The organism is Campylobacter concisus, from assembly GCF_015679985.1.
GTDB classification, from domain to species: domain Bacteria; phylum Campylobacterota; class Campylobacteria; order Campylobacterales; family Campylobacteraceae; genus Campylobacter_A; species Campylobacter_A concisus_AC.
In genome coordinates this window covers 57,672-980,417 of record NZ_CP049239.1, presented here as the reverse complement: position 1 = coordinate 980,417, position 922,746 = coordinate 57,672, and the positions used below count along the sequence as shown (strand labels likewise).

Below are 922,746 nucleotides of genomic sequence, written 5' to 3'. Positions count from 1 at the left end.
TTGCTTGGCGCCCATAGATAAAGCCACATCTGAAACGAGCTTAGAAGTGAAGTGATAAATAAAATGAGTAAAATTTTTGGTTTAAGCTTTATCTTTAAAAGCATAAATTTAAAATTTCTTTGCTGTCTTAATAGAAAAATGGCTGCGATCACGATAGGCAAAGTAAATATCATGCGGTAACCAAAAAGAGCTTGCGTGCTAATTGGATTCATAAGCACTGACATGTAGTAAATGCAGTTAAATAAAACTGATGCTAAAAGTGAGTAAAAAATGCCTTGAATCATGAAAAATTTATGCTCTTTTTTGTAGAAATTTAAACTAGCGATTTTATGAAATTTAACTTTAATAGCCTATTAATGGCTTTTATTTTTTAAGTTTGCCGTGATATAATCAGCGTTTAATTTAAGGCAAAAAAGATAGGAAAATAAATGACTTGGAACCGCGATAGCTGGAGAGAATTTAGTATCTTGCAACAACCAAAATACCCAGATTTAAAAGAGCTTAAAGAGGTCGAGGAAAAATTAAAATCGCTTCCTCCTTTGGTCTTTGCTGGCGAGGCTAGAAGCTTAAAAGAAGAACTTGCAAAAGTTTGTAATGGTGAGGCGTTTTTGCTTCAAGGTGGCGACTGCGCTGAGAGCTTTACAAATTTTAATGCAAATAACATCAGAGATATGTTTAAGGTTTTACTTCAAATGGCGATAGTTTTAACCTTTGCTGGTGGCTACCCAGTGGTCAAAGTGGGCCGCGTGGCAGGGCAGTTTGCAAAGCCTAGAAGTAGCGATTTTGAAGAGGTAAATGGCGTTAAGCTTCCAAGCTATAGAGGCGACATCATAAATGGCTTTGAATTTGACGAAAAGGCAAGAGTGCCTGATCCAAAACGCATGATCGAGGCGTATTATCAAAGCGCATCTACGATGAACTTACTTAGGGCCTTTTCAAGAGGCGGTTTGGCCGACCTACATCAAGTGCATAAGTGGAATTTAGGCTTTGTTAAAAAACCAGAGATCGGCGAGAAATACGCAAAACTAGCTGATGAGCTAACAAAGACGCTTTCATTTATGGCAGCTTGTGGCATCACTTCAGCAAATACGCCAGTCATAAATCAAACCGCGGTTTATACATCTCACGAGGCGCTTTTGCTACCTTATGAGGAGGCTTTAACTAGGGTCGATAGCCTTAGCGGTGAGTGGTATGACTGCTCGGCTCATATGCTTTGGATAGGCGAAAGAACGCGTGGCATAAACGACGCTCACGTACATTTTTTAAGTGGTGTGAAAAATCCTATCGGTGTAAAGATCGGACCAAGTGCAAAGGCTGAGGATGTCGTCGCTCTTGCAAATAAACTAAATCCAGAAAATGAAGCTGGAAGGCTAAATGTGATAATCAGAATGGGTGCAGATAAAATCGGCGAAAATTTACCAAAAATTTTAAGAGAGCTAAAGCGAGAAGGGCTAAATATCGTTTATAGTATCGATCCGATGCATGGCAATACTGTAAAAACATCAAATAACTACAAAACCAGAGAATTTGACAAGATAATAAGTGAGGTTAGAAGCTTTTTTGAAATTCACAAAGCTGAGGGCACAAGAGCTGGTGGTGTACATCTTGAGATGACAGGCCAAGACGTGACTGAGTGCACGGGTGGGGCATTAAATATCACTGAAAGTTCGCTTGAGCAAAGATATGAAACACAATGTGATCCAAGGTTAAATGCTGATCAGGCACTTGAGCTTGCATTTTTGATGGCTGATCTAGTTAAAAAAGCTTAAAATTTATAAAATTTGGAGAAAAAGATGGTAAATGTTTATGATCTAATCGTTGTTGGTGGCGGACCTTGTGGAATTGCTAGCGTAGTTGAGGCAAAAAGAAATGGCTTAAACAATGTTTTGCTTCTTGAAAAAGGTGATAATCACAGCCAAACGATAAGAAAATTTTATAAAGATAATAAACGCGTAGATAAAGAGTATAAAGGGCAAGATAGCACGATACATGGTGTAGTTTCGTTTGAGGATGGTACGAAAGAGAGCACGCTTGATTATTTTGACAAGCTGCTTGATACTGAAAAGATTGAAGCTTTTTTTAATTCTGAAGTAGAGAGTGTGAAAAAAGATGGAGAAATTTTTAAAGTAACTACCTCAAAAGCCGTCTATGAAGCTAAAAATGTGATGATCTCAATTGGCAAAATGGGACGACCAAATAAGCCTGATTATAAAATCCCGCCTTCACTAAACTCAGTTGTAAATTTTAACCTTGATAGCTGTACAAACGGCGAAAAGGTGCTTGTTGTAGGTGGCGGAAACTCAGCAGTTGAGTATGCGATCGAGCTTTGCCAATACAATAAAACCACAATCGCTTATAGAAAAGATAATTTTAGCCGTGTAAATGAGACAAATTTAAGCGCACTTTGGGAGCTAGAAAAGCACGGTAAGATAAAAGTTAGGCTAAATCACGATATAAAAGAGATAGATAACGAATCAGGCAAAGTTAGAGTGCATTACAAAAATGGCAAAATTCGCGTTTATGACAGAGTTGTCTATGCAATAGGCGGCTCAAGTCCGGTTGATTTTTTACAAAAATGTCAGATAAAAATTGATGAAAAAGGCACTCCAATAGTTGATAGCAACTACCAAAGTAGCGTGCCAGGACTTTATGTGGGCGGTGACATCGTGCTAAAAAATGGCGGCTCAATAGTCGTTGCTCTAAATCACGCTCATCACGTCATAAAAGATATTTTAAAGGGCAAGGCATAAGCTTGATAAATAAAATTTTACTAGCTATTTTTTGTTTGATAGTTGGCTTTTGCCTATCGTTTTTTAAATCTCCAAAAGAAGATGAGTCACCAAAAGATACTAATCAAACGATTTATTCTATAAATTTTGACAATTTGCCAGAAGAAGAGAGACAAAAATATATCAGCAAAGACGATCTTTACGAATATGGTGGATATATAACTCCAAAAAGCTATATCCAAAATTTTACTGAAACGAACGATCAAAATTTATCAAATGATGTAAACGAACTTCAAGAACAAGTTCGTGAGCTAAGTAAAAAAAATAAAATTTTAGCTACTGATAATGTTGATATTAGCGAGAAAAATTTAGACTTTATAAGCAAAATTTCAGAGATGAAAAAAAATATCGAAAATGAAAAAAATGAGATAGTTGAGAAAAATCAAAAGACGCTAGGCGAGCTTGAAGCACAGCACTTTGAAAATATACAAACTCTCACAAAACGGCTAAATGAAGCTCAAGCTGATATGATTGAGAGCTCAAAAGCCTATGAAAAAAAGATAATAGACCTTGAAAATGCGATAAATGAGGCAAAAAATGGCGATGAAAGTAAGGTAAAAGACATCGAAGCAAATTTTGCTAAATTTAAAGAGGCAGCTGAGGCAAATTACACAGCTTTAAAAGAGCAAAATATAGAGCTAAATACGACACTGGCTCAAAAAGACGCGCTAATAAAAGAGTATGAAAATACTCAAAATGAAAAAGATAAAAACGAAAAAAGAGAAATTTTGCTTTTAAAAGAGGAGATCGAGCGAGCAAAGAGTGATGCTAAGACACAAAAATTTAGCTACGAAAAAGAGATAAATGCACTAACTGATGGCTTTGAAACGCAAAAGGGTGTTATGGAGGATGAGCTTTCAAAAAAGGCAAATAAGATAATTGATCTTGAGGAGGCTCTTGAGTCAAGCAAGACTGCCTTAAAAGATAGAATTTATGAGCTTGATGAGATAAAGAAAAATTTAAACTCAAAAGATTTAGCAGTTGAAAACTATAATGGTAAAAATTTAGAGCTAAACGCCTCTCTTGCGGCACTTCATAAAAGTTTTAATGATCTAAAAGAAAAAAATCTTAAAAGCGAGCAGGAAAATAAACTCGCAAATGAAAATATAAATTCGCTTAAAAAAGAGCTTGAACGGGTAAATTTGATAAATAAAAAGCTAGAGAAGCAAAATTTAGATGCAAATACAAGTTTAAATGAGCTAAATAAAAAGCTAAATTTAAGTGAAGAGAGCCTTAAAAATGCAAGAGATGAGCTAAAGACGCTTGATACAAAGACAAATAAATTTTTAAAAACTTTGTTTGAGCAAAATCAAACTATCTCTTTGCAGACTCAAAAGCTTGGTTTAAATGACAGTGAGCTGAAAAATTTAAATACAAAGATAAACTCAAAAGATGAAAAGATAAAAGAGCTGGAAAATAATCTCACGCAAACAAGTCAAATGCTAGTAGCAAAGCAAAGTGAGCTAGAAGCTCAAAAAAGAACGCTAAAGATCGATATGCAAAACTATGAAATTTTACGCCAGCAAATAAATATTTTGCAAAAAAAGATAGCCGATACGTCGGCTCTTTTTGCTGATAGTAATAAAAGTGGTGATAAAAATTTACTAAGCTTGCAAAATGAGCTTGAAAGTGCAAAACATAAGTTAAACGAGAGCAATAAGACGATTGAGAGGTTAAATTCTAAAATAAATGAACTTAGCTCATCTAGCGCAAAAGGAAGTCCAGTAAATGCCAAGATCATCGAACTTCAAAAAGATATCGAGCAAAATTTAAACAGACAAGATGAACTTGAAAATGAAAATGTGAATTTAAAAAATATCTTGCAGGCGACAACTAAGCCAGAGACGCCAACAAAGCTGGTTTTGATCTCTAGCCTTGAGTGTGATGACATGGATGCAAAAGATAAGATTAGCGTGATGTGTAAGAATAGAGTGAGCGAATTTTTGCAAAGATTTAACTCAAACTACCTTTATGAGATAATTCCGATCGTAGATAAGAAAAATTTTGTCATCCCATCAAATGTGGCGCAAAGCATCAAAAAAGATGATCTTGGCAGGCTAAATAACTATGTAAATTATGGCGTTGGTAAAGAGCGCGCAAAGGCAGCAGCCGAGCTTATAAAAGAAGAATTTGGCGATTTTGCAAGGATCAGCTTTAGCTCCGAAGTGATCGTAAAAGATGTCACGCGTGGCTTTATCATCAAGGTTTATAGATGATCTTGGCTCAGCTAAAAAGTGGCTATCGCTACAACAGCGATACGCTGGTACTTTATGATTTTATAAGCTCAAGTTTGAAAAATTTTTCAGGCAGAATTTTAGACGTTGGCGCAGGGTGCGGGATACTTGGGCTTTTGCTTAAACGCGACTTTAGAAATTCCAGCCTAAGCTTGCTTGATATTTTGCAAATAAATGGTGAAATTTCTAAATTTAATGCCAGTAAGAATGGCTTGGAGGCAGAAACTATAAATACTAATTTTGCAGATTTTAAAGATAGTGAGAAATTTGACCTCATCGTATCAAATCCACCATTTTATCACGAGGGTGCAAAACAAAGCGAAGATGAGCATATAAAGGCTAGTAGATACACAAGCTCTTTGGGTCTAAAAGACTTTATAAAAGGTATAAGCGTAAATTTAAAGCCTCACAAAAGGGCGTTTTTTTGCTATGCACCTGATGATCTTAGTCAGATTGTAGCGTGTCTAAAAGAGTTTAAGTTAAATTTAGTAAGCCTAAAATTTATTCATACAAAGGCTGATAAACCAGCAAATTTAGCCTTATTTGAGGTAAGAAATAATTCAAACTCAAAGCTAAAAATTTTGCCACCTTTGGTAATGAGCGAAAATGGCTCGCATACAAAAGATGCGATTGAAATTTTTAAAAAAGCTGATACAAAGAGCGTTGATTATCAGGAGCTAACGTGAGGGTGCAAGGCTTTAACTATGAGTTTGATGCCAGCTTTTGCGAGAGCTGTGGCGGTAAGTGTTGCGCGGGAGAGAGCGGATATATCTGGATAAATGAAGAAGAAATTTCAAAATTTTGTACTGCATTTCATATGAGTAAAGATGAGTTTGAAAAGCAGTTTTTAATAAGAGTTGGGCTAAGGTGTAGCATAAAAGAGAAGCCTTATGAAGATGGCTTTGCTTGTATATTTTTTGATGAAAAAAATAAAAACTGCTCAGTCTATGAGCTAAGGCCACAGCAGTGTAGGACTTTTCCGTTTTGGAATTATTTTAAAAAAAATTTAAAGGAGCTAAAAGCAGAATGTATTGGCGTAAAATTTTAGTATTTTTTATGAGCGTATTTTTTAACTCGCAGCTACTTTTGGCTGACGATAATAAAAGTATAAATTTACGTCTAATGCAGGCTTTATTGTTTCAAGATAGCGGAGATGTGAATGCTAGCATTCAAGCTTACTCAAACATTTTTAAAGATACAAATCAAAAAGCTTATTTAAAAGAGGCGATCAAACTTGCCTTTGCTACAAAAAATGAAAATTTAGACACTTTGATAAGTGAAGGCGAAAAAAGCTTAAAAGACGATAGCGATTTTATCCGTATAAAGGTGGCAAATTTAGTAAATCTTTCAAAGCTAAATGAGGCTAAAAGTTTAATGCAAGAGCTTGCCACAAAAGAGCCAAATGCCCAAAATTTACTCATGCTTGGCACTATTTGTATGATGCAAAATGAAACAACGACTGCGCTAAAATACTTTGAAGAGGCATACTCGCTAAAGCAAGAAGAAGAAAACTTGCTCCGTATTGTTGATATTTTGATAAATCGCATGGATAAGATAAAAGACGCTACAAAATATCTTGAAAAATTTAGAGATGAACAAGGCTGCACGCTAAAGACTTGCGAGCTTTTGGCTGAAATTTACTCCCAGCAAAGAAATTTCCCAAAGGTGATCGAACTCTTTGAAGAGCTTTATGAGCTAAATCACGACACTTCGTATATTGATAAGATTGTGCAGTTTTTTATCTATGATAAAAATTACAAAGCAGCAATTGAAATTTTAAAAAAATATAGCTACAACGATATAGCGCTTATGGATCTTTATGCGGCGACTAGTAATTTTGGTGATGCATACATACTTGCTGTTAAAATTTATAACGATAGCAGGGATTTAAATTTTTTAGCAAAAGCCGCGATTTACGAATACGAGATGAATAAAGATAACTTGAACGAACAAAAAATGTCTGAAATTTTAGACAAATTTGAAGCTAGCGTGCCAAAGCTAGAAAATGATATGTTTTTTAACTATTATGGCTACTTGCTGATAGATCATGATATTGACCCTAGAAAGGGTATAGAGCTTGTGCAAAAGGCGCTTGCTATCTCGCCTGAGTCGCCTTATTATGAGGATTCGCTAGCGTGGGGATATTTTAAGCTTGGTGAGTGCAAAAAGGCAAAGGGCATTATGCAGCATGCAATGAAAGATGTTGATTTTAGGACTTCAAAAGAGGCAAAAGAGCATTTGCACCTAATAGAGCGCTGTATAATAAATCTAAACAAAAGGCTTAAAAAATGATACTTGATGAGATAATAAAAAAAACTAAAGATGATCTTGAAAAAAGAAAAGCAGACTTCCCTGAGGAGTGGCTTGGCCGCTCGCTCGCGTACAATCCATACGTGCCAAGAGATGTTTTAAATGCTCTTAGAGCAAGTCAAAATGAGCCTATAAAAATCATAGCCGAGATCAAAAAAGCAAGCCCAAGTAAGGGCGTGATAAGAGAGGATTTTGAACCTATAAAGATCGCTCAGGAATACGAGCCATACGCAAATGCCTTTAGTATCTTGACTGAACCACATTGGTTTAAAGGCGATATCGAGTACATCACGCAGGTTCGTCGCTACGCATCAAGGCCGATCCTTAGAAAAGACTTTATTATTGATAAGTATCAAATTCTTGAAGCTCTTGTTTATGGGGCAGACTTTATCTTGCTCATCGCAAAAGCACTAACTCAAAATGAGCTAAAAGAGCTTTTAGGCTATGCTCATCATTTAGGGCTTGAAGTTTTGGTTGAAACTCACGACGCGAGTGATGTGAAAAAGGCTATCTTTGCAGGAGCAAATATAATAGGTATAAATCATAGAAATTTAGATGATTTTACGATGGATATGAGCCTTTGTGAGAAGCTCATACCACTTTTGCCAAATGGCAAGATAATAGTCGCTGAAAGCGGTCTTTACGAGCATGAACAGCTTAGGCAGCTAAGCAAAATAGGCGTTGATGCCTTCTTGATAGGAGAGCATTTTATGAGACAAGATGATATAAAAAATGCCGTCAAAAAGATAAAGGAGGGCGAGTAATGCAGCACCTTTGTGCCCCTTGGAGAAGCGAATACTTTAGCGCTAAAAAAGATAGCTGTGTTTTTTGTGACGTTATAAACTCAGATGATGATGATAAAAATGGTGTGCTTTTTCGAGCTAAATATTGTTTTGGGATTATGAATTTATATCCGTATTCTCCAGGTCATTTTATGATAATACCAAATCAGCATACCGACAAGATTGAAGAGCTTGATGAGCAGACTTGGTTTGAGATGAGTAAATTTGTAAGGCTTGGAGTTGAAATTTTAAAAAAAGAGCTTTATGCTAATGGCGTAAATATAGGTATGAATTTAGGCAAGGCAGCGGGAGCTGGGATAGCTGAGCATGTGCATTATCACCTTGTGCCAAGGTGGAGCGGAGATACAAATTTTATAACCACCATCTCTGATGTGAGAGTAAATGGCACGCCATTTCATCCACTTTTTGAGAAACTAAAAAAGGCATTTAGTGCCGTTATTTGAGCTTGATGCAGAGCAGTGGCTAGAGAAAAGAAGCTCTTTTGAAATTTTAATAGACGCAAGATCACCACATGAATTTTTATATTCTCACATAAAAGATGCTATAAATTTATACGCTTTAAATGACATAGAACATAAAGAGGTAGGCACGATCTATAAAAGCGATAGATCCCTAGCAAAGAGTCTTGGTGCAAAGTATATCTGCAAAAATTTACAAAATATCATTGATGAGGTTTATAAAAGAGCCAAGGTTGGTTCAGCTATTGGTATCTACTGTGCTAAAGGTGGGCTTAGATCAAATTCTGTTGGCTATGTTCTAAGCATGATAGGATATAGAGTTTTTAGGCTTAGTGGTGGCTATAAAGCTTATAGAAATCACGTTTTAGAATTTCTAAATCGACCTTTGAGCACAAAATTTATCACTCTTTTTGGAAATACTGGTTGCTACAAAAGTAAGCTCATAAGGGCTCTAAGCCCGTCAATAGACCTTGAAGCTATGGCAAATCATTTAGGCTCTGTCTTTGGAGCGATAAACGGCGCGCAGCCAAGCCAAAAAAGCTTTGAAGATGCGTTATTTGAAAAGCTCATAACGCTAGAAGATAAAATTTGCTTTATTGAGGGTGAGAGCAGAAGGATGGGCTCGTTAAGTTTGCCAAAAAGTCTTTATGAGGCGATGCGTAGTGGCATAAATGTCGAAGTGAGCGCAAGTTTAGAAAAAAGAATTTCTTGTATAGTAGATGACTATAAAAGCGTGGATAAAGCTTTTTTTGACGAGTGTATGAAGAAAATTTCGCCATTTATCGATAAAAAAGCTAGAGATGAATCTGTGGCTAAATTTAATGAAAATGACATTGCTAAAGTAGCTGAAATTTTACTCACAAAATACTACGATAAAGTCTATAAGAAAAATGAAAATATTAATGTTTTCATAAATTCTGATGACTTTGACGAAGCCGTTAAAAAGCTAAATGATATAAAAAATGAAGCAAAATTTTAGGCTTATTTTAATTAAAAAATTAAGCCTAAAATTTATACAAATGAGTTTTAGCTCTTAAAATTTTATAGTCTTTGCTCACTTAAATTTATCAATTTCACTAAAAATAATATGTTTAATTTTATGTAAAATATTTTGTATTATTCTTCTAAACTAGTTAAAAATTTTTCAAGAAAATCAAAGCGATACCTAAAATTCGCTAGAAAGTTAAAATGGATTTAAAATGCTTTGGGATATAATCTGCGATAAATTTATCAAAAGGCTAAAGTGATGATAAAACAGATTTCTGGTTCACAGATGATAAGCGAGGCCTTGCACGAGGAGGGCGTTGAGATAGTTTTTGGCTATCCTGGCGGTGCAGCTTTAAATATCTACGACGAAACATACAAGCAGACTTATTTTAAACACGTTTTGGTTCGCCACGAGCAAGCAGCCGTTCACGCGGCCGATGGATACGCTAGAGTTAGTGGTAAAGTTGGCGTTGCTTTTGTGACAAGTGGTCCTGGCTTTACAAATGCTGTCACTGGCCTTGCAACAGCTTATAGCGATAGTATTCCAATCGTGCTTATAAGTGGTCAAGTACCAACATTTATGATCGGCACAGATGCTTTTCAAGAGATCGATGCGGTCGGCATTTCACGCCCCTGTGTTAAGCATAACTTTTTAGTTAATAGCGTTGAAGAGCTACCTCGTATCATAAAAGAGGCCTTTTACATCGCAAGATCAGGCCGTCCAGGACCAGTTCATATCGATATCCCAAAAAATATCACATCAAGACTTGGTGACTTTGTCTATCCAAAAGAAATTTCTATTCCAAGTTACAAACCGACCTATAAGGGTAACTCAAAACAGATAAAAAAAGCAGCAGTTGCGATAAATGAAGCTAAAAGGCCGCTTCTATACATCGGTGGTGGTGCGATCGCATCTGGAGCTAGTGATATTATCCGTAAATTTATGCAAAAAACTGGCATCCCAGCGGTTGAGACACTGATGGCTCTTGGTGTGCTTGATGCAAAAGATGAGCTAAATTTAGGCATGGCAGGCATGCATGGTAGCTACGCTTCAAATATGGCTTTAAGCGAGTGCGACCTTCTTATATCACTTGGAGCTAGGTTTTGTGACAGGATTACTGGCAGGACGGACGAGTTTGCCAAACATGCAAAGATAATCCACATCGACATCGATCCAAGCTCTATCTCAAAGATCATAAACGCTCACTATCCGATCGTTGGCGATCTTACAAACGTGCTAACTGAGCTTTACGAAGAAGTCAATACAAAGCCTGAAAACTACGCACCTTGGAGAGAAATTTTAGATAGATATTCTAAACTAAATCCACTTGGCTACACAGATAGCGACAAGTTCTTAAAACCGCAATGGGTCATCGAAGAGACCGCGAAGATAGCAGGAGCTGATGCGATAATCTCAACAGATGTCGGTCAGCACCAAATGTGGGTGGCGCAGTTTTATCCGTTTAACAGAGCAAGACAGCTTGTCACAAGTGGTGGACTTGGCACAATGGGATTTGGCCTCCCTGCAGCGATTGGCGCAAAATGTGCAAAACCAGACAATCTTGTTATAAATTTTACAGGCGATGGCTCAATACTTATGAATATCCAAGAGTTAATGACTGCTCATGAGATAAATATGCCCGTTATAAACATCATTTTAAATAACAATTTCTTGGGCATGGTGCGCCAGTGGCAGACATTTTTTTATGAAAAACGCTACTCATCGACTGATCTTAGCTTGCAGCCTGATTTTGTAAAGATCGCTGAAGGATTTGGCGGAGTTGGCTTTGTTTGCAAGAGTAAGGATGAGTTTAGAAAGGCTTTAAAAGAAGCGATCGATAGCAAGAAATCAGCGATGATCGACGTTAGGATCGACCGCTTTGAGGATGTGCTTCCTATGGTTCCAGCTGGAGCTGCGATTTATAATATGATATTAAAGAGCAAGGAAGAAAAATGAGTATCAGAAGAACGATTTCGGTTATAGTTTTAAATGAACACGGCGTTTTGGCTAGAATTTCTGGGCTTTTTGCAGGCAGGGGCTACAACATCGATACGCTCACCGTTGCTCCAATACCTGAGAGCAACTTCTCAAGACTGAGCATCGTAACTAGTGGTGACGAGAGAGTTTTAGAGCAGATCGTAAAACAGCTTCACAAGCTCATACCAACGTATAAAGTCATAGAAAGTGGCGAATTTGTCGAAAAAGAGATGGCGCTCGTAAAAATTCCGCTTGGTGAAAATTTTGCCGGTCTTGAGGCGATACTAAAGTCGTACAATGGTATCGTTACAAATACAAATGAAAACTACATCGTTGTCATGGTGGCTGACGATGCGAGTAGGATAGAGAACTTTTTAAAATCGATAAAGAAATTTAACCCAGTTGACGTCGTACGTGGCGGATCTGTGATAATGGATATATGATGAAACTAAGTGAAATAGCCTTAAAAGTAAATGCTACTTTTAGTGGAGAAGATATAGAAATTTTTGCCTTAAATTCTTTAAAAAATGCAAATAAAGCTGAGCTAACATACTGCGATGGCGAGAAGAATGCAAAATTTATAAGCGCTTCAAACGCTGGAGCCATCTTGGTGACAAAATCGCTTTTAGACTTGGTGCCAGCTGGTATGGTCGCACTTGTGTGTGACAACCCGCACCTTGCATTTGCCTTGCTTAGTAAAGATTATGCTAAGCCACTTTTTTGCGAGCCAAAGCCATCAAATATCGCCAAGAGTGCAAAGATAATGCCAAATGTCTACATAGGCTCAAATGTGAGCATTGGTGAAAATACGATAGTCATGGCTGGAGCATTTTTGGGCGATAATGTGACTATTGGCAAAAACTGCATCATCCACCCAAACGTGGTCATTTATAACGACTGCGTCATCGGTAACGAGTGTCATCTGCTGGCAAACTGCGTTATAGGCAGCGACGGCTTTGGCTATGCACATACAAAAACTGGCGAGCATGTAAAAATTTATCACAATGGCAACGTAGTTTTAGGCGATTTTGTCGAGATCGGCGCTTGCACGACGATAGATCGTGGTGTTTTTGAAAGCACGATGATCGCAAACTACACAAAGATAGACAATCTCGTTCAAATAGGCCATAACTGTGAGCTTGGAAATGGCTGCCTAATCGTCTCACAAACTGGCCTTGCTGGCTCAACAGTGCTAGGCAGAAACGTTGTAATGGGCGGACAAAGCGGCTCAGCTGGTCATGTAAAAGTGGGTGACTTCGCGCAGATCGCTGCACGTGGAGGCGTTAGCAAAGACCTGCCTGGCGGCAAAAAATACGCCGGAGCTTATCCAATAATGGAGCTTTCAGATCAGTTTAAACTCCAAGCAAAAATTTTGAGATTTTTTAAGAAAAATTGATTGCAAGCTTTTGCGAGCTTAAAATCGCAAAAGCTTTTTATCTCGTAGCCTAAAAATGCTAATTCTATTTTAAAACGAGCTAGACTTAAAATTTATATGTTGAGTTTGGCAAAACACAAATTAATCATTTTATTTTAAACATCTATTTATTTGGCTTTGTTCTCTTTTATTACTCTAGCCGTTTCTATCGCGATTTCTAGCTCTTCGTTTGTTGGGATGATGAGCGTTTTTATCTTAGCGTCATCCCCGTCTATACATCTCTCGCCTCGCATGTCTTGGAAATTTAGATCGTGATTTATGTGAATGCCAAGATGCTTTAGTTCATCACAAATTTTTTGCCTTGTATTTGGTGCATTTTCGCCGATACCGCCAGTAAATATAAGTGCATCAACGCGTCCTAAAATGGCGTAATATGAGCCAATATATTTTTTTACTCGGTAGCAAAACATCTCAAATGCAAGCTTTGCTCGCTCATCATTTTGCATTTTAGCCACAACCTCTCTCATATCACTTGAGCCACAAATTCCAAAAAGTCCGCTTTTTTTGTTTAAAAAGTTATCTATCTCGTTCCATTTTAAAACGCCGATATTTAGCAAGTAGATGACCACAGCTGGGTCCATATCGCCGCTTCTTGTACCCATTATGAGTCCTTCAAGTGGGCTAAGCCCCATTGAGGTATCGATACTTTTGCCATTTTGTACTGCACAGGCTGAAGCGCCATTTCCTAGATGAAGCGAGATAGCGTTAAATTTATCAAATTCTATGCCAAGCATTTTGGCCGCTTGTTTGCAGACGTATCTATGCGAAGTACCGTGAAAGCCGTATTTTCTGATATGATGAGCCTTGCAAACGTCGTAGGGTAGGGCGTAGCGGTAGGCATACTCTGGCATACTTTGATGAAATACCGTGTCAAAAACGACCACGTGAGGTACGTTTTTGCTCTCTTTCATCGCATTTTTGATGCCAGCAAGGTGCCCTGGATTGTGAAGAGGGGCAAGCGGACTTATCTCCTCGATCTTTTTGATGACGCTCTCATCAACGATCATCGAGCTAAAAAAGCTCTCGCCACCGTGAACTATCCTGTGTCCGATACCATCAAGCTCGCTTAGATCGTGCAATGTGTGTGATGTAACAAAGAGCTCGTTCATCGCCTCAAGTCCGTCATGGTGGTCTTTTATGAAGCGTTTTATCTCGTAGGTTTTGCCATTTGCTTTTAGTACCGCTCTTGAGCTATTGCTGCCGATTTGCTCGACTAGACCGCTTGCTAGACTGGTTTTGGTATCCATTGCAAAAAGTTGAAATTTTATTGAGCTACTACCCGAGTTTAAAACCAAAATTCTCATATTATTCTCCTGCTTGTATGGCGCTGATTAAGATAGTATTTACCACGTCTTCAACGAGGCAACCGCGGCTTAGGTCATTAACTGGCTTTTTTAGCCCTTGAAGTATCGGACCCACAGCTAGAGCGTTTGCGCTTCGCTGAACTGCTTTATAGCAGATGTTTCCGCAGTTTAAATTTGGAAAGATAAATACATTTGCATCCCCTGCGACATCGGAATTTGGCATCTTTTTGCTAGCCACACTTAGATCAACGGCTGCGTCAAACTGAATGGGCGCTGCAATTTTTAAATTCGCATCAAGATCGCTCGCCTTTTTAGCAGCTTCTTTTACAAAATCCACATCAGCCCCACTGCCACTATCAGCCGTAGAGTAGCTCAGCATAGCGATCTTTGGGTTAAGACCAAAGGCACTTGCTGTTTGAGCACTACTTAGCGTGATACTAGCTAGCTCATCTGTGCTTGGATTTGGCGTGACGGCGCAGTCGGCAAAGAGCAAAATTTCTTCTTCAAGCGCCATGAAAAATGCCCCACTTACCACGCTTACATTTGGCTTCGTTTTTATTATTTGTAAGGCTGGGCGGATTGTATCAGCCGTGCTCATCGTAGCGCCACTTACCAAGGCATCGGCTAAGCCTTCATGAATTAGCATCGTAGCAAAGTAAATTTTATCTTTAGCAAGTGCGTTTGCCTTGACTTCGTCCACGCCTTTATGCTTTCTAAGTTCATAAATTTTCTTTGCAAACTCATCTGTCAGCTCGTTTTGTTCTGGGTTGATCACTTTGGCTTTGCTTAAATTTAGCCCCAAAGCGGCCGCTTTTTTTGAAATTTCATTTTCAAGTCCTAGCAAGATGATATTTGCTGCGTCTTTTTCTAGTACGATATGAGCCGCTTTTAAAATTCTCTCATCGTCACTCTCTGGTAAAACAACGGTTTTGTTTGCAGCTTTGGCCCTTTTTAGAAGCAAGCTTTGAAATTTAAATGGTGTGATGATGTCAGCTTTGTAGCTCAAAATTTCATCAAATTTATCGGTGATTAGAAGCTTTGAGTTTGGATTTAGCGCTTTTAGCTCGCTTGCATTTTTGTCAAAAACTGGCGTGTTTAAATTTCTTGCTAGCTTTAAATTTAGCTCGCTTTTGCCAAAGACACTAAAACTCTCACAGCCAAGAACTATGACAAAGTCGCTTTTGGCTTTTAGCTCCTCAAATTTATCTATAAATTTTAGAAAAAATTCTTTTTCATTTGAATTTATTAAGTTATTTTTATCGTTTTCATTTGGGATTATCTTAAAAATCTCAACTTTTTTGAATTTTGTAGCTATAATTTCTTGCAGATGTGCTAAATTTTTGTCTATAAAAACGTAACAACTTTTCATTTGCGACCTTTTTAGGAACTTAAATTGCTTAATTTTAGCACAAAGATACTTATTTTAAGGCATTTTTTATGAACCATAAAACGATTTGGCTCGTCTTATCTGCGGGCATTATTTGCACTGGCTGCACACCAAGCGCTGATCCTCATATCAATATGAAACCCCCAGTTTATGTCGAGCAACTCCCTTCAAAAGATAGTGGAACCGGACAAAGCAACGCTGGCAGCCTCTTTGGTAAGGGCGAAAATCCGCTATTTTCAGATAGAAAAGCGATGAATGTAAATGACATCGTGACTATCGTCATCTCAGAAAATGCAAGCCAAACTTCAACTGGTAGCAAAAGTACCAACAAAGATAGCACCATCTCGCTTGGTGGCGGTGTTTTTACAGCTGGGGCTGCACCGCTTTCAACTGTGGCTGATAATCTAAACAAATACGGCGATATCGGCTTTAAAGCAGGTGGTGGCAATAAATTTACAGGAAGTGGCACGAGCAACAGAAGCGAGAAATTTACTGCAACCATTTCAGCCAGGATCATAAAAATACTAAATAACGGCAATTACTTTATCGAGGGTAGCCGCGAGCTACTTATAAATGGCGAAAAGCAGATCATGCAAGTAAGCGGCGTTATCAGACCTTACGACATCTCACAAAACAATGAAATCGACTCAAAATATATAGCTGATGCTAAAATTTTATATAAAACAGAGGGTGAGCTAGACAAATCTACCAAAAAACCTTGGGGCACAAGGCTCATGGAAGCTATCTGGCCATTTTAATGCAACTTTAAAAGCCTAAAATTTAATCAATTTGGGCTTTTAAAAATTTATATCTCAAAAAATTCTCTCGCCTTAAATATGCTAAATTTTTAAAAATCATTAAAAATTATAGTTGATATTTACTTTCAGAATAATATGCTTAAAATATTGAAAATTCATCAAATTAAAATCAAATTTCTCAAAATATTATTTTTTATATTTTAAAAATATATCGCAAAAAATGGATTTCAAATTTTTTAGTTAAAATTTATTTAATTATAAATATTAATTTTATAAAATAATTTTTTACTTCTTTAAACAAAGATATTATTAACAAAAGTAAAATTTTCAAGCAAAGGAGCTTATATGAATAATGACTTGCGTCAAAAGATAGATAGACGCTTAAGTGAGCTTAGTGCGTTGCCTAAGATGAAAAGCGACTCGAGTATTGCGCAGCTTTTAAAAGAGAAGGGCTTTACGAGGCGTGATTTTATGAAGTGGGCTGGTGCGATGACAGCTTTTATGGCTCTACCAAGTGTGATGACACCGATGGTTGCTCGTGCTGCTGAGCTTAGCGATAGGCTTCCTGTGATATGGCTTCATATGGCAGAATGCACAGGCTGTAGTGAGAGCTTACTAAGAACCGATGCTCCAAGCATAGATAGTCTTATATTTGACTACATAAGCCTTGAATATCACGAAACTATCATGGCAGCCTCTGGTTGGCAGGCTGAAGAAAATTTAGAGAGCGCGATCGAAAAATACAAAGGCAGATACATTTTGCTAGTTGAGGGAGGTATTCCAACTGGTGCGACTGAAAATTTCTTAACTGTTGGACCTCATGGCACAACAGGTAAAACTCATGCTGTAAATGCTTCAAAAGACGCAGCTGCTATCTTTGCGATCGGCACCTGTTCTAGCTTTGGTGGCATTCAAGCTGCAAGGCCAAACCCATCAAATTCAGTCGGACTTTCAAAGGTAACTGATAAGCCAGTTATTAATGTTGCGGGCTGTCCACCAAGTGAGAAAAATATCGTTGGCAACGTGCTTCACTTCTTACTTTTTGGCACACTTCCAGCGCTTGATGTTTACAATAGGCCAAAATGGGCTTATGGCTTAAGAATTCACGATCTTTGCGAAAGACGTGGTCACTTTGACGCTGGCGAGTTTGTCCAAAACTTCGGCGATGAAGGCGCAAAAAATGGCTACTGCTTATATAAAGTAGGTTGCAAAGGTCCATATACTTTTAATAACTGCTCACGCGAGAGATTTAACCAGCACACATCGTGGCCAGTTCAAGCAGGTCACGGCTGTATAGGCTGCTCAGAGCCAGACTTCTGGGATACGATGGGACCATTTGAAGAGCCTATGGCAGATAGACTCTTTGATACTGTTTTGGGTCTTGGAGCTGATAATGTCAGCGATAAAGTTGGCATTGGAATTTTAGCTCTTACAGGCATTGGCATAGCAGCTCACGCTGTTATAGCTTCTATGAGTAAAGATAAAGAATAAGGCGAAAAAATGAGTGAAAAAAGAATAGTAATAGACCCTATAACACGTATCGAGGGACACTTAAGAATAGAAGTTGTCGTAGATGAAAATAATATTGTAAAAGAGGCGTATTCTGGCTCAACTCTTTGGCGTGGTTTAGAGCAGATCGTAAAAGGTAGAGATCCAAGAGATGCTGGCTTTTTCATGCAAAGAATTTGTGGTGTTTGCACATATTCACACTACCGAGCAGGCATCATCGCGGTTGAAAATGCCCTTGGCATCAAGCCTCCACTAAATGCAGAGCTAACTAGAACGCTTATGAACGCAGCTTTATATCTTCATGATCACATCGTGCACTTTTATCAACTTCACGGCATGGACTGGGCAGATGTGGTCTCTGCACTAAGCGCAGATGTGCATAAAGCTAGCGAAGAGGCGTTTAAATATACTGATCTTCCGTTTGCCACGGGAGCTGACAAGCTAAAAGAGGTAAAAGAGAGGGTTGAAGCCTTTGTTAAAAAGGGCAATCTTGGACCATTTGCCAACGCATACTGGGGACATAGCACATATAAATTTACGCCAGAGCAAAATTTAATCGTCCTCTCACACTACTTAGAGTGCCTTAGAATTCAAAGAACAGCAGCTCAGATGATGGCGATCTTTGGCGCGAAAAACCCACATCCACAAAGCCTAACAGTTGGCGGCGTGACTTGCGTGATGGATCTTATGGATCCAGCTAGAATGGGCGAATATATGAGCAAATTTGCTGAGATCAAAGAATTTGTCGATAGAGCTTACTATCCAGACATTTTGATGGCGGCTAAGGCTTATGCAAACGAGCCAAGCGTTCTAAACGATGCTGGTGTGGCAAATTTACTCTGCTACGATGAGTTTTTGATCGGCAAAAATGATCATCTATTTAAAGGTGGCTACATCTTAAATGGCGATCTTAACAAGGTTTATGATATTGATGAAAATAAAATCACTGAAGAAGCTACTAGGTCTTGGTATAAAAACGACAAAGCGCTTCATCCATATGACGGCGAGACTGAGGCAAACTACACAGGTCTTATTGACGGTGAGAGCATAGATGCCGAGGGTAAACTAGCTCATAGTAAGCTTTTTGATACAAAAGGCAAATATAGCTGGATCAAAGCACCAAGATATGATGGCTTGCCTATGCAAGTGGGTCCAATAGCAAGTATCGTTATAAACTATGCTAGAGGCAACGAGAGAGTTAAAAAAGTAGTTGACGAATTTTTAGCAAAGAGTGGCTTGCCATTAAGTGCAGTTTTCTCAACTCTAGGCAGAACCGCTACTCGTATGCTCGAGGCAAAAGTAGTAGCAGAGCATACAATGGATGCATTTAATGCTTTGATCGAAAATTTAAAATCAGATCAAGAGACTTGCACAAAATATGTAATCGATAACAAAAAAGAGTACAAAGGAAATTTCCAAGGCAATGCTCCAAGAGGTGCGCTTAGCCACTGGTGCCGCATAAAAGATGGTGTTATCACAAACTGGCAAGCAGTCGTGCCAAGCACTTGGAACGCCTCTCCAAAAGACGCACAAAATCAAATGGGAAGCTACGAAGCGTGCTTAGTTGGTTTAAAGATCGCTGATCTTTCAAAACCACTTGAGATAATACGAAAAATTCACTCTTACGATCCTTGCATCGCGTGTGCTGTGCATGTTATGGATACAAAGGGAAATGATTTGAGTACTTATAAGATAAATCCAAATTTGTAAGGAGAGAATATGTCACATAAAAATGCTGATAGAATCAGCGAATACGAATTCTCCATCGGTGTTAGGCTGACACACTGGATTAGATTTGCAGCGATCACACTTTTAGTTGTGAGCGGCTACTATATCTCGTACGTTTTTGTGAGTCCAGAGATCACGAGCGAGCCTACAAATTTTATGCAAGCAAAGTGGCGTATGGCTCACCAGATCGCTGGTTTTGTGCTAATAGCAGCGTTTATCTTTAAATTTTATCTATTTGTCTTTGATAAACACAGCAAAAAAGAGTGGATGAGTGTGGTTGATTTTCTAAATCCAAAAATTTGGATCGCACAGATCAAATACTATCTTTTTATGGGGCCACATCCGCATTTAAGGGGCGTTTATAATCCTTTGCAGTTTGCCTCATACTTTTTCTTTTATCTTATTTTGACTCTTATTTGCCTAAGCGGTCTTGTGCTTTATGTTCATGTTTATCATGAGGGACTTGGCGGAGCGCTTTATGAGCCAGCTAGGTTTTTTGAAGAGCTTATGGGCGGACTAGCAAATGTTAGAACGATACATAGAATTTGTATGTGGGTCATTATGATTTTTGTGCCTATTCATGTTTATATGGCGGTATTTAACGCTGTTAAAGGCAAAAATGGAGCAATGGACGCTATCGTTAGTGGCTATAAATTTGTAAAAGAACACTGATGAGAGTGCTGGTTCTTGGTATCGGCAACGTGATGTTTGCCGATGAGGGCATAGGTGTTCATTTTGTAAATTTGATGGCTAAAAACTATAACTTTACAAGTTCTAAAAACGAGCTTACTCTAATGGACGGGGGCACTTTAGCCCTCGCTCTAACTCACATAATAAGCGAATTTGACTATCTTATCGTCGTTGATTGCATTAGCGCAAATGGCGCAAGCGTGGGCGATGTTTATTTTTTCGACTTTCTAAACGTGCCAAATTTTATCAGTTGGGACGGCTCGGCTCACGAGATCGAGATGCTTCAAACCCTTCATCTAATGGAGCTTGCAGGCGACAGGCCGACAACCAAAATCTTAGGCATCGTGCCTAGCCGCATAGAATCATCAAATTTTAGCCTCTCAGATGAAGTGATAAAAGCTTCTAACATCCTAGAAAAAACGCTGCTTGATCACTTAAAAGAGCTTGATTTTAAGTGCGAAAAGGTGGCAAATTTTACCCTAAATGATATAGTTGATGAATACGCTAAAAAAGGTTTAAAATGATACTTGCTTTTAAATTTACTTGCCACAAGAACGCTTCGTTTCTGGTGCCATTTTTACGCTTGCTTGCTGGCGATCTAGCTCATAGTCTAAAGTGCAAAGATGATGAAATTTGTCTAAAGGTAAGTGGTAATGCCAGTGAGCTTGAGAGCGTGGCAAATAAAGCAAGCGCACTCTTGCCTTTTAGTCTTTTTATAAAGCACAGTGAGGTCTTGGCTGCAAGTGAGCTTGATGAAGATAGCAAGATAAGTGAGATAAAATTTAGTGGCTTAACTCCAACTCAAGCGAGTGCCTTTTTGGCTAGTGAAAAGGCTATTTTAAATGAAAGTGGCGTGCTATGTGAGAGTAAATTTGAGGGCGAGATAACGCTTGGTAATTTTAATGAAAAGCTCAAAGCTTGCCTAAATTTATTAAAAAACGGCAAGGGCGTTTGCGTAGAGCAAGATAAAAATTTATATGAAATTTCTCTTGGCGTAAATTTTGATGTAAATTTCTTGATGCCTGTAAATTTAAAGCAGCTACCAAAAATTTTTATCGCCGATGATAGAGCTTTGACATTTTTAGCTAGCTTTGAAAAGCCACTTTTGGCACTAAAGACAACAGCTATTTATAGGCAAAATCACGAGGATGCACCGCTATTTTTTGACGTGATGGCACCAAATGATCTTTTTCTTTACGCCATTTGCGAGCAGCTAAATAAAGAAAATTTTAGCTTTTTAAGCGTTAAAGTAAAGGAGCAAAAAAACGCTCTTTCAAGGCTTGCTTTGCTTGAAAACAGCGCAGTTTTAAGCCCATTTTTCTATACAAAAGATGAGAAATTTGAGCTTGAGAGTTTAAGCGATATAGCTTTGGGACTAAAATTTAGCAAATTTAGTGATGACGAAATTTGCCTGCTTTCAAAATCAAGCAAAACGCAGCTTCTATTTTTGCCAAAATTTAGTAGCTTTGAAGAAATTTATGAGTTCATAAGAGCCGAGGAGGGCGGCGAAAGGCTACTTGAAAACTTCAGTAAAGAGCACACCTTGCCAAGCGGTAAATTTAGCTCAAACGCTAGCTTTTTCTCGCTGTTTTGCATAGCCGGACGCTTGCTTGGTTTAAGTGATGACTTTAAAAAAGCAGGGGAGAATTTGCTTCTTATGGCAGCTGATTTTAGCGGTCAAAAGGGCGTTAGGATCGATTATAAGATGAAAGATGACTTTGGTTTAGACGGGGTTAAGTTTGTAAAAAGTATCATTTCATTCATCCTTGCTGGTGCTGGAGAGAAGAACATCAGCTTTGGTTGCACCGAGTCTTTGGCACATTTTTTGAGCGATTTTAGCTATGAAAAACGAGATAAATTTAATATCAAAAATATTATTTTAAGCGGGGATTTATTTTATAATAAGGTAGTTAGCAACTTGATAAAAAAGCACCTAAACCCAAATATAAAAACAAATTTTGACCCCGGATTTGGCGTTGAGATCAAGCTTTAGATATGAGATCAAAGGCTTAGTTCAAGGCGTTGGCTTTAGACCTTTTGTCTATACTTTAGCGCATAATCTTAAGCTAGTTGGTGAAATTTACAATGACGATGAGGGTGTGAAGCTAAATTTTAGCGGCGAAGAGGCTAGCTTTTTGGCTTTTGAAAAAGAGCTTTATGAGAAGCTGCCAGCCCTGGCTAGGATCGATGAACTGCATAAATTTAAGATAGATAAAATTTATGAAAAGCTTGAGATCATCGCCTCAAAGTCAGCAACTAAGCAAGCGCCTATTTTGCCTGATTACGCACTTTGTGACGACTGTTTGCGCGAGTTTTATGACCCCGCAAATCCACGCTACAAATACCCATTTATAAACTGCACCAACTGCGGACCGAGATTTTCCATCATCAAAGCATTGCCTTATGACAGGGTAAATACGACGATGAACGAGTTTAAGATGTGTAAATTTTGTGAGAGCGAGTACAAAGACCCGCTTAATCGCCGCTACCACGCAGAGCCGATCTCTTGCCCAAACTGCGGACCAAAACTCTATCTAAAAGATAAATTTGGTAAAGTCTTGGCTAGCGAGAACGAAGCAGCCAAAGAGGCGGCTAAGCTCATAAACGAGGGTAAAATTTTAGCCATTAAGGGGCTTGGTGGCTTTCATCTAGTTTGCGACGCGACAAATGAAGCTGCAGTTTGCGAGCTAAGAGCCAGAAAGCACCGCCCAAGCAAGCCCTTTGCTCTGATGAGTAAAAATTTACAAAACGCTAGAAAAATAGCGCAAATTTCAGAAGCAGAGGCGAAGCTTCTTAGCTCAAATTTAAAGCCGATCGTCTTGCTTGAAGCAAAAAATGGCTCAAATATCGCAAAAAGTGTCGCTCCAAATTTAAACAAGCTTGGCGTTATGCTTGCATTTAGTGGCATACATCTTTTGCTATTTGACTATCTTTTGCACGACATCATTGCAACTAGCGCAAACATATCAGGTGAAGTTGTGATAAAAGACGATAGCGAGCTAAGAGAAAAGCTAGGTGACGTCATAGACTTTTACCTTGATCACGACCGAGAAATTTACTCGCCAAGTGACGATAGTATCGCATTTTGTGCTGGTGATGAGACGATTTTTACAAGGACAAGCCGTGGGCTAAATCCAAATTTCATCCATACAAATTTTAAGCAAAAAGGGACATTTTTAGCCCTTGGAGCCGAGCTAAAAAGCTCATTTTGTATATACAAAGACGGACTTTTGATGATTAGCCCGTATATCGGCGATCTAAAAAACGTAGCGACTTTTGATAGATTTAAGGATATTTTTACCCTTTTTGAAACGACTTATGATCTAAAAATAGACAAAGTTATAGCCGATCTGCATCCAAATTTTTTAAATACAAAATGGGCGAAGGATCAGGGCTTTGAGCTAGTTTATTTGCAGCACCACTACGCGCATCTGCTAAGCGTGATCTTTGAAAACGATCTAGCAGATAAAAAGTACCTTGGCTTTTGTTTTGACGGCACTGGATACGGGGAAGATGGCAAAATTTGGGGTAGCGAGGTCTTTAGGCTAGATAGCAAGAGCTTTGAGCGCGTTTATCACTTTGATAAATTTAGCCTATTTGGGGGCGAAAACAGCATCAAAAATATTTATCTAATCGCATATTCTATTATTTTAAAATACTCTCTTGAGGACGAAGCTGGTAAATTTTTAGTAAATTTTGATGAAAAAATGCTTGCAAATTTTAAAAAAATGGAGCAAAAAGGATTAAACTTAATAAAGACTAGCTCGGTTGGTAGGATATTTGACGCATTTGGAGCGATTATTTGTGGGCTTTTTCACTCAAGTTTTGAAGGTGAGAGTGGCATGAGGCTTGAAGCACTTTATGATAAAAATTTAGATGTGTGTTATAAATTTAGTCTAGATAATGGAGTTATAGGCTTTAAAGAAGCTTTTAAAAGTGCTTTAAAAGATGAGCCAAGAGTGGCTGCGACGGCATTTATAAATGGCTTGGCTGATATTATTTTTGAAATTTCAAAAAAAGAAAAAATGGAAATTTTGCTAAGCGGTGGAGTTTTTCAAAATAAGACTTTACTTGAACTTATTTACAAAAAATTTACTAAAGCAAATTTGAAATTTTATATCAATAAGAAATTCTGTAGTAACGATTCTAACGTAAATTTAGGGCAAATTTATTATTATTTATCCACATTTTCTAATAAGTGATGTATAATGATTATAAACGGTAATCAAACAAGAAAGGAGCAAAAAATGGATAGTGTTATACGTTTTAGTGTTTCTTTGCCTAGTCAATTACTAGACGAACTAGATAGAAAAGTTAGCGAACAAGGCTACGCTTCTAGGAGTGAATTTACAAGGGATTTGATCCGTGAAAAGATCGTAAGTGATAGCTGGAAGGACGCTAGTGAGGAGTTGATCGGGGTTTTGACGCTCATTTATATGCATCATCACAACGATTTGGTGAATAAAAAGATGGATATAGAGCATAGCTCTGATGTGAAAATCATCTGCACAAACCATGTTCATGTCGATCATCATAACTGCTTAGAAACGATTTCAATAAGAGGCGAGGCTGGCAAAATTGAACGCTTTGCTGAAAGGATCGCCGGCTTAAAGGGTGTAAAATTTTCTAAACTCACAAGGGCAGCTATTCCTAGGTTTTAGTTTTTTAAGGGTCTTTATGGGTTTTAGGAATTTTTGGGATTTTTTTATAGGTGAAGCTAGCGGTGGTATCTTTCTTATCGCTGTTGCTTTAGTGACATTTATCTTTGAAAATGTTTTTTTAAGCAGTTTTTATAACTCATTTTTACAAATCGATACAAGGCTAAATTTTGGTAAATCGCCGATACAAAAGCCCCTTATCCTTTTGGTAAATGATAGTTTGATGGCCGTTTTTTTCTTTTTACTTGGGTTTAGACTTAAGCGAGAAATTTTTAAAGCAAAGCTTAGGAGCCTGGCCCAAGCTACCTTGCTAAAAATTTTTATTATCGGCAGCATTTTAGCTTCTGTATTTTTTTATATTTTAAATCACAATTATATTTTTTAAGGCAGTGTCAATGGACATAAATACGGCATTTAAGACACTGGCTAGAAATTTGGTTTTTGTATATCTTATAAAAGAGAGTGTGAATAATGAACTTTTTAAATAGAATTTTTCTAACAAAAGAGCTGGATCGGTGGCAAAGTGACGGCATAGTCGATAAAGAGACCGCTATAAAAATAGCAAATTTATACGACATCGACCCTGATGCCCATAGTGACAAGATAAGTTTTGTCCTAAAGCTCGTAGCATATCTCTTTTTTGCGCTAGCCTTTTTTACGCTCGTTGGTGCAAACTGGGAAGAGATACCAAGACTAGGACGTTTAGCACTTGTGTTGTTTGTACTTGGGCTTGTAAATTTTGGTGGAATTTACTATCTTGCAAAGGGAAAGGAAAATCTATCAACGGCGATGTTTTTTCTTGGAAATTTCTGCTTTGGTGCGGCGATTGCTCTTATTGCTCAAATTTATAACATTAGCGATGAGCCAAGTGGCGGTATCTTGCTTTGGAGTATCGGAGCGTTTGCGGTTTCTTTTGCTAGTAAAAAAGGTGTGTTGGTAGCCCAAAGCCTTATCTTTGCGACAGTTTGGTTTTTTATGATAGCTTATCAGGGCGACTTTGGTTTTGGCTTTATCATTTTTATAGTACTTGGCGCATATACGCTTTACAAAGACGACTCAAAATGGCTTGCTTTTGTGCTTTTTATAGATATTTTTATATACATCATTTCATTTTGCGGCTACATTAGTGGTTTTAGGGCGATATTTGATTATGGATTTTTGTTTGGACTTCCGATGGTTGCGATCGTATCGCTATCTTATGCACTTTTACTTATTAGTATTTCGCCGCTACTAGATAAATTTAGAGTAGGGCTTGGCGCATTTACGAAAGAATTTGGTAAAAATTTTGGCGTTTTTGTGTTGTTGCTTTGTCTGCTTTTATTTGAAGAAAGAAATTTATTTGAGGTTGGAGATGAAGAGCTTTGGTTTGTGAAGTCGTTTTTTAAAAGCAATTTTGGCTTTGTCTTTATCCTATTTAGTGTTGCTTATTTTGCACTATTTTTTAAAGAAAAAAATAAGAGTGGTTTGCTGCTTGGGGCACTGCTCGTGTCGTTGCCATTTATCTTTAGCTACGGTCCTGGCTACGCAAATATATTTTTTTCGCTCGCAAATATCATAACAGCTGCGGTTCTTATCAAAAAGGGTGAGTTAAAACTTGGTCTTTGTATGATATTTTTGGTTGCAGCCGCGAGGTATTTCCAACTCATAGGCGATTATATTGGTGCTACGGCGCTATTTATGGTGTTTGCTTTCATAGTACTAGTTGTCGCTAGAAAAGGACGTAAAAAATGAAGATAAAAGTATTAATAGTAGCTGTAGTTTTTCAAATTTTGCTTATTGGCATTATGCTTGGCTACGCACTTATGCCACTTTATTTTGGGCAAGAGGCAAGAGTAAGGGTAAATCTTTACGACCCAAGAGATCTTTTTCGTGGAAACTATGTTGATTTAAACTATGAATTTTCAAATTTTCATTCAAGAAATTTTGACGAAAATGATGAGTATAACCGCTATATCGACCAATACGATGATAGAGTAAGAGACGGGGCTAGAGTTTATGCTATTTTAAAGCCAGATGTTAATGGAACTTACGGCTTTGCTAAATTTAGTGCAAGCAAGCCAGAGAATGGAGTGTTTTTAGCTGGTAGATATGATGGCTACTCGCTCGTAAAATACGGCATAGAGCACTTTTATATGTCGCCTGATAGTGCAGCTAATACTGAAGATGAAATGAGAGAAGAGGATGTTGAAGCGTATGCTGTTTTGATGGTAATGGATAATGGCAAAGCTAGACTAAAGGATCTAATAATCCAAAAGAATGCCCAAAAAAATAGTAAAAAACTACTTGGTGATGAAAATTTTGATAAGTTGGATGAGATTAGGCAAAAAGAGTAAAGTAAATTTAGTCAAAATTCTTTTGCAAATTTCATTTATATTTTTAAATTTAAATAAAAATTTAAATAAATTAATTAATTTTGATCTATTTGCAAAAACTCCTAAATTTTAATTTTATTTTTAAATTTAAGAGTTAAAATCTCCATAAATTAATAAAAAAGGATGAAAAAATGTGTAAAGATTGCGGTTGTTCAATGGGTAATCACGCCCACGTTCACACTCATGCTGATGGTACTACTCACTCGCACTCGCACACTCATGATGGGCATACAGATCACGCTCATGACGCGCACGAACATAGCCACGAGGCTCACGCACACCCTGTGCTAAACGAGAGCAAAACCATAGATGTGATAGAGAAAATTCTCTCTGAAAATGACAAAGAGGCCGCTCACAACAGAGCCCATCTTGATGAGAAAAAGATACTTTGCGTAAATTTAATGAGTAGCCCAGGTGCTGGTAAGACGACGCTTTTAGAGGCTACGATAAAGTCTAGTAAGTTTAAAGTAGGTGTTGTTGAGGGCGATTTGGAGACAAATCAAGATGCTGATCGCATAGTAAAAGCTGGCGCAAAGGCTCATCAGATAAGCACAGGTCAGACCTGTCACTTGGACGCATTTATGGTGCATGAAGGGCTTCATCATTTGCCGCTAAACGATCTCGATCTAGTCTTTATAGAAAATGTTGGAAATTTAGTCTGTCCTGCAAGCTACGATGTTGGCTCACATTTTAACGCTGTGCTTCTTTCAGTGCCAGAGGGCGATGACAAGGTGAGCAAATATCCAGTGATGTTTAGGGCTGCTGATGTGCTTCTCATCACAAAAGCTTCGCTTGCACCGCATTTTGACTTTGATATCGAGCGCGTGAAAAACGACGCTAGAAAACTAAATCCAAAGGTTGATATCTTTGTGATAGATAGCAAAACAGGCGAAGGTATCGATAAATGGATAAGTTATTTGGAATTTAAAAAAGAGCTAAGATAATGTGCCTCTCAATCCCTTCAAAAGTAATAGAAATAGATGAAAATAACGTTGCTACTGTCGAGACCTTGGGTGTTACTAGAAAGGTAAGCCTAGATCTCATCTCTGAAGAGGTAAAAGTTGGCGAATATGTGCTAATTCACGTAGGTTACGCTATGCAAAAGATCGATACGCAGTTTGCGCTTGAGAGCTTGGAGGTCTATCAAAAGATCGCCGAGGATATGGACGCGGGGAAAATTTGATGGATCTTATAAATGGCTTTCGCGATAAAAATTTAATCCTAGCCCTTTCAAAACTCATACAAAAAGAGAGCACAAAGCCCCTAAATATCATGGAAATTTGCGGTGGTCACACGCATAGCATTATGAAATTTGCACTGCCAAACTTAGTTGGAGAGCATATAAATTTCGTCCATGGCCCAGGCTGTCCGGTCTGTGTGATGCCAAAGAGCCGCATAGACGAAGCCTGTAAGCTTGCTAGCATGGAGAATGTGATCTTTTGTACGCTAGCTGATATGCTAAGAGTGCCTGGCTCAAAGACAAGCTTGCAAAAGCTTCGCGGCGAGGGGCACGACATAAGGGCGCTTTACACGCCACTTGATGCGCTAAATATCGCTAAGCAAAATCCAGACAAAAAGGTCATATTTTTTGCCATTGGCTTTGAGACGACGACTCCGATGAGCGCAAATTTAGTTGAAAAAGTGGTGCAAGAGGGCATTAAAAATTTATATTTTCATATAAATCACGTAACCGTCCCAGCTCCAGTTAGAGCTATAATGAGCGACGAAAACGTGAGGATAGACGCATTTTTGGGCCCAAGCCACGTGAGCGTCATCACGGGTAGCAAAATTTACAAAGAGTTAGCGAGCGAATTTAAAAGACCTATCGCCATTAGCGGTTTTGAGCCGCTTGACATCATGGCAAGTGTGCTAAATTTAGTCCGTCAGCAAAACGCAGGCACTTATGAAGTCTATAACGAGTACGCAAGGGCGGTTAAAGAAGAGGGCAACGTCAAGGCAAAAGAGCTCATAGCTAAATACTTTGAGCCGTGCGACTTTGTCTGGAGAGGCCTTGGCGAGATAGCGCAAAGTGGCATGAAGCTAAAAGATGAATTTGCCTACCTTGACGCCGGAGTGCAGTTTGACTGCAGTGTAGAGAGTGCTAGCGAGAGCAAGGCATGCATTTGTGGGCAAATTTTAAGAGGGTTAGCAAAACCGACAGAGTGCAAAGTCTTTGGCAAGGTCTGCAACCCGCAAAATCCGATAGGATCGTGCATGGTCTCAAGCGAGGGCGCTTGTGCGGCATATTTTAAATACGCAAGAGTTGGTTAAGGAATTTAATGAAAAAGATAATGCTAAGTCACGGCGGCGGCGGCGAGGAGATGAACTCGCTTATAAACGAGACGATATTTAAAATTTTTGATAACGAAATTTTAAGACAGAGTAACGACTCAGCGATATTAAATTTAAACGGCAAGATCGCTTTTAGCTCCGATAGCTTTGTGGTAACTCCCATTTTTTTTAACGGTGGCGACATCGGTAAGATCGCGGCTTGCGGCACGATAAACGACCTAGCGATGGTTGGTGCAAGCGCTAAATACCTAAGCTGCTCTCTCATCATCGAAGAAGGGCTTAGTATAGAAGAGCTTGAGCGCGTGCTTGGCTCGCTTGCTAAAACTTGCAAAGAGAGCGGTGTAAGCGTGGTTTGCGGCGATACGAAGGTCGTGCCAAAGGGCAAATGCGATAAAATTTTTATAAACACAGCAGGCATCGGCGAGATAGTTTGCGAGGGTGTGGAGCTTAAAAATTTAAAGGCAGGGGCTAAAATTTTAATCTCTGGAGATGTTGGCAGACACGGCGGCGTGGTGCTAGCAGCAAGAGAAGAATTTGAACTTGGGCTTGATCTAAAAAGTGACTGCAAGAGCTTAAAAGAGGTTGCTTTAAAGCTACTTAGCTCTGGCATAAAACCGCAAACCATGCGTGATGCGACCAGGGGCGGACTAAGCGCAGTGCTAAACGAGTGGACTAAATTTAACAAATTTGACATCTTAGTCTTTGAAGAAAATATCAAGGTCGCAGACGAAGTGATGGGCATTTGTGAGCTATTTGGATTTGAGCCTTATGAACTTGCAAATGAGGGCACTTTTGTGATGGCAGTTGATGAGAGCCAGGCTGAGGACGCGCTTAAAATTTTAAGAGAATTTGATCAAAACGCGATGATAATAGGCGAAGTAATGGAAGCAAAAAACGAGCGTGTCATCATCGAAAACGCCTATAAATCAAGAAGATTCCTCGAGCCACCAAAGGGCGAGTTACTACCAAGGATCTGCTAATGCACGAGCTTAGTATCGTTCAAAATTTAGTTAGCCTTTGCGAGAAAAATGCCGCCAAAGAAAACACAAAAGAGATAAGCAAGATCGAGATAAAGGTTGGCCGTTTAAGCGGAGTGGAGCCTCATTATTTGCAGAGTGCATTTGACGTTTATAAGACTGGTACGATCTGTGAAAACGCTGAGCTTGTCATAAATTTACAAGGCATTGTTGTAGAGTGTTTGGATTGCGGATTTGGCGGTGAGCTTAGCGAAAATGACTTCACCTGTCCAAAGTGCAAGAGCCAAAATTTAAAGGTAACTGACGGCGAGGATATGTATCTGATGCGCCTTGAGATGAAGTAAATTTTTATGAGATTTTTGTTTTTATAATAGAGGCCGTATAAATATTGAATTTTTAAAAAATATTACAGAGTCTTTTAAAAATATTTCATCTTTTTTTGCTTTTTTATTTATTTACCTTATTATAAGAGATATTATTGAGATCATCAATTTTGGTTTTGATATATGTGATGTAAAATATTTTTTGTCTTTTAATCAATTAATGTATATTAGTGTAATAATATCAGGCTTTTTCCTTCTAATATACACGCTTGGAAATAAATCCGTATTAAATTTTTTGTTATCTTGTTTTTTAGCATTTGCTGTTTGATTTTTTTGAGTACTGAATTAAACAGAGATACGATTATTGCTATTATGATTATTGTCGTTATATTTGTTTTTCATGAAAAAATTTTTGATTTGTTCAATGATACTCAAAAGCATCAAGCTATATTCTTTCTTATTTTAATTTTTATTTTTTGTCCTTTTATTTTTTTAAAAACAAAAGAATTTAATCAAATTGTAAAAGATAGCAATAATCAACCAGAATTTATATTTCGCAAGAATATCATAGGCAGAATATTTGATCCCAAGTTTTTTAGCCCTGCGCAACTTGAAAAAAATTATGATTTTATAGATTTTCAAGGAAGCAAACTTGCATTAAATGAATTAGGCGGAATAATGTTTAATGATAAGCTTCCTTATTATGGTTTTAATAGCCAATTTTGGGTTTGGTATATGCAAAATAATGATACTTATACAGTTTTCTTTGTTTTAAAAGATTATGATTTAACAGTAATAATTACAAAAAAACTTTCAAATGAGAAATTTCAAATCATTAAATTTTTATCAAAAAGATTAAAATAACGTTATCTAAAGCACCAAATAAACTTTAATAAAATACTTTTTTATTAAAGTTTATATTAAATTTTAAATAACTCATGGTGATCTAAAAATTATATACTTATACAATTATCAAAATCAGTAATTTTTACTCAAATATCAAAAACGGAGCCTGAATCACGTTTCTTATTATCTTTAGTGGCGAAAGCAGAGCGTCTTGCAGGATCTGCGTCGAGTATTCAGGCTTATCGGTAGTGCCTCGTATGGCGATGACTGTTGAGAGCGAGCGGTCCTTGCCAAGGATTATTTGATTTACCAGTGGAATTTTATCAATGATACTGCTAGCGTCTTTTAGTAACTTTAGCTCAAGGTCGATGTTTATCTTTTTACTCTTTAGATCGATCGTACCACGTCCGCCGATATCAGCGCTTGTGCCTATCATTTCAATCGCCAAAAACTCGATCATATCGCCATTTCTAGTGAGTAAAATTTTACCATTTTTAACAGTAAAGCCCTTGTCGTTAAAGTCAGGCGTTTTAAAGCTAAGAAGAGATGGAACTGAGTTTAAAAAGCTAAGTAGCCTTTGATAAAAGATATAATCCTTTAAAAAAGTATCAAAAAATCTCACCTCTGCCTTGAAATTCTTAGAGTTTTCTCCAAGCATTTTTAGGCGAAATTTACCACCCTCAAAGCTCTTGATGCCAAAAAGGTCGTTTATAAATTCTCCGCTTATGTCGGTTGCGTCTAAATTTATACTCTTTTCATCGTTAAAATAGCCAACTCTTCCTTGTTTTGCTAGCCCATTTAGCGAGGTGCTTTTGCCCTTTTTCTCGGCGCTAAAGCTAGCAAATGGCAAGGTCTTGTTTAGATCCCTTAAAATGATATCGCCATTTTTTGCTAAAAGCTCAAGCGGTGTGCTTTGCTCGCTGGTTTTGTTATCGTCAAGCACTAGCAAATTTAGATCTTTGGTTTTTACGTTTATGGCTTTTTCTTTTATATCTAGGCTTAGCTTTTTGCTTGAGCTATCTACCTTTACGCCAGCTTTTGAGACTAAAATTTTTAGATCATCGTTTTCATATTTTGAGCCATTTTTATCTAAAAACGGCAAGTCAAAGTTTACCTCTTTGGCAAAAATCTCAAGATCAGTAAAATCCTTACTTTTTATACTAAGTTCATCAAAACCACGCACGCCGTTTTGCTTTAAAGCAGGCGAGCTCTCTATGAAAAATTTACTATTTTTTGTTGCTATTTTGCTTTCACTGCCAAAGCTCATATCAAGCCCAAATGGCTCTATCTTAAGCAAAGTTTCACCAGCCTTGCTAAAGTCTAAAAATGCGCTAAACGGCTCATTTTTAAAAGTTAAAATTTCATCATTTTTCTCTTTTAGATCAAAGCTTTCTATCACGCCTTTTATCTCGCCAGTACTTTTTTGTAAATTTATATCAGCCTTGGCATTTGCTTTAAAAAACTCAAGCCCAAAGCCAGTAGCATCGATGTTTAAATTCATCGTATTTATGAGCTTTACGAGAGTATTTTTGGTATTAAATTTACTTCCAGCTATTTCTAAAACCGCATCACTTAGCTTAAATTCTCCATTTGCAATGACGCTTTTTTCATCAAAATTTTCTAAGCTTTTCTCGTCTAGTTTTATCAAAATTTTTAAGCTAGCATCCATTTTTCCGCTAAGCTGTTTTACTGGCACGACGATCTTATAGGCTTTTAATATCTCATTTATAGCTTCATCATAAATTGATTTTGTCTTTATAAAAAGCTCTAAATTTGCGCTTTTTTCATCAAAGATATTATTTATCACAACGCTTGAGCCATCAAGCTTTTTACCCTTGTAAATAGGCGAAATAAGATCAAATTTAAGCTTTGAGTTTTTAAGCGTGATATTTGCCTCACCTACATTTACGGCTGGCAAGTCTTTTTCAAATTTAACGAGCAAATTTTTAGTATTTGCGGTGGCATTTAGATCATTTAGATAAAAGTTATTTTTAGCTAGATCAGCCTTGCCATTTATCTCTTTTAGCTCGTAATCATCAGCAACGATGTATCCATATATCCAGTTTTTAACTTCACTATTTAGCTCTATGCGTCTATCAAGCTCATCAATGAAGTTTTTAATACTTCCAGCCTCGACATCGTAAGCTTTGTAAGTTAAAAATGTATCTTTTAGAGCAAAATTTAGCTTACCGCGCAGCTCATGAGAGGTGAAATTTCCTTCAAATTTATAGTCATTTTTATCAAAATCTGCACTTCCTTCGCCACTAATGCTTACGTTAAAATCCTTAAAGCTTAAATTTCTAACGCTAAAAAGATCTATTCCGTCTTGCTGTTCGTTTTGGAATTTTATATCCACGTTTAAATAAGGGCTATCAACAAAAAATATATCATCTAAAAATAGAATTTTTAGTTTAAAATCATCTCCTATTTGCACATTTTCAAGTGAAATTTCTTGAAAAATCGTATCTATAAAATCTACGCTTTTACTAAGGTTTAAAAGGCGCTCGTCGCTGCTTTTTTGCTTGCTCTCTTTCTTAAAATTTGGAAGCCTTATCTGCTTTGCTCTTGCAATTATTTTTTTATCTAATTTTATATATAATTGCTCCAATTTTACGCCGTAAAACTCGAAATCGTTAATTTTTATGCCGTATTTTAAAAGTAAGATAAATGAAAGAATCAAGATGATAAAAAATTTTATTAAAAAGCCATATTTAGACATTTTTTTTGATATCGTAGCCATCATTTTCCTAAGTATTTTTGTCTATTTGGCACGCCCTATAAACACAAGCAAGGTCGTTTTTATACCAAAGGGAAGTGTGGGCGAGATTATATCTTATTTAGCTAATCGCAACTTTAACTTAAGCGTGATAGACAAGTACGCCATACTTTTTATCGGCTCTCCGCAATCTGGCTGGATAGAGATCGGCCAAGATAAAATTTCAAGGGTTGATTTTTTAAAAAAACTTGCAAAATCAAAAGCAGCTTTAACCGAGATAACGCTAATACCAGGTGAAACGACTATCGTTTTTTTAAACCAGATCGCCGCCCAGCTAGGACTTGATCCAGTTAAGCTAAATAACGAATATAACGCCCTTGCTCCAGTGAGTGATGGCTTTTTGATGCCAAATACATATAAAATCCCAATAGGCATCAGCGAAAGGCACCTTGCTTTTTATCTTGTAAATTCATCAAAAAAGGCTCAAAGCGAGATCAGCAATAAAATTTTTGGCGAATACAACGAGAAAAAATGGTTTAAAATTTTAACGATTGCTTCGATCATCCAAAAAGAAGCGGCAAATGATGCCGAGATGCCACTTGTCGCCTCAGTCATTTATAACCGCCTAAATAAGGGCATGAGGCTGCAGATGGACGGCACACTAAACTATGGAATTTATTCACACGATGTGATCACGGCTGAGCGCATAAGAAGCGATATGAGCGAGTTTAATACTTATCTAAACGACGGCATTCCGCCAAGTCCAGTCTGCTCGGTCTCAATAAGCGCGATCAAAGCAGCGATAAACCCTACAAAGAGCGATTACTTATACTTTGTGCTTGACAAAAAGGCAAAAAAACACATTTTTTCAAAAACCTTAAGCGAGCACAACCAAAATATAGGAAAATAGAGCTAGAATTTGCAGCAAATGCCTAAAATACAACGAGATTTAATAAAGAAAGTGATAAATTTTAAAAAACTAAAAGGGCTAAAATGAGTGACATTATCTGGACCAAAACTGACGAAGCACCACTTTTCGCAAGCTACTCTCTTTTTCCTATCGTAAAGAGCTTTTTATCACGCGCTGACATTAGCATAACTAGGGCCGATATTAGCCTAGCTGGGAGAATTTTATCTCTTTTCAGTAAGGAGCTTGGACTAAATAAGGCCGATGAGCTGGAGCTTTTGGGTGAGCTGACCGCCCACAAAGAGGCAAATATTATAAAGTTGCCAAACATCTCAGCCACGCTTGTTCAGCTAAAAGCAGCGATAGAGGAGCTTAGAAGCAAGGGAATAAATGTACCTTTTTATCCAGATGAGATCATCACAGACTACGATGAAGAGGTTGCTAAAAAATACCAAAAAGTGCTAGGAAGTGCAGTAAATCCAGTGCTTAGGCAAGGAAACTCAGATAGAAGAGTCTTGCCACCGGTTAAAGAATTTGCCAAAAAGTATCCTCACAGCAATGGCGACTGGGATAAGACAAATAAGACAAAAATTTGCTACATGCAAGAGGGCGATTTTTATGAGAATGAGCGCTCAATTATCGCTAGTAAAGATGAGAAATTTTATATAAATTTTGTGAGCACGGATGGCAAAAAAGAGCTTTTAAAAGAGCTTGCCATCCAAAGCGGCGAAATAGTTGATGTCACATATTTAAGTGTAGATGAGCTTGATAAATTTTATGAAAGCTGTTTTGAAGAGGCAAAAAAAGAGAATTTGACCTTGAGTCTGCACCTAAAATGCACGATGATGAAAGTTAGCGATCCAGTCATCTTTGCTCACGCGATAAAGAGCTATTTTAAAGAGGTTTTTGAGCTGTTTGACAATGAGTTTAAAACTCACGGCGTGGAGGCAAAAAATGGCCTAAAAGATATGTTTTCTAAAATTTTAACTCTTAAAAATAAAGATGAAATTTTGGCTAAATTTGATGAAATTTTGAGCAAAAAAGCAAAAATTTGGGCACTAAATGAAAATGCCAGCAACTTTGACGTGCCAAATGACGTCATCATCGACGCCTCCGTGCCAGCACTCATTAGAAACTCTGGCAAGGTAAAAGATAGAAGCGGCGAGCTAAATTTCTCGCTTTGTATGATCCCAGATAGAACATACGCTAGGGTTTATGAGGCTTGCGTGGCGGACTTTAAAGAGCATGGTGCGCTTGATGTAAGTAGCATTGGTAGCGTAGCAAATGTGGGACTAATGGCCAAAAAGGCCGAAGAATACGGCAGTCACGATAAGACTTTCATCGCAAAAGAAGACGGAGAATTTGTAGTTTTTGATGAGGCAGGCGAGAACGTTTTTAAATTTAGCGTCAAAAAGGGCGACATTTTTAGGATGACTCAGACTAAAGAAGATGCGATAAATGCGTGGTTTGAGCTTGCTTTAAAAAGAGGTGAAATCTCAAAAGATGAGCTTATTTTTTGGCTAGATAGTAGCCGTGCTCATGATAGAAATTTGATAGCTAAATTTGAAAAATTCAAAGAGAAATTTACTAGCGCTGGCGTAAAATTTGAAATTTTAAACTACGAGCAAGCGACTGCAAAAACGCTTAGCTTGATAAGAGCTGGCAAAGATGTCATAGGCGTCACTGGTAACGTTTTAAGAGATTATCTAACCGATCTTTTCCCGATCTTTGAGCTAGGTGGCAGCTCAAAAATGCTTTCAGTTGTGCCGCTACTTGCTGGTGGAGCGATGTTTGAAACGGGTGCTGGCGGAACGGCTCCAACGCTTGTAAAAGAGCTAAAAGAGAAAAATCATTTACTTTGGGATAGTCTCGGCGAGTTTTTAGCGCTTAGTGCTTCGCTTGAACATCTAGCGTTTGCTAAGCAAAAAAAAGAGGCAAAAGAGCTAAGTGATGCGCTAAATAAGGCAGTTGCTAGCTATCTAGATAAAAATAAAACGCCAAATGCTACTCTTGATACTAGGGAGTCACACTTCTATCTAGCGCTATTTTGGGCAAGAGAGATGGCAAAAAGTGGCGGAATTTTAAGCAAAATTTTTGAAAATTTAGCAGACGAGCTAGAGAAAAATGAGAATGAGATTCTAAAAGAGTTAAGACAAAATGATGGTGCAAGCGTGGAATTTGGCGGATATTATTTGCCAGATGAAGTGAGGGCAAATGAGGTCATGAGACCAAGTAAAATTTTAAATCAAATAATAGGATGAGAAAATGAAAATAAGTATAGTTGGATCAGGAAACGTCGGTGCAAGCATAGCTTATGCGCTTTGTATGAGGGAAGTTTGCGATGAGATCGCGCTTGTGGATATATTTGGTGACGTGGCACGTGCAAAGGCTATCGATCTAGCACAGTCAAGTTGCGTTTTTAATGCTAAAACTATCGTTTGTGGTGGCGATGATTTTATGCTAATAGAGGGCAGTGATATCGTAGTGGTAACTGCTGGAAGCCCAAGGAAAGAGGGTCAAACAAGAGAGGACTTACTTCTTAAAAATGCCGTCGTTGTAAAGCAAACAGCTCAAAATATCGCAAAATTTGCACCAAATGCGGTGATAATCGTCGTGACAAATCCGCTTGATGTGATGGTCTGGACGGCTCATAAATTTAGCGGTTTTAGCAAAAATAAAGTGATCGGCATGGCTGGTGAGCTTGATGGTGCAAGATGCAGATATGAGCTAGCACTTCTAAAAGATAAAGATGCAAAAGGGCTAAAGACAAAGATAATTGGCGCTCACAACGACGAGATGATCGTATCTGCTAGTAATATCAGCGAAAATTTAAACGAAAATGAGCTAGCAACTCTTAAAAAAGAGACAAGCACAGGTGGCGCAAAGATCGTTAAGCTTCTTGGCACTTCAGCTTACTATGCACCAGCAGCTGCTGTTGTGAAGATGTGTGAAGCGATCATGGGCAAGAGTGATGAAATTTTAAGCGCTAGCGTGCTTCTTGATAATGAGCTAAGTTGCGGCAGGCTAGTAAGGCTTGGACGCGAGGGCTTAAAAGAAATTTTAGAGCTAAATATAAATGAAAGTGAGCAAGAGCAGCTAAGTAAAAGCGAAGCTGATATTAGAAAAAACATTAAATTTTTAAAAGAAAATTTGGATTAGGAATATAGATGATAATAAAAGAAAATGTACCTGTTTGGGTCGATGAGAGCAGGTGTAAGGCCTGCGACGTCTGTGTGAGCTACTGTCCAGCAGGCGTGCTAGCGATGAGGCTTGAGCCAAAAGCAGTGCTTGGTAAGATGATAGAGGTCGTCTATGCTGACTCATGCATAGGCTGTCGCGACTGCGAGCTTCATTGCCCTGATTTTGCCATTTATGTGGCTGAAAAAGGCTTTAAATTTGCAAAGCTAACGCCTGAGAGCAAAGAGCGAGCTACTGCCGTAAAGGCAAATAAATTTGCAAAGCTTGGAGAGAGCGCATGAGAGAGCTAGTATCAACTGGAAATGCCCTAGTAGCAAGGGCTGCTGTCGAGTGTGGCTGTAACTTCTTTGGCGGATATCCGATCACTCCAAGTAGCGAGATCGCCCACGAGCTAAGCGTGCTTTTGCCAAAACATGGCGGCACATTTATACAAATGGAAGATGAGATAGCTGGGATTTCAGTTTCTCTTGGCGCAAGTGCGAGTGGTGCTAAGGCGATGACTGCTAGCTCAGGACCTGGAATTTCACTAAAGGCTGAGCAAATAGGCCTTGGCTTTATAGCTGAGATACCACTTGTCATCGTAAACGTTATGCGCGGTGGCCCATCAACTGGCTTGCCAACCCGCGTCGCACAAGGCGATATCTTGCAGGCTAAAAACCCAACTCACGGCGATGTAAATATGATAGTTTTGGCCCCTAGTAGCCTAGAGGAGTGCTATACGCAGACAGTTCGAGCGTTTAACCTCGCAGCTAGGTTTATGACGCCAGTTATGCTACTACTTGATGAGACGATAGGACACATGCAAGCAAGGGTGCGTTTGCCTGAGATTAGCGAGCTAGAAATTTATAAAAGAAGAGAATTTAGCGGTGAGCCAAAAGGGTATAAACCTTACGAGGCCGCACCAGATGAGCCAGCCACGCTAAATCCTTTCTTTAAAGGCTACCACTACCATATCACTGGGCTTCATCACGGAGCAACTGGCTTTCCAACAGAAGATGGAAAAATCGTTGAATACTCGATGAATAGGCTGCTTAATAAGATAAATTTACACACTGATGAGTGCGAGAAATTTGAAGAGTTTATGCTAAATGACGCTGAAATTTGCATCATCGCCTTTGGTAGCGTGGCGCTTTCAGCCAAACAAGCGATATTAAATTTACGTGAAAAAGGGCTAAAAGTAGGGCTATTTAAGCCACTCACACTTTTTCCAGCTCCAGCTAAAAAGCTAAAAGAGATATCAAATAAATTTAATAAAATTTTAGTCTGCGAGCTAAATTTAGGCCAGTATAGTGGCGAAATTTCAAAGATCATCTTAAGAGATGACTTTGCAAAACTGCTAAAAGCAAACGGCAGACCGATAAGCCCAAGCGAGATCGAGGCAAAGATAGGAGAAATTTATGGCTTTTAATTATGATAAATATTTACGAACAGATAAAATGCCTACTCTTTGGTGCTGGGGCTGTGGCGACGGCGTCATACTAAAGGCGCTCATCCGAGCTATCGACACCATGGGCTGGGACATGAACGATGTTTGTGTGGTCTCAGGCATAGGCTGCTCTGGCCGCTTTAGTGGATACCTCGACTGCAACACCATCCACACAACTCACGGCAGAGCCGTAGCCTACGCCACTGGCGTAAAGATGGCAAATCCAGACAAGCACGTCATTGTTGTAACTGGCGATGGCGACGGACTAGCGATAGGAGGCAACCACACGATACATGGATGCCGCCGAAATATCGGGCTAAATCACATCCTTGTAAACAACTTCATCTACGCGCTAACAAACTCGCAAACCAGCCCAACCACGCCAAAGGGCATGTGGACGGTCACAGCGCAGTATGGCAACATCGATCCTAGCTTTGATGCCTGTAAGCTTGCAACCGCCGCAGGTGCTAGCTTTGTCGCGCGTGGAAGTGTCATCGAGCCAGAGAAGCTTACAAAGCTCTTTGTAGAGGGCTTTAGCCACGATGGATACAGCTTTTTTGATGTATTTTCAAACTGCCATATAAATTTAGGTCGCAAGAACAAAATGGGCGAGGCGGTGAAAAATTTAGAGTGGATAAAAGGCCGCACGACTAGCAAGGTCAAATTTGACATGCTAAGTGACGAGGAGAAAGAGGGCATTTTCCCACTTGGCGTGCTTCATAAAGATGAAGAAAAGATCGAATACACCAAGGCTTACGACATGGTAAGAAGGGCTGCTATGAGCGGTGAGGCGATAGATTTTAAGGAGCTAGCATGAAGTCACAGCTAAGATTTGTCGGCGTTGGCGGACAGGGCGTCATACTAGCAGGCGAGATCCTCTCAGCTGCCAAAATAAAGGCAGGCGGATACGGCATCAAGGCCTCTACCTACACATCTCAGGTGCGTGGCGGCCCAACAAAGGTCGATATCATACTTGATGAGAAGGAAATTTTATACCCTTATGCAAACGAGGGCGAGATAGAATTTATGCTAGCAACTGCGCAGATAAGCTACAACGCCTTTAAAAGCGGCGTGAAAGAGGGCGGTGCAATCGTGGTTGAGCCAAATTTAGTAAAGGTGAGCGATGAAGACAAAAAGCGCTGGAAAATTTATGAAATTCCTATCATCTCTATCGCAAAAGACGAGGTCGGAAATGTCATCACTCAAAGTGTCGTCGCCCTTGGCGTAGCAGTGGCAATGAGTAAATGCATGGATGAAAATTTAGTGCGTGAAGAGATGCTAGCAAGCGTGCCAGCTAAGGTCAAAGAGGCAAACGCAAAAGCTTACGAGCTAGGTCTAAAATACGCAAAAGTGCTTTTAAAATAAATTTTGGCTAATTTTTAGCCAAAATTCTACTATAAACAAAAAATCAGCATTTATTATATTTTTATCAATTATTACTTTTCTTAAAATTTTAAGCATCACTTATCGATATAAAAGATTATATTTATAGTATTTATTTATCTTATCAAAGCTATGAAATTTTTAAAAGTTGTTCTCATAATGCCTTATTTTAGCTTTATTAAATAAAATGTATTTTTAAATATTTAATAAATTAATAAATTATATTTAAGATTTGTTTTAGTAACATTTCAGACGTAAAATTTTTATAAAAGGAGTAAAAATTGAGTTACAAAATCTCGGTTGCAACATGTGCTGCACTTTTGATGTGCAGTGGTTTTTTAAGTCAAGTTTTTGCTGTGCAAACGACAAAGCTTGAGGGTATCGAAGTAAATTCAGTCGGTGACAACATCAGCGAAAGTGGCATCGATGAGGGAATTTTAAACAAAAGAGTAGCCGCTGGTCCTTTGGCTGACAAAAAAGTTATAGATATGCCTTATCAAGTAAATACGATCTCAAAAGAGGTTCTTGTTAATCAAGGCGTTCAAGGTTTTGAAGATGCAGTTAGGTACTTCCCCTCAGCACAAATTCAATATCGTGGCGGTGGCGATGTTGGTCGTCCGCAAACTCGTGGCTTTCAAGGCTCAGTCGTAGGTAACGTCCTTTGGGATGGTTTTTATGCTTCATCAACCACAGCTATACCTATGGCTATGTTTGAGAGCTTGCAAATCCAAAACGGACTTGCTGGCTCGCTTTATGGTGGTGCTACACCTTCTGGATATTTTCTCTACTCTCGTAAGCGACCAGTCCCACTTCAAAATATCATCTGGACTGATTACAGCTCAAGGTCAAATTTAGGTGTAGGACTTGATACTTCAAATAAATTTGAAAAAGTTGGATATAGGGGTGTATTTTACTACTCAGGTGGAGAAAAGAACGCTAAAGATAGTAAATTCTCTCGTCGCTTAGCCTCACTTGGACTTGATTTTTATCTTACAGAGAATTTAACACTTGAGACAAACTTTAGTCACTATGAGCATAAAAACTCAGGTATGCCAGGTGGATTTAGTATGCCATTAACAAACGGAGTTGCAGACTTTGACGTACCAAGCCCTGTAAAAGATACCAAACGCGGACTTGAGCAGTCTTTTGGTGGCAATCACCTTAAAACAACGACAGCTAGTGTAAAACTAAAATACGCCCCAACAGAGAACTGGTATTTTGAAGGTGGCTATCAGTGGCAAAAGGCTATCCGTGATATGTATGGCACCGATGGAAAATTCTTAAATCAAAATGGAGATTATGAAGTTACTAAAAGTGGTGGCAGTGGTCCATCTGGCAGATTTGATGTAGACAGCTGGTTTTTAAAAGGTTTGACAAATTTTGAAACAGGTCCTTTATCGCATAATTTTGCCGTAGCTACAAATGGATACCGCTGGACTATTTATAGTGCTAGAAATAGTGGCGGTAGAGCAAATCTTGGCACGTCAAATTTGTATAACCCAAGAATCTTTAACGATCCACATGTAGCAAAAGGAAGTGGTAGATATAAAAGTAGTAGTAGCGATATGAAAAATATTTCTGTTGTTGATGATATTAAATTTAATGACTACTTCAGCACTATCTTATCAGTTTCAAGAAGCTGGTTTACAAGCTATAAGCTAGATCCATCTAAAGAGAAAAACTATGATAAAAGTGGCTTTAACTACGGTGTAAGCCTTGTCTATAAGCCAGTTGAAAACGTAAGCCTTTATACTACTTATGCAGATAGTATCTCAAATGAACAATCAACTTATACTTTTAGAAGAGGACCTAGAGCAGGTGAGACTTTAACAGTAGAGCCTATTAGAAGCAAACAATATGAGATCGGTGCGAAAGCAAGACTAGGTGAGCTTGATCTATCAGCTGCGATCTTTGAGATCAAACGCCCGGTAGCATATCTAGTCGGTAGCGGAGCAAGTGCAGAGTATAAAATTCAAGGCACACAAAGAAACCGCGGCTTTGAGCTAACTACTGGCGGAAAGCTTGTTGACACATTAAGTATGTATGGTGGCTTTACACTTCTTGATGCTAAGATAAAAAATGCTAAAGATGGCGTGTCTGAAGGCAAAACAGTTATCGGTGAGCCAAAATTTCAAACAAATGTCTTGTTTGACTACGCTGTGCCAAACACAAACAAACTTGCATTTACAACAAATTTCCACTACACAGGCAAACGCTACATCGACAATGCTAATGCTCATAGCGTAAATGGCTACTTCACAACCGATATTGGAGCTAGATACACTACAAAAGCTTGGCTGGGCAAAGAGACAACTATAAGATTTGACATAAATAACCTCTTTGATAAAAAATACTGGGCAGGAATGTTCCCATCTGATGTAGATGGAGCGATTGCTGGACGCGGAACCTCGCTTTTCTTAGGACAAAGCAGAACCTTCATGCTTTCAGCTCAGGTTAAATTCTAAAACCAAAACTAAAGCCAAATTTATTTTGGCTTTAGGCTCTTTAAATTTGTCCTTTTTGTAGGGCAGATTTAAATAACCAAAGGGAGAGAGATGCAAGGGCTGGTTGATTATCAAGCGATTTTGGAGCGAATGTTTTTGCCTACTTTACAAAAAGTAAAGGGCAAAGATGGCGGCGTAAACTGGGATGATTACGCAGATATGTATAATGAGATGACCGGCATGGAGACGGCCTCTACACTAAATTTACTCTCAAACCTGCCTATCACAAAAGATGACAGCGTGCTTGACGTGGGGTGTGGTCCAGCAAGGCTTAGCTTGCCACTTGCAAAGCTAGCAAAGAGCGTTAGTGCGCTAGATCCGTTTGCAAAAATGCTTGAATACGCCAAGAAAAATGCAAAAGAGGCTGGAGTAAAAAATATAAATTTCATCCAAAAAGACTGGAGTGATGAGGCGAGCATAAAGGGCTTGCCAAAACATGACATCGTGCTAGCATCACGCTCGGTTGGTCTTTTTGATATAAAAAAGCTTTGCAGATTTGCTAAAAAATATGTCGTGATGACCTCGTTTTTACCAGATCATCCAAGCCTAAAAGATATCTGGCAAGACTTCTTAAAAGGGATAAAAGATGAAAAAGAGGCAGCTCTTAGCGATAGGAGATTTGGCTACAACTTTATCTTTAACATCGCCTATGACATGGGGGCAAATCCAAATTTAAAGATAATCGACACCATTTATGAGAGGGATTTTGCTAGCCTTGAAGAGGCGTTTTCTTATTTTAGATTTGTCGGTGAGATCGCGCCTGAAAAAGAAGAAATTTACAAAGAAAATGTAAAAAGCTACCTCACAAAGACCAAAAGCGGCTTTAAATTTAAAAGAGAGACGAGGAGCTATCTTATCTGGTGGGACGTGCGGGAGATGAAATTTGAGTAGCAAAAAGATCATTTTCGCATTATTTGCGCTTCTTTTGCTGGTGCTCTTTTTTTCGCTAGGTATCGGACGCTACGAGATAAGCTACGCTCAAATTTTTGAGTTTATAAGATCAGCCATTTTAAACGAGCAACCAAGCGACGAGCAAGGCTACACGGTTTTTACGCTCATTCGTTTGCCAAGGGTGCTTTTTGCCGTCCTTGTTGGAGCAGCGCTTGCTAGCTCTGGAGCTGTCTATCAAGGTCTTTTTAAAAATCCTTTAGTCTCGCCTGACATCCTTGGTGTCTCAAGTGGTGCAGCTGTGGGAGCTAGCGTGGCTATCATCTTAAATTTTAACTACATAGGCGTGCAGCTTAGCGCTTTTGCTTGCGGTCTTTTTGCCGTTTTCGCCGTCGTTTTTATAAGCAGTGTCATCGCAAAGGGCAGGCTAAATTTACTCGTGATGGTACTAACTGGCATCGTCATCTCATCTCTTTTTGGAGCGCTTAGCTCGCTCATAAAATTTCTAGCTGACAGCGAGGATAAGCTACCAGAAGTTACTTTTTGGCTGATGGGAAGCCTAGCAAGAAGCGGCGGATATAAAAATTTAGCTCTACTTTTTTGCGTAGTCATGATCTGCCTTGTGCCACTTTTCATGCTTCGCTACAAGCTAAATACGCTTAGTTTTGGCGAAGAAGAGGCTAGGGCGATGGGGCTAAATGTAAAATTTTACAACATCATAATCATCATCGCTTCAACGCTTCTAACCGCTACTTGTGTCTCATTTTGCGGTATCGTGGGCTGGGTGGGGCTTGTCATCCCTCACATCATGCGCTTTGTCGTGGGGGCAAATTTCATCACGCTCTTTCCAGCTTCACTGCTTGGTGGAGGGCTATTTTTACTGATAGTTGATACCACTTCACGCAGTCTAATGGTAAGCGAGATCCCACTTGGCGTCATCACTTCGCTAGTTGGCGCGCCTCTTTTTGTCTATCTACTCTATAAGAGCAAAAAGGGTTTTGCGTGAAATTTGAGATAAAAAATTTAAGCTGCGGCTACGACAAAAAGGTCGTTATAGAAAATTTCAATGCAAATTTACAAGATGGCGACATCTTTTGCCTGCTTGGTAGCAATGGCGTTGGCAAAACGACGACGTTTAAGACTATACTTGGCTTTTTAAAGCCACTTGGGGGCGAAATTTTAATAGACAGCAAAGATGCGCTAAAAATGAGCGAAAAAGAGCGAGCAAGCTTTATAAGCTACGTCCCGCAAGCTCACACGCCGCCATTTGCTTTTAACGTTTTTGACGTGGTGATGATGAGTGCAAATGCCAGACTTGGTATATTTGAGCGCCCTAGCAAAGAGGATGAGAAGATAGCGCTAGATGCGTTAAAGACGCTAAATTTAGAGAGCTTTAAAGATAAAATTTACACCGATCTAAGCGGTGGCGAGCGGCAAATGGTGCTGATAGCTAGGGCTTTAGCGCAACGCTCAAAGGTTATGCTACTTGACGAGCCAACGACAAATTTAGACTTTGGTAATCAAATGCGAGTTTTAAAAGAGATAAAAAAGCTCGCAAAGCAAGGCTACATCATTATCCTCACCTCGCATCAGCCAGAGCAGGTCTTTTATCTAAATGCAAAGGTTGCGATGCTTGGGCGTGATAAAAACTACATCTACGGCGAGGCTAGCGAGGTGATGAATGGCGAAAATTTAAAGAAAATTTACGGCGTAGATATACGAGTGGTGAAAAATATCGTCGATGAGCGCGAGCATTACTCTTGCGTGATGGTGGATTGAAAGGAGAATATATGTTTAAGAAAATTTTGCTTTTGGCTTTTTTGCTTGTTAGTTTGCAAGCAAGAGTGGTGCTTGATGGCGACGATAAAAAGGTAGAAGTGCCTGATGTGATCGAGCGTGCGACGCCTTTGATAGGGGCTTTTGTGCAAGTCTCTGCGATGCTTGGTAACGAGGATCATATAATTAGCGGTGCGCCAAAACTGCCTGCGCTCATGTCAAAAATTTTTCCAAAAATAAAGAGCAACGATAACAAAAGTGGCATGCTAAGTAGCAGCGTCGAGACTATCATCGCGTCAAAAACGCAAGTTGTTTTTGGGCCAGTTGGTATGATGTTTGATGAAAATAGCAAGGCTCAGCTTGAGAGCGCTGGCATCGCAGTTGTGAAGATAGATAAATTTCAAAGCATCAAAGAGATACAAGATAGCTTTAGCAAGATCGCTGAAATTTGGGGCGAAAAGAGCGTAAAAAGGGCGCGTGAGTTTAATGACTATTTTAACGACAACATAAAATTTGTAAGCCAAAAAACAGCAAATTTAACGCCAAAAAAGAGAGTTTTGGTGCTTAACTATAGCTCAGGAAACTTTAACACCATCAGCTCAAAAGATATCGGCGCTGAGTATATTAGCGTGGCTGGTGGTATAAATTTAAGCTCAGAGCTAAGCGATGGGGATTTTAAAATTTCAAAAGCGATAAACGAAGAGCAAGTCATCATCTTTAACCCAGACATAATCATCACAAATTCACAAAAAAGTGCCGATGCTATCGCTAAAAATGCATCATTTGCTAAGCTAAAAGCTGTGCAAAATGGAGAAATTTTTGTAGTGCCAAGTGGCGTTTATCTTTGGAGCGTAAGAAGCGCTGAAGGTGCGTTATATCCGCTTTGGCTGGCTAAGACATTTTACCCAGAGCAGTTTAGCGACCTAAATTTAGAGCAAAAAACAAGAGAGTTTTACGAGAGATTTTATAACTACAAGCTAAGTGATAGCGAGCTAAAAGAAATTTTGCACCCAAAGGGTGAATTCTGATAATAGGACAAAAATAATGTTATTTATTATATTTAATATATTTATTTAAGTATAAAAGCAAATTTATCTTTCTAATATCCTAAAAAAGAGCTTCTAAAGCTTAAAAACTCAAAAATAAAAATAAACTTCAAATTGGTAGAAATTTTTATATATCTTATAAATTTTTCTACCATTAAATTTATATAAATTACCTTTAAAAGCCTATTTTATCCTTTTTGATTTTAATATTAGCTCTCATTTCTTAATCTAAAATAAATCTTTATGTTTCTTTTAAGTAAATTTAATGTAATCTTTTATTATTAATTATTTAATTAATATAGTTGTTTTAAAAAATATTAAGAAATGAACTGGCGGTGCGTTTTAAACGCTAAAAATTTACTAAGATAGGAAGTTATCAATGAGTGAAAAATTTACCAGAAGAGAATTTCTACAAAGTGCCTGTATCAGCGTAGGTGCGCTAGCTACAACAGCTGGTACGACCAATGTTTTTGCTGGTGAGTTGCCAAAAGGCAATGAAAGTGGCTTACCATCTGTTGATGTGCTAATAATCGGCTCTGGCGGTGCTGGACTTCGTGCAGCAACAGCCGTTCGCAAGCAATATCCAAACTCAACCGTCGTTGTTGCTACAAAGATGATGCCATCACGTAATGCGACCTGTATGGCGGAGGGCGGAATAAACGGCGTTACTGACTTTAGTAATGGCGATAGCTTCAAGCTTCACGCTTATGACACAGTTAAAGGTGCGGCTTATCTTGCCGATCAAGATGCAGTTGTGAAATTTTGCGAGGCAGCAGGCGCAGTTATCCACGAGCTAGACCACAATGGCATGCTCTTTTCTCGTATAGATAATGGTGACGTGTCCCGTAAAGATAATGGTGATGTTGCGTTTCGCTTCATGGGTGGCGCTAGCAAAAAACGCTGTAACTACGCAGCTGATAAAACTGGTCACGTTTTGATGCACGCCTGTCTTGACGATGCTATCACAGCTGGCGTTAAATTTCTAATGGATCATGAGCTACTTGAGATCGGTCTTGAGGATGGCAAGGTTGAAGGCGTCGTTCTTCGCAACATCCAAGATGGTCAAATTTACCCAGTTCTTTGCAAATCTCTAGTCATCGCAACTGGCGGATACACTAGAATTTTTTATAACCGCACATCAGTTCCATTTATAGCAACTGGTGATGGCATCGCTGCTGCGCTTAAAGCAGGTCTTGGTTTTGAAGACCCTGAGATGCTTCAGTTTCACCCAACTGGCGTTCAAAATGGTGGCACATTAATCACTGAAGCAGCCCGCGGCGAGGGCGGATACTTGTTAAACAACAAGGGCGAGCGCTTTATGAAAAACTATCATGAAAAGATGGAACTAGCTCCTCGTGACGTCGTCGCTCGTGCGATCGAGACAGAAATTCGCGAGGGTAGAGGCTTTGGCGAGGGCATGAGCGCTTACGTGCTTTGTGACGTTCGCCACCTTGGCAAAGATACTATTATGAAAAAGCTTCCAAAAATTCGCCACACTGCTATGCTTTTCCAAAATATCGATCTAATCGAGCAACCAGTGCCTATCCGTCCAACAGCTCACTACTCAATGGGTGGTATAGAGGTAGCTAAATTTGATGATATGAGCACAAAAATCCCTGGAATTTATGTAGGTGGTGAGGCTTCATGTGTATCTATCCACGGTGCAAACCGCCTTGGTGGAAACAGCCTAACTGACGCAGTTGTAACTGGCGATCTAGCTGGCAAGGGTGCTGGCGCTTACGCTCAAAATGCAAAATTTGCAAGCGGAAAGAAAACTTCTGAGCTAGTAAAAATGTGGCAAGATAAATTTAAATCTATCGCAACAGGCGAGGGCGGAGTGAACGATATGTACGCGCTTCGTGAAGAGCTTGGTAAAAACAACTGGGATCTAATGGGTATCTTTAGAACAGGCGACAAGCTAGATCAGCTCTCTAAAAATTTAGAAGCTATCCAAGCAAAATATGACGCCATCAAAGTGCCAAATAAAAATCCAGTCATGAATACAGCATTTACCGACTATGTCGAGCTTGGCAACCTTATACTTCTTTCTCGTGCAGCATGCCTTGCAGCGCAAAATCGTCTTGAGAGCCGTGGCGCTCACACAAGAGAGGACTATCCAAAAAGAGATGATGTAAATTTCTTAAAACACAGCATAGTCACACTAAAAGACGGCAAGCTCGAACTTAGCTACAAAGACGTTGTGACAGGCATATTTTCACTTGACGGCAAGAAGCCAGAGTAAGGAGCTAGGATGAAAATTATTATCGACCGCTTTGACGGAACTAAAAAATATGAATCAACTTATGAGCTAACAAATGAAGAGATCAAAGGCAAAACTCTTTTAACAGTGCTTCTTGATATCAAACAAAAAAAGGATGCGACGTTAAATTTCACAGCATCTTGCCGTTCAGCGATATGTGGAGCGTGCGCTGTTAGAGTAAATGGACACTCATATCTAGCCTGTGATACAAAGATGAATGAGCTTTTGGCTGAGTATGACAATCCAGAGAGCATAAGAATTTCTCCACTTGGAAATTTCAGGGTCATCTCTGATCTTATGGTGGACTGGGAACCAAGTATCGAAAATTTACGCAAGATAAAGCCTAGCATTACTGCTAAGTCAGAATTTAGCGCAGAAAAAGGCTGTAAGCAAAGTCAAAAAGAGTATGAAAAAGTAGCGCTTGAATGGGACTGCATACTTTGCGGAGCGTGCGCTAGTGAGTGTAATAAACTTGAAGCTGATGCGAGCGATTATATGCAGCCATTTGTATTTGTGCATGCTTATAGAGCTGCCTTTGACTCACGCAGCAAAGATCCTATGCCGCACCTAAAACCAGCTATCGATAATGGTCTTTGGATGTGCGTAAAGTGCCAAGAGTGTGCTGATCGCTGTCCAAAAGGCATAAGCGCATGTAAAGACATAACTGATCTTCGCATCATGGCTATACAAAAAGGCTTTGATGATGGTATGGGACCAGATCACGCTGAAGCATTCTTAACTGATCTAGTTGATGGCTCAGGCAGACTAAATGAGATCAAGCTTGCGCTTCGCTCTGAGGGAGTGTTTAGAAATATGGGCAAAATGGATATCGCTGCAAATTTAATGCTTGCAGGTAAGATGAATCCACTTCATATTTTCGGCGAAGAGGACATAGAAAGACATGATGATCTAGTAAAAATGATAAATGCGGCTCGCAAAGCTGCTAGTAAGGAGTAATTATGCAAAACGAATTCGCTTTTTTTCCAGGATGCGTACTCTCTCAAGCAGCTAAAGAGGCTAAGATGTCGCTTGAGGCTATCGCTCCGATACTTGGCTGGAAGCTTCACGAGATAAAGGGCTGGAGCTGCTGTGGTGCCCAACAAGCACAAGACGTCGATCCTATCGCTACGCTTGTGGCAAATGCTAGAAATATAGCGCTTGCTGAACAGATGAATATGCCTATGCTTACGACATGCTCAACTTGCATGCTAACTCTAACAAGAGCTAAAACTACGCTTGATAAGGGTGCAAAGGACCGCATAAATACTTTCTTGGCTGAGGGTAATATGAAATACAATGGCTCAATTGAGATCACAAGCCTTCTTTGGGTGCTTTATCAAAACGTAGAAACGCTAAGAGCAAAGGTTGTTAAACCACTTAGCGGGCTAAAAGTAGCGCTATTTTACGGCTGCCACAGCCTAAGACCTGAAAAAGATCTACATAATAGAGAAAGCTCAGTCAATCCAAAGAGCTTTGAAACCGTTGTAGGCGCACTTGGTGCTACTATTGTGCCATTTGAGAAAAGACTTGACTGCTGCGGATTCCACGCTAGCTACCCAGCTGGCACATCTGTAAGAAAAATGTCAAGCCAGATCGTAAATAACGCCGATGAAAACGGCGCTGACGTAGTTGTCACACCATGCCCGCTTTGTCAAATGCAACTTGACATCTACCAAGAGAGATATCAAGATGAAAACCACTCAAACGTGAGAAAGCCAATCATTCACCTGTCTCAGCTTGTAGGTCTTGCACTTGGTCTATCTGTTGAAGATCTTGGACTTGATCTAAACATCATCGACGCTACCAAGATAGCTTAAATTTATCCCACGTCTTTTGGCGTGGGAAATTCTTAAAATTTATTTTTCTATTACAAACAAAGCAAATTTGGCATTTTATAAAAATTTTTAATATAAAAATGGATCAAAAATAATAAAATTTATTATGTAAATTCTTTTATTTATATAAAATATTTTTTAGCTATAATCGCGTGAAATTTTAAATGGATTGATTATTAAATTTAAAGGACTAAATATGCAAAACGTTGGTATAGTCGCAAAAATAAGTGGAAAAGTATTTGTAAAACGCAATGGAAAGTTGATCGCACTAAAACAGGGAGATGAGATATTTTTAGGCGACGAGATCATAACACAAAGCAGCGGTGATACAGTCGTTATAAATTTCTATCACGCTTCGCCTATTGCGCTACTTGAGCCCCAAACTATCGTCATCACAAAAGAGCTATCAAAAGCAAATTTTAATACGCAAGGCAGCGAAGCCCAGATAGAAGAAGATAAGAGAAATTTTCTTGTTGAGAATGAAGAAACAAAAAACAAAGGCGAAGACGACAGCTCTCATAACGCAAGTCATAGTTCTCATGGCTCAAACCACGGTAGTAGCTTTGCAAGCATAAATGGTTTAAATTTTGATACACAAGGTCATATCTCAAATATTATTAGTGTTGATGGTGGTGCGGTTGTACTGCCAGTCATATTAAAAGAGTCGGCATTGGCACATAGGTCTATTAGCGGTGCGGTAGCAGCGGTAGAGCAAAAAGAGAGCGCTCCGGTTATTGTGGCACCAAGTGTTAGAATTTTAAAAGACATTGATGGCGACGGCTATATAAATATTGTAGAAGCAGATGGTGATCCAAATTATACAAGTATAGCGGTTGCCTTTAATAATGACTTTAAGCCAAACGACAAAGTGACATTGGAAGTCGTAAATAACGGTGTAAAGACCATGCTTGTTTATAAGGTTGATCAAGCTGGTACAAGCGTGATAAATATAAATAATCCAAATGAAATTTTACCTATTTCGTCAAATGCTACAAACCCAGAGCAAAAAGAATTTATCATTCCAAGTGTCGCTATCACTCCAAATGCTACATTTAGTGTAAATTCTAGTATCACTCTGGCAAATGGTACTAACTCATCTGTGGCAAATATAGCCACAAGTGTTGACACTATCACTCCAGCTCTTGCTTTTAAAAAGGTAGTTTTGGGTAAAGATTTAAACCGAGATGGCGTCATAGATGCAAGCGAAAATAGCTTTAATCCAGCAATTAGCACACCAAGTGATAATGCAAAGGTCATCTTATCGCCAAATATGAAAATAGGTGACAAGATAAAACTAACTACCACTGATCCTGACGGAACCTTGTATGAAAAGGTACTGGTTAAAACATCACAAAACACGCTTACAGATAAAGAGAGTGGCGAGAGCTATCCGCTCACAAGTGAAAGTGGTGGAAATGTCGGTTTTAACGTAGCAAATGCGGTTAAAATTTCATCTTCAACTCCAACAAATGTAAATATCCAAATGATAAGTAAGTCGGGCAATCCAGGTGCAACTGAAACCATAACCATAGCAAATAACAATGACCCAATCGCTGTTTTTACACTTGATGAGAATAAAGATGGCATGATAAATTTAGCCGAGCTCGCAAAAAGTGGTAGCGCAGCCTTAATGATAGATATTTATGTGCCAAACAATGCTACAGCTGGCGACAAGATCCGTATAAAAGTTGATGATCCAGCTAGTACACCAACAAGCATAACAAAGACATATACCATCTCATCTGACGGACTTACCGCTACGCTTGATGGTGGCACAGAAATTATCCCTATAGAAAATGGCAAGATTACAATTGCTGATCCAACAAACTCGAGCGATCCAAGCATAAAAAGGCTAAGTACGACGATCATTGATGGCACGACTGGCACCCCCAAAGCTTCAAGCGTGAGTGAAATTTCAAGCGACATGGTTGCACCTATTAAGTCCCCACATGTACAGTTTGCAAAAGATAACGATAAAGATGGTGTTCTAACCAGCAAAGAGAGTGGCTTTAGCCCTGATGGCGTAAAGACACCGATAAAGATAAAAATTCCAAACGATGCAAAAGATGGTGATAAATTTGAGATAGATATCACAGGAAGTGATGGTGAAACAGATAAAATCACTATTAAAATTTCTCAAAACACGTCTGGTGTGTATAGTGCCACGAGAGATGATGGTGTACCTATTAGTGTAAATAATGGTACTATAGAGACCACCACAAGGCTTTATGGGCTTACGACAAATTTTACAACTACATTTACTGACAAAGCCGGCAATAAAGCAGCCCCAGTCACAGACAAGATAACTCTAGATAATAGCATAAAGGTGCAGTTTGCAAGAGACAATGATGGTGATGGACTGATAGATAGTATCACAACTCCTTCTGGCTCGTCATCAACTCAAAGCGATCTTGATATCTACCTGCCTAATAATACAAAACCAGGAAGCAGCATAAACGTCACGATATCAACTCCTACCATACCATCTGTTACAACAACTGTCAAATATACCATAAGCGACGATGGATTAACAGCTATACCAAGTGATGGTTCGGCACCGCTTCCAATAGCTGGTGGTAAATTTAGCATACCAGACGTTCCTATTTCTATGGATCATTCTACGCCGGTTAGAGCGACTATCACAACACCTGGCGAGGCTACGACGACTGATGGTGTCCGTGGTAGATTATTTGACTTTGGAATTTTAGAGTATATTGACGATGTAAAGCTTGCTACGCAGATAGATGGAGGAGTTATAAATATCGCAAAATACTTAAGAGCAGGAGATAATGAAAAAGTTATTCAGAAAAATAACTTTGATAATGAGAGCAAAACTATAAAAGAGTACAATATTTCGCTTACTAACGATGAGCAGCCAAATATAGTCTTTGGTGTAGACCGTGCTCCTGGAACCAAGCTTCGTTTAGCTCTTGAAGATGATCATGGTGATGCTAAAATTTTACCAAACGGACAAAACTATATAGACCTAGTTGTAGGTGCGGACAAGCGTGTAAATATGGATTTTGAAGCGCTTGGGATAAAGCTAGATAAAAGATACTCAAATATTAGAGCGACTGTTTTAAAAAGTGATGAAACAAAAGATGATGATCTCTTGGTTCGAGTCGATCTTGATGCTACTCCAGATGCGATAGGCACACCAAATGCTACGTCTAATGTTACTAGTGTAGATATTTCAGGTAGTATCGGAACCGACTCAAATGGCAACAACACTCTTAATAAAAATACCATAAATAAAGTCGATCTTTATGATTTGCTAAATTCTGTTCACAAAAGCTCGTCTCTTGATAATACACATAGCTATTCTGAAAATTTTGCCCTATCAGCCAATAGCACTGGGGCAAATTTTATGATAAAAAATTCTGACGTCGCAGGAAACGTATCTATTAGCACTGTTACATTTATTGGCAACAGTGGTCTTGATGCTGATATGTGGTTTTACAACTACGTAGATCCGTCATGGAGAGCTAGAGTTGGTAACAATTCTGGTGTTTATAGTACGCGAGGAGGTAAGTCTATTTATAAAGACTATATGGAAATTTATTCCCCAAGTGCCTCTACTACCTATGATGTTATGCAGTTTGCTTCAGGAACACACTATAAGACTTTGTCTAATCAAGGAAATATGCATGCAGAGGATTTAGCTAGAGTTGGTAGACATGGAGATAGTGCCTTATACGATGCGTCTAATCCATATGCACCAAAGAAATTTAGAAATGGTGTCGATACTGCTGCTGGCACTGGTGATAACATAGGCTTTGCAAATGGTGTTTTAAAAGGTAGACCCGGCAATTATACCCTTGGTGAGTCAAATCCTGTTGGATCTGATCTTGTTATGAAGATGAATGGCTGGATATATGTAAGTGCACCTGGAATATACTCTGTAAGAGCAGCAGACTTGCATAACTATGCAGAGCTTACTATAAATGGAACGACACAAAAATTTGGAAGTCCAACAACGTATATAAACCCAGCTACGGAAGCATCGTATGGTAAAAATGGTCAGTGGTGGAGTAGGGATTTTACATTTGATAAAGCTGGTTTTTATAAACTTGATATGGAGTATATGGACGGAACTGGTGAGATGAACTTATCTTTATATATGCTTCCAAAAAGTGTAGCAAACACTTATGGCCCTCAAGATCCATATCCTTCATCTATGCTAGTTGGAGCACAAGGCAGCGGCACGCATCTCTTTAGTAATAATTACGTTGAAGCACTTATTCAAAATGGACATCTAAAAAAGATAGGGACTACAAATTCTTACGAGCTAAGTGACGCTAGTAAATACGGCGAATCAAATTTTGGCGATCTAGTATATCTAAGACAAGAGGGCGATATAAAAGGTGGTAACCTAGACGATGCCTTTGTTTATAGTAAAGGTAGAGTGATAGATGGCAGAGGTGGTGTGGATACTCTGATAGTCGTTGATGATATAGATTTTTCAAATTTAGATAACGTTAAAAAGATAAATAACTTTGAAAAGATCCAGCTAGGAAGTGCCGATCAAGCGGTATCTATAAAATTTAGCCCAGATGGTGTCTTTGATATTGTTGATAGCAGAAACACAAGGGATGCAAGCAATAGTGTAGCTAGTGAGAGCGTAAATACAGTGCTAAAGGTAATAGGCGACAGCAAAGACCTAGTACAGCTCACACATGACTTTGTAAAAGCTACAAAAGCTGATGTTGCTACGCTAAATAGAAAACATAGCGTTGTCGGTGACATATACAACAAAGTAGATGTCACAAGCGAGGGTGACGCAGTAAATCAAGTATATAAAGCGACATTTAATCGCCAAGAAACCATCAATGGAAATACAATAAACACAAGACACACTGTTTTTCTTGAGATCCAAGATGGTGTACAGGTCGATTTATTATAAGAAATTTAAATTTATAGAAGTAGATTAAAGCCCAAAATTTCTCTTGGGCTTTATAAATTTAGATAGCTTTTATCATCACTTTTGTTAGAAGTTCTGAAAATTTGGCAGGATTTTCTAGGCTCATGCCCTCATTTAGCCTTGCCATATTAAGAAGCAAAGGCGCTATGTCATAAACCATCGCCTCATTTTTCTCGAGTTTTGCAAAAATTTCATGATCAGCATTGATCTCCAAGATCGGTTTAACTTTTGGAGCGTTTGCACCTTGTCCCATTTGTTTTAACATCTCTTGCATAGCGTAATCAGGATCGTTTTTATCATAAATTAGCACCGCAGCGGAGCTTGAGAGTCTTGAGCTAAGCCTTACATCTTTGACTTCATCTTTTAAAATTTCTTTCATTTTAACAAGCGTATTTGCAACCTTGCTCTCATCAACCTTCTCATCGCTTTTTATCTCGTCATTTATGTCAGCGTGTGAGACTGATTTTAGAGGTGTTTTGTCAAATTCATTAACCATTGGCATTACGATCGTGTCGATCTCCTCGTCCATAATAAGTACTTCGATGTCGTTTTTCTTAAAGCTTTCTAGAAGTGGAGAATTTTTTAGCATATTTTCGTTGTTGCCGCTGATGTAGTAGATCGACTTTTGATCCTCTTTCATTGCCTCTTTGTATTCTTTTAGGCTGATAAGCCCATCTCTTTTTGAGCTTTTAAATAGGCAAAGATCTAAAATTTGTTCTTTTTCAGCATTAAAGCCGTAAAGTCCCTCTTTTAAAACCTTGCCAAACAGTTTGTAAAATTTTATGTATTTTTCTCGGTCGTTATCTTTTAACTTTGCAAGCTCGCTTAAAATTTTCTTCACGCTTTGCTCTTTGACACTTCTCATGATCGCATTCTCTTGTAAAATTTCACGGCTAACGTTTAGCGGCAAGTCTTCAACATCGATTACGCCTTTGATGAATCTTAAATATGGCGGCAAAAGCTCTTTTGCATCATCAGTTATGAAAACCCTTTTTACATAAAGCTTTACGCCACTTTGATAATCGACTCTAAATAGATCAAATGGCTCGGTGCTTGGCACATAAAATAGAGTTGAGTACTCGATCTTGCCCTCAGCCTTTGTGTGGATATAAAGGAGTGGATCGCTACTGTCGTGAGAAATTTGCTTATAAAAGTCGTTATAATCTTGCTCTTTAAGGCTAGCTTTATTTAGCCTCCAAAGCGCATTTGCCTTGTTTATTTGCTCGTTTTTAGTCTCATAAGTGCCCTCTTTTTCGCCTTCTTTTGGAGCGACATAGCTTTGTTTATCCATAAATATAGGATAAGGAATGTGATTTGAATACTTCTTGACTATCTCTTCGATACGCCAAGAATTTGCAAACTCATCATCGTTTAAATGCAAGATGATGTCCGTTCCAAAGCTATCTTTTTTAGCATCTTCGATCTCATAGCTTTTTGCATCAGATGTCCATTTATAGGCTTTGTCGCTAAGTGCTCGTTTGCTTATGACCTCGATCTTGTTTGCCACCATAAATGCTGAGTAAAAGCCAACACCAAACTGACCGATCAGCGAGCTATCCTTTTTTGCATCGCCGCTTAAATTTTTCATAAAACCTTTTGTGCCACTTCTTGCGATGGTACCTAAATTTGCGATGAGCTCGTCCTTATCCATGCCGATACCATTGTCGCTGATGGTTAAAGTCTTAGCTTTCTCATCTACTTTGATGTCGATCCTCGGAGTGTAGCTTAAGTTTTTATATTTTTCATCGGTCAAGCATAAGTAGTTTAGCTTGTCAAGAGCGTCATTTGAGTTTGAGATGAGCTCTCTTAAAAATATCTCTTTATTTGAGTAAAGAGAGTGGATCATTAAATTTAAAAGGTCATTGACCTCGGTTTGAAATTCAAATTTATCTGCCATTTTTCTTTTCCTTGTTTTAAAATTTTTGGCAGATTATAACACAAAGTGATAAAAATATACTTAACCTTGATAGTATTACTATCAAGGTTTTTAAATTAATTTTTTAAAATGATTTCAAAAAAGTTATAGTTTATGAATAAAATAATAATGATAATTTATTAATTATTATTAATTATGCATTCTTGTATAAAGTTTATTTAAAATGGTGCTATAATCAAGGCGAAAATTTTTAGAAAAAGGAGACAAAATGAATTTACGAAGCATTTTGGTAAAAGTTTCAGCAACGATTGCTACGGTTTTGGCGGTATCTATGATATGTTTTGTCGTGTATACATCAAATATTTTAGAGCGTGAGATAAAAGATGGTGTGCTTACTACAGTAGAGCAAAATGTAGAGCTTGCTATGAATACGGTTAAATTATTTGAAAAAGATAATGTAAGTAGTGCAGAGCTAATAATGAGTGTTTTCAAAGAGATGATTGGAAAAATTTCAACTAATCACCAGATGAGCAAGACTGGTAAATACGAAGCGATAGAACTAATATCTCAAAATGGTATTTTAAACAATAACTACGATATTCTAGATAAATTTAATAACGCTACAAAAGGCGGAATTTCAACCATTTTTGCAAAATCGGGTGATAATTTTTTAAGAGTTAGTACATCGGTGACGAAGGCTGATGGTAGTAGAGCTGTTGGTACGATGATTGACAAAAACGGTCAAGCCTATAAAAATATCATGAATAAAGAGAAGTATATAGGCGTTGTAAATTTATTTGGACGCAACTATATGAGTATTTATGATCCTATTATTGAAAATAACGAGGTAATAGGAATTTTATTTGTTGGTTATGATCCTACCGAGGGATTAAACAATATGAAAAAGACTTTTTCTGAGATGAAACTTGGTAAGCATGGATATTTTTCTCTTTACAATACTAAAACTGGTAAATTTGACTTCCATCCAACTAAGGCAGATCAAGAGCTAAATAGCGAATTAAAAACTACTATGGATAATATTGTTAAAAAAGGAAAGGGTATTGAGCCTATTATAATTGATGGGGTTGACTGCATAGTTGCTTTTGAGTCATTTGATAAACTAGACTGGATGGTTTTAGGTTCAGCTGTTACTGATGATTTTTTAACACCACTAAAAGTAGTTAGTAAAAATTTCATCATAGCAAGCATCATAGTTACCTTACTTTTGATAGCTGTTTCGATGTTCTTGCTTAAGAAGATGGTTGCAAATCCTATCGATAGACTAGGAGCAAATTTAAATGCGATAACATCTGATTTTACAATTAAAATTCCTATTTATGGTAAAGATGAGATAGCTAAAATAAGTAGAGATATAAATGATTTTATTGAAAGAATAAGAATATTAATAAGTGATACAAAGCACCTTTCAAGCGAAAATAGCTCCGTTGCAAATGAGCTTAGTTCTACATCTCTACAAACAGGCAAACGTGTAGAAAAATCAACTGAAATAGTAGAAGAGACAAATCAAAGATGTAAAGTAATGCAAGAAAATATGAAAGAATCTTTAGCGGTAGCTCAAGCTGGCAAAGACGATCTTCAAAAAGCAAGCACACATATAAAAACGGCAACTGAAGCTATAAGATCGCTATCGGCGCAGATTATTGATTCTGCTAATGTAGAAAATCAAATGGCTGATAAGATCGATCAGCTTAGCCGTGATGCCGAGCAGGTAAAATCAGTTCTTGTTGTTATCAATGATATAGCTGATCAAACAAATTTACTTGCACTTAACGCAGCTATTGAGGCTGCAAGAGCAGGTGAACATGGACGTGGCTTTGCCGTTGTTGCTGATGAAGTTAGACAGCTAGCTGAGAGGACTCAAAAGAGTTTAACTGAGATAAATGCAACTATCAATGTCATCGTTCAAGCGATCAATGATAGCAGTGAGCAAATGGGTATCAACTCTAAACAGATCCAAGAGCTAACTCACGTGGCAAGCGACGTTGAAAAAACTATAAATGTTATGAGTGAGACAATGAATAATGCCATAGTAATGTCTGATAAGACTATGCAAGACTACATTGTAACTGGCAAAAATGTAAATGAAATCATGGAAGGCATCTCAAATATCAACCAAATTTCATCTGAAAATGCTAGAAGTGTCGAAGAGATAGCTTCAGCAGCAGAACATCTAAACAAGATGACAGATGCATTAAATTCAAAACTTAGTGTCTTTAGAACTTAAGAACTTATCTGCAAAACTAATATTTTTAGGTCTAGCTCTTGCTAGACCTTTTTAAATTTATTGATAAAAATTTCTAGTATATAAAATCAAATTTTTATAGATAATGATATAGAAGGGGGGGCTTTGTAAATTTGCAAAACTAAATTTATTTTCTATTTTCGTCTAGGACTTTTTGCATACTCTCTCTAGTTGCCTCTAGCCAGTTTTCTTTTGAAGTATCGACTAAATCAAGGCAAAAGAGCTTGATATCTGCTTTTTTAAAGCTAAATTCTTTCACTTTCATAGCATCGCTTCCTACTATAACGATAGGTTGAACTTTTAAATTCAGCTTTTCAACTAATAGTTTTGCACCACCTTTAAAAGGCAAAAGTTTATTGGTCTGAGATCTAGTTCCTTCGGGAAATATCGCTAAAACACGACCATTTTCAACCCTATCTTTTGCTTCGCTTAAAAGCTTTATAAGAGAGTGTTTATTTTCACGCTCAACCGCTATCATTTTTGGCAAGCTTAAAATTTTACCAATTATAGGAATTTTGCCGATCTGTGCCTTTGCGATCCAGCATACATTTTTTGGGTGAAGCTCTTCGATGACGATGATATCAAGCATGCTTTGGTGGTTTATGAGCAAGATATTTGCTTCATCACTAAAATTGCCTATCACTTCAAGTTTATAGCCACCAAAAAACCTTTGTGATCTTCCCCAAAATTTTCTTATGGCTCTATTTTTGTCATTAAATAGCCACATAAAAAAGACGACTAGAACAACGCTGATAACAAACTCAATAGCAAAAAATAAAGCTCTAATTTTTGACAAGATTATCCTTTTTTACCCAGCCAATCTTACCATCAGTAAATAAAATTTTTGAGTAGTCACCTTTGGTGTCTAAAATTTCTACATTCTCATTTTTACGAGATGTGTAAAAGATGGTTGAGTTTTTTGTAGGCAATATCGAAACGCTAATATCTGGTTTTAGAACAGCCTTACCAAAAGGGTTGTAGGTATAAATTCCAAGTGCTATAAAAATGGCTGCTACGAAAAAGTAGCTAAGCCTTCTGCGCCAAATAGCTAATAATATAAAAATTACCGCACAAGAGTAGATCGTGACATCTTTATAGGTGCTAAACTCACTTTGTTTTGGGTTTAGTCCGATTTGTGTGCTGACATCGTCATCTTCGACACTCACTGGTAAAGAAAAGCTTTCAAATTTGGCCTTTCTTAGGTTGTAATAATTAAAGTCAAGCGATTTTTTATTTGGCTTAAATACTGCAAAATAATATGCACTTTGTGAGTTAAAGTCGCCATTTATCGTATCTACGCCTTGCTTTAATATCGTTTTATTTTCAATATTAAAGGCGCTTAGATCTACGTTGTTGCCGTAAATTTCAACGACCATAATATTATTTATATCATCAAATTTTGTTGTCTTAAATTTCTTAACTTCAAGATTATCGGCCACGATATGGTTGTAGTTCTCATCGCTTCTAAGCTCTTTTAGCTTTGGCAAGAAGATATTTATGCTAGAGTTTTGATAGTTCTCGCCATTTCTTTTTAGGATTAAACTAACTTTTAAAGTCTTTGCGTCAATGCTTGTTGCCTCAAGATAAAAAGTACCTACATATTTGTTGTCTTCGCTTTTTACCCATTGAAAATTTTTCTTATTTAGCCATTTGATATTTGTTTCATCAAGCTGTGTCTCAAACTCAAACTCAAAGTCATTTTGTGTATCAGCCACTATCTCAATACTAAAAATTTCTCCTATAACAACATTTTTTGGTACATTTGTGGCTTTTAAAAGAAGCTCTTTTACTTTGATCTTGTCATATACTTGATTGTCTGGGACGCTAATATCTGGCTCGTTTGTTGGCACGATGTTTCGCATCTGCTCTGGAGTGATACGCTCTGGCTGTGGTGATACAAATTTTCTTGAAAAATCTTGTTCTTTTGGCGGTTTTTGAGTTTTTGGATTTGAAGTAGGGCTATTTACAAATTTATCCTCCCTAGCTTCGTCCATCATGTCAAAAACGCTGACTTCATCGGTATTTGCAGCAAATAAATTTAGTACGAGTAGGGAGATAAAAAGAAAATGTTTTACCAAACTAGGCCTTTTAGCATCTTTATACCATCATCTGTACCTAAAATGTTCTCACAAGCGCGCTCTGGGTGAGGCATAAGACCAAAAATCTTTTTGCTCTCATCACAAATTCCTGCTATGCTATCGACTGAGCCGTTTGGATTTATTTCGTTGCCTTTAGCATCACAGTATTTTAGTAGTACTTGATCGTTGTCGTAAAGGCCTTTTAGAGTGTTTTCGTCAGTATAATAGTTGCCCTCGCCATGAGCAATAGGGATATTAACTACTTCGTTTTTGGCTAAATTTACTAAGAATTTATTGTTATTTGAGATTACCTTTAGGTGGTGATATTTTGAAACGAAATTTAAATTTTCATTTCTTCTCATTGCACCCTTTAAGAGCCCAAGCTCAAGCAGCATCTGAAAACCATTGCAAATTCCTAAGATATAGCCGCCTTTTTTTGCATGCTCTTTTACAGCCTGCATCGCTGGGCTAAATTTGGCTATTGCAGCTGTTCTTAGATAATCTCCATAGCTAAAACCGCCTGGAAGTACGACTAGATCAGCATCAATCTTATCTTCTTTGTGCCAAATGATCTGTGTTTGGCATCCAAGTAATTTAAATGCGTGAGCTGTGTCTTCTTCGCAGTTTGTGCCAGGAAAAAGTATTATCGCTACTTTCATAGCACGATCTCATAGTCTTCGATGACGGTATTTGCTAAAAGCTCTTCGCACATCACTTTTAGCTGCTCATTCGCTTTAGCTTTATCACTCTCATCGATATCTAAAACAATTTGTTTGCCTATCCTGACATTTGATACACCACTAAATCCGAGAGAATTTAAAGCGTGCTCTACTGCTTTGCCAGCAGGGTCAAGGACCCCACTTCTTAATGCTATATTTACAACAGCTTTCATCTTTGTCCTTATGATAAAATTCTTCTTAAAACTTCTTCATAAGCAACTTTTACGCTACCAAGATCTTGTCTAAATCTATCTTTGTCAAGTTTTTCATTAGTTTTAGCATCCCAGAATCTACAACTATCAGGGCTTATCTCATCAGCTAAAATGATATTGCCATCTTTGTCGATACCAAATTCTATTTTAAAATCAACTAGTTTTAGATCTCTTTCGGCAAAAAATTTAAATAATATAGAGTTGATCTCTCTTGCTGTGTGTCTTAGAGTTTGAAGATCTTTTTCACTCTTTACTAATCCCATAATGATACAGTGCTCATCGGTTACTAATGGATCGTGCAAATCATCGTTTTTGTAGTAAAACTCAACAAGCGTAAAAGGTAAAACCGTGCCTTCTTTTATGCCAAGTCTTTTACTTAGTGAACCAGTTGCAATGTTTCTAACAACAACTTCAAGAGGAATAATCTCGCATTTTTTGACTACTTGCTCAGTGTCGCTGATAGTCTCAACTAGGTCAGTCACGATGCTTTTACTCTCCAAAAGCTTAAAAAGCTGTGTTGAAATTTTATTATTTAATGCGCCTTTACCAGCTTCGTTGCCTCTTTTTTGAGCATCAAATGCTGTTAGATCGTCTTTAAATTCAGCCACAAGCAGATTTGCATCGTCTGTGGCATACATTTTTTTACCTTTTCCCTCGTAAATAAGCTCTCTTTTTTGCATGGAGATCTCCTTCTAATTTATTGTTTTATTTTTAAAATTTTGATCGTATCAATTGCTGTTTTTAATTGAATATCTTCATCAACTTTTTTTTGCGTGATTATCTTTTTATCATCTTTTGCTTCAGTTTTATTGCCCTCGCTTGTAGGATTTATCTTATTTAGCTCGCTTTTTAGGTGTGCTTTTAGCTCGCTCTCTTTGATGCTAAATGCACTATCGTCACTTTGCGGCACTTTGCCAGGATGCACGACTACATCAGGTGTTACGCCAACTGCTTGGATAGTTCTACCACTTGGCAAGTAGTATCTTGCGATGGTTAGTCTTAGTGCTTCGGTGTCGTCTATTGGTAGGATCACTTGGACGCTTCCTTTGCCAAAGGTATTTTCGCCGATTATTACAGCACGTTTATGATCTTGAAGTGAGCCACTTACGATCTCGCTAGCACTAGCACTTCCGCCATTTACTAGTGCAACAAGCGGTAGTTTTGAAAGAGTTTTACTAGCACTTGCTTTATACTCTACATTTTCAGATGCGTCGCGACCTTTTTGAGAGACGATGACGCCGTTATCTACAAAAAGATCAACTAGATCAACAGCTTGATTTAAAAGTCCGCCAGGGTTATTCCTAAGATCAAGTATGATGCCACTTGCTTTTGGATATTCTTTGATCGCTTCTTTTACCTTTGTAACAACATTTTTGTCAAAATTTGTGACACGCACATAAAGAATGTTGTCATTTTCTATCATTTTTGCATAGACAGACTCAACTTTTATAAGATCTCTTATGATCTTTACGTCAAATGGTTTTTGCTCACCTTTTCGCAAAATTGTGATAGTTATTGGAGTTTTTGGCTTGCCGCGCATTTTATTTACTGCCTCATCTATCGTTGTACCAATAGTTGAGTTCCCATCTATCCTTAAGATAATGTCGCCCGATTTTATACCTGCTTTATCAGCTGGGGTATCTTCTATCGGTGAGATAACGGTTAATGCGCTATCTTTAATGCCTACTGTTATGCCAAGGCCACCAAATTCTCCACTTGTTTGCACCTGCATATCTTTGTAAGCTTTTTCATTTAAAAAGCTTGAGTGAGCATCTAAATTTTGCATTAAACCAGCAATGGCTTTATCGATGATCTCTTTAAATTTAATGTCATCAACATAGTATTTTTCAACGGTTGAAATTGTTTTTGTAAGCTTTGAAAGTGCTTCAAGCTTCGCATTTGCTTCGTCTTCACTCTTTGCAAAAAGTGCATTTACTGCTACGCTTGATATAAACAAGGCACCTGTGATTTTTAGTGCAAAAAATCTACTAAATTTATTCAAAATTTCTCCTATAATTTTTGGTTCAATTCTATTAGCTTTTGGCTAAAAAAAGTATAAATTTAAGCTTATATTTTTGCTTTTGGATAGTTTTTGATACAAATTTATAACAGCAAATTTTAGCAATTAAATAAAAAGAGTGACAAGCATTATAAAAATACTTGACAATATAAGACTAAAGTTATATAATGGCAACCATATAAAATAACCCAAGGAGATTTAATGGCTGATATAACAGAAAATTTAACAGCTCAGATGCAAGAAACTCTTGAAAAAGGTATTAGTTTAGCGATATTTTCTAAAAATCCGCAAGTTGTTCCACTTCATATTTTTTGGGCTTTGCTTGCAGATAGCAATTCCATTTTAAACCAAGTGTTTAATAAAATGAATGTAAGTAAAGACGCTGTCGAGCTTGAAGTAAAAAGTAAAATTTCTTCACTTCCAAGTAGCTCAAACGTTACAAAAGATAACGTTTCAGTTTCAAGAGAACTTATAAATTCTCTTGAAAATGCAAAAGCTTTGATGGTAAGCATGGGCGATAGCTACATAGCTGTTGATACATGGATCATCTCATCTCTTGAGCTTAGTGAGATCAAACAAATTTTAAGCAAATTTTGTGACATCTTAGAGATCAAAAAGAACCTTGAGAGCATAAGAGGCGGTAAAAAGATAGATAGCCAAACTGGTGATGATACTCTTGATAGCTTAGAGAAATTTGGTATCGATCTCACGCAAAAAGCGCTAAATAAAGAGCTTGATCCAGTCATCGGCCGCGATGAAGAGATCACTAGGATGATGCAAATTTTAATAAGAAAGAGCAAAAACAACCCTATATTATTAGGTGAGCCAGGCGTTGGTAAAACAGCCATCGTTGAGGGCTTGGCTCAAAAGATAGTCGCTCGTGATGTGCCAACAAGCCTTGCAAACAAGCGTGTCATCGCGCTTGATATGAGTGCAGTCGTAGCTGGTGCAAAGTATAGAGGCGAGTTTGAAGATAGATTAAAAGCTGTCATCGACGAGGTCAAAAAAGCTGGCAACATCATACTTTTTATAGATGAAATTCACACCATAGTTGGAGCTGGTGCGAGCGAGGGTGGAATGGATGCTGCAAATATCCTAAAACCAGCTCTTGCACGTGGCGAGCTTCACGCTGTTGGTGCGACGACATTAAAAGAGTATAGAAAATACTTTGAAAAAGATGCGGCACTTCAAAGACGTTTTCAACCAATAGACGTTAAAGAGCCAAGCGTAAATGAGGCACTTCAAATTTTACGTGGCATAAAAGAGCGTCTTGAAGTTCACCACGGCATCACGATAACAGATAGCGCGCTAGTTGCCGCAGCAAGGTTAAGTGACCGCTACATTGCAAACCGCTTCTTACCAGATAAAGCGATCGACCTTATAGACGAGGCAGCAGCTGAGCTTAAGATGCAAATAGAAAGCGAACCATACGAGCTTTCAAAGATAAAACGCGAGATCGTAACGCTTCAAGTAGAAAAAGAAGCTCTAAAGATGGAGGATGCTGATAAAAATAAAGAAAGACTTGGCGAGATCGAAAAAGAGATAGCTGACCTGAACGAGAAAAAGCTAGCGCTTGATACTAAATTTGAAAACGAAAAGGCCGTTTTTGGCGGAATTTCAAAAGCAACAAAAGAGATCGATAGCTTAAAATCACAAGCTGAGATAGCAAAAAGAAATGGGGATCTTCAAAAGGCTGCCGAGATAGAATACGGCAAGATAGCTGACGCCAAAAAGCACAAACACGAGCTTGAAGAAAAATGGGAGAGCATGAAAAAAGAGGGCGTGCTTCTTAAAAATCAAGTCGATGAAGAGCTTGTGGCTGAAATTTTAAGCAAATGGACTGGAATTTCAGTTAAGAAGATGCTAACAAGCGAAAAAGAGAAGTATCTGCGCATCGAAGAGCATCTAAGAGAGAGCGTTGTTGGTCAAGATGATGCACTACACGCACTTGCACGTGCTGTTAAGAGAAACAAAGCAGGGCTAAATGAGGGTCAAAGGCCGATTGGTTCATTTTTATTTCTTGGACCAACAGGCGTTGGTAAAACTCAGTCAGCTAAGGCTTTGGCTAAGTTCTTGTTTGACGATGAGAAGGCGCTTATCCGCTTTGATATGAGCGAATATATGGAAAAACATAGCGTGAGCAGGCTTCTTGGTGCGCCTCCAGGATATGTAGGCTACGATGAGGGTGGTCAGCTAACAGAGGCAGTTCGCAGAAGACCATACTCAGTCATACTTTTTGACGAGGTTGAAAAGGCTCACAAGGATGTATTTAACATACTTCTTGGCATACTTGATGATGGACGCGCGACTGATAACAAAGGCGTAACGGTTGATTTTAAAAACACTATCATCATTTTAACTTCAAACATCGCTTCAAATTTCATAATGGAGCTAAAGGGCGAAGACCGTGACGTGGCTGTTAAAAACGAGCTTAAAAACTACTTTAAACCTGAGTTTTTAAATAGACTTGATGATACTATCATATTTAATCCTCTAAACGAGCAAGGTTTGATATCTATCGTTGAGATCATGTTTAAAGAGCTTGAAAAAACTCTTCACAACCGCGGTATCAAGGCAATTTTGAGCGAAGAGGCTAAGAAATTTATCGCAAAAGCTGGCTTTGACATAGTTTATGGCGCAAGACCTCTTAGAAGAGCACTTTACGAGCTAGTTGAAGACAAGATCGCTGATATGATCTTAAAAGATGAGCTTGAAAGCGGCGATGAGATCACCATCGATAGCGATGGTGAGAAGATCATCATTAAGAAAAAATAACTTCAAATTTACTTGGCAGGTTGAATCAACTTGCCAAGCCTTCATATAAATTTTATACAAAAATTATCTAAAAAATAGGGCGGTTTAGCTATTTAAAAATATGACTAAACGCCTAAAAATTTAGCAAGGGCAAAATAAAATATAGCTGATGAGATAGCAGCTGCTGGAAGCGTGATGAGCCAAGCAAGAATGATTGGTCTTACCATTTTCCAGTTTGCATTTTTATTTACGATACCGATACCTAAAACTGCACCTATTAGAATATGAGTCGAGCTAACTGGTATGCCAAGCTTTGTAGCTAGAAGTATGACGATACTTGAGGCAAGCTCAGCACTAAAGCCAGTTGTCGGTAAAATTTCAGCTAGTTTTGAGCCGATGGTGGTGATCACCTCTTTGCCTAAAAACCAAAGTCCAACGACAAGCGAGATACCAAAGGTTACCATTGCGATGCTTGGTATGGGCGAGCTTTCGTTTATAGAGCCAGTTTTTAGCACGTCAAGTACGGCTGCAAATGGTCCAACTGCGTTTGCGATGTCGTTTGCGCCGTGTGAAAATGCAAAAGATGAAGCGGTAAAAATTTGAAACCATGAGAAAATTCTATTAATACTCTTTTCGCTATCGTTTTTGCTCATGACGTTTATGATAGCAAGGCTTGCAAGATATGCTAGTGCTCCGATAACAAAGATGATCCAGATAGTTTGGATGATGCTAAAGGCTAAATTTATGTGTTCAAGCCCTTTAAAAAGCATCATTGATGAGATGACCATTGCGGCAAATCCAGCGATGATCGGGATGTGCTTTTTCATCGCTTTAAAGGTATCTATCTCTTTTTCGCTATCTTTCATGATGCGAATTTTTGAGCGATATTCGCTGTATTCAGTGGTTTCGATCTCGTCCTCATCGATAACTGCGATCTTTGAAAGAGTGGCTATTTGCTCCTCAGCTGGCTTTGTTTTTAGTGCTTTTATGAAGCTTTCTTTATATGCTTTTCGCTCAGCTTTTAGAGCTTTTAGATTCATTTTAAGTTCATGTGTTGGCTCGATAATTTTACTTTTTACATAGCCAAATATAATGTAAGACATCACGCCGCCAAGCAGTGGCGAAATGACCCAACTTACGGCGATTCTACCGATCTCGCTCCATGAGACCATGCTAAATGGCTCTGGATCTTTTATCATAAAACCCATAGCAAGTCCTGCACCAACGATGCCGCCAACGATCGAGTGGGTGGTTGAGACCGGCAGACCTTTTTTGGATGCGTAAAATAGCCAAAGCCCAGAGCTAAGAAGGGCTGAGATCATAATGATGACAAATTTCATTGGGTTTAGATCGCTTGGAAATTTCACGATCTCGTTTCTAATCGTATTTGTAACCTCTGATCCTGCAAATATCGCACCGCTAAGCTCAAAAATAGCTGCGATGATGAGAGCTTGCTTAAGTGTTAGCGTCTTAGCACCAACGCTTGTGCCAAAGCTATTTGCAACGTCATTTCCACCGATATTAAAGGCCATAAAAAGACCAAACATGCCAGCGATCAAGAATAAAAAGTAGTTATTTGTCGGAATGTATTGATAGCCCCAAACGAAAAATCCAACGCTACAAATTGCAAAAATAACAAATGCCAATAAGTTATCTCGAAGCAATCAAGCCCCCTTATAAGGTTTTTGATAGGGATTATATCTTGAAAAATATTAAAGTTTTTAGAATTTTTCAACTTTAAATGATACTAAATTATCATATGTTAGAATCTACAAAAATTTTTAAGGATAAATTTTGGTTATAGCGATCGATCTTGGCTCAAACACATTTCGCGTAGCGCTTGTCAAAAAAGAACAAAATGGCTTTAGTAATGAGCAAATTTATGAAAAGATAGTTGGAGCTGCTAGAGGGCTAAATGAAAGTGGCAAGATAGCAGATGAGTCTAAAAATAGGCTCTTTGAAGCGATATCGGAGGCTAAAAGTAAATTTGATTTTGATAAATTTACATGCGTAGCAGTCGCAACTGAGGCTTTTAGGGTGGCGTCAAATAGTGAGGAAATTTTTAGCGAGATAAGAGAGAAATTTGGCATAAATTTTCATATCATCAGCGGTAAAGCAGAAGCAAAACTTACATTTTTGGGTGTTCAAAATGCTTTTAAAAAGCTTGGAATAAATGAAAATTTTAGCGTCATTGACATCGGTGGGGCAAGCTCAGAGATCGGCAAAGATGGAAATTTTATGAGCTTTAAATTTGGCATTATTACATTTTTTGAGAAATTTAAAACGCTTGATTTAATGCAAGAAAACGCAAAAATTTATACAAAAGATGCAAGAGAATTTTTAAATAGCTTAAAAAATAAATTTATCGTGCTGACTTCTGGCGTACCAACTACTATCGCAGCGCTACGACTAGGACTTAACTACGAAAACTATAATCCAAAAAAAGTAAGCGGATATGAGCTTAAAAATGACGATCTTGCTTGGTTTATGGATGAGCTTTTAAAGATGGACGATAAGAGTGCTGACACAGCGGTTGGAAGAAGTAGAAAGTATCCGCTCATCGCTGGAACCTTGCTTTTAGAGGAGCTTTTAAGTGGGCAAGAAGCAAAATTTTTAGTTATTGACGATGGGCTTAGAGAGGGTGTTGGGGTGGCCTATATGCAAGGAAAATTTCAAGAAATTATCACAAATTTTTAGTTAATATTTTAAAAATTTAAAGGAGAGGAAATGAGTATAAGAGAGCAAATTTTAGCTGATATAAAAGAGGCTATGAAGGCAAAAGATGAGTTTAAAAGAGATACTTTAAGAACGCTAAATGCAGCACTTAAACAAGTTGAAGTCGATCAAAGGATCGAAATGACTGATGAAGTGGTACTCCCACTGCTTCAAAAGGAGATCAAAAAGAGGGCTGACTCGGTTGAGCTTTATATAAAAGGTGCTAGAGAGGATTTGGCTAAAAAAGAGCAGGGCGAGATTGAGCTTATTAAGGCATATTTGCCAGCACAGCTAAGTGATGAAGAGCTTAAAGAAAAAATAAAAAAGATTATTGAAAGAGCTGGCAAAAATTTAGGTGCTGTAATGAAAATGGCAAAAGATGAGATCGGAGCAAGTGCTGAAGCAAAACGCATAAGTATGATCGCAAAAGAGCTTTTGGCTTAAAATCTACAATCTTATAAAACTTCTAATTTTTGAAAACTTACTTCTAAATGTTGTAAGTTTTCAAAAAATCAAATACGACTTTCATTTTAAAAAGATAATTTTAAAAGCATAATACTACTTATATGAATATGTTAAAAGGTAAAATACAAGCTTTTTTATATATTTGTATTGAAAACTATAATTTTCAAATTGTTATTTTAATTTTTTTATTTTTTCTTTTATATGAATTTAAATGTTGATTTATAGGTTTATTTTGGATTTTATCTTTTGTATGATTATAATTTATCCATTAAATTTGACATAAAAATATTTGTAAGAAAATTAGTTAAATTTTACACTTTTCAAAAAATGTGAAATTTGTATTTATCTTATATATAACTTAAAATTTGATCTACCCTATTTTGAAAAAGTGAGCAAGAGCTATCTTTGGAGTTTATGGTTCTTGCTTTTAAGCGCGGAGCACTAACCTTGCAAAAACTGCAATAAATGTACATAAAGCGCTCGCTCAAGAATTAAATTTTATCGTCAAAAAGTGTGCGGATATCCAGTGTGTAGTTTTTAGGCATAAAGATCGGTGAGTCTAAAATTTCAAGCAAGCCATCATCAAATGAGAGAAATTCCACTACTCTTTTGCGCCTATTATCAGTTTTTATGCTCACATCGGCTAGGTGCACTACCTTTACGATCTGCATTTTATCTGCCGTCCATTCAGAAAAAGCTAGAAATTTAGAGTCCTCTGAAAACAAAAAGCAAGCAGTCGCTCTTTCGCTAAGTAAAATTTGGTGGGTGATGTCATCTTTGACTAAATTTTGATCCAAATTTGATAGTCTTTTTTCGTGGTTTGAAGGCTCATTTTTTAATTTTAGACAGTGCTTGCTATTTATAAAAAGTCGTAGCTTGCCCAAGGGTTGGAGCGCCCATAGCGACCTCACAGCCTTCAAATTTGGCGCTAAATTTGCCATCACTGCTACATGCATTTGCCTCATAGTCCCAAGCCGAGCTTATAAATTTACCTATTAAATTTGCCAGCCATAGCTTTGTAGATATTTAGCTCGTCTTGTAAAAGCGTGTATTTTGCTTTTAATAGCCCTATTTTGGCTTCTAGCTCACTATTTTTTGCCTCTAAAAATTCTTTTAGTTCTACCTTACCGTAGGAATATTTTAGCTCGTAAATTTTTGAAATTTCCTCATAGTTTTTTATCTGCTCTTGATAGTTTATAAGCAGCGCTTCGTCGTTTAGGTAGCCTTTATAAAATGCGTCTATCTCGTTTAATGCGCTATTTAGAGTGCTTATGTAGTTTAGCTTTGCAAGCTCAAAATTTACCTCGCTAACCTTTAAATTTGACTTTAGCTTGTGATAGTTTAAAAATGGTAAATTCAGAGCTATGTTGCCATTTAGAAATTTAAGGCTAAAGGCTTCCTCTTTTTTGTCGGTGCTGCTTTTAAGGCTGGCTCCTAGCGTGATGCTTGGATAGAACTCCTTTTGGCTCACTTTGTAGTTTAAGATGCCCTCTTCTATGCGGTAAATGGCTGCTCTTAGATCAGGGCGGTTTACTATGGTGCTTGTTGGCACATCTAGATCAACGCCCACTCTTTTAACGGGACTTAGTATAAGGTCTTCAAATTTAAGCTCAAATTCTGGCCTCTCATTTAGCAAAATCCTAAGCGTTTTTTTAGCACTCACAAGCTCTTTTTTGGCGCTTTCTATCTTATTTTGAGCGCTTAAAAGCTGTGAGTTTATCTGTTTTGAGCTTAGCGCCTCCTCTTTGCCAAGCTCAAATTTAAGCCCAACTATCTTATTTAGTTCATTATAAATTTCTAAAATTTGCTCATAAGTTTTAATGCTCTCATTTAGATATAAAATCTGAAAATAGGCGTCTGTTACGGAGTTTATCACGCTTAGTTTGCTAGCTTCCAGATCAAATTTAGTCGCTCTTGCCTCAAACATCGCTGCGTCTTTGCTATTTGCTAGCTTTTGCCAAAGATCAAGCTCATAGCTAAGCCCTATGCTTGAACCAAAACTTCTACTAGAAGCGCCGCCCTCTTTTATATTTTTGCTACTTTCCGCCTCGATGCCAGCGCTAAAGCTTGGAATCAAATTTGCTTCTAAAACGCCAGCTTGAGCGAGCGCTTTATTTACATTTATCGCAGCTTTTGCAAGGTCGGTGTTGTTTTTAAGCGCAAGCTCTACAAGCTCATCAAGGTAGCTTTGATGATACTCTTTCCACCAAGAAGTATCCACACCAAGCTCTTTACTGGCGTTATCTTCAAGTAAAATTTGCTTGTAGTTTTCATCTATATTTTTAACAGCGCAGCCACTTAAAACAAGTACTAAAGCTAAGCTTAGAAATTTCATATTACTCCCTTGAAAGCGCATCTATTGGATTTAGTTTTGAGGCATTTTTGGCGGGCATGTAGCCAAAGATGATGCCAATGGACATCGATGTAACAAGCGCAAGCACGACCGAGCCATTTGAAAAGATCATGCTAAAACCATCTAAAAAGTTGTTGAAAATGTAGCCGATCGCGTAGGACAAGACGATGCCGATGGCTCCGCCGATAAGGCAAAGTAGTACCGCCTCTATCAAAAACTGCTGCATGATGTTGTTCTGCCTGGCTCCGATCGCCATTTTTATGCCTATCTCTTTGGTGCGCTCAGTGACTGAGACTAGCATGATGTTCATCACTCCTATGCCACCAACCACGAGCGAGATGACGGCGATGCTTGAGATGAGAAGGCTCATGGTTGAGACGGTCTCTTCGATCGTTTGCTTGATGCTGTCTGAGTTTCTTGTAAAAAAGTCTTTTTTGCCGTGCTTTATCTCTAAAAGCTCGGTTAGTGTTTTTTCGGCGATTTGTGCATTGACGCCCTCATTTACTTTGGCTGTGACCGAGCTTATAAATTTATCTCCAGTGACCTTGTTTAGCACAGTCGTGTAAGGGGCGTAAATTTTAAGCGTGCTTGAGTCGCCCATCTTAAAATCATCCTTTTGCAAAACGCCAATAATGCGCAGTGGCTTTTTGTTAAAAAGAATAATCTTGCCGATAGGATCTTCGCTTTTAAAGATGCTATTTTTAGTGTTTTGATCGATTAGTGTAACTGAATCAGAGTTTAAAACCTCGTCCTCATCGTAAATTCTTCCTTTTTCCAGCTTTAGTCCATTTACATCAAAGCTCCCTACTCCACCACCTTTTAATGTCGCTGTTAAGGAGATATTTTCATACGTTAGTACGCCTGAAGTACTTGTATTTGGAGTGACTGAGTCAAGAAACGACTGTTTTGAGAGCATATTTGCGTCACTTATAGAGAGCGTTTTTACCCTGCCTGAAAGCATATCGCCAAAGCCTTTCCCCGGCATGATGTCGATCGTGTTTGTGCCGATCTTTCTGATGCCAGCTAAAATTTGCTCCTGCGAGCCTTTGCCAAGGGCTACGACACTAACGACTGCGGTGATGCCAATTATAATACCAAGCATAGTTAAAAGTGATCTTAGCTTGTGAGTTAGCATCGCATTTACTGACATTTTAAAGCTCTCGATTAGCTGGTCTTTATAGTAGGTAAATTTACTCTTTTCCGGTTGTGTTTGCTTTGTGGCCTCGTAAATTTCGCTATTTTTTACATTGTCACTTACGATGTTGCCATCTTTTATCTCTATCACCCTACTCGCATACTCTGCGATTTTTGGGTCGTGCGTGACGATGATGATGGTGTGACCTTTTTTATAAAGATCAACTAAAATTTCCATCACCCTTAGACCACTTTTGCTATCAAGTGCGCCTGTAGGCTCGTCTGCTAAAATGATCTCGCCACCATTCATCAGCGCTCTTGCTATGGAGACCCTTTGCTGCTGTCCGCCTGAAAGTTTATTTGGTAAATTTTTCGCTTTTTCGCTAAGTCCAAGTGAGTCAAGAAGCTCATAAGCTCTTTTCTCTCGCTCGCTCTTGTTTGCCCCTGCGTAGATGCTTGGCAGTACTACGTTTTCAAGGGCATTCATCGTGCTAAGCAGGTTATATCTTTGAAAGATAAAGCCAAATTTATCCCTTCTAAGCTTAGCAAGTGCATCGCTATCAAATTTTGATATATCTTTGCCATCTAGCAAGTACCGTCCGCCACTTGGGCTATCTAAGCAGCCAAGGATGTTCATCAGGGTTGATTTGCCAGAGCCAGACTGACCGATGATAGCTATAAACTCGCCCTTTTTTATCTCTAAATTTATACCATGCAAGATCTCTATATCATTATCGCCTAGCTTAAAGCTTTTGGTGATGTTTTTTAGGTTTATCACCTAAAATCTCCTTTGTTCTTTTTCGATCATCTTAGCGATCTCGCTTGCTGAGCCTTGTGATGTGATGATCTCGTCGCCCTCGTTCACACCGCTAATGATCTGCGTATCTAGGTTGTCTTTTATGCCAGTTTTGACCGCTGTTTTTACCGCTTTGCCATCTTTTAGAACATAGACAAATGTGCCGTTTTCATCTCTTTTGATACCGATGCTTGGTACGATGATAGCGTCCTTTACATTTGCTATTAAAAGCTCATTTTGCGTGGTCATGCCTATTCTTAAAATTTTATCTTTATTTTCAACTATGCTTTGAGCATAATAATAAACAGCTGAGTTGCTTGAAGTGCTTGAGCTTGTGGATTTGCTACTACTGCTAGAGCCATAGCTACCATCGCTTAATGTCGTTAAGCCAGGGTCGATTGAGCTAACCGTTGTTTGAAATTTTTTCGTTGGCTCAGAGAGGATCGAGTATTCAACTGGCGTACCAACTTTTATCTTTGTGATGTCGCCCTCGGCTATTTGCATCTTCATCTTGACATAGCTAAGATCTGCGATCTTTACGATAGTTGGTGTAGTTTGGTTGGCATTTACAGTCTGTCCCTCTTCGACCTGTACGCTTACTATTATGCCATCTCTTGGGGCGGTAATCTTTGTGTAGCCTAAATTTATCTTAGCAGTACTTAGCTCGATATTTGTCTGCTTGATCTGAGCCTCGAGCTCCTTTATCTTGGCACTATTTGCGCTATAAGTATTTTTTGCACTTTCAAATTCTTGTTTTGAAGTGGCGTTTTTAGAAAAGAGTGCATTTTCTCTATCAAACTGCGTTTTAGCGATATTTAGAGCCACTTTTGCACTCTCTAGCTGAGCTTTGTAGATAGCAAGCTGTGCCTCTTTATTATCGATGCTATTTTGCTGTGTCGAGCTATCGATACTTGCGATCATATCGCCCTTTTTTACCTGATCTCCAAGCTTAACGTATAGCTTTTTTATCTGGCCGCTCACCTGCGCACCCACATCAACTAGCTCAGTAGCGAAAATTTCTCCAGTCGCATCGACCTTTTTGCTAAATGAGCCCTTTTTTGCCTTTTTGGTGATAAACTCCACCTTTTCATCTTTTATATTAAAAAATTTATCATAGATAAAATATCCACCGATGCCTAAAATAAGTAGAATTATTAAAATTTTAGATTTTTTCATTGCTTCTCTTTGTAAAAAATTAGTCAATTTTACTTAATAAGATTAAAATTCTCTTTAAACTTCCTCTTTTGCCATGCCAGCCTCTATCAAAAACCTACTTGGCTGATAATTCACCTTCTTTATCTTGTCGTATTTTGCATAGCTAAGATATAGCTCGTCTTTTGCTCTGGTCACTGCCACGTAAAAGAGCCGTCTTTCTTCTTCTAGACTACCGCCCATACTCATTAGCTTTAAATTTGGAAAGCGGTTTTGCGCGAGATCGACGATGAAAACTTGATCAAATTCAAGCCCTTTACTCGCATGCACACTAAGCAAGCTAACGCCCTGCCCTTCGCTCATCTCGTTGCTTCCAAGGGCTAAGAAGTTGTAAAATTTACTGATATCTTGATATTTTTTAGCTAGCTCGCTTAGCACCACACTCTTTGCCATTATGCGCTCTTTAACCTCTTCTTTAAGTGCCAGATCGACGTTACCGTTTTTTAGAGTTGCCCTTTTTGTGCTGAGATTTTCAACGATGAGAGAGTAAATTTTGCTAGTTTTTATCTCGTTTATCATCGTGGCTGGCTTTGAGATATTTCTCATGCCTCTTAAAAAGTTGTAAATTTCATATAAAAACTGCGCCCCACTCTCGCTTAGCTTTTGTAGTTTTAGCACTGGATGGCCTAGGAATTTATCACTAAAGCCAAGCTTAGAAAACCTTGAAACTTCGGCAAATTCGTCAAGATCGTCAAAAAGGCCAAGCTGGTAGTTTCGCCTTTTGTTTGATGAGATATTTACGCTCTCATCTGGCTCAACTATCCCTTTTATCAAATTTCCATGCCCAAGCTTAAGCAGCGCGTCAAAAATTTCTTTGCTAACTGCGCTTCCAACGCCTTTTGCGTATTCGCAGATGTGGATAAATGCCATTATATCTTTTGGATTGACATAAATTCCCATGATGTCGATGAGCGCCTTGATCTCACGGCTCTCAAAGAAGCTCACCCCGCCCTTTCGCTTTGAGCCAATACCTCGCTCTTTTAGTGCGACCTCGATGCCATCAGCTGATGAGTTATTTCTAAAAATTATGGCGATATTTTCTCTATTAAATGGCGAGAGCGAGATGATATCAGCGATGTTTTGATACTGATCAAAAAGCTCATTATAGACAAGCAGCCTTGGGGGCTTGAAATTTCCCTCGCGACTAACTGTGAGGTGCTTTTCATAAAGCCTTGGGTTGTTATTTATGACCTTATTTGCAAGGGCAAGTATGCTCGAGCTTGAGCGGTAATTTACATTTAAAGCGTAGATATTTGCGTTTGGAAAGCGGTCTTTAAATGAGCCTATTATCTCGATATTTGCGCCGTTAAATGCGTAGATACTCTGGTCAAAATCGCCCACGCAAAAGAGGCTCTTTGTCTTAAATGCGTCTATTAGGCTGCCTTGAAGCGTGTTTGTATCTTGATACTCGTCGATCAAAATTTCATCATAAGCTAAATTTGCCCCTTTTTTTAGCTCGTCGCGCATTTTTATGAGAAGGTCGTTAAAGTCAGCGTAGGCAAATTTAGCCTTTTCAGCCTCAAACTCCTCTAAAACATCTTCATAAATTTCAGCATAAACGCCCTGCTCTTCGCTCTTCTCACTTATCCATTTGCCAAATGTTGTGCCTTGTTCGCTGTTTTGAAAGAGCGAGTAAAGATCGTATAGATAGGCTCCGCCGTAAGGTTTGACGTCGCTTAAATGGTAAAATTTACGCCTCTCAACAAGACTTTTTAAAAGCGTCTTTAGCTCGCTTGGCTGCTTTAGCGTGACGCCTTTATCAAGGCTTTTTAAAAGCGAAAATGAGACCGAGTGGAAGGTGCCTGCGGTGATTTTAGAGGTGATTTGTTTGTCAAAATACCTATTTAAGCGCTCTATCATTTCGCTCGCTGCTTTGTTGGTAAATGTAAGAAGCAAAATTTTCTCTGGCTTTACGCCTAAATTTAAAAGATGAGCGATGCGAGCGACAATCGTGCTAGTCTTGCCAGTGCCAGCTGAAGCGATGATGAGATTGTGTCCAAATGGCGCAGTTGCGGCGGTGTATTGTTCTTTGTTTAACCTAGATAAGGGCATTGTTTCCTCTTTTTTAAAAAGGTCTAATTATAGCTACTTAAACTTTAACAGCTATAATCACGCGGATGAAAAAGTTTAAATTTCTAAAATTCCTTGCCTTATTTTTGGCTCTATTGGTTGCTATTTTTTTGATATTAGATCAAATTTATCCACTAAATTTAGATGCACTTAAAAAAGACGAAGCCAAAATTTTACTTGATAGAAATGGCAACATTATAAATATGAAGCTTAGCAGCGACGGAATTTGGAGATTTCACGAACAAAGCTTCCCAAGCTCACTAAAACAATGCGTCGTGCTCTTTGAAGATAGGTACTTTTACTACCATTTTGGAGTAAATTTTGCCTCCATTTTTAGAGCATTTTTCCACAACCTAAGAAGCGATAACCGCATAGGGGCTAGCACTATAACGATGCAAGTAGCTAGGATGCTTGAGCCAAGTGATAGGAGCTATAAAAATAAGATAAGAGAAATTTTTAGAGCATTTCAGCTCGAGCTTCATTTTAGCAAGGATGAAATTTTAAATTTTTATCTAAATTTAGCCCCATACGGCGGCAATATCGAGGGAGCAAAGGCGGCTAGCTTTTTTTACTTTGGCAAGGAACTAAACGAGCTTAGCTACGCTCAGGCTGCACTTTTAAGCACGATCCCTAAAAATCCAAACAAAAATAGACTAGACCGCGTTTCAAACATAAACGCCCTAAAAAACAGGGTCATAAAGATGCTTTACAAAGCAAAGCTAATAGATCTTAGTGCTTTTAAAAGAGCGCAGGCTGAGCCATTTAAAAATGTAAGAGCAAAAGCTATCGTAACCGCGGAAGATTATGCAAATGTCGCTTTTAAAAACCAAATTTCAAAGGCTAGTTTGGATCTAAATTTACAAAAAGATATGCTTAAAATTTTAAAAGATACGATGTTTTCGCTAAAGGCTAAAAATGCAAACAACGCAGCAGCCGTGGTCATTGATAATAAAAAAATGAGTGTTGTTGCCTTCATCGGCTCGCATGATGAGCATGCGCGTGACGGTAAAAACTCAGCCCTAAATATGAAGCGAAATACCGGCAGCACGCTAAAGCCTTTTATCTACTCGCTTGCGCTTGATAGCGGGCTTATCACGCCAAATTCGCAGTTAATTGATACGCAAATTTATATAAAAGAGTATGCCCCAAAGAATTTTAGTAATGATTTTTTAGGTATCGTAAGCGCGAAAGATGCTCTAAATTTCAGCCTAAATATTCCGGTTATAAATTTAAACTTAAAACTAAAAGACAATTCGCTTTACGAACTACTTGAAAAGGTAAATTTAGTAGATGAAGATAAAGAGTATTATGGAGCTTCTATAACGCTTGGAAGTGCTGAAATGAGCCTGCTTGATCTTGCTCATCTTTATACTATTTATGCAAATGACGGCATTTATAGGCCGCTTGAGTTTGCTGGCAAAAACTACAAAAATGAGGAGAAAAATGTAACTCTCATCTCGCCTCAAAGTGCCTATTTGACTGCTAAAATGCTAAGTGAAGCCTCAAGATCGTATCTAAAAAATGCTTGGCAGTACGCCCAAAATACGCCAAAGATTGCTTTTAAAACTGGCACAAGCGCAAACTCACGCGATCTTTACGCCATAGGCGTTGATGAAAATTACACAATTGCTATTTGGATTGGAAATTTTAATGCCAGCAAAACTGATAAATTAACAGGACTAAATGACGTATCAAAGAGCCTTTTTGATATGTTTAAGATAATTGCTCAAAAAGAGAAGTTAAGATTTATGAGTGAGCCAGATGGCATAGAAAAGCTGCCAACCTGCCTTGATGCCTTTAACTATAAAAAGTGTAAAAAAATGGCACTTGATGATAGGATAAAGGGTGTAGATTTAAAGGATAAGTGCGAAAGTTTAAGAGGCGAAGAGCTTGATTTTTTGGTTAAAAATGAGCTTTTGGATAAAGATGAGATACAAAAAAGTCCTTGTGCTGAAATTTTTAAAGATAAAAGGCCAGTTTTTGCCTATCCGTATGACAATGAAGAGATAGTAACAGATGAAAATATTACACAAGTTATGGTAAAATGCTACGCGTTTTTAGGCGATGAAATTTACCTAAAAATAGATGATTTGAACTTTTCTAAGATAGAAAATGCAAGCGAGAAAAAGTTTGGTCTAACTCTTGGCGAGCACAGCATAAAATGCCTTGATCAAAACTCAAATCAAAGTGAAATAACAATAAAAATAAGGAGATAAAATGTGGCAAAAAGTAGCGCTTCTAGCACTTTTGGGAATGACAAATTTATATGCTTTGAGCCTAAATGGTACAGCACTGATAAAATCGCCCCTAAGCGTAGAGTTTGGGCTAGAAGATAAAGTCGATAAAAATTTTGTTGGTATGCTAAGCGATAAAAAGCTACTTTTGTGCCAACCAGCGTTAAATGGTACGGTTAGATTTAATAGTCAAAGCTTGCTACTTTTTACAAAAGATATGCACGCTGGTTTGGATTATAGCTGCAAGCTTGAAAACGGAAGTACTGCTAGTTTTACCACGAAAGAATTTGAGCTAACAAAGATAGAAAAAATAAGTGATAGCAAATATATAGTTAAATTTAATGATGAAGTAAATATTGAAGCTATCAAAAATATTGCCGTAAAAGATGCGAAATTTAAAGCAATTGAGCTTTCTAATAATAGCTTTGAGCTTAATCTTGATAAAAATTTAAGCAATCCGGTTTTTGATTTTGGTGAAAAATTTGAGAGCAAATTTGGCGCAACGCTTTCAGGTGAAACGATAGTAAATTTTGCCGATGAAATAAGCGAAGAAAGCGTAAATATAAATGATAATGCAAAGAGTCTTGAGATACCAGAAATTTATCCAGTAAGCCTTGATAATGGCATCTTGGGCTTTAGAATTTATCTAAAAAATTGGCTTGATGACGACATTAACTTAAAAAAATTTATAAACATTAAAGGTGTAAAAAACTTTAGCATTAGTGACGTTAAATATAGTGACAACTATGAAGAAAACTCAGAACTTAGCGAGTATTATTACTACATTGATATTACAAGTGATGATTTTAAGCCACAAAATAGTTATGAAATCACCATTAAGCCCGGTTTTGGCGATGATAGAAATGTAGTAAGAGAAGAAAGTAGCTATGAAGTAGTAGCTGGCAATCTCACTCCATTTGCAAATTTTATAAATAATGAGCCATATATCTCAAGCGTCGGTGAGATCGGTATCAGAAGTGCAAATTTGCCTGAGTTAAATGTAAGCATTGAAAAGCTAAGCGATCAAAATTTTAGATATTTTTTAAATTTTAATGACAATAACGAAGAGTTAAGCAACTTCAGCACAAAAGTGGCAAGCAAAAGTTATAAGCTTGATGGCGCATTAAATGAAATTTCGCTAAATAAAATCAAACTTGACTTTGCTGGAGCTGGAGACGGCGTTTATAAAATAAATTTAAACTACGGCAAGGATAAGAGCGTCTCAAAAGTAGTCTATCTAAGTGATATCGCCGTAAATGCAAAGCTTGGCAAGGATGAAATTTTCGTATTTGCAAATCGTCTTGGCGAAAATACAATGCTTCCAAACGCAAATGTGAAAATTTATGGCAAAAAGAACGAAGAAATCGCAGTTGGTGCGACAAATGATATAGGCGTTTTTAAATTTAACAAAAGAGATATTTACAAAGATATCTCTTCGGTGGTTGTCTCTCTTGGAAAAGAGCAAAATTTTCTTATTTTAAAAGAAGACGAAGCGTTAAATGAAGCGAAATTTATGAGTCAAAATGCCAGTGAGAGTATCGATGCGTACGTTCATTTTGCTTCAAATATCATAAGACCAAATGAGAGTTTAAAGGGTGCAATCTATCTAAGAGATAGAGATTTTAATCCTTTAAAAAATATGCCTATAAAGATAAAATTTTTCGATCCACAAGGCAAAAGTAGTGCTGAAATTTCAAAAAATACAAATGACGTTGGCTTGGTAAATTTTGAAAAAGAGATATTAAGCGATCTAAGCGGTAGATTTAATATGCAAGTAATTTACGCAAGCAAAGTGATCTCAAATGTGCCATTTTTTGTTGAGAGTTTTATGCCAAATAGGATAAAAAATGAGATAACGCTTGAGAGAGATAAATTTTTCGCAAATGAGCTTGTTAGAGCCAATCTAGCCAGCAACTATCTCTTTGGTGGCGCTGCTAGCGAGCTTGATGGCAGCATGCAGGTGAGCTTTTTTGATGATGAATATAAAAATAGTGAGTTTAAAGAGTATAAATTTAAAAACAATACGCTAAAACCAAGTGCTTATCCATCTTTTGAAAATGATCTCACTCTTTCAAAAGATGGCAAATCAAGCCAAATGATAGATCTTAGCTTTAGCACTAAAAATGCCTCTTCTATCATAACAGGCGTGATAAATTTCAATGTAAATGATGACGGCAAAAACGTAAGCGATACAAAAAGCTTTACGCTCTATCCTTATAAAGATATGGTTGGTATCGCAGCAAGCACGACATTTGCTGAGCCAAACGAAGATGTAAAAATAAGAACGGTTGTAGTAGATATGTCAAGTCAAAAGGCCGTAAAATCAAATTTAAAATTTGATATAAAACGCGTTACTTGGCAATACCAAAGAGATGCAAATGGCTATATAAAGTGGTTTCAAACGCTAGAAGATGTGGATAATTTTTATAAAGACAATGGCGAGTTTAGCTATAAATTTACACAAAGTGGCTCATATGTGATCATCGCTACAAATCTAGTAAGTGGAGCAAGCACAAGCCTTGATATGGACGTAAGTGGCTACAACTACTCAACTCTAGCACCAACAAAAGAGCTTAGCAAATCTCAAATCAAACTAAATAAAAATATCTACAAAAAAGGCGATGAACTAAGTGCTGATATAAGCTCAGCTATAAAAGAAGGTATCGCCCTTGTTACACTTGAAGATGGTGGCGTGAAAGCTTACAAGGTCGTTAAGATAAAAAACAACTCAGCAAATGTGAAATTTAAACTTGATTTTGATTTTAGCGGACTTTACGTGAGTGCAAATATCTACCGCATGACAGATGGCGGATTAACTCCGTTTAGGGCTTACGGTAAGGTTTATGCTAAAGCTGATAAGTCATCAAGGATACTTGATCTAAGTCTTGATGCACCAAATACGGCAAAAAGCGATGAAAACATAAAAATTTCACTAAAAACAAAGCCAAAAGCTTATGTGAATTTATTTATCACAGATGTTGGCGTGCTTGATATCACCTCACAAAAGCCGGCCGATCCACTTAAATTTTTTGACAAAATTTTACCAGATGGCGTCTTTGACTATGACATTTATAATATGCTCACAAACTATAAGGTCGAGGGCAAAACTTTAAGCTTTGGTGGCGATATGGCTGCACTTGCCATGGAGGCAAAAATGGCAAAACATGCTAGTCCAGTCGATAGCAAAAAAGTAAAAACATATGCAAATTTAGTAAGCCTTCAAGCTGACGATAATGGTGAAATTTCATACGAGTTTAAAACGCCAAATGGCTTTAACTCTGCCATTAGAGTAGATGTTGTGGCAAATAATGAAAATAGCATGAATGCGGTAAATAAAGAAATTTTAGTAAAAGATGATGTGATTATTAAGCCAAGTGCGTTAGTTTATCTGTTAAAAGGCGATGAGCTAAATGCGAACTTAAGACTCATAAACACAACAAATGAGGATAAAAATTTAACAATAAAAGTGGCTAGCAGTAAAAATTTAAACATCAAAACAAAAGAAAATACGAATTTAAAGCCGCTTGAGAATAAAGCCTTTACATTTAAAATTTCAGCTCTTGAAGCTGGAGCTGGCGAATACAATATAACAATAAGCGACAAAAATAGCTCAAAAACTGCTCAAAATTTACTTGATGTAGTTAATCCTTATACGATTAGCACCTATGCAAAAAGTAGCGTCTTTGACAAAGAGAGCATGATCTCTCTTCCAAAAGGCTTTCACAATGTTAGTATAGATGCGTCAAGCTCGGTCTCAAGCGTGCTATTAGCAGCTTCTAAAAATTTAGTCGAGTATCCTTACGGATGTGCAGAGCAAAGGAGCTCTAGACTGCTTGCGCTTTTAAATTTAAAGCCAAAAGATGAGCTTGAAAAAAATGATCAAAAGAGATTTATTGCAAGCGGTATGAGTGAGCTAATTAAGATGCAAAAACCAGATGGTAGCTTTGGCTACTGGAGCGATCTAGGTAGTACAAATGCATTTGCTTCGATCTATGCAACTGATGTGCTGCTTGATCTTGAAGAGGCTGGATATGAGCTAAATAAAAATGTAAAGCAAAGAGCATTAAATTCGCTCTTAAAATATACAAACACAGACATTGAAGCCCTATATGCTATTTATGTAAGCTCCCGCGCAAATGTTGCTGATAAATCAGTGCTAAATAAAATTTATGACCACAAAGCTTACAATACGACTGCACTTAATAAATATCTAATGGCAGCAGCTTTGAAACTAAATGGCTTAAATGACGAAGCAAAGGTGGTGCTAAAAGATATTAAAAAAGCTCAGATAGCTGATTACAGCAGGGATTATTCTAGCTTTGGCTCAAAGATGAGAGACAATGCATTTATCTTGTATCTACACGCAAAATATTTTGAGAAAAACGACTACTCAGATGATCTTGCAAATTTCTTGATCACAAATTTAAATGAGCTTAGCTCAACGCAAGAGCGCGCTTTTACACTTAGAGCGCTAAATGCCTACTTTGGCAAAGATGTTGGCGAGAAAAATAATAAATTTAAACTTAGCTACAACGGCGAAAGTAAAGAATTTGACGGCCTTTTAAGCGTATCATTTACAGCAAAAGATGGAAATTTTACCATCACTCCACTTGGTGAAAACAAGCTATATGCCTCCATCTTAAGCTACGCTTATGTGCCACTTGAGATTAAGCATAAAATAGAGCCAAAAGAGCTTGATATTTATAGAACGTTTGTCGATGAAAAAGGCAAAGAGCTAGGTCTTGACAGCCTAAGAGTAAATGATGTTGTCTATTCAAAAATAGTGATAAATTCTAAAGCTATGGTTAAAAATGGTGTAATAAACGAGATAGTAAGTAGCTGCTTTGAGCCAATAAATGAAAATCTAAGTGGCTTTAATAAGAGTCTTAAAGATAGCATTGAGCTTGAATATCAGAGCATAAAAGATGATCGCGTTTTAAGTTTTTATACATTAGATAGCGATAAGAGAGAGGCTGTGCTTTACACACCTTATCGTGTAAGACTTGGCGGCAAATGCTCGCTTGGTGCAGTCACAACTGAAAATATGTATAACGAAAGACAAAACGACTACGACCTAGCTCAGCGAAGCTTTACTGTCAAATAAGCCATATAAATTTTGGGGCGTTTAACCGCCCCAAGCCCATATTTCCCCACTTTTGCAAAGATTTTTTTAAACAAATTTTAGATAACATTAAGCATTTTTTAAACGAAAGAGGACACAAAAGTGGCAGAATTTTACAATGCAAAAGAGATAGAAGATAAATTTTATAAAATTTGGGAAGAACGCGGATACTTCGAGATAGACGCGAACAAAGATATTCAAAAAGATGGACGTAAATTTTGCATTATGATGCCACCTCCAAATGTGACTGGCTCGCTTCACATCGGACACGCCCTAACCTTTACACTCCAAGATATTATGACTCGTTACAAGAGAATGGACGGCTATAAGACACTTTGGCAACCAGGCCTCGACCACGCTGGCATCGCTACTCAAAACGTAGTTGAAAAGCAGCTTTTAGCTCAAGGCATCAAAAAAGAAGAGCTTGGACGTGAGAAATTTGTAGAAAAAGTGTGGGAGTGGAAGGAGAAAAGCGGCGGCATGATCGTCCATCAAATGCGCAAACTTGGTATAACTCCGGCTTGGTCTCGTCAAAGATTTACTATGGATGAGGGTTTAAGAAAAGCTGTAAAAAAAGCCTTTGTAAATTTATACGACAAAGGACTGATCGTTCAGAAAAACTATATGATAAACTGGTGTACGCATGATGGGGCGCTTTCTGACATCGAGGTTGAGCACAAAGAAAACAAAGGCAAACTTTATCATTTGAGATATTATTTTGCAGATAAGCCAAGTGAATTTGTTGTTGTTGCGACTACTCGTCCAGAGACCTACTTTGGTGACACCGCTGTAATGGTAAATCCAAACGACGAGCGCTATAAAAATTTAATCGGCAAAAAGGTGGTGCTACCTATCATAAATAGAGAGATCGAGATCATCGCAGACGAGCATGTTGATATGGAATTTGGAACAGGCCTTGTTAAGGTCACGCCTGCACACGATCAAAATGACTACGAGGTTGGCAAAAGGCACGATCTTGAGTTTATTACTGTCTTTGATGAAAAGGGTATTTTAAACGACAGGTGCGACAAATTTGCAGGACTTGAGAGGCTTGAGGCTAGAGACATCGTCATGGCCGAGCTTGAAAAACTTGGCAATGTCGAAAAGATAGAAGACTACGAAAATCAAGTAGGCTACTGTTACCGCTGCAAAAATGTCGTCGAACCATACATCTCAAAGCAGTGGTTTGTCAAAAAAGAGATCGCAGACGAAGCGATACAAAAGGTCTCTGAAGGCCTTACCAAATTTTATCCGCCGCACTGGATAAACAGCTTTAACGCGTGGATGAGAGAACTAAGAGACTGGTGTATCTCACGCCAGCTTTGGTGGGGACACCAAATTCCAGTATTTTACTGCGATGATTGCGGTCATATGTGGGCTGACGAAGGCGAGCCGTGTGAGTGCAAAAAATGTAAAAGTAAAAACATCCACCAAGACCCAGATGTGCTAGATACGTGGTTTAGCTCCGGTCTTTGGCCATTTAGCACGCTTGGCTGGGGAAATGAAAATGAACTAAAAAATGAAAAATGGTTTGAAGGCGACCTTGCCGAGTTTTATCCAAACAACCTTCTCATAACTGGCTTTGATATATTATTTTTCTGGGTTGCTAGGATGATGTTTCAGGGTGAAAATGCCCTTGGTAAGCTGCCATTTGACGATATCTATCTGCACGCGCTTGTAAAGGATGAATTCGGCAGAAAGATGAGCAAGAGTCTTGGTAACGTCATCGATCCGCTTGATAGCATAAATGAATATAGCGCCGATATATTGCGCTTTACGCTAACACTTCTAGCCGTTCAAGGACGTGACATCAAGCTAAGTGATGCCAAGATGAAGCAGGTAAGAAATTTCACAAACAAGCTTTATAACGCAAGCAAATATCTCATGCTAAATGAGAGCAAATTTGAAAATTTAGAAGACATCAAGCTTCAAACAAAGCTTGGAATTTATATGAATAGCCGCTTTAACGAGTGTGTAAGAGAGGTACGCGAAAATATCGACGCCTACCGATTCAATGACGCAGCAAACACACTTTATAAATTCCTTTGGGATGAGTTTTGCGACTGGGGCATCGAGCTTAGCAAGGCTGATAAAGCGAGCGTAAAAGAGCTTGGAAGTATATTTAAAGAGGCGATGAAGCTGCTAAATCCTTTCATACCGTTTCTTTCAGAGTACCTATTTCAGGAGCTTAGCGGTACACAGCTTGAAAATGCAAAATCGATAATGGTGATGAGCTACCCAGAAGTAAAAGAGCGAAATTTAGATGTTGAGAAGAAATTTGAGCTAGTTATCGAAGCGATCGTGGCTATTCGCCGTGCAAAAGCGACCATAGATCTTGGCAACTCAAAGATAGCAAAAGCTTTTGTTAAATTTAATGAAAAAATAGATCTTGACGAGGTTAAAGAGTATATCAAGCTGCTTGCAAAATGCGAAGAGATTGGCTTTGTAGATGAGAAAATCGAAAATTCAATAAGAGACGTGAGTGAAAATTTAGAGTCATTTGTCCCGCTTGAAGGGCTTGATATGAGCGGTATCATCACAAGGCTAAGGTCTCAAAAGACAAAGCTTGAAAAAGAGATAGCCAAACTCTCAGGCATGCTAAATAATCAAAATTTCGTAGCAAACGCACCAAAAGAGGTCATAGAGACAAACAAAGAGGCGCTAGAGAGCGCTGAGGCTAAATTTAAAAAAGTATGCGAAGAGCTAGAAGCTCTTGGCGAGTAGGTTTTGCGGCAAAAGTTGAAGGGTAGCGTTTTATCTTTGGCAGCTTGTAGTTGCCACGCTACCATTGGCGCTAATACATTGTCTTATTAAAGTGAAATTTATCGCCCTGCACTACCTTGCATGTAAATTTAAAGGATAAAAAATGAGTGAAAAAATAAAAATAGCAGTTTTAGGATATGGAAATTTAGGTCGTGGCGTCGAGCTTTCGGTGCGAAATAGCAAGGATTTGGAGCTAACAGCAGTCTTTAGCCGCAGAGATCCAAGTAAGGTAAAAACGTGTGGCGCGCCAGTATTTAGCGCGGATGAAATTTTATCGCACAAGGGCAAATTTGATGTTTTAGTGCTTTGCGGTGGCAGCGCAACCGACCTTCCAACGCAGACGCCAGAGTTTGCAAAAGAGTTTAATGTCGTCGATAGCTTTGACACGCACGCTAAAATACCAGAGCATTTTGCCGCAGTGGACGCAGCTGCTAAAAAAGGTGGCAATGTAGGCGTCATCGCTGTTGGCTGGGACCCGGGGCTATTTTCACTAAATAGACTATTTGGCGAGAGTGTGCTTGAAAACGGCAGCAGTTACACATTTTGGGGCAAAGGCGTGAGTCAAGGCCACTCAGACGCTATCCGCAGGATAAAAGGCGTCGTGGACGCTCGTCAATACACGGTGCCCATAGATAGCGCACTAGAGCGAGTACGCGCTGGGGAAAATCCAAATTTAACCACAAGAGAAAAACACTTGCGCGATTGCTACGTCGTGGCAGAGGACGGCGCTGATAAGGCACGCATCGAGCATGAGATAAAAACGATGCCAAACTATTTTGCCGACTACGACACAAGCGTGCATTTTATAGATATTGAAACGCTTAAAAAAGAGCATAGCGGTATCCCACATGGGGGATTTGTGCTGCGAAGTGGAGTGAGCGGAGAGCATGGCGAGAACAAACACTTGATCGAGTTTTCGCTAAAACTTGACTCAAATCCAGAATTTACAGCAAGCGTACTTGTAGCCTATTCCCGTGCGGCATATCGCTTGGCACAAAGAGGCGAGCGCGGCGCATTTAGCGTATTTGACATAGCTCCAGCACTTCTTTCACCAAAGAGTGCAGATGAGCTAAGGCGCGAAATTTTATAAGATGACGCACTTTTAAAAATAAGGAAAATTTAGTGATAAAAATAGAAAATTTAACCAAATTTTATGGTGATACACAGATCCTTTTTGATATAAATTTAGAGGTTAAAAAGGGTGAAATTTTTGCTATCGTGGGACACAGCGGTGCTGGCAAATCAACGCTTTTAAGATGCATAAACGGGCTTGAGAGCTATCAAGGTGGCAGCCTAAAAGTCTTTGATAAAGAGATAAAAAATTTAGATGAGACGCAGCAGAGACATTTAAGGCGAGATGTTGGGATGATATTTCAGCATTTTGCTTTGATGGCTAGAAAAAACGTCTTTGAAAACGTGGCTACTCCGCTTAAATTTTGGGGTTACAAAAGCTTTGAGACCGAAAAAAGAGTGAGAGAGCTTTTAAATTTAGTCGGTCTTGAAAATAAGGCAAAAAGCTATCCAAGCGAGCTAAGTGGCGGTCAAAAACAGCGTGTGGCGATCGCTAGAGCGCTTGCTTTAAATCCTAAAATTTTACTAAGCGACGAGGCGACTTCGGCTCTTGATCCAAACACGACAAATCAAATTTTAGAGCTGCTTGAAAAGATAAACAAAGAGCTAGATATCAGCGTCGTAATCGTCACGCACGAGATGGAGGTTGTAAAATCGATCGCAAAACGTGCGATACTACTAGAAAGTGGCAAGATCATAGGCTCTGGAAGTATTGAAGAGTTATTTTTAAAGCCAGACGAGAAGATGAAAGAGTTTTTGGGTGAAGTTGAAATTTTGCCAAGCACTGGCACAAATATCAGGCTATTTTTCCCAAAAGAAGTGGCTCAAAACAGCGTGATCACACACATGGCAAGAAGCCTAAATATCGACTTTAACATAGTCTGGGGCAAACTTGAGAAGCTAAACGAAAATGTTCTTGGCTCGCTTGTCATAAACATAGATGAAAAAGATAAAGAAAACGTACTTAACTACATCAAGCAAAGTGGCGTTTTATGGGAGGTTGCTTGATGTTTGGTATTGATTTTTCTAAATTTCCAGATGTATTTTCTAGGATACTTTTGCCAGCTATCGGCGAGACGTTATATATGAGCATAGTCTCCACCCTACTCGCCTTTGCCATAGGCCTAATACCTGCGGTTTTGCTCATACTTTCAGATAAAGATGGACTAAAGCCAAACAAACAACTTTATTTTGTGCTAGATATCATTATAAACGTGCTTAGAAGCTTTCCGTTTATTATTTTAATTATCGTGCTCTTTCCAGTTACGAAAATGATCGTAGGCACAAGTATCGGCACTACGGCTGCGATCGTTCCGCTAACTATTGGCGCGGCTCCGTTTGTAGCAAGGCTCATTGAAAATGCTCTAAAAGAGGTTGATAAAGGCATTATTGAAGCTGCTCAAAGCTTTGGAAGCTCGAAATTTCAGATCATATTTCGAGTCATGTTTGTAGAAGCACTTCCTGGCATTATCTCGGCATTTACGCTAACGCTTATTGTAAATATCGGCTTTTCAGCGATGGCTGGTGCGGTTGGCGGTGGCGGACTAGGATCTGTCGCTATAAACTACGGATATCAAAGATTTCGCCCAGATATCATGCTTTACACCGTGGTTATTCTTATTATTATGGTTCAAATTTTTCAAGTTTTAGGTAACTACTTATATAAAATTTCTAAAAAATAGGCCTTTGTTTTTATCTGATTTTAAGCTTTTTTCCTTAAAATTGCCCGAATTAATTTTTAGCTGAAAGGATAAAAGATGAAATCAGATATGTGCCACATGTGCCGCCTATTAAAAAACGCGTCGTCGAAAGACTAATCTCTAAGCACAGAATTTCTTTTTAAGTGCTTAGAACTAGCTTAAGCGCTTAAAAAGAAATTTAACCCTCTAGCTTAAATTTATCCTTTTTTGGTGCTTGGCAAATTTTAAAAGGATAATAAATGAAAAAACTACTTCTTACTTCTTTAGTTGCTCTTGGTCTTAGTGTAAGTGCAAATGCAGCTGATAAATCAAAAACAATAATCGTTGGTGCTACACCTATCCCTCATGCTGAAATTTTAGAGGTTGTAAAGCCTATTTTGGCAAAAGATGGCTATACGCTTGAGATCAAAGAATTTAACGACTACACTACGCCAAACCTTGCAACAGAAGATGGCGATTTAGATGCAAATTTCTTTCAGCACCTTCCATATCTTGAAGAATTTAACAAAAACAAAGGCACTCATCTTATAAAAACAGTTGGCGTTCATCTTGAGCCAATGGGAGTTTATTCTAAAAAGATAAAAGACATCAAAGATCTAAAAGATGGTTCGACCGTATCTATCCCAAATGATCCGACAAATGAAAGCCGTGCTTTAGATATCCTTGCAAATGCTGGACTTATTAAGCTAAACGATAATCCACTAAAAACTCCGCTTGATATAGTTGATAACCCTAAAAAGTTTAAGTTTGAAGAGATAGAGACTGCTCAAGTACCAAGAACACTTGATGACGTTACTATCGCGGTTATTAACACAAACTATGCTCTAAATGCTAATCTTAATCCGGTAAAAGACGCACTTGTGCTTGAAAGCAAAAATAGCCCGTATGTAAACTACGTTGTAGTAAAGTCTGGTAACGAAAATAGCCCTAAAATAAAGGCTCTTGATAAAGCAATAAACTCATCAGAAGTTAAAAAATTTATCGAGATAAAATACAACGGTGCTATCCTTCCAGCGTTTTAATTAAAAATTTAAATAAGCGACGTAAAAGCTTTTACCTTTTTAGCGTCGCTTAAACCAAACAAAAAAGGAAAAACAATGAAATTTATCAAACTTTTAACCGCATCTTTAGTTGCTCTAAGCCTTAACGCAGCCGACAAAGACCACACTATCGTAGTCGGCGTCTCACCAGTACCACACGCTGAAATTTTAGAATTTGTAAAGCCAAAGCTAAAAGATAAAGGCTACGACCTTGTTATCTCTGAAATTTCAGACTACTCTATCCCAAATGTCGCCACAGAAGATGGCAGCTTGGATGCAAATTTCTTTCAGCATTTACCATATCTTGAGGAGCAAAACAAGGCTAGAGGCTTGCATCTTGTAAGTGTTGCAAATGTCCATGTCGAGCCACTTGGCTTTTACTCTAAAAAGATAAAAAACATAAAAGAGTTAAAAGATGGTGCAAAAGTTGCGATCGCTTATGATCCATCAAATGGTAATAGAGCACTTAGAATTTTAGAAAAAGCTGGTCTTATTGAGATCGATAAAAACGTAAAAGTTGCAACTATAAATGACATAACTAAAAATTCTAAAAATTTACAGTTTGTAGAGCTTGAGGGTGCTCAGATACCAAGAACGCTTGATGATGTCGATATCGCTGCCATTAGTACAAATTTTGTCCTTGATCTTGGTATGAGCGTGGCAAAAGACGCACTTTTGCTTGAGGATGCCAACAGTCCTTACGCTAACATCATCGTCACAAAGGCTGGCAACGAAAATAACCCTAAAATCAAAGCTTTGATTGATGCAGTGCTTAGCCCCGATACTAAAAATTTCATCATCACTCGCTATAAAGGCGAAGTCATACCTGCATTTTAAAAATGGGGCGAGCTTTCGCCCTATTTTGCTTCTACTTTCATCTGGTTTTAATAAGCTACAAACTCTCTTTATTTTTGTCAAAAAGCTTAAGCTATGCTTTGCTAAAATGGCTCACTTTAAAATTTTTCAGGAATTTAAATGCTGCATGATGTTATTGATTTTATAGTTGCGAGCGTAAGTAGCTGGGGTTATGCTGGCATATTTATCATGATGTTTTTAGAAAGCTCATTTTTTCCATTTCCAAGCGAGGTCGCAATGATACCTGCTGGCTATTTGGCACATAAAGGTGAAATGAGTTTAATTTTGGCCTTTCTTGCAGGTACGCTTGGAAGCCTGCTTGGAGCTATTTTTAACTACTATCTTTGCTATTTTTTTGGTCGCGAGATCGTTTTAAAATACGGCAAATTTGTGGGAATCACTCACGAAAAAATGGATAAATTTGAAGCATTTTTCAATAAACACGGCGAAATTTCTACATTTAACTCACGTCTGATTCCTGGCATTCGTCAATACATAAGCCTGCCAGCCGGACTTGCTAAGATGAACATTTTTAGATTTTGCCTATTTACCACGCTTGGCGCTGGGATTTGGTGTGCTGTTTTGCTTGGAGTTGGCTATTTTTTAGGTTCAAATCCTGACAAACAGACACTTTTTTTAATCACGATCACTCTTTTAGCTGTAGTTGCAGTAATAAGCGTGGTCTATATAATAAAGCAAAGAAAAGGCTAAATACATATAAAAGTATGTAAAATTTAATGTATTTTCTAAAATTTGGCTCAAGGTTTTAGCTAAATTTAGTCTAGTAAATCTCTCTCATCTTCTCTAATCTAGCTAAATTTCTTGAAATTTTATCTAGCTCAAATTTACTGAATACTTCATCACCAGAATAGAAAAATCTAACTTTTGGGGCTTGATCTAAAGTAGAAATTTTTAGTCCAAGCTCACTTATGAGTCGGTTTATTGTCCCTTCGTTGCCATCAATTATGCTTATATTTGATGGCAAAATTTCTCTTAGGCTATCTTTAAAATAGTTAAAGTGCGTGCAGCCAAGCACCAAAAAGCCAAATTTGCTTAGAACAAATTTGTCTAACTCTTCTTTTAGATATGATTTCACATTCTCGGTGTCAAATTCCCCATTTTCAGCAAAATTTACAAGGCGTGGTAGAGCGAGCAGCTCAGTCTTATCTTTTGCGTGTAAATTTGCGATCAGCTCTTTTAATTTTGCACCATTTACGGTGACCGGAGTGGCTATGACAAGCGTCTTTAAGGCATCATTATGGCTTAAGTCATGAGCTTTTTTTACAGCTGGCTCCATGCCGATTATGGGTACATTTAAATTTGCTCTAAGCTCTTTTATCGCCACGCTTGTTGCCGTATTACAAGCTACTACAACGGCGTTTGCGCCATTTTCTATGAGAAATTTCACCGCATCAAAGCTAAATTTTAAGATCTCATCCCTACTCTTTTGTCCGTATGGGACATTTTTCACGTCTGCGTAATATAAAAATTCATGCTCACTAAGCTTGCTTAAAGCTTCATTTAAGACGCTCAGCCCGCCAAGTCCTGAGTCAAATATACCTATCTTCATGCCCTTCCTTAAAGCCTGCAATTATAGCAAATAATATCTTTGTAAGCCGTTTTTTATTATACTTTGGCACTTTTTAAACTTGGAGTTAAATTTTGGCAGTTGATAAGATCATTTTCTATCTTTGTTCGACTTTGATCGCTATAAGTATTATTTTTTCACTATCTTTGCCAGTTTTTACGGTTTTATTTTTTAATTACGACGAATTTCACTTTTTCATCCGCCAGTTCATTGTTGGTTGTATTGGAATTTTCATTATGTGGTGGCTTTCTAGGCTCAATCCTGAAAAGACGCTTGTTTGGATAGGGTTTGGCCTTCTTATATCTTGCGGTATCGCCATGGGGCTAATGCATGCATTGCCAGCTTCTATGGTGACTGATGCTGGTGGTGCTAGGCGTTGGATCAGGCTACCTGGTTTTTCACTAGCTCCAGTTGAGTTTTTTAAAATCGGTTTTGTCTACTTCTTGGCTTGGAGTTTTACTAGAAAATTTAGTGAAGGCAAAAGGACCTTGCTAGATGAGGTTAAGATACTTATGCCTTATATTATTCTTTTTGGTGTTGCTATCTTTCTTATCGCTGTTATGCAAAATGACCTTGGTCAAGTGGTCGTACTGGCGCTTACATTTGTGACGATGGCACTTTTTGCAGGAGCAAGTGCGAGACTTTTTAGCATCGGTATCTTAGGAGCTGCTTTTGTTATGACAGTAGCGATAATCAGCTCTGAGCATAGAATTTTACGTATAAAGTCATGGTGGGGCACGATACAAAATATGGTGCTTTCTTTCTTGCCTGATAGCGTTGCAGATGTATTAAGAGTGGCTGATGCGCCAGAGCCATATCAAATTTCTCACTCGTTAAACGCTATAAAGCATGGCGAATTTTTCGGCGAAGGGCTTGGCGCTGGTATCTTTAAACTTGGCTTTTTAAGTGAGGTTCATACTGACTTTGTACTAGCTGGTATCGCTGAAGAGGTTGGTGTATTTGGTATTTTGTGTATCGTAGCTATATTTATAACGCTACTTTATAGAATTTTTAGAATTTCAGCTAGAAGCGAAAATAAGGTCTATCATTTATTTACGCTTGGTGTCGGGCTTATATTATCGTTTTCATTTTTAATGAATAGCTATGGCATCACATCGATCACGCCTATCAAAGGTATTGCTGTGCCATTTCTTAGTTACGGCGGTAGCTCTGTGCTTGCGATTTGTATCGGTATCGGCATGGTTTTGATGGTTAGTAAAAGGGCAAAATTATGATTGTTATTTGCGGTGGAGGTACTGGTGGGCATTTAGCGATCGCAAGAAGCTTTTGCGAGGAGCTAAATAGACGAGATATTAAGCCTATATTTATCGGCTCAACTAGTGGGCAAGATAAATTTTGGTTTGAAAATGACGAGAATTTTTTACAAAAATTTTTCTTACCAAGTAGTGGCGTAGTAAATAAAAGAGGCTTTGCTAAGCTAAAATCACTAACAAATATCGTAAATCTTGCCTTAAAATGTAGAAAAATTTTTAAGCAAAATGACGTTAAGGCAGTCATTAGCGTTGGTGGCTATTCAGCAGCTCCAGCGGCCATTGCGGCAATCATCTCAAAAGTGCCACTTTTTATCCACGAACAAAATGCTGTAATGGGTAAATTAAATAAAATTTTAAAGCCTTATGCGAAAGACTTTTTTAGCTCTTATGATGAAGCTTTGCCCTACCCTTACCCAGTGGCAAAGAAATTTTTCGATAGTGCAAGAGTGAGAGAGGAGCTAAAGACTATTTTGTTTTTAGGAGGCTCGCAAGGTGCAAAAGCGATAAACGAGCTAGCTATAAATTTAGCTCCATATCTTAAAGAAAAAGGCATAAATATAATTCATCAATGTGGTAAAAACGGCTTTGATGAACTTAAAAAAAGATATGATGAACTTGGCTTTAATGAAACGAATTTAGAAATTTTTGAATTTAGTAAAGAGATAGAAAATAAGATGAGCAAGGCTGACCTTGCCATATCAAGAGCAGGAGCTAGCTCGCTTTGGGAGCTTTGTGCAAATGCTTTGCCATCTATCTTTGTGCCGTTTCCTTATGCTGCTGGTAATCATCAATACTACAATGCAAATTTTTTAAAAGATAAAGGCATTGCTGAAATTTGCTTGCAAAATGGAGAAAATTTAGACAAAGATGAAGTTATAAGAATGATAGAAAATTTTGATCTAAACAAAAGCAGTAAAGCTCTAAAAGAGATCCTTCTGCCAAATGGAGCAAAAGAGATAATTGATAAAATTTTAAACTAGCTCCTCGCCTATCGCACAAGCTTTTAGTTCTTTTAGCTCAAAGATTAAGTAGTGATAAATAAGCTCATTTGTGTTTAAAATTTTTGCACTAAAGACTGGTTTTATCATAGTTATTATCTTGTCAGTTATACCCGCGATCTCCACCAGTAAAAGCTCATCTTTGCGTTGCTTTGCAGCCTTAATACAATTATAAAAGAACGTATAAATTATCTTAAAATTTTGCAAAATAACATTTGAAACTATCCTAGAATGAATATGCAAAACATTATGTATGCGCTCTTGTAGAGTATTTAGCTCCGCAAGTATTGATTTTATTTGAGTAGTATCTGTTGTCCTAGAAAAGAGATTTTTCGCTTTATTTTTGTTTTGTATTTGATACTCTGCTACCAAAATTTCTATTATATTTAAAATGGCGACATAGCTTTCTTGTAAATTTTCATTTGCCTTAAAGCTCACACCGTTTTTCTCAATTTTATAATTTAAGCTTCTCTTTATCTGCTCCAAATAAGTACTAATGTTTTCATAATAGTCCTCTGTATTGAAGACACTTTTAAAGAAATCGCTTTCACCTTTTAAATTTGCAAGCTTTTTTTTAAGTTCATCAGCGTTTTTATTAAACTCAACAACCCCAACTGCCAACCCGATCTCGTGCTCACTATTTTGTTCTAATGCTGTCAAACTTTCTTTTAGTACCAAAATTTGTTTTTGAATATTTTGAAAATCCATTTTTTCTCTTTTAATTTTTTTGCTTATTTTACTATAAAAATTATGAAGTTTGTCATTAAGAATTAAAAAGATGGTGCGCCCGAGAGAATTCGAATCTCTGACCTTTTGAACCGCAATCAAATGCTCTATCCAGCTGAGCTACGAGCGCACAAGAAAGTTAAGTCGAGATATTAGCTAAACTTTCCTTAAAGAAAAATTGTATTCATTTTAATTTTATAACTGTTTTAGTAAAATCCGATAAAAATAAAAGGAGCAAAAATGAATGATTTTTTCGATAGTTTAAAAGAGATAAAAAAAGAACTTACTAAAGAGCAAGGTGAGATCAAAAAAACTCAAAAAGAAGCCGTTTCTCATACAAAAGAAGAGGCGATCTTGTATAAAGAAAATAAACTAAAAAACGAATTTGCAGAGTACATTAAAGGTCAAAATATAAGAAAAATATAAATTTGGAATGCTTATTGCTAAAACATGTAATATTTTATGTGGAGTAGGCAATGAAAGTTACGCAAACATTAGAATCTCTAAGCATTTTAACTGATAATGACACTTTGTTTCGTGAGCTTAGAGATATGATAAGCAGAAATTTTACAAAAATTTTATCTAATAAAAATAAGGTTATTTCGTTTTATGAAGAGAGCGAAATCCCACAACGCAAGTGCTTTTTAAAATTTATAAAAAAACTTTATGAAAAGCAAAGTGATGATAAGCTTGATATTCGTTTTGCAAACTATAAAACCATAAAGCTTGGCTTTGTTCAAAAAAATACCCTAACTCCAGTCATTAGTCTAAACGTAAATTTTGTAAAAAATGAAGTCAAATTTGAACTAAAAGATGCACTTTGCAGAGACTTTGCTAGCTATATCAGCGAGAGTCTGGCAAAAAGCAATATTGCTTTTAGCAAAAATGATGATTTTTTAAACATCACCATCTCAAATGACAACGACATAAACACATTAAACAAACTACTCTACAAAAGAAACTATCCAAAATTTAGCGTAAATTTTATCTATGATGAAAAAGACTACAAAGCCTTTAAACAAGGCATAAAAATAAAAAGCTCATCTAAATTTGTAAGCAGATTTTCTGTGCTTGCAAATTTACTTGAGGAAAATTTTGAGATTTTAGGTTGCAAAAAAGATGATGACTTTGAAACTATCAGGCAAAGCTATCTTTCACTCGTAAATATCTATCACCCAGACAGGCACGCCAACAAAAATCCTCTCATACAAGAAGAATACGCAAAGAAATTTAAAAATATTCAATCTGCTTATGAGAGCCTAAAACCATACTTTAAAAATCAAGAAAATTTTGTGATGGTTGGCTAGAGCACGGCTTACCACAATGGCTATTAAAAAGAGCGAAAATGAATGGTGAAATGTTTAATATATGCGCCATTATTGTTGCCGTAAAGCAGGCCATAAAGTCAAATTCTCCTATCCTATATAATGGCACTAGCTACGAAAATAGTATAAATTTTCACTTTCTCTCAGATCATAGGGCAAATGGCGTAAATGAGTGGTTTGAGCATGCATTAAAGCTTGGATTGAGAGATGTAAGACTTACTGCAAATTTAACTGGCTCATCAGATGAACGTTTATTGCTTAGCTTTTCAAACTCTACCGCAAAATCGATCATTTGCATTTTTAAAGAGCACATAAGCTGCTTCGTGCCCTACTGGAAATACAACAAAGATCAAAGAGACTGGAACATAGTATATAAAGAAATTGGTCTTGAAAAAGATGTTAATTTAGAAAATTTTAGCGACAACACAGAAGCTTTTATGGCCATACTTACCAAGATAGCAGCCTTTGCAGATGAGATAGAGTGTGAGAATTTTGGTGAGTGTTTTCGCAGGGCATTAAAATCACTTAGATCTTCAAGCAATGATGATCAAAAGATATTTAATGCACCGCTTATGCCAAAGAAAAATTTAGCTCTTTTTGCTGCGGCAAGCTTGGCTGATGTCTTTGGCGGTATGGGCTCTTGGAACGACGATGCAGCGGGCATGGCACAATATAAAAAACGTGGCAAAGAGTACGAAGAGCTTAGTAGCGAACTTTTTGCACAGATGCGCAAGGCCATACTTTTTGCTGTAAATGAGTGGTAGTTAGCCGTTTATCTGATAGACTCTTTTTCGCTGGCTTGAGCTTCCGATATTTAGGATTTTGCGGTATTTTGTGATGGTTCGGCGAACGATTTGGATGTTAAATTTAGCTTGTATGAGCTCTTGGATTTTTAGATCAGAAAGTGGCTTTTTGTGGTCTTCATTTTTGATAAGCTCTAGCAAAAATTCCTTTATCGCAGCGTTTGAGGTCTCATCGTCAAAGCCAGTTGAAAAGAAATTTTTAAGTGCGACCGTACCTCTTGAACAGCTTAGATATTTGTTTGCGATCGCTCTTGATATGGTTGAAGGGTTGCGCCCAAGCTCGTCTGCTAGGTCTTTTAGCTTCATGGGCTTTATGTCGCCGCCCAAGAAGTAGTCATACTGGTACTCAACTATCATAAGCCCTATCTTATAAAGCGTCGCTTTTCTCATCTCAAGTGCGTCTATGAGCTCGCTTGCCTCTTTTATGCGCGAGCTTACAAAAGCCTCTTTCTCGTCTAATCCCTCGGTATCAACCAAAATTTCTGGATAGTACTCATCATTTATCTGCACACTTATGCCACTGCTTGTGCTTAGCACGAAGATATCAGGCACCGCCTCTTTTTCATCTTCGAGATACTCAATGGCCGGGGGATTTTTAAATTTTTTTATAATCTTTAGCGCATCGTCGTAAAATTTAAGTTTTCTAAGCTTTTCTATATTTTCAAAATTTAAGATAATCTTTTTCGCACACTCTATGATCTCATCACTTGCCTCTACCTCGCTTAGCTGAAACAAAAAGCTATCTTTCACATCTTTTGCGCCCACTCCACATGGCTCAAGGTAGGCAAATCTCGCCCTAACTCGCTCCACCTCGCTCTCGCAAAAATCAGCAAAAATTTCATTATCATAGGAAAAATAGCCCTCATCGTCTAAGCACTCGATGATCTTATATGCGATATCTTGAGACTTTTGCGTGGGGAAAAGTGGCGGATTTATCTGGCTAACGAGCTTTTCATAGAGGCTTTCTTTATAGATGCTTAAAGCCTCGATGCTCTCGCTAACCGAGTTTTTGCTAACCTGCTCGAAAAAATTTCGCTTTTTCTCGCTTTTTTCTAAATTTTTATGCTCAATTGTGGCAAATGGATTGTCTTTTATAAAAGGCTCAAGCGTCTCTTTTAGCTCATCAAGCCCGCTTTGAAGTATAGGAAGCCAACTTCGTAGCGTTTGGTTTAGCTTAATCTTTGGCGCTAAAGTTTGCTTTTGCCTTAGCATCATCTACTCAAGCAGCTTAAATTCTTCGCCAAGATAGTGCGTTCTAACGAGCTTGTTGTTTGCCACTTCGCTCGCACTGCCGCTTGCTAGTAGCGAGCCATCTTTGATGACGTAGGCTCTGTCACAAATAGCTAGCGTCTCACGAACGTTGTGGTCGGTTATCAAAACGCCGATACCTAGCTTTTTAAGGTCTCTAACAATACTTTGGATGTCGCTAACTGCGATAGGATCGACGCCTGCAAATGGCTCATCAAGCAGCAAAAATTTTGGCTTTATGATGAGGCTTCTAGCTATCTCACAGCGTCTACGCTCGCCACCACTTAGGCTAACACCCTTTCTTAGGCGAATAGGCTCGATATTTAGCATATTTAGCATCTCATTTACTCTTTTTGCTATCTCTTCTTCGCTTTGATTTAAAATTTCAGCCCCAAGAAGTAAATTTTCTTCGACACTTAGCTCTTTAAATATGCTTGACTCTTGCGGCAAATAGCCAATACCAAGGTGCGCTCTTTTGTGAAGTGGCACGTTTGTGATCTTTTCGTCATTTAAAAAAACATCTCCGCTAGTTGGCGAGATGAGTCCGCAAATCATATAAAAAGTAGTCGTCTTTCCAGCACCATTTGGCCCAAGAAGCCCCACCACTTCGCCGCTATTTACCTCTAAAGATATACCTTTTATGATCTCACTTTTCTTTATCGTCTTTTTTAGATCTTTTACTTCTAGTTTATGCACTTATAACCTCGTATTTTCTGCCATTTTTGCTAGGAGAAATTTTTACTAACGTATAGCTCTCGCCGTTTTTCTTTAAAGCTTTTTCTAAATTTTCATCGCTCCACTCTACTAGATGAAGCCCCTCTTCAAACAAATTTTCAAAAAGGCCGTTTTTTGCCATCCCGTCAAATCCGATCTGATAAATGTCGTAGTGGTAGATATCTTTACCATAAATTTGCATCAAAGAAAACGTAGGCGACGTCACGCTCTCATCTATGCCATGAGCCTTGATGATCGCCTTTACAAGCGTCGTTTTGCCACTTGCTAGATCGCCACTTAGTAGCACCACGCCACTTTTTGGTAGCACCTGCACAAGCCGGTCTAGCTCATTTTCTAAAAGCTCAAAAACCATCAAAGCTCTTTTATATATTCGCTTTGAGTGCTTTTTGGTATGCTTTTTGTAGTTGGGATCGCTAGCACCTCGTATCTCGCCTCACGCGTTAGAAATTTGATGCTAACCACATCGCCAACCTTAACATCTTTTGCCGCTTTTGCCTGCACGCCGTTGATACTCACAACGCCGCTTTTGCACATATCTTCGCTAACGGCACGCCTTTTGGTGATATTTACTACGTTTAAAAATTTATCTACTCTCATGCGGCGGATTTTAACAAAAATAGCCTTAAATTTTTAATCCTTTAGATATTTTAAAAGCTCTTTTAAATTTAGAGGTATGACGCTGCCATGGGTTTCATTTTTAAAAAGCTCAAAGTGAGAATTTACGCCGCTTTGCTTTAAAATTTGGGCTAGATCGCTCGCCTTTAAAATGCCAGCTTTGTCTGTTTTGCCCTTTCTCTTTTCAAGCTCACCAACGCTAAGAAAGACAAATTTGGCCTTTAGCTTCTCTTTAAATTTATCCTCACTCACGTTTTGCTTTAAAATTTCAGATTCACCCCACCAAAGAGATGGCGAAGCGATAAAGAAATTTGAAAATACGCCCTCATTTTTTAGTAAGGCATAGAGCGTAAAAAGACCGCCAAAAGAGTGACCATAAAGACTTTTTTGACTATCTTGCACGTTAAATTTCTCATCGATTAGCGGCACTAAATTTTTAGTTAAAAAGTGGTAAAACGCATCTGCGCCACCACCTTTACTAAACTCCTCACCCTCTGCCTTTGGCGTGAGGTCTCTTGTGCGTTTTTCTACTTCATAGCTTTTGTCTGTGTCATATCCTATGCCTATTATTAGCGGTGCAGCCTTGCCATCAAATTCATTTAAGAGCATGTTAAACTGGGCGTTTGCGTCAAGCAAGAAAAGCACATTTTTAAACTCATTTTGCCCTTTCAGCTTGGCTGTGAAAATTTTATAAATTTCATTATTTGCGCTCATTTTAAAGGTTGAAATTTCAAATTTACTAGCGGCTTTTTGGCTTAATGACTCAGGCGTTTGACTAGGTCCTGCGTGCAAAGTCTGTGCCACACCAAGCGTAAAAAGCAAAAATTTAAACGCTCTTACCATTTTGCAGCGACCTTAAACCAAAATCTCCTACCCTCTTGCGGATACCAGTAGTAGTTGCCGTCGTCTGCTAGCGCCTCATCGTATCTTACTTTATCAAAGATATTGTAGGCATTTAGGCTAAGTGTTAGGTGTTTATTTGCATCCCAGCTTACACCTGTATCAAATGTGAGTAAATTTTTGTCATTTTCACTCACTTTATTGCCAGGGCCAAATTTCACACTAGTAAGCTTGCTCTCATAGTTTGTGGTGAAGAATGTTTTTACACTCTTAATTGGTTTATAAGCAAGTGTTGCATGAAATGCATGCTCTGGGGTTGCTGTTAGGCTTTTTGCATCAAGTCTGCCAAGATTTGTCTCACTAAATTTCATAGGGCCTCTTGGCGTATTTATCGTTGGGTTGCCAGTTTTTATCTTTGACTTATTATAGGTGTAGTTTGAGGTTAGATTTAGATTTGAAAGGATGTCGTAGTCACCACTTAGCTCCACTCCCCAAACGGTCGCACCCTCAATGTTAAAGTAAGTTCCCCAGCCAGGGCAAGTAACGTCTGGTGCATTTGTGCAAGTACCAAAAGCTGGAATTCTATTTACATTACTGCCGTCAGTATCTAGGATCTTGTCTTTAAATTCATTTTTAAAAAACATTACCGAGCCTCTAAAATCAGCCTGATTGTCATAATATGCACCAACTTCGTAAGTTATACTTTTTTCTGGCTTTAGATCTTTGTTTCCAAAATCAACTATTTTCCAAGCATTTTGAATAGTGCCTACTTCTGGGGAGATTTGATTGACATTTGGCGTTTTATAGCCAGTTGCTACGCCACCTTTTAAGCTTAGCGTATCTGTGGCATTATAGACTAGGTAGGCTCTTGGCGAGAGGTGGTTGCCAAAGAATTCGTTGTGCGTGAGTCTTGTGCCAAGTGTTAAAAATAGCTTCTCATCTAAAATTTGCCACTCATCTTCGATAAATCCCGCATGCTCACTCATCGAGTAGCTTTTTGGACTTTCGAGGCCATTTTTTGAGGCGTTTGAGACGATGAAGGTCGTGCCGACATTTTGTTTGCTAAAGTCATAGCCAAAAGTTAGTGCGTGAGCACCAAGAAAGGTTGTAAATTTTGAATTAAAGTTGTAATTTTTAGCTTTTGCAGGTATGAATTTATCAAAAAGGCTCGTTCTTTGCGTCTGATCATAGATGTAGCTAAGATCGACATTTAGGTTATCAAATTCGCCAAGATAGCCCACGCCATAGCTCTTTTTCTCATAGTCATAGGCGTTTAGAAGTCTATTTGTTCTAGTAGTGGCTGACTTTCCAACAGTTCTTGAGTAATCATGCCTTTCATTTGAGCCAAGGATGAAAAATTTATTGTGTTCATCTGGTGTGATCCAAAGTTTTGCGCTTAAATTTCTCTTATCGCTCTTTTGATATCCGCCTTTATAGTTGTCCTCATCTCTTAGTTTTTTATAGCCCCAAAGCTGAAGCGCTAAAAACTCTTTATAAAGTGGCAAATTCAGATAAAAGTCCCCCTGTCTACCATCACCTATGCCTTTGTGCGTGTTTATCGTGGTTGAGATGCCGACGTTGCCGTTAAATTTTGAAAAATCTTTTTTAGTGATGATATTTATCACGCCACCAACTGCGTCGCTACCATAAAGCGAGCTCATAGGTCCGCGGATGATCTCTATGCGCTCGATCGCTTCAGCTGGTGGGATGAAATTTGAGTTCATATCCCCTGCTCCGCCCTTTGGATTTGCGCTGCTTGAATTTACCCTTTTGCCATCAATTAAAACTAGTGTTTGTGAGCTTTCCATGCCACGTATTGAGATACCACTAGCTGGACCGTCCTCACCGCCAACGACATTTACGCCTGGCACTTTTTGGGCGATAGAGTGGAGCGAAGTAAAGCTATCTTTTGTAAGCTCATCGCCACTTATCACGCTTATGCTCGCAGGAGCCTCTTTGATCTGCTGCGAAAAGCCACTCGCACTTACTACAACACCATCAAGCCTTGTTTCGTTATTGTCTTTATGCTCTGCTCCAAAGAGTGAATTTGCCACACAAACACTAAGGCAGATGGCAATAAATTTTGTTTTTCTCACGACTATCCTTTTAAAAATTTAATTTGAAAAAGTTTGAAATTTAACAAAGTATCTTTTAAAACAATATTAATTATCATAATTTTAAATACTAATCTTTTTTATAAAATTTTCTAAGAAAAAACTTACATTATTTATTAAATTAGTTTATTAAAAATTAATCAATTTAGGCTAAAATACGACCATTTTAACAAAAGGAAGAGCTATGAAAAAAGGCGTAAAAAAAGTGGTTTTAGCATACTCTGGCGGACTTGACACAAGTATCATTTTAAAATGGCTTCAAGATGAATATAACTGCGAAGTAGTCACATTTACAGCTGACATTGGCCAAGGCGAAGAGCTAGAGCCTGCACGCAAAAAAGCCTTAGCACTTGGTGTAAAGCCTGAAAATATTTTTATAGAAGATTTAAGAGAAGAATTTGTACGTGATTATGTGTTTCCAATGTTTAGAGCAAATGCAGTCTACGAGGGCGAGTATCTGCTTGGCACTTCAATAGCGCGCCCACTAATAGCAAAACGCCAAAGTGAGATCGCAAGACTTGTTGGCGCTGATGGCGTGAGCCACGGAGCAACAGGCAAAGGCAACGACCAAGTTCGCTTTGAGCTTGGATACTACGCGCTTGGCGACAACCTAACTATTATAGCTCCATGGCGCGAGTGGGATCTAAATAGTCGTGAAAAACTTTTGGCATACGCTGAGAAAAACGGCATAGATATCACCAAAAAACCAGGCAAAAGCCCATACTCAATGGACGCAAATTTACTTCACATAAGCTATGAAGGTCTAGTGCTTGAAGACCCAAGTCACGCACCAGAAGATGATATGTGGAGATGGACAGTAAACCCAAAAGATGCTCCAGATAAAAGCGAGATCATTGAGATCGGCTATGAAAAAGGCGATCCAGTAAGCATAAACGGCAAAAAAATGAGCCCAGCTGAAATTTTAACCGAGCTAAACCGCCTTGGCGCAAAACACGGTATAGGCAGACTTGACATCGTAGAAAACCGCTCTGTTGGTATGAAGAGTCGCGGATGCTACGAAACTCCTGGCGGCACGATAATGCTAAAAGCTCATAGAGCGATCGAGAGCATCACGCTTGACCGCGGCGCAGCTCACTTAAAAGATGAGATCATGCCAAAATACGCCGAGCTAATTTACAACGGCTACTGGTGGTCACCTGAGCGAAATATGCTCCAAGCACTCATCGACAAGAGCCAAGAGCACGTAAATGGCTCTGTAAAAGTTGAGCTTTATAAAGGCAACGTGACTATCCTTGGCAGAAGTAGTAAAGATGATAATCTATTTAGTGAGGCATACTGCACATTTGAAGAAGACAGCGTTTATGATCAAAAAGATGCAGAGGGATTTATCAAGCTAAATGCACTTCGCTTCATCATCGCACGCAAAAATGGGCGAAAATTTGACTAAGAAATAAAAATTTAAAAGGACAAAAATGAAAGTATTATTAATAAAAGACGTAAAAGGACTTGGAAAAGCTGGCGAGATAAAAGAGGTAAAAGACGGCTATGGCAACAACTTCTTAATCGGCAAAGGCTTTGCAAAAGCAGCTACTCCAGACGTTCTTCGCCAATATGAAGCAGCCCAAAAAAGAAAGGCCGAAGAGCTAAAATATGAGATCACAAATTTAGAAAAGCTTAAAGAAGAGCTTGAAAAAGTGACAGTTGTCATCAAAAAAACTCTTGGTGCAAATGGCTCGCTTTTTGGCTCAGTTTCAAAAGAAGAGATCGCAGCAGAGCTTGAAAAAACGCATCATTTAGTTGTCGAGAAAAAAGCGATCGACATGGACACTCACTTAAAAGCAGTCGGCCTTTATGACGTTCATGTAAAGCTAGGACACTCGATAAATGCGAGCTTGAAGGTTGATGTGCAAGGAGAGTAGATGTTTCATGCGACAACCATCTTAGCCTACAAAGGCAAAAATAAAGCGGTCATCGGTGGCGACGGACAGGTGAGCTTTGGCAACACCGTCTTAAAAGGCAATGCCGTAAAAATCCGCAAAATTCACAACGGCAAAGTCCTAGCTGGCTTTGCTGGTAGCACTGCTGACGCGTTTAATCTTTTTGATATGTTTGAGAAAAATTTAGAGCATACAAAGGGCGATTTGCTAAAGGCGGTTATAGAATTTAGCAAAGAGTGGCGCAAAGACAAGTATCTAAGAAAGCTTGAGGCGATGATGCTTGTGCTTGATAGGGATAAAATTTTCTTACTTAGTGGCACTGGAGATGTTGTAGAGCCAGAAGATGGCAAGATAGCAGCTATCGGAAGCGGCGGTAACTACGCTCTCTCAGCGGCCCGTGCTTTAGATAAATTTGCTGATATCGACGAAGAAGAGCTAGTCAAAGAGAGCCTTAAGATCGCTGGCGAAATTTGCATCTATACAAATACAAACATCAAAACTTATGTTTTAGAATAAGAGAGAAAATGAACTTAACACCAAGAGAAATTGTTAAATTTTTAGATGACTATGTGATCGGTCAAAAGGACGCCAAAAAGATCATAGCGATCGCGCTTCGCAACAGATATCGCCGTATGAAGCTTGAAAAGAGCTTGCAAGATGACATCATGCCAAAAAATATCTTGATGATCGGCTCAACTGGCGTTGGTAAAACTGAGATCGCAAGGCGTCTTTCAAAGATGATGGGACTACCTTTTATCAAGGTCGAGGCTAGCAAATATACCGAGGTTGGCTTTGTTGGTCGTGACGTTGAGAGCATGGTAAGAGACCTTGCTATGGCATCATATAATCTCGTAAAAAACGAGCAAAGCGAGAAAAATCAAGATAAAATCAACGCCTACATCGAAGAAAAGATCGTCTCAAAACTGCTTCCACCACTGCCAAAAGGTGCGAGTGAGGAGAAGCAAGCAGAGTATGCTAAGAGCTATGACAAGATGCTAAATAGGCTAAGAAACGGCGAGCTTGACGAGCTAAGTATCGAGATAGAGGTGCAGCAAAACCCGCTTGAAGCTGGCTCAAACGTGCCACCTGATATGGCGCAGATGCAAGAGAGTTTTATAAAGATAATTGGTATCGGCGGCAAAAATATCAAAAAAGAGATGAAGGTAAAAGACGCCAAAAAAGCCCTTCAAAGCGAGGCAAATGATAAAATTTTAGACCTTGAGAGCGTAAAAACTGAGGCTTTAAGAAGAGCTGAAAACGAGGGCATCATCTTTATAGACGAGATCGATAAGGTTGCCGTTGGCTCAGGTAGTTCAAACAGGCAAGACCCTAGCAAAGAAGGCGTGCAAAGAGACTTGTTGCCGATAGTTGAGGGCTCAAATGTAAATACTAAATTTGGAAATTTAAAGACAGATCACATTTTATTTATCGCAGCTGGCGCCTTTCACATAAGCAAGCCAAGCGATCTCATCCCAGAGCTTCAAGGCCGTTTTCCATTAAGGGTCGAGCTTGATAGCCTTGATGAGGACGCGCTTTATCAAATTTTAACTCAGCCAAAAAATTCGCTTTTAAAACAATACATCGCCCTACTCTCAACCGAAAATATTGAGCTAGAATTTGACGATGAAGCGATAAAAGAGATAGCTAGGATCGCTCACGCAGCAAATGAAAAGATGGAAGACATCGGTGCTAGACGCCTTCATACGGTAATCGAGCGCGTGATAGAAGATATCAGCTTTGAGGCTAGCGAAAAGAGCGGCGAGAAGATAAATGTGACAAAAGAGCTTGTAAAAGAGCGCCTAAAAGACGTGGTCGAGGATCAAGACCTAGCGAGGTATATACTTTGAAATCAGGCTTTGTTAGCATCATAGGACGCACAAATGCTGGCAAAAGCTCGTTTTTAAATGCCTTATTGAACGAAAAGATCGCCATCGTCTCGCATAAACAAAATGCAACTCGCAGAAAGATAAATGGCATCGTGATGAATGGTGAAGATCAGATCATCTTCACCGATACGCCTGGACTTCACGAGAGCAACAAGGCGATAAATCAACTACTAATCAGCCAAGCGATAAAATCGATGGGAGACTGTGATCTCATCGTATTCTTAGCGCCTATTCATGATGATACAAGCGACTATGAGAAATTTCTAGCTCTAAATCCAGAAAAACCACACATATTAGTGCTAACAAAAGTTGATGAAAGCTCAAATGCTAAAGTCTTAGAAAAGATCACCCAGTATCAAAAATTTCAAGATAAATTTGCATCTTTGCTTACTTTTAGCACCAAGCAGCCTACCTATAAAAAGCCGCTTCTTGATGAAATTTGTAAGCTTTTGCCAGAGCATGAGTACTTTTACGATCCAGAATTTCTTACTTCAACAAATGAAAAGGAAATTTTTAGAGAATTTATACTTGAAGCGATCTATGAAAATTTAAGCGATGAGATCCCATATCTTAGCGATGCGATCATAAAAAGCGTAAAAGAAAAACCTGGCATTACTGAAATTTTTGCAAGCATCATCACTGAGCGCGAAATTCACAAAAGTATGATCATCGGTAAGAATGGTGAAACGATAAAACGAATAGGAATTTTTGCAAGAAAGTTAATACAAAATTTAACCGGATCAAAGGTCTTTCTAAAGCTCGATGTAGTCGTTAAGAAGGGCTGGAGTAAAGAAGAAAAGAGCCTTAATAAAATAATTGGTTATTGATTTTTTATTGTAAAAATATTAAAATACAGCCCAATTAGAGCATTATGAGGTAAATTTTTATGTTAAAGCTTAGAAAAATTAACGATAATCCAATCGTTACGCTAGATCCTTATGAATATGAAGGTTTTAGATTTTCTAATAGCAATGTCGATACGCTAAGTCTTTCAAAGAATATTCTAAAGTGAGACTTTTTTATATCTTATATCGAGTACAAAGATATAATAACAGCTACCATAAACATCTCAAGAACCATAAGCTTAACCGAGGCCTTTAGGCAAACTGGGCTTTATGAGGGTATGCTTATACAAATGATAGGTGCTGGCGAACAAAGTGGTAGCTTAGATGACATGACACAAAAAGTTACTGATTATTATAGAGTGAAATTTAATGATATTATTGATAATATTTCAAACTATATTGAGCCGATACTACTAATATTTATCGCAGCTATGGTGCTTTTGCTCGCCCTTGGTATATTTATGCCAATGTGGGATATGGCAAAAGCTGTTAAAAATTAAATCAACATTTAAAGGAGTAAAATGCCTATAGAAAGAGAATATGGCGTTGATGAGAACGCATTTTTAGTTTCAAAAACAGATACAAAAGGAAGGATCACTTATTGCAACGAGCCTTTTTTAAATATCGTAGGAGTAAAACAAGGCGATCTCTTGGGAAAACCGCACAATATAATAAGACACACTGATATGCCAAGAGTTATTTTCAAGCTACTTTGGGAACGCATACAAAATAAAGAGGAAATTTTTGCCTTTATTAAAAATAAAACTCTCAATGGTGGATTTTACTGGGTATTTGGCAATATCACAGCCTCGCTTGATCAGCAAGATAATATCGTTGGCTACTATTCTGTTAGACGTAAGCCAAATGCAAAAGCGATAGAGATCATAAAACCACTTTATGCAAAATTACTTGAGCTAGAACGAGATGGCGGTATTGAAGCATCTAAAAAATATTTATTAAAATTTTTGGAAGAAAAATCAACAAGCTATGATGAATTTATAAACAACTTGCAAAGGTTCTAGATATGTTTAAGAAAAAATCAAATGCAATAAATGAGATTTTAAGTGTTGTCAAATCGGCAAGCAATGGCATACTAGAGCCTCGCATTGTAAATGTTGGAGAAAAGGACGAGATGTATGAAGTCGCCCTTGGCATAAATGATTTGCTAGATCAAGTTGAGGCGCTTCAACGTGAAATTTCAACCTCAGTCCAAGCTGCACAAAACTCAAAAACATATAGAAATATATTTGTAGAAGGGTTTAGGGGTTTATTTAAACGAAATGCCATATCTATGAGCAATGGAGTCATTGGTATAAAAGACGGCCAAAAAAGCAAGGTTAGAGGTCTTCTATCAAGCGAGCTTGACAAACTTGGAAACGGCATAAATGGTATAAATTATGTAAGAGATGATCTAAATGAAAGTATCAAAAATTTAAGCCAAACAGCAACAGATGCTAGACAAACTGCACAAATAGCAAGAGAAAATATGTCAAACATCGTCGAGCTTAGTCAAAACATGGGAGAGCTTGATGGTCTAGTACAAAGCTGCTCAAATGCTACTGGCATGCTAAGCACTAGGGCTTCTGAAATAAGCTCTGTTTTAAATTTAATAAAAGATATTGCCGATCAGACAAATCTGCTTGCTCTTAATGCCGCCATTGAAGCTGCTCGTGCAGGAGAGCACGGACGTGGTTTTGCGGTAGTTGCTGATGAGGTAAGAAAGCTAGCTGAAAACACACAAAAAGCCGCAAGCGACATAGAAGTCAATATAAAAACACTTCAGCAAGAGGTAAATGATATCGATGAAAATTCTAAAAAAATCGATGAAATTTCTAAACTAACAACACAAAATGTAGAAAATTTCAAAAAGGTATTGAGCGAGTTTAATGCGAACGCACAAAATACTGCTCAAACATCAAAATATGTCGAAAATAAAACCTTTGCTATAATCGCAAAAATTTCACAAATCGCTTACAAAACCAAAGTGTACTCCGATCTTATAAACGAGCAAGGATACAGCGAGGAAATACGTGATTTAGCGCAAAGTCTGCTAGATTGGTATGAGAACGAAAGTATAAGCGAACACAAGCAAAATAAAAATTTTGATAAGTCAAAAGAGCTTACAGCGTCGCTAAATAATGAAATCAAACTCTTGCTCGAGAAGTCAGCCTCCGGCTATAACGAACAAAATTTAAATTATTTTGTTGATAAGTCTAAAAAAATAGAAGATCTAAGCGAGCAAATTTTTACTTCATATAACGAAATTTTTGAAGATAAAAACTAAAGTGTTAAATTATCTTTGATGTTTTTTGGGGTGGTCAAAAAATAACGCTTTTGCACCACCCTCTTTTAACTCACTAAATTTACATCCAAACTCAACGCAAAATATTCCAGAAGTTGGGATATTGTCTATTGATGAATCACTTAAATACTCGCAAATTTCAGTTATGCTTGGATTGTGTGTGATGATAAAAATTTCATCCAAACCCTCATCTATATTTTTGACAAATTTTAAAAGATCTTCAAAGCTTATATCATAAAGCTCATCTATAAGATCGATTTCCTCTTTAAATTTTAAAGTTTTAGCGATAATCTTTGCCGTTTGCTCGCACCTTTTAGCGCTGCTTGAAAAGATAGCCTCTGGCATCACATCATACATTTTTAGTCTATTTGCCATAAATTTAGCGTCTTCTTTGCCTTTTTGACTAAGCTCCCTTAAGGCATCTTTGGCTCCATCCTTATTCTCATCAACCGCTTTTGAATGTCTTATGAAATAAATTTTACTCACTATCTCTCCTTTGAGAAATTCTTTATCAAGCAAAGCTCTTCTTTGCTAAATCCAGCTTTTAAGCGATCTTGCTCATTGATCTCTCTAACATTTTTAAATGAATTTGGATACAAACTTAAGATAATGTCAAAGTAGCTATTTTCGTAAATGCCCTCTTTTTTACAGGCAAATTTAAACCACTTATCGCCCTTATAAACGTGAGAAACTTCCTCTTTTAATATGACTTTTAGGCACTCTATTAGCTCTTCTTGCCCGCCCTCGCCTTCAAGCCTTTTTATGATATGAGCATTTGCATCAAGCCCATTTGCCTCCATATATCTTGGCAGTAGCGCCATACGGCTAGTTAGACTATCTGAAGTCTTTTGAAGTGCGATAAAAAGCCCATCATGCACACTTAGCTCGCCGTATCTACCGCCCTGCTTTAAGAGCAAATTTTCTATCATGCAAAAGTGTCTGATCTCATCTTCAGCTACTTCTAGCCAGTCTTCATAAAATTCTCTTGGCAAATTTCTAAATCTATAACAAGCATCAAGCGCAATGTCAATAGCACTAAATTCAATATGAGCTACCGAGTGGATAAAATTTAAATTTTTATCCTTTGGCTTTACTTTTTTGTTTAGCTCTTTCATGCTAACTACTTCACAAAATTTTGCATAGCTAGGCGTTATTAGCTCATTTGATTTAGAGCTTTCACAAAAATTTATATTAAAATCTCGTTTAAATTTCTCATAAAATAGCTCAAATTTTAAAAATTTAAGCCCAATCTCGCCTTCATTTAAAATTTCCCAAATTTCATCAAAAAAATTCATATTTTCTCTTTATATAAATCTGTATTTACGAGTGTAAATTTATATAAATAATGCTTAAAATTTGAGCCTAGTATTTGTTTTAAAAGGTTTTTAGTAAAAATTTCTGATTTATTTTGCTTTGCCATATCCAGCAAATCTATTTGCTGCCAAGCAACTTGAGTTTGAACACCTTACAAGGTAGCTATTTATTTCTTGATTTCCTTTTAGATGCACATTTTTTTGTTTTAGATTCATATAGCTATGAATTATCTTTCCGCCAGAATTATGTATAAATTTTACCGTCTCATCGCCAAGAACAGCTGTAACTATGCCAACATGAGTGATATTTTTCTTATCTTTATTTTTCTGAACACCCTTGCCAAGAGTATTTGAGAAAAATACAAGATCGCCTATTTTTGGATTTTTATGAGTAATTAAATTTTTACTTTCATAAAAATTATAGATCGCTTTTGACTTTCTACCGCCATTATCGTAGTAGTGATTTATTGTCTTTTCATCAAAATACATATTTTGATACTTTGCATTTACGATAGAAACAAAGCCAGAACAATCACCACCCGCTCTTGTATTTAGATATTTTTTAAAAAAAGAACCAAATTTTTTATCTTCTCTATCATCATCTTCATCTATGATTTCGCCAATCATTTGCTCACTAAAATCAACACTTGAAGTTACGGTTTGATTTGTTTCATTTTGCGGAGTTGTCGGTTGGTTAGAGGTAAAAGAACAACCTGTAAAAAATATAATGCTAAGTATAAAAAAGATTTTTTTATTTATTGAATTTGACATATTTATATCCAAAATTTTAGTATTTGCAATTTTAACTTTTAAACGTAAATGAACCGGAAATAGTGCTTTGCTTTCTTTATTCTAAGTTAAAAAGCAATATAATATCGGCAAAAAACATATTTTCTTAAGGCAAAAAACAATGATGCACTATTTAAAGATAAAAGGAAATGCCAAATTAAGTGGCGAAGTAAAAATAAGCGGTGCTAAAAATGCTGCTCTACCTATTATCGCCCTAACCTTACTCGCAAAAAAAAGTGTAAATTTAACAAATATCCCAAATGTTGCTGATATAAAAACGCTTTGCCAACTGCTAACTAATCTAGGAGCAAAGTGCGAATTTAAAGATAAAAATTCACTAAGCATAGACACAAGCAGTGTAAGCTCGACGACTGCAAACTATGACATCGTTAGAAAGATGAGAGCATCAATCTTAACGCTTGGACCGCTTCTTGCACGTTTTGGCCACTGCGAAGTGAGCCTTCCTGGAGGCTGTGCGATCGGACAAAGACCAATAGACCTGCACCTAAGTGCACTTGAGAAAATGGGCGCAAATATCGAAATAAAGCAAGGCTACGTCGTCGCAACAGCACCAAATGGCCTAAAAGGCGCAAAGATTGTTTTTGATAAGATCACCGTAACTGGCAGCGAAAATATCATCATGGCTGCAGCTCTAGCGCACGGTACGACAGAGCTTTTTAACGTAGCGCTTGAGCCTGAAGTGGTGCAAATTTGTGAAATTTTGGCTAAGAGTGGCGTTAAAATAGAAGGCATCGGCACAAGTGAACTAAAGATAACTGGAAGCGGCCAAAAATTGCTTGAAATTTGCGATATCGAGGTCATCCCTGATAGGATTGAGGCTGGCACATACCTTTGTGCTGGAGCTATAACAAATAGCAAAATTTCAGTCACAAAGGCAAATGCATCCCATATGACGGCTATTTTAAATAAATTTGAAGAGATGGGCTTTGGTATCGAAGTAGACGGCGATAAGATCACGATATTGCCAGCAAAAGAGATAAAACCAGTAGAGATAAGAACCACTGAGTATCCGGGCTTTCCAACAGATATGCAAGCTCAATTTATGGCGCTTTGTCTTGCAGCAAATGGCGTTAGCACGATAGATGAGAGGCTTTTTGAAAACCGCTTTATGCACGTTAGTGAGCTTGCTAGAATGGGAGCGGATATTAAATTAAATGGGCATATTGCAAGCGTTTATGCACCAGCTAAGCTAAATGCAGCCGATGTAATGGCGACAGATCTTAGAGCCAGCTCAGCGCTGATACTAGCCGCTCTTATAGCAAATGGCGAAAGCTTGGTACATAGAATTTATCACCTTGATAGAGGATATGAAAATTTAGAAGAGAAATTTCAAGGCCTTGGTGCAAATATTACTAGGCTTGAGGAGTAAAAATGCTGCTAAATGACGCATTAAATGCGCTTAAATCCAAATTTAAACTAAAAACAGATAGTGAAATTTTACCTATCAGCATGGCTCTTGGTAAAACATTGGCAAATGATGTAGCGGCGGTAAAAGACTTGCCATGTTTTGATAACTCTGCGCTTGATGGCTTTGCTGTGAAATTTGAAGATAAAGATAAGCCATATAAAATAGTTGCAAGTGCCTTTGCAGGCGATAAAGAGCAGCTAAGCATCGGCAAAAATGAGTGCGTTAAGATAATGACTGGTGCGAAGATGCCAAAGGGTGCTGATACTATCATAAAGATTGAAGACTGCGTAGTTGATGGAAATTTTATAAAAGCACCAAATAATCTTAAAAAAGGTGATGGATATCGCTTTAAAGGCGAAGAGGTAAAAATTGGTAAAATTTTGCTAAAAAGTGGCGAGGTCTTAAACACTAGAGGCATAATGATGCTAGCAGCACAGGGCATAAGTTTTATAAATGTAAAAAAACAGCCTAGCGTTGGAATTTATTCAAGTGGAAACGAGATCATCGAGCCTTGGCAAAGATCAAGCGAGGATGAAATTTACAATGCAAATGCCTTTGGTATCGCTGCACTTTTAAGCTCCATAGGGCAAGATAGCTCATATCTTGGCATCATAAAAGATGAGCTAAGTGCTGTAAAACAAGCATTTTTAAATGCTACAAATTACGACATTATTATCTGCTCTGGCGGAGCAAGCGCTGGTGAGGCTGACTTTATGAAAATAGCTCTAAGCGAGCTTGGATACAATGAAATTTTTTCGCATATTGATATAAGACCTGGTAAACCTTGCAAGGCTTATGAAAAAGATGGCAAACTTATTTTTGTGCTCCCTGGAAATCCAATGGCAGCTTATGTTTGCATGATGATGCTTGTTTTGCCTCTTTTAAAAGAGGATTGCTTTGTGATGCAAAATGCTACAAATGCGCAAAATTTAAAAGTAAAATCAGGTAGGATCAATGCCATTTTTGGAAATATTGAAAATGATAAATTTATAGCAACAAATGGTGGAAAATACGGCTCTGGCATGATAGATCATATTTTAAAAAGCACTTTTATGTTTTTAACTAGCCCAGATCAAAGCGAAATTTTGCAAAATAGTGAAATTTCTCTTATAAAACTTCCATAAAATCTTGACAAATGAAAAACAATCTGATAGAATGCGGACTTTATTTTGACTGCGGGAATAGCTCAGGGGTAGAGCACAACCTTGCCAAGGTTGGGGTCGCGAGTTCGAATCTCGTTTCCCGCTCCATTTTTTTTATACTCATTTTTTTACTTTCCACAAAACTTTTTGCAAATGAAGTCAGCATCTATCCAATGTATTGCGTTCTAAATGATCAAATTTCGCTTAGTACTTTTGGCTTTGATGGCGAAGACAATGAAATTTTAAACCTAGAGGGCAAAAGAGCAGCCAAGATAGATAGCAAAAAACTCTATGAAATTCTAACAGCAAATTTTAAAACATATAATGACAAAAGCGGTGGAAGCATAGCTTTTGTGAAAAACTGCTCTATTATGGATGAGATTCAAATGCAATTTTTAAGATCAATTAGCGATGAATATCCCGGTATCAGCATAAGTGATCTTAGCATCAGTCCACAAAATAAGCTTCCAGCAAATTTTAAAGAGCTCGTCCTAAAAAATATCTTTTTAGGTGATCAAAATAGTCAAAAAGGTACATTTAGAGCATCATTTGAGGATGTTGATCTGAGTCTAAAAAGTATCTATTTTAAATTTAGCTTTAATGCTAAGATGCCAGCCTTCATAGCAATAAATTCAATGAATACAAACCATATTTTAAGCCTGCTTGACTATCAGCCAACGATGATTGAGTTTGGCAAATGGCCAAAAGATGCACTTTCTAGCTCAAATAGCTTAGCTCTTATAACAAAAGTGCAGATAAAAAGCGGTGAGATTTTAACCAAGCGTCAGTTTAACGCCATAAGCTTAGTAAAAAAAGGTCAAATGCTAAATGCGGTTTTAAGCGAGGATGGCGTTAAGATAATAGCTGAAGTAAAGGCACTTGAGGATGGAAATTTAGGTGATATGATAAAGATAAGAACAAAAGATAATAAAATTTTACAGGCCACAGTTTCAGGCAAAGATGAGGCAGTGATAAGATGAAAAAGATAGTATTTGCAGCCACTGGAGCAAGCGGGGCTGGACTCTTTTTAAAGCTTGTCAAGGTTGCCAAAGATAGTTGCGAGGCGCACGTCATAGTTAGTAAAAACGCCATGAAAGTTTTAGAGGCTGAAGAAAATTTGAAGCTAAATTTAAATGATCTTGGCGTGAAAATTTATGATGATCAAGACCTTAGCGCAGGCCCAGCGTCAGGCTCGTTTGGCACGAATGCTATGATCATAGCGCCCTGCTCTACCAACACACTAGCAAAAGTCGCAAACGGCATAAGCGATACGCTCATCACAAGAGCCGCAAGTGTCGCGCTAAAGGAGAGACAAAGGCTGGTTTTAGGTGTTAGAGAGATGCCATTTTCTGCGATCGCGCTCTCTCAGATGCAGCTTCTCTCATCTCTTGGAGCCATAATCGCTCCGCCAGTTTTAGGATACTACGCAGGCATAAAGAGCCTTCTTGATATGGAAAATTTCATCATCGGCAAGTGGCTTGATACTTTAAAAATTGAAAATAATCTTTACAAAAGGTGGCAAATTTGAAAAAATCTTGCATCTATCCAGGGACTTTTGATCCGATCACAAACGGCCATTTAGACGTCATCATAAGAGCTACAAAAATTTTTGACAAGGTAATCGTTGCAGTCGCAAAAAGTGACAGCAAACAGCCGATGTTTACACACGAAAAGCGTATCGAAATGGCAAAAGAGGCAGTTTGCGAGCTAAAAAACGTAAGCGTTCTTGGCTTTGATAACTTGCTTGTTGATTTTGCTAAATCACACGGTATAAACACCGTCATCAGGGGGCTTCGAGCGGTCAGTGACTTCGAGTATGAGCTACAAATCGGCTACGCAAACGCTGCACTTTGGGACGAATTTGAGACGGTTTATCTTATGCCAAGCTTAAATAACGCCTTTATCTCAAGCTCGATCGTCCGCTCAGTCTTGCGCCACGACGGCAACGTGAGCAACCTAGTGCCAGCAAAAATTCTTAAAAATTTAAAGGCGTAAAATGTATGTTTTATTTGAAGGCATTGACGGCGTTGGCAAGAGCACGCAGATAGAAATTTTAGCTTCTAAATTTAGTGATGCCATCGTCACAAAAGAGCCAGGTGGCACGCAGCTTGGTGAAAATTTACGAGAAATTTTACTAAGCTCGAGCATAAAAATCGGCAAAAGGACTGAAATTTTACTCTTTTTGGCTGACAGGGCTGAGCATTTTGAAAAGCTAATAAAGCCAAATTTAGGTAGGCTCATTTTAAGCGACAGAGGCTTTATCTCGGGCATCGCCTACGCTTTAGCAAATGATGAAAACTTAGATGAAAGCGTACTTTTAGAGCTTAATAAATTTGCACTAAATGATAAATTTGCAGACAAGATAGTCTTTTTTGAAGCAAGCCATGAGCTTATAAGCACGCGCTTAAAAGCAAGAGGCACAAGCGATAAGATCGAGGCTCGTGGGCTAGAGTATCTTTTAAAAGTGCAAAGTTTGATGAAGCAAATTCTTATCAAAAATGGCTTTAAAACGCTTTTTATAGACGCGTCTAAAAGCATAGAGCTAATTTCAAAAGAGATAGAAAATTTTATAAATTTTAAGTAAAATCACAAAAAAATAAAAAGGATAATGCGATGATAACGGCACTTCGTGGCATGAAAGATATGCTTCCAGCTCGTGCAAAACTTTACGCACAGATAATCAAAACCTGCGAGGAAGTCGCAAAAAACTACGGATATGAGCAAATTTTGACCCCGCACCTCGAGGAGACAGCACTTTTTAAAAGAAGTGTCGGCGAGAGCAGTGACATCGTGGGCAAGGAGATGTATCAGTTTGAAGACAAAGGCGGCAATGACGTTTGCTTGCGTCCTGAGGGCACGGCTGGCGTGGTTAGAGCCTTTATCGAGGCAAAACTTGATAGGGCAAACGTGACAAAACGCTGCTTTTATCATGGCTCGATGTTTCGCTACGAGCGCCCACAAAAAGGCCGCTTGAGAGAGTTTCACCAGTTTGGCTGTGAGTGCTTTGGCGAGGGCAGCGTCTATGAGGATGCGAGCATTATCTTGATGGTGAGCGAAATTTTTAACAGACTAAATATAAAAACAACCCTAAAAATAAACTCCCTTGGCGACGAGAGCTCGATGAAGTCTTACAAAGCAAAGCTTGTTAAATTTCTAGATGAAAATGACGACAGAATTTGCGAAGACTGCAAAAGACGCAAGCTTTTAAACCCTATCCGCGTGCTTGACTGCAAGATTGAGAACTGCCAAGAAATTTATAAAAATGCCCCAGTTATCACTGATAGCTTAAGCGATGAGGCGCAGGCTGACTTTGCAAAACTGCAAGAAATTTTAACGGCAAATGGCGTTAAATTTGAGATAGATACAAAGCTCGTTCGTGGGCTAGACTACTACTGCAAGACGGCGTTTGAGTTTATCAGCAACGAGATCGGCTCACAAAGTGCGGTTGCTGGTGGGGGCAGATACGACAGGCTTGTTGAATATCTTGGCGGTAGAGCAAGTTATGGCGTTGGCTTTGCGATGGGTGTTGAGAGGATAATGGAAATTTTAGGTGAAGCTGAGGATGAGCGAGCTGGGATTTATCTTTGCGCGCTTGATACACCAAATTTAGACTTTGTCTATGCGCTTGGTACAAAACTTCGCAAAAAATATCAGGTTGAAATTTCTTATGAAGCTAAAAAGCTTCAAAAACATCTGCAAAATGCCGACAATAAAAATGCAAAAATTTTCCTTTGCGTGGGCGAAAACGAGATGAAAGAGAATAAAATTTGGTATAAAAATTTAGAAACAAAAGATGAAAAAACGATACATTTAGATGATCTTGAAAAGGAGCTGGGATGAATGATTTTGGACTTAGCATTTGGGGCAATTCAAATTTTGTTATAGAAGATGGCAAAGTCTGTATAAATGCAGCCAGCAAACCAGCGATCATCGACATCGTAAAAGAGATAAGAGACGATGGATATAGAGGGCCGCTACTGCTTCGCTTTCCGCACCTTATCCAAAAGCAGATCGAGCAGATCCACGCAAGCTTTGCAAAGGCAAAGAAAGAGTTTGCCTACAAAGGTAGCTTTAATGCCGTTTTCCCGCTTAAGGTCAATCAATATCCTGGCTTTGTAAAAAACCTAGTGCGTCTTGGCAAGCCCTATAACTACGGCCTTGAAGCTGGCAGTAAGGCTGAGCTACTTTTAACAATGGCTTACAATAACGAAAAAGCTCCCATAACCGTAAATGGTTTTAAAGATAAAGAGATGATAAATATAGGCTTCATTGCCGCTGAAATGGGACACAACATTACGCTAACGATCGAGGGCTTAAACGAGCTTGAAGCGATAATCGCCATCGCAAAAGAGCGCTTCAAACCAAAACCAAAGATCGGACTTAGAGTAAGACTACACTCTACAGGATCGGGTCTTTGGGCAAAGAGTGGCGGCATACACTCTAAATTTGGCCTAACATCAACAGAGCTAATAGAAGCTGTAAAGATGCTAAAAAAAGCAAATTTACTTGAAAATTTCACAATGATACACTTTCACATCGGCTCTCAAATAAGTGAGATCCATCCGCTCAAAAAAGCACTCATCGAGGCTGGCAATATCTACGCTGAGCTTAGAAAAATGGGTGCCTCAAATTTAAAAGCTATAAATTTAGGTGGCGGACTTGCGATCGAGTACTCGCAGTTTAAAGAAGAAAGCAGCAGAAACTATACGCTAAACGAATATGCAAACGACGTTGTTTATATGCTTAAAACCATAAGCGAGCAAAAAAAGGAGATCGAACCAGATATTTTCATAGAGTCAGGTCGCTATATCGCCGCTTCTCACGCGCTTTTGGTCGCTCCTGTGCTTGAGCTATTTTCTCAAGAATACACCGAAGAGAAGCTAAATTTAAAGAAAAACAATCCAAATTTAATAACCGAGCTAGTCGATCTTTATAAATCAATCAAGCCTTCAAACGCCCTAGAATACCTACACGACGCTATCCATCACACAGAAAGCGTTTTAACACTCTTTGACCTTGGATATGTTGATCTTCAAGATAGATCAAACGCCGAGGTGCTTTTAAGGCTAATTAGCAAAAAAGCTGTCGTGATGCTTGGCAATAAGAGCAACTCAAGCGATCTAACTAAAATTCAAAAAGAGGTTCAAGAGAGATACCTGCTAAATTTCTCGATCTTTCAAAGCTTGCCTGACTTTTGGGGGCTAAAGCAAAATTTCCCTATCATGCCACTTGACAGGCTCGATGAGCGCCCTACTTTGCCAGCTTCGATCTGGGATATCACTTGCGATAGCGACGGCGAGATCAGCTATGATGACGAGAAAAACCCGCTACTTTTGCACGACGTGGATGTGGAGAAGGAGGATTATTTCTTGGGATTTTTCCTAGTTGGCGCATATCAAGAGGTGATCGGCATGAAGCACAACCTCTTTACTCATCCAACAGAAGCTACGATAGAGATAACAAGCGATGGCTACAAGATCACAAATTTACTAGAGAGCCAGTCGATCCTTGATATCATGGAGGACATGGACTACGATATCTACGAGATCCAAGACATTCTAAATGAGCGCTTAGAGAAATCAACTCTGATAAACGAAACACAAAAGAAGCAAATTTTGGGCGAACTTTATCTATTTTTAAATGACAATAGCTACTTAAAGACAATCAACTAAAAAGGACGAAAATGCAACTAGCAAACAGAATGCAAACATTAAGCGAGTCAATCACAATCGCGATCAGCACAAAGGCCAAAGAGATGAAGGCTGCTGGCATCGATGTGATCTCACTTTCAGCTGGCGAGCCTGACTTTATGACTCCAAAAAAGATAAGAGAAACTGTAAAAAACGCACTTGATAACGATAGTAAAAGCGGCAAATACACGCCAGTACCAGGTTTGCCTGAGGTCATAGAGGCCATTAGAGCAAAGCTAAAAAGAGATAACGGACTTGACTACAAAGCAAATCAAATCGTCACAAACATCGGCGCAAAACACTCACTTTTTAATGTATTTCAAGCGCTTATCAACCCAGGTGATGAAGTCATCATCCCATCTCCATACTGGGTGAGCTACCCAGAGATCGTTAAATTTTGTGGCGGCGTGCCTGTCTTTATCGAGGCGCACGAGAGCACAAATTTCAAAGTCACAGCCGAACAACTAAAAAAAGCGATCACACCAAAAACAAAAGTATTTTCACTAAATCACCCGACAAACCCAACTGGAGCTGTCTATACAAAAGGGGAGATTGCTGCATTTGGCGAGGTTTTAAAGGGCACTGACATCATTATCACAAGCGATGAAATTTATGAAAAAGTGATCTACGGCAAAGAATTTCACGCCGTAGCCTCAGTGAGCGAGTATCTTTTCAAAAGAACGGTCACGATAAATGGCCTAAGCAAGTGCGGCGCGATGCCTGGCTGGAGATTTGGCTACATAGCAAGCTCGATGGACTGGCTAATAGCTGGTATCAAAAAGCTTCAAAGCCAAAGCACAAGCAACATCAGCTCGATCGTGCAAATAGGCGCTATCCCGTCGCTTCTTGGCGAAACTGACGAAGATATCGAAAACATGAGAAAAGAGTATGAAAAAAGACGCGACGTGGCAGTTGAGATGATAAATGCTATCCCTGGGCTAAGCGTAGTTAAGCCTGATGGCGCGTTTTATCTATTTGTAAAATGTAAAGAGGTAGATGGCGACTCACTTAGGTTTTGCAAAAAGATGCTTGAAGAGGTAAATGTAGCGACCGTGCCAGGTGTGGGCTTTGGTATGGATGGATATTTTAGAATTTCTTTTGCGACAGACATCGAGAGCATAAAAAAAGCGATCGAGAGGATCGCAAATTTTGTAAAAAGCTACAAAATTTAATGATCAAATTTAGAGTAAATGGCAAAAACTTCGAGCTTGAAAACGATATAAATGTTTATGATTTTTTAGCTCAAAATGGCTATGAGCTTAAATTTATAGCCCTTGAGCGAGACGGAGAAATTTTGCCAAAAAAGCTTTGGCGTGAGCGCTTCATGAGCGAGGGCAAAGCTTATGAGATCGTCACTTTAGTTGGCGGTGGATGAGGAGAAAATGATAGAGATAGTTTTAAACGGCGCGAAATTTAAGGTGCCAGTAAAAAGCCTTAGCGAGCTAAAAGAGCTTGCGCTTGGCGATAAAGAGAGTGAAATTTATAAATTTTTAGAGAAATTTAACGCGACAAAGCCTGACATTTTTATCGTTGATGGCTTTGCTATAAAAGAAGATAGCGAGCTAAAAGATAGCTCAAATGTCGTATTTATAAGGCGTGGCGTGATGCCTGAGCGTGAAGTTTTACGCGCAATGATCGCTTCACGAAACAGCCCTGAGCTAAATTTAGCCCTAAGTAAAGCGGTGATCGGCGTGGCTGGACTTGGCGGTCTTGGCTCAAATATCGCACTAAGCCTTGCAAGAGTTGGCGTAAAAAAGCTAGTGCTTGCCGACTTTGACGTCGTTGAGCCAAGCAATCTAAACCGTCAGCAGTATTTTGTCCACCACATCGGTATGAAAAAGACCCAAGCGCTTAAAGAGCTGATAAATGACGTAAATCCCTTTGTCGAGGTCGAAACTCACGATATATTTTTGGACGAAAAAAACGTGGCTAGCATCTTTAGCGAGTGTGAAATTTTATGCGAGGCCTTTGACAACGTCGCTGGCAAGGCGATGATACTAAACGAAGCTGGTGCTAGCCTAAAAGATAAAAAGATCATCGGTGCCTCTGGTATGGCTGGACACTTTAGCTCAAATCTCATAAAAACCATAAAATTTGCCAAAAATGTCTATCTTTGTGGCGACCTCACAAACGAGGCGAAGATCGGTCAAGGGCTCATGGCACCGCGCGTTGCGATCTGCGCAAACCACGAGGCAAATTTAGCCATTAGGCTACTTATGGGCTTGGAGGCGTAAGTTGCAAAATAATAGCTTGATCCTTGGCGGCAAGGAGTTTCAAAGCCGCTTCATCCTTGGCTCTGGCAAGTACTCGCACGAGCTCATCGACTCAGCCATAAACGAGGCTGGAGCGCAGATCCTAACCCTTGCTCTTAGGCGCATAAACGAGAGCAAAGAGCGAAATATACTCGACTTTATCCCAAAAGGTGTGACGCTTTTGCCAAACACAAGTGGTGCTAGAAACGCTAAAGAGGCTGTTCGTATCGCCCAGCTCGCACGTGAGCTTGGGTGTGGAGAGCTTGTTAAGATAGAGATCATCACTGACTCTAAATTTCTCTTTCCAGACAACGCTGAGACGATAAAAGCGTGCGAGGCGCTGGCAAATGACGGCTTTGTGCCGATGCCATATATGTTTCCAGATCTAAATGCCGCAAGAGCGATGCTAAGTGCGGGAGCAAGCTGCATAATGCCTCTAGCTGCGCCCATTGGCTCAAACCAAGGGCTAGTTTTTAAAGATATTATTGAGATTTTGATAAACGAGCTTGATACGCAGATCATCGTTGATGCTGGCATAGGCAGGCCTTCACAAGCGTGCGAAGCTATGGAGATGGGAGCGGCTGCTATCATGGCAAACACCGCCATCGCCTCATCTAAAAATATCCCGCTCATGGCAAGAGCCTTCAAAGAGGCGATCATCGCTGGTCGCAACGCCTATCTAGCAGGCCTTGGCGCAAAGAGCAAAAGCGCAAATGCCTCATCTCCGCTCACTGGATTTTTAGACTGATGAATTTTACTAAAACTGATCACATGCAGCTACTACCTCACATGCAGGACGTTGGTAGCGACATTATGGATGAGATTTTAAAAGAGCGTGCGAGCTACAAACCTGAAATTTACACCGAGGCTGACGTAAAAGCAGCTCTTAACGCAAAGCACTGCTCACTTGAAAATTTAAAAGCCCTACTCTCGCCTGCTGCAGCGCCATTTTTAGAGCCAATAGCCCAGCTAGCTCAGGCTAAGACAAGGGCAAATTTTGGCTCAAATATCACGCTTTTTACACCGCTTTACATAGCAAACTACTGCGATAATCTCTGCGTTTATTGCGGTTTTAACGCTAAAAATAATATAAAAAGAGCAAAGCTAAGCGACGAGGAGATCACAAGGGAGTTAAGAGAAATTTCAAAGAGCGGTTTAGAAGAAATTTTGATCCTAACTGGCGAGAGTGAGACAAACTCAAGTGTCACTTACATCGCAAATGCCTGCGCTTTGGCAAAGAAATTTTTTAAAGTCGTTGGGGTTGAAATTTATCCACTAAACTCTGAGGACTACGCCCTACTTCACAAAAGTGGCGCAGACTACGTGACCGTCTTTCAAGAGACCTACAATCCCACAAAATACGAAAAAATCCACCTTGGCGGCAATAAAAGGATCTTCCCATACCGCTTAAATGCACAAGAGCGAGCGCTTCTTGGAGGCATGAGAGGAGTTGGCTTTGCGGCACTTCTTGGCATAGATGACTTTAGACTTGACGCCTTTGCTACGGCACTTCACGCAAGCTTGGTTCAAAAGAAGTATCCGCATGCTGAGATCGCGTTTTCATGCCCAAGACTTCGCCCTATCATCAACAACGACCGCATCAATCCGCGTGACGTGGGCGAGCGCGAGCTTTTGCAAGTGATCTGCGCTTATAGAATTTTCATGCCAACAGCCAGCATAACGATCTCAACCAGAGAAAAGGCGAAATTTCGCGACAACGCCGTAAAGATCGCTGCAAACAAGATAAGCGCTGGCGTAAAAGTAAGCATCGGCGCTCACGGCGAAGAGAAAAAGGGCGACGAGCAGTTTGAGATAAGCGACGACAGAAGCGTGGATGAGATAAAAGCAATGATAAAAGCAAACGGCCTAGAGCCCTTGATGAGCGAGTATGTCTATGTTTAAAATTCTCTGCGTGGCTGACTTTGAAAGCTATGATGGCGATGATTTTTTAAAGAGGATTCAGCTACTTTGTAAGGCTGGTGTGGATGAAATTTTGCTTCGCGCAAAGGGGCTAAGCGAGGCTCATTTTTATGATCTTGCTAGGGTTGTGGCTCAAATTTGTGAAAACTACCGCAAGAAATTTATCATTAATCACTTTTTTGACGTAGCTTGCAAGCTAAAGAGCGACTTTTGGCTCACTTCGGCGCAGCTTGATTTTTTTAAAAATCACGGCGTTTTTTTAGAAGAATTTAGAAAAACAGCTAAAATTTACGCCCCAGCTCACAACCTAGAGCAGGCTAAAATTTCAGCCACTATCGCTGATGTCCTCGTAGCTTCTCATATATTTGCCACCTCTTGCAAGGCGGGTTTAGAGCCAAAAGGGCTAAATTTTATAAGCGAGCTAAAGAGCTTTGATAAAGAAATTTTCGCACTTGGCGGACTAGACAGCGGGAACTACAAAGAGGCCATAAAGGCAGGCGCAAATGGCATTTGCTTCATGAGCCTAGCAATGAACGGCGATATAAACGAGATAAAAGATATAGTAAAAAATAAAAATATATAAAATTTTTCGTATAATAATACATATAATTTTATATATTTTGTTAGATCAGCTATCTATGAACATAAAAATTTTTAAGTAAAGATCAACAAAAGTAAAAAATCAGCTATAACTTATAAAATTTCTAATAATCAATAAAACAAGTCAAGAGCCTTTAGCGTAAGCCCTAGAACAAGCTAAATTTATGAAATTTTCTTTGATTTTGGACGAAAGGCTTTCATCACACTTTCATCGGTTTCTATAAATGCACCACCTATTAGATCGATACAGTATGGCACCGCTGGAAATACCGGCTCCAAGCACTCTTTTATCGCCTTTGGCTGTCCTGGTAAATTTATGATGAGCGCGTGGCCTCTTATGCCTGCTGTTTGGCGTGACAGGATCGCTGTTGGGACGTATTTTAAGCTCGCAGCTCTCATTAGCTCGCCAAAGCCTGGCATCATCTTCTCACAAACTGCCTCTGTTGCCTCTGGGGTAACATCTCTAAGAGCTGGTCCAGTACCACCGGTCGTTAGCACAAGATCGCAATCAAGCACATCTACCATGTGTATGAGCTTCTCTTTTATTAGCTCAAACTCATCTGGTATAACTTCGCAAAAATACTCTTTTTCGCTCACTATCCAGCTATCAAGCACTTCACGTATGGCTGGACCAGACTTATCTTCATAGATGCCACCACTTGCACGATCTGATAATGTTAAAATTCCTATCTTTGCTTTCATCTTTTACCTTTTAATAGTTTTCATTTAAAATTTTCGCCAGCGTCTCTTTATCTACGCTCTCGTATGCTAGCAGATATGAGCTAATCTTTGCGATTTGCTCATTTGTGCCTTTTAAAAAGGATGCGATCTCCTCTTTTGCTTGCTTTAAAATTTCTTCTACATCGTTTGGATTTGGCACAAAAGAGCTTCCCATACCATATTCATAAACCATCTTTGAAGCGATCTCTTTGGCTAAATTTAGATCACTACTTGAGTTTGAAAAGATGTCATTTTCATCTATCTCAAGCTTGCACATACCAGCGATGAGCACCTTGATACGAGATATCATCTGCGACTTTGACTCGATCTCTTGCTCTGTAGCCATAAACCTATCTTCTATAAGAGAAATTTTTTCAAATTTCACATCAAACCAGTAAGCACTTAGTGCCTTTGCTCCTTGATAGATGGCCTGTATCTTCTTCTCGTTTTCGCTATAGCTTAGCACCTTTTTCTTGCCGAGCAAGACCTTATTTAAAACAGCCTCAAAGTCCCTCATCTTAAGCACACTCTCGCCGTTTCTTAGGGCATTTATCGCAGCTTCATTTACAAGCGTACTGAGTGCCGCACCTGAAAAGCCAACGCTCATTTTAGCGATATCCTCAGCCGCCACTTCGCAGTTTTTATCTTTTAGATATGTGTTTAAGATCGCCACTCTGTCGTTAAAATCAGGCATAGAAAGAAAAATTCTCCTATCAAAACGCCCTGATCTAAGTAGCGCCTCATCGATCATCTCGATCCTATTTGTAGCAGCTATGACGATGACACCAGAGTTATCTTCAAAGCCATCCATCTCGGTTAGTAGCTGATTTAGCGTAGCTTCTCGCTCGTCGTTTCTAGTCCCACCCCTGCTCTTACCAACAGCGTCTATCTCGTCGATAAAGATGATTGAGGGCGCATAGGACTTGGCTCTACTAAAAAGCTCTCGTACTCTCTTTGCGCCCATGCCGACATAAATTTGCACAAAGCTTGCACCGTTTTGATAAAAAAATGGCACATTTGCCTCGCCAGCAACTGCCTTTGCCACAAGCGTCTTACCAACGCCTGGAGGGCCGATCATTAGCACGCCTTTTGGCATTTTGATACCAAAATTTCTATATTTTTGTGGATTTTTTAGAAAATCAACTATCTCGCTAAGCTCGCTTTTAACCTCACTAATGCCTGCCACATCGCTAAATCTCACATTTGAGATGACTGGCATAGTGTTTTGATTTAGCACGCTTTCTATCTCAAATACACCCTCTTTTTTGCTAAGCAAGCTCTCCTCTTTTTTCCTAATACTTCTAAAGATATAAGCATACCAAAGCACAAAGCAGACAAAGATGATAAATCCCCAGATCATGCCAGGAGTGATATATTGCTTAGTCTTTTCAACAGGCACTTTTTTAATAAGCTCTTTTAGATCGATGCCCTCTTTTATGATTGAAAAACGATTGTTTTGTGCATAAAGCACGACTTCATCATCATCGATTACAGCGCGGTCTATAAAATTTCCATCCATTAGCTGCATATATTGCAAATATGTGATATTTCGTGGCTCTTTACTAACGGCAAATAACAGCACACTGATTAATGCGATAGCTGCGATTATTAGGATATTTTTTTTATTAAATTTAAATTTTTGCATAATTGGCATCTGGCTTAACTTCATATTCGCTTACCTCCACCCACTCTTTTGTTATATCTTTTTGGCTTAAAATTTTAGCTTTGTTGTAAAACTGATCAAAGCCCTCGTAAAACTCACCATTTTTTTGCTCGACTAAAATTTTCAAAGCTCCGTTATGTTTTTTTCTAAAATTTTCATTATTTTGCAAAGCTATGCTTTCTAAAATTTTTAGCCTACTTTTTGCCACATCACCGCTAACATCGCTTTTTAGCGTAGCTGAGTGCGTATCACGCCTTGGCGAATAGACAAAAGCGTGCAGATGTGTGATAGGAAATTTCTTAAAATTTTCCACAGCCTCTACCCAAATTTCCTCACTCTCACCAGGATGACCCACGATATAGTCCGTGCCAAGGGCAAAGCCAAGAGAGCTAAGCTCATTAAAAAGTTCCAAATCACTAAATGCATTATTTCGTCTTCGCATGATCTTTAGCATCGCCTGACTCGTGTGCTGAAGTGCGATGTGCAGATGACGCTCCAGCCACTCTTCTTTTAAAATTTCTCTAAAGCTCTCATCTATCTGGCTTGGCTCGATACTTCCAAGCCTAATGCGTCTAATGCCAGAAATTTTACCCAAGTTTGCTAAAAGCTTACCAAGAGAGCTATTTGTATCTTTGCCGTAACTGCCTATATTTGTGCCAGTTAAGACAAGCTCATTATAGCCGTTTTGGGCTAAAATTCTTGCCTCTTTTAATATCATAGCCTCATCCATGCTTCTAGCCTTGCCGCGAACCGAAGGGATGATGCAGTAGCTGCAGCTAAAGTTGCAGCCTTCTTGAATTTTTATAAAAGCCTTTGTGTGATTTTCGTAATTTGTAACTATATTTTTATCAACTGAGTTTAAATTCCCAAGCTCAAAAAATGGCTTTTCTTGCTTTAAAAGCTCATTTAGATCGCTCTTTTTACTAGCTCCAAGTACGCCAAATATACCGCTATTAAATAGCTCTTTACCCTTACTAACCGCGCCACATCCAGTCAGCACTACCTTCGCTCCACGCCTTTTTACGCCGTTTATGTAGTTTCTGACACCGCTATCGGCAGAATTTGTAACAGTGCACGAGTTTATGACCACGATATCTGCGCTCTCTTCGTCGTTTGTGATCTCGTAGTCCTTGATGTAGCTTTTTAAAAGCTCGGTATCGTAGATATTTGTGCGACATCCAAATGTTTTAAAAAATATCTTTTGCATTAAGAATTTTCACTCTCTTGCTCGCTATGAGCGGTATGATCGCTTGGATTTTCTTTTTTACCTATAAACATGGTTTGTGTTGGATAAGCGATCTTTATATCATCTTGAGCTAAAAATGCTTCTATTATCTCTGCGCTAATAGTACTTCTAAGAGCCAAAGTCGCATAAGAATTTGCCATATACCAGCATGAGACATTTATACCATAAGGCTCAAAAAATGTATAAATTCTTGGCTCGACGTTTGGGTTTTTGATACTGTATTGGCTTCTTAGTTTATTCATCTGGCGTTTTGCGATATCAGTGTAGCCTTTTGAGTATTTTTTAACGACATTTCTTGCTAGATACACAGCTTTTTTATGATTACTATCAAAGCTAATAACGATATCTATACCATCCCAAACGGTCTTCATGCCATAATGAGCATAGTTTGCGATGAGATCGGTAAAGATATAGTTATTTGGCACAAAGATAATTCTACCTGCACGGCGGTTTGTCTTATAAGTAGAGTAGCTAACATCCTCAAAAACAGTCAGCCTAAGTAAAGAGATATCGATCACATCGCCCACAAATTCGCTACCATCATGAAGCACTCTGATCCTGTCACCCACATGTATAGAGCCGCCAAACATGATCACCATCCAGCCAAGCATACTCATAAACATATCTTTCATTGCAATGGCGATACCAGCCGAAGCAAAACCTAGCACGGTTACTAAATATGTGACGTTTTCGATATACGAAAAAAGTAAGATTATGATGATAACGGTGATATTTAAAACGTTTAAAAATTTATTGACCGTGTAAAATCTCTCATTATCAGTAATCGTTCTTTTAACGATAAATTTAGCGATAAATGTTAGCCCGATCGTCAAAAGAATGATGATAGCTGTATAACCCATGCTTAAAAACTGAGCTTTTATATCAGAGGTGGTTAAATTTATAGCCTCATCAGCCCTTTTTTCATAGACATTATAAGTTGTATCAGCGATCTGTTTTGCCGCTTTAAAGTCGCCTATTTCTTGTTTTACCAAGTTTAGGCTTTCCCTATTTTGCTCATTTTCTTCGATCAAATTTAGTCTATTTAGTAAATTTTCTTTTGTTTCAAGCTTTTCCAAAAGCGTATCAAGCTCTTTTATATGCCTTTGATACTCGATCTTATCACTCTTTATCTTTTTGATATACGAAAAGCCAGATATAAGTGCAACAGGACTTGTTATCCTTGGTGGAGTATCCATTTCAGGGGCTGCTAGCATATTTGAAAATGGCGTTTTTTCATACTCTTTTAGTAAATTTATCTGCTCTTTTAGAGTTTGGATTCTCTTTATGATATCGCTGCCTCTTCTTGAGCTTTTGTCCAGTTTCTTTAGTTCATTTTCATTTTTTTCAAGCTCATCAATAAGCCTTTGATAAGTGTTATAGTTAGCATACCTTGTGATCCAGATATTGTTTTTTAAGGAGTTATCTAGATTTGAAATATCTTTAATAAGCTCGTTATTTTGTAAATTTTGTGAGACATTTTGCTCAAGCGTAACGTTTTCTTCGGCATAAAGGGTAAAGCAAAAAAGTATTAAAAATAGGATCTTTTTCATTTAAATTCTCTTAAAATTTTTAAAACGTCTTCTTTTTTGACGTCATTTTTGATGATCGCACTGCCGATTTTATCTGCAATGATGAAATTTATCTTATCATCTTTTGTCTTTTTATCCATAAAAAATGCCTCATAAAATGCATTTTCGTTTTGTATTTTATAACTTACCGGAAGATCAAATTTTACTAAAACCTGCTTGATCTCTTCAGTCTCTGCCTCGCTCATGAGTCCTAGTTTTACGCTTAAGCGATTTGCCATATTCATACCTATCGCCACTGCTTCGCCATGTAAAAATTCTTTATAATTTGTCTCATTTTCTATAACGTGAGCAAAGGTATGTCCGTAGTTTAGGATGGCTCTTAGCCCTTTTTCTTTCTCATCTTGTTCAACCACTTTTGCTTTTAAAATTACCGACTTTTCAACCAGCTTAGCTAAGTTTTCATCATCTAAATTTACGCTTTTTAGCCAATCAAACATCTCTTTATCAAAGGTTATCGCCATCTTTAAAGCCTCAGCCACGCCAGCTGCAAATTCTCTCTTTGGCAATGTCTTTAAGAAATTTATATCGCAAAAAACTGCCTTTGGCTGATAAAAAGAGCCTATTAAATTTTTGCCAAATTTATTATTCACACCAGTCTTTCCGCCCACACTCGCATCAACTTGCGCTAGAAGCGTAGTTGGGATATTTATGAAATTTATTCCTCTTTCATAGATGCTCGCCGCAAAGCCAGTCATATCGCTTATGACGCCACCACCAAAGGCGATTAGCGTAGATGAGCGATCAAATTTACTCACAAAAAGATGCTCTAAAATTTGCTCTACCGTTTCAAGGTTTTTATACTCTTCGCCGTCAGGCACACTTATGATAAATTTCTCATCACACTTCAAAACACTAAGTAGCTTTTCAAGATGAAGCCCCGCTACTTTAGCGTTTGTAACGATGCCAACCTTGCCTTTTAGCTCTAGTCTCTCAAGCTCATTTATATAAATTTTATAGCTTGATGCTTTTTCTTTAAGATTTAAATTTATCTGCATTTTTACTCACTTACTGGCACAAAAAGCTGTGCATTTTGGCTTAGCTTCTTATAAAGCCTATTTAAATTTGTTGATAAAAAGGCAAATGCCCCACCATTTGCCACGCTTTTAGTAAACATCACAAAATGAAGCAGATCTTTTGTATTTTTTAGTTTTACAAGTGGATTTTTAAGATTGTGATTTTCTATCTTTATACGCTTAGAAAATAGCGCGCTAATGCTCTCAAAATGCTCTCTTAACGCCTCATCATCGCTATGCTTATTATCAAAATAGTAAAATTTCATCTCCAAATCAAGCTGTGCACAGCAGTCTGTTATCACGGCTGATTGATTCTCCACTTCTTGACTTTGATCGCCTAGTATAACGCCCTCTTTTATATTTGAGAGCAAAATTTTACCCGTTTTTAGCACTGGAAGTTTTAGCTCATAAAATAGCTTTTTAAATTTAAAAAAGTATTTATCATCGCTTAAGATTAGGCCGATGTCGTGCTTTAAAACATCATATTTTATAGATTTGTTATCACTATTAAAATAATCCATCAAAACAATGATATTTTTCTCTTTTATTGCTTTTAAAGTATCTAAATTTTCACCTAAAGTTGGATTTATCACTCTAAAAAAAAGGCGTTTATTATTTAGCTTTGAATGCAAATACAAGCTATCCTTTATGAGCTTGCTAACACGTTCTTTATCCATTGAGATCATGTCGATCAGCACATAGATATTGCTACCAAATGGACTTGGAAACTGTCCACTTTCACGCTTGATCGAGCGGTAAACATTTTGAAGCACATTTGGATCACCAACGATTAGCAGTATATCGCTTGGCTGTATCATTACATTTGGCTTTGGCAAGATGATCTCGCTGCCTCGATATATGAGAGCTATTCGCCATTTTTTTTGAGCTACTGAGCTGATGTGACGATACATATAAGAGCTACCTATTGGCACCTTAACTTCCATGATCTCACCCTCGCTAAGCCCGATATTATCGGCTAAAACCGGCAGATCTGGTAAATAGTCCATAAGCCTTGATGCTGCAATATCTCTGATATCAACCACGCTTAAGTGTTTATCGCTTGCAAATATTTCTTTGCATTTTTCATCAAGCTCCCATGAGCTCATAAAAACAGTCTCGGTCTTTGTGCTGATCTGTCTTAAATTTTCATAAACAGCAACTGCCTCATTTTTATCATCGCAAACTATACAAAACTGACTAAAATAGCCATCGCTTACGCTTTTTAGCTTTGAAAGACTAGTTGGGTCAAACTGGTAAAATGTAAAATTTTCATAATTTGATTTTTGACTGTAATCCTCACTTGAAACAACGATATAGTGATGCAAATTTGATTTTGTTTCAAGCAGTCTGTTTAAAAAATTTCTTGCGAAAGTTCCATCTGCGATTATTAAAATTTTCTTCATCAATTCTCCGTATTTTAAAGCTCACATTATAACAAAAGGTCTTTAAAATAAGCTATTTTGGCTATAAATTTAAAATTTACAGCCAAGAAAATTTAAGAGATTATTTCAGAGATTAGCGTATCGATTGCTAAATTTGTAGCCTTATTTATCGTATCAAAAATAGTACTTGAGCTTGGATCTGGACAAAGAATTTCTTTCGTGATCATGCCAGATTTTAGCGAAGTGTTTGCATTAAACAGCTCATAAGCTAGTGAAACTTCGGCCTTGTCGCCTCTTATCTGAAGTGAGATGATGCTAACTTTTAGCCTAAGATCTTTTGCATTTGGCGAAAATATCGGCTTTGCAGCGCAGTTTGAATAAAGCCCTTTTACAAGCGATTTATAGACCATTTCGCTTGGCTCAGATACAAATTTAGCGTCGCTTAGATATCTGATTTTATTATTCTCAGCCACAATCAAAATTTTTCTAGTATCGACCATATCAAGAGCGCTTACATTTTCGATGAAGACATTTTTTAGCTCTTTTTGCTTATTTTCAGCTGAACAAGCCTTATTTGAATAGTGAATTTCATACATCGTTGCAACTGGCACGTCCGTCTTTAGCGAGCAGCCAAGAAAGAAAAAAGTAGCCGCTATACATATCAAATTTCTCATTTCTTATCTCCTTTGTCGTTTGGCACTGGATTTGTGAAGAAAAACTCGTAAGGATTATCTTCAAGCCTTTGAAGCGCACCTCTAAATTCACGAAGTGTCTTGTCAAATCCATTCAAAAAATCACTCGCTTCTCTTAATAACGGTCCAACCGTATTTCTAAGGTCGTATTCGCCGTCTTTAGCCTTTTTAGCGATGAGCTCTTGCAGCGAATTATATCCGGTGATAGCCGAATTTGCCGATACAAAAACTTGGTTTGCATTTGAAATTAGTCTATTTAAATTTTTAGCAAGTTCTTTTGTGTCGGTTTTGTTTAAAGTATCTGTAAAATTTTTTACATTTTTAACGATACTATCAACCTCACTTAGCCCCTCTTCATCTGTTAAAACTTGTGTAAATTTATCAATATTTTTAAGGACTGACTCTACGTGAGCGATATTTTCAGGCGAGAAAAAGTTATCGACTTTATCAAGTGTTTGATTTATCTTTAAGGTGATGTTTTCAGCGTTATTTCCAAGCTTTGAAAAGAGGCTCTCTTCAAGCTGCAAGATAGGCTTTTGACCTGACGCAAAGTCTTTTGTGCCACGGCTTATATTTACACTAGCCACACCGCTGATGGCCTGAACTTCTATACTTGCCACGCTATCGGCCTTTATCGGCAGATCTTCTCTAATTTTCATTGTGATGTTTATAAGAGCATTTTTGTTATCGACAAAATTTATATCACTAACACTTCCGGCTGGCACACCGATAAATTTAACCGTAGAATCGACCTTTAATCCACTTGGCAGCTCAGTCGTGTGGATGTAGTACTCTTTAAAATCAACCTTTGTATTATTTTTACTAGTCATCCACCAGATAAATATCGCAAATGCTGTAAGGCAAGCCATAAAAAACATGCCAACAATGGTATAAGAATTTCTATTTTCCATCTACTTTTTCCTCATTTTAAATAGCTCTTCAAGTGGGTTGTTTTTAAGATATTCAAGCTCTTTTATATTTCCCTCAAAGGCTATTTTTTTGTTATCTATTATCAAAAATCTATCCAAAATATCAAAAATACTATCAGCATCATGAGTCACCATGACAACAGTCACGCCGATGCTATCACGAAGCTCTTTTATGAGTGCATCCATCTGGCGTGAGCTAACAGGATCGAGGCCACTATTTGGCTCATCTAAAAATAGCACCCTTGGGCTTAGTACCAAAGCTCTTGCTAGCGCAGCACGCTTTTTCATACCGCCACTTAGCTCGCTTGGATAGAGCATTGAAACCTCTTTTTTAAGCCCCACCTTTTGTATCCAAAACATCGCTATCTCATCGATCTGGCGCTTGTTAAATTTAGAGTACTCATGAAGCAAAACACCCACATTATCAAGGATTGTCATCGAGCTATAAAGTGCGCCAAATTGAAACATTGTCCCAATTTTTAGTTTGATCTCTTGCTGCTCCTCTTGACTACTTTTCCACATATTGACGCCATCAAAAAATATATCGCCCTCGCTTGGCTTTTTTAGATATATCATCGTCTTCATAAGAGTCGTTTTACCAGCGCCACTGCCACCTAAAAAGCCGTAAATTTCAGCCTCTTTAACGCTCCAGCTCACATTATCGTGCATTATCTTATCGCCATAACTTGTCGTTATGTTTTTTCCAACTATTATTTCATTCATATCTTTAGCCACATAAAAATTATCGCGAAAAATGCATCAAGCGCAATGACCCAAAATATCGCATTTACGACGCTAACTGTTGTCATTGCTCCAAGGCTTTGGGCGTTTTGACTAACACCAAATCCCCTCATGCAGCCAATGATCGCTATCACCGCACCAAAAAATGGAGCCTTTATCATACCAACAGCAAAGTGCCTAAGCTCGACCATCTCGCGAAATCTATTTAAATAGTCGCTAAAGCTGATATCAAGTATCGTTTGGCAAATAATCATCTGCCCTAAGATACTTATCGCGTCAGCTATAAAGATAATGACAGGCACGCAAAGTACCATGGCAATGATGCGTGGCAGCACCAAGAAGTTAAATGGCTCAAAGCCCATCGTCTTCATCGCGTCTATCTCTTCGGTTAGCTTCATAGCGCCAATTTGAGCAGTAAAACTAGAGGCTGATCTACCCGCGATGACGATAGCAGCGATGAGTGGGGCCACCTCTCTAAGCGTTAGCATACCCATGATCTCTACTATAAATATACTTGCCCCAAAGCTTGCAAGCATCGCACTGCCAAGATAGGCAAGCACAACACCTATCAAAAAAGCGGTGAGGGATACGATAAAAACGGCATTTACGCCGCCATCTTTTATATAGTTACTAAATTCCCTAAATCTAAGACTGGCTGGATTAAATAAAATTTTTACGCTTTTTATTAAAAATTCGCCCAAGAACGTGCCAAACTCAGCTAAATTCACAAAACCTTCACAAATTTTTTCACCGAGTCGTGAGAAGAAATTTAGACTATTGTGCGGCGGCATATAGTTAAAATCAATCTTTTCATCATTTAAAAGATCACCCATCGCCTTTATCTTCTCATCATTTGTAATGATCTCAAATTTCTTACCATTTAGTGCATTTCTTAAAAGTATCAAAACAGCGTAATCAATGCTCTTTAGCTCACTAAAATCAAATTTAATATTGCCGTTAAGTTTTTGGATTTTTTTAAAAATGCTTTGTAAATTTTTTGCGTCTTTATAGCTAAACTCACCTATAAATTTTATAGTCTGAGCGCCATTTGCCACTACAAAAATGACATCATTTTTATTTTGCAAAAAGTTCCTTTGCCTTAAAATTTCTAGATTATATTATAAATTTTGTTAAAATAAAAAATCAGAAAATAAGGGATAACAATGAAATTTGAAGTTATAAAAAAAGATGGAAACGCAAGGCGTGGTATCCTAACAACTGCCCATAGCGTGATACAAACGCCAGTTTTCATGCCAGTTGGCACGGTTGGTGCGGTTAAAAGCTTAGACGCCTTTGATATGAGTGAAATTTTAGACGCAAAGATAATCTTAGCGAACACCTACCACATGTATCTGCGCCCCGGAAGCAAGGTCGTGCGCGAGTTTGGCGGGCTTCATGGATTTTCTAAATTTGAGCGCTCATTTTTAACAGATAGCGGTGGGTTTCAGGCATTCTCGCTTAGATCAAACACCAAAAACGATGATGGTGGGATAAAATTTAAAAGCCACATCGACGGCAGCACGCACTATTTTACGCCAAAGTCCGTTCTTGATACGCAATACGATCTAGGTAGCGACATTATGATGATACTTGATGATTTGGTTGCCCTACCTGCTGAGCCAAAGAGGATCGATCTAAGCATAAAGCGAACGATAAAATGGGCAAAAGAGGCGATTGATTATCATAAATTTATGCAAAGTAAAGGCGTTGGCTTAGAGCAAAACATCTTTGGCATCGTTCAAGGAGGTACTGATTATGATGCGCGTAAATTTTGCGCCGAAGCTTTAAATGAGTTGCCATTTGATGGCCTTGCGATAGGAGGTCTTAGTGTTGGCGAGAGTAATGAGGCGATGTATGACACTGTTGAGGCGGTTATGCCATTTATGGATGAGCTAAGACCGCGTTATCTAATGGGCGTTGGCACGCCAGAGGATCTCGTAGAAAACGTGGAGCGAGGCGTTGATATGTTTGACTGCGTCATGCCAACAAGAAACGCAAGAAACGGCACGCTCTTTACTAGCTTTGGCAAGATAAATATAAAATCAGCTAAATTTATAAACGACCACGCGCCAATTGACCCGCAGTGTCAGTGCTATACCTGCAAACGCTACCCCAGAGGCTATCTAAATCACCTTTTTAAGGCAAGAGAGCTCACATTTTTTAGGCTAGCAAGCCTTCACAACCTGCACTACTATCTAAATTTGATGAAAGAGATGAGAGAGGCAATAGAAAGAGGCGAATTTGCCAAATTTAAGAGAAATTTTTATGCTAAAAGGGTAAAAAATGAGCTATAAAAGTTCAGTTTGTGGATATTTTTATGGCGATGAATACGACTATATTTTGCTTGTTTCTTTCACGCAAAAACAAAGCTATAAATTTTTATTTAAAAATGGCAAAATTTATAAAGAAGACTTTGATCACGAATGTGATAAAAACGAGTTTGAAACAGCCCTTAAAAAGCTATGTAATGAATATGCAAATAAAATTTTAGAGCATCAAGAAGAACTAAACGAGTATGAAAAAATTTACGCTAGTCGAAAAAACTTTAACAAATTTATCAAAAGACACCACTTCTTAAAATACGAGATTAGAAAATTTCAAAACAAGATATCTCACTTTTATGAGACACTTTCGATTTGTCAAAGTGAGCAACAAAATTTAAAAAAAGAGCTTAAAAATAGTACTCATGAGGCAAATGTTTTTAGAACAATGGCCAATGAATATGCATGCAGAATCGATGATATTTATACATTTATACAAAGTATAAAAAACGACAAAATCAATCAAAATATTTATATTTTGACAATGATATCAGCTGTAATGCTGCCATTAAATCTTATAACTGGCTTTTTTGGTATGAATACACAAGGCTTACCATTTAATGAAACTAAAAATGCTACTATGATAGTTGTATCAATAATGCTTGGAGTAATTCTTTGTTGTGTTATTTTTTTATTTTGGTATACAAATAAGAAGAAGTAGAAAATAAATAAATTTAGTATATAAGGTATCTGAAACTTTGTATATATTTTAAATTTTTATAGCCTAGCGGTAAAAACAATAAAAATAAATAGATTTTTTAATATTAAAAACAAAAAAATATTTAAAAAAATTAAATTTAAAAAGAAGATTAAAAGTCCTGAATAGACTTCAGGACAGATAGTAAGATTATTTTCTAAGTTCGCGGATTTTAGCAGCTTTACCACGAAGGTCACGTAGATAGAATAATTTAGCTCTTCTAACACGACCTTTTCTAAGAACTTTTATCTCTTCGATAGAATCACTAAAAATTGGAAAAATTCTCTCAACGCCAACACTATTAGCACCAATTTTTCTAATGATAAATGTTTCACCGGTACCGCTACCACGTCTAGCTATACAAATGCCTTCAAAATTTTGAATTCTAGTTTTATCGCCTTCGTGAATACGAGTAGCAACACGCAATGTATCTCCTGCACGGAAGTCAGGAATATTTTTACTAGCAATTTGAGCATTTTCAAATGCTTCAATGTATTTATTTCTCATGTTTTTCCTTATTTATGTGGCTTAAGCTTTTGATATAAATCAGGGCGAAAGAACCTTGTTTTGCAGTGAGCCATCTTATTTTTTAAAGTGTGGATTTTAGCATGGTTACCCTTTAAAAACTCTGAAACCACAAAGATTGATCTAAAATTATCAGGCTTTGTAAAAGATGGGGCTTCAAGTAAATTATCCTCAAAACTCTCAACTTCAAGGCTCATATCGTTTCCTAAAACTCCAGGTATATTTCTTGATATTGCATCACTCATACAAAGCGCAGGAAGCTCTCCGCCAGTTAAAATAAAATCACCTATACAAAAAACTTCATCTGCCCAAAGCTCAACAACTCGTTCATCAAGACCTTCATATCTACTACAAACAAAACAAATGTGATCTTTTTTAGAAAGCCTCTTTGCATCATTTTGATTAAATTTTTTACCAGCTGGCGTTAAAAATATCACATGAGCATTTTTATCTTTTTCTTTTAGAAATTTGATCGACTCATCCAAAGGCTGTGGAAACATCAAAAGTCCTGCTCCGCCTCCAATCATATAATCATCAACTTTATTATGTTTATCTTCAGTAAAATTTCTTGGATTCATAAAATCAATTTCAATAAATTTATTACCAATTGCACGTTTTAAAATAGAATCACAAAAATAAGGTTTAACTAAATTTTCAAAAAGTGTAATAAACGTAAATTTCATGAATTTTCTAAAATGGCTCTAGCACCTTTTACCAAAATCTCTTCATTGTCTAAATTTACACTTATAATAAAATGCTCTAAATATGGAATGTAAAAATTCTTTGGTTTACCACCTAAGGTAAGCTCTTCATCAGTTTTTATGTATAAAAGTGAATTTGCAAAATTATCTTGGATATCTTCTACAATACCCAAAATTTCACCATTTTCTATAATTTTTAAGCCAATAATATCAAACTGAAAAAATTCATTTTTTTTTAATTTGCAGTTTTTTCTAGTGAGCTCTTTTGTGGTATATATAGTTCTATTTACAAGCGTTTTAGCAAGATCTAAGTCATCAAAATTTTCAAATAAAACCAGCTCTTTTTGTCTATTATAGTCTTTTATGGTCAGCTGATCATTGTTTTTGTCAAAAAAGGTTGCACCTTTTTTAAACTGTTCTGGGAAGTCGCTCTTATTGTGAAGCTTTAAGTAGCCCTTTAAACCAACACACCTTCCAATGGTAGCGACTTCAACAATATCACTATTCAATAGCTTTTACCGTTACCCTATAACTTGTATTATCTTTGGCTTTACAACCAATAATAACGGTCTTTATAGCGTTTATCATTTTGCCATCTTTGCCGATAAGTTTTCCCGTATCAACCTTATCAGCACTTATGATTATCTCAGCAAAATTTTCACCAAGTTCCTTGCGATCAACACTTACTTTATCAGGAAAATCGGCAATCAACTTGGCATATTCGTATAAAAAATTTTTAACCATTATTTTGTAATTTGTACAACTCTATCGCTAAGTTTAGCACCAACGCTTTTCCAGTAATCTAATCTCTCTTTGTTGAAATTTATAACATTTGGCTCAACCATAGGATTGTAATAGCCAATACTTTCTATCCAGCCACTATCACGTCTTTTTCTGCTATCTGTAACAACTATACGATAAAAAGGTCTTTTCTTACGTCCCATTCTTGTTAGTCTTACTACTGTTGCCATATTATATTTCTCCTCTTGTTTTTAAATAAAGCTTAAATTTAGATAACAAATATCCAAATTTAAACCCTTTTATCAAACAGGTCTTTTTAAATTTGCTTGAGAAAGCATATTTGCAAGTCCTTTTGCTCCACCTTTTCCTGAAAATTTCTTAGCAAGTTTTGAGGCATTTTCAAACTGCTTTAAAAAACGATTTACTTCTACCTGAGAAAGTCCAGAACCAGTCGCTAAACGTCTTTTTCTACTATTATTTAAAAGGTCTGGGTTTTCACGCTCTTTTTGTGTCATAGAGTTTATCATAGCCTTAATATGCAAAATTTCTTTTGAATTATCAAGATCTATATCTTTTATCTGATTTGCAATATTTGAAAGACCAGGTATCATCCCCATTAAAGACTTCATACTACCAAGCTTTTTAACGCTTTCCATTTGATCTAAAAAGTCATTAAAGTTAAACTGACCTTTTTTTATCTTTTGATTTAGACGTTTTGCCTCTTTTTCATCAATAATTGTCGATGTTTTCTCAACCAAAGTGGCCAAGTCACCCTCACCCATTATACGACTTACAATACGATCTGGTATAAAACTCTCAATATCAGCTACTTTCTCGCCAGTACCGACAAATCTAAGTGGAATATTTAGCTGTTTTGCAATACTAATAGCTACGCCACCCTTCGAGTCAGAATCAAATTTAGAAAGGATAACTCCAGAAATTCCTAAAATTTCATTAAAACTTGTAGCTGTTTTTACAGCATCTTGACCACTCATAGCATCAGCTACGTAAAAAATTTCATGTGGATTTATAGCATTTTTTACATCTTTTATCTCTTGCATCAACTTTTCATCAATCGCAAGACGACCAGCGGTATCCACTAAAAGCACATCGTAAAGACCAATTTTTGCTTTTTCTAATGCTTCTTTTGCTACTTTTATTGGGTTATGTTCATTTTCTATAAAGAAAAGATCAATCTCATTTGCAACGCAGAGCTGTCTTAGCTGCTCAACTGCCGCCAATCTTTGCAAATCACAAGCCGCAACTAAAACTTTTTTCTTTCTTAACTTTAGATAGTTTGCAAGCTTAATAGTTGTCGTTGTTTTACCGCTACCTTGTAAGCCAGCCATCAAAACAATAGTTGGTGCAACTGGCGCATAGACAAAGCCTTGGTTACCAGGAGCTGTTAAAATGGTCGTCAAATTTGATTTGATCGCATCTAGGAAATTCTTTTGACCAACGCCAGTTTGCTTTAACTCGCTTTCGATAGACGCGAGTAGATCTTTGGTGACTTTATGGTGAACATCAGCTTTTAAAAGAGCTTTTTTGAGCACGTCAAGTGCGTTTTTTAGAGCTTTTTCGTCATCTACAAAACGTATCTTGCTAACAGCTAATCTAAAAGACTCGCTAATTTGTTCGAACACTAATCACCTTTCTAAGTTGTTATTAAAAGGCGTATATTACTAAATAATTTCTTTATTGCTCTTTAAATTTCAAATTTATTAGATAGCTCAAATCCAAGAGAGTTAAATTCTCTTGAGATTGGCGCTTTAAATTTATAATTTAAAAGAGCAATAGAATAAGCATGCAAAAACATTCTGTTTGACCTATTTTTGCCGTATTTCTCATCGCCAACGATAGGTAAATTTAAGCTAGCTAGATGTACTCTTATTTGGTGTGTCCTACCTGTTTTTATGGCAACTTTTACAAGCGTTTTTTTACCTACAACCATTAGTGGTGAAATTTCGCTGATCGCCTCTTTGCCATCTTTTGATATCTTCGAAAAAGCGCCATTTTTATTTTTTATCGTTAAGATCGGCTCATTTACAACCACTTCTTCGCTCATGATACCCCTAACTGCGGCCACATAAATTTTCTCAACCTTCATCTTTTTAAACTCGTTTATCGCAAGTGCTGCGAATTCGTCATTTTTTACAAGAAGTAGCACGCCACTCGTGTCTTTATCGAGTCTATGAAGGAGTGGAAATTTATAAATTTGGCTGATTTTTTCGCTAGTTATGGCAGCAGGCTTGTTTATAGCTATTAAATTTTCATCTTCAAAGATAATGCTTGGTTTTGGCATCTCTTCGACGCTAAATTTAGTATTTTCACTCATCAAGGCACGAGCAATCATCACCTTTTGCCCCTTAGCATAGACTAGACCGCTATCTATTAGCTCCTTTGCCTCGTTATTTGAGATATTTTTTTGTTTAGCTAAAATTTTATACGCTTTTTCTTCACTCATAAAGTGCTCCTTATATCTTCTATGATCGCATCAGAGCTTGCTTGCACAGTGATCTTGCTCTTTTTGGCATCACTATCTATTATACCGCCAATCTCGCTGGCTTTTGCGATGTAGATGTTTTCAACTAGGCTAAATAACGCCTTTTGGTTAAATATAAACTCACCGCTTATTATTACTGGGTTAAATTGTGCGCACTCGATTGGATTATGCCCACCGATATTTGGTACAAAACTGCCTCCAAGCACTACTATATCGCTAATAGCATAGACATTTACAAGCTCGCCTAAAGTGTCAAGCAAATTTACTTTAGCTTCAAATTTATACGTTTGACTAAATTTCGCAAAGCTAAAATCATGCTTTTTAGCGTAGTCGCCTGCTATCTTCTCAACCTCTGTAAACCTCTCAGGATGGCGTGGAGCGATGATCAAGAGATCGTTTTCTTTTAAATTTAAATTTTGCAAAATCATCTCTTCTTCGCCTGTATGCGTGCTTGCTAGCACGATCACTCTAGCTTTTGGCTTTTCATAAATTTTACTCACGCTTGGCAAAAATGCGGCTTTTATGTTACCAACGACCTCTGTTTCACCTGCACCAAGTGACTTTAGCCGCTCTTTATCAAGCTCACTTTGAGCGTAAATCTTATCTATAAATTTAAAAAGATACCTATAAAAAAAGCCAAATTTCAAGTAGCTTTTGTAGCTTCTGTCTGAAATTCTCGCATTTATTAATATCACACGGCTGCCTTTTAGCTTTGCCATGAAAACTAGCATAAGCCAAAGCTCAGCCTCAAAAATAACTAAAATTTTGCTCTTTTTTAGCCAAAATGGCAAAAAAATTTCAAATGGCAAAAATCTCGCGTTAGAGCAAATTTTACTTGCCGCTTCAAAGCCAGTATTTGTCACCACACTTATGGCTTTGCTATCAAATTTTTGCATCAAAGGTTTAAGTGCTTGCACTTCACCAAACGAACAAGCGTGAAAATGCACATCTGCATCTTGAAATTTAGGATTATTAAAGAGGAAAAAACGTGCTGGAATCGACTTATGATACTTTTTTTTAAAACTTAAGATGAGTAGAAAGATAGCCCCAAATAGATAGAGTATTGAGGCTAGAAAGTAATATATTATTATCACGAAATGTGTTATTGCTCTTGTTTATACAAAATTCTGCCACAATGCGGACATGTAACGATATCTTCGCCCTTGATAACAGCAGAAAAAGTTTTGTCATTTATCTGCATAAAGCAACCATAACAAGCTTGTTTTTTTACAGGAACAACAGCTGTGTTATGAGCCCATTTTCTAATTTTTTCATAAAATGCGAGAATTTTTTGATTCATAGTGGCGATAAGCTTGTCTTTTTTGGCATAAACTTCTTCACGTTCTTTCCCAATATTTTCAAGCTCAGATGAAGTTTTACTTTTTATATTTTTTAAATTCTCTTCAAGTTCAGCTTTTTTTGCACCAAGCTCATCTTTTTGACTATTTTTACTATCTATTAGCTTCTCAAGTCTAGCAATCTCTTCATTTGCAGCCTCAAGTTGCTCTTTTGCAATATCCTCTTCAAGACTTAAGGCTTTTGACTCTTTTTCATTTTTTACATTTGATCTTTTTTTAACAACATCTTTTATCTTCGCACTAAACTCGGCAATATGAGCATTTGTGCCTGATTTTTGAGATTTTAAGTCACTTACCTCTTCATCTAGTCTTTCTATATTAACCGTTATGGTTTCGCACTCTTCTTCTATATTTTTATAAGCCTTTTCTATGTCTTGAATGCGTGGTATAAAGCCATCTATTTGTTTATCAAGGTCAGATAATTCAACTAATTGTTGTAAGTATTTATTCATAATGTTTCCTTTTTTTGTTAGCAATATGTAAATGGATTTTTAGAATTGCGTATTATAACTTCAATTTTCAGATTTTGCAAATATTTTGCTAAAAAATCACCAAAACAACGTTCACTTTCATAGTGATTTATATCGATTAAATTTAGCCCATTTTCCTTTGCATAAAGGGCTTGGTGATATTTTAGATCACCCGTTAAAAAGACGTCTGCTTTTACATCTTGGATGAGATCTGCGCCACTTCCGGTGCAGATACAAATTTTAGAAATTTCATCTTTTGCATGAACCACTCTTAAATTTTCTAGCCCAAGTTTTTCTTTTACAAATTTGCAAAGCTCACTACATTTCATCTTCACATCAGCGTAGATCAAAAAACCCTCTTTGCTTGAAATTTCAAGCCCCAAAACCTGCGTTACAAATTTTTCATTTAAAAATGCAAGGTCAGCATTTGTGTGAAGCGAGATGAGCGAGATATTTTTTATCATCATCTCTCTTATGAGTGAGCTTGGATAAAGGCTGTAGTCTAGGTTCTTTAGCCCCTTAAAAATGAGCGGATGATGAGTGATAATAAGCGAATTTGGCAATACACTTTGCAAAAGTTTGCTATCTAAATCAAGACTTAGATAAATTCGCTCAAATTCGCTATCAAATGAGCCAACTTGAAGGCCACTATTATCCCAAGACTCTTGGCTCGCAAACGGACAAATTTCATCTAAAATTTTATAAATTTCAGCTATTTTCATAAAATTTTACTTTTGCTCTAGGCTCTCTTTATAAGTTAGCGCACACTCTTTTGCAAGCTCTCTAATTTTTAGGATGTAGTCTTGCCTTTGCGTAACGCTGATCGCTCCGCGCGCGTCAAGGACATTAAAAGTATGCGCTGCTAGCATACAATAATCATACGCTGGTAGTGAAATTTTAGCCTCTAAGCAGCGTTTGCACTCGTTAAATGCGTTTTCAAACTGGTTAAAAAGCATATCTACGTTTGCTACTTCAAAGTTATATTTACTCCACTCGTACTCGCCTTGCTTATGCACATCGGCGTATGTTACGATATTACCATTCCTGTCGTCCCAAACGATGTCGTAGACGCTATTTACATCTTGTAGATACATAGCCAAACGCTCAAGGCCGTATGTTATCTCACCAGAAATCAGCTCGCATGCGATGCCGCCAACTTGTTGAAAATAAGTAAACTGCGTCACTTCCATGCCGTCTAGCCAGACCTCCCAGCCAAGCCCCCAAGCACCAAGTGTAGGGCTCTCCCAGTTGTCTTCGACAAAGCGGATGTCGTGATTTTTCAAATTTAGACCAAGCCTTTCAAGGCTTTTTAGATAAAGCTCTTGGATATTTTCTGGGCTTGGTTTTATGAGTACTTGAAACTGATAATAAGCGCCTAGGCGGTTTGGGTTTTCGCCGTATCTGCCATCAGTAGGACGGCGGCTTGGAGCTACGTATGCAGTCGCCCAGGGCTTTGGCCCAAGGCTTCTTAAAAATGTCGCTTGGTGATATGTGCCCGCACCAGCTGGCATGTCGTATGGCTGAAGTATAACGCAACCTTGCTCTTGCCAATAGTTTTGAAGGGTTAATATTATTTGTGAAAATGTCATTGCTTTCCTTTTAAAATTTTACTTTACATAGTGTATAACTGCACCAGGTCCTAGCGGTAGATCAAAAATGTACCAAAACGACATTAGCGCTGTCCAAGAAATTAAAAATGCAACCGTATAAGGAAGCATAATAGAAACAACTGATCCGATTTTTAACTCTTTATTGTATTTTTGCATAAAAGCTACTATCAAAACAAAAAATGGCATCAAAGGCGTTATGATATTTGTAGTGGAGTCGCCTATTCTAAAAGCAGCCTGTGTAAGCTCTGGTGAGAGTCCAAGATTCATAAACATTGGTACAAAAATCGGAGCCATCATCGCCCACTTTGCAGAATCAACAGCTATAAATAAATTTATAAAAGCGATCAAGAAAATAAAAACCATGATAAGACTAAGTCCAGTTAATCCGACCTCTTTTAGAAAAATAGAACCTTTTATAGAAAGCACTAGCCCAATATTTGAGGTATTAAAAAGATATGTAAACTGGGCTGCAAAAAATATCAAAACCAAAAATCCTGATAGCTCAGAAATAGATTGCTCCATAAATTTTATGGCATCATTACTGTTTTTTATGGTCCTAGCGCCTACACCGTAAGCTACGCCTACCACTATAAAAAGCAACATCATAAAAACAACAATAGAATGCATAAAAGTAGACTTCATAAAGCTTTCATTGCCTTTTGCTCCAAATAAAGAGCCTAAAGGTAAAATAGCCACAAGCAATAAAATTACAAAAACAATCAACGCTATTAGCGAAAATTTTAAGCCACGTTTTTGCTCTGCACTTATCTCGCTATGCTCTTGTAAGCTAAAATCACCCAAAAAATCAAATTTTCCAAGCCTAGGCTCTACGATTTTATCTGTCACAAACCAGCCAACAAATACGATCAAAAATGTCGAAGCGATCATAAAATACCAATTTGCAGTTGCTAGTACCACATAATCCGGATTTAACACGCTAGCTGCTTGCATAGAAAATGCCGCAAACATAGGGTCATTTGTACCGATTAATAAATTTGCCGACCAGCCACCGCTAACACCAGCAAAAGCAGCAGCTAGTCCAGCAATTGGATGGCGACCAAATCCAGCAAATAAAATAGCTCCAAGCGGAATTAGCACGACATAGCCAACCGAGGAAGCAACATTTGACATTACGCCAAGAAAAATAACGATTGGGGTTACCCATATTTTGGAAGATTTTAAGGCAATCTTTGTCATAAGTGCTGATAAAAGTCCGGACTTGTCTGCGATACCAATACCTAGAATAATTGCAAAGACTACTCCCAAAGGATAAAAACTAGTAAAATTTTTAAGTACAGACGAAACAAAAGATCTAAGACTATCAGCAGAAAGCAAATTTATAACATTTGCATTAAGCTGTGATATTTGTCCGTCTTTGATAGCCTGATAGCTTACACCAACGCCCATCTTTTCTAATACAAACGATATTATTATCGTAATAATCGAAAGATAGATAAAAAGCATAGTTGGATTTGGCAATTTGTTACCAAAATTTTCGATAAAACTTAAGATTGAACTATTATTTTTTTTATTCATTTTTTCTAACCTAAAATAGATATAAAAGTTTTTATCTCGTCGCTGCTGTAAAGCTCAAAATCTGTTTCATAGGCTCTTTTTAGCTCACTACTTTCAAAATATTTCCAAATTTCACCCCAAAATTTTGCAACATTTTGTGGCTCATTTGCAAAACTAAAAACGGCATATTTGCCACTTTTTATCTCTAAAATTTCATCACTTTTGTGGCTTAATCTTGTGCCGATGAAGTTATCGTAATGTCCGTTAAGATCGCTTTCATAGTTGCAGTAAACGCTATAAATTTCACTTTTGCCATCATAGTACTCATTCATAAATTTAGACCATAAAGCTGGAATTTTACTCTTGCCGCCTATCTCATCTTCATTTTTAGTGCGAGTTTTTACTCCGTAAATTTCAAAGCTATCATCTAAATTTATAATCTTCATAAACTACTTTTGTCCGTTAAAATTTTCAACCGCTTGGTTCCACATGAGTTTGTATTTTCGTTTTAGAAATTCAACTTCATCTTGTGAAATTTTAAGCTGTTTTGTAAGCGTCTCGACCGTTTTTCTATCTTCATCATAGAGCTCTTGCATCGAAATGAGCGCCTCTTTTAAAAATTTATTCTCATTTCTTAAGGTTTCAAGCGTCTCATCTTTTGCGTCAAGCACCTTTTCGTGTAAATTTAATATCGTTCCAATCGTCTTTTCAACAAAGCTGATACCATCTTGGCCTTGCGGTTGCATAGATAAATTTTGCGAAACACTAGGCACCACGCTCATCGTTCCTTCGCTCGCTTCTATCAAAATTTCTCCATTTTCCTCTTTGGTTTTCAAAACGCCACGATTTATCATATCTTCGATAACTTCACGCTCCAAGTGCACAAGTTTGCAAAATTCATCAACACCAAGATAAGTCTGCACCGCTTCTCCTTTTTACAGTATCACTTCAACCTTTGAAGAATCTTCCTCTAAAGCCTTTATCTTCGCCTCTCTGTCAGCTTTTAGAGCACTTGCTAGACTATCATCTTCAAGGGCTAAAATTTGCACCGCCAAATAGGCTGCATTTATCGCTCCAGCTTTTCCGATAGCTAAGGTCGCCACTGGCATACCACTTGGCATTTGCACAGTTGAGTAAAGTGCGTCAACACCGCTTAGAGCCGAACCTGCCATTGGTATGCCGATCACTGGTTTTGTAGTATTTGCAGCGATCGCTCCAGCTAGGTGAGCCGCCATACCAGCAGCTGCGATAAAGACTTTTGCGCCTTTTTTTTCTGCATTTGCGACGTACTCGCTAGTTCTTTTTGGACTTCTGTGAGCTGAGCTGATTATTAGTTCATATTTTACACCAAATTTTTCAAGAGTTTTTGCCGCCTCGCTAACGATATCATAGTCACTCTTACTTCCCATTATAATAGAAACAAATTTCATATTTTCTCCCTCAAAAAGCTAAATTTTGGCAGCTTAACACCAAGACTTATTTCGTTTTCATTGCCGCTATGAATTTCGCTCATAACCTTGCCTTTTTTGGTGATGAGCTGCTTAAATTTGATAAATTTCTTGCCATCTTGTGAATAGACCTTTGAAATTTCATTTTCACTATCTTCTATAACCGATCCAGTAGGAGCCACGATCTCGTAGCTATTGCCTGGAAAAATTTTATATTTACACTTAAAAAACTCGCCATCTTCACTTATTGCATTTACCTGATGTGTGCCCTCTTCTAGGCTACTAAGGTGATTTTGCGTATCGGTTCGTTCATAAGGTCTATGCACTAAGTATCCATCTGTAAAGCCACGATTTTTCAACGTATTTATCTCATTCTCATAAATTTGTGCGTTAAATTTATCATCCATGGCATCATCTATCGCCATTTTATATGCTCTTGCTGTGCAAGCTGCGTAATACTCGCTCTTTGTGCGACCTTCTATTTTTAGGCTATCTATTACGCCGCTATCAACGATCTCTTTGATGTGAGAGATGAGGCAAAGATCTTTTGAGTTCATAATATGAGTGCCTTTTTCATCCTCTTCTAAGCGGAAAAGCACACCACTCTCTTCGTTTTTGGCATAGAGTTCATACTTAAACCTGCAGTCGTTGGCACAGCTACCGCGATTTGACATACGTCCGCTTTGCACTGAGCTCACCAAACACCTACCAGAGTAAGCAAAGCACATCGAGCCATGGACGAAAATTTCGATATCAAGAGTTGGAATTTCTTCTTTTATCTTTATGACATCTTTTAAGTTCATCTCGCGTGCTACGACGATACGTTTTGCACCCATATCGTGATAAATTTTTGCATCAAGCACATTCATAACGTTTGCCTGAGTTGAGAGATGTATCTCGATATCAGGAGCGATGACTTTTGCTAGACTCATAACGCCTGGAGTTGCGATGATAAAGGCATCTGGCTTCATCGCCGAGATAGTTTGCAAGTGCCTTTTTAATGGCTCGATCTGCGAATTAAAAGGAAAGGCATTTATGGTCGCATAAAATTTCTTTCCCTTTGCATGTGTGTAGTCTATCGCCTCTTTGAATGTTTCAAGGTTAAACTCCCTTGCTGATCTAGTCCTTAGTGAAAAGCTAGCCACCGAGCCATAAACAGCATCAGCTCCATACTCAAGGGCGATTTTAAGTTTTGTTAAATTCCCAGCTGGAGATAAAAGCTCAGGCCTTTTTAGCACTATTTTTTACCCAAACTTTCTATCAAGGCTTCGATATCGTCGTTGCTGACAAGATTTTCGGTTGTTGTATCACCAGCGATGTGAACAGCGGAACTAACACGCTTATCATCGTCGATTTTACCTTCAAACAAGGTATTCATATATTTACTTAGCGCCCTCATAACGTTGATAACACGCTCGATCTTTTGCCTATGGATGTCTTGATACTGCATCATATCCATAGCCATCATGATCTCATCTTGTCCCATTTGTAAATTTCCGATGATATTATCGATCGTGCCAAGAAGCGAGTTATTTTTCTCCAAAGCCTCACTAAATGCAGCGATATTTGGAAATTTCTCACTTAGCGTCGTAAATAGCTCAATGTTTGAATTTATTGTGTCTTTTAGGCTATTTGAGTCGCTCTCAGCGTCCATAAAAAAGTTATTTATCGTCTCAAGCTTATCAAACATCTGAGTAGCTTTTTCTTCGCTATCTCTTGTTACGTCATCAAGCTGATGAACCATTTTGTGATCTTCCGTTGGTGGTGGTGGTGGCCAAACGCCATCTGCACTAACTCTATAATTTTTTGCATTCTTTGAATTACTTTCTGATTTTGACTGTGGCTCATCTTTAGTATCGATTGCTTCTGCAACTTCTGTTACCTCGTCCGTATCCCCTTTGACGTCCGCAACCTCTTGGCCAGCATCTTCTTTAGTATTATCTAACTCATCATCTAGCCCACCTGCCATAAGTGCGTCAAGTTCCTCTTGGGTCATAAAAGCTCCTAATAAAATTTGGCTTGATTATATAGGATTTAAATAAAAAGTAAGTTTAAAGGCAATGCCTTTATCTTTAAATTTATAAATTTTTAGATAGCATTTTTAAAAATAAACGACCTTAAAAGGCATAAAATGACCGTCGATCTTCACAACCATACGCCACTTTGCAAGCACGCAGTTGGCAAGCCAAGAGAGTATGTACAAAACGCAATAAAAGCTGGCACAAAATACTTTGGCTTTAGCGATCACGCACCGATGAACTACGATGAAGCTTACAGAATGAGCTTTGATGAAATGCAAGGCTATGAAGATGAAATTTTACGTTTAAGAGATGAATTTAGCGGTGAGATAGAAATTTTACTTGGCTATGAGATGGACTTTTTAGATGGATTTATGGATGAGCGAGTTTTTGCTAGAAAAGTTGATTATCTGATAGGCTCTGTGCATTTTTTTAATGGCTGGGCATTTGACAATCCAGAATTTATCGGTGGCTACGAGGGCAAAGACTTGGATCAGATTTGGCAAGAGTATTTTGATCATGTAGAAAGATCGGCTAAGCTTGGCAAATTTGACATTATGGGGCACATTGATCTTTTAAAACTTTTTAAATTTTTGCCAAAAAAGGATGTTAGGATTTTGGCTAAAAATGCAGTAAATGCGATAAAAGAAGCAGATTTAGTTGTTGAGATAAATGCTGCTGGCTTTAGAAAGCCTATCGGCGAGCAATATCCAAGCGTAAATTTACTAGAGCTTATAGCCGAAAAAGATATAACCATCACCTTTGGCTCAGATGCTCACGCAAAAGAAGATATCGGTAAAAATGGTGAAATTTGCGAGCAAATAGCTAGAGATTTAGGTTATTCAAAATGTGCTATTTTTAAAAATAGAGATAGAGAATTGGTAAAATTTTAGCTTGGGTTCAAATAAAATATAAATTTAATCTTAAATATTAGGTTTTATGATAGAATACGAAAAATTTAAAAACTAGAAGGAGAAAAAAGTGGGAAAATTCGTCCAAAATATAGATCATTTTTTTGATTTTTGTAAAGAAAATGAAGTCAAATTTGTAGATTTTAGATTTACTGATTTAGGTGGTGCTTGGCATAGCATTAGCTACAATATAAAAGCTGTTACGAAAGAAAATTTCACAAATGGTATCCCAATGGACGCTAGCTCTATGCATGGCTGGCAACCAATTGATAAGAGCGATATGATAATGAAGCCAGAAGCTACAACTGCATTTTTAGACCCATTTACTTCTGATATTACAGTTGTTGTTTTTTGCGATATTTACGACATTTACAAAGGTCAAATTTATGAAAAATGCCCTCGCTCAATAGCCAAAAGAGCAATGCAGTACGTAAAAGATAGCGGTCTTGGTGACGAGGCATACTTTGGCCCTGAGAATGAATTTTTTGTCTTTGACAACGTCAAAATCATCGATAGCCCAAACTGCGCGATGTATCAAGTAGATAGTGAAGAAGGCGAGTGGAACGATGCTACTGACTTCAAAGATAGCTACAACACAGGTCATCGCCCACGCAGAAAAGGCGGCTACTTGATGACTCAGCCAATCGACAGCATGGTAGATCTAAGAGCCGAGATGATGCAAGTTCTAGAGCAAGTTGGTCTTGAAGTCTTTTTAGGACACCACGAAGTCGCACAAGGTCAAGGCGAGATCGGCGTGAAATTTGGCAACTTAGTCGAGGCTGCTGACAACGTTCAAATTTACAAATACGTCGTTCGCATGGTCGCTCACCTAAACGGCAAGACAGTTACATTTATGCCAAAACCGCTTTATGGCGACAACGGCAGCGGCATGCACGTGCATCAATCAGTCTGGAAAGATGGCAAAAATTTATTCTACAAAGAGGGCAACTACGCAAATTTAAGTGACTTTGCAAGGCACTACATCGGCGGCGTTTTAAAACACGCAAGAAGCGTTGCAGCCTTCACAAACCCAAGCACAAACAGCTACAAACGCCTAATCCCAGGCTTTGAAGCGCCATCTATCCTAACCTACTCGAGCCAAAACCGCTCAGCGAGCATCCGCATACCTTACGGCGCTGGCGAGAAGTCAGTTAGGGCTGAGATGAGATTTCCAGATAGCACAGCAAACCCTTATCTAGCCTTCTCAGCGATGCTAATGGCTGGCCTTGACGGCGTTAAAAACAAATACGAGCCAGTTGGTCCGATGGATGAAAATTTATTTAAACTTCATCTTGATGAGATCAGAGAGCGCGGCATAGAACAGCTTCCACACACACTTCGTGGCAGCCTTGAAGCGCTAATTCGCGATAATGAATACTTAAAACCAATAATGACCGATCTTTTCATAGACACCTATCAACATTTCAAATTTGAAACTCAAGTTTGGCCTTACGAAGCGCGCCCAACCGCTTATGAGTTTAAAACTTGCTTCTCTTGCTAAAACGCAATCTCCAAGCTCATTTTGGGCTTGGAGACTTTTTTAATCAAATTTAAAACATAAAATCTCCGTCGTACATATCAATGCATCTTACATTAATAATATGTAAATTTTTAATACATATAAAAATACAAAATATTTAGCGTAAAATTTTATGTATCTTATCTATACTTTAGTAAAAAGTAAACTAAAAGCGATTAGAAGCATAATAATTCCAACAAAAATTTCTAAAATTTTCCATGAAAATTCTTTTGCAAAAACTGGAGCGAGAACTCTTGCTCCATATCCTAAAGAAAAGAAGAAAAATAGCGATGCAAGACTAGCACCGATGCCAAAAATTATATTTTCATCTCCAAATTTTGTTGAAATAGATCCTATTAAAAGCATCGTATCAAGATAGACGTGAGGATTTAGCCAAGTAAAAGCAAGCGTCAAAAGCATTATTTTGCTAAATTTTGACTCGTGTTGCGCACTAGGAAGAAGGCTTTTGGGATTTTTAAATGCACCATACAAACTCTTTAGACTATAGACAAATAAAAAGATAAAGCCACCATATATGGCAACCTGTTTAAAAAACTCAAATTTTTGTAGCACTTTTGCAAAACCAAAAACTCCAGCAAATATAAGCAAGGCATCACTAAATGCGCATATTAAGCAAACTGCGAAAACATGTTCCTTTTTTATACCCTGCTTCAAAACAAATGCATTTTGCGCGCCGATAGCCAATATTAAAGATAAACTTATAAAAAATCCACTCCAAAATGCAGACATTTTCATCCTTTTTAAATTACCAATTATCTAAAATTTAACTAAAAGCAATCTAAAAGATCGAAAATTTTAACTATATGAAAAGGATAAATAATCATAAATTTATGCCTTTTTTTATAAAATCCTTGAACTTTATAAAAAGGATACCGCATTGCAAGCACTAGCTTTAAAATATCGCCCTAAAAATTTTGACGAGCTCATAGGTCAAGAAGCAGTTAGTAAAAGCCTAATACACGCACTTGACGAAGGTCGAATCAGTCATGCATATCTATTTTCAGGGCTTAGAGGAAGCGGTAAAACTTCAAGTGCCAGGATATTTTCAAAAGCACTAGTGTGCGAAAAAGGACCTACTTCAAAGCCATGTGAAGTATGTCCACAATGCATAATGGCAAATGAGTCAAGGCATATGGACATCATTGAAATGGACGCTGCTAGCCACAGAAAGATAGATGATATAAGAGAGCTAATAGAGCAAACAAAATATGCTCCAGCAATGGCAAGATATAAAATTTTTATAATCGACGAAGTGCATATGCTAACCAAAGAGGCATTTAATGCTCTTTTAAAAACGCTTGAAGAGCCACCAAGCTATGTAAAATTTATCCTAGCGACGACTGATCCATTAAAACTCCCAACAACGGTGCTTTCAAGAACGCAGCATTTCAGATTTAAACAGATAAGCAGATACAGCATCATTAAACATCTTGAGTTTATTTTAAGCAAAGAAGGCATTAGCTACGAAAAAGAGGCGCTTGAAATTTTAGCAAGAAGTGGCGGAGGATCGTTAAGAGATACTTTGACGCTTCTTGATCAAGCTATTATTTACGGGGCAAATAATGTCACGGCAAATGGCGTAGCATCAATGTTAGGACTTCTTGATCCAGAAAAGATCGAAGAGATAATAGCTCATGTTTTAAATCACGATAAAAATGCTATCAGAGTGCTTGTAAGCGAACTTGAAAGCTACGATCCAGAGATGATAATAGATGAAATTTTGGCAAATTTAAAGCAAAAATTTATAGAAAACGACTCAAAAATTTCACTACTTGTTTATGAGAGATTTTTTAGGATTTTGGCACAAGCTAAAGGTATGCTAAATGTAAGTAGCGATAATGGCTTTGTGCTAATGCTAATGCTTTTTATGATGATAGAAGCGCTAAATTTACAAGATATCGATGACGCTATAAATGAAGTGATCTCAAAAAATAGCGAAAATTCCACTCAAATCACAGAAGTCATCACTCAAAAAAGCCAAGTAGCTCCTGCTAAAATGCAAGGTCCATATGAACTCTTCTTAACAAAAATTTATGATAGAAATTACGATCTTGGCGAGTTTTTTAAAGAATTTGTAGAATTTAGCTTCTTTAATAACAATGAGCTTGGACTGATAGTAAATGCAAAAGATGAAAATCTAGAGTATTTTAAGAAAAATTGGAAAATTTTAAACGAGATATTGCGTACGCTTTTTGGACAAAATGCGAAGATAGTAAATGCAAAGAGCGATGAGCAAAAAGCACAAACTAAGACACCTAAAGCCTCTTTAGAAAACAATGAAAAAAGCGAATTAGACGAGCTTGATGAGGAAATTTCAAGACTAAATGCAAATAACGTTGAAACTAAAAATGAGCCAAAAACCGAAATAAAAAGCGAACTGCAAAACGAGAAAAATAACTTTACTTTGATGCTAAATAAAGAGCCAAAAACGCCAGAAGAGCTTCAAAGGCAAAGAGAACAAGGGGTTCTAAAAGAGGCAAATAGACTCTTTGGCGAGCCAACTATCGAGAGCTAGCCTTATCTTTACTGCTAGCCTCTAGCCTCTTTTTTAGCGCTTCTTTTTTGCGAAGCTCTAACTCATAAGCTTCATTTAGTGCCTCTTCATCGTCCAAATTTGCTCCGTCTAAAAATTTTCGGTAGTCCTCAAATTGCTTATTTTTTATCCCCCAAAGCACGCCAAAAAGCAAAAATGCTCCCATTAAAACTGAGATAAAAACTAGCATCGCAAGTGTCGCGCTATCCATTATTTCTCCTTAAATTTTCTAACAATATAAAGCGAGTTTAAGATAACACTTAGCGAGCTAAGCGACATAAAAAGCGCAGCAAATAGCGGAATGACGTAGCCACATACGGCAAATGGCAGAGCAAGAACATTATAAAGAAGACAAAAGAGCAAATTTTGTTTTATCGTTTTGTAAGTAAATTTTGAGATTTTTATGGCCTTCGCTAGACTTTTTAAACTATCATCAAGTAGCACTACATCGCTTCTTTCTAAGCTTATTGCCGCCCCGCTTCCCATACAAATAGCAACATGAGCAAGGCTAAGTGCTGCTGCGTCGTTTATGCCATCTCCTACCATTAGCACCCTTTTGCCCTGATCTTTTAGTTCGCTTATAAATTTAGCTTTCGTTTCAGGCAACATCTCTGCTCTAAACTCGCTCACGCCAAGCTCATCTGCCACGTTTTTTACCACTTTTTGCACATCGCCACTTAAGATACACACTTTCATACCAGCGCTCTTTAGCTCGTCTATCAAGGCCTTTGCCTCGGGCTTTACACTATCTTTTAGGTAAAATTTCGCCACTAACTCACCATTAAGCCCCACAAAAAAGCTCACATTTTCTTCAGCTTCATCAAAGCTAATACCATTTTCAACTAAAAATCGCTTGCTTCCTGCATAAAATTTCTTACCTGAAATTTCAGCCTCAACACCCTTTGCCACACTTAAATTTGTATTTTTAAGCTCTATTTTCCTTGCGCCTTTTTGCTTTAAAAATTTAGCCACTGCCACGCTTATTTGATGATTTGATATAAGAGCTAGCGAATAAATTTCATCTAAGCTTATGCTCTCTTTTATGAAAAAATCACTAACTTCAAATTCCGCCTTTGTGAGCGTGCCAGTCTTGTCAAATACTGCTACATCGCACTTTGCAAGGCTTTCAAAAAATTTAGCCTCTTTAAAAAGTACTCTATTTTTAAAGGCCACACCAAGGGCACAGACACTACTAACTGGCGTGGCAAGCGCAAGCGCGCAAGGGCAAGCGATCACGATGACGCTAACAGCCGTGACAATAGCTTCTGAAAAGTCAAATTTAAAGTACCAAAACCAAAATGTAAAAAATGCTAACGTCAGCACGCTAAGAGAAAATTTAGAAGCGATTTTATTAACCATTAGCTCGATATTTGGCTTTTTTAGCTCTGCAGTTTGGAGCAAATTTATAAGCTGATTTAGATAAGAATTTTTAAAAATTTCCTTTGCTTCATAGATGATTTGTCCATTTTGGCAAATGATGCCACTTTTTACCTCTTGCCCCACTCCCAAGGTCACAGGCAGGCTCTCTCCCGTTAGACTTGAGCTATCCACGCTTGCCTCACCACTAAGCATCACTCCATCAAGTAGCGCCCTCTCGCCAGATCTTAGCACGATCTTTTCGCCCAAATTTACATCTCTTGGCTCTTTTAAAACATCCTTACCATCTTCTAAAATACATACCTTTGTAAGCAGCATATCATTTAAGAAATTTGAAGTCTCAAGTGCCTTTTTCTTACCCAAAATTTCTAAAAATTTACCGATAAAAACAAAGGTGATAATCATTGTAACCGAGTCAAAATAGCTCTCGCCACTCCTCGTAAACATCGCAAAAATAGAGTAGATATAGGTTATGCTAGCTCCGGTGATAACGAGCAAATCCATATTTGGCGAAGCGTTTTTTATGGCTATCTTTGCCCCTTTGAAAAACTCGCTACCAGTATAAAAAAGCACAGGCGTTGCTAATACAAACTGCGCAAAGCTTAAAATATCTTTTATATCGCCTCTTATACCACTAAAATACCCACTATACTGAGCAATAGCTAGCCACATAATATTCATCGTAGCAAAGATACCAACTAGTGCTTTTGTGTAAAATTTTCTTCTTTTCTTAGCTAGCTCGTCCTCTTTTTGACTCGTAGCATATGGCTTTGGGACGTAGCCAACGGAATAAATTTTTTCAATTATCTGCTCTATTAAAAGCTCTTGCTCATCAAAAACAATGACCGCTTTTTGATTAAGCGAGTTGATATTTACCTCCAAGACGCCAGGTAAGCTAAAAAGTGCCTTTTCAAGTAGCCAGATGCAAGCTGAGCAAGTGATACCATCGATTAAAAATGAAATTTGACTAAAGTCGCCCTCTTTTGTCACAAGCTCACTAAAATTTGCCGCTAAATTTTTGATATTTGCACCGTTGCTTGCCGGTGTAAGTGTATTTTTACCAAGACGTTCATAAAACTCACTAAGCCCATTTTCATTTAAAATTTCATAAACACCTTTGCAACCAACACAGCAAAATTTAAGTCCGCTTTCATTTGATATCATCACGTTTTCATCAAATTTTAATCTACAATGAGCACATCTACTTTGTGGCATTTTTACTTTCTTTTATCTAAAATTTTTACCAATATTGTTGCATCGCATGCCTATTACGCACCATATAAATTTATGGTAGGCAAACTACAAAAATAGGCACAAATTTCTTCTTTTGTTATCGTTATAAAATGGAGAGATTATAGCAAATCAACCATTTTTGAGCAAAAATTTTATTTTATGCCATTTCTTGACAACAAAGTTTTATTTTTATAAAATGCCAAAACTTTCAAAAACTTCTTTTTGAAACCTAGAAATTCTGCAAAATTATCCCCGCATTTAAAGAGGAAATATGGAAAATAACCAAACCCAAACCGAGCAAAGTGCTGCTCAAAACACAAAAACTACAAAAAAGCATCAAGCATCAAGAACACACATACCAGTAGACGGACACAAGATCGAAGAACTAAGAACGCTTAGCTTAGATGAGCTAGTACAGATCGCAAATAGCGTCGGTGTCGAAAATCCACGCGAATTTCGTAGGCAGGATTTGATATTTGAGATACTAAAAACCCAGACAAAACAAGGCGGCTTTATACTATTTACTGGAATTTTGGAGATCACAAATGAAGGTTATGGCTTTTTAAGAGCTGTTGATGCGAATTTAAGTGACAGTTCAAACGATGCATACGTCTCAAACTCACAGATCCGCAAATTTGCACTTCGCGTGGGCGACATCATCACCGGCCAAGTAAGAGAGCCAAAAGATCAAGAAAAATACTACGCTCTTTTAAAGATCGAAGCGGTAAATTACATGCCTCTAGCAGACGCAAAAGAGAGGCCACTCTTTGACAACCTAACCCCACTTTTCCCAACTGAAAAGCTAAATTTAGAGTATGATCCTATGAAGCTAACGGGCCGTGTGCTTGACCTTTTCACACCTATTGGCAAGGGTCAGCGTGGTCTCATCGTCGCACCTCCAAGAAGTGGTAAAACTGAACTTATGAAAGAGTTAGCTCACGGCATCGCTAAAAATCACCCAGAAGCCCAGCTAATGGTGCTTTTGGTTGACGAGAGACCAGAAGAAGTTACCGACATGCAGCGCTGCGTAAAAGGCGAGGTATTTAGCTCGACATTTGACCTGCCAGCGCTTAATCATGTCCGCGTAGCAGAGCTAGTCATCGAAAAGGCAAAACGTCTAGTTGAGATGGGTAAAGACGTCATCATCTTGCTTGATAGCATAACCCGTCTAGCACGTGCCTACAACACAGTGACACCGCCAAGTGGCAAGGTGCTAACAGGCGGCGTGGACGCAAACGCACTTCACAAACCAAAACGCTTCTTTGGCGCAGCTAGAAACATCGAGCACGGCGGCTCACTAACCATCATCGCAACAGCACTTATCGACACTGGCTCACGCATGGACGAAGTGATATTTGAAGAGTTTAAAGGCACTGGAAACAGCGAGATCGTGCTTGATCGCAACATCTCAGACCGCAGAATTTACCCAGCTATCAACGTGCTAAAATCAGGCACCAGAAAAGAAGAGCTACTTCAAAAGCCTGATGAGCTTCAAAAAATTTGGGCTATCCGCTCTGCGATCGCCACAATGGACGATGTCGAAGCGCTTAAATTCTTATACGCAAAAATGCTAAAAACAAAAGATAATAAAGAGCTTCTCTCTATCCTAAACGAGTAAATTCAACTGAGCTTGAAGCCCTTGCTTTGAGCTCAAGTCACTTCATTTAAAATATATAACTCCGGCTTTCTAGCCAAAAATATCTTAGAAATTTTGAATTTTCTAGCTCTTGCTATTATAAAAGAGATTACGATTTTTAAACGATTATTTACTAAATTTTTCTATGTCTTGATTGATTAAATTTTCATATTCACAAAGCTCGTTGCAAGTCTTTTTGCTCTGTTCGATAAGCTCGTCAAATTTAAATCCAAGCATCACGATACGATAAAGGTTTGGCTTGTGTTTTCGCCAGTTGTAAAGCGTTGCGACATCAACGTCTAAATGATAAGCCATATCACGTTTTGTCATCTTAGCCACTTTACACTCCTTCTTTTTGAGTGATTTTATAAATTTTATTCTGATAAGAAAACAATTGAATTATTTTATGTTTTTTATTAATTTCATTGAATATTTAAACTTTATTTAATATAAGAAAATTTAAAATAGCCACGTAACATTTTTTAAATAAGGAGTAAAAATGAAAAATGTAGTTTTAAAAGTTGCTTTAGGTTTAAGCCTAGCTAGTGCCGCTGCTTTAGCGCAAGGAGCGTTTGTAGGATTTGAAGGGGACTACTCTTTTGGTTCAAATTTAACAGCAAAAAGCGACAATGGCACATCAAAAGTCAAAAAAGCACAACCAGGTCTTGGTCTAAAAGCTGGTTATGACTTTGACGTAGCTAGAGTTTATGGAGCTTACATATATGACTTTCAAGCCAAAAAGTCACTTGGTGACGAAGATGGCACAATAATAAAATGGAAAACTCATAAATTTATAGTTGGAGCTGACTATACTCCAAGCGTAGCAAAAGATCTAAAACTAGTTCTTGGCGGTTACACTGGTTTTTCAAAACTTAAAATGGATGTATTTGACACACATGATGGCTCTGAAAAAGGCAACGCAACTGGCTGGATACTAGGTGCAAGAGTTGGTGCTGAGTACTCTATAAATGAAAACAATGCAGTTGAGTTTGGTTTAAAAGCTGATAGAACAAAATATCGCTCTATAGCAAAATATGATAATGCAAAAACAAAAGAGACAAACGTCGGTCTTTATATGGGATATACATATAAATTCTAATTACTCGCAAGCTCAAATTTCAAAGCAAATTTGAGCTTTTAGCCAACTGCCCTACTTTTAAAATAAGCTATAAATTTACCAGCTTTTCTAAATTTTCGCCGTCTAAGCGGTAGGTTCTCCACTCAAGAGATTGATTATTAGCGCCCATGCTCTCATAAAATTTGATGCTTGGCTCATTCCAGTTTAGGCAGCACCACTCAAGCCTTTTTAAATTTTCATCCTTGCAAATTTGAGCTAGAAATTTAAAAAATGTCTTACCGATGCCTTGATTTCTAAACTCTTTTTTGACATAGATGTCCTCAAGGTACATCCCGCCAAGCCCTAAAAATGTAGAAAATGTGTAAAAATAGATAGCATAGCCAATAGCCCTGCCCTCGCTTTCGCAGACAAGGGCTTTTGCGTGATTTTTATTAAAGATGGAGTCTGCAAAAACTTCATTTGTAAAAGTGACTTGATCACTCATCTTTTCATAGCTCGCAAGCTCTCTTACAAGCTCGCAGATCACGTCTATATCGCCCTCAGTCGCTTTTCTTATTTGAAATTTCATTAGTTGTCACCAAAGAGTGCTTTTAGATCTTTAACCATTTCGCCATTTTCGCCGCTGCTGCTAGTTTTTGAGCCAAGCTCGTTTAGTTCGATCTCATAGCCAGTTAGCATGCTTGCAAGGCGGATATTTATGCCATTTTTACCGATCGCCTTACTCTTTTGCTCGCTCGCAAGTGTCACGATCGCCTTGTTTTCTTCGATCTTTACAGATGTGATGATCGCAGGTGCCATAGCGCGAGCTACTAAGATCGCTGGCTCAGTGGTGTACTCGATCGCATCGATGCTCTCACCATGAAGCTCTTTGCTTACGGCATTTATCCTAACGCCCTTTGTGCCGACAGTTGCGCCGACTGGATCGATGTTTGGAGTGGTTGAGATGAGCGCTACTTTTGCTCTTTCGCCAGGGATCCTTGCACTTCCTTGGATGATGATGCCGCCATCTTTTATCTCAGGCACCTCTGAAGTTAGCAGCGCTTCAAGAAATTTAGGCGAAGTCCTTGAAAGTTCGACCTTTATGCCTAAATTTTTATCTGTAAAAACTTTTCTAATGACCGCTTTTACCACGTCGCCTACTTTAAATTTCTCGCCTTTTATGCGGTTTTTACGTGGCAAGATGGCACGAAGCTCGTCTATCTCGATAAATGTGTTTTCATCGTTATCGACTCTGACAACTGGGCCAAAGACCATGTGACCGCTCATCTCGTTATATTTTTGTAAAATTTTCTCTTCGACTAGGCGCTGGATGTGATACTCAAGCTCCTTGTGAAGCGTTTGAGCTGCGGTTCTGCCAAGGTTATCAAGGCTTAGTTCGTAAGTGAGCTCATCGCCGATCTCTACGCCACTATCTATCTTTTTAGCCTCTTTTAAGCTTAAAAAGTGCTCATTGTCTTCAGCAAGCCTCTCATCGTCGTTTGCTACGATTGAAATTTTTTGATAAAGCTTTAAATTTTTATTAGCATCGATGTTCACGTCATACTCATAATTTTCGCCATAAACCCTTTTTGCAGTGTTTATCAAGGCTCTTATGACGCGCTCTTTTACATCTTCTATCTCTAAATTTTTCTCATTTGCAATTGACTCGATGATATCTGAAATTCTTTCCATTTTTTCTCCATTGTGACGATAAATTTCGGGGATTTTTCGTGAAGTTTTGAAATTATACATAAGCCATACTTTTAATAACATTAAGCTTGTTATTAACTTTTATTTAATCCTTTTTTTATGATGATTTGGGTATATTGACCGATTAAAATTTAAGATTTTGAAAGGATTAAAAATGGAGCTAAAACTTGCAAGAGCCGAATTAGACGCAAAACCAAAAACGATTTCACTAGAAAAGATAGAGGCAGCTGTCGAAAAAGAGGGTCAGAAAATTTTCTATTTTGATAAAGAAAACACGCACAAACAACTAATCGCTTTAGTCGAGCACTTTGAAGAAAAAGGGCTAAGCGTTTATCACAGAACCGTGAAATACGGGCTTGATGATAGCGATTATATGTATGAAGTGCATATACTTTAATGAGTAAAAAACTCTTTATCCAAACTCTAGGTTGTGCTATGAATGTTCGTGACAGCGAGCATATCATAGCCGAGCTCTCACAAAAAGAAGACTACTCCTTAACACAAAACATCGAAGAAGCTGATTTAATCCTTATAAATACCTGCTCAGTTCGTGAAAAGCCAGTTCACAAGCTCTTTAGCGAGGTCGGAGCCTTTGAAAAAGCCAAAAAAAGAGGTGCTAAAATAGGCGTTTGTGGCTGCACTGCAAGCCATTTGGGTAGTGAAATTTTCAAGCGCGCTCCTTACGTTGACTTCGTCCTTGGCGCAAGAAATGTCAGCAAGATCACAAAAGCGGTAAATACGCCTAAATTTATCTCAACAGACATCAACCACGACGAGAGCGAATACGCATTTGGCGAATTTAGAGGCTCACCGTACAAAAGCCACATCAACATCTCTATCGGCTGCGACAAAAAATGCACCTACTGCATCGTCCCACACACCAGAGGCGATGAAATTTCTATCCCCTCAAGCCTCATCTTAAAAGAGGTAGAAAAGGCGGCAAAAAGCGGTGCAAAAGAGATATTTTTACTAGGGCAAAATGTCAATAACTACGGCAAAAGATTTTCAGGCGTGCAAGAAAATATCGATTTTAGCGACCTTTTAGTAAAGATAAGCGAGATAGATGGCGTTGAGAGGATAAGATTTACAAGTCCTCACCCACTTCACATGGATGATAAATTTCTTGAAATTTTCACAAATAACCCAAAAATTTGCAAGTCTATGCACATGCCACTTCAAAGCGGAAACACCAAAGTTTTGCGTGAAATGAAGCGTGGATACACAAAAGAGTGGTTTTTAGACCGCGCGCTAAGACTTAGAAAGATGTGCCCAGATGTGAGCATCTCAACTGATATCATCGTCGCATTTCCAGGCGAGAGTGATAGTGAATTTGAAGATACGATGGACGTGCTTGAGCAAGTTAGGTTTGAGCAAATTTTTAGCTTTAAGTATTCGCCTCGTCCGCTTACAAAGGCAGCTACTTTTACAAATCAAATAGATGACAAAACCGCTTCAGAAAGGCTAACTCGCCTGCAAAATCGCCACAGCGAAATTTTAGACGAGATCGTGGCGGCGCAAAAAGATAAAATTTTTGATGTATATTTTGAAGAGCTAAGGTCAAATGGTGGCGTTGCTGGGCGAAGTTTTAACAACTTTTTAGTTCAAGTTGATGGCAGTGAAGAGCTTCTTGGCACTACGCAAAAAGTAAAGATCACAAACCCAAAACGAATGGTTTTGTATGGTGAGCTGCAAATTTAAAAACACCCTTGAAAAGCTCGCCCTAAATGTTGGCGTCTTTTTCATCTACATTTTGATGTGGCTCATTTTTCTAACCTGCAAAAAGAGCTACACTCCAAATTTCTTACCACAAAATGGCTGCGTCGTCGTCTTTTGGCACGGCAGGCTTAGCTTTATGAGCTTTGCTTACAGGCGTTGGTGGAGCAGTCAAAACAGAAAACAAGGCAAGGTGATAATAAGCGACCACAAAGATGGCGAGCTAATCACCAGAATAATCAATTTTTTTGGCATCGGTACCATTAGAGGCAGTAGCTCAAAAGGCGGTGCAAGGGCGCTTATAGAGGCTCTAAAAGAGATAAAACAAGGTCACGACGTCATCATCACGCCAGATGGCCCACGCGGACCAAGACACAGCGTCGCAGACGGGGCTGCGGTGATAGCGCAAAAGTCATATTGCGAAATTTATGCTCTAAATTTCGAAGCAAACTCGTTTTGGGAGTTTAAAAGTTGGGATAAGATGATACTTCCAAAGCCATTTTCAACTATAAATTTTAGCCTCTCAGCACCTTTTAGCGTGGCAAATTTAGATCAAAAAGAGGCAAAAGAGAAGATACAAAACGAGCTTTGGCAAGCTTCACAAAATGACGGCGGCAAGAGCGCAGAACAAAACAAAGAGGACTTTAGGTCAAATTTAAAAATTTGGTGGAAAAAAAATGCGCATAAAAATCCGCAAATAAGTGGCGAAATAAGAGAAATTTTGGACGAAATTTATGAAAAATAAAATTTCTATCTTTATAGCCATTTTTATAATAGCTTTCTTTGGGCTCTTTTTTTACAGCGACAACTCCTACAAGCTCGCCCTTGAAGCGAAATTTTACTACGAGAGTAAAGAGTATGAAAAGGCTATAAATTTAAGCCAAAAAGCCCTTGATCTTGACGTATACAACAAGATGGCCGCCACCACGCTTAATCAAAGCAAGGCAGCTATGAAATTTAGCTCATACATAAAAAACGGCAAAGAGTATCTTGAACGCATCAAAAAAATGAGCCAAAATGGCGTCAGTAAGGCTGATAATGAGCGCATCAAAATGATGTGTGATGTGATGATAGAGGACTTTGAAAGCTTAAGAAATTCTGCTTTGCTTGATGATGAGCTAAAAAGTGAGGCTCTGCAGATGAAAGAGGCATTTGCAAAACTAAAAAACGAGCTGTTTTAAACTTATTTAATCCCTTTTTAGCTAACATACCAAAAATAATGCACTAAATTTAGGAGAGTTATGTCTTTTAGCATCAAAAAGCTTTTTTCAAACCTTTTCTTAAGCGCCGTGATCGAGGGCAATGAGTGCGTTTTTTACGGTCAGGTCTTTAGAAATGGCAAGCTTATAAAAACCATGAACGCTAAATTTACAGATATAAATATCGATAATATCGATGAAAAAATCATAAAATACATAGAAGAGCAAGAAAAAGCATATTTTGGCGTATATGTCTCAGTTTTTTTTAACGACGACTCGCAAGGCGCGCTTCCTAGCACTAGCTTTGATGAATATAAAAAATTTAATATAAATACTAAAAATCTTACAAGCCTTATCGTGCAGGATAGCTGGAGTATTTATGCAAATTTAAATTCTATAAAAAAATATAAAAATTTATTTGGACAAGATAGCGTGGATCTCATCTACTCACCTATCGCCCTACTCTTTCACGAGCTTTTAAAACGCGGAATTTCTCCAAAAACTACGCTTTATCTTTATATCCATGCACACTCGTTTACACTTGCGATCTTTAAAGATAAACAAATGAAGTTATCCACTTTTTTAAATATGTCTGGCATTGAGGAAGCCAATCAGGAAGCTGAAAGCCTAAAAGAAGAAGATATAACAGATATTGATAACTTAATCATTAAAGAAGAAAATGACGCAACATCGCTTGATGATTTTAAAAGTTTAGATGATTTTTTAAGTGATGATAAGCCAAAAGAATTTGAAGATCTAAACTATGAACTAAATATGCCAGTTTCTACAAATGTAGAAAAATCGGTTGCTATTTTTGGATATGACATGAAGATGTTTGATTACATCGTAAAGGCTGTAAAAGAATTTTACGAAAATCCTCTCTACGGCGGCGATTTTATTGAACAGATAGTTGTTTTTGAAAATACAAAAACAAGTGCAACCTTTTTACAATATCTGCAATCCGAGCTTTTAGTGGAGACTTCAGTGTATCCAGTGAATACAAATCATATTATGAATGAAATCATGCAAGAAGAGATAATATTATGAAATTTAGCTTTATTGCTCCGGAACCAAGACCACTTATATCTATCTTTAGCAAAATTTGGCTAAGCCTTATAAGCTTTGTGTTTGTAGTTCTTTTGGCAACAAATTTCTTTATACTTTACAAAAACTATTCAATTGAAAAAAATATAAATTTTTTATCAAATGAGCAAAAAGAACTTAGTCAAAAAATAGTCACAACAGATGAAATTTCAGCTAAACTCGCCGTACAAATAGAATCTGCAAATGATATTTTCACATCAAATTCTATTCTCAAGCAAAGCTTGCACAATCTTTTTGATCTAGTGCCTGACAGTATAACGCTTGAAGAGGTTTTTATGGATAAAAACTCACTCATCATTCGTGGTATAACGCCGACAAAAGATGTATTTAATCAGCTTCTAGCTTCACCTTTAAGATCTATTTTTACAACTTCAAATACTAGCTTTTATCAAAGTAAAAACGGCTGGTATGGCTTTATAAGTACAAATAAAATTGATAATTCTGAGGGATATAATGAGTAAAAAAGATACGAGCTTAGAAAAAATAGATCCTGTCAAGCTTTTACTTTTTATATTTGCTTTTATTGTAGTTTGCTTCATTATGATATTTGGTTTTATCGTGCCAAATATAAAAGAATTTAAAAGCTTAACTAGACAAAATTATTCACAGACCTCATCTTATACAAAAGTAAAAAATGAATTTGAAGCCAAATTTAAAAACCTTGAAGCAACCAAACAAAAAGATGGAGCTATCATTTCAGCTTTTGAGAATAAATTTGATAAAGATAAATTTATAGAATTTGCCTCCAAATTTTTCAGTGAAGTGAGCCTTAGCAAAATAGAAGAAAGTGATAATAACGCTAGTGAGAAATTTTTTAGATTTCGCCTAAATGTAACTAGCTCTCTAAGGACACCACAAAAATTTTATGACTTTTTAGATGCGCTTAGCAGCTATGACAGTATCGTAAAGACCGAATTTCCTATCGTCATGAAAGGCGAAAAGGATAAAATTCATACTACTTTTAATATAAAAGTTTTTGGATTGAAGTGAAATTTTAGATTTTATTTAAAAAAGCCACAAATAGATAACATTTCTCTAAAGTTCTTAGTTATAGAAATTATATTTTTATAGACATAAATTTATGTATTTCATCGGTATTGATATAAGCTCAACATCTACAAAAGTAGTGATACTAGATGATCAAGATAATTTTTGTAATCTATTTTGTTATCAAGTAGTTTTAGTGCCATAAAAATAGTACGCGATATAAAAGAAATTTTAGAACAAAAAGGCTATCAGTATGCCTCAATCACAGCCACTGGGTATGGAAGAGTAAGTGTAGAAGTGGATGTAGTAGTTTTTGAAAACTGTATAGGAACTAAAAATTTAAAAATAATATGAGTACATAAGGCGACCTTGTAGAAAATATCGCCAAACGTTACTTAAATATATCCTGTTCTGTAATATACAAAAACGACGCAATATCTGACGTTATTAAAAAATTTGTAGATGAATATAAAGCAGATGATGTAATAGACATCGTTTTAAGTGGCTGTCACACTTATGTAATAGAAACAAACAAGATAAAAGAAGCCAGCAAAGAAGCTAGCGTAAGCTATATGAGTCTTGAAACTGACTACTCCAAACAAGATGTATGTTGGCCAGATACGCACACGTTTGAAGGTATTTTTAGAATTTCTCGAACAAAACATCAAATTTTAAAAGGCTCAAAAAAGAGCCTTTGTTGATTTGTTACGAATTTTTAGAACAGTGTTTTGACTAGTATTACTTTTTATCCACACATTTGCCAAGCTGACAAGCTCTTTTGTAAAGTGCCTCTGCCTTTGTTTCATCTCCGCTTAGCTTTGCAAGTAAAAAGCACGACTGAGCATACTCAAGCTCGCAGCTCTTTGCCAAAAGCCTTATCACTCTAGCCTCAGCCTTGTTTCTATCTATCTTATGAGTTTTTAAATTTTCGCTTTCGATGTAAGACTTTAGCCCCATAGCCTCGTTATAGCAGCCAACGCCATCGCCGCTATCGCAAGCTAATTTATAAAGCTTTAGAGCCTTTTGGATATCTTTTTGCTCATCAACAAGCCCTTGCTCATAAATTTGACCCAAATTTGAGCAAGCTGTAGCAAGCCCAGCATTGCAAGCCTTTTCATAGTAGCCTTTTGCCTTTACGAAGTCTTTTTCGTTGCTAAAATTTACAGCTAGGTTGTTGCAGTCGATACTATTTCCACTATCGCAGTTTTGCATCATCTTCTCTTTTTCAAGCTCAAGACGCTCTGTCCTAGCCTCTTCATCACTTTGCCAAAAGCCAAAGCTTACCATCTTTTGCCACGACCAGCAACCACTAAGCATAAAGCCCATAGCCAAAATAAGACCAAAATTTAAGACCTTTTTCACTTACATTCCCAGCTTTGTGCCTAGTCTTTTCATTTGTGGGCATGCCTTGCTTAGCCCACGAAAGCAAGCGACTTTATAAATTCCATAAGCCCTTTTTTCATCTTTATTGACACCAAGACCAAGCTCATACATCGCACCGATATTAGCACAACTTGGTAAGTCGCCAGCATTGCATGCATTCGTATAAGCTTGCATTGCTAAGTAATAATCTCGCTTAACGATCTCACCTTTTCTGTAAGCATTGCCTAAATGATAGCAAGCTTGCATGCCTCCGCCATTGCAACTTTCTTTATAAATTGAAATTGCTTTTTTTGGATTTTTTTTAACTCCGAGTCCAAGCTCATAAAGAGTGCCCAAATTTGCACAACCGACTTGTACCTTAGCATCGCAAGCTTTTTGATAATTTGTTAAAGCATTTTCATATTCTTTTAAAAGCTCGTAATTTACACCCAAATCATTGCAAGCTTCCGCATCGCCTTCTTCGCATTTTGGTATTAAAATTTCGATTGCATTTCTTGAAATTTGCTCTTTATTTTGCACTATTTTTTCATCCTTTGGTTGCTGCCACGAATCATCTTGTTTTTGTCCTACACCAATCACATTTAAGCAGCCAGTGAAAAATAAAGCCGATAAAAGCAATAAATATTTTTTCATTCTTTTCCTTTTAAAATTGTCCAAATAAGTCATTTAGTGCTTCACTGATACTTGGGTGAGTGAAAATTTGATTTTTAAAGCAATTTGCGTTTGCTTTTAAATTCATCGCAATTGCAATTTCATTTATCAGCTCATTTGCATAGATGCAGTGAAAGCTAGCACCTAAAATTTCGCCGCTTTGTGCATCAACGATAGCTTTTAACATACCTACATCGTGATTTAGTACTTTTGCACCTGGCACTGCCGCCATGCTAAGCTTTAGCTCTTTGAAATTTAACCCAAGCTTACTAGCTTCTTTTGCATTCACTCCTACTCTTGCTAGTGGAGTGTCGGTAAATAGCACATTTGCATGAATACTTCTATTTTTGGTATTTCTCTTTTTATCACCAAAAATTTGTGAATAAACTATCCTAAAATCATCTAAGCTCGTATAAGTAAAAAGCTCTCCGCCACGCACGTCGCCTACCGCATAGATATTTGGCACATTTGTTTGAAGGTTTTCATTTGTCTTTATAAAGCCTTTTTCATTTAGCTCAACTCCAGCAGCTTTTAAATTTAAATCATCCACATTTGCTACTCTGCCGAGTGCGATCAAAAATGCATCGGCTCTAAGGCATCTTTGCTCGCCATTTTGCTTGAAATTTAATACATTTTCTTTAATGCACTCTATCTCGCAACCCTCTAAAATTTCAACGCCTTGGACTCTAAGAGCCTCTTTTACGCTATTAGCTATATCATCTTCTTCGTTTTTAAGTAGTTTTGAACGTCCTACGATAGTCACTTTTGAGCCAAAATTTGCAAACATTGATGCAAACTCTATGCCGATAAAACCACTACCGATAATGACAAAATGCTTTGGTAAATTTTTTAGATCAAGCAAAGTTTGGCTTGAAAATATATTTGAGTTTACAACCTCAAAAGGAGTATCTGCCTCTTTTGAGCCACTATTGATGATGATAAAATCGCCCTCTATTATCTTTTTCTCACCACTTGGCGTTGTTACAAGGAGACTATTTTCACTAGCAAATGAGCCAACACCATCGATCACATCTATATTTTCTTTATCATTTAGCATTGCATAGTTTTTAGCATTCAAAGCTGAGATTAGCTTATTCTTATTTTCCACACTAAGTGTGTAATATTCGCTTTCAACACTATTATTTACAAATTTTGCCTCTTTAGCGGCTGTTATTAGACGCTTGGTTGGTATGCAGCCAACATTTATGCAAGTGCCTCCATACATCTTTGGCGATCTCTCTACAAGAGCCACTTTTTTGCCAAGTGCAGCAGCCTTAACCGCTAGCGTTTTGCCAGCCTTTCCAAAACCAATAATTACAATATCATATTTCATTTTCAGTCCCTTATCTTTCCCATTACATAGTAAGTTGTTTCATTTATCTTTTTTAGCTCCATTTTATATTTATTAGCCCAGTTTTTTATAATCTCATCAACTCGCTCTTTTATTTCATTAACGGTAGCTACATTTTTTATCTTTAGTCTATCTTCACTTCCACTCATCGCCACAAAACAAAGGTGTGGCTTTAAATGATCGTTTAGTTCAATTATGCTCTTTGGCAAAAGACCATCAGTATTGTTTAAAATTCTACACATTTGAGCAGTGGTCGTTTCATTGACGTTATAGCCAAGCTGGATTAAAAGTGCATTATGATCCATATCGTTCCTTTTGCTTAAAATTTGCGGGCATTATAAGATAAAATTGGATAAAATCGCCTAAATTTTCAAGGACAAATATGAAAAAATTTATCATTTTTGTGTTTAGTGTTTTGCTATTTTGGGGATGTTCGTTAGATCAAATTTCACAAAATTTTGGCCTTAGTGAGCCACCACTTGATCCAGAGGTCGAGCAAATAGCAGACGCCATCTATCTATACAATGAAGGCAACTATCCAAAGGCTTGTAAAAGATTTTATGATTATGCAAAAGATGGAAATGTTCTAGCCATGCAGCAAACTGGCATTTGTTTTCGTGATGGCAAAGGCTTTAGCAAAGATATCTTAAGAGCACTTTTTTGGTTTGAAACAGCTGGCAGATACGGCAATATAGACGGACTAAGAAGTGCTGGATATATCTACGAGTACGGCCTTGGGGTCAATAAAAATTTAGAAAAAGCAATATATTTTTACGAAAAAGCCACAAGCCTTGGCTCAAGCGAGGCCAGCTACGATCTGGGGCTTATCTATCTGGGCAAAAATGACTATAAAAAAGCGAGAATTTATCTTGATGAAGCTTGCTTTAAAGGTAAAGAAGAAGCTTGCACAAAGCTAAAAGAGATGAAATTTTAGCTCTCATCTCTTTTTATAAATTTATTACGCCTCAGCCTTTTGAGCGATCAAAACGCCTTCTATCATCTTTTTGATATCCCCATCAAGTATCGCGTCAGTTTGTGAGTATGCCTCGCCACTGCGGTTATCTTTTACCTGCTGATACGGGAAAAGTACGTATGATCTTATCTGATGACCCCAGCCGATTTCGCTTTTTTCTACGCTGTTACTAGCTTCTTGTTGTTTCATCAGCTCAAGCTCGTAAAGACGAGACTTTAGCATTTTCATCGCTGTAGCTCTGTTTTTGTGCTGACTGCGGTCGTTTTGGCACTGCACGACGATGCCAGTTGGTATATGCGTGATGCGGATGGCTGATTCAGTTTTATTTACGTGCTGACCGCCTGCACCACTGGCTCTATAAGTGTCTATCTTTAGATCTTTCTCTTCGATCTCGATCTCTATGTCATCATCTATTTCAGGGCTTACCATGACACTTGAAAAGCTCGTATGACGGCGCCCTGCACTATCAAATGGACTTGTGCGAACGAGCCTGTGGATGCCATTTTCTGCTTTGAAGTAGCCATAAGCGTTTTCACCTTTTACTATAAAGCTCACGTCCTTTAGCCCAGCCTCATCGCCCTCTTGAAAGTCAAGAGTCTCGACCTTAAAGCCCTCGCGCTCGCAAAATCTAAGATACATCCTATAAAGCATGCTAGCCCAGTCGTTACTCTCAGTGCCGCCAGCTCCAGGATGGATCGATACGATCGCGTTTTTGCCATCATCTTCGCCACTTAAAAGCATAGAAATTTCAAGATTTACTATCTTTTCATCTAAATTTTTAGCGTCATCAAAAAGAGAATTTATAGTCTCTTCGTCATTTTCAGAATTTGCTAGCTCAAAAAGCTCCTTTGCATCACTTACTGCCTGATTAGCGTCGTTAAATTTTGCAAGCATATTTGAAATTTTTGTCTTTTCTTTATTTAGCGCCCCAGCTCTTGCGATATCTTGCCAAAAATCAGGATCTTGCTCAGTAGCCTCGATCTCTTTTAGTCTAGCCTTGATCTCTTCAGGCTTTACGATAGAGCCTATGTTTTCAACTTTTGTTTGTAGCTTCTTTAAAAGCTCGTTGTATTCGTAACTATCCAAGTTTTTCTCCAAAAATTTTTGCCGATTTTAGCCAAAAGTTGCTTACATTTTTAAATTTACGCCCTTTTAATCCTTTTTTGTTACAATGCCAAGTTAAAATTTCAAACAAAAAGAGTCAAAATGCAAATCATAAGAACTATAAAAGAACTTCAAAATTTCGTCTCTAGCACAAGCGCAAAGATCGGTTTTGTGCCAACCATGGGCGCACTTCATGACGGACATGTTAGTCTTATCAAAAAATGCGTGAGCGAAAATGAGATAAGTATCGTCTCAACATTCGTTAATCCAACTCAATTTTTACCAGGCGAAGATCTAGATAAATACCCAAGAAACGAGCAAAACGACATTAAAATTTGCGAGCAAAATGGCGTTAGTACTATTTTTATCCCAGATGCTAATGAGCTTTACTTTGAAGATGAGCCTCTAATCGTAGCTCCAAAGAAATTTTCAGCTATCTTAGAGGGCAAAACTAGGCCAGGCCACTTTGATGGCGTCTTAAGAGTGCTAAATAAGCTATTTCGACTAACTCGTGCAAATAGCGTCTATATGGGCAAAAAAGATACGCAACAACTAATCATCGTGCAAAACATGATAAATACATTTTTTCTTAATACCAGCCTAGTGGCTTGCGATATCGTTAGAGAGCCAGACGGCTTAGCGCTTTCAAGTAGAAACGTCTATATCTGTGACGAAGATAAATGTAATGCTCTAAGACTTTCAAGATCGCTAAATAAAGCACAAAATTTGATCCAAAATGGCGAAGAGGACGCAAGTGAGATCAAAACAAAGATGCTTGAAGTGCTAGAGCCGTTAAAGGTTGATTATGTCGCCATTACGGACAGAAATTTAAATGAAATTTCCAAAATAGAAAAAAATAATACCATCATTTTAGTAGCAGCTTATGTCGGCAAAACTAGACTAATAGATAACATCTGGATATAAAAATGCCAAAACTTCACTTAATTTCACTTGGCTGTAACAAAAATTTAGTTGATTCAGAAATAATGCTTGGTAGACTGCAAAACTACGATATCACAGACGATATCAGCGACGCTGACGTCATCATCGTAAATACCTGTGGCTTTATCAAATCCGCCAAAGAAGAGAGCATACAAACCATACTTGAGATGCACGAAGCTCGTAAAAATGGCTCTTTGCTAGTAGTAACTGGCTGTCTTATGCAGCGATATAAAGATGAGCTTATGAAAGAGCTACCAGAGGTTGATCTCTTTACCGGCGTGGCTGACTATGACAAGATCGATGAGATCATCTTGAAAAAGCAAAATTTATTTAGCCCGCAAACTTATCTGCAAGCAAATGAAGAGCGTGTGATAACTGGCTCAAACTACCACGCCTACATCAAAATTTCAGAGGGCTGTAACCAAAAATGTAGTTTTTGTGCCATTCCAACTTTTAAAGGCAAACTAAAATCACGCTCGCTTGAAAACATCGTAAACGAGGTCAAAAATCTAGTCAAAAAAGGCTACTACGACTTTAGCTTTTTATCTCAAGACTCAAGCTCATATATGCGCGATCACAGCGTTAGCGACGGGCTTATAAATTTAATAGACGAGATAGAAAAGATAAAGGGCATAAGAAGCGCTAGGATACTTTATCTCTATCCAAGCACGACCAGCAAGGAGCTAATTGAACGTATCGTCGCCTCGCCTGCCTTTCACAACTACTTTGACATGCCGATCCAACACATCAGCGAAGACATGCTAAAGATAATGAAGCGTGGAAGTGGCGCTAAAAAAATCAAAGAGCTTTTAAATTTAATGAGAAATGCCGAGAATTCATTCTTACGAACTGGTGTCATCGTGGGTCATCCAGGAGAGAGCGAGGAGGATTTTGAGGAACTTTGCAAATTTTTAGAAGAGTTTAAATTTGATAGAATTTCAGCCTTTGCCTACTCGAAAGAAGAAGATACTGCCTCTTTTGAAATGGAGCAAATCCCAGCCAAGATCATCTCAAAAAGACTAAATAAGATAGAAAAAATCACTAAAAAATCGATAAATGAGAGCTTGCAAAAAGAGATTGGCAAGCAAATTTATGCTTCTCTTGAGGGCGAAAGTAGTGAGGGGGAGATGTTTTACGCAGCCAAAAAAGATATCTGGGATAAAGATATAGACGGCGAAATTTTAATAAACGAAAGCGATGTAAAAGAGCTTGAGATCGGCTCACTCTATCTTTGTGAGGTCTCTGACGTGGTCGATCAAAAACTAATCGCTAAAATCATCAAAAAAGCAAAATGATAAGCCAAAATGTGCGAGAAAAGCTAAACTCAGGTGCAAACCTACTAGCCTTCTCGCACGGCATAGACAGCACCGCACTTTTTTACATTTTAGAAGATGCTGGGATCAAATTTGATCTAGCGATGGTTGATTACAATGTGCGAGAGCAAAGTAAAAGCGAGATAAAAAGTGCAAAAGAGCTCGCAGATAAATTTGGTAAAAGAATTTATACTAAAAGCGTTTTTTTAGATAAGTCAAATTTTGAAAAAAACGCGCGCGAGGCAAGATATGAGTTTTTTGGTGAGATTTGTCAAAAATTTGGCTATAAAAATTTGATCCTAGCGCATCAGTTTGACGATAAATTTGAGTGGTTTTTGATGCAGCTTAGTAAGGGTGCTGGACTAAAAGAGCTCTTTGGCATGAGCGAGCTTGAAAAGAGAAAGCACTTTTGGCTAGTTAGACCGCTTTTAAATTTACGCAAAAAAGAGCTTCAAAACTATCTTGACGAGAGAAATTTACACTATTTTATCGATGATACAAATTTAAAAGGCGAGTTTAAAAGAAGCTTCATGAGGCTAAATTTTAGTGAGCCATTTTTGGATAGATATTTTAGTGGCGTGCAAAAGAGCTTTGAGTTTTTAGAAGCCGATAGACAAATTTTAATGCCAAATATCACAAAAATAAGTGATGAAATTTTTATCATAAAAAATGATAGTAATGCGATACGAGGCGTTGATATGGCGGCAAAAGAGCTAAACGTGCTCCTAAGCAAAGCTCAAAAAGATGAACTAGATAAAAATTTAAATAAGCAAACAAACGTGGTTCTAAGTGGCAAGATCGCTATTGGCTACGCTGGCGAGCGCATCCTAGTGACGCCATTTTACAAAGCCGTAATGCCAAAAATTTTTAAAGAGAAGGCTAGAATTTTTAAAATTCCAGCTATAAATAGAGGCTATCTTTTTGCTACAAATTTTGATCTATCAGAGTTAAAATTTTAATCAAGTAGTTCTAAAAACAATAGATAAAGAAGTTTTGGCTTTTGCCTGAAACACTCAAAGCAAAAGCCAAGATTAATTAAAATAAGCTATTTACGCTTTCATTGTGATATACACGGCGTATCACTTCGCCAAATAAAGAAGCTGCACTTAACACTTTTATACAAGGAAGCTCCTCTGCTAAAGGTATCGTATCAGTAACAACTAGCTCATCTAAAAAGCCTAGTCTTAGCCTATCATAAGCTGGTCCACTAAGGACTGGATGCGTACAAAATGCCATAACACTAGTTGCACCACGCTCTTTAAAAATTTCAGCTGCTTTTACGATCGTGCCAGCTGTATCGATCATATCATCAACTAAAATCACATCTTTGCCATTTACGTCGCCGATTATATTCATCACTTCGCTCTCGTTTGCTTTTTCGCGGCGCTTATCTACGATAACCATGTCAAGATTTAGATTTTTAGCTAAGGCTCTAGCACGAGCAACGCCGCCTACATCAGGGCTTGCAACGATTGGATTTGGTAAATTTTTAGCTCTTACGTAGTCATTAAAAATGATACTTCCATAAAGGTTATCAACCGGAATATCAAAAAATCCTTGAATTTGTCCTGCGTGAAGATCCATAGTGACGACTCTATCGATACCTGCTGTTTGCATCATGTTTGCCACTAGTTTTGCAGTGATCGGCACTCTAGGAGCTGCTTTTCTATCTTGTCTAGCGTAGCCAAAATACGGCACAATCGCTGTTATAGAGCTTGCACTGCTACGTCTTAAAGCGTCAGTTAAAATAAGTAGCTCCATTAAATTTGTATTTGTCGGTGCACATGTTGGCTGAATGACAAAAACATCTTTTCCGCGCACGCTCTCGCCGATTTGCACGCTGATCTCTCCATCGCTAAATCTTTTTATACTTGCCTCGCTAAGAGGAAGTGAAAGATATTGCGAAATTTTCTTTGAAAGCTCAATATTAGCCGTTCCTGAGAAAATTTTATAGCCTCTCATAATGATAACCCTTTTAGTAATTTTTATGTTGTGATTTTATCGAAACGAGCTTTAATTTAAATTTATTCTTTTTAGGACTTTTTCTAGCCCTAGTTTAATTCTTATCGCCACAATCAAAAATTTGAGCTTTGATTTTACAAACCTTAAATTTTAAACAAGTATAAAAAATATAAGATAACTAAGAATATTTTTTTATTTATAAACATTATAGGATTACAATCACAACATGTTTAAAGCTTATAGAATTTATGATTTTATCAAAGATGATAGTTTGGATATGAAGGCGGCTTTTGTTGATAGACTCTATCCAAGAGGCATAAGAAAAGAGATATTTTCAAATTTCCTTTGGTTAAAAGATATCACACCAAGCACTACTTTAAGAGAGTGGTTTCATGAAGATAGAGAAGCTAGATTTGATGAGTTTTGTGAGGAATTTGAGCTTGAGCTTGATAATGAAACAGCGCAATCTTGCTTTAAAATGCTAAAAAAACTAGAAAAAGAGCATGGCGATATAGCACTTCTAACAGCTAGCAAAGATATAAATCTTTGCCATATCGTTGTGTTATTAAAAATTTTAAATAAGTAGTTTGCCCGCCTATTTTGCAAGAGTGCCAAGCACCTTTTCAAACTGCACACCATACCATGCACGACTCTTATCTTTTAGCGTGACTTTAATGCTACTAAGCACAAAATTTGCTGCCTTTTTGATAGAATTTTGCATGCTTTCGCCATTTATGAGTGAACCAAAAAGCACAGAAGCAAATATATCTCCAGTCCCACTCGTGTGAAATGGCAAAAATTCGTGAAAATACTCTACCTTCTCTTTTGTCTTTGCGTCGTAAGCTATGATGCCACATTCATTTTGTTTGTATCTAATGCCCTTTAGCACGATCTTTCTAGCTCCAAAGCTAGCCAAACCTTCAAGCAACTCTAAAATATAATCTTGCGTATAGTCACTGCCTAAAAACGGCATCCCGCACATAAAGCTTGCTTCAGTTATATTTGGCGTGATGACGTGAGCCTTTGTGCAAAGTTCGCGCATTTTCATAACAAATTTTTCATCAAATCCGTGATAGAGCTTGCCATTGTCGCCCATACAAGGGTCTACAAGTATTAGTGGAGCAGAGTCATTAAACTCATTAAAAATTTTCTCTATCAGCTCAAGCTGGCTAAAGCTACCTAAAAATCCGGTATAAATTCCATCAAATGCGATATTTTCTTTGTGCCAAACCTGTGTTATCTCGTCAAATTCATCAGTTAGATCACGAAAAGTGAAATTTTTAAAGCCAGTATGAGTCGAAAGTAACGCAGTAGGCAATATACATGCTTCGATGCCTTGAGCGCTAATTATCGGAAGTGCAACAGTAAGGGAACATTTGCCAACGCACGAGATATCTTGTATTGTAAGGATTCTTTTCATTTATGCTCTTAGTTTGTAAAATTTTACTCCAGCAACATCGGCTAGATAAACCACATCTTGTTGCAAGAGCTTGTTTAGAATTTGCCTTGAGTGTTCTGAGAAATTTTCTTCAACATTTGCGATAGTTTGCGGACGACGCCTTAGCATTTCTAAAATTTCTTCCTCACTAAAGTTATACTTTTGCTCTATTTTGTGAGCTTTAGCTATATTAACCGGTACGCCACTTATCTGCTTGGCTAGCTCCTCTAGTTTTTTGGCGTCTACACCCTTTACATTATAAGCTGGTGGGCGATCTATCGTGCCAATATCCACTCGGTGCGGAGCTATCTCATTTATCGCTGCATTTAGAGCTATAAATTCCTCTTCTTTGTCGTTAAATCCAGTCACAACCAAAATTTCAAGCACAAGCTTGCCAGTAAATTCCTTACGAAATTTAGCCATCGCTTTTATGAGCTCGCTAACTTCTATGCCGCTTTTGTTGCGGTCTATCTTTTTAAAAGTACTTTGTACTGCACTATCCAGGCTAAATTTCACTATATCAAGCCCATGTAGCGCTTCACAAATTTTTGGATCACACACGCCTGAGCCATTACTCAAAATAAGTGTTTTTGCGCTACCTTTTAGCTCATTTACTTTTACTATCAGCTCTTTTAAGTGTGGGTAAAGAGTTGGTTCGCCATTTGCTGTAAGCGTGATGACGTCGATATTTTGATAAGCTTTTAAAGCTTCTTTTAGATCGCTTATGATCTCGTCAACACTTGGCGGATTTTCTATCGCATTGACTGTTTTTGCGCCACTTAGCTCGCAATAAACACAGTCAAAATTACATGATTTTTGATTAGGGCTTAGATCGATGCCAAGGCTCATGCCAAAACGGCGAGAATTTATCGGTCCAAAGACGATGCAAGGCTTATTACCTTGCACTTTTTGTCTGTACCTGTTTTATAAAATATTTTGCATTCTCAACTGGCACATCAGGCAAAATTCCATGACCAAGATTGAAAATATGAGGCACGTCTTTCATAGTGCTTAAAATTTTATCCACGCCTTCATCTATCGCCTTTTTGCTATAAAGCCTTGTTGGCTCCATATTGCCTTGAAGGACATATCTTGAGCTAAGTTTTTCTTTTGCTAGCTCGATCGGCGTGCTCCAATCAACGCCAAAAACGTCAAATTTTCCTGAAATTTTATCCAGATAGCCACTTATTCCTTTTGGAAAAACGATGACTGGAATTTCTGGAAATTCAGCCTTAACGCTATCAACTATTTTATTAATGTAGTTAAATCCAAACTCAAAATAAGCCTGCTCTTCAAGCGCAGCCGCCCAGCTGTCAAAAATTTGCACCGCATTTACGCCTGCTCTTATCTGCTCTTTGACGTAAAGGATGAGTGCTTGCGTCACTTTTTCTAAAATTTGATGTAAAAATTCTGGATTTTGATAGAGCATTTTTTTGCAGATCGCATAAGTTTTACTGCCACCACCCTCGATCATATATGTAGCTATCGTCCAAGGTGCGCCGCAAAAGCCAATGAGCGCCTTATCTTTGGCTAAATTTTCTCTTGTAAGCTTGATCGTGTCATAGACGTATGCTAAATTTTTAGTCGATTTTTCGATACTTAGTGCGTCAAGTGCGGCTTTATCACGCAAAGGATCTGTAAAAACTGGCCCTTCACCCTTTTCAAAACGTAGATCCATACCCATTTCAAGAGGCACAACGAGAATGTCGCTAAATAAAATCGCCGCATCAACGCCTAGAATTTCAACTGGTTGAAGCGTGACTTCGCTAGCCTTTTTGTAGTCCTTGCAAAGAAATAAAAAATCCCCTGCTTGCGCGCGTACTCGCATATACTCTGGTAGATATCTACCGGCTTGGCGCATCATCCAAACAGGCGTATAAGGGGTAGGTTTTTTAAGGCAAGCGTCTATGAAAATCATCAAATTTCCTTTAAATTTTTAAATGGATATTATCCAAAAATAGCTAAAGAAAAGATGTAGGAGAAATTTTAAGCGTAAAAACGCTTAAAATTTTAGTGATCTCCCTTGTGAAGGAAGTAAAGTCCAAGGCAAAGTGCTAGGATAGAAGCCGCAAGATAGGCCATCTCAAGCGGTGTTGTAAAGTTTGCGTGAAGCACCCTTTGGAAGAAATTTACGATTAAGACCATGACGATCACTTTGCCAAGCTTATCTTTTAGCTCATCAAGAGAGTGAACCTCTAAGACTTTGCTCTGCTTTGACTGCTTTAGCTGTGTGATCTCTGAGATGAAAAGCTCGTAAATTCCGAAGCTAAATATATAAAGAACAAGCGCCATCAAGTATAGATCGATCGCTCCAACGATCTCGCCAACGACTTCTGAGTGAAAATTTTCAACGTGAAAATCTGCGGCAAAAAAATATTTATAAACCTCTAAAAGTACTTTGCCGACGTCGTAACTTGCGATGATAAAAAGTACGATCGCACCTAAAAGTCCAAAAATTACTGGAAAAAGTGTAAAGCTGTTGCTTGCAAGCAAAATTTTTTCAAATATCTTACGCAATAAAAATCCTTTTTATTTACTCTTGCATCGCGATCCACTTTTGTGCGATCCTGACAGCATTTGTAGCAGCCCCTACGCGGATCTGATCGGCACTGCACCAAAGGTGAAGCACACTAGGTCTGTAATTATCGACTCTGATCCTACCGACATAAGTCTCATTTGTATCGCTTGAAATGATAGGCATCGGATACTCTTTATTTGCTGGATTATCGACTACAACGACGCTTGGAGCTTTGCTTAAAATTTCTCTTGCTGCATCCGCACTTACATCCTTATCAAAGTGGATAGTGATAGCCTCTGAGTGACTTCTAAGTACTGGTACGCGCACACAGGTAGCGCTAACTTCTATATCTTTGTGAAGAATTTTTTGCGTCTCATTGACCATTTTCATCTCTTCTTTTGTGTAGTCATTGTCCAAAAAGACGTCGATGTGAGGGATCACATTTAGTGCTAGGCGGTGCGCAAATACCTTTGGCTCGCACTCATCAAGCTTAAATTCAAAAAACTTTTGCATCTGAATGACAAGCTCTTCCATGCCCTCTTTGCCAGCACCGCTTGCTGCTTGGTAAGTAGAGACATCAACTCTGTTGATACTAAAAGCGTCGTTTAGTGGTTTTAAAATTTGCACCATTTGGATGGTTGAGCAGTTTGGATTTGCGATGATACCGCGATTTTTCCACATAGCTATATCACTTGGATTACACTCTGGCACAACAAGGGGGATGTCTTTATCCATCCTAAAATGGCTGGTGTTATCGATAACTACTGCGCCACTATCAGCTGCAAATTTGGCAAATTTCTCTGAGACTGAGCCACCAGCACTAAAAAATGCGATATCGATCTCGTGCTCGCTAAAAACCTTTTCGGTTAGCTCTTTTACCTTGTAATATTTGCCATTAAATTCGATCTCACTGCCAGCGCTTTTTGCGCTAGCAAGCGGCAAAAGCTCTCCAACTGGAAACTCAACCTCCTCCATCACTCTAAAAAGCTCTTCGCCGACCGCTCCAGTAGCGCCAACGACTGCTACGTTAAATTTTCTCATCTGCTCTCCTTATCTTTTTTTAATTTTCGTAATTTTACTTAAATTTATGGCTATTTTTTGCTTCTGGCTTGTAAAAATAGATCATTTGGCAAAATTTCATCACCCTCGCTTAGTATCGCTGCACGCTGCACGACTGAAATGAGCTCTCTTATGTTGCCTGGATAGTCATAGCTCAAAAGCTCCTCTTTTGCCGCTTTTGAGAAATTTTTAGCCTCAAAGCCATACTCTTTGCAACATTTTTCCAAAGCATCCTGCGCGATAGGTAAAATTTCATCCTTTCGCTCGCGAAGTGGTGGGATGAAAAGCGGGATCGTGTTTAGGCGGTAGAAAAGGTCCTCTCTAAACCTACCCTCTTTCATAGCAAGCTCTAAATTTGCATTTGTAGCGCAGATGATGCGAACGTCTATCTTTTCACTCTTTGTAGCGCCAAGCCTTGTTATCTCGCGCTCTTGTAAGGCACGAAGCAATTTTGGCTGTAAATTTATAGGCATCTCGCCGATCTCATCTAAAAATAGCGTTCCGCCATTTGCCAGCTCAAACTGCCCTTTTTTGGTAGTGGCTGCGTCTGTAAAGGCGCCTTTTTCAAAGCCAAAAAGCTCACTTTCTATCAAATTTTCAGGTATCGCAGCCATATTTAGAGCGATAAATGCCGCATCTTTTCTTGGTGAGTTTGCGTGGATAAATTTAGCAAAGACCTCTTTGCCAACGCCGCTTTCTCCAATAAGCATTATTGAAGCGTCTGTTCTTGCAGCTTTTAGCGCGATATTTAGCATCGCTTCAAGTGCTTTTGAAGTGGCTAAAAAGCCGTTATTTTCGCTTTTAGTTTCAACTTTTTTTATGCTTTTTGGGGTTTTTTGTTTTAGCGCCTCTACCCTTTTTATCGCTTCATATAGCGTTGAGACGTCAAATGGCTTTGTTAAAAAGTCCTTCACGCCAAGCCTAACGCTCTCAATCGCCTTGTTAAGTGTCGCGTTACCAGTCATTATGATGACGTCAAATTTACCGTTTAACTCTTTAATGAACTCAAGTCCGTCCATCTTTGGCATGTTTATGTCGGTGATGATTAGATCAGTGTCGTCGCTTAGCTTTTTTAGAGCTTCAACTGCGCTCTTGTAACTCTTGATGTTTAGCTCTTCATACTCGCCAAGTGCGATCTCAAGCGACTTTCGCATATTGATGTCATCTTCTACTATGACGATATTCATTTGATCTCTTTTTTATTGAAGTGTGCCGATGATAGCGGATTTTGGCTTAAATTCCACCATAAATCTAACTGGCAAAATTTTCAAATTTGAAGCGTTTGTGACCTGTGCATTTTTGACATTAAGCTCATTTTTTATCATCACTTTTTTTAAGGCAAAGCAGTCAAAAATTTCATCTTTGTGTAAATTTAAAAAGCCAAGAGTTGTGGTATTTTCATCTTTAAAAGCGTCTATCTGACAAAGAAATTTTGGTTTTGGATTGGGTGTTAAAGTCATCGCCTTTGAAAAAGAAATTTCCTCATGCGCAATGATATGATTTGTCGTATCGACCTTCGCCCAGAAGATAAACTCCTCCAGGCAAAAGGCGAAATTTAAAAGTATCGTTAGTAAGAAAAGACTTCTCGCCACTTATCTTCGTCTATCTTAAGCTCCATATTTACCTTATAAAGCCCATCTTTGAAATTTTCATTCACGATCCTTGCGTTTTTGACAAGACCTTGAACCTTTGAAGTGATAGATGAATCATTTAGCATCGCGTCTCTTACGGTGTCTTCAGCGTTGATCTTTACGCCATAAAGCTTGCCAGCAAGCTGCGAATAAGCATCAGCCATCGCCGCTCTTTTTGCAAGAGTGACTGACTGAGCGTATGAGAGCGAATTTAGCGGAGCTATGCCCTCACCTGTGGCTCTAAAAGTGGTCTCTCTTGGAGCACTATCATATATCATCTTCTCTTTTTTCATCACCTCTCTAAGATCGTCTTTATCGACCTTTTGGATGACTACATTGCGGTTTGATGTGCTAGTTGGCTCGCCCATAAAGCCGTTAAATGAGCAGCCGCCAAATAAAGCTACCATCAAAGCAAAAGATAAAATTTTAACCTTCATAAACAACCTTTTTTATGCTTTTATTTAAAATTTAATAGCAAAATTTATTCCAAAAGCCCCATATCTTCGCTTGGTGCTTCATCCTCATCTTCGCCATCATCTGCCTTAGGGCATCTTGCGATACTTACGACATCATCGCCATCTACATTTACGACAATCACGCCGCTTGTGTTACGTCCTGCTTTGCGGATGCTTTGCATATCAACTCTTATCATCTTGCCGCTTGATGTTAGAGTCATCAGGTCTTGCTCTTCATCAACCATCACAACGCCCACTAGATCGCCTGTTCTGCTTGTTAGCTTCATGCAGATGACACCTTTGCCGCCGCGATTTGTCAAGCGGTACTCATCAGCAGTTGTGCGCTTGCCGATACCTTTTTGAGATATGCTTAAAATTTCTTGATCGTTACTTTCGATGACTGCTGCGCCTACAACCTCGTCGCCTGGCTCTTTAAATTTAATGCCAGTTACGCCGCGTGCAGTTCTTCCCATTTGGCGAACCTTGCTGATCTTAAATTTAAGGCACATGCCCTTTTTAGTAACGACAAATAGCATTGTCTCATCGCCTGAGTTTGCGTCCTCTTCGGCATTTACACTATCTTCATCGATCTCGTTTTGAAGCTCTTCAACTTCAAGCACCTCTGTCTCTACGCTTAGCTCATTTTCTGGGTCAGTGACTGGCATATCATCGTATGTTTGAGCGATGAGCGCAGTTACTAGCTCGTCGTTCTCATCAAGGCTTATCGCTCTTACGCCAACTGAGCGAATGTTTTTAAATTCGCTTAAATTTGTGCGTTTTACGATGCCGTTTTTAGTAAAGAATGCTAGAGATTTACTCTCGTCAAAGTCAGTCGTTGGGATGATCGCTTTGATCTTCTCATCAGGCTGCAACTGGATCAAATTTACAACCGCTTTGCCCTTTGCTGTGCGGCTTCCCTCTGGGATCTTATAGACTTTTAGCCAGTATAGCTGTCCGCGGTCAGTCACAAACATAAGCGTATCGTGGGTATTTGAAGTAAAGAAACTCTCTATAAAATCATCATCGTATGTAGTGACCGCTACTTTGCCCTTGCCACCGCGTTTTTGCTTCTCGTACTGCTTGCTTGGCACACGCTTGATGTAGCCGCGATGAGTTATGGTTACGACCATATTTTCATTTGGTATGAGATCTTCGATATCGATGTCATCGTAGTCATCAACAATCTCGGTCACTCTTGGTACTTTAAATTTATTTTTGATCTCAAGAAGCTCTTCTTTGATCAAATTTTCAAGCAATGTCTCACTCTTTAAAATTTCATCAAGTCTTGCGATCTCAGCCATAAGCTCGGCTAGCTCAGCCTCTAGTTTTTCTCTCTCTAGGCCTGTAAGCTTGCTTAGACGCATATCAAGGATAGCGTTTGCTTGAAGCTCTGAGAGGTTAAATTTACTCATCAAGCCTTCTCTAGCAACCGCTGTATCAGCACTATTTCTAATAAGCTCTATCACCTCGTCGATATTATCAAGTGCGATCTTTAGACCCTCTAAAATATGGGCTCTTGCGCGCGCTTTTTCAAGCTCAAATATCGTTCTTCTAATGATGACCGTTTTTCTGTGATTTAGAAATAGCTTAAGTAGTTCGATAAGGTTAAATACTTTTGGCTCTTTGTTATTAATAGCAAGCATAATAACACCAAAAGTGCTTTCCATTGTAGTTGATTTAAATAGGTTGTTTAGCACGATATCGCTCATAGCGTCGCGTTTTAGCTCGATGACTACGCGGATGCCGTCTTTGTCAGACTCATCTCTAACCTCGCTGATGCCATCTATCTGCTTATCTTTTACAAGCTCAGCGATCTGCTCGATAAGCCTTGCTTTGTTTGTTTGATATGGTAGCTCGTCGATAACGATGACGTCTTTGTTTGGCTTTTTTTCTATATGAGTTTTGGCTCTTAGTTTGACCCTGCCACGACCTGTGCGGTAGGCTTCTATGATGCCTTTTTTACCAAAGATGATACCGCCAGTTGGGAAGTCTGGACCTTTTATAAATTCCATCACCTCTTCAAGTGTCGCCTCTTTGTTTTCAAGAAGTAGCAAAAGACCGTCTATTAGCTCATCAAGGCTGTGTGGTGGGATATTTGTCGCCATACCAACCGCGATACCGCTTGATCCGTTTAATAATAAATTTGGCACACGGCTTGGAAGTACATCTGGCTCGACCTCTCTATCGTCATAGTTTGGTACAAAATCAACCGTGTCTTTGTCAATATCTTTTAAAAGCTCTTCAGTAAGCATGGTCATTCTAGCTTCGGTATAACGCATCGCAGCCGCACTGTCGCCATCAATCGAGCCAAAGTTTCCTTGTCCATCAACGACTGGATAACGCATAGAAAATTTCTGAGCCATACGAACAAGTGCGTCATAAACCGCTGTGTCGCCGTGTGGGTGGTACTTACCGATGACTTCACCGACGATACGAGCTGACTTCATATAGGCACTTCTGCTGCCAACGCCGAGGTTATCCATAGCGTATAAAATTCTTCTGTGAACTGGCTTTAATCCGTCTCTAGCATCAGGCAAAGCACGTCCGACGATGACGCTCATGGAGTAGTCAAGATAGCTAGTTTTTATAGACTCTTCGATATCAACAGATGCGATATCTTGGGTTAATTCAAGTAGATTGTCTTTCATTTTTTTCCTTAAATTTAGCTTGGCTGATTTTAGCTTAAAATTAATAAAAACTTGCTAAATAGCAAATCAGCGACTTTGGCAATAGTGCTATGAAAATTTTAGTCTAAAATTCTTGCTATCTGCTCTTTTTTAAGAATAAAATCATAGCTAAATGCATCTACAACGACTCCAGCGTAGCTGCTCTCTTTTAGCATCGCAAGATACTCTTTTAGACCTATCTCAATGCTCTCTTGCTCACTATCGTTTCGCCAAAGCTTCATCGCTTCTTTGCTTGTAAATGCTGGAAAATAGCTAAGCTTCTCGCCCTCATCTTCAAGCAGGATAAATTTGATATTTGAGCCTTCTTCTTCATAAACAACGCCACCATCAGGCTTTGCAAGCGCTTGATTCAAAAGCACTGGAGCGAAAAAGGTAGCTTTTTTTAAAGCTGCTATCAAATTTATCTCGTTTTGCTGGTTAGGATCACTTAAAAATTTATCCATCGCTTCTTGCATTTTAGCCCCTAAAAGCCTCATCTATAGCTTGGCAGATCGTGTGGATAAAAAAGATGTGCGACTCTTGAATTCTTGCTGTATCGCTTGAGCTAACGACTAAATTTAGATTGCAACCTTCATTCATCGCACCACCGCCTTTGCCGCTAAGTCCAAGCACTGATGCGCCCATTTTCTTGGCACTTTTTATAGCTTCAAGGACATTTTTGCTGTTGCCACTTGTTGAGATCGCCACGAGCAAGTCGCCTGGCTGAGCCAAAGCCTCAAACTGGCGTGAAAAAACATAGTCAAAGCCGTAGTCGTTGCCAATGGCTGTAAGTGCCGAAGTATCAGTGGTTAGCGCGATGCCAGGAAGTGGTTGGCGCTCACTTTTATATCTGCCAGTTAGCTCAGCTGCAAAGTGCTGAGCATCCGCCGCAGAGCCGCCGTTGCCGCATATTAGCACCTTTTTGCCATTTTTTAGCGTATCAGCTACCATCTGGCAAGCGCGCTCTAGGCTACCTAGCAAATTTACATGCTCACTAAAGGTCTTTTGGTGAGCCTCGAGCTCATTTTTTATCATTGTTTTTAGCATCTTTTATCCTTTTTATTATCCCTGTTGTGCTTTTGCCCTCGACAAAGTCAATCAGTCTGACCTCTTTTACGATATCGCTGCCAATGACCTCTTTGCCTTTATAGTCAGCCCCTTTTACAAGCACGTCAGGCTTTATCTTTGTTATCAAATTTAAAGGCGTATCCTCATCAAAAATCACGACATAATCAACAAATCCAAGCCCGCTTAGCACGCAGGCTCTATCATCTTGCGAATTTATAGGCCTCGCCTCTCCTTTTAGCCTCTTAACTGAAGCGTCCGAGTTTAGCCCAACAACCAAAAGATCGCCAAGCTCTCTTGCGCGCGCTAGGTATTTTACATGTCCAGCGTGCAGGATATCAAAGCAGCCATTTGTGAAAACGACCTTTTTCTTGCCCTTTTGGCTCAAAATTTCCTCTAGCTCATCAAGGCTCTTTAGCTTGTGCTCGAAATTTGCCCCAAATGAGCTATTTAGTAACTGCTCGATCTCGCTAAAGCTAGCCGTTGCGCTACCTATCTTAGCCACGACAACGGCTGCTGCGAGGTTTGCTATCTTGATCGCCTCTTTTATGTCAGCCCCATTTGCCAGCATATAGCCAAGTGTGGCAAGCACCGTATCTCCGGCACCAGTGACATCAAAGACCTCTTTTGCTTTAGCAGCAAAAATGTGCAACCTGTCATCATATAGCGCAATGCCCTCTTCCGAGATCGTGATGAGCGAATAGGTCAAATTTAGATCGTCTTTTAGCTGTTTTATTGCCTTTTCAAGCTCGGCCTTGTCTTTTATCTTTAAATTTGTAGCCTCGCTCGCCTCTTTTTTATTTGGAGTTAGAAGGGTTGCGTTTTTATATTTTGAGTAGTCGCTGCCTTTTGGGTCGATAAGTACTGGGATATTTAGCCTCACGCACTCGTTTATGATCTCTTGGCAGACCTTCTCACTAAGCACGCCTTTGCCGTAGTCGCTTAGTAAGACAGCCTTAAAATTTGCAAGATTTTCTTTTACTTTTAAGACGAGCTCATTTTCTAAATTTATCTTAACAACGCTCTCTTTATCGATCCTGACAACTTGCTGGTGCGATGCCATAATACGGCTTTTTATCGAGCTTTCGCGTCCTTTTTCGGTGAGTATGAGCTCATCTTTTACGTTTAGCTCAGCGAGCCTCTCTTTTATCTTTTTGCCAGCCTCATCATCTCCTAAGACGCTAGCCACGCTCACGTTTGCACCAAGGGAAAGCAAATTTCTCACCACATTGCCAGCGCCACCAAGCGTGTAGGTTTCGTTATTTATCTTTACAACCTGCACTGGCGCTTCAGGAGAGATGCGGTCGCAGCTGCCCCAGATATAGTGGTCCAGCATGAGATCGCCGACGACTAAAATTTTAACTCTCTTAGCCATTTATCTCTTCCTTGTAAATTCTCTTTATTTCTGGCAAGTAGTCTTTTATTGCCTCTTCCAAGCTCCAAGTCGCGCTAAAACCAAATGCCTCGCGAGCTGGAGCTACGTCGGCCTCTGTATGAAACTGATATGAGCCAATAAATGGATTTTTGATATATTCGTTGCCTAAATTTACGCCGATCTCGCGTTGCAAGATATCAGCGATATCTTGAAAGCTTCTAGCCTTGCCAGTAGCTGCGTTATAGACGCCGCTTGGCGCGTCAAGTGCTTTTATGTTTGCGTCAATGATATCTTTTATATAGACAAAGTCGCGTTTGATCTGGTCGCTGCCCTCAAAGAGCCTTGGGGTCTTGCCAGCTAAAATTTGCAAGCCAAACTGAAGCACCATCGAGGCGGTTTTATTTTTGAAAAACTCGCCCTTGCCAAAGACGTTAAAATACCTCAGTCCAACCACACTCACGCCGCGTTTTGCGTAAATTTTATTGATATTATCCATGCTTAGCTTGCTAAAGCCATAGACGTTATTTGGCGCTTCGCACTCGCCAACGGTTTGTGGGCTCTTTGCGTTGCCATAAGTCGCCCCTGAGCTAGCGTAGATCATCTTTGCGCCCAAACTCTCGCAGATATCAAGCAAATTTACAAAGGCATTTACATTTGTTTTTATTAGCTCGTCTTGCTCTTTTACGGTCGTATCAGAGATCGCTGCTTCGTGGTAGATGACGTCTGGGCGAAAGCTTTTTATCTTCTCAAGCGTGCTAGGGTCGTTGATATCGCCAGCGTAAATTTCGCCCTTAAAGCCAAGTAAATTTTTAAAATGGCCAAAGCTTTTTAGGTTGCCATTGCTAAATGTCTCGTCGTTTCTAAATTTATCCACGACAAGCACGTGAGCATCTTTGTAGTTTTCATCAAAATAGTGCGCCAAAGCTGAGCCGATAAAGCCAGCGCCGCCAGTTATAACTATCTTTTTTTCGTTTAAATTCATAGTGATTTTTCCTTTTTTAGCTTATCTAAAACATCTCTTACATCTTTAAAATTTATGCCATCAAGCAAGAAATTTCTACCAACACCAGCCCTTTTGCCAGCCTCGACGTCGCTTGGTTTATCGCCTATCATTAGCGAGTTTTCAAGGTCTATATCAAACTCTTTGCAAGCATCAAGTATCATTTTTGGATTTGGTTTTCTGCAGGTGCATTTTTGCTCTGGAGCGTGCGGACAAAAATAGACTTTGGTGATAAAAATCTGCTCTTTTCTAAAGCTTTCAAGCATAAATTTGTTTAGAGCGTCAAACTGCTCCTGCGTGTAGTAGCCCCTGCCGATGCCTGATTGATTTGTCACGACAAAGAGCTTGTAGCCGGCCTTAGCAAATTCTCTTAACGCATCAAAAATGCCATCAATAAATTTAAAGTCTTTGATCTCGCAAACATATCCAGCATCTTCGTTTATTACGCCGTCTCTATCTAGAAAAAGTGCTTTAATAGGCTCATTTTTATTCATTTGGTGATTATAGCCAAAATATTTTAACTAGCTTCTTGCGAATTTACCTTTTTGTACTATAATGCACAAACTTTTTTACAAAGGATGAAAAATGAAAAAATTACTAATTGTTTCTAGCGTTGCGGCTCTACTTTCAACTGCTGCCTTTGCTGCAGATGGTGCTGCTATCTACAAAAAATGCATCGCCTGTCATGGCGCAAAAGCTGAAAAAGTGTTTAATAATAAAGTTCCAGCTTTAACATCTCTTGATGCAGCAGCTATCGAAGAGGCACTAAAAGGTTATAAAACAGGAGCAAATAAATTTGGTCTTGGCGCTATGATGAAACCAATCGCTACTCCAATGAGCGACGAAGATGCAAAAGCAGTAGCTGAATACATCCAAACTTTAAAATAATAATTAGGGGCATTCGCCCCTCCTGCATTTTTAAATTTATACTAATAATCCATAAAACAATACTAGGTGGGAATTTCTCTTTTTATATTTAAAAGTTATGAAACCTATTTTTACTAATCTTTCTTTTTACATATTAAAACAAAACTATTCTAGTCTTCAAAGCCATAAAACAACGCTTAGAAATAGCTAAGAGCGTAAGTAAAATAGAGGCTCGCAAACTCTTTACTGAAACAAGAGACGACCAAGTGCTTCGTATGGCTTACTACTGGATATCTCAAGGGGCTTATGATAACTGCAAAGATCTACCTTAAATAAATGCCCTATAACTCATCTAAACCACGATACAGCAAATCGTATGTGGTGGGCTGTAAGAAACCATCTAGGATATAAGGGAGAAAACAACACTCACGGACTATACGTATTACGCCATACAGTGGCTTCTAGGTTAGTGAGTTTGAAGGGATTTAATGCTCATAAACTGATGGCTTTTATGGGTCATACGGACATTAAGAGCAGCTTACACTACGTTCATCTCAATGTTGATGATATACGTGATGGTGTGGGGGTTGGTGCTTAGTTAAAAGATGGTAAAAGTAATGGGCATTTGGTTGCGGAGGACGGATTTGAACCGCCGACCTTCGGGTTATGAGCCCGACGAGCTACCACTGCTCTACTCCGCGATAAGTATTATTTTGGATTTAAAAAGTGGATGGGGTAAGAGGATTCGAACCTCTGAATGACTGGACCAAAACCAGTTGCCTTACCGCTTGGCGATACCCCAATGTTTTTAAGAGTTGTAATTATATAGATTTTAATGTGCTTTGTCAAGACTTTTTAGAATTTTAATAAAAATTAAAATTCTAAAATTAAAGCAATTTATGACTTTAGCTATAAAATTTCTCTTTGTCCTTTTGCATTCACTGGGCTTAAAACACCCATTTTCTCCATTTGTTCGATTATATTTGCAGCTTTGTTATAACCTATCTTTAGGCGTCTTTGCAGATAGCTTATTGACGTTTTTTGCTCACTTAAAATGATCTCTTTGGCCTCTTCATAAAGCTCATCAAGTTCATCTTCTCCTAGAGTACCAGCAGCCACACTTCCGCTTGTGCCTTCTTCTATTAAGAATTTCTCATCATAAACTACATCTTGTTGCTCTTTTAAGAAATTTACAACCGTTTCTATCTCTTTTTCGCTAGCAAATGGTGCGTGAAGCCTTATCACACCAGGGCTTCCTGGAGGCGTAAATAACATATCTCCTCGCCCAAGCAAGCTCTCAGCTCCCATTTGATCCAAGATAACCTTGCTGTCGATCCTTTGCCCTACTCTATAGCTTATCCTACTTGGCAAATTTGCCTTTATAAGGCCAGTCACGACATCAACACTTGGGCGCTGGGTTGCCACTATCAAGTGTATGCCGCTAGCTCTTGCCATCTGTGCTAGACGGCCGATATAAAGCTCCACATCCTTGCCACTAGTCATCATCAGATCAGCTAGCTCATCGATGATCACAACGATATACGGGAACTGCTCGCCGCCCTCCTCTTTCATCTTTTCATTGTAACTCTCTATATTTTTCGTACGAGTTTGGCTCATTATCTTATATCTTCGCTCCATCTCAGCAACCATATTTGCAAGCGCTGTGATCGCCTTTTTGGCCTCTGTGATAACTGGAGTTAGAAGATGTGGAATATCGTTATATATGCTAAATTCAAGCATTTTTGGATCGATCATCATTAGACGCAAAGTTTGTGGGCTATTTCTATAAAGCAAGCTTAAAAGCATCGCGTTTATACCCACACTTTTGCCAGATCCTGTAGTTCCAGCGATCAGCAAATGAGGTAGTTTTTTAAGGTCTGTCACAAAAGGAGCACCTACGATATCTTTACCAAGTGCCATAGTTAGCGGGCTACTTGCATTTTTAAAGACTTCGCTCTCTAAAATTTCTTTTAGATAGATTGTCTCTAAATTTTGATTTGGTACCTCGATGCCTACGACATCTTTGCCAGGGATCGGCGCTTGGATGCGGATCGTTTGAGCCTTTAGTGCCATCGCTAGGTCATCTTGAAGTGTTAAAATTTTACTTACCTTGATATGCGGAGCTGGGCGAAACTCAAATGTCGTGACGATAGGTCCAGTATAAGTTCTAACCACATCGCCGTCTATTTTAAACTTACGGAGTTTATCAAGCAAATTAGAAATTTGCTGATCGATTTCAGTTTCATTGACACTGTGCGAGCGTTTTGGCGGATCGTTTAAAAATTTAAGCGGTGGCAAGACAAAATTCTTTGGCTTTTCGACATTGCCTCGCTCTATTTGATCAAGCAACTTCTTGTTTTCAGCCACTTCGTTTAAAATTTCAACTCCGTTTATAGTTGAGGCCCTGCTCTCTTTTTCTGACTCAGGCTCTAGCTCTTCATCTAAATTCTGCTCATCATCATTTAGCACCTGAGCTTCGATAAGCTCTTCTTCTTTTACATCATTATTCTTTTGTCTTTTGCGTTCGATTTTTGGAAGTTGCTTTTGTTTTATCTCTTTTAAATTTCTCTCTTCATGGACTTTTATCTCTTTATCTACAAAAGCCTTTCTTAAAACAATGATAAAATTTTCCCTAAAAGCAAGCCCAAGTGAAATAATAAACATCATAAGTATAGCAACCGCAGTGCCGATAGAGCCGATCACCTCTTTTAAGGCACTAACTATAAAATTTCCAATTATACCGCCATTTATGCTCGAAGCACTCAAGGCTTGAAACATTAAAAAAGCTATAAAAAAGAGAAAAATTCCTACCAAAAACTGAGCAAAATCAAAGTCAAATTTCTTAAAATTTTTATAGACAAAATAGCCCAAAATGATCAATAAAAATGGATAAACATACGCTATAAGTCCAAAATATTTGATATTTAAAATACCAAGGCTTTGTCCAAGCAAGCCAACAAAATCAGCAGTTGGAGCAGCTGTAGCGATACCAAAATATATAAAAATGCAAACAAAAATTGTAAATAAGATATGTCGTAAAATTTTAGATCCTTTATAAAAAAGGCTTATTATAGCACGCTTGAGTTTAATTTTAAAAAATTAGCAAGCTGGGCGACCTGCTGATTTAAATTTTAATTTAAATAATTTAGCAAGCTTAGTTGATTTATCTTTGCACTTGCTTGTAGAGTTGCTTGATAAGACAGTGAAAGCTGCGTAAATTTCAGATATGACTCCGCATAGTCTGCGTCAATTACATCATTTTTAACAGTTTGCACATTCACTTTCATTACTTCGGCTCGCTCTTTTGTAGCAGTTAAAAGTCTTGATTGAGAGCCGATCTTTGTAAGTTCTTTATTTGCATGATCTATTAAATGATCAAGCCTTTGTAATGCACCTTGCATACCAGTATTTCGTGGATCATTACTATTTGCATCAGCTCTATAATATCCCTTTCTAACAGCTTCGATCATATTATCAAGATCTTGAAAAACGCTCGTACTTGGCTCATCAATAGTTAAGGCATTATTTTCATTAAAGCTAAAGACAGAGCCTTTTCCTTGAGGGTGGCCAGTATTACCAGCTGTATCTCTACCAGTACTATCGCCATCAAATTTATCGCTATTTTTTGCATCATGCATAGTTACTTCTATGTTTGTTACTGATTTTGTCTTATCAGTTAAAACCATTCTGCCTTTATCATCTAAAGTTGTCTCTACTGCGCCCTTTGTTTTTGACAAAGCCTCTTTATAGGCATTATAGTTTTGATCTCTTTTTACTTTTTCTATATCTGTATCAAAATTTGCATTTTCTGCATGTGGAGGATTTGGGATATTATCACTTGCTGCCATTGCAACGATATCCATGAGCTGCCTATAAGTAAAATCGCTAGCGTAAGTTCTGTAACTTCCAAACTCATCTGAGTTATAGACTGTTAAAGTTCTAGGTGCAGAAGGCGTGCCACCTGGTGGTGTAGATGTTATTTCAAATTGCACTGGAGTATTTGTGCCCCCTGCTGTGCCCATTTTTACCTTTATGTCATATTTTGTACCAGTTATTGATTTTACTTGTAAATTTATCTCTTGGTTATCGATATTAAAAAGCTCTCTCTTTCTAGCATCGACATCTTTTGGATATAAATTTCTATCGTAGCTCTCTTTTGTACCAGAGACTTCGCTTAGCTTTGTCTGATCTGTTGCATATTCGCCCGCTCTTCTGGCTACTTGAGGTAAATTTGCGATTAGCTCATTATCCTTTCTTTCAAATCTAACCTTATCATAGTCAAATGCATTTGTCGCGTTTCCATCTTTATCGGTATATTTGCTCTTTACAAACTCAGTTACATGAACTGTTTTTGGAACGTTATTTGCCATAGTTTCAAGATCTTCAAGAGAATTTACCGCATCAAGCGCGTTGTTTTGAGCGATTGCACCGCGATTTGGTGCTACTGATGTGGCTGCAACCATATGAAAGTCAATAGTTTGGTTGCCTTTAGTAAGATCTTTTATATTAAATTGTCCATCGTTATTTATGCTTACATCAACAACTTTTGTTGTTTTTGTATTGCCAAATTCCATGCCGATTTTTTCCATAAGCCCAGCCATTGTTGTATTTGCACTCATCTTAAATTTACTAGTAAATGTCGTGCCATCTGGCTTTTTGCCTTGTATGAAAAAATATGTATCCGGAAAATTTACATTTGAATTATCTAAAAAATCATAATCCGGATTTATTGTGCCATTATAAGAGCCATCACTTCTAACCACTGAATCACTAGCGTAATTTAGTCCGATCATATTTTTTATCTTGCTGTTATCGTTTAGAAATTTTGGCGCATAAGAGATGTCTGTTCTAGTTTGATCAGCCAAACGAACATTTGTTGTCAAAATTTTACTGTAATCACCATCTTTTCCTAAAAATAGATCATATCCTGGGATATTATAAGGAAGCTCAACCTGAGCACCAGCTGATGTTTTCATATAATCACGGTTGCCTTGATATTTTCCTGCACCATCTATTGGCTTTGTATCAACAGCGCTTCCAGAAAACAAAAACTGCCCATTAACCGAAGTGTTTGCAATATTCACAAGGTGATTTTTTATGCCTTGAAGGTCATTTGCCAAAGCCTCTAGCGATGTCTTACTATGCACACTGCTAGCTGCTTGGACTACTTTTGTCTTAAAATTTTCAAGCTGTTTTTCAAACTCTTGCAATGCATTATCTGTATTTTTTGAGAAATTTACAGATTTACCAGTGGCATCAACCACTTGAGTGAGAGTAGTTGCTTCATAATCAAGCCTCATTGCATCATTATAAGTCGCAGCGCCATCGTATGGATCTTGAATTTTCAAACCATTTGAGAGCTGCTTGTAGCTTTTATTTACACCAGTCATATTTTTTTGGTAGTCATGCAAAGTCTGACTAAAACGTAGTTGGTTTGTTATTCTCATAATTTTTTCCTAAATTTTTATTCACTCTAAGCAAAAATGATTCCGCTTGTTTTTATATCGGTAAAAATTTGATTTTTTTTAGCACAAAAAGTTTATTGTATAATCCAATAAAAATTTACATATAAAATAGGTAAGAACAATGGCATTAAAAATTCTCTTTTCTCCAAGCGAAAGTAAAATTTCTCTAAATACAAATAATAAATTTAATGGTAAGGATTTGATATTTCCAGAACTTTTTGACAAAAGAGTTGAAATTTTAAACAGATATGATGAGTTTTTAAAAAACGCAAATTTAGACGATATAAAAAAGCTTTTTGGGCTAAAAGAGCTTGAAGAGAGTAAGCAGCTGCGAGAAAGCCTATCTCAAAAAGGTAGCATAAAAGCTATTTTAAGGTATGATGGAGTGGCTTATAAACATCTAAACTATCGTGGTTTAGACAATGAGGCACAAAAATATATAGATAATAATGTTTTAATATTTTCAAATTTATTTGGACCTATCTTGGCAAAAGATGAGATACCAGAGTACAAACTAAAACAAGGTGAAAAGCTAGATGGCTTTGAAATTTCAAAATTTTATGAAAAAAATTTTAGTAAAGCGGTTGATGAGTTTTTAAAAGATGACGATATTTTGGATCTCAGAGCTAAATTTTACGAAAAATTTTACACTGTAAAAAAAGAATACATAACTTTTTGTTTTGTAAAAAATAAAAAAATAGTGAGTCATCACGCAAAAGCATATAGAGGCGAAGTCTTGCGCCAGATAGCAAATAAGCTTGTAAAAAATAAAGATGAGTTATTGAGCTTAAATTTTAAAAATTTAAGGCTTATTGATATAAAAAAGATTGGTCTAAAGACCGAGCTTATGTTTGAAATTTGCGAGTAAATTTTTTAAAAATCGCATTTTTTATTAAAAAATGTAAAAAAAGAGCTAAATTTAGGGAGAAAGTATTGTATTTTTTTTTAAAAGAGTGTAATATAGCCACATAACTTCTTAAAAGGATGGTTCATGAAAAAAGCTGAATTTATTCAAGCTGTTGCCGATAAGGCTGGTCTTTCAAAAAAAGATACTCTAAAAGTTGTTGATGCTACTTTGGAGACAATCCAAGCAGTTCTTGAAAAAGGCGATACAATTAGCTTTATAGGCTTTGGTACTTTCGGTACTGCTGACAGAGCTGCAAGAAAAGCTAGAGTTCCTGGAACTAAAAAAGTTATCGATGTTCCTGCTAGCAAAGCAGTTAAATTCAAAGTTGGCAAAAAACTTAAAGAAGCGGTTGCTGCTGGTGCTGCTAAAAAAGGTAAAAAGAAATAATTTCTTTTTCGGGGAGCAACTCTCCCCTTTTTCCTCTCACACAAAAATTAACTTTCAATCTTACTTTAGCCCGAGTGGTGAAACTGGTAGACGCGCCAGACTCAAAATCTGGTAAGGGCAACCTTGTGTCGGTTCGAGTCCGACCTCGGGCACCATAACACTAAATCTTAAGACTTCCCAAAAACATCCAAAAGTATAAAAATTCCCGATATAGACGGATTTTAAAGATATTTTTGCGTATATTTTAAAATACCAAAGGATATAAAAATATATTTGCAAATAATCATTTTTTACTAAATAATAATGGAGTAAAATAAAAAAGCACAAAAGGACTCCGTAAAAAAATGCCAAAGATACACACACCGCTAACGGATAGAGAGATCAGGATACTAAAAGCCGAAGGATAAGATTTGTAAGAAATGCGACGGCAGAGGTTTATATATTTTCGTGGATCCTTGCGGTCGTAAATATTTTGCTCTCGAATACAAAAGCCCGGCCGATAATAAAATCAAAAGGCTAAATTTAGGAGACCCCTCCCGAGTTTAGTTTGGCCATGGTACGCAAGGAGAGATTTAAGCTAGAGCAAAAGGTAAGAGACAGCATCGACGTCAAACGTGAGAGCTAGATAAACGAGTAGGCTAATTTTAAAAAGCTCGCGCAAAGATAGCTTGAAATAAAAGCCGCTAGCGTAGAGCCAAATACCCTATATAGAGATAAAAGGCTGCTTGAGATGATGAAGCGGTCTATTCGCTTTTAAATCAAATTTGGCAATCAGCCTACTATATCGCGCCGCATTCGTGCTCCTTAACCTCTCCGAACTCTTTTCAAGAGCTTAACTGCGTTTTGAAGTTTCATTTTTCGTCCTTTTTGATATAATTGCTTAATTAATATTTGAATTATACTAAATTTTTATGAGTATATCAAGATAAATTTAGTATTTTACTAATTATTTTTAGTATTAGAGAAAGGGGTAAAATGGACGCTTTTGATGGGCAAATGCAAGAATTATATGATTATTACGGTGTTGCAAACGATAATCAGCTATCTAAAAAACTTGCGTTAAGTAGCAATTCGGCAATAGCGGCTTGGAGAAAAGATAGAAAAATACCCACAAAATACTTATTAAAAATTAGTATAGAAAAAAACAGTAGTCATCAAAATTTGGATGATGCCGATCTCTACTTCATCCGTAAAACGACATCCGTTAAAGCAAGCGCCGGTGGCGGCAACGAGCTGGAAGGCGTAAGGAGCTACCAAACGGGTGAGCTAATGCCGATTGCCAAGGCCTTCTTTAAAGTCCCACCCGGTAAAAACCTGGGCAGCATGGAGATAGAGGGCGAGAGCATGACGCCGATGCTAAGGAGCGGGGATTGGGTTATTTTTCGCGAGGACGGCGCATTTACCGGAGACGGGCTTTACGTGGTAAATTTTAGCGATCAGCTCATGGTAAAAATCCTGCAACTCACGCCGCGCGGCATGCTTAAAATCGTTTCGGTTAATCCGAATTTTAAAAGCTACGAGATCAATCTAAACGAGACCCAGGAGCATTTTAAAATCGTGGGTAAAGTGGCAAAGAGTATAGTTTAAATTTTATGACATAAACGCGAAAAGCGGTTATATTATGATATAATTTCATAAAATTATATATAGGGATTAAAAATGATAGCTAGTTTTGAAGTTTGCGGATATGCATCCATATCTCAAAACATTAAGATAAACTTCACTGCAAAACAAAATCAAAGACTAAAAAACACAAAATACGAAAGTAATTACTTTTCGGATACTAGATTAGCTAAAAGCGCGGTTTTATTCGGCAAGAACGCTACAGGCAAAACGAATATATTAAAAGCCTTAGAAAGCATACTTCGCATAATAGAAAACGGATTAAACATAGAAAAAGAATCTCAGTTTATAAATTCCGACATAGGTTATACCGAATACAAGATAACTATTACGGACAATAAAAAAGACAGTTACGTGTATGAGATTAAGTTTGATAAAGAGCGGATAATAAGCGAAAATTTAACAAAAAACGAAGTTTTGATTTATCGATTCAATAAGGACAGTTTAACATTTCCGATAGCTACCGAATATGAAAAGATACTATCCGTCGTTTCGCGAGATACCGTCTTAAACAAAATAAAAGACAACAACGTCAAAGAGCTACGCGGTTTTCAGGGTGCAGTAAAGGTATATGGATATAATAAAAATATAAACACGTTCGATATTATAGCTAGTCAAGATAGGGTGATTCCTTTTGATCTATTTGAGAAAGATTTTTTTACAGAACATAAAGATACCGTATTAAATATATTAGAGATCGTAGACGATAGCATTACTGATTTTGATTTTATAGATATAAAAGACGATAGATTTTCTTTGATTTTAAAAAGAGATCATAAAAGCTTCGCGTTTGAAAAAGAGAGCTCGGGCGTAAAAAAAATAATAGAGCTTATGATGGGGCTGGTATATGCGATAGATAGCGTAGACTCCGTGCCAGAGTCGGTTATGATAATAGACGAGCTAGATAGCTCTATTAGCACCATCTCTCTAATTAGGCTATTAAACGGGGTAATTAACTCATCGTCAAATACTAAAGGACAATTTATATTAAGCTCTCATAATCCGCTAATCTTTGATACCGATATGCTTGCTCCGTCTCAAATTTACATAGTAGGCAAAGAAAATACCGCCACAACGTTAAAAGCGTTAAGCGAATTTGAGCTAAGAAATGATAAGAAAAAAGCATACATGGACTATTTAAGAGGCGATTATGAATAAACGAAAGATAGTTATAAAATTCATCGTCGAAGGTCAAACGGAGGAGTATTATTTAAAACATTTTAGAAGCGAGCACTTAGGCGACGAGTTCGTTTTTAACATAACAAACGTTAAAAATGGAAACTATAAGAGTTTTATAAAAATAATAGAGCAATATAGGGGAACTCCTATTCCTATTTTTGTAGTAGCCGATTTAGACAGAGCCACCGACGATAAAACAGAGTTGGGGCATTTAAAAAAGCTATGCACTAGCCTTAGCTATGTAAATAAATATAGTAATATATTTTTAACATATAAAGATTTTGAGACATTTTTATCGGCTCATTTTAAAAATAACGCCGATGTATGTAGTGTTTTGGGCGTCAATAGATGCAATATAAAAAATAATCAAAATATATACGAATCCATAAAAAACAAAGGCGGCTCATATGAAAATACGACCACAAATTTAAGTAAAAACAATATTTGCTACCATAAATCAAATTTTATATTTCCAAAAGAACTAAATACTGCTAAAATTGCTGCTAAACAATCGTCTTTAATATGTTTAAAAGAATATTGCGAATTCATAAAAAAACATAGATAATTACCGTAAATATTATTAAACACACTAATCCCCAAAACTATACCTGTTATCACTCACAGCCTGCGCTACGACTTGCGGAGTAGCTTGCGAGCCGTATAAATTTATGTCGATCTTTTTATTATCGGTTATTTGATTTTGGCTCATTTGCGACCTCATCTCGCGGCGATCTTGTGCAACTTTATCTACAGATCCAGCCGTAGTTTGCTCGCCGATAGCGCTGGAGCCGTTTTTTGCCTGCACTTATGCCTATTTTTGCTTATCCATTTTCTTGGCTTAGAGTCGGCTATGAAATTAGATATATCTTTTATCACGCCTATTATCCACTGAAGCGGCTTAGTTACGAAATCTATAACCGCCTTTCCTACAGTCCGACCGGCATCGGCGAAACCTGCTAAGTCCTACTTAGTAGCTTCGCTTTGAGAGAAGAATAAGCTAAAGCTTACATATTAATCCGACCTCGGGCACCATTATACGCCTAAATACTTTCTAAATTTATCCGATATTATCTGCAACATCTTTAAAAAGGATTTTAGATGAATATTGCACCTTTAAAATATAACTTTATAAATTTAAAAGATTTAGAAAATCCTACAGAAATGCTCCATACCTTTAAGGATAAACAAGGTTTAGAGATAAATAACGAACAAATTTCAAGTCTAAAAGAAAGTATAAAGGCAAGCAAAGTTATAAATATAACTGATGCCGAGATCAAAGAGCAAAATAGACACAAAATCCTACAAAAAGTAGAAGAAATTTTAAATAACTACTCAAAAAATCTCATCTACAGCAACAACAAAATCTACTCCGATGAGCTTTCCAAAGGCCATCATTTTAGTGAAAATGCCTACTTTAAAAATATAAAAGCTTCAGATAGCAACAGCATGCTATCTACACTAAAAAGTGGATACTTAGAAAATACAAAATTTAAAAATTTAAACGATTACGCTTATTCAAACACTTTAAAAACAAAATATGGCGAAGTAGAAGTATTTTTAGATATTTACGGTGACAACGATAAACTTGGCACTACAAAATTAGAAAATAATAGCTATCTTTTTAGCTTTGATAGCAACAATGACGGCGTGCTAGACCAAAAAGATATACTCTTTGATAAGCTAAAAGTAAGAGGTTATGACAAAGACGGAAATGAAAAAATAGCAAATTTAAGCGATGTAATGCCAAGGGTCGATCTTAGGCAGTTTATCAGCACAAATGTCATAAATCACAACCAAATAAAAAGAGAAGAGCTAAATCGTAAAGCAACGATCACAAATAATCCCGATCTTTACGTGGATACAAAAGATATTGATTATAGGCACTCTTACTACGCCTCAGATCCAAATACTTTGTTCGCCGCAGAAAACAGATATGAAAAGATAGAGAAAAATGATATAAATAATTTCTTTAAAAAATATGCCCAAAATGACGGCTGGGTCGATCTAAGACACAATAATATCTTTGGCAAAGATAGCTCTTTTAAAAATTTTGCCTATCTTAAAGTGGGTTTTGATGATACTGCAAGGCTAAGCGAGTTTAATCCGATCATTGAGCCAAGCAAAGATTACAAAAAAGATGAAAATTTCTCATATACAAAATTTCAAAAAGATAGTTTTATGAAATTTTACAAAGATTATAACGCTGAGTTTGACGCATACAACAAGATGATAGAAAATCTTGACAATAATTTAAAGAAATTTGAAGAAAATGCGGATGCTTATATATCAAAGCTTGAGAAGACAAAATCAGCCAAAATGATCGCGATGGAAAATGAATTTAAACAAGCAACTGGACTTGAGTTTAGTATCTCAAATTTAAAAAAAGTAAAAAAGGCTTTTATAACAAATGAAGCCACAGCTGCCGCATCTTTGCAAGATAGCGATAGCGTCATAGCTATGAAGCTAAACAAAGATGGCACCATAAGGCTAAAATTTGATAGTGGTAGAGAGATAGACGTAAAAGAGCTTTATAACGATACTGGCAAGCTAAATACATCAAGTGAGCTAAAAACTAGCACAAATTTAGAGGCAAAAGAGATGAATAATGTGCAGCTAAATAGCTTGGATTTTAAAGATATTGGCTTCATGCAAGATGATAAAATCGTAAGTCTAAAAGATGCCGGAGCGATCGCCATTGCCAATCTATCTAATAAATTTGAGAGTAAATTTTTAATCAGTCTAAATAATGGCAAAAGCATATCTACAAGAGAAATTTATAATATCAGCTATCTTGAGAATGATTTAAAGAGTAAAGAAAAGATAGATGAGAGAGATAAATTTTATAAAAAAGTTGATATTAAGGCATAAATTTTGAGAGCAAATTTTAAAAAAGGTTTATTGTAATTTAATCTTATGGGTCCTATAATCAATTTTCCGTAAAAATTTAGATTTATAAAGAGAATGCTATGAACTTTACTCCACTTTTTGCAATTTTTTTCATAATCGCAACTGGTTTTTTTGCTAAAAAAGTCGGCATTGTTGAGCAAAAGCACTCAATCCCATTTGTGGATTTTGTCCTTTGTTTTGCAATGCCTGCGCTAATCTTTGACAAAATTTACCACGTCAATGTTGATGTTTCACTCATAAACACCATTTTAATCGGCTTTGGCTCAACAGCTATCAGTGCTGTCATGGCTTTAGTGATTGGCAAGCTCTTTAAATTTACCAAAGTAACGACTGTCAGCATGGTCATGCTAAGCCTTTTTGGCAACACACTATTTGTCGGTATGCCTGTCATTCAGGGATTCTTTGGCGATGCGATGGTAAATGAGGTCATCTTTTACGATCAAATAGCTACTGGCATCCCACTTTCGATCCTTGGGCCACTTATTCTCTCTTTTGCTGCACCAGAGAAGGTTTCATTATTTCAAAATACGATGAAAATTTTAAAATTTCCGCCATTTATCGCGCTTATTATGGCTCTTATCTTAAAAGAAGTCCCTTTGCCTGAGTTTATCTTTGCTCCACTTAGGATGTTTGAAGGTAGCGTTACTCCGGTGGCGCTTTTTGCGATTGGTGTTGGTCTTAACTTTAGCAGTATCACAAGCTCCTATAAAGGCGTTAGCGTTGTGCTTTTGTGTAAGATGATCTTGCCAGCTATCGTATTTTTCATCATATTAAAATTTTCAGGTATCCAGATGAACAAAACTTGGGTCGTTGGTCTCTTTCAATGTGCAATGCCAACATCAGCCCTTGCAAGTGCGATGGTCATAAAAGCTGGGCTTGATAGCTCGCTAGCCATCTCATCAGTGGCCATAGGCGTGCTTTTTTCATTTATCACGCTTCCAGTTATATATTTTGTATTTGCGTAAATTCACACTCACTTAACACTAAAGAGATAGTATTTCATCATATTTCATTTAAAGGAGACGTTATGAAGAAATTACTACTAGTTGCACTTGGTGCTATGTTTATGCTTGGTGGTCTTGCAAATGCTACTGAAATGATGAAAAAAGATGACATGGGCAAAGACGAGATGATGAAGAAAGAGCAGATGATGAAAGATGACATGGCTAAAAAACCCATGGTAAAAAAAGATGAGATGAAAAAAGACGACATGGGCATGAAAGATGAAATGAAGAAAGACGACATGGGTATGAAAAAAGACGAAATGAAAAAAGGTATGTAAAGGTGCTTGATGGTTAGAATTTTGCTCGTTGAAGATGATGAAATTTTACTTGATCTTATCAGTGAGTATCTAAGCGAAAATGGCTACGATGTCACCACTTCAAACAACGCAAAAGATGCACTTAATCTCGCCTACGAGCAAAATTTCGACCTTTTGATCCTTGATGTCAAGCTCCCAAAAGGGGACGGCTTTTCACTTCTTTCTTCCTTAAGAGAGCTAGGTGTTAGCGCACCTAGCATCTTTACCACCTCGCTAAATACCATAGACGATCTTGAAAAAGGCTACAAAAGTGGCTGCGACGACTATCTAAAAAAGCCATTTGAGCTAAAAGAACTACTCATACGTATACAAGCACTTCTAAAGAGAAATTTCTCACATCACAGTGGAGATGCGATCAAAATTTCAAGCGAATTTAGCTTTCATCCACAGAGCAAAACACTAAGCAAAGATGGTAAAAATGTAAATATCTCTAGTAAAGAGAGCGACCTACTCGCGCTATTTTTGCAAAACAAAGGCAAAATTTTAACCAAAGATGAAATTTTTAATAAAATTTGGAAATTTGACGAGGAGCCAAGCGAGCTTAGCCTTCGTGTCTATATCAAAAATTTACGCCAAATTTTAGGCAAAGATGCCATTTTAAACAGGCGTGGGGACGGCTATGTCTATGTCTGAAAAGACGCAAATTTTATTTAAAATTTTATCCCTTTATCTTGTTAGCACTGTGCTATTTTTAGGATATTTTTTCATACACGACTATAAAAACAAAAAAGAAACGCTCATTTTAAACGAGGTGAAGTCTTTAAAAGAGATAAAAATGGGCATTTACATGAAAGCAAGAATGAATGGACTTGACTCAATTTCAAGTCTAACAAAAGAAAAAGGCGTGCATGCTTGCATTGTGCTAAAAAATGGTGAGAAAATTTATAAAGACTTTGACTGTCAAAAGATCGACAAAAGCAAAAATGTAAATTTGATCGGCGGCAAGGTCGCGATATTTGAAAAGATCCAGTACATGGACGACAACACCACAGACGAACTCTCGCACGCAGATATTTTTCTAGTTGGCAAAGATATCAAGGCTGAAATTTTATCTTTACAAATTTCAACCACGCTAAAGTCACTCTTTTTCTTTTTTGCCCTGCTCTTTGTCGCCTTTTACCTAGCAACACTAAGTCTAAGACCGCTTTATGAAAAGATAGATACACTAAACCGCTTTATAAAAGACTCAACACACGAGATAAACACACCTCTAAGCGTCATCTCGATGAGCATAGAAACAGCCGATCTTGACAACCTAAATGAGCGAAATTTAAAGCGTTTTAATAATATCAGCCTTGCCGCAAAGAGCCTAAATAACATTTATGACGCGCTCGTTCATCTAAGCTTTAACCTAGATAAGCCTAGCAAAAAAGAGCTCATAGACCTAAATTTGCTAACCACACAAAGACTTAGCTACTTCTCGCCATTTTTTGTTAAACGAGGACTTAAGATAGATGCTAGTTTAAAGCCAAGCTTCATAAACGCAGATCTTGAGGATGTGAGCAAAATTTTAGACAACCTTCTTAGCAACGCCTCAAAATATGCAGCGCCAAATTCAAAAGTACGCATCACTTTAGAGCCAAATTTCTTTAGCATAAGCAATCTTGGGCTTGGTATCAGCAAAGAGCAACAACTACAAATTTTTGATCGTTATACGAGATTTAACGACGATCAAGGCGGCTTTGGCATAGGGCTAAATTTAGTTAAAGAGTGCTGCAAGAAAAATGATATCGTCGTAAAATGCCAAAGCAAACTTGATGGCGAGACTACGTTTTTACTCTCTTGGCAGAGTTAAATTTTAAAATAATCCTACTCTAAACAATAAAATTTATTAAAAAAGAGAATTTATGTCCAAAATTTATTTTTGATAAATTTTATTAATATTATAATCCTTTTACAAAATCTTAATCAAGGAGAAAAGTATGAAACTACTAGAAAAATATGGGCTTTTCATAAATGGTGAGTGGCGCGACGCAAAAGACGGCGCTACACTTGATGTAAAAAATCCAGCAAATGGCGAGCACCTTGCAAAGATCGCTGATGCTACCGAAGAAGATGTAAATGACGCTGTACGTGCTGCACGCGAGGCTTTTAAGAAATTTAAACACACTACAATTAGCGAGCGTGCAAAGCTTTTAAACAAGATCGCTGACATCATCGATGAAAACAAAGAGCACTTGGCAAAAGTCGAGAGCATGGATAATGGCAAGCCGATCCGCGAGACGCTAAATGTCGATATCCCTTTTGCGGCAGAGCATTTTAGGTACTTTGCTGGCGTTATCATGGGCGAAGAAGGCAGCGCAAACGTGCTTGACGAGAAGCAACTCTCTATCGTTTTACGCGAGCCAATAGGTGTTGTGGGTCAGATCGTGCCTTGGAATTTTCCATTTTTGATGGCAGCTTGGAAGCTAGCTCCAGTGATCGCAGCAGGCGATGCTAGCGTATTTAAGCCTTCAAGCGAGACAAGCCTAAGCGTGCTTGAGCTATTTAGGCTGATAGATAAAATTTTGCCAAAAGGTTTAATAAACATCGTAACTGGCAGAGGTAGCAAGAGTGGCGAGTGGATCAAAAACCACCCAGGCCTTGACAAGCTAGCATTTACTGGCTCAACCGAGATCGGCCGCGATATCGCCATAGCTGCGGCTCGTCGTATCATCCCAGCCACACTTGAGCTTGGCGGCAAGAGCGCAAATATCTTCTTTAGTGATACAAATTTAGACAAAGCGCTTGACGGCCTTCAGCTTGGAATTTTGTTTAACCAAGGTCAAGTTTGCTGCGCAGGTTCAAGAATTTTCGTAGAAGAGAGCTTTTACGACAAATTTATAGAGGCTGCGGTGAAGAAATTTAGTACTATAAAAGTTGGCGATCCGTTAGATCCTAGCACTCAAATGGGCTCACAAATCAATAAAAAACAAGCTGAGCAAATCTTAAACTACGTCGAGATCGGCAAAAAAGAAGGCGCAAAAGTGGCAGTCGGTGGCAAAGCCTACACCGCAAATGGTTGCGACAAGGGCGCATTTGTCGAGCCAACACTGTTAGTTGATGTAACAAACGATATGAGAGTGGCTCAAGAAGAAATTTTTGGTCCAGTTGGCGTTGTGATCAAATTTAAAGATGAGGCCGAGCTTATCAAAATGGTAAATGATAGTGAATATGGCCTTGGTGGCGGAATTTTCACACAAGATATCACAAAAGCACTTCGCGTTGCAAGGTCTATGGAGACTGGCAGAGTCTGGATCAACACCTACAACCAAATCCCAGCAGGCAGCCCATTTGGCGGATACAAAAACTCAGGTATCGGCCGCGAAACTCACAAGATCATCCTTGAGCACTACACTCAAATGAAAAACATCATGATCGACCTAACCGGTAAGGTCAGCGGCTTTTACGCACAATGATTTTAGGGAGCTTAGGCTCCCTTCTACTTTAAATTCCTTAAATTTTAAATATCTTTTACTAGGTTTTAACTTTATATATCGCTAGCATTACGCCAATATAGTACAGCTATACAAAAGTGTTTTCTTAACACTACATTTTTAAGTTTAATAGACTAAAATTTGGCACAAAGGAGAAAAATTGAGCAAGCAAATTTATATCATAGGCGATGTGCACGGCTGTTTTAATACACTTTTAGAACTTATCAAGCAGTTTCCAGACAAAGAAAAATCACAAATTTGCTTTGTCGGAGATGTGATAGATCGGGGGCTTTTTAGTTGCGATGTAGTCGAGCTTATCATACAAAATAACTATAAAATGGTAATGGGAAACCACGAAAGAAGGTTGCTAAGCAATAAATATGAATTTTTAAACAACCAAGCACCATTTGACACGAGTTGGTTTTTCAACAATGGTGGCGTGGCGACATATGGATCATACCTGGCTCAAAGCCTAAATTTTAAACAAAGACACATAGAATTTTTAGAGAGTAGCCCAGTATATTTAGAGTTTAAAGACCACAAAAACCAAAATGGCGAGCATTTGGTCGTTTCGCACTCGGCTGTTGGCAAATTTTGGACTTTAAGAGATGATGATAGCTCAAGAGATGAGTTTAGAAGGCATGTACTATCAGGCAGAGGCGATATGATGCAAGTTGAAGGCATATTTAATGTCTATGGCCACACGCCAGTGCGTGAGGCTAAACTCTATACAAATAGCGCCAATATCGATACAGGATGTGTTTTTAACGAAGAAAGATATGATAAGCTAAGTGCCTTAGAATTTCCATCGATGAAAATTTATACGCAAAAAAATGTTGAAAAATTTAATAAACAAGGATAAAAAATGTGGTTTTCTAAAAAGAGCTCTAGCTTTGCAAGCAGAGTTGATAAATTTTGGAGCGAGTTTGGCAAAAATTTAGACGCCATCAAACAAAATTTAGAAGATAAAAATTTTGAAGCTGCAAGCAAAATGACCGAAGAGGCGCTAAATTTATGTTTAGTCGATCCAACTTTTATGATAGGCCTTATTGATGGAAAGATCGATCTAGTACTCACTCCAGAAGGACTTAAACATAGGCTTTTGTGGCTTAAATTTATCAAATCGCGCATGCCAAAAGAGTATGAAGCAAAGCTTACTTGCACACTTGGCAAGCCACGTGCACCACGAAACGTCGCTACTATACAAATGTATGGCGTAAGCGTTGATGCAAATGAAGTCATGGTCTATGCAAATTTTAACGACAAAAGCGTGGATATGTGCCTATATAACGAGACTCTAAGTAAGCTTAAAAGCGAAGATGAAAATAAGGCATATACATTATCGCTCATACTTTGTGATAACGTAGTTGGCGAGATGATCATGATAAATATGCTTGGAGAGTTTGAGATAATAGACGAGCCAAGAGAAAAAGGCGTACCACTGATCGACTTTGCCGATCTTATAGATGAGAAATTTGGTAAAGAAGCCTCAAACGAGCCGCTTAAGAATTTTATGGTCTATGAGCTAGAGCCTCGTTCAAATGAGTTACGTGACGACATCTTTACAGGATTTACATCTCTTAGCGAGCTACTAAACGAATACTACGACGGCGCAAGCGATACTTATAACGAAGCTTTTGAGCTTGGCATAAATTTTTGCTTTTTAGCCATATCTCACGGTGGCGACATACAGTTTGGCGTTGATAGCAAAAACAAAATTTCAGATACGCTAAAAGAGAGTGAAATTTGTGAGATCATAGGTGAAGCAAATGGCGAGATGCGATCTTACATAGATCTTATCTGCTTTGATAAAGACGAGCTAGAGAAAAAGACTAAAGAATTTAGCAAAGAACTTGGCGTAAAGATAGAAATTTGCGAGTTTAAACGCTGATACTACATAATATTTTACATAAAATAATACAAATCACACTAGCTGGTAAATTTATAAAAATATATTGCCAGCTGGTACTAACTATTAAATTTATCTTTTAAATTTGGAGCTATTTGAAAGATAAGCACAAAGCTTTAGCCCATATAAAAAGATGATCCACGATATATAGATCCAGACAAAAAAGAAAAGCACTGCTGAAAACGAGCCATAAACGCTTAGATAGGTTTTATTATAAAGGACATAATAGACAAAGGCTGACTTGCCAAGATACCAGACGAGCGAGGCGGCAAATGAGCTAAAAAACGCACTTTTAAACTTTATCTCGTCATTTACTGAGATGAGATATGTGATGCAAAATATCGCCCAAATGATGAGATATGGGAATATGCTTAAAAAATTTATCGAGTTTGTGATCACGTTTGAGTTTAGCATCTCTTGAATGAGGCTTGAAAGATAAAAGCTACCAGCAAGACCAAGTGGAGCAAGCGTGATAAGCGTCCAATACGAGCTAAGTGCTGACCAAAATCCTCTAGCTCTACTTGCACGTGTCACTTTTAAAACTACATACTCGTAGTCACTAAAAAACATAGCCGATGTAAATATCATCGCTACAAAGCCAACTATGCCTAAATTTCCGCTATTTTGTAAGAAATTTTGCAAATAGTTCGAGATGATCTCTTGGTTGCTTGGCAAAAGAGCCGAAAATATAAAGTCCTGAATCTTGGCGTAATAATCCTCAAAACTAGGCAGTTTTGTAAAGATAGAAAACGATATAAGAAGTATCGGAATGATCGATAAAATCGTATGAAAACTAAGGCTTGAGGCATAGTGAAAGAGTTCTTTGTCCTTAAGCGTTGGGAGCAAATTTAAAAACTCTTTTAAGCTTTGCTTACTTAAGGACAAACGGCTCATTTATCAGTTATCTTCTTCAAAAAGTTTTTCGTAGTGAGCGTCGTAGTTGTTGATGTGCTCGCTATTTAGCTTCCAAAAGACGGTGTCTATGTCGCTAACTCTTGTATAAAATGGCAGCTGATAGTACTCAACCTCACCACTTTTAAATTCTTTTAGCACTTTAAAGCTTTGGCAATCAGCAAAAACGCTTCTGCCATCCATCGCTACGAAAATTAAACCAGCTGCACTTTGAGCGCACATTTTTCTAAAGTCATCTCTGCTTGGATTTGGCTTGTATTCGTAGCTTAGATACGCTCCTATAATATCTGGGTGAATAAATATCATATTTGGAAACGCAGATGTGATCTCTTCGTAAATTTCTTTATTTGGTACGATGATTAATGAGCGGTTATAAAGATAGTTTAGCACGACCATATCGCCATTTGCAGGTGCAATGCCTGGAAGTGGGAGCGCCTTTTGCTCAAGCAGATCAAACACCTCAAATCTAATCTTAGCAAAGCCAGAATTTTTTGAGATAACACTAACTCTTGCGATGATAGAGCTATCAGTGTCAAATTTATGAAGCACAACGCCACTTGAGCCGATTAAAATTTCTGGACTATCAACTATCGTCGCTGTGCCATCACTATCGACGCTAATTATAGGAGTTCTATACTCATTTAAAGAAAAATCAGCCCCAAAAGCAAAGCCAAAAACTAGCGATAAAATCACAAATATACGTTTCAAAAATATCTCCTAGGTTTAAATTTTTAGAGCGATTATAGCCTAAAATGCTTTATCTTTTGCAAAATTAAAGCAAGTTTTAGTTAAAATCCCACCAGCTTTTTAAAAGGACATTAATGCCTCGTATTTTTATAATTTTTGCAATATTATCTATAAATTTATACGCTATAAAGCCAAGTGTCGACGAGCTTAGCTGGCCAAATGGAAGTAACTTCTTAAATTTCTTAGAGACAAACAAAATCCCACTTTCACTTTACTATAACTTAGCAACCGAAGATCAAGAGCTAACAGAAGAGATCATCGCTGGCACAAAGTATCAAATTTATAAAGACGACAACGGCAACACCAAACAAGTGCTAATCCCTGTTAGCGACGAGCTTCAAATGCATATTTTTAGAGATGACAATGATAAATTTAAGCTCGAATTTCTTCCTATCTCTTATCAAAGTGAGGATAAATTTTTAGCTTTAAAGGTGGACAAATCAGTCTCTGAGGACATTTTTGACTACACCGGCTCTGGTACATTAGCCCTTGGCTTTAAAGAAATTTTTAAAGGAAGTGGCATTGATTTTAAAAAGATAAACAAAGGCGATACCATTGCTATCGTTTATAATCAAAAAATACGTATGGGTCGCTCTTTTGGCACTCCTGAAATTTATGCCGCGATGATAGAGACCAAAAATAAACGATACGTCATGTATAAATTTGAAGATAAATTTTATGATAAAAACGGCAAGAAAAATGATAAATTTTTATTAGTCCGCCCTCTTTCAAACGCCAGAATCACATCAGCTTTTACATTAAAAAGATGGCATCCGATCCTCCAAAGATACAGGGCTCATCTTGGCGTTGACTACGGTGCTCCAAAAGGCACACCTATCAAGGCAGCAGGCGATGGTACGGTTAAATTTGTCGGACAAAAAAGTGGATATGGTAGAACTGTCATCATCTCTCACGCTGGTGGCTATGAGACACTTTACGCTCACCTAAATGGCTTTGCTAAAGGCATGAAAGGTGGTTTAAAAGTCAAGCAAGGTACACTTATAGCCTACATTGGCACAAGTGGTATGAGTACAGGACCGCACCTTCACTTTGGTCTTTACAGAGATAATAAACCTATCAATCCAGAAAGTGCAATAAAGGTTGTTAAAAGCCTAGAAGACAAGAAAGAATCAGCTAAATTTAAAGCAGTTGTCAGCAAAAATGACGAGCTAATAAAAAATGCTTTAAGCAATGAAAAAGAGTATCATAAAGTGGAATTTTTTCCTAATGTAATAGAATTTTAAGGGTAAAACTTGAGCCAAGAACTAGAAGAAGCAAAAGAGCTGATAGATCAGCATTTAGATGAAAATTTAGAAGATAACGAACTCTCACCTTATGAGCTAGCCCAACACCTAAAAACGCTAAAGAAACACGATGAGGAGCTTTTTGCTCAGTATCTTGAAAAGCTAGACCCTGAAATTTTAGGTGATGTTGCTATCGAGCTACCTGATCACATGCTAAAAGACGTGATCGACACACTACCAGCTGAAAAGATAGTAGAGGCACTTGAAGAGTTAGAGAGTGATGATGCGACTGACTTGCTTCAATACATCGAGGACATTGACGAGGATAAAGCTAGAGAACTCTTTAATGAGCTTGATAGAGAAAACCAAAATGAAATTTTAAGACTTAGAAGTTACGAAGAAGATAGAGCCGGTGCTCACATGCAAACAGAGCTTTTCTCGGCTCACCTTGAAGAAAAGCTTGGCAGTGCAGTAGCAAGGCTTAGACGTGAAAAGCAAGAAGGCAAGCTAGAAAATATCTCACAGCTTTTCATTATAGATAAAGACGGTGTTTTGCAATATGCTATCCCACTTGAGGATCTTATACTATTTGACTTCACAAAAACACTGAAGCAAAACATAGAAACTACGCAGATCGATCGCTACAAACCACACGTGGCAAATGATATGGACCTTATGCAAAATGTTGCCGATATGTTTCAAGAGTACGATTTAAATGTTATCGCAGTTACAAGTAGCACTGGAATTTTGCTTGGTCGTATCACATCTGATGATATTCACGACTACATCCAAGAGAGTGCAACTGAGCAAATTTATAACCTAGCCGGCGTTGATGACGAGTCAGAAGAGGACGATACTCTATTTAAAGCGGGTCGTGGTCGTGCGGTTTGGCTTGGCGTAAATTTACTAACAGCTCTTTTTAGCTCATCTATAATCGGACTTTTTGACGAGACAATCGCAGCCTACGTCGCTCTTGCTGTTTTAATGCCAATAGTTGCATCAATGGGTGGAAATACCGGCACACAAGCGCTTGCCGTTACGGTTCGCCGTTTGGCACTTGGCGAGATAGAGTTTAAAGATGCCAAAAATGTCTTAAAACGCGAGGTTAGTATTTCACTCATAAATGGACTAATCTTTGGTGTGGTAATGGGCATAATCGCCTCTGTTTGGTTTGACAAAGGTATGCTTGGCGTTGTTATCGGGCTTAGCATGGTTACGAATTTATTCTTTGCTGGCTTTTTTGGCACGATCATACCTTTAACGCTAAGGCGCTTTAACATAGATCCTGCAGTCGGCTCAGCCGTCATTCTTACTACTTTTACTGATGCGATAGGATTTTTTAGCTTTTTAGGACTTGCAAAATGGATACTACTATAACTAATTTAGAAATTCTGCCTCTTGGTGAGTCAAAATATCTAAAGCCATTTAAGATGAAATTTATGCAAAATGGTGTCCAAAGAGATTGGGACTGCGTAAAAGTGATGAATAGTGTTAGTATTTTTTTATATCACGAGCAAAAAGATGCCTTTTTATTTGTAAAGCAGTTTCGACCGGCTGTTTGGTACTCGCAAGAAAAAGAAGGCATCAAAACAGATGAGCAAGGCTTTACTTACGAGCTTTGCGCAGGACTTATGGATAAAGGACTTAGCGAAGAGCAAACAGCTAGAGAAGAAGCGATCGAAGAAGTGGGCTATGAGCTAAAAGAGATAGAGCGTATCACGATGACATACGGTGCTTTTGGCTTTGGAGGCAATATGCAAACGATGTTTTACGCAAAGATCGATGAGAGCATGAAGGTAAATTCTGGCGGCGGCGTCGATGGCGAAGATATCGAGCTTGTTTTCATAAAACGAGAAGATATGATGAAATTTGCCTTTGACGAGAGCAAAGTCAAGGGCTTTGGGCTCATATTTGCTTATTTGTGGTGGGAGAAATTTAAAAGCTAAAACGATATCTTTTTAATAAGCGCAAAAACAACGACTGCCACTAAAAAGATACCAACTAATATCACATAATCAGACATAACAAGCCTTTAAATTTAAGTTTTGGCTTATTGTAACCAAAATTTTAAATAAAGTAAGAACTTTATAACCGCACATATCATAAAATAACTCAAAAACGCACAAGGAGAAGATGATGAGCGAAAATGAAACTCTTTTTATAAACCGAGAATTAAGCTGGCTACGCTTTAATTCAAGGGTGCTCGCTCAGTGTGAAAAGGAAATTCCTTTACTTGAAAAGCTAAAATTTATAGCCATTTATATGACAAATCTAGACGAGTTTTATATGATCAGAGTTGCTGGCTTAAAGCAGCTTTTCGCAGCTGGAGCTACTACGAGCAGTGGCGATGGCATGAGCCCACTTGATCAGCTAAGAGAGATTAGAAAATATCTACAAAATGAGCAAAATTTAGTAGAAGATCACTATAAAAAAACAGTAAATGCTCTTAGCAAAGAGGGGCTTTTTATAAAAAATTATGACGAGCTTGATGATAGTTTGAAGCAAAAATGCGACGAATACTTTTTCTCAAATATCTTGCCAGTCATCGTGCCTATCGCTGTCGATGCGACTCATCCATTTCCGCACCTAAACAACCTTAGCTTCTCTCTTGCCGTTAAGCTTGCTGATATCGAACATCCAGAAATTTTAAAATACGGCATGATAAGAATTTCAAGAGTCTTGCCACGCTTTACACAGCCAAGTAGCAATGTTTTTGTGCCGATTGAAACGATCGTGCATCGCCATGCAGAAGAAATTTTTCCAGGGTATAAGCTGCTTAGTTCGGCTGCTTTTAGAGTGACGAGAAACGCTGATATCGTCATCGAAGAAGAAGAAGCGGATGATTTTATGATGATACTTGAGCAAGGACTAAAGCTTCGAAGAAAAGGGGCTTTTGTTCGTATGCAAATCGATAAAAACGTAGATACTGACATCTTGGACTTCTTAAATTTTCATATGAAAATTTTTCATAAAGATGTCTATTTTTCAAGCATTCCGCTCACTCTTAGCTCACTTTGGGAGATAGCTGGAAGCAAAAATTTTACCCACCTGGCAAATGCACCTTATGTTCCAAAAACGCTACCACCATTTGGCAATGGTATATCTGTATTTGACGCCATAGATAAAGAAGATGTGCTGCTAGTGCATCCATTTGAGAGCTTTGATCCAGTTGTAAGCTTTATCAAAGAAGCTAGCAAAGATCCAAAAGTCATATCTATTCGAATGACACTTTATAGAGTCGATAAAAGCTCGCCAATAATTCAAAGTCTAATAGACGCCGCAAGTGATGGCAAGCAAGTAACTGCGATGGTTGAGCTAAAAGCAAGGTTTGATGAAGAAAATAACCTACACTGGGCAAAGGCGCTTGAAGACGCTGGGGCGCACGTGATATATGGCATCACAGGTTTTAAGGTGCATGCAAAAGTTAGCCAGGTCATCCGCCAAATCGGCGATAAGCTTAAATTTTATATGCACTTTGGCACAGGCAACTACAACGGCAGTTCGGCTAAAATTTATACTGACGTTAGTCTATTTACGAGCAAAGAAGAATTTAGCCAAGATACGACTTCGTTTTTTCACATCCTCTCAGGATATAATAAAAATCGCCGTCTAAACGCTCTTAGCATGTCGCCTTTTCAGATAAAAGAGCGTATCATCGAAAAGATAAGAGTAGAGGCAAGCAAAGGCAGCGAGGGTAGGATCATCGCCAAAATGAATGCACTAATCGATGAAGATGTGATAAATGAGCTTAGCCGCGCATCAAACGCAGGTGTGAAGATCGATCTTATAGTTCGTGGTGTGTGCGGACTAAGGCCTGGCATAAAAGGCAAAAGCGAAAATATAAAAGTTCGCTCAATAATCGGCAAATACTTAGAGCACGCTAGAATTTTATATTTCAAGCACGCCAATCCAAAAATTTACATCTCAAGTGCTGACTGGATGCCAAGAAATCTAGAGCGTCGCTTGGAGCTTATGACACCTATTTTTGAGCCAAGACTTCAAGAGAGACTACTTGAAATTTTAGAGCTTCAGCTAAGCGATAATGACCTAGCTTTTGAGCTACAAAATAGCGGCGAATACGTAAAAGTAGCAAGAAGTGAAAATGAAAAAGTAATATCTTGCCACGAAGTTTTGGAAAATTATATATCTAAAATTTACAAATCCGTAAAAAAAGATACAGATAAAGCAAAAGCCGATATGCTCGCAAGCAAGCTCTTAAAAGAGAGCTAAAAATAAATTAAGCTTTTAGACCTAGTCTAAAAGCTATTCACTAGCATTTGATTAAGCAAGTCTTATTAAAAATTTCAAATCCGCAGCAAAAAGCAAAATTTATAAATTTACTTGAGCCCCTCAAAGCTAGCCAAATATTTCAAATTTTTTAAATAACTCTGGCTCGTCTTTTACTATGCCGCGTTTAATTAGATCAACAACTACTTCGCGGTCACAATCCGTTTGTAGCGGCCAGCCTCTAGTATATCCTTCGCGCTCATCTTTGCTAGTGGCATCTACGCAGAAATTTTCACCATCTATGAAAATATCACGTAAAGCATCGATATTATTTGTCACACGCCAAAGTAGCATATATGGGTTTTCAAGGTGATTTTGCATATCCACAACGATAAGGAGTTTGAAAAATTCTCTAAATGTCAAAAGCTTGTCAAAAAGCTCTTTTACCACACAATCTTTTTCAAATTTCACCACACAAATAGGCGTTTTAGTATCCGTTTTAAACTGCTTAAGCTCTTTTACATTTGGCGATATACTTTGAAACTTAGCCAAAAGCTCGCTGTCGCTTAAAACCATAGGGTTAAATTTACAAAAGTCCTGCGTTGCATCTACGCCGAGTTTGCCACCAAAACACGAATTTGGACTAGCATGATCAAGCTGATCGCACACGCCTTGGCTTATTAGCACACTCTGGCTACCAAAACGATTTAAAACAAAGCTAGTAAATTCATCATAATCTTTAAGCTCAGGCGCATCGGCTCCAACAAAAATAGCATGTTTTACAAAGCTCATCTGCCCAACACCCCAAAATGCGTGCATGGCCTGCTTGGCGTGCGCGGGATAGAGCGTATTTATCTTGGCTAAGATTAGGTTGTGAAAGACGCCATTTTCAGGCATATTGTAGTCCAGTAATTCAGGCACGGTCGTTCGCAAAAGTGGCAAAAAAACCCGCTCAGTCGCCCAGCCCATATACTTATCCTCAAGTGGTGGCTTCCCAACCACAGTCGCATGAAATATAGGCTCACACTTGCTAGTTATCGCCGTTACATCCATTACCGGAAAAGGCTCGATAGGAGTATAAAAGCCAGTATGATCACCAAACGGCCCCTCAAGCTCACACTTAGCCGTATCCACAAAGCCCTCTATTACGTAGTCTGCATCGTGCGGGACGTAAATTTCATTCGTTAAGGATTTTACAAGTTTGGCTGGCTCTTTACGGATAAAACCATAAAGCAAAAGTTCAAAAATTCCCTTTGGAAGTGGTGCTTGCCCACACCAGATGTAGAGTGGATCGCCACCAATAGCTACAGAGACTGGCATTTTTTTGCCTGCACGCTTGTACTCGTGAAAGAAATTTGCGCCGTCTTTGTGGATCTGCCAGTGCATGCCAAGGTGATTTTTATCATAAATTTGCAGTCTATACATGCCTAAATTTTGCAAATTTCCATCCAAGCTTTGCGTATAAACCTGTCCCATTGTAATAAAAGCACCGCCATCATACGGCCATGTCTTTAGTGCTGGAAGCGATAGCAAATCAGCATCCTCACCTATAAGTTTCACCTGCTGGCACTCACCCTCACCTTTTAATCTCTTAGTAAAAATTTTTCTCATGCTAAAAAGATAGGCTAAAAAATCAAGCTTTTCTTTGAAATTCTCTGGCTTTTTAGGCTTTAAAAGCTTTTCTATCTCTTCTGCGATCTCATCAGGCTTTAGCCCAAAGATAAGCTCAAGCGCACGTTTTGAGCCATAGATATTTGTAAGCACTGGGGCAAATTTACGCCCAGTTTTTTTGCAAACTGGGTTTTTAAAAAGTAGCGCTTGCGAACCCTCGCGCTTGACCTCGATATAGCTTGTGTGCGCGATCTCAAGATCAATATCTGTTGGCTCGTCGATGACGCGAAGTAGATTATTTTCTTTTAAAAGCTTGATGTAGTCCATATTTCGCCTTTTTGATTTTTGGGCGATTTTAGCCAAAAATAGCTGAAAAAGGCGAAGCAAAGCGGATGGCTATTATTTACCGCACGCACCGATAGCTATCAGAGTATCAATCGCTGTTTTGGACGCAGTCTTTACGATGTTGCTCGCCGTTTAAATAGACGCAAGCACTAAGTTATACTCCATTGTCATAACGTCCGCAAACTTGCGCTCAACACACAGCCGCACATGGCCGGCATACTTACGTCTTTTCAAAGTAATTCATTGCAAATTTTTTGTTAGGTTAAACACTGATGCCATCGCAGTTTTGAAAACGGCAGTAATTTTTTTAATTACTTCGATATGCTACATTTTAGTAGTTCGCCAAATATCTCTTTGCAGTATTTCATAAAGCGCTCATTAAGCTTTACACCCTCGACATCTACGCAAATAAGACTATCTTGCACCTCAAAAATGATACTCTTATCAGTGATCTTCACCCGATTGCAAGCGTTGTAGCAAATGTCGCCATTGCACTCGGCGTATAGGCCGTTTATCTCGGCGTTTTCGTCGTCGCCCTTTTTTAGTTTGATCGGTCTTTGAAAGATTATGTAGTTTTTGTAGTCATATTTGTCGTCTGCAAGACCGATCATATAGTAGTTGTCTTTGCTATTTTTTGTAGCACTTATGGCTTTTGCTTTAAAATTTAGCAAAAACACGCTTACGCCATCTCTTCAGCGCGCTTTAAAAGCTCTCTCGCCCCTTTTTCTATAAATTTATGCGCTAGCTCTTTGCCGATGCTTTGAAATTTATCTTTGCTAGTCTTTAAGCTATCTTTTATATACTCGCTTCCATCAGGCAGGCCAACGATCGCATCGATAGAAATTTCATCACCTTTTAGCCTTGCACTTATGCCTATTGGCACCTGACAGCCACCCTCTAAAACGCTTACAAAATCACGCTCGATAGTCGTTTCTATAACTGCATTTTCGTCGTTTAGAAAAGAGATCTCATCTAAAATTTGCTTCTCATCTCTAGCCTCGACACCAAGAGCACCCTGACCCATCGCAGGTATCATCTCGTCAAAGCCAAATGTGTAGATGTGCGCCACTTCAGCCTTTAAATTTAGGCGGTTTATGCCAGCCATCGCCAAAATGATCGCGTCAAATTCGCCCTCTTTTAGCTTTCTAAGTCTAGTTTGCACGTTTCCTCGAAGCGAGATGATCTCAAGATCAGGCCTCATGATAAGCAGCTGCATCCTGCGGCGCAGGCTCGTTGTACCAACCTTTGCACCGTGCGGTAGGTCGCTAAATTTAGCAAATTTCTCACTTATCATCGCATCTTTAGTATCCTCACGTGAGCAAATCGCTGCAAGTCTAAGCCCTTCTGGAAAGACTACTGGCACGTCTTTTAGGCTATGCACTGCGATGTCAGTCTCGCCTTTTAGCATGCTATCTTCAAGCTCTTTTGTAAAAAGCCCCTTACCGCCGATCTTCGCAAGTGGCGTATCAAGGATCACATCGCCCTTTGTCTTCATGCCAATAAGCTCAACTTTTATATCGTTATGTTTTGATTCTATTCTAGCTTTGATATGCTCGCTTTGCCAAAGAGCTAAGATACTCTTTCTAGTTGCTATTTTTATCTCTTTCATCATCTCTCCTAATTTACTCTTTCTGGCTCTTCTATGACCTCAACATCGATGATCTCGCCATCATCTTTTTTACTGCCCTGCTCACTAAAATTTTGGAATTTAAACTCCTGATAGCTCTCATTTTTCGCTGCATTTTTTTTAAAGACTAAAGAAAAAACGACTACGGCGATACCAAAAATATCTGTCAAAATCCCTGGTAAAAAGAGCAGCGCTCCGCCAAAACTAAATCCTAACTGACTAAATAGATTTCCGCCAAGAAAGCTCTTAAACGCCACTTGAGGCGAATTTAAGCTAGAAGATCCAGCATTTAAAAGAAGTGCAATGCCTACAAATCCAGAGACTAGCACCTCGAGAAAATAGTTTAAAAAGCCAAATTTATCAACAAAAAGATAGATAAATACCGCTTCTATCAAAAAAAATAAAAATGCGAAAAATCTCATAAGCTTTCTTTTATTTTTTGAAAAGCCTCGTTTGCGCCGATCGTTTCTTTGTTTAAACCATCTCTTGTTATAAACTCAACCTTGCCATTTGCAAATTCTTTACCCACAAGTAACGCAAAAGGGAAGCCGATAAGCTCAAAATCATTCATCTTAACGCCAAATCTCTCGTTTCTATCATCGATGATAACACTAACGCCAGCTTTTTTAAGGCTCTCATAAAGCTCAAATGCAAATTTTGCGCCCTCTTCATCTTTTAAATTTGAAATGATGATCTCGACATCAAACGGCGCGCACTCTTTTTTCCAGATGCAGCCCTTCTCGTCGTGGCTAGCCTCTATCATTACGGCTATTAGTCTACTGATGCCAATACCGTAGCAGCCCATCAAAAATGGCTTAGCTTTACCATTTTCATCAAGATATGTCGCGTTCATCGCAGCTGAATATTTATCGCCTAGTTGAAAGATATGACCAACTTCTATACCCTTGCTAAGTTTTAAATTTCCGCCACACTCTGGGCATTTATCGCCCTCTTTTACCTTTACAAGGTCTTTAAATCTCTCTTCGTTAAATCCGCTAACACTAACGCCAACAAAGTGGTAATCCTTTTCGTTGGCACCACATATCATATTATTTGCGCCTTTTAGCTCGTTGTCTATGTAAAATTTCACATCTTTTAGCCCAACTGGCCCGCAAAATCCAGCCACAAGCCCAGCTTTTATAATCTCTTCTTCGCTAGCATCGACAAGCTCAAGTGCCTTGCAAGCATTTTGTGCCTTTGTCTCTTGAAGCTCGTCATCGCCCCTTACGAAAAAGACCACAACTTCTTCTTTGTCTTCATAAATAGCTTTTTTAACAACAGCTTTTATGCAGTAAAACTCGCTAACTTTGAAAAATTCTGCCACACCTTTTATAGTCTTTGTATCTGGTGTCTTAAATTTAGCCGCGTCAGCCTCTGGTGCTTCAGCATCGGTTGTTCTAGCTTTTCTTCTAGCAGCCTCTATATTTGCAGCGTATTTGCAAGCCTCACAGCAAAGGATGTCATCTTCGCCATTACTTGCAAGCACCATAAATTCTTTACTACCACTGCCACCGATAGCTCCACTATCAGCCTCAACGGCTCTAAAATTTAGCCCCAAACGAGTGAAAATTTTACTATAAGTTGCCTCCATAAGGTCAAACTCACGCTTTAGATCCTCTTTGCTTGAGTGAAAGCTATAAGCATCTTTCATCGTAAATTCTCGTCCTCTTAGCAAGCCAAAGCGTGGCCTTGCTTCGTCACGAAATTTAGTATTTATCTGGTATAAATTTAGCGGCAACTGCTTATAGCTAGTCACCTTGCCACGTACCAAAGCAACGGCTGCCTCTTCGTTTGTAGGGCTTATAACAAAGTCATTTTCTTTTCTATCTTTAAAGCGCAAAAGCTCCTTACCAAAGACGTTGTAGCGACCACTTTGCTTCCAAAGCTCGCCTGAAGTAACCACGCTAAAGCTCACCTCTAGCGCACCAGCCTCATCCATCTCCTCTCGCACGATACGAGAAATTTTCTCATGCATGATCTTTCCAAGCGGTAGATAGTTATAAAGACCTGAGCCTATCTGCTCGACAAAGCCACCTCTTATTAAAAATTTATGACTTGGCAAAGAGGCGTCTTTTGGCGCTTCTTTGGTCGTTGGTGCATAAAATTTACTAAATCTCATCTATATCTCCCACTTGAAAATTTTGCTCTTCTTTTATATCAAATAAAAATCTAACTCCATTTGAAAGCTCGCTAGATCTCTCCTCGTCCGCAAGGCTTTTTAGCTTCATCGTTGGCTGGTGCAAAAAGGCTTTAAAAACTTGATGAATGAGCTTTTGTGCCTCCTCATAATCACTATGCTTTAAATATCCTTTTTTTATCGCTTTTTCTAGCTCGTTTTTAGCACAAATTTCAGCTTGTTTGCGGATCGATTTTATGAGTGGCACACTCATATCTTCTTTTAAAATTTTTAAAAATTCGCTTGTGCCTTGACCTACGATCGAATAAGCTTTTTGTGCTTGCTCCTCTCTTAGGGCTAAATTTTTCCTTACTATCTCCTCTAAACTATCAACCGTATAGACACTAATAAATTCTGTATTTATAAGATCAATATCCCTTGGCACGGCAATATCAAAAAAGTATCTGTGAAATTCTCTTGGTTCGATTATGGCGTTTGTGATGATAGCGTGCGGGGCCGCGGTGCTTGAAAATATCAGATCGTAATTATTTACATACTCTTTTAATTTTAAAATGCTATCCCAGCTAGCGTTATCACCCAGGCTATCAACTAGCTGCTCAACACGATCCGAGCTTCTGTTTATGATGATCACCTCTGCGCCACTTGAGATTAGGTGTTTTGCTGCTAGCTCGCCCATTTCGCCAGCTCCTACGACGATAGCGGTTTTGCCTTCAAGCGTGCCAAAAATTTCTTTTGCTTTTGCCACAGCAACGCTTGAAACAGAGATAGGGTTTTTAGAAATTTGAGTTTCATTTCTAACTTTAGCAGCACATTTACATGCATAGTGGATGATTTTACTGATTTGTTCGCCGCAAGCTGAGCTATCGTAAGCAAATTTAAAAGCATTTTTTAACTGCCCAACGATCTGCGTCTCGCCGACGACTAGGCTATCAAGCGAGCTTGCCACGGCAAAGAGGTGGTGCACAGCTCCGCTATCTTCATAAATATCAGCCCTCTCATAAAGCTCATCTTCAAAAACACCTGAAAATACAGACATGCATCTAAACGCATGCGTCGTTGCACTTTCTAGATCACTAACGCTTGCAATTATCTCAACGCGGTTGCATGTGTTTAAAACCATACATTCGTTTATACTTTTGTTTGATCTTAGTAGTTTTAAAATTTGCTCTTTTTTCTCATCGCTATCAAATGCAAGCTTTTCTCTAACTGAAATATCAGTATTTTTATATGTAAAACTTATATCTAAATAGTGCATTAAAATTCCCTATCTATCATGCTTTTTATGATCCCTTCAAGCTCGGCGTTTTTATACTCTTTTATCGATTCTATCGCTTCATTTCCAAGCCTTTTTGCTTCATTTACTGCTTTTTGAAGCGAATTTGTCTTAACAAATTCCTCTTTTAGCCATGAAATTTCGCCCGCGTTTAGCTTCTTTGACCAAAGCGATTTAAGCTTTGTCTTACCAGCTTCGTCTAAGCTCTTATAAAGATAAATGTAAGGAAGTGTCGTTTTGCCTTCGACAAAGTCATTGAGTGCTGGCTTGCCAAGCGTTTTCTCATCTTGAATTATGTCTAATATGTCATCAACGATCTGAAACGCAAGGCCTAAATTTTTGCCATAAATTCCAAATTTCTCGCTATCTTTGCCAGCTAGCTTTGCTCCGCAAATAGCCGTGGCTTCTATCAAAACAGCTGTTTTATAGTAGATCATTTTTAAATATTCTTGCTCGTTTTCATTAAAATTTTCAGCCATTTTCACATCCATCATCTCGCCGATACTTAGCTTGCTGACTGCATCTGAGATGATAGCTGCGATGCTTGAATCAAATTTTGTAAGCTCAAAATAAGCCTTTGAGTAGAGGATGTCGCCCAACATAACCGAGTTTTTACTACCAAAAAGCGCGTTTATGCTTGGCTTGCCGCGTCTTATATTTGCCTCGTCTATGACGTCGTCGTGTAGTAAGCTTGCAAGGTGGATGAGCTCGATGATAGCGCAAAGCTTAAGAGAAATTTCACTCTCGCCCGCTATTTTTAAAAGAAGTTTTGAGCGCAGCTTCTTGCCTGAGCTTATCTTTAAAAACATCTCAAACGCCCCTTTGTAGCCAAGCTCGCTTATAAATTTACCCATTATTTCATCGATTTTATCCATTTTTATCCTTCTATTTAGCCTCATCTGGATCTCTAAAACCCACATCCACACGCTTGCTCTCATCTAGCAGAGCCACCCTAAAATGCGCCTTTTTATCCTTAAAATCAATAAATGATATATAAAGGCTTACGCTCTCATTTGGCGGCATCGTAAAATCAGGCAAAACTCGCTGCATATAGGTGTTTTGTCCTTGTCTTAGCGAAAAGACCATCTGCCTTGGATAGCGCCTAAAAAAGCTTTGCACAGTGATATTTGTACTATCAAATAGCGTCCAACGAAAGTCAAACGTTTCAACCCTTTGGGTTCGCTTTTCAGTTATAAAGACCCTAGCCCACTCATCTTTTTTAAGCTCAAATGTATGCACCGAACTTGGGTCAAAATTTGGCTCTTTTGCAAAAGCAATGGAGGCAAGCAAAGCAATGAGCGCGAAAATCTTACTCATTTTGGCTTAAAATTTCTCCGCTAAGCTCGATATATAGGTCATTTACTCCGTTATAAATTTTATCTTGCTCTGAGACTATAAAATTTCTGATCTCGCCCTCGCTAATGCCATGCTTTTCGCAAAGCTCGCTCATAGCCACAAATTTTTCAAAAATTTTATCTATCTCGTTTTTAACCAAAACGGCATTTGCGTTAAACAAAATGTCATAAAATTTATCCCTCGCACTGCCCTCAAACATATCTATCATCGCTGTTTCTTTGAAAATTTCTTAAGATTATAGCCAATTAAAACTAAGTTAGAAATTTAATATTATCTCCCACGCCTCGCTAACATTTTTGGCGTTATACGTGGCTGTTTTGCTCTCCTCGCCAAATCCCCAGCAAACTTGCACATAAGGCATATTTGCATTTTTGGCCGCCAGCTCGTCTTTTAGGCTATCTCCTACAAAGATCGCCTTGCTGGCTCCTGTTTTACTAACAGCTAGGTGAAGCATCGCAGGATCAGGCTTTTGCGGTATCTCTTTGCTAGCGCCTATGACCTCGTCAAATAGCTCATAAATTTCATTTTTCTTTAAAATTTTCTCTAGCGTATCGTGTGGTGCATTGCTTGCCAAAACGACTTTAAAGTGAGCCTCTTTGCACTTTTGTAAAAGCTCTTTTACGCCCTCATATGTAGTCGCACACTCATCGTAAAATTTCTTAAATTTCTCTTCAAAACCCTCTTTTAAGCTCCTACTTGGCGTTTCGATGCCGTAAAACTCAAGGGGCAAATTTCTACCTGGCTCGTTGATCGCTTTTATGATAAATTCTTTTTCAAGTGGCGATAAATTTAGCTCATCTCTTACTTCATTTACTGTTTTATATATCGCCTCGCCGCTATCGATCACCGTGCCATCCATATCAAAAATAACTACTTTCAATCCTCATCCTTAAATTTATTTTTATGTTTTTCTTTTTTATATGTCTTTTGATTTTTTAGCTTATCAAGTAGATTTGCCGCCTTTAAAAGCTCATCTTTTGGGGCATTTTTGATAAGCAAATTTATAAAATTTTCTAGTGCCTTTGAGTATGGCTGATCAAGATAGACAGCCTCGACTTTTTCGATGATCTTTGCGTTTTTCTCCACTCTTTGGCGAAATTCAGCCTCGTCAAAATCATCTCTTTTTAGCCCGTTTATCGCTGATTTTGCAAATTTTTCTAGCGCACGAAGATATTTTACACGTTTAAATTTGTCCGTGACTTGGTTCAAATTTTTCCTTTTTTTGGCAAATTATATCAAAAATTGATTTTATCCCCTAAATTTTGGCTTTGCTAATGTATAATTTACGCCAAAATTACTTAAACAAGGAGCAAAAATGAGGCAAGAAACCGCTGCGATCCACGTAGGCTACGACACAAACGAGGGCTTTGGCACGATGGCTGTGCCTATTTTTCAAAGCACGGCTTACGACTTTGGAAGCGCCGAGACCGCGGCTGCTAGGTTTGATCTAAAAGATGGCGGCCACATCTACACAAGACTTGGCAATCCAACGACAGATATCTTTGAAAAAAGGGTCGCCGCACTTGAGGACGGAGCCGCTGCGATAGCGACTGCGAGCGGTCAGTCAGCTTTGTTTTACAGCATCATAAATTTAGCCCAAGCAGGTGATAATATCATCATCGCTAAGAAAATTTATGGCGGCACGACGGTGCTTTTTACACACACGCTAAAAAGATTTGGCATAGAGGCTAGAGTCTTTGACAGCGACACTGCTGATGATCTGGAGGCTTTGATAGATGAAAAAACTAGGGCTATATTTTTTGAAACGCTTTCAAATCCGCAAATTTCTATCCCAAATATCGAGAAAATCGTAGAAATTTCAAACAAATATGGCATCATCAGCATCACCGATAACACCGTGCCAACGCCTATCATCTTTCAGCCACTTCGCCACGGCATCGATGTTTGCGTGCATAGTGCTAGCAAATATATGAGCGGTCAGGGCCTTAGCCTAGCAGGTGTGGTCGTAAGTGCAAATCACCTAAACGAAAAGCTAAAAGGCAACAAGAGATATGAACATTTTAACGTGCCAGATGCGAGCTATCACGACATCGTTTATGCTGATATGACGGATCGTTTTGATATCTATACGCTAAGAATGAGGCTTGCTATCGTGCGCGACATCGGCGCTGTGATCTCTCCATTTAACTCTTGGCAGCTTATACAAGGCCTTGAAACGCTTGCTGTTAGAGTTGAGAGACACTCGCAAAACGCGCTAAAAGTAGCTAAATTTCTAAACTCTCACAAGCATATAAAAAGCGTAGCATATCCTGGACTTGCCGATAACGTAGATCACGCAAAGGCGCAAAAATACTTTAAAGATGGCATGGCAAATGGACTATTTTGTTTTGAAACTGATAGCTTTGAGCGTGCAAAAAAGATGCTAGAGCGCGTAAAACTCTTTAAGATCGTGGTAAATATCGGCGATACAAAGTCGCTCATCACACACCCAGCCTCAACGACTCACCAACAGCTAAGCAGTGAAGAGCTTATAAAAGCTGGTATCACAAAAGAGCTGATAAGAGTTAGCATAGGCCTTGAAAACGCCGAGGATCTGATAGCTGATCTGGCTCAAGCCCTAGAATAAAGAAATTTCTAGCTCATTTGGGCTAGAAATTTAAATTTTACTCAAGCTTGCCACATATCCTCTCGCACTCTTTTGCTTGTCTTATAAATTTTATAACGATGTAGATGACAAGTAGCGGCATGCTTATATACCAAAAGGCAAAAAAGGCAAGCAGAAAAAACATAAATAAGAATGTTGCAAAATATACCAAGACCGCAAGGATGATACTATCAAGCATTTTACCTCCCATTTTGCTAGTGTTTTAGTGATTTTAAAAAAGCAAAATAAAATGAGACTGAACGGATTTATTTTCGGCTCTAAAATTTGAGCTAAATGGTAAGCGAAGCCAAATTTTTAGTAGGTAATTTTACATATATGAAGCTCAGGCAAATTTTAAAATTTCATGAACGAGTAATTTCGACTCTGATTTTAGTGGCAAGCTTTGCGAGGCCTAAAATCAGTAGTTAATTCTTGCGAGTGAATGAAAGTTTTAAAATTTGCTTTGAGGTGTAAATTTATCAAAAGGGAGACAAGGGGACTCAAGTTACGGTCTGCTTGCAGTTGCGAGCTTGCGAAGCAAAGCCGTCCCCTTATCCCCCTTTTTAAATCCCCCAAACCCCTCACACGTTAGAGGTGCATGCTTTAGTGCTTCGCACTGCATGCAGTTTTATTTTTTAAAATTTATCGTGCGTTATAAATTTATAAAATCAAAATTCAGCATCAAACGATGACAAAACTTAAAAAATTAATACGTTAAATACTTAATAGTATCTTGGTAAAGCACTTGATTTTCACATTGTATCAGCAGCAAGTCATTTTCTTCAAATATTGTTGAGCCAGTCGGCTTTTGATACTCGTTTTTACGCTTTATTAGGATTATTAAAAACTCAGTTGGAAGCTCAAGCTGAGCCAAATCTTTGCCAATTAGTTTTGAGCCATAGTGGATGGTATGCTGGCGAAGTGTGTAGCTTAAGATCGGCGAGTTTTCTACTAGCTTAACATCCTCTTGCTCGCTCTCTTTGACCTTAAATTTATCAGCCGCAAAGCCAAGCGACATGCCCTGTATCAAAATAGAAATCAAAACCATAAAAAATATAATGTTAAAAATCATATCCGCGTCACGAACGCCATCGACATAAACATAGGTAGCTAGCACAACTGGCACAACGCCTCTTAGCCCAACCCATGAGATAAAAATTTGCTCATTTATCTTAAATTTTGAAAATGCAAGCGATGCAAAAACACCAAGTGGCCTTGCAAAAAACATAAGCCATAAGGCCAAAACAAGCGCCATTAGTGCCGTTGCTGGAAGCTCGGAAGGATTTACCAAAAGACCAAGCGTCAAAAAGACAACTATCTGCATTGTCCAAGCGATACCATCGTGAAAACCGACTAAATTTTTCTTATGAGAAAACTCTTTTTTATTTATAAAAATTCCAGCTATATAGACAGCCAAGTAGCCATTGCCACCAACCTTAAAACAAAGTGTGTATAAAAGTAATATCCAAGCGATAGAAAAAACTGGATAAAGGCCCCAGCTTTTTAGGCGAAGTCTATTAAAAATGGCCGGCAAAGCAACGCCAAATAAATAGCCCATAGCGATACCTATGCCAAACTGCTTAACCAGTGTAATCGCCCACTCTGACGCACTTGGAGTGCTATTTAGTGAGATCATTTGAATGATCGTCACAGTTAAAAATATCGCCATTGGATCGTTTGAGCCAGATTCAAGTTCAAGCAATGGCGCAATGCTATTTTTAAGTGAAATTTTCTTAGCTCTTAGTATGGCAAATACCGCTGCTGCATCTGTTGAAGAGATGATAGAACCTAGCAAAAAGGCCTCCGCCCAGGTAAAATCAAGCAGATATTTTGCAACAGGAGCAATAGCTAGCGCGGTTAAGAAAACACCAAGTGTAGCAAGTGCTAAACCTCTAGCAAAAATAGGTTTAATCGCTGCAAAATCAGTATCTAGCCCACCAGCGTAAAGTATAAAAATAAGTGCTAGCATACCGACATTTTGAGCAATCACTTGATCATCAAAATTTACACCCAGCAAGCCGTCCGAGCCAGCTAGCATACCAACGCCTAAAAATATTATTAAAGATGGAATTCCGAATTTATCAGAGATCTTACTTAAAAGAATGCTAGTTATAAGCAAAACTGCAAAAAATAGTAGTAAATTCTCCAAACAAACTCCACAAAATTATATTAAATCATGCTTTCAAAAGCTTCAAATTTTTCTTGATTTGAAAGCATTTCAAGCAATACGCCATAATTATCTTTTATCTCATCTTGAAGCTTAGTAGTAAGCTCTTTAGCGTTTCTTCCGTCTTTTGGATAGCTTACTATCAAATCAATTGGCTCAGTGTTTAAAAACTCTTGAATACCCGATAATAGCTCGCTAGCTCCTCTTTCATTTGTTCCATGAAGCACGACCACATAATGCTCGTTCTCTCTTACAACAACATCAGTTTGTCTTAAAAATTTTTCAAAAAGCTCACTATACTCTTTAGTGCCTGGCAAAGAAAAATATATCAAAGATAAATTTTTTGCATAATCTTTTACATTTTTATAACGATTTATAAAAGCTATTTCAAGATCTATTATTGATAAGATATCAACTGGTGAGAAAATTTTTGCTGCCATTTTTAGCTCTCTTTTGTTTATTATGTTTTATTTAAGTCACTATTATATCTTGTAAATTTTCAAAAACAAAGACATTCATTCCGTTTTTATATTCGTATCTAAATTTGAGTCCATGAGCATCAAGTATATTGCTAACTATATATAAACCTAGTCCAAAACTTTTTTGCGCATCCTCTCCTTTAATAAATGGCTGGATATAAAAGTCAAGATCATTTTTTAGCTTCTCGCCTTGGGTTATAAATTTCATATGATCCTTGCTAACAACGATATTTACGTGCTTATCAGTTGAGTACTTTATGCCATTATCTATCATATTTTTTATAGCAACTGAAAATAGCTTGAAATCAACAAGCACCCTAATCTCATCAAGCTCACTGACACCAACACACTCTTTTTCGACCATGGCTATATCGATGGCCTCATCGATGAGATCCCTCATAAAACATGGCGTTTTATTGCTAAGTCCTATTTTTGAAGTTATCTGCTCTATCGCTGCAAGTTCGTTTATTAAATTTTCAAGCTTGTGAAAGACAGAGATTAGCCTTTCTTGATTTTTACTTTTTTCTATCATTTGAGCGGCTATTAGGCCTTTTGTGATAGGAGTTTTTAGCTCATGCATTATGTTTCTTAAGAAAAGATGCCTTGAGTCATTAAGCGCCTTAATCTGACAAACTGCCTCATAAAATGCTTCAGAAACTTCAGAAATTTCATCCTTGCCATTGCCGACATTTTGTACGCCGTCAAGCTCACCATTTGCAAATTTCACAATCTGACGCTTTAGCTTTCTAAGCGGCTTTATTTTATAGATGACAAAAATGTAAGCACCTAGCAAAATGACCGCAACCACCAGAAAAACAGCCTTTATCACCTCATATCTGTAAGGCTGAAATTCTTTATCCATTAAAAGTTTTAGCTCATCTAAATGCTCAATCCTTAAGTAATGGTGCTTGTCATAAAGCAAGATCGCACTAGATCCTAGATCGCTTGAAATTTCTTCTAAAACGGTAGCTTGTTTTAAAATTTCATCTTTTCTCTTCTCGTCTTTGATCTCTGGCATATCGATGTTTGAAAGCTGGCGATCGTACTGAGCTTTATTTATAATGCCACCCATATAAAACAAATTTGTCCTAGCGACGTTTGAGTATTTGTTATTTAGCTCTCTTGTATAGTTTTGCTTATCAAAGCCCATGAGCCACAAAAAGGCTAGAAATATCGAAACAAGTGCAAGGGCAAAGATAAAAGTTATGGTTATAAAAATAGACGATCTTGGCATCAAAGAACCAATTTATAGCCGATACCACGGATAGCGTGGATGTATTTTGGCTCTTTTGGATTTTCATTTAATTTTTGGCGAATCCTGCCGATGATGACGTCAATACTTTTGTTTGAGCTATCTTCATTTATGCTCTCGCAGTTATAGATGAGCTCCTCTCTAGTAACCGCTCCGCCCTCTTTTAAAAGTAGATATTTTAAGATGTCGTATTCTGCGGCAGTTAAATTTAGTACGTTTCCTTTAAATAAAATTTCATGTTCAAATTCTTTTAAAACCAGATCTTTATTTAAATTTCTCGCTTCATTTGCTGGGGTGATACTCTGCCTTCTTAGATGACTTTTGATACGAGCCAAAAGCTCTTGTGGGTCATATGGCTTTGGCAAATAATCATCCGCTCCGTTATCAAGAGCATTTACCTTATCTGTTATATCATGCCTTGCACTTGATATGATAATAGGAATATTGTGATTTTTCCTGATCTCTTTACAAACTTCTAATCCATCCATGCCAGGCAATGTAAGATCTAGTATCACTAGGTCAAATTTACTTGTATTTAGCGTAGATAGTCCGATATATGGCTCTTCGGCAGTCACTACTTCAATATCGTAGTTTTCTAGATATTCGGTTAAAATTTCAGCAAGCTCCATATCATCTTCTATCATTAAAATTCTAGTCATGATCTTTCCTGTTGTAAATTTAATTTTTAAGGATTATAGCAGATTAAGGTTTTAAAAATTTAAAAGGGTTAAGAGCTGAAATTTCAGCTCTTAGATGATTATTTTATAACAAGGCCTTGTATGATACCACCGCGATTTATCCACACTAGTGTCTTTTTACCTTTTGTATTTTTGATTGTATTTGCAAATGTTTGAAGATCTTTTATGCTCTCCTCGCCAACTTGTACGATCACATCGCCTCTTTCAAAGCCAAAGTCTTCAGCTTTTGAGCCTGATTTCACATCAGTTACTAGCACGCCTTGAGTATCTGGGCTGATTTTGTATTTATATCTTATCTCATCACTTAGATTGCTAACGCTAAGTCCTTCGATGATAATGCTTTTTGCTATGTCTTTTGAATTGTGATCAGCGTTTGCAAGCTTGATTTTTGCATTCATTATTTTATTTGATCGCTCGTAAGTTATATCAACGCTGCTATTTGGAGTTAGTGAACCGATGAAATTTTTAAGATCATTTGCATTTTTGATAGCTTTATCATTAGCTAATATAACCAAATCGCCTCTTTTTAGTCCAGCTTCATCTGCTGGCATGCCTTGCTCTACGCCACTTATTAAAGCACCTTCTTTATTTGTGTAAAGCTCTTTTTGCTCATCAGTTAAATTTGCAATCGTAACGCCGATAAAGCCACGCTCGATCTTTCCGTCAGTTATCAGCTTTTTAGCGATATCTTTTACCATATTTGATGGGATCGCAAAGCCAATGCCGTTATTGCCACCACTTTTTGAAAGTATGGCTGAGTTTATTCCGACCAAATAGCCCCTGCTATCAACCAAAGCTCCACCTGAATTTCCTGGGTTTATCGAAGCATCTGTTTGGATAAAATTTTCATATTGATTAAGGCCGATATTATCTTTATTTAGCCCTGAAATTATACCTTGAGTAATACTTTCACCAACGCCAAATGGATTACCTATTGCAAATACGACATCTGCATCGAGCAGCTTTGATGAGTCTGCAAAAGTGATCGCGTTTAACCCGTTTGCTTCTATCTTTACGACGGCTAGATCGGTTTTTGGATCACTTCCTATTAGCTTTGCTTTAAATTCTTTGCCGCCATTTGCAAGAGTTACGACTATTTGATCGCTATCTTCTATAACGTGGTTATTTGTAACGATGTAGCCATCATTTGAGATAATAACGCCAGAGCCAAGCGAAGTAGTTTTTTCTTTTTCTTTTGGTTTTGCAAAGTTAAATCCAAAAAATTCATTGAAGAAAGGGTCATTAAACATCTGCTCAATACCAGCGTTATTTACCGTTTTTGTAGTTGAGATATTTACAACTGAAAGCTTTGCCTGAGCGATCGAGTCATAATAAGAAAGTACGCTATTTTTATCGCTAAGTGGCGAGACTCTCGTGATATTAGAGTTAGCTTCATTAAATTTAATATCAGCCCCCACTAAAAAAGAAGCTGCTACTAATGAAATTAGCACAATCTTTTTCATTTTTGTCCTTTAAACTAAAAATTTTTGCAAATTATAAATATAGTGAAAAAATAAAATCTTAACACTTTTTCTTGTTATTAAACAAAAATAAACTTGACTTGCATAGACTAAAGCTTTGTGATATAATCCGTATCAAAAAAATATAAGGAGAATATATGAGTGAAAGCTTATATGAGACTTTAGGGGTTTCAAAGGGTGCCTCAAGCGACGAGATAAAAAAAGCTTATAGAAAACTTGCCAGAAAATATCACCCAGACATCAACAAAGACCCTGGAGCAGAAGATAAATTTAAAGAGATAAATGCCGCTTATGAAATTTTAAGCGACGATAAAAAACGAGCTCAATATGACCAGTACGGCGATACTATGTTTGGCGGTCAAAATTTCCACGACTTTGCTAGCAGCTCAGCCGATATGGGCGATCTAAATGAAATTTTAAAGAATATCTTCTCAGGTGGCTTTGGCGGCGGTGGAGCTAAATTTAGCAGCGGATTTGGTAGTAATTTTGGTGGATTTGACGGATTTAGTAGTGGTGGATTTGGCTTTGGCGGAGCTGATCTAGACGTAAATGCAAAAATTTCTATACCATTTGATGTAGCTGTAACTGGTGGCGAACATAAGATAAATTTTAATGGCGAAAGCATTAAGATAAAAATTCCAAGCGGCATAGAAGGCGGCGAGAAGCTTCGTGTCAAAGGCAAAGGCAAGAGTGCTGGTGGTCAAAAAGGCGATCTTATACTTGCTATTAGCGTTGAGCCAAGCGACGAATATGAAAGAGTCGGGGACGATCTTTATAAAGATATAGAAATTCCACTAAAAACTATGCTTTTTGGCGGAAAAGTCGATGTGCATACTTATAAAAAAGATGTCACGATTAAGATCGCTGAGAACTCAAAAACAGGCACAAAGATCCGCTTAAAAGGATATGGTGTGCAAAATAGAAAGAGCGGAATTTATGGGGATCTTTACTTAAAAGCCAGGGTAAAACTTCCAAATATTAGTGAGCTTGATGAAGGCTTAGTAAAAGAGTTAAAAGAAAAATTACCGGAGTAAAAAATGCAAAATTATGAAGAACCACTTTTTTTAATAAGCGTTGTTGCAAAGGTTTTAAGCATACATCCACAAACTTTAAGACAATATGAAAGAGAGGGACTTATCGAGCCATCAAGAACAGATGGCAAGATGAGGCTCTACTCACAAAAAGACGTTGATCGCGTAAAAACTATACTAAATTTAACCCGTGAGCTTGGCGTAAATTTAGCCGGCGTTGATGTGATACTTCAGTTGAAAGAAAAAATTGACGATTTAGAATCAACTATTGATGAGCTAAATAAAAAATTGCACGAAGCTACTAGTCAAACTAGCACAAAAAGATCGCTTGTAAAGAGAAAAAATAGCTTTGATCTAGTCTTTTATGAAGGTAAAAAATAATTTATGGAACAAATTTTAGAAGGTTTCTTGCTTGTTGCGGCGATCTCAGTCGCATTAAATGTCATTTTTAAAAAATTTCAGATACCAACCATCATCGGCTACATCGTAACAGGTACGCTTATATCAGAATTTTTTAACCTAAAAAGCAATGATGAAATTTCTCATATCGCGGAATTTGGTATCGCGTTTTTGATGTTTACCATTGGACTTGAGTTTAGCTTTAAGCACTTAATGGGCATGAAAAAAGAGGTCTTTTTAAACGGCGGCTTACAGGTTTGTTTAAGTGGCTTTATAATGGGTGTGATGCTTTATTACGCCCTTCACTTAAAAGACGAAACGGCACTTATTGCAGGTCTTGCGCTTGCACTCTCATCAACTGCGATCGTGCTAAAGACGCTAAACGATAGTGGCGATGTGAGTAAAATTTACGGCAGAAAAGCACTTGGAATTTTACTATTTCAAGATATAGCTGTCATTCCTATTTTACTTATGATAGATATGTTTAGCTCGCAAGATGCTTCAATAAATGAGCTTTTGCTAAAGACATTTACAAGTGCGATTATTCTTATTGTTGTGCTATTTTTACTTGGTAAATATGTCATCAACTGGATATTTTATAAAGTTATTCAAACAAATTCGCAAGAGGTTTTTATAGCTACGATTTTATTTATGGTCGTTGGCTCTAGCACTTTGGCTCACTTCTTTGGCTTCTCATACTCTTTGGGTGCATTTTTAGCCGGTATGATGATGGCTGAGACGCAATATAAACACCAAATCGAAGTTGATCTCATTCCTTTTAGAGATCTACTTCTTGGACTATTTTTTATAACCGTTGGTATGCAGATAAATTTTGCTGTCGTCATCTCAAACATCTGGCTTGTTCTTGGCTTAGTATTTAGTGTCATGGTGATAAAAGCAGTTGTCGTTTTTGCTATCTTAAACATCTACTTAAAGCGAAGAGTTGCTGCAAAAACTGCGCTTAGTGTTTGTCAAATAGGCGAATTTGCACTAGCTGTTTTTGGACTAATGACTACTAGAAATTTACTTGATATACAAACTGCTCAAATTTTTATCGCAGCCTCTGTTGTATCGATGTTTGCTACGCCTTTTATACTCAAAAAACTAGACGCAATAGCAGACCTCATAGAACGTGAGATCGTTGTTGAACCAAATGAAACTCTAAAGCCGCAAAAAATCAAAAATCACATCGTAGTCTTTGGCTATGAGAGACTTGGACAAGAGGTCGTTTTAAGGCTAAAAGAGACAAAGCTTTTATATCTTGTGCTTGATAATGATATTAGTCTAGTTGAGCTTGGTAGGAGCCGCGGGGAAAATGTATTTTTAGGTAACGTTCTTCAAAGCCACACACTTGAAAATGCCTGCCTAAGCGATGCAGCTGCTGTTATTATAACCGTTAACAATGAGCAAAGAGTGGAACTCATCGCGCAAAAGATAAAAGACTACGGCGTAAATACCCAAACTATAATAAAAATAAATGGCGAAGGTAATAAAGATATCTTTGGTGAGTTAGGTAAAAATTTCCACCTAATAAACGAAGAGCGCGTCATGGCAAAAACACTCGTACACGAGGCTCTTCAATGCAAAATCGATCATGATATAAGAGCGTAAAATTATAAATTTATTCTAGAATTTTACGAGTTTATGCCAGTTTTAAAATAATCTTTTAAAAATAAATTTTACAAGCAATGAGCAAGCCTAAGCCTTTAGGCTCTACTCATTTCTTAAAGTTTGAAGCACATTTACTTCTGTGGCTTTTTTAGCTGGATAATAAGACGATATAGCCACGATAAATACAGCTCCAACTACAATAAGCACAAGATCGATGGTTGAAAGCTCTAGTGGTAGTTTGCTTGAGCCATAAACGTCAGCCGGCAAGTCTATAATATTGAAATTTCCAAGCAAAAATAGTCCTAAAAAGCCAAGCACTAAGCCAAATATAATGCCGCCTCCGCCTATTACTAGCCCTTGATAAAAAAAGCTTCTTTTTATCTCGCCTTTACTAGCTCCAAGTGCAAGAAGCAAGGCAATCTCCTGCCTGCGGTTCATCACTGTCATTAGCAGCGAGCTTATGATATTTAGCGAAGCCACAAGGATAATAAGCATCAAAACGATAAAAAGTGCTCGTTTTTCAAGTGCGAGCGCTGAGAAAAAGTTGCCATTTTGCTCCCACCAACCAATGGCAACAGTACCAGCTGGAAGCCCTTCACGCACTCTTTTTATATCATCAAATGGCTTACTTGAAAAGATATGAATTCCATCATAAACGCCTTTTGGATAGTCTAAAATTTTCCTCAAAGCATCAACTGAAGTATATGAAAACGCCTTATCGTAGGCGATTAGCCCAGATGTAAATGAGCCACCGATATCAAAGCGCTTCATCTTTGGCGTTAGAGAAAAGCCAGCAGGATCAGCCTTTGTAAAGATAAGCGTTAGTTTTTCATCGTTTCTTAGTCTAAACTCACTCGTTATGCCACTTCCCACAAGTATCTCAAAACCATCTAGCTCTTTATCTTTTAAAGCTTCATTTACGACTGAGTTTATCTGTTTTTCATCTTTAAAATTTACGCCATAAACCAGTCCGCCCTCAAGAGCATTTGCCGAGCGGTAAATGACCTGTGTGCTTATAAATGGACTAAATTTTAGGTCGCTAAATCTAACCTTGAGCTCATCAACAAAATCATCATCAATAGAGCCTTTAAAGGCACTTTGAACGGTTATTGGATAGTTCATCGTAAAAAGTTTGCGCTCAAATTCTTTGTCAAAACCATTCATAATCGCCATCGCAACGATCAAAACCATAAGCCCTATGCTAACACCAAGAAAGGCGAGCAAGGCACTTAGAGTGATAAATGGCTGAGTTTTATCAAATCTTAAATATTTAAAAAGTAGGTACTTTGGTAAGCTTGTCATCAAATAGCCTTTAAAAGATTAAGGCGCTTTTGGCGCCTTAAAAGTAGAAATTTTAAGCAAATATGCCTTTTTTAGGGCCACTTTTTCCGTGGCAATCTTTATATTTTTTACCGCTTCCACAAGGGCATGGAGCGTTTCTTGGTATCTTTTTTTCTGGTGTGAAATTTTCATCTCCGCCTTGGTTGTTGTAGCTTAAATTTTCATTTTCAGCATTTTGACTAGCTTCTAGCATCATTTTAGCTTGCTCTTCTTGCTCTTCACGGCTCTTAAATCTTACAACCTGAAGCGTCTTAACACTCTCACTTTTTAGCCTGCTAACTAGCTCCATAAAGAGGTTATAGCTCTCTTTTTTGTATTCAACAAGCGGATCTTTTTGATTATACCCTCTAAGGCCGATACCAGTTTTTAGGATATCCATTTGATAGAGGTGCTCTCTCCACGCATTATCAAGCACCTGAAGGTATAAAATTTTCTCTATCTCTTTTCTTTGATCTTCATTTAGCACGCTCATTTTTTCGTTATATCTTACTTCAAAAATTTGTGCAAGCTTTTCTATTAGCTCATCATACTCTAGGCCTTTTAGCTCGCTCTCGTCTATCTCTTCGCCACAATCTGCAAGGATAATAGAACATAAATTTTTAATATCAAAGTCATCTTTCAAGCCGCCATGGAAAATTTCAGCTGTATCAAGTAAATTTGCAGCGTACTCTTTTCTATTTTGAGCTATCTTTTCGCTCATATCATAGTTTTTATCAAGTAGCTCGTCGCGGTATTTGTAGATGGTTTTTCTTTGCTCATTTGCCACGTCGTCATACTCAAGCAAGTGCTTTCTAGCCTCAAAGTGCAAGCTCTCGACTTTCTTTTGAGCATTTTCAACAGCTCTTGTCACCATGCGACTCTCGATACTCTCGCCCTCGTCGATACCAAGCCTATCCATGATCGCCTTTATGCGGTCGCTACCAAAAATTCTTAAAAGATTATCTTCAAGACTTAGGTAAAATCTACTCATGCCAGGATCGCCCTGACGTCCAGCACGACCACGAAGCTGATTGTCTATCCTTCTACTCTCGTGCCTTTCGGTGCCTATGATATATAGACCGCCTAAATTTCTAACCTCATCATCGATCCTGATATCAACACCACGACCAGCCATGTTTGTAGCGATAGTTACAGCGCCTTTTACACCAGCTTGTGCGATGATCTCGGCCTCTTTTTCGTGGTTTTTAGCATTTAAGACAGAGTGTGGGATGCCAGCCTTTTTAAGCATCTCGTGAAGCACTTCACTGCGCTCAATACTTGCAGTTCCCACAAGCACTGGCTGACCTTTCTCGTGAGCTTTTTTAACCTCATCAATAACTGCTTTAAATTTCTCATTTTGAGTTTTGTAGATAAGGTCGTTTTGATCGATTCTTTTAACTGGTAAATTTGTAGGGATCGAGATAACTTCAAGGTTGTAAATTTGAGAAAACTCAGTAGCCTCTGTCTGAGCCGTACCAGTCATACCTGCAAGCTTTTTATACATCCTAAAGTAGTTTTGATATGTTGTATCGGCTAGCGTTTGGCTCTCTTCTTGGATTTTCACGCCCTCTTTTGCTTCAAGCGCTTGGTGAAGTCCCTCGCTAAAGCGTCTGCCTTCGCTTAGACGTCCAGTAAATTCATCAACAATGACTACCTCGCCATCTTTTACGACATAATGAACGTCTTTTTCAAAGAGGTTGTGAGCTTTTAGAGCTTGATCTAAGTGGTGGCTTAGTATGGCATTTTCAAGGTTATATAAATTTTCAACACCAAATAATTTTTCAGCCTTGCTGATGCCAGCTTCTGTGATCATTATCGTTCTATTTTTTTCATCGACTATGAAGTCCCCTGTTGGCTTTGAGCCTGGCACATTTGGATCAGCTGGAGTGCCTCTAGTAAGCCGTTTTGCGACCTGATCAGCTCTTATGTAGCCATCAAGTGTGCGATTTGTTGGACCTGATATTATAAGCGGTGTTCTTGCTTCATCTATCAAGATACTATCGACCTCGTCTACGATAACGAAGTTATGACCTCTTTGCACCTTTTGACCAGCTTCAAATTTCATATTATCACGAAGATAGTCAAAGCCAAATTCTGAGTTTGTGCCGTATGTTATGTCCGCGTTATACGCAGCTTGTCTTACTTCATCATCGTATCCACCGCTTAGTATCACATCTACGCTTAAGCCTAAAAAGTTATAAAGCTCGCCCATTTGCGTAGCGTCACGCTTTGCAAGGTAGTCGTTCACGGTCACTACGTGCACACCTTTGCCACTCATCGCGTTTAATATAACTGGTAAAGTCGCCACCAAGGTCTTACCCTCGCCCGTTTTCATCTCAGCGATCCTGCCCTCGTTTAGCACCATGCCGCCTATTAGCTGCACGTCAAAATGGCGCATCTTAAGCACCCTTTTGCTAGCTTCTCTAACGATCGCAAAAACATCATTTAAAATTTCATCTAAAGTGACTTTTTCTTCGACGACTTGGGATTTAAGCTCGTTAAATTTTATCTTAAGCTCATCGTCGCTCATCTTTTCATAAGTTGGTTCTAGCGCGTTTATCTGCGCCACACGTTTTATATATTTTTTGACTTCTCTATCGTTTTTGGTGCCAAAAATCTTTCTAAATACCGATGAAATCATTATTTTACCTTCCTAAATTTTTAAACTTTGGATCTTAGCATAGTTTAACTATTTATTTAATTAAACTGGGCTAGAATACGCCAAAAAAGGATAAAAAATGAGAAAATTTCTAGTTGCATCTCTCATCGCAGTTTGCTCATTTGGTGCTGGCTTAAATTTCAAAAGCCTGCAAAGTGACTTTACGCAAACTGTTTTTAGCGAAGGCAAAAGCATAAATTACAAGGGTAGATTTTACGCAAAAAATGACAATACTGCACTTTGGATATATGAAAGTCCAACACCAAAGAGAATTTATTTTAACAAAGAACGTGTGATCGTGATTGAGGACGAGCTTGAGCAAGCCATCATTTCAAAGCTTGATGATACGCCAAATTTGACGCAAATTTTAGCTCATGCGGAGCAAATTCAACCAACACTTTACAAAGCAATATATGACGGAGTTGAATACTTTATAACTATTAAAAACACGCTTCCAACGACGATTGACTATAAAGATAAACTTTCAAATAAGATAAAAATAACTCTAAGCAACCCAGTAAAAGACGCGCTCATACCACAAGAGACGCTAACTCCTGTCATTCCTCAAGGTTACGACATCGTAAATCAATAAATTTGGCTAACTTTAGCCAAATTTATTCACTTCTCTCAAAAATCTTTTCCAAATTCTTGAACGTTATTTAGATCGATAGGCTTTTGAACTACATCATTTGGATCTGGCGAGATGATGATCTCATTGCCCTTTTTCTTCTTTTCTGGTTTTGTTACAATCTCTTCATTAACACTTGGATCGGAGCATAAATTTTGGCTTTTTATTGCTTTTATGATCTCGCTTAGTTCAAGATTATTTATCACTTTTATATTTAAGATAAGCACATCATCGATATCAAGAGAGTGCTTTTTGGCTGCGTATTTTATGAAAAGCTCTTTAAATTTCTCTTTTCCCATTGAGGTTAAAATATCTTCCACGTAAAAGCTACCAACTATTATGTTTAAAGCATCAAGCACATACGCTTCATTTTCTTCAACATCACGTCCGACAACTTCAAGATTCATATTTATCTTTTTTGTTAAATTTTGTCCAGCTTTTGAGTAGATATCTGTTTGAAAATCTCTTACTTTTAGCACGTCTGCAAATGCAAAAATACAAAAAGCAAGGCTTAAAAATAGCTTTTTCATAAATTCTCCTTAATATGCAAAAATACGCTTTCTTGGTAAAATTTCTTAACTTCGTCGTCAATTTTAACCACTTTTCTTAAATGCTGCCTAAAATCACTTTTTTTATCATAAAAAAGTTTTAAATTTTTAGGACTTACTGCACGAGAAAGTGCGACGTAGAGTTGTCCTTTGGCAAAAATATGGTTGATATTACAAATGAGCGAGTTTATGCTCATTCCTTGAGATTTGTGGATGGTTAGCGCATAGGCAAGTTTAAATGGAAACTGGTAGAGCGATGCTTGTACATTTTCTTCGATCTCATCTTCGTTTAAATTTAACGAACTAAATATATAAGCTGCTTTTTCTATCTCACAAATTTCGCCGCTATCTTTTTTCACGATCACGCTTGAAATGACGCCATTTTCTTTTAAAATTTGCATGATCTTGCCTTGCTCGCCGTTATAGTACTCGCCCCACTTATTTGACGTAAAGATGATCTTAGCGCCTATCTTCATCTCCAAATCTCTTGAGATATTTAGCGTATTTGCCCATTTTTCAAACTCTTTTTTATCTAAATTTTCATCCAAAATGCTCACATCTGAGTTTGAAATTTCAAGTGGCGTCCTAAGCTCTGAGAGCCTTTTTTGATTCAGTATTTCAGCCTCGGCGTTTCTGCCAAAAAGCACGCTCGTATCATCATCTGGCTCTATCTTGGTCACTCTTAAACTCTCTATATAGCTCATTATCTCATCATCTAGCTCACCAACTCTAAGACGAGAGAGAATCTCATAAAATTTAAGATCGCTTGTACGCTTTGAGACCAGTAGCTCGACATTTGTAAATTTCATATCCTCCCACGCACTGGAGTTAAAAGCGTATAAAAAATTAAAAAGCCTATTTTCGTTTTGCACCTTTTGCACTGGCGGAAGCTGATAAAAATCGCCCACTATAAGCACCCTACCTTTAAATTTGGAAGTAAGTAGTCGATATCTTATCATCTCCATTAAATCTGAGCTCACCATTGAAATTTCATCAATTACAAGCAGATCACAAGCATCTAGCATATTTCTTAGCTTGCTTAGTTTGTCTTTTTGATGATAGTCAAAGCGCCTTAGCTCCTCATAGTCCTTGCAGTAGCCAAATTTAAAAAAGCTATGCAAGCTAACTCCTCCAAGGCTAACAGCACTTATGCCAGTTGAGCCAAGGATTATGACGTTTTTAAAATTTTCTTTGTAGTGTCTGATGATGGAGGCCGTTAGATAGCTCTTGCCAACACCTCCGCCACCTGTTAAAAAGACGTTTGAGCGAGATAAAATTTCTAAAATTTGCTCTTTCATCTACTCAAACATCTCTGGGCGATACTCAAAGTGCATCGTATCAAAGTGCTTCCAGCGTCCACCCCAGATAAATTTATGTTTTTCAAAAACACACACTATCTTTTCAGGAATGAGATTTTGATAGCCCTTGCTCCACTGCCAATAGTGGCTCTTTTTCACATTTATATCGATCGCGATGCCGTAGCTGTGCGGACTCAAACGGTTTGTGCCAGCGATGATGCGCCATTTAAATGTCCCACCTGGATCTTTTAAATACTCAAGCAAGCTCGCATCACTTTTTACCATATCGTTTAGCTCATTGCTTATGTCTTGTAAGGCGGCTGCAGCTCCATTTTTAGAGTTAAATTTTAAAGGCAAATTTAAAAAGTCCTTTAGCCAGATGACATTTACTAAATTTGCTTTTACCGCACTCTCGCTTGAGCCATAAATTTTGCCTAAAAATTCATAATTTCTACATCTGCCAGCATCGCTTAGTGCGGTGCTAAGCGGCGAAAATGCAGCGTAATCAAGCGCATTCATATCCTCTATATCAGCACCGATACTACACTCATCATCTTTTTGTTTAAAGTCATCATAGACTAAACTCGTGCCATCGCTAAATTTGACTAAATTTTCCTCCACTTTAACCCCATAAGCACGCTCAAGGGCAGAAATTTTCCTTGCTTTGTCGCTTATGAAATTTTCAGGTTTTATGACGTTTATAGAGTCCACCTTTGAAATGAGTAAATTTGAGTTTTGTATATCGCTTCTGTTTTGTCCGATGTTTAACGTAGTTACTGCCGTAGCACCGATTAACGCTCTGCCGTTATTTTCGGTTTTTAGTCCCCAAGCATCATGCACTACATATATATCATCGCCCTTGTATCCAGCATAAAGCATGATATGCCCTGGCAGATGCACAAGCGTAAGATATGGCACACCTTTTTCTTTTATCTCTTTTGTCTTAGCGGCGTTACTAAGTCCTTTTAGATCAAATTTTTGTCCCATATTTGCTTGAGCTCTTGAGTTTCTGGGCAACCACACGCCAAAACTTGCTAGCAAATCTTTAGTAAAAAGAGAGCAATCCCTTAGCTTATCGACCCCACCCCAACCATAAGGCTGAGTAAGAAGAGAGCTAATAAGTGTTTTTAGATTTGAGTCATTAAATTTAAGAGGAAAAAGAGCGCCAACAGACTTTGGTAGCACAAATTCTCTCAAGAGATTTCTTACATAAATTTTTCCGTAGTAGTTTTTACTATCCTGTGCCAAAACAGGCAGTATCGCTCCAACTCTTGAATAAAACAAGAAATTTCCGACCTTATCATAAACTGGCATTTTATCCGTTTTTATAGTCACAAAACTTGACTTTTGATAGGCATTTGCCTCATCATCGCTTATAAATTTAATATCCTCGACCTTTACCCAGCCCCAAACCGCATCATCGCTAACAAACGCCCATGCCTTATCTTTAGAAAGATGTGAGACAAAAAGTGGATGAGCAATGCTTAGTGTTGATTCTTGCAGATAGTCAAACGGATAGCCCTCTCCTGGAGTTTGTGGATTTAAAAATATCGGCTCATCGGTTGGAAAATTTCTTAAAGCTGTGTTTGCCGAAGTTAGAGCATAAGCAGAGATGCTTGAAAGAGCTGAAAAATTTGCATTGTCCTTTTGTGCGTCAAACCAGCTTTGAGGTATCTGTCTAAAATTTGAGCCAAAATACTTTCTCTTTTCGCTTGGCTTATATATATTAAATGCCCAAAAGACATCGTTTGGATTAAATTTTACACCCTTTAATGTAAAAACCTTAAACCTTCTTTTTAAAATTTCTTCTTGGTCAAAGCTTGCACTTTGCACATTTTGCGGTAGCGACGAGGCATCTTGCTTCATTTCAAAATCAAGCAAACTAATGCGTTCATTTGGCTTATATACATTTTCATCTGGTAAAGAATTTTGCACACTTGGCTTTGGTTGGGTCTGCGAACATCCCAAAAACAAAGCAACACTAAATGCTAAAAATATACCCTTTTTCAACTTTTTTCCTTATTCTTAAAAATAGCTTCTACAATCAAAACAAAAATATAAAACATCTTTTCATCGTTGTTTTTGCAAATTTGCTTCATAGTCTCATTCTCGCTTTTTACTTTTATATCGTTTGAGCTTAAAAATTTCTACAATATCAGAGCCAAATTTCTTTGAAAGCTCACCCACTTTTACATCATTGAGAGCATCTACAAAACCTTGCCACGACATACTTAAAGATCACCTCAAGCATAATGTTGTCTTTTGGTTTATCAAACATCAAGCCCTGCTATCTCATCTTCACTAAAAACTAAAATTTTATTTTCTTTTAGTAGTTTTGCTGTGATGCCATCGCCTAAAATAAGCCTCTTGCTAAAGCTTCCATCATAAATTTGCCCACTTCCACAACTTGGACTTTTTGATTTTAAAATAGCCTTTTTGCAACCATTTAGTTTGGCTATCTTTAGGCAAATTTCTGCTCCTTTTTTAAAATTTTCACTCACATCTTTACCTGAAAATTTACAAATAACTGCACCATTTTTCATCTCAGCTGGCTCTCTTGGCGTGCTAAGCCCACCAAAAACCTCTGGACAAACAAAAAGCAGATGATATCTCTTTGAAATTTCATCTAAAACATCTTTATTTAAAAGATTATTTTCGCCGTTAAATTTACAATTTATGCCGACTAGGCAAGCACTTATTAAGATTTTTTCTCTCAAAGTCCAGCTTCTTTTAAAAGTTCACTAGCATAAATTTCACGAAGTTCGCTTGAAATTTCTCCTACTTTTGCACCATTTATCGCCTTGCCATCAGCATAAACGACTGGCAAGAGTATAAGCGTAGCAGCCGAGATAAAGACTTCATCGGCATTATAAACTTCATCCATGCTAAATTTTCGCTCCTCTATCTTAAGGCCAATATCTTTAGCGATCTTTAAAAGTCTCATACGGCGAATTCCTGGCAAAATTTCATTTGAAAGCGGTTTTGTGATTAAAGTTTTATCCTTGATGATAAAAGCACTTGAGCTACAGCCCTCTGTCACAAAGCCATTTTCCACCATAAAGCCCTCGTCTGCGCCTTTTTTGTGAGCTTCATTTTTAGCGTAGCACTGAGCCAGAAGTGAGATAGACTTGATGTCGCGCCTTTTCCACCTGATATCCTCGACACTTACCACTTTTATGCCAGTTTTTGCAGCAGGATTGTTTAAAATTTCACTCTCGTAGCAAAAGATAAAGACACTTGGTGTTAGATTTTCCATAAAATAGAAATTTCTAAACGCCACACCTCTTGTTACTTGCATGTAAATTCCGCCCTCTTTCAAGGCGTTTTTAGCGATTATATCGTTTAAAATCGCTTCAAATTTTTCCTTTTCGTAGGGCAAACTTATATCTATTTCATTTAAGCTTCTTTCAAATCTCGCCCAAAATCCATCTTTATCAACCATTTTTGAATTTATCACAGGTACAACCTCATAAATTCCATCACCAAATATAAATCCTCTATCAAAAGCACTAACTTTTGCCTCGTCTTTTTGCAAAAATTCTCCATTTAAAAAGACGGTTTGTAAAGCTTGATCTGCCATTTTTAGCTCCTTAAATTTTGGGCAAATTGTATCTAATTTTGTTTGAATTTATAGATTCTTGGATATAATGAGCCAAAATTTCAAAGGTAAAAAGTCTATAAAAAATGCAAGAAACTTTAAAAGATAGAATCATAAAAAACGTTTTTTTTGTTTCAAAACAGCCAGTTTTATTTAGGGATCTACTTGAAGCAAATGCCCTTTTTAACGAAGGTATGCTAATAGATGGAGCAAAGCTAAATTTTAGATTTAACCACATCAAGCTCTATCAGATTTACGCACTTATCTGTTTTGTCATTTTATTTCCATTGTTAATCATCACGCATCATTTTTTAGCAAAAACTGACGCACACATATCGATAATAGCGACTGCTGTCGTTACTTCGGCCGTTTTCATTGGCTTTGATATGTTTAAAGTTTGGGCAAGAAGAGAGATAAGTCACGATCTTATCAAGAAAGCCTGGAGTGTGCATTTTCCCTATTTTGGCTATGAAAAATACTCAAGCAAGGTCGAAGAAATTTATAATACTGCTATAAAAAATGACATATCAAAAAAAGATTTAGAACAATATATATATGAAAAGCTAATCTCTCAAAAAGAGAGTAATTAAAGTAATTAATTAGTAAGTTAAGCTAGGCTTTGTTTGTTGAGTTAACTTTATTTTTGTGCAGTTGCATACAAAATGGCTATATTATTTGCAGATATAATTTAACCATCAAAATTTAGTTTAAATATTTAGTTATTTCCATTGACGCTCTTGCATATTGTTTAAAATTTGATTTTTATAACGTAAATTTTCAAGCTTTATATTAAGAGCTCTATTTTCCTCTAAAAGCATATCTCGTTTACCACTGATATCAGCTATATCTCTACTTATATAATAAATTTGATTTGCTATGTAAATTTTTGGCAAAAATATAGCTAGAGCTATAAAAACAGCTAAATAGACCATCACTAATGTCTTAAAGCTTAAATTTACCTCACGTTTTTGCTCCTCGTCGTGAAGCGTTAGTAGCTCTTCTTTTTCTTGCATCTTTATCCCTTTATCTTAAAAACCCGTAGTTTTGCGCTCTTGCTTCGTGAGTTTTGCGCTAGTTCATTTTGGCTTGCCGTTAGTGGCTTTTTGGTCAAAATTTCGCCTAGTTCGTGGTTATTTCCGCACTCACATTTATAAACACCAGGTAGGCAGATACAGCTATTTGCCCATTTTTTAAAGCGCTCCTTTACGATCCTGTCTTCAAGCGAGTGAAATGTAATAATTGCCACAAGGCAATCCCTAAACCCACCTTTTTCTATACTATCAAGCAAATTTGTTAACTCGTCTAGCTCACCATTTACCTCTATCCTGATCGCTTGAAAGGCAAGTATCGCAGGGCTAACTCCGCGCCCTTTTATCTGGGCTGTACCTATTAGATTTGCAAGCTCTTTTGCACTCGTTATCTTGCCTAAATTTCTAGCATTTATAATCTTGTTTGTAATCCCAACAGCATTTTTTAGCTCGCCATAATCTCTAAAAATTCTAACCAACTCATCAAAAGAGTATCCATTCACAACGTCAAACGCACTAAAATTTCGCTCTTTATCCATGCGCATATCAAGCGTGCTTGAGCCAAGACTAAAGCCCCTATCGTCTTTATCTATCTGAAGTGAGCTAACACCGATGTCAGCCAAAATTCCTCTAACATTTAAAATTTCTTCTTGACTTAGCTTGCTAGTCAATTCAGAGAAGTTACTTTTATAAATTTTAACCCTACTACCAAATGGCTCAAGTTTTTTTAGTGAAAAATTTATAGCTTCATTATCTCTATCACAGGCAATTAAATTTAAATTTTCATTTTGAGACAAAATGGCACTAGAATGTCCGGCATATCCAAGCGTGCAATCTATAAAATTTCCATTTAAATTTTTAAAAAAAGATAGAACTTCATCAAGTAAAACACTGATATGTGGACTTTGCAACACTGCCTCTTTATAGTAAATAGTGTGGAAAATTTATCGAAATTTTACTTAAAAAGCTATCATTACACAAAATTTTACATAAATTTTAAGATAGCTTAAATATAATCGCTTAAACGTAGGAGAAAAAATGGAGCTAGAACACTCAATAAATGAGATAAAAACAATATCACTTTCTATGTTTAGAAAGAATTTTTTTGGCGTCTTTCACGGCTCGATTTCGGCAAGAGTCGAAAAAAATCAATTTATAATCAATAAGCAAAATGCTATTTTTGATAATTTAAAAGATGATGACTTAACACTTCTTTCATCAAAAAAAGATTATCGTTGGAATGAAGCTAGTCTTGATGCTGATATACACTTAAATATTTATAAAAATATAAATGAGGCGAGATTTGTTTGCTACGCGATGCCACCATACGCAACTGCCTACGCAATGAAACATGAAAAAATCGTACCGAAAGATTATTTTGGGTATATGAGATTTGATAAAATTTCTGTTTATGATCCAAAACAATATGATGACTGGTATGAACGTGCAGAAACTGAAATTTATAGATATATGCTAGAAAAAAATACAAATATTATTATTGTTAGAGGATATGGCATTTATGCCTACAGTAGAAGCCCTCAGCTTCTTGCAAAAGAGATAGCTCTACTAGAAAATAGCTGCAAATTACTTCATTTAACTAGTGGTTATAGCGATTATAGTATTTAAAAATTTTGCTAACAATACTAAAAAATTGTTAGTAAAATCCTCCACAAAGGCATTTTTAAAGCCCCTATTTTAAGCTTATTTAAGGCAATTTTATATAATATATCATACAAATTTCGTTAGTCTTTTAAAGGAAAATTTAATGTTGTCTTGGATGCAAAAACATAAAAAATACCTAGTTGTTACCATCTGGGTAAGTACAATAGCCTTTGTTGGAGCAGGCTTTGTAGGCTGGGGAGCATATGATTTAAATAGCAATCGAGCCACTTCAGTAGCAAAAGTAGGACACAGAAATATAAGCATTCAAGAACTGCAACAAAAATACGATAATTTGTATCAATACTACAATAATCTTTTTGATGGTAAATTAACGCAAGAAAAGGCCAATGAGTTAGGCTTACAAAATGCCGCACTTCAGGCTACAATTCAAGAGAATTTACTGTTAAATTTTGCAGACGATATAGGTCTTAGTGTTAGCAAAGATGATATTTTAAAATATATAATCGCTGATCCAACATTTCAAAAAGATGGTGCTTTTGATAAAAATTTATACTACGATATTTTAAGAAGGGCCAGAATAAATCCAACCGATTTTGAAGAAAATTTAAAACTAACAATACTACTTGATAAACTTAGAACTATTTTAAATTTACCAGCCAGCAAAGAAGACATTGCAATGATGGAAGCAAGCTTTTTTATGCAAGACAAATTAGCAATACAGATAATAAATGCTAATCAAAGTAATATAAAAATAGATGAAAAAGAGCTAAAGGATCTTTGGGAGATAAACAAAAACAACTATATGACGAAGACGATATATGGTCTTGAAACATACTTTATAGAGTCAAACAAAAATGATGTAAATCAAACTACTTTGAGTGACTACTACAACGAAAACAAGGAGAGATACAAAGGCTCTGATGATAAAATCAAATCATTTGACGAAGTAAAGACTGAAGTTATCAAAGACTACAATATCGAGAAAAGCAAGACTGATGCTTTAAAAAAATATACCTCTATCAAAAAAGCTGAGCTTGCAACAAATAAATTTATTAGTATAAATGAAGATAATGCGACATTCTCACTTGATGAAATAAAAGGGGCAAAAGTTGGTGAGGTTATAAAACCATTTACATATAAAGATGGATATTTGATAGTTAGGATAAAAAGCATAACTCCTCCACAACCTATGAGTTTTGAACAAGCAAGAGCAATGGTACTTGAAATTTACAAAGATAAAAAGAAAAAAGAAAACTTAACAACTATAGCAAAAGAGTCTTTACAAAATTTCAAAGGAACTGATATAGGCTTTATTAGTAGAGATATAAATAGCTCTATCTTAGGACTAAATGAAAGTGAGACTAGAGCTTTTGTTTCTCAACTTTTTGAAACTAACAATAAAAAAGGTTATGTTATATTAGAGGACAAGGCCGTTATATACGATATTTTGGAACAAAGGTTGCTTGTAGATAATATAGATAATAACTATAAGCAAATAATACAGCAGAACGTTACAATGCTTAAAAATAATGAGCTAATAAAAGATTTAACAAACAAACTTAAAAAATACTATGAAATTAAAGAATATATCAAAAGGTAATTTATCTTGAGTACAAAAATTTTAGGTATAGATATCGGCTCTTTCCAGATTTGTGCAGTAATAGCACAACATGACGAAAATGGTATTAAGATAATTGGAATTGGAACTGAAAAAACGCAGGGAATAAGGAAAGGCGTTATAACCAATATTGAGCAAGCTGCAAAGTCTATAAAAAATGCATTAATAGAAGCACAAAGGGTTGCAGGAACACGCTATGAAAAAGTCATAGTTTCTATTTCTGGTGCGTATACAAAAAGCGTTGACAGTAGCGGTGTAGTAAATATACCAAATCATGAAATAGGCATAAAAGAGATTGAGCGTGCTATGCAAATGGCCGATCATACAGCTGATATACCTCATGAGTATGAAAAATTACATGTTCTTCCTTATAATTTTAAAGTAGATGGACAAGAACATATTGAAGATCCAATAGGTATGAACGGTAGTAGGCTAGAAGTGCAAACACATATTGTTACAGTACAAAAGTCATCTATTAGTAATCTAAGAAAAGCCGTAAATTTAGCAGGTGTTCAACTAGACAACATAGTCCTTTCGGGATATGCTTCTGCGATAGCAACATTAACAAAAGATGAGAAAGAGCTTGGCGCCGCACTTGTTGATATGGGTGGTGCTACTTGTAATCTTGTAGTACATTCTGGAAATTCTATAAGATACAATGAATTTTTACCTGTTGGCTCAGCAAACATTACAAATGATCTTTCTATGGCTCTGCATACACCTCTTCCAAAGGCAGAAGAGATAAAATTAGGCTATGGTGCTTTAATAAATAAGTCAGTTGATCTAATAGAACTTCCGATCCTTGGAGATGAAACAAAAAGCCACGAAGTTTCACTGGACATAATATCAAATGTTATATATGCCAGAGCAGAAGAAACCCTTATGGTACTTGCTAAGATGCTAGAAGATAGCGGCTATAAAGATAGCATTGGTGCTGGAATAATACTTACTGGTGGCATGACTAAGCTAGAAGGTATTAGAGATCTTGCATCTGCGATATTTGACAAAATGCCAGTTCGTATAGCAAAACCAAAAGAAATGGATGGATTATTTGAAATTTTAAGAGATCCAGCAAATTCTTGTGCTATAGGACTTTGTTTATATGGTGCTGGCAACTTTAGCCCATACGAGATTGATTCTGAGAAAAAAATGAGATACCAAGGGGAAATAGCCTCAAAACCAAAAGCAAATTTTAGAAATGTTTTTATAGAAGAAGAAAATGTACAAAATTTTGGACAAGAGGTGCAGGATCCAAATGAAAAAGAGGATAGTTTTTCTGATAAAGATTTTGAATTAGAGATAGCAAATAAATCAAAAAACAAAGAAGAACTTGCCAATATTGCAGATATTAGCAAACAAGAAAAAAAGCCAAATGCTTTTGCAAAATTTTGGTATAGTATTACACAATTATTTTAAGGAGAATTTCAAAAATGAGTAGCTTCACAGTAGAAGAAAATAAAAGCATCTATGGTGCAAAGATAAAGGTCGTAGGTGTAGGTGGAGGTGGTGGCAATATGGTCAACCACATAATAAGAGTTAATCCAAATTTAAACATAGATCTTATTGTTGCCAATACAGATGCTAAGGCTCTTGAAAATTCTCTTGCACATACAAAAATACAGCTTGGAGAAAAGACAACAAAAGGTCTAGGTGCAGGCATGAGACCTGAAATAGGAAAAGCTGCTGCTGAAGAGAGCTACGATGAAGTAAAAAGTGCACTTGAGACATCAGATATAGTTTTTATCGGTACAGGACTTGGTGGTGGAACTGGTACAGGCGCAGCTCCAGTAGTTGCTCAAGCTGCAAAAGATATTGGTGCACTAACAGTTGCAGTTGTTACTATGCCTTTTATGTTTGAAGGAAAAAAACGTAGAAAATTGGCTGATTGTGGCCTTGAAGAGCTCAGGAAAGAAAGCGATTCTATTGTTGTCATTCCAAACGATAAACTCCTAACATTAATTGATAAAAATGCTGGCATAAAAGAAAGCTTTGAAATGGTTGATGAAGTGCTTGCAAGAGCCGTCAATGGCATGAGTACGATCGTGCTTGATTCAGGAAAAAGCGACATAAACCTAGACTTTGCAGATGTTAGAACGATTATGAGCCATAGAGGACTGGCTTTAATGGGTGTCGGCGAAGCAAGTGGCGAAGATGCAGCACAAGAAGCTATAAAAAATGCTATACAATCACCGCTTCTTGATAACATGACAATAAATGGTGCATTTGGTATTTTAGTTCATTTTAGAATAAGCCCTAGTTGCCCACTAGCTGATATCAATAATGCAATGAGTATTATTCATGAGGCAGCAGATGAAGATGCTGAAATTATATTTGGTACAACAACTGATGATAAAATAGAAGACAATAAAGTTGAAGTTACAATAATAGCCACAGGTTTTCAAAGCTCACAAAAAGAAGCTGAGAAAAAAGATGAAGTACAAACTTCTAATGCAAACGATATCATAAAAAAAGAGCGTATATTAAGACTTAAAAAAGTTAGTGGTGGATATGACGAAGACTATATGTCACAGCTTGATGTGCCATCATTTATGCGCCATCAAATGGACTAATAAAAAACAAACTCCTTAAAATTTCTAGAGAGCTTTTGCTCTCTAGCTTATTAAAAATTTACAAACTTTCAAATCTAAAAACTTAAAATTTAAACTCCAAGTTGTGCTTTTACAAAATCGCTTGCCATTTGTATATTCCACTCAGGCTCCCAGACAAGATCGATCTCACACTCTTTGACACCTTCTATATCAAGCACGGCAGTTTCTACCCAGCTAAGTATCATTTCGTGCAGTGGGCAAGATTTGGTTGAAAGCGTCATAGTAACTTTTGCTTTGCCATTCTCATCGCAGCTCGCATCATATATAAGTCCGAGCGAAACGATATCAAAGCCAACTTCTGGATCAACGATATTTGACAGTGCGTTATAAATTTTTTCTTTCATTTTTTATCCTTTAAAACCAGTAAATCTAAAAATATTTATTATATTTATCGATAGCAAAACTATACTAAGAGCTATAAAAATCATACCTGCTTGCACTAAAATTTCTAGTTCAAAGCAAGTTGAGAGAAGATAGCAAAGAAGCGAGATAGCATTAAAAGCTATACCAAAATAAGCTATCTTTTTTAGTATCATGGCATCAAGAAGTGGCACTTTTACCTTTCCGACAAAAGGTGCTACGTAGTGATACCATATGAGAAATGGTGCGATCTTGTAAAGATGGGCTACTATAAAAGCAAATAAAAAGCCATATATTAAAAAATATGCAGCTAAATTTAATTTGCCTAAGGCTATAAAAATAGCAGCACCAAGTAAAGCCACCAGTGAAAGTACGATATTTACATTCCAGTAATCATACGCCTTTCTAACGCGTTTTTTTAAAATATAAAGTGCTTGAGCTATAAAAAGTAAAGCTGCCACACATATTGACAAAATAGACAAATTTTCATTAAAAGCTAGTAAGATGCCACCCAAAATATAGCATGCTAGTGAGGCCTTGCTAAGTGTAAATTTTAGATCGTGAGCTAGTGCAAACATAGGTAGGAGTACGCTAGCAGCTCCAAGTATCACAAGAAACACAAATCCTAGCACAAAATAGACGTGAAATTTTAGTGTCATCTCAAAATCAAGCATCAGCGTGCCACTAAGTATCATAAGCAAGCAAAAACCAAGCGTTATTCCAATTACCAAAAAGATAGCTGAAACAAAAAGTGCAAAGGCCGCAAAGCTCTTTTTTTCATTATCCATAAAGCTTAATGCGTAAGTCGTTGCAAAAAAAGCGAGTGAGCAAAAAAGCAAAACTCCACTAATTTGTAAAATTTTAGCCTCAGCAAATAACATCCCGTAGCACATGCCCAGCAACGATAGACAAAAAATAGCCAAATTTAAAATAGCACCTTTTGCAGTAAAAAACGGCTTTTCTAAGATGACTGAGGTTAGCTGATAGAGCGCTCCGATGATAATGCTCATAACAAAGCCAACAAAAAATATATGCAAAAAACCAGCTGTATTTAGTGAGCTGATAGCATCAAAATCTGCATAAAAGAATGCCGGCACACTTAATGCTAAAAAGAAAATTCCAGCAATAAAATATCCACCGACTAACTTAAATGGTGGTGCGTAAGTATTTAAAAGCATCTTAGTGGCAAAGACTCGTATCTACGTCTTCTATGTTTGCACCGTCTTTTAGGCTAAAAATCATCTTTACAGCCCCACCATCTATATCTTCACGCTCTATATCAAAGCTCTTATCTATCTTTGGTATAAGACCAGCTGGAAATTTATGATTTAGCATCATAATTTTTGTGTTTTTATCAGCAAATTTAATAGCGATTAATGCATTGACCATTGGCTCTGGCGGCACGCAAGGACGTGAGTCAAAGCCAACAAAATTTACACCATTTTCATTAAATTTATAAAATGGCACGGTTGCACCATCGACATTAAACTGCTCCGCATTTTTAAAAAAATCACTCATTTTTTCTCCTTTTAATTTTGGAGAATTATACTCTGATTAAACTTTTTAAACTATTGATTTGCTTCAACAAAAGCTATTTTACATAAGGTATAAATTCCTCGTATCCCAGCCTTGCCATATCTTCAAGCGGTATAAATTTAAGGCTCGCACCGTTTATGCAATATCTTAGCCCGCCCTTATCGCTTGGTCCGTCATCAAAGACATGACCAAGGTGCGCGTCGCTGTTTTGTGACCTCACCTCAACCCTTTTCATCATAAACGAGTTGTCCTCCTTATATGAAAGAGCTGTTGTCGTTATAGGCTTTGTAAAGCTTGGCCAGCCACATCCTGCATCAAATTTATCTGCACTTGAGAAAAGTGGCTTTCCACTCGTTATATCTACATAAATGCCTTTTTGATCAAATTTATCATACTCACTGCTAAATGGCCTCTCAGTTGCAGCTTCTTGCGTCACGGCATACTGCTCGCTACTTAAATTTTTCTTTAGCTCATCTTTACTAAGCGGCTTAAATTTCGCCTCATCGTAAAGCGGTTTATCGGCTAAACCTAGGTCAATGTGACAATATCCAAAAGGATTTTTATCAAGATAATCTTGATGATACTCCTCACCTAAGACGAAATTTTTAAGTGGCGTCACCTCAACCACGATCTTATCTTTAAATTTCTTTTGCTCTATTTTCATAAAGCTCTCTATCGTTGGTAGATCACTTTCGCTCACATAGTAAATTCCGCTTCTATACTGCCTACCGACGTCATTGCCTTGTTTATTTAGCGATGTCGGGTCGATCACTCTAAAAAAGTGAGCCAAAATTTCAGCCAAAGCGACTCTATTTTCGTCGTATTTTACATAAAGCGTTTCAGCATGATCGCTCTCATGAAGCTCGCGGTAGCTAGTATTTTCGCTTTTGCCATTTGCGTAGCCTACCTTTGTATCCACTACGCCAAATATCTTTTTAAAATATCCCTGCATACCCCAAAAGCAACCACCTGCTAGATAAATTTCTTTTAAATTTTGCCCTGCCATCGTCTGCTCCTTTATAAGCTCGTCTTTTGCCACCAAATTTAGACCAAAAAACACTGCCGCCATTAAGATAAATTTTAAGATATTTTTCATTCTATCTCCTTTCGTTTTTGAAAGATTATACGAAAATTAAAGTTATAAAGTGTGAAGAAAGGGGCAAGTGCCCCTAAATTTTAGTGTAAAAAGTGTCTAACGCCAGTAAAGTATAGCGACATGCCATGCTCATCGGCAGCCTCTATCACCTCATCATCTCTAATGCTGCCACCTGGCTCGATGACACATTTTACGCCGACCTTACTAGCGATATCGATACTATCTCTAAACGGAAAGAACGCCTCACTTGCAAGTACGCAACCGCTTAGATCGATCTTTAGTTCTTTTGCCTTTGCTACGGCTGCACGAGCAGCATCAACGCGGCTTGTCATACCCATGCCAATAGCTACCATTGCGCCATCTTTTACATAAACTACGCAGTTGCTCTTCGTTAGCGCAGCCACTTTCCACGCGATCTGAGCATCCTTTAGCTCGCTACCAGTTGCAAATTTCTTGCTCATTTGCTTCATATTTTCAAGCTCTTCGTCTTTTACATAGTCTCTTTCTTGAAATACAAATCCACCATCAACGTGCTTAAAGTCAAATTTATCATTTGAGCGAACTAAAAATTTATTGTCTTGAGTGAAAATTTTGATGCGTTTTTTACTCTCAAAGACCTTAAGCGCGGCTTCATCAACATTTGCAGCAATTATTACCTCAACATAAATTTCATTTATCTTTTTAGCTAGCTTCTCATCAAGTGTGCCATTTATTGCAACCACACCGCCGTAAGCTGAGATCGGATCGCATTTTAGTGCAGCTTCGTAGCTCTCAAGCAAATTATCTTTTACCGCAAAACCGCAAGGATTAGCGTGCTTGATGATAGCCACAGCTGGCGCGTCATCAAAGCTAGTTGCAAGCATCAATGCGCCATTTATATCGGTCATATTATTGAAACTTGCCTCGCCTTTTAGGGCTCTAAAGTTGTTTGTGAAGAAATAATCAAACTCATAAAGTGCGCCTTTTTGGTGTGGATTTTCGCCATATCTGGTGTCAAAAACCTTGCTTCCCACGATAAATCTAGCATCGCCAAAACCGCCATTAAATCTATCATTCATATAGTTTGCGATCATGCTATCATAAGCCGCTGTGTGTTCATATGCCTTTATCATCAGCGATCTTCTAAACTCAAAATCATCACTTTTTTCTCTTAGGCGCTTTAAAATTTCATCATAATCAAGCACGCTTGTAACGATAAGCACGTCTTTAAAATTTTTAGCTGCACTTCTTACCATGGCTGGGCCACCGATATCGATATTTTCGATGATCTCGGCAAAGTCATCAGTCCTGATGGTAGTCTCTTTAAAAGGATATAAATTTACGCAAACTAGGTCGATACCCTCGATGCCATGCTCTTTTGCCTGAGCCACGTGCGTAGCATCGTCACGTTTGTGCAAGATGCCGCCATGTATCTTTGGATGAAGCGTCTTTACCCTGCCCTCGAACATCTCAGGCGATGCCGTAAATTCGCTAACTTCAGTTGCTTTGACACCATTTTCTTTTAAAAGCTTAAATGTGCCACCAGTTGAAAGTATCTGCCAGCCAAGCTCTTCTAGCCCCTTTGCAAACTCTACAATGCCCTCTTTATCGCTAACACTAAGCAACGCTCTCATTTTTTCTCCTTTATTAAATTTTTATCTTTTTGTTAAACACATACCTTTTACAAGCAGAAGCTGCCCCATTTTTATATCCTTTGCGATATTCTTTATCGATAAGGCTTCTAGCGTAACCATAACATTTGCAGCTGCATCTATATAATAGTCTTTTCTCTCTACAAAGTTTTCACGCTTTTGACCAACAATATCAACGCTAAAGGCATAGCTTGAAATTTGATTGCCATCAAAATATCTCGCATCTAATACGCTTAAATTTACAGGCTCCTCTTTCTCAAGCGCCTCGCATATCTGCTTTTTCGAGCTAAATTTCATCACCTTTATACCGCGATCATACGAAAATATATACTCACTAATTTCATTTAATTTTTTTGCTTGAACTGACATAATGTCGCTCTTGTTGCCATCTTTGTCGACAAATATTATTCTCACATTACTATCTTTAACATCGTAGTTGCTGATAACTAACCTTTGATCTCGATAAAGCTCACTTTGTGTAAGCTTAAATTTTATCTCTTTTCCATCGACATTTACCACTTTAAAATCATTACAAAAGCCAGCCACCGCTAGCAGCAAAATAATAAATTTCTTCATCTAAACTCCAAATTGCTCTTTTAATCGTCCATAAGCCTCGTTTATCTCCTGAAGCTTTTTAGTTGAGCGCTCGATCACCTCTTTACTCTCTCCCCTGCCCATTAAAATGTCGGGATGATACTGTCTTACAAGCTCTTTGTAACGAGCTTTTATCTCTTCAAGACTTGCATTTTTACTAAGTCCTAAAATCTCAAAAGCATCTTTTTCTTGGACCATTTCATCGGGATTTGTATCAAATCTTGAGCCATAAAAGCTATCAAATTTTGAGATGATCTCATCAAGCGTTTCTTTATCAATGCCAAATCCATAAGCGATATTTCTTATAACATCTTGTTCGCTTTTGTTAAATTCTCTATCGATATAGGCTAAATTTAGAAAAAATGTGAGCCTAGCGACGCATATATCGTAGTTTAGATTAAAAGCACTCTTGTAGTTTCTAGCGGTTTCATAGGCGTTATCTATATTTTCTTTTTGCTTGTTAAAGACCTTTTTTAGCTCATCTCTTAGCTCTTTACCGCCTTTTGTAATAGCAATCAAATCATCAAGCGTTTGGCTAACAAGCCTTGCCTCAAGCTCACTGACTCTGCCATCACTTTTAGCTACTTTTGCAAGCAATGCCACAAGAAATTTAGCCTCACCAAAGGCTAAATTTTCTCTTTTTCCTTGTGAAGCATTGCCGCTTTTATAGACAGAAAAAAGCAAATAAAAAGCGACAAAAAGAACAATGTAAAAGATAAAATTCATAAATTACCACAAGTGATAGATAGTATTTTTTATTTTGCCATTTACTAGCTCGTTTTTACGCCAAGAGCTCTCGTCATTCATCACATTCCAGCGACGCTCTTCGGGACGGTAAAACCAGTCCTTGTCTATCTGATAGTAAATTTGCTTGCCATTTGTTTCAATGATATTTGCGATATTGTTATCATGGTAGCTATTTTCATCATAGTCAGTAAAAGCTCGCTGACCCATCTCAGAGTAAAGTAGCGTTAGCTCCTGAAGCATTTCATTTAGATCATCATCCATCTTTTTTACATGAAGGCCGATCTCGTACGCCTCTCTAAAGAGAATTGGATATTCATGAGCTGGATAGTCGCCATTTAGCCTTTCAGAAATTTCTGCGATCTTTTTATCGTCCTCGATATGATACCTAAGAAGCTCGGTGCAAATCTTAAGCGATAGCGAGCTAGCACGGTCAACCGCACCAAAAACTAGCGGATGAATATACTCATAAAGTGAGTTATAGGGGTTTGTGTCGTTTGGTCTATCTTTATCTTGCTCTTTCCAAAGCTTGACCACACGACTAAGTTCGTCCATCGAAACGCTCACAAGCTCATTGCCTTTATTTGTCGGACTAAGCTCGTGTTTGAGTGAGGTATCAACAGGCGTTAGATAGGCAAGTGGTCCCATGACGATCTCATTTGCGCCAAGTGCCATCATGGTAGCAGCCGAGGCGCAGTTTGCAGGTATTAGGGCTATTAAATTTTTGCAGTAATTTCTAAGTGTAGTGATAATCCTAAGAGCGGCGATACCGCTTCCGCCGTCACTTTTTATAAAAAGATAAGCAGTATTTATCTTTTTGCCCTTTAAAATTTCATACATAGCACTCGCGTCATTGCCGCAAACGCTACCAGCGTTAGAATTATAGTAAGTTATCAAAGTAGCGTTTAGTCTTTTTTCGATCGATTTTATTAAATTTTGTGTCTTACTAAAAAGCACCGGCGGTTTTGCTACGCCTCGCTTTTCAACTTGTTCTGTTTCCTTTTGCTCATTTTCAGCCTCAGCGACCTTACTCTTTTTTAAAGCCATTTCTTAATCCTCTTTTCTAACGATTTTTGCAAACTCATTTAGATAAATTTCTCTTATCTCATCCACACTCCCATCGATATCATTTAGTTTAAATCTTCTGCCACCACTAACGCCGATCTTTTCAAATTTCACACCAAATTTAGCCGCAAGCGCTTCAAATTTAGTCTCGTCTTTCACTCCTACGACTGCTCTTGAAAAGCTCTCATCAAAGATGAAATTTGGCTCTTTAAATTTAACTTCACATTTTACACCGATGTTTGAGATGCTAGCCATTTTTGCCAGCGTGATAGCAAGACCGCCTACGCCTACGCTATTTGCAAACTCTAAAATTTGCTCTTTATTTGCCTCTATCACTAGCTCCCAAAGGGCTCGCTCAGCTTTATAATCAACCTCTTTTAACTTACCGCCAACCACGTTATATAGCGCCTTTGCGTAAAGCGAAGCTGCAAATTCTCCGCTTGTCTCGCCAAGCAAGTAAATCGCCCTACCCTCGCTTAAAAATGTGCTTTTTAGGTTTAAATTTGCATCTTCATTTACACCAACCGTGACGATGGCCGGCGTTGGATAGACGCTAACGCCGTCAGTGTCGTTATAAAGGCTCACATTACCGCTCACAACTGGCGTATTTAGCTCACGGCAAGCCTCTTTTATGCCCTCGCAGCCCTCTTTGAACTGCCACATAACCTCTGGATTTTGCGGGTTGCCGTAGTTTAAGCAGTCAGTTATCGCAAGTGGCACAGCACCGCTCATCGCTACCTTTCTACCAGCTGCAGCAACTGCTCTTGCAGCGCCAACTTTTGGATCAACGAAATTTGCTCTAGGATCGCACTGAGCAGCCATAGAGACGGCCTTTTTAGTGCCTTTTACTCTGATACTTGCAGCGCCCAAGCAACCTGGCTGTTTTATCGTATTTGTCTGGATATTTGCGTCGTATTGGTCATAGATAAAGCTTTTATTTAGCACCTCTGGCTCTTTTAAAAGCTTGAAAAATGCGGTTTTGTTATCAACATTATTTGGAATTTGTAAATTTGCTATCTCATCAAGGTATTTTGGACGTGCGACTGGACGATCAAGCACTGGAGCTGCCTCGCTCAGTGGGCCGATAGGGATTTCACCTGCAAGCTCACCATGCCAGTAAAGCTGCATCACGCCGCTACTTGTGACCTCGCCGATGATCTCAGCGTCAAGGTCCCACTTTCTAAAAATTTCAAGTACCTTTTGCTCATAGCCTTTTTTGGCGCATATTAGCATACGCTCTTGAGACTCGCTTAGCATTAGCTCATAAGGCGTCATACCAACTTCGCGCATCGGCACGCGCTCTAAATACATCTTCATACCACTGCCGCTTCTGCCAGCCATCTCAAAGCTAGAGCTTGTAAGTCCTGCTGCACCCATATCTTGGATGCCGATGATGTAGTCTTTTTTAAAGAGCTCCAAGCAAGCTTCCATAAGTAGCTTCTCAGCAAATGGGTCGCCTACTTGCACCGTTGGGCGAAGTGATTTATTTTCATCGTTAAAGCTATCGCTCGCCATAACAGCACCGCCAAGTCCGTCTCTGCCAGTCTTTGAGCCCACGTAAATGACTGGATTGCCCACGCCTTCAGCCTTGCCATAGAAAATTTCATCACTTTTACAAAGTCCAAGCGCGAAAGCGTTGATTAGGATATTGCCATTAAAGCTAGGATCAAATGTAGTTTCGCCGCCGATCGTTGGGATACCCATGCAGTTGCCATAGTGTCCGATGCCAGCGACACTTCCTTTTAGCAGATATCTATGCTTTTTAGCTAGCTCGCCCTCGCCTCTTATCTCGCCAAAACGAAGTGAGTTCATGTTCGCAACAACTCTTGCGCCCATCGTAAAGACATCTCTTAAAATTCCACCAACGCCAGTTGCAGCGCCCTGAAACGGCTCGATAAAGCTTGGGTGGTTGTGACTCTCCATCTTAAACACAGCTGCAACCCCGTCGCCAACGTCGATGACGCCAGCATTTTCACCAGGTCCTTGGATGACCCAAGGAGCTTTTGTAGGAAAGCCGTTTAGGTATTTTTTACTTGATTTATAGCTGCAGTGCTCACTCCACATCGCTGAAAATATGCCAAGCTCTAGTAAATTTGGCTCACGTCCTAAAATTTTTAAGATCTCTTCATACTCTTCGTCGCTGATTTTATGTGCTTGTATGGTAGCTTTATCCATTGATGTAACCTTTTAAGAATTTTAAGCCATTTTACAATCTTGCTTATAAAAAGTTACTAAAAAGCCTTTTGAAATTTAGCAGAATAAAGCATTATTGAGAGAAATTTGCCTACTTTGATAAGGCCTTTTTATATTAGCATTTTTAAAATTTATACCAGTGCTTTATTTTTGCTAGCATAGTAATAAAAAGTGGCAAAATTTTCAAAACTAGCTCGTAGCTATTTTATTGCCACTTTTATTTATATTTGCGGTTTTGTTTCTAATTTAAATTTCTATTTTGTATTTTTAAAAACTTTTTCAAGATGCGCTTCATACTCTTTTAGATCTCTTGGCACATCTGGCATCTTGATGACATCGTAGCAGACAAAATATGGAAGCGGCTTCATGCCCAAAAACTCATTTGCCTTTCTAAAATGAAAGTAAACCCCATCGATCCCGCGCGCATCAAAAAACTCATTTGGATCGCTAAATGCCTCAGCTGGGGCATTCCAAGTAAGGCTTAGCATAAATTTCTTCTCATTTAGTAAGCCGCCCTTGCCGTAGTTTTTATAGTTGGATCGACCCTGTGTCTGCCATCGCTAGTATAAAGCTTGCCATGACCTGCAGTAAAGACCTCGTCGATATATTTTTTCGCTATCCAAGGCTCACCCATCCACCAAGCTGGCATCTGCCAAACTACTGCGTCCATCCATAGAAATTTCTCGACTTCAGCCTCTATATCATAGCCATGATCTATTGCGGTTTGCTTTATCTCGTGACCCATTTTTGCGAGTTTTTCGCTTGCAAGATCGTGAAGTGTTTGATTGAGCCTGCCATCTGAATGGGCAAATTTTTTACCACCATTTATAAGTAAAATTTTCATTGTATCTCCTTTAGAAAACGAAAATTTTAACCAAAAAAACTATCATTTTCCTAAACAAAAATGGCTAAACATCTCGTCTAAAATTTCACTTCTCTCAAATGGCTTTGTGATGCTTGCAAGCGCCTTTATCGCACTATTTAGCTCATAAGCAAAAATTTCTAGCTCCTCTTCACTAAGCCTCAAAAACGCTCTTTTTAAAGCCTCGCTCGCCTCTTTGCAGCTTAAAATTTGGCGGTTTGAGCTTAGCATGATCTCGTCGGTGTCTTGCGTCTTGAGATATTCCTCAAGCTCTTTTAAAACTACACTCGTATCATTTTTTGCTGAAATTTTGATAGCACCCTCTAGCTCTATGTCAAATTTAAACGCCAGATCGCTTTTGTTTAAGATAAAAAAGGCTTTTTTGTTTGAGCTAGAAACGAGCCTAATTATATCTTTGTCTTGCTCATCGCTTGGGTTTGAGCCATCAAAGACAGCCAGGATAATGTCAGCTTCGTTTATGGCAGAAATAGAATAGTTTATACCGATTTGCTCGATCTTCCCAGCATCTTTTCTGATGCCAGCGGTATCTATTATACGAACTAGATGTGAGCCGATCTTAAAATTTTCTTCTATCCTGTCCCTAGTAGTGCCAGCTTCGTCACTAACGATCGCCCTCTCGTATGCCAAAAATGAGTTTAAGGTAGAGCTTTTGCCAACATTTGGCTTACCAACGATAGCGATCTTAAAGCCATCTATCAGTCCTCTTCTTTGCTCGCTAAGTGTGGCTATGCGCTCTAGCTTCTCGCTATTTTTTAAAAGCATCTGCTTGATCTGCTCTAGCAAATTTGTAGGCAGATCATCATCAGCATAATCAATCATTGTCTCAACAAAGGCAAGAGTTTTTACAACTTCGCTTCTGATCTCTCCTACAAATTTACTAAGATCGCCTTGCATCTGGCGAGTCAAAATTTTAGCAGCGATCTCGCTTTTTGAAGTGATGAGCCCTTGCATAGCCTCAGCCTTAGCTAGATCCATCTTGCCATTTAAAAATGCTCGCTTACTAAACTCGCCTGGCATAGCAAGCCTCGCACCAGCCTTTATTAACTCGTTTAAAATTCTCTCGCTCACCATCACGCCACCATGAGTTTGAAATTCGACGATATCCTCGCCTGTAAAGCTTGCTGGAGCTTTAAAATATATAACGATGCCTTCGTCTAAAATTTCATCATCAAGGGAGTATATTTTGGCTAGTTTTGCGTATCTTGGCTCTAAATTTGAAAGTTTAAGGAGTTTTAAAGAGATAGCTAGGGCGTCCTTGCCGCTAAGCCTTACGATAGAAACTGAGCCGATGCCATAAGCTGTGGCAAGGGCTACGATAGTTTCACTCATTTTTTGAAAAAGTCATTTACAACGACAAATTTGCCGTCATTGCCACTTTTTATGCCGACATATTTATCTGGAAATTTTTCGCGGAGCTTCTCAAGTGCGATCTTGACCAAAACCCCGTCAAGTGGCTTTGTTTGAGCTCTGCCACTATTTTGCACACGCTCGATCACGCCATTTAGATATTGATCCATCATCGCTTCTTGATTTTGCAAAAATTGCGCGATTTCAAGGCGGATAGCAAGGTTGTATTTTGAGTTTAGCCAGTTATAAAGCATGTAAGATATCGCTTTATACCTATAACCTTCTTTACCTATAAGTAGAGCCGCATCAGCTCCATCAAGCTCTATAAGCACCGTTTCATCGTCAAATTTGCTAACTTCAATTTTACTAATATCAAAACAACTTGCCTTAAAAAGACGGTTCATGCCATCTTTTATCTCAGGTAAAATTTTATCAAAGTCGATTACAACTTTCTCTTTTTTCTCTTTTGGTAAAGCTTGAGGTGCGCTCTCTTCATCAGTTTGGTTGAAATTTTCGATGATTGAAGTATCTAGGATATTTTTAGGAGCACTTTTACTAGCTTGTGGCTCTTTTGCCACTTTAGTCTCTTTTTGCTCTTTTTGCTCATCAAGTCTTTTTATGACATATCCCGGCTCTTCAGCCTCTTTTTCACCCTTTTCAGCAAAGGCATCTTTAGCAAGAGCTGAGTTTTTCTCGCTTAAATTTGGCTTTTCATTTTTATGCTCTTTTTGCTCAGACTTAGCCTCATTTTTCTCATCTTTATGCTTTTTAGGATTTCGCTTTTTATCATTATGATCGTGTTTTTGGCTCTGTTTTTTCTCTTCTTTTGCAGGCTCGTTTTCATCACTTTTTTTAGCAAAATTTCTATCATTTTTTGGTTTATGTTGTGGTTTTGGCTGATTTTCTAAATTTGCTTCAATGATCGCACTTCTTTTAAAAAATCCCAAAAAACCACTGCTCGGATGCTGTAAAACTTTTATATCAAGCTGAGTTACTGAGCAGTTAAGCTGCTCGGCTGCCTTTTGAAATGCCTCTTGAAGTGTATTTGCTTCTATTTTCATTAAGCCTTTACCTCCGTAGCTTTTTTATGTTTTTCAAAAAGTTTGTTTACAAATACTTGCTGAATAACCGAGCAAACGTTATTTACAAACCAGTAAAGTGTAAGACCTGCTGGGAATGTCACGAAGAAAAATGTAAATATAAGAGGTAAAAATTTCATTACCTTTTCTTGCATAGGATCAGTAAATGTCGTTGGTGTAAGTTTTTGTTGTAAAAACATCGTTAGCCCCATCAAAATAGGTAACACAAAATATGGATCCATTACCGAAAGATCGTGTATCCAAAGTATCCAAGGAGCACCTTTTAGCTCGATCGCATTTAATAAGACGCGGTAAATTGCAAAAAATACTGGGATTTGAAGCAAGATCGGCAAGCATCCACCCATCGGATTTGCACCATGCTTTTTATAAAGCTCCATCATATGAACTTGCATTTTTTGCTTATCATCTTTATATTTTGTCTGAAGCTCTTTTACCTTTGGAGCAAGCTCTTTAAGCTTATTCATAGATAGCATACCCTTGTATGTAAGCGGGAATAAAACTATCCTTATAACAAGTGTTAGCACAACTATCGCCCAACCCCAGTTGCCAATGTAGTTATGTAAGAAATTCAAAAATGCAAACATCGGTTTTGCTATAAATGTAAACCAGCCATACTCAATAACATCATTTAGTCTCTCATCCATTGAGCTTAAAATTTTATGCTCTTTTGGCCCGATATATGCACCTAATTTTAAATTATCATTTGCCTTTACAAAAAGAATAGGATTATTACTAGCATCTTTGTCTACGGCTACTTCAAATGGCTTTTCAAATGAGTAAAATAGAGTTGTATAGTATCTATCAGATGCGGCCGCTATTGTGGTATTTGCATAGTTTTTAACCTCTTTAGCGTCACCATCTTCTATGATGTTTAGGCCATCATCCGTGTTTCTAAGCATCACGCCGTGAACTGTATAGCTATCTACTGCGATGTTTGGCCTAAAGCCAGGAGTGATGAAATAATCAACATTTTTACTTAAATTTACTTCAACTTCATATCTACCATTTGGGTAAAATTTGATATTTTTTGTGACTATAACTCCATCTAAATTTTGAGTAAGTTTTATCATTTTAGGCTCGCTGCTAGCATCTATCTCGCTAGCGTCACTACTATATGCAACCTTAAAAGCATCGGCATTTAGCGTACTATCGTTAAATCTAAGCTCAAGTGGCAATGGATTTTGCGAAACAAGCTCGATTTTGTTGCCATCTTCTGTTTTATACTTATCTTCAGTTAGATAGAATTTTGAAATTCTTCCTAGCTTATCTACCTTTGCTTCGTAGCTATGACCTTTGATAGTAGCGATTATCTCATTTGAAGCCAAATTTTCATTTGATTTTGGTGTATTTTGATTTATATTTGGAGCTTTATTTTGATCTATTGTTTGAGACATTGTAGTTTGGTTTTGCTCAGGTATCACCCTCTTTGGCATAAAAAAATCATACACTATAAAAAAAACAATAGATAAAAGTGCTGCAAGAAGCAACCTTTTTTGCATAGATATCTGTTCCATTTTAATTTTTTTCCTTTAATTTATCTAATACTTTTACGACATAAAATTTACTATTCTGACAAGGGACAAACCAAAAATTTATATTTCTAGTGTCACTTTTTTGAGATATAAAACATAAGTTAAATTTTTTGTAGATGATTGGGTAGTTGATACCGCCTTTAAAAAGCTGATTACATTTTAAAATTCGCATGAAGGTTGCAAAAAAAGCAGAAAAAAAACTATTTGTTTGAAATTCCCAAATCGCGTATTGTGAACAAGTCGGATAATAGCGACAGCTTTTTGGTAGAAGTATGGAAATATATTTTTGATAAAAAGCGATAGCTTTAATCGCAATTTTTTTCATTTTAAACATCCCATTTTTTTTGTAGACCAACTTAAATTTTTACAAATTTTTTCAAATGAAATTTCTGTAATTCCATTTTTTGCGATCATAATATATGTGCCATCTTTTAATTCACTAGAAATGTTAAAAAAAGCGGCTCTCAAAAGTCTTTTAGCTCTATTTCTAACTACCGCTTTTCCTACTTTTTTACTAGCAACTACTGCTATTTTTTTTTCATTTGTTGGTTTATAAAAAACAATGCAAGCATCACAATGCCACTTGCTAGCCTCTTTATAAACTTGAGAGAATTCTTTTGAGCCGCTTAACGACTCAAAACCAGCTAAGCAGCCAATCTTTTTCTACCTTTGGCACGTCTAGCGTTTATTACCTTTCGGCCATTTTTAGTTTTCATTCTTAAGCGAAAGCCGTGAGTGCGTTTTTTAGGGGTTTTATGAGGTTGATAAGTCCTTTTCATTTCTATCCTTAAAGTTAATGTAAAAAGTGGGATTTTATCAAAGCAATACTTAAATTCCTTTGAATAACTTAGCTTAAAAAGCCACAACTCAAACTTTAAGCAAATCAAGTTATAATCCAAAAATGAATTTTAATAAAGACAATAGGCTTTTAAAAAAATTATTTTTCTTAAAACTAATTGGTTATAAGTTTATTGATAAAAATTTTCTTAGTCTAAGCAATTATCATGATTACAACAATATTGATGAGCTAAACCGCGAAGTAAAAAAATGTTCTCTTTGCTCTTTGCGAAATAGCTCAAAAGGCGTAACAGCTGGCATCGGTAATGAAAATAGCAAAATTATGTTTATATTATTTTCTAAAAAAAGTGATTCTTATGAAAATAACAGTAAAAAATTTTTAGAAAATGCCATAAAAAATAGTTTAAATTTAGATATAAAAGAAATTTATATAAGTTCTCTACTTCGGTGTGAAATTTCACAAAGTGATGATAAAAGTCCGATTTTAAGCCGTTTTATTGAGCTTTGTCGTCCTTATTTGTTTGAAGAGATTAGGCTGATAAAGCCAAAGATAATTGTGACTTTAGGAGAGAAAGCTTTTATGCATTTATATCCAAATTTATTGTTAAAAGGCGGATTTTCAAGTATAAGAGGTAGTATTTTAAAAAATGAAAACAGTCTTATTTTACCAACGTTTTCACCAGAGTGGATAAGCAAAAATCCTAGTTTTGAAAATATTTTTATAGATGATTTAAGAAAGATCAAAGGAGTGATATGAGAAAAATTTTACTTTTTTTAGCCATTTTTTCAACTATTTTTGCATCGCAAGATGAGATAAATTTTGAGAGTAACGTTACAAAAAACCAAAGTCTATCAAGCATACCTCCAGCAAAGATTACTTATATAAATTTAGAACCAGAATTTTGTGATAATACCTGCTTAAATGAGCTTATCAAGGCTGATTTACTGGCCAGCTTTATGGCGAGATTTGAACCAACAAAAATAGATGATGACGCTCTTTTGGAACTTTATATCTCTCTTGGTGGTGAAGCTATTTTAAAAGTTAATAAAAGCGGCAAAATCGCTGTAATCATTCCACAAAAGATTATAAAATCTTATGCAAATGTTGTATCAAATGCAGTCTTAAGCTATGTTTTAAAGCAGGACGCAGATATTGAAATCAAATTTATAAATAGCAACGATGAAAGCCCACAAAGTCTTACAAATGCTATGCAAACGGCTAGAGTCCAAGGCTTTAATTATTTTATCGCAGCCCTTACATCAAATGGTGCAAACATTATAAATTCGCTAGTTCTATCAAATGAGCTTATCTACATTCCAAGTGTTCATAGCTCTTTTATCATAAATCCAAAGCCAAATTTGATCTTTGGTGGCATTGATTATAAAGAGCAAATTTCAGCTTTGCTAGCTTACTCGAATGAAAAGATAGTTGCATTTGATGATGGCAGTTCATTAGGGCAAAAGCTAAATGAATATGTCCGCATGCAAAGTAGTGATTATCACGAGGCCTCTATCGTAGGCAAAGATATAAATTTAAACGACACTTTAAGTAAAAAATCCAAGTTTGATGATGCAAGTATATTTTTAAACATCCCAATCGTCAAAGCTTCTCTTGTAGCAACGCAGATGAGGGGCTTTGAGATAAAACCATACGCACTTTTAAGTACGCAGATAAATTTTTTACCAAATATCTTTAATGCCATCGCGCAAAGAGATAGACAAAATCTTTTCATTGCAAACTCACTAAATCCTATTAACGACTTATTTTTGGGACTTGGTGATCTTTTTGATGTAGATTTTAGATATTCGCAAATCGGCTATTCAAGTGCTTTTGGTGCCGAGTACATATACACAAATTTTATAGATAAAAGTGCTGATAGAATTTTTACCGAAAGAGTTGAAAACTCTCAAGTCTTATATGGAGTTAAAATTTATAACGCAAAGGGCGACCACTTTGACGAAACAAATCAAGAAATTTTGCTAGATCAAAACAGCTCGATGTAAAAGCACAAAGTGGCTACAGCTAAATTTATAAACTTAGCCACGATCTAAAATTTAGAATTCTCCAGAAATTTCTTTATCTCGTCATTTATCTTAGCAAGCTTCTCTTCTTTCATGAAAGCTAAAGTAATTGTTGCTCTAAAAAGTAGTTTTTCCGCATTTTTATCATCAAATTTATAAATTTCTTGCTCTAAAACAATACTTGCTTTTTTAATCTCCAATACCTTGCTTCGAACAAAAATTTCATCTCCAAGTACAGCAGAGGCGATAAATTTAGCCTCAAGCGACGAAACTACAAAGTATCCGCCCTCTTTTGTGAAATTTAATCCAGCCTGAAAAAATGCTTCACTTCTAGCTCGCTCGCAAAATTTAATATAGTTTGTATGATAGACTATGCCACCAGCATCGGTATCTTCGTAGTAGATTCTTATTTTCACGGTATTTCCTTAGACTTTTACATTAAGCCCAATTTTACTAAATTTTCTTAAAAGCCCCATTATATCCGCCTCTTTTTCCTCATGCGTCTTTAGACTTTGCCCATGAGTGCTACTAAAATCATAATTTACGTTTGCGTTAAATCCGTTTATGCCGCTTACCATATTAATCCTTTTAAGCCTTTATATCCACGCTCTTAGCGTTAAATTTCATTATCGCCTCAAGTTCTTCTAAATTTTTTCTAGTATTTTGCTCTAGCTCTTTGTCGTATTTTCTGTTTTTACCCAACATCTTTTGCGTTCGCTTTTCTTGCTCTATTAGCTTTTCTAGGCGTTTTTGCGCCTCTTTCATATCCTCTTGCATTATTTCAAAGAGGCTTTTTGATTCTTTGCCGTCGGAAGTTATGTTAGAGTTGCCGCTTAAGGCAGTGCTACCGGGTAAAAGCGACTCTTGCATTTTTTGAAACGTTAGTACATATTCTTGGTAATCCTTGCTAAGCCCGTCAAGCTCGCTTCCTTTGATGCTGTAGATGTTGCGCGAATCAATAAAGGCGTCCAGCTTTTGTCTGTATTCTTTGCCGCTTATGCTTTTGTCATAACCTTGCATCTTGCCCCAAACCGTAGTTTCGCCCTCTCGTACATCTAAATTTGAGTTTATTACGGCTGCTAACAAGCCTCCTTTGGTTATACTACCGTCAGGGTTAGTGTATCTTTCGCCGTGAGGATTTATAAACACGCTCACGTTTTCGCTCTCTTTGCCGCCGTTATTGTTATCAAAGATATTGGTTGACGGCTTATATTGCGGCGTCGTTGTTAACGCATGATATGAGCTATTAAAAAATAGCGTTTCCATGTTGGTTTCCCAGACTTATCGTCAAAGGCGCTACGTGCCGACGCATAGTCGTAGATGTTTTTATTTACTTTAGTTACTTTTTAGACTTGATTTCTCATACTCGTATCCTTGAGGAAATTTGGTGATGTCTTCTTTGTTAAAACTTTCTTTGGAATTTAAAACGTCCATGCCGACTACTTGGGATAAAATTTTATATGCATTGCCGACTGTTTTTGCTATGTCGATTTTTGAAAACATTTTATTAAATGCGATCGCTTTATCATTTACGTTCACGAGAGATTTTAAGGTATCTGAGTGGATTTTGTAGTCCTTCGGTATACCTGCGGCTTCATTAAATTCGGACGTAAAATATCCGTCCGCACCTACTTTATATCCTAAAACTTCGTTAAATTTGTGCTCGACTGTGTCAGGCTGCGAGATTTCATTTTTATATATGATTTGACTCTTTATGCTATGTTTTTCATTTAGCTGAAAATTTTTAGCGACGCTAGAAAATCCGCCGATACCGCTTAACATCATAAATCCTTTTGAAATTTGGTTTTAAGCTAGATCGGCAAAATTGAAAAAATATCTAGTAAAAATAATAAAAACTATCAAAAAGCCATACAAAATTTCTATGCCGAAAGTTAAAATTACTCGCGCATCTTTCTCGTCGCCAGATCGCACTTGGCGCCGCGGGTAATCATCAAGGACTGATCGTAAAATAAAATAAGCACCACCGAAACCCCGACGCCTAGAGCTAGCGAGACAGTCGTAGTCGTGATCGCGTTATCGAAAAATATGATTAAGTATTCGTTTTTCTTAGCGATATCAGACTCGTTTAGAAACGAAAATAGCGCCAAAATGCCCTTGTACGCGTAGACTCCTGGCACCATCGGCAAAAGCGCCGGAAATGCGATGATCTCGGCGGGCACTTTGAGCCGTTTGGCAAAGAGCATACCTAAAATCCCGCTTAAAAATGAGACGACAAGAGTGGCGACGCTGATCTTAAAAAATCCCATTTGCATGATCCAAAAGCGACTAGCGTGCGCAAACGCCGCAAGTAGCGCGCAAAATGCGAGAGTCCTTTTTGGCGGCGAGCTAGCGTAAGCAAAGCCAAGCCCCGCCACCGCGGCAAAAGCGCCGTCTATAAGAGTCGCGGTCAAAAGCTCAAACATGTAAAATCTCCGCATTGCTAAGCGAGAGCGTAATATATACGCCAACCGCGATGCAAAGTATCAAAATGCCCGTACTCACGGCTCTACTGATGCCTACAAGCGTGTTGTCGTTTAGGATGTCAAAGACCGAGTTTATGAGAAAAACGCCCGGCATCAAAAATAGTATCGACGAGCCGATCGCCACGTCGCTAGTGTGCGTAAAGCCGTAAAATACGCCAAGATAGGCGATAAACGAGACCACGAACGAGACCAAAACGTACTGGATTTTTAAATTTACGCCCATTTTAGAAAGCGCAAATCTAAGGCTATAGCCCACGAGCGTCGCAAAAAATACGCAAGCCACCGAGCCAGCATCGCCGCCGAAAAGCTTGCAAAACGCCGCATTTGCAAGGCTAATCAAAATAAGCGAGCTTGTAAATTTATTTGCCCCGATGCGCATGACACCCTCAAACTGCTCTTTTGCCTCCTCTAAGCTTAAATTTTCATCCAAAATCCGCCAGCTAAGCGACGAAAGCTCGGAAATACGGTTAAAACTCACATGACCAAACGGGATCTTTTTCACGTAGGTTCGGCGCAGAGAGTTGTCGGCCGAGTCCATGACGCTAATAGTAAAATACTTCACGAAAATCGTCACGCTAATGTCGTGGCCGTAGTGTTTAGCTATGCGGTCTACGCACTTTTCTACGCGTGCGGTGTAGGTGCCAGCACTCACCATCGCCATCGTGTATTCGGCTAAAAAATTTGTTAAAACTTGAATATCAGGCTTTGCGTTCATTTTGGATAATCTTAAATTTCACAAAAAATAAAATGATTTGTAAAACAAGCATGATTTTCATCACATATTCACTCGCGCTATGCATTTTGGCAAATTTAGCCGTCTGTGTCGCATCGACCCCCAAATTTTGAGCATAAACTATAAAAGGCGTAAAGAAAAATACAAAGCTCAAAGCTAAAGCCAAATTTAAAAAAGCAAGCATTAACATGCTAAATTTTAGTGAAAGAATAAGCTTTTTTCTAAGATCAAATAGCTCACTAATCATTATAACTATGCTTATAAAAAGCAAAATATAATTAAATTTCAAAAATATCTTTGTCATCATTTGTCCACTCATAAAATGCGTAAGTACGCCATCTCCTATGATGCTTTGTGGGAAAAATATGACTGGTGCTACCAAAATACCAAGCGTTAGCTCAGCTCCTATAAGTACTGCCAAAAGTAAAAAATAAACTCCTCTCAAACTCTCTCCTTTATATTTTTAACTTCGCGCAAAAGCCTCTATCAAAGCCAGCCAAATCCTTGTAAAAGCTATATTCAAAACTATTGGCCTCTAAAAATTTTTGTATACTTGCTTTTTGATCGTATCCCATCTCACAAGCAACGTTTTTGATATTGCGATCTTTGGCTATGAGAATAATGTCTTTTAAGATTTCATCTCCTACTTCGCCTCCAAAGAGTGCACTTTCTGGCTCATTTAGTACAAACTTACTAAGTTTATAGCCTTTTGCAATATATGGTGGATTTGAAACCAAAATATCAATATTTTCTAAAATTTCATCCACATAAGAGCAGTTTAAAAATTTGATCCTCCCACCTACATCAAATTTATCTGCATTTTTTTTAGCAAGCATCAAAGCTTTCTCGTTGATGTCTGTCGCTACGATATTTGCCTTTGTTTTTAGAGCTAGCATGATACTAATAATGCCGCTTCCTGTGCCTATTTCTGCGATCTTTGGTTCATTATATTCGCGTGAAATTTCTATTACTTTATCCACTAAAATTTCTGTTTCAGGTCTTGGGATAAGCACTCCGCTTTCCACGTAAAAATCAAACCCATAAAAGCTAGCTTTACCAGTTATATATTCAAGAGGCTCGTAGTTTTCATACCTTTTAACTAGAGCAAAATAGCCGCTCTCATCAAATTCATTTTTTTGATTTAAAAATATCCATTCAATGCTTACATCAAGATAGTTCATAAGCAAAATTTTAGCCACTCTACTTGGATTTTGACAAAGTGAGCCTAGCCTTAAACTAGCCTCTTTAAGAGCTTCTTCAATTTTCATTTTCTAGCTCGTTTATACGCTCAAAGAGGCTTGGGTGCGAGTGATAGACGAACGCATAGAGCGGATGAGCCTTAGGGAAGGCCTTGTTTTCGCTGCCTAGTTTTTTTAGCGCGCTTATCATGTCGGCTTTGTTTGAGACGTCGCCTGCGAATTTATCGGCGCCAAATTCGTTCGCGCGGCTAAAATACGAGCTCACCGGCGAAAATAAAAATCCGAAAATCGGCGAAAAAAGTAGCAAAAACACGATCGTTCCGCCGCCTCCGCTATGAAGCCCAAGCGCTTGATACGCCGCGTCTGGGATATTGCCGAATATCAAAAACATAGCAAAAAGCATAACCGCGCTTAGAGCTATCATTTTTAGGATATCTTTGTGCTTAAAATGCCCCAGTTCATGCCCCAAAACGGAGATTATCTCCTCTAAACTTAGTTTTTTAACGAGCGTGTCGAAAAGCACCACGCGTTTAGTCACGCCAAGGCCGCCAAAATAGGCGTTTAGACGGTTGTCGCGCTTGCTGGCGTCTATCGTAAAAACGCCGCTACTTTTAAACCCGCACTGCGCTAAAAGCCCTTCTATACGGCTTTTTAGCTCTCCCTCTTCCAGCGGCTGCATTTTGTTAAAAATAGGCGCGATGAGCGTCGGATAGATGAGATTTATCAAGAGCGCGACCGAGAAGCTAAGTAAAAACGCCCAAAACCACCAAAAATCGCCCAAAAATCTAATGCAAAGCAGCACCAGCCACACAAATAGCGTGCCAAAAACCAGCGTTAGCGCGAGCGTTTTAAGCAGATCTAGCGCGAAAATTTTAGGCGTTACGTTTGAAAAGCCGAGCTTTTTATCTTTGACGAAGGTTTCGTAGATATTTAGCGGCAGTTCTAGCAGCGACGAAACGAGCAAAAATACCATAACCATAAAGACGTTGTCGCCTATATCTCCCGTTTTATAGGCATGCCCCGATATCGCACCAAGCCCCCAGCAAGCCCACATCATAAATATCGCGGCGTGATAGAGAAGGCTAATTAGCTCGAATTTTTGATTGCTTATCGCTGCGGCGACGGCAGTTTCGTATTCGCTCTGCGATAAAACGACGGCAGGCTTTTTAGCCTCCGCGCGGATAAAGCCTATCTGCAAAATCGCCAGCCACGCCTTTGCGGCAACGTAAAAAAAATAAATACCTAGTAAAAAATAAAACATATTTTTACGCCCTATTTTAAAAAATTATCGTAAAACGAGCTGATAAAAAGCACCAAAATGATAAACGGTACGACGAATTTGATATACCAAAACCAGACATTTATTAGTTTTGCATGTTTTTCACTACCTTGCAAAATTTCTTTTTTTGCATCATCTTTTAGCACCCAACCTACGAATATTGCACACCCAAATGAAGTAAATACAAAAAATATCGTTGCGCTTATTGCATCATATGCATCAAAAATATTCTTACCAAAAATGTTTACGTGACTTAGTATGTTTGTAGCCATCAGCGAAGGCAAATTTCCTAAAACAAATATACCTCCAAGGACTAAAAATATTGCTTTCTTGCGTTTTATCTTAAATTTTTCTTGAAGTGTCGTGATTATTACTTCATATATTGGTAGCGATGTTGTAAGTGCAGCGATCATTAATAGTGCAAAAAAAGCAACCGCGAAAAAACCACCAAATGGCATGTGAGAAAAAACAATTGGTAGTGATTTAAATACCAAACTTGGGCCACTATCTGGCGATACGCCGTAGCTAAAAAGAGAAGGAAATATCATAAAGCCTGCAAGCACAGCAATTACCGTATTTAAAATGCCTGTAATAATAGAAATTTTAACCAAACCCTCATCCTTTTTCACAAAGCTAGAAAGCGTGATCATCACACCAAAACCAAGCGAAAGAGCAAAGAAGACCTGCCCCAAAACATCGACAAAAAGCTTTAAATTTATCTTTGAGAAATTAGGCGTTAAGTAAAATTTCACACCTTCTATTGCACCATCTAGCGTGATATTTTTAGCGATCATAATAAGCATTAAAATAAAAAGTAGTGGCATTAAAAATTTCGCTGATCGCTCGATACCACCGACCGCACCTTGCACCAAAATAGCGTAATTAACCAGCACAAAAACAAGCGTCGCAAAGCTGATAGCAAGTGGATTGCTTACGATATTTTGCTCATAAAACGCACTTGTCTCCTCAAAACTAACCACATGCGAGAGATCAAGCAAACCAAATGAAATTTGGGCGATGTAGTTTAGCACCCATCCGCCAATGACCATATAGTAAGCCATAATGCCAAATGCACCAACAAGCCCCATCCAGCCAACAATCTGCCACTTTTTGCTGATCTTTTTACCATTTATCGATCCACCAAAAGCATCCACAGCATTGCATTTTAGGCGTCTGCCGATCGCGTTTTCAACTAAAATCATAGGAATCCCTATAACAATCATTGCTATGCAAAATATCAAAACATAAGCACCGCCGCCGTTTTGCCCGACCAAATACGGAAAACGCCACGTCGCACCAAAGCCGACCGTAGCTCCTGCAACAGCTAAAATGTATGTGAGCCTTGAACTCCAAGATTTTCTATCCATCTTTTTGCCTTTGTGAAAAATAGGGATTATATAAAAAAATTGATTAAATTTTGCTAGCAGCAAGCGGCGTTAGGATGCAAGCTCAGTTTTTTATTAATTTTAAGAATTTTTACGAATAAATTTTCTTTCACGTTTTGTTTTTATGGACAAATTTAGACAACTGCTTAAAAATAAATTTATTAGTACAAAACACCAAATTCCACATATCCCTCCATCGCAATGAATAATATCCAGCCCTCCTTGGGACTACAAAAATAGTGATGTTCTGGGATATTTTCAACTATAAATTTTAAAAAATCATAAAAATACTCAGACGTAAATTTAACCTCTATGCTTGTTATATTGTCGCCAATGTAGGTTATCTCGCCACTTAAAATTTTACTTTTGATGCTTGGATCTGAGCTGAGAAATTTTTCAATGTCGGTAAAATTTTTATATTCAGCCGTTTTGTAACCTTTTAAATTTTGCAAAACTGGCTTTGAGCCGATAAAGGTCAAATTTTGTTCTATAAACTCCGCTCCATCATTACTCACGCACCAATTTTCACCAAAATTTGACAAAAAAGTGAGCATATCATCGCCAGCTGAGATAAAATTTGAAACTAAATTTTTCTGGCTCATTTGCCTCCTTTTTTGTAAAATTTAGCAAACTGCCCATAAGCTTTTAAAAAAGATCAAATTTAGTAATTTTATATTTATTGTAGAGAATTTTTATTGTTAATTCACACACAAAACCGGCTCAGGTTTTAGCTTCATGCTTGGAGCTGTTTTGCTAAAGCTTATGAGATCCTCTGTCGTTTGTATACTAAAAGGCAGGCGAGTTAAGCAGACTTTAAAGATTTCAGCTGCTGCTATCGCGTCATTTAGAGCTCTGTGATGGGTGTTGTTTATGCCAAGAAGCTCCTTTAGCGAGCCAAGTCCGTATTTTTGCGAAGCGATAGTGCGACGACTAAGATCGATGGTACAAAGCTTTCTATTTAGCAACATGCCAAGGCCGATCTCATTTAGGCTGTGAGAGATAAAGCCATAGTCAAAATTTACGTTATGAGCGATAAAGACGCTAGTTCCTAGAAAAATTTTAAACCGCTCAAGCACATTTAATAAATTTGGCGCACCAACTAGATCGCTCGCCTTTATACCGGTTAGCTCGGTGATATTTTCAGGCACCACAGGAGCTGCCACAAAGCTTTCAAAACGCCCTATCTCAACGCCATTTTTCATTTTTATTGCACCGATTTCAATGATCTGTCCGCTCGTCGTACCACCAGTCGTTTCGATATCAACCACGCAAAATTCCTGCTCGCTAATATCTCTAAATCTCGTGCCAAGCTCGATCTCATTCTCTTCATTTCTAGTGATATCAAGCCCAAGAGTTCGCCACATATCAAGATCGCGCACGTCAATGAGTGATGAAATTTCTTCAATATCGCTAAATCTTAAAATAAACTCATGATAGCTTAAATTTTGCCTAGCTAAAATTTCAATGCTATTTTCTAAACGCTGTTTTTTTGGTTTCAAAACTCAAGCTTTATGGCGCGAATGGCTTGTTCGTAAGAATTTGATGAGAATATGTAGTTGCCAGCCACCAAGATATCAGCTCCAGCCTCTTCAAGATCAGGAGCATTTAGTCCGTTTACGCCGCCATCTACTTCGATCAGGCACTTAGCGTTTTTTCGTTCTATCAGCTCTCGTAGCGCCCTTGTTTTTTCAAGCACGACTGGCATAAATTTCTGACCACCAAAGCCAGGATTTACGCTCATTAAAAGCACCATATCAACCTCATCGATGATATGCTCGATCGCACTAACTGGCGTATGCGGATTTAGCACGATGCCAGGGCCAACGCCATTTTTTCTGATGTGATCGATGAGCCTTAATGGATGCTTCTCTTCTTCAATGTGAAAGGTTAGAAATTTTGGCTTTAGCGGCAAGAAAAGATCAGTAAAAAATGAGTTATTCTCAACCATTAAATGTATATCAAGTGGCTTTGTAGCTGCTTTTGCAACGGCATTTACCACGACTGGTCCGATAGTTAAATTTGGCACAAAATGCCCATCCATAACATCAACATGCACCAGATCACACCCAGCCTCGCAAATGGCTCTTATCTCAGCTGCCAAATTTCCAAAATCAGCCGATAAAATACTAGGTGCAACGTACATTTCTTCTCCTTACTTGGTTACAAATACAAAGCCTATTTCGTCATCTTTTACATCTAGTCTATTCATGATGCCTACACTATTGTGATCGAAAAAAACATCATCGGATAAAATTTTAGGCAAACTAACTTTTACTTTTATGCCTTTTTGCCAAAGATGAGTCAAAAATTTATCTGTAATGATACTAAAAATTTGAGAATATCCACTTAAATAATCATTTGAATCATCGCCTTCAGGCATAAAAATAGAGCAAATTTTGTCTAATTTATCTTTTTTTACTCCAAATAGCACTCTTGCGTAAATATCACCATAATACTGAACACAAATACGCAAGTAATCGCACTCATCCTCTATGTCAAGCGCACTAACCTTGGTATCAACACACAAAATTTCTTCTTCTGCTAACTGTGAGATAATTTTGCTCGCAATTTGCGTCACATAAGATGAAATTTGAGCAACGCTCTTGTTGATATCTACTGGCTCTGCATCAAAGTTTCTTTTTTTAAGATAAAAAATAGTGTCGTCTTTGTAAAAGTCATTTAAATTTTTATAGATAAATATATTTGCATCTTTAAGGTACGTTACTAATTCGATAGATAAATTTGCTTCGTTTATGCCACAAAGCGAAATAAATGCACCTGATCTTTTGCTAATGTTAGCAAGCTTGATTAGAAATTTTGCGCCTCTTATATTTAAAGCACCAGAAATATTTACCCATAAAATAAAAAATTTATATCCGATTTTTAGCATAATATCATGAGCTGACATATCAAAATCTTCAATAAAATCTGAATCCATAAAACTTTTTATGGCATAAACAACGACACCATCTTTTATAAAAGTATCTATCTGATTTTGCTTTAATCTCACATGATTTAGCTGCGATACTGCATAATTATATAAATTCTTTTTTTTATTAAACTCGGTTGCATCTCTAGCCTCAACCACATCAAATGAGCGATTTTTGAGATAATTAGCTAAATAGTGCTTGTACTGCTCAGTTGAGTTATAAATGAAAACTTTATCTGCGTTATTTAGAAATTTATTTAAAAACAAGCTTGCAATGTTTTTACTTTCAAACATCGAAATATTTGAAATATTCTTAACTGTTTTCATCATCAATTCATAAAAAATTTCATTGTAATCGCAAATCGCAAATAATACGCCAAGCTTTTGCGCTTCTTCGCTTAAATTTTCAATTACTCTACCAAGCCAAATAGGACTAAAAAATGTAACATTTTTTAGTGAAAGCAGTATAGCGCTGATATCACGCGATGAAATTTGGTTTATATATTTTTCACTTAATTTTAATGGAACATTCTCTGCTTCCAAAAAACCAAAAGGCCTTATAATTGCCATAGAACCATTAAAAGTTAATTTCATTTTTGTAGAGCTTTTTTAATAAATATAATGGTTTGCATCTCTGGATAAACATTGATATCTAAAATTTTATCAACTCCAAAATCATAAAATTCAGGCCTGCTGGACTCATAAGAGAGCAAAATCTCAAAAAAGCAAAGCATCTCTTTATCAATCTTGCTTAATGATTGTTTATTCATATTCATTGCTTTTAAAAAAATATCCCAAAGACTAAAGCCATATTTTTTTTGCAAAATTTTATTATAGCTTACATCAGAATACAAAATAACATCTGACATGTAAGATGGAAATTTCGAAAATAAATTCTCACACACTATAATACAGGCTATAGAATACGGAGCAAGCGATAAATAGTTATAGTGCTTTTCTTTAAAAGAATTTAATATCTTTAGCCAATCTGATAAAATTTTAGCATTAAGCTCGATTAAATCGACAATTTTAAAATTAAATACCTTATAAATTTTTGGGGATTTTAAAAATATAAAATAAGAAAGCACTATCGCTCTAAAAGTATCAATGCCAAGCATATTTGCTATTACTACCAAATCGTTGCCATCATAAGGAATATCAAATTTTACACGTTTAAAAATGGAGCTAAAATAAGTTTTAAAAGATGCTATATTTTGTAAAGTAGCAACTGCCTCAGTTACATTACCAGCTAACAAAAAGCGCTCGACCTTTTCAAAAAGAGTTGGCATCTGTAAAACAAAATCAACATTTTTTTCGATCAACTCTTTACTAAGCATTTTGTATCACTCAAGATTTCTAAATATTTTTTGCTATTTATAATTTATAGACAAAGGCGTTATTTTATCTAGATTATTAATAAAAATCAATTCTTTTAAAAAAGAATCTATTTAAGCATTACTTTTGTTTGTTTTAGATAAAATCAGCAGAAATTTTTGTTTATAAGGAAAAAAAATGTCAAAAAGATGTGCGATAACAGGCAAAGGACCGATGATAGGCAACAATGTGAGCCACGCTAACAATAAAACTAAAAGAAGATTCTTGCCAAATCTTAGAACGATTCGTGTTACACTAGAAGATGGTACTACAAGAAAGATAAAAGTTGCTGCTTCTACTCTAAGAACAATGAAAAAACAATCAAACTAAGAATATAAAATGAAGAGGAATTTATGTCTTTTCTCTCAAGACTTTTAAAATTCCTCAACTGGTCAAACTCTACAAAACCAGAAATAAGCCTAGATACTGAGCTTTACGAACAATTAAAACCTTTTAGATTTCCACTAATTTCAGTCGTATTACTGTTACTTTTTGGAACATTAGGTTATGTCTTAATAGATAATTTCTCGCTAATAGATGCCTTTTACCAAGCTGGTATGACTTTTACAACAGTTGGTTTTACCGAAGTTGCTCCAATAACTCCAAAGGGCAGAATTTTTACTATCACATTTATACTTATTGGTTTTATTATATTTACACTATCGATTGGTATTGTGGTTGAGGTTTTAAAAAGAGGCACATTAATTAGCATTTTAAAGGAACGACGCATGCTTTATAGGATCGCAAGACTAAAAAATCACTTCGTTATTTGTTATCACAATCTATACACAATCGAACTTAGTGCTCAATTTCGCGAAAATCATATACCTTTTGTAGTGGTCGATGATAGAGAAGATATCGCAGAGCTAGCTCAAATTTATAAATACCCATATTTCATAAAAGCTCAGCCACACACACAAATTGCCTTTTTAAAAACACATCTATCAAGCGCAAAAGGACTTATAACTCTTAGCTCAAATATTGCTGATAACATCGCCCTTATAGCATCTGTAAGACTTTATGAAAAAGAGATAGGTCGCAGAAAGCCTTATCATATCATCACAAATGCAGAGACAGAAGACGATACGCAAAGATTAAAAAAATTAGGCGCTGACAATGTGGTAAGTCCATCTCGCTTAGTCGCGCAGCGGTTAAGTGCTATGAGCGTAAGGCCGGATATGGAAAATTTATTAGAGCAGTTTTTGTATACAAAAAATTCACCTATCGATATAGAAGAAATTCTTGTGCCTGATTACTCTTGGATAAGATTTAAAAGATTAAAAGAAACTCATCTACGAAACATAACAAATGCGGACATAGTAGGCATTAGAGATATAAATAATAATTTTGTACCAATGCCAAATGGCGACACATTAGTAGGAACGGGATCAAAGCTTTTAGTCATCGGTACCGTTGATGGAATACGTCTAACCAAGCGTGTTGTAAAAAGCAAACACAAACCTGAAGAATTTAAATACGTATAAAATAAATTTTTCTACTCACTCTTTTTAAAAATTTAAGCAATAGCTTGGCACCTTTTTTATATCCAAGCATTTACAAAGTCTTGATAAAATTTCTCAAAATTTTATAGGAGCCGATATGTTACATGAATATACATACCTTATAAATGAGCTAAAGAAAACCGATGCTCGTTTTGCTGCTCTTTGCAAAAAACATGATGAGCTAAATAAAAAAATAGACGACAATCTAGCAAAACCATCTGAAATTGATAATTTAAAAAAAGAGAAGTTAAAACTAAAAGACGAAATTTATGCTCAAATTTTAAAGCATAAAAAGTAAGAATAAATTTATCTAATCTTTAAGGTTAGATAATAAACTCTGGTTCAAATTTTGTCCCATTTACTCGAACTATTCTTGCTGGTATACCAACGACTGTCGCGTTTGCTGGGACATTTTTTAGCACGACCGAGTTTGCGCCGATCTTGGCATTTTCGCCGATCGTTATGGCACCTAGTATCTTTGAGCCAGCTGCGATAGTCACACCATTTTTTACAGTCGGATGCCTTTTGCCACACTCTTTTCCAGTGCCTCCAAGTGTTACTTGATGATACATCATTACATCATCACCTATCTCAGCTGTCTCACCGATAACCACACCCATACCATGATCTATGAAAAATCTCCTGCCGATCTTTGCTCCAGGATGGATCTCGATGCCTGTTAAAAATCTTGCAATTTGCGAGATGAGTCTAGCTAGAAAAAAATGCTCTTTTTTATATAAAAAATGAGAAATTTTATGAAACAAAACCGCATGGATGCCAGGAGTATTTATAAGTATTGCCAAAAAGCAACACTTATGTACCGATGGGTCTTTTTCACGAACAGTTTGAACTAGCTCCTTTAGACTCTCCCACATATTTTATACTCCGTAAAGCTCTGTGCTTAAGTATCTTTCGCCATTATCTGGAGCTATGAAAAGTACTTTTTTGCCAGCGCCAAGTCTTTTAGCTACTCTTTTTGCAGCCACATAAGCAGCACCACCACTTATACCTATCATGAGTCCATCACTTTTTGCAATTGCTCTAGCTGCGTTTAGTGCGTCATCGTTGCTTACTTTTTCTACCTCGCTAACTAAGCTCATATTCATAGTATTTGGTAAAAATCCTGCTCCGATGCCTTGAATTTTATGTGGTCCTGGGTTACCACCACTTAAAACCGGCGATGCTTCAGGCTCAACTGCGATAATCTTAGTATCATAGCCCTTTTCTTTTAAAATCTTTGCTACACCACTTATTGTACCACCTGTGCCAACACCAGCTACAAATGCATCAAGCTTACTAAAATCAGCCACAATTTCAGCTGCTGTTGTTAGTTCGTGAGCTTGTGGGTTATACTTGTTTTCAAACTGGCTTAGCATTACGTGATTTGGCTGAGCTGCTAGCTCTGTAGCTCTTGCGATCGCTGCTTTCATGCCACCAGACGCTGGAGTAAGCTCAAGCTGTGCACCATAAGCAGCTACGATCTTACGTCTTTCGATACTCATGCTCTCTGGCATGCAAAGTATCACTTTAAAACCAAGTGCAGCACCGCACATCGCTACACCAATGCCAGTATTTCCGCTCGTTGGCTCAACGATAGTATCGCCATGTTTTAGCGTACCGTCAGCTAGCATTTTGGTTATCATATTAAACGCGATCCTATCTTTTACAGAGCCACCTGGGTTAAAAAACTCTAGTTTTACGTAAATTTCGGCTTCATCAGCACCTGTTTTTATCTTTACAATAGGTGTATTACCAATCGTTTTAACGATGTTATCGTAAATCATCACTCCTCCTAAATTAAATAAGATAAATTTTGTGTAAATTTAGCACAGAATTTTAAAATAGATTATAAAAAGCCCCGATATTTGGCAAATTTATAAATAGTTGTTACATATTAGTAGTTTAATTTTTAATGCTGCTTAATATTTTTTGACCATTTTGGCTTAAGATTTTACCTTTGAAATTTTCCTTGCAAAACTCCAAAATAAGAGCGTGATAGAGTTTTAAAATTTCAATCTCATCAAATTTCTCGCTATCAAGAATTTTATAAATTTCATCATAATCAAGCGAGCTAAACCACTCAGCCGCCTCATCGTAGCTCTCAAAAATATAGTCAAAATATGCCATTATCCTAAGCGCATAAGCATCAACAACCATATATGGCTTACCGCAAGCATAAGCAAGTATTGCATCACAAGTCTCGGCTCCAACACCTTTTACGCTTATGAGCCACTCACGACTTACATTTTCTTTGAAATTTTCAAAGTCGTCAAACTCGTTTCTTATGGCTTGGCAAAGCGTCTTTAGCCGTTTAGCCTTTGTGTTATAAAAGCCACTTGGCTTTATGAGCGTAGCAAGCTCGCTGTTTTCAAGCTCGCAAATGCCTTGTAGGCTATCTTTGTTTGCTTTTTTTAGATTATCTAGCGCTTTTTCTACGTTTTTCCAGTTGGTATTTTGCACTAAAATAGCACCTAAAATGACCCCAAAAGTACCCTCATCTGGCCATTTTAACTCGTCTAAATTTTTGTTTTTGTGATTAAACAAGGTTAAAAATAGATCGGTTGAAGTCATTTTAAATTTTCTTTAAAAGTAAGATAAAACTGCTTTGCTGTCCTACCACTTCTGCTAGCTCTTAGCGTGGCGAAATTTTTAGCAAGTGCGTAAAGCTCATCTTTGTCGCCTATGTAATCCTTAAAGTAAAAATCAACCATTTTTAGATACTCGTCGTAGTTGCCTTGATAAAAGCTGATCCAAAGGCCAAAGCGATCTGAGAGCGAAATTTTCTCCTGAACTGCGTCGCTGTAGTGGATTTCTCCGTCTATTAGCTCTGAGTTTTCATTTTCGCTTTTAAACTCGCTTATTAGATGTCTGCGGTTTGATGTGGCATATAAAAGGACGTTTTTTGGCGGCTTTTGGATAGAGCCATCCATGATAGGCTTTAGAAATTTATACTCATTGCTGCCATTTTCAAAGCTTAGATCATCGCAGAAAATGATAAATTTAAACTCGCTCTTTCTGATCTCATCGATGATGTCGCCAAGGTATTTTAGATCCTCGCAGCCGATCTCGATGATGCGAAGTCCCTCTTTATAAAATTTAGTAAAAACAGCCCTTACAAGGCTTGACTTGCCACATCCTCTCTCACCCCAAAGAAGCACATGATTTGCCTCGTCGCCAGCTATAAAATTTCTAGTATTTTTTAGCAAAATTTCTTTTTGTTTCTCTAGTCCATAAAGTGAGTCGATATCGACAAAATCGATATCCTCAACCGGCTTTAACATCCCTTTTGTGCTCTTATAAATCGCTGCGTACTTCACGCCCCAATCTATCATTTCTTATCCTTTCTTAGATAGACCAAAATTTCAGCCAAAACATCGTCGTCGTCCTTGCTACGTGACTTTAGCCTGATCTTCTCGTCATCATTTTTTGTTATTAGTATGTTTTGCTCGCTATTTGAGATAGTCTTTATGCCAGCTTTTAGAGCTAAAATTTTGATGATGATAAGGTCTAAAAACTGCTTTGTAAATGTATCTATCTTGCCAAATCTATCCTCAAGCTCGCTTTGTATCTCATAGACCTCGGCTACCTCTTTACACTTGCTAAGGCGCCTATAAATTTCAAGCCTTAGCCTATCTTCTCTTATAAATTCTTGATTTAAAAAGGCGCTCACACTAAGCTTTAGATCGATCTTGTCTAGCTTTGCGGAGTCTTGATTAAGAAGCTTGTTTATCTCATCTTCTAGCATTTTTAGATATAGCGAGTAGCCGATAGCCTCGATGTGGCCGCTTTGTGCCTCACCGATGATGTTGCCACCACCTCTTATCTCAAGGTCATGATATGCTAACACCGAGCCAGCGCCCAAAAATGAGTTGCCTTCAAGTGCCACAAGACGTTTTAGCGCGTCTTTACTAATGGCATCTTTATCCTCAACCAAAAAGTAGCAATAAGCCTGCTTGTCGCTTCTGCCAACTCGTCCACGCAGCTGATGCAGGTCAGCCATGCCAAATTTATTAGCATTTTCTACGATTATGGTGTTTGCATTTGGCAAGTGGATGCCGCTTTCAACGATGCTGGTGCAAAGCAGCAAGTCATACTCGCCTCGCTCAAATTTCATCATCTCATCTTCAGCTATTTTTGCATTTACCTTTGAGTGAAGTATCAAAATCCTAAGCTTTGGCAAAATTTTTCTTAGATCATTTGCTGTTTGCTCGATATCTGCGATGTGGTTGTGGACGTAAAAGGTCTGCCCACCGCGTCTTAGCTCACGCATGATCGCCTCTTTGACAACCTTTTCGTCCCACTCTCTCACACTTGTTCTAACATCCAGCCTTGAGCTTGGCGGAGTGGCTAAAATGCTATATGTTTTTATCTTGCTAAGCGCCATATTTAGGCTTCTTGGTATAGGAGTGGCGCTCATACTTAAGATGTGTGAGTGCTGAGAAATTTCTTTTAGCTGCTCTTTTTGTTTAACGCCAAATTTATGCTCTTCATCAACAACGATCAGACCTAAATTTTCAGCCTTTACGCCAAGAAGCGCATGCGTTCCCACGCAAACTATGGGCTCATTTTCTTTTAGCGCTTTTTGCAGGCTTGCCTTCTCTTTGGCACTTGAGAAGCGATCCAGTCTAAAGACCTTTATGTCAAATTTACTAAATCTCTGGCTTAGCGTCTTGTAGTGCTGCGAGCTAAGAAGCGTCGTTGGCACGAAGAAAAACGCGCTAAAGCCTGATTTTATGCAGGTAAATATAGCATTCATCGCAACTTCGGTCTTGCCAAAACCCACGTCGCCACTAAGTAGCCTATCCATCACCTTGCCGCTTTTTAGCTCATCTTTTATATCATTTACTGCTTTTTGCTGATCGCTCGTGTATGAAAAGCCAGCATCTTGGACGAAATTTAGATAAGAGATATCCTCTTTTTGTAAAATTTTGCCTGCGATTAGCTCTCTTTTTGCCGCCATCGCCACGATCTTTGAGGCGATCGCGAAGAGTTTTTCTCTAACCTTCTCTTTTATCTTTGCAAAATTTGCCTTGCCTAAGCGATCAAGCACCGCCATAGAGCCATTTTGAGCGATGTAGCGGTCTATCAAATTTAGATGTTCAACCGGTAAAAGAAGCTTGTCATCATTTTGATAAGCAATGACCACAAATTCTTTCGTCGCACCCAAAACTTTAATCTTTTTAAGCCCCAAAAACCTGCCTATACCATAATCTTCATGCACGACATAGTCATTTACTTTTAGCTCATCCACCACGAGACTTGAGCGTTTAACTCTCCTTTTTTTCTCAAATTTATTTAGTGAGACTACGATCTTGTCGCTTGAGGTTATATTTACCACAAGTGGCGAAATTTCAAGCTTTACATTTGCAAAGCCATCAAGCTCATAGCCTTTAAAAAGCCCTTCATTTCTTGAAAGAACGGTTATGCTTTTGCTCTTATTTAGCTCAAAAAAGTCAAAATTTAAAGTAACCTCTAGATCTTTATAAACCTTTGGCTCAGGCAAAATTTCAATGCCCTTAAATTTCTCCTTGGGCACATCATAAATTTCAAAATCGATTTTTTTAACAAGTTTTGAGTCAAATTCTTTTAAATAGTCACTAAAGCTATCTATCGCCCAAAATCCAAGCGAATTTAGATCGCTCACCAAGGTATCGCTTTGCATATCCTCGATCTTTTGGCTAACTTTTTCAAACTCATCTTTGCTCAAATTTGCGATAAATGGTACGATCTCGGCTTCGCTTAACTCAGCTTTGTTGCTAATTTGTGTGGCGGTGTTGTAGTTTCTAATGCTCTCCACCTCATCGCCAAAGAGTAAAATTCTAACTGGATCGTCCATATTTACGCCGTAAATGTCGATCACTTCGCCACGAATGCTAAACTCGCCAACGCTCTCAACGATATCGACGCACTCATAGCCAAATCGTATGAGCAAGTCGGCAAATTCGCTTAAATTTAGATTATCTTTTAGCTTGATCGTTGAGCTCTCTAAATTTTTTTGCGTTGGAAGTGGGTTTAAAAGCGTGCTAAATGGGCTTACGATGATCTTTTTGCCATCAAATTTATAGTATTTGCTAAGAACGGATGAAATTTCAAAGAGCTCTTCGTTAAAGCTTCTTAGATCATCACCCTTTTTAGCTCTGAAATCAGGTAGTTTAAATGCGTTAAAGCCAGCAAAACTAGCCGCATCAGCGCAAAGTGCCGCCTCTTTATCATCTTCACAGATAAGAATTTGTGGGGCGTGCGTTAAAAGATACTCATAGACCCTTGCTTGCATAGTACTCTTTTAAAAATGCATCAACTAGATGAAATGAGCCAAAGGCTAGATAAATTTTGCTGTTTTTTGCCTCTTTTATATCGTTCATATCGCTTGGCTCAAACTCTCTATGTGAAATTTCAAGCTCGTTTAACGCTTTATTTATAAGCTCTCCGCCAAGCTCCCTACCCTCGCAGTGATAGTGGTATAGCAGTACGTCATTAATGACCGGCCTAAGTGCTGTTAAAACAGCTTTAAAATCTTTATCTAAGAACGAATTATAGACCAAGGTAAGCTTCTTGTCGCTAGACTCTTCCTGGCTAAATTTCTTAGCCACAGCCTTTGCGCCAAGCTCGTTGTGACCGACATCAACGTATAAATTTGAAGCGATCTTTTCGCATCTACCTCGAAGCGTAAGAGCACCAAGCTTTTTTATGTCTATGCTGCTATCTAAAATTTTAGCCGCAGCGTAGGCTAGAGTTAAATTTGATCGTAAAAACTCTGGCAGATTAAATTTATCTGCATAATTTGCGATCTCGTTTAAATTTTCTTTGGTTAAAATTTCTCTTGGGAAGCTTAAAGTGGAGCCTTTTTCACTTGCGATCTCTTTTGCGATAGCAACGCTTATCTCGTTCATCTCATCATTTAAAATAGCTCTTTTACCCATAGCTTCAAATTTCGTACGTGAGATTTCTTCTAGGCTATTTCCAAGAACTGCCGTGTGATCAAGCCCAATAGGCGTAAAAATGCTTAACTCTTTTTCAAAAACATTTGTCGCATCAAGCACACCACCCATACCAGCCTCGCAGACAAAGTAGTCGCAACCCTCAAAAAGTACAGCTGAAAGCAATGTCATATACTCAAAATAACTTGTTTTTATCTTGTATTCATCGCTTAGAAGTCCTTGCAGGCGCTCGTGAGCTGCTTCTAAAATTTCATCACTAGCGACTTCGCCATTTAACCAAAATCGCTCGTTAAATTTAAATATATGAGGGCTCGTGTAATGCCCTACTTTTGCGCCATTTTGGCTTAAAATTTGCGCTAAAAAGCGGCCGGTGCTGCCTTTGCCATTTGTGCCTATTATGTGAATAATCTTAAATGGCTTTATATGTTCTTTTATAGTCGCATACGCTCTAATAATCCTACCATAATCAATCTCTTTGTAATAAAGCGGCTTGCCATCAAGAAATTTAGCTAGGCTCATTTTTCCTCGATTATCTTTGGCATTACTTGATTTCTACCATTTTCTTTTGAGAGATAAAGCATCTTATCAGCAGCCTCAAGTGTCATCGTCTCACTTAAATTTGCACTTCTTGTCGCTATACCAGAGCTGATAGTAACCTTAATACGCTCGTTTTTATAGATAAATTTGAAATTTTCTATCATACTTCTTAGCTTATCCCCAAATTTAACACTATCTTTTAAGCCAGTACTTGGAAGTAAGATTACAAATTCTTCACCGCCATACCTACCGACAAAATCAACCTTTCTGGCATTTTTCTTAAGCACTTGAGCTACCGCTGAAAGAATAACATCTCCAGCCTCATGCCCATAAGTATCGTTTATGCTTTTGAAATAATCAATATCAACAAAGCATATAGAATAATCGGTCCCATAGCGTTTATACGCTTCTTCGATGCGTTGAATCTCGTTCATCAAAGCACGCTTAGTAGATACCTTTGTCAAAAAGTCTTCTTTGCTCTCCAGCTTAGCTTCCTCAAGCTCTTTTTCAAGACTATTCACTCTGTTTTGAAGCTCTAAAATAGTAGCTTGCCTATTGTGCATCTCGATACCAAGCTCTTTGCTCTCGATCTCCAAAGCACCAGCGATCTCAATAAGCATGCTTCTTACTTGATCAATGCTATTTGTATTTAAATTTACATTTTTAAGATCATTTTTAATGCTTTTTACTTTATCAGAACTACTTTGCGAGCTAACTGCAATATCAGAAATTCTCTCGCTTATATTTTGCAAGACATTATTTAGCGAACCAACTTTTTCTATGATTTCTGTTCTATCTTCTTCTATTCTGCGATCAACAAATGCCTTTACCTTTTCTTGAAATTCTTTGCTATTTAAGGTTTTAGGATTTTGCTTCAAAGTACTTCTTATCGTGCTAAGCTCTTCATCAAGATCCTTTGTAATAGAAGGCTCAAGAGTAAGGCTTAAAAGCTGAATCAAAACATCCTCTTCACCATCTTCATCTTTTTGTGTAAGAAATTTTTCAAGTTCAGAACTCATTGTCTTTAAATCATCAAAATTTCTAACACCATAATATTTCAAAAATTCTAAAAATTCAGTGTCATAAGAGCTAACAAAGTCAAACCATCTAAGGCACATTTCTTCAAGATTTTTCTCATCATATCTTCTAGCGAGCAGTTGCATACTTTGCTCTGCTAAGCTTTTTGCATCTTTATTGTGAAGCATTGAGATAGCTTGGAGAATTCTTCTAGCAAATGCGTTTAGTGATTGTAGTTTTTTATCATCGGCCACAAGACCCGCCCCTTGTTGAGCACCTCTAGAGAGCCTAGCAGTCATAAAAGCAACAAACTCATCGACCGTCTTTATATGAAGGCTCAAGGCTTGATTTTTATATTCATCACCAAGCCTTGAGATATATTTTTCTATCTTTTTACTCTCTTCTGTTGTAAAGCCGTATTTTTTAGAAATTTCATTATATACTTCAGTGTAATTCTCTGGCGTTAGCATCAAATGGCGATCTTTGATCTCATTTAAGGCTTCCTTGACTATTTGACTAACGGTTACTGCTGCCATTTCTATATCCTTTTACCGCTAAACTTGCGATATACTCATCAAAGGCCTCTTTTGATGCCTCTTTGATAGCTTCGTATTTTTGAGTATCACTAAGAATGCTGTCAGCAAATCTTACATCTTTTTGACGTCTTGCGACACTAAAGTCATACTCGCCAGTGGCTGGAATATCAACTACGCTGCCATCTTTAAATTTAGTCTTATAATTTAAGCTAAGATGTGCTTTGTATGACGTAATGTAGCCAAATTCATCATAAATAATTGCTTCGTAATTTAAATCTTTTACCGAAATAATTATCGAAGTATCAGCACTCTCTTTACTTGATAAATCTTTATTTAGCCTTGCGACCATGCCCTCTTTTACAGCATCCTTTATCCAAACACTATTTTTTGGCTCTTCTTTACTAATAATCACATCAACGTAAATTTTATAGCCCACTAGATCATGTGTGATCTTTGAAACTGGTTTATACCCACACCCGCAGATAAAAAACGCAATAAAAAACGCTAAAAAATATCTCAAAATTTATCCTTTAATGACAAAATTTACTAATTTGCCTTTTATATAAATCTCTTTTAAAATTTCTTTTCCCTCAAGCCATTTAGCCACATTTTGCTTAGCTAGCTTTAAAATTTCACTCTCACTCTCGCTTGCTGCCACTTCAAACTCAGCCCTTTTTTTGCCATTTACTGTAACTGCAAGAGCGATGCTATCTTTTACAAAAACCTCTTCTTTTACGGCTATCTTTGTGAAATTTTTCCTACCAAAAAGCTCTTCACTAAGCTCATTTGCGATGTGCGGTACGATAGGTTCTAGTAAATTTAAGATGATAAAAAAGCCTTCAGCATTTACATCGTCGTTATCTTGTGCATTTATGGCGTTTAGTGCCTCCATGCAAGCAGCGATTAGTGTGTTAAAAGCAAATGTGTCGCCAAAAACCTCGGTTGATTTTTTAAGCGCTTCATAAATTTTTAGCCTTGCAAATTTCTCATCTTTGTTTAGACTTTCATGATCTATCTCAGGTAGTTTATCTATCTTTTTGATAGTCTGAGCTTTTTCCCAAAGTCTATTCAAAAACCTAAATGCGCCCTCAACTGCGCTGTCATTCCACTCAAGCTCTTTTTGAGGAGGTGCTGCAAAAAGGATAAATAGCCTTGCCGTATCGGCGCCATATTTATTAATAATATCGTCAGGATCTACGACGTTGCCCTTACTTTTGCTCATCTTTTTGCCATCTTTTAAGACCATGCCTTGAGTTAGTAAATTTTCAAATGGCTCGTCATCTCTTAGATAGCCTAGATCTCTTAAGACCTTTTGGAAAAATCTAGCGTATAAAAGGTGCAAGATCGCATGCTCGATGCCACCGATATACTGATCTACATTCATCCAGTAATTCACGCTCTTTTCATCAAGCGCTTTTTGTTCCCAAGTCTTCTCATCGCTTGCAAATCTAGCAAAATACCAGCTACTCTCCACAAACGTATCCATCGTATCAGTCTCTCTGATCGCATCTTGTCCGCATTTTGGACACTTTGTAAATTTCCAAGTTGGATGTTTATCTAAAGGATTGCCCTCGCCTGTGATCTCGACATCTTCAGGTAGCGCGATAGGTAAATTTTCCTCTTTTTCAGGCACTACGCCGCAGCATTTGCAGTGAACTACTGGTATTGGTGCACCCCAATATCTTTGACGAGAAATTCCCCAGTCTCTTAGTTTGTAGTTTGTGATCCTTTTGCCTAAACCATCTTTTTCAAATTTTTCTATTATGAAATTTTTAGCTTCTTCTGAAGCAAGTCCATTTATAAGCTCAGAATTTATAGAAATTCCATACTCAGAGTATGCTTTAGAACCGTCGCTCTCGCCCTCAAGCGGCTTTACGACTGGCTTTATAGGAAGATTAAATTTACTTGCAAACTCGAAGTCTCTTTGATCATGTGCAGGGACAGCCATAATAGCGCCACTGCCGTAGTCAGCTAAGATAAAATTTGCAACCCAAACTGGGATTTTTTCATTGGTAAGTGGATGAACGACATAAATTCCTAAAAATTCTCCGTCTTTTTCGCTAGCTTGACGCTCTCTTGGACTTTGATTTAGGATTGCTTTTATTTTTGCCTTTTTGCTTTCATCAATTTTATCACTCTCAAGCAACGCTTTTACAATAGGATGCTCAGGTGCAAGAGCTGTGTAGCTAACGCCGTAAATTGTATCGGCCCTTGTAGTAAAAACCTCAAAGCCATCAAATTTACCACCTAAAGCCTCTTTTGAAGCTTCATCAAGATAAAATTTAAACTCCAAGCCGTAGCTTCTGCCGATCCAGTTTTCTTGCATTGTAATTACTTGATTTGGCCATTTGCCTTCAAGAAGCTTTAGATCATCAAGTAGCTCGCTAGCATATTTTGTGATGTTGAAGTAATATCCCGGAAACTCTTTTTGCACCACTTCATTACCACATCTCCAGCATTTGCCATCCTCCACCTGCTCATTTGCAAGCACAGTTTGATCGTATTCACACCAATTTATAATTGCGTTTTTTCTATAAACAAGCCCTTTTTCAAACATCTTTATAAAAAAGCTTTGCTCCCACTTAGTGTAAAGTGGATCAGATGTGGCTAAAATTCTCTTTTTAGAAAATGAAAAGCCAAGACTTGCAAGCTCTTTTTTCATATAGTCGATGTTTTCATAAGTCCAAATTTTAGGGTGAATTTTATGTTTTATGGCTGCGTTTTCAGCTGGCATGCCAAAGCTATCAAAGCCAATAGGATGAAGCACGTTATATCCGCTTTTTCTATATGATCTAGCAAGTGCATCACCGATAGAGTAGTTTCTTACATGCCCCATATGTATGCGTCCGCTTGGATAAGGAAACATACTTAGGATATATTTTTTTGGCAAGCTTAAATCGTCTTTTGGTTCAAAATCTTCATTTTTATCCCAAATTTCTTGCCATTTTTTTTCTATCTTCAAAGGCTCATATTTTCTCTTTTCAGCCATTTTTTCTCCTAAAATTCTTCTTGAGCTTTACTTGATTCTATTAAAACCAAGGCTAGTGAAAATATATTTGCAATGACTGCGCCAATAGCTAGTGAATAGCTAAGTGTTATATTTTCAGAGACTTGCAAAATAACAAAAGCTGGTATAAGGTGCAAATCAGCAACCAGCGAGCTTGCAAAAAGCTCAGCTGAGAGTAAATTTTTAACACCGATCTTAAGTAGCGTTGAAACCAAATTTATACTAGCCGCCACAAAGAGCGCAATCTCATTTTTATCATATAAAAATTCTGCCGTAGTCGTAAGACTCATCAGCGCAAAAAATATGTAGATAACTTTTCCCCAGTTCATTATCCCTCCTTACACAACGCCTTTCTCAAACATAGCACGCTCTTTCTCGCGCTCTTTTTTTATCTTTTGTTTTTCAGTCTCTCTGCTTCTAAAATGCTCGATGCTAAATTTAAACCAGATAAGAAACGGCGAAGAGATGTAGATCGAGCTGATCGTTCCTATGACAATACCAACGATAAGAATAAATGAAAATCCATGTATCATATCTCCACCAAATAAAAATAACACAAGAACTGTCATCATCGTAGTTGCTGAAGTTAAGATAGTTCTTGAAAGCGTGGCTGAGACCGACTCGTTGATAACGCCCTCGATGTCAGTTCTCTTACTCTCTTTAATGCCTTCTCTTATCCTATCAAAGATAATAATCGTATCATTTAGAGAGTAGCCAAGCACCGTTAATACAGCCGCTAGCGTGTCCAAATTTACATCAATATTAAATAGTGAAATAGCACCAACAGTTATAACTATATCGTGAATTTCAGTTGCGATCGCAGCAAGCGCAAATCGCCATTCAAATCTAAATGTGATATATATCAATATGCCAATTAGTGAAATTCCAAGAGCCATTAGACCTTTTTCTCTAAGCTCGTCACCAACTTTTGGACCAACGATATCAACACGTCTTACTTCAAAATTTCCAGTATCTTTTAAAATTTGCTTTATCTCAGTGCCGATGTCACCAGTTAAATTTGAACTTGATCCTGAAAATCTAATAATAGCCTCATCTTCGCTTCCAAACTCAGTAACAGAGGCGTTTTTAAGCACTTCATTTGTGCCAAAAGCGTCGCGAATTTTATCAAGTGGCGCTTTGGTGTCGTATTTTAGCTGAATAAGCGTACCGCCAGAGAAATCGATGCCGTAGTTTAGCCCCTTTGTAGCAAGTAAAACGATAGAGCCAATAAATAAAAATATAGAAAATGCTAGTGAAGCAAATCTAAAACGCATAAAATCATAAACTTTTGCTTTAGTAAAAATTTGCATCATTAGCTCCTTTTATAACCAAACCAAAGTCTGGTATTTCCACTTTTTTCTATCTTATCCATAGCGGCATCAAACATACCATGAGTGCCAAGTATAGCTGTTAGCATCGAAGCCATGATACCTATTGCCATTGTTACTGCAAAGCCTTTAACTGGACCAGTACCATAAGCGTAAAGCACCGCAACTGTGATGATAGTAGTTAAATTTGAGTCAATAATCGCGCTCATGGCGTGCTCATAACCCTTTTGCACAGCTGTTCTTATCGCCACACCCTCACGCAAAAGCTCACGTATACGTTCATTTATGATGACATTTGCATCAACAGCCATACCAATCGTTAGCACGATACCAGCCATACCAGGTAAGGTAAGTGTCGCTCCAAAAAGCGCCATGACAGCGACTAATATAACGACGTCTGCAACTAGTGCGATATTTGCAAAAATTCCAGAAATTCCATAATAAACTAGCATAAATAGCACTACTAAAATAGATCCAGCAGCAAGCGCTACCATGCTTTGATTGATACTCTCTTGACCTAAAGATGGACCGACACTTCTTTTTTCTAGCATCTTAACAGGTGCTAAAAGTGCGCCACTTCTAAGCGCGATCGCTACGTCGTGAGCCTCATCAAGAGTAAAGCCACCACTTATCTGGCCACTACCACCCCCTATTCTTTCATTTATAACTGGAGCTGAATAAACCTTGCCATCAAGCACAATAGCAAGCCTTTTGCCAACATTTGCGCCAGTAAAATCACCAAAAATTCTAGCGCCTTCTGAGTTAAGAGTGAAATTTATAATAGGCAAGTTATTTTGTTGAGAAAATGCAACCTTTGCATCAGTTAGCATCGAGCCATCAAGCACTGGAATATTTTTAACGACATATTTTACGCGGTCATTTTTAGCATCTTTAAAGATCACGTCACCATAGCTTTCAGCCTCGGCCTCGCTCATGGTATTAGCCTGATCTTGTCTTTTATCATCAACTGTCATAAGCTGCAAGTGAGCAGCCTTTGCGATAAGATCTCTCGCTCTTTGCTCATCCTCTTCGGTTTTTATGCCAGGAAGCTCGACTAGGATATTATCTTTGCCTTGTCTAGCGACTGTTGGCTCAGCTAAACCAAACTGATCAAGTCTGTTTCTAATAGTCTCAACAGCTTGTGAGATCGCATATTCGATCGTATCAAGCCTCTCTTGCTCTGTTAGAGTGATATGATAGTTTAGACCATCTTTTTTGATATCAAGCCCTTTTATCTCAGCAAGCGCCTTATCAACCTTTGGAGCCTCGTCACTATCAAGTAGTGCAAAATCAACGCTATCTTCTTTTATCTTAAATTTATCAATGAGCACATCTTCTTTTTTAGCATAATAATTTATACTTCCGGCTATTGATTTTATTTTTGAGTGAATAGCTTCGCTCGTTTCAACACCAAGTAGCATATGAAGGCCGCCTTGAAGATCAAGGCCAAGTGAAATTTTAGCCCCATTTTGAGTTTGAAAAAAAGATGGCACCGAAAAGCCAAAACCAAAAATCAAGGCTAATATTAAGATAATTAGCCTATATGTGACTCTTGCGTTACGCATTATTTATCTTCGATCTTTTTAGCTACAAACTCGCGTGCTATGCGAACGATTACATCATCGTTAAGTTTAACTTTGATAAAATCATTTTCGGCTTTAATCACTTCGCAGATAAGTCCGCCATTAGTTATTATCTTATCACCTTTATCAAGAGCTGCGAGCATTGCTGCATGGGCTTTTTGTTGTTTTTGTTGAGGTCTAATAACCAAAAAGTAAAATATGGCGAAAAGCACAACAAGAGGTAGTAATGATGTTAAAAAATCAGCGTTTTGCATGGATTTCCTTATTTGTAAGATTTTTAAATGGGCATTTTAGCACTAAAATTATAATAAAAGCCTTTGTCGGTGCTTTTTTGCTCTCCAACTTTATTTTTTTAAGCCTCTTCGAGAATTTGCTCTTAAATTTCATCTCACCGTTTCTAACTTTGACTGGAATTTACATCATCATAAATTTAAGCAGAGCTGGCTTTTTCGCAGCCGGATTTTTCACAGGAATTTTGTGGTTTTATTGGATCAGCTTTAGTTTTATCTACTACGATCTGATCTGGCTTATACCATTTGTCATTCTCTTTGTAGCCATTGTTTACGGATTTATGTTTTGGATAGCCTCTTTTCCTAGTTTTGTCGTGCTAAGAGCTGTTTTACTATTTTTAGTAAGCTACGTTCATCCATTTGGCTTTAACTGGTTTAATCTTAAAGCGACACTTGTTTTAGGAGCTTTTGAGCCAAGCACTAGGGGGCTTATATTTATATTTTTAGCAGCCATTTCTTTGAGTTTAAAAGGTAAAATTTTAAAATTTATCCTAGCTTTTATCTGCCTCATCGCTGCCTTGCAGTTTAAAAGTGGTGAGGCAAAGACTTTGCCATTTGACGTGGAGCTAATAAACACCGATGTCGCTCAAAGGGTGCGCTGGGATAAAAGCTTACGCATGAAATTTACAAATGAAAATTTAGACACGATAAATAGCGCTATCGCCAAGCAAAAACGTCTCATCGTGCTTCCAGAGAGTGCGTTTCCATTATTTATGACAAATGAGCCGCTACTTGCCGATGAGCTAAAGGAGCTTTCAAAAAAGATAACCATCGTAGCTGGCGCGCTTGCTTATGAAAATAAGCAAATTTATAACTCTGCCTTTTTATTTCAAGATGGCAATCTTAGACGAATGGATAAGAAATTTTTAGTACCATTTGGCGAAGAAATTCCTTTGCCAAAATTTATGCAAGATGCAGTAAATAAGCTATTTTTTGGCGGAGCTAGCGACTTTAAAAAGGCTGAAAATTTTAGTGACTATGAGATAGATGGAGTTAAAATCAGAAACGCCATCTGCTATGAAGCGACAAGAGAGGAGCTTTATAAGGGCGAATTTGACGTGGTTGTAGCTATCACAAACAACGGCTGGTTTGTACCAAGTAGCGAACCTGTGCTTCAAAGGCTACTAATAAAACACCTTGCTACAAAATACAATAAAGTCGTCTATCACAGCGTAAATGGCTCAAAAAGTGAGATCATTTTGCCCAAAAAAGTATTTTGGGATGAGTTCTAAAAGAGAAATTTAAAGTGGCTTTTAGATAAAGCCACTTTGATATAATTATTTTTTCAGTAAAGCCTTGAAAGTATCGACTGCATCAAGTTTTTCCCAAGGGTATTTTGCATTTCCCACTTGACCTTTTGCAGCTACTTTTGCGTATAAAAACGTATCTTTGCTTGGTTTATCAAGTCCAAATTTATTTGTTATCCAGCGAGGCGTTAGAGCGAAATGCTCGCTTACAAAATTTGAAAGCATATCGTCATTTACGCCGATTGCGTGAGTTCCCATGGTATCAACGCTAACTGAAGTTGGCTTTGCAACACCGATCGCGTAGCTTATTTGGACGATACATTTTTTAGCAAGGCCAGCTGCGACGATATTTTTAGCTATCCAGCGAGCTGCATAAAGTCCGCTGCGATCAACCTTTGTGTAGTCCTTGCTTGACTGAGCACCGCCGCCTATCGGGCTATATCCGCCAAAGCTATCAACTATAAGCTTTCTACCTGTTAGGCCGCTATCGTGAAGTGAGCTGTGATTTACATATCTGCCTGTTGGGTTTATATAGATGATCGTTTTTTCTTTATTATATAGCTCTTTTGGAAGTCCAGTTTCATCTATTAAATTTTGAATTAGTGCGCGAAGCTCTTCTATCTTAATGCTCTCCACGCAAGGGGCAGAGACGACGATAGTATGGATGCTTTGAGGTTTGCAGTTTTCAAAGTTGTCTTTGCTACCGTAATCAATCGTAACTTGCGTTTTTATATCAACGCCAAGCTTATCAGGGTTTGCTTTGGCAAATTTATATACTTTTTCGCAAAGCATTCTTGCGTAAGTTATGGCTGCTGGCATAAACTCTTTCGCTTCGCAGCTTGCAAAACCAAACATGATGCCTTGATCGCCTGCTCCGATCTCACCACTACTTTGATCAACGCCTTGATTTATATCTGGACTTTGTTGATTTAGGCAGACTTTGACCTCGATATCATCTGGGTGCAAGCACTGCTCTTTTGTAAAATTACTCTTTCCATCATATCCGATATGCGCAAGAGCGTCCTTTACGATCTTTTCGTAGTCTTTATATGAGAGTTTTACCTTTGAGTTTATCTCTCCGCCTATTACTATGTTTTTTCCAGCCACAAAAACTTCGCTTGCGACACGACCATTTGGATCTTGTGTTAAAATAGTATCCACTATGCTATCAGCGATTATATCAGCACATTTATCTGGATGACCCGGACTTACAACTTCAGAGGTAAATAGATACATTTTTATCCTTTTATTAACTAAAATTTTGTGTAATTGTAACAAATCCATATAAAAAGCGAATTAATCTTTTTAAATTTCTTTATATTTAAAAATCATTTAGCTAGAATCAACAAAAAACTAATTTATTAAGGTGTCAAATGAATATGTTAAGAAACATAGCAAGAAGATACGCCGATGGAAATTTGATAGTTCAAATTTTAGTTGGTATCATTCTAGGTGCCCTAGTTGGCTTTTACACACACTACGAAGCAGCTCCTTACAACAATATCTCGGCTAAAATTCAAACTATTCAAAACGAGAGTGGTTTGAGCGTAGATGAAGTTATAAAAACTCGCCTTAGTCAGTATGAAGCCAAGCAGCTAAATGAAGCCAAAGAAAAAGCTAGCTCAGCCTATTCTATCGCTGCTTCAGCTTCAGTTTTAGGCGATTTATTCAAAGGTGCTTTAAAAGCTATCGCACCAATTCTTGTCTTTGTTTTAGTAGCGACATCCATCATTTTAAGAGATTTTGGTCATACAAAAGGTATGCAAAAGATCATTACACTCTATCTAATTGGTACATTTTTAGCAGCCGTTATTGCAGTTGTTGCTAGTTTCTTATTCCCAGTGGAGCTTTCTTTAAAAGGTCTTGCAAGTGCTGATATGTCAGCGCCTCAAGGAATTACCAATGTTTTAAAAGATCTCATTTATAAAATGGTCGAAAATCCAATAAACGCCCTTGCAAATGGCAACTATATAGGCATCATTACCTGGGCAGTAGGCAGTGGTATAGCACTTAGAAATTCCACAGCTGAGACCAAAAAAGTATTTAAAGACATAAGCGATGGTGTAACTCATATTGTTAAATTTATCATTAGACTAGCTCCATTTGGCATCTTTGGTATGGTTACTATCAGCATTCATGAAACTGGGTTTGAAGTACTTGCAGGATATCTAAAACTAATTTTAGTTCTTGTTGGAGCAATGCTTGTTGTCGCATTTATCATCTATCCAGCCATGGTTTTTGTATTAACTAGAAAAAATCCTTATCCACTTGTGATGATCTGCCTAAAAGAGAGCGCTATCTCAGCATTTTTTACAAGGAGCTCAGCTGCAAACATCCCTGTAAATATGGCACTTTGCAAAAAGCTTGGTCTAAAAGAGGAGCTTTACTCGATCTCTATCCCACTTGGTGCTACTATAAACATGGGCGGAGCGGCAGTTACTATTAGTATCCTAGCGCTTACTGCGGTAAATTCTATCCCATCTATCACAGTTACATTTGGCGATGCACTACTTCTTTGCTTTATCTCAGCTCTTGGTGCTTGTGGCGCTTCAGGCGTGGCTGGAGGCTCACTTCTTTTAGTGCCATTAGCGTGCGGTCTTTTTGGTATCAGCAATGACATCGCTATGCAGTTTGTAACAGTTGGCTTTACCATTGGTGTCATCCAAGACTCAGTTGAAACTGCGTTAAATAGCTCATCTGATGTACTTTTTACAGCAGTAGCTTCAGAGACTTCAAACTAATCTTCATAAAATTTCAGCTAAATTTTGGCTGAAATTTTACTTTTATCCATTTTTTTGTAAAATGTCCCAAAAATTTAAAGGATAAATATGCAAATTTGGGATCTAAAAGCACTTTTTGCAAACGAAAAAGAGTGCGAGCAAAACGCACTAAATTTACAAAAAGAGTGCGAGAAATTTAAAGATAAATACCTTGAAAGTTATGAAAATTTAAAAACAGACGAGTTTTTAAAGGCATTTAGCGAATATGAAAATTTAATAGCTAAAATTTCAAAAGTAATGACTTATGCTTTTTTAAATTTTGCCAAAGATACAAGCAAGGGTGCATTTTACGCAAAGATCGATGAGATAGCAACAAAAGCAAATGAAAATTTGATATTTTTTGAGATCAAATTTAATGAGTTTAGCCCTAAAAAACAAGAAGAAATTATCAAAAGCTCTAAAAAATATGGCTACTATCTAAGCAATCTCGCTAAAGCAAAACCACACCAACTAAGCGTTGCCGAAGAAAGAGTCTTGCTTCGCACTGCAAGCACTGGGGCTGAGGGCTTTTCGAGGCTTTTTGATGAGAGCATGAGCAAGATGAGGTTTAAATTTAAAGGTGAGCTTTTAAATGAAGAGGAAATTTTAGCCAAGCTTCATGACAACGATCAAAGCGTGCGAAAACTAGCCGCTAAGAGCCTTTCAAACGAACTTAGCAAGCACCAGCACCTTCTTGGCTACATATACAATATGATAAAAACTGATCTAAAAATAAGCTGCGAGCTACGAAATTTCAAGCTCCCTGAAGAGCCAAGACACCTTGAAAATCAAATCAGTAAAAAAAGCGTTGATTCGCTAATTGCTGTAACTGAGAAAAATTTTGACCTAGTCTCTAAATTTTACGAGCGAAAAAGAGAAATTTTAGGTCTTAAAAAGCTTTATGATTACGATAGATACGCGCCTCTTAGCAGTGAGGGCGAGTATAAATTTGATGAGTGCAAAAAGATAGTTTTAAAGGCGTTTGGGACATTTTCACCTAAATTTGGCGATATAGCCAAAAGCGCCTTTAGTGACGGCTGGATCGACGTTTATCCAGCTCCGAACAAGCGAGGTGGCGCGTTTTCTCACTCTGGATCAAGCGACACGCACCCTTATATTTTGCTAAATCACACAAACCAGCGAAGAGACCTTTTCACGCTAGCTCACGAGCTTGGCCACGCCGTGCATCAAAAGCTCTCTTATAATGTAAGCTACCTAAACTCAGACACTCCGCTAACCACGGCTGAGACGGCTTCAGTCTTTTGTGAGATGCTAGTTTTTGACCACGTAAAAGACGGCCTTAGCAAAAAAGAGAAAATTTCACTGCTCGCTGGCAAGATCGAGGATATATTTGCCACGCTTTACCGCCAGATAAATTTCACCACCTTTGAAAGGGCTGTGCACGCACACGAAGGCGAGATCAGCCTAGATGAGCTAAATAAAATTTGGCTAAGAGAGAGCAAAAAGATGTTTGGCAAAAGTGTCACGCTAAATGACTACTACAAAATTTGGTGGAGCTACATCCCGCACTTCATCCACACGCCATTTTACTGCTACGCTTACTCTTACGCGCAGCTTCTTGTACTTGCACTTTTTGGGCTTTATAAAAGCGGTAAATGTAAAAATTTTGTCGAAATTTACACCGAGTTTTTGAACCTTGGCGGGAGTCTTAGCCCAAGGGAGCTTGTGGGTAAATTTGGCTTTGATATAGATGATAAAAATTTCTGGCAGATAGGCATAAACGAGGTCAAAAAACTAGTAGATGAGTTTTTAGAAATTTCAAAGGATTAAGATGTTAGACGAAATTTTAGACGATGAGAAATTTGCGCTTTTGATGAAGATGCACGTCTATGAGTGCATTGATTTTTTGCTTGAAAAGGGGCTAAATTTCTCAGTTATGGCAAATTTACCACTAGTTAGCTTTGAGCCAAGCTTGCCAGATGAGATAAGTAGAAGCTTTAATATGCCAGTCATTATGTTTTCACTTGGTGGCTATACGCTTGAGAGTGCGAAACTAACGCAAGATGAGCTTAGCTTTGAGGCCGGCTTTGGTAGTGAAAATTTTGCCTCTGTGGTCTCCTTTCCGCTCGGTGCAGTGGTTCAAATTTTGGTTGAAAATAGCCCGATCCTTGTAAATTTTTCTATTCATAAGCCAAAAGAGAAGCAAGCAGACCACACAAAAAAATCGGTTTCAGTCTTTTTACAAAATCCTAAAAATAAAGATATATTTAAGAAAAAATAGTAATTTTAAGCATTTTTGGTTAAAATCAAAAGAAAATTTAAAAAGCAAAAAATGGAAAAATTACTATCAAATTTAAACGAAGCCCAGCGTGAAGCAGCTACTCATATAGATGGTCCGATGCTCATACTTGCAGGAGCTGGTAGCGGCAAGACAAAGACGATCACAACTAGGCTTGCTTACCTCATCGGCGAGGTCGGTATAGACGCGGCAAATACACTAACTCTTACTTTTACAAACAAAGCCGCCAACGAGATGCGCAGTAGAGCCATGGCGATGCTAAGCCAAAGTGGCAAAAATTACTCGCCACTACTTTGTACATTTCACAAATTTGGACTTTTGTTTTTAAAGCTATATATTGAAAAGCTTGGCAGAAAAAATAATTTCGTAATAATCGACACAGATGATAAAAAACGCATCATCAAAAGCTTTGAAAGTCCAGTTGCCACGGCGATTTTGTCAAGTGAAATTTCAAATTATAAAAACTCACTTTTAAGCGTCGAAGAGGTCTATAAAAATGCAAATTTCTCGTCTTTCGATAAAAGCAAAGATAATTTTTACAAACAAGCTGCTCAAATTTATGAAAAATATGAAGACTATTTAAAAACAAATAATCTTGTTGATTTTGACGATTTATTGGGTCTTACATATAAAATTTTAGACGAGAACGAAGATCTTGCGAGAGAAATTTCAAACCGATACAAATACATAATGGTCGATGAGTATCAAGACACAAACGACCTTCAATATAAACTGCTAAAAAAGCTCTGTCTATGCCACGAAAACATCTGCGTGGTGGGCGATGATGATCAAAGTATCTACGGCTGGCGCGGCGCGAAAATAGATAATATCTTAAATTTCAAAGATCAATTTAAAGATGTAAAGATTATCAGGCTTGAGAAAAACTACCGCTCGAGCGAGGCGATACTAAAAGCTGCAAACGAGTTAATAGATCATAACCGCAACCGACTTGGCAAGAAGCTTGTGGGCACAAAAGGCGAAGGCGAGGCTGTAAATTTGATAGAGAGCTTTGATGAGAGCGTTGAGGCTGGTAAGATCGCAAAATGTATAAAAGAGCTTTTAAGCAAAGGCGTGCAAGCAAAAGATATCGCGATCTTATACCGCATAAACGCGCTCTCTCGCTCACTTGAAGATGGACTAAACAAAGAGCAGATCGCCTATAAAATGGTCGGTGGTGTAAAATTTTACGAAAGAGCCGAGATCAAAGATATCATAAGCTACCTAAGGCTGATAAATAATCCAAACGATGATTTTTCAATAAGGCGCATCATAAACCGTCCAAAGCGCGGCCTTGGTAAAGTAAGCCTTGATAAGCTTGAAAAAATGGCATTTGAGGGCAAAATTTCCATTTACGAGGCGATCTCAAACATCTCTGATAACGATGAAGCCTTTAGTAAAAAGGTGAAATCGGCACTTGTTGAGTTTGCGAACAGCCTAAAAGAGCTTCAAGAAAGCAGCTCGGTTTTTGACCTAATAGATAAATTTGAAGCTAAATTTGGTGTGAAAAAATACTACGAGAGCTTGCCAGATGGTGCTGAAAGAGCGGCGAACATCGACGAGTTTTACGCTGTTTTAAAAGATCAGATCAAGCAAAATCCAAGCTTTGATCTAGAGGAATTTCTAAACGAGATCACGCTAACAAGCGAGCAAGACGGCATCAGTGACGAGGCTATTAGCATTATGAGCGTGCATGCGAGCAAGGGGCTTGAATTTGAGCACCTTTTTGTTATCGGTCTTGAAGAGGGATTTTTTCCACTCATCGGCGATGGCAGCGACATCGAAGAAGAACGCAGACTTGCATACGTGGCGATCACAAGAGCTAAAAAGACACTTAGTCTAAGCTTTGCAAATTCGCGCTTTTACAAGGGTCAGCGCACGAGGCTAAATAAGAGTAGATTTTTAAGTGAGAGCGGTATCACGCATGGCTCGCTAGTCATCGAAAAGAGTAATGAATTTAAAAAAGGCGACTTGGTTAAGCATAAAATTTTTGGTATCGGTAGGGTGAGTGCGGTTAGTAAGATCAAAAAAGAGTTTAAGCTCACTATAAATTTTGGTGGCAACGTAAGAGAGATCATGTCAAGCTTCGTGGAAAAGGCCGTATGAACGCCATCTTCGTGGCAAATAAGCCAGCTGGCATGAGCTCAAACCACTTTTTAGGGCGATTAAAGAGAAAATACGGCGTTAAAAAAGCTGGATTTTCAGGTACACTTGATCCATTTGCTAGTGGCTGCCTAATAGTCGCTTTTGGCTCGTATACGAAATTTTTTAGATTTTTAGACAAAAGCCCAAAAGTCTATAAAGCAACGATCTGGCTTGGGGCTAGCAGTCCCAGCATGGACAATGAAAATATCACTGAAATTTCAAATGTAAAAGAGATAAATTTAGAAAAACTAGAAGCCATAAGAAGTGAGCTGACTGGCAAGATAAGCTACATCCCGCCAAAATTTAGCGCCAAGCATGTAAATGGTACAAGAGCCTACAAGCTAGCTAGAAACGGCGAAGAATTTGAGCTAAAGACAGAAACGATGGAAATTTTTGATAGCCAAATTTTAAACTATTCGCACCCATTTTTAACTATCCGTCTAAGCGTAAGCGAAGGAAGTTATATCCGTTCGTATGCAGAAATTTTTGGGAAAAAGCTTGGTTATAATGTAACTTTAAGCTCATTAAAAAGGACAAGTGAAGGCAAATTTTGCTACGAAAATGAAAAATTTTTGAATATTTGTGATTTTTTAAACATTCAGAAAAATACATATCTTGGGGATATAAACGATATTCTTGATGGTAAGAAATTAAAAATTAACGATTTTGAAACACAAAAGCAAGGAATTTATTTGCTAAATTATGATAAATTTATGAGCGTAATCCAAATCACGGATGATACTATAAATTACACTCTAAATAAGGTTGAAAAATGTTAATCCTAGCAAGAAAAGAAAATGAAGAAATTTTAATAGGAAATGACATAAAAGTTGTCATAGTAAATATTTCAAAAAATACCGTTAAACTCGGTATCGAAGCGCCACGAAATACAATGATACTAAGAAGCGAATTAGCAAATGATATCAAAAATGAAAATATCCATGCCACAAAAACTGCAAGTGAAGCCGATATCCACGAGCTAGCCAAAAAAATCGAGAAATGAAAAGCTTTGCAAAGATAAATATATTTTTAAAGATAGTTGGCACTAGAGGCAGCTACCACGAAATTTTATCGCGCTTTATCCTCTGTGAGCAGCTTTTTGATGAAATTTATTTTAAGAAATCAGATTCGTTTGCTATAGAATGCAACAACCGCGATATAAAAGATAACATCATCCAAAAAGCGGTAGATGAGCTAAAAAGAGCTGGCTTTTCAAACGAGCTTGACGAGTTTTTTAGCTCCCATAAAATCATCATTAACAAAAATATCCCAATTGGTGCGGGTCTTGGCGGAGGTAGTTCAAACGCCGCCACCTTTTTGCTAATGGTAAATGACGAGCTAAATTTAAATATAAAACATGAAAATTTGATGCAAATAGCGTCTAAAATCGGTGCAGATGTAGCTTTTTTCGTAAGTGGCTACAAGGCAGCAAATGTAAGAGGTATAGGTGAGATCATAGAAGAATTTGATGATGAAGTGCCAGATTTAAATATCTTCACACCAAATGTTTTTTGCTCCACACCGGCGGTTTATCAAGATTTTAGAAGCAATTTCTTACAATACATAGACGTTAATGCTGCAAAAAAGATGCAAAATTTAAAAAGCAAAGAGCTACTTGAAATTTATAAAAATAGGGAGCTAAACGATCTTTTTGCCCCATGCTTTAAGCTCTATCCACAGATGAACGAGTTTAAAGATAAATTTCTAAGTGGTAGCGGCAGTAGCGTATTTAGCGTAAAATAAAAGGTAAAATTTTGATAAAAGATCTAGCAAAAAACAAAAAAGCTTTGCATGACTTTAGCATACTTGAAACCTTTGAGGCTGGCATCGTTTTAAAAGGCAGCGAAGTCAAAGCTCTAAGGGCTGGTAGAGCAAATTTAAAAGATAGCTTTGTGCGCGTCATAAAAGGTGAGCTTTTTTTACTAAACGCCCATATCAGCTATCTCGAGACTGCACATAGCACATTTCGTCCAAATGAGCGAGCAGCCAGAAAACTTTTGATGCACAGAAAACAGATCGATAAAATTTTTGGTCAAGTCTCACAAGATGGGCTTGCTCTAGTCGTTTTGGCGCTTTATCTAAGCGATAAAAACATCGTAAAAGCAAGACTAGCCCTTGCAAAAGGTAAAAATTTACACGACAAGCGCGAGACTTTAAAAAGACGTGAGGCAGACAAAGAGGCAAGAGCTGCCATAAAAAGATATGTTTAAGGGATAAGATGAAAAATTTACTCGTTTTAATAATCACTTTATTTGCTTTTTTTGGTTGTAGCGATGATGAAAGCAGCAGTGCAAATTTTAAAGAATTTAGCCCAAATGAAGAAGTTAAACTTGTAGATGTGAGCGGCAAGGAGCTTACTTTAGTTCGAAAAGACCGCGGCTTTGCTATCAAAAATGATGAAAATAAGGTTTTAATGATCGATATTTTTGGTACATTTTGCCCGCCTTGTCAAAAAGAGGCAGCTGAGCTTACAAAATACCAGCTTGAAAACAAAGATAAATTTATACTAATTGGACTAACTCATTTTGAAAATGTCACAAATGAGTATGTTTTACACGAATTTATGCAAAAATTTAATGCCTATTATTTCATAACAAACGATCAAAAGATAAATGATAGACTTGCCGAGCAGATCGTAAGAGACATCGAATATAAACACGAGATCGCACTACCTTTCAAGGTCGTGATAAAAAATGGCGAATATCAAATTTTAACAGACGTAGATAGCGGACAATACGGGGTAAAATACTATCTTGGTGGTATAAAAGTCACAAAAATGAAAGAAGATCTGTCAAAAATTTATGAGACAAAATAAATTTGCTCTATATTTGGAACATCGTTTGCTTATAAAAATGTGAAATTTCATAAGGATTTTAAATGTTTGTTTTAGATAAATCAAAATCTAGCCCTCTTGTTGAATCAGCTCTTGCAGGCAGAGAACTACGCCAAAAACTAATCTCTGGCAATCTTGCAAATGTTGATACACCATTTTATAAAGCTAGAGATATAAGATTTGAAGATGTTTTAAAAGAAAAAGCAAATGAAATTTATAACGTTTCAGAAAGCAAAAAACTAAATTTAGCTAAAACAAACGAAGCGCACATGGCTGCGGTTGATTTCCCAAAAAGCGATACAGCTCAAATTTTCTTGCGTGACGGTCACATGGCTAGAAATGACGCAAACACGGTTGATCTTGATGTTGAGACAACAGAAATGGGTAAAAATACAGTTATGATAAACGCCCTTGATAGCGCCTACAAGGCTCAGGGTAATATCTTTAAAAGCGTAATAGACGCAAGTGCTAAGAACTAGGAGAGATGATGTCATACTTAAACGATTTTGATATTAGTGGATACGGACTAAGCGCGCAACGCTTCAGGATGAACGTCATCAGCTCAAACATAGCAAATGCTCAAACTACAAGAACGGCTGAAGGTGGGCCTTATAGAAGACAAGAGGTGATCTTTAAAGAGATGAATTTTGATAAAATTTTAAACGATCAGCTTAAAAGCTCACAAAGTCTACTCGAGTATGAAAATCCGCTTGACGATCCAAGCTCACCAAGAAACGCTCACCCTGCCCTAACTAGTGTGATCGTAGATAAAGTGGTGCGCGACGATAAGGACTTTCAGCTAAAATATGACCCGAGCCATCCAGACGCAAATGCAAATGGCTACGTCGCATTTCCAAATATAAACCCAGTCATTGAGATGTCTGACCTACTTGAAGCAACAAGGGCATATCAAGCAAACGTGGCAGCCTTTCAAAATGCAAAAACAATAGCACAAAGTGCGATATCACTTATTTCAGGACAAGCATAATGATAAATAGTATAAATTTAGACAAAATAAATAAAAATGAAAATTCAAATAAAATAGCAAAAGCAGGCGAAGAAGGCGGCTTTGAAAATGCCCTAAATGACTCTTTAAAAGAGCTAAATAAAGTCCAAATCAACGCTGATAAAGCCATAGCCGATCTTGCAACTGGCGAGGTAAAAGATCTTCACCAAGCTGCTATTGCGATAGGCAAAGCAGAGACTAGCATGAAGCTTATGCTAGAAATTCGCAACAAAGCACTAAGTGCTTATAAAGAAATTTCTAGAACACAAATTTAAGTCATTAATGAATTCCAGAAAATCAAAAATAACCATACTTTTTTTATTAATTACTTTTGGAATTTCAATATTTGTGCTTGTCATATTTTATAGAGCAAGTATAGAGCGAAAGCTTCCTAGGCTTCAAACAAGCGATATAAACACAGCAATTCGTGGTAATATAATCACAAAAGATGGCTTTAGCATCTCTTCAAGTCAAAAACTCTACAAAGTAATGCTTGACGCTAGAAATATTGATCCTAATAAAAAAGAGATGTTTATCAAGCTATATTCGCTTTACAGCGGCGACGATCCAAACAAAGTAAGAAAGATTATAAATGGCACAAAAGGTATCGTTACGCTCTCATATAGCATTGATGCAAAGGGTGCTACCTACCTTCAAGAGCTCTCAAGAAAGCTAAATCGCAAGAGCATTTTGGTTTCATACCTTGATCCAAAAACAGGACTTGCTTCATTTCAGGGCATGAGAGTAATGGAGAGCGGCCAAAATCGTAAATTTATGTCAAAAGACGCCCTCACACCAGCTATTGGCTACGTGAGCAAAACTGAAAGTGACGCACTTACAAAAAGTAAAGGCGTAAAAGGTCTTGAGAGATATTATGAAGATTATTTAGCTCCGATACAAAATGCAAAAATTTTAGGGCCTCGTGATATTGGAAACAATATCATTTTAACAAGTGACTCAAATTTAGCAACAAGAGTAGATGGCTACAATGCGGTGCTTTCTATACCGCTTAAATTTCAAACTAAACTAGAGCAAATTTTAGATGAAAAGCGTGAATTTCTAGATGCAAAAGAGTTAGTCATCTGCATAATGAATAGCAAAAATGGAGAAATTTTAGCCCTAGCTTCTAGCTCAAGATATGATCCTTCAAACATAAGAAAGCAAGATTATAGCGCTCTAAATTCGACCGTTAGTGAATATGCTTATGAAGTTGGCTCAGTTTTTAAGCCATTTATATTTTCTATCTTACTTCAGGAGAAGAAAGTAAATCCATTTGAGCTTGTAAATACCTATAATGGCCGATATCAACTTGGCAAAAGGATAATCAAAGATACCCATCCAGAGCCTTTTATGAGTGCTGAAGATATAATCGTACATAGCTCAAACATCGGTATGATTCAACTTGTTGAACGTTTAAATGGTCCACAAATTTATCAAGGACTTTTAAATTTTGGCTTTTCAAGAAAAACTGGCATAGATCTACCTTACGAGCAAGTAGGCATGATGCCAACAGTTACAAAGCTAAACTCATCGACATATAAGGCGACTGTGAGCTACGGATACGGCTTGCAAGCTACATTTATGCAGCTTTTAAAAGCCTATAATACATTTAACAATAAAGGCATTGAAGTTACTCCTCACATGGTTGCCTACTTAGAGAGAAATGGAAAAAGATATGATTTGCCAAAGTCCGAGCCAGCTCAAGTTATATCACAAGAGACCGCAAAGATAATGAAGAGAATTTTAATAAAAACGGTTGAGAAAGGTACTGGACTAAAAGCCTTTACGCCAGGACTTGAGATAGGTGGCAAGACTGGAACTGCACACATTGCCTCAGGTAGTGGTGGATACAGCAATACCTACAATGGCTCATTTTTTGGCTTTGTAAATGATACAAGAGGCAATAGCTACACAATAGGCGTTTTAGCAAGGGATCCTAAAAGACCTTACTACTACTTCGGTGCTCAAAGTGCCTTGCCTATGTTTAAAAAAGCAGTTGATCTGATGGTTGAGGATGGATATTTATTTCCTGATGTAAATGTAATAGCTGAGTTTGAAGCCAAAAAAGATAAGCTTAAAAACGATAAGACAAAACAAAAGCCTGCTTTGGACTAAAATTTTAAAGATAAAAAGGACCTAAAAACCAAGCAAAAGCTAAATATAAAAATTTCTCTTGCTTTTTTGGCATTTTCTCTAATTGCAAAACCTTTAATGCTCTTAAAATACTTTTACTTTCTAATAGCAATTAAATTATAAATAGAAAATCTAAACTGATCAAAAAGATTAGATAAATAAGTGGTGTAACATAATTAAATCTTAAGAATAGCGCTACGATACAATGAAAAAAGCCGTAGTTGTATCTGATACAAACATAAAAACCATAAATTATATAGGCCATCATTAGAATCAAAAAAGCATAGAATACAAAGCTTAAACCAGCATAATCTGAAATATTTAAAAAGCTGCAAACAAAAATAAAAGCACTTACCAAAGCAGGCAATATAATGATTGGAAAAATTAGATGAAGTCCGACTAGATCAAATTTACTCGCATAAACCTTTATGTTATATCTACCTGCAGGAATTATCAAAAATATAGGCAATACGATTGAAAAGAGAATAAGAAATATCACATACATAGAATCAATATCATAAGAACTCATTTTTTATCCCAAGCTTGATTTTAAGATATTTTAACTACACTTTTTTGAATAAATTTATCTACGATTTTTGCGATTTTCTATGCCGATTTTTTCACTCTCTTCTATTTCGACAATGTAGCTTGGGTTTTTCTTTTTAGCTTCTTTGTCTAAAAAACTAATGAGCTTTGCATCAGAATTTTTATGAGAGCAGATTAAAATTATAAAATTTATATAGTTATTTGCCTCTTTTGGCATGACTTGGTTATTTTTAGCTGGTATACTAAAATTTCCTACAAAGATTTGAATAAGTTCGAAAAGCTCGTTTTTGCTTAAACTATTATCACCTGCAAGCTTTTCAAGCTTTTCGATCGTTATCTCTTCTTTTTCTAATACAAGCTCCTTTGTTTCGGTGCTATAATCCCTATTTCTTAAAAGTAAATAGATTAGTGCACAAATTGCAATTAATAGCAGTACAATAAAGAAAACTATTAGACCTTTTATTAGCATCTAAAGCCTTGAACAAAGTGATCGCTTTGTAAATGCCAAAACACTCATAAGCACCATTATCACAATACTAATCCAGACAAAATCAGGCACTGGCAATGGATCGCCAGCTGCATATGAGTGCATGCCAGCTAAATAAAAATTTACACCAAAATAAGTCATAATAATCGACCAATAAGCAAAGAACGAAGCAACTGCAAACGCATATTGATTGTTTAGCTTTGGAATAAATCTTATATGAAGAACTGCGGCATAAACAAGTATCGAAACTAATGCCCAAGTCTCCTTGCTGTCCCAGCCCCAATATCTGCCCCAACTCTCGTTTGCCCAAACACCGCCTAGGAAATTTCCAAGAGTAAGCAAGCTAAGTCCTAGTATCATAGCCATCTCATTTATGCGGGTAGCTTCGAGGATGTTGCGAGAAATTTCTGGATTTGGCTTTTTCTTATTTTGCAAAATAATAAGCAATAGTGTAAAGCCACCAAGTAACGCACAAAGCCCTAAAAATCCATAACTTGCAGTAATGACAGAGACATGTATTGTTAGCCAGTAGCTTTGAAGCACTGGCACAAGTGTAGTGATCTGTGGATCCATCCAGTTAAGGTGCGCAACAAACAATGTAACACCAGCCAATATGGACGTAAGAGCAAGAGCGATAGGACTACGTTTTGCAAAGACGATACCAGAAAATCCTAAAGCCCAAGCGATATAGACCATCGATTCATAAGCGTTACTCCAAGGCGCATGTTCAGCAATGTACCAACGAAGTCCAAGTCCGACAGTATGAGCAAGAAAAGCTAGTAAATTTATAATGTATACAACTCTTACAATACCATTTATCTGAACTTTTGGAGCTAGCATTTTAACAAAAACAAAAAATAAAAGCGCAAGTCCAGCCAAAAGATAAACCGGCGTCAATCGCTCAAAAATTTGAATTTTATTAAACAAAATTTCTATATTTATCTTTTTTTCACTTGGCATTACAGCAGAGCCATACTTTTGCTGATAGGCTGAAATTTTATCAAGTGCGGCATCAGCCTTACTCCAATCATTATCTTTTGTTGCTGCATCAACTGCTGCAAAATACTCTCTCATCATATTAATGACTAGATCGGCCTCTTTAGGCGGAAAGTACATCATTGCACTAGCAGGCGAATACCAAGAGTTTGACGGATCATCTTGTTTTGGAAAAATTTTAAAAATTTCACCAATAAATATCATATAAAAAACATTCAATCTCTCGTCGATCTTTATCACATCTTTGTCAAATGTATTGCGTGATCCAGGATGCTTACGATTAGCAATTTCAGCAAATTTTGTGAGTTTATATTCACTTCCGCCATCTTTTGTGGCTCTAAAAAAATCATTAAAACTTGCATATTTTGCATTTTCATCTATGCCAAGCTCTTTTTTTAGCTCCTTGCTTTGTCCAAGTGAGATAATTTTTTCACTTCGCCAAAAATCAGGCGTTACCATTATTGAAAGCATGGCTTGATTCGAGTTTAGGCTATTTATATTCTCGCTTCTATGTATTTTATTTAAAATTTCTTTGCTAAGAGTATCAAATGGCTTCATTCTACCATCTGAGCTTTGCACAATAAGTCTAGAAAGCTTTTGTGTGTGCTCTTTGCTGATATTAGGCAAAAAGTCTTCAGCCTTTAATGAGCTAAAATTTAAACTTAAAAGCATAATGGCAATGATAGCAACAACCTTTTTACCGCCTTTTGTTGATTCATTATCGATTAACTTAGCTAGCTTTCTAAAACGACTACCAGGATTTAAAACATTTAACACAAAGCCAAGTCCAAGTAGAAAGTAGCCAATATAAGTTGGTATCTTGCCTGGATCTTTATTGATAGAGAGAATGGTTCCCTTTTCATCTGTATCGTATGAACTTTGGAAAAATCTATACCCATCATAGTCAAGCACATGATTCATATAAATTTTATAGTCAAGCCCCGATATGTTTGTATCATCTTTTACAATAACTTCACTTGAATAGCTCATAGGCGAATTTGAACCAGGATATCTTTTAAGCTCAAAGTCTTTTAAGTATAAGCTAAACGGAAGTTTAACCTGCTGTGCGCCCCATGAAGCGTTAAATTTTTGTCCAGCCACAGCCAAGCGTGAAGGTTCTGTTAGGTTGTAAAAAATATGCATCTCTTTACTCTCGCCTTTATAATTTAATTCAGCTATCAAGGCGTTAAATTCGCTATCTTTTGTACTAACTAGCTTCCTTGAAGCATGAACTGAAACTAATCTTGGAGCAAAATTTATATTTGAAATAGTATAAAGACTACCCATGCCAAAATCATTTACACTACCAGCTTTTAACTCAGTTTTTGAACTATCACTCATTGTAAATTTTGAAAGATCAGTATTTGAAGTAACTGTGAAATTTCCATCCACTAATTTAAAAAGCACATATTTTTTACTCTCATCCGGCTTAGCATTAAAGATAAAACTAATATCTGCAACTCTTGCTTCCTCTTCTTCTAACAAGAAGATTTCTTCACTTTCACTCTCGTTTGAAACCACAAATTCCACTACTGGTTGCCCATTTTTATCATCCACAAACTTATAACTTGCATTTGGCACAAATTCTTTAAATTTTAAATTAGCTTCAATATCTGCTATTTTTAGCTTTAGATCAAAACCTTTTTTTGCATCAGAAAGTCCTAACGGCAAAGCAGCATTTATCTCTTCTCCATTATCGTTTAATGCGGTTAAATTTAAATAGGATATTTTTGTCGTAACGATATTTGACTGAGTTTTTTCTCTTATATGCATATCAGCCTCAAAGCCAATGTATCTTGTTATACCAGCACCGATTAAGATAACGATAAAACCAAGATGGAATATAAGCGAAGGGAGTTTTTTTGGATCGATTAAGTTATATCTAAAGATATTATAGGTCAAATTTATACCAAGAAGTAGTTGAATGAGCGCAAACCAGCTGGCACCGTAAACATAGTACCATGCAGCTTCTGTGCTAGTTTTACTTTCTATTATCGTAGCGGCTCCGCTAGCTATGGCAAAGATTATCATCAAAACAATAGCTGAGCCCATACTTAAAAATAATGATTTTGGATTTAACATCTGCTTCCTTTTATTTATATTATGACAAAGCTATCAAAGTGAAAATTATCTTAAATAACTACCTTGCTTTGTTTGAGTAGAGACTGGTTTGTTTTCATTTGCGTCTTGTTCAGCAAATGCATCTTTGCCTTTTAGATAGGCAAGAATCGCACCAAGGTCATTATTTGAAAGAATTTTAGCTTGGTTTTGCATTACATTTTTACCGCTTCCACCGAAACTTGAGTCACTTCTATAAGAGATGATGCTATCTTCAATATCCTTAGCATCTATATTTTTTAGAGGCGTTGAACCAAATGGCCTTTTATCAGCATTCTCGCCATGACAGCTAGCACATTGCTTTTCATAAAGCTCCTTACCCAAAGAAACACTATATCTGCCCTTTCTATCAACGCCTAATTTTAAAATTCTATTATCTTTATAACGTCTTGGATCTTCATCAACATAGACATTTACTTTTTCATTTCTATCATTAGCCTGCTTTTTTGCCATTTCAGCAAGTTCTTTACCAAACTCACCACGAGCTTCTATATAGTAGACTTGTGAAGCTGCAAAGGCATTTGCCACCAAAAAACACGCCAAAAAAGAAATTTTAATACTTTTCATAATTTTCCTTGAAATTTTGCTCTAAATTTAAAAATCCCGGATCAGATTACTCCGACCCGGGATTATATCATAAGTTGATTAATGAGCTATGAATTAGAATGAGTATTTAGCTTCAAATCTGAATTTATCTTCTTTCTTTTTCTCATCATTATCTAATTTATGTGTTTGGAAAGAGTAGAATGAACTAAATTTCAACTTTTTGCTGTATTGATAAGCAAATCTTGGAACAAATTCTTCAACTTTATCTTTTGCATCTGGATTACCAGCACCAGCTGATGTTTTTTGAGTACCTTTTACATAGTCTAAACCAGCTGTAAATTTATCAAATGTATAAGCACCTGTTACGTAGAAGAAGTTACCTTTGCCTTCTGCATATGTCCAGTCAAATATATCTTCACCTGCGTCAATCAAGCTTCCTTGGTCTTCAAATGAAAATGCTGATATACCTTTATCTTTAGATTTCCAACCGATATAACCACCAGCTAAATCAAAACCAAATAGTGAAGTTGAAAGTTCTCCAGCATAGAAGTTACCATCGTTATATCCTAGTTTGCTTTTTGCACTAGCATCAACTGTGCTATTTACATAGTTAAGTCTTGCACCCAAAGAAACATCATTAGTAATAGCAAAATTTGCTGAAACATCAGCAGCAAGTAGGTCAGCTAGGTTTGTTAAACTAGCATACCATAGTTGGAAATTTACTGGATCATATGAGCCAGCTATGCCAGCTGCATATAGATTACCAACATCATAACTGTCTAAAGAACCTGTTGCCTTCTTGTATAAATCACCATCAGCCCATTCACTAGAGATAGCATCAAATGCTAAAGCTGTAAGCGTAAGACCTTCGATGTCTTCATTTACTACTCTTACACCTGTACCAACTGCATCATCAGTAAAGTATGAACCAATGGCTTGTTTACCGGCTGTGATAGTTGTACCGCCAATTTTATAGCCAAGATAGAATTGATGAACAGCAAATGTCTTTGTTGTATCTGTTTTATCTGTACCATCTGTATTATCTGTTTTAGCGTTATCACCTGAGCCATCAACAGAGTTATATCTTAAACCAATAACTCCAAAGAAGTTATCATCAATAGCGGCTTTAAAGTTTGTAACCATTCTAAATTGATGATTAGCTTCGCTTTTTTTTGTAACATCACTTTGCTCTGTATCTTTATTGTGAGTATTTGTATATCTATATCTTGCAAATCCTGAAAGATCTACATTTTTTATAGCTTCTTCAAGTGGAGTAGCACTTGCTACGCTTGAAAACGCACCTAAAGCAACCAAAGTGGCTAAACTAATTTTTGTTAGTTTCATTTTTTCTCCTTTTAAGGTTTTGTGACAACGATTATAATCTATAAATTTTAATTTAAAGCTTAAAAAATCATAAAATTTTTAATTTTTGTTACCAATCGTTTACTGATTTTAACCAAAAAAGTATATTTTTGATAATTTTAACCTCAAAAACAGCATTTTTGGAAAAGGGAATAAAAAGAAAAAGGGGCTGTTGCTTTGCCCCTTAAAAGGAGTTCTAGTTTTGATTGCTGTTGAAATTATATAAGCAAGCAGTAAATCAACGGTAATTAAAAAGAAATTTTTTCCTCTTTTGGCACTTCTATATTTGTTTTTACATTTTTTCTTTTAATAATCACTTCATTTTGTGGCTTTTTTATACCATTATATAAGCCACTAGAGCCGCCCTCTTTTATAAGAAGCATATCTATAAGTTTATCTGCATAAAAAGTCGCATAGACTAAGTCACCTTTATCATAATAGTATCTATTTGCACAAAAATTTGCTTTATTAAGTTTGTGGTTTTTTGTATCGCTCGCCACTATTTCATAGCAGTATTTTGAATCTTTATAAGTAACCTCTTTTATAAAACCTTTGATCGAGCTTTTTGCTGGTGTATTTTGCATGACCTGTCTTGGCTGTTTTCGTACTGGTGGATTGTCTTCAAAAAATGAGCAACCCAAAAACATGATAGCAGTTGTCAGTGGAAGTAAAATTTTAGCTTTCATCTCTTCTCCTTAGTGTAAAACGGCAAAGTATAACTTTTAAGATTAAATAAATTTTGCGGGAAATTAAAGGCTCGTATCTAAATTTATATGCACAATCATATAAATTTATCTTAGGCGAGCCTGCCTAAGATAGTTAAGCTGAAACATTTAAAACGTTACCGCCAAGCTCGGCGATCTTTTTATCAAGTGTCTCAAGGGTCTTTTTAATGGTCTTTTGAGAAATTTCAGGGAGCTCACCTCCCCAAATTTTCTTCGCATCCTCAAACCCCTTTGCCACACCTTCTCTACCAGCTTTTAGTTTTTCTATGTCATAGCCTGCACCATTTAACACAAAACTAGCTATCCTATCAACCGTATTTGCGATACCAAAAAATCCATTCTCGCTAATAAGATCATTTGTCTCGTCACTACTTAGCTCATTTAAGGATTTACCGTTATAGCCGATACTTGCAAGATCAAGTCCTGATAAAATTTCTGATAAATTTTTAGGCGCATTAAAGCTTAAGCCGCTTTGGGCTAATAAATTTGAACTACTACTTTTAACGATCTCTTTTTGATACTGCAAAAAGTAGCTATTTGAAATGTCTTTGGCTGTTAAATTTATAATTTCAGACTCTTTTTTAGAGATATCTTTTTCATCTTTATGAAGTGAAATTTCTGATTTTACATTTTCTTTTAGACCTAAATTATTATATGAGTTTGCAATTTGAGAAATCTTCATTTTGGCTCCTTAGAATTTATAAAATCAATATCGCCAAAAAGTAGAATTTATTTAGATAGAGCGGGAAAACTCCCGCTAGTAGTTATTTGCTAAGTGTTGCGTTTAGCATCCAGATGGCTTTTTCAAATTTTGCGATTTGATCTTGTGCATACATTTGAGTTGTTGTATCGCCTTCTGCAAGCTCGTCAAGCTTTTTAAACTCACCCAAGAGGTGTTTATAATCAGCCAAGACAATCTCTAAAACCTCAGTTGGAGTGTAAATTTCTTTTGGTTCGTGTTTGATATGAGTAACTTTTGCTAGCTCCTCAGCCTTGACGATAGGTCTGCCACCAAGCATAAGAGCTCTCTCAGCTGCATCGTCAAATATCTCACTCATATCTTCGTAGGCCTTTTCTGTGTATTCATGAACGCTAAAAAATTGAATACCTTTTACATTCCAGTGAAGGTCGTGAAATTTAATATAAAGTGCATTTGCATCAGCCTGAATAACATTTAATTGTAAAATAACTTTTGACATTTTGTCTCCTTCTTTATTATAAATATGATGAAATTATATATAGCTAGAGTTAATCGGTGGTTAATCAAATAATAAATTTTATTATTTGATATAAAATTTGACTACAAAATAAAATTATCTTGTAGTCAAATGTAGAATCATAAATTTTTCTATTTTTTATATGGTGTAGTTTTGTAGCCTTGCTCGATCAAACTGCTCATACCTCCATCCAAATTTATTATCTTAAGATCTGAGCTATCTATCGATGTAGCTGCTGCCGTACTTCTTCTGCCGCTTCTGCAAACAAGAGCAATAGGTTTTTTGATATCAACTGCCTTTGAAAGCTCCTCCAAAAATGCACTCTTATCGTTTGGATTAAAAGTTATAGTCTTTGCACCTGCGATAACGCCAGTCTCTTGCCACTCAGATGGAGTTCTTATATCGATAATCTGATCATATTTTTTGATCTCATCTGGGCTTATATTAACGGTTTTAACATCAGCTGACAACATACAACAAACAGCTCCTAAAAGTAAAATTTTTTTCATCTACTCTCCTTAAATAAATTTTTGAAATATTAGCACGGATTATTAAATATATAAAAATTTTTGTTGATAAAATTTATTAGTTTAGATAAAAATTAATAATATAACGCGTTGATAAAAAAGCTAAACCCACTACGAATGCATATATAGATAAACCGACTAGATTGATGAAAATATAGTCATTTACCATTATGCTTTTTATAAAATTTTCTTTGATATTAGTGATCTTGTTTGCATATAACTTATGATCTTTTTTATAAGGTCCATTCTTTGTATTTTCTCTTTTACTCTATTTGCTGATCAGCATAAGAGCATTTTTATAAATTGCTATATCTTATTATACGTTTTAGTATATTTTAAAAACACTTGTTTGAGCACTTTGTATTTTACAAAAATGATTGCATGATGGATGGTGTCCCCAACAGGGTTCGAACCTGTGGCCTTAGAATTAGGAATTCTACGCTCTATCCAGCTGAGCTATGAGGACAATTCATATATTTTGTAGATAGATTTTATCATAATAAATAATTTTTGAAGGACAGATTACTCTGCCCTTCTTTGGTTAATTAGCCATTTCTCTTTTTAATGATCTCATCGCTTACGTTTTTAGGAACTTCTTCGTAGTGATCAAATTCCATTGAATAAGTTGCACGGCCTTGAGTCATTGAGCGAAGATCTGTTGAATAGCCAAACATTTGAGCTAATGGACAATAAGCTGCAATGATCTTCACACCATTTCTATCATCCATTGAATTTACTTGGCCACGGCGTTTATTAAGGTCGCCTATAACATCACCCATATACTCTTCTGGAGTTTCTACTTCAACTTTCATCATAGGCTCAAGAATAACAGCACCTGCTTTTCTAGCACCTTCCTTAAAGCCCATTGAAGCAGCAAGTTTAAATGCCATTTCAGACGAGTCAACTTCATGGTAGCTACCATCAAATAGTGTAACTTTAACATCTTCGACTGGATAACCAGCAAGAACACCACTTTGAAGTGCCTCTTTACAACCTTTTTCAACAGCTGGAATATATTCTTTTGGAACAACACCACCTTTGATATCATTAACAAACTCAAATCCACTAGCAGCTGGGAGCGGCTCAATACGTAAAAATACGTGACCATATTGACCACGACCGCCTGATTGTTTAGCATACTTATATTCCTGCTCAACTGTCTTACGAATAGTTTCGCGATAAGCAACTTGTGGTTGTCCAACTTCAGCATCTACCTTAAATTCACGAAGCATACGATCAACTATGATCTCCAAGTGAAGCTCACCCATACCGCTAATAATAGTTTGACCACTCTCTTCGTCTGTACTAACTCTAAAACTTGGATCTTCTTGAGCTAGTTTTTGAAGTGCTATTGCCATTTTTTCCTGGTCTGCCTTTGTTTTTGGTTCAACTGCAACACTAATAACTGGCTCAGGGAAGTCCATTCTTTCAAGGATAACTTTATCTTTCTCGCTAGCTAGAGTATCACCTGTTAGAGTATTTTTTAGACCAACAACAGCACCGATCTCACCAGCAAAAAGCTCAGTAATCTCTTCACGTTTATTTGAGTGCATTTTTAGCAAGCGACCGATTCTCTCTTTGCAGTCTTGAACTGTGTTGTAAGCATAGCTACCACTTTCAAGGCTTCCTCTATAAACACGAATAAATGTTAGCTGTCCAACAAATGGATCGGTCATGATCTTAAATGCAAGAGCTGCAAATTCACCATTGTCAGTACTTTCAACGGTTACTTCAGTACCATCTTCATATACGCCTTTAATAGCTTCAATTTCATCTGGAGCTGGCAAGTAATCAACAACAGCATCAAGTAGAGGTTGAATACCCTTGTTTTTAAACGCAGTTCCACAAAGCATAGGCGTGATAGTCATTCTCAAGCAGCCTGCTTTTATGCCTTTTTTAATTTCTTCTTCACTTAGCTCTTCGCCAGCAAAAAATTTCTCCATCAAGCTATCATCTGTCTCTGAAACAGCTTCGATTAGTTTCGCGCGATATTCTTCTGCTTTATCTTTAACTTCAGCTGGAATTTCTTCTTCAACATAGTCAGTTGGTTTTTTCTCATCATTCCAAACGTAAGCTTTCATTCTTACAAGGTCAACCACACCTCTAAAGTTATCCTCAGCACCTATAGGAATTTGAATAGGAATTGGGTTTGCTTTTAGTCTTTCCCTAATCTGCTCTTCAACTCTAAAGAAATTTGCACCTATTCTATCCATTTTATTAACAAAAACGATTCTTGGTACGTGATATTTATTTGCTTGTCTCCAAACAGTTTCCGATTGTGGTTGAACACCACCAACAGAACAAAATACTGAAACAGCACCGTCAAGAACACGCATAGAACGCTCAACTTCGATAGTAAAGTCAACGTGTCCCGGAGTGTCGATTAGGTTTATTTGATAACCCTTCCAAAATGCCGTAGTCGCAGCTGAAGTAATAGTAATACCACGCTCTTTTTCTTGTTCCATCCAGTCCATGGTAGCAGCACCATCATGAACCTCACCTATTTTATGGCTCATGCCAGTAAAGAATAAAATTCTCTCACTAGTAGTTGTCTTTCCAGCATCAATGTGAGCCGCAATACCGATATTTCTTACCTTATGTAAAGGCGTTTTTCTCTCTGCCATACTAATTCTTTCTTACCAGCGGTAGTGAGCAAATGCTTTATTAGCCTCTGCCATCTTGTAAGTATCTTCCTTCTTCTTGAAAGATGCACCTTTTGAGTTTGCCGCATCTAAGAGCTCATTCGCTAGTTTATCTATCATAGTTCTTTCGCTTCTTTTTCTAGCGTAAGTTATAAGCCAGCGGATAGCAAGAGCTTGTTGGCGAGCTGGGCGAACCTCAACTGGTACTTGATAAGTAGCACCACCAACACGGCGTGATTTAACTTCTAAAATAGGTTTTACATTTTCAATAGCATCGTTAAAAACGTCGATGCCTTTAACCTCAGCATTTTTCTTTTCTATGGCTTTAATAGCACCATACATTATCTCAGTAGCGACGCTTTTTTTGCCATCATACATAAGAGAATTAATAAATTTAGTGATTATTTTATTTCCGTAAATCGGATCAGGTAAGACTTCCCTTACAGGGGCTTTTCTTCTTCTCATTTTGATCTTTCCTTCAAATTTTTATGAAATTTTACTCAAACGTTTGCAAATTTTAGCAACGTCTGCGAACCTAAATTTTTACTTTTTTGTTGCAGCTGCAGCGCCAGCTTTAGGGCGTTTAGCACCATATTTAGAACGAGAAACTGTTCTTTTTGCAACACCAGCAGTATCAAGTGCACCACGAACGATGTGATATTTAACACCTGGTAAGTCTTTAACCCTACCGCCGCGAACTAAAACGATACTGTGTTCTTGTAGGTTATGACCTTCACCGCCGATATAGCTGATGACTTCAAAACCACTTGTTAGCCTAACTTTGGCAACTTTCCTCAAAGCTGAGTTTGGTTTTTTAGGAGTTGTAGTATAAACCCTAGTGCAAACTCCTCTTCTTTGAGGGCACTCTTTTAACGCTGGAGATTTTGACTTAACGGTCACTTTCTTGCGTTCTTTTCTGACCAATTGATTTATGGTTGGCACAATAATTCCTTTCAACTAAATTTATTAAAAAGACTTAATTTTATTTAAAATAAACTTAAATAACGGTTAATAAGTTAGACTTACTCACCTAATTCTTGATTTTATAAAAATTCTGCTGTCTTTATTTTGCATTAGTCTTGTTTGACAGCATATTTGCCACTACCTGTCAAAAGAATACAAAGTGAAATAGCAATATAAAGGTAAATAAGTTCTGATTTAAAACCATTAACTTCATTTAATGCAAATAAATTTGTAAATCCATAGTACGAGTATAAAATAGTAATACTAGTGCCTAAAACTAGGATAGCACCTACTCTTGAATAAAAACCAATAATTAACATAATGGGCGCTAAGACCTCTCCAAGGTAAGAAAAATATGCCAAAAATCCAGGCAAACCAGCATTTACTAATATACCTTTTACCCCACTAAGTCCATGTAAAATTTTACCAAAACCATGCATAAAAAGGCAGATACCAAGTCCTAAACGTATAAATAAAAGTCCAAGATCAATGTTTTTCATAAATTCTCCATGATGTGATTTAAAGATAAGGATTTTATTAGGTGATAGTTAATAGCTTGTAAATTTTTAATTGACTTAATTTTATAAAGAGGTTAAGCCCCAAAATAGGGGCTTGAAGTATTAGTTTTCTTTGATTTTTACTTTTTTATCCTTATAAAAACCAGTTCCAACCGGAATCATACGTCCTAGGATAACGTTCTCTTTTAGATCTTCAAGATAGTCAAATTTAGCAGCGATAGATGCTTCTGTTAAGACTTTAGTTGTCTCTTGGAACGATGCAGCAGAGATCACACTATCACTTCCGATAGCCGCTCTTGTAACACCAAGAAGGATCGGCTCAGCAATAGCTGGCTCACCACCCATGTTCATGATACGCTCGTTCTCTTCTTTAAATTTATTTCTTGAGACCATATCGCCAACTATGAAATTTGTATTTCCGCTATCGACGATTTTGACTTGGCGAAGCATTTGAGAGACGATGATCTCGATATGTTTATCTGCAATCGCAACACCTTGGCGACGATAAACTTGTTGAATCTCGCTAATCAAATAATAATGAAGCGCTTTTTCACCAAGAATTCTTAAAATATCGTGGCTTGAGATTAGCCCATCAGTTAGTTTCTCGCCAGCATGGACAAATTCCCCGTCTCTTACTTGTATCTGACGACTTTTCTCGATCAAATACTCAGCAGTTGTGCCATCTTCAGCTTGGATGATTATGCGCTCTTTTGAGCGAAGTGGCTTATCAAATCTAACCACACCATCAATCTCTGCAACGATAGCTGTATTTTTAGGGCGTCTTGCTTCAAATAGCTCACTAACTCTTGGAAGACCGCCGGTAATATCTTTTGACTTAGCAACAGCTTTTGGGGTCTTGGCCAAAATATCAGCCTGAGCTACTTCATCACCACTTGAGACAAAGATCGCAGTTTTTGGATCAAGCGGATACTTGATTAAATTTCCTTTTTTAGTAGCGATAATAATCGCAGGTTTTACACCGCTTGGCAAATACTCGTTGATAACAAGACGTCTTTGTCCAGTCGCCTCATCTGCTTGCTCAGTAGCGCTGTATCCTGGCTCAATATCCTCAAAACTAACCACACCGGCTTCTTCAGCAATAGTTGGAGTTGAGTATGGATCCCACTCAGCAATAATCAACTTATCATCTTTTTCAGGTAACGAAACTACTGTCGCTCTCTCAACTGCATCATTATCAGAAACTTGGATGATAGAATTTCTTGGGATATAATGGCGAACCGCCTCACGTCCATCTTTATCAGAAACAACTACAAAGAAACCTTTTTCAGTTACTTTGTGACCTTTTTTGATATCTTTAACCCTATCAAGATAATCACCTTTTAATATGAAAAATTTAACTACACCATTTGCGTCAGCTAAAATTTTACGAGTTACCGGATCTCCGTCTGAAATTTTAAGTTCACTAGCGTATGGGATACGATTTGGGATATTCCAACCCTCTTTTATAATCTCAACGATACTTTCATTCTCTTTTACTTTATCGCCACTTACATAAGGTATATACATCTTTCCTTCGATCTTTCCGCTAACACCAGCTAATTCATTTGGCTTAGCAAGATCATTTCTTCTAATTGTATATTTAACCTCTTCTTTTTTACCTTTTATCACGATATTTACATCTTCGTGGGCATATTCGATCTCTATTTTGCCGTCAATCGTTGATTTAATCTTTGGCTCAACAAGTAGTACAGCCGCGCTTCTTCTATTTGCAACGATCTTCTTATCGCCGTTATCATAAGTATTAAGGTTGTAATATCTGATAAAACCTTCTTTTTGGGCGATTACTTGACGATCTTGTTGCTCAGTAGAAGCCGTACCACCGATGTGGAATGTTCTTAGCGTTAGCTGTGTACCTGGCTCACCGATAGACTGAGCTGAGATAATGCCAACTGCTTCACCTGGTTTTACAAGTTTGCCCTCGCCCAAGTTTAAGCCGTAGCATTTTGCACAAACACCTTTTGGTGCCTTGCACGTAATAGGCGTTCTAATGCTCACTGATTTTATGCCAGCTTCTGTTATAGCTCTAGCTTTTTCTTCATCAAGTAATGTGCCTTCGCTAAATAAAATTTCATTAGTTATAGGATCGATCACATCATCTGCTAAAACACGGCCTAATACTCTTTCTTCAAGGCTCTCTATTAGCTCGCCACTCTCTGTGATGTCTGTGATCTCAACGCCCTCGTGCGTACCGCAGTCGTGCATTGTGACTTTAACGTTTTGAGCAACGTCGATTAGCTTCCTTGTTAGGTAACCAGCGTTGGCGGTTTTTAGCGCTGTATCTGCAAGACCTTTTCTAGCTCCGTGGGTTGAGTTAAAGTACTCCATTATATTTAGACCTTCACGGAAGTTTGAAATGATCGGCGTTTCAATGATCGAACCGTCAGGTTTTGCCATAAGACCACGCATACCAGCTAGCTGACGAATTTGTGCTGCACTACCTCTCGCACCTGAGTCCGCCATCATATAAATTGAGTTAAATCCACCTTTATCGTTTTGGATAAGCTTCATCATCTCGCTTGCAACGCTGTTGTTTGTGTCTGTCCAGATATCAATGATCTTGTTATATCTCTCACTATCTGTTAAAAGACCAGCGCCGTATTGTTTTTGAATTTCGCGAACTTTTTTCTTAGCTTCGTCAATATATTTTTGCTTGCTATCTGGCACGATGATATCAGCAATAGAAATAGAAATTCCTGCTTTTGTCGCATATCTAAAGCCTAAATTTTTAAGCTTATCAAGAAAGTCAGCCGTTACTTCAAGACCGCCATTTCTATAAACATAATCAACCAAATTTGCAATGTCTTTTTTCTTCATGATCTTATTCCACATATTTTCAGGAACAAAATCAGGAAGTATAGCTCTTAAAATCAAGCGACCAGCCGTCGTAAAGATGATCTTATTATCAACCATAGTCTTGATTTTAGCATGAAGACCAAGAGTATTAGCCTCTTCAGCGATCATTACTTCATCAACGCTTGAGAAAATTTTATTTGCGCCTTTTTCGTCATTTCTCTCTAGGCTTAAATAGTAAATTCCTAAAACCATATCTTGTGAAGGAACTGTGATAGCCTTACCGCTTGCAGGAAGCAAGATGTTCATTGAGCTAAGCATTAAAATTTTGCACTCAGCGATAGCCTCTTGTGATAGTGGCACATGAACAGCCATTTGGTCACCGTCAAAGTCTGCGTTGAACGCCGCACAAACTAGTGGGTGAAGTTGGATAGCCTTGCCCTCAACAAGCACTGGGTGAAATGCCTGGATAGAAAGCTTGTGAAGTGTTGGAGCACGGTTTAGCATAACTGGATAGTCTTTAACGACCTCTTCTAGGCACTCCCAAACCTCATTTGTCTTATCTTCTATCATCTTTTTAGCTTGCTTAACGGTTGTCGCATAGCCCTTTTCTTCAAGGCGAGCAAGTAAATGTGGCTTAAATAGTTCTAGAGCCATTTTCTTTGGAAGACCGCACTGATCCATCTTTAGCTTTGGACCAACGACGATAACAGAACGTCCAGAGAAGTCAACACGCTTACCTAGCAAATTCTGACGGAAGCGACCTTGCTTACCTTTGATGATCTCACTTAGTGATTTTAGTGGGCGCTTATTTGCACCTTTTACTGCATTTGCTCTGCGGCCATTATCAAATAGCGCATCAACAGCTTCTTGAAGCATTCTCTTTTCATTTCTAATAATGATCTCAGGTGCATCAAGCTCAAGCAGACGTTTTAGACGGCTATTTCTGTTTATTACACGGCGATATAGGTCATTTACGTCTGAAACAGCAAATTTACCACCATCAAGGCTGACTAGCGGTCTAAGATCAGGTGGAAGAACTGGTAAATTTGTTATCATCATCCACTCTGGGCGGTTACCTGAATTTAAAAAACTCTCGATAACTTTTAGGCGTTTTACGATAGTCTTTTTCTTGGCCTCAGAATTTGTAGACTCCATCTCTTCTTTTAGCTGATTTAAAATTTCCATCAAATCAAGCTCAGCTAGCATGTCATAGATGACCTCGCCACCCATTCTAGCTGTAAAACCAGTCTCTTCGTATCTTGAAGCTAGGCTTTGATATTGCTCTTCATTTAAAACGTCGTATTTCTCAACTTTTTTAGAATTTTCATTGTCGTAATAAGCTTCGCCAGCATTATCAACAATGTATGCCTCATAGTAAAGTACACGCTCAAGGTCTTTCATCTTAATACCAAGAAGTGCACCAATACGGCTTGGTAAGAAATTTACATACCAGATGTGAGCCACTGGAGTTACAAGCTCGATATGACCCATGCGAGAGCGGCGAACTTTAGATGTTGTTACTTCAACACCGCACTTTTCGCACTTGATGCCTTTATAACGCATCTTTTTATATTTGCCACAAAGGCACTCGTAATCACGGATCGGTCCAAAAATTTTCGCACAAAACAAGCCGTCACGCTCAGGTTTTAGTGTGCGGTAGTTGATAGTTTCTGGTTTTTTAACTTCGCCATAACTCCAAGATTTTATCTTCTCAGGACTTGCTAAACGAAGTTGAAAAGCTTCAAAATCACGAGGTCTATGCTCTTCTTTTATCTCAACTGGTTTTAAATTAGTTAGTTTCATTTGTCTCATCCTCATCATATACTTCTACATCAAGAGCTAGTGATTTTAGCTCGTTTGTTAGAACAAAGAACGTCTCAGGGATACCAGTCTCAGGAACGTTTTCACCTCTTGTTAAAGCTTTGTAAGCAGAAAGTCTTCCCTCAACATCATCTGATTTTACAGTTAGCATCTCTCTTAGTGTATGAGCGGCACCATAAGCCTCAAGTGCCCAAACCTCCATCTCACCAAACCTTTGACCACCAAATAGCGCCTTACCGCCGACAGGTTGCTGTGTAACAAGGCTATATGGTCCAGTGCTTCTTGCGTGAACTTTTTCATCAACCAAGTGGTGAAGTTTTAGCATATACATACAACCAACATTAACACGTTCTCTTATCTTTGAGCCTGTGCGTCCATCGTATAGCTCAGTTTTACCATCGCTATCTATCTTTGCCATCTCAAATAGTTTTGCAAATTCGTCAGCCTTAACGCCTTCAAAAATCGGAGTTGCAAATCTTACGCCATTACTCCAATCTTTTGCATATTCAAGAAGCTTCTCATCGCTCATCTTACCAAGAGCTTTTTTAGCGTCCATTAGCTTAGCAACACCTGCTATCTCTATCATCTTAGCTCTTAGCTCTTTTATCCACTCGCCTTTTTTAGTTTCAAAAATTTCATTGATTTGTTCGCCCAAGCGGTAACCAACAAGACCAAGATGGCTCTCTAAAATTTGACCAATATTCATACGGCTTGGAACACCAAGTGGGTTTAACACGATGTCTACGATTTGACCACTTGGAAGATACGGCATATCAACTTCTCTTACTATATTTGAAACAATGCCTTTGTTACCGTGACGTCCAGCCATCTTATCGCCGACTTTTAGTTTGCGTTTTGTAGCTATGTAAACTTTTACAAGTTTAACAACACCGCTTGGTAAAATGTCATCTTTTTCTAAAATTTCTATCTTAGCATCGTGCTCTTCTTTGAGCTTTTTCTTTTCATTTTGGAAGTAATTCTTTAGCTCGTCATATTTCTTTTGGATATCTTTTGAAAAGCTTTTAACGATAGCATTTAGGGTAAATCTATTTATATTTTCAAGATCAGCCTTATTGATCTTTGAGCCTTTCTTATACTCTTTTTTATTTACCTCTTGATCACTTGCTAGTGGATTTTTAGAAAGAAGTGCTGTAACTTTTAGCATCTCTTCGCGGTCTAGCATAAGTAGTCTATCATGATGTTCTTTTTCTAAAAGAGTCTTCTCTTCTTCGTAAGCTTTGTTCGTTCTGCTATCTTTTTCATATCCTTTTTTGGTGAAAATTTTAACATCAACAACCACGCCTTCCATCGAAGCTGAAGCGTAGAGCGATTTATTTACAACGTGACCAGCCTTTTCACCAAAAATCGCACGTAGCAATCTTTCTTCTGGAGTTGGCTTAACTTCGCCTTTTGGAGATACTTTACCAACAAGGATCATGCCAGGCTTGATCTCTGTACCAATTTTGACAATACCACTCTCATCAAGGTGCATAAGCTCCTCTTCTTTGACGTTTGGTATATCTTTTGTTATCTCCTCAACGCCGTCTTTTAACTCACGAGCTTCGATCTCTTTTTCATAGATATGAACACTCGTAAAGGCGTCTTCACGTATCATTTTTTCACTAATGACGATCGCGTCTTCGTAGTTGTAGCCATTCCAAGGCATAAATGCTATTAGTGCGTTTTTACCAATGGCTAGCTCGCCTTTTTCCATACTTGGACCGTCAGCAATTATTTGACCGGCAACAATCTCATCACCTTTTTTAACTATCGGATGTTGAGAAAAAGTCGTATTTTGGTTTGTTCTTAAATTTTTCTCTAAAGAGTAATGATCGATATATGGACCAGCTTCGTCTTCGCCTAAAATGAATATATTTTTATTATCGACCTTTTCAACCACACCACTACGTTTTGCTTTTACACTTTCCCATGCATCTCTTGCGATAACGCTCTCCATACCTGTTCCAACAATAGGAGCAGTTGAGCGAAGTAGTGGCACTGCCTGGCGTTGCATGTTTGAGCCCATGAGAGCACGGTTAGCATCATCATGCTCTAGGAATGGAATAAGTGAAGCCGCAACACCAGCTATCATACCAGAACAAAGGTCTATCAAAGCAACATCTTCTCTACGCGCAAGCATCATCTCGCCATCTTTTCTAACCTCAATCAAGTCCTCAACGATGTGTCCATTTTCATCAAGTTTAGTTGATGCTGGAGCTATAACATTGCCCTCTTCTTGAGTTGCAGTTAAATAAACTATCTCATCAGTCACTTTGCCATCTACAACTTTTTTGTAAGGTGCTTCAACAAAGCCAAGATCATTCACTTTTGCATAGGTTGAAAGCGTATTGATAAGGCCAATATTTTGACCTTCTGGAGTCTCAACTGGACAAATTCTACCGTAATGAGTTGGGTGAACGTCACGCACCTCAAATCCAGCACGCTCTTTTACTAAACCACCCTCGCCAAGCGCAGATAGACGGCGTTTGTGAGTAACTTCGCTAAGTGGGTTTGTCTGATCCATAAACTGGCTTAGCTGTCCACCTGTGAAAAATTCCATAATTGTTGCAGTAATCATTTTTGGATTAATGAGGTCGTATGGCATAATCTCTTCGGTATTATTACTTAAGCTTGTAAATTTATCGCGGATAGCCTTTTGCATCTTTACAAAACCGAGGTGAAGTTCGCTAGCAAGTAGCTCACCGATTGACCTTATACGGCGGTTGCCAAGGTGATCTCGGTCATCAATGTGACCTTGTCCGTTTTTAACTTTTATAAGATATTTCGCAGTTTTTATGATATCTTCGCTTGTTAGTAAAGTAACGTATTCTGGCACATCAAGAGAGAGCTTATGATTCATTTTCATACGACCAACTTTTGTTAAATCGTATCTCTCAGGGTTAAATAGCATATCATTTACAAAACTCTTTGCAGCCTCTTTAACAACTGGCTCTCCTGGTCTCATGACCTTATAAATTCTAATAGCCGCAAGATCATTTTCATCATCCACACCCTCAGTTTGTTTTAAAACCTTAAGCATATCGTTGTCAGCTATAAAAGAATTTATAATCGCATCATCAACACCAGCAGCAGAGTTATTTATAATCTCAATACTTTCATGTTCAGCTAAGATTTTCGTAAGTTTATTCTCGTCAAGAGCAGATAGTGTATCATATAAAATTTCTCCACTCTCTGTATTTATTACAGGATTTGCCAAATATCTACCAATAAGTGCTTCAACTGGGTATTCAACAAATTTTACGCCATCTTCAATCAACTTATCAGCTTTTTTCTTGGTTAGACGTTTGCCTGCTTGATGAAGAATTTCTCCATCTTCGTTTTTTATATCATATTCAACTCTTCCCAAATAATCTTCAGGATTAAAAAGAGTTAAGAATTTGTTATTTTTAATAATTAAATTTTGTATTGGATAAAACAACTTAATAATGTCTTGTTTTTTATATCCAAGCGCCCTAAATAATATAGTTACTGGCACTTTTCTACGTTTATTTATCCTAACATATAAAATATCTTTTGTGTCATATTCGAAATGTAGCCAAGAGCCACGATCAGGTATTATTTGAGCTGTATAAATTAATTTATTTGCAACAGTCGCGCTCTCTTCTTGTTTAAAAATAACACCTGGACTTCTATGGAGTTGATTTACAACAACACGCTCAACACCATTTATAATAAATGAAATTCTATCAGTCATTAGTGGAATTTCACGTATAAAAATTTCTTGTTCTTTTATATCTTTAACACCAACTTTATCACCTGTCTTATCATCTTTCTCATGAACAATAAGACGTATTTTCATCTTTAAATTTACAGAGTATGTAAGACCTCTTTCTATACACTCTCTGATTGTATATTTTGGTTTTCCAATTTCTGAGCCAACATATTCTAAAGTCAAACGATTTTGCGGATCATGTATTGGAAAGATTGATTTAAAAACTTTTTCTATACCGCTTTCTGCTTGATTGTTATTTAGATTTAAAAAATTATCAAAGCTCTTTTTTTGTAGTTGTAGTAGGTTCGGAACGTCTATCTCCTTAACGACATTAGAGAAGTCAACCCTAAGACGATTTCCTGAGTATAAGCTATTTAACATTGCATCTACCTCGTGGTAATTTTGAAAGAAAAGTATAGCCTTTTAACAAGGCATCTAAAATTTAAAAAAGAGAGAGACTGTGCCCTCTCTTGAAATATTAAGCTCAAATAATAAAAAATTATTTAAGTTCAACCTTAGCACCAGCTTCTTCAAGCTCTTTTTTAGCTGCCTCAGCCTCATCTTTGCTAACGCCTTCTTTAAGAACAGATGGTGTTCCCTCAACTGCATCTTTAGCTTCTTTAAGACCAAGACCAGTAAGCGCTCTAACAACTTTAATAACGTTGATTTTCTTATCACCAGAATCAACCAAAACAATGTTAAATTCTGTTTTTTCCTCTGCTGCAGCTGCTGCACCACCTGCCGCAACAGCGCCACCAGCTACCATTACAGGAGCAGCGCTAACACCAAATTTCTCTTCGAACTCTTTTACAAGTTCACTAAGCTCAAGTACAGAAAGATTAGATATAAACTCTAATACATCTTCTTTAGTAATTGCCATTTTTAATCCTTATTATTTTTTAATTTTAATTAAGCTGATTGTTCTTTTTTCTCTTTAAGCGCATTCAAACCAATTGTGAAATTTTGAATCGGCGCATTCCAAACTTGTAAAAGCATCGCAATAAGCTCATCACGGCTAGGCATTTTAGATAGAGCTTTAACTTTATCAACGCTAGCAACTTCGCCATCAATATAAGCTGTTTTTATTTTGAAAAGATCAGCATTAGACTCTTCAAATTTTGCGGCTACTTTAGTTACTGCTAATTGATCTTCGCTCCAAAGATAGATATTTGTATCTTTGAGTTCCATTCCGACTTTATCAGAATTTTTAAGAGCAATATTTGCAAGAGTATTTTTAATAACCTGAACTTTTACATTTTGTTCTTTAGCGGAATTTCTTAAAACTTCAAGTTTCTTTACCGAAAGGCCACGATAGTCACAAACTACAATAGCTTCAGCAGTTTTAAATTCACTCTCTAATTTTGCAACAACTTCAGTTTTTTCGTTACGTGTCACTTTTTCTCCTTTCCGACCGGTAATTTCAAGCAGAGCGGGTCGAATCAATTAAGCCCAATGGCCTCGGCTATCTCCAATCTAAGATATAAATTTTAATTTTTAGTTTTATTTTAAGTCCATAACTTCTTGAGTATCAAGAGCTATAGATGGGCTCATTGTCAAAGACAACGAAGCATTTTTAACATATCTACCCTTTGCAGTTGCAGGCTTATGCTTATTGATCGCTTTAATAAATGTTGAAATATTTTCATTTAATTGTTCTTTAGTAAAATTAACTTTACCAAGGCCTGCATGTATATTTCCTTGCTTATCAACACGGAAATTTACTTGACCACTTTTTGCATTATTAACTGCTTGTGCAACATCCATTGTAACTGTACCAGTTTTTGGATTTGGCATTAATCCTTTTGGTCCTAAAATTCTACCGACCTTACCTACAAGGCCCATTAAATTTGGAGTAGCTATAAGAACATCAAAATTCATTATACCTTTTTGAATATCTTCGACCAAATCATCTGCACCAACAATATCAGCACCAGCTGCTTTAGCCTCATCAGCTTTAGCATCTTTTGCAATAACAGCAACTCTTACAGTTTTACCTGTACCAGCTGGCAAAACTACTGAACCACGAACCATTTGATCAGCATGTCTTGGATCAACATTTAATTTTAATGCAATCTCAACTGTTTCATTAAATTTAGCAGAAGCTAGAGTTTTGACCGTATCAATAGCCTCACTAAGATTATAAATTTTATCTTGCTCTACTTTTTTGAGCAATTCTTGAAATCTCTTGCTAGTTTTTCCCATAAATTTCTCCGCATATATATTGCTTCCGTCTTTTGCTAATCAACCTGACGGTAAAGGCTTTAGTCTACTACTTCGACACCCATTGAGCGAGCTGAACCAGCAATAATCTTGGCTGCTTGCTCTTTATCATTTGTATTCAAATCAACAAGTTTTTTCTCAACTATTTCTAGAACTTGAGCTTTTGTTAATTTGCCTACTTTATTTTTTAAAGGATTATCAGTTCCTTTTGTTATACCTGCAGCCTTTTTAATAAGATCTGTAGCAGGAGGCTGTTTTGTGATAAATGTAAAACTTTTATCAGCATAAACAGTTATAACAACTGGAATATTAAACCCAACCATATCTTTTGTTCTTTCATTAAAGGCTTTACAAAATTCCATAATATTAACACCTTTTTGTCCAAGAGCTGGACCAACTGGTGGACTAGGATTTGCTTTTGTTGCAGCAATTTGTAATTTTATTTCACCTATAACTTTTTTAGCCATTTCTTGCTCCTTAAATTATCTTCTCAACTTGTGAATACAAAATATCAACAGGGGTACTTCTACCAAAAATAGAAACATTAAGTCTAAGTTTGCCATGTATCATGTCATATTCTTCAACAATACCTGTAAAGTTAGCAAAAGGACCTTCTGTTATACGAACACTCTCACCATCCTCAAAGAATATCTTAGGTTTTGGTGCAGCCCTTTTTTGAACTTTTTCCAAAATAGTATTTATATCTTTTTCAGATAATGGCGTAGGTTTTTTGGCCTCACCAATAAAACGTCCAACCTTTGGTAAAGATTGAATCCTGTGCCAAAGAGCCGTATCAAGATCTAAGCACGCAAAAGCATAACCTGGGTAAAGAGTTCTTTCGTTGATTTTTTGCTTACCATTTTTTATTTCTATTACGTCTTCTGTAGGAACTATAATTTCTTTTAGTTGATCTTCTATTCCATGATCTTTTACTAAATTTTCAATTCCTCTTTTTACTGCCATTTCGCTTCCAGCGTAAGTCTGTATAGCATACCATTTATGTGACATTACTTCTTCCCTTATATCATATAACTTTAGATAAAACAAAGGACATAATAACATCAACAAGAGCTAAAAAAAGTGATACAACAGCAACTACGATAAAAACTGCAAAAAAAGCATTCCTAATTTGTTCTTTTGTAGGATAGATAACCTTCATTATTTCCAATTTAGAAAGCCTAATATAATTTATAATTTTTTCCATAATCTTAACCTTAGTCGTGGCAGGGCAAGAGGGATTCGAACCCCCAACCATTGGATTTGGAATCCAGCGCTCTACCGTTGGAGCTATTGCCCTAATAGCTTCTTAATTAACTTTTTAATTTAACTTCTTTATGAATAGTATGTTTTTTTAATCTTGGGCAATACTTTTTAAGTTCAACTTTATCCGTAGTAGTTTTACTATTTTTAGTTGTTGTATAATTTATATCACCACTTTCGGAGCATTTTAAACCAATTTTAATTCTCATATAAGTCCTTATTAAGATATCAAAGGGATATCCTCCCTTTGATAAAATTTTATAAATTAACCAAGTATTTTTGAAACAACACCTGAACCAACAGTCCTACCACCTTCACGGATAGCGAAACGAGTCCCTTCCTCAAGTGCTACTGGAGCAATCAATTCAACAGAAATTCTTACATTATCACCTGGCATAACCATCTCAGTTCCCTCTGGAAGTGTAATTGAACCAGTAACATCAGTTGTTCTTACATAGAATTGTGGTCTATAGTTATTAAAGAAAGGAGTATGGCGACCACCTTCTTCTTTTGTCAAGATATAGACTTCGCCTTCAAATTTTGTATGAGGGGTAATTGATTTAGGCTTGCAAAGAACCATACCACGCTCAACATCCTCTTTCTTAGTACCACGGAGAAGAACGCCAACATTATCACCAGCTTCGCCTTGATCCATCTCTTTTCTAAACATTTCAACACCAGTAACTGTTGTTGTTTGAGTTGGCTTAATACCAACAATCTCAATTGTGTCACCAACTTTTATAACACCTTTTTCGATTCTACCAGTTACAACTGTACCACGACCTGAAATCGAAAAAACATCTTCTATTGGCATAAGAAGGTCTTTATCTGTTGCACGAACTGGAGTTGGAATATAGCTATCAACTGCATCCATTAATTCCATAATTTTTGCCGACCATTCACCATCTTGACCAGCTTTTGCCTCTTCAAGAGCTTTAAGTGCTGAACCAGAAACAATAGGTGTATCATCGCCTGGAAAATTATACTCATTAAGTAATTCGCGGATTTCCATTTCAACCAATTCAAGTAACTCAGCATCATCAACCATATCGGCCTTGTTCATGAAAACAACAATGTATGGAACACCAACTTGGCGTGATAGCAAAATGTGCTCTCTAGTTTGTGGCATTGGACCATCAGCCGCAGAAACAACCAGAATAGCTCCATCCATTTGTGCAGCACCTGTAATCATATTTTTTACATAGTCGGCGTGACCAGGGCAGTCAACGTGAGCATAGTGGCGTTTCTCTGTCTCGTACTCAATATGTGAAGTAGCAATTGTAATACCACGCTCTTTTTCTTCTGGAGCATTATCAATATTATCATAATCTTTTAGCTCAGCAAGTCCCTTGCGTGAAAGAACTGCAGATATTGCAGCTGTTAATGTAGTTTTACCATGATCTACGTGACCAATAGTACCTATGTTTACGTGCGGCTTGTTACGTGAAAATTTTTCTTTAGCCATCTTTTCCTCCGTATGTGATATATGTCTTTTTTTCTTACCAAATTTGTATAATCATAATAAAATCATATTAACCAGTGGAGCTCATAGCGGGACTTGAACCCGCGACCTCTTCCTTACCAAGGAAGTGCTCTACCTCTGAGCCATATGAGCGAAAAACGCTTGGCAGAGATGATTCCAATTAAATAATACAAACAACTAAAAATTTTGAAAATAAAGTAAGGAATAACTGTGTTTAGTAAAATCTAGATACAGCTCCCAGTTTATTTTCCCAAATTTTGGAGCGGGAAACGGGGCTCGAACCCGCGACCCTCAGCTTGGAAGGCTGACGCTCTAGCCAACTGAGCTACTCCCGCATAACAATGGTGGTGAGACGTGGATTCGAACCACGGAAGACATAGTCAGCAGATTTACAGTCTGCCCTCGTTGGCCGCTTGAGTATCTCACCTTAAACATTAATAAACTATTTTGGTATTTTCTGGTCAAACACTGTTACAAAAATGGAGCTGGTGAACGGACTTGAACCGCCGACCCACTGCTTACAAGGCAGTAGCTCTACCAACTGAGCTACACCAGCACCTGTTTTGTGAAGTGGCAATTATATATCAAAACAAGGTAAAAGTCAAGGGAAATTTAAAAAATTATTCGTAAAAATTAAAATCATAAAATATAGCCATTTAAGAATACAAATTTTTATTAGATTTAAATCCATAATACATCATTAAGCATTTATGAAAAATGTATAATTTTTATAGTTTTATTTTTTTTAAAAGCTAAAATTTCTATAATTACAAAAAAATATATAAGGACTTAATATGCAATTTTTACCTTGGGCAATAATTTTATTACTAATTTACGTAATTTATTTTCTAATGATACGTTATGAGAAAAGAATATCAACTCTTAGCAAATTAATTGAACAAAATAGTGATGGCATTAAAGAAAATAGGGATTTGATTGGACAAAATAGATCACTTATTGAAAAAAATAAACACGATATCGAAAAAAATACAAAAGACATCATAACAAATGTTGAAAAAGTAGATATCGATTTGGAAGACTAAAGTTTCTGGTTTCTTATCTCGGCTATTGATAAATTTGCTAGAATTTTTTTATTTAAGATTTTAGCAAATCTTTTTTTATTTCAAATTTTATATTTATTGTATTCTTCAGCTAGTAAAAGTTATGTATGTATTTCTTATGGGCGCATGTATAAAAATTTATAGTTTTTGAAGAAGGGTCTTAAATTTATCACAAAAATAAATCAAGACTTTATGCGTCAAGCTGCTTCATCAAAAGCACAAGCCCTATTCTATCCTTTACATTTAGCTTACTATAAATCGAGCTTGTATGTGCTTTAACTGTTCTTAGTGTAATACCTGTTTTTTCTGAAATTTCATTATTTGTTAGACCCTGATAGATTAAATCTGCAATTTCTCTTTCCCTTGAACTAAGCTCAGAGAGGTCGGTCTTTTTGTCTACCTTTTCACTTTCGCTATTAATATATGAGCCGGTTAGCTCACTAATCATTGCCTGAACAAATTCTTGGTAAAGCCATATATTTCCATTGAAAATAGTTTCAAAAGCATCTTCAAAGTGAGTCTTTCTCATGTGAGAATTTGCATAGCCCTTGATTCCAAGCGTAAGCAGATGCTTGCCTTCGTTTATCGTTGGCCTATTTGAGAGTATGAGTATTTTTATATTTGGGGAATTTTCAATTATATTTTTTATAACATCATCAATATTATCTTTAAAAATATCAATATCAATGCCTATAATATCAACATCATCATTTATATGAGAAAAAAACTCTTTCCTATTATGTATAAATTTTACATCGCTATTGCCAGTAAAATAGCTTCTCCAAATATTGTTTAATGCACTATTTTGTGTAAATAAAATAACTTGCATTACCTTTCCTTGGATTATTTATATAATTCTTTCATAATTTTTTTATTATTTATAAAAAATTCTACATAACGACTTTCGCCGTTTTTGTGTATCTTGTAATCTATTGATGAGAAAAATTTAGTAACCACAGAAGATTTTTCTTCTAAAAAAATAGTCATTTCAAAAAAATCTTGTGATATAGCATATTTATAAGGTGTATTTAAATTTAAAATTCCAGGATCAAAGTCAAATTTATCCAAACTCTGGTCATAGCCTTTTATTAAAATTTTAATGCTTCTTACTATATCATCTTGAATTTTTATATTTTCAAATAGTTTTTTATGTCTACTGGCAACATCTACTAATTGTAAAAATTCTATTTCACAATCACTAAATTTAAATCTTTCAATTTCATCATTAACTATATCGCAGCAATGATCATCTTTTATGAGATAGAAATTTTGTAAAGTTTGAAATTTTTCAATCTCATATTCACCGAATTTCTTATCATAAAAAGCGATCTTACCCATTACCTCTCCGTTAAAGCATTTTGTTTTGCCTTTAAAATAGGCTTTAATAAATAATCAAGTATTGTCTTTTTACCGGTAATGATATCAGCTGAGACTATCATACCAACTTTTATTCTAAGCGGTTTTTCTTCGCTACCAAGATAATTTTTCTCAGTTTCTATCCTGACCAAATAATAGCTCTCGCCAGTTTTTTCATTAGTCTCCGTATCGGCACTAATCTGCGTTACTTTGCCTTTTAAACCACCGTAAATACTAAAATCATAGGCCGTAAATTTAACCATCGTATCAAGCCCAGGCCTCAAAAATGCAACATCAGCTGGCTTTACTTTTACTTCAGCAACCAATTTATCCTCAAGAGGAACGATCTCGGCAATATTTTCACCAGGCTTGATAACTCCTGATACGGTATGAACCATCATTTTGCTGACAATACCATTTACTGGAGATCTTACATATGTTCTTTCTACTCTATCGCTTAGACTGATTTGTGATTCATTTATCCTTGCGATCTCTGCTGAAACTTCATTTAGCTCTTTTTTTGCATTATTTTTAAATGCAAGTTTTGCTTCTTCGATCTTATTTTTTGCCTCTTTTATAGTCGATTCGACCCTTGGCACGGCAAGCACAGATGCGTCAAGCTCGCCTTTTAGGTCATTTACGCGTCTTTGAAGCTGGATATACTCGACCTCGCTAACAAGACCTTTTTTAAAGATAGGCTCCATGATAGCTTTTTCTTTTAAAACAAGGTTGTAGCTATTTTGAGTTTGAGAAATTTTATTTCTAAGCTCATTTAGCTCACTTTGGCGTTGATGGATCTGCTCTGTTAGAATTCCTATTTGCTCATTTAAGTGATCGATGTTTGAGTTGTGCAAGCTTATCTCGTATCTTACGGCCTTGCTATTGTTGGCATCTCTTGTTTCGTTATAGTCAAATTCTTTATCATTGGCTTCAGCGTCAAGCCTCATAAATTTAGCCTGAAGCTCATCAAGCCTTAGCTTTGACTCGCCGTAGCTACTTGTAAAGTTTTTATTATCAAGCCTGATTAGAATTTGATCTTTTTTAACCTCATCGCCCTCTTTTACAAAAATTTGATCCACGATACCACCCTCAAGGTTTTGTATCGCTTGGTTTTTACCTGAAGGGATGATCTTGCCACTACCTCTCGTTATCTCATCTATCTGCGCCCACGAAGCCCAGATAAGAAGCCAAAATACAGTTATACTAACTGTATAAAGTATCTTTTTTGAAGTCGATGGAGCCTTTGCCAAAACCGCTTCTGAAAGGCTTGACATAAATTTCAAATCATAAGCATCATAATTTTTTGTTTGAAGATTAGACTTTATGTCATCTACACTATTTAAAATTTTATTACTAGCTTCCTCTTGTTCTTTTATGTTATTTTCAGAAATTAATCTTTTTTCAGTTTTTGGATTTTCATTTTGTTTATTCTTGATATCTTCTTGCATGATCACTTCCCACTAAGTCTTGCTAAAACTTCATCTCTTGGTCCGTCCAATAAAATTTTGCCATTGTCCATAACTATAAGTCTATCAACAAGATCTAGCATCGACGTCCTATGTGTAACAAGCAGCATCGTTTTATTTGCTGTATTTGTCTTTAAATTTATTTTTAACTTATTTTCAACTGTATTATCAAGAGAATTTGTTGGCTCATCAAGTAAAATAATAGGACTATCCAATAAAAATGCCCTAGCCACAGCTATGCTTTGACGCTGCCCACCACTTATGCCATCACCTCTTTCAAAGACTGGCATGTCAAATCCAAGTGGATGAGCATTTACATATTCATCAACTCCGCTTACTTTAGCTGCTTTTATAATCTGAATATCATCAACATATGGCGCTTTTTGAACAATATTTTCTCTAACCGTTCCTTTAAAAAGCACAACATCTTGCGGAACGTAGCCGATGTTTCGCCTAAGATCGGCTGGATCGATTTGATTAATATCAATACCATCGATTAGCACTGAGCCTTCAGTTGGTGAGTAAAGTCCTAAAATGAGCTTTTGTAAAGTAGTTTTTCCAGAGCCATTTTTGCCTATAATGCCAACTTTTTCACCTGGCTGAATGACAAAATTTATCCTATCAAGCGAACCTTTTGTGGTATCTGGATATGTAAAGCTTACATTTTTAAACTCAATCTTTCCATCAAAAGAATTTCTTCTAACAAATTTTTTACCCTCTGGCCTTTCAACAGGCATTTGCATAATCTTACTAAGACTTTGATAGGCTGTTTTTGTCTGCTCAAAATTTGCAGCTAGTGAAGCTACCTGCCCCATAGGAGCGATAGCACGAGAGCTAAGCATAACCGCAGCGATAAGACCACCCATTGTAAGATGCGTATCTTGTATCATATAGACGCCAAGAACGATGATGGCAATAGTATTTAATTGCACTAAAAAAGATGTAACAGTCGTTATCGAAGTTGTAATAATTTTTGATTTAATGCTTCTATTTGCTATCTCACCAGTTGCCTCTTCCCAGTTCCATTGTATATGGCCACTAGCACCAAGAGTTTTGATAGTCTCAAGACTACTAAGGCTCTCTATTAAAATTCCATTTTTTATAGCCGAAGCCTCAAATGTACTTTTAATAGCATTTTGAAGTGGATCTTTTATAAAAAATGTATAGCATAAAATAGCTATCATGATAATAATTGGCACTAGTACGATATAGCTTCCTATAAAATAAGTAACTATCAAAAAAATGATCGCAAATGGAAGATCGACAATGGCTGCCAATGAGGCTGATGAGAAGAAATTTCTAACCGTATCAAACTCTTTTAGATTACTAGCAAACGAACCAACAGATTTTGGTTTATTGCTAAACTTCATATCCATAACGCGCTCAAATAAAATAGAACTCATTATGATATCGCTCTTTTTACCAGCGATCTCAAGAAAATATGATCTTACAAATTTTAAAAAAAGATCTATGCCATAAACTACACTTACACCAAGCGCCAAGACCCAAAGTGTCTCAACCGCATTATTTGGCACGACACGGTCATATACGTTCATCGTAAAAAGCGGACTAGCAAGAACAAATAAATTTATAATAAAACTTGCAAGAACAACATCAAAATAAATCTTTTTTGAACGTTTTAGAGTTCCCCAAAACCAGTGGTCATTTCCAGCATCAATTAGCTTTGTTGAGCTAGTATCCTCTGGAACAAACTCGCGCTTTAGATAGTATGCATAGCCTAAATATTCTTCTTTTAATTTACTTATTTCTATCGTGCTAGTACCAGTTGAAAGTTCTGGAGTTATGATATTTGCTGTCTTTTTATCTTTACTAAAAGATTGCAAGATGCAAGCTTTTTTACCTCTAAGCATTAAAATGCAAGGTAAAACTAAAGGAGAGATTTGCTCAAGATCTTTTCTTACGAGGGTAGAAGCAAAGCCAGCCCGAGAAGCAGCACGAGAAAATAAAGACCTTGAGCTTTTAAGTGAAAAAAGCTCAATCTCATCGCCATCTTTTACTGGCAAGCCAATAGTTAAAGCATCGGCACTGTATGGATTATTATGAAGCTTGGTAAAAATAACCAAACATTGAAGTAGTTCATCTTTTATCTTATCACTATGCATCTATCATCCAATGTTCTTGATTTCATCTATATAAATTCCTTGCATATTTTTAATGCCAAGATCGATTAACTTTTTCTTCTGCTCTTCGCCTTCAACACCGATTGCGATCAAAATAATGTCTTTTGAGCTTAAAACAACATCAAGTGATTGTTTTGTATTTACTCCTGACTTATCACTTAAGAAGTCAATCAAGACATTTGACTGAATTTTTACATAATCAGGGTTAAATTCTTTTAGTTTCTCGATACCTTTTGCGTTAAGCTCGAAGTGGTCAAAACCAAATCCAAAGCCAAGTTCTTTTAATTTTTTAGTAAGCTTAACTATACTTTCTATGCTAATATCGTCTTTATTTGGAATTTCTATATAGTTTTTATATTTCGAAATCTGACTTATCTTTTTAAGTGTAGCTTCAAGTTTTGAAAAATTTTCATCTGAGTTTAATATCTCTTTTCCCAAATTTATGGCTAAATTGCCACTTGGTAAGATATTCTCCGGTAAAATTCTAGCTACTCTATTTAAGATATGAAGATCAAGCATCGCACCTAAATTTAGCTCATTTACCATCGGCATGAAATATGAGGCCATACGCCATACGCCATCTTTATCAACAAGCCTCAAATAAAGCTCATACTGCTCAAAATTTGAATTAAGATCAATCACCTTTTGAGCTGCGAATTTAAATTCATCTTCTTTTATTGAGTCAAAAATAAGCTCTTTATACTTCTCTTTACCAATCACTAAAGTATTTTGATTTTCATTAAATACCTTATATGTAAAGCTTCCAGCAAGTCTTGAGCTAGCCAATGTAACGTCAGCCGAAGTAAGAAGTGTCTTGATATCAGTATTTGGTGAATACTCAACTATCGCAGCATTTACTGGATACTCGCTATCATTTAGTGCAAAATTTGCATAAAGCTTTTTAAACTCGTTCATAATTTCATCGCATAGAGCTAAGAAATTTGATGAATTTCTACCATACGAAAGCACAATAAAATCATTATCGTTAAGTCTTGCAACAATCGCATTTTTATCATTATGAATTGATTTTTCTTGTAAAATTTGAGCTATTTTCATTACAACGCTTTGCCATTTTTCAAAACCAAGCGTACTTTTTAAATTTATTAGATCTTTAAAACTAACAAGCAAAGCAACACCACTTGAATATTCTTCACTTGCTAGATACTCACTAAATTTAGTTTGAAAAAATCTTCTGTTATTAGCACCACTCATTGTATCTTTATATAAAAGTTCTTGATACTTACTAAGTGTGGCTGCCTCTCTCTCAAAAATGTCTTTTACTTTACTAACCATAGAGTTCATAGCTAGAACCATTTTTTTAAGATCGGCTGTAAATGGAATTCTTTTTTGAATGATAAATTTATTATCAAGTATGGCCTCAGCCTGATCTTGAACCTTCATAAGCGGCCTAAAAATAACTTTTAGAGCGAAATATGCCACCACAAGAGTGACAATTATCATTAGAAGAAGAAAATTAAAAATATTTTTTGAGTTGGTATAAAGCTCATTGTAGGCAAGTGCAGTACTGCCTTGAACATAAAGAGTGCCAAATTTTGCCCAGCCAGTCATAATCTCGCTATCTGCTATTGGTGCTTCAAACTTGGCTATTTTGTAAAACCACTCAGGGATATCTTTAACAACAGTTTGTTGAGAATTTTCAATAAGAACCTTGCCATCAACATCTTCAAGCTTGATAAGCTTGTATCTGCCGCTGTCAAACATAGAATTTATCATTGTTTGAGCCAAGGACATGTCATCTGGATCGATAATAGGCTTTAAAGCAAGTCCAAGCGAATTTGCTGTATGCCTTGCGTTTTCACCAAGCTGGTCATTAATATATCCATTTAGGCTCTTAAAATTTAAGTAGCCAACAGCCATAAAAATCATGATACCAAAAGTTATCACGGCGATCATAATTTGTTTAAATAGCGTCATAAATCCTCTTTTCCTATCCTATCTATTAGTTCCATCCACTTAGGATTTTGTTTTTTATTTCCACCTGGTATTGCTTGACCAAGACCTTCTTGTTTTGCCAAGTATAGCGAATCACCATTAAAACTATAAACTGGAACAAGGTCTGTTCTTTGAGTTGCGATTTTTATTTTACCATTTATGTTGTCTAAAATTAATGGAATAGATTTTGGTGTATCGTAGTATGCTAAAACCATATGAGCTTGATTGTATCTTAGGGCTTTAACATATGTGAAGTATAATTTTTGAGTTGGAATTCCTAGTTGCTTTAGTGTAAAATATTTTGCAATAACGTAGTCTTCGCAGTCACCAGCACCTTTTCCTATAAATTCCATTCTAGTAGCCCAATAATCCTTTTTGTGCCAAAGCTGCATATCATCAACCCATCTAAAAGAGTTAAAAAAGTCATTTACTTTTATTAATTTCTCTTGTTCAGTTGCATCTTGCAATGAAGTCATTAAAGAATTTAGAGCAGAAGCTCTTCTTCTTGCATCTTCTCCATAAATTTTAGCTACCTTTGCTATAGTTGTTGATTTTATAAAATCTCCAATAGCACTTGCTAATAATAAAAAAAGGACGCTTACTATAAGCGTCCAAAAATTTGTCTTGACCCTCATGGTCATTACTTTTTACATTTTTATCTTAAATCGTTTTGAATGCTGCAAGCACCTTGAATGTATCTCTTAGCAAAACCTGGTTCAAAGCTATCTGAGATCATTCCCATATTATCTAACAGTCTGTATTTTGCATAAGATAGTGCTGTCTCAGTTGTAGCAATCTCTTTTAACGCAGAGTTATATTCATTTTCAGCATCAAGCAAGTTTATAAGATCGCGACGACCGATTCTAAATTCATCCTGATAAGCATCAAGTGTAGCTTTAGCATATTCAACATGTTGATTTAGATATCCCATTTTTTCTTGGTTAAGAACATAATTTTGCCATGAAAATTCCAAAGATTCTTTAAGTTCTCTTACAAGATTATCCAATGTTTGTTGCTCTTGTTGAACGGCAAGTTGGCTTTTTTCTTTATCTAGTTTATCATTGCCTTTATTATAAAGGTTATAGTTTAGTCTCAAAAGTGCGTCAAATGTTTGTTCTTCATAATTATCATATAAAACATTTGAATGATCATATGCACCAGATACAACAAGATCTAGCTTTGGCAAGAATGGCGCATTTTTCTCTTTCACAACTGACTCTGCCATAGCAATATTTGATTTTTGAACTAAAAGTGATGGGTTGCAAAGAATTGCTTTGTTATAAACAGCCTCTTTTGTGCTAGGCAAAGGAAGGCTAAACTCAGGCATTAGTAAATTTTTAGCTGCAACTTTTTTTCCATATAATTTCTCAAATGTAGAAAGTGCATCTTCATAGTTATTTTTAGCGGCTGTATAGTTTGATTGAGCTAGAGTATAGCGTGATCCAGCTTGTCTCTCTTCAGAAGCTACGCCATAACCTGACCTTGCTCTATCTTTAATTTGGCTATAAATTTCCTCATGACTCTTTACATTTTCTTCTTCAATGTCTAAAATTCTCTTAGTTTGAAGAACTTGCAAGTAAGCATTTGTAGCATTTAATGTAAGTCTATCTGCAGCTTGTGCTACTGAATAAGCAGCTGAATCAAGCCTTGCACTTTGAGAATTTATTCTATTTTTATCAGCACCACCATTGTATAAATTTTCAACCAAGGTTAGAGATGTGCCAGAAATTCTTCCATCTCCTCTTCTTGTAGAAACTCCATCATCAAGGCGTTTTTTCTCATATCCCACTCTAGCAGCAGCGTCAAGTGTTGGATAATAGGCATTTTTTGCTATTTTTAGATCTTTGCCAACTTGTAGATAGTTAAATTCTGTAGCTTTTAAGCTTGGATTTTCATTTAAAATAGTCTTTATAACTTGATCTAAAGTCAAAACTCCATCATCAACTTGTGCTACTGGTTTTTCTTCAGTTGATATAGCTTGTTCTATATTAGATTTTTTTGTTATTTGAGCATCAGCTACAGGTGCTTTTGCTCTCATTAAAGCATCCTTATAGCCTGATTCGTTTTGAACTTTAACTAATAGGCTATTAGCTTCATCCTCAGAGACTGGAGTTGTGTCAACATATAAAAATTTTCGTCCTCCAACCTCATAGATACCTGTGGTTAGCCTACTATCAGAAATTTTACTATTAACTTTATTAATAGCACTGTCGATTCTAGCCTGATTATCATCTTGTGCAAATGAAGCCAGAAAAATCCTATAAGGAACATCTTGAGCTGACAGCACAGTTGCTGCCAAAGCACTAATTGCTAACATCTTTTTCATAACTAAGATCCTTTTACCTTTTTTATTATTAAGTCTATACTCAAAATTTTAATGCGAATTATACATCAAGAAATATTAAACGTATTTTAAATATCTTATGACAAAAAAATAATTTTTATATAGTTTTAGAAAAACGCCTTAAATTCTCTGGAATTTTCTTTAAATATTCATCAAAACACATTGCAATATTTCGTATTATCAGTGTTCCAGTTTCATTTACGCTGATTTTATCTGCTGTAACATTGACAAATTCACTTAAATTTTTAAGCTCCTCAAGCTCATCCTTAAAGTGTTCAAAGAAATTTATATGGAATTCATTCTCGATGGCTTTGATATCAAGCCCAAAATTACTCATTAAGTTCATAATCACACTCTTTCTAAGCAAATCTTCATCACTTAGATAAATTCCTTTTGCGTACGGCAATCTTCCACTATCAATCGCCTTTTCATACTCGTCCATGTCTTTATGATTTTGCGCGTAGTGTCTTTTGCACTCACCGATACTTGTCACGCCTATACCGATAAGATCAGCGCCACCCTTTGTCGTATAACCTTGAAAATTTCTATGCAAAGTACCATTTGCAAGAGCACCAAAAAGCTCATCATTTGGCTTTGCAAAATGATCCATGCCTATCATTTTGTAGCCATTTTTAGTTAAAAACTCAGCCGTAAATTTTAAAATTTCAAGCTTAACTTCTGGATTTGGCAATGTGGTTTCATCAAATTTACGCATTGATTTTTTTATCCATGGCACATGAGCGTAGTTAAATACTGCAAGTCTGTCTGGATCAAGTGTAAGAGCAAGCTCAAGTGTCTTTTTAAAACTATCTAGACTTTGATACGGCAGACCGTAGATTAGGTCCATATTTATCGACTTTATGCCCTTTTGCCTAGCCATTTTTACAGCATTTTGAGTGATCTCATAGGGCTGAATTCTGTGAATTTCTTTTTGCACCTTTTCGTCAAAATCTTGCACGCCGTAGCTTATGCGGTTAAATCCATGAGAAACAAGTACATCAAGCTGCTCTCTTGTTAAAAATCTTGGATCTATCTCGCAACTTATCTCAGCCTCTTTTGAGAAATTTTTAAATTTAGATTTGATTAATTTAATTATCCCATCAAGCTGGGCAGCGTTATAAAATGTCGGAGTGCCCCCGCCAAAGTGCATCTGCAAGACCTCGGCACCGGTGTCCAGGTGGTGAGCTAAAATTTCAAGCTCTTTTTCTATATATCTTATATATTTCTCTTTGCGGTCCTCTTTGCTAGTGTAAATGACATTACAGCCACAAAAATAACAAGCACTTCTGCAAAATGGCAAGTGTAAATAAAGCGAAAGCGGTCGATTCAGATCACGATTTTCAAGCTCTTTTATATAAGCTTCATAGCTAAATTTATCACTAAACTCTGGTGCTGTCGGATAGCTCGTATATCTTGGCCCTGGCCTTGAATACTTCACATAAGCACTAAAATCAATCATCTGCCCTACTCCTTGCCATTTGAATCACCTCTTTTATATCTACAAATAAATTTGGGTGTTCTTTTTTGATATTTTTTACTAGTTTGTCAAGATCAATATTAAATTGTCTGCTTTTTTTATCGCTTGCGATCTTTTTTATCTCATCCATAGCAACCACCCAAACATCGCTAAAATCAACTGGAATGTTTTGCCAGATCGTCTTTTCAAGCCTTAGATCAAAATTTTCTTTTTGAGACTCTTTTAAGGCCTCGATCAAAGCCGAAAGCGATTTTACAGAGATTACCGTGTGTAAATTTTGATTTTCATCAATACCAAACCACGGCTCTTTTGAGTCCCAAGAGCCACTTTTTAAATTTAAAATATGCTCATTTGGATTTTTGGTTGAAACTATCTCAAAGATCGTCTTTTCAGGGCTACTCAGCCCAAGGTTATTGCCGATCTCATCTATCTCATCATATATATTTTTCTCTTTGCTCATCTTCTTCTCTCATCCAGCCAGACCATCACGCCTTTTTGGGCATGAAGTCTGTTTTCAGCCTCGCTAAAAATTTCATCTGCGTGCTTCTCAAAAACTGCCTCGCTCACCTCGTAGCCCCTGTAAGCTGGCAAGCAGTGCAAAAATATCGCGTCTTTTTTAGCTAAGCTCATCAAATTTTCATCCACACAGTATCCAGCAAAGTCTTTTAGCCTCTTTTCTTTCTCGGCCTCTTGCCCCATTGATACCCAAGTGTCTGTAGTCACTACATCGGCACCATTTACCGCTTCTTTTATATCATTTGTGATAAAAATTTTCGCACCTGAAATTTTTGCGTTTTCATTAGCCATCTTTAAAATTTCAGCGTCTACCTCATAGCCTTTTGGCGTGGCGACTCTTAGCTCAAGGCCAAGCTTGCTAACTAGCATGAGCCACGAGTGAGTCATGTTGTTGCCGTCCCCTACGTATGCGACCTTCTCGCCTGCACTAAATTCAAGCATCGTTAGATAGTCCGCCATGAGCTGCACTGGGTGAAATTTATCACTTAAGCCGTTTATCACTGGCACGCTTGAAAATTTAGCAAATTCTTCTAGCGTCTCATGCTTATCGACCCTTAGCATAGCCATGTCACACATCCTGCTTATAACTCTAGCGGTGTCACGTATAGGCTCGCCGCGTCCTATTTGTATATCATTTTTGCTTAAAAATAGCGCATATCCGCCAAGCTCATGCATGCCCACATCAAAGCTCACTCTAGTTCTAGTTGAGCTTTTTTCAAATATCATAGCAAGCTTTTGATCTTTTAGATATGGCTTAAATTCCCTAGCCTTCGCCTCTTTTTTGATCTTGCGGGCTAAATTTATTATCTGCTCGATCTCATCTTTACTAAAGTCGTTTAGCGTCAAAAAGTGCCTCATCTTAGCCCCTTAAAATTTTGGCTGCTTCTTTTGCGTGATATGAAATGATCAAATTTGCCCCTGCTCTTTTAAAGCCGATTAATGTCTCCATCATGACGCGCTCGTAGTCGATGATGCCAGCTTTTGCGCCAGCTTTTAGCAGTGCGTACTCGCCGCTTACGTTATAGACGCAAAGTGGCAGAAGTGTCAAATTTCTAAGCTCTCTAACGATGTCAAGATAGGCAAGCGCTGGCTTTACCATCAAGATATCAGCACCTTGCGCCTCGTCTTGCAAGCTCTCGTTGATCGCCTCCAAGCGGTTTGCGCTGTCCATTTGGTAGCTCTTTCTATCGCCAAAGCTTGGTGCACTTTGCGCCACATCACGAAATGGTCCGTAGTAGGCTGAGGCAAATTTAGTCGAGTATGCCATCACTGGTAAATTCTCAAAGCCATTGTTATCAAGTGCCTCTCTTAGCGTTGCGATGATGCCGTCCATCATACCGCTTGGTGCGATCATATCAGCGCCATTTTTAGCGTGTATCAAGGCTTGTTTGGCTGAAATTTCAAGAGTTGCATCGTTGTCGATGGTGTTGTGTACGTGATCGATTATACCGCAGTGACCGTGGTTTGTGTACTCACAAAAGCAAAGATCAGTGACAACTACTAAATTTGGAAATTTATCTTTTATGGCTCTAAGCGCAGTTGCGATAATGCCGTCATTACTTAGTGCGTCACTACCAACGCTATCTTTTAGACTTGGTATGCCAAATAAAATGATCGATTTTATGCCTAAATTTACTATCTCTTCGCACTCTTTTAAAATTTCATCGATACTCATTTGATAAACGCCCGGCATCGAAGCGATCTCGTTTTTAACGCCTTTACCCTCGACTACAAAGAGTGGATAGATGAAGTCATTTACGCTAAGGCTAGTCTCTCTTACCATGTCTCTTAGGGCTGGATTTATTCTTAATCTTCTAAAACGTTTAAACATATTTTTGCCTTTTCTTTGTTAAAATGCGTGATTTTTAGCTAGTTTAGCACAGTTGGAGTAAATTTAAAATGAAAATAGAAATTTCAAACACGGCAAATCTACCATCAAGATTTGGCACTTATAATGTTCAAGCCTTCAAAGAAGGGGCAAAAGAGCACCTCGTGATCTACAAAGAGCCTTTAAGCGAGGTGGTAAATCTTAGAATTCACTCCGAATGCCTAACTGGCGATGCGATCGGGAGCCTAAAGTGCGACTGCCGCGACCAGCTTGAAGCGAGCCTAAAATATATCGAAGAAAATGGCGGCATGGTCATCTACTTACGTCAAGAAGGCAGAAATATCGGACTTTTAAACAAGATAAACGCTTACAGCCTGCAAGATAAGGGCTTTGATACCATTGAGGCCAATCACCAGCTAGGTTTTAAGGCTGATGAGAGGACTTATGAGGTGGTTGATTTTATCCTAAATCACTACGGCATAAAAGAGATAAATTTACTCACAAATAACCCATTAAAACTTCACGGACTAAGCTCTGTAAAGATCGTAAAACGCGTGCCTATCGTCATAAAACCAAATAAATTTAACGAAGGCTATTTGAAAGTAAAAAAAGAGCAAATGGGGCACATCTTGTGATGAAAAATGAGCTTTGCTTGCCGGCAGAATTTGACGAAAAAGTAAAGGCTTACGCTCAAATTTTTGCTAAATTTAACAAGGTTCATAGCTTAAGCAATTATAAAGACATAAGCGAGCAAGTGCTTGATAGCATTAGACCGCTTGAAATTTTTGAGCTAAGTGCCAAAACGGCGATCGATGTGGGCAGTGGGGCTGGCTTTCCGGCGATATTTTTAGCCCTTGCGATGCCGCGCACTAAGTGGCACCTTTTTGAGCCGATAGCCAAAAAGTCATCATTTCTAAGCTATGCTAAGATCGAGCTTGGCTTGCAAAATTTAGAAGTTCATAGCCAAAAGATCGAGCTTGCAGATAAATTTACGGCTGATCTCATCACCTCAAGGGCGCTTAGCAAGACAAAAGAGCTTATAAAAATTTGCGAGGGGTTTTACGATGAAAATACTAAATTTCTCATCTATAAAGGCTCTAGTGTCATGGATGAAATTTCAGGCATAGATGCGCAAATTTATAATGATAAAAATAGAAACTACATATATTTTAATCTCAAAAACCAAGAGGAGATACGTTGAAATACTTGCTTTTTGTAGCGATTTTGGTTGCGATTTACATCATATTTTTTAAAAATAGAAAAAAAAGCGACAAGATAAGCACCAGCAACTTCGAGGAGTGCAGCAAATGCGGTGTCTTTAGCGACATCGACCAAATGGTGCTAAGGGACGGAAAATACATCTGTAAAGAGTGCATAAAGGGTAAGAGATGAAAATTTTGGGTGATGAGCTGATAAAATTTGAGCTGCTATTTCTTTGCAAAAGCGAAGATGAAATTTCAAACGGCAGGCAAAATCTCTTTAAATTTGATAGAAATTTGATAAAAAAAGCGCTAGAAGCTGGAGCAAACTTTAGCATCATCACAAATGACATAAACGAAGCTATCATTGCAAACGCGGCTGGAGCAAAATTTATTATCGCAGATATTGACACTGCAAAAGATTTAGCAAAGATAGCTGAGAGTTATCTATTTGACGCACTTATAGCTGTTTTGATAAAAGATGAAAGCGAGCTAGCACAGCTTGCAAAATTTAACATAGACGCCGCAATCTTGCCAAATGCTATAAAAGAATAAGGACAAAGATGGAAATTTTTAAAACTGCTTTTTTAATGGTTACTTTAATGCTGATTTTTATCGCTGTTGGCGGATATATTGGCGGTGAGCATGGCATGATGATCGCCCTTTTGATAGCAACTGGCACAAATATCTTTTCATATTTTTTTAGTGGTACTCTGGTGCTTAAAAGATATAACGCTATCCCAGTCGATGAGAGTAACGCTCACGGGCTTTATGAGATCGTATCTCGTCTCACACAAAAGGCAAATTTGCCTATGCCAAAAATTTACATCATACCAGAAGAGGTACCAAATGCCTTTGCCACGGGCAGAAACCCAAGCCATGCAGCCGTTGCAGTAACCGAGGGGCTTTTAAAAATTTTAAATGAAAACGAGATCGAGGGTGTGCTAGCTCACGAGCTAAGCCACGTAAGGCATTACGACATCCTAACTGGCTCAATCGCTGCCATACTAGCTGGCGCTATCGCAATGCTTGCAAATTTTGCTAAGATTGGTGGTATTGCTGGGCAAAGCAGCGGTTCAAGAAGAGGTGGCGGTAATGCCATCGTTATGCTAGCACTTGCTATACTCATGCCAATAGCTGCCACAATCATCCAAATGGCGATCTCAAGGGAGCGCGAGTACAAGGCGGACAAAGGCGCAGCCTATCTAACAGGACACCCAGAGTGGCTTGCAAGCGCTCTAAGAAAGCTTGAGAGCTACTCAAATTCTTACGTTATGCAAAACGCAAGCGAGCAAAGTGCTCATATGTTTATCGTAAATCCATTTGGCTCGCTAACTAACAAGCTTGGCGTACTTTTTAGAACGCATCCAAGCACTAGCGATAGGATTGCTGAGCTTGAAAGACTTGAACAAGAGATAAAAAGAGGCATGTAAAAATTTAGTCCTTAGTTAAATTTGGGCTAAATTTCTTCTTTTTACCATCTTTTTTGGCTTTAAATTTAGACATTTACAAGAAATTTTAAATTTTATGAGCGAGTAATTTCGGATCTAAAATTTGAGACAATCAGCAAGCGAAATCAAATTTTAGTAGTCGATTCTTGTGAGTAAATAGAATTTTAAAATTGTAAAGGATCAAATTTGTAACCAAAAAACCGAAATTTAACTCCAAATTTCACTGCAATTTCTTGCAGTCGCGATCTTCTATAGTGTACTCAAAGATCAGCTCACCATTTTCTGAATAAAAAAGCTCGTCCAAGGTAACACCTATACTCAGCATATTTAAGATCTCTTTATCTTTGCAAGCAGTTCGTAAATTCTCTTTTTTGATAGCTTCGATAAATTCTAAAAGCTCTTTCTCTTCAAGCCTTTTGATCTCTTGCTTTCTTGCGTGTTTGATGGCATATCTATAAACGAGCGTATCGCCGACATTTAGGATATCGTTAAGCATAAGTGTTGGTGTGCAGATAAATGGAAGCTTTTTTTTGTAGTAAGTTGCGTGATTTTTTGCTGCCATATCTGGCGTAATAGCCAAAGCAAGCGAGCAAAAAAATAGTAAAAAAAGTGCTACTCGCAACTACTTTTATCCAAATTTATATCAAAAAAATGCCTGCCCTCAAAGCCATAACTACCACTTAGTGTGATACCACGATTTAGCACAGCTCTAGCCATGCCTGAGTTACAAAGCGCATCTTTTCCATTTTTATAAAACTCATCTTTTAAAGCTAAAATTTGAGCTTTGTTGTAGCCTTTTAGCTTCTTTGTCTTAGTCTCGTTTAAAATAAACTCGCCATGTATGTTTAGCCCGCTACTACTTACATCTTTTAGCGTGATCATCTCATCGACCCTGCTTGGTAAATTTGGCTTTGCGGTTTGGACGACAAAAGCTGGGATCTGCTTGGTATCAAGCTGATTTAGTATTTGCTCATAAACTTTAAACTCACTCTCTTGCACACCAAAAGCAAGGCTAGCAAGAGCTAATAAAATGATCTTTTTCATATATTGCCTTTATATAAATTTCCTAGTGATGTTTGGCGAGAGTTTTACTAAGATGTCATAACTTATCGTATCAAAAAATTTCGCCCAAACATTTGCATCCTCAAAGACACAGACCCACTCGCCACTATCTTTACAGCTAAAACTATCCATAGAAATTTTGCCCAGTATTGGCTCGTTATTAGCAAGTCTTAACTCACCACAGCCATTGTATCTTAGCAATCCATCACCATATCCAAGATCATAAGTGGCTACATTTATATCTTCTTTTGCGCTAAATTTAGCACCATATCCAACACTTTGACCACTTTTTAAAATACGCCTACTAACTCTTCTTGCCCATAGCGAAAGTACTGGCTTTAATCCCAAACTATCACCAAACTGAGCGTATCCATACTGAGCGATGCCAATACGCACCATATCATCATCGATTTCACTTGCTCTTTCAAGCGCGGCTGAGTTGTGAGAGTGAAAGATCGGTTTTTTTATACCAAACTCATCGCAAAGAGCTAAAATTTTCTCTTTTGCAGCCCTAAAATTTTCTCTTTGCACAAAATAATCAGCATTTAGCTCATCACTTGCACGAAAATGTGTATAAGCTCCAAGAAGCTCTAAATTCCTTCTTGTCAAAATTTCAAACGCGTAATCAAGCTCACTAATATCAAGCCCATTTCTATGCATGCCAGTATCGATTGCAAGGTTGATTTTTAAGCCATCTTTTATCTTTAAAAGTGCCTCTATATCGTTTATCGCGTAGATAAATTTACTACTTTCATTTCCGGTTGGGATATGTGAGAGAATGAGAATATTTTCAAATATGTCAGAAATTTCATTTGCCTCAAACTCGCTTTTTACAGCACAAATTTCTATGCCAAATTTTTTAGCCTCATTTGCAATAAGCCTTGCGCCATGGCCATAAGCATTGTCTTTTAATACAACTATTACTTTCTCTTTGCCGCCAGCTTTAGCACAAATTTGAGTGAGGTTATGAATATATGAAGCTTTATTTAGGCGTATTTCAGACATTAAAATTCACATTAAAAGCAGTATAAACATCCGGTAAAAGTTTTCTTACGTTGTAATCAAATGCATAAAACTTGGCGTAAATTTCTTTCAGATCAGCCTCTTTTACTTTGCTAAAATCAAAAACATCAGTACCATTTTTCTTTGGAACTTGGCGGTCAAGCTCAGCAAAAAAAGCAGCTCTTGCCTCTAAAATTTTCTCGATTTTTTCTTTTACTTCTTGAGATTTTTCCACTTTTACTCCTCTATAAAAATTTTCATATCATCGTTATAAAGCTTCACATAAAGCGTCTTTTGCCCAGCAAATTTGTGCGTATCTGAAACATAATCCTCATAAAAACTCACACGAAAAAGCCTATCATTTTTAAGATTTGGATAAGGTGTGATGAGAAAATTTGAAAAACTAATGCGTTTTTTCTCTTTTTTAGAAAAAATAGCCCGCTTCATACTTTTAAATTTTTCCAAGCTCATACCATCGTATCGCTCAAAGTTTTTATCGTAAAATTTAAGATAGTTTTCAATGTCGCTCTCACTCCAGGTCTTTTTCCAGCCCAAAAGTCCAGAAATGATCACTGCAATATCTTTTGCACTAGCTTCTGGACGCTTATCTTCGTAGATAAATGCAAGTGTTTTTTTGTGATCCACTACATCATCAAATTTCATCAAAGTATCATTTTGCATAGCCACGCAGCCTTTTGTTTTTAGCTCGTCTGTCCTTTGACCATCAAGCGGGTAGCCATGTATCCAAATGCCACCACCATTTCGCTTTGCAAGTTTATCAAGCAAATTTGGGTATGAAAGCGAAAATGCAAGTGGGCCAAGATATCTATCGTTTGGCGTAAATCTACGTGTAAGTTGATACACTCCAACCGGTGTTTTTAGATCGCCTTCAAGAAGCTTATCGCCATTTTTGCCAACTATAACGCTTGAGCTAAAAAGCTTTTTTGTAATGCCGCCATTATAAGAGATCACTTCAAGCTTCTTTTTAGTTTTATCAACTACACTTAGAAGTATCTCATTGTCATAATATCCATATCTTACATCCTTGCCCTCAAGCTTTTTTAGCCAGTAATCCTTACTTAAAATATTTTTTTCGATGGCATCAATAACAGCAGCTGAGCCATTTTTTAAGTAAATTTCTTCGTAATTTTGGGCAAAAAGACAAGGCGATAACGCGATGAAGAAAAATATAATTTTTTTCAAGTGGAATATCCCAAAAAGTAAAATTTAGTCTGTAATTATATCCTAAAAAATTTATATTTTTAGATTTTAAAGGTAAATTAAGTAGTTCTAAATGTATAATGTGAAAACCATTATTAATTTTATCACAAAGGAAAAATATGAAAAAAATCGTTTTTAGTGCGATGCTTGCAGCTTCTGCTCTTATGGCGGCTGATATCAGCCTAGAAAATGTTAGAGCTAGAGATACAAAACCTGGCACAAACAATAGTGCAATTTTTATGAATATAAAAAATGCTTCAAATTCTGATGTAAAGCTTATTGGCGCTCACTCAAGCGTTTGCAAAAGCACAGAAATTCATACACACAAAATGAATGATGGTATGATGGCTATGGTTCAAATCGAAGATGCAGTGATCCCAAAAAATGGTGAAACAAAACTAGCTCCTGGCGGTTTACACATTATGCTTATGGATCTAAATAAACCATTAAAAGATGGTGATAAAGTTGATTTAGAGCTAAAATTTAGCAATGGCGAGAGCATAAAGCTTGATAATATCGGAGTAACTAAAAACTTTAAATAATGAAAAAAATCATAATTATTTTTTCATTTATCTTTATTGTTTTAGGTGCTTTTTCGATAGGCTATAAGCTTATGACTACAAGCAAAGAAGATCCACCTGAATTTGCCGATGTAAATACATCGCTAGATCCTTTAAAATGTGATCTAAACAATAAATCTTGTGAGATGGAATTTAAAGGCGTAAAGCTAAAAATAGATATCTCGCCAAGACCTATTTATGCTATGAGACCTTTTAGCTTTAAAATCATTAATGGTAAAAATTTAGGGCTAAAAAATCCTAGTCTTGAGATAGACGGCATAAATATGAATATGGGATCGATCAAAGCAAGACTTGAGCCAAGAGGCGATAACTTAACTGCTCAAGTAGTGCTAAGCGCTTGTGTTGTCGAGCTTATGAGATATAGATTTAAAGTACTTGATGACGAAAAAGAAACTGGTTTTTTTGTAGATCTTGATCTAAAATTATAGAGGGTAATGATGAAAAAGGCATTTTGGGGCTTAACAATAATCTTAATTTGTATAGGTGTTGCACTTTTGCTGATCAAGCCAAACAAGTATGATTTTAAGGCACTTTCACAAAATGGTGAAGTAAGTCTTAAAAATTACGACGGAAAGTACAAAGTTATATATTTTGGTTATCTTTTTTGCCCCGATGTCTGCCCTACTGCGCTCTCTTTGATTGGTGATGAGCTAAATAAACTAAAAAGAGATGACTTTGAGTTACTTTTTATTACGCTTGATCCTGAACGCGACACTCCTGAAAATTTAACTCTAATGGCAAAAAATTTCTACAAAGATGCCGATGGATTAAAACTAAACGCCTTAAAAGAAGTGGCAAAAACCTATGGTGTAAAATTTCAAAAAGTCCGTCTTGAAAACTCAGCCATGGGCTACTCTGTTGCTCACAGCTCTTCAATATATTTAATAGACAAAAAAGGAAATTTTTATAAAGAAATTTCAAATCTAACAAATGAAAACATTGGAGAAAATTTATTAAATTTGATCAAAGATAGACCTTAGGCTAGAAAATTTAGTAAGCCAAAACTGACCTACTAAAATTCTTTATGCAAATATCATCTCAAGATCTTCTAAACTAAATTTAATTCACTTACTATAACTTTTGATTTTAATGCTTGCTGAGTAATTTTTTTCACCCGAAATCTATTAACCCTTGAACATAAATTTAAATCTACAAGCCAAATAAGATTGATTAAATATAAGCAGTACTAGCAACGAATTTATTAAGAAGATCTATATGAAAGGTAGGCTTTTGCACTATAAATTTTAATCACAGTACAAAAGCTAGAAATTTATTTTACTATTTCACTCTATGATGTACGCTGCCACCATAAGTAATATCTTCAGCCTTTACCTCATCACTTGTTAAAATTTCACTTATCTTGCCATTTTCTTCTAGTTTTTTCCTATTTTCTTCGGCATCTTCTTGGTAGCTATAAACCATCGCAACGCTCACTACTCCGCTGATAGCTTCTATCTTTTTAAAATTTTTTATCTCATCTTCAATGCTATCTGAGCTAACTACCACCACGATTCTATCGTCTGCGTCAGTTATTATTTCACACTCTTTTAGCTTTTTTATCTCATTTTTTACACTTTCATTTTTATTGTCCGTATAAACTATTAAACTTGAAATATTCATTTAATTCTCCAAAACAAAATTTTATTCTCATAGGCTGAAGTTACAACTTCATTATCGCTTATAAAAACTATGCTATTTATCGTACTTTGTCCAGTTTTTAGCATTGCGATATTTTCTAAGCTTTTGCTATCAACTAAATTTACATCGCTCATCTCATCGCTCATATAGGCCGCCACTCTACCATCATCGCTAAGGCCGACGCCATAGACCAAAAAGCCAGTATTTATCTTTTTTAGGCTTCCAGCTGAAAATATCCCCACGATCCTGTCGGTGCCTCCGCTGATCATGACTCCATTTTTATATGAGATGTCGTAGATATTATCTGTATGAATATCTAAAATTTGATCCATTTTTTTAGCTTTTATGTTATAAAAGTAGACCTTCCCACTCTCGCAAGCGATAGCTAGCGTGCTTCTATCTTCGCTTATCTCCATATCTGAAAGCATCGCGATTGAAATTTTAAAGCTATCATAAATTTCGCCACTTTTTAGGTTTAAAAAATAAATTTCATTGCTAATTGAAGCAAGTGCAACATGCTCATCATCTAAAAACAATGCCTTTTTTATCGCTTGATTATCCATTTTTATGCTTCTCATCTGTCCATTTTCTCTTAGATGAAGCACCTTTGTAGCGTAATCACCTTCGCTAAGTATAAGAGTTTTGCCATCAATTTCATCAATACTTAAAATTTTTGGTCTTTCGTGATCACTAACGTAGGTTTTTATATCATCCATTTTGATGATCTCTTCAAATTTAGACTCTTTAGGATCATAAATTTCAACCGTCCCTCCATCAGTCGCGATAAAGAGTTTGCCATTTATTAGCGTTGTGCTTAGCACATTTGCACTAGCCTCTATTTGCTTATATGGAGTGGTGATCTCGCTTGCAAAGATAAAATTTAATAGACAAAAAATAAAAAACAAAGCTCTCATAAGGCCTCCATTTGAAGTGAATTTTTAAAGCAAACATCAAAGCACTCGCCGCAACTTACGCAGTTTTGATTAACAATAGGACGAAAAACGCCAAGAAATTCGACTGCTTTAAATTTGCAAGCATCAAGGCAGTTGTAGCAGATCGTATCGTTCCACGCTAGACAGCTAGAAACATCGATGCTAACTTTTGCATTTATACTCTTTGGTGAGCTTAGGCTTAATGTCTTCTTACCAAGACTCTCACAAGCCTTTGCGCACTCTTCGCAAAAGTCACAGCCCAGCTTTTTAACTTTAAAAATTACTCTTTCATTTTCAAAGCTAAGAAGCTCTTTTTCACAAGCATTTACGCAGATAGCATCGCATCTATCGCAGTCAAACTCTCCGTTAAAAAAAGGCGGAGTTATAAATTTGGGAGCAGATTTTGCCCCCAAAATTTTACTAAAAAGCTCTCGCCTGCTTTGCATTATTTAACACCATCGTTTAAAACATCTAGCAAGTTTGACTTATGAGTACCGTTTTTATCTCTAAAGTCAGGCTTAAATTTATTACCGACTAGCTGAGTTAAGCCAGTTTGTTGCTCAACGTGGCATGTTGTGCAGTTATATCTTTCATCATCAAGCTTGCCTGCAAGATCTTTTTTATTTCTGATGTCATAAAGGTGAGATGATGGTATCGGTGTTGCTCCACTATCTTTTGCAAACTCAGGCATATGGCAGGTTACGCACATATTCATATCCTTTGTGATAGGCACTAAACCCTCAGTATCGTGTGGGATAAATGGCGGTGCATTTTCAAAAGACCTATCAAATTTCTTTGACATACCAGCTGGCTCTTTTGTGTAGTTCACATCTTTTAATACAACGTCTTTATCGTCTAGCAAATCGATATTTCTAAAGCCGATTTGCGAATCACTAATGCTTGGATTATTAAAAGCACATGCCGCAAAAAACGCAGCGCACAATCCTCCAAGCATCATTATTTTTATTTTCATTTTTCTCTCCTTAAATTTCTAATACTAAATTTCAAAGCCCCGTCTCCACAAACATCAATGCACCTGCCACAGCTTATGCACTCGCTTGAGCTTACCGAGCGGCTCTCTTTACCGATCATATCAAGCACTTGCATCTCTGGACAAATAAGCTTACATTTCATACATTTTGTACAAGCCTGGGCATCATGTTTTACTCTAATTAGGGCAAATTTTGAGATGATGGCATAAAAGGCACCAAGTGGACAAACGTGCGAGCAAATGCCACGCTTTAACACAAACATATCAAAAGCAATGATCGCAACCGCTATGCCTAAAGCACTAGCTGAGCCGTAAATAATGCCACGCTGAATAATGCCAATATAGCTAACGCTCTCAAATACTGGATAAGATAAAGCAAGGCTTAATATAAGAGCAAGAGCCAGCAAGTAATAACGTAAATTTTTACTCACATTTAAGACTTTTTCGCCCTTAAAGCCAAATTTTTCTCTTAGTTTAAAAGCGATATCGGTTAGTAAATTTATTGGGCATATCCACGAACAAAACACTCTTGGAGCAACTAGCGCGTAAAACGCCAAGATAATGCCAGCTCCAATAATTGCATTTATGCCAGCACTAAAGCTTGCAAGTAAAATTTGGACCAAAGCAAATGGATCGCTTAGTGGAATTTTTCCAAAAAGCAAAGATGAACTTAAATTTCCGCTAAGTATCTTAACTCCATAAAAATTTCCTAGGATAAATAGCGCTAGGATAGAAATTTGAGTTATTCGTCTTAAGATTAAAAATTTCATAGCTCACCACCATTTAGATAATCAGTCGCTTTTTTAATGTCAAGCTTTATTTTACTGTCTGCATCGTCTATGCGTCTTTCATCTTCTTTTATCCAGCCTTTGACGTAGTTATCGCCTACTTTGCCAAGCACCGCGTCACGATTTAGCACGGTAATGGCCGCTTTTTTAGTGATACAGGCTCGCTCGCATAGGCCACATCCGGTGCAGATGTCGCTATCGACCACTGGAAGCAAAAAGGCATGCTTTTGTGTCCTTTCGTTGCGGCGATACTCAAGATATAAGGCTTTATCCAAAAGAGGACAAGCCCTGTAACAAGCATCGCACTGTATGCCCCAGTGCGCCACGCAGTTTTTCATATCGACCACCGCAACGCCCATTTTGGCCTTATTTATGTCAAGCTTACCTTTTGTGCTTACTAAATTTACGTCCAAAGCTCCAGTCGGACAGGCTGGCACACAAGGGATATTTTCACACATATAGCAAGGAATTTTTCTAGGCTCAAAATAAGGCGTTCCAATGCTTATGCCATCTTCTAGCGATGAGAGCTTTAGCGTATCAAATGGACAAGCCTCTACGCAAAGTCCACACCTAATGCAGCTTTGTAAAAATTGCTTCTCTTCCTTTGCACCAGGAGGCCTAAGAAGCATAAGTGGCGAAGCCTTGGCACTAAGCGACCAAACAAAGCCTCCGCCAAGAGCTAAAAGCGCTACTTTTGCTCCAAATTTTAAAGCCTCTCGCCTACTTGAAAATCCCATATCACTCACCTATGCTTTGTAAATTTTAACCGCACACTTTTTATAATCAGTCTCTTTTGAGATTGGGCAAGTAGCATCTAGTGTGACTTTATTGATAAATACATTTTCATCAAACCAAGGCACATAAATAAGACCTACTGGTGGCTTATTTCTACCTTTTAGATCAACTCTTGCTTTTACCTTGCCACGGCGTGATTCGACCCAAACGATCTCATTTTGCATTACGCCAAGATTTTTAGCATCATCTTCATGCATATAGCAAAGTGCCTCTGGAACAGCCCTATAAAGTTCAGGAACACGCATGGTCATAGTGCCTGAGTGCCAGTGTTCTAGAACACGGCCAGTACATAGCCAGAACGGATACTCTTTGCTTGGCATCTCGCATGGATCCATATAAGGGCGGAAGAAAATTTTTGCTTTGTTTGCAAGAGATGTTTTATCTTTATTTGTAACGCCTTTTAGATCGCCTGTTGGAAGGGCTGCGTTTTTGTTGCCATAGAATGCAAATTTCTCATTTGGGGCAGCTTTTTTAGCGTATGGGTCAAATTTAGTATTAAATCTCCACTGAGTCTCTTTGCCATCAACTACTGGCCATCTAAGACCTCTTACTCTGTGGTAAGTATCAAAGTCTGCTAGGTCGTGGCCGTGTCCAACGCCAAATTTTCTATACTCTTCCCAAAGATATTTATGGACGAAAAATCCATATCCTTTAAATTCTTTACCATCTGAGCCGATCACTTTTCTGCTATCGCCAAATACTTCTGTATTGTCGTAGTTTTCTATGATCGGATCGTTTGCACTAAATTTCTTAGCCTCTTCGTTAGCAAAAAGTACGTCAAATAACGTATCTTCTTCGCTATACCCCATAGCTTTTGCCTCTTCAAGCACATTTGGAAGTGTCACTTTATCATTTACTTTTTTCTCACCCCAAACATCTTTTAGCTTAAAGCGTTTACTAAACTCCATCATTTGCCAAATATCAGGCATCGCTTCGCCAACCGGAAGTACTTGCTGTCTCCAGTGTTGTGTTCTTCTCTCGGCGTTACCGTATGCGCCCCATTTTTCATAGATCATCGCAGTTGGGAGGATAAGGTCAGCAACTTTTGCAGAAATTCCTGGATAAGGATCGCTTACAACGATGAAGTTATCCATCTCACGAGCTGCTTTGATCCAGTGGTTTGCGTTTGCAGTATTTTGCCACGGATTATTTACTTGAACCCATATAAATTTAACCTTACCATCTTCAAGATCACGCATCATTTTTACGTAGTGAGAAGCGAGTACGCCACTTAGTGTTCCAGCAGGAAGTTTCCAAATTTTTTCAGTTATCTCTCTATGTTTTGGATTCTCAATAACCATATCAGCTGGCAAGCGGTGAACAAATGTTCCAACCTCTCTTGCAGTTCCACACGCACTTGGTTGACCGGTTAAAGAAAATGCTCCTGAGCCTGGAAGTGCTTGCTTACCAAGTAAGAAATGCACCATATAAGCTTGCTCATTTACCCATGTACCACGTTGGTGTTGATTAAAGCCCATCGTCCAAAAACTTACGACTTTGCGGTTTTTCTCGATGTAAAGATCAGCAAGTGCCTTTAGCTTTTTCTTAAATTCTTCTATATCTTCATTTGGATCGCCCTTTGCCACCTTTGCTGTAAAGTCAAGTGTGTAAGGTGCAAGAGCTTTTTTAAACTCTTCAAATGTTATTTGCCAATGTGCGCCAGATTTTGCAGCATTTTTATTTTCTAGCGTATCGCCAGCTTTTAGTCCAAGATATGCAAGCGTAACACCCTCAGCCTCGCTTAGCACCTTTGACTTCTCAGTAGCAGCAGTGTCTAGCTCGCTTGGAGCATATTTTTTATGATTAATGTCTGGACGAAGACCATATCCGATATCGGCTGGACCAGTTGTAAATACACAGTGTTTTTTAACAAATTCTTCATCGATCATCTCTGGGTGGTTATAAACTATCTCACGAGCGATGTAGTTCCAGATAGCAAGGTCAGATGACGGAGTAAAGATAATCTCTATATCAGCCAAATTTGATGTTCTAGTTGAGTAAGTGCTTAAATTTACAACCTTTACTCTATCAGGATCGCTAAGCTTTCTATCGCTTACGCGTGCCCAAAGGATCGGGTGCATCTCAGCCATATTTGCGCCCCATGCCACGATAGTATCAGTTAGTTCGATATCATCAAAACAGCCTGATGGCTCGTCTATACCAAAAACTTGCATAAAGCCAACAACCGCGCTTGCCATGCAGTGTCTTGCGTTTGGATCGATACTATTGCTTCTAAAGCCACCTTTTATAAGTTTAACAGCAGCGTAACCTTCTGGAATTGTATATTGACCAGAGCCTAAAACTCCGATACCATGAGGTCCTAGCTCATCATATGCTTTTCTAAACTGAGCCTCCATAACATCAAATGCTTGCTTCCAGCTTACTTGCTTAAATTTACCTTTTTTATCAAATTCACCTTTTTCATTTACACGCAAAAGCGGATGAGTGATCCTATCCTCGCCGTACATGATCTTGGCATTAAAGTAACCTTTGATACAGTTTAGACCGCGGTTTACCGGTGCCTCTGGATCTCCTTTTACAGCTACTATCTTGCCCTCTTTTGTAGCGACCATGATGCCACAGCCTGTCCCACAAAACCTACAAGCGGCCTTATCCCAGCGCCAGCCTTTTTCGGCTTCGCTTGCTGCACTTAGTGAGCTTGGTACGGCTATACCGGCACTAGCACAAGCAGCACTAGCCGCAGCACTTTTTATGAATTCTCGTCGATTCATTCTTTCTCCTTTAAAGATTTAAAACAAATTTAATTGATATTAACCTTGCAAAACTTATTTACAACTGATTTACATTTACAAAAATTTCAAAAAACTTAAGCCAAAAATGTAAATATTTTTCTACATAAAAATATTAATTTTCTTACAAAGCACGATTTTAAAAGAAAATACTATTTAATAAAATTTAAAAATTTTAGAGTAGTTATCAAAAAGCTAAAGAAAACAAAGTAAAATTGTTTTTAAATATTTGAGTAAAAAAGTAACATAAAGTATTATTAAAAATTTTATCTCCTTACTGAAATAGCAATAATTGAAAGGATAAATTCTAATAATTTTCATTACATTATGACAAACATAATCTATAAAAATTTAACTAGCAATATCACTATAAAGCTATAAAAATTAGATAATTTTTAAAAATTTTATTATATTTATAAAACAAAAAATAATTTTAAGATTAGAGATAAAAAGGAGTTATTTTCATCCTCAAATTTTGAGGATGAAATATTAATAAAATTTTAGGTGTTAAGCTATAAGGTTAAAATTTATTCTTTTTAACATCAGCTACTATTGTCTTAGCCATATCGTCTATTTGATCAGTAATTTCGTTTGTTGTACCAACAATATCAATATTTTGTTTTGTAATACTGTCGATCTGACTTACACTTTGATTTATCATATTTATGCCTTCGCTTTGCTCTCTGATGCTCTCACTCATCTCATTGATACTTTGAGCTAGAACATTTGCATTAGCTTCGATCTCACCAAGTGATTTTTGAGTTCGCTCAGCTAGTTTTCTAACCTCATCCGCAACTACAGCAAATCCTCGTCCATGCTCACCAGCACGTGCTGCCTCGATAGCCGCGTTTAGAGCAAGTAGGTTAGTTTGATCTGCAATATCTCTAATAATAACGATGATGTTTTTAATCTCTTCGCTTTGTCTTGTTACGTCGCTAGCTTTTTGGCTAATGGCGTTCATAGAACTACTCATCTCTTCTATAGCAGCCGCGCTTTCTTGGATGGAGTCTGCTTGCTTATGGGCTCCGTCGGTTAGGGTTCTCATAGATTCTGCTAGGATTTTAGCTTTTTCTTCTAGAACCTGAGCTTCTTTTAAATTTTCCCTTAGCATATTGCTTACGGCGTCTCCCGCGCTTTGAAGGCCTACTATCATATCTCTTAGATCGCTTTCAAGCTCCGGTTTTAGCTCTAGTCTAGGAGTGTAGTCGTTTTTATTATAAGAAGCTAAAACTACGGCTATGCCTTTTAAATTTTCAGAAATTGATGCAAAGAATTTATTTAGCAGATCTTTTAACTGAACCAAAGCCGGATTATTAGGGACGGAGTTGATCTTAGCTCCCATGTGGCCTCTTATCATAAGATTTGCTATACCGTTCATCTCGTCTATTAGGGCGCTGTCTTTTTTAACGCCGTTAAGGACTTTTTCTATATTTTCGTTAATAGATTCGCTCATTCTGCCGAATTCGTCTTGCGTAGTTACTACTAGCTTTTCCGGAGCGTTAGGGGTTTCGTAGGTGATAAATTTAAACGCGTCTTCAAGCTTGGTTTGAATAGTCCTAATAGGGCTAAGAGATTTTTTAAGAAGAGTAAATACGATAGCCGAAAGTATGACTATAAAAACTATCGCCAAAACCACTTGGGCTTTTAGTAAAGGCATAGTATTGCTTGAGAATGTATCAGCGCCAATAGCTGCAACAGCTAGCCAACCTTGATCGTTTATAGGAAGAATTTTGGCAGTTACGTTTTCGCCCTTGTCGTTAACATAAGAAATAAGACCGTTTTCGTCAAATTGCTTTTCTGAATATTGTTTTGAGAGATATAGTGTAGACTCAACTGCCTTACCGACAATGTCTGGATTTGAATGGATCAGTATCACGCCGTCTTTATTCATAACGTAAACGTAACCATACTCAGTCTTGCCCATATCAAGGATTTTTTTGCTTAGAGCGTCTATTTTTAGATCTATCGCCGTAACACCCACAAATTTACCACCATCATATACAGGCACTGCAAATGTCATAACCAAAATCTTATTCATAGCATCTATATAAGGCTCGGTATATATAGCCTGATTAGCAGCTTTTGCCTGTATATACCAGCCACGTTTACGAGGGTCGTAATTATCCTTTTCAGGAACTAATTTAACATTGTTAATTAGGAAATGATTTCCATCAACTTCTCTACCAAAATAAATATCGCCTACTACAGAATTTGACCGATCTTTTTCTAGCGTTAATGTCTTTAACAATTCATCTTCACTATGTTGGACTTTTTGAATACTTGTCCCAAGTTTTTTTACTGTGTCAATATAGTCTTTTAAGAACGAATCTGTGACCGTTTTGACATCCTTTAAAATTTGCGCCTGATTTTGGCTAACAAGCTGAATAACCTTGTTCTCAGCCGTGTAGTAACTGACTGCTGAAATAGCAGCAAACGAAATAACAAGCAGCGAAATTATAATTATCGCTATTTTAGAAGTTATGGACTTCATCTTTCCTCCTTTAAATAAAAATCTGTTTAATCTATCTAAAAAAAATTAAAACTAAAATTAATTTTATACTACATTTAACGACTTTTAAATAATTAATCAAAAATTGTATCTATTAAGGTAAAAAAGTGAGTTTTTTTAGTGATTATTTTGTCTTTAAAAGTCAGGTAGCTTGGCTTTTAAAAAGACTTTATAAAAATTTAATATAACTGGTCATTTAAATCTAGAAATTTTTATTTAACAATTAACAAAAATTATACCCATCACCTCAACATCCATTGCAAAATACAAATTTATAGAGCTATAGGCTTTAAATATAAATTTAAGCTTTTTGTGAATAGAAGATTTGTTTTAAATTTTAAGTTCAAAAGCAGGAGAAGACTCCCCTGCTTTTAATATTATTTAGAAATTTTTGGCTCAGCAAAAGCTGTAAGCTTTAATGCCTCGCCACCTTTATATTTCTCGATATTTACAAGAGCTGTGTGGCTGATGTTGCCGTTTGCTAGCTTACTTGTTGGGATATCTATGGTTAGCACGTTTGCACCGCCGTTTTTGCAAATTCCACTATCAAAGCCGTCATACCAAGCGCCCTCAGCTAGTTTTACAACGCCCTCTTTGATGTTTTTAGTCACGTGAGCACCTGCTAAAACCTCACCACGTGCATTAAATACACGCACCAAGTCGCCACTTTGTACGCCAAGCTCTTTTGCGTCTTTTTCGTTGATCCAGATAGGCTCGCGATTTGCGATAGCGTATTTGTCACGAAGTGAAGTTTGACTTAGCTGTGAGTGCAAGCGGTCAGTTGGGTGAGCACTTATCATGTGGAATTTAGCTGGCTTATCTTTCATGCCTAGCCACTCGATCGGCTCAAACCACATTGGGTGCGCCTTGCAGTCGTCATAGCCCATTTTCTCGATAGTCTCTGAGTAAATTTCTATAAGACCGCTTGGGGTTCCAAGAGCATTTAGTACAGGATCTTCTCTAAATTCGCCAAATCTCACCCAGCTATCGCTATCTTGAGATGAGGCAAATGTAACTGGCTTATTTTCATTCCAAAACTCTTCAAATGGCTTCATATCAGTAGTTAGCTCTGGCACAGCCTTGACCTGAGCGTAGGCTGCGTCATAGTACTCTTTGATCCAGTCAAACTCATCCTTGCCGTTATCTGTGTAGGCAACGACTAAATTTTTAGCATAAGCCTTGCAAAGATCGATGAAAATTTGGTAGTCATCTCTTGCCTCGTGGTATTTCTCAACGACTTGTTTCATCGGCACGATGTTCATATTTGAGTAATCGCCAGTCATGGTAATGTCATTTCTCTCATACTCTGTAGTGACTGGAAATACTATATCAGCCATTTTTGCTGTCGGTGTCCAGTATGATTCATGTACGACAACTGTTCTTGGCTTTCTCCACGCTTTTAAATTTGTATTTGTATCTTGGTGGTGCACAAGTGGGTTGCCGCCGACCCAGTAGATAAAATCAATATCTGGATAGGTGATCTTTTTGCCGTCGTGGTCGATCACTTTACCAGGATGTAGCAACGCATCAGCAATCCTTGCTACTGGGAAGGCATAGTTGGTTGCTTTTTGTAGCCAGCTTTGGCCTGTGCCTGCTGCTGCGGCTGCCTTTGCGACGAAACGACCGCGTTTGTCAAACTCGCCTGTGTCTGTGCCAATAAACTCGCCTTTTTCGTTAAATTTACCCACGCTTGCACTATTCACGCCACCGATGACTGCACCCTTGCATGTTGGTGCGCCACCGTTTGAGTAGTGATAGCTTAAGCCAAATCCTCCGCCCGGAAGTCCTATCTGACCGATCATAGCTGCTAGTGTCACCATCGCCCAGTGTGGTTGCTCTCCGTGGTGAGCGCGCTGCATACCCCAACCGCTCATTATCATCGTGCGGTTTGCGACAAATGTATCAGCTAGCTCTTTTAAAGCGTCTTTATCGATACCACAAATTTTGCTTGCCCACTTTAAATTTTTAGGAGTGTTGTCAGTCTTGCCAAGTAGATATGGGAGAAATTTATCAAAACCAGTTGTGTAGGTTTCAATGAAATTTTTATCATACTTGCCACTTTCATATAGGTAGTGCATCATACCAAGCATCATCGCTGTGTCGGTGTTTGGCACTGGGGCGATCCACTGAGCGTTATCAAAGTATTGCGCTGTGTCACTCTTGATAGGATCAATAATGATCACTTTGATATCTTTTTTGTTTTTTAGCTCTTCAAAGTATTTAAAGCCCTGCTCATCAGTCGCTGTCCAAGCTATGCGAAGTGTTGCAAGCGGGTTTGCACCCCATATGACTACAACTTTTGAGTTTTCAAGCACGACTGGCCAGCTAGTTTGCTGCTCATAGACCTCGATACTACCAACAACGTGAGGCATGATGATCTGGCTAGCACCTGTTGAGTAATCTCCTAGCGAGCCAACAAAGCCACCACTAAGGTTCATAAATCTATGAAGCAAAATTCTTGAGTTATGTACGTTTCCGCTTGACTTCCAGCCGTAACTGCCTGCAAAAACGCTTTGTAAACCTTTTTGCGCTCTAGTCTTTTTCAGCTCTCTTGCAACTAGCTTGATCGCCTCTTCGTAAGGCACCTCAACCCACTCATCCTTGCCGCGAAGCTCTGGTTTTGGATTATCTGGATTTTCAAGGTAGCTCTTTCTTACTGCTGGACGTTTGATGCGACTTTTGTAGATCATATCTGGTGTGTAGTACTGAAGTGGGTTGTAAATTTCACTTGTTTTTTGGATAGGCTCTGACTTTACTGCAACGCCGTTTTTGGTTGTTACTTTTAACATACCCCAGTGAGCGGCTGTGATAACCTCGCTATCTCTTAAAACACTCTTTTTTACGTTATCAGCAAATAAATTTGATGCTGTTACACTTGAAAGCAAAGGTGTCGCTGCAATCGCTGTTGCACCTTTTTTTAGAAATTCTCGTCTGTTCTCGTTCATCTTATCTCCCTTTCATTTTTAAGTTTTCTTTTGAATAAGCTAAACTTTAATATTTGTTTTTACTCGCCGCTACAAAAGTTTTGCTTATTTACCTAGGTTTACGTCAGATGAGTGTTTTTGAAGGTATTCAACAACCAACCACTCGTCTTTTTTCTCTATTGCGGTTCTGCCGATCATTGATTTTAGAAGTGACGGCCACTGGTTTGCGTTAAAGTGCGTAGTTTGAGGCAACGCATGGCAAACACCACAGCTCTCTTTATACACCTTATCAGCTTTTGCAAACATCGCGTTTACGTCAGTGCTAAAGCCATCTTTTTGAACAAAAACTGTTGTTTCTACCTCATTCCATTTGCCGTTTTTACCCTCTTTTATGACTTTGATGTCAAAAGGTGCAGTTTTAGCAAATGCCACTGAGATGATCCTAGCACCATCAGCAAAATAAACTACGTTGCTAACGGCTGGATTTTGATAGCCTTTTACTTTAATTTGCGCTCTGTCACCGCTTGTTTGTAAAATTTCAACTGCATTGGTTGGTAGCAGTCTGCCTATACTTTTTGTTGAGCTAGCATCACCGTAAACATCTTTTACAACATCTGTGTAGTTTACACTAGCACCAAATGCCGCACAAGCTATGATGGCTGAAAAAATGATTTTTTTCATATTTCTCCCTTCAAAATGAAATCGTTCAAATTTTAGAAGCTTTTTGATTAATTACAAATTAAAATTAAAAATATACTTTAAGAATAATGCAGAAAATTTTATTTAAAAATAAGTAAAAATACGCCAGACACGATAAGACAGATGGCTAAAATTTCTTTTAAATTTAGCCTCTCGCCAAGAAAGATGACAGCCAAAATAATAGCAAGCACAACGCTAAATTTATCAACCAAAGCCACTTGATAAACCTTGCCTACTTGCATCGCTTTAAAATACATGAGCCAAGATAGTCCAGTAGCTATGCCACTAAGCATGAGAAAGAGCCAGTTTTTTGGGCTTAGAGAGCTTAGTGGCTGCCATTTTTTAGCCACGCTTAGAAGTAAAACAAGCATAAAAACAACAACAATCGTTCTTATAAATGTTGCAAAATCGCTGTCGATGTCCTTTACGCCAAGCTTTGCAAAGAGTGCAGTGAGTGCAGCAAATATAGCCGAAAGGGCTGCGTAGATAAACCACTCTGGCATCTTTTTCCTTATATATTTAAAGGGGCTTTTGCTTCGCCCCACTGTAAATTTAACCCTCGTACTCGCTTAGCATGTCGATAGTCGGCGCAAAAAAGAGTGCACCAGTAACAGGTGTGCTAAAGTCAAGTAGTCTATCTGAGTTACCTTTTGGTTCGCCTATGAACATCTTTTTAAGCATAAGTTCAACGGTCGAAAATGTGCTTGCATAAGCGATAAAGTAGGTGCCACTCTTGCTTCCTTCTGTAAATGGCATATTGCCACGCACGACCTTTTTATCGTCGCCTACATTAGCTGCAGCCGAATGTGAGTTGCTAGGCTTTTCATCCTCGCTCATCTCGATATCAAGCTGCTTTGAGCGGCCTATCACCTTTTCTTGCTCACTCACACTTGTGGCGTTCCACTCTTGCATTTTATGAAAGTATTTTTGCACAAAAACGTAGCTTCCGCCCTTAAATTTAGCATCCTCGTCGCCAACTTTTGCAAAGTGGTCTCTATCCTCGCCATCAGGATTTTCAGTGCCATCAACAAAGCCTATGATCGCCCTGCCATCGTGGTATTTAAAGCCTTGCACCTCGTCAATAAGATCAGCAAATTTATATAGCACATCTTTTACACTTTGCGCCATGTCAAAGCAGTCAGCCGCATTTAGCGCACGTATATGAATGTGCAAATCACCTTTTGTGCTAACGGCCTCGTGTTTGTCGCCCTTAATCGCTTTAAAATTTACAAGCTCTTTTGGTAGGCTCTTTGTTATAGCAAGTTTTTTCCATGCATCGTGTCCGATGCCAAGGACGCAGTTTACATTTTCACCTGCGCCAAATCTAACCTTTGCAGTTTTGTTTAAATTTATAACCAAAGCGCAAAGCCTAGCAAAACCCTCTTTGCACGCCTTTTTATCATCTTTTAAAACCCAAGTTTGAAAGACGGTGTTATTTCCTGGAGTTTGTGTAACCTCTTGTGAATTAAAACTCATTTTTTCTCCTTTAAATTTATGCGATATTTTCTAAATTTAGCTGTGAATTTATCTGCTCATCGTTATCATCAAAAACAAATTCGACCTTGTTTGCCCCAAAGCTCTTTGCGATCGCTTCAAGCGTGTCGCGAGCCGATTTATGTATCTTACCTTGAAGCTGTGAGATAAGACGAACGCTCATCTTTTTTACTTCACTTCTAGCCTCTTCTATAAGTCTGTTTTTATCCTCTTCTGTAAATGTGCTTCCAAAAAAGCCATTTAGCGAATCAGGCAGCAAAAATGGTATAAATTTGCCATTTTTCTCGTCATAAAATTTCATATCGGCGATTGAGAATTTATACTTACATGGGGGCATTTTTATCTTGTAGCTAGAGTTTGCGATCTGCATGATCTCGAGCTTTGGACTGGTTAGATCATAGATAAAATTTATCTCAAACTCAAATATCATCGAAAGCTTCTTTTCGCTTACCAGCCACCTTAGATACTCTTTGCCAAAATTTCCAAACGCATGGTCGGTTTTTGTGACGATCTCTTTGCTATATACCTGAAAGACGGATAGCTCGCCTATACTTTTTAGCTGCGAAATTTCAGTACTTACAGATACATTTTGACTCTCATCTTTAGCCTTTTTTAAAGCCTTATTTGCCCTGTAAAATGCAAATACAAGAACCGCAAGCAAAAGGGCTAATATCAAATTTATATATTCACTCATTCTTTCTCCTTTAAAGCTTGCTATTTTAGCTTAATTTTGTAAAGCAAAGGTGAAATTTTACTTTTATTAAAAATCATATTTAAATAATTGTTTTAAGATATAATTGTAATTAATAATACTTTTGTGATAATATCTTAATCATCTTTTCATATATTATAGTAAAAATAGCGTAAAAAAGGGATTATTAAAGTAAATTTTATCATAAATTTTAATATTTTAATTAATAATTTATTTTAATGATATTACAATCCTTTTAAATTTTATGCAAAGGATGAGATGTGAAAAGATCCATTTTAAACAAAAAATGTATTTTGATAAGCACGGCTTGTTGTGCTCTTTTGCTTGCAAATTCACTAAATGCCAACGATCAAGAAAGTGGTAAATTTGGCGACATAAGCAGCTGGCAGAGCGCTGAGTATGAAGCATACTGGGGATAAAACGTATAAATGCGGCTATCGCGTATGCTCTTGGAGTGACAGGCAAAGGTGTGACGCTTGGTGTTATGGACTCTGGCGCATTACTTAGCCACCCTGAACTTAGTGACGGTAGGATAAGCGCACTAAAAATTTCTGGTAGCTACTACAAAGACGGACAAAAATATCCAGATACTGAGCACGGCAACTCTCCTTACCTAAAAAAGGGAAGCACTGATAAAAACAGAGCTGACTTTGGCGACTTTAAAAAAGGTGAAAAATTTGAAGCTGATGGCAACTGGATCGCTGGCGTAAACGACTCACACGGCACACACGTAGCTGGTACAATTGCTGGTTCAAGAGATGGAAAAGGGATGCATGGTGTAGCATTTGGCTCAAAACTTATAGTAGGAAATACTGGCGGAACCGACGGTATGACATATGGACCAAACCAAGACTACAACTTCTTTTTAGCATCTTATGAGGGACTAGCCAAAGGTGGCGCAAGAGCTATAAATAATAGCTGGGGTTCAAACCGAAAATTTTATAAAGCTTATGAGGGAGCAACTGGATTTGATGGCGGCAATAGCTTAGATATAAAAGACCTTGACGCAGCCTATAAAAGCTACTATCCATTTGTTACAAAAGGCAAAAATTTCATGGATGCCGCTTATGAAGTCGCCAAAAGATATAGCATCATTCAAGTCTTCACTGCCGGAAATAGAAACGGCATGAAAGAGTCATACACAAGAGCAATGCTTCCATATTTTCGTCCAGATGCTGAAAAATACTGGATAAACGTCACTGGAGTGACAGATGGCGATGCACAATACTTTAACACCGCAGGACACTCAAAATGGTGGAGTATCGCAGCACCTGGCAAAAGTATAAAATCAAGCACAGTTGATCCTAAAAATGGAGAGGCTAGTTACGATAGCTGGGATGGTACATCAATGGCAGCTCCACACGTCACTGGCGCACTTGGGCTTGTCATGCAAAGATATTCATATATGAGTAATACTCAAGCAAGAGATGTTCTGCTAACTACTGCAAGACAAGTCAAAGATGAGTTTAAAAAGCCAGCCGATACAAGAAAAATTTCTGGCTTTACTGCACCACTTGGCGTACCTGATGAACGCTGGGGCTGGGGAGCACTTGATATGTCAAAGGCTATGTTTGGACCAGGACAGCTGCTAGGTGTATTTGATGTAAGTCTAGACATAGACGATCTTTACTCAAATAATATAAGCGATGTAGCTATAAAATACAGGAAGACCGAAGATGAAGCAGAGGCACAAATTTGGGCTAATCGCAAAGCCGAGCTTGAGCGAATGGCAAATTTAACAGCCGAGCAAAGGGCTGAACTTGATATAGGCAATGCTAGAGAAAAAGCGAGAGAACAAAGAGCTAGTGAAGGCTATGAAGGAACTCTTATCAAAAGAGGTCTAGGCACTCTAAAACTAGCCGGAACCAACTCATACACTGGCAAGACTATAATAAAAAGTGGCAAGATCACAGCACTAAATCAATCACTAAAATCAAGCGAAGTAGTAGTTGAAAATGGTGGTGCACTTGAGATTGTTAAAGAGATGAGTGTTAGAGAGATTGATAAAAGTAGATTTTCTCAAAAGCTATCTTTTAAAGATGTAACTAGAAAAAGTACAAATGACACAGTAAAAGCTACTATAAAAACAGGCGGTAGCTATATCATCTCAAATAACGCAGCAAATTTAAATCTAAATTTTGAGAAGAACTCTATCATAGGTATAAGCGAGCCAGATGTAGATGTCATGAAAAGACTATATGATGATAGCTCAAAGGCAAAAACTTATGCCGTAACTGGAAATTTTAGTGGCTACAATGACACTATCTTAAGAAAATATGCATTTTTTGACCTTACTAGAAATTATAGTGACAACAAGCTAGAGCTAACACTTAAAAAATCAAAAAATACAATAACAAGTATAGCAGCTAGCGACAACCAAAAAAGAGTAGCACAGCTCATTGAGAGCACAGCTAGCAGACCAGCACTCCTTGCTTCACCGTTTAGAAGTAGACCAGCAGTTATTACGAGTGATCTATATAGACACTTCATCTACGCTACTCCAAAACAAGCAAGTGACACACTAAAAACATTTGCAAATAATGCAAATTTAGCTCAACATAATGCATTTTTACTAGAAAATATCTTGCTCAAAAATGCAATCATCAACCATGAATTTGATCCATTCAGTGCAAAAGCAATCGATGCGAGTGGCATGAATTTTTGGTCAAATACCATGGCTAATGCTATGAAATTTGATGATGTAAAAGCAAACTCACTCACTCAGCTTTTTGGATTTGACGGCAATATAAATGATACTTTCACACTTGGTGGCGTGCTTGGTGCTGGCAGTGAAAAAGTAAAAGAAGATGGCGATGATGCTTATAAAACAAAAAGTACAAGCATCGGCATCTACGGAAAAAGCCAGATCGCTAGCACAAAACTAGACCTCGGTCTAATATACACAAATGCAAAACGAAAAACACAAAATGGTGCCACGATCGTTAGCTTTTACTCAGATGAGCATGTAAAAAGCAAGGAAAAAGCACTTACTGCTTACGCAAATTTGGCACTAATAGCATTTAATAGTGCGAATTTCTCACTAAATCCTTATGTGGGCGCAAGCTATCTACGTATGAAAACTGATAGCACTAGCCAAAATGTAGGAATTTTCAGAATGGATGTTGATGAAAAAACTAGAAATTTAGGTGTATTTAGCATAGGTCTAAACCCTAGTGTGCCATTTAGTCTTGGTAGTACAAAGATGAAATTTGAAGCTGATCTAGCTTACAATAGACTAGTTGGCGATACAAGACCAAATATCGGCGTAAATATCGCAAATGCTGGATACTTGGAACTTGAAGGTAAAGAGGTACGCGATCTTGGCACAGCTAGCCTTGGTGTAAAAGCAAATGTTTATAAAAATATAAATTTAGGTTTATCTTACACAGGTGCTTTTGCTAAAGACGTGAAGTCAAACAGCGTAAATGCAAAATTTGAGATTTTGTTTTAATAGGTAAATCATGCTCGCTACTTTAAATAGTAGCGAGCCATTAAATTAAAATAGTTGAGTGAAAGAAAAACCGTTTTTAGTAAGCACTTCTTTGATCTTTTCTTGATGCTCAAGACCCTTTGTCTCAAGTGTGATAGTAATACTTGCATCACCATAATCAAGCCTTGTCGAGAAGCGATCGTAGTCGATCTTCACAATGTTTGCGTTTGCTGATTTTAAGCTATCTGTTAGACTCATGAGCGCTCCTGGCTTATCCACAAGTGTGATTTGAAGTGTCATCTTGCGGTGAGACTTGATAAGACCCTTTTCAATGATGATAGAAAGTACTTGTACGTCGATATTTCCACCACTTAGCACCACGCCTATCTTTGCACCTTTTTTAAATTTGATTTTATCATGCATAAGTGCTGCCACGCCAGCTGCACCAGCTCCTTCTACAACGATCTTTTGAGTCTCTAGCAAAAACAAAATCGCAGTTGCGATCTCCTCGTCATCAACCTGCACAAACTCATCAACACACTCAATAATATTTGCTAACGTGATCTCGCTCGCATCACGCACAGCAATACCATCAGCTATGGTGCGGACTGATTTTGAATTTATGCTTTTTCTAGCACCGTAGCTATTAAACATAGCTGGAGCGCCTTTTGCGCCGACACAGATTACTTTTGTCTTTGGATTGACCTGCTTTATACAACTAGCCACACCACTAGCTAGCCCACCGCCGCCAACTGGGACGATGACTATATCAAGATCGCTTATCTCATCAAGCATCTCAAGCCCAACAGTGCCCTGCCCCGCCATGACGTACTCGTCGTTAAATGGATGAACAAAGGTCATACCCTTATCTTTGGCATAATTAACTGCAAAAGCGTACGCCTCGTCAAAATTATCACCTTTTAAAATAACCTCTGCACCAAGGTCTTTCGTACCAGCAACCTTTAGAAGCGGGGTTGATTCTGGCATGATGATACAAGCGTGTACGCCAAATTCTTTTGCGCTTATAGCTACACCTTGAGCGTGGTTGCCAGCACTTGCAGCCACGACACCACGCTTTCTCTCCTCATCACTTAGGCTAGCTATTTTATTGTATGCGCCTCTTATCTTATATGCGCCGGTTCGCTGTAAATTTTCCTCTTTTAGATAGATACTTGCTCCCAAATTTTTGCTAAGTTTTGCACTCAGAGCAAATGGAGTTTTATTTACAAAATGACCGATCGTAATCTTTGCTTGGATAATTTTATTTAGTGAAACCATTTTTATTTTTCCTTTTTTAAATTATTCTTTTGCCCTTAGTAGCACGCCACACTCGATGTGATGAGTGTTTGCAAACTGATCAAAAATGGCAAATTTTATCACTTCATGGCTTTTACAAAGCTCTTTTAAATTTTCTTTTAGAGTCTCTGGATTGCACGATATATAGATGATATTTTTAAAATTTTTGATGAAATTTACAACACTTTCGCTTAGTCCTGCACGGGGTGGATCGACAAGAACATGAGAGAAGTTAAAATCGCTTAAATTTATATTCTTGAGCCTATTAAATTCCCTAACGCCAGCAAATGCGCTCATAAGCTCATCAGCGTCCATACGCAGAAATTTGATATTTTTAGCTTTGTTTAGTTCGCAGTTTTTAAGGGCATTTGCGATCGAGCTCTTTGAAATTTCAGTGGCAAGTACATTGTTAAATTTAAACGAAAGCGGAATAGTAAAATTTCCATGTCCGCAGTAGAGCTCAAGAAGGTCAGCACCGCCTTGCACACACTCTTTTGCCCAAGCTATCATCTTTTCATTTACGGCTCTATTTGGCTGGATAAAGGCATTCTCACTTAGGCTAAATTTATAAATTTCACCACCAACATCTAGCTCATCGATCAAATTTAGCTCACCACTTAGTAGCTTTTGCCCGCGAGATCTGGCAAGTATAGTGACATCAAGCTTGTTAGCTAAAATTTTCATAGCCGCTTCAAACTCGCCATCAAGCCTTTTATGATAAAGAAGCGTGACTAAAACACCGCTTTTACAAGATATAAATTCCACTCCAAAAAGCTTTGCGCGTAGTATTTCAATCTCTTGTAAGTTATAAAGCAAGCTTGGCATAAGCTCTGAAATTTGCTCGCAAACCTTTGGACAATCATCTATAAAGACCTTTTTGCCCTTTTCACTTGCATGCATCGTGTAGCTAAGCTTGCTGCCTTCGTGCCAGATGCCAAACTCAGCTCTTGTGCGGTAGTGTTTTGGCGTTGAGCTAAAAATATCAAACTCGCCATCATAAAACTCTGAAAAATTTTGTTTTACAAGGTCAGTTTTAAATAAAATTTGCTCATCATAAGGGGCAAAAAGAGTGCAAGAGCCGCACTCTTTTAAATAATTGCAATCCAAATTTATGCTTCTACTTTCTTTCCAACAAATCTAACTAGCGCCCAAATCGCTAAAAAACCGCAAGGAAGCGCGATCCAAACACTAAGACCAAGTGCAACCGGTAAGTAGCCAACTAGCACACAAACTGCACAAACGCTAAGTGCATAGACCATTTGAGTCGATACGTGATCGATATGATTACATCCTGCACCCATTGATGAAAGTATCGTAGTATCCGAGATCGGTGAGCAGTGATCGCCAAAGATCGCACCTGTAAGTACGCCTGAGATATTTACGATCATATATGCATGCATCGCATCACCCTCTAGTCCGTAGTTTTTACCAACAGCGTAAGCTAGTGGGATAGCTAGAGGCATTAAAATTCCCATCGTGCCGTAGCTTGTTCCAGTCGAAAAGCTAATAAATGAACCAAGGATAAAAACAGCAACTGGCAGGATAAATTTAGGTGTTGAAGAGCTTAATAGATCAACCAAATATCTTGATGTGCCAAGCTCTTTGATAACAGCACTAAGGCTCCACGCAAGAAGTAAAATCACAACCGTAATTATCATAGTCTTCCAGCCCTTTACCCATGTGCTGATAGCCTCTTTTACGTCAAAAATTTTACGCCAAACGCCCATTGTGATAGCTACGATACTAGCAAGTAACGCTGCTTGAAATAGCGATGTAGCTGAGTCTGCTGCGCCAAAAGTATCTTTAAATGTAGAAAATGAAAGTGGATTAGCGAGTGCATTTTTAAGAGCATCGCCCTCAAGTGCAGCAAGACCACTAAAGTAAAAACTAGTAAATGCGCCAATGACCAGCACAAGAAGTGGCACAACAGCATTTGCAGCACTTAATTTTACGCCCTCTTTTGGCTCAAGTGTTTTATCTTCAAGATCTTGGATTTGAGTTTTACCTGAGTGAAGCTCGCCTCTTCTAGCACGTCTTTCAGCTAATAGCATTGGTCCGTATTCACGCTGCATCAAGGCTGTACAGACTATAAAAAATAAGATGAAGAGGTTGTAAAATCTATATGGAATTGTCTCGATAAATATAGAATAAGCGTTAATTCCAGTCTCTCCAACTAGCTCATAGCCCTTTTCAATGAGTGAAACCTCAAGACCAACCCATGTTGAGATGATAGCAATACCAGCGATCGGTGCTGCGGTAGCATCTATAATAAAAGCTAGCTTTTCGCGGCTTATTTTAAATTTATCGCTTATTGGTCTCATTATAGGGCCTACTATTAGAGCATTTGCATAGTCATCAAAAAATACAAAAATTCCCATCAGCCACGTTGAAATTTGAGCTGAAATGCCGCTTTTTGCCTTTTTGCTAAGCCAAAGAGCAACCGCCTTTGTACCACCCATTTTTGTGATAAGTGCGACCACACCACCGATACAAAGCACTTGAAGTAAAATTCCTGAGTCAGTCTTATCAGCCATTGATTCAACGACCCTTGAAACGATACCTGTAAAGCCTTTTACGATACCCATAAAGATGTTTTCATTGATGATATTTATGAGAAATGTTCCGCTAAAAACACCTATAAATAGCGACAAGATGACGTCTTTTGTGATAAAAGCAAGTGCTATTGCCACAACAGGTGGTATAAGAGTGAATACGCCATAAATTTCAGCGTTTCTCTTTGCCACTTCTGGATCGACACCAAAAAGCGCAACGCTAAAAAAAAGTAATAATAAAATTAGTCTCACAAGAACTCCTTAAAATTTTTCTATCGCAAGCCCAGCCCAAGTCTGCGTATTTGCCATGACTTCGACCCTGTTTATATTGACACTTCCAGGCATATTTAGACAATTTACCAAAATAGTCGCAATATCCTCAGATGTGATGAAATTTGTATTTTCATAAAGACTATCCGCCTTTGCCTTATCTCCTCTAAATCTAACCTCACTAAATTCAGTCTTACAAAGCCCCGGCTCGATGTTTGTCACCCTGATATTTGTACCAACTAGATCGTTTCTTAAATTTAGGCTAAACTGCTTCACAAAGGCCTTTGTAGCGCCGTAAACGTTGCTTCCAGGATATGGCCATGAGCCAGCTGTCGATCCGAGATTAAATATATAGCCCTTTTCCTGTTTGTAAAGTAGCGGCAAAACCGCCTTTGTCGAGTAGATGAGACCCTTGACGTTGGTGTCTATCATCGCCTCAAAGTCCTCCACCTTCGCATCTATCGTCTTCTCAAGTCCAAGCGCCATGCCAGCGTTGTTTACAAGCACTTCGATATCCTTAAATTTATTAGGCAGGCTCTCGACCGCTTTAAAAACAGCCTCTTTGTCGCGTATGTCAGCTACGATGATATGTGTATCACCAAGCTCGCTTGCAAGCTTCTTTAGCCTATCTTCTCGCCTTGCAAGAGCGACTATCTTGTAGCCCTCTTTTGAGAGTCTTCTGGCGATCGCCTCGCCAAATCCAGATGTTGCACCGGTTACAAAAGCTGTCTTTTTCATGATTTTTCCTAATTGAAATTTGGTTTTAAACCCAAATTTTCTAAAAATTTGATTGTCTTTTCGTTTTGTTCTTTCATGGCATAGTCAAGCGCGTTAAATCCAGCGTCATCAGTCGCGTTTATATCAGCGCCACTATCTATCAAAAGCTTTAAAATTTCTGGCGTTGCGTGAGCTGCTGCATGCATAAAAACGCTTCTGTTCGTATGCTCTAGACCGCATGTATCTTCAACTTGCGTCACACCCAAATTTATCATATTCATCTTGGCATTTTCATCTATATAGCTCTCGTTGGCATTGGCACCATTTTTTAGCAAAAGCTCACAAAGTGGCTTATCGCTAAACTGCACAGCATAAAAAAGTACACTTTTCCCAAAGAAATTTTTGTGATTTACATCGGCCTTATTTGCAAGTAAAATTTTTACGTTTTCTATATTTTTTAAAGCAAAAAATAGCGGCGTCTCATCGCCCAAATTCACATCGGCCCCACGCCTTATAATCTCTTTTATCATATCGCTACTTTTTTCGTTTAAAAGTGCGATATTAAGCAAATTTGTAAGCTCAGCGGTACTGAAATTTTTTGAGTAAAGTAAATTTGCTAGCTCATCGGAATTTATCCTTTGAGCCATCATACTTTGCTCAGGTGTTAAAATTTTAGCTTTATTTACATTTTTACCAACACCAAAAGTCAAAAACTCATTTACCACGCTAGTTGCGTAGTAAGCAGCACTTGCCGTATCAAGTCCCAGGCTTTCATAAAATTTTACAAGCGGAGTTTGAGCATTTTTATAAGCTTCTAAAAATTTTTTATATTTTAAAAAATTAAACAAGCTCTCGTTTGCCCAGTATCTAAGATACTCCATTCTAGCGTCTTTTTCACCCTCAGCAATCTCTGGCTTTGCAAGCTCTTTTTGATAAAGCTCAGGTGCGAATGACGCTTTTAGCAAAAGCCATCTAAGCTTGTTTAAATTTTCTTTATAAACTCTATCACCAACGCAGCTTTGAGACTCACTTCTAACAGCCACACTCGCATCAAAAAGCTCTTTTACTTCTTTTAAATTTAAAAGCGAGCCATCACAGTAAAATAGCCCTTCATTCGCGTAAGCAAGATCGTTTGGAGTAGTTTTAAAGCTCTCTTTTTTGGCAAGATCACTGCACTCTAAAGAGTGTAAATTTACCAAAGAACAAACGCTAAAAAAGAGAAAAAAAACTACTTTTTTCATCAAAGCTCCTTAAAATTTCGCGATATTGTAACAAATTTATATACTAAACTCGCTTATTTCATTAAAATTTAGATATTTATAAATTTCATCTTTATTTAAGCTAAGACTATCTTTTACTATCTTTTTATATTCATCTACGCTTGGTAAACGCCCAAGCAGAGCACAAACGGCGGCTAGCTCGGCACTTCCTAGATAGACCTTCGCACCCATGCCCATTCTGTTATCAAAATTTCTAGTTGATGTAGAAAACACCACTGCATTGTCGTTTACTCTTGCTTGATTGCCCATACAAAGCGAACAACCTGGCACCTCTGTCCTCGCATTTAATCTTTTAAAAATTTCATAAACGCCCTCATCTTCAAGCGTGCTTTTATCCATCTTTGTTGGCGGTGCGATCCAAAGCCTAGTTGTAAGCTTGCTCTCATGCTCCAAAATTCTAGCAAGCGCCCTGTAATGGCCGATATTTGTCATACAGCTACCTACAAAGACCTCGTCGATGTTGTGCACTCTTTTGTTATCAGCTAAAATTTCACTTAGTGTTGCCACATCGTCTGGGTCATTTGGACAAGCCAAAATCGGCTCATCTATCTGCGACAAATCGATCTCTAAAATTTCAGCATATCTTGCGTCCTTGTCGGCTCTTAAAAGAGTCGGATTTTCAAGCCATTTTTGCATTTTTTCTTTTCGTCTAAGCAGGGTCTCACGGCTCTCATAACCAGCTTTTATCATCGCGTCAATTAGCGCAACATTTGAGCGAACGTACTCCACAACGCTATCAACGCCTAAATTTACCACACAAGCCGCGGCCGAGCGTTCAGCCGAAGCGTCACTTAGCTCAAACGCCTGCTCTACTTTTAGATTCTCAAGCCCTTCTATCTCTAAAATTTTACCTGCAAAAATGTTCTTTTTGTTTTTCTTTTCAACACTTAAAAGCCCTTTTTTGATAGCAAAATAAGGTATCGCATTGACAAGATCACGAAGCGTCACGCCCTCTTTTAGCTCGCCTTTAAATTTTATTAAAACTGACTCTGGCATATTTAGCGGCATCATGCCAAGCACCGCTGCAAACGCCACTAGGCCGCTGCCCGCTGGAAAGCTGATACCAATAGGAAATCTCGTGTGACTATCGCCGCCAGTGCCCACCGTATCAGGCAAGACCATGCGGTTTAGCCACGAGTGGATGACGCCATCACCTGGTTTTAGGCTCACGCCACCACGTAAATTTATAAATTTTGGCAAGCTCTCATGCATCACAAGATCACTTGGCTTTGGATAGGCGGCCGTGTGGCAAAAGCTTTGCAGAACAAAATCCGCCCCAAAACTAAGGCTAGCAAGCTCTTTTATCTCATCTCTAGTCATCGGCCCAGTCGTATCTTGCGAGCCAACAGTTAAAATTTCTGGCTCCACATAAGCCCCAGCTCTAACGCCAGCCTTGCCACAAGCCTTGCCGACCATCTTTTGAGCCAGCGTATAGCCACCGCTCTGCTCTTTTGGCTGATCTGGCTTTATAAAAATTTGCTCCTCGCCAAGCTCCAAGGCCTCTCTAGCCTTTTTGGTGACTTGCCTACCTATCATCAAAGGTATCCTGCCACCCGCTCTTATCTCATCGCTTAGAGTATTTGGGTTTAGTTTGAAATTTGCCACGAGTTTTTTCTCGCTGCCAATAAACTTATAAATTTCACCCTTAAATGGATAAATTTCTATCTCATCGCCCATCTCAAGCTCATTTACGTTTGCAACTATTGGCAGTGCACCGCTGTCTTCAGCGGTATTAAAAAATATAGGAGCTATGGTAGTGCCGATCACGATGCCGCCCGTTTTTTTGTTTGGCACACCCTCGATCTCATCGCCCAAATGCCACTGGATCGAGTTTATACCGCTCTTTCTGCTGCTGCCAGTGCCAACCACGTCGCCAACATACGCAACTTTTTTACCACGAGTTTTAAGTTCTTTTAAAATTTCTAGACCCTCAGGCATCTTTTTAACAAGCATTGCTTTTGCGTGAAGTGGTATGTCAGCCCTTGTATAGGCCTCGCTCGCTGGACTTAGGTCATCAGTATTTGTTTCACCTGGTACCTTAAAAACGACTGCGTCTATACAGGTTTCGATTGGCTTTTTATGCGTAAACCACTCCGCATTTGCCCAAGAAGCAAGTACATCTTTTGCAAATTTATTGTTGCTACTTAGTTTTACTATCTCGTCAAAATATTCATGCACCAGGATGATATTTTTTAGCTCATTTGCCGCAGCATGCGCGATATTTTCATCGCTATTTTTTAGAGCTCGCACTAAAATTTCCACGTTATATCCACCAAGCATCTTGCCTAAAATTTTAATAGCACGCATCGCGTCAAGGCCGTTAACAGCAAGTCCATCTATCACTTCACCAAGAAAGTTTGCTTTTATCTTCGCTGCATCGTCAACGCCAGGATTGATACGAGTTTCAAGCAAATTTATAAGAAATTTTAGCTCGCTTTGTGCCTTTTCGTCGCCACTAGACTTGCTGGCAAGCTTTATTAGCTCGCAAATTTCGCTTGTTTGCTTGGCATTTAGTGCAAGCGGTGGCACGCCATCTTTTTCTCGCTCGCTTGCGTGTTTTTCGTAGTCGGTAAAAAAGCTCATAAAATTCCTTTGTGGTTTTTTGCTCGTTATTTTTAGTCTAAAAATCGCTAGTTTTGCTTGCATTTTATCAAAAAGCAAAACAAACTAAAGTAAAATTTGCCCAAATTTTCAAATTTCAAGGAGCAAATGTGTCAAAAGCTTACCTAAAATCGCCCATTGGAATTTTAGAGATCGTTGCCAGTAAAAATGGAATTTGTGAGATAAATTTTGTAGATAAATTTGAAAAAATTGTTGTAAAAGATGAAAATTTAAGGCTTTGCCTCGATGAGCTAAAAGCATATTTTGAAGGCAGGCTTAAAACTTTCAGCACAAAACTTGATATAAAAACAACTAATTTTAGAGCAAAAATTTACGAGGCTTTACAAAAAGTACCATACGGAGAAACGACCACATACGCAGCTCTAGCACTTGCCACAGGTCACAAAAATGCCTACCGAGCAGCAGGATCAGCCAATGCTAAAAATCCAGTGCCTATCATCGTCCCTTGTCACAGAGTGCTAGCTAGCAGTGGGCTTGGTGGCTACTCGGGCGGCGAAGGCCTGCCAACTAAAATTTGGCTTTTAGAGCATGAAGCAAAGCATAAATAGTTAAAAATTTACAGCAAAATAAAAGTCCATCAAATTTTAAAATTTATAAGCGAACATTTTTAAAATTTATCAGAGTATTTGAAACACATGCAGTGCTTTAGCGCCATTGTATACATCTTGAACGTGAGTGATTTAGCAGATTTAAATAAGGAAGATAAGAGGACGGCCTAGTAATTTGAGTCCTCTTGTCTCTCTTTTGAATAAAAAGGAATTTACAAATTTAATCAAGCCGTCTTTACAAATTTTAAAACTTCATTCACTTGCAAGAGCTGACTACTAAAATCTGAATTCACTTACTGCTTAGCTCAGATTTTAGAGCCAAAATCACTCGTTTATGAAATTTTAAAATTTACTTGACACTCACTTGATTTAATAAAGCAAATTTACAAATTTTAAAACTTTACTCACTTGTCTTAGCGACTTACCAAATTCAGGTTTCATTATTTGCTTGTCACTGAATTTGGAAGTATGATATGCTCACTCATAAATTTTAAAATTTATTTTTCTCTAGTGTGCTGCATGTGCTTATAATGTTTAAATTATTAATTGCTTTTATGTGTTATATGGCTTTTTGCTTGGATTTTAGGATCGTCAAAATTTATAAATTTTACTAGCCCCGAGTGAGAGAAAATGGGGCTAGAGTAAGGATTATTTTTTAGCTGCAAGAGCGTTTTTTAGCACATCATCGATCGTATCAACGGCGATGATCTTCATATCAGCTTTTACTTCGGCTGGGATATCGACAAGGTCGCGGTCATAATTTTTACGAGGTATAAGAGCTGTTTTGATGCCAGCTTTGTGAGCGGCTATAAGCTTTTCTTTTAGTCCGCCAATAGGTAAAACCCTGCCAGTTAGCGTGATCTCGCCAGTCATTGCGATGTCGTGTCTTACTTTTGTATCAGTTAGTATCGATGCGATCGCGGTTGCCATCGTGATGCCAGCACTTGGGCCGTCTTTTGGTACAGCACCCTCTGGCACGTGCAAGTGAAGGTCGTAGCGTCTATAAACATCGCTAGCTTCAAGCTTACGCTTATCGTCATCTAGTTTTGGCACGATAGTCATCGGTACTTTTATTTTTTTGTTGTCTATTAGCACTTTAACAACACTAAATGCGATCTGAGCGCTCTCCTTCATCACGTCACCTAGCTGACCGGTGATTTGCATACTGCCTTTACCCTGGATCCTGATAGCCTCGATCCTTAGCACGTCACCACCGACACTAGTCCACGCGAGGCCATTTACTAGACCTATCTGATCTTTTTTATCCGCTGGCTCGATCTCATAAACCTTTTTCTCTAAAAATTCTTTCAAATTTTTAGCTGTGACACTGATCTTGCCCTCACTTTTCTTGGTAAGGATATTTTTAGCGACTTTTCTTAATATATCAGCGATCCTACGGCGTAAATTTCTCACACCACTCTCTCTTGTATAGTCGCTGATTATTAGCTCAAGTGCCTCTTTGCTGATGCTCACATCACTTGGTTTTAGTCCGTGTTTTTTAAGCTCCTGAGGCAAGAGATATTTCTTAGCGATCTCAAATTTCTCTTGTGGAGTGTATGAGCTAAGCTCGATAAACTCCATCCTGTCGCGAAGTGCGGCTGGGATCATGCTCACGTCATTTGCTGTAGCGATGAAGATGATCTTACTAAGATCGATGTTGAAATTTAGGTAGTAGTCTCTAAATTTATTATTTTGCTCTGGGTCTAAAATTTCAAGTAAAACCGCGGTCGGATCGCCTCTGTAGCTTCTTCCAACCTTGTCGATCTCGTCTAAAACAACCACTGGGTTCATCTGCTTGGCTTCTATGAGCCCTTGCACAATGCGGCCTGGCATAGCACCTATGTAGGTGCGGCGGTGGCCTCTTAGCTCGTTTACGTCCTCAAGTCCGCCAAGTGCGATCCTAACTAGTTCACGCTTTAGCGCCTTTGCGATCGAGTTTGCGAGGCTAGTTTTACCTACGCCTGGAGGGCCTGCAAAGCATAAAATAGCGCCATTATTTACCTTTTCGCCAACGCCTCTAAGCTCCAAAAGCTCACGCAAAGCAAAATACTCCTCGATGCGCTCTTTTGGCTTCTCCAAGCTGTAGTGATCGGCATTTAGATGCTTGCTCACTTCGCTGATGGATGACTTTTTCTTAGCTACATTTTCAAATGGAATTTCTAAAACCCAGTCAAGATAGCTTTGCAAGGTATTTGCGTCTGCTGAGTCTGGGTGCATGCGAGAAAGCTTATCTATTTGTTTTTTGATCTCTTTATAGGCGTCCTCAGCCATAAATTTCTTCTTCGCATCAAGCTTTTTGCGGTACTCTTCAAGCTCCTCTTCACGGCTCGTATCCGCTCCAAGCTCAGCTTGGATTTGCTTTAACTGCTCCTTTAAAAAGTACTCTTTGTTTGTCTTATCGATCTTTGAATGGACTTTATTTTTTATCTCTTTTTGAAGCTTATTTGCCTCGATCTCTTCGATAACATAGTCGATGAGCTTTAGTAGGCGTTGCTCTAAATTTTCCTCGACAAAAAAGCTATATGCGATCTGTTTTTTTAAGCGAAGTGCACTTGAGACGAGATCGCAAACCCTGATCGCCTCAGCGCTCTCTTCTATCGTTTTTAAAAGATCAGGCGGGAAAAAATGGCTAAACTGCGAAAGCTCTCTTACTTTTTCTCTTAAAACTACGATTAGTGCATCAGTTTTAACCTGTGATGGACGTTTGACATGAAGCATATCGACGATGCCACGGAGTGGGTTTATGCCTGATTGTTTTAAAATTTTGCCTTTGTCGATGCCCTGAAATAGCACCTTCACGCGTCCGTCAGGTAATGGCACACGGCGCATTATCGTGCCGATTACGCCTGCGTCATATATGCCGTCAAAGTCTCTAGCGCCGTCTTGCTGAGGCTTTGTAGGCACCACAAGGATCGGAGTCTCTTCTTGTATGGCAAGTTCAAGTGCTTTTAAATTTTCATCATCGCTTAAAAAAAGCGGAGTTATCATAAATGGATATAAAAATAGCTCGTCCTCAACGATAATAGGAATTTCAGTTGGGAAGCCTTTATTTTCGTTTATTTGCAAAATTTCTCCTATTCAAACAGTTTTCTATACCATGCTACATCAGGCTTGATAAGGTCAGAATTTCTAAACGGTGACTCTTCAAGTTTTTGCTCGTAAATTTTGGCCGAAACATCACGACCAGTCCTATTGTAAAGATCAGCTATTTGCATATCTAGGAAGTAAAGCGCAAGTTTGAATTTAATAAGCATAGTCTCAATAAGTGGCTTATATTCAGTATTTGGATACATATAAAGAAATTTCTCGATCTCTGTTACGCTATCTTCCATAAGCTTTTGGTTGCGGTTTGGCTGAGTAAATGAGTCAAAATTTGCTTTTATCTTTAGATACTGAGCAAACTCTGTTTTTGGGCCGTTGTCACCATATCTTTTGATGTACTCGTCAAGATAGTGATTTGCCATTAGATACTCTTCATCATTTGCGTGAGCTTGGGCAAGGATAAGTAAAATTTGCTCCAAAAGTGGGCTTGCTACGTGTTCACTTGCCATTGAAACATAGTGTTTATCGGCCGCTTCAAGATCACCGTCTTTTATATCAGCGATAACCTGAGCATACCACTCATCGGGGGTTAGATTGTAAAGCTCGGTATATTTTTCAGCACAACCACTAAAAAGCCCCAAAAGAGCTATAACTGCTAGAAATTTAGAAAATCTTTTCATGCTTTTCCTTAAAAAGTTTAAATCCTCGTATTCTACATTTTTTGCTATTATTTTTGTATAAATTTTTTAAAACTATGATAAAATACGGCAACTTTACAAAATAGGAGTTAGTATGATTTTTAGTGTTAAAAGCCCTATTTTAGGCTTTGAGCATATCAAGACGATGGAGTTAATTGAACTTGATAAATTTTTTGTTAAGCTAGCAAGCAAAGATGATGAGACATCTTTTACAATGATAAATCCTTTTGCATTAAGAAGCTACGAATTCGATATTCCAAGCTATTATGAAGATCTTATGGAGATTAAAGAAAGCTCTCAACTCAGAATTTATAACATTATCGTTGTTGCACTCCCGCTTGAAAAATCAACTGTAAATTTTATAGCTCCTATCGTTTGCAATATGGACAATATGACCTTATCCCAAGTCGTTTTAGACATTGCCAAATATCCTCAGTACGGACAAGCTGAAATGATAGAAAATTTTATACAAAAATAGTAGCTAAAAGCTTTTAAAAATCTAAGGATAGATTTTTTTATTGTTATTTAGAGGATTTGTTGTGAAGATAGCATACTTACTCTGTTTTATTGTCACGTTTGGTTTTTGTGCACCCAGAGCTTGTACGACAGCAGAAGCAGCATCTATAGGTTGTAGTGGTGCAAATTATTCTTGCTTTATAGACGCTGAAGAGTATCAAGACAACTCTTCTAAAAATATCCCACATTGCATAAGAAAATCTGATAGAACCTGGACGATAGACACCAATAGCTTTTCTTCAGGCTTAGCACAAGATCACTATCATATTTACGTTGAGCAATTTTCTCCATGGAATCAACGATCATTAATAGGTATGTGGGATGATCACTCTAAAGGCTTAAAACAAAGATCAATAAATGGAAATCAAATACCAGAGTAAATGGAGATATAGCTACCATTGGTGCTACTATTATGATTCCACAATACGCTGGATATAATTTTGTTCCAGATCCATCTAACGTAACAAAAACATCATCTACCGCCGATAGAATATTTTTAAATGATGGTGGCTTTACGTCTAGTAATTACACGCTTTGCCAAAAAACATATATTTATAATCCTAGCAAGTATCCTTATTGTCAAAATTCATCCTCTTCCACATTTGATTTTAGTGAGAAAAATACCTTTATACAAAATAATTTAAAAGGCAAAAACGTAGTCTATGCCAGGCTTTACTGGGGTGGCTCTCTTTATCAAAACTGGGCCATTAAAACAAATTTATATACAAATGCTCTAAATTACATAAAAGGATATAGCAGGATTGATTTTAAAGCTCCTGGAAAAAATGCAATCACAATAGATGCTGATCCAAAAGATGTCTTTTGGTTTGGCTCATTTAGTGAGTATAAACCAAAATCAATGACTCTTGAATCATATAATCAAAACGAGTCCAATAGCTACTATGTAAAAGCTGGAATAAACTACCAATATGTAGCAAGCGCTGATGTAACAGATATAGTTAGAGATTCTCTTGGTACTAGTGAGTCAGATAGGACATTTTATGCCGGTAATATCAGATCAACTACGATTCCCTTTAGTGATGATTTTATAGACCCAAATGATGGCATATATAAGGTAAACAATTCCACTAATAGAAAACTAAAAAAAACATACGGCACACTGCTGTTCTCACCAGTTCAAGGGCAAAATGGCTACTGGATACAATCCATCGCACCACAATTTGCGGCTTGGAGTTTGGTCATCATTTATGACTTTGATGATAAAACCGCTGCAGCAAACAATATAGAGCCAAAGCTTGTTAGTATATTTGATGGACTAGAAAGACTTGCGGCGGACTGGATGAAGTCAAGCGATCCATTTGGTACTGTAAAGAGCTCAACCATAGATGTAAAATTTGAAAATATCTATACACCAAAGGCAGGCGATATAAATGCTACGCTTACAATGTTTTCTTTTGGCGGAAAGCCAGAAACAAAAGGTGAGAATATTGAAATAGAAAACGAAGGTAGCTATCTGAGTATAACCAGCAAATACAATGCAAAAGGTGATCAATTTAACTCAACCATGACAAAATTTGGACAACCTATAAATCCAGGCAAAAAATTTCACTCTCAAGCAGACTTAGATATATTTGATATATCAGATAAAATGTCACATTCCCAAAAAGAAGCAGATATAAAATTTACAGTTACAACAATTAAAAATTCAGGCAGTGCTAATGTTGTAAGCGCTGACCGTATAAATTTGGCCATGGTAGGCTTTTCTACCCGTATATATAAACCAGATGTTTGCTATATGGAATATATTTATGCAAAAAAACCTAGCGATAGTACTTTTACAAAGGTGCAAGAAAATACTCCGACGGTAGTGCCAGCAAATACTATTTTAAAAACTTTCGTTGAAGTTACAAATAATACAAATGAAGCTGCCCAAGACTTTGCACTAAAAGCTACAATAGATCCAAGCCAAATTTATAATCCAAACTCAACTTACATTTACGCAGATAAAGCATCACAAGGGCCTAGTGATCTGCTTACTATGTCAGGACAGGTACACTATAACGACAACACAGGCTTGCAGCAATTAAGCGGAAATGACTTAACTTTTTATTTAGGACAAGGTGCGGCTGCAAATAAGGGTGGAGAAATGCTAATTCATCAAGGCAACTACGCTTATGCCATATATGAAACTACCCTTAAGTCTAAATTTGAGCCAAATAGTTACAAAGCCACAGTCGCAAATGCTGATATAAATTTACAGCCCTATGACACATACATAAGAAGATGTAGCAATCAAAATTACAACATTACTTTAGGCGTTAGTGCCAGTCCAAATAATTTCGTCGCAAGCAATAGACAAGACGATGGCTCGGCAGCTTTTAAAACTAAATTTAAAAATAGACTTCTAACTAAAATCGTTTCTACGCCATTTAATGTCTATATCACGAACTATGATACAGATGGCAACAAAAAAGTACCAGATGCCCCAGTAGATGTAAAAGTAGAGTTGGTCGAGTCTTGCAGTGCTCCAACAAATTTATATGAACAAGATATAACATTTAATGGTGTAACTGATATTTTGTTGTCAGGCATTAGTATTGACAGAGCCTATAAAAGCGTAAAATTTAGAATTTCTCATCTTGACCCAGTGACAAATACTACAAAAGTTGAATGCGAAAAATTAGATGATTTTGCCATAAGGCCAAGTCACTTTAGGCTATGGGATACTGACAAGAATACGATCAATAATAACAATGTTTTAATAGGCGGCAAAGTTTATAATAACATTGCTCTTGCAGCTATGAAACCTCTTGATAGTGGCTTAGCAAATGGTTATATAAATAACATAAGTGGCTCAAATGGAGAGATAAAACTTGTACCAGCATATAGTGCGACTTGCGATCCTAGCATTATAGAGAGCGAGAACAAACTAAGCGTAGATTTTAACGATCCAAATAAAGCATTGGGTAAAATTTTCCGTCACACATCAAGTGGACCTGTTGGCTTCTCTTACTCAGATATAGGCGATACATATTTTTATGTATTAGACAAAGACTATACAGCAACTGATCAACATACACCATCAAGAGCTGATGATTGTGTAAAAAACTCAATTAGCAACGATCCGTCACAAGACACTGCTCAAGAAGGAAGGATCGGATGTAGTATAAAGCTAGAAGGTAATAGAGATTATTTATTTAGACCAAAAGATATACAAATAAGCAAGCTAAAGATAACAAAAGATAGCGATATAACATACCTTGATAATGAAGGCATACAAAAAGCAAAGCTTGACTTTGAAGTAACTGCTAGGTTGTTTAACGATGACCCTGCAAAACTTTATAATGAAGATTGCTATGCAAAGAATATGAACTTTGACATAAAGCTAGATAGAGTTCCTTTAAATTTTACAGATAATGATGGTAATGCCGGCACATTAGCAAAAGCAAATGAAGAAATTTTATTTTTTGAAATTCCTGGCTCAAACACTAGAAAAGCAATAGATCCAAGTGTCACAAAATCAACATTTTATGTAGAGAAAAATACTTTTGTAAATGGCGTAGGCAAAGGTGAAGTATATTTTAATTTTGAAAGAAAAGTAAATCATGCCAAAAATCCTTTTACTATTTCAAGTAATGATTTTAGTTTTGGTGGCATGTCAGATAGTACCGATACAGTAAAAAAATATGAAAAACCAACAACAGAAACAACAGCAAAATTTTACTTTGGTAGGGTTTATGCACCATTTTATGAAGGGCTTTATAGCGGTTTTTATGCCAAAATTTATTATGGTGCCTACTGCGATGGATGCAATAAAAATATCTATATGAAAGATAATGGCAAACTGTGGCAAGACTTTCCAGCTGCACCATTTTGGGCCACCAATCCAAAACACAATGCAGGAGTACTTAACTATCATGACTTTAGCTTTACAAACACTTACAGCGGTACTGTTTTAAGAAATGATGTAAGCAGCATAAGCAATGGCGAGCAAATAATTTTTATAAGAAATCCTTCAGCGGTAACTGATGTGGCTAAAATGAGAGCACCTAGCTGGCTTCTTTATAGCGAATTTGATGAGAAGCCTGAAACAAATAATTTCAATCTAAATTTTCTAGTACCAAATGGCGAATGGGCTGGTAAAGTCCTAAAGAGCAATAACATAGAAGATAAGACAAGCGGCGCAGTTGGAGGTTTTATAGGAGTAAAATCTAATAGTGATAGTAACCTAGATATAAGCGACAAGACAAACAGGAGAATAGAGTGGTAAAAAGAGGTGGCTTTTCATTGATAGAGCTTATCTTGTCAGTACTTGTAGTAGCCATAGTAAGTGCAAGCCTGCCACTAGCGGTAAGAACTACTTCAAATTTAAGCGAGCAATCCTTAATGCAAGAAGGACTAATGAATGCTAAAACTTATATGTCATTAATATTAAAAGCACCATTTAGTGATCAAGTCTTAATAGCCGGTAAAAATACCATGCCATCTTCTATAACGACTCAAGAGGCTATAATTTTTCCTCTTATTATCTGCGATCAAGGGGCAAATCCGGATTTTTATGAAAAAAGCGGTGTAAAAGGTGAAGGACATAGGATACTTGCATATCCGGTGCAAAATTTATCTGCATGTGCTACAAGGCCTAGTGATTCAAAGCTTCCAGAATCAATCAAAAGCGTAAATTTTAAAGTAAAGTCTATCAAAAATTTCAATACCCAAAAATCTATCTCACCAACCGCTAGCACTACCAAACGTGACTTTATCATAGATACAGAAACGACTCCAACTATAACAAATGGAGCTGATAAATTTGTAGTTAGCACTCCTTTAAACGATAACGACGTTTTACAAATAAAGCTAGATACGACTATGAGAACTACAAAAGAGAGTAAAAGCGTACTTTATGGATATGCCTTTAATATAGGTGAAAGCAGTACTCTAAGTGTAAAAGAATGGAAATGAAAAAAACAAGAAAAGCTTTTACATTAATTGAGCTAATAATAGTTATCACCGTACTTGGCGTTATCTCACTTATGAGCTTTAATACGCTTATGAATTTATATCAAAACTATTTTCAAAGCAAAGTAATAAACGAACTAGAAACACAAAGCGAAATCGCTCTAGAGCAAATTTCAATGCTACTTAGCCACAGAATCAAACAAAGCGTTATCGCTAGGAAAAAAATGGAGATTACCTAGCCCTAAATGATAGTGGCGTAAATTTAAGTAGCGACTTTGAAATTTTAGAATTTATCCCAGCTGCTTATGAGCTATTTGATGGCATAAACGAATATAAAGGAGATGATACTAACGGAGATCCCATCTTTGAAGAAGGCATATATAGCGGATATGTAGATCTTGCAAATAGCTCTGTTGCAAATGGACTAAAAAGCCCTGGAAGCAAATTTAATGATGCTTTTAGAAACGGTGTAATGGACTTGACCTGCGAAAATGATAGCGATGAAGAAGATGTAAATAGCGGCTCTAGGTGTATAAACGCAGATAATGAAAATGGCGGTTTAGTAGCGATATTTTCTAGCATACTTTATAGAGTTGGTAGTAGCTTTGGCTATCAAGAAAATTTAGACCAAAGGCACTTAGATATCGCAAAAGTTGGCATACAATCAATCGACACGCTTAAGATTTCAAGTGATTTTAAAAATAAAAAAATTTCAGAACAGTATAAGCTAGCTTACACAGCCATTGCCATAGCACCAGCTGAGCAAAGTGCCGAGGATATACAAAGCGGCTCTTTTGACCTTAAAATTTACTACAACTATAGACCATGGCTAAATGAAAGTTTTAAAAAATTTAACTCAACATCTACAAAGGCTATCAAAGCCGAAAGTGCGACACTAGCTAAACACGTAACAAGATTTGTCTTTACAGAAAAAAATGGTGTCATCGCGCTAAAGCTTTGTCTTAAAGCAGAAAAATCAGAAATAACCATTTGCAAGTCAAAGGCGGTTTATTAATGAGAAAAGGATTTACGTTAATAGCAGCGATATTTTTTCTAGTTGTAGCAGCCTCTATCAGCACTCTTGCTCTTTCGATAGCTAGCACATCAGCTAGACAAAGCAGTGAAATTTATCTAAGAGAGCAAGCACAACTCGTTGCTCAAGCAGCAGCAGAGTATGCGATGTTTGAAATTTTTAGAACTGATTTCTCAAATAAATGCTTAGATAAAGTAAATGGAGAATTTAACGATATGTTCGACTTTAAAGTAAAAATAACTTACTTTGGCGATATCGGTATATGCACTCCACCGACCATCATGCCAGGGACAAACGGGGTCGCAAGTACTGGCAACATGATCTTTGATGTTTTTGTAACATCAAAAGATAAAAAAACGCCAAATCCTATAAATTTTCACAAACGAACTCTTCAGAAACTTTAAAATTTTATAAAGATTTTAGTTTAATTTGTTTTTAGTTTTAGCGTGTTATAATCATCTTACTTTCTATAAAGGAGATTACGATGAACATAAGCATTGTAGGAAAACAATTTGAGCTAACAGAGCCAATCAAAAACTATATCCAAGACGCTTTTGATACACTTGGCAAATACAATCTCGACATTATCTCTGCAAGATGTGTTGTAGCAGCCGATGAAAAACAAGGCAAGAAAGGTTTTAACGCAGAATTTTCTCTAAATATGGCACATAAAGACACCATAGTCGTTCGCCAAAAAGATAAAGACCTTTACGCTGCGATCGATCTTGCTATCGAAAAAGCATCAAAAGTTTTAAGAAGAGAGCATGATAAGAAATTTACTGTTAAAGGCAAGGCTGACGATAAAGAATTTCGCTCAAGAATAGGCGAAGAAAAGATCGAAGGCGTTGAAGAAATCGTGCCTATGGAGCTTGAAATTTATAAACCACTTGAAGTCGAAGAAGCACTTGAGAAACTAAAATCAAGTGATAAACAATTTTATGTATTTAACGATGTTGACGCAAAAATGCGTGTGATCTACAAAAGAACAGACGGAACTTTCGGTCTTTACTAAAAATAGGGGCAGCTTTGCCCCTAAAATTTATACCGACCCACTATAAATTTCTTCCTATAGTCCAAAACCCTACTTACAAAGACTGCTACGCCAGCAAAATGGCTTTAAATTTTTAAAAATATAATAGACATCCTTGCATAAGATAGATCTAGATACAAGAAGGCTTCCCTGTAAGCCATTTTTAGAAGATCTTGGCGAACTAAATTAGGTCACAACCGATGAATGGCAAGGCAAAGAATTACATGCCATAAAAAAGTGGGTGATTTTCTTAAAAATAATTTTAAGCATCTGGATGTGTAATTTTACTTTATAAGCTGGAAAAACGTAGATGAATGTGGCAAATAATACAACAAAGCAAACGAGCTAAGAATGCCTGATAACGTCAGAAATTTTTAAAGATAAAAGAGAGAGACAAAGTTCTCTTTTTGATTTTTAAAATATCAAATAGCTAAAACAAATGTAATCTATTTCTCTAAATTTTCACTAGTTTTTGGTCTAAAGGCCTTATTTATCTTTCTTATCCAAATGATTAGCGAGATAAATAAGATAAAGTAAAATACATAGCTAGCTACCGGCCAACTAGTATCATTGCAGTTTTCTTTTAGCGATATAATATTTCTAAACTCTTGAAGCATAGAAATTCTATATCCATAATATTTTACAGTAACGTTTTTATCGCTATTTGCAAAACCTTGAACCTTGGCTTGTACATCAGCTGAGTTAAATTTAAAATAAAACGGAAACCCCCATGCGGTATCTTCATTTCTATAAGCCATGACTTTATTTGGATTATTAGAATCTTTAGTATAGATAAGATAAATATCTCTAGTAAGGCCATCAGCTGGATTTTTATCATCGATAATGCCATCTTTGTCCATACGTTTGAGATCGCTACCTGTGATTTGTACATTTGCATAATGTGGAAATGAATAATCAACTACAAGAGCTAAAAAAGAGTGTAAGAGCACGATAAAAATAACGCAAATTCTTTTAAAAAATGTAATCATTTCTTTCCTTTTGAATTTGCGTTATTTTATGAAAAGATAGCTTAATAAAGGGGCAAAATGCCCCTTTAGTTTTAAGCTTTTTTATTAAGCATAAATTTTAGAAGTTGTGCGAGGAAGCTGATTCCACCGATTATTAAAATCGTATCGCCAATCATTCTTACCCATCTTAAATTTTGTAAGTGTGATTGTTGTAAAAGCTCAGCGCTTCTTGCATACCACATGCCATGCTCTAGGCTTGCAAATGCTTGATAAATTCCTATTGGAAGTAGCGAAAGCACGATCATTAACATAAGGCCTATATTTAAGCCCCAAAAGCCTACTTTCATAAGCTTCTCATCAAATTCTTGACCTTTGAATAGATAAGTAGCTACTAGCCAAACAAATCCAAGTGCCAAAAATCCATAAACACCAAATAGTGCTGCATGTCCGTGAACTGGAGTCGTATTTAGGCCTTGGATATAAAATAATGAAATCGGAGGATTGATTAAAAATCCAAATACACCAGCGCCTAGCATATTCCAGAAAGCAACTGCGATAAAGCAGTAAAGTGGCCATTTTAATGTCTTAGCCCAAGTTTGAGCAAACTGAAGTCTATAATGCTCATAAGCTTCAGCGCCAAGCAATACAAGAGGAACTACCTCAAGTGCTGAGAAGCTAGCGCCAACTGCCATTATAGGTGTTGTAGTGCCTGCAAAATATAAGTGGTGGAAAGTTCCTGGAATTCCGCCTACTAAGAAAAGTGATGCACTCGCAAGTGTTGAAAACGTAGCAAATCTCTTTGAAACAAGACCAAGACTAACAAATACAAAAGCAAGTGAAGCGGTAGCAAAGACTTCAAAAAAGCCTTCAACCCAAAGGTGCACAACCCACCAGCGCCAGTATTCCATCACTGGAAGTGGGCTTCTTTGGCCGTAAAATAATCCTGCTCCGTAAAATAATCCAACTGCAACGGCTGAAGCTGCAAAGATAGCAAGTAAATTTTTGTCACCTTTGTTCTTAAATCCGCCGATAAATCCGCGAAGTAAAAGTAGCATCCAAATGACAAGACCAACAAATAAAATAATTTGCCAAACACGTCCAAGCTCGATATATTCATATCCTTGATGTCCAAACCAGAAGCTTAAATTTATAGGCATAATATTTGCGATCGCTAAATACTCGCCAGCAAAACTGCCAACTACAAGGATTAGTAGTGCGTAAAATAATAAATCTACGCCAAGCTTTTGGAATTTTGGATCCTTACCGCCATTTATAATAGGTGCTAGAAAAAGACCACCTGCTAAAAATCCTGTCGCAATCCAGAAAATACTAGCCTGAATGTGCCATGTTCTAGCAAGTGAATAAGGAATATAAGCTGATAAATTTATACCGTAAAATTCTTGTCCTTCGACTGTATAGTGAGCTGTAAAGCCGCCTATTAAAATTTGGAATGCAAAAAGAGCCAAAGTCACAAAAAGATATTTTTTAAGAGCTTTTTGAGATGGAGTTAGGCTTAATTTACTAAGTGGATCTTCGCTAATAGCTTCTAATTTTTCATCATCTTTTTTACCATAAAAAGAGCTAAACCAAACAAGAAATCCAATACCAGCAATAAGTATTACAACGCTTGCGATTGACCAAAAGATATTTTCGCTTGTTGGTACATTATCGATTAGTGGCTCATGTGGCCAGTTGTTTGTGTATGTAGCATCGCTATTAGGTCTATTTGCTGCGGTTGCCCAGGCTGACCAGAAGAAAAAGTTATTAAGATCATCTCTATCAGAAGCATTTGGAAGAGTATTTTCTTTCATCGCATAAGCTTCTCTTAAAGATTTAAACTTAGGGTCATTTCCAAAAAGTGATGAATACTCTTGGCTTACTTGTTTCATAGCCTTTAATCTATCGCTACTAAGTACGATTTTATCGTCTTTTACGCCATTTTCTCGGTACTCTTTTTTAAGTAGAACTTTTAGATTTGCTTTTTGCTCATCATTTAAGTCAGCATATTTTGAGTGGTAAATTTCATCTGCTTTTAACTCTAAAAATATAACTAACTCTTTGTGAAGCCAGTCCGCACTCCAATCAGGCGCTTGATATGCACCGTGTCCCCAAACAGAGCCAACTTGCATACCTCCTATGCTTTGCCAGGCCTCTTGACCTTTATAGATGCTCTCTTTGTCGATAACGACATTGCCATTTTCATCTGTAAAATTTACAACTGGTGGCGAGCTTCTATAAACCTCAACGCCGTAGTAGCCTAAAATACTAAAGCAAATTACTAGTACTGCAACAAGTGCTAGCCAATACTTTTTGTATTCACGCATTGATTCTCCTTTTTTTAAAAATTTTAAGGCGAAGTTTATCTCATTTTAAAAAAGTGGCTAATGATATATGTCAATAAAAGATATATATTGTCTTAATAAAAATTTTAAAAAATTTATGAAATTGGCGGATTTTTACATAGAATTAACCTAAAAATTATTAATATACAACTTTATATTTTTAAAGTAAAGGAAAAAAATATGCAAAGAAATTTTTTTGCAAAAAATGGCTAAATTTAGCCTTGTTGCTTCACTTTTTATGGCTCTTAGCCTAAACGCAGCTGAGTCTGCTAGAAGCATAACAGATATGCAAGGCGTCAAAGTAGGCGTGCCTGAGAAGGTTGAAAAGATCGCTGCTCTTTGGCATGCAAACAACGAGATCATCCTAGCGCTTGGCGGTATGGATAAAGTTGTAGCCACAACCGATCAGATCAAGAAAAACAAGTGGTTCGCCCTCGTCTATCCAAGACTTAAAAATTTACCAGCCGCGCTTGATGGCAAAGACCTTCAGATCGAAGAGCTTGTTAAGCTTGCCCCTGATGTTGTCGTAGTCTCAAGCAAAAACTATCAAGACGAGCTTAGCAAAAACGGCTTTAGCGCTGTAAATTTGATCTTTAGAGACTATCCAGATATGGAAAAAAGTATCTACGCAACAGCTGAAGTGATCGGCACTGACAAGGCTAGAGCTATGGCTGATAAACTTACAAAAAATATCCAAGATAACACCAAATTTGTAACTGATAAGACAAAAGACATCCCTGATGCTAAACGTCCAAAAGTGCTTCACTTGCTTGGCGGAGCAAATTTATTAAAGGTTGATGGCACAAAAACTATCATAAACACTTGGATAAATTTAGCTGGCGGCAAAAACGCAGTCTCAAAAGAAGGCTCTATGATCGAGCTAACAGCTGAAGAGCTCATCAACGCAAACCCTGATATCATCATCGTTGGTGGCGCTGATACAGATGAGCAAATAAAAGCCATCAAAGAAAACCCTGCATATTCAGGCTCAAATGCTGTTAAAAACGGCAAAGTTTATGGCAACCCAAAAGGCGTTTTTGGCTGGGATAGATACGGCGCAGAGAGCGCTCTTCAAATTTTATGGGCAGCAAAGACTATCCAACCAGATCTATTTAAAGATATAGATGTAAAAGCTAAGACAAAAGAGTTTTACAAAGAATTCTTAAACCACGATCTTAGCGATACAGAGTATGGCTATATCCTAAAAGGTCTAAACCCAGACGGTAGCAAAAAATAATATATGAAAAACGCAAATTTTTCATTAGTTACCATTTTTTTAGCTCTGCTAACGCTTCTTTGCGCCTTTGTCGCACTTTGCGTTGGTAGGTTTTACATATCATTTGGCGATGTCTTTAGCGTGTTAGCTCACAGCGTTGGTCTAGGAGAGGGTGCAGCTAGCAACATCACAAACGTGATAGAAAATTTACGCATCCCTCGCATTATCGCAGCTATCCTCGTTGGAGCCGCTCTTAGCGTGAGTGGTGCAGCCTATCAAGGCGTCTTTAAAAACCAGCTAGTAAGCCCTGATCTTCTAGGCGTCTCAGCTGGTGCTTGCGTGGGAGCAGCAACTGCTATCATCTTTGATCTATCGCTATTTTGGATACAAATTTTTGCATTTGGCTTTGGCTTAGCAGCCGTTGCTATCACGCTAGCAATACCAAAGATGATGGGCCGCTCAAGCACGCTTATGCTAGTTCTTTCTGGTATCATCGTAAGCAGCCTTATGGGCTCAGTGATCGGCTTTTTAAAGTATGTCGCTGACCCTGAGACAAAGCTGCCCGATATCGTCTATTGGCAGCTTGGTAGCCTTGCAAAGCTTGATAGTGAAAATTTAAAATTTATAGCACCTGTGATGATCATCTGCGCCATTTTGCTAATCGCAATGAGCTGGCGTATAAATTTGCTCTCTCTTGGCGATGAGAGTGCGGCTAGACTTGGCGTAAATGTAGCTTTTGAGCGCTCTATTATCATCATCTGCGCCACGCTTCTTACGGCATGTAGCGTCTGCATAAGCGGCATAGTGGCCTGGGTGGGACTTCTCATGCCTCACTTAGCTCGTATGCTAGTTGGCGCAAATAACATAAGAAGCATGCCTGCAAGCATATTTATGGGTGCTATGTTTTTGCTTTTTGTTGATACCTTGGCTCGCAGTATAAGCGTGAGCGAAGTGCCTCTTGGCGTGCTTACTGGCTTTATCGGCACGGTATTTTTCGTCTGGGTCTTGTGGCGAAATAAAAAGGTTGCATGATGCTTGAAGTTAGAAATTTAAACTTTAGCTACCCAAATGGGGCTGGCAAACTAGAAAATGTAAATTTAAAGATAGGCGCAGGTGAGATTTTAACTATTCTTGGTCGAAATGGAGCTGGCAAATCAACCACTCTTGGGCTAATAAGCGGCTCACTAAAGCCAATTTCAGGAGAAATTTTTCTTGATGGCAAAAACGTAGATAGCCTAAGTAATAAAGACCGAGAAAAGATAATGGCCTACGTCGCTCAAAGCGAGGTAACTGAGTATGAATACACTGGGCTTGAGTTCATCACGATGGGACGTGCGGCACACCTTGGTATCTTTGCAAGACCTAGCAAAGAGGATGAAGAAATCGCTAAAATTTATACCAAAAAGCTTGAGATCGAGCACCTTGAAGAGAAATTTATCACTCAAATGAGTGGCGGTCAAAAGCAGATGTGTATGATTGCACGCGCGATGGCTGCGCAGCCAAAGATAATCATATTTGACGAGCCAACGAGTGCGCTTGATTTTGGCAACCAGTATAAATTTTTACGCACCGTTAAGTGGCTAAAAGAGCTTGGCTACTCAGTCGTGCTAACCACTCATAACCCTGATTTTGCCGTGCTTCTTGGCGGATATGTCGCACTTGTAAAAGGTGATGGCGAGGTTGGATTTGGCACAGTTAGCGAGATCATAAGAAGCGAAAATTTAAGCAAGCTTTACGGACTAAGCTTAAACGTAAGCTACATCGACGAAGTAAAAAGAGAGTGCTGTTTAACATATCCTCTTTAAATTTATACTCTCAAAAGAGAAATTCTTTTGAGAGCGCTTTTTTGTATTATTTTTCTTATTTAATACTGCCTTTGGAGTAAAAATGAAAAAAGTAGTTTTGATTTTATTTTTTGCATTGATAGCAAATGCGGCGAATAAATTTGATTGTTCTAAACGCTACTGCAAAGAGATGAAAAGTTGCGAAGAAGCATATCACTATCTAAGAAAATGCGGATGCAGTGGATTTGACCGTGATCGTGACGGCATACCATGCGAGAATGTATGCAAAGAACGCAGAGTAGAAAAATAATTTTATTAAAATTTACTCCGCTAAAATTTAAAGCCAACAAAATCAAAAATTTAGGTTAAGCCAAAAGCAACTAGGCATTATTTTTAGCAAGTGCCGCTACTCTCGCCTTTGCGGCCTGTGTGATATCATCCTCGTAGTCGTAGAAGTTAAATGTCGCTCCATGCTGGATAAAGCCGTTTAATATGTCGCCACTTTGGCGGTTTTTAAGATCAAGCTCGGCCACCTTAAAGCCGTCATTTGTCGCACAAAATTCTTTTAACCTAGCAGGTGTCTCTTTTAGCTTAGTAAACAAAAAACAGTATCCATCTCCGCCATTTCGCCCCACTCTACCGCGCAGCTGATGAAGTGTGGCAAGCCCTAATCGCTCAGCGCCCACTATGACGATGGTATTTAGCCTTGGTAGCGAGATCCCGACCTCAACAACGGTGGTTGAGAGCAAAATTTCACCCTCTTCTCTAAATCGCCTTAAAATTTCCTCTTTCTCTTTGTCCTTGCCATGTGTGACGAAGACATTTTTGAAATTCTTTAGCCAAAAGCCCTGTGCCTCGCTTAGACTTTGGTAGTTTGAGCTCTCGCTGATCTCAACTAGCGGATAGATGATAGCCACTTGAAAGCCGCCCTCAAGCTGCTTTTTGATGTGAGCGAGCAGGTAGCCAAACTCGCTAGCGCCTAAAATTTGGCTCGTTATATTTTTCTTAAACGGCATCTGCTTTAAAAAGCTAAAATTTACGATCTCAGACTGAATGAGGCTTAGCGTCCTTGGTATAGGTGTAGCTGAAAACTGCACGAAATTTGCTCGCTCATCCTCGTTTGAGGCAAGCTCCTCTATCTTTTTGCGCTGATTTGAGCCAAAGCGGTGCTGCTCATCGACCATGACAAGTGGCGAGTTTGGCAGCTCGTGAAAGAGCAGTGCATGCGTGCCGATGATAAAATTTACCCCGCTAAAGTCTATCTTTTTCTCCCCACTTCGCACTAGCATCACGTTCATAAAAGCAGGTAGCAACCTCTTTGCTTCGTTGTAAATTTGCTCGCTTAAGATGCTTGTTGGCGCCATCAAAATGGCACTTTGCGGATAGACGCTAAGCGCTGCTGCTAGGATCACAAGCGTCTTGCCACTTCCTACATCGCCCATTATGACGCGCCTTTTTGCCTGCACAGCGCTAAGGTCGTCTCTGATGTCATTTATGGCGTTTATCTGATCATTTGTCGGCGTAAATGGCAAGCCATTAAGCCAAGAGCTTATGTCAAAAAGCTTGATTTTAGGGCTTTTAAAGTAGGTTTTTTTCGCACTTAGCTTTTTTATGTAGTTAAAAATTTCTACAAATTTTAAGATTTCTAAGCCCTCGCCCTCGTTTTTTAGGCGGTATAAAATTTGCACGCTTTGCTCATCTAGCCTTTGTAGATCGGCTAAAAATTTAGCCTCTTTTTCGTTTAAGCCCTCAGACATTAAATTTTGCAAATTTAGATATTTTAAGATGAGTTTTTTTAGCTCCTCATCTTTTAGCTCGGTCTTAAATTTAGGCACGATCTGGCCTATTTTTGTGGTGATTTTTGGATTTACGATCTGCCACGAGCCAAAGGCGTAGGAGCAAAGCCCATATATCGCCATCTCTTTGCCCGTCTTAAAAGCGCCGTAGTGCCAAGACTTTGCGTTAAAAATGACGATCTTTACGCTACTTTGCCACTGCTCGCAAAAGGCAAGTGCCGTTAGCATGCCAGGGCGCGAGGCGAGTGAGGTGATCTTTACATTTATGCAGACCTGCCCTTCTCTTGGGCTCTTAGCGATCGTCGTATCCTCAAAGCCCTTTGGTAGCACGAGAGCAAGATCAAGCAGGCTAAGCACGCCTATTTTTAGAAGTTTTGCTCTGTCGCTTGCTTCAAATTTCATTTTTTAAGACGCAAAAACTTAGCTGATTGATCTCTGCGTGGGCTTTTATGAAGCTATTTAGCTCACTTAGCGAAAGGGCTGAAATTTTATCAAGGTCCTTTAAAAATGCCCCAAGCTCGCCATGCTCGTAAAACTCGCCCTGCGCGATGTCAAGGCGCTTAAATAGCGTCTCAAGCCTAAGCGGCAACGAGCCAAGTAAAAATTTCTTCGCCTGTTCAAGCTCGGCCTTGCTAACGCCTTTTTTACTAAATTTTAAAATTTCCTCTTTTATAACGGCGATAGCCTCATCTTTTTTCTCATTTTTAGTCTGCATGTAGCCGTATAGCTGGCTGTAAGAGAGATTTAGCAAATTTCTAGCGTAGGCGCTGTATGCAAGCCCTCTTTTCACGCGTATCTCCTCCATAAGCCTCGAGCCAAAGCCGCCCTCGCCTAAGATAAATGTCGCCACTGCGGCCTTGTATTTTTCTTCAGGCTTTACATCAAATGGCGCGCCAAAATAGATGTATGCCTGCTCGCTTTGCCTGATGATCTCGCTGCTTTCGCACTTGTCGCTTGGGCTAAAGCGCTCCAGTTTTCGCACTTTGCCAGGTTTTAGTATCTCTAAAACGCTAGCAAGCTCTTTTGTCTGCTTCTCGTCGATGTCGCCACCTAGCACGCAAAGCAAATTTGAAAGGTCTAAATGCTCGTTTAAAAACTTTCTCACATCTTCAAGCGTGATCGCTTTTACGCTCTTTTTAGTGCCGATACTTGGCTGAGCAAGCACGCTTTTTGGGTATAAAAGCTCAAAAAGCCCCTGCCTTGCCACGTAGTCAAAATCGTTTTCGTTTGCTGCGATCTCGCCAAGTGTGACGGTTTTGCACCTATTTAGAATTTCTTCTGTCAAATTTGGAGCGCTTATAAGCTCTTTTAGCTTGCCACACGCAAAGGCAAAGTGCTCTTTTAGGCAGTTTAGATCGATGCAAAATGTCTCAAAGCCACAGCTTGCATTTAGGCTGATCGCCCGCACCTCAAGCTCTTTAGCAAATTTAGCCGAGCCTAGCTTCATATCGCCCTCGTTTAGCAAATTTGCACTTAGCCTTGCAAGACCTGCTAGCTTGCCATTTTGCGAGCTACCAGCTGCTTTGAAAACAAGTCTGAGACTCACTACTGGCATAGCTTTTGAGCTTTCAAAAACGACTGGGATTTTTACATTTTTTACATTGATATCTAAAATTTTCATCTAAAATTTCTCCAAAATATCATAGTTTGTGTTACGCTTAGCTGGAATTTCTCCGACATCTTTTATAAGCTCGATCATCTGGTCTTGATTCATCCTAAAGCTAGCCCCTGCCGCCTTTACGACGTTTTCTTCCATCATGGTCGAGCCAAGGTCGTTTGCGCCAAAAAGAAGTGCTAGCTGGCCTACGTAGCTGCCCTGCGTGACCCAGCTGCTTTGGATATTTTTAAAGTTATCCAAAAAGAGCCTTGAGACTGCAAGAAGTCTTAGATAGACATTTGAGCTTTGCTTTTTGATCTTAGGGAATTCTTGCATAAGCTTTGTATTTAGCCCTTGAAAACTCCAAAGTATAAAGGCTCTAAATCCAGCCGTTTCATCTTGTAAATTTCTGATGTGCTCCCAGTGCTCCACGATCTCACGTATGCTCTCAACCGTACCAAACATCATCGTAGCAGTCGTTTTCATGCCAAGCTCGTGCGCCTCTTTGTGTATGCGAAGCCAGTCTGCGGTGTCGCACTTTTTAGGGGCGATGATGTCACGAACGCGGTCGCTTAAAATCTCTGCTCCAGCCCCTGGCATCGAGTATAAGCCCTTTTCGTTTAGGCGCCTTAAGACCTCTTTTGTAGAAATTTTTGAAACTCTTGCGATGTAGTCGATCTCAACGGCTGAAAAACCATGTATCGTGATACTTGGATAGTGCTTGCTGATGTAGCCAACAAGCTCCTCGTACCACTCTATCTTTAGCTTTGGATGAACGCCACCTTGAAATAAAATTTGCGTGCCGCCAATGGCGATAAGCTCCTCGATCTTCTTGCCGATCTCCTCAAAACTTAGCACGTAAGCGTCTTCTTCTTTTGCGTGGCGATAAAATGCGCAAAATTTACAATCCACCCAACAAACGTTTGTATAGTTGATGTTGCGATCTACGATGAAAGTCGTTATATTATCTGGATGAAGCTCTTTTTTTCTAGCTAGCGCCATCTTGCCAAGCTCGTGAAGTGGAGCATTTTCTATAAGATCGATGGCTTCATTTACACTAAGTCTTTTCAAATTTAACCTTTTATTTTGCTTATTTTTTGGCGAAAGTTTAGCCAAAAATGCTTTTAAATATGATAAATCAAGCGTTATGAAAAATTAATTTTTAAAGGCTAAAATGTGAGAAATTCTTTAAAGGAGCGAGTTATGAAAAAGATAGTATTTGCCGTTATTTGCGGACTATTTTTAGTTGGTTGTGCTAAAAATGAGCCAAAGCCAGCAAGCCACGAAGGTTGCGGTTGTCCTCATCATCAAAAAATGATGCAAGAAAATATGCCAAGCTGCCCATATCATGGCATGCAAGGAGCGATGCATGAGCAAATGCCAGCAGGCTGCCCAGCTCACGCAAAATAGCATAAAGTGCCAAATGGCACTTTTATTTTAATATCACCTTGTCACCTTTGGTGCCAAGAACTGTCACCTTCTCTCCATTAGCTAAATTTCCATCATATTTCCAAAGTGTGCCTTTGAAATAGACCATATTTTCTCTGATCTCGCCAACTCCGGCTTCGTCTAAAAATTCCTCGTTAAAGTTCTCTTTTCTAGACATAAATTTACTCTTTAACGGCGCTTTTAAAAGCACAAGAAGTACAATCGCAATTGCTGCTGTAATTAAAATTTGATAGCTCCAAGCAAAACTAAAACCAAAATTTATAGCTCCAACTACGATAAAAGCTATGCCAAAAAATAGCAAATAAAACGAGAAAAAGATAAACTCGGTGATGCACAAAACCACACCGATTGCTATCATTATAAAAGGGCTGATCACGCCTTATCCTTAGCTAGGAAATTTTTCAAAACGCTAAGTGAACCAATAAGCTCAGTCGCCTCATAAGGGACTAAAATTTTATCTTTTGAGCTATTTTTAGCTAGCTCGCTAAATGCCCCGACTCTATCGCGAGCGAGCAAAAATTCTGCTGCATTTGCGTTTTTGCTCATACTATCATTTATCATATCCATAGCCTCTTTTTGAGCCGTTGCGATAGCGATTTGTTCGTATTTTTTCGCATCAGCCATACGCTCGATCGCCTCTGCTTGAAGTACTTTTTCTTGTTTTAGTGCTTCGGCATTGCGTATTAGTGCCTCTTTTTCAGCCAGGGCTTTTAGCTCGATCGCACGTTTTTCACGCTCAGCTTTCATCTGCATATTCATCGCCTCTTCGATGCCAAGTGGGACAGAAATTTCAGAAATTTCTACACGCATGATCTTTACGCCCCAGTTGCCAGCAGCGTCGCCAAGAGCCACTTGAAGTGCGGCATTTAGGCGGTCACGTGAGCTTAGTGTATCATCAAGATTCATCGCGCCTATCTCACCACGAAGTGTTGTCATGGCTAAATTTGCAATGGCACGCTTGTAGTTATCTACGTTATAAACTGCCATTTTTGCATCAAATACCTTTAAAAAGACGATGCCATCGACGCTTATATTAACGTTATCTTTTGTGATGACTTGCTGTTTTGTAATATCTACTAGCTGCTCTTTTACGGTGATTATCGCTCTTATTTGATCGACAAATGGTATGATTATGTGAAATCCGCCATCAAGCACTTTGTGAAATTTGCCAAGTCGCTCAATGAGTAGATTATCAGCTTGTGAGACAATCTTGATACCAGCCTTTAAAAACAAGAACGCAAAGATAACCAGAACTACGACTAAAACGCCAAATGCTTCGATTTGCATTTTTACTCCTTTAATTTATAATTTGTTATTTTCTTAAGTATTATAATACATTTTAAATTTTATTTTCAAAAAGGATTAGCATGAAAAATTTTATATTTGCACTAAGTGCGGCTCTACTTTTGGCAGGTTGTGCCTCATCTAGCCAAAATGCAAACGTCCCACAAGGCAAATGTGAAGTAAAAAGTAGCTGCGAAGCTCCAATTAGCAGCATCGAGGGCACTTATAAAGCATTTTTACCTTGCGCTAGCTGCATGGGGGTTGATTCACGCTTAACATTAAAAAAAGATGGTACATTTGAAAGCGTGATGGACTATAAGTCAAAAGACAACTACAAAGCCGTTAGCAAAGGCAAATACTCAATCGAAAATGGTGTGATAACAACGATTGATGAGTATAAAGAAAAGAGCTTTTATAAAATAGAGGGCGAGAACCTAAAAATGCTAGATATGGATCAAAAAGAGGTCACTGGCGAGCTAAAAGATAAATACATCTTTAAACGCGTAAAATAAATTTTAAAGGCAAAATGATATAATTTCGCAATTTTTAAGGAGTTGCAAATGAAATATCTTTTTGCCATACTTATCTCATTTTTCATCCTTGGCTGCGCAAAAAATGAAAATTTAGAGCCAAATCAAAACACACAAAATACAGTAAAAGAAGACAAGCCGCTAGTTCAAGTAAATACACCCAAAAAGCCAGAAAAGCTAATACTTCCAAACTCAATTTATAGTAGTTTTCACACTATTTTGCCTTGCCCAAACTGCGAAGGCATAAAAACTATCATCACGTTAAATAAAGACAAAACCTATACAAAAACAATGCTTACTATGGATAAAGAAGTAAGCTTGGTTGAAAAAAATGGCACATTTGATGTTGATGATAGTGCTATCATTTTAAAAGATGAAAATGGCAATCTTAGCTACTTTGCACCAAATAAAAATTCCCTTCTTCAGCTTGATGACAAGAAAAATAAGCGAGTTGGCGTGCTAGCTCAAATTTATAATTTCGAGCCGGTAAATAAAGCTTACAAAGATAGTTTTTTTGCTAAATTTTATAAATTTAAAAACAAAGATAACTTTTTAGACATTGTAATCGTACCAAGCAAAAATGGTGCGAAAATAAGTTTTTATTCATCATTAAAAAATGGCTCGCCACTTTGCGAGTTTAGCTCTGAGCTACTTTACGACAAAGGAATTTTTTACCTTTTAGATGAAAAAGGCATTGCTCTAAGCATACACAGGATAAATAATGCAATTTTTCTAGTAGCAAATGACAAAATTTGTAAAAATGCTCACATAAGTGGACGATATAAAAAAGATAAAGATCAAAAAAATCTCTTTGGCAAAGGCTTTTTTGCAGAGCTGACAAACGAATCAGCAAATAGAGATGTGATAAAAATTTATGGCTCAAAAAACATAAAACGGGATAACACAAAAAAAGAAAACAGCCACATCGTAACAAACAAAAATGAAAGAATTTTTGAATACACCTTGCTAAATGGCATTATCACAAGCATTGAAATTTACTCAAGCGAGTTTAAAACTCCAGAAAATATCAGCCTTAAATCAAATTTCAAAGATATAAAAAATTCTCTTGTTATTTCTAAATTTAGTAGTGACAAAAACAATATCTATCTAAAAATAGATAGCCACGATATGTTAATCACACTAAAAAATCCACTTGTCAAAGAGATAACAAGCCTAAACGATATCCCAGATGAAACAAAGATAGAGCAAATAACGCTAATGTGGAATCAATAAGTTGAAAGAATATCTTAAACTTTTAAAAGAAGAGAAAAATTTTCGCCTCTTAAGCATCATTCAGCTTATATGCTATTTTGGCGTATGGTTTTCGCACACAGGTATTTTTACCCTTCTTATCAAGCTTGACGCTCCTGTTTGGGCAATTACGCTAAGTGCAGCGATGGCATTTATCCCAGGTGTTGTCATAGCTCCATTTAGTGGAATTTTAGTTGATAAATTTAGCCCAAAACCAATGCTTGTCATCATGATGGCAGTTGAGACGATAAGCGTTTTCATGCTTCTTTTTATAGACTCACTTGATTTTTTATGGCTACTTTTACTTATTATTTTTGTTAGAAATGGCACTGGCGGAATGTATTTTCAAGTAGAGATGAGCGTACTGCCAAAAATTTTAAGCAAAGAAAATCTCAAACTCGCAAATGAGATCCACTCTATCATCTGGGCAGTCTCATACACCGCTGGCATGGGGCTAGCGGGAGTTTATATACACTTTTTTGGTATTAAAAGCGCCTTTTTGCTTGATGGCATACTATACATTCTTAGCTTTGGATTTTTATATTTTTTAAATTTACAAGGTCTAAAGCCAGAATTTATAGAAAAACCACTAAAAATGCTAAAAAATGGCCTTGTTTATTTAAAAGAAAACAGACTCATCGTGCACCTTATATTTTTGCACGCCTTTGTTGGCATTACTGCTTATGACGCATTGATAGCACTTTTAGCTGATTACAAATATGCAAATTTACTCTCGACATCACTAATTATAGGACTATTAAATACTTCAAGATCCATTTCACTTATGTTTGCTCCAGCCATACTTAGTAAATTTATAAATAAAAATACGCTTATTTTCGTATATATCGGTCAAGGCCTTGGTATCATCATTTGGGCTTTATCGCTTTGGAATTTTTATCTATCACTTATTGGCATTATCTTCGCTGGATTTTGCACATCAAGTCTTTGGAGCTACACTTATACAATGCTTCAGCAAAACTGCAAAAAAGAATTTTATGGCCGAGTGATTGCATATAACGATATGGTTTTTCTTGGCTTTAGCGCTCTTATTTCATTTATCATTGGTCTGCTTTATGATATTGGACTTAGCGTTGAGATGATTGCAAGTTTTATGGGAAGCCTCTTTTTTGTAGGGGCTTTTTACTATCACATAGTATTAAAAAGCTACAAAATAAGGTAATTGATTTTAAATTAAGTCGCCTAAGCTCAAAAGGCGACTTGGTAAATTTTTATTTTTTTAGATAGTAGGTAGTTCCATTTGAAAAGCGCTTTTCATAAGCTGGAGTGTAAGGCACAAGATCAGCGTGCCCAGCGTAAAGCCTACCATCTGGCTTAAGCAATTTATGAAGTCTCTCAACACATTTTAATCTAAAATCATCATCAAAATAGATCATCATATTTCTTGAAAGTACGATATCAAATTTTCCTAGATTAAAAATAGCATCATCAAAAACATTTAAAATTTTAAACTCACACCTTGGTAAGTTTTCTTTTTTTATCTTAAATTTATCATCGACTTTTGTAAAAAATCTCTCTTTTTGAAAATCGCTTAACCTATGCAAGCTCCTCTCACTAAAAATGCCGTTTTGACAGCTTGCTATGGCTTCTGAGTTTATATCTATACCTACGATTGAAATTTCATGCTGTTTAAATCCCATCTCATAAGCAAGCATTGCGAGAGAATATGACTCATCTCCAGTAGAGCAAGGAGCACACAAAATTCTAGCTCCTCCAAGCTCCTTTGCGTAATATATCACATCTTTAAGTTGAGGCAACTCTCTATAAAAATAAGTCTCATTTACAGTTACTAGATTTAAAATGTCTTGTCGTAAGCTTGAGTTATATCTTATCATTGAAACAAGATCTTTAAAGCTTTTTATCTGGCGATCCCTAATAAAAATAGTAATTCGCTGCAACGTAATATCTCTTTTTGGCTCCAGATCAACTCCGCAAAGAGTTTTGATAACATTCATAAATTCATTAAAACTATCCATATCTTGTGAAGTATTTGTTTGCATTGTTTTTGTATCTTTTGCGTCATTAGTTAATAGCATTTAAAAAATCCTCCAGCTCTTTTTTTATCATAGTTAGATTTAATGATTTTAAGCTTTGATTTAGCTCTTTTGCACGTTTTGGCATACCATAAACTATCGCACTCTCTTCATTTTCAGCTATACATTTTGCTCCAGCCTTATAAAGCTTATCAAGCCCAGATGCACCATCATCTCCGATGCCAGTTAGTAAGATAGCTAAGACATTTGCGCTTTTACAAATTCCAACTCCAGATTTAAACAACACATCAACATTTGGCGTATATATAGTTTTTTCTTCTGTATTTGGTTTTGCACTGATTGGTAAATTTGGTGATACCACTACATTTTGTTCACAGACGTATACGGTATTTTCTTTTAAAATTTTCCTCTCATTTAAAATTTCAACATCTAAGCCACACTCTTTTCCGATTTGCATAGCGAAAGAGTTTATAAACATTTTATTCATGTGCTGGGCTATCACGATGATAGCTCCATTTAGTTTTACGTTTTTTAGTAACTTTTTTAAATGCCCAGGCCCGCCAGTAGATGCCCCTATTAATATTAATTTTTGTGCCACAAATAGCCTTTAAAATTTTAATTTAATATTTAGCTTACGCCACTTTTTGTATATCGTCAATATCCCTGCCACTCTTTATATGCCTTGCTAATTTTTAAGCAAATTTATAGATCATTTCTTTGTGATCTTATATAAAAAGCTAAAAATTTCAGCAACAGCTTTATATAAATTTGGTGGAATTTCTTGATCAACTTCAACCTTGCTTAAAATTTCAATAAGATCAGGATCCTCTTTGATCGGTATATCATGCTCTTTTGCAAGATCGATTATTCTATTTGCTATCTCGCCAGCGCCACTAGCCAGCACTCTTGGAGCATTATCTTTAGATCTGTTGTAGCCAAGAGCTACTGCTTTTTTCTTATTTACTTGCATTAAATTTTCTTATCAAAGCCCACATCAAGGCCACCAAATTTTTTAAATCTATCATTTAGCTTCACTTTTGACAAAATTTTGATATTAAAGTTTGAAACTATAAGTCCAAGCTTTGATATTGCTTGTTTTAATTCGCTAGAGTTTGAGAGGATTAGCTCCTTAAACTCATTTGTTTGCGTAGCTACCGAAAGATCAATGTACCTTTTATCAATAAGTCCAACCATCACATTTATCTGTCCAAATTTCTTAAAATTTAGATCGATCTGAGCGTAAAATTTATCCTTTTTGCCTTGCTTAAATGCGATATTTCCACCCTCAACGCCATCCCAAATATAAGGCATATAAGTTTGAATCCCGCCTTGAAGGCTTGATATCATTTGATGCATCTCGATCTGTGAAATCATCTTATTTGCGGCATTTACGCTTTGCGGATTTTGACTCTTTTCACTGATATTTAAAAGCGTGCTTTTTATATCTTGGCTTAGCACTTTTGAAATTTCGCTGCTATTTTTAGTCGTAATGTTATTTATATCGTTTGTGGCGAGATTTAACTGCTTTAAAAGCGCCTTGCTCTCACTTAGCTCATTTTTAGCCAAACTTGCCTTAGCATCAGCAAGACTTAGGCTATGAGCAAGACGCCTCGCCGCACTTTGGAGCTTATCTTGCAAGCTACCATCCTTTGAAACATCGCTCATCTCATTAAACGCCTTTACAAGCCCTGCTTCATCACCTATGTTATTTAGCGTTTTTAGATCGTTTTTTATGCTATCAAGGATAGTTTTTAGCTCTTTGTGATTTTGACTAAAACCAAAATTTTGATTTAGCTTTTCATTTGCCAGGCTTGTGACTTTCTCGCTTAAATTTGAGATGAAATTTTGTATTTTGCCTATTTGATTTTTTACTAGCTCGCCATTTTGATCTTTTGAAAAATTTTTATCCAAAAATTTAACCACACTATCAAGCTTATCAACGTCTTTTAAAAGCTTTTTTATGTTTGAGTTATCAAGAATGTTTTTTGCGTCATTGCTCGCTTTTTCAAGTATAGAAGCAAGCTTTGAAAAAGAATTTTGATTGTCTAATTTTTCATCATTTAGGGTTAAAATTTGATTTAGTAAATTCCCGCTTGAGAGATTTTTTATATCGCTTAGTAGCTTCTGAACCGAGCTTGGAAGCTTCTCTGGACTAAGTGCGTCTTTTAAATTTGCTTCAAGCATTACGCCTGAGTTTTTGATCTGATCATTTAGTGAGCCGGCTTTTAGATCGGCTATTGGTTTTAGAAATTCTTTTAGCTTTAGTGCAAGGCTCTTTATCTCAGGGCTTTCATTTTGGGTTGCTTCTGCTTCTAAGCTTTTTGTAAGGTCTGATAGCTCACTGGCTAAATTTGGAGCGATTTTCGTATCTTTTGCCTGAGATAAAATTTGTTCAGCCTTGCTAAGACTTGAAGCACTTTTTAGATCATCAAGCACTCTTGCAACGAGTTTTCCAACATTATCAAGTGTCTCTGAAATGCTCTGCTCACTAGGCGTTTGTACGCTTGGCTGATTTTTAAAAAGCGAGCCTTCATTTTTACGAACTGGCACATTTTGAGTAGTATTTTGCCCGGTTTGAACCGAAGTGTTTGATATATTCAAAGAATTTCCTACGTCCATTTTTTACTTTTTATTTTTTCTATCGGCAAAATTTCCATTTTGCTCAATAGTAGCTATGCCAGCCGTTCTTGCAACGAGCCTGTCGTTATACTCTTTTCTCATGTGCTGTGGTATTGTCTTTTGTGTTAGTGCAAATAAAATAAGTCCAGCAAAAAGCACCAAATAAACATAGATAAAGCCAAATGCTCCAAAAATTTTCATCGCATAGCTCATAAGAAGCGGCGAGAAAAGCGAAGCCAAAGAGTAACTAAATAGTAAAGCACGTGCGACTTGCACGCTCTTTGTCTTGTCTGTGATCTCGTCATTTGCCCTAGCTAAAGAAAGTCCATATGTGCAAAAAATTCCAGCCCCAAAAAAGAATGAAAGCAGATATTCAACCGTTAAATTTTTGCCATTTAGTAAAAACAAAACTGCGCTTATTAAAGCCACGCTGCTACAAAGCAAGATAGCTGGCCTTCTGCCATATCTATCAGAGAAACTACCGATAAAAACTTGAGCTAAAAAGCCTCCGATCATCGCAACCGTCATAAAAAATGACGCCTCTTTTGTGCCGTATCCTTGAAGCAAGACAAAAAGGCTTGCCATCGAAAAAAAGCCATTTATTGCTAAGCCCGCAATGAGCGCACCAACAAGAGCGAGCGGGACGATACCAAAAATTTTTGGGATATTTATGGGCTGACGCTCTGGGATTTGAGGCTGATTTATACGGATCAAATTTAATGGAATGCTTGAGAGCATGATAAAAGCTGCACTTATGATGAAAATTTCAAAGGTATTAAGGTTAAGCGCCAAGATCAAAATGCCAAGTCCAAAACTCGTGTAAAAAACGCCTTCATAAAAGGCAATCACGCGAGATCTTATTTTATTTGGAATTTTTGCATTTAGCCAGCTTTCTATAACCATCAAAAGCGCGTAGTAGCAATATCCCAAAAATGCACGCAATATCGCCCAGAATACTAAATTTTGATTTACTGCATGAAGCATAGCTGAGACCGCAAAAATGGCTGAAAAGATGGCAAATGCTCTGATGTGCCCAGTAGTTGAGATGACTCTATGAGCTGTAATAGTACTAACAAGTGCACCCACAAAAAAACTCATATTTATAAGGCCGATCTCTAGTTCACCAACGCCGCTTTGTTTTAGTAGTGCACTACAAGAGGCGATAACTAGACCATTTCCAATAAAAAGCAAGCTCATACCAAAAAATAGCGGCCCCATCGAGCGGATAATCCTAAAGCTACTTGCCATCTGCATTCCTTGTTAAACTATGTTTATTTTGCATTATGCCAAAAATAAACGCTCCAATGGGCATGGGAGCAAGCCCAACTAAAAAGCCAGGCACGTTTAGTAAATTTTCATTTCTTAAAAATAAAAATCCCAAGAATAATGCTGCATAGGCCACCAAACGGTAAGGCATAAATGCTGCCACATAGCTCTTATCTTTAAATGAAAATTTTTGCTTTTTTAGCCTTGTTTTCTCATCCTTTAGGTTAAATTCTTTCACCTCTTCTTGAGGAGAAATTTCATCCTCCTCATCCTCGTCCTCTTCTATTGTGGCTAAAATTTCATCTCTAGCATTTTCTAGTCTTGAGTTTATGCGGTTTTTATAGGCAAAAAAACTAGCCGTTAAGATAATGAGCGAGGCAAAAAATGAAATTTGCGAGCTTATAAAAAATGAAAATGATACAAATTTGCCAATCACACTAAGGACAAGCCAAAGCACAAAATAGCAAATAAAAAGCCTGCTAATCGTCCTCATCATCATCTTTTTCGTAGCTTTTAAACCTATTCTCGTCTTTTAGCTCATCCAAGCTTTTTACCTGTGCCTTATAAGCCTTGTATACGTTTAAAATAGCCGCCAAAATACCAAAAACAAGCCCTATCCAAAGTGCTAGCGTGAAATTTGTAGCCTTTTTTACAAGATATCCTAGTCCAGTTCCGATTACCACAGCTACAACCATCGATATGCCAAGGCTTAGCTGCTCGGCACCTACTACTATATCTTTTACTTTTAGCTTTGCCATTAAGCTTTTATCTCCAAAAATGCTTCCTTGGCTGCATTTATAGCTAGATCGATGTCGGCTTCACTCATCGCATCGCAGATAAATCCCGTCTCAAACTGACTTGGTGCTAGATAAATTCCACGCTTAAGCATCGCTTGGTGAAATTTAGCAAAGAGTTTTGTGTCGCTTTTTAGCGCATCGTCGTAGTTTTTCACAGCGTGATCTGTAAAAAAGTAACCAAACATCGAGCCACGAATATCGGTTTGTATAGCGATGCCAGCACTTTTTGCTGCCTCTTTGAAGCCGTCCATTAGTTTTTTAGCTAGTTTTTCAAGTCTAGCATATAAATTTGGATCGCTATTTATCTTAGAAATAGCCGCTATACCAGCGCTCATCGCCACTGGGTTGCCACTTAGCGTGCCTGCTTGATAGACAGCGCCCTCTGGGCTTAGGCAGTCCATGATTTCAGCTTTGCCACCAAAAGCAGCGACGTTCATGCCTCCGCCTATAACCTTGCCAAATGTGACAAGGTCAGCATCCACCTCGTGAAATGGATATGAGCCAAGGCGAGAAGCCCTAAAACCGCTCATAACCTCATCAAGGATAAGCACAGCGCCAAATTTATCGCAAAGCGCTCTAAGCTCCTCTAAAAATTTCTTATCAGCTGGCACAAGCCCCATATTTCCTGCGATTGGCTCGATTATGACGACGCCGATTTTGTCTTTATTATTTTCAAAAATGGCTTTTACGCTTTCTATATCGTTATAAACTGCCAAATAGGTGTTTTTCACAACATCTTGTGGTATGCCGCTGCTTGATGCGTTGCCGTATGTCGTAGCGCCACTTCCTGCTTTGATAAGAAGTGCGTCGCTGTGTCCGTGGTAGCAGCCCTCAAATTTGATAAGTCCGTCTTTTTTGGCATATCCTCTAGCCACTCTGATAGCGCTCATGGTAGCCTCTGTGCCAGAGCTAACGAAGCGAATTTTATCTATTTGTTTAAACTCATCACATATTAGCTTTGCTAGAGCTGTCTCTTTTGGAGATGGAGCGCCGTATGAGACGCCTTGTTTTACAGCAGAGATGATCGCCTCTTCGATATCTTTGTCGCAGTGGCCAAATATGAGCGGTCCCCAGCTTTGGATAAAGTCAAGATACTTTTTGCCCTCGACATCATAGATATAAGCACCCCTAGCGTGATCGATCATTACAGGCTCACCACCAACACTTCCAAATGCACGAACAGGCGAATTTACACCACCTGGGATATATTTTTTGGCTTCGCTAAATGCCTCTTTATTTGTCATTTTTTATCCTTTTGATTTTGTGTTTTTAAATTTGTCTTTTGATTATCTTTTTGATTTGTTACTAGTTTTACTGGCGACTTTGGTGCTTGCGTAGTAGCGGTTTTTGCTGACTCAGCTGGCTTAGCTGTGGTAGTTTTAGCTGGTTCTGCTGGTTTTGTAGCAGGGGCGGCTTTGGCAGATTGCTCTGGCTGTTTTTGCGTCGTATCAGTGGAAACTGGCTTGCCCAAATTTTGCGCTTTTGCTGCTTTTGAAGGAGTATTTATCTTATTTGTAATGTATTCATAAAGAATCGTAGTCTCCTCGTCTGTCAAAAAGTAGCTTGGCATGACGCCTTTTGGCTTAGTTAAAGCGGCTTTAAAGCTTTCAAAATCTATATCATTTATCTTTGGCGCTCTAAGCTCATCATCGACCGTTTTGTTTGCCTTTTTATCAAAGTGCTTGTATTTAGAGATTAGACTGCCCTCGCCCTTTGCGCCGTGACATTTATCACATCCTATGCCGCGTGGATTTAGGTAGAGCATCTTGGCATATTCGGTCTTTGTGATAAAATCAGCACCAAAAATCGCCACACAAAAAAGCAAAATCAAAAAAACAGACCGCATAAACCTCTCTTTAAAAATTTTAATTTAATTTTAGGTATGATACCACCCTTGTGATTAAAAAAGCTTTTAAATAAGGATCCAATATGAAAATTTTAGACGGCAAAGCCGTATCTTTAAAGGTCAAAGAAAGCGTAAAAGTAAGAGCTCAAGAACTAAAAAAATTTGGCGTAGAGCCAACCCTAGCTGTTATCTTAGTAGGCGAAGATAAAGCATCTCAAACATACGTTAGAGCCAAAGAAAAAGCCTGCAACGAATACGGCATAAAAAGCGTAGCTCACCGTCTAAGCGAAAATACAACCCAAGCAGAGCTTCTAGCGCTTATAAATGTGCTAAATTTAGACGATAGTATCCACGGCATCTTGGTGCAGTTGCCGCTTCCAAAACATATAGATACAAATACCGTTTTAGCAACGATCGATCCAGCAAAAGACGTAGATGGCTTTCACGCTGTAAATGTCGGTAAACTTGTTAGTGGACTTGATGGTTTTGTGCCTTGCACACCGCTTGGCGTGATGGAAATTTTAAAAGAGTATGGAATTGATGTGGCTGGACTAAACGCGGTGGTGATCGGTAGAAGCAACATTGTTGGCAAGCCTATGGCAAATTTGCTTTTAAACGCCTCGGCAACCGTTACCGTGACTCACAGCAAGACTAAAAATTTAAAAGAAATTTGTAAAAATGCCGACCTCATCGTCGCAGCCATTGGTAAGCCATTTTTCTTAAAGGCTGATATGCTAAAAGAAGGCGCAGTAGTAGTTGACGTTGGCATAAATAGACTTGATGATGGTAGGCTTGTAGGCGATGTGGACTTTGACGAGGTCGCACCAAAATGCTCATACATCACGCCTGTTCCTGGGGGCGTAGGTCCGATGACGATTGCGATGCTTTTAAATAACACAATCCTTGCAGCCCAAGCTAAGATAGCTAGCCACAAAAGAGCCTAATAATGAAAAAATTTTTTACTAAATTTTATGACTTTTGCTCGAGCTGGACTGGCACGGTCATCATCGTGCTTTTTGTTATATTTTTCATAGCTCAAGCCTTTGTTATTCCGTCTGGTTCGATGAAAAATACGCTTTTGGTTGGTGATTTTTTATTCGCCAAAAAATTTGTTTATGGTATACCAACACCAAGAATTCCATGGCTTGAAGTAAAAATTTTACCTGAGCTAAACGATAATGGACATCTCGTAACAGGTGATGGCCCAGCAAGAGGAGATATAGTCGTCTTTCGTTATCCAAAAGACGAAAAGACCCACTTTGTAAAACGCTGCTTTGCCACAAGCGAAGATGAGATAGTATTTACCGAAAAAGCCTTGTATTTGCGTCCAAAAGAGGGAGATAATTTCATAAAGGCAAACTGCCGTGAAAATTTAAATGGTAAAGAGAGTAAATTTGGCTACTCATGTAGCGATATAGCCGAGCTTGATGGCAAACTTTTCATAAAAGAGCCATATAGGTTTAGCGGCATCCACTATGACGAAAATGTAAATTTATTTGAGCAGATGGTTTTCATGCTAAATACAAACAAAGATAGTGTTTTTATGAAGCCAGTGTCCATTAGCTCATTGCCGCAAAATCCAAATTTTAACCTTAATGCATTTTACGTAAAAGTGCCAAAAGACGAATACTTCATGATAGGCGACAACCGCGATCACTCAAACGATAGCCGTTTTTGGGGAAGCGTGGCTTATAAAGATATAGTTGGTCAGCCTTGGTTTATATATTTTAGTTGGGACAGGAACTACAATGTGCGCTGGGAGCGTATCGGACGCTTTGTAAATACGATAGAAAATGACGAATTTTTCACTAACAAAGCTCTAAAAGAAGGCGAAGTAGATGGGCTTCATTGATAACATAGATATAGTCAAAGTCGCCACTATCGTCATCTCTTTAATAATCGCCATCGTCGGTCACGAGATCGCTCATGGCTATGTCGCTTATAAATTTGGCGACAACACCGCAAAAAATCTTGGTAGGCTTAGCATAAACCCTATAAAACATATCGACCCAGTTGGCACTATCATCGTGCCACTGGTGCTTTACCTAAGCACTGGTATGATGTTTGGCTGGGCAAAACCAGTGCCTGTAAATACCTACACAGTCGTGCGAAATGGCGGATATAAGGCAGCTATCTACGTAAGTCTAGCTGGCATTTGCTACAACGTCATCTTAGGCATCTTGTCACTTTTTGTGCTAAAAGCTTTATTAAATATAGAAACCTTTGAAATTTTACTTCAGTTTTTATTTACGCTTGCACTTTTAAATTTGATGTTAGCCATCTTTAATCTCTATCCGATCCCGCCACTTGACGGCTTTCACGCGCTCGAGTATGCGCTTAGAAATTTTGGCTTTCACGCACTAGCTGAAAAGCTAGAGGCCATCTCGCGATATGGCTTTGTCATCCTTATCATCATCCTCGTCTCGCCTTTAAAAGATACTATCTTTTATCCGACAAGATACGTTTTAGATATCGCAAGTACCTTTATAAATGGCTAAATTTAGAGCAAATTTGCTCTAAATTTTTGGCTTTGTGATCTTATAAGAGTACTCTTTTTTAAATTCCTCTTTTGGTGCAAGGCTAAATTTGAGCTCCACCCTACCCTCTTTGCTGATATCTTTTTTATCAAAGCCCTTTATCTCGACCTTTACCGCCTCGTCAGCAGAGACTGGCACACGATCGACCAAAGTGATATCAACGCTCTTGCTTGAGTTATTTTTGACACTTATCTCATAGCCCTCTTCGCTTATGCGCTCTTTGCCAAGAAGCGAGCTCTTTTTAAATTTATTTAAGCGCTCTTTTTTAAGCTCGATTAGCTCGTTTTGTCCTAAAAAGAGCTGAGAGGCCTCATCTTTAGCTTTTATCTCAAACTCGCTAGGACTACCAACACTCACGCCATTAACGTAAAACTGCGTTTTAGCTGGCGTTAGATCATCATTTAGCTTAAAGCTAGCTACGTTATATGCCTTTAGCGAGCCGTAAAAATCAGCAAAAACGCTAAAATTTGCATCCATTTTTTGCGTGTCATAAGTTATATATTTGCTCTCGCCTTTTGCTAAATTTATCCCATCTATCTTCCAAATTTTGGCAAACTCATTTTCATCTCTTTGCACACGCATATCAGCGACCTCAGCAGTGACTTTCGCAGCTTTTAGCATATTTTTTGAAGCGCCGTAACCATCAGTCCCCACCTCACTCTCCTCGTACCAAGGGTAGAACTTGCTTGGAGCAAGCGCTTTTTGATATCTGGTCGGATAGATGGCGAGCTTTAAATTTTTAACATCGCTAGCATATGGGTTGCTGAGTAAAATTTCTTGTTTTATCAAGATCTTTTTGTTTTTTGTGTCTGCATAAATTTCATTTAGCGTCTTTGGGGCATCATCATCCATATATGAAAGCGTCGCTTCTTTTGGACTGCAAGCAAATTTCATATCAAGCTGCAAAAATCCAGCCATCTCGCTCTTTGGCTCATTTTCTTTAAGCACTTCAAGCTCACTTTTAGCAGCTGAGATTTTCTCGATATTTTCTAGGCTAAATTTATAAAACTCATCAGCTCTTTTTGTCACATCGTTACTTTTGTTTTCTCCTATCAAAGCTTGCTCTATAAACCTACCTCTTGCATTTAGCGCCTCAATCTTACTACTTAAATTTACAACTTCTTGCTTCCATTTTATGTAACTTGGGCTATTTTCTTCGCTGATCTTTTTTAGATAAGCATTCACGTCACAATCCCCATTTATAGTGATGCTCTCACTCTGCACACCTTCTGGCACAAAGGCACTAAAAGAGCTATTTGCGTCGCTAAATTTTTGAGTGATGATGGTTTGATCTGTGTAGATCTCTATTAGATTTTCATTTGCAAAGGCTAGCGTAGAAGCCGCTAAAAAGAGCACTTTTTTCACATTTTCTCCTTTAAATTTTTGGTAAATTATAGCTTCATTTTGGCTGAGAGTAAAATTTTATTTTAATGCAACTTTGACTATAATCAACAAAAAATTTAACGGACTTTTCATGAAGATAGACAAAGTTTTCTTAGCTAGCGATCACGCTGGTTTTGAGCTAAAAAACGAGCTTAAAGAGGCCATTAAAGGGCTTGGATACGAAGTGGTTGATCTTGGCACAAACGATAAAAATAGCGTTGATTACCCTGATTATGCGCATTTGCTGGCGAGCAAGCTTGAGCCTAACTGCTACGGCGTGCTAGTTTGTGGCACTGGCATAGGCATATCAATAGCTGCAAACAGGCACGAAAACGTAAGATGCGCCCTTTGCCACGACGAATTTACCGCTAGACTTGCCAGAGAGCACAACGACGCAAACGTGATCGCTTTTGGCGCAAGAGTTATCGGCGCTGGCGTGGCTATCTCGGCGGTTGAAGCCTTTTTAAAGACTGAGTTTGCAGGCGGCAGACACGAAAGAAGAGTCAAAAAAATAGAGCTTGAGGCAGGCAAATGATAGGCGAGTGGATCGTTTTTACCGCTCTTGTTTGTGCTGCGATCTACCTAACCGTCATGGTTTTTTACTTCAAAACGCTTCTAAAAAAAGAGCGTGCGACAAAAGATTTTATGAAAAATAACCTCCAAGACACCGAGGTCGTCATAAGAAAATTTCAGATCCAACTTCAACGAAGTCTAGGCAACATCGACATCTTAACAGATGAGCTAAACAAAACTAAAAACGACGTAACCTCACTTCGCACAAGAAACTCCCAGTACCGCTTAGAAAACGATAAGCTAAGACAACGCATTCGTGAGCTTGAAGGCAAGATCGAAGCGCTACTTTAACATCAAATTTAAGGAAATTTATGAAAATTTTAGATCAAAAAGGAAGAGAATTTTTACTAAACTCTATTCGCTGTATAAACGATTTTCCAAAGCCTGGCATAGTTTTTCGCGACATCACGACGCTACTAAATAACAAAGAAGCATTTAACTTTTTGATAGATCATTTGGTGGCTAGATATGAGAATGCAAATATCGACTATATCGCTGGCATCGAGTCACGTGGCTTCATCTTTGGCGCGGCACTTGCGGCAAGGCTAAGGCTGCCTTTTGTGCCTATTCGCAAGCCAAAAAAACTGCCTTTTATCACGCTTTCTCAAAAATATAGCCTAGAATATGGCGTCGATGAAGTGCAAATTCACATCGATGCTTTTGGAGAAAAAGCGGGCGCTAGAGTGCTTTTGGTGGACGATCTCATAGCCACTGGTGGCACTGCGAAGGCTTCAGTTGAGCTTATTAACCAAACTAACGCAACCTGCGTAGAAGCTTGCTTTCTCATAGATCTAGTCGATCTAAAAGGTAGCGAAAAGCTAAAGTCGCTTACTAAAATTTACAGCGTTTTAGAGGTTTAGAATGGAAGAGTTTTTTATAGAACTGCTTAAAGAGTACGGCTACATCATACTTTTTGTCTGGTGTATCATGGAGGGCGAGATGGCCTTAATAATGGCTGGAATTCTCGCTCACACCACGCACATGCACATCGCACTTGCTATCTTTGTGGCTGGACTTGGAGGCTTTGTGGGAGATCAAATTTACTTCTACCTTGGTCGTTACAATAAAAAATACATCGCAAAAAGGCTTCACACGCAGCGGAGAAAATTTGCAGTGGCGCACATAATGCTGAAAAAATACGGCTGGCCGATCATCTTTTTGCAACGCTATATGTATGGGTTTCGAGTCATCATACCGCTTTGCATAGGACTTACCGGCTATGACGCTAAAAAATACGCCTTTATAAATTTGATCAGCGCTTGGTGCTGGGCAGCGATCACCACCATACCTGCTTGGATACTTGGCGAACATATATTAGTGCTACTTCAAAAAGCAAAAGAGCACTGGTACGTTGCTATCCCAGTAGTTGCTATATTTATGGGGCTTTTGATATATACATTTAAGCGCATCGAAAATAAAATTTTAAACGAAAGGAGAGATAGAAGACATGCAGTTTCAAATAGTTGATAAAAAATTAAAAGATATAAAAGCTGATATTGAACTAATTTTCGTAGTAGATAAGGACTTAAAACATAAATTTATAGGCGATAAAGAGGTTATTAAATTTAATAATTATAAAGGTGAGAGTGTCCTTGTCCTAAGCGAGGCAAAAAGGGCTTACGTACCACTTTCTAAGCTTGATCTTGACGAGCTTAGAGTTGCAGCTGCTAAAGCTTATAACGCACTAAAATCGCTAAACATTAAGAGCATAAAGCTAGCTTCTTACGTAGCAGAGTGTCAAAAACTAAGCTTTGAGGCGCTAGCTGAGGGCTTTTTGCTTGGAAGTTATGAATTTAACAAGTATAAAGAGAAAAAAGAGAAATACACCCTTAAAGAGATCATCTTCTCGACTGAAGAATTTGTAGGCAAAAAGGTCGATCTAAAAGCCGCGAGTGAGGGCTTTAAAGAGGCAGAGATAATAGCAAGTGCTACAAATTTTACAAAAGATATCGTAAATGAAATTCCAGAAATTTACACACCGCAAAAGATGGCCGAGGATGCGCAAAATTTAGCCAAAAATATCGCAAGCATAAAGTGTGAGGTCTATGACGAGAAATTTCTAGCAAAAGAGAATATGAACGCATTTTTGGCAGTAAATCGCGCAAGCGTGCACAAACCAAGACTTATCCATCTAACCTACAAGCCTAAAAAATCTAAAAAACGCATCATATTTGTCGGCAAAGGCCTAACATACGATAGTGGCGGCCTTAGCTTGAAACCGGCTGATTATATGCTCACTATGAAATCAGACAAAAGCGGCGCAGCAGCAGCTCTTGGCATCATAAAAGGCGCAGCGGAGCTAAATTTACCATTTGAAATTCACGCCATTTTGGGTGCAACTGAAAATATGATCGGCGGCAACGCCTATAAGCCAGATGATGTGCTTATTTCAAGAAGTGGCGTTAGCATAGAGGTTAGAAACACCGACGCAGAGGGGCGTTTGGTGCTGGCTGATTGCCTAAGCTACGCGCAGGACTTTAAGCCAGACATCCTAATCGACATGGCAACCCTAACTGGCGCTTGTGTCGTGGGACTTGGCGAATACACAACAGGCATCATGGGCAACAGCGAGAGCCTAAAAAGCGAGTTTAAAAACAAGATAAAAGATAGCGGCGAGCTAGCAACTATACTTGATTTTAACCCTTATCTTAGCGAGCTCATCAAAAGCCAGATCGCAGACGTTAGCAACTGCGCCTCAAGCAGATATGGCGGCGCGATCACAGCTGGTATGTTTCTAGCTAAATTTATCAAAGATGAGTATAAAGATAAGTGGCTACACCTTGATATCGCAGGCCCAGTATACCGCGAAAAGGCTTGGGGATATAACCAAGCAGGTGCGAGTGGAGCTGGCGTTAGGATGAATTTATACTTTTTACAAGCACTTAGCAAGGAGAATTGATGGGACTTTCAGTTGGAATCGTAGGCCTACCAAATGTGGGCAAATCAACGACATTTAACGCACTTACAAAGGCGCAAAATGCCGAGAGCGCAAACTATCCGTTTTGCACTATCGAGCCAAACAAAGCCATTGTGCCAGTGCCTGATAAGCGCCTAAATGAGCTTGCAAAGATAGTTAATCCTAATAAAATTCAGTATTCAACCATCGAATTTGTCGATATCGCTGGCCTTGTAAAAGGGGCGAGCTCTGGCGAGGGACTTGGCAATAAATTTTTATCAAACATTAGAGAGACAGAGCTTATTTTGCACATAGTTCGCTGCTTTGAGGACGAAAACATCACTCACGTCGAGGGCAGTGTCGATCCAGTAAGAGACATTGAGATCATCCAAACCGAGCTCATACTAGCTGATATCGAGCAGCTAAACAAAAAGATAGAAAAGCTCACAAGAGAGGCGAAGGCAAATGCAAAAGGTGCTAAAGAGGCACTTGAGATAGCAAATTTACTTTTGGCTCATCTAAATGAGGGCAAAAGCGCAAGTAGCTTTGAGCAAAGAGATAGTGAGGCGTTTTTGTCACTCAATAGAGAGCTAAGACTTTTAAGCGCCAAAGAGGTAGTTTATGGTGCGAATGTCGATGAAGAAGGGCTTAATGAAGATAATAAATTTGTAAAAGCGCTAAAAGAGTACGCAAAAGCCTCAGATCACGAGGTGATCAAGCTTTGCGCCAAAGTAGAAGAGGAGCTAATAGGTCTAAGCGACGAAGAGGCACACGAGTTTTTGGCATCTATCGGTACGAGTGAGAGCGGACTTGAGAAGATCATAAGAACGTCTTTTGCAAAGCTAAATTTGATAAGTTATTTTACTGCTGGCGTCGTAGAAGTTAGGGCATGGACGATCACAAATGGCTGGAAAGCGCCAAAAGCAGCAAGCGTCATCCACAACGACTTTGAGAGGGGTTTTATCAGAGCTGAAGTGATAAGTTATGACGACTATATCGCACATGGCGGCGAAAACGGAGCCAAAGAGGCTGGCAAGATGAGACTTGAGGGCAAAGACTACATCGTGCAAGATGGCGATGTTATGCACTTTAGGTTTAATGTTTAAATTTAGCCCTCTTTTGGGCTAAATAGTCAAAAAATATTTAATCCTTGGGCTGCATAAGGTAAATTAAAACTTCCTTATTATAGTTAATAAAAATTCTTTTGAAAAATATACTAAGTTATATCGTCTTATTAATATCTTTATTGATACATAAGCTTCTCTATACAAGCAATGATGTAAATGCTATCAGCTCTGTGATATCAATATGGGTTTTATAAGTAAAGATAATAGCTCTTAGTTGCAGAGGTTGATGGCTTAATGAAGAACACAATTAAAGCAAGAAAGATTTCGATAGATAAAATAATGTATTCATCATCTTTCACAAACTTTTAAATCTATAATATTTTTTTAAAGACTATATAAAACTTACCACTAAAATCTAAGCAAATGGGACACCGGCCAAGTAGGGTATAAAAAATTTTACTTATATGCCTAGCATATTTATTTTATTATTCCAATGGTCTCAGCAAATTTAAGCTCTTTGTTTTCAAAGAGATTGTATTCGATCGCATCTTTTTCGCTAAGTACCACGATAGTTGAGCCAAGCTCGAAATTCCCAAGGCGCTCGCCCTTTTTGATATGTAAATTTTCATACTCGTAAATTTGTGTAAAATTTGCCATCGCATTTGTCTGTATACGCTCATCAAAGCAAAATTTCATCTTTCCGACATTTAGCGCACCTACAAAAACAAGCCAAAGTTTTTTACTATTTTTCATCTCACAAGATAGTGCTACGCGTTCGTTCTTTGTATAAAGATTATCCACTTTTGCAAGCCATTTTGCAGCCACACTGTAAAGTTTACCCGGAATGTATATGGCTTTTTTAATGGCAATATCGCAAGGCGCATGATAATGATGATAATCTTTTGGGCTAAGATAGATATTTGCAAAGTCATATTCGCCCTCAAGCTCACTCTGCCCCAATAGCTCACTTACACTATACTCCATGCCTTTTATGCTAAAGGCCCTTAGCTCCTTTGTGCTACCAAAACTAAGACAAGTACCATCAACTGGGCTTATAAATATCTCATCTGCTGCATCAAAATCTCTTGGTTTTATGAGCCTTCTAGTAAAAAGCTCATTTAAATTTTTATATTCATTTGCTAATTTAAACTCGCTCATGTCTATCTTAAACAGCTTTATGTAAAAAGAATTTATGGCTTCTTGAAGTGGTTTGAAAAAGTTAATCTTTGCAACCTTTCCAAAAATTTGAGAAAACAGATTGTCTTTATTCATTTTATTCCTTACTTAAATTTAATATTGCAATCTCACTTGGAGCAAAAATTCTAACAGGAGGCCCCCAAAATCCAGCACCACTGCTAACATAAGCTTGCATTTTATCATTAATCTTATAAAGGCCATGTAAAAATCCCTGATCAAGTAAAACCAAAAGGCCAAAAGGGAAAATTTGACCAGCGTGTGTATGACCGCAAAGCACCAGATCAACGTCTTGCTGCATTGATTTTATAAATTTTGGCTGATGAGAGAGCAAGATAGTAGGTAGCGACGGATCACATCCTGTCAATGCTTCATCCAAATTTGGCTCTAAATGTTTAAACCTAATGCCAGCCAAATCGTAAACGCCAGCTAGATTTATACTCGCAATTTTTTTGTTTTTATTACCTAAAATTTCTATGCCAAGAGAACTGATCTTTTCTAAAATGCCATCTATCCCGTGATAATACTCATGATTGCCAGGGACATAAAAAGTCCCATAAGTACTTTTAAGACTTTTTAATGGCTCCAAAAAATCTCCTATAAAAGCAGCATTTACATCAACTAAGTCGCCTGCTATCACTACGATGTCAGGATTTGCCAAATTTATGTCATTGACGAGTTTTTTCATAAAGTCTTTCTGCAGAAATTCTCCTATATGCACGTCCGTTATCATGGCTATTTTTAGGTTGCTTTGTAAATTTTTTATTTTTATATCTACTTGCCTGATCTTTGGTGGTGTTAAAGCGTTAAAAATACCTTTTAAAAAACAAGCAATTACAAAAATGACAAATGTAATATCAAAACAAAATTTTATAAATTTTCGTCTTGTTGGACTAAAGCTACTTTTAGAAAAAATGCTACGTAAAATATCGTAAAATAGACTAACAGCAAACAAAAATAGTGAAAAGCCTATGAGCGTACCAGCGATCAAATAAAGCTCAATGCTTAAAAATGAAAACCTGATCTGAAGAACAAATATAAACTCAAAGATACAAATAACATATAAAAGTATTCTAATTTTTGTAAGATATTGTATAAAAAATGAAACCTTTTTTATGAAACGGTTATATGAATAAAAATTTATAAGAAAACTAAATATAAATGCTCCAATAATAATTCTCAAAAGCCCCAAAAACTCTCCTTATAAAAAATAAAAATTATATTTTATATTTTTAAATTTGTACTATAAAAATTAATATCTTACTTTTAATGTTATTAGTCTTAAAAATTGTATAGTTTTGAACGTATAAAAAATGATTTAAGTTGATTAAATCTAATAGTTATTTAAGAAAGTAAGGTGGGAGAAAACCCACCTTATAAAGAATTATTTAACTTTACCAGTCTCAATTCTTTGTTTATAGATCTCACGAAGTTTTCTAATGTCGTTCTTAACTTCAAATACTCCATGCCAGTGTGAATAGTCAGGACCACCCATTAGAGCACCTTGTCTCATACGGCGACCTTCGTGGTGCCACATATGATAGTAAACATCTTGGAATTCATCTTCCCAAGCGTCTGCGAGTAGTAAGTTTTTAGCTTTCAACTCTTCAAGCATCTTAGTTGCTTCAGCATTGTAAACGTTATAAAGCTCTACTTGCTTATCACCCATAATGAAGAAGTTATCTGTATGAGTTGATGTATGGCAAGCTTTACAAACTAGCTTCATCTCAGCTCTTGCTGCTTCTGGTCCATTTGGATGACCTGCAAGTGGCGTTCCTATGGTTAGTTTGCCAGTTTTTTCGTAAACAACAGCAGCTTGTTCATCACCAGCTGTTCTTAGCTTACTGCTGACGCCCCATAGGTTCCATTTTAGTCTTCTTGAAACATTGTGAGTTGTTGTTGTTTCACCAACACCACTCATGTGGCAAGCTGCACAAGTTGGAGCTCTAAAGTCTGGTACATCCCATGTATCAGGAGCAGCATCAAAATTCCATTTGTGAGCTTCGCTATTATAGATATGTCCGTGCATTGAGTTGTTAAAGATCTCAATATCTGGGTGATCAGGTCCAAGGTGGCAAGATGCACAAGCAGCTGGTTTTCTAGCTTCAGCTATGCTAAATGTGTGTGCGCTGTGGCATGATTTACATCCGCCTACGCCACCATCAGGATAAACATTACCTATACCGTAGTTTGGCCAAGTCTCTTTTGTAGGTTTGTGATCAGCGTCTAGTTTGATGACGGTTCCGTGGCACTGTGTACAACCAGTAGCGTCTGGAGCCATTTTGTATTCTGGATGATCCATACCTTCATAGTGATACATTAGTTTTACCATCGCAGGGTTAGCATACATTTGCATAGCACCTCTTGCGTGACCACTCTTAACAAATTCTTCAACCTCATTCTCGTGGCACTTAGCACAAGTTTTTGGGCTAACTAGCATTGATACGTGGTTGTTAGAATCTTTTGGATGCACCTTAACTGAAGCCATAGGATTATCTGCATTTACAGAGTGGCAATCCATACAACTTACGCCAACGTGAGCGTGGCGACTATTTTTCCAATCGGCAACTATGCCGGGTGTCTCTTTAGCGTGGCACTCAACACAGCTTTTTGATAAGTCTGACATTTTGTGAGCAACTTTAATGTTTTTTACAACATTAAGGTTTAAAGCATCAGATTTATTTGCATCCATGTTTGCGGCAAAGCCAAAAGACATTAGACAGGCTAATAACATTAGCGACTTTTTAAACATCTCTCCTCCTTACTTGGTTTTATTGTTTTCTTGTTTTTTAATTGCTTCAAATTTATCGATTTGTAGTCCTAAATTCTTGTGACCAACGTGCTCGTGGCAGTCAACACATGATTTTTTATTAGGATTTCCAAGAACGAAATAATCTCTATGTGGCAAGAATGATTTACCAGCTTGAATAACATTTTTTAAATTTGAGTGGCAAGTCAAACATCCACTATCATAGACAAAGTGAGATGCATGCTCGCGTTTTTTGCGCCAGTCGATCTTGTCCGTATCTGTAAAAAATGTCTTATAACCATCATTTATCGATACTTTAAGTTTTGTAAGTACATAGGTATAGGCACTTGTATGATTTAGGTGACAGGCTGAACATTCAGCTTTTATGCCAAGCTTGTTATTGCCACCGTGTGCATCTTCATGATATGCAGCATTCATAGGATCCATAGTGTGGCAAATGGTACAGATGTAGCCGCTACCAGTTGCATGAAGTGCATCAGCAATACCCATAGACGCAATAAGTCCGATCACAATGCCGATAATAACAGATGACCAAACAAAAAATTTCTTCTTAACTTCAGCCAAAATCTCCTCCTGAATTTATCAATATATCGTAAATTTTTACGAAAATTTTAAGTGAATGTTATCTAAAAAAATATAAATTTTTTCTTTAAGTAAATAAAAATATTTATTTGATATTAACTTTCAATAAGAATAAATTTCTTGCAGTCCACCCACATCTTTTTCCAAAATTTGGTTCTTTTCATCAAGTTTAACTAAACCATTTGTTTTAAATTTATTTAAAATTCTCGAAAAAGTTTCTGGAGTCATATTAAGTATTGATGAAATTTTTGTGTGTTTTAGCTCGTTAAATAAATCTTCATGATCTAAAATAAACTTAGCCACTTTTTCTTCTGAGCTTAAAATTAACTCTTGATGAAGTAGATTTGTTGTGATTCTTATCTTTTCGGACATTGATTTTAAAAATTTCATACAAATTTCTGGTTTTATTAAAAATTCAGCCGCGAATTTTTCATAATTTATCTTTAACACCTCGCCAGATATGGTAAAAATGGCACTAGCTGGGTAGACAATATTTTCAAAATTTACGACTTCAGCTACAAAATTCATAGGTGCTAACTGATGAATAAAAATTTCTTTTCCGTTTGCCGTGGTTTTATAAAGCTTAACAGAGCCACTTATTAAAAATATTAACCATTTTGGCTCCTCACCTTCTATAAATAAAAATTCACCCTTTTTATACTTTTTTACGACACTTATGGCTTCAAGTTTGGCTAAATCTTCTTCGTTTAAGCCTTGAAAAAATGGGATTTTCTCTATCATATTTTCACTCGCCTTTTTGAAATAAAAAATATTTTAGCATATAAAAATAAGATAAATTTTAATAGATTTTCAAAGGGAATTTTCCCTTCGAATTGTATGAAATTATTTTTTAAGTAGATCTCTAATCTCAGTTAGAAGTACTATGTCGGCTGGAGTTTCAGGCTCTGCTGGAGCTGGCTCCTCTTTTGGTAATTTATTTTTAAGTGTATTTAAAGCTTTGATAACGCAGAAAATACAAAATGCGATTATTAAAAAATCAACCATTGTTTGTATAAATGAGCCATAATTTATCGTAACAGCAGGTACACCATCTACTGCTTCTTTTAATGTAAGTTTAAGATCAGTAAAATTTACACCTCCAGTTAAAACACCAACAACTGGCATTATAACATCACCAACTAGTGATGAAACGATCTTTCCAAACGCGCCACCTATAACAACACCTACAGCCATATCTATGACATTTCCACGCATCGCAAATTCTTTAAATTCGCTTATAAAACTCATTGTTTCTCCTAAAAATGTTAATTTTTTGTTCGGATTTTATTCAAGAAATGCTTTGCTTCGGCTAAAAAAATCAAATTACATAACTTTAAATTTATCAAGCTGGTGTTATAATCCAAACTCAAAATTTAACGTAAGGAATGAGCTTATGTATCGTTTTGCACCCTCTCCAACAGGAGATATGCACATAGGAAATTTACGTGCCGCTATTTTTAATTATATTTGTTCTTTACAAGATAAAAGTGGCTTTATTTTACGCATAGAAGATACCGATAAAGAGCGAAATATCGAGGGAAAAGAGAAAGATATCTTAGAAATTTTAAGCAAATTTGGTATAAAGCCAGAGCAAATTTACATCCAAAGTGAAAATTTAAAATTCCACAGGCAGTTAGCTTCAAAGCTTCTTATCGATAAAAAGGCCTTTGCTTGCTTTTGCACCGAAGAAGAACTCGAGGCAAAAAAACAAAAAGCAAAAGAACAAGGCGTGGCATATAGATACGACGGTACCTGCGAGAGATTAAGCGATGCCGAAGTTTTAAACTGCGAGAAGCCATTTGTCATCCGCATGAAAAAGCCAACACGCACGATGAGCTTTACAGATGCGATCAAAGGCGAGCTGAGCTTCGAGCCAGACGCTGTTGATAGCTTTGTCATCATGAGAGCAGACAAGACTCCAACTTACAACTTCGCCTGCGCAGTTGATGATATGCTTGAAGGCGTGACCTTTGTCATACGTGGCGAGGATCACGTGAGCAATACACCAAAGCAAGATCTCATACGAGAAGGCCTTGGCTACACTGGCAAGATGAACTACGCGCATTTGCCTATCCTTTTAAATATAGAGGGTAAAAAAATGAGCAAGCGCGAGAACGAATCAAGCGTAAAATGGCTCTTTGAGCAGGGATTTTTACCTGAGGCGATCGCAAACTATTTGATACTTCTTGGTAACAAAACTCCGACTGAAATTTTTACCATCGAAGAGGCGGTGAAGTGGTTTGATATAACCAAAATTTCACGCTCACCAGCTAGATTTGACGTGAAAAAACTCGAGCAGATAAATAGAGAGCACATCAAGCTTGCTTCAAAAGAGCGTATAAAAGAAATTTTTGGCGTAGATGAAAATTTGGCTGAGTTAGTTAAATTTTACACTCAGGAAAGCTCATTAGTGCCCGAGATAAAAGCAAAAGTAGAAGCTATATACTCACCAAAAATAGCTCCAGATGAGTACAAAAACGAATTTGAGATCATCAAAAAAGCAGCTCGTAATTTAAAAGCTTGCAAAACATTTGATGAGTTTAAAAAAGAGCTTATGAGCGTTACAAATTTAAAAGGTAAGAACTTTTTCATGCCACTACGTGCGCTTCTTACGAACGACCTTCACGGTCCTGAGCTAAGCGAGCTCTATCCACTCATCAAAGATGATCTGGCTAAAATTTTAATCTAGGAGCAAAAATGATACTTTCCACTCTGTTTTCAGCGATTGCAAACATTTTGCACCTTATTATCACGGTCTATACTTGGGTCATCATCGCAGCAGCTCTGATTAGCTGGGTCAGACCTGATCCTAGCTCGCCGGTCGTGCAGCTACTTTATAGGCTAACTGAGCCGGTTTATAGCTTTATTAGACGCTATATAAAAACAAATTTTAGCGGTATCGACTTTACTCCGCTTATTGTGCTTTTAGCACTTCAATTTTTAGATCAATTTTTAATAAGGCTTTTATTTGGTTTTGCTGCGTCACTTTAGTATTCTCTCTCTTGCTTGTGTTGCTCTTTTAGCTAAAATTTATACCTATGAAGAGCTAAAAAACGAGCCAAAAAGCCTTGCAAAAGACTACTACATCAACCGCCTTATCAACGAGGGCAGTTATACAAAAGAGCAGATAGCAGATCTTTCGCGTGATGTATTTAGAAGAGCAGGCCTTGTTCAAAAATCAATCGATAAAATTTTACCTCCAAAAGCGGCTCCTAGCAAATGCCCTGGTGTAAATGCAAAAAATATCACCCAAGCAAATCTAACCTGCCAAAATTTGCTAACATCTATTGCTTTTAGTTTAAAACTTGATAATCACACTCGTGAAATTTTGGCAGCTAATCTTGCAAAGACAAATCCAGAAAAATCAAAAATTTTACTCGCACTAAATGAGCCAAATCCAGCCCAGGCATTTGTAAATCTAAACGATACAAAGAGCTTTCTAGAACTATTTAACGCCTCTAGCCCGCAAAATAAAAGTACACTTTTTAGCGAAAGCTTTGATGCAAATTTCATGACCAAGCTATACTCTCAAAAGGGCTTTACAAATTTATTAAACGATATTGTTTTTAATAAAAAATATGAAGGCTTTAGGAGAAATTTGCTAAGCATCAATCCAGCTATCACTGAAAAAAATGATGCTTTTACGCTTGGATTAAATGCCATTTTACTAGGACAAGACGATATCGCTTTTAGTCTTTTTGCAAGAGCTAAAAGTACATTCGAAAGAGCTTGGCAAAGGGATAATGCGACCTTTTGGCAGTACCAGATAAGCAAAAACGAAAGCTTTTTAAAAGAGTTAAGTGCCAGCAAGGACGCGAATATCTACTCGCTTTACGCAAGAGATTTGATCGGTGGCGAACCACTTGAAGTCATCGTACCAAAACCTAGCAAGCAAAATATCGAAAATTTTGACGTGAGCGATCCGTTTTTATGGAACAAAACTGCAGCCCTTGCAAAAGATATGAATGCCACGCAAGCAAGCGAATTTGCGAAGAAATTTTATACAAACGAAAGCATTGGCGCCTATGCATACTTCATGCAAAAGGCGCATGGCTGGGAGAGGCAATACTTCTTAATGCCAAGCTCTCCTGAGCTTGAGGGCATCAGCAACGAGAGAAAGTCAATAATCTACGCTCTGGCTAGACAAGAGAGTCTCTTTATCCCAAGCGTAGTTTCTACTTCATACGCCCTTGGCATGATGCAGTTTATGCCGTTTCTCGCAAATGCGATCGGCAAAAAAGAGCTAAAAATCCCAAATTTTGACCAAGACGATCTTTTTAAAACAGATGTTGCATTTAAATTTGCAAACCATCACCTAAACTATCTTGATAAATTTCTCTATCATCCGCTCTTTACCGCATACGCGTACAACGGCGGTATCGGCTTTACCAAAAAGCTTATCACAAGAGATGATATGTTTAAAGAGGGGAAATTTGAGCCATTTTTATCACTAGAATTTGTCCCTGTGGCAGAAACTAGAAACTACGGCAAAAAGGTGCTTGCCAACTATGTGATCTATATGGCGCTTACTGGTTCCAATATAAAGATTTCGCAACTTTTCGAAAATTTAACAAAACCGGCTTTGACTGATAAATTTCGAAACTAAGTGCTAGATCATCACTTTGCTTACTTGGTGCGGTCACTTCATAATAGAGCGCCCAAGGCATAGAAAATCCAGCAAATTTTAGCATCTCGTCATTTTCATCAAGTAGCCTTGCATTTGTGGCATTTGAGTCGTTATTTACCTTTATATTATTTAGCTCGCTAGCGTGCTCTTTTGGATTTATAGCCACCAAAAAGTGCTCTTTGCTCTGGTCTAAATTTGAATTGTAGATCGGATTTAAATAGGTAGCGATGATGAGCGTCCTGTCAGCACCATCAATAATCTCACTTTTGCTCGTGTAAGCTAGAAGCTCATTTTTTAACGGCTCATGCACGATTACTTTTTCACCAGCACAGCCAAATATCATCAAAATAAATACAAAAAACGATATAAATTTACTCATAAAAACTCTTGAATCTCTAAAATTTCTGCCATTTTAGCATTTTAATTTTTAAATTTCACTCATAAATTTTAAAGCCAACATAAGTTATAATCGCGAGAAATTTTAACAAAAAAGGTTCTTATGAAAAGACTTGCTATCGCTTTTTCTGGCCCTTCAAATAGCGGAAAAACAACTCTTATTTTAAAAGTTGCAAAGAAATTTATAGACGATGGTTTGAAAGTCGCGATAGTAAAACACGACCCGGGCGACAAGGCTAAATTTGACGTTGAAGGCAAGGATAGCTTTAAATTTTCACAAACTGGGGCAGATGTGGTGGTGATGAGTCCGACTAGAACAACTTATTTCTCACAAAATCCACAAGAAATTAGCGATGTCATTAAAATGCTAGGCGAGTTTGATATGCTCTTAGTCGAGGGTTTAAAGACGCTTCCACTACCAAGATTAAGTGTTTTTAAAGATGAAATAGATGAAAAATATCTTAGCTTTTCAGATGCGATCGCAACATACAAAAAACAAATTCCTTACGAGATAAAAAATATGAATTTAGACGATATAGACGCTATTTGTGCGTGGATAATCAAAAATGCAAAGGCTGTATAATGCAAGAATTAAACCAAATTTTTAACACCATAAAAGATATCGCAAAAGAGATAAGCGAAGTGATAAAATACGCCGATCTTGGCTACACAACTCACGAAAACGCAACCGGCGACACACAGCTAAAGCTTGATGTCAAAAGCGACGAGATCATCACAGCTAAATTTAAGGAGCTTGCCTGCGTAAAAGCGCTAATTAGTGAAGAGAAAGAGGACGAGCTTGAGATCAATAAAAATGCTAAATTTATCATCGCTTATGATCCACTTGATGGCTCAAGCCTAGTTGATGTAAATTTTGCCGTTGGCTCAATCTTTGGCATCTACGAAAACGAGGTAAAACCAGAAAATTTAATAGCCGCAGCTTACAGCATCTATGGCCCAAGACTTGAGCTGGTAATTGCTGAGAAAAAGGGTGCTTTGCCTAAATTTTATAGACTTGGCAAAGAGGGCGAGTTTAAATTTATAAAAGAGCTTGAGCTAAAAGAAAAAGGCAAGCTAAATGCCACGGGAGCCACACAAAAAGGCTGGAGCCAAACGCATAGAAATTTTATAAACGAGCTATTCAACCAAGGCTACAGACTAAGATACTCAGGTGCGATGGTGAGCGATTTGCATCAAATTTTGCTAAAAGGTGGCGGCCTTTTTAGCTATCCAGCAACGAGCGATTATCCAAATGGTAAGCTAAGAGTAGTCTTTGAAGTGTTGCCATTTGCCTTCATATATGAAAACGCAAAGGGCGCAACGACAAACGGCAAAAACCAAACACTTTTTGATATAAAAATAGAAAAAATTCACCAAACAACGCCATGCTTTTTTGGCTCACGTGATGAAATTTCTCTTTTGCATAAATTTTACGAGCAAAAATAATGCAAGAAACACAAGCAAACGAGCCACTTGACGCATTTGAGCTAGCCTTAAAGCAAAAAGCAAAAATTTTGCAAGAGTGCCAAAGCAAAAAAGGGCAAAAAAGCTGCTTTAACTGCGAAGTATTTTTTGACTGCGAGACAAGAAAAGAGTACGTAAATAGCTGCTATAACTCGATGTCAAAAGGCAATACTGGCAGCGATGGCGGATTTGATTTTTAAAATTAAAGGAAAAATATGAAAGAAAAAGCTTATATAACGACCCCAATATACTATGTAAACGACGTGCCACACATTGGCCATGCCTACACGACTATCATCGCTGATACACTTGCTAGATTTAACCGCCTACAAGGCAAAGAGACTTACTTTATGACAGGCACGGACGAGCATGGACAAAAGATCGAGCAAGCAGCTCGTGCTAGAGGCAAGACTCCAAAAGAGTACGCCGACGAGATTAGTGCAAAATTTAGATCACTTTGGGATGAGTTTGAGATAAGCTACGACCATTTTATAAGAACAACCGACGAAGAGCACAAGCAAACCGTACAAAATGTCTTTGAAAAGATGCAAGCAAATGGCGATATTTACAAAGGCGAATACGAAGGCTTTTACTGCGTTAGTTGCGAAACTTTTTTTAACCAAAGAGACCTACTAGAAGACAATCACTGTCCAGACTGCGGCCGCGTGACGTCTTTAGTTAAAGAAGAGAGCTACTTTTTCAAGCTTTCAAAATATGAAAACGCACTTTTAAAATGGTACGAAAATGACGAGCTTTGTGTCATCCCAAAAGGTAAGAAAAACGAGGTCGTAAGCTTTGTAAAAGGTGGACTAAAAGATCTTTCGGTAACCAGAACGAGCTTTGACTGGGGCATAAAGCTACCAAAGAGCGCAAACGATGAAAAGCACGTTATGTACGTCTGGCTTGACGCGCTTATAAACTACCTAACAACACTAGGATATTCAAGAGATGACGCTAGAATGGATCTTTGGCCATACACTACTCACATCGTTGGTAAGGACATTTTACGCTTTCACGCAGTTTACTGGCCGGCATTTTTGATGAGCCTTGGTTTACCATTACCAAAACACGTAGCAGCTCACGGCTGGTGGACTATAAATGGTGAAAAAATGAGCAAAAGCAAGGGCAATGTCATAAACCCAAGAGAGGTCGCAAACGCTTATGGGCTTGAAAATTTCAGATACTTTTTGCTTAGAGAGGTGCCGTTTGGACAAGATGGCGATTACAGCCAAAAGGCTTTGATTGAGCGTATAAACTCAGAACTTGGCAACGGACTTGGCAACCTGCTAAGCCGCATTGTTGGCATGAGTGCAAAGTATAGCGACTATAAAATCGACTCAAAAGATGTACTCAAATTTCATAAAGCCGAGCTTGATGAAGCAAAAGGCTGCCTTGATGAGGCTATTAAAAATTTAGAAAATTTAGCGACGAACCGCTATTTAGAGGATCTTTGGAAGGTCGTAACGCTTGCAAATGCAGCCGTTGCGAAGTATGAGCCATGGTCACTTGTAAAAGCTGGCAAAACTGACGAGGCAAACGCGCTTGTGGCACTTTGCGCAAATTTACTTGCAAAAGTAGCGATACTACTTAGTCCAGCCATGCCAAAAACTTGTGCTAAGATAGCTGACACGCTTAGCTTTAGCATAGACACAGCATCTTATGAAAGCCTTGTTTTGAAAAATGAAATTTCAAATTTTGTGGCAAAAGCTACCGAGCCACTTTTCCCAAGAATAGAAAAAGAGCTAATGAGCGAGGCAAATGAGCCAAAGGTTGAGGTAAAAGCTGAGCCAAAAGAGAATAAAAAAGGGGACGAAATCATTAGCATTGATGACTTTGCAAAGGTGGTGATAAAAGTAGGTGAAGTGCTAGAGTGCGAGAGAGTCGAGGGTAGTGAGAAGCTGCTTAAATTTAAGATAGATCTTGGCGAGGAGCAGCCACGTCAAATTCTTTCTGGTATCGCTAAATACTACGAGCCTAGCTCGCTTGTGGGCAAGCAAGTTTGCGTTTTAGCAAATTTAAAAGAGCGAACGATGATGAAAAAATATGTCTCACAAGGCATGATCCTAAGCGCATCTGATGGCTCGCTAACGCTTCTTGGTACGCAAGGTAAAGTTAAAAATGGCGCGATCGTTGGCTAAATGACAATAGAAAATTTAACACGCCTAATAAATGCCGAGGCTCTAAACGCACCGACGATAACTAGCGTAAGCGAGTTTGTTTTCGAGCTAAAACATGTAAGACGTGGCTTTGCGTATATTTGCTTAAACGCAAACGATAGCGACATAGAAACAGCGATTAAACAAGGCGCATACGCCATAATTAGCGAAGATAATGTGCCAATTATCGACAAAGAGATTGCCTTTTTAAAAGTTAGTAGCTTACAGACCGCCATGATAAAACTCATGAGATTTGAGGCTACTCACAAAGATCTAAAATTTTGCGCCGTAAATCCTTTTATAAATGACTTTTTAGAAAAATCAAAGCTTGGCTCTAACGCACACGTCATGTCAAAAAATATTACTGAGCTTTTTAATCAAATTTTTCACGCAAAAGTCTTTGATATCTTTTTTGGCGATGATACAAGAACACTTCAGCGAATATCGCCTCTTTTTGAGACCATTTACACAGATACAACTATGCACGAGATAAATCCAAGCTCGATCTTTTTTACAAACACAGTCTTTAAGCAAACATACTATCAAAACTTAAACATACCACGAGTTTTTGCTGGGATGTTTTATGGGCTTTTAAAATTTCTTGATAGCAATAAAATTTCATTTAAACCTTACGAAGGCAGGATTCACGGGCATTTTGATCCGATTTTTATAGATAAAAATTTTCTTCCTACTAGTTTTGGAAACAGCTTTAGAGCCATAATTACTGAAAGCGATGAAGATTTATTCATAAGCCAAAGTATATTTTTAAATAAAAAATTTAGCCTTGATGAGATAAAAATTTGCTTGCCAGAAGGCTCGTTATTAAAAGTACAAAACGCAATCTACTTTAAAAATTTAAGCGAAATAAAAAAGCTTAAAGATTTTATCTATATATTGATTTTATGCCAAAAAGAGGAGCTTTTAGAAGAGCTTCACAAAACATCTGAAGAAAATCTACTCTTTTAAGTTTTTATTACTTATAAGATCAATTAGCCTAACATCCTCGCTTCTTACGATTAGACTTTTAGGTAGCTCAAATTTTTTGATAACCTCGCACTCTTTTTCTCTCATTTCGCCATCATCTTTTTCATGATCAAATCCCAAGATATGAAGCAATCCATGTGTAAAAAGCAGTGCAGTTTCGGCCTCTTCGCTATGATTTAGCTCAGTTGCTTTCTCTTTTACCATATCTTTGTTTATAACGATTGAGCCAAGTGGGGCGTGAATGACAAGCTCAAGCGGAAAACTTAAAACATCTGTCGTTTTATCGATGCCTCGCTCAGTTTTATTTAGTTCTCTCATCTCTTCTTTATCGACAAAAACTAGCTCGATTTCTCCTAGCGTCAAATATTCACAAATTTCATCTAAAATTTTTGGATAGCTCTCTTCGCAAAGTATCATTTTAGGCTCTTTCCTTAGTAACTTTTTGTATAATTCTAGCAAAAATAAAAGGCAAAATATGAAAAAAGCGGTTTGTATAATGAGCGGCGGTATGGATAGCACGCTTTGTGCTGTAATGGCAAAAAAGGCTGGATATGATATCGTAGCGCTTCATTTTGACTATGGTCAAAGGACGATGAAGCGTGAAAAACGTGCATTTAACGAAATTTGCGAAAGATTAGGTATTACAAAAAAGATGAGTTTAGATGTTAGTTTTATTGCCCAAATAGGCGGAAATTCTTTAACCGATGAAAGCTTGCAAATAAGAAAAGATGGGGTGGAAAAAGATGTGCCAAATACCTATGTGCCTTTTCGAAATGGCATTTTTATCTCGGTCGCTGCCGCACTTGCTGAAAAAGAAAATGCACAAGCTATCTATATCGGAGTCGTAGAAGAAGATAGTTCAGGCTATCCTGACTGCAAAGAGAGCTTCATAAAAAGTATAAACGAGTCCATAAATTTAGGCACTTCACCTAGTTTCTCGTGCGAGATAATTACTCCACTTGTAAATTTAAGCAAGGCTGACATCGTAGCAAAATCTCTTGAGCTTGGCTCGCCACTAGAGCTTACTTGGAGCTGCTACGAGAGCGATGACGAGGCATGTGGACTTTGCGATAGCTGCAGGCTAAGGCTAAATGGCTTTAAAAAGGCGAACGCCACTGATAAAATCGCATATAAAAATCAAAAATTTTCCTTATGAGCTTCTATAAAATAGCAAAGAGATATCTTACTTTGCTACGTTTTTATATATTTAAACATTTTGGAAATTGATATTTTTCCTAATCACCACATCTTATTAAGCAAGGCTATTTAACGAATTTAAAGATATATCAACGCTTAGGTTCTTGCTAGCTACCAAAAACATAAATTCTCAGTCAACCTTGCCAAAATTTAATAAAGAGGATTAAAACTTAGTTGATAATTTTAGCTAAAACGCACCAAGCATAAGGCAAAAATTTCTAAGTAAGTGGTCACTACCACGACTTTTTAGTGATCTTATTTTTTCTTATTGTCTTGTTTCTTATTTTGATCGCTTTGGATTTTTTCTAAATTTATATATCCCATTTCAACGAGTTTATTATAAATTTGAGCGATTTTTGGCCCAGCCGCACTTCCGCCATGGCCACCATGCTCGATAACCATTGTGATGACATATTGCGGATCTTCATAGGGCGCATATGTAGTCATCCATGCATGGGATCTTTGCAAATACGCCATATCCTCTTCTTTCATACGTTTCTTTTCAGTTTGAGAAATTCCAACGACCTGGGCAGTACCGGTCTTTGCGGCAACTTTAACAAAGCTTCCAATAAAATGCCTATTTGCCGTTCCTCTTGGGTGATTTGCTACTTCATACATTGCATGCCTAATGGCTGGTAGTTGTGATTTTTCAAACGGCGTAAAAGCATCATCTGTTGGCGTAAAATCAACATCCTTGCCATCAATGCTCTTTAAAAAATGTGGAGTAATATTTAGCCCAGTTGCAAGGCCTGCTGTATATTTTGCCACTTGCATAGGCGTGACCAAGAAATTTCCCTGGCCGATAGAAGTAATGAGGGTCTCGCCTTGAAACCATGCTTTGCCATACTTTCTCATCTTCCACTCTCTACTTGGCAAAGTCCCCACAAACTCATTTGGCAAATCAACCTCTGTTTTTCTACCAAATCCCATACGCTCAAGTATCGGCACAATAGCGTCAATTCCTATCTTTTGACTACCTTTATAAAAATAATCATCACAGCTCTCTCTAATTGCCGTATTCATATTAACATTTCCATGTCCGTGAGAGTTCCAGCAGCGAAATTTACGCCCTCCAAGCTCATATGAGCCACTACAAAAAAAACTATCGTATTTACTCATGCCATTATCCAAAAACGCTAGCGCCATACCCATTTTTACGACAGAACCTGGCGGATAAAGGCCGTTTATTAGCTTGTTTGTAAAAGGATGATCGACGTTTTTTACAAGCTCTTCCCATTCAGGCTGAGAAATTCCAAGCACAAATGGATTTAGATCATACTCTGGAAAGCTACCAGCAGCTATGATAGCACCATCTTTTAGACTCATAACGATAACGCTTCCTGCATCCTTACCAAAGACATCAGCCACAAACTGCTGAAGCTCAAGATCGACTGCAAGCTTGATATTTTGACTTTGTGGTGCTTGATAGTTTATCTGTTCGATCTCTTCATTTAAGGCATTTACCTTTATCTTTTTAAAACCCTGAATTCCTTGTAAGATCGGATTATAAAATCGTTCCACACCACTTCTTCCAATATAATTTGTAAGCTTTGTCAAAGGATCATTATCCATATCTTTTTGATTTGCCCTACCGACATAGCCGATGATGTGAGAAGCTAGATCGTTATACGGATAGTGGCGTTTTGAAGCGGGCCTTATCTCTAAATTTTCACGCAAAGAAAGTGATGCAAAAAATGGCAAAAATTTATCATAATCGATAAATTCGACCACATTTATAAAATCTTGGTTATAAGCTGAGTCATTTTTTATGTATTCATTTTTAAGCTTTGTGACATTTAGATCACTAAATAGTGAGCCAATGTAAGCTAACTCATTATCTAAAATTTTTACCTTTTTATTAGCACTTAAATGAGGTCTAATGGATACCGAAAAACCAAGACGATTAACAGCCATTGGCTTATCATGTGCGTCAAAGATGATACCCCTAACTGGCGGAATATAAATAGTCTTTATCGCGTTTTGTTCTGCAATCTCGTTGTAGTAAGTATTTGAGTTGATGCTTAGGTGATAAATTCGTCCCAAAAGTATAATCCAAAAAAGAGCGATCACACTAAAGACGATGCGCATTCTCATAGCACTTTATCCCTAAAAAGAACGATAGCAAGGATACTTTCAAATGCTATAAAAAATAGATATTCAGACGAAAATGCTAAATTTTGCTCATTTAAAACGTAAGCAAATAGATTATTTACAAGAAATGTTAAAGTATGTCCGGCTGCTACAAAGATGATAAGTAGGCAGTTTCGCCACTTCATCGTGGTATATAGCCAATCTAAAATAAAATTATAAAAAAGCAAAAATGCAATAATCGTTGAAAAAAGATGAAATCCATGAATTTGCTCAGCAAATATTATAAAAATTATCGCAAAGTACCAATTATGCTTAAACTCGTCGTATTGCTTTTGTTTTCTTGAATACTCCAAAATCATATAAGTAAAAAAAATACCAATGAGTGGCGGCAAGAAACCAAATTGCGTAGTTGCAATCTCATACGAGAATAAAAAAACAGCCCACCAAAATTCTTTAAAAATTTTAATATCTAAGCTGCTTATGGTTTGCATTTTATCTACCAAGAGCGTTATTTATGATAGCTTCTCTAGCCTTTTCGATACCGCTTTTATTAAGAGTTGAGACCAAGATACCGCTTGGATCAAATTTCATTACCGCACTCTTTTGGCTTTGATTTAGCTTATCGCTTTTTGTATATAAATTTAAAATTTTCTGATCAGCCCTTAAAAAGCTTTTTAGATAAGCATCTACATTTACGTCTATGTCTAAATCAAAATGCCTAGCATCAATTAGATGTATAAAAAGCCTTATGTCGCTTCTAAATTTCAAAAACTCATCTAAATTTTTACGCCATTCATCATGCTTTGACTTTGCTACTTTTGCATAGCCAAAGCCTGGCAAATCAACCAAGATGAGCTTAAATTTATCTTTTTCTTCCTGCTCATCTTTTTGCTCACAAAACTCAGCCTCAAAGAAATTTATAAGTTGAGTTTTGCCAGGAGTCGATGAGCTTTTGGCTAGATTTTTTTGATTTACAAGTGTATTTATGAGGCTGCTTTTACCAACATTTGATCTCCCCAAAAAGACAACTTCGCTTGTTACGAAGCTTGGAGCCTCTTTTATACTTGGGCTTGATGTGATAAATTTAGCACCTAGTGGCCTTATCACTTATCTTTTTCCTCTACCTGAAAGATAAATTTAACAGGTTTTTTCTCATCACTATTTACGCTATATGTGCCATCTTTTTGATTGACAACGATCTTTTCGCCATAAACATTTTTATCAGTTTCTACCTCATGTAAATAGCCATTTCCACTAACAGTATAGATCTGTTTTGCTGGCTCATATGTAAGAGTATTGCCTTTGCCATCATAGTGCTTATCTTTTATAAAAATTTTTGCTCTAGCATTACCAGTAGCTACATATTTTACAGGTTGGCGTTTTTTGTCAAAATAGACGACCACCTTATCTGCCTTAAGCTCATCAAATGAGCCCTTTTTGATATTTACATTACCTATAAATTCACTAGTTTGCTTATTCTCATCTGCAAAAAAATCATTTGATGTGATTTCAACTTGCTCTGCATTTAAAAATGTAAAACCCAATATCACCGCTAAAATCGCTGATTTTCTTCTACCCATGCCCTTAACCCTTTTACCTGCGTTTGTTTTTTAGCAAGATCATAGCTTCCACTCTCACCCAGTGCCTTATCATTATTTCTTATGAGCGTGAAATTTGCTTCAGATCTTACTATTTTTGTTTTTGTTCCATATATCACTTCGTCACTTATAAATCTCAAACTATCGTTGTTTTCATAGTTTGCATTCTTTTGAAAGATGATTTCGTCATTTTGTGAGATTGCTTTGTCTGAGCTTAGAAAATGTTTTAAATTTCCTCTTAAAATTTTTGCTTTAAAACTCAAAAATTCATCTTTATCATTGTATCTATTTAGCTCATCAGCCTCGTAGACTCCGCTTATTTTCGTGGAATTTATCTCATAATCTATCACGTCATTTATCTGCATATTTGATATCTTTGTATCAATCTTTAAAACATTTGCAAGATATGGATCTTGGGCCGCCAAAAATATCATCACGACACTAAAAATTGCCACGACGAAGTAGAAAATTTTTACAACCAACGCTTAGACCACTCGTCATATAAATTTTCTGATTTTATAATAAGCTCGATCATCTCTCTAACCGCGCCATTGCCACCTTTATGCTTTAGCTTTGTCTTTACGTCAAGCTCTTTTATCGCATCTTTTGGCTTAAAGCTCCAAGCAACTGCATTCAAAATTTTATAGTCATTGTAATCATCGCCGATAGCTGCTGCATTTTTAAAGCTAAGCCCTTCAAATTTTAATATCTCACTCGCCACTTCAAATTTATCACCAACACCTTGATAGACGTGATTTATCTTTAGATCCTCTGCTCTTCGCTCAACGATGGCTGACTTTCTGCCTGTAATGATAGCTACTTTTTTACCAAGCTTTAGCCAGCTTTCTATCGCGTAGCCATCTTTTACATCAAAAAATTTAAGCTCTTCGCCATTTGCATTGTAGATGATCTTGCCATCAGTCAGGCACCCATCAATATCTAAAAAAATAATCTCTATCATAAAACACCCTTTGTACTTGGTGTGCCTATCCTTGCGTTTTTAGCAAGCGCTCTACGAAGTGCGACGGCAAATGATTTAAATGTTGCTTCGATGATGTGATGAGTATTTTTGCCACGAATTTGATTTAGATGAAGAGTGATGGCTGAATTTATCGCAACTGCTCTAAAAAACTCTTCCACAAGCTCCGTGTCAAACTCGCCAACCTTGGCATTTTCATTAAAATTTTCATATACAAGGTAAGCTCTGTTGCTAAGATCTAGTGTGCAAAAAACAGCCGCCTCATCCATAACAACGCTTGCCTCGCCAAATCTCTCAACACCACTTAAAGGATACAAGGCCTCTTTTAAAAGCTGACCCAAAACTATGCCTACATCCTCAACGCTGTGGTGAAAATCCACATGCGTGTCGCCCTTGCATGAAATTTCAAGATCAAGCAAAGAATGCTTTGTAAAAGCTTCAAGCATATGGTCAAAAAAGCCAATGCCAGTATCTATCTTTGCAATACCAGAGCCATAAATTTTAAGCTTCATTGAGATTTGTGTCTCTTTTGTATTTCTAGTTAGCTCTAAAATTTCTTCTCTCACGCCCTAACCTCTTACTATAAATGCACCTTGGAATTTACCGCTTCTTGCATAATCCCTAGCCTCGTCCTCACTTCTAAAGCCATTTAAAAATACCCTATAAATGGTCGAGCCATCTATAGTAAATGTCCTAACTACCGACTTGTAACCATCTATGCTTTGATGCTCTCTTTGATATCTGTTTGCGCCCTCAAGGTTTTTAAATGAGCCAATTTGCACCATAAAATCTCCACCTACGACTCGTTGCTCTGACGAAATAATAATGCCTCCAGTTGGAGCTGTCGGAGAGACTGGATTTGGCACTTTTATGCCAGTGCTTGTCGGTTTTGCTTGAGTGTTAATGCTTGCAACAGCATTTATATCTTCATTAAAGCCTATGACTTCCATACTGACTGGAGCTGTGCCTGTACCGATAATATCAAGTTTAGTTGCAGCCGCCTTTGAAAGGTCTAAAACTCTATCAGCCACAAAAGGTCCACGATCATTTACGCGAACAATGACGCTTTTTTGATTTCTTAAATTTGTTACCTTAAGGATCGTATTCATCGGCAAAGTTTTGTGTGCTGCAGTCATGTTGTACATATTATAAATTTCGCCGTTTGAGGTTGTTTTACCATGAAAATTTGGACCATACCAGCTTGCTGTGCCACTTGCCTTATCACCAACGCTTACAACGGTTGGGTAGTATGTTTTGCCATTTATCGTGTAAGGCCTCATTGTTGCTTTTTGGATAGAAGCTGAATTGTTGCCCTTTACATTAGTTGGGCCACTTGGTGTAAATGGTGCCCCGCTCCAAGAGCAACCAGTAACTAGAAGAGTAAAACTTAGTCCTATATAAAATTTTAGGCTCTTATGGTATGACAATATTTGCTCCAACATTTAAATTTGAACTAGCAAAAGAATTTGCATCTTTTAAATCTTTTTCGCTCACATTAAATTTTTTAGATAAAGAAGCTATCGTATCACCAGTTTGGACTATATAGTTTTGAGATTTATTTTGTGCGGAAAATGGAATAATTAGTTTTTGATTATAGCTTACGGCATTTGTGCTAAGTTCGTTGTAGTCCTTGATTGCTCTATGGCTAACACCTGTTTTTTTAGAGATAGAAAGTAATGTTTCGCCTTTTTTTACAACGTAGGCATAAAAATTATTTTTACCATTAAATGGCTTGAAATTTTCTGCAAAAAGCTGCTTTTTATTTTCAGGGATATAAACATAATAATCTTTTAGAGTTGGTGGAGTAAATACAAATTTTAAGTGCGGATTGTTGTTTTTCATTTTTTTTGTACTAAGACCGATACTATCGCCTATTTGAGCTAAATTTGTACCACCAGGTACTTTTACTTTTACAAGCTTTAGTCCTCCGTTTATGTTTAACAAAGATGAATCTTTAGACATCAAGAAGTCTGCGTCTTTTGCGGTATATGCTGCTCTTAAAATTTTGATAACAAAATTTCTAGTTTCAGCTGGAAGGTATTTTTTCTCAGCATCAAGAAGTGTTACAAGATCATCTGTGCCAGCTTTTTGTATAGCTCTTTTTAACGCACCATCGCCGCAGTTATAAGCCATAGCTGCTAGATACCATTTGCCAAATTGATTTTTAAGCGACTTTAGATAATTTGTAGCTGCGATAGTAGACTCTACTGGATCTTTTCTCTCATCTACATATTGACCCACTTTTAAACCATGAAGTCTAGCCGTTTGCTCCATAAACTGCCACATACCAGTAGCTTTTGCGTTTGAGACTGTGTGATTTGAAAAGCCTGATTCTATCATTGCCAGATAAAAGAATGACTCAGGTACGCCTGATTTTTTGATCTGCTCTTTTACCATCGGTATATACATATAACCATTTTTTAGAGCTTCTGTAAATGTTTCAAGTTGTGATTGTTTGATACCTTGCCTCATCTTTGCATAGTGAGAAGTCTTCATAAAGCTAGCATCAATGTCCAGCTCTTTTAAAATTTTTACCTGAGTGTCGTATGAGCTCTTTTCAGGTGTATTTGCTAGTAGCAAGGTACTACATGCAAACATTAAAAATATTTTAAGCATTGCTTTCATTTCTATCCTTTTTTCGTGTCAAAACTTAAGATGCTAGCATCTTAAACAAGTGCAACGCTCAAAATTTAAGCAAAGCACTTAAACAACCTTTTGGCATTATTTGAAGTTTTTTCACAAATAACTTCAAACTCAAGGTTTAAAATTTCAGCTATCTTTTTAGCAACAAATGTCGTAAACGCCGGCTCATTTCTCTTGCCGCGATTTGGTTCTGGCGTGAGATAAGGAGCGTCAGTTTCAATAACTATCCTGTCAAATGGGATTTTTGGCAAAATTTCGACTAAATTTTTAGCATTTTTAAATGTTAAAACACCGCCTATGCCAAAGTAAAAATTCCCAAATTTACAAAGCTCTAAAAGAAGTGGCGAAGCATTATAACAGTGCAAAATCGCTCCAGCTTCAAGCTTTGGCGCATACTCTTTTAAGATATTAAAAGAGTCCTCATTAGCCTCCCTAATGTGAAGAATAACGGGTTTTTTTAGCTCAACAGCCAAATCAAGTTGAGCTAAAAAAATACGTTTTTGGTCCTCTTTTTCTTTTATCTTTTCATTTTCATCTTTTGGCAAGCGAAAGTAGTCCAGGCCGCATTCACCTATTGCCACACACTTTTCATCTTTAGCAAAATTTCTTAAAATTTCAATATCAAAACTCTCTTTATCATATGGATGAACTCCGGCGGCAAAGAAAATGTCAGAATTTTCATGTGCTATTTTAGCCGCTTTTGGTAAATCATTGATATCAGCTCCCGGGATAATAAAGCCCTTTAGCCCTAAATTTCTAGCTTCATCTAAAATTTTATCAAGGTCAGGATCATAAACTTTACTATCCAAATGACAATGCGTATCTATAATCATAAAGCTATTTCTACTCTGTTTCTACCATTTTCTTTTGCGGTGTAAAGTGCTGAATCGCAAGCCTCAAGCATATCGTCTATCTCGCAATGCCCATTGCCAAAAGATACACCTATTGATATAGTAACTTTTACTTTTTCCTTTTTTATAGTTACTTCATTTTCAGCCACTTTGGCTCGTAAATTTACAAAAAATTTAACAGCTTCTTCTTTATTTATCTTTTTAAGGACAACGCAAAATTCTTCGCCACCAAATCTAGCAACGATATCACTTCCTTTTGTATTATCATTTAAAATTTTTGCAATTGATTTTAGTATCTTATCTCCACCATCGTGGCCATATTTATCATTTATTTTCTTAAAATAATCAACATCAATCATTGCAAAAGCGTAAGGCTCATTAGTCTCTTCAGCTACTTGAACATACTCTTCTACGTCAGAATAAAAAAATCTTCTATTATAAACTCCTGTTAAGAAGTCGCGATTTGCAAAATTTGCTATCTTGTTTATATTTTCCATCGCTTCGATCGTATTATTAACACGGCATATTAGCTCTTCTTTTGAAAATGGTTTTGCTATAAAATCGCTCGCACCATTTTTTAAAAATATTGACGCGTCGGTCTTTTCACTAGGCGATGTCATAACGATTACACCAAGACTATTTTTATCTTTTTCTTTTCTAACCTCTTTTAGAACTTCAAGACCGTCTTTCACTGGCATTCTATAATCAGTTATTATAAGATTTATATCAGGATTATCCGCAAAATAATTCATTGCCTCTTCGCCGTGAGCTGCGGCCAAAACTTTAAACTGAAGGCTAGTTAATATCTTTTTTATCATATTTCTAAAAGGAAGCGAGTCTTCGACAACCAAAACCTTGTATTGTCTATTTTTGCTCAGTCTATTTATCATTTGGAAGATATAGTTGATATCGTCCATATTTCCTTTATAAACATAATCCACAATATCTTTATTTATAAAATTTTGCCTTGTTTCATCATCAATGCTACCTGTTAAAACGATAGCCGAAAGCCCTTTGGAAAGCGCATAATCAACAATCTCTCCATTTGGAGCATCTGGCAAATTTAAATCCAAAATAGTCATAAAATAATCTTTGTCATACTCGCTAATTAACGTCTTAGCCTCGGCAAAACTGTATGCGACATCAATTGTCATATCATCAATAGTCTTTTCCATTTGCATAACAATCAGCTTTGCTAACGCCTTATTATCATCAACTACAAGGATTCTTTCCATATTATTCCTACAAAAATTTTTATCAAATTAGTGGCGATTTTATCAAATAAATTTATTTATAAAGCTTAAATTAATAATTTAAATTAAGCTACTTTAAAAGCCCTTTAGCAAAATTTATTGCTTCTTCGCTTATATGTTCGCCGCTTATCATACGCGCAAGCTCATTTACACGCTCCTCTTTATCAAGCTCTCTTACGACCGAGTTTTCCCCGTGACGCTCTACTAAAAAGTGTGAATTTGCCTTTGAGCTAAGCTGTGGCTGATGTGAAATGGCAAAAATTTGATAAAAATTTGCAAGCTTAAGCAAGACATTTGCGATGCTCATCGCCTCTTTTCCGCTTAAATTTGCATCTATTTCATCAAGTATAATGACATCACCGCCAGTTTTTGTGATCTCGCTAGAGGCAGCTATGAAGGCCAGTCTTAGGCGGTTTAGCTCGCCTGAGCTTAAATTTTTAAGCGAAGTCTCATTTAAATTTAGACAAATCTCATCAACGCCCAAAATATCAAGCTTTTTAGCCTCAATACTCAGCGTAATATCTGGCATATAAAGCTCTTTTAAATATGAATTTATCATCACCTCAAGCTCTTTTAAATTTACACCCCTTGCTCTGCTTAGAATTTCAGCTAGCTCATTTGCCTTTTTACTTAAAATTTCAAATTTCTTCTCTAGCTCGCTCTTTTCAAAGCTTAAATTTTCATATCTGGCAAGCTCTTTTTCCTTTTTATTAAGCGCTTCTAATGCCTCTTCCTCGCTGCCGTATCGCCTAATGATGGCATTAAGAGCTTCTATTCTATCAAGCACACTCTCCACGTCGATATCGTCAAGCTCCTCCATATTTAGGCTATCTCTTGCGACCCTTAGCTCATTCATCGCATCTTCAAAAAAGCCGTTGTCAAGGTCGCTGATACTTAGCGCCTCATTTACGCTGTGCTCTAGCTCAAATATCCGCTCAGCCCTAGCCCACGCCTCATTTATCTTATCCTTTTTACTAAGCCTTTTTTTAGTCTCCATAAGCTCTTCAAACTCGCCTTTTTTAGGCCCAACGCTTCTTATCTTCTCGATCTCAAAGCTAGCAAGCTCCTTTAGCTCCTCGACCTTTTTCTCTTCCTCTTTTATAGTGGCTAGCTCTTTTGAAATTTTAGAAAATTCTAAAAACGCCTCTTCAAATTCCTGCTTTATCTCTTTAAATTTCTCATTTTTTGAAATTTCAAGCCTATCAAGCAAATTTAGAAATTTCTCATTTTCAAATTCATTTGCCTCTTTTGCTGAGAGGTATTTGATGTGCTCGCGCGCCACTTGGGCTAAATTTTTCTTTGAGATGGCTTGTTGATTTATAAAATATCTCGTGCTCTTATCTTTTAAAAGCTTGAAAATATTGACCTCTTCGTTTTCTATGCCAAACTCGTCAAGCTCAAATTTATGCTCCACATCAGCCTCAATCAGCCTTGCCTCGCTATCTTTTAGCCCAAAAACAGCCATTATGGCACTCATCAGTACCGACTTACCAGCACCACTGACGCCCGTAAATACGCTAAGACCCTCTTTGAAATTTAGCTCAACATTTTTAAAATTTAGATAATCCTTAATCAAAATTCGATCAATCATTATAACCCCAGTGAAGTTTCTCTTTTAAAATTTGAAAATAATCCCTGCCAATATGGCGTATCAGCCTCGCTTTTTTATCGCTCAGATTCATGCTAACGGCTGAAATTTTACTCATATCAAAGCGGTCTTGTCCGTCTATGACTAAAATGGCGTCGCTATTTGTTCTAAATTTGACCGTGTGGTTTTTCGTAAGCACGACTGGACGCTGCGTGAGCGAGTGCGAGCAGATGGGAGTTAGCGCAAAGACCTCGCTTAGCGGATATATGATAGGGCCATTTGCGCTCATATTATATGCCGTAGTTCCAGCAGGTGTCGCTACTATGACGCCGTCTCCGTAATATGAGTTAAAATACTTTTCATTTAAAAGTGCCTCGATATGCGTCATCGAGCCGCCATTTTTACTAACGATGACCGCGTCGTTAAATGCTATCTTTTTCTCAGTTTTGCCATCATTTTTATGAAGCGTAACATCAAGCATAAAAGGCGTTTCTACCTCAAATTTATCATCAAAAAAGTCTTTAAAAAACTTCTCACTCTCATTAATCATTATGTCAGTTAGAAATCCAAGTCTACCAGCGTGTATGCCAAGGACAAGTGGCGAGATGTGAGCTAGCTTTCTACAAGTTGAAATGATCGTGCCATCTCCGCCAAGAGTGATCAAAAATTCGCACTCTTTGGCTAGTTTTATCAGCTCAAAACCATTTTTTTCTATACGCTTAGCACAATTTTTTTCAAGCAAAATTTCTGCGTTATACTTTTTTAAAATTTTTTCTAATTTTTCTAAATCTTGCCTAAATAATGGATAATCTTTAGCAATAAGTCCTACTTTTTTTGTGCAAAAAGTATTAAATTTTTGTTCATTTTTCATGTAAATGATTGTAACATATTTTATTTTAACAAAGCTTTTCAAAAGAAAAAAGCGATTATAATTGCCTAAAAAACATTGCAAAGGAGCATTTTATGCGAAGTCATTATTGCACCGATCTTAGCAAAGCTGACATCGGCAAAGAAGTAATACTTTGTGGCTGGGCAAACACATATAGAGACCATGGCGGCGTTGTTTTCATCGATTTAAGAGATGTTAGCGGGCTTATACAATTAGTTTGCGATCCGGCTGATAGCAAAGAAGCACATGACGTGGCTGCAAAAGTAAGAGATGAATATGTCTTAAAGGCAAAAGGAAAAGTAAGAGCTAGAGGCGAAGAACTAACCAATCCAAAACTAAAAACTGGCGAGATAGAAGTAATAGTAAGTGAGCTAATCATCGAAAATCCAAGCGAGCCACTACCATTTATGATAGGTGATGAGAGTGTAAATGAAGATATCAGACTAAAATACCGCTTTTTAGATCTTAGAAGCGAGCGCTTGCAAAATATCTTTAAAATGCGTTCTCGTGCAGCGATCGCAGCTAGAAACAGCCTAGACAAAATGGGCTTTATCGAGTTTGAAACTCCTGTTTTAACACGCGCGACTCCAGAAGGTGCGAGAGACTATCTAGTGCCAAGCCGTGTATATCCGGGTCAATTTTACGCACTCCCACAAAGCCCACAGCTATTTAAACAGCTTTTGATGTGTTCTGGCTTTGATAAATATTTCCAAATCGCAAAATGCTTCCGCGACGAAGATCTAAGGGCTGATCGACAGCCAGAATTTACTCAAATAGATATCGAAATGAGCTTTGTCGAGCAAGAAGATATTATAAATATGGCTGAGACGATGCTAAAAGACATCTTTAAAGCCTGCGGGCACGACATCAAAACGCCATTTAGACGCATGAGCTACAAAGAGGCCACTGAGACTTATGGCTCAGACAAGCCAGACCTTAGATATGATTTGAAAATGGTCGATGTAATTGATATTTTTGAACGTTCAAGCAATGAAATTTTTAGCTATATCGCAAAAGATAAGAAGAAAAACCGCATCAAAGCGCTAAAAGTGCCAAATGGCGACAACATCTTTAGTAAGCGCGAGATGAATAGATTTGAGGAGTTTGTACGTAAATTTGGTGCACAAGGTCTTGGCTACTTCCAAATGAAAGAAGAAGGACTAAAAGGCCCACTTTGCAAATTTTTTGAACAAAGCGATCTTGACGAGATCATCTCAAGATGTGAACTAAAAGTTGGTGACGTCGTATTCTTTGGTGCTGGCAAGAAAAAGATCGTGCTTGATTATATGGGAAGATTTAGAATTTTTCTAGCAGAACAAATGGGTATAATCGATCAAGACAAGCTTGAGTTTTTATGGGTGCTTGACTTCCCGATGTTTGAGCAAAACGACGATGGCAGCTACTCTGCGATGCACCATCCATTTACTATGCCAAAAAATATAGATGAGCCTGATCTTGAGGATATCCTCTCTATCGCTCACGATGTCGTGCTTAACGGCTTTGAGCTTGGTGGCGGAAGTATAAGAATTCACAAAAACGACATCCAGCAAAAGGTCTTTAAACTTCTTGGCATAGATGAAGCGGAGCAGCGTGAGAAATTTGGCTTCTTGCTTGATGCCTTGACATTTGGCGCGCCTCCACATGGTGGTATCGCGATCGGCTTTGACAGGCTAAATATGCTCGTAAATAAAGCAAGCTCGATCCGTGACGTCATAGCCTTCCCTAAAACACAACGTGCTCAGTGCCCACTAACAAAGGCACCAAGCCACGCTAGTAACGAACAGCTTAGGGATCTAGGACTAAGGATAAGAGAAAAAGAGCAAAAGGCTTAAAATTTTTACAATAAATTTAGACTTTTAGATGTCTAAATTTGAGTTATTTTATTTAAAGATTAAATTTTTGAGATGATTTTGGATATTGTGCAGAAAATTTCATCCCAAAGCTAGACATATAGTCTGCTGCAGGGTGAAATTTTCAAACTCATTCAAAGGCGCTCAAAAAATATAAAAAGGGAAAGAATGAAAAATTTATTTTTAATCATCGGCGCTCCAGGCTCCGGCAAAACAACAGACGCATCGATCATTGCACAACAAGATGAGAAATTTGCACACTTTTCAACTGGCGATCTTTTAAGAGCTGAAGTCGCAAGTGGTAGCGAGCTTGGCAAACTAATAGATGGCTTTATCTCAAAAGGAAATTTAGTTCCGCTTGACGTCGTCGTAAATGCGATCGTCTCAGCTATCAAAAGCTCAAATAAATCAAACATCATAATAGACGGCTATCCAAGAAGCGTTGAGCAAATGACCGAGCTTGACAAAGTCTTAAGCGAGCAAGATGAAATTTCTCTAAAAGGCGTCATCGAAGTAGATGTTAGCGAAGATGTGGCAAGAGCTAGAGTGCTTGGCCGTGCAAGAGGCGCTGACGACAACAACGAAGTCTTTAACAACCGCATGAAAGTCTATCTTGATCCGATCAAACCTATCCGCAGATTTTACAGCGAAAAAGAGCTACTTCACGTGGTAAATGGCGAGCGTGGTATAGACGAGATCGTAGCTGACATCAAAAATTTACTAGCTAAACTTTTATAAATTTACAGACCTTGCATCAAAATGTGCAAGGTCTCAAAGAAATATCATTCAAATATACTTATTTTTAATTTTATTTTAAATGTAACTTTCCTATAATTCTAAACCTATTTTTAACAGGCCTAAACAAAGATGAAATTATGCATAAATTTAAATTTACAATACTACTTGCGATCATAGCCATTTTTACTTTTACAGGATGTGCAAAAAAATATATAGAGATGGTTGAAAAGGATACTACATATAAGTACAGCAGCGCTAAAGCGGTTTGTGGCGAAACTGAACTTGATAAAAAGCTAGAAGGACACATAAATACCTTTTTAAAAAAGAAAGACCAATACGGTGACGACCTAATCATAAAATGCGATATACAAAGAACAAAAAATGGAGTTAGGATCCTTAGGCATTTAACCCTAGGCATAGGTGGTGCTGGTAAATCTGAAACTCTCGCAGTCATAAATTTAGTCGATCAAAGTGGCAAAGAGGTGGCCAAATTTAACGTTACTGTCGAGATTAGATATGGCTTTCTTGGTGGTAGCGCAGATAGAGCGCTACCGATTACCGCTAAAAACATCTATAAAATTGTTACAAAAGATTTTATGTAAAAACTTACCTTTTATTAATATCATAAATGTACTATCCCTTAAAATTTCACAACCAATTTAAAAGGATAAAAATGAAAAAGATCATAACCGCTGTAATATCTGCTAGCATCGCAATGGCTGGAGGCTTCGCATCAAAGCACTCAAGCGAAACGATAAGCGTAAAAGAGGCCTTAAAACTAAAAGACGACACCAAAGTTATGCTAGAAGGTAAAATAAAATCACATATAAAATCAGACAAATATGAATTTATCGATAAAAATGGTGATGTCATTGTTGTTGAAATCGACAATAACAAATGGGGCAACATAACAGTCAATGAAGATACACCTTTACGAATAAGAGGTGAGATAGATAAAGACCTTATGAAAACAGAGATCGACGTAGATAGCGTAGAAATCATAAGGTAGTTAAAATTTACACGCATTTAATGCAAAAAATACTAAAATCACGAAAATTTCTAATAAAAAGGACCAATATATGGACGTTTCAAAGATCAAATTTGGCTCAAACCCAGACAAAATCAATGCCGTAATCGAAATACCTTATGGCTCAAATGTCAAATACGAGATCGATAAAGATAGCGGTGCAGTCGTGGTCGATCGCGTACTTTACTCAGCGATGTTCTACCCAGCAAACTACGGCTTTGTGCCAAACACACTTGCGGCTGACGGCGATCCAGCTGATATTTTGGTGCTAAACGAGTATCCACTCCAAGCTGGCAGCATCATCCCTTGCCGCTTAATAGGCGTTTTGGTGATGGAAGATGAAGCAGGTATGGACGAGAAGCTTTTGGCTGTGCCAGTTACAAAGATCGATCCAAGATATGATGCGATAAAAAGCTACGAAGACTTACCAGTTGCAACGCTAAATAAGATCAAAAATTTCTTTGAAACTTATAAAATTCTTGAGCCAAACAAATGGGTTAAGGTGAAAGAATTTAAAGATGCAAATGCTGCAAAAGAGATTTTAGACGCTGCGATAAAAAATTATAAATAATTTATAAGCCCTATTTTAGGGCTTTTTCTTTTTAAATTTATTCGTTTTACACTCCACATAAAAAAGACTATTTTTTATATTTAGATAAGCTTTTTCTTGTATAATACGATTTTCTTTCAACTGCGGGTTCATAGCTCAGTTGGTTAGAGCATCCGGCTCATAACCGGATGGTCCCAGGTTCGAGTCCTGGTGAACCCACCAGCTACTTTATCAACATTAAAAAATCAAAACTTTTTCATAACTTTTTCTTAGGTTTTAAAATACAAAAAATGTTTAATAGCCCAAAATTTAAGCCAAAATTTCTAAGCTCTTTCTAAAATTTCCTTTCGTTTTTGCCAATCAGGCATATAAAGCACTAGATAGTCATAAAATTTCTTTGAGTGATTTGGATACAGCAGGTGAGCAAGCTCGTGAAATACGACATACTCGATGCACGATTTTGGTTTTTTGATAAGCTCTATGTTTAAATTTATATATGATTTATATGGGTTGCAACTCCCCCATCTTGTTTTCATCTGCCTTATTTTTACGCTTTTGATATCTTGTTTTACCATCTTGTTAGACTCTTGCAAGATATTAAAAAAATATAGCATCGCCTTTTCGTGGTACCATTTATAGACCAAATTTCTTTTTCGCTCTAGGTCGCTTTTATCTTTCACAAAGAGCTCCAGATAACCTCTTTGCAGCCTTACGCGCTCCTCTTTAGACTGCACCACTTTTAGCCGATAACTTCGTCCAAGATATTTAAAGTCCTCGCCGCTTACGTATTCTTTTTTACTCGTCTTAAACGAGGAAAAAAACGCGCGCTTTTGCGCTATCCATTTAGCTCTTTTTTTTATAATAAATTTTATATGCTCATCGCTTGCCGTTTTTGGCGCCGTTAGGATCGCTTCGCCATTTGGTCTAACTTTTAAAGTGATATTTTTTACGTCTTTTCGGACGATTTTTACGCCTTCAAGCATAAAAACTTATCTCTATTCCACGGATAGTTTGGTAAATTTTTTCCTTCTCATCGATAGAAACGTCATATTCGTCCTCTATCTCCCAAAGAGCGTCCTCCATAGCGCTTGTTATCTCATTTTCTACATCTTTATTATTGTGCCATTCTGGTTTTTTTGAGGCCTCTTTGTAAATTTCATAAAATTTTACGCTCAAATTTTTAGCAACCACCTCAACATCCACAAGCTCGACATCTGCCAAAATGTCAAGCAAATTATCATAAATAGCAAACAAAATTTTCTTACCATTAAATTCTTTTGGATACCTGTCTTCATTTGGCTTTAAAGCACCAGTTATTAGGTCTTTTAGTAGTTTTGCTTTGACAAGTTTTTCTTCCTCACTTAGCCTTTTTGCTTTATACTCGTCGATGATGTCTTGTATCTGCTGCGCTATTGATTTATAAAATGCTGGATTTGAGTCCATTTTCTCTTTTACCACCGCGCTTACGGCACTGATGATCGTATCAGCCTTTGCATTTTTACCCTCAACCCTTTGCACCTCATCGTCAAATTCCGTCTCAAAGATATTTACGAGCTTTGTAAGCTCATTGACCCCTTGTGCATTTACATAAGTATCAAGCAGCTTTTGCATCTGCGCTTCGTATTTGCCAAAGTCGCAAGCCTCGTGATACCTTAGTTGCACCGCCTTTCTTAGCTCGTTATAAAATTTAACCCTCTGCTTATAAGCTTTGATCTCCTCTTCGCTTAATATGTCATAAATTTTCTCACTTGAAAGCGCTAGTTTAAACGCCCTAGCAAACTGTGATAGCCACTCTTTAAAGTCATCTCGTTTTTGCACGTCCTCTAAAACCGCCACGTAGCTTTCTAGATCGTCTTTAAACTTCACACTGCTAAAAAGATCGTCCAGATGAGTATAGTAAGTCTTTGTCTTTATTATCTCGCTTCTTACGTCTATCACGGCTCCAGTTATATCTTCTGGGTCAAAGCCACTTAGCGAAGCATAGCTAGTAAGCGCCTGATCAAGCTCACCTAAAAGCCCTCTATAATCAATAATGTAGCCGTAGTCTTTCCCGTCATAAAGCCTATTTACTCTAGCTATGGCTTGGAGCAAATTATGCTCTTTTAGCTGTTTATCTATATAAAGTGTACTTGCTCTTGGCGCGTCAAAGCCTGTTAAAAGCTTATCCACAACAATAAGCAAGTCTATCTCGTCGCCATAAATAAATTCATCCTTCACATGCTTTAGATACTCTTCCTCGCTGCCGTAGCCCCTTATGGTCTCTTGCCACGCCTTTGCGACATACTCTTTATGTCCGCCCTCAAGCTCCTCGTGCTCGTTACTTGATATCACATAAGCACTTTTTATCTCTCCAAATTCTTCAAAAATCTGATGATATTTTATGGCGTCATATTTTCTTTGCGTTGCAAGCATCGCCTTAAAGCCACTTTCTTTCAAAGTCTTTTTGATGTGCTCGTTTATATCAACAGCTATTAGCTCTAGTCTTTGCTCGCTTGATGCCACACGCTCAAACCTCGCCCACTTTTGCTGCAAGTCCCTTTTAGCCTCATCGCCAAGCTCTCTTGATATGAGGTCAAATTTCCTAGTTAGCCCATCAGGATCTAGCACCTCTTGGCCCACGTATCGCCCCTCGTAAAGTAGCGGCAAGACAGCTCCATCTTTTACCGCGTCATCTATCGTATATCTATGAATTTCTCCACCAAATTTCGCAAAGCTGTTTTTCTCACGTTTTAAAAGAGGCGTGCCTGTAAATCCTATATAGCAAGCAAGAGGCAACGCCTTTTTCATAGCTTTATGCAGATCGCCGCCTTGCGTGCGGTGGCTCTCATCTACTAGCACAAATATATCGCCATCTCTTATCACTACCTTTTGGTTTTTCACCTTTTCAAATTTATGCACGAGCGTAGTTATCACGCTAACGCCGCTTTGTAGCTTTTCTATCAGATCGCTTCCGCTACTTGCTCGCCCTGCTTTTACATCCGTGTTTTCAAAGGTCTCGTGTATCTGTCCGTCTAGATCTATCCTGTCAGTTACGACGATGATCTTTGAGTTTATGTAAATTTGCTTTAAAAGCTTTGTTAGCATCACCATCGTGAGCGACTTGCCGCTTCCTTGCGTGTGCCAGACGAGTCCGCCCGCTCTTGCTCCGTCTTTTTTCGCCGATACCCTCTTTAGCGTCTCTTCGATAGCGAAAAACTGCTGATAGCGGCAAACCTTTTTCATTTTCTTATCAAACACTATATAGTGCCTAACTAGCCTTAGTAGCCTATCTTTAGATAGTAGCACAAAGAGCGTCATATCAAGCGTACTTATCTCTCTACCATTTATCAAGCTCTTTAAGCTCTCTTTTGCTTTTGCTTCGTCCTGCTCTTTCCACACGCTATAAAATTTAAACAGCGTTCCAGTAGTGCCATATCTTGCCCCGCTTCCATTTGCTGCGATGGTTAGCTGGATGTATTTAAAAAGATGCGCTATCTCATCTTTGCCCTGCTCTTTTTCTAGCTGCTTTATGCCGTTTTCAAAGCTCACGCTTGATTTTTTAAGCTCGATCACGACTATTGGTATGCCGTTTATAAAAAGCACAAGATCAGGCCTTCTGTGCTTTTGCGAGTCGCTCTGGCTTACTCTGCTTACTTCAAATTCTTCCGTTACGTAAAAGTCGTTATTTTGTAAATTTTCAAAGTCTATAAATTTAAAAGAGAAGCTCCTTTTTGTCCCATCTTCTAAATTTTCTTCTAAACTGGTTCCAAGCAAGAGTAAATTTGTGATCCTTTCGTTTGCGACCATTAGCCCTTCGTTTAAAGATACCCCAGCTAGCTCATCGACCGCTTTTAAAACGTTACTTTGACTAAATTTATACCTCTTTCCCTTATACTCATAACTATTTATCTCGCCAAGCTTTTTGGTTAAAATTTCTCTAAACAAAACCTCGCTTGATTTACCGCCACGAAGCCTTAAATTTTCCTCCCTGCTTATAAATTTATAGCCCAAGCTTTGAAGTAAATTTATGCTATTTTGCTGGATCTTATTTTCTGAAGTATCTGGGGTCATTTCACTCTTACCTTTCCGCTTAGTAGTTGTTGCATCAAGCCTTGTTTTTGTCTTTTCAAATTTTCAAGCTTTAAATTTAGTAAATTTATCTCGTCATCGCAAGCCGTTAAAACCTCTGCGATTTTTTGTTGCTCGTTTAAATTTGGAAAATTAATAAAAACATTTTGAAAATCCCTTATTGACAATGTATATCTTGTAATGCCTTGTGACAACCTTGCAAATTGCTTTAATATCTTATCTTGATTAAATACATATCCCAAAAAAACAATATCATTTTTTGCATCTAGCCTAAATCTAACCAAGTGATAACTAAATAGTGTATTTGGCATATCACTTAAAATAACCGCTGAATGACCTATATCGTCTGGCGTTTCAGATGATGGAGTAAATAAAACATCACCTTTTGCCAACGATAAATTTTCTATTTCACGATTACTTGCTGACGTTTGAGATAGTTTAAGATTAGAATTTATATGTGTATTTTTATAAACATCCATGTAGTTTACTAAATTTACAATACATTCATCTTTTTGAATAATTTTATCTACACTACTTGTTTTAAATACACCTATATTTCCCAGCTTTGTTTCTTCCCACTCGTCTTTGAACTGAGGAAAGCGGATTTTGGCTGTGAGTAAATTTTGCATAAGAGCTTTTTTAAACTGCTTTTTGCTTTCTATCAAATTTATAGTTAAATTTATAGCCTCATCCCAAGTAGATAAAATTTTCGCTATCTTTTTTTGCTCGTCTAATGGCGGGGTCAAAATTTTCAAAGAAAAAAAAGCATTATCTGTTATATTTATCCTATCATGCCTAGCGCCGTAGTTTGCTACACTTTTGACTTGATTTTGCCATACAATAGTTTTAAAAAAATATTCTAAAAATTTTGCCAATATCTCATCTTGAACAGTAAAAACCGTATACAACGGAGATACTATGCCCTTAGATAACATATTTCTATTAATTGGTCCAGTAGGGGCACTCTGTGAAATTCTTGGATTATAAACAAAATCCCCCAAATCAACAATATAATAATCTTGTATATTTTCTTTATTTGCTATATCTTTATCAAAATATTCATTCTGTGCAACCAAACCATCAATGGCTGAATTTGACAAAACCAATTTAATTAAACTATTTCTATTTTTAAGAATAGATTTTTCAGCAACATCCCCAAGCTTCACGACCTTCCATCCGCTTGGTAAATTTTTAAAATCACTCATAACCCAAGCTCCGCAAGACACTCGCTCATCTTGCTTTGAATGCTTTTTAGCTCGGCTTCTAAGCGTGAAATTTCTTTCTTAGTCGCCTCGATATCGACAAGCTCTTCTTCTTCAAAGGTATCGACGTAGCGAGGGATGTTTAGGTTATAGTCGTTTTCTTTTATCTCGCTAAGGCTTGCTAGGTGGGAGTATTTTTCTATCTCACTTCTGTTTTTGTAGGCGGCGATTATCTTTTTGATATTTTGCTCGGTTAGAGAGTTTTTGTTTTTGCCTTTTTCAAATTCCTTGCTAGCATCGATAAATAGCACATCTTCGTTTGAGCGGTTTTTCTTAAAAACAAGTATGCAAGCAGGGATGCTCGTGCCATAAAATAAATTTGCCGGTAGTCCGATGACGGCGTCAAGTAAATTTTCTTCGATCAGCTTTTGGCGGATCTTGCCTTCATTTGCTCCGCGAAATAGCACTCCATGCGGAAGCACGACGCCCATTTTGCCGTTATTGTTTAGACTTTTTATCATGTGCACGACAAATGCGTAGTCGCCCTTGCTCTTTGGCGGCAAAGCGTAGCTAGCAAATCTCATAAAAGGATCGTTTCCTGCAAAGTCAGCGCCCCATTTATCTAGGCTAAAAGGGGGATTTGCCACGACTATGTCAAAGGTTTTAATGAGGTTGTCTTGTAGGTGAAGCGGATTTCTGATCGTGTCACCCCACTCGATCACCGCATCATTTATCTCGTGCAAGAACATATTCATCTTGCAAAGTGCGTGAGTTTGTCCGTTTTTCTCCTGTCCATAAAGGCGGAAATTTTTGCTGCCGATCTCTTTTGAAGCCTTGATAAGAAGCGAACCAGAGCCGCAAGTAGGATCGTAGATCATATCGCCCTCTTTTGGCTCAACCAGCTTTGCAAGAAGCGTCGAAACCTCGCTTGGCGTGTAAAACTCTCCGCCTTTTTTGCCAGAGTCACTTGCAAAGTAAGCTATAAGATACTCATATGCGTCGCCTATTATGTCGTTGCCCTCAAGCATAGAAGGGCGAAGATCTAGCCTAGCGTCACTAAAATCATCGAGCAAATTTTTCAATATGGCGTTTCTCACTTTCGTGTCGCCGAGCTTGTTTTTGTTATTAAAATCGATGCTTCTAAAGATGCCTTCAAGCTTATCTTTATTGTCTTCTTCGATCTTTTCTAGAGTTTTGTTCATTATCTCGCCTAAATTTACCGCTTCTTTGTGCGCCAAAAGATACTCAAAGGTGCAACTCTCATCAAGCTTAAATTTCTCTTTCTTTAGCTTTGCTTCGATCCTATCACTCTTATCGCCGTATTCGACTTTAAGCAATTCAAGCTTTTCTTTATAAAAATCAGATAGATACTTAACAAAAAGCATCGTTAAGACATAGTCTTTATAGTCGCTTCCGTCCATCGTGCCGCGAAATGTGTCACAAGCCTTCCAAACGACGTTATTTATGGCATCTTGTGTGGTCTTTTGCATCTTAGTTCTCCTCTTTTATTAAATTTTCAAATATACTTTTGTGGTATTTTTGCTTTTGGGCTGCTAAATTTTGCAAAATTTCGCTCTCCTCGCGAGCTAAATCTAGGTATTTTACTATCTTGTTTTGGGTTTGCAAATTTATGGCTGGTATTTTTATATTATTTATGCTTGCAACGCCTATCATCGCTATTGTAGTGCCTGAAACATCTGGCGCAAGGGCTCTTTTAACGGCGTTGCTGTTTAGATAATGCGCCATAAAACGCGGATCAAATATGTCGCTTTTAACCCTTATGCGAACCATCAAAGATGAGTAGATAAGATCGTCATAATCTTTGTCTATATAAACGGCGAAATTTGGCTCTCTAAGGCGTAACAAAACATCGCCACGGCTCACTTTATACTCATCGCTTATTTTTTCGCTTGATATAAACTCGTCTGCAAATGTGTCATCAAAAAGCGCATTTTCGTTAAAGGACTTTAGCGAGACTACTTTATAGCTAAATTTCTCATCTACGTTTTTGTCCGCCTTTTTGCGGTTTAAAACTAGACCGGTTTTTATATCAGATATGTCGCTTATTTTTATCATTTTAAGATGCTCCTTTCTGTATTATTTTAAAAATAATACTAATGCTTTTATGAGCGAAGTATAACAAAAAAAGTAAAAACTAGCAATATATTTTTATATTATTTACAAAATAATACATCAAATTGACGACTAAAATCTTAATTATTTTTTAGACATTAAATTTACAATATGAAATTTTTATCTCATTAAAATTATCTCGCTTTTTAAACTTACTTTTGGTTATAATTACACCAAATTTGGTCGCAGTTGCGATTTACATTTGCATAAATTTATCTTCAACTACCATTTTTGCAAATTTCAAAAGTCAAATTTCACAAGTTTCGCGTGCCGAAAATATCAAATTTACATTTCTTAAATCCCAAAAGGAGATTTCGTGGAATTAAAACAAACCGGTATATCACGCCGTGGCTTTTTAAAAGGTGCTTTAGCCACAGCTGCTGTTGCCACTCCGCAAACGATGCTGGCTGGCTTTACACCATTTAAGTCTGACTCACTTCAGGTTTGGTCGTGTGGAGGCCTATCTGAAGCATTTAATGAGCTAAATGCCATTTACGAGTCAAGAACAGGGCACAACATCCAATACACAGGCGCCTTTGCTGGTGCTCTTGGCAAGTCGCTTTTAGCACTTCAAAGCACGACCGAGCTCTTTGGAGCAAGGGTTTTAGAGCTTTCTAAAAAACTTCGCAAAGCTGGCCTTAGCCTCCACTTTAGGCCACTATGCTTTACCGACTACGTCCTAGTCGTGCCAAAAGGCAACCCTGCTGGCATTCGCGACTTAAAAGACCTTGTTGAGCCAGGAGTTAGAGTGATGCTGCCGCTTAGATCATCGCCCCCTGGCAGTAGCCCAGTCAAGGGGATCTTAAAAAACTCAAACCTAACCGATGCGGTGATGAAAAACATGGTCGCAAACGGGTCATGCGTCATAAATATGATGTGCGAGCTAGTTGACGGCAAGGGCGATGCCTCGATCATCGAAAAGCGCCTAACAACGCACGATAGGTTTAAAGACAAGATTGAGTATATGCCCATCGATGAAAAGCTCATCCCACCTGGACCGCTCACTTTTACGCTAAATATAATGAAATATGTAAAAGATGAAAGGCTCGCAAATGACTTTGCAGACTTTGTTTGCGGCACCGAAGGGCAAGAAATTTTTGAAAAACATGGCTTTACCTCCATTTATTCAGCGCGTGGGCTAGAGCTTATAGAAAGGTTTGGTGTAAAAGATGTGTAGTAGCTGTAATAGCGCATGCTCTAATAGCAGTGCATGCGGCAATGTAAATTTAAAAAAGAAAAGCAAAAACTCCCCCACAACAAAGATAAGACGTATAGTGCAGCTCATCTTTATAGCAGGCATCGGTCAATGGGCGTATTACGGCATTTTTAGATGCCCTTTTGTAGTGCCTTTTGTAAATTGCCAAAATTGCCCTATCATCACCTGTTGGGGGCGGATCACGTCGCTATTTTTTGGATTTTGGCTATTTATCCCAGCGCTTGTCATCCTCTTTGGCAGGGCATTTTGCGGTTGGGTCTGTCCAGCAGGCTTTGTCAATCAAATGCTTGGTAAATTTGCCTTTTTCAAGCTAAAAATTCGCAGCAAAAAGCTAATAATCGCTCAAATAGGCATGCTAGCTACCATAGCAATCAGCCTTTGGATCTATTTCATCTGGGGCAATCCACGCATGATGATACCTATAAGAACGAGCGATGAGTACCTAACTGCCCTCACTTTGTCACTTCGCTTTGGCGAATGGGAGTGGGTCACTCGCACAGTGATCATCATCTCAGTCATGCTAGCCTCGCTGATCGTAGCTAACCTTTGGTGCCGTTTCATCTGTCCATCAGGCGGTGTACTTGAAATTTTGCGTAAATTTTCGATCTTTCGCGTCTATAAAACAAGCGCCTGTGACGACTGCGACGCATGCTTGCGCAAGTGCGAGATGGGGACAAGACCTGATGAGATAAACTGCACAAACTGCGGAGACTGCCTAAATGTCTGCCATGCAAATGCCATTAAATTTGGAAGGAAAAAGAACTAATGATTTTTCGCACTAAGGCTGATCTAGACAGCCACCCCTGCTTTAACAAAAAGGCCTCCGCTAACTACGGACGCGTGCATCTACCAGTTGCCCCACACTGCAACATCCAGTGCAACTTCTGCAACCGCATATATGACTGCGCTAATGAAAACCGCCCTGGCGTAACAGCAAAGGTGCAAACTCCAGATGAATCGGTGAAATTTTTAGAAAAGCTCTTTAAATTTAGACAAGACATCTCAGTCATCGGCATCGCTGGACCTGGCGATCCGATGTGTGACGTTGATAAGACGCTAGCGACCTTTGAAAAGTGTAAGTCCCACTTCCCAAATGCCCTGCTATGCCTCTCAACTAATGGCTTAGCACTGCCTGAGCATGTTGATGAGATCGTGCGCCTTGGCGTGAGCCACGTGACAGTGACTGTTAATGCCGTGACACCAGATGTTGGCTCGAAGGTCTATTCGTGGGTGAGGCATGAGGATAAAAACTACTACGGCGAGGAGGCTGCTAGGATACTGCTAGCACGTCAGGACGAGGGCATCCGCAAGCTAAAAGAGGCTGGCATGCTAGTAAAGATAAACACCGTCGTCATCCCTGGGGTCAATATGGACCACGTCCAAAGCATCTCGGCAAAGGCAAAGCAGTGGGGAGCTGACATAATGAACTGCATGGCGATGATACCGGTGCATGATACGCCTTTTGAAAATTTAAAGTCCCCTTCAAGTGACGAGATCCACCGCATCCGTAGATCAATAGGTAGTGACATAAATCAAATGACGCATTGCAGTAGATGCCGCGCTGATGCATGCGGCAAACTTGGCGAGAGATAGCGATAAAAGGCACTGAATTTAGTGCCTTTTGCATTTTTGGTTTTTGGTTTTTGGCTAAATTTTGTAAATTTTGTTAGATATCAAAGTTATAAAAAGTATAGGAAAGTGTGGTTAATTCGTAGCTAGAGTGGTTTTGCTCAAAATCAAAATGGCGAAAATTCTTTACGTTACTTTGCAAAACATCTTTTTACAAGCTCTTTTAAAAGCCATTTAAATGGCCTTTAAATCATACGTCTTAATGCTTTACTTACTATATAGACCTCAACCGCTACTATCTTCATCTATCTCGTAGCTTTGAAGTCTTTGTTGATGCTTATGATATGAGCATACCCTAAGAGCTCTTTTTGGGGCAACTTAACCATGAAATTTCTGTAAAAGTTTATAAATTTAGCTTTACCTTAAAAATATAGATGCCGTTTTTATGCGGCATTTAAATTTGTGCTCGTATTTATTTGCTATTTCATAAATTTTGTCTTAGCAAACTGCCTAAATTTTCACTTGCTTTAAATTTATAAGCTCAAATTCTGCCAAAAATTCGCATCCAGCTCCAGCTTCGCTTTTTACACCAAGCTTTGCACCGTGAATTTTAGCGATATTTGTAGCTATAGCAAGTCCTAGTCCGCTGCCTGTGTTTAGGCTTTTGTTTCTTGAGCTTTCAACTTGATAAAATTTATTCCAGATTAGCTCGCTATCTTTTTTAGAGATGCCAACACCATCGTCTTTTACAGACACAAGCGCATGCGTTTTTGTGAGACTTAAATTTAGCTCGATCTTAGCCGAAGCAAATTTAAGAGCATTGCTTAAAAAGTTATCCACCAGCCTTGATATCATCAGCTCATCGCCGAGGATTACGGCATCTGGTGCTACCACACAGCTAAATTTTAGCCCATTTGCGTCTGCTAGCTTCTCATAGTCGGTGGCTAAATTTTGCAAGATAGAGCTTAAATTTATACGTTTTAGCTCCAAATTTCTGCCAGCTTCTAGCCTTGAGAGCTCCAAAATTTGATCTATAAGCGAGGTTATCTTTCTTGACTGCCTAGAGATGACCTCCAGCGACTCCTTGGCCTCGTCCAAATTTTGTGAGTAGTTTTTAGCGTAGTCGCTCTCAGCCATGATGACAGATAGCGGCGTTCGCAGCTCGTGCGAGACATCTGAGGTGAGCTGTTTTTCGCTTTGATAGACCTTCTCAAGGGAGTCAAGCATCTGGTTAAAAACGCTCGCAAGCGCGTGCAGCTCGTCTTTGCCAGTAGGAAGGTCAATACGCTTTGAAAAGTCACGGCTGCTGCCTATCTCAAGCGCAGTTTTTGACATCGTAGCAACTGGTTTCATCGCATTTTTTATCGTTTTGTAGCCGCCGTAAAGCACAAAGAGAAATAAAACCGGCACAAAAATGCCCAGCGCTAGTAAAAATAGTCCCTCTTTTTTGAAAAATTTCTCCGCATTTATTACGCCTCTGACCCAGACATCTTTGCCTTTAGCTGCGATATCGTAGTAGTAAAAGCGGTTTTCGTCTTCTTCATAAAGCTGCACCGCACCGCTATTCATTTTAAGTGAAATTTGAAAGCGCTTTGGCGATAAACCACCGATCACATCGCCTTTTGCGTTATATTTTATAAAAAATATCCCATCATCATATGGCTCAAAATCATCCATATCATTGGCGATTTTGGTGACTGATTTGGCTAGCTTTTTTTGGCTCACATCCTCAAAAACCTCATCCGCCACGACCGCTGAAATGGCAACTAGAGCCGCCACGATAGCGATGATAAAAAACGAGTACCAAAGCGTTACGCGCGCCGTTATTGGGATATTTGCAAGGGCTTGCTTAATCCTTAACAACATAGCCAAGCCCTCTTTTAGTCTGTATCACATCGCACTCACCAAGCTTTTTTCTTATGTTTTTGATAAGCACGTCGATGACGTTTGAGCCGCCTGTGTAGTCAAAGTCCCAGACATGCTCTTTGATCTGATCGCGAGTTAAAATTCTGCCCTTGTTTAGCATCAAAAGCTCTAAAATTTCATACTCTTTGCCAGTTAGCTCGATCTGCTCGCCGCCAAATTCGACCGACTTTTTTGAAAGATCGATCTTTAGCTCGCCTGCATAAATTTCATTAGCCGCATTGCCGCTGTTTCGGCGAATGAGCGTGCGTACCCTAGCTAGTAGCTCCTTAAAATCAAATGGCTTTATCAAATAATCATCCGCGCCCGCATCGAGCCCCTTTACAACGTCCTCCACATCGTCCTTTGCCGTTAGTATCAGCACAGGGGTTGCTAGCTTTGCAGCGCGTGATCTTTGCAAAAATGCAAGTCCGTCCATCACTGGCATCATAAGATCAAGCACGATAAGATCGTAGTGCGCCACGGCGGTAAAGTCCATCGCCTCCTCGCCGTTAAATGCGCTATCGACGCTATATCCGTTTTTCTTTAGGTGCTTTACTATGACGTTGTTTAGGTCTATTTCGTCCTCAACGACTAAAATTTTCATCTTGCCTCTCTTGGTTTTGCTAGCTATTTTAACAAATTTAGCTTTTTATTTTTAGATTTAAAATTTCACCATTCATTGCGCCTATCTTGAAATCATATAAAAAGCCCTTATTTTAGCCCTTGCCTCATAAAAATACTCCGTGCAAAATGTGCCAAAGCTTTGTTTTTTCGCTAGATAGATCGGTGCAAACTCCACCTCTTCTGGCTCTACTTTTAGGCGTTCTAAGATTAGCTCTTTAACTTTTTCTGGCAAGATCCTTCAAATTTAGCCTGCTCTTCATTTATCTTTGATAGCTCCGCCCTTTGTGTCTCGTCTTTTAGACAGTTTGTGGCGTTTGATAGCCACACTCCATCCTTGCCAGCGTAGATAAGCGCATCCGCTGCACCTTGAAGCAAAAGTTCAAATGCTTTTTTAAAGAAATTCTGAGCTTTGCATTTTGAGGTAGCTTGGCTTAAAATTTTTGTGCTATTGCTTGCTTCACTAGGATTTTTATCCAAATTTTCAGGGCTTTGCTCGCTCTTCTCTAAATTTTCCTAACTATTTTTATTAGCAGCATTTTTACTTAAATTTTATCTCTCGTTTTCGCTAAAATCAGCGACTTTGTTTTCGCTTAAATTTTTATTCAAATTTCTCTCTAAACTCTGCTTGCTAACTTTCTCATTTAAATTTTGATCTAAATTTTCACTTATCTTTTTCACTTTTATAAAAATTTAATGCCCAAAAAGGACGTTAAATTACTTTGTATAATTACCTATTATTTCACCAGTTTGAGCGTTTATGATCACTTTTTTCTCGCTCCTGTCGCGCTTAAGCTCTACTTTGTATATCCAAGCACCATTTTTATTATCAAGGTCTACCTCATCAAGACTCCAGCCAGCTTCAAGCGCTTGAGCTTTGGCCACAGCCTCGTCGATGCCAAGAGCAAATTTTGAAAAATCTACCGCTTCTATTGGAAGTATGTGTTTTTTATTTTTATTCTCTACTTTAACGATATGACCGTTATTAGCATCGATTTTGATATCTTGTTTGGCGCCATCTTTAAAAGACTCTATCTTGTAAAATGTCGCACCATTTTTGACGTCTATCTCGATATCTTTGACGCTTGAGCCTGGGAAGTTTTTCTCAGCTATATTTAAAGCATCCTTTGATGTGATAGCTGCTTGCAAGCTTGTCACTCCTAAAACTGCTGCTAAAACTGTCGTGCCTAATATCTTTTTCATTTTTGATCCTTTTATTTTGATTTCCAACTTTAGTTTGGATGAGCACATTATAAAAGCCTTAAATGAAGCTAGAATGAATAAAGGAAATTTATTTTAACTTCGTTCAAAGACAAATATCTAATCGCATTTTAACTACGAATCAGAACGATACACTTTGAAATAATAAATAAAACTGAGGGGAAATAAAAGAGAAAATTACAAAAATAAGAAAACTTAAAGTTCTTAAAACATCGTTAAAATCGGGGTTTTAAAGTGATTTTTGAAGATAAATGGCTCCGGATGCTGGGTTCGAACCAGCGACCAAGTGATTAACAGTCACCTACTCTACCGCTGAGCTAATCCGGAACACTTGAAAAGAGCTCGTATTATAGACGAAAAGATATATTTTGTCAATAAATTTTAGCTTAATTTATAAAAAATCGCACAGAGCCCAATAAATTTTTATAAAAGGCTAAAACTAGCCTTTTATAAATCCACTTGCAATAACCTTATCGCCATCATACATAACACAAAGCTGGCCTTGCGCCACACCAAGTGCATTTTGATTTAGCGTTAGTTTCGCTGTTTTATTCTCTTTATCAACCTCAACAAAAGCATCAAGTTTAGGACTTCTATATCTTATCTTGGTTTCGCACTCAAATTTATCTTTATCTATAAACAAATTTACGTTTTCAAGCTCAACTACTTTTTGAGCCAAGTCATCTTTTGTTCCTACAACGATCTCATTTTTGTCGGCATTTATCTTTATAACAAAGTGTGGCTCATGGGCGCCAAAAACCTCAAAACCACGGCGCTTGCCGATAGTATAGTGCATATAGCCTTGGTGGCGGCCGATTATTTTGCCGTCTTTATCAACTACATTTCCTGGTAAATTTGTATTGTAATGCTTATTTAAAACTTCGATATAAGTATCTTCCACAAAGCAAATTTCACTACTTTCTGCCTGCGTAGCAAATTCTTCAAGCACTTTTACACTTCTTGCAAGCTCTTTTATGTCTTTTTTAAATTTATCCCCAAGCGGGAAAATAACATCTTTTAATATCTCTTTTGGCACTTGGGCTAAAAAGTAGCTTTGATCCTTGCTAGGATCTTTTGCACATGTGATAAATCCATCAATAACTTGCACATAATGCCCAGTAGCAAGCTTCTCACAGCCATTTGCCTTTGCAAAATCAAGTAGCGCACCAAGCTTTATAAATTTATTGCACAAAGCACAAGGGTTTGGCGTCTTGCCCTCTTTATAGAGCTTCACAAAAGGATCATAGACAAACTCATTAAATTTATCCTGCAGATCCAAAATATGCACCTTTATGCCAAGATACTCGCCTACTTTTTTCACTTTTCTGATATTTTCTTCGTGATATCCTGGCTTTTGATGCAGCATCATATAGCAACCTTGCACTTCATGACCAGCTTCTTGCAGAAATTTAGCCGTCATAGTGCTATCTACACCACCGCTCATTGCGACCATTATTTTCATATTTTTTACCTCTTTGAAATTTAAAAGGGGATATTTTATATCTTATTTTTAAATAGCCAAAATTTCATTTGCAATAAGCTCTAAATCATCGGTGATTTTGTATAAATTTATATCTTCTTTTTTTATTGTTTTTTGGCTAACTAGCGTATTTTTTATAAACTCATCAAGCCCTTGCCAAAACTCGCTCCCAAAAAGAAAAATTTTTACTTTTTTGCTACCAACTTGAGCAAGTACTAAAATTTCAAAAAGTTCATCAAGAGTACCAAAACCACCTGGAAAGACGACAAATGCGACTGAGCGATCGGTAAGTGCAAATTTTCTTGGACTTAAATTTGAAAAGAGATATTTTGCTGTGACGTAAGGGTTTGTATTTTGTTCAAATGGAAGCCTCACATTTAGGGCTATGCTTGGCGATTTTGCACTATCAAACGCACCCTTGTTTGCAGCTCTCATTATGCCGTCCCCGCCACCAGTTAAGATGGCATATCCTAGCTCGTTTAGTTTGTAAGCTAGCTCATAAGCCTTTTTGCAGTAGAAATTTTCTTCATCAAATCTAGCCGAGCCAAAGAAGGTAACATTTTTATTTTTATATTTTAAGACGTTTGGAAAATTTAAAAGATCGCTAACTAATTCATTATTCATTATTTTAACTGTTGAAGCCTCTCGCGTTTTGAGCCTATCTGAGTGATCTGGATGCCAAAGTTTCCGTCTATTATGACAACTTCGCCAAGGGCTATTACCTTATCGCCGATCAAAATTTCTAGTGGATCATTTGCTAATTGATTTAACTCGATAACTGAGCCAATATCCATGGTAAGCACATCTTTTAAAAGCATTCTTTTTGAGCCGATACGAACACGAATAGGCAGCCTAACATCCATTATAAGCCCGATATTTCTCATCTCTTCAGCGCTAAAATCGCCCTTAGCTACGTGAGGAGTACTTGCTGGTGCAGCTGGTGCTTCGGTCTTTGTTGGCTCAAAAAATTTCATCAACGAATGATCGCAAGCAAAACCGATATGCTCACTTAGATCTTCGATTTTGACATTAAATAAAAATAGCTTTTCATAAACACTAAAATCAAGAGAAGAATTTTCATCTAAAAAATTTACATTTATTACTTCAAAATTTATCTTTGGCATGCCCTTTTGAGCGCCCAAAGATGTACTAAAAGCACTAAAAAGGTTTGAAAATATCTCTTTTGCAGCGTCAAGCTCATCACTGCCTAAATTTTCATTCTTTGAAATTTCCTCTTCGCCCATCATCCATTCGCTAATGGCACTTATTAAAACCGGAGTGCATACTATCTCTGTTTTAGCATTGATGTCACCACTTAAAGAGATATTGGCCATCACTACCGGCGGTTTTATGCCATTTTGCGTTGGTGCATCAAATTCATTTCTTTCGCCAACCTCTGGAGCTCTGCCCGTAAGTCCTTCGATAGTAGCTTTTAATTCGTTAGAAAATATATTAAAAAAATCATTCATCATCTTCGTCGTCCTCTTCTTCTTCCATTTTGCGCTCATTAGCTTCATACGCCATTAGCTTTGCTTTTCGCTCTTCTTCGTATTTTTCTAAGATATTTTTGATCTCATCTTTATCAGAGCGTATTAACTGCTCAATCCTTATAGATTTTCTAAATCTATGAAGCCCGACTTCAGCTAAGAAAACTTCTTTTTTATCGATACAAACGATCGCCTTATCATCAGCTCCTCTATCAAGCCTTAAAATATCGCCTTCTTTTAAATTTAAAAACTCATTTACGCTGATGATCGATTTGCCAAGTATGGCTTCATATAAAATTTCTGCTCGTCCGATAAGTGTTTTTAGCTCTTTGTTTCTACTTTTTTTTGCACTCGTTTCACCAAGCATAATATCTCTGTTTGCAAGGCGTGAGAGTATCGGTTCAAGGTAGATGACTGGATAGCATAAATTTATCATACCGCTTGAGCCACCAACTATGATCTCCATAACGACCATAATAACAATCTCATTTTGAGAGACGATTTGTACGACATTTGGACTGCTCTCTTTGGCTTCCACATTTGGGTACATATCAGTTATCATTGACCAGCTCTCTTTTAGACGCTGCATGATCATTCTAAGCACCGCATCAAGCAAATTTACTTCAATGTCAGTTAGTTCTCTATTTGCTTCAAAATTTTCACCAGTTCCGCCAAGCAAACGATCTATCATCGGAAAAGCAATACTTGGATTTATCTCCAAAACACAGTTTCCATCAAGTGGCTTTATAGAAAAGACATTAAAACTAGTTGGACTTGGCAAACTCATCAAAAATTCGCCATAAGTCATTTGATCAACACTGTGAAGTCTGATCTCGACAATACTTCTCATCACGCTTGAAATTTGACTAGCTAAATTTCTAGCAAGCTTATCATGGATGCCTTTTATCGCACGGAGTTGCTCTTTACTAACGCGGTTTGGACGCTTAAAATCATAAATAATAATCTGTTTTTGTTCGCCTTGCGATCTCTCTTCGACCTCGATATTACTCGTATCGCCGTCTTCATCAACAACTTCAAGTAGCGCGTCTATCTCTTCTTGACTTAAAATATCAGCCATTAAACCCCCAAGCTACGCCTGATACGATCAAGCAAACGTTTATGAATTTGTGAAATTCTACTCTCGCTGATATTCATGATCTGGCTTATCTCTTTTAAATTTAGCTCTTCATAATAATAAAGCTGAACTAACATCTGATCTCTTTCGTCAAAATCTTTTAAAGCTTCTTCTATTTTTAAAATGAGATCCTCTCTCTCAATGCTTTTCTCGACATCATTTTGACCAATTAGCTCCATTTGCTCGTCTATTGGCAAAATAGTAATGATACCGCTAACGCCTCTTGCCTCTCTTATCTTTTCAATATCTTCATTAAGCTTTTCGGCCAAATACTCATCACTTGGCTCTTCTTCAAATTCATTAAAATAGTTATCTATCTCGCTATTTATGCTCTTTACTAGCTTTCTATCGCTTCTGCTAACAACATCGAGCGTCCTTAGATAATCAAGCATAGAGCCATAAATTCTCTTTTTGCCATAACCCCAAAAAGAGTCATTTTGCTCCTTGTCATACTTCCTACTAAGTTTTATCATCTCTTCGACGCCAATGCTTATTAGGTCATTTGTATCTATACTTGATGGTAGCCTCTCTTTAAGCCTGAACGCCATTGCACGCAGTGCTGGCATATATTTTAAGACGATTTCGTCTTGTTCCTTTTTTATCGTGTTTTTATAAGCGTTAAGCTGCTTTTGCTTTAACTCGTGCATTTCGTTTACCAGAATCAAAATTTTCAGCAGTCATTTTTACCATTATATTTTCCATACGCTTTTCTCTAGTATTTAGCTCAGAGATGAGATAGTCTGCGATCTCTTCGTGTTTTTGTTTGTCAAAAATTTTAGTTAAAGCCCTTTTCACATCGATGTAGTTCATGACAACAATGTGAATTATAAGATAAAAAAACAAAGTAATAACTAGTGTATAAACTAGCATTTCGATAGGCTCACTCACCTTTAGCAAGGTAAAAACTATACCTACAAAAAAACCACAAACCGTAAAAAATGCTATAAAATTTTCTGCACGCAAAGCTCAATCTCCATTAAAATTGTTCTATCAAACGCTTAAAGAAGCCCCCAAAGCTCCTGCTTTGCTCATCGTTAAGCACTTTTCGTTCCAACCTATAAAGTAAATTCGAAGCTATCTGTTTTATCTGTGCACTAGGCTCAGCATAAGCAGCGTCGTCTGTAAAAAGCGTTCGTTGTTTTATACTTCTTGAAACATTCTTATCAGAAGCCACAAATCCTATAAGCTCTAAATTTAAGCTAGGCCCGATATTTGCATTAGCAACACGTTTGATATTTTCATAAATTCTAGTCGCTTCTGCTTCATTTTTTACCATATTTAAAAGCAAAAGCTCACTATTTTTAAACCTTGAGACGATCTTTATGACAGCGTATGCATCAGTTATCGCTGCAGGATCAGGTACAGTTACCACCACGACCTCATCAGCTGCCTCTAAAAATAGCTGCGTGCTACCGCCTATGCCAGCTCCAGTATCGATGATCAAAAAATCAAGCTCATCAAGCTCGCTCGCCTCGTCTAAAAACCTCTCAAATAAAAATTGATTGTTAAATTTTAAAATTTCATCACCGCTTTCACCAGGAATGAGGATCAAATTTTTATTTATAGGTATCAAGATATCTTTTAGGCTGCACTCGCCTTTTAGCACGTGAAGTAAATTTTTGCCCATTTTTACATTTAGGATGACATCAAGGTTTGCAAGGCCGATATCAGCGTCAAATAGTCCTACTTTGTAGCCATTTTTTGATAAAACATTTGCTAAATTTGCACTTATCGTACTCTTACCAACACCGCCTTTGCCGCTAGTTATCGCAATAAAATGCGTATTTTTGCTCTTGCTTTGAGACTGGACTAAATTTTGTAATTTTTGCGCTTGATTATTCATCGCTAGCCTTTTGCTTTGTAAAGCCGTCAAACACGCACTCTACTAAAAATTCGCTCTTTGCCTCCACAAGATCATCAGGTACCTCTTGACCCACGCTAAAGTAGCTAACCGGCGTGTTTGTCTCATATATCAGCGAAAAGACATTACCAAAAATTTTTGTCTCATCAAATTTTGTGATTATAAGTGTATCGATCTCTAAAAATGAAAATCCATTATAAATTTCTATCAGATCCTCAACCTTTGAGCCAGCCGAAAGGACCAAATTTACATCAATCTTTGCGCCACTATGCTTTAAAAATTTATCAAGCCTTTCAAGCTTTTCTTTGTCATACTGTGAATTTCCAGTCGTATCAATAAGTATCACATCACAATAATTAAGCTGTTTGATAGCATTTTGAAAGTCATCTATCTCGATAACATCGAGAATAGGAAGCTTCATCATTTTAGCGTATTGAAATAACTGCTCAACCGCTCCAATACGATATGTATCAAGCGTGATGATACCTGTTTTATAGCGTTTTTCATTGCCGTATGCAAAACGAGCAGCTAGCTTTGCAAGAGTCGTAGTCTTACCAACTCCGGTTGGGCCAACTAGCATCATGATACGTTGTTTTTTATCGCTTGGCTCTTTTCTGCAAGGTAGCATATTTCGCAAAAGTGAGTAGAAGTATCTCTTTACAGCAGTTGGATTGCTCTTCATCGAAACTGGTAAATTTTCAAGCGTCGTTTGCATGATAGCCTCTAAATGCTCATCTTTCATGCCGCTTTGTTTTGCGAGCTTATAGATGCTGGCAAACTCAGGTGGGATCGAAAGATTGTTTCGATTTGGGGCTTTTTCATCCCAGATCATGTCAGTTATGAGCCCTATTTTTTCGCTTAGCACGCTTACTTGCTTTACCACATCGTCTATTTTTTTATTCATGCCATTTGGTATGCTCGACTCTTTATCTTTGACGTCATCGATATTTACATTTGCGATCGTGCTTATCTCTTTTGCAGCAGCTGAGATATTTAAAAGCACGCTCTCGTTTGGATCGTAAGGCTCGGGTGATGCTGTCTTTGCCTCAAATTTAGCCGGTTCTTCTTTTATCTCAAATTTTGGCTTAGCAGGTTCATAGTTTTTATTAAATTTAGAGTAGGCATTTTCATAATTTATGGCTTTTGTATTTGGTTTTAGGGGTTGCTTCACGTCGTCCTCTTCGACGCTTACTAAAATTTCATAAAGCGGTTTTTTATTTATCGTTTTGGCTTGAATCTGTTTTGTAGTAACTAGTATGGCCTTTTCGCCGCACGTTTCTTGAGCCTTTTTCAAAGCCTCGATGGTGCTCTCTCCTGTAAAAGTATGAAATTTTGTAGCCATTTATATCCTTTTAACCTCTCATAAGCCCTAGTGGCACGATCACGCTAAGCCTCTTACCAGCCCCTGGGTGCGGAACGATAAGGTGCGGCGTCTTATAGACTTTTTTACTAAAATACAAAATATCCAGATCAAGCGTGCGCGGCGCATTTTTAAACGTCCTGACGCGCTTAAATTTACTCTCATAGTGCCTCAAAATTTTTAGCAAATTTCTAGGGCTCATAGATGTTTGTAAATTTATAACAGCGTTACTAAAATCATCCTGTGCTTCGTAGCCAAACGCCGCATTTATAAGGATCGGCGAGACTTCAACTACATGAAACCTGCTATCACTTGTAATCACTCTTATAAATTTATCAAACCTCTTTGCGCTGTCGCCGATGTTGCCACCCATACCAACTAACGCCTCATACTTAAACTCATCTCTTTTATGAAAAAAACTAGGGCAAAAACGGCTTTTTACGATCTTTCTTGCTCCAGCTAGCCTCATAAAATCTCGCACCCACCTTCTCTTGCAACCACCACGTCCTCGATGCGCACGCCAAATTCATTTTCTAGATAAATTCCAGGCTCTATACTAAAGACCATGCCCTCTTTTATGAGCGTTTCGCTCCTTGCTGAGATGACTGGAAGCTCGTGTATATCCACACCCACACCGTGTCCTGTCGAGTGAAAAAAGGCCTTTTTATATCCAGCCTTTGCTATCACGCTTCTTGCTGCAAGGTCTATCTCGCACGCCCTAACTCCAGCTCTAGCGACCTTTATCGCAGCAGCCTGAGCCTCTTTTACAATCTCGTAAATTTCTTGCATCTTGGCGTTTTTAAATTTTTGTTCCTTTGAGAAGTTAAAATTTTCATCAAAGCAAGCAGTTCTGGTGCGATCAGAGCAGTAGCGATTAAATTTAACCCCAGCGTCAAGTAGCAACAAATCGCCCCTTTTTAAAATTTTATCCCCGGGCAGCGCATGCGCCTTTGCGGCATTTTCGTTTATCGCTACGATCGGATCAAAGCTAAGACCTAACTCGTTTTTTTGTCTAAAGATGAGTGAGGCGTTAAAATGAAGCTCTTTTTCGCTCATCCCCTCGCCATTTTCACGCACAAATTTAGCAAATTCATCAAAGCATTTTGCTCCAAATTCGCTAGCTTTTTTTAAAATTTTTATCTCATCTTCGCTTTTGCAAATTCTCTTTAGCCTAGAGAAATTTGCCTTTGGCTTAAAATTTATCCTAAAGCCTTTGCTAAGCGCGTTAAACTCACTTAAGCTTAGCTCATCAGGGTTAAAAACAAGGCTGCTTGGCTTCATCTTTCTTAAAAATGCCCTGACCTCGCTTATTAAATTTCTCTGCGCTAAAAGAACGACTACACCTGCATTTACGTAGCTTTTTGCCTCGAAATAATACCTCGCATCCGTGAAAAAGTATTTTACGCCATCAACGCATAGCAAAAACTCATTATCGCAGCTATAACCGCACTCGTAAAATACGGCGCTTTCGTCCTTTAAGATGAAATTCATTGTGCTTTTTGATTTGCTCTTACTGCTTTGATTTGCTCAAAAATTTGAAGCATGCCTATCATCGCCAAATGATAGCCAACTGGTCCAAAGCCCACGATCTGGCCTGCTGCAACTGGTGCGATGAGACTTTTGTGGCGAAACTCTTCTCTTCTATAAACGTTGCTGATATGCACCTCGATAACTGGCAGCGCAACCGCACTTAGCGCGTCACGGATAGCGATAGAGGTGTGAGTGTAGGCAGCTGGGTTTATGATGATGCCGTCAGCATCGCCCAAGCACTCTTGGATCTTATCGACTAGCTCGCCCTCAAGGTTGCTTTGAAAAAACTCGATCTCAACGTCATTTTGATCGGCAACGATCTTCATTTGAGAGTGGATATCCTCCATCTTCATAACGCCGTAAATTCCTGGCTCTCTAGCGCCAAGCATGTTGATATTTGGCCCTTGGATAACCATTATTTTTAGCTTCTTATCCATGTCACTCCTTTTTGATTAAATAGCCCAAATTATACATTTTCGTTCCTAAATTTTCGCTACAATAACAAAAATTTAAGGCTCAAATATGGAAATTTTAAAAGCAAAAAAAATAATCACTGGCGGAGAAAATCCAAAAATTTTAAGAAATTCTTGTGTCGTTATTGATGATGATAAAATTTTAGAAATTTTAAGCGAAAAAGAGGCGCAAAAGAAATTTAAAGAGGCGAAAATTTGCGACTTTGGTGATAGCGTGATCGCCCCAGCCTTTATAAACTCACACGTTCATTTAGAGTTTAGCTCAAATGTTAGCACGCTAAAATACGGCGACTTTATAAAATGGCTTGGCTCTATCATCGATAAAGGTGGCGAGCTAGCCAAAATGGACGCCAAAAAAGCGATGAGCGGGGCTATAAATTCTCTACTAAAAAGTGGAGTTTGCACCGTTGGTGAGATTTCTAGTTTTGGCTCGGAGCTTGAAATTTTAGCCGCTAGTCCTCTAAAAGCCGTACTTTTTAGTGAAATTTTAGGCTCAAGCGAGCAAATGGTTCAGCAAAATTTGCAAAATTTCTTAGCAAAATTCGAAAAAACAAAGGGCTATAAAAATAAAAATTTTACCCCAGCCATCTCACTGCACTCACCCTACTCTGTGCACCCAAAGCTAGCCAAAGCCGCCCTTGAAATGGCTAAAAAAGATGATCTTCTTGTTAGCACGCACTTTTTAGAGAGCAAGGCTGAAAAGCAGTGGCTAGAGCGTGGTACTGGCGGCTTTAAAAAGCATCTTTTAAGATTTAATCCGGATCCAAAGCCGATGTATGACGCGGATAGCTATTTTGAGATGTTTCATGAGATAAATACACTATTTACGCACTGCGTTTATGTGAGCGATTTTGCTAAATTTAAGCCCCATCACAGCTTGACACACTGCGCGGTTTCAAACAGGTTGCTTGGCAAAAAGGCGCTAAATTTAAAAGAAATTTTTAAAAACAACGTTAGTCTAAACATCGGCACAGACGGCCTTAGCTCAAATATCAGCCTAAATTTCTGGCATGAGCTAAGAGCCGCCCTATTTACCCATACAAGCCTTGATCTAAACGAGCTTGCCACGAGGCTTTTTGTCGCTGCAACGCATGGGGGCGCAAAGGCGCTTAGGATAAATAACGGTGAGATAAAGGCAGGACGCGCAGCTGATATCGCAATCTATAGCGACCTAGAGTGCGATGATAGCGAGCTAATTTTGCAGCTCATACTTCACACAAATGAAGCCAAAAAACTATATATTGGAGGCAAAATTTGCAAATTTTAAGGATTATTTTTAGAGGAATTTTGGGAATTTTTAAATTTATCAACAACTACTTTAAGGCGCTCATATTTTTACTGATCTTATTTTTCGTATTTGCGCCAGATGGTAAGATGAAAGAGCCAAATTTAGCCCGCATCGACATCACAGGCACGATAATGGACACAAGCGAAATTTTAGATGCGCTCGAAAAAGCAAGGCTGGATAACAACATCAAAGGCGTGCTGCTCTACATCGACAGCCCAGGCGGTGCGCTAAGTCCAAGCGTGGAGCTAGCTATGGCGGTTAAGCGACTAAAAGAGAGTAAAAAAGTACTCGCATACGCAGCTGGCAATATGGCAAGCGGCAGCTACTACGCTGGCGTAAATGCTGGTACTATCATTGCAAACCCAGGTGCTTTCATAGGCTCCATTGGCGTCATCATGCAAGGGGCAAACATCGAAAATTTGGCCAAAAATTTAGGCGTGGGTGAGCAAGTGGTGAAGGCTGGCGAGTTTAAAGAGGCTGGCACATTTATGAGGAGCTGGAGCAAGCAAGAACGTGAGAGCTTGCAAGGGCTCGTAAATGATGCTTATATGCTCTTTGTAAGCGACGTGGCAGAGGCTAGAAATTTAGATATCAAGAAAAAAGACGAGTGGGCAAATGCAAGGGTCTTTTTAGCTCACAACGCCCTAAAAATGGGGCTAATTGATAGCCTTGGTAGCTACATAGACGCTCAAAATGAGCTAGCTAAAATGAGCCTCGTAGATGAGCCAATTTGGCAAGAAAAACCGCAGATCGAAAAGATAATGGAGAAATTTACAAAGCAAGGCATAAACTCGCTTTTTAATGCATTTTTTGAGACAAAGCTTAGATAATTTTTCCAAAATTTATAAATTTAAGCATCAAACAATAGGTTAAAAGAGTTTTAAATAAATTCTTTTAGCCAAGTCAAATGCTAAAATTTTGCAATATTTTTTAGCTTAAACTCATAAAGTAGATTTTGGATTTTATCTGCTGATCTTATATCTAAACCAAGATCATTTGCTAAAATTTTGTAATAAATTTGTGGTCTATCTTTTAGATTAATTGGTGGCGATTTTGAGCTTTTTGAGAGCTTTTTGCCATCTTTTAAAAGTAGCTTATGATGAATAAAATTAGCATTATAAAAGTTAAAATTTAGCCTTTTTGCAAGGTATCTTTGAGCTAGCGTGCAAGCCTTTAGATCCTCGCCTCTAACAACCAAATTTATACCCATATCCTCGTCATCTATCACGCTTGCAAAGTTGTAAGCAGGAGTAAAATCTTTTTTGTAAATCACAAAATCGCCCATTTGCTCTGCCACAAGCTTACCAAGAGGGTCGCCCTCATCTACGCTTAGTCTAATGGCAGTATTGTCTTTTATAAATTTTAGATTTTTATTTTTACAAATTTTAGTGTAAATGCCGTTTTTATAGGCATTCTTTGTAGCTCTAGAACATTCGCAGATATAAATTTCATCTAGTTTTTCAAGTACATCTTCGTATCTTTTAGCTCTTATTTTGAAGCTAAAATTACGCTCAAAGTCACTTACGTTAATTGGACCTTTATCGTATTCAAGCCCCAAAAATTCTAAAACATCAAAGATATTTTGAACGAACTCACACCGGTATCTACTAAGGTCATAGTCATCAATACGTAAGTGCAAAATGCCATTTACCGAACGTGTCAAAAGATAAGTTAGGATGAAGTTATAAGCATTGCCAGCATGCAAAAACCCACTAGGCGTAGGAGCTATGCGGGATACTATGCCACCATTTGGTGGCAAATAGTCATTAATCCCTTGGTCTAGCCTCATTTACCCTTAAAGTACGTCCGCCTAGTTCTTTTTCATTTAGTGCGTCTATAGCTTTTTGTCCCTCATTTGCATCGTCCATTTCAACAAAGCCAAAGCCTTTTGAGCGATCAGTTTCTCTATCTTTTACTATTTTTGCTCGCCTTACTTCACCAAATTGTGCAAAGGCTTCCTTTAATTCTGCCTCTGTCGTCCTATACGACAAATTTCCTACATAAATATTCACAGGAGTGTTCCTTAAAAAAATTACCGATTTATTCGGTTAGTGTGATAATAGCTAATTTTCGTCAAAAAGATGTAAAAAATCAAAAATTTATTATATTTTTTTGAAAAATATTCTTAAAAGCTACAAGCTCGTATATATAGAACTTCTATAACTATCACTAAACAAAATCTAATCTTAAGTTTAAAAAAAATAATTAAATAAAAAACTATTTTATCTTTATAAGCTATTTATAAAGTAAATCATTCTTTACTTTAAGATATGCTTCATCGCCAAGTAAATTTTTAACTATAAAAAGTGCAAATTTCATTGAAAATGCAGGACCTTTTGCTGTAATAATATTTTGATCTCTCAATACACTCTTACCGTTATCATAGCCCCTTTTATTACTTCTTACATTTTCTTCAAATCCTGGATAACAAACAAAATGATCTTTTAGCACACCAGCACTCTCAAGTACCATAGGAGCAGCACAAATGGCACAAATAAGCTTATTGCTTTTATCAAAATTTTGCAAAATTGCTTTAAGTCTTGTATCGTTTGCTAGATTGCTAGCTCCTGGAAGTCCGCCAGGAAAGACGATCGCATCGTAGTCTAGCTCCTTCATCTCGCGAAGTGTCACATCAGCTTTTACGCATATATTGTGACACCCTTTGATATTTACGTCATTTAGCCCAACAATAGAAGCTATCGCTCCAGCTCTACGTAAAACATCAACAGAAGTTAGTGCTTCTATCTCCTCAAATCCTTCAGCTAAAATCACAGCAACTTTTTTCATAAATTTATCCTTTATAATAATATGTTTTATTTGTTAAGTAAAATTTTATATAATATTGGCTTATTTCACAAGAAAGGACAGAGCATGCAAGTAAAAATTATTTACTGCAACTCTTGAAACTATCGTCCGGTAGCTTCTCGTGTAGAAGATGAAATAAAAGCGAACTTTAGTGATGCAAGAGTCGAAAAGGTTATAGGTGATGGTGGAAATTTCATCGTCGAGGTTAATGGAGATGTTATATTTTCTAAGAAAGATCGCATTGGAAATGATGAAGCGAGATTTCCTCACGGTGAAGAGATCACAACTCTTATAAACAAATATCTCAAAGAAAAGTCGGCTTAATGCTAGCTACCGAGACGGGAAACCGTCTCGTTTTTCCCTATTTTTGACTTACGGTTCTACTATCCTAATATAAAAATTTTATAGTTAAAACATTTGCTTATCTCGCTAAGAATTTTCATTATTTTATATATTTTTTTGATTTTTGAAGATTTTATGAGCTGATATTTGGCTATATTTGGATTTTTATAAAATATAAAAATTTTTGTGTATTTTATGCTAGTGCTACTTGAAAATTTACAATGTATGAAATGAAGTTTTTGCTAAAGCCAATACTTTTTAAATAGTGACTTTAGCTAAGCATTAGGCTTAATAAACGTAAATTTAGCAAGAAAGATTAAGCTGCTTTATTTATTTGCACGCTCGATGTACTCGCCGCGAACAGTATCCACACGGATAACTTCGCCCTCAAGTACATGGAATGGTATCTGAACTACCGCGCCACTCTCAAGAGTAGCTGGCTTTTTACCGCCTTGCGTATCGCCCTTGAAATTTGGTGGAGTCTCAACTATCTTTAGCTCAACTACTTGCGGTACTTCAACGCCGATCGCATTGCCATTGTGAAATAAAATTTCAACCATCATGCCATCGATCATCCATTTTTTTACATCACCCACATCCTCATCGCTAATAGCAACTTGTTCATAAGTAACCGTATCCATAAACTGACAATACTCACCATCATCATAAAGATACTGCATCTCTTTTTCTTCAAGATGTGGTTGCTCGCATTTATCGCCTGCGTGAAAAGTCTTTTCAAGCACTTTTCCGTCGATAAAAGATTTGATTTTCGCACGAACAAAAGCTGCACCTTTGCCCGGTTTAACGTGTTGATATTCTACGATTTTATAAGGAACGCCATCGATCTCGATCTTTAGCCCTTTTTTTAGATCGCCCATTGAATATGAAGCCATTTTTTTATCCTTTCAAAATTTTATATAACTGCGTATTGAGCCCAAACGCAAGCTTCAAGTGCGTTTAGCCTCTCTAACGTTTCTGCTTTTATATGTTCATCAACCAAGATGACAGCAAGTGCCATATTGTGATCATCTCTACCAAGGCGGAAGTCTGCGATATTAATCTTTTCATCAGCTAAAATTTTACTAATCTGAGCGATAACGCCTGGCACGTCATGATTTTTAAAAATGATCATCTTACCTTTTGGTTTAAAGTCAGTCTTAAAACCATTTATCGTTACGATGCGTTGCTGATTTTCACCAAATACCGTTCCACCAACGGTTACAATGCCATTTTCAGTAGTTAAGCGAACTGTGATTTTATTTTTAAAAATGCTATCTCCGCCAAGGCTAGTTTCAGTCACTATTCCTTTTTCATCGCATAAAAATTTAGCATTTACGTAATTTATCGCATCACCAAGACTCTCTTTTAAAGCACCTACGATTGCAAAAGTTAGCATTGAATTTGCATATTCGCTAATCTGACCGTGAGTCTCGATACGAATGGCCTTGATAACGCTTTTATTTATCTGTGCAGCAAGAAATGCCATCTTACTTGTAAGATCGATATAAGGCTCAACAAATGGCGGTAGATCTTCTGTTTTTATAGGTAAATTTAACGCATTTGGATAGCTTATACCGCGAGCTGCTAAAATAGCTTGTTCGACTGCCTCAACTGCGATATTTCGCTGTGATTCAAGCGTATTTGCTCCAAGGTGTGGGGTGACGCTTACATTGTTTAGATCAAGAAGTGGATGATCAGTTGCTGGCTCTCTTGTGAAAACATCAATACCAGCAAATGCTATCTTGCCACTTTTTAGTCCTTTATAAAGTGCTTCTTCGTTATAAAGACCACCTCTAGCGCAGTTTATAAGTCTTACGCCATCTTTCATTTTTGCGATCTCTTTAGCGCCTATCATATTGGTCGTCTCTTTAGTTTTTGGCGTATGTATCGTGATAAAATCACATGCTAAAATATCATCAAAATTTTTAGTATAAGTACCGCCCATATCGATAACTTTAGATGGGTCAATATATGGATCATAAGCGATGATCTCCATACCAAAAGCTTTTGCACGAACAGCTACTCTCGAGCCAATATTTCCGAAGCCGATCACACCAAGCTTTTTCTTAAAAAGCTCAACCCCATACCATTTCTCACGCTTCCAGATTCTATCTAGCTTTAGATCATTATGAGCGTATTCAAGAGATCTAGCTGAAGCTAGCATATGCGCCATTGTTAGCTCAACTGCAGCAATAGTGTTTGCAGTTGGAACGTTCATAGCTATTATGCCACGCCTTGAGCATCCTTCTATATCGACATTATCTACACCAACACCAGCTCTAACAATAGCTTTTAGTTTTTTACCAGCGTTTAAAAAGGCCTCGTTTACTTCAGTTGAGCTTCTTGTTATAGCAACATCAGCCTCGCCTAAAATTTTTAAAAGTTCATCTTTGGGAGTATTAACTGCATCTATTACGTTTATATCTTGCTCTTTTTTCAAAAGCTCAAAACCTACTGGGTGTATTGCATCACAAACAATGATAGTTTTCATAATTTTACCTCTCTCACACTTGAGTGGATATCATAAACTCTTAGTTCCAAAATGATATTTTGTAGAAGTTTAGAGTCTTGAGTATTTAAAAATATCTGGCTTTTTGCACCATCTTTTACAACAGTAAAATCGACCTCGCTTTTTCTTAAAGTCTGCATCAAACAAAACATTGAATAGATATCATTTTTATCTATCAAAAGCTCATATGCAGTAATCTTTGGTTTTTCTATTTTGGGTCGGTTGTATTCTATAAAAATTTCATTTACAGGCAGCACATAATCTCTTTTTCTAATAGTTGCTAGCTCACTCATCCAGTTAATATTGCTGGTTGTATTTTTGGTTAAATTTTGCTCATTTGTGATATTTTCTTCAGGTATTTGACTGAAATTTACACTTGCAAATTTAACAAGAGAAATTCCAACCAAACCCAATATTACAAATAGCAGGACAACTACTAATAAAAGTACGCGTCTGCCCATTTAAACTAAAGTAATTGTTCTTTTATAATATCGCCGAGTGTTACTTTATCATCATTATCATTGATCTCATTTAACACTTCACGCTCTTTTTGTTTTGCTAAACGGCGTATACTTAGGCGTATTCTATTTTTCTTCTCATCGATAAATGCGATAGCTGCTTCGATCTCATCGCCGATCTTAAGTGTGCTAACATCTACACTACCTAGATCTTCTTTGCGGATCAGCGCATCAACGTTATCACCAAGCTCTACAAATACGCCAAAGTCTTTAATGTCGCGAATTGTTCCTTTTACGATATCACCTACATTAAATTTATCAGCAAATGCTTGAACTGGACTTTGTTTTAGATCTTTTAGACTAAGTGAAACTTTTTGTTCAGCGCTATCGATTTTAATAATTTTTACTTCAAGCTCGTCACCAGCTTTAAACATGTCTTTGCATTTATCGTTTCTATCCCAAGATGCGTCTTCGTTATGCAACAAGCCTTCAACGCAACCCACTCTAACAAATGCACCAAAATTTGTGATAGTTGTCACAACGCCTTTTACTACGTCACCTTCTTTGTGTTTTGCCTTAAACTCATCAAATGGCTTTGGAAGTAAATTTTTAAGACTCACTCTTAAACGGTGTCCTTTTGCATCTATCTCAATAACCTCAACATCAATTTCTTGACCTTCATTGATGTGATCTTTTGGATTTTTGATATTTTTGTCCCATGAAATTTCAGATATATGTAAAAATCCTTCAATATCATTTCCAAGATCAACAAATGCACCATAAGGCTCAATATTGCTAACTGTTACTTTGATAGTGTCACCAACCTCTAATCCATCATTTATGATCTCTTCCCAAGGATCTGGAGTAGCTGCCTTGATAGATAGAGACAAGTGGCGTTTTTCGTTGTCATAGCTGATAACTTTAACTAAAACTTTATCACCTTCTTTATATAGTGAGCTAGGATTTACTGGGCCCTTATAGCTTATCTCACTATAATGTACAAGCCCATCGACTCCGCCAACATCAACAAACATACCATAAGTTGTGATTTTTTTAACTGTGCCCTCTATAACACTATCATTTTCTACTATGCTTGATAGAGCTTCTTTACGTTTTTTGCGATCATCATCTAAAATTTTCTTTCTAGAGACGACTATGCTATTTTCTTCTTTATCAATTTTTATAACTCTTACTTTATATGTTTTACCAATTACTCCTTCAGCATTTTTAAAGCCACTGTGAGTTTTTGGTAAGAAAAATTCCACTCCATTTACATCTTGAGTTATAAAACCACCTTTATTTTTTCCAACTACTTTTACATCTATTTCGCCAGAATTTTCAGGATCGTAAGCTTCGATGAAAACTTTAACTTTCTCTTTTCTAAGTGCTTTTTTGTGCGACACTATAGGTCTTCCATTTCTTGATCCAGTTATTACAACTTTGATCGTATCGCCAACTTTATGCGTCAGGTTGCCGTTTGCATCAGTGATCTCAGAAACATTTAAAATGCCTTCTGACTTCTTGCCAACGTCGATTAAAACCTCATCGCCATTGATACTGACGATCTTTGCGTCACTATCTTCTTCAGTCTTTTTAAAAGACTCCTCTAACATCGCAGCAAAATCGATATCTTCAATATCTTCGTCTTTTGCTTTTCCTAATTGAACACTTTTGTTCACAGCCATCTTGATCCTTTAAATTTTATTATGCCAGTAGAGGCAAATTAGCTTATTATAGTTAATTGTGGCTTTAGCTAGGATAAATTTTATACTTTTTTGATTCTGTCAACGACTTTTTGTATGATCCAGTCAGGCGTACTTGCACCCGCACTTATGCCACACAAATTTTTGCCCTCAAACCATGACTTTTCAAGCTCTTCTTCACTTTCTATCAGGTAGCTATCTTCGCAGAAATTTTTAGATATTAGATAGAGTTGTTTTGTATTTGAGCTGTTTTTTCCTCCGATTATTATCATCACATCAGCCCTTTTTGCCAAATTTTTAGCAGCCTCTTGGTTTTCAAATGTTGCGTTGCAGATAGTGTTAAAAACGCGCACCTCTTTTACGTGAAGCATAAGGTAGTTTGCGATTTGCATAAATTTCTCAACTTTTCTAGTCGTTTGGCTAACAAGAGCGACCTTTTGCTTAAATTTAATGCCCTCTAGCTCGCTCTCTTCAAGCACGACATAGACATTACCCTTGGCATATGACTTCACGCCCTTTACTTCAGGGTGATGCATGTCGCCATAGATCACCACGTCATAGCCCTCTTCACTCATTTTTTCACAAATTTGCTGCGGCTTTGTCACAAATGGGCAAGTTGCATCGATTACTTTTATATCGGTTTTTTTTAGCTCCGCAAGGTCATTTTTAGTAATACCATGAGTGCGGATGATAGCCTTTTTCTCATCTTTTAACTCGTCTATACCCTCAAGTGTTTTTACATTGTAATTTTTCTCAAGCCTGTTTATTTCTTCGTTATTATGGATGAGTGGCCCAATGGTCGCAGCATCTCCTGCATTTTCAGCAATCTTTATCGCCCTTTTTACACCAAAGCAAAATCCATAACTACTAGCAAGCTCAATCTTCAACTCTAGCTCCCATTTTCTTTAAAATTTCAGCAAAATTTGGAAACGAAGTGGCGATAAATTCGCTCTTTTCTATCTGCATGCCGCACTTTAGTCCAAGCACAGCAAAACTCATCGCGATCCTGTGATCCCCGTGACTATCTATCGTGGCAAATTTGGCCTCAGAGCCATTTATGATAAAGCCATCTTCAAGCTCGCTAGCATCAACGCCGCACTGCTTTAACGCATTTATCGTGACAGAAATTCTATCGCTCTCTTTTACACGAAGCTCTTTTGCATTTATTAGCTTACTTTGGCCTTTGGCGCAGGCAAATGCGATGGCCAAAGCTGGGGCTTCATCGATGAGCCACGAGATATTTTCGCTAACCTCTACACCTTTTAAATTTGGTGAGTACTTGACCTCGATATCACCGATATCTTCATATTTGCTTGAAGTTTTGTGAAATTTTATCTCAGCTCCCATTTTTTCTAGAATTTTATAAGCTTCGATGCGAGTTTTATTTAGCAAAATATTTTTTAAAATAATGTGTGAGCCCGGAATGATAAGTGCTGCGACCGCAAAGAAAAATGCAGAACTTGGATCATTTGGCACGTCTATATCAAGTGGCGTAAGTGGCGATTTCATCGATTCCAGTGTGATCTCTAGCTCGTCACGCTTTATATCAGCTCCCATGCCAGCAAGCATACACTCAGTATGATCTCTGCTTAGCTCTGGCTCACTAAATTTGCAGCCATTTGAGTAAAGAGCCGCTAGTAAAAGGGCACTTTTTACCTGAGCTGAGGCGATCTTGCTCTCAAAACTAAATCTTTCAAATTTCGTCCCTCTTATGCAAAGTGGAGCGTTGTTTGCGTTGTTTGCGCCATCTATCTTTGCACCCATATCGTTTAGTGGATTTGCTATTCTTGCCATCGGGCGTGAGTTTAAATATCTATCGCCACTTAGTACGAAAAAGCCATCCTGTGCGGCTAATAGTCCCATAAAAAGCCTCATTGCCGTACCAGAGTTGCCACACTCTAAAATTTCATTTGGCTCTTTTATCTTTTGTGGCGGTGTGATCGTTATTTCAGAACCACTGTCTTCGACCTTTGCACCTAAAAGCTCGACTATTTTTAAGGTATTTAGCGTGTCGTCTGCTCTTAGATAGTTTCTAACGCGAGATGGTTTATCGCTTAAAAGCGAAAACATCGCGCATCTATGTGAGATAGACTTATCAGCCGCGATGTCATCGATGGTTAAATTTAGACTTTTTTCTAATGGATAAATTCTCATCTTATTCCGATATTTAGTTTCTCTTTTAGCTCGCTTAAAATTTTATCCATAAGTGCGTTTATATCGTCATCTTCGAGCGTTTTTTCCATATCTTGGAATGTAAATTTAAGGCTAAGGCTGATCGCGCCATTTAGTTTCGCATCTTTATAAATATCAACTGGTAAAAATTCTTTTAGCTCTTTTAAATTTAGCCCTCTTATGCACTCATAAATTCGTCCAGCCTCGAAATTTTCAGGCACGATGATGCTAAGATCTCTTGTGGTGCTTTGGAATTTCGAATAAGGCACTGCTAAGACCGGTTCAAATTTAAGCTTGGCAAAATCAATCTCGCAAACGTATGTTCTTGGCAGATCTCTCTTTGCTTCTACTCTTGCATCAACTCTACCGATATAGCCAATATTTTCGCCATTTTGATAGATGTGTGCTTGCTCGTATGGGCTAAGATATGAGATGCCCTGGCAAGGTTTTAGCTCAAATTTACCTATGACATTTTGCACCATCGCTGCAAATGCATAGAAATTTGCCTCCTCACCTTTTGCACCGTTTATCAGTGTTGGCTCTTTTAAAAGTCCGGACACAACAAAACCTAAATTTAAGCCCTGATTTACATTTTCGTCAAAAATTTCTCCAAGCTCAAAAAGTCTAACTGAGCGTTTCGAGTTTTTGATATTTTTCTCGCTTGAGCTTAGAAGATGATTAACAAGTGTCGGTCTAAGCGTATTTAGCTCGTTATTTATAGGATTTAGTATCTTGACTTTGCATGGTTTAAAATTTAGCTCGCTAAGCTCATCCTCACTATCAAAGACATAGTGCACACTTTCAAAAAAGCCATTATCAGCTGCTCTACGCCTTAAATTTAGGGCGTTTTTATAGTCAAAATATGTCTTATTTAGCCTATTTTTCTCAGAGAAATTTAGTGGTTTTGAAGCGATATTGTCTATGCCTACTATCCTTACGATCTCCTCGCAAACATCGTGAGAATTTACTATATCGTGGCGAAATAACGGCACTTTTACGTTAAAGCTTTCTTGCTCAACATTTACTGCGACCTCAAAGCCAAGTTTCTTTAAAATTTTAACGACATCATTTCTAGCTATATCTTGACCGATCATATTTTTAAGCTCAAAAAGAGAGATACTTAGTGTTATAGGCTCGGTGTTTAAAAGCGACTGCTGTGAGCCAGCAAAGAGATTTAGAGCATCTTTAAAATTAGCAAGTCTTTTAAATAAATAATCCGCTCCATAAGCTAAATTTGGCTCGCTACCACGACTTGAGCGATAAATTTGATCACCCTTTGGTAAATTTTTATTTTCAAAAATAGCTTTTGAAACAATATCTGGCTTTACGTAGCTAGCTTCTACTAGGATCACTTTTGACTTCTCATCTACCCTTGCTACGTCACTTTGGTAAATTCCAGCAATGCCTAAATTTTTATCCCCGCAATAAACGACACATTCGCCATTTTCACCATTTTTTATATCAAAAACAGCCTTTTCGCCTTCACTTACAAGTTTAGCGTGATCATAAGCCCTAAATAAAACGCCCGTGCAAAATGTCGCGTATTCAAGCAGTCTCTCAACTAAATTTGTCTTTTGGCACTCTATTAATGCTAGACGCATGCGAGTTATTAGATTTTCATATAATCCTTCTTTTAGCTCAAAAGCCTTATATAAAAATGACCCATTTACTTTATCCTCTGCTCGCACAGAAGCTATTCTGCCAATACCTAGTAAATTTTCGCTTTCATCGTCTTCGTGGCTATCTTTCATATTTAGATCAAGCGCTGCACAAATTTCTCTTGCGATGCCATGTAAATTTTGACAATCGCCTCTGTTTGCTGTGACATCAACTTCGATTATCGTATCTTTAAATATCTCAAATTCGCTAAGACTTGTACCGAGTTTTAGCTTGCCGATACTCTCATCAAGCGGTAAAATTCCATCGTTTACCTTTGGAAGTCCCAGCTCACTTGAAGAGCAGATCATACCACTTGACTCAACACCTCTTAGCTTTGCTTTTTTTATCTCAAGACCATTTGGCATAGTCGTGCCAATAAGTGCAACTGGCACAAACTGGCCAGCTTCAACATTTTTAGCCCCACACACGATCTGAAGCGTCTCTCCACCAACATCCACTTGACAAATGCTTAGTTTATCGGCATCTGGGTGCTTCTCTCTACTTTTTATGTAGCCAACCACAATGCTCTTTGGTAAATTTATCTCTTTATAGCTATCAACCTCTAGCCCGATAGAATTTAATGTCTTTGAAAGTGTCTCGCCACTAACGTCGCTAAGGTCGATCCACTCGTTTAACCAATGCTTTGAAATTATCATTTAAACTGCTCCAACAATCTTAAATCTCCCTCAAAAAGCGACCTTAGATCAGGCACTCTATGAAGCAACATCGCAAATCTCTCAACGCCAAGGCCAAAGGCGTATCCACTTACATTTTTATAACCAACTGCCTTAAATACATTTGGATCAACGACACCACATCCAAGTACCTCAAGCCAAGTAGTCTGCTTGCACACTCTGCAGCCCTTGCCGTGGCAGAATATACAACTAATATCAACCTCTGCGCTAGGCTCCGTAAATGGGAAAAAGCTAGGGCGAAAACGCACTTCAACATCGCCAAACATGTGCTTTAAAAAGCCTTCTAGCATTGATTTTAAATTTGCAAAGCTAACTTTCTCAGCATCCTCCACCACAAGGGCCTCGACCTGGTGAAACATCGGTGTATGCGTTAAATCCATATCGCGTCTAAAGACGGTGCCTGGCGCTATCATGCGAATAGGTGGCTTTTGATTTAGCATAGTTCGCACCTGAACTGGGCTCGTATGCGTCCTTAAAAGCCTAAAATCATCTAGGTAAAATGTATCTTGCATATCCCGTGCTGGGTGGTATTTTGGTAAATTTAGCGCTTCAAAGTTGTGAAAATCATCTTCTATCAGTGGTCCGGTTTCAAGTGAGAAATTTAGAGCCAAAAAGTATTCAATTATCTTATCCATCGTGGCCATCACAGGGTGCAGCGCCCCGCTAGCAACAGGCTCATTAAATAGCGTGATATCAGCGGCCTCTTTTTTCATCTTGTTATCTATCTCTTGCTCGCTAAGCTCAGCCTTTTTAGCTTCTATTAATGCGCCAAGCTCATCTCTTTGCTTGTTTAAATTTGCTGCAAATTCCTTTTTCTCATCTTCACCAAGCTCTTTTAGCTTCGCAAAACCTTGCGCCAATATGCCCTTTTTGCCAAAAATTTCTACCCTGACTTTTTCCAAATCGTCAAGCGTTGAAATTTCATTTTTGATTTTATTAACGAAATCTTGCAATTTTTTACCTTTATAAATTTTTGAGTCGATTTTATAGAAAAAGAGTTAAAATCAAGATAAAGAGCACGAAATTTAAGCACACTTTGATATAATTTTGCAAAATTTCAAAGGAGCTAAAATGACCATATTTGAAAAGATCGTAGCTGGTGAAATCCCTTGCAACAAAGTGCTTGAAAGCGAGAAATTTCTAGCTTTTAACGACATAAATCCAAAAGCACCGATCCACATCCTAATCATCCCAAAAAAACACTATAAAAATTTCCAAGAGATGGATCCGGTCTTAATGGGAGAGATGACAAAATTTATCCAAGAAGTGGCGACCTTAATGGGCGTTGATAAGAGCGGATACCGCCTTATAACAAACTGCGGTGAAAACGGTGGTCAAGAGGTTATGCATCTACATTTTCACCTGCTTGGTGGAGCGAAGCTTGGCTGGAGCGAAGGCGTAGCTGATCCACAAAGCACATTTTAATAACTTCTAAATTTTAGACTCAAAGCCTGAGTCTAAAATTTTATTTTCTTGCAGACTTAATAGCTTCAAGCAACTCTTCAAAACCTACTTTACTTGAGTTTTCGACATCTTTTAATATTTCAACGCCAGGTAAATTTCCTTTATCTTTATCAGCAAAAATAACCATCGCTTTTTCTAGTCCATGATGAACATTTTCATGATGAGCTGCGATACTTGAGAGAATTTTGACATCTTTTACAAGAGTATTTTTCACATCTTTTTCATACCATTTGCCAAATCTACACTCATGAACATCTTGAATCTTATTAAACTCATTTAAAAGCACGCCTCTATATCCATTTAACTTCATATTTATATGATCTATTTTTCCATTGCTTACATAGACTTCATTTGTAACATTTAGAGCCTGATTTAGTATATTTTGCGTATTTGCATTTACACTTGAGATATTTCCTTCAAATCCACCTAAAATTTTCATAGCATTTGCAGAAATTTTTGAGAAATTCTCACTCATTTCGATCATCGTATTCGCACTTTGCTTAAGTCCATTTATATTTACTTCTACTTCAAGTGTCGCTTTTTGAGTACGCTCAGCTAGCTTTCTAACCTCATCTGCCACGACAGCAAAACCTCGTCCATGCTCACCAGCACGGGCCGCCTCAATAGCAGCATTTAGAGCTAGCAAATTTGTCTGATCTGAGATGTCTTTAATTAGATTTATAATCTCAACAATAGAATTTACGCTTCCATCAAGCGAAGAAGCGTCATTTGAAAGGTCATTACTCATCTGACTTACTTGCTCGATCGAGTTTAAAATCTCAGCCGTTTGCGACTTGAGTTCGCCCGTCTCTTTGAAAGTCTTTTCATTTAGTCCGTTTATACTTTCAAGCATTTTTAGGTTTTCTTCCATTGTTAATTGCAAGAAATTTATACCATCTTGATAACTTGAAAGCAATAAATTTACAGCCTCTTGCTTATCCTTAGCTTGCTCTTTTGGCTCGCAAATTTTTATATTTTTTAACTCATTTTTAAGTGCTAAAATTTCAGCCTTTAAAGCTTCATTTTCTCTCTCTAAAGCTTCGTTTTTACTAGAAAGCTCTTTATTTTTGCCATCAAAAAACATTTTTCATCCTTTAAAATTTGTAGATTTTGCGTAATTATAACTCTTTTTTCTTAAGCCAGTAATCTAAAATTTCTATCTGCTCATCAACGCTTTTATTTGCCGTGCCACCCTGCGAACAACGTGCCTCTTTGGAAGCATAAAGATCTAAAAATTTAATAGCATTTGCATCTAAATTTTCATCCACACTTTTTAGCTGCTCTTCGTTTAGTTCACTCAAATCAAAGCCCAAACTTTCAGCCTTTGCGACAGCTTTACCTGTAATAAAATGTGCTGTTCTAAATGGGATGTTTTTTTCACGTACTAAATAATCCGCCAAATCGGTGGCACTTAGATGCCCAATTTTTGTCGCTTTTAGCATGTTTTTTTCATTAAATTTAGCCGTTTTTATCATCTCGTTTAGGATGGTAGCCGAGCTTAAAATGGTTGAGACGCTGTCAAACACACCCTCTTTATCTTCTTGCATATCTTTATTGTAAGCAAGTGGCAGGCCTTTCATCGTGGTTAGTAACGCTACCAAATTTCCATTTACGCGCCCAGTTTTACCGCGTATGAGTTCGGCTACGTCTGGATTTTTCTTCTGTGGCATTATGGAACTTCCTGTGCTATAAGCGTCGCTAATGCTTACAAAGCCAAATTCTTGCGAGCTCCAAAGTATGAGCTCCTCGCAAAGCCTAGAAGCATGCGTCATAAAAATGCTAATGTTAAATAAAATTTCCAGCGCAAAATCACGATCACTCACGCTATCCATCGCATTTTGTGTGCAACCTGCAAAGCCAAGCTCGCTTGCTACGATAGTTCTATCTATCTTATGGGGAGTGCCTGCAAGGGCTGCTGAACCAAGCGGACTTAGGTTGTTTCGCTCATATGAGCTAACAAAACGCTCAAAATCTCTTTTAAACATAAATGCATATGCTATCAAGTGATAGCTAAGGCTTACTGGCTGAGCATGTTGAAGATGTGTGTAGCCTGGCATTAGCGTATCTTTGTTGTTTTTTGCCAAATTTGTAAGCGTGGTAATGAGCTCTTTTATACATGAAGAAATTTCTAAATTTTTCTTCAAAACGTAAAATTTAAAATCAAGCGCAACTTGGTCATTTCTACTTCTAGCTGTGTGCAGTCTGCCACCAAGCTCGGCGCCGATGATCTGGCTAAGGCGTTTCTCAACTGCCATGTGTATATCTTCATCTTCTAACTTAAACTCAAATTTACCTGCTCTTATCTCAGATAAAACCTCATCAAGCCCCTTTATGATCGCCTCTGACTCATCTTTTTTCAAAATTCCGCAAACCCCAAGCATCTTTGCATGAGCCTTACTTCCAGCAATATCTTCTTCAAAAAGATTTTTATCAAAATTTATAGAAGCGTTAAATTCCTCAAGCAACTTCGAACTAGCCTCGCTAAATCTGCCCTCCCACATCTTTTTGTGTGCGTTTTTCTCTTCTTTCATAGCTTTGCCTTTAATTAGTTTTGCGTGATTTTAACAAAATAGCACTTAACTGGGTATTTTAACTATAAAGTTGCAAAAAAGTTATAAATATAATTTATCTTTAAGGATATGGAAATATAATTCAAAATATAACTTTTTAAAAACTATTTTAATTTCCTATTGAATATAGTTTATTGAATATAGTTTAAAATAAAAATAATCTATAAGAGGAAAGATGATATGCAAATAGATGCGAATATGAACTCAAACATTTTCTATCATGATGGCTATACATCTATCTCTTCAAATAGCTCAAAAACAAGCTTGTTAGTATCTTCTGGCTATGACAAGAAAGATATTGTTAGAAGCAATGAAGTACATGTAGAACAAAGAGAAGATGCTAAAATTTCCTCTATAACTATTAATAAAGCGAGCGCTATACAGTTACAAAAAGACTTAGAAAAATTACAAGATAAAAAGCTAGATATTTCGCATCAAATTTCAAGCATCCAAAGCCTAAAAGATCGTAACTCTATGCAAATGCTTCATTACTTAAATTTAGAGCAGTCAGCCATTCAAAATAACATTTTAAGCATTAAAACTCAAATGATAGAAATGGCACAGGCTTAAAACTAAGCCTTACCAATAATAGTTTCTCAAACTAGGCAAAAATCCTCTAAAAAATATCCCATTGATTTATAAAAATTGCTAGTTGCGTCTTTTTGGATATCTTTTGAGAGCTGTTTAGTATAAGGCAAGAAAAATGAGACACTAAAAGCTGCAAGAAGCTTCATAGACTCCTTAGATGCTTCACTTTTTAAAATATTTGCTATTAAAATTAACTGATTTGAGATGCTATCAACCTCGCCCATTTTTGGCTGAAAATTTATAGCCTTATAAAATTGAGCTAGATCATCTTTTGCAGAAGAAAAATAGTAACTTGCCTCAAATTTTGACTTTAAAATGACAAAATCGTCACATAAAGCAGCACTACTTTCATCTTTGATAAATTTGGCATAAAGCTCATTGCCTTTTTTATTTGCTTCGTTATTTGTCTGCGTTATCCACGCATTTGTCTTTTTGATACGCATAAAAGATGAAACATCCAAAATATCACTAAAATTTGCAGCAAGCGCAGTCGCTACAACGCTATAAAGTTCTCCAAGTTTCAAATTTTAATCCTTAAGTCGTAAATATCTAAGTCTAAGTGCGTTTAAAACGACAGTAACAGAGCTAATACACATCGCCATTGAGCCATAAACTGGGCTTAAAAGTAGTCCAAAGACCGGGTAGAGCACACCAGCAGCTACTGGGATACAAATCGCGTTATACATAAACGCCCAAAATAAATTTTCTTTTATGTTTACCATAGTAGCATTTGCTAGTCTAACTAGTCCGGTCACGCCACGCAAATCATTTTTAACAAGCACGATATCTCCAGCACCTTTTGCTATATCTGAGCCTGAGTTCATAGCGATACCAACACTTGCTTCTTTAAGTGATGGTGAGTCATTTACGCCATCTCCAACAAAGATAACGCCACCGTGGCTTGCAAGCTCTTTTATCTCATTAAATTTATCTTCAGGCAACATATTTGCGTGATATTTGCTTACATTTAGCTTCTTGGCGATACTTGCAACTACTTTCTTGTCATCGCCTGAGAGGATCACACTTTGTAAATTTAGACTACTAAGCTCGTTTATAACATCGCTTGCTTCGTCTTTTAGCTCATCACTAAGCGTTAAAAAACCAACAAATTTTTTATTTATAGCACAAAGTATGATGCCACTTCCATCATTTGTAGCCCCTTTTATAGCTTTACTTTCATCCGGATTTAAACTCACTTCATTTGCCAAAAGCAGCTTTTCGTTTCCGATTATTATCTGATTATTCTCATCCTCATAGATGATGCCTTGCCCAACAACATTTTGAAATTTGCCATTTAGCTTTTGTAAATCTATACATTTTTGTTTTGCATATCTAACGATAGCTTTTGAGATGAGATGCTCACTTAAATTTTCAGCAGAAGCGATAAGAGCTAAATCTTGCTCGCTTAAATTTGAGCTTTTGACGCTGATTTGCCCTTTACTAAGTGTGCCAGTTTTGTCAAATGCTACAAATTTAGCATCTTTTATTAGCTCTAAAACTTCTGGATTTTTTACTAAAATTCCAGCTTTTGCACCACGTGCAAGCGAGCTTACTATTGCTATTGGCGTAGCAAGTCCAAGAGCGCATGGGCATGAGATTATTAAAACGCAGATCGCACAAGAGATCGCATAAGCAAAATTTCCATCAAAAATGATCCAAGCCAAAAACGTAAGCACCGATATCGCTACCACGCTTGGCACAAAGATATTTGCTATCTTATCAGCGAGCCTGCCTATTGGCATCTTTTTCGTACTAGCATCATTTAGTAAGCTTAAAATTTGAGATAGCAAGCTTTCAAACGAGCTTTTTGCCATCTTGACACTTATATAGCCATTTGTATTTAATGTACCTGCAAATACATTGTCGCCCACTTCTTTATAAACTGGCAGGCTCTCGCCCGTTAGCATCGAAGCATCGATTTCAGCTCCGCCTTGGACTATCACACCGTCACATGGAACATTGTAGCCATTCTTTACAACGACGATATCTCCTATTTTTAGCTCATTTACTGGTACTTCTTTGCTTCTTCCATCTGGCATAAGTAAAAATGCAGTTTTTGGAGAAATTTTAAGTAGTCTCTTTAGATAATCCCCTGCTTTTGCCTTTGAACGCTCTTCAAGATACTTGCCAAGAAGCACAAAAGCTATTATCATCGCTACGCCTGAAACATAGATATTTTTTAGATCATTTGGTAGAAATTTTTCAAAAAGCACTACAAAAAGCGAGTATAAAAACGCACTACCGCTTCCAAGAGCGACAAGCACATTCATATCGTAATTTCTATTTTTTACCGCTTCGTAGGCATGAGTAAAAAAGCCTTTGCCACTAAAAATAAGAACTAAAAATGCCAAAGCTAGCATAGCTAAATTTACTAGCATGCTGTGAGGTGCAAACATCTCAAGTGCCATTATTACGATACTTGCGATAAATGCAAATATAAATTTATTTCTAATATTTCTAATGTGAGCTTTTCTTTTTGCTTCAAACTCATCAATATCAGTTGCCACAAAATAGCCAAGCTTCTTTATCTTTTGCTCTAAAATTTCACGCACACTCGCGTCTTTTAGGACAAACTCGCCGCTTGCGTTTGCAAAATTTACATTTGCTTCAAGTACTCCATCTATCTTTTTTGAAACCTTTTCGATAGCATTTGAGCAGTTTACGCAGCTCATTCCCGCTATATTTAGCTTGACTTTTAAAGACATATCAGAGCTCTTTTATTATATCAAATCCCAAATCAGCCATTTCAGACTTAAATTTCTCAACATCGCTATCTTTTATATCAAGACTAACTTGTCTTGGCTCTTTACTAAGATCAACTTCTATCTTGCCAAAGTCATCTTCAAGTGCGTTTTTTATCGTATTTGCACAATTTTGGCAGTGGATATTGTTTGCTTCAAATGTTTTCATATTATCTCCTTTATCATATGGTCGTATTCATGTAAATTTACAATTTTCTTGACATTAAATTTAAAACCCAAACTCTCGTAAAATTTACGAACTTTTGGCTTATTTGTATCTACTATTAATGAAACCTTTTTATGCCCTAGCTCTTTTGCCTTGACAAATGAATGCCTTATGAGCTCTTTTGCAAGCCCTTGGCCTCTAAAATTTTCATCAACAGCGATACTATCTATATAAAACTCATCATCAAAACACTCTTTTTCTACTTGAGCGTCTTTACCAAGAGCCTTTAAATGTTGTGAAATTTCTCTATCAAGCTGCTCCGCGTCTCCACCAAAGTAAGCACACATCGCAGCGATAATTTCCTCGTTATGTTTATAAACAAAGACATTTTTATAGCTAAGTCTATTTGTCTCACTTTTGAAAAAAATTTCTAAAATTTCATCACTTTTAATAGGATCGTCATAGCCACTTAGCTTGTAGGCGATATCCTCCATTGCTAGATTTAGTAGCTTTATGCAGCTTTTTGCATCTTGTCTTTGAGCATTTTGTATCATGTGCGTCATTATAAAACTCTAGCTTAAATTTTTACCAAATATCGACCTGCGATTTACAAATAAATAATCCCCAATAGGCAAACTAAAAATGTTTTAAAAAAGTATAAAATTTTTTTAGTTATAATCCGTAAAAAATTTATTTAAGGATATTTATGGGACGAGCATTTGAGTACCGAAGGGCCGCAAAAGAAGCTAGATGGGATAAGATGAGCAAGGTATTTCCAAAACTTGCAAAAGCTATAACAGTAGCCGCAAAAGATGGTGGTTGTGATCCAGATATGAACCCTAAACTTCGTGCAGCTATCGCAGCGGCAAAAGCTGAAAATATGCCAAAAGATAACATCGATGCAGCTATAAAAAGAGCAAATGGCAAAGATAGCGCCGATATCAAGACTATTTTTTATGACGGCAAAGCAGCTCACGGCGTGCAGATCATCGTTGAGTGCGCTACTGACAACCCAACAAGAACGGTTGCCAATGTTAAAGCGATATTTAGCAAAAATGGCGGAGAAATTTTGCCAAGTGGCAGCCTTAGCTTTATGTTTACAAGAAAGAGTGTTTTTGAGCTTGAAAAACCAAGCGCAGACATCGAAGAGATCGAGCTTGAGCTGATAGACTATGGTCTAAGCGATATCGAAGCTGACGATGAGACGCTATATGTTTATGGCGACTATGCAAATTTTGGTACACTTCACGAGGGTATAGAGAAGTTAAATTTAGTAGTTAAAAAAGCCTCACTTCAGTACTTGCCAAATCAAACCGTAAATCTAAGCGAAGAGCAAATGCTTGAGGTTGAAAGGCTCCTTGATAAGCTAGAAGACGATGATGACGTTCAAGCAGTTTATACAAATATCGAATAAAAAGGAAATACATGCGTTTTGATGAATTAAAAGTTTATGATATAAATTTAGATGAGCTTAAAAAAGATAAATTTGCAGTTTTAGAGACAGACAAAGGCGAGATCAGACTTGAACTTTTTGCCGAAGAAGCTCCACAAGCTGTCGCAAATTTTATCCATTTGATAAAATCAGGCTTTTATAATGGTCTAAATTTTCACAGAGTTATACCAAATTTTGTCATCCAAGGTGGCTGCCCAAATGGCACGGGCACGGGCGGTCCTGGCTGGAGAATAAAATGTGAATGTGGCAACCAAAAGGTAAAACATGAGCGCGGTAGCCTTAGCATGGCTCATGCAGGACGCGATACTGGCGGATCGCAGTTTTTCATCTGTCATAGCAAGCAACCTCATCTTGATGGCGTGCATACAGTCTTTGGAAAATGCGTTGATGAAGAGAGCCTAAAGGTGCTTGACGCTATAAGACAAGGCGATAAGATCATCTCTGCTAAGATCAGAGAAAGCCTATAAAGGGGAAATTTATGAATAATACTAAAAAGCAAGGAAATCTTGCTGTAAGATTATTTACCAATCTTGCCTTTTGGGTTGTGATCGGTATTGTTGGTGGTGTTGTCGTTGGCATGGTCGCGCCTGAGCTTGGTATAGCAAGCAAGCCAGGTATTGATTATTTTATAAAAGCACTTAAAATTTTAATCGGCCCTATTATCTTTTTAACGATCGTTTCAGGTATCGTTGGGCTTGAGAGTTTAAAAGACCTAGGTTCTATTGGATTAAAGGCATTTATCTATTTTGAGATAGTTAGCACACTTGCACTTGCTGTTGGCATCATCTTTGGCGAGACACTTCGTCCAGGACATGGTATGAATCTTGACTACACTCAGCTTGATGCCTCAAGCGTAGCTAAATTTACATCTCAAGCTGCAAATATGGACGCAAATAGCGGATTTGTAGCACATACGCTTCATCTTTTAAGAGGTGCTGTGCCAGTAGATGACATTTTCCCATACGTGCATATACTTGATCCATTTATAAAATCAAATACTCTTCAAGTACTTTTCATGGCTATTATCGTTGCTATCGTGCTTTCGCTGCTAGCACATGATAAAAAACAAGCTTGCCTAAAGCCACTTGAATTTATTCAGCACTATGTCTTAAAACTTCTTAGTTGGCTTATGCTCTTTAGTCCAGTGGCTGCATTTTCGGCTATGGCTTATCTGATCGGCAAATTTGGTATCGGAACGCTTCTTGGTATGATGGAACTTTTGATTGTTATGGCACTTGCAAGCTGCTTTTTTATCTTTGTCGTGCTTGGCATTATTTGCTATTTTGCAAAAATCAATGTCTTTAAATTTATGCGTTTTATTTCAAAAGAGGTATTGGTAGTCTTTGCAACAAGCTCGAGCGAAACAGCTCTTGCGCCGCTTATGCAAAAGCTAGAATCAGCTGGTATAAATAGAGGCGCTGTTGGACTTATCATCCCAACTGGCTACTCATTTAACCTCGACTGCACCAACATCTATCTAAGTCTAAGTGTTATTTTCCTAGCTCAAGCATTTAACATCCCACTAAGCTTTGAGCATCTAATAAGCATACTAATCGTACTAATGATCACAAGTAAAGGCGCTGTTGGCGTGACAGGATCAGGCTTTGTTGTCCTTGCTGGAACACTAAGCGCACTTCCTAGCACTGGCATACCAGTAGTCACCGTAGCTGTGCTACTTGGCGTCGATAAATTTATGTCAGAGATGCGTGCAGTTGGTAATCTCTGCGGTAACGCTGTTGGTTGCATGATAGTTTCTATCTGGGATAAAAAAGTCGATATGGATAAATTTAGATACGCACTAGATCATCCAGAGGAATTTCACTTTCACTCATAATATAACTTTATAACTATAAGGGCAACTTTGCCCTTATTTTTTTATTCTAAATTTATGCGATCTATCTCCTCCTCAAACCTATAAAAATTTTTAGAAAACAACACAATAAACAATATTTGATAACTGGTTCAAGCACAAAAAGAAAACTAGAGACTAAGTGTAATAGGAAAATTTTATTAGTAACTTATATATTTGGCAATATCTAATATTTTGTTACCTACTAGAATAAATTTACAAATGTAACACTTGAGATTGGAATTTAGAAGAGAGATACTTTAAATTTAGTCATATCAAAAATATCAACTAAAAAACTAGCCTTGCAAACTTTTTTGCAAGGCTATATAAATTAAGCTTTTGGTCCAGCTTTAGCGTACTCAACACCCTCTTTTACATCTTCGTAACGTTTGAAATTTTCAACAAACATTTTAGCAAGCTTATCGCGTGAAGCGTTATACTCAGTCGGATGCGTCCATGTGTTTATAGGATTTAGTAGTTTTGTCTCGACGCCATCAAGCTCTTTTGGGATAGCGAAGTTAAATTTATCAAAATTTTCAAATTCGCATTTTGTGATGCTGCCATCAAGGATCGCATTTATGCAAGCACGAGTTGCTTTTATGCTCATGCGCTTACCAACACCGTAAGCACCGCCACTCCAGCCTGTATTTACAAGATAGACATTAACACCGTGTTTATCGATCTTCTCGCCTAGTAGTTTTGCATAAACAGTTGGGTGAAGTGGCATAAATGGCTCGCCAAAGCAAGCGCTAAAAGTAGCGACTGGCTCAGTAATACCGCGCTCTGTGCCAGCAACTTTTGCTGTATAGCCACTTAAGAAATAATACATCGCCTGCTCTTTTGTAAGCTTCGCAACTGGAGGAAGCACGCCAAAAGCGTCAGCACTTAAAAAGATGATATTTTTTGGATGGCCAGCACTTGAGCTTGGTTCGTAGTTGTCGATGTGATAGATCGGATAGCTCACGCGTGTATTTTCAGTCTTTGAGCCATCTTTGTAATCAACCACGCCATTTTCGTCAGCCACGACATTTTCAAGTAGCGCATCACGCCTGATCGCTGCATAAATTTCTGGCTCGCTACTTGGATCAAGGTTTATACATTTTGCGTAGCAACCACCCTCAAAGTTAAATACGCCATCATCATCCCAGCCGTGCTCGTCATCGCCTATTAGCTTGCGTTTTGGATCAGTTGAAAGTGTCGTTTTGCCAGTGCCAGATAGACCAAAAAATAGCGCTGTATCGCCTTTCTCGCCTACATTTGCAGAGCAGTGCATACTTAGCTTGCCCTCAAGTGGCAACCAGTAGTTCATCATAGAAAAAATACCCTTTTTCATCTCGCCGCCGTACCATGTGCCGCCGATCACTGCGACATTTTCCTCAACGTTAAATATAACAAAGACCTCTGAATGTAGTCCATCAGCCTTGTAGTCCTCATTTTTTGTCTTACAAGCGTTATATACTACAAAATCAGGCTCAAATTTAGCTAGCTCTGCCTCACTTGGGCGGATAAACATATTTTTTACAAAATGTGCTTGCCACGCTACTTCGGTAACAAAACGAACTGATTTTTGGCTCTTTTTGCTAGCTCCACAAAATGCGTCTTGGATGAAAATTTCTTTGCCACTTAGCTGCTCTTTTGCTTTTTTAAGAAGCTTATCAAAAAGCTCTTTTGTGATAGGCTGATTTATCTTACCCCAAGCGATGTATTTTTGGCTTGGATCTTGCTTGACGAAATACTTATCTTTTGGGCTTCTTCCAGTAAAAATTCCCGTATCAACCATAAATGTGCCGTTGCTTGAAACCCTACCCTCGTTGTTTGCCTTTTCAAGCTCAAAAAGCTCGTCGTAGTTTAGATTGTAATTTATCTTTTTGATCTCTTTTAGACCTAATTCGTCTAGTTTATTTATCATGTTATTTCCTTTTAAAATTTTCGTTTCTTTATAAATTCTGACCTAAAAGTCATCAAAATGTTAATCAAATTTCGCTTAACACTATCTTTTTAAAAGTGGCAAATTTATTTAAATTTAGCCACTACTTGATTGTTCGCGACGCTTTGACCTTTGCTAACCTCGATAGAGCCTATCACACCATCTTTTGGGGCTTTGACCTCTATCTCCATCTTCATTGCTTCAAGCACGACTACAGCTTGCCCTTTTTTGACATGGTCTCCTGCGCTTACCAAAATTTTATGCACAGCGCCCGGCAAGCTTGCAACGATATCATTTTCAGTTGCACCTGCTGCTGCACTTTTGGCATTTTTTACGCTCTTGCCTTCAACTTCGGTGATTGATTTTACTTGGATGCTATCGTTAAAGCCTTCGCTTACTTCGACATTGTAGCGGCTACCATTTACGACGACGCTATATCTGCCGCTTTGAGTTTGTCTGCATTCATTTGCCTTAGCATTTGGATCGATTTTTCTTACATTTACTTTAGCTTCACCTTTTAAGAATGCGATGCCTTTTTCTTTACAAGCAGCTGCTATAAATATATTTTCTTCGGTAGTTTTTATATTGTTTTGCTTTAGAATTTCTTTTACGTGGGCAAGTGACTTGCTCTCATCTTTATCAGCTATATCAACTGCGTGTTTTGTAGTTGGTTTTAGCCCTAGTTGCTCGCTTGCAAGCTTAATGATCTCTTTATCAGGTGTGACCGGAGTCTTGCCAAAGTAGCCAAGCACCATTTTGCCGTATCCCTCAGCGATCTTTTTCCACTTACCAAACATTACATTATTAAATGCTTGCTGAAAATAAAACTGACTAACCGGCGTTACTGAAGTACCGTATCCACCTTTTTGCACCACCTCGCGCATCGCAAGGATGACCTCTGGAAATTTATCTAAGATGTTATTATCTCTCATCATCTGGGTATTTGCAGTGAGTGCGCCACCAGGCATCGGTGAAAATGGTATTAGAGGGCTTACTTGCACGGCTTCAGGCGGTAAGAAATACTCTTTTAAACAATCATTCAAAACGCTTTCATATTTTAAAATTTTCTCCACGTCAAGTCCGCCAAGATCGTAGTTTTTGCCTTTTACTGCGTGAAGCATGGTTAGGATATCTGGCTGACTTGTACCACCACTTACTGGGCTTGCGGCTAGATCTATGCCATCGACACCAGCCTCAAGCGCTGCAAGATAGCAAGCCACACTTACGCCTGCTGTTTCATGAGTGTGAAGTCTAATATGAGTTTTTTCTGGAAGTAGCTTTCTAGCCATTTTTATGGTTTCATAGACCTTTTGTGGGCTGCTCGTGCCACTTGCATCTTTGAAGCAAACGCTGTGATAATGGATATTTGCATCTAAAATTTCTCTTAAAATTTTCTCATAAAATTTAACATCATGAGCTCCCACACAGCCACTTGGCAAGTCCATCATAGTAACGACGACTTCGTGTTTTAGTCCGTGATGAGCGATCCTCTCGCCTGAATATTTTAAATTTTCAACGTCATTTAGTGCGTCAAAATTTCTAATGGTGGTGGTTCCATGTTTTTTGAAAAGTTTTGCGTGAAGGTCGATAAGTTCGCGGCTACCAGTATCAAGTGTGACGGTATTTACGCCCCTGCTTAGGGTTTGAAGGTTTGCTTTTGGTCCTACGATGCTTCTAAATTTATCCATCATCGCAAAAGCGTCTTCATTTAGGTAAAAATAAAGGCTTTGAAATCTCGCTCCTCCGCCAAATTCAAAATGCTCTATGCCAGCCTCTTTGGCCGCTTCAAGCGCGGGCAAAAAGTCGTTCATAAGCACTCTAGCGCCATAAACTGACTGAAAGCCGTCTCTAAAGGTCGTATCCATAACATCGATAAATTTCTTCGCCATCACCCACCTCATTAATTTTATAAATTTATTTAAAGAGTTCATAGAAAATGGCTAAATTGATTAGAAACTCAAATTAGCCATTTTGCTTGTTTTTTGGTATTTTACAACCAAAAACTTTTATATCATTTAAAAAGTGAGAGTAAGAAGTTTAATAATCCGCCGTGGCTCGCATCAAGCATTGGCTTTAATTCCATTAGAAAGACGCAGAAAAATACAAGTACAGCAAGCTGAATAAAAATATAAGGCACAACACCTTTATAAATAGCAGTCGTTTTTATCTCAGCTGGTGCGACTGATCTTAGGAAAAATAAGCTAAAACCAAATGGCGGCGTCAAAAATGAAGTTTGTAAATTCATAGCAACTAAGATTGCTAGATAAATTGGATTTATACCAAGCTTTGCGGCTATTGGTACCAAAATAGGAAGCACAATGTATGAAATTTCAACAAAGTCGATAAAAAAGCCAAGCACAAAGATGACAACCATACTAAAAATGATAAAGCCCCACTTCTCGCCTGGTAAATTTGTCATAAATTTTTCAACAATCTCATCTCCACCAGTGTAACTAAATACCATAGAAAAGGCTGTCGCACCAACAAGTATGGCAAAGACAAGTGCTGTAGTTTTTACGCTTTCTGCCAATGCCTCTTTTATCATAGAAAATGAAAATGTCCTATAAAAAATAGCTAAAATAATGGCTCCAACGCAGCCAAAAGCTGAACTTTCAGTTGGTGTAGCGATACCTGCAAATATAGAACCCAATACGCAAATAACCAGCAAAAGTGGCGGAAAGATAGCGATTAGTGCTCTCATGGTCTGCTTAAATTTACTAACACCGCTCTCATCTTTTACTACTGGTGCGGTATCTGGTTTCAAATAAGCAACAATCAAAATATAAATGATATAAACTGCTACTAGCGTGAGTCCTGGGATGATGGCTTGATGAAAAAGCTCACCAACTGGCACTGAAAATATATCACCCAAAATAATCAGCACGATAGAAGGTGGAATGATCTGTCCAAGCGTACCAGCAGCACATATAGTGCCACAACCTAGCGCTTGGTCGTATTTATACTTTAACATAACAGGCAAGCTTATAACGCCCATTGCAACGACACTTGCACCAACAACACCAGTTGAAGCTGCAAGAAGTGCTCCAACCAAGATAGTACTAATAGCAATACCTCCGCGAATTTCTCCAAAAAGCATACCCATGCTCTCAAGTAGCCTCTCAGCTAGTTTTGACTTTTGAAGCACAACGCCCATAAAGACAAAAAGTGGAACTGCTATAAAAATTCTACTCTCCATGATAGAGAAAATTCTATAAGGCATGAAGTTAAACATATCTTTGAAAACTTCAATACTTCCAAGTAGCCCATCTCCGTCTCCAATACTCTCAACAATACTACCAATCATGCCAAATATCATCGAAACCGCACCAAAGGTAAAGGCTACTGGAAAGCCAATGCCTAGCATCAAAAGCGCAGCTATAAACATTATCAAGCCAGCCATTATTCCCCCTTTTTAGCTTTTTTGTAAAGATTAAAATTTCTTATAAAAAAGCCAATCGCAAAAAATACAAGTAGATAAAAAGAAAAAGGAATAAGTGCTTTTATGATCCATCTGTGAGTAAGACCACCTGGATCTGCACTAGCTTCAGCTGAAGTATAAGCATCACTCACAAATTCAAACGATAAATTTGAAACCAAAAGTGCAAATGGAATTACAAAAATAACAGTTCCTATCATATTTACAAGAGCTTTATTTTTTGGTGAAAATTTAGCGTAAAAGATATCAACCCTAACATGTGCATCTTCTTTTAATGCATAGCTCATACCAAGCAAAAATATCACAGCAAAAAAATGCCACTCAAGCTCCTGAAATGCGACATTTCCATAAGAAAAAAAATACCTTGCCACAACGTTAAAAAAGACGTCTATTATCATCAAAGCCATAATAAACATGCAAATATAGCCGACTATATCGCCAACCTTATCAAAAAATTTCTCAACTTTTTGCATAAACAACCCTTAAAAAAACAATTTATTTATCATAATGATAAATACACAAACTGGTGCCACATATCTTAATAAAAAATACCACGCACTAAATACAAAGTCGCTCATATATGGGCTAAATAGCACATAAAGTGCCTCTCTTTTCATAAAATATCCAACAAATATCGCTCCACCTATGCCACTAATTGGAAGCAGAACATTTGAAGCGGTAAAATCAAGAAAATCAAAGAAATTTTTACCAAAGAGCATAAATTTGTCGCCAACATTTTCTATATTTGATAAAAGACATAAAAATCCCAATACAAAAACACCGGCTCCAACTATGCTAAGAGCTTTTATCCTGCTAATGCTATACTCTCTGATCAAGAAAAATACAAACGGCTCTACGATAGAGATAGCTGAAGTAATGCCAGCAAAGATAAGTGCAGCAAAAAATGCTGCAGCTAAAATTTGACCTATCACACCAAGCTTAGCAAAGAGCGTTGGAAGCGAGATAAAGACAAGTCCTGGTCCTTGAGACGGCTCGGCACCAAATTCAAATATAAATGTAAAGATAACAAGACCCATCATGATGGCTAAGACGATATTTATAAAGACGATACTTAGCGTAGAAGTGGCTAAATTTGTATCATCACTTAGACTAGCTGAATATGTAATGATCGCTGCCATACCAAGAGATAGTGTCCAAAAAGCAAGTCCAAGAGCAAGCAAAAGCGAATTAAATGAAATTTTGCTAAAGTCAGGAACAAGTAAAAACTCAGCCGATTTTGTAAAGCCATTCATCATCATAGAAAAGATAAGCATGATTAAAACCATGATAAATAGGCTTGGCATCATCCAAACATTTAGCTTTTCAATACCACTTTTCACTCCTTTTGAAAGGATAAAAAAGCAAGCTACAAATGCTATAACAAAATAAAGTGTCTGCTCGCCAAGACCATGTGTAAGAAGCTCGTTAAATATTACTTTTGAACTTTCTATATCGTTTGGAAGACCGGTAAAAGATAGTGTGAAATACTTAAAGACCCAGCCGATGATAACAATATAATAAGATGAGATTATAGCTGCGGTTACCATAGCTAAAATTCCAACCAGCTGCCATAAATTTTTATTTTTATTTGCCAACTTTCTAAAGGCATTTACACTATCGCTCTCGCTAAGCTTGCCAATACTTAGCTCTGCCATAAAGATAGGTATGCCAACTAAAAACGTTATCAAAAGATATAAAATAACAAATGCCGATCCACCATTTTCACCAACCATATATGGAAATTTCCATGCATTGCCAAGTCCAACAGCTGACCCTGCAACTGCTAAAACATAACCTATTTTAGAAAACTGTTCTTTTGCCATTATGCAATCTCCCTTACTAGCACCACAAAAACTAAAACTGGTGCCACAAACCTTATTAAAAAATACCAAATTTTAAAAACAACCTTACCCATATAAGGCAAGAATAGCTCTTTTAAAAGCTCAAATTTCATAAAGTACCCAACAAAAAGGGCAAATATAATGCCACCAAGTGGTAGCATAATGTTTGAGCTAATATAATCAAGCAAATCAAAAAAGCTCTTACCAAAAAATGTAAGTGACTCCTTAAAATCGCCAATACCGCTTAATGCGCATAAAATTCCCAAAAGATAAACTACGGCACCAACAATAATAATTGATCTATTTCTACTAAGTCCCAAGCTTTTATTTAAGAAAAATATAAATGGTTCAACTAGTGAAATAACCGATGTTATACCAGCAAAAAATAAAGATGTAAAAAATGCAAAAGCTAAGAAATTTCCAAGCAAACCAAGCTTTGCAAAAAGCGTTGGAAGCGAGATAAATGCTAACCCTGCACCCTTTGATGGCTCTGAGCCAAATTCATAGGTGAATGTAAAAACTATAAGCCCTATAATTACGCTAATAATTATATTTGCAAAGACTACATAAAGTGATGAAGTGAATAAATTTGTATCATTGCCTAGGCTTGATGAGTAAGTTAAAATGCAGCCAATGCCAATACACATCGTAAAAAAAGCTAACCCAAGAGCATTTAAGATAGCGCCTTGATCTATCTTTGAAAAGTCTGGTACTAGTAAAAATTTAGCCGCCTCATCAAATCCATTCATACCAAAAGAGTAGCCGAGCATAAGCAAAAGTAAAATAAAAAGTGTCGGAATAAGATATACATTTATACGCTCTATTCCACTTTTTATACCTTTTGTAAGTATAAAAAAGTAGGCAAAAAAAGCGATGCTAAAATATAAAATTTGCTCCTCTATGCCCTTTGAAGTAAAATTTACAAAAAGCGCTTCTGAGCTTGCCATATCTTTTGGAAGCTCACCAAGACTTAAGATAACGTATTTTAAAACCCAACCAATGATGAGTGTGTAAAAAGATGCGATGAATAACCCTGTCACCATCACAACACCAGCAAATTTCCAAGAATTTGCCCCCTTTGTAGCTAGACTTTTAAATGCCCCAACCGTGTCAAGGCGTGAAATTTTGCCCATTGCCATCTCAGCAAAAAATATACTAAGGCCGACAACAAAAGCAAAAAATAGATATATAAGAATAAATGCTGAACCACCGTTACTACCGACCATGTATGGAAATTTCCACGCATTACCAAGGCCAATAGCCGCTCCAATGATAGAAAGAACAAAACCAACTTTACTAAATCTATCCATCATTTACCTGCTATTTGATAGATCATGATGGCACAAATTGCAATTGGCACGATATATCTTAGAGTGAAGTACCAAATTTCAAAAAATACTTTTCCCATAAATTCGCCAAAGAGTAGATATAGGCTCTCTTTTTTAAGTTTATAGCCAACAAAAAAACTAAAAATTATGGCACCTATTGGCATCATTATATTTGAAGTAAGAAAATCAAGTGCATCAAAGACTGGCTTACCAAAAATACTAAAAATATTAGCCGTCTGCGCATAATATGAAAAAATACAAAAAAGGCCTAAAATATAGACAAAAATTCCAATATAAACAAGAGCCATTTTACGTGAAATTTCAAATTTTCTAACCAAATAGTAAGCAAATGGTTCTATCATCGAAACAGCACTTGTAACACCAGCAAATAAAAGCGAAACAAAAAATGCGATAGCCATAATATTGCCAACTATCCCAAGCTTTGCAAAAAGCGTAACAAGTGAGATAAAAATAAGCCCTGGTCCACTTGCCGTACTATCAGCCCCATAAGCAAATATAAATGTAAAGACCACAAGCCCCATCATAATGCCTATTAATATGTTTATAAAGATGATAGAAAGCGTTGATTTTATAAGATTTGTCTGCTCCGGTAAATTTGCAGCGTATGTCGGTATGACGCCAACACCCATAGATAGCGAGAAAAACGCAAGTCCAAGAGCTTGCAAAACAACATCTGGCGTGATCGCGCTAAAATTTGGTACAAATAAAAATTTAGCCGCCTTAACAAAGCCATCGCCCATACTAATTGCATAAAAAAGTATACAAACAAGCAGTATAAAAAGACTCGGCATCATCCAGATATTTAGCTTTTCAATGCCACTTTTCACACCTTTTGAAACAGCAAAAAATACCATTAAAAAGACTAGACTAAAGCAAAGCACGGCACTGGTTAGATCATTTGCCAAAAGTGTATTAAACTGCGTTGCTGCTTCTTTAGTATCAGCCAAAAGTGGCGAAAAACTAAGATAGATATACTTTAAAATCCAGCCAATAACTACCATATAAAATGAAGCTATAAGTATCGCTCCTATCATAAAAAAGCCCGAAAGAGACCATATTTTTTTGTGTTTTGGAGCAAGTTTATAAATGGAGCTTACAACGTCACTCTCACCAAGCTTACCAATGCTAAGCTCCGCTAAAAACGCTACAAAAGCAATAGCAAACGTGAGAAGTAAATATAAAACTATAAATGCTGAACCGCCATTGTTTCCTACCATTGTTGGAAATTTCCATGCATTACCAAGTCCAACAGCCGATCCTGCCATCGCAAGAACAAAGCCTATTTTTGAAAATTTTTCATTTATCATTGATTACCTGAGATTAAGAATAAATTAATTTTTTCAAAGATAACATAAAAAAACTTTTATTTTTCTAAGCCAAGAATTTTTTATAGGCAATTTAAATTTTTAGTGTTTTTATTTGAAACAAAGTTTTGTTTTTGTAATATTACGGCTCATAAAGTTTAAGTAGGGGACAGATCCGAAAGAGCTTTAAAATTTTAAAGGAGCAACGATGAAAAAGATCGTGTTTTTAATTCTTGGTCTTGCTGCATTTGCATTTGGTGCTGATGGCGAGATGATTAGATCATATTCGGTTATCGCTGGTGGTATTGGTCTTGGCCTTGCAGCTCTTGGCGGTGCTATTGGTATGGGTAACACAGCTGCTGCAACAATTAGCGGAACAGCTAGAAACCCAGGTGTTGGTAGCAAACTTATGACTACAATGTTTATCGCTCTTGCGATGATCGAAGCACAAGTTATCTACGCACTTGTTATTACACTTATCGTTCTTTACGCAAACCCAATGCTTGGCTAAGCGTAAAGCTTAAATTTAGCCCCTTTTGGGGCTTTTACTCTTTTTGCGATCATGGTGGAATTGGTAGACACGCTATCTTGAGGGGGTAGTGCCGCTAGGTGTGCGAGTTCGAGTCTCGCTGATCGCACCATCTAATCTTATACTTCAAAATCCAAAATCTTACAAAATTAAAAAAGGGGAATTTATGCTAGATAAAAAGCGTGCTTTAAAACAGCTACAAAATGAAGCAGATGATACCGCCATCTATACGTTACTCGAAGCTAGTGAAAAAAATGAAGAAAATAAAAAAATACTTCGTAAATTAATCACTGAAGAAAAACGACACTATGCTTTTTGCCAAAAGATAACAGGTGAGAGTAGAACTGCAAATTTATTCAAAGTCATCTTCTATACGATACTTGTTAAAATTTTTGGTACATCTTTTACTTTAAAATTTATGGAGTCACGTGAAGAGGATGCGGAGAAATTTTATCTTGACATCATAGATGAATATCCTGAGGCTAAAGACATCTATGATGAAGAGGTTAATCACGAAAATAGTCTAATCTCCATGCTAAAAGACACAAAGCTCGTAAATGCTGGTGGTATCGTGCTTGGCATGAATGACGCATTAGTTGAGCTAACTGGCACACTAAGTGGTATCGCACTTGCTTTTTCAAATACAAAATCAGTTGGTGCGACAGGCCTTATCATGGGTATTGCAGCTGCTCTTTCTATGGCAGGATCAGCCTATCTTGAGTCAAAAGAAAATCCAAGTGACGAGATCAAACCGCTTACCTATTCGCTCTATACAGGTGGTTCGTACATCATAACAACGGCGTTTTTGATACTTCCATTTTTCATCTTTTCAAGTGGTGTTTACGCTGTCTTGTCGATGTTTTTCTTTGCCTTTGTTGCCATTATCACTTACAACTTTTACATAAGCGTAGCAAAAGAACTTAAATTTTTGCCAAGAGTGGTTGAGATGTGTGTGATAACTTTTGGTGTTGCGATCATTTCATTTGGTATTGGTTTTTTAGTTAAGCACTATTTTGGCCTAGATATTTAATCCAAAATTTCATACCAAGTGTAGCTATCGTCTCCAAAATTCCCACTAAATAGTGGCTTTAATTTTAGATCAAGGCTCAAGTTTTTACCATCCTTAAAATTTGAGCTTTGATAGATAAGTAGCCATTTTGCGTTTGCTAGCTTGCCATCTTTTGCAAGTTTTAAAAACTCATCAGCGCCTTCAAACATGCTAAGTCCTTTTAAGCTAAGCTTTTTTTGAATACTAACTTTGCGCCCTGGCACGCTAAAAAGCGGTATTGTCTTATCAAATTTATCACTTCTTGAGTAGATTATGACATCTGGATTTTTGCCGCCACTTACTAGCCTACTATCAAGCTTTGGACGATCAACTCGCACTGTGTTGCCGCCGATCACTAGCGTATCTATGACGCTTCTTAGTTTATGGACATGCGTGCGGCTAAGCTCATTTGCGATGATGCCGCCACTTGCCACGCCATTTTTACTAATTGCGATTTTTAAAAAACTAAAGCCACCATTTTGATAGGCCAAAAATGGCTCAAGTAGCTTATCACAACGCTCTTTTAAAACGCCAAATTTAACATTCACTCCAGCATTCTGAAGTAAATTTCCGCCGCCACTTGCTATTTTATTTTCATCGTGGCTGCCGATTATCACCTCGCTAAAGCTAAGCTCTTTTAGCAAATTTGCACAAGGTGGCGTTTTACCATGATGCGAGCAAGGCTCAAGAGTGACGTAGGCTTTTGCATTTTTTAGTAAATTTGAGTGGTTTTTTAGTATAAATTCGTAGGTAAATTTTGGCTCTAAAGGCTGATCTTCAAGATCAATAGGCTTTAAATTTAAGAAAAATTTTTCATTATATGCTTTTATAAAATCATCTTTAAATTTTTCACTTTTTTTGCAAAGCGCAAAGAGTATCGCCGTTGGCTCAGCGTGCAAATATCCAGCCTTTTCATGAGCCTTACAAGATAAAATTTGACCATTTTCATCAAGAATAAGGCATCCAACGGCTGGATTTGGATAGGTCAGGATCTGAAATTTCCAAGCCTCACTTAAAGCAAGATCCATGTAAAATTCGTCGTTCATCTTAGCAGACTATTTTTATTTTCCTATATCTTTTATCTCATCAACAAGAGTTTTTGAGGTCAAGTCGATATCTGTCGGCTCATCCTCCGCATCCCACCTAAATGCAGCAATCTCCGCCAAAACAGCGATCTCTTTAAAATAGCCATATTTCGTTGTAGAGACTGGTATAGAGTAAGAGACCAAAAGCCTATCATCGTTATCATAAATTTTCACGCTATAGCGAAAGTGTGGCTTGTTTAACGCCTTGCTACCCCAGTTAAACCATCTTTCATAGTCCATTTGTATTTTTATCTTAAAGCTATTTTCATCCCCTAAAATACCCTGCTCTTTTAGATGTTTGTTTATAAATTCCACAAACTCATCACGAAGTTCGTTTTCATTTTTATAGTTAGTGTTATGCTCGTATCTAGTTGGCTGGTTTGTCAATGTTAGGTTAAAATCGCTAATAATATATTTAGCCACGCCTTTTTGTATCGGCGTTGGCTCAACATTATATTTATATCTTCCTCCGCATCCAACGAAGAAAATACTTAAAACTATTAAAAAGAGTATTTTTACAAATTTCATATTTTCTAAATTTACGATAAACCGTCGATCTTGCCGTCTGCATCTATCTTCATATTAACAGCAGCTGGCACTTTTGGAAGTCCTGGCATTAGCATGATCTTACCGCAAACTGCGACTATAAAGCCAGCCCCGGTTCTAATATCAAGGTCTTTTACACTAAATGTAAAGCCCTTTGCTCTACCCAAAAGCTTCGCATCGTCGCTAAATGAATACTGAGTTTTTGCGATACAAACTGGCAAATGGCTCAAATTTAGCTCATTTATCATCTCAAGCTTTTTAAGAGCGGCTTCCTCAAAGACCACCTCACCAGCTCCATAAATTTCCTTAGCGACCTTTTCTATTTTAGTTTTCGTATCGTCGCTCATCTCGTATGTGAAATTTATCTTGCTTGGCTTATCGCACGCTTTTAAAACTAGCTCGGCAAGCTCAAGCGCACCTTTACCGCCTTTTAAGAAATTCTCACAAACTGCCACTTCTACACCAAGCTCACGGCAGTACTCTTTTACAAAATTTATCTCTTCATCGGTGTCAAAGCCAAATTTGTTAAGCGCCACAACTACGTTTTGTCCAAATTTTCCTTTTAAATTTTCGATGTGTCCACCAAGGTTTTCGATACCTTTTTTAAGAGCGTTCATATCTGGTTTTGTGATCTCATCTTTGTTTGCTTCGCCGTTATATTTTAGCGATCTGATCGTACTTACAAGCACCACAGCGCTTGGTTTGATGTCAGCAACCCTGCATTTTATATCTAAAAATTTCTCGGAACCAAGCTCTGAGCCAAAGCCAGCTTCAGTGATGACGTAGTCAGCTAAATTTAGAGCTGTTTTTGTTGCGATGACTGAGTTGCAGCCGTGCGCGATGTTTGCAAATGGACCACCATGCACGAGCGTAGGTGTGTGCTCAAGCGTTTGAAATAAATTTGGCTTAATTGCATCTTTTAAAAGTATACAAACAGCGTCTTCGCAGCCTAGATCACGCACATAGATAGGCTTTTTATCACTATCGTAGGCGACCATAATATTTGCCACGCGCTCTTTTAGATCAGAAAGGCTCGTAGCTAGACAAAGCACAGCCATGATCTCACTTGCAGCGGTGATATTAAAGCCATCTTCTCTTGGCACGCCGTCCGTCCTACCGCCTTGTCCCACAGTGATAAATCTAAGCGCGCGGTCGTTCATATCCATACAGCGCTTCCATAAAATTTTCTCGATTTTTAGTGGATTTTCTTGATAAAGGCTATTATCTATCATGGCAGAAATGAGGTTATTTGCCGATGTTATCGCATGAAAGTCGCCAGTAAAGTGTAAATTTAGATCCTCCATCGGCGCAAGCTGCGAGTAACCACCACCTGCTGCTCCGCCCTTTATGCCAAAAACTGGCCCAAGAGATGGCTCGCGAAGTGCTAGACAAACCTTTTTACTAAGTAAATTTAGTGCGTCGGCTAGACCAATCGACATAGTCGTTTTACCCTCGCCGTATGGGGTTGGGTTAGTAGCGGTAACCAAGATGAGCTTTGAGTTTGACGGCTCAAGCCTTGGAGAAATTTTTGCCTTATATTTGCCGTAAAGTTCAAGCTCGTCTTCACTTAAGCCTAGTCTTGCAGCAACTTTACTGATGTGTTCTAGTTTCGTTTGGTGAGTTATCTCGATGTCGCTTAGCATTTACCACTCCAAATATGTTTTTGCTTTTTTTATCTCACTGATGTTGATCTCAAAGATTCCCTCTTCGTTTTCAACTGCTATGCCCTCTTCGTCTGCTTTTACAAGCCTTCCTGCAAATTTCTCAGCCTCGGTTTGAACTTTAACTAGCTCACCAACGCTCGCTTTAAAGTGAGATGGCTTGCTAAGCTTTCTCTCAAGACCAGGCGAACTAACTTCGAGGTTATAATCCCCACTAACTGGCGGTGTCACGTCAAAAATAGGTGAAAGCAGACGACTTACTTTTTCGCAATCATCTAGGCTAACTCCGTCTTTTTTTGTGATGTAAACTCTAAAAATAACCCTGCCATTTTCATTTGCGATCTCGCTGTCGTAAAGCTCTACGCCGCATTCGCGTACTAGTTTGTCTAAATTATCCATTTTTGTTTAAATCCTTTGAAATTTTATCAAACAACTTATCCATATGGTTTTGATACTCTAATCTATCGTCAAATTTAAAGTGAAAATTTGGGCATCTATACCAGCCCTCAGCTGCCATGCAGTGGTTTTGCAAATGCCTACAAACTCGCTTTAAATGCCCCAAAATATACTCTTGTTCACGCTCATCAAATGCCATTTTATCAAGATAAACAAAGGCGTCGTATCTACCTTTTTTACACTCGACATCAGTGACACAAAGCCCCTTTAAAATGCTATCTTCAAGAGTAGCTAAAGCCTCTGGGATGAGCTCTTTTAGCACACTCTCTGTTCTCATACGCTTTATTTCGTTAGCGTTCATAGAGTAGCTTTCTCCTTGACTTCTTTAAAGCTTTCGATGTAGTCGTTTTCTCTAATATCATTGAAATTTTCGATACCAACGCCACACTCATAACCTTTAGCGACCTCTTTGACATCATCTTTGAAGCGTTTTAGTGAGCTTACTAAGCCCTCATAAACGACCACGCCTTCTCTAATAAGGCGAATTTTTGCGCCTCTATTTATCGTGCCTTCAGTGACGATACATCCAGCAATAGTTCCAACTTTTGGCACATGGATCACTTGACGAACCTGAGCTTGACCAAGCTGCTCTTCTCTGATGATCGGTGACATTAGTCCGCCCAAGATCGCTTTCACGTCGTCAATTAAATTATAAATAACATTATAAGTCTTTATCTCGACACCGCTCTCTTTTGCCTTTTCTTTTATCTCGCCAGTTGGTCTTATGTTAAAACCAAGGATTATGCAGTCTTCGCTCGCACTAGCAAGTGCTACGTCGCTTTGCGTGATGCCGCCAACACCAGAGTGGATGACATTTACTCTGATCTCATCATTTGCTAGTTTTTCTAGGCTTGCTTTTAGTGCCTCAAGTGAGCCACCAACGTCAGCTTTGATGATGATTGGAAGCGTCTTTAACTCACCCTCAGCAATCTTAGCACTAAGCTCGTCAATACTAACTTTTGTACTCTTACTAAGCTCTTTTTGGCGGATATATTCAGCTTTTTTCTGCGCGTATTCACGAGCCTCTTTATCTGTTTTTACACCTATTAGCGTCTCGCCAGCCTCTGCTATTTCGCTAAGACCTACTATCACACCACATTCGCCTGGTTTTATATCTTGCAAAGGCTTACCTTGGTCATCAAGCAAGCTTCTTATCTTTCCATACGCAACGCCTGCTACGACAGTATCTCCAACATGAAGCGTACCATTTTCAACGATGATAGTAGCGACTGGGCCACGACCTTTTTGAAGCGAGCTCTCGATGACAGTTGCTTTTGCATTTGCTTTTGGATTTGCTTTTAACTCTAAAAGGTCAGCTTGTAAAAGCACGATCTCTAATAGATCATCTATACCCATGCCTGTTTTTGCAGAGATTGGCACAAATTCATATTTTCCGCCCCACTCTGTTGGCATGATATCAAGCTCAGCAAGACCAGTCTTTACTAAGTCAGGATTTGCTGACTCTTTATCCATTTTGTTTATCGCGATGATTATTGGTACACCAGCAGCTTTTGCGTGGCTGACCGCCTCTTTTGTTTGTGGTTTTACGCCGTCATCTGCTGCAACAACGATGATAACTATATCAGTTACACCAGCACCTCTTGCGCGCATAGCAGTAAACGCTTCGTGACCTGGGGTGTCAATAAATGTGATGTTTTTGCCGTTTTTATTTACCATATAAGCACCAACATGCTGAGTGATACCACCAGCCTCTCCTGCTGCTACACGTGATTTTCTTATGTAATCAAGCAATGAAGTTTTACCATGATCAACGTGACCCATGATGGTTATGACTGGTGCTCTTGGCTGGAGATTTTCATCGTCTTTTATCTCTTCTTCATAGGCTGCTACGTAGTCAAATTCTTTTTGATCGTCGATGATATTAACCTCTACATTAAACTCATCAGCTAAAATTTCGATCGCATCTTCATCCAAAAAGTCATTTTTAGTTGTCATCATACCAAGCATGAAAAGCTTACCAATAATCTCGCTTGGCTGTTTGTTTAGCTTTTCAGCAAATTCATAAACACGAATTTCTTTTGGAATACTTATAGACGTCACAGCTTCATTGTTTTGTTTATTTTCAGGCTTTTTGTGTTTTTTTCTAGCTCTTCTTTGTATGCCACCTTCGCCAAATGAATTTATCGTATTGTTGACCGTAGTTCTCATAACATTTGGCTGTTTTGTCTTTTGAGCAGGTGCTGGTACCGGAGTTTTAAAACTAAAATCAGGAAGAACAACTACATCTTCATCTTCTAGTACAATGTCACCAAAATCACTTCCGCCAAGTAGATCCATCTTCTGAGTGTTATCCTTTTTACTTGCAACAACTACTTTTTTATCTTTTTTCTTTTTCTTAGCTAAATTTTCATCATTTGCTGAAAACATACTTTTAAAATCGCTTATATTAGCTATGCTTGGCTCAGGCTTTTTCTCTTCTTTTGTAGCAATTGGCGCTTCATAGTCTTTTTTCTTTTTTACTATCACAAGGCCACGTCTTTTTTGAGTCACATCGGCCAAGCTCTCTTTTGGCCTTGGAGCTTCGACTTGTTTTTGCTCTACTTTTATTTCTTCTTTTTTAGGCTCAATTTTTTGTTTTTCTTCTAAAATTTGTGCCTCTTTCTTAGGCTCAGCTTTTACCGACTTTGACTCAGTTTTAGTAGTAGCTTTTTTAGGTTCACTTTTTTGTTTTTCTTCTTTTTTTACTGACTCTTTTTCTACTTCTTTTTTAGGCTCTTTTTTTGGTTTAGGTTCACTCTTTTTCTTTTTAAATTTATCTGGTATCACGCCAGTTTGAACATATTCATATATAGCTTCGGCCTCTTCAAGGCTAACTGCATTTGAGTGAGTTTTGACTTTTAATCCTAGCTCTTGAGCTTTTTCTACTATCTCTTTACTTGGATAGCCAAGCTCGTTTGCGATCTCTGAAATCCTAACATTGCTCATTTAAGAGTATCTCCTTTAACTTCGGTGCATCACAAATAAGAGCACCTTTAGTTTGTTTATCAATTATTTTTTTTAAAATTTTTATATCTTTTTGTATACATTTGTCACACAGATAAAAGCTACGACCATTTCCTTTGCCATGTTCTAAATTTTTACCTACCAAGCGGTATCTTTTTAACAAGCTCTGAGAAATTTTAATTTTACAAGCGACGCATGTCCTTACAGGATTATTTTTGTTCATTATATCTTTTTAAACTTGTTTTTAGCTTTGCGTAATTTCGTATCCATCGTTATCAAATGAAAAAACCTCAACCCTAAAATCACCAAATTTACTCTTTAAAATATCTCGTAAATTTTTAGCATCATCTTTGTAAGCGATATTTAAAAAGCTTGAACCTGAGCCTGAAAGCGTGCTCATTAAAGCACCATTTTCATAAGCTACTTTTCTAACTTCAAAAAGTTCTTCTAAAGCGTGCATTCTACGCTCTTCATGCATCAAATCTTTGCTTGCTATTTTTAAGAGATCATACTTTTTTTCATAAAAACAAGACGTTAAAAAAGCGGCATGAGATAAGTTATTTACACACTCTTTCATCGTATAGTTCTTTGGTAAAATTTGTCTTGACGAGGATGTACTCATCGGTTTATTTGGGATAACAACTATTGCTTTTATCTCATCGCTTAAACTTATTTTATTTGCGTAAACATTACCATTTTTTACGATCGCGCTGATAAATCCACCGTGAACTGCTGGCGAGATATTATCAGGATGGGTTTCATAGATGATAGCTTTATTTAAAACTGTCTCTTTGCTTGCCTTAAAGCCAGCCATTTCGTACGCTGAAGCAATGGCCCCAACGATAACAGCGGAGCTACTGCCAAGCCCCCTTGAAAATGGGATATTATTTTCAAAAACGACTCTAAAATTTTCATTTTTACCAGTTAGCTCAAAAAAAATTTCATTAAAAATACTTAAGAATATATTGTTTCTCTTTAAATTTACACTTCCACTGCCTTCGCCGTTTATCGACACTGAGCTAAATTTTGCTGGCTCGATTTTCACACTATTAAAAAGCTTCAAACTAAGCCCCAAAGCATCAAAACCAGGACCCAAATTTGCACTTGTTGCAGGCACTAAGATGTTCAAAATTTCTCCTAAACTGCTTGGATGATATAATCTGGAAGTGTATCTGAATTTAGTTTTAATTCATCTAAATTTAAAGGCAACCTAAATCCTACTGGCTCCACTTTTTCAAGTGAAATTTTGCCATCTTTTAAAACAAAACTTAAATTTTTATTTGCTCTTATAGCTTGGTGACCATTTAAACTAAAGCCACTAACGGCGTAAAATTTGCAGCCTTTAGCCAAAGAAAATGTTTTTAATATTACATAGGCCACCTTTAGCCCCATAAAACTGCCTGGCGTATTTGCATAGATAATTTTTGTGATATTAAATTTAGAGGATAAATTTTCTAAGATCTTTATCAAAGCTTCACTGGCATGTTCATCAGTCGTAATTTCATCAAATTTTACGCCGTCTTTATAAACTCCAACCAAGAGCGGAGTCGATAAAGAGACAACTAAAATTTCAATATTTTCTATGCAAATACCTTTTGATACTCTTTTAGAAGTTCGCCATTTAGAGTTGCGATCTCGTAGTTTTTCTCATCGGACATCAAAGCAAGAGTTAATTTGTGATTTAGGTCATGGCTTCCAGCAAATGCTGTATAATCGCCCAATAAAGGCGCTCCAAGCAAGCTTAAATCACCAATCGCATCTAAAATTTTGTGCCTTACAAACTCATTTTCAAATCTCAAACCTTCTGGATTTAGGATATGCGTATCATCAATTGCCACGGCATTATCAAGCGATGCACCAAGAGCTAAATTTTGAGCTTGTAAACGCTGTAAATCTTTCAAAAATCCAAAAGTTCTAGCACGAGCTATATTTTTTATAAAAGAGCTTTTACTAAAATCAAAAACATATCTTTGTTCACCAATAACTGGATGATCAAATTTTATCGTATAGTCAAATTTTGGACTTCTTGAAGGTGAAGTTTGTACAAATTTAGAACCTTCAACAACCTCAACTTCACGGCGGACAAGAATTACTTTTTTACCGGCATCAAGATATCTTATGCCAGCCTCATCAAGTAGCATGCAAAAGCTTATTGCACTACCATCCATGACGGGAATTTCATTTGCATCAACAGAGATTCTAATATTATCAATACCATAACCATTTATGGCTGACATTAGATGCTCAATCGTACTAATAAAGCCTTTCTCGTTGCCAACAACGGTTGCCATCTGCGTATTTATCACATTTTTAGGTTCAGCTTTAAAACTAATACCAAGATCTTCTCGGTGCAAAATAATACCAGAATTTGCATCAAGAGGTTCTAGTATAAGTCTTATCGGCTCACCTTTATGAAGCCCTATACCAACGGTCTCAACGCGTCTTGCGATAGTAGTTTGTTTCAAGAATTTTCCTTATACTTTTAATCCGCTTATGATAGCACTAAAAAATCAATTTTGCAAATTTTTTAGTTCTTGTCTATCATCGCTTTTGCAGCATCTAAAACACTTGTGATATTGTCCTTTATCCACTTTTTATCCATCCATTGTTGTGGTCTCACCTCTTCGCCTTGGACTAAAATTCCAAAGTGAAGGTGATCTCCAAGTGCAAGACCACTAGTTCCAGTAGTGCCTATCTGATCGCCAACTGCCACCATATCGCCCTCTTTTACTCTAGTGCTTGAGCAGTGTCCATAAAGCGAATAAAGCCCAAATCCATGATCAATCACAATATTTAATCCATAAATTCCATTTTCAGATGCAAGCACGACACGGCCGGCATTACTAGCTATTATAGGAGCCGCTGCCACACTTGCAAAGTCTATTCCCATATGCCATGATTCGCTTACTTGCTCGTTATTATATGTATAGTACCTATGATCGGCGAAGTCAGCCACTTTTTTACCATTTCTTAGTGGATAAAATGGTGTCACACTAAAGCCAGATAACATCTCATCACCAGGATTTGTAGTAAGTGCTGTTATTTTTTCTTCGTTTGAATTTCTAAGCGTTTCATTGACAAATCTCATTTTCTCAAGCCTTGAAAGCGCGCTTGGATCTTTTGCATACTGATCAGTTAGATCGACTATTTTGCCATCTAAAAATCTATCGTTTAATGCGATAGTTGAAGTTTTATACTTTACATTTTCATAAAAATATCTAACATGTGACTTGCTCTCATTGCCTGCGAAGTCCCTAGCAATAACTTCTGCACTAAAATTTTCAACCTGAACTGGCCAAGCAACAAGTGCTGCATAAAAGCCCTCTTTATAAAATGGAACAGCCTTAAATTTCTTACCAAAATTTGTCTGGACATAGACCTCTTTTAGCTGATTATCAGTTGCTCTAAACACCACAACAGCACTACCACCTTTTGAGATAGAATAAGACTGCGAAAGCACGTAAAGATCAGGCTTTGAAGTATCAAGCACTACTTCAACCTTTTTGCTAGCTTTATTGCCAGTAAAAAAGCTCCATTTACTAGTATCTACAGCTTCGATATTCATCTCATAGGTATCTTTTTGAGCAAAAAAGCCAGTCTTTGGAAAGGTTAAATTTACATCAAGCTCGGTACTTGGATTTTGTATGATTTGATTTAATAAATTTAGATCATTTTTCCCATCATTCATACTAATTCGTACAAATTTTATACCACTATCATCTTTAAATTTGATATTCATTGGGGTTCTAAGATTCCAATAAACTTTATCAGCAACACCGATTATCGGCTCATTTCGCTCAAAATCTTTTGACATCAAAGCATAGCCAAAACCACCGGCTAAAATTAAAATTAGCAAAAGCACAACAATACCAAAACCGCCTATCCCACGTCTATACATATATTTTTACCTTAAATTCAATTTGCAAAATTTTACACGTAAATCAATAAATTTTTAGTTAATTACAAAATTTCTCTTACGGCTCTAGCGTCGCTCATCCAAGCAAAAAGTTCATCCCAGCGTTCATCTTTTATGAGATCTTTGCACAAATTTAGCTCTTTTTCAAACATATTTATAGCTTCAACAACATTATTTTTATTTTGCTTAAAGATATCGCTCCACATAAAAGGCGAACTCTTTGCGACACGTATCATGCCTTTAAATGTCGGTCCTCCAAGTGCTACGATGTGCCTTTTATCCTCTTCTTTTAAAATTCCACTAGCAAGCGAAAATGCAATCGCATGAGGCAAATGTGAAATAAGACCTACGTGATGATCATGCTCTTTTGCGCTCATGAAAATGATCTTCATACCAAGGCAAGAAAACAACTCAACGCTTCTTTTTACATGTTTTTCTGCGCTTTCTGCAAAGTCACAAACAATAACAGTTGCCCCTGTGTAAAGTGATTTGAAAGCAGCCTCTGGACCAGAATACTCGGTACCTGCCATTGGGTGAGCTGGAATGAAATTTTTACGAATTTTTTCTGGTACTGCCTCGATAATCTTTTGTTTAGTTGAGCCAAAATCAATGATAGTTGTATCTTCGCTGATATCAGTTAAATTTTGCACGATGCTCACGATAGCCTCGACTGGTACAGCCAAAAAGATGATGTCACACTTCTTTTTCATCTCGTCAATGCTTAAAATTTCATGCACCAAGCCAAGTTCTAAGGCCTTTTTGCTATGATTTTCGTCTTTATCGTATCCGCTAACACAAGAGATTAATTTTTCATCTTTTAATGCTAGCCCAAGTGAGCCACCCATAAGACCAAGTCCGATGATACCTATTTTCATAAAAAACCTTCAAAATTATAAAATTTAAATTTATTAAAAATAAAATATGATATTATACGCACTTATACTAAAACTCTAGGTTAAATTTAATGAGAAAGAAATTATTTTTATTAGCATTAGCTTTCAGTGGCCTAAGCGCACAAACAATCCAGTCAATAAATTTTAAAGGACTAATTCACCTTTCGCCTGAAGTAGCAAGCCAAATAATGGGCTTAAAAGTCGGTCAGGATCTGACCCCAAAGCTTAGCGATAAGGCGATCACAAATTTATACAAACAAAACTATTTCGACGATATCTACATAGAAGATACAGGCAATGGCAATCTTTTAGTAGCTGTAAAAGAGAAGCCAAGTATTGCTAGGGTCGATCTAAAAGGTGTTGTAACAAATGATAAAACTGCCATAGAGTCGCTAATTAACATCAAACCTGGCAATATGTACGATGAGCTAACTATCGAAAAAACAAAAGAGAGAATTCGCCAATATTATGAGTCAAAGGGCTATTTCGATACCGTTGTAGACGTAGAAAAACAACCAGTCACAGACAATGACAGCTCACTTTTTATAACACTCAACATAAACCGCGGCGAAAATATGATAATCAAAAATGTAAATTTAGTCGGTGCAAAAGAGTTTGATTATGACGATATAGAGCCGGTAGTTGCAAACAAAAGTAGAGAATTTATGGGCTGGCTTTGGGGCAGAAATGACGGTAAAGTTAAACTTTTTGAGCTTGAAAATGATCCAGCAAGAATACAAGACAAATATTTCCAAAAAGGTTATTTAGACGCGACTATTTCGTCACCTTATTTAAATTCATCGTTTGATAATTACACAGCTGATCTTACTTATTATGTTCATGAAGGTGAGCCTTATAAGGTTTCAAATGTAAGCATTACGGCACCTGAAGAGCTAGAGCTTGACACTAAAAAGATTATAGATGACTTTAGGCTTGAGGCTGGCGATACGATGAACTCAGCAAGACTTCGCCAAGATATGAAAAAGCTTGATGATATGGTTGCTGATAAAGGTTATGCATTTGTAAAAGTCTATCCAAAGACTGATAAATTTGATGAAAATAAAACTGTCGATATTGATTATGAAGTAGATCCTGGCGAAAAAGTATATATAAGAAATGTTCAAATTTCAGGAAATGATAGAACTGTTGACCGCGTTGTAAGACGTGAACTTTATCTAACTGAAGGAAATTTATATAGCAGGACTGACCTTCAAGACTCAAAAGATGCACTAAAAAGAACAAGCTACTTTGATGACGTTGAGATAGAAGAAGATCCGGTTGATAAAAATACAGTTGATCTAAAAGTAAAAGTAAAAGAGGCTTCAACTGGCTCAATAAGTGGCGGTATCGGATACGGTAGCAGCGACGGACTACTACTAAACGCTGCACTTTCTGACACGAATATCTTTGGCTCTGGTCTTCAAGGGCAAATAAGCGTAGATAAAAGTGACAGAGAGCTTTCAGGTCAGATAAGTCTTACAAACCCAAGAATTTTTGACTCAGAGTATAGCCTTGGTGGAACTCTTTACGCAAATGACTATGACTGGAGAACATATAAAGAGAGAAGCTATGGATTTAGCACAACACTAGGTAGAAAACTAACTAGAAATTTAAGTGCATCACTTACTTACAACATTGAGCAAAGCAAAATTACCTTAAAAGATGATGAACTAAGAGATATCAACACAAAAACCAAAAAAGAAATTTATAGAGAAGGTAAAGCCATAAAAAGCGCTATAACTCCGGCTTTAACATATAACAGCACTGATGATTATTACTTGCCAAGACGTGGCATTATAGCTAGCACATCATTTGAGATAGCTGGGCTTGGTGGCGATATAGACTTTATCAAAAATCGCACAAATTTCAACTACTATCTAGGTCTTATAGAGTACATCGACTACGATCTTATCTTAAGATATAAAGCAAGCTTTGGTAAAATTTGGGAAAGAGGTTATACTCCGATCAACGAAAGACTTTACCTTGGTGGCATAAGAAGCTTACGTGGTTACGAGAGCAGAACTGTATCTCCAAAGGTAAAATATAATGGCGACTACTACGAATACGGTGGCGAAACTTCATTTAATAATTCAGCTGAAATAAGCTTCCCTATAATAGATCGTGTCAAAATGCGTGGTGTTGTATTTTATGACTACGGTATGATCGGTGAGAATATCCTAAATGAGATAAAAAGATCTTCAGTTGGAACTGGTATCGAGTGGATAACTCCTATTGGACCACTTCAACTAATCTTTGCAAAAGCTCTTAAACCTAAAGAGGGCGATGATACAAATACATTTGAATTTACTATCGGAAGACGCTTCTAACAAGATATTTTTTAAAGGGGCCAACTTGCCCCTTTAAACCTCTACAAATAAACAAACTTTAAGTCATATAAGAAAAAGCAAGGCAAACATTAGATATAATCCCACAATTTTTAATATAAGTGGGTAAAAATATGAATTTCTCAGACATTTTTTCAAAGATAAGAAAAGCTCAACCTCGTCCAGAAGAAGCACCTACACACTGGGTGAAATGCGATAATTGTCACTCACTGATGTACTACAAAGAAGTTGAAGCTTGTTTTAATGTATGCCCAAAATGCGGCTATCACATGAGATTAAAAGCTACCGATCGCATAAATTTGATCTGTGATGAAGATAGCTTTGTAGAATTTGACGCAAATTTAAAACCGGTAGACCCATTAAATTTTGTTGATAAAAAATCATACAAAAAAAGAATTACAGAGAATAAAGAAAAAACAGGACGCACAAGCTCCGTGATATGTGGCGAAGGTAAATGCGATGGACAAGAGATCCAGCTAGTTGTTTTTGACTTTGGCTTCATGGGTGGTTCACTAGCTTCAGTTGAGGGAGAAAAGATCGTAAGAGCGATAAAACGAGCAATAGAAAAACGCCAAGCTTTAGTCATAGTGAGTGCTTCAGGTGGCGCTAGAATGCAAGAGAGTACATTTTCTTTGATGCAGATGTCAAAGACTTCAGCGGCTTTAAAACTACTTGATGAAGCAAAACTACCTTACATCTCGATACTTACTGATCCGACAATGGGTGGCGTTAGTGCCTCTTTTGCTTGGCTTGGAGATCTAATAATCGCCGAACCTGGCGCATTGATAGGCTTTGCTGGTCAAAGAGTCATCAAACAAACCATTGGTGCTGATTTACCAGAGGGATTTCAAAGAGCTGAGTTTTTGTTAGAGCATGGCTTAATCGATGCTATTGTGCCAAGAAGCGAACATAAAAAATATATAAGCGATATGGTTAAATTTCTCACAAATAACAAGACAATACATCAAAAAGATTACCAAGATGAGAGCGGAAATAACTTTGAACTAAAGCTAAAAACCAAAGGCTAAATTTGGAAATTTCAGTTTTTAGCATTCAAAAATCATCACGTGACAACTTTGAAAACGAGATACAAGAATATATAAAAATGAGTGCAAAATTTGCCAAGGTAAACGATAAAATCTTTTTCAATGAAAAAATAGCAAAAGCTCAAAGTACCGGAAAAAGCGAAGCATTAAGAGCTTATGATGAAATTTACGAGCCAAATTTAAAGGGCTTTTGTGTGATGCTTGATGAAAATGGCTTGCAACTTGACAGCCAAGAATTCGCACAAATTTTAAACTCAAATTCACAAATTAACTTTTTCATAGGTGGAGCTTACGGCCTTAGCCAAAATTTAAAGAATAAAGCGCAAAAAATCATAAGCTTGAGTAAGATGACGATGGCGCATAAGGTTGCCAAGCTTGTACTTTTTGAGCAAATTTTTAGAGCACTTTGCATAAATGCAAACCACCCATACCACAAATAAAGGAATATAAATGACACAAACTGAGCTAAATTTTTTTAAAAAATTACTCGAAGAAAGAAAATTACAGATCAAAAAAAATATCTATGATTCATCTGTTGAAGTAAATGGCTTAAGAGATAGTGGTGTAAGCGATGAGTTTGATATAGCCTCAGTAAATACAGACCAGCTAATAGAGCATTCGATCTCGACGCAACAAAGAGCGGAGCTATCAGAGATAGATGAAGCACTAGAGAAGATAGCAAATAAAACTTATGGAATTTGTGATATGTGCGAAGAGGAGATCAGTATACCGCGACTTAAAGTAAAACCGCATGCAAAATACTGCATAACTTGCCGTGAAATAATCGAAAAAACAGCAAAAAACTAAGGAGAAAATATGAAAACTAGAAAATTTCTCGTCTATTGCATAATCTACATAGTAGTTGTTGCAGGGCTTATTTATTCTCTTAATAGTTCTGATTACACATTTGAGCTTTTAGGCCAAACTATAACTTTGCCAATTGCTATTTGGGTCGCTCTTCCAGTAGCTGTTTTAGCACTTCTTGCCCTACTTCATATCGCTTATCATGGATATGCTTTTTATAGATATAAAAAATGGATCAAAAAAGATAGCCAGCTTTATAAAGATTTAGCCAAAGAGACGCTTCTTGGCTTTGAGAGCAATAAAGACTTTAAAACCGACACTTACAAGATCGCCTCACAGCTTACTCGTTCTATCTCACCAGTAGGCGAGCTTAAAGATGTCGGTGTAGATGATGCCGAGATAAACAATATCTTACAAACTATAAAAAGTATAAAAAATAAAGAGATCGTCGATCTAAAGAAATTTAGACTAGCAAAAGATAGCAAGTTGAATATCCTAAATGAGCTAAATAAAATCGAGCAACTACCTACTTATTATCTTGACATACTTAAAAATCAAGATCAAAACGAGAGCCTTAAAAAAGCTGCATTTGATAAACTCATAAAAGTAGCTTCTTTTAGCGAAATCAAAAGATTAAATTTTGAGCTAGCAAGTGAAGATATAATGCTTATTATTACCCGATTTGTAAATGACGAGATCGATCTAAGCAGTGATGAAATTTTTGATCTTTTAAACAACGTAAAAGTGACAAAAACTCAATACGACAAAGCAGCCATAATGCTTAAAAATAAGCTAAAACCAGACGCATTTATCGGCATCTTTGAGAAGCTAAAAAGCATCCATGCTGATGCTGATGAGGCTTACGTATATGCGCTATTTGAGCTTCAGATGCTTGATAAAGTAAGAGAGGCTATCGAAGGTAGCGACCCAGATGAGTTTAAAGAGATAAAGGTCTTGCTGTTTTTACGAGATAACGGCAAAATGGTGCCTAGCTCGTTATTTTTTAAATGATAGACTTTAGCAAAAAGCCACTTTTCTTAGCACCTCTTGCTGGCTTTTCTGACTTGCCACTAAGAAGCGTAGTTAAGAAATTTGGCTGTGATGTCACTGTTAGCGAGATGATCAGCGCAAATGCCTTGGTCTATGAGAGTAGTGACAAAACTCTTGAAATGCTTAAAAAATCCTCAAACGAAGAGCCATACGTCGTCCAGATAGCTGGCAGTGACATAGAAAATATAAAAAAAGCCGTAAAGATAATCAATAAATTTGATGGGATTTATGGGCTCGATCTAAACTGCGGCTGCCCTGTGCCAAAGGTCGTTAGACAAGGTGCGGGATCGGCTTTGTTAAATGATCTTGACAAACTTCAAAATATAATCTCAGCCATAAAAAGTGTCTCAAACAAAGAGAGCCTAAGCGTTAAATTTAGACTTGGTTTTAACGACAAAAATGAAGAAAAGATAGCAAAAGCATGCGAAGAAGCCGGCGCAAACTACATCGCGGTACATGGTCGAACCAGAGCTGGGGGATACAGCGCAAAGGTTGATTACGAAGCGATCGCTAGAGTAAAGGCGAGTGTAAAAATTCCAGTCGTTGCAAATGGCGATATAAATGCACAAAATGCAGATGAAATTTTAAACCTTACAAAGTGTGACGCCCTAATGATCGGCAGAGCAAGCATCGGCAACCCTTGGATATTTCACGAGATAAAGACTAGAAATAGCGTGGATAAGACGCTAAAACAAGAGATCATACTGGCTCACTTCGACGCTATGATCGAGCACTACGGCGAGCACGGACTTTGCATATTTAGAAAGCATTTGCATCAGTACAGCAAGGGCATCGACGGTGCAACAACCTTTAGAAACGATATAAATTTCATCAAAGACGTGACAGCGATGAGAGAGCGCATAAGGGAGTTTTTTGCCTAGATGCAAGGCTACATCCTGCGTGTGCAAAAGGTCAGAGACGAGGACCTTTTAGTCTTTGTGCTAACACCAAATTTGCTCGTAAAGTCGTATAGATTTTTTGGCGCACGCCACTCAAATATCATGACTGGCTATAAGATTGACTTTGAGCTAGAGCAAGAGGCGAAATTTCTACCAAAGCTTAGAAGCATACTTCACCTTGGCTTTAAATGGCTACTAGAGCGCGATAAGCTCATCATTTGGCAGCAGTTCATGCGCCTACTTTATGATCATCTAAAAGAGGTCGAGCAGCTCGATGAAATTTATTTTAATGAGCTTGATCGCTGCGCCAAACAGATGCAGCTACAAAATCCAAAACGCCTTATCATCGAAAGCTACGTTAAAATTTTAGAGTATGAAGGTAGGCTTCACAGCGAGCTTGAGTGCTTCATCTGCGACGAGGAGATAGAGAGCGAGCTTTGCTTAACTCGTGGTTTTTTACCCTCTCACAAGCACTGCCTTGATAGGAGCGAATTTGACACTAGCAAGATCAAAAATTTGTTTGATACAAAAAGTACGATCGAGCTAAATGACGATGAGATAAACCGTCTTTATAAAATTTTACTTGACGGACTTTAAACTCTATTATGATGATTTTTTAAGCCTCAATTTTCTAAGTTATAAAAATTCTAGCCAGTAGCTTTTTGCACTAAATGCTTTTGTATTTGTTGTATATGACAGTTTTGATTTATGCACAAGTGCAAAAATTTTATCAATTCATACATTTTTTATTTATTTTGATACGAGCTAATTAAAATAGAAATATTTATAGCTTGCTTCTTGGGATTAGTCCCAAAAAGCAAGTAAAATTTTACTCTTCACTACTGCTATTGAGAGCAAAAAAAGTATCAGTATGAATATTTTCAAATGCTGCTTTTAGCGAAGTAAAAAGTTTTGGATTTTCTTTTTCTAAAGTCGCTAAAAGCTGTTTGGTTTCATATCTAGCATGCGGCATCTTCACGTCAAATCTCATTGCAGGGCATGCTTCGTCACCGATGACTCTCAATTCGTTTTTGATAGCATTTTCGCGAAGCTGTCTCTCGCGAACGAAGATAAACGGTCTAATAACTGTAATGCCATTTTTTGCAGTATATTTTGGAGCAAGCGTCCTTAGTACACCATTATAGGTAAAGTTCATAAAAAAGCTCTCCGCTGCATCATCTAAATGATGAGCAATCGCGAGTTTATTAAAACCATGCTTTAAAGCGTAAGTATAAAGATAACCTCTTCTCATACGAGAAAAGAAACTACAAAAACTGGAATTCTTACGGATTTTCTCTTTTGAAATTTCAAAGATTGAGCTATCTATCACTTCATGCTCTATTCCGTGCTCATTGCAATGCTTCGTAAGATAAGCATAGTCCTCACCCATGCCATAACTTAGAGTTACTGCTTTAAACTCAAATTTCTCAGGTGTGACGTTTTGAATATGCTTTAGTACGTGAGCGAGTGCGAGGCTATCTTTACCGCCACTAAGGCCAAGCAATATCTTATCTCCGCCCTCTATCATCTTGTATCTGGCATTTGTCTGACCAACTTGCCTAAGAAGCCTTTTACTAAGCTCTATCATAAATTTTCTACCATTTCAAGTATAAATTTTGCACTAACATTTGCTGAATCTTGCAAAAATTTATCAAAGTCAAACTCTGCTGCATCACCAGCTCCATCGCTGATAGCTCTTAGTATAAAAAATGGCACACCAAGTGTTTCGCAAACTAGTGCAACGCTAGCACCTTCCATCTCGGTAGCACTCGCATTAAATATCTTTTTAATCCAAGCTTTCTTTTCATTATCGCAAATAAACTGATCTCCGGTCGCAATAATACCAGCGCTTAAGCTCATATCTTTTTTATCAGCTATCTTTTTTGCCAGTTCATTTAGTCCTTCATCGCTTTTGACAAATATACTTGTGCCTGGCACATAGCCATAAGGATGGCCAAAAGCCGTGATATCAAGATCATGTTGCACTAAGCTAGTAGCATAAAGCATATCGCCTATTTTTAAACTCTCATCAAGCGAGCCAGCTACGCCGGTAAAGAGCAACTTTGAGGCCTTAAATTTTTCTATCATTAAAGTTGCCGTTATGGCTGCATTTACCTTGCCTATCTTTGAATAGGCAATGACTAGCTCTTTTCCTTTGTAGTTTGCTAAGTAAAATTTATTATTTGCATATTGAACAGTTTTATATTCACCAACCATTTCAAGAATCGGCGTTATCTCCTCTTGCATAGCTCCAAGTATCGCTATCATCTCTCCTCCAAAATTTTCACAACTTCTTCAAGACTTGCCATATCAGTAATACTATAAGTTGGCTTTTCGGTAATTTTTTTATTGATGCCCTTTAACGTCGCAGCACCAAGCTCGATAAAACAATCAACATCGTTTTCATAGTTTTTAATGCTTTGTTTATAGCAAACTGGTTTTATTAGCTGCTCTTTTAGTAGGACTAGTGCTTCACTTTTATCGGTATAAATTTTAGCATTTACATTTGAGACAACAGGAGAAAATTTGGTAGCCAAAGTACTCTCAAGCTCGCTTGCCAGTCTAACACTAGCTGGCTCAAGTATCGGACAATGACTTGCTACTGACATATTTAAAAGCATTGCTCTTTTTGCGCCAGCTTCTTTAAATTTTGCTTCATAGCTAGCAAGATCAGCTCTTACACCAGCGACAACGATTTGTCCATCGCAGTTGTAGTTTGCAGCATAAATTTGTAAACCTTCTTCTCTTGCTTTTTTACAAATTTCTTCAACCACTTCATCACTAAGTCCGAGGACTACCATCATACCAGCATCTTTACCAACACAAGCCTCTTGCATAAATTTACCACGTAAATTTACAAGCCTAATCGCATCAATAAAATTAAATGCTTCGCTAACTGCAAGAGCGGTAAATTCTCCAAGTGAGTGTCCAAGACTAAATTCTGGTTTTTCTTTAATAAAATTTGAAAAAGCCAAATAAGTCATTAGTGAGTTTAAAACGATAGCTGGCTGAGTAAATTCTGTTTTATCTAACTTATCGTTTTGTGTAAATAAAAGCTCCTCGTAATCAATGCCAGTGTCATTACAAGCATCATTTAAAAGCAGTTTAGCAGTAGAAAAATTTTCGTAAAAGTCTTTTCCCATACCAATACTTTGCGAGCCTTGGCCCGCAAAAACAAAAGCAAATTTTTTCATTTTAGCTTCTTAGTGATGGTGATGTCCGTGTCCACCGCAACCGCAACCGCCATCCTCGTGTCCGTGTCCATGACCACCGCAGCACTCATGTTCATGCTCATGATCGTGACCACCGCAACCGCAAGTATGAGCCCCAGCTACCATGCCTGTTGCTTTTTCATCTTCTGTCGCATCTCTAACTTCTAAAACTTCAACATTAAATAGTAAATCTTTACCAGCATATGGGTGATTAAAATCAACTGTTACTTCGTCATCTTTGATCTCTTTAACAATGACACGAACACTTGAGCCATCCTCATTTTGACCAAAAAGCTCCATTCCTTCATGTAAATCTATACCAGCAAATTGCTCTTTTGGTAACGACTGAATGGCTTCGTTATTATATTCACCACAACCCTCTGCTGCCTTTACGCTTATAGTTGCTCTTTCGCCTGATTTTAATTTGCTTACTTCTTCTTCAAGCTTTTCTATAATATGGCCATGCCCTGTTATAAACGAAATTTGGCCACCTTCTTGCATGTTTGACTCTAAAATTTCACCAGTATTAGCATCTTTTAGTTCGTAAAACATAGTTATAACTTGATCTTTACTCACAATAATCTCCTTAGATTTGGTTTTTTGATTAATGTGGGATTATATCTAAAAAAGATTAAAATTTAGTTTCTATTGGGAGAGGCTTTGGCTTCTTTACTATCTGGATAACCGACTTTTAAAGCCTTATAAAATCTATTTGCACTTTGCGTGTCACCTATCTTATCAAAGCTTATAGCTGTGTGATATAGAAGTTTTAGTGTATAGTCAGCCTTATCTTCGTTCTGTATGCTTTTTTTATAGTATTGTATAGCTGTACTGTATGATTTTTGACTGTAAGCAACTTCACCTAAATAATAATTTGTTGCACCAGTTTTATAGCCTTTTTTATTTAAATATTCAAAATATTCAGCTGCTTCTGTACTATTGCCAGAATTTAGAAGTTTAATGCCATCAGCCAAAATATCTTTATCGCTTTTTCCACTAAAATTTGAAGTTGGCTTACTTTGTTGTTTTGGATTTGCATTTTGCTTTGGTTGGGCAGCATTTTTATCCATTATTGCACCTAATTTATTTAAGGCAGCAGTAATATTTTTGTAGTTTTTGTCTTGTATATCTCTAGTTTCATCAACATAAGCCTTCAATGATGTCAAACTTACACCAGAATCACTTATGCCACCATTTACCTTCGTCTCTATATCATTTATTCTTTGCTCAAGCTTATTCATTCTAGCACTCATGCTCTCAAACAAGCTTTGCAAACCTTGAAGTTGTTCTAAAACACTATTCATATTCTCTTCAATATTTTGAACACTTCGCTTATTATTTAGGGTAACTTTTTCATTGTCGGTTAGACCATATGGATTCGCACTATCCATATTGCCTGCATCAAAAGCTGAAATCTCTTGGCCGGAGGTAATAGAAATAGTGGCTCCAATCAGAGCCACTATAATTGATTTTTTGTTCATTATTATTTAATTATAAATTATGGAAGTACTTTGAAATCTGCACGTCTATTTTGAGCATCGCAAGCTTTTGTTTTATCTGTGCAAACTGGATTGCTTTCACCAAAGCTAACTACAGCGATTCTATCAGCACTAACGCCATTTCTTACAAGAGCATCTTTAGCGCTTTTAGCACGTTTTAAACCAAGGGCATAGTTATACTCATCTGTACCCCACTCATCGCAGTTACCTTCTACTTTTATAGAAAGAGCTTGAGCGTCAGCTTGGTTAAATACTGATGCATTTGAGCTAACAACGCCTTGTTGATCAGCTTTGATATTAAATTTATCAAAGTCAAAGTATACACTTTTAACTTGACTCTCGATGTTAGCAATAAGAGCTGCTAATCTATCAGCATCGCTCATGCTACCTGAATTGTCTGCAGATTGATTTGAATTTGAATTCATATCAACTTCAGGGTTTTTTGAGCTACAACCGCTCAACAATAAAGTTGCAACTGCAACACTTGCTAGAACTACTTTTTTCATTCCTTATCCTTTTTTAGAAATTTGGTCGAATTATATCACAAAAATTTTAAATTTTATCAGAATCTTACCAATCTATAGATTGAATTTTTCCTACTTTTAAAGGAAACTGAAAACTTCTGTTTTCATTTAGCCTAACAACCCCTAGTGAACTTTGACCACCAAGCTCTTTTATAAAGACGACACTTTGCCCATCGCTTGAGAATCTTGGATAGTTATTTTTGCCATTTGCTGTAAGCTGGCGTATAAAATCCGTTTGAGTTGAAATTAGATATATATTAAAACTACCGCTTGCTTCCCTGCTTGAATAAACAACATAATTTTCAAATGTACTTACAGAGTTATTATTTTTACCATGAAATACCATTTGTTCAACGCTTCCGCCAGAAATCGCAGGAGTTGCAAAAACGTTGGGATAACCAAGCCTATCTGATACAAAAACTATCTTACTATCATTATCTACAAAATTTCCATTTACATCTATACCTGGATAATTGGTAATCTGCGTCAAACTTTTACTATTTGTATTATAGATAAAAATATCTGGCTGATCTTTTGGTGCCATGGTTAATAAAATTTTACTTCCATCTTTACTAACATCTGAGGCTATAAGCATGCCAATGCTATCAATTATCTTTGTTTTTGTGCCAGAATTTAGATCATATCTAAATAAAGTTGGCTTATTATTTATGTAAGATGTATAATAAAATTTACTTTGATCGGCTCCAGCCCATTTTGGGAAAATGTTTAGACCGCCACTTACTATGGTCTTTTGATATGTAAGTGTATAATCAGCAACTATGATAGAGCTTTGGCGAGCTGAAGTATATTTTGAAAGAATAATAAATTTTTCCATCCAGCCAACTGGTGGTAAATTTAGTTCATTAGTAAGCTCAACTATACTTTTATGCGCCAAAAACGGATACTTTGCGCCATCTGGCATAGTATAAACCTTCTCATATCTTGTAGTTGCTGTTTTAGCGTTTATCAGTTTTACTCTTAAAGTAAGAGGCGAGCCCATAGAGCCTTCAAGTGCATATCTAAAGATAAGCTCAACACCTTTGTCGCTCATTGTATTTGTAGCTGCTGTTCCCTCGTAGGTTGAAGGCACGTGATCTTCGATAACCTCAAAGTCTGAGCTAACTTTCAAGTCACCTAGCATGATCTTAAAGAATTTATCTTTAAAGCCTGCATCACTAACAGCTGTAGTTGCATCTTGCAAAGCTATCTTTGGCAAAGCAACACCTTGGTTTATAACAGATATCGTCGCATCAGCAGCATAAAGCCCTAGAGCAACGCAAAAAAAAAGAAAAATTTTCTTCATCTCTACTCCGTAAATTTATAAATTTTAGTTTATTTTATCTTCTAAATTTAAATTAAAAGTAGTACTTTTGTCTGGATTAAATGGAAATTTCTCTGCAGTAAGCTTTTCCAGGCACTCTCTAACCTTTGCATTAAACTCTTCATTATATGATAGCTCTAAAATTTCATAGCTAAAATTTCCACTTTGATCTATCATAACCTTTACTTTGGCAAGATTTGCAGAGTCAGCTTTATAGCTTTGCCATCTTCTTTGAATTTGCTTTGTTATGGCTCCCATCAATGGATCATAAGTGCCGGTCATTTGTGACTTTGGAGCTGTTGGGTTTTGATCTATCTTTAGGCTCTTGATGATGTCGCTAGCCTCTTTTGCAGCTTTTGAGCTAGAAGCCTCGCTTTTTTTGCGACTTTGCACTTTATTCTCAGCCTTTTTTATGCCATCATCTTTTTTAAGCTTAGTCGAATCTATGTCGCTAAAGAGATCTTTTATATTTGGCTCTTTTGGTTTTGGCTTTTCAACTGGCTTTGGCGTAGGTTTAGGCTCAGGTTTTGGCTCTGGCTTAACATCTTCTTTAGGCTCTTCACTTGGTTTTAAAATTTCTGGTTTTGGTTCTGGTTTTTTAGGCTCAGGTTTTGGTTCCTCTTTTGGAGGAATTGGTAAGCTTGGGGTAGGCAATGGCTCATCTGGTATAACAGGCTTATTTGTAGTCTCTTGCTTATCTTCTTCTGACTCCTTTTTTGGTTCAGGCTTTGTCTCTTTAACTACTTCATCTGCTTGTTTTGGAGCTTTAATGGTTTGATCGACTTCTCTATCAACCATAACCACATCCATAATAGCATCTTTATCATCGGTATATTTTTTAGGAGGTTCTGCAAAAAAAGTAAGCTTTATAAACAAAACAAGTATAATAATAACGTAAATACAAGATGCTACAAGAAATGAACTAAGCGTTGGAAATTTAACTTTATTTGACATTTTAACCGTTTGTCTCTAAAGCTACTTTATTAAAACCAGCACCTTTCAAAGTCTTTAATACAAACATAACATCATCGTATTTTAAATTTTTATCAGCTTTTATATAGATAGGCGAGGTTTTATCGTATTTTGTACTCATTAATGCGATATTATCAGGAAACTCAGCAAGGCTCATAGTACTCTGATCAACTCTAACTTGTCCTTGCGAATTTATAGATACTATAAGGTCTTTTTGCTTAGATGTTGAAGTTTTTGCCTTTGAACCATCCGGAAGAGTAATATCCTCTTGATATGTTATGGTTGGCATAGTAACCATTAAAATGGCTAGTAAAACAAGCATAATATCAACAAGAGGAGTTATATTTAGCTCTGGTGTCTCATCGGTAAATTTAGCAGCCATTTATAGTATCTCATCATCTTTTTTAAGTGCTATCATTACATCAGCCTGACGCTCAATAACACTCATTAATTCATAAGCTTTTCTTTTTATGAGTAAGTTAAATGTATATGCTGGGATCGCAACAAAAATTCCACAACCAGTTGCAACAAGTGCTTCTGAAATAGCTGGAGCGATAATACCAAGTGATGAACCTCCACCATTTCCAAGTTGTGAAAATGTCTCTAAAATAGAAACAACGGTTCCAAAAAGACCGATAAAAGGCGAAGTAGATGCTATTACGCTTAGCCATGTCAGCCCACTTGTAGCATTTTTCTCGGCTATGCTTATACATACATTTAGCTTTTCTCTTGAGATTCTTCCATTTGCACATTTTCTCAAAGACGAATCATTTGGAATATTTTTAGCACCCATAAGCAGTGCTTCAAGTGCATTTTGCTCACGTTTTTGCCAAGCTCCAATACCAGCCATTCTTGAAAAAAGAATTGTGAAACTAACTATAAAATATATTGACAGCCAAGTTAAAACAATAATTGTAATAAAACTGCTTCTTTGAATGTAATTTAAAAATAAATCTATACCGCCCACTTATCTAGTTCTCACTACATTTTCCATTTTAGATATAGTTGCTGCAAAAGCATTTGTATCACTACTCATGCTCTCTATCAAATTTCTAGCAGCTTCCAATGAATTTGCAAGCTCGCTTTCACTATCACCAGAGACGTAAACCGCACCGTCAGCAAGTATTACTACCTTACCTTCGTCAATCTTTGCATAGCCCCAGTTAATCGCAACAACATCATGTTTTTTATTTTTATGTTCTATATCTATAATACCTGCTTTTAAAAGAGATATTAATGAGGCATGGTTTGGTAAAACACCAAACTCACCCTCGCTACCTGGAAGCACTACACTGCTCACGTCATCATTAAATATCTGACCTTGAGGAGTTACGATCTCTAAATGTAATTTATCCATTACGCTTCCTTTTTAAATTTAAGCCTTAAGTTTCTCAGCTTTAGCTAAAGCCTCATCTATATTTCCAACCATATAAAATGCTGCTTCTGGTAAGTGATCATATTTACCCTCTAAAATTCCCTTAAAGCCAGCTATATTTTCGTCAAGACTTACATATTTACCAGGGCTACCTGTAAATACTTCAGCAACAAAGAATGGCTGAGATAAAAATCTCTCGATCTTTCTTGCTCTATCAACTGTTAACTTATCTTCTTCGCTAAGCTCGTCCATACCAAGGATAGCGATGATATCTTGAAGATCTTTATATTTTTGGAGAACAGCTTGAACGCCGCGAGCTACCTTATAGTGATCTGCTCCTAAAATTTGAGGATCGAGCATTCTTGAAGTAGAATCAAGCGGATCAACAGCTGGATAGATACCTTTCTCTGCGATCGATCTGTTAAGAACTGTCGTAGCATCAAGGTGAGCAAAAACAGTAGCAGGAGCTGGATCCGTAAGGTCGTCCGCAGGAACGTAAACAGCTTGAACAGATGTGATTGAACCTTTTTTAGTTGATGTGATTCTCTCTTGGAATTTACCCATCTCACTTGCAAGAGTTGGCTGATAACCAACAGCTGATGGGATACGTCCAAGTAGAGCTGACATTTCTGCACCTGATTGAGAGAAACGGAAGATGTTATCGATAAACATCAAAACGTCAAGTCCCATCTCATCACGGAAGTACTCAGCCATTGTAAGACCAGTTAGTGCGATACGGTTTCTTGCTCCTGGTGGCTCATTCATTTGACCATAGCACAAGGCAACTTTATCCAAAACATTACTTTCTTTCATTTCATGATAAAGGTCGTTTCCTTCACGAGTTCTCTCACCAACGCCTGCAAATACAGAGTAACCGCTGTGTTTAAACGCAACGTTGTGGATAAGCTCCATAATAATAACCGTTTTACCAACTCCAGCACCACCAAATAGGCCTACTTTACCACCCTTTGCGTAAGGAGCTAGAAGGTCAACTACCTTGATACCAGTTTCAAAAATTTCACTTTTCGTACTTTGCTCTTCAAATGGAGGAGGATCGCGGTGGATAGACCAATGCTTATCAAAATTTATACCCTCGCCCTCGTCGATCAAATCACCAACTACGTTAAAAATTCTACCTAGAACTTTTTCACCAACTGGCACACTAATAGGTGCACCAAGTGCTTTAGCCTCTAAGCCACGAGTCAAGCCCTCACTCATATCCATAGCGATCGTTCTGACTCTATTATCGCCTAGGTGAGCAGCAACTTCTAATATTAGTTTATGTTTCTTGCCCTCAACCTCAAAGAAAACTTCGATAGCTTCATTGATCTTTGGCAAGTAGTCATTAAAGTCAACATCGACCACAGGGCCCATAACTTGACTAATAACACCCTTCATTCATACTCCTTTTATTTCATTGATTCAACACCACTGATGATCTCGATAAGCTCAGTGGTAATAGACTCTTGTCTTGCTTTATTGTAAGCAAGATTTAACTGTTTAACGCGTTGTTTAGCATTGTTTGTTGCATTATCCATAGCTTGCATTCTAGCACTGTGCTCAGCCGCCAAAGAGTCAACTAAAGCATAATACATACTATACTCAAAATATTTATTGAGCAATTCATCCATGATCTTAGTATAATTGTCTTCTGGTTCAAATTCCATCAAAGAATTTGTCTCAACAGCAACTATCTTAGACGGCTCAATAGGCACAATATCATTTACCCTAATCTCTTGAGAAATCATATTTTTATAACCATTGTGTATTAGCACGACTTTATCAGTTATGCCATTTGTAAAGTCATCGATGGCATCTTTTATGATTTTTTGAGCTTTTTCATATGTAGGAGAAGAGCTAGCTCCGACGTAAGTTTCAAGTAGCTCAACGCCTTGAAAATTGAAAAATTCTATACCTTTTTTACCAACAGCTCTTAGTCTGACCTTGATCTTTTTGGCTTTTAGCTCATCAATCATGCGCCTAACTGTCTTTATAGTTTGGACATTAAAGCCACCGCAAAGCCCTTTATCAGCGGTAACAAATATAATATCAACCTTTTCTACACTCTTTGTTGTGTTAAAAAATTTACTCTCAGTTATAACTGAAGCATATTGATTGATCTTATAAGCTATCTCTGATAAAACCTCATTGATCTTAAGAGCGTAAACTCTAGAGTAGCGAGCAGCCTCTTCGGCTTTGCGAAGCTTTGCTGTTGAGACAAGCTTCATCGCATGCGTCGTCTTTTGAGTGTTCTGGACGCTCTTGATCTTTCGTTTTATATCTTTTAAATTTGACATATCTTAGCCCTAGTTAGCGGCAAAAGTCGCTTTAAAATCTTTCAACGCTTTATGTAAAATTTCTTCTACTTCTTTATCAAGAACCTTTTTAGTTCTGATTTGCTCAAAAATTTCAGGGTATTTCGCCTCAATATATGGATATAACTCGGCTTCAAATTTTGTTACATTTGTAGTTGCAACATCATCCAAATAACCCTTAGCGCCAGCAAATATAATAACTACTTGATTCTCGACTGGAAGTGGAGAATATGGAGGTTGCTTTAGTACTTCAACCATCTTTTGACCGCGCTCTAGTTGTTTTCTTGAGCTCTCGTCAAGATCGCTTGCAAATTGAGCAAACGCTTGTAGTTCACGGTATTGAGCAAGGTCTAGTCTTAGTGTACCAGAAACTTGTTTAATAGCTTTTATTTGAGCTGCACCACCGACACGAGAAACAGAAAGACCAACGTTGATCGCTGGGCGGATACCTGAGTTAAATAGGTCACTCTCAAGGAAAATTTGACCATCTGTAATAGAAATAACGTTTGTTGGGATATAAGCTGAAACATCGCCTGCTTGAGTTTCGATTATAGGTAGAGCTGTTAAAGATCCAGCACCTAATGCGTCATTTAGTTTACTTGCTCTTTCAAGAAGTCTTGAGTGAAGGTAAAAAACGTCGCCTGGGTAAGCTTCACGGCCTGGTGGTCTTCTTAAGATCAAAGACATCTCGCGGTAAGCAACCGCGTGTTTTGACAAGTCATCATAGATGATTAACGCGTGGCGAGAGTTATCTCTAAAGTATTCACCCATTGTTACACCAGCATAAGGAGCAAGGTATTGAAGAGCAGCTGCATCACTAGCGCCAGCGTTTACAACTATCGTATAGTCCATAGCTCCATACTCTTCAAGCTTTTTAACGACTTGAGCAACGGTTGATTGTTTTTGACCGATAGCTACATAGATACAAATAACATCTTGACCTTTTTGGTTGATGATAGTATCGATAGCAACTGTTGTTTTACCAGTTTGGCGGTCGCCAATTATTAGTTCTCTTTGACCTCTACCGATTGGCACAAGTGCGTCGATAGCTTTGATACCTGTTTGAAGTGGCTCATGAACGCTTTTTCTTGCCATGATACCTTTTGCTTTTTCTTCGACAAAGCGAGATTCAGTAGCGTCAATTGGGCCTTTTGCGTCGATTGGCTCACCTAGTGAATTTACAACACGACCAATTAATGCGTCACCAACTGGAACGCGTAGAAGTTTTTTAAGCCTTTTTACAGAGCTTCCTTCTGTGATACCGCTAGTTTTTCCAAGGATAACTATACCAACACTACTCTCTTCAAGGTTAAGAGCCATACCTTTTTCGCCGCTTTCAAACTCAACCATCTCACCAGCCATAACGTTTTTCAAACCATAAACGTTAGCAACGCCATCAGCGACTGAGATGACTTTACCGGTCTCTTCTACATCAACACTTAAATCAAAATTTTCAATACGCTCTTTGATTATCGTGCTAATTTCGTCAGCTTTAATTTTTGCACTCACGCTTTCACTCCTTTTTAAATTGCTTTTAATATATATTCACTCATTTGACTTTTTAGTCTGTCGATAGAGAAATTTACCTCAACACCTAAATCATCTAACTCAACTTTTACACCGTTGTATTCGCTCTTTGAGCCATTAAGCTTGATCTTAGAGTCAAATTTCTTAGAGAAATTCTCTTCCAAAGCTTTCAGCTGCTCAGCGCTTAGGTCAAAATTTCCAATAACCTCGCCACGATATGTATTTTCAAGCAAAGATTGCTCTATCTTCATCTCGTTTAAGATCGCTGGGATAAGCTCCAGTCTTTTATTTGCGCCAAGAAGCTTAATAAAATTTGCAAATTTGACATCTTGACTTTTAACCAAAGATAGTACAAAATTAACCTTTTGTGAAGCCTTTAAAGTAGGCAAACTTATAATGCTTTTAAATTTATTGCTAGCAAAAGCAGCAGCTAGCTCTGATAAATTTTCAACAAATGCATTAAGTTCATTGGATTTTACATCGCTTAAGATCGCTTTTACGTATTTTTTAGCTACTACTTCATTCATTAGCTAACCTTTTTAAGTATAATATTTACAAGCTCTTTTTGATCGACTTTTAGGCTATCGCTTGAGAAAATGTCGCTCAAAATTTCATTTACAACGCCTTTTGTCATCTTGCGCTCTTCAAATTCTTTTTGCTCTTTATAGCTCTTTTGAAGATTTGCTATATCATTTTGAGCGTCGCTTTTAACCTTAGCAGCTAAATTTAAAGCCTCTTTTTTAGCAGTTTCAATTAGGGAATTTGCATTTTGTTTAGCTTCCTCAACACGTTTTAGAGCATCATCTTTTTTGGCTTTAGAATCGCGTAGCTTCTCTTGGATACTTTCAAGCTTATTTGCGATCCTGTCAATTCTGCTTTGATAAAGAGCTTTTAGTGGCTTAGCTGCAAAATATACCAAAATAGCAAAGAAAAGTAAGAAGTTTAGCGTTCTCTCGACTATGTCGTAGTTTGTTCCACCATGCTCGCTAGCGTATGCTAAAAATGGAAGTGCTAGAAAAAATAAAATTTTTATCTTCATAAAATTCCTTTAAATTTTAGAGAGCTTGGCATTTAAAGCCGCTCTAAGTTCAGGTAGTTTAGCTGATAGATCTGCTTTTAAGTTATCTTTCTGGGAGCTTAGAGCATTTAAAAATTCATTGTAATCAGCCTCTAAACTAGTTTTTACAGCATTTACTTCTTTTAAAGACTCTTCTTTTGCCAAATTTAAGGCTTCTTGCCTTATTTTATTGGCCTCAGTCCTTGCGTTTAATATAATCTCTTCAATCTCTTTTTCATGAACACTTAGATCACTTGCATTTTTACTAGTACTCTCTTCATCATTTTTTATAGAGGCATTTCTGTCATCTATGAATTTGAGCATTGGCTTATAAAGCAAGGAATTCAAAATAGCGATCAATACCAAGAAAACGACAGCCGTTAAAAGCATCAATGGCACATCTATTTCTAACATCCACTCTCCTTATTTTATCATTAAGTTTTATTTAATATTCAAATTAAAGTCTGATTTTACAATAAATTACTAAAAATAAAAATAAATTTGTAATTCTATTTTAGCCTAGCCATAAATTCTTCCACCTGTGAAATATTATTAAATTCTAAAACTAGATTGCTAGATTTTACTTTTGCTTTTATCTTTAAATTTTTAAAAACTTCTTGTAAATTTGATAGTTTTTTACTCATTTCCTCAGAAATTTTTGGCTTTTTGTCTTTTATCTCTTCCTTATTTTTTATCTTTTTTACTAAAATTTCTGTGTCTCTAACGCTTAGCTTTTGACCGATGATCGTATCAACAACCATCTTTTCTTCTTCAGTACTAAGTCCTACTATAACTTTAGCGTGACCTTGCGTTAGCTTATCTTCTTGTAGAAGTTTTTGCGTGTAGTCGCTAAGAAGTAAAAGCCTCATAGTATTTGTTATCTGAGTTCTACTCTTATGGATGATGTTTGCTAGGCCATCTTGTGTGATCTTATACTCATTTATGAGCTCTTTATACGACTTTGCAAGTTCGATTGGATTTAAATTTTCACGTTGAATATTTTCGATAAGCGCAAGCTCTCTTAAATTTTGAGACTTGATATCAGCGATGATCGCCTTTATCTTGTTTGCTCCGAGCATCTTTGTGGCGCGGTATCTTCGCTCACCGGCTATTAGCATATAGCCATCATCTTTTTTAATGACAATTATTGGCTGGATCAGTCCGTGCCTTTTGATGCTGGCACTTAGCTCTTTTAAAGCCTCTTCGTCAAAATGTGTTCTTGGCTGGTATGGGTTTGGCAAAATTTCATCTATATTTATCTCTTCGACTATCTCAGAGTCATTTAAATTTGCGATCTCTTTACTGTAGGCTTGCTCTACATCTTCAAGTATCGCGCTAAGTCCTCGCCCTAATCCACCTTTTTTCGCCATTTTTTTCCTTAATTTTTAGTTTAAAATACAATATGCCAAATTTTGATATGCAATTGAGCCTGGTGATTTTATATCATAAAGTATGACCGGCTTACCAAAACTTGGGCTTTCAGCAAGTTTCACATTTCTTGGAACGACCACAAATTCATCCTTGCTGTCCTTACTTTTAAAGAGCTTATTTTCAAAATGCTGCTTTAAATTTGCAATTGTCTCTTTTGAGAGATTGTTTTGCGAGCTAAACATAGTTGGCAAAAAGCCCTTTATATTTAACTTTGGATTTATCGTTTTTTTGATGATCTTTACAGTGTTTAGGATCTGTGCTAAGCCCTCAAGTGCGTAAAATTCACATTGAATCGGGATGATAACACTATCACTTGCACTAAGAGCATTTATCGTAATGCTACCAAGTGCTGGAGGACTATCGATGATGATAAAATCATAGTCGTTTACAACTTCTGAAATTTTATTTTTAAGGATTAGTTTATAGTCCTTATTTTGATCATTAAATTCTTGCTCGATGCCGACAAGTCCGATGTTTGATGGAGCTAAAAAAAGTGTTGGGATCTCAGTTTTTAACACGATTTGCGATAGCTTTTTTCTATCTGTTAATACGTGATAGATATTAAACTCATAGTCACTTCTACTAAAGCCAAGTCCGGTTGTCGCATTTGCCTGTGGATCGATGTCTATCAATAATACTTTTTTCTCAGCAACCGCCAGTGATGCGGCTAAATTTACGGCTGTTGTGGTCTTGCCAACGCCGCCTTTTTGATTAGCTATTGTTATTATCTCGCTCATCTTAAAGAATATACCTTTTCCCCATTTAGTAAGATTGCTCCATCATCGCAAATTTCAGCATCCTGAAGCGAAACAGCTCTATTTGCAATATGCGTAATAAAACTTTTTGACTTGCAAAAGTCTATCCTAAATTTGCTAAAAATTGGCTTCCATAAAATCTTTTTATCAAGCATGCTAACAAAGCCCCAAACTAGCTCATCTACGCTAGTTTTGATATCTAAAATGCCCGAATTTTCAGGCGCACTCGTTAAATTTATCCCCATACCGCAAATGTAAATTTCATCCACTTTATTTGTCAAAGTGCCACCTATTTTGCGATCATCCACGTAAAAATCATTTGGCCATTTTAGCCAACACTTTGAGCCAAGCTCGCTCAAGACTTCACGCATCAGCATAGAAAAATATATCGAGATCGAGGGCGGAGGTATATCGCTTGGCAGCTCATCTTCGCTTATGCAAAATGACATAAACAAATTTCCGCCAAGCCCCTCCCAGCTGTTGCCACGGCTGCCGACCCCTTTGGTTTGATTATACGCCACGACCATATGCTGGGGCTTTATCTCGCCGTTTTTTAGGGCGTCTATCAAAAATTCCTGTGTCGAAGGCAGACTTTGAAAAAACTCTACTTTCAAATCACACCTTAAATTTATAGAAGTGATTTACCGGATTTTGTCCACCGCCGATGATGACCGCGTTTTTGATAGCGTTAAAAATATAATCATGCGCGTTTTTCACGCTCTCTTTTAGACTATGTCTATTTGCTAAATTTGAAGCTATAGCGCTTGATAGCGAGCAGCCTGAGCCGTGAGTAGCAGTCGTTTTTATGCGCTCGTCGCTAAAAATTTCATATTCACTGCCATCATAAAATACATCAAGCGACTTGCCATTAAGTTCGCCACATTTTAGATAGACGCTTTTTGTACCAAATTTCAAAAGCTCCTTGCAAGCCTCTTTTAGCTCGCTCTCGCCCTTTAGCTCACGCTTTAAAATTTCGCGTGCTTCAAAGATATTTGGCGTGATCACGCTCGCAAGCGGAAAAAGCTCCTCCACGATCGCGTCTTTTGCAGCGCCCTCTAGCCAGATGTCACCATTTTTACAGCTCATAACAGGGTCAAGCACGACTGGCGGTAAATTTTTGATCTCTCTTAGCGTTTTTGCGACGCTTTTGATGATCTCAACGCTTGGAACAACGCCTATTTTTATCACATCAACTCTTATATCATCAAATATCGCTTTGATCTGATCCTCGATGAGCTTTGGCTCAACTAACTGCATGCCAAAGATGCCCTTTGTATTTTGAGCAGTGACCGCTGTGATCGCTCCCATCGCATATACGCCGTGCGCTATAAAGACCTTTATATCAGCTAAAACTCCGGCTCCACCGCTTGGATCAACCCCTGCTATACTTAGTGCATTTTTCATAACCGCTCCTTTAAATTTATTTTAACTCATCGCCAACGCTAAGGCGCTTACCATTTATATATGCTTTTGCGTTTGTTGGCTTTTTGCTTGGCTCTTGAAGCTCGTAAATTTTGACCGCCCCACCCTTGCAAGCAACAACGACGTGGTCCTTCTCTACGCTTAAAATTTCTCCGCTTTTGCCACTTTTGTCGCTTAGTTCAAGTGATAAAATTTTTAGTCCACTTGCTAGATAAATCCCTGGCCAAGGTGTGAGCGCACGAAATTTATTATAAATTTGCCCCGCCTCTTCATCAAAGCTAAAAAGCCCGTCGATTTTACTTATCTTTTTACAGTGCGTAGCCTGCGCGTCGTCTTGCTTTTGTGGTTTTAAATTTTCAAAATTCTTAAGCACTTTTACGATTAGCTCGCCGCCAAGCTCGCCTAGCTCGCTAAAAAGCTCGCTTGACATCTTGCTCTCACAAGGTGTGTAGATGAAGTCCAGCATATCACCAGTGTCAAGGCCAGCGTCCATTAGCATAGCTGTGACGCCAGTTTGTTTCTCTCCTGATAGGATCGCGCTTTGTATAGGGCTCGCACCTCTATATTTTGGCAAGATTGAAGCGTGCAAATTTATACAAGTTGCCACGTCCAAAACACTTTGGGGCAAAATTTTGCCATAAGCTGCTACCACGATAAATTTAGGCTCAAATGCCTTTAGTTCGGCAATAACTGCCTCATCTTTTAGTGTCTTTGGAGTAAGGACAGGCACGCCTGCTAGCTCGTTTTGCGCGTAAATTTTTACCTCACTTGGGGTTAAAATTTGCTTTCTGCCAACTGGCTTATCAGGCTGGGTAAAGACCGCTTTTATATTAAAGCCAGCTTCTTTTAGGTGCCTGAGTATCCTAACAGCATAATCAGGCGTCCCCATAAAAACTACATTCATCACTTTCCTTTAAATTTCAACGACTTTTATTTTGATCTGCGTTTTTGCTGCTTGGTGGCCAAGAGGCGCATGGATCTTCTTGCCAGTCAATCTTTTGAAATATCAAACTTCCTAGCTCATTAATGCTAACTTTGCCACTACGATCAAGATCCAGCCTCTTAAATTCCTCACTAGTGCATAGATCTGGTGCTATTTTTAGTCCTGGTGGCACCTTGCAAGCCGTCCACTCATCTAAATTTAGCATGCCGTCACGATCTATGTCATTGTAATCCAAAAACATATATGCCGGATCCGCTGGATCACAGCTATATGCGCTAAAGTAAAATAGCATAATGCAAAAAAATTTCTTCATTTTACACTCTCAAATTTCTAAGTTCAAAGTGCCAAAAGGTCGCAACTCAAAGTTCCTTTTTTAGCAGCTCAAGCAGTGCAAATTTAAGCTCGTCAATGTTCTCATTTGTCGCTGATGAGATCGGCAAAATGAAATATGGCTTTGAATAATCAAAGCTGAGTAAATCTTGTTTGTAGATAAATTTACCATTTTGCTCTGGTTTTAGCTTTAAAAATTTCATAAATTCTTTTATATTTTCATCTAAATTTTCTGCCGCATCGACTCTGGTGATAGCGATAGCATAGTCCCTGCTAGCAAGCACGCTTGAAAATTTAGCGACCTCCTCTTTTAACACACTAAACTGCTCGCTCATACCTCTATAATTTGCTCCGTCTATCATAAAAAGTAAAATTTTATTTCGCTCGATATGTTTTAGAAATTTAACGCCTAAACCGCGTCCATCGCTCGCTCCCTCGATGATACCAGGGATGTCAGCCATGACAAAGCCACTAAACTCATCGACCTCAACAAGGCCAAGCTTTGGCGTAAGCGTTGTAAATTCGTAGTTTGCTATCTGTGGTTTGGCGTTTGATACTGTTGAAATAAGAGTTGATTTACCAACATTTGGAAAGCCAACAAGGCCCACGTCAGCAATGAGCTTTAGTTCAAGCCTTACTTCAATACTCTCTTCAGGCATACCTTTTTGTGCGTATTCTGGAGCTTGGTTGATAGAGCTTTTAAAGTGAAAATTTCCGAGTCCGCCTTTACCGCCCTTTAAAAATAGCGTCTTTTGACCCTCACTAACTATATCACAGAGTAGTTCATTTGTCTGTGCGTCATAAACAGCTGTGCCAGGAGGGACTATGAGTTCTAAATTTTCGCCCTTTTTGCCAGTCATTCGCTTGCCCATGCCAGCTTCACCATTGCCAGCCTTCATGGCTCTTTTACCCTTATAGTTTGCTAAAGTATGGGTATTGTTGTCACAAACAAAATAAACATCTCCGCCATCTCCGCCATCTCCGCCATCAGGACCACCTAAAATGACGTGTTTTTCACGGCGAAAACTCACAGCTCCAGCTCCACCATGCCCCGAACTTAGAGTCAATTTTGCACTATCTATAAACATTTTTTACCTTAAATTTATCTATTTTTTATTTTTAAATTTGGGCTGGATTATATCTTTTAAATAATTAAAATTTGTTTTTTAATAAATCTCATCAATGTGAAAGCTGCTTTTATGATAGAATTAGTCCAAAACCAATTCAAGGAATAAAATTTTGCAAATTCTGCTTTACAATGTAACAACTGCATTAAAAATAGGTGGTGTTGAGACTTTTTATTATTCTGTGGCTAAAGAGCTTGTGCAAGACCATAAAGTCACTATTTGTACTGGACAAGGTAAATTTGTACCAGCCTTTTTAAAAGAAAGCAATATTGATCTAAAAATGTTTGACTTTTATCCAAGAGAGAAGGTTTTAAAACTAGGCAATAGATTTAGGAAATTTGTTGAGAGAGTTAGTTTTTATTTTAATGCTAGAAAATTTTTAGAGTCTGAGAAATTTGATATTTTAGTTGTGCATAAACCATTTGATTTTTTTGTAGCATACCTACTTAAAAAACATGATAAAAATTTAAAGACTATATTTGTAAGTGGTGGAGAGGATTTTTATTTTTTTGATCGCTTTTTTGTTAAATTTATTGATAAGATCATTAGTGTGAGTGACGCAAATGCAGACATTTTACGAAAAAGATATGACAGAGAGATAAAAGTGGTTTATAACGGTGTAGATAAAGAGAAGTTTTATCCAGATGCATCACTAAAAGAAAAAATAAGAGAAAAATTTGACGTAAAGAGTGATGAAATTTTGATAGGAAGCGTTGGTAGAGTAGTTGGCTGGAAAGGCTTTGGCATGATGGTGAAAAATATAGATAAGATCAAAAACGCTAAATTTATGCTTGTTGGCGATGGTGAAAATTTACAAAGTCTAAGAGAGCTAGCAACCAAACTTAATGTAAGCCAAAAGGTTATTTTTATCGGTGCTATCAGGCATGATGAGTTAAATCAGTATTATAACGCCTGCGACATCTATCTACAGCCAAGCATTGGTCATGAGGCTTTTGGCATAACCGTAATTGAAGCCTTGTCTGCCAATAAACCTTGTGTAGTTAGCATAAATGGTGGCATGAAAGAAATAATAAAAGATGGAGTAAATGGGTATAAATTTAAAATTTCTGATGAAAGCGACATGATAGAAAAGATAAATTTAACGCTAGAAAATATAGAAAATTTAAGACCAAGAGAGAGCATAAAAGACATGTACGAGTGGTCAAAATTTGCACAGGAACTGGTTGAATTATGAAAAAAGTAGCTTATGTAAGTAATTTTTATGCCATACCCCCACTCAAGGGTGCTGCTGTTCAGACTTGGACAAATGAAGTAGCAAAGAGGCTCTGGTTTTATGAACCTCACACTATTTGCATAGATGATGAGTTTTTACCTTTAAAAGAATATAGGGATGGTGTTTATCATCATAGGATTCGCCTTTCAAAAATTTATAAAAGAATTTTTCAAAAAATATTAGGATGGGACGTCTACTCTTATAATGATAGAGTTTTCAATGAGATAAAAAAAATAAATCCTGATATTGTGCATTTTCAAAACTATCATAATGGTGTAGAGAAGTTAGCAAAAAAGATAAAAACTTGGAATAAAGATATAAAAGTGATCCTTCACCTGCATAATTTTTATGATTTTAAAAATAAAAATTTTGATAAGCTTGATGCCGTTATAACTTGTAGTGATTTTCTTATGAAGAATTTTGAAGGTCTACCAAATGCAAAAATTTATAAAGTTATAAAAAATGGTGTAGATATAGATAAATTTAAAAAAATAAATTTTAAAAAAGATAAAAAAATTATTATTGGTTTTGTGGGAAGAATAGTTAGCCAAAAAAATGTTGAATACATGATTGAACTAGCAAGAGAATTTAAAAATTTATCTGAGTACAATTTTAAAATAATAGGTGAAATAATTAAAAGAAAAGATAATTATGAATACTACAAAAGTCTTGTTAAAAAGATAAAAGAATACAATCTAAACAATATAGAATTTCTTGACAATATCTCACCAGATAAAGTTCACGCCGCATATAATGACTTTGACTTTACAATCATCCCTTTAAATGACAAAGAGTCGTTTTGCATGGTTGGCATAGAGGCCATGAGCTGTGAGAGTTTTGTTATAGCAAGAGCAGGTGGTGGTAGTAAAGAGTATATGCTGGATGGTGAAAATTGTAAGCTTTTTGAGTTTGAGAATTTTGCTAAAAATATAAAGGAGTATATTTTAAATTTAAAGGATTCGGACAAATTAAAAATTATTACAAATGCTAGAAAAATTTGTGAAGAGAATTTTTCCTGGGATAAAATTACTAATGATGTACAAACAATTTATAAAGAAGTTTTAAATGATAATTCAAAATAAGCCAAAATTAATAATATTTTTAAAAAGAGCTATTTTATTTTTTTTATCTCTTTTTTTGATAGGTCAATATAACGAACATATTACTGCTGTGAAGAATTTAGGTATATATTTGGCTCTATTTTCAACTATGATTCTTTTTATTATTAACACTAAAAATACATTAGAAAATATAAAAAATAATATAAAGAATAATAAAACTATATTGCTGCTTTTTATTTTACTAAATTTATATGTTTTTGGAATATCAATTTTTCCTTATGACACTACCCAGAATGCATTTTTTTCAGCATTTGGTGAATTTAAACGAGCTTTTGTATTTATTTTTGTTATTTTTCTTTGGCATGATGGTAGTTATAAAAATTCAAAATGGTTGTTTTTTGCCATGGTTATAGCTTTAAGTTTAGACAATTTACATTTTTTTATAAAAGGAATAGAAGAAGGAACGCTTTTAAATTTAAGAAATACAAAAAATCAATTGATTCAACCTATCGATAGATTTTATTCGAGTTTTTTTGATAATTTATTCATTTTTTCTTTGATATCACTATTTTATATAAAAAGTAATTTTTATAAATTTTTTATTACTATTTTTAATATCATCATTGGCTTAATTTTTATTTTGCTTACAGGAGCAAGAGGCTCATGGCTTGCACTTGCTTTGAGCTTAGTAGCAATGTTGATTTTAACATCTAAGAAAGAAAAAATTGATCTTTTTAATAAAAAATTTATAATAATTTGCTTAATTTTACTTGCTGCCTCTGCTTGCGTCTACTATAACTCCACGCTTTTGCAGTTAAAAGTTGCGCAAGGATTTTATACTTCTGGTAGAGTAGATATTTTAACAAAAAGATTACCGCTTCTTTTTAGCTCTGATAGAGCTTATATAGGCATAGGTTTTGGTGGTAAGCAATATACTAAATTTTTAAATGATAAAAATATTAACAATGACGACCTTGGTCCAACTGGTATAGGTGCTGACGGAACCAAGTACCCACATCATGACGAGCCAGTATTTATTGGTCAGTATTATCATTACGGTGTAGTAGGTACTGCTTTTTTTGTTGCGCTTGTTTTTTATATGCTTTTTGTTGCCTTTAAAAGGTATTTGTCAAACAACAAATTTTATATAGCAATATTTGGAAGCATACTTTGCACTTATATATTTAGGGGACTATTTGAGACCATATACTTTACTCATCTTTATGTAATGCTTGGTCTTTTTATAGTGTTTTGTGCAAAGACAAGGAGTGATTTATGAAACTATTTTACATATATCCAGAACAAATTCCGCAAGGTAATGCAAGAGAGATAGCAATTCTAAATACATTTTTTGAGATTAGTAATATCTATGATGCTAAGTTAGTCTTACCACAGACTCCTTTAAATTTAAATGAGGTAAATGAGAAATTTGCTTTAAAGTTAAAAGCTAATGACATATTGTTTGTAAGAAAAAAAATTTTATTTTTAAAAAGTAATAAAATCTTTAACTTTTTTCTAAAAAAAATAATAAATAATAACTCAAATAAAGATGCAATATTTTACACAAGACATTTAAAGATAGCTAAATTTTTACTAGAAAATAAAATATCAAATCAAAAGGTTGTATTTGAAGCGCATGAGTGCTTTACCTTGGGCAACAAAGCACTTTATAATATGGAAAAAGAGATACTAAAAAATGCTGATTTTATCTTTTCGCACAATATCAGCACATTAAATGAACTTAGAAAATTTTTTGACTTACAAATAACAAATTCGGCAGTTGTTTATAATGGCTGCAAACAAGATTATGATTTTAAGAAGAAAGATTTTGATTTTTCAAGTATAAACTATTATGGCTCATTCTTGTTATGGAAAGGCCTTGATTTGATGCTGGATTTTGCTTTAAAAACTAGGATAAAACTCGAGCTGTATGGTAAGAATAGTGGAAATAGTTTTATAAATTTAAAAAATACTCTTAAAGAAAGAAAGATCGAAGATCTAGTATGCTTTGAAGGGGTGTTGCCTCAAAATGAGGTTGTAAAAAGCCTCATTGAAAACAATACAATTTTGATAATACCTAGTGTAAAAAGTGCTTATTCTCTTTATAGTACTCCACTAAAGCTTTTTGAGTATATGGCAAACTCAAACGTTGTCTTAGCTCCAAATTTTCCGCCAGTTGCTGAAATAGTAAAAGATGGCGAAAATGGTTTCTTGTACGAAGCAGGAGATGAAAAAAGTTTAGAAGAAAAATTTAACTATATAAAGACATTAAGTAATGATGAGCTAAATAAAATTTCAAAAAATGCTTATGAAAGCATAAGTGAAAATACTTGGAAAAATAGAGCTAGAAAAATAATCAAAGAATTAGAAAAGATAAATTAAATTTTTGAGTGGATTTAAAAGAAAAAGGGGCTTTCGCCCCAAGGATTACGCAGCAGGATAAACTGAAACTTTTTTTCTATTTTTATCTAGTCTTTCGAATTTAACGAAACCGTCGATTAGCGCGAAAATCGTGTGATCTTTGCCTAGACCGACGTTGCTGCCCGCGTGAGTAGCGGTACCGCGCTGGCGGATGATGATGTTGCCCGCGCGAACAAATTCGCCGCCGAATTTTTTAACGCCTAAGCGTCGTCCGATGGAATCTCGGTTATTCTGAGTTGAGCCTTGACCTTTTTTGTGTGCCATTTCTTATCTCCTTAAGCTGCGATACTTACGACTTTTACGCGCGTAAACTGTCTTCTAAAACCGCGTTTTAGTTTTGAGTCTTTGCGTCTGCGTTTTTTGTAAATAACGACTTTTTTATCCTTGCCCTCGTTTACGACTTCAAGAACGACTTTCGCACCCTTTACGAACGGCGCGCCTACCTTTACTTCACCGTCGTTTACGCACAAAACGTCCGTAATCTCGACTGATGATTTTGCTTCAGCACTGAAGTGGTCAAGCTTAAGATACTCGCCTTCGCTAACGCGATACTGCTTGCCGCCGTGCTTAAATATAGCGTATTTTGACATACTCTACCTTTCTAAATTTGGTAAGACCAAAAAGCGCTTTTGGATTTCAAAAGACTTGGGGAACTTTGTTGGTTGTAAGAGACGGATAATACCCAAAAATTTATAAATTTAAGTTGAATGAGGCGGAAATTTATCCGCCTTTTTGTTTAGCTTAGTAGTCAAGTTCCGGTTTTGGGGTCTTTTCGGTAGATGCAGGGAATGACGGATATTCAACTTTAGGCATTTTGCCTGTTAGCGAATTTAAAAACGTCACGATATCGGCGGCTTCTTTATCGTTTATCTCGATACCTAGCTGTACGCTACCCATCATTTTGACGGCATCTTTTAGCGACCAAACCGCACCGTTGTGGAAATACGGAGCCGTTAGCTCGATATTGCGTAGCGTAGGTGCTTTTACTAGGCCGTTTGCATCGCCTTTAAAGTCGCCTAAATTTGCAAATTCGTATTTGCCCGCAACCTCAAACGGCTGTAAAGTACCGCCCAAATTTATGCCGTTATGGCATGTAGCGCAACCTTTATCGATGAAGGTTTTTAGGCCTTTTTTCTCAGCGCCGTTTAGCGCAGCCTCGTCGCCTTCTAAAAACTTATCGAATCTAGACGGAGTTACGAGCGTTCTTTCAAAGATACCTATGGCCGTCGTTACAAGCTCAAAGCTCACGTCGCTATTAAACGCAGCCTTAAACTCGCTCACATACGCAGGGATCGATTTTAGCCTTTGCTCGACGAGCTCCGGAGTAGAAGCCATCTCCGGCATCGCAGTCATCGGGCCGGCAGCCTGAGCGGCTAGGTGGGCGGCGCGTCCGTCCCAAAACTGCACCGAGTTAAATACCGAATTGTAAACCGTCGGGGCATTTACGTGATGAGGGTTTGGAGTCCATTTGTGGCCGGTAGATGCGGGTACGCCGTCTGCTCCGCCTAGGCCTAAGTTGTGACAGGTGTTACAGCTAATAATGCCAGATTTTGATAATCTCGGATCAAAATAAAGCCTCTTACCAAGCTCATATGCAGCCATAGTGGTTGGATATTTCTCAGCATCCGGAGAAGCTTCGTTTATCGCTTTGGTTAGCGCCTTTGGATCGCTAGGGATAGCGACTAGACCCGCATCTAGCGCGTCTTGGATCAAATTTTGAGCGTTTAGCGCCGTCGCTAACGCAACCAAACCCAACAAAACTGACTTAATTTTCATTAAATGCTCCTTTAAAAATAGAGTTAGATCATAATTATAATGTTTTATAGTTAAATATAAATAAATTTTATTATTTATTAGAAATTATTTTTAAGTAGTTTTAGTTATTCAAGATAAGATATATCTTATTTATTTTTATTGAATAGTATTAATTATTAGTCTACTTTGTATAAGATTTACTATAGCTTGACTACATAAGAAATACTTCAATTTAACCTCGCTTTAGATATAATCGCCAAAATTTAACCAAACTCAGGATAATAATGGCAGGCGAAGATCAGGAAAAAACCGAAGAAGCGACCCCCAAAAAGATAGAAGATGCCAAAAAGGACGGCAACGTTCCCAAAAGTCAGGACCTAGCTGGGTTCGTGACCCTAGTTATTGCTATTGGCGTACTACTTGCAATTCTAAATTTTATGAAAGAACAGATCATCTCACTTTATATCTACTACTCAAAATTTATCGGTCAGCCACTGACCTTACCGACAGTGAAACTAATCGTCGTAAATACCTTTGCAAGGTCGCTTCTTATGATACTTCCAGTTTGTATCTGTGTGGCGATCGCTGGTGTCATCGCAAATGTAATGCAGTTTGGATTTATCTTTACCACAAAGCCTATAATGCCAAATTTTGGCAAGATAAATCCACTAAAGGGACTAAAAAATTTATTCTCGATGAAAAAAGTGATAGATAGCATCAAAATCGTGCTAAAAGTTAGCATCGTCTTTGGAGTTGGATTTTATTTTTTCTTGCAGTTTATAAAGGAGCTACCACACACGATCTTTTTCTCTATGTTTGATCAGCTTGCTTGGCTAAAAGAAAAGCTCATCATTCTTGTTAGTGTCATGCTTTTTATACTTTTCGTGATCGGACTTATCGACCTTCTTATTGTGCGTTTTCAATATTTTAAAGACCTTCGTATGAGCAAGCAAGAGATAAAAGATGAGTATAAGCAAATGGAAGGAGATCCTCAGGTAAAAGGCAGAATTCGTCAAGCGCAAATGCGTGCAGCCAAGCGTCGAATGATGCAAAATATCCCACAAGCTGACGTAGTCATCACAAACCCTACTCACTATGCAGTGGCGATAAGATATGATAAAAGTCGCGACGAGGCGCCGATAATACTTGCCAAAGGTGTTGATTTTTTAGCACTACAAATCAAAAAAATAGCCGTTGAAAATGGTGTGCAAATTTATGAAAACCCACCACTCGCAAGAGAGCTTTATAAAATTTGTGAAGTCGATGATACGATACCAGCACATCTTTTTAGAGCCGTGGCCGAAGTGCTAAGCTTCGTTTATATGAGCAATAAACAAAAATTTAAAGATAAGCTTTGATAAATTCTGCTCTTGCTACTAGAAATTACTAGTAGCAAGAGAATTTATCTATTATAGATATCCAAAAGCAGTTGCAAAAATATAGCCAAATATACAAGAGGATATAACGCCAATAAGACCCGGAATGATAAAGCTGTGATTGATAACAAATTTACCAATATGTGTCGTACCGCTTCTATCAAACTGAATAGCCGCAAGGTCGCTTGGATATGTTGGTAGGATGTAGTATCCGTAGCAAGCTGGCGCAAAGGCTAGAATGATAGCAGGATTAACATCGATATTTAATGCTAATGGCACAAATGCAACCAAGGCTGCAGCTTGAGAATTTACAAATTTTGAGATAATCAAAAGCATAACCGCATAAGTCCAAGGGTGCTCTTTTACGATGCTTCCTAGCGCCTCTTTCATCATCGGAGTGTGCACTGCAAACATAGTCTCAGCCATCCAAGAGATACCAAAAACTGCAACAAGAGCGATCATACCTGATCTAAATATCTCGTTTTTACCGATCTTGCTAGCATCTGTTGGTGTAAAGATTAAAATGATAGCGCCAGTTAAAAGCATGAAAATTTGGATAACATGAACCATACTTAGGCTTTTTGAAGATGCTTGTTTGTTACTTATATTGATGTAAGCACCTTGAAATTCTTCTTTTGCACCTTTTTCATTTATATATGTTACTGCGCCATCAGCTGTGCGAGTAAGAGTTTGATTTGCATCTTTGCCGATGATTTTGACTGATTGAGCTTTTTGATTGGCATTTAGCTTATCGTTTGCTACTTTTAGCTCAGCCGCCTCTGTTTGGATGCTAGCATCTTTTATTTTTAAAGTTTTTAAGACTTTTTGTTCAGTTGGAAGGTTAGCTATTACTTGAACGACTGTTGCGTCTTTGTAAGTAGTCCAGCTTGGGCGAAGATCTTTAAAATATCCAAGAAGTGCAACTACAAGAATAGAGCCTAAAAATATCCACATCGCAGCCCATTGATAGCCAGGAAGCTTTTTGCCTAAAAGCGTCGCACTATCACCATAAACATATTTTTTAAACTCAGGATCTTGAAGCTTTGCTTGAAATACCTCGTCTTTGTCAAGATCTTTGCCTCTAAACCAGCTAAAAATTCCTACTGCTAAAACGCCACAAAATGTTGATGGAATCGTAATCTTTAAAAGATCTAAATACCCATCAAAGCCAGCTAGGTGAGTTTTAGCATTAATAAGAAAGCTTGTAAGAGTTACAACAGCAACTGAAACTGGACTTGCTATGATGCCCATTTGTGAAGCTATTGAGCTTGCTGCCATTGGTCGCTCTGGGCGGATACCATTTTTGATAGCGATATCATAAACGATAGGAAGCACAGTATAAACAACGTGTCCAGTACCGCATAAAATAGTAAGCGTACATGTTACAAATGGAGCCAAGATACTTACATATTTTGGATTTTTTCTAAGTATAGTTTCTGCTATTTGGAGCATAACATCAAGACCACCACTAGCTTGAAGCGTAGCACTTGCCACAACAACAGCGAGGATAGTTAACATAACATCAATTGCTGGCTTACCAGGCTCGATATTAAATCCAAAAACAAGAACTATAAGACCGATACCGCCTAGCATACCAAGTGCGATACCGCCTTTTTTAGCTCCGTAGAACAAACAGATAAGGACAATGAGAAGCTGGATAGCAAACTGCATGCCTTCACCTAAATTCATGAGAAAATCCATGAAACCTCCTAAGTTAATATAAATTTAATCAAGATTATATCTCTTATGGATTTAGATTAAACTTATATTTTAAGGATGATTTGATACAAATATAACATTTTGATTAATAAGGCTTATTTAGGATAAAATTTATAAGGTTATCTCTTACAAATTTTTTATTTGATCTTGAAATTTTTATTTGTCTTAGAATATATAAAATGAAAATAGCATTGTTATATTTTAAATTTATTAATAATAAAAAATTTATTTAAATTTTATAAATAACCTAGAAGTCTTGTAAATGCGAAATTTAATAGAACCAAGAAAAAAATGATTAATGTTTAAGGAAAGGTTAATGGTGGTTAGAGGCAGAATCGAACTGCCGACACGCAGATTTTCAGTCTGCTGCTCTACCGACTGAGCTATCCAACCACTCGTTAAAGAAAGTCAGATTATACATGTTTAATATTTAAAGCAAGTTTAAAATACACGCTTTTTAAATAAAATAAGTTATGTTTTTCTATTTTGATTTAAAATATAAAAAGAAATTCTAATAAATTACGAGCTTAAAGTAAGCTTGTAATTTATTTTAATGTATACGAAATAGGGAATCGAAGGTAACGATCTTGCTTAGGCTTTGGAAACTCAGAGCTTGCTCTTTGAATATTTTCTAAAGCACCATTATCAAGCGACTCAAAACCAGAGCTTTTACTAACTTTAAGTTCATCTATGCTGCCGTCTTGCTTGAGTAAAAACCTAACTTCTACAACACCTTGATGCTTCATACGTCTAGCATTATTTGGGTAACTTTTATGCCTCTTAACTGCGATTATAACCTTCATAAAATCTTCATCACCTTGCGAATTTGATAAATTTAGCTCAGGTGTTACATTTTGAACTGGGGCTGCAGCGATAGACTTGTTATTGGCTGGTAAATTTGTATTTACACTAGCTGGCGGTACAATAGGCTGCACTGGCTGAGCAATTACCGGTTCAGGCTTGGGCTCTATTTTTTTCTCTTTTTTAGGCTCTACCTTTTTTATTTCACGCTTTGGTTTCTCCACCTTTTTAGGTTCAGGTTTTGGTTCTGGCTTTGGCTCAGGTTTTGGTGGCTCTGGTGGTGGCGGTGGAGCTGGTGGAGTTGGCTCTGGTATAAGCATTTGCTCCGCTATTTGAGGTGCTGAGACTTGTGGTACTGGAGTAAATGAATTAAGAGCTATTTTTATCGGTTTTTGCTCACCTATTTTTATCTCATCAAAATCATGTGAAAGCAAAAAATATACTGCCGCTCCATGCACTATAAGTGAAACAGCTAAGCCACTGTAATTTGAAATTTTATTCAGAGATTGTTTGGATTGCAAAATTTTCGTGGCCCTTCTCTTTTAATATATCAATTACTTTGACAAAGCTATCAAATTTCGAATTTTTATCGCTTTTTAGTTCGATCAATGTCTTTATATCAACCGCATTTAGCTTATCTTTGAGTTCGTTCTCAGAAATTTCTACATCATCTATAAAAAATTTATTATCCTTATCAATTACTACGCTTACCTTTTTATCGTCCTCTTTACTTTGCTCAGCACTGTTTGCACTTGGAAGATCAATAGCTATCTTGCCTTGAGCAATAAAAGTCGAAATACTAAGCACGATAGCAAGCAAAACAAGCATAATATCAATAAATGGGACAATATTTAACCCATCTTTTTTATTTAGACGCATTTTCAGCCTTGTATCTATTTAGCATTACATCTACTTTCCTAACAAAACCATTGTAAATCATCAAAGTCGGTATCGCCACAAGTAGTCCAAAAGCAGTTGCTTTTAGTGCAAGAGAGAGGCCGACCATTATGCTTTTAGTATCGATTCCGCCTGCCATACCCATATCATAAAATGTGATCATAATGCCAGCAACTGTACCAAGAAGTCCTACATATGGTGCATTTGAGTAGATAATATAAAGTGTGGTTAAATTTTTGGTTAGTGCTTCTTCAAGCGATTCGATACTTTTATAGCCTTTTATATCAACGCGTGAATAAAAAATAATACGCTCAATCGTATACCAAAGTACAAAAAAACTCATAATACCTAAAATCGCAATAATTACATGATCAATGTGATGTTTAATTAGCTCCATAATACCTTCTTAGTAAAAATTTTTGCGTGATTATAGCTATATTGATAACCAATGTCAAATGTTTAGTAAAAATGTAATCAAATAAAAACTAAAATTTTTAATTTTGTATGTATATATTTAATTATGTTTAGAAATTCAAAAATTTAATTTTTTTCTTAGCAGCTCTATTTCAGCAATGACTATTTTTGGCGTAAGCTCCTTCATGCAGGCATGTGTTTTTATAGGGCATACTCGCTTCATGCATGGCATACACTCTAAATTTAAGTGCACTATCTTTGCACTTTCGTCTTGCCATGGGCTAGTCTCTTTAAATTTAGTCGGTCCAAAAAGAGCCACAAGTGGCACTTTATAGGCAGCTGCGATATGCATAGGACCACTATCGTTTGTCAAAAAGATACCATTTTTTATAGAGCCTATAACCTCACAAAGCTCTTTTATGCTCGTTTTTCCAGCTAAATTTTCACATTTCATACCATTTTGCAAGAGTATTTGCTCGATTTCATTGCAGATCTCAAGCTCGGCTTTTGAGCCAGTAATCTTTACATCAAATTCATCTTTAAAGTGCAGTGCAACCTCTGCAAAATAGTGCGGATACCACCTTTTGGCACTTCCGTAGCTAGCACCTGGATTTAGAACAAGGAGCTTTTGCTCACTTTTTTTAGCTTCATAGTAAATCTTTAGCTCGTTTAAAATTTCTTTTAAATTTAGGCTTTGCTTTATGAAATTTAGATATTTCTGCACCTGATGCAAGCTCTCGCTACTCTTTTTAAAGCAAAATTTTTGCGTTGCTTTTAGAAAAAATAGCAAAAATTTACTAGCAAATGAGCTTCTAAAACTAATAGCGATATCAAATTTTCCAAGCTTGCTAGCCGTTTTTATAAGACTTAAATATCTTGAGTTTTGCTTTTTACTATCGTCAATGACTACTTTTTCGCACTTTGGATGTGATTTATAAAGCTCACAGGCCACGTAAGAGCCAAAAAATACAATATTTTTAGCATTTTTACTTAAATTTTCTATCGCTGCGCTCGCCATCACAGCATCTCCAAGCCAAGTTGGAAGCTCTATAAAAACTCTCACTTTTGTTCCAAATTTAGCACTTCGTTTATGATTTCAAGAGTTTTGCTTGCATTTTCTTCTATACTAAATTTTTGCGAAAGTAAAAATGACTCCTCTTGCAGCTCTCTCATCATCTCATTATCATTAAGCACCTGCTCCACTAGCTCTAGTATACTTTCATCATTTGGTTCACGCATGATAAAACGATTTTCTAAAATTTCAGCTGCCCCGTTTTGAGCCGTTGTAAAGACAATATTTTTAAAGCTAAGCGCCTCTAAAACGACATTTGAAAATGGCTCATAGTGTGTTGGAAATATAAAAATATCACTTGCTTCATAAAATTTTGCAGTCATTTTTTGCTCACCTGTAAAAAATGCATTTATCTTTAGCTTTTTTGCTAGCTTCTTATATGAATTTAAATTTTTATCTTTGCCTACTATTAGCGCATTTACTGGCGTTTTTAGCTTTGAGACAAGAAGCAAAAAGTCCTTTGCCCCTTTTCTTTTAAAGCCATTTCCGACAAAAAGCACAATTGGTAAATTGTAATCGAGTCCAAATTCTTCGCATACGCTAAGTTTTGCTTCACCTTTTTCTACCTTTTGTGGCAAATTTATACCGTTGTAAATGGTAACGATCTTTGACTCATCGACACCGTAAGCTGAGATGATTTGCTCTTTTATGTAGTTTGAATTTGCGATTATCTTTTTAGAATTTTTAAAGCAACGTTTTTCTAGATATGGATAGACAAAATTTAGAGGATTAACCCACCAAAATGGCTTTGTAGCACGATAAATTTTATGCACGCCATCCCCTGCTCTATAAATATCTGCGCAGCTCACTCGCTCTAAGCTAAAATATATCTCATCGTTTTGTTTCTGGCGTTTTACCTGTGCGTTAAATCTCAAAGCCTTTTTCCATGACGAGATCCTAGCCTCTCCTAGATATGAGCGTATAGATGTATCTATACCTACGTCTTTTAGGGCTTTAGTAAGCCTTCTTAAATAGCGTTCGGCACCACCGACTGCATTTGGATTGATACGTAAAAAAACTATTTTTTTCATGACCTCAAAGCTTTTTATTTTTGTGATTTTTTATTTGCAATGTCCGCCATAATATCAAAAATTTTTATAAATCAGCCTATTTTTTGCCTAAATTTCATAAAATTACATAAAGGATAAAAATGAAAACACTTACGATTATTGACACTTTTGGTTTCTTTTTTAGGCTCTACTACGCCATGAGCGGACTTAAAAACAGAGAAGGCAAACCAAGCGGTATGATTAGTGGCTTTGCAAATTTTATAGCAAGCCTCAAGGATGAATACCAAAGCGACTACCTCATCTTTGCTCTTGATAGTAAGGGCAAGACCTTACGTCACGAAATTTTAGGTGATTATAAAGCCAATAGAAACGAGCCGCCAGCTCAACTAAAAGAACAGCTTCCAGTTTGCATAGATATGATAGAAAAAATGGGACTTTACAGCCTTAGCCGCGAGGGCTACGAGGCCGATGACATCATCGCAAGTGCGGTTAAATTTTGCAAAGATAAAGATATATTTGTGCGCATCGTTACGCATGATAAGGACCTTTACCAGCTCATAGAGGACGGTAAGGTGAGCATCTACAGCCCACAAAGCAAGATCGATCATGATAGTGCAAGCTGCTTTGAAAAATATGGAGTTTATCCAGCACAGGTAAGGGACTTTCTAGCAATCGCAGGCGATAGCTCGGACAACATCCCAGGTGTCAAAGGTATCGGTGCAGTGGGGGCTAAAAAGCTTTTAGCTGAGTACGGAAACTTAGAGGGAATTTATGAAAATTTAGCCCTTCTTAGAAACGAGCGCACTAAAAATATGCTTGCCGCCGCAAAAGACGAGGCATTTTTGAGCAAAAAGCTAGCCACTTTATTTGATGACGCAGTTAGTTCATTTGATCTTGAGCATTCTAAATTTCCCGAGCAAAATCCTTTGATAAATATCTCAGAAATTTTAAAAGAGTACGATCTAAATAGGCTTCTTAAGAGCTTGCAAAAAGAGGAAAATGCTGAATTTAAACTTGGCTTTAGAGCAAATTTACTCCTTGATGAAGCTAGCATTGAAAAGCTCTTATCAGACGTCACACCAGAGACTATCGTCGCTTTTGACACTGAGACCACTGGCGTTGATAGCAAGAGCGCAAAGATCGTTGGATTTAGCTTTTGCTTTAACGACGAGGACGCCTACTACGTGCCGGTAGCTCACAACTACCTTGGTGTACCACAGCAAATTAGCCTAAAATTTGCCACTTGGGCGATAGGGCAAATTTACAAAGGCTGCGTAATCGGACAAAATTTAAAGTATGACTTTGAGATAGTTAAAAATAACCTAGGTCTAAATCCTCCAGCAAATTTTAAAGACACAATGATCCTTGCTTGGCTTAGCGATCCAAACTCGAGTGTCGGCATGGACGCACTGGCAAAGAGACTTTATGACTACGACACGATAAAATTTGAAGATGTGGTCAAAAAGGGGCAAACTTTTGGCGATGTGCCGCTAGAAAATGCCGCCAAATACGCGAGTGAGGACGCTTGGATAACGCTTAAGTTTTATAAAACTTTTTTAAACACGCTTGATAAAAATTTACTTACCCTTGCCGATACACACGAGTTTCCTTTCATCCTCACGCTCTTTGATATGGAGCAAAACGGCATCAAGATAAATGAAGCCAAAATGCAAAAGCTTATCCTTGAAAACGACACCAAACTAAAAGCACTAACAAGTGAAATTTACGAGCTAAGCGGCGAAAATTTCAACATAAACTCAGTAAAACAGCTTGGCGTCATACTTTTTGAGCACTTAAAGCTTCCAACCAAAAAGAAGACAAAAACAGGCTATAGTACCGATGAGAGCGTGCTAGCTGAACTCATAGATGCTCATCCGGTGATTGAGAAAATTTTAGCTTACCGCGAGCTATATAAACTACAAAGCACCTACTGCGAGCCACTTTTAGCGCTTGCGAAAAAGGATGAGGGCTCACGAATTTACACGAGCTTTTTGCAAACTGGCACGAGTACTGGCAGGCTTTCAAGTAAAAATCCAAATTTACAAAATATCCCAGCTCGTGGCAGCCTCGCAAAGGACGTCAGAGAGTGCTTTGAAGCGCGCGAGGGATATAGTTTTGTGGGGCTTGACTACAGCCAGATCGAGCTTAGGCTGCTAGCTCACTTTAGTCAAGATCCTGCGCTGCTTACGGCGTTTAAAAATGACGAGGATATCCACGCAAGGACGGCTATTAGCATATTTGGTAGTAGTGATGGGCAAAATAGAGCCGTGGCAAAGAGTATAAATTTTGGGCTCATTTACGGCATGGGCTCAAGCAAGCTGGCAAATCAAGTAAATATCACTAGGGCCGAGGCAAAAGAGTATATAGAGCGCTATTTTAAGGCGTTTGCGACGATCAAAGACTTTTTGGAGAGCATAAAAATTTCAGCCAAAAATGACGGCTTTGTGCAGACGTTACTTGGCAGGAGGCGCTACTTTGACTTTAAAAGTGCCACACCTATGCAGATAGCGATGTTTGAGCGCGAGGCGGTAAATACGGTCTTTCAAGGCTCTGCAGCAGATCTTGTCAAGATGGCGATGGTAAAAGTTAGAGCAAATTTAGATGAAAAAGCGAGTATGTTGCTTCAGATCCACGATGAGCTGATCTTTGAAGTAAAAGACGAATTTGCACAGGAATTTGGCAGGGCGACACAAAAGACGATGGAGGAAATTTACACGTTAAATGTACCGCTTAAAACATCGCTAAATATCGCTAAAAACTGGGGTGAGTTAAAGTAACTCCATGCTTGGCTTACCCTTTTCTTTTTCTAAGAACTCAAGTAATAAAGTCATTTGTAGTTTTTGGCTTTCATTTCCATTTTTTGATATCTTTTGAAATATTTTTTGAATTTTACCTTTAAAATCTTCAGCTTCTGGATATCTATTAGAGCGTATAAATTTTGTTGCGTTATATACAAAATCATTATTTTTACAACAATATTCTTCTAATTTTTCTTCTGGTATTTTTGTCAAAGATTCTTTTTTAACTCGACTCTTGCTTTTAAAAACATTTTCTATTATACCTTCTGCAGTAGATATTTTAAAAAGCTCTTTTTTATACATAAACTCATCATATAAATCTTTAAATTTCTGATCAAATTCTATCATTTTATCAATAATGATCCATATGTCAGGATCTTCATATTTTTCGCTATCAAATATATATTTTAAATATTCTAATAATACTTCGAAGGCAAATTTACGATATTCTTTTTTATGCTTTTTATCAAAATCTTCCAATTTTTCTATATACAATAAAAACGAACCAATCTCTACGATGTCTAATATGTTTTCTTTATTTTTTTTCAATAAATCAAATAAATTATTTACAAAGTAAGAATTCTTATATTGCAGATTATATACACCATTAAAATATTCACTTCTTATATTTTCTCTTATAGTTTTATTATTATATTTCTTAACTATATCCTTTATAATTTGTTCAAGATCTTCATAATCTACAATAGACCTTTTTACATAAGAAAATATATTTTTAATTAATCGGCGAGAATTTTGTGACATTTCATAACCAAATTCATGACCAATAAGTAAAACAAACATATCTCTTAGCTCTGTCTGGCTCTTATCTTTGCGAAACAAAAATCCATCGAGCTTAGAAGACAGACCAATGGCATTTACAACTGACACTCCTATGATATGATTTATGACCTCCTCTTTTATTAATCCATCATTTTGCAACATCTTCTCTATAAATTGATAATAATCATTTAAAGCATTTATAGCTCGCCTCATCACTCTAATATTATTTATGGCGTGCTTTGCGAAATACCGCAATGCCGCATCTCGGTAAACTTCCTCTAGTTTGTCTGATATGACACTAAAAGATTCCTGTGGAGTTGGATCGTAATAAAATTCGTAGTCCATGATTTTATCTTTGTATTCTGATAAAATTTTTTCTAGTTCTGTTTTATCCTCTTTTATTTGGCTAGTTTTTTTGAGCTCTTTATCTTCTAAATTTTCATCATCTGCTTTTTGTGCTTCATTAGCAAGAGCCGTCATCTTTGAGCGATTTAAAATCATAACTATATGACAATTTTGCTGCTCTTTATATTCGGAAATCAATCCTAAAACATCTTTTAAATTTATCTTATTAGACATTCTTTCAAAGTCATCAAAGCAGATTATTGCATCTTTGTACTTATCTGTATACAAGGAGTCGAGCATAATTAAACTAAATTCTGCAATTTTATTGTCGGCAAATCTTTTTGTAAAGAAACTAAAAATACCTGTAGGAATAAATTTTTCTGATATCCTTGATACAATTTTATTCTTTCTATAAAATTTTAAACTTATCTCTTGCTTTATTTCTTGGATACTTTCCTTGCCAAACAAGGAGACATAAACAGATTTTTCATTAAATTTTGTATCAGAAAAATTTTTCCAAAAAGTTGTTTTCCCTACGCCCCATTCACCGTCTAAAACAATGCATGTGCCAACTTCGCGTTTTAGTATTTTTTCTAGTCTTTCTTCAATATCTACTTTTGAGCTATTCATAGTAAACCTTTGCAAATTTTATTTTTAAAAATTCCAATAGAAAATTTAGCACAACCAGCTAAAAAGCTGTCTTAGAAAAAGGTTCGTATTTTTGTTTTTAGTGTAGTGAAAATTTGTGAATATTATTCTTTGAAATTTTCTATCAAATCTTTAAAAATTTCATAAAGTTTATTGATTTCACTGATGCTGACTCGTTCGTTTTTAGCATGTATGCGGTCGTTTATGACGCCAAATTCTATCGCATCTACACCAAATTCAGCAAAGTGCCTTGCATCGCTCGTGCCGCCCTTTGTATTTAGAACTGGCGTGACTCCGGTGATCTTTGTGACAGAAGCCATTAAATTTTTTACGATTTTGCTATCTTTATTTGTTAAAAATCTCTTTGAGCTTTGTTTTATGCTAAGCTCGTAATCAAGCGCTTTTAAGACCTCTCTAAGATAGCTCTCAACATCATTTATGTCAGTTAAATTTGAGTTTCTCACATTAAACATTATGCTAAGCTCGCTTGGCGTGACGTTGCAAACTTGCATGCCGCCTCTAATATCAGTTACCACGATCTTGCTTGGACTAAAAAACTCGCTCCCAGCGTCCATATCGTGATTAGCTATTTTATTTAAAAGTGGAGCTATCAAATTTACCGGATTTACACACTTTTCAGGATATGCCACGTGCCCTTGAATGCCCTTTATCACGATCTTGCCATTTATTGAGCCACGTCTACCAACTTTTATACTATCACCAAATTCTTTATCGCAAGTTGGCTCAGCCACTATGCAAAATTTTGGCAAATCATTTATTTCGCGTAAATATTCAAGTGCTAAAGGCGTACCATATGTGCCATCGCCCTCTTCGTCGCTTGTTAATATGAGGCTTAGCTTCCCATCAAATTTCGCATCTTTAGCAGCACAAACAAAAGCAGCTACGCCACTTTTCATATCCTGTGCGCCTCTTGCATAGATGTAGCCATCTTTTTCTAGTGGAGTAAATGGCTCACTATCCCAGCCATCACCTGGAGGCACGACATCAACGTGTCCAGCAAAAGCTAGATGCTCGCCATCACCATAAATTTTAGAGAGTATGAGATTTTTGGTGCCGTTTTTTTCTATAAATTTTGCCTCAAAATCAGGCAAAAATCTAGCGATAAATTCTAAGCTTCCAGCATTATTAGGTGTAATAGAGCGAAAGCTTAAAAGCTCTTTTAAAAAGCTAATTACCACTAAGTACCTTATGAGCCAGCACGCTCTGGTGCACCAAAATAAAAGCCCTGGAACTCATCTACGCCGATCTCTTTACAGATTTCAAATATCTCTTTTGAATGCACATATTCAGCAATAGTTTTTATACCAAGGTCTTTTGCAAATGCCACGATCGCACTTGCGATAGAGTGTGAATCTTTATTTATGTCTATATCTTTTATAATAGAGCCATCGATCTTCACGTAGTCAGGCTTGATCTTTATAATGTAAGAAAAATTTGAATATCCTGAGCCAAAATCATCAATAGCGATCTTTGCGCCCATACTTTTTACACGCTCGATAAAATTTGAAACTCTCTCTAAATTTTTAAGCTCTTCATCTTCAACGATCTCAAATACTACTCTACCAGCAACATTATGCTTGTTTAATAAATTTAAAACAAATGAGCTAACATCACCATCGATCATATCTCTACTGCTTAAATTTATAGAAAGTACTAAATTCTTATCCTCTACAAGTTGTTTAAAACACTTTACAATGAGTTGTTTCTCAAGATCAGCATAACGCTTAATACGCTTTGAGATATCCAAAAAGACATTTGGTGATATAACATCGCCTCTATCTAAAAGTCTTATCAAGCATTCGTATTTTACAGGTACCTTTTGGTCATTAACTATCGGCTGAAAATAAGGAACAATATTGTTATTTATAGTGGCGTATTGTATCAGTTTAGAGCGTTCTATTTGAGTTGCGTATTCCTCTTTTTGATTTAGCCCTTTGAAATAACAAACATAGTCTTTATCTTGCTCTTTTGCTGTTTTTAACGCTATTGTTGCTTTTCTTAGTGTTTGGTCACTATCAAGAGCAAAGCCTATTGTACTATGTATCTCGATACCTTCTATCTCTCTACCATCTTCATCGACTATACTTAGCATACGGCCTTTAAAAATTTCTATCAAATCTTCAACCATATCTTCATATCTATCGATAAAGCTATCGCTATCTTCTACCAGAGCAAACCTATCTGCTTCTATACAGTAAGCCTTCATATTCTCATCTTTGGCAAATTCACTGATCAAATCAGCCATCTTTACCAAAATCTGGTCACATGCAAATTTACCGTAAAAGTCATTCATCTTGCCAAAATCGTCAATATCTATAAGCACTACTTTAGGATTTTCATAGCTATTAATATCACGCACCAATGCTGTTTTATTTAAAAGTCCAGTCATCGGATCGATATAAAGCTTTTCTCCAAGCTCTTCTATCTGTTTTTTAGTATCTGTTTTTAATGCGTTATAGTTATTTTTTTCTTTTATATACTTGACTGCGTACCATATACAAGTAGACAAAGCAACTATTGCACCAACGAAGCTTAAGATAAATGTTAAAGCCATATTGTTTAAAAGCCACTCAAAAAAGTACTCATCATGCGTACCGGTAATACGTTGATCGACCTTTCCTTTAAAGCCTAATATATATTCTCCAACCGGTACAAACATACAAACTTGAGCAGCGTTTTCTGGCAAAATTTTTGCCCAAAAATAATCTTTTTGGAAATTATGAGCAAAGATATTTCCACAGCTTTTGTCGTTAAACTCTTGATTTATTATTCTTTTATCTGAAGACGCTACGACCTTGTATCCATTTTTATTATCATCCTTTAATAAAAGAACATCACCCATAGCACTATCGTTAATATAAGATTGGAAATTTGCGACATCATATTTGCTGACATTTTTGAAATAATCAACATATTGATATGTCAAATAATCAACTTTCTTTCGAAGATTAAAACCATTTTCAGCAGAAGCATTATTAAATTTAAAATAAAAAACTGCCAGGTTTTCGACTAAAAAAATACTTCCCAAAACAAACACTAAACCTATAATCGTTTTAGTGATGTTTAGATTTTTACCCGTTTGCTCGTCCTTGTTACTCAAAAGTTACTTCCCTTATTTTGTGTACTTGCTCTGATTATATCAACCTTAAAATAAATTTTAACTTTTAGGAAGAAGTTAAAGCCTGACTATTTTAGCTCCATATCCGCCTTGATTTGCCGGTGCGTCAAAAAATTCTTTCACACTTGGATGCTCTTTTAAGAAATTTTTAACTGCAAAGGCAAGCTTGCCAGTACCGATGCCGTGAAATACGCTAACCTCATCAAACCCCATAACAAGACTATCTGAGATAAATTTATCAAGCTTTGCTATCGCCTCGTCAGCTCTCATGCCGTGCAGATCAATCGAGAGTGAGGCCGTTTTTGGCTTATCGACACTTAAATTTACGCCGCCTTTTTTAGGCAAGACTACCTCGTTGCCATTTTTTCTTAAAAGCTCAAGTGGCACACGTAAATTTATGCCATTTGACTCGATCATAGCGTCATTTTTAGAGATGCTTAAAACCGTGCCTTTGATATTTTCATACTTCACTCTATCGCCTACTTTTAGGCTCTCGCGCTCAGTTTTTTTAGGCTTAATGATGGCAGCTTTTTTCTCATTTGCCACGTTTAGCGTCCTTTGCTTGTCTTTTATATCCTTGAAATTTATAACAGCTTTTGCCGCATTTATCGCTTCATAATACTCTTTTTCAAGCTTTGAAATAGTCGCATTTAGCTTGATCTCATTTTTCTCTTTTAGCTCTTTTTGCTCCTCAAGCAAGCGCTCCAGCCGCTCCTCTTTTGCCGTGACCTCTTTTATGCCCTCATCAAGCTTGGTTTGTAAATTTAGCGTCTTTGTGATGATCTCGTTTAAATTCTCTTTATCTTCGCCGTAAATTTTCTTTGCCTGAGCCACTAAATTTTGAGATATGCCGTATCTTGCCGCCGTTTCAAAGGCGTAAGACTTGCCGATCGTGCCTTTTAAAAACTCAAATTTAGGCTTTTGAGCCGCCTCGTCGTAAAGTGCCGCCACTAGCTCAACCTCTGGATTTTTAGCTAATAGCATCGCAAGGCGCTTGTGGTGGGTCGTGATGATCATTTTGATATCTTGAGTGATGAGGCGCTCTATCATGACGCCATACAAGCTCGCAGCCTCCTCAAAATCGGTGCCAAGCTCGATCTCGTCAATGCCGATAATGATCGATTTTTTAGTAAAAAGCTTTGCAAAATGCACCATCCTGCCAGCAAAGGTCGAGATGTCGTTTTTCACACTTTGCGGATCTTCTATAATAGCGTCAAATTCTTTAAAAGAGCCGATCGTCGAGCGGTTTGCGTCGATACGCATAGGTAGTAAATATTTTGCAAGTAGCGTGGCTGAGATGATTGATTTTAAAAGCATCGACTTACCGCCAGCATTTACGCCGGTTATTAAAAGTACCTTTTTACTAAAATCCACGCTCACGCTTTTTGGGTTTTTAAGCGCTGGGTGGGCAAATTTCTCAAGCTTGATAACGTGCGAGCCATTTGGCAAAACAAACTCATAGTCACGCGATCTAGCCAAATTTACACGCGCCTGATATGCGTCAAACTGATCAAAAGCATTATTTATAAATTTCAAAAAGAGTAGGCTCTTGCTCATCTGCAGGCTAAATTTCTTGCAGTGCTCAAAAATGATTTCCTCTTTTCTATCAAGTAGCTCGCTTTGCTCTTTTTTTAGGCGCTCGGTGCTTGCAGGTGCGACGTAGAAGTAGCCGCCTGAGCTTCTAGCGATCACGGTGCCTTTTAGGGCATGGTTAAAGCCGCCACGCACCAAAAGTGCCTCTTGCGAGTTGATATAGTGCGTCTGGGTATCGACTAGATAGGGCGTGATGTGCTTTGAGTAAATAAGCTTTTTAAGCTCAGCGTCGATCTGGCGCTTTTTCTCGTTAAATGCCTGTTTTATCGTAGAAAATCTCTCATCCACGCTGTCGCTAAACTCGCCGTTTTCATCAAAGCTGTTTGCCAAAGTGATCATCGCTTCAGGAATTTCTACCTTTGCGATCCACTCGCCAAGTCTGCCTTCAAATTTTTGCTTTTTTAGATATGAAAAATACTTAATAATCTTTGCAAACTCATAAATTTCACTGATGTGAAGCACCGCTTGCTTGCTAAGTCTAATTAGCGCGTCATCTAGTTTTTTTATCTCGTCTGGCGCCTTGAAGTCATACTTTGAAAGCTCGCTAATGTTTTCAAAGTGGATTTTGCTATCGCCTTGTAAAAATAGCGGTTTTTGCCTTGCTAAAAAGGAGTGAAATTTATCCAGATACTCGCCTAGATCTAGCTTTGAAAATATCTCTTCAGTCATTGTTCACAACTTTTTATCGGCACTATCACGCCTGAGAGATCGCTAAATTCTCTTTTAGCTAAAAATGACGCTGTACCAAATTCGTAGTTAAATTTCTCAGAGCTTACATTGTATTCGCCACATTTTAGTGTTTTGCCCTGCTTAAAATCACTAACTAGCTTTGAGATGGCGTCCTCGTTTTTTGATAAATTCTCTTCGTAAAAATAGACGCAAATAAAGATCGCTACAAGCACCGCGCTAACGAGCGCTTTTATGCCTTTGCTGATCTTTTCATCTTTTATCGCCCAAATCGCTCCAAAAAGTACGATCAAGCCAGCAATTAGAATCAAATTTCTTACCATTTCACGCCTTTATATTTTGCGATAAGCTCTTTGTAAAGCTCAGCATGAGGATTGATCTTGTCTAAAATTTCAGCCTTAACCTCACTGATATCTTGTTTTTCAACTAGCAAGCAAACAGCCATATACGGGGCATTCGGTAACATATCTTTTATCTGGGCGCTACTTAGCTTTTGCTCCCTTGCAAGCGCTATCATGATATCTTTTTTGCCTAAATTTATAAGGCTTGAAATTTCATCCTCGCTTAACTCTTTTTCATTTATCTCTTTTAAAATTTCATTTTCATCTTGAGGCTTGAAAGTGCTTAGATCCATTAGTAGCCGCCCCTTAGTTGCACGCTGATATCGCCTGCTCCAAAACCGACCACTATGCCGTCACTTAGGCGGTTTTTCACGCCAAATTCATCTGTAAATTCTATGCCCTCTTCAACCCTCTCGACCTTGTCGGTAAAGATCGGGTTATACTCGCTAAATTCGCTCTTCATATCAACTTCGATCGGATTTTCTCCGGCTGCATAAACTGGCAATATAACAAGTTCATCAACGCCCTTAAAACACTCTTTAAAGCCAGGTAAATTTGTGCTAAGTCTTGTGTAGCGGTGCGGCTGAAATATCGCTGTGACGCTGTTTATGCCTAAAATTTTGGCGTATTCAAAGACTGATTTTAGCGTCGCTTTTATCTCGGTTGGATGGTGTGCGTAGTCGTCTATTAGAACGAAATTTTTGTTTGCACAAAGTATGTCAAAACGCTTTTTTATGCCTTTAAAATTTAGTAAATTTTCTCTGATATCTTTAAGCGGTGTCTCGTGCATCGCAGCAAGAATAGCCAAAGATGCGTCTATAGCGATGTGCTCGCCCATGCCAAAGGCTTCAAATTTGCCTAAATTTTTAAGATTAAAGCTGGTGTATGGCTGATAGTCTCTTACAACCATCGTAAGCTCGGTGATGTCGGTGCTTGGATAAAGCCTGATCGCATCAAGCTTAAGCGTGCTTAAAAACTCGTCCTCAGCGTTTATCACTCTAACCTTCGCGCGCTCCAAAAAGCCCTTGTAGGCTGCGTAAAATTTAGCTAGATCGTAGTCGTAGTGTTCCATGTGCTCTGGCTCTGCGTTGGTGACTATGGCTAGATATGGGTTTGAGTTTAGAAAGCTCGAATCGCTCTCATCAGCCTCAAATACGACGTTGTCACTCTTTGCATAGCGCATATTTGAGCCAAACTGCTTTGAGATGGCGCCGATGATGACTGAGCCTTCGATTAGGCTTGCTAGCATCGCTGAAGTCGTGCTCTTGCCGTGCGCACCAGCTACTGCAAAAACACACTTATCCTCAAGCACGTAAGGCAAAATTTCCTTTCTTGAAAAGCACTTTATACCCTTTCTCCTAGCCTCCACTAGCTCGATATTGTCCTCTTTTATCGCAGCTGAGTAGACCACAAAGTCTTGGTCTTTTATCGCCTCTTTGCAGTGCGGCGTGATGACTTCGATGCCTTCATCTTTTAGCTCTAGCGTCGTCTTACTCTCTTTGATGTCGCTGCCGCTTATCTTGTGGCCTTTTTCGTGTAAAAATCTAGCGATGGCTGAGATGCCGATACCACCGATGCCTATGAAATGGACTTTTTTGATTTCGTTGTTTAGCTCTTGCAAATTTTATCCTTAAGTTTTTCGTGATTTTAACAAAAACTACTAAATTTAAGGCTGAAAATGGCTTTTATTTGCTTAAAGTAAAGCTTTCATCTATCAGGTCAAAAACTGTTTTTCGTGAAATTTTGGAGTTTAAATTTACACTGATCCAGTGCTTTTTATTCATATGATATGCCTTAAAAATTTGCATCTCATCAACTAGCACCATCGCTAGATCAGGGCTGCATTTTAGATTTAAAACTTCTATCATCTCGTCATTTTTAAGGCCTAGCTTACTAGCGCTTATCTCCATAAGCAGTGCAAACCACTTCTCATTTTTCTTATGGCGAAAGGCGCTAAAATTTGGATATTTTGGGAAAATTTGCTCACCTAAAATGTCAAATTTCTCTTTTATATATCTCTCAACGTCACTTTGTTTCAAATTTCACTCCAAAATTCCTTTAAAGAGCGCTCATTATCATAGTTGTGATGGCACATTACTCAACTCACAATCGTGATAACTTTTACTAAATTTGCTCTTTTCTACCTAGGCACAGCACTTCATCTTTTAAATTTCGCCTCTATCTGCATAAAGCCCCAAGTGTTTCTAGCCTCGCTAAGCTCCTTTTTGCTAAGCTCATCTATCATCATTTCTTCATTTTTACCAAGCCTATTTTTAACTTCACCAAACGGATTAATAAGCATCGAATCGCCATAAAAACTCCACTGCTCGTCGTCACTTTTGTGGCTTCCTACACGGTTTACGCGCAGCACGTAGACGTTATTTGTAAAGGCCCTAACCTTTAAAAGCTCCTCCCAGCGCGCCTGAGAAAAAAATGTACAAGCCGTTGGCACGAGTACGATATCGACCTTTTTAGCGCTCATATAGGCCCAGCACACATCAAAGTGCGCCTCGAAGCCAAACATGACGCCAACCTTAAATTTATCGTATGTAAAGATAGGTAAATTTAGCTCATCGCTTGTGTTATTAAAGAATTTCGCCTCGTTCCAGTGAGCGTAAGGCATGAGAATTTGCTGATCATATAGTTTGACTTGTGTTGGGGTAAATTTAGCTAGACTTTTAAAAATTTCCTTGCCTTTTAGATTTACAATGGGTGCAACGATATTTAGATCATACTTTTTTGCCATTGCAAAAAGAGCCTCTTTTTTGCGCTCGCTTTGCTCTTTTATAAGGCTTTTTGGCATGCTAATGAGCTCTTTAAAAAAGCTATTTAGCACATATTCACCAAGCACAACCAGCCTTGCGTTTTCATCCGCACAAATTTTTAGGTAATAATCAAGCCTCGCCTCACTTAAAGGCTGCGTTGGTAGCTGAAGAGCACAAATTTTACTCATCATCCACCTGCTTTATGCTAAGTTTTGCATTTTCTAAAATTTCTCTTGCTTCATTTAAGAGCTTTTTGCCCTGCTCGTGCAGCTTTATGCTATTTTCTAAGTTCACATCATCTTTGTTTAGATCGTTTAAAATTTTATCTGCTAGGGCTAATTTTTCTTCAAAGCTTTGCTCTTTTTGCTCCATTTTCTATCCTTTTAATATATTTTTTATATATCCATCAAATTTTTCTATCTCGACCAAAAATGCGTCATGGCCGTAGTTGCTATCTATCTCTACAAAATTTGTATTCTCTCCTCGCCCCATCTCACAAAGCGTGTCATAAATTTCTCTCATACAGCACGGCGGAAAGAGTAGATCGCCTTTGAAAGCGATTAGATGTAAGTTTGCTTGTATTGGCACAAGGGCGTCTTTTAGATTGTCATAGTGTCTTGTACAGTCAAAGATGTTCATCATTTTTACGATGTATAGGTAGCTTAGCGGATCAAACCTCTTTGGGAAGTTGTAGCCGTTGTACTCCATGTAGCGATCCACCTGAAAGCGCCCAGAAAGCTCATAAAGGCCGTCTGTTTCGACGTAGTTGCGTCCAAATTTCTCATCCATGCTATCAGGGCTTAAGAAGCTGATATGCCCTGCCATCCTGCCGTAAGCCATGCCTTTTAGCCCATTTTTTCTTATAAATTCCGCGTCATATTCGCCGTTTTTGAAATTTTCATCGTTTAAAATGGCTTCAATGGCGATCTTGTTAAACGCTATCGCCCATGGCTTGGTCTGATAGGTGCTTGCAAGCATTATGATATCTTGTGCAAATTCTGGAAACTCGATAGCGTAGCAAAGTGCCTGCATACCACCAAGACTACCGCCTATCACGGCTCTTGCTCTTGTGATACCTAGCTCGCTAAATAGCCTCATCTGCGCCTTTACCACGTCACTTATGGCAAGGACTGGGAAATTTAGCCTATACTCTTTGCCGCTACTTCGATCAACGCTTAGCGGCGAGGTCGAGCCAAAACATGAGCCTAAGATATTTACGCAAATAACGTAAAATTTATCCGTATCAACCGCCTTTTTGCTACCTATTAGCCCGTCCCACCAGCCAGCTTTCTCATCGCCTGCGTAGGTGCCAGCAGCGTGGTGTGAGCCAGTTAGGGCATGGCAGATCACGATAACGTTGCTTTTATCAGCATTTAGCGTGCCGTAAGTCTCATAAATAAGCTTGAAATTTGATAGCATACGGCCACTCTCAAGATAGAGTGGCTCGTTAAATTTAATAGTTCTAGTTTGCAGATTTAACACTAATTAACTTTGTAGTTTGGTGCCTCGTGAGTGATAACTACGTCGTGGACGTGGCTCTCTTTTAGTCCAGCGCTTGTTATCTCGACAAATTCAGCTCTTTCTTGAAGAGTTGGGATATCTTTTGCGCCAACATAGCCCATAGCGCTTCTTAGGCCGCCTATTAGCTGATGGATCACATCTTTTATGCTACCAGCAAATGGTACACGGCCTTCGATGCCTTCAGGTACAAGCTTATCTTGAGCGGTGCCCTCTTGGAAGTAGCGGTCTGAACTGCCCTTTGTCATAGCGCCTATTGAGCCCATGCCGCGATATACTTTGTATTGGCGACCTTGGAATGTTATAAGCTCGCCTGGGCTCTCCTCGCAACCTGCAAGTAAGCTTCCCGCCATAACGCAAGCTGCACCTGCTGCAAGGGCTTTTGCCACGTCACCTGAGTATTTTAAACCGCCGTCAGCGATAACTGGGATGCCATATTTCGCTGCTTCGCTTGCGCAGTCATCGATAGCTGAAATTTGAGGCACGCCAACACCAGCAACGATCCTTGTGGTGCATATTGATCCTGGTCCAATGCCCACTTTTATGCCATCAGCTCCTGCTTCTGCTAGGTCTTTTACAGCTGCTGGATTTGCAATATTGCCAGCTACGACATCGACATTAAAATTTGCTTTTACCTCTTTTAAAGTATCGATGATGCCCTTTGAGTGGCCGTGAGCTGAGTCGATGACGATGACGTCTACACCAGCATCAACTAGCGCTTTAGCACGGTCAAGCTGACCCACGCCGATAGCCGCTGCTACGCGAAGTCTGCCGTAGCTATCTTTGTTTGCGTTTGGATACTCTTTGCGTTTTTTTAGATCTTTTATAGTGATAAGGCCGTCAAGCTTGCCGTCTTTATCGACGATAGGCAGCTTTTCAACTCTATTTTGAGAGAAAATTTTCTCCGCATCATCAAGCGTGCAGCCCTTTGGCGCGGTGATAAGCGGTGCTTTTGTCATGCGGTCTTTTACCAAAGTGCTCATATTTGTCTCAAATCTCAAATCGCGGTTTGTTAAAATTCCTATTAGTTTAAGGTCCTTGTCGATGACTGGAACGCCTGAAATATGAAGATCTGACATAAGGCTTAGAGCTTCAGCCACGGTCGCTTCTGGATTTATAAAGATAGGATCGATGATGACGCCACTTTCGCTTTTTTTGACACGTTTGACCTCTTTTGCTTGGCTTTCGATGTCCATATTTTTGTGGATGACGCCGATACCGCCGAGCCTTGCCATCATGATAGCAGTTCTATGCTCAGTCACCGTATCCATCGCAGCAGAGACGATCGGAATATTTAGCGTGACATTTTTGCTGATCCTGGTTTTCACATCAACTTGCTTTGGCAAAATTTCAGAGTATTGCGGCACAAGAAGCACATCTTCAAACGTTAAAGCTCTCTTTACTATCTTCATATTTTTATCCTTTTATTAAATTTTCTAGGCTCTTGGCACCATTTATCAAGGTCTGTTCATCCCATGCCTTTGCGATTAGCTGTGCGCTTATATTTAGATTTAGATCATCTTTGCCAACTGGCACAGAGATAGCTGGAAGGCCTGCTAAATTTACGCTGATAGTGTAAATATCGCTTAGATATGCTTGTAGTGGATCACTGTGGGCCCCAAATTTATAGGCTGTACTCGGAGCTACTGGCATAAATATAAGGTCGTTTTCTTCTAAAATTCTCTCGTATTGAGCTTTTATATGTGCTCTTGCTTTTTGCGCTTTGATGTAGTAAGCATCGTAATATCCGCTACTTAATACAAACGTACCAAGCAAAATTCTTCTTTTTACCTCTTCACCAAAGCCTTCTGAGCGTGAATTTACATATAGCTCTTTTAAATTTCTAGCATCTGCGCGTCTGCCGTATCTCACGCCATCATAGCGGCTTAAATTTGCACTTGCTTCTGCGGTTGCTATTATGTAGTAGGTTGCGACATCGTATTTCGAGTCTTCAAAATTTGTGTAAGTTACGCTGTGTCCATGTGATTTTAGCTTCTCGATCGCTAAATTTAAAGCAGCTTTTGTCTGTTCGCTTGCATTTTCAACATAGTTTTTAATGACGCAAATTTTTAGCTTCTTCTCGCTATCTATCTTGTCGCTAATGCTCGCAAAAGGCACATCTGCGCTCGTGCTATCTTTTGGGTCATGTCCAGCGATCGCGTCATATAAAATGGCTGCGTCTTCTACGTTTTGAGCGATCGGCCCTATTTGATCAAGACTGCTTGAGTAAGCACCAAGCCCGTATCTACTCACTCTGCCGTAAGTTGGCTTAAAACCTACGCATCCACAAAATGCCGCTGGCTGGCGGATCGAGCCACCAGTATCACTTCCGAGTGCTGCGACTGCAAGACCAGCTGCGACTGCTGCTGCTGAGCCACCGCTACTGCCACCTGGGACGTGAGCGTGATTTAGTGGGTTTAGTGTTTTGCCGTAAAATGAGCTCTCAGTCGTGCTTCCCATCGCAAATTCGTCCATATTTGTGCGGCCAAATGGAGCTAAATTTTTGCCAAGTAGCTTCTCAATGACAGTTGCATTATAAGGTGCGACGTAGCCTTGCAAAATTTTAGAAGCACACGTGATGTTCCAGCCTTTTACCTGGATGTTATCTTTTATAGCGATTGGTACGCCCTCGCCTAGTTTTGCGATCTCTAAATTTGCTAGTTGCTCAACATAAGCGCCAAGCTCTTTTTCTTTTATGATCTTTGCTTCAAGCTCAGCTCGTAAATTTTTTATCTCTTCAGCTGAAAATTTTAAAGCTTCTTTCAAAGTTACCACTATTTTTATCCTTTAAATTTATTAACCAAAAATATGCCAAACAAGCTAGCAACGACCACCACAGCGATCGTTGCTATTATGATAGTTGCGCTTACTGGCTCACTTAGCACTTATAACCTCTTCACATCTTGGGCATAGCGCATCTTCTTTGCTAGCGTTAAATTTCCAGCACCTTGGGCATTTGTGAAGGTTGCTTGCTATGATCTTAAATTTATCCCCCTCTAGCTCAAACTCAGCTAGTGGCTCGCTATCATCATAAGCTCTAACTGAGCTTACCATGTAAAGATCTGCCACTTCGCGCTCGTCGTAGCTTGTGATGCTGTGGCTTGTGGTCTCTAGGCTTAGCTCTAAGGTTGATTTTATTTTTTTGTCCTTTTTAAGAACATCCACGATCTCGTTAAATTTCTCCCTGCTGGCAAAGAGCAGCTCATCTTCAAAGCTAAGATCAAAAATGATAGGCTCATAGACTAGATCAAACGCGTCTTTTGCGTCGCCTTTGATGATCTTTGGAGCGTAGTCCATCACTTCATCAACAGTGTAAGTAAGCGTTGGAGCGATGAGTGGCAAAAGTGCCTTTGTGATGATCGCCATCGCGCTTTGAGCTGATCTTCTTCTTGGAGCGTCCTTTGCGTCGCAGTAGAGCCTATCTTTACAAACGTCAAGATATACGCCGCTAAGATCGGCTGATAGGAAATTCAAAAGAATGTTAAAGCCCTTTGAAAAGTCATAGTTTCTAAAGCAAGCGCTCGCCTCGTCAAAGACCTTTTTAGCACGAGCTAAGATCCATTTATCAAGGATGTTAAACTCTGTATTTAGGCTCTCAAGGTCATTTACGTTTGCTAGTAAAAAGCGGATAGTGTTGCGGATTTTGCGGTATTGCTCGCTGATTTGTTTTAATATATCTTCGCTTATTTTTAGGTCGCTTGAATAATCGCTCATGCCAACCCAAAGCCGTAAAATTTCCACGCCGTGAGTCTTAGCCACATCTTGTGGAGCGATGACGTTGCCCTTGCTCTTGCTCATCTTCTCGCCCTTAGCATCGACAGTAAAGCCGTGAGTTAATATGCTCTCATAAGGTGCGTGAGAATTTATGGCTGTGCTTACTAGAAGTGAGCTTTGAAACCAGCCGCGGTGCTGGTCTGAGCCCTCTAAATACATGCTTGCAGGGTATTTGCCAGCGTCGTAGTTGTCGCTTTGTAAGACCGCATGCCATGTCGAGCCGCTATCAAACCAAACGTCAAGGATATCCATCACTTTTTCTAAATTTTCAGCCTTGTATTTTGAGCCCTTTGGTAAAAGCTCGTCTATGCTTAGCGCCCACCACGCATCAGCACCTTTTTCTTTAAAGATAGACACGATGTGGTCTAAAATTTCACTATCAAATATAACTTCTTTTGTCGCTTTATCTCTGAAAAACGCGATCGGCACGCCCCAGTCACGCTGACGAGAGATGCACCAGTCTGGGCGATTTTCTATCATCGAGCCTATTCTTTTTATGCCAACGCTTGGGTAAAATTTAACCTTTTCAAGCTCTTTTAGCGCTGTTTGTCTAAGTGTTTTTCCACCTAGTTTAGCCTCGTCCATAGCTATAAACCACTGCTTTGTGGCTCTATAAATGACAGGCTTATGCGTTCTCCAGCAAAATGGATAAGAGTGTCTAAATTTAGAGACGCTAAGTAAATTTTTGCCAAGTAGCTCTAAAATTTTCTCATTTGCTTTAAAGATGTGCATGCCGACAAACTCATCTACCACGTCGCTTCTAAATAACCCGTGGTGCTTCAAGCTCTCATCGTAGCAGCCACCATCATCAACTGGCATCAAAATTTCACTAAAACCATATTTCAAACAGACATAGTAGTCGTCCTCGCCGTGACCTGGAGCTGTATGAACAAGTCCAGTACCACCATCCATCATGACGTGATCGCCTAGTAAAAATTTAGACTTTCTGCCGTTTAGTGGGTTTATCGCGTGGGTGTTTTCAAGCAGGCTTGATTTAAATTCTTTTTTGATCTCGCCCTTGCTTAGGCCACTTTGCACAACGCTTTCAAGTAGTGGCTTTGCAAAGATCAAATTTTCAGCCGTTAGCACATAAATTTCATCTGGTTTTAGGCTTATGGCTTGATTTGCTGGAAGTGTCCAAGGTGTGGTCGTCCAGATGACAGCACTTGCCTCTTTTACGCCAAGCTTTTCTAGCGCGTCGCTATCAAGCTCAAATGCTACGTAAATAGAGTAGTCCTCTTTCTCCTCGTACTCGACCTCAGCTTCAGCTAGTGCCGATCTAGCCGCCCAGCTCCAATAAACTGGCTTGCTTCTTTCTATCAAAAGGCCTTTTTTAGCGATCTCGCAAAGCGCTTTGTAGATGTCAGCCTCAAACTCAAATTTCATCGTCATGTATGGATTTTCAAAGTCGCCGATGATGCCAAGGCTTTTAAATTCATTTCTTTGAATGTCTATAAATTCTCTCGCATGCTGCCTGCAAAGCTCCCTGATCTCGACCTTGCTAAGCTCTTTTTTCTTATCGCCAAGCTTTACTTCGACTTGCTGCTCAATCGGCAAGCCGTGGCAGTCCCAGCCTGGCACGTAGCGGACATTTTCGCCGTAAAAATAGTGCGTTTTTGTGATGATATCTTTTAAAATTTTATTTAACGCGTGACCGATGTGAAGGTGGCCGTTTGCATACGGAGGGCCGTCGTGGATGTTGAAGTTTTTAACCGCATTTTGGCGGTTTTTCTTCATTTTTTCATAAACCTTGCGCTCTTCGTACCATGATTTTAGTCTTTGTGGTTCATTTTGTGGGAGATTTCCGCGCATCGGGAAATTTGTCTCTGGGAGTAAAAGTGTCTCTTTGTAGTCCATTTTTTACCTTGATTTTAAAATTTGCTAATTTTACACCTGTGCTGGTTAAATCACACTGAAAAATAGTATAATGAGGCAAAAAAAGGAGCTTAAAAATGAGACAAAGTATCTTGATAATAGGCGAAGATCTTGAGATAAATAGAGAATTTCTAAACTACATTTTTCAAAGTTACGAGGATCATTTTGGCGAGCTTGGAGTGGTCAGTTTTGCTCCAAAAAATAGCAAAGAGCTACCTTTTATCATCGAAAATTTATCAAAAGATTACGACTTTGTAAGCATTTTTGGCTCGGATGAAAATTTTGCCATCGCTGCAAAGATCATAGCGACGCTAACTGGGGGCTCACTCGAGCTAAAAGATAGCACGACACTTGCGCTTAAAGATAGCTTAGACTACTCTAAAAATAGCTTTTTAGCCAGCCTAAATAACGCTCAGATAAATCTCATAAAAGCCAATCCAAATGAAGAGCTAGGCGAGTTTTTAGTCGAGTACGAGCCTGATTTTAGCTACTTTCACCTAATAGACATCGACGCAGATAGCGCGAGGATCCTTATGATGCCACTTGCTAAAACTTATGAGGTCGATATCACTCTTGCGCAAATCCTACCAAATTTGATACTAATCAAAGCAAAAAGCAACAAATTTGGCCAGATCGAGAGCTTTTTGCAAGGGGTAAAAACGCTATTTTCACAAAAATTTATTCCACAAAAAGATGTGATAGCCTTTATAGCAAACAAGCTCATGCAAAAGGGGCTTAAAATTTCATTTGCCGAGTCTTGCACGGCTGGGCTGGCGGCAGCTAAATTTGCAAGATATGGTGGTGTTTCAGCTAGCTTTGATGGCTCACTAGTAACCTACGCAAACCACATAAAGCACGAGTGGCTGGGCGTTGAGGATGAGATTTTAGATACTTACGGAGCTGTGAGCGAGCCTTGCGTAAAGGCGATGATAAAAGGCACGCTAAGCACGACAAATGCGGACTTTGCACTTGCAATTAGTGGCATCGCTGGACCAGGTGGTGGCACAGCTAGCAAGCCAGTTGGCACGGTATATGTCGCAGCTGGCGATAGAAACGGCAACATCGAGGTTGAGAGGCTACTTTTAAAAGGGGAGCGCAACTACGTTAGAGAGCAAAGCGTGCTAAGTGCCTATCTATGTTTGCTTCGTCTAAAAAGCGAGATATTTTTCGCATAAATTTGACTTTACTAAAAATTTATAAAAGTCTTACGCTAAATTTAATGAGCCAAAATAAAATTAGGCAGCGATTTTCTAACAGAAGATCAAAAATAAAAAGCTAAATTTGGGAGGCTAAAGATGTTTAAAAAGATATTGTTTCTCGCCATTGGCGCGTTATTTGCATTTGGTGCTGAGACACAAGCTGGCGAGATAAAAGCAAGTGACTCGCCTTTTGGTTACGCTAGCATTGGTGCGGAGCAAAATTTTGGCGGATACGCCGGCAAAGAGAGTAAAGAAGTCGTCGTAAAAGATAGACAAGAACTCGTAAAATACGCTCAAATGGGTGGTTACATCATCTATGTGGATGGGCTCATAGACCTTAGCGAAGGCAAGATCCCACAAAATGGCAATAGCGATGGGCTGGATAAATTTATAAGTGAGATTAGCGGTAGCGAGTTTAGCTCTTATGCCAAATTTATACAGGCTTACGGCGCTTCATGCCGTGCAAATTTAGACGGTTCGCAAGATCCAAAGTTAGCAGCGCTTCGCAAAAATTTAGCCAACGAGTACAAAAAGATCATCGTAGTGCCTGTAGCTAGCAACACCACAATAATCGGCTTAGGCGAAAACTCAGGCATAAAAGGCGGCTCGCTTTTGTTAAAAAATGTCCAAAATATCGCGATCCGCAACATGTTGATCGAAGATGCTTTTGATCCATTTCCAGATATACAAAAAAACGACGGCTTTAATGCGCAATATGACGGCGTCAGCATAGAGTCAAGCAAAAACATCTGGGTAGATCACTGTCATTTTAAGGACACGGTCGAGCTTAGTCATGTGCATTTAGCAGGCGGAGAGCTTACTAAATGGCAGACTTACGACGGACTATGCGACATTAAGGGGGATAGTGCGGCTATCACGATCTCGCACAACATCTTTGAAAACCATGACAAAACGATGCTAATTGGCTCAAGAGACTCTGACGGCAGCAGCGAAACAAGGACTATAACGGTCGCTCATAACGTTTTTGACAACTGCGCGCAACGCCTACCTATGGCACGCAATGCAAAGGTGCACGTCTATAACAACTTTTATGACTCAAACGATGGCTTCTATAACCAAAAATACGCCATTGGCGTGCGCTTTGGCTCGCTAATATACGCTCAAAACAACTACTTTAAAAATGGCGTCAAAATAAGCTACAAGTGTAACAAAGGCACCATTTTTGAAAGCGGCAACATAGACCTTTCAAAAAAAGGCAGCGTTTGCAGAAAGCTAACCAAGCCGCCATTTGAGCCTCCATATAAATTTGAGCTCCTCAAAGCCTCAAATGTCCAAAACGAGGTAAATAAAAACGCCGGCACCGGCAAACTAGACGTTATAAGATAAGAAATCAAAGCCCCGAGCAAGCCGCTTGGGGCATGAAAATCAAACTAAATTTTTATATTTTTACAAGATAAAACGCTAGCACATAGCCCATATATCAGCACGCAAAGGCTAACACTTAGTCCAAAGACGCTAAGAGCCGCGGTCTGGCTAAAAGAGAGAGTAAAAAACGAGATAAAACTCGTGATAAATGCGCAAAAAATACCATAAATTCGCTCTTTTTCGCTAAGGCTATCATTTAGCGCAAATATCATGTAATCAATCCCAACAGCACTTGCAAGTATGAGCCCAAAGACACCAAAAATGCTTAAATTTACGCCAAAAATGGCGAAGATAAAGAGCGTAAGAAGCACGCCAAAGATGATGACGCCCATCACAAGTGCCGAAACAAGCGCACTAAAGTAAAACCATAGTAGTAAAAATGCGACCACAAGTGCTGCTATTTTTAGCTTTAGAGCAAGCTCTTTTGCCTGTGTTAGACTCTCATTTAGTGAGTCAGCGAAATTTAGACTAAAAGCGTTATAGTGCTCTAATACCTCATCACTTGCCGCCCCTTTTACAAAGCCGCTCACGTAAGCCACGCTCGTATTTTTATCAAGCATAAATTTCTTAAAATCCTTCATTGATTTTAGAGCCAAAATTTCAGTCACGCCAAGCTCTTTTTCGTCCAAAACCTTTAAAATTTCATCCCTTATCTCATCTTTATTAAAACCAAATTTCTCATAAATCACATAAATTTGCTCATCATCAAGCGCCTTTTTAAACGCCTCTTTTAGCTCACCCTGCTCGCTCTTACTTAAAAATATATCACTTAGTGAGCTCTCATCTTTTATCAAATTTCTCTTTTTTAGCTCATCTAAAAGGCTCTTTTCATCACCCAAAATATCACCGCTAGATCTTGTCACTATCATCGTATTTTGGTTGTTGCCAGTTAGATTTAAGATATAAGAAGAGTCCGCTAGCAGGCTCTTTGGCATATTTGAGTAGTCTTTTACGTTTTCGCTTTTTGATAAATTTTTAAGATCAAATCCTAGAAAAATAGCTAACAAAATAAGCGAAAAAGCTAGAAATTTAACCCCCAAATGCCTAGCAACCGCGCCTGAGTGCTTGCAAAATTTAGTTAAAAACGCATCAAAGAGCTTTGATCTATAAAATTTCACTCCTTCAAAGACCAAAGGCATGAAAAAGTAGCTAGCTAAAAACGCGGCAACTAGCGCAAATGCCGAAAATAGCGCCACTTCTTTAAGCAGCCTAAGATCAGAAAACGTAAAGGCTAGATAGCCACTAAGCGTTATAAGTAGGCCTAGCAAGAAAATTTTTAGCATATTTTTTATACTACTAACCCTGATCACTTCGCCCTCGTTTTTGCTAAGCCAGTGCAAGACGTAGTCAAACATGAGGCCAATGAGGCTTGTGCTTATTAAAATAGTAAGGATGTTTAGCTCGCCAAGGCAGAGCAAAGTGCCTGCAAATGCCACACTAAAGCCAAATACAGCGATAAATATCACATAAAAAATTCGCAAATTTCTAAAAGCAAGCATCAAAAATATAGCGGTTAAACTAAGCGAGACCACGCTCATATAAAGGCTCTCGCTCTCATTTTTTTGCTTTGAAAATGCCTGATATAGGGCACTTGAGTGCACAAAAAGCTCGTTTTGTCCAACTTTTAGCGCATTTAACTCGTTATAAAATTTTATTAGCCCCTCACCTCCCACGCCACTTTTTAGCTCGCCTTTTAGCAAGAAAAAGCTCCTCTCTCTGTCCTTTACCTCAAGCATTAGATCTGCTAAATTTAAGCTAACATTGCCATTTTTTAAACTAAAGCCGCTACTTAGCGAGAAAAAATCATCTTTTACATTTAAAAGCTTAAAGCTAAAGCTATTAAAAATTTCCTCTGCACGCTTTTTGAAAAAGGCGTTTTTATCGTTTTTTAGAAGCTCTAGATCAGCCCTACTTAAAAGCGCGATCTTTGAGCGGTTGATGTCGTTTTTTATATCATTTAAATTTACGTCAATGTTCGCCTCAAAGCTTTTAAAAAGCGAACTTTTAAGAGCTAAGCTTTGCACATTTTTGGCCAGCTCTTTAGAATTTACCAGCACTAAAAAATTTGACGCCATCTCATCTTGCACCTCTTTTAGCACCTTTGCCTCTTTGGCGTCCTTGAAATTTATCAGTGAAAAGATGTCATTTTGGACGTTTTTTAGGCTTGCAAGTGAGTAGCCAAGCGAGGCTAAAAAAACAAAGATAAAAGCCAAGATCGTGGCTAGTTTTTTCATTTTAGACTAAACTCATTTATTGTTTTATCTCCGCTTACCTCGTCAAGCTCAATCTTTTTTACTACCTCGTCGCCGCTTATCTTTATGGATTTAAAAATTTGTTTAAAGAGCAAATTTTTAGGGCTTAGCTCTATGCTCCACTTTTTTAGACTGCCGCTTGTTTTTATATCAAATTCTTTCCTAAGCTCGTTTTCATCGAGGCTGATGATAGCAAGAAATAGCTTTTCGTCAAAATTTGCGCTCGTCTTTTCAAGCTTGCCATTTTCGTTTTTGAAAATGCCATCTTTATTTATAAAAACCTTTGAGACGACTGGCTCTAGCGTATCCCAATAAAGTCCGCTCTTTTCTAGCTTAAACTCGCCCGTACTTTTTATGTTTTTGTTAAAGCCAGCCAGGCTCTTTGTCTGCGTGAAATTTCCGCTTACGCCATCTGTTTTTACTATATTTTTAAGCTCACTCAGCTCATAGCCAAAGCAAGATATAAAAATGGCTAAAAAAAGAGCTATTTTTTTCATAAATTTTCCTTTTTCGTGTAAGCTTCAATCGCCTTTATTAGCGCCTCTGGCATCTCAAAGCAAGTTTGTAAGCTCTTCATCTCTATGACAGCTTGCGCAGTATTTGCCTCACTTAGCTTTTCACCCTTTTCATTTTCTATAAGGTAGTGAAATTTTAAAAACGTTTCGCACTCGCTAAGCGTCGTCGTGACCTTTATGACGTCGTTAAAAAAGGCTGGTCGCACGTACTTTACGTCAAGTTTTACGATAGGAAAGGCGTAACCATCTTTTTTCATAGCGATGTAGTTGTACCCTAGCTTGTCAAGTAACTCGCAGCGCGCCATTTCTAGGTACTTGACGTAGTTGCCATGCCACATCACTTCCATGCTATCAACATCAAAAAACGCCACTTTAAATGTGCTAACGTGTGAAATTTTCAAATTTATCTCCAAAAATCAAAAAAATTAAACCACTGCGATGGGTTCTTGCAAGCGTGATCCTCAAGCTGTCTTACATAGCTTTGCACGTATGGCATGACGCTTGCCTTGCGGTCGCGACCTAGTTTTATCTCATCTGCGATGTCGCTTAGCTCGATGCTGAATTTATCTCCATTTTTTACGCACCAAAGCGTGCTCATTTTTACACCCAAAATGCCAGCTAATAAGTATGGGCCGTAGTTAAATTTAGCCATCTTACCAAGAAAACTAACCTCAACAAATTTATCGCCATTTACCGGAGTTCTATCGCCCATTATACCGATATTTACGCCGTTTTCTACCGCCTCTTTTAGCTCAAGCATAGCTGCTGCATCGAGGTTTTCTACGCTTATTAGTTTGATCTGCCCCTTACTTATCTGCTCTAAAATTTTATAAAAATTTTCATTTCCCTTACTATAAACCAAGATGATCATACGAAAACTTGGCGATCTAAGCGAAAGTGTCTTGCAAATTTCTACATTCCCTAGATGGCTTGTTAGCAAAATTCTACCACGCCTTGATGCCTCAAACTCTTCTTTTATCCACATAAGTTCGTCAATATCTAGCTCATTTTCGAGCACACCATTTTGCCAAATACGAAATTTATCGCAAATCGCAATACCAAATTCATAAAAATTTCCAAAAACACCAGTAGCTGGTTTTTCACCACTAAATTTCTCTACATTTTGTAAAAATTCTCTTATATTTTTTCTCTCTATTTTCGAAAAAATATAATAAAAACAAACGACGATCATAACGATAGGTTTTATGAGGAAAATGGGTAAATTTTTGCTTATAAAAAGGCTAACTCGTAGGAAAAATTCATTTGATCTTTCGCCTTTTTGCCACCATACGTATTTTTGTCCCCTAAAGGCTTTGCTCAGCAAAAATGGAACCAAACTAAAAAAATATTTAGCATGCATAAGACTTATTAGCGCGTTATCTTTTAGCATTTTAAAGTGCGAAACGCCGCCTTTTTCATATCTTACTTTTAGCGGTATCCATCTTAGTCCAATGCCTGCTCTCACAGCATTTACAAGGATTTCCATGTCAAATTCCATCCTATTTGACTTGCTTTGAGATATCGCCCACTCGAGCTCTTTTAACGGATAAATTCTAAAGCCACACATCGCATCTTTTATGTCGGTGCTTAATGTATTTACCTTGACCCAAAAATTTGTGATCTTTCTACCATAAAATCTAGACTTTGGTGCGTCCTCGCCATAAATCGGATCAGCCATTATCATATCGTGTGGATACTTTTTGCTAAGCCCCAAAAACTCAGCCACTTCACTTATGTCATGCTGAAAGTCAGCATCGATCTGAAATGCGTGCGTATAGCCATTTTGCATAGCATGCCTAAAGCCATCTTTTAGCGCAGCCCCCTTACCGCCATTTTGTGCTCTTGTCAAAATTTCTACGTCAAATTCGCTCAAATTTTCTAGTGCCTTTTTTGAAGCTTCATCTGAGCCATCATCAACTATTAAAATGTGTAGATTATATCTCGCAAGTGCCTCACAAAGGGCTTTGATCTTTTCTGGATGATTGTAAAATGGTATGAGAAAGAGCGTCTTCATAAGCCCAGCTTTATCCTGCCAACACTACTTCTAGTGCCATTACAAAATATCTCAAAATAAACTTTCTCATCTTTTTGCGAAATTTCTATACAAAGCTCGTCATTTGGCCTTACAAATTTTAAAAATTTCAAATTCTCCACCACGCATTGATCGCCTATTTCTGCGCCAAGCTCTCTTGCAAATTTAAATACAAAATCAAGCTGCACAAAGCCAGGCAAAAGTGGCAAATTTGGAAAATGCTCCATAAAAATGCCAAGCGCAGGACTTAGCTTTGTCTTAAATTTATAAACGCCCTCCTCGCTACTTTTATCCCAGTTAGGCTCTTTGCTCTTTTCTAAAAGCTCTTTAAAATTTGCTTTTAAAAATTTCCCTTGTGCGTTTTTGCAAAGCGAGCTAACGATTTTAAAATACCTAACACTATTTTTAAACTCAGGCCTTAAAAGCTCATTTAATCTTGCTACAATGCCCTTTTTGCCGCTATCTCTAAAGAGCTTAACACCCTCTTCACTAAGCTCTAAAAGTGCGGCTAGACGCTTAAATTTTGGATGCGTGTCGCAGTAGCAGTCTTTTAAAAGACCACTTTCAAACATCTTATTTTCGATGCTTATTAGATTGACTCTTTTGTCATTTAGCTTGACTATCCTATCGATCCTACCTTTTAGCGTAAGCTTGCTGCCATTTATCTGTGCCCAGTCGCTAGTTTGAAAAAACTCACACCATGGTGAGCTCACGTTTAGTGCCTCGTCCTCGCTAAGGCCCGCCTTTACCTTGCTAAAAAGTAAAAGCTCTTCGCCTAAATTTCTAGCTACTACACCAGTTTCGGTGCTACCATAGATGTCGATAATGCGTGCACTGCTTAGTTTTGCTATGCTAGCTCTTAGTTCACTCTTTAGGGCTGAGCCGGCACAGATGATGTTTTTTAGCCCTGAAATTTCAGCTGCTCTTGGGCTAGAAACTAGCGTTTGAAGCAAAACTGGGCTTGTTACAAAGCTTAAATTTGAAAGATCAAGCTCAAAGATCACCTCTGGGTAATTTAGCTCCTTACTAACAGCCTTTGCACCAGAGATTATGGGCAAAAATACCTTAAAAGTAAGGCCAAACATATGCTGATGCGAAACGCTTGAAAAAAATGTATCGCTTTCATTAAATCCAAGTTTTTCTTTTAAAAATAGCCCTTCTTCTATCATCGCACCAAGTCTTTTTGGGATATTTTTGCTCTTTCCGGTCGAACCCGAAGTTTGAAGAAAAAAAGTAGAATTTAGATTAAATTTTGGCTCTATATTTCTAGCTGGAGCCAAAAAATTCTTGAAATTTTCATCATTGATATTAAATTTATCACTACTAAAAATGGGCTTTGCAAGCAAAATCGGCCTAATACCAACTGCAAGTGCTCCAAAAAAGGCGACACAAAAGTCAAAAGTTTCACTTAGATAGATCTCTATCTCACTCACGCCATATTCTTTTAAATTTGCCCCAAAAATACCAACTTGTGAGTATAAATTTTTATCAATATTAACAAATTTAAACTCTTTTAGACTATTTTCAAACTCCATTTTTCCTCTTTAAAATAAAAATTTTACGATATAAAATTTCTCCAAAAAACAAAAATCCCATCAAAATATAAGAGATAAAGGAGCAGTAAATGCTCCAATAAAATTTATTTTCAAAGCACGATAAAACAAATGCTAAAATCGCATTAAATATAAAAAATAAGCACCAAATTTTTGTTAACTCTCTTGTGTAGCTAACGACCTTTTTATCTATATTTTTCTCTTTTAATCTAGCGATTTTGGTTATAACAGCCTCGCCCTTTAAGCTGTAAAAAAAGAGAGCCAAAAAGCCAAGGCTTACGATACTTGGATATAAAAGTGCTAAATTTACGCTTCTAAAAATAGCGCAGACGGCAAAAAACAAGCTAGCCAATAAGCAAACCTGCCTTTTCTTGCCACTTTCAAAATAGGCTCTAAGCCCCCAAAGCACACATAAAAAATCAAATATCAAAGTGGCGTTCTCTTGCCAAAAAAATAGCACTAAAGGGTAAGCAATGCTTGCTAAAACTAGTGCTAGGTTTACTATTTTATGCTTCAAATTTCTTTGCTACGGCTTTTACGATATCATCAAGCGTTTTTACGTTTTTAAAATCCTCTGGCATCAGCCTATGCCCGGTTTGACGTTTGATGTAATCAATCATATCAATAGCGTCGATGCTATCGATCTGCAAATCCTCATATATCCTAGTCTCTGGCTTTATCTTGCTCTCATCTATCTCAAAAAGATCGATCAAGGCTTTCTTTAAAATTTCAAAAATTTCTTTTTCACTCATCGTTATTTCCTATTTTCGTAAATGTATTTTGCAAGAGAAGATACGCTAAAAAATATCTCTTTTAGATTTGCACTCTTTGAGTCAAGCACGAGGCCATATTTTTTCTGCACCGCAAGCCCAAGCTCTAAAGCATCAACGCTATCAAGCCCAAGACCATCATTAAAAAGTGGCGCATTCTCATCGATATCGCTTGGCTTCATATCCTCTAAATTTAAGCTTGTGATGATCAACTCTTTTATATCATTAACTAGCTCTTTCACCAAATTCCTCCTTATAAATTTTACTTATCTCATCATGCATTGCCCTAGCCCTCACGGGGCTTGGCCTATCCTTTAAAAACATATCAACATCAAAATTTTTCATCTCTTTAAAATAATATTTTATCTTTTCATCTGGTATTTTATACCATGGTTCATTTTTTCTAAGGCTTCTTGGGTGCATATTGATGCCAATACATACAATATTTTTAGCGCCTTTTACACCCATATAAGCTGCTGCCTTATGAAAAATAATTTCATCTTTCGTACGTGTGCCTTCTGGGAAAATTAATAAATTTTCACCACCTTTTAAAACCTCTACGCTTTTTTGTAAAAATTCCTCGTTATTTGTGTTTAGTATATAGTTGCACGCCCTAATAGCAGCAAATAAAAATATATTTTTACCAAGCTCGCCCTTTACGATGCAGTTTATCCTTTTAAATTTTGAAACCAAAAAGACCACATCAAGAAGCGAAGGGTGGTTTGCTATGACTAAATTTGATCCGCCATTTAGCTCACTAAGCTCAAATTTATAGTCCAAACACCCACAAATTTTAGTAACTTTTATAAAAAATCCCCAAGAAATTCTAACTAGATCACGGCATAAATTTTGTATAAATTTAAATTTATTTAGCCCCAAAAGCACTACTGGCACAAGCAGTAAATCCCCGCTTATGCAAATGATCGCAAAAAATAAAAAGAAAGATCCGGTTCTTAAAATTTTAAGGCTCATAGCTAAAATTCCAAGACGAAGAATAACTACAACTTTGCCAGCTTTTTGATATTTTTGGATCAAAATTTACAATAAAGCTTTTTAATAAATTCCCGCAAATTTCTTTTTCCTTTTTAGCTCTTTTTAGAGTTAAAACTCTCTCATTTTTTGCCTTTGAGACAACAAGAGCGAGCATAAATGACGGCTTTTTCTCATCAAAATAACTCTGCTTTATCGACTCATGATAGGCAAGTATTAGCACCTGTTCATATCCATCATTTAGTCTTAAAAATGCAGCTTGCAAGGCATCTTCAACCGGACTAAATGATGATATGGCAAGAATTTCATTGTGATTTTTAGCTTCTATGCTAAGAAGCGACGAGATAGCGTTATGCACAGAAAGTGAAAACGATGTAGGCGAAACCGGCTCAGCTTTTGCCAGTGTAGTCTCTAGCTTAAAGCAGCGATTTATCTCTCCTTCATATGAGCTAAAAATAACTGGCATATCAAGCTTATCAAAGCCACTAAGCAAGCTAAAAGCGCACTTTGCAGCACTGCTTAGCCTTCTTCTTTGAATCGGTGGGATCTTTGCTAGATCAAATTCTTTTTTATATCTAGCTAGATCCTCGCCGACATCGCCATAAGCTATTACGCCAAAAAAATCAACTTGAAATTTCATTATTTCGCGATATCACCTTTTAGAGTAACGCCGGACATCAAAGCACCGCTTCCACACTGGAACTGAGTTTTTGAGTTAAATGGCTGTTTTTTGTAGTAGCCAGTTAAATTTACAACCTTTGTGCCACCTTCTTTTAATGCTCTTTCTTGGAAAGTCTTTAAAGCCGAAAGAAGTGCGATTTGGCATGCCTCTTCATCACTTTTATTAAAACCATTTGTCTTTTTATTTGATGTTAGATCTTTTACAATTACCTGACCGCTATAGCCTGTGCCAAAGCTGATACTTACATTTGGAAGTAAGAAATTTTTAGCTTTTGGGCCATTTAGGAAATCAAGTGAGTGATATTTCACATCATCTCTTGCATTAAGACTTGTAGCAAATGCCAAAATGGCAACTAATGAAACTAATTTTTTCATGTTTATCCTTTTTAAAAAATGTTTTTAGCTCTTTTAAATATCAAAGATGTATTTACACCACCAAATGCAAAGTTATTGCTCATAACAAAGTCCGTTTTTATCGGAGTTGGCTCTTTTAAATAGTTTAGCTTTGCACACTCGGGATCGATCACGTTTAAATTTATATTTGGAAAAAATAGCTCTTCTCTCATCATCATGATAGAGGCGATCGCCTCCAGTCCACCACAAGCGCCAAGCGTATGGCCAAGATAACTTTTAAGCGAGCTAATGGCAATATCCTCTCCAAAAAGCTCGTTTGTAGCGATACTCTCGGCTATGTCGCCATGTTTTGTCGCAGTCGCATGAGCATTTACGTAGCCTATACTTTTTGGCTCTAAATTTGCGTCTATAAGCGCTAAGCTCATCGCCGCTTTCATCGTAGCGCTTTGTGGTCTTGTGATGTGCGTGCCGTCACACGTCGAGCCAAAGCCAACGACCTCAGCGTAAATTTTAGCTCCTCTTTTTAATGCACTCTCTTCACTTTCAAGTACCAAAAATCCAGCTCCCTCGCCAAGCACCAAGCCATCTCTATCTTTTTCAAACGGTGTTGGACTCAAATTTGGCGTGCTGTTTTTTACACTAGTCGCGTAAAGCTTGTCAAAGACGTATGCCTCGCTCACGCAAAGCTCTTCAGCCCCTCCAGCTAGCATCATATCTATGCTGCCATTTTTTATGCTCTCGTATGCGTAGCCAATGGCGTGCGAACCGCTTGTGCATGCCGAAGATGTAGGGATGATGCGCCCTTTTAGCGAGTAAAATAGCGCGATATTTGCTGCCGTGGTATGAGGCATCATTTTTATGTAGGTATTTGCATTAAAGCCACTATCCATGTCCAAAACTAGCTTTGCCATATCAAGAATGGAGTCTGTACTACCAGTACTTGAGCCGCTTGCTACACCCATTCTACCATCTTGCACGCTTGGGTCTAAATTTGACTCATTTAACTCATCACCTTTTAATAATCCAGCATCTTTTAAGGCAAGTCCAGCTGCGTGCACGCTATAACACGAGACCTTACCAAGGCTTCTTAGCTGTTTTCTATCCCACTCTTGTGGATATTTGTAGTCTATGATAGGTGCGGCTAGGCGCGTGTTTAGATCTTTGCAGCTCTCCCACTCGCTCATGTATCTAACAGCGTTTTTACCTTCAAGAAATTTAGCCCTAATCTCCTCCCAGCTGTTGCCAAAAGCACTGACTGCGCCGATACCTGTGACAAATACACGCATTAGCAAAGTCCTCCATTTACGCCGATCACTTGCCTTGTGATGTAGCTAGCCTCGTCGCTTAGTAAAAATTTAACAAGTCCTGCCACCTCATCTGCTTCGCCAGCTCTTTTTGCAGGTATGACCTTTAGTACCTCATCTAAAAAGTCGCTATTTAAAATTTCTTCGCTCATATCTGTCTTTATAAGCCCTGGAGCTACGCAGTTTACTGTTATGCCTCTACTTGCAAACTCTACTGCAAGGGCTTTGCTAGCTCCTATGATGCCAGCTTTGCTAGCTGAGTAATTCACCTGACCTCTGTTGCCAATAACCCCTGAAACAGAGCTTAGTGTTACTATCCTAGCTGGCTTTCTAGCCCTTATCATGGGCATTAGCGCTGGTCTTAGGACGTTGTAAAAGCCATTTAAATTTACATCTATCACGTCAAACCACTCTTCGTCGCTTAACCCCACAAAGGTATTATCCCTTGTTATGCCAGCGTTTAAAATAACGCCGTAATAAACGCCATTTGCCTCCATGTCAGCTTCTATGGCCTCTTTAGCCGCAGCAGTGTCAGCAACGTCAAATGTCAAAAATTTAGCCCCAAGCTCACTAGCTATCTTTAAAAGCTCATCACTCTTACTTCTTGCGTGAAGTACCACTTCGTACTCGTTAGCAAGGCGCCTAGCTATGCTAGCTCCTATGCCTCTACTTGATCCGGTTATCAATACTCTCTTACTCACTAAGTGCCTTTTTTACAAATTCTTCATCAGGGCTCATCACATTTAAAACCGCCCTTGCGCCAAGCTTGCCGTTTACAAAAAGCTCACTGTCATAAACGCCAAATCCACTCTCATCTTGGATCGAGCACTTTGAGACGATCACTATCTCATCGCCCAATTTAAAATACGGCCTAAAAATTTCAAATTTTCTACTGCCAAGCAAAAAGCCAAATATCGCCTTCTCGCCCCTTAGTTCACGCATCTTTGAGTCATAAATTCCAAGGCTTTGAGCCATCATCTCAATCGCCTTTTGCATGTAAAATTTCCCATCTTCCAAAAATGGAGTTTGCTCATTTATCACGCTTCTTACTTTTATGCTCTCACAAGGGGTAAATTCTAAAATTTCATCGATCAGGGTTATGGCGCTACTGTGCGGTAAATAATCACTTATCATCATCTCACTCTTTTAAATATTATCGCGGCGTTATCTCCGCCAAATGCAAAAGATAGTGACATCGCTGTTTTTACGTCAAATTTCGTGCCACTTTTTACTAAATTTATAGCCTCCAAACTCTCATCATACTCGCCGTCATAAACGTGTGGCGGCAAGGTGCTATTTTCTTGCATGCAAAGTATGGCGCAAATGGCGCTTTCTATTGCTCCAGCGGCTCCTAGCGTATGACCGATCTGTGGCTTTAACGAGCTAGCATATGCAAAGCCAAGCGTTAAATTTACAGCTTTTGCCTCCATTTTGTCATTTGCTTGCGTGCCAGTGCCATGCAAATTTACATAGTCTACGCCTCTCATGTCAGCTTTTTTTAAAGCTTCTTCTATACAACAAATTGCCATTTTGGCACTAAAATCAGGCTGCGTCATATGAAAAGCGTCGCAGTTTGAGGCCGAGCCAGCGACCACGACGTTTGAAATTTCATCACGGCTCAGCAAAAATAACCCAGCTCCCTCGCCTATGTTTATGCCCTCTCTATTTTTAGAAAAGGGTTCGCTTGGTTTTTGACTTAAAATGCTAAGTGAGTTAAAGCCATTTATGGTTAAGGTGTTTAAACTATCGACGCCGCCGCATATAACCGCATCGCAAATATCGCTTTTTATTAGTCTTTGTGCCTCAATAATCGCCTTAACACCAGAAGTACAGGCAGTTGAAACACAAAAACTTGGACCTTCTAATCCATAAAATTCGCTCACAAATTCAGTCACATTTGCAAGACAGTTTCTATCTATGCCAAACTTGCTTTTATCAAAAATTTCAGTTTTTATATACTCTTTAAAGGTCCAAAAATTTTCTTCAATTCCACTCGTTGTAGTGCCTAAAATAACACCTACACGGCTCTTACCAAATTTTTTGATAGCCCTCTTGATCTCATCGTCAAGCTCAATAAGCGTGTTTAGAAGCAAAGCATTGGTTCTTGTTTTAAAGTGTTCTTTTGTCTTCTTGGCAAACTCTGGCAGCGTCTTATCAAATTTCGCTACTAAAAATTTATTCTCAGGATGAAACTCACTGCTAAGGCCTAGAAATCTCTTTCCACTTAAAAGCGAGCTTAAATTCTCATCACTGCTGCTCCCTGCGGCACTGATAATGGCTGGTTTGCTAACGTAGATCAACACTTTCTACCTCATAATATTGATCATCTATCATAAATTTTTGCTCTTTTTTTTCATCTTTTATCATCTCTAGCACTTTTATAAAAAGTTCATTATAGGCACTATTTGGTGGTAAAAAACCTAAATTTTTAAAGCTACCTTCTTTTAAAATTCGCCTAGCTTCTGGCGCGCCAAGTGCGTTTACAAGGCTAAATTTATACTCATTCTTGCTATTTTGCACGTAAAGCAAAAGCAGTCCCTTTGATGAGCTTACCTTAAATGTTTTCAAGTCAAAATCTGCTATCTGCGGTGTATCAAATTTCTTTGCACATCCAAGAGCAAAAAGCGAAATAGCAAGGATCATGACTATTTTTTTTATAAACAATCTTTACCTTTTAATGTTAAAAATTACAAAAGTTTAATAATTATATCTTTGCATTGCTTAAATGCAAGGCAAATAATAAATGAATTATTAATAATTAAGTATTTTTTTGCCATTTCATCGTAGCTGGTAGTACCAAGATCGCTAAACGATAAATTTTTAAGCTTTAAAATCGCCTCTTTTGCAGTATAAATTTCATAAAATTTTTGAGTTTTATCTTTTGCATTTGCCAAAATTTTGCTCTCATCTTTTGTAAAGCAAAAGCTAGCTACTGCGTCAAAATTTCTCTGCTTTAGCTCTTCTACATCGACCCCGATCTTTTCTTTTGAAATGGCTAAAACTGCGATATTTTCTTTATGAGAAAGACAGATTTTACCTCGCATCTTTGCTTTAAATTTTAAGTAGCGAGATATTTTAAATGAGTTTTGTTTTATTAAATTTGGGTATTTTTTTACTCTTTTGCGATCTTTTTTATCTAGCATTTTTGGGCTAAATTTCTCACCGCAAAAGCTGATAAAAAGATGAATTTCACCCCTTTTTATAGGCATTTAATCTCTTTTTATAATTTTCATCAAACTCTAAAGCCTTTTCAAACTCAGCAGTAAATGCTCTAAGGCAATCATTTTTTTGCTGATTTTCATCGCCAAATGATCTAATACGTGACGTAAAAGTAATCTCATCTTTTCTAAAATCAGCCTCTTTTAAATCAAAGCTTAAATTACTAATTTTGCTATTTAAGATATGCAAGGCACATTTTCTTGGCCCAAAGATAAAATTTTGCCCGTTTAAGGGCTTTAGGCTTCTTACTAAAATGCCACCATAAAGCGATGGCTCGCTTTTAAAAGATATGTCAAAGCCAAAGTTATGAAAGTAAATCTCTCCGGCTTCACACTGCCTTTTGTAGGTATTTGAGTCAAAACAAGTATAAATTTCAAGCTCGCTAAATTTATACTCTTTGCTAGAAACAATTAAAACTTTACTTTGCATAAGCTCGCATAAAAAGCTCTGAAATTTCTCGTCAAAAAACTCTTTAAAACCAGTAGTACCAACTATCTCTTGCTTTATATTTTTATCTAGAATTTTAAAGTTATTTTGTTTAAGCAGATCAAATTTTTCTTTATCAAAATGACTTTGCTCTAAAAATTTACTAAGCACCGCCACCAGATCAAATTTAGCAAAATGGCTTTTAAGCAGCTCGCCAGCTAGCATCTTTGCTCCTAAGTTTTTATATATTTTAAAGGATTTAAGCTTTACAAGCTAATTTTTGATGAAATTTTACCAGCTGCCACTCGCTCCGCCTCCGCCAAAACCGCCTCCGCCGCCACTAAAGCCACCACTTCTTGAACTGCTTGAATGGCCACTGCCACTACCATTTGAGTCTGATCTATCTCGTCTGAAGCCACTATATGTATTTTTGCTTTGAGTATTTTTTTTAAAGGCATTTTTTAAAATAATAAAAAATATTACAAACACAATGGCAAAGACAATGAAGTAATTTTGCACGCCAAAAAATTTCTCAAATACCGTAGATGCAAGCCCTGCAAAACACGCACTAAAGCCAACCCTCATAAAAAATTTACCTAAAAAGCCAGAGATAAAGCACGAGATCATGCCAGCAAAAAAGGCAACTATTCCAAATGGTATCTCTTCATCATCACTCTCGCTTTCAAATTCTTCGCCACTAGCTACTTTTATGATGACTCTTATGCCATCTATCACGCCACCGCCCATATCGCCTTGCTTAAATTTAGGCACTATCACATCATTTATGATCTGGCTTGATATAGCGTCGGTTAGTACGCTTTCAAGTCCATAACCAACCTCTATACGTACTTTTCTCTCGTTTGGAGCGATTATTAAAAGCACTCCATTGCTGCTTTGTTTTTGTCCCAGTTTGTAGCCCCTAGCTATTTCAAGAGAGATCTCTTCTATACTTTTATTTTCTAGTGATTTAAGTGTCACGATAGCAATTTGTGTCGTGCTATTTTGCTCATAATTTTGCACCAAGCTTAAAAGCTCAGCCTTCTCATTTTTAGAGAAAATTTGAGCCTCGTCATTTATCTGCTCGTTAAAATTTATGGCAAAACAAAAGCAAAATGTAAAAAATAAAAGAGCAAAAATTTTCTTCATCATTTCTCAAATGAAATTTTTGGATTTATCTTCTCTTCGTTACTTATTTCAAGATTTTGTTTTGGCTTTAGCTCAGGATAAAAAGCACTTGCTATAAATTTATTTGGAAAGCTTCTAAGGGCTACGTTATACTCTTTTACAGCTTCGATATAATCATGCATTGCCACGCTTATGCGGTTTTGCGTACCTTCAAGCTGACTCTGAAGAGATAAGAAATTTTGATTTGCTTTTAGCTCTGGATAGTTCTCACTAACTGCCATAAGCCTGCCAAGTGCCAAACCAAATGAGCTTTGTGCTGTCATAAATTCTTTCATCTTAGCTTCATCGCTAAGGCCACTTGCATCAACGCTTACTTGCATGCTCTTGCTTCTAGCATTTGCTACATCTTCAAAAATTTTTTGCTCATGAGCTGCGTAGCCTTTTACAGTTTCAACCAAATTTGGCACAAGCTCGGCTCTTCTTTTATATTGATTTAACACCTGCGACCACTTTGCATTTACATTCTCATCAAGTGCAACAAATGAATTTATATACTTAAAAGCGCCAAAAGCAAGTGCAGCAATAACTACGATAACGGATATTAAATTTTTCATATTTTCTCCTTTAAGGAGCAAATATTAGTAAAACAAGACTTAAAAAATAATGTGAGTTTGAGTTTGGAATGAGTGCGAATTTACGCACTCATTTTGGGGATTAAAGATCGGTTTGGATCTTGTCTTCTATTTGTATATGGATAGTATGTCCATCTACTTGATCTTTACTTGAGTAGCCCTTAAAGCCGCTAGCATCGTAGTTAGAGTCAGGATCCCATTTGTGGTCTAGATGAACTTTTGTAGTTGAGTTGCCATGCTCATCAACAGCACCTTTTATCTTAAGGACAGTATTTAGACTATCAGTGATGTCAAAGATAGCTTTTGCATCAAATTTGATCTCAGAGTTGCCTTTAAGTTGGATATTTTCAAAGCTTTCGACTTTAGCATCAAGGTCATCCACATTACTAAAATCAATCGTTTGTCCATGTCCATCAACTACTAAAGTGTCATTATTGCTATCACCACCTTTCATAGTCTTGCTTGCATCATCATCGTATTTGATCGTATAGCTATTAGCATTTATATGAAATGACTGATCAGTCTCGTAAGTCTTAGAATGTAAGTCGCCTGGGGTTTTAAGAGTAGCTTCTACTTTTAGATCATAACCAGCACTTGATCTTGTATCGATATCAAGTGAATGCTCAAAGAAGCCTTTGCTTATATCACCTGGTTTTATCTCATACTCTGTTGTCTTTGTTTGACTATGATCATTTGGGTCAGTGTATTTGATCTCTACTTTATCTCCTGCTCTAGCATCTTCATTCAAGAAGAACTTAGCAGTAGTAGTTTTTTCACCGCTTTCTGAGGTTTGTATATCTTTATTAAACATGATACCTCTCATAGCATCGATTTCAGCATGTGCTTTAACATTAATCTCATTACCATCCTGATCTATTTTTGTCGTACTCACTGACTCACCAAATGTATCAGTTAGAGTTACTTTTGCTACTGTGTCTTTGTCAACTGCGATAGCTGCATCAAGCTCAAGAGGGTGATTTGCAGAGACTTGGATATAGGTAGTAGTAGAGCCTACTACTTCTTTTAATGTTATGTTGCCATTGACATCTTTATCATCAACTTCATAATGTTTAGTTACTTTAGAGTTGTCAGGATTTGTTATCTCAACATCTATCTTATCGCCTTTTATCACACTTCCAGGGATAGAAACTTTTACTTTTGAAGTATTACTGCCTGACTCATCTCTTGAGATCACACCATCATCGTTTTTATCATCAGCTATGCTTACGCTTAGTCCTACTTCGCTTAGTGGAGCAAGTTGTGCTTTAGCCTCTTTGCTAGTTGCAGACATATCGCCAGCAGCATTTGTTATAGTTGCAGTTGCAGTGGTGTCTTGACCTGGGAGCATTTTAACATCACTAATCTCAATAGTATTATTGCGTAAAGGATGGGAAACATTATTTGCATCTACTAGTGATATATCACCATTAGGAGCTTTTGAAACAGTATAAGATAAAGTTCTAGACGCCATAGTGCCATTAGCTTGTGGCTCATTGATAGTTACTGATACTTTATCTCCGCTTATAACATTATATGGCACTTGAACGCTTATAGTTGTTACTTTTACCCCATCAACTGACACAGCTTCATCTCTATTTATAATGCCATCTCTGCTTGCATCATCTTCTATAAAATTAACCTTTAAATTTGTAGCGTCAAATGTTTCTAGTTTAGCTTCAGCGGTTGCTTTTTCTTCTTTACCTGTTACATGATCCCTAATAGTAACATCTACTTTAGCTAAATGATCTTTGCCTATATGAGCAATACCAGGAATTTGCAGCTTATTGCCAGGCGTAGATACGGTATTACCATCTGCATCTTTTATAACAACATCAGTACCATCATTTGAAAAAACTGTATAATTTTTAGGAGTTCCTTCATTTACACTAACTGCTATAGTATCACCTACATTTACGGTAGTTGGGATCTCAAGTGTAGCAGAAGTTTTATTTAGATGTGTATCTGTCATAGCTTCTTCTCTATCAAGTACGCCATTTCTATCTTTATCTTCATTGATAAGTAGTCTAAATCTTGTTCCAGAGCCGTTTCCTGTATCAAGAATGATGTCACTCTTTGTCTCTGACACATCGCCAGCAGCACCAGTTACTTTAGCAGTGATGATAGTCTTTTCACCATTTTGTAAATTTGCTAGAGGATATTTAACTTCATTGCCATTTACTGTTAAAGGGGTACCTCCATTATCATTTGTAACAGTAACAACGCCATTGCTCTCTTTGTGTATTGTATAAATTTCCTCAGGTGCGCTATTATTGCCTACTTTGCTGTTTATTATAAGCTTATCGCCATCAACAAAATTTGAAGGTAATTTGATAGTTGCATCAGGAGTAGTAGTTCCAATTTCTGTGCTACTTAAAATCCCATCTTTATTATTATCTTCATCAAAAGTGATTTTCATATCATCGTGAAGTTTTTCAAGAGTGTTGTGATTTTGTGCTTCAGCTTTTTTACCACCACTTGCATCAGTAGTCTCTGCGGTTACATTGATGGTCTTGCCAGCAATGATCTTCACGTTTGAAATTTCTATCTCATTTTTATCACTTGCGGTTATAGAAGTGTGAGGATGAGTAGAAGTATCTTCTAGTGTGATCTTACCATGATCTCTACCTGTAACCTTATAAGTTTTAGTCTCAGTTGAAGTGCCATTGTTTATTGTTACATTTACAACATCGCCAGCTATAACGTTATTTGGTACTTTTACTGCGATTGTAGTTTCTTTTAGGTTGCCATCTTTCATGCTCTCAGCTCTTGTTAGAGATACATTGTGATCACCATCTTCTATAAATCTTACAGCCATATCATTTAAACCAGCTATCATAACGCTATTTGAACTTTCAGAATGTTGGATGCTACCATCGTTATCTACTATTTCAGCCGTTACCTCGGTTTTTACACCAGTTGCTGTTTTGATATTAGGTATTTCAAAACTATTGCCATTTTTTATAGTTACATGGTCACTAGGGTTATCATCATTTTTTATACCAACTAGCTTGCCAGTAGCATCTTTTTCAACAGTATAGTGTTTATATTGGGTAGTTCCGTCTGGATTTTTTATAGTCACATTTATTTTATCCCCATTTACAGCATTTTTAGGAAGCTTAATAGTAACTGTCGTGCTGTTAAGGTCATGGTCACTGATAGCTTGCTCTCTAGTCATAGTCTTTGCACCACCAGCCTCTTCAAAAATAACTTCTGGTTTTTTTACATGCTCTAATCTAGCTGATTCTATATCTTCTTCAGTAGGTAAATTTGGATTTGTTGGATGTGTTGGGTGCGTAACTTTAGCTTCTATCTTTGTATCTTTTCCGTTCTCTAGCTCAAAACCATCTACTTTAATAGCCCATTGATTGGTGTCTTCTTTAAAGAAATTCTTATTTGCAGTATTATAATTACCAATAACATGACCTGCATTATCAATTTCATCTACGCTTGTTATAACACCTTTCTCATTCACGTTTATCTTGAAATTTCTATCATACGTATTTCCATCAGGTTTAGTTACATGAAGTGTAAGTATATCGCCATTAACAATTCTGTTTGGTAATGTGATCTTTGCGGTTGTGTGATTTACTTTTTGATCGCCTAGATCTATCTCTTCTCCAGCATATGTTTTTTTATAGTTACTAACGCTCTCTTGTCTTGAAATTTCATGAAGAGTTTGTTGTTCTGGTAAATTCATATCCATCTTTATAGTTTGAGGCGTTACACTATCTGGAGCCGACTCTTCACTCTTTTGGTTGCCATCTTTATCAACAACATGAACGCTAGCTTCAGTCTTCACACCTGGGAATATCGGAAGCTCAATGCCAGTTACTTTGTGATTTGTAATCATTTCATCAGTAAGGTCGATTTTCAAATCTTTTTTTGGTCCTGTAGGGTTCAAAGGATCAGTATAAGTTATAACGATCTTATCGCCTGCTACTACATCTTTTGGAAGAGTTATATCTACTGGTGAAGTTCTAAAATTTCCATCTGTTCCTTTATTTTCTGCATCTGTTAGAAAGCCATTGTTGTCACCATCTTCAGTAAATGTTAAAGTCGGTCTTACATCTGGAGTTACTTCATCAGTTGCTATATCGCTCTTCCAAATGTTAGAATTTGTACTATCAGTAACATAAGCTTCTACTTTTGAAATTTTATCCTCAGCAACTGGCATGTCAGAGATTATTTTAGTAAAAGTATTATTTACTATGTCAGTAGCATTGATGGTTATAGGTGGTAAAGGTGTTACTGTACCATCTGGTTTTGTTAGAGTAACGTGAAGAATATCGCCAGGGATAACGTCTGTTGCAGTTATAGTTACTGGCGACTCATTTTGTTTACCATCATTTTTATTTTCTGTATATGTTAAAAATCCATCATCTGGGCTCTTATCTTCTGTAAATTCAATACTTACGCTTGATTTTGTAGGAGTTACGTGATCTTCACTGCTACCGCTAGTGTTGCCTTGGAAGTTTGTAATACTTGCTTCTACTTTTGAGTTTTTACCTGGCTCTACAGGTGCATCTATTGGATAGCCATTAGTTATGATAGCTGGAGTGATGGTTACGTTTGTTGTAGTTTCATTGCCATTTGGGTCAGTTACAGTGATTTTTAGCACATCGCCAGCTCTTACTGTGCCGTCATTTGGTACAGTGATAAGAACTTTAGATGTATTTATATTTGTATCATTTCCATGCTCTACTCTGCTTAAAGTGTGGTTACCATTTATATCATTTATAAATTTAACAGTTGGCGTACCTGGGATTATAGTATCATCGCCATCATTGCCATCTCTGTAGCCGCCTATTGAGCTATCGTATGATGCAAAAGCTCTGTTTGTATCACTTAAATTTCTATATGTTGCATTAATGTTTGAATAGTGTCCACCCTCAGCAAATTTAGCGTCACTTAGGCTAACACCATCTCCACCACCAGCAGCAGTGTTTCCACCAGCAGCAGTCTCTTCAAGTTTTGTTAGATCTCCGCCATTTAAAATAGCATTTTGCAAATCACTAACATCTGCCAAGCCTTCTGCACCTATAGTACTTTGATTTAAAGCAAGTGTATCATTGCCTACAATCGTAATCTCTTTTCCATTATTTGAAACGATTGTTATTTTATCAGCGGCATCACTTGTCTTGATGCTCTCTCCCATATAAAGGATGTCACCTACTTTTAGCTCTCTCTCATTTCCGTTTTGATCGATAGCAACTGCCTTGCCACTAATAAATTTTACTACTCCAGCTTCTTTAGCCAAGATTACTCCTTATTATTATTTTTGTATTATTTAAATTTTTACGTGATTATATACTATCTTTATAAGATATAACTTTATATGAGAAATTTTATCTTTTAAGAAAAAAATATATTAAATAAATATATAAATTCCAAATGTCAATAGTTTGTAAAAAGCGAATTATAAGCTTTTATCAAAAAAATAGCTTTTTTTGATTATCAATATAATTAATTAAGCAAAAATATAATATTTTTTTATAATAAAAAAAACTTAATTTAAGATATTTTTTTAATTAGTTTGAAACAACAATATAACCAAAAATCATATTTTTTTAAAAAATGTGTGATCACTATAAAAATTTTTACTTATAAATTTTCAAATAAATCATCAGTCTAAAATCTACAAACTTATAGTTAAAATTTTTTCTAGGTAAGCAATTTTCTAACGCAGAAAATTTTATATAAAGATATTTAAAAAATAATGTTAAACAATAATAAAAAATTTATAATTATCTATAAGCAGTGGCGGACAGAGAGGGATTTGAACCCTCGAGCCCCGATTAAGAGCTGCACCCTTAGCAGGGGTGTGGTTTCAGCCACTCACCCATCTGTCCATAAAAAGAAATCGCATTATAATTGAACGCCGCTGATATCTTGCTTAAATTTACATTTCATAATTGCAGACCTCAGATAGAAAATTTAAAACAAAAATTTATAAATTTAGTCCTTCCAAAGCCACCATTTTAGCTTGGCTTTGTCTAGGTGCGGCGTATTGGCGTAGTAGCAAATCATACGATAAAACATATAAAAACGCCTATCGCTACCGCGACCAAACGCCTTTGTGCACTCGAACATCTTGCTATGATCCGCGCCATTTAGTAAAGCGATATCCTTAACCAAGTGCTAGTAGATACGCTTTAGCCGCTCAGCCAACAAGAGGATTTTCTTAAAATCACTCAAATTTAGCTCCTCACTTCGCTTTGATGTCATCTTCACGCAACATTTTGTAAAAAAGCTTAGTTAAAACCACTTCACACAAGTTCAAATTTTAAATTTGCTCCAAAATTCGTTCACAAATTTCTCTTGGATTCGCATTTTCGTAAATCGGCCTACCAACAACGATAAAGTCGCTATCTTCTTGCTTTGCACTCACTAAGTTTGCTACTCTTTTTTGATCTCCAGCACTCTCTCCAAAAGGCCTAACACCAGGGCAAAGTGTGATAAATTTATCATTTATTACATCTTTAATGAGCTTGCTTTCAAAAACAGAACAGACCATTCCGTCAAGCCCTGCTTCAAAACTCATGTGGCTAAATTTTCTAACAGCTCTTGCAATCGTATCGTTATAAATAGCGTCAAATTCGCTCTCACTAAAGCTAGTAAGTGCCGATACTGCGAGCACCAAAGGACGGCTTCCAAGACCAGCTAGCCTATCCATAACTGTCTTCATCGCGCGTTCACCAGCGCTAGCATGCACATTTATCATATCTACGCCGATTTTTGAGACGACTTCAGCCGCATCTGCCATCGTATTTGGGATATCATAGAGCTTTAGATCGAGGAAAATTTTAAAATTTCCAAGTCCTTTTAGCTCTTCTATAAATTTTGCCCCATCCCTAAGATAGCTTCTAAGCCCCACTTTTAGCCAAAGATCAAGCCCTTTTAGCTCGCTAGCAAGGGCTAAATTCTCTTCACGACTAGCCATATCAAGTGCGACGCAGAGCCTCACAGATCGCCCTTTAGCTTATCAAGTACACCGTTTATAAATTTTGGTGCCTGATCACTTCCAAGTTCTTTCGCAAGCTCGATCGCTTCGTTTATGATAACAGCCTTATCCGTTTGGCTAAATTTCATCTCATAAAGTCCGAGTCTAAGGATTGCTAGTTCGGTTGCACCAACTTTGCTAAAATCGCCGTCTTTTAGATATGGCTTTAAAATTTCATCTAGTTTTTCTTTATTTGCGAGCACCTCTTTAAAAGTCTGCTGCGCCTCACTTTTTCGCTCGTTTCTTATCTTTTTCTCTTCTAAAAATTCCTCTTCAAATGCAGCAGTTACCGGATTTATCTCGTTTGAGTATAGTAGCGAAACGACGGCTTGTCTGACCTGATGACGAGTCGCCATTTTACGCCTCCAAATTTTTATATAAGCTTAGCATCTCGATCACGCCCGTCATCGCTTCAAAGCCCTTATTTCCGGCCTTTGAGCCCGCTCTCTCGATGGCTTGTTCGATGCTATCGACCGTTAGCACGCCAAAGGTCACCGGTTTGCCGTATTTTAGCGTGACGTTTGCGATACCCTTGGTAGTCTCGGCGCTAACGTAGTCAAAGTGAGGCGTAGAGCCGCGGATAACCGCTCCCACGCAGCAAACTGCGTCAAATTTACCGCTAGCTAGCGCCTTTTCAAGCGCCATCGGTATCTCAAATGCGCCAGGCACCAAAATGAGGCTCAAATTCGCCTCATCCCCGCCGTGACGCAAAAACGCATCCCTCGCACCCTCGACCAGCCTATCAGTGATGATGTGGTTAAACCTAGCGCCCACTATGGCGACCTTCTCACCGCCTTTTAGAGCCAAATTTCCTTCGATTATTTTCATTGATTTCTCCTTAGATTTTTGCCTAGTTTATCAAAATCTTATTTAAACTAAAGCTAATATCTAATCTCAAAAGAAACGCTAAAATTTCTACCAGGAGCAGTATATCGCTCAAGTCCGGTACCATCAAATTTAACATAGCTTTGGTTACCGTTATATCTAAGCTGTCTTAAATTTTCCCAAGTAGAATACTCTTTGTTAAAAATATTAAACACGCCTGCATTGATGCTGAAATTTTTACTGATCTTATAACCCATAGTTAAGTCAAAGACAAAATAGCTTTTACTTAGGAATTTATGTGCTTCTGGCTGAGTTGTACCAGTCACTTTGCCTGTATCTCTATCGACGATTATCTGAGAAAAATTTGGTGGTATTTTTGAAACCGCATCTTTTGCTTTTTTGGCTGCTACAAATTTACTAGTTAGCAAGAGATCAAATTTATTATCACTATACCCAAGTCCAGCTACTGCAGTAAACGGCTGAATAGCCATAAGTGAAGTTCCATCATTTTTTTTGCCACGCGCATAAGTCGCCTTTAAGCTTGCATATAAATTTTCACTTAAATTTAGTGCATTCCCATTTACACGTGAATTTAGCTCCAAGCCTTTGACGGTAGCTCTACCGACATTTACATGTTTAAAATCGAGACTTTTTTTACTGTATTTTTTTACAAGCTCCCATGTATCAAAATCAAGTTCTTCTATCTCATCAATACCAACATCATAATCAGTATCAATAAAATCTCTATATTTAGAATAAAAAGCACTAAGAGCAAGCGCATAACTCTGACCTGATGACAATAAACTTACTTCATGATTAAAGGCTTTTTCTGGTTTTAGCTCCAAATTTCTAACATATCTTGTACTATCCCTAGGCGTATCAAAATACATCTCCTCGACTCTTGGTGCACGAAAACCGGTACTAAACGCATAGTTAACACTCAAATTGTTATTTATATCATACTGGGCTCCTGCATTGTAAGTAATAGCTTTAAATTTACTTTTTTGTAGCTCTGGTGTTGTGACCATTTTATATCCTGCACCAGAGGCAATATTTGCTTGCTTGGGTTTATAAACATATCTATCAAGTCTAACTCCGTAATTTAGACTTAAGACTTCGTTTAAGCCCATATCGTCACCCAGAAAAGCATATTCAAGAGTGCTTTTTACTGGCTGAGCAAAGGTTACGTCCGTTGCCTTAACCGGCTTAAAAGGATTTGCTGGATCTACGATAAAACCACTACCGCTCCATTTTGTATTAAAACTTTGTCTAAGTTGTAAATTTTTATTTTTAAAGGTAGAGATATGCCTACCAAGACCAAAACTCAAGATGTGAGAAAATTTACCTACATTAATGTCACCACTCATGCCGCTTATATCAAGCTGTTTTTTATCTTGAAAAAATTCATAGCTATCTTTTTGATCAAAACTTGAGTTGTATTGCATGTCGTTTGGATAGTTTGCATGATATCTTGTGAAATTTGACCTCTGCTGGACTCTTTGCTTATAAAAGCTTACCTTTAAATTACTTAGTAAAGCATCATGATCTGGTACAAACTCATAGTAAATTCCATATCTTTTGTAAGGGATGCTATCTCTTGTCTGCTTTCTATTAAGTGTTGCGGTACTATTACTCTTCTCTTCTGTAAAATAGTTTTGCCTAAAGTCTTCATATGATGTATTTAAAAAATGCGAGTCAACCCTATAGCCAAATTTCATCAAATTCGAGTGTGTGCGAAATCTCACATCATCAGGTAAAATTCTACCAAAAGAGCAAAGTTCTGGGTATTTATCTGCCAAATATGAATCCTCCATACTAGTCCCCATTCCACAAAATGGCACATCATCTAACTTTCCACTGTAAAAATTCTTTGTCTGCTTGCCACGCTTATACGTATGCTGAAACAGTGCTTCGATACCGCCTGCTTTTACGCCTGCACCTGCAACTTGTCTAAATTCACTATTTTTTGATACATATGCGCTTTTACTATAAAAACCAACATTTTGCCCATCTCTTACAAAATCATCAATATTTTTTGTCTGCATACTAACACTACCACCGATTGCGCCACTACCTTTGTTTAATGAATTTGCACCTTTTACAAATTCTACACTGCTTATATTTTCAAGCTCGGTGCTATTTCGGTTTCCATTTAAAATCCCTAAAATATTATAAGAGCGGGGCATAAAACTCTCAACGGCTTCCATTCCATCTATCTTTAAAGAAACCCTATCGCTATCTACACCTCGTATAGCATATCCATTATTACCACTTCTACCGCCTTCTGTGACAGTTACGCCAGTTTCGTTTCGCACAAGATCTCGCTCAGAGAAAATTTGACCCTTTTTTAACTCACTTTTACTAAGCTCTGTTTTTTTCGATGATATACCAGCCGCACTTACAACAACACCTTCTAGTAGCATATCTTGTGATGCAAAGACAAAGCTGGATGCTATACTAGATACAAACAAAATTCTACAAATTCTCATAAAATCTCCTTGAATTTAAAACTAGTTTGAAAGTGTATTGCTATTTGTATAAATTTATTTTGAATTTAAAAATCAATATTTTGTAAAAAATAATATTTAATATAAAAACTTCTTAAAATTGGTTTTGATATTATTTTTTTAGAATATATTAAGTAAATAAATTTTGAAGTTATATATTTTAAAAATCTGTTTTTATCTTGCCAAATTAACTTGATATTTATGCTTCTAAATTTAGCACTTAAATGATCTTTAACATCACCACGCTAATGATGACGAGCGATAAAAAGAGGGCTTTTTCTAAATTTACCTTTTCGTTGTTAAATACCACGCCAACCAGCACCGCCCCAACAGCTCCCATGCCCGTCCAGATCGCGTACGCTACCGACATCGGCATCGCCTGCATCGCGTAACTCAAAAGCCAAAGAGAAATGGCGAAATTTGCGACTAAGATCAAAAAATTCCCCGCTTTTTTCACGCCGAAGCTTTTTTGAAATTTGGTTAGAAAAAACACGCCCGAGACCTCGCAGCACCCGGCCGCCAAAAGAGCTAAAACGTGCGTCAAGATTTTAGCCTCTTTAGCCCTAGCACGCCCGCGATCAGCGTCGCTATGAAAAATAGCCGCAAAGCATCCGGCGTCTGGCCGCTTGAGCTGTATTCGCTAACGCTTTCGGCGACCACGATAAAAAACGCTCCAAATCCTACAAATACGGTATATGCGACGCTAACGGGCAAGTATTTCATAGCCTTCATAAACGATACGAAGCTAACGCATACTAACGCAGCAGTAAGCGCGAATCCTACGGCATCTTGGGCGTGTTTTAGCCCGTACGCCCAGCCGCACTCGGCGACCGCGCCGTCTAGCACCCACAAAAAGCCCTTAGTTTGCATCGCCAAGAGCCTGCTTTATCTTAAAAATTTGAGCGATATTCGCGTCTAGTTCGTCCAATTTTAGCATATTCGGTCCGTCGCAAAGCGCCTCGCAAGGATTTACGTGCGTCTCGTAAAAAAATCCGTCCACGCCCGCAGCCGCCGCAGCTCGTGCTAGATACGGCACGAATCTCGCGTCTCCGCCGCTTTTTTCGCCAAGAGCGCTTGGCATCTGCACGCTGTGCGTCGCGTCGAAAATCACGGGCGCAAATTCGCGCATTAGCACCAAATTTCGCATATCTACGACTAAGTTTCCGTAACCAAAGGTGCTGCCTCGCTCAGTTAGCCACACGCCGTTTTGTTTAGCGACCTCGTATCCATCGCCACTAATGCCCCTTGTTTCTAGCACTTTTTTGACCGAATGCTTCATCGCAGAGGCGGCTAAAAACTGCCCTTTTTTGATATTTACCACGGCTTTTGTCTTAGCCGCGGCCACGAGCAGATCGGTTTGGCGGCACAAAAACGCCGGGATTTGCAGCACGTCGGCCACTTCGCCAACAGGCGTGGCCTGGTAGCTCTCGTGGATATCGGTTAAAATTTTAAAACCGAATTCCTTTTTGACCTTGGCTAAAATTTCGCACCCTTTTTCAAGTCCGGGTCCGCGAAACGAGCTTATGCTCGTGCGATTTGCCTTGTCAAAGCTTGATTTGAAATAAAAATCTATTCGCTTATCTTCGTTAAATTTAACCAGCCTTTTTGCCACGTCAAAAACGAGCTGCTCGCTTTCTACGACGCAAGGCCCTGCTATTAGTATCATTTTTTCTCCTTTATTTTTCTCTAACAACTAAAATTCCACTAACCACGACAAGTATGATGCCTACAAGTGCTAGGTGATTTGGTAACGCATCGCCCATAAAATAGCCAATAATAAGTGTGAAAATAACGTCTGCGTAGCTAACTGCAGCGATCACTCCAGCCTTTTTGCCAACCGCGAACGCCTTTGTCATGTACGACTGAAAAAAATATCCACTAAGTCCCATTAGCAAGATAAAAACAACGTTATACCAGCTTGGCATGCTAAATTTTGAAAACAAAAAATCAAGTGGCTCATAGGTGAAAAATTCTGCCAAACCCATACAAATAAGTGGCAAAAACGAGCCCCAAAGCATAAAACTTAGTACGATAACATTTGTGCCGTAACTCTTGTTTAGCTCCTTTACACTTGTGTATGCGATCGCCGCACCAAGGCCGCTCCAAACACCGATAATATCAGTCTTGCTTATGCCTAAATTTGGCTGGATAACAAGCAAAATTCCACCAAATCCCAAAAATACAGCAAACCAGCCAAGTGAGCTTAGACGCTCTTTGAAAATAAAGGCTGCGAGGATAGCCGTAAAGATTGGATTTGTCTTTTGAAATGTAAAAGCTGTGGCCAAATTTACATGAGCGACATTGTAAAAAAAAGCAAAAAGCGCGACCGTGCCCACAAAGCCACGAAACATTAGCAAAAAAAAGCGTCCACCAGCTTGTTTAAATGGAAATCTATAAATGGCATAAATAACGATAAAAAGGCCTATTAAATTTCTAAAAAATACAACTTCGATAGATGGCATATCTTTGCTAAGATACTTTGCAAATGCGCCAGTAACAGCAAACATAAAGCAAGCAAAAAGCATATAAAAAATGCCAAGATGCGAAATATAAAACCTTTTTAACATCACAAGACCTTTAAATTTAAAGTAGCCATTTTAATGAAAAGTGGCTTAAATTTTGGTTGATTTTTTCTTTTATTTTGGCACTTTTAAGGAAATTTTTATACTTTATATAAGTCAAAAATTTGTATAATCAGCCATCACAAAAAGGACAAAATTTGCAAAAAGTAATATTAGTAGGCAAGCCAAATGTCGGCAAAAGCTCACTTTTTAACCGCTTAGCTGGTCGTCGTATCGCTATAACAAGCGATGTTAGCGGCACGACAAGAGATACGAACAAAGCTAAGATCGAGGTTGAGGGTAAAGAGTGCATATTAATCGACAGTGGCGGCCTTGATGATAGTAGCGAGCTTTTTAAAAATGTAAAAGCAAAGACCTTGGCAGAGGCTAAAAACTCAGACGTCATCCTCTACATGGTCGATGGCAAAATGATGCCAGATGATGAAGATAGAGCCATTTTTTATGAGCTTAGCAAGCTAAATTTACCAACCGCTCTAGTCATCAACAAAATTGACAGCAAAAAAGACGAGCAAAGAGAGTGGGAATTTATAAGCTTTGGCGCAAAAAATAGCTTTGGAATTTCTGTAAGCCACAACACAGGCATAGATGAGCTTAGTATGTGGCTAGCAAAGCATATAGAAGATAAAGTACAGATAAAGGCCGATACGAGCGAAGATTTTGATGATTTTTTAGAAAACTATAACGACGAGGGCGAGCTAAGCGACGAGATAGACTATGAAAGCAAAAACATCAGAATTGGTATCATAGGCCGTGTAAATGTCGGCAAAAGCTCGCTTTTAAACGCTCTTGTAAAGGAGAGTCGCGCCGTCGTTAGCGACGTGGCAGGCACTACGATCGATCCGGTTAATGAAATTTACGAGCATGATGGCAGGGTTTTTGAGTTTGTAGATACTGCTGGCATCAGAAAGCGTGGCAAGATCGAGGGCATCGAGAGATACGCACTAAATAGAACTGAGAAAATTTTAGAAGAGACGGACGTAGCGCTACTCGTACTTGATAGCTCTGAGCCACTAACCGAGCTTGATGAGCGCATCGCTGGTATCGCCTCAAAATTTGAGCTCGGCGTCATAATAGTGCTAAACAAATGGGACAAAAGTAGCGAAGAATTTGACGAGCTTTGCAAAGAGATAAAGGATAGGTTTAAATTTTTAGCATACGCGCCGATCATCAGTGTTTCAGCACTTGGTGGCAAAAGAGTGCATAAAATTTACCCGCTCATAGTTGAAATTTATAAAAACTATACCCAAAAGATCCAAACTTCAAAGCTAAATGAAGTGATTAGCGAAGCGACCAAAGCACACCCTCTGCCACGAGATAAAGGTAGAATTGTAAAAATTTACTACGCAGTACAGTTTAAGACCGCACCTATCATGATAGCACTTATAATGAACCGTCCAAAATGCTTACACTTTAGCTACAAACGCTACCTAACGAACAAGCTTAGAGAGAGTTTTAACCTAACTGGCGTACCTATCGTGCTAATCCCTAAAAAACGTGGAGAGAGTGATGAAAACAAAGAATAATAATATCGTTTTGATAGGATTTATGGGCGTTGGCAAAGGCACGACTGCAAGGGCGCTTAGCAAGGCTTTAAAGACGATGAACCTTGACTGCGACGACTTACTGGAGAGCTCACAAAATATGAAGATAAAAGCTATCTTTGAAGAGTACGGAGAGGAGCATTTTAGGCAGCTTGAAAAGGATCTGGCTAAATTTCTAGCAACAAATGTCAAAAATGCAATCATCTCAACTGGCGGAGGCTTTGCGAAGGTTAAAAATTTAAAGAAAATTGGCACCGTGATCTATCTAAAAGCTAATTTTGATGCGATCATGCAAAGGCTAAAAAATAGCAAAAATAGCGAGAAAAAACTCGCCAAACGTCCGCTTTTAAGCGATCTAAAAAGAGCTGAGGCGTTACATCTGGAGCGAGAGGAGCTTTATGAGAAAAAGGCTGATTACATCGTCGAAGTCGAGGGTAAAACTCCAAAGCAGATCGTAAAAGAGATAAGGATGCTTTTAAAAATTTAGTTGTAAAGTAGCGTGATTGCTGCTTGCAACGATAAATTTTTAAGATCAGGCTAGATGGCTATCTGGCGTGGTGTTGAAATTTTGAGTCTTTGAGCTAAATTTAACGTTTTGTAGTTAGAAATTTTAGCGAAGTGTTTGAGGAAAATTTAAATATTGCGCTGTCAAATTTTAATCAAAGCTAGGCATTTAGCCTGCCAAGCTAAATTTTAAGATTAGATTAGATACAAAAACTCTAATATAACGTTAGAATTTAAAAAGCATTTTGGCGAAGTATCGCGAGATGATTTTGATAGTTGTGTAGAAATTTTAAGCCGAGGCTAGACACATAGTCTGCCGAAAGCTTAAAATTTCAAATCTCTATCAAAAGCGCTCACGAGAAAAAGCCAAAATTTGAAAGGATAAGATGAGAGTATTAACCGGCCTTCAACCCTCCGGCAAACTACACCTTGGCAACTATTTTGCCTCGATAAAACAGATGGTTGATATGCAAGAGCAAAATGAGATGTTTATGTTTATAGCAAACTACCATGCGATGACGAGCCTTAGTGAGGCCAAAGCCCTAAAGCAAAATACTTTTGAGGCTGCATGTGCGTTTTTGGCACTTGGAATCGATCCAAATAAAAGTATATTTTGGGTGCAAAGTGACGTTAAAGACGTGCTTGAGCTTTACTGGGTGCTAAGCCAGCACACGCCTATGGGGCTTCTTGAGCGCGCACACAGCTATAAAGACAAGGTCGCAAAAGGCCTTAGCTCGCACCACGGACTCTTTAGCTATCCGGTTTTAATGGCAGCTGACATTTTACTTTATAATGCGCAGGTCGTACCTGTAGGCAAGGACCAGATCCAGCATGTAGAAATCGCACGTGATATCGCGATAAAATTTAACAACGAGCATGGAGAAATTTTTACATTGCCTGAGGCAAAGATCGATGAAAATGTCGCCACCGTGCCCGGCACAAATGGCGAAAAGATGAGCAAAAGCTATGGCAATACAATCGACATCTTTGCCGATGCCAAAACGCTTAAAAAGCAAATTTCTAGCATCGTGACAGACGGCACGCCACTTGAAGAGCCAAAGCAGTGGCAAAACTGCAACGTATATAATATCGCCAAACTTTTCTTAGACGAGAGTGGGCAAAAAGAGCTTCAAGCTAGATATGAGCGTGGTGGCGAGGGTCATGGGCACTTTAAAGCTTATCTAAATGAGCTTATTTGGGACTATTTTAAAGATGCGAGAGAGAAATTTGAGCATTATCAAAATAACCCTGACGAAGTGTCTGGAATTTTAGAAATAGGAGCCAAAAAGGCAAGTAATGTTGCTCAAACAACAATAAAAAAAGTTCGTGAAGCAGTCGGAATTTATTAATAAAGGAAAAAATATGCAAAATTTATATCCATACGCACAGATAGTTCATCTTTTTTGTGCAATCATCTTTGTTGGTTACCTCTTTTTTGATGTAATCATTTTTAAGGCAGCTTGTAAAAAAATGCCACCTGAGCTTGCTCAAAAGGCAAAACAGGCTATCGGTTCAGTTGCTATTAAGATAATGCCACTTTGTATCTTGCTTTTGGTATTAACTGGAGGAATGATGATGAGCAACTGGGTCGGATCAAAGGCTGGTGGCTACTTTGAGACAAATTTACAAATCATTTTTATGATCAAATTTTTCTTAGCGATGTTAATTGTAGCCGCTGTTATAACAAATTTAAGCTGCAAATTTATATTTAAACGCCCTAGCCCACTTGGCAACATCCACCCATTTGCGCTAACAGCGGCAGTTTTTATCGTACTTTTTGCAAAAGTTATGTTTATGGTTTAAGGATACGGAATGATAAATTTAAAACTACTCGAGACAAATTACGATGAATTTGTAAAAAAACTTGAGGGCAAAAATGTAAAAGCTGGGCTACTTGACGAGCTTTTACAAACTTTTAACGAGCTAAAACAAAAGCGCAAAGCACTTGAAAATTTCCAAGCGATCCAAAACGCAAAGAGCAAAGAGCTTGGCATAAAGGCAAGAGCAGGTAAAGACGTAAGTGAGCTTAAAAATGAGCTAAATTTAAACAAAGCTGCACTTTCTGATGCTGATGAGATCGTTAAACAATATGAAGAAAAGCTTGAGCAAATTTCATTTAATGTGCCAAATATCACCGACGATGACGTGCCATTTGGCAAGGACGAGGACGATAATGTCTGCATAAAAACGGTGCTTGAGCCAACTAAATTTAGCTTTACACCAAAAGAACACTGGGAGTTAGGTGAGAGTCTTGGCTGGCTTGACTTTGAAAGAGGTACAAAGCTCTCAGGATCTCGCTTTACCGTGCTTCGCGGCATGGGAGCAAGGCTAAGTAGAGCGCTTGTTAATTACATGATCGACTTTAACAGCTCACGTGGCTTTGAGCTTGTAAATGTCCCTTATCTTGTAAGCTCAAACACACTTTTTGGCACCGGTCAGCTGCCTAAATTTGAAGAGGACCTTTACAAAGTGCGCGACGAGGATCTCTATCTCATCCCAACCAGCGAAGTACCTGTGACAAATTTATACAATGACACGATCATTGAAGCTAAGCAGCTGCCTATAAAAATGACTTGCTACTCAGCATGCTTCCGCCAAGAGGCAGGCTCAGCAGGACGTGACACGAGGGGAATGATCCGCCAGCACCAGTTTGAAAAGGTCGAGCTGGTAAGCATCACAAGACCTGATCAAAGCGAAGACGTGCTAAATGAGATGGTATCGTGCGCAAGCGATCTACTAACTAGCCTTGGACTTCCTCACCGCCATATGCTTCTTTGCAGTGGCGATCTTGGTTTTAGCGCGGCAAAGACGATAGACCTTGAGGTTTGGCTACCTGGTCAAGATAAATATAGAGAGATTAGTTCTATTTCCAATACTCGTGATTTTCAAGCAAGGCGTGCAAAAATTCGCTTTAAAGATGGCAAGAAAAATATGCTTGTAAATACGCTAAATGGCTCAAGTCTAGCTGTGGGTAGGACTCTTATTGCCATCATGGAAAACTACCAAAAAGCAGATGGCACTATCGAAATTCCAGAAGTTCTTAAAAGGTATATGTAGTGGCTGAAGAAGAGGTTGTAGTTCTAAAACCACCTGGCGAGCAAGCAGAGCAAGCGCCTGAAGAGGCAAAAGCCGAAGCACCTGAAGAGATCGTCTCGCTTGAGAGTATCGCAAGTGAAGGCGTGTTACAAGATGAGAACATCCCGGAGCCAATCCCTGTAAAAAAGAGCAATAAAAAGCTCTTTATAATAGCAGGCGTGGTCGCTCTAGTACTTATCATCTTGATAGTAGTTTTGCTAGTTATCTTGCTAAAGAAAGACAAAAAAGAGAACATAGATGCTGCAAGTATCGTAAAAAATATAGAAAACAACTACCAAACGCAAAATTTTGGCGCTTCAAAGATCGATGAAATGATAAATAAAGCCAATCAGCTCTACGAGCGTGGCAATAAATTTGAAGCTCTAAAAATTTATGAAAATATAGCTGTTTATAACCAGTCTCTCTCAAACTACAACCTCGGTGTTTCGCAGATGAAACAAGAAAGATGTGATGAGGCGATCGTATCTTTTAATAAAGCTATAACTGATAGAGAAAACACGGCGGTTAGTGCGATAAACGCTGCCGTTTGCTCACTCGAGCTAAATAACACTAAAAATTTTAACTACTATATAGGACTTGCTGACTCATTTTTGCAGTATGAAAACAACTCGCCACTTTATAGCTATTACTACGCGCTTATAAACTACTATAAAGGCAACTATTACGAGGCACTTCAAGCACTTTCTCATCCAAATACTGCAGATTATAAAAACGAATATGCATATTTAAGTGCAAAAATTTTATCACTTCTTGGAGATGATGAGAGAGCAATAGCTAAGCTTGAGAGCCAAAAGGCATTTAAGGCCGACTTCACGCTAGCACAGCTCTATGCAAGACTTGGCAAATACGATAAAGCAAGGGATTATCTAACAAAAGCTTCTAAAAACACGCCAAATATCGATCTTATCAAGATGACTGAGGCGCTAATTGATCTAAAAACTGCTGACTACGGCGATGCAGCGGCATTTATCAAAGATGTTTACGACTACAATGCTTCTTTACCAAGCAAAATTTACAAGATAAAAACGATACTAAAGCCTGATCTTTTTGATGTCAGCCTAGCTCAGGCACACTTTAGTGATGATATGTTTTTTGATAGAACAAGGCGCTATGAGACGCTTTTTTACTTCGCACCCTACAAGGTCTTTGACGCAAAACAGAGCATCGAGCAGATAAGAAAAGGCGGTGTTAGCGTCTTTTTAGATGATACTTCAGCAGCAAACGACTATCTTAGCCAAAGTGCAGCTGCTTCAAAAGTAAATGCAAAACTTAGTGAAGCTATTGCAAAAGCACTAAGCTACCGCTTAAAAGAAGCAAATAAAGAGTTTGAAGAGCTAGCCAGCACTTATCCAAATCACTCTATCTTACAATACAACCTCGCCCTAAACTACGCTCAGCTTGGAAATTTTAGCCTTGCAGCAAAGCACTTCATAGCAAGCTATCATCAAGATGTAAATAACCATCTTGCAGGCATTTTTGGGGCGATTTGTCTAGATATAAATAGAAATTTAAACCAAAAACTCATTGAAGAGATTGGCGAAAATTTAGAAAACGATAAGAGTTTAAAGCCTGTAAATTTATATGCCTCGCTTCTAAGCCTGGTTAACGGCAACCAAAGTGCGATGATAAGATGGCTTGAAGAGCCAAAAGAGCAGACAATGCTAAATTTAGCCTTTGATATCATCATCGCAAAAGTAACAAACAATGATGAGCTAATGGCAAAGAAAGCTGATGAACTACTAAAAATTTTGCCAAATGATATTATTGCAAATATCTTAAATTTCATTTCTAAAAACAAAGAGCAAAATGTCAAAGAGTATGCAAAAGCGATACAAATTCACTTTAATGGCAAGCAGCTTGATTCAAACGCTTTCTATCACGGCGCTGATATCATCAAAAAGCAATACATCAAGCTACTTCAAATTTCAGGCTTACTTACAAGAGAGCGTGATAAGTTAAGAGCCGAGCTAAAAAATGCTCCAAAGAATATAAATTTAATCCAAACTCTAGCCTATGTCGATATCTTTACAAACGACTTTGATGAGAGCTATAAACTTTATAATCAAGCAATCGATGAGTTTAAAGTAAATGACGCTAGCACATTATTTTTAGCATCTGTGGCTGCGACAGGAGCTGGAAAAGTATCAAACGCGATCGCACTTTTAGAGCTAACAAAACTAAATGATGCTAGTGCTATCGAAAATAGAATAGCTCTGGGTCTAATGTATCAGCAGATAGACAACATAAAAGCAGCTCTTATACAATACAGCAAAATAGGAAATGTTGAGTATGAAAGCGAATTTTACGACTTTGAGATAGATAATGACTGATAAAAACTAGGTCTTTATGAGCCTAGTTAAATACTAAGCAATATCTAAAATTTCAAGATTTATTTGATCTAAGACTTCACTAAATTTATAGATCGTATCGCCGCATTTATACTCAATACTCTTGCTGCTCTTCTTATTTTTTTGAGATAAAATTTTCTCCATCATACTGGGAAGCTCTTTTTGTAAAAGTAGTTTATAAGACATCCCCATTCCATGCGTTAGAGACTTTATAAATTTGCCATCAACCTCACTCTCATCTTTTATCATATGTAGTGTTGCGTTAAATTTAAGCTTCTTAAGAGCCTCGTAAAGCTCGATTTTATCCTTTGCTGGAGCTATTTCTTTATCGAAAATACAGTGATAGCTCACGTAAATTGGCTTTTTATAGCTGCTTTGAACATTTAAATGATCTAAATTTAGGATGTTTCTTATCTCTTCTCTTGCGTCAATAAAATAGTATGGTGATTTTTCATTAAGTGTCCAGTAGGTCTTATCAAAAAAATAAATATATAAATTTTGATACAAAGTGTCAGTGCCAAAACAAAAATAGTTAGTAAAATTTATCTCTTTACCAAAGCCGATAAGGCGCCATAAAAATATGGCATAAGAGCTATTATCTATCACAGCATCAACTAGCCATGGAGCGATCTTAGCACACATATGTGCCAGATATCCACCATGTGAGCTACCTACCATTATCACTGGCAGATGTTCAAATTTGGCATTATTTATATATTTTTTTGTATAAAGCACAGCATTTAGCACATCCATTGCTTGCATAACGCCAAAATTTTGATATTTATTTTTTGTTGGTACTATCGTAATGCTAGCATTTAGTCTAAAATCAGCCGGCAAAATACCTCTCTCTTTTCGAATAGTAATCTCTTTGCTAAGAAATTTAAGCAGCAAATCAACCTTCTCGTGGCAGTCGATACTTTTTAGATCAATTGGTAAATTTATACCTATACTTGATAGTTCTCTTGTTAAGATTTCGCGATCTATATCATCAAGTCCAAATTTCGCCCCAAGCTGTGGGCGGTTGCCTATGCAGTGATAATCCACACTAATACATGCAACATCATAAGTCTCTGCCATAGTCCGAATAAGATTAGCTCTATATCCAAGGTCAGAGTCTTCTCCAAGCCCAGGGATAATCACCAAAAGAGCTTTTGCATCCTTGGCATCGTCATAACAGGAATAAAAGGAGAGAGGAGAGCTTCTTTTTATACCAAGTTCAATATCATCACAAGATAAAATTTCATAGCTTTCATCAACTAGCATTTAAGTCCTTTTAAATTTACTAATTTCTCCTATTTTTGCGAGACATTATAAAAAAAGCTAACGATCTGTTTTGCTAGACGTTCTTTAAAAAACGGCCAGATGTAGCTTGGTGAATAGACATTGCCAACTTGCATAAGCGAGATATTTGTCGCCTTTTCGCCACCATTTTTTGGACGCACTAGCACGCTTACTTGCATGTGATAAATATAGCTATTCGTGCTAAAGTCATCATCATCGTAATAGCCAAATGGGAAAAACATCGAGTAGCCAAAGCCAAAGCTTGGTCTGCCAAAGCCATATCCCATGCCCATCGAAAATCTAGGATCTCTTTTTATTATCCTAGAAAAGCTTTGCACATCGCCAAGGATGATGAAGTCGGCATTTTTGATATTTGGCTCGTTTCTAAAGCCAGCCTTTGCAAACTCGCTTAAAATTTCAGCATTTACATCTTGCCCGGTCGCACTATTTTTAAAATTTACATAGACGCTTTTGTTTGATTCATTAAGCGTAAAAAAGATCGGATCGCTCGTTTTGACCGAGATATTTGGAGTGCTGTTAGCACATCCAACAAAAAATACCGCTAAGACAAATAAAAAGAAATTTTTCATATTCACTCCTACAAGAGCGATCTTATAGCACTTTCAAGTACGCTTTTTGGTGTAAGACCGATAAATTTTGATCGCATCTTACCATCTTTATCAAAAAAATAGATAACTGGCACGCCCATGACGCCACCAACTGCCTTGCTAAAGTAATCAACTGAAACCTTATCGCTCGTAGTTTTAAATGTAATGTTGTGCTCTTTTAAAAGCTCAATATCTTTATCAAAACCCTTGCTAGGCCCCAAAATTCCAATGAATTGAACCTCTTTACCATACTCTTTTTCAAGCGTATTTAGATCAGGTATAGCGGCCTTGCATACTCCGCAGTCAGTGCCAAAGAAAAATAGCATATATGGCTTATCGCCTATCTTTAGCCTCTTTTCTGTTGGAAAAAACTGCGTATCAATGCCACTTGAGTCATTTAGAGTGATGTGATGCTTCTCATACTGTTTGACGCAGCCCATAACTAGGGCTGAGACTAGACATAAAAATAAAATTTTATATCTCATTTGGCACCTTTGGATTTTCAATAGTGCGGATTTTTTCTAGCTTGCCATGTCTTAGATATACGATCTTATCGCCATACTCGCCAAGATCAGGGTTGTGAGTTACTAGAAGTATCGTCTTGCCCTCTTTTCTTAGCTTGCAAAATAGATCAAGTATAACTCTTTCATTTGCTTCATCAAGGTTACCAGTTGGCTCATCTGCTATTAAAATTTCAGGATCGTTTATGAGCGAGCGTGCGATACAAAGGCGTTGTTGCTCACCACCACTTAGCTGACTTGGTCTGTGCGTTAGCCTGTGAGAAAGACCAACTGCCTCAAGCGCTTTTTTAGCATCCTCTTCATCAACTGAGCTGTGATAGTACTGAGCGATCATCACATTTTCAAGTGCGCTAAGATATGGCACTAAGTGAAACTGCTGAAAAATAAGACCGATCTTCTCGCGTCTAAATTTAAGTGTATCATCAGCATTTAGATTGCTCGCGTCATCGCCACCAAGCATATAAGTACCACTACTTGGAGTATCCATTAGTGAAAGGATATTTACAAGTGTACTCTTACCACTACCACTTGGTCCCATTACACTGACCCACTCACCTTTTTTAACCTCAAAATTTATATCATCAAGTGCTTTAACATCGCCAAAAATTTTACAAATATTTTTTAATTCTAGTGCATTTTGCATATCATTCTCCTCTTAATGTATCTGCCATTTTATTATTAAGTGCCCGTTTGATCGGATAAAATGCTGCGATCGCTGCAAATAAAAGCGATATTATCACAGCTACTGGGATGCTTAAAATTCTAAAATCAATACTAGAATCAAATATCGCATAACCTAAAATTTGAGCTAGTAAATATCCTAAAAATGCACCAACTAATGCTGAGATGAGCGCTGTTACAAATGTCTCAAAGCCAAATAGCTTTAATACATCCTTTTTGCTTGCACCTATGGCTCTAAGAAGTGCGATCTCCTTTGAGCGAGAGAGCAAGATAGCACTAAGCGTTGTGTTTACGCACATTGAAGTAATGAGCAAAATAACAAGGCTAACAAGTGCCATTAATAGCTTTATTTTCTCCAAAATATAGCCCTCAGACTTTGAGACCTTTGCCACTGGTTTTGCAGCTATTTCTTCATTACTTATAGTCTTTGCGAGCGATGTTATCTCGTCAAAGTTACCAAGCACAACAGCTTCAGCATAGTTTATTTTGCCAGCTTTATTTGAAATTTTTTGAGCCAAAGATAGTGACGTGATCAAAAGCGCATCCTCTTTGTCGCCACTTGCGACTACGCCCTTTATCTTTACATTTATGCTCTCATTTGAGCCAATGGCGCGAATTTCTATATCATCGCCTGCCTTAAAGCCAGCCTGACGAGCAAGATCAACGCCTATTAGCACGTTTTTATCATCAAAATCGACATTTATCATCGTTCCATCTCTAACATCTAAAAATGGTTTAACTTTTTTTAGATTGCTAAATTTTGTTCCCATGACGATAGCATTTGTTGGACCGATATTTGCCTGAGCAAAGAGATAGCCGCTCTCACCAAGAAGCTTATCTTTTGGCACTTTAGCGATCATTTCATTGTAAGTTTTTTCACTCATATCATCGCTTGTAGCCATATCTTTTGGAGCAAAGATCATATTTGCGCCATAAGTTTTTAGCTCACGTGAGACCTTTGAGTCTATGTCAAGATAGACATTGACAAACGCAGCACACACGCATGCTCCAAGTAAGATAGAGATTACGATGACCATTACTCTTGATGAGCCGTTTTTTAAACTTTTATAAATTGTATTGTAAAAGAATTTGCTATTTGCGGTCATATAGCACCTCCGCAGGTAGTAAATTTATGACGTTTCTCATTGGCATTAGCGAGCCAACGACTGAGATAAGTAGGGCAAATGCCACGCTTATAGGTAGCACGATCCAAGCTATGCCTATGCCGTGAGAGAATATGATGTAAGACATCACGTAGCTTAGCGCATATCCTAAAAATGCTCCTGTGATGCCAGCAAAAAAGGCAACCACAAGGCTTTCGCTAGCAAAAAGGGCGTAAATTTCAAAGTTACTTGCGCCTATGGCTTTTAAAAGACCGATCTCTTTTTTGCGGCGGTAAATTTCACTTGTCATTAGCGATGTTATACCAATGGCTGAAACCACAAGAGCGATGATGCTAACGATGCCCATTAGGCTTTGGATTTTCTTTACGATATTACTCTCCGCATCACTTACTTGAAGGCTTGCCTTTGCGCTAACATTTGGTAAATTTTCTTCTATCTGAAATGCGATCGATCCTGCGTAAGCTGAGCAGTACCATTTGTCGTACTCTGCACTATCAAGGTTGTCTAAATTTCTTCTTGCTTTTAGCGATAGGTCATTTTCTGGGATTGTCATAGCTGAGACTTCAGCCTTTGTGTATGAGTTTGCATGCCCAGAAAGATCTCCAGCAAGCTTTAGCGAGCCAACTAGCTTATGTGTCTCGTCACTAGCTCCTTTTAAAATTCCAACTATTTTAACCTCTCTTACGCCATTTTTGCCAGTAAGGCTAAGCTTGTCGCCAACCTTTAAATTTTTAGCCTTAGCAAGTTCTTCGCCAACTAAAATTTCATCTATGCTTTCATCTTTTGGCCAAGCGCCCTCAACACCCCAAAATCCATACAAGCTCTTAACGCCTGTGCTAAATTCTGGCTCATCTTTTAGACCGATGTTTTTATCAAAATAGGTTCCTTCAAAGGCAAATTCAATTCCTTTTTCATCTTTAACTTTTGCCTCTAAAAACGGCGCAAAAGCAACGATATTGTTTCGCCAAAAGATCTCTTTTATCTTGTAGATATCAGCTTCTGGGAGTAAATTTTGTGATTTTAGTGGGGTGAAATTTTTACCCTCGATCTCGATACTTAGGCTCTCACCTCGTGGCAAAACAACGATATTTGAGCCATATCCTCTAAGCTCGGTTGCTACTTGATCGCCGATTTTTAGCGTGATATTTAGCATGCAAGCTATCAAAAGAGCAGCTAGTAGTATGGTGATAAAGGCCATCGTCTTTTGCACCTTTGAGCCCGTGATCGAGCTTTTTATCATTCTTAGTTGCATATTTTTCATTTTAACGTTCCATTTGTTTCTACATATTTTTCTGGATTTGCTTCAAATTTCGCTTGAGTTTCGTTATTTTCAAAGAAATATGTGCGTCCATAATATAAATATGATCTTGACTCAAGATTGCTCACCTTTTTGCGACTAACTGGGTCAAGCACCATCTTTTCGACGACCTTGCTAAAGTAGTTTGCCCCTGCGACGATCGTTTTATAATCAACTATGATATTTTTACCATCGAAGGTAAATGCCATAGGGATAGGGTTACAACCACCCTCTTTGCCAACTGATGGCAAGAAAATTCTAACATTACAAGAGATACAAATAAGGTCATTGCCTCTCTTTATATAGCCCATATCGCCGCAAATCATACAAGAATCAAAGACGATAACAGGCGATACACGGTCGCTAAAGCGGTTTAGTAAAAAAAACCTTATCTGCTTGCCCTCATCTGTTATATAAGCAAATCTGTGAAGTTCATTATCTTTTAGCATATCAACATCAAATATAAATTTATCTCCCACTGGCTCAACCAAGACTGGCTCTGAAATTTCAGGTGGACGAGATGCGTAAAGATCATAATAGAGCGAAAATCCAAGTGCTATCAAAATACTACAAAATGCAAATTTTGCATTATCAGAAATATTTTCTCTAATGGCTTTTGTAAAGCGGTATTTGATAGAACCAAATTTATTTTTATCAATGCTTTTTGGCATAAAGAAAAGTGCAGTGATGCATAAAAGTAAGATCACAAAGATATAAAAATAAGTACCAAATTCTGATACGTAAATACCTTTTGCACTGATAGATAGAATTTGAGAGTTTAACTCACTACTTATTTTTAAAGCCCCAGCACGCAAAAGCTCAAGTGCTGTCTGAGAGCTCCTATCGATTAGCAAGAAAACTAAAGTGATAAGGGCTAAAATTTTAGCTATTAATGGAGAAATGCTAGATTTTAAATTCGAAATAAAAAAGAATAAAAATACGAGCAAAATCATTGCAAATATCATTAGAAAGAAGCTAATGACCGAAAGCGTATCTAGTAGCTCACCACCAAATAGTGGAAATAACACACTGCTTGAACTATAGCCAAAGCCAAAGCCGATGCCTAAAATAAAAAATGTTACAATTTTTGCTATCTTAAGCTCAAGAAATATCCATAAAATGCTAATTAGTAGAAAAACTAGCGTCACTGAATCTATGAACATTTTAAACTGGTCATCAACAAGTGCATGACGAGCAGCTTTAAAGATAAGCACACCAGCAACAACGCCAAGAAATGATGGTAGAAAGATCGTTTTTAAACTTTTGCCATTATTATTTAAGGCAGCAAAAAGCGTAAATCCAAGGAGGGCTAAAAAGACCTGATAGAAATAAATTGACATAACTAAACCCTGTGAGAATTTTTTAAAAGGGGCGAGAACGCCCCTGGTGATTATTTAACAGGACCACCTGTCCATTGAAATTTATAAGTTGTTGTGAAAGGCTCAAACCATTTACCAACACCAGTCTCTTTGTCAGCATGGCGACCAAAGCCTTGTTTTTCTGGATTGTCGATGTGGAATTTAAGCTCATAGTTACCAACACCTGTATCCATTTTTATGTTAGCACCGTAGTGTGGGCCATCGCTTGCAACCATAGGCATAAATGTACCTTTTTTAGTTTTACCATTATCAAGATTTTTTAGCTCATAGTTGATTTTTAGATATGGGATCCACTCGCCTTCGCCAAAGCCGTTTTTATTGCCTTTTACAGCGTGGATATCAGCTTCTAAGTGAAGGTCAGCTAGACTTGGAGCTAGATCAACGCCTTTTGGCTCCATGTCAATTGGCTCTAGATAAACAGCAGCTATCTCCATTCCATTAGCCTCTACAGGCTCGCCGATTGGGTGCTCTCCAGCAAGTGCAAAACCAGCTGCTAGGCTAAGTGCTAGAGCTGAACTAAGAATTTTATTCATATTCTCTCCTTTAAATAAGATTAATTTTTATTTTGTTTTGATTTCATGATAACAATGCCAATAACAAGGGCAAGCACCATAATGATTTGAGGCACTAAGCTCTCATAATATGGCTGAAGTCCTAGCCAGTCTCTCATCCAGTCAGGGAAGCTAAGTCCATTTATGATAGTTGGGATGAAAATTTTACCCTCAACTAGTTCGCCAACGCCCTTGCCAACAAAGACGATCGACATATAAAAGATAATAGCTGACGTAAATATAAAAAATGGTTTAATAGGAATTTTAACAGCAAAAATTTTAAATAAGAAATAGACTATTAAAAGAACGACAAGTCCTATCACAAAGCCAGCTGCGATCATTGAGTAACCAGCTGAATCTTTAGCTCCAAAAATAAGTGCCTGATAAAATAGTACAGTTTCAGCACCCTCTCTAAATACTGCTAAAAATACAGTCCACCAAAGCGCTGTAGTTGAGCCACTTGAGATAGAGTCAGAGACGTGTGATTTGATATAGTCATTCCATTTTTTAGCACCTGCATTTGAAAGAAGCCAGAAACCAACATAAAATAGAAGTCCCACTGCAACAAGCATCGTGATGCCTTCCATAAGCTCTCTTTTTTGACCTGCAGCCTCGCCAAAAATGACATTCATTAGCCACGCCATGACAAAGCTTAAGATAACAGCCACGCCAACTGAGCTATAAACAACTTTGCCCATTGCTTTAGCATTACCAGTTTTTACAAGATATGCAACAACAGCAGCAACGATGATAAGTGCCTCAAAGCCCTCTCTTAAAATAATAGTCAAAGCCCAAACGAATAAAGACCAAGGTGAGCTTGAACTGCTAGTTTTCTCAAGTGCAGTTGCTAGCTGAGACGACATCTTGCTTGCACTTTCTTGAAGAGTTTTTTCATCTGCGCCTGACTTCATAAGGGCTACAAGATTGCCAAATGTAGCTTCAATAGCTGTTTTTAAATTTACATCTATTGCGCCTACTTTATTCTCCATGCCGCTGCCTTCAAACTCATCAAAGTAGATATCTTGGATATCACCCATGGCTTTTTTTGCATCACCATTTTTATAAAGTGTGATAGCAGCTTGAATTTTATCGTTTATATTTTGAACGACTTTGGTATAATCTGCACCACTATCTTCTTCAGAAGCTGCTTCTACATCGCTCATATCAACTTTTGCAAGTTTTGCAGTATCAGCTGGGAGTTTTGAGATTGCCTCATATGCTAGCTTTTTGATCTCATCTAGCTTAGTTTTAAAGTCATCTTTGCTTATGCCATTTGTAATGCCGTTGATCGCCTCACCCATCTTTCTTTGGATATCAGCATCTATGCTTTTACCATTTTCTATATACTGACGAATAGCGATTTCAAGTTGAGTGTTTCTGTAGTCTGTAAATTTAGCATCTTGGATAGCACTTTTGGCGTCATCTTGCTTATCACTCTCATAGCTTGCTATTGCTTTATCTATATCGGCTGATAAATTTTCAAATGCCACTTTCCACTCAGGGATAAATTTAGAAGTGTCATAGCCACTTGTAGCAGCTTGTGCTGGAGTATCTGAGTACTCACCAACAAGCTTATGTCCATTTAAAATAACTGGCAAAACTTCAGCAATTTCGCTATTTATCTGGTCTATTCTTTTTTGCACGTCATCTGGTGCTTCGCCAGCTTTTATCGCTTTTCTGATCTCGCCAAATTGCTTCTCCATAGAGTAAGCTTTTTTCTGACCTAAATTTATTCTGATGCCAGCTTCGACATCTTCAAACAAACCAAAATAAGCATTTTGAGTATCGCTGACTGCTTGTTCAACATTGCCTGCTCTATACTCTGTTATTACTTTTTGTAATGACTCTTTTATCTGAGCTGCGACTTGTGTGTAGTCGTCATTTTTTGCTATAAGCCAAATAGGCAACAACATAATTAGCATAAATTTTAAGAATTTATTCATTAAATAAACCACCTGTGAGATTTTTTGAAACGAATATTATCAAGGTTTTACTTTGATTAAAATAAAAACGATTATCATAAAATAGAGCAAATTGAGATAATAAAGAGAAATTTGTCCTCAAATAGCCAATTTTAAATGATCTTAGAAATTTTCTAATGTAAATTTAAAATTTATCTTTTGAATATAAAAATAGTAGTTTTATAAAAAATGAAAAGGCTTTAAGTTTAAAATTTAGAATTTAAAGGAGAGCAAATGCTCTCCTTCTTGTTAGGCATTTAGCCCAGTATTTCTTAGCATAACGCGTTTGCGATATACATTTGATACTTCAGCTGCATCTCCAACTAAAAGTGCATTTGTAGCACAAACAGCCGCACACATAGGCACTTTTCCTTCAGCCATTCTATTTTGGCCGTAAAGCTCTCTCTCCTCGTGTGAGTTTGTTGGCTCTGGACCGCCTGCGCACATTGTACATTTATCCATAACGCCTTTTACGCCAAATGCACCATCTTTAGGGAACTGTGGAGCACCAAATGGACAAGCATATAAGCAGTAACCACAGCCTATGCATATATTTTTATCGTGAAGCACGATGCCATCAGCTCTAATGTAGAAACAATCAACTGGGCAAACTTGCTCACAAGGTGCATCAGTACAGTGTTGGCATGCAATGGTAGTTGAAACCTCTTTACCTTCGATACCATCGTGAAGTGTAATGACCTTTCTTCTATAAATTCCTACTGGAAGTTCATGAGCAGAAGAGCAAGCAACTTGGCAACCATAACAACTAATACATCTATCAGTATCTACGAAAAATTTCATTCTTGCCATTTTATTCCTCCTTACTCTTTACCCATGGCGTCTCTCTCGCCATATTCATGGAAAAACGATGTTTTAAATGTATTTTCCTCAGCTTTTTCTATGCGGCAAAGACCCGCGTTAAACTCTGAAATTTGAGTAACTGGGTCAAATCCGTAGTTAGTAACTGTGTTAAAGCTCTCGCCGATAACATAAGGCTTGGTGCCCTCTGGATAGCGAGCTGAAAGATCAACGCCTTGCATAATACCAGCGAAGTTATATGGCATACAAATTCTATCTGGAGTTACCATCTGGCTGTGATAGCATCTTACTTTGATCTTTGTACCTTGTGGGCTGTGGATCCACATCATATCGCGGTCTTTTATGCCGTATTTTAAAGCTAGCTCTGGATTAACATTAGCAAACATCTCTGGCGTAATAGCTGATAGATATTTACTAGTTCTTTCGATCATTCCTGCACCACTTAAGTTTACGACACGTTGCGTGCTAAACACGATTGGAAATTCTTTTGACCAATCTTTTGCTTGTTGCTCTGACTTAAACTTAGTAGAAACACGGAAATTTCTAGCTTGATCTTCAAATGTCGGATACTTTTGAACAAGATCCCAGCGTGGTGAGTGAACAGGCTCTCTATGTTTTGGAATAGGATCAAGGAATTCCCAAACGATAGCTCTTGCCCTTGCATTACCATAAGGCACAACACCTTTTTCACGGCATTTTTCAAAGATAATACCACTATAATCCATGCTCCAGCTTGGTCCCATCTTAGCTTTCTCTTCTTCAGTTAGAGTTATACCTAAGACTTTTTCTATATTCTCTTTTGTGATTTGTGGATAGCCACCTTTTATAGCTGAGCCAACAAGTGTTGTCTCTTCGCTAGCTAGCTGACTAACGCCATTATGTTCGAGTCCAAAGCGATTTCTAAAGCCAGAGCCACCCTCTGCATAAGGTTTGCTCATATCATATAGTATTGGTGTTCCAGGGTGTTTTTCATCCCATGCTGGCCATGGTTTACCGTAGTATTCGCCTTTGACTTCACCGCCAATACCTATTAGCGTATCTGGGTCAAATTTATCCCAGTTTGCTTGATGACGTCTAAACATCTCAGCTGTTCTACCACCATAACCTATAGAATTTCCAATTCTTGCTATCTCATTTGTCGCATCATCAGGCCATACAAAATCATCTTTTACTTGTTTTATTTCATGATCTACGATACCCATTTTCATGCCTCTTACGTATTCATCGTAAAAGCCAAATTTCTTAGCAAATAAGAACATTACTTCGTGATCGCCCTTGCTCTCATAAAGTGGATCAACAACTTTTGTTCTCCATTGTCCTGAGCGGTTTGTAGCACTTAGGTGACCTTCATTTTCGAATGCAGTTGCTACTGGCAAGATATAAACGCCATCTTTTCTGTCTGAAAGGATAGAAATTTCATTTACAAATGGCTCAGCTACAACGATCATATCTAGTTTTGAAGCTGCTTCTTGAATTTTAGCTAGGTGCGCCATAGACGTTAGACCAGTTCCTTGAACCCAAAGAACTCTCAATGCACCACTACTAAATGTGTTCTCCTCTTTCAAGACGCCTTGCCACCATTTTGAAAGTGACCAGCCTTTTTCGTTTCTCCAGTTTCTATCTTCTGGATGTTTAGGATCGTGGTAATAATACTCTTCAAAGACTGTGTTTTTAACAGGAGTGCCGCCTTGTTTTGGCTCTTTTGTTGAGACCGCAAAGCGTTTAATAAATTCATCATAATCAACGCCCCAGCCTTTGCAGTAATATTTCCATGCTGCATCAGTTAAGCCATAATACATTGGCAAGCTATCTGAAAGGTTACACATATCAGTTGAGCCTTGAACATTGTCGTGACCACGAATGATATTACAGCCGCCACCTGCTTTACCCATATTTCCTAGAATTAGTTGAAGGATAGGTAAAATTCTTGTATTTGATGTACCAACTGAGTGTTGAGTGATGCCAAGTGCCCAAACAACAGTACCCGGTTTTGTATGAGCTAGGATATCTGCAGCTTTTAGTAGCTTATCAACTGGTACTCCAGTAACATCAGATGTAACCTCTGGTGTCCAGTGCTCAGCCTCTTTTCTTATCTCATCAATACCGTAAGTTCTATTTTCTATAAATTCTTTATCTTCCCAGCCATTTTTGAGAATAATGTGAATAAGACCATAAACAAGTGCAATATCAGTTCCTGATCTTTGTCTCAAATAAAGATCAGCATGTGCAGCCGTCTTTGTAAAATTTGGATCAGCTACAATTACTTTTGCATTGTTTCTATCTTTTGCTTGTAAAGTGTGCTTCATGCCACCAACTGGGTTTGCCACAGCTGGGTTTGCTCCAATGATAAATATACATTTTGAGTTTGCAGCCATATCTCCAAAGTGGTTTGTCATCGCGCCATAACCCCAAGTATTCGCCACACCGGCGACTGTTGCGCTATGTCAAATTCTTGCTACGTGATCGTTACTGTTTGTACCCCAAAATGCACAAAATTTTCTAAAGTAATATGCTTGCTCATTGTTAAATTTCGCAGATCCTAAGAAAACAACACTATCAGGACCATCTTCTTTGCGGATCTGAAGCATCTTATCGCCGATCTCATTTACAGCTTGATCCCATGAAATTCTTTGCCATTTACCATCAACTTTTTTCATAGGATATTTGATACGTTGTTTGCTGTGTGTAAGGTCGATCTGATCGATACCTTTTGAGCAGTGTGAGCCCTGAGATATCGGATGGTGCATCGCCATATCTTGACGAACCCAAACACCATCTTTTACCTCAGCCTCGATACCACAGCCTGCTGAGCAAATAGAACAAATCGTTCTAACCTTTTTTGAGCCAGGGAAAGGATTTTTTATCTCCTCATCACTTGCTTTTCTTATCGTTTCATTTTCTCCAAAAGCCATTGTACTTCCAGCACCAAGTGCGGCTAGCTTTAAAAATGAACGTCTTCCTATACGTGCATCACTCATGGTTTTCTCCCTTAGTAAGCGATTTTATAGTAGGTTTCCCAGTTCTTGCTTTTTTTATAAAGCACCTCTTTTTTGTTTGACTTGCCAACGACGACACCATTGTCATCAGGAGCTAAGTCGTCACTAGTCACTTTTGCTACGGCTGAGACTGCGAGTACACCGCCGGCAGCACCGACTTTTAGAGATTTTTTGAGAAAATCTCTTCTTGATCCTTGCATTTTTTCTCCTTAGCTCTCAAACTTAAAAATTTGAGAATTTGGTTTGATTGGTCTTCATGATTCGCAATATTTTAGAAATTCTAAAATATTGCAAGGCCTATTTCAGGGCTTTTTATAGCCTAGATTTAAACTCGGTAAATTTAGCATAATTGCAAGATAATCAAAGTAAATATAAAGCTTTAATTAAATATGTTAAGTTATTGTTAAAAATATAAGAAAATATATTTAATATTTTAACTTTTATGAATTTTGAGAGAAAGGCTAATTTAAAGTATAAATTCTAGGGAGAGCTCCCTAGAAAAGATTATTTTAGATCACTTTTGTTTATGATAAATGGCACTGATCTAACGCCAGCTGAGAAATATTTTTTACGTAAAGTATCTATCTTGTCGCTCTCTTCTTTGCTAACATTTTTTTCATCTACGTTATAATCTTCAGAGAAATACTTTCTTAAAATTTTAACCTTATCGCTATCACTTTTTGCATTTTTTATATCTTTATAGATCAAAGCACTTTTTTGCAAAGATGATAGTTCATGTACTGGAGTTAGGATGATTTCAACGTTATTGTCTTTTAATGTCGTTTCGATCTTTGCTAGCTCGGCTCTACAATATGGACATTCAGGATCTGAAAACATAATAAGAGTTGGCTTTTTGCTATCATTGCCAAGAGTTATAACATTTGCCTTGTCTTCATTTTTATAAATTTTAGCTAGTGATTTTACTAAATCAAGTGCTGCTTTTTCTGCGATTACCTTTTTTTCTTCAGCCAAATAAGACTTTTGCTCCTTTAAATTTACAACATCAGGAAACATAAGATCACCCTTAACAAAAGTCACATCTTCTTGAGACATATCCCCTTTGCTAAATTTTAAGCTTACTTTTTCTATATCATCTAAAATTTTAGTGCGCTCTACGACTTTCACATTAACACCATCGATATTTTGATTTTTAAAAACTTCTGAGTAAAAATCTTCTATTTGCTTATTACTAGCTGCCATTAGGCTAGTTGCCGCTAATATTGAGGCCAAAACCACTTTTTTCATTTTTTTCCTTTTAAAAAATTTGGCGGATTATATTTGCTTTTTGTAAATGAATACTAACCGCGAAAAACTCTATCATTTCCTTGCTTTATTATGTCACTCTCAAGATCAAGTTGCTCAAGATAAGCGATTATATATTTTCTACTTAAATTTAGTGCATCCTTGGCGTTTGTGACATTTACAAAGCCTTGATTTTTGATGATCCCTCTTAGCTTATCAAGTGCCATTTTTAACGAATTTCTGGTGATGAAAAGGTTATGCTCCAGCCTTATAACTCTACCCATTGCAGTTAGTTTTTTAAGTGCATTATCGCCACTTAGCCTATCTATTTCCAGCTCATCATATATATTATAAGGTGCCGTAGGAGCTAGCTTTCCGCTTTCTAAAATTTCATAAATTTTCTCTTCAAGCCTTACTTTTAGCTTGCTTATATCAACGCCCTTTTTTATATAAATGCCATCATTTTTAGAGATTAAGTTTATACTTTCAAGCTCATCAAGTGCTTTTTGAGCTAAATTTTGGCTAGCCCAAGCAAGCTTTAAGCTTATACTTTGAGCTGAGAAAACGGCAAATTCATTTTTCTCTATCATAAATTTAACCACAGACTTTATCCGCTCAACCGCGCTTAGATCGTAGATATTTAAAGCTTTTTCATCGACAAAGACGTTTGAGACTTTTTTAGCCACATTTACGGCCTCTTCGTGACTTAGTCCAAATCTTTGATAAGACGAGATGATGCCAAAGCCATTTTTGTGAGCCTCTTTTAAGATAGAAAAGGTTCCAACAAAATCATGCTTTAAAAGTGCAGCTAAAAAGAGAATTTTACCAGCTTTTTTTAGTGGCTCAAGCACAGGATTTAGCACTCTGCCACCGCCTATCACACGCGCATCTGAGATAAGCACAAATGCCTCGTCAAATTTCAAAAACATATCGCTTTGAAATTTAAAGGTAACAAAGTAGCTATCATCTTTTTGGCTTAGTATAAGCACCTTTGCAGGCACATTTTTAGCTCCTACGCAAAAGGTTACGCTTTGAGAGTGAATGAGATTTTTAGCAGTTACGACCGCATCAACCTCTCTAAATCCTCTAAAATAGCCTTTTTTACTAAGTAGCTGCCCCTTTTTTAGCTCATTAAGCTCAATTCCTGTCAAATTTAGCGCCACACGGCTGCTAACCCCTGCATTATCTACGAATTTATCATGGCTTTGCACACTTCTTACTAGCACCTCTTTGCCAGCGTCATAGTTAAAAAGCTTCTCATTTTTACTAACGCTTCCCTCTATAACGGTGCCAGTTACGACATTTCCGATACCTTTTAGGCTAAAAACCCTATCGATGTAGTATCTAAAAACGCCCTCCTCATCGCGTTTTTTAGCTCTTAGCGTAAAGAGGTAGTTTCTAAGCTCGTCAATGCTTGCCTTATCCCTTATACTAACGGCAAAAATTTCTAAAATTTGCAGGTTTTTAAATTTAGAAATTTCATCTCTTATCTCTTTTTTTCTTAAATTTATAGTCGCTTCATCTACGAGGTCACACTTTGTAAGCGCCACGATTATAGATTTCACGCCAAGGAGATTTAAAATTTCAAGGTGCTCCAAGCTTTGAGGCATAAGGCCGTCATTTGCTGCCACCACAAATAAACACGCATCAAAGCCATACGCGCCACTTATCATCGTTTTTATGAGATTTTCATGCCCTGGTACGTCGATAAATGCGATATTTTCATCATTTTTACTTAAATTTGAAAAGCTTAGATCGATCGTTATGCCACGCTTTTTCTCCTCTTCAAGATTGTCTCCCTCAAAGCCGTTTAGCTCCTTTATAAGCGCGGTTTTTCCGTGGTCGATATGCCCTGCTGTTCCTATTATTAGACTCATTTTTCTTCCGTTTCATTTATTATTTTTATTAGTTCATTTACATCGTCATCTAAAAGCGTTCTTAAATCAAGTAAAAATTTATCATTTTCTATACGGCCGATCACCTTTTTTTGCCTAAATTTCTGCTCATTTAAAACCGCATCTCCACTAACTGCCAAAGCTATACTTGGAATTTTTTTATTTGGCATCGCACCGCCTCCTACAAAGGTTTGTGTGCGCACCATCTCAAGTGGTGTTTTTAGATTTTTATTTATAAAATTTGCTAAGTTTTCAAGCTCTTTTACGCTTTTGTGAAGCAGTTTTTGCGTTGTGATTAGCTCAAATTCTTTATTTAAATAAGCTTTCATGCTCTCAGCCAAAAGCGAGATGATCACTTTATCTACGCGAAGCATTCTTAAAAGCTGATTTTTTCTAAGCTTTGCGATGAGCTCTTTTTTGCCAACTATTATGCCACACTGCACCGCACCAAGGAGTTTGTCGCCGCTAAAGCTAACTAGCGAAACATCTTTTAAATTTTTTAGATCTGGCTCATTTTTGTCTAAGTTAAACGGCAAAATTCCATAAAATCCACTGCCAAGATCAAAATAATCTATCAAATTTTGCTCACACGCCAATTTGCTTAGTTCATTTGCTGTAACCTCTTCGCTAAAACCCACAATGTCAAAATTTGAGCGATGAACCTTTACAAGCATCGCCGTATTTTCATTAATTGCCTCTTCGTAGTCTTTTAGCTTAGTTTTGTTTGTCGTGCCAACCTCTTTCAAAAAGCAGCCCGCATTTGCCATCACCTCAGGCACTCTAAAACTACCGCCGATCTCGACTAGCTCGCCTCTACTAACGACGACTTCCTTGCCCTTTGCAAAGGTATTTAGCACTAAAAACACAGCGCTTGCGTTATTATTTACGACGATGGCGTCTTCAAAACCAAAAGCTCTTGCGATCATCTCACCGATATAGTCGTATCTGTTGCCACGGCTGCCTGTTTTTAGGTTGTATTCAAGGTTTGAATACCCTGTGATTACCGGAGTTGCACGGCTTAAAATTTCTTTATCTATGACGCTTCTAGCGAGGTTTGTGTGAATGGTCACACCGGTTAAATTTAGCACTCTTTTAAGGCTAGCTTCATTAAATTTATAGTACTCATCTAGGATTAAATTTATTATCTCTTCGCCACTAAAGCTTGCATTTTCATTTAAAATTTTAGCTCTAACCTCATCTAAAATTTGCCTTGCAAGCATAGTGACTAAACTCGTATCAAGCCCCAAAAATGCCTCGTTTTTTATGATCTTATCAACTTGTGGGATATTTCTTAAATCGTTCAATTTGCGCTCCTAGTAAGTTAGTTTTACCAAGGCGTAATTTTAACATAAATTTACTTTTAAAACATTATTCAAAATATTACAAAAACTTGTTATATCCACCACTACAATAACACTGATCTTTACTTAGAGCTTGATACATTGCTGTTTTCCAATTATTTATGGGTTTAGATTTAAATTTTATACAAAGTTCTTGTTCAATGTCTATTTTTGTTAAATTTTTATTTTCAAACTCTATCCTAAGGTCGCTCAATTCACTTGCTGCTTCAATAGCATATCTTCTAGCTAATTCGTACACTCTAAAATGCTCTTCTATTTTCTTTTTATCTAAGGCATTATTAATATCTTTTGTGTCTACAAAGAATTCCATAGTAAGTTCAGACCAGTTCACTTTTGCAAATAACCACTGTGTTTTTGTAAAGTCATCATAATATGGGTGAATAGTATTTAAAACTGTATTTCTTTTTGTGGTATTACAGTCCCTACAGCACCCTATCAAATTGTTTGGCAGTATAGAAAAAATTTGAAATTCAGATTTTGGTAAATAGTGATCTAATGTAGACACATGCCCCAATCCGCAATATGGGCACTTGCCTAATTTTGAACCAGCCATTATTTGATCATAGTATTTTCTTGGCTCCTTTCCTCTCACCAAGCGATTATTATACAAATCAAATAAATCTTTTTTTATATTTTCGTATCTAGTAAATTTTTTATAATTAATCGGTTCTTTTATTATATACTTATCAAGATATTTTTCTCTTGCACTATTGTTGTAACCGCAAGCGTTTAATAAAAATACATATAAATAGTTCAATAAATTCTTTTTCTTCGCCTTATCCCTTATTCCATTACAACAACATTTATATATGTCGGATTTACTTATTTTAGGCATATCTAATACAACCATAAGACTATTTCCTATTGTTTAATAAGGCTCTTACCAATAATCTTGCTTCGGATCCGAGCTGATTATCATATTCTTTCATTATCCTATCATAAGACGCTCCATCTTTCATTATCCTATCATAAGACGCTCCATCTTTCATTATACTATTGTCCAGCATCGCATAAAAGCCCGACTTGTTTACCTCAAGGCCAAAAATTTCTTTAGTTAATGTTCCTATCGTCTCTCCAAATGTTTCAATATCAAAGCGCTCCGCTTTAGCCTCGAGGCCAAATCTGCTTAGTCTCCAAACGCAACTCTTTGGAACCTCTTGTAAAACTACAGGCGAATGAGTCGCGATAATGGCTACCGCATTCTTTTTTATAAGCAAATCTGATAACGCCCTCATAAAAGATGACAATAAAGGCGGATGCAAATGACTTTCTGGTTCATCTAATAATACAAGGGTTTTTTCTTCTATCTTTTCAAAAATTTTAGTAATAGTTAATAATATTATAGCGTGCCCTGAACTTAATTTTCTAAATAAATCTATAGCCGGCTGTTTCAAACCTTGACTAATAACTTTGTCAACTTTTTTAATTTCTACCGTTTGGTGCATAACCTCGCTAATATTCAACTCTTCGAATATTGGATCTGATTCCAGTTGGGATATTAAATTTTTGTATTGTTCTATATTTTTATTACTTAAAATTTTTACAAAGCTACTAGCAAACTCGTCTGAAAGTTCTTTATTATCCTTTAAATGGTTTTCTTTACTAGATGCTGTGCCGTTCTCTTCTGGATTAAATTTTAACTTTTTAAGTCCGATATAAGAATACTCTGGGTATTTTTTTTCCGAAAATGGCAAAAATGGGTCAAATGCACTATAGGATACCGATAAAATTCTTGAAAAAATTTTACGAGGAGGCTTTACTTTTTCTCGTTCTCCAAAAATATCTTCTTCAAATTCAAAGAATTTACCATTTTCACAATCTAAACCAATAAAGCTTTTTGTCATATTATTTAGCAAATGGGTTTTACCAACACCATTTCTTCCGATTAATACATGGATGTTAGTTGGAGGATTTGAATCCGCAAAAACCTCAAAATACAACTTATAACCAGCCTGATTATTTACACAAGATGTCTCATATCCAAAGCTATAGTCATCTAAAATAGCTCCACCATCCAGTATTCTCTTATACTGCCCTCTAATTGTAACTAAACTAGTGTCCCTCAAAAGTGAAGTTGTGAATACATCTTCACTTAATGCCTCATTTAGAAGCTCTTCATTTTTAATAACATCATTAATACTTGCTAAAAATATATCCCTTATTTCTGCAGACATTTGGCTTAACAACGAATAATATTCGGGACTTTGACCTAATGAAAAATAGCTACTACCTAGGCTCTCAAATTTTGGAGGTATCTTTGTTTGCTTTTGACCAAAAGAGGCAATTTTTACATAACCTAAATCATATTTTTTACCACTTATGTCAAAAATGACTATCTGGTACAGCGTTTTATACCCAAAATCATCCCAATTGTCGTAACACAAATAAACTTTACAAGCATGATGAGGAAACAACTTATCGTTTTCAAGTCCTTTAATTCTTGAAAACTGACTCCAGTCCTTTTCAAAAAATTCTAGCATATTTCATACGTCCTAAATTAAATACTTAAGATAATAATTGAAACAATTATATCGTTTTGTTCTATAAAAATATCAGGTTTATCTTTATGTAGTGCCAAATAAATTTACTAATTTTTAAAAATTTACAATTTTTCTTAAACCAAAAAATAGTTAGATTTTTTCAGAGTCTATTAATCCCATTAATATTAGAATAAGCCTGTTTTTGATAATAGGAGAAATTATGAAAGAATTTGGCTTTTATAACGATTTTGACGATACTTTAATGCTAAATGAACAGATAGAAATAAATAACGAAAAAGAAGAATATTTAGTTTCTAACTCGCCAAAGCTTAAAGCAAACATTATCGCACCTGAGATAAATTTTTATCTAAAAAATACAACTGCAAGCGTATTAGAAAAAGCTAAAAATACACTTTTGCTTTATGAAGCAAGAGCAACTGCATTTGACATGGCAAAGGATGTTGATTACGAAAAAGAAGTCGGCAAAAATGTCGTAATAGTAAGCAACTCAGGCCGTGAGGAACTAGCAAATTTATTAAAAGAAAATGGCTATAAAGTCATTGAATTAACGCATTTTGAAGTGAAATTTATTTATGGCGCAGCTGGCGAGCTTAGTGTTTTGATACTTAGAGCAAATGACGAATTTGAGGTCGATTGTGACTTTTTCTTGGTTGAAAATGCAAGGGATTATATGCTAAAACAAAGCGGCTGTTACGAAATATCTGGGCTAAAAGACGAAGCTGTGCTTAAAATTTTAAATGAAAAAACTCCAAAATTTAAGTACAAAAGCCTAACTCAATATGACTCTTCGATCTGTCAATATCACGAACGACGAAATGAAATTTGTGGACGCTGTGTTGATGTTTGTCCAACTGTAGCCATTTTAAAAGAAGACGAGACAAAGCATCTTGTTTTCTCACAAATCGATTGCGTAAATTGTGGTAACTGCATTAGCGTCTGCCCTAGCGGATCTCTTGACTCTACACTTATGCCACAAAACTCATTTGCTACTATTGCCAAACTTTACAAAGGTAAAATTCCACTAATAATCTCTAATGAAACAAATTTAGACGAGCTAAATATAAGCCTACCTGAAAATGTCCTACCTTTTTTCATATTAGCACCACATATGTTAAATCAAGCGCATCTACTTACATTGCTTCAAGAAAGTGGTGCGAGTGTGATTTTATTTAGCAAAACTCTTGGCAAAGGCGAAAAAGACGCCATTAGCATCTTAAATCAAATTTATGAGCTTAAATTTAAAGAGACGGCGATCTATCACGCTAAAGATAAAAACGAGCTTGAAGAATCACTCAAAAAGGTAAAATTTATAGCTGACTCACAACACACGATAAACGAATATGCCTTGCCAAAAAGAGAAATTTTTGCAAAAAGGCTTGAGTTTTTAGTAGGCAGCGAAGATCTTGGCGTGGTAAAAAGCGGTGAGATGATAAGATACGGTGATGTCAAGATAAACACTGATAGCTGTACACTTTGTCTAAGTTGCATTGGCGCTTGTAACGTAAGTGCGCTAGTAGCTGATAAAAAGACAAATTCGATTTTATTTAATCCAAGCGTCTGTACAGCTTGCGGATACTGCGAACTAAGCTGTGCTGAAAAAGATACCATAAGCCTTGAGGTTGGAAAAATTTCTCTTAAGCCTGAGTTTTTTACATATAATGAACTGGCAAGAGATGAGCTTTTTGCCTGTGTTGAGTGCGGAAAAGAGTTTGCGACTAAAAAAGCTGTCGAAAAGATCGCAACTATAATGCAACCAAGATTTGGCAACGATAGGGTTAAGATAAAAGCACTTTACTGCTGTGCTGACTGTAAGGCCAAACTAATGGTTCAAGCCCAAATAAACGCAATGAAAGAGGATTTATTAAATGGATAAAAACATCATAAAAGCAAGATCATATTTTTACGAATTTCTAGCATATCCTATGTTTTTTTACACAAATGATGAGAAATTTTCAAGGTGGAAAGAGCAGTTAAGATACTTAAGCGCAAATCCTTTAAGCGAGGATAGTGATGCTGCGTTTAAAAATTTAGATAAATTTAGCTTTGAAGAATTTTCAAAAGAACAAAATGACGTTCTTTTTGGCTTTACAAATATCCCCTTAAGTGCCTCATTTTATGAAGAGGGCAGAGATAACGGAGCAGCTAGGCTTAGGGTTATTGAATGTTTAAAACTAAGCCCATATAGACGCGATAGCGAGCTTTGCAAAGACAGCGAGGACTACGTTGGATTTATATTTTTAGCGATGGCTACATTTTTAAAAGATGAGTTTAATGATGCGAAAAATATTAGCAATAAGCTATTTTCTGAGACTTTAAATTTATTTGTAGATGAGTTTGGCTCGCTACTTTTGGCTCACAAAGAGGCAAATTTCTTTAAATCATATACTATTATTTTAAAAGATTTCATCGATCTTGAACGCTCTATACTAAACGTAGAAGCACCAGCTAAACCAAAAGGCGATAGTGTCGCTATGGCGGCACTTAAGAAAGAGCCATTTCAAAGCAAGATGCCAACAATCAAAACCAAACTTCACTGGGAAGAATTTTCTCCGGTCATCTCACACGAGTTTAAAGACTAGCTTAAATTTACTCTTAGCCCGGCTAGGAGTAAATTTATATCTTCTTAAATTTTGTAGTTATTTTTGGCGTTTTTAACTATTCTGGCTATCAATATATAAATTTGTTGGCATAGTGCTTAGAGTCTATTTTACAGCTCTTGTGATCTACTTTATAGCAAAATTTATCCAAGTATAAAATGGCGCGGGTATGCCGGATATTATTACTATCTACTCATATCTTATCAGCGTCATCCTACTTCTTGGCATAGCCCTTTTAGAGCTAAATTTGATCTATAAAAACGCTAGCGAAAGAGCAAAGCTAAAGCTTCACTTTTGCCTGCTCATCTTCTTTTTGATCGTCGGACACGTCGCTATGATATTTGGCATGGTTGATCCTACCATAACAGGCTACAAGGCTAATGATGGCGCTATGGATATGCATATGAATATGCAAATGAACATACCAGCAGATATGCCGATGCATGATCACCAAAAGATGATAATGCAAAATATGAGTGATGACAACTCAACTAATATGCATATGCACCACTAAATTTTATATCTTCTTGGCTGCTGCTAAGAAGATATAAAATTTAATTCTTTTTTGCTGCTTTTAATAATCTATTTTCTTTAAAAAATTTTCTGAGTGATTTTTGCTCTTTTGGGCCTATTTTGTAGCTTATAAATTTTAAATACCACTTGATATCTTGCTCGCTTATGTCGCGACTTTTGGCATACTGAGCCAAGATATAGTTTGGGATCTTTACGTTTTTTTGTAAAAATTTTGCGACCAGTCTTTTGTAAAACGAGCCATTTTTTACATATGAAAATCTACCAAAAACAAATGGCAAATTTGTCTTTTCGTGCCAAATTTTACCAAGGTCATAAAAGCACTCTTTGCCCTCGCTTAAGTATGCCTTTAGCGCCCTATCACCTATAATCACCTCACCATTTAGCTTAAGCACTTTGGCTAGGGCGTTTGAGCTAGCTGAGGCAGGATCTGGTTTTGGGGCTGAGTTTTTGCGCACAAGCACACTTTTTACTTCTTTTTTGGCGACTATTCCAAAATTTAGTTTCTTTAAATTTGCCTTTTTGCTAGCTATGCTTGAGATCACCGCAGCATCGATCTTTCTGGCATTTAGTGCCCTATTTAGCTTGCTTGGCACGCCTTTTTTAAACTCGATCGCCTTTTTTATCTGAGAGCTTAGTGGAGCTGATTTTAAAAAAACGTGAAATGGAAGTAAATTTAGATAATCAATCTTTCCAAATATCATTTTTCATCTTTTACAAGCTCAAATTTAACTAGATCGTTTTCGTTGCAAATATCACGAAATAGCCGAGTTAAGCTCTCTTTTGTGCCACTATCCAAAAAATTTTCATTTTTTAGCTTTATAAGTGTTGGCTCATTTATCTCACAAAGGCAGTCAAAGAGTGCGTCTAAATTTCTGCCGTAGTACTCTGGTAGGTCAAATTTCTTGGCAAAATACTCATGCATTTTTTCTTTTTCGAGCATCTTTTTGGCATCTAAGATCACGATTTTCATTGCATCCTCTTTTCATAAAGCAGGTAAAAATGCTCGTAGTGATCGGGCGTGTAGTAGATAAGTCCGTCGTTTGAGTATAAAATTCTCTCAGCGCCGCGCCTGCCGCCATTATAATTTACATCGCACTCAAACCACTTTCTACCATCAGCTTCTGGCAGCCTCTTTTCTCTGTTTGAAAATCTATCTCCGCCGATGCTTTTGCCGCCGCTTATCTGCCATAAATTTCCGTTTTTTGCATCCCAGCCAAGTTCAAGTGCCTCTTTTTTGGTTATGAAATTCTTTGGCAGCTTGTTAAATTTATAGATATAAAGAGCGACCTCATCTTTTGAAGTGTATGAGCCATTTTCTGCAAGGCTCTGGCTTTTTTGTCCCTCTTTGTTTAGTTGCTCAAGTAAAATTTGAGCATTTTTATTTGCTTCACTACCATTATTTGAAAAGAAAAAAGTGCCAACAATAATAGCAGTGATAAAGGCGACTAAGGCTGGCAAAAGTCTTTTATTCAAATTTTGCCCTTAAAGCGTGTTAAAAACTCTATCGCCAGCATCACCAAGACCTGGAACGATATAGTTTTTCTCATTTAGCTTCTCATCAATCGAAGCTGTATAGACCTCGACGTCTGGGTAAATTTCGCTAAATCTCTTTAGCCCCTCAGGAGCAGCGATGATAGAGATAAATTTGATCTCCTTAACGCCCTTTTCACGTAAGAATTTGACCGCATCTATCGCCGTGCCACCAGTTGCAAACATAGGATCGATGATGATCGCCATGCGTTCTTTTGCGTCTTTTGGAAGCTTCGCGTAGAAAAACTCAGCTTGTGCTGTCTCTTCGTTTCGCTGAAAGCCCAAAAAGCCCACACTCGCATCTGGAATAATAGTAAAAACGCTATCAAGCATACCAAGAGCAGCCCTTAAGATGGGGCATATCATCACTTTTGTAGTAAGCCTCTTTGCATCTGCCACCGCAACTGGAGTTTGGACTTTGACATCTTTTACCTTTAAATTTCTAGTCGCCTCAAAGATCATAAGATAACTGATCTCATCAACTAGCATACGAAACTGAAAAGGTTGGGTATTTTTATCACGTAGAATGGTTAATTTATGCTCGATCAGTGGGTGCGAGATGAGTTTAACGTTTTGCATTTTTTATCCTTAAATTTACTGTTTTTACAGGGTTTATCTTTACAAAATGCCAAAAAGAGTTTAGCCCAAAATTTGGGCTAAATTTTAAAATCCTTTTGCAAGCTTGGCTTTGTAAGCCTCAACATCAAAATCTTTTACTCTCGCCACGCCATCTTCAACTGCTGCTTTTGCAACTGCTGGAGCGACTGCTGTTAATACGCGCTTGTCAAATGGTTTTGGGATAATATACTCTTTGCCAAATTTTAGCTCGCTAACGCCACTTGCCTTTAAAACTTCAGCTGGCACTGGCTCTTTTGCAAGCTGCGCAAGTGCTCTAGCTGCAGCCATTTTCATATTTTCAGTGATCTTTTTAGCTCTAACGTCAAGCGCACCTCTAAAGATAAATGGGAAACCTAAAACGTTATTTACTTGGTTAGGATAGTCGCTTCTGCCTGTACCCATCATAACGTCACTTCTTACAGCCTCAACATCCTCTGGATAAATTTCAGGCACTGGGTTTGCCAAAGCAAAGATGATAGGCTCTTTATTCATTGAAGCAACCATCTCTTTTGTAAGTACGCCAGGCTTAGAAAGGCCTAAAAACATATCAGCGCCCCTCATCGCATCAGCCAAAGTTCTATCCTCAGTTTCAAGCGCGAACTCTACCTTTTCAGGTGTAAGATCTGTTCTTTTTGAGTGGATGACGCCTTTACTATCTATCATCACGATGTGTTTTGCACCAAGCGCTTTATACATCTTCGCGCAAGCGATACCAGCTGCACCTGCGCCACTAACTACGATCTTTATCTTTGAGATATCTTTGCCAGAAATTTCCATCGCATTTATCATGCCAGCACTTGTTATCATCGCCGTGCCGTGCTGATCGTCATGCATGACTGGGATATCGACTGCTTCTTGAAGCTTTCTCTCGATCTCAAAGCACTTTGGAGCACGGATATCTTCTAAATTTATACCGCCAAATGTCGGAGCAAGAGCCTTGCAAATCTCAACGATCTTATCTGGATCATGCTCGTCTAGCTCGATGTCAAAGGCATCAACATTTGCAAATTTTTTAAATAAAACTGACTTTCCTTCCATAACTGGCTTACCAGCGATAGCGCCGATGTCGCCAAGTCCAAGAACAGCCGTACCATCAGTGATAACGGCTACTAGATTTGCTTTATTTGTATATTTATAAGCTAGTTCATTGTCAGCTTCTATCTCTTTGCAAGGCTCTGCAACGCCAGGCGTATAGGCCATTGAAAGGTCTCTTGATGTCTCGCAAGGCGTCTTTACCTTTATCTCGATCTTACCGCCTATGTGGTAGTTTAGTGCTTCTTCTTTAGTTACATGTGTCATTTTTCTTCCTTTAATAAATTTTGTATTCTATTTTTCGTCTCGCTACTGCCCACTACTTCAAGCACTTCAAATATGCTTGGGCTCACGCTTGAGCCAGTTAGCGCTATCCTTAGAGCCTGGGCTAGGTCTTTTAGCTTTAAGCCATTTTGCTCTAAAAATTTATTTGTTAGCTCCTCATAGCCCTTTGCGTCAAGGTCACGGTCTAAAATTTGAGCAAATTTAGCCAAAATTTCTTTGCTATTTTCATTTATAAATTTAGCCCAAGCTTTCTCATCGTAGCTTTTTGGAGAGTTGATGATCGCATTTGCGCTATTTGCCATTTCGATTAGTGTCTTTGATCTCTCACGGAGCGAATTTAGAAGTAGCTCACCCTTTACCAAAGCCTTAAAATCCACGCCAAATTCAAGCATATCTTGTGCTAGCCTCTCATAAGGCAAGGTCTTGATGTAGTGAGAATTTAGCCAGTCAAGCTTTTGAGCGTTATAAGTGCTTGAGCTTTTGTTGATATCGTTTGGATTGAAGTATTTAAGCATATCTTCAATAGTAAAAATCTCATCATCGCCGTGGCTCCAGCCAAGACGAACGAGAAAATTTAAGAGCGCTTCAGGCAGGTAGCCCATCTTTTTATACTCCATAACATCAGTTGCGCCGTGCCTTTTGCTAAGCTTTTTGCCATCCTCGCCGTTTATCATAGCGACGTGATAAAATTTTGGAACCTTAAAGCCAAGTGCCTCGTAAAGAACGATCTGTTTTGGGGTATTTGAGAGGTGATCATCACCACGGATGACGTCTGTTACGCCCATTAATGCGTCATCTATTACGACCGTGAAGTTATAAGTCGGTGTGCCGTCACTTCTAGCGATGATGAAGTCATCTAATATGTCTTCAACCTTAAATTTAACCTCGCCTTTTATGCCATCATGTATGACGATCTCGCCGCTAAGCGGGGCTTTTATACGGATGACTGGCTCGATGCCAGCTGGAGGCGTGCCAGTAAAATCTCTATATCTATTATCATATTTTGGGCGCTCTTTTCTAGCCTCTTGGCTGGCTCTAAGCTCCTCAAGCTCATCCTTGCTCATATAGCATTTATATGCTTTGCCTTCTTCAAGTAGTTTTTTAACATACTCTTTGTAAAGATCAAACCTCTTTGACTGATATGTCACTTCGCCGTCGTGATCAAGCTTACACCAAGCAAATGCCTCTTTTATGGCTTGCGTGGCCTCTTCTGAGTTTCGTTTTAGGTCAGTATCTTCGATACGAAGTAAAAATTTTCCATTATTAGCTCTTGCATATAAATAATTATAAAGGGCTGTCCTAAGTCCGCCTATATGTAGGTATCCAGTAGGCGACGGAGCAAATCTAGTAACTATCATTTTGTGCCTTATTTTTATGTTATAATTGCCCAAAATTATATTTACTAAATACTTAAATAAAGGTTTTATTATGAAAAAATTGCTCTTTTTGGCTGCTGGCATGCTAAGTGCTTTAAATTTATATTCGGCTCAGATGATAAACGGTATCGCAGCTATTGTAGAGAACGAACCAATCACGCTTTATGAAGTTTATAGCTTGAAAGAACAGCTAAGAGCTAGCGAACAAGATGCTTTAAATTTACTCATAAGAGATAGGCTCGAAGATGCTCAGATAAAAAATTTAAACATTAGTGTAACGCCATTTGAGCTAAACGATAGAATCGAATCGATCGCAAAGCAAAATGGCATGACAAATTCGCAGTTTAGAAGCTCTATCCAAGCTCAAGGCATGGACTTTTTGGAGTTTAAAAACAACATAGAAAAAAAGATGCTTCAAGAAAAGCTTTATAAAAGCATCTTGGCTGAAGCTGGTAAAAATGTAAATGAGCAAAAAGCAAAGATGTATTTTGATGCTAATCCTGATAAATTTAAGGTCTTTAGCACCGCTAGAGTCGTAGTTTATAGAGCAAAAGATCCTGAGCTACTTGAGGCTCAAAAGACAAGTCCGAAGCTACTAGACGGCGTGCAAACACAAGAGGTTAGTTTGGACTATCAAAGCATAGATCCAAGGCTTGCTGCGATCATCTCAAGCACAAATAACGGTGACTACACACAGCCTTTGCAAGGGCCTGACAGCTTTGATATGTTTTTAGTAAAAGAGAAGATCGGCTCATACACACCAAGCTTTGCAGACGTTAAGGATAATGTTATAAATGAGCTTTATCAAGGTGAGCAAGAAAAACTTATGGCTGATTATTTTGATAAACTCCGCGCAAAAGCAAAGATTCAAATTTTAAGATAACTTCAAATTTAGCCATCTTTGGTGGCTAATTTTCTCCAAATTTCACATAACAAAAGATTACACCGCCAAAGAGAAGGCGGTGTAAATTTTAGTTAAAAAGTGTAGTGCATATTTAGCATAAACGATCTCTCGTCGCCCGGTCTTGAATCAGAACGCCAGTATTTTTTATTTAGGATATTGTTTATTGCTAATGTTATTTGAGCGTGTTCGTTAAAGTTATATCCAGCACTTGCATCAAATCTAGCAAAACCAGGAAGATGTTCGTCTATGACTCTACCATTACTTATGCGGTAGCTATATCGTTTAGAGTATCCTGTTACGCCACTTTCGACATACCATTTGTCGTTTTTAGCATATCTTAAAAAACATTGCCCTGCCAGTTGGTTGTATTGTTTAGACTAAGTCTTTCGTTTAATGGATTTGATTTATCACTTGCGATAATAGCTCTCATATATCCAAGAGAACTTCTTAGATATAAATTTTCATAAATTTTACCCAAGATATTTAGCTCTATACCACGACTTCGCTCTTTACCACGTTGCGCCCAAGTATATGGATCATTTATAGGATCTGGTCTATATCTTATATTGTTATGCTCGATCTGAAATATCGCTAAGTTTGAGCTAAATCTATTATCAGCCCATGTGCTTTTTAAGCCGATTTCATATTGCTCATTATTCTGCGGTTTTAGATCAAGCATCGTTGTATCGACTATACTTATACCTATATTTCCACGGCCACCGTATGGGGCAAAACTCTTTGAGTATGAAGCATATGCGGTATGCTCTGGTAAAAAATCCCATAGCAAGCCAACTCTTGGACTAAAAGAGTGCCCTTTGTAGCTATTTGTCATATTTGTAATATTTCTTGTTTTAAATTTATAAAAGTCAAACCTTCCACCAACAAGTAGCCTATATTTGTCGTCTAAGCTTATTAAATCCTCGAGAAATACTCCATTATTTATGGCTTTATGCTTATTATCAGTATTAAGTGGTATGTAGCCCACACTACCCCAACTTGATCTTGATGCGTATGGATTTATGGTCACATTTTTTGCACTATCAAACCAAAGCCTTGGATGGCGAGTTTCTACGCTGTTGTCATATCCAAAAGTAAGATTATGCTTAAATCTTGTAAATTCAAGCTCTTTTGTAAGTGTTATGGCATTTGAGAGTGTGTCATTATCGGTTTGTTGTTTAGCATAGTTTTGCTTTAGTCTATTTCCGGGCATGATGGTACCACTAAAATAATGGTCAAAATTTTGACTAGCTTTTCTATAACCAAAAACCCATTTTAAATTCATGTCCTTTACTAACTCTGCATTTAGCTCGGTACGAAAGAAATGAAGCTTATCTTCAACAAAGTCTCCATCATGAGAAAAGCCCTTTGTATAGTCGATACCAAGCTTGTCATAGACACTTTTTGTTGGCATTCTATCAGGTACACGCCAAGCATTATCATATGTGTATTGCGCCTCAAAGCTCACTGTTCCACCATCATTTGTCACAATAATACTTGGACTTATCATAAAATTTTTATATTTTATACCATCTCTCCATGATTTTCCACGCTCCATATCAGTCGTTAGCCTTGCAGCTAGTTGATTATTTACTACGTGATTTATATCGATACCACCACCATATCTACTCCAGCTACCAACTCTTCCTGAGAGCTTATAAACAGGCATAAAATTTGCCTTTTTACTAACTAAATTTACAACTGCGCCGCCATCGCTTCTTCCATATAAGATCGAAGCTGGCCCTTTTAAAATTTCAACTCTCTCAACATTTGCTGTACTGCGTCTTATCTGACCAGAGTCTCTAACACCGTCTCTATATATATCGCCACCATCAACACTAAAGCCTCTTATCTTGATGCTCTCGCCTCTCATATCATAGCCTGCATCAATCCTTCTAGGATACTTGAGAGATCATTTGTACCGTAGTTTCTGTTCTTTTGTATATCTATATTTTCGATAGTTTGTGGCGTCTCTTTATTGCTGAGCCCATTTCTATTGATATCCGCACTATCATACGCGATATAACCTTTTAGGGTATTTTGCTCCGAGATACCTTCCACCTCGATAGTTGGTAAAACAACTGAATAATCACTGTTATTTGTATCTAAAGCCCACAGCGAGCTAAAGATCAGTGATGAAGCAAGTATACTAAACTTCATAGAATTCATTTAGATAAAATTAAAATCGATACTCTATATCAAAATAGCTTAAAATATTTACTTTATATTGATGTTTATTAATTTTTACCAATTCATTGTTAAAATTTTAGTTAGATTTGAAATTATCATTTGCCATCTTAAAAAATACATTACTATTGCCACTAAAAAATTTTAGATTAAGGCTAATATTTTAATGATCACATACCAACGCGAGCTTTTTGAGCTTTTTGATGAGGTGATAGATATAAAAAGTGAGTAAATTTGACTGCAAAGGCAGCCAAATTTATATTATGCTTTTTTAGTAAAAACTCCAACATAAATAGCATAGATAAAGCCGATCGCTACGGCATATGGGGCGTAAGGAGTTATACCAGCTCCAGAGCTTGCAAGTATGAAGTTGTGGCTTATCGCAGCGCCTGCTCCCATGCCTAAAACAAATACAGCTGAGCTTAAATTTCCAGCTCCCATTTGCACTAAATGTTTGCCTGGGCAGCCATAACTTAGGCTAAAGCAAAGACCAGCTAAGCTCATGCCAAGGAAATTCCAAAGAACGTCATTGTGGGCGATAGGTTGAGCTTCAAAGCCAAATTTATATTGTCCAAGAGCTAAATTTGTGATACTTGCAAAAACGATGATAGATACAATGCCATAAAACATTGAAAGATCACGCTCAAAGACTTTGCTAATCGCTCCAACCGAACAAAATTTACTTCTTTGCATAAAAATGCCAATAACAATGGCGCAAATAAGTGAGATAAAGATATTTGCGTGCTGTGAACCTGGGCCTTTTTCTGAGCTAAATAAAGCACCATTATCGCCAAGCTTTAAGCCAAAGACAAGGGCTATTAAAAGCAAAATAGCAATGATTAATGGCAAAAACGCAACTGGCTTTGTTGTGGCATCATTTTCAGGTATGACGTAACCATTTTTCTTGAAAAATCGTCCAACAAAAACGCCAGCAAATAGACCGACAAGACCAGCAATAGCGGTCATATCTCCTCCGCCAAGACGTAAAAATACTCTCCATGGGCAGCCCAAAAAGATAAGGCAACCAATCATAGCAAACACGCCTAAGAAAAATCTAGAAAATGCCGCACTGCCTGATACTGGAGTGAAATTTCTACTCCAAAGCATGCTAGCTAGAAAGCCTCCGATGATAAGACCTAAAATTTCTGGCCTTAGATACTGCACGACCTTGGCTTGGTGAAAGCCAAGAGCACCTACGCTATCCCTTAAAAAGCAAGCCGCACAAACGCCCATGTTTGCTGGGTTGCCAAAATAAACAAGCACTGGGCCAAGAATGCCAAGGCTTGCACCTGCGATGATGTAAAGCAATGTTTTATTCATGAATATTCCTGTGTATAGGGTAAAATCAAACTGATTTCTTAAATGGCATTTTAATAGAGCATAAATAAAGAAAGTATAAAATTTAAGAGCCAAATAGCTAAAATAATAAAATTTTACGAAAAAGGACACAAAGTGCGAGATATCATGAGTTATGAGGATAGTTTAAAGATTTTAAAAGATACAGTCGAGATTTGGGATAAAGTAGAAAAGATCGCCATCACAGATGCTCTTGATAGAAATATCGCACACGATGTGATAGCAGATAAAAACTATCCAGCAAAGCCAGTTTCAGCGATGGATGGCTACGCATTTGCATATGGTGATAGCTTAAGTGAGCTTGAGCTCATCACCGATCTTCCCGCAGGAAGTGACAAGGAAATAAAAATAAGCGGGAACAAATGCGTTAAAACCTTTACTGGCTCACTCATGAGTGAGGGCTCAGATACGCTAGTGCCAGTTGAAAATGTCGAAGTTAATGGCTCAAAGATCACTATCAAAAAAGGTGTATCAAAGGGCTTTGCTGTGCGTGCGGTGGGCGAGAGCTACAAAAAGGGAGAAATTTTAATAAAAAAAGGCACCAAGCTTAGTTACGCAGAAATCGCACTCCTTGCTGAGCTTGGCATCTTTCACGTAAGCGTTTTCATCCGTCCTAGAGTAGCAATAATTGCAACTGGTAGCGAGATCAAAGACCTTGGCGAGCCACTAGAAAACGCTGCACAAATTCATAGCTCAAATCACATAGGTATAGCGATGCAAATACGTAAAATGGGAGCTGAGCCAATCCTTTGCGAGATCGTAAAAGATGAGGCTACGCTTGTTAAAAAAGCTATCATAAATGCACTAAAATCAGCTGATGTCTTAATAACAACTGGTGGCGTTAGCATGGGAGATTATGACTTTGTAAAAGATACTTTAAAAGAAAATTTTAGCGTCATCATAGATAAGGCCGCTGTTAAGCCGGGCCGTCACATCAAGATAGCAAAATCGGGCGAAAAATATATATTTGCACTGCCTGGATTTCCCTATTCAGCAATGGTTATGTGCGTGCTTTATGTTAGAGTTTTGATAAATTTATGGCTAGGCAATGATGAGCCAAATATCACGGCGATAATGGACGAAGACTATAAAAAACGTTCGCCATTTTTAGAATTTACAGCTGTAAATTTAGAAAATCGTGAAGGAAAAAATTTTGTAAATCTAAATGGCAAAAAGCTTGGTAGTTCAGCGATCGTAAGTAATTTAACAAACAAGGCTGCGCTTTTAATGACCCCAATGGATAAAGAAATTCTTAAAAAAGGCGAGATAGTAGAAGTCTTGATGATGCCTTGCTAAAATTTTAAGAATAAAAGTTGAACGCATTAGAAATTCAAACAATTATAGTTTTTCTGATAATGGTATCACTTGCCTTTGGAATAGATCTTTTTGCTCATAAACATGATGAGAAAATTTCACTAAAACAAGCTGGCATTTGGTCTATCTTTTGGATAGGAGTTTCGGTACTTTTTGGTATATATTTATATTTTGAGAGAGGCAGTGAGATAGCAAGTCTTTATTTTGCAGGATATGCGCTAGAAAAGTCGCTCTCGGTAGATAATCTTTTTGTGATGATGGCGATTTTTTCATGGTTTAAGATACCTGAAATTTATCGCCACAGAGTGCTTTATTTTGGCGTTATAGGAGCTATGATATTTAGGCTCATCTTTGTAGCCGTAGGTACGATGCTTTTTGCCATCTCGCCTTGGATGGAGCTAATATTTGCAGCAATAGTCGCATATAGTGCTGTAATGATGATAAAAAAAGATAAGTGTGATGAGGATATAAAAGATTATTCAAACCACATAGCTTATAGGGCAGTTTACCGCTTTTTTCCGGTTTTACCACAGCTTTTTGGACATAGTTTTTTTGTTAAATTTAGCGAAATTTCTAAACAAATTTCAGATAGTCAAAAAACTACTCTTAACGATCAAATTTTAAGGCTAAAAGCTACTTGGATAGCAACGCCATTATTCTTGTGCCTTTGCGTGATTGAGCTAAGCGATGTGATATTTGCTTTTGATAGCGTTCCAGCTGTCATTGCTGTGAGTAAAGATCCTGTGATTGTTTATTCAGCGATGATATTTGCGATACTTGGGCTAAGAACGCTTTATTTTGTACTTGAAGCACTCAAAAATTTTTTAAAGTATTTAGAAATTTCTGTGATCGTGCTTTTATTTTTATCGCAGTAAAGCTAGCTTTAAATGCGACTGCTCATATCTTTCATCATGGTTTTGAAATTTCTACACAAATTAGCCTTTTTATCATTCTAGCCATCCTTGGAGTTGGGGTCGTAGCAAGTTTGGTTAAAAAATAGCTACCACAAAAGTATACAAGCTAAAGGTAGATGAGCTTAAAATTAAAAATTTATAAGCATAGAGCTTTATATTTTGGTGTCTAAATTTTTTAAAATTTTGCTTGCTTGTGCAAAAATTTATTACTGAATATTTATGCTACCAGCTGGGGTTGGCATATCGCCTTTTTCATCAGCAAATGGTGGCCCTTTTTGAAGCAAAGTGGTGATCTCGGATGCTACTTTTGGATCCATTTTTGCCATAATAGTAGATATCTTTTTGGCATCAAGAGCATAAAGTATGGTGGCTGCGTTTGATCTAGGCATTTTAGAGAGCACCTCAGCTGCCGCACCATCTTTCATCTTAGAATACGACTCATTGACTTTATCACTAGTCATTGTGCGAAGTTCTTTTAAAATTTTTTCATTTTTGGCGACCACTTCATCGATCTCTTTACGTTTTTGCTCGATCACTTTCATTGTTGCATTTAGGTCAGCTTCTTTTTTGGCAAGCTTTTTATTATTTTCTTCATAGGCTGCTGCCGAGCTTGCACGAAATACTTCTAAAGCTTGGCGCTGTTCATCTATGATCTCAAGTTCCTTTGAAATTTCTTCTTTTCTAGCTTCAAAAATTTGCGTACAGTCAACTGGTACTTCAAAACAAAATGCAAAATTTAAAACAATGAAAAATAATAAAACCGCTCTCATTACAACTCGCTCTTAGTTGTAAATTTCATCACTGCAAACTCATCAAGCGCAAGTGCTTCGGCCTTTTGTATGCGTTTTATCTCTTTTTTAAACTCTTCTTTTTCTAGATATTTCATCTTTTCGTACTCTAAATTTGCATTTTTATATTTATGTTCGTAATGCGAAACCTCTTTTTTAGCTATCTCAAGACTCTCTTTGCAGGCATTTAACTCTTGCCTTGCTATCTTTATAAACTCTAAATTTTCCTTTAGTTCGCCTATATTGCCACTTTTTGGCAAGCAAAACTCCTCAAGCCTTGCTCTTAAATGCACTAAATTTTCTTCAAAATTTCTTACATTAAGCCTAGCAACAGCGAGCTTTGCCTCTACCTTATCCATCTCTTGTTTTTTTACGCGGACGATAGAGGTAAATTTGCTTTTCATCTAATGATCGTATCGCTTCTTTCAGGGCTTGTTGAGATGTAGCCGATCTTTACGCCAGTTAGCTCTTCTATTCTCTCGATATAAGCTCTTGCATTTGCTGGCAGATCTTCATATTTGCTTATACCTTTTACGCTATCCCAGCCTGCAAGTTCTTCATAGATAGGAGTTGCATTTTCAAGATCTGTCGGCATATAATCGATAGTTTCACCATTATATTGATAAGCTTTGCAAATTTTTACCACTTCAAATCCATCAAGTACATCAAGCTTCATAAGCGCATAAGTATCGACACCATCGAGTCTTGAAGCATATTTTACACTCACAGCATCAAACCAGCCACAACGTCTGCGGCGGCCTGTTGTTGTGCCAAATTCCTTACCGATATCACACATCTTATCGCCACTCGTACCTTTATCTTCTGTTGGGAAAGGGCCAAAGCCAACACGAGTTGTATATGCCTTTATGACGCCTATTACTTCACCGATTTCTTTTGGATTTAGTCCAAGACCTGTGCAAGCACCTGCACTTATGGTATTTGAGCTAGTTACGTATGGATATGTGCCATGGTCGATATCTAAAAGCGTGCCCTGAGCACCTTCAAGTAATACCTTTTTATTTTCATCAAGTGCCTTCCACACTAGGTTTGTAGTATTTGCGATAAATGGAGCCAAAACTTCTTTATATCTTTTTAGCTCTTCAAGCAATTCATTTTCATTAGGAATTTTTACACCAAGTGCGTCAAATACACATTTGTTTGTCTCAAAATCATGCATCAAAGCATCGCACAAACGCTCCGGCTCAAGTAGTTCGCCTACTCTGTGACCACTTCTGCTTATTTTATCAGCATAAGTTGGTCCGATGCCTTTGCCAGTCGTACCGATTGCTTTTTCGCCTTTTAGTCTCTCTTTTGCTTGATCGATTTGACTATGGTAGCTTAGATTTAAATGTGCTTTATCACTAATATAAAGTCTTCCTTCCAAATTTTCAAACTGAGCCATTTCGGTGATTAACACTTCTGGACAAACGACAACACCATTACCAATGATGTTTATGATATTTTTATGCAAGATTCCGCTTGGAACAAGGTGAAGCGCGTATCTAACGCCATCAACCCAGATCGTATGGCCGGCATTATGGCCGCCCTGTGAGCGACAGATCATGTCATAGTTTAGTCCTAGCATATCAACTATCTTGCCTTTACCCTCATCACCCCATTGAACTCCAACTACTAAATCAGCCTTTCTCATTCTTACTTCCTTAAATTAATTTTTTCTTCTATCAATGCATCTGTATAAACAGCAAAACCACTATTTATTTTTCCGTCTATTTCGTAGCTGCCGCCACTTGCTATTATGCTGTTATTTCTTAAAAATCTAAAAAATAAACTATCGTAATATCTCATTTTCGAGTAATATAGCGGAACTATTCTTAAATTTTTATATTCTAAAGCGCTGGCTAAATTTCTCAAATTTTCAAGCGGTTCTTTTAGTTTGCTTGGAGAAATTTTAATCACTTCATCCAGTTCATCAACTGACTTTAAAAGAGCAAGAGCACTTAGCCATGGAACATTTTGAGATAAAATTTTTTCCATTTGCCCATTTTCAAAAATTTCAATAGGCACGCTTAAAATTTCACAAATCACTCTTGGAATTTGTATATTGCTCACTTGCAAAAATGTATCCATTTTTAGCTCATTAAGAAGCTTTGCTACGATATTTATGCTTTTTAAAACATCATTTTCACCGATTAGTTCGGCTCCGATTTGATAAATTTCTTGACTTGGATAGCGAAAGACTGGCTGGATATAAAACCATCTTTTTGATTCGTTTGCCTTTAGCCTTCTAAGCACGATCCTTACAGTATCTACCGTGCTATCAGCTCTTAGGCTTATTTCGTGATTTAGACTATCGCTAAAACGCAAAAGATTTGTCGCATCTACACTTAAATGCTGGTGATATGAGAAAAATGGCGTTACGATCTCGCTAAAGCCTTCATTTTCTAAAATTTCACTAGCTTTTTGCTCGATCTGCCTCTTTAGCTTTGCGCTACTGGCAAAGTATAGCTTGCTTCCATTTGGGATTTCATGCTCATAAACATTTAAAGCATTTTCATTCATTATTTATTCGCTCCACTCAAATTTAGATCATCATCGCATAATAAAATTGCCTCATTAGCTAAATTTATTACGTTCTCTTTGTCTATTTTTACAAGGATCGTATCTAAAATTTCAGCTAATTTTTTATTTATTATTCTGATATCATCTACTTGATTTGCTATTTCGCTTTTTAATTTTTCGCTTATTTTTTCATCGCATTTAAGTAAATTTATCAAACGAGTCATAAGCTCTTTTACGCCTACTATTTTGCAAAGCATATTGTAGTTCTCATCATCTTGAAAATTTCTTACATTTAGCGGAGATGATAGAGCAAATTTAAATTTGAGCACATCATCCAGGCTAAGCTCTGGCGCAAAAAGCCGTCCTTGAAATCTACTAAAGCCAAACCCTACAAAAATTTCAAGCATGCTTTTATCTTCTAAATTTTTTATCATGACATCAAAATTAAATGTATCTGATACATACTTTATCATGCGTATGGTCTTTAGTGCTTCTACTGAATCAAAAATTTGTTTGCAAAATCTTTTATCTATATTAAATCTATTTGTTTTTAACATGCCTAAAGCTTCTACCGAGCCTGAATAAGATGCAAAATCATCAAGCGAAAAGCTAACGCCTAGCTCCTTATAAGCATCAATATATCTAACAACATCATCTAAATTTACGCCACTTGCAGAGTCAACGATATCTATGATTAGCCCATTAGCGTCTAGTTGCTCATCTTTTAAAAGCTTTTTAAATTTCTCAAAAAACTCAGATGTCATTAGCTTTTTAATGCATAAATTTACTCTAACTTTTGCATTTATTCCCTCTTTTAGCCACACAGCCCTAGCTTTTAAAGCATCTTTTAGCGTAAATAATGCGATAGCAACAACTGCTTTTGAGCCTTTTGCAAGCGGTAAGAAGTCTGATGGCCTTAATATCTTATCGCCATTTTTCCATCTAATAAATGCCTCAAAACTGCTAACTTCCCCACTTTTTATGTCAATCTCAGGCTGATAAAGCAAGAACATCTCGCCAGCATCGATAGCTTCAATGATCTTTGAGTCATCTCTATATTCATTTTTAAAATACGTATCTTTTTTCGAATTAAATACATAATATTTATTTTTTCCATTAAGCTTTGCTTGATACATGGCCCAATCGGCTCTTTCAATTAGATCATCAACACTAAGCGCATCGCCACTTAAGCTAATACCAATACTTACGCTAAGTTTTTTCTCATCATCATCAATAGAAATTTTACTCTGACCCACTCTTAAGATATTTTCAGCAGTTTCGTAAATTTCTCCCAAATTTTCATAAGGCATAGCACCTATAAACTCGTCTCCGCCTATTCTTGCAAATATTCCTTGTTTTGGGAAAATTTCATCTATTTTTTTTGAAATTTCTATTAGGATTTTATCACCTACTTGATGTCCATATCCGTCATTTATCGATTTAAAATTATCAAAATCGACATAAAAAGCTGCTATTTTTAAGCTTTTTTTCGCTTGTTTTAGCAGATTTTCTAGCCTATTAAAAAGTAAAAATCTATTTGGTAGTCCAGTTAGCGTATCGTGATACGCGATAAATTCGAGATATTCTTTATTGTAGCAGTCATCATTTGCGCTTGAAGCTAACAAAATATATCCCTCTTGATCGCCAAACGCGTTTAAAAGCTTGCTTATACTTATGACTTCGAGTCTATTTTTACTTCGAACATCATGAATAAGACCTTGCCAAAAGCCAGTTATTTTAAGTGAATTTAAAATTTCATCTTTAATATCTTTTAGTCCGTTTTTAAAATTTATTATATCTTTTGAGTAAATTTTCTCTATAAAATTTTTATCTCTAGAAATGTTAAGCGTATCGAAAAAAGCGTCATTAGCATCTATGATCCTAAACTCATCATCAAGCATAATAATTTGCTCTTTTGCGTATGAGAAAATTTTTGCTAAAAGGTCTTGATAAGAAAAAAAGCTATTTTGCACACTAAGATCTTGCATTGTGCCCTTTATGACGCTTACTTCACCATCATAAAAAGCTATTGCTTTTGCTCTAATCCTAACATAAATAATCTCTTTATCAGCCCTATAAAAACGCACTTCGCCATCATATACTTCACCTTTTTTTATAAGGTCAAAAAAGTCCTTAAAGCTTACAAATTCATCTACAAATATAGTTTTTGCGCGTTCAAAATTTATACTCATATCCCCATTTAATGCATATCCGAGCGACTTGGCGATAGCATTTGGGATATAAAGGGTGTCGCTTTTTTTATCCCATGAAAAGACAAGCGCTTGGCTTGCCCAAAGTATGCTTTGAAAATATTTTAATTCAGCATCATATTTTTCTTGCAACTTCGCTATATCACTTAAGTCATTAAAAAAGTATATGATCTTTCGCTCTTTATCAGCACCATTACCTATAAATTTTACTTTTATCTTAAATGGCGTTTTGTTATTTTCGTTTGTTTGCATATTGGCTACGAGATTTATTTCGCTATTTTTGCTACCTTTTTCAAAGAATTTTTTAGATTCATTAGAAACATTTACAGCAAACTCATCTAAACTTTCAGGACTTATTAGATCTTTTAAATTTATAAGCTTCTTATCTTGTGGGACTTTAAAGACACTATCGATATTTTGCGTACTTCTTACGATAGAAAATGGATCGCTGCTTAAAGCTTCTGCTATTACATTTGGCGATAAAAACGAATAATCATTTATTGCTTCGTTATCCTTTTTCGTAAATTTTCCATCGTCAAGCTCATGTATAAGCATAAAATTTAGCCTAGAATCCCTTAGCTCAATCTGTGACTCTTGTAAAAATCCCTCTTTAGTGCCACCATCTTTTGTTTTTAGCTTGATTTTAAAACTCATATCGCTATTTTGAGCATCTTGTTTCATTTGCATAAACAATGCAAAATCGTCATCTATTAAATCATTTAAATTTAGCTCTATAATCTCATCTTTTGTGTAGCCAACAGAAGATAAAAATGCATTACTAGCATCAATAATATCGCCGCTATAAGCATCATAAACTACTATTTTCAAAAAGCTTTGCTCAAAAATATAGCCAAATCTACTTTTGTATTCTTCTAGCCCATCAGTTGCTTTTTTGGCTTCTATCTTTAGCTTGTTTATTCCATTTTTTATATCTTCAAATTCTGTTACATTAAGGCTTCGTTTTATCTCGTATTCATCGCCATCTAAAGTATCTCTTACCTCTTTTAAAGCTGGCATTATTCTATTTTTTACAAATTTTACATCTCTAACCCATAAAATTAAAGAAGATATAAAACAAAAGATCGATAGCCAAAATAACACAAACTGCATAAAGATATGAAAATGCTTCGTTGAAGCTGTAATAACAAAAATTTTATACTCTGGCATATAGCTTATGAGATAAAAGCTCATATGGCTTAAAGAAAATATTATTTTATCCTCTTTAAACTCGTCGCCAAGACTCACATAAGGCAAAAACATCGATTCATCAAATTTTTTATAAAACTCATCTCTTGATAAATTTCCATATTTATCTACCAGATAAGCATAAGTTTTGCTTTTATCATCGTAACCTACATTAGTGTAGTTTTGCAAAAATTTTATATCAATTTGAACTAAAATACTGCCTCCATTTTTTAGTCCATAAGATGCATAAATGTCTCTAAAACGACTGTTTTTATAAACTCGATCCGATACTGTAAATTTTCCAGCATCTGTCTCGTTTAACCTAAGCCGAGATAGATCCTTTTCGGCTATGTCATCAGCACCTAAAAATCTCTTTGAATAGATTAAATTTCTATTTTTATCAAAAACATAAAAAGCTATATAAAGATCGTTTTTTGTTGAATTTTTATCAAATAGCATATCACTAAGACCTGCTTCAACCATTTTTGATTTTAAAAATAGATCATTTTTTATTATAAAAAAGCTATTTGAGATTGATGATTTTATATTTGAATTAGTTGAGCTAAGATCATACTTTATATCGTTCGTGCCAGTACAAACTACAAATAATGCTAAAAATATAAATGAGAGTAGAAGTAAAATAGCCTTTGTATAAAACATTTTTACTATTTGAAGGCTGGTTTTTTGTTTCTCAAGCACGATAGACACCTCGTTAGTTTAGGTTTTGGCTCTGATTTTATCCCATTTTTACTTGATTTGGGTTTATAAAGGTAAGTATTTATTTAGAATTTATTGATTTATTTAAAATTTGGTTCAAATATCTTAATAGATCCAAGTAACGATATCAGAAATTTCTCTACGAAGTTTTTTTGGTTGTGGATTTAGGCGGTAGCCAAATGGCACCATGATAGCCACTCTTTGAAAGCTCTCATCAAGCCCCAAAAGTTCATTTAAAGCATGTCTATCAAAGCCTTCTATCGGGCAACTATCAATGCCCAAACTTGCAGCTGCATTCATCATATTTGTGGCAATTATCATGCACTGTTCATGCGACCACTGAAATGTTAGCTCATCATCGTTTTTAAAATTTGCAAGCAAAAAGTCATGATAAAATTTTTGCCTTGCAGCAATGGCTTCAGGATCTTTATTGGTATTTCTAGCGATCATTTTATTAACGTATGCGCTTCCAAATTTTACCTCTTTGATCTTAGCTAAAACGACAACTAAATGCGAGCAAGATGTGATTTGTACTTGATTCCATGAAAGAGCTTTTATTTTTTCTCTAAGCTCTTTATTTTGAACGACTAAGATATCCCACTGCTCAAGACCAGTTGAGCTAGGGCTTAACCTGCCAGCTTCTAGTATAAAATCAAACTCTCCAGCACTGATTTTTTTGCTTTCGTCAAAAACCTTGCAAGCATGACGAAATTTTAAAATTTCAAGATAATTCATCATCTCTCCTTTGTAGTTTTTGAAATTATAGAATGGTTAAGTAAATTAAAAGATTTCACTAACGCAATGAGATAGCATGCTATTTTTAAAAATTTATCTTAAAAATATACCAAACTCGCTCTTTGACACCGCAGAGCCAACGATAGCTGAGTGCTCATAACCTACTTCTTTTAAGCGTTTTACTGCAAGCATCGCATCCTTTTCGCCAACTGCGAGCAAAAGCCCACCTGAAGTTTGTGCGTCAAATAGCAAAATATCAGCTTCTTTGTCTATAAAATGCTTTGCAAATTCGCGGTTTTTATAGCTTCCCTCTGGGATGATGCCCATATCTGCAAATTCCTTTGCGCTTGCAATGATTGGCACGTTTTTTTCATAAATTTCAAAACTGATCTTTTCATTTAACATTTCGCTTAAATGTCCCAAAAAGCCAAATCCGGTCACATCAGTAGCGCCGTAGACTTTGATGCTATCAAGTGCTTTTAATGCATAAAAATTTAGCTGTGCCATGATAGTTGCAGCCTCTTTTATTTGCTCCATGCTTAATAAATCAGCCTTTATTGCTGTACTTAAAATACCGCTTCCAAGGGGCTTTGTAAGTATCAAAACATTGCCATTTATGGCAGTATTATTTGCCCAAAATTTATCAGGATGAACCCTTCCAGTGACGCTAAGCCCATAATACATCTGCTGTGTCTCGATCGTATGCCCGCCAACTATAATGCCACCACACTCTTTTACTTTATCGGCTCCACCTTTCAAAATTTCACCTAAAATTTCAGGTGCCAAGTTGCAGCTATCAAAGCCTACGATATTTAGAGCATTTATCACCTCGCCACCCATTGCAAAGACGTCGCTTAGGCTATTTGCAGCAGCGATTTGACCGTAAATAAATGGATCATTTACCACAGGCGTTATAAAATCAAGCGTTTGAACAAGTGCAAGATCACTTGAAATTTTAAAAACACTCGCATCCTCGTTAGAATTGGTGCTTGAGAGCAGATTTGGATGAGATAAATTTAAACTACTAATCGTTTTGTTTAGACCCGACGGGTCAAGCTTAGCAGCTCAACCAGCGGCTCTAACGAACTGCGTAAGCTTTTTGTCGTGGTAGATCATAATTTGATTTGCTCGTGAGTTGAGAGTATGTCGATGATCTCATAAGCATTTGAAATTTCGCCAATCGCAAGATCACTTACTAGCTTATAAGCCTCCAAGCAGCTTCCGCAGCTTAAAATTTTAACACCAGCAGCTTCAAGATCTTTAAGCGGCTTAAAGCTTGGGTGTGAGCGGTTTGTAGTCATCTTTACAGCGTTATTTACGCAGATTATTATCTTTGGTTTTTTCTCAACTTGAAGAAATGCTCCTAAGAATTTTGATAGTAAATTTATTCCCACTTCGCCACTTCCCGCGCGCTCTTCATTCAGATAGAGTACTTTATTATTTTTTGGTGTTATGTCGCAGACAAACTCATCAAAATTTGTAAGCTCAAGCGCATTTTTACCTTTTGTAGCTAAAATTTTAGTTTCGTTGCCATTGCTTTCGAGGCTAAAGTTTATATTTCGATTTTTTAAAAATCTTAAAATATTTTCTTTTGGGGCTAGTGCATTTACCAAAATTTCTAAGCTTTCGCCTTCACTTAAACTATCAAGTGCATTTTTTGTCATTATGACTGGTTTTGGACACTCTAAATTTCTACAATCAATTGTTGTCATGATTTTTCCTTTTGCAATTAGTATTTCAAACCTTGAAACTAGTTTGGATTATAGCCAAAAAAATATTAATTATTTTAAAAATTTTAATGTATAAATTTGAGATAAAAGAGAGCTTTGACCTCGCTTACTAGCAAGGTCAGAGTAAAGTTAATTATTTTAAATTTGTGTAAGACTTTTCATAATCAGATACTGGAATTTTATTCTCTCTAACGAGCTCTTGATACCAGTAGTGATGAAGAACATAAACTTCTTCTTCCTCTTTATATCCAGTAATCATTGACCAAATAGCACCATGAATAGCAATAGCTGCCATATAAATATGAACTAAGAAAAACACTGCACATGCGATGCCAAGGCAATTATGGATAATTACGCTGTATCTTAAAAGATCAATTTGTGTAAGACCAAACCAAGAAGCAACCGCTGGCTCTTTAAAGTCCGTAAAATACATAATCGCACCAGTAATTATCATAACGATACCACCAGGGATAGCGATCCAGTACCATGCTTTTTGACCAGCATTAAATTTACCAGCTGGAACAGGTCTCTTTTTCTTTGATAAATAGCCACCAACTATCATCATCCATCTGATATCATAAATTGCTGGAAGCATTCTCTTTGTCCAGGTAAATAACATAGGAAGCACAGAAACAGCAAAGATCACAGTTGCTGTATCGTGCAAGTATCTACAGAAACGCACAAATGTTCCACCGCCAAGCTCTGCACCCCACATAATGATGATACCAGTTGGCACTAAAATAATCCATGAGATCGCTGCCAAACCATGAGCTATACGTATGATCAATGAAAAAGCAAATACCTTTTTACCATCATGGCTAAAATGTTTTGGCCCAATGATTAAAAAGTGTAATGCAAATGCTCCAATAACAGCCAAAATGATAGAAAGTGCTGCTATTGCAAAATAATCATTACCTTGGATAAAAGTAAATATCGGCCCCAAACCTTGTTCGTATGGCTTGATATTTTCTATCCTTTCAGCCGCCCAAATGGCACTATTATATTGATTGACGCCAGTTGGTCCTTGAGTTGCCATTGCTGTTACAAATAATGTAAAAAGCAGAGTAAGAATTCTCGTCATTGTAGTCCTTTATGAGTTTGAGCTTAAACAATTTAAGTATTGGTTAAATACGTTAAATTGCATAGCTACGCTATTTTGATCGCTATTATATCAGAGCTAATCACAAGCAAACCTTAGCAAAAAAGATTACTAAAAAATTTATAAAAAATATTTAAGCTTTGTTAATTTTTATAAGAATATTAAATCTAAATTCATCCTATTTTATAGTTAAAAATTATTTCAGATTTTGCTTTTAAAATTTAAACGAGAACACCAAAGATTTTTAAAATTTCTATCCAAAAAGCAGAGAAATGAACCTCTTTTATCTTTTTAATGATTATGAGGCGCTTGATCTAATGGCAACGAGTTTATATCGTATCTTAAAAAGTATATTCTGGCTTCAAATTTTTGCCTTAGTCTCTACACTGGCTCAGCCTTGCTAGCTCGCACAGGAGAGCTTGACGGACTAAAAGCTACCTCAAATAAAAGATCGCTTGAGTGGGTAAAAAGTTGCGGCGAGGCGGTAAAATGGCAAGAGCGCGCCAGATGGGTGAGAGCAGGTAAATTTTACACGGCTTCAGGCGTGGCTACTGGCATGGATATGGCCCTTGGCTTTATCAGTGATCATTTCGGTAAAGAATTAGCTCAAAGTATCGCAAATAAAACCAAATACAACTGGCAAAAGAGTGCAAAGATAGATAAACTTGCCAAAATTTATGGGTATTAATCTATAAAATTTTTATAGATATACATACAAATGAACTTTTAGTATTTAGCTACCAAAAGCTAGCCAAAACACCAGTGATTAGTTTCTACGCCTATACTCTTCATATCCGAATTCGCGGATCATTTTAATCTCGCCATTTTCTTTTAAAAGTACTAAATCAGGTAGTTTTATACCATTAAATGTCGTGTTTTTCACGATGGTGTAGTGAATCTGATCTTCAAAGATGACGCGGTCATCAATTTTTAGCTCACTATCAAATTTATACTCCGCATCGCCCGCTTCAAGCCCCACTATATCGCCAGCTAAGCAGGTATTACCGCCAAATCTATAAGCAAATTTGCCATTTTTACTCTCACCTCTAACAGCTGGACGGTAAGGCATGAGCACGGTATCAGGCATATGCGCCTCGGCCGAGGTGTCAAGGATAGCAATATCTTTTTCGTTATGTACGATGTCAAGCACGCTGCTTATCAAAAAGCCAGTCTGCCAGCCAACCGCCTCACCAGGCTCCAGATAGACCTCTACGCCGTACTTCTCGCGGAAGCGCCTAACTATCTTTATAAGCAGCTCCACGTCGTAATCAGCCCTCGTGATGTGATGTCCTCCGCCCATATTTATCCATTTCATCTTTGGGATAAACTCGCCAAATTTCTCCTCAAACGCCTCTAGCACGGTCTGCAAGCTACTCGCACTCTCCTCGCAAAGCGCGTGAAAATGAAGCCCACTAATGCCATCAAGAAGCTCAGGTTTAAAATTTGCTCTCGTGATGCCAAGCCTGCTAAATTTACCGCATGGATTGTAGCTATCAGTCGGTGCTAGCGAGACCTCTGGATTTACGCGCAGGCCGCAAATTACACCATTTTCTAGGGCAATACCCTTAAATTTTTGCCACTGCGCAAAAGAGTTAAATGTAATGTGCTTTGAAATTTTTAAAATTTCATCAAAATCCTCGTCTTTAAAGGCTGGACTATACGTGTGGATCTCGCCTTTTACGTATTCGCTTGCAAATTTTGCCTCATGAAGCCCGCTACAAGTCGCACCATCAAGATAAGAGCCAACCATATCCATCACTCCGCTAAATGCAAAGCCCTTAAGTGCTACTAAAATTTTGGCTCCGCTTTGCTCTTTGACATATTTTAAAAGCTCTAAATTTTTACGTACTTTTGCCTCTTCACAAACGTAGACTGGGGTTTTTATGCTCTTTAAAATTTCGTTCATTTTTGCTCGCTTTTTAAATTTTTAAATAAGTATATCTAAATTTATTTTTAAGTAAAATCAGCAAAAATCTCAAAGGATAAAACGTGATAGAGATCGAATTTCTTGGGCCTATCGGGCTTGAAAATATAAAAGTAGAAGCAAAAAATTTAGGTGAAGTAAAAGCAGCTTTAAGCCAGAAAGAAGAGCTTAAAAAATGGCTAAATATCTGTGCTGTGGCTGTAAATGATGAGATCGTAAGCGATATAAATTTTGCTCTTAAATCAGGCGATAAAATTTCTATATTACCGCCAGTTTGTGGGGGCTAAGATGCAAATTTATAATGGAAGCTTGGATGTTCAAAGCATCACAAACGAGTGGTATGAACGCTTTAAGGATAAAAACTGCGGTGCGCTCATCACTTTTGTTGGGATCGTAAGAGAAGAAGGTGGCATTTCGGCGCTTAGCTTTGATATCTATGAACCGATCCTTAAAAAATGGCTAGAAGTTTGGGAAGAGCGAGCCAAAAAAGAAAATGCCTACGTACTTTTTGCTCACTCAAAGGGCGATGTGGCCGTGCATACGAGCTCTTATGTTGCAGGCATTGTGAGTCCTCAAAGAAAGGTCGCGCTAAGACTTATAAACGAGTTTGTCGAGGACTTTAAGGCAAATGCGCCGATCTGGAAATATGACGTGATAAATGGCGAGAGAATTTATGCAAAAGAGCGCAGCCAAGCGATAAATGGTGCTGGAATTTTAGCTTAAAAGGAAAAATGATGACAACAAAAGAGAGTAAAAAAGATGTATTTTGGGCGCTAGTCTTTGGGCTTGGACTTTTTATATTTAGCATCGTTGGCTACTTTTATCTAGCTCTTGGTGCAGTGTCTCTCTTTGGCATCATCATTGGTGCTCTCTCAGTGTTCTTTTGTGTTAGAAAAATTTTTCAAAACAACTTTTTACGTATTGAAGATGATGGGTTTATCATCACAAAAGGCTCAAAAAGCATAAAATTTTACTTTAAGGATATCGACGAGATCGCCATTAAGAGCTTTGGCGATAAGAAAAAAGTTGAAACTTTGAGCGTAAAATTTAAGAAAAACCGTCTTGATAGAGATGCTTGCTTTGGGTTAGTGCAACCACTAGGTGATGATTTGATCATCATTTTTGATAAATATGAACTCTCAAAATTTACCATTTCAAAAGAGCTAAGAGATAGGCTTAATAATTTTAGAGCATAATTAAATCAATCTATGATCTAAAATTTTTTATATAACAATTATCAAAATTTTATACATTTTTCACATTAAATTTACACCATTTAGCTACTCTTGCAAAAATAAAATCAAGCATTTTATCTACAATAAGCTCGTAATTATGGATTAAAAATTTAAAGGATGACTTACATCAACTTTTATAAAGGGTTTTGCTACTACAATTCTGATAAAAGAAATCATAATTATATCTTTAAAAAGGAGTTTACATGAGGCCCATTTTAAGCCTAGCAGTTCTTTCATCACTGCTTCTAGCAAATGAAGCAAATTTAGACGTTATAAAGCCTATTAGAGAATTTGCACCGCCACCAGTCATCACGCCAAACGTTGCACAAAGTGCCTTTGTAGAAAATCAGTTTGACCGCACTCAAAGAAGCGAATATCCATTTGTTACAAATTTGCTTGATAACTCAACTGATATGTTTCATATCTCAGCTGGAATGTATGGCAAAAGCTTTTACAACTCATCGCTTTTTAAATATCGCGGCGCAAATTTTTATACCATTTTAAATGCAAATTTCACCAAAGCAAATAATTATAAAGATGGAAGTGGCAAAAGATGGGACTATGGCTACAATAGGCAAGGCCAAAGCGCTATCTTAGGCTTCGTGCCAAATGATCTTAGTGAGCTTAGACTTACGTTTTTAAGGGACAATATCGACAAAGACAAGCAGCCAGAACATGCGATGGATGCTTTTAAAACGACAAGAAAAGTTGGCAAACTAAATATTCGCTTAGGCGAAGAAGATCTTTCAAATACGCTAAATTTTGAACTTATCCTAAAAAAGGTTGAGCGAAAAGCTGATAATTTTCATCTAAGAGATGCCACTCCAAATGTGAAAGTGGATTTAAAAAGGAATATATTTGAGGCAAATTTAAAGTATGATGTTGATTTTTCAAGCTTTTACAATCAAATAGGTGCTGGCTTTGAAAAAGATAAACATGACGGCAAAAGATACATGAAGCAAGGCAATAACTGGGTCTTTAACGGATACAGATTTGCTGATGTTAGAAATGATAAATTTATGCTCTTTGACACACTTGCTTATAAATTTAATGAAGCAAATGAAGCCTCGCTTGCCTTAAAATATGAAGAGCAAAGAAGTAAGCTTAACGGACTTGATGCTAAATTTTTTGCACCAAATCCAGCCATTAGTACGACTCGCGGGCTACTTCGTCAAATTTATGGCAAAGACGTAAGCGATAAGATCAAAAAAGACGCTTTTAGCGCAAGTTTAAAATATAAATTTACACCAAACGACAAGGATAGCTACTTTGTAAAACTTGAGAGTTTATCTCGCTTGCCAAGCAATATGGAGCGTTTTAATGCACTTTATGGTGCAGGCGATAATGGCTGGATAGCAAATCCGAATTTAGAGCCAGAAAGACACAACAGAGCGGTTCTTGGCTTTAAATTTGGCAGCCAGTTTTACAAAGAATACCTAAACTCTTTGCAAAACAAAGATGCTTTTAGCTTTGGAGGACATTTCATCGCTGATAGCGTTAAAAATTTGATCATTTTTGATAGACGCCACTCAAAAGCTGCGATGCCACTAAATAAAAATGCCGTCATCTCAAGAAACGTTGATGCAACACTTTATAGTGTAAATTTAAACTCAGAATATAGCTTTGCAAGGCACTTTGGCTTAAAAAGCTCACTTTACTACAACTACGGACAAAACAAAACCGATGGCAGACCGCTTTATCAAATAAGGCCTTTTGAGGCAAATTTTGCATTTGACTACAAAGACTATGCAAGCTTTGGCAGCTATAATCTTGGCACCGCACTAAGGCTAGTTTCAAAGCAAACTAGAGGCGATTTTAGCAAGCAAAATGGCCTAGGTATCGACAAAAAAGAGGCTGCAAAAGGATTTGGTTTGCTTGATCTTTATGGTGGTGTAGAGTTTAAAAATAAAGTTGGCATAAGATTTGGCGTAGCAAATTTATTTGACAAAGATTATGCAGAATTTATCAGTGGCGATCACGTGGCAGCCCTTGATCCAGTAGTCGTTCATGCCCCTGGCAGGACATTTTTCATTAGCTTTCACAGCAGTTTTTAAAGGAGAAAAAGATGTTAAATAGAAGAAAATTTTTAGGACTTAGCACAGCTTTAGGCGTTAGCGCATTTGCACCAAATTTATTTGCAAAAGAGAGCTTTACTATGTGGGGCGCACCAGCGATCCCAAGTGTCATAATGGCAGTTGCTGCGCTGCAAGGCGAGTTAAATAAAACTTATGATGTAAGTATAAATATATGGAAAACACCAGATCAGCTTCGTGCAGGCGTCGCTAGTGGGGATATCAAAGTCACGATGTCGCCATCAAATGTCGCTGCAAATTTAAGAAATCAAGGGCTTGATTTTGCGATGTTAAATTTACTAACTCTTGGCGTAATGAACGCTATGGTCAAGGATGAAAAGATCAAAAATTTAGAAGATTTTGTAGGCAAAAAGCTAGTCATGCCATTTCGAGGCGACATGCCTGATCTTGTCCTAAGAGCGCTTTGCAAGAAGAGAGGCATAGATGTTAGCAAGATAGACATCACCTATACAGCAACGCCACCTGAGGCTCTGCTTTTATTTTTACAAAAAGATTTTGACATTTTAATAGTTCCACAACCTCTTGGTGAAGCGACTATTTTGCGTGGTAAAAAAGCAGGCGTTAGCGTGCATTACTCAGTTGATTTTCCAAAAATTTGGGGCGAGAGCTTTGGCACAAAACCGATAATCCCAATGGCTGGCATTATCGTAGAAAGAGGCTTTTACGAGAAAAACTTAAGTCTATTTGACACGCTTCATAGCGATCTTAAAAATGCACTTTCATGGATACTTGAAAATAAGCAAAGTGCAGCAAAGATAGGCTCAAGCTACTTGCCAGCTCCAGAAGTAGCACTTGCAAATGCTTTTGATAAGGCAAATCTAACAGTAACAAAAGCAAATGAACTACAAAATGAGATCATGGCATTTTTTGAAGAAATTTATCAGTTTAATCCAAAATTTCTAGGTGGCAAGATGCCAGATAAAGGTCTATTTTTATGATACTAATTGATGGCATCAAAAAAGATCGCTCAAGCTTTTTAAAAATAATTGACTATTTTTGGGGCGGATTTAGCGGATTTGCCGTAGTTTTTTTGATCTTAGCCATTTGGCAAGTGGGAAGCGAGTTTAGCTCCCCACTCTTGCTTCCGCCACCAAAAGATGTATTTTTAAAAGCCTGTGAAATTTTAAAAGATTACAAAAACAGCGAGATAAACATAACGCTTTGCAGATCACTGATCGGAGTTTGCTCGGCAACATTTTTTGGTATATTTTTAGGGCTAATAGCAGGTAGCTTTAAAAGTTTTGCAGCCTTTTTAAAGCCTGTTATCACCTTGCTTTTATCAATGCCGCCGATTATTTGGATAGTGCTTGCTATTTTTTGGTTTGGATTTGGAAATTTTAGCACCGTTTTTACTATCTTTATAACCGTTTTACCACTTACTTTCGCAAGCTCAGCAGTTGCCATGAGTAGCGTAGATGAGGAGCTAAAAGAGATGTTTGACGCTTATAATCTAGGAATTTTAAAAAAGATAAGACACCTTTACATCCCGCATCTTACAAGCTACATAATAAGCTCTATTAGCGTAGCTGTCGCAATGGGCGTAAAGATAGTCATAATGGCTGAGCTACTTGGCGCAAATAACGGCATGGGAGCAAAGATAGCAAATGCAAGAGCGATGCTTGAAACAACCGAGGTAATGGCGTATGTTCTTTTAAGCATCACTCTTATCATGCTTTTTGAATATCTCATCATCGAGCCATTAAAAATAGCTTTGATGCCTTGGAGAAGATGATGCTTGAGCTTAAAAATGTAGAGTATGAAATTTTAAGAGATAAGGTCGTAAGGAATTTTAGTCTAAATGTAAAAGGTGGCGAGGTGGTGACGCTTTTTGGACCATCAGGATGTGGTAAGACGACGATACTTCGGCTTATTAGCGGACTAAATGAGCCTAGAAAAGGAAAAATTTTTAATAATTTTAAAAAGACTACATATTTTTTCCAAGAAAATCGCCTACTTACATGGAAAAATGCTCTTGAAAATGTGCTTTTAGTTATGGATAAACCAGATGTTAACGCTGTTTTAGAGCTTTTTAAAAAGGTTGGACTAAGTCAAAAGGACACTTTAAAATACCCAAGTGAGCTAAGCGGTGGCATGAGACAAAGGGTCGCTTTCGTAAGAGCGGTTGTAACAAAGCCTGATCTACTTTTGATGGATGAGCCTTTTTCTGGGCTTGATTATGATATGAAAGAAATTTTGATTGAGATTATTGGCCAAAGAGTAAGTGAAGGTATGAGCGTGGTTCTCGTTACACACGATAGAATGGAAGCTGTGAAGATGTCAAATAGAATTTATTTCTTATCAAGTAAAGGCGCAGTTATACAAAGAGAACTTGAAATAGACAAAGATTTCAAAGAGCGCGATTTTACGTTTATTAGCAAGATGATAGATGAAAATTTCAAAGGGCAAATTTATTATGATTAATAACTTTTTTACTCATCCTATGAGGATATTTTTCTTAATGAGTGCCGCCTGTGCGGTGCTTGGTGCTAGTGTGTTTTTTACTCCAACTAATTTTGTGAGTTTGCATAAATTTATATTTTTGCAACTTTTTTTAGCGCTTGCTTATGCTGGATTTTTGCTAACTGGACTAACTGATTGGACAAATTTTCAAGCATCTTTAAAAATACACGCCTATATATTATTTTCACTCTTTTTCATAAGCTTTATATTGGCATTTTTTAGCCTATTTTTAGCACACTGCTTTATCACTCTTTTTTGGCTTTACTTGGTTTTGCTTTGTCTTTATATGATCTGGCAGGATAAAAATGATGATCAATTTGGCGTGCTTGGCTTTTTGTTTGGTATTTTAGGCTTTGAAATTTATTATCTAATAAGTGGTAACGAAAAATTTTTAAATTTACAAGTTTTTATCCACGTAATCGCTATTTTACTCATCTCGTACCGCGTTAGTGTCGTACTCGGAAAAGAAGCGCTAAAAAGAGAAAAAGGTATGGATGAAGCTGTTTTTGTGCCAAATTTTATCTATAAAAATATCGCTATCTGCTGCGTTTGTGCTTTTTTACTTTTAAATATATTTTTTGAAGCAAGCTTAGGTGTCTATTATGCCGCGATAGCTTGCGGAAGTGCGGTACTTGCAAAGCTTAAAGAATGGCACTATAAAGAGCTTTTTAGACATAGTTTTGTGCTTTTATACTATTTTATGCAACTATTTTTAGCGCTTGGATTTTTAGGCATCGGCTTTAGCGGCATTTTTGAACTCCATCTTGAAACAAATTTTCTGCATCTAATAGCTATAAATGCAGTGGTTTTTAGCGTAATGCTTATATTTAATGTCGCAGGACTTCGTCACAGCGGACAAGAACTTGAGTTTTTACGCCTTAGTAGAATTGCTTTCATTTTAGTTCTTTTAGCTGGCATTAGTAGAGGAATTTTGGCTTATTTTTGGAGTGGCTTTTATATTCATTTACCAGCAACACTCATAGCAATCGCTTTTGTTTTTTGGCTCATAAATTTTTATGCGATCTTTAGGGATAACGATTTTAGCGATGATCCAGAGTAAAAAGATATTAAAAATTTATTCATTAATTAAAAAGAGTTTTTAAGTCTTTTTTGAAGTAAGTGGATATATAATTTGCGATATTTATTATCAATATTATAAAAAGGATACTTTATGAACAAACTTACTTCTGTTGCTTTAGTAGCTTCATTTTTTGCAGTTTCAGCTCTTGCATTTAGTGTAGAAGGTGAACCAAAGGTAACATTTACTGGCTACAAGCTAGCAAATAAGACAGCCGTACCAGGTACTTTTAAAACGATAAATTTTAAAAGTCAAGAAAATGCAAATTTTGCTGATTTTTTAAAGAGCTTTGAATTTAAGCTAGAGCCAAAAGATATCGACACAAAGCTGCCTGACCGCGATAAAAGGATTGGCATTATTTTCGATGGCAAGGCAGTAGATGGCAAGATCGTAGCAGTAAATGGCGACGATAAGGCTGGAGAAATGGATGTTGAGCTTAGCATAAATGGCAATTCAAAAACTTTTAAAACAAAATATGAAGTGCAAAATGGCAAGCTAGTAGCAAAATTTTCAGTTGATCTTGTAAATGATTTGAAGCTAAATGAAAGCTTTGATAAATTTGCCGCTGCCGCCAAACCATTTCACGGCGGAAAGAGCTATCCAGATGTAGATGTTGGCTTTGAAGCGGTGATAAAATAACTTTCAAATTCGGCGCCAGTAAATTAGCTTGCGCCGAAGTTACCTCTTTATCCTAGTTTCTTATTTTGTGATACCGAAAAATCGAAGATGACGGATTTTTCATACAAAAAGGCGGCAAGAATGAGAAATTTTATTTTAAAGATATCGATGAAATCGGCATCTCAGATATAGACGCCAAACGCAAAATTAGTGTTTTAAACATAAAATTTAAAAAAAGGCAGGCTAGCATATGGCCTCATGCAGCCTAGCGGCGATGATAACGCTGTGATATACGACAAATACGAACTCTCAAAGCACGAAATTTTTAAAATTTTAAAGCAGAAATTTGAGGCGCTAAGCGCGCAAAAAAGCGAAAATAAGAAAAAGTAAAATTTGTCTCGGCCCGCCGGCGTTAAATTTGATTCTTGGCTTTTGCGACCGAAAATTTGCGAATTTGACCAAAATTTGAGTCAAGCCCGCAAGGCTAAATTTATTTATTAAAATACGTAGCAAACACGCTTAGCCAAACAAACAGAGCTATTATCCAAGACATCACTCGCGGCGTACCTGCAGAAAACGCCGCAAGTATCGCCGAGGAGAGGATGCCGCGACTGTATTGAAAGGCCTATAAAGGAGGCGTATTCGAGTGTGAGGTGATTTTTTTGGAGGCGCTAGTTGTGTAACAAAAAGTCGCTAAACTTTGTTGATATGAACCTCAAATTCCATTTAATCCAAATAAATTATATCAGTTGTCTTGAAACGACTTGCCCAATTTTCTATAGTTTTTGGAATTTTGTTTTTGTATCTTTGCTCCGTTGTAAAATAATATATTTTATCTACATCACAAAAAGCACCCCAAATTTCTTTATTATCATTTAACATTAAAATCGCAGCATATTCATTATAAAATCCTGGAGCAAATGCATCAATTATAGTTGCTTTAAAGTCATCAAGATTATCAATGTACGCACTGCTACTACCAAAGCATTTTAGAAAATCTTTCCATTTGGATTCTGGACTATAATTTTCTAAATCATGTTTTTTATCTTTAGTGATTAATGCATATATTTTTGATAAAACAAAATCATCTATGATGTCATCATAAAATGTAAAAATATCCTTTTGAAATTCATAAATACCGTCGAAATATGCACCTATGCCACACAAATTTTGACAGTTTATCGGCTCTATTTGAATTCCATCTTTTATTTTCACAAATTTAATTTTACTTTCGCCTTCTTCAAATATAGCTTCATTTTGTGATATAAATTTGGCATATTCATTTTCCAATATACCCAAATATGCTCCATTTTGAACTATTAAATCAAAAATAAAACCATTTTGTTTTACGTTTTTTATAAGCAAAGAGCCTGTATTGCTAAGCACAATACTACTTCGTTCCCATTTGCCCCACCATCTTTGATTAAAGGTTAATCCAATTTTTTTAATAAAAAAATCAGCTATGTCTTTTGGTGTTTTGTTTTTGGCACTTATATATGCCAAATTTTCATTAAGACCAGGCAATTCTGTATCATCAAATTTAACAGGAAGTATGTATTCTTGTTCTATTTCGTTTAGTGCTCTTACTTGAACAGATCTATACTCATGCCTGGTCCACTTTTTATTTTTATATTGCTCGGAAATAAAAACTATTGTGTATTTAGCCTTATTTTGATAAATATCTTGAAGGTACTCAAATAAGTTTTTCCCCAAATTTTATCTTGTTTAAAATCATCATAAAATACTTTTACACCAAAGTTTTTAAGAAAAATAGCAACCTCTTCTACATACTCTCTATTTTCTCCAGCAAATGAGAGTGCGACATCATACTCGTATATTTTATTTTGTTTCATATTGTCCTTTTAGAGTTTATATAGTTCAAAAAATTAAATTACAAGTATATTATAAGAATCTTACCTTACCTCATACCTCTCGCCTGGCTTCATTTCGATGATCTCCCACGGCAAGCCCTGCTTATTTAGCTCGTCCATGAAAGGCTTGGCGTCGAAATTTTCCATGTTAAAGACGCCTTTTCCGCTCCAGATGCCTTTTGTCACCATCATTGAGCCGATCATCGCAGGCACGCCCGTCGTGTAGCTCACCGCCTGTGCGCCCGTCTCGGCGTAGCAAGCCTCGTGGTCGCAGACGTTATAGATGTAGACTTGGCGCTCTTTACCGTCTTTTAAGCCGCGTATTACGCAGCCGATGTTGGTTTTGCCCTTCGTGCGAGGGCCTAGCGACGCAGGATCAGGTAGCAAGGTTTTTAGAAACTGTATCGGCACGATTTTTACGCCGTTATGCTCGACCTCGTCAATGCGTAGCATGCCGACGTTTTCTAGGCATTTCATGTGAGTTAGGTAGCTCTGCCCGAACGTCATAAAAAAGCGGATTCGCTTTAATCCTTTGATGTTTTTTACTAAGCTTTCTAGCTCTTCGTGATAGAGCAGGTAGCTATCCTTGACGCCTACTTTCGGATAGTCCCATTTGAACATTATTTCCATCGGCTCGGTCTCTTTCCACTCGCCGCGCTCCCAGTAGCGACCCTTTGCGCTTACTTCGCGCAGGTTGATTTCGGGGTTGAAATTCGTCGCGAACGGATATCCATGATCGCCTGCGTTGCAGTCTAGGATGTCGATCTCATGGATCTCATCAAATAAATTTTGCTGTGCATAGGCGCAAAATACGTTGGTCACTCCCGGATCAAAGCCGCTTCCCAGCAGCGCCATCGTGTTTGCGGCTTTAAACTCGCCGTCCTTCGCCCACTGTAGCTTGTATTCAAATTTCGCGGTGTCGGGGTGCTCGTAGTTTGCGGTGTCGATGTAAGGTATGCCAGCCTTTACACAAGCGTCCATAAGGGTTAGGTCTTGATACGGCAGTGCGACGTTTAGTAGTAGCTCGGCACCCGTTTTTTTGATTAAATTTACAACCGTATCGGTGTCGTCCGCGTCGATCTGTGCGGTGTCAATTTGCACGCCTAGGCGGTCTTTGATAAATTTAGCGATCGCGTCGCACTTGCTTTTGGTGCGGCTAGCAAGCGTGATCTTGCTAAAAACGTCCGCGTTCATCGCGCATTTTACGGTCGCGACTTGGCTCACGCCACCTGCTCCGATGATTAAGATATTTGACATTTTTGGCTCCTTAAAATTTTAGTGATTTTAGCAAAGTTAATATAAATTTCTCGCTTTAAAAGGTAAAATAAGGCAAAAATTTAAAGGTAAAAAGATGAAGAAAATTTTGCCATTTTTAGCGCCTATTTGCCTCTTTGCAAGTAGCTGTGACGAGCTAATACAAGAGAGTGTGAGGGAGTTTTATAAAAGCGATAGAAATTTGGAGAGAGCCATAAATTTAGCCGAGCAAGCGACTGATGTCTGCTTAAAAGAGGGCAACATCGAGCAGGCGATCACTTCGCTCATAAATAGCGCTAGCATTTGTATGGTAAATAAAGAGCCACAAAAGGCGTTAGAGCTCTCACAAAGAGCCCTAGAGCTTGCGGCAAACGTTAGCGACAAGCTGCTACTAGCTCGCTCTTATCATAGCCTAGGTGCGGCACAAAAGGCGCTAGGCAGATACGACGAAGCACTTGCTAATTTTCAAGAAGCTCTAAAAATTTATGACAACGCGCCAAATGCCCCAATGAACGACGAACTCATCTGTATAAAAGGCATCGCTAGCGCCTACTACCTAAAAAACGACTTTGACAAAGCCCACGAAAACCACCTTTTAGCGCTAAATTTACTTGATATCACGCCGGAGTTAAGCGGCAACGAGCTTGTGCGATCAGAGCTTTTAGTAGAGCTTGCTAACGACCTAGCAAAGCTTAACCAAAAGGACGAAGCTACCCAAAACTACAAAAAAGTGCTTGAAATTTTAAATGGAAAAGAGCAAAATCCTCGCGCACGGGATCTTTTAGAGAGAGCTAACAAAGGGCTAAATGGGCTTAACTAAAGTTTTTCTTTAGACTTTTTAGCACGAAATTTGCAAGCTCAAGTCCCTTTGAGCGGTGAGAAATTTCAAGCTTTGTCTCATTATCTAGCTCGCCAAGTGTCTTGTTAAAGCCATTTGGGATAAAAAGTGCGTCGTAACCAAAGCCATTTGTACCCCTCTCCTCGTTTATCGCTTCGCCGTACATGAAGCCGTGCGTCGTGTAGTCGCCAAATTTTGAGCTAATAGCGATACAGGCGGTGTAGTGAGCTGGTGAGCTCTCTAAATTTAGCGCCTTTAGCTTGCTAATTAACTTTGCTCTGTTGTTTGCGTCATCTGCGTTCTTGCCGCATACCTTGCCATTTTCATCAAGGTCAAAATAGCGCGCAGAGTAGATCCCGGGCTCACCACCAAGTGCATCCACGCTAATGCCGCTATCATCGCTAAGTGCAATAAATTCGCCCTCAAGCCCTTGCTCTTTAAGCTTTACAAAAACAGCTCTTGACTTTATGAGCGCATTTTGCTGAAAAGTGCTGCCATCTTCAACGATCTCAAATGGCTTTATAACCTCACTTAGAGCGTAAATTTCATAGCCTTTTAAAAACTCTTTTATCTCTTTTACTTTATCTAAATTTGATGTCGCAAGCACGATCTTCATTGCAAGAGCTCCTTGATTTTTGGGCGTATTTTACAAAAAAGTAGATTAAATTTTTAAATTTAAATTAGCGTTAAAATGATAAACTTAGTCCTTTTAAAAATAAGGAAAAAATTTATGTTAAAAAGCGTTTTACCACTATCTTTTATCATAGCAAGCAGATTTTTAGGTCTTTTTATAGTTTTGCCAGTGCTTAGCCTTTATGCCTTAAATTTACACGGAGCAAACGAGTTTTTAGTAGGGCTAATAGTAGGCGTCTATGCGATCTCACAGATGATATTTCAAGTGCCTTTTGGAGCACTCTCGGATAGGATAGGACGCAAAAAAACATTAACGATCGGACTTTTGGTTTTTATCATCGGCTCAATAATTTGTGCACTTACAAGCGATATTTTTACCATGCTATTTGGTAGATTTTTACAAGGTGTAGGTGCTATCGGAGCAGTTGCAACTGCGATGATAAGTGACTATATAACAGAAGAAAAACGTTCAAAAGCCATGGCGATAATGGGCGCTTTTATAGGACTTAGTTTCACGCTTTCTATGGTGCTTGGGCCGCTTCTTGCCAAAGACTATGGGCTTTCAAGTCTATTTTATCTAAGTGCCGCTCTTAGCCTACTTTGCATTGTACTTCTTTACACCGTTGTGCCAAAAGAGATAAAAGTGAGTGCCAAAAGTGAAAAAGTACCATTTGGTAAGCTGTTTTTGCAAAAAGACTACATGATCATAAATTTTACCTCTTTTATGCAAAAGATGCTAGCAAGCATCGCATTTTTGGTGATCCCTATAGTTTTAGTAAAAGAGTATGGTTACGAAAGCAGCGAGTTTTACAAGATCTATTCGCTTGGCGCAGTGCTTGGCTTTTTGGCTATGGGGCTAGCTGGCGCCCTTGGCGATGGCAAGGGACTTAGCAAGATCATCTTGATAGCTGGTACGCTGCTTTTTGCCCTAACCTACACTATTTTTGCCATTAGTTTTACGCTTTTTATCTTCGTTTTGGGAGTTGCTATATTTTTTATAGGATTTAACCTTCACGAACCAATCATGCAATCAACTGCGACAAAATTTGTAAAATCCTCACAAAAAGGCTCAGCTCTTGGTGTATTTAATTCATTTGGCTATCTAGGAAGCTTTGTTGGAGGTGCATTTGGTGGGTATATCTTGCATGCTTTTGGCTTTAAAGTGCTCGCCATTATCTGCGTAGTACTTTGCGTGATATGGCTTGTTTTGCTCTTTAGCCTAAGCGATCCAAGAATTTTTAAAAATATCTATCTAAGCCCTGAAGTAAGCTTAAATTTAGAGTTACTAAATAGCCAAAAAGGCGTGGTGGATTATTACAAAAACGAGAAAAATCAAGTGATAAAATTTGACTCTCGCCTAACAAGCGAGGCTGCTTTAAAAGAGAGCTTGAAATTTTGATCTACGACGTCATAATCATTGGCGCTGGTGCTAGTGGGCTCTTTTTAGGAGCAAATTTAAAGGGTAAAAAAGTTGCCATCTTAGAGAAAAATAGCATCGCTGGTAAAAAAATCCTAGCAAGTGGTGGAGGTAGGTGCAACATCACAAACCGCTTTGTAAGCGCTAAAAACTATCTTGGAGAGCAAAAATTTATAGAGCAAATTTTAAAGGTACTGACTCCAGATCAAGTTTTAAAATTTTTTAGTGAGCTTAAATTTAGTGAGGAAAAGCAAAATCAGTTTTTCTGCGATAGCGGCGCAAAGAGCGTCTTGAGCGTACTTTTAAAAAGACAAAATGCAGATATTTTTTATAACAAAGAAGTTCTTGGCGCTAAAAAAATAGATGAAATTTTTGAAATTTCAACCAAAAGTGAGAAATTTAGAGCTAGAAATTTAGTCATTGCAAGTGGAGGACTAAGCTACAAAGCCCTTGGCGCAAGCGACATTGGCTATAAAATAGCAAATGATTCTGGTATTGAGACATCAGCTCTTGCACCTGCACTTGTCGGATTTAGCGTACAAAAAGATGAGTTTTGGTTTAAAGAACTTAGTGGCGTCAGCCTAAACGCAGATGTGGAGATAAATAGCCATAAATTTAGTGGAGACTTACTTTTTACACATAGAGGCATAAGCGGACCAGCGATACTAAACGCCTCGTTATTTTGGCAAAAAGGTCGAATTTGTATAAATTTTTTACCCAAATTTAATGAGAAAAATTTAATAAATGGCAAAAAGCAGCTTAGTTCGGTTTTGCCCTTGCCAAAGAGATTTGTACTGGAGTTTTTAAAAAATTTTGGCTTAAAAGACAGAGCCTTTTATGAATTTAACGACAATGATAGACAAATAATAAAAAGGCTTTTTGCTTATGAGTTTGCCCCAGCTGGGACATTTGGCTTTGAAAGAGCGGAGGTTACAAAAGGTGGCGTAAAGAGCGAATTTTTAGATGAAAATTTACAAGCTTATAGCGTTAAGGGGCTTTATTTTATTGGTGAAGTCTTGGACATCACTGGCATGCTTGGCGGATATAACTTGCATTTTGCATTTGCAAGCGCCCTAAAAGTGGCTAGGATCTTAAATCTATGATCTCCTAAAATTAGCTAGTTTTAGATAAATTTTCATATTTTAAATAAGACAAAATTACCATGAAAGTAGCGTTTTTAAGCAAATTTATTCAGAGTAATTTAGATGTTAAAAATTCATAATAAATACTTTAAAAAGATTTTATGCCAAACAAAAGCAACGAATTTTTGGAATAAATTTTATAGCCAAGCAAGCTAAACATTAGGTTGAATTTAATTTAAAGTATAAGTAGTTTAGGAGTATTAGATTATTAAACCTCTTTTATAAAGCCAACGGCTTCAAATGGGTTTGAGAAAATATGTTTACTAAATTTCTCCAAATCACTCTTTTGACCATATCCACAAGTTAGACCTACGCCTGTAATAAAAGCAGCTTGTGCAGCCATTAGATCCATAATGGTGTCACCTACCATAAATGCATTATTTTTATCTTTATTAAGTCTATATAAAGCCAAATTTATAGGCTCTGGATTTGGTTTTGGATTAGCAACATCATCTCTTCCAATAACAGTTTTTATATATTTCATAACCCCTAAATGCTCAAGCAAGATAATAGAAAATTTTGAAGTTTTCGTAGTAACTATACCCACATCAGCAAAGCTACCTGCCTCCTTCAATGCTTCACTTGCATAATCTAAGAGTACCGTCTCATCAAGATAAATTTTTTCGTAGCAAGCTTTATACTCTTTTATATAGTTATCAATTAAATTTTTACTTGCACCAAGTCTTTCAAACATTATTTCAAGCGGATGACCAACCAAAGACTTTAATACATTATGGTCTGGCTCTTTTTTGCCATGAGATAAAAAAGCTCTATCAAATCCTTTTAAAATAGCAGAAGTCGAATCAATAAGCGTACCGTCCAAATCAAAAAGTATAGTTTTTTTCATCATTTTCTCCGTAGAAATAAAAAAGGGCCTAGCCGAAGCTAAGCCCCTAAAAGAAGTAACCTTAAACAATAAGATTATTTATTGAAAGTAGCTTCAACACGTCTATTTTGAGCGCGACCTTCTTTAGTTTTATTTGTAGCAATTGGTTTAAGCTCACCGTAGCCAACTGTTGAAATTTTATCCTCGCTTACGCCATAGCCAGCAAGAACATCAGCTACTGCCTTTGCTCTTTTTTCAGATAGTTTTTGGTTATAAGCTTCTGCGCCTACACTATCAGTGTGACCAGCAAGTACAACTTTATAATCTGGGTGTTCGCCCATAAAGTCAGCTACTTTTTTGATCTCAGCTGCATATTTTGGTCCGACTTTATAGCTATCAAATGCAAAGTTAACATCTAGGTCTCTAAGAACGATAACTTTCTCGCATCCTCTTTCGTCAACAACCACGCCAGCTGGAGTGTTAGGGCATTGATCTATATCATTTGGCACGCCATCATTATCATCATCAAGAACTGGAGTTGCTGCTGGAGTTGCTGCTGCAACTGGAGCTGCTGCCACAACTGGAGCTGCTTTTGAGTCAAGACCGATACCAAAGCCTAGTGAATAGAATAGGTTATGATCAGCGTGCTCAAATTTGATAGCGTCTCTTGCTTCTGCTTTAAGAGCAAATCTATCAGTTACTTGATATCTTAAACCAAAACCATATTGGCCAAAACCGCCATCTTCATTTTTAACAAAAATAGCCGGAACATCTTCATAACCAGCACCAACTAAGCCATATAGACTAACTGGTCCAAAATCAACTATATCTTTTACAAGATTTGCATGATATCTAAGGACTCTTCCTTCTCTTGTTAAGCTACCTGTTTTTTCTTTTGCTTTTTGAGTGTAATCAACACCAAGCTCTACTTGATCAAAGAAAAAATCTTCAAGATTTCTAGCAGCTCTAACACCAACGAAGTTGTGGTCTTTTACACGTAAATTTCCCTCTGGGTGAACGCCACCAATAGTTGGAGTAACTTCATAATTATATGCTGCGTTAGACGCAAAAACCGCTGTTGCGGCAACCATAGCTAAAGCAATCTTTTTCATATTTAGAATTCCTTTCTTAGGATTTATTTTAAAGTGGTTACATTTTAACTGAATAAAATTTAACCGACTCTAAATCATAATTTAATTAACAATGTAAATTTGAAATTTACACAACTTAAATTTTGCAAATGCAAAAGCACTTGCAAAAATTCATTAACGTTTAGAGAATTGTGGGCTTCTTCTAGCCTTTCTTCTACCAAATTTCTTACGTTCAACAACACGAGAATCTCTAGTTAGCAAGCCTTTTGGTTTAAGTGCTGCTCTAAAATCAGCATCCATATCAGCTAAAGCACGTGAAATACCGTGTCTTAAAGCCTCTGCTTGTGCTGAATAACCACCACCTAAAGTTGTAGCTACTACATCTATTAAACTCTCTTGTTTAGTAACTAGAAGTGGCTGAATTACTTTAAGCTTTATAGCTTCATGTCCACCAAGCCAAGTATTAAGATCCATACCATTTACTACGATTTTACCGCTTCCAGCTTTTATCCAAACCTTTGCTACGGCAGTTTTTCTTTTACCAGTTGCATAAACTTTTGCCATAATTATTTTCCTTCTTTTTTAGCTATTTGTGCCGTATGAGGATGCTCACTGCCAGCATAAACTTTTAGTTTTTTTATCATCTCTCTTCCAAGTTTAGTTTTTGGAAGCATTCCACGAACAGCTAATTTAAATAGTTTTTCTGGCTTATTTGCTATCAAATCGCCAAATTTTTCACTCTTTACGCTACCAAAATATCCTGAGTGTCTGTGATAAAGTTTATCTTCAGCTTTGTTATTACCAGTAAATTCTACTTTTGAAGCATTTATGATGATAACATAGTCGCCACAATCTACGTTTGGCGTGAAGCATGGTTTGTTTTTGCCACGAAGTATAGTTGCTACCTCAGTTAGCAATCTACCAAAACGTTTACCAGCTGCATCAACAACGATCCAGTCTCGTTTAACTTCGTTTGGCTTTGTTATTTTTGTCATTTTCTTACCTTTGCCAAGTTAATTTTTGAGTTGTGATTGTATTTAAACAATGCTTTTATAAAGCTTAAATTAAGTAGCATTTAAACTTTAATATATGAAATTTTTCCATCAAGAGCGTAGAAGATGACGGCGATTATACTATGCTTTGGATAAAATTTACTTAATGCCTCTTTGTATTCTCCAACTTGTTTTTTATTTTCCTCAATATTTTTATCTGTCGTTTTATAGTCGATCACACAAATTTCGCTCTCTCCAATACAAAATAAGTCCATCTGTTTTAGTTCATTTTTTACTTTAAATGGCTGCTCTTTGTAAATTCCTTTATCTTTTATGCACTCTAGAAATTTTGGCTCATTTATTAGCATTTTTGCCCGTTTAAAGGTATCTTCGAGCCTATCAAGTGAGAGAAATTTATAAAATTTATTTAGCATTAAACTCTTGGCTTTTAAAAGCGAATTTTCATCAAATTTTTCACTCATCTCAAGTAAATAGTGAAACGCTAAACCAAAATAGATTGCCTCTAAATTTTTACCGCTCGTTTTTTGCTCTCTTGCCTCTACGTCTTGCCTTTCTATCTTTAAAATTTCAGGTATTTTTTCATCTTTTTTTGCCTCTTTTTGCTCACCCTTGCTAGGTAAAATTTTACCAAAGCTAAACTCTTTTAGATCAAGATAGTCGTTTACTTCGCTTTTATCGCTTCTAGTATAAAAAGAAAAAAAGCTAGGACTATTTCCACTTGGGGCAGCTTGTTTAATGATAATAAGCGACTTTGTGGCTCTTGTAAAGGCGACGTAAATTTTATTGATATTTTCTTGCTTCTCAAGCTCTTTTATTTGCTCTAACACACCAGCATACTCAGGGTCAAAATTTTCTCTACCAGAAATTCTACTTTTTACTATCCACTCGCCTTTTTCGCTATATTCTGTTATAAAGTTTGAGTCATCGCCTCTGCCCTTACTCATCATATCGCAAACTATCACGTGAGAAAACTCGAGCCCTTTTGACTTATGAACAGTCATTATCTTTACGCCGTCAGCATTTTTAGGACTGATTTTAGAGCTGAAATTTTCAAGATTAAAGATAAAATCGCTTAAATTTTTGTAGCCACTACTTAGCTCAAAAAGCCTTAAAATATCAACATCAGCCATATTTATGTATAAATTTTTAGCTAGATAAAATAGGCTTTTTGTCGCACTATCTTCAGCTTTTATTTTTAGCCTTTTAGGATTTGTATTTACAAGTACTTTTACATTTTTTTCATAAATTTCTTCACCAAAAATACAAAATTTCGCATACTCGATGATCGCTGCAACAAACGGCGTTCGCTTTAGCTCCAAGGTACCTTCATTTACGCTTTTTATCCCCTCACTGCTAAGCACTTCTGAGATGAGACTGATGTCGCTATTTTTCCAGCAAAGCACAGTTATCTCACTTGCATTTACGTCAGCTGCAAGTAGCTCTTTTACTTGTGAAACTGATGCACCCGCGATATCCTCGTCACTTAGCACACGCAAGTAGCCATAGTCATCTTCCTCGGCTTCAAAATAAGGACACTCGCCACTTACTTTGTAGTTTAGCTCCTTATCTTTTTTAGCTGGCTCTTGTGGCTCAAAGCTAAGCCCATATCTATGATAAATTTCTTCAAAAATAGCGTTATTAAATTTCACTAAAGCCTTTAAACTGCGGTAGTTGCTTGGTAAATTTTCTATATCTATCTGACTAAAATCATCTCCAAGCTTGTCAAAAAGCTCCTTTTTGCCACCCCTAAATTTATAGATGCTCTGCTTCGTGTCGCCCACGTAAAAGAAGCTTCCAAGTCCGTTTTGTCCGTATCCAGAGACGATTTCAGCGATGAGCGGCAAGATGATCTCATACTGGATCACGTTTGTATCTTGAAACTCATCGACTAAGAGGTGATTTATCCTGCCATCAAGCCTAAAGTAAAGCACATCTTTATCAAAATTTTCAACCAAAAGCTTAAAGACCAGCTTATTTATATCAGTAAAACTTAGAGCATTTATCTCTTTATTTAGCTCTAAATTTGAGTGTTTATAAACATTTAAGAGCTTACTAAAACCGCTAAGTCTGTATCTTTCAACCTCCAAAATATACTCTTTTGCCGCCTCTTTTAGCTCGTTAAAGAGCCTATCAAGCTCACTTGTATAAATTTTACTAAAAGTGCGGTAATCTAGGCTCTCTCTTTCAAAGACCTTATTTTTAAAAAGCTCAAATAAATTTTGCTCTTTAAATGTCTTTTTGGCCGTATCGCTAGCACCATTTTGCAAGGCTATATACTCATTTATCTCCTTTTGCGCTGCTCTTACCTTGCTATCATCTGGATAGCTTGCACCACTATCCTTTAGCTCACCACAAAAGCTCTCATAAAATTTAGCCAAAGTCTGCGAAAAGCTCGCCTCTTTTTGACTTGAGATTATCATCATGAGTGCAAGCTCACTAAGAAGCTTTTGATCTTTACTTGCCTCTTTTACAAATTTTTTCCACGCCAGATCTTGCAGACTATCTTGCACGCTGTAATCAGGACTAATGCCTAAATTTTGGCTAAATTTCTTTAGGATTCCAGAGAAAAATGCATCAAATGTATAAATTTTTAACTCACTTTGCAAAAACCTATCAAGCTTCTCATCGCGTCTTTTTATGACCTCATCTTGGCTCAAACTAAGCTCTTTGCAAAGCTTATCAAGCTCGTCTTTTTTGTTTTGCAAGTCCAAAAAAGTTGTGATTATGCGCTCTTTCATCTCATTGGCCGCTTTTTTGGTAAAGGTTAGAGCGATGATCTCGTTTATATTTTCGCCTCTAAGTACCAAAGCGATATAACGAACGCTTAAAGCGAATGTTTTTCCACTTCCAGCACTTGCTTTTAGGGCTAAAAAATCTTTCATAACTCTCTCCTACAAAGTATGGCATACTCGCAAAATTTACAAGCTCCACTCTTTCTTTCAAAATTTATCTTAGTGTTATTTATACTTTTTAGATTTTCTATCTCAGCCTTTAGATCATCCACGCTTTTTTTTGAGCTGATAAGCACTGGTTCATTCTTTAGAGCAAAGTAAGCACTTTTTACCTCGCTACCATAAAGTGCTTCATAAAATGCAAGCTGAAGTGAGTTCGCATTTGCCTCACCAGTTTTATAATCAAGTATAAAAGGCTCGCCATCAGGGCTAGCATCGATCCTATCGATAATGCCTTTTATCTTTACGTCACAAAAATCACTCTCTATATCTTTTTCACACTCAAGTACTCTAAAACCAGCACTTAAACGTTTATTTTCAAACTCTGCGTATTCTTTAAATTTCTGCGACCAAATCTCAAGCTCAAGCGAAGAAAAATCTTGCTTTGCAAGTATTTCTTTAAAAATAGCCAAATCAAATATATTTTTTTGTCTATAAAAATCACTTGTGTAGTATTCATAAAGCGCCTTATGCACGCTATTTCCTTGTTTAGATCCTGGCTCAGTTGCTATTGCTTTTGCTCCTTTTATACCAGCTATCTTTGCGTAATAATACTTTCTTGGGCAAGTTAAAAATAGATTTAGCGTCGAAAATGATAGCGGTTTAGTGAAAAAATCATGCTCCAAAATGATCTCATTATCGCTTAAATTTAGGCTTGTACTTCCTTTTAAAAATAATTTTAAATACGCCTCGTCACTAAATTTCTCATCTTTTATTGTTTTGAAATTTTTTAAAAATCTTGAAGGAATACTCTCTTCATTTAAAACACAGCTTATGGCGACCTTTTTGGCATTGTTTATAAGACTTTCATAGTAAAATCTCTGCAAATTTTCACGCTCAAGGTAGCTTATAAGCCCAGCTTTTTGCCTCACTTTTGAGTTTAAAAACATCTCGTTTGTGCTTCTTGCTGGGATGAAGTTATCATTAAAATCAACTATAATCACGCCATCAAATTTCATTCCACGGCTCTCTAGCATGCCCATGACACTGATCTTTCCACCACCCACATAATCGATGCTAAGACGCGAGATATTTAGCAAAAAAATTTCACTTAACTGCTTTAAGCTAAAGCTAAAATACCTACATAAATTCTCGATCCTAAAAAGCTCAAGTGCGAGTTTCTCTTCGCATCTTGGCTCATTTTCAAGCGTTAAAAGCTCGTCTATTAACTCTTTAAATTTAGCAAAGTCACAAAGTTCAAAGTAGCTTGATTTAAATTTATTAAAAAGCTCTTCGCTTACACCAAGTGTGTTCAAGATAAAGCCAAGCTCCTCGTAGCTCTCACATTTACTTTGATCAAAAACCGGCCTTACCTCTTCGTTTATCGCTCTTGTAATGTAAAAAAGCGCCTCATAAAATTTTGTATTTTTAAAGCTCTCGCCCATAGCGTAGTTAAAAATTTTATTGCTATCATGTAGCCTTAAAATTTCACTAAAACTCTCATCTGGCAATATAACAGCGATGTTTTCTGGTTTTATGCCCTCACGCACAAACTCGCTCGCCTTTGCCATAGCGTAGGCACATTGCAGGCTTCTAGTGGCAAATCGCTTCTCTAAAACTGGCTCAAATTTTTTGATATTTTCTAAGCAAATTAGCTCATTTGTCTTTAAATTTAGCTCATATTTTTTATAGTTTTCAATCTCGCTAATAGCTGAAATTTGCTTTATTTTATTGATTAGCTTTGTGTTGAAAACACTAGTTTGAAAGATAACTTTTAGCGTAGTTAGCTTTGAGATTTTCTCTAAAATTTCCCACTCAAATTCGCTTAAAATTCCATCTATGTGTAGTGAAATTTCACCAAAGCTTTTGATGTAAGCTTCATTTATGTTATAAATTTTTGGCAAGGTTATATCATCGTAGAGATTTTCTCTATCAAGCAAGCTCTCATACTCTTTTAAAACCTCTTCAAGTATGTTTAAATGCTCCTCAAAATTAGCGTAAATATCGTTAAATTTGATCTCAGCAATACTCTTTTTACTAATAGCTAGCTCTTTAAAAAATGAAAAAAGATAGTCATTATTTTTCAAAAACTCAAAAAACTCAGTTGGAATTTTAAGAACAGAGTTTGCCTTTTTGACGCTAGCACAGGCTCTATTCATAAGCACCAAAGCATAGGTGCTATCAATCTCAAACCTACCATCTACATAAACTACCTTTTTATAAAACTCAGCGATACTTAGGCTTTTTGGGATTAGCTCATCATTAAAACTTGCATTAAATTCACGAATCTTACGCGAGTTCGTAAAGACAAAAAGTTGGTTTAGGTTATGCATTTTTCTCTCTTAAATTTTTAAGCAATGATAGCTAAATGCTGATAAAAGAGCGCTTTTTACGCTTAGCCAAAGCTTTAAATTTTTATCTAAATACATTAAAATTTTAAGCCTTAAAGGGCCAAAAGCTACAATCACAAAAAAGGAGCAAAAATGCATAAAGAGTTAAACAGACAAGGTTTTTACTACGGCTTTCCGGTTTTGCTAGCCACCACAAAAGATAAAAATGCAAACGATGATATCACGGTGCTTTCATCTTCTTGGACGTTAGGAAATACAGTGGTGCTTGGCATAGGCATTGAAAATCAAGGCTTTAAAAATATCAAAAACGGTTCAGATATCACGCTAAATTTATGTGATGAGAGTCTGCTAGAAGCTGTGCAAAAAATGGAAAAACTAACTGGTGATAGCGAAGTACCAGAAGAAAAAAAGAATCTTGGCTACACCTACGAGCACGACAAATTTAAGGTAGCAAACCTCAGCAAAGAACCTGGCATAAATGCAAAAACCGTCAGGATAAAAGAGTGCAAGATACAGATAGAAACGGTTGTAGAAAAGATAGATACGCAAAAATGGCATCCATTAATCTATAAATTTAAAGAATATGTCGGCACTTGCGAGCGTTTGGGATTAAATTTTGGATTTAAAGAGATTTGATTTATAGCTTTATTTGATAAAAACTTAGCAACTTGGTTTTAGATTTAGCCAAAAAGATTAGTTTGTTAAAATTTAAATCTGACTTTAAGATCTTTCTCAGATACCAAAGCTACAATCTTAAGATCATTTTGTGACATTAAGATCAAATTTATAATACCTTGTATCATTAGTGTCACTTAGTCTTAAAAGTAGCTGCCATCTACCTTCTCTTAGACTTGTTTCTTCGCTTACTAGATCATTTTCTTGCCATGAAGCTCTTAAAATTTTATTTTCTTTATTTGTCTGTGGGCGAGTAAGTAAAATTTCATATTTTAAAGCTGAAATTTCTCCTTTTTTAGGAGTTAGATGAAATTTAAACTTAGCATTTAGGGCATTAAAATTTGGCTCAAATTTTAGATCAAATTTCTCATCAAAGCGTTTTTCACTCTCTTTGATAAAGGTTATGTTTTCATCGACATTTTGGTAGCTTTGCATATAAGAGCTATCCATCTCGACTGGATGTTTCAGTGCTATGATGATCGTTACTGCACAAGCGATAATTATAGCAACGAAGCTAAGCACAATAGCATAAGGCCAAAAGGTTTTTTTATCCATTTTTTACCTTTTTATAAAAGACAACAATTATAAAAAATGCAACTAGACCATAGATGAAAAATCTTAAAAAATTTAATGTAGTTTTATTTGAATTTCCAACACTACTTTCAAGCTGAAAATTTAAGCTAGATGCTATTTGTTCGGCAATATCAGCGTAGCCATTTAATATAGCAGCATTATAGATATCTTTGCCATTTTTAGAAACCAAAATAGGAATTATCGTTCCCGACTCTGGATTTACACTTAAAATTTGTTCTTTATTAAAAAGCTTTGAAGTATTAGCATCGGTAAAAATTTCTACTTTCTTTTTATCCTTTATAAGCAGTAAAAAAGCATAAGGCAAGCTAAGGTTTTGCTCTTTAAAAAGAGCTTCTAGCTCACCATCTTTATATACGCCAACCACTAAATTTATACCGCTTTTTGCGTAAAGCTCACTGCCGATCTCATTTAGCTTTACACTTACTTTTTGGCTTAGGATTTCATCATTATTTATCACAAAATTTGCTCCCAAAGCCAAACTTTGTGAGAGCAAAAATATAAAAATGAGTATAAATTTTCTCACACCTAGCCTACAAAAAGGTGGTTTGATGTAAGCACTGACCACGCACAAATAGCCCCTGCAATAACTATAAGCAAGATTATGGCTTTTTCTATTATGCCTAGCATCACTACTCCTTTATAATGACGTGTTTAGCGTTATCAACGCTCTTCATCTCAATGCTACTTGCATCTTTTAATGAGTAAGGTTTGGTTGCTACATCTTTTTGCAAGCCAATACCAATATAAGTAAGTACGCCAAGGATAGATAGCAAAAGCAAAACTGCCACCAAATAACCGCTAATACCATTTAAAGCAAAGATATTTCTATTTTTATTTTCCATTATTCGCCCTTTGATAGCGATATGACATATTCGCCAACTGCTTTTTGTTGTATCTCGTTTAATCTGCCATCATTAAATTTAGGCATAACACCGATATTGCCGTTTTTACCACGATTTAGTACATCCACTATAAACTCACTTGAACCATATTTACTAAGATCAGCAGACATGCCATCCATGCCCTTGCCATCATCTCCGTGACAAGCTGCACAAGCTGCGTAAAGCTCTTTTCCCATAGCTACTAAATTTTCATTTTTTGTACTTTTTATAGCACTTATCTCTTTTGCAACATAAGCTGCAATAGCCTTTGCTCCATCAGCATCAGCTAGCCCTGCTGGCATCTCGCCCATAGGATAATCAAGCCCTTTTGAGCCATTTAGTATCGTATCAACTATTCCTTGTTCGCTACCCCAAATTTGTAAATTTGCAGCTTTGCCACCAATACCATCGCCTGTGATGCCATGACATGCTGAGCATTGCACCAAAAATACGCTCTCTCCCATAGCGTGAAGCGTTTCTTTGCTTGGGTTTGCATACTCTTTTTCAAATTTAGCGTTTGCCTCTTTTACCTCTTTATTATATTCACCGATTTGTGAGTAAGAATTTAGTGGATAACCAAGTAAATAATACCAAATCGCCCAAACAAGCGTTAGTAAAAAAACTACCGCCCAACCAAATGGAACTGGGTTTTTATACTCGCCTATCCCATCCCAGTTGTGCTCGCTAAGCTCTACGCTTTCATCTTTTTTAACTTTCATTTGACCAACATACTTGCCAGCTACAACGACAGTTAGTACGATAATTAAGATGGCACCTATTAACGCAAGTAAATTTATATTATCTTCTAAATTTAGCCATTGCATACGCTCTCCTTTGTAGCCTTTTGCTCTAAAATTTTACTACCGATCTCATCATCTAGGGCTAATCTTGAATACTTCTCATAATTTCTTCTACCTTGCTTTTCGCTTTTGTAAAGATGAAAAAAATAAGCGTACAAAGTGATAGCTAAGAATGCTGTCAAAATAAAATAGCCATAAGCTTGAAGTTCTCTAATATCCATTACTAACTCCTATTTTAGGCTATTTAGATAGGCAATAAGTGCCACGATCTGGCGAATTTCACCCTTTGCAAAAGCACTTTTTACTTGCTCGTCTTTCATACTTTCAACGATACTTGCAGCCTGCTCTTTCACGTTAGCATTTGCTTGCTCAAAAGTGCCAAGAGCTGGCATATCTTTCTCATCATAAGGCGTATTAAAGACCTTTTTAACAGTTAGTGCTTCAGCGTAAGCGGTCTCTATGTCAGCATTTTTCTTAAATAAAAATGGATATGCCGGCATGATTGAGCCTGGCACAACTGAGGCTGGGTTTAACATATGATTTTCATGCCAATCTGTCGTTCTATAATTACCCACACGCATAAGATCTGGGCCAGTTCTTTTTGAACCCCAAAGATGAGGACGATCATAAGCAAATTCGCCGCTTAACGAGTACATGCCGTATCTATCAGTCTCTGCTTTAAACGGACGTATCATCTGTGAGTGACAAGTATTGCAACCATTTTGTATATATATATTTTTTCCAGCAAGCTCTAAAACCGTATAAGGCTTTGTACCCTCGAGTGGTCTAGCTCTATTTGCAAAGTCAGGTAAAATTTCTACCACGCCAGCATAAGCTATGACGATAAAGACACAAACTGCAAAAAAGAATGGATTTTTTTCTAACCAAGCAAACATCACATCACCTCCGCATTGGCTTTAGCACTGCCCATAGGCGTTGCACTTTTTGGCTCTGCCAAAATAGCTTTAGCAGAAGTTGATTTGTAAATATTGTAAGCAAACATCAAAAAGCCAATCAAATATAAAAGCCCACCAATAGCTCTAATGTAATAATAAGGTATAAGCACTACAACAGTATCAATAAATGAGTAGAGTAAATTTCCGTAGCTATCAGTCGCTCTCCACATCATGCCTTGCGTAATACCAGCAATCCACATAGAAGCAAAGTATAAAACGATACCTGTTGTTTGTATCCAAAATTGAGCTTCCATTAAGGATTTTGAATAAATTTCACGCTTAAAGACACGTGGCGTCATATGATAAAGTGCCGCCATAGTCATAAAACCAACCCAGCCAAGTGCACCATCATGTACGTGTCCTGGCACCCAGTCAGTATAGTGAGCTAGTGCATTTACAGATTTGATAGCTAAGATAGGACCTTCAAGAGTTGAAAACATATAAAAAGTTGAAGCTAGAATCATAAATTTAATAAGCGGGCTCTCGCGAAGTTGTGTCCATTCGCCTTTCATTGTAAGAAGCATATTAATAGCTGAACCCCAAGAAGGTAAAATCAAAACAATAGAAAAAACCGAACCCATAGTCTGCATCCAATCAGGCACAGCAGTATATATTAGGTGGTGACCGCCAGCCCAAAGATAAATAAACATAAGGCCCCAGAATGAAAATAACGAAAGCTTATAAGAAAATATTGGCTGTCCGCTCTCTTTTGGCAAGAAGTAATAAATTTGGGCGATGATCGCTACTGTAAATACAAACGCAACTGCGTTGTGACCGTACCACCACTGAACCAAGGCATCATTTGAGCCAGCATACATCGAAACTGAGTGTAGCCATGAGCCATATCCACTCACTAGTCTTGTTGGAATTTCCATGTTATTAAATAGATAAAGCATAGCAACGCCAAGGAATGTAGCAATGTAATACCAAACCGAGATATAAAGTGTTTTCTCGCGACGTATACCAATAAGTCCAAATATACTAACGCCCCAAAGCACCCAGACTACTACTACTGCAATATCTAGTGGCCACTCAAGCTCGGCATACTCCTTAGATGTACTCTCGCCCATAAAAAGTGTCACAACAGCTAGAATCATAACAAGTATATAAAGCCAAAAATGAAGCTTACCAATGAACATTAAAAACGGAGATTCGCTCATTGATACTTTTAGAACACGCTGTCCTATATAATACCAAGTGGCAAATATACCAGAGAGCATAAAACCAAAAATGATACCGTTAGTATGAAGAGGACGCAATCTACCAAATGCCGAATACTCACCAGCTATATAGTTTAGATCAGGACAGGCAAGCTGAAAAGCTACCAAAACACCAATAGCCATGCCAACAATACCAAAAAATATCGTGGAAAACATAAAGAGTTTTGCCACACTATAATCATAATGTAGCAACTGGGATGGTCGCATAAATTTTCCTCCTAGTTAAATTTATATTAATTTTCGGTTATTTTAGAGTAGAAAAACTATAAAAAGACTTAATTAATATAAATTATCTTTTACTAGGAGAGTCTTCTATCTATTTTATAACCGAGTCCAGGAACATTTTTTATAAAATTACTACCGACTTTATCTCTAACACGTTTAACAAAGGTCCTAATAGCAGCCTCTGTCACGCTCTCGCCGACCCAAACAACATTTTTTATTTCATCGTGAAGCACAAGCGTACCAAGCCTTTTTATGAGCAAAGATATAAATGCAAGTTCTTTTTTTGTAAGAGAAATTTCAACACCATCTCTGATAAGTACACGTTTTATTTTATTAAAACTATATCCATTTGTAACCTGAATAATATTTGCTGTTTCTATCTTATTTTTGGCAACATTTTCTAAAGTAACCAAAAAATCATCAAGATCAATCGGCTTTAAAACGTATTTATCAATACCAACATCTATCGCTTTTAGAAGTGTCTCTTTTTCACTATTTGTGCTAAAAACTATAATAGGTGTATCTTTTGAAATTTCTTTAATGCTTTTAGCCATATCAAGGCCATTCATTATAGGCATAAAAACGTCTGTTATAACCATATTTGGATTATATTTTTTAAATTTCTTAAGTCCTTCATCGCCATTTTGAGCAGTGATAACTTTTTCGAATTTATCTCGCATAACTTCTTGTACTATTTTTTTACCATCTCCCTCATTTTCAACGATAAGAACAGTTAGATTATTAAGAATCTTGCTCATTTATTCTTCCTTTTTGGTTATATTTATCAAACTTAATAAATTTTGACGCAATTAACAATTATCTCTCTTACTTTAACTATCTTAGGCATTTGCTCTATATCCTAAAAATGATAGATAAATTCCATTTATTATCATTATGCTAGCCGAAATCTTAAACATTATGTCTTTAAATTTCTCATTTAAAATCCCAAATACAAAGCTAGCTAAAAGCATAGCTGGCAATGTACAAAGACCAAATACAAGCATTATAAAAGCCGAATCAATAAAATTTGCACTTAAAATCCCAAGTGCTAAAAAGTAATAAACCACACCACAAGGCAAAAAGCCATTTAAAAAACCAAGTAATAAAAAATTTGTTAAATTTTTCTTTTGAATCCTCGTTTTTGCAATTCTTACTACAAAATTAAGCGCCTTTTGATTCTCTACGAATTTTAAAAGCCCACCCCTAAAAAGTAAGGCAATACCGATAAACGCGATCACTAAGCCAACTATAAAAAATATAAGACCTCTTGCTTGCATGCTAAAGCTAATAACAGCTCCAAAGGCGCCAAACAAAGCTCCTAAAACTACATAAGCAAAAATTCTAGCTAAACTATAAAGTGTGCTTAGCATTAAAATTTCTCTCTTGCTTTTGCCTTTAAAAAATAGAGTCTGTAAGCTCAAAAATCCGCTGCACATACCTACACAATGACTAAAGCTACTTAAAAATGCAACTGAGATAATCATGTAAAGGTTTATATTTTGCATCTTATAAAATTTCTAAAAACTGCTTAAATATATATTTACTCTCGCTTGGACCGCCACTTGCTTCTGGGTGGTGCTGAACTGAAAAGATCGGATAGTCTTTATATCTCACACCCTCGATCGTGTTGTCAAATAAATTTCTATGAGTCACAACCGCTACTTCTGCGATACTCTCAGGTACGTTGTAGTTGTGATTTTGTGTTGTTATCTCGATCGCTTTTGTCTCTAAATTTAGCACTGGGTGATTTGCTCCATGCTGACCAAATTTAAGCTTATATGTCTCATATCCAAAGGCGTTTGATAGTAGCTGATGTCCAAGGCAAATGCCAAATATAGGTATCCTAGCCTCAATCATCTTTTTGATCTCGCCTATTTCGGCCTTTAAATTTTTTGGCTCACCAGGACCATTTGATAAAAATACCCCATTTATCTCACCATTTTTAAATTTTTCTATCAAAATTTCAGCCTTAGTGTCGTGTGGTACGACGATGACTTCAAGACCAGTTTCACATAGCTCGTTTAGGATATTTCTCTTTACACCAAAGTCAAAAACAGCTATCTTTTTACCAATACTTTTTAACGGCTTATATGACTTTAAATTTCTATCCCAAGCGCCTTTTTTGTGCTCATATTCATCCATCGCACTAACTGTTTTTACGTAGTTTATATTTTCGATACGCCCACTACTTTCAAGCCTACGTTTTAGCTCATCTTTGTCACTTATCTGCGTTGAGATATAGGCCATAAGCGCACCCTCGTCACGTAGCATCTTTGTGAGGTATCTAGTATCAACATCATAAACGCCAAATTTACCTTGCTCTTCGAAAAATTTTCCCAAAGATTTTTGCGAGCGGTAGTTTGATGGAATTTCGTTGTAGCTTCTCATTATAACGCCACTTGCATGAATTCTAAGACTCTCCATATCGTCTTCGTTTATACCTACTATGCCTATTTCTGGCATAGTAAAGACGATAAACTGACCAGCATAGCTTGGATCGCTCATGATCTCTTCATAGCCAGTCATCGAGGTATTAAAAACGAGCTCACCTGCACACTCACCATGAGCACCAAAAGCTTTTGCTTCTAAAAAAACACCATTTTCAATATAAATGTAAGCTTTCATTAAAGCATGCCTCTTTTTTTAAGCTCATCTTGATACAAACGCTCAAAGACAAGATCATATTCATCAGTTCCTGGGATTAGCTTATGTTTATAATTTTGTATCATTTCATAAACATCATCTTCTATCTTCTCATAGCTTTTTAAGTACTCGTCTATTGAGTTATAAATCACATTTTTTACGCGATTTTCAGATACATTATAGTCAACAAGACCGCTCTTCCAAATAGTTTCAAGCACTTTGTGAGCGATATTGCTAAATCTATCTTCGTGGGTTAAAATTACATCAAATTCACCTGCGAGCTTCTTTTTAACGAGCCAAAACATATTTTTGCGGTCAATTTGCATAGTTTGCATCTCATCTTCATTTTTCTCCAAAAGCTCATTTACTCGCTCATCTAAAGCTCTTTCTTTTTGAATATCGACTGTTAAAATTTCGCTTGTTTTTGATACGATTGGCTCAATGCCTTTATTTAATCTTACGAAACCACAATTTAGAAGATCTATTGCTATTTTATGTGAAATATACGGAACATGTGGGAGTTTTAAACGCATTTTAAACCTTTAAATTTTTATGCCATTTTAACTAAATAAAGGTAAAACTTTACTTTGAAATTTTAACGACTTTATTATTATCGCTTCTTAAAAAATAAATTTCTCTTCGTCCTTTATAAAGTATCTTTCCATCAGTCTTTTGCTCATTTTCTAAATTTGATGAGATATCTAAAGATAGCGATTTGCTCATAAAATAATTCTCTCCTAAAGTGCGTCCAAAGTCAGGATACCAACTAAAAGCACAAACTATCAACAAAACTAAATAAAAGGCTCTAAAAATTTTTCTAAAAGGCGCGTAAAAAAAGCAATACCCAAATATAAAAAATACTGGCAAAAGCCATAAGAAAGGTACGTTATCAACAAAAATAACATTAAAATACTCACTTATGCCATAGTAAGAAAAGTAGTTGTTGTAAATTCCAACAAATAGCGTAAAAATAGGAGCAAGGACAAATATAATACCTGTAAAAAAAGCATTTAAAATTTTCATAATCTCTCCTTTTGAGTGAGATTATATTAAACATAAGCTTTAATATTACTAGATTGATGAAAGCTGGACTAAAATTCAAAGCAAAATGCTATATATGGGCATCTATTACTTCTAATAATACTTTAAAAAACAGTTTAGCTATAAGCTAAACTGCCTTAAATTATTATTTTTTAGATAAATACTCTTGCAAGCTTTTTACCTCAAGTGCTTTGCCGGTTTGTACCGAGCTTAGCGACTTAGCAGCTGCAAGTGCTGCACGGATCGTTGTAAAGTAAGGAATTTTAAATCTAAGCACATTTTGGCGGATCTTTTTGCCATCATCCACGCTTGATTTTGTATCGCTTGTATTTATAACAAGTGCGATGTCGCCGTTTTTTAGCCTATCTTCGACGTTTGGTCTGCCCTCGCTTATCTTATAGACAAACTCAGCCTCAACGCCAGCTTCGCTTAAAATTTTATGCGTACCACCAGTTGCGATGATGCTAAAGCCAAGCGCTATTAGCTCTTTTGCAAGATCAGGCGCATAAGATTTATCAGCGTCGGCTAGCGTTAAAAAGACCCTGCCCTTGCTTGGCAAAGTGTTACTAGCAGCGATCTGACTCTTTGCAAATGAGCTTGCAAAATCGTGGCTTATGCCCATGACCTCGCCCGTACTCTTCATCTCAGGACCAAGGATGAGATCGGCGCCACTTAGCTTGTTAAATGGCAATACACACTCTTTTACACAAATATGCGAACTTACGCGAGGTTTTAGGATATCACCATCTTCATAAACAACTTTGTAATCATCATAAAATTTAAGCGCCTCACGTAAATTTCCCTGCCACATAACTCTTGTCGCTACTTTTGCCATAGGTACGCCAGTAGCCTTGCTCACAAACGGCACGGTCCTGCTCGCGCGAGGATTTACCTCGATCATATAAAGCTCGTTTTCATAGATGGCAAACTGGATATTCATAAGTCCAACAACGCCTAAATTTAGCGCGATATCTCTGGTTTGCTTCTCCACTTTTTTTATCATTTCATCACTTAAACTCATCGGTGGCAATATGCAAGCTGAGTCACCGGAGTGAATTCCAGCCTCCTCGATGTGCTCCATTATCGCGCCTATATAGACCTCTTTGCCATCACATATCGCATCTACGTCGAGCTCTTTTGCATCTTGTAAAAATTTATCAAGTAGCACCGGCGAGTGGTTGCTAACTTTGACCGCTTCACTCATATACTCTTTTAGTTCGCTCTCGTTATGCACCCTTCTCATCGCCCTACCGCCTAGAACGTAGCTTGGGCGAACAAGCACTGGATAGCCGATAGTTGCGGCCTTTTGCAAGGCTTCCTCTAAGCTAGTGGCGGTGTCATTTTTAGGCTGAAGGACGCCTATTTTATTTATAAATTCACTAAATTTCTTTCTATCCTCGGCCACATCGATCACTCTTGCAGTTGTTCCGATGATCTTTGCACCGATTACGCTCAGGCGTTTTGCAAATTTAAGTGGAGTTTGACCGCCAAAATGCACAATCACGCCATCTGGCTTTTCGCGCTCAATGACTGATCTCACATGCTCAAAATTAATCGGCTCAAAGTACAAAATATCGCTCGTGTCGTAGTCGGTTGAGACGGTTTCTGGGTTACAGTTATACATTATCGTTTTTATGCCAAGGTCTCTTAGGGCGTAGCTTGCATGCACGCAGCAGTAGTCAAACTCTATACCCTGACCGATCCTATTTGGACCGCCACCTATTATCATCACCTTTTTAGCGTCTTTTGCTAGCTCTTTTTTAGGAAATTTAGTGATATTTGTGGTTGAGTAAAGATATGGCGTTAGCGCCTTAAATTCGCCCGCACAAGTATCGACCTCGTTGTATTCAAGCTCGATGCCAAGCTTTTGCCTAGCAAAATAGATATCATTTTGACTAAGCTCAAGATCGTCTTTTTCATTTATAAGCACAGCTATCATTTTGTCTGAAAACCCCATACTTTTGGCCTCTCGCAAAAGCTCTTCGTTGTTTAAGATATCCATGTCGATCTTATCTTCAAATTTAACTATCTCATAAATTTGCTCTAAAAACCAAGGATCGATCTTGCTAAACTCATGCACTTCAGCCACACTAAAGCCATCTCTAAAGGCTTGCGCTAGATATAAAATTCTCCTCTCATTTGCATTTCTGATGCCATAAATCAAAGCGTTTTTCTCTAAACTAAGGCTGTTAAATCCGCAAAGATCACGCTCTAAGCTGCAAAGCGCCTTTTGGATACTCTCTTTAAATGTCCTGCCAATGGCCATAACCTCGCCAACTGACTTCATCGCAGTGCCTAGATATGGGTTTGATCCTGGAAATTTCTCAAATGTAAAGCGTGGAATTTTTGTCACGATGTAGTCAATCACCGGCTCAAAGCTAGCAGGCGTGCCTGTGATGTCGTTTTTGATCTCATCTAAGCTAAAACCAACTGCAAGCAGCGTCGCGACTTTTGCGATAGGATAGCCAGTAGCTTTACTTGCTAACGCTGAGCTGCGGCTTACGCGCGGGTTCATCTCGATAACGATCATGCGGCCACTTTTTGGGTCTATGGCAAACTGCACGTTGCTGCCACCAGTATCAACACCGATCTCACGAAGTATGGCAAAGCTAGCGTCACGCATAGCCTGATACTCTTTATCTGTGAGTGTGAGTGCTGGTGCGACCGTGATGCTATCACCTGTATGAACGCCCATTGGGTCAAAATTTTCGATCGAGCAGACGATGATGCAGTTATCGTTTCTATCTCTAATGACCTCCATCTCGTACTCTTTCCAGCCAAGCAAGCTCTCTTCTATCAAAATTTCATGTATCGGGCTTGCGTCAAGGCCGGTGTTGGCTAGCTCTTTAAACTCGTCCATATTATAAGCCACGCCACTTCCTGCGCCACCAAGCGTATAGCTAGCTCTTATGATGAGCGGAAAGCCTATCTCATTTGCTGCATTTAGCGCGTCGTCCATGTTATAAGCATATCTACTCTCAGGCAGATCCATACCGATCTTTTGCATGGTTGCTTTAAAAATTTGTCTATCTTCACCCTTTTTTATCGCTTCTGGGTTTGCACCAAGAAATTTCACATCCTTTAAAAGACCGCTCTCAAAGACCTCCATAGCAGCATTTAGTGCTACTTGACCACCCATCGTTGGTAAGATAGCATCTATTTTTTCTTTTTCGATGATCCTTAAAATACTATCTTTTGTGATCGGCTCAATATACGTTGCATCGGCAAAATTTGGGTCAGTCATGATGGTGGCTGGGTTTGAGTTGATAAGCACTACGCGGTATCCAAGCTCCTTTAGCGTCTTGGCTGCTTGCGTGCCTGAGTAGTCAAATTCGCAGGCTTGACCGATGACGATAGGTCCTGAGCCGATTAGCAAAATGGTATTTATATCTGTTCTTTTTGGCATTATTTTTCCTTTGTAACAACGTATAGGTAGTTTGGTATGTTTAGCTTTGCATAGGGCTCAACTATCACGCTTTGATAGGAGCTCTCTTTTAAAATTTTACTCACGCGCCCTACTGGCACCCCACTAAAAAATATCCCGTCAAGCCCACTCGTAAAGACCTCATCGCCCTCTTTTGGGCTGAGCCATTGTGGGATAAATTTCACCATTATTTGGCCTTGATTTCCATGCGCGACGCCTGGAATTTTGTCATTTCCTATATAAACTGCAAATATACTTTTTGGATCATTTTGCAAGTAAGCTAGTGGCTTGCCATCTTTTGCGATGACGATACCAGCGCTATTTCCTTGATAGATGAGCCCGTAAATTTTATTTGGGTTATATCCTTCAAACTCGCTTATCCAAATTTTATTATAATCCCCGATATGAACGTAGCTAAGCCCTTTTACTAGCTTTACAGCTGGGGCGTAGGCAGTCGAGTTTTTATCTTTTAAAATTTGATTTAGCTCGTTCGCAAAAGTAGAAAGAAGCGTGGCTGAGCGCTCTAGCTCTTCATTTTGCGCTCTTAGCTTTTCTATCTCGTTAGCTTGCCTAAAATATTCGTTTATATAGTCTTTCACGCTTTTAGCAAAATTGTCGTATGAATTTGTAGCATAGTTACTAAACCAAATAGAAAGATTACTTAAAATTTCTCCCTTGAAAACTGAGGCCGTAGCAAGCAATGCTATAAAAACAAAAAGAACAATCTTACTCTTCATTTGTCAGCTGTTGTAAAAGCCCAATCTCTTCAAGTGCCTTGCCCGTTCCTCTAGCAACCGCGAGAAGTGGCTCATCTGCTACAAAAACTGGAAGTTTAACGATATCAGATAAAAATTTATCAAGTCCTCTAATAAGCGCTCCACCGCCAGTTAGTACGATACCAGTCTCCACAATATCGCCCGCAAGATCAGGTGGCATCATCTCAAGCACGGTTTTAAGCGCATCTGCGATCTCTTTTAGCGGTTCTCTCATCGCCTCTCTCACATCTTCGCTTGTTAGTTCGACTCTACTTAAAAGACCACTTACCTGGTCGCGACCTTTTACCACTACGCTTAGCTCTTTTTCAAGCTGCACGGCAGAACCTACGGCGATCTTTATCTCCTCGCCAGTTCGCTCACCTATTAGTAAGTTATATTTCTCTTTTATGTAATTAACAATGCTAATATCGATCTTATCGCCAGCTGTGCGGATTGATTTTGAAATAACTAGACCACCAAGCGAGACGACACCAATCTCAGTCGTACCACCACCGATATCAACCACTAGGTTACCTTGTGGCTCACGAACTGGTAAATTTGCGCCAATCGCTGCTGCCATAGGCTCTTCGATCAAAAATACCTCTCTTGCTCCAGCACTTAAGGCGCTTTCTCTAACAGCTTTTCTTTCGACCTGAGTAAGTCCATAAGGAACTGAGATGATGATCCTTGGGCGTAAAAAGCTTTTTCTTTTGTGAGTCTTTTCTATAAAATAGCGTATCATGCGCTCAGTCATATCAAAATCCGCAATAACACCATCTCTCATCGGTCTTATCGCCTCGATATCGCCTGGAGTTTTTCCTACCATCTCTTTTGCGGCATGTCCGACCGCTAAAATTTTTTGTTTGCCATATTTCTCACGCCTTACTGCAACAACAGAAGGTTCATTTATTATTATGCCTTTATCTTTTACCAAAACAAGTGTATTTGCGGTACCGAGATCTATGCCCATATCACTTGAGAAAAAACCTATAACCTGATCTAAAAACATCTATTTCCTTTACGCTATTTTCTTATCGTGCTTTATTAAAATTGGCTTTGCCTTATCTTTTACAGTCTCTTTTGAGATAACAATATCATACTCTTTTAACTCTGGCAGCTCATACATTATGTCCGTCATAAGCTCTTCCATTATACTTCTAAGCCCTCTAGCTCCGGTCTTTCTCTCAATAGCTAGACTTGCTATCTCTTCAAGTGCTTCATCATCAAATTTAAGCGTAGCACCATCAATCGCACAAAGCTTTTGATATTGTTTTAGTATCGCATTTTTTGGCTCAGTTAAAATTTTCACCATATCTTCTTTTGTTATCTCGTTTAAAGTAGCTACTACGTGAAGTCTACCAATAAGCTCTGGGATGAGGCCATATCTTACAAGATCGTCTGGCTCAAGCAGGCTTAGTAAATTTTCTTTTTCGTTTTTACCACGTTTTTCTTGATTAAATCCAAGAACATTTTTTCCAACTCTTCTCTCAATAATATCAAGAAGTCCGTCAAATGCACCACCACAAACAAATAATATATTTGTGGTATCTATCTGGATGAAGTCTTGGTTTGGATGTTTTCTGCCACCTTTTGGTGGGATGTTCACGACGCTTCCTTCGATGATCTTTAATAATGCTTGCTGTACGCCTTCACCCGAAACGTCTCTTGTGATGCTTCTATTTTCACTCATTCTAGCGATCTTATCGATCTCATCTACAAAGACAATGCCCTGCTCCGCCTTTTTAACATCGCCATTTGCAGCTTGTAAAAGTCTTGTTAGGATATTTTCAACGTCCTCACCGACATATCCAGCCTCAGTTAGGCTTGTGGCATCACAAATTGCGATAGGCACATCAAGAAATCTTGCCAAAGTCTGAGCCATCAACGTCTTTCCGCTTCCAGTTGGGCCAACAAGTAAGATGTTTGATTTTGAAATTTCAGTATCGTCTTTGATGTCGCTTTGTTTAAAAATTCTCTTATAGTGGTTATATACGCCGACGCTAAAGACCTTTTTAGCCCTATCTTGACCGATCACATAGTTATCAAGTACCGCTTTTAACTCCTTTGGTGTGAGCTTTTGATACTCTATCGTTTCGTCATTTTTACTCTCTTCTACGCTAGTATCTCCATGTATCATATCGTATGCAGCAGCAATACAATACTCACATATATAGGCATTTCCTTCGATATCAGCGAGTAATCTTCTCTCAGCAGACTCTGCCTCTCCACAAAAATTACACTTTCTAGCCATTAATCTCTTCCTTTTGCAAGCGGAATTCCTCTTGTCGTTTCTAATATAAATTTACACATTTTTTTAACATTTTCATCGCTGGTTTTTGCGATCAGCTCATTTGCTTGATCTTTTAGGCTGATGCCTTGATTAAACAAAAATTTATAAGCGCGAACTAGCTCTTCAACCTGCTCTTTATCAAATCTACGTCTAATGCCAACTAAATTTAAGCTTCTTATATATGCTCTATTGCCCTCAGCTAGGCAAAATGGCACTACATCTTGACTAAGCGCGCTTGCACCTGCGATCATGCAGCTTTCCCCTACTCTAACAAACTGATGAATAGGCGTAAGACCACCCACAACAGCGTAGTCACCAAGCTCGACGTGACCTGCCAGGGTTGCGTTATTTGCCAAAATGACGTTGTTGCCTATTATACAGTCGTGTGCGATGTGAGAGTAGGCCATGATAAAGGCGTTATCACCGATCCTTGTTATGCCATCGCCCTTGTGCGTGCCTGAGTTTATCGTGCAAAACTCACGTATAGTTGCGTGCTCGCCGATAATGACGCCGGTATCAATCTCATCTTTATAGCTGATATCTTGCGGAATATCGCCCACGATCGCATAGCTAAATACACGAGAGTTATCGCCGATCCTCGTCTTGCCAAGTACCCTTGCGCCTTGCTTTATCGTGACGTTGTTGCCAAGGACCGCATCTTTACTTACAAACGCATAAGCCTCGATATTTGCGTCATCTCCAATGATCGCTCCATCTTCTATGACTGCTGTTTGGTGGATATTTTTCATTGTTTCTCTTTTTTAAGCAAAAGCCTATTTATCGACTATCATCGCTTTTAGTTCAGCCTCAGCGCAAAGTGCGTCATCTACGTATGCTTTGCCTTCAAGCACCCAGATATTTCCTTTGTGCTTTAGCACATTTAATCTATACTCTAGTCTATCTCCAGGGCGGACTGGATGGCGAAATTTCGCTCCGTCAATGCTCATAAAATAGACTACTTTATTCTCGATACCAGCTTGATGCTCATCACTCATGCTCTTAAACGCTAGCACACCGCCAGCTTGCGCCATACCTTCGATTATCATCACGCCAGGATAGATCGGGTGACCTGGGAAATGCCCCTGAAATATCGGCTCGCCAATGGTTACATTTTTGTAAGCTACGATATTCTTAGCTGGCTCTAGCTCGACAACTCTATCTATAAGTAAAAATGGGAATCTATGTGGAAGAATTTTTTGAATTTCTACGACGTCTATCACGTTTTAGCCTTAGTAATGTAAATTTCTGGCGATTGTAACAAATTTATACTAAGAAAAAAATTATTAGCCTCTTTTAAAATCTCTGAAATTTAGCCTTAATGGATATCAATTTAGCTCTCTAAAACCAAAATTTCTTCGCTGTCGTTGTAAAAAACAGCCTTTGCGTAAATTTCGTAGCTGCCTTTTTTGACCTCGTCTAAGATGATGATAGGATTTTGCGAAAATTCCCCACTTATATCACGGCGAAATTTTAGCTCCTCGCCAAGCTCAAGCGGTCTTTTGCAAAGCTCATCAACGCTTTTAAATTTGCTGTTTGTAAATTTATTAAAGCGCTCTATATTCATAAAGACTGTACCCTCTTTTAGCTCATCGTCCATTTCGCAAGCATGCTCCACATTAAGCTTTAAATTCTCTCTTTTAAAGCCAGAGTAAAGCACAAAGTAGCTCGGTGTCACATGACCTTCAAATTTTACATAAGCACGTAAAAGCCTGTAGTTTAAAAATCGCCTTCTAAACAGGTGAAATTTCTCACCTCTCGCCTCGTACTCGCACACCTTTTTATAAAGCTCAAGCCTAGCTTCTATGCTGCCATAAAGTGTCCTTGCGTGCAGCTCGCTCATTAGCTCACTTTGGGGCAAATTTTGCGAGTCGCGCTGTTTTTTTAGCGCAAAGACGCAGCCGCAGTAGTTTTGGTGATAGAGTTTGTCCTTTTTAGCGAGGATAAACTGCTCGCTTGTGCCACCATTTTTTCTATAATCAACTGCGACCGCCTCTAAATTTGAGCCAGCCACCGCCTCATCAAGTGCCTTTTTAAGCTGAGTAAAGTCCTTTTTTGGGCTCATCAAAAGTGTCGTCGTGATCTTATTTAGACCAAGCTCAAGTGCCTTTTTAGCGGAGTCTTTCATACGAAAATCAAAGCAGTATTCGCACCTTTTGCCCTTTTCTGGCTCATCTTCAAGTCCCTTTGTGCCACTAAGCCACGCTTCGTAGTCGTATTCGCCGCATATTAGCTCGATACCTAGCTTCTCGCAGCTTCGCTTCACGTCCTCAAAACGCAGTAAAAATTCGCTATATGGATGTATATTTGGATCGTAAAAATAGCCTACTATTCGTTCATTTGGATGATCTTTTCGTAGGCGCTGTAAAAAGTAGTGGCTATCGACCGAGCAGCAGATGTGAACTAGCAAAATTTAACCTTTTTTGCTCGCATTATATCAAAGATTATTTTTATAAATTTTTGTAGCATCAAGGTATTTTTTAAGCACATTTTGGCTCGCAAGATCATCAAATTTACCCCACGCCACCTGCTTGCCAGCCTCGATTATTAGCGCTTTTTGCGCTATCTTCATCGCACTTAAAATATCGTGCGTGATAAAAATAATGCTGATCTTTTCATCTAAGCTTAAAAGCAAATTTATGATCTTTTGCTTTGTCTCGTTATCAAGCCCGCTTGTTATCTCGTCACAGATCAAAATTTTTGGCTTTGAAAGAAGAGCTAGCAATATCCCGACCCTTGTCGCCTCGCCTCCACTTAGCTGAGATGGATATTTTTCTAAAATTTCATCTTTTAAATTTAAATTTGCCAAAAGCTCTTTAAGCTCATTTTCGCTAAAGATAAGCTTAAGATACAACCTCACGTGAGCGATGGCTGTTTTTACTTTTAGCGCTGGATTTAGGGCTTGTTTTTGGTTTTGCAAGATATATCTGATATCTTTTTTGAGCTCATTTTTGTCCGTGATCTCTTCATTGTTTATATAAATTTTGCCCCCACTTTTTGGCTCGCTAAATGATATGAGCTTTGCAAGCGTGCTTTTGCCACTACCACTTTGACCCAAAATGGCTAAATTTTCGCCATCATCAAGCTCGAAATTTATCCCCTCTAAAAGGTGCAGCACTTCAGCTCTAGCGTTAAAATGTTCCTTAAAGCTTAAACTTTTTGAGACGTTTTTGAGCCTTATTTTCACGCATTTTCCTTTAAATTTAGCCGCCCATCTCTCATCTGCCAAATCTCATCACTAAGATAGTTCGTTAGCGCCTCATCATGCGAGATAAAGATAACGCTCATCTTGCCTTTTAGACTCTCTAAGATACCTGCTACGTGGCTAGCGCTAATGCTATCAAGCCCACTTGTTATCTCGTCGCAGACTAAAATTTTTGGCTTTAAGCAAAGCGCAAGAGCGATCTGCACGCGGCTCGCCTCACCGCCACTTAGCTCGTATGAGTATTTGTGCCAGATGAGATTTGCATTACCCAGCCCAAACTCCCTAAAATAGCTAAATGCAAGCTCTTTATTTGATTTATTATCGCCGCCAAGATAGGCGTTGAAGTGATCGCCGACGTTTAAGAGCGGATGAAGGCTAGCAACGGAGTTTTGAAAAACGAGCGCTGCGACCTTTTTTCGGTGCTCTTTTAGCTCATTTTGGCTAAGTTTTAAGATATCTTTTTTATAAATGCTAAATTTATCTGCCCTCACTCTAAAATCATCATCAAAAAGCCTTATTAAGCTCTTTGCAAAGAGCGATTTACCACTGCCACTAGCGCCTGTGATACCTATAAATTTACCCTCACTCATGCCAAAATCAAGCTCATGCAAAAGCTTCTTATCCCTATAAAAAATATTTAAATTTTTAATCTCTATCATATTTTTATATTGCCATTTTTTGAATTTGACGTGATAATCGAGGTTGCAAGGATGAGCAAAAAGAGCGTCACGCCAGGGAAAAGCACCATCCACCAAGAGCCCAGAAAAAGCGCCTCTTTACTCTCATTTAGCATGATGCCAAGGCTTATTTTATTTGCGTCGCTACCCACACCAAAAAAGCCAAGCGTAGCCTCCATGACGACTGCGTTTATCGCGCTTATGCCAAAGATGCTAATTATTAAATGCTTTAAATTTGGCAAAATTTCAAAGCAGATAAGACTAAATTTACTAGCCCCATTTATCACGACTTGCTCGGCGTAGTCGCACTTTTTACTAAGTCTTAAATTTTGCATAAAGACTTTTGCGCCCTGCATAAACGAGCAAATGGCGATGATAAAAGATGTTATAAGCAGATCTCCGCTACTAAATGAGCTAAAAAGCATGATGAAAACGATGTTTGGGATACTTAAAAAAGCATCAAGCCCCTTATCAAAAAGGCTCTCACAAACTCTACTCTTGCTCGTGCCAAAATATGCGTAGATGAGCGAAAAAAGCGTCGTTAAAAAGCCAGCTAGCAGTAAGATAAGAAGCGAGTTTTTAAGTGCGTAGGCCACTCTTATGAGATTGTCCCTGCCTAGAATGTCAGTGCCAAAGATATGCTCGCTACTTGGGGCTAAATTTACCATCATAAAGTCAGTGAAATTTGGCTCAAATTTAGAGAAAAACGGCGTCACAAAGGCAAATGTGACAAGTGCCAAAAAGACAAAACAGGCTAAGAAAAATATGACTTTTCTCATAAATTTCTCTTATCTGCTAAGATAGCGAAAATTTTTGCTAGCAAATTTGCAAAAACGACAAAAACAGCCGTTAGCAAAATGATCGCAAGTGCGACTGGATAGTCTTTGGCGATGACTGCATCAAGGCTAAGCTTGCCTATACCTGGAAATGAAAAAATACTCTCAATGACGTATGAGCCAGCAAAAACGCCAGCTACAAGGGTTGCGAAATAATAGACTATGTCGGTGCTCGCTTGCTTTATCGCAAAGAGATAAATTTTGCCCCGCCCCAAACCTCTAGCGTGAGCCGTCTGGATAAAGTCAGCATTTAGGCTTTGATTTAGCCTGTCTTTTACAAATTTCACATTTGCGCCAAGGTGTGGCAAGATGATGGCAAGAGTTGGCAAGATGATAAATTTAGCCCCCACGCCGCTAGATCCTAGCTCGTTTGCGCCTGAACTTGGTAGCACGTTTAGATAAACGCTAAAGATCGCTATTAGCACGAGAGCTACGTAAAAATGAGGGAGTGAGGCAAGCAAAAACGAGCTAAAGTTTATAAAGATATCGGCAAATTTGTTTTTATAAATGGCGCTTAAAAGCCCCAAGAAAAATGATAAAAAAACTATCAGAAAAAACGAAGCAAAAAATAAGATAAGCGAGTTTAAAAGCCTCTCTTTAATGAGCAAAAAAACGCTTGCCCCACTTACAAAGCTAGTGCCAAAATCCCCTGCGACAAAGTGAGCTAGCCATCTAAAATACTGCACAAAAAAGCCATCTTTTAGCCCCAAATTTTCTAAAATTTGCTCTTTTATGGCTAAATTTACCGCCTCACTCCTCGAAAACATCACGTCAGTGACATTGCCTGGCAAAAAATATATGAGCAAAAATAGAAAAAATGAGATGAAAAATAGCAATCCAAGGCTTGAGATCGCTGTTTTTAAAATGGCTCTAAACAAAGTTTTTATCCACTATTTTACTTGCCACTCTCTTATGTTCCATAAAAATCCAGCTCCATGGTGGCCTAAAATTTGCGTCTTGATGCCTAAAATTTTATTGTTAAAGACGAGCGGATAGTCAAGATAGGCTATGAAAATATAAGGTGGATTTTCAAAAAGCGCTTTTAGAAATTCTTTGTAGTATTTTTTTCTAAGCTCCACATCCTTTGTATATCTTGCATTTTTTAGGGCAATATCAACGTTTGCATCTTTGTAGTGGTTAAAATTCCAGCTATTTTCATTCACACTCACATCGGCAAATCCGCCAAAAATTCTATATGTGTGAAAATCTGGATCAAATGGGCTTCCCCAGCCGATGATAAAGCTATCAATCTCGCTTATACTAAAGGCTGTTCTTGGCTTTGCGTAGGCTTTGGCTCTCACACCAAATTTATTTAGCTCACTGCTTAAAATTTTGGCTAGATTGACCCTTAAAATGTCGTTATTAAAGGCGTAGATGTCAAAGCCAAGCTCCTTGCCATCCTTTTCAAAAAAGCCAGCCTTGTTTCTCTTAAAGCCGCTCTTTTCAAGTAGCTCTTTGGCCTTTTGCGGATCGTGGCTAAATTTAAACTCGCTGTCATTTGCAAAGCTTTTTTCTATAGGATTATTCGCTACGCTTGCATATCCGTGAAATAAATTTTTAACTATCTCATCTTTATTTATAGCGTAGTTTAGGGCGATTCTTACATTTTTATCTTGAAAAAGAGGATCATTAAAGTTAAACATCAAAGCTCTATAATCCGCGCTTTTAAACTTAAGCAAGCTTAATTTTTTATCATCTTTTATGAAATTTACACCAGTTGGAGAGATGAGCGCGACATCGATCTCACCACTTTTAAGCCCAACGAGCCTTAAATTTTCATCACCAACAATTTTAAAAAATACCCTTTTTATCTTTGGCTCGCCCTTGTAAAATTTCTCATTTGCCGCAAATTCCAAGCTCTCATCTTTTTTCCACTTTACAAGCTTGTATGCGCCAGTGCCGATGGGTGCCTCGTTAAATTTATCAGTTGAGATATCTTTACCTTTTAAAATGTGCTCAGGCAAAACACCAAAACTAAGTGCGTCAAGAAATGGCGGGAAAGGCTCATTAAGCGTAATCTTTACTTTATAATCACCTAAAATTTCAACACTTTTTACCACTTCATAATTTGAGATAGCAGGCGCGTTTAGCTTCTTATCTTGAGCCGCTTCGATAGTAAATTTAACGTCTTTTGCGCTAAATTTCACCCCATCATGCCAAAAAGCATCATCTCTTAGCTCAAAAATATACTCCAACCCATCATTGCTTACTTGCCAAGACTTCGCAAGCTCTGGTACGATGTTGCTATTTTCATCATGGCTCGTAAGCCCCGAAAAAACGAGTGAAAGCGTAGGATCGTGATCCTCATCGTAAAGTGGATTTATACGAGGTGTTTGCTCCTCAATAGCGATTACAACGGTATCTTCATTTGCATGAGAAAAAATGCCAAACAACAAAAAAAAGACAAGCAAAATTTTCTTCATCACCATCCCCTTTGTTTAAAAATATTTCTGCATAGTAATACGAATCGTATAAAAGTGTTATTAAGCTAAATGTAAATTTATAGTATAGAAGTTTTAAATTTCTAACTATCTTTTAACCTTTTTTGAAGTAAAATCTCTCCCTATTTTAGACAACAACAAGGCAAATTTTACAATGAATAAAAATAAAAAAACAGCACTTATTTCAGCCATCTGCGTAGTTTCACTTTTAGTTATTTATACTCTTCTTGGATTTTTTGGTATACCTTATGGCATTAAAAATATCGCTCCAAAATATCTAAAAGACTACAACGCAACGCTTTTTGTAGAGAGCGCTAAATTTAATCCATTTACCTTTGAGCTAAATGCTACAAATGCTGAACTAAACACTACTTCGCCACTTTTTAGCACAAAGCAAATCGATGTCAAGCTAAAGCCATTTTCTATCTTTAAAAAATTAATTGAAGTTGATATTTTTAGGCTTCAAGAGCCAAATGTCAAAATTTTAAGGGATAAAAATTCAAAATTTAACTTTAGCAATTTTATAAGCGACGATAACGCAACTACCGAAGATAACAGCACTAGCTCTATAAATTTTGCCTTAAATAACGCAAAAATCATCAAAGGCTCATTTTCATATAGCGATCAAAATTTAACAAATCCATTTAACGTAAATTTTGATGATATAAACTACGAGCTAAGCTCGCTAAATACTAAGAAAAATAGTGCAGGTAGCCATATCTTTGACTCAAACTCGACTCTAGCTCACAAGATCGATCTAAATGGCGATATCAAGCTAAATCCCTTAAAAATCGAGGGCAATATCAGCATAAAGAACTTTAGTATCGATCCAGTCGCGATTAGCTTCATCGATAACGACACACTAAATCTTAAAAATGCGGTCATAAATTTAGGAATAAATTACGCTTTAATTGCCGACGAGAACGCTACAAATATAAATTTAAAGGACAGCTTTTTAAATGTAAAATCACTAAGCATAGATGAGGGCAAAAATGAACTAAGCCTTGGTGAGCTAGAGCTTCCAAAATTTAATCTATCAAGTAAGATAGCAGACAAGATAGATGCTAAATTAGAGCTAAATACCATAAATTTAAGCTATGTGTCATTTAAAAATGCAATAACAGCAAGCTTAAAATCACTAAATTTAAACGATATTTCGCTTTTAGCAAATTTAAATGAAAAAAGTGAGCTAAACGCAACAGCTACGCTAAATAGCATAAATGCAAACGGCCTGAAAATAGACGAAACCAGTAAAAATTTAGTAAATCTAAAAGATATAAATGCCTCAAATTTAAATACAAATTTAGCAAATAATAAAACAGCTCTAACGCTTGAAAAAATAACGTTTGATGACATCAATGCCCCGCTTAGTAAAAATGCGAATGCAAATGTGACAGGGGCTAAATTCTCAAACATTAGCTTTACCCAAGATACCAATAAAAGCCTTGCAACTCTTGATGAGCTTAGTATAAATGGCATAAATTTAAAGGCAAAAAATAAAGAGATTTTAGATACCACTGATGTGCTTACAAAAACGATCAAATTTGATATTTTAAATATGGCTTTGAGTGCTGAGAATATCGATGTAAATAGACCAAAATTTAACTCAGAGTTAAATGGTAGTGGTTTAAGTGCGATAAACCAGCTTGGACTTGGTGAGCATGAGCCAGCAAAAACAGCCAATCATCGCACTAAAACTAAAAAAGAGAATACATCAGCTTCAAAAAGCAAAGAGAGTGAGTTTAAATTTGACATAAAAAATATCAATGTAAATAACGCCAATATCGCTTTGACTCACCTTTTTGAAGGCGAGAAGATCACTCATAAATTTGATAATTTATTTGTAAAAATAGCAAATTTAAGTAGCGATTTTAGTAAGCCATTTGACGCAAAAGTGGATATGAAAAGCTCACAAAAGCTAAATTTAGACCTAACCTCAAAGATCAAACTTGAACCACTTGATATAACTGCTAAAATCAAACTTGAAGATAAAAATTTGCCAAGATATTTTGCCTACGCAAAGCCATTTTTAGAGGCAGATCTTTCAAGTGGAGAGATGAGTGCAAACGCCGAGCTTCACTATGCAAAAGATATAAAAGCAGATGCAAAACTTAGTGTAAAAGATATTAGATTAGATGATAAAAATAAAGAAAAGCTAATCGCGTTTAAAAGTTTAGAAGTGGATAAAATTTCACTTTTTAAAAATAATCTTGAAATTACTGGAGTTGCTCTAAATTCGCCATTTATCAAGGCTCATCTAAGCAAAGAGCGCGAATTTAATCTAAGCAAAATCGTAAAAGAAGATAAAAACAAAGCCCAAAATGAGCAAAAAGCTGAGAGCAAAAAGGTGGCTAGTAAAAAAGATGACGAGCTAAATTTTAGTATCAAAAATTTCTCACTTAACAACGGCGAGGTTGATTTTTCAGATGCGTCACTATTTATGCCATTTGCTACAAAAATTTCAAATCTAAATGGCAAGCTAACTGACATCGATAAAAAACGTCCAAGTTCTGGTGAGTTTAAAGGCATAGTTGGCAAAAATGGCTTTTCTCAGATTACAGCAAAATTATTTCCTTTTGAGCTAAAGCAAAATACCGATATTAAGCTTGATTTTAAAGATATCGATCTAATCGACATAACGCCATATAGCGGGCAATTTTTGGGCTATAAAATAAAAAAAGGCAAGTTAAATTTAAATCTAAATTATAGCGTTGTTGATTCAAAACTAAACGGCTCAAATCTTATAAATTTTGACACACTCACACTTGGAGAAAAGGTTGATTCAAAAGATGCTGTAAATTTGCCACTTTCGCTTGCTATATCGATATTAAGCGATCAAAATAATCAAATAAATATCGACCTACCAGTTGAAGGAAATTTAGACGATCCTGACTTTAAATATGGCGGTGTCATTTGGGCTGCTGTTAAAAAGCTCTTTGCAGACATTACGTTAGCTCCGTTTAGATTTTTAGGTAATGCTCTAGGACTTGGCAGCAAGGATCTAAGCTCTATTGATTTTCTTGCTGGAAGTAGCGAGCTAATAAGCTCAGAAGCACCAAAAATAGCTGATTTTATAAAATTAACTACTGCAAAGCCTATGATGAAACTTAGCATCACGCCTACTTACTCCGAAATAGACGTGCTCTACTTTAAAGAAAAAAAGCTTGATCAAAAGATAAATCAAATAATCGCCTCAAGTGGTAAAGATTATATTACTGTGCTAAATTCTCTCGTTCCAAACGCTAAAGATAAAAGCGATAAAGCCTTAAGAGAAGAGGCAATAAAAATCATCGAAGTGGATAAGGAAAAGCTAGTTGAGCTTGCAAATGAGCGTGCAAATACAGTAAAAGAAGCGCTCATCAAGGCTGGACTTGAGGCTGGCCGCATAAATGTAAATGATGTAACAAGCTCAGAACCTAAGCAAAACACCTATACAAGCGTGCTTATGGGAGTGGCGAACTAAATTTCATTTATTTCACTGCTTCTTGCGTTGTAAACAAACCAGCTAAGAAGCATGAGCATCATAAATGCGCCAAAGACTAGGCTTGCGTAAAAATATAAGCTAAAGCCTTCACCTAGTAAATTTGCATTGTGAAGAGCGATCATAACGCCAGCAAGTGAAATTAAATATCCAATTAGCTTGATGATAAAAATTTTTGGATTTACAAGGATGAGTAAAAGCCCGCAAAGCATGACACTAAGGGCTATTTGTAAATTTAAAATATCAGTTTGAGCACTTGAGCCAAATGTCAAAAAACCAAGCAAAAATATGACTAAAACCATCAAAACAGCATAAACTGCCCTGCTTCGTCCAAAGCCGTACATAAAGCAAACAAAGCCTTTGTTATGTTTGTTGTAGTCCATTTTTCGCTCCTAGTAACAAGTTTTTGTATTTTAATGCCAAATTCTTAAATAAAGGCTTTAATCTGAAATTTCACTCATTTTGGCTAATATTTTGCATCTTAAAAAGGAGCAACAATGCCTTATGTTAATATCAAAATAGCAGGCCCAGAGCCGACAAAAGAGCAAAAAGATCAAGTCTTTAAAGAGGTGACTGAGACGCTTGTAAGAGTACTTGGCAAGAAAAAAGAGGCGGTTATGATTTTCATAGAAACTCACGATGCTAGCAACATCGGCGTAGGTGGCGAGAGCGTAGAAGATAAGAGAAAGGTGATAAAATGAGCGAATTTAGCAAAGCAGACTTAGAAAGAAAGATAACACTTGAGGTTGGCGATAAAGCGCCAGAGTTTGAAGCGCTAAATCAAGACGGCGTAAAGGTCGCACTAAAGGACTTTATAGGTAAAAATGTGGTGCTTTACTTCTATCCAAAAGATAACACTCCAGGCTGCACAACTGAGGCTTGCGAATTTAGCGCAAACTACGATCAGTTTATCAAAAATGACACAGTTATAATTGGCGTTAGCCCAGATAGTGTGAAGTCTCACGTTGGCTTTATCGCAAAGCAAAATTTAAAGCACATTCTATTAAGTGATGAGGATAAAGAAATTTCAAAGCTTTATGGCGTTTGGCAAGTTAAGAAAAACTACGGCAAAGAGTATCTTGGTATCGCAAGAAGCACCTTTGTGATCGGCAAAGATGGCAAGATAGTTAAAATTTACAAAAGCGTAAAAGCCAAAGACCACGCCGCAAAAGTGCTAGCTGATCTTGTAAAATAAGGAGCAAAGATGAAGCTTATCAAAATGCTAATTTTAAGTGCGTTTTTTGCGCTAAATTTATCAGCACTAACTGAAGGCATAGAGTATCAAACTCTAGCAAAACCGCTTAACGTACCTAAAAATTCAGTCGTTAAGGTCTTTAGCTATGACTGCCCGCACTGCTATAAATTTGACCGAACTATCACAAAAAAGTTAATGTCAAAGCTTGAAGATGTGAAATTTATCCCATATCACCTAAGCACAAAAGGCAAGCTTGGCGAGACTGCAAGTAAAATTTTTGCTGCTCTTATCTTTATAGATGAAACAAATGGGACTGATCTACTAAGCGATGAGTCAAAATTTAAGCAAGCAAAATTTGCGATCTATAAAGCAAGACATGATGAAAAAGATGATTTTAGTGATGGCAAAGATAAAGAAAAATTTATAAATTTAGCCCTTAAAGCAGCTCACGTGAGCAAGGACGACTACGAAAAAGCACTAAATAGCGAAAGAGCAAAAGGGCTTTTAGATACATGGTTCGCCTCTTATGATGTTGCAAGTATTAGCGGTGTGCCGGCTTTTGTGGTAAGTGGCAAATACTTAATAAATTTAAGCGCAGCTTCATCAATCGATGAGATGGCAAAGATCATACAAGAGCTTTTAGATAAATAGTTTTGGCGGGTAATATCTGCAAATTTTGGTCTTAGAAATGTAAATTTAAAGCAATTTTAGATAAACTCAGACCAAAATTTCTAAGAAAAAAGAAAGGTTTAACAATGAATGCTTCAGAATTTATCTGGATGGATGGAAAATTAGTTAAATGGGACGATGCAAAAGTACACGTCCTAACTCACTCTTTGCACTACGCTAATGCCGTATTTGAGGGTACAAGAGCTTATAAAACAAAAAAAGGTCTAGCTATTTTTAGACTTCAAGATCACACAAAAAGGCTTTTAAGATCAGCAAAAATGACCGTTTTAAATGTACCTTACACTGAGGAAGAGCTTGAAAAAGCGCAAATAGAGCTTCTTCGTGCAAATAAATATAATGGCAATGTTTATATCCGCCCACTTATATTTTTAGGATACGGCGTAATGGGCGTAGCTCACACAAAAGCACCAGTGCAAACCGCTATCGCCTCATGGGAATGGGGTGCTTATCTTGGCGATGAAGGCCTAGAAAAAGGTATCAGAGTTAAAATTTCAAGCTTTGCCAAACTTGCACCTGCTGCCCAAATGAATAGAGCAAAAGCTAGCTCAAACTACCTAAGCTCACAAATGGCAAACTACGAGGCAAAAGAGGCTGGATACGACGAGGCGCTACTTCTTGATAGCGAAGGCTTTGTGGCTGAGGGTCCAGGCGAGTGCTTCTTTATCGTTGAAAATGGCGTTTTAATCACTCCGCCAAACGACAACAGCCTACTTAGTATCACTCAAGATACAGTCATAAGACTTGCTCACGATCTTGACATCGAAGTAAGAAGAGAGCGCATCACAAGAGATCAGGCTTACACAGCTGACGAGGCATTTTTCACAGGAACAGCAGCTGAAGTAACACCGATAAATAGCATAGATAACCGCATTATCGGCAATGGAGCCAGAGGAGAAGTGACAAAGAGACTACAAAAAGCTTATTTTGACGTAGTTTATGGACTAAATAAAAAATATGAATCATTTTTAACATATATTTAAAAATTTAAAGGAACGAAATGCCCGCTGATTTAAACGATTATTTCAATAAAAAAAAGCCAGGTAATGACAACAGAGGCTCTAGTCAAAATAGCGACAAAGAGCCACCTTTCAAAAAGGACTTTAAAATGCCAAATCTACCAAGTGGTTTTGGTAAATTTGGAGCACTTGCCTACATTGTAATTGCAATTATTGCTATTTTTGCTATTACTCAGCCATTTAAAGTGATTCACTCAGGTGAAGTTGGTATTAAGTCTACAGCAGGTAAATACGAGCCAAATCCTTTGCAACCAGGCTTTCACTTCTTTTTACCTTTTATCCAAGATATCATCATCGTGGACACCAGAGTTAGGATCATAAACTATACTTCTGGCGAGGATATGGGCGAATCAATGCAAAAATCATATCAAGGCGTTGGCGCTGGAATTTTACGTAAAAATTCTATTTCAGTGCTTGATGCTAGAAATTTACCAGTTAGCATTGATATTACTGTGCAATACCGTTTAAATCCAGAAAATGCCCCTCAAACTATTGCCTCTTGGGGTCTTAGCTGGGAGAGCAAGATAGTTGATCCCGTCGTTCGTGACGTAGTTCGCAGTATCGCTGGTAAATATACAGCAGAAGAGCTTCCAACAAAGAGAAACGATCTAGCAAGACAAATCGATGATGGCATAAGAAAAGATATCGACTCTCAGCCAAATAAGCCAGTTGAGCTTTTAACAGTGCAACTTCGTGAGATTATCTTGCCTTCAAAGGTAAAAGAGCAAATCGAGCGCGTCCAAATCGCAAAACAAGAGGCTGAGAGAACAAAATACGAAGTAGAAAGAGCAAATCAAGAAGCCTTAAAACAAGCCGCACTTGCTGAAGGTACCGCTAAAGCTGCGATCATTGAAGCAAAAGGCAAGGCTGATGCCATTAAAATCGAGGCTGATGCAACCGCGTATGCAAATAAAGAGGTTGCAAAAAGCGTAGATCAAAATCTACTAAATTTAAAGCAAATCGAGACGCAAAACAAATTTAACGAAGCTCTAAAAGAAAACAAAGATGCTAAAATTTTCTTAACGCCTGGCGGAGCTGTGCCAAACATCTGGCTAGATACAAAAGATAAAACCAAGGCTAGCTCGGCAAGCGAAAGGTAAAAAATGAACAGCGTAACAAAAAGCATAGATTGGCAAAAAGTTGGTGGATTGCTCCCAGTAGTGGTTTGCGACCATGCCACAAATGAAGTTTTAATGCTTGCTTACATGAACGAAGAAGCACTAAATTTAAGTCTATCTAGCCGTTACGCTCACTACTTTTCACGCACCAAAAATAGAATTTGGAAAAAAGGCGAAGAGAGCGGAAATACACAGGAGATAAAAGCTGTATTTCTAGACTGTGATAACGATACTTTGCTTTTAAAAGTGATTCAAAACGGAGGTGCAGCTTGTCACACCGGAGCAAGGTCGTGTTTTTTTAATGAGATAAATTTGCATGACGGCAAAATTTTAGATACAAAAGTTGAAGTCAAAAAAATAAATTATGGTGTGCTTGATGAGCTTTACCATGTGATAGAAGATAGAAAGCTAAATGCTAACCCTGAGACTTCATATGTGGCAAGTCTTTTTAAAAAAGGCGAAAATCAAATTTTAAAGAAAGTTGGCGAAGAGGCTGGCGAATTTATAATGGCCGCAAAGGATCTTAGTTTCGCAGAAAACTCAAAGCAAAATGAGCAAAAAGCAAAAGATGATCTGATCTATGAAGCAGCCGATCTTTGCTTTCATGCACTTGTAGCACTTTCAGCCCATAATATCCATCCAGATGCTGTAAAAAACGAACTTGTAAGGCGTTTTGGTATGAGCGGCATTGAAGAGAAAAGATCGCGAGATGTTAAATAGCATTAAGCACAACTTGCTTTTTGTATTGCAAAATGCAAAGCTCATTGATTTTCTAACCTATGGCTGGATATTTTTAGCTTTTATACTAATCGTACTTTTAGGAATTTTTATCGCGATAAAGTCGTGGTGGCAGATAGGATTTTTATTTATTTTGGCTGCTTTTTTCGGACTTTTTGTAGGTAATTACTACGCAAACAAATATATAAATGAAAATTTAAGACCAGTTAGCATAAGCAAAATAACCACCAAGCAGCTTCAATATGTTGATGCACTAATGGTTGATTTTAATATTACAAATAATTCAAATAATGCACTTAGTATCTGTAAAATCGAGCTTGACTTCTATCTAAGCTCAAGGCAAAATATGAAAGATTTTTTTAACTCACTTAATCCATTTGCTAGAAAAAGAATCATCTTAAACGAGGAATTTTTGCCAAAGCAAAGCATTGAGGTTAAAGATTTTATCAATGATTTCGCATTTATAGACTACAATATCTCTAAAAAAATGGAGTGTTTTTGATGAGCTCAGCATATTTTACGATCGTTCATATTATCGTTCTTTTTGCGATTGCTCTGCTTTCCATTTTATTTCTTGTTCTCTCACTTAGGGCTGAGCGAAAGTTATTTTTATCACTATTTTTTACAAACATTCTAGTCTCAACCACACTTGCTGTTTTTTTGATGCTAGTGCTTGATAAATATACAAAAAAAGGTATGCTCGAAAATGTAAAAAGTGAGCGAATTTTGCGAAACGAGAGTATCGTTTTTAAAGGGCAAGTGAGAAATATCGGTAAATTTACAATTAGTAACTGTACACTGACAGTCAAACTAATCAATCAACCGCTAAATAAAAATGACCTTGGCGGTGAAGCATTTTTTAAACCAAGTGGGCTTTCATTTTTCTCATGGATTCTTGGCACAGATAAGGACGAGAGGCCAAATACAGTTGAATATAAATTTGATGTAGCCAAAAATTTACCAAAGCAAAAAAGCACACCATTTACCGTATATATGCCATATCCGCCTTATTTTAAAAATGGCATGAATATCACAAAACTAAATTGCTACTAAGTCAAATTTAAAGCAAATTTTTACAAATTTCATAGGATAAATTCTAAGTCTTAGTTTGATTTTAGAGTAAATTTTATCTTTTTAGCATCTGCAATAAACACGATTTTTTAAGTTAAAGTTTTAAAAAGTACAAAGTATGTCAAGTAGCCTGCCCAATTTTTGTAAGTCATTTAAAAAAAGCTGCTTTGTCTTTTGTGTAAATTCTTTTGCTTCTTCTAGGATTTTGGCATCAGCTATATTGTAAGCAAACTCTTTTTTTAGGATCTTTGCACCTTTTTTATAAAAGAAATTTGCTTCTATAATGCTTGCAAAAAAACTATCATCTCTTAAATAGTAGTTTGTTGCTACATTTACATGCACTGGCTTTTGTAACAAAAAATCACCGCAAACACTATTTTTTGAGCTAAATTTAACACTCTCAAGCACATCAGGCCTTATCTCATAAAATTTTATCTCATTAGCTTTTTTTAAAGCCAGAATATCACTTGATTTATTTAAATTTATAGAGTTGTTATTTACTTCAAGTACGTTTATAGTACCCTTTGCAAGCGAATAAGCATTTAAAATTTTATCTTCTGCTAAAAAATTTACTACACCAAAAAATGGCACACTAGCATTTTGTTCTGCGAAATTTTGAACGGTTTTTATTTGTAGCTGCTGTTTTGTGCCATTTATCTCATAGTAGCTTACGTAAATAGAAATTTCATCTTTTTTGCTTGGACTCTTTTGTGAGCAACCACTAAAAAATATTGCAACAAGCAAAAAAATGGCTAAATTTTTCACTTTATGAAATAGTCACCATCAAAGCTTACAAGCGAATATTTTCGCTCATTGCCGATACTTTCTTTAAGTTCATCTATGCTTAAAAATTCTAAGCTATCTGCACCGATATATTCTCTTACTTCTTCTGCATTTTTTTTAGAGCTTATTAACTCTTCAAAGCTTGGCGTATCGATACCATATCGCTCAGGGTATTTAAGCTCAGGACAAGCGACTCTAAAATGAATCTCTTTAGCGCCCGCATGTCTTAAAAGATCAACCACCTTTTTTGAAGTAGTACCGCGAACGATACTATCGTCGATAACAACGATACTTTTACCTTTTAGAACCGATGACATCGGGTTAAGTTTTAGCTTGACTTTTAAATTCCTCATCTCTTGGCTTGGCTCGATGAAGGTTCTACCCACATAGTGGTTTCTAGTGATAGCTAGCTCAAATGGGATTTTGCTCTCATTTGCGTACCCAAGCGCTGCTGGTACTCCGCTATCTGGTACAGGTACGACGAAATCTGCTTTAATTTTGCTCTTTTTAGCTAGTACTTCACCCATTTTTTTTCTAACTTCATAGACGCTTTTACCTTCTATCACGCTATCTGGGCGAGCAAAATAGATATATTCAAATGCGCATATTCTAGGATCTGGCTCATAAATTTGAATGCTTTGAAACTCACTTTTTCCATGTTCAAAGACTATCATCTCACCAGGTCTAATATCTCTTATAAAGCTAGCCCCCACAAGATCAAAAGCGCAAGTCTCGCTAGCTACGATATATCCACCATCTTTTAGCTTGCCAAGACTTAGTGGCCTAACACCCCAGCGATCTCTTATGGCAAAGGTTTTATGGCGTGATTGGATAAGCAGACAATAAGCGCCTTTTATCTTATCAAGTGCCGCGATAATACGGTCCTGCAAGTGTTTGCTATGGTTTCTTGCGATTAGATGGATGATATTTTCAGTATCCATATTTGTCTGAAATATCGCGCCATCTTTAATAAGCTCATCTCTAACCTCATCTTTATTTACCAAATTTCCATTATGGACGATCGAAATTTGTCCCAAAGAGTAGTTAGCGGCTATTGGCTGGGCATCACGACCCGAGTTTTTACCAGCAGTTGCATATCGGTTGTGACCAATAGCCATATCGCCTTTTAGTGATCTTAAAATTTCTTCATTAAAGACCTCTGTAACCAGACCATTACCCTTGTGAGTAGAAATTTCTCCATCATCACAAACGCTAATACCACTCGCCTCTTGGCCGCGATGCTGCATAGAAAATAACGCATAATAGGTAGTCTTTGCTGCATCTTTAGAATTTATAATACCAACTATTGCACACATTTTTTTCCTTTAGTTTTCATCATCTTTGTAAATTTCAAGAACATTTTTGTAGTTAAACTTGATCTCATCGCCAGCATTTAAACAGCCTTTTGTAAATGGTTCATTGTCTAAAATGCCGGTAAATTCGCCGTTATTTGTCTCACTAACGACCACCCACATGCGCTCAACCTGAGCAAATTCATCATCTTCAAATCTAAATATAAGCTTTACTATATCGCCAGTTCTTAAATTTTGACGCTTTTCACGCTCCGGCAGGTAGAATTTATCACCAAATTCTAGCTTATAGTTCTCTACATCATCAAGCACAAATTTAATCATCAAGCCCTAAACTATCATCTATCGAGTAAAGGCCACTATTTTGATCTTTTAGCCAAATGGCAGCCCTGATCGCGCCTTTTGAAAAGGTTGCCCTACTCGTTGCGGTGTGATTTAGCTCGATAAATTCGCCGTCATTATAAAAGCCAACCGTGTGGCGACCGACCACATCTCCACCACGAAGTGCCATGACTGCGATCTCGTCTTTGCTCCTAGCCCCTACCATGCCGGCTCTACCAGTTACTAAAACATCTTTTAAATTTAAATCTCTTGCCTCAGCTACACTTCCTGCAAGTGTCATCGCAGTGCCACTTGGAGCATCTTTTTTATGCCTGTGGTGTTGCTCTACGATCTCTATGTCAAATTCTCTTAATGTTTTTGAAGCAATCCTTGCAAGGCGTTTTAGTACAGCCACACCCAAACTCATATTTGTTGCGTAAAGAATAGGCATAGTTCCTGATGCTAGGTGGAGCAAATTTTTCTCGTCATCATCTAGCCCGGTCGTACCGATAACTAATGGTTTTGGATTGGTTCTAGCGTAGTTTAGCAGTGCCATGGTCGCCTCTTTTTGACTAAAGTCGATTATCACATCGCACGCTTCAAAAAATTTAGCAAGGTCATTTGTCAAAAGCTCGCTACTTAAATTTTTAACCTCATTTTTTTGGCTAAAAGCGATGCTTAAAGTGGCATCTTTCTCATCTTTTAAACAAGAAATGATACTTTGAGCCATCTTTCCACTAGCACCATAAAGGCCTATTTTTACCAAAATTTATCCTTTGATTTTTGGTTGAAATTTAACATAAAATTTATTATAGATAGATTACAAATAGGCTTTAAAAATGCGTATAAAATCAAAATTTTAATAGAAAAAAGAAGAGAAATTTAGCCAAAAATTTGGCTAAATTTGAGTATTAATGCAAGCTTTCTATGTAGCTCATAGCGCTAAGTGCAGCCACTGCGCCATCACCTGCTGCTACGATGACTTGCTTTGGAGCGTCCTCTCTGATATCACCTGCTACAAAGAGCCCATTCAGGCTGGTTTGCATCTTAAGGTTTGTCTTAACCTGTCCACCATCGACCATATCGCAGATAAATTTGCCGTTTTCATCTTTTAAAATTTCATTATTTACATTTAATCCAACAAAGGTAAAAATTCCCGGCACATCAAGCACGCGCTCACCATTTTTGGTATCAAGCACAATCTTTGTTAGGCCCATTTTATCGCCAAGCGCCTCTTTTATCGTCGCACTTGTTATAAATTCGATCTTCTCATTTTTTCTAGCTTTTTCAACTGTAGTTGGCGCCGCTCTAAATTCGTCACGTCTATGGATTAAATAGACTTTTGAGCAGATATTTGCTAGATAAAGCGCCTCTTCAACAGCTGTGTCACCACCGCCAAGAACAGCCACTTCTTTGTTTTTGTAAAAAAAGCCATCGCATGTTGCGCATGTGCTAACACCTTTGCCAAAGAATTCATCCTCACCTTTAAAGCCAGCGCGTCTTTGGGTTGAGCCAGTTGCTACGATGACAGCTTTTGCCTGCTCGCTCTTGCCGCCTTCAAGTAAAATTTCAAAGCTGCCGTCGCTATTTTTTCTAACGCCAACAACGTTTGCCCATTTATGAACTAGCCCAAATGCGCTGCACTGCTTCCACCAAGTGCTCATAAAATCAAAGCCACTCTCGCCAGGGGCTTTTTGGCCTGGGTAGTTTTCTATCTCTGAGCTCGAGGTGATCTGACCGCCAGGCTCGCCTTTTTCAAACATTACAACATTTTTTAATCCGCCTCTAGTGGCGTAAAGTCCGGCGCTTAGTCCTGCTGGACCGCCTCCGATGATCGCTAAATCAAGCATAATTTTCCTTTATTCTAAAACATTTATGGGCGAATTTTGTTTATAAATTTCGCCCCTTTGATGAACTATCTCAACACTACTTGGAAGCTTTGTAATGCTCAAATTTCGCATCAGCTCCAAGACCGTATTAATATCCGAGCTTATATATTTTAGTGTTGAGTTTGACTCATATCTTTTTTGAAAGATATCGATTGCCACAACTGTTTCATTTTTGATTGGTAAAATTTCATCTAATTTTAATTGATTTGAGCTGAAGATTAAAAGCGTGTATTTTGGCTCTTTTGGAGTGAAAATTTCGCTTTTTTCGTAAAAAACTAGCTTCGCAAAATCAACAAATTTATATTGTGAAAAACGATAGTTGCTATACGCAAATGCAGCTGCTATCATAGCTGCACCAAAAAATGAACCAAATATATATGTAAGAGGAAGTAGGCTTCCTCTTCTTTTTTCGCTCATTAAAGAAGCGAATTTAGTTTGTCAGTTAAGGCTTGTTTTGACTGCGCACCGACCATTTGCTCAACTAGCTCGCCATTTTTGAAAAATAGCAATGTTGGGATCGATCTGATGCCAAACTCAACTGCAAGATCTTGCACTTCGTCAGTATTTACCTTGCAAATTTTTGCTTTGCCGTCAAAATCTTCAGCAAGCTCTTCGATCACTGGAGCTAGCATACGGCAAGGTCCGCACCATGGAGCCCAAAAGTCTACTAAAGCAACGCCCTCTTTTGTAACATCAAAATTTTCTTTTGTAAGTTCGATGTATTTTCCCATTTTTTCTCCTTGTTTTTAAAATGTAACAATTATACAAATTAAATTTAAATTTTATCTAAATAATAAATTTTATTATAAACTAATATTTTCTATCAGTTCTAAATTTTCATTTTTTATAACGAGTAAATCGACTTGAAAATCTCTATTTGGCTCATTTTTCATCATATAAAAATTTATAGTTTTTAAAATTTTTATATATTTTGCCTTATTTAGTCTATACTCTGCTTCATATTCTCCGCTAGTTGCTTTTACCTCTATAAAGTGTAAAATTTTATCACTACTTAGTGCAATGATGTCGATCTCGCCAAATTTAGAGTGAAAATTTCTCTCTAAAATGACAAAACCGATCTTTTGTAAAAATTCACACGCCCTATCTTCCGAGCTTTTACCGAAGAGATACTCTTTTAACCCCAAGCTACTCCTCGATCCTCATCATAAATGGCTCTTCTTTTATATACTCTTGCTCTTTTAAAATTTCAATTGTCCTTCTTACATCAGCCTCAAGACTCGTATGTGTCGTAAAAAACAATACCGCAAATTCACTCTCATCTTTTGGTTTTTGAAGTATGCTATCGATCGATAAGTTATTTTCGCTCATTAAATTTGTAATCTTTGCTAGCACACCCATTTTATCTTCGACTTTTAACCTAAAGTAGTACTTCGTCTTTATCCTATCGCGGTCAAGTAGCTCAAGCGTATTTAATTCAAACGGCGCTTTATATCCAAGCATCGGCGATTTACTATCTCTTGCGATGTCGATAAGATCGCTGATCACCGCGCTTGCCGTTGCATCGCCACCAGCTCCAGGGCCATAATACATCGTCTCGCCAACAACTTCACCAACGACACTGATCGCATTTGTCACACCACTTGCCTTTGCTATCATTTTATTTTGCGGTACAAGCGCTGGATGCACACGTAGCTCGATTTTACCCTCACTTTTCTTAGCAATTGCTAGAAGTTTTATTGAGTATTCGAAATCTTTTGCGAAAAATATATCTTCAGGTGTGATATTTTGAATACCTTCGATCAAAATATCCTCTGGATCGCCATGCACACCGTATGCGATGCTTGCCAGTATAAGAAGCTTATGAGCCGTATCAAAGCCACCCACATCAAAAGTAGGATCAGCCTCAGCGTATCCGAGCTCTTGCGCCTTTTTAAGTGCGTCTTTAAAATTTGAGCCCTCGTCCATCATCGAGGTTAGGATAAAGTTACTAGTTCCGTTTAGTATGCCATTTATACTAACGATATGATTTGCGCTTAAGCCTTCTCTTAATGCTCTAATGATCGGTATGCCCCCAGCCACGCTTGCTTCAAAGCCAAATGGTATATTTTTGGCTAAATTTTGCAAAGCATATCTGTGATAGGCCAGAAGTGCTTTGTTTGCGGTCACGACTGCTTTTTTTCGCTTTAAAATTTCACTCACAACCCTAAAAGGCTCTTCCACACCACCCATAAGTTCGACAAAAACATCGATATCATCGCGGTTTATAACGCTATTTATATCATCAGTCAAAGGGATGCCAGCATCTCTTTTTTTATTTAAATTTCTAACCACTCCGATGACTGGCACTATCTCCTCGCCACTTCTTGCTGCAATTAGCTTTTTATTTTTTAGTAAAATTTTAGCAACTGACTCGCCAACGGTTCCAACGCCCAATATCGCTACATTCATTCAAATTCTTTCAAATATTTTTTTATATTTCTTGCTGCTTGTCTTATTCTATTTTCATTTTCGATAAGAGCTAGACGCACATAGTCATTTCCGCCCTCGCCAAAACCAATACCCGGACTAACTGCGACTGATGCCTTTGTAAGAAGCTGCTTTGAAAACTCAAGGCTGCCCAGATGACTAACTTTTGGCGGTAGTTTTGCCCAGATAAACATACTAGAGCTTGGTTTTTTAAGCTCCCAGCCAGCCTGAGCAAAGGCCTCTATCATCACATCTCTTCTTTTTTCATAAATTTGGCGTATCTCTTCAACACAGCTTTGATCGCCATCAAGTGCGACTGTGGCAGCCACCTGTATCGGCGTAAACATACCGTAATCAACCCATGATTTTATCTTTTTAAGTGCTGCGCAAAGTCTTTTATTTCCGCACATAAACCCAACTCTCCAGCCAGCCATATTGTAGCTTTTTGAAAGTGTATAGCACTCGACCGCAACATCTTTTGCACCATCGACCTCAAAGATACTTGGCGTTTTGTAGCCATCAAACGTAAGATCAGCGTAGGCGATGTCAGAGATAACGTAAAATCTCTCTTGTTTTGCAATACTTACAAGGCGCTCGTAAAAGCTCTTTTGCACTGTCACGGTCGTTGGATTGTGAGGGAAATTTACGACTACGTATTTTGGCTTTGGTGAGCTTGCGTGTATAGTTTGGATCAAATTTTCAAAAAATTTATTCTCATCTAGCTCAAATTTATCATTGTAGTGAAGTGGCATCTTTGCGACGCTTCCGCCAGCAAATAAAAACGCTTGCGTGTGTATCGGATAAGCAGGATCAGGCACGATAGCCACATCGCCTGGGTTTATCACGGCTTGAGCTAAGTGAACAAAGCCCTCTTTGCTACCCATCGTAGCGACTGCTTCGGTATCTGGGTCTAAATTTACGCCGTATTTTCTTTTGTACCAGTTGCAAATGGCAAGGCGGAGCTTGTAAATTCCAGCACTGGCTGAGTAGCCGTGAGTCTTGTCCTTTTGCGCGCTTTCGCATAGTTTATCGACGATGTGCTGTGGTGTTCTGCCCTCAGGATTACCCATAGAAAAGTCGATGATGTCCTCGCCAGCTCTTCGTGCAGCCATTTTTATTGCATTTACTTCGGCAAAAACGTAGTTTGGTAAACGCTCAATTGTATTAAATCTTATCTCATCAAACACTGCTTACTCCTATTTTATAAGCTTGATAATTATCTCATTTTTTATATTATTTATATCAACATTGTCGCTAATTAATGCGTATTTTGCGCCTATTGCTAAATTTATAGAAATGGCGGTTTTTGCTTGCTCTTCTTTTATAGAGTCGATCTGATTTAAATTTTTATCATAAATCCTAACAAGTGGCATCCATCTATTTGACTCTTTTGATGCGATATCCAGACTACTTGCACCCTCAACATCAACAAAATAAGTACCACCGCTTTTTAAAAGTGGCGTCTCTTCGTCAAAATTTACCTTTGTAGCCTTAAGAATCATATTCTGAGCATCTAAAAATATCTCTAAATTACCATCAACTCTATCAAATCCTAAAATTTTAAAACCGTTTTGACTAAGCGCTAAGCTTAATAAACTTGGATCTATTCCGCCATTTTTTATGGCTGAAATTCCATAAAAAATTTGATCTCCATTTTTTAGAGAATTTATCCTTGAGATACTTATGTTGGCATCATCCAGAGTTGAATTTATTGATTTTACAAATAATATAGAAGGAACTTTTTGCTCGCTTATAAATTTTAAATTCAAACTATTTGAACCAAATGAAATGCTATCGTAACTTGAGTTTTGTTTTAATCTTAATACTAGCTCATTGACATTGAGTGAGCCATTTTGGTCTAAATTTTCTAAAGAGATTTGCACATTTTCAACATTGCTTAAAGCACTTGCACTAGTTTGTAAGCTAAAAGCATAGGCAAATACACTAAAAGCGGTGAAAATCGCTATTTTTCTTACCAAGATTTACCCTTGTTAAGTTCTACAAACTCATCATAGCTCACAAATTTCATCTCTCCATTTTCCACTAAAAATCTAGCTGGACGACTTGGATTATATTTTGTTACCTTATCGCCGATCTTTAGCTCAATGTTGCCATTTCCACAAACTACGAGCTGCCTTTGGTCTAAATTTATATTTATGCTTTTGCTTGTGTCGTTTGATACTTTTTGACCATTTTCAAGATTAATGATGCCTATCCAGACGCGTTGTTTTGGTGTAATGACCGCCTCATTTAGTGGCTTTGTAATGTTTTGCTCTATCTTAGGAGCTGGCTGAGCTGCCATGCTTGGCTTCACAGCGTTTTGCTCTATATTTGCAGGACTTGTTGTCACATTTTGCTCAACTGGAGCTGAAATTTTTATGCTTGATATGTTTGCTTCTATTTTAGGGCTATTTTGAGAGATGGTGATATTTGTATCGATGATATTTTTCTTCACCTCATTTACTATGCTTGACTGTGAATAGCTCACGCTTTTATTCTCGTCATTTAAAAACGATAAAAAATTCTCGATATATTTGTAAGCATCAAAATGATATGCCCCACCAGCGATAATAGCTAAAATGATGAGCCAAAATAAAAATCCAGCACCGCCACTACCGCTTTGTTTTTGTATGGTAATATCTTTTGGAGTGTAAGAAGAAATTTTTGGAGTAACTTTAGTTTTGTGACTCTCATCAGGGGTGTTTTCTTGCATAAAGGCATCATATTCAGCTAGCAACTCGCTCAAATCAACATCATATTCACGTTGCAAAATCTTGGCATAGCCCCTAATATTTAAACGTGATAATTTTTCAAAATTTTTATCAAAAATATATTGTAAAAATGTAGGCTCAATATGCGTTTTACGTGAAATTTCCTTTAAACCTATCTCTTTTAAATTCTCTAATTCATTCATCTATCATCCTGTCACAAATTATTGCAAAAGCTGCACTTACATTTAAGGAGTCCCAGCCCTCTTTTAACTTTATACCAATACACTCATCACACTTCGCTAGAGCCTTTTGCGGTATGCCTTCGCCCTCTGAGCCCATCACCAAAGCTCTTTTACCGGCAAACTTCATCTCTTTTACGTTTTTACCATTACTTGCGGTTGCATAAATTTTAAAACCAAATTGCTTTAGTTCATTTAATAAACTAAGCCCATCTTCAAAAATCGCTATTGGTATCTCATAAGCAGCACCACTACTTGATCTTAAAACGCCTTGCATATTTATACTTTTTGCCACTATCACAAGACCTTCGCAGCCTAGAGCATAGGCACTTCTAGCGATAGCACCGATATTGCCAACATCGCTTATACCATAAAGAATAGCGATAAAATTTAGCTTTTTAAGCTCAGCAATGTCTGAAAATTCAAACTCACTAACATTCGCTAAAAAACCTTGATGATTCCCACCGCGAGCTAAAGACTGTGCTTTTTGATTATCCACGCGGATGATTTTTTTGCCTGTGCCACAAATTTTAGAGAAGAGTTTTTTGTCACACTCTTTTGAGAGATATATCTCTTCTAGTATCTGTGGTCGCTTGTTCAAAATATGTAAAAATAGTTGTTTTCCGTATATTATCATGGTAACCTATGGTAGCTAAAGTCAATTAAAATTTAACTTATTTTTGTATGTAGCTAGAGTAAATTTTGCACTTTCGTTTTAGTATCACTTATTAGTTTTATAGCCTATAATTTAAGCTTTTATAAGCTCATCATATATCTTTTTTACATCTTCTCCAGTTATTTTGTTAAGCAATTTTGCTTTTACTTTTGGAGCAAGATCAAGCGAAAGTATCTCATCTTTTGTGATATTTTGAGTGGCTGTTTTGTCACTTTTTGAGATGACAATCGCCCACTCTCCACTTAAATTTGCTTTTTCTAAAATTTGGACTAAATTTTTGGCTCTATCCTTAAATTTAGTCTCAAATTTTTTTGTAGCCTCTTTTATGGCAAAAATTTTTCTCTCAGGTTCTAGATTTGTGATACTTTGTACTAAGCCTAGTATGCGTTTTGGGCTTTCGTAAATAACGGCTGGATAAGCTAAATTTAGAGCATTTTGGATAGCGAGGGCTCTATCTCTACCAGTGTTTGGCAAAAAGCCCAAAAAGACAAATTCCTTATCACAAAGTCCACTTGCGACTACACTTAAAAGTGCGGCATTTGCTCCACTTAAAATCTCATATTCAATGTTATTTTTTTGAGCGTATCTTACTAGGCTAACGCCTGGATCGCTGATACCTGGCATACCAGCATCGCTCATGTAGGCTACATTTTTGCTAAAAAAGTCATCACTTAAATTTACAAAAAAATCATTTTCGTTGTGAGTGTGAAGTGGAATAAATTTTGATATATTTATACTTGCGTCAAAACGTTCATTTAGCAAGTTTATAAGACTTTTGCAGACTCTTGTATCTTCGCAAATAGCTATCTCGCATTCACGCAAAATTCTAATCGCACGAAGCGAGATATCTTCTAAATTTCCTATTGGAGTAGGAATAAAGTAGAGCAAGGCTTATTTTTGAGCGTATTTTTTCTTAAATTTCTCAACACGGCCAGCACTATCAACTATCTTTTCGCTGCCTGTGAAAAATGGGTGGCACTTGTCGCAAATGTCAATTCTGATCTCGCTTTTGTTTGACTTTGTTTTAAAAGTGTTTCCGCAAGCACAAGTTACAGTGCAATCTACGTATTCTGGATGGATATCTTTTTTCATCATTTTTCCTTTATTATTTTTGGGCTAATTATCTACATTAAAAGTTGCTGATTATATAAAAAGAAATCTAAAAATCAAATAAATTAAGCTAGGAATTTTGCCGCTACTGAGATAACCGCGGTCTGTGATCTTAAGATATTTTTTGTATTTAGGCCGTAGCTATTTTTAAATTTAGCCGTCTCATCCTCGCTAAATCCGCCCTCTGGACCAATTATTAAAATTTCATCATCTCTTTTTTCATTTAAATTTTTACCGCCAAAATTTATAGCTGAGACATTTTTATAAACACTCATTAGCTCGTCTAAATTTTTATAAATTTCAAACTCCATTAGTGAAGTTCGTCCGCACTGCTCGCAAGATAGAGCATTTATGTAGTTTAGCCTTTCAATATCTATCTTAAAATTTGCTTGAGAAAATTTAGTATAGACAAAAGCTATTTTACCAACGCCAAGTTCGTTTAAAAATGGCAATGTCTTTTCAATCGTCTTTGGATCGACGATAGCCCAAGCGATTGTAAAGTCGAATTTTTGCTCACCATTTAAGCTGGCAAAGACAAGACTTAAGCTCGCACTTCGCCTATCAATCTCATCAATTTCATAAATATACTCTTTAAAGTCTCGTAAATTTCTAACACTTATTCGCTCACCAGCTTGCATTCTTCTAGCTTTTAGGTGTAAAAAAGCCTCATTTACTATCTTTAAGCTTTCATTACCTGCATTTTTATCATATAAAAATTTCATCTAAATCCCTGCAACTACGACTAAAATAAGATCACAAAATCCCTTGATAAGGGCGAATTTTTTAAATTTTTCTAAATCGCCATTAGCTGCATAAATTTTTAGCCTTTTAAAACCTATGGCACTAAGTGCGATTAAAATTATTAAGATGATTAACATTTTTATGGCATTAAATTTAAACTCATATCCGTAATACGCCCATAAAATAAGTCCAGTAAGCGTAAGAAAACTAAGCAACATATGATAAATCGGTAAAAAATATCTTATACGAAGCACATAGTTTTTACTATTGCTACTAAACTGAGTAAGTATTAAATAAAGTATATTACAGGCAATTAGCGCATAAAAAAATGTCACATGAAAAGGCAAAGTATATGCAAAAAGTGAGGAGAGATGTTCGTTCATTTCTTATCTTTAGAAGGCTCGTTCTCTTCTACAACTGGCTCAGGTGGAAGTTGTTCATCGATTGTGACATTTGCGTCTGGTTGGGCTATGGTCACGTCACTCGGCACTGGCTCGCTAATATCATTTTTAGCCTCATCTTTATCTCCACAACCCGCAAATAGACCAGCCATAAATAAAAAAGAAGTTATAATTTTTTTCATCAAACGTCCTTTGGAATTTCTATTTTTAACCTATTTTTCATTTTCTCGAATAAATTTTTATCTTCCCACTCTTCTATGATAGCATCTGAAAATTTGATCTCATCTAGCTTTATCTCGCCCATTTGCGCATTTACGGCATCCTCTTTAAAGCACTGCGCATAGCCCGTATCAGTCTCATGCACGATAATGCTATGAAGCTTCACTTCACGCTCACCATTGTTCATAACACTAAGTTCAAGCAATCTTTCTATTAGTACAAAAAATATACGGCAAAACTGCTCTGCACTTGGATTTAGCGGGATCTCGATCCATCTTGCCGAGTGCTTTTTTAGATCATTTTTATATTCATCATTATCGCCTGAAAATATTGTCGTAGCGTGATCAAAACTATCAATGATCGTTTTTATATTTTGCTTCATTAAGCCAAAATCATAGACCATGCCGGCATTATCAAGAAAATTTGAGCTAAGTAAAATTTCAGCCACATAGCTGTGCCCGTGGATGCTAGTTCTGCAACGCTTTGAGCTGCAAAATCTCACAATATGTGCATTTTCAAATCTAAAAAGCTTTCTAATAATCATCAAACACCTTCTTTATCGCTCCAAAGCCTGATGTGGATACGCTCTGAGTAGTTAAATCCATACTTTATGGCAAATTCTGCCGCTTTTAAAGCATTTTCGTTTAGCTCAGCTTTATTCGCCCCTATTGCCATACACCAAACTGGCAAATCAACTTGACTTTTTATATTTATAATCTCGTCCAACTCGCTTTTATCAAAGCGCGAGAGGACAAATTTTAAAAAGCTACTTCTTGCATTATTTTTAATAGCCAAAATAGCGTCTAAATTTATGCGTTTTTGTTCATTAACTCCGCTATTTGCTAGCTTTACTCCAAGTGCAAAATGGCATTTTTTATAAATTTCATATTTAGCAAAATTAATTAAGATAGTGCCGTTCGTCTCAAAATGCACTTCATAATCTTCAAGCAATTCCTTTACCAAATTTATAAAATTTTCATTTTCATGCCAGATGAGCGGCTCGCCACCGGTTAAAACAATGATCGGTTTTTGCATTAAGCCTTTGCATAGGTTATCAACTAAGCCTAAAATTTCATCTACACTGTAAATTTTATAATTAAAATGCCCTTTAAAAACAGCCCTTATGCTATCACATCCTAGTAAGCTTTCGCCAGTTTTTAAAGATTTTGTTTGCACGCCAAAGCCAGAGCAGTTTAAGTTGCAGCCTAAAAAGCGTAAAAATATGGCGAGTCTGCCTTGGTAAGCCCCCTCGCCTTGGATACTTAAAAACGCCTCAACTAGTTCTAGCTCTTTGCTCATCAACCACCAGTTTGATAAAAGGCACGCGAAGAGGTTTCATTGCTAGCGCCTATCGCCCATTTGTTCTCTTTTGGTTTATTTGCTAGCACTTGCCTTAAAATTTCACTTGCAGCTACGATATCACCTTTTTCAACCGCTTTTTTGATACTAAGAGCTTCTTCAAAGTATAGGCAAGGTATTAAAAGTCCCTCAGCACTTAGTCTGATGCGGTTGCAACTCTCGCAAAAGTCGTGCTTGTGTGGATCTATGATGCCAAATTTATAACCATCATCGAGCCTATAAATAGACGCGGGCGCATTTGGTAGTTTTCCATCTTTCGTGACATTATATTTTTGTGAGATGATTTTTAAAATTTCATCGCTACTTAGCCCTTTTAAATCATCTTTAGCGTGTGAATTTTCCATATACTCAATAAATCTAATCTGAGAATCTCTAAATTTAGCAAACTCGAGCAAATTTATAAGCTCATCATCATTTACGCCTTTTAGTGCAACAGTGTTTATTTTTACCTTTAATCCAGCATCATGAGCTGCTTCAAAGCCAGCTAAAACTTCGTGTAAAACGCTTTTTTGTGCGATAAATTTAGCCTTTTGCTCATTTAGTGTATCAAGTGACATATTTATGCGTTTTAGTCCAGCGTCTTTTAACCTTTTGGCAAAGTGTGAAAGCATATAGCCATTTGTAGTAAGTGCTAGATCGATGTCTGGATTATAATCACTTATCATCTTTATAAAAACGTCCAAATCCTTACGTACAAGCGGTTCGCCACCAGTAATTCTTATCTTTTTTATACCTTCATCGATAGCCACTTTTACAAATAAAAATAGCTCTTCAAAGGTTAATAAATTCTCCCTTGGCGTCCAGCTAAATGGCGTTGTAGGCATACAATACCTACACCTAAAGTTGCAACGCTGAGTTACAGAAATCCTTAAATAATCAACAACCCGACCATATTTATCGATTAGCATAAAGCACCTTCTTAAGCTTGGTTAGAGCTTTTTATAATTTTTTCAATTATATGTTAAAAGATTTAAATCAAAATAAAAATTTAAGCCAATTTTTGTAGTTTAAGAGTAGATTAGTCTTTTTAAAATTAGCCTATAAATTTAGGCTAATTTATGAAATTTAAGCACAAACTCGACCCGCCCCATTCCAACATGAAGGTCCTTTGCGATCATCGCTGCACTTTTTCCGTCTTTAAACATTTTTAGAATTTGTTCTTCTTCATTGATGACGCTTGGTGCGATTTTATTAATATCTCTTGTTCGCTCTTCAAGACTAACTATCCTATCTTTTTGCTCTGTTGCAAAATCATCAATTACTCGCTCAATACTCTTAATCGCACGAATTATTGGTACAATCTTTTCATTTATTTGTAAATCAATATTTTCTTTTATCTGTTTTTTAAGTGGCTCATATTGTTCGCTATTTTTAAACGCCTCGCCCTCAAGCATTGAAATTTGCTTTTTTAGATTGAAATTTTCTTGCATAACGCTTTCTATCGCTCGCTCAAATCTCGCAAATTTTTTATTTGTCTCACTATCTTTTATCAACATTAAAGCTACTATTATCGCCAAAACGATACCAAAGCCTAAAAAAATATAAATTTCCATATTTTTCCTTTACGAATTCGCTCTCATTTCTCTTATCATTACACGCTCTCTAGCTGTTACGTAAGCGTTCCAATCGGCTTCATCCTCTTCATGCATATTTTCTATCTTTACTAAATTTTCACTAACAGCCCTTAAATAAAGGCTCAAATTTCTCTTTGGAAAGATAGGCATAGCAATCCTTGCGTAGTAAATTTCATCTTTTATAAATTTCTCTTCACTTATTTTGATGTGTGTAAAGCCGATTTCTTCGATACTCGTCCTCTCTTTTAGTGGCAAATATTGCTTATGTTCGTTTTTAATATAATCACTCAGAGCATCGACTTTTCTATGAAGCTCGATCAGTAAAGTTAATAAAACTTGATCGCTCTCTTTGGTTTCGCCACGCGATTTAGCTCGTTTTAGCCAAGCCCCAAGCGCATCCTCTTCACCCGGCAAAATGGAGTCAAACTCTCTTTTAAATTTCTCGCTCCCATCTTTATCAGACTCAAATTCCATATCAAGAGGTGCCTTAAACAGCTTAATCTCACTCATAATACGCTAATCCAAACAAAGATAAAAAATAAAATTCCCAAATAGCCATTTAACGTAAAAAATGCTCTATCTATCTTGCTAAAGTCGCGTCTTACGATCCTATGCTCAAAAAATAAGATCACGCCGCTTACTAAAATTCCAAAAAATGCCATCGCTCCAAGCCCAGCCGCCCAAGCAAAAAGTAGCCAAAATATAAAAGCTAAAGCATGAAAAATGGCTGATAAAAAAAGTGTAGCCTTGTCGCCGTAAATAGCTGGTATGCTAAAGAGCTTGTTTTCTTTATCAAATTTCATATCCTGAAGTGAGTAAAGCAAGTCAAATCCAGCTACCCAAAATGTCACACCAAGGCAAAGTAATACGCTCCAAAGCGGTATAGCAGCACTCACTGCGACCACGCCAGCGATGGGAGCAAGACCTAGGCTAAGGCCAAGCACCAAGTGTGCTAGCTCGCTAAAGCGCTTAAACAGCGAATATCCGCCAAGAATAGCTAAAATAGGAAAACTTAGCCAAAATGCGAGCGAATTTATAAAATAAGCGCATGCGATAAAAATAAACGCATTTGCCACTATAAAAAGCTGCATATTGCTCCTACCGATACGACCATCAACGCTTGGACGGCTTGCAGTTCGCGGATTTAGCTTATCGATATCTTCATCTTTGTATCTATTAAAAGCCATAGCAAAATTTCTAGCACTAACAGCGCAAAAAGTACCTAAAATAAGTAGTTTAAAGCCAAACCAAGCTGAGCCACTTTCTATCTTGCTAGCAACTATCATCGCAACAAAAATAAAAGGCAAAGCAAAAACAGAATGCTTAAAAACGATAAGTTCAGCGATAATTTTTAATTTTTCTATCATTTGATAAATTTCCATTTTCTTTAAAAATGGTTGATTTTACACCATTTTGCTTTAAATTTGAATTTATATTATCATTACAAGATTAATTTAAAACAAAGGGTTATTATGGGCAAAGTAGCGATTATTGGAGATAGTTTTAGTGCGTTATTTACGGCTTACGAATTAGCTAAAAAGGGTGAAGAAATTTTAATTATTAGCAACCAAAAAGATGATTTTACAAATGGAATTTTAACGCCTTTTGGCACACACGCTCTTGCAAAAGATGGAGCGATATCTAGCTCATTTATGGGGCTAGTTAGCAAAAAAAGCGAGCTTGATATAAGTATTTGCTTAAATGAAAATTTTAGAGCTTGGATGACAAATTTTACACTTAAATCAACCAAAGCTCACGACAAAAAGATGCAAATTTTGTTTTCAAAATTTGGTAAGAAAAACTTTGAAATTTTAAGAGATTTAAACAACAAATATCCGCAGATAAATTTCGATGAGAGCGGTGTTTATCTACTTTTTAGCGATGATGAAAGCTTTAAAAAAAGGCTTGATGAGATAAAGGTTGCCCATAGCGAGCAAGAAATTTTAAGCGTAAATAAAGAGCTTGCAAATTTTGGGCTAATAAATAAAAACATAAAAGGCGCTATAAATTTAGCCAACAACGCAAGCATTGATACAAATGAGCTCAAAAAAGCTTTGATAAACGAGCTAAATTCTCTTGGGGTAAAATTTATAAATGATGAAATTTATGAGCTAAAAACGCAAGGACAAATAGTGCAAAAAGCTACCGGCAATAACGGCGAATATGAGGCCGATAACTTTGTGATCGCTTCAAAAAATTTAGAGCTTTCAAATAAGCTAGGCACGAGCTTAAATGCGATTTTGGCTAAATTTTACACCATTGATCTTGGCCTAAACGAAGGGCAAATCCCTAAAAAACCAATCATTTTAAATGATCTATTTGCCAAAATTTATCCAACTAAAAATGGCGTTATGATTATTACAAATTTACAAGTCGGCGCTATCGATACGCTTGTTAAAACTGAAAAGATTAATGCATTTTTAAATGAACTAAAGATACATCTTGGTATAAGCGAGCTAAAAGAGCCTAGCTTTAGGGCAAACTACGTACTTCTTAGCTCAAACGATAAACCAGCTCTTGGACGCGATAACATATATAGTAACTTGATCTATAACCAAGCTTATGGACTAAATGAACTTAGTTTTGCTCCGTATTTTGCCGGTGTTTTGGCTAGTCTTATAAAAGATAGCAAAAATAACGAGGAAAATGATGAAATTTTACTCTTTAGCTCGTTTTACGAGGGCTAGACTTGTTTAAAGAATTTGCAATAATTGGCACCACGGCAAGTGGCAAAAGCGATCTTGCATTTGAGCTTGCAAAGAAGCTTAATGGCATCATCTTGAGTCTTGATTCACTTGCACTTTATAAAGAGATAGATATCGCCAGTGCAAAGCCAAATAAAGAGCAGCTTGAAGCCATAAAACACTTTGGTGTAGATGAAATTTATCCTGATGAAGAATTTAGCGTTGGGGCATTTTTTGAAATTTATAAAAATGCAAAGGAATTTGCGCGCTTACAAGACTGTCCACTCATCATCACAGGAGGCAGCGGCTTTTATCTAAAATCAATGCTTAGCGGACTTGCGCCAGATGTGCCAAAATGTGAGCCAAATTTAAGCAATGAAGAAATTTACGAGCTAGCTGTAAAAATCGATCCTGAGTTTGCAAGCAAATTTAGCCAAAATGACTCTTATCGCCTCGAAAAGTGGTATCAAATTTATAAATTTAGTAGCCAAATTCCAAGCATTTGGCTAAGAGAAAATACTAAAGAGAGCATCATAAAAGAGCTAGCGATATTTGAAATTTTATGGGACAAAGATGAGCTTAGAACTCGCATCGCAAAGCGAACGAAAAATATGCTAGATGAGGGCTTGATAGATGAGGCGAAGTTTTTATTTGACAAGTATAAAAGCGAGCCAAAGCCATTAAAATCAATAGGTCTAAAAGAGTGCAAGCAGTTTTTGGAGGGTGAAATTTCAAAAAGCGAGCTAGAAACGCTTATCGCCACGCACACAGCCCAGCTTGCTAAGCGTCAGAGAACCTTTAACCGATCGCAGTTTGAGAAGAAATTTGTGGGCGATTTGAATCAAATTAGAAGTGAAATTTTAAAATTCTTAAGAGAATAAAAACTAGCCCACAAGGGCTAGTTGATAAATCAAATAGGCATAACCCTAATTTTTGGGCTTAAGCTCTCTTGCAAGACATTTTCAATCGCGTAAAGAGTGCCAGTTGAGCCACTCGCACAGCCTGAGCAAGCACCAAGATAGCGGATATAAATATCAGTATTTTCGCCGTTATCATTTCTGATATCTAAAATTTCTAAATTTCCGCCATCCATCTCGAGCATTGGGCGAATTTCCTTATCTATGACAGACTCTACCGCTTTTAACTGCCCTACCATCGTCATATTTTCAAAGCTAATGTCACCTAAAGTGTGATTTGCTTGGGCATTTGCCTGAGCTTCGATCTTCTCACGCTCCATCTCAGCCCTAGTATCACGCAAAATATCTACCAAATAATATTCTCTTTTTTCATGGCCACCAGGCTTTACACAAGACTTGCAAAATGCACCAGCTTTGGTGTATTGCGTGATTTCCTCAACTGTGTGAAGGTCATTTAGCCTTATCACTTCTTTAATCGTACCAAGGCTTACTCTAGCGCACTCGCAAACGATGATCTCATCTTCAAAATGCTCTGGGTCTATGCCTTTATAGCTTGCAGCTGCTGCTTTTATAACGTCATATGCCATAACTGAGCAGTGCATCTTTTGAGGCGGGACAGCCGGTGTTTCTGGATTATCGCGCATAGCCTTTTCGACATCAAGGTTTGTGATCTTGACAGCTTCATCAACTGTTTTGCCGATACAAAGCTCAGCCATCGTATCAGAGCTAGCTATCGCTGTGCCACAGCCAAAGCTTTTAAATTTAGCATCTATTATTTTGTCTGTCTTTTCATCAACAAGCCAGTATAGCCTAACCGCATCACCGCAGCTTTCTGCACCAAAGTCAGCCACAATAAGCTTTGCGTTTGCCTTTTTAGCATCTTCTTCGGTTATCTCTCCCATAAATTTAGGATTATTCATCCTGTCTTGTACTACCTTAGAATACTCATCCCAGATAGAGCCTCCGATCAAATTATTCTTTGCCATGTTTATTTCCTTTAAATTTTATAATCCACTCTTATGCCATTCTGGGGCGTAGGCAAATGTACTAGAGATACCTCTTAGTCTATTTACTGCTTTTGTTATGTGCTCGATCGCATAATCAATCTCTTCTTCTGTATTAAATCTAGAAAGAGATAGTCTAAGTGCGGTGTGAGCCAGCTCTTTATCTGCCCCTATGGCCTCCATTATTGGGTTACTCTCTAATGTTTCACTTGCACATGCTGAGCCAGTTGAAGCTGCGATGCCAGCTTTGTTTAGATCCCAAAGCATAGCTTCACCTTCAACGCCTTTTATAGAAGCCAAAATGGTATTTGGCACACGTTGCTCTTTTTTACCAACGACGCTAACGTCAGGAATTTTTAAAATTGCATCCTCAAGCTTATCACGCAAACGGCGAACATGAGAGTGCTCATAATCCATAAATTTATTTGCCAGTTCAAGTGCTTTACCCATGCCGATGATGCCAGGAACATCGAGTGTACCACTTCTACGTCCGCCCATGTGCTCGCCGCCGTGAAGCAAGCTACTTAGTGGCATACTATTTTTTATAAATAGTGCTCCAACTCCCTTTGGTCCGTGAAATTTATGCGCAGAAAAGCTTAAAAAATCAACGTCAAGATCTTGAACATTTATCTTTATCTTACCAACTGCTTGAACGGCATCCGTGTGGAATAAAGCCCCATATTCATGAGCGATACTAGCAAGCTCTTTTACAGGAAAGATCATACCGGTTTCGTTATTTGCACTCATTATAGAAACAAGTGCTACATTCTCATCCATTACAGCTCTTAACTGTTCTGGTGTGACTATACCATCGTTATTTACATCTAAAACAGTAAGCTCTACGCCATATTTTTCTAAAAATTTACAAGTCGCCAAAATAGCTGGATGCTCAACTGCGGTTGTTACGATACGCTTTTTCTCGCCAGTTGTTATTTTGTCAAAGTAGATGCCTTTTATTACCCAGTTGTTGCTCTCAGTTGCACATGAGGTAACGACGATATCGTCACTATCTTTTGCATTTAACCCAGTGTAGAGCTGATCTAGTGCTATTCTTAAAGCTGGATGTGTTTCAGAGCCAAATTTATGAAGCGAGTTTGGATTGCCGTATTTTTCACAAAAATACGGCTTCATAAGCTCAAAAGCTTCAGGATCAACCATTGTTGTAGCGTTATTGTCTAAATATACTCTCAAATTTAAAACCTTAATTAGGATAAAAAATATCCTTTTTATTTTTGATGGGATATTATAACAAAAAAGTTAAAAGCAAGTTTAAAAATATGCTTTAATTTTTTCAAAATTTAGCTCATTTTGATATTAAAATATATTGAAATTCTTTATCAAAATTTGTATAGATCGCTATTTGCGATTTTTCTTATAAAAAAGTCCAATTATCTCCTAAAATTAATTTATTTTTTTAAGTTAATAGTGCGACAAACATATTGCCTACATGCATTATCTCTTTATAGTTTTCTTCTAGTTTTTCATATGAGGTTTTATAAAGTTCTATTAGGCCGGTTATCGTAGAGATCTTTGATTGTAGTGGCTTAATATATTTATATTTGGCTCCGTTTGGAGCCATAGATATTAAATTTATTATTTAATCCTTTATATTATGCTCTTTGGCATAACTTAGTATCTTTTGCCTAAGATCTTCAGGAAAGCTTTCTCTATACATTACTGGTGTTAGAGGGTTTAGTTTTTTATCTAATTTACCAGCCTCATATAGTCTTGTTAACTCTTCTGGTGTGTTGTAGTATGGTGCATTTGGATATCCTTCTGGTGGAGTTAGAGACATTATTTTAGCTTCTAGGAGGGTGGAGTCGATGTAGAGAGATAAATCGCGATCATCCCATGTGTTTGGATAACCAACTTCGTCAAACTTTTCCTTATAATCTTCTAATACTTTTTTTGAATATTTTTCAAATTCTTCCCTTGTAGTCTCATTTGCGTCTAGGTCTCTAGGGTCTAGTAGTTTTCCTTCATCTTCTACGAGCTTTCTTAAATGCCTATGGATTGAGCCATCTGGATTATTAACGACCCCACCCCTATTAAAATCCATCACAAAGTAATTACCAACTATCTCATCAAGGTAAGGCATCATGCCATATTCGTCTAGTGGAGGATTGCTGGCTACCTTTCTAAATTCTCTAGCCATTTGTAAATTTTTGTTTATACCTGCTAGGTATGTAGAATATTCAAACATATCAGCTAAAGCCTCTAAAGCCCCATCTTGACCGAGCTGAGCTGATAGAAACATTGATTGATATGCTCTTGCTTTAAATCCTGCATATCCTAGTCCAACTCCTCTTGAAAATCCAGCCGTATTTCCTAAAGTTCCGGCACATATATTCCACTCTGCTGCAAACAGTTCTGATTTTAGAGTATTTCTATTAGCATTTACTTCATCATAAATTTCAGCATATTCTGGTTTAGTTAGTTTGCCATTACTATCTACTCTAGCTATTGCATCTTCATGAATATCTATCATAGTGCATTTTAGATTACTTCTTTTTACTAGATAGATATATCTATCTCTTTTATCTTTTAAGCTTTCATAGTAGGCTTTTTCTGATTTAGTCCAAGGTGATAGTTTAGTTGAGCTTGGTTTATAGCTAATATCTAGCCATGGCTTAAATGATAGATAGTCTGTTTGACCTAAAGAATTTGGTTTAGGGTTATAGTATAGTGGTTTATAGTTTTTATATGGAGATGAGTCTAGGATGGAGCGGGCTTGAACAACTAACTCAGAAGCTTCTTTGTTTGCGATCCTGTTTTTAGCATCTATTTTACTATCTGGCTTTGCTACTATTAAATTTGTATTTTTATCAAGCCAGACCTCCTTTCCATTCGGAGCTATAACTATATATGTATTATTGTTATCCATTAAATTTCCTTTATTTATTCTTTTATTTATTTCTATTAGTGATATGGCTATTACCAAGATAGCTAAAGCTGTAAATATAATCTTTTTCATCTTTTATCCTATGTAAAGACCATCTTCCATGACTATGGTGGTGGCTAGACGACCTACTAGGCGAGGAGGGACTGTACGATCACTATCGGTATTTGCCTTTTTACACCCCACATACACGCCCTTAATGTTATTATTTCCTATGGTATCTAATGCTTTTATTAGATCTCTTGAGAGATTAGAGTGGTTGTTTTCATCGCTGGTGTTAAAGATTCCTTTTTTAAATAAATTTATGATTTTTACTACTTCTTGATAAGAGTCTATTGCATATTTTGGTTTACCTACTACTAAGTTAGCAAGTGAATTTTGCTTATACACATCATAAATTTCCTTCTCCTCTTTAACATCCAAATTTAACCCTCTTATATCTACATCTGAGTTTGTATATCTGCTTCTTGCATAATTAAAGTAGTTTGCATCTATCTCATTACCAGCTCCTCTTAGTTCATCTAAACATAGATGAGCACTAAGGTTATTTAGTGCTAGCTTTGAAGCAAGGTTATGTGAGAGTTTGCTTTGTTTATTGTTTATATCATAGTAGATAAATGAGTTATAGTCTAATCCTCCACTACTTATATTAGCTCCTAGAAATAGTCTATTTAAATTTAGGCTTATATAGTTTTGATAGATCATTACTGGATAGTAGCAATAGCTATTTGTACTATTTTTATCATAAGCTTCTTTTATAGACATAGGTTTATATGAGATATTATTTAGTGCGTAAGCTTCATTAAATTTATATGTATATCTTGTATGCATTATTTCATTGTAGTTTTCTTCTAGTTTTTCATATGATGTTTTATAAAGTTCTACCATACCTTTAAGAAAAGCCACTCCTACATCTTTGCCTAGTGATTTGCCATATCCTTTTAGCATATTTCTCATAGCTTCGACATCTTTTGGGTTAAACATATAAGTTTGTTTCATAAAAGCAAAGCTTCTCATGCTATTCCAGATGATACTTATGTTATAGCGACCTATTAGGAGACGAAGTTTTACAGAGTTAATAGCCTGTTTAAGCAGATTTCCTTTTGATTTCCTTAGGATTTCAACATTTGTTTTAGAATTTGTTACATACTTTATAAATTTATCCACATTTTCAGTATTATTCATAGTAAATAACTGTCTTACAATGTTTAATACACCAAGCTCATCAAGAAGCTCATCTGTTGCCTCTTTTTTATTTGGATCAAATACAAATGAACCAATAGAATTATAAATTTTTGATTGACCATCTTCGCTAAAGTACTCTGCAAAAGGAAATAACCCTTCTATGGCGGTTTTTACTATAAGCGTTGGAGCTTCCTTCTTCATATCTTTTTCTATGGTTTCATAAGGGATATCTTGAATTTTTAAAGTCTTTTTCAAGATAGCATCATCCTTTTTCCAACAATCCTCTATCTCTTTTGCTTGTTTATCAAGTAGCTCTTCTATCTGCTTTTGCTCCTTTAACCCCAAGATAGAAGTGTCTATAACCTCATGCTTATTCTCATTATTTACTTTTAAGAGCTCTTCCACACTTGCTACGTTACTTTTTTTGAGTATTCCATATAGTCTCTTAACTCTTCAATGCAAATATATTCACCAACATTTGCATTTATACTATCTTTGTAAAAAAACAAAGCTTGCTCTTTTTCGCCAAGTCTTATTGTTGCGTTTTTATGGATAACCTTTATCTTTTTTTCTGCTATCTCTATAATTCCCCATCATTACTAACAGATTTCTTTACCAGATCTCCTGGGTAGCTTTTAGTTATTATAAAGTAAGCCACGGCAATAGAGAGCACTTCTGTTAAAGAGTAGTGGTCTTTTGGCATACGATTGATTATTTCGCTTGTAAGTTCTTTAGCATCTTCTATATTCATTTCATCTTCGTATTTTTTCATATTAACCATATCATCTACACTAGGATAGTTTGGGTCAAAACTTCTTTCAGAAACATTTTTATTTATCTTTTCAAAAATATCTTTAAAAGTTAGAGTGACCTTATCCATATAAGCTTTTTCATTTTCTTTTATCTTCTCCATATCGTTTGGCTGCTTAGCATAAGCATTTATATGTACAAAATTCACATTATAAAGCTCGTCATTTCTTAGTTGATCTGGTACATATGCAAAAGAAGTTTCGTTTGCTTTTTTATCACTTGCCTTTTTTCTCTCTACAATATTGTCTATATAATTCTTGTCTATCCTTGCAAATGGAGATAAATTTAAAACAAGAGTTGATTTGTTGTTGCCTTTATTTATATCTATACTATATTGGCTATAGTCTTTAATAGGCTCTAGAGTCTTTATATCGGTGAATTTTTGTTTTACCACACTACCATTGTTTGATCTATTTATTCCGTCTTTTATCTCTTGGTCTAAGCTTTTGCTTACAACTTCTTCTCTTAACCCAGCACTTGATCTAAAAGGAGAGTTTGAAAGAACGATATAGTTTTTATTTAAATTTGAGAAGTCTTTACTATTCATCTCATCATTTACTGAGGTGTTATTTTTATCGGATTTATCTGCTATTAGATTAGCTAACTTTATAGAGTTAAAATTTGAAGCACAAATAAAATTTAAATTTGCATTTGTACTTTTTATCTCTTCTTTTAGTCTATTAAAGAGCGTATCTTCGCTTGAGCCAAATCCTAAGTTTTTATTTATGATATCGTAAGAGCAAACATCTTTAGTATATTCAAACACTGATACATCATCTAAATATCCATATACGCTATATCCTTCATCTGCATTGCAGTTTATCTCCTTTGCGACTGAATTAATCTGAAAAGGAACATAGTCTAAATTTAAATGTGTAAAGTCTATAAAAAATCCAGCCTTAGAATTCTTATCACTTTTGAACACCAAGACATTGCAATTTGAGTTTATATTTAAGGTATTTATAATAGAAGCAAACCTAGATGTAAAAAATCTTAGTATAGGCAAAGATACTCCATAAAACGCTTTATTGTCATGATACTTATATGCTTCAGTGGAAAAATTAATAAGTTCCCAAGCAACAGTACCCCATCCTATTAATTTTTTTCCTACTGCTTTTGTGCCTGACAAATCAACAAGGCTTAATATAGAAAGTATGAACTGCTTTATAATAAATTCTCCATCATCCTCGTTTAGATTTTTTAAATTTTTATCTAGCTCATCAAAACACTCTTTGACACTTCTTTCAAATTTAGTTTCGTTTAACTCCTCATTAGATATTAAAGGCTTGGCATCATTTATTAGATCGTCTTTTAAAGTACTTAAACACTCTCTTAAAATATCTTTGCTTTTGTTGTAATAAGATATTATAAATTCAAACATTTCAGCAAAATTTTCTACTGGTCTAGCTTGATGTTCTCTTCCTGGACCATACTTTATTTTTTCTGTTCTAATTTTTATAGGATCGATCTTTTCCTTTAAATTTAAAAAAACTTATCAACTGCACTCTTTTTATGAGCTACTTTTACTGGAATTCCTCTATATTTAAATTCCCTTGATTTATCTAAGTTGCTATCTTTAAAACTATCTTTATCTATATAAAAATCAGTAACGATAGATATTGTCCTATCTTCTTTAGAAAAAAATTCTTTCCAAGAACGAGGATTTAGAAATGTTGATAGTTCATTTCTTATTAATACTGCCATACTGTCAAAGTAGTTTGACTCAAGAGAATTTAAACTAGACGTATAAAGCGTCACGCTCTTTGCATCAGCCATATACTCTTTTATCTTTTTTAAACTCTCTTCACAAGAGTAGGTTATATTTATATCATTCATCGTTATGCCACCACTACTGTCTTGATTATATTTATATCATCGCTATATTCACTATCTAGCCCACAAGCAAATTTTATACATACTGTTTTTGCTTTACTTGGCGTAATATAGATAAGATTGTTATCGTCACTCATATCATCTACAAACTGAAAAAATCCTATTCCACTCTTAGGAAGCGTCATATCTTTATAGATAGGCTCAGTATATTTAGGGGTAATAAAAATAAAATTTTTATCCATAAGCGAGTATTTAAAGTTAAATGATGAGATACTAAATTTGTCATCTCTAAACCGAGCCTTTAGATACTCTTTTAGCTTCTTATCTTTTATATCAGAGCCTTCGTCTAAATTTAGCTCCATTTCTTTAAATCCCTCTTGGTTTTTATATTCCACATCATTTAGCTTATATATACAAACGGCAAGATTATCTGTTTGATTAAGGGCTGATTTTATATGAAGCCTTATGTAGGCATTATTTAAATTTATATCTTTTATTACTTCGCTACTATCTTGCATACCAGGATTACTTAAACTATGCTCTAGTTTAAGTTTATTCTCTTTTTTTATGCACCTTAGCGAAGAGCCGGTGTTGCTTAGGCAGTTTGGCACTAGATCTTGCATTACAGCGTAGTGATCATTCATACTTTTTAGACTAAGTGCTGATCTTGGCACATAAGCTACTATGACGCATGGGATCCTAGCTGAGCAGCCTACTATCGGCGAGTTTATAAAATCAACATCGAGTATCACACCTTGATCGTCTGATCTTATGCTCCTGCCTGCCCTACTTTTTAAGATCACATGACCGCCATGTGGGCAAATGATAGTGTCGTCCTCTATGACAGGGTATGAAGTCGCAGTAGATGAAATTTCTTTAGATTGATTATCTTTTTGTAAATTTTGCCTTTGATTTAAATTTGAAAGAGCTCTTTAGTCTTTTTGTTCATTGGTTTTAGATCGATATTTAGACTCTTATTTAATAGTGAATAATTTAATATATTTGCTTGAGAATTTCTATAAGCAACATTTAGCCTTCCTATATCTTTATCCTCATCTCTTGGCTGATGAGTAAAATTTAGAGGTATATTCTCATCACTATTATATTTTTCGTCTTTAAAATAAAGTGGATAATCCTCCTCTTCATTGGCTTTAGACAAAAGGGCAGAGTTTAGATATATTCTTTGATTCATATTTTTACTATCTAGCTTAAATATCTCCTTTAATACCTCAACATCGACTATACTTTTATCTACTGCACTTACACTAAGAGTATCGTTGTTTTTATAAAAGATACTTCCCACGCTCTCATTCATAAGAGCTTTTATATCATCGGTTGCTACTTTATTGTTGTAAGCTACATCATCATTATTTTGAGCGGATTTATTATTGGCTATTACTATGGCTTCATCGCTAGAGCTTATGTCATTAGAGTCTATGCTAGCCAAGAAATTTTCATTTTCTTTTAGCTTTGCTAGATCCGCATATTTTAGATTTATTATGCTCTTTAGCATATCTATTCTATCTTTTACAAATATGCTAGCCTCTGCTATATCTACTCTATTATCTCGTAGTATCGTTATATTTTTATAGATATTTTTGCTATAAGAGAAGTATTTGCCAAGTTCATTTACATCTATCTTTTTTTCAAATACAAATAAATTTAAAGCACAAATAGCCACTAGCATATCTATATCGCCAGCTCTAGCATCACTTACTATCTTTGTCGCATCTAGTTTATCTAGATCATCTATATCTAGTATCTTTACTAGATGTGCCTCTTTATTGCTATTTTTATCTATGTTGCTGCCTAAATTTTCTATTATATACCCGACCATATCTTGCTTAAAATTTTCATCACTAAATTTGCCATATTCGTAAAAGAGATTTAAATAAGCATAAAAGATATATAAAGGCGTATCTAGCATAGAAGCATCGCTTATATCATCTATATTTACATCCAAATTTAACTTCGATCTTATGCATTTTAGTTTAAATTTAAGCGACTGGATATATTCATTTAGATAGTCAAGTGCTTCAGCTATATCTTTGCCTTCTATCTTGGCTTCATTTTCTTTGTTTTCCAAGAGATAACACAGCATATATAAAACCAAAACGCTCTCTTTTAAAAAGTGAGATCTAATTAATATATTCACCAAGTGTCTATTCTCGGTATTTTCATACTTTACTTCGCCAGTTGTATCTATGCCTAGCTTATAGCCTAGATCAGATATGACCGAAAAGGTAGGTTCTATCAAAACAGCTACATCTTTCGAAAAGCTATCTTCATCTCTATTTATACTTTTTAACGCTCTCTACGTGATGTATCTCTATGTCTATATCTTTTTCTTTGCTAACTTTATTTATATTAGAGCTCACCTTTTTATCTGCAAGAGTCTTTTGAGCCTGTTCATTATTTTTAACCACATCTACATATTCGTCTACGCTACTCTTATCATCTTTAAAGCCAAACATACCTTTTATCTTGTTAAAGACTGAGCCTACCATCTTTCCTATAAAGCCATCTTTGTCTATGACTCTTGCTATCCATCTTGCACCTTTTGCTATGGCTTTGGCTACAAAGCTGAGAAGCCTTAAGCTCCAAGTAAAAGCTGAAGCTAATATACCACCATAAATTCCTGGAGCGTTATAAGTATAAAGTTCTTTTACTCCGCTATCTTTGAAAGTTACTGCATATATTTGAGCTAGATGACCTCCTAATGAGTGACCTGACAGGATGATGTCTTTGGCAGTATTATCTAAACCACTTAAGTTTTGACTATGAGAATTTATAGCTTCTTGCATAGAGGACTGAAGTGATTTTAAAGCAGATATTTGCATAAGTGCTCTTGATGTGATGGCCATAAAGGCATCATCTAAGAGATCATTTATTTTCATCTCTGTTCCTCTAAAGCCTATTATATAGTTTGACTTAAGCGTGTCATAAAATATAGTTGAGCTAAAACCTGATTTTTGATTAGGTATGTGCTTTACTAGCTCATAGCGATTAACAAAAAGTTTTGTGCGAGGAGAGAGGGATTCAGGGGCATAGAAAATTTCTGCTTCTTGATAGCTACCGTCTTTACCTAATGGTGCATCTATAAAATTTGTAACATCATTGTCTAACTTAATAAATTTTTTACCAGTATATGGCTTTTTGATAATCTTATCAGCCATAAATCTAGCTTCGATACAAAGAGCATAAGCAGTAGAATCGCCAAAATTTCTATTATTTGCTTGTGATGTATCTGTTTCATTGCTTTTGTCAATCTTATCACCTAAAGTAATATCATCTGCATATCTCCAAATAGGTTTTTTCTTTTCATCTTCTCTATAAGAATTTACAATATTTTCATGGACATTACCTTTACCAAATTTATCATAAAGCTCATCAAGTCCATTTCTTTCATTCTCAAATACATTATGAAGCATTGCATAACTTGCATCAGCTATATCAATATAGTCTTTAAAGCAATTTATTAGCTCTTTATTTGATTTTTTAGTTTGCACTTACTTGTCCTTGTTTGCTTTTATAAATTTGTTATTTGTTAGAATGAATCTATCTTTACTAGTTCTTGTTACAAAATTTTGTTTACTTAATTTAAAGCCCCTTCCTTCGTCACCATATAAACCATAACTGGTCTTTACATATGTATAAGATACTCTTACCGTTACAGGTATAGCTATATCTTTGTCTTCATATAGATAAAGCATTAGCAGTTCTGGTCTTTGTTTGCTAAAATCATCTCCAATAAATTCTTTTATCTTATTTATATAAAATTCTGGTACTTTGGCCTCTTTACCAGTTTGGTTTTCATAATCTATCCAGCGAGTGTAGTATTTTTTACCATTTGAGAGGGTTTGAGGAAATTTTTGATTTACCAAGGTCATGTCTACATCATATATCGTTATAAATTTATCACCTTGTTTTATCTTTCTAGGATTTGATCTTATTTTATCACCTAAATTTTTGGCTAGATCTTCTCTTTCTTTTTCTCTTTTTTCTATCTCATCAACAAATTTTTGATTAAATATATATACTCCACCATATTGTTTAGCTAAGTTTTCTAGTTCAGAGTTACTTATCTTTTTGTTTGCTTGATTAGCTGAGCAAGCTATTAAAAATATACTTGTTAGAATTAGTAATATAAATGCGGTAAATTTCATAAATAAATTTTTAAAATAAATAATCAAAAATCTAAGAATTTTATACAATGAAGTCAAGAAGTTCATCTAAGGATTTTGTCCTTAGATGAAAGATTAAGATTTTTTGATCGCTCTAATAGGTATAACAAATATTGCTGCGATCACATAAAAAGCAATACAAAAAACAGCCGCCATCATAAATATCTCGCCGATATCATAAAAGCTTGACTCAAGCCTAAATGTATCCACGTAATTTATCGCAAACCATAATGCTACGCCAAGAGCGATAGCAAAAACGAAAAATCCCCAAGAAAACAAGAAATTTAATATCTTAGTTCCCAATTTCTCTCCTTTTTAATTATTTTTCTAACTTAAAACCGCCACCAAAAGCTCTATAAACTTCGACTGCACTATCGACCTCATCAAGCTTAGCTGAGACATCTTGTAATTTTGCTTGAAGCAAATTTCTCTCCGCATCAAGAAGCTCTAAATGTCCAATGTAGCCAGCGTCATATTGCTCTTTAGCAAGCGAGTAAATTCTTTGTTGGGATTTTAGCAAATTTTTCACTTGTTCCAAAGAAATTTTTGCATTTTGCCTTGAAACAAGCGCATCTCTTACTTCGCCAAGAGCCGATTTTACCGCTGTTTCATAATTAACAGCGGCAATTTGTTCATTTGTTTTAGCCACTGCTACATTATTTTTTGTCCTACCAAAATCAAAAATTTTCTGTGCTAAAGAGCCTCCTATACTCCATGTATTAGCATTTCCAACAAAGATATTTTCAAAATCAATACTTGAAAAGCCAAAAAGTCCAGTCAGTGAAATGCTTGGAAAATACTCAGCCCTTGCAACACCAACAAGAGCATTTGTAGATTTTAGATCAGCCAGTGCCTTTGCCACGTCGCTTCTTCTTAGCAAAATTTCAGAGCTAATGCCAGCACTTATCTCGGGAGAAGCTGGTAAATTTTGCGAACTAGCAACAGCTCCACTTAAAATTTCATTATTACTTTTACCAGTCAAGATAGCTAGTGAGGTGATAGCTTTTGACTTTGCACTTAATATAGAAGTAAGATTGGTCTTAGCGCTTTCTACTGCTGCCTTGCTTTGCAAATAGGTCATCTCGTTTATGCTTCCAAGATCAAGCTGTGTTTTGCGAAGCGCTAGCGTGTCTTCATAGGTTTTTAAAGTCTCTCTTAGCACAGCTTCTTGCATATTTAATGAAACTAACGCAAAGTAGCTTTTTGCAACACTTGAGCTGATACTTAGCCTCGCGCTATCATAGTCAAATTTGGTTGCATTTAGGCTTTCTTCGGCCGCTGCTACATTATTTCTTACTCTACCCCAAAGATCGATCTCATAGTTTAATCCTAAATTTATATCTGATTTTCTATAACGAGTTTGTGGTTGTTTAGTATACGTTTCCCCGCTACTTTTTGCTTTTTCGTAGCCTATATTTAAATTTATACTAGGAAGCAAATCCGCCTCAGCTACGCCAAGGCTTGCTTTTGCTTTCTCTAAATTTAAATAAGCAATACGTAAATTTGTATTTTTCTCAAGTGCATTTTCTACTAGAGAATTTAAATTTTCATCGTTAAATTCTCTCCACCAAAGATCCCTTATATCGCTTGTCTCATAAGTGTAAGTAGATGTAAAATTTGTATCTACATTTGGCATATCTGGACGAAATGAGCAACCAGCTAAAAACGCCGCCGTTATAAGTATAAACGCCTTATTTTTCATCTTTTTTTACTCCCTTTTTCCAGTATTTCTCATTTAAATTTTCAAGCAAATAGTAAAACATTGGCACAAAAAATATAGCTATCGTTGTTGATGCGATCATACCACCAACCACGCCAGTTCCTAATGAATGGCGAGAAGCTGCACCAGCACCTGTGCTTATAACCATAGGAAATACACCAAGTGTAAATGCGATTGATGTCATTACAATTGGTCTAAAGCGAAGTCTAGCTGCATTTATCGCTGAGTCAAATATACTCTTACCGCTATCACGCTCTTGCATAGCAAATTCTACGATCAAAATGGCGTTTTTAGCCGCCAGACCGATGAGTAGCAAGAGTCCGATCTCAAAGTAGATATCGTTTGTTAGCCCTCTTATCCAGACTGCGAGCAATGAGCCAAATACCGCAAATGGCACGGCTGTGATAACCGCAAGTGGAATGAGCCATCTTTCATACTGAGCTGCAAGGATTAAAAAGACAAAAATCATACCAAAGATAAAAGCAACCGTGCCAGTTCCCTGAGAATTTACCTCTTGATACGCCGTTCCCGCCCAGCTTATAGCGTAGTCCTCGCTGCTTAGCGTGTCATTTACGACCTCTTGAATCGCTCTGATCGCATCGCCTGACGTGTAGCCAGGTTTTGGATCACCCATGATCTTAGCTGATGGAAATAGGTTAAATCTATCAACAATGTCAGGTCCGATCGTTCTTGTAAGTGTTGCTACTGAATTTAGTGGCACCATGCCGCCATCATATGAGCGGACGAAAATTTTTCTTAGATCCTCAGGATTATTTCTAAAACTTTCCTCAGCTCTTGCATATACTCGGTAAGATTTACCAGCAAGATTGAAGTCATTTATGTAGTAAGAGCCAAAAGTAGCTGCTACTGTGCTAAAAATTTCACTCTCGCTTACACCAAATAATTTAGCTTTTTCTTTATCAACTGTTATCTTAAACTGACGATAATTTGTCTCAAGTGTGGTTCTGACATTTGTTAGTTCAGGCCTTGCATTGGCTATTGCTGATACTTTTCTAGCATCTGCTTCTATCTCGTTGTAACTCTTACCGCTTTTATTTTGTAGATACATCTCAAAGCCACCAGTCATTGATAGACCCATAATAGGCGGTAAATTTACAACGAAAGTCATTGAGTTTTTTGAGCTCCAAAGCATACCATTAAACTGGCCAGCTAATGTATCAGCTCCATTGTTAACGCCTTTTCTCTCACTCCAATTTTTTAGCTTGATAAAGCTAATGGCGGAATTTTCTCTAAGTGAGCCAGCTAGCATGTCATATCCTGCAAAGCCCATAGTAAATTCAACATTTGGGTTGCTTAGTATCGCAGTGCTAATAGAGGTTAGCTCTTCTTTTGTCTTTAGCATATTTGTTGAAGGTGGAAGTGAGGTGATAACCATCAAAGCACCCTTGTCTTCTGAAGGCACAAGCCCTTTTGGCACCTTTTGAAATAGTGTATAGGTCGCAAATCCCATGATACCAATGACTACAAAGCTAATAAATACATGTTTTAAAATTTTTGCCACACCTGCTGTAAAGAGCTTAGTGCTAAAGTCAAAGAAGTCATTAAATTTCTGAACTATCCAAAATGGCTTACTCTCTTGCCTTTTAAGCATAACCGCACAAAGTGCTGGCGTAAGAGTAAGAGCGATGAAGCCTGAGATACAAACAGAAACGACAAGTGTGAGTGCAAACTGCTTTTGTATAACACCTACAAAGCCCTCCATGAAAGAGACCGGTACGAAAACAGCGCAAAGCACGAGCACGATAGAGATAACCGGAGTTTGCACCTCCTCCATTGCCTTAAACGTCGCATCTTTTACACTTATCTCTTTATCTTCATGCAAAATTCTCTCGACGTTTTCTATAACGATGATGGCGTCATCCACGACGATACCGATGGCAAGAACCAGGGCAAAAAGCGTTATCAAATTTATACTAAAGCCCATGATATAAAGTCCGCCAAATGTGCCTATGATAGAGACTGGCACAGCTAGCATCGGTATGATGGTGGCTCTAAAGCTCTTTAAGAAAAAGTACATTACGATAAGAACGAGCAACATCGCCTCAATAAAAGTTTTTATAACCTCATTGATAGAGACGGTAATAAATTCAGTTGGGTTGTAGGCTATGGTGTGCTCTAGTCCAACTGGATAAGTTTTCTTTAGCTCTTCAAGCTTTTGGGCAACTGCCTCTGCAGTTGCTAGTGCGTTTGCATCGTTTTGCAAAAATAGTAAAAGTGGCACTGCTGGTTTACCATTTAGCATCGCATCAGATGCATAGCTAGCAGCTCCAAGCTCGACAGTGGCAACCTCTTTTAGCTTTACGACAGTGCCATCTTCACTTTTTATCAAAATTTCTCCAAATTGTTTTGGATCTTTAAAACGGCCCTCTGAAACGACTGAGTAGACATAAGGATTTTCGCCTTTTGATGGCTGCTCGCCGATCTTGCCAGCTGCGTATTGTGAGTTTTGAATTTTTACTTGAGAGATGACGTCGCTTGGAGTTAGTTTAAACTGCGACAACCTATCTGGCTTTAGCCAAATTCTCATCGAGTACTCTTTGTTACCAATGAGCGCCGTATCGCCGATACCATTTACTCTTTTGATCTCGTCGGCGATGTTTAAATTTACGTAGTTATATAGCTCGACTAGATCCATGTTCGGATTTGTAAAACCAATAACCTGAAGGATCGAGCCACTTCTTTCGCGCACTGTTACGCCCATATTTTGCACCTCTTGTGGGAGCCTTGAAAGAGCAGCTTGAACGCGGTTATTTACGTCTATCGTAGCTTGTTTTGATGATGAGCCTATCTTAAAATATACGCTTATATTCATTGTACCAGCAGAGCTTGATGTACTTTTCATATAAAGCATATTTTCAACACCATTTATCTGATCTTCAATCGCACTTGCGACTGAGTCGGCGATAGTCTGCGCATCAGCACCACTATATGTTGCGCTTACTGACACTTCAGGCGGAGTAAGACTCGGATACTCCTCGATCGGAAGCCCCTTGATACCCATAAGACCGGCTATAACTATGATGATAGATATAACGGTTGCAAATATCGGGCGGTTTATGAAAAATTTTGAAAACATCTATCTGCCTTTAATTGCTTTTTGTAGCATTTGCATCTTTGCCGTTTATAAATTCCACACTTAGGTCTTTATCTGTCTGTACTGGTCTGCCAACACCAATTTTAAGGAAGTTGTTAATGATAATCTTATCTCCTTCTTCAAGGCCATCGGTGACTACAACCATATCTTTTGTTTGGTAGCTAGTTTTTACATTTTTTTGGCTTACATTACCATCTTTTACAACTAAAACATAAGAGTTTGTAGCACTTTGCTGAAGTGCCACTTGTGGGATTTGAAAGGCACTTTTTTGAACAAAACCGCTCATTTTTATATGACCAAATGCACCTGGTAAAATTTTACCCTCGCTATTGTCAAAGCTAGCCTTTGCTAAAACGCTACCAGTTGCGGTATTTACAACATTATCTATAAATGTCACTTTTCCAGTGAAATTTTCATTATTTACTTTTAGTACAGCATCGCTATTTAGCTGCTCCCAAGTACCGTTATCTAAATTTGTCTTTCTACTTAGATTATCCACGTCCGCTATGTAAAAATCAGCTTCAATTGGATTTATCTTCGTTAGTCTTACAAGCTGGGTTTGATTTGCTATGACAAGCGAACCAATATCTACTTTGTTATCGCCCACTACTCCGTCAAATGGCGCTGTGATAGTTGTATAGCCAAGGTCGATCTTAGCACTTTTTAAATTCGCTTTTGCGCTTACTAGATTTGCATTTGCTATGTCATGAGCTGCGACTGCCGCGTCATAGTCTTTTTGAGAAACTGCATTTTTCTTATAAAGGGCAGAAATTCTTTTAAACTCAGTCTCGGTATTTTTTAAATTTGCATTTGCCACGCCAACAGCTGCATCAAGAGAGTCAAAGCTTGCTTGATATTTTTCTGGATCTATCAAAAATAGCTTATCTCCAGCCTTTAATTTATCACCTGGCTTAAAAAACTGCTTAATTATCGTTCCGCCAACCTTTGGATAGACGATGACATCTTGACTACTTGTAACTGTGGCTGTGTAGTCAAAACTAATAGGCACATCCATCTTTTTAGCTACAAAAATATCAACGTGAGACGGTGGTATCTGGCGACCTGTGGCAGCCTTTTTGTCGTTACTCTCAAAGCAACCAGAAAGTAGAAAAACGGCAGCTGAAAATACAAGAATACTTTTTAAATTCAACATAAAAAGCTCTCTTAATTTTAAATTTTAATTCCAAGTTTATTTTTGTAACAATAATTACAAATTTTAAAAGTCATCGACTATAACCAAAAATAAATTAAAAGTCAATTTTATTTTTGAATTCCATTTAAAAATAACTCAACACACAAAGCAATGTGCTCTTCGCGCTCTTTTTTGCTAAGTTGCGGCTCTTCATTTAACATAAGCGAGTCGTAGTAGTAAACCCCGATCACACTTTGTATAAAACTTTTTGCAGCAAATTTGGCTGTAAATTTTGGGTTAAGTTTTGCTTTTATCTCATCTTTTTCGAAAAAATTTATAAGCACAAGATCGATCTTATTTAAAATTTGATCCAAAAATACTCTACCAAGTTTTCCACCATTTTTAGAGCCCTCACTCATCATTATTTTACCAAGTGAGATATTTTTCTTAGTGCAGATGATGGAAAATATAATGGTTGCAAATTTGATTAAAAACTCTTCCAAACTGTGAGAAATTTTAAGATCTATCTTCTCATCGATCTCTTTTATAAGAATATCTATCTCTTGCTCAATGATTGCCTTAAAAAGCCCCTCTTTGTTTTCAAAAATGTGTAAATGCTAGAAAGTGATCCGCCACTTATCGCCACGATATCGCTTAAACTAGTTTTTTCATAGCCATTTTTCAAAAATAATTTAAGTGCTGTTTTTACGATGAGTTCGTATCTTTTTTTACCCTTTTCTGATATTGCCATTTATTTCGCTTCCTGATCAATTTTTGCCATTTTATCATCTTTTAGGATAAATAAAAGTGCCCTGTCTTTGCACACTAATAGTTGGCTCATCGATAGCAAAAGCTCTTATGCTTATATGTTTTAAAAGGTCCTTGTCACTTGTGTTTTTATTTTTTGATTTTAGTGTGACGATGATACGCTGCTTTGCACCTGCTTTTAAGTTAAATGGCTTGCTTGGACGTGAAATTTCTATGTTTTTATCATCTATTTCAAAATAAAATGCATGCTCTTTATTTTGTGTATTTTGCACCAAAAATACATAAGAATTTTCAACTTCATTTTGTTCTAAAACCCTGTAAAGCTCACTAGTTCTATTGATATTTAGCAGCATATTTTCTTTCTTGCCACTCATAAAAAAACCAGCTGCTAGCACGCAAGATAGGATAACAAGATATGCCACCGTCCTAAATCTTAAAATTTTGACCTTTTTTTGCTCTTTTATAGAATTTATACTTCTCCACTCAATGAGTGATCTTTCATTAAAATGCCCCATTACCTTGCTACAAGCGTCATGGCACTCAAGGCAATTTATGCATTCAAGCTGCATGCCTTTTCTTATATCTATATGCGTCGGACAAATTCTCACGCAGGCCTCACAGCCGGTACAAAGCGCGCCTTCTTCTTTTGGCTTTTTAAATTTCTCTTTTTCATTATAGATTACGCCGCCTCTTTTTTGGTTGTAAATAACTTGGATCGTATCGTTATCAAACATCACTGATTGCACCCTAGCGTAAGGACAGACATAAATGCAAAAATTTTCTTTTAAAATGATGACATCATAAACTAACCAAATAGCTATAACAAGCCAAAATGCAAGCAAAACTCCATGTTCGCTTGGCTCTTTTAAATAAGCAAAAAAATCAAGCGGTGGTACAAAATACCATAAAAAATTTGCCGAAATAACAAGAGCTAAAATACACCAAATTCCAACTGCTAAAGCACGCTTTAAAATTTGTCCTTTTGGCTCATTTTGTTTATTTTGGATATTTTTTCTGATCTTTAAAATTTTAGTTTGCAAAAGGTCACGAAATATCGTTCTAAAAATAGTCTGCGGACAGCTCCAACCGCACCAAACGCGCCCTGCAAGTGTCGTTAGAAAAAATATGCTTAAGAACAAAATGATAAATAAAAATGGCAATAAATAAAGCTCTTGCATATCAAATTTTGTAAAAAAGAGATCAACTCTACTTTTATCAAAACTTAGTAAAAATAGCTGCGCGTCATTTACCCTGATAAATGGCAAAACAAAGACAAATAGCGTGATACAGGCGAAAAAAATGTAACGCCTCTTGGTGTAGCTAAGATGAAAATCCTTTGACATAATAAGCCTTTTTTGAAATTTTATGATTATAAAGCTTATGGCATTAAAAGAGTTTTAAAAAAAAATAGTTAAAAGCTTAAATTTATGAAAATTAAACTATACTCACGGCTTATTTTAATCTGAAAGGTGGTGAGGACGTTGCCTGGTATTAAGGTACATCCTAACGAGTCATTTGACGAGGGTTACAGAAAGTTTAAAAAACAAACTGACCGTAACTTAGTAGTAACTGAAGCAAGAGCTAGACGCTTCTTTGAGCCTAAAACTGAGATCCGCAAAAAACAAAAAATTGCAGCTCGCAAGAAAATGCTTAAACGTCTTTATATGCTTAGACGCTACGAGTCAAGACTCTAAAACCAAGACAAAGAGGGCTTTGCTCTCTTTGTTTAACTCTTCTTTTAGCCTTATTTTTTTATAATCAAAGCAATTTTTTTATTTTATTTTAAACGGAAATTCGATGCAAAAGCTAGCTATAAACGAAGCTGCAGAAATTTTAGGCATAACAAAAGAAGCAGTCTATAATAGAATCCGCCGTGGTTCGATAAATACAGTCATTGAAAATGGCACAAAATTTGTCATCCTTGATGAGAAACCAAGTAGCGAAAAAGCCACAAAATCTGCTCCAAAAAGTACAAAAACTAAATCCCAAAATGATGAGTTTGTAAATTATTTGCTAAATGAGTTAAGCGAGCTAAAGAGCTTAAATTTAAACTTACAAGCTGATAAAGACAGGCTTTTTAAAGAAAAGGAGCAGATGCTAATCGAGCGAAAAAATGAAATTTTGCAAATTTATAAAGATAGAGATGAAAAGCTCATGCAGTTTCTAAATGCTATGCAAAGGCCACTTTTAGCACAAAAAAACGACGATATACCAAATAATGAAGCGATAGAGGCCGAAATAGAAAATGAGTCAAAATGGATAAATTTAAGCGAGTACTTAAAGGAGCTAAATTTAAAGCCAAAAGCTACAAAAAAGGTCAGTGAAAAGATAATAAAAAACATACACCACTCCAAATTTATAAAATTTAAAAGAGGCGTGATACTTGTTAGAAAACATAAAAATTTAAAAGAGTTGATAGGAGAGATATGAAACACATTAAAAAAATAGCTACTTATGCTGCGGTGGGCGGATTTGGTGCGATCGTTATGGCAGGTCTTGCTGGTTGCGGCAGTGACAATGGCGGTGATGAAAACGCACTAAATGAGGTTGCACAAAAAAATGGTGCCTTTGTCATCATCGAAGAGAGCGCGCCTGGAGTTTATAAAATTTTAGAAGAGTATCCAAGTACTGAAACTAGAGTTGTACTAAAAGACATAAACGGTACTGAGCGTGTGCTAAGCAAAGACGAGATCGATAAGCTCCTAGCTCAAGCAAATGCAAATATTGACAATGGCACTTCAAATTTAACAAAAACGAGCGACGCACAGCTAAGTAGCGGCGGTCTAAGCCTTGGTGAGACGATACTTGCCTCTGCTGCTGGAGCGATACTTGGTAGCTGGATAGGTAGCAAGCTTTTTGGAAATCAAAATTTCCAAGCTACTCGTCAAAATTCTTACAAAAATCCAAGCGCATACACAAGAAGCGTTGATAGCTTTAATAAGCAAAAAGCGGCAAATTCTGCCGCAAGAAGTAGTGGTGGCAAGAGTGGATTTTTCGGTGGTGGATCAAAATCAAGCTCTAGCTCATCAAGCTTTGGAGGCTGAAAAATGATAAATTTAAAAAAAATCACGCCATTAAATAACGAATTTATGGAGAAAATCGGCTTTGCATGGCATACAGATAACGATAACAGCTCATATATCGCAGATGAGATCGTACAGGTAAAAGCAAGCGAGGCAGATGCTTATTATGAAGCAGCAAATGAGCTATACGATATGTATGTAAATGCCGCTCAGTACGTCATTGACAACAACCTTTTTCACGAGATAGGCATACCGTTTAATCTCGTTGATAGCATCAAAAAAAGCTGGGAAAATGACGTTCACTGGCACCTTTATGGTAGATTTGATCTTGCAGGCGGACTTGATGGTAAGCCGATAAAACTGATCGAATTTAACTCCGACACGCCAACGGCAGTCTTTGAGACCGCGATCATCCAGTGGGCGATGCTAAAGCTAAATCATATGGATGAAGCTGAACAATTTAATAACCTTTACGAAGCTTTAAAACAAAATTTCAAGCGTCTAATCACACTTGGTGACGATAATGTAAATTTCGAGGATGTTTACGAGGGTTGGGGGATACTTTTTAGCTCTATCGCTGGCAGTATCGAGGATGAGCAAACCGTGAAATTACTGCAATACATCGCAAAAGAGGCCGGCTTTAAAACCGACTTTGCCTACGTTGATGAGGTTGTTTTTAACGATAACGAGGGCATTTTTAAAGGCGATGAAAATTTCGAATACTGGTTTAAGCTTGTGCCTTGGGAGAGCATAGCGATCGACGAGGGCGAGCTAGCACTTATACTCTCAAATATCATCAAAAACCAAAAAGCCATCATCATAAATCCTGCCTACACGCTACTTTTCCAAAGCAAAGGAATTTTAAAAATTCTTTGGGATCTTTATCCAAATCATCCACTCTTGCTTGAGACCTCAAATGAGCCACTAAAAGGCAAAAAATATGTGAAAAAGCCGGTATTTGGTAGAGAGGGCGCAAACGTCTCGATACACGATGAAAACGGCGCACAAATAGCAAGTAACGAGGGCGAATACGACTCAAATAAAGCTATCTATCAAGAATTTTACGAGTTTAATCAAGATGAAAGAGGCGATAACTACCAAGCAGGCGTATTTTACGCTTATGAAGCGTGTGCGCTTGGATATAGAAAGGGTGGTAAAATTTTAGATAACTACTCTAAATTTGTAGGACATTTCATTAAGGACTAGAGATGAAGATCGTTTGTTTAGACGCAGCCACGCTGGGCGAGAACGTTGATCTTAGTGTTTTTAAGAAATTTGGCGAGTTTACCAGCTATCAAAAAACTAAAAGCGAAGAGGTCGTGCCTCGTCTAAAGGGCGTTGATGTGGTCATCACAAATAAGGTCATCATCGACAAAGCTGTGATGGAGGCGACAAATTTAAAGCTTATCTGCATAAGCGCAACTGGGATGAATAATGTCGATCTAGAACATGCAAAAGCCAAAAACATAGCAGTTAAAAATGTCGCTGGCTACTCAACCGCAAGCGTCGTGCAACACACGTTTGCCATGCTTTTTGAGCTAACAAATCGCATCAAATTTTATGATGAATACGTAAAAAGTGGCAAGTGGGTGAAAAGCGAAATTTTCACCTATCTTGGCGCGGATATCAGCGAGATCGCTGGCAAAGAATTTGGCATCATCGGACTTGGCGAGATAGGTCGTGGCGTGGCGGCAGTGGCGCGTGCATTTGGCGCAAATGTGAGCTATTACTCGACAAGCGGAGCAAATAAAAATAGCGAATTTGCGCAAAAAAACTTAGAGGAGCTACTAAGAAGCAGCGACATCATCAGTATCCACGCACCGCTAAATGAAAAGACTAGAAATTTACTGGGTGCAAACGAGATAAATTTGCTAAAAGATGAGGTGATAGTGCTAAATTTAGGACGTGGCGGCATAGTGTATGAAGCTGCGATGGCAAGGGCGATAGATGAGAGAAATTTGCACTTTGCTACGGACGTTTTGGAGAGCGAGCCAATGAGCAAAAATAGCCCATTTTTAAATGTAAAAAAGAAGTCAAATCTACTCATCACGCCGCACGTGGCATGGGGCAGCTTGGAGGCTAGAAAGACGCTCATCGCAAAGATCGTCACAAACATCGAAAATTTCATCAATGAGAGCAGATAATGGGCTATGATATAAGCTATCACGCCATTAGCGAAAATGAAATTTCAAAGTGGTATTTTGAAGCACTTGAGCTTACAAGGGCTGGTAAATTTGACAAGGTTTTAGCACTTGCTAGCAAGGCTGGCGTAGAGGAATTTTACGCCCAAAAGTACAAAGATACACTAAACGCTGCACTGCAATATAAAGACGATGAAATTTTTAACAAAACTCACGGCTTTTGTATCGCTGTCACGCAAGGATTTTTTAGAAAGTATTTCTACACTCGTGGCACATCGCTAAGCTCTTTGGCGCGGCAAAATGAGAAATTTAAAAACTACGTCAGCAACTGGCGAGAAATTTTACCAAGCGATTTTTTGGATAAATTTAGTGGCGAAATTTATAATGAGATCACCGAAAACTACTGTTGTGGCGCTTATGTAAACGCTAAAAACGTAGCTAAACTAAAGGCTGACTATGAAGCAGGTGGTGAGATAAAAGATGCGATTGATGGCTTTTACGCTCAAAATTTACCTGTCTTTTTAGATGCTCTAAACTACGCATACGAGCTAGAAATAGGCCTGCTCGAGGCCACTGAGGTCGTGGAGCCAAATCCACTTGATCTAAACAAATCAAGCTCATATTCAAATCTCTTTAACTGCGATCCAAATGGGGCTATCATCTACGCACAGACCGCTGTGCAACAGATTGGAGAGGCAGTAGAGCAAGAAGAGACTGGCAAAAAGTCGATTTTTGAGAAGATCAAAGGGCTATTTAAATAAATTTGAAAGGATAAAAATGGCAACCGAACATAGCTTTGATATAAGTGCTGAGGTCGATATGATGGAGGTTAAAAACGCTCTTGAGACGGCGAAAAAAGAGATTGCTGCGAGGTATGACTTTAAAGGACTTGCGGCCGAGGTCGAGCTAAATGAAAAGGAGAAATTTATCACGCTTCTTAGCTCAAGCGACAACAAGATCGATGCATTAAAAGACATCGTGATCTCAAAGCTCATCAAGCGAAACATCTCACCAGTAGCGATCACAGAGACAAAAAGAGAGCCAGCGAGTGGTGGAAATTTAAAGGCGACACTAAAGCTAAATGACACACTTGATGGCGAAAACTCAAAAAAGATAACCAAAGCGATCAAAGACTCAAAGATCAAAGTGAGCGCGCAGATAAGGGGCGAAGAGATCAGAGTGACAAGCAAAAGTATAGATGACTTACAGGAGTGTATAAAGCTAGTGAGGGGGTTAAATTTAGAACTTCCGATAAGCTTTAAAAACCTAAAGTAACGGCCTCTCGTGAGTGCCTTTAAATGAGCTAGAAAAATTTTCACTCCGCAGGCTGTATGCCTAGCGCACGCTTAATTTTTAGTCGTAACATTTAAATCCATCTCACGACATTTTTGTTTAAATTTGAAGTTGGTAGGCTAAATTTTGAAATCATTACGTAATTTTTGGATTTAAAATTTGTCGGATTTATGAGTGAAATTTATCTTATCATTTTGCATTCAAATTTGATCTATCTAAAATGAAAAATAAGGACAAAAAATGAGCTTTTTTAAGAAAATTCTCGGTAAACAAATCGATCTTGGCAAGCAAATGCCAATCTATTTTGTAAGTAGCGACGAAGACTATATGCAGCGTGCGTTTGAGCAGGCCAGAGAGAGCTTTAGATATTTTTGGCGTGAGGTTTACTGGGAGCGCCACAGGATCGTACCAGCACTTGATTATGCAATGGTAAAAATTTGCTTCTTAGATGTCGTAAATGGCGAAGAAGTCGGTGAACACATGTGGATAGATGATGTGGAATTTGACGGCGAAACGATATATGGCACGCTCGTAAATGAGCCAGATAGCGTGCAAAACGTGAAATTAGGCGACCAAATAAACGCAAAGATAGATGAAATGAGTGACTGGCTCTTTTCGATAAATGGACGCGCATACGGCGGATTTAGCGTGCAGGCGATGCGCTCACGCATGCAAAAGAAAGAGCTAAAAGAGCACGATAAAGAGTGGGGACTTGATTTTGGCGATTTTAACGATATTTTGGTAGTTTATGAGCAAAAAGAGCATCCTGAAAATTTGATAGAGCATCCAATGAGCAAAAATACATATGAGCAAGTAAAGCAATATATAAAAGAGCACCCAAATATGGTCACGGATGCTGATGAGTTTGGCTATACGCAGCTTCACAACGAGGCGATCGCTGGAAATTTAAATCTTGTAAATCTCTTACTAGAAAACGGTGCTGATAAAAATGCCCGGACAAAAAGTGGCAAAACGGCAGCTGATTTTGCTGAGAATTTGGGCTGGAGCGAAATCGCAAAGGTGCTTAAATAGCAAGTTTTATAAATTTTTAGGATTTAAATTTGAGTTATCAAGAAATTTTAGAGCTAATGAAAGAAAAAGATAAGCCAGAATTTACAAATGAAATTCTTGTAAGTACTTTATTAAAATTTCATCCATTAATACTATCTGGCATTAGTTTGGTTGGTATGATCTATTATTTTGCATATTTTGGGATTAAGGTAAAATATTTTCCAGATTTAGGTGGAGCAGATGTAGCATACGTTGGTGTATCATTCTTTTTTATATCGACTTTTTTTCGCTTGCAATTATATTTCCTTGTCTGATTTATCCAGGCTACTATGAAAATAAAAAAGATAAAACCTGGATGTTTTACTTTGGATTTTGTCTACTTCCTTTTCTGGCAGTAGTTTGCATGGCAGCATTAAATACTATTGTTGCAAACAAAATAATGCTTATTGATTTACTTATTATTTCTTATAATTTATTTTGATATAAATACAAAAGATCACTCTTTTTTTGCTTTACTATGGCAGTAGTTGCAGCTATTGTAGTATTGGTGCTTATATGTTTTACTTTAATTTTTATTCTTAAAAAAGAGCTACCTATAAATTATGATCTTATAGAAGAGTTCTTGTTGGTGATGATTGCATTTTGTATTGTAACACTGGTCTATTTTAAAGGTTTGGAATATTTTTATAAAAAAATGAATATATAGTCTTCGTAATGACTGTATCAATTATAATAATTGCGATTTTATCTTGCTTTCTTTTAGGGGCGATCGCAAATAGGCTTGGGATGACAAATGTTGAATTTAAATATTTATCTATTGAAAAAAGTACACTAGGTGCTTTACCATTTCAAATTTACAGTAAAGATAAAGAGCCTGATAAAAGTAATACCTATTATGAAATAGAATGTAGAAGCAATATTGTAAAACTTTATAACATCAAAGCCCTATCAACACTAGGAAAGTTTTATTGCCTAGAGACAAAAAATGGTGTAAAATTCGAACTTGATGCAAGCAAAATTATCTCAAGAGCCAAGGAGTAATTTCCTTAAGCTTTGGGATTAAAATTTGTAGATTTAAAAAATTAAAATTTATAGGTCAAATTTATCTGGCCAAGCTAAAATTTTCTCTAGCACAAGGCTAAATTTATTAAAAGTTAGCTATCCTAACACATCAATTTAAAACCAAACTTATTTAAGGCGATTAGTTATGATCTTTAAAAATATTGTCGAGAATTTTGCCGTAAATTACGCTCATAATTCTATTCAAAGATCACTATATAATGAATTTAATATAGACATTTTAACCACAACCTACACCAAAACTCCCAAAAAAGACAAAAAGTATATGCTCTACGCACACGTGCCATTTTGTCACACATTCTGTCCATATTGCTCGTTTCATAAGTACCACTATGAGCAAGAGCTTGCAAAAGTTTACTTTGAAAATTTACGTGAGGAGATGAGGCAGGTTAAAGAGGCTGGATTTGACTTTGATTCACTTTATGTTGGTGGTGGCACGACGCTTATAAATGAGCCTGAGCTTGAGAAAACGCTTAAGCTTGCAAAAGAGCTTTTTAGTATAGAAGAAATTTCAGCAGAAAGCGATCCAAATCATATCTCGCCTGAGAGTTTATCTAGATTTGATGGATTAATTGATCGCTTAAGCGTTGGCGTACAAAGCTTTGATGATGAAACATTAAAAAGAGTTGGCAGATACGAAAAATTCGGCTCAGCCAAGGAGATAAAAAGAAAGCTTGAGCTTGCTCTTGGTAAGATCCCAGTCATTAGCCTGGATCTCATCTTTAACCTCCCAAATCAAACAAAAGAGCAGCTTATAAACGACATAAATACTGCAAAATCGATCTCTCCGCAGCAGATCACCTTCTATCCACTTATGAAATCAGAGCTAACAAGAGAGAATATAGCTCGCTCGCTTGGCGTTTCAAACGTAGATAACGAGCGTGAATTTTACGAGATCATCGTGAGTGAATTTGCTAAGGGCGGATACAAGCAGAGCAATGCTTGGGCGTTTTCAAACGAAAAAAGTGCTGACCTTCGCGACGAATATGTTGGCTCAAATTTAGAGTATCTTGGCGTTGGTAGCGGAGCATTTAGCTTTCTTAACGGTGAGCTTGTAATAAATGCGTTTAATCTACTTGAATACGGCAAAAGGATAAAAAATAGGCAAAGCCCAGTCATCGCAAAATGTGGTTTTAGCAAGAAAGAGCGACTTAAATACACGTTTTTAACAAGGCTTTTTGATGGCGGAGTTGATATTAAAAGATATAACGATGAAAATAGCACAAACATTAACAAAGCCTTATTTATGGAGCTTAGCTTGCTTAAGCTTGTAAATGCAATATATGAAGAAAATGGTATTATTAAGCCGACATTTTTTGGCAAATATATTTGCATCGTGCTTATGCGTGATTTTTACGCTGGTATGGACAAAGTTCGTGCGATATTTAAAGATGACGCGAAGATAAAACGAAGCAAGGTGCTTCGCATAATGAGCGAAAATACTGAACAAAAGTATGAGCCAAATATCATTCAGCCATGAGCTGCGATGTAATGCTTGCAAATTTAATCAAAAAAAACATATATCAAATTTCTAAAATAGTGTTATTAACACTTGTATTTAGCGGGCTTGGTGTCTGGACTCTTTCATTTATAAATAATGAGCTTGTAAGTTTAAAAGAATTTGACACCTTTATAGCGGTTAAATTTATAGTGGTTTTGCTCTTGTTTTTTGTAAGCGCCATCGCAGCAAATATATCGCTTACAAATTTTGGACATAAATTTATCTACGAGCTAAGATATCAAAGTGTAAAGCAAATTTTAGACACGCCAAATAGTGTGATAAATGAGATCGGCAAGGCAAAGATTATAGCTAGCCTAAACAACGACATAAAAACGATCACATTTGCCTTTATGAGCGCTACTGGTTTTATACAAAGTCTAGTTTTTATCGTCTGTGCCAGCATCTATCTTTATGTAATCGCTCCAAAAATTTTTATCTTTTTATCCATTTGGATCGGTGCGACTCTTTTTATAAATACACTTTTTATGAAAAAAATTCATCTTTATTTTAAGCATTCTAGAGTTCAAGATGACGCATTGCAAAAGCACTACGACGATATCGTAGAGGGGCATAGAGAGCTTAGTTTAAATAGAGCAAGGGCAAGTGCCTGCTTTGATGAGTTAAATTTTACAGGCGATAAAAAACGTCAAAATATGGTAAAGGCCGATATTTATCACGCATTAAGCGATAATTTTACAAATATTATGCTTCTTGGCTCAGTTGGACTTTGTGTATTTTTGTGCGTGGCATTTGACTGGGCGAGCCTGCAAACAGCACTAAGCATCAGCCTAACGATACTATTTTTAAGAGGCTCGTTTATGAGTATGGTTGGCTCCATACCAGCTGCACTTAGTGCTAAAGTGAGCTTAGAAAAGATCATGAGCTTAAATCTAAATAAATTTAAGGAAGGCTTTAAATTTGACGATAGCCTAAGCGATAATTGGCAAAGCATAAACCTAAAAGATATAAATTTTAACTACGCTCACGGCAAATTTAGCCTAAATGACGTAAATTTAGAGATCAAACGCGGTGAGATAACGTTTATCATCGGTAAAAATGGCAGTGGCAAAAGCACTCTTATAAATTTACTTTGCGGGCTAATACGCCCAAGTAGTGGCGAAATTTACCTTGATAGCACAAAGATAGATGAGGGAAATTTACAAAGCTACCAGGCAAAGATTAGCGCTATTTTTGCTGATTTTTATCTATTTTCGCAAACGCTCTCTCATAATGGCTTTGCTAGCCAAAGCGAAATAGACGAGCTTTTAGCCTTACTTGAGATCGATAAAAAAGTAAGTGTCATAGATAATAAGCTTAGCACCACGCAACTCTCAACTGGTCAGCGAAAGCGTCTAAGTCTTTTAATAGCTATTTTAGAGCACCGCTCTATCCTTATCCTAGATGAATGGGCAGCCGATCAAGATCCGCTCTTTAAACGAAAATTTTACAAAGAAATTTTGCCATTTTTACAAAGTAAAGGCATTAGCATAATTGCTGTTAGCCACGATGATAGCTATTTTGATGTAGCAACTAGGATCATTTTGGTAAAAGATGGCTTTGTGCGTGAGCTAGATGAGAGCGAGCGAATAAGTGCTGCAAAAGATGCGGTCGAGAAGATAAAATAGGAGTAATTTTTACACAAAAGCACAATACTCACCCTACTCTTAAGCCGTTTCAAGCTCAAATAAATTTAAATTTAGTAGAATCTTAAAAATTAAAAAAGGCAAAGTATGTCACATTCAGAGCTTGAAAGCACCTATTTTGGTGCATTTATCATACTTTTACTAGCGACTTGTTCATTTTGTTTAATAACATTCTTATCTTCAAAAATAAGCAAAAAACTAGCCAACCGCAATACACAGCGTCTAAAACTTGGCTTTTATGAGTGTGGTCCAACCACCGTAAAACAGCCAAATAAGATAAATATCCACTACTTTTTTTATGGAATTTTATTTATTTTGTTTGATGTTGAAGTCATCTTTATGTATCCGTGGGCGGTGGATTTTAGGCTACTTGGAATTTTTGGACTAATCGAAATGTTGCTTTTTGTGGCGATTTTACTTATCGGCTTTGCTTATGCTTGGCAAAAAGGAGTCTTTAAATGGCAAAGCATCAGATAAACTACGCTGCAAATGGTGGCTTGCCAGTAGTTTTAACAACCGTTGATAAGCTCGTTCAGTGGGGCAGGAGCAACTCGCTTTGGGCTCTTAGCTACGGGCTTGCTTGCTGTGCGATCGAGATGATGGCAAGTGGCGCTAGTAGATATGACTTTGATAGATTTGGCACCATTTTTAGGGCTAGCCCAAGACACTCAGAGGTGATGATCATAGCTGGCACGCTAACTAAAAAACACGCTGAGTTTACAAGGCGTCTTTACGACCAGATGCCTGAGCCAAAGTGGGTTATCTCAATGGGTAGCTGTGCAAACACTGGCGGCATGTTTAACACCTATTCAACCGTTCAAGGTGTCGATAGAATAATACCAGTTGATATCTATATCCCAGGCTGTGCCCCACGTCCAGAGACGCTTCAATACGCACTTATGATGCTTCAAAAAAAGATAAGAAAGCAAAGTGCATTTAGGGCGCAAAAGCCAAGGAAGCTTGAGATATGAGAGAGTATAAGCCAAAGAATGATCTGCAAAAAAAGCAGTATTACAAAGAAAAATTTTACATAGAAAAGCAGACGCCAAAAGATGAGGTAAGAGGTTCTAAATTTGATGAAGAGCTAGCCATCTTAGAGCAAAGCGAAGTAGAAATTTTATCTAGCTACGTGGAGTTTGATCAGCTTGTACTTTATGTAAATTCTAGTGAAAATTTTAAAGCTCTTGAAGTATTAAAATCTTTTGGTTACGAACAGCTTAGCGAGCTTGCAGCACTTGATTTTACAAGTGCAAAAGATGGATATGAGGTCTTTTATCAGCTTCTTAGCATGAGTAAAAATAGACGCGTTCGTGTAAAATGTTTTGTAAAAAAAGATGAAATGCTAAAAAGCGTTTGCGAGCTTTATAAAAGCGCGAACTGGTCTGAGCGCGAGATGTATGATCTAAGCGGCGTTCTCATTAAAGATCATCCAAATTTAAAGCGCCTCATCATGCCTGATGACTGGCACTCGCACCCACTCTTAAAAAGCTATCCGCTAGTTGGCGACGAGGCTGCCAAATGGTACGAGGTGGATAAAATTTTTGGGCGTGAGTCTAGAGAGCAAATCGGCGAAGAGAACCGCGATCCAGCTTATATTGAAGAGAAAGATACCTTTGGATTTTCACGTGTCTTTGATGAAAATGAAGACTACGAGTATCAAGAAGAAGGCGGCGTGAAATTTGTCAAAAAGGCTAAATTTAGTCAGAGCCAAATAGTAAAGGAAAGACCTTGAGCCAGTCACCAAACCGCTTAAAACCATTTTTTGAAAATTTAGAATTTGAGCAAAATGACGGCAAGATGATACTAAATTTTGGACCACAGCACCCAAGCGCTCATGGTCAGTTAAAGCTTGTGCTTGAGCTTGATGGCGAAAAGGTCGTGCGCGCCATGCCAGAGGTTGGCTTCATGCACCGAGGCGTTGAAAAGATGGCTGAAAATATGACCTATCAGGAATTTATCCCAGTGACTGATAGGGTTGATTACATAGCATCGAGTGCCAATAACTACGCATTTTGCGCGGCTGTGGAGAAGCTTTGCGGTATCGAAGTGCCTCACCGTGCGCAGATCATTAGAGTGATGCTTTTGGAGCTAAACCGCATCAGCTCACACCTTTTATTTTTAGCCACGCATGCCCTTGATGTGGGGGCAATGAGCGTCTTTTTATATGCATTTAGAGAGCGCGAATACGTCCTTGATCTAATAGAAAAATACTGCGGCGCAAGGCTAACACATAGCTCGATAAGGATCGGTGGCATGCCGCTTGATATGCCTGATGGCTGGTGCGAGGAGCTGCTTAAATTTTGCGAAAAATTTCCAAGTGACATCACACTTTATGAAGATCTGCTAAGCGAAAATAGAATTTGGCAAGCAAGGCTTGTTGATGTGGGCGTAATTAGCAAAGAGCTAGCCCTTAGTAGCGGCTGCTCTGGCGTCATGCTAAGAGCAAGCGGAGTCGCACGTGATATAAGAAAAGAAGAGCCTTATCTCATCTACGACGAGCTAGACTTTGATGTGCCTTACGCCACCAAAGGCGATTGCTACGCAAGATACCTGCTTTACATGAAAGAGATGCGCGAGTGCGTGAAAATTTTAAAGCAGTGTGTTAGCAAGTATCAAACAAGTAGCCCTGCAATCATCGCTGATGCGCCAGAGTATGTGAGCGCTTCAAAAGAGCAGATAATGAGCCAAAACTACTCGCTAATGCAGCATTTTGTGCTAATAACTCAGGGGCTAAAACCCCCAAAAGGTGAGATTTACTTTGCCAGTGAGTCACCAAAGGGCGAGCTTGGAATTTATATAAACTCAGACGGTAGTGCAAGCCCATATCGCCTAAAAATTCGCACGCCAAGCTTTTGGCACTGCGCCATTTATGAAGATTTATTAGTAGGTCAGTACGTCGCTGATGTCGCTACGATAATTGGTAGCACAAATATCATCTTAGGCGAGGTCGATAGATGAGAAGGGTCGATCTTAGACACTTAAAGAGTGAGTTTTTGAGCGCTCTTGGACAGCAGATAAAGGCTAGCGAGGCTGGCGAAGTGATTATATTTTTATTTGAGATAGGCGATTTTAGTGGCGTGACAAAGGCTGTAAATTTAGCTTATAATCTAAACTGCGAAGTGATGAACTCGCTTAAATTTAACCAAGTTGATTGGGTATTAACCATAAAAAAGGGCAAGATATGAAATTTAATGATTTAATAGCAGGTAAAAGCTTAAGCATCGCAAATTTACTAAGCTTAAGCGACAAAAATTTAGCAAAAAAGATAAAAGAGCACGAGTTTAAATACATCTCTTGCATCGAAGATAACGAGCTTGGCGGCGAAAATTTAATCCGCTGCGAAATAGGCTCAATAAGCTACGTCTTAGCTCTTCTTTGCAAATACGCAAATTTATCTTGCGATGAGTTTTTTAGCGAGCTTGATGATGGGCTGATAAGTGGCGAGTGCAATGTTGGTGAAGAGGAATTTGAAGAGCTTGGCGAGTGGATAAAGGACGTTAAAAACATCATTATTGATGATTCATTTTTTACTCATCCAGATAAAGATGCGATCTTTTGGCTACTTGAAATTTTAGGCAAAAATGTCGTTTTGGCTGGTGGTTGCAAAAAAGAATTTAATGATTATCATAAAATAGACGAGCTAAAAGAGCTTGAAAATTTTGACGGAGCGGTCGTTTATCTAAACAAAAACGCAAGCGATGAGATCGTGGGTGGCGTGCAGTTTGGCATAGTGGCAAAGGCAAAAGATGGCGATATGCTAGAGCTTAAAGCAAAAGATTTTAGCATGAAGGTAAAATTTAAACTAGACCCTTCACTAAAAGGCACAGTTGCGATATTTGGCGCAAAAGAGTTTGATGGATACGCATTTAAACAAGTAGTAGTTAGTAAATGAAAATAAGCATAAATGATCAAATTTTAGAAGCAGATGAAGGCGAGAGCATCCTAAATATCGCAAGAGCAAATGGAATTTATATCCCAGCTCTTTGCTATCTTAGCGGCTGCTCACCAACTCTTGCTTGTAGGCTTTGCATGGTCGAGGCAAATGGCAAAGTAGTTTATAGCTGCAATGCCAAAGCAAAAGAGGATATGCAGATTTATACAAACACGCCAGAAATCGATGCCGAGCGAAATGCAATCATGCAGACTTATTGCGTAAATCATCCGATTCAATGTGGCGTTTGTGATAAAAGCGGCGAATGCGAACTACAAAATTTAACCACGCATCTAAAAGTAAATGAGCAAAAATTTGCCATAACTGACACGCATAAACCACATAAAAAATGGGGGCTAATCAACTACGATCCAGCTCTTTGCATAGTCTGCGAAAGATGTGTCACTGTTTGTAAGGATAGGATCGGAGAGAGTGCACTAAAGACCGTACCAAGGGGCGTTGAAGTGCCAAAAGAGCTAAAAGAGAGTATGCCAAAAGATGCCTACGCAGTTTTTAGTAAGATGCAAAAAAGCCTAATAGGTCCAAGCGTGGGCGAGAGTCTTGACTGCTCATTTTGTGGCGAGTGTATCAGCGTTTGTCCTACTGGAGCACTTATTAGTTCGCATTTTCAATATAGCACAAATATCTGGGAGCTAAACCCTATCCCAGCAGCAAATCCACATCAAAGCGACTGCGAGCTAATTTACTATGACGTAAAAGAAAAGAGCACTAGCGACAGAAGTAAGCAAATTTACCGCGTCAGCAATGATTTTACATTTGGTGAGGTAAGTGGAGCAGCTAGGTTTGGTTATGACTTTCACAACGAGCTTGCCTGTAAAAATGAAGAAAAATTTGAAGAGATTGTTTTAAATATTAAAAATGGCGCGATCAAAAATATAAAATTTAATAGCTTTATCACGAACGAAGAGGCCCTTATTTTAGAGCGTTTAAGAGAGAAATTTGATCTAAATTTAATAAATAATGAGGCGCTAAATTATCAAAAATTTTTAAATAAATTTAGCGAATTTAGTGGGCTTAGCTCATATAATGCAGACTATGAAGATATTAAAAAAAGCGATTTTATCATCACTGCTGGTAGTTTCTTAAGGCATGAGAGTCCAGTGACAAGTTTTAAGTTAAATAACGCTTTAAAAATGAATAAAGCAGCTGGAATTTACTTTCATCACATAGCCGATGAGATCGTTAAAAAATATTCTAAAAATTTTATTTGCGTAACGCATGAAGCTGGGAAATTAGAGCAAATTTTACTTTTTATACTTAAAAATTGGGGTGAAAATTTACCTAGCACACTTACATCAAAGTTTGAAAATTTTGATGAAAATTTTAGCTTAGATATGCCAGCTTTAAGTGAGGGCAAAAGCAAATTTACACTCATTTTAGGAAGCGATTTTTACACGGATGAAAATGCAAATTTACTAGCCGCACTTACTGGAGTGATCGCAAGAGCTACGCCTTTTCGTGTGATGCTAATACCACCACGCACAAACTCACTTGGCGTTGCTAAAATTTGCACTCTTACAAGCGAGAAAAAGCCTGGCAAGACGCTTGGCTACAACGAAAATGGTGATTATAAATTTAGCATTTTTGAAGGCGATATCGATGCTAGCGCACTAAATCAGCAAGAAGGTACATTTACAAGCATAAATAACGCCCTAGTGCCAACAAATGTAGCGATACCGCACAAAGGTTATTTTCTAAACGATATTGCAAACGCGCTTGGACTAATGGCTAAAGATACGATTGATTACACGTTATTTTTGCCAAAAGAAAAGGGTTACAAAGGCATTAAATTTGATGATTTAGAAAATTTTTACGCAAACGACGGCACAAGTCGTAGAGGCTACAAGCTTGAAATTTCAAATTTCACGCCAAATGATGATATAGAGCCACTTTTAAAAGATAGCAAGAGTATAAATTTAAAGAATGATGAAGCTCTAGTTAGCCTTGCAAATCCTATAAATTTGCCATCATTTTTTGCAAACTATGCCACGCAAACAGCCAAAAGAGCAAAGCTTTATGCAAGTAGCGAGTTTATAGCTAAATTTGAAATTTCACAAAACGAAGCGGTTATTTTAGAAAAAGATGGGCGCAAGCTTGCCATTTGCGTGGAGCTTGATAGCGAGCTTGGCGGAGTTGGTGCGTATTTAGGTGATTATGACGATAAGCTTGATGTGGGCGTTATATTTAATGGCAAAAGCTACGCCGCAGTTAAAATTATAAAGGCAAAAGATGAGTGAAACACTATTTTTTGTGCTAAGCACTATCATTAAAGCCGTGGTCATCTTAGCCGTCATGGCAAGCCTTGCAGGGCTTGCAACTTATGCTGAGAGAAAGGTACTAGCCTACATGCAGCGCCGCGTGGGACCTGATATGGTAGGGCCAGCTGGGATTTTGCAGATAGTAGCTGACATGATAAAACTCTTTACAAAAGAGGATATCGTGCCAGCAAATACGAATAAATTTATCTTTTTAATAGCTCCACTAATATCAGCCATTGCCGCATTTGCAGCGCTTGCACCTGTGCCGTTTTTGCCTGAGTTTGAAATTTTTGGACATACATTACGTCCGATTCTCTCAGATATAAATGTTGGTATTTTATACATCGCTGGCGTTGCTTCGGTTTGCGTTTTTTCTCCACTTGCAGCAGGTCTTGCAAGCTACAATAAATTTGCACTAATTAGCGCGGCTCGCGCAGTAGTCTCACTTCTTAGTTTCGAAATAGTCGCTGGCATGGCTCTTTTAAGCGTCGTAATGGTAACTAGCTCACTCTCACTTGTGGATATAAACAACTATCAAAAAGGAATTTTTGGCTGGCTTATATTTAAGCAGCCACTTGCATTTTTACTCTTTTTAATAGCAAGCTTTGTGGAGTGCAATAGAACGCCATTTTGTTTAACAGAAAACGAAACAGAGATAGTAGCAGGCTATGGCACCGAGTATAGCGGCATGAGATGGGCGATGTTTTTCATCGGCGAATACACAAATATGATCGCTGCTAGCATCATTATTACGATTTTATTTTTAGGTGGATTTAACGAATTTTTATTTATCCCAGGCGCTTTGATGATCATCTTAAAATCAAGCATTGTCTTTTTCTTTTTTCTTTGGGTAAGGGCTTCATGGGCACATTTAAGAGTTGATCAGTTAAGTGCATTTTGCTGGAAAATTTTGCTTCCGCTTGGAATTTTAAATATCGTAATCACTGGCTTTATGCTACTAATCTAAGGCGAAAAATGAGTGAGAAAAAATATATTTTAATAGATGAAAAGTTAAAGCCAAAGAGCGCATTTGATAAATTTAAACACTTCATCGCTGTTACATTTAAGCCTGATCTTTTGATCGGACTAAAAGTCACGATAAAGCAGATGCTCTTTAGCAAGTCACATACTTTAAAATATCCTATGCAAAAGATGGAGTTAAATGCTAGATATAGGGGCATTCACAAGCTTTTGAAATTTGTTGAAAGTGAAAATGAACGTTGCATTGGGTGTGGGTTATGTGAGAAAATTTGCGTTAGCAACTGTATTTCGATGAAGACTTCTCTTGGCGATGATGGCCGTAAAAAGGTCGCAAGCTACTCGATAAATTTAAGTAGATGCGTATATTGTGGATTTTGCGCTGATGTTTGTCCTGAGCTTGCGATAGTTTGCGGACAAGAGTACGAAGTTGCTAGCGAGAGCAGGATTATATTTGGCACAAAAGATAAGTTTTTGACAAAGGATAAATTTTTAAAAGATCAAAGCGAGTTTGAAGGATACGGAGCGCTTCCTAAAAATGCTGATAGCTTAATCAAAAAGACGCCAAATGCATTTATAAGCGAAAATGAAAATGAGACAAAAAATGATGAGTAGTATAAATTTTAAAAGGGCAAAAGATGTATGAGAGCTTTGCATTTTATCTTTTTAGTGCCTTGGTTTTAGTTAGTTTCTCTTTTAGCATATTTTGTAAAAACGCACTAAATGCAGTCTCTGCGCTAGCTGCTGGCATGGTCTTTATCTCGGCTATATTTTTCTTACTTGGAGCAGAATTTTTAGGCGTAGTGCAGATAATAGTCTACACAGGTGCTGTGGTCGTTTTATATGCATTTGCAATGATGTTTTTTGATAGTAGCAAAGAGTGTGAGCCAAAAAGTAGCAAAAAAGCAAAGATCACCATCTATCTTTTAAGTAGCTTTATAGCACTTCTTTTGATATTTATATTTTTAGCTCCTCTTTATGGTGCAAAATTTGATGGATTAAGTCCCATTGCTAGTGAGCTTGGCAATATCGAGGCTATTGGAATTTTGCTTTTTAGCAAGTATTTAATTGCTTTTGAGATGTGTGCTGTAATGCTTCTTGTGGCAATGGTTGCTGGCATTATCTTGATACATAAAGACCTAAATACTCAAAATACGCTAGAGGAGATGCTATGATAGGACTTACTCACTACCTCATCTTTGCAAGTCTGCTCTTTGTCATAGGGCTTGTTGGCATAATGAGAAGAAGAAATTTGATCATGCTATTTTTCTCAAGTGAAATTTTACTAAACTCGGCAAATATCGCACTTGCTGCCATTTCAAAATACCACTTTGATCTAACCGGGCAAATAGTTGCATTTTTTATAGTGGCTATCGCTGCTAGCGAGGTCGCCGTGGGGTTAGGGCTACTAGTGCTTTGGTACAAAAAGACTGGCAGCATTAGCCTAGATTCGATGACAAATATGAAAGGCTAAGGGATGACTTTATTTTGCATTTCACTATTTTTCCCGCTTCTTAGCTTTATCGTTTCTGGACTTTTTTCACATAGTAGTAAAAATTTTTTACTTAGTATCTTTTGCTCACTTTTAATGATAATCAGCACAACCGCCTCACTTATGCTAACGGCTAGTCTTGGCATAGATGAACCGCTAAATTTATCACTAAAAGAATTTATAAATTTTGGCAGTCTGGATTTAAATTTTGGCTTCTATCTTGATGCCATTAGCCTTATTATGCTTAGCACCGTTGGTATCGTGGCAAGTATCGTGCATATCTACTCAGTTGGCTATATGAAAGACGATGCGAGCTTTAACCGCTTTTTTAGCTACTTGGGACTCTTTGTCTTTTGCATGAACGTCCTTGTATCAAGCGATAACTTCATAGGCCTTTTCATCGGCTGGGAGGGCGTTGGACTTTGCTCGTGGCTACTCATTGGCTTTTGGTATAAAAGGCCTAGTGCAAACGTCGCTGCAAACGAAGCTTTTGTGATGAACAGAGTGGCTGATCTTGCGATGCTTATTGGCATTTTTTATATATTTTATAGCTTTGGCTCACTTAAATTTAGCGAGGTTTTTAACGCTAGAAGCGACTTCTCTGGGCTAAATTTAGGCATCATCGCCACACTTCTTTTTATAGGCGCCATGGGCAAAAGTGCGCAGTTTCCGTTTCACACTTGGCTTGCAAATGCCATGGAGGGGCCAACTCCAGTCTCAGCACTCATTCACGCTGCAACCATGGTAACAGCTGGCGTTTATCTAGTGATACGCGCAAATTTTATCTTTATAAACGTGCCTGAAGTATCGCACTTTATCGCTTACCTTGGCACATTTGTAGCGATATTTGCGGCTAGCATCGCGCTAGTGCATAATGACCTTAAAAAAATAGTCGCCTACTCGACGCTTTCGCAGCTTGGTTATATGTTCGTAGCTGCTGGCCTTGGCGCTTATAAGATCGCACTTTTTCACCTTGTCACGCACGCATTTTTTAAGTCACTTCTCTTTTTATGTGCTGGCAACGTCATGCACGCGATGAATGATGAGCTAAATATCAAAAAAATGGGCGGACTTTATAAATTTATGAAACCAACTGCACTCCTTTCTATCATCGCAAGCTGTGCGCTAGCTGGATTTTATCCATTTGCTGGCTTTTTCTCTAAAGATAAAATTTTAGAGGTTGCCTTTAGTGAAAATAAATTTTTATGGATCATTTTACTCTTTGGTGCTGTACTTACGGCATTTTATAGCTTTAGGCTTGTTATGCTCGTCTTTTTTACAAAGCCAAAGAGCGAGAAACACGTGCATGAAGCTAAAAACTATATGCTAGCTGGCATGGGCGTACTTGGAATTCTCTCAGTCATAAGTGGCTTTTTTTGGAGCAACTTTAGTGAGTTTTTAGAAAAAAGTTTAAAAGATTTTCCACTAAATTTATCTCACGGTAGTGAAATTTTCTTGCTCGCTTTAACACTTAGCCTAGTGCTAGCAAGTGCTGGCTTTGCTATATTTGCCTATAAAAGAGAAATTTTTAAAGAGAGTGTTTGTGAGAGCAGAATTTATAAAATTTTGCAAAATGCCTACTTTATCCCAAAATTTTACGAGAAATTTTTCATAAATGGCTATACGTTAATTTCACAAATTTGTAAGAAATTTGACGAGATGATAATCGATCGTAGTGTCGATCTAGTCGCAACAGCGCTAAATAAATTTGCATTTTTAGCAAACAAAATGCAAAGTGGCGACTTAAGCATCATGCTTAGATTTATGGTTGCAGGATTTGCCTTGCTTTTAAGCTTTATATTTTTATTAAACGGAGCCAAATAATGCTAAGTGTAATCATATTTTTCCCTGCAATAAGCGCAATGCTAGGCTTCTTGATAGAAAATAAAAGCATAAAATTTTATGGAGCAAGCATCGCTCTCATAGAGCTTTTGCTGGCTATTTTTATCTGCGTAAATGTAGATTTTCAGAGTTATGACTTTGTTCTAACGCATCAAGTCCCGCTCATACCAAGCCTAAACATCAGCTATTTTGTTGGTATAGACACCATTTCGCTAACACTTATCGTACTTAGTGCATTTATGAGCTTCATCTCTATCGTGGCACTTAGTGATGATGGAAATTTAAAGCATCTAATTATTAGCGTGCTATTTTTAGAAACCACGATGATGGGCGTATTTAGCGCGCTTGATATGATCTTGTTTTACAGCTTTTGGGAGCTTAGCCTCATACCGCTACTTTACATCATCGGTGCATTTGGTAGTAAAAATAGAATTTATGCTGCGATTAAATTTTTCATCTATACATTTTTAGGCTCTGTCTTTATGCTAGTGGCGATCATTTTTATAGGCTATTTGTGCTACCAAAAAAGTGGTGCCTTTAGCTTTAGCTTGCTTGACTGGTACAAGCTTGGCATCGGAGAAAATGCTCAAATTTGGCTATTTTTAGCATTTTTCTTCGCTTTTGGCGTGAAAACTCCGCTATTTCCATTTCACACGTGGCTACCTTACGCACACGGACAGGCTCCGACTATCGGCTCGGTGCTGCTTGCTAGCGTGCTTTTAAAGATGGGCACTTACGGCTTTGTGAGATTTTCACTTCCACTTTTTCCAGACGCGAGCCTACTTTTAAGCGGCTTTGTCTGCGTCATAGCTATCATAATGATCATCTACGCAGCCCTTGTTGCCTACGCGCAAAGCGACATAAAACAAGTTATAGCTTATAGCTCAATCTCACACATGGGCGTCATCATACTTGGCATCTTTTCACTAAATTTAATAGGTCTTGGTGGCTCTATATTTTTGATGATAAGCCACGGTATCGTAAGCGGCGTGCTATTTTTACTAGTTGGCATCATCTATGAGAGGGCTCACACAAAAGAAATTTGCGAATTTGGCGGCCTTGCTAAGGTGATGCCAAAGTACGCGCTCATATTTTTTATAGCAACGCTTGCAAGTATCGGCCTTCCACTAACGATCGGTTTTGTGGGTGAGTTTTTGAGCCTTCTTGGCGTCTTTAAGCTAAATAAGTTCTTTGCGCTACTTGGTGGTTTTAGTATCATCGTGGGCGCCGTTTATATGCTAGTACTTTATAAAAGAGTCTTTTTTGGCGAATGCAAGGAGAAAAATTTGAGCCTAAAAGATCTAAATTTCAAAGAACTAGCCACTCTTGTACCACTTTGCTTGCTTATCATCGCCCTTGGTATCGCACCAAATTTGATCCTAAAGCCGCTTGAGCCAAGCGTGCAAAATATCATAAGCAAGATGCAAACTAGAGCTATAAAAAGCGAAACGAAGGATAAAATTTTATCCCTAAATGATAGGAGCAAACTATGAATGAAATAGCCCTTTTAGATATAAAAGAGATATCGCTATCGTCGATCGCTCCGATGCTTAGCATGCTAGTTTTTGCATTTTTTATATTAATTGTTGGAACTATAAGAAAAGATCTCTCAAGAAATTTCTACTGTATTTTTTGCATCATAGCCATATTTGTAAATTTAGGTCTTATATTAGATTTTAATGGTCTTAGCCTTAGCTTTTGGGATATGCTTTTAGTAGATGGAATTTCTATCATCTCGCAAGTCATCATCCTCATCGCCTCAGCCCTTTTCATACCACTCGCACTTAGCACGAAAGAGTATTTTGAGTATAAAATTTACGAGTATTACGCACTATTTTTGTTTATGATCGCTGGATTTTTATTTATGGTGAGCTCAAGCAACCTGCTCATTATATTTTTGGGTCTTGAGATCAGCTCGCTTTGCCTATACACGCTAATAGCCCTTCACAACAAGGCAAAAAGCGTCGAAGCCGCGATAAAGTACTTTGCGATGGGCTCACTTTCGGCTGGCTTTTTTGCGATGGCAATCGCGATGTTTTATCTAGCTACAAACTCTATAGATATCGCCCGTATCGGCGTTGTGATAAAAGATCTTAGCCTAAATCAAAATTTGATCATTTTATTAGGCTGTGTTTTCATTGCCTCGGCTATTGGCTTTAAGCTCTCACTCATACCTTTTCACACATGGATACCAGACGTTTACGAGGGCTCAAATGCCCCACTTGCTGGCTATATGTCGATCGTGCCAAAGGTGGCAGCTTTTATCGTCGCGTTAAGAATTTTTGCGATGCTTGAGGGCTCACAAATTTTGTGGATAAAAGATATGCTCTACATCATCGCCGTGCTTACTATGAGTCTTGCAAATATCATGGCGCTAGTACAAAAGGACGTAAAAAGAATGCTTGCTTTTAGCTCCATAGCTCACGCTGGTGTCGTACTTTGCGCGCTTGTGGCAAATTCTCACGAGGCAAATGCCGCTTTGTTTTTTTACTGGATTATGTTTTTGTTTGCAAATTTGGGCGCATTTTCTATGCTCTGGGTGGCAAGGTGCGACGATGTGGTCTGCTGGGACAAGCGCTTTAAGCATCCATTTGAGAAATTTTCAGGGCTTATAAAAATTTTACCAAGCTACGCAGTTATAATGGGAATTTTTATGATCGCTCTTGCTGGCATTCCGCCTTTTAGCGTATTTTGGGGCAAGATGGTGCTTATCTCATCGCTCATAAAGTCTGATTACGTCGTGCTTAGCGTTATAATTATGATAAATTCTGCCATTGCGATTTATTACTATTTAAAGCTAATCGTCTTTATGTTTTTAAAAGAGCCGATCGTAAAAGATAAAAATCTCTACACTGCAAATATCTCAATGGCGCTAAAAGTAATTGTTGGCATTGCGGTAGCTGGAACTGCCTTTTCGTTTTTATTTTCTGGAGCGATTTTGGAATTTATTGAGCATTTTGTCTTTGCTTCAGGATTTTAGAAAATTTAACTATAATTGCGGCATGAAAAAGCTCTTAATTATTTTATTTTTTCCGCTTTATCTAACCGCTTTTAATCTTAGCCTAAATAGCGGCGCAAATGGTGATAAACCTTATAGCGTTCTTCAGCTAAGCGATGAGCAAGAATTTGAATGCGTGGAGCAAATTTTAGCTTACGATACCAAACGCTATGTCTGTATGCTAGATGATGAAATTTTGCCCAAAATTGAAGATACGACACTGCCATTAATGGATATAAAATATAAAAAGCAAGATGGCAAACTTTTTATCGTCATAATGCCAAAAGCACCGTCAAAACTGCTAAATATAAAAACTGAGCTTTATAGCAGTCAAAACGTACAAGATAGCCCAAAAACAACCATTTCAAAACACTTTAGTATAATCATAGATACTTCGCTCAGCGAAAATAGCAAGAGAAAGTCCGGGCTAAATTTTAAACCTGATTTTAAAGATATGCTAAATCCTAGTATCGGAGCGCTTGATCTTAACAAAGCTCCTATTGCTGGGCTTGATAGTAATGACATTGATATCTACATAAGCATAAAAAGAGCTTATGAAAAGGGCGCTTATGAAAATGTAGTAAAAGATACTCAAGCAGCGATAAAAAGGCATCCAAATAGTCTTTTTTCAAGTGAATTTTTACTATTTCGCCTAAGGGCTCTTGATAAAATTTTTGAGACAAAAAATGAGTTTGAAGAGATCGAGCCAAAAGATATCGTAAGCGAAGGTAGGGCTTGGATCAGAAAATTCCCATCTGATGAAAACTATCCAGAGGTGCTCTACCTAATCGCTAGAGCCTACCTAAAAGATAGCATCGCAAGTGATGCAAAATATATGCTTGATATTTTAAACGAAGAGCATGCAAACTCAAAATTTACGAAACTTGCAGCGCTTGATTATGCTGATTATCTCTACAAAATAGGTAGGCAAAAAGAGGCGCTAAAAGACTATGAAAAAGTACTTTACTCCACAAACGACATCGACCTTGCAAGTAGAGCAGCACTAAGCCTAGCTGATGCAAATATCGATAAAGAAAAATTTGATGAAGCAAAGAAATTTATACTAAAAATCGCAAATGCAAATGAAAAATTTTTTATGAATAACCCAACAAAGTCGATGAATCTTGCAACTACATTTGCAAGTAAAGATATGCCTGATGTGGCTGCTAAAATTTATGAAATTTTGATAAATAATAGCGATAGGACGAAAGATTTTTATGAAGTTGCTTTAAAAAATTTAGCACTAAATCTAGCCAAAACAAAAGATGAGAAAAAAGCATACGAATACTTAAATAGATATGAGACAGAGTTTAAATATGGTGATTATATCGATGAGGTGACTAAAGCAAAAGATGGGTTATTCTTTGAAGAGGAGGATAAAAATGCTACTGCACTTCATGCAAGATATAAAGAGCTAATTGAAAAATATGCTGGAACAAATATTAGTCAAAAGGCTCTAATAAGCGAGCTTGAGCTGGATATTAAAGAGCGTAAATTCTCCGATGCACTATCTTACAAAGCCATGGCAAAAGATGGAAATCTAAGTAAGGCAATGGAGCTGATAAATGAGGCTGCGCTAGAGCTTACAAAAGAGTATTTTATAAAAGATGATTGCACGGCTGTTATAAATTTACTTGAAAACTACGATATAAATAAAATCTCATTACCACAATTTAAGCTCTTTAATTGCTATTACAGAACGGCCCGCTACAACGATGCACTTGAGCTCGCGAAAGCTCATGCAAAAGATGAAAATTTAGAAGATAGGGTCGAGTGGCTGGTAAATTTGAGCAAAATTTTATATAAAAATAAAGACTACGAGCATGCGATCATTGCCGCAAATGACGCGCTTTCACTTGGCTCATCAGTCGAATACTCAGATCCAACACCATCTCTTTTTGACAGGTTTTACTCATTGCTTGCATTAAAACGCTTTACGGAGGCGATCTCAACCATAAGCGCTATCGAGCAGCTAAGAGGCCAAGACTTTAAGATTATCGAAGCATATACAGCTATAAGCGACTACGCGATAAAAAGTAATGACTACGCTATCGCTACAACGTATGCTAAAAAAGCTCTTGAGCTACAAACAAAAGCCAAAATAAATACATTTTCGCCAAAGATAAATTTTAACTACTCAGAAGCATTATTAAAGACAGATAACCTAGGTGAGGCACTTGATGAGGCGAAATTTATACTAAACATGAAGCTTGAACCAGAAGATCGCTTACACGCTTTAAATTTGATAAGTGAAATTTATATAAGACAAAAGCAGTTTAAGTTGGCTAGGCCTTATTTAAACGAGTGCTCTGACTCAAATTTTGTAAGCCCGTATAAAGATGCTTGCAAAGCTAAGCTTGACATGATAGGCAAAAGCTAAAAGCAAAGAAATAGCTTGCTTGCTAAGTTTTATATTTAAGCTTAAATTTTAGCCTTTATTTTTGCTATTTAAGTTGAACTTTTTTACGTATTTAATTATTTTTTTGCATTGCTATCAAATGCTCTTTATATTATAAAAAGAGCTATATTTTATCGCAAGCCCTAATGTGATTTAATGCATGAGCCCTAGTATGATCTTAAAAATTTTAAGTACCTTTCTCATAAATAAAGAGAATTGGCCATTTTATTAAATCAATAATACTAAATGTAGGCTGTTTTACGATTCATAAGCTTAAAAATTAAAAATACTTAATGAGTTTTACCCAATAGATCAAAGCAAAAAAACAACTTGTAACGCTCTGTAATCACGTTTCTATGATGTACTTTTATTATATTTATAAAGATTTTTTAGCTTAATTGCAAATTAGCTTCTAAAATTTATCACTTGCTACACACTAATTAAACAACATTATAAAAATTGGTTTTTACGTTTTTAGTAGCAATTCGCTAAGCAAATAAGTACACATTTTTAAGAAATTTTCTATAAAAATTTCTGTGTAACAAATTAAAAAGAAAAAAGGATTAGAAAAAATGGTGACCCATACGAGACTCGAACTCGTGTTACCAACGTGAGAGGCTGGTGTCCTAACCGCTAGACGAATGGGCCAAAATGGATGGTGCCCCGTGTAGGCCTCGAACCTACGACCCCATCATTAAGAGTGATATGCTCTACCAACTGAGCTAACGAGGCAAGATTAAATAGTAATAATAAACCTTAAAGTGTTATCTTAGAACTTATAATCTTAAAATTTAATTTGACACTCAATAATGGGTGCTTTATTAGACACGACCTTAACCTAAGGTTTAATGGATGGCGCAGCGGACGGGGCTCGAACCCGCGACCTCCGCCGTGACAGGGCGGCATTCTAACCAACTGAACTACCGCTGCACCTAAAATGGTGGTCGCTATAAGACTCGAACTTATGACATCCACCTTGTAAGGGTGGCGCTCTACCAACTGAGCTAAGCGACCTAAAATTTAAAAAATATCTGGCGACCCTTAGAGGATTTGAACCTCTGTTTCTACACAGAGAAAGTAGAGTCCTGAGCCACTAGACGAAAGGGTCATAAACCCAAAAATGGTGTCCTGCGTTGGATTCGAACCAACGGCCCCCTCATTAAAAGTGAGATGCTCTACCGACTGAGCTAGCAAGACATTTGTTTAAAAAAGAATTGAGATTATACAAAAAACATTATTACATGTCAAGAAACAAGAAAAAGTACCTAATACTTTCTATAATAAAGGCTAACTTTAATTTTTAACAACATAAGATTATCTCAAACTATAAAAAGAATGGTGCGGATGAGAGGACTTGAACCTCCACGCCGTGGGGCACCAGATCCTAAGTCTGGCGTGTCTGCCAATTTCACCACATCCGCACAACAATAATAAGTGGTACGCCCATCAGGATTCGAACCTGAGGCCTACGGCTTAGAAGGCCGTTGCTCTATCCAGCTGAGCTATGAGCGCATAAAGTATTTTAAGTGGCGCGCCCGATAGGAGTCGAACCCATAACCTACAGATCCGAAGTCTGTCGCTCTATCCAATTGAGCTACGAGCGCCCAAAATGGGGTGAGTGATGGGAATCGAACCCACGACCCTCAGGACCACAATCTGATGCTCTAACCGACTGAGCTACACTCACCATCTAACATGGTCGGGGTGAAAGGATTCGAACCTTCGGCCCTCTGGTCCCAAACCAGATGCGCTAACCAGACTGCGCTACACCCCGCCTGAGTCGTGTTTGTAAGTTTATGCCACTACCTCATTAAAAAGTCGTATTTTAACTAGATTTTTTTTTAATGTCAATTAAAAAATACTTAAACTAAAAATTTTATATTCTATATGAGCTAAGTTCTATCAAATTTCCATCAAAGTCGTATAAGTACAAGCTCTTTATAGCGCCAAGTGCCCCATTTCGATCTACAATACCAAGCTCAAATTTCACACCCTTTTTAAGCAGCTCTGCACGTACATTTTCTATAAGATCATCAACAACAAAACAAATATCAGTACTGCCTTTTTTGGGATATTTTGCAGATGGCAAAAACTCACCTTCAAATTTATGTAAATTTATCTTTTGTGAGCCAAATTTTAAGGAGATGCGACCATTATTTTTGCAAAGCTGCATCCCTAAAATTTCGCAGTAAAATTTAATCGCTTTTTCTATATCGCTTACTACAATAACAATGTGGTCAATATTTTTTATCTGCATTTTGTTAAATTTTTATTAGTGCAACAAACCGTCTTTTTTCTTTTTGGCATATATATTTATACTTTCCACTGCTAATGAAAATGCCATCGCAAAATAGATATATCCCTTTGGAATATGAAAACCTAATCCTTCAGCAACTAGTGTCATACCCACAAGCACCAAAAATGCAAGTGCTAAAATTTTTATAGTCGGATTATTATCTACAAAATTAGAAATACCTTTTGACGCTAGCATCATCACGCCAACTGCTAAAACAACAGCTATGATCATTATCTCTATATGCTCAGCCATTCCAACAGCCGTTATAACGCTATCAAGAGAAAAAACGATATCCAAAACAGCTATCTCGCTTACAATAACCAAGAAATTTGCATGTGATTTTTTACTATTTTTATGCTCTTCGCTTTCGCCAGAAACACTAGAATGTATTTCAAGGGTTGATTTTATAAATAAAAATAGACCGCCTAGTATAAGCACCAAATCTCGGCCGCTTATGCTAAATTCTGCGATAGTAAAAAGTGGCTTCGTAAGCTTCATGATCCAAAACAATGAAAGTAAAAGTAAAATTCTAGTTACCATAGCTAGCCCTAGGCCGACAATCCTACCACTGCCACGCTGCTGCGGAGGTAGTTTACCTACCAAAATAGCGATAAATATAATGTTATCTATGCCTAAAACTATCTCTAAGCCAGTTAACGTAAGTAGCGATATCCACGCTTCTGGCGAACTAAACCATTCAAACATTTGCTTCCTTTATTAAAATTTTTATTATGCTATCAGGCAAAATTTCATGCTCTATCGCATGGATTTTGTTCTCCCAATCCTCTAAGCTCATACCATCTTCTCTTTCAAACGCCCTTTGTGCGATGAGTTTACCTCCGTCAAGCTCCTCGCTCACGTAGTGCACGCTAACTCCGCCAAGCATCATCTCGCTCTCAAAGCTCTCTTTTATCGCATGAGCGCCTTTAAAAAGTGGCAGTATAGAAGGATGTAAATTTATGGCTTTTATCTGTGATGTAAAAACAGGAGTTAATATTCTCATAAATCCAGCAAGCACCGTTAGTTCAGCGCCGCTTTTTAAAATTTGCTCCACAACTGCAGCGTCAAATTCTTCTCTATTTGCAAATTTAGCACTCTCTATTATCGTCGTATCAAGCCCAAATTTCTTAGCACGCTCTATACCATATGCACCTGGCTTGTTGCAGATACAAAGGCAAACTTCGATTTTTATGCCATTAAAAATTTGATTATGAACTTTTTTAAGTATCGCTTCTAAATTTGAGCCACTACCGCTAAAAAGTACGGCTATTTTTTTCGTAAGCATTTTACTCCTTTTATAATGTCTGTTGGGCTAAGCGCATAGCTATTTTTTTTGAAATTTTTAAGGCTTAGTGCATGAGCTAGTGTAGCCGAGATAGCAGCATCCAGTGGCTCGTAGCCTTGAGCTAAAAGAGCAAGCACAAGTCCGCTTAGCACGTCACCACTGCCACCTTTTGCAAGTATATTTTTACCATAAGGCATGATATAAATTTGTCCGTCTTTAGCGATTATCGTATTTGCGCCTTTAAGTACTAGCACAGCCTTAAATTTCTCGCTCCAAGATTTAGCATAAGTAAATCTATTTTCTTGTAATGTTTTTACGTCGATATCTGCTATATTACAAAGCTTTAAAAGTGAGCAAAATTCCTTTGGATGGGGCGTTAAAACACAGTTTTCATTTAGTAGATCAAGCACTTTTGCGCTGTAAAAGATATCAGCGTCAAGCACTAGCTTTTTGCTCTTTAAAATTTGTGTATCAAGCTCTTCTATGCCCTTTTTGCCAAGCCCCATGCCAAGGGCTCCAGCGTTCATTTTATCGCTTATCTTACTTGCTTGCATGATCTGCGTTGGTAAATTTAAGTCCTGCTCGCCTATGACGCTAACTAGTCCAGCCCCAAAGGCAAATGCCGCCTTTGCGCAAAGCATGCTAGCTCCTATGCGCTCGCCAGATATGATAAATGCGTGGCCAAAGTCGCCCTTATTTACGCACTGATTTTTTCTATTTGGAAGCACAAGGTCGCGTTTTTCAAGCAAGTGATAGTCGCTTTCGCACTCATAGTTTTGAGCGCTTATGCCAAGAGTAGCGAGCTTTACCTTGCCAACAAAGTCTTTTGCAGCGTCGCTATAAAGCCCAAGCTTTCTAGCTCCCATCGTGATCGTGATGTCTGTTTTTACGCAAGCACCTAGCACCTTGCCATCGCTACTTAGCCCGCTTGGTACATCACAAGCGATGATGTAAGCGAGGCTGGCGTTTATTTTTGAGATGAGCTCTATGTGCTTTTTGTCTAAATTTCTATTTAAGCCAGAGCCAAAAAGTCCGTCTATGACGCATTTCGCACCATTTAAGCTATTTTCTACATCTTTACTCTCACACACGCCAGCAGATTTAGCTCGCTCAAGTTGTTTAATGGCTAGTGGCTTTAAATTCTGACTAGCTAAGATAAATTCGCACTCAAACTCGCCCTCTAACATCCTTAAAGCACAAAGCACATCAGCACCGTTATTCCCACCACCGCAAATGCCAAGCACCCTCTCGCCTTTTTTAAATTTCTTACGGATGAAATTTGCTATGCCAGCGGCAGCGTTTTCCATTAAAATTTCTTCACTGAGGTCAAATTTCTCGCTCGCCCTCTCGTCTAAAATTCTTGTATCTAAATATAAATTTTTCATTCTATGCCCTAAAACTAAGCGCCTCTAAGATGTGGGGCTTTAAAATTTTCTCGCTCTCGTCAAGATCAGCGATGCTTCTAGCCACTCTAAGTGTCCTTTTTATGCCCCTTTGAGAGAGGTTGTATTTCGTGGCTGCCTTTTGTAAAATTTCTCTTGCTTCATTATCTAATAGACAAAATTTTTCTACTTGCGCGTCATTTAGCTTGCCGTTTAGCTCATCTTGATCGCGCTTTTTTTGAAAGATAAAGGCTTTTAAGACCATCTCGCTCATCTGCTGTGAGCTCAAACTCGCCTTATCACTTGGTGAACTCTCGTCCATCGCTACTTTTAGGTCTATGCGGTCAAGCACTGGAGCTGAAATTCTTGATTTGTAGTTTTTTATCTCATTTTCGCTGCATTTGCAGTTTAGATTGCGTGAGAATAAATTTCCACATGGGCAGGGATTTTGAGCGGCTACGAAGATAAATTTAGTCTCGTAAGTCACTTTTGAATTTACCCTTGCGATGTGGATTTGATTGTCCTCTAGTGGCTCTCTAAGGCTTTCTATCACCTGCTTTGCAAAGTGAGGAAACTCATCAAAAAATAGCACTCCGCCATTTGCAAGTGCGATCTCACCAATCTTTGCTACATTTGAGCCTCCTCCAAAGATCGAGCTTTTTGTCGAGGTGTGGTGCGGCGAGCGAAAGGCTCTAGTGCTTGTAAATTCGCTATCTTGCAGGTTTAACGAGCGGTAGGCTGCGGACTTTAGCACCTCTTCTAGGCTTTGTGGCGCCATGATATAGACGAGGCGTTTTGCGCACATGCTCTTGCCGCTGCCTGGGCTACCTTCAAATAAAATATTGTGCATGCCAACAGCTGCGATGACGCAGGCTCTTTTAGCTCTTTCTTGACCCAAAACATCCTTAAAATCAAGCTCGAAGTTTAAATTTGGAACATATCTTTTGCCAGAAATTTCTATAACGTTTGAAAATAGCTCATGCGTGGCGGTAAAACGTATACTTTTTGCAAATTCTGCGTCATTAAAAAACCTAATCGCCTCTTCTAGAGTACTAACCGCATAAATCTCTAAATTTGGGATCATTGAAGCTTTTTGTGCTATCTCTTTTGGCACTAAGACTTTTACGTTTTTTACCTGTGTGCTTAAAAAAAGAAGGATAGAGAATAAATTTGCTGTGCTTTTTACGCTTCCATCAAGCCCAAGCTCGCCAAAAACAAAAATTTTCTCTAGGCTTTTTGCCTTTTGAAGAGCTATAAGAAGAGCGATAGCTAGGTCAAAATGTGAGCCGCTCTTTGGTAGATCTGAAGGGGATAAATTTATGATTATCTTTTGTGCTGGGAAGGAAAAATCAAGCGCTAAAAGTGCTGCCTTTACGCGTTCTGTGCTCTCTTTTATACTTGTGCTTGCAAGCCCAACGATGCTAAAACCAGGAAGCCCACGAGAGAAGATAGACTCAACGTCAATTATCTTTAGCCCATCGCCGTAAGTAGCACATCTTAAAGACTTCATGAAGCTTTTTCTTTTTTTTGCTTTTTGTATTCCTTGTCAAATTTTTTGCGTTTATTAAAGCCGATTTTTTCTATAAAAAGATGTCCATCCAAGTGGTCATTTTCATGCTGGATAGCGATAGCTAAAAGCCCATCAGCCTTTAAGCTTTGCTCTTTGCCAAAACGATCTTGATATTTGATGGCCACAACTTCATTTCTTTTTACATCTTCATAATATCCAGGCACGCTAAGGCAACCCTCTTGATAGATGCATTCTCCTTCGCGTAGTTCAAACTTTGGATTTATGATTTCGATTAAATTTTCTTTATCTTGTACGCCCTCGTCATTGGCTAAATTTATAATAAAAATTCTTTTTGCAACACCTATCTGAATAGCTGCAAGACCGATGCCCTCTTTTGCAATCATCGTATCATACATATCATCAAGTAATTTGTGAAGTTCCTCATCAAAATTTTTAACCTCTTTTGAGACTTCGTAAAGTTTTTTATTTGGATAAGATAAAACCTCTAAGATCAAGCTCAAACTCCTACTTATTCACCTAAAAATATAGGCTGCTCATCATCTTGTGTTAGTATTAGTTGATCTAACGAGTAAGAGATTAATTCTTCAGCACTTCTTGTTTTTGTTATCATGCTTGAAACCACTTGGATATCAAGCTTGCACTCTTCACCATCTATCTTCCAAGGTATAGATGAAAGCATATTTAAAATTCTGCTACCGGCTTGTCTTGTGCCATTTTCATCAGTATATTTCATAACCATAGCAAAACAGCCATCACCGTAATGAGCTACTATATCGCTTCTTCTAGAAGTTCTTAAAAGAAGCTGTGATATAGCTTTATACATATTGTTTCGCTCTTTTAAATTTTTAACACGATTTGTAAATCTATCTTTTGCTCTTACTAGTAAAAACGATGCGTTATAGCCATATCTCTTAACAGCTTCTACTTCACTTTGTACTGTGGCTACTAAAAATTTTTTATTATAAACGTCATATGTCGTATCATAAATCGACTGCTCTTCAATAGATTTAAGCATTTTAGCTACTTCGTCATAGCTTACTTTAATGACATCAAGATGTTTATCCATAAGGCTGTTTAATTTTATTAGGTCATGGTTAAATGCACTTAAAACATTTTGAAGAGCTAGGATATTTGTATTATTTTTGAGTGCATCCATGCGCTTTTGCACTAGGCCTCTCATAATGCCTAAATTTTTATAGATTAGCACCACGGCTTGAAGCATGCTTTTTATCTGGATAAATCCCTGCTTTATCTCTTTTTCAATAGAGATATTACTGCCTGATGGTACTGAGATCTCGGAATTTATGACTATCATATCACCGATCTCTTTTCTAAATTCATCAGGCTGTCCATCAAGCATTTTATCAAAATAAATAGAATAATTATTTGGCGTAGATGGAACATTATCGTCGCTTAATTCATGCAAAACATTTTCTGAAAATTTGTAGATATCTACCTTTTCTTTTTCTAGAATATGTTTTACCTCAACCGCTTTTTTCTTAGGGTCTGGTGCATTATCTATCTTTATCACTTTGGGCCTTATTTAAAACTTTTCTCCAAAATTTTATCAACAAGTCCGTACTCTTTGGCTTCGGCCGAACTCATAAAGAAGTCACGTTCAGTATCTTTTACGATCTTACTTAGCTTTTGACCTGTATTTTTGGCCAAAATTCCATTTAAAATCTCTTTCATACGCAAAATTTCACGAGCTTGTATCTCGATATCAGTCGCTTGTCCTCTAGCACCGCCAAGTGGTTGATGTATCATGATGCGAGAATTTGGCAGTGCATATCTTTTACCTGGTGCGCCACAGCTTAGCAAAAATGCACCCATGCTAGCAGCTTGGCCGATGCAGATCGTACAAACATCTGGTTTTATGTAGTTCATCGTATCATAGATGCTAAAGCCACTTGTTATAACGCCACCTGGTGAGTTTATATATAGATAGATATCTTTATCTGGATCTTCAGCCTCTAAAAATAGAAGCTGGGCGACAATAGAAGCGGCCATGCCGTCCTCTATCTCACCACTTAGCATAACGATCCTGTCTTTTAAAAGACGGGAGTATATATCATAGCTTCGCTCACCTCTACTAGTTCTTTCAACTACGACAGGAACGTAATAGCTCATTACTCGGCCTTCTCTTTTTTACTTGCTTTTTTTTCGTCTTTTTCTTTGTTAAAGAGCTCACCAAATAGCTTCTCTTCGATCATTGACATCTTTATAGCTGGAAGCATGCCTTGGTTGCGGTACATATCAAGGTGTGCTTTTGGATCTTGTCCGCTTCTATACGCCTCAAAATAGATCGCTTGAACAACCTCTTGATCGCTTACTTTTACGCCTCTTACACGAGCTAGTTCATCAATGATGAAAGTTAAACGAACGCTATTTTCAGCGTCTTTTCTAAACTCATCACGTTTTTTAGAAAGAGCATCTTTATCCTCTCTAAATTTTTTCATATCATCTGGAGTAAATGAGCTCCATGCGTTTCTAAACTGCATATCAATCTCTTGCTCGACAATATTTTTTGGCACGTCAAATTTAAATTTCTCAACCGCAGCTTCAGCAAATTTTGGCTTAAGCTCATCATTTATAAGTTTATAAATTTTCTCTTGGCGGATTTGCTCTTTTATACGCTCATCAAGTACCTCTTCAGTTGGTTTTTCTTCATTTGGAAGTAAAGTTTTTAGCATCTCTTCATCTAGTTTTTCAGGAATTTTTTTCTCTTGAATTTCATGAAGTTTGACTTTAAAAACAGCATCTTTGCCAGCTAAATGTGCAGCGCCGTAGTTTTCTGGGAATTTAACCTCGATATCTTTTTCGCCACCAGCTTTTATACCTACCATGCCATCTTCAAAGCCTGGGATAAATTGATTTGAGCCAATCTCAAGCACGTAGTTTTCAGCCTTACCACCATCAAATGCAACGCCATCAACAAAGCCTTCAAAGTCAAATTTAGCAAAATCGCCAACCTTTAGGCCTCTTTTGCCATCAATTTTTTCAAGTGGAGCTATCATTTTTAAAAGTTCAGTTTTTTTCTCATCGATATCTTTTTTCAAAACACGCGGATTTGAAAACTCAGGTATTAAACTCTCATAGCCGCTCACATCGACACTTGGTTTAAATGAAACTGTTAGCTCAACGTCGATCTTGCCATCTTTTCTGTCAAATTTTGAAACGATAGGCTCGCCGATAAGATCATCATTTTTCTTGCCTGCTTGTTTTATAGCCTCATCAACAACATCTCTTAAGACATCTTGTTCAGCATCGTTTGTTAGCTCTTTCTCGTAGCGTTTTAGCACAATAGCAACTGGCACATGGCCTTGTCTAAAGCCGTCTACTTTCATAGTTTTTGCTGCTTTTTTTGCTAGTTTCTCTACGCTAGATTTTATAGCATCTGCACTTATAGTCGTGCTTGCTAAGGTATTTACGCTATCTAGAGCTTTTGTTTTGATTTCCATCTAATTCCTTTATGAATACAAATTTTTAGCCCAAAATATAGCAGAATTTTCCTTATTTCATTGTAAATTTGTAAATTTTTATAGATATAAAAGGCGTTTTAACGTAGAATCTAGCAATAAAATTATGGAGAAAATTTATGCAAGAGAGTTTTGAAAATTCGGTTAAAAACATGCTAACGATTATAGGCGAGGATCCAAACAGAGAGGGGCTTTTAAAAACTCCTGAGCGTGTTTATAAAGCTTTTAAATTTCTAACTAGCGGATATGATGAAGATCCAAAAGAGGTCCTTGGTGACGCACTTTTTACTAGCTCAAATAACGAAATGGTTCTCATGCGAAACATCGAGTTTTACAGCCTTTGCGAGCACCATTTGTTGCCTATTATCGGCCGAGTGCATGTGGCTTACATACCAAATGGCAAGGTCGTTGGCCTTAGTAAAATTCCACGCATGGTAAATATCTACGCAAGACGCCTGCAAATTCAAGAGCAAATGACTGAGCAGATCGCAAAAGCACTTGAGGACGTTATCGCTCCAAAAGGCGTTGGAGTCGTCGTCGAGGCTAGACATATGTGCGTTGAGATGAGAGGTGTGCAAAAGATAAACTCAACCACCACGACCTCAGCACTTAGAGGCTGCTTTATCAAAAACGCAGACACAAGGCGAGAATTTTTCTCACTTATAAACTCTCCTAGGGAAACGCATTTTTGAGCTTAGAGCATATAAATTTAAAGCTTAAAGAGGGTGTGAAACTCTCAAACACCTTTGGCATCATAACCAAAATCACAGCTACAACTATCGAAATCACTGGACTTCGCCCAAGCATCGGGGACATCGTGCGAATAGTCGCAAAAGATAAGAGTAAAAATGGTCTTGGCATGGTTACACAAATAAAGACAGATGGCGCTTATATCAGCCCATTTGGCTTTGTTGAGGGCTTTAGGATAGGCGACTTCGTCTATGAGAGCGATCAGGGCATGAGCATACCTGTGGGGCCAAATTTGCTTGGGCGCGTGGTCGATCCATTTATGAAGCCTATTGATGGCAAAGGAGCGATCGAGACGACTGAATATATGCCGATCATGAGAGCGCCGATAGATGCGATGAAAAGGGGGCTTATAAACGAGCCTTTTAGCGTTGGTATAAAGACGATAGATGGACTGCTTACTTGTGGCAAGGGGCAAAAGCTGGGAATTTTTGCAGGTTCAGGTGTGGGCAAATCAACTCTTATGGGTATGATCGTAAAAAACACACTAGCTCCCATAAAAGTAGTCGCGCTAATAGGCGAGCGTGGCCGTGAGGTGCCCGAATTTATCGAAAAAAATCTGGGCGGCGACCTGGAGGGTACAGTCATCATTGTAGCGACCAGCGATGATAGCTCGCTCATGCGAAAATATGGTGCCTTTTGTGCGATGAGCGTGGCTGAGTACTTCAAACAGCAAGGCAACGATGTACTTTTCATCATGGATAGCGTCACGCGTTTTGCAATGGCACAGCGTGAGATCGGCCTTGCACTTGGCGAGCCGCCTACATCAAAAGGCTATCCGCCAAGCTCACTCACACTTTTACCTCAGCTAATGGAGCGCGCTGGCAAAGAGGAGGGCAAAGGCAGTATCACGGCATTTTTCACCGTGCTAGTCGAAGGCGATGACATGAGCGATCCGATAGCTGACCAAAGCCGCTCTATCCTAGACGGCCACATCGTGCTAAGCCGGGAGCTAACAGACTTTGGAATTTACCCACCCATCAATATCCAAAACTCGGCCTCACGTGTCATGGGCGATGTGATCAGCAAAGAGCATAAGCTAAATGCGATGAAATTTAAGCGTCTTTACTCGCTTTTAAAAGAAAACGAAGTCTTGCTTCGTATCGGTGCTTATCAAAAGGGTAGCGACAAGGAGCTTGACCTTGCGATCTCAAAGAAAGAATTTATGGAGAACTTCTTAAAACAAAGCTCAGAAGAAGCCTTTGCACTTGAAGAGGTCGAAGAGTTGCTCGATAAGATCAATCAGTAGATTTCTAAAATTTGCAAGCCTTTTGACAAATTTTGCTACTAAAATTTTTATAGCTTCTCGAGTCTTGCCAAAAATATAATCAATTTTTTATACTAATTGCTAAAGTGATCACGCATTACTTCTTTACTTCTGATGTAAAAATTGCGCTCAAAGACTTATAAATTTATATTTTCTCATCTCTTTTTTAATTTCAAAAAGCGCTGCCACAAACATCATGAAAGAGAATTTGAAATTTATGAGACTTTTTATTTTAGACTTCGTGAGACGGCTATATTTGTGTTACGCAAAATAACAAAGTGTTAAGAAAGCTCTTTTTAAAGCACCAAATATGCAAATATACATTCCAAGCAGCGGTCATGGAGTGGATAAACTCCAAAAATTTAGGATTTTTTGATAAAAATTACTTATTTGCAAACTCTGCAGTAGTGAATTTGAGACAGGCGAACAAGCTAAATTTATACTAAGTAGCTAATACTGATGTCTGTCTTGCTGTAAATTTCGGCAGCAATCATGGCGTAAATTTAACTATGAAAGCAAAATTTTACTTTTAGATCGTAATCTCTGACACTTTAAACTTCGCCTCGTGGCGCAAAACATATGTTGCATGAGATAGTAAAATTTGGAATAGATTAAGAGCCAAAACCTATTTTTCTCATCAAAGCTTAAGTTTAACTCACACTTTCCATGACTTTGGTGACGGCAAATGCATGAATTCTAATTAGGTAAAAGTAGGTTTCCCACCAATGTCAGAGGCTCTTGCTATTTTTATATTTGTTTAAATTTATATAAACAATGAAATCAAGAGAGAAAGGCTTAAGAGCCAAATCCCATCTTTTTATCCTCGCCAAAGCTTGAGTTTAGCTCGCGCTCTATCGTCGTTTTAAAGTCCTCAAAGGTAAAAATCCCATCATCTTTTATAGCGACTTTTAAAGCGGTATTTTTTAGTGCAAGGACGATCTGCGCACCACTTAGGTTAAACTCAGCCAGCCTTTCTACACTAAAGCCATCTTCAAAGCTCGCATTTTCAGGCAAAATTTTACGCCAAATAGCAAGCCTGCCGTTAAAATCAGGCTTTTTAAACTCGATCTTATAGTCAAACCTTCTAGAAAACGCAACATCAAGGCTTTGCAAGAAATTTGTCGTAGCAATCAGCACACCCTCAAAGCGTTCGATCTGCTCTAAAAAGATATTTTGCATTTGATTATGCATCTTTTCAGCCCCACTTGAGCTCTCCACTCTCGTGCTTAAAAACTGATCGGCTTCATTTAGTAAAAGCACCGGCTCACTGCCACTTTTTTTGCAAATTTCTTTGTAAGTATCAAAAATTTTCCTTACATTTTGCTCGCTCTCGCCGACATATTTGCTTAAAATTTTTGAGCAGTCAAAGCTTAAAATTTGCTTCTTTAGGCTCTTTGCAAGCCCAACCGCGCTCATCGTCTTACCAGTGCCAGGCTCTCCATAAAAGATGATCTTAGCGTCTATGTTTTTTCTAGTTTTTATGCCCCAGCTGCTAAGTCTAGCGAGCACTTTTTTATCGACTTGCTTTAGTATTGTACTTAAAAGCTGCTTTGTTTTTTCGTTTAGCACGACATCTTCTAGGCTCGTTACTGGCTCTATTAGCTCAAAAATTTCTTGCTCTTTTACTAGGCTTTCGATCTTGATTTTCTTGCTGTTTTTGTCATTTTTTGGGTGCATTATGCTTTGCAAAATTTCTTCGTTTATAAAAAAACTCTTGCTTACGTTGCCATAAGCGTTTAAAACCTCGTCGTAGTCGATTAGTGCGCCCTCGATGAGCCTTGAGCCATCCTCTAAAAGAGTGCGATTTTTGATGCGTTCAAGCTCATCTTTGCTTATTAGCCCAACTAGCGTGTTTAGGTCGCGGCCGTTTTCAAAATCTCCCGCATATTCCTCTTTTAAAAGGGCTAAAAATATGATCTGCTCTTTTTCATCAAGCGAATTTTCTTTAAAAATTTGCTCTATCTTTAGGCTGATCTTGCTTAGTTTTACGCGCTCATTGATTCGCTTTGTAAGCTCAGAAATTTGTTCATTTATGCGCTTTTTTGCATCACTTGAGCCATCGCCAAAAATGGCAGCCTTTGAGTAAAGCTCCACCTTTAAAAACTGATCTTTTAAATACTCCAAATGATCCTCATATGGAGCAAGCTCTGGCAAATTTATATCAGCGTTGCCATCTTCAAGAATTTTTAAAAATGTGGCTGATAGAGAAATTTCAGAATGAAGCAACGAAAGAAGCCCTTGAGCTGAAGCCCTTTGCGTGCTCTCAGGTATTTTAAAAAGACTATAATTTTGTACAATCCAACCGCTATCAAGCAAATTTTTTATAAATTTTAGATACAAAAGCTGCTTATCATTTTGCGTGCCAAAGACTGCTCCAAGTAGCTCAAAAACGCTCATATTAGCTGTTCCTTGCACATAAGCTTTACTTAGATATTTTAAAATTTCTCCCTCTTCATCGCCGCACTTTATCAGCTCGTAAATTTTACTTTTTTTGAGGTCTTGGTTTAAAAAATCAAGCAAGTATTTCACTAAAATTTATCCTTCATCTGCTCTATTTGCTCTTTTAATACACGTTTTAACACCTTGCCAGTGGCATTTCTAGGCAACTCTTCGGCAAAATAGATACTTTTTGGTATCTTGAAATTTGCTAAATTTTTCTTCAAATGCTCTCTTACTGTTTTTTCATCAAGATCCATGCCATCTTTTACCTGAATAAACGCCACAACCTCTTCATCAGCATGTACGTCTTTTACGCCAATTACCGCTGTTGCTTCGACTGCTTCAAGTTTGTAAATAACCTCTTCGATCTCACGTGGATAGATGTTAATGCCCTTTGATATGATGAGGTCTTTTTTACGATCAACGATATAGATAAAGCCCTCTTCATCGACCTTGCCAAGATCTCCGGTCTTTAACCAGCCGTTTATTATGGTCTCATCAGTGATGCTTGGCATACCATAGTAGCCTTGCATGACGCAGTCGCCCTTTACAATGATCTCGCCGATCTGGCCAACTGGAAGCTCCATCATCTCATCATTTACGATCTTTACCTCATAGCCATCAAGCGCAGGCCCTACACTTAAAAGCTTTTGTTTATCATATAAATTTGCAGCTACGACAGGTGAGCATTCGCTAAGGCCATATCCCTCGACAAGTGTTGCACGTGGAAATTTCACCCTAAAGTCATCTATCGTCTGCTTTGCAAGCGGAGCCGCACCGCTTACAAATAATCTAATGCGGTTAAACCATCTAAAATACCAAGGAATTTTTGCTTTACCAATAGCTGTATAGATGGCTGGAATTCCTAAAAATACAGTTACACGCTTTAGCAAAGTTTGTTTTAGTACATTTGAAAATGGAAATACTGATTTTACAAGAACCATCGAAGCGCTCGCGAATATCGGAAGCAACACCATTGCAGTTAGTGTAAAACTATGAAACATCGGTAAAAAGACTATGAAACGATCGCTTTTTTTCACTATAAAACGATCATGGGCTCCAATTAAATTTGAAAAGATATTTTTATAGCTTATCATCGCACCTTTTGGCTTGCCAGTAGTGCCTGAAGTATAAATTATATGCATTAAATCATCTATTACCGGATACTTTGTGATACTAAGAGCGTATTTGTGATTTAGAGTTTCTGTAAAATTTACATTTTTAACAAGGCCATTATTTTCATAGCCCTTGCTCATATCCTCTTTTGAAATTTGAGGCGTTGAAGTGAGATATGCACTCTCGCCATACTCTTCGTCAGTGTCTATATATTCATCCTTTGAGGCACTTTGAAGTTTCTTTGGTATTGCTCCGATCCAGATTATCTTTCTTAAAATTTCAAGCTCATTTAATGCGATTAACTCTTTTGCAAGCGAGCTAGACGCAAAAAGCACCTTTGCACCGCAATCATTTATGATATATTCAAACTCGTTTGCTTTTAAAAAAGTATTCATAGGCACTGCGATACCGCCTATTGCAGTTATCGCAAGGTATGAGATGATAAATTCTTTTGAGTTTGTAACCGCCATAGCTACTTTATCGCCAAATTTTACTCCAGCAAGTTGCAAATAAGCTGCCACTTTATCGACATTTTGCTTTAATTCGCGATATTTTAGCTTCTCTTTTTCTTCAAAAAGAACTACTTGATTTGGATTTTCCTTTGCTACTTTGGTTAAAATTTCATAAAAATTATTATAAGAGTATCGCATTATTGACCCTAACTAAAATGTATATTTAAAAGTCGTACCAAGGATTTGGATCGTACCAGTATCAAATTCCCCTGACATTTTTCCAGTATCTGATGAAATGCCTGTCGCACGCTTCTTATCACGGTGTTGATAAACATATCCAAGTGCCATTTCAAGATTTGGCGTAAATTTATAATTTACTCCAAAAGAATATACCTTAGATGTAGTATTTGGAAGCTCTAAGCCAGTATGCTTGCTACTTGTAATGTCCTCATCATAAGCAAAGCCAGCCATTAGCCTAAATTTTTCATTTACATCATAGGCAAGACCTAGTCTATATGTATTTGTATCTTTTGCATTTTTTATGACTGGGTCGTCCATGAATATTGCAAAAGCTGGATGCGAGTGAGCTGGACCTTTATCCATGTATTCAAAGTCATAGCCTTTAAATTTAGACCAATACGTCCTCTCAAAAGCTAGTAAAAGAGTAAAGTCGCTAAATTTATATCCAGTTGCAAGTACAAGCTGAGCAGGAAGTGGGATCTCGACTTTTGTTTTGCCATGATAGCTTATAGGTAGGTTATAAAAATCAGCATCTGTATGGCCTTTAAGCTCTAAATTTACATTTGAGCGGTAAGTAACGGCAAAGCTTAAATCCTCAATAGGCCTATAAGTAAGCGCAACATTATAGCCATAGCCCATACCATCGCCTTTTATCTCTCTGTAGCCTATTCGTCCAAAGTCACTTGCTATCTTACCTTTACTATAAACGCCTCTAGCACCAAGAGCAACGGCAAGTTTATCATTTATGCGGTAAGCCACGGTTGGATTTAGCTCAACAACTTGCAGCTTAAACCTTTTAGCGGTAAATGCAGTAGCTGGATCCTCCCATGATACACCAACAGCAGCAGGAACGGCAAGGGCTAAACCAAATTTCCAGTTTTCATAAATTTCTGGCGTTACAAAACTAAATGTACCAGCTAGTGAGTCAAATTTTTCTGACCTATAGCTTTTGCCACTATCACTTTTAAACTCAAGCTTATTTATATGAAACCAGCCAAGGGTACTTTCTATGTGATGGCGTCCATCTAAAAACATCATATTTGCAGGGTTAAAATACGCCGCATCAGCTCCAAAACTAAAGGCCACGTTACTAGCAGCAAGGCCTAAAGAATCAGCGCTTTGCTCAGGAATCTTATAACCTCCAGCATTTAGCAAGGTAGATGCCATAATAATGCTTAATAGCACTTTTTTCATAGTTTTTCCTTTTCGAAATTTCTTAAAATTTTTATCTCGTTTTCCCAAATACTCTCGTCAATCGTCTCTAATATTAAAGGAATTTCGCCTATTTTATCATCATTTATTATATTTTTAAAAGCACTAAATCCAAGCTCGCCTTTGCCAAGACTCTCATGTCTATCTTTTTTTGAACCAAGTCCAAATTTTGCATCATTTAAATGCATACCGGATAAAAATTTATAGCCGATGATCGCATCAAATTCTCCCATGGTTTTAGCATAAGCATCTTTGTTTCTTAGATCATATCCAGCAGCAAATGCGTGACAGGTATCAAAACAAACACCAACCCTACTCTCATCATCTGCTCGCTCTATCAAATAAGCAAGCTGCTTAAAACTAGAGCCTAAATTTGAGCCTTGTGCAGCTGTATTTTCGATGACTAGCTTTACACCGCTTGTGCGTTTAAGTGCCACGTTCATGCAGTTTGCGATATTATCTAAGCACTCTTTTTCGCTTATTTGTTTTAGATGTGAGCCTGGATGAAAATTTAAAAGCTCTAGCCCAAGCTTACTGGCGCGATCTATCTCATCCACAAAGGCTTCAAGCGACTTTGCTCTTGCCTCCTCATCTGGATGGCCTAAATTTATCAAGTAACTACTGTGTGGCAAAACATGCTTTGTGTTTATGCCAGAAATTTTTAGATTTTCTTTAAACTGCTCTATTTCACTAGCGCTTAGCTCTTTTGCATTCCACTGCCGTTGATTTTTTGTAAAAAGCGCAAAGGCATTTGCTCCTATTTTTGCAGCATTTAAAGGTGCATTAAACACGCCCCCAGCCGCACTTACGTGAGCTCCGATGTATCTCATTTTAACTCTTTTATTATCACTCTTATTTTGTTTTTGCTATCTACAAATTTGACGTAGTTATCACAAACCTCGTATTTTATAAAATATGAACTTAGATCTTGACTAAAACCACACTCCGTATTTATCAAGCCTTTGCCATCATAAATCTTTTCTCTTTGCAAAATTTCCTCAAAAAGGCTCTCGTAGTGCGGAGTTAGAAAAAATTTCTCATTAAACTCAGTCTTGTTAAAGCAAGCACTATTTACGCAAATTTTATCTCTTATGCTTATATTTGCGGTGTTTACGCCAGAACTATAAATTTGCAAATTTAGCTCATTTTTATATTTATGGAAAAATCCAACGTCATTTATCTTGATCATCGGAGAAAATAAAGTAACTTGAAAAGCTTGTGAATTTTGCGGCGTTTTGGTAGCCACGCAACCTGTAAAAATAAAAACAGACAACAAAATAAATAAAATTTTTTTCAAAAATTTTTCCTTATTAAACTAAAATTAAGTATAAAAGAAATATAATCCCAACTTCATAACCGACATGTGGCCCATTCGTCTAGCGGTTAGGACATCGCCCTTTCACGGCGGTAACACGAGTTCGAGTCTCGTATGGGTCACCACTTCTAAAAATCAAAATCTTATCCATATAAGCTTTAAAATATAGTTAATCTTAAATATTATTTTTAATTGTTATTTTAAATTTTTATTGAACCGCGCCGCTTCCAATTAAATGCGTTATTAAAATTTTAAAACCTAGAAAAATTAATATCGCTCCTCCCAAAAAGAGCGCCTTTTTTTCTAAAATTTCACCCATAAATTTACCTATATAAAAAGCAATCAAACTTAATGCAAAGCAGACTATACCGATGATGAGCGAGCTTTGAAAGATATTTATCTCTTCAAAGCTAAGTGTGACGCCAACGGCAAGAGCATCCACACTAGTAGCAAACGCCCCATACAAAATGGTCTTAAATCCTATCTTAAGATACTCACACTCCTCTTTGCTACAGGCCTCTTTAAACATTCTAAAACCAAGAAAACAAAGTATAAAAAATGCGATGAAATGATCAACCGAGCTTATAAATTTTGCAAAACTAACACCTAAAAGATAACCAAGAAGCGGCATAAGAAACTGAAAAGAGCCAAGCATAAAAGCAATAAATAAAATTTTATTAAGAGCTAAATTTTTATACCTTGCGCCATTTGCCATATTTAGTGCCGCACTATCCATACTAAGAGCGAAGCTAAGAAGTAAAAGTTGCATAATCTCCCTTTAGAAAAAAAGGGTGAATTCTAGTGCAAAAAGATTAAATTTATTTTAAGTGTTTAGATATTTTTTGTATGATTTTGCTCTAAATTTTAAAAAGGAGAGAAGATGAAAAGATCTCTTGTTATTCTTTATGGCGCGCTTGCTTTAAATTTACAAGCCGCGAGCATGGACGATATGATAAACAAAGGCGTTAAAATCGCCACTCACGCATCAAGTGGAGATTACAAAAGCCTAGTTAGCGAGGCACTAAATGCCGCTGTTAGCGAGCTTTCAAAAGAGGGCTTTATAAACAATGCCACAGCTAAAATCCCACTTCCAAAAAGCCTTGAAATGGCGTCAAATTTAGCCAAAAAAGTAGGTGGCGAGAAGTGGGCGCAGGATCTTAGCAAGTCGATAAACAATGCCGCGACCACAGCCGTACCAAAGGCTGCTGAAATTTTTAGCGAGAGCATAAAAAATATGAGCGAGGCAGATGTCAAAAAGCTCTTTAATGGCGGCAGTGACAGCGTTACGAAATATTTGCAGCAAAGCTCCAGCCAAAAGCTAAAGGCGGCATTTGCGCCGATAATTGAAAAAATGATGAGTGATAATAGCTTTGCAACTGCCTATAATGGGCTAAATTCTTTCATCGTCGGCTCAGCAAAAAATAATGAAACTATAAAATCGGTAAAGAGCCTAGCTAAAAATTTAGGCGCTAGCGAATACGTGCCAGATGACGGCGAGGATCTAAACGCATACATCACAAGAAAGACGCTAGATGGGCTATTTAACGTGATGAGTGAAAAGGAAAAGGGGCTAAGAAGCGGCTTTAGCCTAGATAGCGGCAAAAAGGTACTTGACTCGATCCTTAAATGAAAAATTTAAGCATACAAAACAGAGCCGACATCGCACTCATCGTAGTTGCCATCGTTTGGGGCGCTACGTTTTTACCTATGGCAAATGCACTAAAAACAAATAGTGTCTTTGTTATGCTCTTTTGTAGATTTTTTATTTCCGCTATCTTTATGGGGCTTATAGCATTTAAATTTTCTAAAATTTTTGATAAGAAAAGTGTAGTTTATGGCACTATCCTTGGCGTAGTTCTCTTTGGCTCATTTGTTGCTCAAACTTACGCTCTAAAGCTTACTTTTAGCTCAAGTGTTGCCTTTATTACAGGGCTTGAGTGTGTGATCGTGCCTTTTATGACAGCACTCATTTTTAAAAATAAAATAACCATTTTTGCTATTTTTGGTGCACTTATTGCTATTTTTGGGCTTTGGCTCTTAAGTGGAGCCACTCTTGCCTTAGGAGCTGGCGAGGCACTTGCCCTACTTTGTGCCATATTTTATGCACTTTACACGAGCTTAAATGGCCACTTTGTAAGAAAATGTGAGCTTTATCTACTCGTATTTGTGGTATTTCTTACAGTCTCTTTACTCTCATTTGTCTTTGCATTTATTGAAGGTAGTGTGGTGCCAAATTACGATAGGGAATTTTTTATAGCAATTTTTATCACTGCATTTATTGGCACCATTTTTTGCTACTTTGTACAAACCATCGCTCAAAGATATACAACAGCCAGCAAAGCAGCTTTATTTTTCTGTCTTGAGCCAGTTTCTGCTGGATTTATCGGCTATTTTTTCGCTGGTGAAAAGCTAACACTCATACAAATTTTTGGTGCAATCTTAATAATCTTTGGAGTTATTTTTAGCGAATTTGGTAAAAAATTTTTCTCTAGATCAAAACTAGCTTAAAAAATAAAAAGCTTCATCTGCGACTCTATCTTTTCATCTATAAACTCGCCGTCAAATTTCTCTTTTAACATCACTAAAACCGCTTTTTCATCATAGTTTTTAGCTCCGTTTATCTCAAGGTGCCAGCAGATATTCTCAGCAGCTTCTTGCACACTTCGTCTAGCGATCCTTGTTTCATTTAAAATTTCACTCTTATAAGCTATACTTTGCTCATTTAGCCACGCTTCAAGCCTATTTACGACGTTTTTTTGTGAGAGAGTTCGTCCGAATTTTTTAAAAAATGGCTCAATCAAATCAGAGCTTCTAGGCTTATCCCAGCCAAGATAGAGTTTTTGTTTTGCGATATTATGAAATTTAGCGAAATCTTCATCGCTAGCAATCGCTGGACTCATCGTGCAAATTGCGATATCAAAGTGCTTTGCGGGCTTAAATTCTCTCCAAGAGCAAACCTCACTAGTTAAATTTGTCACGCCAAATCTTTTGGCATCTTCATTTAAAATTTCTATCATTTTCTCTGAGCTATCAATGCCAGTTATATTTTTTGCAGTTTTTGACAAAAATATCGTCCAAACACCGGTACCACAGCCTATATCGAGAATTTCTTTACCGCTAAAATCAACTCCCCAAGCTAAGGCTTTAGCAAAAATTTGTTGCTGGATAGCACCTACTTTGCCATCAAACCTTTGATAATTTGACGCCTTCTTATCCCATAAATTTTGCATTTTAGCTCCTTATTTTTGGTTATAATTCTAGCAAAAAAGGCCAGAAATGAAAGATTTTATCTACAAAGTAATAATCCCACCACAAGCCATTGATATGCACGGACACATGAATAATGTCTATTATTTCACTCTTATGCAAGAGGCTGCATTTGCGCACTCTGCCGCGGTTGGCGATACGGTCGAGGCGCAGTATAAAAGAGGCGAGATCTGGCTCATTAGAAAAAATGAAGCCAAATATATAAAAAGCGCAAAATTAATGGATGAGATAGAAATTTACACTTACACACAAGCTGAAGGCAAGGCGACTTCTTGTAGATATTTTGAGTTTAAAAAAGATGACGAGCTAATAGCAACTGGCAAGACCGAGTTTGTCTATATTGATCTAAAAACAAATCGCCCAAAAGCCATTCCAGCTGAGATCATCGCTCTTTACTCGTGATCACACTCATCACAAACGCCTTTTATCACGGCACTTTTTATATTTTTAGCGACGTTTAGATGAGGCATATCGATGTTTGTGACTTTATGACAGACATCGCAGATAAAGTACGCTTTTGCCTCATTTGCTAGTTCGTAGTAGCTTTTATGATTATTTTCAGTTTTTATGACAAGGCCCTTTTTTTCAAAAATTTCTATACTTCTATAAAAAGTAGTTTTATTTGCATTAAGGCTTTCTAAAATTTCATCATAGCTTAATGGAGTTTTGGCATTTTGCAAAATTTCAACGAGCTTTATGCGAAAAGTAGTTGCTTTGATACTATGCTCTTCTAAGAAATTTCTTGCATTCATCCTTACCCTTTTTATTTTTTGTATATTAACGCTAAAAGTTTTAAATTTCATTTAAAAAGCACTATATTTAGGCTTTTGTTCTTTAAGTTGCAACCAAGTTGCAATCTGCTAAACTTCCGCAATATTTTTTCAAATAAAGGAGAGATGGTGAGAAAGATTTTTGTTTTTTTAGCAGTTTGCGCTTTGTCGCTTTTTGCAAAGCCAGTTGTTACGACTAGTATATTGCCTACAAAATTTTTTGTTGAGCAAATCGCAGGTGATACACTAAGCGTAAATACAATGGTTGGCAAAGGTGCTGATCCGCACACTTATGAGCCAAAGCCAAAACAGATGAAGGAGCTTGAAAAGAGCGAGCTTTACTTTGCTATTGGCATTGAGTTTGAAGATACTTGGCTAGAGCGTTTTTCAAAATCTTTTAAAAATTTACACATTGTAAAAACACAAGAAGGTATCGAAAAGATCGCTATGAGCGATGAACATGAGCATCATGAACACCATGAACACCATGAACATCATGAACATCATGAACATCATGAGCACAAGCATGAGGGTGAGCATAAACATGAGCATCACGAGCACCATGACCATGACCACGAAGCTGGCGAGCATCATCACCATCATCATGACGGCCTTGATCCACACATTTGGCTTGATCCGGTTTTAGTAAAAACTCAAGCTGATAATATAGCTAAGGCGCTAATAGAGAAATTCCCGCAAAATGCAAAGCTTTATGAGGAAAATTTAGCTAAATTTAAAGCCAGCCTTGACGAGCTTGATAGTTTTATCAAAAATACTCTAAAAGATGTGAAAACTCGCGAATTTATCGTATATCACCCATCTTGGGGATATTTTGCAAAACGTTATAATTTAGAGCAAATTGCCATCGAGGTAGAGGGCAAAGAGCCAAAGCCAGCTGAGCTAAAAGAGCTCATCGAAGAAGCTAAAGAGCACGGTGTAAAAGTCATTTTCGTTGCTCCTCAGTTTCCAACAAAGGCTGCAAATTTAGTAGCAAAAGAGACTGGCTCAAAGGTCATAAGCATTGATCAGCTCCCAGAAAATTGGCTAGATGAGATGAAAAAAACAGCAGAAATTTTTGCTAAGAGTCTATAAAAAATGTTAGCACGCCTGATTGTCATTTGCTTCTTTGCTATAAATGCCTTCGGGTGTGCTCTTTGCTCGCTTTATAGCCCGACCGCTCACGTGAGCGTAAAATTTGACTCAAACGAAAACAATATCACTACAATTGCTTTTTCGTGGACATTTTCGCAAAATTTCTCAGAGCTTATGAGGCAAAATTTTGACCTAAATCAGGATGAAAAGATAGATGAAAGCGAGATCAAAAAGATCCGCTTAAATTTACTTGATTATCTTGTGCCAAGGCATTATTTAACGAATATTGAGTACTTTTACAAAGATGAAAATGCTACAAAACTTGAGCTAAATTTAAAAAAGTATAAACTCTATTTTGATGAGGGCAGACTAAAATTTGATGTTAGTTTTAAGACAAATTTGCTTATCAAAGATGGCTTTGTGGTGTCTGTCGAAATGGACGATAAAGAGGGATATTTTAATTTTAAATTTACACAAAATAACGCGTTTTTGGTATCAGACCAGTTTTGGACGATACCAAATCCAAATGCAAATTTAATATTTTTTACATTTTCAAGTAAAGCTGCAGCCAAAGCTCATAACGAAAAGCCTGTATTAAAAGAGCTTCTAAAAGAGCCAAACTCAGTAAATTTTGAAGATGAAAATTTAAGCCAGATCGATAAAATCGATGAAGCTAAGTTTGATCTTGTTTCAAAAACAAGTCTAAGCATGCTTGATAGATTAAAGCAAATTCTAAGAAATTTTGATCAAAAAAGTCCGCTAACTCTGCTATTTTTAGCGCTCATATCATTTGGTTATGGCTTTTTGCACGCTGCATCTGCGGGACATGGCAAGGTGCTTACAAGCTCCTATTTTGCCGCAACTGGTGGAAGCTACGCCAAAGCCTTTTTCTTCTCTTTAAAGATCGGATTTTTACATGTTGTGGGTGCTTTTATCTTTGTGCTTGCTAGTTTTATGATACTACGTGAGATCAGTAGCGATCTGACAAAAGATACAGCAAGCGTTACGACAGCATTTTCTGGCATTATTATCTTTTTTGTAGCGATTTTTATGCTTTATAAAAAGGTCAAAATTTATCTTTCAAGCAAAAAAGAGTTAAATAAATTTTATATTTTTAGCTCAAGTTTAAGCCAAAATTTGAGTAAAAATACAAAATTTACTAGCGACTGTGGCTGTAATATCTGTACTACAAAAAAACCAAAAAACAAAGAAGAATGGCTGGTTGCAGCTGCTGCGGCACTTATTCCTTGTCCTGGCACGATACTTGTCTTTGTGCTAGCAAATGAGCTAGGCAGCTACTTTGCAGGCGTTATAAGTGGCCTATTTATGGCGCTTGGCATGAGCGCAGTGATATTTTTAGCGGCTGTTTTTGGAGCCAAGATAAATGAGAGCACAAACATTAAGCTAAAAAAGTTTAAAATCTATGCCGAATTTATGGCACTTAGCGTTATGCTTTGGCTTGGACTTTTTATTTTTACTACTACATTTACGCAAAAGAGTCTGTTTTGAAAGAAATTATAAAAATTAGAAATTTAAACTTTAGCTACGATAAGCAAGTGGTTTTAGAAGGTATCAATTTAGATTATAGTAGCGATGAGTTTTTAGCTATCATCGGTCCAAATGGTGGTGGCAAAAGCACACTTTTAAAGCTTATCCTAGGGCTACTCAAGCCTCAAAGTGGTGAGATAAAGCTCTTTGGAAAAGAGCCAAGCGAGGTCAGTAAATTTATAGGCTATGTGCCTCAAAATTTTCTCTCAAATCAAAGCTTTCCGATGATGGTTTTAGAAGTAGTTTTAATGGGGCTAATAGACAAAAAAATTTTTGGTTTTTACTCGCGAGATGAGAAACAAATGGCTCTTGGTGCCCTTGAGAAAGTTGGCATGAAAGAATTTGCAAGCGCTAGAATTGGTGAGCTAAGCGGTGGCCAAAGACAGCGTGTATATATCGCAAGAGCGCTTTGTGCAAATGCAAAGGTCCTCGTTTTAGACGAGCCAACAGCTAGCATCGACACAAAGGGTCAGGCTGAAATTTATGAAATTTTAAAAAATATAAATGTAAGTGGTGTTGGCGTAGTTTTGGTAAGTCACGATCTAAATATCGTGCTAAATTATGCTACAAAAATCGCCTACGTGAGTAAAAATTTACATATTCATAAAACTCATGAAGATACTGCAAAAAGAGAATTTATAGAGCATTTAGCAAAATCTCATAGCCATTTTTGCGACGTCGAGATCGCACTTGGTGAATGTGAGTGCAAAATCAAAAGTAATGTTTTTAAGCTAAAGAAATAAAATGAGTGAAATTTTAGAGTTAAATTTTATGCAAAATGCCTTTATTGCTGGCATTTTAGTTAGTATCATTTGTGGGCTCATAGGCTCGCTCGTTGTTATAAATAAAATGACTTTTATCGCTGGCGGTATCGCGCACGGAGCATATGGCGGCATAGGACTTGCCTTTTTCTTCTCGCTTGAACCACTTCTTGGAGCTAGCATATTTTCACTCTTTTTAGCTCTCGTAATCGCCACTATCACACTAAAAGATAAAACCAACATCGACTCAGTTATCGGCGCTATTTGGGCATTTGGCATGGCTATTGGTATCATTTTTATCGATTTAACTCCGGGATACAATGCCGATCTTATGAATTATCTTTTTGGTTCTATCTTAGCAGTGAGCGGGCAAGATATAACATTTATGAGTATTTTAGATATTTTATTTTTAGCACTCATTGCCCTTTTTTATCGTCAATTTGTAGCTATTAGCTTTGATGCAGAGTTTGCAAAGTTGCGCGGCGTAAATACAACATTTTTTCACTATTTATTAGTGTGCATGATGGCGCTTTGTGTGGTGGCTACGATTCGTGTTGTTGGGCTGATTCTAGTCATCGCTCTTCTTACTATACCGCCATATTTAGCACAAATTTTTGCCAAAAGACTGGGGCTGATGATGCTAATCTCTACTATCTTTTCAGTCGTTTTTTGCTTTAGTGGTCTATTTATTAGCTTTTATTTTAACCTAACAGGCGGAGCTAGCATAATCTTAGTTGCTTCACTTTGCTTTTTTGCTTTTTGTTTTAAATTTAAAAGCTTACGTCAGTAGCCATTCTTAACTGATGAAGCGTCCAAAAGACGAAGCAAATGGCTGTGAGATAGACACTAAAAAATAGAGCCAGCCATATAAATTTTATCTCAAGACCAAAATAGAAAACTACCGCGTAAAAAAGTGATCCTTGAAGTACAAATTGCCTAAATCCATTTAGCAAAAAGATAGCCACTGGACGTTTTATGGCCTGAAGAGTGCTGCCTGAGACATTTATCGTGCCATAAGCTACGTAAGCAAGAGAATTTATACCAAGATAAAGCCCTGCTATCTCCAAAACTGCCGGCGTATCATCAAAAATTCTTATCATATCTTCACCAAAAAATCTAATAAAAACGCAAGCAAATGCACAATAAATAAGTAAAAAAAGAAGCGAAATTTTATAGCATTGTTTAGCTCTTTTAAAATTTTTAGCGCCATAGTTTCTTGAAACGATACTTAAAACTGCTGCAGCCATACCAATGGTCGGTAATACCAAAATTTGCTCTATCCTTAAGGCTATACCGTACCCCGCTACAGCATTTACACCATAGTAGCTTATAAATTTTAAAAGCACAAGTGAGCCAAGCGACATCGATAGATAGTTCAAACAAGCCGGTAGAGCTTGTTTTGTAATCTTTACCCAAATGCTAAAATTTGGCACAAAATAGCTTAAATTTCTTGGCTCGATCATCTTAGCCTTTTTAACTTTTACAAAAAGGTAGATCATGCCCAAAAGCTGAACACTCGCTGTTGCTAGAGCAAGCCCTTTTACACCAAGATCCAAAATGAATGCAAAAAAGTAGCAAAAAAATGCGTTAATAAAAAGGCCATAAAATAGCCAATCGCGGTAACTTTTTGTATCTCCAAGTGCCACAAGCACGCCGTTTAGAGATTTGATAATCAAGAAAAATGGTGCAGCAAGAAAGATAACACCTGCGTAATCAAGCGCCTCTTTTAAATAGTGATGATCAGCTCCTAAAAAAGTGAGTAAATTTGGTGCTAAAAAATAGCCACAAAATCCCATAAAAATAGCAAATACTAGCACAAAGATAACTCCATTTGCCGCATAAAATTTAGCCATTTTTATCTTTCCTGCTCCAAGGCTATTACCTATTAGCGCAGTTAGTGCTGAGCCAAAACCAAGCCCAATGCCTACAATACTTAGATAAAGCAAAAAGCTCATAGCCATACCAGCTACGGCAAGGGTAGAAATTTTTGCTGCAAAAAATGTGCCGGTGACGTTATAAAGAGTATTAAACATCATTGCGGTGCCAGCTGGAAGTGAGAGCGAGATGATGAGCTTGTTTAACGGGTCTTTTAGTAAATCCATGGTTTGATTTTACGTTTTTTATCTTTAAAATTTGTAAAGGATAAAATCAATTAAATTTAATAAAAGGCCATTACCTATTAGCATAAGTTAGGATTGATACTTTTTGGCAACGCATTAAATCTTAGAAAGCTTATTTTTATGTATATAAATTATTTGTGTAAAAAATTTGTATTTCTATCAGTCTTTGTTATATTAAAAAATTTAGTAGGCCAAATATCATAAAAGCAAGGAAAATACCTTGCTAAAAATTTTATTTATATTTTATGCCCATACCGCCAAATTTAAGCGTATTAGCTGTCTTATTGTCGCTACTTTCGACTAGAGCTTTAACATCTGCCAAGCCAGGTAATTCCCAAACTTGTTTGCAAAGGCCATCTGTTTTTATGGTGATGCCTATCTCTCCATTAGTATTGTTTCCTGTACCTACTTCTAGGCATTTATCATTTTTTGCATTTACTGGATTTTTAACATTCGACATCTTCTTAACAGCATCTGCACCAGAAGCAAATTCGCCTTGTGAAGTATAGTAAGAACCCAAGTCCGAAATAAGTGTTTGTATATTTGTAGCAGTTTTTGCTATCTCTGCATCATCCCTTGTTGCAGCTAATTTTGGTATAGCAACCGCAGCTAATATGCCCAATATAACGATCACGAAGATCAACTCAATCATCGTAAAGCCTTTTTTCATGACTTCTCCTCCCTGAAATATAAATATTTTCTAAATCGAGCGAATTGTATCATAAATTTCAAAAAACAATAAAATAACGTACTATATAAAAAATCAAAAATTTGCCGATATAAAAAAGAAAATTAAAAATTAGGGGCGTTATGAAGGGCGTTATACTTTTTCTATTTATCATCACGATTTCATTTTGTAAATATGAATCCTACAAACCTCTCACGGTAGTAAAATATAATGAAGAAAAGGCTCTGCTTGGTAAAAAACTCTTTTTTGACAAAAGACTAAGCCCAAATGAAAACTACTCTTGCCAAACTTGTCACAACCTGTATTGGAATTTAAGTGGAAGCAACCAAGATAGCATGGAAAAAGGCACTTTAAATCCTCCAACCATATTAAATGCTGCAGCAAACTATCTATTTTATAGCGATGCAAAGATTAGCAATTTAAAAGATCAAGTAAAAGAGTCCATAACTTCTAGAATAGAACTAAACTCGGATAACGACAAGATAGTGGATTCTGTAAATAACATCTCTGAGTACAAAATTTTATTTAAAAAAATTTATAATGACGGCATTAATTTTGATAATATTGCAGATGCAATAGCTGAGTTTGAAAAGGCAGTCTTAAGTGTTGATTCGCCATTTGATCGTTTTATATCAGGTGATAACAATGCCATAGATGATAGCGCAAAGAAAGGATTTGAGATATTCAATAATATAGGCTGTGCCGCTTGTCATAATGGTAGAAATTTGGGAGGAAATTTGACACAAGATATTGGCCGAGAAAGAATTTCTGCCTTAGATACAAGCAAAAGATTAAGAAGAGTACCATCACTAAGAAATATTACAAAAACTGCTCCATATTTATCTCATGGAGAGATAAACGATCTAAAAGAGGCTATAAGCTTTATTGGTAACTACCAGCTAGGATACATTCTTAGCAAAGATGAAATTGATGCTTTATACTCATTTTTTCTGACATTAAATGGTAAAAAGCCTAGGATACTAAATGAGTACTAAACGAATAAAAACCATACTTAGCGTCTTAACAGCTATATTTTTCATTAGTGCGTTTTTTATATATAAAGCAAATATAGCTATTGGTGCAGCTCATAAATTTGATGACGGGATTTTAAATCTAAAATTTATAGACAATGAGATAACTTTTTCTTTGAATAATATTTATGATATCTCAAACTACGACAAACTCAATGCTGACATAAATTCTTTTGATACAAATTTAAGCAACCTTTCAATACTTAGTGATGAGATGTTGTTATTTCATCAAAATGAAATAAAAAAAGACCTACAAAACATAAGAGATGTATTTAGTAAAAAAGTATTTTTTTTACAAAGATCAGCTTATGTAAACTCATCTATAGATTCTTATATCCAAATAAGTCAATATGAAATACAAAATCTCGCACTTTCAAATAAGCTTGAGCCTATATTTTATGCGATAAAAGGTGCTTTGATGCTTAGTCCTGAAGCAATAGATGATATTTCAAAGCAAATAAAAATGTATAAAAACGAGTATAAAGATAACCAAAAAGCTCAAAATGTATTAGACAAGATACTTTATGCAGCTCAAGCTACAAAAACATTACGTACAATCTCAAATAGTGCAAAAGAGCTACATCTTGATAATCTAATAGAAAATTTTAGAAACAAAATCCTAGAATTTCACTCTGATGAGGTGAATAAGGCAAAAATAGCTCAGAGAATTTGCTTGATTACATTTATAATATTTTGTTCATTTGGTCTCTATCAAATTAAAATGGCCTCAGAGCGTTTAAGACAGATAAAACTCCTAAGAACGACAGTCGAAAACGATCATAGCTCTATTATCTATTGCGATAAATACAATAGAATTTCATACGTAAATAAAACCTTTGAAGAAAAAACTGGCTACAAGCTAAAAGAAGTAATAGGCAAAAACCCTAGAATACTAAAATCATATATGCACCCGCAAAGCTTTTATGAATCCATAAAAGAGGCTGTGCAAAAATCTCTACCTTGGGAGAGCGATGAGCTTATAAGCAGAACAAAAAACGGTAATTTTTTATATGAAAAGGTAAAATTTTCACCATTTTTCTTTAAAAATAAATTTGAGGGCTATATAGCGGTAAAACTTGATAGGACTAAAGAGACGCTAATACTAAATGAACTAACTCAAAAAAATGAACAAATAAAAATACAATCTTCAATCGATAAGCTAACAGGCTTTGGTAACTACTTTGCTTTAACTGAAATTTTAGACGCACAAAAAGATGGAGTGCTCATTTGCTTAAGCATTAAGAATTTTAAAATTTTAAGATTCTTTTATCAAACTAAGATTATCGATGCAATGCTAAAAGCAGTAGCTGATACACTAAAGCTTTGTATAGATACTTCTGAGATAAAAGCAAAGCTATTTAGATTTCAAGATGACGCATTTTATATATGGTATGAAGGCGATAATATCGTAAAAGATATTGAGTATATTAGAGAATATTTTGGCTCAAATAGGATAAATATCGCTATTGATGAAAAATTTGAAAACTTGCCAGGCATAAAGATAGTATTTGGTGTTTCATTGCCAAACGATACCCCACAAACCAACCGCCTAATGCAATCAGTCCTTGCAAATCAGCTCGCAATAGAAAATGGTAGCAATATTTACTACTATCTAGAAAATGACGCCATTGAGATGAAATATCACAAAAACCAGCTGGCAGTTCAGCTAATCGAAGATGCGTTAGAAAACGATAGAGTCATCGTAGAAGCACAAGGTATCTTTAACTTAGAAGAAAATGAGACTGAAGCAAAGTATTATGAAGTTTTGGTTCGTATAATCGATCAAAATGGAAAGATACACTATCCGGGCGAATTTTTAGATATTGCCATGAAAACACAACTATATCCGCAAATAACCAAAAAGGTGATAAGTCTTGCGTTTGATTTAGCTAAAAGATATCCAGATTATATGTTCTCGATAAATTTATCAATTACCGATATTGCTGATGCTAGTATGAGAGAGCTTATAGAGAGCAAGCTAAACGAGTGCAAAGATCCTAATAAAATTTGTTTTGAAATGCTAGAGAGCGAAGAGCTTAGCGACTATGTTGCGGTAAATTCTTTCATAAAACGCGTCAAGGGCTATGGATGTAAAATTTCGATTGATGACTTTGGCTCAGGATACTCAAACTATTACCGAATTTTGGAGCTTGATATAGACACCATAAAGATAGATGGCTCGATAATCAAAAAGCTTCCATTTGATGAAAATGCTAGAGTTCTAGTAGAAACTATCGTAAGCTTTGCTAAAAAACAAGGCTACAAAATAGTAGCCGAGTTTGCAAGTTCGGAAGAAATTTTAAACCAAATCAAAAATTTTGGAATACCTTACGCACAAGGTTTCTTACTGGGCAAGCCTCGCAGAATGGAATAGTGGCTAAATTTCTATATCTATGCCAACCGGGCAGTGATCGCTGCCTGTAATATCTGGCAAGATAAATGCGTCTTTTAGCCTATCTTTTAATCCTTGTGAAATAAAGAAATAATCAATCCTCCAGCCGATATTTTTAGCCCTTGCATTAAAGCGATAGCTCCACCACGAGTAAGCGTCCGCTACGTCGCCATTTATAGTTCTAAAAGTATCTATAAAGCCATTTTTTAGCACCTCATCTATCCATGCTCGCTCAATAGGCAAAAAGCCAGAAGTTTTGGCATTTGCCTTTGGATTTTTAAGGTCGATCTCACGGTGAGCAGTATTTACATCGCCACAAAATATCACCTCTTTACCGCTTTTTACAAGTTCTTTGCAGTAAGCTAGAAATTTCTCGTAAAAGTCCATTTTATAGGCTAGGCGCTCGTCATCCTTTTGTCCGTTTGGAAAATAGATATTAAAAAGCACGATATTGCCAAATCTATGTTCCAAAACACGCCCCTCCGTGTCGTCGAAAAAAGCTGCCTTTTGTGTAGAAATGTCAAAATTTGCTAGGCTCATCACGCCAGAGTATCCGGCCCTCTCGCCTGAATTTACACTGATATCTTTAAAGCCAAGGTTATAAATTTCTTTTGGCACATCACTTTCTTTGACTTTAATCTCTTGAAGCGCTAAGAAATCAGGCTTTTGCTCCGTAAGCCATGCAAAACCATCTTTTGTTACAAGTGCTCTAAGGCCATTTACATTCCAGCTAATAAGTTTCAAATTTCATCCTTTTTTTAATTATAATTATGCCAAAAATCGCAAAAAGGAAAATTATGAGAAACCAGCCAGAGTATAAATTTTTTAAAAATTTTGACTATGCAAGAGAGGGTTTGGCTGAAATTTTTAAAAATGAAAAGAGCTTTCGAATAGAAATTTGCATATTTTTATTAGCAACACTATCGCTATTTTTTGGAATTTTGGCCTTGTTTTTAATATATTTTTGATATTTAGCATGGCATTTGTGCTAGTTTGCGAGTGCCTAAACTCAGGCTTAGAGCGAGTAACTGATCTTGCAAGCCCAGACTATCACGCCCTAGCAAAGGCGGCAAAAGATGCAGGAAGTGCAGCTGTGATGATCGCAAATTTCTTATGTGGCGCGCTTTGGTGCGTGGCAATAGGATATAAATGGATCTAGCATGAATGAAGAAATTTACAAGGCAATAATTGGTGAGAAAAAGGTAGAAATTATAAATTTGCTAGTTAAAAGCTGTGATGAAAATGGATTTATTGTAGTAAAAATTTCAGAAATTTGTGAAAAGCTGGATGTGAGCAAACCAACCGTGATAAATACATTTAAGCTACTTGAAGAGAAGAAAATTTTCGAGCGAGTGAAAAATGGAGTTTATAGATTTAAAAATTTATAGTGGCAAGCAAATGTCTGCTACCTCTTTTTAGCCGATAGTCTTAGCAGTGATTATGCAAAAAGTCAAGCAGTAAATTATCGCGACGACCCTAGACGGCTAGCGCTATGAACGCCACCTATGATCTCACCAGCTACAGTTTAAGAGTTTATGACTTGGGCTTTGTGTTGATATTTAGCCCGCCCATTGTATGGTGAACCTTTGGTATGCCACACTCTGCATAAAATAGCAGATAGGTTATAAAAGTAAAAAAATAATATAAATTTTCTTATAAAAATTTTTAAGTAAATAGCTTTAAAAATATTCACTACGACTTCTTTAAATTTATAAATTAGTTGACGAATTTTAGAGTATTTTAGATTTTAGCTTAAGAATAGAATTTAATTTAGAATAACGGAGCAAAATTGCTCCGTAAATTATTTAACACCAACTATAATTTGAGTTGCTTTAATGATCGCAGTTACTTTATCTCCCGCTTTTAAAGCTAGGCTGCTAACTGACTCTCTTGTGATGATAGCAGAAATTTTGCTGCCATTTACATCAATAATAACTTCAGCATTTACAGCTCCGTCTTTTATCTCGCTAACAACACCTTTTATTTGGTTTGTAGCACTAAGTTTAATGCTGTCATCTCTTGAAACGATAACACTTGAAGCTTTAAATAAAAAGATAGCTTTTTTGCCAACTTTAAGATCAAGACCTTTTTCACTATCAACTGTAACAGTTGCTTTTAGCACCTCACCGCCTGCAAGCTTAGCAGATATTAGTGAATTTACCGCACCTGTTCTTACTTCTGTGATCTCAACATTTAGTTGATTTCTTGCACTTATTGACATTTTGTCTCCTTGTTTTGAATTAAATTATGGTGAAATTGTAAGGTAGAATTATTAAGCAAAACTTAAAAACTATTTATGCAAAATTATAATATCAAAAATAAAAATTTTATACTTTTAAATGGCCTAAAAATCGATATTTTAGAAATAAAATCTAAAAATTTAATTTATATTATTTTGAAAAAAATGAGAAAAAATATTACTAACTACTACTTCTAAATATCTATTTTTGTAAAATTCTTGTAAATTTGACTTTAAAGCTTGGTAAATTTAAAAGTATTTTAATCTAAAGTAGTATTTTTAGGTAAAGAAATAAATTATAAAATTTGAAGTAAAAATTTGAAAGTTTAAATACCAGCTTCTAGCATAGCTTCTGCTTGATAATGCGTAATAAGTGGCTCGATGATCTCATCAAATAATCCCGCAGCCATAATCGCATCAAGGCGGTAAAGTGTTAAATTTATGCGGTGATCACTTATGCGGTTTTGCGGATAGTTGTATGTCCTTATCCTGCCAGAACGATCTCCGGTGCCAACTTGGCTCTTTCGCTCACTAGTCTCTTTTGCGAGTCTCTCTTGTTCTTGAAGCTCATAAAGTCTAGCCTTTAGCACCTTCATCGCAGCTTCTTTATTTTTGTGCTGACTCTTGCCATCTTGGTTTGTTACAACAAGGCCAGTTGGTATATGTGTGATCCTAACGGCACTATCGGTTGTATTTACCGACTGACCACCGTGACCTGAGCTTCTCATCACATCGACTCTTATATCATTTGGATTGATCTCGATCTCACTATCCTCGACCTCTGGCATAATAGCTACAGTCACAGCTGAAGTGTGCACCCTACCCTGGCTCTCGGTCTCTGGCACACGTTGAACTCTGTGTGTACCGCCTTCAAATTTTAGCCTCGAGTAAGCACCTTTACCTTTTATAAGTACGATGATCTCTTTAAAGCCACCAGTATTGCCTTCGCTTTGACTAACGATCTCAAATTTATATCCACGAAGTTCTGCATATCTAATGTAAGCATTAAAAAGATCCCCAACAAATAGCGCGGCCTCATCACCACCAGTACCTGCACGAATTTCTAAAAATATATTTTTATCATCGTTTGGATCTTTTGGAAGAAGTAAAATTTTTATCTCTTCTTCAAGCTTTTCTCTTGAAATCTCTAAATTTTTAAGCTCCTCTTTTGCAAGCTCTCCGAGCTCAGAGTCCTCAAGTAGGGCTTTATTTTCGTCGATATCTTTTAAAATTTCTAGATATTTTGTTGAGGCAGTTGCGACTGGCTCGATAGATGATTGCTCTTTTGAGAGCTTTGTCATCTTTTCGATATCGTTTGCTATATTTGGATCGCTAAGAAGCGTAGAAATTTCATTATAGCGATCCAAAAATGGATGAAGTTTATCAGCAAACATTAAATTTTATAGATTAAGCAGCTTTTAGAGTATTTACCAATTGTGCAAGACGACTAACACGGCGAGCAGCAGTTTGTTTTTTCAAAAAGCCCCTACTTACGAAGCTGTGGATACTTTTGTTAGCAACTTTTAAAGCTTCATTTGCAGCATTTAGATCTTTAGCTTCTACAGCTACACGCACTGCTTTTGTGATATTTTTAAGTCTTGTGCGGTAAAATCTATTTCTTTCTGTTCTTTTTATAGTTTGTCTAGCTCTTTTTTCAGCAGATTTATGGTTTGCCATAATATACCTTTTTGAATAATTTTAGTCGGTGATTATATTAAAGATATAATAAATTTAACCTTAATTTAAGTCATCCTTAATGAAAGTAAAATTTTAGATTTTAAATTAGGTAAATTCTGATAAAATAGCACAATTTTATAATAAAAAGGATAAATTTATGAAACTATTTGGAACGGATGGAGTTCGTGGAAAAGCTGGTGAGAAGCTTTCAGCTCAAACATCTATGCGTCTTGCAATGGCGGCTGGAATTTACTTTAGAAAAACCTCAGCTACAAATGTGATTTTGGTTGGAAAAGATACAAGAAAAAGCGGCTATATGATAGAAACCGCCATCGTTGCAGGACTAACTGCAGTTGGCTACAACGTCCTTCAAATAGGCCCTATGCCAACACCTGCGATCGCATTTTTAACAGAAAATATGCGCTGTGACGCTGGTATCATGATAAGCGCATCACACAACCCATACTACGATAACGGCATCAAATTTTTTGATAGCTTTGGCAACAAACTTGATGAGACGATAGAGGCCGAGATAGAAAAAATCTTCTACGACGATGAGCTCATCGCAAACGCCCAAAAAACGATGACAGAGATCGGTGCAAACAAGAGGATCGACGATGTTATCGGCAGATATATCGTGCAGATCAAAAATTCATTCCCAAAAGAGCTAAATTTAAAGAATTTACGAGTAGTTTTAGATGTGGCAAACGGAGCTGCTTACAAGGTCGCGCCAACTGTATTTAGCGAGCTTGGAGCTGATGTCATCGTCATAAACGACGAGCCAAATGGTAGCAACATCAACCAAAACTGCGGTGCGCTTCACCCAGAAGATCTAGCAAGCGAAGTAAAAAGGCTTCGTGCTGACATCGGCTTTGCATTTGACGGCGATGCTGATAGGCTTGTAGTTGTCGATGAAAACGGCGAAGTTGTGCATGGCGATGCGATACTTGGCTCACTAGCTGCATTTTTACACGAGCAAAAGACTCTAAAAGGTGGAGCCATCGTAGCTACGGTAATGAGTAACGCTGCACTTGATGACTATCTAAAAGCTCATAAGATCAAACTACTTCGCTCAAACGTAGGCGATAAATACGTGCTTGAGATGATGAAAGAAAATGGCATAAATTTTGGCGGTGAGCAAAGCGGTCACGTGATATTTAACGACTACGCCAAAACTGGCGATGGCCTTGTTACCTCAATGCAAGTTGTCGCGATGATGCTTAAAAAAGGTAAAAAAGCTAGCGAAATTTTTGGTGAGCTAAAGCCATATCCACAAATTTTACTAAATTTAAAGATCATAGAGAAAAAGCCACTTGATAAGATAGAGGGGCTAAAAGAGCTTGAGGCTAGCCTTGCAAAAGATGGCATAAGATCACTTTTTAGATACTCTGGCACTGAGAATTTGATCAGGCTTTTGCTTGAGGGCAAAAATCAAACTTTAGTTGAAAAACGCATGGATGAAGTTGAGAAATTTTTCGTAAAAGCCCTAAATGCGTAAAAATTTGGTTAAATTTTTCATAGCATTTTTTCTCATTTTTATCGTTGATCAAGCGATAAAAATGATATTTATAGATGGTTTTTCGTGGGAGGGCGAGTTTTTCTCGCTAGTTCTTACATATAATAAAGGCGTTGCGTTTTCGATGTTTGCCTTTTTAGATGAGTGGCTTAAATTTATCCAGATCGCCCTCATTTTAGGCGTTTTTGTCTATCTGGTCGTTGAGAAAAAGCTGCTTTACTCGCATGCCATTTGGCTTGGAGCTTTGCTAGGAGCTGGCAGCTCAAATATCACAGATAGATTTATCCATGGCGGCGTCGTGGATTATGTCTTTTGGCATAAGTGGTTTAACTTTGCGGTCTTTAACTTCGCTGATGTGATGATCGATCTTTGCGTCGTGATGATACTTTGGCAAAGTTTTAGAAAAAGGAGAGAGAGTGGGAAATAATATCTACGTCGCATACGCGCTTTGGCTACTTACTGGCTGGCTTGGAGCGCATAGAATTTACCTTGGCAAATTTATAACTGGCTTTTTGATGATGGGACTATTTTTTATCGGCTACTCTTTACAAATCATCCTCGTTGGTTATTTATTCTTGGCTATTTGGGGCATTTGGTGGATCATCGACGCATTTTTAGTCGGCAGTGGTGTGGATAAAAATTTACAAAAAGCCGAGCTAAAAGAGAGGCTAAAGCTCAAAGACAAAGAAGAGGACCTCAAAAGATTATACGAGCTTTTTGAGAGTGGTACGATCAGCAAGGCTGAATTTGAAGCTAGAAAAGAGATACTTTTTAGATAAGGAGACGTTATGGCAGAATATTATCTTTACTTAAAATACCTCCACTATTTGTTTTTCATCTCGTGGATGGCAGTGCTGTTTTATCAGCCAAGGCTCTACGTTTATCACGTAGAAAACATGGACAAGCCAGACTTTGTAAAAGTGGTTGAGGTGATGGAGTACAAGATGTATCACTACATCGGCTGGGTCGCACTCATTGGCTCATTTGTTACTGGCATTTTGATACTTATCGCGATGCCTGATCTTATAAAAACTGGTCACATCCACGTTAAAATTTTAGTTGTCATCTTAATGGCTATCTATCACCTAGACCTTGGACGCTACATGAAGCAGCTCAAAGAAAAACGCTGTAACAAAAGTGGCATCTTCTTTAGAGCTTACAACGAAGTGCCAACTATCGCGATGCTCATCATCATCTGGGTAATGATAGTAAATCCATTTTAAGGGAATTTGATGAAGAAATTTTTAGCATTTATCGCTTTGCCGGCACTCTTACTTGCAGCGACTCAGTACTTTGAGCCGGTGCAGATAAAATTTGATAACAGACTCTACTCATTGGCATATTCAGCCAAGCCTGTGCCAAATTTATTCACGCAGGAGTATTTGCTACCTGGCGAAAGGCTAGATAGTTTTAGCTACATGCTCTCGCTAAATACCCTTAAATTTGACGCTACGCCAGAGCAAGCGGTCGAGCAAAAGATAAATGATCTAAAAGAGCTAAAAGCGAAAGGGCTAAAAGTGGCTTATAAAAAGGGCTCGCTGGCAAATGAAATTTATCTTGATATCACGATATTTTCAAACCTAAATGGCGTACCAACAGCCGAGCACTCGATATATCGCTACACCAAACAAGGCGGAAATTTAGTCCTTTTTACCATCCAAAGGCGCGCTTATAAAAAAGAGGGCATTCAAAGATTTGCTGCAAATTTCACGATCGAGTCGCAAGATTTTAGCAAAAAAGCCCTAGCCACACCTTTTCCACAAATCATCAATAGATAGAAAAATTTGAGTGTAAATTTAACCTTTGCGCTCAAATTTTAAAACCAGACTTAATAAATTTATCTAAAAATAAAACGAATAGTTATATGATAAGCAAAACTCAAAAAGGATAGCCTATGATACATAAAATTCTTATCGCAAATCGTGGTGAGATCGCAGTTAGGATAGTCAGAGCTTGTAGGGATTTACACATCCAAAGCGTAGGAATTTACACAGCGCCAGACAGCGAGTGCTTGCATGTAAGGATAGCTGATGAGGCCTATCAAGTGGGCGAAGATCCGATCAAAGGTTATCTTGACGCCAAAGCTATCGTAAAGCTTGCTAAAGAGTGCGGAGCTGACGCGATACACCCAGGATATGGCTTTTTAAGCGAAAACTACGAATTTGCAAAGGCGGTTGAGGATGCTGGGCTTATATTTATCGGTCCAAAGGCTGAAGTGATCAGAAAAATGGGTGATAAAAATATCGCAAGATACCTAATGAAGAGAAACGGCATACCAATCGTTCCAGGCACAGAAAAGCTAAATGACGAGAGTATGGATGCCATAAAAGAGCACGCTAGACGCATCGGCTACCCAGTCATCTTAAAAGCAAGTGGTGGTGGTGGTGGCCGTGGTATCAGAGAAGTTTGGCAAGAAGAAGATATGCAAGATGCCTTTGAGTCGTGCACCAGAGAGGCAAAGACATACTTTAACAACGATGAAGTTTTTATGGAGAAGCTTGTCGTAAATCCTCGTCACATCGAATTTCAAATTTTAGGCGATAACTACGGCAATATCATCCACCTTTGCGAGCGTGACTGCTCTATCCAAAGGCGCCACCAAAAGATAATCGAGATCGCACCTTGCCCATCTATCAGCGAAAATTTAAGAAAGATAATGGGCGTAACCGCGGTGGCCGCTGCAAAGGCTGTGGGCTACTCAAACGTAGGAACGATCGAGTTTTTATTAGATGACTACAACAACTTTTACTTCATGGAGATGAACACCCGTATCCAAGTGGAGCATGGCATCACCGAAGAAATCACCGGCCACGACTTAGTCGTTAGACAGATAAGGATCGCAGCTGGCGAGATTTTAGAGATCGAGCAAAGCGACATCAAGCCACGAGGCTACGCGATAGAGGCGAGGATCACGGCTGAGAATGTCTGGGAGAATTTCATCCCAGCGCCAGGCACGATCGAGGGTTACTACCCAGCTCTTGGTCCATCTGTGCGCGTCGATAGCCACGTCTATAAAGACTACACCATACCGCCATTTTACGACTCACTTATCGCAAAGTTGATCGTAAAGGCGACCGACTACGATCTAGCGGTAAATAAGCTTGAAAGAGCGCTTGAAGAATTTACCATCGAGGGCGTGCGAACGATCATCCCATTTTTGCTAACGATCAGCAAAAGTAAAGAGTTTAGAAGAGGATTTTTCGATACTAGCTACGTTGAGAAAAACTTAAAAACTATCCTTGAAAACACCTATGACGATATGAATAAAGAGCCAAACGACGACCTAGAAGAGGTCATCGTAGAGGCGATAAAAAGATATAAAAAGAAGAGATAAATTTATCTAATTTCGGCTTTGGCGACAAATTTCGCCAAAGCTAAATCCTCGCGCAAACTGCGTAAATTTTAGCTCCGTCATTTGCCATAGCGTAGAGCTTGCCACCGCTTATTAGCATGATCTGATCTGTAACTAAACCAAAATTTCAAACTCTATCTCTTTTAAAAACGAGCTATTTTTAGCGCTTATCAAAGCTGGCTTATTTTTGTGATTTGCGAACAAAATTTGACCATTAGTCTAAGCAAAGTACTCCGCGCCACTTGTTTTAAATTTAAATATCACCTCGCCACTTTTTGCATCCACGGCATAGAGATGTCCGCCTTTGCCAGCAGTGCCAAAGTAAAGCACCCTCACACAGGTAACTGGTGTGTAGAGATATGTGCAAAGCTTTAGCCGCCAGATAGTTTTGCATATTCTTACACTCTGCTCTTTAGGCGACACACTCTCATTTAAATTTTCATCTTTTGCTTCACTTTTGAATGCTGCGCCGCCCAAAATTTCTTTACACTCCATTATAATCGTACGCAAAAGCCATCAAGTTCGTATGTTTTAGCGTCGTTATAAATCTCTTTTATGGGTTACGCGGCTTTACCAAGCTAAGTTACCTCATCATTAATCCTTTATAATATCTCACATTTAGTGATTGCTAGTTTTCTTAGTTATCTCTGCCAGCTTCTTAAATTTATGAAGATTGTGGTCTAAATTTGGCGGCAAATGGGTCAAATTAAAAACACACTGAAATAAATTTGATAAAATTTGCCAAATTTAGCAAATTTAAGGAGCGATATGTTTTTAAAATTAGACAAGATCGCTGGGAAGCTAGATCAAATTTTCTTGCCACTAGAGCAAGAGGGTATGACTGGCATGAGACTCTTGCTTCAAAATGATGTTAAAGCCACCGCACAAGCACTTAAAAACGCACAAGAAGCTCTTGGCGTAAATTTCCCAGCTAAATTTTTAGAGTTAATAAGCAAATTTGACCTTGGCAATTTTGAAATTTGCAATGTCAGTTTTGGCTCAAGAGGCGATTACGTGAGTGAGCTAGTACGGCTAAATAGCGTAGACGAATTTGGTGGCAAATGGTGGATTGGCGAGGCTCATCCTTTAAATTTGATAGTTTTTGCCGTGGGTGATCCGTGGATATTTTTGCTTGATTGCACGAGTGGCGCGGTCTATGCATGGCTCTTTGGAGATGAGGAGCTTTGCGGTAGGTGCGTCGCAAGTGACTTTGAGAAATTTTTCATAGCGCTTGCCAGCACCTATATAGCAAGACTAAATGGTGAAACTCTGCTACCAGCCGAGCAAATCCTAAAATTTGTTAAAGCAGACGAAAAAGCACGTCCTTTCTGGCAAGAGATGGCGCAAAATTAGTAAATTTAGGCTCCACTCAGCCTAAATTCTCTTTTATAAATTTATCCCAGCGATCGAAACAAAAACCACTTTTTATAAATTTAGTTTCGATATGTAACGCTCATTGCCTAAAATAAAAATATAAAAATAAATTTAAATAAAAATTTTTTCTAGGAGAGTTAATATTCAACTACGAAAATTTGACGAATAGGAGCCAAAATGAGCGAGTACATCGAAAAAACGATGGAGTGGATAAAAAAGACCAATCCGGGTCAAGGCGTCTTTGTCCAGGCTGCGACCGAGGTGCTAAACAGCCTCGAGCCGCTTATAAAAAAAGAGAGCAAGTACCAAAAACACGCGATCCTAGAGCGTATCGTGATACCTGAGCGCACGGTGATATTTCGCGTCACGTACACGGGCGATGACGGTAGACCGCAGGTAAATAACGGCTACCGCGTGCAGTTTAACTCAGCCGTGGGCCCCTATAAAGGCGGTATCAGACTGCATCCTAGCGTGGATCTTGGCGTGCTTAAATTTTTAGGATTTGAGCAAATTTTTAAAAACTCGCTCACGGGCGTAAATATCGGAGGCGCAAAAGGCGGCAGCACCTTTGATCCAAAAGGTAAGAGCGAGGGCGAGATAATGCGCTTTTGCCAAGCGTTTATGAGCGAGCTTTACCGCCACATCGGCAACACCGTGGACGTGCCCGCAGGCGACATCGGCGTTGGCGCGCGCGAGATCGGCTATATGTTTGGGCAGTATAAAAAGCTAACCGGCAGGTTTGACGGTATACTAACGGGCAAAGGGCTAAACTGGGGCGGCAGCCTAGCGCGCACAGAGGCGACCGGATACGGGTTAGTCTATTTTACGCAAAACATGCTGCAAAAAGCAGGACTTGGGCTAGATGGCAAAAAGTGCAGCGTCAGCGGTAGCGGAAACGTCGCCATATACACGGTAGAAAAGCTCTATCAAGTAGGCGCGCTGCCTATCACGGTTTCTGATTCAAACGGATACGTTTACGATGCAGAGGGCATCGATCTAGCGGTACTTAAAGAGCTAAAAGAAGTAAAACGTGCACGCCTTAGCGAATACATCAAATTTAGACCTAACGCAAAATACGTAAGCGTAAGTGAGTACAAAGAGGGCAGAAACGGCGTGTGGGACGTGCCGTGCGATGGAGCGTTTCCGTGCGCGACGCAAAACGAGCTTCACCTAGCCGACATAAAGACGCTTTATGCTAACGGCTGTCGCTTCGTGGCTGAGGGGGCAAATATGCCAAGCACGCTTGATGCGATAAATTTCATGCTCGCGCAAAAGGATTTTTGCTTCGCTCCGGCAAAGGCGGCAAACGCGGGCGGTGTGGGCACGTCGGGCCTAGAAATGATGCAAAATGCCGGCATGACCGCGTGGAGCTTTGAAAAGGTCGATCACAGACTGCACGGCATAATGAATCATATTTTTGAGCTTAGTTACGAGACTAGCAAGGAGTTTGGCGACGAGGGAAATCTAGTACTTGGCTCAAATATCGCGGGCTTTCGAAAGGTGGCTGATGCGATGATAGATCAGGGATATGTGTAGACTAATTTTATCTCTTAGCTTTATAAAATTACGTCCAAGTTAAATTTGGACGTAAATCAATATGAAGTAGCTTTGGGTTTTCAGCTAAAAGAGAGTTTTCTTTTGGCAAGAGATAATTAAAAAATTTTATAAATTTAAACTATAAACAAGCGAATTTTTTAGCAAATTTATACAGCTACTAGGCGAAATTTAGTTTATAACTCTCGCACAGGCACCATTAATTTACAACTCGAAAGAAGTTATCAAATTTACTCTTTCAGGCGAGCTCTTGCCTAGTCGAATTTCAGCAAAGCCCCCATGTAATGGTTGGTAGAAAAAAAGATGGAGCAAATTCTAGTAAGCAAAAATTAAAATTTGCTACATTTAATCCACGAACAAGCAAATTTCTCATCAAATTTGGTCGCCACATAAAACCAAGAGTAGTCAAAGCTTTTTGTAAAAAAGTATTATTAAAGCGATATCCCATTGCCAAATTTAGCTAGATATTAGGCAAAATTTAGCTTAAAAATACTCACGCAAGCACTAAAATTTTTGTAAGCTCACAAGAAATATTTTCAGCACAACATCCATATGAGCGATAACAAAGCGGGTAAATTCCAGCAAGTAAAGACCAAAATTTACTAAATTTAAGCCACATCCAAATTTTGCCTATCAAATTTAACCACAAGGTATATCAACCCTGCAAACGCCTTTGCGTAAATTTAACACATACAAAAATGATAGGATTTTGGAAAATAATTATTTGTAAGTTTTTGTATTAAAAATTTAATGTAACAAAGAGCAAGCCCTAGCCTGCTCTTTGTGAAAATTTAACCCTTTTTTGGAGTTACAAGCATATTTACATAACGACCTTCTATTATAGGCTCTTTGTCGCGGTCAGCTTCATCTTTGATCATCTCCCAGACCTTCTCAAGCATAGCTACGCCAGCTTCTGGAGTGCTCATCTCGCGACCCTTTAAAAATACACGAAATTTAACGTGTTTGCCATCTTGCAAAAACTCGCTTGCGTGTTTAACCTTGTAGTTTATATCGTTTTGGGCGATCTTGACAGAGAGTTTTATCTCTTTTATCTCGATGGTTTTTTGCTTTTTCTTGGCCTCTTTTTGCTTTTTCTCTTGCTGATAGCGGAATTTACCATAGTCCATTATCTTGCAAACTGGCGGCTTCGCATCTGGCGCTATAAGCACTAGATCAAGCCCAAGCTTATTTGAGATCTCTAAAGCCTCTTCTCTTGAGATGACACCGTATGTCGTGCCATCATCCCCTACACATCTTACCTCTCTCGCCCTTATGTCCTCATTGAGCAATACTTCATTTTCCTTACTCAAAAATGTACCTCACTAAGTTTCTCCTTCGTTAAATTTATAAATTCCGCCAAGCTCATATCGCTCTGCGTCCTAGCCTGTCTGTCGCGTAGCGCAACGCTCTTGTTCGCTACTTCGTTGTCACCTAGCACGACTATCATAGGCACCCTTTGTTTTTCAGCCGTTCTTATTCTTTTATTTAAACTCTCATTTTTACTTGCAATCTCGCTATCGATGTTGATATTTCTTAGCTCGCGTGAAATTTCTTTTGCGTAGTCTAAATGTGCGTCGCTAATAGGCACGATGACGACTTGCGTAGGAGCTATGAAAAATGGTAGCTCACCAGCAGTGTGCTCAAGTAAAATTCCTATAAATCTCTCAAAACTGCCAAGTAAGGCTCTATGTAGCATTACGGGGCGTTGTCTTTCGTTGTTTGCGTCGATGTAGCCTAGATCAAAGCGCTCTGGCAAGTTAAAATCGACCTGGATCGTGCCGCACTGCCACTTTCTCTTAAGCGCGTCGGTGATTTTGATGTCGATTTTTGGTCCATAAAATGCGCCACCGCCCTCGTCGATACCGTATCTAAAACCGTTTTCATCAAGCGCTTCTTTTAGCGCTTTTGTAGCAGTTTCCCAAATTTCATCCCCGCCGATCGCTTTTGCGGGCTTGGTCGAAATCTCTATCTCGTAATAAAAGCCGAAATTTTCCATTATTTTGCCGGCAAATTTTAAAATTTCTAAGATATTTTCTTTGATTTGGCTTGGCATACAAAAGATATGCGAGTCATCTTGTGCAAATTCGCGCACTCTGAAGAGCCCGTGAAGCACACCGCTTTTTTCATGGCGATGTACGACGCCGTATTCGAAAAATTTAAGTGGCAAATCACGGTATGAGCGGATGTCGCTTTGATAGACTTTGATGTGTCCGACGCAGTTCATCGGCTTGATGCCGTACTCTGTCTCGTCGATCGTCGTAAAGTACATATTTTCTTTATAGTTTGCGTAGTGACCGCTTCTTCTCCACACATCAGCCTTTAAAAGCTCTGGCCCACGCACTGGCTCGTAGCCACGGTCGCGGTGAGCTTTGTATAAAATTTGCTCTAACTTAGAGCGCAAGCGTCCGCCATTTGGTAGCCATATAGGCAAACCACCACCCACTTCTTCATCAAAAGTAAATAGTTTCATCTCGGTGCCAAGCTTTCTGTGGTCACGCTTTTTGGCCTCTTCGATGATTCGGATGTGCTCTTTTAAGCTCTCTTTATCTGCATAAGCTGTGCCATAAATTCTAGTTAGCATCTCACGGCTCTCATCGCCTCCAAGATAAGCCCCAGCCACGCGTGTAAGCTTGAAAAATTTTAAAAATTTAGTATTTGGTACGTGTGGTCCGCGGCAAAGATCTTCAAAATCGCCTTGTGCGTAGCTGCTCACTTCGCCATCTGGAATTCTTTTTAAGACCTCTTGTTTTAGATCATCGTTTTTAAATTTCTCACTCATATTAGCTTTAGTTGAGCAGGTTTTAACTATGTCAAATTTCTTCTCAGCAAGCTCTTTCATCTTATCTTCGATCGCTGCTAGATCGCTCTCGCCTAGCTTCGTGCCCTCATCATCAACTCTAAAATCATAATAAAATCCATCTTCTACGTTTGGTCCGACAAAGAATTTCGCCTTTGGATAGAGTGATTTGATAGCTTGTGCCATGAGGTGCGCACAGGAGTGTCTGATAACGTGTAGTGCCTCTTTTGAGTTGTCAAAATAGATAGGCTCAGCACTACTCTCACGCCCTGCGATACTTTGAGTATCGACTATTTCGCCATTTAGTTTGTATGCGATGATATCGCTCATTGTTTTTCCTTATATCAAATTGTCTTTTTTACGATAAAAGAACGATTAAGGATTTTATCGAAATGGGCTTTAAGCTAAACTTAATAATTGCTAAGCAAATTTTTATAAATTCTTTTTAAATTTAATGAAATTTGAGCCAAAATTTTTGGATTTGAAAATATATTTTTTTATATAAAAAGATAATAAACCCTAAAATATGCATATTTTATCAATATAATTTATTATATTTTAAGATTATCCTTGATAATATTTGCTCCTGAAATGAATTTAGCAATTTCTCGTCTTTGCATTACTTAAATTCATTTTTCTCCCGACAAATTTAGTGCTAGGAAGTGGTTAGCCTAGCACTTTTCTTTTGAAAATTTAACAAACACTGGCTTTACTATCCTGGCGTAGTCTTTTGCGTTTAAGATGAGCGATCTATCAAGAAGCCCTGCATTAAAGGCGATCTCCTCGTTTTGCTCTAGCAAACTCTCATCCACAACAAGGTGCAAATTTTTATGAAAGCTAAATGGCGGAACCGAGCCAAATACGCAATCAGCAAGTACTGTGACCTCCTCTGGGCTAGCAAGGCTCGCTCTTTTACCATCAAATTTTTGCGTAAGCGCGTCAAGATCAGCCTGCTCGTCCGCTGGCAAGACCGCGAGCAAGTAAATTTTACCAGCCTTCATCGCTGGCTTTTCGTCATCTAGCAAGTAACCATCTAGCACATTTTCATCTTTAAAAATTTGCCTAAATTTCTCCTCGCTAACGCCCTTTATAGAGCAGACCAGCGCCTTTGCGCCCTGGCTCATCTTCGTGCCCCTTATCTTAGCGACCTCCTCTGAAGTCCTTGCGCTCTCATGCTCTATCACTCTAAATTTAGCCCCATTTTTGCTAAGAAGATCGTGGATCTTATTAAAAATTTGCTCTGACACAGCTCTTTCCTTTGGATAAATTTAGTTAAAATTATAGCGCTAAAACAAAAAAGGGCAGGAAAATGCAGATAAATTTAGATGACGTAAAGATCGAGCCAAGCTGGAAAGAGGTGCTAAAAGATGAGTTTTTGAGTGAAAATTTCGCACGCATCAAAGAAAATTTCTTAAAAGCAAAGAGCGCTGGCGTCGTCTATCCACCAAGCGGGCTTATATTCAACGCATTTAACCTAACGCCGTTTCACGATGTCAAGGTCGTCATCCTAGGGCAAGACCCATATCACGGCGCAAATCAAGCCATGGGACTAAGCTTTTCAGTGCCAAGTGGCGTGAGAGTGCCGCCAAGTCTTGTGAATATCTATAAAGAAATTTACGCCGATCTTGGCATAAAAGAGCCAAATAGCGGCGATCTTACAAAGTGGGCAAAGCAAGGCGTGCTGCTTTTAAACTCCACTTTAAGCGTAAGTGCTGGAGCGGCAAATTCTCACGCTAGCTTCGGCTGGCAGGGCTTTACAGACGCCGTCATAAGAAAGATTAGCCAAAATTTACAAAATGTAGTCTTTATGCTCTGGGGCAACCCAGCCAAGGCAAAAGCACCACTTATAGACGCCAGCAAGCACCTCATTTTAGAAGCAGCCCACCCAAGTCCGCTAGCTCGTGGGGCGTTTTTTGGCTGCAGGCACTTTTCTAAAGCAAATATCTACCTAGCAAACCACGGCAAAACGCCTATCGAGTGGGACTTAAACGCTCAAATTTGAGCTATTTTTTAAGCTCAGCAAGAAGTTTATTTACCTTTTCTAGCTCACTTTTGCAAAATTTCTCATCGTTATTTTGCATTATCATTGCTTCTTGGCCGCTTTGCCTTTGCTTAAACTCATCAAATTTAAGCTCAAAAAGCCTTAGCGCCTTCTCATCACCCGCAAGCTTCTTGCTCTCTTTGGCATAAAGCTCGTCAAGATAGAGCCTACTTTGCTTGACATACTCCTTGCAAACCTCGCTTGCACCAAATAAATTTACGCCCAGAAAAAGGGCAAAAATGGCAAATTTTTTCATATTTTTCCTTGAAATTTTTGCGTTATACTAGCCTTTAAGCACTTAAATTTTAAAATAATTTGCAAAAAAAGGATGAAAAATGAGGCGAAAAGATAGAGAGCTTGGACGTGACGAGGCGCTTGAGATCATCGATGATTGCGAATACTGCGTGATCTCATGCGTGGATGATGAGGGAGAAATTTTTAGTGTGCCTATCTCGCCAGTTAGAGTTGGTGAGAGCATTTTTATTCACGGAGCGAGCGCTGGTAGCAAGGCAAAACTGCTTCAAAATGGGCGAAAAGTGGAGTTTGTCTGCGTTAGCTTTAATAAAGTCCCACATCTAAATGATAGTGAGCTAGAGGCGATAAAGGACGACGGCAAGGCGCTTGGCGGCAAGGTTTTTACGACTGAATATAAAAGCGCCATCGCAAAAACAAGAGCCTACGAAGTGAAAGATGAAGCCAAAAGATATGAAATTTTAAAAATTCTCAGCCAAAAATACACCGCCTACGCGATGAGCACCTTTGACGTGGCGGCGGAGTATGGGCTAAAAAACATGAAAATTTACGAGCTAAAGATAGAGAGCCTTAGCGCAAAGGCCAAAATTTTGCCAAAAGCGGTAAAGGAGTAAATTTGAGCTCACTTGCACTGATGTTTAGACCAAAAAACTTGGATGAAATTTGCGGTCAAAAGGCGGTTAAAGCGGCATTTTTAAAATTTATAGCTACCGGCAAGATACCGCACTCCATATTTTATGGTCCAGCAGGCTGTGGCAAGACGAGCTTTGCAAGGGCTGTGGCAAGCGGGGCAAACTACGACTTTTACGAGTTTGACGGTGGAAATTTAAAGATAGATGACTTTCGCAAAATTTTAAAAAACTACGAAAATGCCCTAAATAAGCCGCTCTTTTTCATAGACGAGATCCACAGGCTTAGCAAAACCCAACAAGAAGCGCTACTCATCCCCATGGAAAACTACAAAGCCCTAGTCATCGGTGCAAGTACTGAAAATCCCTTTTTCACGCTAAGCTCAGGCATCAGAAGCCGCTCGATGCTCTTTGAGTTTAGACCGCTTAGCAGTGGCGACTTTGAGGAGCTTCTTGGCAAGATAAAAGAGCAAATTTCATTTAGCATTGACGAAGAAGCAAAAGAGTATCTCTTTAAAAGTAGCGGCGGCGACGCAAGAGCTATGCTAAATTTACTCGAATTTGCCGTCACGCTTGATGAAAATGTGAGCCTAGAAAATTTAAAAACACTTCGCCAAAACGCCCTAAAAGAGGGGGCAAAAGAGGACGACACGCACTACGAGCTAGCAAGCGCTTTTATAAAAAGCCTGCGCGGAAGCGACGAAAACGCCGTCATATACTATCTCGCAAGACTCATAGACTCTGGCGAGAGCGCTGACTTCATCGCTAGAAGGATGGCGATATTTGCCAGCGAAGACATCGGCAATGCAAACCCAAATGCGCTAAATTTAGCCGCAAGCACGCTTAGCATCGTAAAAGATATAGGCTTTCCAGAGGCTAGGATCATACTGGCTCAGTGCGCCATCTATCTAGCCAGCTCGCCAAAGTCAAACTCCAGCTACAACGCGATAAATGCCGCTCTAAGATACGTGCAAAGCGAAGAAATTTTAAAAATTCCACCATATCTAAAAAATCACACAAAAGAGAGCAAAGACTACCTTTATCCGCATGATTTTGGCGGCTGGGTTGAACAAAAATATCTAGAAAAACCGCTCGTTTTTTATAAAAGCAAGGGCATAGGCTTTGAAAAAACGCTAAATGAATGGCTAGATAAAATAAAATCTAAGGACTAATTTTTGGGCTTTACTCTGTCAGATTTATTTATGGCAAGCATAAGAGTAAATTTTAAAGGTATGTAGATGAATGGGCAAAATTTAGCATACATCACAAATTTAAAGATAGAAGACGTGCCTTGGAGTAGATTAACGACGACTTATGGCAGAGCAAGCAGATTTCCAGAAATTTTTAAACAGCTTTCGGCAGCGATCGGCAAGAAAGATTTGACGCAAAGTTTGACTACCAGCAAGTCAAATAGCGGACAAAATACGGCAAATCCAGCAAATAACAATGAAGCAAAATTTAACGCCAAAGCTGCTTGTGACGTGCTTGATAAAATTTTTAAAGAAATAGAGCATCAAAGTACTTTTTGGCACGCTACGCCTTTTGCACTTGTATTTTTGGCGAGAATTTTTATGCGGGCGAAGTTGGTCGCTGATAACGGCGATAAAGACGAGGTGGCAGAGCTTATCGTGTCCCGTCTGGGTGAATTTTTCGCGTTTATGCTTATGGTTTGTAGCGATGCCGATAAAATTAATCATACTACACCACTGGGTAGCTTTGCTGATATGCTAGCCGAAAAATACCTGTGGCCGCAAAGCGATGAAAACGACGAGGAGCTTTGGGAAGAGCACTTTTACGATGATGATTTGTTTTATAGTTTTTACTTTTATTCGCGTGCGGTTCTTGACGCGACCGGTGTGGATTTTACGCAGTTTAAGCCTATAGAATAGCGTTAAAATTACGCGGTAAGGCTGAAAATTTTACCATTAAACTTAAACCAGAAAGAAAACTTACTGGTAGTCTGCAAGGTATTTTGCTAGTTTGCCTAATTTTATAAAAAATCGGCGCAAAGCGGTAAATTTAACCCAGTTAAGAAAAGGCAGGCAAATTCTGACAAAGGTGGCTAAGCATTTTAGCGTCAAAGCCTTTTAAACGCCTTTGATAAAATTTTCAACAAAATCAATAGCCAAATACGTTTTGCCAAGCTATGCCCACGCAGGAAAAACAGCGAATTGTTTGTAAAAGCCTTCTAAAAAACGTAAAAATCTAATTTTAAAATCCAAAAATCAAGAAATAATTTTAGTCCTCATAAGCCGTCTTTGCGGAATAAATTTAGAAATTATTAATCAAAAAACGCCTTAGAGCGTAAAAATATTGGTCGTAAAATCTTGCTAGTAAAAGCAAGTTCTCCGCGAGTAAGCCGAAAACTAGCACGAAATTTTAAGCCAAGCTAAAAAATTTTTCTTATTTATTCTAATTTTATATTTTTTTAAATATACTCGCTCTCTAAACTACACCAATGAAAGTCAAGAAAATGCCTACAAATTTTGCTGAAATTTTAAATAATTGTGTTGAAAGTATAAATTCATTTCTTTGGGGACCATACTTCCTTATTACCCTACTTTGCGGCACTGGACTATTTTTTACTATTAGGCTTGGGTTTGTTCAAATTTTTAAGTTTAAAATGGGCTTAAAAGAGCTTTTTGGGAATTTCTCGCTTCACGGCGAAGCTGCTGGCAAGGCCGGCATGAGCCAATTTCAAGCAGTTGCAACCGCAATCGCCGCGCAAGTTGGCACTGGCAATCTAGTAGGTGCGACAACAGCACTTATCATGGGTGGTCCTGGAGCGATTTTTTGGATGTGGTGCGCTGCGTTTTTAGGCATGGCTACAAATTTTGCTGAAATTTGCCTAGCTCAAATTTACCGCACGAAAGATGACAGCGGTCACACGATAGGCGGTCCAGCATTTTATATAAGTCGTGGATTAAAGGGAAAATGGGCAAAAATTTTAGCTGGATTTTTCGCTATCGCCATCATTATCGCACTTGGCTTTATCGGAAATATGGTGCAAGCAAACTCGATCTCAGACGGCTTTAAAGGTGCCTTTGGCATACCTCAGTGGATAACTGGAGCTTTTTTAGCAATTGTCTGTGCGGTCATCTTTATAGGTGGCGTAAAGGCGATCGCAAGAGTGGCTGAAAAGATCGTGCCTTTGATGGCTTTACTTTATGTAGGTGTTGGACTAATCATTATCGCTTTAAATTTTCACGAAATCCCAGATGCAATTTTGCTTATCTATAAAGCAGCATTTGATCCTTCGGCTGCGTGGGGTGGAGCTACTGGAGCTAGCATAGCAGCTGCGATGAGATACGGCATAGCAAGAGGGCTTTTTAGCAATGAGGCTGGTATGGGCTCAACTCCGCACGCACACGCTGCGGCTAATGTCAAACACCCGGTCGATCAAGCAGTGCTTGGCATAATGAGCGTATTTGTAGATACTTTTATAGTTTTAAATATCACGGTTTTTGTAGTACTTACCGCAAATGTCATCAGCTTTGAAAACGGCAAGGCAGTCTTTACAGGTATCACCTTGGTGCAAGAGGCCTTTTCGTCGCACATATTTGGCAAAACTAGCGGTTATAGCTTTGTAGCGATCTGCCTATTTTTCTTCGCATTTACGACCATACTTGGATGGTACTACTTTGCTGAGATCAATGTGCGCTACCTTTTTGGCGCAAAGGCAGTCAGGGCGTTTCAAATTTTGGTAGTCGTTTTTGTCTTTTTGGGAAGCTTGCAAAAGGTAAATTTCGTTTGGAGCTTGGCTGATATGTTTAATGGCTTGATGGTCGTACCAAATTTAATTGCCATCATCATTTTAAGCCCTATCGTGGCAAAGCTTTTAAAAGATCACGATGCTGGCAAAGAGTATGATGTGAAAGATTATTTGAAATAAGTCTTTACCGCATCTTTAGAAAATTTACTAATAATTAATTTTTAAATCTTTTATTTAGGATATTTTATTAGAAGTGGTGGCCCCGAATGGACTCGAACCATCGACCACTACCATGTCAAGGTAGTGCTCTACCAACTGAGCTACGGGACCAAAGATTTGGGATTATATTTTATTTTCTATTTTATTTAGCTTAATTTTTTAGTAATTAAATTTATTTATAAGCAGTAAATGTAATGGATAAATTTAGAATTAACTAACACTTGCTTTGCAGTTATTGGTAAAGATGAAAACTACCCGGTCAATATCGGCAACTCACACATCGCCATAAAAACTCCTTGATAGCGATAAAGAGCTAAAATGTGTAAGCTAGCACTATGATGTAGGACATGGTGCTAGCTTTGGAAATTATCTTGAATACTGGAAGCTAACATATAAAAATTTACAAAGAGAATATCTAGAGTAAAAGATTGATGCTAAAAATTCTTCAAAGGTGAGTATAAACCTACAAAAGATGAATAGGAATTTTTAAAACAAAAGGCTGATAAGAATAATACAAAATCAGTTAGTGGACTAACGGAGTAGAAGTCTAGCCTAGAAAACTAGTGAGCTTGTCTTGGTTTTATTATTTAAATCATGATAAGCCCGCTAAAGATAAGCCTAAATTTTTAAATTAAAGTCTTTAATACTATAAATTAAAAAAGTAAAAAATTTAAAAATAGCAATGTGCTATTTCACAATAATAATCTTTGCAAGTCTTTCATTCTTTTCATTTATATTAAATTTTACTTCAGCTATTTTTCTGCTTTCTATACCCATTTGGACTATCATTTCTGGATTTTGTATAAAATAAATCATCTTTTGTGCCAAAATTTTACTATCAAATAGCGGCAGCAAAAATCCATTTACACCATCTTCAACAGTTTCTTTACATCCTACACTATTTGTGGTTATTACTGCCCTTCCTATCGCCATGGCTTCCTGTGTACTTCTTGGCACACCTTCTCTATATGAAGGCAAGACAAAAATGGAGCTATCCGCTATCCGTTCTTTTATATCATTTACAAAACCAGGATATATAACTACGCCACTATCAAGATAAGGTTTTAGCTCTTCTTTCGTTAATCCAAACGGATTGTGCTCATCAAAACTACCAAATATATAAAACTTTACATCTTTATATTTTTCTTTTACGATTTTAGCTGCTTCTAAATACTCAAATATTCCCTTTTCTGCAAGAAGTCTTGCTATAAAAATAAAATTTATAGGTTCAATAGGTGCTTTAGTATATGAGAATTTATCAAGATCAACACCTATACCACCTAATATATTTATGGACTTTGCTTTTATATTGTATCTATCAATCAAGTCCTTTTTGTCGTCATTATTTAAAAATATAAGCTCGTCAAGAGATGGTAGTGAAATTTTATACAAAAGAACTTGTATAGTTTTGATGATTTTCGCCTTTTTTGTTTGCCCATTTTTATGGACTGTAAAAGCTCCGCCAAGCCCTTCTATCATGCCTACTATTCGTGGCACTCTTGCTATTTTTGCGGCTATAGTTGCAAAAATAACTGGCTTAACAAAAAAAGAAAAAACCGCATCTGGCCTATACTGCCTAAATAGTTTAACCAAATCATATGTAGCAATGAGATCTTTAAATGGATTTAGCCCTTTTGCATTTAAAGTGTGGTCAAGCGGTTTTGCACCCAATGAGATTATTTTTTTTCTACTTTTTTCATTGTAGTCACTAACTAAACAGTAGACATCATGCCCTTTTGATACAAGTAGTTTTATAAACTCTTCTCTGAAATTTATCATCATAGACGAGACATTACCGATTATAAAAATTTTCATAGCAACTCCAATCATACGAATCTAAAAATTTCTAAGCCTAATAAATACTTTTTTTGCAAAAATAAAAATTTGAGGAAATCCTATAAAAACAGTGCTATATAAAATTTTATAGATTATATTTCTATTGATTTGAAAAACGTATTTTATATTATTTGCTTCTGGGCATATAGCATTTATTTGTTTTTTAAAATCACTTTCAGAATAATCCAAAGTAAATTTTAAAATAGTAGGAATATGAAATTTAAAATATTCATCAAAAAGATCTTTTTGTATCAAAAAATTCTTTACAGCTCTGCTAAAATCAGCAAAATCATCAAGAGCTTTTTTATTATTTGAAAAACTACTAGAAAGCGAATTAGGATTTGTTCTATAGTGATAAAATGGTTTTGCAATGTGAGTAATTTTTTTTGCCCAATAAACAAGCTGTAAATTTACAAAACTATCTTCACAGTGCGAAAAATGTGGAAATTCAACATTTTCATAAAACTCTCTTTTAACCAATTTATCGCACATAGAAACAGAAATTTCATGAGATAAAATAGCTTTTACGAAGTTAAAATTAGACTTTAGATGATTTTTTGTATAAAAAAAACTTTTTACAACGCTTTTTTTATTAAATTCTTTAATATAGTCAAAACAAACTATGTCTGCATAACTTTTTCTAGCTTCACTCATTAAAGAACTTACCATATCTTTATCGACCCAGTCGTCACTATCTACATGTAAAATGTATTTGCCACTTGATATTTTCAACCCACTTTTTCTAGCTTGCGGTAAGCCTTCATTTTTTATTTTATTAATAATTTTTACATGGCTTTTTCTATTTGGGTATCTTTCAATAATGTCCTTCAAAATTTTCATAGAACTATCTGGAGTGCAATCATTTACAAAAATATACTCTATATTGTTATAGTCTTGCTCTAAAAGCGTAGTTGCACACTTTTCTATATATTTCTCCACATTATAAATAGGAACTATTATAGAAACATCATAGTCTTTCATTTATATATCTTTATAATTTTCTAAAATTTTTAATAAGTCTTAAAATAAATAAGACGGTTTGTAAAAATTTATTTTCACCCATGATTATTTGAATTCTATAAAATTCACAAAGAGTTCCTAATATATCAACACTGCTAACTCCATCATTTGAAAATTTACCAACAACACTTTTTAGGGTTTTTATCTTTGCCCCATAATTTGCAGTAGTCAATACAAATAGCTGATCTGCCGCTATTGGAAATTTTCTAGAATAGTATCCAAACTTTTGATGAAGACTTGTGCGATATATTGAGCCTACAGCATGCCCTGATATATAGCAAAATTGTCCTTTAAGCCATTTTGGACCACTATTTGGCTCGATTTTGCCATTATTGGTATCGATACAAGCTGTTATTATATCTGCACCAACTTCTATAGCTTTCTTATAATCTTGAATAGCATTTGGATAAAGCTCATCATCAGCACCGATAACAAGGTAAAATTCTCCATTACAAGCTTTTATGGCTCTATTTAAAGCATCATAAATTCCAAAGTCTTCGCCAGAAATAACTTTTATATTTATCCCACCAGTACTTTTTAAAATTTCTAGAGTCTTATCACTAGACGCTCCATCAGAAACGATCCACTCAAAATCTTTATCGACTTGCTCTTGTAAACTTTTTATCAATCTAGGCAAGAATTTATCAGCATTATAAGTTGCGGTAATTACGCTAAGTCTTGTGGGTCTTTCTTCATAATTTTTATAGTAGATATCTTTATTCATTGTTACGCCCTAGTAAGTTAAAGCTTCTCTACAAATTGAAGAGTAAATATTTGCAAACTTTTTTGTCCTTGCTTCTAATGGTTCTACACTACTCTTATTTTCTATCTTATAAAATTTTAGTACTTCTTTTAAAGATTCAATACTATCCCTTTTAAAAAAAACTGCATTTGGATATTGTTCTTTATGCACATCCAGGTTAGATAAGATCATATTTTTTCCTACACTTTTACACTCTTCAACTGTAGAGCTCCAACCTTCAAATAAAGATGGATTTATTACTGCTTTTGAGAATTTAATCAATACAAAAACATCTTCATAATCCACGAGTCCCAAAAGTTTTATATTGTCTTCAAGATTATTTGATTTTATAAATTCCCTTGCATCATCAATATATGTTTTATCTCTATAATCACCTAGATACCCAGTACAAACAATATTAATCTCAATGCCATCTTTTTTTAATTCACTAATGGCCTCAAATATCATCATGTGATTTTTATGTTTCCAAAACTGATTTGGTATATAGAAAAAATCATCTTTTATTTCATACCTTTGCAATAACAAACTTTTATCATGTTCATCTAGTTCAAAATATCTACTATTTGGTTGCGAAACAAATTGCAAAACTCTTGCCTTATCTTTATAATTGGGTGCAAATTTTTTCATATCTTTTAATGCATCAAAACTACTAAGAACAATTAGATCACTATCTCTTATTAACTTTAAAAAATTATTATTCCTATTTTGTATCTCTTTTTCAGAAAACATTTGAGGTAAATGAATATGTTGAAAATCAGGTATCCAATTTATAGTTTTTACATTTTTTAAATTTGTTGTAGCTGCATGAGAAAGTATTTGTATATTATGTTTTTTAAGGATATTTTCGAGCAAAATATTTGTTTTAAATATTTTTTGTTCTATTTTACTAAGAAACCATTTTATACTTTTTCTGTCAAATACGCTATCTTCTATTACAGTTGCATATTCTTGAAACATTCTTTTTGTTTCTATATCTATTTTTTTACCAACAAAAACAAATACTTCAAGCTCTTTTTTTTCTACAGAATTTATAGCAAAAAGCAAGTTTTTAAAATAGTTTAATCCACCCATCCATTCTTTTGACACACTACCTATAAATCCAACTTTAATCATCTAGTCCCTTTATCCACTCTACATAGTTTATTATCTCTTGTTTTAAATTTTTATCCGCCTTAAAGCCATTTTTCTCTAATTTGTGTGTATCCGCCCAGTAGTATATTGGATTTCCTACATTTACTTGATTATTAAATTTTATATTGATATTTGGATTTACTAGATTCCTTATCATTTCTACTACATCTTTTATGGTATGCTTTACACCAGTTCCGCCGTTTATGATATAAAATTTCTCATCTTTTTTTAACAACATATCAACTAAACGCAAAACATCGCTTATGTGTATAAAATCCCTTGTCTCTTTCCCCGTACCCCAAAAGACAGCTTCGTTACTACTATCTAATATTTTTTGGCAAGCATCCCAAAGTAACTGCTTCTTAAGACCATTTCCGTATACTGAAAAGAGTCTTACTATGGAAATATTTAAATCAAATTTTTCGCTATAACTCTGACACAGGTCCTCAGCTATTTTTTTATGATACCCATAAGGAGAAACTGGTCTTCCAAAATACTCTTCTACGATCGGCTTATCCTCACATTCGCCTTGTACCGCTGGACTTGATGGGTAGATAAGATGGGAATTATTGTTATATACCCTCATATATTCTAAAACTTCAAGTGTACCATTTACTGTTTTTTTAAAATCTTCGTATGGACATTTAACAGAAAAACCAACAGAGCCACTACCGCCACAATGCACTATAACATCAAAAACTTGTTCGAATTCCAAAATTGACTTTATCGACACATCATCCTTTTTCCAATAGTCAAGCCCGATCTCTTTTGATTCTTCTATAGACAGTCCGCCGTGCCCTATACCATATGTTTGATACCCTAGAGCTTTAAAATGATGTGCTATGCTTGAACCTAAAAAACCCTTGGCTCCAGTAATTAATATTTTTTTCATACCATTTTCATCTTTTCAATCATCATATTCATATCGCTATCTGTTTTTGGCTTTTTCTTAAAAAAATTTTCAAGCTTTAACTTTCTAATGATTTTCTCCAGGAAAAATATCCTGTTATTTAACTTTTTTTTAGAAAATATATGTAAATTTCTTCCATTGCTTATAAGATTATAACCATACTTTTTAGCTATATACTCTAATGTTTTATTCGAAAATATAGATATATGTTGTCCATGTTCAAGACAATAATACCACCAGTTATTAGTGGATGGTGCAGGTACCGTTATTAGTTCTGTTGAGAAGAGTACAAAATCTGTTAAGCTAAATATTTTTTCTATTTCTTCTATCGGATTTTCAAAATGCTCAAAATTTTCAAAAGAAGTTATAGCTTCATACTTTTTCTCAGATATGCTGCCTTCAAATCCTCTGGCAACTAAATTTGTAGCATACTTATCATACCAATAAAAATTAAAGCCATTATCGCGCATCATCCTTGTAAAAATGCCATATCCTCCACCATAATCCAAAAAATCACGTTTTGTATTTACACACAAAGACATCATAATAGTAGCTAGTTTGGAAAAAATAATATTTCTCGACATAACTCCAGTGTCAGATACACTAATAGCATCACTATAAGACTCTTTAAGCCAGTATGGGCTCTCTGTTTGCACAAAACCACACTTCTCACATTGAAAGTAGTCAATATGATATTTATTTAAGATAAAACCTCTATCAAATTTCTTAGTAGGGCCATTACATATTTTACAATTCAAATCAAATCCCCATATCTAGAAGTAGCCGCCATTATAGGCATATTAATATTTGGCTTATTCTTTCGTATTATTTTCAAATATTCTTCTTCGCTTGGCATAAGTTTCTCTAAATTTATATCAAAATTTTCTACTCTTCTCCATTGGTTTGTTTTAAAATCGAATCTTTTTATTACTCTACAAGGATTACCAACGGCAATACTAAATGGCGGAATATCTTTTGTAACAATACTTCCGGCACCTATGATAGAGCCATGTCCTACACTAACTGCTCCAAGGACTATCACGCCAGCACCGATCCAAACATTCGCCCCTATTTTTAATGTATCGTCATTTGTTGTTCCGGTTGCTATATATGGCTCCATTGGATCCTTGTATATATGATTACTTCCAAGAAATTTACAGTCATTACTAGTCATTACATAATCACTAATAATAAGCTCCTTACTTGAGCTTAAAAGATTTCTCCGTCCTAAATAACAATAATCGCCTATTTTAATATGTTTAAAATTCTTAATTCGTCCATTTACATTTAGCCACGACCACTCTCCTATGAGGGTATTTGAACCGATACTAACACTCTCCCATCCAAATACATTAACCGTTTTATCAATATATGTATTTTTGCCTATATCTTTTTTATGAAAGAGCAATTGTGCCTTCGAAAATAGTATTAATAAAATCTGTTTTTGTTTTTGAGATAGTTGTTTTTTTAGTTTATTTATTATTTTTCTTTTTATGCTTATTTTATTTTTTTCTCTTAATATACTAGACACTATATTTCTATTTATTGTCTTTTCAATAATATCTTTTGTAAAACTAGGATAAAAATTTACTAGTTCGTACTCATGTTCTAAGAAAGAGCAATGAGTTCCACTTCCATCAAACCCAATATTTTTCACCAACTTCTTAGCAGGATATAATGTAAGTCCTTTTTGTTTAAATACATATAGATACCAATAAATCGCCCACGAATCTATTTTACCATCTATCTGCATCTTAGACATGCTAATACAATCATAAGAATCATCGAAGTTAAAAAGACTTTTTTCTTGTATAGAGCTACTGATAATTTGCTCCAAATCCTTTTTATCTCGTTTAAATTGTTGCCATCTATCCGCCCAAGTACCCCAGCTCCAAGAGCTAGTAAGTTTCAAAAAATAGCTACTTTCGATATCCGATATATTATCAGTAAAAGAATATCCCGTAACACTATATACTTTGCTCTCATCTTTATAAATTTCTAACGCCTCGTTCATAAATTTTAAAAAATTTGGACTTGTTATTAAGTCATCTTCGAGAACAATTATTTTGCCATATTCATTTACAATTTTTGCAACACCGTCTATGATACTATTTGCAAGACCATAGTTTTTTTCTCTTTCAATGATTGTAATATTTTTAAATCCATTTATACTTTTTATATATTCTCTTACCTCTGCTACTTTTTGTTTTGACCCTTCGTTTTTAGCCGCATCAGAATATATAAAAAGATCACTCTTGTTTGAAATTTCATTTTTTTGCAAAGCCTCTATGGTCTGCTTTGTATGATCTAATCTATTATAGACAAATAGCACTATTGGTGCTAAATTATACGATTTTATATCACTTTGTTGCATTATTGCCGGCTCCAAATTTTTTAATTGCTTTTTCCCAAATATATGGCGTTAAATTCTTCCAAGAATTTTCAGCCAACACATAGCTATTTGTATTTTTATTTACGATACTCAAAATTTGACTTTGAAGATCAGATGGATTGTCTATCAAGCTAGATTCCATAAAGCCTTTTTCGTGAACCGTATCCAAAAACCATTCCTTTAAATCACCCTGCATCCAATCAACTATTGGAGAGTTAAATCCAATCTTAGACTTTCTCCATGTTATCTCTTTTGGCATATAAGGATCCATGGCATCTCTTATGAGCTTTTTTGTATAGCCATTTCCAAATTTACTAGAATACGGCAAAGAGGTTACAAAAGAGACGATCCTATGATCCATAAAAGGCATCCTTATCTCTACGCTATTTGTCATAGAATACCTATCATAATTCCTAAGCAAGGTTGGCAATATTGTTTCATGAAAAATTATATATAGTTGCTGAGAAAAGCTATCAAGTTTTTTAAAATTTTTATGGTTGGCATCTTTTGACCTAATTTCTTTTCCAAAAATTATTTTTGCTATTTTCTTTATCATAAATTTAACATATATATTAAAATTACTATTCCTATCAAACTGTGCCCCATTACCCAATGTCTCTTGATAGGTATTAAGTATGTCAATACTATTTTTTATCGAAAATTTACTATTCCATAAGGCTTCAACTAAATGCCCATAGCCACTAAAAAGCTCATCTGCCCCATGCCCATCTAATGTCACTGTCGTTTCATGTTTTTTTACAGCTCCATATGTAGCCATCATTGGTATCGGGCTAGTTATATATAAATCCTCAAACATATAAAAATATTTTTCTAGATTATCCCAATACTTAAGAGGCTCAATGTTTATATAAGTAGCTTCAATTCCTATATGATCAACAACCATTTTTGCAAAATGCGATTCATCAAGTGGAGTACCTGGAAAAGATGCAACAAAAGCATGTTGCCAGTCATTCTTGCCATAATCAATATGAGATTTTGATAGATGAGCCATGGCTGAAATAGTTGCACTGCTATCAAGCCCTCCACTAAGGGCTGTTCCTATAGGTACATCTGCTCTCATCCTAATCTTACAAGCGTCTAAAAATAATTCCCTAAATCGCTCTACTTGAGCATCATATGTTTTTGGCGGCTCCACAATATTATCAAGCGTATTCCAGTATCTTTTTATTTTTAAATTCCCATTTTTATAAATTCCATTATGTCCAAATGGAAATCTTTTAATTCCATCTATCAAACATTTTTCAGTTGCTTCATATGAAAAAATATTATCTTTCATCCAGTGAAAATCTTGTGATGGTCTTATTTCTTTTAAAAATGGATAGATGGCCTTCATTTCTGAGGCAAATATAAATTTACCATCAGTTGAGGCATAAAAAAGTGGTTTTTTACCAAATCTATCTCTGGATAAAAAAAGCTCTTTTTTTTGATTATCCCATATAGCAAAAGCCCACATTCCATTAAATTTTAAGACACACTCTTCACCCCACTCTATATAAGAATAAAGCAAAACTTCTGTATCCGATGATGAACAAAATGTATGTCCTTTTGTTTCTAGCTCTTTTTTAATTTCCAAAAAATTATATATCTCACCATTAAAAATTACACAATATCTTTTTGTTTTATCATACATTGGCTGATGAGCACCGTTTGACAAATCCACAATAGCAAGTCTCCTATGTCCCAATGTAATGCTATTTTCAATTGTTTCTATCCCAAAACCATCGGGACCTCTATGCTCTAATCTATTTAAGGCACTTTTAAATTCAGTTTCATTTGAAGATGGTATCGTTCCTAATATTCCACACATATATTTTTACAGATCCCTCACATAATTATTTTATAAACCAATACAGATATTAAATCATAAGATTACAAAAATCTATCTTTTTTAAAACTACTATTTATCAAAAATACAGTGTTAACAGCCTTTGCAAAGATAGAATGGTCTTGTTGATCTAAATGATCAGCTATTTTATTATTCTCGATTTCACTAAAACTATTTCCTAGAATTTCTATCAAAACTATTTTTGGTTTGTATTTTTCAAAGTTATTTGATCTTAAAACCATAAGATCCAGTCTTTCAACGTCTACCGATAAAAAATCTATATCCTGGTTTTTGTAAATTTCTTTTAAGAATATCCTCAAGTGTTGTAGTTCCAATATCTTTTGTAAATTTTATAAAATATTTTTCTTTCTCATACTCTACTGCTAACTCCTTTGAAAAAGTATTTAAAGCAGGTTCATTAAAGGCGTAATAGGTTAAAATTTGTTTTTTATCAGATATTGGCCTTTCTATATTCATATCTCTTGGACGAAATTTATCAAAAGCAATTATACTATATTAATACCCCTCCATCCTTTTTATAAAAATAATATATTTGAAGAACGCTTGGGATGATGAGTACCCACATCTACATAAAACCAAATTTTGTTCTACGAATAATCTTTCCAAAATTATATCTTCACTCTCTTGGAAATATGATTTTGTTGCATATCCATCTAAATTATTATTTCCAAACTCAATAATTTTTCTTTTAATGTTTTAGGTAAAATTTTTTAAGTATTTGTTGTAGCAATATTTATTCTCCACCATATTTGATAGCTGATACAGAAAAAATAGGCTGTATGTTATCAATTGGTTTGAATCTAAAAATTTCTTGTTATAAATACAGAAGTCGTCCAAGTATAATCATTTATTGGACCAAAGCCATGAAAATCTATCTCTATAAGGTCTAGTTTTTCTCTTAAATATTTTGATGTCTCTCTAAACCAATCAGAGTTATCTAATATCACAATACCTCCCCCATCTGATTGATAATTTAAACAATTTTTAATTAAATTTGAGCATTGAAGTCTTCTGATACCATCTATTATAACTACATCAAATTTTTTATTAAAATCCAATATAGATTTTTCATAATCCTCACTATCTTCTCTGAGTAGCAAAGTTTGATTATTGCTGAGACTAGAATTTACTTTTTCAAACCATTCTTTATCATGTTCAACAGAAATAACATCCTTAGCCTTTTTAGCCCAATACGTTGATGAATTACCACTTCCAAATTCAAAAACAGATTTTTCAGAAAAATCAAAAGTATTTAAGAATTCTATAGCAGGATACGTATACCAAGGTATTTTATTGCCACAAGCATCGACACAATCCCATTTTTTTATAGTACCATATTGAGAATAACCATAAGCCAATATTTTGAAATTATTCAATTGCTTTTTAACTCGTGTAGGAATAAGCTTCCCTATTATCTTTCTAACCACCATCTTCTCCTTTTTGCTTATTTAAACTTCATTTCTATAGGTATACAAAAAATTATTTGCCACAGTATACTTAAATGCTCTGAATAATACTTGTTCTGCTACTTTAGGACTATTTAAAATACTACTATTTATAAACTCATACTGCTTATATGAATCCCCAAAAACATCATTAATTGGATTTTCCAGATCTATCAGGAAATATTTATCAAACAAAATAAAATATAATCTTGCTCTTTCTATTACATCATCACTAAGCCTTTGTAGATTATCTACAGTTTCCAAATTTCTCTTGTATTCGTCTATGTTCATAGAATTTATAGTGGTTTTTACTTCTTTCATAAAATTTGATGTGGTAAATACTGGCACACCAAAGCAAGGTGCTTCAAAAGCGATCGATCCAGCACAAGTGAAACAAGCGTCTGCCTGTTTAAATACAGTATTGTTATTGATTTTTTTATCTAGGTAAATAAACTTAGCTCCATATTTAGAATTTATTTCATCAACAACACTTTTCACGGTCACATCACATTTATAAAAATGTTCAGAAGGATGGGCTTTTACGTAAAAATTATGCTTTAAAGTTTTTTTTGACAATAAAATCAAAGTCTCATATAACCAAGTGTAATAATCCGAATAAAGAGTTTCAAAATATCTAACGGCATCAACAAAAGCATGCGAATATACAAAAAAGTTTTTACCTTCTTGATGAACTGCATATTTGGATTTTAATTCCTCAATGCTATTTATATCTGTACTCAAGTATACATTTGCATTATCAATATCTTTATGATTTTTCCCGCTAGTTCTAAGTAGCATAATATTCTCATATTCTTTTAATAATGCTTCTTTAGAAAATTTAGAAAATATTGCTACCGTATCATTTTTATAAAGAACCCTTGGCTTTTTAATATGACCTTTTGTGGCATTTTGTACAGTCAAATAACCAAGATTTACTGTATCACCATTATAAAATTTTATATCTGGATTAACTAAGCAAGCTACTCTAAAAAATATCCCATAATCAGCATACACATCATGAGATAAAATAATATCAGTAATTTTATTTTCTACCAATATATCTTTGTATCTATAAAATAATATTATAGAATTAAATATATATAATAAGAACCTTAAATCAATTTTTCTATAAGTAGGTAAACTTGAAAATCTTAAAAACTGATCATAAATTAGGTCACCTATTTCAATCCCTTCACAAACTATGCTCCAGCCATATGTTTTTTTATATTTAAAGAATTTAAAATTTTTAATTAGGAATATCAATGACATATATCTATATAAAATATTTTTATATGTATACACAGATGTAAATTTATTTATGCCATATACTCTTGCTAAGTATTTCATTTTAATATCAGAATTGTGCTGGAGTAAAGCAATACTATTTGTATTTTTTATATTTTCTAAAAGTAAATTTCTATTGCAGATATTATGAACCATTACTGGATAATCAGAAAAAAATTCTAGTAAGACATTTCTATCTGATTTTACAGAGTTAGAGTTTTCCTTAAAATATATAGTTATATTCGAGAAGTCAATTTTTTTAAGTCGTTTAACTTTCGGAATGGCCTTTAAATAATAAATAATATAATCTAAAAATGTTCCCCTTTTAGATAAGCTTAATATATGTTTAACATATTTAAGTATCTTCATAAACTAAACCCATCATCAACTACAATATTTTGACCATTTACATATCTACTCATATCGCTCAGCAGATACACCAAGGTGCCTTTTAAGTCACTATTGTTTAACATGCCCTTGTTCAGACACTGATCTTTATATTTTTCCAAAAACGGCTCTGGCTGGTTATCAAATATACCGCCAGGACTTAGCGCATTTACCTTTATATTCATCCCTTTAAAATACTTTGCCATATATTTAGTAAGGTGTATAAGTCCTGATTTTATGGCAGCATATTCAACCGGCATAGTCATTGTTGTGTTGTTATATATTTCAAATTTTGGAGCAACCACGCCATAGATCGAGCATATATTTATGATATTTCCATATCCTTGCTCTTTAAAATATCTTGCAAACTGCTGAGATGCGGCAAAATAACCGCCCAAATTTAGTCCCAAATTTTCTATAAAGTCACTATACTCAACATCAAAAAAGTGCCTTCCATAGTGCTTATTCCGAGGGTATGCATTATTTACTAGTGCATCTATCCTTTTATACTTATCATGCAAATATTTTATGCAAGTATCCAAAGAGTCTTTAGACGTGATGTCAAGCTTTACAAAGTCTATATTTTTTGAATTTAGCTCTTTAGATAGTGCCTCTTTTGCCTCTTGTCCTATTTTTTCATTTATATCCGCGATAATAGCTATGCCATTGTTTTCAAGAATAGCTTTTATAAATTCTTTACCAATAAGTCCAGCTCCACCAGTTATAACTACAACTTTATTTTTAAGCAAAATAAATAATCCCCTTATAATAACTCTCTTTTAAATCACTTGCCATAACTCTGTTATACAATTTTATATAGACTGTATGTGAAAATCCACTCTTATTTTTCTAAACTGATTAAAATTGTTATACCTTACTCTCATCTATTATCTATTCTGCAAAATTATTTTTATGGCTTTCTTTTGTAAATACCATTTATGTCCTTTTCTACTACATCCAAATTAGCGTGTTTGTCAACAATTTTATTAAAAAACTCTTCGCTAATTCCAATAGTTTTGCATAAGTCCCTCTTTGCCTTGGGATCTAAAACATGGTCCCTTTCGTTAATATATAAAATTGCCTGTTCTCTTGATATTTTACCCTCCCTTGCCAATCTAGATGCTATATCTGCACATCTTTGAGCCCCAAATTTTACAAATTTACACCATTGATGTGCAATATATCCAACACTATCTAATTGGGTATAGTTTTCAATTGTACCCTGTCGATCCCATTCCTCGAAGTCATCTAGGTCTTTAAAGCCAACTTCCTTTGCTTCATTCAATGAATCCATAATCGAGTAAGGATATATTGCACCCAAATATATATATTTTATATCATCATTACTCATAGGATGAAAAATGTTAAGTTCTGTGCTATTACCATACTCAAATTCACTGTTTTCTCCATAAAATACTAAATTTATATTATATAACTTAGCAAAATTTGTGACAATTCCATCAAATCCAACCATTCTTTCATCATGTTTCTTTAACGGATTTAGTTCATTAACAAAACAATCATACATTTCTTTTTTCGCTGTTTTTGGTTTATATCTAAACAATATATGATCTAAATCAAAATACTCTGAAATGTTTTTTATATTACTCATTCCAGCTTGTGTTTGTGTAAATTCATCTAGTAAAGTAATAAGTAAAGGATTTGTAACACCGTGATTTTGAATTAATCTCTTGACTATCATATGAGAATCTTTGCCACCAGATACCCCTATTATACAATCATATTTACTATTTGGGTTTTTATTTTTAGCTATATATTCAGTTAGCCATTTTTGCCTTTCCTTAAAATCTATACTATTTTTGATTGAAATATTCAAACAAGCAAAACAGGTAGCTCCATTATCTTTTAAGCCAGGTCTCGAACCCAATGGAAATCCACAGCAACTACATCTTTTCATTATATTTCTCCTTGTATTCTTTATTTAAAAGTCCATACAAAACACCATCTTGATAAATTCCATTAATATAAATGCTCTCTCTTTGTTTACCCTCTTCTTTAAAATTAAATTTCTTAAAAAGTTTTTGCATACCAATATTATTTGCAGCGCAGCCACCCCATACCCTATGTAGACCAAGGATTCTAAAAGAATAGTCCAAAATTAATTCCATTGAAAATGTCCCTATATTTTGACGTTTAAAGTTCTGCTCGCCAATCATTATGCCAAATTCACCAGATTGCCTAAAAAAATCAATTTTATCTAGCTTTACTGTGCCAATAAATTTTTTACTACTTTTATGACAAATAAAAAATCCTTGGGAGTTTTTTGCCGTAAATCTACTAAAACTACTTTCTATAAAATCCAAATTATCATTCATTAGCAGTGATATTGAATTAATATATTCTATATTATTGTAATCCTGTATCCACTCTAAATATTGCCTCCTTAGAATCGAGTTATCTTTTTCTAAAATGTATGGTCTTAACTGTATTGTTTCATTTTCCAAAATCATTTTATTTTTCCTTAATTAAATCTTCTAAACACTGGCTTGATAGGGTTACCTACTAAATATTTTTCATAGCCCTCATCAACTGCTTTTTTATAGACCTCAAAAGTTTTTTCTAGTGCAATTTTCGTCTTTTCAAGTTCATTTTCTCCATGGGCATAAGAAAGCGCCACCCAAGGAATAAGCACACCATTTTTAATCATTTCTTGAGAAAAAAGAGTCCTTAGCCCCAAAGAATTTTGACCATTTTTATCAAAAGTCAAATAGTACGGACTACACTCTATCCCACCTACTACGAAATTTCTTTCAATTTCATATTTTTTTGCAAGCTCATTTATCATTGAGATTAGTTTTGTACCATAACTCCAAATATACTCAACCACATTATTCTCTTTCATAAATTTCATAGCCGCAACAAATGCGCCTAAGCCACTCATCTCTGCACCATGTGTTGTTGATAGTAAAAAAACTCTTTCTTTTCCTTCAAATTCTATACTGCCAAGCTGCATTATCTCTCTTTTTCCAGCTATAGCTGCAACTGAAAATCCGTTTGCCATTGCCTTTCCAAAAGTACATAAATCAGGCTTAATGTCGTAATAATATTGAGCCCCTTTTAGATGCCATCTAAAGCCAGTTATCATCTCATCAAGTATAAATACTGCTCCATTTCTACGGCACAGATCTCTTACTTTATGTAAAAAATTATCTTTTGGGTGCTCTGTTGTAGCCGGCTCTAAAATCACACAAGCTATTTGATTAGGAAATTCATCAAAAAGCCTCTCTAAGCTCTCAATGTTGTTGTAACCAAACATCTTTGTGCCCTCAGTATCCTTTTGAGGTATACCTTTGGTGAGTTGAGTAGAGCCAATAAACCAGTCATCATAGCTAAAAAATGGGTGTTCTGCACATCTTGCAACCAGCTCCCTTCCAGTATATGCTCTACTAAGTTTGATAGCTGCTGTTGTTGCGGTTGAGCCATTTTTAGTAAATTTAACCATGTCAACACTATCTATCATATCTATTAATAATTCAGCAGCCTCTAGCTCTATCATGCTAGGCTTAGTTAGATTGTTTCCAAATTCTATTTGCTCGATCGCTGCTTTGTTTATTTCTTCATTTGCGTAGCCTAAATTTACAGCCCTAAGCGCCATTCCATAGTCTAAGAATTCTCTACCATTTTCATCATATACATATGCGCCTTTCCCTCTTTTTAAAATTTGTGGGGCATTGGCTGGATACTGGTCAAATCCTCTACTGTAAGTATGGGCACCGCCCGGTATTGCTTTTAATAATCTATCTTGATAAGTCATGTCTTCCCTCGCTTATTTCTTCTAGCTTATATAAGTTCTGCAATACCCTGTAATCATCCTCTAGTCTATTTGGGTATGTCGGCACCTCTCCGTTGTTGACCTCTTTTATACTATTTATATAATCTTTTAACTCATTAATATATGGCTCCTCCGGATTAATATATCCACTTTCTACTGTTCCTGTGCCAAATTTTATCCTATTCCAATCATTCATATTAGTATTTATGTATCTGAGTTCATTATTATCTGCACTATAAACTATTTCACCTTCTGAACCCAATATTCTCATTTCCCTAGTAGCTCTAGGTTTTGATATTACTTCTATAGTTAAATTTCCCAATACATTATTTGAATGTTCTAAAATACAATGATATATATCATCTATATTAGCATTAATATCTGTTATTTTTTTTCTCACGCACGCCAGTGGTCTAGAGTCACCGAAAATATCATTTAACCATGTTAACTCAAATGGAACTATTTCCCTACAGCCACCAGTATCAGGATTTGAAACATAAAAGTCTTCTATTTTTTCCCAAGGGTGCCAATCTGGCAAATACTGACCAGTTTGATAGTTATAATTAAGGATTTTGCCTATTGCTTTTTTATTAATCAGTTCTTTTATCTTTATAGAAATAGGATAATATTTCATTGTGCAAGATGGTGCTATCAAAATTTTTTTATCTTTTATTCTCTTTGATAATTCTAAAATTTTTTCAGCCTCAACAACAGAAGCCTCTACAAAACAGTTGATATTGTTTTTTTCAGCCAAATATGCATAATACATATGCATATTTGGAGGAGTAGATATTATGAATACATCTGGAATAAATTCACCCATCGCTTTTTCAAGGCTATCAAAAGTTTTAATATTATATTTTCTTTCTACCTCACTCCTTCTATCCTCTCTTGGCTCAAAACCAGCAATACCATCTTTATAACCAAGCGCGATTAAATTTCTAATTCTTCTTTTACCCATTGAACCCAGACCGATTACTAGAAAATTCATTTCAATCTCCATTCGTATTTCATTATATTTTCGATTGCCAAAAAATCATATAGATCATCTATTTCGTAACATTGATATCGCTTTATCTCATAAAAAGTATTTCTTTGCGTATAAAATGTTTTTTCTTCTAGAAAATTTTTTATTTTAACTATATAAGCAACTCCATAAGGAAAATATGCCTTTTCATTATCCTGTCGCCTTGTAGTAAATTTGAGCTCTTTACAAAATGGCACTATATAACCATTATTTAAAATTTTCTTCATGATAGATGGATGCTCATGCACTTCCCCTATGCTAGATATTGAGTCAAATTTTTCTTGATTATCTACTATTTTTTCTATCATTGTATCTACATCATCATTTTCTCTCAAAGGCGATGTGGGCTCTAATAAAACAATATAGTCAAACTCTTTTTTTAATTCATTTTTATAATAATCTATAGTATGTTTTACGGTGTCAAAAGTTGTAGCAGTATCGCTTGCCAACTCGCTTGGTCTTAAAAAAGGAACATTTGCATCATACTTTTTTGAAATTTCTGCAATTTTCTCATCGTCAGTGCTAACCATTACCTCATCGATGTATTTACTTTTGAGCCCAGCCTCTATACTCCATGCGACAAGTGGTTTTCCACATAATTCTTTAATGTTTTTTCCAGGTAGCCCCTTGCTACCTCCTCTTGCCGGTATAATCGCTAAAAAACTATTGTTTTTATACATTAAAAAACTTCTTTATATTCTTCATTTGCTCTTTGGTATTCTTCAATACGTCCGATATCAAGCCAATATTCTCTGATCGGAAATGATATAATATTTTTACTTAATTTTATTAGCTTTTCAAACAGCGTAGGCATATCATAAAACTCATTTTTTGGTATTAGATCTAAAATTTCAGGTGAAAGCATATATATCCCAGCACTTACGAAAAATTTCTGCACCGGTTTTTCTGAGATCTCTACTATCTTGTTGTCATTCATTTTTACAACGCCATAAGGCACTTCGTAGTCATACTCTCTTACACACATTGTAGCCGTCGCTTTATTTAGCGTGTGGTAGTTAAAAATATGCTCGAAATTTACATTTGTAAGAAGATCACCGTTCATTACAAAAAATGGTTCGTTTGGTCGCTCTTTAAGTAGGCTTAATGCACCTGCTGTACCCATTCTTTTTTGCTCCAAAATGTAGTCGATGTTTACTCCAAATTCTTTGCCGTCACCAAAATAGTCCTTGATGATGCCTGCATTAAAATTTACACACATCGTGATGTTTACAAAGCCATACTCTGCAAATTTCTCAACTATCGTTTGAAGTATCGGCTTGTTTCCGACCTTTAACATTGGTTTTGGAGTATCTTGCGTAAGTGGTCTAAGTCTAGTACCAAGCCCTCCCACCATCAAAATCACTCTATTTGTCTTAATCTTTGGCTCAACAAGCTCTTCTATCTCTTTTAAGTCTAATACTATTCCGTTATCATCTACTATTGGTATCTGGTGAAGTTTTTTGGATAATGCTATCTTTAAAATTTCTTCTTTTGTGTTAGAAATTTTTGCAACAGCTGGCTCTTTATAAATGATCGTCTCTATAGAGCTGTCAAGGTCTAGCCCTCTTAATATACCTCTTCTTATATCGCCGTCAGTCAGTGTTCCAAGAAGCTTATCATTATCATCAACAACTAAAGCTATCTGCATAGCTCCGCTATCTATAATCCCCAAGGCTTCCTTTATAGTGGCATTTTGTTTTAGCTTTATACTTTCTATGTTTTTCATAAAATTTCCTTTAAAAGCATAAAACTTTCAGCATATTCACACCCACAAGTTGCCCCCCTTAAGACAGCTAAAGCTCTTATATTCTTTTCACTTCTTGGAAATGGATGCTCAGCAACTTCGCTCTTAAAAATTTTCATAATTTCTATTTTTTTTTCAAAATATTCACTTATATCAACAAATGAATTCGGTATAAAAGAATCTTCTTTTGTGCTAGGCGCAAATTCAGTTTCACTTAATGTCTCCATCATATATATCTTTTTGATAAATGGATATCTAAATGCCTTTGTACAACTATAGCTCGCTTCAAAAATTTTCCTATGGTCGCTATGCACGTCACCTCTAAATGGAAGGTATATGATGTTTGGCTTTACCTCGTTTATTACCTTTGAGACCTTGCCTATAAGCTCGCCCATACTATACTCATCTACTCGCATTGTCTTAAGCCCCAAACTAAAAACACCATCAAATTTATAAACGTCTGAAGCTCGTTTTATCTCATTTTCCCTAGTAGTATAATAATCGCTACCCTCGTCTATTTTTGTACAAATAAGCCAATAAATTTTATCTCCATTATGTTTGTGTTTAAGTAGCGTACCACCACAACCCAATGTCTCGTCGTCTGGATGAACAGCCACTACAAGAATTTTGTTTTTCATATATATTTTCCGACTTTAGGTAGTTCTTTAAAATCATGGTCTATAATTTTGATTGCCTTATCGTATGTTTTTACTACAATACTCTTGCCATCATTCTCTAGAACTTTACCAAATTCAATATTATTTTGGTCAAATTCCACTTCCTCTACCTTCCATATAGATATATCTTGCCCATTATATTCCACATGAGCTCCAACGTAAGGTTTTGTTAACGCCCGAACAAGATTATATATCGCCCTAGATGTCATTCTAAAGTCAATTTTTCCATCTACCTTACCTCTTTTTCTCCATACATTAGCCAAATCATTATTTTGTTTGATTGTTTTAAAACTATTGTTTTGTAGCTTTGGCAAAAAGGTTTCTATTTGCTTTAGTGCAACATTTGAAACTTTATTATATAGGCTTTTTGCATCATCTTCGTATAAAATTTCGATCTTTTCTTGAGACAATATATCCCCATCATCTGCACCTTCTGTCATGAAAAAGAATGTAGAGCCACTGTCATTAAGTCCAAGAGCCAAAGCCCAAATAAGCGGGTGTCTACCTCTATTTTTTGGCAGCAAAGCTGGATGATATCCAACAACTCCCATTTTTGGTAAACCGAGTAAATCCTTTTTTATTAAATTTGACCAGCCAAAGCAAAATATAATATCCGGACTTAAACTTCTTATCCAAGCAATATTTTCATTAGAATTTATATCATCTATATATTTAAACGGAATACCTGCCTTCTTGCAAAGTGGAGTTAAATCCGCAAAATCAGAGTTAAAATCAGATTTTTTTTTGGTGCAAATTCCAACTATTTCCGCGTTTAGTTCGATAAGCTTTTTTAAGACTTTATATGAAAACTCGACAGTACCTATAAATAAAATTTTCATAAATCAACCTTTAAATCATAAAATGATTTCTTCAAAATATTTGTTAAATCCACTTTTTTTATAACTTCTATTATTTTTTTACTAGCACACCCATTGCCATACGGATTTACTACACTTTTTAAAACATATTGAAATTCGCAAGAATATACCTTATTAAAAGCTTCTAAAATAGAATTTTTATCGGGCTTGCAGTCAATTACGCTAGACGCCTTTATGCGTCCCTTTTGTCTATCTCCGATATTTACGGTAGCTATCTTAAAGCTAGGAGCTTCCACAAGCCCGCTAGAGCTATTTCCAACCACTGCATCTACATACTGAAGAGCACTCAAGTATCTTAATTGTCCAAGAGAAGTGAAACAAACTGATTTATCTTGGTTATTAGATACATATCTGTCAATCATTAAATTTATAATTCTTCCATCTGTGTCACTATTTGCCTTCGTAAATATAATATTTGTATTTTCTAGCTCATCTATAGCATTTAATAACGCTTGAAATTGCTCTTCCGCAGTATCATCTTCCAAAGTAACAGGATGAAAAGTAACTAATATATTTTTTTTATTTAACTTAAAATTTATTGACTCTTCAAACTCTTTTTTATTTAGGAGTTTTAGTCTTTTTACATTTTCTACTCCCATGCCACCTACATTATAAACTCTATCTGGATGCTCACCAAGCTGGATTACCCTATTTTTATATTCATTGGTTGCAGTAAAATGCAAATGGCTCATTTTCGTAATACTATGCCTTATTGCTTCGTCTATTAATCCCTCGGTTGCTTCTCCGCCGTGTATATGAGCGATTGGAATTCTAGCTATCATTGCAGCACTGGTTGCACTAAACATTTCATATCTATCACCAAGCACAACAACAATATCTGGATTAAGCTCTTCATAAGCTTCACTAAAAGATATCTGAGCTAGCCCCATTGATTTTGAAATTCCTATAGATGTATCCGATGACAAAAGAATTTCAACCTTTTTATCTATATTAAATTCTTTTTCAATCTCTTTGTATGTGAGCCCAAATTCAGGACTTAGGTGCATGCCGGTGACAATAAGTTGAAGCTGAAGCTCACCATCTACCTTGATCTCTTTTAAAAGCCAGTAAAGCAGGCCATATTCAGCTCTAGTGCCAGTTACTACGCAAATTTTTCTCATATCAAATCATCTTGTTTATAGTCTTTTTGTGAAATTTGTCCGATCACTTCATCCCACCTCATAGGATTTATGCCATCTCCTGGGCGTTTTACACAGATATTTTGTTCGCTAAAAATTTCACCTTTTTTTATATCACACTTTGCCACGATCGATTTTCTAGCTATTTTTATATTTTCGCTCTCACTTTTACTAAAATGCTTAAGCCCATCTCCAAGTGCTAGCTCGATATTTCTAATGGCTTTAATCATCGCCACTAGCTCATCTGGCTCAAGGCTAGCCTTGTGATCAGGTCCGGGCATGCTCTTATCAAGCGTAAAGTGCTTTTCTATGATCTTTGCACCCATGGCAACCGCTGCGATATCGACTTCAATGCCAAGCGTATGATCACTATATCCGACCTCAAGCCCAAAGGCATTTTTTAGAGTTATCATCGCCTTTAAATTTACATCCTCCATCGGCGTTGGATACTGCGTATTTGCATGAAGAAGGCTTATATTTTCACGTTTCGTGCCGCTTTTTATAAGTACTTCTATCGCGGCTTCCACCTCGCCTAAATTTGCCATGCCAGTTGAAAGAATGATCTTTTTATTAAGCCCACCTATCTGCCTAAGATAAGGTAAATTTGTTATCTCGCCACTCGGTATCTTAAATGTGCCAATCTCAAGCTCGTGAAGAAGCTTTATACTGTCGCTATCAAAAGGAGTTGAGAGAAATGTGATATTTTCTTCTTTGCAGTAGGCTATGAGCTCCTTATGCATATTTTCATTTAGCTCGAGCTTTTTTATCATATCAAACTGACTCTCATTTTTATTGGTAGTTTGTTTTTGATAGTTAGCTTTTTGTGCGTTTTTTGAAACAAGATTTTGAGCTTTAAAGGTTTGAAATTTTACCGCATCAGCGCCAGCCTTTACTGCTACGTCGATCAATTTTTTGGCTAAATTTATATCACCATTGTGATTTACTCCAGCCTCGGCTATGATAAAAACCCTATTTGACATCAAAATTCCTTTAAAATTCTAGTTTTATACCTTTATAAAAGCGTTTTGCTCCAAGCTTCTCATCACACTAGTTCCGCCACCTATGATAGAATTTTTACCTATCACTATATACTCTTTGCTAGTTGCATTGCTACCAAAGAATGTCCCATCCTGCACGACAACGCCGCCATTTACCACACTTGCTGTTGAGATATGGCAGTGATCGCCGATAGTTGCGTCATGCTCAACAAGTGCTTTTGTGTTTATGATGCAGTTTTTGCCGACACTTGCACCAGCGTTGATCAAGGCATGATGCATCACAACCGTTCCCTCACCTACACTTGCGTGCTTTGAGATATACGCAAGTGGCGAGACTATGGTTGGAAGTATAAAACCTATCTCTTTTAGTAGTGCAAAGAGCCTTTTTCTAGGCTCGCGACTTTTTATCTGACCAACCGTCACCACAGCATTTTTGCATGATTTAAAAACCTCAGCCAGATCATCATCGCTACCGATGATCTCATAGCCAAGTACATTTTTTCCAATATTTTCTGCCGTATCTATGATACCAATTATATTAAATTTAGCTTCGCTCTCGATGGCATCTATCACACTTTTGCAGTGCCCGCCACCACCTACTAAAACTACATCTTGCACGACTAAACTCTTGCACTACTTGGGATATTTACTATCCTATCACTTAGAAATTTAGCATTTTTTAGCTCATCTCTTTGGCAGCCCTTAAACATATCAAGCTCATTCATAAGTTGCCAGATAGGACGGGTAAAAACACCATTTTCATTACTAAATTTCAAAAACTCATCTCGTTTTTCATGGCTTTCAAACAGCACCGCATTTAGCCAAAAATTTGACCTAGCGTTCGCTGGCTCATCTATAAATTTAACATCATCAAATTTAGAAAAATACTCTTTATAGATCATCGCTAGCTCGCGTTTACTCTCTAAAAATAGCTCTAAATTTTCTAGCTGTGCTACAAGCAAAGCTGCATTTAAATTTGGTAGGCGGTAGTTGTAGCCGATCTCGCTGTGGCGGTATTCAAAAGGATGTGGCACCTTGGCCGTTGTGGTGATAAATTTAGCGTGCTTTGCTATCTCCTCATCGTTTGTGACAATAGCTCCACCACCCCCGCTTGTGACGATCTTATTGCCATTAAAGCTCATCGCTGCAAGCTTGCCAAAATTCCCTGTATGAGAGCCTTTGTAGTAACTACCAAGGCTCTCGGCGCTATCTTCTACCAAAACGATATTCCAACGCTTGCAAATTTCAGCTATCTCAACTATCTTGCAAGGCAGTCCAAAAGTATGCATAGGAACGCAGGCACGCACTATCCTGCCGCTAGTTTTATTTACACAGTTGCCCTCTTTTAGCTCGCAGTTTTTCTCCAAAAACGCACTAAGTGACGTTGGCGACATACCAAGCGTGTCAAGGTCAACGTCCACGAAAACTGGCTTTGCAAAAAGATAGCTAATGGCGTTGCAAGTAGCTATAAAAGTAACTGGCTGGGTAATCACTTCGTCATTTTGCTCTACGCCAGCTAGCTTTAGGCATATGTGAAGCGCAGAGGTGCCATTTGTCGTAGCAACTGCAAATTTTGCTCCGACCATTTGAGCTAGCTTGCTTTCAAACTCATCTACAAATTTACCGACACTTGAGACAAAGCTAGAGTCGATGCATTCAAGCAGATATTTTTTCTCGTTGCCTATAAATTTAGGCTCGTGAAGTGGGACTTTGTCCTTGCCAAAGGTGCTTTTTATAAAGTTCAAAACCTCGTCAAAATCACATTTTCTCATCGAGATATTTTCCTGTTTCTTTATGCATAAAATTTGGTATGAGCTCGAAAACTTCGCGTAAAACGTCCTCTTTGCTCCATGTCAAGCTTGATTTTAAATTTAAGATATTGTTTTTAAAAATTTCTAGCTTTTTGCTGTCAAAATTTGCATCATTTTTGACTATGCCGATATTTTGAAGTCTTTGCATATCAAGTCTCTCGCCGTCAACAAAAAACTCCTCGTAGTCCTTCTCTCCAGTCGTGTCGCTAGGCGCAAAAAGACAAGGGTAAAAGCCATCTTTTGGAAGCACTTTTGCAAGCTTTCTGGCCTCCTCCTCATTTTCACACAGAAACGGCTCATAGCCTAAATTTGCTAAGTATCGCTTGGCTATCTCGCTAAATGTTATGAGATCTAAATTTTCATCTAATTTTGGGAAAAATATATCTCTATTTTCGCCAAAAATAGTACTTAAAAGGCAGAGTTCACCACTCTCTTTTGGCGTTAAAAAGTAACGCCTGACATCGTTTGGGGCGACTATAGGCTGAGACTTTTCTATGCGCTTTTGAAAGCCAAAAAGAAGCGAGCCGTCGCTAAATGCTACGTTTGCAAATCTAGCCATTGAGACATCAATATCTAAAGAGTGTCTAAACGCAAACATCTCCATGATGCGCTTGCTAGCTCCCATTAGATTTACAGGGTTTGCAGCCTTATCGGTGCTAACGCAGAAATATTTTTTTGACTTCAGATCACAAGCTTGGGACAGCATTTTGTCGGTGTTAAAGATATTTGTTTCAAGCATCCTCATAAGCGTAAACGGATCTTTTTCGCTTCTAACATGCTTTAGTGCTGATAAATTTAACACATAGTCAAATCCACCACTTTGTGCTAAAAGTGCATCAAACTCGGCACTTGCAACATCTATGGCAAAAGTTTTAAAGTCACCATTTATATATCCAAACTCGCTTCTTATGTCACGTACTAGCTCGACAAGGTTGTTTTCAGAGATGTCGACGACGTAGAGCTTTTTTGGATCTCTTATAAAGATCTCTTTTGTCACGGCAGAGCCTATAGATCCTGCCCCACCGATAACTAGAAAGCTTGAGCTTGAAACTATCTCTTTTAGGTCTTTATCAAGTGCATTTATATCATCCTCAAAGAGATTTTTCGTGCGTCCTATTAGTCTTAAGATATTGTTCATATTATTTTTCCATTAGATAGCATTATCTTCCTATCACACCTTTCAATTGTACTTAATCTGTGTGCAATTATTAATAATGTCTTATCTTGACTTATTTCATATATCTCGTCCATTATTTTTGCTTCTGTTTTGTTATCTAAAGCACTTGTTGCTTCATCTAATACTAAAATTTCGGGGTCACTATATAGAGCTCTAGCTATTCCTATTCTTTGTTTTTGTCCGCCACTCAACTGAATTCCACCATCTCCAACCAGTGTGTCTATCCCTTCTTTTGAGGATAAGAAATCATATATATTAGCCTTCTTTAAGACTTTTATTATTCTTTCTTTATCATATTCATAGCCAAAAGCCACATTTTCTCCGACTGTACCATCAAAAAGATATATCGATTGCGGTATATAGCCTACTTTTGATCTATAAGATTTTATATTATCAGAAGTTAATTTCTTGCCATCTATGATTATTTCACCACTAAGAGGTTTATATAATCCGATAATTAAGTCAACTAGTGTGGACTTTCCACTCCCACTCTCTCCTACAAAAGCAACTTTATCGCCTTTATTTATAGTTATATTGATATTTTTAAGAACCTTTTTATTTTTATTATATTCAAAGCTTATATTTGTTAACTCTATTTCGTTTTTAAAATCTATATAATTTTCACCTTCTACTTGTGGAGTATAGCTAAGATCACTATATACAATATCAAGAGAGTTAGATAAAAATACAAGAGTATTGTAGTTAGAAAGTATTCTATTTAAAGCAGGAAGAATTCTATACAAAGCTAGAGCATACATAGAAATAATTGGCAAAACAAAGTTTGCATCATTATATTTAAAAAGAACGTAGACAACAATTCCTATAAGAACACCAAACCCAATCGTTTCTAAAGAGAGTCTAGGTAGTTGGCTTAAAGTATTGCTTACAATATTGGCTTTTGCATAGCCATAGCTTATACTAGAAAATTCACTATAAAGTTTTTGTTCATTCTGTATAAGTTTTATAATTTTAAAATTTCCAAATGTTTCATTTAAAATTTTATAAATTTTTGATTGCATTGTTGATCTTCTGGATCCTTCCTTCTCTATCTTTTTTTTTAAAAAAGATATCAAAAAAAACACCTTTATTCCTAGAAGAATTGTTAAAATTAGAGTCATTCTCCAGTCCATTAAAAGCAATAAGACATATAGCAGCAACACTGTAAAAAACTCTGAGAAAATCAAAAGTAAACTTTGCATATAAAAAGAAAGATTTGAAGCTTCATTTATGATAGTTTTTATTAATTCTGCACTATTTCTTTTTACGAATCTTTTATAAGGTAAATTTATATAGTTTTTAAAAAGTCTAAAAGCAAAAATATGAAATCTTCCAAATGCAAATTTATTAAGCAAATAATTATAAAATACCAAGTAAAAAGCTCTAAAAATATAAAAACATATTAATAAAAGTCCAAAAAATATCATAAAATTAGTAGTAGCAGAAAAGTCAAAAAAGTCATAAATTTTTTTTGAATATTCGTTACCAACTATTTTTGATGGATCTGATGCTAAGGTAATAAACGGCATAATAGCAGATATTCCAACGGTTTCAATAACCGACAAAAAAATACTCATAAAAATCAAAATAATAAAATTTTTCTTTTCTTGTCTTGTTGTTATTGCTAATAGCTTTTTCAAATTAGTCATTTAAATACCACTCATATAGTGTCTTTAATCCATCTTCAATCTCTACTTTATGTTTCCAACCAAGAGAGTGGAGCTTTGAGGGATCCGTTAGTTTTAGTATCGTGCCATCAGGCCTGTTATCATTAAAATATAGCTCTCCTTTAAAGCCAATTATATTTTTAACCAAATTTGCTAGCTCTTTTATAGAGATATCTTTGCCAGTTCCTATATTTATATGCGTATTTCTTATCTCTCTGCTATTTTTGTCATGAGTATCTTTAAAGTCTCTATTTTCCAGTAAAAATACGCAAGCATCAGCCATATCTTCTGAGTGTAGAAACTCTCGTCTAGGCTCTCCTGTGCCCCAAATTTCTACTCTGTCTTTTGAAATACCAAATTTACTAAGATAAGCCATAGCCTCATTTATATCTTTTGTTTTTAAATCTTTTACCACTGCATCAAATTTTTCTTCACTTAAAAGTTTTGCTAGGTGTATCTTTCTTATAAGCGCTGGTAATACATGCGAGGTTTCTAGATCAAAGTTATCGTTTGGACCATATAAATTTGTAGGCATAACAGATATAAAATTTGTACCGTACTGCAGATTATAGCTCTCACACATCTTCATCCCGGCTATTTTAGCGATCGCATATGGCTCATTTGTGTATTCAAGTGGAGATGTCAAAAGCGCATCTTCACTCATTGGTTGTGGGGCATTTTTAGGATATATGCAAGTACTTCCCAGAAATAATAGTTTTTTTACCTTATGCACATAGCTTTGATGGATCACATTATTTTGAATTTGCAAATTTTCATAGATAAAATCAGCTCTATACGTGCTATTAGCCACTATTCCGCCGACCTTTGCAGCAGCTAGCACCACATACTCAGGCTTTTCTTTTTCAAAAAACTCATAAACTGCTTTTTGATCCATTAGATCAAGCTCACTATGAGTTCTTGTGATTATATTTTCATAGCCTTTTGATTTTAAATTTTTCACTATAGCAGAGCCTACTAGTCCTCTGTGTCCTGCTATATAAATTTTGCTATTTTTATCCATTTCTTACTCGAAATAGCTCATTGTCTCATATCCGCCATCTTTTAGATAGAGATCTTTTGTCATGAGCTTTAAGTCCGATTTCATCATATCATTTACTAGGTCTTGAAGGTTAAATTCTCTCTTCCAGCCTAGCTTTTTCTCTGCTTTACTCGGATCTCCAAGTAGCAAATCAACCTCCGTTGGCCTAAAATATCTTGGATCTACGCAAACCACAGTTTGTCCGATATTTAAATGTGATATATCTAAATTTAACTCTTTTGCTTTTTCAAAATTTAGTGAGTCCACGACTCCTACCTCATCTACGCCAGTCCCTTCAAATCTCAAATTTATACCAGCATAAGCAAATGCAAATTTTACAAAATCTCTAACTGCTGTTGTTTGTCCAGTTGCTATCACCCAGTCTTCTGGCTCTGGAGCTTGCAGTATCATCCACATCATCTTCACATAGTCTTTTGCATGACCCCAGTCTCTTTTGGCATCTAAATTTCCAAGATAAAGCTTGTCTTGAAGCCCAAGCGCTATCTTACTAGCTGCCCTTGTGATCTTTCTAGTTACAAATGTCTCACCTCTAACTGGTGATTCGTGATTAAACAATATACCATTACAAGCAAAAATGCCATAAGCCTCTCTATAATTAACCGTTATCCAGTATGCATACATCTTTGCGACTGCATAAGGGCTTCTTGGATAAAATGGAGTCGTTTCGCTTTGCGGCGTCTCTTGCACTTTTCCGTAGAGCTCAGATGTAGAGGCTTGGTAAATTTTAGTCTTTTTCTCAAGCCCTAATATCCTTATAGCTTCAAGCAATCTAAGAGTACCTGTACCATCAGCATTTGCGACATATTCTGGTGTCTCAAAGCTAACATGCACATGGCTCATGGCAGCTAGGTTATAAATTTCATCTGGCTGTACTTCTTGAATGATCCTTGTTAAGTTCATAGAGTCTGTCATATCACCATAATGCAAGAAAAAATTTCTATTATCAACATGCGGATCTTGATAGAGATGATCTATTCTATCTGTATTAAAAAGGCTCGTTCGCCTTTTTACACCATGGACTATATAGCCTTTTTTTAGTAAAAATTCTGCCAGATACGATCCATCTTGACCAGTTATACCAGTTATTAATGCTACTTTTTTATCCATAAATCACCTTTTAAAATCATCATCTAGGCGAATTATATCATCTTCACCTGTATATTCGCCTACCTGAGCTTCTATTAAAACCACAGGAATTTTTCCTTCATTAGACAGCCTATGAACTTCACCCATTTTTATATAGATAGACTCATTAGGACAAATGAGTCTAGTTGTCTCACCTATCGTCACAGTGGCACTTCCTGATAGTACTATCCAGTGCTCATTTCTATGAAAATGCTTTTGTAAGGATAGTCTTTTGCCAGGTTTTACCTCTATTATCTTTATCTTATAACCATCTTGATTTTCAAGGACAGTATAGTTTCCCCAAGGCCTATTTGTCGTAACATGGGCATTACAAAGCTCAGAGCTCTCCTCTTTTAAAATTTCTACTACATTTTTTACTTTTTGGCTAGAAGATTTTTTAGATATTAAAAGAGCATCTTTTGTATCAACAACAGTTAGATCATCGACATCTATCAAGGCTATTTTTTTGCCACTAGATAAAACTAGATTGTTGTGAGAATTTATCTGTAAAAGATCGCTATTTATTGTATTACCATTGATATCTTTTTGTAGCTGCTCATCCAAACTATCAAAGCTTCCAAGATCACTCCAAGGTGCATCTAAAGCTACCATTTTTACAATACCAGACTTTTCCATCACAGCATAGTCTATACTATTTTGTGGGATATTTTGCATATCGGTAGTGTCTATTTTAATATCAAATTCGTCTTTTTTTGCATTATCAAAAGCTACTTTACATGCTTCAAGTATCTCAGGAGCAAAAGTTTTCATCTGATCCAAGAAAACGCCTACCTTAAAGACAAACATACCTGAATTCCAGTAGAAATTTTGATCTTTGAGAAATTTCACTGCCCTTTCATAGTCTGGCTTTTCATAAAAAGCCTTCACATCACCATTATAGCTCTCTATATATCCAAATCCTGTCTCAGGCGACCTTGGCTTTATGCCAAAAGTAACCAAAAAATTTTGCTCTGCCAGCTCCTTTGCGGCTTTTACGCTTATGTGGTATGCTTTAATCTCTTTTATCAAATGATCCGATGGCGTTACTAAAACAATCTCATTTAAATCAAGTGCAAGGCAAGCTAGCGTGATCGCTGGTGCAGTATTTCTACCAACTGGCTCGAGCAGATATTTAAAATTTGTGATATTTAAATTCTCTATCTGATCCATCGCCAAGTAGTAGTGATCGGTATTTGTAATTACAAATGTATTATCACAAATTTCGCTATTTCGTAGTGCAGTTAGCTGAAAAAGTGAACTATCGTCAAATAATTTAATAAATTGTTTTGGCATTAAAGTCCTGCTAATAGGCCACAACCTCGTACCAGAACCACCACATAATAATATATTTGTCATAAATTTTATCTACTTTAAAATGAGCTTAAAAATCTTATATAATTAAAGCTAAAAAAGACTAAGAACTTACTAAAACCATCTAAAATATAAGTTTTGATAGCTTTTAAACTATCAAAACACCTCTCTCATCTTATGTGTTAGCTCCAAGCTCGCTTCTATCTCGGCTCTTTTTGCCATTACACTTTCAACATTGACGCCGATATTTATACCAAACTTTTTAGCAAATTCATAAAGCTCTGCGAAATTTTCAAGGCAAATTTGCGATCCTGTGGCTAAAAAATCATCACTCTGAAGCATTCTTTTTTCGCTCTTTTCATCAACGCTTATGCCAAGCCACTTGATAAACTCTAGCGTTTTTGGCGTGCCACAAGTCGTAAATGTCAAAATGATAGGCAAATTTAACCCACTTTTTACTACGCTTGCTAGTAAATTTTTAGCCAAATTTATATCAAAAACCGCCTGCGAGATGAAAAATTTTGCTCCCATTTTGGCCTTTTGGCTCATCCTTTGCTCTTCATCTCTCTTTTTGGCGTGCCTCTCAGCTATGCAAACACCGCCTACTACAAGCTCTTTAAACTCATTTCTAGCGATCTCATAAGCACGCTCTAGGCTCATTTTAGGCTCTACTTTGCCAGAAGCAACGCCAACAAAAACATTTATATCGCTACTACTTTTGGCTAAATTTGCTCTAAATTCACTCTCATTATATTTGTTCGCGACCCTATAAAAGATGCTTGGTGTCTTTAAATTTAGGTATTTTGAGTAGTAAATTTCAGGGCTTAATGTATCGCTAAATTCAAAAGTTCGCTCGCTTTTTATGCGGCTACTTTCATCTTGGATCTCGTAAAGTACCAAGCCATCAGCCTGCACATCTGTAATCCTCTTGTCCCATTTTGCAGCGATCTCTTTAAGCTTCACCTCGTCAAATTCAGCCTTTGGAGGCGTTAGGCCATAAAGCACTATACCACTTTCATTGTTTATGATCTTATCTTTTAACATTTTCTAACTTTTTTTGAAATTTAAACGGAGTTTAGCGCCTAGGCTTACTAGACGCTAAAATTTGGATTATAGACCTCTTACGATCTTGACAGCTTCTACCATGTTTTTAAGGCTTGGCTCGACCTCTTCCCATTTTCTAGTTTTTAGGCCACAATCTGGGTTGATCCAGAGCTGCTCTTTTGGCAAGACTTCAAGCAGAGCTTTGATCTGAGCGACGATCTCCTCGACACTTGGCACGCGTGGGCTGTGGATGTCGTAAACGCCAGGTCCGACCTCTTGTTTGTAGCCAACGGCTTTGAAAATTTTAAGTAGCTCGTTGCCACTTCTTGCAGTCTCGATACTGATAACATCAGCATCCATTGCCTCAATAGTCTTAATAATATCGTTAAATTCAGAGTAGCACATATGCGTGTGGATCTGAGTTTTTGCTTCAGCCGAGCTTACTGAAAGCTTGAAGCAATCAACAGCAAATTTCTCATAAGCTGGGATATTTTCAGCTCTTAGCGGATAACCCTCTTTAAACGCTGCCTCATCGACTTGGATCACTCTGATGCCCGCATTTTGAAGGTCTGCGATCTCGTCATAGATACAAAGTGCAAGCTGTTTTGCCACCTCACTTCTTGGAAGATCGTCACGCACAAAGCTCCAGTTTAGCATAGTCACAGGACCTGTTAGCATGCCCTTCATTACGTGTTTTGTGATGCTTTGAGCGTATTTCATCCACTTAACAGTCATCGGCTCTGGGCGGCTTACGTCACCAAAGAGAAGTGGTGGCTTGACGCAGCGGCTACCGTAGCTTTGTACCCAGCCATTTTGGCTAAATGCGTATCCGCTGATCTGCTCGCCAAAGTACTCGACCATGTCGTTTCTCTCTGGCTCGCCATGTACTAGCACGTCTAGGCCGATATCTTCTTGGAATTTCACGCAGTGATCGATGTATTTTTTGATGCCAGCTTCATAAGCGGCTGCGTCGATCTCGCCTTTTTTAAAATTTTGGCGAAGTACGCGAAGATCAACCGTTTGAGGGAAGCTGCCTATCGTTGTTGTTGGTAAGATACCGTATTTTAGCGTTTCGCGTTGGATCTTGATGCGGTCTTCAAATTTCTCGTCACGCTCAAATTTGCTTAAATTTTTGATACGTTTTTGAACGCTTTCAGAGTGGATGAGCTTTGAAGTGGCGCGGGTTTTAACAGCATTTTTATTTTCTTCGTAAATTTTAGCCTCAGCATCATTTAGCTTCTCGCCGTTTGCTAGTTTTGTGATGATCTTGATCTCATCAAGCTTCTCAACCGCAAAGCTTAGCCAGCTTTTGATCTCTAGATTTAAATTCTCTTCATATTTTAGAGTGTATGGCACGTGTAGAAGTGAGCATGAAGTGCCGATGTAAAAGTCTTTGCCGCCTATTTTTTCTGAAATTTCACCTACAAGTTTTACTTTTTCATCGATGTTGCTTTTCCAGATATTTCTGCCATCGATCACGCCAGCAAATAGCGTCAAATGGCTATTTTTGATAGTCTCAAGGACTTCGAAATTTCTCTTACCGTGGATGAAGTCAAGAGCGATGCCGTAAATTTTAGTTTTAGCCACTTCGCTAACTGCCTTGATCGCATGCTCAAAATATGTCGCAAATACGATTTTAACATTATTTGCAACGCCCGTTAGCTCGTTGTAAACCTTTGTGATAAGTGGTAAAAGTAGCTCTTCGTTTTTATCAGTTACAAAGATCGGCTCATCAAACTGCACTAAAATTTCATCATCAAGCTTAGAAATTTGCTCAAGTAGCTTTTTGTACTCGCCTACAAGCGTGTCAAGGTGCTTAAATGGGCAACTGCCGTCAGTCGTCTTTGAAAGAGCCAAAAATGTGATAGGGCCGATCAAATTTACCTTACCTTTTACGCCGTTAGCCTTAGCCTCTTTGTACTCATTTAAAATTTTGTCCGCTTTTAGGCTAAATTTACTCTCACTGCTAAGCTCTGGCACGATGTAGTGGTAGTTTGTGTTAAACCACTTTGTCATCTCCATTGCAACACCATTTTTGTTACCTCTTGAGCAAGCAAAATATTGCTCCGAGCCGCTTAAATTTGCAAATCTTGGAGGTGTAGCGCCAAAAGCGATGATGTTATCAAGCATTAGGTCGTAAAATGAAAAATCATTAACGCTAATAGCCGAAATGCCAGCGTCTTGTTGATATTTCCAGTGTCTTTGGCGAAGTGTCTTTGCAGTCTCTTGCAAATTTTCTTCACTAAAGCCCTCTTTACCAGCCCAAAAGCCCTCTAACGCGCGCTTTAACTCTCTTTTCTCTCCGATTCTTGGAAAACCTAAAACATAACTTTTTATCATTTTTATCCTTTTTAAATTTCTATTTTTAATTAAAACTGTGTAAAGCACAGCCACCTTGAATATTTTTATGTAGGTACAAGGGGGCTAGAATTACGAAACCGCCCCCTTATCCCTACAACCCAAGCCCCCAGCACGTTCAATGTTGTTGCGCTGCGCACAAGTCTGGATCACACCACATGCGGTGGATGACACCCGCTTCTTCTTAAACTAAAGTAAAATTTATAAAAAACCCTGCTAAAAAGGTCCTTGCCAAATTTCAAACACTGCTTAGCTTTGCTATTAAAAATGCAGTTACAATGCAACGGACCTGATAGCAAAAATGGATTTATATCAATGTGAAAAAATGTGAAATTATTTAAAAATTTACGTGTTTTTTGAAAATCGCTGATATGTTTTTTGCCGAGATTAATGAGCTTTACGCATGGGACAAGGCATCAGCGTTTTTCCTTTGTAGTGAATTTTTGTCGCATTATAAACGCTCTTTGCCAAATTTTTGTTTAAAGTCTGGGCGCTACTAAATTTCACGCCCAGAGTTTTTAGTCTTTTTTGCCTTTATTTAGGGATTTTAACTTAGCGTCCATATCAGCTGTAAGCATAGTAAAGACTTTGTTTGTAAGATCTTTAGTTAGATCTTTTGCCTCTTGCATTGTCTTTTGGCTAAATTCATTTAGGAGTTTGTCCGCTTTTTTCTTATCTTTTTTGTAAAGTTTTACGTACTCATCTTCAAATTTAGCTTGTTTTACCGCCAACTCTTTTTCAAATTTAGCGTAGGCCTCTTTTACCACTGGCGAATACTTCTCATAATCAGTCATCACAAGGGTTTGAAGCTTTCTATAAACCCAGTATATCGAAGTATCATCAGCGTCATAAGAGCCATCAGAGTAGCCTTTTATAAAGCCATCAAGCCCCTCGTAATACGGCAAATAAACGCTAAGATCAGCCATGCCAAGAGCGACGTAGGTCACACGGCCGATCTCTTTTGGTAGCCATGGGCGCACCTGCATGACGTGAGACTCGTATGTTCTAAAGACGCTTATGGCGCGGTAGATGTTTTTCTTATCTTCGTCTTTGCTAGCGTAGTTATCAAACGCAGTGCCGTTGTAGTGGGCTCTCATTGCAGCTTTTAGATCTTCAACACTTAGTTTTTTCTCTGGTTTTAAAAATACTGGAAATTTCTGACCATCGGCGAAGTCTTGTTTTAGACTTGGGTTAAACATGCTTTGCACCCAGCAAACGCGTGGATAGTTGTAAGTCACATCCCTCTCATCGTCCCTTGTATAGGCCTTTGTGAAGTTAAATTCGCCATCTTTTGCAGGATCATAAGTCTTGTTATCTATTGCAAATTTGATCACATCTTTTGCGCCCATAAAATTTGGATCGTTCTCTTTATAGTTTTGAAGGCGACCTTGGTTTGCAGTAACGAAATACTCATCTTGCGGGATCTTTGAAGCGATCCATTTGTGGCCTGTACCAGTCTCAAAGTACCAAAGCTCGTTTGCATCAATAAATACCACACCAAAGCCCTCACCAGCGCCTTTTGTCTCAACTATCTCGCCAAGGAGCTTAACACCCTCTTTTGCACTCTTCATACGTGGCAAAAGCACGTCTGGGATATCATCCTCTGTGATGCCACTCTCTTCGTTATATGGATCGATCTTTAAAAGCTCGTCTTTTGCGTAGATGGTCTCAGTGCCACTTAGTCCAACGCCAGCCTCATTGTAGCCGACCGCTCCGTGAAGTTTTGTGTGAGAGTTTGCGATGGTTGTGTATCTCATGCCATCTTTTGGAAGTGGATATGTAAAGTCATTTGCGCCGTCATGTGCCTTTGAGCTATGCATACCAGTTTGATTTTTTGTGGCCGGATGGATCAAAAAGACTTGTGCCTTTACAGCCTTACTATCTGCACTCCTGGCAACCAGCATGGAGCCGTCGTTTGAAGCTTTATCTCCTACTAAAATGGTAGTGCATGCCAAGCTACTTGTGCCTAAAATCGCACTCATAGCAACAATTGATGCAAGAATTTTGCCTTTCATTTTTACTCCTTTAGTGAAATAAAATTTCTTTATGTGATTATATTTAAATTTTAATAATTTAATTATAAATTTTAAAATTTTTTTAAGTTTAATGTAAATTTATTGCAAATTTTGTCTAAGTGAAATTTAAATTTTCTAAAGGATTTTTCGCTATAATCCAAAACTTACGCAATTGCGTATAAAATTTCAAAAAGGATTAGCATGCCAAAGATGAAAACCGTTCGCGGTGCTGCTAAGCGCTTTAAAGTAGGTAAAAATAAGATAAAAAGAGGCTCTGCTTTTAGAAGCCATATCTTAACAAAAAAACCTAGTAAGCGTATGAGAGACCTTCGTGGGCCACACTATGTGGATAGCACAAACGTCTCAGCCGTTCGCAAAATGCTCGGCGTATAAGCAGCGTAGATTTAAGTTTTTGACAAAAAAGTCATTCAAACTCCCCCAAATTTAGGGGCAAGACTCACTTCGTGAGCGCCAATTTGTAAAAGGATAAATATGGCAAGAGTAAAAACGGGCGTAGTTAGAAGAAGACGCCATAAGAAAGTTTTAAATCTAGCACGTGGCTTTTTCAGTGCTAGACACAAACACTTTAGAAAAGCTAAAGAGCAACTAGAGAGAAGTTTAGTTTATGCATACCGCGATAGACGCCAGAAAAAACGTGATTTCAGACGTTTATGGATCGTTCGTATCAACGCAGCTTGCAGATTAAACGACATTAGCTATTCAAGATTTATTAACGGCTTAAACAAAGCTAATATAGAACTTGATAGAAAAATTTTAGCTGATCTAGCTATGAATGACGCGAAGGCATTTGCGGCACTTGCAAAACAAGCAAAAAATGCTTTAAAATAACACATTTTCTCCGCTTCGGCGGAGATCTTCTTTTTTATACACTTTAAAATTTAATAACAAAAAATCTATAAAACTCTTTGTTTTAATTTACTACCCGCGACTTCTACAAACTACTAGCCAAATTTAACTACCAGCGGCCAAATAGCTAAATTTTAATACTCATATCAAAACAGTGTTTCACCGCTCCATTAAATAAAATTTCGGCGGAGATTTTTTACACCCCACTAAATTTCATATAAATTAATTCTTGAGATATTTAAGTAGCTAAACTCTTAAATGGTTTGTATTTAAATTTTAATCAGTACCGCTGTAAATTTAGTTCGGCTGTTGAGCGCAAATTTAGCGATATAAATTTAAAAATTTGCTTGCTCTGACTAACTCAAAGCAAGCACAAAACTCGCTCTAAAAGCTAAATTTCAATACTCGTGTCAAAGCAGTGTTTCACCGCTCCGCTAAATAAAATTTTGCCGCTTTCTAGTCTAAGGCCAAGCTCCTCGCCGCTTTTTGGATAGACTTTTAAGCATTGCGCTGCGTTTAAATTTAAAGTAGCTCCGTAAAAGCAAGCCGCCATGCCAGTGCCACAAGCTAGCGTCTCGTACTCCACGCCCCTTTCGTAGGTTCTCACCTTTAAAACTTCGCCCTCAAATTTGGCTAAATTTACATTTGCATTGTACTTTTGACGAAGTGCCCTACACTCTTTGACGTCAAATTCATCTAAGTCTTGCGTGAAATTTACAAGATGAGGCACGCCTGTGTCGTAAAAATACCAAGTTTTGCCGTTTTCATTTAGCGGTTCACTTAAAATTTTTGGACTTGTTAGTACGACCTCAATGCACTCACCTTTCACGCTTGCCATCACTTCGCCGCTACCAGTTAGCAAGACAAATTCGCTTGAACTAACAAGGCCGTTTAGATGGGCATATCTAGCAGCAGCACGAGAGCCGTTGCCACACATCGCAGCGTAGCTTCCGTCGCTGTTGTAAAACTCCCATTTCACACCCTTTTCGTAAGGCAAAAGTACTATTAGCCCGTCAGCTCCCACACCGTTCGTTCTGCTGCAAATTTGCCTTGCTAGCTTACTTCTATCTTTGCTCAAAAATGTATGAAATATGACAAAATCATTGCCGCTAGCGTTGTACTTTGAAACTTGCATTATTTTTCCTTTAAAATTGCTCTATTTTTTGCCAAATTTATATAAGCTCAGCCATAAATTTGCCTTAGAAATTTCTCTAGTTCTTGCTCCAAATTTTCTTTATCGCCACTATTATCTATTATAAAATTTGCTTTTTTTCGCTTTTGCTCAATATCCATCTGAAGCTCTACTCTAGCTTTTGCATCCTCTAAACTTATACCATTTCTGCTCATTAGGCGGCTTAGCAAAAGCTCTTTTGGTGCGTAGATCAAGGCTACATTTTTAAACTCAGCGTAGCGATCCTCTTTTTCAAAAAACAAAGGGATATCTACAAAATAAACCTGCCCCAAGCACTCAAGCTTTGTAGCGCAAGATAAAATTTCTTCCTTTATCTTTGGATGCAAAATTTGCTCTAAAATTTTTAATTTTTTTGGATCATTAAAAACAATGGCACCTAGTTTTTTGCGCTCTATCTTGCCAGTCTCATCTAAAATTTGCTTGCCAAAAAATTCCACTATCTCACATTTACAAATTTCAAGCTGTTCATGAGCGATCACGTCCGCATCAATCACGCTAAAGTCTCGTTCTTTTAGCAAATTTATAGCCATACTTTTACCGCTAGCAATAGAGCCTGTAATGACATAAGCGTTTGGGAATTTTTGCAAACTCGCTCCATTTTTGAAAATTGATGACAATTTTAGCAACTTTTGGCTAAAGTTTTAAAAAATTACAAAAAAGGGCAAAGATGATAAGCTATAAAGATGCTGGAGTGGATATAGATGCTGGAAATAGCTTTGTTGAGGCGATAAAGCCTTTCGTAAAATCTACACAAACACCAAACGTTATAGGCGGCATTGGGTCATTTTCAGGAGCGGTCAGACTACCAAGCGGATATAAAAATCCTGCTATTTTGGGGGCGACTGATGGTGTCGGCACAAAGCTTCGCCTAGCTATCGATGCTAAGAAATTTGATGGCGTGGGCGAGGATCTAGTCGCAATGTGCGTAAATGACCTCATCTGTAACTTCGCTACACCACTCTTTTTCCTCGACTACTACGCAACAGCAAAGCTCGAGATAGAGAGCGCCAAAGAGGTGGTAAAAAGCATCGCAAATGGCTGCAAAAAGGCGCAATGCGCACTTATCGGCGGCGAGACAGCGGAGATGCCATCGATGTATGAAAAAGGCGACTTCGATCTTGCTGGATTCGCCGTTGGTATCGCTGAGGCTGATGAGATCGATAGGAGCAAATTTGTAAAATCTGGTGATGTTTTAGTCGCGCTTCCTAGCAGTGGCCTGCACTCAAATGGCTTTTCTCTTGCAAGAAAAGTTGTTAGCGAGCTTGGACTAAAATTTGATGAAAAAGTGGACAAGCGCAAACTCATCGATGTGCTTCTTGAACCAACAAGAATTTATGTGAGCGACTTTTTAAGTTTAAAAGATAAGATCACAGCAATGGCTCACATCACCGGTGGTGGCATAGTTGAAAACTTGCCTCGCGTCTTCCCTGCTGGACTTGGTGCAAAAGTACAAAAAAGCACTATAAAAACGCCTGAAATTTTTAAAATCATCGCTCAAAAAGTAGAAGAAAGCGAGATGATGAGAACCTTTAACATGGGCGTTGGCATGATATTAGTTGTGCCTAAAGAAAATGTCAATGCTGTCCTAGCTAGCAGCGATGGCTACGTGATAGGCGAAGTAGTAAATGGCAAAGGTGTAGAGCTAGTTTAATGCAAGAAAATAGTAAAAAATGCTTGCTAAGGACCGAAAATAAAAGCTTTTTTGATCTTAGTATTTATGAATATATAGGCTGTATTGGCGTGCTAGAAAGCGATATCAAAAAACTTAATCTCTATAATCACTGGTGCAAAGTCTCACGTGCCTCTACTATGCTTTGCGTTAGACATGATAGCGGCGAGAGTGACAACCTAGTCTATCTATACGACTGGGAGAAATTTAACCATATCTACATAAATACAGGAAATTGACTTGGCAAAGCAAAAGGCAAAAATCGCACCTATTTGGGCTAGAGCAAAGGCCTTTATCATCGATCTTTTTATCATCGGTATGCCGATATTTTATGCGACAACATATCTTGTGCTTGATGGCAAAGAGGCATTTTTGCATAACCAAATTGCCATTTTTGGTGCAAATAGCCTGATCTCGCTTATAATGTGCCTTTTTTTTAGCATAAAAGCACAAACTCCAGGCTACAAAGCACAAGAAATTTATCTAATAAACCTAAAAACCGGTAGAAAACTAAGCTTTTTTCACACCATCTTGCGCCAAATTTGCTTTGCCTTTGCTGGCTTTAGCATACTTGGACTTTGCCTTTGTTTCTTTAGAAAAGATAAACTAAATCTGCACGACATCATCACTCACTCAGCTGCCGTGCAAAGATCAGAGGAATAAATTTTACTTCGCTCCATGCCAAAGTAAGCGATTTTTGCCAAGCCTTGTATCAATGCTCTCTTTTATGATAGAGCAAATATACTCTTTTGAAAGTTGTATAGACTCCTCTAAGCTCTTGCCCTTTGCTAAAAAGCAAGCAAGTGCAGTTGAGAAGCTACAACCAGTTCCACTCATTACAAGCGGATTAACAAGTGGGGTTTTAAAATTTCTTAGCGAACCATCTTTTTTATAAAGTGTGTCTATACTGCTATCTTTGCTGATATGTTTCTTTACGATAACATCACAAGGCAAATCTTTATAATTATCGCCAAAAAGCACATTTGCCTCATCTAAATTTGGAGTAGTTACTGTAGCTAAGCTCATTAGCTCTTTTAGTTTTGCCACCGCACTATCTTTTATAAGCTTGTGTCCGCTTTTTGAGACGCAAACTGGATCAAGCACTACTTTAGTGTTTTGAGTTAGTAAAAACTCACGCACCACTTCCATAATCTCTTCGCTAAATAACATACCTATCTTAATCGCATCAAAGCTAAATTCTTCCGCAAGCGTATTTAGCTGATCTTTGACAAAACTAGGCTCTAAGCAAACCACGCTTTTTACGGCATCCGTAGTCTCAGCGACCAAAGAAGTTACCGCTGTTGCACTATAACAATTAAGCCTAGCACATGTTTTTATATCTGCTTGAAGCCCAGCTGTGCCACTATTACAAGAGCCTGCGATGATTAGAATTTTTTTCATCGTTTTCCTTTGAAATTTTTGGCTTATTATAGAGGATATTAGATAAATTTGAGTTTTTTAAAACAGAAGAAATTTGAGCAAAAAGCTCAAATTTATGAAAGTTTATTTAAGTCGTTATCGATATCTATATATATCGTAGTTGCGTTAAGATTTGTATGCTCAAAACTAGGATCTACTTGTTTGTCGCTCTCTTTATGTTCGTTTATTTTAGCTAAAAGATCATCTTCTCTTAATCCATGCTCATTTGCTAAATTTGGATCTATTTCATTAAAACTAATATTTACGCTTGTATTATCACTTATCTCTTCTTGCTCTAAATTGGTTGCGCTAAGAATATCATCTACTTTTTCATTTATATGATCTAAAATCGATACATAATCATTGCCAAGAAGTGCTTTAAACAATGCGTCAGTATCTATGCTAGACTCACCAATATCATCACTTACTACGCTACTATCTAGCCAAAGAGTATCGTATCCGTTTATTGATATATCTTGTCCATCATTCGCAGTGATTGTAATACTTGAGCTTTCGCTCTCGCCCTTTATAGCCTCTCCGATATATACTTTATCATTTACGTCTAAAACTCTTACATGATCATTTTGGTCTATCGCTATAACATCAGATGAAACACTTTTAACTATACCAGCTACTGCTGCCATCTTTATTCCTTATTTTTATTTGTCGGTATTTTAGTATATTTAATTACTTTTGTATATTGTACTATGGTACAAGGTGGCGATAATTCCAAATCATTCAGATTTTGTGATTAAAATATATCCGCTTTCGCTGATATTTTTAAATTTCACGCCAAGCTCACGCTTTAGACGAAGTATCACATTTTGGATAGCCGCCTTGCTAACATCGCTCTCATAGACAAATTCTTCTATCATCTCATAAGTAACTAGCTTATTTAGATTATAAGCAAAGAGCCAAAATATCTTATTTTGCAAAAAGCTAAGATAAATTTCAATGCCATTTTTATAAATTTTCTCTCTTTTTAAATTTATACTCACCTCATCGCTTAAATAAACCAGCTTTTCATCTCGTTCAAAACTTAAACTAATAAGCATTGATCTAAGATCTTTCATATCAATAGGCTTTTTTAAAAAAAGCATCGCCCCTTCCTCCATGCTTTTTATCAAATTTTCATCGCTATCATAAGAGGTAAAGACGATAAATTTTTGGTGCGGCTTTGTACGTTTCATCTCATTCATCATCTCAAAGCCATTAAGCACTGGCATGTGAATATCGCTCATCACGATATCAAAGCCTTGCTTTTTAAATTTCTCCACGCCATCTTGTCCATTGCAAGCACCAATTACCTGCTCGCAATAAGGCTTAAGCCCGCTAACAATAAGCTCTCTTGCCATATCGTCATCTTCGACTACCAAGACGGACGTCTTTTTTAAAATTTCTAAGACTTCTTGCATTTTAGTCCTTTAAATTTATATCAAAACTTAGCTCAAATACCGTTGGCTTTGCGTTATTTACGAGTCTTACGTCACCATTTAGCTTTTCTTGCGCTAGCTTTTTAGCGAAATAAAGCCCTATGCCATTTCCTTGCTTTTTGGTGGTATTTAGCCAAGTAAAAATTTTCTCGCTCATTTGCTCGCTTACGCCATTTCCATTGTCATAAACTCCGATGTAGCACTTATCTTCAAAGCTTCTAAATTTTATATCGATGATACGTTTTAGTGGCTCATCTTTGTAGCTTTCGACAAGTGAGTCTTTTGCGTTGTGTATTAGGATTAGTAAAATTTGTTGGATTATATTTTCTATCTGACGGACTTTTTGTTCATTAAAGCCGCTAAATTTTACACTAACATTTGCCCTACTAAGCTCTGTGTGCATGAGAGTTATTAGATTTTTAATGCTTGTTTGTATCTCAAATTCGCTCACATTTTCAGCGCTTTTGTAAAAATTTCTAAAAATTTCAATAGTACTTGAAAGAAGTTTGACTGAGCTTTGCCCTTTTTCAAGTAAATTTATTAGCTCCTCATCGCTTAATTTACCTTCTTTTTTTAACATTATGCACGAGCTTAGCATTAGTTTTAGCGAATTTACAGGTTGAATGAATTGATGATTGATGCCACTTATTAGCTCGCCAGCCTCACTCATTTTGGCTCTATGAGTTAGCAATGTCTCATACTCATCTTGTATCTTTTTTATCTTGTTATACATAAAATTATGAAGAATATTTGCCAAAAATGTGAGCGCAACGAAGGCAAAGAGCAAGCTTAGAGCATTTTTTAAAGCTTCTTTTGTTAAAGCTGAAATTTCCTCTTCATTATTTGTGCCAGCTCCTATAAACCAATTTATCGTTGGTATCTCAGCTACTTGGATTAAATTTTGTCCTATTTTTAAGCTTGTAATGTCTTCATCTTTTAAAAACAACTCTTTAAATTTTTCCTCGATCTCTTTTTTTAAAGCAAGATCAGGTATCGATGTTAAAATTTCACCGCTATGAGTCACTAAAAATGAGTAAGAATTTGGCGCAAGGCTAAAATTTTTAATGCTATTAAAGATATTTTCTATACGCACGACGCCACAAAGTGCTGCTTTAAATTTCGCTTGTTTTGTGACTGGAACGCATAAATTTAGAGTTGAGCCTTTTAAAATTTTATGTTTTTGCATGAAATTTACGCTTGGGGCATTTGTATTTTTTGTCTCAACATACCAGATAAGCCCTGCTCTTTCGCTCTTTGGCATAACTTCTTCTAAAATTTTCTCTCCATCTACAAAAATTTCTCCATCATCCCTTAAAAGCTGCATTAGATCAAATTCTTTTGCGTTTTGCTTAAAGAGCTTTATAAAGCCGGCTATCTTTTCATCGTCATCTACGATGTCTGCATTTTGTATAAATTTTGACGCACGAATGAGTGAATTTATACGCTCATCAAGCCAAATTTGAAAGTTATTTACGATATTTTTGCTAACTGCTATGTTATTTTTATCAGATAGCTCTATGATTTTCTCTTTTGCATTGCTATAAATATTTAGCCCAAGAAGTATTACAAAAAGGCTAGCAAGCAAGATGATGGCGTAGATTTTAATATTTTGTGATTTTAAATTAATACCCATGCGTGCAGTATATCCTAAGTTAGCCCAAATTTGGGCTAACTAAATTTCATTTTAAAAAGGATAAAAGCTTTGAAACGAGCATAAGCGCAAGCACTACAAAACAAACACCAAATCCAAGCAGCGTGCAATCAGCCATCGACATAAATTTAGATGATGGCACAAGATACCAGCCGTCCGCATAAAGATCAACTATGCTCTTTTGCAAATCGCTTAGCATCACGCCATCAGGCACCATAGGGCTATCATATCCGCAGTCGCCTGTTGGCATAAACCAGTCAGGCGCCCACTTTTCAAGCGGCAAACCAAATGGATAGTGTGGCTCAGTAGAGCAGCCCTGCACGCCAAAAGGATCATCGCCATGCACCGCATCGTGGATTTTAGCTAGCTTTACGCTATACATTATGCCCTGCACCGCTCCCCAAAAGGCAAAGACGTAGCCAATTAGAGCAAATAGTAAATTTTTAGGATTTATCATAGCGATCACGCCGCCAAGTGCCATACATAAAAATGCAAAACGTATATAGACGCACTGCTCGCAAGGAGGCATATAGGCGTAGTTTTGAAAGAGCGAGTGCGCGATAACGACAAGTGCAACGCTTACAAAGACTAGCACCGCCCAAGAGATGCGTGAGTCTTGAAATTTAGCCATTTTTTTAAAAAAGCTCATGTGACGCCTTATTTTTTAAGAAGCTCTTCGATGAGTGCTGCCATACCGTCAAGTGAGCTAATTGATTTTGTCATGATGAGGTATTTGCCATTTACGACAAATGCTGGCACGCCTTGAATTTTGGCCACGTCATAGCTCTCGTCCCACTTTTTAAGCAGCTCGGTCACTTTTGGATTAGCTAGCTCTTTTTCGTAGTCTACTTTACTAACGCCAGCAGCATCAAGTCCAGTCTTTAAAAAGCCCTCAGCGTCTTTACCATCGCTCCAGCGCTCTTTTTTGTCGTGATAAGCCTTGTAGTAGGCAAATTTAGCCTTTTTAAATAGCGAATTTTCATCAAATAAGCTGACACCTTTTGCCTCGTCCATAACGATAAGCACGGCAAAAACCTTGCTCGCAACCTCGCCATAATCGCCCTTTGTCTTTAGATGAAATGGCTCGTATTTTAGTCCAGGAATTTTCTCAACTACCTTTGGAGTGACGCTCTTGTCGTATTTGTAGCAAAATGGGCAAGCATAGCTAAAAATTTTAACTAGCGTATTTTGTCCCGCGCTTAGTTGCTTTTCAAGCTTGACGTAGTCCTCTCCCTCGCTAAACGCACTAGCACTAATCGCTCCAGCAACTGCAACAGCAAAGATAGCCTTGCTAAATTTAGATAGAAAACTCATGATAATCTCCTTTAGATGATTTATTTTGAGCTATTCTACAACCAAGCTCAACCGCAAATTTAACGCTAGAATAAATTTTGGCTGAAATTTATAAGATATTGTATTGATTAAAAATTTAATTTTTACTAGAACTTATCTCATTTATTGCTGATAATGCATTTAAAGCACTCGGATAGCCTATAAATGGTATAAGAGTTGTAACAACACTTATTAGCTTAGCTCTATCGTTGCCGATGCCAAAATTTGCAGCAATGTGCCCTAAAAGCTGTGGCTTTGCAAAGCCAAGAGTCGTGATATAGACAAATGTCAAAAGCTCCCTAAGCTCTAAACTAAGCCCATCTCTTGCATAAAAATCGCCAAAGCAGTTTTGCGATAAAAATTCCATTATATGTTTTTGATCATTTGGCATTGATGCGATAAATTTATCAACCGCTGGGAAGAGTTTTCTTTGTATCTCAAGGCCTCTTTCGCCTCTGCCCTCTCTTGATTTTTTAGGCATATTTTCAGGCTCTATATAGCGCTCATTAAAAATTTCATCAGCTAAAAATATATAATCTTCTACCTTGCCAAGCCCAGCATAAGGCACTGCTTGATATAAAATTTCTCTTATCTCTTTTGCTGATATGCCTACATTTAAAGCAGCCCTAACGAAGCTTTTAAATGAGCTTTTTGCACCTTTGCTCACGCAAAGAGAGGCGATGATAACCGAAAGTCTTGTTTTTTCATCAATATTTATCACTTCACTAATATCGCCTAAAAAATTTAAATAATCCTCTAAAAAGCTAGCATTGCTCTCTTCAAGCTCACTTTTTGAACCAAACCAAATTTCATAAATTTTCTTTGCATTGTAAGTTAGTGTCATAAGTTTTACTCCATTATTTGGGGCTGATTATAAGTGCTAAAGCGTAAATGCTAGCTTAAGGTCCAAAAAGGCAAAAATTTTTAATATAAATTTAGATTTTAAGCCATTATAAAGTTTATCGTGATTTTTATGTTATAAGGTTTTATTACAATTACGAAGGACGCAATATTTTTTATTACTCCTTTTACCTATTTTAAGCCTTGGGCGTTCCAAGGCTTTTTCTAAATTTTATAAGCTTTATGAGTAGAGTTTATAAAATTTATCCAAAGGAGATGTTATGAAAAAGACTTTGAGTTGTGTTGCGCTAGCTTCTATACTTTGCTCAAGCGCTTTTGCGATAGGCGGCCCAAGCGGGGCTAAACTAGACTATGCTATCACTGGGCAAATAGGCGAAGTAGTGGTAAATCCATATGACACTGCCCCACTTACAGCAGTCATCAAAAATGGCGGCTACACACTAAGCAATGCCAAAGTAACCATCGTGCCAAAGCAAGGCGGTCAGGTGATAAGCTACAAAGTAGCTGATAAGCATCTTCGCACACATGGCGGCATCCCAGTTTTTGGCATGTATCCTGACTATCAAAATACCGTTGAGGTCGAGTACGACAAGAGCTACAAAGGTAAGACCGAGCATATAAAAGAGAGCTATAAAATTTACGCCCCAGCTATCTATCTAGAAAGCTCAGGTACACCAAATCAAAAGGGCGCACTATTTGACAAGATCGAGGTTACTAAGCCAGCAAGTGCTAAATTTGCTAACCGCCTCTACTATGTAAATAACTTCGTAAATAAAACTGGCAAGGGCACAAAAGTCGTTTGGAACAACCCAGCTGGCGGTGCGATCGAGTGGAACTACAGCCCAAATAACTTCATCCTTGATACAAAAGGCGAGATTAGATGGTACCTTGAGCCAAGCAAAATTTACGATCTTAAACAGCCATTTCACGCTGGTGTAATGATGGGCTTTAAGCAAAATGATGACGGCGCTATGACTTGGGGATACGGCCAAAGATACGCAAAATACGACATCATGGGTAGAGAAATTTTTAACCGCGAGCTACCAGCTAGCTACAACGACTTCTCTCACTCAATGGACGTAGCACAAAACGGACACTACTTCTTGCGCGTGGCAAATGCTGATTATAAAAGAGCTGATGGCAAAAACGTAAGAACAGTGCGCGATGTGATCGTTGAGCTTGACCGCGATGGCAACGTAGTTGATGACTTTAGACTATATGAAATTCTTGATCCTTACCGCGATATCGTGCTAAAAACGCTTGATCAAGGCGCAGTTTGCTTAAACATAGACGCTAAAAAAGCAGGTCACACTGCAAGCTCTGATGAGCTTCAGTCTATGGATACGCACGATAAATGGGGCGATATCGTAGGAGCAGGTCCTGGACGCAACTGGGCACACGTAAATAGCGTGGATTACGATCCAAGCGATGATAGTATCATCATCTCAAGCCGCCACCAAGACGCAGTTATCAAGATCGGCCGTGACAAACAAGTAAAATGGATCATGGGCGCTCACAAGGGTTGGAGCGATAAATTTAAAGATAAACTCCTCCAGCCAGTTGATAGCAAAGGCAACAAAATAGTCTGCGAAGATGAATACTCAAAATGCCCAGGATACGAGAGCGACAAAGGTGGCTTTGACTGGCAATGGACGCAGCACACAGCATTTAGGATAGATAGCAAGTCTAAAAAAGGCGAAATTTATCTAAGCGTCTTTGATAACGGCGACACAAGGGGCATGGAGCAACCAGCCATCGCTGGCATGAAGTATTCTCGCGCAGTCGTTTATAAGATAGATGAAAAGAAAAAGACAGTTGAGCAAATTTGGGAGTACGGCAAAGAGCGTGGCAAAGAGTGGTATAGCTCGGTTACTAGCCTTACGCAGTATCAAGATGACCTTGATAGCGTGATGGTCTATTCAGCCGTTGCTGGTATGCAGTTTGACATCGCAAAAGGTCGCCCAGTAGGACTTCCTAGCCCACACATAGATGAGTTTGAGTGGGGCGCAAAAGAGCCTAGCATCGAGATAAAGATGACAAATGCTATGGGCTATCAAGCATTTCCATTTAGCTTGCAAAAAGCTTTTGAGAAATAATCTCTCTTTTCTCCCCTTTTTGCCCAGTGCAAAAAGGGGAGCCCTTGCTATAAATTTAATCTATCGATAATAGATAGAAATTCACATTCACTCATAAATTTTAAAGCTCTAAATTAGAAATTTATATTGTAAAGATATTGTTTATTAAGGCAATAACATATAGTATTAGTACTTATATATAAAAATATATATTTAATATAATGAGAAAAAATGAAAAAATTTTTCATGGCTTTAGTGGTGCTGTTTGCGAGCCTCTTGCTTAATGCAGCTGAGTTTAGAGACGTCAAGGACATCACTGGCGACGTCGTAAAGGTTCCCGCAAAAGTAGAAAAAATCGCCACGCTTTGGTATGCGAATAATCAAATCATATTAATGCTAGGCGGCGCGAATAAGATAGTAGCGACTACCGATCTAATCAAAAACAACAAATGGTTTGCGCACGTTTATCCTAGAATTTCAAGCATTCCAAACGGCGTAAACGGCAAAGACTTATAGGTAGAAGAGCTAGTTAAGCTAAGCCCGGACGTCGTTATAGCCGCCGATAAAAAGAACAAAGAAGAACTAACTAAAAACGGCTTTACCGTACTTTATCCGTCATTTACGAATCATGCGGATATGAAAAAGAGCGTATCTATAATGGCTGAGGTCATAGGAGGCGACGCGCCGAAGATCGCGGAGAAATTTAACAAATATTTTGACGGCAACCTTAAAAAAGCACTAAGTAAAACGGATAATATTGCCACGTCAGATAGACCAAAAGTGCTTCACATAGCAGACGGCAAGAATTTATTTAAGGTTGACGTCGCAAATACGATCATAGACGAGTGGATAAGAGTCGCAGGCGGAGTAAATGCAGTACAAAAAGCTGGAAATATGCTTGAACTAAACGCAGAAGAGATCCCAAATATAAATCCAGATGTGATCATCATAGGCAGAGCTAAAGCTCCAGAAATTTTAAAAAAGATATATGAAAATCCTATCTACGCAGATACTAACGCTGTAAAAAATAAAAGAGTTTACGTAAATCCAACTGGCGTTTTTAGCTGGGATAGATATGGAGCCGAGGGGGCTTTGCAAATTTTATGGGCGGCTAAGATATTACACCCTGAAATTTTTAAAGATATAGATATAGCAGCTGAAACGAAGAAATTTTATAAAGAATTTTTACACTATGAGCTAAGCGATGATGAAGTAAATTACATCTTAAACAGTTTAGATCCAACTGGAAAATAATTTATCCTTATGGCGGTAAATTTATCTACATTTACCGCCAAATTTTAATCCATTTTAAGCCTTTGTTTATCATCCAGACTTACTGATTAAATAACTAAAATTTGTAGATTTGATGCTAGTTAAAAATATAAACAATTATAAAAATTTAATAATAGAAAAGAGATACCCCAATGGATAAACCTTGGGGTATTTAATCTTTTTGTTAATAAAGCGTAAGCTTAGAACGTTATATTCGTTATATCGTTTTTAATTTCTATCGTAACGGTTCCGTCAGTACTAGTGTATTCCGTATAGTCCGAATCTACGGGCCTAGCGGAGCTTTGGTTAAAGCCGCTTAAATTTAACCTATCGTTACCATCACCATCTATTCTTAGCTTGTTGTTATTGTCAGTCATATCTAAAACATCTTTAGCTGATAGTGTTACAACATTGGTATCGGCTAGAGTTTTATTAACGTCTGTTATATCTAGTCTTTCGATATTTTTAACATGACTAAAATCTATGCTATTGTCAGCAACTTTTAATGTATCATATCCGGCTCCACCATCAATCTTAGATGTATCTTGGATGTTAGCGTTTTTACCGATAGATATAAAATCGTCCCCGTCTCTAGTATCAATAATAGAATTACTAATTTTGGTACCGCTAATCGTTACATTATCGGAATGCTCGGATGTATAAAATTTAGAACTCTTAATGACTCCGCCCGTAATATTCATATTGATAATATCCTCTTTAGAAGAGTAAGTCTCGTTTGTTATTGGATCCGGGGCATTGAAATAAAAATTATTGATTTCACCGCCTTTAATATTAAGGGTTTTTGTATCTACTCTATCATCATGCAATTCACTATAAAATGCACTTCCTCCGACTACAAGTGAACCCGCCTCGATATTGATTACATCATCGCCCTCTCCTAAATTTATATGCGAGCCAAAAATCGCCCCAGATTTAATATTTACGATATCATCTCCACCGCCTCCCATAATAGAATTTCTGGTAACTACGTAAGATCCTTTATCAAAATTAAATATAGTGCCGTCTTGACCGTGTTGTCCGTATCCAGTCAAATGAGTATCTTCTACAGTCGAGTTTTTAATCGTAATCTCATTATGACCGTTTTGCATAGCTATTCTAGAATTACCACCTTTAAGTGTGGCACCGTTTATAAAAACCTTATCATCTCCTCCGCCAAGATACATTTGAACATTATCTACTATGCCTCCATCGGTTATATTTATTTTGTCTCCCCCATTTCCTGTATTGATAGTGCTTAAATTACTTGTATCTGTACTTTTTAAGTGCCCTTTGATATTTACAGTACTTCCGCTTGAAGCATAATAATTTACTTGAAAATTATCTGCTGTCGAGCCACTTTCAAAGTTTATCTCCCCACTACCTCTACCGCTTATATTTGCTTTATTTATAGAAGCACCTTTTTTAATGTTTACGATATCTAAATCATTTGCATTACCGGTATTAATAAGACTAGGGGTATTCGTAGTGCCGTATAAATTGCCGTATAAATTTACAACATCGTCATCGTCTCCGGAATTCACTTGAGAACCGTTTTTAATCTCTCCATGTAGGTTAATAATGTCGTTACCCATCTCAGTGTCTATTGTTTTTCCATCTAAGCCCTTAGTAAATGATACTTCATCGTCCGTATCAGTAATAGTGCCAGTATTGCTTGACGAAGCTATTTGAGGATTATCGCTAGTTACGTTTACAGTAGCTTTTCTTTCATAAACGCCTTGAACTGCTCCGTCTATACTACTAAAACGAGAATCATCTCCTACACGTTCTCCTTGATTTTGGATAGAGTTGTCTGTTAGCTGCGCTATTCTAACCTCTATATTTTCTATATCTCTAGGATCATTTACGGTAAGTTTATTACCATACATTGGAACCCAATCACCATCAGCGTTTTTGTATTCAAAGACAAAATTGCCATCTGGAGTTTCTATTTCTTCATAATCTACACCCTTTTCTACACCACTTAGACTAAAAGTATATGTAGTTGGTCTAGTTGCTAAGCTATTTATGCCATTTGTAGCTAGATCCCCTAGAGAGAATTTATACTCTAGACTTTCCCAATAATACCCCTCTGTTACATTTGTTGAACCTAGAGCTGTAATTGTAGCAATAGGAGGTATAACAGGAGTTGCCACAGCCCCAGCCCCAACAGCATTTCCACCACTTACACCAAAGCTATTATCTCCACCTGCTGCTAGAGATAAAGCATCTATGCTTCCTACATTAGCATTTATGTTACTAATGTGGCCTCCTTCTGCAAAGCTAGTAGAAGATAAGCTTACGCCATCTCCACCATTACCACCTGCTTGTGGACCACCTGCAGCAGTTTCTTCTAGAGCATTAAGATCTGTTCCTTTTAAGATGGCTTGTTGTAAAGCTGAGATATCAGCTACTGTTTCGTTATTGTTAGAGTCTTGATCTAGAGTTAGAGTATCTTTACCTATTAAAGTTATATCTTTACCATCAGTTTGAGTTATTGTTACTTTAGAGTTAGAACCCTCTGTAACTATCTTTTCACCTTGGTATACAATATCTCCTACACTTAATTGTCTTACCTCTCCTGTTAAGTCATTAAGTGCTCTTGCTATTCCTCCGTTTACGCTTTTAACTACTCCGGCTTCTTTAGCCATCATGTTCTCCTTATTGTTATATTATTTGAAATTCTGAATGAATTATATAAATTTTTAAAAGGGCTTGTCTATTGTACTGGGGTACAGTGTTGAAAAATTTGTGTGATATTGTGAAACAAACAGTAGGGATTTAGAGTTAATTTGTTTTTCTTCAGTTAGGCTAAAATAGGGTCAAATTTGTAGATTAATATTAAATGAAATAAACGCTAAAAATTATAGGTATTGCAAAATTTACAGTTGTTATTTTTGGGTACTAGGTAGTAAAGCAACTAAATACTTTTAGTTGCTTTACATATAAAGGATTTATTTCTTTTATATAATCAACTAAATATCCGGAGTAATAGAATCATTGTCGACTTTAATTATAACCGAATATGTGTTACCGTCGTGATCTAGCTCTGCTTTATACGTTTTATTGCTAGCATCACCGTCATTTGTAATCTCATGCCAACCGTTTTTACTACCACCATTTTCAAGAGTTACTCTATCGTCTGAGCCATACTTAAGCTTTAAAACAGTTTCTATTTCGTCGATGCCATGATTTTTTTCAGGTACATTTAGCACATCTGCGATATTAACTTTAAGTCTAGCATTTGCCACATTTGATATGTCTATTGAGTCGTATACGTGGTTCATAACGCCTGCATGATTTTGACTTAAACCGTGTTCCATTATGCTAGATAGATCTATGTTACTATTTTTCGAACTATCTACAATAATATGCCTTTCTTCCCCTTCATTGGTCATTTTATTTATCACTCTACCGTGTATTTCGTTATCTCCGCTATCTTTTTGGATATGATTTATAACACCCTCTCCTTTAGTGTGTTGGCCCATATCGTCGTAACTTTCCGTACTGAATCTAGATATAGTATCGTCACCGTTACCGTCTTTTATATTTAGGTTATTTATAGTACCTCCACTAAACGCTTTTATGGTATCGGTTCCACCTCCACCGTTTACGTTATCTATCTTAGAGTCCTGATACGTTCCGCTACGCCCACTTCCAACCATGACCTCGTTTTGTCCATTTCCTAAATTTACAGTAACGATCTCGCCTCCGTCGATTGCACTAACAAATTGTTTACCGTTACCACTAAAGTTTATATCACCGGTTATTTTGGCATCATCGCCCATTGCCGAAATTCTATTATTATGGCTTAAATTTAAGTTGGTCGAAATATTACCGCCCGCAACTACTTCTATTTTGGTATCACCGTTAAAATTAAGATTACTATCTACCGTAGTCTCGCTTACTTGAAGCTGACTATTTCCTTCTATATCGTTTATACCGTTTATGCGAGATCCTTTATATAGGTTGAACATATCGTCGCCTTTTCCACCTTCGATTTGACCTCCTACGCTACCGTTATATACGTCTATTCTATCGTCACCTTCTCTAGTATCGACATTACCGTGAACTATAGCGTTTTTAGTTCCGTCATGATATCCTCTTATATCTATAAAATCTCTTCCGTGACCCCCTATAACGTCTCCGTCTATTACCGTATTTTGGCTCAAACTTATTTCTGCGCTTTGGTTTGAGGCGCTATTTGCTACAACGTTTCCGTTTATGCGAGCGTCGCTCGTACCGATCAGGACGTTACCGTCAGCGGTAAGGTTTCCTTTTACGGCAACACTAGTTCCCGGCGTAGGTACCGCTCCGACCATAATTCTATCGTGGTACCTAGAGTGATTGTCTAAGATACCGGGTACTCCGCTATCGGACGATCTGCCCGCATTTATGTTACCGTCTATGTCGGTCATTACGTTTATATAATCATTTCCGTCTCCGCCGTTGATATCGCCTACGACTTTTCCGTAACCGTCTTTGATGCCGGTACCAACAACATCTATCTTATCGTTATCCGCCCCGCCGTCTATATTACCGGTAATATTAGAATTCGTTACGCTTATTGTATCTTGTCCGCTATTTCCGGTAATAGCTTCATGACTTGATAAACCGTCGCTATTAGTAATAGTTTTGCCGTTGATAGTAGAATTATTAACGGTTATATTGTCGTTTCCGGCATCGCCTGAAATATATTCCGTAATAGTAGAATTATTAACGGTAATGTTATCGGCTCCAGAACCTCCGTAAACGGCTTTTACGGTTACGCCGTCTAGCATAAGCGTATCGTCTCCGTCGCTACCGAATACCCTCAAATTCGCCAACGTACTAGCCGGCAATTTTAGAGTAGTTAAATTTGTAGTATAAGTCGTAGAACTATAAGCCTGGTAAGATGAAATTTGGTTACCGTTAGAATCTACCGGAATTATAGACGGCGCAGACATTGGGTTCATAGGGTCGTAAGCCGGATTGTCAATATAATGCGTGCCGATACTTTTCATATAGTTATCTGCATCGGTATAGTTAGTAAAAATTTTTTGAACGCCACCGTGGGATATGACGTGCACGTTTTCATTGGTACTCGTAGTTAGCGTTTCGTTACCTATTTCGCCGTTTCCGACACCGAGTTTTAATCCTGTTTTTATTTTACCGATCGGCATTACGGCTACCGGTTCTCCGGCGGCATTTTTGATTAGTCCCCAACCGCTATCGCCTATTTTTTCTATACTTTCTTCAGGAATCGATGCGGTAGCTTTTTGGAATTGATGCCCGTCTATCTCTATCGTTTTTTGTCCTATCCTAACTTGAGTTCCAAGGGTATCAAATAGTCTCGACAAATTGTTCGTATTCGTTAAATTTGCGCTATTCGAACTATCTACGGGTTCTTTAGCGGATTTTAAATTTGCATACTCGTTAACTAAATTATCTATTTGCTCTGCCGTAAAAGCATTTTGCGTGTCGTTCGGATAAGGTTGTTTAACGTTTTCGAGAGCCGATTTCATTTGCTCTTTCATATCGTTTATCTGCGCTACGCCTTCCGCGCTATCTAGCCATGCATTGTGCATGGCCGTTCCTAAATTTGAAAAGTAGCCGTTAGAAATATCGTCGCTATAGAAAGACGAGGAGAGCTCTATGCCACCAAACAATGTTGGTCCTTCAGTTGTCACATTAGTATTTTTTATACCTAAATCATTTCCACCACTTACACCAAAGCTATTATCTCCACCTGCTGCTAGAGATAAAGCATCTATGCTTCCTACATTAGCATTTATGTTACTAATGTGGCCTCCTTCTGCAAAGCTAGTAGAAGATAAGCTTACGCCATCTCCACCATTACCACCTGCTTGTGGACCACCTGCAGCAGTTTCTTCTAGAGCATTAAGATCTGTTCCTTTTAAGATGGCTTGTTGTAAAGCTGAGATATCAGCTACTGTTTCGTTATTGTTAGAGTCTTGATCTAGAGTTAGAGTATCTTTACCTATTAAAGTTATATCTTTACCATCAGTTTGAGTTATTGTTACTTTAGAGTTAGAACCCTCTGTAACTATCTTTTCACCTTGGTATACAATATCTCCTACACTTAATTGTCTTACCTCTCCTGTTAAGTCATTAAGTGCTCTTGCTATTCCTCCGTTTACGCTTTTAACTACTCCGGCTTCTTTAGCCATCATGTTCTCCTTATTGTTATATTATTTGAAATTCTGAATGAATTATATAAATTTTTAAAAGGGCTTGTCTATTGTACTGGGGTACAATAAAGACTAACCTGTAAATTAAGCTCAGCATTATTATTGACTGCGTTTTCGTTTATATTAACATGACCACTCAACTTAATCATCAAAAATTTTTAACATTATTGAAGTCGATAGTATCGTTACATATTCCACAATCGATGGCAGGATATTGGTTAAGCTCGTGCTATCTTTTACAATTTGATATTTCATTTTAGGTGTAACCCAAGTTAAAATAAAAAGTAGTAGAAAATACCTTTTATAAAGGTGGATTGATATTATTATTTTTTGTTGCTTATTTCGCTGTTCTCTACACCATCTAACTTATTTTATTGCTACGTTAACTAGTTGTTAAAGCCAAAAATTAGAACAGTTACTAGAATAATATAAGATTAAAAACTGTAGTAATTTTATTTGGAGTAAAACCCAAGAAATTCTTGGGTTTTAAATAAGATATTATAAATCCAGTGTAACGTTATTTTCTATTTTAATACTTACCGTTTCGCCATTTACGGTCGTAGAATACGTTCCGTCATTATTATTTTGCCATGAGGATGTATCTGTCTTATGAACGGTATCGTCGCTACCGCCTTTTACGGTAAGAGTATCACCGGTAGTTTTATTGACGTCTAGCACGTCTTGTGCGGTGATGTTTAGTTTTGCGCCGTATATACTCGTCATATCTACCGATTTTACGTTTTTATCCGTTATAGCAGATAGCTGGGATAGGTCCACGGTTTTATCGCCTTCCATATCGGTTATATTTACATCCCCGTTTGTATGAGTTATAGATACTTTGTTTTCAAAATTTAAGTTCTTAAATCCAGCAGAAGCTCCGTTTTTCAAAACTAAAGTATCATTACCCACATCCCCGTTTACGGCTATATTACCGGAATTATTTATACTGGCTCCGTTATCTATACTTATAGTGTCATTACCTTCATTTCCACGTACAGAAGAGTTCGTCAAAGTAGCTCCAGAATTTATATTTATAGTATCGTTTCCTTCGTAGCCATAAACGTGGCCTCCGTTTAGATGAGCACCGTTATTTATATTGATATTATCATTACCTTCGCCTGCACTTATATGCGTACCGCTTTCGAAACTAGACCCTGAATTTATATTTATAATATCATTACCGCTTCCAGTTCCTATTCCAGTTCCTTGCGTTGTTTTAAATATAGTATCAGTAGCATTTATAGTATCGTTGCCCTCTTTTGTCCAGATATTAGTATCGTTTACAGTAACTTTATATAAATTTACGGTATCATTGCCAGTTCCAGTATCAACCTTGACGTTTTTATTGTAGACATTGTCGACTTTGTCTAGATTTGTATTCCTTATCGTAACGATATCATCGCCGTCTCCACTAATAATTTTACCGCCAACATAACCTTCTTTGTTAACTCCTCCATCAATTTCTATAATATCGTTACCAGCATTGCCTTCAATGCTGCCGATCTTACCTTCAGTATTATTTTCAATATCGCCCTTGACGACAGCACCGTCCAAAACCCTAATCGTATCATCGCCCTCATTGCCATGAATGAATTCTTTTACGACGGTGCCTTTCCCTGTTACGGTTATATCATCATTACCCCATCTTCCGACTATACCGTCTACGTTTGCGCCCTTTTCTACTAGGATAGTATCGTCGCCACCTCTACCGTTTATGGCGCTAACGTATGTTTGGTTGTCAGATACGGTTATTTTATCATCGCCTTCGTCGCCCCTTACTTCTCCTGTTACTTTTGCGCCATCTTTTACCACGATCTTATCATCGCCGTCTCCGGCAAATATATGCTTCGCACTGGTTCCCGCACCGCTTAAAGTTATATTATCAGCATCGGCACCTTTGTCGATTATATTTATATGCTTGCCGTGCTTTGCTTGTTCATCCATTTCATATACATCATTCATTGTCTTTGTGTCGCCATATATTGCTCCATCTACTTTAGCACCGCCTTCTAAGGATATATTATCTTTTCCGGCATTACCATATATATTACCTATTACCTTGGATTCATTTTGTATAGAGATTGTATCTACGCCATCGCCGCCTTTGATAGCTTCGTATCTAATTATCTTTCCTTCATCATTCTTAATAGCTTGTCCACTTATTGTAGACTTATTTACGGTTATGATATCGTTACCGCCTTCACCTTCGATAATTCCGTTAATAACGCTATTGTCTGATATGTTTATGGTGTCATTATAACCTCCACCCCAAATTGTACCGTTAACGGTTGAATTTTTGATTGTTATAGTATCTTTGCCATTAACCGTATCAAAGACATCGTTTCCATCTCCATTAATACCCTCGAATTGACCTTTATTATATGAGTCGTCTCCATTAAAATTACCCTTGTCTTTATTGGTTGAACTTCCATAGAAACTACCTTTTCCGCCGACCGTTGAATCAGTTATATTTATTGTGTCGCCATCGGATTCAGCCCTTACACCGCCGACCTTAGAATTATTAGTTACGTTTATAGTATCGCTGCCTTTACCAGTAAAGATAGTTCCTCTTACGGTAGCATTATTTTCTACATTTACCGTATCTTTGTTTATACTATTTATATCTATATCAAAGGATACTGTAGCTTTGTCTTTTACAGTTACAGTATTAGTCCAATTTTCGTTTTTAAATCCTTCATTATGATTATATTTATAGCCCGTTACCCTACTTACAGCAGTATCTTCGCCCTCTATGGTTACCGTATTTTTACCATGACCTAGTTGAACGCCAGATCTTTGTTGAAATTGAGCTTCCATAGAGATTCTATCTTCATCGGTAATTTCGCGACCGTCTTTATATTTATCTATGCTCTTATATCTGGCAGATACATCTTCAATTCCTACAGTACCGACAGTAGCTCCGCCTTTTATGTTAATAATATCATCGCCGTCGCCGTCGTAAATTCCAGCTTTAACTTTGGCTTTATTTGTGATGTTAATAATATCACCGCCATCGCCGGCTATTATACCGCCTTGTCTTATCTTATAGCCAGTATGGTTTACTATTTCTTCGCCATTTACTTTCGTGCCTTCTCCATCTACGTTTATCGTGTCGTTGCCGCTACCGCTATTGATATTAGTTAAAATTTCCGCTCCATTTTTAACGTTGATCGTATCGTCTCCGGTTCCCGTAGAGATCATCTTAACCTTAGCACCGTCTACGGTTATATTATCAGCCTTATCGGATCCAAAAACTGAAGGTGCTTTGTCTCCTACTCTTACTATAGTATACGAATCGTCATAACTTGAAGTATCTGTATCTTTACCGACTATCGCTAGCTTTTTAGCTTTATCCGATCCTATAATAGTAGATTTATCTTTGCTTATAAACCAACCGTCTTGGTAATCGAATTTATCTTGATAATTTTCTATATAGTGTTTTTGTAGAAGTTTATCCCCTACGCTTATTTCGCCTTTATCTATAGTTAATCCGTCTACGGCGTCTTTAAATGCTTTTGATATATCTGAATCAGATATCTTCTGGGCCTGAGACGCATCACTAGTAGCCGATATAGAACTTTTATCTTCGCCCTGAACCGAATTTAGGTTCCTAAAATAATCATTGGATCTATCCAAGGACGGATCCATATCTCTATCATGTGTAGTATTGTAGTTCAAACTTGTTTCAGCATTTATTCCCAATTTTTCACTATTATTCCTACCCATCTCTATATTATATGCAGATGAAGGAATTTCCATCATTGTTGGAGGAGTTGGCTGTGGTTGTGGTTGAGACTCTGGTGTATCCTGCGTATCCAATCCACCTCCCCTTATTGCAGAATAATCACTTATATAACTACCTCCATTATCCGGTAAATTACCATAATTGGCGTATATGTTACTAATGTGGCCTCCTTCTGCAAAGCTAGTAGAAGATAAGCTTACGCCATCTCCACCATTACCACCTGCTTGTGGACCACCTGCAGCAGTTTCTTCTAGAGCATTAAGATCTGTTCCTTTTAAGATGGCTTGTTGTAAAGCTGAGATATCAGCTACTGTTTCGTTATTGTTAGAGTCTTGATCTAGAGTTAGAGTATCTTTACCTATTAAAGTTATATCTTTACCATCAGTTTGAGTTATTGTTACTTTAGAGTTAGAACCCTCTGTAACTATCTTTTCACCTTGGTATACAATATCTCCTACACTTAATTGTCTTACCTCTCCTGTTAAGTCATTAAGTGCTCTTGCTATTCCTCCGTTTACGCTTTTAACTACTCCGGCTTCTTTAGCCATCATGTTCTCCTTATTGTTATATTATTTGAAATTCTGAATGAATTATATAAATTTTTAAAAGGGCTTGTCTATTGTACCATGTGAAATATTTGTGTGACTATCTTTTATCGTAGCCCTAAAATTTAGCCTTTGCTTTTAAAATTCTTCGCATTAGTTTTAGTAGAAATTGATTTTATTTAAAAATTTAAAGACCTACTAAAATATAAAGCAAGTCTTTAAATATGATCTTATAAAGCCTTTATATCTCCACCGATAACTCTTAGCCCTCTACTATCAAATATCGCCTTTACGCCAGCTACTTCTATCACGACACTTGATCCCTCTATCGTTACTTTTGTACTACCTACTTGATGGATTATCTTATCTTTGGCATTTACTTCGTAGTTTGTTTCTATATTGCTAAATTTTGAATCAGCAATCTCTGTGTGCTGGGCAGCTGTTTTTGTTGTGAAATTTGACTTAGCATTTATATCAATGTAGCTATTTGCCTGAAGCACAATATGCTCGTTACTAAATTCATTTATACCTTTTTGTGAATTTAGCTTATAGCCACCATCTATATTTTGCTCTTTTGTGCCTTTTACCTCTCTCATCTCATCATTATGTATGGTCGTATTAAGATTTGATTTTACTTCTACAAATTTATCATGTCCCACAAATTCATGACTATCTTGACCTACTCTTGTATTGTTATCAACAGCTACGTTTAGCGTATTTGAGACACCCACTACTGTATCTTTTGAAAGTCCAACTGTTGTTAGATACTCGCCTCCGACATTTACGTTTTTAGCAAGATCTATCGTCTGGATGTGGGCTTTTTTTACTCGTTCAGTATAACTTCCATGTACTTGTGAGCTTTTGTCATTTAGTATTGTTTGAGAAAAGTCGTTATTTACAAGCTCGTCATAATCCTTTTCTGCTTTTACATAAATTTGCTCTTTATTTTTTAAATTTGATAAAGTGATCTCGTTTATGCCAGTCTCATTTGCGCCGATTGTCTTTGAGCTAAGAGATGTTTGATGATAGTTGCTATCTACATTTACAAGTGGCGTATTTGAGGCATTATATAGGCTACCGCTTACTACTGGGTTATCTATGTCATTTTGTAAAAAAGAGATGATAACCTCATCGCCGATCCTTGGTATGGCAAAAAATCCTGAGCTATTGCTAGCAATAGGCGTTATCACTCTTAGATAAGCACTCTTGTGATAGCTTGCGTTGATGGCATCGTCTTTATCGATTATCTCTTGCGTACTAAAAGCATTTAACCTCACCTTTACTCTACCATAGCTATCAGTATGGATCGTATTATTTTGGCTGTTTAGTCCATCTTGACCAACGACAAGACCTAGCGTGATGTCTGGTGCTTTTGGCTTTTGCTTGTAGCTTGGGACAAATTTCACACTACTTGGAATGATGCTTATCTTATTTGTGTATGAGCTTATAAATTTTTTATCTTTAAACGGGACATTATCGCCTAAATTTAAGGTATTTTCTAAAACACTCTCATCAATATAAGTATGCTTTAAAGCTATTATTTTAAACTCATATTCGCCCTTGCTAGCGTCAATGGCTACCGAGATATTGTCATTTAAATTTAGTGCAAATACATTTGAACTAGCGGTAAATTCTTTTAAAAGCATATCGCTTCTTAGTTTTTTAAGATAGGTGCTAACTTCAAGCAAACTAGTGTCACTAAATGAATACTCATCTAAATTTATATGCTTATCATAGATATTTACCTGTTCGTCAAATATCTTTTCATTTTTACTCTCTAGCACATTTGGATAAGCTGTATTTTGAAAAGAGTGCGTAAAGCTATTTGCTTTTAGCGTTTCGCTCTTTGTTATTTTATTTATGTGTTCGGTTGCTAGATTATTATTCAAATTTACATTAAAGCTTACTTTTCTAGCTTCCTTGCCACTGCTTGTATCGCTTGAAGTAAAATTTTCATTTTGATTGCTATAAGCTAGTATAAATGTATCATGAAAATAAATTTTTTCATTATCTTCATAAAAATATATACCGCTATCATGGCAAAGCCTTGTTATAAAGGCTAGGTCGCTCTCATTGTACTGGGCTATAAATTCTCTTTTGTTGTAGTTATTTTTGATATTTGAGAAGTCTAGCTCTTTGGTTAGTCTTTGTTTATTAAAAGCTAAAATATCCTTTACTACTTCTAAAATGCTCTGGTCTGTATAAATTCTATTTGCTCTATTTATATTTTGTATTTAAAAAATCTCTCCATTGTTTTGATATTGTCCCAATTGAATGCTTTACTTCTCGCAAAATTTGAGAAATTTGACGCGTATTTGGTATTATCGTCTCTATTTTTATTTATATCTCTATGATCTTGTATATCCATCAATCTTTGGTTTTCATGAGTTATGGTTTTTACTAGATCTTTCATATCGGTTATGTTTTTTGAAATTTATATAACTAGCACCGGTTCGCAAACTCGTATAACCTTTTATTTCTTCGTCATTATATCCTCTTTCATTTTTTGTATGTAAGACTGCGCAGTATAGTCTTTCTCAAAGCTTTCTTGAAAGCCTTTAAGAAAATTCTTTACAAAGGCTCTACTATGAAGCTCTTCATCTTTACTGTTAAGCTTACTGAAGCTTAACTGTTGGCAGTAGCTGGATATTCCTTGGGGTATTTTAAAGGTGACCTAAAATAAAAACTAGAAGCAAGAATTTAAAACAAATTTATTTTTATGGCATTACAAGGGTGATGACTTTATAATTGTTGGAATTTTTAAGAGGCTGTCCCACTTTAGTAACTAAGTGTTCCACTCTTAAAGGAAATTTTAAAGAAAGGGAAAGAACAAAAGCATCACTGCTAGTGCCTAAAATAGTGTGTTCTGGTGTCACGGGGGAGACTTGAACTCCCGACCTCCGGCTTATGAGGGTTTAAAAATAAACCTTATGTAAGCACCAAAAAGACGGCATACAGCCA

At 37.3% G+C, this 922,746-nt stretch carries 900 protein-coding genes, 29 tRNA genes and 16 pseudogenes (1 of these 945 cut by a window edge); 339 read left to right on the top strand and 606 right to left on the bottom strand.

Annotated features, from left to right (window positions below):
- A protein-coding gene (gene rarD, locus G5B98_RS04950) for an EamA family transporter RarD (protein WP_196086217.1) crosses the window boundary here: on the bottom strand, positions 1–284 show its start. 601 nt of this gene lie to the left of the window's left edge; the window shows 284 of its 885 coding nt (coding positions 1–284); the start codon lies at positions 282–284; its stop codon lies beyond the left edge, outside the window.
- A gap of 144 nt (positions 285–428) precedes the next feature.
- On the opposite strand from rarD, the gene G5B98_RS04945 reads away from it, so the two are divergent.
- The 12 genes from G5B98_RS04945 to lpxD all read left to right on the top strand — a co-directional run bounded on the left by G5B98_RS04945 (position 429) and on the right by lpxD (position 12,955).
- On the top strand, positions 429–1,769 hold the full coding sequence (locus G5B98_RS04945; protein WP_196086216.1) for a class II 3-deoxy-7-phosphoheptulonate synthase: 1,341 nt from the start codon (positions 429–431) through the stop codon (positions 1,767–1,769).
- A gap of 24 nt (positions 1,770–1,793) precedes the next feature.
- A complete protein-coding gene (locus tag G5B98_RS04940) occupies positions 1,794–2,750 on the top strand; it encodes an NAD(P)/FAD-dependent oxidoreductase (RefSeq protein WP_196086215.1) in 957 nt (318 codons plus the stop codon).
- A gap of 2 nt (positions 2,751–2,752) precedes the next feature.
- Positions 2,753–5,005, top strand: coding sequence for a hypothetical protein (locus tag G5B98_RS04935; protein WP_196086214.1), 2,253 nt, complete (start codon positions 2,753–2,755; stop codon positions 5,003–5,005).
- Positions 5,002–5,709 (top strand): tRNA1(Val) (adenine(37)-N6)-methyltransferase, encoded by a 708-nt coding sequence (locus tag G5B98_RS04930; RefSeq protein ID WP_196086213.1) that lies wholly within the window; start codon positions 5,002–5,004, stop codon positions 5,707–5,709. Before G5B98_RS04935 ends, G5B98_RS04930 begins: the two co-directional genes overlap by 4 nt.
- A complete protein-coding gene (locus G5B98_RS04925; RefSeq protein WP_087584553.1) occupies positions 5,706–6,071 on the top strand; it encodes a YkgJ family cysteine cluster protein in 366 nt (121 codons plus the stop codon). The genes G5B98_RS04930 and G5B98_RS04925 overlap by 4 nt, the downstream gene beginning before the upstream one ends.
- Complete coding sequence (locus tag G5B98_RS04920) at positions 6,050–7,315, top strand: tetratricopeptide repeat protein (protein ID WP_196086212.1); 1,266 nt, start codon at positions 6,050–6,052, stop codon at positions 7,313–7,315. The genes G5B98_RS04925 and G5B98_RS04920 overlap by 22 nt, the downstream gene beginning before the upstream one ends.
- Entirely contained in the window at positions 7,312–8,097 is a 786-nt protein-coding gene (trpC, locus tag G5B98_RS04915) for an indole-3-glycerol phosphate synthase TrpC (RefSeq protein ID WP_196086211.1), read from the top strand. The genes G5B98_RS04920 and trpC overlap by 4 nt, the downstream gene beginning before the upstream one ends.
- Entirely contained in the window at positions 8,097–8,579 is a 483-nt protein-coding gene (locus G5B98_RS04910; protein WP_085657294.1) for an HIT family protein, read from the top strand. The genes trpC and G5B98_RS04910 overlap by 1 nt, the downstream gene beginning before the upstream one ends.
- Positions 8,566–9,573, top strand: a complete 1,008-nt coding sequence (gene mnmH, locus G5B98_RS04905) for a tRNA 2-selenouridine(34) synthase MnmH (protein ID WP_196086210.1) — start codon at positions 8,566–8,568, stop codon at positions 9,571–9,573. The genes G5B98_RS04910 and mnmH overlap by 14 nt, the downstream gene beginning before the upstream one ends.
- 270 nt (positions 9,574–9,843) lie before the next feature.
- The gene (locus G5B98_RS04900; protein ID WP_232524627.1) at positions 9,844–11,538 is read left to right on the top strand and encodes an acetolactate synthase large subunit; all 1,695 of its coding nucleotides are present in this window, start codon (positions 9,844–9,846) and stop codon (positions 11,536–11,538) included.
- A gap of 2 nt (positions 11,539–11,540) precedes the next feature.
- The gene (ilvN, locus tag G5B98_RS04895; RefSeq protein WP_223154493.1) at positions 11,541–12,002 is read left to right on the top strand and encodes an acetolactate synthase small subunit; all 462 of its coding nucleotides are present in this window, start codon (positions 11,541–11,543) and stop codon (positions 12,000–12,002) included.
- The gene (lpxD, locus tag G5B98_RS04890) at positions 12,002–12,955 is read left to right on the top strand and encodes a UDP-3-O-(3-hydroxymyristoyl)glucosamine N-acyltransferase (protein ID WP_196086208.1); all 954 of its coding nucleotides are present in this window, start codon (positions 12,002–12,004) and stop codon (positions 12,953–12,955) included. The genes ilvN and lpxD overlap by 1 nt, the downstream gene beginning before the upstream one ends.
- A 146-nt stretch (positions 12,956–13,101) precedes the next feature.
- Here the strand turns inward: lpxD and G5B98_RS04885 are convergent, their stop codons facing one another.
- Together G5B98_RS04885 and pta are read right to left on the bottom strand one after the other, a co-directional pair.
- Positions 13,102–14,298 (bottom strand): acetate kinase, encoded by a 1,197-nt coding sequence (locus G5B98_RS04885; protein WP_196086207.1) that lies wholly within the window; start codon positions 14,296–14,298, stop codon positions 13,102–13,104.
- Between the two features lies 1 nt (position 14,299).
- On the bottom strand, positions 14,300–15,667 hold the full coding sequence (pta, locus tag G5B98_RS04880) for a phosphate acetyltransferase (RefSeq protein ID WP_196086206.1): 1,368 nt from the start codon (positions 15,665–15,667) through the stop codon (positions 14,300–14,302).
- Between the two features lie 68 nt (positions 15,668–15,735).
- On the opposite strand from pta, the gene flgH reads away from it, so the two are divergent.
- The 17 genes from flgH to G5B98_RS04795 all read left to right on the top strand — a co-directional run bounded on the left by flgH (position 15,736) and on the right by G5B98_RS04795 (position 31,856).
- A complete protein-coding gene (gene flgH, locus G5B98_RS04875; protein ID WP_021091364.1) occupies positions 15,736–16,443 on the top strand; it encodes a flagellar basal body L-ring protein FlgH in 708 nt (235 codons plus the stop codon).
- A gap of 345 nt (positions 16,444–16,788) precedes the next feature.
- A complete protein-coding gene (locus tag G5B98_RS04870) occupies positions 16,789–17,934 on the top strand; it encodes a hydrogenase small subunit (protein ID WP_196086205.1) in 1,146 nt (381 codons plus the stop codon).
- A gap of 9 nt (positions 17,935–17,943) precedes the next feature.
- A complete protein-coding gene (locus G5B98_RS04865) occupies positions 17,944–19,662 on the top strand; it encodes a nickel-dependent hydrogenase large subunit (RefSeq protein WP_196086204.1) in 1,719 nt (572 codons plus the stop codon).
- A 9-nt stretch (positions 19,663–19,671) separates the two neighbouring features.
- The gene (cybH, locus tag G5B98_RS04860; protein WP_021091370.1) at positions 19,672–20,352 is read left to right on the top strand and encodes a Ni/Fe-hydrogenase, b-type cytochrome subunit; all 681 of its coding nucleotides are present in this window, start codon (positions 19,672–19,674) and stop codon (positions 20,350–20,352) included.
- Positions 20,352–20,894 (top strand): HyaD/HybD family hydrogenase maturation endopeptidase, encoded by a 543-nt coding sequence (locus G5B98_RS04855; protein ID WP_103588662.1) that lies wholly within the window; start codon positions 20,352–20,354, stop codon positions 20,892–20,894. The genes cybH and G5B98_RS04855 overlap by 1 nt, the downstream gene beginning before the upstream one ends.
- The gene (locus G5B98_RS04850) at positions 20,891–22,363 is read left to right on the top strand and encodes a hypothetical protein (RefSeq protein ID WP_196086203.1); all 1,473 of its coding nucleotides are present in this window, start codon (positions 20,891–20,893) and stop codon (positions 22,361–22,363) included. The genes G5B98_RS04855 and G5B98_RS04850 overlap by 4 nt, the downstream gene beginning before the upstream one ends.
- The gene (hypF, locus tag G5B98_RS04845; RefSeq protein ID WP_196086202.1) at positions 22,347–24,572 is read left to right on the top strand and encodes a carbamoyltransferase HypF; all 2,226 of its coding nucleotides are present in this window, start codon (positions 22,347–22,349) and stop codon (positions 24,570–24,572) included. Before G5B98_RS04850 ends, hypF begins: the two co-directional genes overlap by 17 nt.
- 45 nt (positions 24,573–24,617) lie before the next feature.
- A complete protein-coding gene (nikR, locus tag G5B98_RS04840) occupies positions 24,618–25,031 on the top strand; it encodes a nickel-responsive transcriptional regulator NikR (RefSeq protein ID WP_103559622.1) in 414 nt (137 codons plus the stop codon).
- A gap of 16 nt (positions 25,032–25,047) precedes the next feature.
- Positions 25,048–25,413, top strand: coding sequence for a Na+/H+ antiporter NhaA (locus G5B98_RS04835; RefSeq protein WP_196086201.1), 366 nt, complete (start codon positions 25,048–25,050; stop codon positions 25,411–25,413).
- Positions 25,414–25,499: 86 nt separating this feature from the next.
- Positions 25,500–26,759, top strand: coding sequence for a DUF2157 domain-containing protein (locus tag G5B98_RS04830; RefSeq protein ID WP_196086200.1), 1,260 nt, complete (start codon positions 25,500–25,502; stop codon positions 26,757–26,759).
- Entirely contained in the window at positions 26,756–27,361 is a 606-nt protein-coding gene (locus tag G5B98_RS04825; protein ID WP_196086199.1) for a GDYXXLXY domain-containing protein, read from the top strand. The genes G5B98_RS04830 and G5B98_RS04825 overlap by 4 nt, the downstream gene beginning before the upstream one ends.
- A 170-nt stretch (positions 27,362–27,531) precedes the next feature.
- Entirely contained in the window at positions 27,532–28,344 is an 813-nt protein-coding gene (hypB, locus tag G5B98_RS04820) for a hydrogenase nickel incorporation protein HypB (protein WP_196086198.1), read from the top strand.
- Entirely contained in the window at positions 28,344–28,583 is a 240-nt protein-coding gene (locus G5B98_RS04815; protein ID WP_009293878.1) for a HypC/HybG/HupF family hydrogenase formation chaperone, read from the top strand. Before hypB ends, G5B98_RS04815 begins: the two co-directional genes overlap by 1 nt.
- Positions 28,583–29,671 (top strand): hydrogenase formation protein HypD, encoded by a 1,089-nt coding sequence (gene hypD / locus G5B98_RS04810; protein WP_196086197.1) that lies wholly within the window; start codon positions 28,583–28,585, stop codon positions 29,669–29,671. Before G5B98_RS04815 ends, hypD begins: the two co-directional genes overlap by 1 nt.
- An 8-nt stretch (positions 29,672–29,679) precedes the next feature.
- Complete coding sequence (gene hypE, locus G5B98_RS04805) at positions 29,680–30,672, top strand: hydrogenase expression/formation protein HypE (protein WP_196086196.1); 993 nt, start codon at positions 29,680–29,682, stop codon at positions 30,670–30,672.
- A complete protein-coding gene (gene hypA / locus G5B98_RS04800; RefSeq protein ID WP_196086195.1) occupies positions 30,672–31,013 on the top strand; it encodes a hydrogenase maturation nickel metallochaperone HypA in 342 nt (113 codons plus the stop codon). Before hypE ends, hypA begins: the two co-directional genes overlap by 1 nt.
- Positions 31,014–31,364: 351 nt before the next feature.
- Positions 31,365–31,856: a hypothetical protein gene (locus G5B98_RS04795; protein ID WP_232525355.1), complete on the top strand. Its 492-nt coding sequence runs from the start codon at positions 31,365–31,367 to the stop codon at positions 31,854–31,856.
- 124 nt (positions 31,857–31,980) lie between these two features.
- On the opposite strand, the gene G5B98_RS04790 is transcribed toward G5B98_RS04795, so the two are convergent.
- A complete protein-coding gene (locus G5B98_RS04790; RefSeq protein WP_232524555.1) occupies positions 31,981–34,446 on the bottom strand; it encodes an AsmA-like C-terminal domain-containing protein in 2,466 nt (821 codons plus the stop codon).
- A 73-nt stretch (positions 34,447–34,519) separates the two neighbouring features.
- Here G5B98_RS04790 and mltG point away from each other — a divergent pair, with 73 nt between their 5' ends.
- From mltG to G5B98_RS04710, 16 genes are all read left to right on the top strand, one after another.
- Positions 34,520–35,464: an endolytic transglycosylase MltG gene (mltG, locus tag G5B98_RS04785; RefSeq protein WP_196086193.1), complete on the top strand. Its 945-nt coding sequence runs from the start codon at positions 34,520–34,522 to the stop codon at positions 35,462–35,464.
- Positions 35,465–35,547: 83 nt separating this feature from the next.
- A complete protein-coding gene (locus tag G5B98_RS04780) occupies positions 35,548–37,722 on the top strand; it encodes an NADP-dependent isocitrate dehydrogenase (protein WP_196086192.1) in 2,175 nt (724 codons plus the stop codon).
- 4 nt (positions 37,723–37,726) lie between these two features.
- Complete coding sequence (locus G5B98_RS04775) at positions 37,727–38,620, top strand: lactate/malate family dehydrogenase (protein ID WP_196086191.1); 894 nt, start codon at positions 37,727–37,729, stop codon at positions 38,618–38,620.
- Positions 38,621–38,628: 8 nt separating this feature from the next.
- Entirely contained in the window at positions 38,629–38,940 is a 312-nt protein-coding gene (locus G5B98_RS04770; protein ID WP_196086190.1) for a 4Fe-4S dicluster domain-containing protein, read from the top strand.
- Positions 38,937–40,067 carry a 2-oxoglutarate synthase subunit alpha gene (locus G5B98_RS04765; RefSeq protein ID WP_196086189.1) on the top strand — a complete coding sequence of 377 codons (1,131 nt, stop codon included), beginning with the start codon at positions 38,937–38,939 and terminating at the stop codon, positions 40,065–40,067. The genes G5B98_RS04770 and G5B98_RS04765 overlap by 4 nt, the downstream gene beginning before the upstream one ends.
- Positions 40,057–40,902 (top strand): 2-oxoglutarate ferredoxin oxidoreductase subunit beta, encoded by an 846-nt coding sequence (locus G5B98_RS04760; protein WP_196086188.1) that lies wholly within the window; start codon positions 40,057–40,059, stop codon positions 40,900–40,902. Before G5B98_RS04765 ends, G5B98_RS04760 begins: the two co-directional genes overlap by 11 nt.
- Complete coding sequence (locus tag G5B98_RS04755; RefSeq protein WP_196086187.1) at positions 40,899–41,450, top strand: 2-oxoacid:acceptor oxidoreductase family protein; 552 nt, start codon at positions 40,899–40,901, stop codon at positions 41,448–41,450. The genes G5B98_RS04760 and G5B98_RS04755 overlap by 4 nt, the downstream gene beginning before the upstream one ends.
- 299 nt (positions 41,451–41,749) lie before the next feature.
- Positions 41,750–43,933 (top strand): TonB-dependent receptor, encoded by a 2,184-nt coding sequence (locus G5B98_RS04750; protein WP_196086186.1) that lies wholly within the window; start codon positions 41,750–41,752, stop codon positions 43,931–43,933.
- A 90-nt stretch (positions 43,934–44,023) separates the two neighbouring features.
- On the top strand, positions 44,024–44,863 hold the full coding sequence (locus G5B98_RS04745) for a class I SAM-dependent methyltransferase (protein WP_196086185.1): 840 nt from the start codon (positions 44,024–44,026) through the stop codon (positions 44,861–44,863).
- Positions 44,856–45,866: a FecCD family ABC transporter permease gene (locus G5B98_RS04740; RefSeq protein ID WP_196086184.1), complete on the top strand. Its 1,011-nt coding sequence runs from the start codon at positions 44,856–44,858 to the stop codon at positions 45,864–45,866. The genes G5B98_RS04745 and G5B98_RS04740 overlap by 8 nt, the downstream gene beginning before the upstream one ends.
- A complete protein-coding gene (locus G5B98_RS04735; protein WP_196086183.1) occupies positions 45,863–46,639 on the top strand; it encodes an ABC transporter ATP-binding protein in 777 nt (258 codons plus the stop codon). Before G5B98_RS04740 ends, G5B98_RS04735 begins: the two co-directional genes overlap by 4 nt.
- 11 nt (positions 46,640–46,650) lie before the next feature.
- A complete protein-coding gene (locus G5B98_RS04730) occupies positions 46,651–47,664 on the top strand; it encodes an ABC transporter substrate-binding protein (RefSeq protein WP_196086182.1) in 1,014 nt (337 codons plus the stop codon).
- A gap of 397 nt (positions 47,665–48,061) precedes the next feature.
- The gene (sdhA, locus tag G5B98_RS04725; RefSeq protein WP_196086181.1) at positions 48,062–49,924 is read left to right on the top strand and encodes an 8-methylmenaquinol:fumarate reductase flavoprotein subunit; all 1,863 of its coding nucleotides are present in this window, start codon (positions 48,062–48,064) and stop codon (positions 49,922–49,924) included.
- Positions 49,925–49,933: 9 nt separating this feature from the next.
- Positions 49,934–50,899 carry an 8-methylmenaquinol:fumarate reductase iron-sulfur subunit gene (gene sdhB, locus G5B98_RS04720; protein ID WP_196086180.1) on the top strand — a complete coding sequence of 322 codons (966 nt, stop codon included), beginning with the start codon at positions 49,934–49,936 and terminating at the stop codon, positions 50,897–50,899.
- Between the two features lie 2 nt (positions 50,900–50,901).
- Positions 50,902–51,759, top strand: coding sequence for an 8-methylmenaquinol:fumarate reductase membrane anchor subunit (gene sdhE, locus G5B98_RS04715; protein ID WP_196086179.1), 858 nt, complete (start codon positions 50,902–50,904; stop codon positions 51,757–51,759).
- Positions 51,760–51,973: 214 nt separating this feature from the next.
- The gene (locus G5B98_RS04710) at positions 51,974–56,680 is read left to right on the top strand and encodes a hypothetical protein (RefSeq protein WP_196086178.1); all 4,707 of its coding nucleotides are present in this window, start codon (positions 51,974–51,976) and stop codon (positions 56,678–56,680) included.
- Positions 56,681–56,738: 58 nt separating this feature from the next.
- On the opposite strand, the gene htpG is transcribed toward G5B98_RS04710, so the two are convergent.
- Complete coding sequence (gene htpG / locus G5B98_RS04705) at positions 56,739–58,595, bottom strand: molecular chaperone HtpG (protein ID WP_196086177.1); 1,857 nt, start codon at positions 58,593–58,595, stop codon at positions 56,739–56,741.
- A gap of 247 nt (positions 58,596–58,842) precedes the next feature.
- On the opposite strand from htpG, the pseudogene G5B98_RS09630 reads away from it, so the two are divergent.
- Positions 58,843–59,739: pseudogene (locus G5B98_RS09630) on the top strand (Cache 3/Cache 2 fusion domain-containing protein); the annotation flags it as partial.
- Between the two features lie 27 nt (positions 59,740–59,766).
- Positions 59,767–60,819 (top strand): annotated as a pseudogene (locus tag G5B98_RS09625) (methyl-accepting chemotaxis protein); the annotation flags it as partial.
- Between the two features lie 145 nt (positions 60,820–60,964).
- Here G5B98_RS09625 and G5B98_RS04695 read toward each other — a convergent pair.
- From G5B98_RS04695 to G5B98_RS04670, 6 genes are read right to left on the bottom strand one after another with little or no spacing between them, the layout of a single operon-like run.
- Positions 60,965–61,639 (bottom strand): lysophospholipid acyltransferase family protein, encoded by a 675-nt coding sequence (locus G5B98_RS04695; protein WP_223154721.1) that lies wholly within the window; start codon positions 61,637–61,639, stop codon positions 60,965–60,967.
- On the bottom strand, positions 61,620–62,915 hold the full coding sequence (locus tag G5B98_RS04690; protein ID WP_196086176.1) for an SH3 domain-containing protein: 1,296 nt from the start codon (positions 62,913–62,915) through the stop codon (positions 61,620–61,622). The genes G5B98_RS04695 and G5B98_RS04690 overlap by 20 nt, the downstream gene beginning before the upstream one ends.
- Positions 62,909–63,574: a phosphoribosylformylglycinamidine synthase I gene (gene purQ / locus G5B98_RS04685; RefSeq protein ID WP_196086175.1), complete on the bottom strand. Its 666-nt coding sequence runs from the start codon at positions 63,572–63,574 to the stop codon at positions 62,909–62,911. The genes G5B98_RS04690 and purQ overlap by 7 nt, the downstream gene beginning before the upstream one ends.
- Complete coding sequence (gene purS / locus G5B98_RS04680; RefSeq protein WP_021091323.1) at positions 63,571–63,807, bottom strand: phosphoribosylformylglycinamidine synthase subunit PurS; 237 nt, start codon at positions 63,805–63,807, stop codon at positions 63,571–63,573. Before purS ends, purQ begins: the two co-directional genes overlap by 4 nt.
- A gap of 8 nt (positions 63,808–63,815) precedes the next feature.
- Positions 63,816–64,526, bottom strand: coding sequence for a phosphoribosylaminoimidazolesuccinocarboxamide synthase (gene purC / locus G5B98_RS04675; RefSeq protein ID WP_196086174.1), 711 nt, complete (start codon positions 64,524–64,526; stop codon positions 63,816–63,818).
- A 17-nt stretch (positions 64,527–64,543) separates the two neighbouring features.
- Positions 64,544–65,848 (bottom strand): S41 family peptidase, encoded by a 1,305-nt coding sequence (locus G5B98_RS04670; RefSeq protein ID WP_196086173.1) that lies wholly within the window; start codon positions 65,846–65,848, stop codon positions 64,544–64,546.
- A 219-nt stretch (positions 65,849–66,067) separates the two neighbouring features.
- On the opposite strand from G5B98_RS04670, the gene G5B98_RS04665 reads away from it, so the two are divergent.
- Positions 66,068–68,641 carry an ATP-dependent Clp protease ATP-binding subunit gene (locus G5B98_RS04665; RefSeq protein WP_196086172.1) on the top strand — a complete coding sequence of 858 codons (2,574 nt, stop codon included), beginning with the start codon at positions 66,068–66,070 and terminating at the stop codon, positions 68,639–68,641.
- Between the two features lie 104 nt (positions 68,642–68,745).
- Here the strand turns inward: G5B98_RS04665 and G5B98_RS04660 are convergent, their stop codons facing one another.
- A complete protein-coding gene (locus G5B98_RS04660; protein ID WP_107953787.1) occupies positions 68,746–70,284 on the bottom strand; it encodes an inorganic phosphate transporter in 1,539 nt (512 codons plus the stop codon).
- Positions 70,285–70,414: 130 nt separating this feature from the next.
- On the opposite strand from G5B98_RS04660, the gene G5B98_RS04655 reads away from it, so the two are divergent.
- Both G5B98_RS04655 and G5B98_RS04650 read left to right on the top strand, forming a co-directional pair.
- Positions 70,415–71,317, top strand: a complete 903-nt coding sequence (locus tag G5B98_RS04655) for a disulfide bond formation protein DsbA (RefSeq protein ID WP_196086171.1) — start codon at positions 70,415–70,417, stop codon at positions 71,315–71,317.
- A 30-nt stretch (positions 71,318–71,347) separates the two neighbouring features.
- The gene (locus tag G5B98_RS04650; RefSeq protein ID WP_072594244.1) at positions 71,348–71,779 is read left to right on the top strand and encodes a GatB/YqeY domain-containing protein; all 432 of its coding nucleotides are present in this window, start codon (positions 71,348–71,350) and stop codon (positions 71,777–71,779) included.
- 512 nt (positions 71,780–72,291) lie between these two features.
- Here the strand turns inward: G5B98_RS04650 and G5B98_RS04645 are convergent.
- Genes G5B98_RS04645 through G5B98_RS04625 form a run of 5 tightly spaced genes read right to left on the bottom strand, consistent with a single transcriptional unit; the run spans position 72,292 to position 79,347 of the window.
- Positions 72,292–72,765 (bottom strand): flagellar protein, encoded by a 474-nt coding sequence (locus G5B98_RS04645; RefSeq protein WP_232525354.1) that lies wholly within the window; start codon positions 72,763–72,765, stop codon positions 72,292–72,294.
- Positions 72,766–72,788: 23 nt separating this feature from the next.
- Positions 72,789–74,135, bottom strand: a complete 1,347-nt coding sequence (locus tag G5B98_RS04640; protein ID WP_196086170.1) for a TolC family protein — start codon at positions 74,133–74,135, stop codon at positions 72,789–72,791.
- Position 74,136: 1 nt separating this feature from the next.
- Positions 74,137–76,065, bottom strand: coding sequence for a MacB family efflux pump subunit (locus G5B98_RS04635; RefSeq protein WP_196086169.1), 1,929 nt, complete (start codon positions 76,063–76,065; stop codon positions 74,137–74,139).
- Positions 76,066–77,259 (bottom strand): efflux RND transporter periplasmic adaptor subunit, encoded by a 1,194-nt coding sequence (locus G5B98_RS04630; RefSeq protein WP_196086168.1) that lies wholly within the window; start codon positions 77,257–77,259, stop codon positions 76,066–76,068.
- A 54-nt stretch (positions 77,260–77,313) separates the two neighbouring features.
- The gene (locus G5B98_RS04625) at positions 77,314–79,347 is read right to left on the bottom strand and encodes an ATP-dependent helicase (RefSeq protein ID WP_196086167.1); all 2,034 of its coding nucleotides are present in this window, start codon (positions 79,345–79,347) and stop codon (positions 77,314–77,316) included.
- A gap of 65 nt (positions 79,348–79,412) precedes the next feature.
- Between G5B98_RS04625 and pbpC the strand changes: the two genes are divergently transcribed.
- The 9 genes from pbpC to G5B98_RS04580 all read left to right on the top strand — a co-directional run bounded on the left by pbpC (position 79,413) and on the right by G5B98_RS04580 (position 94,861).
- Entirely contained in the window at positions 79,413–81,581 is a 2,169-nt protein-coding gene (gene pbpC / locus G5B98_RS04620) for a penicillin-binding protein 1C (protein ID WP_196086166.1), read from the top strand.
- A gap of 1 nt (position 81,582) precedes the next feature.
- Positions 81,583–86,703, top strand: a complete 5,121-nt coding sequence (locus G5B98_RS04615; protein WP_196086165.1) for an alpha-2-macroglobulin family protein — start codon at positions 81,583–81,585, stop codon at positions 86,701–86,703.
- A gap of 120 nt (positions 86,704–86,823) precedes the next feature.
- Positions 86,824–89,445: a valine--tRNA ligase gene (locus G5B98_RS04610; RefSeq protein WP_196086164.1), complete on the top strand. Its 2,622-nt coding sequence runs from the start codon at positions 86,824–86,826 to the stop codon at positions 89,443–89,445.
- Between the two features lie 142 nt (positions 89,446–89,587).
- Positions 89,588–90,574 (top strand): diaminopimelate dehydrogenase, encoded by a 987-nt coding sequence (locus G5B98_RS04605; protein WP_196086163.1) that lies wholly within the window; start codon positions 89,588–89,590, stop codon positions 90,572–90,574.
- Positions 90,575–90,606: 32 nt separating this feature from the next.
- Positions 90,607–91,563 carry a methionine ABC transporter ATP-binding protein gene (locus G5B98_RS04600; protein ID WP_196086162.1) on the top strand — a complete coding sequence of 319 codons (957 nt, stop codon included), beginning with the start codon at positions 90,607–90,609 and terminating at the stop codon, positions 91,561–91,563.
- Entirely contained in the window at positions 91,563–92,237 is a 675-nt protein-coding gene (locus G5B98_RS04595) for a methionine ABC transporter permease (RefSeq protein WP_103624927.1), read from the top strand. The genes G5B98_RS04600 and G5B98_RS04595 overlap by 1 nt, the downstream gene beginning before the upstream one ends.
- Positions 92,238–92,494: 257 nt before the next feature.
- The gene (locus tag G5B98_RS04590) at positions 92,495–93,277 is read left to right on the top strand and encodes a MetQ/NlpA family ABC transporter substrate-binding protein (RefSeq protein ID WP_196086161.1); all 783 of its coding nucleotides are present in this window, start codon (positions 92,495–92,497) and stop codon (positions 93,275–93,277) included.
- 75 nt (positions 93,278–93,352) lie between these two features.
- Positions 93,353–94,132 (top strand): MetQ/NlpA family ABC transporter substrate-binding protein, encoded by a 780-nt coding sequence (locus G5B98_RS04585; protein WP_196086160.1) that lies wholly within the window; start codon positions 93,353–93,355, stop codon positions 94,130–94,132.
- Positions 94,133–94,270: 138 nt separating this feature from the next.
- Positions 94,271–94,861 carry a DedA family protein gene (locus G5B98_RS04580; RefSeq protein WP_196086159.1) on the top strand — a complete coding sequence of 197 codons (591 nt, stop codon included), beginning with the start codon at positions 94,271–94,273 and terminating at the stop codon, positions 94,859–94,861.
- A 70-nt stretch (positions 94,862–94,931) separates the two neighbouring features.
- Here G5B98_RS04580 and murI read toward each other — a convergent pair whose 3' ends face one another.
- Positions 94,932–95,720, bottom strand: coding sequence for a glutamate racemase (gene murI / locus G5B98_RS04575; RefSeq protein WP_196087323.1), 789 nt, complete (start codon positions 95,718–95,720; stop codon positions 94,932–94,934).
- A 92-nt stretch (positions 95,721–95,812) separates the two neighbouring features.
- Here murI and G5B98_RS04570 point away from each other — a divergent pair, with 92 nt between their 5' ends.
- Together G5B98_RS04570 and murG are read left to right on the top strand one after the other, a co-directional pair.
- On the top strand, positions 95,813–96,973 hold the full coding sequence (locus G5B98_RS04570) for an FtsW/RodA/SpoVE family cell cycle protein (RefSeq protein ID WP_087585894.1): 1,161 nt from the start codon (positions 95,813–95,815) through the stop codon (positions 96,971–96,973).
- Positions 96,970–97,992 (top strand): undecaprenyldiphospho-muramoylpentapeptide beta-N-acetylglucosaminyltransferase, encoded by a 1,023-nt coding sequence (gene murG / locus G5B98_RS04565; RefSeq protein ID WP_196087322.1) that lies wholly within the window; start codon positions 96,970–96,972, stop codon positions 97,990–97,992. The genes G5B98_RS04570 and murG overlap by 4 nt, the downstream gene beginning before the upstream one ends.
- Here murG and G5B98_RS04560 read toward each other — a convergent pair.
- Together G5B98_RS04560 and G5B98_RS04555 are read right to left on the bottom strand one after the other, a co-directional pair.
- Positions 97,984–98,718, bottom strand: coding sequence for an imidazole glycerol phosphate synthase (locus tag G5B98_RS04560; protein ID WP_107784848.1), 735 nt, complete (start codon positions 98,716–98,718; stop codon positions 97,984–97,986). The genes murG and G5B98_RS04560 overlap by 9 nt on opposite strands.
- 71 nt (positions 98,719–98,789) lie before the next feature.
- Positions 98,790–98,866: transfer RNA gene (locus G5B98_RS04555), tRNA-Arg, on the bottom strand.
- 110 nt (positions 98,867–98,976) lie between these two features.
- Between G5B98_RS04555 and G5B98_RS04550 the strand changes: the two genes are divergently transcribed.
- The 3 genes from G5B98_RS04550 to G5B98_RS04540 are packed head-to-tail and all read left to right on the top strand — an operon-like array spanning position 98,977 to position 100,825.
- On the top strand, positions 98,977–99,162 hold the full coding sequence (locus G5B98_RS04550; RefSeq protein ID WP_087578813.1) for a hypothetical protein: 186 nt from the start codon (positions 98,977–98,979) through the stop codon (positions 99,160–99,162).
- A 50-nt stretch (positions 99,163–99,212) separates the two neighbouring features.
- Entirely contained in the window at positions 99,213–100,043 is an 831-nt protein-coding gene (locus tag G5B98_RS04545) for an adenylosuccinate lyase (protein WP_196087321.1), read from the top strand.
- Between the two features lie 38 nt (positions 100,044–100,081).
- Entirely contained in the window at positions 100,082–100,825 is a 744-nt protein-coding gene (locus G5B98_RS04540; RefSeq protein WP_196087320.1) for an RNA polymerase subunit sigma, read from the top strand.
- On the opposite strand, the gene G5B98_RS04535 is transcribed toward G5B98_RS04540, so the two are convergent.
- Genes G5B98_RS04535 through G5B98_RS04510 form a run of 6 tightly spaced genes read right to left on the bottom strand, consistent with a single transcriptional unit; the run spans position 100,826 to position 106,398 of the window.
- A complete protein-coding gene (locus G5B98_RS04535; protein ID WP_232524626.1) occupies positions 100,826–102,076 on the bottom strand; it encodes an RNA polymerase factor sigma-54 in 1,251 nt (416 codons plus the stop codon).
- Positions 102,077–102,079: 3 nt separating this feature from the next.
- A complete protein-coding gene (lptB, locus tag G5B98_RS04530) occupies positions 102,080–102,808 on the bottom strand; it encodes an LPS export ABC transporter ATP-binding protein (RefSeq protein WP_103559271.1) in 729 nt (242 codons plus the stop codon).
- Positions 102,801–103,199: a tRNA (adenosine(37)-N6)-threonylcarbamoyltransferase complex ATPase subunit type 1 TsaE gene (gene tsaE / locus G5B98_RS04525; protein ID WP_196087318.1), complete on the bottom strand. Its 399-nt coding sequence runs from the start codon at positions 103,197–103,199 to the stop codon at positions 102,801–102,803. Before tsaE ends, lptB begins: the two co-directional genes overlap by 8 nt.
- Positions 103,199–103,444 (bottom strand): RNA-binding S4 domain-containing protein, encoded by a 246-nt coding sequence (locus G5B98_RS04520; protein ID WP_196087317.1) that lies wholly within the window; start codon positions 103,442–103,444, stop codon positions 103,199–103,201. Before G5B98_RS04520 ends, tsaE begins: the two co-directional genes overlap by 1 nt.
- 33 nt (positions 103,445–103,477) lie before the next feature.
- A complete protein-coding gene (locus G5B98_RS04515; RefSeq protein ID WP_196087316.1) occupies positions 103,478–104,305 on the bottom strand; it encodes an alpha/beta hydrolase in 828 nt (275 codons plus the stop codon).
- Positions 104,299–106,398, bottom strand: coding sequence for a TonB-dependent receptor domain-containing protein (locus tag G5B98_RS04510; protein ID WP_232524620.1), 2,100 nt, complete (start codon positions 106,396–106,398; stop codon positions 104,299–104,301). The genes G5B98_RS04515 and G5B98_RS04510 overlap by 7 nt, the downstream gene beginning before the upstream one ends.
- A 202-nt stretch (positions 106,399–106,600) precedes the next feature.
- On the opposite strand from G5B98_RS04510, the gene G5B98_RS04505 reads away from it, so the two are divergent.
- The 8 genes and pseudogenes from G5B98_RS04505 (at position 106,601) to G5B98_RS04470 (ending at position 113,329) form a co-directional block, all read left to right on the top strand.
- Positions 106,601–107,824, top strand: coding sequence for an argininosuccinate synthase (locus tag G5B98_RS04505; RefSeq protein WP_196087315.1), 1,224 nt, complete (start codon positions 106,601–106,603; stop codon positions 107,822–107,824).
- 25 nt (positions 107,825–107,849) lie between these two features.
- On the top strand, positions 107,850–108,296 hold the full coding sequence (gene rplI / locus G5B98_RS04500; protein WP_151227742.1) for a 50S ribosomal protein L9: 447 nt from the start codon (positions 107,850–107,852) through the stop codon (positions 108,294–108,296).
- Positions 108,297–108,830 carry an ATP-dependent protease subunit HslV gene (gene hslV / locus G5B98_RS04495; protein WP_002940451.1) on the top strand — a complete coding sequence of 178 codons (534 nt, stop codon included), beginning with the start codon at positions 108,297–108,299 and terminating at the stop codon, positions 108,828–108,830. It abuts the gene before it with no gap.
- An 8-nt stretch (positions 108,831–108,838) separates the two neighbouring features.
- Positions 108,839–110,161: an HslU--HslV peptidase ATPase subunit gene (gene hslU / locus G5B98_RS04490; RefSeq protein ID WP_196087314.1), complete on the top strand. Its 1,323-nt coding sequence runs from the start codon at positions 108,839–108,841 to the stop codon at positions 110,159–110,161.
- Entirely contained in the window at positions 110,158–111,027 is an 870-nt protein-coding gene (gene era, locus G5B98_RS04485) for a GTPase Era (protein ID WP_196087313.1), read from the top strand. Before hslU ends, era begins: the two co-directional genes overlap by 4 nt.
- 245 nt (positions 111,028–111,272) lie before the next feature.
- Positions 111,273–111,545 (top strand): annotated as a pseudogene (locus G5B98_RS04480) (type II secretion system F family protein); the annotation flags it as partial.
- A gap of 21 nt (positions 111,546–111,566) precedes the next feature.
- On the top strand, positions 111,567–112,067 hold the full coding sequence (locus G5B98_RS04475; RefSeq protein WP_072594212.1) for a PAS domain-containing protein: 501 nt from the start codon (positions 111,567–111,569) through the stop codon (positions 112,065–112,067).
- A gap of 2 nt (positions 112,068–112,069) precedes the next feature.
- Positions 112,070–113,329, top strand: a complete 1,260-nt coding sequence (locus G5B98_RS04470; protein WP_196087312.1) for a methyl-accepting chemotaxis protein — start codon at positions 112,070–112,072, stop codon at positions 113,327–113,329.
- Positions 113,330–113,338: 9 nt separating this feature from the next.
- Here G5B98_RS04470 and G5B98_RS04465 read toward each other — a convergent pair whose 3' ends face one another.
- The 3 genes from G5B98_RS04465 to G5B98_RS04455 form a co-directional block, all read right to left on the bottom strand.
- A complete protein-coding gene (locus tag G5B98_RS04465) occupies positions 113,339–113,833 on the bottom strand; it encodes a SixA phosphatase family protein (RefSeq protein WP_196087311.1) in 495 nt (164 codons plus the stop codon).
- The gene (locus G5B98_RS04460) at positions 113,833–114,642 is read right to left on the bottom strand and encodes a ferritin-like domain-containing protein (RefSeq protein ID WP_196087310.1); all 810 of its coding nucleotides are present in this window, start codon (positions 114,640–114,642) and stop codon (positions 113,833–113,835) included. Before G5B98_RS04460 ends, G5B98_RS04465 begins: the two co-directional genes overlap by 1 nt.
- A gap of 108 nt (positions 114,643–114,750) precedes the next feature.
- Complete coding sequence (locus G5B98_RS04455) at positions 114,751–115,431, bottom strand: NlpC/P60 family protein (protein WP_103560368.1); 681 nt, start codon at positions 115,429–115,431, stop codon at positions 114,751–114,753.
- Between the two features lie 139 nt (positions 115,432–115,570).
- Here G5B98_RS04455 and murA point away from each other — a divergent pair, with 139 nt between their 5' ends.
- The 15 genes from murA to G5B98_RS04380 all read left to right on the top strand — a co-directional run bounded on the left by murA (position 115,571) and on the right by G5B98_RS04380 (position 128,465).
- A complete protein-coding gene (gene murA / locus G5B98_RS04450) occupies positions 115,571–116,839 on the top strand; it encodes a UDP-N-acetylglucosamine 1-carboxyvinyltransferase (protein WP_196087309.1) in 1,269 nt (422 codons plus the stop codon).
- Between the two features lie 2 nt (positions 116,840–116,841).
- Positions 116,842–118,002 carry a molybdopterin molybdotransferase MoeA gene (locus G5B98_RS04445; protein WP_196087308.1) on the top strand — a complete coding sequence of 387 codons (1,161 nt, stop codon included), beginning with the start codon at positions 116,842–116,844 and terminating at the stop codon, positions 118,000–118,002.
- Positions 118,003–118,053: 51 nt separating this feature from the next.
- A tRNA-Gly gene (locus tag G5B98_RS04440) sits at positions 118,054–118,128 on the top strand.
- 65 nt (positions 118,129–118,193) lie between these two features.
- Positions 118,194–119,000, top strand: a complete 807-nt coding sequence (gene flgA / locus G5B98_RS04435; protein WP_196087307.1) for a flagellar basal body P-ring formation chaperone FlgA — start codon at positions 118,194–118,196, stop codon at positions 118,998–119,000.
- Positions 118,997–119,548, top strand: coding sequence for a UbiX family flavin prenyltransferase (locus G5B98_RS04430; RefSeq protein WP_196087306.1), 552 nt, complete (start codon positions 118,997–118,999; stop codon positions 119,546–119,548). The genes flgA and G5B98_RS04430 overlap by 4 nt, the downstream gene beginning before the upstream one ends.
- Positions 119,545–120,015: a pantetheine-phosphate adenylyltransferase gene (coaD, locus tag G5B98_RS04425; protein ID WP_196087305.1), complete on the top strand. Its 471-nt coding sequence runs from the start codon at positions 119,545–119,547 to the stop codon at positions 120,013–120,015. The genes G5B98_RS04430 and coaD overlap by 4 nt, the downstream gene beginning before the upstream one ends.
- A gap of 1 nt (position 120,016) precedes the next feature.
- Entirely contained in the window at positions 120,017–120,604 is a 588-nt protein-coding gene (gene tmk, locus G5B98_RS04420; RefSeq protein WP_196087304.1) for a dTMP kinase, read from the top strand.
- A 29-nt stretch (positions 120,605–120,633) separates the two neighbouring features.
- Entirely contained in the window at positions 120,634–121,860 is a 1,227-nt protein-coding gene (gene hisS / locus G5B98_RS04415; protein ID WP_196087303.1) for a histidine--tRNA ligase, read from the top strand.
- Positions 121,857–123,692 (top strand): biosynthetic arginine decarboxylase, encoded by a 1,836-nt coding sequence (gene speA, locus G5B98_RS04410; protein WP_196087302.1) that lies wholly within the window; start codon positions 121,857–121,859, stop codon positions 123,690–123,692. Before hisS ends, speA begins: the two co-directional genes overlap by 4 nt.
- 11 nt (positions 123,693–123,703) lie before the next feature.
- Positions 123,704–124,882, top strand: a complete 1,179-nt coding sequence (locus tag G5B98_RS04405) for a pyridoxal phosphate-dependent aminotransferase (protein WP_196087301.1) — start codon at positions 123,704–123,706, stop codon at positions 124,880–124,882.
- The gene (thiS, locus tag G5B98_RS04400) at positions 124,882–125,085 is read left to right on the top strand and encodes a sulfur carrier protein ThiS (protein ID WP_054196599.1); all 204 of its coding nucleotides are present in this window, start codon (positions 124,882–124,884) and stop codon (positions 125,083–125,085) included. The genes G5B98_RS04405 and thiS overlap by 1 nt, the downstream gene beginning before the upstream one ends.
- 7 nt (positions 125,086–125,092) lie before the next feature.
- Complete coding sequence (thiF, locus tag G5B98_RS04395; RefSeq protein WP_196087300.1) at positions 125,093–125,944, top strand: sulfur carrier protein ThiS adenylyltransferase ThiF; 852 nt, start codon at positions 125,093–125,095, stop codon at positions 125,942–125,944.
- 1 nt (position 125,945) lies between these two features.
- A complete protein-coding gene (locus G5B98_RS04390) occupies positions 125,946–126,710 on the top strand; it encodes a thiazole synthase (protein ID WP_103624274.1) in 765 nt (254 codons plus the stop codon).
- The gene (thiH, locus tag G5B98_RS04385) at positions 126,710–127,864 is read left to right on the top strand and encodes a 2-iminoacetate synthase ThiH (protein ID WP_196087299.1); all 1,155 of its coding nucleotides are present in this window, start codon (positions 126,710–126,712) and stop codon (positions 127,862–127,864) included. The genes G5B98_RS04390 and thiH overlap by 1 nt, the downstream gene beginning before the upstream one ends.
- Positions 127,851–128,465 carry a thiamine phosphate synthase gene (locus G5B98_RS04380; RefSeq protein ID WP_232525374.1) on the top strand — a complete coding sequence of 205 codons (615 nt, stop codon included), beginning with the start codon at positions 127,851–127,853 and terminating at the stop codon, positions 128,463–128,465. Before thiH ends, G5B98_RS04380 begins: the two co-directional genes overlap by 14 nt.
- A gap of 179 nt (positions 128,466–128,644) precedes the next feature.
- On the opposite strand, the gene mog is transcribed toward G5B98_RS04380, so the two are convergent.
- The 10 genes from mog to G5B98_RS04330 form a co-directional block, all read right to left on the bottom strand.
- Positions 128,645–129,184 carry a molybdopterin adenylyltransferase gene (mog, locus tag G5B98_RS04375; RefSeq protein ID WP_196087297.1) on the bottom strand — a complete coding sequence of 180 codons (540 nt, stop codon included), beginning with the start codon at positions 129,182–129,184 and terminating at the stop codon, positions 128,645–128,647.
- 10 nt (positions 129,185–129,194) lie between these two features.
- Positions 129,195–130,847, bottom strand: a complete 1,653-nt coding sequence (locus G5B98_RS04370) for an AAA family ATPase (protein WP_196087347.1) — start codon at positions 130,845–130,847, stop codon at positions 129,195–129,197.
- Entirely contained in the window at positions 130,834–132,072 is a 1,239-nt protein-coding gene (gene mtaB, locus G5B98_RS04365; protein ID WP_196087296.1) for a tRNA (N(6)-L-threonylcarbamoyladenosine(37)-C(2))-methylthiotransferase MtaB, read from the bottom strand. The genes G5B98_RS04370 and mtaB overlap by 14 nt, the downstream gene beginning before the upstream one ends.
- Positions 132,072–133,661, bottom strand: coding sequence for a mechanosensitive ion channel domain-containing protein (locus tag G5B98_RS04360; RefSeq protein ID WP_196087295.1), 1,590 nt, complete (start codon positions 133,659–133,661; stop codon positions 132,072–132,074). The genes mtaB and G5B98_RS04360 overlap by 1 nt, the downstream gene beginning before the upstream one ends.
- Positions 133,658–134,695 carry a 3-dehydroquinate synthase gene (gene aroB / locus G5B98_RS04355; protein ID WP_196087294.1) on the bottom strand — a complete coding sequence of 346 codons (1,038 nt, stop codon included), beginning with the start codon at positions 134,693–134,695 and terminating at the stop codon, positions 133,658–133,660. Before aroB ends, G5B98_RS04360 begins: the two co-directional genes overlap by 4 nt.
- 2 nt (positions 134,696–134,697) lie before the next feature.
- Positions 134,698–136,116, bottom strand: a complete 1,419-nt coding sequence (locus G5B98_RS04350) for a COG3400 family protein (protein ID WP_103580342.1) — start codon at positions 136,114–136,116, stop codon at positions 134,698–134,700.
- 92 nt (positions 136,117–136,208) lie between these two features.
- Entirely contained in the window at positions 136,209–136,769 is a 561-nt protein-coding gene (locus G5B98_RS04345; RefSeq protein WP_196087293.1) for an ABC-type transport auxiliary lipoprotein family protein, read from the bottom strand.
- Complete coding sequence (locus G5B98_RS04340) at positions 136,766–137,698, bottom strand: MlaD family protein (RefSeq protein ID WP_196087292.1); 933 nt, start codon at positions 137,696–137,698, stop codon at positions 136,766–136,768. The genes G5B98_RS04345 and G5B98_RS04340 overlap by 4 nt, the downstream gene beginning before the upstream one ends.
- Positions 137,699–138,439, bottom strand: coding sequence for an ABC transporter ATP-binding protein (locus G5B98_RS04335; protein WP_196087291.1), 741 nt, complete (start codon positions 138,437–138,439; stop codon positions 137,699–137,701).
- Positions 138,436–139,542 (bottom strand): MlaE family ABC transporter permease, encoded by a 1,107-nt coding sequence (locus G5B98_RS04330; protein ID WP_196087290.1) that lies wholly within the window; start codon positions 139,540–139,542, stop codon positions 138,436–138,438. The genes G5B98_RS04335 and G5B98_RS04330 overlap by 4 nt, the downstream gene beginning before the upstream one ends.
- Positions 139,543–139,620: 78 nt before the next feature.
- Here G5B98_RS04330 and tgt point away from each other — a divergent pair, with 78 nt between their 5' ends.
- Together tgt and G5B98_RS04320 are read left to right on the top strand one after the other, a co-directional pair.
- Positions 139,621–140,751 (top strand): tRNA guanosine(34) transglycosylase Tgt, encoded by a 1,131-nt coding sequence (gene tgt / locus G5B98_RS04325; protein ID WP_196087289.1) that lies wholly within the window; start codon positions 139,621–139,623, stop codon positions 140,749–140,751.
- Positions 140,741–141,439 (top strand): CorA family divalent cation transporter, encoded by a 699-nt coding sequence (locus G5B98_RS04320; RefSeq protein WP_087577001.1) that lies wholly within the window; start codon positions 140,741–140,743, stop codon positions 141,437–141,439. The genes tgt and G5B98_RS04320 overlap by 11 nt, the downstream gene beginning before the upstream one ends.
- A 186-nt stretch (positions 141,440–141,625) precedes the next feature.
- Here G5B98_RS04320 and rplS read toward each other — a convergent pair whose 3' ends face one another.
- The 17 genes from rplS to G5B98_RS04235 form a co-directional block, all read right to left on the bottom strand.
- The gene (gene rplS, locus G5B98_RS04315) at positions 141,626–141,982 is read right to left on the bottom strand and encodes a 50S ribosomal protein L19 (protein ID WP_021090978.1); all 357 of its coding nucleotides are present in this window, start codon (positions 141,980–141,982) and stop codon (positions 141,626–141,628) included.
- Positions 141,983–141,990: 8 nt separating this feature from the next.
- A complete protein-coding gene (gene trmD, locus G5B98_RS04310) occupies positions 141,991–142,683 on the bottom strand; it encodes a tRNA (guanosine(37)-N1)-methyltransferase TrmD (RefSeq protein WP_196087288.1) in 693 nt (230 codons plus the stop codon).
- The gene (gene rimM / locus G5B98_RS04305) at positions 142,680–143,210 is read right to left on the bottom strand and encodes a ribosome maturation factor RimM (RefSeq protein WP_196087287.1); all 531 of its coding nucleotides are present in this window, start codon (positions 143,208–143,210) and stop codon (positions 142,680–142,682) included. The genes trmD and rimM overlap by 4 nt, the downstream gene beginning before the upstream one ends.
- On the bottom strand, positions 143,203–143,445 hold the full coding sequence (locus G5B98_RS04300) for a KH domain-containing protein (RefSeq protein WP_021091005.1): 243 nt from the start codon (positions 143,443–143,445) through the stop codon (positions 143,203–143,205). Before G5B98_RS04300 ends, rimM begins: the two co-directional genes overlap by 8 nt.
- A complete protein-coding gene (rpsP, locus tag G5B98_RS04295; RefSeq protein WP_021090829.1) occupies positions 143,445–143,672 on the bottom strand; it encodes a 30S ribosomal protein S16 in 228 nt (75 codons plus the stop codon). The genes G5B98_RS04300 and rpsP overlap by 1 nt, the downstream gene beginning before the upstream one ends.
- Positions 143,673–143,744: 72 nt before the next feature.
- The gene (gene ffh, locus G5B98_RS04290) at positions 143,745–145,085 is read right to left on the bottom strand and encodes a signal recognition particle protein (RefSeq protein WP_194167501.1); all 1,341 of its coding nucleotides are present in this window, start codon (positions 145,083–145,085) and stop codon (positions 143,745–143,747) included.
- A 62-nt stretch (positions 145,086–145,147) separates the two neighbouring features.
- Positions 145,148–145,906 (bottom strand): RluA family pseudouridine synthase, encoded by a 759-nt coding sequence (locus G5B98_RS04285; protein WP_194167500.1) that lies wholly within the window; start codon positions 145,904–145,906, stop codon positions 145,148–145,150.
- On the bottom strand, positions 145,903–147,039 hold the full coding sequence (waaA, locus tag G5B98_RS04280) for a lipid IV(A) 3-deoxy-D-manno-octulosonic acid transferase (protein ID WP_196087286.1): 1,137 nt from the start codon (positions 147,037–147,039) through the stop codon (positions 145,903–145,905). Before waaA ends, G5B98_RS04285 begins: the two co-directional genes overlap by 4 nt.
- A gap of 8 nt (positions 147,040–147,047) precedes the next feature.
- Positions 147,048–147,755 (bottom strand): zinc ribbon domain-containing protein, encoded by a 708-nt coding sequence (locus G5B98_RS04275; RefSeq protein WP_084041386.1) that lies wholly within the window; start codon positions 147,753–147,755, stop codon positions 147,048–147,050.
- Positions 147,756–147,772: 17 nt separating this feature from the next.
- Positions 147,773–148,495 carry a Nif3-like dinuclear metal center hexameric protein gene (locus G5B98_RS04270; protein WP_196087285.1) on the bottom strand — a complete coding sequence of 241 codons (723 nt, stop codon included), beginning with the start codon at positions 148,493–148,495 and terminating at the stop codon, positions 147,773–147,775.
- Between the two features lie 6 nt (positions 148,496–148,501).
- Complete coding sequence (gene glyQ / locus G5B98_RS04265) at positions 148,502–149,362, bottom strand: glycine--tRNA ligase subunit alpha (RefSeq protein ID WP_196087284.1); 861 nt, start codon at positions 149,360–149,362, stop codon at positions 148,502–148,504.
- A gap of 18 nt (positions 149,363–149,380) precedes the next feature.
- Complete coding sequence (locus tag G5B98_RS04260) at positions 149,381–150,919, bottom strand: AbgT family transporter (RefSeq protein ID WP_196087283.1); 1,539 nt, start codon at positions 150,917–150,919, stop codon at positions 149,381–149,383.
- A gap of 5 nt (positions 150,920–150,924) precedes the next feature.
- A complete protein-coding gene (locus G5B98_RS04255; RefSeq protein ID WP_196087282.1) occupies positions 150,925–151,344 on the bottom strand; it encodes a GyrI-like domain-containing protein in 420 nt (139 codons plus the stop codon).
- A 3-nt stretch (positions 151,345–151,347) separates the two neighbouring features.
- Positions 151,348–151,821, bottom strand: a complete 474-nt coding sequence (locus G5B98_RS04250) for a DUF3972 domain-containing protein (RefSeq protein WP_087584427.1) — start codon at positions 151,819–151,821, stop codon at positions 151,348–151,350.
- 12 nt (positions 151,822–151,833) lie between these two features.
- Positions 151,834–152,328, bottom strand: a complete 495-nt coding sequence (purE, locus tag G5B98_RS04245) for a 5-(carboxyamino)imidazole ribonucleotide mutase (RefSeq protein ID WP_149714972.1) — start codon at positions 152,326–152,328, stop codon at positions 151,834–151,836.
- A complete protein-coding gene (locus tag G5B98_RS04240; RefSeq protein ID WP_196087281.1) occupies positions 152,325–153,584 on the bottom strand; it encodes a peptidase U32 family protein in 1,260 nt (419 codons plus the stop codon). Before G5B98_RS04240 ends, purE begins: the two co-directional genes overlap by 4 nt.
- The gene (locus G5B98_RS04235; protein WP_196087280.1) at positions 153,584–154,342 is read right to left on the bottom strand and encodes a chemotaxis protein; all 759 of its coding nucleotides are present in this window, start codon (positions 154,340–154,342) and stop codon (positions 153,584–153,586) included. Before G5B98_RS04235 ends, G5B98_RS04240 begins: the two co-directional genes overlap by 1 nt.
- Positions 154,343–154,477: 135 nt before the next feature.
- Here G5B98_RS04235 and G5B98_RS04230 point away from each other — a divergent pair, with 135 nt between their 5' ends.
- Entirely contained in the window at positions 154,478–155,257 is a 780-nt protein-coding gene (locus G5B98_RS04230) for a histidinol-phosphatase (RefSeq protein ID WP_196087279.1), read from the top strand.
- A gap of 88 nt (positions 155,258–155,345) precedes the next feature.
- Entirely contained in the window at positions 155,346–156,776 is a 1,431-nt protein-coding gene (gene glnA / locus G5B98_RS04225) for a type I glutamate--ammonia ligase (protein ID WP_196087278.1), read from the top strand.
- 162 nt (positions 156,777–156,938) lie between these two features.
- On the opposite strand, the gene G5B98_RS04220 is transcribed toward glnA, so the two are convergent.
- Positions 156,939–157,544 (bottom strand): LysE/ArgO family amino acid transporter, encoded by a 606-nt coding sequence (locus tag G5B98_RS04220; RefSeq protein ID WP_196087277.1) that lies wholly within the window; start codon positions 157,542–157,544, stop codon positions 156,939–156,941.
- Positions 157,545–157,692: 148 nt separating this feature from the next.
- Between G5B98_RS04220 and G5B98_RS04215 the strand changes: the two genes are divergently transcribed.
- Positions 157,693–159,330, top strand: a complete 1,638-nt coding sequence (locus tag G5B98_RS04215; RefSeq protein ID WP_196087276.1) for a DNA polymerase III subunit gamma/tau — start codon at positions 157,693–157,695, stop codon at positions 159,328–159,330.
- Here G5B98_RS04215 and ccoS read toward each other — a convergent pair.
- On the bottom strand, positions 159,317–159,559 hold the full coding sequence (gene ccoS / locus G5B98_RS04210; protein WP_021090484.1) for a cbb3-type cytochrome oxidase assembly protein CcoS: 243 nt from the start codon (positions 159,557–159,559) through the stop codon (positions 159,317–159,319). The genes G5B98_RS04215 and ccoS overlap by 14 nt on opposite strands.
- Positions 159,559–161,940, bottom strand: coding sequence for a heavy metal translocating P-type ATPase (locus G5B98_RS04205; RefSeq protein WP_196087275.1), 2,382 nt, complete (start codon positions 161,938–161,940; stop codon positions 159,559–159,561). The genes ccoS and G5B98_RS04205 overlap by 1 nt, the downstream gene beginning before the upstream one ends.
- 289 nt (positions 161,941–162,229) lie before the next feature.
- Here G5B98_RS04205 and rho point away from each other — a divergent pair, with 289 nt between their 5' ends.
- Positions 162,230–163,576 (top strand): transcription termination factor Rho, encoded by a 1,347-nt coding sequence (gene rho / locus G5B98_RS04200; protein WP_196087274.1) that lies wholly within the window; start codon positions 162,230–162,232, stop codon positions 163,574–163,576.
- Between the two features lie 144 nt (positions 163,577–163,720).
- On the opposite strand, the gene G5B98_RS04195 is transcribed toward rho, so the two are convergent.
- Positions 163,721–163,933, bottom strand: a complete 213-nt coding sequence (locus G5B98_RS04195; RefSeq protein ID WP_002941953.1) for a transcriptional regulator — start codon at positions 163,931–163,933, stop codon at positions 163,721–163,723.
- Positions 163,934–164,093: 160 nt separating this feature from the next.
- On the opposite strand from G5B98_RS04195, the gene G5B98_RS04190 reads away from it, so the two are divergent.
- Entirely contained in the window at positions 164,094–164,693 is a 600-nt protein-coding gene (locus tag G5B98_RS04190) for an outer membrane beta-barrel protein (RefSeq protein ID WP_196087273.1), read from the top strand.
- Between the two features lie 67 nt (positions 164,694–164,760).
- Here G5B98_RS04190 and G5B98_RS04185 read toward each other — a convergent pair whose 3' ends face one another.
- Together G5B98_RS04185 and nusA are read right to left on the bottom strand one after the other, a co-directional pair.
- Positions 164,761–165,240, bottom strand: a complete 480-nt coding sequence (locus G5B98_RS04185) for a GNAT family N-acetyltransferase (RefSeq protein ID WP_196087272.1) — start codon at positions 165,238–165,240, stop codon at positions 164,761–164,763.
- Positions 165,240–166,343 (bottom strand): transcription termination factor NusA, encoded by a 1,104-nt coding sequence (gene nusA, locus G5B98_RS04180; protein ID WP_196087271.1) that lies wholly within the window; start codon positions 166,341–166,343, stop codon positions 165,240–165,242. Before nusA ends, G5B98_RS04185 begins: the two co-directional genes overlap by 1 nt.
- Positions 166,344–166,515: 172 nt before the next feature.
- On the opposite strand from nusA, the gene G5B98_RS04175 reads away from it, so the two are divergent.
- From G5B98_RS04175 to G5B98_RS09620, 8 genes are all read left to right on the top strand, one after another.
- On the top strand, positions 166,516–166,758 hold the full coding sequence (locus G5B98_RS04175; protein WP_002941786.1) for an HP0268 family nuclease: 243 nt from the start codon (positions 166,516–166,518) through the stop codon (positions 166,756–166,758).
- Entirely contained in the window at positions 166,758–168,059 is a 1,302-nt protein-coding gene (gene miaB, locus G5B98_RS04170) for a tRNA (N6-isopentenyl adenosine(37)-C2)-methylthiotransferase MiaB (protein WP_196087270.1), read from the top strand. Before G5B98_RS04175 ends, miaB begins: the two co-directional genes overlap by 1 nt.
- A complete protein-coding gene (locus G5B98_RS04165) occupies positions 168,040–168,819 on the top strand; it encodes a lysophospholipid acyltransferase family protein (protein ID WP_196087269.1) in 780 nt (259 codons plus the stop codon). Before miaB ends, G5B98_RS04165 begins: the two co-directional genes overlap by 20 nt.
- A complete protein-coding gene (locus G5B98_RS04160; RefSeq protein WP_054196559.1) occupies positions 168,809–169,255 on the top strand; it encodes a hypothetical protein in 447 nt (148 codons plus the stop codon). The genes G5B98_RS04165 and G5B98_RS04160 overlap by 11 nt, the downstream gene beginning before the upstream one ends.
- A 60-nt stretch (positions 169,256–169,315) precedes the next feature.
- A complete protein-coding gene (locus tag G5B98_RS04155) occupies positions 169,316–170,320 on the top strand; it encodes a hypothetical protein (protein WP_196087268.1) in 1,005 nt (334 codons plus the stop codon).
- On the top strand, positions 170,317–170,838 hold the full coding sequence (locus G5B98_RS04150; RefSeq protein ID WP_196087267.1) for a hypothetical protein: 522 nt from the start codon (positions 170,317–170,319) through the stop codon (positions 170,836–170,838). The genes G5B98_RS04155 and G5B98_RS04150 overlap by 4 nt, the downstream gene beginning before the upstream one ends.
- Entirely contained in the window at positions 170,831–171,367 is a 537-nt protein-coding gene (locus G5B98_RS04145; RefSeq protein WP_084108056.1) for a hypothetical protein, read from the top strand. Before G5B98_RS04150 ends, G5B98_RS04145 begins: the two co-directional genes overlap by 8 nt.
- A gap of 377 nt (positions 171,368–171,744) precedes the next feature.
- On the top strand, positions 171,745–172,065 hold the full coding sequence (locus G5B98_RS09620; protein WP_430746733.1) for a 2-hydroxyacyl-CoA dehydratase: 321 nt from the start codon (positions 171,745–171,747) through the stop codon (positions 172,063–172,065).
- 37 nt (positions 172,066–172,102) lie between these two features.
- Here G5B98_RS09620 and G5B98_RS04135 read toward each other — a convergent pair whose 3' ends face one another.
- Genes G5B98_RS04135 through G5B98_RS04120 form a run of 4 tightly spaced genes read right to left on the bottom strand, consistent with a single transcriptional unit; the run spans position 172,103 to position 175,054 of the window.
- Entirely contained in the window at positions 172,103–172,726 is a 624-nt protein-coding gene (locus G5B98_RS04135; RefSeq protein ID WP_196087266.1) for a tetratricopeptide repeat protein, read from the bottom strand.
- On the bottom strand, positions 172,727–173,380 hold the full coding sequence (locus G5B98_RS04130; RefSeq protein ID WP_103582724.1) for a tetratricopeptide repeat protein: 654 nt from the start codon (positions 173,378–173,380) through the stop codon (positions 172,727–172,729).
- A gap of 10 nt (positions 173,381–173,390) precedes the next feature.
- On the bottom strand, positions 173,391–174,731 hold the full coding sequence (locus tag G5B98_RS04125) for a dihydrolipoyl dehydrogenase family protein (RefSeq protein ID WP_196087265.1): 1,341 nt from the start codon (positions 174,729–174,731) through the stop codon (positions 173,391–173,393).
- Between the two features lie 2 nt (positions 174,732–174,733).
- Entirely contained in the window at positions 174,734–175,054 is a 321-nt protein-coding gene (locus tag G5B98_RS04120) for a hypothetical protein (RefSeq protein WP_021090811.1), read from the bottom strand.
- A 77-nt stretch (positions 175,055–175,131) separates the two neighbouring features.
- On the opposite strand from G5B98_RS04120, the gene G5B98_RS04115 reads away from it, so the two are divergent.
- A complete protein-coding gene (locus tag G5B98_RS04115) occupies positions 175,132–175,683 on the top strand; it encodes a tetratricopeptide repeat protein (RefSeq protein WP_087578743.1) in 552 nt (183 codons plus the stop codon).
- A gap of 24 nt (positions 175,684–175,707) precedes the next feature.
- Here the strand turns inward: G5B98_RS04115 and prfB are convergent, their stop codons facing one another.
- Positions 175,708–176,808 carry a peptide chain release factor 2 gene (gene prfB, locus G5B98_RS04110; RefSeq protein WP_103589387.1) on the bottom strand — a complete coding sequence of 367 codons (1,101 nt, stop codon included), beginning with the start codon at positions 176,806–176,808 and terminating at the stop codon, positions 175,708–175,710.
- 120 nt (positions 176,809–176,928) lie between these two features.
- Between prfB and panC the strand changes: the two genes are divergently transcribed.
- Genes panC through tilS form a run of 3 tightly spaced genes read left to right on the top strand, consistent with a single transcriptional unit; the run spans position 176,929 to position 180,040 of the window.
- Positions 176,929–177,750 carry a pantoate--beta-alanine ligase gene (gene panC / locus G5B98_RS04105; RefSeq protein WP_196087264.1) on the top strand — a complete coding sequence of 274 codons (822 nt, stop codon included), beginning with the start codon at positions 176,929–176,931 and terminating at the stop codon, positions 177,748–177,750.
- Between the two features lie 2 nt (positions 177,751–177,752).
- Positions 177,753–179,063 (top strand): 30S ribosomal protein S12 methylthiotransferase RimO, encoded by a 1,311-nt coding sequence (gene rimO / locus G5B98_RS04100; RefSeq protein WP_196087263.1) that lies wholly within the window; start codon positions 177,753–177,755, stop codon positions 179,061–179,063.
- Positions 179,060–180,040 (top strand): tRNA lysidine(34) synthetase TilS, encoded by a 981-nt coding sequence (gene tilS, locus G5B98_RS04095; protein ID WP_196087262.1) that lies wholly within the window; start codon positions 179,060–179,062, stop codon positions 180,038–180,040. Before rimO ends, tilS begins: the two co-directional genes overlap by 4 nt.
- A gap of 76 nt (positions 180,041–180,116) precedes the next feature.
- Here tilS and G5B98_RS04090 read toward each other — a convergent pair whose 3' ends face one another.
- The gene (locus tag G5B98_RS04090) at positions 180,117–181,043 is read right to left on the bottom strand and encodes a ribose-phosphate pyrophosphokinase (RefSeq protein ID WP_072594149.1); all 927 of its coding nucleotides are present in this window, start codon (positions 181,041–181,043) and stop codon (positions 180,117–180,119) included.
- A 226-nt stretch (positions 181,044–181,269) separates the two neighbouring features.
- On the opposite strand from G5B98_RS04090, the gene G5B98_RS04085 reads away from it, so the two are divergent.
- Positions 181,270–181,629: a DUF488 domain-containing protein gene (locus tag G5B98_RS04085; RefSeq protein WP_196087261.1), complete on the top strand. Its 360-nt coding sequence runs from the start codon at positions 181,270–181,272 to the stop codon at positions 181,627–181,629.
- Positions 181,630–181,638: 9 nt separating this feature from the next.
- Here the strand turns inward: G5B98_RS04085 and G5B98_RS04080 are convergent, their stop codons facing one another.
- The 14 genes from G5B98_RS04080 to gmhB form a co-directional block, all read right to left on the bottom strand.
- The gene (locus tag G5B98_RS04080) at positions 181,639–182,463 is read right to left on the bottom strand and encodes a pyridoxamine kinase (protein WP_196087260.1); all 825 of its coding nucleotides are present in this window, start codon (positions 182,461–182,463) and stop codon (positions 181,639–181,641) included.
- Complete coding sequence (locus G5B98_RS04075) at positions 182,464–183,330, bottom strand: radical SAM protein (protein WP_196087346.1); 867 nt, start codon at positions 183,328–183,330, stop codon at positions 182,464–182,466. It abuts the gene before it with no gap.
- A gap of 46 nt (positions 183,331–183,376) precedes the next feature.
- Complete coding sequence (hemE, locus tag G5B98_RS04070) at positions 183,377–184,399, bottom strand: uroporphyrinogen decarboxylase (RefSeq protein ID WP_196087259.1); 1,023 nt, start codon at positions 184,397–184,399, stop codon at positions 183,377–183,379.
- Between the two features lie 92 nt (positions 184,400–184,491).
- Positions 184,492–184,998 (bottom strand): YqhA family protein, encoded by a 507-nt coding sequence (locus G5B98_RS04065; RefSeq protein ID WP_085657434.1) that lies wholly within the window; start codon positions 184,996–184,998, stop codon positions 184,492–184,494.
- A 16-nt stretch (positions 184,999–185,014) separates the two neighbouring features.
- On the bottom strand, positions 185,015–186,040 hold the full coding sequence (locus tag G5B98_RS04060) for an aspartate-semialdehyde dehydrogenase (RefSeq protein WP_196087258.1): 1,026 nt from the start codon (positions 186,038–186,040) through the stop codon (positions 185,015–185,017).
- 50 nt (positions 186,041–186,090) lie between these two features.
- Positions 186,091–187,245 (bottom strand): sigma-54-dependent transcriptional regulator, encoded by a 1,155-nt coding sequence (locus tag G5B98_RS04055; RefSeq protein WP_196087257.1) that lies wholly within the window; start codon positions 187,243–187,245, stop codon positions 186,091–186,093.
- Positions 187,246–187,257: 12 nt separating this feature from the next.
- Complete coding sequence (locus tag G5B98_RS04050; protein WP_196087256.1) at positions 187,258–187,650, bottom strand: hypothetical protein; 393 nt, start codon at positions 187,648–187,650, stop codon at positions 187,258–187,260.
- Positions 187,626–188,126, bottom strand: coding sequence for an LPP20 family lipoprotein (locus G5B98_RS04045; protein WP_196087255.1), 501 nt, complete (start codon positions 188,124–188,126; stop codon positions 187,626–187,628). Before G5B98_RS04045 ends, G5B98_RS04050 begins: the two co-directional genes overlap by 25 nt.
- A gap of 44 nt (positions 188,127–188,170) precedes the next feature.
- Entirely contained in the window at positions 188,171–190,792 is a 2,622-nt protein-coding gene (gene gyrA, locus G5B98_RS04040) for a DNA gyrase subunit A (protein ID WP_196087254.1), read from the bottom strand.
- Positions 190,793–190,890: 98 nt separating this feature from the next.
- Positions 190,891–191,286, bottom strand: a complete 396-nt coding sequence (locus tag G5B98_RS04035; protein ID WP_196087253.1) for an SseB family protein — start codon at positions 191,284–191,286, stop codon at positions 190,891–190,893.
- Position 191,287: 1 nt separating this feature from the next.
- Entirely contained in the window at positions 191,288–191,857 is a 570-nt protein-coding gene (gene gmhA / locus G5B98_RS04030) for a D-sedoheptulose 7-phosphate isomerase (RefSeq protein ID WP_196087252.1), read from the bottom strand.
- A complete protein-coding gene (gene rfaE1, locus G5B98_RS04025; protein ID WP_196087251.1) occupies positions 191,832–193,250 on the bottom strand; it encodes a D-glycero-beta-D-manno-heptose-7-phosphate kinase in 1,419 nt (472 codons plus the stop codon). The genes gmhA and rfaE1 overlap by 26 nt, the downstream gene beginning before the upstream one ends.
- Complete coding sequence (gene rfaD, locus G5B98_RS04020; RefSeq protein ID WP_072594136.1) at positions 193,243–194,232, bottom strand: ADP-glyceromanno-heptose 6-epimerase; 990 nt, start codon at positions 194,230–194,232, stop codon at positions 193,243–193,245. The genes rfaE1 and rfaD overlap by 8 nt, the downstream gene beginning before the upstream one ends.
- Complete coding sequence (gene gmhB / locus G5B98_RS04015) at positions 194,229–194,744, bottom strand: D-glycero-beta-D-manno-heptose 1,7-bisphosphate 7-phosphatase (RefSeq protein ID WP_196087250.1); 516 nt, start codon at positions 194,742–194,744, stop codon at positions 194,229–194,231. The genes rfaD and gmhB overlap by 4 nt, the downstream gene beginning before the upstream one ends.
- A gap of 91 nt (positions 194,745–194,835) precedes the next feature.
- On the opposite strand from gmhB, the gene G5B98_RS04010 reads away from it, so the two are divergent.
- Positions 194,836–195,138 (top strand): c-type cytochrome, encoded by a 303-nt coding sequence (locus tag G5B98_RS04010; RefSeq protein ID WP_087578724.1) that lies wholly within the window; start codon positions 194,836–194,838, stop codon positions 195,136–195,138.
- A 292-nt stretch (positions 195,139–195,430) separates the two neighbouring features.
- Positions 195,431–195,715, top strand: a complete 285-nt coding sequence (locus tag G5B98_RS09615) for a tyrosine-type recombinase/integrase (RefSeq protein ID WP_430746732.1) — start codon at positions 195,431–195,433, stop codon at positions 195,713–195,715.
- Between the two features lie 28 nt (positions 195,716–195,743).
- Here G5B98_RS09615 and G5B98_RS04000 read toward each other — a convergent pair.
- From G5B98_RS04000 to flgL, 5 genes and pseudogenes are all read right to left on the bottom strand, one after another.
- Positions 195,744–195,818 (bottom strand) — tRNA-Met (locus tag G5B98_RS04000).
- 26 nt (positions 195,819–195,844) lie between these two features.
- A tRNA-Gln gene (locus G5B98_RS03995) sits at positions 195,845–195,919 on the bottom strand.
- A gap of 107 nt (positions 195,920–196,026) precedes the next feature.
- Positions 196,027–197,487, bottom strand: a pseudogene (locus G5B98_RS03990) (DNA translocase FtsK); the annotation flags it as partial.
- 261 nt (positions 197,488–197,748) lie between these two features.
- Positions 197,749–198,105, bottom strand: a pseudogene (locus tag G5B98_RS09610) (DNA translocase FtsK 4TM domain-containing protein); the annotation flags it as partial.
- Positions 198,106–198,248: 143 nt separating this feature from the next.
- Positions 198,249–200,564, bottom strand: coding sequence for a flagellar hook-associated protein FlgL (flgL, locus tag G5B98_RS03985; protein ID WP_196087249.1), 2,316 nt, complete (start codon positions 200,562–200,564; stop codon positions 198,249–198,251).
- A gap of 139 nt (positions 200,565–200,703) precedes the next feature.
- Between flgL and G5B98_RS03980 the strand changes: the two genes are divergently transcribed.
- The 6 genes from G5B98_RS03980 (at position 200,704) to G5B98_RS03955 (ending at position 205,243) form a co-directional block, all read left to right on the top strand.
- The gene (locus tag G5B98_RS03980; RefSeq protein ID WP_196087248.1) at positions 200,704–201,450 is read left to right on the top strand and encodes a YaaA family protein; all 747 of its coding nucleotides are present in this window, start codon (positions 200,704–200,706) and stop codon (positions 201,448–201,450) included.
- Between the two features lie 123 nt (positions 201,451–201,573).
- Positions 201,574–201,876 (top strand): HU family DNA-binding protein, encoded by a 303-nt coding sequence (locus tag G5B98_RS03975; protein ID WP_012001719.1) that lies wholly within the window; start codon positions 201,574–201,576, stop codon positions 201,874–201,876.
- A gap of 68 nt (positions 201,877–201,944) precedes the next feature.
- A tRNA-Leu gene (locus tag G5B98_RS03970) sits at positions 201,945–202,031 on the top strand.
- A gap of 820 nt (positions 202,032–202,851) precedes the next feature.
- Positions 202,852–203,463 (top strand): S24 family peptidase, encoded by a 612-nt coding sequence (locus tag G5B98_RS03965; RefSeq protein WP_196087247.1) that lies wholly within the window; start codon positions 202,852–202,854, stop codon positions 203,461–203,463.
- Positions 203,464–203,535: 72 nt separating this feature from the next.
- Entirely contained in the window at positions 203,536–204,657 is a 1,122-nt protein-coding gene (locus tag G5B98_RS03960) for an AAA family ATPase (protein WP_107784935.1), read from the top strand.
- Complete coding sequence (locus G5B98_RS03955) at positions 204,650–205,243, top strand: TOPRIM nucleotidyl transferase/hydrolase domain-containing protein (RefSeq protein WP_196087246.1); 594 nt, start codon at positions 204,650–204,652, stop codon at positions 205,241–205,243. The genes G5B98_RS03960 and G5B98_RS03955 overlap by 8 nt, the downstream gene beginning before the upstream one ends.
- Before the next feature lie 24 nt (positions 205,244–205,267).
- Here G5B98_RS03955 and G5B98_RS03950 read toward each other — a convergent pair whose 3' ends face one another.
- Entirely contained in the window at positions 205,268–205,483 is a 216-nt protein-coding gene (locus tag G5B98_RS03950) for a hypothetical protein (RefSeq protein WP_196087245.1), read from the bottom strand.
- A 293-nt stretch (positions 205,484–205,776) separates the two neighbouring features.
- Between G5B98_RS03950 and G5B98_RS03945 the strand changes: the two genes are divergently transcribed.
- From G5B98_RS03945 to G5B98_RS03910, 8 genes are all read left to right on the top strand, one after another.
- Complete coding sequence (locus G5B98_RS03945; protein WP_196087244.1) at positions 205,777–207,546, top strand: response regulator; 1,770 nt, start codon at positions 205,777–205,779, stop codon at positions 207,544–207,546.
- Positions 207,547–207,644: 98 nt separating this feature from the next.
- Positions 207,645–208,550 (top strand): AEC family transporter, encoded by a 906-nt coding sequence (locus tag G5B98_RS03940; protein ID WP_196087243.1) that lies wholly within the window; start codon positions 207,645–207,647, stop codon positions 208,548–208,550.
- Positions 208,551–208,612: 62 nt separating this feature from the next.
- Positions 208,613–208,867 carry a pyruvate kinase gene (locus tag G5B98_RS03935; RefSeq protein ID WP_103560287.1) on the top strand — a complete coding sequence of 85 codons (255 nt, stop codon included), beginning with the start codon at positions 208,613–208,615 and terminating at the stop codon, positions 208,865–208,867.
- Between the two features lie 9 nt (positions 208,868–208,876).
- On the top strand, positions 208,877–209,539 hold the full coding sequence (locus G5B98_RS03930; protein WP_149724979.1) for a response regulator transcription factor: 663 nt from the start codon (positions 208,877–208,879) through the stop codon (positions 209,537–209,539).
- Positions 209,532–210,701, top strand: coding sequence for a sensor histidine kinase (locus G5B98_RS03925; protein ID WP_196087242.1), 1,170 nt, complete (start codon positions 209,532–209,534; stop codon positions 210,699–210,701). The genes G5B98_RS03930 and G5B98_RS03925 overlap by 8 nt, the downstream gene beginning before the upstream one ends.
- 127 nt (positions 210,702–210,828) lie before the next feature.
- On the top strand, positions 210,829–212,304 hold the full coding sequence (locus G5B98_RS03920) for an aldehyde dehydrogenase family protein (RefSeq protein ID WP_196087241.1): 1,476 nt from the start codon (positions 210,829–210,831) through the stop codon (positions 212,302–212,304).
- A gap of 178 nt (positions 212,305–212,482) precedes the next feature.
- Complete coding sequence (locus G5B98_RS03915; RefSeq protein ID WP_196087240.1) at positions 212,483–213,184, top strand: metallophosphoesterase; 702 nt, start codon at positions 212,483–212,485, stop codon at positions 213,182–213,184.
- Between the two features lie 3 nt (positions 213,185–213,187).
- Entirely contained in the window at positions 213,188–214,213 is a 1,026-nt protein-coding gene (locus tag G5B98_RS03910) for a hypothetical protein (RefSeq protein WP_196087239.1), read from the top strand.
- 90 nt (positions 214,214–214,303) lie between these two features.
- Here G5B98_RS03910 and G5B98_RS03905 read toward each other — a convergent pair whose 3' ends face one another.
- Positions 214,304–215,125 (bottom strand): YihY family inner membrane protein, encoded by an 822-nt coding sequence (locus tag G5B98_RS03905; RefSeq protein ID WP_196087238.1) that lies wholly within the window; start codon positions 215,123–215,125, stop codon positions 214,304–214,306.
- A gap of 3 nt (positions 215,126–215,128) precedes the next feature.
- Positions 215,129–215,851: a plasminogen-binding N-terminal domain-containing protein gene (locus G5B98_RS03900; RefSeq protein WP_021090557.1), complete on the bottom strand. Its 723-nt coding sequence runs from the start codon at positions 215,849–215,851 to the stop codon at positions 215,129–215,131.
- Between the two features lie 113 nt (positions 215,852–215,964).
- On the opposite strand from G5B98_RS03900, the gene G5B98_RS03895 reads away from it, so the two are divergent.
- The 4 genes and pseudogenes from G5B98_RS03895 to G5B98_RS03880 form a co-directional block, all read left to right on the top strand.
- The gene (locus G5B98_RS03895; protein ID WP_196087237.1) at positions 215,965–217,134 is read left to right on the top strand and encodes a peptidoglycan DD-metalloendopeptidase family protein; all 1,170 of its coding nucleotides are present in this window, start codon (positions 215,965–215,967) and stop codon (positions 217,132–217,134) included.
- Positions 217,135–217,143: 9 nt separating this feature from the next.
- Positions 217,144–218,511: a magnesium transporter gene (gene mgtE / locus G5B98_RS03890; protein WP_196087236.1), complete on the top strand. Its 1,368-nt coding sequence runs from the start codon at positions 217,144–217,146 to the stop codon at positions 218,509–218,511.
- Entirely contained in the window at positions 218,496–219,080 is a 585-nt protein-coding gene (locus G5B98_RS03885) for an NUDIX domain-containing protein (RefSeq protein WP_084041446.1), read from the top strand. Before mgtE ends, G5B98_RS03885 begins: the two co-directional genes overlap by 16 nt.
- 178 nt (positions 219,081–219,258) lie before the next feature.
- Positions 219,259–221,364 (top strand): annotated as a pseudogene (locus G5B98_RS03880) (RNA degradosome polyphosphate kinase); the annotation flags it as partial.
- Between the two features lie 126 nt (positions 221,365–221,490).
- Here the strand turns inward: G5B98_RS03880 and G5B98_RS03875 are convergent.
- The 11 genes from G5B98_RS03875 to G5B98_RS03825 all read right to left on the bottom strand — a co-directional run bounded on the left by G5B98_RS03875 (position 221,491) and on the right by G5B98_RS03825 (position 230,919).
- Positions 221,491–223,299 carry a menaquinone biosynthesis decarboxylase gene (locus tag G5B98_RS03875; protein ID WP_196087234.1) on the bottom strand — a complete coding sequence of 603 codons (1,809 nt, stop codon included), beginning with the start codon at positions 223,297–223,299 and terminating at the stop codon, positions 221,491–221,493.
- Between the two features lie 329 nt (positions 223,300–223,628).
- Positions 223,629–223,994, bottom strand: a complete 366-nt coding sequence (locus G5B98_RS03870) for an Imm10 family immunity protein (RefSeq protein ID WP_084108151.1) — start codon at positions 223,992–223,994, stop codon at positions 223,629–223,631.
- 2 nt (positions 223,995–223,996) lie between these two features.
- Positions 223,997–224,926 carry a hydroxymethylbilane synthase gene (hemC, locus tag G5B98_RS03865; RefSeq protein WP_196087233.1) on the bottom strand — a complete coding sequence of 310 codons (930 nt, stop codon included), beginning with the start codon at positions 224,924–224,926 and terminating at the stop codon, positions 223,997–223,999.
- Between the two features lie 8 nt (positions 224,927–224,934).
- Entirely contained in the window at positions 224,935–225,366 is a 432-nt protein-coding gene (locus G5B98_RS03860; RefSeq protein WP_196087232.1) for an FxsA family protein, read from the bottom strand.
- Entirely contained in the window at positions 225,363–227,063 is a 1,701-nt protein-coding gene (locus tag G5B98_RS03855; RefSeq protein ID WP_196087231.1) for a proline--tRNA ligase, read from the bottom strand. The genes G5B98_RS03860 and G5B98_RS03855 overlap by 4 nt, the downstream gene beginning before the upstream one ends.
- Positions 227,053–228,336 (bottom strand): glutamyl-tRNA reductase, encoded by a 1,284-nt coding sequence (hemA, locus tag G5B98_RS03850; protein ID WP_107770468.1) that lies wholly within the window; start codon positions 228,334–228,336, stop codon positions 227,053–227,055. Before hemA ends, G5B98_RS03855 begins: the two co-directional genes overlap by 11 nt.
- Entirely contained in the window at positions 228,336–229,229 is an 894-nt protein-coding gene (locus tag G5B98_RS03845; RefSeq protein ID WP_196087344.1) for a polyprenyl synthetase family protein, read from the bottom strand. Before G5B98_RS03845 ends, hemA begins: the two co-directional genes overlap by 1 nt.
- 10 nt (positions 229,230–229,239) lie before the next feature.
- Complete coding sequence (locus tag G5B98_RS03840) at positions 229,240–229,671, bottom strand: hypothetical protein (RefSeq protein ID WP_087584352.1); 432 nt, start codon at positions 229,669–229,671, stop codon at positions 229,240–229,242.
- A complete protein-coding gene (locus G5B98_RS03835; protein ID WP_196087230.1) occupies positions 229,664–229,918 on the bottom strand; it encodes a DUF2018 family protein in 255 nt (84 codons plus the stop codon). The genes G5B98_RS03840 and G5B98_RS03835 overlap by 8 nt, the downstream gene beginning before the upstream one ends.
- Positions 229,919–229,966: 48 nt before the next feature.
- A complete protein-coding gene (locus G5B98_RS03830; protein ID WP_196087229.1) occupies positions 229,967–230,590 on the bottom strand; it encodes an HAD family hydrolase in 624 nt (207 codons plus the stop codon).
- Complete coding sequence (locus G5B98_RS03825) at positions 230,587–230,919, bottom strand: hypothetical protein (protein ID WP_196087228.1); 333 nt, start codon at positions 230,917–230,919, stop codon at positions 230,587–230,589. The genes G5B98_RS03830 and G5B98_RS03825 overlap by 4 nt, the downstream gene beginning before the upstream one ends.
- A gap of 106 nt (positions 230,920–231,025) precedes the next feature.
- Here G5B98_RS03825 and G5B98_RS03820 point away from each other — a divergent pair, with 106 nt between their 5' ends.
- On the top strand, positions 231,026–232,297 hold the full coding sequence (locus G5B98_RS03820; protein ID WP_196087227.1) for an O-acetylhomoserine aminocarboxypropyltransferase/cysteine synthase family protein: 1,272 nt from the start codon (positions 231,026–231,028) through the stop codon (positions 232,295–232,297).
- A gap of 37 nt (positions 232,298–232,334) precedes the next feature.
- On the opposite strand, the gene G5B98_RS03815 is transcribed toward G5B98_RS03820, so the two are convergent.
- From G5B98_RS03815 to G5B98_RS03790, 6 genes are all read right to left on the bottom strand, one after another.
- Complete coding sequence (locus G5B98_RS03815) at positions 232,335–232,514, bottom strand: transformation system protein (protein ID WP_103560269.1); 180 nt, start codon at positions 232,512–232,514, stop codon at positions 232,335–232,337.
- A 507-nt stretch (positions 232,515–233,021) separates the two neighbouring features.
- A complete protein-coding gene (locus tag G5B98_RS03810) occupies positions 233,022–234,464 on the bottom strand; it encodes a potassium/proton antiporter (RefSeq protein ID WP_196087226.1) in 1,443 nt (480 codons plus the stop codon).
- Positions 234,465–234,484: 20 nt separating this feature from the next.
- Positions 234,485–234,922, bottom strand: coding sequence for a pyridoxal-5'-phosphate-dependent protein (locus tag G5B98_RS03805; protein WP_196087225.1), 438 nt, complete (start codon positions 234,920–234,922; stop codon positions 234,485–234,487).
- Between the two features lie 31 nt (positions 234,923–234,953).
- Entirely contained in the window at positions 234,954–236,195 is a 1,242-nt protein-coding gene (locus tag G5B98_RS03800; RefSeq protein ID WP_196087224.1) for an ArsS family sensor histidine kinase, read from the bottom strand.
- On the bottom strand, positions 236,195–236,872 hold the full coding sequence (locus G5B98_RS03795) for a response regulator transcription factor (RefSeq protein ID WP_103619089.1): 678 nt from the start codon (positions 236,870–236,872) through the stop codon (positions 236,195–236,197). Before G5B98_RS03795 ends, G5B98_RS03800 begins: the two co-directional genes overlap by 1 nt.
- Positions 236,873–236,970: 98 nt before the next feature.
- Positions 236,971–238,374: a Do family serine endopeptidase gene (locus G5B98_RS03790; protein WP_196087223.1), complete on the bottom strand. Its 1,404-nt coding sequence runs from the start codon at positions 238,372–238,374 to the stop codon at positions 236,971–236,973.
- A gap of 155 nt (positions 238,375–238,529) precedes the next feature.
- Here G5B98_RS03790 and G5B98_RS03785 point away from each other — a divergent pair, with 155 nt between their 5' ends.
- The 3 genes from G5B98_RS03785 to G5B98_RS03775 are packed head-to-tail and all read left to right on the top strand — an operon-like array spanning position 238,530 to position 241,433.
- Positions 238,530–239,426 (top strand): DnaJ family protein, encoded by an 897-nt coding sequence (locus G5B98_RS03785; RefSeq protein ID WP_054196486.1) that lies wholly within the window; start codon positions 238,530–238,532, stop codon positions 239,424–239,426.
- A 3-nt stretch (positions 239,427–239,429) separates the two neighbouring features.
- Entirely contained in the window at positions 239,430–239,804 is a 375-nt protein-coding gene (locus G5B98_RS03780) for a heat shock protein transcriptional repressor HspR (protein WP_072594938.1), read from the top strand.
- A gap of 3 nt (positions 239,805–239,807) precedes the next feature.
- Entirely contained in the window at positions 239,808–241,433 is a 1,626-nt protein-coding gene (locus G5B98_RS03775; protein ID WP_021090872.1) for a cation:proton antiporter, read from the top strand.
- 102 nt (positions 241,434–241,535) lie between these two features.
- On the opposite strand, the gene G5B98_RS03770 is transcribed toward G5B98_RS03775, so the two are convergent.
- From G5B98_RS03770 to secA, 3 genes and pseudogenes are all read right to left on the bottom strand, one after another.
- Positions 241,536–242,735: an ABC transporter permease gene (locus G5B98_RS03770; protein WP_149707335.1), complete on the bottom strand. Its 1,200-nt coding sequence runs from the start codon at positions 242,733–242,735 to the stop codon at positions 241,536–241,538.
- 52 nt (positions 242,736–242,787) lie between these two features.
- A pseudogene (locus G5B98_RS09605) lies at positions 242,788–242,889 on the bottom strand (SEC-C metal-binding domain-containing protein); the annotation flags it as partial.
- 108 nt (positions 242,890–242,997) lie between these two features.
- Positions 242,998–245,394 (bottom strand): annotated as a pseudogene (secA, locus tag G5B98_RS03765) (preprotein translocase subunit SecA); the annotation flags it as partial.
- A gap of 97 nt (positions 245,395–245,491) precedes the next feature.
- Here secA and lolA point away from each other — a divergent pair.
- The gene (gene lolA, locus G5B98_RS03760; RefSeq protein WP_103560261.1) at positions 245,492–246,004 is read left to right on the top strand and encodes a LolA-like outer membrane lipoprotein chaperone; all 513 of its coding nucleotides are present in this window, start codon (positions 245,492–245,494) and stop codon (positions 246,002–246,004) included.
- Between the two features lie 35 nt (positions 246,005–246,039).
- Here the strand turns inward: lolA and G5B98_RS03755 are convergent, their stop codons facing one another.
- The 6 genes from G5B98_RS03755 to G5B98_RS03730 form a co-directional block, all read right to left on the bottom strand.
- Positions 246,040–246,570, bottom strand: coding sequence for a hypothetical protein (locus tag G5B98_RS03755; protein ID WP_196087221.1), 531 nt, complete (start codon positions 246,568–246,570; stop codon positions 246,040–246,042).
- Positions 246,567–247,886 carry an ATP-dependent DNA helicase gene (locus G5B98_RS03750; protein ID WP_196087220.1) on the bottom strand — a complete coding sequence of 440 codons (1,320 nt, stop codon included), beginning with the start codon at positions 247,884–247,886 and terminating at the stop codon, positions 246,567–246,569. Before G5B98_RS03750 ends, G5B98_RS03755 begins: the two co-directional genes overlap by 4 nt.
- The gene (locus tag G5B98_RS03745) at positions 247,887–249,896 is read right to left on the bottom strand and encodes an SH3 domain-containing protein (RefSeq protein WP_196087219.1); all 2,010 of its coding nucleotides are present in this window, start codon (positions 249,894–249,896) and stop codon (positions 247,887–247,889) included.
- Positions 249,897–249,989: 93 nt separating this feature from the next.
- Entirely contained in the window at positions 249,990–250,115 is a 126-nt protein-coding gene (locus G5B98_RS09530; protein ID WP_269775686.1) for a hypothetical protein, read from the bottom strand.
- A 41-nt stretch (positions 250,116–250,156) separates the two neighbouring features.
- On the bottom strand, positions 250,157–250,603 hold the full coding sequence (locus G5B98_RS03735) for a DUF523 domain-containing protein (protein ID WP_196087218.1): 447 nt from the start codon (positions 250,601–250,603) through the stop codon (positions 250,157–250,159).
- Entirely contained in the window at positions 250,600–251,466 is an 867-nt protein-coding gene (locus G5B98_RS03730) for a D-amino acid aminotransferase (RefSeq protein ID WP_196087217.1), read from the bottom strand. The genes G5B98_RS03735 and G5B98_RS03730 overlap by 4 nt, the downstream gene beginning before the upstream one ends.
- A gap of 104 nt (positions 251,467–251,570) precedes the next feature.
- Here G5B98_RS03730 and G5B98_RS03725 point away from each other — a divergent pair, with 104 nt between their 5' ends.
- Complete coding sequence (locus G5B98_RS03725; protein WP_103579680.1) at positions 251,571–252,074, top strand: hypothetical protein; 504 nt, start codon at positions 251,571–251,573, stop codon at positions 252,072–252,074.
- A gap of 129 nt (positions 252,075–252,203) precedes the next feature.
- Here the strand turns inward: G5B98_RS03725 and G5B98_RS03720 are convergent, their stop codons facing one another.
- The gene (locus G5B98_RS03720) at positions 252,204–252,497 is read right to left on the bottom strand and encodes a hypothetical protein (protein ID WP_021090986.1); all 294 of its coding nucleotides are present in this window, start codon (positions 252,495–252,497) and stop codon (positions 252,204–252,206) included.
- A gap of 2 nt (positions 252,498–252,499) precedes the next feature.
- Complete coding sequence (rsmH, locus tag G5B98_RS03715) at positions 252,500–253,423, bottom strand: 16S rRNA (cytosine(1402)-N(4))-methyltransferase RsmH (protein ID WP_196087216.1); 924 nt, start codon at positions 253,421–253,423, stop codon at positions 252,500–252,502.
- Positions 253,424–253,550: 127 nt separating this feature from the next.
- Between rsmH and G5B98_RS03710 the strand changes: the two genes are divergently transcribed.
- The 4 genes from G5B98_RS03710 (at position 253,551) to ftsZ (ending at position 258,323) form a co-directional block, all read left to right on the top strand.
- Positions 253,551–254,138 carry a class II aldolase and adducin N-terminal domain-containing protein gene (locus G5B98_RS03710; RefSeq protein ID WP_196087215.1) on the top strand — a complete coding sequence of 196 codons (588 nt, stop codon included), beginning with the start codon at positions 253,551–253,553 and terminating at the stop codon, positions 254,136–254,138.
- Positions 254,139–254,277: 139 nt separating this feature from the next.
- Positions 254,278–255,735 (top strand): peptidylprolyl isomerase, encoded by a 1,458-nt coding sequence (locus G5B98_RS03705; RefSeq protein WP_196087214.1) that lies wholly within the window; start codon positions 254,278–254,280, stop codon positions 255,733–255,735.
- 6 nt (positions 255,736–255,741) lie between these two features.
- On the top strand, positions 255,742–257,169 hold the full coding sequence (gene ftsA, locus G5B98_RS03700) for a cell division protein FtsA (RefSeq protein WP_196087213.1): 1,428 nt from the start codon (positions 255,742–255,744) through the stop codon (positions 257,167–257,169).
- 14 nt (positions 257,170–257,183) lie between these two features.
- Complete coding sequence (ftsZ, locus tag G5B98_RS03695) at positions 257,184–258,323, top strand: cell division protein FtsZ (RefSeq protein ID WP_087584329.1); 1,140 nt, start codon at positions 257,184–257,186, stop codon at positions 258,321–258,323.
- An 89-nt stretch (positions 258,324–258,412) separates the two neighbouring features.
- Here ftsZ and G5B98_RS03690 read toward each other — a convergent pair whose 3' ends face one another.
- The 16 genes and pseudogenes from G5B98_RS03690 to rpmH form a co-directional block, all read right to left on the bottom strand.
- Positions 258,413–258,706 carry a metal-sulfur cluster assembly factor gene (locus tag G5B98_RS03690; RefSeq protein WP_103649382.1) on the bottom strand — a complete coding sequence of 98 codons (294 nt, stop codon included), beginning with the start codon at positions 258,704–258,706 and terminating at the stop codon, positions 258,413–258,415.
- Between the two features lie 3 nt (positions 258,707–258,709).
- Complete coding sequence (locus G5B98_RS03685; RefSeq protein WP_196087212.1) at positions 258,710–259,900, bottom strand: peptidase M50; 1,191 nt, start codon at positions 259,898–259,900, stop codon at positions 258,710–258,712.
- A gap of 1 nt (position 259,901) precedes the next feature.
- Complete coding sequence (locus G5B98_RS03680; RefSeq protein WP_021090578.1) at positions 259,902–260,240, bottom strand: hypothetical protein; 339 nt, start codon at positions 260,238–260,240, stop codon at positions 259,902–259,904.
- A gap of 73 nt (positions 260,241–260,313) precedes the next feature.
- On the bottom strand, positions 260,314–261,354 hold the full coding sequence (msrB, locus tag G5B98_RS03675; protein ID WP_196087211.1) for a peptide-methionine (R)-S-oxide reductase MsrB: 1,041 nt from the start codon (positions 261,352–261,354) through the stop codon (positions 260,314–260,316).
- 80 nt (positions 261,355–261,434) lie between these two features.
- Entirely contained in the window at positions 261,435–262,967 is a 1,533-nt protein-coding gene (purH, locus tag G5B98_RS03670; RefSeq protein WP_196087210.1) for a bifunctional phosphoribosylaminoimidazolecarboxamide formyltransferase/IMP cyclohydrolase, read from the bottom strand.
- 21 nt (positions 262,968–262,988) lie between these two features.
- Positions 262,989–263,561, bottom strand: coding sequence for a hypothetical protein (locus G5B98_RS03665; RefSeq protein ID WP_196087209.1), 573 nt, complete (start codon positions 263,559–263,561; stop codon positions 262,989–262,991).
- On the bottom strand, positions 263,562–264,305 hold the full coding sequence (locus G5B98_RS03660) for a TerB family tellurite resistance protein (protein WP_196087208.1): 744 nt from the start codon (positions 264,303–264,305) through the stop codon (positions 263,562–263,564).
- Positions 264,306–264,308: 3 nt separating this feature from the next.
- Positions 264,309–265,370, bottom strand: a complete 1,062-nt coding sequence (locus tag G5B98_RS03655) for an SDH family Clp fold serine proteinase (protein ID WP_196087207.1) — start codon at positions 265,368–265,370, stop codon at positions 264,309–264,311.
- Between the two features lie 3 nt (positions 265,371–265,373).
- Positions 265,374–267,563, bottom strand: a complete 2,190-nt coding sequence (gene purL / locus G5B98_RS03650; protein WP_196087206.1) for a phosphoribosylformylglycinamidine synthase subunit PurL — start codon at positions 267,561–267,563, stop codon at positions 265,374–265,376.
- Positions 267,564–267,835: 272 nt separating this feature from the next.
- A pseudogene (locus tag G5B98_RS03645) lies at positions 267,836–268,425 on the bottom strand (NAD(P)H-dependent oxidoreductase).
- A 42-nt stretch (positions 268,426–268,467) separates the two neighbouring features.
- Positions 268,468–269,793, bottom strand: a complete 1,326-nt coding sequence (mnmE, locus tag G5B98_RS03640; protein ID WP_196087205.1) for a tRNA uridine-5-carboxymethylaminomethyl(34) synthesis GTPase MnmE — start codon at positions 269,791–269,793, stop codon at positions 268,468–268,470.
- Positions 269,790–270,872, bottom strand: a complete 1,083-nt coding sequence (locus tag G5B98_RS03635; protein ID WP_196087204.1) for a Jag N-terminal domain-containing protein — start codon at positions 270,870–270,872, stop codon at positions 269,790–269,792. Before G5B98_RS03635 ends, mnmE begins: the two co-directional genes overlap by 4 nt.
- Complete coding sequence (gene yidC / locus G5B98_RS03630; protein ID WP_196087203.1) at positions 270,872–272,425, bottom strand: membrane protein insertase YidC; 1,554 nt, start codon at positions 272,423–272,425, stop codon at positions 270,872–270,874. Before yidC ends, G5B98_RS03635 begins: the two co-directional genes overlap by 1 nt.
- A gap of 1 nt (position 272,426) precedes the next feature.
- A complete protein-coding gene (gene yidD, locus G5B98_RS03625) occupies positions 272,427–272,768 on the bottom strand; it encodes a membrane protein insertion efficiency factor YidD (RefSeq protein WP_087578648.1) in 342 nt (113 codons plus the stop codon).
- On the bottom strand, positions 272,765–273,100 hold the full coding sequence (gene rnpA / locus G5B98_RS03620) for a ribonuclease P protein component (protein WP_072594909.1): 336 nt from the start codon (positions 273,098–273,100) through the stop codon (positions 272,765–272,767). Before rnpA ends, yidD begins: the two co-directional genes overlap by 4 nt.
- Positions 273,088–273,222, bottom strand: a complete 135-nt coding sequence (gene rpmH / locus G5B98_RS03615) for a 50S ribosomal protein L34 (RefSeq protein WP_002940373.1) — start codon at positions 273,220–273,222, stop codon at positions 273,088–273,090. Before rpmH ends, rnpA begins: the two co-directional genes overlap by 13 nt.
- A 122-nt stretch (positions 273,223–273,344) precedes the next feature.
- Between rpmH and G5B98_RS03610 the strand changes: the two genes are divergently transcribed.
- Both G5B98_RS03610 and G5B98_RS03605 read left to right on the top strand, forming a co-directional pair.
- A complete protein-coding gene (locus tag G5B98_RS03610) occupies positions 273,345–273,998 on the top strand; it encodes a uracil-DNA glycosylase family protein (RefSeq protein ID WP_196087202.1) in 654 nt (217 codons plus the stop codon).
- Entirely contained in the window at positions 273,995–275,245 is a 1,251-nt protein-coding gene (locus tag G5B98_RS03605) for a hypothetical protein (protein ID WP_196087201.1), read from the top strand. Before G5B98_RS03610 ends, G5B98_RS03605 begins: the two co-directional genes overlap by 4 nt.
- 44 nt (positions 275,246–275,289) lie before the next feature.
- On the opposite strand, the gene G5B98_RS03600 is transcribed toward G5B98_RS03605, so the two are convergent.
- From G5B98_RS03600 to G5B98_RS03535, 14 genes and pseudogenes are all read right to left on the bottom strand, one after another.
- Positions 275,290–275,679 (bottom strand): YbgC/FadM family acyl-CoA thioesterase, encoded by a 390-nt coding sequence (locus G5B98_RS03600; RefSeq protein ID WP_072594906.1) that lies wholly within the window; start codon positions 275,677–275,679, stop codon positions 275,290–275,292.
- Positions 275,680–275,688: 9 nt separating this feature from the next.
- Positions 275,689–275,841, bottom strand: a complete 153-nt coding sequence (locus G5B98_RS03595) for a hypothetical protein (protein WP_196087373.1) — start codon at positions 275,839–275,841, stop codon at positions 275,689–275,691.
- Between the two features lie 10 nt (positions 275,842–275,851).
- Positions 275,852–277,045, bottom strand: a pseudogene (locus G5B98_RS09600) (Cj0814 family flagellar-dependent secreted protein).
- A gap of 116 nt (positions 277,046–277,161) precedes the next feature.
- Positions 277,162–277,686 carry a threonine/serine exporter family protein gene (locus G5B98_RS03585; protein WP_196087200.1) on the bottom strand — a complete coding sequence of 175 codons (525 nt, stop codon included), beginning with the start codon at positions 277,684–277,686 and terminating at the stop codon, positions 277,162–277,164.
- Entirely contained in the window at positions 277,679–278,461 is a 783-nt protein-coding gene (locus G5B98_RS03580; protein ID WP_196087199.1) for a threonine/serine exporter family protein, read from the bottom strand. Before G5B98_RS03580 ends, G5B98_RS03585 begins: the two co-directional genes overlap by 8 nt.
- Positions 278,445–278,924 (bottom strand): DUF4149 domain-containing protein, encoded by a 480-nt coding sequence (locus G5B98_RS03575; protein WP_196087198.1) that lies wholly within the window; start codon positions 278,922–278,924, stop codon positions 278,445–278,447. Before G5B98_RS03575 ends, G5B98_RS03580 begins: the two co-directional genes overlap by 17 nt.
- Positions 278,925–278,934: 10 nt before the next feature.
- Positions 278,935–279,747 carry a peptide chain release factor N(5)-glutamine methyltransferase gene (prmC, locus tag G5B98_RS03570; RefSeq protein ID WP_196087197.1) on the bottom strand — a complete coding sequence of 271 codons (813 nt, stop codon included), beginning with the start codon at positions 279,745–279,747 and terminating at the stop codon, positions 278,935–278,937.
- Entirely contained in the window at positions 279,737–280,939 is a 1,203-nt protein-coding gene (locus G5B98_RS03565; RefSeq protein WP_196087196.1) for a M48 family metallopeptidase, read from the bottom strand. Before G5B98_RS03565 ends, prmC begins: the two co-directional genes overlap by 11 nt.
- 11 nt (positions 280,940–280,950) lie before the next feature.
- A complete protein-coding gene (locus G5B98_RS03560; RefSeq protein WP_196087195.1) occupies positions 280,951–282,324 on the bottom strand; it encodes a sodium-dependent transporter in 1,374 nt (457 codons plus the stop codon).
- Between the two features lie 179 nt (positions 282,325–282,503).
- Positions 282,504–282,944 carry a hypothetical protein gene (locus tag G5B98_RS03555; protein WP_196087194.1) on the bottom strand — a complete coding sequence of 147 codons (441 nt, stop codon included), beginning with the start codon at positions 282,942–282,944 and terminating at the stop codon, positions 282,504–282,506.
- 96 nt (positions 282,945–283,040) lie between these two features.
- Complete coding sequence (locus G5B98_RS03550) at positions 283,041–283,841, bottom strand: 3'-5' exonuclease (RefSeq protein WP_196087193.1); 801 nt, start codon at positions 283,839–283,841, stop codon at positions 283,041–283,043.
- A complete protein-coding gene (gene rpe / locus G5B98_RS03545; RefSeq protein ID WP_148821105.1) occupies positions 283,838–284,485 on the bottom strand; it encodes a ribulose-phosphate 3-epimerase in 648 nt (215 codons plus the stop codon). Before rpe ends, G5B98_RS03550 begins: the two co-directional genes overlap by 4 nt.
- A gap of 9 nt (positions 284,486–284,494) precedes the next feature.
- Positions 284,495–285,865: a hypothetical protein gene (locus tag G5B98_RS03540; protein ID WP_232525373.1), complete on the bottom strand. Its 1,371-nt coding sequence runs from the start codon at positions 285,863–285,865 to the stop codon at positions 284,495–284,497.
- The gene (locus G5B98_RS03535; RefSeq protein WP_196087191.1) at positions 285,862–286,608 is read right to left on the bottom strand and encodes a hypothetical protein; all 747 of its coding nucleotides are present in this window, start codon (positions 286,606–286,608) and stop codon (positions 285,862–285,864) included. The genes G5B98_RS03540 and G5B98_RS03535 overlap by 4 nt, the downstream gene beginning before the upstream one ends.
- Before the next feature lie 175 nt (positions 286,609–286,783).
- On the opposite strand from G5B98_RS03535, the gene rpmB reads away from it, so the two are divergent.
- The 3 genes from rpmB (at position 286,784) to G5B98_RS03520 (ending at position 288,445) form a co-directional block, all read left to right on the top strand.
- Positions 286,784–286,975 carry a 50S ribosomal protein L28 gene (gene rpmB / locus G5B98_RS03530; RefSeq protein ID WP_021090707.1) on the top strand — a complete coding sequence of 64 codons (192 nt, stop codon included), beginning with the start codon at positions 286,784–286,786 and terminating at the stop codon, positions 286,973–286,975.
- Positions 286,976–286,998: 23 nt separating this feature from the next.
- On the top strand, positions 286,999–288,129 hold the full coding sequence (locus G5B98_RS03525) for a potassium channel family protein (RefSeq protein ID WP_021090478.1): 1,131 nt from the start codon (positions 286,999–287,001) through the stop codon (positions 288,127–288,129).
- 115 nt (positions 288,130–288,244) lie between these two features.
- The gene (locus G5B98_RS03520; protein WP_196087190.1) at positions 288,245–288,445 is read left to right on the top strand and encodes a DUF465 domain-containing protein; all 201 of its coding nucleotides are present in this window, start codon (positions 288,245–288,247) and stop codon (positions 288,443–288,445) included.
- A gap of 25 nt (positions 288,446–288,470) precedes the next feature.
- Here G5B98_RS03520 and epsC read toward each other — a convergent pair whose 3' ends face one another.
- From epsC to yajC, 13 genes are all read right to left on the bottom strand, one after another.
- Complete coding sequence (gene epsC, locus G5B98_RS03515) at positions 288,471–289,022, bottom strand: serine O-acetyltransferase EpsC (RefSeq protein WP_084041512.1); 552 nt, start codon at positions 289,020–289,022, stop codon at positions 288,471–288,473.
- Between the two features lie 3 nt (positions 289,023–289,025).
- Positions 289,026–289,931: a cysteine synthase A gene (gene cysK, locus G5B98_RS03510; protein WP_269775684.1), complete on the bottom strand. Its 906-nt coding sequence runs from the start codon at positions 289,929–289,931 to the stop codon at positions 289,026–289,028.
- Positions 289,932–290,049: 118 nt separating this feature from the next.
- Complete coding sequence (locus G5B98_RS03505; protein ID WP_107698498.1) at positions 290,050–290,718, bottom strand: endonuclease III domain-containing protein; 669 nt, start codon at positions 290,716–290,718, stop codon at positions 290,050–290,052.
- Positions 290,715–291,479 (bottom strand): ATP-binding protein, encoded by a 765-nt coding sequence (locus G5B98_RS03500; RefSeq protein WP_196087188.1) that lies wholly within the window; start codon positions 291,477–291,479, stop codon positions 290,715–290,717. The genes G5B98_RS03505 and G5B98_RS03500 overlap by 4 nt, the downstream gene beginning before the upstream one ends.
- A complete protein-coding gene (mfd, locus tag G5B98_RS03495; RefSeq protein ID WP_196087187.1) occupies positions 291,476–294,421 on the bottom strand; it encodes a transcription-repair coupling factor in 2,946 nt (981 codons plus the stop codon). The genes G5B98_RS03500 and mfd overlap by 4 nt, the downstream gene beginning before the upstream one ends.
- Complete coding sequence (locus G5B98_RS03490; protein ID WP_196087186.1) at positions 294,402–295,604, bottom strand: Mur ligase family protein; 1,203 nt, start codon at positions 295,602–295,604, stop codon at positions 294,402–294,404. Before G5B98_RS03490 ends, mfd begins: the two co-directional genes overlap by 20 nt.
- Positions 295,601–297,175, bottom strand: a complete 1,575-nt coding sequence (locus G5B98_RS03485; protein ID WP_196087185.1) for a GGDEF domain-containing protein — start codon at positions 297,173–297,175, stop codon at positions 295,601–295,603. Before G5B98_RS03485 ends, G5B98_RS03490 begins: the two co-directional genes overlap by 4 nt.
- Positions 297,156–297,695: an LPS assembly lipoprotein LptE gene (lptE, locus tag G5B98_RS03480; RefSeq protein WP_196087184.1), complete on the bottom strand. Its 540-nt coding sequence runs from the start codon at positions 297,693–297,695 to the stop codon at positions 297,156–297,158. Before lptE ends, G5B98_RS03485 begins: the two co-directional genes overlap by 20 nt.
- A gap of 3 nt (positions 297,696–297,698) precedes the next feature.
- Entirely contained in the window at positions 297,699–300,164 is a 2,466-nt protein-coding gene (leuS, locus tag G5B98_RS03475) for a leucine--tRNA ligase (RefSeq protein WP_196087183.1), read from the bottom strand.
- An 8-nt stretch (positions 300,165–300,172) separates the two neighbouring features.
- Entirely contained in the window at positions 300,173–300,511 is a 339-nt protein-coding gene (locus G5B98_RS03470) for a DUF6394 family protein (protein WP_021090699.1), read from the bottom strand.
- Between the two features lie 9 nt (positions 300,512–300,520).
- Positions 300,521–301,492, bottom strand: a complete 972-nt coding sequence (secF, locus tag G5B98_RS03465; protein ID WP_196087182.1) for a protein translocase subunit SecF — start codon at positions 301,490–301,492, stop codon at positions 300,521–300,523.
- A gap of 2 nt (positions 301,493–301,494) precedes the next feature.
- A complete protein-coding gene (secD, locus tag G5B98_RS03460) occupies positions 301,495–303,075 on the bottom strand; it encodes a protein translocase subunit SecD (protein ID WP_196087181.1) in 1,581 nt (526 codons plus the stop codon).
- Positions 303,075–303,347, bottom strand: coding sequence for a preprotein translocase subunit YajC (yajC, locus tag G5B98_RS03455; RefSeq protein WP_021090619.1), 273 nt, complete (start codon positions 303,345–303,347; stop codon positions 303,075–303,077). Before yajC ends, secD begins: the two co-directional genes overlap by 1 nt.
- Here yajC and G5B98_RS03450 point away from each other — a divergent pair.
- Positions 303,323–304,615, top strand: coding sequence for an apolipoprotein N-acyltransferase (locus G5B98_RS03450; RefSeq protein WP_196087180.1), 1,293 nt, complete (start codon positions 303,323–303,325; stop codon positions 304,613–304,615). The genes yajC and G5B98_RS03450 overlap by 25 nt on opposite strands.
- Positions 304,616–304,660: 45 nt before the next feature.
- Here G5B98_RS03450 and metK read toward each other — a convergent pair whose 3' ends face one another.
- Positions 304,661–305,866: a methionine adenosyltransferase gene (gene metK / locus G5B98_RS03445; RefSeq protein ID WP_196087179.1), complete on the bottom strand. Its 1,206-nt coding sequence runs from the start codon at positions 305,864–305,866 to the stop codon at positions 304,661–304,663.
- A gap of 137 nt (positions 305,867–306,003) precedes the next feature.
- Here metK and sstT point away from each other — a divergent pair, with 137 nt between their 5' ends.
- The 13 genes from sstT (at position 306,004) to G5B98_RS03380 (ending at position 317,745) form a co-directional block, all read left to right on the top strand.
- On the top strand, positions 306,004–307,371 hold the full coding sequence (gene sstT / locus G5B98_RS03440) for a serine/threonine transporter SstT (RefSeq protein ID WP_430746730.1): 1,368 nt from the start codon (positions 306,004–306,006) through the stop codon (positions 307,369–307,371).
- 87 nt (positions 307,372–307,458) lie between these two features.
- Positions 307,459–309,180 carry a M3 family oligoendopeptidase gene (locus tag G5B98_RS03435; protein WP_103582609.1) on the top strand — a complete coding sequence of 574 codons (1,722 nt, stop codon included), beginning with the start codon at positions 307,459–307,461 and terminating at the stop codon, positions 309,178–309,180.
- 1 nt (position 309,181) lies between these two features.
- Positions 309,182–309,631, top strand: coding sequence for a hypothetical protein (locus G5B98_RS03430; protein ID WP_103582608.1), 450 nt, complete (start codon positions 309,182–309,184; stop codon positions 309,629–309,631).
- Between the two features lie 51 nt (positions 309,632–309,682).
- Complete coding sequence (locus tag G5B98_RS03425; RefSeq protein WP_196087178.1) at positions 309,683–311,752, top strand: ATP-dependent helicase; 2,070 nt, start codon at positions 309,683–309,685, stop codon at positions 311,750–311,752.
- Complete coding sequence (truB, locus tag G5B98_RS03420; protein WP_107770525.1) at positions 311,749–312,570, top strand: tRNA pseudouridine(55) synthase TruB; 822 nt, start codon at positions 311,749–311,751, stop codon at positions 312,568–312,570. The genes G5B98_RS03425 and truB overlap by 4 nt, the downstream gene beginning before the upstream one ends.
- Positions 312,564–312,794, top strand: coding sequence for a carbon storage regulator CsrA (gene csrA, locus G5B98_RS03415; RefSeq protein ID WP_021090864.1), 231 nt, complete (start codon positions 312,564–312,566; stop codon positions 312,792–312,794). The genes truB and csrA overlap by 7 nt, the downstream gene beginning before the upstream one ends.
- On the top strand, positions 312,791–313,534 hold the full coding sequence (locus G5B98_RS03410) for a 4-(cytidine 5'-diphospho)-2-C-methyl-D-erythritol kinase (RefSeq protein ID WP_196087177.1): 744 nt from the start codon (positions 312,791–312,793) through the stop codon (positions 313,532–313,534). The genes csrA and G5B98_RS03410 overlap by 4 nt, the downstream gene beginning before the upstream one ends.
- Positions 313,535–313,548: 14 nt before the next feature.
- Positions 313,549–314,001, top strand: a complete 453-nt coding sequence (gene smpB / locus G5B98_RS03405) for an SsrA-binding protein SmpB (protein ID WP_196087342.1) — start codon at positions 313,549–313,551, stop codon at positions 313,999–314,001.
- A gap of 8 nt (positions 314,002–314,009) precedes the next feature.
- Positions 314,010–314,606, top strand: coding sequence for a TlpA family protein disulfide reductase (locus G5B98_RS03400; RefSeq protein WP_196087176.1), 597 nt, complete (start codon positions 314,010–314,012; stop codon positions 314,604–314,606).
- Between the two features lie 62 nt (positions 314,607–314,668).
- A complete protein-coding gene (flgB, locus tag G5B98_RS03395; RefSeq protein ID WP_196087175.1) occupies positions 314,669–315,103 on the top strand; it encodes a flagellar basal body rod protein FlgB in 435 nt (144 codons plus the stop codon).
- Positions 315,104–315,111: 8 nt separating this feature from the next.
- Positions 315,112–315,612 (top strand): flagellar basal body rod protein FlgC, encoded by a 501-nt coding sequence (gene flgC, locus G5B98_RS03390; RefSeq protein WP_054196420.1) that lies wholly within the window; start codon positions 315,112–315,114, stop codon positions 315,610–315,612.
- Complete coding sequence (fliE, locus tag G5B98_RS03385) at positions 315,612–315,905, top strand: flagellar hook-basal body complex protein FliE (protein ID WP_021090507.1); 294 nt, start codon at positions 315,612–315,614, stop codon at positions 315,903–315,905. The genes flgC and fliE overlap by 1 nt, the downstream gene beginning before the upstream one ends.
- Before the next feature lie 7 nt (positions 315,906–315,912).
- The gene (locus G5B98_RS03380; RefSeq protein ID WP_196087174.1) at positions 315,913–317,745 is read left to right on the top strand and encodes a peptidoglycan D,D-transpeptidase FtsI family protein; all 1,833 of its coding nucleotides are present in this window, start codon (positions 315,913–315,915) and stop codon (positions 317,743–317,745) included.
- A 601-nt stretch (positions 317,746–318,346) separates the two neighbouring features.
- Here the strand turns inward: G5B98_RS03380 and G5B98_RS03375 are convergent.
- From G5B98_RS03375 to G5B98_RS03240, 28 genes are all read right to left on the bottom strand, one after another.
- On the bottom strand, positions 318,347–318,778 hold the full coding sequence (locus G5B98_RS03375) for a fatty-acid--CoA ligase (protein ID WP_087576848.1): 432 nt from the start codon (positions 318,776–318,778) through the stop codon (positions 318,347–318,349).
- Positions 318,779–321,874 carry a cytochrome c biogenesis protein CcsA gene (gene ccsA, locus G5B98_RS03370; protein WP_196087173.1) on the bottom strand — a complete coding sequence of 1,032 codons (3,096 nt, stop codon included), beginning with the start codon at positions 321,872–321,874 and terminating at the stop codon, positions 318,779–318,781.
- A gap of 45 nt (positions 321,875–321,919) precedes the next feature.
- Positions 321,920–322,477, bottom strand: coding sequence for a c-type cytochrome (locus G5B98_RS03365; protein WP_084040670.1), 558 nt, complete (start codon positions 322,475–322,477; stop codon positions 321,920–321,922).
- 93 nt (positions 322,478–322,570) lie between these two features.
- Positions 322,571–323,800 (bottom strand): major outer membrane protein, encoded by a 1,230-nt coding sequence (locus G5B98_RS03360; protein ID WP_084040672.1) that lies wholly within the window; start codon positions 323,798–323,800, stop codon positions 322,571–322,573.
- A 266-nt stretch (positions 323,801–324,066) separates the two neighbouring features.
- Positions 324,067–324,504, bottom strand: coding sequence for a hypothetical protein (locus G5B98_RS03355; RefSeq protein WP_103628909.1), 438 nt, complete (start codon positions 324,502–324,504; stop codon positions 324,067–324,069).
- A gap of 133 nt (positions 324,505–324,637) precedes the next feature.
- On the bottom strand, positions 324,638–325,225 hold the full coding sequence (locus G5B98_RS03350; RefSeq protein ID WP_196087172.1) for a hydrogenase-4 component G: 588 nt from the start codon (positions 325,223–325,225) through the stop codon (positions 324,638–324,640).
- Between the two features lie 82 nt (positions 325,226–325,307).
- A complete protein-coding gene (locus G5B98_RS03345) occupies positions 325,308–325,742 on the bottom strand; it encodes a Dps family protein (RefSeq protein ID WP_021090517.1) in 435 nt (144 codons plus the stop codon).
- 149 nt (positions 325,743–325,891) lie between these two features.
- Positions 325,892–326,269 (bottom strand): rhodanese-like domain-containing protein, encoded by a 378-nt coding sequence (locus tag G5B98_RS03340; protein ID WP_085657555.1) that lies wholly within the window; start codon positions 326,267–326,269, stop codon positions 325,892–325,894.
- A gap of 407 nt (positions 326,270–326,676) precedes the next feature.
- Positions 326,677–326,753 (bottom strand) — tRNA-Arg (locus G5B98_RS03335).
- Between the two features lie 79 nt (positions 326,754–326,832).
- A complete protein-coding gene (gene fusA / locus G5B98_RS03330) occupies positions 326,833–328,911 on the bottom strand; it encodes an elongation factor G (RefSeq protein WP_196087171.1) in 2,079 nt (692 codons plus the stop codon).
- A 12-nt stretch (positions 328,912–328,923) separates the two neighbouring features.
- A complete protein-coding gene (gene rpsG, locus G5B98_RS03325) occupies positions 328,924–329,394 on the bottom strand; it encodes a 30S ribosomal protein S7 (RefSeq protein WP_021090980.1) in 471 nt (156 codons plus the stop codon).
- A gap of 78 nt (positions 329,395–329,472) precedes the next feature.
- Positions 329,473–329,871, bottom strand: coding sequence for a 30S ribosomal protein S12 (gene rpsL, locus G5B98_RS03320; RefSeq protein WP_021090705.1), 399 nt, complete (start codon positions 329,869–329,871; stop codon positions 329,473–329,475).
- Positions 329,872–330,002: 131 nt separating this feature from the next.
- A complete protein-coding gene (locus G5B98_RS03315; RefSeq protein ID WP_196087170.1) occupies positions 330,003–330,392 on the bottom strand; it encodes a DoxX family protein in 390 nt (129 codons plus the stop codon).
- A gap of 120 nt (positions 330,393–330,512) precedes the next feature.
- Positions 330,513–335,027: a DNA-directed RNA polymerase subunit beta' gene (gene rpoC / locus G5B98_RS03310; RefSeq protein WP_021091033.1), complete on the bottom strand. Its 4,515-nt coding sequence runs from the start codon at positions 335,025–335,027 to the stop codon at positions 330,513–330,515.
- Positions 335,014–339,159 carry a DNA-directed RNA polymerase subunit beta gene (gene rpoB, locus G5B98_RS03305; RefSeq protein ID WP_196087169.1) on the bottom strand — a complete coding sequence of 1,382 codons (4,146 nt, stop codon included), beginning with the start codon at positions 339,157–339,159 and terminating at the stop codon, positions 335,014–335,016. The genes rpoC and rpoB overlap by 14 nt, the downstream gene beginning before the upstream one ends.
- A 118-nt stretch (positions 339,160–339,277) precedes the next feature.
- Positions 339,278–339,658, bottom strand: a complete 381-nt coding sequence (rplL, locus tag G5B98_RS03300) for a 50S ribosomal protein L7/L12 (protein ID WP_021090592.1) — start codon at positions 339,656–339,658, stop codon at positions 339,278–339,280.
- Positions 339,659–339,687: 29 nt separating this feature from the next.
- Complete coding sequence (gene rplJ, locus G5B98_RS03295) at positions 339,688–340,173, bottom strand: 50S ribosomal protein L10 (protein WP_021090459.1); 486 nt, start codon at positions 340,171–340,173, stop codon at positions 339,688–339,690.
- 105 nt (positions 340,174–340,278) lie between these two features.
- A complete protein-coding gene (gene rplA / locus G5B98_RS03290; RefSeq protein ID WP_021091006.1) occupies positions 340,279–340,980 on the bottom strand; it encodes a 50S ribosomal protein L1 in 702 nt (233 codons plus the stop codon).
- 59 nt (positions 340,981–341,039) lie between these two features.
- A complete protein-coding gene (gene rplK / locus G5B98_RS03285) occupies positions 341,040–341,465 on the bottom strand; it encodes a 50S ribosomal protein L11 (protein WP_021091067.1) in 426 nt (141 codons plus the stop codon).
- A 10-nt stretch (positions 341,466–341,475) separates the two neighbouring features.
- Complete coding sequence (gene nusG / locus G5B98_RS03280) at positions 341,476–342,006, bottom strand: transcription termination/antitermination protein NusG (RefSeq protein WP_021090793.1); 531 nt, start codon at positions 342,004–342,006, stop codon at positions 341,476–341,478.
- 16 nt (positions 342,007–342,022) lie between these two features.
- Entirely contained in the window at positions 342,023–342,202 is a 180-nt protein-coding gene (secE, locus tag G5B98_RS03275; protein ID WP_035167317.1) for a preprotein translocase subunit SecE, read from the bottom strand.
- Positions 342,203–342,219: 17 nt separating this feature from the next.
- Positions 342,220–342,295 (bottom strand) — tRNA-Trp (locus tag G5B98_RS03270).
- Between the two features lie 13 nt (positions 342,296–342,308).
- Entirely contained in the window at positions 342,309–342,467 is a 159-nt protein-coding gene (gene rpmG, locus G5B98_RS03265) for a 50S ribosomal protein L33 (RefSeq protein ID WP_035167196.1), read from the bottom strand.
- A gap of 56 nt (positions 342,468–342,523) precedes the next feature.
- The gene (gene tuf / locus G5B98_RS03260) at positions 342,524–343,723 is read right to left on the bottom strand and encodes an elongation factor Tu (RefSeq protein WP_021090663.1); all 1,200 of its coding nucleotides are present in this window, start codon (positions 343,721–343,723) and stop codon (positions 342,524–342,526) included.
- 75 nt (positions 343,724–343,798) lie between these two features.
- Positions 343,799–343,873, bottom strand: a tRNA-Thr gene (locus G5B98_RS03255).
- A gap of 126 nt (positions 343,874–343,999) precedes the next feature.
- Positions 344,000–344,076: transfer RNA gene (locus G5B98_RS03250), tRNA-Gly, on the bottom strand.
- Between the two features lie 7 nt (positions 344,077–344,083).
- Positions 344,084–344,168, bottom strand: a tRNA-Tyr gene (locus G5B98_RS03245).
- Positions 344,169–344,221: 53 nt separating this feature from the next.
- Positions 344,222–344,297 (bottom strand) — tRNA-Thr (locus G5B98_RS03240).
- Between the two features lie 238 nt (positions 344,298–344,535).
- On the opposite strand from G5B98_RS03240, the gene G5B98_RS03235 reads away from it, so the two are divergent.
- Positions 344,536–344,784 (top strand): hypothetical protein, encoded by a 249-nt coding sequence (locus tag G5B98_RS03235; protein WP_021090800.1) that lies wholly within the window; start codon positions 344,536–344,538, stop codon positions 344,782–344,784.
- Positions 344,785–344,992: 208 nt separating this feature from the next.
- On the opposite strand, the gene G5B98_RS03230 is transcribed toward G5B98_RS03235, so the two are convergent.
- The 11 genes from G5B98_RS03230 to hemB form a co-directional block, all read right to left on the bottom strand.
- The gene (locus G5B98_RS03230) at positions 344,993–345,631 is read right to left on the bottom strand and encodes a response regulator transcription factor (RefSeq protein ID WP_103560062.1); all 639 of its coding nucleotides are present in this window, start codon (positions 345,629–345,631) and stop codon (positions 344,993–344,995) included.
- A 14-nt stretch (positions 345,632–345,645) separates the two neighbouring features.
- Positions 345,646–346,140: a DUF5416 family protein gene (locus G5B98_RS03225; protein WP_196087168.1), complete on the bottom strand. Its 495-nt coding sequence runs from the start codon at positions 346,138–346,140 to the stop codon at positions 345,646–345,648.
- On the bottom strand, positions 346,140–347,606 hold the full coding sequence (locus tag G5B98_RS03220) for an HlyD family type I secretion periplasmic adaptor subunit (protein WP_196087167.1): 1,467 nt from the start codon (positions 347,604–347,606) through the stop codon (positions 346,140–346,142). Before G5B98_RS03220 ends, G5B98_RS03225 begins: the two co-directional genes overlap by 1 nt.
- Before the next feature lie 2 nt (positions 347,607–347,608).
- Positions 347,609–349,747 (bottom strand): type I secretion system permease/ATPase, encoded by a 2,139-nt coding sequence (locus G5B98_RS03215; RefSeq protein ID WP_087579855.1) that lies wholly within the window; start codon positions 349,745–349,747, stop codon positions 347,609–347,611.
- A 3-nt stretch (positions 349,748–349,750) separates the two neighbouring features.
- Positions 349,751–351,700, bottom strand: a complete 1,950-nt coding sequence (locus G5B98_RS03210) for a bifunctional diguanylate cyclase/phosphodiesterase (RefSeq protein ID WP_196087166.1) — start codon at positions 351,698–351,700, stop codon at positions 349,751–349,753.
- Positions 351,697–352,353, bottom strand: a complete 657-nt coding sequence (locus G5B98_RS03205) for a transglutaminase-like cysteine peptidase (protein WP_054196396.1) — start codon at positions 352,351–352,353, stop codon at positions 351,697–351,699. Before G5B98_RS03205 ends, G5B98_RS03210 begins: the two co-directional genes overlap by 4 nt.
- Before the next feature lie 20 nt (positions 352,354–352,373).
- Positions 352,374–354,044, bottom strand: a complete 1,671-nt coding sequence (locus G5B98_RS03200) for a TolC family protein (protein WP_196088179.1) — start codon at positions 354,042–354,044, stop codon at positions 352,374–352,376.
- Positions 354,045–354,159: 115 nt separating this feature from the next.
- Positions 354,160–355,521 carry an oxygen-independent coproporphyrinogen III oxidase gene (hemN, locus tag G5B98_RS03195; RefSeq protein WP_196087164.1) on the bottom strand — a complete coding sequence of 454 codons (1,362 nt, stop codon included), beginning with the start codon at positions 355,519–355,521 and terminating at the stop codon, positions 354,160–354,162.
- A complete protein-coding gene (locus G5B98_RS03190) occupies positions 355,514–355,999 on the bottom strand; it encodes a DUF2603 domain-containing protein (RefSeq protein ID WP_084040706.1) in 486 nt (161 codons plus the stop codon). Before G5B98_RS03190 ends, hemN begins: the two co-directional genes overlap by 8 nt.
- A complete protein-coding gene (gene argF, locus G5B98_RS03185) occupies positions 355,996–356,913 on the bottom strand; it encodes an ornithine carbamoyltransferase (protein ID WP_196087163.1) in 918 nt (305 codons plus the stop codon). Before argF ends, G5B98_RS03190 begins: the two co-directional genes overlap by 4 nt.
- Position 356,914: 1 nt before the next feature.
- Positions 356,915–357,886, bottom strand: a complete 972-nt coding sequence (gene hemB, locus G5B98_RS03180; RefSeq protein WP_196087162.1) for a porphobilinogen synthase — start codon at positions 357,884–357,886, stop codon at positions 356,915–356,917.
- Between the two features lie 68 nt (positions 357,887–357,954).
- Here hemB and ribA point away from each other — a divergent pair, with 68 nt between their 5' ends.
- The 5 genes from ribA to htpX are packed head-to-tail and all read left to right on the top strand — an operon-like array spanning position 357,955 to position 360,515.
- Entirely contained in the window at positions 357,955–358,518 is a 564-nt protein-coding gene (ribA, locus tag G5B98_RS03175; protein ID WP_196087161.1) for a GTP cyclohydrolase II, read from the top strand.
- Positions 358,518–359,084 (top strand): 16S rRNA (guanine(527)-N(7))-methyltransferase RsmG, encoded by a 567-nt coding sequence (rsmG, locus tag G5B98_RS03170; RefSeq protein WP_103579839.1) that lies wholly within the window; start codon positions 358,518–358,520, stop codon positions 359,082–359,084. The genes ribA and rsmG overlap by 1 nt, the downstream gene beginning before the upstream one ends.
- The gene (locus tag G5B98_RS03165; protein WP_103636455.1) at positions 359,081–359,275 is read left to right on the top strand and encodes a hypothetical protein; all 195 of its coding nucleotides are present in this window, start codon (positions 359,081–359,083) and stop codon (positions 359,273–359,275) included. Before rsmG ends, G5B98_RS03165 begins: the two co-directional genes overlap by 4 nt.
- Complete coding sequence (locus G5B98_RS03160; RefSeq protein ID WP_196087160.1) at positions 359,272–359,637, top strand: hypothetical protein; 366 nt, start codon at positions 359,272–359,274, stop codon at positions 359,635–359,637. The genes G5B98_RS03165 and G5B98_RS03160 overlap by 4 nt, the downstream gene beginning before the upstream one ends.
- Before the next feature lie 8 nt (positions 359,638–359,645).
- Positions 359,646–360,515 carry a zinc metalloprotease HtpX gene (htpX, locus tag G5B98_RS03155; RefSeq protein WP_196087159.1) on the top strand — a complete coding sequence of 290 codons (870 nt, stop codon included), beginning with the start codon at positions 359,646–359,648 and terminating at the stop codon, positions 360,513–360,515.
- Between the two features lie 238 nt (positions 360,516–360,753).
- On the opposite strand, the gene G5B98_RS03150 is transcribed toward htpX, so the two are convergent.
- The 5 genes from G5B98_RS03150 to G5B98_RS03130 are packed head-to-tail and all read right to left on the bottom strand — an operon-like array spanning position 360,754 to position 363,800.
- Positions 360,754–361,155 carry a hypothetical protein gene (locus G5B98_RS03150; protein WP_196087158.1) on the bottom strand — a complete coding sequence of 134 codons (402 nt, stop codon included), beginning with the start codon at positions 361,153–361,155 and terminating at the stop codon, positions 360,754–360,756.
- Complete coding sequence (locus tag G5B98_RS03145; RefSeq protein WP_196087157.1) at positions 361,146–361,577, bottom strand: hypothetical protein; 432 nt, start codon at positions 361,575–361,577, stop codon at positions 361,146–361,148. Before G5B98_RS03145 ends, G5B98_RS03150 begins: the two co-directional genes overlap by 10 nt.
- 9 nt (positions 361,578–361,586) lie before the next feature.
- Entirely contained in the window at positions 361,587–362,600 is a 1,014-nt protein-coding gene (locus tag G5B98_RS03140) for an alanine racemase (protein ID WP_196087156.1), read from the bottom strand.
- Positions 362,593–362,832: a CmeU family protein gene (gene cmeU, locus G5B98_RS03135; protein WP_087576821.1), complete on the bottom strand. Its 240-nt coding sequence runs from the start codon at positions 362,830–362,832 to the stop codon at positions 362,593–362,595. The genes G5B98_RS03140 and cmeU overlap by 8 nt, the downstream gene beginning before the upstream one ends.
- Before the next feature lie 2 nt (positions 362,833–362,834).
- Positions 362,835–363,800: a L,D-transpeptidase family protein gene (locus G5B98_RS03130; protein ID WP_021090919.1), complete on the bottom strand. Its 966-nt coding sequence runs from the start codon at positions 363,798–363,800 to the stop codon at positions 362,835–362,837.
- Positions 363,801–363,937: 137 nt separating this feature from the next.
- Between G5B98_RS03130 and G5B98_RS03125 the strand changes: the two genes are divergently transcribed.
- The 3 genes from G5B98_RS03125 to G5B98_RS03115 are packed head-to-tail and all read left to right on the top strand — an operon-like array spanning position 363,938 to position 365,379.
- Positions 363,938–364,360: a copper chaperone PCu(A)C gene (locus tag G5B98_RS03125; RefSeq protein ID WP_196087155.1), complete on the top strand. Its 423-nt coding sequence runs from the start codon at positions 363,938–363,940 to the stop codon at positions 364,358–364,360.
- Positions 364,360–364,827 carry a hypothetical protein gene (locus G5B98_RS03120; protein ID WP_035167203.1) on the top strand — a complete coding sequence of 156 codons (468 nt, stop codon included), beginning with the start codon at positions 364,360–364,362 and terminating at the stop codon, positions 364,825–364,827. Before G5B98_RS03125 ends, G5B98_RS03120 begins: the two co-directional genes overlap by 1 nt.
- A gap of 9 nt (positions 364,828–364,836) precedes the next feature.
- Positions 364,837–365,379 carry an SCO family protein gene (locus G5B98_RS03115; protein WP_103619158.1) on the top strand — a complete coding sequence of 181 codons (543 nt, stop codon included), beginning with the start codon at positions 364,837–364,839 and terminating at the stop codon, positions 365,377–365,379.
- Positions 365,380–365,677: 298 nt separating this feature from the next.
- Here the strand turns inward: G5B98_RS03115 and G5B98_RS03110 are convergent, their stop codons facing one another.
- The 14 genes and pseudogenes from G5B98_RS03110 to G5B98_RS03050 form a co-directional block, all read right to left on the bottom strand.
- Positions 365,678–366,019 (bottom strand): chaperone NapD, encoded by a 342-nt coding sequence (locus G5B98_RS03110; protein ID WP_072594844.1) that lies wholly within the window; start codon positions 366,017–366,019, stop codon positions 365,678–365,680.
- Positions 366,016–366,951, bottom strand: coding sequence for a WD40 repeat domain-containing protein (locus G5B98_RS03105; protein ID WP_021090566.1), 936 nt, complete (start codon positions 366,949–366,951; stop codon positions 366,016–366,018). The genes G5B98_RS03110 and G5B98_RS03105 overlap by 4 nt, the downstream gene beginning before the upstream one ends.
- Complete coding sequence (locus tag G5B98_RS03100) at positions 366,948–367,415, bottom strand: 4Fe-4S ferredoxin (protein WP_196087154.1); 468 nt, start codon at positions 367,413–367,415, stop codon at positions 366,948–366,950. The genes G5B98_RS03105 and G5B98_RS03100 overlap by 4 nt, the downstream gene beginning before the upstream one ends.
- Entirely contained in the window at positions 367,415–367,942 is a 528-nt protein-coding gene (locus tag G5B98_RS03095; protein WP_021090505.1) for a nitrate reductase cytochrome c-type subunit, read from the bottom strand. The genes G5B98_RS03100 and G5B98_RS03095 overlap by 1 nt, the downstream gene beginning before the upstream one ends.
- Positions 367,939–368,730, bottom strand: a complete 792-nt coding sequence (gene napH, locus G5B98_RS03090) for a quinol dehydrogenase ferredoxin subunit NapH (RefSeq protein ID WP_196087153.1) — start codon at positions 368,728–368,730, stop codon at positions 367,939–367,941. Before napH ends, G5B98_RS03095 begins: the two co-directional genes overlap by 4 nt.
- Positions 368,727–369,485 carry a ferredoxin-type protein NapG gene (gene napG, locus G5B98_RS03085; protein WP_087577164.1) on the bottom strand — a complete coding sequence of 253 codons (759 nt, stop codon included), beginning with the start codon at positions 369,483–369,485 and terminating at the stop codon, positions 368,727–368,729. The genes napH and napG overlap by 4 nt, the downstream gene beginning before the upstream one ends.
- A 9-nt stretch (positions 369,486–369,494) precedes the next feature.
- Positions 369,495–372,275: a nitrate reductase catalytic subunit NapA gene (napA, locus tag G5B98_RS03080; RefSeq protein WP_196087152.1), complete on the bottom strand. Its 2,781-nt coding sequence runs from the start codon at positions 372,273–372,275 to the stop codon at positions 369,495–369,497.
- Between the two features lie 538 nt (positions 372,276–372,813).
- A pseudogene (locus tag G5B98_RS09595) lies at positions 372,814–373,185 on the bottom strand (methyl-accepting chemotaxis protein); the annotation flags it as partial.
- Between the two features lie 864 nt (positions 373,186–374,049).
- Positions 374,050–374,784, bottom strand: a pseudogene (locus G5B98_RS09590) (cache domain-containing protein); the annotation flags it as partial.
- Positions 374,785–375,179: 395 nt separating this feature from the next.
- Positions 375,180–377,747, bottom strand: coding sequence for a molybdopterin-dependent oxidoreductase (locus tag G5B98_RS03070; protein WP_196087150.1), 2,568 nt, complete (start codon positions 377,745–377,747; stop codon positions 375,180–375,182).
- Positions 377,748–377,831: 84 nt separating this feature from the next.
- Positions 377,832–378,407: a cytochrome C gene (locus G5B98_RS03065; RefSeq protein ID WP_196087149.1), complete on the bottom strand. Its 576-nt coding sequence runs from the start codon at positions 378,405–378,407 to the stop codon at positions 377,832–377,834.
- 98 nt (positions 378,408–378,505) lie between these two features.
- Complete coding sequence (locus G5B98_RS03060) at positions 378,506–378,928, bottom strand: EamA family transporter (RefSeq protein WP_196087148.1); 423 nt, start codon at positions 378,926–378,928, stop codon at positions 378,506–378,508.
- A 49-nt stretch (positions 378,929–378,977) separates the two neighbouring features.
- Positions 378,978–379,901: a Dyp-type peroxidase gene (locus G5B98_RS03055; protein ID WP_196087147.1), complete on the bottom strand. Its 924-nt coding sequence runs from the start codon at positions 379,899–379,901 to the stop codon at positions 378,978–378,980.
- Positions 379,902–379,917: 16 nt separating this feature from the next.
- Positions 379,918–380,613 (bottom strand): DUF4230 domain-containing protein, encoded by a 696-nt coding sequence (locus G5B98_RS03050; protein WP_196087146.1) that lies wholly within the window; start codon positions 380,611–380,613, stop codon positions 379,918–379,920.
- Positions 380,614–380,891: 278 nt separating this feature from the next.
- On the opposite strand from G5B98_RS03050, the gene G5B98_RS03045 reads away from it, so the two are divergent.
- Both G5B98_RS03045 and G5B98_RS03040 read left to right on the top strand, forming a co-directional pair.
- Complete coding sequence (locus G5B98_RS03045; RefSeq protein WP_196087145.1) at positions 380,892–381,050, top strand: hypothetical protein; 159 nt, start codon at positions 380,892–380,894, stop codon at positions 381,048–381,050.
- 35 nt (positions 381,051–381,085) lie between these two features.
- Positions 381,086–384,082 (top strand): S8 family serine peptidase, encoded by a 2,997-nt coding sequence (locus G5B98_RS03040; RefSeq protein ID WP_196087144.1) that lies wholly within the window; start codon positions 381,086–381,088, stop codon positions 384,080–384,082.
- Between the two features lie 45 nt (positions 384,083–384,127).
- On the opposite strand, the gene ilvA is transcribed toward G5B98_RS03040, so the two are convergent.
- Genes ilvA through G5B98_RS03010 form a run of 6 tightly spaced genes read right to left on the bottom strand, consistent with a single transcriptional unit; the run spans position 384,128 to position 392,759 of the window.
- Positions 384,128–385,339: a threonine ammonia-lyase gene (ilvA, locus tag G5B98_RS03035; protein ID WP_196087143.1), complete on the bottom strand. Its 1,212-nt coding sequence runs from the start codon at positions 385,337–385,339 to the stop codon at positions 384,128–384,130.
- Between the two features lie 21 nt (positions 385,340–385,360).
- Positions 385,361–386,464 (bottom strand): tRNA (uridine(54)-C5)-methyltransferase TrmA, encoded by a 1,104-nt coding sequence (gene trmA / locus G5B98_RS03030; protein WP_196087142.1) that lies wholly within the window; start codon positions 386,462–386,464, stop codon positions 385,361–385,363.
- A 2-nt stretch (positions 386,465–386,466) separates the two neighbouring features.
- Positions 386,467–388,161: a Na+/H+ antiporter NhaC family protein gene (locus G5B98_RS03025; RefSeq protein ID WP_196087141.1), complete on the bottom strand. Its 1,695-nt coding sequence runs from the start codon at positions 388,159–388,161 to the stop codon at positions 386,467–386,469.
- Between the two features lie 9 nt (positions 388,162–388,170).
- The gene (locus tag G5B98_RS03020) at positions 388,171–388,917 is read right to left on the bottom strand and encodes an SDR family NAD(P)-dependent oxidoreductase (protein ID WP_196087140.1); all 747 of its coding nucleotides are present in this window, start codon (positions 388,915–388,917) and stop codon (positions 388,171–388,173) included.
- 8 nt (positions 388,918–388,925) lie between these two features.
- Entirely contained in the window at positions 388,926–390,137 is a 1,212-nt protein-coding gene (locus G5B98_RS03015; RefSeq protein WP_196087139.1) for an ankyrin repeat domain-containing protein, read from the bottom strand.
- A 36-nt stretch (positions 390,138–390,173) separates the two neighbouring features.
- Positions 390,174–392,759 carry a bifunctional aconitate hydratase 2/2-methylisocitrate dehydratase gene (locus G5B98_RS03010; RefSeq protein ID WP_196087138.1) on the bottom strand — a complete coding sequence of 862 codons (2,586 nt, stop codon included), beginning with the start codon at positions 392,757–392,759 and terminating at the stop codon, positions 390,174–390,176.
- A 128-nt stretch (positions 392,760–392,887) separates the two neighbouring features.
- On the opposite strand from G5B98_RS03010, the gene G5B98_RS03005 reads away from it, so the two are divergent.
- A complete protein-coding gene (locus G5B98_RS03005) occupies positions 392,888–393,346 on the top strand; it encodes a methylated-DNA--[protein]-cysteine S-methyltransferase (RefSeq protein WP_196087137.1) in 459 nt (152 codons plus the stop codon).
- A 648-nt stretch (positions 393,347–393,994) separates the two neighbouring features.
- Here G5B98_RS03005 and lon read toward each other — a convergent pair.
- Positions 393,995–396,412, bottom strand: coding sequence for an endopeptidase La (lon, locus tag G5B98_RS03000; RefSeq protein WP_196087136.1), 2,418 nt, complete (start codon positions 396,410–396,412; stop codon positions 393,995–393,997).
- A gap of 8 nt (positions 396,413–396,420) precedes the next feature.
- Positions 396,421–397,068, bottom strand: a complete 648-nt coding sequence (locus G5B98_RS02995; RefSeq protein WP_107698037.1) for an outer membrane protein assembly factor BamD — start codon at positions 397,066–397,068, stop codon at positions 396,421–396,423.
- A gap of 112 nt (positions 397,069–397,180) precedes the next feature.
- Here G5B98_RS02995 and fliW point away from each other — a divergent pair, with 112 nt between their 5' ends.
- From fliW to hpf, 8 genes are all read left to right on the top strand, one after another.
- Positions 397,181–397,564, top strand: coding sequence for a flagellar assembly protein FliW (gene fliW, locus G5B98_RS02990; RefSeq protein WP_054196362.1), 384 nt, complete (start codon positions 397,181–397,183; stop codon positions 397,562–397,564).
- A 61-nt stretch (positions 397,565–397,625) separates the two neighbouring features.
- Positions 397,626–397,982 carry a hypothetical protein gene (locus G5B98_RS02985; protein WP_196087135.1) on the top strand — a complete coding sequence of 119 codons (357 nt, stop codon included), beginning with the start codon at positions 397,626–397,628 and terminating at the stop codon, positions 397,980–397,982.
- A 32-nt stretch (positions 397,983–398,014) separates the two neighbouring features.
- Positions 398,015–401,833 (top strand): hypothetical protein, encoded by a 3,819-nt coding sequence (locus tag G5B98_RS02980; RefSeq protein ID WP_196087134.1) that lies wholly within the window; start codon positions 398,015–398,017, stop codon positions 401,831–401,833.
- Entirely contained in the window at positions 401,827–402,522 is a 696-nt protein-coding gene (locus G5B98_RS02975) for a type II secretion system protein (protein WP_196087133.1), read from the top strand. The genes G5B98_RS02980 and G5B98_RS02975 overlap by 7 nt, the downstream gene beginning before the upstream one ends.
- Positions 402,519–402,758, top strand: a complete 240-nt coding sequence (locus G5B98_RS09395; RefSeq protein ID WP_232524615.1) for a PulJ/GspJ family protein — start codon at positions 402,519–402,521, stop codon at positions 402,756–402,758. Before G5B98_RS02975 ends, G5B98_RS09395 begins: the two co-directional genes overlap by 4 nt.
- Positions 402,759–402,991: 233 nt before the next feature.
- Entirely contained in the window at positions 402,992–403,534 is a 543-nt protein-coding gene (locus tag G5B98_RS09390; protein ID WP_232524614.1) for a hypothetical protein, read from the top strand.
- A complete protein-coding gene (locus G5B98_RS02965; RefSeq protein WP_072594818.1) occupies positions 403,534–403,956 on the top strand; it encodes a hypothetical protein in 423 nt (140 codons plus the stop codon). Before G5B98_RS09390 ends, G5B98_RS02965 begins: the two co-directional genes overlap by 1 nt.
- 80 nt (positions 403,957–404,036) lie before the next feature.
- Positions 404,037–404,564: a ribosome hibernation-promoting factor, HPF/YfiA family gene (hpf, locus tag G5B98_RS02960; protein WP_021090930.1), complete on the top strand. Its 528-nt coding sequence runs from the start codon at positions 404,037–404,039 to the stop codon at positions 404,562–404,564.
- Between the two features lie 464 nt (positions 404,565–405,028).
- Here hpf and G5B98_RS02955 read toward each other — a convergent pair whose 3' ends face one another.
- Together G5B98_RS02955 and G5B98_RS02950 are read right to left on the bottom strand one after the other, a co-directional pair.
- On the bottom strand, positions 405,029–405,571 hold the full coding sequence (locus G5B98_RS02955; RefSeq protein ID WP_196087132.1) for a DUF1523 family protein: 543 nt from the start codon (positions 405,569–405,571) through the stop codon (positions 405,029–405,031).
- Between the two features lie 71 nt (positions 405,572–405,642).
- Positions 405,643–407,874: a nitric-oxide reductase large subunit gene (locus G5B98_RS02950; protein ID WP_021090748.1), complete on the bottom strand. Its 2,232-nt coding sequence runs from the start codon at positions 407,872–407,874 to the stop codon at positions 405,643–405,645.
- A 223-nt stretch (positions 407,875–408,097) separates the two neighbouring features.
- Here G5B98_RS02950 and G5B98_RS02945 point away from each other — a divergent pair, with 223 nt between their 5' ends.
- The 4 genes from G5B98_RS02945 (at position 408,098) to G5B98_RS02930 (ending at position 411,202) form a co-directional block, all read left to right on the top strand.
- On the top strand, positions 408,098–409,129 hold the full coding sequence (locus tag G5B98_RS02945; RefSeq protein ID WP_196087341.1) for an ABC transporter substrate-binding protein: 1,032 nt from the start codon (positions 408,098–408,100) through the stop codon (positions 409,127–409,129).
- Positions 409,130–409,132: 3 nt separating this feature from the next.
- Entirely contained in the window at positions 409,133–410,140 is a 1,008-nt protein-coding gene (locus tag G5B98_RS02940) for a FecCD family ABC transporter permease (RefSeq protein WP_196087131.1), read from the top strand.
- Positions 410,140–410,913 (top strand): ABC transporter ATP-binding protein, encoded by a 774-nt coding sequence (locus G5B98_RS02935; protein WP_196087130.1) that lies wholly within the window; start codon positions 410,140–410,142, stop codon positions 410,911–410,913. Before G5B98_RS02940 ends, G5B98_RS02935 begins: the two co-directional genes overlap by 1 nt.
- An 82-nt stretch (positions 410,914–410,995) precedes the next feature.
- Positions 410,996–411,202 carry an excalibur calcium-binding domain-containing protein gene (locus G5B98_RS02930; protein ID WP_196087129.1) on the top strand — a complete coding sequence of 69 codons (207 nt, stop codon included), beginning with the start codon at positions 410,996–410,998 and terminating at the stop codon, positions 411,200–411,202.
- A 70-nt stretch (positions 411,203–411,272) separates the two neighbouring features.
- Here the strand turns inward: G5B98_RS02930 and recG are convergent, their stop codons facing one another.
- Genes recG through G5B98_RS02915 form a run of 3 tightly spaced genes read right to left on the bottom strand, consistent with a single transcriptional unit; the run spans position 411,273 to position 415,356 of the window.
- The gene (gene recG / locus G5B98_RS02925; RefSeq protein ID WP_196087128.1) at positions 411,273–413,090 is read right to left on the bottom strand and encodes an ATP-dependent DNA helicase RecG; all 1,818 of its coding nucleotides are present in this window, start codon (positions 413,088–413,090) and stop codon (positions 411,273–411,275) included.
- Positions 413,080–414,309 (bottom strand): M16 family metallopeptidase, encoded by a 1,230-nt coding sequence (locus G5B98_RS02920; RefSeq protein WP_196087127.1) that lies wholly within the window; start codon positions 414,307–414,309, stop codon positions 413,080–413,082. Before G5B98_RS02920 ends, recG begins: the two co-directional genes overlap by 11 nt.
- On the bottom strand, positions 414,310–415,356 hold the full coding sequence (locus tag G5B98_RS02915) for a dehypoxanthine futalosine cyclase (RefSeq protein ID WP_196087126.1): 1,047 nt from the start codon (positions 415,354–415,356) through the stop codon (positions 414,310–414,312). It abuts the gene before it with no gap.
- Positions 415,357–415,488: 132 nt separating this feature from the next.
- Between G5B98_RS02915 and G5B98_RS02910 the strand changes: the two genes are divergently transcribed.
- Entirely contained in the window at positions 415,489–415,695 is a 207-nt protein-coding gene (locus G5B98_RS02910) for a hypothetical protein (protein WP_107686600.1), read from the top strand.
- A 22-nt stretch (positions 415,696–415,717) separates the two neighbouring features.
- On the opposite strand, the gene G5B98_RS02905 is transcribed toward G5B98_RS02910, so the two are convergent.
- Together G5B98_RS02905 and G5B98_RS02900 are read right to left on the bottom strand one after the other, a co-directional pair.
- Entirely contained in the window at positions 415,718–416,110 is a 393-nt protein-coding gene (locus tag G5B98_RS02905; RefSeq protein WP_196087125.1) for an NfeD family protein, read from the bottom strand.
- Positions 416,107–417,021, bottom strand: a complete 915-nt coding sequence (locus G5B98_RS02900) for an SPFH domain-containing protein (RefSeq protein WP_054196349.1) — start codon at positions 417,019–417,021, stop codon at positions 416,107–416,109. Before G5B98_RS02900 ends, G5B98_RS02905 begins: the two co-directional genes overlap by 4 nt.
- Positions 417,022–417,101: 80 nt before the next feature.
- Between G5B98_RS02900 and G5B98_RS02895 the strand changes: the two genes are divergently transcribed.
- Genes G5B98_RS02895 through G5B98_RS02885 form a run of 3 tightly spaced genes read left to right on the top strand, consistent with a single transcriptional unit; the run spans position 417,102 to position 419,979 of the window.
- Entirely contained in the window at positions 417,102–417,530 is a 429-nt protein-coding gene (locus G5B98_RS02895) for a copper resistance protein NlpE (RefSeq protein ID WP_087584760.1), read from the top strand.
- A gap of 48 nt (positions 417,531–417,578) precedes the next feature.
- Positions 417,579–418,781 (top strand): copper resistance protein NlpE, encoded by a 1,203-nt coding sequence (locus G5B98_RS02890; protein ID WP_196087124.1) that lies wholly within the window; start codon positions 417,579–417,581, stop codon positions 418,779–418,781.
- A 1-nt stretch (position 418,782) separates the two neighbouring features.
- Positions 418,783–419,979: an MFS transporter gene (locus G5B98_RS02885; protein WP_196087123.1), complete on the top strand. Its 1,197-nt coding sequence runs from the start codon at positions 418,783–418,785 to the stop codon at positions 419,977–419,979.
- Positions 419,980–420,028: 49 nt separating this feature from the next.
- On the opposite strand, the gene G5B98_RS02880 is transcribed toward G5B98_RS02885, so the two are convergent.
- The 9 genes and pseudogenes from G5B98_RS02880 to G5B98_RS02840 all read right to left on the bottom strand — a co-directional run.
- Positions 420,029–420,853 carry a CheR family methyltransferase gene (locus tag G5B98_RS02880; protein WP_081004427.1) on the bottom strand — a complete coding sequence of 275 codons (825 nt, stop codon included), beginning with the start codon at positions 420,851–420,853 and terminating at the stop codon, positions 420,029–420,031.
- Positions 420,840–421,409 carry a CheB methylesterase domain-containing protein gene (locus G5B98_RS02875; protein WP_021090732.1) on the bottom strand — a complete coding sequence of 190 codons (570 nt, stop codon included), beginning with the start codon at positions 421,407–421,409 and terminating at the stop codon, positions 420,840–420,842. The genes G5B98_RS02880 and G5B98_RS02875 overlap by 14 nt, the downstream gene beginning before the upstream one ends.
- Before the next feature lie 111 nt (positions 421,410–421,520).
- Positions 421,521–421,781 (bottom strand): FlhB-like flagellar biosynthesis protein, encoded by a 261-nt coding sequence (locus G5B98_RS02870; RefSeq protein WP_021090972.1) that lies wholly within the window; start codon positions 421,779–421,781, stop codon positions 421,521–421,523.
- Entirely contained in the window at positions 421,781–423,412 is a 1,632-nt protein-coding gene (locus G5B98_RS02865; RefSeq protein ID WP_196087122.1) for a flagellar hook-length control protein FliK, read from the bottom strand. The genes G5B98_RS02870 and G5B98_RS02865 overlap by 1 nt, the downstream gene beginning before the upstream one ends.
- A 21-nt stretch (positions 423,413–423,433) precedes the next feature.
- Entirely contained in the window at positions 423,434–424,678 is a 1,245-nt protein-coding gene (locus tag G5B98_RS02860) for an MFS transporter (protein WP_196087121.1), read from the bottom strand.
- Entirely contained in the window at positions 424,668–425,192 is a 525-nt protein-coding gene (locus tag G5B98_RS02855; RefSeq protein ID WP_232525372.1) for a hypothetical protein, read from the bottom strand. Before G5B98_RS02855 ends, G5B98_RS02860 begins: the two co-directional genes overlap by 11 nt.
- Positions 425,176–425,454, bottom strand: coding sequence for an AtpZ/AtpI family protein (locus G5B98_RS02850; protein ID WP_196087119.1), 279 nt, complete (start codon positions 425,452–425,454; stop codon positions 425,176–425,178). The genes G5B98_RS02855 and G5B98_RS02850 overlap by 17 nt, the downstream gene beginning before the upstream one ends.
- On the bottom strand, positions 425,454–426,737 hold the full coding sequence (gene hemL, locus G5B98_RS02845; RefSeq protein WP_196087118.1) for a glutamate-1-semialdehyde 2,1-aminomutase: 1,284 nt from the start codon (positions 426,735–426,737) through the stop codon (positions 425,454–425,456). Before hemL ends, G5B98_RS02850 begins: the two co-directional genes overlap by 1 nt.
- A 266-nt stretch (positions 426,738–427,003) precedes the next feature.
- A pseudogene (locus G5B98_RS02840) lies at positions 427,004–427,339 on the bottom strand (c-type cytochrome); the annotation flags it as partial.
- An 83-nt stretch (positions 427,340–427,422) separates the two neighbouring features.
- On the opposite strand from G5B98_RS02840, the gene folD reads away from it, so the two are divergent.
- Genes folD through G5B98_RS02825 form a run of 3 tightly spaced genes read left to right on the top strand, consistent with a single transcriptional unit; the run spans position 427,423 to position 429,837 of the window.
- A complete protein-coding gene (gene folD, locus G5B98_RS02835) occupies positions 427,423–428,283 on the top strand; it encodes a bifunctional methylenetetrahydrofolate dehydrogenase/methenyltetrahydrofolate cyclohydrolase FolD (protein WP_196087117.1) in 861 nt (286 codons plus the stop codon).
- Between the two features lie 2 nt (positions 428,284–428,285).
- A complete protein-coding gene (gene lepB / locus G5B98_RS02830) occupies positions 428,286–429,191 on the top strand; it encodes a signal peptidase I (protein ID WP_107858624.1) in 906 nt (301 codons plus the stop codon).
- Positions 429,178–429,837 (top strand): site-2 protease family protein, encoded by a 660-nt coding sequence (locus G5B98_RS02825; RefSeq protein ID WP_107858623.1) that lies wholly within the window; start codon positions 429,178–429,180, stop codon positions 429,835–429,837. The genes lepB and G5B98_RS02825 overlap by 14 nt, the downstream gene beginning before the upstream one ends.
- An 18-nt stretch (positions 429,838–429,855) precedes the next feature.
- Here G5B98_RS02825 and G5B98_RS02820 read toward each other — a convergent pair whose 3' ends face one another.
- On the bottom strand, positions 429,856–431,241 hold the full coding sequence (locus G5B98_RS02820) for a DUF4139 domain-containing protein (RefSeq protein WP_149717364.1): 1,386 nt from the start codon (positions 431,239–431,241) through the stop codon (positions 429,856–429,858).
- Positions 431,242–431,350: 109 nt separating this feature from the next.
- Between G5B98_RS02820 and rpiB the strand changes: the two genes are divergently transcribed.
- From rpiB to ychF, 6 genes are read left to right on the top strand one after another with little or no spacing between them, the layout of a single operon-like run.
- Positions 431,351–431,794, top strand: coding sequence for a ribose 5-phosphate isomerase B (rpiB, locus tag G5B98_RS02815; protein ID WP_021086444.1), 444 nt, complete (start codon positions 431,351–431,353; stop codon positions 431,792–431,794).
- Positions 431,791–432,123 carry a hypothetical protein gene (locus G5B98_RS02810; RefSeq protein WP_002939538.1) on the top strand — a complete coding sequence of 111 codons (333 nt, stop codon included), beginning with the start codon at positions 431,791–431,793 and terminating at the stop codon, positions 432,121–432,123. The genes rpiB and G5B98_RS02810 overlap by 4 nt, the downstream gene beginning before the upstream one ends.
- 20 nt (positions 432,124–432,143) lie before the next feature.
- The gene (gene apt, locus G5B98_RS02805) at positions 432,144–432,692 is read left to right on the top strand and encodes an adenine phosphoribosyltransferase (RefSeq protein ID WP_149717365.1); all 549 of its coding nucleotides are present in this window, start codon (positions 432,144–432,146) and stop codon (positions 432,690–432,692) included.
- A 1-nt stretch (position 432,693) separates the two neighbouring features.
- On the top strand, positions 432,694–433,299 hold the full coding sequence (locus tag G5B98_RS02800) for a DedA family protein (protein ID WP_021083652.1): 606 nt from the start codon (positions 432,694–432,696) through the stop codon (positions 433,297–433,299).
- Complete coding sequence (locus G5B98_RS02795; protein ID WP_149717366.1) at positions 433,280–434,731, top strand: leucyl aminopeptidase; 1,452 nt, start codon at positions 433,280–433,282, stop codon at positions 434,729–434,731. The genes G5B98_RS02800 and G5B98_RS02795 overlap by 20 nt, the downstream gene beginning before the upstream one ends.
- Positions 434,731–435,834 (top strand): redox-regulated ATPase YchF, encoded by a 1,104-nt coding sequence (gene ychF / locus G5B98_RS02790; RefSeq protein WP_107769634.1) that lies wholly within the window; start codon positions 434,731–434,733, stop codon positions 435,832–435,834. Before G5B98_RS02795 ends, ychF begins: the two co-directional genes overlap by 1 nt.
- 438 nt (positions 435,835–436,272) lie before the next feature.
- On the opposite strand, the gene G5B98_RS02785 is transcribed toward ychF, so the two are convergent.
- From G5B98_RS02785 to mscL, 6 genes are all read right to left on the bottom strand, one after another.
- Positions 436,273–437,067, bottom strand: coding sequence for a phosphatidylserine decarboxylase (locus tag G5B98_RS02785; RefSeq protein ID WP_107769635.1), 795 nt, complete (start codon positions 437,065–437,067; stop codon positions 436,273–436,275).
- Position 437,068: 1 nt separating this feature from the next.
- Positions 437,069–438,181: a metallophosphoesterase gene (locus G5B98_RS02780; protein WP_196087116.1), complete on the bottom strand. Its 1,113-nt coding sequence runs from the start codon at positions 438,179–438,181 to the stop codon at positions 437,069–437,071.
- A gap of 192 nt (positions 438,182–438,373) precedes the next feature.
- A complete protein-coding gene (locus tag G5B98_RS02775; protein WP_084040848.1) occupies positions 438,374–439,741 on the bottom strand; it encodes a multiheme c-type cytochrome in 1,368 nt (455 codons plus the stop codon).
- A gap of 9 nt (positions 439,742–439,750) precedes the next feature.
- Positions 439,751–440,323 (bottom strand): cytochrome c3 family protein, encoded by a 573-nt coding sequence (locus tag G5B98_RS02770; protein WP_084040850.1) that lies wholly within the window; start codon positions 440,321–440,323, stop codon positions 439,751–439,753.
- A 120-nt stretch (positions 440,324–440,443) separates the two neighbouring features.
- Positions 440,444–441,082: a Crp/Fnr family transcriptional regulator gene (locus tag G5B98_RS02765; protein ID WP_087585620.1), complete on the bottom strand. Its 639-nt coding sequence runs from the start codon at positions 441,080–441,082 to the stop codon at positions 440,444–440,446.
- A gap of 102 nt (positions 441,083–441,184) precedes the next feature.
- Positions 441,185–441,589 (bottom strand): large-conductance mechanosensitive channel protein MscL, encoded by a 405-nt coding sequence (mscL, locus tag G5B98_RS02760; protein WP_087579789.1) that lies wholly within the window; start codon positions 441,587–441,589, stop codon positions 441,185–441,187.
- 145 nt (positions 441,590–441,734) lie between these two features.
- On the opposite strand from mscL, the gene gltX (G5B98_RS02755) reads away from it, so the two are divergent.
- Genes gltX (G5B98_RS02755) through G5B98_RS02745 form a run of 3 tightly spaced genes read left to right on the top strand, consistent with a single transcriptional unit; the run spans position 441,735 to position 444,947 of the window.
- A complete protein-coding gene (gene gltX / locus G5B98_RS02755; protein WP_149717370.1) occupies positions 441,735–443,030 on the top strand; it encodes a glutamate--tRNA ligase in 1,296 nt (431 codons plus the stop codon).
- 8 nt (positions 443,031–443,038) lie between these two features.
- Positions 443,039–443,332, top strand: coding sequence for a YggT family protein (locus G5B98_RS02750; protein WP_021090481.1), 294 nt, complete (start codon positions 443,039–443,041; stop codon positions 443,330–443,332).
- Positions 443,310–444,947: a lytic transglycosylase domain-containing protein gene (locus tag G5B98_RS02745; protein ID WP_103579549.1), complete on the top strand. Its 1,638-nt coding sequence runs from the start codon at positions 443,310–443,312 to the stop codon at positions 444,945–444,947. The genes G5B98_RS02750 and G5B98_RS02745 overlap by 23 nt, the downstream gene beginning before the upstream one ends.
- On the opposite strand, the gene G5B98_RS02740 is transcribed toward G5B98_RS02745, so the two are convergent.
- On the bottom strand, positions 444,868–445,347 hold the full coding sequence (locus G5B98_RS02740) for a hypothetical protein (RefSeq protein WP_103593043.1): 480 nt from the start codon (positions 445,345–445,347) through the stop codon (positions 444,868–444,870). The genes G5B98_RS02745 and G5B98_RS02740 overlap by 80 nt on opposite strands.
- A 120-nt stretch (positions 445,348–445,467) precedes the next feature.
- Between G5B98_RS02740 and mobB the strand changes: the two genes are divergently transcribed.
- From mobB to G5B98_RS02715, 5 genes are read left to right on the top strand one after another with little or no spacing between them, the layout of a single operon-like run.
- The gene (gene mobB, locus G5B98_RS02735) at positions 445,468–445,947 is read left to right on the top strand and encodes a molybdopterin-guanine dinucleotide biosynthesis protein B (protein ID WP_196087115.1); all 480 of its coding nucleotides are present in this window, start codon (positions 445,468–445,470) and stop codon (positions 445,945–445,947) included.
- Positions 445,947–446,810, top strand: a complete 864-nt coding sequence (locus G5B98_RS02730; RefSeq protein ID WP_232524612.1) for a class 1 fructose-bisphosphatase — start codon at positions 445,947–445,949, stop codon at positions 446,808–446,810. Before mobB ends, G5B98_RS02730 begins: the two co-directional genes overlap by 1 nt.
- On the top strand, positions 446,810–447,028 hold the full coding sequence (locus G5B98_RS02725) for a hypothetical protein (RefSeq protein ID WP_107695413.1): 219 nt from the start codon (positions 446,810–446,812) through the stop codon (positions 447,026–447,028). The genes G5B98_RS02730 and G5B98_RS02725 overlap by 1 nt, the downstream gene beginning before the upstream one ends.
- A gap of 15 nt (positions 447,029–447,043) precedes the next feature.
- Positions 447,044–448,966: a methionine--tRNA ligase gene (gene metG / locus G5B98_RS02720; RefSeq protein WP_107695414.1), complete on the top strand. Its 1,923-nt coding sequence runs from the start codon at positions 447,044–447,046 to the stop codon at positions 448,964–448,966.
- Positions 448,967–449,950, top strand: a complete 984-nt coding sequence (locus tag G5B98_RS02715; protein ID WP_196087114.1) for a ferrochelatase — start codon at positions 448,967–448,969, stop codon at positions 449,948–449,950.
- Here the strand turns inward: G5B98_RS02715 and ybeY are convergent.
- Complete coding sequence (ybeY, locus tag G5B98_RS02710; RefSeq protein WP_149717372.1) at positions 449,939–450,385, bottom strand: rRNA maturation RNase YbeY; 447 nt, start codon at positions 450,383–450,385, stop codon at positions 449,939–449,941. The genes G5B98_RS02715 and ybeY overlap by 12 nt on opposite strands.
- A gap of 25 nt (positions 450,386–450,410) precedes the next feature.
- Between ybeY and queC the strand changes: the two genes are divergently transcribed.
- Positions 450,411–451,124 (top strand): 7-cyano-7-deazaguanine synthase QueC, encoded by a 714-nt coding sequence (gene queC, locus G5B98_RS02705; protein ID WP_257639844.1) that lies wholly within the window; start codon positions 450,411–450,413, stop codon positions 451,122–451,124.
- A 296-nt stretch (positions 451,125–451,420) separates the two neighbouring features.
- Here queC and mrdA read toward each other — a convergent pair whose 3' ends face one another.
- The 13 genes from mrdA to G5B98_RS02640 form a co-directional block, all read right to left on the bottom strand.
- Positions 451,421–453,259: a penicillin-binding protein 2 gene (gene mrdA / locus G5B98_RS02700; RefSeq protein WP_149717373.1), complete on the bottom strand. Its 1,839-nt coding sequence runs from the start codon at positions 453,257–453,259 to the stop codon at positions 451,421–451,423.
- Positions 453,256–453,747: a hypothetical protein gene (locus G5B98_RS02695; RefSeq protein WP_107858651.1), complete on the bottom strand. Its 492-nt coding sequence runs from the start codon at positions 453,745–453,747 to the stop codon at positions 453,256–453,258. Before G5B98_RS02695 ends, mrdA begins: the two co-directional genes overlap by 4 nt.
- Before the next feature lies 1 nt (position 453,748).
- Positions 453,749–454,363, bottom strand: coding sequence for a ribosome biogenesis GTP-binding protein YihA/YsxC (gene yihA / locus G5B98_RS02690; protein ID WP_021090939.1), 615 nt, complete (start codon positions 454,361–454,363; stop codon positions 453,749–453,751).
- Entirely contained in the window at positions 454,360–454,836 is a 477-nt protein-coding gene (gene lptA, locus G5B98_RS02685) for a lipopolysaccharide transport periplasmic protein LptA (RefSeq protein WP_103593037.1), read from the bottom strand. Before lptA ends, yihA begins: the two co-directional genes overlap by 4 nt.
- Positions 454,809–455,336 (bottom strand): LPS export ABC transporter periplasmic protein LptC, encoded by a 528-nt coding sequence (locus G5B98_RS02680; RefSeq protein WP_021090489.1) that lies wholly within the window; start codon positions 455,334–455,336, stop codon positions 454,809–454,811. The genes lptA and G5B98_RS02680 overlap by 28 nt, the downstream gene beginning before the upstream one ends.
- Positions 455,327–455,815, bottom strand: a complete 489-nt coding sequence (locus G5B98_RS02675) for a KdsC family phosphatase (RefSeq protein ID WP_103604770.1) — start codon at positions 455,813–455,815, stop codon at positions 455,327–455,329. Before G5B98_RS02675 ends, G5B98_RS02680 begins: the two co-directional genes overlap by 10 nt.
- Positions 455,812–456,387, bottom strand: coding sequence for an imidazoleglycerol-phosphate dehydratase HisB (gene hisB / locus G5B98_RS02670; RefSeq protein WP_181001548.1), 576 nt, complete (start codon positions 456,385–456,387; stop codon positions 455,812–455,814). The genes G5B98_RS02675 and hisB overlap by 4 nt, the downstream gene beginning before the upstream one ends.
- A gap of 15 nt (positions 456,388–456,402) precedes the next feature.
- Positions 456,403–457,260, bottom strand: coding sequence for a septal ring lytic transglycosylase RlpA family protein (locus G5B98_RS02665; protein ID WP_103648851.1), 858 nt, complete (start codon positions 457,258–457,260; stop codon positions 456,403–456,405).
- Positions 457,247–458,458, bottom strand: coding sequence for a lytic transglycosylase domain-containing protein (locus G5B98_RS02660; RefSeq protein WP_084040887.1), 1,212 nt, complete (start codon positions 458,456–458,458; stop codon positions 457,247–457,249). The genes G5B98_RS02665 and G5B98_RS02660 overlap by 14 nt, the downstream gene beginning before the upstream one ends.
- Positions 458,459–458,523: 65 nt before the next feature.
- On the bottom strand, positions 458,524–459,309 hold the full coding sequence (locus G5B98_RS02655) for a TatD family hydrolase (RefSeq protein WP_196087113.1): 786 nt from the start codon (positions 459,307–459,309) through the stop codon (positions 458,524–458,526).
- Positions 459,306–460,562 carry a GGDEF domain-containing response regulator gene (locus tag G5B98_RS02650; protein WP_196087112.1) on the bottom strand — a complete coding sequence of 419 codons (1,257 nt, stop codon included), beginning with the start codon at positions 460,560–460,562 and terminating at the stop codon, positions 459,306–459,308. The genes G5B98_RS02655 and G5B98_RS02650 overlap by 4 nt, the downstream gene beginning before the upstream one ends.
- 88 nt (positions 460,563–460,650) lie before the next feature.
- Positions 460,651–462,171: an AAA family ATPase gene (locus tag G5B98_RS02645; RefSeq protein ID WP_196087111.1), complete on the bottom strand. Its 1,521-nt coding sequence runs from the start codon at positions 462,169–462,171 to the stop codon at positions 460,651–460,653.
- Entirely contained in the window at positions 462,164–463,039 is an 876-nt protein-coding gene (locus G5B98_RS02640; protein ID WP_196087110.1) for an NAD(+) kinase, read from the bottom strand. Before G5B98_RS02640 ends, G5B98_RS02645 begins: the two co-directional genes overlap by 8 nt.
- Positions 463,040–463,131: 92 nt before the next feature.
- Here G5B98_RS02640 and aspS point away from each other — a divergent pair, with 92 nt between their 5' ends.
- The 6 genes from aspS (at position 463,132) to G5B98_RS02610 (ending at position 467,444) form a co-directional block, all read left to right on the top strand.
- Complete coding sequence (aspS, locus tag G5B98_RS02635; RefSeq protein WP_196087109.1) at positions 463,132–464,889, top strand: aspartate--tRNA ligase; 1,758 nt, start codon at positions 463,132–463,134, stop codon at positions 464,887–464,889.
- A 186-nt stretch (positions 464,890–465,075) separates the two neighbouring features.
- Entirely contained in the window at positions 465,076–465,645 is a 570-nt protein-coding gene (locus G5B98_RS02630; protein WP_196087108.1) for an adenylate kinase, read from the top strand.
- A gap of 137 nt (positions 465,646–465,782) precedes the next feature.
- Positions 465,783–466,247, top strand: a complete 465-nt coding sequence (locus G5B98_RS02625; RefSeq protein WP_196087107.1) for a hypothetical protein — start codon at positions 465,783–465,785, stop codon at positions 466,245–466,247.
- A gap of 71 nt (positions 466,248–466,318) precedes the next feature.
- Entirely contained in the window at positions 466,319–466,654 is a 336-nt protein-coding gene (locus tag G5B98_RS02620) for a NirD/YgiW/YdeI family stress tolerance protein (RefSeq protein WP_196087106.1), read from the top strand.
- Between the two features lie 70 nt (positions 466,655–466,724).
- Complete coding sequence (ppa, locus tag G5B98_RS02615) at positions 466,725–467,243, top strand: inorganic diphosphatase (RefSeq protein ID WP_196087105.1); 519 nt, start codon at positions 466,725–466,727, stop codon at positions 467,241–467,243.
- Between the two features lie 124 nt (positions 467,244–467,367).
- A tRNA-Ile gene (locus tag G5B98_RS02610) sits at positions 467,368–467,444 on the top strand.
- 101 nt (positions 467,445–467,545) lie between these two features.
- Here the strand turns inward: G5B98_RS02610 and G5B98_RS02605 are convergent.
- Genes G5B98_RS02605 through G5B98_RS02585 form a run of 5 tightly spaced genes read right to left on the bottom strand, consistent with a single transcriptional unit; the run spans position 467,546 to position 474,568 of the window.
- Positions 467,546–468,205, bottom strand: coding sequence for a M48 family metallopeptidase (locus tag G5B98_RS02605; RefSeq protein WP_196087104.1), 660 nt, complete (start codon positions 468,203–468,205; stop codon positions 467,546–467,548).
- Positions 468,198–471,272, bottom strand: coding sequence for a type I restriction endonuclease subunit R (locus tag G5B98_RS02600; protein WP_196087103.1), 3,075 nt, complete (start codon positions 471,270–471,272; stop codon positions 468,198–468,200). Before G5B98_RS02600 ends, G5B98_RS02605 begins: the two co-directional genes overlap by 8 nt.
- Entirely contained in the window at positions 471,269–472,495 is a 1,227-nt protein-coding gene (locus G5B98_RS02595) for a restriction endonuclease subunit S (RefSeq protein WP_196087102.1), read from the bottom strand. The genes G5B98_RS02600 and G5B98_RS02595 overlap by 4 nt, the downstream gene beginning before the upstream one ends.
- Positions 472,492–473,982 (bottom strand): type I restriction-modification system subunit M, encoded by a 1,491-nt coding sequence (locus G5B98_RS02590; protein WP_196087101.1) that lies wholly within the window; start codon positions 473,980–473,982, stop codon positions 472,492–472,494. The genes G5B98_RS02595 and G5B98_RS02590 overlap by 4 nt, the downstream gene beginning before the upstream one ends.
- A 1-nt stretch (position 473,983) precedes the next feature.
- Positions 473,984–474,568 (bottom strand): restriction endonuclease subunit S, encoded by a 585-nt coding sequence (locus tag G5B98_RS02585; protein WP_196087100.1) that lies wholly within the window; start codon positions 474,566–474,568, stop codon positions 473,984–473,986.
- Positions 474,569–474,941: 373 nt separating this feature from the next.
- Here G5B98_RS02585 and G5B98_RS02580 point away from each other — a divergent pair, with 373 nt between their 5' ends.
- The 3 genes from G5B98_RS02580 to nifB are packed head-to-tail and all read left to right on the top strand — an operon-like array spanning position 474,942 to position 477,434.
- Positions 474,942–475,802, top strand: coding sequence for a substrate-binding domain-containing protein (locus G5B98_RS02580; RefSeq protein WP_196087099.1), 861 nt, complete (start codon positions 474,942–474,944; stop codon positions 475,800–475,802).
- On the top strand, positions 475,795–476,607 hold the full coding sequence (locus G5B98_RS02575; RefSeq protein WP_196087098.1) for a 4Fe-4S binding protein: 813 nt from the start codon (positions 475,795–475,797) through the stop codon (positions 476,605–476,607). The genes G5B98_RS02580 and G5B98_RS02575 overlap by 8 nt, the downstream gene beginning before the upstream one ends.
- Complete coding sequence (gene nifB / locus G5B98_RS02570) at positions 476,607–477,434, top strand: nitrogenase cofactor biosynthesis protein NifB (RefSeq protein ID WP_196087097.1); 828 nt, start codon at positions 476,607–476,609, stop codon at positions 477,432–477,434. Before G5B98_RS02575 ends, nifB begins: the two co-directional genes overlap by 1 nt.
- Positions 477,435–477,920: 486 nt before the next feature.
- Here nifB and G5B98_RS02565 read toward each other — a convergent pair whose 3' ends face one another.
- The 18 genes from G5B98_RS02565 to aroQ all read right to left on the bottom strand — a co-directional run bounded on the left by G5B98_RS02565 (position 477,921) and on the right by aroQ (position 490,447).
- Positions 477,921–479,276, bottom strand: coding sequence for a sensor histidine kinase (locus G5B98_RS02565; protein WP_196087096.1), 1,356 nt, complete (start codon positions 479,274–479,276; stop codon positions 477,921–477,923).
- Complete coding sequence (locus G5B98_RS02560; RefSeq protein ID WP_196087095.1) at positions 479,260–479,919, bottom strand: response regulator transcription factor; 660 nt, start codon at positions 479,917–479,919, stop codon at positions 479,260–479,262. The genes G5B98_RS02565 and G5B98_RS02560 overlap by 17 nt, the downstream gene beginning before the upstream one ends.
- Positions 479,920–480,000: 81 nt before the next feature.
- Positions 480,001–480,171: a hypothetical protein gene (locus tag G5B98_RS09385; RefSeq protein ID WP_232524611.1), complete on the bottom strand. Its 171-nt coding sequence runs from the start codon at positions 480,169–480,171 to the stop codon at positions 480,001–480,003.
- Complete coding sequence (locus G5B98_RS09380) at positions 480,147–480,416, bottom strand: hypothetical protein (protein ID WP_232524610.1); 270 nt, start codon at positions 480,414–480,416, stop codon at positions 480,147–480,149. Before G5B98_RS09380 ends, G5B98_RS09385 begins: the two co-directional genes overlap by 25 nt.
- Positions 480,417–480,488: 72 nt before the next feature.
- Positions 480,489–480,617 carry a hypothetical protein gene (locus G5B98_RS09525; RefSeq protein WP_269775683.1) on the bottom strand — a complete coding sequence of 43 codons (129 nt, stop codon included), beginning with the start codon at positions 480,615–480,617 and terminating at the stop codon, positions 480,489–480,491.
- Between the two features lie 36 nt (positions 480,618–480,653).
- Positions 480,654–481,139, bottom strand: coding sequence for a PepSY domain-containing protein (locus G5B98_RS02550; RefSeq protein ID WP_196087094.1), 486 nt, complete (start codon positions 481,137–481,139; stop codon positions 480,654–480,656).
- A gap of 270 nt (positions 481,140–481,409) precedes the next feature.
- Positions 481,410–481,484: transfer RNA gene (locus G5B98_RS02545), tRNA-Asn, on the bottom strand.
- Between the two features lie 112 nt (positions 481,485–481,596).
- Positions 481,597–482,619 carry a tRNA 2-thiouridine(34) synthase MnmA gene (mnmA, locus tag G5B98_RS02540; RefSeq protein WP_087576724.1) on the bottom strand — a complete coding sequence of 341 codons (1,023 nt, stop codon included), beginning with the start codon at positions 482,617–482,619 and terminating at the stop codon, positions 481,597–481,599.
- A gap of 48 nt (positions 482,620–482,667) precedes the next feature.
- Positions 482,668–483,261 carry a TIGR00730 family Rossman fold protein gene (locus tag G5B98_RS02535; protein ID WP_103648879.1) on the bottom strand — a complete coding sequence of 198 codons (594 nt, stop codon included), beginning with the start codon at positions 483,259–483,261 and terminating at the stop codon, positions 482,668–482,670.
- Positions 483,261–484,109: a flagellar motor switch protein FliY gene (gene fliY, locus G5B98_RS02530; protein WP_072594737.1), complete on the bottom strand. Its 849-nt coding sequence runs from the start codon at positions 484,107–484,109 to the stop codon at positions 483,261–483,263. Before fliY ends, G5B98_RS02535 begins: the two co-directional genes overlap by 1 nt.
- Positions 484,099–485,202, bottom strand: a complete 1,104-nt coding sequence (gene fliM, locus G5B98_RS02525) for a flagellar motor switch protein FliM (RefSeq protein WP_054196277.1) — start codon at positions 485,200–485,202, stop codon at positions 484,099–484,101. The genes fliY and fliM overlap by 11 nt, the downstream gene beginning before the upstream one ends.
- Positions 485,202–485,906: an RNA polymerase sigma factor FliA gene (locus G5B98_RS02520; RefSeq protein ID WP_021090868.1), complete on the bottom strand. Its 705-nt coding sequence runs from the start codon at positions 485,904–485,906 to the stop codon at positions 485,202–485,204. The genes fliM and G5B98_RS02520 overlap by 1 nt, the downstream gene beginning before the upstream one ends.
- Positions 485,878–486,222, bottom strand: coding sequence for a hypothetical protein (locus G5B98_RS02515; RefSeq protein ID WP_196087093.1), 345 nt, complete (start codon positions 486,220–486,222; stop codon positions 485,878–485,880). Before G5B98_RS02515 ends, G5B98_RS02520 begins: the two co-directional genes overlap by 29 nt.
- 13 nt (positions 486,223–486,235) lie before the next feature.
- Positions 486,236–487,102 (bottom strand): P-loop NTPase, encoded by an 867-nt coding sequence (locus G5B98_RS02510; protein ID WP_021090665.1) that lies wholly within the window; start codon positions 487,100–487,102, stop codon positions 486,236–486,238.
- Complete coding sequence (flhF, locus tag G5B98_RS02505) at positions 487,095–488,462, bottom strand: flagellar biosynthesis protein FlhF (RefSeq protein WP_196087092.1); 1,368 nt, start codon at positions 488,460–488,462, stop codon at positions 487,095–487,097. The genes G5B98_RS02510 and flhF overlap by 8 nt, the downstream gene beginning before the upstream one ends.
- Positions 488,463–488,472: 10 nt before the next feature.
- Complete coding sequence (folK, locus tag G5B98_RS02500; protein WP_107792675.1) at positions 488,473–488,949, bottom strand: 2-amino-4-hydroxy-6-hydroxymethyldihydropteridine diphosphokinase; 477 nt, start codon at positions 488,947–488,949, stop codon at positions 488,473–488,475.
- Entirely contained in the window at positions 488,946–489,971 is a 1,026-nt protein-coding gene (locus G5B98_RS02495; protein WP_196087091.1) for an aminopeptidase P family protein, read from the bottom strand. The genes folK and G5B98_RS02495 overlap by 4 nt, the downstream gene beginning before the upstream one ends.
- The gene (aroQ, locus tag G5B98_RS02490; RefSeq protein WP_004317604.1) at positions 489,968–490,447 is read right to left on the bottom strand and encodes a type II 3-dehydroquinate dehydratase; all 480 of its coding nucleotides are present in this window, start codon (positions 490,445–490,447) and stop codon (positions 489,968–489,970) included. The genes G5B98_RS02495 and aroQ overlap by 4 nt, the downstream gene beginning before the upstream one ends.
- Positions 490,448–490,532: 85 nt before the next feature.
- Between aroQ and mqnF the strand changes: the two genes are divergently transcribed.
- Positions 490,533–491,750: an aminofutalosine deaminase family hydrolase gene (gene mqnF / locus G5B98_RS02485; RefSeq protein WP_196087090.1), complete on the top strand. Its 1,218-nt coding sequence runs from the start codon at positions 490,533–490,535 to the stop codon at positions 491,748–491,750.
- Positions 491,738–492,601, top strand: coding sequence for a signal peptide peptidase SppA (gene sppA / locus G5B98_RS02480; RefSeq protein WP_196087089.1), 864 nt, complete (start codon positions 491,738–491,740; stop codon positions 492,599–492,601). The genes mqnF and sppA overlap by 13 nt, the downstream gene beginning before the upstream one ends.
- An 80-nt stretch (positions 492,602–492,681) precedes the next feature.
- On the opposite strand, the gene G5B98_RS02475 is transcribed toward sppA, so the two are convergent.
- The 3 genes from G5B98_RS02475 to G5B98_RS02465 all read right to left on the bottom strand — a co-directional run bounded on the left by G5B98_RS02475 (position 492,682) and on the right by G5B98_RS02465 (position 494,558).
- Positions 492,682–493,560, bottom strand: coding sequence for a glutamate--tRNA ligase family protein (locus tag G5B98_RS02475; protein WP_196087088.1), 879 nt, complete (start codon positions 493,558–493,560; stop codon positions 492,682–492,684).
- On the bottom strand, positions 493,538–493,783 hold the full coding sequence (locus G5B98_RS02470; protein WP_009294719.1) for an RNA recognition motif domain-containing protein: 246 nt from the start codon (positions 493,781–493,783) through the stop codon (positions 493,538–493,540). The genes G5B98_RS02475 and G5B98_RS02470 overlap by 23 nt, the downstream gene beginning before the upstream one ends.
- 223 nt (positions 493,784–494,006) lie before the next feature.
- The gene (locus tag G5B98_RS02465) at positions 494,007–494,558 is read right to left on the bottom strand and encodes a DJ-1 family glyoxalase III (protein ID WP_196087087.1); all 552 of its coding nucleotides are present in this window, start codon (positions 494,556–494,558) and stop codon (positions 494,007–494,009) included.
- A gap of 84 nt (positions 494,559–494,642) precedes the next feature.
- Here G5B98_RS02465 and G5B98_RS09520 point away from each other — a divergent pair, with 84 nt between their 5' ends.
- Positions 494,643–494,900, top strand: coding sequence for a SelT/SelW/SelH family (seleno)protein (locus tag G5B98_RS09520; protein WP_257638046.1), 258 nt, complete (start codon positions 494,643–494,645; stop codon positions 494,898–494,900).
- A 344-nt stretch (positions 494,901–495,244) separates the two neighbouring features.
- On the opposite strand, the gene efp is transcribed toward G5B98_RS09520, so the two are convergent.
- The 8 genes from efp to pheS all read right to left on the bottom strand — a co-directional run bounded on the left by efp (position 495,245) and on the right by pheS (position 505,067).
- Positions 495,245–495,811 (bottom strand): elongation factor P, encoded by a 567-nt coding sequence (gene efp / locus G5B98_RS02455; RefSeq protein ID WP_021090997.1) that lies wholly within the window; start codon positions 495,809–495,811, stop codon positions 495,245–495,247.
- A gap of 20 nt (positions 495,812–495,831) precedes the next feature.
- Positions 495,832–497,412 (bottom strand): phosphoglycerate dehydrogenase, encoded by a 1,581-nt coding sequence (gene serA, locus G5B98_RS02450; RefSeq protein WP_232524625.1) that lies wholly within the window; start codon positions 497,410–497,412, stop codon positions 495,832–495,834.
- Positions 497,406–497,888 carry a hypothetical protein gene (locus G5B98_RS02445; RefSeq protein WP_035167241.1) on the bottom strand — a complete coding sequence of 161 codons (483 nt, stop codon included), beginning with the start codon at positions 497,886–497,888 and terminating at the stop codon, positions 497,406–497,408. Before G5B98_RS02445 ends, serA begins: the two co-directional genes overlap by 7 nt.
- 5 nt (positions 497,889–497,893) lie before the next feature.
- Positions 497,894–499,570 carry a 30S ribosomal protein S1 gene (locus G5B98_RS02440; RefSeq protein WP_196087085.1) on the bottom strand — a complete coding sequence of 559 codons (1,677 nt, stop codon included), beginning with the start codon at positions 499,568–499,570 and terminating at the stop codon, positions 497,894–497,896.
- A gap of 80 nt (positions 499,571–499,650) precedes the next feature.
- A complete protein-coding gene (locus G5B98_RS02435) occupies positions 499,651–500,475 on the bottom strand; it encodes a 4-hydroxy-3-methylbut-2-enyl diphosphate reductase (protein WP_149707005.1) in 825 nt (274 codons plus the stop codon).
- Entirely contained in the window at positions 500,465–501,742 is a 1,278-nt protein-coding gene (aroA, locus tag G5B98_RS02430; RefSeq protein ID WP_196087084.1) for a 3-phosphoshikimate 1-carboxyvinyltransferase, read from the bottom strand. Before aroA ends, G5B98_RS02435 begins: the two co-directional genes overlap by 11 nt.
- Positions 501,739–504,075: a phenylalanine--tRNA ligase subunit beta gene (gene pheT, locus G5B98_RS02425; RefSeq protein ID WP_196087083.1), complete on the bottom strand. Its 2,337-nt coding sequence runs from the start codon at positions 504,073–504,075 to the stop codon at positions 501,739–501,741. Before pheT ends, aroA begins: the two co-directional genes overlap by 4 nt.
- Positions 504,072–505,067, bottom strand: coding sequence for a phenylalanine--tRNA ligase subunit alpha (gene pheS / locus G5B98_RS02420; protein ID WP_087579706.1), 996 nt, complete (start codon positions 505,065–505,067; stop codon positions 504,072–504,074). Before pheS ends, pheT begins: the two co-directional genes overlap by 4 nt.
- Positions 505,068–505,185: 118 nt before the next feature.
- Here pheS and G5B98_RS02415 point away from each other — a divergent pair, with 118 nt between their 5' ends.
- The gene (locus G5B98_RS02415) at positions 505,186–505,539 is read left to right on the top strand and encodes a histidine triad nucleotide-binding protein (protein ID WP_021091047.1); all 354 of its coding nucleotides are present in this window, start codon (positions 505,186–505,188) and stop codon (positions 505,537–505,539) included.
- Positions 505,540–505,579: 40 nt separating this feature from the next.
- Here G5B98_RS02415 and G5B98_RS09585 read toward each other — a convergent pair whose 3' ends face one another.
- The 3 genes and pseudogenes from G5B98_RS09585 to argH form a co-directional block, all read right to left on the bottom strand.
- On the bottom strand, positions 505,580–505,888 hold the full coding sequence (locus G5B98_RS09585) for a CZB domain-containing protein (RefSeq protein WP_413784187.1): 309 nt from the start codon (positions 505,886–505,888) through the stop codon (positions 505,580–505,582).
- 84 nt (positions 505,889–505,972) lie between these two features.
- Positions 505,973–506,251: pseudogene (locus G5B98_RS09580) on the bottom strand (methyl-accepting chemotaxis protein); the annotation flags it as partial.
- Positions 506,252–506,696: 445 nt separating this feature from the next.
- Entirely contained in the window at positions 506,697–508,109 is a 1,413-nt protein-coding gene (gene argH / locus G5B98_RS02405; RefSeq protein WP_196087081.1) for an argininosuccinate lyase, read from the bottom strand.
- A gap of 219 nt (positions 508,110–508,328) precedes the next feature.
- Here argH and G5B98_RS02400 point away from each other — a divergent pair, with 219 nt between their 5' ends.
- Complete coding sequence (locus tag G5B98_RS02400) at positions 508,329–508,718, top strand: hypothetical protein (protein ID WP_196087080.1); 390 nt, start codon at positions 508,329–508,331, stop codon at positions 508,716–508,718.
- A gap of 26 nt (positions 508,719–508,744) precedes the next feature.
- Here G5B98_RS02400 and G5B98_RS02395 read toward each other — a convergent pair whose 3' ends face one another.
- Genes G5B98_RS02395 through G5B98_RS02380 form a run of 4 tightly spaced genes read right to left on the bottom strand, consistent with a single transcriptional unit; the run spans position 508,745 to position 512,197 of the window.
- A complete protein-coding gene (locus G5B98_RS02395) occupies positions 508,745–509,260 on the bottom strand; it encodes a hypothetical protein (RefSeq protein ID WP_196087079.1) in 516 nt (171 codons plus the stop codon).
- Between the two features lie 3 nt (positions 509,261–509,263).
- Positions 509,264–511,441, bottom strand: a complete 2,178-nt coding sequence (locus G5B98_RS02390; protein ID WP_196087078.1) for a heavy metal translocating P-type ATPase — start codon at positions 511,439–511,441, stop codon at positions 509,264–509,266.
- 1 nt (position 511,442) lies between these two features.
- On the bottom strand, positions 511,443–511,646 hold the full coding sequence (locus tag G5B98_RS02385) for a heavy-metal-associated domain-containing protein (RefSeq protein WP_084108716.1): 204 nt from the start codon (positions 511,644–511,646) through the stop codon (positions 511,443–511,445).
- Positions 511,643–512,197, bottom strand: coding sequence for a GNAT family N-acetyltransferase (locus G5B98_RS02380; RefSeq protein ID WP_196087077.1), 555 nt, complete (start codon positions 512,195–512,197; stop codon positions 511,643–511,645). Before G5B98_RS02380 ends, G5B98_RS02385 begins: the two co-directional genes overlap by 4 nt.
- Before the next feature lie 152 nt (positions 512,198–512,349).
- Between G5B98_RS02380 and G5B98_RS02375 the strand changes: the two genes are divergently transcribed.
- Genes G5B98_RS02375 through G5B98_RS02365 form a run of 3 tightly spaced genes read left to right on the top strand, consistent with a single transcriptional unit; the run spans position 512,350 to position 514,930 of the window.
- Positions 512,350–513,057 carry a YebC/PmpR family DNA-binding transcriptional regulator gene (locus G5B98_RS02375; RefSeq protein ID WP_196087076.1) on the top strand — a complete coding sequence of 236 codons (708 nt, stop codon included), beginning with the start codon at positions 512,350–512,352 and terminating at the stop codon, positions 513,055–513,057.
- 11 nt (positions 513,058–513,068) lie between these two features.
- Positions 513,069–513,563 (top strand): peptidylprolyl isomerase, encoded by a 495-nt coding sequence (locus G5B98_RS02370; protein ID WP_103559636.1) that lies wholly within the window; start codon positions 513,069–513,071, stop codon positions 513,561–513,563.
- Positions 513,564–513,574: 11 nt separating this feature from the next.
- Positions 513,575–514,930 (top strand): cation:dicarboxylate symporter family transporter, encoded by a 1,356-nt coding sequence (locus G5B98_RS02365; protein WP_196087075.1) that lies wholly within the window; start codon positions 513,575–513,577, stop codon positions 514,928–514,930.
- 346 nt (positions 514,931–515,276) lie between these two features.
- On the opposite strand, the gene pckA is transcribed toward G5B98_RS02365, so the two are convergent.
- The 7 genes from pckA to G5B98_RS02330 all read right to left on the bottom strand — a co-directional run bounded on the left by pckA (position 515,277) and on the right by G5B98_RS02330 (position 524,805).
- A complete protein-coding gene (gene pckA, locus G5B98_RS02360) occupies positions 515,277–516,851 on the bottom strand; it encodes a phosphoenolpyruvate carboxykinase (ATP) (protein ID WP_196087340.1) in 1,575 nt (524 codons plus the stop codon).
- Positions 516,852–516,958: 107 nt separating this feature from the next.
- Entirely contained in the window at positions 516,959–518,761 is a 1,803-nt protein-coding gene (locus G5B98_RS02355) for a biotin/lipoyl-containing protein (RefSeq protein WP_196087074.1), read from the bottom strand.
- A gap of 122 nt (positions 518,762–518,883) precedes the next feature.
- The gene (locus tag G5B98_RS02350) at positions 518,884–520,272 is read right to left on the bottom strand and encodes a TRAP transporter large permease (RefSeq protein ID WP_196087073.1); all 1,389 of its coding nucleotides are present in this window, start codon (positions 520,270–520,272) and stop codon (positions 518,884–518,886) included.
- Complete coding sequence (locus G5B98_RS02345; RefSeq protein WP_021090735.1) at positions 520,272–520,781, bottom strand: TRAP transporter small permease subunit; 510 nt, start codon at positions 520,779–520,781, stop codon at positions 520,272–520,274. Before G5B98_RS02345 ends, G5B98_RS02350 begins: the two co-directional genes overlap by 1 nt.
- A gap of 9 nt (positions 520,782–520,790) precedes the next feature.
- Positions 520,791–522,131 carry a sodium-dependent transporter gene (locus G5B98_RS02340; RefSeq protein ID WP_196087072.1) on the bottom strand — a complete coding sequence of 447 codons (1,341 nt, stop codon included), beginning with the start codon at positions 522,129–522,131 and terminating at the stop codon, positions 520,791–520,793.
- Positions 522,131–523,462: a sodium-dependent transporter gene (locus G5B98_RS02335; RefSeq protein WP_196087071.1), complete on the bottom strand. Its 1,332-nt coding sequence runs from the start codon at positions 523,460–523,462 to the stop codon at positions 522,131–522,133. Before G5B98_RS02335 ends, G5B98_RS02340 begins: the two co-directional genes overlap by 1 nt.
- Positions 523,459–524,805 (bottom strand): sodium-dependent transporter, encoded by a 1,347-nt coding sequence (locus G5B98_RS02330; protein WP_196087070.1) that lies wholly within the window; start codon positions 524,803–524,805, stop codon positions 523,459–523,461. Before G5B98_RS02330 ends, G5B98_RS02335 begins: the two co-directional genes overlap by 4 nt.
- A gap of 205 nt (positions 524,806–525,010) precedes the next feature.
- Between G5B98_RS02330 and G5B98_RS02325 the strand changes: the two genes are divergently transcribed.
- The 3 genes from G5B98_RS02325 (at position 525,011) to G5B98_RS02315 (ending at position 526,361) form a co-directional block, all read left to right on the top strand.
- Positions 525,011–525,313 carry a F0F1 ATP synthase subunit C gene (locus G5B98_RS02325; RefSeq protein WP_004317263.1) on the top strand — a complete coding sequence of 101 codons (303 nt, stop codon included), beginning with the start codon at positions 525,011–525,013 and terminating at the stop codon, positions 525,311–525,313.
- A gap of 45 nt (positions 525,314–525,358) precedes the next feature.
- A tRNA-Leu gene (locus G5B98_RS02320) sits at positions 525,359–525,443 on the top strand.
- Positions 525,444–525,497: 54 nt separating this feature from the next.
- Positions 525,498–526,361 (top strand): VIT1/CCC1 transporter family protein, encoded by an 864-nt coding sequence (locus tag G5B98_RS02315; RefSeq protein WP_196087069.1) that lies wholly within the window; start codon positions 525,498–525,500, stop codon positions 526,359–526,361.
- Here G5B98_RS02315 and ribD read toward each other — a convergent pair.
- The 12 genes from ribD to G5B98_RS02255 all read right to left on the bottom strand — a co-directional run bounded on the left by ribD (position 526,358) and on the right by G5B98_RS02255 (position 537,882).
- Entirely contained in the window at positions 526,358–527,425 is a 1,068-nt protein-coding gene (ribD, locus tag G5B98_RS02310) for a bifunctional diaminohydroxyphosphoribosylaminopyrimidine deaminase/5-amino-6-(5-phosphoribosylamino)uracil reductase RibD (protein WP_196087068.1), read from the bottom strand. The genes G5B98_RS02315 and ribD overlap by 4 nt on opposite strands.
- A gap of 15 nt (positions 527,426–527,440) precedes the next feature.
- Positions 527,441–527,992: a hypothetical protein gene (locus tag G5B98_RS02305; RefSeq protein WP_196087067.1), complete on the bottom strand. Its 552-nt coding sequence runs from the start codon at positions 527,990–527,992 to the stop codon at positions 527,441–527,443.
- A gap of 11 nt (positions 527,993–528,003) precedes the next feature.
- Positions 528,004–529,653: a formate--tetrahydrofolate ligase gene (locus tag G5B98_RS02300; protein ID WP_196087066.1), complete on the bottom strand. Its 1,650-nt coding sequence runs from the start codon at positions 529,651–529,653 to the stop codon at positions 528,004–528,006.
- Positions 529,654–530,070 (bottom strand): ribosome maturation factor RimP, encoded by a 417-nt coding sequence (gene rimP / locus G5B98_RS02295; protein ID WP_103618240.1) that lies wholly within the window; start codon positions 530,068–530,070, stop codon positions 529,654–529,656.
- Entirely contained in the window at positions 530,063–530,428 is a 366-nt protein-coding gene (gene rbfA / locus G5B98_RS02290; RefSeq protein WP_021090755.1) for a 30S ribosome-binding factor RbfA, read from the bottom strand. Before rbfA ends, rimP begins: the two co-directional genes overlap by 8 nt.
- Positions 530,425–533,073, bottom strand: a complete 2,649-nt coding sequence (infB, locus tag G5B98_RS02285; RefSeq protein WP_196087065.1) for a translation initiation factor IF-2 — start codon at positions 533,071–533,073, stop codon at positions 530,425–530,427. The genes rbfA and infB overlap by 4 nt, the downstream gene beginning before the upstream one ends.
- A complete protein-coding gene (locus G5B98_RS02280) occupies positions 533,060–533,314 on the bottom strand; it encodes a hypothetical protein (protein WP_103580415.1) in 255 nt (84 codons plus the stop codon). The genes infB and G5B98_RS02280 overlap by 14 nt, the downstream gene beginning before the upstream one ends.
- Before the next feature lie 21 nt (positions 533,315–533,335).
- Positions 533,336–534,220: a homoserine kinase gene (gene thrB, locus G5B98_RS02275; RefSeq protein WP_151227441.1), complete on the bottom strand. Its 885-nt coding sequence runs from the start codon at positions 534,218–534,220 to the stop codon at positions 533,336–533,338.
- An 8-nt stretch (positions 534,221–534,228) separates the two neighbouring features.
- Positions 534,229–534,630, bottom strand: a complete 402-nt coding sequence (locus tag G5B98_RS02270) for a glycoprotease (protein WP_196087064.1) — start codon at positions 534,628–534,630, stop codon at positions 534,229–534,231.
- A gap of 41 nt (positions 534,631–534,671) precedes the next feature.
- Positions 534,672–535,556 (bottom strand): UDP-3-O-acyl-N-acetylglucosamine deacetylase, encoded by an 885-nt coding sequence (lpxC, locus tag G5B98_RS02265; RefSeq protein WP_151227440.1) that lies wholly within the window; start codon positions 535,554–535,556, stop codon positions 534,672–534,674.
- Positions 535,557–535,618: 62 nt separating this feature from the next.
- On the bottom strand, positions 535,619–536,989 hold the full coding sequence (locus G5B98_RS02260) for a M23 family metallopeptidase (RefSeq protein ID WP_196087063.1): 1,371 nt from the start codon (positions 536,987–536,989) through the stop codon (positions 535,619–535,621).
- 62 nt (positions 536,990–537,051) lie between these two features.
- Positions 537,052–537,882 (bottom strand): prephenate dehydrogenase, encoded by an 831-nt coding sequence (locus tag G5B98_RS02255; RefSeq protein WP_084108777.1) that lies wholly within the window; start codon positions 537,880–537,882, stop codon positions 537,052–537,054.
- Positions 537,883–537,971: 89 nt separating this feature from the next.
- Here G5B98_RS02255 and bamA point away from each other — a divergent pair, with 89 nt between their 5' ends.
- From bamA to recO, 7 genes are all read left to right on the top strand, one after another.
- Positions 537,972–540,227, top strand: coding sequence for an outer membrane protein assembly factor BamA (gene bamA, locus G5B98_RS02250; RefSeq protein ID WP_196087062.1), 2,256 nt, complete (start codon positions 537,972–537,974; stop codon positions 540,225–540,227).
- 131 nt (positions 540,228–540,358) lie between these two features.
- Positions 540,359–541,273, top strand: a complete 915-nt coding sequence (gene accD, locus G5B98_RS02245; RefSeq protein WP_087578667.1) for an acetyl-CoA carboxylase, carboxyltransferase subunit beta — start codon at positions 540,359–540,361, stop codon at positions 541,271–541,273.
- A 2-nt stretch (positions 541,274–541,275) separates the two neighbouring features.
- A complete protein-coding gene (locus G5B98_RS02240) occupies positions 541,276–541,731 on the top strand; it encodes a 23S rRNA (pseudouridine(1915)-N(3))-methyltransferase RlmH (RefSeq protein WP_196087061.1) in 456 nt (151 codons plus the stop codon).
- A gap of 10 nt (positions 541,732–541,741) precedes the next feature.
- Positions 541,742–542,098: an RNA polymerase-binding protein DksA gene (gene dksA, locus G5B98_RS02235; RefSeq protein WP_035167251.1), complete on the top strand. Its 357-nt coding sequence runs from the start codon at positions 541,742–541,744 to the stop codon at positions 542,096–542,098.
- 9 nt (positions 542,099–542,107) lie between these two features.
- The gene (locus G5B98_RS02230) at positions 542,108–543,106 is read left to right on the top strand and encodes a LapA family protein (RefSeq protein ID WP_196087060.1); all 999 of its coding nucleotides are present in this window, start codon (positions 542,108–542,110) and stop codon (positions 543,104–543,106) included.
- Complete coding sequence (locus G5B98_RS02225) at positions 543,103–544,026, top strand: tRNA dihydrouridine synthase (RefSeq protein ID WP_196087059.1); 924 nt, start codon at positions 543,103–543,105, stop codon at positions 544,024–544,026. Before G5B98_RS02230 ends, G5B98_RS02225 begins: the two co-directional genes overlap by 4 nt.
- Complete coding sequence (gene recO, locus G5B98_RS02220) at positions 544,027–544,641, top strand: recombination protein RecO (protein ID WP_196087058.1); 615 nt, start codon at positions 544,027–544,029, stop codon at positions 544,639–544,641. It begins immediately after the preceding gene.
- Between the two features lie 232 nt (positions 544,642–544,873).
- Here recO and G5B98_RS02215 read toward each other — a convergent pair whose 3' ends face one another.
- The 24 genes from G5B98_RS02215 to obgE form a co-directional block, all read right to left on the bottom strand.
- Positions 544,874–545,632, bottom strand: coding sequence for a tRNA 2-thiocytidine biosynthesis TtcA family protein (locus G5B98_RS02215; RefSeq protein WP_196087057.1), 759 nt, complete (start codon positions 545,630–545,632; stop codon positions 544,874–544,876).
- Entirely contained in the window at positions 545,629–546,312 is a 684-nt protein-coding gene (locus tag G5B98_RS02210) for a 5'-methylthioadenosine/adenosylhomocysteine nucleosidase (protein WP_103559657.1), read from the bottom strand. The genes G5B98_RS02215 and G5B98_RS02210 overlap by 4 nt, the downstream gene beginning before the upstream one ends.
- The gene (fabD, locus tag G5B98_RS02205; protein WP_196087056.1) at positions 546,309–547,238 is read right to left on the bottom strand and encodes an ACP S-malonyltransferase; all 930 of its coding nucleotides are present in this window, start codon (positions 547,236–547,238) and stop codon (positions 546,309–546,311) included. The genes G5B98_RS02210 and fabD overlap by 4 nt, the downstream gene beginning before the upstream one ends.
- Positions 547,239–547,247: 9 nt before the next feature.
- Entirely contained in the window at positions 547,248–547,838 is a 591-nt protein-coding gene (locus tag G5B98_RS02200) for an FKBP-type peptidyl-prolyl cis-trans isomerase (RefSeq protein ID WP_223155480.1), read from the bottom strand.
- 56 nt (positions 547,839–547,894) lie between these two features.
- On the bottom strand, positions 547,895–548,737 hold the full coding sequence (locus tag G5B98_RS02195) for a tetratricopeptide repeat protein (RefSeq protein WP_196087055.1): 843 nt from the start codon (positions 548,735–548,737) through the stop codon (positions 547,895–547,897).
- Between the two features lie 17 nt (positions 548,738–548,754).
- A complete protein-coding gene (locus G5B98_RS02190; protein WP_021090913.1) occupies positions 548,755–549,261 on the bottom strand; it encodes an OmpA family protein in 507 nt (168 codons plus the stop codon).
- A gap of 64 nt (positions 549,262–549,325) precedes the next feature.
- Complete coding sequence (tolB, locus tag G5B98_RS02185) at positions 549,326–550,582, bottom strand: Tol-Pal system protein TolB (protein ID WP_196087054.1); 1,257 nt, start codon at positions 550,580–550,582, stop codon at positions 549,326–549,328.
- Positions 550,583–550,606: 24 nt separating this feature from the next.
- On the bottom strand, positions 550,607–551,554 hold the full coding sequence (locus G5B98_RS02180; RefSeq protein ID WP_196087053.1) for a TonB C-terminal domain-containing protein: 948 nt from the start codon (positions 551,552–551,554) through the stop codon (positions 550,607–550,609).
- 1 nt (position 551,555) lies between these two features.
- Positions 551,556–551,954: a biopolymer transporter ExbD gene (locus G5B98_RS02175; RefSeq protein ID WP_085657715.1), complete on the bottom strand. Its 399-nt coding sequence runs from the start codon at positions 551,952–551,954 to the stop codon at positions 551,556–551,558.
- Positions 551,955–552,539, bottom strand: a complete 585-nt coding sequence (locus G5B98_RS02170) for a MotA/TolQ/ExbB proton channel family protein (RefSeq protein WP_051288435.1) — start codon at positions 552,537–552,539, stop codon at positions 551,955–551,957.
- Positions 552,540–552,929, bottom strand: coding sequence for an ATP synthase F1 subunit epsilon (gene atpC / locus G5B98_RS02165; protein ID WP_021090667.1), 390 nt, complete (start codon positions 552,927–552,929; stop codon positions 552,540–552,542). It abuts the gene before it with no gap.
- A gap of 18 nt (positions 552,930–552,947) precedes the next feature.
- Positions 552,948–554,345 carry a F0F1 ATP synthase subunit beta gene (gene atpD, locus G5B98_RS02160; protein ID WP_002939420.1) on the bottom strand — a complete coding sequence of 466 codons (1,398 nt, stop codon included), beginning with the start codon at positions 554,343–554,345 and terminating at the stop codon, positions 552,948–552,950.
- Between the two features lie 11 nt (positions 554,346–554,356).
- Positions 554,357–555,244 (bottom strand): ATP synthase F1 subunit gamma, encoded by an 888-nt coding sequence (gene atpG / locus G5B98_RS02155; protein ID WP_196087052.1) that lies wholly within the window; start codon positions 555,242–555,244, stop codon positions 554,357–554,359.
- A gap of 9 nt (positions 555,245–555,253) precedes the next feature.
- The gene (gene atpA / locus G5B98_RS02150) at positions 555,254–556,771 is read right to left on the bottom strand and encodes a F0F1 ATP synthase subunit alpha (protein ID WP_107686703.1); all 1,518 of its coding nucleotides are present in this window, start codon (positions 556,769–556,771) and stop codon (positions 555,254–555,256) included.
- A gap of 14 nt (positions 556,772–556,785) precedes the next feature.
- Complete coding sequence (locus tag G5B98_RS02145; RefSeq protein WP_196087051.1) at positions 556,786–557,316, bottom strand: F0F1 ATP synthase subunit delta; 531 nt, start codon at positions 557,314–557,316, stop codon at positions 556,786–556,788.
- The gene (locus G5B98_RS02140; RefSeq protein WP_084108819.1) at positions 557,316–557,828 is read right to left on the bottom strand and encodes a F0F1 ATP synthase subunit B; all 513 of its coding nucleotides are present in this window, start codon (positions 557,826–557,828) and stop codon (positions 557,316–557,318) included. Before G5B98_RS02140 ends, G5B98_RS02145 begins: the two co-directional genes overlap by 1 nt.
- A gap of 9 nt (positions 557,829–557,837) precedes the next feature.
- The gene (locus G5B98_RS02135; protein ID WP_021091014.1) at positions 557,838–558,260 is read right to left on the bottom strand and encodes a FoF1 ATP synthase subunit B'; all 423 of its coding nucleotides are present in this window, start codon (positions 558,258–558,260) and stop codon (positions 557,838–557,840) included.
- Positions 558,261–558,355: 95 nt separating this feature from the next.
- Positions 558,356–559,216, bottom strand: a complete 861-nt coding sequence (locus tag G5B98_RS02130) for a ParB/RepB/Spo0J family partition protein (RefSeq protein WP_103618922.1) — start codon at positions 559,214–559,216, stop codon at positions 558,356–558,358.
- A gap of 15 nt (positions 559,217–559,231) precedes the next feature.
- Positions 559,232–560,014 carry a ParA family protein gene (locus G5B98_RS02125; RefSeq protein ID WP_103580395.1) on the bottom strand — a complete coding sequence of 261 codons (783 nt, stop codon included), beginning with the start codon at positions 560,012–560,014 and terminating at the stop codon, positions 559,232–559,234.
- Positions 560,011–560,646: a biotin--[acetyl-CoA-carboxylase] ligase gene (locus G5B98_RS02120; protein ID WP_196087050.1), complete on the bottom strand. Its 636-nt coding sequence runs from the start codon at positions 560,644–560,646 to the stop codon at positions 560,011–560,013. Before G5B98_RS02120 ends, G5B98_RS02125 begins: the two co-directional genes overlap by 4 nt.
- A 1-nt stretch (position 560,647) precedes the next feature.
- Positions 560,648–561,436 (bottom strand): bifunctional hydroxymethylpyrimidine kinase/phosphomethylpyrimidine kinase, encoded by a 789-nt coding sequence (gene thiD, locus G5B98_RS02115; RefSeq protein WP_196087049.1) that lies wholly within the window; start codon positions 561,434–561,436, stop codon positions 560,648–560,650.
- A 16-nt stretch (positions 561,437–561,452) separates the two neighbouring features.
- Positions 561,453–562,358 carry a methionyl-tRNA formyltransferase gene (gene fmt, locus G5B98_RS02110; protein ID WP_196087048.1) on the bottom strand — a complete coding sequence of 302 codons (906 nt, stop codon included), beginning with the start codon at positions 562,356–562,358 and terminating at the stop codon, positions 561,453–561,455.
- A 16-nt stretch (positions 562,359–562,374) separates the two neighbouring features.
- The gene (locus G5B98_RS02105; RefSeq protein WP_196087047.1) at positions 562,375–562,710 is read right to left on the bottom strand and encodes a hypothetical protein; all 336 of its coding nucleotides are present in this window, start codon (positions 562,708–562,710) and stop codon (positions 562,375–562,377) included.
- A 46-nt stretch (positions 562,711–562,756) separates the two neighbouring features.
- Positions 562,757–563,815 (bottom strand): GTPase ObgE, encoded by a 1,059-nt coding sequence (gene obgE / locus G5B98_RS02100; protein ID WP_196087046.1) that lies wholly within the window; start codon positions 563,813–563,815, stop codon positions 562,757–562,759.
- 151 nt (positions 563,816–563,966) lie between these two features.
- On the opposite strand from obgE, the gene G5B98_RS02095 reads away from it, so the two are divergent.
- The 4 genes from G5B98_RS02095 to G5B98_RS02080 are packed head-to-tail and all read left to right on the top strand — an operon-like array spanning position 563,967 to position 568,531.
- Complete coding sequence (locus G5B98_RS02095) at positions 563,967–565,049, top strand: glycosyltransferase family 4 protein (RefSeq protein ID WP_196087045.1); 1,083 nt, start codon at positions 563,967–563,969, stop codon at positions 565,047–565,049.
- A complete protein-coding gene (locus G5B98_RS02090; protein ID WP_196087044.1) occupies positions 565,046–566,170 on the top strand; it encodes a glycosyltransferase in 1,125 nt (374 codons plus the stop codon). Before G5B98_RS02095 ends, G5B98_RS02090 begins: the two co-directional genes overlap by 4 nt.
- A complete protein-coding gene (locus tag G5B98_RS02085) occupies positions 566,154–567,428 on the top strand; it encodes a hypothetical protein (protein ID WP_196087043.1) in 1,275 nt (424 codons plus the stop codon). The genes G5B98_RS02090 and G5B98_RS02085 overlap by 17 nt, the downstream gene beginning before the upstream one ends.
- Positions 567,425–568,531 carry a glycosyltransferase gene (locus G5B98_RS02080; RefSeq protein ID WP_196087042.1) on the top strand — a complete coding sequence of 369 codons (1,107 nt, stop codon included), beginning with the start codon at positions 567,425–567,427 and terminating at the stop codon, positions 568,529–568,531. Before G5B98_RS02085 ends, G5B98_RS02080 begins: the two co-directional genes overlap by 4 nt.
- Before the next feature lie 45 nt (positions 568,532–568,576).
- On the opposite strand, the gene rpmA is transcribed toward G5B98_RS02080, so the two are convergent.
- From rpmA to G5B98_RS02065, 3 genes are all read right to left on the bottom strand, one after another.
- On the bottom strand, positions 568,577–568,834 hold the full coding sequence (rpmA, locus tag G5B98_RS02075) for a 50S ribosomal protein L27 (protein ID WP_002943616.1): 258 nt from the start codon (positions 568,832–568,834) through the stop codon (positions 568,577–568,579).
- An 11-nt stretch (positions 568,835–568,845) separates the two neighbouring features.
- Positions 568,846–569,160 carry a 50S ribosomal protein L21 gene (gene rplU / locus G5B98_RS02070; protein ID WP_002947447.1) on the bottom strand — a complete coding sequence of 105 codons (315 nt, stop codon included), beginning with the start codon at positions 569,158–569,160 and terminating at the stop codon, positions 568,846–568,848.
- Between the two features lie 151 nt (positions 569,161–569,311).
- Positions 569,312–570,346, bottom strand: a complete 1,035-nt coding sequence (locus G5B98_RS02065) for a cytochrome-c peroxidase (RefSeq protein ID WP_196087041.1) — start codon at positions 570,344–570,346, stop codon at positions 569,312–569,314.
- Positions 570,347–570,609: 263 nt separating this feature from the next.
- Between G5B98_RS02065 and flhB the strand changes: the two genes are divergently transcribed.
- Positions 570,610–571,683: a flagellar biosynthesis protein FlhB gene (gene flhB, locus G5B98_RS02060; protein WP_196087040.1), complete on the top strand. Its 1,074-nt coding sequence runs from the start codon at positions 570,610–570,612 to the stop codon at positions 571,681–571,683.
- 51 nt (positions 571,684–571,734) lie between these two features.
- Here the strand turns inward: flhB and G5B98_RS02055 are convergent, their stop codons facing one another.
- The 7 genes from G5B98_RS02055 to G5B98_RS02025 all read right to left on the bottom strand — a co-directional run bounded on the left by G5B98_RS02055 (position 571,735) and on the right by G5B98_RS02025 (position 577,635).
- Entirely contained in the window at positions 571,735–573,402 is a 1,668-nt protein-coding gene (locus tag G5B98_RS02055; RefSeq protein ID WP_196087039.1) for an anaerobic C4-dicarboxylate transporter, read from the bottom strand.
- A 335-nt stretch (positions 573,403–573,737) separates the two neighbouring features.
- Positions 573,738–573,813 (bottom strand) — tRNA-Phe (locus G5B98_RS02050).
- Between the two features lie 152 nt (positions 573,814–573,965).
- A complete protein-coding gene (locus tag G5B98_RS02045; RefSeq protein WP_232524608.1) occupies positions 573,966–574,742 on the bottom strand; it encodes an energy transducer TonB in 777 nt (258 codons plus the stop codon).
- Positions 574,717–575,100 carry a TonB system transport protein ExbD gene (exbD, locus tag G5B98_RS02040; protein ID WP_072593836.1) on the bottom strand — a complete coding sequence of 128 codons (384 nt, stop codon included), beginning with the start codon at positions 575,098–575,100 and terminating at the stop codon, positions 574,717–574,719. Before exbD ends, G5B98_RS02045 begins: the two co-directional genes overlap by 26 nt.
- Positions 575,087–575,515, bottom strand: a complete 429-nt coding sequence (exbB, locus tag G5B98_RS02035; RefSeq protein ID WP_054196205.1) for a TonB-system energizer ExbB — start codon at positions 575,513–575,515, stop codon at positions 575,087–575,089. Before exbB ends, exbD begins: the two co-directional genes overlap by 14 nt.
- 135 nt (positions 575,516–575,650) lie before the next feature.
- Positions 575,651–576,595: a lipopolysaccharide heptosyltransferase II gene (gene waaF, locus G5B98_RS02030; RefSeq protein ID WP_196087038.1), complete on the bottom strand. Its 945-nt coding sequence runs from the start codon at positions 576,593–576,595 to the stop codon at positions 575,651–575,653.
- A complete protein-coding gene (locus G5B98_RS02025) occupies positions 576,592–577,635 on the bottom strand; it encodes a glycosyltransferase family 4 protein (protein ID WP_196087037.1) in 1,044 nt (347 codons plus the stop codon). The genes waaF and G5B98_RS02025 overlap by 4 nt, the downstream gene beginning before the upstream one ends.
- 119 nt (positions 577,636–577,754) lie before the next feature.
- On the opposite strand from G5B98_RS02025, the gene polA reads away from it, so the two are divergent.
- A complete protein-coding gene (gene polA / locus G5B98_RS02020; protein ID WP_196087036.1) occupies positions 577,755–580,391 on the top strand; it encodes a DNA polymerase I in 2,637 nt (878 codons plus the stop codon).
- On the opposite strand, the gene G5B98_RS02015 is transcribed toward polA, so the two are convergent.
- From G5B98_RS02015 to ileS, 14 genes are all read right to left on the bottom strand, one after another.
- A complete protein-coding gene (locus G5B98_RS02015) occupies positions 580,383–582,167 on the bottom strand; it encodes a P-loop NTPase fold protein (protein WP_196087035.1) in 1,785 nt (594 codons plus the stop codon). The two genes, polA and G5B98_RS02015, sit on opposite strands and share 9 nt — an antisense overlap.
- Before the next feature lie 122 nt (positions 582,168–582,289).
- The gene (gene dapE / locus G5B98_RS02010; protein WP_196087034.1) at positions 582,290–583,384 is read right to left on the bottom strand and encodes a succinyl-diaminopimelate desuccinylase; all 1,095 of its coding nucleotides are present in this window, start codon (positions 583,382–583,384) and stop codon (positions 582,290–582,292) included.
- An 8-nt stretch (positions 583,385–583,392) separates the two neighbouring features.
- Complete coding sequence (locus G5B98_RS02005) at positions 583,393–585,306, bottom strand: EAL domain-containing protein (RefSeq protein ID WP_196087033.1); 1,914 nt, start codon at positions 585,304–585,306, stop codon at positions 583,393–583,395.
- 75 nt (positions 585,307–585,381) lie between these two features.
- Positions 585,382–587,586: an endonuclease MutS2 gene (locus tag G5B98_RS02000; RefSeq protein WP_196087032.1), complete on the bottom strand. Its 2,205-nt coding sequence runs from the start codon at positions 587,584–587,586 to the stop codon at positions 585,382–585,384.
- Positions 587,583–587,927: a hypothetical protein gene (locus G5B98_RS01995; RefSeq protein ID WP_196087031.1), complete on the bottom strand. Its 345-nt coding sequence runs from the start codon at positions 587,925–587,927 to the stop codon at positions 587,583–587,585. The genes G5B98_RS02000 and G5B98_RS01995 overlap by 4 nt, the downstream gene beginning before the upstream one ends.
- Positions 587,921–588,238 carry a hypothetical protein gene (locus G5B98_RS01990; protein WP_196087030.1) on the bottom strand — a complete coding sequence of 106 codons (318 nt, stop codon included), beginning with the start codon at positions 588,236–588,238 and terminating at the stop codon, positions 587,921–587,923. Before G5B98_RS01990 ends, G5B98_RS01995 begins: the two co-directional genes overlap by 7 nt.
- Complete coding sequence (gene murC, locus G5B98_RS01985; RefSeq protein WP_196087338.1) at positions 588,238–589,545, bottom strand: UDP-N-acetylmuramate--L-alanine ligase; 1,308 nt, start codon at positions 589,543–589,545, stop codon at positions 588,238–588,240. Before murC ends, G5B98_RS01990 begins: the two co-directional genes overlap by 1 nt.
- A gap of 85 nt (positions 589,546–589,630) precedes the next feature.
- Positions 589,631–589,984 (bottom strand): MmcQ/YjbR family DNA-binding protein, encoded by a 354-nt coding sequence (locus G5B98_RS01980; protein ID WP_196087029.1) that lies wholly within the window; start codon positions 589,982–589,984, stop codon positions 589,631–589,633.
- Between the two features lie 119 nt (positions 589,985–590,103).
- Positions 590,104–590,898 carry a carbon-nitrogen hydrolase family protein gene (locus tag G5B98_RS01975; protein ID WP_196087028.1) on the bottom strand — a complete coding sequence of 265 codons (795 nt, stop codon included), beginning with the start codon at positions 590,896–590,898 and terminating at the stop codon, positions 590,104–590,106.
- Positions 590,891–591,082, bottom strand: a complete 192-nt coding sequence (gene xseB / locus G5B98_RS01970; protein WP_012140368.1) for an exodeoxyribonuclease VII small subunit — start codon at positions 591,080–591,082, stop codon at positions 590,891–590,893. Before xseB ends, G5B98_RS01975 begins: the two co-directional genes overlap by 8 nt.
- Positions 591,083–591,085: 3 nt before the next feature.
- The gene (gene metX / locus G5B98_RS01965) at positions 591,086–592,192 is read right to left on the bottom strand and encodes a homoserine O-acetyltransferase MetX (RefSeq protein WP_196087027.1); all 1,107 of its coding nucleotides are present in this window, start codon (positions 592,190–592,192) and stop codon (positions 591,086–591,088) included.
- Positions 592,192–593,640: an IMP dehydrogenase gene (guaB, locus tag G5B98_RS01960; RefSeq protein WP_196087026.1), complete on the bottom strand. Its 1,449-nt coding sequence runs from the start codon at positions 593,638–593,640 to the stop codon at positions 592,192–592,194. The genes metX and guaB overlap by 1 nt, the downstream gene beginning before the upstream one ends.
- Before the next feature lie 4 nt (positions 593,641–593,644).
- Positions 593,645–595,003 (bottom strand): Asp-tRNA(Asn)/Glu-tRNA(Gln) amidotransferase subunit GatA, encoded by a 1,359-nt coding sequence (gene gatA, locus G5B98_RS01955; protein ID WP_196087025.1) that lies wholly within the window; start codon positions 595,001–595,003, stop codon positions 593,645–593,647.
- 99 nt (positions 595,004–595,102) lie between these two features.
- Positions 595,103–597,859, bottom strand: a complete 2,757-nt coding sequence (gene ileS / locus G5B98_RS01950; RefSeq protein ID WP_196087024.1) for an isoleucine--tRNA ligase — start codon at positions 597,857–597,859, stop codon at positions 595,103–595,105.
- Between the two features lie 95 nt (positions 597,860–597,954).
- Between ileS and G5B98_RS01945 the strand changes: the two genes are divergently transcribed.
- Positions 597,955–599,052, top strand: coding sequence for a CinA family protein (locus G5B98_RS01945; RefSeq protein WP_196087023.1), 1,098 nt, complete (start codon positions 597,955–597,957; stop codon positions 599,050–599,052).
- A 120-nt stretch (positions 599,053–599,172) separates the two neighbouring features.
- Positions 599,173–600,423: a pectate lyase family protein gene (locus tag G5B98_RS01940; protein WP_196087022.1), complete on the top strand. Its 1,251-nt coding sequence runs from the start codon at positions 599,173–599,175 to the stop codon at positions 600,421–600,423.
- 44 nt (positions 600,424–600,467) lie between these two features.
- Here the strand turns inward: G5B98_RS01940 and G5B98_RS01935 are convergent, their stop codons facing one another.
- The 31 genes from G5B98_RS01935 to G5B98_RS01785 form a co-directional block, all read right to left on the bottom strand.
- Positions 600,468–602,696, bottom strand: a complete 2,229-nt coding sequence (locus tag G5B98_RS01935; protein WP_196087021.1) for a hypothetical protein — start codon at positions 602,694–602,696, stop codon at positions 600,468–600,470.
- Complete coding sequence (locus G5B98_RS01930; RefSeq protein WP_196087020.1) at positions 602,693–603,211, bottom strand: LolA family protein; 519 nt, start codon at positions 603,209–603,211, stop codon at positions 602,693–602,695. The genes G5B98_RS01935 and G5B98_RS01930 overlap by 4 nt, the downstream gene beginning before the upstream one ends.
- Positions 603,208–603,630: an acyl-CoA thioesterase gene (locus G5B98_RS01925; RefSeq protein ID WP_232524607.1), complete on the bottom strand. Its 423-nt coding sequence runs from the start codon at positions 603,628–603,630 to the stop codon at positions 603,208–603,210. Before G5B98_RS01925 ends, G5B98_RS01930 begins: the two co-directional genes overlap by 4 nt.
- 2 nt (positions 603,631–603,632) lie before the next feature.
- Entirely contained in the window at positions 603,633–605,243 is a 1,611-nt protein-coding gene (locus G5B98_RS01920; RefSeq protein ID WP_196087018.1) for a glycosyltransferase family 2 protein, read from the bottom strand.
- Positions 605,240–606,796, bottom strand: coding sequence for an AMP-binding protein (locus tag G5B98_RS01915; RefSeq protein WP_196087017.1), 1,557 nt, complete (start codon positions 606,794–606,796; stop codon positions 605,240–605,242). The genes G5B98_RS01920 and G5B98_RS01915 overlap by 4 nt, the downstream gene beginning before the upstream one ends.
- Complete coding sequence (locus G5B98_RS01910; RefSeq protein ID WP_196087016.1) at positions 606,786–607,331, bottom strand: DNA gyrase subunit B; 546 nt, start codon at positions 607,329–607,331, stop codon at positions 606,786–606,788. The genes G5B98_RS01915 and G5B98_RS01910 overlap by 11 nt, the downstream gene beginning before the upstream one ends.
- Complete coding sequence (locus G5B98_RS01905; RefSeq protein ID WP_021090641.1) at positions 607,321–607,566, bottom strand: acyl carrier protein; 246 nt, start codon at positions 607,564–607,566, stop codon at positions 607,321–607,323. The genes G5B98_RS01910 and G5B98_RS01905 overlap by 11 nt, the downstream gene beginning before the upstream one ends.
- A gap of 2 nt (positions 607,567–607,568) precedes the next feature.
- Positions 607,569–607,826 (bottom strand): phosphopantetheine-binding protein, encoded by a 258-nt coding sequence (locus G5B98_RS01900; protein ID WP_107695511.1) that lies wholly within the window; start codon positions 607,824–607,826, stop codon positions 607,569–607,571.
- Complete coding sequence (locus G5B98_RS01895; protein WP_232524606.1) at positions 607,810–608,619, bottom strand: lysophospholipid acyltransferase family protein; 810 nt, start codon at positions 608,617–608,619, stop codon at positions 607,810–607,812. Before G5B98_RS01895 ends, G5B98_RS01900 begins: the two co-directional genes overlap by 17 nt.
- Complete coding sequence (locus G5B98_RS01890) at positions 608,546–609,214, bottom strand: beta-ketoacyl synthase chain length factor (protein ID WP_196087015.1); 669 nt, start codon at positions 609,212–609,214, stop codon at positions 608,546–608,548. The genes G5B98_RS01895 and G5B98_RS01890 overlap by 74 nt, the downstream gene beginning before the upstream one ends.
- A complete protein-coding gene (locus G5B98_RS01885; protein ID WP_021090821.1) occupies positions 609,214–609,630 on the bottom strand; it encodes a hypothetical protein in 417 nt (138 codons plus the stop codon). Before G5B98_RS01885 ends, G5B98_RS01890 begins: the two co-directional genes overlap by 1 nt.
- Positions 609,631–609,641: 11 nt before the next feature.
- Positions 609,642–610,895: a beta-ketoacyl-ACP synthase gene (locus G5B98_RS01880; RefSeq protein ID WP_196087014.1), complete on the bottom strand. Its 1,254-nt coding sequence runs from the start codon at positions 610,893–610,895 to the stop codon at positions 609,642–609,644.
- Positions 610,895–611,614, bottom strand: a complete 720-nt coding sequence (fabG, locus tag G5B98_RS01875; RefSeq protein WP_196087013.1) for a 3-oxoacyl-ACP reductase FabG — start codon at positions 611,612–611,614, stop codon at positions 610,895–610,897. Before fabG ends, G5B98_RS01880 begins: the two co-directional genes overlap by 1 nt.
- Positions 611,607–612,050 carry a thioester dehydrase gene (locus G5B98_RS01870; RefSeq protein WP_196087012.1) on the bottom strand — a complete coding sequence of 148 codons (444 nt, stop codon included), beginning with the start codon at positions 612,048–612,050 and terminating at the stop codon, positions 611,607–611,609. The genes fabG and G5B98_RS01870 overlap by 8 nt, the downstream gene beginning before the upstream one ends.
- On the bottom strand, positions 612,047–613,216 hold the full coding sequence (locus G5B98_RS01865; protein WP_232524605.1) for a beta-ketoacyl synthase N-terminal-like domain-containing protein: 1,170 nt from the start codon (positions 613,214–613,216) through the stop codon (positions 612,047–612,049). Before G5B98_RS01865 ends, G5B98_RS01870 begins: the two co-directional genes overlap by 4 nt.
- The gene (locus G5B98_RS01860; protein WP_196087011.1) at positions 613,200–613,577 is read right to left on the bottom strand and encodes a hypothetical protein; all 378 of its coding nucleotides are present in this window, start codon (positions 613,575–613,577) and stop codon (positions 613,200–613,202) included. Before G5B98_RS01860 ends, G5B98_RS01865 begins: the two co-directional genes overlap by 17 nt.
- 23 nt (positions 613,578–613,600) lie before the next feature.
- Positions 613,601–614,122 carry a 4'-phosphopantetheinyl transferase family protein gene (locus tag G5B98_RS01855; RefSeq protein ID WP_196087010.1) on the bottom strand — a complete coding sequence of 174 codons (522 nt, stop codon included), beginning with the start codon at positions 614,120–614,122 and terminating at the stop codon, positions 613,601–613,603.
- The gene (locus G5B98_RS01850) at positions 614,103–614,783 is read right to left on the bottom strand and encodes a sulfate ABC transporter ATP-binding protein (protein WP_196087009.1); all 681 of its coding nucleotides are present in this window, start codon (positions 614,781–614,783) and stop codon (positions 614,103–614,105) included. Before G5B98_RS01850 ends, G5B98_RS01855 begins: the two co-directional genes overlap by 20 nt.
- Before the next feature lie 66 nt (positions 614,784–614,849).
- Positions 614,850–615,704, bottom strand: coding sequence for a TPM domain-containing protein (locus G5B98_RS01845; protein ID WP_196087008.1), 855 nt, complete (start codon positions 615,702–615,704; stop codon positions 614,850–614,852).
- On the bottom strand, positions 615,704–616,297 hold the full coding sequence (locus G5B98_RS01840; protein ID WP_196087007.1) for a LemA family protein: 594 nt from the start codon (positions 616,295–616,297) through the stop codon (positions 615,704–615,706). Before G5B98_RS01840 ends, G5B98_RS01845 begins: the two co-directional genes overlap by 1 nt.
- Before the next feature lie 100 nt (positions 616,298–616,397).
- Positions 616,398–621,572 carry a retention module-containing protein gene (locus G5B98_RS01835; protein WP_196088178.1) on the bottom strand — a complete coding sequence of 1,725 codons (5,175 nt, stop codon included), beginning with the start codon at positions 621,570–621,572 and terminating at the stop codon, positions 616,398–616,400.
- Positions 621,573–622,073: 501 nt separating this feature from the next.
- A tRNA-Ser gene (locus tag G5B98_RS01830) sits at positions 622,074–622,164 on the bottom strand.
- Positions 622,165–622,270: 106 nt separating this feature from the next.
- Positions 622,271–622,450, bottom strand: a complete 180-nt coding sequence (locus G5B98_RS01825) for a Pathogenicity locus (protein ID WP_232524604.1) — start codon at positions 622,448–622,450, stop codon at positions 622,271–622,273.
- 148 nt (positions 622,451–622,598) lie between these two features.
- The gene (pyrF, locus tag G5B98_RS01820; RefSeq protein ID WP_196087004.1) at positions 622,599–623,279 is read right to left on the bottom strand and encodes an orotidine-5'-phosphate decarboxylase; all 681 of its coding nucleotides are present in this window, start codon (positions 623,277–623,279) and stop codon (positions 622,599–622,601) included.
- Positions 623,276–623,671: a transcription antitermination factor NusB gene (nusB, locus tag G5B98_RS01815; RefSeq protein ID WP_021090843.1), complete on the bottom strand. Its 396-nt coding sequence runs from the start codon at positions 623,669–623,671 to the stop codon at positions 623,276–623,278. Before nusB ends, pyrF begins: the two co-directional genes overlap by 4 nt.
- Before the next feature lies 1 nt (position 623,672).
- Positions 623,673–624,143: a 6,7-dimethyl-8-ribityllumazine synthase gene (gene ribH, locus G5B98_RS01810; RefSeq protein ID WP_021090940.1), complete on the bottom strand. Its 471-nt coding sequence runs from the start codon at positions 624,141–624,143 to the stop codon at positions 623,673–623,675.
- A 53-nt stretch (positions 624,144–624,196) separates the two neighbouring features.
- Positions 624,197–626,629 carry a TonB-dependent hemoglobin/transferrin/lactoferrin family receptor gene (locus G5B98_RS01805; RefSeq protein WP_196087003.1) on the bottom strand — a complete coding sequence of 811 codons (2,433 nt, stop codon included), beginning with the start codon at positions 626,627–626,629 and terminating at the stop codon, positions 624,197–624,199.
- A 238-nt stretch (positions 626,630–626,867) separates the two neighbouring features.
- Complete coding sequence (locus G5B98_RS01800) at positions 626,868–627,191, bottom strand: DMT family transporter (protein WP_196087002.1); 324 nt, start codon at positions 627,189–627,191, stop codon at positions 626,868–626,870.
- Positions 627,188–627,517 carry a DMT family transporter gene (locus tag G5B98_RS01795; protein WP_196087001.1) on the bottom strand — a complete coding sequence of 110 codons (330 nt, stop codon included), beginning with the start codon at positions 627,515–627,517 and terminating at the stop codon, positions 627,188–627,190. Before G5B98_RS01795 ends, G5B98_RS01800 begins: the two co-directional genes overlap by 4 nt.
- Positions 627,507–628,313, bottom strand: a complete 807-nt coding sequence (gene kdsA, locus G5B98_RS01790; RefSeq protein ID WP_196087000.1) for a 3-deoxy-8-phosphooctulonate synthase — start codon at positions 628,311–628,313, stop codon at positions 627,507–627,509. The genes G5B98_RS01795 and kdsA overlap by 11 nt, the downstream gene beginning before the upstream one ends.
- 10 nt (positions 628,314–628,323) lie before the next feature.
- A complete protein-coding gene (locus tag G5B98_RS01785) occupies positions 628,324–629,214 on the bottom strand; it encodes a DMT family transporter (RefSeq protein WP_196086999.1) in 891 nt (296 codons plus the stop codon).
- A gap of 152 nt (positions 629,215–629,366) precedes the next feature.
- Between G5B98_RS01785 and der the strand changes: the two genes are divergently transcribed.
- From der to G5B98_RS01755, 6 genes are all read left to right on the top strand, one after another.
- Positions 629,367–630,752 carry a ribosome biogenesis GTPase Der gene (gene der, locus G5B98_RS01780; protein WP_196086998.1) on the top strand — a complete coding sequence of 462 codons (1,386 nt, stop codon included), beginning with the start codon at positions 629,367–629,369 and terminating at the stop codon, positions 630,750–630,752.
- A complete protein-coding gene (locus tag G5B98_RS01775; protein WP_196086997.1) occupies positions 630,736–631,257 on the top strand; it encodes a shikimate kinase in 522 nt (173 codons plus the stop codon). The genes der and G5B98_RS01775 overlap by 17 nt, the downstream gene beginning before the upstream one ends.
- Before the next feature lie 403 nt (positions 631,258–631,660).
- On the top strand, positions 631,661–632,623 hold the full coding sequence (trpS, locus tag G5B98_RS01770; RefSeq protein ID WP_084041683.1) for a tryptophan--tRNA ligase: 963 nt from the start codon (positions 631,661–631,663) through the stop codon (positions 632,621–632,623).
- Positions 632,624–632,636: 13 nt separating this feature from the next.
- On the top strand, positions 632,637–633,077 hold the full coding sequence (locus G5B98_RS01765) for a hypothetical protein (protein ID WP_021090475.1): 441 nt from the start codon (positions 632,637–632,639) through the stop codon (positions 633,075–633,077).
- 9 nt (positions 633,078–633,086) lie between these two features.
- On the top strand, positions 633,087–634,331 hold the full coding sequence (serS, locus tag G5B98_RS01760) for a serine--tRNA ligase (protein ID WP_196086996.1): 1,245 nt from the start codon (positions 633,087–633,089) through the stop codon (positions 634,329–634,331).
- Positions 634,331–636,700, top strand: coding sequence for a tetratricopeptide repeat protein (locus G5B98_RS01755; RefSeq protein ID WP_196086995.1), 2,370 nt, complete (start codon positions 634,331–634,333; stop codon positions 636,698–636,700). Before serS ends, G5B98_RS01755 begins: the two co-directional genes overlap by 1 nt.
- Positions 636,701–636,733: 33 nt before the next feature.
- Here the strand turns inward: G5B98_RS01755 and G5B98_RS01750 are convergent, their stop codons facing one another.
- The 18 genes and pseudogenes from G5B98_RS01750 to G5B98_RS01665 form a co-directional block, all read right to left on the bottom strand.
- Positions 636,734–637,981 carry a DUF2920 family protein gene (locus G5B98_RS01750; protein ID WP_196088177.1) on the bottom strand — a complete coding sequence of 416 codons (1,248 nt, stop codon included), beginning with the start codon at positions 637,979–637,981 and terminating at the stop codon, positions 636,734–636,736.
- Between the two features lie 29 nt (positions 637,982–638,010).
- Positions 638,011–638,589 carry a hypothetical protein gene (locus tag G5B98_RS01745; RefSeq protein ID WP_196086993.1) on the bottom strand — a complete coding sequence of 193 codons (579 nt, stop codon included), beginning with the start codon at positions 638,587–638,589 and terminating at the stop codon, positions 638,011–638,013.
- Positions 638,590–638,597: 8 nt separating this feature from the next.
- Positions 638,598–639,092: a TlpA family protein disulfide reductase gene (locus G5B98_RS01740; RefSeq protein WP_072593882.1), complete on the bottom strand. Its 495-nt coding sequence runs from the start codon at positions 639,090–639,092 to the stop codon at positions 638,598–638,600.
- On the bottom strand, positions 639,082–639,771 hold the full coding sequence (locus G5B98_RS01735) for an ABC transporter ATP-binding protein (RefSeq protein ID WP_021090626.1): 690 nt from the start codon (positions 639,769–639,771) through the stop codon (positions 639,082–639,084). Before G5B98_RS01735 ends, G5B98_RS01740 begins: the two co-directional genes overlap by 11 nt.
- A 1-nt stretch (position 639,772) precedes the next feature.
- Positions 639,773–640,915, bottom strand: a complete 1,143-nt coding sequence (locus G5B98_RS01730) for an ABC transporter permease (RefSeq protein ID WP_084108994.1) — start codon at positions 640,913–640,915, stop codon at positions 639,773–639,775.
- Positions 640,902–642,194, bottom strand: coding sequence for an ABC transporter permease (locus G5B98_RS01725; protein WP_196086992.1), 1,293 nt, complete (start codon positions 642,192–642,194; stop codon positions 640,902–640,904). Before G5B98_RS01725 ends, G5B98_RS01730 begins: the two co-directional genes overlap by 14 nt.
- Positions 642,191–643,570: a Fe-S-containing protein gene (locus G5B98_RS01720; protein WP_196086991.1), complete on the bottom strand. Its 1,380-nt coding sequence runs from the start codon at positions 643,568–643,570 to the stop codon at positions 642,191–642,193. The genes G5B98_RS01725 and G5B98_RS01720 overlap by 4 nt, the downstream gene beginning before the upstream one ends.
- Positions 643,571–643,620: 50 nt before the next feature.
- Complete coding sequence (locus G5B98_RS01715) at positions 643,621–644,142, bottom strand: iron transporter (protein WP_085657784.1); 522 nt, start codon at positions 644,140–644,142, stop codon at positions 643,621–643,623.
- A 20-nt stretch (positions 644,143–644,162) separates the two neighbouring features.
- A complete protein-coding gene (locus G5B98_RS01710) occupies positions 644,163–646,103 on the bottom strand; it encodes an FTR1 family iron permease (protein ID WP_196086990.1) in 1,941 nt (646 codons plus the stop codon).
- Between the two features lie 267 nt (positions 646,104–646,370).
- Complete coding sequence (fdh3B, locus tag G5B98_RS01705) at positions 646,371–646,931, bottom strand: formate dehydrogenase FDH3 subunit beta (protein WP_021090689.1); 561 nt, start codon at positions 646,929–646,931, stop codon at positions 646,371–646,373.
- Positions 646,932–646,942: 11 nt separating this feature from the next.
- The gene (locus G5B98_RS01700) at positions 646,943–649,597 is read right to left on the bottom strand and encodes a formate dehydrogenase subunit alpha (RefSeq protein ID WP_232524624.1); all 2,655 of its coding nucleotides are present in this window, start codon (positions 649,595–649,597) and stop codon (positions 646,943–646,945) included.
- Positions 649,598–649,657: 60 nt separating this feature from the next.
- Positions 649,658–649,852 (bottom strand): annotated as a pseudogene (locus tag G5B98_RS09575) (hypothetical protein); the annotation flags it as partial.
- Between the two features lie 77 nt (positions 649,853–649,929).
- Positions 649,930–650,136 carry a twin-arginine translocation signal domain-containing protein gene (locus tag G5B98_RS01690; RefSeq protein ID WP_009294906.1) on the bottom strand — a complete coding sequence of 69 codons (207 nt, stop codon included), beginning with the start codon at positions 650,134–650,136 and terminating at the stop codon, positions 649,930–649,932.
- Between the two features lie 304 nt (positions 650,137–650,440).
- Positions 650,441–651,181, bottom strand: a complete 741-nt coding sequence (locus tag G5B98_RS01685) for a thioredoxin domain-containing protein (RefSeq protein ID WP_107686256.1) — start codon at positions 651,179–651,181, stop codon at positions 650,441–650,443.
- A 53-nt stretch (positions 651,182–651,234) separates the two neighbouring features.
- Complete coding sequence (gene selB, locus G5B98_RS01680; protein ID WP_196086989.1) at positions 651,235–653,055, bottom strand: selenocysteine-specific translation elongation factor; 1,821 nt, start codon at positions 653,053–653,055, stop codon at positions 651,235–651,237.
- Complete coding sequence (gene selA, locus G5B98_RS01675) at positions 653,052–654,377, bottom strand: L-seryl-tRNA(Sec) selenium transferase (protein WP_196086988.1); 1,326 nt, start codon at positions 654,375–654,377, stop codon at positions 653,052–653,054. Before selA ends, selB begins: the two co-directional genes overlap by 4 nt.
- 76 nt (positions 654,378–654,453) lie before the next feature.
- Complete coding sequence (locus G5B98_RS01670) at positions 654,454–655,284, bottom strand: HNH endonuclease (RefSeq protein ID WP_196086987.1); 831 nt, start codon at positions 655,282–655,284, stop codon at positions 654,454–654,456.
- Positions 655,285–655,288: 4 nt separating this feature from the next.
- Positions 655,289–656,914 (bottom strand): AAA family ATPase, encoded by a 1,626-nt coding sequence (locus G5B98_RS01665; protein ID WP_196086986.1) that lies wholly within the window; start codon positions 656,912–656,914, stop codon positions 655,289–655,291.
- Positions 656,915–657,134: 220 nt separating this feature from the next.
- Here G5B98_RS01665 and G5B98_RS01660 point away from each other — a divergent pair, with 220 nt between their 5' ends.
- From G5B98_RS01660 to G5B98_RS01650, 3 genes are all read left to right on the top strand, one after another.
- Entirely contained in the window at positions 657,135–658,808 is a 1,674-nt protein-coding gene (locus G5B98_RS01660; protein ID WP_196086985.1) for a 4Fe-4S binding protein, read from the top strand.
- Positions 658,801–659,514: a formate dehydrogenase-specific chaperone gene (locus tag G5B98_RS01655; RefSeq protein WP_087579568.1), complete on the top strand. Its 714-nt coding sequence runs from the start codon at positions 658,801–658,803 to the stop codon at positions 659,512–659,514. Before G5B98_RS01660 ends, G5B98_RS01655 begins: the two co-directional genes overlap by 8 nt.
- Before the next feature lie 187 nt (positions 659,515–659,701).
- Positions 659,702–660,046 carry a DUF6803 family protein gene (locus G5B98_RS01650; protein ID WP_232524603.1) on the top strand — a complete coding sequence of 115 codons (345 nt, stop codon included), beginning with the start codon at positions 659,702–659,704 and terminating at the stop codon, positions 660,044–660,046.
- A gap of 40 nt (positions 660,047–660,086) precedes the next feature.
- Here the strand turns inward: G5B98_RS01650 and G5B98_RS01645 are convergent, their stop codons facing one another.
- The 6 genes from G5B98_RS01645 to gltX (G5B98_RS01620) form a co-directional block, all read right to left on the bottom strand.
- On the bottom strand, positions 660,087–660,767 hold the full coding sequence (locus tag G5B98_RS01645) for an MqnA/MqnD/SBP family protein (RefSeq protein ID WP_196086984.1): 681 nt from the start codon (positions 660,765–660,767) through the stop codon (positions 660,087–660,089).
- Positions 660,764–661,036, bottom strand: coding sequence for a barstar family protein (locus G5B98_RS01640; protein WP_196086983.1), 273 nt, complete (start codon positions 661,034–661,036; stop codon positions 660,764–660,766). The genes G5B98_RS01645 and G5B98_RS01640 overlap by 4 nt, the downstream gene beginning before the upstream one ends.
- Positions 661,033–661,539, bottom strand: a complete 507-nt coding sequence (locus G5B98_RS01635; RefSeq protein ID WP_196086982.1) for a ribonuclease domain-containing protein — start codon at positions 661,537–661,539, stop codon at positions 661,033–661,035. Before G5B98_RS01635 ends, G5B98_RS01640 begins: the two co-directional genes overlap by 4 nt.
- A gap of 9 nt (positions 661,540–661,548) precedes the next feature.
- A complete protein-coding gene (gene upp / locus G5B98_RS01630) occupies positions 661,549–662,175 on the bottom strand; it encodes a uracil phosphoribosyltransferase (protein ID WP_004317747.1) in 627 nt (208 codons plus the stop codon).
- Between the two features lie 84 nt (positions 662,176–662,259).
- Positions 662,260–663,513, bottom strand: coding sequence for a malic enzyme-like NAD(P)-binding protein (locus tag G5B98_RS01625; protein ID WP_054196129.1), 1,254 nt, complete (start codon positions 663,511–663,513; stop codon positions 662,260–662,262).
- The gene (gene gltX / locus G5B98_RS01620; RefSeq protein WP_054197371.1) at positions 663,510–664,889 is read right to left on the bottom strand and encodes a glutamate--tRNA ligase; all 1,380 of its coding nucleotides are present in this window, start codon (positions 664,887–664,889) and stop codon (positions 663,510–663,512) included. The genes G5B98_RS01625 and gltX (G5B98_RS01620) overlap by 4 nt, the downstream gene beginning before the upstream one ends.
- A gap of 70 nt (positions 664,890–664,959) precedes the next feature.
- Here gltX (G5B98_RS01620) and G5B98_RS01615 point away from each other — a divergent pair, with 70 nt between their 5' ends.
- The gene (locus G5B98_RS01615; protein ID WP_021091056.1) at positions 664,960–665,790 is read left to right on the top strand and encodes a peptidylprolyl isomerase; all 831 of its coding nucleotides are present in this window, start codon (positions 664,960–664,962) and stop codon (positions 665,788–665,790) included.
- Positions 665,791–665,882: 92 nt separating this feature from the next.
- Here the strand turns inward: G5B98_RS01615 and G5B98_RS09570 are convergent, their stop codons facing one another.
- The 4 genes from G5B98_RS09570 to yedE all read right to left on the bottom strand — a co-directional run bounded on the left by G5B98_RS09570 (position 665,883) and on the right by yedE (position 669,315).
- Positions 665,883–666,170 (bottom strand): TonB-dependent receptor domain-containing protein, encoded by a 288-nt coding sequence (locus G5B98_RS09570; protein WP_196087334.1) that lies wholly within the window; start codon positions 666,168–666,170, stop codon positions 665,883–665,885.
- The gene (locus G5B98_RS01605; RefSeq protein WP_198425256.1) at positions 666,149–667,681 is read right to left on the bottom strand and encodes a TonB-dependent receptor; all 1,533 of its coding nucleotides are present in this window, start codon (positions 667,679–667,681) and stop codon (positions 666,149–666,151) included. The genes G5B98_RS09570 and G5B98_RS01605 overlap by 22 nt, the downstream gene beginning before the upstream one ends.
- Positions 667,678–667,968: a hypothetical protein gene (locus G5B98_RS09285; protein ID WP_198425255.1), complete on the bottom strand. Its 291-nt coding sequence runs from the start codon at positions 667,966–667,968 to the stop codon at positions 667,678–667,680. Before G5B98_RS09285 ends, G5B98_RS01605 begins: the two co-directional genes overlap by 4 nt.
- 288 nt (positions 667,969–668,256) lie before the next feature.
- Complete coding sequence (gene yedE, locus G5B98_RS01600) at positions 668,257–669,315, bottom strand: YedE family putative selenium transporter (protein WP_196086981.1); 1,059 nt, start codon at positions 669,313–669,315, stop codon at positions 668,257–668,259.
- A 144-nt stretch (positions 669,316–669,459) separates the two neighbouring features.
- Here yedE and G5B98_RS01595 point away from each other — a divergent pair, with 144 nt between their 5' ends.
- Positions 669,460–670,647 carry a molybdopterin molybdotransferase MoeA gene (locus G5B98_RS01595; protein WP_232524623.1) on the top strand — a complete coding sequence of 396 codons (1,188 nt, stop codon included), beginning with the start codon at positions 669,460–669,462 and terminating at the stop codon, positions 670,645–670,647.
- 17 nt (positions 670,648–670,664) lie between these two features.
- Positions 670,665–671,540, top strand: coding sequence for a TerC/Alx family metal homeostasis membrane protein (locus tag G5B98_RS01590; RefSeq protein ID WP_269775681.1), 876 nt, complete (start codon positions 670,665–670,667; stop codon positions 671,538–671,540).
- 245 nt (positions 671,541–671,785) lie between these two features.
- Here G5B98_RS01590 and G5B98_RS01585 read toward each other — a convergent pair whose 3' ends face one another.
- From G5B98_RS01585 to G5B98_RS01545, 9 genes are all read right to left on the bottom strand, one after another.
- A complete protein-coding gene (locus G5B98_RS01585; protein WP_021090673.1) occupies positions 671,786–672,349 on the bottom strand; it encodes a MotE family protein in 564 nt (187 codons plus the stop codon).
- On the bottom strand, positions 672,349–672,771 hold the full coding sequence (locus G5B98_RS01580; protein WP_021090542.1) for a flagellar export protein FliJ: 423 nt from the start codon (positions 672,769–672,771) through the stop codon (positions 672,349–672,351). The genes G5B98_RS01585 and G5B98_RS01580 overlap by 1 nt, the downstream gene beginning before the upstream one ends.
- On the bottom strand, positions 672,768–674,018 hold the full coding sequence (locus G5B98_RS01575) for an adenylosuccinate synthase (protein ID WP_084041659.1): 1,251 nt from the start codon (positions 674,016–674,018) through the stop codon (positions 672,768–672,770). Before G5B98_RS01575 ends, G5B98_RS01580 begins: the two co-directional genes overlap by 4 nt.
- A 2-nt stretch (positions 674,019–674,020) precedes the next feature.
- Positions 674,021–674,887, bottom strand: a complete 867-nt coding sequence (locus tag G5B98_RS01570; protein WP_021090725.1) for an ATP phosphoribosyltransferase regulatory subunit — start codon at positions 674,885–674,887, stop codon at positions 674,021–674,023.
- Positions 674,887–678,981, bottom strand: coding sequence for a diguanylate cyclase domain-containing protein (locus G5B98_RS01565; protein ID WP_196086979.1), 4,095 nt, complete (start codon positions 678,979–678,981; stop codon positions 674,887–674,889). Before G5B98_RS01565 ends, G5B98_RS01570 begins: the two co-directional genes overlap by 1 nt.
- A 123-nt stretch (positions 678,982–679,104) precedes the next feature.
- On the bottom strand, positions 679,105–679,734 hold the full coding sequence (locus tag G5B98_RS01560) for an NAD(P)H-dependent oxidoreductase (RefSeq protein ID WP_196086978.1): 630 nt from the start codon (positions 679,732–679,734) through the stop codon (positions 679,105–679,107).
- Between the two features lie 93 nt (positions 679,735–679,827).
- The gene (gene selD, locus G5B98_RS01555) at positions 679,828–680,850 is read right to left on the bottom strand and encodes a selenide, water dikinase SelD (protein WP_430746699.1); all 1,023 of its coding nucleotides are present in this window, start codon (positions 680,848–680,850) and stop codon (positions 679,828–679,830) included.
- On the bottom strand, positions 680,847–681,446 hold the full coding sequence (gene yedF / locus G5B98_RS01550; RefSeq protein WP_196086977.1) for a sulfurtransferase-like selenium metabolism protein YedF: 600 nt from the start codon (positions 681,444–681,446) through the stop codon (positions 680,847–680,849). Before yedF ends, selD begins: the two co-directional genes overlap by 4 nt.
- Before the next feature lie 151 nt (positions 681,447–681,597).
- Positions 681,598–682,545 (bottom strand): formate dehydrogenase subunit gamma, encoded by a 948-nt coding sequence (locus tag G5B98_RS01545; protein WP_021090567.1) that lies wholly within the window; start codon positions 682,543–682,545, stop codon positions 681,598–681,600.
- A gap of 290 nt (positions 682,546–682,835) precedes the next feature.
- Between G5B98_RS01545 and G5B98_RS09510 the strand changes: the two genes are divergently transcribed.
- Entirely contained in the window at positions 682,836–682,967 is a 132-nt protein-coding gene (locus tag G5B98_RS09510) for a hypothetical protein (protein WP_265094455.1), read from the top strand.
- A complete protein-coding gene (locus G5B98_RS01540) occupies positions 682,961–683,251 on the top strand; it encodes a hypothetical protein (protein ID WP_232524602.1) in 291 nt (96 codons plus the stop codon). The genes G5B98_RS09510 and G5B98_RS01540 overlap by 7 nt, the downstream gene beginning before the upstream one ends.
- Before the next feature lie 78 nt (positions 683,252–683,329).
- Here G5B98_RS01540 and nspC read toward each other — a convergent pair whose 3' ends face one another.
- Entirely contained in the window at positions 683,330–684,469 is a 1,140-nt protein-coding gene (nspC, locus tag G5B98_RS01535; RefSeq protein ID WP_196086976.1) for a carboxynorspermidine decarboxylase, read from the bottom strand.
- Between the two features lie 83 nt (positions 684,470–684,552).
- On the opposite strand from nspC, the gene G5B98_RS01530 reads away from it, so the two are divergent.
- The 10 genes from G5B98_RS01530 to G5B98_RS09505 all read left to right on the top strand — a co-directional run bounded on the left by G5B98_RS01530 (position 684,553) and on the right by G5B98_RS09505 (position 692,361).
- Entirely contained in the window at positions 684,553–684,774 is a 222-nt protein-coding gene (locus tag G5B98_RS01530) for a MoaD/ThiS family protein (protein ID WP_087578320.1), read from the top strand.
- Position 684,775: 1 nt separating this feature from the next.
- Entirely contained in the window at positions 684,776–685,210 is a 435-nt protein-coding gene (locus G5B98_RS01525) for a molybdopterin synthase catalytic subunit (protein ID WP_196086975.1), read from the top strand.
- An 11-nt stretch (positions 685,211–685,221) separates the two neighbouring features.
- On the top strand, positions 685,222–685,683 hold the full coding sequence (locus G5B98_RS01520) for a molybdate transport repressor (protein ID WP_196086974.1): 462 nt from the start codon (positions 685,222–685,224) through the stop codon (positions 685,681–685,683).
- 242 nt (positions 685,684–685,925) lie between these two features.
- Positions 685,926–687,776: a TonB-dependent receptor domain-containing protein gene (locus G5B98_RS01515; protein WP_196086973.1), complete on the top strand. Its 1,851-nt coding sequence runs from the start codon at positions 685,926–685,928 to the stop codon at positions 687,774–687,776.
- A gap of 11 nt (positions 687,777–687,787) precedes the next feature.
- Positions 687,788–688,753 (top strand): ABC transporter substrate-binding protein, encoded by a 966-nt coding sequence (locus G5B98_RS01510; RefSeq protein WP_196086972.1) that lies wholly within the window; start codon positions 687,788–687,790, stop codon positions 688,751–688,753.
- A complete protein-coding gene (locus tag G5B98_RS01505; RefSeq protein WP_054196111.1) occupies positions 688,750–689,547 on the top strand; it encodes an ABC transporter permease in 798 nt (265 codons plus the stop codon). The genes G5B98_RS01510 and G5B98_RS01505 overlap by 4 nt, the downstream gene beginning before the upstream one ends.
- Positions 689,547–690,236, top strand: a complete 690-nt coding sequence (locus G5B98_RS01500) for an ABC transporter ATP-binding protein (RefSeq protein WP_107709549.1) — start codon at positions 689,547–689,549, stop codon at positions 690,234–690,236. Before G5B98_RS01505 ends, G5B98_RS01500 begins: the two co-directional genes overlap by 1 nt.
- Positions 690,229–691,335 carry an NnrS family protein gene (locus G5B98_RS01495; protein ID WP_196087332.1) on the top strand — a complete coding sequence of 369 codons (1,107 nt, stop codon included), beginning with the start codon at positions 690,229–690,231 and terminating at the stop codon, positions 691,333–691,335. The genes G5B98_RS01500 and G5B98_RS01495 overlap by 8 nt, the downstream gene beginning before the upstream one ends.
- Before the next feature lie 111 nt (positions 691,336–691,446).
- Positions 691,447–691,992: a hypothetical protein gene (locus G5B98_RS01490; RefSeq protein WP_196086971.1), complete on the top strand. Its 546-nt coding sequence runs from the start codon at positions 691,447–691,449 to the stop codon at positions 691,990–691,992.
- Between the two features lie 237 nt (positions 691,993–692,229).
- Positions 692,230–692,361, top strand: coding sequence for a hypothetical protein (locus tag G5B98_RS09505; protein WP_257639547.1), 132 nt, complete (start codon positions 692,230–692,232; stop codon positions 692,359–692,361).
- A 336-nt stretch (positions 692,362–692,697) separates the two neighbouring features.
- Here the strand turns inward: G5B98_RS09505 and G5B98_RS01480 are convergent, their stop codons facing one another.
- The 3 genes from G5B98_RS01480 to G5B98_RS01470 are packed head-to-tail and all read right to left on the bottom strand — an operon-like array spanning position 692,698 to position 695,099.
- The gene (locus G5B98_RS01480; protein ID WP_196086970.1) at positions 692,698–693,684 is read right to left on the bottom strand and encodes a TIR domain-containing protein; all 987 of its coding nucleotides are present in this window, start codon (positions 693,682–693,684) and stop codon (positions 692,698–692,700) included.
- Positions 693,621–693,824: a hypothetical protein gene (locus G5B98_RS01475; RefSeq protein WP_196086969.1), complete on the bottom strand. Its 204-nt coding sequence runs from the start codon at positions 693,822–693,824 to the stop codon at positions 693,621–693,623. Before G5B98_RS01475 ends, G5B98_RS01480 begins: the two co-directional genes overlap by 64 nt.
- A gap of 60 nt (positions 693,825–693,884) precedes the next feature.
- Positions 693,885–695,099, bottom strand: coding sequence for a saccharopine dehydrogenase family protein (locus tag G5B98_RS01470; protein WP_196086968.1), 1,215 nt, complete (start codon positions 695,097–695,099; stop codon positions 693,885–693,887).
- A gap of 94 nt (positions 695,100–695,193) precedes the next feature.
- On the opposite strand from G5B98_RS01470, the gene G5B98_RS01465 reads away from it, so the two are divergent.
- Positions 695,194–695,916, top strand: a complete 723-nt coding sequence (locus tag G5B98_RS01465; RefSeq protein WP_196086967.1) for a tetratricopeptide repeat protein — start codon at positions 695,194–695,196, stop codon at positions 695,914–695,916.
- Here G5B98_RS01465 and G5B98_RS01460 read toward each other — a convergent pair.
- A complete protein-coding gene (locus tag G5B98_RS01460) occupies positions 695,909–696,550 on the bottom strand; it encodes a non-canonical purine NTP pyrophosphatase (protein WP_196086966.1) in 642 nt (213 codons plus the stop codon). The genes G5B98_RS01465 and G5B98_RS01460 overlap by 8 nt on opposite strands.
- A gap of 114 nt (positions 696,551–696,664) precedes the next feature.
- Here G5B98_RS01460 and G5B98_RS01455 point away from each other — a divergent pair, with 114 nt between their 5' ends.
- Together G5B98_RS01455 and G5B98_RS01450 are read left to right on the top strand one after the other, a co-directional pair.
- Positions 696,665–697,966 carry an MFS transporter gene (locus tag G5B98_RS01455; RefSeq protein WP_196086965.1) on the top strand — a complete coding sequence of 434 codons (1,302 nt, stop codon included), beginning with the start codon at positions 696,665–696,667 and terminating at the stop codon, positions 697,964–697,966.
- The gene (locus G5B98_RS01450) at positions 697,963–699,087 is read left to right on the top strand and encodes an NAD(P)/FAD-dependent oxidoreductase (protein ID WP_196086964.1); all 1,125 of its coding nucleotides are present in this window, start codon (positions 697,963–697,965) and stop codon (positions 699,085–699,087) included. Before G5B98_RS01455 ends, G5B98_RS01450 begins: the two co-directional genes overlap by 4 nt.
- 247 nt (positions 699,088–699,334) lie before the next feature.
- Here the strand turns inward: G5B98_RS01450 and G5B98_RS01445 are convergent, their stop codons facing one another.
- The 6 genes from G5B98_RS01445 to G5B98_RS01420 form a co-directional block, all read right to left on the bottom strand.
- Positions 699,335–699,973, bottom strand: a complete 639-nt coding sequence (locus G5B98_RS01445) for an HAD family hydrolase (protein WP_196086963.1) — start codon at positions 699,971–699,973, stop codon at positions 699,335–699,337.
- Positions 699,974–700,047: 74 nt separating this feature from the next.
- Entirely contained in the window at positions 700,048–701,064 is a 1,017-nt protein-coding gene (locus G5B98_RS01440; RefSeq protein ID WP_084041636.1) for an OmpA family protein, read from the bottom strand.
- Positions 701,065–701,217: 153 nt separating this feature from the next.
- Complete coding sequence (gene rpsI / locus G5B98_RS01435) at positions 701,218–701,607, bottom strand: 30S ribosomal protein S9 (protein WP_021084780.1); 390 nt, start codon at positions 701,605–701,607, stop codon at positions 701,218–701,220.
- A gap of 2 nt (positions 701,608–701,609) precedes the next feature.
- Positions 701,610–702,038 carry a 50S ribosomal protein L13 gene (gene rplM / locus G5B98_RS01430; RefSeq protein ID WP_002939292.1) on the bottom strand — a complete coding sequence of 143 codons (429 nt, stop codon included), beginning with the start codon at positions 702,036–702,038 and terminating at the stop codon, positions 701,610–701,612.
- An 80-nt stretch (positions 702,039–702,118) separates the two neighbouring features.
- Complete coding sequence (locus G5B98_RS01425) at positions 702,119–704,938, bottom strand: RecB-like helicase (protein ID WP_196086962.1); 2,820 nt, start codon at positions 704,936–704,938, stop codon at positions 702,119–702,121.
- Positions 704,935–707,280, bottom strand: a complete 2,346-nt coding sequence (locus G5B98_RS01420; RefSeq protein ID WP_196086961.1) for a PD-(D/E)XK nuclease family protein — start codon at positions 707,278–707,280, stop codon at positions 704,935–704,937. Before G5B98_RS01420 ends, G5B98_RS01425 begins: the two co-directional genes overlap by 4 nt.
- Positions 707,281–707,430: 150 nt before the next feature.
- Here G5B98_RS01420 and G5B98_RS01415 point away from each other — a divergent pair, with 150 nt between their 5' ends.
- Positions 707,431–707,934 carry a flavin reductase family protein gene (locus G5B98_RS01415; protein WP_196086960.1) on the top strand — a complete coding sequence of 168 codons (504 nt, stop codon included), beginning with the start codon at positions 707,431–707,433 and terminating at the stop codon, positions 707,932–707,934.
- Between the two features lie 123 nt (positions 707,935–708,057).
- Here G5B98_RS01415 and G5B98_RS01410 read toward each other — a convergent pair whose 3' ends face one another.
- The 24 genes from G5B98_RS01410 to G5B98_RS01295 all read right to left on the bottom strand — a co-directional run bounded on the left by G5B98_RS01410 (position 708,058) and on the right by G5B98_RS01295 (position 729,940).
- Positions 708,058–708,528: a FixH family protein gene (locus tag G5B98_RS01410; RefSeq protein WP_196086959.1), complete on the bottom strand. Its 471-nt coding sequence runs from the start codon at positions 708,526–708,528 to the stop codon at positions 708,058–708,060.
- On the bottom strand, positions 708,521–709,090 hold the full coding sequence (locus G5B98_RS01405; RefSeq protein WP_196086958.1) for a hypothetical protein: 570 nt from the start codon (positions 709,088–709,090) through the stop codon (positions 708,521–708,523). The genes G5B98_RS01410 and G5B98_RS01405 overlap by 8 nt, the downstream gene beginning before the upstream one ends.
- Before the next feature lie 106 nt (positions 709,091–709,196).
- Positions 709,197–709,409, bottom strand: coding sequence for a DUF4006 family protein (locus G5B98_RS01400; protein ID WP_021090794.1), 213 nt, complete (start codon positions 709,407–709,409; stop codon positions 709,197–709,199).
- On the bottom strand, positions 709,409–710,272 hold the full coding sequence (locus G5B98_RS01395) for a cbb3-type cytochrome c oxidase N-terminal domain-containing protein (protein WP_021091000.1): 864 nt from the start codon (positions 710,270–710,272) through the stop codon (positions 709,409–709,411). The genes G5B98_RS01400 and G5B98_RS01395 overlap by 1 nt, the downstream gene beginning before the upstream one ends.
- Positions 710,260–710,469 (bottom strand): cytochrome c oxidase, cbb3-type, CcoQ subunit, encoded by a 210-nt coding sequence (locus G5B98_RS01390; protein WP_021090915.1) that lies wholly within the window; start codon positions 710,467–710,469, stop codon positions 710,260–710,262. The genes G5B98_RS01395 and G5B98_RS01390 overlap by 13 nt, the downstream gene beginning before the upstream one ends.
- Positions 710,470–710,478: 9 nt before the next feature.
- Complete coding sequence (ccoO, locus tag G5B98_RS01385; protein WP_084041629.1) at positions 710,479–711,144, bottom strand: cytochrome-c oxidase, cbb3-type subunit II; 666 nt, start codon at positions 711,142–711,144, stop codon at positions 710,479–710,481.
- Positions 711,144–712,631 (bottom strand): cytochrome-c oxidase, cbb3-type subunit I, encoded by a 1,488-nt coding sequence (gene ccoN, locus G5B98_RS01380; RefSeq protein WP_084041628.1) that lies wholly within the window; start codon positions 712,629–712,631, stop codon positions 711,144–711,146. The genes ccoO and ccoN overlap by 1 nt, the downstream gene beginning before the upstream one ends.
- Positions 712,632–712,723: 92 nt before the next feature.
- Entirely contained in the window at positions 712,724–713,407 is a 684-nt protein-coding gene (locus G5B98_RS01375; protein WP_021090989.1) for a response regulator transcription factor, read from the bottom strand.
- 81 nt (positions 713,408–713,488) lie between these two features.
- Positions 713,489–714,154 carry a sulfite exporter TauE/SafE family protein gene (locus G5B98_RS01370; protein WP_232524600.1) on the bottom strand — a complete coding sequence of 222 codons (666 nt, stop codon included), beginning with the start codon at positions 714,152–714,154 and terminating at the stop codon, positions 713,489–713,491.
- Between the two features lies 1 nt (position 714,155).
- Complete coding sequence (carA, locus tag G5B98_RS01365) at positions 714,156–715,274, bottom strand: glutamine-hydrolyzing carbamoyl-phosphate synthase small subunit (protein WP_021090763.1); 1,119 nt, start codon at positions 715,272–715,274, stop codon at positions 714,156–714,158.
- The gene (locus tag G5B98_RS01360; RefSeq protein WP_021091020.1) at positions 715,274–715,825 is read right to left on the bottom strand and encodes a DUF507 family protein; all 552 of its coding nucleotides are present in this window, start codon (positions 715,823–715,825) and stop codon (positions 715,274–715,276) included. The genes carA and G5B98_RS01360 overlap by 1 nt, the downstream gene beginning before the upstream one ends.
- Positions 715,826–715,874: 49 nt before the next feature.
- Positions 715,875–716,315 (bottom strand): isoleucyl-tRNA synthetase, encoded by a 441-nt coding sequence (locus tag G5B98_RS01355; RefSeq protein ID WP_196086957.1) that lies wholly within the window; start codon positions 716,313–716,315, stop codon positions 715,875–715,877.
- A gap of 163 nt (positions 716,316–716,478) precedes the next feature.
- Positions 716,479–719,739 carry a carbamoyl-phosphate synthase large subunit gene (carB, locus tag G5B98_RS01350; RefSeq protein WP_196086956.1) on the bottom strand — a complete coding sequence of 1,087 codons (3,261 nt, stop codon included), beginning with the start codon at positions 719,737–719,739 and terminating at the stop codon, positions 716,479–716,481.
- Positions 719,739–720,494, bottom strand: a complete 756-nt coding sequence (mreC, locus tag G5B98_RS01345) for a rod shape-determining protein MreC (protein ID WP_196086955.1) — start codon at positions 720,492–720,494, stop codon at positions 719,739–719,741. Before mreC ends, carB begins: the two co-directional genes overlap by 1 nt.
- Positions 720,484–721,521, bottom strand: coding sequence for a rod shape-determining protein (locus G5B98_RS01340; protein ID WP_021090637.1), 1,038 nt, complete (start codon positions 721,519–721,521; stop codon positions 720,484–720,486). Before G5B98_RS01340 ends, mreC begins: the two co-directional genes overlap by 11 nt.
- 9 nt (positions 721,522–721,530) lie before the next feature.
- Positions 721,531–722,763 carry an ATP-dependent Clp protease ATP-binding subunit ClpX gene (gene clpX / locus G5B98_RS01335; protein ID WP_021090629.1) on the bottom strand — a complete coding sequence of 411 codons (1,233 nt, stop codon included), beginning with the start codon at positions 722,761–722,763 and terminating at the stop codon, positions 721,531–721,533.
- The gene (lpxA, locus tag G5B98_RS01330; protein ID WP_103592797.1) at positions 722,763–723,551 is read right to left on the bottom strand and encodes an acyl-ACP--UDP-N-acetylglucosamine O-acyltransferase; all 789 of its coding nucleotides are present in this window, start codon (positions 723,549–723,551) and stop codon (positions 722,763–722,765) included. The genes clpX and lpxA overlap by 1 nt, the downstream gene beginning before the upstream one ends.
- Positions 723,552–723,575: 24 nt before the next feature.
- The gene (gene fabZ / locus G5B98_RS01325; RefSeq protein WP_021091063.1) at positions 723,576–724,022 is read right to left on the bottom strand and encodes a 3-hydroxyacyl-ACP dehydratase FabZ; all 447 of its coding nucleotides are present in this window, start codon (positions 724,020–724,022) and stop codon (positions 723,576–723,578) included.
- Positions 724,023–724,132: 110 nt separating this feature from the next.
- Positions 724,133–725,209, bottom strand: a complete 1,077-nt coding sequence (locus G5B98_RS01320) for an epoxyqueuosine reductase QueH (RefSeq protein WP_196086954.1) — start codon at positions 725,207–725,209, stop codon at positions 724,133–724,135.
- Between the two features lie 27 nt (positions 725,210–725,236).
- Positions 725,237–725,986 (bottom strand): ATP-binding cassette domain-containing protein, encoded by a 750-nt coding sequence (locus G5B98_RS01315; protein ID WP_196086953.1) that lies wholly within the window; start codon positions 725,984–725,986, stop codon positions 725,237–725,239.
- On the bottom strand, positions 725,983–726,663 hold the full coding sequence (locus tag G5B98_RS01310) for an ATP-binding cassette domain-containing protein (RefSeq protein WP_196086952.1): 681 nt from the start codon (positions 726,661–726,663) through the stop codon (positions 725,983–725,985). The genes G5B98_RS01315 and G5B98_RS01310 overlap by 4 nt, the downstream gene beginning before the upstream one ends.
- Entirely contained in the window at positions 726,660–727,460 is an 801-nt protein-coding gene (locus G5B98_RS01305; RefSeq protein WP_196086951.1) for an ABC transporter permease, read from the bottom strand. The genes G5B98_RS01310 and G5B98_RS01305 overlap by 4 nt, the downstream gene beginning before the upstream one ends.
- Positions 727,457–728,395 (bottom strand): ABC transporter permease, encoded by a 939-nt coding sequence (locus tag G5B98_RS01300; RefSeq protein ID WP_196086950.1) that lies wholly within the window; start codon positions 728,393–728,395, stop codon positions 727,457–727,459. Before G5B98_RS01300 ends, G5B98_RS01305 begins: the two co-directional genes overlap by 4 nt.
- Positions 728,396–728,407: 12 nt before the next feature.
- Positions 728,408–729,940 carry an ABC transporter substrate-binding protein gene (locus G5B98_RS01295; protein WP_196086949.1) on the bottom strand — a complete coding sequence of 511 codons (1,533 nt, stop codon included), beginning with the start codon at positions 729,938–729,940 and terminating at the stop codon, positions 728,408–728,410.
- Positions 729,941–730,112: 172 nt separating this feature from the next.
- Between G5B98_RS01295 and G5B98_RS01290 the strand changes: the two genes are divergently transcribed.
- A complete protein-coding gene (locus G5B98_RS01290) occupies positions 730,113–733,421 on the top strand; it encodes a DUF748 domain-containing protein (protein WP_196086948.1) in 3,309 nt (1,102 codons plus the stop codon).
- Here G5B98_RS01290 and G5B98_RS01285 read toward each other — a convergent pair.
- Positions 733,418–733,822, bottom strand: a complete 405-nt coding sequence (locus G5B98_RS01285; protein ID WP_196086947.1) for a hypothetical protein — start codon at positions 733,820–733,822, stop codon at positions 733,418–733,420. The genes G5B98_RS01290 and G5B98_RS01285 overlap by 4 nt on opposite strands.
- A gap of 114 nt (positions 733,823–733,936) precedes the next feature.
- Between G5B98_RS01285 and G5B98_RS01280 the strand changes: the two genes are divergently transcribed.
- From G5B98_RS01280 to G5B98_RS01245, 8 genes are all read left to right on the top strand, one after another.
- On the top strand, positions 733,937–734,140 hold the full coding sequence (locus G5B98_RS01280; protein ID WP_085657868.1) for a tautomerase family protein: 204 nt from the start codon (positions 733,937–733,939) through the stop codon (positions 734,138–734,140).
- Positions 734,137–734,634, top strand: coding sequence for a thioredoxin-dependent thiol peroxidase (bcp, locus tag G5B98_RS01275; RefSeq protein WP_196086946.1), 498 nt, complete (start codon positions 734,137–734,139; stop codon positions 734,632–734,634). The genes G5B98_RS01280 and bcp overlap by 4 nt, the downstream gene beginning before the upstream one ends.
- A 9-nt stretch (positions 734,635–734,643) precedes the next feature.
- Entirely contained in the window at positions 734,644–735,285 is a 642-nt protein-coding gene (locus tag G5B98_RS01270) for a thiol:disulfide interchange protein DsbA/DsbL (protein WP_196086945.1), read from the top strand.
- A 104-nt stretch (positions 735,286–735,389) separates the two neighbouring features.
- Entirely contained in the window at positions 735,390–736,304 is a 915-nt protein-coding gene (locus G5B98_RS01265; RefSeq protein WP_054196075.1) for a branched-chain amino acid transaminase, read from the top strand.
- Between the two features lie 17 nt (positions 736,305–736,321).
- A complete protein-coding gene (locus tag G5B98_RS01260) occupies positions 736,322–737,440 on the top strand; it encodes a prohibitin family protein (protein WP_196086944.1) in 1,119 nt (372 codons plus the stop codon).
- 3 nt (positions 737,441–737,443) lie between these two features.
- Positions 737,444–738,178, top strand: coding sequence for a bifunctional phosphoribosyl-AMP cyclohydrolase/phosphoribosyl-ATP diphosphatase HisIE (hisIE, locus tag G5B98_RS01255; RefSeq protein ID WP_196086943.1), 735 nt, complete (start codon positions 737,444–737,446; stop codon positions 738,176–738,178).
- Positions 738,147–738,698 carry a DUF2393 family protein gene (locus G5B98_RS01250; RefSeq protein WP_232525371.1) on the top strand — a complete coding sequence of 184 codons (552 nt, stop codon included), beginning with the start codon at positions 738,147–738,149 and terminating at the stop codon, positions 738,696–738,698. The genes hisIE and G5B98_RS01250 overlap by 32 nt, the downstream gene beginning before the upstream one ends.
- A complete protein-coding gene (locus tag G5B98_RS01245) occupies positions 738,698–739,249 on the top strand; it encodes a DUF2393 family protein (protein ID WP_103583279.1) in 552 nt (183 codons plus the stop codon). The genes G5B98_RS01250 and G5B98_RS01245 overlap by 1 nt, the downstream gene beginning before the upstream one ends.
- 120 nt (positions 739,250–739,369) lie before the next feature.
- On the opposite strand, the gene G5B98_RS01240 is transcribed toward G5B98_RS01245, so the two are convergent.
- From G5B98_RS01240 to mqnP, 24 genes are all read right to left on the bottom strand, one after another.
- Complete coding sequence (locus G5B98_RS01240; protein ID WP_196086941.1) at positions 739,370–740,032, bottom strand: hypothetical protein; 663 nt, start codon at positions 740,030–740,032, stop codon at positions 739,370–739,372.
- Positions 740,029–741,366, bottom strand: coding sequence for an amidophosphoribosyltransferase (gene purF / locus G5B98_RS01235; RefSeq protein WP_196086940.1), 1,338 nt, complete (start codon positions 741,364–741,366; stop codon positions 740,029–740,031). The genes G5B98_RS01240 and purF overlap by 4 nt, the downstream gene beginning before the upstream one ends.
- A 9-nt stretch (positions 741,367–741,375) precedes the next feature.
- The gene (locus tag G5B98_RS01230) at positions 741,376–741,684 is read right to left on the bottom strand and encodes a DUF2314 domain-containing protein (protein WP_196086939.1); all 309 of its coding nucleotides are present in this window, start codon (positions 741,682–741,684) and stop codon (positions 741,376–741,378) included.
- Positions 741,677–742,447 (bottom strand): 4-hydroxy-tetrahydrodipicolinate reductase, encoded by a 771-nt coding sequence (dapB, locus tag G5B98_RS01225; protein ID WP_196086938.1) that lies wholly within the window; start codon positions 742,445–742,447, stop codon positions 741,677–741,679. The genes G5B98_RS01230 and dapB overlap by 8 nt, the downstream gene beginning before the upstream one ends.
- 145 nt (positions 742,448–742,592) lie before the next feature.
- Positions 742,593–743,531, bottom strand: coding sequence for an NAD(P)/FAD-dependent oxidoreductase (locus tag G5B98_RS01220; RefSeq protein ID WP_196088176.1), 939 nt, complete (start codon positions 743,529–743,531; stop codon positions 742,593–742,595).
- 9 nt (positions 743,532–743,540) lie between these two features.
- Positions 743,541–743,987 (bottom strand): hypothetical protein, encoded by a 447-nt coding sequence (locus G5B98_RS01215; RefSeq protein ID WP_196086937.1) that lies wholly within the window; start codon positions 743,985–743,987, stop codon positions 743,541–743,543.
- On the bottom strand, positions 743,987–744,301 hold the full coding sequence (gene trxA / locus G5B98_RS01210) for a thioredoxin (protein ID WP_012001054.1): 315 nt from the start codon (positions 744,299–744,301) through the stop codon (positions 743,987–743,989). The genes G5B98_RS01215 and trxA overlap by 1 nt, the downstream gene beginning before the upstream one ends.
- Positions 744,302–744,373: 72 nt before the next feature.
- Positions 744,374–744,715, bottom strand: a complete 342-nt coding sequence (locus tag G5B98_RS01205; RefSeq protein WP_196086936.1) for a YraN family protein — start codon at positions 744,713–744,715, stop codon at positions 744,374–744,376.
- Position 744,716: 1 nt separating this feature from the next.
- Positions 744,717–745,979, bottom strand: coding sequence for a homoserine dehydrogenase (locus G5B98_RS01200; RefSeq protein ID WP_149714341.1), 1,263 nt, complete (start codon positions 745,977–745,979; stop codon positions 744,717–744,719).
- On the bottom strand, positions 745,976–747,184 hold the full coding sequence (locus G5B98_RS01195) for an LL-diaminopimelate aminotransferase (RefSeq protein WP_084109200.1): 1,209 nt from the start codon (positions 747,182–747,184) through the stop codon (positions 745,976–745,978). The genes G5B98_RS01200 and G5B98_RS01195 overlap by 4 nt, the downstream gene beginning before the upstream one ends.
- A gap of 9 nt (positions 747,185–747,193) precedes the next feature.
- Positions 747,194–747,976 (bottom strand): hypothetical protein, encoded by a 783-nt coding sequence (locus G5B98_RS01190; protein WP_103577345.1) that lies wholly within the window; start codon positions 747,974–747,976, stop codon positions 747,194–747,196.
- Complete coding sequence (locus G5B98_RS01185; RefSeq protein WP_072593965.1) at positions 747,970–748,911, bottom strand: phosphatidylglycerophosphate synthase; 942 nt, start codon at positions 748,909–748,911, stop codon at positions 747,970–747,972. The genes G5B98_RS01190 and G5B98_RS01185 overlap by 7 nt, the downstream gene beginning before the upstream one ends.
- On the bottom strand, positions 748,904–749,584 hold the full coding sequence (rlmB, locus tag G5B98_RS01180) for a 23S rRNA (guanosine(2251)-2'-O)-methyltransferase RlmB (protein ID WP_054196059.1): 681 nt from the start codon (positions 749,582–749,584) through the stop codon (positions 748,904–748,906). Before rlmB ends, G5B98_RS01185 begins: the two co-directional genes overlap by 8 nt.
- A 111-nt stretch (positions 749,585–749,695) precedes the next feature.
- Complete coding sequence (rsmI, locus tag G5B98_RS01175) at positions 749,696–750,511, bottom strand: 16S rRNA (cytidine(1402)-2'-O)-methyltransferase (RefSeq protein ID WP_196086935.1); 816 nt, start codon at positions 750,509–750,511, stop codon at positions 749,696–749,698.
- A gap of 3 nt (positions 750,512–750,514) precedes the next feature.
- Complete coding sequence (gene rpmE, locus G5B98_RS01170) at positions 750,515–750,715, bottom strand: 50S ribosomal protein L31 (protein WP_002942443.1); 201 nt, start codon at positions 750,713–750,715, stop codon at positions 750,515–750,517.
- Between the two features lie 83 nt (positions 750,716–750,798).
- Positions 750,799–751,455 carry a 16S rRNA (uracil(1498)-N(3))-methyltransferase gene (locus G5B98_RS01165; protein WP_072593968.1) on the bottom strand — a complete coding sequence of 219 codons (657 nt, stop codon included), beginning with the start codon at positions 751,453–751,455 and terminating at the stop codon, positions 750,799–750,801.
- Positions 751,456–751,857, bottom strand: a complete 402-nt coding sequence (locus G5B98_RS01160; protein ID WP_196086934.1) for a hypothetical protein — start codon at positions 751,855–751,857, stop codon at positions 751,456–751,458.
- Positions 751,854–752,057: a hypothetical protein gene (locus G5B98_RS01155; protein WP_196086933.1), complete on the bottom strand. Its 204-nt coding sequence runs from the start codon at positions 752,055–752,057 to the stop codon at positions 751,854–751,856. Before G5B98_RS01155 ends, G5B98_RS01160 begins: the two co-directional genes overlap by 4 nt.
- A complete protein-coding gene (locus G5B98_RS01150; RefSeq protein WP_103583263.1) occupies positions 752,057–752,638 on the bottom strand; it encodes a 6-pyruvoyl trahydropterin synthase family protein in 582 nt (193 codons plus the stop codon). The genes G5B98_RS01155 and G5B98_RS01150 overlap by 1 nt, the downstream gene beginning before the upstream one ends.
- Positions 752,638–753,393, bottom strand: coding sequence for a 7-carboxy-7-deazaguanine synthase QueE (locus G5B98_RS01145; protein WP_196086932.1), 756 nt, complete (start codon positions 753,391–753,393; stop codon positions 752,638–752,640). The genes G5B98_RS01150 and G5B98_RS01145 overlap by 1 nt, the downstream gene beginning before the upstream one ends.
- Positions 753,393–754,361, bottom strand: coding sequence for a GTP 3',8-cyclase MoaA (gene moaA, locus G5B98_RS01140; RefSeq protein WP_072593973.1), 969 nt, complete (start codon positions 754,359–754,361; stop codon positions 753,393–753,395). The genes G5B98_RS01145 and moaA overlap by 1 nt, the downstream gene beginning before the upstream one ends.
- A gap of 138 nt (positions 754,362–754,499) precedes the next feature.
- Positions 754,500–755,006: a DUF6115 domain-containing protein gene (locus G5B98_RS01135; protein WP_021091068.1), complete on the bottom strand. Its 507-nt coding sequence runs from the start codon at positions 755,004–755,006 to the stop codon at positions 754,500–754,502.
- Between the two features lie 9 nt (positions 755,007–755,015).
- Positions 755,016–755,537 (bottom strand): hypothetical protein, encoded by a 522-nt coding sequence (locus G5B98_RS01130; protein WP_103628327.1) that lies wholly within the window; start codon positions 755,535–755,537, stop codon positions 755,016–755,018.
- Positions 755,534–756,394, bottom strand: coding sequence for a menaquinone biosynthesis prenyltransferase MqnP (gene mqnP, locus G5B98_RS01125; protein WP_107698271.1), 861 nt, complete (start codon positions 756,392–756,394; stop codon positions 755,534–755,536). Before mqnP ends, G5B98_RS01130 begins: the two co-directional genes overlap by 4 nt.
- A gap of 105 nt (positions 756,395–756,499) precedes the next feature.
- On the opposite strand from mqnP, the gene G5B98_RS01120 reads away from it, so the two are divergent.
- Positions 756,500–757,714: an FAD-dependent oxidoreductase gene (locus G5B98_RS01120; RefSeq protein ID WP_196086931.1), complete on the top strand. Its 1,215-nt coding sequence runs from the start codon at positions 756,500–756,502 to the stop codon at positions 757,712–757,714.
- Positions 757,715–757,716: 2 nt separating this feature from the next.
- Positions 757,717–758,592 carry a tRNA (adenosine(37)-N6)-dimethylallyltransferase MiaA gene (gene miaA / locus G5B98_RS01115; protein ID WP_196086930.1) on the top strand — a complete coding sequence of 292 codons (876 nt, stop codon included), beginning with the start codon at positions 757,717–757,719 and terminating at the stop codon, positions 758,590–758,592.
- A 29-nt stretch (positions 758,593–758,621) separates the two neighbouring features.
- On the opposite strand, the gene G5B98_RS01110 is transcribed toward miaA, so the two are convergent.
- The 17 genes from G5B98_RS01110 to ccoG form a co-directional block, all read right to left on the bottom strand.
- Entirely contained in the window at positions 758,622–759,614 is a 993-nt protein-coding gene (locus G5B98_RS01110; protein ID WP_054196048.1) for an iron-sulfur cluster assembly scaffold protein NifU, read from the bottom strand.
- 18 nt (positions 759,615–759,632) lie between these two features.
- Positions 759,633–760,823: a NifS family cysteine desulfurase gene (locus G5B98_RS01105; protein ID WP_196086929.1), complete on the bottom strand. Its 1,191-nt coding sequence runs from the start codon at positions 760,821–760,823 to the stop codon at positions 759,633–759,635.
- A gap of 406 nt (positions 760,824–761,229) precedes the next feature.
- Positions 761,230–762,606: a thioredoxin reductase gene (locus G5B98_RS01100; RefSeq protein ID WP_196086928.1), complete on the bottom strand. Its 1,377-nt coding sequence runs from the start codon at positions 762,604–762,606 to the stop codon at positions 761,230–761,232.
- Between the two features lie 3 nt (positions 762,607–762,609).
- Entirely contained in the window at positions 762,610–764,121 is a 1,512-nt protein-coding gene (locus tag G5B98_RS01095) for a hypothetical protein (RefSeq protein WP_196086927.1), read from the bottom strand.
- A 175-nt stretch (positions 764,122–764,296) separates the two neighbouring features.
- Positions 764,297–765,907: a hypothetical protein gene (locus G5B98_RS01090; protein WP_196086926.1), complete on the bottom strand. Its 1,611-nt coding sequence runs from the start codon at positions 765,905–765,907 to the stop codon at positions 764,297–764,299.
- 101 nt (positions 765,908–766,008) lie between these two features.
- Positions 766,009–766,362: a hypothetical protein gene (locus G5B98_RS01085; RefSeq protein WP_196086925.1), complete on the bottom strand. Its 354-nt coding sequence runs from the start codon at positions 766,360–766,362 to the stop codon at positions 766,009–766,011.
- A 2-nt stretch (positions 766,363–766,364) separates the two neighbouring features.
- A complete protein-coding gene (locus G5B98_RS01080) occupies positions 766,365–767,162 on the bottom strand; it encodes a hypothetical protein (protein WP_196086924.1) in 798 nt (265 codons plus the stop codon).
- Between the two features lie 110 nt (positions 767,163–767,272).
- The gene (locus G5B98_RS01075) at positions 767,273–768,616 is read right to left on the bottom strand and encodes a hypothetical protein (RefSeq protein WP_196086923.1); all 1,344 of its coding nucleotides are present in this window, start codon (positions 768,614–768,616) and stop codon (positions 767,273–767,275) included.
- A gap of 34 nt (positions 768,617–768,650) precedes the next feature.
- Positions 768,651–769,868, bottom strand: a complete 1,218-nt coding sequence (locus G5B98_RS01070) for an Mbeg1-like protein (RefSeq protein WP_196086922.1) — start codon at positions 769,866–769,868, stop codon at positions 768,651–768,653.
- A complete protein-coding gene (locus G5B98_RS01065) occupies positions 769,869–770,591 on the bottom strand; it encodes a tRNA 2-selenouridine synthase (RefSeq protein ID WP_196086921.1) in 723 nt (240 codons plus the stop codon).
- Positions 770,592–770,618: 27 nt separating this feature from the next.
- A complete protein-coding gene (locus G5B98_RS01060) occupies positions 770,619–770,846 on the bottom strand; it encodes a hypothetical protein (protein ID WP_021090435.1) in 228 nt (75 codons plus the stop codon).
- Positions 770,847–770,862: 16 nt separating this feature from the next.
- Entirely contained in the window at positions 770,863–772,245 is a 1,383-nt protein-coding gene (locus G5B98_RS01055; RefSeq protein ID WP_196086920.1) for an efflux transporter outer membrane subunit, read from the bottom strand.
- Complete coding sequence (locus tag G5B98_RS01050; RefSeq protein WP_196086919.1) at positions 772,235–775,360, bottom strand: efflux RND transporter permease subunit; 3,126 nt, start codon at positions 775,358–775,360, stop codon at positions 772,235–772,237. The genes G5B98_RS01055 and G5B98_RS01050 overlap by 11 nt, the downstream gene beginning before the upstream one ends.
- Before the next feature lie 10 nt (positions 775,361–775,370).
- Positions 775,371–776,531 (bottom strand): efflux RND transporter periplasmic adaptor subunit, encoded by a 1,161-nt coding sequence (locus tag G5B98_RS01045; RefSeq protein WP_196086918.1) that lies wholly within the window; start codon positions 776,529–776,531, stop codon positions 775,371–775,373.
- A gap of 107 nt (positions 776,532–776,638) precedes the next feature.
- Positions 776,639–777,013: a TetR/AcrR family transcriptional regulator C-terminal domain-containing protein gene (locus G5B98_RS09360; protein WP_232524599.1), complete on the bottom strand. Its 375-nt coding sequence runs from the start codon at positions 777,011–777,013 to the stop codon at positions 776,639–776,641.
- 53 nt (positions 777,014–777,066) lie between these two features.
- Entirely contained in the window at positions 777,067–777,261 is a 195-nt protein-coding gene (locus G5B98_RS09355) for a TetR/AcrR family transcriptional regulator (protein WP_232524598.1), read from the bottom strand.
- Positions 777,262–777,295: 34 nt separating this feature from the next.
- A complete protein-coding gene (gene ccoG, locus G5B98_RS01035; RefSeq protein WP_196086917.1) occupies positions 777,296–778,621 on the bottom strand; it encodes a cytochrome c oxidase accessory protein CcoG in 1,326 nt (441 codons plus the stop codon).
- A gap of 138 nt (positions 778,622–778,759) precedes the next feature.
- On the opposite strand from ccoG, the gene rpsU reads away from it, so the two are divergent.
- The 28 genes from rpsU to G5B98_RS00900 all read left to right on the top strand — a co-directional run bounded on the left by rpsU (position 778,760) and on the right by G5B98_RS00900 (position 804,870).
- Positions 778,760–778,972, top strand: coding sequence for a 30S ribosomal protein S21 (gene rpsU, locus G5B98_RS01030; protein WP_009294994.1), 213 nt, complete (start codon positions 778,760–778,762; stop codon positions 778,970–778,972).
- 103 nt (positions 778,973–779,075) lie between these two features.
- Positions 779,076–779,708: a DNA-binding protein gene (locus G5B98_RS01025; RefSeq protein WP_196086916.1), complete on the top strand. Its 633-nt coding sequence runs from the start codon at positions 779,076–779,078 to the stop codon at positions 779,706–779,708.
- Entirely contained in the window at positions 779,705–780,322 is a 618-nt protein-coding gene (locus G5B98_RS01020) for a UPF0323 family lipoprotein (RefSeq protein ID WP_054196034.1), read from the top strand. Before G5B98_RS01025 ends, G5B98_RS01020 begins: the two co-directional genes overlap by 4 nt.
- Before the next feature lie 3 nt (positions 780,323–780,325).
- Entirely contained in the window at positions 780,326–781,507 is a 1,182-nt protein-coding gene (locus G5B98_RS01015) for a glutathionylspermidine synthase family protein (protein ID WP_196086915.1), read from the top strand.
- Positions 781,508–781,509: 2 nt separating this feature from the next.
- On the top strand, positions 781,510–782,445 hold the full coding sequence (locus tag G5B98_RS01010) for a D-2-hydroxyacid dehydrogenase (RefSeq protein ID WP_196086914.1): 936 nt from the start codon (positions 781,510–781,512) through the stop codon (positions 782,443–782,445).
- Positions 782,445–783,203: a hypothetical protein gene (locus G5B98_RS01005; RefSeq protein WP_196086913.1), complete on the top strand. Its 759-nt coding sequence runs from the start codon at positions 782,445–782,447 to the stop codon at positions 783,201–783,203. Before G5B98_RS01010 ends, G5B98_RS01005 begins: the two co-directional genes overlap by 1 nt.
- Before the next feature lie 16 nt (positions 783,204–783,219).
- A complete protein-coding gene (locus G5B98_RS01000; protein WP_196086912.1) occupies positions 783,220–783,717 on the top strand; it encodes a YajQ family cyclic di-GMP-binding protein in 498 nt (165 codons plus the stop codon).
- A gap of 258 nt (positions 783,718–783,975) precedes the next feature.
- The gene (locus G5B98_RS00995; RefSeq protein WP_196086911.1) at positions 783,976–784,767 is read left to right on the top strand and encodes a DUF2314 domain-containing protein; all 792 of its coding nucleotides are present in this window, start codon (positions 783,976–783,978) and stop codon (positions 784,765–784,767) included.
- Positions 784,768–784,823: 56 nt separating this feature from the next.
- The gene (locus tag G5B98_RS00990) at positions 784,824–785,060 is read left to right on the top strand and encodes a hypothetical protein (RefSeq protein WP_141083211.1); all 237 of its coding nucleotides are present in this window, start codon (positions 784,824–784,826) and stop codon (positions 785,058–785,060) included.
- 203 nt (positions 785,061–785,263) lie between these two features.
- A complete protein-coding gene (locus tag G5B98_RS09350; protein ID WP_232525370.1) occupies positions 785,264–785,452 on the top strand; it encodes a hypothetical protein in 189 nt (62 codons plus the stop codon).
- Between the two features lie 80 nt (positions 785,453–785,532).
- Positions 785,533–785,787, top strand: coding sequence for a hypothetical protein (locus tag G5B98_RS00985; RefSeq protein ID WP_196086910.1), 255 nt, complete (start codon positions 785,533–785,535; stop codon positions 785,785–785,787).
- A 166-nt stretch (positions 785,788–785,953) separates the two neighbouring features.
- A complete protein-coding gene (locus G5B98_RS00980; RefSeq protein ID WP_196086909.1) occupies positions 785,954–787,306 on the top strand; it encodes a coproporphyrinogen III oxidase family protein in 1,353 nt (450 codons plus the stop codon).
- The gene (locus tag G5B98_RS00975; RefSeq protein WP_232524597.1) at positions 787,303–788,952 is read left to right on the top strand and encodes a multidrug ABC transporter permease/ATP-binding protein; all 1,650 of its coding nucleotides are present in this window, start codon (positions 787,303–787,305) and stop codon (positions 788,950–788,952) included. The genes G5B98_RS00980 and G5B98_RS00975 overlap by 4 nt, the downstream gene beginning before the upstream one ends.
- 105 nt (positions 788,953–789,057) lie before the next feature.
- Entirely contained in the window at positions 789,058–789,447 is a 390-nt protein-coding gene (locus tag G5B98_RS00970; RefSeq protein WP_021090439.1) for an NAD(P)H-quinone oxidoreductase subunit 3, read from the top strand.
- The gene (locus G5B98_RS00965; RefSeq protein WP_012001120.1) at positions 789,429–789,941 is read left to right on the top strand and encodes a NuoB/complex I 20 kDa subunit family protein; all 513 of its coding nucleotides are present in this window, start codon (positions 789,429–789,431) and stop codon (positions 789,939–789,941) included. Before G5B98_RS00970 ends, G5B98_RS00965 begins: the two co-directional genes overlap by 19 nt.
- On the top strand, positions 789,938–790,702 hold the full coding sequence (locus G5B98_RS00960; RefSeq protein ID WP_196086908.1) for an NADH-quinone oxidoreductase subunit C: 765 nt from the start codon (positions 789,938–789,940) through the stop codon (positions 790,700–790,702). Before G5B98_RS00965 ends, G5B98_RS00960 begins: the two co-directional genes overlap by 4 nt.
- Complete coding sequence (gene nuoD, locus G5B98_RS00955) at positions 790,699–791,928, top strand: NADH dehydrogenase (quinone) subunit D (RefSeq protein ID WP_196086907.1); 1,230 nt, start codon at positions 790,699–790,701, stop codon at positions 791,926–791,928. The genes G5B98_RS00960 and nuoD overlap by 4 nt, the downstream gene beginning before the upstream one ends.
- Positions 791,925–792,155, top strand: coding sequence for an NADH-ubiquinone oxidoreductase subunit E family protein (locus G5B98_RS00950; protein WP_072593998.1), 231 nt, complete (start codon positions 791,925–791,927; stop codon positions 792,153–792,155). Before nuoD ends, G5B98_RS00950 begins: the two co-directional genes overlap by 4 nt.
- Entirely contained in the window at positions 792,152–792,862 is a 711-nt protein-coding gene (locus tag G5B98_RS00945; RefSeq protein ID WP_196086906.1) for a hypothetical protein, read from the top strand. The genes G5B98_RS00950 and G5B98_RS00945 overlap by 4 nt, the downstream gene beginning before the upstream one ends.
- A complete protein-coding gene (locus G5B98_RS00940) occupies positions 792,859–795,159 on the top strand; it encodes an NADH-quinone oxidoreductase subunit G (RefSeq protein WP_196086905.1) in 2,301 nt (766 codons plus the stop codon). Before G5B98_RS00945 ends, G5B98_RS00940 begins: the two co-directional genes overlap by 4 nt.
- On the top strand, positions 795,152–796,147 hold the full coding sequence (nuoH, locus tag G5B98_RS00935) for an NADH-quinone oxidoreductase subunit NuoH (protein ID WP_084041825.1): 996 nt from the start codon (positions 795,152–795,154) through the stop codon (positions 796,145–796,147). Before G5B98_RS00940 ends, nuoH begins: the two co-directional genes overlap by 8 nt.
- 8 nt (positions 796,148–796,155) lie before the next feature.
- Entirely contained in the window at positions 796,156–796,773 is a 618-nt protein-coding gene (gene nuoI, locus G5B98_RS00930) for an NADH-quinone oxidoreductase subunit NuoI (protein WP_196086904.1), read from the top strand.
- A gap of 23 nt (positions 796,774–796,796) precedes the next feature.
- The gene (locus G5B98_RS00925; RefSeq protein ID WP_196086903.1) at positions 796,797–797,333 is read left to right on the top strand and encodes an NADH-quinone oxidoreductase subunit J; all 537 of its coding nucleotides are present in this window, start codon (positions 796,797–796,799) and stop codon (positions 797,331–797,333) included.
- A complete protein-coding gene (gene nuoK / locus G5B98_RS00920) occupies positions 797,330–797,632 on the top strand; it encodes an NADH-quinone oxidoreductase subunit NuoK (RefSeq protein ID WP_196086902.1) in 303 nt (100 codons plus the stop codon). The genes G5B98_RS00925 and nuoK overlap by 4 nt, the downstream gene beginning before the upstream one ends.
- A gap of 3 nt (positions 797,633–797,635) precedes the next feature.
- Entirely contained in the window at positions 797,636–799,474 is a 1,839-nt protein-coding gene (gene nuoL, locus G5B98_RS00915) for an NADH-quinone oxidoreductase subunit L (RefSeq protein WP_196086901.1), read from the top strand.
- Positions 799,474–800,985: an NADH-quinone oxidoreductase subunit M gene (locus tag G5B98_RS00910; protein WP_196086900.1), complete on the top strand. Its 1,512-nt coding sequence runs from the start codon at positions 799,474–799,476 to the stop codon at positions 800,983–800,985. The genes nuoL and G5B98_RS00910 overlap by 1 nt, the downstream gene beginning before the upstream one ends.
- A complete protein-coding gene (gene nuoN / locus G5B98_RS00905) occupies positions 800,982–802,472 on the top strand; it encodes an NADH-quinone oxidoreductase subunit NuoN (RefSeq protein WP_196086899.1) in 1,491 nt (496 codons plus the stop codon). The genes G5B98_RS00910 and nuoN overlap by 4 nt, the downstream gene beginning before the upstream one ends.
- 22 nt (positions 802,473–802,494) lie before the next feature.
- Positions 802,495–804,870, top strand: a complete 2,376-nt coding sequence (locus G5B98_RS00900; protein WP_196086898.1) for a tetratricopeptide repeat protein — start codon at positions 802,495–802,497, stop codon at positions 804,868–804,870.
- Between the two features lie 591 nt (positions 804,871–805,461).
- Here G5B98_RS00900 and G5B98_RS00895 read toward each other — a convergent pair.
- The 20 genes from G5B98_RS00895 to tig form a co-directional block, all read right to left on the bottom strand.
- Positions 805,462–805,536 (bottom strand) — tRNA-Glu (locus G5B98_RS00895).
- 8 nt (positions 805,537–805,544) lie between these two features.
- Positions 805,545–805,620, bottom strand: a tRNA-Lys gene (locus G5B98_RS00890).
- 121 nt (positions 805,621–805,741) lie between these two features.
- A tRNA-Asp gene (locus tag G5B98_RS00885) sits at positions 805,742–805,818 on the bottom strand.
- An 8-nt stretch (positions 805,819–805,826) separates the two neighbouring features.
- Positions 805,827–805,902: transfer RNA gene (locus tag G5B98_RS00880), tRNA-Val, on the bottom strand.
- Positions 805,903–805,920: 18 nt separating this feature from the next.
- Positions 805,921–805,996: transfer RNA gene (locus tag G5B98_RS00875), tRNA-Glu, on the bottom strand.
- Positions 805,997–806,009: 13 nt separating this feature from the next.
- Positions 806,010–806,085, bottom strand: a tRNA-Lys gene (locus G5B98_RS00870).
- A gap of 139 nt (positions 806,086–806,224) precedes the next feature.
- Positions 806,225–806,309, bottom strand: a tRNA-Leu gene (locus tag G5B98_RS00865).
- A 14-nt stretch (positions 806,310–806,323) separates the two neighbouring features.
- Positions 806,324–806,400, bottom strand: a tRNA-Arg gene (locus tag G5B98_RS00860).
- Positions 806,401–806,415: 15 nt separating this feature from the next.
- Positions 806,416–806,492, bottom strand: a tRNA-Arg gene (locus tag G5B98_RS00855).
- Between the two features lie 6 nt (positions 806,493–806,498).
- Positions 806,499–806,575: transfer RNA gene (locus G5B98_RS00850), tRNA-His, on the bottom strand.
- A gap of 9 nt (positions 806,576–806,584) precedes the next feature.
- Positions 806,585–806,662 (bottom strand) — tRNA-Pro (locus G5B98_RS00845).
- Between the two features lie 102 nt (positions 806,663–806,764).
- Entirely contained in the window at positions 806,765–807,145 is a 381-nt protein-coding gene (locus tag G5B98_RS00840; RefSeq protein WP_196086897.1) for a VOC family protein, read from the bottom strand.
- 15 nt (positions 807,146–807,160) lie between these two features.
- Positions 807,161–807,889: a TerC family protein gene (locus tag G5B98_RS00835; RefSeq protein ID WP_196086896.1), complete on the bottom strand. Its 729-nt coding sequence runs from the start codon at positions 807,887–807,889 to the stop codon at positions 807,161–807,163.
- Positions 807,882–808,469, bottom strand: a complete 588-nt coding sequence (gene purN / locus G5B98_RS00830; protein WP_196086895.1) for a phosphoribosylglycinamide formyltransferase — start codon at positions 808,467–808,469, stop codon at positions 807,882–807,884. The genes G5B98_RS00835 and purN overlap by 8 nt, the downstream gene beginning before the upstream one ends.
- Positions 808,451–809,854 carry an NAD(P)H-hydrate dehydratase gene (locus G5B98_RS00825; RefSeq protein WP_196086894.1) on the bottom strand — a complete coding sequence of 468 codons (1,404 nt, stop codon included), beginning with the start codon at positions 809,852–809,854 and terminating at the stop codon, positions 808,451–808,453. Before G5B98_RS00825 ends, purN begins: the two co-directional genes overlap by 19 nt.
- Position 809,855: 1 nt before the next feature.
- Positions 809,856–811,361 (bottom strand): YifB family Mg chelatase-like AAA ATPase, encoded by a 1,506-nt coding sequence (locus G5B98_RS00820; protein ID WP_196086893.1) that lies wholly within the window; start codon positions 811,359–811,361, stop codon positions 809,856–809,858.
- Positions 811,358–811,876, bottom strand: a complete 519-nt coding sequence (gene def / locus G5B98_RS00815) for a peptide deformylase (RefSeq protein WP_103604738.1) — start codon at positions 811,874–811,876, stop codon at positions 811,358–811,360. The genes G5B98_RS00820 and def overlap by 4 nt, the downstream gene beginning before the upstream one ends.
- Positions 811,877–811,890: 14 nt before the next feature.
- Positions 811,891–812,913 (bottom strand): GGDEF domain-containing protein, encoded by a 1,023-nt coding sequence (locus G5B98_RS00810; RefSeq protein ID WP_196086892.1) that lies wholly within the window; start codon positions 812,911–812,913, stop codon positions 811,891–811,893.
- An 8-nt stretch (positions 812,914–812,921) separates the two neighbouring features.
- The gene (clpP, locus tag G5B98_RS00805; protein ID WP_054196008.1) at positions 812,922–813,512 is read right to left on the bottom strand and encodes an ATP-dependent Clp endopeptidase proteolytic subunit ClpP; all 591 of its coding nucleotides are present in this window, start codon (positions 813,510–813,512) and stop codon (positions 812,922–812,924) included.
- Positions 813,512–814,843 (bottom strand): trigger factor, encoded by a 1,332-nt coding sequence (gene tig / locus G5B98_RS00800; RefSeq protein WP_196086891.1) that lies wholly within the window; start codon positions 814,841–814,843, stop codon positions 813,512–813,514. Before tig ends, clpP begins: the two co-directional genes overlap by 1 nt.
- A 137-nt stretch (positions 814,844–814,980) precedes the next feature.
- On the opposite strand from tig, the gene folE reads away from it, so the two are divergent.
- Together folE and fliI are read left to right on the top strand one after the other, a co-directional pair.
- A complete protein-coding gene (gene folE / locus G5B98_RS00795) occupies positions 814,981–815,553 on the top strand; it encodes a GTP cyclohydrolase I FolE (protein ID WP_196086890.1) in 573 nt (190 codons plus the stop codon).
- Positions 815,554–815,564: 11 nt separating this feature from the next.
- A complete protein-coding gene (gene fliI / locus G5B98_RS00790; RefSeq protein ID WP_430746731.1) occupies positions 815,565–816,857 on the top strand; it encodes a flagellar protein export ATPase FliI in 1,293 nt (430 codons plus the stop codon).
- Positions 816,858–817,670: 813 nt separating this feature from the next.
- On the opposite strand, the gene G5B98_RS00785 is transcribed toward fliI, so the two are convergent.
- The 5 genes from G5B98_RS00785 to G5B98_RS00765 are packed head-to-tail and all read right to left on the bottom strand — an operon-like array spanning position 817,671 to position 823,631.
- Entirely contained in the window at positions 817,671–819,404 is a 1,734-nt protein-coding gene (locus G5B98_RS00785) for an ATP-binding protein (RefSeq protein WP_107686144.1), read from the bottom strand.
- On the bottom strand, positions 819,404–821,080 hold the full coding sequence (locus G5B98_RS00780; protein ID WP_196086888.1) for a fatty acid--CoA ligase: 1,677 nt from the start codon (positions 821,078–821,080) through the stop codon (positions 819,404–819,406). Before G5B98_RS00780 ends, G5B98_RS00785 begins: the two co-directional genes overlap by 1 nt.
- A gap of 12 nt (positions 821,081–821,092) precedes the next feature.
- A complete protein-coding gene (locus G5B98_RS00775; RefSeq protein ID WP_196086887.1) occupies positions 821,093–822,316 on the bottom strand; it encodes an OmpP1/FadL family transporter in 1,224 nt (407 codons plus the stop codon).
- Positions 822,313–823,164: a deoxyribonuclease IV gene (nfo, locus tag G5B98_RS00770; protein ID WP_196086886.1), complete on the bottom strand. Its 852-nt coding sequence runs from the start codon at positions 823,162–823,164 to the stop codon at positions 822,313–822,315. Before nfo ends, G5B98_RS00775 begins: the two co-directional genes overlap by 4 nt.
- Complete coding sequence (locus G5B98_RS00765; RefSeq protein WP_196086885.1) at positions 823,161–823,631, bottom strand: hypothetical protein; 471 nt, start codon at positions 823,629–823,631, stop codon at positions 823,161–823,163. Before G5B98_RS00765 ends, nfo begins: the two co-directional genes overlap by 4 nt.
- Before the next feature lie 68 nt (positions 823,632–823,699).
- Here G5B98_RS00765 and G5B98_RS00760 point away from each other — a divergent pair.
- Positions 823,700–823,774: transfer RNA gene (locus tag G5B98_RS00760), tRNA-Glu, on the top strand.
- 83 nt (positions 823,775–823,857) lie between these two features.
- On the opposite strand, the gene G5B98_RS00755 is transcribed toward G5B98_RS00760, so the two are convergent.
- Entirely contained in the window at positions 823,858–824,418 is a 561-nt protein-coding gene (locus G5B98_RS00755; RefSeq protein WP_196086884.1) for a manganese efflux pump MntP, read from the bottom strand.
- 111 nt (positions 824,419–824,529) lie between these two features.
- Between G5B98_RS00755 and G5B98_RS00750 the strand changes: the two genes are divergently transcribed.
- Both G5B98_RS00750 and G5B98_RS00745 read left to right on the top strand, forming a co-directional pair.
- A complete protein-coding gene (locus G5B98_RS00750) occupies positions 824,530–825,279 on the top strand; it encodes a DUF4197 domain-containing protein (protein WP_196086883.1) in 750 nt (249 codons plus the stop codon).
- Positions 825,276–826,157, top strand: a complete 882-nt coding sequence (locus G5B98_RS00745) for a DMT family transporter (RefSeq protein WP_196086882.1) — start codon at positions 825,276–825,278, stop codon at positions 826,155–826,157. Before G5B98_RS00750 ends, G5B98_RS00745 begins: the two co-directional genes overlap by 4 nt.
- On the opposite strand, the gene G5B98_RS00740 is transcribed toward G5B98_RS00745, so the two are convergent.
- Positions 826,154–826,879: a class I SAM-dependent methyltransferase gene (locus G5B98_RS00740; RefSeq protein WP_196086881.1), complete on the bottom strand. Its 726-nt coding sequence runs from the start codon at positions 826,877–826,879 to the stop codon at positions 826,154–826,156. The genes G5B98_RS00745 and G5B98_RS00740 overlap by 4 nt on opposite strands.
- Positions 826,880–826,925: 46 nt before the next feature.
- Here G5B98_RS00740 and G5B98_RS00735 point away from each other — a divergent pair, with 46 nt between their 5' ends.
- Entirely contained in the window at positions 826,926–827,318 is a 393-nt protein-coding gene (locus tag G5B98_RS00735) for an acyl-CoA thioesterase (RefSeq protein ID WP_103628881.1), read from the top strand.
- Here the strand turns inward: G5B98_RS00735 and G5B98_RS00730 are convergent.
- On the bottom strand, positions 827,309–827,668 hold the full coding sequence (locus G5B98_RS00730) for a Fur family transcriptional regulator (protein WP_084109795.1): 360 nt from the start codon (positions 827,666–827,668) through the stop codon (positions 827,309–827,311). The two genes, G5B98_RS00735 and G5B98_RS00730, sit on opposite strands and share 10 nt — an antisense overlap.
- 147 nt (positions 827,669–827,815) lie before the next feature.
- Here G5B98_RS00730 and G5B98_RS00725 point away from each other — a divergent pair, with 147 nt between their 5' ends.
- The 4 genes from G5B98_RS00725 to G5B98_RS00710 are packed head-to-tail and all read left to right on the top strand — an operon-like array spanning position 827,816 to position 831,877.
- Positions 827,816–828,778, top strand: coding sequence for a metal ABC transporter solute-binding protein, Zn/Mn family (locus G5B98_RS00725; RefSeq protein ID WP_196086880.1), 963 nt, complete (start codon positions 827,816–827,818; stop codon positions 828,776–828,778).
- Between the two features lie 3 nt (positions 828,779–828,781).
- Positions 828,782–830,287 carry a nickel/cobalt transporter gene (locus G5B98_RS00720; protein WP_196086879.1) on the top strand — a complete coding sequence of 502 codons (1,506 nt, stop codon included), beginning with the start codon at positions 828,782–828,784 and terminating at the stop codon, positions 830,285–830,287.
- Positions 830,284–831,069, top strand: a complete 786-nt coding sequence (locus tag G5B98_RS00715; RefSeq protein WP_196086878.1) for a metal ABC transporter ATP-binding protein — start codon at positions 830,284–830,286, stop codon at positions 831,067–831,069. Before G5B98_RS00720 ends, G5B98_RS00715 begins: the two co-directional genes overlap by 4 nt.
- 1 nt (position 831,070) lies before the next feature.
- A complete protein-coding gene (locus G5B98_RS00710) occupies positions 831,071–831,877 on the top strand; it encodes a metal ABC transporter permease (protein WP_196086877.1) in 807 nt (268 codons plus the stop codon).
- Here G5B98_RS00710 and G5B98_RS00705 read toward each other — a convergent pair.
- Together G5B98_RS00705 and G5B98_RS00700 are read right to left on the bottom strand one after the other, a co-directional pair.
- On the bottom strand, positions 831,858–833,189 hold the full coding sequence (locus tag G5B98_RS00705) for an MATE family efflux transporter (RefSeq protein ID WP_196086876.1): 1,332 nt from the start codon (positions 833,187–833,189) through the stop codon (positions 831,858–831,860). The two genes, G5B98_RS00710 and G5B98_RS00705, sit on opposite strands and share 20 nt — an antisense overlap.
- Before the next feature lie 250 nt (positions 833,190–833,439).
- A complete protein-coding gene (locus G5B98_RS00700) occupies positions 833,440–833,859 on the bottom strand; it encodes a type II secretion system GspH family protein (protein ID WP_232524596.1) in 420 nt (139 codons plus the stop codon).
- Positions 833,860–834,017: 158 nt separating this feature from the next.
- Here G5B98_RS00700 and G5B98_RS00695 point away from each other — a divergent pair, with 158 nt between their 5' ends.
- Complete coding sequence (locus G5B98_RS00695; protein WP_196086874.1) at positions 834,018–834,890, top strand: cytochrome-c peroxidase; 873 nt, start codon at positions 834,018–834,020, stop codon at positions 834,888–834,890.
- Positions 834,880–837,300, top strand: coding sequence for a bifunctional diguanylate cyclase/phosphodiesterase (locus G5B98_RS00690; RefSeq protein WP_196086873.1), 2,421 nt, complete (start codon positions 834,880–834,882; stop codon positions 837,298–837,300). The genes G5B98_RS00695 and G5B98_RS00690 overlap by 11 nt, the downstream gene beginning before the upstream one ends.
- A 3-nt stretch (positions 837,301–837,303) precedes the next feature.
- Here the strand turns inward: G5B98_RS00690 and G5B98_RS00685 are convergent, their stop codons facing one another.
- Complete coding sequence (locus G5B98_RS00685; RefSeq protein WP_196086872.1) at positions 837,304–838,062, bottom strand: exodeoxyribonuclease III; 759 nt, start codon at positions 838,060–838,062, stop codon at positions 837,304–837,306.
- Between the two features lie 53 nt (positions 838,063–838,115).
- On the opposite strand from G5B98_RS00685, the gene G5B98_RS09345 reads away from it, so the two are divergent.
- From G5B98_RS09345 to G5B98_RS00675, 3 genes are read left to right on the top strand one after another with little or no spacing between them, the layout of a single operon-like run.
- Positions 838,116–838,286, top strand: a complete 171-nt coding sequence (locus G5B98_RS09345) for a hypothetical protein (protein ID WP_232525369.1) — start codon at positions 838,116–838,118, stop codon at positions 838,284–838,286.
- Positions 838,217–838,477: a diacylglycerol kinase gene (locus G5B98_RS09340; protein WP_346265383.1), complete on the top strand. Its 261-nt coding sequence runs from the start codon at positions 838,217–838,219 to the stop codon at positions 838,475–838,477. The genes G5B98_RS09345 and G5B98_RS09340 overlap by 70 nt, the downstream gene beginning before the upstream one ends.
- A gap of 1 nt (position 838,478) precedes the next feature.
- A complete protein-coding gene (locus G5B98_RS00675) occupies positions 838,479–838,706 on the top strand; it encodes a replication/maintenance protein RepL (protein WP_072594035.1) in 228 nt (75 codons plus the stop codon).
- Positions 838,707–839,119: 413 nt separating this feature from the next.
- Here the strand turns inward: G5B98_RS00675 and G5B98_RS00670 are convergent, their stop codons facing one another.
- The 3 genes from G5B98_RS00670 to rpsT form a co-directional block, all read right to left on the bottom strand.
- Positions 839,120–839,539 carry a TOBE domain-containing protein gene (locus G5B98_RS00670; protein WP_196086870.1) on the bottom strand — a complete coding sequence of 140 codons (420 nt, stop codon included), beginning with the start codon at positions 839,537–839,539 and terminating at the stop codon, positions 839,120–839,122.
- A gap of 344 nt (positions 839,540–839,883) precedes the next feature.
- A complete protein-coding gene (gene prfA / locus G5B98_RS00665) occupies positions 839,884–840,951 on the bottom strand; it encodes a peptide chain release factor 1 (RefSeq protein WP_087578185.1) in 1,068 nt (355 codons plus the stop codon).
- 13 nt (positions 840,952–840,964) lie between these two features.
- Positions 840,965–841,234: a 30S ribosomal protein S20 gene (gene rpsT / locus G5B98_RS00660; protein ID WP_004317319.1), complete on the bottom strand. Its 270-nt coding sequence runs from the start codon at positions 841,232–841,234 to the stop codon at positions 840,965–840,967.
- 157 nt (positions 841,235–841,391) lie between these two features.
- On the opposite strand from rpsT, the gene glmM reads away from it, so the two are divergent.
- From glmM to G5B98_RS00630, 6 genes are all read left to right on the top strand, one after another.
- Positions 841,392–842,732: a phosphoglucosamine mutase gene (gene glmM / locus G5B98_RS00655; protein ID WP_196086869.1), complete on the top strand. Its 1,341-nt coding sequence runs from the start codon at positions 841,392–841,394 to the stop codon at positions 842,730–842,732.
- Positions 842,725–843,177 carry a signal peptidase II gene (gene lspA, locus G5B98_RS00650; RefSeq protein ID WP_196086868.1) on the top strand — a complete coding sequence of 151 codons (453 nt, stop codon included), beginning with the start codon at positions 842,725–842,727 and terminating at the stop codon, positions 843,175–843,177. The genes glmM and lspA overlap by 8 nt, the downstream gene beginning before the upstream one ends.
- The gene (locus G5B98_RS00645) at positions 843,167–843,529 is read left to right on the top strand and encodes an NINE protein (protein ID WP_196086867.1); all 363 of its coding nucleotides are present in this window, start codon (positions 843,167–843,169) and stop codon (positions 843,527–843,529) included. Before lspA ends, G5B98_RS00645 begins: the two co-directional genes overlap by 11 nt.
- 9 nt (positions 843,530–843,538) lie before the next feature.
- Positions 843,539–843,973 carry a CopD family protein gene (locus G5B98_RS00640; protein WP_004317437.1) on the top strand — a complete coding sequence of 145 codons (435 nt, stop codon included), beginning with the start codon at positions 843,539–843,541 and terminating at the stop codon, positions 843,971–843,973.
- Between the two features lie 9 nt (positions 843,974–843,982).
- The gene (locus G5B98_RS00635) at positions 843,983–844,528 is read left to right on the top strand and encodes a hypothetical protein (protein ID WP_196086866.1); all 546 of its coding nucleotides are present in this window, start codon (positions 843,983–843,985) and stop codon (positions 844,526–844,528) included.
- Positions 844,529–844,644: 116 nt separating this feature from the next.
- The gene (locus G5B98_RS00630; protein ID WP_054195976.1) at positions 844,645–846,084 is read left to right on the top strand and encodes an acetyl-CoA carboxylase subunit A; all 1,440 of its coding nucleotides are present in this window, start codon (positions 844,645–844,647) and stop codon (positions 846,082–846,084) included.
- Between the two features lie 237 nt (positions 846,085–846,321).
- Here the strand turns inward: G5B98_RS00630 and G5B98_RS09330 are convergent, their stop codons facing one another.
- Complete coding sequence (locus G5B98_RS09330; RefSeq protein WP_232524595.1) at positions 846,322–846,597, bottom strand: PQQ-binding-like beta-propeller repeat protein; 276 nt, start codon at positions 846,595–846,597, stop codon at positions 846,322–846,324.
- A 273-nt stretch (positions 846,598–846,870) separates the two neighbouring features.
- Between G5B98_RS09330 and G5B98_RS00620 the strand changes: the two genes are divergently transcribed.
- Both G5B98_RS00620 and gdhA read left to right on the top strand, forming a co-directional pair.
- Positions 846,871–847,455, top strand: a complete 585-nt coding sequence (locus G5B98_RS00620; protein WP_196086865.1) for an SMI1/KNR4 family protein — start codon at positions 846,871–846,873, stop codon at positions 847,453–847,455.
- A gap of 198 nt (positions 847,456–847,653) precedes the next feature.
- Entirely contained in the window at positions 847,654–849,012 is a 1,359-nt protein-coding gene (gene gdhA / locus G5B98_RS00615; protein WP_196086864.1) for an NADP-specific glutamate dehydrogenase, read from the top strand.
- A 511-nt stretch (positions 849,013–849,523) separates the two neighbouring features.
- On the opposite strand, the gene G5B98_RS00610 is transcribed toward gdhA, so the two are convergent.
- The 4 genes from G5B98_RS00610 to G5B98_RS00595 form a co-directional block, all read right to left on the bottom strand.
- On the bottom strand, positions 849,524–849,667 hold the full coding sequence (locus G5B98_RS00610; protein WP_196086863.1) for a hypothetical protein: 144 nt from the start codon (positions 849,665–849,667) through the stop codon (positions 849,524–849,526).
- Between the two features lie 154 nt (positions 849,668–849,821).
- Complete coding sequence (gene infC, locus G5B98_RS00605) at positions 849,822–850,340, bottom strand: translation initiation factor IF-3 (protein WP_196086862.1); 519 nt, start codon at positions 850,338–850,340, stop codon at positions 849,822–849,824.
- Positions 850,337–852,157 carry a threonine--tRNA ligase gene (gene thrS, locus G5B98_RS00600; protein ID WP_196086861.1) on the bottom strand — a complete coding sequence of 607 codons (1,821 nt, stop codon included), beginning with the start codon at positions 852,155–852,157 and terminating at the stop codon, positions 850,337–850,339. The genes infC and thrS overlap by 4 nt, the downstream gene beginning before the upstream one ends.
- A 341-nt stretch (positions 852,158–852,498) precedes the next feature.
- Positions 852,499–853,074, bottom strand: a complete 576-nt coding sequence (locus tag G5B98_RS00595) for a YbaK/EbsC family protein (protein WP_196086860.1) — start codon at positions 853,072–853,074, stop codon at positions 852,499–852,501.
- Positions 853,075–853,136: 62 nt separating this feature from the next.
- On the opposite strand from G5B98_RS00595, the gene ung reads away from it, so the two are divergent.
- Positions 853,137–853,829 (top strand): uracil-DNA glycosylase, encoded by a 693-nt coding sequence (gene ung, locus G5B98_RS00590; protein WP_021086630.1) that lies wholly within the window; start codon positions 853,137–853,139, stop codon positions 853,827–853,829.
- Between the two features lies 1 nt (position 853,830).
- On the opposite strand, the gene G5B98_RS00585 is transcribed toward ung, so the two are convergent.
- Complete coding sequence (locus G5B98_RS00585) at positions 853,831–854,124, bottom strand: hypothetical protein (protein ID WP_196086859.1); 294 nt, start codon at positions 854,122–854,124, stop codon at positions 853,831–853,833.
- Positions 854,125–854,203: 79 nt separating this feature from the next.
- Here G5B98_RS00585 and G5B98_RS00580 point away from each other — a divergent pair, with 79 nt between their 5' ends.
- From G5B98_RS00580 to G5B98_RS00565, 4 genes are all read left to right on the top strand, one after another.
- The gene (locus G5B98_RS00580; RefSeq protein ID WP_196086858.1) at positions 854,204–854,734 is read left to right on the top strand and encodes a pyridoxamine 5'-phosphate oxidase family protein; all 531 of its coding nucleotides are present in this window, start codon (positions 854,204–854,206) and stop codon (positions 854,732–854,734) included.
- 20 nt (positions 854,735–854,754) lie between these two features.
- Positions 854,755–855,921 carry a replication-associated recombination protein A gene (locus tag G5B98_RS00575; RefSeq protein WP_232524622.1) on the top strand — a complete coding sequence of 389 codons (1,167 nt, stop codon included), beginning with the start codon at positions 854,755–854,757 and terminating at the stop codon, positions 855,919–855,921.
- Positions 855,922–855,987: 66 nt separating this feature from the next.
- Positions 855,988–856,638 (top strand): ATP-dependent DNA helicase RuvA, encoded by a 651-nt coding sequence (locus tag G5B98_RS00570; RefSeq protein WP_103568687.1) that lies wholly within the window; start codon positions 855,988–855,990, stop codon positions 856,636–856,638.
- 584 nt (positions 856,639–857,222) lie between these two features.
- Positions 857,223–858,641, top strand: coding sequence for an alanine/glycine:cation symporter family protein (locus G5B98_RS00565; protein WP_196087330.1), 1,419 nt, complete (start codon positions 857,223–857,225; stop codon positions 858,639–858,641).
- Positions 858,642–858,715: 74 nt separating this feature from the next.
- On the opposite strand, the gene G5B98_RS00560 is transcribed toward G5B98_RS00565, so the two are convergent.
- The 34 genes from G5B98_RS00560 to G5B98_RS00395 form a co-directional block, all read right to left on the bottom strand.
- Positions 858,716–858,791 (bottom strand) — tRNA-Val (locus G5B98_RS00560).
- Between the two features lie 576 nt (positions 858,792–859,367).
- On the bottom strand, positions 859,368–860,495 hold the full coding sequence (locus G5B98_RS00555) for a glycosyltransferase family 4 protein (protein WP_196086856.1): 1,128 nt from the start codon (positions 860,493–860,495) through the stop codon (positions 859,368–859,370).
- A 21-nt stretch (positions 860,496–860,516) separates the two neighbouring features.
- A complete protein-coding gene (locus tag G5B98_RS00550) occupies positions 860,517–861,497 on the bottom strand; it encodes a glycosyltransferase family 2 protein (protein WP_196086855.1) in 981 nt (326 codons plus the stop codon).
- Positions 861,498–861,507: 10 nt separating this feature from the next.
- The gene (locus G5B98_RS00545; RefSeq protein ID WP_196086854.1) at positions 861,508–862,260 is read right to left on the bottom strand and encodes a glycosyltransferase; all 753 of its coding nucleotides are present in this window, start codon (positions 862,258–862,260) and stop codon (positions 861,508–861,510) included.
- 9 nt (positions 862,261–862,269) lie between these two features.
- Positions 862,270–863,412: a glycosyltransferase family 4 protein gene (locus G5B98_RS00540; protein WP_196086853.1), complete on the bottom strand. Its 1,143-nt coding sequence runs from the start codon at positions 863,410–863,412 to the stop codon at positions 862,270–862,272.
- Positions 863,405–864,322, bottom strand: coding sequence for an NAD-dependent epimerase/dehydratase family protein (locus G5B98_RS00535; RefSeq protein ID WP_196086852.1), 918 nt, complete (start codon positions 864,320–864,322; stop codon positions 863,405–863,407). Before G5B98_RS00535 ends, G5B98_RS00540 begins: the two co-directional genes overlap by 8 nt.
- Positions 864,319–865,098 carry a class I SAM-dependent methyltransferase gene (locus G5B98_RS00530; protein ID WP_196086851.1) on the bottom strand — a complete coding sequence of 260 codons (780 nt, stop codon included), beginning with the start codon at positions 865,096–865,098 and terminating at the stop codon, positions 864,319–864,321. The genes G5B98_RS00535 and G5B98_RS00530 overlap by 4 nt, the downstream gene beginning before the upstream one ends.
- Positions 865,095–866,714 carry a glycosyltransferase gene (locus G5B98_RS09565; RefSeq protein ID WP_196088175.1) on the bottom strand — a complete coding sequence of 540 codons (1,620 nt, stop codon included), beginning with the start codon at positions 866,712–866,714 and terminating at the stop codon, positions 865,095–865,097. Before G5B98_RS09565 ends, G5B98_RS00530 begins: the two co-directional genes overlap by 4 nt.
- The gene (gene asnB, locus G5B98_RS00520; RefSeq protein WP_196086849.1) at positions 866,701–868,560 is read right to left on the bottom strand and encodes an asparagine synthase (glutamine-hydrolyzing); all 1,860 of its coding nucleotides are present in this window, start codon (positions 868,558–868,560) and stop codon (positions 866,701–866,703) included. Before asnB ends, G5B98_RS09565 begins: the two co-directional genes overlap by 14 nt.
- Before the next feature lie 62 nt (positions 868,561–868,622).
- Entirely contained in the window at positions 868,623–868,898 is a 276-nt protein-coding gene (locus G5B98_RS00515; RefSeq protein WP_196086848.1) for an FkbM family methyltransferase, read from the bottom strand.
- Positions 868,834–869,055, bottom strand: a complete 222-nt coding sequence (locus G5B98_RS00510) for a hypothetical protein (RefSeq protein ID WP_196086847.1) — start codon at positions 869,053–869,055, stop codon at positions 868,834–868,836. The genes G5B98_RS00515 and G5B98_RS00510 overlap by 65 nt, the downstream gene beginning before the upstream one ends.
- 344 nt (positions 869,056–869,399) lie before the next feature.
- Positions 869,400–870,026, bottom strand: a complete 627-nt coding sequence (locus G5B98_RS00505; RefSeq protein ID WP_198425254.1) for a hypothetical protein — start codon at positions 870,024–870,026, stop codon at positions 869,400–869,402.
- A 21-nt stretch (positions 870,027–870,047) separates the two neighbouring features.
- Complete coding sequence (locus tag G5B98_RS00500; RefSeq protein ID WP_196086846.1) at positions 870,048–871,697, bottom strand: hypothetical protein; 1,650 nt, start codon at positions 871,695–871,697, stop codon at positions 870,048–870,050.
- On the bottom strand, positions 871,694–872,464 hold the full coding sequence (locus tag G5B98_RS00495; protein ID WP_084109758.1) for an oxidoreductase: 771 nt from the start codon (positions 872,462–872,464) through the stop codon (positions 871,694–871,696). Before G5B98_RS00495 ends, G5B98_RS00500 begins: the two co-directional genes overlap by 4 nt.
- Before the next feature lie 161 nt (positions 872,465–872,625).
- Complete coding sequence (locus G5B98_RS00490) at positions 872,626–873,633, bottom strand: flagellin modification protein PseA (protein ID WP_232524594.1); 1,008 nt, start codon at positions 873,631–873,633, stop codon at positions 872,626–872,628.
- On the bottom strand, positions 873,620–874,186 hold the full coding sequence (locus G5B98_RS00485; protein WP_196086845.1) for a GNAT family N-acetyltransferase: 567 nt from the start codon (positions 874,184–874,186) through the stop codon (positions 873,620–873,622). The genes G5B98_RS00490 and G5B98_RS00485 overlap by 14 nt, the downstream gene beginning before the upstream one ends.
- 11 nt (positions 874,187–874,197) lie before the next feature.
- Positions 874,198–875,490 carry a glutamate-1-semialdehyde 2,1-aminomutase gene (locus G5B98_RS00480; RefSeq protein WP_196086844.1) on the bottom strand — a complete coding sequence of 431 codons (1,293 nt, stop codon included), beginning with the start codon at positions 875,488–875,490 and terminating at the stop codon, positions 874,198–874,200.
- Positions 875,474–876,499, bottom strand: a complete 1,026-nt coding sequence (locus G5B98_RS09315; RefSeq protein ID WP_196086843.1) for a Gfo/Idh/MocA family protein — start codon at positions 876,497–876,499, stop codon at positions 875,474–875,476. The genes G5B98_RS00480 and G5B98_RS09315 overlap by 17 nt, the downstream gene beginning before the upstream one ends.
- A complete protein-coding gene (locus G5B98_RS09310; protein ID WP_196086842.1) occupies positions 876,496–877,215 on the bottom strand; it encodes a cytidylyltransferase domain-containing protein in 720 nt (239 codons plus the stop codon). The genes G5B98_RS09315 and G5B98_RS09310 overlap by 4 nt, the downstream gene beginning before the upstream one ends.
- A complete protein-coding gene (locus G5B98_RS00465; protein WP_196086841.1) occupies positions 877,215–878,261 on the bottom strand; it encodes a nucleotidyltransferase family protein in 1,047 nt (348 codons plus the stop codon). Before G5B98_RS00465 ends, G5B98_RS09310 begins: the two co-directional genes overlap by 1 nt.
- Positions 878,258–878,917, bottom strand: a complete 660-nt coding sequence (locus tag G5B98_RS00460) for a PIG-L deacetylase family protein (RefSeq protein ID WP_196086840.1) — start codon at positions 878,915–878,917, stop codon at positions 878,258–878,260. The genes G5B98_RS00465 and G5B98_RS00460 overlap by 4 nt, the downstream gene beginning before the upstream one ends.
- Complete coding sequence (locus G5B98_RS00455) at positions 878,914–879,795, bottom strand: formyltransferase family protein (RefSeq protein ID WP_196086839.1); 882 nt, start codon at positions 879,793–879,795, stop codon at positions 878,914–878,916. The genes G5B98_RS00460 and G5B98_RS00455 overlap by 4 nt, the downstream gene beginning before the upstream one ends.
- On the bottom strand, positions 879,792–880,955 hold the full coding sequence (gene neuC / locus G5B98_RS00450; protein ID WP_196086838.1) for a UDP-N-acetylglucosamine 2-epimerase: 1,164 nt from the start codon (positions 880,953–880,955) through the stop codon (positions 879,792–879,794). Before neuC ends, G5B98_RS00455 begins: the two co-directional genes overlap by 4 nt.
- The gene (neuB, locus tag G5B98_RS00445; protein WP_196086837.1) at positions 880,952–881,953 is read right to left on the bottom strand and encodes an N-acetylneuraminate synthase; all 1,002 of its coding nucleotides are present in this window, start codon (positions 881,951–881,953) and stop codon (positions 880,952–880,954) included. The genes neuC and neuB overlap by 4 nt, the downstream gene beginning before the upstream one ends.
- Positions 881,954–881,977: 24 nt before the next feature.
- On the bottom strand, positions 881,978–882,589 hold the full coding sequence (locus G5B98_RS00440) for an acetyltransferase (protein ID WP_196086836.1): 612 nt from the start codon (positions 882,587–882,589) through the stop codon (positions 881,978–881,980).
- A gap of 2 nt (positions 882,590–882,591) precedes the next feature.
- Positions 882,592–883,743 (bottom strand): LegC family aminotransferase, encoded by a 1,152-nt coding sequence (locus tag G5B98_RS00435; RefSeq protein WP_196086835.1) that lies wholly within the window; start codon positions 883,741–883,743, stop codon positions 882,592–882,594.
- Positions 883,730–884,920 (bottom strand): UDP-N-acetylglucosamine 4,6-dehydratase, encoded by a 1,191-nt coding sequence (locus tag G5B98_RS00430; RefSeq protein ID WP_196086834.1) that lies wholly within the window; start codon positions 884,918–884,920, stop codon positions 883,730–883,732. The genes G5B98_RS00435 and G5B98_RS00430 overlap by 14 nt, the downstream gene beginning before the upstream one ends.
- On the bottom strand, positions 884,917–886,605 hold the full coding sequence (locus G5B98_RS00425; protein WP_196086833.1) for an ABC transporter ATP-binding protein: 1,689 nt from the start codon (positions 886,603–886,605) through the stop codon (positions 884,917–884,919). The genes G5B98_RS00430 and G5B98_RS00425 overlap by 4 nt, the downstream gene beginning before the upstream one ends.
- The gene (locus G5B98_RS00420) at positions 886,598–887,644 is read right to left on the bottom strand and encodes a GDP-L-fucose synthase family protein (protein WP_196086832.1); all 1,047 of its coding nucleotides are present in this window, start codon (positions 887,642–887,644) and stop codon (positions 886,598–886,600) included. Before G5B98_RS00420 ends, G5B98_RS00425 begins: the two co-directional genes overlap by 8 nt.
- A gap of 3 nt (positions 887,645–887,647) precedes the next feature.
- Positions 887,648–888,790 carry a GDP-mannose 4,6-dehydratase gene (gene gmd / locus G5B98_RS00415; RefSeq protein WP_196086831.1) on the bottom strand — a complete coding sequence of 381 codons (1,143 nt, stop codon included), beginning with the start codon at positions 888,788–888,790 and terminating at the stop codon, positions 887,648–887,650.
- A gap of 3 nt (positions 888,791–888,793) precedes the next feature.
- Positions 888,794–890,164, bottom strand: a complete 1,371-nt coding sequence (locus tag G5B98_RS00410; RefSeq protein ID WP_196086830.1) for a mannose-1-phosphate guanylyltransferase/mannose-6-phosphate isomerase — start codon at positions 890,162–890,164, stop codon at positions 888,794–888,796.
- Between the two features lie 111 nt (positions 890,165–890,275).
- The gene (locus G5B98_RS00405) at positions 890,276–891,163 is read right to left on the bottom strand and encodes a DNA-binding protein (protein ID WP_196086817.1); all 888 of its coding nucleotides are present in this window, start codon (positions 891,161–891,163) and stop codon (positions 890,276–890,278) included.
- A gap of 66 nt (positions 891,164–891,229) precedes the next feature.
- Complete coding sequence (gene metE, locus G5B98_RS00400) at positions 891,230–893,503, bottom strand: 5-methyltetrahydropteroyltriglutamate--homocysteine S-methyltransferase (RefSeq protein ID WP_196086816.1); 2,274 nt, start codon at positions 893,501–893,503, stop codon at positions 891,230–891,232.
- A 536-nt stretch (positions 893,504–894,039) separates the two neighbouring features.
- Positions 894,040–895,536, bottom strand: a complete 1,497-nt coding sequence (locus tag G5B98_RS00395) for a C69 family dipeptidase (RefSeq protein WP_196086815.1) — start codon at positions 895,534–895,536, stop codon at positions 894,040–894,042.
- A 201-nt stretch (positions 895,537–895,737) separates the two neighbouring features.
- Here G5B98_RS00395 and rpmI point away from each other — a divergent pair, with 201 nt between their 5' ends.
- Entirely contained in the window at positions 895,738–895,929 is a 192-nt protein-coding gene (rpmI, locus tag G5B98_RS00390) for a 50S ribosomal protein L35 (RefSeq protein ID WP_054195943.1), read from the top strand.
- A 99-nt stretch (positions 895,930–896,028) separates the two neighbouring features.
- On the top strand, positions 896,029–896,385 hold the full coding sequence (gene rplT, locus G5B98_RS00385; RefSeq protein ID WP_196086814.1) for a 50S ribosomal protein L20: 357 nt from the start codon (positions 896,029–896,031) through the stop codon (positions 896,383–896,385).
- Between the two features lie 409 nt (positions 896,386–896,794).
- On the opposite strand, the gene dapF is transcribed toward rplT, so the two are convergent.
- Both dapF and coaE read right to left on the bottom strand, forming a co-directional pair.
- Complete coding sequence (dapF, locus tag G5B98_RS00380) at positions 896,795–897,538, bottom strand: diaminopimelate epimerase (protein WP_196086813.1); 744 nt, start codon at positions 897,536–897,538, stop codon at positions 896,795–896,797.
- A 47-nt stretch (positions 897,539–897,585) separates the two neighbouring features.
- The gene (gene coaE / locus G5B98_RS00375) at positions 897,586–898,182 is read right to left on the bottom strand and encodes a dephospho-CoA kinase (protein ID WP_196086812.1); all 597 of its coding nucleotides are present in this window, start codon (positions 898,180–898,182) and stop codon (positions 897,586–897,588) included.
- Positions 898,183–898,262: 80 nt separating this feature from the next.
- Between coaE and purM the strand changes: the two genes are divergently transcribed.
- The 3 genes from purM to G5B98_RS00360 are packed head-to-tail and all read left to right on the top strand — an operon-like array spanning position 898,263 to position 899,927.
- Entirely contained in the window at positions 898,263–899,246 is a 984-nt protein-coding gene (gene purM / locus G5B98_RS00370) for a phosphoribosylformylglycinamidine cyclo-ligase (protein WP_196086811.1), read from the top strand.
- Positions 899,246–899,503, top strand: a complete 258-nt coding sequence (locus G5B98_RS00365) for a hypothetical protein (protein WP_196086810.1) — start codon at positions 899,246–899,248, stop codon at positions 899,501–899,503. Before purM ends, G5B98_RS00365 begins: the two co-directional genes overlap by 1 nt.
- A 1-nt stretch (position 899,504) precedes the next feature.
- Positions 899,505–899,927, top strand: coding sequence for an RDD family protein (locus G5B98_RS00360; protein ID WP_196086809.1), 423 nt, complete (start codon positions 899,505–899,507; stop codon positions 899,925–899,927).
- A 3-nt stretch (positions 899,928–899,930) separates the two neighbouring features.
- Here G5B98_RS00360 and G5B98_RS00355 read toward each other — a convergent pair whose 3' ends face one another.
- The 7 genes from G5B98_RS00355 to G5B98_RS00325 all read right to left on the bottom strand — a co-directional run bounded on the left by G5B98_RS00355 (position 899,931) and on the right by G5B98_RS00325 (position 905,943).
- The gene (locus tag G5B98_RS00355) at positions 899,931–900,665 is read right to left on the bottom strand and encodes a hydroxymethylpyrimidine/phosphomethylpyrimidine kinase (RefSeq protein WP_196086808.1); all 735 of its coding nucleotides are present in this window, start codon (positions 900,663–900,665) and stop codon (positions 899,931–899,933) included.
- A gap of 92 nt (positions 900,666–900,757) precedes the next feature.
- Positions 900,758–901,327 (bottom strand): hypothetical protein, encoded by a 570-nt coding sequence (locus tag G5B98_RS00350; RefSeq protein WP_196086807.1) that lies wholly within the window; start codon positions 901,325–901,327, stop codon positions 900,758–900,760.
- Positions 901,328–901,417: 90 nt separating this feature from the next.
- Positions 901,418–902,098, bottom strand: a complete 681-nt coding sequence (locus tag G5B98_RS00345) for a response regulator transcription factor (RefSeq protein WP_196086806.1) — start codon at positions 902,096–902,098, stop codon at positions 901,418–901,420.
- A gap of 1 nt (position 902,099) precedes the next feature.
- Positions 902,100–903,749 carry a sensor histidine kinase gene (locus G5B98_RS00340; protein ID WP_196086805.1) on the bottom strand — a complete coding sequence of 550 codons (1,650 nt, stop codon included), beginning with the start codon at positions 903,747–903,749 and terminating at the stop codon, positions 902,100–902,102.
- 46 nt (positions 903,750–903,795) lie between these two features.
- Positions 903,796–904,416 (bottom strand): protein-disulfide oxidoreductase DsbI, encoded by a 621-nt coding sequence (gene dsbI, locus G5B98_RS00335; protein ID WP_196086804.1) that lies wholly within the window; start codon positions 904,414–904,416, stop codon positions 903,796–903,798.
- An 8-nt stretch (positions 904,417–904,424) separates the two neighbouring features.
- Complete coding sequence (locus tag G5B98_RS00330; protein WP_196086803.1) at positions 904,425–905,081, bottom strand: thiol:disulfide interchange protein DsbA/DsbL; 657 nt, start codon at positions 905,079–905,081, stop codon at positions 904,425–904,427.
- A 115-nt stretch (positions 905,082–905,196) separates the two neighbouring features.
- The gene (locus G5B98_RS00325; RefSeq protein ID WP_196086802.1) at positions 905,197–905,943 is read right to left on the bottom strand and encodes a carboxymuconolactone decarboxylase family protein; all 747 of its coding nucleotides are present in this window, start codon (positions 905,941–905,943) and stop codon (positions 905,197–905,199) included.
- 277 nt (positions 905,944–906,220) lie between these two features.
- On the opposite strand from G5B98_RS00325, the gene G5B98_RS00320 reads away from it, so the two are divergent.
- Entirely contained in the window at positions 906,221–908,056 is a 1,836-nt protein-coding gene (locus tag G5B98_RS00320) for an aryl-sulfate sulfotransferase (protein ID WP_196086801.1), read from the top strand.
- A 210-nt stretch (positions 908,057–908,266) separates the two neighbouring features.
- Positions 908,267–909,289 (top strand): annotated as a pseudogene (locus G5B98_RS00315) (ABC transporter substrate-binding protein).
- A gap of 218 nt (positions 909,290–909,507) precedes the next feature.
- Here G5B98_RS00315 and G5B98_RS00310 read toward each other — a convergent pair.
- From G5B98_RS00310 to G5B98_RS00295, 4 genes are all read right to left on the bottom strand, one after another.
- Positions 909,508–911,955: a retention module-containing protein gene (locus tag G5B98_RS00310; protein WP_196088174.1), complete on the bottom strand. Its 2,448-nt coding sequence runs from the start codon at positions 911,953–911,955 to the stop codon at positions 909,508–909,510.
- Between the two features lie 324 nt (positions 911,956–912,279).
- Positions 912,280–915,474 (bottom strand): retention module-containing protein, encoded by a 3,195-nt coding sequence (locus G5B98_RS00305; RefSeq protein WP_196086798.1) that lies wholly within the window; start codon positions 915,472–915,474, stop codon positions 912,280–912,282.
- Between the two features lie 519 nt (positions 915,475–915,993).
- Complete coding sequence (locus tag G5B98_RS00300) at positions 915,994–919,788, bottom strand: retention module-containing protein (protein ID WP_196088173.1); 3,795 nt, start codon at positions 919,786–919,788, stop codon at positions 915,994–915,996.
- Between the two features lie 227 nt (positions 919,789–920,015).
- Complete coding sequence (locus G5B98_RS00295) at positions 920,016–922,010, bottom strand: type VI secretion system Vgr family protein (RefSeq protein WP_269775688.1); 1,995 nt, start codon at positions 922,008–922,010, stop codon at positions 920,016–920,018.
- Positions 922,011–922,746 lie beyond the last annotated feature (736 nt).

Excerpts from the sequence above, each read along its gene's own strand:
- G5B98_RS03410 (WP_196087177.1), top strand. The coding sequence starts at position 312,791 with ATGAAAAGCTTTGCAAAGATAAATATATTTTTAAAGATAGTTGGCACT.
- G5B98_RS03190 (WP_084040706.1), bottom strand. The coding sequence starts at position 355,999 with ATGAGCAAAGAGAAAAATATATATGATGAGATAGATGAGATCGGCAAT.
- G5B98_RS02415 (WP_021091047.1), top strand. The coding sequence starts at position 505,186 with ATGACCATATTTGAAAAGATCGTAGCTGGTGAAATCCCTTGCAACAAA.
- G5B98_RS04175 (WP_002941786.1), top strand. The coding sequence starts at position 166,516 with ATGGAGCTAAAACTTGCAAGAGCCGAATTAGACGCAAAACCAAAAACG.
- G5B98_RS09345 (WP_232525369.1), top strand. The coding sequence starts at position 838,116 with ATGAGAAACCAGCCAGAGTATAAATTTTTTAAAAATTTTGACTATGCA.
- G5B98_RS01155 (WP_196086933.1), bottom strand. The coding sequence starts at position 752,057 with ATGAAAAAAATTATAACTTCTTTTTTATTTATGGCTGGTCTATTTGCG.
- G5B98_RS00410 (WP_196086830.1), bottom strand. The coding sequence starts at position 890,164 with ATGACAAATATATTATTATGTGGTGGTTCTGGTACGAGGTTGTGGCCT.
- G5B98_RS01665 (WP_196086986.1), bottom strand. The coding sequence starts at position 656,914 with ATGCTAGAATTTTTTGAAAAGGACTGGAGTCAGTTTTCAAGAATTAAA.
- fliW (WP_054196362.1), top strand. The coding sequence starts at position 397,181 with ATGATTTTTAGTGTTAAAAGCCCTATTTTAGGCTTTGAGCATATCAAG.
- G5B98_RS01425 (WP_196086962.1), bottom strand. The coding sequence starts at position 704,938 with ATGAAAGATTTTTTAGCCCTAAAAGCAAGTGCTGGAAGTGGAAAAACA.
- csrA (WP_021090864.1), top strand. The coding sequence starts at position 312,564 with ATGTTAATCCTAGCAAGAAAAGAAAATGAAGAAATTTTAATAGGAAAT.
- rplK (WP_021091067.1), bottom strand. The coding sequence starts at position 341,465 with ATGGCTAAAAAAGTTATAGGTGAAATAAAATTACAAATTGCTGCAACA.
- dksA (WP_035167251.1), top strand. The coding sequence starts at position 541,742 with ATGACACAAACTGAGCTAAATTTTTTTAAAAAATTACTCGAAGAAAGA.
- rpmB (WP_021090707.1), top strand. The coding sequence starts at position 286,784 with ATGTCAAAAAGATGTGCGATAACAGGCAAAGGACCGATGATAGGCAAC.
- G5B98_RS04085 (WP_196087261.1), top strand. The coding sequence starts at position 181,270 with ATGTTTAAAGCTTATAGAATTTATGATTTTATCAAAGATGATAGTTTG.
- glyQ (WP_196087284.1), bottom strand. The coding sequence starts at position 149,362 with ATGACATTTTCACAAATAATATTAACCCTTCAAAACTATTGGCAAGAG.
- G5B98_RS04370 (WP_196087347.1), bottom strand. The coding sequence starts at position 130,847 with ATGCAAAAATTTAAATTTAATAAAAAAAATATCCTAATAATCGCAGCT.
- G5B98_RS00460 (WP_196086840.1), bottom strand. The coding sequence starts at position 878,917 with ATGAAAAACAAAATTCTTGTAGTGGCTGTTCATCCAGACGACGAGACA.
- hemN (WP_196087164.1), bottom strand. The coding sequence starts at position 355,521 with ATGATTGATTTTAGTGCTTATGTGAAGTATTCAAGGCCAGGGCCAAGA.
- G5B98_RS04855 (WP_103588662.1), top strand. The coding sequence starts at position 20,352 with ATGAGAGTGCTGGTTCTTGGTATCGGCAACGTGATGTTTGCCGATGAG.
- G5B98_RS00630 (WP_054195976.1), top strand. The coding sequence starts at position 844,645 with ATGATACATAAAATTCTTATCGCAAATCGTGGTGAGATCGCAGTTAGG.
- G5B98_RS01730 (WP_084108994.1), bottom strand. The coding sequence starts at position 640,915 with ATGACCGCAAATAGCAAATTCTTTTACAATACAATTTATAAAAGTTTA.
- argF (WP_196087163.1), bottom strand. The coding sequence starts at position 356,913 with ATGAGGCACTTTTTGACGCTAAACGACTTTAGTAAAGATGAGATCGAG.
- rfaE1 (WP_196087251.1), bottom strand. The coding sequence starts at position 193,250 with ATGGCTAAGAGAGTTAAAATTTTAGTCGTCGGCGATCTCATGCTGGAC.
- G5B98_RS00980 (WP_196086909.1), top strand. The coding sequence starts at position 785,954 with ATGATCTTTAAAAATATTGTCGAGAATTTTGCCGTAAATTACGCTCAT.
- ccsA (WP_196087173.1), bottom strand. The coding sequence starts at position 321,874 with ATGTTAAATCCAAAATCATTATTTTTAAGTATGGGCTCAGCTATTGTT.
- mreC (WP_196086955.1), bottom strand. The coding sequence starts at position 720,494 with ATGAAGAGTAAGATTGTTCTTTTTGTTTTTATAGCATTGCTTGCTACG.
- G5B98_RS03070 (WP_196087150.1), bottom strand. The coding sequence starts at position 377,747 with ATGAACGAGAACAGACGAGAATTTCTAAAAAAAGGTGCAACAGCGATT.
- rbfA (WP_021090755.1), bottom strand. The coding sequence starts at position 530,428 with ATGAACGCTAACGAAATAAAGCGTATGAGAACAGAGAGTGTGCTAAAA.
- G5B98_RS01520 (WP_196086974.1), top strand. The coding sequence starts at position 685,222 with ATGACAACAAAAGAGAGTAAAAAAGATGTATTTTGGGCGCTAGTCTTT.
- G5B98_RS04870 (WP_196086205.1), top strand. The coding sequence starts at position 16,789 with ATGAATAATGACTTGCGTCAAAAGATAGATAGACGCTTAAGTGAGCTT.
- G5B98_RS02025 (WP_196087037.1), bottom strand. The coding sequence starts at position 577,635 with ATGAAAAAAATAGTTTTTTTACGTATCAATCCAAATGCAGTCGGTGGT.
- G5B98_RS01000 (WP_196086912.1), top strand. The coding sequence starts at position 783,220 with ATGGCAACCGAACATAGCTTTGATATAAGTGCTGAGGTCGATATGATG.
- G5B98_RS04275 (WP_084041386.1), bottom strand. The coding sequence starts at position 147,755 with ATGAATAAATACTTACAACAATTAGTTGAATTATCTGACCTTGATAAA.
- rsmG (WP_103579839.1), top strand. The coding sequence starts at position 358,518 with ATGAAAAATGAGCTTTGCTTGCCGGCAGAATTTGACGAAAAAGTAAAG.
- G5B98_RS03065 (WP_196087149.1), bottom strand. The coding sequence starts at position 378,407 with ATGAAAAAAATCATTTTTTCAGCCATCATAGCTTGTGCGGCATTTGGT.
- G5B98_RS00465 (WP_196086841.1), bottom strand. The coding sequence starts at position 878,261 with ATGAAAAACATAGAAAGTATAAAGCTAAAACAAAATGCCACTATAAAG.
- G5B98_RS03935 (WP_103560287.1), top strand. The coding sequence starts at position 208,613 with ATGAAGAAATTACTACTAGTTGCACTTGGTGCTATGTTTATGCTTGGT.
- G5B98_RS03960 (WP_107784935.1), top strand. The coding sequence starts at position 203,536 with ATGATAGCTAGTTTTGAAGTTTGCGGATATGCATCCATATCTCAAAAC.
- rho (WP_196087274.1), top strand. The coding sequence starts at position 162,230 with ATGGAAAATAACCAAACCCAAACCGAGCAAAGTGCTGCTCAAAACACA.
- rplL (WP_021090592.1), bottom strand. The coding sequence starts at position 339,658 with ATGGCAATTACTAAAGAAGATGTATTAGAGTTTATATCTAATCTTTCT.
- G5B98_RS00960 (WP_196086908.1), top strand. The coding sequence starts at position 789,938 with ATGAGAGAGTATAAGCCAAAGAATGATCTGCAAAAAAAGCAGTATTAC.
- G5B98_RS02800 (WP_021083652.1), top strand. The coding sequence starts at position 432,694 with ATGGAAGAGTTTTTTATAGAACTGCTTAAAGAGTACGGCTACATCATA.
- G5B98_RS00325 (WP_196086802.1), bottom strand. The coding sequence starts at position 905,943 with ATGACACTAACTTACAATGCAAAGAAAATTTATGAAATTTGGTTTGGT.
- upp (WP_004317747.1), bottom strand. The coding sequence starts at position 662,175 with ATGCAAAACGTTAAACTCATCTCGCACCCACTGATCGAGCATAAATTA.
- xseB (WP_012140368.1), bottom strand. The coding sequence starts at position 591,082 with ATGGAGCAAAAAGAGCAAAGCTTTGAAGAAAAATTAGCCCTAGCAGAT.
- G5B98_RS03800 (WP_196087224.1), bottom strand. The coding sequence starts at position 236,195 with ATGCCAAGATCGTCTATTTTTATAACCATAACTTTTATCTTTGCCCTT.
- G5B98_RS03945 (WP_196087244.1), top strand. The coding sequence starts at position 205,777 with ATGAATATTGCACCTTTAAAATATAACTTTATAAATTTAAAAGATTTA.
- thrS (WP_196086861.1), bottom strand. The coding sequence starts at position 852,157 with ATGAGCGATATCATCGCATACAAACTAAATGGCGAAATAGTCGATACT.
- nifB (WP_196087097.1), top strand. The coding sequence starts at position 476,607 with ATGATTTTTCGCACTAAGGCTGATCTAGACAGCCACCCCTGCTTTAAC.
- G5B98_RS03050 (WP_196087146.1), bottom strand. The coding sequence starts at position 380,613 with ATGAGTGAATATATAAATTTGATATTAGCCCTTTTGCTTGCGGTTCTT.
- G5B98_RS03055 (WP_196087147.1), bottom strand. The coding sequence starts at position 379,901 with ATGAGTTTTAATTCACAAGAGGTTACACAAACTCCAGGAAATAACACC.
- G5B98_RS03875 (WP_196087234.1), bottom strand. The coding sequence starts at position 223,299 with ATGGACTACATCAAGCTTTTAAAAGAAAATAATCTACTTCGCGTCATC.
- G5B98_RS03580 (WP_196087199.1), bottom strand. The coding sequence starts at position 278,461 with ATGAACGCAAAGCCTGATATTCAAGTTTTAACAAATTTTTTAGCCGAA.
- G5B98_RS04595 (WP_103624927.1), top strand. The coding sequence starts at position 91,563 with ATGTTTGGTATTGATTTTTCTAAATTTCCAGATGTATTTTCTAGGATA.
- G5B98_RS04345 (WP_196087293.1), bottom strand. The coding sequence starts at position 136,769 with ATGAGAAATTTGATATGTATAGCGGCTACTTTTTTCTTTCTTGGCTGC.
- G5B98_RS01920 (WP_196087018.1), bottom strand. The coding sequence starts at position 605,243 with ATGAAGACGCTCTTTCTCATACCATTTTACAATCATCCAGAAAAGATC.
- G5B98_RS02085 (WP_196087043.1), top strand. The coding sequence starts at position 566,154 with ATGATAATTCAAAATAAGCCAAAATTAATAATATTTTTAAAAAGAGCT.
- G5B98_RS09510 (WP_265094455.1), top strand. The coding sequence starts at position 682,836 with ATGAACCTCTTTTATCTTTTTAATGATTATGAGGCGCTTGATCTAATG.
- G5B98_RS03470 (WP_021090699.1), bottom strand. The coding sequence starts at position 300,511 with ATGAACTGGGGAAAAGTTATCTACATATTTTTTGCGCTGATGAGTCTT.
- G5B98_RS04515 (WP_196087316.1), bottom strand. The coding sequence starts at position 104,305 with ATGGTAAGAGCGTTTAAATTTTTGCTTTTTACGCTTGGTGTGGCACAG.
- thiD (WP_196087049.1), bottom strand. The coding sequence starts at position 561,436 with ATGAAAAATGCACTAAGTATAGCAGGGGTTGATCCAAGCGGTGGAGCC.
- G5B98_RS03350 (WP_196087172.1), bottom strand. The coding sequence starts at position 325,225 with ATGAAGATTTCTCAAATTGCAAACTCATATAATAATTTAGGTCTAAAA.
- tolB (WP_196087054.1), bottom strand. The coding sequence starts at position 550,582 with ATGAAGAAAATTTTTCTTTTTTTTTGCGTTGCTCTAGGGCTTTATGCT.
- G5B98_RS01805 (WP_196087003.1), bottom strand. The coding sequence starts at position 626,629 with ATGAGAATTTGTAGAATTTTGTTTGTATCTAGTATAGCATCCAGCTTT.
- G5B98_RS00775 (WP_196086887.1), bottom strand. The coding sequence starts at position 822,316 with ATGAAAAAAGTGCTATTAAGCATTATTATGGCATCTACCTTGCTAAAT.
- G5B98_RS04730 (WP_196086182.1), top strand. The coding sequence starts at position 46,651 with ATGTTTAAGAAAATTTTGCTTTTGGCTTTTTTGCTTGTTAGTTTGCAA.
- G5B98_RS04340 (WP_196087292.1), bottom strand. The coding sequence starts at position 137,698 with ATGGAAAATAGAAATTCTTATACCATTGTTGGCATGTTTTTTATGGCT.
- G5B98_RS04115 (WP_087578743.1), top strand. The coding sequence starts at position 175,132 with ATGAAAAAATTTATCATTTTTGTGTTTAGTGTTTTGCTATTTTGGGGA.
- gdhA (WP_196086864.1), top strand. The coding sequence starts at position 847,654 with ATGAGCGAGTACATCGAAAAAACGATGGAGTGGATAAAAAAGACCAAT.
- ccoN (WP_084041628.1), bottom strand. The coding sequence starts at position 712,631 with ATGCGACCATCCCAGTTGCTACATTATGATTATAGTGTGGCAAAACTC.
- G5B98_RS03430 (WP_103582608.1), top strand. The coding sequence starts at position 309,182 with ATGTTAGACGAAATTTTAGACGATGAGAAATTTGCGCTTTTGATGAAG.
- G5B98_RS00700 (WP_232524596.1), bottom strand. The coding sequence starts at position 833,859 with ATGATTGAGTTGATCTTCGTGATCGTTATATTGGGCATATTAGCTGCG.
- G5B98_RS01640 (WP_196086983.1), bottom strand. The coding sequence starts at position 661,036 with ATGAAAATCGTGATCTTAGATGCCAAAAAGATGCTCGAAAAAGAAAAA.
- rpmG (WP_035167196.1), bottom strand. The coding sequence starts at position 342,467 with ATGAGAATTAAAATTGGTTTAAAATGCTCCGAAAGTGGTGATATAAAT.
- tgt (WP_196087289.1), top strand. The coding sequence starts at position 139,621 with ATGAAATTTGAAGTTATAAAAAAAGATGGAAACGCAAGGCGTGGTATC.
- secE (WP_035167317.1), bottom strand. The coding sequence starts at position 342,202 with ATGGAAAAAATTATAAATTATATTAGGCTTTCTAAATTGGAAATAATG.
- G5B98_RS04230 (WP_196087279.1), top strand. The coding sequence starts at position 154,478 with ATGACCGTCGATCTTCACAACCATACGCCACTTTGCAAGCACGCAGTT.
- G5B98_RS01415 (WP_196086960.1), top strand. The coding sequence starts at position 707,431 with ATGCATAAAGAGTTAAACAGACAAGGTTTTTACTACGGCTTTCCGGTT.
- G5B98_RS02730 (WP_232524612.1), top strand. The coding sequence starts at position 445,947 with ATGCAAGAATTAAACCAAATTTTTAACACCATAAAAGATATCGCAAAA.
- G5B98_RS02510 (WP_021090665.1), bottom strand. The coding sequence starts at position 487,102 with ATGAATAATCAAGCGCAAAAATTACAAAATTTAGTCCAGTCTCAAAGC.
- G5B98_RS01500 (WP_107709549.1), top strand. The coding sequence starts at position 689,547 with ATGCTTGAGCTTAAAAATGTAGAGTATGAAATTTTAAGAGATAAGGTC.
- serS (WP_196086996.1), top strand. The coding sequence starts at position 633,087 with ATGATAAATTTAAAACTACTCGAGACAAATTACGATGAATTTGTAAAA.
- G5B98_RS00320 (WP_196086801.1), top strand. The coding sequence starts at position 906,221 with ATGAAAAAGACTTTGAGTTGTGTTGCGCTAGCTTCTATACTTTGCTCA.
- G5B98_RS04940 (WP_196086215.1), top strand. The coding sequence starts at position 1,794 with ATGGTAAATGTTTATGATCTAATCGTTGTTGGTGGCGGACCTTGTGGA.
- G5B98_RS03710 (WP_196087215.1), top strand. The coding sequence starts at position 253,551 with ATGGAGCTAGAACACTCAATAAATGAGATAAAAACAATATCACTTTCT.
- speA (WP_196087302.1), top strand. The coding sequence starts at position 121,857 with ATGAATGATTTTGGACTTAGCATTTGGGGCAATTCAAATTTTGTTATA.
- G5B98_RS01055 (WP_196086920.1), bottom strand. The coding sequence starts at position 772,245 with ATGAAAAATAAGGCGTTTATACTTATAACGGCGGCGTTTTTAGCTGGT.
- G5B98_RS02810 (WP_002939538.1), top strand. The coding sequence starts at position 431,791 with ATGATAGGCGAGTGGATCGTTTTTACCGCTCTTGTTTGTGCTGCGATC.
- exbD (WP_072593836.1), bottom strand. The coding sequence starts at position 575,100 with ATGCGTCTAAATAAAAAAGATGGGTTAAATATTGTCCCATTTATTGAT.
- murG (WP_196087322.1), top strand. The coding sequence starts at position 96,970 with ATGATTGTTATTTGCGGTGGAGGTACTGGTGGGCATTTAGCGATCGCA.
- G5B98_RS03015 (WP_196087139.1), bottom strand. The coding sequence starts at position 390,137 with ATGAAAAAAGTAGTTTTTTTTCTCTTTTTTAGCGTTTGTTCTTTGGTA.
- G5B98_RS03365 (WP_084040670.1), bottom strand. The coding sequence starts at position 322,477 with ATGAAAAGTATTAAAATTTCTTTTTTGGCGTGTTTTTTGGTGGCAAAT.
- rplI (WP_151227742.1), top strand. The coding sequence starts at position 107,850 with ATGAAAGTATTATTAATAAAAGACGTAAAAGGACTTGGAAAAGCTGGC.
- G5B98_RS02335 (WP_196087071.1), bottom strand. The coding sequence starts at position 523,462 with ATGATGGATAGATTTAGTAAAGTTGGTTTTGTTCTTTCTATCATTGGA.
- hemB (WP_196087162.1), bottom strand. The coding sequence starts at position 357,886 with ATGTTTAAACGTTTTAGAAGATTAAGAATAAATCCAGCCCTAAGAGAC.
- G5B98_RS02935 (WP_196087130.1), top strand. The coding sequence starts at position 410,140 with ATGCTTGAAGTTAGAAATTTAAACTTTAGCTACCCAAATGGGGCTGGC.
- G5B98_RS01310 (WP_196086952.1), bottom strand. The coding sequence starts at position 726,663 with ATGATAGAGATTAAAAATTTAAATATTTTTTATAGGGATAAGAAGCTT.
- G5B98_RS02090 (WP_196087044.1), top strand. The coding sequence starts at position 565,046 with ATGAAAAAAGTAGCTTATGTAAGTAATTTTTATGCCATACCCCCACTC.
- G5B98_RS03345 (WP_021090517.1), bottom strand. The coding sequence starts at position 325,742 with ATGTCAAAAGTTATTTTACAATTAAATGTTATTCAGGCTGATGCAAAT.
- ribD (WP_196087068.1), bottom strand. The coding sequence starts at position 527,425 with ATGAACGACGAATTTTACATGGATCTTGCTTTAAGTGAGGCTTGGAAA.
- G5B98_RS02620 (WP_196087106.1), top strand. The coding sequence starts at position 466,319 with ATGAAAAAGATCATAACCGCTGTAATATCTGCTAGCATCGCAATGGCT.
- G5B98_RS01515 (WP_196086973.1), top strand. The coding sequence starts at position 685,926 with ATGAGGCCCATTTTAAGCCTAGCAGTTCTTTCATCACTGCTTCTAGCA.
- G5B98_RS02365 (WP_196087075.1), top strand. The coding sequence starts at position 513,575 with ATGAATAATACTAAAAAGCAAGGAAATCTTGCTGTAAGATTATTTACC.
- G5B98_RS02190 (WP_021090913.1), bottom strand. The coding sequence starts at position 549,261 with ATGAAAAAAGTAGTTCTAGCAAGTGTTGCAGTTGCAACTTTATTGTTG.
- G5B98_RS04590 (WP_196086161.1), top strand. The coding sequence starts at position 92,495 with ATGAAAAAACTACTTCTTACTTCTTTAGTTGCTCTTGGTCTTAGTGTA.
- G5B98_RS03105 (WP_021090566.1), bottom strand. The coding sequence starts at position 366,951 with ATGAGAGCTTTGTTTTTTATTTTTTGTCTATTAAATTTTATCTTTGCA.
- G5B98_RS02995 (WP_107698037.1), bottom strand. The coding sequence starts at position 397,068 with ATGAAAAGATTTTCTAAATTTCTAGCAGTTATAGCTCTTTTGGGGCTT.
- G5B98_RS02140 (WP_084108819.1), bottom strand. The coding sequence starts at position 557,828 with ATGAAGATAAAAATTTTATTTTTTCTAGCACTTCCATTTTTAGCATAC.
- G5B98_RS01880 (WP_196087014.1), bottom strand. The coding sequence starts at position 610,895 with ATGCGTGTATTTGTCACAGGTATCGGCGCAGTCAGTGCTTTTGGCAAC.
- G5B98_RS04585 (WP_196086160.1), top strand. The coding sequence starts at position 93,353 with ATGAAATTTATCAAACTTTTAACCGCATCTTTAGTTGCTCTAAGCCTT.
- G5B98_RS00395 (WP_196086815.1), bottom strand. The coding sequence starts at position 895,536 with ATGAAAGGCAAAATTCTTGCATCAATTGTTGCTATGAGTGCGATTTTA.
- G5B98_RS02920 (WP_196087127.1), bottom strand. The coding sequence starts at position 414,309 with ATGAAAATTTTAGATATCAATGTAAAAAATGTAAAAATCCCAGTCGTT.
- G5B98_RS03555 (WP_196087194.1), bottom strand. The coding sequence starts at position 282,944 with ATGAGCCAGAAAAATTTAGTTTCAAATTTTATCTCAGCTGGCGATGAT.
- G5B98_RS04160 (WP_054196559.1), top strand. The coding sequence starts at position 168,809 with ATGAAAAATAAAATTTCTATCTTTATAGCCATTTTTATAATAGCTTTC.
- G5B98_RS03230 (WP_103560062.1), bottom strand. The coding sequence starts at position 345,631 with ATGCAAGTTATTTTATTTACACAAAATAGTGCATTAAACAATATTTGG.
- G5B98_RS01465 (WP_196086967.1), top strand. The coding sequence starts at position 695,194 with ATGAAGAAAATTTTGCCATTTTTAGCGCCTATTTGCCTCTTTGCAAGT.
- G5B98_RS02210 (WP_103559657.1), bottom strand. The coding sequence starts at position 546,312 with ATGATAGCGATACTTGGAGCTATGCAAGAGGAGATAACGCCGATTCTT.
- G5B98_RS01650 (WP_232524603.1), top strand. The coding sequence starts at position 659,702 with ATGCCGGATATTATTACTATCTACTCATATCTTATCAGCGTCATCCTA.
- G5B98_RS03920 (WP_196087241.1), top strand. The coding sequence starts at position 210,829 with ATGAAACTACTAGAAAAATATGGGCTTTTCATAAATGGTGAGTGGCGC.
- G5B98_RS01460 (WP_196086966.1), bottom strand. The coding sequence starts at position 696,550 with ATGAAGATCGTGCTTGCGACATCAAATTTAGATAAAGTAAAAGAGATA.
- G5B98_RS03140 (WP_196087156.1), bottom strand. The coding sequence starts at position 362,600 with ATGTCTGAAATACGCCTAAATAAAGCTTCATATATTCATAACCTCACT.
- G5B98_RS09530 (WP_269775686.1), bottom strand. The coding sequence starts at position 250,115 with ATGTCGTGGCAAGGTTTTGTAGATGCTCTCAATGATGTAAAAGTGGGT.
- bcp (WP_196086946.1), top strand. The coding sequence starts at position 734,137 with ATGAGCGAATTTAGCAAAGCAGACTTAGAAAGAAAGATAACACTTGAG.
- G5B98_RS01660 (WP_196086985.1), top strand. The coding sequence starts at position 657,135 with ATGAAAGAATTTGGCTTTTATAACGATTTTGACGATACTTTAATGCTA.
- G5B98_RS04380 (WP_232525374.1), top strand. The coding sequence starts at position 127,851 with ATGTCTATGTTTAAAATTCTCTGCGTGGCTGACTTTGAAAGCTATGAT.
- gmhA (WP_196087252.1), bottom strand. The coding sequence starts at position 191,857 with ATGCTAAAAACAATGATAAAAAATGAGCTCGAGGCTCACCAAAAGACC.
- G5B98_RS03905 (WP_196087238.1), bottom strand. The coding sequence starts at position 215,125 with ATGAGCCGTTTGTCCTTAAGTAAGCAAAGCTTAAAAGAGTTTTTAAAT.
- mtaB (WP_196087296.1), bottom strand. The coding sequence starts at position 132,072 with ATGCAAAAGATATTTTTTAAAACATTTGGATGTCGCACAAATATCTAC.
- G5B98_RS04145 (WP_084108056.1), top strand. The coding sequence starts at position 170,831 with ATGAGTAAAAAAGATACGAGCTTAGAAAAAATAGATCCTGTCAAGCTT.
- G5B98_RS02765 (WP_087585620.1), bottom strand. The coding sequence starts at position 441,082 with ATGATAGAGAAAATCCCATTTTTTCAAGGCTTAAACGAAGAAGATTTA.
- G5B98_RS01510 (WP_196086972.1), top strand. The coding sequence starts at position 687,788 with ATGTTAAATAGAAGAAAATTTTTAGGACTTAGCACAGCTTTAGGCGTT.
- G5B98_RS03750 (WP_196087220.1), bottom strand. The coding sequence starts at position 247,886 with ATGAAAGAGCAAATTTTAGAAATTTTATCTCGCTCAAACGTCTTTTTA.
- G5B98_RS02965 (WP_072594818.1), top strand. The coding sequence starts at position 403,534 with ATGAGAAAAGGATTTACGTTAATAGCAGCGATATTTTTTCTAGTTGTA.
- G5B98_RS00570 (WP_103568687.1), top strand. The coding sequence starts at position 855,988 with ATGAATGGGCAAAATTTAGCATACATCACAAATTTAAAGATAGAAGAC.
- rpmH (WP_002940373.1), bottom strand. The coding sequence starts at position 273,222 with ATGAAAAGGACTTATCAACCTCATAAAACCCCTAAAAAACGCACTCAC.
- G5B98_RS00840 (WP_196086897.1), bottom strand. The coding sequence starts at position 807,145 with ATGCAGATAAAAAATATTGACCACATTGTTATTGTAGTAAGCGATATA.
- G5B98_RS04560 (WP_107784848.1), bottom strand. The coding sequence starts at position 98,718 with ATGGATTTTCAAAATATTCAAAAACAAATTTTGGTACTAAAAGAAAGT.
- rimP (WP_103618240.1), bottom strand. The coding sequence starts at position 530,070 with ATGGATAATTTAGACAAACTAGTACGCGAATGCGGCGTAGAGCTTTAC.
- napG (WP_087577164.1), bottom strand. The coding sequence starts at position 369,485 with ATGGGATTTTCAAGTAGGCGAGAGGCTTTAAAATTTGGAGCAAAAGTA.
- ung (WP_021086630.1), top strand. The coding sequence starts at position 853,137 with ATGCAGATAAATTTAGATGACGTAAAGATCGAGCCAAGCTGGAAAGAG.
- lolA (WP_103560261.1), top strand. The coding sequence starts at position 245,492 with ATGAGAAAATTTCTAGTTGCATCTCTCATCGCAGTTTGCTCATTTGGT.
- tilS (WP_196087262.1), top strand. The coding sequence starts at position 179,060 with ATGATAAGCCAAAATGTGCGAGAAAAGCTAAACTCAGGTGCAAACCTA.
- G5B98_RS04035 (WP_196087253.1), bottom strand. The coding sequence starts at position 191,286 with ATGCAAGAAGCGATGGATAAATTTTTAAGTGATCCTAACCAGCAAAAC.
- dsbI (WP_196086804.1), bottom strand. The coding sequence starts at position 904,416 with ATGAGCTTTTTTAAAAAAATGGCTAAATTTCAAGACTCACGCATCTCT.
- G5B98_RS00720 (WP_196086879.1), top strand. The coding sequence starts at position 828,782 with ATGTTAGCACGCCTGATTGTCATTTGCTTCTTTGCTATAAATGCCTTC.
- G5B98_RS00940 (WP_196086905.1), top strand. The coding sequence starts at position 792,859 with ATGAAAATAAGCATAAATGATCAAATTTTAGAAGCAGATGAAGGCGAG.
- G5B98_RS03730 (WP_196087217.1), bottom strand. The coding sequence starts at position 251,466 with ATGGCAGATCAAGCTTTACAAACCGTCTTTTTAAATGGAGAATTTTTG.
- G5B98_RS03380 (WP_196087174.1), top strand. The coding sequence starts at position 315,913 with ATGAATTCCAGAAAATCAAAAATAACCATACTTTTTTTATTAATTACT.
- hisS (WP_196087303.1), top strand. The coding sequence starts at position 120,634 with ATGATAACGGCACTTCGTGGCATGAAAGATATGCTTCCAGCTCGTGCA.
- G5B98_RS02655 (WP_196087113.1), bottom strand. The coding sequence starts at position 459,309 with ATGATTATAGATACGCATTGTCATTTGGATAGTAAAGTTTATGATCCT.
- G5B98_RS04930 (WP_196086213.1), top strand. The coding sequence starts at position 5,002 with ATGATCTTGGCTCAGCTAAAAAGTGGCTATCGCTACAACAGCGATACG.
- G5B98_RS01285 (WP_196086947.1), bottom strand. The coding sequence starts at position 733,822 with ATGGACTACAACAAACATAACAAAGGCTTTGTTTGCTTTATGTACGGC.
- G5B98_RS03820 (WP_196087227.1), top strand. The coding sequence starts at position 231,026 with ATGAGGCAAGAAACCGCTGCGATCCACGTAGGCTACGACACAAACGAG.
- G5B98_RS00975 (WP_232524597.1), top strand. The coding sequence starts at position 787,303 with ATGAGCTGCGATGTAATGCTTGCAAATTTAATCAAAAAAAACATATAT.
- mobB (WP_196087115.1), top strand. The coding sequence starts at position 445,468 with ATGAAAAGACTTGCTATCGCTTTTTCTGGCCCTTCAAATAGCGGAAAA.
- G5B98_RS03845 (WP_196087344.1), bottom strand. The coding sequence starts at position 229,229 with ATGGATAAAATCGATGAAATAATGGGTAAATTTATAAGCGAGCTTGGC.
- G5B98_RS00305 (WP_196086798.1), bottom strand. The coding sequence starts at position 915,474 with ATGGCTAAAGAAGCCGGAGTAGTTAAAAGCGTAAACGGAGGAATAGCA.
- mltG (WP_196086193.1), top strand. The coding sequence starts at position 34,520 with ATGATAAAAAATTTTATTAAAAAGCCATATTTAGACATTTTTTTTGAT.
- G5B98_RS02660 (WP_084040887.1), bottom strand. The coding sequence starts at position 458,458 with ATGAAAGCAATGCTTAAAATATTTTTAATGTTTGCATGTAGTACCTTG.
- G5B98_RS01375 (WP_021090989.1), bottom strand. The coding sequence starts at position 713,407 with ATGAGCAAGATTCTTAATAATCTAACTGTTCTTATCGTTGAAAATGAG.
- G5B98_RS01725 (WP_196086992.1), bottom strand. The coding sequence starts at position 642,194 with ATGAAAAATATGCAACTAAGAATGATAAAAAGCTCGATCACGGGCTCA.
- G5B98_RS01215 (WP_196086937.1), bottom strand. The coding sequence starts at position 743,987 with ATGAGCGAAAAAAGAAGAGGAAGCCTACTTCCTCTTACATATATATTT.
- G5B98_RS03200 (WP_196088179.1), bottom strand. The coding sequence starts at position 354,044 with ATGAAAAAGATGTTAGCAATTAGTGCTTTGGCAGCAACTGTGCTGTCA.
- G5B98_RS00690 (WP_196086873.1), top strand. The coding sequence starts at position 834,880 with ATGAGTACTAAACGAATAAAAACCATACTTAGCGTCTTAACAGCTATA.
- G5B98_RS03220 (WP_196087167.1), bottom strand. The coding sequence starts at position 347,606 with ATGCAAGAAGATATCAAGAATAAACAAAATGAAAATCCAAAAACTGAA.
- G5B98_RS02175 (WP_085657715.1), bottom strand. The coding sequence starts at position 551,954 with ATGGCTGCTAAATTTACCGATGAGACACCAGAGCTAAATATAACTCCT.
- ppa (WP_196087105.1), top strand. The coding sequence starts at position 466,725 with ATGGACGTTTCAAAGATCAAATTTGGCTCAAACCCAGACAAAATCAAT.
- G5B98_RS03095 (WP_021090505.1), bottom strand. The coding sequence starts at position 367,942 with ATGAAAATAAAAATAATGATGCTTGGAGGATTGTGCGCTGCGTTTTTT.
- mrdA (WP_149717373.1), bottom strand. The coding sequence starts at position 453,259 with ATGAGAATGCGCATCGTCTTTAGTGTGATCGCTCTTTTTTGGATTATA.
- fusA (WP_196087171.1), bottom strand. The coding sequence starts at position 328,911 with ATGGCAGAGAGAAAAACGCCTTTACATAAGGTAAGAAATATCGGTATT.
- G5B98_RS03060 (WP_196087148.1), bottom strand. The coding sequence starts at position 378,928 with ATGCCAGAGTGGTTTATCTACGCAGCCCTTTCGGCTATATTTGCTGCA.
- G5B98_RS01585 (WP_021090673.1), bottom strand. The coding sequence starts at position 672,349 with ATGAGAGCGGTTTTATTATTTTTCATTGTTTTAAATTTTGCATTTTGT.
- gmd (WP_196086831.1), bottom strand. The coding sequence starts at position 888,790 with ATGGATAAAAAAGTAGCATTAATAACTGGTATAACTGGTCAAGATGGA.
- flhF (WP_196087092.1), bottom strand. The coding sequence starts at position 488,462 with ATGGCTACAAAATTTCATACTTTTACAGGAGAGAGCACCATCGAGGCT.
- neuC (WP_196086838.1), bottom strand. The coding sequence starts at position 880,955 with ATGAGAAAAATTTGCGTAGTAACTGGCACTAGAGCTGAATATGGCCTG.
- G5B98_RS04055 (WP_196087257.1), bottom strand. The coding sequence starts at position 187,245 with ATGAATATCGTCATAGTAGAAGATGACATCAATATGCGAAAGTCGCTT.
- flhB (WP_196087040.1), top strand. The coding sequence starts at position 570,610 with ATGGCAGGCGAAGATCAGGAAAAAACCGAAGAAGCGACCCCCAAAAAG.
- G5B98_RS04755 (WP_196086187.1), top strand. The coding sequence starts at position 40,899 with ATGAAGTCACAGCTAAGATTTGTCGGCGTTGGCGGACAGGGCGTCATA.
- G5B98_RS02855 (WP_232525372.1), bottom strand. The coding sequence starts at position 425,192 with ATGATGAGGACGATTAGCAGGCTTTTTATTTGCTATTTTGTGCTTTGG.
- G5B98_RS02650 (WP_196087112.1), bottom strand. The coding sequence starts at position 460,562 with ATGGAAAGAATCCTTGTAGTTGATGATAATAAGGCGTTAGCAAAGCTG.
- G5B98_RS03100 (WP_196087154.1), bottom strand. The coding sequence starts at position 367,415 with ATGCAAAGCAGGCGAGAGCTTTTTAGTAAAATTTTGGGGGCAAAATCT.
- panC (WP_196087264.1), top strand. The coding sequence starts at position 176,929 with ATGCAAATCATAAGAACTATAAAAGAACTTCAAAATTTCGTCTCTAGC.
- G5B98_RS03125 (WP_196087155.1), top strand. The coding sequence starts at position 363,938 with ATGAAAAAAATCGTTTTTAGTGCGATGCTTGCAGCTTCTGCTCTTATG.
- fliM (WP_054196277.1), bottom strand. The coding sequence starts at position 485,202 with ATGGCTGATATTTTAAGTCAAGAAGAGATAGACGCGCTACTTGAAGTT.
- G5B98_RS04830 (WP_196086200.1), top strand. The coding sequence starts at position 25,500 with ATGAACTTTTTAAATAGAATTTTTCTAACAAAAGAGCTGGATCGGTGG.
- recG (WP_196087128.1), bottom strand. The coding sequence starts at position 413,090 with ATGAAATTTGAAGCAAGCGACAGAGCAAAACTTCTAAAAATAGGCGTG.
- G5B98_RS01165 (WP_072593968.1), bottom strand. The coding sequence starts at position 751,455 with ATGAAATTTTTATATGATAAAAATGCAGGTAATGAAAGCTTAAAGATA.
- sdhA (WP_196086181.1), top strand. The coding sequence starts at position 48,062 with ATGAGTGAAAAATTTACCAGAAGAGAATTTCTACAAAGTGCCTGTATC.
- G5B98_RS04255 (WP_196087282.1), bottom strand. The coding sequence starts at position 151,344 with ATGAAGATTATAAATTTAGATGATAGCTTTGAAATTTACGGAGTAAAA.
- G5B98_RS02950 (WP_021090748.1), bottom strand. The coding sequence starts at position 407,874 with ATGCGTGAATACAAAAAGTATTGGCTAGCACTTGTTGCAGTACTAGTA.
- G5B98_RS04615 (WP_196086165.1), top strand. The coding sequence starts at position 81,583 with ATGTGGCAAAAAGTAGCGCTTCTAGCACTTTTGGGAATGACAAATTTA.
- metK (WP_196087179.1), bottom strand. The coding sequence starts at position 305,866 with ATGTATCTATTTACCTCTGAAGTTGTAAGTCCGGGTCATCCAGATAAA.
- G5B98_RS02575 (WP_196087098.1), top strand. The coding sequence starts at position 475,795 with ATGTGTAGTAGCTGTAATAGCGCATGCTCTAATAGCAGTGCATGCGGC.
- G5B98_RS03605 (WP_196087201.1), top strand. The coding sequence starts at position 273,995 with ATGAGAAAAATTTTACTTTTTTTAGCCATTTTTTCAACTATTTTTGCA.
- G5B98_RS09310 (WP_196086842.1), bottom strand. The coding sequence starts at position 877,215 with ATGTATAAAAACAATAGTTTTTTAGCGATTATACCGGCAAGAGGAGGT.
- G5B98_RS02260 (WP_196087063.1), bottom strand. The coding sequence starts at position 536,989 with ATGTATAGACGTGGGATAGGCGGTTTTGGTATTGTTGTGCTTTTGCTA.
- G5B98_RS01025 (WP_196086916.1), top strand. The coding sequence starts at position 779,076 with ATGCAAAAGCTAGCTATAAACGAAGCTGCAGAAATTTTAGGCATAACA.
- G5B98_RS00455 (WP_196086839.1), bottom strand. The coding sequence starts at position 879,795 with ATGAAAATTTTATTTATAGGTACTGTCGAGTTTTCATATAAAGTCTTA.
- G5B98_RS02910 (WP_107686600.1), top strand. The coding sequence starts at position 415,489 with ATGAAAAAGATAGTATTTGCCGTTATTTGCGGACTATTTTTAGTTGGT.
- G5B98_RS01020 (WP_054196034.1), top strand. The coding sequence starts at position 779,705 with ATGAAACACATTAAAAAAATAGCTACTTATGCTGCGGTGGGCGGATTT.
- G5B98_RS02445 (WP_035167241.1), bottom strand. The coding sequence starts at position 497,888 with ATGGGCAGACGCGTACTTTTATTAGTAGTTGTCCTGCTATTTGTAATA.
- G5B98_RS02055 (WP_196087039.1), bottom strand. The coding sequence starts at position 573,402 with ATGGATTTTCTCATGAATTTAGGTGAAGGCATGCAGTTTGCTATCCAG.
- rpsI (WP_021084780.1), bottom strand. The coding sequence starts at position 701,607 with ATGGCAAAAGTTTATGCAACTGGTAAAAGAAAAACTGCCGTAGCAAAG.
- purH (WP_196087210.1), bottom strand. The coding sequence starts at position 262,967 with ATGAGAGCGTTGCTTAGTGTTAGCGATAAAGAGGGCATTGTAGAGTTT.
- G5B98_RS00620 (WP_196086865.1), top strand. The coding sequence starts at position 846,871 with ATGTTTTTAAAATTAGACAAGATCGCTGGGAAGCTAGATCAAATTTTC.
- G5B98_RS04505 (WP_196087315.1), top strand. The coding sequence starts at position 106,601 with ATGAAAAAAGGCGTAAAAAAAGTGGTTTTAGCATACTCTGGCGGACTT.
- G5B98_RS01145 (WP_196086932.1), bottom strand. The coding sequence starts at position 753,393 with ATGAGCAAAGAGCTAGAACTAGTTGAGGCGTTTTTAAGTATCCAAGGC.
- G5B98_RS03375 (WP_087576848.1), bottom strand. The coding sequence starts at position 318,778 with ATGCTAATAAAAGGTCTAATAGTTTTCTTTATTGTACTGCTATTAATT.
- nspC (WP_196086976.1), bottom strand. The coding sequence starts at position 684,469 with ATGAACGAAATTTTAAAGAGCATAAAAACCCCAGTCTACGTTTGTGAA.
- G5B98_RS03010 (WP_196087138.1), bottom strand. The coding sequence starts at position 392,759 with ATGAGCTTTTTTACCGACTACGAAAAACACGCAAGCGAGCGAGAAAAA.
- lpxD (WP_196086208.1), top strand. The coding sequence starts at position 12,002 with ATGAAACTAAGTGAAATAGCCTTAAAAGTAAATGCTACTTTTAGTGGA.
- rlmB (WP_054196059.1), bottom strand. The coding sequence starts at position 749,584 with ATGATAATATACGGAAAACAACTATTTTTACATATTTTGAACAAGCGA.
- G5B98_RS01720 (WP_196086991.1), bottom strand. The coding sequence starts at position 643,570 with ATGTCAATTTATTTCTATCAGGTCTTTTTAGCCCTCCTTGGATTTACG.
- G5B98_RS02890 (WP_196087124.1), top strand. The coding sequence starts at position 417,579 with ATGAAATATCTTTTTGCCATACTTATCTCATTTTTCATCCTTGGCTGC.
- G5B98_RS02400 (WP_196087080.1), top strand. The coding sequence starts at position 508,329 with ATGCAAATAGATGCGAATATGAACTCAAACATTTTCTATCATGATGGC.
- fliY (WP_072594737.1), bottom strand. The coding sequence starts at position 484,109 with ATGATGAATGATTTTTTTAATATATTTTCTAACGAATTAAAAGCTACT.
- G5B98_RS02715 (WP_196087114.1), top strand. The coding sequence starts at position 448,967 with ATGACAATAGAAAATTTAACACGCCTAATAAATGCCGAGGCTCTAAAC.
- G5B98_RS03685 (WP_196087212.1), bottom strand. The coding sequence starts at position 259,900 with ATGCTTTTAAATACTTACGCACCACCATTTAAGTTAGTCGGTGGATAT.
- G5B98_RS02795 (WP_149717366.1), top strand. The coding sequence starts at position 433,280 with ATGCAGTTTCAAATAGTTGATAAAAAATTAAAAGATATAAAAGCTGAT.
- prfA (WP_087578185.1), bottom strand. The coding sequence starts at position 840,951 with ATGTTTGCTGATAAACTTCATCCATTTTTGGATCGCTATAATGAAATT.
- purL (WP_196087206.1), bottom strand. The coding sequence starts at position 267,563 with ATGGATAAAGCTACCATACAAGCACATAAAATCAGCGACGAAGAGTAT.
- G5B98_RS02370 (WP_103559636.1), top strand. The coding sequence starts at position 513,069 with ATGCGTTTTGATGAATTAAAAGTTTATGATATAAATTTAGATGAGCTT.
- G5B98_RS01995 (WP_196087031.1), bottom strand. The coding sequence starts at position 587,927 with ATGGTAAGAAATTTGATTCTAATTGCTGGCTTGATCGTACTTTTTGGA.
- G5B98_RS02695 (WP_107858651.1), bottom strand. The coding sequence starts at position 453,747 with ATGCAAACCATAAGCAGCTTAGATATTAAAATTTTTAAAGAATTTTGG.
- G5B98_RS03885 (WP_084041446.1), top strand. The coding sequence starts at position 218,496 with ATGGATACTACTATAACTAATTTAGAAATTCTGCCTCTTGGTGAGTCA.
- G5B98_RS02375 (WP_196087076.1), top strand. The coding sequence starts at position 512,350 with ATGGGACGAGCATTTGAGTACCGAAGGGCCGCAAAAGAAGCTAGATGG.
- G5B98_RS01975 (WP_196087028.1), bottom strand. The coding sequence starts at position 590,898 with ATGAGTAAAATTTGTGCTCTTCAGCTACCAACGCAGCCTTTAAGTGAG.
- G5B98_RS02355 (WP_196087074.1), bottom strand. The coding sequence starts at position 518,761 with ATGGCGAAGAAATTTATCGATGTTATGGATACGACCTTTAGAGACGGC.
- G5B98_RS04865 (WP_196086204.1), top strand. The coding sequence starts at position 17,944 with ATGAGTGAAAAAAGAATAGTAATAGACCCTATAACACGTATCGAGGGA.
- leuS (WP_196087183.1), bottom strand. The coding sequence starts at position 300,164 with ATGGCTGAAAAGAGAAAATATGAGCCTTTGAAGATAGAAAAAAAATGG.
- G5B98_RS01945 (WP_196087023.1), top strand. The coding sequence starts at position 597,955 with ATGAGACAAAGTATCTTGATAATAGGCGAAGATCTTGAGATAAATAGA.
- G5B98_RS02195 (WP_196087055.1), bottom strand. The coding sequence starts at position 548,737 with ATGAACAAAAAATCAATTATAGTGGCTCTGATTGGAGCCACTATTTCT.
- napA (WP_196087152.1), bottom strand. The coding sequence starts at position 372,275 with ATGAATCGACGAGAATTCATAAAAAGTGCTGCGGCTAGTGCTGCTTGT.
- G5B98_RS03755 (WP_196087221.1), bottom strand. The coding sequence starts at position 246,570 with ATGAAAAAGCTATTTTTAAGCCTTGCTTTTTGTATTTTTGCATTTGCA.
- G5B98_RS02345 (WP_021090735.1), bottom strand. The coding sequence starts at position 520,781 with ATGCAAAAAGTTGAGAAATTTTTTGATAAGGTTGGCGATATAGTCGGC.
- yidC (WP_196087203.1), bottom strand. The coding sequence starts at position 272,425 with ATGGAACAGATATCTATGCAAAAAAGGTTGCTTCTTGCAGCACTTTTA.
- G5B98_RS01690 (WP_009294906.1), bottom strand. The coding sequence starts at position 650,136 with ATGCAAGGATCAAGAAGAGATTTTCTCAAAAAATCTCTAAAAGTCGGT.
- G5B98_RS04645 (WP_232525354.1), bottom strand. The coding sequence starts at position 72,765 with ATGAGGCAAATGCATGTAGCAGTGATGGCAAATTTAGCGCCAAATTTG.
- cybH (WP_021091370.1), top strand. The coding sequence starts at position 19,672 with ATGTCACATAAAAATGCTGATAGAATCAGCGAATACGAATTCTCCATC.
- G5B98_RS04770 (WP_196086190.1), top strand. The coding sequence starts at position 38,629 with ATGATAATAAAAGAAAATGTACCTGTTTGGGTCGATGAGAGCAGGTGT.
- G5B98_RS00695 (WP_196086874.1), top strand. The coding sequence starts at position 834,018 with ATGAAGGGCGTTATACTTTTTCTATTTATCATCACGATTTCATTTTGT.
- mnmE (WP_196087205.1), bottom strand. The coding sequence starts at position 269,793 with ATGAGTGAAACTATCGTAGCCCTTGCCACAGCTTATGGCATCGGCTCA.
- G5B98_RS02255 (WP_084108777.1), bottom strand. The coding sequence starts at position 537,882 with ATGAAAATAGGTATCATCGGACTTGGTCTTATGGGTGGCTCACTTGGG.
- G5B98_RS00910 (WP_196086900.1), top strand. The coding sequence starts at position 799,474 with ATGCTAAGTGTAATCATATTTTTCCCTGCAATAAGCGCAATGCTAGGC.
- ftsZ (WP_087584329.1), top strand. The coding sequence starts at position 257,184 with ATGAGTAGCTTCACAGTAGAAGAAAATAAAAGCATCTATGGTGCAAAG.
- hslV (WP_002940451.1), top strand. The coding sequence starts at position 108,297 with ATGTTTCATGCGACAACCATCTTAGCCTACAAAGGCAAAAATAAAGCG.
- G5B98_RS01370 (WP_232524600.1), bottom strand. The coding sequence starts at position 714,154 with ATGCAAAATATAAACCTTTACATGATTATCTCAGTTGCATTTTTAAGT.
- neuB (WP_196086837.1), bottom strand. The coding sequence starts at position 881,953 with ATGTCAAATAGGGTTTTTATCATAGCCGAGGCTGGAGTAAATCACAAT.
- G5B98_RS02930 (WP_196087129.1), top strand. The coding sequence starts at position 410,996 with ATGAAAAAAGTAGTTTTGATTTTATTTTTTGCATTGATAGCAAATGCG.
- hemA (WP_107770468.1), bottom strand. The coding sequence starts at position 228,336 with ATGCACTATTTAGATATAAGTTTTACATATAAAAATACTGATATTTCA.
- hemL (WP_196087118.1), bottom strand. The coding sequence starts at position 426,737 with ATGACAAATAAAGAGGCATTTAGCGAAGCCAAAAAATATATCCCAGGT.
- sdhE (WP_196086179.1), top strand. The coding sequence starts at position 50,902 with ATGCAAAACGAATTCGCTTTTTTTCCAGGATGCGTACTCTCTCAAGCA.
- purE (WP_149714972.1), bottom strand. The coding sequence starts at position 152,328 with ATGAAATTTGTTTCTATTATAATGGGAAGTAAGAGTGACTATGATATC.
- G5B98_RS03500 (WP_196087188.1), bottom strand. The coding sequence starts at position 291,479 with ATGATAGATTGGGGCGTGAAGTACGCAGCGATTTATAAGAGCACAAAA.
- G5B98_RS02440 (WP_196087085.1), bottom strand. The coding sequence starts at position 499,570 with ATGGCTGTGAACAAAAGTGTTCAATTAGGAAAAGCAAAAGACGAAGAT.
- pheT (WP_196087083.1), bottom strand. The coding sequence starts at position 504,075 with ATGATAATTTCAAAGCATTGGTTAAACGAGTGGATCGACCTTAGCGAC.
- miaB (WP_196087270.1), top strand. The coding sequence starts at position 166,758 with ATGAGTAAAAAACTCTTTATCCAAACTCTAGGTTGTGCTATGAATGTT.
- G5B98_RS03860 (WP_196087232.1), bottom strand. The coding sequence starts at position 225,366 with ATGAGATTTTTCGCATTTTTATTTTTTTTGATAGAAGCGGTATTTATC.
- G5B98_RS01745 (WP_196086993.1), bottom strand. The coding sequence starts at position 638,589 with ATGAAAAATTTCTTTTTATTTGTCTTAGCGGTATTTTTTGTTGGATGT.
- atpD (WP_002939420.1), bottom strand. The coding sequence starts at position 554,345 with ATGAAGGGTGTTATTAGTCAAGTTATGGGCCCTGTGGTCGATGTTGAC.
- G5B98_RS09285 (WP_198425255.1), bottom strand. The coding sequence starts at position 667,968 with ATGAAGTTTAGTATACTTGCTTCATCACTGATCTTTAGCTCGCTGTGG.
- G5B98_RS03110 (WP_072594844.1), bottom strand. The coding sequence starts at position 366,019 with ATGAATATTTCAAGTTTAATAGTTTATACGGACAATAAAAATGAAAGT.
- G5B98_RS01935 (WP_196087021.1), bottom strand. The coding sequence starts at position 602,696 with ATGAAAAAACTAGCCACGATCTTGGCTTTTATCTTTGTTTTTTTAGCC.
- rpmI (WP_054195943.1), top strand. The coding sequence starts at position 895,738 with ATGCCAAAGATGAAAACCGTTCGCGGTGCTGCTAAGCGCTTTAAAGTA.
- G5B98_RS01765 (WP_021090475.1), top strand. The coding sequence starts at position 632,637 with ATGCAAAATTTATATCCATACGCACAGATAGTTCATCTTTTTTGTGCA.
- G5B98_RS01570 (WP_021090725.1), bottom strand. The coding sequence starts at position 674,887 with ATGAATGAAAATGCTTTAAATGTTTATGAGCATGAAATCCCAAATGGA.
- purN (WP_196086895.1), bottom strand. The coding sequence starts at position 808,469 with ATGCTTACGAAAAAAATAGCCGTACTTTTTAGCGGTAGTGGCTCAAAT.
- G5B98_RS03965 (WP_196087247.1), top strand. The coding sequence starts at position 202,852 with ATGGACGCTTTTGATGGGCAAATGCAAGAATTATATGATTATTACGGT.
- G5B98_RS01120 (WP_196086931.1), top strand. The coding sequence starts at position 756,500 with ATGGGCAAAGTAGCGATTATTGGAGATAGTTTTAGTGCGTTATTTACG.
- G5B98_RS02605 (WP_196087104.1), bottom strand. The coding sequence starts at position 468,205 with ATGCTTGAAGGCGTAAAAATCGTCCGAAAAGACGTAAAAAATATCACT.
- G5B98_RS03655 (WP_196087207.1), bottom strand. The coding sequence starts at position 265,370 with ATGGCTTTAAAAAAGAGTAAGGTCGCTGAGGCTGAAAATGAGCAAAAG.
- G5B98_RS02550 (WP_196087094.1), bottom strand. The coding sequence starts at position 481,139 with ATGAAAAAGATATTAGGCACGACAGTTTTAGCAGCAGTTTTAGGAGTG.
- G5B98_RS03535 (WP_196087191.1), bottom strand. The coding sequence starts at position 286,608 with ATGCTTAGTAAAGAGTTGATCGAAAAAAATGTTGATTTTGTTTTACAG.
- yedF (WP_196086977.1), bottom strand. The coding sequence starts at position 681,446 with ATGACAACAATTGATTGTAGAAATTTAGAGTGTCCAAAACCAGTCATA.
- G5B98_RS01390 (WP_021090915.1), bottom strand. The coding sequence starts at position 710,469 with ATGGATATTAGAGAACTTCAAGCTTATGGCTATTTTATTTTGACAGCA.
- metG (WP_107695414.1), top strand. The coding sequence starts at position 447,044 with ATGAAAGAAAAAGCTTATATAACGACCCCAATATACTATGTAAACGAC.
- G5B98_RS03205 (WP_054196396.1), bottom strand. The coding sequence starts at position 352,353 with ATGAGGGTCAAGACAAATTTTTGGACGCTTATAGTAAGCGTCCTTTTT.
- flgL (WP_196087249.1), bottom strand. The coding sequence starts at position 200,564 with ATGAGAATAACAAACCAACTACGTTTTAGTCAGACTTTGCATGACTAC.
- carB (WP_196086956.1), bottom strand. The coding sequence starts at position 719,739 with ATGCCAAAAAGAACAGATATAAATACCATTTTGCTAATCGGCTCAGGA.
- G5B98_RS01290 (WP_196086948.1), top strand. The coding sequence starts at position 730,113 with ATGAATAAAAATAAAAAAACAGCACTTATTTCAGCCATCTGCGTAGTT.
- hslU (WP_196087314.1), top strand. The coding sequence starts at position 108,839 with ATGAACTTAACACCAAGAGAAATTGTTAAATTTTTAGATGACTATGTG.
- G5B98_RS00745 (WP_196086882.1), top strand. The coding sequence starts at position 825,276 with ATGAAAAATTTAAGCATACAAAACAGAGCCGACATCGCACTCATCGTA.
- G5B98_RS01305 (WP_196086951.1), bottom strand. The coding sequence starts at position 727,460 with ATGAGAAAAGTCATATTTTTCTTAGCCTGTTTTGTCTTTTTGGCACTT.
- G5B98_RS00820 (WP_196086893.1), bottom strand. The coding sequence starts at position 811,361 with ATGAAGTCTTTAAGATGTGCTACTTACGGCGATGGGCTAAAGATAATT.
- G5B98_RS02625 (WP_196087107.1), top strand. The coding sequence starts at position 465,783 with ATGCATAAATTTAAATTTACAATACTACTTGCGATCATAGCCATTTTT.
- G5B98_RS02880 (WP_081004427.1), bottom strand. The coding sequence starts at position 420,853 with ATGCTATTAACTAATGACGCAAAAGATACAAAAACAATGCAAACAAAT.
- htpG (WP_196086177.1), bottom strand. The coding sequence starts at position 58,595 with ATGGCAGATAAATTTGAATTTCAAACCGAGGTCAATGACCTTTTAAAT.
- G5B98_RS02750 (WP_021090481.1), top strand. The coding sequence starts at position 443,039 with ATGATACTTTCCACTCTGTTTTCAGCGATTGCAAACATTTTGCACCTT.
- G5B98_RS04285 (WP_194167500.1), bottom strand. The coding sequence starts at position 145,906 with ATGAGTGAAGAAAAAGCGTATAAAATTTTAGCTAAACAAAAAAATATC.
- flgB (WP_196087175.1), top strand. The coding sequence starts at position 314,669 with ATGTTTGTTTTAGATAAATCAAAATCTAGCCCTCTTGTTGAATCAGCT.
- argH (WP_196087081.1), bottom strand. The coding sequence starts at position 508,109 with ATGAAAGAAGAGAAAAACGCACACAAAAAGATGTGGGAGGGCAGATTT.
- gyrA (WP_196087254.1), bottom strand. The coding sequence starts at position 190,792 with ATGAAAGACAATCTACTTGAATTAACCCAAGATATCGCATCTGTTGAT.
- G5B98_RS01850 (WP_196087009.1), bottom strand. The coding sequence starts at position 614,783 with ATGCTAGCTGGCGAGCTGCTTAAAAGCCATTTTGCTAAATTTGATCTG.
- G5B98_RS04910 (WP_085657294.1), top strand. The coding sequence starts at position 8,097 with ATGCAGCACCTTTGTGCCCCTTGGAGAAGCGAATACTTTAGCGCTAAA.
- G5B98_RS04850 (WP_196086203.1), top strand. The coding sequence starts at position 20,891 with ATGATACTTGCTTTTAAATTTACTTGCCACAAGAACGCTTCGTTTCTG.
- purS (WP_021091323.1), bottom strand. The coding sequence starts at position 63,807 with ATGAAAGCTGTTGTAAATATAGCATTAAGAAGTGGGGTCCTTGACCCT.
- G5B98_RS00365 (WP_196086810.1), top strand. The coding sequence starts at position 899,246 with ATGCAAGAAAATAGTAAAAAATGCTTGCTAAGGACCGAAAATAAAAGC.
- sstT (WP_430746730.1), top strand. The coding sequence starts at position 306,004 with ATGAATATGTTAAGAAACATAGCAAGAAGATACGCCGATGGAAATTTG.
- G5B98_RS04545 (WP_196087321.1), top strand. The coding sequence starts at position 99,213 with ATGAAAGTTACGCAAACATTAGAATCTCTAAGCATTTTAACTGATAAT.
- nikR (WP_103559622.1), top strand. The coding sequence starts at position 24,618 with ATGGATAGTGTTATACGTTTTAGTGTTTCTTTGCCTAGTCAATTACTA.
- G5B98_RS01440 (WP_084041636.1), bottom strand. The coding sequence starts at position 701,064 with ATGAAAAAGATTGCTTTAGCTATGGTTGCCGCAACAGCGGTTTTTGCG.
- mog (WP_196087297.1), bottom strand. The coding sequence starts at position 129,184 with ATGAAAGCAAAGATAGGAATTTTAACATTATCAGATCGTGCAAGTGGT.
- apt (WP_149717365.1), top strand. The coding sequence starts at position 432,144 with ATGAAAATTTTAGATCAAAAAGGAAGAGAATTTTTACTAAACTCTATT.
- bamA (WP_196087062.1), top strand. The coding sequence starts at position 537,972 with ATGAGAAAGAAATTATTTTTATTAGCATTAGCTTTCAGTGGCCTAAGC.
- aroA (WP_196087084.1), bottom strand. The coding sequence starts at position 501,742 with ATGAGAATTTATCCATTAGAAAAAAGTCTAAATTTAACCATCGATGAC.
- G5B98_RS03840 (WP_087584352.1), bottom strand. The coding sequence starts at position 229,671 with ATGAGTAAGATTTTCGCGCTCATTGCTTTGCTTGCCTCCATTGCTTTT.
- G5B98_RS01495 (WP_196087332.1), top strand. The coding sequence starts at position 690,229 with ATGATTAATAACTTTTTTACTCATCCTATGAGGATATTTTTCTTAATG.
- folE (WP_196086890.1), top strand. The coding sequence starts at position 814,981 with ATGCAAGAGAGTTTTGAAAATTCGGTTAAAAACATGCTAACGATTATA.
- G5B98_RS00735 (WP_103628881.1), top strand. The coding sequence starts at position 826,926 with ATGAAAGATTTTATCTACAAAGTAATAATCCCACCACAAGCCATTGAT.
- G5B98_RS04460 (WP_196087310.1), bottom strand. The coding sequence starts at position 114,642 with ATGAATTTTTTTGATGAAATTTGGGAAATTTTAAATGAAGGCGAGATT.
- folK (WP_107792675.1), bottom strand. The coding sequence starts at position 488,949 with ATGAGGCTAGCTGGAGCAAGAAAGATCGTAAAAAGCCGTTTTTGCCCT.
- G5B98_RS03660 (WP_196087208.1), bottom strand. The coding sequence starts at position 264,305 with ATGAATTTTATCTTTTACATTGTTCTTTTTGTCGCTTTTTATTTGCTT.
- G5B98_RS01130 (WP_103628327.1), bottom strand. The coding sequence starts at position 755,537 with ATGAGTGAGATTAAGCTGTTTAAGGCACCTCTTGATATGGAATTTGAG.
- ybeY (WP_149717372.1), bottom strand. The coding sequence starts at position 450,385 with ATGATACTTTGCGAAGAGAGCTATCCAAAAATTTTAGATGAAATTTGT.
- flgC (WP_054196420.1), top strand. The coding sequence starts at position 315,112 with ATGTCATACTTAAACGATTTTGATATTAGTGGATACGGACTAAGCGCG.
- G5B98_RS02675 (WP_103604770.1), bottom strand. The coding sequence starts at position 455,815 with ATGATAGAGATTATTTTTTTAGATATTGATGGGTGCCTGACTGATGGC.
- G5B98_RS03210 (WP_196087166.1), bottom strand. The coding sequence starts at position 351,700 with ATGACGCTATTTAAACAAATTATGATCGCCGTGATAACTTTTGGTATC.
- lepB (WP_107858624.1), top strand. The coding sequence starts at position 428,286 with ATGAAAAAATTTTTTACTAAATTTTATGACTTTTGCTCGAGCTGGACT.
- G5B98_RS03835 (WP_196087230.1), bottom strand. The coding sequence starts at position 229,918 with ATGATAGATATGTTTGAGGGCAGTGCGAGGGATAAATTTTATGACATT.
- fliE (WP_021090507.1), top strand. The coding sequence starts at position 315,612 with ATGATAAATAGTATAAATTTAGACAAAATAAATAAAAATGAAAATTCA.
- G5B98_RS01150 (WP_103583263.1), bottom strand. The coding sequence starts at position 752,638 with ATGATTATTAGAAAGCTTTTTAGATTTGAAAATGCACATATTGTGAGA.
- G5B98_RS00550 (WP_196086855.1), bottom strand. The coding sequence starts at position 861,497 with ATGAAAGACTATGATGTTTCTATAATAGTTCCTATTTATAATGTGGAG.
- G5B98_RS03725 (WP_103579680.1), top strand. The coding sequence starts at position 251,571 with ATGCAAGAAACTTTAAAAGATAGAATCATAAAAAACGTTTTTTTTGTT.
- G5B98_RS09505 (WP_257639547.1), top strand. The coding sequence starts at position 692,230 with ATGCAGCCTAGCGGCGATGATAACGCTGTGATATACGACAAATACGAA.
- trxA (WP_012001054.1), bottom strand. The coding sequence starts at position 744,301 with ATGGGAAAATACATCGAACTTACAAAAGAAAATTTTGATGTTACAAAA.
- G5B98_RS00345 (WP_196086806.1), bottom strand. The coding sequence starts at position 902,098 with ATGCAAGAAGTCTTAGAAATTTTAAAAAAGACGTCCGTCTTGGTAGTC.
- G5B98_RS03225 (WP_196087168.1), bottom strand. The coding sequence starts at position 346,140 with ATGGGTAAGATCGCTTTTTATGATAAGAAATTCGGTGAATATGAGATT.
- G5B98_RS04120 (WP_021090811.1), bottom strand. The coding sequence starts at position 175,054 with ATGGATCATAATGCACTTTTAATCCAGCTTGGCTATAACGTCAATGAA.
- G5B98_RS04150 (WP_196087267.1), top strand. The coding sequence starts at position 170,317 with ATGAAATTTAGCTTTATTGCTCCGGAACCAAGACCACTTATATCTATC.
- G5B98_RS03770 (WP_149707335.1), bottom strand. The coding sequence starts at position 242,735 with ATGACAAGCTTACCAAAGTACCTACTTTTTAAATATTTAAGATTTGAT.
- G5B98_RS03505 (WP_107698498.1), bottom strand. The coding sequence starts at position 290,718 with ATGACTTCAACCGATCTATTTTTAACCTTGTTTAATCACAAAAACAAA.
- ribH (WP_021090940.1), bottom strand. The coding sequence starts at position 624,143 with ATGAAAATAATCGAAGGAAATTTGGCTCTAAAAGGCGGTGAGAAGGTC.
- G5B98_RS03565 (WP_196087196.1), bottom strand. The coding sequence starts at position 280,939 with ATGTTTTATTTTTTACTAGGTATTTATTTTTTTTACGTTGCCGCAAAG.
- G5B98_RS04350 (WP_103580342.1), bottom strand. The coding sequence starts at position 136,116 with ATGAAGAAAATTTTAATAATCGCAGATGGAACTTTCGCAAGAAATTTT.
- G5B98_RS02305 (WP_196087067.1), bottom strand. The coding sequence starts at position 527,992 with ATGAAATTTGTAAAAATACTCTTTTTAATAGTTTTAAGTATTTTCTTC.
- G5B98_RS04745 (WP_196086185.1), top strand. The coding sequence starts at position 44,024 with ATGCAAGGGCTGGTTGATTATCAAGCGATTTTGGAGCGAATGTTTTTG.
- mscL (WP_087579789.1), bottom strand. The coding sequence starts at position 441,589 with ATGAGTTTTATAAGCGAATTTAAAGAATTTGCGATGCGTGGAAATGTC.
- G5B98_RS01050 (WP_196086919.1), bottom strand. The coding sequence starts at position 775,360 with ATGTTTTCAAAATTTTTCATAAACCGCCCGATATTTGCAACCGTTATA.
- G5B98_RS04060 (WP_196087258.1), bottom strand. The coding sequence starts at position 186,040 with ATGAGAAAATTTAACGTAGCAGTCGTTGGCGCTACTGGAGCGGTCGGC.
- epsC (WP_084041512.1), bottom strand. The coding sequence starts at position 289,022 with ATGTGGGAGAGTCTAAAGGAGCTAGTTCAAACTGTTCGTGAAAAAGAC.
- G5B98_RS03855 (WP_196087231.1), bottom strand. The coding sequence starts at position 227,063 with ATGAGATTTAGTAAATTTTATGCACCAACGACCAAAGAAGCGCCAAAA.
- tmk (WP_196087304.1), top strand. The coding sequence starts at position 120,017 with ATGTATGTTTTATTTGAAGGCATTGACGGCGTTGGCAAGAGCACGCAG.
- hypD (WP_196086197.1), top strand. The coding sequence starts at position 28,583 with ATGGATCTTATAAATGGCTTTCGCGATAAAAATTTAATCCTAGCCCTT.
- G5B98_RS01775 (WP_196086997.1), top strand. The coding sequence starts at position 630,736 with ATGAAAACAAAGAATAATAATATCGTTTTGATAGGATTTATGGGCGTT.
- G5B98_RS03585 (WP_196087200.1), bottom strand. The coding sequence starts at position 277,686 with ATGTTTGAGCTTTTGACCGCGACTCTTATAGACGGCGCTTTTGCCGCG.
- G5B98_RS04665 (WP_196086172.1), top strand. The coding sequence starts at position 66,068 with ATGGCTGATATAACAGAAAATTTAACAGCTCAGATGCAAGAAACTCTT.
- G5B98_RS01220 (WP_196088176.1), bottom strand. The coding sequence starts at position 743,531 with ATGCTTGATTTAGCGATCATCGGAGGCGGTCCAGCAGGACTAAGCGCC.
- G5B98_RS01870 (WP_196087012.1), bottom strand. The coding sequence starts at position 612,050 with ATGATGATAAGTGATTATTTACCGCACAGTAGCGCCATAACCCTGATC.
- G5B98_RS03705 (WP_196087214.1), top strand. The coding sequence starts at position 254,278 with ATGTTGTCTTGGATGCAAAAACATAAAAAATACCTAGTTGTTACCATC.
- G5B98_RS00780 (WP_196086888.1), bottom strand. The coding sequence starts at position 821,080 with ATGCGATACTCTTATAATAATTTTTATGAAATTTTAACCAAAGTAGCA.
- rimO (WP_196087263.1), top strand. The coding sequence starts at position 177,753 with ATGCCAAAACTTCACTTAATTTCACTTGGCTGTAACAAAAATTTAGTT.
- lpxA (WP_103592797.1), bottom strand. The coding sequence starts at position 723,551 with ATGAAAAATATCCACCAAACAGCAGTCATAGAAGATGGAGCGATCATT.
- G5B98_RS01065 (WP_196086921.1), bottom strand. The coding sequence starts at position 770,591 with ATGAACTTCTTGACTTCATTGTATAAAATTCTTAGATTTTTGATTATT.
- G5B98_RS00995 (WP_196086911.1), top strand. The coding sequence starts at position 783,976 with ATGAGCTTTTTTAAGAAAATTCTCGGTAAACAAATCGATCTTGGCAAG.
- G5B98_RS02775 (WP_084040848.1), bottom strand. The coding sequence starts at position 439,741 with ATGTTTAAAAAGTCGCTAATGTTATTAGCCTGTCTAATGTCTTTTGGC.
- G5B98_RS00500 (WP_196086846.1), bottom strand. The coding sequence starts at position 871,697 with ATGAAGATACTTAAATATGTTAAACATATATTAAGCTTATCTAAAAGG.
- G5B98_RS04765 (WP_196086189.1), top strand. The coding sequence starts at position 38,937 with ATGAGAGAGCTAGTATCAACTGGAAATGCCCTAGTAGCAAGGGCTGCT.
- G5B98_RS01990 (WP_196087030.1), bottom strand. The coding sequence starts at position 588,238 with ATGGATCTAAGCACTTTCAAGCCTCAAGATGAAAATGAAATTTTAAAA.
- G5B98_RS00950 (WP_072593998.1), top strand. The coding sequence starts at position 791,925 with ATGAGAAGGGTCGATCTTAGACACTTAAAGAGTGAGTTTTTGAGCGCT.
- mqnF (WP_196087090.1), top strand. The coding sequence starts at position 490,533 with ATGGAAATTTTAAAAGCAAAAAAAATAATCACTGGCGGAGAAAATCCA.
- G5B98_RS00985 (WP_196086910.1), top strand. The coding sequence starts at position 785,533 with ATGACAAATGTTGAATTTAAATATTTATCTATTGAAAAAAGTACACTA.
- G5B98_RS00965 (WP_012001120.1), top strand. The coding sequence starts at position 789,429 with ATGGCAAAGCATCAGATAAACTACGCTGCAAATGGTGGCTTGCCAGTA.
- G5B98_RS03435 (WP_103582609.1), top strand. The coding sequence starts at position 307,459 with ATGCAAATTTGGGATCTAAAAGCACTTTTTGCAAACGAAAAAGAGTGC.
- G5B98_RS00945 (WP_196086906.1), top strand. The coding sequence starts at position 792,152 with ATGAAATTTAATGATTTAATAGCAGGTAAAAGCTTAAGCATCGCAAAT.
- G5B98_RS01260 (WP_196086944.1), top strand. The coding sequence starts at position 736,322 with ATGCCCGCTGATTTAAACGATTATTTCAATAAAAAAAAGCCAGGTAAT.
- G5B98_RS02980 (WP_196087134.1), top strand. The coding sequence starts at position 398,015 with ATGATTCCACAATACGCTGGATATAATTTTGTTCCAGATCCATCTAAC.
- polA (WP_196087036.1), top strand. The coding sequence starts at position 577,755 with ATGAAAACACTTACGATTATTGACACTTTTGGTTTCTTTTTTAGGCTC.
- rpmA (WP_002943616.1), bottom strand. The coding sequence starts at position 568,834 with ATGGCACACAAAAAAGGTCAAGGCTCAACTCAGAATAACCGAGATTCC.
- G5B98_RS04475 (WP_072594212.1), top strand. The coding sequence starts at position 111,567 with ATGCCTATAGAAAGAGAATATGGCGTTGATGAGAACGCATTTTTAGTT.
- G5B98_RS01005 (WP_196086913.1), top strand. The coding sequence starts at position 782,445 with ATGGGCTATGATATAAGCTATCACGCCATTAGCGAAAATGAAATTTCA.
- G5B98_RS03020 (WP_196087140.1), bottom strand. The coding sequence starts at position 388,917 with ATGAAAAAGACAGCTTTTGTAACCGGTGCAACATCTGGATTTGGCGAG.
- G5B98_RS02860 (WP_196087121.1), bottom strand. The coding sequence starts at position 424,678 with ATGGCAAGTAGCTTTAGGATTATCCGCTCGATGGGGCCGCTATTTTTT.
- G5B98_RS04470 (WP_196087312.1), top strand. The coding sequence starts at position 112,070 with ATGTTTAAGAAAAAATCAAATGCAATAAATGAGATTTTAAGTGTTGTC.
- G5B98_RS04550 (WP_087578813.1), top strand. The coding sequence starts at position 98,977 with ATGAATGATTTTTTCGATAGTTTAAAAGAGATAAAAAAAGAACTTACT.
- G5B98_RS01110 (WP_054196048.1), bottom strand. The coding sequence starts at position 759,614 with ATGGCAAAGAATAATTTGATCGGAGGCTCTATCTGGGATGAGTATTCT.
- G5B98_RS04270 (WP_196087285.1), bottom strand. The coding sequence starts at position 148,495 with ATGAAAATAGCTGAAATTTATAAAATTTTAGATGAAATTTGTCCGTTT.
- G5B98_RS00535 (WP_196086852.1), bottom strand. The coding sequence starts at position 864,322 with ATGAAAAAAATATTAATTACTGGAGCCAAGGGTTTTTTAGGTTCAAGC.
- tsaE (WP_196087318.1), bottom strand. The coding sequence starts at position 103,199 with ATGGTTTTTGAGCTTTTAGAAAATGAGCTAGACCGGCTTGTGCAGGTG.
- G5B98_RS03980 (WP_196087248.1), top strand. The coding sequence starts at position 200,704 with ATGGCATTAAAAATTCTCTTTTCTCCAAGCGAAAGTAAAATTTCTCTA.
- G5B98_RS02600 (WP_196087103.1), bottom strand. The coding sequence starts at position 471,272 with ATGACCCCAGATACTTCAGAAAATAAGATCCAGCAAAATAGCATAAAT.
- G5B98_RS09585 (WP_413784187.1), bottom strand. The coding sequence starts at position 505,888 with ATGAAGTTAAATGGATATAGAGGCGTGCTTTTAAATGAGTTTAATAAG.
- G5B98_RS02280 (WP_103580415.1), bottom strand. The coding sequence starts at position 533,314 with ATGAACAAAAATAATCCTGTAAGGACATGCGTCGCTTGTAAAATTAAA.
- G5B98_RS00540 (WP_196086853.1), bottom strand. The coding sequence starts at position 863,412 with ATGATTAAAGTTGGATTTATAGGTAGTGTGTCAAAAGAATGGATGGGT.
- G5B98_RS01360 (WP_021091020.1), bottom strand. The coding sequence starts at position 715,825 with ATGCGTTTAAAACTCCCACATGTTCCGTATATTTCACATAAAATAGCA.
- G5B98_RS01160 (WP_196086934.1), bottom strand. The coding sequence starts at position 751,857 with ATGAACGAACATCTCTCCTCACTTTTTGCATATACTTTGCCTTTTCAT.
- G5B98_RS03775 (WP_021090872.1), top strand. The coding sequence starts at position 239,808 with ATGGAACAAATTTTAGAAGGTTTCTTGCTTGTTGCGGCGATCTCAGTC.
- G5B98_RS02640 (WP_196087110.1), bottom strand. The coding sequence starts at position 463,039 with ATGAAAAATGAACAAAAATTTAATACTTTTTGCACAAAAAAAGTAGGA.
- mnmA (WP_087576724.1), bottom strand. The coding sequence starts at position 482,619 with ATGAAAATAATGGTCGCAATGAGCGGTGGTGTAGATAGCACTATGACG.
- G5B98_RS04165 (WP_196087269.1), top strand. The coding sequence starts at position 168,040 with ATGGTGAGCTGCAAATTTAAAAACACCCTTGAAAAGCTCGCCCTAAAT.
- atpG (WP_196087052.1), bottom strand. The coding sequence starts at position 555,244 with ATGTCAAATTTAAAAGATATAAAACGAAAGATCAAGAGCGTCCAGAAC.
- G5B98_RS00755 (WP_196086884.1), bottom strand. The coding sequence starts at position 824,418 with ATGCAACTTTTACTTCTTAGCTTCGCTCTTAGTATGGATAGTGCGGCA.
- mfd (WP_196087187.1), bottom strand. The coding sequence starts at position 294,421 with ATGCAAGCAAGGGTCTATGAGTATCTTTTAACGCACGCCCCACAAATT.
- G5B98_RS02495 (WP_196087091.1), bottom strand. The coding sequence starts at position 489,971 with ATGAATTTCATCTTAAAGGACGAAAGCGCCGTATTTTACGAGTGCGGT.
- G5B98_RS00300 (WP_196088173.1), bottom strand. The coding sequence starts at position 919,788 with ATGGCTAAAGAAGCCGGAGTAGTTAAAAGCGTAAACGGAGGAATAGCA.
- guaB (WP_196087026.1), bottom strand. The coding sequence starts at position 593,640 with ATGAAGATAGTAAAGAGAGCTTTAACGTTTGAAGATGTGCTTCTTGTG.
- G5B98_RS00675 (WP_072594035.1), top strand. The coding sequence starts at position 838,479 with ATGAATGAAGAAATTTACAAGGCAATAATTGGTGAGAAAAAGGTAGAA.
- G5B98_RS02105 (WP_196087047.1), bottom strand. The coding sequence starts at position 562,710 with ATGAAGAAATTTTTTTGCATTATGCTATTTTACTTTAGCGCATATAGC.
- thiS (WP_054196599.1), top strand. The coding sequence starts at position 124,882 with ATGATCAAATTTAGAGTAAATGGCAAAAACTTCGAGCTTGAAAACGAT.
- lptA (WP_103593037.1), bottom strand. The coding sequence starts at position 454,836 with ATGGGTAGAAGAAAATCAGCGATTTTAGCGGTGATATTGGGTTTTACA.
- G5B98_RS00580 (WP_196086858.1), top strand. The coding sequence starts at position 854,204 with ATGAGGCGAAAAGATAGAGAGCTTGGACGTGACGAGGCGCTTGAGATC.
- G5B98_RS03790 (WP_196087223.1), bottom strand. The coding sequence starts at position 238,374 with ATGAAAAAGATTGTGCTAATTTCATTAGTAGCAGCTTCTTTTTTAGTG.
- hypA (WP_196086195.1), top strand. The coding sequence starts at position 30,672 with ATGCACGAGCTTAGTATCGTTCAAAATTTAGTTAGCCTTTGCGAGAAA.
- recO (WP_196087058.1), top strand. The coding sequence starts at position 544,027 with ATGCAAGGCTACATCCTGCGTGTGCAAAAGGTCAGAGACGAGGACCTT.
- G5B98_RS00710 (WP_196086877.1), top strand. The coding sequence starts at position 831,071 with ATGAGTGAAATTTTAGAGTTAAATTTTATGCAAAATGCCTTTATTGCT.
- ccoO (WP_084041629.1), bottom strand. The coding sequence starts at position 711,144 with ATGTTTGCTTGGTTAGAAAAAAATCCATTCTTTTTTGCAGTTTGTGTC.
- G5B98_RS03795 (WP_103619089.1), bottom strand. The coding sequence starts at position 236,872 with ATGACTAGAATTTTAATGATAGAAGATGATATGGAGCTTGCTGAAATT.
- G5B98_RS09565 (WP_196088175.1), bottom strand. The coding sequence starts at position 866,714 with ATGCAACAAAGTGATATAAAATCGTATAATTTAGCACCAATAGTGCTA.
- G5B98_RS02825 (WP_107858623.1), top strand. The coding sequence starts at position 429,178 with ATGGGCTTCATTGATAACATAGATATAGTCAAAGTCGCCACTATCGTC.
- fmt (WP_196087048.1), bottom strand. The coding sequence starts at position 562,358 with ATGAATGTAGTTTTTATGGGGACGCCTGATTATGCTGTTAGGATACTC.
- pta (WP_196086206.1), bottom strand. The coding sequence starts at position 15,667 with ATGAAAAGTTGTTACGTTTTTATAGACAAAAATTTAGCACATCTGCAA.
- G5B98_RS04075 (WP_196087346.1), bottom strand. The coding sequence starts at position 183,330 with ATGAGCCTTGGCATCGATCTAAGCCCTAATCAAAAATCATGTAATTTT.
- G5B98_RS00430 (WP_196086834.1), bottom strand. The coding sequence starts at position 884,920 with ATGAACAATATCTTAAGACTAATAGGACGCACGAAAAATCTCTTTGAG.
- tuf (WP_021090663.1), bottom strand. The coding sequence starts at position 343,723 with ATGGCTAAAGAAAAATTTTCACGTAACAAGCCGCACGTAAACATAGGT.
- purF (WP_196086940.1), bottom strand. The coding sequence starts at position 741,366 with ATGTGTGCAATAGTTGGTATTATAAATTCTAAAGATGCAGCAAAGACT.
- G5B98_RS02590 (WP_196087101.1), bottom strand. The coding sequence starts at position 473,982 with ATGCAAAAGACCACACAAGATGCCATAAATAACGTCGTTTGGAAGGCT.
- G5B98_RS02230 (WP_196087060.1), top strand. The coding sequence starts at position 542,108 with ATGAAAACTAGAAAATTTCTCGTCTATTGCATAATCTACATAGTAGTT.
- G5B98_RS04885 (WP_196086207.1), bottom strand. The coding sequence starts at position 14,298 with ATGAGAATTTTGGTTTTAAACTCGGGTAGTAGCTCAATAAAATTTCAA.
- G5B98_RS04445 (WP_196087308.1), top strand. The coding sequence starts at position 116,842 with ATGCTGCTAAATGACGCATTAAATGCGCTTAAATCCAAATTTAAACTA.
- yedE (WP_196086981.1), bottom strand. The coding sequence starts at position 669,315 with ATGAATAAAACATTGCTTTACATCATCGCAGGTGCAAGCCTTGGCATT.
- G5B98_RS03235 (WP_021090800.1), top strand. The coding sequence starts at position 344,536 with ATGCAATTTTTACCTTGGGCAATAATTTTATTACTAATTTACGTAATT.
- aroB (WP_196087294.1), bottom strand. The coding sequence starts at position 134,695 with ATGCAGATAAATTTAAATCTTAAAGAAAAAGCATCAAGCTATAAAATT.
- G5B98_RS01595 (WP_232524623.1), top strand. The coding sequence starts at position 669,460 with ATGAGTTATGAGGATAGTTTAAAGATTTTAAAAGATACAGTCGAGATT.
- G5B98_RS03665 (WP_196087209.1), bottom strand. The coding sequence starts at position 263,561 with ATGAAGAAATTTATTATTTTGCTGCTAGCGGTGGCTGGCTTTTGTAAT.
- ilvA (WP_196087143.1), bottom strand. The coding sequence starts at position 385,339 with ATGGTTTCACTAAATAAAATTATCCAAGCAAAGATTACGATCGGTCAT.
- G5B98_RS04605 (WP_196086163.1), top strand. The coding sequence starts at position 89,588 with ATGAGTGAAAAAATAAAAATAGCAGTTTTAGGATATGGAAATTTAGGT.
- rpsT (WP_004317319.1), bottom strand. The coding sequence starts at position 841,234 with ATGGCAAACCATAAATCTGCTGAAAAAAGAGCTAGACAAACTATAAAA.
- G5B98_RS02340 (WP_196087072.1), bottom strand. The coding sequence starts at position 522,131 with ATGGCAAAAGAACAGTTTTCTAAAATAGGTTATGTTTTAGCAGTTGCA.
- G5B98_RS00510 (WP_196086847.1), bottom strand. The coding sequence starts at position 869,055 with ATGAATATAGAAAGGCCAATATCTGATAAAAAACAAATTTTAACCTAT.
- G5B98_RS03520 (WP_196087190.1), top strand. The coding sequence starts at position 288,245 with ATGTTACATGAATATACATACCTTATAAATGAGCTAAAGAAAACCGAT.
- G5B98_RS03895 (WP_196087237.1), top strand. The coding sequence starts at position 215,965 with ATGCCTCGTATTTTTATAATTTTTGCAATATTATCTATAAATTTATAC.
- G5B98_RS00565 (WP_196087330.1), top strand. The coding sequence starts at position 857,223 with ATGCCTACAAATTTTGCTGAAATTTTAAATAATTGTGTTGAAAGTATA.
- dapF (WP_196086813.1), bottom strand. The coding sequence starts at position 897,538 with ATGCAAGTTTCAAAGTACAACGCTAGCGGCAATGATTTTGTCATATTT.
- G5B98_RS03680 (WP_021090578.1), bottom strand. The coding sequence starts at position 260,240 with ATGAGTGATTTTTTTAAAAATGCGGAGCAGTTTAATGTCGATGGTGCA.
- efp (WP_021090997.1), bottom strand. The coding sequence starts at position 495,811 with ATGGCTTCATATTCAATGGGCGATCTAAAAAAAGGGCTAAAGATCGAG.
- G5B98_RS01490 (WP_196086971.1), top strand. The coding sequence starts at position 691,447 with ATGAACAAACTTACTTCTGTTGCTTTAGTAGCTTCATTTTTTGCAGTT.
- G5B98_RS01265 (WP_054196075.1), top strand. The coding sequence starts at position 735,390 with ATGAATGCTTCAGAATTTATCTGGATGGATGGAAAATTAGTTAAATGG.
- G5B98_RS02135 (WP_021091014.1), bottom strand. The coding sequence starts at position 558,260 with ATGTTAGAAATAGATGTGCCATTGATGCTTTTAACGGCTGTCGTTTTC.
- G5B98_RS04815 (WP_009293878.1), top strand. The coding sequence starts at position 28,344 with ATGTGCCTCTCAATCCCTTCAAAAGTAATAGAAATAGATGAAAATAAC.
- G5B98_RS02785 (WP_107769635.1), bottom strand. The coding sequence starts at position 437,067 with ATGAATAAAGACAATCTGTTTTCTCAAATTTTTGGAAAGGTTGCAAAG.
- G5B98_RS01740 (WP_072593882.1), bottom strand. The coding sequence starts at position 639,092 with ATGAGATATAAAATTTTATTTTTATGTCTAGTCTCAGCCCTAGTTATG.
- hypB (WP_196086198.1), top strand. The coding sequence starts at position 27,532 with ATGTGTAAAGATTGCGGTTGTTCAATGGGTAATCACGCCCACGTTCAC.
- G5B98_RS00310 (WP_196088174.1), bottom strand. The coding sequence starts at position 911,955 with ATGGCTAAAGAAGCCGGAGTAGTTAAAAGCGTAAACGGAGGAATAGCA.
- G5B98_RS01750 (WP_196088177.1), bottom strand. The coding sequence starts at position 637,981 with ATGCTAGTTGATGAAAGCTATGAAATTTTATCTTGTGATGATATTGAA.
- G5B98_RS02130 (WP_103618922.1), bottom strand. The coding sequence starts at position 559,216 with ATGGCGAAAAAAGGTGGATTAGGGCGAGGACTTAGCGCGATACTTGAA.
- G5B98_RS01625 (WP_054196129.1), bottom strand. The coding sequence starts at position 663,513 with ATGACACATGTAACTAAAGAAGAAGCACTAAACTACCACATAGGCGGT.
- G5B98_RS00640 (WP_004317437.1), top strand. The coding sequence starts at position 843,539 with ATGGCAGAATATTATCTTTACTTAAAATACCTCCACTATTTGTTTTTC.
- nfo (WP_196086886.1), bottom strand. The coding sequence starts at position 823,164 with ATGAGATACATCGGAGCTCACGTAAGTGCGGCTGGGGGCGTGTTTAAT.
- flgA (WP_196087307.1), top strand. The coding sequence starts at position 118,194 with ATGTATTGCGTTCTAAATGATCAAATTTCGCTTAGTACTTTTGGCTTT.
- G5B98_RS01395 (WP_021091000.1), bottom strand. The coding sequence starts at position 710,272 with ATGCAATGGCTAAATTTAGAAGATAATATAAATTTACTTGCGTTAATA.
- G5B98_RS02870 (WP_021090972.1), bottom strand. The coding sequence starts at position 421,781 with ATGCAAGTAAATAAGAAAAAAGCAGTAGCTCTTGGCTACAACAGATCT.
- G5B98_RS01230 (WP_196086939.1), bottom strand. The coding sequence starts at position 741,684 with ATGATTAAATTTGTGCTTGATGATGTAGAGAACTATAAGCTAGAATTT.
- G5B98_RS01355 (WP_196086957.1), bottom strand. The coding sequence starts at position 716,315 with ATGAAAATTTTAAATGCTTTTTTTACAGGTATTATATTTGTCCTTGCT.
- rplT (WP_196086814.1), top strand. The coding sequence starts at position 896,029 with ATGGCAAGAGTAAAAACGGGCGTAGTTAGAAGAAGACGCCATAAGAAA.
- mqnP (WP_107698271.1), bottom strand. The coding sequence starts at position 756,394 with ATGATAGAAAAATTAAAAATTATCGCTGAACTTATCGTTTTTAAGCAT.
- rpsG (WP_021090980.1), bottom strand. The coding sequence starts at position 329,394 with ATGAGAAGAAGAAAAGCCCCTGTAAGGGAAGTCTTACCTGATCCGATT.
- G5B98_RS02015 (WP_196087035.1), bottom strand. The coding sequence starts at position 582,167 with ATGAATAGCTCAAAAGTAGATATTGAAGAAAGACTAGAAAAAATACTA.
- folD (WP_196087117.1), top strand. The coding sequence starts at position 427,423 with ATGAAAATTTTAGACGGCAAAGCCGTATCTTTAAAGGTCAAAGAAAGC.
- secF (WP_196087182.1), bottom strand. The coding sequence starts at position 301,492 with ATGCAAATTTTTACTAAAGCAAAAGTTTATGATTTTATGCGTTTTAGA.
- G5B98_RS02225 (WP_196087059.1), top strand. The coding sequence starts at position 543,103 with ATGATAGACTTTAGCAAAAAGCCACTTTTCTTAGCACCTCTTGCTGGC.
- G5B98_RS03785 (WP_054196486.1), top strand. The coding sequence starts at position 238,530 with ATGAGTGAAAGCTTATATGAGACTTTAGGGGTTTCAAAGGGTGCCTCA.
- G5B98_RS04010 (WP_087578724.1), top strand. The coding sequence starts at position 194,836 with ATGAAAAAATTACTAATTGTTTCTAGCGTTGCGGCTCTACTTTCAACT.
- G5B98_RS09355 (WP_232524598.1), bottom strand. The coding sequence starts at position 777,261 with ATGGCAATATCAGAAAAGGGTAAAAAAAGATACGAACTCATCGTAAAA.
- G5B98_RS04430 (WP_196087306.1), top strand. The coding sequence starts at position 118,997 with ATGAAAAAGATAGTATTTGCAGCCACTGGAGCAAGCGGGGCTGGACTC.
- G5B98_RS02325 (WP_004317263.1), top strand. The coding sequence starts at position 525,011 with ATGAAAAAGATCGTGTTTTTAATTCTTGGTCTTGCTGCATTTGCATTT.
- G5B98_RS01845 (WP_196087008.1), bottom strand. The coding sequence starts at position 615,704 with ATGAAGAAAATTTTTGCTCTTTTATTTTTTACATTTTGCTTTTGTTTT.
- ileS (WP_196087024.1), bottom strand. The coding sequence starts at position 597,859 with ATGGACTACAAAGAGACACTTTTACTCCCAGAGACAAATTTCCCGATG.
- trpC (WP_196086211.1), top strand. The coding sequence starts at position 7,312 with ATGATACTTGATGAGATAATAAAAAAAACTAAAGATGATCTTGAAAAA.
- G5B98_RS00490 (WP_232524594.1), bottom strand. The coding sequence starts at position 873,633 with ATGAAAAGATGTAGTTGCTGTGGATTTCCATTGGGTTCGAGACCTGGC.
- prmC (WP_196087197.1), bottom strand. The coding sequence starts at position 279,747 with ATGAAAATTGAAGAAGCTCTTAAAGAGGCTAGTTTAAGGCTAGGCTCA.
- G5B98_RS03355 (WP_103628909.1), bottom strand. The coding sequence starts at position 324,504 with ATGAAAGCTAAAATTTTACTTCCACTGACAACTGCTATCATGTTTTTG.
- murI (WP_196087323.1), bottom strand. The coding sequence starts at position 95,720 with ATGAAGATAGGTATATTTGACTCAGGACTTGGCGGGCTGAGCGTCTTA.
- G5B98_RS04405 (WP_196087301.1), top strand. The coding sequence starts at position 123,704 with ATGCAACTAGCAAACAGAATGCAAACATTAAGCGAGTCAATCACAATC.
- G5B98_RS02535 (WP_103648879.1), bottom strand. The coding sequence starts at position 483,261 with ATGAATAATGAATTAGTTAGCGATCTTTTAAATTTTCCAAACGTCTTA.
- gltX (WP_149717370.1), top strand. The coding sequence starts at position 441,735 with ATGTATCGTTTTGCACCCTCTCCAACAGGAGATATGCACATAGGAAAT.
- msrB (WP_196087211.1), bottom strand. The coding sequence starts at position 261,354 with ATGAAAAATATCTTAAAATTTATCTTAATGGCGGCAGTGTTTTTTGGT.
- G5B98_RS01340 (WP_021090637.1), bottom strand. The coding sequence starts at position 721,521 with ATGTTTTTAGATCAGGTTATAGGTTTTTTCTCAAGTGATATGGGCATA.
- G5B98_RS01200 (WP_149714341.1), bottom strand. The coding sequence starts at position 745,979 with ATGAATGTAGCGATATTGGGCGTTGGAACCGTTGGCGAGTCAGTTGCT.
- infB (WP_196087065.1), bottom strand. The coding sequence starts at position 533,073 with ATGAGCAATGTTAGGATTTCAGAGATCGCAAACGAGCTTGGCTATCCA.
- rplU (WP_002947447.1), bottom strand. The coding sequence starts at position 569,160 with ATGTCAAAATACGCTATATTTAAGCACGGCGGCAAGCAGTATCGCGTT.
- nuoH (WP_084041825.1), top strand. The coding sequence starts at position 795,152 with ATGAGTGAAACACTATTTTTTGTGCTAAGCACTATCATTAAAGCCGTG.
- nuoL (WP_196086901.1), top strand. The coding sequence starts at position 797,636 with ATGACTTTATTTTGCATTTCACTATTTTTCCCGCTTCTTAGCTTTATC.
- G5B98_RS03215 (WP_087579855.1), bottom strand. The coding sequence starts at position 349,747 with ATGCATAGTGATAAGATAAAAGATGAACTACTTCAATGTTTGGTTATT.
- G5B98_RS00330 (WP_196086803.1), bottom strand. The coding sequence starts at position 905,081 with ATGAGTTTTCTATCTAAATTTAGCAAGGCTATCTTTGCTGTTGCAGTT.
- G5B98_RS04235 (WP_196087280.1), bottom strand. The coding sequence starts at position 154,342 with ATGACCCAAGAGGAACTTGACGCACTTATGGCAGGTGGGCTAGATGAT.
- G5B98_RS03115 (WP_103619158.1), top strand. The coding sequence starts at position 364,837 with ATGAAAAAGGCATTTTGGGGCTTAACAATAATCTTAATTTGTATAGGT.
- G5B98_RS01100 (WP_196086928.1), bottom strand. The coding sequence starts at position 762,606 with ATGAAAAAGATTATATTTACAGCTTTAGCTATCTTGGTAATAGCCATA.
- G5B98_RS00340 (WP_196086805.1), bottom strand. The coding sequence starts at position 903,749 with ATGGGTATTAATTTAAAATCACAAAATATTAAAATCTACGCCATCATC.
- G5B98_RS02080 (WP_196087042.1), top strand. The coding sequence starts at position 567,425 with ATGAAACTATTTTACATATATCCAGAACAAATTCCGCAAGGTAATGCA.
- G5B98_RS01840 (WP_196087007.1), bottom strand. The coding sequence starts at position 616,297 with ATGAAAAATTTAATATCCGTTATCGTAGTTATTGCTGCACTTGCTTTT.
- G5B98_RS02630 (WP_196087108.1), top strand. The coding sequence starts at position 465,076 with ATGAAAAATTTATTTTTAATCATCGGCGCTCCAGGCTCCGGCAAAACA.
- carA (WP_021090763.1), bottom strand. The coding sequence starts at position 715,274 with ATGAAAGCTTACATTTATATTGAAAATGGTGTTTTTTTAGAAGCAAAA.
- rpsP (WP_021090829.1), bottom strand. The coding sequence starts at position 143,672 with ATGGCAACAGTAGTAAGACTAACAAGAATGGGACGTAAGAAAAGACCT.
- atpC (WP_021090667.1), bottom strand. The coding sequence starts at position 552,929 with ATGGATAAATTACATTTAGAGATCGTAACTCCTCAAGGTCAGATATTT.
- G5B98_RS01445 (WP_196086963.1), bottom strand. The coding sequence starts at position 699,973 with ATGAAAAAAACTATACTTTTTGATTTGGACGGTACGCTTATTGATTCG.
- G5B98_RS00740 (WP_196086881.1), bottom strand. The coding sequence starts at position 826,879 with ATGCAAAATTTATGGGATAAGAAGGCGTCAAATTATCAAAGGTTTGAT.
- G5B98_RS02350 (WP_196087073.1), bottom strand. The coding sequence starts at position 520,272 with ATGGCTGGCTTGATAATGTTTATAGCTGCGCTTTTGATGCTAGGCATT.
- gltX (WP_054197371.1), bottom strand. The coding sequence starts at position 664,889 with ATGATAGTTACTAGATTTGCTCCGTCGCCTACTGGATACCTACATATA.
- G5B98_RS00405 (WP_196086817.1), bottom strand. The coding sequence starts at position 891,163 with ATGTTAAAAGATAAGATCATAAACAATGAAAGTGGTATAGTGCTTTAT.
- G5B98_RS01420 (WP_196086961.1), bottom strand. The coding sequence starts at position 707,280 with ATGCATAACCTAAACCAACTTTTTGTCTTTACGAACTCGCGTAAGATT.
- G5B98_RS00575 (WP_232524622.1), top strand. The coding sequence starts at position 854,755 with ATGTTTAGACCAAAAAACTTGGATGAAATTTGCGGTCAAAAGGCGGTT.
- G5B98_RS04220 (WP_196087277.1), bottom strand. The coding sequence starts at position 157,544 with ATGTCTGCATTTTGGAGTGGATTTTTTATAAGTTTATCTTTAATATTG.
- G5B98_RS01580 (WP_021090542.1), bottom strand. The coding sequence starts at position 672,771 with ATGAAAAGCAAATTTACCTCTATCGTCCGCGTAAAAAAACAAGAGATG.
- G5B98_RS00925 (WP_196086903.1), top strand. The coding sequence starts at position 796,797 with ATGTATGAGAGCTTTGCATTTTATCTTTTTAGTGCCTTGGTTTTAGTT.
- G5B98_RS04835 (WP_196086201.1), top strand. The coding sequence starts at position 25,048 with ATGGGTTTTAGGAATTTTTGGGATTTTTTTATAGGTGAAGCTAGCGGT.
- G5B98_RS04580 (WP_196086159.1), top strand. The coding sequence starts at position 94,271 with ATGCTGCATGATGTTATTGATTTTATAGTTGCGAGCGTAAGTAGCTGG.
- G5B98_RS03940 (WP_196087243.1), top strand. The coding sequence starts at position 207,645 with ATGAACTTTACTCCACTTTTTGCAATTTTTTTCATAATCGCAACTGGT.
- G5B98_RS04535 (WP_232524626.1), bottom strand. The coding sequence starts at position 102,076 with ATGCTAAGGCAAAAGCAAACTTTAGCGCCAAAGATTAAGCTAAACCAA.
- G5B98_RS03930 (WP_149724979.1), top strand. The coding sequence starts at position 208,877 with ATGGTTAGAATTTTGCTCGTTGAAGATGATGAAATTTTACTTGATCTT.
- G5B98_RS04455 (WP_103560368.1), bottom strand. The coding sequence starts at position 115,431 with ATGTCAAATTCAATAAATAAAAAAATCTTTTTTATACTTAGCATTATA.
- G5B98_RS04260 (WP_196087283.1), bottom strand. The coding sequence starts at position 150,919 with ATGAATAAAAAAAATAATAGTTCAATCTTAAGTTTTATCGAAAATTTT.
- G5B98_RS03450 (WP_196087180.1), top strand. The coding sequence starts at position 303,323 with ATGTTAAAAAATCAGCGTTTTGCATGGATTTCCTTATTTGTAAGATTT.
- hemE (WP_196087259.1), bottom strand. The coding sequence starts at position 184,399 with ATGATTTTCATAGACGCTTGCCTTAAAAAACCTACCCCTTATACGCCT.
- G5B98_RS03780 (WP_072594938.1), top strand. The coding sequence starts at position 239,430 with ATGCAAAATTATGAAGAACCACTTTTTTTAATAAGCGTTGTTGCAAAG.
- G5B98_RS04795 (WP_232525355.1), top strand. The coding sequence starts at position 31,365 with ATGATTATTGTCGTTATATTTGTTTTTCATGAAAAAATTTTTGATTTG.
- G5B98_RS00545 (WP_196086854.1), bottom strand. The coding sequence starts at position 862,260 with ATGAATAAAGATATCTACTATAAAAATTATGAAGAAAGACCCACAAGA.
- nuoN (WP_196086899.1), top strand. The coding sequence starts at position 800,982 with ATGAATGAAATAGCCCTTTTAGATATAAAAGAGATATCGCTATCGTCG.
- aroQ (WP_004317604.1), bottom strand. The coding sequence starts at position 490,447 with ATGGATAAGAAGCTAAAAATAATGGTTATCCAAGGGCCAAATATCAAC.
- kdsA (WP_196087000.1), bottom strand. The coding sequence starts at position 628,313 with ATGATACTAATAGCAGGGCCTTGCGTCGTAGAAAGCGAGCAGCTCGTT.
- G5B98_RS01905 (WP_021090641.1), bottom strand. The coding sequence starts at position 607,566 with ATGAGTGAAAAAGAAATTTTTGAAATTTTAAAGAAAGCCTTGATCGAT.
- G5B98_RS01785 (WP_196086999.1), bottom strand. The coding sequence starts at position 629,214 with ATGTTAAAAAGGTTTTATATTTCGCATCTTGGCATTTTTTATATGCTT.
- G5B98_RS04920 (WP_196086212.1), top strand. The coding sequence starts at position 6,050 with ATGTATTGGCGTAAAATTTTAGTATTTTTTATGAGCGTATTTTTTAAC.
- clpP (WP_054196008.1), bottom strand. The coding sequence starts at position 813,512 with ATGAGCTATTACGTTCCTGTCGTAGTTGAAAGAACTAGTAGAGGTGAG.
- fabD (WP_196087056.1), bottom strand. The coding sequence starts at position 547,238 with ATGAAAAAATTTGCTTTTGTTTTTGCGGGCCAAGGCTCGCAAAGTATT.
- G5B98_RS04640 (WP_196086170.1), bottom strand. The coding sequence starts at position 74,135 with ATGAAATTTCTAAGCTTAGCTTTAGTACTTGTTTTAAGTGGCTGCGCT.
- G5B98_RS00350 (WP_196086807.1), bottom strand. The coding sequence starts at position 901,327 with ATGGCAGCAGTAGCTGGTATAGTTAAAAGTGTTTCATCTGATGTTATA.
- rpoB (WP_196087169.1), bottom strand. The coding sequence starts at position 339,159 with ATGTTAAATAGCTTATACTCAGGAAATCGTCTTAGGGTTGACTTCTCT.
- G5B98_RS01670 (WP_196086987.1), bottom strand. The coding sequence starts at position 655,284 with ATGGTTGTATTAGATATGCCTAAAATAAGTAAATCCGACATATATAAA.
- G5B98_RS01885 (WP_021090821.1), bottom strand. The coding sequence starts at position 609,630 with ATGAAAAAATTAGTTTCATTAGTTGCCATTTTGGCATTTGCTACAAGT.
- nuoK (WP_196086902.1), top strand. The coding sequence starts at position 797,330 with ATGATAGGACTTACTCACTACCTCATCTTTGCAAGTCTGCTCTTTGTC.
- G5B98_RS01890 (WP_196087015.1), bottom strand. The coding sequence starts at position 609,214 with ATGAAATTTCAAGTTGATTTTTTTGGCGTAATAGCTTATGGCGATGTC.
- napH (WP_196087153.1), bottom strand. The coding sequence starts at position 368,730 with ATGAAATTTTTAATCTTAAGACGAATAACTCAAATTTCTATCCTAGCG.
- G5B98_RS00670 (WP_196086870.1), bottom strand. The coding sequence starts at position 839,539 with ATGTCAATAAGTGCAAGAAATCAACTAAATGTTGAGATCACAGAAGTA.
- G5B98_RS00900 (WP_196086898.1), top strand. The coding sequence starts at position 802,495 with ATGAAAAAGCTCTTAATTATTTTATTTTTTCCGCTTTATCTAACCGCT.
- yidD (WP_087578648.1), bottom strand. The coding sequence starts at position 272,768 with ATGAAAAAAATTGCGATTAAAGCTATCGCTTTTTATCAAAAATATATT.
- accD (WP_087578667.1), top strand. The coding sequence starts at position 540,359 with ATGAATTTCTCAGACATTTTTTCAAAGATAAGAAAAGCTCAACCTCGT.
- ychF (WP_107769634.1), top strand. The coding sequence starts at position 434,731 with ATGGGACTTTCAGTTGGAATCGTAGGCCTACCAAATGTGGGCAAATCA.
- glmM (WP_196086869.1), top strand. The coding sequence starts at position 841,392 with ATGAAACTATTTGGAACGGATGGAGTTCGTGGAAAAGCTGGTGAGAAG.
- ccoG (WP_196086917.1), bottom strand. The coding sequence starts at position 778,621 with ATGTCAAAGGATTTTCATCTTAGCTACACCAAGAGGCGTTACATTTTT.
- G5B98_RS01090 (WP_196086926.1), bottom strand. The coding sequence starts at position 765,907 with ATGTTTGAATTTATAATATCTTATTACAACAAAAGCAAAGATATTTTA.
- G5B98_RS02300 (WP_196087066.1), bottom strand. The coding sequence starts at position 529,653 with ATGCTAAGCGACATCGAGATAACTCACCAAACGAAACTAGAACACATC.
- hpf (WP_021090930.1), top strand. The coding sequence starts at position 404,037 with ATGAACATAAGCATTGTAGGAAAACAATTTGAGCTAACAGAGCCAATC.
- G5B98_RS01410 (WP_196086959.1), bottom strand. The coding sequence starts at position 708,528 with ATGGATAAAAAAACCTTTTGGCCTTATGCTATTGTGCTTAGCTTCGTT.
- pbpC (WP_196086166.1), top strand. The coding sequence starts at position 79,413 with ATGAAAAAGTTTAAATTTCTAAAATTCCTTGCCTTATTTTTGGCTCTA.
- moaA (WP_072593973.1), bottom strand. The coding sequence starts at position 754,361 with ATGCTAATCGATAAATATGGTCGGGTTGTTGATTATTTAAGGATTTCT.
- G5B98_RS01525 (WP_196086975.1), top strand. The coding sequence starts at position 684,776 with ATGCAAATTTATAATGGAAGCTTGGATGTTCAAAGCATCACAAACGAG.
- G5B98_RS03815 (WP_103560269.1), bottom strand. The coding sequence starts at position 232,514 with ATGCTTGATAGTATCATCCTTGCGGTCTTGGTATATTTTGCAACATTC.
- G5B98_RS02000 (WP_196087032.1), bottom strand. The coding sequence starts at position 587,586 with ATGACTGAAGAGATATTTTCAAAGCTAGATCTAGGCGAGTATCTGGAT.
- G5B98_RS03315 (WP_196087170.1), bottom strand. The coding sequence starts at position 330,392 with ATGAAAAACATTGATCTTGGACTTTTATTTATACGTTTAGGACTTGGT.
- htpX (WP_196087159.1), top strand. The coding sequence starts at position 359,646 with ATGGAAATTTTTAAAACTGCTTTTTTAATGGTTACTTTAATGCTGATT.
- G5B98_RS01045 (WP_196086918.1), bottom strand. The coding sequence starts at position 776,531 with ATGTTGAATTTAAAAAGTATTCTTGTATTTTCAGCTGCCGTTTTTCTA.
- G5B98_RS02145 (WP_196087051.1), bottom strand. The coding sequence starts at position 557,316 with ATGAATGAAGTAGTAGCTAAAAAATACGTAAAAGCGATCTTAAGCGAT.
- G5B98_RS03805 (WP_196087225.1), bottom strand. The coding sequence starts at position 234,922 with ATGGCAGCAAAAATTTTCTCACCAGTTGATATCTTATCAATAATAGAT.
- G5B98_RS04780 (WP_196086192.1), top strand. The coding sequence starts at position 35,548 with ATGAGTGACATTATCTGGACCAAAACTGACGAAGCACCACTTTTCGCA.
- G5B98_RS01470 (WP_196086968.1), bottom strand. The coding sequence starts at position 695,099 with ATGTCAAATATCTTAATCATCGGAGCAGGTGGCGTGAGCCAAGTCGCG.
- G5B98_RS04775 (WP_196086191.1), top strand. The coding sequence starts at position 37,727 with ATGAAAATAAGTATAGTTGGATCAGGAAACGTCGGTGCAAGCATAGCT.
- G5B98_RS04540 (WP_196087320.1), top strand. The coding sequence starts at position 100,082 with ATGAATGGTGAAATGTTTAATATATGCGCCATTATTGTTGCCGTAAAG.
- nusB (WP_021090843.1), bottom strand. The coding sequence starts at position 623,671 with ATGGCGACTCGTCATCAGGTCAGACAAGCCGTCGTTTCGCTACTATAC.
- G5B98_RS00420 (WP_196086832.1), bottom strand. The coding sequence starts at position 887,644 with ATGGATAAAAATAGCAAAATTTATATAGCAGGACACAGAGGACTAGTA.
- nusA (WP_196087271.1), bottom strand. The coding sequence starts at position 166,343 with ATGGAAAGAATTTCAGATATCATCGAGTCAATTGCAAATGAGAAAAAT.
- G5B98_RS01010 (WP_196086914.1), top strand. The coding sequence starts at position 781,510 with ATGAAGATCGTTTGTTTAGACGCAGCCACGCTGGGCGAGAACGTTGAT.
- asnB (WP_196086849.1), bottom strand. The coding sequence starts at position 868,560 with ATGTGTGGAATATTAGGAACGATACCATCTTCAAATGAAACTGAATTT.
- selB (WP_196086989.1), bottom strand. The coding sequence starts at position 653,055 with ATGAGTCTAATAATAGGAACAGCAGGGCATATCGACCACGGAAAAACC.
- G5B98_RS09315 (WP_196086843.1), bottom strand. The coding sequence starts at position 876,499 with ATGAATTTTCTAGTAATCGGTCTGGGTTCAATGGGTAAAAGAAGAATT.
- G5B98_RS04090 (WP_072594149.1), bottom strand. The coding sequence starts at position 181,043 with ATGAGAGGCTATAAAATTTTCTCAGGAACGGCTAATATTGAGCTTTCA.
- G5B98_RS01400 (WP_021090794.1), bottom strand. The coding sequence starts at position 709,409 with ATGGAAAATAAAAATAGAAATATCTTTGCTTTAAATGGTATTAGCGGT.
- G5B98_RS04045 (WP_196087255.1), bottom strand. The coding sequence starts at position 188,126 with ATGAAGGTTAAAATTTTATCTTTTGCTTTGATGGTAGCTTTATTTGGC.
- obgE (WP_196087046.1), bottom strand. The coding sequence starts at position 563,815 with ATGTTTATAGATAGTGCAAAATTGACTCTAAGTTCGGGGCATGGTGGA.
- G5B98_RS01645 (WP_196086984.1), bottom strand. The coding sequence starts at position 660,767 with ATGATATTTGGAAAGATTGATTATCTAAATTTACTTCCATTTCACGTT.
- G5B98_RS04125 (WP_196087265.1), bottom strand. The coding sequence starts at position 174,731 with ATGAAATATGATATTGTAATTATTGGTTTTGGAAAGGCTGGCAAAACG.
- metE (WP_196086816.1), bottom strand. The coding sequence starts at position 893,503 with ATGATAAAAAGTTATGTTTTAGGTTTTCCAAGAATCGGAGAGAAAAGA.
- G5B98_RS03610 (WP_196087202.1), top strand. The coding sequence starts at position 273,345 with ATGAATTTTAATAAAGACAATAGGCTTTTAAAAAAATTATTTTTCTTA.
- G5B98_RS03560 (WP_196087195.1), bottom strand. The coding sequence starts at position 282,324 with ATGGATAGAAAATCTTGGAGTTCAAGGCTCACATACATTTTAGCTGTT.
- G5B98_RS04520 (WP_196087317.1), bottom strand. The coding sequence starts at position 103,444 with ATGAGAGTAGATAAATTTTTAAACGTAGTAAATATCACCAAAAGGCGT.
- G5B98_RS01295 (WP_196086949.1), bottom strand. The coding sequence starts at position 729,940 with ATGAAGAAAATTTTGCTTGTCTTTTTTTTGTTGTTTGGCATTTTTTCT.
- purC (WP_196086174.1), bottom strand. The coding sequence starts at position 64,526 with ATGCAAAAAAGAGAGCTTATTTACGAGGGAAAAGGTAAAAAAATGTAT.
- G5B98_RS04335 (WP_196087291.1), bottom strand. The coding sequence starts at position 138,439 with ATGAATGAAATAATAGTTGGAAAAAACATAACGACAAGTTATGGCGAT.
- G5B98_RS04710 (WP_196086178.1), top strand. The coding sequence starts at position 51,974 with ATGCAAAACGTTGGTATAGTCGCAAAAATAAGTGGAAAAGTATTTGTA.
- G5B98_RS04320 (WP_087577001.1), top strand. The coding sequence starts at position 140,741 with ATGAGCTATAAAAGTTCAGTTTGTGGATATTTTTATGGCGATGAATAC.
- G5B98_RS03340 (WP_085657555.1), bottom strand. The coding sequence starts at position 326,269 with ATGAAAAAAATTTTACTTTTAGGAGCTGTTTGTTGTATGTTGTCAGCT.
- G5B98_RS02850 (WP_196087119.1), bottom strand. The coding sequence starts at position 425,454 with ATGGCAAAGCTAAAAGTAAAAGATATAGTAGTAGGTGCCGAGCAGCTA.
- G5B98_RS04155 (WP_196087268.1), top strand. The coding sequence starts at position 169,316 with ATGTCTTTTAGCATCAAAAAGCTTTTTTCAAACCTTTTCTTAAGCGCC.
- G5B98_RS01615 (WP_021091056.1), top strand. The coding sequence starts at position 664,960 with ATGAAAAAATTGCTCTTTTTGGCTGCTGGCATGCTAAGTGCTTTAAAT.
- G5B98_RS04360 (WP_196087295.1), bottom strand. The coding sequence starts at position 133,661 with ATGAAAAAGATCCTATTTTTAATACTTTTTTGCTTTACCCTTTATGCC.
- nuoI (WP_196086904.1), top strand. The coding sequence starts at position 796,156 with ATGAGTGAGAAAAAATATATTTTAATAGATGAAAAGTTAAAGCCAAAG.
- G5B98_RS01545 (WP_021090567.1), bottom strand. The coding sequence starts at position 682,545 with ATGACGAGAATTCTTACTCTGCTTTTTACATTATTTGTAACAGCAATG.
- G5B98_RS02390 (WP_196087078.1), bottom strand. The coding sequence starts at position 511,441 with ATGTCTTTAAAAGTCAAGCTAAATATAGCGGGAATGAGCTGCGTAAAC.
- G5B98_RS00425 (WP_196086833.1), bottom strand. The coding sequence starts at position 886,605 with ATGACTAATTTGAAAAAGCTATTAGCAATAACAACAAGACAAGAAAAG.
- purM (WP_196086811.1), top strand. The coding sequence starts at position 898,263 with ATGATAAGCTATAAAGATGCTGGAGTGGATATAGATGCTGGAAATAGC.
- G5B98_RS01940 (WP_196087022.1), top strand. The coding sequence starts at position 599,173 with ATGTTTAAAAAGATATTGTTTCTCGCCATTGGCGCGTTATTTGCATTT.
- sdhB (WP_196086180.1), top strand. The coding sequence starts at position 49,934 with ATGAAAATTATTATCGACCGCTTTGACGGAACTAAAAAATATGAATCA.
- G5B98_RS01855 (WP_196087010.1), bottom strand. The coding sequence starts at position 614,122 with ATGCCTATAAAAAGGGGTGAAATTCATCTTTTTATCAGCTTTTGCGGT.
- G5B98_RS00635 (WP_196086866.1), top strand. The coding sequence starts at position 843,983 with ATGAAGAAATTTTTAGCATTTATCGCTTTGCCGGCACTCTTACTTGCA.
- thiH (WP_196087299.1), top strand. The coding sequence starts at position 126,710 with ATGAATTTTACTAAAACTGATCACATGCAGCTACTACCTCACATGCAG.
- tig (WP_196086891.1), bottom strand. The coding sequence starts at position 814,843 with ATGGAAATCAAAACAAAAGCTCTAGATAGCGTAAATACCTTAGCAAGC.
- G5B98_RS00485 (WP_196086845.1), bottom strand. The coding sequence starts at position 874,186 with ATGATTTTGGAAAATGAAACAATACAGTTAAGACCATACATTTTAGAA.
- G5B98_RS01475 (WP_196086969.1), bottom strand. The coding sequence starts at position 693,824 with ATGAAACAAAATAAAATATACGAGTATGATGTCGCACTCTCATTTGCT.
- G5B98_RS03540 (WP_232525373.1), bottom strand. The coding sequence starts at position 285,865 with ATGAAATTAACTTTTAATGGTTCTATGGCAATTATAAGGCCTTTTGGT.
- G5B98_RS02465 (WP_196087087.1), bottom strand. The coding sequence starts at position 494,558 with ATGAAAAAAGTTGCTGTGATTTTAGCTGAAGGATTTGAGGAGATAGAA.
- G5B98_RS04080 (WP_196087260.1), bottom strand. The coding sequence starts at position 182,463 with ATGAAAAGAATCCTTACAATACAAGATATCTCGTGCGTTGGCAAATGT.
- trpS (WP_084041683.1), top strand. The coding sequence starts at position 631,661 with ATGAGAGTATTAACCGGCCTTCAACCCTCCGGCAAACTACACCTTGGC.
- G5B98_RS02900 (WP_054196349.1), bottom strand. The coding sequence starts at position 417,021 with ATGCAAATCGAAGCATTTGGCGTTTTAGTCGTAGTTCTGGTTATCTTT.
- G5B98_RS00730 (WP_084109795.1), bottom strand. The coding sequence starts at position 827,668 with ATGAATGCAAGAAATTTCTTAGAAGAGCATAGTATCAAAGCAACTACT.
- G5B98_RS01015 (WP_196086915.1), top strand. The coding sequence starts at position 780,326 with ATGATAAATTTAAAAAAAATCACGCCATTAAATAACGAATTTATGGAG.
- rpe (WP_148821105.1), bottom strand. The coding sequence starts at position 284,485 with ATGTACGTTGCACCTAGTATTTTATCGGCTGATTTTGGAAATTTGGCA.
- G5B98_RS03425 (WP_196087178.1), top strand. The coding sequence starts at position 309,683 with ATGGAAAAATTACTATCAAATTTAAACGAAGCCCAGCGTGAAGCAGCT.
- G5B98_RS02215 (WP_196087057.1), bottom strand. The coding sequence starts at position 545,632 with ATGATAGAGCTTAGTAAAAGGCTTCTTAGGCAAGTTGGTCAGACAAAT.
- G5B98_RS04185 (WP_196087272.1), bottom strand. The coding sequence starts at position 165,240 with ATGAAATTTCAAATAAGAAAAGCGACTGAGGGCGATATAGACGTGATC.
- G5B98_RS02315 (WP_196087069.1), top strand. The coding sequence starts at position 525,498 with ATGCTAGATAAAAAGCGTGCTTTAAAACAGCTACAAAATGAAGCAGAT.
- G5B98_RS03360 (WP_084040672.1), bottom strand. The coding sequence starts at position 323,800 with ATGAAACTAACAAAAATTAGTTTAGCCACTTTGGTTGCTTTAGGTGCG.
- G5B98_RS01455 (WP_196086965.1), top strand. The coding sequence starts at position 696,665 with ATGTTAAAAAGCGTTTTACCACTATCTTTTATCATAGCAAGCAGATTT.
- G5B98_RS01685 (WP_107686256.1), bottom strand. The coding sequence starts at position 651,181 with ATGAAAAAAGTGGTTTTGGCCTCAATATTAGCGGCAACTAGCCTAATG.
- G5B98_RS01795 (WP_196087001.1), bottom strand. The coding sequence starts at position 627,517 with ATGCAAACTAAGGGCTTTTTGTGGGTGCTAGACGGCGCGGTCGCCGAG.
- G5B98_RS02725 (WP_107695413.1), top strand. The coding sequence starts at position 446,810 with ATGCAAGAAACACAAGCAAACGAGCCACTTGACGCATTTGAGCTAGCC.
- G5B98_RS03595 (WP_196087373.1), bottom strand. The coding sequence starts at position 275,841 with ATGGTAAGCGGCATAAACGGATTTAACGCAAACGTAAATTATGATTTT.
- G5B98_RS03485 (WP_196087185.1), bottom strand. The coding sequence starts at position 297,175 with ATGGCAGCAGTAACCGTTAGTCAAATAGTCAAGGAAGCCTTAAATGAG.
- G5B98_RS02595 (WP_196087102.1), bottom strand. The coding sequence starts at position 472,495 with ATGAGTGATTTTAAAAATTTACCAAGCGGATGGAAGGTCGTGAAGCTT.
- G5B98_RS00435 (WP_196086835.1), bottom strand. The coding sequence starts at position 883,743 with ATGAGAAAATGTGATTTTGACGAGGTTTTGAACTTTATAAAAAGCACC.
- G5B98_RS01735 (WP_021090626.1), bottom strand. The coding sequence starts at position 639,771 with ATGCAAAATGCACTAGAATTAAAAAATATTTGTAAAATTTTTGGCGAT.
- G5B98_RS01715 (WP_085657784.1), bottom strand. The coding sequence starts at position 644,142 with ATGAATAAAATTCTTAGTTCAGCTCTAGCACTTAGCCTAGCAGCTGGT.
- G5B98_RS02330 (WP_196087070.1), bottom strand. The coding sequence starts at position 524,805 with ATGATAAATGAAAAATTTTCAAAAATAGGCTTTGTTCTTGCGATGGCA.
- G5B98_RS03400 (WP_196087176.1), top strand. The coding sequence starts at position 314,010 with ATGAAAAATTTACTCGTTTTAATAATCACTTTATTTGCTTTTTTTGGT.
- murA (WP_196087309.1), top strand. The coding sequence starts at position 115,571 with ATGATGCACTATTTAAAGATAAAAGGAAATGCCAAATTAAGTGGCGAA.
- rpmE (WP_002942443.1), bottom strand. The coding sequence starts at position 750,715 with ATGAAAAAAGATATCCATCCAGAATACGTAGATTGCACTGTAACTTGT.
- G5B98_RS09350 (WP_232525370.1), top strand. The coding sequence starts at position 785,264 with ATGGCAGTAGTTGCAGCTATTGTAGTATTGGTGCTTATATGTTTTACT.
- G5B98_RS03925 (WP_196087242.1), top strand. The coding sequence starts at position 209,532 with ATGTCTGAAAAGACGCAAATTTTATTTAAAATTTTATCCCTTTATCTT.
- trmD (WP_196087288.1), bottom strand. The coding sequence starts at position 142,683 with ATGAAATTTACGTTTATTACACTTTTTGAAAATTTAGTTAAACCTTAT.
- G5B98_RS03975 (WP_012001719.1), top strand. The coding sequence starts at position 201,574 with ATGAAAAAAGCTGAATTTATTCAAGCTGTTGCCGATAAGGCTGGTCTT.
- G5B98_RS03690 (WP_103649382.1), bottom strand. The coding sequence starts at position 258,706 with ATGAAAGAAAAAATTTATAACGCACTGTCAAATATCGTTGATCCAGAA.
- fdh3B (WP_021090689.1), bottom strand. The coding sequence starts at position 646,931 with ATGGCAAGAATGAAATTTTTCGTAGATACTGATAGATGTATTAGTTGT.
- G5B98_RS00585 (WP_196086859.1), bottom strand. The coding sequence starts at position 854,124 with ATGAAAAAATTTGCCATTTTTGCCCTTTTTCTGGGCGTAAATTTATTT.
- G5B98_RS03160 (WP_196087160.1), top strand. The coding sequence starts at position 359,272 with ATGAAAATTTTGGGTGATGAGCTGATAAAATTTGAGCTGCTATTTCTT.
- ccoS (WP_021090484.1), bottom strand. The coding sequence starts at position 159,559 with ATGGATAGCGCGACACTTGCGATGCTAGTTTTTATCTCAGTTTTAATG.
- purQ (WP_196086175.1), bottom strand. The coding sequence starts at position 63,574 with ATGAAAGTAGCGATAATACTTTTTCCTGGCACAAACTGCGAAGAAGAC.
- thiF (WP_196087300.1), top strand. The coding sequence starts at position 125,093 with ATGATAGAGATAGTTTTAAACGGCGCGAAATTTAAGGTGCCAGTAAAA.
- G5B98_RS02645 (WP_196087111.1), bottom strand. The coding sequence starts at position 462,171 with ATGATTGATCGAATTTTGATTAAGGATTATCTAAATTTTAAAAATGTT.
- G5B98_RS03635 (WP_196087204.1), bottom strand. The coding sequence starts at position 270,872 with ATGAAAATAGAAGCAAATACACTTCAAGAGGCATTTCAAAAGGCAGCC.
- G5B98_RS00825 (WP_196086894.1), bottom strand. The coding sequence starts at position 809,854 with ATGAAAAATTTATATTTAGATACAAGAATTTTAGACGAGAGGGCGAGC.
- G5B98_RS03955 (WP_196087246.1), top strand. The coding sequence starts at position 204,650 with ATGAATAAACGAAAGATAGTTATAAAATTCATCGTCGAAGGTCAAACG.
- G5B98_RS01915 (WP_196087017.1), bottom strand. The coding sequence starts at position 606,796 with ATGGAGTTTGAAAATAGTCTAAAAGAGTTTAAATTTGTTAATATTGAT.
- flgH (WP_021091364.1), top strand. The coding sequence starts at position 15,736 with ATGAACCATAAAACGATTTGGCTCGTCTTATCTGCGGGCATTATTTGC.
- G5B98_RS01135 (WP_021091068.1), bottom strand. The coding sequence starts at position 755,006 with ATGGAAATTTATATTTTTTTAGGCTTTGGTATCGTTTTGGCGATAATA.
- G5B98_RS02385 (WP_084108716.1), bottom strand. The coding sequence starts at position 511,646 with ATGAAAACATTTGAAGCAAACAATATCCACTGCCAAAATTGTGCAAAT.
- G5B98_RS00480 (WP_196086844.1), bottom strand. The coding sequence starts at position 875,490 with ATGACTTATCAAGATAGATTATTAAAAGCAATACCGGGCGGTGCCCAT.
- rplM (WP_002939292.1), bottom strand. The coding sequence starts at position 702,038 with ATGACAAAAATAACAAAGCCAAACGAAGTTAAACGAGACTGGATCGTT.
- exbB (WP_054196205.1), bottom strand. The coding sequence starts at position 575,515 with ATGGAGCTAATTAAACATCACATTGATCATGTAATTATTGCGATTTTA.
- G5B98_RS00705 (WP_196086876.1), bottom strand. The coding sequence starts at position 833,189 with ATGGATTTACTAAAAGACCCGTTAAACAAGCTCATCATCTCGCTCTCA.
- G5B98_RS04205 (WP_196087275.1), bottom strand. The coding sequence starts at position 161,940 with ATGCCACAAAGTAGATGTGCTCATTGTAGATTAAAATTTGATGAAAAC.
- G5B98_RS01655 (WP_087579568.1), top strand. The coding sequence starts at position 658,801 with ATGGATAAAAACATCATAAAAGCAAGATCATATTTTTACGAATTTCTA.
- G5B98_RS04300 (WP_021091005.1), bottom strand. The coding sequence starts at position 143,445 with ATGGTTAAAAATTTTTTATACGAATATGCCAAGTTGATTGCCGATTTT.
- G5B98_RS00970 (WP_021090439.1), top strand. The coding sequence starts at position 789,058 with ATGTCACATTCAGAGCTTGAAAGCACCTATTTTGGTGCATTTATCATA.
- G5B98_RS03720 (WP_021090986.1), bottom strand. The coding sequence starts at position 252,497 with ATGCAAGAAAAAGAAGAGCTACTAACGCTTCACGACGAGGAGCAAAAA.
- G5B98_RS00750 (WP_196086883.1), top strand. The coding sequence starts at position 824,530 with ATGAAAAGATCTCTTGTTATTCTTTATGGCGCGCTTGCTTTAAATTTA.
- rfaD (WP_072594136.1), bottom strand. The coding sequence starts at position 194,232 with ATGAATTTAAACGAAAAAAAGATAGTTATAACTGGCGGCGCTGGCTTT.
- G5B98_RS09390 (WP_232524614.1), top strand. The coding sequence starts at position 402,992 with ATGGACTTGACCTGCGAAAATGATAGCGATGAAGAAGATGTAAATAGC.
- rpoC (WP_021091033.1), bottom strand. The coding sequence starts at position 335,027 with ATGAAACTAACTAATTTAAAACCAGTTGAGATAAAAGAAGAGCATAGA.
- G5B98_RS09330 (WP_232524595.1), bottom strand. The coding sequence starts at position 846,597 with ATGGAGTGTAAAGAAATTTTGGGCGGCGCAGCATTCAAAAGTGAAGCA.
- G5B98_RS01710 (WP_196086990.1), bottom strand. The coding sequence starts at position 646,103 with ATGAATAAATTCTTAAAATTTATGCTAATTATGTTGTTGCCTATTTGG.
- G5B98_RS02945 (WP_196087341.1), top strand. The coding sequence starts at position 408,098 with ATGGCTAAATTTAGCCTTGTTGCTTCACTTTTTATGGCTCTTAGCCTA.
- secD (WP_196087181.1), bottom strand. The coding sequence starts at position 303,075 with ATGCGTAACGCAAGAGTCACATATAGGCTAATTATCTTAATATTAGCC.
- G5B98_RS02180 (WP_196087053.1), bottom strand. The coding sequence starts at position 551,554 with ATGTCAAATAAAGTTAAATTTCCAACGCTTAGTTCATTTCTTGTAGCA.
- G5B98_RS03145 (WP_196087157.1), bottom strand. The coding sequence starts at position 361,577 with ATGAAAAAGATCATTTTATTAGCTCTTGCTAGCCTTGCTTTTGGTGTG.
- rpiB (WP_021086444.1), top strand. The coding sequence starts at position 431,351 with ATGAAGATAGACAAAGTTTTCTTAGCTAGCGATCACGCTGGTTTTGAG.
- G5B98_RS03490 (WP_196087186.1), bottom strand. The coding sequence starts at position 295,604 with ATGAGCCTAGCTAAATTTCTTGATGGCAAGCCGCTTTATTACAAAGAG.
- G5B98_RS01575 (WP_084041659.1), bottom strand. The coding sequence starts at position 674,018 with ATGAGAAAGGCTGATTTAGTAGTTGGAGTTCAATGGGGTGATGAGGGT.
- G5B98_RS02740 (WP_103593043.1), bottom strand. The coding sequence starts at position 445,347 with ATGAGTAAATTTATATCGTTTTTTGTATTTATTTTGATGATATTTGGC.
- G5B98_RS01560 (WP_196086978.1), bottom strand. The coding sequence starts at position 679,734 with ATGAATTATCTTGAAATTTTAAAATTTCGTCATGCTTGCAAGGTTTTT.
- G5B98_RS02125 (WP_103580395.1), bottom strand. The coding sequence starts at position 560,014 with ATGAGCGAGATAATAACAATAGCTAATCAAAAAGGCGGCGTTGGCAAG.
- aspS (WP_196087109.1), top strand. The coding sequence starts at position 463,132 with ATGCGAAGTCATTATTGCACCGATCTTAGCAAAGCTGACATCGGCAAA.
- G5B98_RS04825 (WP_196086199.1), top strand. The coding sequence starts at position 26,756 with ATGAAGATAAAAGTATTAATAGTAGCTGTAGTTTTTCAAATTTTGCTT.
- G5B98_RS01185 (WP_072593965.1), bottom strand. The coding sequence starts at position 748,911 with ATGAATGAATTAGAGAATTTAAAAGAGATAGGTTTAAAGGAAATTTCA.
- yajC (WP_021090619.1), bottom strand. The coding sequence starts at position 303,347 with ATGCAAAACGCTGATTTTTTAACATCATTACTACCTCTTGTTGTGCTT.
- nusG (WP_021090793.1), bottom strand. The coding sequence starts at position 342,006 with ATGTCACATAAATGGTATGCTATACAGACTTACGCTGGAAGCGAAATG.
- rplS (WP_021090978.1), bottom strand. The coding sequence starts at position 141,982 with ATGAGAAATAAATACATTGAAGCATTTGAAAATGCTCAAATTGCTAGT.
- G5B98_RS02560 (WP_196087095.1), bottom strand. The coding sequence starts at position 479,919 with ATGAAAATTTTAGTCGTTGAGGACGAAATAGACCTAAACAACGTCATA.
- hemC (WP_196087233.1), bottom strand. The coding sequence starts at position 224,926 with ATGAAAGAGATAAAAATAGCAACTAGAAAGAGTATCTTAGCTCTTTGG.
- G5B98_RS00835 (WP_196086896.1), bottom strand. The coding sequence starts at position 807,889 with ATGTTTGAATGGTTTAGTTCGCCAGAAGCGTGGATATCGCTACTTACG.
- G5B98_RS01085 (WP_196086925.1), bottom strand. The coding sequence starts at position 766,362 with ATGAATGATATAAATATAACCTACTCTTGTGAAGAGAGTTTAAAAAAG.
- G5B98_RS01605 (WP_198425256.1), bottom strand. The coding sequence starts at position 667,681 with ATGAGAGGCGAGAGCATCAAGATAAGAGGCTTTAGTGTTGATGGTGGC.
- G5B98_RS02955 (WP_196087132.1), bottom strand. The coding sequence starts at position 405,571 with ATGATTACATTTTTTAAAAGAATTTGCGTTATTTTTATCGTGCTCTTA.
- G5B98_RS02940 (WP_196087131.1), top strand. The coding sequence starts at position 409,133 with ATGAAAAACGCAAATTTTTCATTAGTTACCATTTTTTTAGCTCTGCTA.
- G5B98_RS02895 (WP_087584760.1), top strand. The coding sequence starts at position 417,102 with ATGAAAAATTTTATATTTGCACTAAGTGCGGCTCTACTTTTGGCAGGT.
- G5B98_RS02565 (WP_196087096.1), bottom strand. The coding sequence starts at position 479,276 with ATGTTGTTAAGGATTAAGCAAGCCCTTGCAAATATCCCAATAACGGCG.
- G5B98_RS04130 (WP_103582724.1), bottom strand. The coding sequence starts at position 173,380 with ATGAAAAAATATTTATTGCTTTTATCGGCTTTATTTTTCACTGGCTGC.
- G5B98_RS04650 (WP_072594244.1), top strand. The coding sequence starts at position 71,348 with ATGAGTATAAGAGAGCAAATTTTAGCTGATATAAAAGAGGCTATGAAG.
- G5B98_RS02585 (WP_196087100.1), bottom strand. The coding sequence starts at position 474,568 with ATGATAAAAATAAGCGACATATCTGATATAAAAACCGGTCTAGTTTTA.
- G5B98_RS01270 (WP_196086945.1), top strand. The coding sequence starts at position 734,644 with ATGAAGCTTATCAAAATGCTAATTTTAAGTGCGTTTTTTGCGCTAAAT.
- G5B98_RS04945 (WP_196086216.1), top strand. The coding sequence starts at position 429 with ATGACTTGGAACCGCGATAGCTGGAGAGAATTTAGTATCTTGCAACAA.
- G5B98_RS04760 (WP_196086188.1), top strand. The coding sequence starts at position 40,057 with ATGGCTTTTAATTATGATAAATATTTACGAACAGATAAAATGCCTACT.
- truB (WP_107770525.1), top strand. The coding sequence starts at position 311,749 with ATGAACGCCATCTTCGTGGCAAATAAGCCAGCTGGCATGAGCTCAAAC.
- G5B98_RS01280 (WP_085657868.1), top strand. The coding sequence starts at position 733,937 with ATGCCTTATGTTAATATCAAAATAGCAGGCCCAGAGCCGACAAAAGAG.
- rplA (WP_021091006.1), bottom strand. The coding sequence starts at position 340,980 with ATGGGAAAAACTAGCAAGAGATTTCAAGAATTGCTCAAAAAAGTAGAG.
- G5B98_RS03910 (WP_196087239.1), top strand. The coding sequence starts at position 213,188 with ATGTGGTTTTCTAAAAAGAGCTCTAGCTTTGCAAGCAGAGTTGATAAA.
- hisIE (WP_196086943.1), top strand. The coding sequence starts at position 737,444 with ATGAACAGCGTAACAAAAAGCATAGATTGGCAAAAAGTTGGTGGATTG.
- clpX (WP_021090629.1), bottom strand. The coding sequence starts at position 722,763 with ATGGCTAGAAAGTGTAATTTTTGTGGAGAGGCAGAGTCTGCTGAGAGA.
- cysK (WP_269775684.1), bottom strand. The coding sequence starts at position 289,931 with ATGATTTACGATAACATCGTTAAAACGATTGGTAATACACCTATTGTA.
- G5B98_RS04190 (WP_196087273.1), top strand. The coding sequence starts at position 164,094 with ATGAAAAATGTAGTTTTAAAAGTTGCTTTAGGTTTAAGCCTAGCTAGT.
- G5B98_RS04630 (WP_196086168.1), bottom strand. The coding sequence starts at position 77,259 with ATGAAAAAATCTAAAATTTTAATAATTCTACTTATTTTAGGCATCGGT.
- G5B98_RS02520 (WP_021090868.1), bottom strand. The coding sequence starts at position 485,906 with ATGCACGAGTTAAAGCAAAAGCAGCTTAACGCTTATAAAAACACGATA.
- G5B98_RS03525 (WP_021090478.1), top strand. The coding sequence starts at position 286,999 with ATGTCTTTTCTCTCAAGACTTTTAAAATTCCTCAACTGGTCAAACTCT.
- G5B98_RS01930 (WP_196087020.1), bottom strand. The coding sequence starts at position 603,211 with ATGAAAAAAATAGCTCTTTTTTTAGCCATTTTTATATCTTGCTTTGGC.
- G5B98_RS01505 (WP_054196111.1), top strand. The coding sequence starts at position 688,750 with ATGATACTAATTGATGGCATCAAAAAAGATCGCTCAAGCTTTTTAAAA.
- lspA (WP_196086868.1), top strand. The coding sequence starts at position 842,725 with ATGCGTAAAAATTTGGTTAAATTTTTCATAGCATTTTTTCTCATTTTT.
- G5B98_RS02380 (WP_196087077.1), bottom strand. The coding sequence starts at position 512,197 with ATGATACAAAATGCTCAAAGACAAGATGCAAAAAGCTGCATAAAGCTA.
- G5B98_RS00555 (WP_196086856.1), bottom strand. The coding sequence starts at position 860,495 with ATGAAAATTTTTATAATCGGTAATGTCTCGTCTATGATGATAAATTTC.
- G5B98_RS02475 (WP_196087088.1), bottom strand. The coding sequence starts at position 493,560 with ATGAGGCTAGACCAAGGGATTAATGACTATTTGCCACCAAATGGTGGC.
- hypE (WP_196086196.1), top strand. The coding sequence starts at position 29,680 with ATGAAAAAGATAATGCTAAGTCACGGCGGCGGCGGCGAGGAGATGAAC.
- gmhB (WP_196087250.1), bottom strand. The coding sequence starts at position 194,744 with ATGAATAAAAATGAGCCTATTAAAGCACTTTTTCTAGATAGAGACGGC.
- G5B98_RS09395 (WP_232524615.1), top strand. The coding sequence starts at position 402,519 with ATGAAAAAAACAAGAAAAGCTTTTACATTAATTGAGCTAATAATAGTT.
- G5B98_RS04625 (WP_196086167.1), bottom strand. The coding sequence starts at position 79,347 with ATGCCCTTATCTAGGTTAAACAAAGAACAATACACCGCCGCAACTGCG.
- G5B98_RS00355 (WP_196086808.1), bottom strand. The coding sequence starts at position 900,665 with ATGAAAAAAATTCTAATCATCGCAGGCTCTTGTAATAGTGGCACAGCT.
- G5B98_RS00990 (WP_141083211.1), top strand. The coding sequence starts at position 784,824 with ATGAAAGAAAAAGATAAGCCAGAATTTACAAATGAAATTCTTGTAAGT.
- G5B98_RS02065 (WP_196087041.1), bottom strand. The coding sequence starts at position 570,346 with ATGAAAATTAAGTCAGTTTTGTTGGGTTTGGTTGCGTTAGCGACGGCG.
- G5B98_RS01245 (WP_103583279.1), top strand. The coding sequence starts at position 738,698 with ATGAGCTCAGCATATTTTACGATCGTTCATATTATCGTTCTTTTTGCG.
- ribA (WP_196087161.1), top strand. The coding sequence starts at position 357,955 with ATGAAAATAGAAATTTCAAACACGGCAAATCTACCATCAAGATTTGGC.
- G5B98_RS03120 (WP_035167203.1), top strand. The coding sequence starts at position 364,360 with ATGAAAAAAATCATAATTATTTTTTCATTTATCTTTATTGTTTTAGGT.